Raw genomic sequence first — 922,746 nt, 5'->3', positions numbered from 1 at the left:
CAGTCGATCATCAGGTAGGGCGCGAGCTTCGCCTTCGCGAGACGGGCCGAGGCGGCGGCCACCGAGGCTTCGTCGTAGTTCGGGGCCTTGGCGCCACCGCGCAAGATCACGTGGCAGCTCTCGTTGCCGCGCGTCACGACGATGGCGGCGAGCCCCTGCTTGGTGACCGAAAGAAACTGGTGCGGGCTCGCGGCCGCGCCCACGGCGTCGATGGCGATCTGCACGTCACCGTCGGTGCCGTTCTTGAAGCCGACGGGCATCGAAAGACCGCTGGCCAGCTCGCGGTGCACCTGGCTCTCCGTGGTGCGCGCTCCGATGGCTCCCCAGCTCACCAGATCGGCGATGAACTGCGGCGTGATCGTATCGAGGAACTCGCACCCCGAGGGAACGCCCATCTCCGCCAGATCGCAGAGCAGCTTGCGCGCGAGGCGCAGGCCCACGTTGATCGAAAAGCTTCCATCGAGATTCGGGTCGTTGATGAGGCCCTTCCAACCCACGGTGGTGCGCGGCTTCTCGAAGTAGACGCGCATGACAAGTTGCAGGTCGTTCGCCAAAGTGGGCGCCAGCTCGCGAAGGCGCCCGGCATACTCACGTGCCGCGTCCACATCGTGGATGGAGCAGGGCCCCACCACGACGAGAAGGCGATCGTCCTGCCCGGCGACGATGCGCGCCACGTTCTGACGCGCATCGTTCACGCAGGTGAGCGCCGCGTTCGACATGGGGAATTCTTCGAGAAGAATGGCAGGCGGAATGAGCGGCCTAAGGCGATCGATACGAAGATCGTCGGTGGTAGAAAACATCGCGAGCTCTCTATATCACCGCGTGGCCCGAATTTCCTGAAGCTGCGCGCGCAACCGTTGCAAGCTCGTCAGCGAGGCTCGAAAGCGCTCCTTGTTCAGCACCAGGTCCTTCTTTTCATCGGGATCGACCCTGAGATCGTACAGTTCATACCGATGGTCGCCCAAATCGATCAACTTCATGCCGGGGGAAGGCCCCGTGATGATGGCACGGCGCATTTCGTTGAACGGCCCCTCGGGCATGTCCAGGTAGACATCGCGCTCCTCGATGGCGGTGTCACCCTCCGCCATGTCGGCGAGCAGGCTTTTTCCGCGCAGTAGGCCGTCGGTCGGCGGCGGCGCACCCGCCAGTTCGAGCACCGTCGGAACGAGGTCGATCTGCGAGCGCTTCACGGCGATGCGGCGCGGTTTGCCGCCAGGGACGTAGATGATCAGCGGAACGCGGACGATGGCCTCCCACAGCTCGCGACCGTGCATCAAGTGCCCGTGCTCGCCAAACGCCTCGCCGTGGTCGGCGGTCAGCACGATGGCCGTTTCGGCGCCCCATGGCTGCTTGGCGATGAAGTCGAGCACGCGGCCGATCTGCTGATCGGTGAACCAGATTTCCTGGTCGTAGAGCGTGCGCTTCGTGGGCGGGCCCTTCTTGCCAAAGCTGGGCGCACCCGCGTGTGCGACGTAAGGCGCGTGCGGGTCGAAGTAGTGAAACCAGGCAAAAAAGCGCCGCCCGACGTTGGCGGGATCGCCGAGCAACGCCAAAGCCCGCGCGGTGAGCCGCTCGCCGGTGATGCTCGTGTCGTTGTCCGTCATGCCCTTCGGCATCGCGGCGGTGTCCCAGACGTCGAAGCCTTGGCGGTAGCCGGTGTCCCACTTGAAATAGTGGTGGCACATGCCCGCGAAGGTGCGCACGTCCGCATCGTGCAGGCGCTCGGCGAGGAAGACGTTCTTGGGAAAGAAGGTCGTGTAGTGCTCGGGATCGCGAAAGGTCTCGCTCGCGTAGCGGCCGATGAGGAGCGGACCGAGGCTCTTGGGCGTGTACGACGCCGTGGCGTACGCGCGCTCGTACACCGTGGATCGCGCGGCGAGGGCGTCGATGTTCGGCGTGATGGGCCGCGGGTAGCCCATGAAGCCGAGGTCGAAGCGCAAGGTGTCGATGGTCAGGAGGACGACGTTGAACGCGCGCTTTTCCGGGACGATTTCCACCGGTTGCGCAGGCTGCGGCGCAGGCGGCGTGACATCGACCCGCGATGCGTCGGGCGGACGGACTTGGACGGCGACCGGTTTGCGGAGGGGCAGTAGATCCCACAACCAGAGTGCGAGGATGCACGCGGCACCGCCTGCGATGCCACCGATCAACACGGCCATGACGACGAGAAGGCGGGAACGCCGTTCCGTCATCGACTGCCAAGCCTGCCAGAAACGAGGCCGATGATTACGTGGGACGGCGCCGAACCCACTTCGTCACGACATCCTTGAGGCGCGCGGACGTGCCGACCGGCGAGCTCGAGGGAACACGGGAGGCGGCTTCGCCCTTGGCGCGGATCTCGGCCTCGAGGCGAACATTGGCCTCGTCCTTGGGATCGTGAATCAGCGCGCGAAGGACCCATATTTCGGCCTCGCGGTAGTTTCCACGCGAGCACTCCGCTTTTGCAAGCGCTCCCAGCGTCCGCGGGCCATCGCCTGCCACGCCGCGCGCCTGTTCGGCGAGGCGCAAAGCTTCGTCGCCCTCGCCCAGGGCCATGCACGCTTCGGAGAGCTCCAAGAGCAAGTCCGGCGAGCCCTGCGCGAGGGCGAGCGCCGCCTCGAAGGCGCGCCGGGCGAGGCCCCAGGCGGCCATGCGGCGTCGCGCGATGCCCACGGCATAGTGCGCAATCCAGAGCGTGTGCCGCTCGGCAAGCCGCTGCGCGCGCGCGGCGATGAGCGGAAGATCCGGCAAGGGCGCGTGCATCGCGCCGTGCATGACGCTCTCGAGCTCGAGGGACGTTTCGGCATCTTCGAGCGGCAGCCGCTCGCGCACCGCCTCGGCCGCGATGTTCGTTCCCGGAGCGTAGCGTTCGGCGAGGCGCAAGATCGCGAGCGCCTCTTCGCGCTCGCCCTGCTGCTTCAGGGCGCGACCGAGCATCAAGTGGGCCCATGCATCATTCGGTAGTCCATCGAGCAGGGTTCGACCAAGTTTCACGATGCGGGTCGCCCGTGCGATGCCTTCCGGCTCTGCTCCAAAGGAGAGCAGAATGGCCTGGCGCAGGATCTCCGGGTGCGGATGATCCCACGCGAGCGCGCGATCGACGAGGGCCTCGGCGAGGAGCACGTCCTGCTGCTCCACGGAGATGTTCGCGAGCTGCACGAAGGCCCCGGGAAACGGTGGCGTGAAGAGCAGCGCCCGTTCCAAGGCGAGGCGCGCCGTCACGACGTCGCCCTTCAATTTGACCAGGATGGCCCGCTCGGTGAGGAGCACGGGATCCTCCGACGCGACCTCGAGGCCGCGATCGACGGCCGCCATGGCGCCGTCGAGATCCGACTGGCTGCGGCGCGCCTCGGAGAGCAAGCCATAGAGGCGCGCGCGTTTCGGCTCGAGGGCGATGGCGGCGAGGGCATCGCTTTCTGCGGAGCGCAGATCGCCCACGCGCGTACGCAGCGCGGCGGAGGCCTCGAGGAGATCGACTTGCTCGGGCGCACCCACCATGGCGCGGTGCAGGGTGCGCATGGCCGCATCGGCAAGGCGGTGGTCGCGCCCGTTCATCACGGCGTCGATGGCGGTTGCCGCCAAGCGCCCCGCGGCAAAGCGCGACGCCGGGGCGTCTTCCACGGCGCGCTCGAGATGCACCAACGCCGCGCGGCGATCGTACGGCCGGCCGCGGCGCGGATCGTGGACGAGGCATCGCTCGCCGCGCAAGACGCTCTCCAGCGCTTCCCATTCGAGATCGCCGATGTCGCGAAAGACGCCGAGCTCCCCCTGGAGCGGACGGCACAAGTCCTCGAAGGCCTCGCACAGCGTGCGGCCCGCGCCGCGATCGTCCAGATGCGCCTCGACGCGCGCACGGGTAACGCCATCGCGCGGATCGAAGGCGAGCAACTGGATCGAGCCGGGAAGGCCGTCGGCGGGCGGATCGAAGGAGCCGGTCATCACCATGTGCACGTCGGGCGGCGTTTCCCCGCGCGCGGAGAGATCACGCCAGGCTTGCGGTGGAAGAAAGGTCTCCACCGGCTTGGGGCCTTTGCTCTCCTCGGGCTCCTGCGACATCAGCTGCGCAAGGGCGACACTCTCGCCACGGAGCTGCACGAAGCCGTGCACCAGCGCCGCAAGGCCAAGCCCGAGCCCCTCCCCCGATGGCGGAACCCCGAACGGAATGACGACAATCCGCGGTGACGACGACATGCCCCCTCTTAGGGTGACGCTCTCCGAGGATTGAATGCAATGCGCACGTGGATGCGTGCGCCCCCCTCGGGCGGGCTGGAAAAGCCCAGTTTGGATAGGACGGCCGAGGTGCAGGCCTTGAGCTCCTCCGGCCCCGACCACGGTTCGACTTGCTGCTGCAGGATGCGACCCTGCGGGTCCAGCTGCAGGGTGAAAAGTCCTTGCGCCTGCGCCAAGGTCGCGCCGGTGCGGGAGCGCGCTTCGCACTGGTGAAGGCCGGGGCGCGCTTGCTCCATGACCACATAGGCCTCGGCGGCGTAGGCCTCGGTGGCCGAGGCTCCGCCTCCGGAGCCCGCGTAGCCATTTCGCGGGGCAAACACCGCGGGAATGACCACGGTGCGCGTGCTTCCGTCGGCCGGGGCCTCGATGGAGAGGTGCGAGACCTCGGTCACCATGCAATCGACCACGTCGATGGGCAGCCCGCAGGTGGCGTAGTTCTCCACCGCCACGATTTTCCCGCCCGGGCCAACCCTCGCCGCGATGGCCGCGCGGCCGTCGCCATTGGAGCGGTGCAACGTGCCCTTGGTGTAGCAGCTCCGAAACGGCTTCAGCGTCAGCTCGATGGCGCGCTCGGTCACCGCCGAGTCGTGCGGGGCTTCGGAGACATGCGCCGGGATCCAGGCCTGCCCGAGGCTACCGCTCGATGGGCAGTGGGCGAAGCGGTCGACCCCGCTGGCGTGGACCTCGAGCTCGGAAAGCTCGAGTTCGAACGCGCGGCGATCGAGGGGCGTGTCGGCGGGCTTCGAATCCCCGCAGGCCGCGAGCAAAAAAGCGAAGGCAAGCGAAAAGAAGGCGGCTTCCCCTGGCCTCTTGACCATGACGAACATGCGGACGTGCACTATTACCACGCACATGGCATCGCGAGCACGCGGCTCTCATTCGGGTGGCGAGACGCTTTTCGGGGCCGCGGCGCGAAGAGATCCGTCGGCAAAGGGGCACGTGCCGCTCGCGGAGAGGATGCGGCCGCACCGGCTCGAGGAGTTGGTCGGGCAGGCCCACTTGTTCGGGCCGAACAAGCTGCTGACCCGCGCCATCGCCGGCGATCGGCTGCCATCGATGATTCTGTGGGGCCCGCCTGGTGTAGGTAAAACGACGCTCGGTCGCATCGTGGCGGAGGGGACGAAGGCGGAGTTCGTGCTCTTCAGCGCGGTGCTGGGCAGCCTCGCCGACCTGCGGCAGATCGTGGGCGAGGCGCGCGAGCGGCTCGATTACCACGGCAAGCGCACCATCGTGTTCGTCGACGAGATTCACCGCTTCAACAAGGCGCAGCAGGACGCGTTCTTGCCGCACGTGGAGGCGGGCACCATCACGCTGATCGGCGCCACCACGGAAAATCCGTCGTTTGCCGTGAACGCGGCGCTTCTTTCGCGGTGCAAAGTGTTTCGGCTGGAGACGCTCGACGAGAAGGAGCTCACGTCGCTTCTCGAGCGCGCGCTCGCCGATGAAGCGCGCGGCCTCGGTGCGCGGAAGGTGCGCGCCACGCCCGATGCGCTGACGGCCATCGCGCGGCTCGCGCGCGGGGATGCACGGCGGGCGCTCACCACCTTGGAAACCACGGTGGACTATCTGGATACGGCCGGCGAGCAGGAGCTCACCGCCGACGCGGTCATCGCGGGCCAGAGCCACGATCCGCTGCTGTACGACAAGGCCGGCGAGGAGCACTACAACGTGGTGAGCGCGTTCATCAAGTCGATGCGCGGCTCGGATCCCGACGCCGCGGTCTACTGGATGATGCGCATGCTCGATGCGGGCGACGATCCGCTGTTCGTGCTGCGCCGCATGCTCATCTTCGCCAGCGAGGACGTGGGCAACGCCGATCCGCGCGCACTCATGGTGGTGGAAGCGGCCGACTGCGCGTTTCGACGCATCGGCATGCCCGAGGGCCTTTACGCCATGGCGCAAGCCGCGACGTACCTGGCCGCGACGGTGAAGTCCAATGCCGCGGGCAAGGCCTGGCAGCGCGCCCGCGCCCTCATCGAGCAACATGGCGCGCTTCCCGTTCCGAAGAAGCTGCGAAACGCGGTCACGTCGCTGATGAAGAACGAGGGCTACGGCCAGGGCTACAAGTACGCGCACGACTTCGAGGGCGGGGTCGTACCTGGCGAGACGTACCTGCCCGATGCCCTCGTCGGCGAGGCCATTTACGAGCCGGCCGATCGCGGCGAGGAAGCGCGCATCCGCACCCGCATCGAGGGGCTGCGCGCTGCCGTGCAAGAGAAGAAAGAGTAGAGGCTATTCCTCGCCGAGCTCGAAGAGCACACCCTGGAGGGCGGTGCGCAGCTCGCCGAGGGCGTGGGCCTCGCCCTTTCGCGTGGCCACGACGACGCCGGCGTCGAGCCAATCGCGCGCCTCGGACCAGCGTTCGCACTTGCCCAGCATCTGGCCGCACATCAAGTACATGGGAACGTAGTCGGCGTTGAAGGTGCGCAGCGTGGTGAACGTCTGCAGCGCTTCGTCGTAGCGCTCGGCCTTGCTGTATTCCAGCGCGAGGCCGTACCACGCGAGCGGGTCCGTCGAGCCGTCGGCGGTGATCTTTTCGAGGAATTTTAGGCGCTTCGCGCTCTTCTCGTCCAACTCGGCCATGGCGTTCAGCTCCTCTCCACGACGCCGATGTACGGGAGGTTGCGGTACTTCTCGGCGAAGTCCAGCCCGTAGCCGACGACGAAGCGGTCTTCGATGGTGAAGCCCAGGTAGTCGACCTTCACCTGCACCTTGGCGCGCGCCGGCTTGTGCAGGAGGGCACACACCTTCACGCTGCGCGGGGCGCGCGTGCGAAACAGATCGATGAGGTGCGCGATGGTCAGGCCCGTGTCGACGATGTCCTCGACGATGAGCACGTCCTCGCCCGCGATGGGGCGCGACAGGTCCTGCGTGATTTGCACGACACCGCTCGACTCCGTGCCCTCGCCGTAGGAGCGCATCCCGAGGAAGTCGATGCGCACCGAGGTGTCGATGGCGCGCGCGAGATCCGCCGCGAACACGAAGCTCCCCTTGAGGACGCACACCAGAACCGGAGGGTTGCTTCTGTAATGGTCGGAGATCTCCGCACCCAACTCTTGGACGCGCTTGGCGATCTCCTCTTTCGAAATCATCGTGACGATACGTTCCGACATGGTGCGGCGGATGCTACTTCGCGAACGCCACGTGTTCCACTAGGACTCTCCTCCATGGCACGTCCCCGCGCCGATCCGACGCTTTTGAGGCAGGTCGCCATCGCCGTTTTCGGCTTGGTGGCCGACCATGGAATCGATGGCACGTCGATGCGCGCCGTGGCTGCCGCCACGGGACTGAGCACCGGGACGCTGAATTACCACTTCGAAAACAAGCGCGGGCTCATTCGGTTCGCGCTGTCGTACGCGTACCAGCCGCCGCCGGATTGGAGCGACCACGAAGGCGATGCCGCGTCCGCCCTCCGCCGATTGTTCCAGCGTTACCTGCTCCAGCGCGATCAGGTGCGCGTCTGGTGGCGATTCTGGTGCGCCATCACCGCGGCGGCATCGGGCGATCTCGAGATGGCCGAGTGGCAAATGCGCACGCACCAGGCCCTCGTTGGCTTCTTTGCCGCCGTCCTTGGATCGGCCGGAAGCCGCGGCGAGCTCGCCTCGCAGGTCGAGGCGGACTCCGAAGCGGAGCGCCTGGTCGCCCTCGCACACGGCCTCGCCCTGCGCCAGCTCGTCGACCCGCGGCCCGAGGTCCTCGAGCTGTGCAAGGGCCTCCTGGAGCAGGAAATCGACCGCGTTTGCACAAGTCGCACGAACGTGCGACTTTAAGGGATGGACGGTGACATCGCCTGCCTCGAACGCGACGGCTATGTGATCCTCGAGGGCGTCTTGGACGAGCTCGAGCGCGCGCTGCTCGTCGCAGCGCTGGCGCCGTTCGAGCGGGAACGGCCACGCGGGCGCAATGCATTCGAGGGCGAATTTTCCACGCGCGTTTACTCGCTCGCGGGCAAGGGAGGCTTGTTTCTCGCGCTCGCGGAGCATCCGCGCATCACCGCGCTCCTCGATGCGCTTCTTGCCCCGAATTGGCTGCTCTCCACGTTGCAATCGATTCGCCTGCACCCCGGCGAAGCGCGCCAGGGCTGGCACACCGACGACGGCTTTTACATGCCGCAGCGCCCGCGGGCGATGCGCTCGGGCGTGTCCACGATTTGGGCGCTCGAAGACTTCACCGCCGAAAACGGCGCCACGGAGGTCGTTCCCGGGAGCCACCTCTGGGGCAGCGAGCACCCTGACGATGGCCTGCACGCGGTCGTCCCGGCGATCATGCCGGCTGGCTCGGTCCTCGTCTTCGACGCGGGCCTCTGGCACCGGGGGGGCGCGAATCGGTCGCGCGGAACGCGCCTTTGTGTCAGCCCGCAATACTGCCAACCCTGGCTTCGGCCGCAGGAGTCGCAGCTGTTGATTGCGACGCCCGAAATCGTCCGGCGGGCATCGCCGAGGGTGCAGAGCATGCTCGGCTACAGCATTCATCCGCCGTTCGTCGGGCACGTCGATGGAATGCATCCGTTGCGAACCATCGATCCGAGCTACCGCCATCACAAGACGAACGCGGCGGCGCTGGCCAATGCCGTGCTGCCCGCATCGACGCGATAACGATGTATAAAGCGGCCATGAGCGATCTCTCGTTCGGTAGGCCCCTCCTCGGTGCAGCGCTTCTCGCGTTGACGCTGGCCGCGTGCGCGTCGGGCTCATCGTTCCCACCGCCGACCACGGTCGACGCCCCCCCTGCCAGCAGTGCATCGAGCGCGGCGCCGGCGCCCGCAGCCGGCGGAACGGCCTCGACATCGCCCGCGACCCCGAAGCAGTGTGGCTGCTCTTTGTGCGAGCCCGTGGTGAGCGAGGATGCCTGTACCACCGACGCCGATTGCGCCCCGTCGGTGCCATGCCACGCACCGGCCTGTGTGGCCAAAGCCAAGGCCGTGCCACGCAAACCCGACACGATGTGCACGATGATGATGGCCTGTACCTCGGCCGACGCGAATTCGTGCGGCTGTCTCAAGGGCAAGTGCGCGCTTTCCCCAAAGACCTCACCGTAATCCGCACGTAACCCGAGCCCGAAAGCCGCGCGTCATGCCGCAAAAAGAGCGAGTGCTGGCGTTTGCCTTCGTCACGGTGTTCCTCGACCTCGTGGGCTTCGGGATCATCATCCCGCTGCTGCCCTTTTACGTGAAGTCGATGGGGGGCACGGCCGAGACGGTGGGCCTGATTCTTTCGTCGTTCTCGCTGACCCAGCTTTTGCTGACACCCGTTCTGGGGCGCCTCAGTGATCGCGTTGGGCGAAGGCGGGTCATCCTCGTATCGCTGGCCGGAAACGCGGTCTCCATGGCCTTGTTTGCGCTGGCTACCAAGGTCTCGCTCCTTCCGCTCCTCTTCTTCTCGCGCATCGTGGCCGGTGCAACGTCGGGCAACATTGCCGCCTGCCAAGCTGCCGTTGCCGATGTGACGGATGCCGAGGATCGCACGAAGGGCATGGGCCGCATCGGTGCGGGCGTCGGCCTGGGCATGGTGCTTGGCCCGGTGCTCGGAAGCGCGGCGAGCCACTTCGGCGCGTGGACACCGCCCCTCGTCGCCTCCGCGCTCGCGCTCGCGGATTTCGCGGCCGCGTTCTTCTTCATGCCCGAAACGCGGCGCGCGGAATCGGTCAGCCTCCGCGACGTCACCGCCGCGACGGGCCAGCGCCCCAGCCTGTGGGAGGCGATTTCGCAGCGCGGGATCCTCATCGTCTTCGCGCTCTATTTTTTGACGTTTCTCTACTTGAGCACCATCAACGTCATCCTGCCGCTCCTCACCAACGCGCGCCTCGGGTGGACCGAGCGCGAGATCGGGCACGTGTTCGGCCTCTTCGGGCTCATCATGCTCGTGATTCAAGGTGGCTTCATCGGGCGGATGTCCCGTGCATGGGGCGCGCGGCGCCTGATCATTGCCGGCTCGGTGTGCGCCCTGTTTGGGCTGCTGCTCGTCGCGTGGACCGCTCAGATCGCGACCGTCATCGTGGGGCTCGTGCTGCTGGGCGCGGGGCTGGGGGTGATCAACCCCTGTCTGTCGACCTTGGCCTCCGAGATGGCCGGCAGCTCGCGTCGCGGTGCCATCCTCGGCTTCGCGCAATCGGCCGGCGGGCTGGCACGCACGCTCGGCCCCACCGCGGCCGGCATCTTGTACGCACGCGTTGGACCGAGCGCGCCATTCACCAGCGGCGCCGGCGCCGCGCTCGTGTCGATCACCTTGGCCTCCGTCTTTCTGCGACCGCCAAGTAAAAGGTTAGAGGTTCAAAGCTGATCGCGAAGCCCCCCCCTCCCCCCATGCTTTTTCCCCCTAACCCCTAAACCCTAACCCCTTTACCCTTCTCCCATGCGCATCGCACTCTGTTCGGACGAGCCGTATCCGGTTCATCAGATCATCGCCGATGAGGTGAGGCGACGGGGCCACGAGGTGGTTCCCTTCGGTGCGGTGGCCAGCGCCCAGGACGAGCCTTGGGCGAATGTGGCAGAGCAAGCCGCCCTCTCCGTCCGGCGCGGAGAATGCGACGAGGGCATCTTCCTCTGCTGGACGGGGACCGGCATCAGCATCGCCGCCAACAAGGTGGAGGGGATCCGCGCCGCGCTGTGCGCCGACCCGCCCACGGCCGCCGGCGCGCGAGTGTGGAACCATGCGAACGTGCTCTGTTTGTCGAACCGCACGCTGTCCGGCGACGTTGCCAAGGAGATTCTCGCCGCGTGGTTCGATACGCCTCCCGGCGACAAAGGGTCGGCAGGGGTTGCGCGACTGGCCGACGTGGACCAGCGTCACCGCAAGTAGCGGCGCGGTCATTCGGCGGACATCACGGAAAGAGAGCGACCGTCCGTCTCGACGACGATCGCCCCATCGCGATCCGTCCGGTACGTGCGAACACCGGCGTCGTGCAACGTCGCCAGTGTGACGCCGGCGGGATGACCGAAGCGGTTGCGCGCCCCCGCCGAGATGACGGCCCACTGGGGACGAATGGCCGCGACGAAGGTGCGCGAGGTCGAGGTGCGGCTTCCATGGTGCCCGACCTTGAGAACATCGGCGCGCAACGCGCCGGCCGGAAGCCGCAAGAGATCGCCCTCTTCCTCTCGTTCCGCATCGCCCGTGAAGAGGATGTGCCGCGAGCCGTAGCCAATTCGCAGCACGAACGAATTGTCGTTGGGCCCGCGGTCGGCCGACGCCTCCGGGCAAGGAGCCAACACCTCCACGGTGACACCGCCGATCGCGTGAACGCCGCAGAGGCTCTCCGGTCGCTGCACGGAGGTGCCGTGCGCGCGCGCCGTGCGTAGGAGCGCGGCGTACGCGCCACCGGTGCCTTCGCGCTCGCCCTGCCCCGTGTCCCAGAGCGCGCCCACGGCGATGCCATCGAGCCCCGTGGGAAGGCCGCCGAAATGATCCGGATGCGGATGCGACAGGACCACGAGCGCAAGGGCCTCGCGACGGCGCGCGCGCAATGTGGGGGCGATGACCCGGGCCCCCACGTCCACCGGGCTCCCGACGATGCCGCCGCCGTCGATCATCATGGCTTCGCCGTTGGGAAGATCGATGAGCGCCGCATCACCCTGCCCGACGTCGAGAAAGGTGATGCGCAGCTTCCCGGACGGAGCTCCCTCGCGCCGGGCGGGAATCTCCAAGGCAAGGCAGAGCGCGAGGCAAGCCGCCACGACCACGAGCCGCCGCGACGAGCGCTGGAGAAATACCCAGGCCAGAAATGCAAACGCAAGCACCGCGAGCTGTGCGGACGTGGCCGGAGGAACGTCGATGGACAGCCAGCCGATACGCGCGAAGAGGCGGGCGATGCCCCGCACCGTCGCGAGGGCCAGGGAGGCCACCCAAGCGCACCCCCGTTCGGCCATGGGCAGCGGCGCCAAGAGCGCGTGGACCAGGCAAAGCGGCAGCGAGACGATTTCTCCCACCGGAACGGCAAGGAGGTTCGCGAGCACGCCGCCGAGGGGCAACGTCGTCGAAAGGAGCGACGTCACCGGCGCGCACGCAACGGTGGCGCCCAAGGTGGCCGCCAGCGGCTGCGCAAGCTTTCCCGGAAGACGCAGCGCGCCCGCGAACACGTCGGCCATGGCCGGACGAAAGACGAAGAGCCCCGCCGTCGCCAGAACGGAGAGCACGAAGGAAAGATCGTAGGCCACGAGCGGATCCAGCCAGGCCATCCCGACGATGGAGAATCCGAGCGCGCGCGCACCATCGCCGCGGCGCACGAGCAGGCGCGCCAAGAGAAGGACGCTGGTCATCCACGCCGCGCGAAGCGCCGAGCCACTCGAGCCGGCAAAGTCGGCGTAGACGAAGGAAACGACGATGCCCACGGCATCGGCGAGACGCCCCGCATCGATGCGCGCCGAAAGGGGCTCGATGCGGATGAAGAGCGCACGTAGGATGCGCGTCAGCCCGAGCACCACGAGCACGAGATGCATGCCCGAAACCGCGAGGAGGTGCGACAGGCCGCTCCCGCGAAACGCCGCGCCGTCGTCGGGCGTGAGATCGTTCTCACCGAGCACCATGGCGCGTGCCATTGGCGCCGTGTCGGCAGGAAAGGTTGCATCGATGCGCACGCGCACGGCCGCCCGCGCGCGATCGATCCACGCGGGTGGACCGCGTCCGCGCGCAAGAAGGCGGCGATCGAGGAGACCGCCGGAACGCACGGCGCCTCGGCGCACCTCCGCCGGAAGAGGATCGCTCGTATCGAAGTTGGTCAGCCGTTCCGGCGGGCCGAGCTGGGCGACGAAGGCCACCCGATCGCCCCGAGCAAGGGGCTCCCCCGATGCGTCCGTGTCGTAGAACGAGGCATGAAACGGCGTGCGAATGGCCCGCTCGCCGCACGAGGCGTCCGTCACCTCGCCCAGCCAACGCATGGAACCCCCCACGCGCGCCGGTGACCCCACGACACGTGCGGTGCCGTCGCAGCGTTGAAGACCGGGTGCGTCTTCCTCCACCCGGGCCAGCACGTCTTCGTGCGCAACGATGGCGCGATGGGCGCGAAGCCAACCACCGCCCAAGCCGAGCACCACGAGGGACATGAGGAGGAGCGCTTTCCCCTTGGTCACGTGCACGCACACGAGGCAGGCCACCGCCGCCGTTAACGCGAGCACCTCCACCGCGTGATGACGCAGCAAGGCGCCGCACGTCATGGCGAGCCCCACCGCAAGAACGGGGTCGACGTACATGCCCAGGCCAACAGCAGCGCCCGTGCCGTTCGCTTACCTGCGAAATTCCCGCGATTTTCGGCCGGTGCGACTGTCCCGGACGATTTCGGGCCTGTCCGGGACAGGCTTACAAAAGGCTCGGGCCGTTGGCGGTCCTTGCGCGGGCGGCCAGTCTAAACTAGGGTCCCCGCCCCATGTCCGACACGAAGTTTGCCCAGCTCCTTGCCTCGAAAAAGATCGACCCGCGCCGCGTTCTCGTGGCCTCTCGCTTGATTGAGCGACTGACCCGTGAAGACCGCACGATCCGGCTGGCCAAGCGCCGCGCCAAGAGCAATGAGGGCGGCGACAAGGCTGAGAAGGAGACGCGCAAGCCGCACAGCGGACGTCCCGTCACCCCGCGCGCGCTGGACGCGGCCCTCGCGGGCGGCGGTTTGAGCGGCCCGACGAAGACCCGCCTGCTCCGCGCCGTCAACAAGGTGCTCGAGCAGAAGAAGCAAGAGCCCGTCGACATCAAGGCTCTCTTCTAGTCTTCGCTCTCGCTCTTTTCTTAGCAAGGCCGTCCCGACGCGCTGTGTGCTGCAGCGCGTCGTGACGCTGAAAATTCGCCCTCTTCGCACGACGCGTGCAGTGTGCAATCCATGCTGCCGATTGCGCTCGTCGTCGTCGCCGTGCTGTTCACCGTCGATGTGCTGGACCTCGCCAACCGCCGCCGCCCACGCCCACGCCTGCTCCGCTAAGTCGGCGGGGCCCGTCGGGCATGCACCGGCATCGAAGTCACCCGGGGTGGCTTCGAAGCGAGTGAATGTTGACGTTTTCCTGCGCAACGTTAGAGCGTGGTGGGTGCCGCGCTTCTTTTCGATTCCAACCTCGTGCGGGGTTGGCGCATGAGTCCGGACGGACCTAAGTCCGGGACCGTGCTGGAACGCCCTGGGGAAGCTTCCTCAGGCGAGGCGGCAAAGGCCTACACCGCGGGTGCGGAGGCCGCCGCTGCGGCCGCACGAACGACCACGACGAAGACCTTTGCGGTCGCGAGCCCCGTTTCGGTGGCCCCCGTTCAGGACGATGCGGTCCTCTCGGAGGCCATCCGAGGAAACACGGCTGCGTTCCGCGCACTGTACGCGCGGCACCGGGCAGACGTGGCGCGCCTCGTGTATCGGATGCTCGGCGCCAGTGCGGACCTCGACGACGTCGTCCAGGAAGTGTTCTTCCAGGTTTATCGCAGCCTCAAAGATTTTCGCGGCCAGTCGAAATTCTCGACCTGGCTTCATCGCGTGACGGTCAACGTCGTTCTCATGCATCGGCGCGCGGCCCGGAGCCGCCCCATGTTGACGGACGAGGCCCCGCCCGATCTGAGTGCCGACCCGCGCGTGGCCCTCCCCGACGAGGATGCAGCGCGTCGTGAACGCGTCCGAGCCTTTCAGCGGCTGCTGGAGAGGCTGCCGGACAAAAAACGCGTCGTCTTCGTTCTTCACGAGCTCGAAGGGATCGCCCCTGCGGAGATTGCAAAGATCGTCGACGCACCTGTACTTACCGTGCGCACCCGTCTGTTCTATGCACGGCGTGAGATCGAAGCGATGTTGGCCGACGAACCATCGCTCGCCGGGCTAAAATCTACGGTCGATCTGGAGGACGGGGGGGATCCATGAGACGCGATCGAAAGACGGCACTCGACCTGATACTGCACGAAGCCCGCGAGGACCTCGTTCCCAAGGATCGCGGCACCGATGGAGATTTCTCCGCCATCGACGACAAGCTTTTCGCGCGCATCGCCCGAGAGCCCGCCCCCATCGAGCAAGCGCGAACGTCGGGCGCGATGCGATCGCCCCGTCTCTGGGGCGGCGTTGCGTTGGTCGCCGCCGCCGCGGCGGTGTTCGTCGTCTTGCGCGGCCCCACGACTCCGGGCCCCACCGAGAATCCCCTCGTGCAGGGCACGCAAACGGGGACGCAGCCTGCGGAGGTTCTTCCCTCCCCGGCACTCGAACGGGCACACGCCGAATCGGCCGCCTCCTTCCGCGAACGTCAGGGCACGGGGGAAATTCGCATCGCGGGAACCGCCGTCGAACCGGGGCACGGGCTTGCTCTGTCCGAGTCCGTGGAGACCGCCGACGCGCGAGCCATCTTCATCAGCGGGCCCGAGTCGCGGCCCGCCGTCACGTGGATGCTCGAAGAGCGCTCGCGCGTCGAAGTGCAGCACGCGCAGCTGCCGCTGGTGCTCACCCTCACGAAGGGCGCCGTCGAAGCGCAGGTTGCCCCGGTCGACCATGGTGAGGCCTTCGCGGTGGACGTCGATGGCGTTCGCGTCGCGGTGCACGGAACGCACTTGCGCGTCTCGCGCGAGGGCGGGCACGTGGCCGTCGACTTGACCGAAGGCGTCGTCGCTGTCGGCCCCATCCCGAGTGCCGGCCTCACCGAAGGCACGGTGGTGAACGCACCAGCTCACGTCGAGTTCGACGCGGCCGACGTCTCCGGATCCTTCCGGCTCGATCGCACGCCCACGTCGATTCGCACGCCGGTGCCGCTCGGCGGGCATCGACCCGATGCATCGCGCCCCCAGCAGCTGCGCGAAACGCTTGCCCGCGAGAAGACGCCGGACGCGCGCTCCGCATCGACGACCCCCGCGCCGATGAAGCCCGAGGAGATCATCGCCAAGGGCGTGCGCGCCTGCGTGGCGAGCCAGCTTCGTGAAGCCACCGTCCGCGTGACCGTCAGCTCCAAGCTTTCGCTCAAAGTCGCCGAGGACGGGTCAGTGTACTTTGCACGGTTCAATCCGCCGCTCGCCCCGGAAGCGCAGGAGTGCGCGTCGCGCATCATCTACAAGACGCGATTCTCCCACGGCGGCGACGTCGACATCCCGCTTTCAAGTGAGTGAGGAGGCTAGTGAGTGAGGGGGCTAGTGAGTAGCGAGTAGGCGCTATCGGCCTTCGCTCGCGCGTACGATCTCCGTGATGGCAAACGTCTCGCGCGCGCTCAACGTTCGAAACTGGACGCCCATCCCATCGGGGTGCGTCCATCGAACGACGCCCGGCAACGCAAAGGCCGAACGTTGCCCCGGCAACGTCAGCTCGACGACGACTTCGGCGCCGAACGCTGGAGGATCTACGGTCTCGACGAACATGCCGCCGAGCGAAATATCCTTGGCGCGCCCCGTGCGCCTCTCCGCCTCCTTGGCCTTGGATACGAACTCGACGACCAGATCGATGGGGGCACGCGGTGTCCGACGTAACTCCACAGGAAACCTCCAAGTGCTTCTCCAAGTGCGCGGAAAAGCGGGCAAAACTCTAAGGTAGCATGAGCTTACTTTTCTTTACGAACCGCGGCGACTTTTCGCGGGGACAATGTCGTCCAAGGATTGGTGGCTCTGTAAGAAAACGATGATGCGAGCGCTCCTGATTGACGATGACGAAGAACTCGCGCGGCTCTTGCGCGAATACCTGGCGACCCACCAAGTCGAGCTGGAACACGCCGCCACCGGACCCAAAGGGCTGGAGCGACTCGCCCGCCCGGCCGCCGCAACCGTCGATGTCGTTCTGCTGGACGTCATGCTGCCGGGAATGGATGGGTTTGCCGTGTGCCGCACCATCCGGGAAACCCGGCCCGAGCTTCCCATCCTGATGCTGACCGCTCGCGGCGACGACAACGATCGCATCATCGGGCTCGAGCTGGGCGCCGACGATTACGTCCCCAAACCGTACAACGCGCGCGAACTGCTCGCGCGCATGAAGGCAGTGCTCCGACGGACACGCGGAGCCGGGGCTCCGGGTGGTGCCGGTGGCGATGTGTTCGAGGTGGGCGATCTCCGGGTGGACGTGCCGGCGCATGCCGCGGCCCTCGGCGACAAGGCCGTCCCGCTGACGTCGTTCGAGTTTCGCGTGCTCGTCGCACTGGCGCGGCGCGCCGGGGAGACGGTGACGCGCGAGGAGCTCGCCGCCGCCGTCAAAGGAGGAAGCAGCGAGGCTGCGGCCACCACGGGCTACGATCCCTCGGTGGATCGCTCGCTCGACGTGCACATCAGCCATCTGCGGCAAAAACTGGGGGACGATCCTCGCGACCCCCGCCGGATCCGAACGGTGCGCGGCGTAGGCTACGTGCTCGTGCAGCCTGCGCGGTGAGCCCGTGCTTCGCCTGAAGACGCGGCTCTTTCTCTGGTTTCTCGCGGCCATCGTCTTCGCCATGGGGACGAGCACCCTCACCGTGGCGCTCATGCGTCCCGAAGCCCCGCCCGTGCCCAGCGGCCCGATGGCGCGCAACATCGCCTCGCGGCTGGAGACGCTCTGGGACGATGCCGCGGCGGCCGAAAACTACGTCGCCGAGATGCGCGAGCTCTCGGGCTACGCGTTCGAGCTCCGCCGCGATCCCCACGCCATCCCGGAAAATACGCGCCGCGGCGGGCCTCGCGGACGTGGCCCCCTTCTGTTCGACCGGGAACGCAACGGGTACATCCCCGTGGTGAAGCGCGGCGAAATCGTGGGCGCGGTCACCTTTCCGGCGCACATCCCCAACACGCGCTGGTGGCGCCTCTTTGCCGGTCTGCTCGCCGGCGCCCTGGTCCTCGCGCTGGCGGCCGATCGCGTCTCCCGCGATCTGGCACGTCCGCTCGAGCGCGTGGCCGACGCGGCGCATCGCTTCGGCGGCGGCGAGTTGGGCGCCCGCACGGGCCTGGGTGGCGCGACCGCCCGCAAAGCCGTCGCCGACGAGGTGCACCAAGTGGCCACCGCCTTCGACGCGATGGCCGAGCGCGTCGAGCGCACGCTCCGCGATCAGCGGGAACTGCTCGCGGCCATCAGCCACGAACTGCGCTCGCCGCTGGGGCGCGCACGCGTGGCGCTGGAGATCGCGCGCGAGCAGCAAGAGGAGCGACATGGCAGCACGGCCACGCTGGATCGCGTCGAGCGCCAGCTGGTCGAGGTGGACGCCATCCTGTCGGATCTTTTGGCGGTCACCCGCGCGGGGCTCACCGATTTGCGCACCGAGAAGGTGGGCTACCTCGCCTGGGTGCGGGCGAGGATGGCCACGGAACGCGCCGGCGACGTGGAGCTCGTGATCGAGGACGAGAGCATCGAAACGGCGCAGGTGACCATCGATGGCGCCTTGCTCGGGCGTGCGCTGCACAACCTGCTCGCGAATGCGCGCGCCCATGGGCACCCCGAAACAGAGCCGTTGGTCGTCGAGGTCTCACGGAGATCCGACGGGAAGCTGCGCACCACCGTGCGCGACCGCGGACCGGGGATCGCGGCGGAGCTTTTGCCGCGGATCTTCGACCCATTCGTGCGGGGAGACGTCGCCCGGGCCCGGCCGGATTCGACCGCCGCCGGGGGGTCGGGCCTCGGTTTGGCCCTGGTTCGGCGGATCATCGAGGCTCATGGGGGCGCCGTCTTCGCCCAAAACGGCAAAAATGGCGCAGAAGTAGGCTTCGACCTCGCGCTCGGATAGTCTGCGTCTCGATCGGCAAAGGACGAGCCGCACGTACATCTGATAAGCTCCGCCCGAAACTATCCCATGGAGATCGAGCTCGGCATCGTCTGCGGGCGTTGCGACTGGTACAGCCCTATGAAGACCGCCACGTGCCCATCGTGTGGGCACGGGCTCGCGCTGTTCCCGCGGACAGCGTCGATACCTCCGACGGCGCGCGATACCCACATCGACGTGGAGGGCGAGCTCGCACGCGAGCCAGCGCCGAGTCAGCCCGATCTGGAGAACAACAGCGACATTGCGCCGCCGTCGGCGCTCTTCTTGGACCCCCTGCGTCCGCGGCGTGGCTCTTCGGCCGCGGCACATCTCGACAACGCCACCCCGCGCTCGGGCGAGGCCCCGAAGTCGCTGGAAGCACCGCTGCGTGGAAAGTCGGGACTCGCGAGCGAGTCACCTCCGGCCCCGCCGGTCAGCAGTGGACGGGTGCCTGGGCAACAACGGGTGGGCGACTCCGCGGTGTCGTCATCGGGGGCATTCGACAGCCGCGTTTCGACCCGGACGCGGTCGACATCGACTTCATCTTTGCGCGAAGCGGAAAATTCTGTTTTGCAACAAGGTGCGTCCAGCGAGCGTGCGCAAGCCAAAGGCGCTCTTGGGCAAGTTGCATCCGGATTGAGTCTGGAGGAACTCATGGATCAAGCGAAAAACTTCGTCTGCAGGTCGTGCTCGACCCCCGTGCCGATGGGACACAAGTTCTGCGGTCGGTGCGGGGCTGCGGTTCCTCCCGAAATCTTGAACGCACGGACGCAGTTTTTCGGTCAGCTCCAGGTCCCGGGGAAGGCCAAGCTCATTTTGATCCGCGGCGAAGGGGTCGAGGGGCTCTCGTACCAGCTCAACGCCGAGCAACACATCGTGGGCCGCAACGGGCAGCTCGTCTTCCCCGACGATCCGTTCGTCTCGCCGAAGCACGCCAACCTGTTCTATCGCAGCGGTAAGCTGGTGGTGCGCGACGAGGGCTCGCTCAACGGCGTGTTCCTAAGGGTGCGCGGCACCGTCGACATCGCGGTGAGCGATCACTTCCTCGCGGGCGAGCAGCTCTTTCGCATCGACGCGACGCCGAAGCAGGCCGACGGCCCCGCGCCGGACGGCACGTACTTCTACTCGTCCCCGAAGCACCAGAGCCCCTTCCGCATCACGCAGCTGCTGCAAGGTGGTGCGACGGGCATGACGGTGTGCGCGCGCAACCAGGGGCTGCAGATTGGACGCGAGGGCGGGGATTTGAACTTCCCGACGGATCTGTACATGAGCGCCTCGCACTGCAAGCTCGAGGAGAGCGCGGGGCGGCTGACGCTGACGGATCTCAACAGCCGCAACGGGACGTACGTGCGTCTCAAGGGCGAGCGCGAGCTCACGCACGGCGACTACTTGTTCATCGGCCGCAAGCTGCTGCGCGTCGAGATCACGGCCGCCTGATCCCTCTCTTCTCTCCCTAATCCCTAACCCCTTCCCCCTTTGCCGCCGTTGCGTTTCTCCCTCGGGGGGGTGAGACCTGCGGCGCGGCGGGTGAGGCTCGCCAGGACCGAGATGACGTTGACGGGAACGGCGTCGAGGAGCGACTCCAAGTCGAACGGGCCGTCGATGCCGGGCAGGAGCGCTTCGAAGAGAACGCCGAAGCGGTCGTATTTGCGCGAGAGATCGTGAAGGCGTGTGCGGAGGGCCTCGGCCTCTTTGCCGCGGGCATCGCCCAGAAGCGAAAGGGCGCGCTGGGAGAGGGCGCGCTTGTCGGCGACGACGCGACGCAGGCGCGCGAGGTAGGCGCCGATGATGACGTCAGGGTATTTGCCGCGTAGCGAGTAGGCGTCGAAGCGCTCGCCGGAGATGCGTTGGCGCTCCACGATGCCGGCCGCCTCGAGATTTTTTAGATTGCCGAAGATGTTGCTCTTGGAGCGACCGAGCGTAAGGCTCAGTTCGTCCATCGAAACGGGGCCTTCCGCCAAATAAAGCGCCGCCACGATTTGCCCGCCGAGGCGCGTGACCCCCGGAAAGCTCGCGGCGACCTCGGCACCGACGCCTTCGAGCAGGGTCCGCTGCGCCAGCGCGACCGCATCGGAGTCTTGGGATTCGCGAGAGGAGCGAGCTGCCCGAGGCATGTCCGTGCAGAGTACTCCGGACAGGGGATCTTCGGGAGCCTGTGGTGCTAGCGTCCTTCACATGGGATCGCACGAAAATCGGCTCGCGAAGGAAGCGTCACCCTACCTGCTTCAACATGCGAAAAACCCGGTCGACTGGTACCCGTGGGGTCCCGAGGCGCTCGAGCGCGCGGCGCGTGAAGATCGGCCGATCCTGCTGTCGATCGGCTACTCCGCCTGCCATTGGTGCCACGTCATGGAGCGCGAAAGCTTCGAGGATCCGGACATCGCGCAGGCGATGAACGAGCTCTTCGTGAACATCAAAGTGGACCGCGAGGAGCGTCCAGATCTCGATCAGATCTATCAACTGGTGGTGCAGTTGATGGGGCAGAACGGTGGCTGGCCGCTCACCGTGTTCCTCACGCCGGACAAGCGCCCCTTCTTCGGCGGCACGTATTTCCCGCCGCACGATCGCTACGGGATGCCGGGGTTCCCCAAGGTGCTGCAGGCGATTTCCTCGGCGTACCGCGAACGACGCGGCGAGGTCGATCTGCAGGCTGCCGAGCTCACGCGGGCCATCGCCCAAGTGACCGCGACCGAGAAAGAGGGGGTCGATGTGGCGGCGGTGCATGCCCTGTCGGCGAAGGATCGGCTCGCGCAGGCGGTGGCGAAGCTCGCGCCGCGGTTCGATGCGAAGCACGGCGGCTTTGGCTCGCGGCCCAAGTTCCCCAACACGATGTCCGTGGACTTGCTTCTGCGCTACGCCGCGCTCGATGGGGACGTGCCGTCACGCGGGCAGGTGGCCATCACGTTGGACGCGATGCGGGCGGGCGGCATCTACGACCACCTCGGGGGCGGCTTCCATCGCTACTCGACGGACGAGCGGTGGCTCGTGCCGCACTTCGAGAAGATGCTCTACGACAACGCGCTCTTGCTGCGGCTCTACACGGACGGCGCGCGCGGGCTCGACGAACCGCGGTATGCCGAGACGGCACGCGAGATCGCGACCTACGTGGCGCGCGAGATGACCGATGCGGGCGGAGGCTTCTACGCGACGCAGGATGCCGACAGCGAGGGCGTCGAGGGGAAGTTCTTCGTGTGGTCGCGCGACGAGATCAAGACGGCGCTGGCAGCGGATTCGTCCGCAGAAGACTTCGACTCCCACCAGGCCACGCAGCTGGCGCTCGCGTACTTCGAGGTGACGGAGAACGGGAACTTCGAGGAGACGGGCAAGACCGTGCTTCATACGCCGCGCACGCTGGAGACGGTGGCGCGCGATCTCGGGATGACCCACGAGCATGCGAAGCAGCTGCTCGCGCGCATCCGGGAAAAGCTCTTCGAGGTGCGCGAGGAGCGCGTGAAGCCGTTCCGCGACGAGAAGATCCTCGCGGGGTGGAACGGCCTGCTCATCGGCGCGCTGGCGGATGCGTCCACCGCGCTGGATGCGCCGGAGATGCTCGGCCTCGCGGAGCGCGCGTTCGCCTTTCTGCGGGCGCGGTTGCTCGAGGAAGGGCGAGTGCTCCGGCACGTCAAAGGCGACATCGTGAAGGGGCCCGGCTTCCTCGACGACCATGCGTACGTGGGCAACGCGGCCATCGATCTGTACGAGGCGACGGGAAAGCCCGAGTACATGGCGGCCGCGCGCGCGATGGCGGACTCGTTGCTTCTGCACTTCGCCGACCGCGACAACGGTGGGTTCTTCTTCACCCCGAACGACGGCGAGGCGCTCATCCACCGGGCCAAGGATCCGTACGACCAAGCCGTGCCCAGCGGGCAGGCCATGGCGTGCCTGCTCCTGCTTCGCCTGGGAAGCCTGGTCGAGCCTTCGTACGCCGAGTCTGCGGTGGCCGAGTTGGAGCGGCTTGCGCCGGCGGCGCTGGAGAATCCGTTCGGCCTCGGGCAAACGCTGGCGGTGCTCGACCGGCTGGCGCGCGGCACCGTCGATGTCGTCCTGGTCGGAAAGCGCGACGATGGGCGCACGCGGGCGCTTGCGCGCGAAGCCTTCCGCGCGTACCTCCCGAACCGCAACGTGGCCTGGCTCGATCCGAGCGAGCCTGCATCACGGGAGGCGTGTGCGGCGCTGGCCGAGGGCAAGGCGCCCAAGGGCGAAGCCCCCGTGGCCTACGTGTGCCGAGGGAGAACGTGCTCGCTGCCGGTCTCGGTACCGACGGCGCTGCGCGAGCTGCTGGCCGAAGGGAAACTCGACGGCTAGCGGCGACGTGCGGGGGGCCCGCTGCTGAGACGGCGCCGCTCGGGCATTGCTCGGCGGCGCGGCGTTCCGCGGTTGCGATCGTACAGCTCCGCAGGGAGCTCACGCCGGAGGGACTGCAGCCCCACCGCAGGCATGTTGCGGGCGCGGAGATCGATCTCGACGACGTCGAGCGCCTGCACGATGACTTCGCTCCGTGCGAGGCGGCCGAGCCGCGGCACCTCGCCATCGGGAAGGCTTCGTGCGGCCGCCCAGAGGCGCGGCTTGAGCGCAGCGATACCGCGCATGGCATCGGCCACGCGCCTCGGCAGGGCGATGCGCGCAATGATGGGGTCGATGAACTCGAGCGTCGCTTGCCCGCGATCGCGAACGCCGGCGGTGGCCTCCTCGAGCGGCTCGCGCAGCAAGGTGGTGAAGAGCACCACGTCGTCCAACGGACCACCGCGCTCTTTGGTCATCTCGTCGATGACGTCCATGCTTTGCCAGAAGCGATCGGCGCCGCCTTCGGTGGCGTCCCCGTCGTCGAGGAAGGCCGAAAGCTCCGGAATGAGCACCGCCATGATGCCGGTCTCCCAGAGGAGCCACATCGAGCGATGGGCCGCGCCACCGCGCAGGAGGCGCAAAATCTCTTCGAAAATACGCGGGCGCGCGGCCTTCGCGAGCTCGTCGCGGCAACCGACCATGGCCTCGTACACGTCGGGGTCGATGCCCAGGTCGAGCCGCGCCGCGAACTTGATCGCGCGCAAGATGCGGATCGGGTCCTCGCGGAAGCGAACCACCGGGTTGCCGATGGTGTGGATGGCGCGACGCTGGATGTCCTGCATCGCCCCGCACCAGTCGAGGACCTGGCGGCGGTCGAGATCGTAAAAGAGCGCGTTGATGGTGAAGTCGCGCCGGAGGGCGTCTTCGTGCGCGTCGCCGAAGACGTTGTCGCTGCGGATCAGCAGATCGTCGTAGCTCGGCGGTGCTTCGTCCTCGCCCGGGTTTTCGACCTGCGGGTTGCGGCGGAAGGTGGCCACCTCGATGACCTTGCCACCACCGAAGAGGATGTGCGCGAGGCGGAAACGGCGACCGATGATGCGGCAGTTGCGAAACAAACCGCGCACGTCTTCGGGACGCGCGTTGGTAGCGACATCGAAGTCTTTGGGACGGCCGCTGAGGAGGAGATCGCGAACGCAACCTCCCACCAGGTAGGCCTGGTAGCCGCTGCGTTCCAACCGGCGCACGACTTTGGCCGCATCGGGATCGATGTTGGCCTCGTTCAGAGGCGCGTCGTGGCGGATGAGTCCCGTTCCGGCGTGGCGCTCGAGAATGGCGTCTTCGTCCGGTCTGAAGCCCGCCGCAGCGTCCTCTGCCGAGAGACTTTCGGGCGGCTCCTGCCGGGCGACGTACTCGTCGGCGTGTTGGATCGTGAACGAGGGGAGCTCAGGTAAATCGGGCCAGTCGGAACGCGGCCTATCTTCGGGGCCAGATTCCGAGGGAGCTATCAACAACGTGTTCTTTTGCTTGGGCTGTCGCATGCGAAGCTGGGTCGGCCGCGCCTGGAGCGAGCGGGTGCGTGACCGAAAGACGCCCGAAAGACCGGTGGAGCCGATGCGCTTTGATTAAGGTGGCGTGGACTCTACCAGGGGGCACGCACCGCGGCAATCCATACACAGGGACAATGCGACCACCAAGCGGATACCGCGCCGACCGGCCCGGAAGATCTGGGGACGAATGCCGGAGAGAACCGTGCCGGAACCGTTGACGGCAGCGTCCATGTGATTAGCTTCCCCTCCAACCCTTGGCCAGCCGGGAGCCCACGATTTCACGGGCTTTTTTGGCGGGGTTGGGCCTCGCCTTCGCGTCTTGGAGGTGGGTCCCGGGTTGAACCCGATTTTCCTGGGCACGACCTTCCCCTGGCGCCGCGAGCTGGACTATGACCCGTCCCCCGGAGACGTGTGTCTCACACGGGTGGTAGGGGCCGGTCTCGAAGTATCGACGTTTTCCGCACTGAAATTCTTGACTCGACGAGAAGGCAAAAAGGACGAAAAACCATGGGCAAGATCATCGGCATCGACCTCGGCACCACGAACAGCGTCGTGGCGATTATGGAGGGTCGGGAACCCAAAGTGATCGTGAACGAGGAAGGGTCTCGCATCACGCCGAGCGTGGTGGCGTGGGACGACAAGGGTGAGGTCCTCGTCGGTCAGATCGCCAAGCGCCAGGCGGTCACCAACCCCGAGAATACGATTTTCAGCGCCAAGCGCTTCGTCGGCCGGCGTTTCGATGAGGTCTCCGAAGAACTCAAGCGCGTTCCGTACAAGGCCGTGAAGGCCTCGAACGGCGACACGGCGTTCGAAGTGCGCGGCAAGGTCGTGTCGCCCCCCGAGGTGAGCGCCAAAGTCCTGCAGAAGCTGAAGAAGGCTGCGGAAGATTACCTGGGCGAGAAGGTCAACGAAGCCGTCATCACGGTTCCGGCCTACTTCAACGATGCCCAGCGCCAGGCGACCAAGGACGCCGGCCGCATCGCCGGTCTCGATGTGAAGCGCATCGTGAACGAGCCCACGGCCGCGGCGCTCGCGTACGGCTTGGACAAGAAGAGCGACGAGATCATCGCCGTGTACGACTTCGGCGGTGGCACGTTCGACATCTCGATCCTCGAGGTCGGCGACAACGTCGTGCAGGTCATCTCGACCAACGGCGACACGCACCTCGGCGGTGACGACGTCGACAACCTGATCATCGACTGGCTCGTGGCCGAGTTCCGCAAGTCCTCGGGCATCGACGTCGGCAAGGACAAGATGGCCCTGCAGCGCCTCAAGGAGGCCGCAGAAAAGGCGAAGATCGAGCTGTCGAGCGTGCAGGAGACGAGCATCAACCTGCCGTTCCTCACCGTCGCCTCGGGCGGTCCGGTCCACCTCGACATGCGCCTGTCGCGCTCCAAGCTGGAGCAGATGATGACCCCGCTCATCGACCGCTCGATGGAGCCGGTGAAGCGGGCGCTCTCCGACGCGAAGAAGTCTCCTTCGGACATCGCCGAGGTCGTCCTCGTCGGTGGCTCCACGCGCATCCCGCTCGTGAAGGAGACGGTGAAGAAGTTCTTCGGCAAGGACCCGCACCAGGGCGTGAACCCGGACGAGGTCGTGGCCATCGGCGCGGCGGTACAAGCCGGCGTTCTCTCCGGCGACGTGAAGGACATGGTCCTTCTCGACGTCACCCCGCTGTCGCTCGGCGTGGAGACGCTCGGCGGCGTGATGACCGCGATGATCCCGCGCAACACGACGATTCCGACGCAGAAGAAGGAAGTGTTCTCGACGGCGACGGACAGCCAGCCCAGCGTGGAAGTGCACGTCCTCCAGGGCGAGCGCACCGAGGCGCGTTACAACCGCACCTTGGGCAAGTTCCACCTCGAGGGCATCATGCCCGCCCCGCGCGGCGTGCCGAAGATCGAGGTCATTTTCGACATCGACGCGAACGGCATCCTGTCGGTGCACGCGAAGGACACGGCGACGGGCAAGGACCAGAAGATCACCATCACGGCGAACTCCGGTCTGAGCGACTCGGACATCCAGCGCATGGTCAAGGAAGCCGCCGAGAACGAGGCGGAGGACAAGGCCCGCCGCGACCAGATCGAGCGGCGCAACAAGCTGGACAACCTTTGCTACTCGCTGGAGAAGACGATCAGCGAGAACAAGGACAAGCTGCAGGCCAGCGACGTGTCGACGTTCGAGGGCTTGATCAAGGAAGGCCGCGCCGCCGTCGAGAAGCAGGACGACGCACAGGTGACGGAACTTCTCGAGAAGCTGGAGAAGGAAGCCCACCGCATCGCCAGCGTGATGTACCAAGGCGCCCCGGGCGCCGAGGGCGGCGGTCCCGGCGCCCCGCCGAACGGCGGCGCCGAAGGTGGCGCTCCGGGTGCCGATGGCAAGGGCAAGAAGGACGGCAACGTGATCGACGCCGAGTTCGAAGAGACGCAGTAAGCGCGTTGATTTGGGCTGAATGAGAAGGGCTCCCCCCCGTTCGCGGGTGGGAGCCTTTTTCTTTGTGGAGCGCTCCCGTTTATGGAGCGCTCGCGTTTATGGAGCGCCGGCATCCTGCCGGCGGTTCGCCGGCTTCCAGCCGGCCGCCGAGTGGGCGGATCGGATTCCGACTCCGACTCCGACTCCGACTCCGACTCCGACTCCGACTCCGACTCCGACTCCGACTCCGACTCCGCTAGTGCCGGCACATCGTTGACACTCCCTGCCGAGATGCCGTCGACGGCCTTCATGGCGAATGGGGCGGCATCTGAGTTGGTCGACTTCACCTCACGGCGGGGCGGTGGGGCGGTTTTGCTTGCCTGCCGGGCGCGAAAGAAGCACGCCAGCGCCCCGGCATTCATTGGCGTTCGAGAAGCGAGGGCGCTGTCATGCTTCTTTCGCTGGTAAGGGCATGCAATCAAAACCGCCCCACCACCCCTCCTCTTTTCAGGTTCTGGAACTCACCATCCAAGCCATCGAAAGCCTTGGTCCCATCGTCACGCGTATTCGCCATCATGATCGCGACCTGGGCGAACAGCTTCGACGAGCTCTCAGTTCGGTCGCCCTCAACGTTGCGGAAGGTAACCGTAGCCAAGGAGGTCATCGCATTGCGCGATTCTCCACGGCGGCCGGCTCCAATAGCGAATCGCGCGTGGCGTTGCGCGTAGCCGTTGCCTGGGGCTACGTGCAGAAGCGCGAGATCGAGGCCGGCGAGCGATTGCTCGATCGGGTCGCCGCCATGCTCCATCGCCTCGGCGTACAGCGGTAGCGCCCAACCGCGGGAGCTGGACGGGGATCGTCCAGCTCCCAGCCGTTGCGGATTACGAAGCGCGGCGGCGGCGGGCGGTGATCGCGAGGCCGAGGGCGGCGACGGTGGCGAAGGCGAGGCCCTTGTTCATCGGGGTGCTGCTGCCGGGGGTGCTGCAGGAGCAGCCCGAGTCGACATCGACGGCACCGTTGCCACTGCCGCCGTCGTTGCGGGGCGGCGTGCCCGAGTCGAAGGGGTTGCCGGAGCCGGCGTCGGATTTGCCGGCATCGGGTCGACCGGTACCGGAATCGGTGCCGGCGTCCGTGGGTGCGCTGGAGCACGTGGTTGGTGGCGATGCGCTATTGCGCGGCGTCGCTGCGGGCTTTTCGGTGACGAAGTCCGCATCGTTGTTGTTCGTATCGATGCAGCCGTTCCCTTTTCGGACGACGGCGGTCGAGTTGTCGCCAGATGCGGGCGCGGGTGCCCGGCTCGCGCCTTCCCAATCGGTGACCGTGTTGTCGCCCCAGCCAACCTTGTCGATCACGTTCGTGGCGGGGCACGGTGTCTCTCCGCAGCCGAGCGGTTCGGTCACACGCGCGATGGCCAATTTGCCCCTCGTGCCGCCCAGGTTGGCGATGCCGACGACATCGGGTGTGGGAAGCGCGGAACCGGTCCCCGCATCGCCGCCCCCGAGGCCGACGAGGAAGTATCCGCCCTTCGGAATGGTCACGTTGCTGGGGAGAACAATCGGCGGAGCGAAGGAGCTGGTGCCAAAGGTGCCGTTGTAACTTGCATATTGCACGGAGAGACCGGCAAGGGACACGGGAGCATCGGATCGATTGAACAGCTCGATGAAGTCGCGGCCAAAGGCCGCGTTGGTGTTGCCGCCACCGGCGAAGAGCTTGCTGATCACGAGCCCCGTACCGTCTCCCGGAGAGCCACCGTCGGTGGACGCGTCGCTGGGGCCACCGTCGGTCGCGGCATCCTCCGACCCCGCATCGATGCCGCTATCGTCGGGCGATCCCGCGTCCGTGCCGCCATCATCCGCCGGCCCCGCATCCGCCGGCCCCGCATCGTCAGGGGTTCCCCCGCCACCATCGGCGGCACCGCCATCCTCCGGCGCCGCGTCCAACGCAGGACCGCTGTCGACTTCCGCGTCCGGAGCACCGCCGTCCGTCGCACACACGTTGACGGTCGTCGCCGCGTTGCGAGGTGTGGGCGACACCAGCTCGAAATCATCCGCATTCGAATCCGTCTCGGTGCATCCTGCGTCCCTACGGCGAACGGCGTTGAGGGCTCCCGGTGTTCCTGACACTGGATTCCCTTCGGCGTAGTTCGCCGTCCCGTAGCCGACAAGATCGACAATCTTCTCGGCATCGCACGGCACAGTGCCGCCATCCGCCGTTCCGCCACATCGGAGAGCCGTGGTCGTGCGCGCAAGTGCAACCTTACCGCTGCTGCCACTCAGCGCCGCCAACCCGGTCGCGTCAGGTGTCGGCAGCGCAGGAGCGCCTCCTCCCCCGTCTGGCCCATCAAGGGCAACGAGGAAATAGCCACCTGCGGGCACGCTCTTGTTTGGCAATGCCACGATGTTCGTGTTGACGGAGCCCAGCAGGCCATTCACGGATCCGTATTGAATGGACAGCCCATCGAGCGGGATCGGCGCCGCCGAGCGATTGAACAACTCGACAAAGTCCTGCGCGTAGCTCGCGCTCCCGCCGTCCACCGCGTTGCCGCCGCCCCCGTACACCTGGCTGATGACCAGCCCGTCGCTTACGACGCCATGAGACTGCGACACGGTCGTCGGCTCGGAGGAGTCGCTCGACTCGGGCCCCGAACACCCCGCGAACGGCGCGGTGGCGCAGGCGAGGAGCGAAAGCAGGCGCCAGGTTCTCGTACCCAATCGGTCATTCTTCAACATCGTCGACCATCCTTCGGCGGGCCGTCGGGCGCGGGGGACAGAAGCGCGCCCATCAATGGCAGCTCAGCTCTCATACACGCAGCGAGTCAATCCCACAACGGGGAAGCGGCTTCATGTTGGGAATGGCATGGAAACGTCACACAATTTGATTGCTTAGCTAGCCCGCGCTCAAGCAGGCTCTATGCTGGGAGGTCGGCGATTCCGGGCGGGGTATGAATCAGAGCCGCGCAGCAGCCAAGCATCGACTGTTGATCGAACTCGGTCGCGGTGGGATGGGCACCGTCTACCTGGCGACGCGTCGGGATCAGGTGGTGGACCGGCCGGCGTTGGTCGTGGTGAAGCATCTGCGCGCGGAGCTCGCGTCGCATTTGCGCTTTCTGCAGGGGTTCCTCGATGAGTCGCACCTGGCGATGCGGCTCGACCATGCGAACATCGTCCGCACGTGGGACGTCGGGTTCGAGGCCCGGCATTACTTCCTCGAGATGGAGTACCTCGAAGGGCAAACCCTCGATGTGCTCATGCGCACGGCCTCGCCGAATGGGCTGCCCTGGGCCGTGGGACTCTTTTTGCTGGAGCAGGTGCTCGCGGGGCTGCACTACGCGCACGAGCTCACCGATGCGCACGGACGGCCGCTCTCCATCGTGCACCGCGATGTGTCGCCCCACAATGTGCTCGTCACCTACGACGGCACGGTGAAGCTGCTCGATTTCGGCATCGCGAAGGCGGCCATTTCGTCGCACGAGACGTCGACCGGCATCATCAAGGGCAAGATCACGTACATGGCCCCGGAGCAGGCGGGCCGGCGGCACGTCGACCGGCGCGCGGACGTCTTTTCCGTGGGCGTCATGCTCTGGCAGTGCCTCACGGGGCAACGGCTCTGGGCGGATGTGCCCGAGCCGCTGCTCTTTCACAAGCTCGATCGCGGTGAGATTGACCCGCCAAGTACCATCCGCCCCGATGTGCCGGAGGCGCTCGAGGCCATCTGCATGAAGGCGCTCGCGCTCGAGCCCGTGGCGCGCTATTCGACGGCGGAGGAGCTGCGCGTTGCGCTTTCGCACGAGCGGCGCGCGCGTTGGGGCGATGTGGGGCGGGCCGAGCTCGCACGCACGATGACCGACTATTTCGCCGAGCGGCGTGCCGCCGACAAGGCGCAGATCGATGCGCTGCTCGTCCGCGGCTTGGACGAGTCGCTCGAGGTGCTGCCCGTGTTGGGCCAGGGGCCGGCGCTGCCGGTCATCGCGGTGGGCCTCGATCCGGCGGGACGCACGAGCACCGGCACCCGCACCGAACCGCACCACGGCAACTCGAAGACCGTGCGGCGCCGGCGCGTGCCCCGGTGGGCGCTGGGCGCGGCGGTGGCCACGGTGGCGGGGGCGGCGGGCATCGGCGTGGCTTCCCGCGCGGGGCTGTATTCCGCGGGCACCGAATCGGCAAAGGCCGATGCGCCGCCTTCAGCGTGTACGTCCAACGCCGCGTGCGTGAAGCAGAACGACGGGCGCGGCGGTCTCATTTGCCGGCGAGCGACGGACGGCGCGTGCGTGTCGCTCGAAGCCCCCGGATGCAAGGTGCTCGCGGAAAAGGGCGACGTCGAGAACGACGCGACGATCTGGTTCGGGGCCATGTTTCCCATGTCCGGCAAATTCGCCGAGGCCTTCGGCCTGGAAAGCGTCAACGCCATCGACCTGGCCCGCCGTGATTTCGTGCAGATTGCACGGGGTATCCCCTCCCCTTCCTCCTCCGGCCCCGGCAAGCCGGCGCGCCCCATCGGCATCATCGCCTGCGACGATGCCGTGAATCCGAGGGAATCCGCCCGCCACCTGGTGGACCTTCAAGTGCCCGCGGTCATCGGCTTCAGCTCGAGCCAGGAGGTCATCGACCTGGCCACGGAGTCGTTCATTCCCAATGGCATCCTGGCCGTGGCCACGCAAAATCGAAGCTCGCTGATCACGACCATTCCGCATCCGCCCAATGAGCCACGGCTGGTCTGGCGCACCACCTTCAACACGGCGGTGAACATGATTCCCGTGAGCGCGGTGGTGGCCGAGGTCATCGAGCCCAGTTTGCGCGCCTCGCACGTACTGCGCCCGGATGAAGCCATGCGCGTGGTGCATTTGCGAATACGCAACACGACGGGTCTGAGCGGTTCCGATGCGCTGCTCGGCACGTTGCGCTTCAATGGCAAAAGCGCCGTCGAGAATGGCTCGAATTATCTCGAGCTGTTGTACACGAATCCGCAAGACCCGCAGCCTATTGCGGATTCGAGCATCGTGGATGCATTGTTGAAGTTTCGGCCGCACGTGGTCATCAGTGCGGGGTTCGATACGAATACGAAAACGGTGCTCGCGCCCTTCGAGACCCGATGGCCGAAGTCGGAGAGGTATCGACCGCGTTACGTGGTCGCAGGCATGTACGGGGACGACTTCTTTCAGCTCTTGGGAAAGAACACGGAGCGGAGGCGCCGCTTCATGGGGGTGGGGCTGCCAACATCGACCTTGGTCAATGCCAAGTTGACCATGCATTACAACGAGACATACACGCCGAAGGTGACCCAGTCCGGCGCGCCCGGAGCGGTCTACGATGCGGCCTATCTACTCGCCTATGCCGCCTACGCGATGGGCGATCTTCCCATGACGGGCTCGAACCTCGCGCGCGGGATGGCTCGATTGGTGCCGCCGGGCGAGCCCATCGATGTAGGGCCGACCAAGATTTTCGAAGCCTTTCGCCTGCTGCAGGAGGGAAAGTCGATCGACTTGCGGGGAGCGGCCACGCCTCTCGATTTCGATTTGGCGACCGGGGAGTCGCCCATCGACTTCGCGTTGCTCTGCGCGGGCACGGACGAACGCGGGATGGCCAACGAGGCCATCGAACCGGGTCCGATTTTCCGTGCCGCCGCGAAGAAGATCGAGGGGCTTCCGTTGCGCTGTCCGTAGTCCCGTCGAGAAGGGGCGTGTCGAGAGGGGGCTTGTTCAGCGCGGGGCGGAGGCGTCTTTGCCGCCGTCGGGCAGGCAGCAACCGGCGCCGGTGCACGGGTACCAGAGAGCATTCGGCTCGGGCAGGGCGCAGCCGCCCCCCGTGCACGGATAGGGAGCGGGGCCAGGAAGCGGGGGAGCTCCCGAGTCCACGGCCTCGGTCGCCCCGGAGGCCTGCAGACCCGCGGAGGTCTCGCAGCTCTTCAAAAAGTGACCGGCCACCGGCTTGCCGGGGGAGCCCGCGGGGCAGCTCGAAACGTTGGGGTCCTTGTTCAATTCGTCGATGCAGTCATGAAGTCGGATCACGGTTTCCTTGGGGAGTTGAATGGCGGATAGATCGAGCCTCTCCCAGACTTGGTGCTGGCTGTCCTTCGCCAGGGAGATCGGCGGCAAGTTGCCACAATGGTACCGTTCCGCCTTCGAAGCGGCAAAACACCGCATGATCCGCGCTTCATAAAGGCACTTGGCGTCGTCTTGTCGACAACCGCACCCTTGATCGACGAATGCCCACTTCGTAGGCTCGAAGCTCGGATTCATGCAGGTTTCGCCGGCGGGCGGGTTGTTCGGGGGCGGTGTGCACGTGCAGCCGACGTACCCTGCTGCGACGAACGCTCCGACTCCACCCACGCGCCATAGTTTCGAGACGGACATTGAAGATGCCCCTTTGCCAAAAGGCCATCGTATGCCTGGATCGGCTACATGTCGCGTCGTCCGATCTGGTGACTTGCGATTTCGAACGGGCGCGGGGGGGGGGTCGATCGACCTTCGAGGCGCAGCGTCTTCGCTCGACTTCGATCTCGCCACGGGAAGCAACGAGATACGTCGAAGGGCTGCCCCTTAACTGCGGGTAAGGGTAACGCGGTGTTGCCATGCGCCACGAAGCCGGGCACTCGGTAAAATAAAACGATTCAATGTTTGCGACCTAAAGCTGGACCATTCGACGGGCTGAGATGGGAGCCACGCACCTCTCGGCGCAGGCTATCGGGCGCGAGCGCGCGCGTGCGGTAAATCTGGCCCATTCGAATACGGACTCGTCGTTCTTCGCAAACGCGCTCGGCAGTACACCCACGCTTTGTCGAACACCGCGATCGGATAACGACGTTTCGACGTTGGGAACGCTATTCACGTGAAGGAGAGCTCTTCTTCGGAGTCCGTAAATTGGACGTAAAGGCCGTAAATCCGGAGCCATCACCACTTCTTGTTAGCTTCGTATGTCCCATAAAGATTCGAGCATGATTCATTTTGGAAAATACGTATTCATTGTATGCAGTGTGTGTCTTGGAGCGTGCGCGGGGGCGAGCGACGACGACGGTTCATCGTTCGACGGTGTTGGCCGCGACGTTCGGCCTCCCACGGTCTCCATCCAGCAAGCGGCGGAATCCGATGTAGCGCCGACGGCGCAGCCTCAGAATGTCTGTGTCAAAAATGCCGACTGCGTCGCAGTGGCCAATACGTGCGCAGGGAATTGCTCGTGCGATCCACGGCTGCAGACGGTCCCCTCATTGTCCCACGGCACGATCTGCAGAGAGCCGAGCAGTTGCTTCGTCGACCCCTGTCGCGGAAAGCAAGCCATCTGCCAGCTAGGCGCGTGTGTCGTCATCGGTGGGGACGAGCAGTAAGACGATTGGGAGATGCCAATTACCATGCATTCCAGTTCTTCCGTTGAACTCATACGCCTCTCGAGAGGCGCTTGGACACGATTCGTACGGCGCGGTGGATTCGGGGAGTGCAGAGAATTGTCGACCGAAATCCTCGTCGTCACGCTGCGCGCGCGTGCGCAGTACCGCGGAGCATGCTGCGGACGACCCAGACGTGGCCGAGTCGGATGAGGGCGAAGTAGATGCGGCCCAGGGCGTTGTGGAACAAGACGTCGGTGCGAACGACGAGGCCCTGTTTCTTGGTGAGGTAAACACGAAAATCGAGGTGTCGGTCGTCGAGGCCGGCCACGATTTCGTCGGGGTTTACCGAGAGGATCCAGAAAGGCCCCGCGCGGGTTCCCTCGTCCAGCGAGGGTGGAACGTCGGAGGCCGAGGTGGTGTCCAGCCCAAAGGGCCGGACGAGAAAATGGCGCACGCCCATGGCGATATCGACCCAGCGAGGTCGGTATCGAAAGAGGCGAAGCACGAGCTCTTCGAGGGGTGCGTCGGCGGCAGGGCCCTCGTGTTGGTCGCGAAAGTCCACGCGGGTGAGGTCCCGCGCCTGGGGAGGTGCCATGGGTTCCATACTCTAGAGTATGGGTCGGACACGGCGAAAAACCAGTACTAGCGGTCGGCCGCTGTGCTCAGCGGCCCGTGCCATACGTAACGGTATGGTGGAAACCACTCGACGTAGTGGTCGTGGCTCGGGCCCCAGCCGGCACGCTGTTGGTACAGTTGATCCTCGGCGAGCACGATGAATTCGATGAAGCCGACGTTCACGCACGTCGGGCAGGTGGGATCGTCGGCCGTGCGGCCGGACAAAATCGTGGAACCGTCGGCGAGGAGCTCCAAGGTCAGCGTGCCCCCGCCGCCCCTGCCGCTGATCCGGTCGTGGTTCTCGTAGTGGAAATGTTCGGCGTCGATGCGCTGGAGGCGGGTTTCCCAGCCCATACCGCCGGGGGGATCGCCGCGCCAGCGCCCATCGCGCGGTATGATGACGCGTCGGCGGCCCGGGAGTGGGATTTTCCGAAGTGCGTGCCCTGCGGCGAGGCCGACCGCCCCTGCCAAGGCCAGTCCAAGGAGCGCGCGGCGGCGCGGCAACGCCGGAGACGCGGGAGGGAACATGGCGGCGCGCATGGCGTCGGCGCTCTTGGGGCGAGCCTCGGCCGAGGGGTGCAGGGCGCGCGCGAGGCCTGAACGAGCCTTCGCGGAGAGATCCGCTGGAAGCAGCGCGAGCATCGCATTGGGATCCTCGGGCGGGCGGCGGCCGGTGACACATTCGAAAAAGAGCACCGCCAGCGCCCAGAGGTCGCTGCGCGGATCGGGAGCTTCACGGTGCTCGGGCGCCATGTAACCCGGGGTGCCGGCACCGCGCGTGAGGGTGCCTGCGCTGGCGGCGAGGTCGATGGCCACGCCGAAATCGAGAAGCTTGATCGCGCGGTCGCTCGTCACGAACACGTTGCGCGGGGTGAGATCGCGGTGGACGATGCCGCGCGCATGCGCGTGCCCGAGGGCGTGTAGCAGGCTGTCGAGCAGCCCGAGGGCACGTGGGGTGCTCATGGGCTCGCGTGCGAGCCGTGCCGCGAGGGGCTCTCCCTGGAGCAACTCGAGCACGGCGAAGGGTAGCCCGGCGTGATGGCCAATGTGGTGAACCGCCACGATGTTCGGGTGGTGAAGCCTCGCCGTGGCCCGCGCTTCGCGCTCGAACATCGCGAAGGCCGTCTCCAGGTCCAACTTGTCGGTGCGCGGCACTTTCACGGCGACCTCGCGGCCGAGGCCGCGATCGTGGGCGCGAAAGACGCGCGCCATGCCCCCGACGCCAATGCGCTCGCGCAGCTCGTATTGACCGGCGAGCACGGCCCCCACGTCGGGAACCGGTGCGACCTCGGGCACCTTGGCGATGCGGCGCATCAGCGAATCGACGGTGGTCGGACGGGACGACGGGGCTGGTAAAACGGACACGCGTGCCGCGCGTGCAGGAGGTATGCCCCAAATCGCGCGCACGGCGGTTGCTAGCGCGGCCGTCATGCATCCCCATATCGAGCACGTATTGCGCGACCTCGGCCCCGAGTTGTTTGGCTGGATGATGTCCAGCCTCGGCTCGGAGACCGAGGCAGGCGACGCGTTCTCTCTTTTTGCCGAAGAACTCTGGAAAAGCCTCGCACGCTACGACGGGCGCTGTTCGATGCGCACGTGGTGTTACATGTTGGCGCGCCACACGGTGGCACGTGCGCGGGCTGCGCGCGCAAATGAGCGCCTGGTGCCCATCGGCGAGGGACGCTTCAGCGAAGTCGCCGCCGAGGTGCGCGAAACCACGCTGCGCCACCTGCGGACGGACGCCAAAGATCGCGTGCGCGCCCTGCGCGAGCAGCTGGACCCCGACGATCGCGAGCTGCTCGTCCTGCGGGTGGACAAGGACCTGGGCTGGCGCGACATCGCCCTGGTGATGCTCGGCGAAGGCACGAGCGACGAAGCGCTCACGCGGCACGCCGCTGTGCTGCGCAAGCGCTTCGAGCGCGTGAAGAAGCAGCTTCGCGCACGCTACGGTGTGATCGGCTAGCGGTCGCCGAAGTAGCGCGGATCGTCGAACCGAACCGCTGTCACATCGGACGCGAGGCAGACGCTATCCGAACGAGCAGCGACATCGACTTGCTCTTACGCAGGAAAGGAATGCCCATCATGACGAAATATGGCTTTATTACCATTGGCTCGGCCACTTTGCTCGTCGCGGCGTGCAGCTCTCCATCGGACGATATCCATGGGGAGGAGAACGCGGCCGAAGTCTCCGGGGAGATCTCCGTCGCGAGTGCCCAGCAAGAAGCTGCGCTCGGAAACCCGCTCGTTGCGCGACACCAAGTCCCGCAGGATTACGATGGCGATGGCAAGACGGATCCAACGGTTTTTCGCCCGTCCGAGGGAAACTGGTATTCTCGATTGAGCGTCTTCGGTGACACGGTCACGCCTTTTGGCGTCAACAGCGACCGCCTCGTTCCCGGCGACTATGACAACGACAAGAAGACCGATGTTGCCGTCTTTCGCCCGTCCGAAGGAAACTGGTACGTGCATTTGAGCACGGGTGCGCCCGACATGGTCGTCAACTTCGGTGTTTCGAGCGACCGCCTCGTTCCAGGTGACTACGACAATGACGGCAAAACCGACCCCGCCGTCTTCCGCCCCTCGGAAGGAAACTGGTACGTGCATTTGAGCACGGGTGCGCCCGACATGGTCGTCAACTTCGGTGTTTCGAGCGACCGCCTCGTTCCAGGTGACTACGACAATGACGGCAAAACCGACCCCGCCGTCTTCCGCCCCTCGGAAGGAAACTGGTACGCGCATTTGAGCACCGGTGCGCCCGACATGGTCATCAACTTCGGTGTTTCGAGCGACCGCCTCGTTCCAGGTGACTACGACGGCGACGGTAAGACCGATCCGGCTGTTTTCCGACCGTCGGAAGGGAAGTGGTACGCCCATTTGAGCAAGGGCGGTCCCGATCTCGTCGTCGAATGGGGCACATCCACCGACCGCCTCGTTCCGGGTGACTACGATAAAGACGGTAAAACGGATCCGGCCGTATTCCGACCGTCCGAGGGACGCTGGTACATTTTGGCGAGCGGCGGCGGTCAGATTGTGACGACGTTCGGCGTAGCGACCGACAGGATTCCCTATAGCCAGTAGACCGCAGCGTGCCCCGCGAGCGCTTGCGCAGCGATGGCTGCGCGAGCGCTCCAGGTCTGCGTTTCGCCCGCTGTTCGACCCACACCGAGCGGGCACGGCATGGTTCTTTTGCAGCGAGATGGGCAACGTTTCCTAGCGACTCGCGCCACGCACCGGATCATCCGAATTGGTCTGGGGGACGATCATGGTGCGTTGGCAACTGTGGCTATCGTGCGCGATGCCTTCCGTGTCCTTGCTGGCCTTGGTGGGATGCGACAAGCCTCACGAGTACGAGCCGGGCTACGAGCTCGGTAGCGCGGAAGAGTGCGCTCGCTTGCGCGCGGCGCTGTTCGAGGATTCCGAGACCATCGTGGCGTCACAACCGCCTTCGAGCGTGGAAGATCCGCGCATGCGGCTCGAGGCCGGCCTCACCGAACGCGTTCACCACTTCGTCGAGAAACAGTGTTATCGCCAGCCGGGTTGGGCGGGTGAAGATGGGGTCCACCTCAGTGGAACGGAGACCCAAGGCGACACACACGGATGGGTGCGTGTTTGGTATTCGCCGGAGGTGGCTGCGTGGCTCGCGCGCGGACGGCCCGAGGGGGAGGTGCCGGACGAGGCGCTGATCATCAAAGAGCGGTACAAGCCGCTTGGCCCGGCCAAGGAAGATGGCGGGGTCTTCAAATTCGTCGCCTGGCAGCCGATGGTCCGGCGCCCGAAGGACGTGCGCGACGGATGGTTCTGGGCCGAGATATCTCAAGAAGAAGGACGCCATGGCGAGGCGAAGTGCCACAGGCCTCCCCTCGCCTGGGAGTCACCGGACACGTTGCGCTTGGACGATTGCCGGCCGCCGAGCAGCTTCGGCCAACCGTGCTTGCGCTGCCATGCCTCGCAACGGGATCTGACCTTTTCACAGGTCTCGCATCTGCCGGAGAACACGGGCGGTGTGCACGAGCCCAAGCAGACGATCTACAACTTTCGCCGGATCTGGAACAAGGCGGACGCGAAGAATCCCGATTACAAGTACGACGACTATAGAAATGCACCCGCGTCGACGTTCATCGAGCAGCACCCCGATCGGCCCACGATAGCTCATGCCCTCGGAGGCGCGGATACGGACTTCGTGGCGCTGTTTGGCATTCCACCGAACGAGCAGGCTCCCCACGAAGACATTCCGCGCTTTTTCGATCATGTGATCCCCAAGGCGAACGACGGAAAGCCGGACACGTTTCTCACGTCGAATCAGTGCTGGGGATGCCACTCGGCCGTGGGTCACATTGCCCAGGGACTCGACAGCCACGGATCCATGGTGTCGCGCGACGGGGAGTTCACTCCGGGCAAACAGGGCTTTGCCGATGTGTCGCCGTATGGCGAATGGTCGGTATCCATGATGGGCCTGGCCGGTCGCGATCCGGTATTCCGCGCCCAGCGCGAGTGGGAAGCGGATCATCGCAGCAGCTGCGCCAAGGACATTACGGATTTGTGTTACAAGTGCCACGGCGCCGCCGGGCAGCACCAGCTGCACATGGATGCGCCTTCGCGGCAGTTCGAGCATGCGATGGTTTACGCATTGCCCGATAGCCCCGATGGGAAATATGGCAGCTTGGCGCGGGACGGAATCACCTGCACCGTGTGCCATCAAATCAGCTCGAAAGACCTGGGCACGCCGGCGAGCTACACGGGCAATTGGACGCCGACCGCGCCGGGCGATCTGCAGGGGCCCTTTGCGGCCGACGTGCGGGTCGATCCCATGGAGCGATCTCTGGGAAAGACTCCGTCGGGCGAGGGAGGGCGCGATCGCGTCATGAAGAGCTCCGCCCTTTGCGGGTCGTGCCATGCGGTGCGGCTGCCCGTGCGCAAAGTCGGCTCGTGCGCGGACGATCGCTTCGTCTACGAGCAGGCGACGTTTCTCGAATGGCGCGACAGCGCGTACCGCAAGAATGACGACTTCGTAAAAGACGAGGGGCACGATGGCAGCAACCCAACGCGCTGCCAAGACTGCCATATGCCGCGCGATTTCCGCGGGACCGACCTGCAGAAGAAGATGGCCAGCGTCGAGGATACGGACTTTCCGACGGCCAATCTGCCGGGCGTGCCCGATTTGCACGTGGGCGTGGACATCGTCGACCGAAAGCCGTTTTCGCGGCACCAGCTCAATGGCATCAATTTGTTCACCTTGAGCATGTTCGCGCAGGCGCCGCGCGTGCTCGGTTTGGCCGACTACGACTACATGTCGAATCAGTACGGCGAGCCGACGCGCCTCCAGATGGCCACGGCGTTGCGCAGCGGGCGGGCGTTCGCGGACACGGCGGCCACGATCGACATTGGTGCACCCCAGGTTCGCGATGGATCGCTGGAGTTCGCGGTCACGGTGACGAACAAAGCAGGGCACAAGCTCCCATCCGGTGTGGCCTTCCGGCGCGCCTTTTTGGAAGTGGCCATCGAGGATGGCTCGGGCGGCGTTCTCTGGGCCTCGGGCCGCACCAACGGCGCCGGCGCCATCGTGGGACGCGACGGCAACGTGCTCGCGACCGAGCTCGATGCGATCGCGTACGAGCCGCACCATCGCGTGATCACCCGGGAAGACGAAGTGCAGATTTACGAAGAACGCACACTCGATTCGAGCCACCAGCTCACCACGAGCTTTCTGGGCATCTACGAGTCCATCAAGGACAATCGCCTTCTTCCGGCAGGGTGGAAATCGCATTTCGAACCCACGATGGAAAATGGTGTCGTCCCCGATGGACTCGAACCCCACGGGGTGGACGATGATGCGGAGTATCCGAAGGACGGATCCCCCGCATGCGGCTGCGACGTCGTGACCTTCCGCATACCGCTCTCGGCGGTCGGGGGGCATGCCCAAGTGCGGGCTCGTCTGAATTACCAGGCGGTGCCGCCGTATTTCCTCCGCGACCGCTTCGCGGTGGGCCTTCCCGATGCGCAGCGCCTCTACCAGCTATCGAGCCACCTGGATACGAAGGCGGCGACGACGGCCATTCCCGGTTGGAAGCTGCTGCTCACCGAGGCAGTGCGCTCTTCGCAATAATTCAAGGCGCCTTCAGGCAAACGGCTTCGACGTTGTTGCCGTCGGGATCCAAGAGGAATGCCGCGTAATAGGTAGGGCTGTAATCGGCGCGCAAACCGGGTTTGCCGTGATCGCGCCCGCCAGCCTTGACACCGGCGGCGTAAAACTGGTCGACGGCTTTGCGCGCCGTCGCGCGGAAGGCAACGTGCGTCTTCGCGCCGCCGGGTTGCGCCGTCGGGTAGAGCCAAAGGGCGGGCTCTCCCTTGGGGCCGAATCCCGCGCCCGAGGCGTCGTTCGAGCAAAGCACGAAGCCCAAAGGCTCCAACGCCGCCGTATAGAAGCGCACGCTGGCGTCCAGATCGCTCACCACCAGACCAATATGATCGTACATGACGTCCTCCATGCGCGAGAGCCTAGGGACGCGCGGCGCGGGGTTCTTGGAAGATCTTGCGATTCTTAATTCCGTGAAAGAAACGAGGGGAACTCGAGCACTTCGCGGGCGTGGGGGTGCGTGGGAACGAATCAACCAATTGTTTACAATTCGAAGACGAACCATTTTTCCGATCGCCAGCAAATAACGTCCGGCGAGATCCGTATTTGACATTGGGAACTTGAGATTCGCGGTTCCCGTGCGCACGGCGCACCTTACACGGATTCAAGAAAACCCATATCAAGGGAAAGGTCCATTCGATGAACCACGTCACGAGCATTTGGAAGCGGAGCATCCCCCGCAGTGCAGTGCGAAAATGGGTAGCGGGCGTCGCCCTCGCGGCGGTTGGCCTCACGATGATGGCGCCTACGACGGCCGCGGCCGCCGATGACGGAGCTACGTCGGAAATCGGGATTCAGCAGTGCTATAACTCGGGGCCCAAGTACGCCACGAAGAGCGCGTGCGAAACTTCCCCGCTCATTGAGGATTGCCGCCATGACCGCGGCGGATACGCCTGCGTCATGGACGGCGAAGAAGAAGGCAAGTGGTTGCTGGTCTGTTGTGATTGAGCCGACGACGCGAGCCAAGAATCATTTTCAACGTAGCCAGGGAGAAAAACGAATATGAACGAGTCATTCAAGGGGATTGCGCGTTTGGCGGGTACGTGGATCACGGGAAGCCTTCTGCTCGCATCGGCCGTCGCCGCCGCCGCATGCAGCGGAGGGGCGAGCACCAACGAAACGCCGGCCGCGGAGAAGAGCGCGGGCTCGTCGACGGCGTTGCTGGCAAAGGTCGAGCAATCGACGGATTGGACCGATTCCATCGAGCACCTGCGACGGGCCGGGTGGCTCGGTGGCAACACCGCGGACGCCCACGTGATGCGCACGGCCCAGGGCCATTCAGGCCTCGCCCTCACCTTTTCCCGCGCGGACGAGCAGGCCTCGATCGACTTAGTTTACGTGGCCGCCTCCGATGGAGAAGCCCAGGTCGCCGTGCGGCCCGCGAATGATGCGTCCAGGGCGGCGTTCGATCGCAGCGTGAAGCAAGCGCCGCAGAACGAGCAGAGCGTAGGCATTCAATCGGCGTGCGATCCGGGCTGCAACGCCACCAATTGCGTGTTTTGGCAATGCGAGTACAACGAGGCCGATTTCCGCAGCCCGGCCTGCCGCACGGAGGCCAGCGACGAGGGCCCCGCCCATCGAGAACGGATTCGCGAGGGAACGACGGATTCCACCAACTGCTCCGCGTATTATGCCGACGCCCATGGCAACGGGATCTTTTGCCCGTACCCGAACAGGACATTCGCGTACGTCGTTTGCGATTGATTCGTCCAAACATCGGCCTTCATCGAGCTCGCGGAAATACCGCGAGCTCGATGAGAAGCATCGGTTATCCGATTTGCGCGATGACGTCGCTGGACGGCATCGGCTTGGAGAACATCGGAAAATCGAATTTCAGCGCGTTCCGGTGTTCCTCGGCGGAGGTTGCGGCCAGGCAGTCGGTGAGGGTGATCACGTCGAAGCCGTGCTCGTAGGCGGTTCGCATCGTCGATTCGACGCAACAGTTCGTGAGAAAGCCGCCCAGAATGACGGTCTTGATTCCCTTGCTTCGCAAGATGAAGTCGAGATTCGTACTGGCAAAGGTGTCGAGGCCGCGTTTGCCTTCGATGACGATGTCACCTTGGGCGGGTTTCAGCACATCGACGATGGTGGCACCCCAAGAGCCTTTGACGAAGGCTTTGCCATCGACCACGCCCTTGAGGATGCCGTACGGGTGCTTGGTGAGCTCTCCGTAGTCGGCCGCGAACGTGATGGGCGCGTGCATGACCGTCACACCCTTGCGACGGACAGCGTCCACGAATTTGACGGTGTTGGACAGCATGTTCGTCTCGGCCATCACGGGTGCGACAGCCTCGTGGAGTACCCCTCCTTTGGAGGTGAACTCGTTTTGATATTCGATGAGAACGACGGCGGTGGTGCGCGGATCGATCGCCATGATGCCCCCTTTCGGCGTGCGATTCTCCCACGCGTTGGGATCGCGTGCGAGCTGGAAACCGAGCGGCTAAGATATCCGCCATGCTGATCCCCTATCTGCTCTTGTGCTTGCTCATCACGATCACGCCGGGACTCGACACCGCCATGGTGATCCGCTCGGCGCTCGCCGGCGGAAAGCGCGCGGGGGTGCGCACGGCCATCGGATGTGCCGCTGGCCTTTTCGTACATGCCGTGGCCGTGGCCATGGGCCTCGCGGAGATCCTCTTGCGCAGCGCAGCGGCCTTCCACGCACTGAAGCTCGCGGGCGCCATCTTGCTCATCGTGCTGGGCGCTCGCTCACTATGGGCCGCGTACCGCGCGAGCGAGGCTCCTGCGCAGGAAGAAAAGGAGGAAGCCCCCGTTCGCGGCTCGACGCCGTTCGTCCAGGGGCTTCTGTGCAACCTGACCAACCCCAAGGCGACGCTCTTTTTCATGGCCACGCTGCCTCAATTCATCGGAACGGGCGAGCCATCACGCGCGCTCCCGGTGGCCCTGGGCCTCGCCATGCTCGCGGTTCTTTTCAGCCTGGCCGGCCTCACGTTGATCGCGCTGGCCGTGCATCGATTGCGCGATCTGCTTCGCTCGCGCCGAGCGCGCCGCGTCCAGGACGGGCTCCTCGGCACGGTGCTCATCGCGCTGGGGGTGCGGGTCGCTACGGAGTGACCCCCCGACCGCCGACCCACACCTTGGTGATGTTGGGCTTGGTGGCGAGGTAGAGAATCTTTTGAAGAATGTCCTCCGGGCTGCTCTCGGCGAGGATGGCCACGGTGCCAAGCGTGCCCTCGGGGACGCGGGTGTCGATGAGCATCGCATCGAAGTGGTAGCCGGCCGTGAATTGCCCGATGGGAAGATCGAGCGCGTCGCCGCCCGCGGCGGTGGCGAGGTGGAAGGCCGTGGCGGTGTCGATCCGCGAATCGGGGCGGCCGCGGCCCTCGGGGGGCAAGTCCGGATTCACACCGATTTCGAGCATGCGCGCGGCGGAGATGGCCATGCGCACGGAATCGAAGAGCGAGGCCGAAGGGCCACCTGAAATATCGGTGCCGAGCCCCACACGCACCCCGCGGGCGAGCGCGGCGCGAAGTGGGAAGACAGCGCTGGAGAAATAGACGTTGGACAGCGGACAGTGCGCCACGGCGGAGCCCCGTTGCGCGATGCGATCCATGTCGGGCCCCGTGATGAACGTGCCGTGCGCGAGGACCGTGCGCCGCGTGAGGAGGCCGAACCGGTCGAGACTCTCCGCATCGGTCACGCCGTGGCGCTCGATGACGAATCCATGCTCCCAATCGCTTTCCGAGCAATGGGTCTGCACGTGGCAATCGCATTCGGCGGCAATCTTGCCCAGCCCCATGAGGCTCTCGTCGGTGCACGACGGGATGAAGCGCGGCGTGACCACGGGAAGAACGCGCGACTCGCCGTTGTTCGGGTGCGCACGTACGTAGTCGATGAAGGCACGCGTATCCGCGAGTGCGGCCTGCGCCGAGTCGTCGCGGTAGTAGTCGGGGCACGTCGCAGGATCATCCATGACGACCTTGCCGACGAGCGCGCGCTGCCCCTTCTCGAGGCAAATGTCGACCAGGAGGCGCGTAGCCTCCTGATGAACGGTGGCGAAGTACAGCGCCGTGGTGGTGCCATGGGAGAGAAGATCGGCCACGAGCGCTTCGTAGCTGCGCTGAGCGAAGTCGGTATTCGCATAACGCGCTTCGAGTGGGAACGTATATTTCTGCAGCCATACCTCCAGGGGCTCGTCGAGCGCCTGCCCCAACTGGGGATACTGCGGCGCGTGAATGTGGAGGTCGACGAAGCCCGGGAGCAGGTAGCAACCATCGGACAAGCGGACATCGGCCGAGGCACGTGCGGGCTCGTAGCCCGGCTCCCCCCGGCGGATGACCCGGGAAATGGTGCCCTTTTCATCGACGGACACGACCGCTTCGTGCAGGACTTCGAGCGCGCCTGGCGCCGGTGCATGAAAGAAAGTGCCGAAGATGCTCCTACCGCGAACGTCCGTCATGCGTACATGAAAGCACGTTCACGGGGCCTCTATCTAGGAGACGCGAAGCGTGCGCCGGTCGAAGATGGCGGAGGCCTGGGCATCCCGCGCGTGGGAAGCCGGCCACGTCGACGTGGCGACACGGTCTTTGCCGAAATCCGCATCCAGTTCGCGCTCGAAGTCCGTCAGCGACTCCCGGATGTCGTCGGTACTCTCGTCCAAGTAAAACGAAAGATGGATGCCCGTGTCGCGTTCGGCGACGTAAATGGCGTCGATTCCTTGAAAGTCGGTGAAGCGCGCCAAGGCCCGCTCTCCGACGGCGCGAAGCCTTTCGCCCGGGAGCTGCTCCGCCTGCATGGTGTACAAGCTGCGGCGCATCTCCTTCAGCATGCTTTGCACTTCCTCGCTGTGGCACTCCACGGCGAAAAGGCTGATGATGCTCTTTCGCATGCGGCCCTGGCTCTGAATGCCGAAGAACGCTGGATACTTCCAGAAATAGCGGATGAAGTCGTAAATGGCATTCTGCCCGACATCGCTGTAGGACACGTAGTTGGCCACGGGCTCGCGGAAGTCGCCCGTTCGCAGGCCCTCGGCGATGGCGGCGGCGGCCGCCTTGGCCTCGAGCATCGTTAGGGAGACGCCGAAGGAGAAGATCGGATCGGTGAAACGGTGGGCATCGCCCACGCAAAACCAGCCGTTTCCTGCAAAAGGCTCGACGCGGTACGAGTAATTGCGGATGAAGCGCACATCCTCTACCTGGCGCGCGCCGCGAACGCGCCTGGCGAGATCGGGATTGACGTTCTCGACTCCCCATCGGAGCACCGCCTCGGGGCTGTCTCCGCGTTCCTTGTACGTGGTCACCGGCATGACGACCCCGACCGATACGACGTCGGGCGACAGCGGGATGAACCAGGCCCAGTGGTACTGTCTCGAATAGAAGATGAACGTATTGTCGCCCATCGCCCCCGGATCGCGGATGGGGCGGTGGTACTGCGAGAAGACGGCGATCTGGCGCCCAAAGGCATCGACGCGCCGGCGGCCGGCAAGGCCAAGTTTCGACAGCACCGCGCTGTGTCCGCTGGCATCGATGACCGCGCGGCATTCGATGTCGACTTCCCCTTCGCCCCCGCCTTCCCCACCAGAGGGCCGGTAGCGAACCCCAGTGACGCGCTCCCCGTCGCGGAGCACCGCGGTCACCGTGCCATAGCGAAGCTCGGCGCCCGTTTCCTGGGCGCGCTCCAAAACGATGGCGTCGAACGCCGAGCGGAGGACTTGCCATGTGGGGCGTGGCACGGGGATGAAGAACTCGTTTTTGGCCTCGCGCCCGAGGACTTTGACCCCCGATTTGGGCGGAAATCGATGCTCGCCCATTTTCTCGACGAGCCCCAACTCGCGAACGAAATCGCCCGTCACGCCAGTGAGCGATTCGCCGATGCGGTAACGTGGAAAGGGAGTGCGCTCCAGGATGAGCACGGACAATCCATGCTGGCGCAGGAAATACGAGGCCACGGCGCCACCGGGGCCGCCGCCGATGACGACGGCATCGTAACGTCGATTCATGACGAGGTGTTCTCCGACAGGGACGCGAGAAACAGTTGCATCAAGGTGAAGAGCTCTTGAGGGCGCTCCGCCTGCGGGAAGTGCCCGCAGCGCGCGAGCCACTCGATGCGCGCGTGCGGAACGGCGGCGACGGCCGCGTTCACGGCGGAGGCGGGGATGATTCGGTCCTGCTCCCCGGCCACGAACAAGGTGGGAACGGTGAGGCCCTCGAAGATGGACGGCATCGCATCCAGTGCGCGATCGTCGAGGAAGCCGTGGTAGGCCTCGCTCTCCAGGGCGCCCGTGAGCAGGCCTCGAAGCGCCCGGCCCAGGGTCGGCGGTTCGTAATAGGCACGCTGGAGAAAGGCGTCGGGATCGCGCGACAGCTCCCGAAGCGACGACCACCACCCGCGGGCATCGGCGATGGCGCCAAAGCTCGTCACTACCAAGGCCGCGACTTTATGAGGGAATTTTCGCGCAATGTCGATAGCCACCATGGCGCCGGCCGAATGACCCACGAGAACCACCGGACCGCGGGTCAGTCGCTCCATCGCGTCCAAGGTGAGCGCGAGTTGATCGGCAAATGTGGGGGCCGCCACGGGGCACGTGGTAAGCCCAAAGCCCGCAAAATCCAGCGCAAAGGCCTCGTGTTCGTCCGCGAGGCCGCGCAACACGATTCCCCACGAGCTGGCCGGATTGCCCAGCGCGGGAAGGAGCACCCACGCCGGCTTTCGGCCCACCGTGCGCAGATGATGCACCGACGTCCCCTCCCCCTCGAACCGCGCGGACATGACTCCATACGGTTCGAGCGCGCGGATTAGGGCATAATGGTAATTCAATGTACCAGTTGCTCGTGCGGAAACCTGGCCCGATGCTTGGATGGACTGGAGCCGCAGGATGCATCGTGTGAGCGCATCCAGATTGGAAAAATGAGCTGGTACGACGTCGTCGTCCGGAATGACGACGCCGAAGCGCTCACGCGTGAAGTCCAATAGGGCGACCATGGACACCGAGTCGAGGATTCCCCACTCGAGCAAGCGGGTGCTTCGATCCAGGCCGTCGTCCTGTCCCTCGAGCAATTCCCGCGCGATGTACGCACGGAGCTCCTCGTATACCGTCGAGTCGTCGAACTCCAAATGAATACCCCTTGATGGCGATTCACGTTGGAGTCTACTCGGCAGATCTTACGAAATTGTTAATAATCGCAATATCGAACGTCGATTTCACTGTGAAACGAATGTTCACGCAGGTGTCTGACAAGTCCGGTGACCACGACAATCCGTTGACGGAATATGCTTCACGCGTGGGCGAGCACCGCGCGGTAGCGGACCTTGCCCGACTCGAGACGATCGCGCGCATCATTGGCGCGCTCCAGTGGGTAGATTTCGAGTTTCGGCGTCACCTTGCCCTTGGCGGCGAGCTCCAGGATCTCGGCGAGGTGGCTCCGATGATCGGGCACGGCGCCGCGGAACTCGTGGAAGGCGAGCGTCGCGGCGAAGGAATCGATGCTCACGGGACCGTCGGCGATACCGGTGTTGACCAGGCGACCACGGCGACGGAGCCCGTGGAAGATGGAGCCGATTTGCTTTGCCGAGCTCGTGGTGGAAAGGACGATATCCGCGCCTCCCGCATCGAGGAGCGCTTTGCCGGGATCGCCATTCGCCACGACGACATCGTCGGCGCCGAGGGCGAGGAGCTCCGCGCGCTTGTTCGCTTGGCCCGTGATCGCGAGGGTCTCGAGGCCCAGGGCGTGTGACACTTGAACGGCGAGATGGCCGAGGCCTCCGACGCCGAGCACGGCGACCCGCTCTCCGGGCTTGGGGCTGGCGTTGCGCAGGGCGCTCATGACCGTGTATCCGGCGCAGAAGATGGGCGCGGCGGCTTCGAGCGCGAGGTCATCGGGAATCAAGGCGCACCCGGAGGCCCATGCGAGCATCAGCTCGGAATTGCCGCCGCCGAGGTCCATCCAGGTTTGCGCGCTCGGGCAGGCGATGCCGGATTGGCACGAGGGGCAACGCCCGCAGCCCTTTTGATCCCAGACGACGCCGACGCGATCTCCCACCTTCAAATCGGTGACCCCCGGGCCGAGTTCGACGATTTCGCCGGTGGGTTCGTGCCCCGCCACGATGGGAAGCTTCGTTGGGAATTGGCCCCGATGAAGGTGGACGTCCGTACCGCACATTCCCGAATAGCGAACACGAATGAGAACTTGCCCGGGGCCAGGCCGCGGATCGGCAAGCTCGGCCAGCGACCATTCTCGATGAATCTCCGAAACAACGATGGCGCGCATGCGTCATTCTCCTTTTCGAAGAAGATGTTTGGGCCTGGGCAGGACGCCGGCGACGACAGCTTCTGCGAAGTTCCTGCTCTTTTCTGCTTTGGCCTGCTTTGGCCTGCTTTGCCTGCTTCGGCTCAGGGATCGCGAAAGCGGCGGGCGTATTCTCCCGGGGAGGCACCGAAGAGCGTGCGGAAGTCGCGGGTGAAATGCGATGTGCTCTCGTAACCTGCCCGCGCGGCCGCTTCGCCGACGCGAAGGCCCTCGGCGAGCATCAAGGTGCGTGCATGTTGCAAGCGCAGCTCCTTCAGGTACCGCATGGGGCTCACGCGCGCGATGGCGCGGAAGCGGTGCGCGAAGTGCGACGGGCTCATGGCAACGTGGCGGGCCACGTCTTCGACGGAGAGCGAGCGCTCCACGTGGGCGCGGAGAAACTGCATCGCCGATTGCACCTTGTCGGTGTCGCGCTCCTGACCGACCGCGCTCCGAATGGCGGCCGCGGCATCCGAGCGAAGCAAACGGAAAACGAGCTCCTCGACGACGAGCGGGGCGACCACGCGGCGCTCGACCGGATCCTCCAGGGCGCGCAGCCATCGGACGGCGCAATCGAGCATCGGTATTTCCATCGCACCGACGAACGCAGGGACGGGTTCCGCCATGGGCGCGAGCGTTTGGTCGGCGAGGGCCAGCAGCGTCTTGGCGACGATGTCCGGCGAGATCGCGTAGCAAAACGCGAAAAAAGGCTTTTCGCGCGTGGCCTCGATGATCTTTCCTTCGAACTCCGCCGCCCCCGTGACCACGAAGAAGCGCGATGGATCGTAAGAAAGGTTCACCCCACGAAACGATGCGACTTTTCGCCCCTGCGCCACCATGACGAGCATCGGCCCGAAGGCGTGCCATTTGCGATAGGGCAATGGCTTCGAGACGCGCAGGAAGCGCAAACCGGGAAAGGCATGCTCCGTGTCGCCCTCCTTGATCGCCGCGCGTGCCACGAGCTCGCGAAGCTCGGCCGCGAGCCACGCCTCCTTCGAGGCGGCGAGGTGCGTTTTCGATTTCGGCGGGTACGGAGCGGGCTGCGCCACGTGCGGAAGGATACCACCCCTGCCATCATTCGCGCGGCTGCCGCATGAGCGTGCGCGCATGGGGAGAAAGCGCGCGCCCCGAGAGGAACAGTTCGCGAAACCAGCGGCGCGCGGGATCGTGGTCGTGGCGCGCGGGCCAGAGTGCCACCACGTCCGACGCGGGCACGGCAAGCGGGGGCGAGAAGACACGAAGCCCGAGGAGCTCGCGCGCCCGGCGGGCGACGCTGCTCGGGAGCGTGCAAACGTGATCGGAATGGAGCACCGCCATGGGCGCCGAGATGAAATGGGGGACGCGCAAGGCCACGCGCCGCGTTTTCCCCAGCTTCGCGAGGGCGCGGTCGACGACCCCGTCGCGCCGCCCTTCCACGCTGACCAGCACGTGCCCGAGTTCCAGATAGCGGGAGAGGTCGAGCCTGCGGCCCACACGCGGGTGCCCCGGGCGCGCGATGACTGCGAACGGCTCGCGATAGAGGGACACGCGGCGCAGGCCCGTGGACGGCGTCGGCACCGAACCGCCGATGAGTGCGAGGTCCAGCTCGCCGGCCACGAGGTGCGCCAGGCTCGCGGGCGAGAAGCGCTCGATCTCCAGGCCGACCCCGGGCGCGTGCCGCCGCAGGTGCTCGAGCGCATCCGGCAGCGCGGTAAGTTCGAAATAGTCGACGGTCGCGAGGCGAAAGGTGCGGAGCGATGTGCGTGGCTCGAAGGGCTGGGGAGGGTTCATCGCATCGCGAAGGTGCTCCAACGCCGCCGGCAACGTCCCCGAGAGGGCAATGGCCCGCTCCGTCGGCACGAGGCGGCGGCCCGAGGGCACGAAGAGCGGATCGTCGAACAGCTCGCGGAGCTTCGCGAGCGAGTGGCTCATCGCCGATTGGCTGACGTGCATGCGCCGTGCAGCCGCGCCGACGCTACCTTCGACCAAGAGCGCGTCCAGCGCGGGCAGGAGGTTCAGGTTAATTGCCCGGATATCGAAATTGCTCATGCTTGACCATGAGATATATTCTCTTTTGCTCATGCATGGGTGACCCCATGCTGGTTGCATGAGAAACGCCGACATCGAGGTGTTGGTCACGGGTGGCACGGGCTTCGTCGGGCGCTGGCTTCTGGCGGCGCTCACCGCGCGCGGGCGGCGGGTGGCGGCGGTGGTGCGCCGTGCGGCCGCGCGGTCCGAGGAGCTCGCGGATTTCGTCGCCGCGATCGGCGGCGATCCGCAGCGTCTGATGCTCGTCGAAGGCGATGTTCAGGCTCCGTCGCTCGGGCTCGAAGGGGCCTTCGCGGGCGTGCGGGACGTGTTCCACGTGGCGGGGCGCTATGCCTTCGGCATGGAGGCCGGCGAGGCACGTCGCGCCAATGTCGAGGGCTCGCTTCACGCGGCCGAATGGGCGCTGGCCCGCCCCACGCTTCGGCGCTTCGTGTTCGTCGGCGGCTACCGCATGACGCGCCCCGTGCCGGGTCTTTCGCGCGACGCGTATCCGTTGCGGGAGGCCGAGCAGTCGCGGCTTTATCGCCGGCACGGTGCGTACGAGGCCTCGAAGCACGAGTCGTATTTGGCATTGCAGCACTTCGCCAAGGGGCGCGCCCTTCTGTGGACCTCCGTCCACCCGAGCAGCGTCATCGGCGACTCGCGCACCGGCCAGACCACGCAGGTGCTCGGCCTCGGCGACATGGTGGAGCGACTCTGGCGGCGCAAGCTGCCGGCGCTGGTCGGCACCCCGCGGACGTTCGTGCCGCTGGTGACCGTCGACTACCTCGCCAGCTTTCTCGCCTCGGTTCCGGAGCGCGCCGAGACACTCGGACAGGAGCTCTGCGTCCTCGACACGGCGACCCCGCCGCTCCCGGACTTGATCCGCGCCGTGGCGACCCACCTCGGGGTGAGCGCTCCGCGGCTGCTCTTGTGCGCGGGCTTGGTTCGGGCGCTCCCAAAGGCGCTCACCGGTGTGGAGCCCGAGACCCTCTCGTTCCTCTCGGAGGACCGCTACGATACGGCCGCCGCCGAGGCGCACGCCACCGCCACCGGGCTCGAGCATCCGCCGCTCCTGACGAGCGTCACCCGGTGGTGCGATTACCTCGTGTCCACCGGTTTTGGCACCGCGGCGAGTCAACAGTCGATTGCAATGTATCAAACTTGAAATTCGCTCGTACTGGAACCGCGGCAGCGCGAACGAACCGGCGGGACTGGCGCGATGTTGTGGTTCAGCGGAGTGACGATCGCCATAACGCCTGCCGATCCTTGCGCGAGCAACGGACTAAGCCGCCGGTCTCGCCGGGATTGTCCCGCTGCCGCTGTTCGCCTGCAAACGAGCCGCGAGTCCGCCAGAAGCAATCGACTTTTGCGCTAGTCCGAGGGAAACGTAAGCTCGAACGTCGTCCCGAGATCGTTGTGGACGGTGACCGTTCCCTCGAGCTGTTCGGCGAGTGTGGAGACGAGCTGCAACCCCAGCGAACCGGCCCTCCGCACGTCGACCCCGGCGGGCAGCCCGACACCGTCGTCCCGAACCGAGAGCCGCAGCAGCCCGCCGTCCAGGCGGGCCAGCCCCACGCGAATCGTCCCACTCCGTCCGTCCGGAAAGGCATGCTTGAGGGCATTGGTCATCAGCTCGTTCAACACGAGCCCGCACGGAATCGCCCTATCCACGGCGATGGTCAGGTCCTCCACGGCAAGCTGCAGCGCGATGTTCGACGGTGAGAGGCCCGTAGCGTGCAGCACGTTGCCGGCGAGGCTCTTCGCATATTCGGAGAAGGGAACGCGCGCGTAATCTTGGAATTGATAGAGCTTTTCGTGAATCAGCGCGATGGCCTGCACGCGCGTCTGGCACTCTTCCAGGGCAATGCGGCTGCCGCACTCGTCGAGCTTTCTCATTTGAATGTTGATGAGGCTCGAGATCACCTGCAAATTGTTCTTCACCCGGTGGTGAACCTCCTGCAGGAGGATCTCTCGCTCTTTGAGCATCGCCGACAATTCGGCCGTGCGGGCACGCACACGCTCTTCGAGTTGGCCGTTGAGCACCCGCAGCTGCTCGAGCAGCTCCACCTTTTCTCGCTCGGAGCGCTTGTATTCCGTGTGGTCCACCGTGAAGACGATGCACTCATCGCGGCTTCCCTCGAGCATCGCCACGCCGAGAAGGATCGGAACCCGCGATCCATCTTTGTGGAAGTATTCTTTCTCCCACGGCTTCGCAATGCCCGTCGCCCGGAGTTGCTCGATCGCCCGCTCGTCGAGATGACGCCACTCCGGCGGGGTCATGTCCGACCATCGGACCGTGCCCGCGAGAACCTCTTCGCGCGTATACCCAATCATGTTCAACAAGGCGCTATTGGCCTCGAGGATGCCTCCTCGGAGGTCGGCGGTCATCACCCCGATGATGCCCGCCTCCTCGAGCCTGCGAAACCGGCCTTCGCTCCGACGCAACGCCTCTTCGATGCGCTGTCTCTCGATGATTTGCTTCTCCAGGTCCTCGTTGGTCCGCGAAAGCTCGGCGGTTCGCTCCCGAACGCGGCTCTCCAGCACCTCGTGGGCCTTCTTCAACTCCTCGTGGGCCTTCGACAGCTGTTCGGGGGTCGGAATGGTGAGGGCTTTGGGCACGAGCCTCACCAGAAGAATCGCCGTTGGCACCGACGCGGCCGCGGTAATGGCTTTGACGACACCGGACAGGCGGTACACCGGAGTCCAGAGCGTCCAGATCTCCATGTAGTGCGTCGCGCCGCAGGCGATGATGAACACGGCGAAGCAGAGGAACATCCAGTTGAAAGGCAGGTCTCTGCGTTTTCGAACGAAGTAATACAACGTGAACGGGATCGTCGTGTACGACAGGGCCACGAGCGCGTCGGAGATGACGTGCAGCCAGACGATCTCCGGGCTCCACAGGTAACAATGGCCGTGGGGCATGAACCCGTCGGACGAGAAAAGGCGCCGTAGGAATTCCAGCATGGTCGATCCCCTCGACTAGGCTATCGCGTACGGCGGCGAACGTCGTTTTCGGTGTTCAACCTAAGCCGTCTGGGTGTCCGCCTGCACGCTGCTGCTCAGCTCCACCCGATTCCGCCCCTCGTGCTTCGATCGATACAGGGCGGCATCCACGGCATCGACGAACGCCGCCGCGTCACCGTGGAACGATGTCGAGTAACCGCAAACGCCGAAGCTTGCGGTCACCAGACACGGCTCGCGAATGGCGGCAATGCACTGGCGAAGCCTTTCCGTCAGCGCGACGGCCGCATCCTCACCGACGTCCGTGAACAGGACGCAGAATTCGTCGCCACCGTAGCGGGCCACGAAATCGGTTTCACGCACGTTGTCCTTCAGGGCGCGGGCAACTTTCACCAGCGCCTGATCGCCCGCCTGGTGCCCCAATCCATCGTTGATTCGCTTGAAGTCGTCCACGTCGCAAAGGGCCAAGGCAAAGGCGCGACCGCGCTCTCCCTCGGCCACGATCTGCTTGAGACGCTCTTTGAAGGCTCGATAATTGGCCACGCCGGTGAGTTCGTCCGTCGTCGCCAACTCGGTCAAGTGCTCGTGGAGCACGCGAATTTCCACGTCCGAGCGGCGCTGCTCCGTGATGTCGTGCACATGGATCACCGCGCCGACGATGCGCCCGACGTGATCCACGATGGCCGTGACCGAATAGCCGAAACTTCGCCCCGTCGGCCCTTCGGTGCCCTCGCCATGGCGGGTGAGCCCATCGTCCAAAACGGCTCCGACGAGGTCCGGCAGCTCGGTTCCCAGGGTCGCCGCGATGCGTCCCACGCCCGCTTTCGGGCAGAGTAAGAGCTCGATGGATTTCCCTTTTGCCTCCGCTTGCCGCCACCCCGTCAAGCCTTCGGCGGCCGTGTTCATTTGCACGATGCGAGATTGCGAATCCACGGTCACGATTCCATCCTGGAGCGACTCCAGCGTGTCCCGGAACAACGCTTCACGGGCCCGCAGATCCTTCTCCATTTCATGCCGGTAAATGGACACTTCGATGGCGCTTTTGAGCTCGGTCGACTTCACCGGCTTGAGCAGATACCCATGCGGCGTCGTCTTCTTGGCCCGTGCAATGGTGGAATCGTCGGCGTGCGCAGTGAGGTAGACGATGGGAACGTCGAACTTCTCGCGAAGAATGGCCGCGGTGCGAATTCCGTCGAGTTGCCCCTTGATGCGAATGTCCATCAGAACGACGTCCGGGCATTTTTCACTGGCGCGCGCGAACGCCTCATTGGCCGACGATGCCACCGCATAAGCGTCGTATCCGAGCGAATTCAGAATTTGCTGAAGATCCATGGCAACGATTCGCTCGTCTTCGACGATGAGCACCGAGTATTTGGGCATCTCTCAGTGTGCCATGTTGCCTCCAGCGAAGAGAAACGGAGCCAACGAATTTTGGTATGCCCACGTGCGCCACATCCGTGGCATGGCATCTCGGAGACGCCATGCGTGAAAAGCACCCGCCCTGTCCGTATGGATTAATCTAACGAAGGGGAGCCAAGAGGAATGACCAGCGGCACACTCGAAGGGCGCGCGCGCACGGGCATGCGTTGGGCATCGCGGGCGCTGCTCGTCGCGGCCATTTACTGGGTCGCGGGGAAGTTCGCGCTGTTCATGGCGATACCTCCCGGCTACGCGACGGCGGTGTGGCCGGCGGCAGGCATCGCGCTCGTCTGCGTCCTCTGCTGGGGCCTGCGGGTGGTGCCGGGTATCGCGCTGGGGTCATTCCTGGTCAATGCGGGGACCAGTTTCGATATGAGCACCAGCGCCTCGTTGGCCCGCTCGATGGCCATCGCCACGGGCATCGGTTGCGGCGCGGCCTGCCAGGCGGCACTGGGCGCCCTGCTCATCCGCAGGTTCGTGGGATTTCCCACGGCACTGGAGGTGGATCGCGAGATCACGAAGTTCACCTTTCTCGGCGGGCCGGTATCGTGCCTGGTGAGCGCCACGGTGGGCATGAGCACCCTGTGCGGATTGGGGGTCATCCCCTGGCCCCAATTCGCATTCAGCTGGTGGACGTGGTGGGTGGGTGACGCCATTGGCGTTTTGATCTTCGCCCCGCTTTCCTTGCTCTTCGTCCCGGGCCTCGATTCCGTGTGGCGGCGCCGCCGTACCATCGTGGGCATTCCGTTGCTCGTCGGCTTTGCCGCGGTGAGCGGCTTGTTCTTGAAGGCCAGGGCATGGGAGGAAACCCGCCTGCACACCGAATTCGAGCGGCGCGCGACACCGCTTGCCCATACCCTCGAGGCGCGGCTTTCCGAGTACGAGGAGGTCGTGGGCTTTCTGGCGAGTCTTTTCGAAGCATCTTCCGACGTCAGCCGGGCGCAGTTTCACGAATTCTGTCGGCATGCCTTGAACACGTACCCGGGCATCCAGGGCCTGGCTTGGAATCCACGCATCGACGACGACCGAAGGACGCAATTCGAGACGGCCGCAGGTTTCGAGATTACCGAGCAAGCCTCGAAAGGCGTACTGAGGCGGGCGGCGACGCGACCGGAGTACCTGCCGGTGTATTACATGGAGCCCGAAGACAGGAATCGGTACGCGGTGGGATTCGACATCGCCTCGGATCCGATTCGCTTCGAGGCGCTGAGCAGGGCCCGTCGTTCCGGCCGTCCGAGCGTGACCTCGCGGATCACGCTGGTCCAGGAGACCGCGGGGCAGCAGGGGATTCTCTTGATTGCGCCGGTGCTCCATTCACAATCCCTGCGAGGGTACGTCGCGGGCGTTTTCCGCGTGGGCGACGTCGTCGAAACGGCGCTGAGGAGCATCGACCACGACGGGCTCGACTATCGCCTCCTCGACGAGGATGCCGCGAAAGAGAATGCCCTGGTGTACACGAACGCGAACACGGACTCGGACTCGAGCCCGCGTACGTGGAACGAGACATTCTCCTTCGGCGGGCGACGCTGGAAGCTGGAGGTCACGGCGACGAGCGCGTACATGACGGCGCATCGAGGCTGGCAAGCGTGGACGGTGTTGGCCGCCGGACTTCTCTTCGTGGGAATTCTCGGCGTGGTGATGCTGATGGCCACGGGCCAAGCTTCGTACGTGCAGCGTGCACTCGAAGCGCGCAGCTCGGAAGCCGCCCGAGCGATCCAAGCGGAGGAAAAATTTCGCTCGACGATCGAGGCCGCGTCGACCGGGATGCTCATGGCCGATCGCAACGGAACGATCGTGTTGGTCAATGCGCAAGTCGAGCGATTGTTCGGCTACACGCGCGAAGAGCTGATCGGGCAACCGGTGGAGATCTTGGTACCGGCCAAATCGCGCGGGCGGCATCCCAGCTACCGGGATACCTTCTTTCAGGAGCCTCGAACCCGGCCGATGGGTGCGGGCCGCGAACTCTACGGCATACGCAAGGATGGTTCCGAAATGCCGGTCGAGATCGGGTTGAACCCCATGCGCACGGCGGATGGCGACTTCGTTCTCGGGTCGATCGTCGACATCACCGCACGCAAGATGGCCGAGGCAACGCTTCGCGAAAGCGCCGAGCGCTTTCGCGCGCTCGTCGAGGTGTCTGCGCAAATCGTGTGGACCGCCGCAGCCAACGGGGAATTCATCGAAGACTCCCCTTCTTGGCGGGCTTTTACGGGCCAAACCTACCAACAATGGCGCGGGCGAGAACGGGCCGACGCGTTCCATCCCGAGGACCGCGCCGCGGTGGCCGCGCTATGGAGAAAGGCCATCGCGACGAAGTCGGCCATCGACACCGAATACCGCATTCGGCACGTGAGCGGGGAATGGCGCTGGACCGCCGCAAGGGCCGTCCCACTGCTGGACGTGGAAGGCCAGGTGCGCGGGTGGATCGGGATGAATACCGACATCACCGAGCGCAAACTCGCCGAGCACGAACGCGACCGGCTCTTGAACGAGCTCCAGAGTCTGAATACCGAGCTGGAAGAACGGGTCAGCGGACGCACCGCCGATTTGTCCAAGGCGCTGCGCGAGCGCGAGGTGTTGATTCAAGAGATCCACCACCGGGTGAAGAACAATCTGCAGGTCATCTCCAGCATCATTAATATGCAAGTCCGCAAGCTCGATGTAGGGGCCAACCGCGACGCGCTGGAAGAGTGCCAGACGCGCGTGCAAGCGATCGCGCTCATTCACGAGAAGCTCTACCAATCCAAAGACTATTCCCGCGTTCCGTTTTCGGAGTATGCGCGAAGCTTGGCGACCAACGTGTTCCGCGCAACGGGCGGGGCGTTCGCGAGTGTGACGCTCGAATTGGCCATCGAGGACCTCGCGCTGGCCGTGGATCGGGCCATTCCCTGCGGCCTGGTGCTGAACGAGTTGATCACCAATGCGCTAAAGCACGGCTTCCGCGATGGGCGCCAGGGAACAATCCGCGTCGAACTGGCCAAGCTCGACATGGGGCGGCTCCGGCTGGCCGTGAAGGACAATGGCATCGGCCTACCGCTCGATCTGGATATTCGAAAATCGGATTCTCTGGGCCTCCAACTCATTTGCACCCTGTCGGAGCAACTGGACGCCGAGCTCGAGGTGAACGGCGCAGGTGGTGCGTCGTTCCAGCTCACCTTTGCCGCGGAGGCGTAGAGGCGTTCACGCAGGGCGGGTGAAGAACACCAGGCGCTGATCGCGATCGTCGGGGGTTAGAAGCGAATCGTAATCCATGTGGACGACGGTGCCATGGGCGCGGCGGAGGGACCAGCGGCCGCGGTTTCGCTCGTCGACCTCGTGGCGCCGCCATTGGGCGCGGAAGGTGGCGCTTCGGCGATGCAAGAGATCGATGAGCTCCGTGAAGCTGCGGTCCTGCGGGTGGCGGGCATGGGCGGCGCGCAGGGCGGCGATGTTCTCCGCCGCAACGGCGCGCCAATCGGCGTAGATGGCACGCACCTTGGGGACGAGAAGGGACATGCGAACGAGGTTGCGCCGCGCGGCGGGGATGCGCCCGGGGTCTCCGATGACGCGCGCAGCCTCCTGGTTCCAGGCGAGGATGTCCAGCCTTCGTCCTAGGATGAAAACCGGGGTACCACCCATGCGGGCGAGCGCACGGGCCAAGCCGGCCTGGACGACCTCGATGGGGGCGGGACGCAGCGGCGGCTCTTCTTTGCGGGCGAGCAAGAAGAGATGTGCCCGTTCGACCTCCGTGAGGCGCAGGGCGCCCGAGAGGGCTTCGAGCACGCTCACCGACGGCGTTACATCGCGTCCTTGCTCGAGTCGGAGGTACCAATCGCTGCTCACCCCCGCGCGACCTGCCACCTCCTCGCGCCGCAGGCCGGGGGTGCGGCGGTGGCCTTCGACGGCGATGCCGAAGTCCTCGGGGCGGAGGCGTTCGCGGCGGCTGCGGAGGAATTCGCCGAGGGTCTTGCGCGAGGTGGAGCGTTGCATGGGACGTTGTATCCTAGGATACGAAACGTCGATCTTCTATGCTCGCGGAGGCACCTAACGTCACGGGCATGGAACGACAATCGACGAACACGCTCTCACGCACGATGGCCGAAGACCTCTGGGCACGTTGGACGGCCATGTGGAACGGTGACACCGAACTCGCCCGCGCGATCATCGCCGACGGGTTCTACGTGCATCTCCAGAAGAAGCTCGCGGATCCCGCCACCATCCGCGATCCGGAGGCGGTGATCGGTTTGGTCCGGACGGTGCGCGCGCAATATGCGGAGATCCGCTACGAGACGAACCTCGCCGTCCTCGTCGACGGCGACACGCTCATCGCGCGATGGTTCGCCCGCGGCATCTTCGCCGGCCGCAGCGGCCGCCCCGAGGACGTCGAAGGCCGGACCTTCCGCATCGCCGGAATCGACATACTTCGCATCGAGAACGGCCGGATCCGGGAGTGCTGGACGGTGAGCAACCCCACCGAGGAATAGGCATTACCCGCGGCAGGGCGGCAAAGCGATGCGTTCGTCGCCGTTGCCGTTCTTCGTGCCGATCACGGGGGCCTTGCTGGCGGGGCGCCATGCCGCGTTGGGCCACCAGCGCTTCATCGATGGATGGGTCGTGGGCTCGAGGCGTTCGCCGGGGCGCGGGGTCAGCACCTCGATGTCGTGGCACGCGGCGGCGACGAGGACGCGTTCGATGGGCTCCGTCCATGGGTGCGGGGCGAGTTGCAACGCACCCCAATGCACGGGAAGAAGCGCCCCGCCGCGCACCCGACGGTGGGCTTCCACGGCCAGCTCGGGACCGAGGTGCGCGTCGGGCCAATTGGCGTCGTATTGTCCCGATTCGATGAGCGTCAGATCGAACGGCCCGAAGCGCTCACCGATGCGCGCGAGGTCGTCGTGAAAACCGGTATCGCCCGAATACCAGACCCGGTGCTTCGAGCCGATGAAGGCAAAGCTGGCCCAGAGCGTGCGATTGCTCTTGGAGGGCCCACGGCCCGAGGCATGACGGGCAGGCGTCGCCACGACGTCGATGGTGCCGATGCGCGCCGATTCCCACCAATCGAGCTCGAGGATGCGCTCGCGCGGGATCCCCCAATGTTCGAGGTGGGCGCCGACGCCCAAAGGAACGATGAAGCGGGCGCGCGTGCCTTTCAGCACCGCGATCGAGCCGTAATCGAGGTGATCGTAGTGGTCGTGCGAAATGACCACGGCGTCCGCCGGAAGAGCGTCCAGCTTGGCCGGCGGTGGGAACCACCGCGAGGGACCGAGCCATCCGATGGGCGATGCGCGTGCACTCCATAGTGGATCGATGAGCACGTTCACGCCGTCGATCTCCACGAACGCCGATGAGTGCCCGAACCAGGTCACGGCGAGGCCCGATGCGGGCGGCATCGCAAACACCGGCGAAACCGTGTCGATCGGAGCGCTCGGACGCGTGTCCGGTTCCGAGCGCGCAAAGAGTCGCAAATAGCTGGCGGCAACGTCGGCCCATGATCCCTGCGGATTCTGGAATCGCCCGTCGCGCCATTGCGGAGAGCGCCTGGCGCGCTCGAGCCGATCCCCCATGGGCGCCGCCCCGAAGGCCGCACAATGGGTCAATGCGGCGCACGCCACGAGCAGCGCGACAAGGAAATAGACAGGCCGTCTCCATCGACGTCTCATATCTATTTGCCCGCGCGCTGGTACGTCAGTTGGTAGACCAACGGCGCCGTGAGGCTGCTGCTCGAAAGGGTCACCTTGAGGGTCAAGGTCTGGCCGTCGGGCGACACGCTGAACTCATTGATGCGGCTGCCCTCGTTCTTGGCAAAGGTGAACACTTGCACGAGCCGGCCGTTCACGAAGCGCTGCGTGTAAGGCGTGCGCGTATCGTTGTAGACGTACTCGGCCGGCGTGCCATCCTCGCGGGAGAAGACATCCGGACGGCCCGGCACCTTCACGCGAACGCTGCCCGATTCGAACGAAAACGTGTATTGCGCAGGCACTTGCGTCGCCGACTCGAGACGGCTGCGCGCCATCGGGCGAATGACGAAGAAGAGCCCCCCGATGGATCTCTCGATGGCCTCGCGGCGCTTCTCTTTTTCGACCGGGCTGTTGCGGTAGCGAAAGGTCCCGCCAAAGAGCGATTGCAGCTCGACCTGCTGCGCAGGCGGCTCGGCCCGCGCAGGGCTCGCCAGTGCCGGTCCCAACAATGAAATAGCAAAAATTGCGGCGTATTTGAGAGCCATCGGTGTGCCTCCTGCGATGGGGAAGCACCATCATATCTACGGTCGTAGACTTTCGCCAGCCGGATGTCTACACTCGTAAACATGAAGATACTCCTCACGGGTGCCACCGGCTTTCTCGGCCATGAAGTCCTCCGGCAAGCCCTCGACGATGATGGCATTCACCAAGTGACCACGCTCACGCGGCGCCCCGTCGGTATCGCCCACCCCAAGCTGCACGAGGCGCTCGTCACGAACTTCCTGGATTACTCGACACTCGACTTGCGCGATTGCGATGCGTGCATCTGGTCGCTCGGGGTCTCGCAGCTTCAAACCACCGAAGAGCAATACATTCGCATTACGCTCGATTTTACGATGGCCGCGGCCAGGGCGCTGTTCGCGGCCAATCCGCGCGCTCGATTCTGCTTCGTCAGCGGCCGCAATGCGGATCCCGAGGAAAAGAAGAGCGCTCTCTATGCCCGCATCAAAGGACGCACGGAACGGCAGCTCGAAGCATGGGGTGACAACGTGTTCGTCTTCCGACCGGCGTACATACGGCCCACCAAACGAAGCGGCCCTCGGAGAGATTTGGCCCGATTGTTCGCGCCCATTGGCACCGTCATGTCCATGTTTGGCAAAGACCTCAGCGTCGATTGCGACAAACTCGCGTTTTGCTTGCTGGACGTGGCCAAGCACGGGGCCGAGCGACACCTGCTGGTCAACTCCGACATTCGCGATTGGAAGGCCGCATGATGAACGAAACGGTGCTTGTGACGGGCGGCAGCGGATACGTGGCGGGACACTGCATCGTCCAGCTCCTACGGCGCGGTTACCGCGTGCGCACCACGGTGCGCTCCGCGTCGAAAGAGCAGGCGGTGCGTTCCGCCATCGTCCGGGTCGTCGATCCCGGCGACCGTCTCGATTTCGTCCATGCCGATCTCGGCGCGAATGCAGGTTGGGACGAGGCGGTGGCGGGATGCACCTACGTGCTCCACGTCGCATCGCCGTTGGGCAATGATGGGGCAAAAGATCCCGACGCCCTCATGGTGCCCGCGCGGGAGGGGACGCTTCGCGTGCTTCGTGCCGCCGTGAAGGCAAACGTGACACGGGTGGTCATGACATCGTCGACGGCGGCCTGCACCCCGCCGAATCTCGAGACGGCGGGCGACGAAGCGATGTGGACCGGCGATGCGCACCCGACGTTGAACGCCTACCGGCGGTCCAAAATTGCGGCGGAACGCGTCGCGTGGGATTTCATGGCCGCGCAGCCGGCGGGCACGACGACGCTCACCACGATCCTGCCCGGCGCCATTTTCGGCCCCGTGCTGTCGATGGCCAACCTCGGGTCGGTTCAATTCATCGACCGCCTCCTCGGAGGCAAGCTCCCCGGCGTGCCGCACCTCGGATTTTGCGTCGTCGATGTGCGCGACCTCGCCGATCTCCACATTCGCGCCATGCTCGCACCGGAGGCCGCTGGTCAGCGTTTCGTCGCGGTCGGCGACTTCATGTGGATGGACGACATTGGCGCGACCCTGCGCGCCGAGCTCGGTCCGCAGGGGACCAAGGTGCCCACGCGCAAGCTTCCCGATGTCGCCCTCCGAGTGCTCGCGTGGTTTTCGCCATCGCTGCGCGCGCTCACACCCCTTCTCGGGCGCCGCCAGCTCTTCAACTCTGCGAAGGCACAGCGTATCCTCGGCTTCTCTCCTCGCCCCGCGGCGGCCACGGTCGTCGATTGCGCACGCAACCTACTCGACCATGAAGAAGCGGCCCGCTGAAACGACCCCATCCCGCTCGGCGAAGAAAAAGACGTCGGACACTCCGCGTCCGCGCGACGCCGTGGCCACGCGAAAGGCGATCCTCGACTCGGCGCGGCGAGCCTTCGCGCGTTCCGGCTATGACGGAGTCGGCGTCCGCGAGATCGCCGCGGGTGCGGGTGTGACCGCCATGCTCATCAACCGCTATTTCGGCTCGAAGGAGCGGCTATTTGCCGAAGTCGCCATCGAGACCATGACCAAGCCCGTCATTCTCACGTCGGACTTCATCGAGTCGGGCTGCCCGAGTGAGACCATGGCCGCCGCGCTCGTTCGACTCACGCAACCGGACGCCACACCGCTCGAAGGCTTTCTCATCATGTTGCGTTCCGCGGCCAGTGAACGCGCCGCCGAAATCGGACGCGAGCAGATTCAGGCCCACTATCAAACGACGCTCGCGCGCGCGTTGCATGGGCCAGATCGCTCGGAGCGAGCGGCCGTCATTCTATCCCTCGTCGCGGGCTTCCAAATGATGCGGCAGGCGATGGGCCTTCCAGCACTCACGGACGCGAAACCCGGGGCATTGGAGCGGGTGCTCGAACGCGCACTGCGCGCGCTGATCGAGCCACCGCCCAGTAAGTAAGATATCGCGAACGGGATTTTCCCCTCGATAACGGCCGCTTGGATGCCGCCCGCCAGGTGCGAAGCCGAACCGTCCAGGAAGCGCGCCCGACGATTCCGTGCCAGGTCTTTCGAGCGGATCATGGCCTAATCCCCTATGGGAAATGGCCTACGTTCAATTACGCAAGTTCATTATCCGTGGACTCCGTGCGGTCGTCACATGGAGGTCATTCATAATTCTTGCGATTTGCGCCTGAAAAAGGGGCTCTTTCAGCGCGATGCACCGTGATCGGCCGTTAGCCTCTCGCATCATGAACACGTATTCGTATTTCCAACTTCGATCGCAGAGAGAAGGGCAATACGAACGGTTTGCCGCTGATTTCAGCGCGTTCATGATACCGCGAAAAAGCTGCGCTGTTTGCGCAACTTCTTGCTCAATAACGCCGTAGTTTGCTCACCTGCTCCAGCAGCACCAGGACACCGCGAAAAACCTGCGCGATGCTCGGCGCGGGCGCGTTCCAATGACGCCAGAAGTTCCTATTGCACAGCTGCGATCTCACGGTGCAGAAAAGCAACTTCACACGGTACGCTTGATGTGGGACCTGCATCGGAGAAGGTAAGGACATGCGCTGGCAGGTAGGCAGGTCTGGAGGAGAACGCGATCATGTTCACGTCGAGGCCACTCTGCACGGTTATCGTCTGGATTACTTGGATTGCGAGCGTAGGCCACTCCGATAATCGATAATTGATTATCGATGGGGAAGGTCGGCGTGGCCCTACGAGGCTCGCTGGACTTGGCGACGGCAGGGTGGAGCCCTGAACTGGCCGTTGACAGGGGGGAGGGGCGCACGCGGGTACTGCCCGCCCGATGTTTCGCGCAAGCCGAGGGCGCGAAGCACGCCTCATCGAGGCGGGCAGTACTCCGCGTGTTGTTTATTTCGATCGAACGATTGTCCAAGCCAAATGCCACTCATACCGCGCTAGGTTTTGCCATGTATCGTTTTCACGTCGATATCTACGTTCTCTCGATTTCCACACCGTCGCCCACCGACGACGTGGTTCCAAGAAGCGCGCCGGTCTGCCGCGCGCCCGCCGATTCGTCGCCGTATTTCATGCGCAGGCCGCGCCGCAATCGCACCAGGGAGCCTTTGATGCTCGCCACCGCGACGAGCGAAGTGCCGCTGCGGGCTCGACGCGACACCCATTGATGCAAAGAAACGCGGCTATTTCGATTCAGACGTACGAGTCTATCCATATCGAAGCCGCGAGCGGTCACTACACCAGCCGCTGGGTGTGCGACTCCGCCGAAGGCCGCAACGCGATCTTCGGCGCTCGCCGCGGCTAATCGCGGATCACCGGCGCCACTGCATTACTTCTCTCTTTGATACTAGGCATCAAACGTGTGCGTACTTGCTCGGCGGGAGTGTTGAACCCAAGCAAGAAGCATGAACGTTCTCGTCGTTTATGCGCACCCGGAACCGCAGTCGCTCAATGGTTCGCTCAAGTCTTTCACTGTCGAGCGGCTCGTTCGTGCGGGGCACGATGTTCGGGTCTCCGATTTGTACGCGATGGGGTGGAAGGCGGCGGCGGATGGGGAGGACTTTCTGGAGCGCGATCGGGGGCGGCGGCTCGATATGATGAAGGATTCGAAGCATGCGTATGTCACCGGTACGCAGGCGGCGGATATCGCGGGGCAGCAGGCCGATCTTCTGTGGGCCGATGCCGTGATATTCCAGTTTCCGCTTTGGTGGTTTGGCATGCCCGCCATCCTCAAGGGGTGGGTCGAACGCGTGTACGCGTATGGCTTCGCCTACGGCGTGGGTGAGTATTCCGACAAGCATTGGGGCGATCGCTACGGCGAAGGCGTCTTCAAAGGGAAGCGCGCCATGCTCGTGGTCACCACGGGAGGCTGGGAATCGCACTATGGCGCGCGAGGGATCAATGGGCCCATCGAAGATGTGCTCTTCCCCATCACGCACGGCATTTTGCACTATCCAGGGTTCGACGTGCTGCCACCGGTCGTCATTTACCGGACCTCCAAAATGGAGGATGCGCGCTTTGCGCACGTTCGGGAGCAGCTGGGCCAACGGCTCGACGGACTGTGGACCGATGCGCCGATCGCCTTTCGCAAGCAAAATGGTGGCGACTACGAGATCCCGGCACTGACGCTGAAGCCAGGGCTCGAACCAGGTGACGGCCTCGCACGTGGCTTCGAGATCCATTTGCAGCGCCGCGACAGCTGACCGCCCGCCGCGCATTGCGGAATTTTTCTCCGTCCACATCGGAGGTGCACGCCCATGGCCGAGGATCCTCGGCGGCCTATCTTCGCAGCAGGAGATGGCCATGCGGAGTGTGCGCGACAAATACATCGTTCTCTTTGCCGTTTGCTTGGCATCGGTGGTGCTGCCCCTCGACTTCTCGGGGGCCGCGGCGGCAACCCCCGCCATTGCGCGCGCCCTGCGCGGTAGCCCGACGGCGGTGACCTGGATCGTCAACTCGTTCATGCTCGCCTTCGGGAGCACCGTGATGGCGGCGGGCGCGCTCGCCGATGTCTACGGACGAAAACGCATTTTCGCGATCGGCATTGCCTCGTTCGTGGCGACCTCGGTGGCCGTCTCGTTCGCGCCGAGCGTCGCCTGGCTCGATGCATTCCGTGTGGGCCAGGGACTTGCGGCGGCGTGCACACTCTCGGGCGGGTCCGCGGCGCTGGCGCAGGAATTCGACGGCCCCGAAAGGGCGCGGGCCTTCAGCTTGCTGGGCACCACCTTCGGCCTGGGCCTCGCCTTCGGTCCGAGCCTTGGGGGCGTCTTGCTCGGCGTCTTGGGCTGGCGCTCCGTGTTTCTCTCCGGCGCCATCGTCGGCGTCGTCTCGCTCGCATTCGCCATCCCGACCATGCGCGAGTCCCGCGATCCGAACGCGCGCGGGGTCGATGGGCCAGGGACGGCGACCTTCACGGCCGCACTCGCGCTCTTCACCTTCGCCTTGATCGAGGCGCCCGCGCGCGGATGGACGAGTCTCCCGGTCCTGGGCCTCTTCGGCGCGGCAGCCTTGGCGCTCGTCGCGTTCGTGCAGATCGAACGGCATGCGGCGCACCCCATGCTCGATTTGTCGCTCTTTCGCTATCCCCGATTCGTCGGGGTGCAGGCGCTGCCCATCGCCACGGCGTGCTGCTACGTGGTGTTGCTCATCCTCCTGCCGATTCGCTTCATCGGCATCGAGGGCCATGACGAAGTCACCGCCGGGACGACCATGTTGGCGCTATCGGCGCCCATGCTCGTGGTGCCCTTCGCCGTGGCAACGTGCACGCGATGGATCTCGCCGGGGACCCTCTCGGCGGCGGGCCTGGTGCTCGCGGCGGGCGGATTGGTGTGGCTTGGACGTATCGCGCCGGGAGCGCCCGTCGCCACGATGGCGAAACCGATGCTGCTCATTGGCTTTGGCACGAGTGCGCCCTGGGGGCTGATGGACGGTCTCTCGGTGAGCGTCGTGCCCAAAGAGCGCGCGGGGATGGCCACGGGCATCTTCGGCACCACGCGCATCGCCGGCGAGAGCATCGCATTGGCCGCGACGCGTGCGGCACTGGCCACCATGATCGGCGCGCGCATCCCCCACCCCGAGATGGCACAGAGCGTCGCCGCAGGCGATCTGCTCCACGCCGGAGGGGACTCCGCCATCATGCTCTTCGCCTATGGCGATGCCTTTCGCATGCTTTGCAATGGCCTTGCCGTGCTGACCCTGGCTTCGGCGCTCGTGGTGCTCGTCTTTCTATCGGGTGCGTCGCTCGTCGATGAAAAGGCGCGACGAGATGAAATCGACGAACACCCGAATCTTGGGTGAAAGCTGCCGATTCGACGGCCAGAGCGCCCAGAACTGCCCATGATGGTCGAGATGCTCGTCGAGCACGGCGCGCAGTGCCCCGCGCGCCAGGGCATCGCGGGCGAGAAAGTCCGGCATGTAGGCCATGCCATGCCCATCGATGGTCGCCGTGAGAAGCGCTTCCATGTTGTTGCAGGTCAATGCCGCCGGGCGAAGGCGCACCCCTGCAGGCTCCCCCGATAGGGTCCAGTTTTGCAGCTTTCCCGAGGTGGGGAATCGGAAACGGATGCAATCATGATGCGGCAAGTCGGACGGCGCCCGCGGTACGCCTTTGCGTTTCAAATATGCGGGCGACGCGCACACGACGAAACGAAATGCCCCCAGCCGGCGCGACATCAGCCGTGAATCTGGAAGATCTCCGCTGCGGATGGCCACGTCGATGCCTTCGTTGACGATATCGACGATGGTATCGTTGAAATCGAGATCCAGTTCGACCTCGGGATAAAGGCGACGAAACTCCGGCAAAATGGGCAGCAAGAACCGGTAGCCAATGGTCGGTAGACTGACCCGGAGCTTTCCCCGCGGTGCTTGCGCGACGTGGGACAGCATCGTCTCGGCGTCCTTCAGATCGTCGACGATGCGCTGGCATCGTTCGAAGAACAGCTCGCCTGCGGCCGTCAGGCGCACGCTGCGCGTCGTGCGCTGAAACAGTCGCACGCCCACGTTTCGTTCGAGCTTGGCGACACTCTTCCCCACGGCGGAGGCAGTCAAACCGAGCGCGCGCCCCGCCGCCACGAAACTCCCCGTCTCGGCGCTCTTCACGAAGACGGCGATCCCGCTGAGGCTATCCATAGGAGTTTCACTACCACGTTCGGAATCGTTTCCATGCACGACGGTGTGAGCGATCCGGTCAGGCGGAAAAAGAATCGACGTGGGTGGATTCCTTGGTAAATGGGTCGAGCTCCGGACATTCTAGAGAGACGCTGCGCGTGAGTCGTTCTGCGGCCGCGCCGTTCTGCAGGTTGCGGCACGCGTGCTGCAAAAACCGTTTGCGAAGCGGGCTATTTGCTCGACGCGATATCGCCGTCGAGCATCCGACGCGCGCCCACGAAGGTACATGAGCTTTCTCGACCGAATCATCGAATCGAACCAAGCGAGGTTCGACGCCTTTCTTCCCCTGCTGGTCCGGCGTTGGCAAGTCGGTTGGATCCATCGCGATATCGTACCCATGGTGCTCGAGTCGAGTCCGCGATTCGCATACGATGCCGACGCCATCTGGTTGTGCGCAGCACCGGAGGATCGAGGCGCACGCACCGAGGCGATGGAGGCCGCCGTCGGCCTGTTGGCGCGCCGCGGGATTGTCACCCAGCGAGGAGAGCGACTCGCGGTGGCTTCGCGATTGGGCGCGGCCCCGCTCTTCGAGTTGGATTGTGGCGCCACCCAGCACTTCGGTGTGCGCACCTACGGCGTTCACGTAAACGGATACGTGCACCACCGTGGGCAGCTGTTCGTGTGGCTGCGAAGACCCGCGCGAAACGGCTTCGAGCAAACGCGGCCTTGGAGCACCGTGGTCGGTAGCGTCGTTCCCCCGAGGCGCTCCCTCGAGCAGGTGCTCTGCGAGGAAGCCGCCACGCAGGCCGGCATTCCCTGCGGACTGGCGGCGCAAGGCCAATTGGCTGGAGCCATCTCGTGGGTTCGCGAGTGCCCCGACGGCCTCGCGCCGAATACCACCTTCGTCTTCGACTTGGAGCTCGCGTCGTTCGAGCCGGCGCCCCTCCAGGGTCGGGCGGAGGATTTCTCGCTATGCCCGGTCGAGGAATTGCGCTGGCTCGTTTCCGAGCCGCATCACGTCGACCCGAGCTCCGCCGTCGTCATCATCGACTTTCTCCTTCGCCACGGGGCCATTTCCCCTTGCGAACCCGATTATTCGGAACTGGTATACCGGCTTCGCTCGGGCCTGCGGCCGCGATCCTGGCACCAAACGCCACCCTTCGCCGTCGGCTTTGATTCGCGCGAGGTCGCAGCGCTGCGCACCTGATTGTTGCGCGAACGCGGCGGAAACGTGATGCGGCGGAGCAGATGGCGTTGCGTACCCCTGTAAAGAAACGCAAAGGAGTTGTCGCTTTGTTCACCGCCACGTCACGTTCGACACGAGAGGCATGGCCGACGAAGCGACACGTACCGGGGGGGCCATCGAGGATGCACGAAGCGCGTTTCTCCTCGCCACGGTCGCCGCGGCCCTCGTGGAAGGAGCCACCGGCGCGCGAGGCGCACTCTTCATTTCGAGAAATGCCGTGTCGATTCTCGTGGCGGCCGTCGGTGCTGCCGCGGGTGCCGCGGCCATGGTCGCACCGTTGGCACTCGCCGCATGGCTGCTGCTGTCGCGTCCCGAGGTGCGGAGGCTCGGGCGCAGCTTGCGCGAGGGGCTCGGCGGAGAGGACATCGACGGCCAGCGACTCGCCGTGCTCGGAGAAACCGCCGTGCTCGCACTCACGCTGGTCCGCGCGGCCATTTTGGGGCGCGGCTTCATTGCCTCTCACGGCGCGCCCATCGCAGCATCCTTGATCGTGCTCAGTGCGCTCGCGCTCATGCTCACCGGCACCTTGGCCGTGGCCTTCGCCGCGCAACGCATCGGCCCCTGGCTTTCACGATGGCGTTCGCGCGCGAGCGCACGGCAACGGCTCGTGTGGAACGCGTGCGCCGCGGGCGTCGAGCTCGTGGGGGTGGCAAGCCTCGCCGTCGTGGGCATCTGCGCACTCGTCCCATCGCAATATGCCGTTCTGCTAAGTGCCGTAACGCTCGCGTTCTTCGTGGGGCACGTCTCCATCGTTCGACGCGCCGTGGGGCGGCGATTCGGCCGGCGCCGCGTCATCGCATCGCTGGTGCTCGCAGGCGCACTGGGACCGTTCGCCTCGCTCGTACTCTTGACGCTGCCCAGCCCCACGCAGCTCACCGTCCTTTATCGCGCGCCCTACGTGTCGCTGGTCATTGCGCTTTTTCGGGCGGTGACCGACCACGATGGAGACGGATATTCAGGTTTGCTCGGCGGAGATTGCAACGACCACGATCCGAGGATCCATCCCGGCGCGCTCGACCTACCGGGCAATGGCGTGGACGAGAATTGCTCGGGCGAAGATGCCCGGGACGACGCAGCCTCGCTCGGGGCGTCACCTCCCGTCGTTTCATCGCGCCCCATGAGCATCGTGCTCGTGCACCTGGATGCGCTCCGGCCCGATCATCTGGGGCTGACCGGGTATGCGCGCCCGACGTCGCCGAACATCGACCGGTTTCGGGAGTCGGCCACATGGTTTCGCCACGCGTACACCCCCTCGCCGGCCACGCGCTTTGCCATGGCGTCCCTTTTCACGGGACGAGCCGCCGACCGTATTCCGCACCAGCGCGGGGCCGTCGATATCACCTTGCTGCCGTCGGCGCCCACGCTGGCCGAACGGCTCGAGCCCCTTGGGTACGATCGCGCGGGATGGACCATTTCGTACGTCGTGTCGCATTTCCACGGCATGGGGCGCGGTTTTCGGATCTGGCGCACGCCGTGGCCCGTGGAAGACGGCGACGACGTTCACGGGGAAGATGCGACGTTGACGACCAACACGGCGCTTTCCTATTTGCAGTCCGCACCGGAGGGAGCACCCTTCTTTCTCTTTTTGCATTATCAATGCACGCACGATCCGTACATTGCGCACCCATCGTGGGACTTCGGCCAAGCGGATATCGACCGTTACGATAGCGCCCTCGCCTATTGCGATAGCGAAATCGGACGGCTCTTGACCCACCTCGAGGAACGAGACGATCGGCAGCGCACGGCTGTCCTCTTTTACTCCGACCATGGTGAGCTTTTCGGCGAGCATGGATTCCTCGGGCACGGACAATCGCTCTCCGAGCCCGATACCCGGGTGCTCCTTCTGGCCAAGATCCCAGGAGCCCGCGTGCGCACGGTGGATGTTCCGGTGTCCCTGACCGACCTGGCCCCGACGATTCTGGCCTTGGCCAACGCGGAACCCGATCCTGCCAGCGATGGCTGGAACCTGTTGCACCTCCTGTTCGACGAGGCACCGCCCGAAGAGCGCACACGTCCGCTCTTCTTCTATGCCGAACACCGCTGGGGTCTACTTCACCTCGAGTCCCGCGCCGTGATGCAAGGGGCGTTCAAGTACCTCCAAACCGATTCCGGGCTCGAACAGCTCTATCGACTCGACGTCGATCCCGGGGAGCGAAACGACATGACCAGGTCCTCTCCCGAAACCCGACTGGCCATGGTGCGATTGCTGGACACCTGGCAGGGTCGAACGCGCCCCTGACGGGTGGTGCTCATGGCAGTAGCACCGTTGCGCCCGTGGTCTCGCGCGCCTCGAGGCGGCGGTGGGCCTCGGCGGCCTCGGTGAGCGGGAGGCGATGGTGGACGGGGATCTTCACGGCGCCGCTCGACACGACGCGGAAGAGATCGTCGCTCATCGCGAGGACGTCCTCGCGTTTCGCGAGATGGGTGAAGAGAATCGGCCACGTCGCAAAGAGCGACCCCTTTTTCGCCAGGAGCATGATGTCGAATGGCGCGATGGGCCCGGATGCGGAGCCAAAACTGACGAAATGACCGCGGGGCCGGAGGGCATCGAGCGATGCGGGAAATGTCGTCTTGCCAATGCCGTCGTAGACGACGTGGGCGCCCTCGCCGTTCGTGATTTCCCTGACGCGCGCGACGAAGTCCTCCTTGCGGTACTCGATGACGTGGTCGGCGCCGTGGCTGCGCGCAAGCTCGGCTTTTTCCGGCGAGCCCACCGTGCCGATGACCCGTGCGCCGAGGTGCTTCGCCCATTGGGTGACGAGCAGTCCGACGCCGCCGGCTGCGGCGTGGACAAGGACGGTGTGGCCCGGTTCGACGCGGAATGTGCGGCGCAGAAGGTATTGCGCCGTCAGCCCTTTCAGCATCATCGCGGCACCGGTTTCGAAGTCGATGGCCTCCGGCAAATGCACGAGAAAGTGCGCGGGCACGACGCGCTCCTCGGCATAGGAACCAAGCGTCTCCACGTAGGCCACGCGATCGCCCGGCGCGAAATCGGTAACGCCCTCGCCGACGGCCACCACCTCGCCCGCGCCCTCGTTGCCGGGTGTGAACGGCAACGCTGGAGGCGCATACTCGCCGGTGCGAAAGTAGACATCGACGAAGTTCACCCCGATCGCCCGATTGCGAACGCGGACCTCCCCGGGCCCGGGTGTGCCGATCTCCAGCTGTTCATAGGCGAGCACATCGGGCCCGCCGTGGCGGTGAACGCGGATGCCTTTCACAGAATTCGTCCCTCTTTTCATGCCCGAGACATAGCGGCGCGCGAGGGTTGCTTGTAGGCTGATATCGGTGACATCAGAGTTCATCGAAAATGATATCTGAGGAAATCGGCCTCGACCTTCTTCGCACCTATGTGGCCGTCTGCCGACAAGGCAGCTTGAGCAAGGTCGCCGCGCAGACCGGCCGCACGCAATCCGCGCTGAGCATGCAGATGCGCCGGTTGGAAACGTTGCTCGACCGGCCCCTGTTTCAGCGCACCGGCCGCGGCGTGGTGCCCACCGCCGAGGGGGAGCTCTTTCTCGGGTATGCGACGCGCATCCTCGCCCTGAGCGACGAAGCAGTCTCGCGGCTGCAGCGCAGCGAGATCCGCGGCGCGGTGCGCATTGGGCTCGCCGAGGAGGTGGCCACGGCGGCGCTTCCCGCCGCGCTCGGGCGGCTTCATCGCGCGTACCCCGACATCCACCTGGACGTGGTGGTCGAGCATAGCGTCGCCCTGGGGCGGCTCTGGGGCGAGGACGGACTCGATCTCATGATCGGTCCGACCTCGGTGGTCGTGGCCGATGCCTTGATTACGTGGAACGTCGAGCTGCAATGGGCATGCGCCGTGGATTACGTCGTAGACGCGGAACGCCCGCTCGATCTCGCGGCCTTCGCCGCGCCCTGCCTGTGGCGGCGCCGCATGCTCGAGGCATTGACCGCCATCGCGCGCGAGCATCGCGTCACCTTCACGAGCCAGAGCATCACGGCGTTGCAGGCGGCCGTCGAAAACGGATTGGGGATCGGTCTACTTCCCCCCGACTCCCTTCGCGCGGGTGCGGTTCGCGCGCTCGAAGTGTCGGCCGGCGTCCCGGAGCCCCTCACCGTCCAATATGGCCTCTACGCCCGCGATCGACGAACCCCCGTGTTGGATGCGGTCATCGATGTCCTCAAAACGATTTCCACACGACCCGAAATGGCAAATGGGGCGGGGTCGGATCCTGACCAAACAGATGCAGAAGCTGCCCTTCGACGACCCACGCGCCGCCGTCGAACAGCGCAAACGTCGTAGGTTGATCCAGGCCAGGGGCCAGTACGGTGAGCGTTCCGGTGTCGTCGCCCGGCAGCGCGACGCGCACGAGTTGGTTCGCGAACCCCTCGACGAAGGCGAGGCTGCCGTCGGCTGCGACCTTTAGCCCATCGAGCCCGTTGGGCTTGCGGTCCAAGAGCAGCGCCGCCGCGGCACCCGCGCTCCCCGCAGCATCGATGGGGATCCGGTACAGCGCGTTGTTCTGGGTGTGCGCAACGTAAAGATTTCCCTTCGCCCAAGCGATGCCGTTCAAACCGAATTGACCTGGTCCGACCACCCAACGCGGATCGGTGGTCCATGCGCTGGCCTCGCCTTCCGTGAGCTTCGCGCCGGTCGCGATGCGCAGAATGCGTGGTGCATTCGAGTCGGTCGCGTAAAGATTGCCCTCACCGTCCAGCGCCACATCGTTGCAAAGACCCTGCGGCGCCGGAAAAGAGTGGCGCACGGCCACGTGACCATCGTTCAGGGCGATGCCGACGACAGCGCTCGGGAGCGAGCTGCGCATCGCCGAGTCGCACACCCAGAGAATGCCGAGATCTTCGTCGGCCACCATGCCCGCGGCGCTCGTGAGTGCGCGCTGGCCGGCAGGCCCGCTGGGCACGAAGGATTCCGGCTGCTGGCGACCCGGCCCGAGCCGCACGATGGCGCCCTCGGTCAAGCTGCCCACGAACAGGGTGCCATCGCGCATCCTTGCGATTCCTTCGGGAAAGAAATCGTTGCCAGGGAGCTCGAAGCTCGTGAAATCGTCGGAGGTCGAATCGCTGCATCCGGCCATCAGCCCGCCCACGAGCGCAAGGGCGAAGGGCCAAGGCCGTCGTATTTGCTCGAACATGCCCCCATGCTTAGCGACGCGAGCAGAAGCAATCCAATTGATATACGGTATTGTACTATAATTTTGGCGAATGGACGTTCGCTCGCTCAAAACGGTGGATCTCAATCTTCTGGTCAGCGCCGACGTGCTCCTTCGCCGTGCAAATCTGGGGCATGCCGCCAAGGAGCTGGGCATCACGCAACCCGCGGCGAGCCAGCGGCTGGCGCGGCTGCGCGATCTGTTCGGGGACCCGCTTCTCGTGCGCCGTGGCGGGCGGATGGTTCTCACGGCGTTCGCCGAGGATCTGCGCGCACCGCTGCAGCGGGTGCTGGCGGACATCAGTGTGGTCGTTCGTCGCGCGCCGGAGTTCGACCCGCGGACCACCGAGCGCCGGTTTCAGATCGGCACCACGGATTTCGCGGCGACGCTCCTGTTTCCGCCGTTGATCGCGCGGCTGATCGAGCAGGCACCGGGGGCGGCCATCGATGCGCGCGTGCTCGATACACCGCGCTACGAGGTCGAGCTGGAACGCGGGCTCGATCTCGTTCTCGGGGTGCTGCCCGAGCGGCCGGGCATTCTGCGACGCGCGCTGCTCGCCGACGGGTTCTCCTGTCTAGTGCGCCGAGGGCACCCGCTCGCGGGGCGGCGTCCCACGCTCCGGCGCTTTGCGGAGTTTCCTCACGTGATGATGAGTCCCGCGGGCTCGGGGCCCGGCGCGGTCGACGCGGCACTCGCCCAGCACGGTCTCACGCGGCACGTGGTCCTGCGCGTCGCGACCTTCGCGATGGCGCCGCCCGTGCTCGAGGGGACGTCGGCCATCATGACGCTGCCTTCGCACCTCGCTCGGCACTACGAAAAGCGGTATCGGCTGGCGTCGTTTCCGCCGCCGCTCGCGCTTCACGAGATGATCGTCCACGCCGCGTGGAGCACGCGCAGCGAGGGCGATCCCGGTCTGCGCTGGCTCGTGGAGCGGCTCGAGGCGGTTGCGCAGCACGCCTAGGGGTGCCCCGGTTCTCGTGTGTGAGTGAGCTGGCCTTCGTCGCGACGGGGCAGAGCCTCCCACGGCAGCGGGACGACAAACGCGTGCGTGATCGCGCGTTCCGCGCAACCTCACACGTTTCTTCTTCTGGCCTTCTCTTTGCCAGATAAAAATGAGGGTAGGAAAAGTTCCGGTGGATACGAGCAGTTTTGGCTGCTTCCCCAACGAGGACTTCGGCCACCGGTCCGCGACCGCAGCGCTTCCCGTCACCGCCCACGTGTTGTTCCCGATAGCTGGACGCCCTTGGGCGTTGGTTCCCTGCCTTCTCGGGCACGCGGACGGCTGTTACCTCCCACTCATACCTTGCGGTAACCCATCACTCTGATCTGCAACCTTGCGAGCGGGGTGTCCGGAACACCCACGCACCAAGGTCTGCCCCGACGCATTGCCAATGCGGTGCCAACCCGCGTGCACGCGAAAATGCGCGAATCCGCGCAGGTGCCCTCTGTCCGGGACGAATCAAGGCCCGTCCCGGACACCCTGTGGCGTGCGTTCTCGGGGCACGCGCCGGGCGCGGTCGCTGGCGCCAATTGGCTAGCGCACCTCGAGGCACGCTTGGAGCGCGGCGCCGAACCGGGCGGCGAGGCGTCCCTGTGGGGCCTGCTCCAACTCGGACGAAGCGAGCGCCACGCGCAAGGTCACGAATCCGAGCACGCACGCCGTGAGAAGTGCCGCACGTGCCGGCGCATCGCGCCCGCCCAAATGCTTCGCGAGGGGCCCGATGAAGCCCGCATGCAGCGCCCTGGAGAGGATGGGCCCGGCGATGGGACTCGCGGCCGAGCGCAGCAGAAAGCGAAATCCGTCGAAGTCGTCCGGCGACGCCTCGTCGACCTTGCCCAGGAGAAACTGCGCGATGCGCAATCCCAGACCCTCGAGCGGACCATCGAAGGGCGCCTCCAAGGAGAAGGCACCATCGGCCACGGCGGCAAACAAGTCTTCCTTCGAGCCAAAAAGCCGAATCACGATGGCCGGGTCGACCTTGGCCACCGCCGCGAGCTCGCGAACCCCCAGCTGATCGAATCCGGCCTGGCAAAATCGCGTGCGGGCAGCCGCGAGGATGCGCTCCCGCGTTTCCGCCGCCGGCACGCGGCGCGCTTTCTTGTCAACACTCGTTGACAAACCGTTCGCCCCTTCCTACGTCCATGATGTCAACACCTGTTGATTACCAGGCCGGGCGCGACGTGTCGAGCCCGAATGAAGGAGAGATCCATGCAGCTTTCAGGGAAGATCGCCCTCGTCACGGGCGGTACGAGTGGCATTGGTGCGGCCACGGTGCGGCGCCTCGCCTCCGAGGGTGCTCGCGTCATCGTCGTGGGTCGAGAGGGACCGCGCCTCCGGCAGCCGGCGGTGCATCTCGAACGAACGGAACCCATCGCCGCCGACGTGACGAACGCTCATTCCATCGCGCGCCTCATGTCCGACGTGAAGGAGCGACATGGTCGCCTGGATGTCTTGGTCATCAATGCAGGCATTGCGACCGCACCGCCCATCCACGAGCTCGATCCTACATCGTACGATGCGTTGATGGACGTGAACTGCAAGGGCGCCGTCTTCACCTTCGTGCACGCCCTGCCACTGCTGGCCGATGGCGCGTCGGTGGTGTTCGTCGGCTCGGTGGCCGCCCGCAAAGGGCAACCGGGGGACGCCCTCTATGCCGGCAGCAAAGGATTTTTGCACGCATTCGCCCGCAATGCCGGCACGAGTCCCGAATTGCTCCAACGGCGCATTCGCGTGAACGTCGTCACACCCGGCCCGATCGATACGCCACTTTCAGCGGCCGCGACGGCGGATCCGCAAATACGCGCCTACGTCGAGGGACTCATTCCCATGGGCCGGTGGGGCAAGGCCGAGGAAGTCGCCGAGGCGATTCTTTTCCTCGGTTCCCAAGCTTCCAGCTTCACCACCGGCGCGGAGATCACCGTCGACGGCGGAATGTCCCACGCCTAATTCCGCGCGCGAGCGATGGCCTTTTTCGAAGCATGGGTCGAGTTCGCTCGGCACGACCATTCGATTGGCGGGCCCCCGTTTGAACGGTTTGCGCAAACAGACGACCCACGCGTATTGCGCAAACGCGAATATGGGAGATAATGGCGGATTCGGTAATGACCTTCTCTATCGAAGCAGCGTCGCGAACGCATTCGTAGAGCTTATCGTGGAGCAGCATGTGACGAGACCCGCCAGCCCCGTTCGAGGCGTCATGAGCGCAGCGGCGCTATTGCGCATCACCGAATTCATCCACGCCAACATCAATCAGCCCCTCGAGGTAGGAACGCTCGCCGGCGTCGCCGCGCAAAGTCGATTCCACTTCTCGCGGGTGTTCGCCCGCTCGGTGGGCGTGTCGCCACACCGGTACGTCATGCAACTTCGCCTGCAGCGCGCGCGCGATCTGCTCCGCGATGGACGAAAGACGCTTTCCGAAATTGCCTATGCCACCGGCTTCGTCGATCAGAGCCACCTGACACGCTGGTCGCGCAAGATCTACGGGGTTCCGCCCGGTAGGCTGCGTCGGTAAAAGACTTCGTCGCGTCTGCGAAGAGCACGCACGTCCAATATCGCGCTCGCGCCCTGCACCAAACAGGGGGTGGTTGGGTGCAGATCCACGTGCGGTGCTCAGGCGGAGCTCTTTTCAAATGACCACGATGACGGCTCATTCCATCTCCGGAAACGGAGTCCGGGTCTCTTTGTCGCGCCCCGGTGAGGTCGGTTATGCAGCGGCCACCGACATTTGGGCACGTCCGAGCGGATTACCCCCCGCAGCCATCGCCCACTGCCGAACCGCCGTCGAAGTGCAGCTCGCCGTGCGGGCGGCGCGGGAGCATGGTTTGCCCCTTTCCGTGCGCGGTGGCGGCCACGGGTGGACGGGCAATGCACTTTGCCCCGAAGGCTTGGTCATCGATTCGAGCGGGATGCGGCAAATGGGCCTCGAAGCCTATGGCCATGTCATGACCATGGGCGGCGGCACCCTCGCGCGCGACGTCTTTCGCGTGGCCGATCGCATCGGGCGCGCGGCCGTGACCGGCTCCTCGGGGGCCGTTGGCATGGCCGGATTGACGCTCGGCGGCGGCTACGGCCCACTCATTGGCCGCCATGGCCTCGCGCTCGACAACCTGCTCTCGGCCGAGGTCGTTCTCGCCGACGGGAGCCTGCTGCGCGCGGACGACGACACGAACCCCGAGCTCTTTTGGGCCCTTCGTGGCGGCGGCGGCAATTTCGGCGTCGTAACGCAGATGCGCCACCGGCTGCACCTCTTGGAGAGCGTTTACGCAGGCCCCATTTTTTATCCATTGGCCGAGGCGGCGCAGGTGCTGCGTGACTGCGCCACGTTGCTGGAGGCCGCGCCCGATGAATTGACGGCGCAAGTCGGCTTTCTCTCCGGGCCCGACGGCCAACCGGTCCTCATGATTGCGCCCACATGGATCGGCGCCCCAAAAGATGCCGAGCGCGAGGTCGAGCCCTTCACGCACCTCGGTACGCCGCTGGCCGTGATGCTCTCCCACAGCCCCCCCGGCGCCGCGAATTCCTTGTTCGACGAGCACACGGTCAACGGCAACGACGTCATCATGGATTCGCGACGCTTGCCACGCCTCGAGGCAGGCAGCATCGACGCCCTCATCGCCGCCGCGCACACGCGCCCCTCCCCAGGCTGCGCCATCGTGACCCACGAGTTCCGCGGGGCCGCCACGCGCATCCCCACCCGAGCCACCGCCTTCGGCATGCGCCGCGAGCACGTGCTCGTGGAAATCGTCGCCACGTGGGACGGTCGAAACGACCCCGATTCAATGGCCGATCGACAGCGCGCATGGGTATCGAACCTTTGCCACGCACTCGCCCCCTTTTCACTCCCCGGAGGCTACGCGAACATCCTCGCCGCAAGCGACGCCCCTGAGCACATCCGAGCAAGCTATGGCCCGAACGCCGATCGACTCGCCCGGGCCAAACGGCATTTCGACCCCGACAACACTTTCGCCCGCGCCATCCCCTTGCCCAGCCTTCGACCCGACGCGTAGAGCGCGTCTTGGTCGAAATGGAGAATTTGAACAGGGAGATCGGGAGTTTCTGAATAATTTCCTAAAACCTCCCGATCTCCCGATCTCCCTGTAAACCCCAATCCGGCCGACAACGCCCGAAGATCGAGTTCCTTGGCCCCGTCATCCGCCGTCGAACACCCCGCGGTAGATGACCGGGCGGAACACGCGCATCGCCAAATCGATTTTCGGGACGAAGGCCGAGGTATAGGCCAGCGACAGCCGATACCCATTCTTCATCCGACGAAATTCCCAAAGGTGCTCCATCTCCGGGTGCCTGGCGCGAAATGTCGGATCCGCGGGGTACAGATCCAAGTGGACCAGGACGTGTTCTCCCACCACGCCATCGACGATGGCCTCACCGGGGATGTCGGTGAGCGTGCGTGGGCCGGCAGGACCTTTCGCGGTGCATAACACGGCGACTGCGGCCAATTCTGGCCAGGCCACGGTCCACGAGCGTCCCTGGGGCTCCTCCCAGCGTATTCCCGCTTGATCGAGAATCAGCCGGCGACGGCGAATGGGAACGAGCAGCGAGAGGAGTCCCAGCCCCAGAAGGAAAAGCCCGAAGAGCGTCAATCCAATGCGCACGCCCATGCCGCCGTCGTCGACGCCTTCCCCCGTGATGCCCGGATACGTCGATGCGATCCCGAAGCCCACGGCCACCGCACCGGCAACGCGAAACTGGAACCTCACCTTCTTGCCAATGTCGAGAATCACCGGAGGTCCCGATGTGGACAGCTGCTCGTCCGCCGCCGGGTATGGCGACAACGGTTGCGGGCCACGCCCGCCGTCGTGACGTGAGTTCACCATCGCAATGTAGCGCGGAGTGCGATCGCGGGTGCATGGTTCGTTTGAAGCATTGACGCAATGCAGTAATAGCGTCGAACCAATTTTGCTCTCGGTCGCGCTTGATCCGGCTTATGACACCGGTTACCTTCACGGCCGTCCGATGAAGCCTGCGCGGAGATCCGCGCAAACGATGGGCTGCACGATCGCCTCGGGCGTGAATGTGCATCCCGTTCGTATCGCATTGTGACTCACCCCACGCGGAGGACTCTCATGCTCCACGATTCCAATCGCCGTAGCGCCATGAACGGTCGTCTATTCCTGTGGTTTGCATTCGCCGCGCCGCTATGGACGGCGTGTGCCGCCGACACGTCTTCGCGGGAAGACGACTCGATGGGCAACTCCCCCGCGGCGCTCGATCTCGCCGAAAATGCCGCCGCAGCACCATGCACGGACTCCGCAAACCGCGTCGTTCGCGTCTCGACGGCCGCGCAGCTCAAACAAGCGCTCACCGATGCCAAAGCGGGAGACCGCATCGAGCTCGCCGATGGCACGTATTCCGGCCGATTCGCCGCCACGGCCTCGGGGACGTCGAGTGCGCCCATTCGGCTCTGTGGTTCGGCCAAGGCCATTTTGAATGGTGGAAGCCCGGGGAGCGGTTACGGATTCTCGTTGAAAGGGAGCTACTGGGTCCTCTCGGGGTTCAGTGTCACCCAGAGCCAAAAGGGCATCATGCTCGATTCGGCCAATCACAATCTGTTGACCAATCTGGAAGTCTACGACACCGGCATGGAGGCCATCCATTTCCGGACCCATAGCAGCGACAACGTGCTTCGCGACTCGCGGGTCCGCAATACGGGAAAGTCGAATGCAGGCTTCGGCGAAGGGGTGTACATCGGCACCGCCAAATCGAACTGGGGTTCGCAGACCGGTGGAAAGCCCGACAAGAGCGATCGGAACCAGGTGATCAACAACCGCATCGGCCCCGGCGTCACGGCCGAAAGCATCGATATCAAGGAGGGCACCACCGGCGGCCGCATCGAGGGCAATACATTCGATGGAAATGGCATGACGGGGGAGAACTACGCCGACTCCTGGATCGACGTAAAAGGCAACGGATACCTGCTGAAGAACAACACCGGCAGCGATGCGCTGCTCGACGGGTTCCAGCTGCACCAGGCCGTAGACGGCTGGGGAAATGACAACGTCTTTCAGGGCAACAAGATCAGCGGCGTTCCGAACTATGGCATCTTCGCCGTGTCGGCGGTCACCGGCACCGTCGTTCGCTGCGACAATACGATCTCCGGCGGCAAAGGCCTTTCGAACATCACGTGCACGCCTTGAGCCGCTACCCGCGCAGCACGGCGAGCAGCTCGCTTTGACGCGCCCGGTAGGCGTCGACATTCTTCAATTTGATCGCCTCGTAGCCGCGCACCATGTCCGGGAGCGCGGCCAGCTCGGCGATCGTGTCGGCGTCGCCTTTCGTATCGAGTGCGTCGAGCACGGCCGTCTGGTATTCGCCCACGAGCGTGCGTTCAACACGGCGAACGTGCGCATAGCCGAAGACATCGAACCAGGTGCCGCGCAGAATGCGCATCGCGCTCAGGATTCGAAACATGGGACGGAACCAGCGCCCCAGGGAGAGCTTTCGCTTCAAACCGAGGGCGCGAAGGAGCGGCGGGTGCAGCAAATACGAATATTTCGCGCCGGCGCCGAACTTCGCGTCGACGTCCAGCATCAATGATAGGCGCGCAACCTCGTATTCGTCTTTGTACGCCATGAGTTTGTACAGATGGCGGGCCACGGCGTGGGTGACCTTCTCCACGCCGTACGCCTGCACGCGCTCGACGAAATCGCGGTACGTCCGCGCGTAGCTCGGGCTCTGGTATTCGGCCAAATCGGCCGCACGATGCTCGATGAGCTGGGTCAAGTCCGTGACCGGCTCGGGGGCTTCCTCCGCGGGCTGGCAAAATGCGCGGCGGCCATACCGGAATGCCTGCAAGTTGCGCTCGACCGAGGTTCCGTTCAAGTGAATGGCTCGTTCGATGGCGCTCTCAGGCAGGCCAATCACGCCGCTTTGATAGGCCGCGCCGAGTTGAAGTATGTTCGCATATTGGTCGTCGCCGAACAGTTCTTCGGCCAAGGCGCGTGCGTCCAAATAGAACGACGTGCGCGCCGCAACGGAGATGGCCGAGCGAAGGTCCCCTCGCTTCGGATACGAAAGATACGGATCGGCGACCATGCGGCCCGTCGGCACCTCCGACGTGGAGACGATGGCCGTCGACCGCGACGGATCCGCCGCGGCCAAGTGCAGCGGATCGGCCCCCACCAAGGCATCGCATGCAAGGTACAGATCCGCCTCGCCTTCGCTGAGCTTTGCCGCTCGTTCGATGGGTTCGGACGTCACCTTGATGTCGGAAACGACCGCGCCCCCCTTTTGCGCGAGCCCAATTTGATCGAGCGTGCGCACATGTTTGCCTGCGAGGGCCGCCGCCGTCCCCAGGATCTGCGAGAGGGTCACCACGCCGGTGCCGCCGACGCCCGTGATGCGCACGGTGAAATCACGGTCGCCATGGTGCACGGGCGGCAGCTCGCTCGACTCGAGCTTCGCCGGCTCGCGGCGCGCGCGCTCGCCGGGAACGACGCGGAGAAACGACGGGCAGTCGCCGCCGAGGCACGAATAATCGACATTGCACGACGATTGATGAATCCGCGTTTTGCGCCCGTATTCGGTCTCCACCGGCTGGACGGAAAGGCAATTCGACTTCACGCCGCAGTCGCCACACCCCTCGCAGACGCGCTCGTTGATCACCACCCGGGCGACCGGCGTGTCGCGCACACCGCGCCGTCGCTTGCGGCGCTTTTCCGCCGCACACTCCTGATCATGAATCAGCACGGTCACACCGCGAACGGTCGCCAGCTCCTCTTGCGCACGCACCACCTCGTCGCGGTGCCGCACGTCGACTGCCTCGGGCAGGGAGAGCGCACGCAGCCGGTCGGGGTCGTCGCTGGTGATGATCACCTTCTTCACGCCTTCGACCAGGAGCAACTGCGCAATGCGCTCGACGGGAAGGCTGCCCACCGCATTTTGGCCGCCGGTCATGGCCACGGCCGAATTGTGCAACAGCTTGAAGGTGATGTTCGCATCCGCGGCCACCGCCGCGCGCACGGCCAGGCTGCCCGAGTGCGCAAAGGTTCCATCGCCGATGTTCTGCACCAGATGCGGTGTATCCACGAAGGGCGACATCCCAATCCATTGGGCCCCCTCGCCGCCCATTTGCGTAATGCCCACGATGTTGCCGACCTGCTCCGGCTTCATGAGCAACGCCAGCGTGTGGCAGCCGATTCCTCCGCCGACCAATGTGCCCTCGGGCACCTTGGTCGACGTGTTGTGCGGACACCCCGAACAGAAATACGGCGTCCGCGCCAGCAGAGGAACGGCGACCCGCTCGGGGCGCCTTCGCTCCTGCCACGCGCGCACGGATTCGATGTCACCGCGGGCCAAGAGGCACCGCGCGAAAACGGCCGCCATCGCATCGGGCTCGAGTTCGCCGAATTCGGGAAACGAGCTCTTGCCATGGATTTCCGGAGCGTCCGGCAAACCATAGAGGATGCTTTTGACGGCGGCCTCGATGAAGCTCCGCTTTTCCTCCACGACGATGACTTCGACGAGCCCGGAGGCAAACGCACGAACGATCTCGGGGTCGATGGGATGGATCACCCCGAGCTTGAGGATCCGTATTCCAAACCGCTGCAACGCTTCCGCGTCGAGTCCGAGCGCCCGCAGGGCCTGACGGACGTCCAAATACGATTTACCGGACGAGACGATTCCAATCCGATCCTGCGGGCCGCGGAGGATTCGATTGACCCCGCTCGCGCGCACGTACTCCAGTGCGCGTGGAAGCCGCTCCGTATACAGACTTCGCTCGAGGGCGATCTGTTGGCCGAGCAGGCGGGCATTGGGTACGTGCACGGCACCCGGCAATTCCGGAGGCGCCCACGTCGAGGGCACCCGCACGGTCCCGGCGGCGTCGGCGACATTGGCGACGATCTTCATGGCCGCCCACAGGCCGCTCACCCGCGAGAGCTGGACCGCGTGCAGTCCGTATTCGAGCAGATCCTGCGAATCGGCGGGGTAAAAAACCGGCATCGCCAGATCGGCGAGCGCCTGCTCGGAACTGGTGGGCACGGTGGACGATTTCGCATTGGGGTCGTCGCCCACGAGGGCCACCGCGCCCCCGTGCGGATCGGTGCCCACGAGGTTCGCGTGCCGGAGGGCGTCCGTGGCACGGTCCAAACCGGGGGCCTTGCCGTACCACATGCCGACCACGCCATGGGGCCGGCGGGCCAACTGGCTGCCCATGACCGACGTGGCGGCCAGCTCCTCGTTGAGCCCGGGGCGATGCACGATGCCCAAAGGCCCGAGCATGCTCGCCCGGCGAGCGAGCTCGAGATCGAAACCACCCAGGGGCGATCCCTCGTACCCCGAGACGAAGGCCGCACTCGCACGGCCTCTTCGGCGATCGTAGCGCGCTTGATCGAGCAGCACCCGGACGAGCGCCTGAATGCCGGTTAAGTATACCGTCCCTTCGGTACGGAGGTAGCGATCCTCCAGCGAGAACTCGTCCATTCCCCCTGACGATGGGGAAGGCGCGTTTCGCGCACAAGAGGGGACGGGTGTCATCGCACGTCGAGCCCCCTTGAGGCATCCGTGGCGGGACCATTGCCGCAACGCCGAGAATTTTCTCGGGCGCCGTCTCCTACTTGGCCGCGCTGTCCTCCGACTTTTCCCCGACGTCGGAGCGAAAAATGGTGACGGCAAAGTGGCCGTGGCCGGATGTGACCTTGGCCTGCAAGCGGTACGACCCGGACACCCTGGGGCAATACTCCAGCAAGACCCGCGACGACGTTCGTTCATGGCGGCGCGAGGCGCGGCGGTTGTCCGGATCCCGCAGATACAACGACATGCCCTTCACCGTTTCGTCGCCCGCACCGCTGAACCAGTAGCAGCGGCGACCATCGAGCTCCACGGTCCACTCTTCGTGATCGTCCTGGCGGAGAGCAATGCCACGGAGAACGTCGCCCATCCGCTGCCCGTGCTGGTCCGACGACATGACCTTTCCCTCGTCGTTGGCCTGCGTTTCGAGCCAATCGGGCGGCGCCGCCGTCTTGGGCTCCTCTTCGGGCCGACAACCAAGCACACCGAGCAAGCCAAGCGAGATCACGCCCATGCGTGAGAAGAAGAAGGAAGAGTGACGCGACATGCCCCCCTCATAGTACGAAGCCGCGCCACCCTGCCACTTGCGCCCCGCACTACCGCGCGCGGGGCTTCGCGCGACTCATTGGAGGCTGCTCCAGAAGTCGCACCGGTGCTCGGTGCCAAAGTCGACGGAGTGAATCCCGCCGGCGCCCACGTTCAGCGATTGCACGTAGGGCACCGCATTGGCACCGCGGAAGCGTGTCCAGGAGGGCAATTCGGAAGCATTCGGATTGCCGGTTTTCGCGAAACGCGTCCAATAGCGCATCATCGACGTGGAGAGCGCCTTCTGCTCCTCGGTGAAGTTTGGATTGAAAGGCAGGACGTCGAAAAGATAGAACAGCTCCGACGTGTGCATGGCCCCCGGCGGCATGCCCGGAGGAACCGGAAGAACCGCCGGCGCATTGCGGTCGGCAAACTCGAATGCGTAGACGGGCGTTTTGGCGGCGAGCAAGCGCTCACCCTGCAGCGTGGGGCACGCGACCACGCGATCGGTGATGACCGCCGCCCACGCCAGCGCGGGAGAATCGTAGTCGCTGAGCGGATAGTGCGCTTCGACCTCGTCCGCGTGTTCCGCATACGAGGTTTTCAGCAATTCGCGGTATCGCTCGGCGGTAATGGGGTTGCGCACGTGGTACGTGAACACGAAGGCTCGACCCTCGTCGAGGTTCGAGCCCGCGAGCACGGGGACGCGGTGAAATCGCCCTTCGGCGAGCGCCTTCGCGGGGTGCTCCGGCAAAATGCGCGAGCCATAAGACGGATACCCAAACGCGGGCGGCCCCTGCACCGCCGGGGACGCGAGCAAATCGGCCGCCGACATATTGCGCATGCATTCGATGGCCGTTTTCGGATCGGCGCAACCCAAGCCCTGGGCCGCCGCCGAACCGCGGGCGCGTGCCTCCTCGGGCGAGAGCCAACCGGATCCCGCCGCGCTGTCCGGGTCGAGTCCTTGATTGGGCCAGTCGGTCGTGCACATGCCGCTCTGCATGACCGCGCGATGGAAAAGCCCCGCCGAGGATGGCGACGTCAGGAGCGCACACACGCTCAAGCCGCCCGCGGACTCGCCGAAGAAGGTCACGTTGTTCGGATCGCCGCCGAACGCTCGCGCATTGCGCTGCACCCAGCGAAGCGCCGCCAGCTCGTCTTGCAAGCTGAAATCCGTGTCAGAAAGGCCCGGGTGCGCGAGCAAACCGAAGACGCCGAGTCGATAATTGGCCGTCACCACCACCGCATCCCCCAATTGGGCCATGCGATGCGGATCGTAGCGATGCGCGAAGCCGCTCGTGAACGCCCCGCCGTGCAGCCACACCATGACCGGTTTGAGGCCGCTCGATGTGGGTCCGCGCGGGGTGGTCACATTGAGGTAAAGGCAGTCCTCCGCACCGGTGACCGGCTTGGCTCCGCCACCTTGCACGCAGGCGTTCGGCGCCTTGGTCGCATCACGCGGCTCCGACCACGCGGTGACGGGCCCCGGCGCGAGCCATCGTCGTTCGCCCACCGGCGGCGCGGCGTACGGGATCGCTTGGAAGCTGCGATACCCGTCGAACAAAGCCCCCTTCACGGGGCCCGAATCGGTCTCGACGAGAGACTCGTCCCCCTCCGCGAGGGACGAAACGCGCCACGCTTCATCCTTTGGCGCAGATTCGGCAGAACATCCCCCCAGGAATAATCCGCTCATTGCGGCGGCAAGCCATCTGGATCGCTCGGGCATCGATTCCTGTACGTAAAGCCCAAGCGATTCCTTTCGGACTCAGGGAGACATTTCTTACGTATCCATCTTCACGGGACGCAGCAAAGCTGGCGGCCGCGCGTGCACTCGTTCGGACCGGCGGCGACCTGGCCAGGGCATACCTCCCGCTGTCCGATGCAGTAGCCCCCCATTTCAAGACATGCATCGATGCCTTGCGTTTTGGCACTGCCCGTGTCGACCGCGGGGACATCGTCGCCCGTGGGCTCCTCGGAAGCACTGCTACAGCCCGTGATGGCCAAGGCGGCGACCAAGATGACGGCAAGCATTTTCATGATGAAGCTCCTTTCTTGGAAGCTGTATCGCAAAAGATACTTCCCTTCGACCGCAAAGAAGCCATTCCACATCCCATTCGACGTGGCGCATTTCGTCGTAAAAATGATGCCAATGAACGGGCCATATGGGCGATGAACGGGGTCAAATGCGAAAACGCTCGGCGTCGGAGCGATCCGTCGCCGAGCGTTTTTCCTTTTGCGCCGAATGTCAGATCTTGTCGGCGGCGATGAGCAGGTAGTGGAAGCTCCCCTCGCGGTAGGCGGTGAGGAAAGGATCCTCCACGCCGGTGGCGACGGACGACTTCGCGCGTAGCTCCCAGTAGGGAATGGTGGCGGCCGTGAGATCCACCACGTTGATCGGCACCAGGTTGTTGGCCGCGAGCGCGCGGAAGTATTCGCTCCGCGCGTGCACGTTGCACGTGTAGCGCTCGTCGATTTGAATGACGGCCTTGGAACGCCCGCCGGTCAGATCGTTCCAGCAGCCGGTGATGCAGACGTAGCGGCCACCGACCTTGAGCAGCCGCGAGAACTCTTTGAAGGCCTCGAACAAGTCCACGTACATCGTGGTCTCGTTGGTCCAAATGCCCCGCATCGAGCCCGTCTCGAAGCCCGTGTCGAGCATGTTGCGGAAATGAAACTTCACCTTGTCGGTGACCCGGCGGTCGCCGGCTTGGTTGTTGGCGAATTCCACCTGGGCGGTGGAGATCGTCACGCCATCGACCTGGCAACCGAATCGACGGTTGGCCATGAAGCTGGTGCCGCCACGCCCCGATCCGGCGTCGAGCAAACGATCTTCCGCGGTGATGCCACCGAGGTGGTCGAGAAGGTAGTCGCCCTGCGCGGATTCGAGTCGGTGCAATTCGGCGATGATCCGCTCGTCGCGCGTCTTCTCCGGACCATCCCACACGGACGGGTCGACATCTCCGATGCCGTAGTGGTGGTGGTAGAGGCCATCGACGTCACCAAGCCGCAGGTTGACCGGGTCCCGCTCGGCGTTCCAATACGCCGCGATGGACTTTTGATAAGGAGTTCGCAAAACGGGACGGTTGTTGGTGGTTATGGCTGTCATCGTGGCTGGCTGTCCTTTCCCCTACGAGCAACGTCGTGCGCGTATCCGGTTATGCCGTCGAGTCGGCATGCTGTGTCTTGTCGTTGGTGCGTTTTGCGTCGTCCGAGTGATAGCGAAGGGTGGTGGCGTGCCATTGGCGACTGCCGCCACACCACGCCCAGAGGTCGGTGAAGAAGCGGCGGAGCGCCGGCGAACCTGCGGCACTGAGCACCGCGGCCTCGGCAACGAACATTTGCATCAGTTCGTTGTGGATCTCCACCGTACGCGCGATGGCCTCGCGGTGCGTGCATTTTTCCTCGGCGATGATCGCTTCGGGCAAACTGATGTCGTCGTCCGACTCTTTGGACGCCGAGTAAAGGTCGTTGAGCAAGACCGCGGCGAGACCGACCATCAGCACGGCACGCCGCACACCGGGGTTGTAGAACTCCTGCGGCGATAGCTCGTAACCGGCAATCGAGTCGACCAAGATCATCGGGGGCAGGTAGCTGTTGTGCTGCCGGTGCACGAGGTAGTGCCAAACCGCGGGCTGCTCTTTGGTGAGGCGCCAGCTCGCATTTTGGTCGAGCGTGGTGAACAGAATGGCCATCTGGTGCTGAAACCGGGCCATTTGCGCGGTGGTCGTATACTTGGCCAGGTGCTCCATGCCGGAGCGGAAGGCCCGCGCGATGGCGTCGTCCTCGAGGTGCTTGTCGACCTGCGGCGCATACCGCACGGGCAGCGCGACGGGATCCACGATGCCGTAGAGAAGACCGTAGCGCGCGGCGGCCGTGGCCGGGTCGGCACCGAACTTCTCCTCATCGAGGTAGTAGTCGTCGGACGCCCACTCGGCGATGACCACCTTGGCGGCCGCCAGCAAGCGATCCGGATCGTTGGTGGCCGGATGCGTGAGCATCATCAAGCGGCCAAAGTCACACTTTCGCAAATGGTCGAGCTGCCCTGGGTAAATCCCCATTTCGCCCGCCCATGCGACCAGCTGGTCGTTGACCAACTGACCCAACGCGGGATCGTCCCGCACGGGACCGGGACAGAAAAGCTCCGGGGTGTCCGGCTGATGTGGACTCACCCACGCCGCCGACGCTCCTAATTGGGATAGCCCTACGCGATCGAGCAGCTCCTGGTCGACGGTGACCGATTCGCCCTGCTCCGGCGCGGCTTTCGGTGCGTGATGCGGGTGAAGCCCCCCGATCAGCCGAGCGGCGGACGTACCCAGCCCCTTCGGCCCGGTGATGGTGGCCGGCTCGGCACGCGGGATCGGGACACTTTCACCGTGCCGCGTTCCAATCGGCCGAGCGGCCGAGGTGCCCAACCCGTTGGGGCCCACGATCACCTGCGAACGCGCGGGTTTCGGCGATGGCGGGCCATGGCCCGGGAACAAATCGGAAAGCGCAACCGACGGAGCTCCGCGCATATCCGCGACCAGCGACGACGCGAACTTCCCGGCATCGTGCGTCGCAGTAGGCACAAGCATAGTTGCCATTCGGGACATGAGCGGTGACACCTTTCTGGCGGTCGCGAATCGACATCAACGGTGGAGGGGCACGACCGAAACGAATTTGAAATAGATGTTACGCGGGGCGTGACGTGCGGGGTGGGCGAGGAGGGCTAGGCGAGATGGCGCGCGAAAAGCGCAGGGATCGTCACCGAATCTGGCTCAACGCAGCACACACGCTTCCCAGCCCCCCAACATTCACGGCGAACATCGTTCTCGGAGAATCGTGAACGATCGTGAAAGGATTCGCGAGGCACGGTAGTTCGATAATGCCCTCGACGCAAGTGATTCCGAATCAGTTCCCAACTGAGCAAGTACGCCGCACATCATCACGACGGACGCCGCGACGACGCGTGGCAGAACCATGACTGAGCCGCCCACGGGCTCACTCCGACAGCATCGGCCGATGGCCAGCATCGACCATCGATGTGAGTCAATTTGACCTCACGTGGGCACCGAGGTCGTCCGCGACCCCCCCCTCGCCCGCGAAGCCGCAGTCCGTTGCGCTCTGGCAATCATGGATACGAGCCTCGCGCTATTTCGATATGACACTTCGTTCCAAGTCGATATTTCGAATTGAGCCGGCCGTCGAAGAACGAACGTCGTTTGTCGACCGATGTTGGCGCGGGTTGCGCCAAATCGTCTGGCGCACCGGCTCCTTGCTCGACGCGCCACGCATCACGGCGCACACACCCGATCGCGCCGCGGTATGTCGTGGGTGTAAAGGCGCCGTCAAATCGCTGGCACGCGTTAGCGAATTGTCACTGATACGTATTTCTCGATATCCGATCAATTAAGTTTGAAATCAAGCCAGTGATCGGTTCACTATCTCCGTAGAGTAGCGTGGGGGTACTGCGCTTCTATCCAAGTGAACGGCGGAACGGCGTGTCGGCGCAAATGCGCACGAAAGCGCGTCGGGAGAGCGGGGAAGACATGCGGCTTCGATATTCTTCAACATGGGCCCTTTCCATTGGTGCGATGTCTGCGACCATGGCCATCGTCGCTCCGGCACGCGCGCAGGGCTCCGCGGTGCTCACGGGCAAAGTAAAGGATACAGCGACCGGCAAAGCGATTGCCGACGTCGTCGTCACGGTGACATCGAAAGCCCTTCAGGGCGAGCAAATCGTAACGACCGACGCGTCAGGATCGTATCGCATTCCCTCGCTGCCGCCCGGCGACTACGAGCTGCACCTCGATAAAGAGGGATATCGTGCGTATCAACGCAATCAAATCCAGCTCCGGGCCGATGCCACCATTCGGCTCGATGCCGAGTTGCTTCCCGACGGATTCGTCGCGCCGGTCGTGCTCATCAAACCCGTAGCGCCGGTCGTGGACATGGGATCCAGCAGCACCGGAACGAACATCAATGAAGACTTCGTGCTTCGCGTCCCGGTGACCAATCCCGGGGCGCACGGCGGCGCGCAGCGTACCTTCGAGTCGGTGGCCGAAGCCGCCCCCGGCGCCAACGCCGACCAATTCGGCACCTCGCTCGGCGGGGCCACGTCCCCGGAGAATGCGTACGTCGTCGACGGTGTTCGTACGAACAGTGCCAAATACGGTATCAACGGATCGCCGCTGTCCATCGAATTCATCAAAGAGGTGAACGTCCTTTCCGGTGGGTACATGCCGGAGTACGGCCGGTCCACCGGTGGCATTCTCAATGTCGTCACCAAATCGGGCAGCAACGAGTTCCACGGCTCAGCATGGGCCAATTGGACACCCGGCGCGCTGGAGGGCAGTCGCAAGTATCCCTATTTTACCGGAACGGCCATTCAGACGCGCCGGTCCCTCGGCGACATTTATGACGTGGGGTTCGACCAGAGCGGACCAATCGTGAAGGATAAGCTCTGGTATTACGTGGGATTCGGAGTTTCCCGTGCCGTTTACAACTTGGACCGCTCGATCTGGGCGACGGCATACAATGCCGATGGAACCGTCGCCAGCACGTCGGAACTCCCCGGCACGAACAAGCAGTACAAGGCCACGGCCACCTCGTATCAAATCTTCGCGAAGCTCGACTACCGCGTCAATCAGAGCAACAAGCTCGCGCTCACCTTCGCGGCCACACCGACGATGGCGGGCGGCGGGGGAGATTACGGCGTAAACCCGACCACGGGCCTCGTCGAGGGAGCCAGCACCCGGGAGTTCAATCTTTTCGGCACCTACGGCGCGCAGGCGCACACGTACCAATCGGGCGCGTTCGACACGGTGCTCAAGTGGACGACGGACTTCGACAACAAGTCCAAAATCGTCGAAACGACCTTGGGCTGGCACCACGAGATCGGGGGCGTGCTGCCCGCCGACGGCTTCAACGTGGGCAGCGGCCTGGGTTACTCGGCCATTCCGCACGTGTGGTATCGGCGAACGAACCCCTCGCCGCACAGCCTCACGGACTTCGAGAATGTACCCGGATGCGGGACGGCCACGGTGACCGACTCGGATGGAAAACCGAGAACCCTTCCGACGTGTCCTGTGCCGGAATATCGGGCCGGCGGGGCCGACTTCATCAACAAGCAAGTCATGGACGTGTACTCGTTCAAGACCGTCGGCACGGTCCTCGCGCAATTCATGGGCCACCACGTGATCAAGGCCGGTATCGATGTCGAGCTTTTGAGCTCGTGGTGGAGCCGCGGATACTCCGGCGGGATGCGCTGGCGCGAGGACCCGAAGGGGCAAAGCTTTTTGGCGCACCGCGCCTATGGCTATTTGCAAGGGCCGGACCAGCCGGTGGAAGTGGACCGCTGGGTCACGCGCACGTATTCGCTGAACGTCGGCGGATTCCTCCAGGACAGCTGGCAGATCTTCGACAAGGTGACGCTCAACGCGGGTGTTCGTTACGACAATCAGTTCATGTTTGGCAGCGACGGCAAGATGCTCATGACGTTGCCGAACCAGATTTCGCCACGCCTAGGCCTGATTTTCGATCCCACACAGTCAGGGCGCTCGAAGCTTTTCGTCAACTATGCGAGGTTCTACGAGAGCGTCCCGCTGAATCTCCTGGATCGCCAGACGGGCGAAACCCAACTCCAGCAAGAGGTGGATCCGGCAAAGTGCAATCCGCTCGATCCCACGCAAGCCGCGGGCGTGTGTCGTACGAACGTGGCGCGCAATCGCTACCCCGCGGCGGGCGGCTTTGGGAACACGCCCGATCGCAAGTACGGGACCATCGGCGGCGGCAAGGGGGTCATCGATCCGGATATCTCGCCGCAGTCGTCCAGCGAGTTCGTGGCCGGCGGCGAATACGAGATCGTGAAAAACGGCCGCTTTGGTCTTTCGTACACCCGCCGCTGGATGAACAACGTCATCGAGGACATGAGCAACGACGACGGGGCCACGTACTTCATTGGCAACCCGGGAAAGGGAATCGGCAAGTCCTTCCCCGAGGCAACGCGCAACTACGACGCGGGAACCGCCTACTTCATGAAGAACTTCAGCGACAACTGGCTTGCGCAGGTAAGCTACACGTTGTCCTGGCTCCGGGGGAATATCGCGGGCCTCTACGATCCCACCACCGGACAGCTCGATCCGAACATCAACGGGACCTACGATCTCAAAAGTCTGCTCGTGAACCAAACGGGCGATCTCCCCGGCGATAGGCGCCACAGCTTCAAGGTGTTCGGCGCCAAAGATCTTCCGATTACCTCCAACTCCACGGTGCAGTTGGGTGGCTCGTTTCAAGCGTCCTCGGGCCGCCCGACGAACTTCCTCGGGGGGCACCGCACCTATGGCACCGACCTCATTTACATCCTGCCGCGCGGCACGGGCGACCGTATGCCGTGGACGTACAACTTCGGCGCACACGTCGGCTACCAAGTGCGCTTTGCCGGCGGCACGACGCTCGCGTTTACCATGGACGTCTTCAATCTGCTCAACTTCCAGGGCGAGATGAGCCGTGATCAGCGGTACACCTCGGCCGACACGCGGGCCATCCCCAATGGGACGCGCGGCGACCTCCCCAACAATGTGCGAGGGCAGGACGGTACGCCTTTTTCGCCGAGCGCCATCAATCCCAACTTCGGCCGCGCCGACTACTACCAAGAGCCGCGCCAATTCCGCTTCGGCATTCGAGGGAGCTTCTGATGTCCAAATTCGTTTTGTCGTGTTTGCCGCGCTTTTTGGGTTCTTCGCTGCTGCTCGGCGGCGCGTTGGCGGGAGGTTGCAGCCAATCGGAGCCGCTATGCCGAACGGGGACGGGCACGTACACCGTCAAGTACACGCTGCTGTCCGGGGGTGGGGCCTGCGCCAACTTGAAGGCCGACGTGCTCCTGGTCAACTCGTACATGGATATCGGCGACGATGGGAAGCCCGCGCTGGAGACATTCCCTGCGGCGCTCACGCCAATGGCCTTGGCCAAGTTGGTCGACGAAGCGCAAAAGCGGCTCGCGCTCGATCCGCGCGCCGACGTCGATACCGATCCCACGCACCATACGTACGCAGCCGGGCGATTCACCACCGACGAACCGCAGAGGGATTTCTGCGACATTCCCCGTCCGAGCCCGGTGATCCAGCAGCTGCCGCATCTGCCCGCCGTCCCGGCCGATCCTGCGAACCAAAAGCCGGGGCTCCCGGAAAAGGCCGCCACCTTCATTTCGTACGAGTTTTCCGATTGGCATGTGTATTTCACACCTGCGCATGCGGGAAATCAATTCCGCATCCATCTTCGGTACACGGTCGACGGTGACACGTGCGAGTACGACGGGCGTGCTGCCCTCTTTGGAGCGCGCACCTCGTGCGACTTCGGTGACGGTACTCCCTACCCCCTGGCCTGCGACGCCGAGGCCCACCCGGAGGCCAAACTCGCCGACGGCACGGTCCTCTTCTTGGGCTCGGGTGTCGACCCGGACTTCCCCGTCGAATGCGATCGCGACACCTTGCTCTGCGTCCTCTCACGGGATCCTCCCGCGCTCGAATAGAGCCAGGCGCGCCGCCCGTCGACTCGTCGCGAGAACGTCACGCTGGCGTGACGCGCGACGGTCGACCTCGGGCCATGGGGCGCGAGGAGGTTTTCAATGACGTGGTCTTTCAAGGCTGTGCGTAGAATCGGTGGGGGCCTTGCGCTTGCCGCTTGGGCGATGGTCTCTCCTGCGGCGATGGCGGCCGAAGTGTCGTACGAGGAGTGGCAGCGGGATGTCGAAGAGGCGGTGAGCGGCGTCGTTCCCTACCTGCAAGATAGGCTTTCGGGCGGCGGCTCCAACTTGGCGATCGTGCTCGATATCGACAACACGGCGCTGGTCTCCTCGGATTTCCCCGAGGAATCGGGGCAGGCCAATGCGCCGGTCCTCGACGCCGCGCGGTGGGCGCATGATCACGGGTACGCGATTCTGTTCGTCTCGTACCGCGCCGAGGGCGCGAGAAACTCGACCATCCGCGCGCTCGAAGGCGTCGGCTATGCGGTGGACGGACTCTGTCTCCGAAATGGCTCCGGCGGTCGCGCCGCCTCGAAGCAACGCTGCCGGCGCGAATTCGCGTCGAGCGGATACACCATCACGGCGAACATCGGCAATCTCGACACCGATCTCCAAGGCGGCGATTACGAAAGAGGCTTCAAGCTGCCCGATTACGGCGTACTTCAGTGAGGGGGGGCCTACGGTTGACCTGAGAGGTTGCGCTTGCGGGAGCCGAGGAAGGTGCCTAGTTGCCACGCATGGTTCGCGTTTCCGTTAGCTATCCCGCAGGCGAAGGCAAGACCTTCGACCTCGAATACTACACGACCAAGCACATGCCGCTCGTGGGCGCGTTGCTAAAGCCCGTCCGATACGAAATCGACGACGGCGTGGGGGGGGTCACCCCGGGCTCGGCGGGGCCGTACTTGGCTGCGAGCTATCTGTACTTCGAAACTGTTGACGACTTTCGCACGGCGGCCGCGCTGCACCTCGAACACCTCGTTGCGGACGTTCCCAACTATACGAATAGCCCGCCTGTTATTCAGATAAGTGAGATTGTCGCATCCGTCACGCCGACGCGATAACGGTCTCGTCTCCGCCTAACCCGCCAAAGAGTGGCCAACCACGCCATCGCTCGCGCGTGCGAGAGCGTTACCGGCTGGCCACAGGGTGTGATCGACGCTTTACGGTTTCCGCGGCGAAAGGTCGTGCATCCGGCAATTTCTCGAAAAACGGGCACGGCGCGGTCGTTGCTACGACAGGGCGTACAGGGAAACGACCCAAGGGAGCGGCATGAATCGACCCGCAAGAGCCTGTACGACCGCCTGTGTCGCAGTCGCCGTCTTTGCTTTTTACGATACCCGACATGCATATGCCCAAGCACTAAAGCGATTCGATCGCTCGCATCGCGGCTCGTCGCCATCGCGTTCCTCCCCATCCCGCGCGTCGCCAACACCTCCCTCGCCTTCACGATCGTCGCCGTCACCCCCGTCGCCGTCACGATCTTCGTCCGGGTCCCATCATCGCTCGCACCATTCCTCTCCATCGTACTCGTACGAGCCCTCTCCATCGTACTCGTACGAGTCGCCGTCGTATCCTTCGTATGACCATTCGTACTCGTCCTCCGCGTCGGCCGAGTCCTCGAATGAGACCCCCTCGGAAAACGCGAGTCCCCCGGAGTACGTGAGTAAACCGATCGAAACCTCGAACCCGTTTTGGTGGATGGCGCTCGACATCTATGGGCAAGACAAGGAGGGTACAGCCTACATCTTCCCGTGGAAGCAAGCGGCCAACGGCAAATGGCAGATGCAGAACAAATTTGCGGGACGCGGCGTTCGCGTGATGGAGCTCACGTTCGGCACGTACCTTCCCGTCAACGAGAAAGTCTACGTCATCGATTTTGGGGCGCGTCTCTTCGTCGGCGCGTTCATGTTGGAGTTCACCTGGGATCATTTTCGCGAGCCATCGAACGTCGCCGGGGAGGAGGATACGCAACTCAATTGGAAGCGACTCCACATCGGGCCCAATCTTCTTGGCGCCAAATCCAAAGAGGTGGAACTCTACGGCATCGTCGGCGGTTCGGTCATGGGTCTGGCCGGGCTCGACGGCCTCTGGGCATTCGATGTCGGCGTGCAGGCCCGAGCGTACCCGTTTAGGCCGTTCATGTTCTACGGCTCCACCCTCGTGAGCTTCTTCGAGAAAGGCCCGCCCCTGTTCGATCTGCTCTTCCAAACGGGCGTGTCGTTCGGTCCCGTCGATTTGCGGGTGGGCCTGCGCGCCCTCAAACAGGAGCCCGAGCAAAGCTTCGTCGGACCGGCCGCAACCCTCGCCGTGCGACTCTGAGCGGACGCGCCATCGCGCGATTGTCAACATCGCCCAAGGCGGGAGCGACCAGCGTGCGCTAAGCTCGAATGCGTGAAGGGCATCAACGTCGCGGAAGTCGCGGCCACCGTCAGCGAAAATTTCGACCTACTCGCCAAAGCGGCACGCGAAAACACGGCACGGGAGACGCCGTCGAACGGCATGCGCGTCTTCGTATGGCAGCCCGAGGGCATCCCCGGCGTCAACGTGATGCGCATCGAGAACAATTCGACCGTGGCGGCTTCGTACACCAGCCGCCACTCCATCGGCGTCCTTTACGAGGGCGCCTTGGATTGGTGGTACCGCCGCGAAACGGTGACCCTTCGCGGGGGCGCGCTCAAGCTCAAAGAGCCTGGCGAGGTGCACCGTGATCGACGGATTCACACGCCCTTTACCTTGCAAGAGGCCACATTCGCTCGCGAGGCCATCGCCGAAGCCGCCGAGGCCTTCGGGCTTCCCTCGGCCGTATCATTCCGGCGCGTGGAGCAGGGGACGTACCCCCGCGCCACCCGCCTGGCCTTTGCCATGCACGATGCACTTCTCGGGTCGGCATCGGCACTCGAGACGCAAGTGCTCGTGGCCGAAGCTTTGGCGGAGGTACTCGCCACATGCACCGAAACGCGAACGGCGCCCGAGGTGCCGCGCACCATTTCCCGCGTGCGCGAATTGTTGCACGACACCTTCGCTGAAAAGATATCGCTCGACGAATTGGCCGCCCAGGTGGGAATCAACAAATACCAACTCGTGCGCGCATTCCGCGCGGAAATGGGTATTCCACCTTATGAATATTTGACCCAGATACGAATTGCGCGCGCGCAAGAGCTCCTCGCCGCAGGCTGGAGCGCGGCGCGGGTGGCGCAAGGGGTTGGACTCTACGACGAGAGCCAGCTTCATCGCCATTTTCGCCGCATCATCGGCATCTCGCCCGGGCGGTACGCACGCGCCATTTCCGCGAAAGTTTGATTTCGTCAACATCGCCCATGTCGCGCAATGCGGCGGACTTTATCGTCTCGGGGTGAGGTCAATCCGGACCTCGAGACGAATTGCACTGCGAAGAAAGAAGGTACTCGATGCGGACTTGGTCCATCATCGCTTGGTTCGGCATGGCTTCCATGACGGCATGCGCCTCGGAAACGTCCACCTCCCCGTCGGCGGAGCAGGAGGAATCCGAGCTAACGACGAACCGCCGTTCGGTCTCCATGACGGGCGCCATTACCAACCTCGATACGAAGATTCCCGTGACGGGGGTCACCGTGGACGCCGGCTTCGGAAACCACCGCACCGTCACCGATGCTCAGGGTGCGTGGACGATCTCGCGTTTGCCCAGGTTCCTCCCATTCACGCCCGAGCTCTCGGCCGATGCGTTCGTGCACATCACACTGCAGGAATACGTTCTACTGGGCGACTTCGCGCGCGGCGGTTTCGAGCTTGCTCCGCTCGCACGCGCCCAGACGAGCCGCGGACGCCTTGCCGATTACGATCCGACCAAGGGGGTCCAGCACTTCACCCTGATCAACAGGGGGGATTGCGAGGACCCGAGCGGGGGCACCATCGTCGTTCCGCCGGGCAGCTCGGCCCACGTCAAGTACTTCAAAGGCGGACGCCTCAGCGACGAGCCGTCCATTTCGGCCCATGAGGACCCGCAGGTCTATTTCTACAACGTGGACCTCGATAAGCCGCTCGAATACGAGTTGGTCCATCCCACCTGCAAGTTGGTCCCCTTCCCCGTCAAAGTGGGCAACGTCATCTACACCGGCAAGATGCCCGTCGAAGCGGGAGGACGGCTCGACGGCCCGCTCAACGGCTCGTTTTCGCGCATCTTCGTGCGGTAAACCACGCATCCCGGCCCAGTCTGCTAAAAAATCAGCATCGTGCGTGCTAAATTTTTAGCATTCGCATCGCCGTCGATCTATGACGTCGACATCATGGCAATGCGTACGATTCTCGCTTTGGTCGCGGGTACCCTCCCGTTTTTGGCTTGTGCGGCAAAAACGGCGGATTCACCGAATCCGTCGCACACGTCCGACGCCGTTCGGCTCACGTACCTCGGGGTGGCGGGGTGGAAAATCCAGGCGGGGGACCACGTGCTTCTCGTCGACCCGTACTTTACGCGTGTCCCCTTCCAGAAAGGGGGCCCGCCGCTCGTACCGAATGACGAGCAGATTGCGAAGTACGCGCCCGATTCGGCCGAGGGCATTCTCGTCGAGCACTCCCATTGGGACCACCTGCTCGACGTGCCCACCGTGGCCAAGCGAACGGGTGCGACCGTGGCCGGCTCCGACAGCGCGCTGAACGTGCTGCGTTCTTCGGGTGTACCCGAGTCGCAGCTTCGGGAGGCGCGCGGTGGTGAGACCCTCAAAATTGGACCTTTTTCGGTGCGGGTCCTCCACGCGCTCCATTCGCAGATTGGCATGCCGTCGGGCGACATTCCTCGCGGGGTGAAGCTGCCGATGTCCGCCGAAGGCTACCTTCCAGGCGAGACGCTCCAATACTTGGTGCGCGTCAACGATCGCTCGATCCTCTTCGTCGGGTCGGCGAACTTCATCGAAAGCGAACTCCAAGGGCTGCGACCGGACGTGGCGGTCGTGGCCACCGGAGCGCGCGAAAAGATTCCCGATTACACGTGCCGATTGCTGCGCGCCGTGGGGCAACCGCCCCGCGTGCTCACGAACCACTTCGACGCACACGACAAGCCGCTCGACCCCAAAGGCCCGACTCTCGACGCCGAGACGCGCGAATCGCTGGCGCAGTTCGAACGGGAAGTCCATGGCTGCTCGCCGTCCACGCAGGTCATCGTTCCGACGTATTTTCAGCCGCTTGCCGTCGAGCGCGCCGAGCGGTCCAGCGCGTCGAACTGATCGGCCAGATCGCCGAGATCGCGGGCATGCATGTCGGCCGACACCGGTGCGGCCACCGTGCCCGGGCCCCACTCGGCGGGGCGGGCCACGTAGGCGGTGCGCAATCCTGCATGGGCCGCACCGGCCAGATCCCACGCGTGGCAGGCGACCAGCATGACTTGGTCCGGCTCCAAACCAAGAAGACGGGTCGCCGTTTGGTAAACGACGGCCTCGGGCTTGTACGAACGCGCCAACTCCGCGGACAAGATGGTGTCGAAGTCCAAGCCGGCATGGCGCTTCAAATCGACGAGCAGCCGCACATGACCGTTGGAGAGCGCGGCCGTGATCCGCTGCGCCCGGAGGCGGGGCAAGTTCGCAACCACATCGGGCCACGGGCGGAGTTCGTGCCAACCCGCCACGAGCTCCGCGCGCGCGGGTGACGGCAAGTCCACGGCCAACTCCGTGAGCACGTGATCTAGTGATTCACGGTGCAGCTGGTCCAAGTCGCACCACGGACGCTTGCCGCTGGTGACGTTCGCCATCGACGGCGCATAGCGCTGACGCCAGAGAAGCGCCAGACGGGCGCCATCGAGCGCGAGCCCCTCGCGCGCGGCAATCGATTCCGCGCGCTCCTGGATGGACCCGTACCAGTCGACCAAAGTCCCAAATACATCGAACAGCAAAGCCTTGACCGTCGCCATCCTCCCGTCCCTTCCGGCAGCACGATGCCTCAGGGCATGTAGGGTCGTCAGCGACCGATTGAAAGCTGCGGGGACGCACATCGACACGCTGCTTCGGTTTTCCTAGTATCGCGTGTGGATGACGGACGTGGTGAAAGTCGCCGAGGAGCTGGTCTCCGCCGTCGACGGCATCGATTGGGACGGCTCGGAGGTTCATCGCTGCCGCGTGCAGCTTCACGAAGCGGCGAAATCGGCGAGCATGGCCGAACTCACGCGCGCCCGCGACGTGCTCGTGGAGCGACTCGTGCGCTCGCGCGTCGACGATGCCGATGGCGTCGCCTACGCTGCCATCGCTGCCGGGGCGCTGGTCGAAAACGGCGCCCCGCCGCGACCCTTGGGCGAAGTGCTCCTGGCGAAGATGCCCGCCGTGTTGCAGGCCGCGCGCCGCTACGCCGACGTTTGCCTGGCCGACCTGCCGCCCGATGGCAAAGCCACCACGAACGAGAAGGTCACCGAGGTCGACGGCCGGCCCATCGAGCTCGCGCTTTTTCGTTCGCACCTCAAGGAGGATCGCGGAGGAGCGTCGGCCCTCTCCACCTTGGAAATCTGGACGCTGCCGACGGTGGCCGCGCTCACCCGCGATCGCGAGCTGTTGGTTCGTGCCGCATCCGATGACGACTTCCGTCGCGCGGCGCGGGCGCTGGCGAGCTCCGATGCACGGTGGCTCGATGTTCTCCTGGGCGCCGTGCTCGATGCCACGTGGTTGGTGGTATGCCCCATGGAGAAGCGCGCATTTCATATGCGCGTGGACGGTCTGGTGAGCAATTTCGATCTTCACGCCCTGGTATCCGACGTGCTCATCGAGCAGGGCATTCGAGGCGAGCGAAACCCGCCGGACGTGATTGCTTTCATTCGCGGCGACTCCCCCACGCGCTCCACCGATTCCGTGTCGGGCTCGTTCCAGTTCTACACGTACGAGGCCGGCGAATACGATTGGAGCCAAAAAGGCCACCCCGCATGGCATTGGGTGTGGGGCGAGGGCCGCCCGGAAACGGTGCCCTTCTTCCGCGGAATGCGCACCCTCGTCGTGGGGCCGCAGACGATGAGTCGCTCGTGGAGCATGCCGCGAACGTTCGGCGCGCTAAAGTGCAATGTGTCCGTGGTGCGCGAGCTGTCCCCCGACGAAGTGAGGGACACGCTCGAAGCGTTGCGCTCTGCGGCGAACGCCCATACGTGACAACGGAAGATGTCCCCATGCTTCGACGCGCATCGAAGCATGGCTCGATGGTCGCGTACTAAAACGACGGTACGCCGAGCCACCACCGGGAGACATCATGCAAGCCAAGACGACCCCAGCGACCGAACTTGCTTTGCTCCTCGGGCTGTCGACGCTGTGGGGCGCTTCGTACACGTTCATCAAAATTGGCGTGGAGACCATTCCACCGGTCACGTTCATCGCGATTCGAACCTTGATTGCGGGATTGCTCCTTCTGGCCATGATTCACTGGCGCGGAATGGCGTTGCCGGCGGATGCCGCAACGTGGCGACGTTTCGTGTTTCAGGCTTGTCTGAACAGCGCGATTCCGTTTTGCCTGCTCGCCTGGGCGGAGCGCAAGATGGACGCCGGACTCGCCGCCATTCTGAACTCGATGGCGCCGATCTTTGCATTCCTACTCACGGTCCTGATCACGCGGCACGAGGCGGTGACCGGACGCAAACTGGCGGGTGTGGTGTTCGGGTTGGCGGGCACGTGCCTGATTACCGGTACACAAGCATTGAAGGGTCTCGGGGATCAGGTGTGGGCCCAACTCGCGGTCATCGCCGCGACAATCTGCTACGCGGGAGCGGCCATCTTCGGCAAAAGCTTCAAGCACCTCGATCCGATGATGCCTGCTGCCGGTTCTCTGCTCTCGGGCGCCGTCATTCTGTTGCCCCTCAGCCTCGTCGTCGACCGGCCGTGGGCGCTCAGGCCTTCACCCGGTTCGTTATGGGCGCTGCTCGCGCTTTCCGTCTTTTCGACGGCGCTTGCTCTCACCATCTACTTTAGGCTCCTTCACACATTGGGGTCGGTCGCTGCCACTTCGCAGGCCTACTTGAGGGTGCCGGCCGGCGTCGCCATCGGGGTGATCTTCCTTGGTGAAAAAGTGACGCCGACGGCAGGCATGGGGCTCGTCTGCATCGTCGCGGGGGTGATCGGCATGACCGTGCCGAGTCCCAAGCCCGCCCGTGCCGTACCGTAGACGTTGCTTTGCCGCGCGCCCATTTTTCCCGATGTAAATATTTGCGGGCGCGACGATTTACATCTTTTTATTGGTCTACCGTGCTCCCCCGTGGCTCAAACCATTGCATGGCAATTGATCCGCAAAAGATGCACGCGTTCATGAGCCGCTTCGCCGCGGACTTTGGGGCCGTCTTGCACGCACCGCTGGTCGTCCTCGGCGAGCAGTTGGGGCTCTATCGTGTGCTGGCGACGCGCCCCATGTCGGCTGCCGAGCTGGCTCGGGAGACGGGCACCGCCGAGCGCTACGTCGCCGAATGGCTCGCGGCCAACGCGGCGTCGGGCTACATCGAATACGACGCGGATACGTCACGCTTTCGCATGACCGAGGAACAGGCCGCCGCGCTGGCCGATGCCAATAGCCCCACCTACATCCCGGGTGCCTTCTTGGTCGGCATGGCCATGTTCCGCGATGTCTCCCACATTGCCAACGTCTTTCGCAGCGGAGAGGGTTTCGGCTGGCATCAGCACGATCATTCGCTCTTCGTGGGGACCGCGAAGTTCTTTCGAGCCAATTACATTGCCAATCTCCTATCTTCGTGGATTCCCGCCCTCACCGGTGTTCAGGAAAAGCTCGAGGCGGGCGCGCGGGTGGCGGACATCGGCTGCGGGCATGGAGCGTCCACCGTTTTGATGGCCAAGACATTCCCGCGCTCCACGTTTTACGGTTTCGACTACCACCCCGAGTCCATTGCCTCCGCGCAACACGCGGCGGAGGATGCGGGCGTTCAGGCGCGGACTTCGTTCGAGGCAGCGCCGGCAAAAGCGTTTCCCGGCAAGGGGTATGCGCTGGTGACCTTCTTCGACTGCCTGCACGACATGGGCGATCCGGAAGCCGTGTTGCGGCATACGCTCGGCACGCTCGAGTCGGATGGAGTCTGCATGATCGTGGAACCGTTCGCGCACGACTCGCTCGCGGACAATCTCAATTCCGTCGGCCGCATCTTCTATTCCGCGTCGACCATGATCTGCACGCCCGCGTCGAAAGCCGACGACAAGGGACTCGCACTCGGCGCCCAAGCCGGCGAAGCGCGCATCCGCGCCCTGGCCGCCGCCGCGGGCTTCACCCGTTTCCGGCGAGCGGCCGAGACGCCGTTCAATCTCGTGTACGAAGCGCGGCCCTAGGCTTAGTGCACGCAGGCGTCTTCGGCGCCTGCGTCCGTCACCGGCGGGGGCCCGGCATCCTCGGGAGGAGGAGGTGGCGGCGGTGGTGGTCCCGCATCCACCGGAGGCGGTGGCGGGGGCGGTCCCGCATCGACAGGAGGCGGAGGCCCCGCATCGACAGGAGGAGGCGGACCGGCGTCGTCCGGAGGCGGAGGCCCCGCATCGTCGGGCGGGGTGCCGGCATCGTCCGGACCAGCGTCCGGCGACGACGCGTCTCGAATGTGGAATGCGTCGAACTTGCACTGCCTCGGGCTGGTGGCCCCCACCTCGCAAACGGCGAGGATATACACCCCACCTCCATTGCTCGTATCGTCATACGGAGCCAGTTGCAAAACCCTGGTCCCGTTCGGCGACGTTCCGGGAGCGTGCGTCCCGTTGTACGTCGTAATTTCGTGGTTTGCCACGGTGTACGTCCGATTGGCAATCGAGTCCCCACTCCCGAGATCACCGGCCGTCGAGCCGGCGGTGGTGTCACTCAGATTCCCATCGGCGCCCTCGATGAAGCCGCCGTTCTGAAACCCGGGCACGAGCACGGCAAAGTAGTATTGACCATCATCGAGCCCCGACGGTCCAGGACCGCCGCTCGCATAGACGTCCTCCTTCGAGCGGTAATTGTTGCAATCGACGCCGTTTGGATTGTTGCCTTGGAGGCAGCCACCTCGCTGCGCGTCGAACGAGGTGAAGACGGCGCCACCGAGGCGCCCTTCCATTTGTGCAGTCGGCCCCGACGATCCGATGCTGCACGATGCGACCAGGCCCATACCAGCCCCCAGCATCAGGATACCTTGCCGGGCCTTCCAGGCCGGTATCGGCGATGCTCGCCTTTCGCGTTTCGTTTTCATGGGCGCTCCGCGTTCGCATGCGTCATGCCGATGAGCTCCAAGGCGTCGTGCAAAGGCATGTGCGCGGGATCATTCGTTCTCGAAACCGTCCCAAGCGACGTCGTCGGATCGCGTTCCCATGTCGATTCGCCGCAAATGGGACACAAATGATGGCAGGGTGAGCTTTTACGAGCAGCAAAGCCTGCCAACGCCCGAACGCTCAGCCAAGATTGCCATGGATCGCATCGACGCAATGAGGATCTTCATCGCAGCCCTCGACGAGGGCAGCTTGGCGGGGGCCGCGCGCCGACTCAAACGGTCACCGACGGCGGTCAGCCGTGCGCTGGCCCTGTTGGAGGCCCACGTCGGGGTGGAATTGCTGCACCGGACGACGCGGTCGCTCAAGTTGAGCGAGGCCGGCGAGCGCTATGCGGTGGCGTGCCGGCGGGTCCTGATCGATCTGGAGGAGGCCGATATGCTCGCCGCCGGCGAACGCTCGGCGCCCCGTGGCATGCTGACCATTTCCGCACCGCCCATCAGCGGTGAAGAGGTATTGCAGCCCATTCTGGAAGACTTTCTCGACCGCCATCCGACGGTTTCGGTTCGACTTCTGCTCTTGGATCGCACCGTCAACCTCGTCGACGAAGGCGTCGACATCGCCCTGCGCGTCGCGCACCTCCCGGATTCGTCCCTCATCGCACTCCAACTCGGCGGCGACGTGCGGCGCGTCGTCGTCGCCTCGCCCCGATACCTCGCCAGTCACCCGCGTATCAAGGAACCTGCGGACCTCGCAAAACACCAGATTGTCGCCTTTGCCAATTTCGGTCTCGACTCCTGGACATTCACCCCCGCCAAAGGCGCGTCCATTCCCCGCAGCGTTTCGTTCGTTCCGCGATTCATCGTGAACACCGTCCGTGCGGCCGCCGCGTCGGCGATGGCGGGCCGAGGACTGACGCGGCTGTATTCGTATCATGTCGCCAAACACGTGAAGGAAGGCCGATTGAAGATCGTCCTGGCCAACGCGGAGCATCGGCCATTGCCGGTGTACCTGCTCGCCCCCCAAGGGCGCATGTCGGTCCCCAAGGTTCGAGCCTTCGTGGACTTTGCGCTGCCCCGACTGCGTGCCGCGTTCACGCGCATGGCCGGAGAAGCCGCGGGTCTCGGCTGATTATGCCGAAAATCGGTTGAGTGACTGCCGAACGACGATCATTCTCCCAAGACTCGGTTGGATCCAGATTGATGGCACCAACGCCGACGGCGGAGGGACGGCCGCAACGACGCGACCGGAACCATCGACAGAGGATCATCATGAGCAACGAACGAAAGGTCGTCATCATCACCGGCGCTTCCCAGGGCATTGGCGCCAGCTTGGTTCGCGCATACCGCGATCGGAATTACCGCGTGGTCGCCACGTCCCGCTCCGTCAAGCCGAGCACCGACGCGAACATTCTCGCCGTCCCCGGCGATATCAGCGATCCCAGGACCGCCGAACGGGTCGTTCGCGAGGGCCTCGAGCGCTTTGGCCGCATCGACTCGCTGGTCAACAACGCGGGCGTCTTTCTCGCCAAGCCGTTCATCGAGTTCACCCAAGAGGACTATGCGCACAACTTGGGGACCAACGTGGCCGGCTTCTTCCACATCACCCAGCGCGCCGCGGCGGAGATGTTGAAACAAGGCTCCGGCCACATCGTCAACATCACCACGAGCCTCGTGGACCAACCGATGGCGGGCGTGCCCTCCGCCCTCGCTTCATTGACGAAGGGCGGCTTGAACTCCGTCACGAAGTCCCTAGCCATCGAATTCGCGAAGACCGGCGTCCGTGTCAATGCCGTCTCGCCGGGCATCATCAAGACGCCGATGCATCCCGAGGAAACCCATGCGGCATTGGCGACATTGCATCCCGTGGGCCGCATGGGCGACGTTCGTGACATCGTCGACGCGGTCCTCTACCTGGAGACGGCGTACTTCGTGACCGGAGAAATCCTTCACGTAGACGGCGGGCAGAACGCCGGTCGCTGGTAATCGCCCTTCATCCAACATCGAAAGAGAGAGAGCCCATGCCCATCGTCACCATCCAGGTCACCCGCGAGGGAACCTCGCCCGATCGCGACTCCGTCACCGCCGAGGAGAAAGCGGCCCTCATCAAAGGTGCCAGCGAGTTGCTTCTCCATGTGCTGAAGAAGCCACTCGAGGCGACGTTCGTGGTCATCGAGGAAGTCGATACCGACAATTGGGGCTGGGGCGGGCTGCCCGCGCTGGAGTACCGGCGCCAGCGAGCCGCTGCGAAGGAAGCCTCAAATGCCGCGACGCATTCTCCGACGTAGCTCGCGGAGCGCGCCCTCGACGGCGGGCTCGGCGGCCATGGTCTGCACCGCAGGTGACGATGACTCCGCCGCGCAGGAGACATCCAGGTCGGGGAGTCGCCCGGTGATCAGGAATGCCGTAACCCGCTCGTCGGCGCAATGGTTGTCGTTGCGGTTGAGACCGTAGGAGATGGCGTGGCCTCCGGCGTCCACGCTCACCAAGCGCGCGCGGTGGCCAAAGGCCGTACGCATGGCTTCCGCGCCGTCGTGGGGCGTGGCCGGATCGCGAAGCCCCTGGACGAGGAGCACATTGGCCGGTCCGCGCTGGCCGATCGGAATGGGGCGTTCACGCGGTGCAAAAGGCCATGCGGCGCAGGGCCATATGTTCCCAGACATGCCGCCGGAGCCCGGCGATGCCACGCGATCGACGGCCACGTCGAGCTGGTAACGAAGGACCGATCGCGGCCACGCGGCGTCATCGCAGAATACGGCGAACGTGGAAATGGGCGAGTTGTCCGCGGGCACCTCCGGAAAGAGGGCGCGGGCGTCGGGTGAAAGGGTCACACTCGCGGTGAACGACTCGGACGCCGACCGATACACCTCGGCCATTTCCGGGAAGGAAGCATCGGAGTACATGGCCCCGCGGTTCATTTCGCGAAATAGATTTCCGTCCAATGGGCCATTCGATGTCGGGATCGGATTCGCGTCCAACTTATCCACGAGTTGGAAATAGCGTTGCCGAACGGCCTCGGCGGTGGCACCAAGGTGGTAGACGTCGTCGCGTGCTGCGGCCCAGCGGTAGAAATCCTTCAGACGAACCTCGATGGCGGGGCCCCATGCGCGCAGCGTGTCCCGCCAAATGCGGCCAGGGTGAATGACGCTGTCGAGCACCATGCGCCCGCTCTTCTCGGGAAATAGGCTCGCATAGACCGCCCCGAGGTACGTTCCATAGGAATAACCGAGGTACGATATTTGGCGCTCACCGAGCGCGACCCGAATGGCATCCATGTCGCGCGCGGTGTTGGCCGTCGTGATGTACGGCATCAACCCGCGGGAGGTACGGCCACACGCGTCGGCCACGGCGGTGGCGTATTCGACGTTGTCCGAGATATCGCCGTCCGGTGCCGGATAGGGAATGATCTTCGTGAAGTCTTGACGCTGTTGCTCGGTCAGCCCGCACGAGACGGGGGTGCTGCGACCGATTCCGCGCGGATCGAACCCAATGAGATCGAACCGATCCAAGACGCTGGCCGGCAACAGCCTTGGAAACAAAGCCGGCGCGATCAACCCCGGGCCACCAGGTCCGCCGAGGTTGAAAAGGAGCACGCCCTCACGCAATTCTGGTTTGGCGGTACGCAGCCGGGATATGGCAATTTCGAGAGTAGCGCCAGATGGCGCTTCGTAATCCAGAGGAACCTGCAACGAGGCACACTCCACGCGTGGGTCCAAGCCGCGAATGTCCGGCGGACACTCTCCCCACGACACGGCCACAGTCCTCCCTAGGGATTGGCTCATGCTCGAATCAGACGATTCGTTCGAAGACAGATCGCTTGCGCAGCCGACCATACACGCCGCAAACATGGGGATCGATCCCCAATGGGCCCATCGATTCATATCGCGCCTCCGTCTCGCCCACGTATTCACATGGCTCGATACGCTGTGACCCAAATCGGACGGGATGCAAATGGGTCTTCTCGCGCCATCCTTTGCTCAGACGGGATCGACGCGCTCGCCAAGACTCATGACCTGGCGATTGTGGAAGCAATCATCCAACTAGGGTGCAAAATAGCGGTATACGATGGCGATGACGCTCGCACCCGCGATGAGCGGGCTGCCCGGGAGTTCGATGGGATCCCGTCGTAGGCGCTCGACCCCGCGCCCAATCACCGAGAGCCCGGCAAGGACGATGATGGCCGACATGGTTCGGTCGCCACCGAGGAACCCGGAGACAGCCGCAAAGAGTTTGACGGCCCCGCCCCCGCTGCCCCCTTGGAAGTACACAATCAGCCCGAAGACGACACCGAGCACCAGTCCGATTCCGTGAGCTTCCCAGGCACCATCGAGGCATCCGGAAAGGACGCCCAGAGGGATCATCGGCAGTGTGAGGTAGTTCGGAATGTGGCCCGTCCGACGTTCGAACACCACGGCCACGAGGGCCAGCACAACAGCAAATACCGCCAAACCAATCGACATCGAGAACATGGGACTACCGAAACCGTAATCCAAACGTCGGCCGCGCGGCGCGACAACGGCTTCGAAAATGCGCCGTGAACACGGAAAGCTCGGTAACGGGCGTTCAGTAAATGGCAAGCGGGGTTCACTCCATCGAGACATGGAACTTGCTCCTGCCCCACGCTTATATTCTCACGCCTTCATGACCGCCCTATCGCATTTGGAAATTCGGCTCATTGACAACTTCGACGACGAGGCCGCATGGGCCATGTACGCGGGCGAACTCGCGGCGCGGGGCGATGTCCGGGCCAAGCTCATTGCGGGATCCGGCGATGCGGAGGCCATCTTCCAGGCGAATGCAGCCGATTGGTTGAATGTGCCCAATTTCGACCCCGCCGACCGCGATCCGGGCCTCTACTTCGAATGGAAGTACGGTTTCGTCCTTCGCGTCGTCGTCGACCTGCGCCCGCACGTGCTGAAGTGGCCGCCACTCCGAGAAATGTTCCGGGCCTTTCTCGACGGTGCGGCCGCACACCTTTTGCGGCGCGTCGAGTTCCGTCGCCTGGAGCAAAACACCGAAGGGGACGACTACGTCGAGCAGCTGGCGGCTCGTGGGCGGCCATCGCTTCGCGAGCTCGTATTGAGGAACGTATGCGCCCTTCACCCTCTCGACCTTCCGAGCTTGCGGGAGCTCTCGGTGCATTCGGAGAGCTTGAGCGCGACGGCGATGCGCCATCTGTCCCAAAGCCACATGCCCGAGCTCGAGCGTCTTCGGATGACATTTGGCAATTCCGACGCGCTACCACCGAAGCAGCGCCCCACCGCCGAAAACGTGGCGGCCGCACTCGGAAACCTCGGTCATCTCCGGGAGCTGACGCTTCACCAGCTCTCGTTTGGCGACGAGCTTCTCGCGCGTATTCCCGAGACGGCAGCCGCAACGCATCTGGAGGTGCTCGATCTATCGTCCGTGGAACTGACGCCTCGTGGTGCCGGCGCGCTTGGGGCGAATGCATCCGGGCTACCGCGTCTGCGAGCACTCGCTCTCGACTCGCCCACGCTCTCTGCGATCCCTGCCTCCGCATTCGGTGCCCTCGAGACCAAGGTCACCATCTCGCGTCCCAGCTCCGAACGCGTCGCGCGCTACACGATTGCCTTGGCCGCCGAGCACGTGGCCGCACGCACCAAGGGGAATGGCGGCGCCACGCAAGAGTCCGTCCGTGCGGCGCTGCGCATTCAGCAGTGGGCACACTTCCAGTTCTCCGACGAATTGGCCGACGCCGGAACGTGGAATACGGCTGCCGGACTCGAGATCTTGTTGTGGTCACTCGGAATGGCCAACCTCGATGAATCCATCGATCGGCTGCCGATGGAACGAAGCCCTCAGAGCTTCATCCGCGCGGCGCAGCTCCGAGATCGCGCAGAGCTCGAAGCTTTGCACCGCCAGACGGCGGACGATGTATGGACAGGGTGGTGCGCATTCGAAAACGTATCTCGGCTGCGTGAGCGCTTGCGCGCCCTGGGGTGGATTCTCGGCGCCGCCAAAACGTGGGACGCCGTCCCGGTCCACGTGGGGCGCCACAAACTCCCGGCCGCCGAAGCCGCGTCCTCGAAGCTGTCGACCCGAGTCCAACGCGCATGGAACAAACTGAAAAAGCGATTCCGGCACCGCCTTCCCGAGGGCGTCTCCGAGGCGAGCGTGGATGCGGCCGAACGAGAAATCGGTTTTCGGCTTCCCGCCGATCTGCGCACCTCGTTCCTGCTCCACGGTGCCGGTTCCTATCCTCTCTACGAAGGAATCGGTGCGAATGGCGGAGCCAAGCTTCTCTCCCTCCGAGAGGCTCTGAGCTGCTGGCGCCTTTACGACGACGCGATCGACAAGAAGAAGCCGCCGAAAGAATTCGGGCCGCCCGATTCATCGCTTCGGACGATGCATCGTGCAAGCTGGCGGCGCGCCTGGCTCCCCGTCACCGACGACCCGAACGACAGCGACTTTCATGCAGTCGATCTGGAGCCGGCGGCCGATGGCTCGAAGGGCCAAGTGTTCTTTTGGTCCCACGAGCTGGGGGGCCCCGAGTGCGTCATGAATCCCAGCTTCGTCGACTGGCTCGAATGGGCCACCACCGCCGAGGCATTCGATCCCGGCGACTAGGCCACGCGGAAGGCTGATGCCGGTAGCGGAACCGCAATATTTCCGTGCGCCTGATGCTGCGGGTCCGCGTCCTCTCTTCAAAGATGAAGAGCCATGACCTGTTGACCACGCTAGGCGTATTTGCCAGCACCTCCCTTCTCGCGGCGTGCAGTAGCAGCAACGCCGAACACGACGATAAACCCAAGTCCGCACCAGCTCCCACCGATGCCTGCAACGGCGCACCCGTGGACGGGCGCTGCGTCGACGCGAAAACGGTCGAGTCGTGCGGCATCCCCAGCGAGGGAGGCAAGCCACGGCCCCAAGTGACCAAATGCTCGGACGACGAAGAATGCCGTGTCGACGACAAGGATGTGGCCGACTGCGTGCTCAAAGTCGGATGTCGAACGGGCGACACGGCGTGCAAGGGAACCGGCACACTTCGCACGTGCAAGGACGGAGTGTGGGTCGATAGCCCGTGCAGCACGACGTGCGTGAACACCCCCATCGCCTCGACGTGCCGGAGCTCGGGCATCACGTTGGTCGCCAGGAAAGGGCGCGCCACGTTTCAGCGTCGAAAGGGAAATGCCAGCCGAACGGCCCTGGAGGCCACGCCGGTCGAAGCACCGGCTCGGGGCTTCTTGCTCACGTTTCAACGCGGCACGGAGGTGATCTCCGCCACGACGACATCCGCGGACGATGGATCGTTCACCCTCGATGTTCCGACGACGTTGGAGGCTGGCGACGTCGTGAGGCTCGCAGCGGTCGCGGGGGACGACGCAGGCGGGATTGCGTACCTCGTGGCCAATCCTGGCTTCCCGGCTGGGAGGCAAAAAGTCGATGCGTTGGACGACGTGTACCGCGACGGAACGAAGCCTCCGGCGGTTTGGTCCTGGGATTGGACCGCGAAGGACCTCCCGCACGGCAACGTCGACCTACAGATACCGCTCACCATCTCCGGCATACGTCACGCGGGTGGGATCGCCAACGTCTTCGACCAGGTCGGAGCGAGCTACCGCGAAACGAAACGCCGCTACGGCAAGGGCGGTGCGCCGCTCGTCGTCTGGATGGGCGATTCCGTCGCGTGGGATTGCGGTGACTGCCAGCAAGATCAGAAGAGGCTGCTCTTCGCGAATCGCTTCCAACACGACTTGCTGATCTCGGCGACCGACGATCAAACGTATTTCTCCGACGCCATGCTTCAGCACGAGTTTGGGCACTACGTGATGGCCACGTACGGCAAGTCGAATCCCGAAAGCGGAAACCACGATGGCTCTTGTCCGTCGTATCCGGGGCAGGCCTGGTCGGAAGGATTCGCCTCGTGGTTCTCCATGTATGCGCTGGGCAGCTCGGTCTATAGCTATTTCGAGAAAGACGGAGCCCTGATTTGCGACTACGAAGGATACACGGTCAACGGCGAGCCTTGGCCTCGCCCGACCCCTTCGGCAAAAGACGTATCGCCGTCGAGCGCCCCTGGCTTGCTTCAGACGATCACGGAGACCGAGGTCACGGCGACGCTGTTGAAACTCAGTCGAGGCTCGGCGGATCCAGGACCGATTTTGAAGGCACTGGCCAGTCCGCGCATGACGAAGACCGTCGCGCTCCCCGGCGGGCGCCGAGGGTATGAGCGAAGCTACTTCGCTCACCAGTGGAATCAAGACGACGGCACCGTGTGCCAAGCGAAATCGCCGCCCGAGGTCCTCCTCAATCCGGCCCAAACGATGGCCGATCTCTTCGATGCGATGCTCTGCGCGGGCTTCGACAAGGCACGACTCGACGCGGCCACCGAGCCGGCAACGCATTACCCTTTTCCGAGCTCCTCGCCACTCTGCCGTCCTCGATGAATCGAAGAAGTGCCGAAATTCGATTTCGGTGCGCCATGGTCCGAACCGTCGCGTCCATTCGATACGAGCAGCAAAAACGACGTTCGACGCTCCACCATGGAAAGAACATCGATGCATCGACGATTATTTCATATTGTTCCTTACGCTGTATTGGCAACATCCATCTTCGGCTGCTCCTCGCAGGCCGACGAGCAGGTCGGTCCTGCCGACCGTGAGAATCGCGTCACCCCTAGCGGTCCACTGCCGGCGTGGATCACCAAAGACGAGCGGGCGATGCAGCATTCCCTCTCGCTCCGTGACGACGAGCGGCCCGGCCGCGCCCCGTCCAACGGATACCGGGTGCCCGCCGAGTACGAGCCCGTAAGCGCCGTGCTCATCACGTGGCGCGATTACACCGACGTGCTCGGGCAGGTCGCCGTCGCGAGCGCGGCGGCGGGGGCCGATGTCTTCACCGTCGCCGGCCCCTCGTCGATCCGCGGTGTCCCCGCGAATCGGTACCGAAGGCTCAATTACTCGTCCAACAGCGCATGGTCCCGCGACTACGGCCCGGTCGGGATCGACGACGCATCGCACACGCTGGGCATCGTCGATACCCGCTACAACGGATACGCGTCCCGGCCCGCGGATGATGCCATGCCGTGCAAGCTCGCCGGTACGCTGGACGCACCGTGCTACACGACGAACCTCGTGCTCGACGGCGGCAACTACATGACCGACGGCCGAGGGAACGTCTTTCTCACCAACATCGTCTACGAGTGGAACGCCCGCTGGAGCCACGAGGCCGTCGACGACGCCCTCAAACGGTATCTCGGCGCGAAAACGATTCACGCGCTCGATTTCGCCGCGGATGCCGAAGGCGGCCCCGCAGATGGCACGGGCCATATCGACATGTTCGCCAAACTCGTGGGCGAGTGCAAAGTCATCGTCGCCCAGACCTCGGACGAGCCTTACAAGTCGGCGACCGACAAGGCCGCCGCGTATTTCCGCGACCTAGCCTGCGGCGATGGCCAATACCAAGTTACGCGGGTCAAAGGTTGGGTGAGCGAGGGCACGTGGTACACGTACACGAACTCGCTCATCGTCAATGATACGGTCATCGTTCCTTTTTACGACGACACCGACAAGAACGAAGAGGCGCGACGCGCCTACGCATCCGCGATGCCGCGCCATCGGGTCGTCGGAATCAACAGTGAGTCGACCATCCATTCCGGTGGTTCGATTCACTGCCTTACCCACGAGATTCCGGCCATTCGCTGACCTGCCCCGCGCGAGAGCGGAGGGAAGCGTCGCTTCTCACACGCTCGTGACCTTCGCGTGACAAAATGAAAACGGCATCACGAGAGGCCCGGGGGGGAGAGAGCCATCCGCGTGATGCCGGGTCCACCTAATTGCCAAGATGATGCCAACGACTCATGAGCGAATTTCTCGGACGATTTCTCGATGTGTGCGCTATCGAAGCTCTCACTTTTGAAAAACCGTCGTTCATCCAAGAAACCCGAGTAACAGATTGGCCAATTGGGTGGGCCGGGTCCAGTGCATCATGTGGCCTGCGTCGTCGATCTCGGTGCGGGCGGCATTGACAAAGGTTGCGATGCGGGCGTCTTCGTCGGGAACGTGAAAACCGCGCGGGCCACCGCCGACGATGAGAACGGGGCACGTGATGCGCGCGATGAATTCCAGGTGAATCTCCGTGCGGAAGACCGCGGGGGACGTGGTGCGGTGGAGCGGATCGAATCGCCACACGAGCGAACCATCGGGGGCCCGATCGATCAGGTGCGGCAGGCGCGATTGCAGAACCTCCGCGGGCACCGTAGGATGGTTGCCTTGAAGGCTCTGGAAAGCTTGCTCCATGGAACGCGGGCCGCGGGCGACGTCGCGAAGGCGGTGGCTTCGTAGATCCTCGAGCCAGCGGTGCATGCGAAGCGGCGCGGCCGATGGCGGGTTGTCGCGAATACCGAGCCCCTCGAGCAACGCAAGGCGGGCCACACGCTCCGGTCGCGCGCCCGCGTAGAGGGTCGCCACCGTTCCGCCCATCGAGTGACCGATGAGATGAAACGGCTGGTCGCCACATAGCTCGTCGACGATGCCCTCCACATCCGCGACGTAATCGGCAAAGTGGTAATAGCCACCTTCGGGCACGCGGTCGGTGTCCCCGAATCCGCGCAGATCGGGCGCGAACACGCGACGGCCACCTCGGACGAGGTGCGGCACCACGAGATCCCAGGAGCGCGCCGTGTCCATGAAGCCGTGAAGAAGCACCACGGCCGGCTCGTTCGAGCTTCGCCCATCGTCACCGCTCCACTCGAGGACGTGGTGTGACAGGCCATTGGCGCGAACCCGGTGCGAGCGAATCATCGGCGCCACACTATCACCGCGTCCACTACGATCTTACGCAACAATCGACTCGCCGCGGCCGACGCAGTAGAATCGCTCGCAGAACGAGGTCCGATCGTGGCGAATCGATGGCAGCCGGAGCAAAAGAATTGAGCGCGGCGGGTTTTGCCTTCGGCAATTTTCGTCTTGCCCCCGAATCGCGCAGCTTGCTCTTGGGCGATGAACCGGTTCGGCTCGGCACACGGGCATTCGACATTCTTCGTCTTCTCGTCGAGCGCGCGGGCGCGACGGTCACGGCCGAGGAGTTGCTCGCGCAAGTCTGGCCCGATGTCGTCGTCGAGGAAACGAATCTGCGCGTTCAAGTGGGAGCGCTTCGCAAGGTGCTCGCGCGCGGAGAGCACGGGCAGAACGCGATCGAAACGGTGCCGCGCGGTTACCGGTTCGCCCTTCCCGTTGCAGCCATCTCATCCACGCCGCCCAGCGTGAACGAGGCCTGGGAATCGGCCTCGGGCGAGCATGTCTTGCACAATCTGCCGGCGTTGCTCGCCACGACCGTGGGACGCGCCGAAGCCATCACGCTCCTCACGGATTCCTTGGCCAAGCAGCGCCTGGTGACCATCACCGGGCCAGGCGGAGTCGGCAAGACCACCGTGGCCATCGCCGTCGCGCGGCGATGCTTGGGGCGTTTCTCGGACGGGATCTGCTTCGTCGATCTCGCCGCGCTTTCCACTCCGAACCTCGTCACGAGCGCGCTGGCATCGGCACTCGGAATCGGCGTGCTGGCCGACGAGCCCCTCGCGGGGTTGCTTTCCCATTTGCGCGGCAAGCACATGCTCCTTTTGCTCGACACCTGCGAGCACGTCGTGGAGTCGGTCGCAGCCCTCGTGGAATCGCTGCTTTCGCGACTTCCGAAGCTCCGCATCCTCGCCACCAGCCGCGAGGCACTGCGGGCCAGCGGCGAATGGACGCATCACTTGCCTTCGCTCTCGCACCCTCCCCACACCGAGGGACTGAAGGCGGCCGACGCCCTCGCATACCCCGCCGTGGACCTCTTCGTTCAGACCGCGCGGGCCAGCGGCGAGCGATTCGAACTGAACGATGCCGACGCGGCCATCGTGGCTGCCGTCTGCCGCCGGCTCGACGGGATACCGTTGGCCATCGAGTTTGCGGCCGCACGCGTGGGGGAACTTGGTATTCGCGAGATAGCGGCACGCCTCGACGACCGATTCAGCGTGCTGACGCAAGGACGGCGAACGGCGCTTCCGCGGCACAAGACCCTGGCGGCGACGTTGGAGTGGAGTTACCAACTGCTGCCGCCCGAAGAGCAAGGGATGCTGCGGCAACTCTCCGCATTTCGGGGGCCATTCACGGCCGATGCCGCCGTGGCCGTGGCGGGCACGGGGTGGACGCGATCGGCGGCGTTGACGTGCCTCTCCAATCTTTTTGCCAAATCGTTGGTCACCGCCGACGTCGGCGGGGAAACTCCGCTCTATCGTCTGCTCGATACGACGCGTGCCTTTGCGAGCGAGAAGCTCACCGAGGACGAATCACGCGAGGTCTCTTCGCGCCATGCGGAGTTCGTCCTTTCATCCGTCCGGGCCGCCGAACTCGAATACGAGTCCATCGACACGAAATGCTGGACCGAACGCCATCGTCCTTTGATGGACGACTTGCGCGGCGCACTCGATTGGGCCACGTCCCCATCGGGCGACCCCGTGTTGGGCGCGCGGCTCGCTGCGAATTCCGTATTGGTTTGGTTCGCCATGTCCTTGTTCGACGAATACGCGCAACGGCTGAAGACGGTGGTCGCGCAGTTCAGCGCCCCCGCCGCGGCCGATCCCGCCCTGTCGTCCCGCCTCAGAGACGCATTCGGACACGCCATGTGGCAGACGGGGGGGCGCATCGAAACGGTGGTCGATGCCTTCCGGGATGCCGTGGAAATCGCCAAAAATGCAGCGATGGTCGACGCCCAGCTCCGCGCGCTCTGGGGGCTGCTCGTGGCCTACAGCCACAGCGGGGAGTACGACGAGGCGTTGGCGGTCGCGAACCAATTCCAAGCCCTCGCCGCAAACGTGGACCGGCCCGGCGTCGAGCTGACCCATCACCGAATGGCGGCTCTGGCGCTCCACGGCGTGGGCGATCAGGCAGGAGCACGCGTTCATGCGGAACGTGTGCTCGAGGACGTCGCCAGCGACACGAAAAAGCCCCGCCAGCAAGGCATCCAGTTCGACGCGCGCATCGGTGTACGCGCGGCGCTTTCACGGATTCTCTGGCTTCAGGGTTTCCCGAAGCAGGCGTGGGACTGCGCCTACGAGGGCGTCGAACTCGCGCGCACGTTCGGTCAGGCGCTCCCGCTGTGTTACATCATGACCGTCGGCGTCGTTCCCGTCGCACTCTGGACGGGCGCCAAGGCTACGGCAAAAGAATATACGAAAACGCTTCTCGCGAGTTCGTTGGAGCACTCCCTCATCCGGTGCTACGCGTTCGCGCGCGTCTACCACGCCACGTTGGTGGAGCATGCCGACACATGCCTGGACCCGACGGCGGATACGTACCTCGCGGAGATGGTCGCGACGATGGATGAGCGCCTCGCGAGCGAGGCCGTCCTCGCGCGATCCGAACGGGGCGAAACGTGGTGCACGGCCGAATTGCTTCGAATTCGGGCGACGCGCATTCTCGATCAGCGCGACGAGGCGGAAAAGCTTCTTCGCCGCTCGCTCGATATCGCACGCCGGCAACGAACGTTGGCCTGGGAGCTCCGAACGGCGACGACCCTCGCGGAACTCTGGCAACGTGGCAATCGGAACACGGAGGCGCGCGATCTGCTCGCCCCTGTGTACGATCGCTTCACCGAAGGCCTCGAGACTCAGGATTTGATGCACGCCGCTGCGGTCCTTCGCACCTAGCGGGGCTTGGCCCTGAGGTACTGCGACGGCCATGGCACGTCCACGCCGAGCGCGTGGGCCGCGTGGAGTGCCCAATTGGGATCGTTCAGCAGGGCGCGCGCAAGGAGCACGGCGTCCGCGCTGCCCGATTGGACGATGTCGTTCGCCTGCGCGGCCTCGGTGATGAGGCCGACCGCCCCCGTCGCGATACGGGCCTCTTGCCGGATGGCGCGTGCGAAGGGCACCTGGTAGCCGGGCGTCACGGGGATCTTCGCATCCGGGGCGCTACCGCCCGATGAGCAATCGACGAGATCCACCCCGCGTTCGCGCAGGCATGCGGCGAAGCGAATGCTCTCGGGAAGGTCCCAGCCGCCCTCGACCCAATCCGTCGCGGAGATGCGCACGAAGAGCGGCAGCTGCGCCGGCCACGCATCGCGCACGGCAGAAACCACCTCGAGCGGCAATCGCGCACGGCCCTCGAAGTCGCCCCCCCATGCATCCGTTCGCCGATTCGAAAGGGGCGAGAGGAACTGGTGCATCAGGTAACCGTGCGCCATGTGCAACTCGACCACGCGGAAGCCCGCATCGCCCGCGCGTTTCGCGGCGAGCACGAATTGGTCGACGATCGCCGCCATGCCACGGGTATCCAGCGCCGTGGGCTCGGGGTACGTCGGCGAGAAGGCGAGTGTGCTCGGCCCCACCGTCGTCCATCCCCCGTGTTCGGGGGCGACTTTCTGCCCGCCTTCCCAAGGAACCGCGGTACTTGCCTTTCGTCCGGCGTGCGCAATCTGAATTCCCGGTACGGCGCCCTGCTCGGCAATGAACGAAGCAATCGGCGCGAGCGCCTTGGCGTGCGCATCGGACCAAATGCCGACATCGCGCGGCGAGATGCGCCCGATCGGCGCAACCGCGGCGGCCTCGGTGAGCACCAGGCCGGCACCGCCCACGGCAAAGCGCCCGAGGTTCATGTGATGCCATGGCGTGGGAAGGCCGTCGTCCGCACACGAGTACTGACACATCGGCGAAACGAAAACGCGATTCTTGAACGTGACCGACCGAAGGGTAAAAGGCTCGAAGAGGTGCGTCATGATCGTGAAACGGTTCATAGGTCCCCTGCCCGGCGCGGCCTAGTGGCGAGGATCGCATCGCTCACGACGCGAATCGCGGCAACACGACGCTTGGCCTGCGCCACGACGAGCCAAACGCGGTATGGCTTATCGAAATTCGGTAACACGTGCACCAGCCCCGGTACCGTGTCTCCGACGTAGTCGGGCAGTTGGACGATCCCAATGCCCGCAACGGCCGCCGCCAGCAGGACGTGCGCCGTGTTCGCTTGGAGCGCCACATGGAGCCCCTCCGTTTGCAGGTGCCGGAAAGGTTGCCCGCCGAGCCGCATCGCTTCGTCGTAAGTGATGATCGGGTGCCCCACGAGGGAATCGGGCATTCCTCGCTCCTGGAGGTATTCGCGCGAAGCGTAGAGCCGAAACGAATGCTCGGCGAACCTCCGGTACGCGAGCCGTGGATCGGTGGGCCGCACCAGCCGGATGGCGAGATCCGCGTCACCGCGCAGCAAGTCGACCCGTGCGAAACCGGTATTCACCACCGCGCGAATCGCAGGATAACGTGCCTGCACGGCGCGAATCGCGGGCACGACGAAGTACTCCGCGAGGGTATCGCTCGTCGCAATGCGCACCAGTCCCTCGATGCGACCGTCTTCCGCCACCGCGTGCGCCGAGAGTTCCTCGGCAGCCTCGGCCATGCGCTGGGCCGATTGGAGAACGCGCTCCCCTGCCGGCGTCAGGTCCCACCCCGCCGGCGTCCGCACGAAGAGCTCGACGCGAAGACGCTCCTCGAGCGCCGCGAGGCGCCGTCCCACCGTCGTCTGATCGACGCCGAGCACCTTGGCTGCCTTGGCAAGCCGTCGTGTGCGCGCGATCGCGAGAAAGAAGCGAACGTCGTTCCAATCGAGCGCGCGGGCCGAGCCTTCGAGGTCCATGACGGTCCACTGTACCGAGCCTCGAGCCGGTGCAGGGCCCTCGCGCTCAGCCGCGCAGGATGCGCCGGAGATTCTCGAGGCTCGGAGTCATCTCGCCCCGCGAAATCGCGCGCACGGTATCCGCGATCGCGGCATTGAGCGGCGCGGGGACGCCGAGCTCCACGCCCTGCCGCGCCACGTAGCCGTTGATGAACTCGATCTCCGTGGGCCGCCGCCGCTCGAAGTCCTGGTGCATCGACGGCTGAAGGTCGCCGTACGCCGAGAGAATCTGCTCGATCCACGCATCGCGATCGGCGGGGGGAATGGGGTCGACGAGCATGCGCTCCGGGCGCACGCCGCTCGCGGACGCGACGGCCAGTGTTTCGTCGTAGGTCCGATCGAACAGCGCACGCCCCTCCGGCGACGCGATGTATCCGCGCATCGTTGTTCCCGCGACCGCTCCGAGGGTCGTGACGGTGCAGTTCAGGAGCAGCTTGGACCAGATGGCGCCGCTCATGTTCGGCGTGGTTCGCGTCTCGATGCCCGTGCCGAGGAAGCTCGCCATCCGCGCGGCACGCTCCGTTACGCCCCCCGCGAGCTCACCGATGAGAATGTGCCCCGCATTTCGCTGCTGGTAACGCCCCGGCGCGAGCATCGTCGCGCCCAGGTTCGAGAGCCCACCGAGGATGACGCCGGGATGGCGCCGAGCAAGAACCTGCGCAACGGCGCCGTTTTGAATCGGCAACAACGCGCCACCCGGCGCCAGGAGCTCGACCCCGTGCGACGCAACGGCGAGCGCATCGTCTGCTTTCGTCGCCAGCACCACGAGATCGAACGCCGCCCGTGACCAGCCGGCGAGCGCACGAACCTCCGACACACCGGTCGCAACCTCCTCTCCGACGCCGGTGACCTGCAATCCCGCAGAAACCAACGCCGCCGCAGACGATGCATCACGCGCCGCGAACGCCACGGGAACCCCGCGCGCGAGCAGCCGTGCACCGATGACCCCTCCGAGTGCCCCCACTCCAATGATGAGCAACCGCATGCACGAATGAATTCACCGCTTCGCTCGACCTGTCCACCAACACGGGTGCCGATGGTCCTGCACGAATGCAGGCACCTGCCGCGTCCAAGCCCAATGGCGCGAGCCGACCACCACGAATTTCCAATGGCGGGCATTTCCCATTTCATGACGCTATTTGCTTCGAAGCGACGGAGAGACGGTCCACACCGCGTTCAGTGGACGTCGCGTCGGCCTGATACGAATCACGAATAGCGCATGCTCTCGATTGGCATATCGATAGCGATTCGACACGGGCCTACGCAAATCAGCATCATCCGATTGCGGGTCACCTTGATTTCCTTTCTCGCTCCTTTTAGCAAAAGAGATCTTGTTACGGGTGTCTGAGAGAGAAGGAAGAAGCACATGAAAATGACTTGGACGCGTGGACTCGCCATCGGGTTCATCGCAACGGGAATCATGCTTTCGGGCTGTTCCGACGACGGAGATGCGTACGACGGGCTCTTTTCCGAGCGACAGGCCAATGCGAATCAGGCGTCGATCTTCGGAGTTTGGGGGACTTCGGTGGACGACTCTCAGATTGTCGACTACCGCCTTCGCTTCGCGCGCGACACGGTAACCTTCGCGGCCCGCTGCAAATCCGCAGACGGCCGGGCCAGCAAGGTCGTCGGCGTTACCGCGGCATCCGAGGTGACCGAGCAGCGTGTGGTCATCAAAGAATCGGCCAAAGAAGAAATTTACGTTGCGAGCAACGAGAAGTGTACCCTCTCGCTCCACCCGGGCACGCACCCCGTTCAGATCGTCGATGGCAAAATGCAGCTGCCACTGGCGACGGAAGACGGAAGCATCGAGGCGACTTGGGAGAAGATGACGGACTGACTCACGAATTGGAAACAGTCCTTCAACGACATCGATGATTGTGCGCACCCTCTCGAAGGGGCATCTTTTGCTTCAGGCAGAGCCGCCGAACACGGCGCGCCGGAACGCAGGAGCAGGACGGGATGCGTCCATCGAGATGGTATTACTCATTTGCCGTACTGGCGACGCTGCCAGGGTCGTTGGTTGGCGGATGCAGCGGAGACGATGCGAGCGAACCGACGAAGGACGCGAGCGCCGAGTTGGTGGCCCGCGGCAAATACTTCGTCGAGGCGCTGGGGGGATGCACGGAGTGCCATACCCCGCGCGATACCCATGGCCAGCCGCGCGCCGACCGATACCTGGCCGGCGTGGACTGCTTCATCGGCGTCGACAACCCGAATGCGGCCCCCGGGGGTCCGCCGGGCTGCCTTAGCAGCCGCAATCTGACCAACCACCCCACGGGCCTGAAGAACCGCACCCGCGAACAAATTCGCAACATGTTCCTGAACGGCGTCCGGCCCAACGGCGAGTTCTTGAACGGTGCAATGCCCTATTGGGTTTACCACAACATCACCAGCGACGATGCCGATGCCATCGTCGCCTACCTCCGCACGGTCCCTGGTGTCGACCACGTGTCGAAACCGAACCAGTATCCGTGGACCTCCGTTCCTTCGGCGAGGCCTCCCGTCGACATGGGCACGGTCTACGCGCCATCGAGGAACGACAACCCCGACTTCGATAGCCAAATGCGGGGGCGATACATTGCGGCGGCCGCGGCAGGCTGCATCGAGTGCCACACCCCCGAAACGGGAACACCACCCGAACCGGAGCGATCGAAATGGTTCGCGGGCGGCCGGGTTTTCGCGCGCGATGCGTTCCGCCTTCCGCCAACGTTCCCCGAGAACATTTACTCCGCCAACTTGACGTCGCATCCAACGGGCCTTGCGGAATACTCGGCGGAGCAAATCGCCCGCGTGATCAAGTCCGGCCAAGATCGTCACGGAAACGGGGTTTGCCCGCCGATGCCCGTTGGCCCGATTGGACACTACGTCAATATGACCGACGGCGACGCCATGGCCGTGGCCAAATATTTGAAAGTGCTCCCGCCCATCGACCATGCGCGGCCAGACGATTGCATTGGGCCGAAACCCTTACCGTGAGGCATGGATGACGATGCGCACCGTCTTTTGGGGCCAAGGCCTTTTGATCTCCATCTTGACCGGGTCCGCCGTACTTTCGGCGTGTGGATCCGAGGTCGATCGCCCGCACGACGCAGAACCACAGCGCCTGTCGCAAACGGGACTCTACGCGGACATCGCCGGCAAACGAGTGGCCCCCGAAGTGCTGGCCTACTCGCCGTCGCATCACCTCTGGTCCGACGGGGCGGACAAGAAACGGTGGGTCCTCCTTCCGCCCGGAGCCCGCATCGACACGTCCGACATGGACCACTGGCGCTTTCCCATCGGCACGAAGTTCTTCAAGGAATTCGGGCACGACGGCCGCCTGCTGGAGACACGGCTCATCGAGCATGTGGCGGACACCGGCAACGACGAGGTCGATTATCGCATGACCGCCTTCCTGTGGCGCAGCGACCAATCCGAGGCCGACGCCGCGTTGGACGGAGCCGAAAACGTTCACGGCACCGAGCACGACGTACCGAGTCGCAACGATTGTTTCAAATGCCACATCGGCGATCGCGGCAAGGCATTGGGCTTCTCGGCGATTCAGCTCGCGCGAACCGGCGCGAGCCCCTCGGAGGTCACGTTGTCGTGGCTTGCGGCGCAGGGAAAGCTGACCGTTCCCCCGCCGGCCGACGCCGACTTCTCGGCGCCCGGCGATGAGACCACGGCGGCCGCCCTCGGATATCTCCACGCCAACTGCGGCCATTGCCACAACGAAAATGGACTCGCCTGGCCCGACACCCCCATGGTCCTGCGCCTCTCGGTGGCCGAGCGCGACCCTCACGCCACGAAGATCTACGAGACCGCCGTGGGCGTCCCCATCCTGCGGCGGCAGCATTCGCCCTACGCCAACCGCATCGCTGCAGGGCACGCCGAGGAAAGTGGTCTCGTGCATCGCATGTCGAAACGCGGCACACGCGAAGCGATGCCGCCCATCGCGAGCGAAGAAATCGATCCTGCAGGCATCGAGCTGGTCACCAGGTGGATTGCAGGACTCTGAGTTTCGCTACCAGGATTCGCCTGCGAAGCGCGCGGCGAGGTAATCGATGAATCGCCGTGCCGTGCTCGATTGCACGTGGTTGGCAGGCCACACGGCATGGATCGCCACCGGAGGCGGCTCGAACTCCGTCAAAATGAGCTCCAGCTGTCCCAGATCGACCTGTGCGCGAATCTGATAGAGCAGCGCGCGGCCGATGCCGAATCCGCGTGCGACGGCCTCGTTGCAGGCGCCGGCACCGGTCGCGTGAAAGCGCGCGCCGATGCGCACGTAGGGGACGGCGTCCCCGATTCGAAAGCGCCATCGTCCAGCGGGGCGCATGCTCGTTCGGTTCACGCATTCGTGCCCGACGAGATCCTGCGGGGACTTGGGGTATCCGTGTTTGGCGAGATAGCTCGGGGCCGCGAACGTCACATCGCGCAGCAGCGCGAGCTTGCGCTTTTTTAGACTCGATCCCGACAGGGCGCCGATGCGAACGGCTACGTCGAGTCCGACGTCTGCGAGGTTCACGAAGGCGTCGGACTGGTGGAGATCGATGACCACACCGGGATGCTGTTCCAGGAACGAGGTGATGACCGGAACGAGGTGCATCTGTCCAAAAAGAAACGACGCACCAACCCGCAGCCGTCCCGAGAGAACCGCCCCGGACGCCTCCACTTTGGCGACTTGAATGTCCGCGAGGGCCGTCTTGATCCGCGCATGAAACGCGAGCCCCGCGGGGGTCGGATGCGCGCTCCGCGTGGTGCGCCGCAGGAGCTCCACGCCGAGATTGCGCTCGAGCGCCGCGAGCGACCGGCTGACCGACTGAAGCGAACGCCCCACCTGCCGCGCCGCCGCGGTGAGGCTCCCTTGTTCGACGATGGCCACGAACGCCGCAAAATCCTCGATGCGATCCATGCCCGGCGATTCTACCGCGCCGCGAGACAATGTATCCCGCTTCGGCATGACTTTCTCGCTCCGTGGGATGGCCTACGATCCCTCCCATGACGCAATGGATGAAGCTCCTCGTCGCGGCCGGTTCCGCGGCATCGCTCGGACTCTCGGCCTGTTCCGCAGCGCCCCCCAAGCCGCCCGCCGCACCTTCCCCCACGGAGCCAACCTCCGCCACGGCCGCAGCCGCGCTGCCCACCACCTATCGAACGGTGAAGGTCGACGGGCTCGACATCTTTTACCGCGAGGCGGGCCCGCGCGACGCGCCCGTGCTTCTCATGCTGCACGGCTTTCCCTCGTCGTCGCGCATGTACGAGCCGCTGCTGCGCCGGCTCTCGGGGAGCTACCACATCATTGCCCCGGACTATCCGGGTTTCGGACACTCGACGACCCCGCCGCCGGAGCAATTCGCCTACACGTTCGATCATCTGGCCGAGGTCATCGACCATCTTGCGCAGACGCTCGCGCTCGGCCGCTACACGCTGGTCTTGCAGGACTACGGGGGCCCGGTGGGATTTCGCATCGCGATGGCGCATCCCGAGCGGGTGCAGGCCCTGGTGCTGCAGAACGCCAATGCCTACGAAGAGGGGCTCGGCACGGTCTGGGGTCCCCGTCGTGCCTTTTGGGCCGATCGCGCGAAGTACGAAGCGACGGTCCGCGCGAATTTGGCGTCGTTCGAGGCCAATCGCACGCGCCACGTGGGAAACTCCGCTCACCCCGAGCGCTTCGATCCCGACACGTGGACGGACGAAACGGCGTTCTTGCAGCAGCCCGGCCAACTCGCGATTCAAATGGATCTCTTCTACGATTACCGCACCAACGTGGCCGCCTATCCAACGTGGCAAGCGTACTTGAGAAAGTACCAACCGCCGACACTGGTCGTGTGGGGCAAAAACGATCGCTCGTTCCCCATCGAGGGAGGCCGCGCCTTCTCACGCGACGTTCCCCGCGCCGAGATCCACGAGCTCGATGCGGGCCACTTCGCGCTCGACGAGGCGCCCGATGCCGTGGCCGATGCGATGCGCCGATTTCTGGCGTCGCACGTCGTCAAGTCGCCTTGATGCGATCAACGTGCACTTCCTCGCCTAGCAGACAGGAGAAATCACATGTCCGTAGCCATCGTCACGGGGGCCAGCCAAGGCATCGGCCGCTCCACCGCCATCCGCCTCGCGCGCGACTTTTCCGCCATCGTCCTGGCGGCGCGCGATCGCGCCAACTTGGACGAGACAGCCGAAGCCGTCAAAGCGGCCGGCAGCGAGCCGCTCGTCGTCGATATCGATATTTCCGAACCGTCGGCGGCGAAGCACCTCGTCGCGCGAACGCTCACCGCATTTGGGCGCATCGACGCTCTGCTCAACATTGCCGGTGCCGTACCGCAGATCGACCTTTTCGACATGACCGACGAGCAGTGGGATGCCGGTCTGGCGCTGAAGCTGCACGGTGCCCGCCGGCTGACGCTCGCGGCATGGCCGGCCCTGAAGGACGCCAAGGGCTCGGTCGTGCTCATGTCCGGAAACTCCGCGCTGTTCCCCAAGGCACCCTATGCCGCGGTGGGCACGATCAATGCCGCGATCGCGGCGCTCGCAAAGGCGTTCTCGGATCGCGGCATCACCGATGGCGTCCAGGTCAACAGCGTCCTGCCTGGTCCCGTGATGACCGGCCGTCGACGCTCGTACCTCGAGCGTTGGGCGCCGCGTCACGGGATGAGCGTCGAGGAAGCCACCGCGAAGTTCCCCCAAGAAGCGGGGATTGCGCGGTACGGCGAGCCCGAGGAAATTGCCGAGTTGATGGCATTCCTCGTGTCGCCGGGCGCCCGGTGGATGACGGGGGCGGCGCTCCGCATGGATGGTGGCGAGGTCAAATCCATCTGAAGCCACGCTGACCATGCGCATCAATCAGTATCGTGAATATCTCCAAGCTCCGAGCGAATACCACCGAGAAGCCGCGGATCCCGTCGTCGCGCCCCGAGTCACCATTCTTCGTCGCAAGCAGAATTCGTCATTGGCACGATTGTATAGCCATGGCCGCGGACAACCAATGATCGACGGTACGTAGGATTTCGAACTTACGGCGAACCATCGCGGGTATACGATCCATGGTGGAGGTCGCAATTGAAACGATTAAGCAATGACTTGCTCATCACCGTTCTGTCGCTCGTTTGCGCGGGGTGCGGAGGCCCAGCGAGCGAGGGAGAAACCGGCAGCGACGGTCGATCGAGCGAACCATCGCCCGCGGGCAGCGAGGTTGGCGACAGCAGAACGGATCGCGGCGAAGACACCGGTGTCATCACGGAAGAACTCGCGGCGGCAGCCACCCCTTGGCTGCCGTTCGATTTGCCGAGCCGCAAAAAGCTGGCAGACGCTCGCACCGATACGGCGAAGGGCGTCTTCATTCACTCGTTCTCGCCGCTCATGCCCAACTTCAACAAGGCCACCATGGCCGAAGAGGGCGGCGACAAAGCGTATCTTCCGCCGGGACGCAGCGCGGATCAATCGTTCGGCGGAGCGGGGCGCGATTGGTCGCCGTGGCGGCAGCCCTCGACCAAAACGGCGGCCGTGAAGTTGATGGATGGCACCTCGTCCATCCCGCAGTGGCAACTCGATGATTACATGAGCCAGGTCGAGGCGGCGCGCGATGCGGGCGTCGACGGATTCTTCATCTCGGTGCAAGTGGTCGAGAAAGGCCACTCCGAATGGGAACGCTCGGCCGGCATGGTGGAAGCCATCAACCGCGTCAATGCGGCACACCCCAACGATCCGAAATTCTGGGCGATCTTGCGTCACGATGGAATTGCGTCGGCCACGAGCACGACCACCAAATTGGTCGATTCGCTCACCTGGATGTGGAGCCAGCCCTCGGCGTACAAGACGAGTGATGGCAGCTTGCTCATCTCACCGCTGAATGCGGAGAAGGCTCCCGACGGCGCCGCCGACGGGGTCAATTTTTATACGAGCGTCAAAAACAAGATGGCCGCCGCCGGCAAACCGATCAAGATATGGCCGGTCTACATTTCGAGCTGGACGGACCATGCCCCCGATTTCAACGGCATCGCCTTTGGCCACAGCCGTTGGGGCGATAGGAGCGCCAGCTCGACGGCGGCGAACACGGTCAACGCGCGCGGTGCGGCCGCGCACAGCCACACGGAGCTGGGCAAGCCTTGGATGGCCCCCGTTTCCGCGCAAGACTTCCGCCCGAGAGACAGGCGCTTCTGGGAAGCATGGGGCTTCGGCAATATGGTGGCCTCTTGGGAATCTGCGCTGCAATCAGGGAATGCACGCGCCAACTGGGTGAATATCCCAACGTTCAACGACTTCCTCGAGAGCTCGCACATCGGGCCATCCCGCAAAAATGGCAACGATCGATCCTATTCGCCGTGGCTCGATGTCATATCGTACTATTTGACGTGGTTCAAACTCGACAGCAAGCCGGCCATCGTCCGGGATGGTCTGTACATCGCCCATCGGTTGCAGCTCAGTGACGGCGCATCCGCGACGAAGCCCGGCGGCGGTACGAACATTACGGGCCCGCAAACGGAATTTGCGACGATCGGTTCGGGGATGGCCGTCAAAAATGACGTCGACGTGTTGGTGTTCGCCAAGTCGGCCGGCACGGTCGAAATCACGGTGGGCGGCGTGAAGACGACCAAGGATGTTCCCGCAGGCGTATCGCAGGTCAAGGCTCCCGCGCACCTTGGCACGGTGTCCGCGACGCTGAAACGCTCGGGGGCAACGGCGGCGAGCGTCACCTCGCCGCACAAGATCGTGGGCTCCCTCATTTCGCAGGATCTCACGTACTACGTCACCTCGAGCCTACGCTAAGTAGCAGGCCGAAGCGGCGCGACTACGCGGCCCGTGCAGGCGCGCACGCCGCGTAGTGCGCTGCCCCTCTGGCCATCGACGGCGCGATCGGGGATGATGGCGTTTCCTACGGTGACGGATTTACCTTCCATTCCAGAATGTACCGCATGCGGGGCGTGCTGTTTCTCGAGACTGGCCACGTACGTGCGGGTGACGGGCGACGATCATCTGCGGCTCGGAGAGCGTGCCGAAGACCTCGTTTGGTTCGAGGCGAACCGGGCATACATGCGAATGCTCGACGGCCATTGCGCCGCACTGGTCGTGAGCAAGGACACGGGCGAACTTCTCTGCAGCGTTTACGAGACACGCCCCCAAACGTGCCGCGACTTACTCCGTGGCTCCGGCGCGTGCCTCGGGGAGATCCACACCAAGGGAGATCGCCCGCTCATCGCATTGGGGCGTACGCGTTGAAGTTTAGAGACGAATGGCCTGCCATCGGCCGTACGTGAGGCACCTCCAGATCCATTCGAAGGGGCCGTATTTGAAATGGCGGAGCCAGTACGAGCTGACGTACCCCTGAATCACGAACAGAACGGTGCCCAAAAGCACGCCTTCGGAGACGCCGAGTCGACCCATGAGGCCGAATCCATAACCGTAGAACAGCGTGCTCAGTACGATGGTTTGCGTCAGGTAATTCGTGAATGCCATGCGTCCGAGCGGCGCCAATCGAAGAAGCCATGGGCGGGCGCGCGGGTGCTGCAAGGCCAGCAACAGCGCCGCACCGTAGCCCAAGGCCTGGGGCACGACGGTGAAGCTCCAGACAACGCGCCGGAGGAGGTTCCACGGTGACGGAGTCCCCGCGAGGGCGGCAGCCACTTCATCATGAAGCGAATAGCCCGCCCCCACGGCAATGCCGCCGATGGCCATCCACCTCAGCGCGCGACGATGATTTGGCACGCGGGCCAGAATCCCAGATTTCCAGATGGCCACGCCCACGAGCATGTTTCCGAGGGCACGCGGGACCGCCACGATGAGCAGCACCTTGAACCGCGCGAGGACGTCGTGCGCGCGAAATACGAAGATCTCCCCATACGTACCGCGCCCATAGGTCGCGAGAACCTGGTCGGAATAGTCCGCCGGCTCGGGCCGCGGCGTGGCAAGCCATCGCGGGCAATACAAGGAGATCAAGGGATGAACGGCGAGCAGCGTCACGGCCACGGCCACGAGCATCCACGGCCGGCCGCGAAGGAACATCAGCGCGAGAAATCCCGACAGCGCGTACGTCGTCAAAACGTCCCCGTCCCAGAGACCGAACGTGTGGAGCACACCAAATGCGAGCAGGACGACAATGCGCCGCGGCAAAAGGAGCATTCCCGAGCGCTCTCGAAAGATGGAGAGTCCCACCCCGAAGAGCACGGAAAACAGCGTCATGGCCTTCTCCGTCACCACCACGGCGAGAAAACTGGCGACGACGTGTTCCAGTCGTCGCGGTTCGCTGACGGCGGGGGTGAAATCGGGCACCCGAAACGCATAGACGAGGTTGATGATGAGTACGCCGTACAGGGCCATACCGCGAATGACGTCGATCTCCTCGATGCGCGGTCCGGGGCCCGCAGTCCTAGTGCTCATGGGTGGCCATGAACATAGCCCGGACTCGAGAATCCGCGAGACCTAGCCGACGTGGGTACTGGCGATGCTCCCCAGAAACTCGATGCTCCCATCGGCGAGGTAGCGGACGCGTTCCCCGGTGCGGTAAAGCCGCGACGAAGGCCGCTCGGAGAAGGGGTCCGCCACGAACCGTTCGCCGTCGAGTTCGGGCCGATTCACGTATCCGCGAGCGACGCCCACCCCACCGATGTAGAGCTCTCCCGCGACGCCGATGGGCACGGGCCGACGTGCCCGATCGAGCACATAGGTCGTCATCCCGCTGATGCGTCGCAGGGCACTCGTCTCCGGCCAGGGCAAAGGCAGCAGCCGCTCGCCGACCACGGTGATGCCTTGGTCGAGCATCCACGTTTGGAGACGCGGGGGCGAGATGCAGATTTCATCCTCGGCCATGTGCAAACTGGCCCCGGAGGTGAGTGCGGTCCAGATTTCGGTGATCGGCGAATCGAACGCCGGCGAATGGCCGCACGCCACCCGGCTGGTGACGCCCACACCGAATTCGCTCCGGGTCCACTCGATGAAGTTCGAGAGGGCCCCGTGCTCCAACATCGCGCCGCCCGCGGAGTCGGATGCATAGACGACGCAGGCGAGATCGCCCGGTGCGACTTCGGACGCCTCGAGAGGGCCATCCTCTTTGACGTCATCGAGGTAGAGAGCCTCGAGCTCCGGCGGGAGAAGGGCGCGCAGGGCACGCGAGGTGATGACCCTTCGTGACCCCGCGTCGGTGAAGAGGAATGCCAATCGGGCCTGCGGCTGCCCGGCGTCGACCGGCAGATATGCGGCGCCCGTCATGAGGATCCCGAGCTGGGCCACGACCATCGCTTGGCTGCGCGGCAAGCAGACGCCCACGATCTCGTCCGAACCGACTCCGATCCGGCGAAGACGCCGGGCCAAGCGAGAAGCACGCGCGAGCAAGTCCGCATAGGTCATCTCGCCCTGGGCGTCGCGCACGGCGAGTGCATCGGGGGTACGGCGGGCCTGCGCGATGATCCGTTGGTGCACGGGCGCGGAGGCGGCCTTCGCCGGTGCCGTCGCGTTGAATTTCGTGAGCAGCTCTCGCTGTTCCGCGTCATCGAGGAGCGGAAGACGCGACACCAGCGTATCCGGCTCACGAACGGCCGCGTCGAGCAGGCGGACGAAATGCCCGATCATCCGTTCGATGGTCGGCCGCTCGAACAAATCGCAGTTGTATTCCCAAGTCATGAAGATGCGATCGTCGTCAGGGATCGCCACGACGCCGAGATCGAACTTGGTCGAGCCCTCGCCGAAACGCGGGCCAGACACGCCGCCGTCGTGAAAGCTGAACATGGTCTGGACGAACGGGTCCCGGCTTGGCCCGCCTGCGATTTTCAGGGCCTCCACCAATTCGTGGAACGGATACCCCTGATTCATCGCCGCATCCAGAATGACGTCTTGAGCATTCAACGCCAAGTCGCGAAACGTCGCATCGTCGGCCGCGCGTGACCGCAAGACGACCGTGTTGACGGACATGCTCATGGCATTGGCGACTCCGCCACCCACGAAATCGGATCCAATGCACACATCGTTTCGATCGGTATAACGATGCATGAGCGCCGCGAACGCAGCGAACAACGTCGAAAAGGGGGTGAGGCCTCGATGCTGGGAAAAGCGGCGAACCGCATCGGCGATTCCGTGCGGCAGCTCGACGCGAATCATGTCACCGCGATAGGCCGGAAACGGCGGACGGGGACGGTCCGTCAGAAGCGAGAGAGCCGTCGGCGCACCGGCGAGTTGATTCCGCCAATACGCGAGCTGATTTTCCAATATGGACGACGTCGGCGCCTGTTCCTGCGGAACACCGAGTACGACGTCGGAGACGTCTCGCGCTCTTGGCTCGACCCGGGCGAGCGCCCTCCCGCCGCTTGCATGTACGAGGTTCGGGATAAAGGAGTCCATTTCGCTTGCGTTGGTGCAAGCGAGGTGCCAGTTGCGCCACGGGGGTTGGGCCTCATCGAGAGCGCGTCTTTCATGCATTTTGCGCCAATGAGCGACCGCGCATGTACCGGGCGGCACGAGGCCCGTCGGTACACTCCGTACCAACGACGGTACGCATGGTACGACCCCGCGCAAACCGCTCGGTCCCGACAACGAGCGGGCACCCGCATCTCAGCCGTCGCAGCCGGCTTCCCAACAATAGCGTTTTGGGGAGCCATAACGCGTAGTCGCAAATAGAGTACGTATTCGCTAATTGAGCAATACCTGCCCAACCGATCACGGGGGCGACGCACATATTTCGCCGCGTCCCAGCCACTGATTTTTCAATTCATTGACATTTGACCCTCTCAGCCGGCGTGATAGGCCTCGTTTTAGTTCGTAAAGACTCGCCAACGCTGCAACTCGCCGGCATTTGCCGGCTCGGAGTACTGGACAACGATCAGGGGGCGGAGGTGCGGATACTGACGGGCTGGCCCATGCCACCGTCAGTTCGGAAGAGGATTCTCAATCAAGCAAAGGAATCGACTTATGCTAAATCGCGTATTTTGCGTTACCATTGGGTGGTCGTTCGTCGCGGTCGCATGCGGTTCGATGGTCGGATGTAGCACCGACACCGGAGAGAGTGGGAACGCGAACACATTGGAAGATGGGCTGGCCGCAGGCCGCAAAGGGGTAGATTATTCGTTCGATCGCCCATCGCCCCAGGGCCTGAAAAACGCGGGCTACACCTTCGCCGTTCGATACCTGAGCTACACGACGGGGGGCGCCGGAGGGAAGGTCCTCACGGCCAGCGAGGCGCAGTCGCTCACCTCCGCAGGCCTCGATATCGTTTCCAATTGGGAATGGGGCGCCGACGATGCGCTCGACGGCTTCAACGGGGGCGTAGAAGACGCAAAAGAAGCACAACGCCTCGCGGCGGCCGCAGGAATGCCAGCCGGGCGCCCCATCTACTTCAGCGTCGACTTCGACGCGACGCCCGGGCAGCAATCGGTCATCAACTCTTACTTCGATGGCGTTGCCTCGGTCATTCCCCGGGACCAAGTGGGCGCGTACGGCGGCTACTACGTCATCAAGCGTCTCTTCGACGCCGGAAAGATCAAGTGGGGTTGGCAGACGTTCGCTTGGTCCGGCGGCAACTGGGACGCGCGCGCGCAGCTCCGACAGACGGAAGTCAACGTCGTCATCGCGGGCGGATCTTGCGATGTCGACATCGCGCAGAGCGACGACTTCGGGCAATGGCACTCCGGCGGCGGCGGCGGCGACTGCGACGTCCATAGCGACGGAAAGCTCTATTGCAACAATACGGTGGGTGCCGCCATGCGTTCCACGACCACGAACGGGGGCACCATCGTCAACCGACTGCGCACGTCGCCCAGCTGGTTCACGTGTTGGGGAACAGGGGACCAGCACGCAGGCGGAAACACGACTTGGTACTATACGCAGGGCGACGACAACCCGAATTGGGGGTGGGTCGCCGCCGTGGATCTATCCACGACGAGCGCATTCGACGCGAATCCGAGCGCACATGGGCTGCAGAAGTGTCCTTGACCCCTCAACGAAACCCGTCGGACGAATTCCTTAGTCCAGGAGACGAACATGGCCCAATTGCGAAGCATCGTTCCGTGGATCTTTGTTTGCGCCGGAATGGTGGCATGCACTGCGTCGACCAATGAGAGAGACGATGACGGCGCCGCGACGAATCCGGATGTCGCCGCGCTCCAAGAAGGTACCGCGCTCGATGACAGTGCCGTGCTCGATGAGGATTCGGCGCCGAAGGATACCGCGGAACTTGCGCCGCTGGCGCGCCCCAACTTCCGGGCGCCCACGCCGTGCAACGAGTCGTGGACCTATTCGCACCATAGCGCAGAAGTCCGGCGCGCTCTCGATTTCGTGAACAACTCGGGCCGAACGGCGGGAGCGCCGGCACTCGCCTCGGCCGCCGGACGGGCGACGCGGCATTCTCAACCCTCCGGGGCCGGCAACTACATCGTCATCGACCACGGTGGCGGATGGCAGACCTATTACTTTCACCTGTCGGCCTATTCCGTACCGGATGGAGCCCAGGTGGGACAGGGCCAGCAGATCGGCGTCGTCGGTTCGACCGGCAATAGCAGCGGAGCTCACCTACACTTCGAACAATTGCTCAATGGAGTCGGACAGGACATCGTGATCGAGGGAGCCTCGCTCGCCCCCTACCCCGGCAGCTACGGGCAGAGGAGCATTACCGGTAAGAACTGCGGGGGCGGCGGCGGCGCTTGCTCGGTTCATTCCGACGACCAAAAGCTGTATTGTGCAAACACGTCGGGCGCCAACATGCGCTCCACGCCCAGGAATGGGGGTACCATCGTCAACCACCTACGCACGTCGTACAGCTGGTTTACCTGCTGGGGCACCGGGGACAAGCACGCGGGCGGCAATACGACTTGGTACTACACACAAGGCGACGACAACGCGAATTTCGGGTGGGTCGCGGCCGTCGATCTTTCCACGACGAGCGAGTTCGACTCGAATCCGAGCGCCCACGGGCTGAAGAAGTGCCCGTAGTCTAGCCGGACGATTCCGTGAGGCGGAGAGCACGTTTCGAACATCGAAACGTGCTCTTTCTCCATTTTACGACGGTGTAGCCGGGGACACGGAAGCGCGCACCACATCCTGGCTCAGTAGGTAAATGGACACCGCCAAGAGAACCACGTCCTTCATGAGGAAGGGAACGTTGCCCGTCATGGCGGGAAATCCACCTGCCGATGCGGCCCATCCGCCTGGCATGAAGGGGATGATGGTCGTGGTGGCGATGAAGCTCGCGACGGATCCCAATGCGCCGAGGATTCCGAGCCGCTTGTTCCAGAAGCCCAGGAACAAGAGAATGGCGAACAACCATTCCGATACCCCGAGGAACCAGCTGGCACCGCGGATGCCGAAAACGGGGTACATCCAGAAGATGAGCGGGCCGTGCTCAATGAACGGGATCAGCGTCTGCGCTTCGTATTCGAACCATTTTTGATACCCGAAAAACAGAAACAGAATCACCATCGATGCGCGGACGATGTGATAGTCGCGGTCTCTTCCGAGAAGGCCGGACTTGGTCAGAATGTGCACGAGCAAGTTCATCGTTTCGTCTCCATTTTTTGATCGAATGAACGTTTGCCAGTTTGCACATGGGTCGTGAGCTTGTTAATGTCTATAAAACTCAATTAAATGCTCATTCGTCTCACATTGACAGGTCCGAGATGCCATCATCCATGGATTGGCTGAGCCGGCTCCTCGACATGATGCCCGTCCGGGGCCGCGTCGATCTTCGTTGCCTCTATGGCGCGCCCTGGCGCATCGCCCAGGGCCCGGCCGCATCGGGCGAGATCCCCTACCATATCGTCCTTGGCGGTGCGGCCGTGCTCAAGGATCCCGCCGGCGGCGCACCGAAGCACCTCTCCGCGGGCGACATCCTGGTGCTCCCCGACGGAGGAATGCACCTTCTGCACGATGGCAGCGGCGCCCGGGCGGTCCCTGCTCGAAACCGCGCGGGGCTCAATCTGGTCATCAGCGAGAACGCGGGAAAGGGCGCGCGCCTGGACATGCTCTGCGGTCACTTCGTCCTCACGGCGCGGCACGATCGCCTGCTGCGCGACTATCTGCCTCCTCGACTGATCGTGCGCGCGGCTGCCGCGCCACCCGGATCGCATGAGCACCTGGCAGGCCTCGTGGCACTCCTGCGCACGGAATCGGCGGCCGATAGGCTGGGCGGGCATGCCATGCTGAACGCCTTGTCCACGGCCTTGTTCGCGCTGGTCTTGCGGTTGGCGAGCCGCATGGACGAAGCCCCGAGCGGATTGCTCGCGCTCGCCGGCAACCCACGCCTCGCCCCCGCCCTGGAAGCCATGTTTCACGAACCAGAGTACCCGTGGACTCTTCCCGAACTCGCGCGCCTCTGCGGCATGTCCAGGGCCACGGCCGCACGGCACTTCGGGCAGACCCTCGGGCGCTCCGCCAGCGACCTACTGACGGACATCCGTATGACCGTGGCTGCCAACGAGCTCAAAACGACGTCGGCCTCCACCGGCGACGTGGCCGCCGCCGTCGGGTATCAATCCGAGGCCGCCTTCCAGCGCGCCTTCAAACAACACATGGGCATGACCCCCGCGCGCTGGCGCCACGCGTCGCGTTCGCCGGAGTAGCTCCCCTATGGCTTCTGGTACGTGACACGCCAGATGGTGCCGTTGCCGTCGTCGCTCACGAAGAGGGAGCCATCTTTGCCGACGGCGACGCCGACGGGGCGGCCCCACACTTGCTCGTCGTCGAGGACGAAACCCGTCATGAAGTCCTCATATTCGCCCGTGGGGACGCCGTCCTTCACGAGGGCGCGAGGGTGTTCGATCTTCGAGTACAATCTAATTTTGCTTGGGTGCCCTATCTACACCATCGAGAAACACGCGGAGGGCGCGCGCGTGCTCGGCGGGACTCTCGGAGTGTGCGAGATGCCCGATCCGTTCGAAGACGACCAGGCGCGAACCCGGTATCCCCTGGTGCATGACGTTGGCCATCTTTTCGGAACAGATGAAATCCTTTTGACCAACGAGGATGAGCGTCGGTACCTGGATTTCGCCCAGGCGTGGACGCACGTCGAAGGGTTTGCTCGGTTTGTCGGCCGGAGGGCCATGCGCCTTTCGGCGCTGGGCCCTTTCGAGATACAGCAAAAGAGGAGGCGCGCTCGCCTCGAACTCCTTGTGCCGTTCCGTCCAATTGGCCACGTAGAGCGGGACGGCACGACGAAAGGTCGTGGTGAGTTCTTCGTCCGATTCGGCCTTCCTCACGTCCGACAGTGCGGACGTGGCGTCCGCGTACCACGGTTCGTTCTCGAACCATTTCTTGTTCGCCTCGACGTCCTTCTGGAAGTCGGGGCCGGTGGTCGGAGCGGTGTCGTACAGAACGAGCCCGCGCAGATGATTCGGATACGCGAGCGCATAGTCCAGTGCCACGAATCCTCCGTACGAATGGCCGAGCAGCACGACGTTCTCCAGTCCGAGATGCGCGCGCAATCCCTCGACTGTGGCGGTGTCGCGCTCGCGACCATAATCGGCCGGATTCGGGAGGCGCGCCGAGGCACCCGTACCAATCGGTTCGATGTAGACGACGGTCGCGAACTTCTCGACTTCCGGCATACGCAAATAGCCCCAGCCACCACCAGGACCGCCGGGGTGTGCCATCACCACCGGGCCTTTCCCGAATACGTGATACACAATCGACGATCCGTCAATGATGGCCGTGTGCTGCCCGGGCCCAAGCGGACTCTCGGGTCGCGCGATTGCGGCGCTAGGAGGGGGCGCTTTCGCAGGCGAGCAGGAGCTTGCGCCAAGGGCGAAGACGGGCAGCAGGGCAAGGATCGTTCGACCGAGAAATCCGGCTAGCGCATTCATATACGGACATTTTGTATCCGTAACCGTCGCTGACAAGAGCCTCACGCCGAAAGACGGGCGACGTGGCAGCGACGGACTCGGCCGGTGTGCGTCAATTGTCGATCGCAGCGCGGAGCAGATCGTAGATCGGTCCGACGGCGGCGAATCCAGTATCCCAATCGGCGTGGTCGCAAGACGGATCGCCGAGAACGGTGACGCCGGCGAGTTCTCCGTCGACCATGAAGGCGCCGCCCGAATCGGCTCCGCAACCGCGCGCGTCGCCGCCGCGCGCGAAGAATCCCGTCGGACCGATTCGCCTGCTTTCATCGGCATCCTCGGCGCCCACTTTGTAGACACGGAGATCGGCTTGCCGCCGCGTCGTAAAGAGGCTCGATTCCTCCGTACGACCGTAGCCGATCAGCGTGCCGCCCACGCCGATTTGCGGAGCCGTTTGGGCGAGTTTCACGGTGGGAAGGGCCAACGCTCGACTGAGGGTCAAGACCGCGACATCGCGCCCACCGATGATCTGGGCGCGGGTCGCCGAAACGCCGCCCGCGCGATTTTGCGCGGAAAGACAGTGCTCGGCCGTGACCACCTTCGTGGGACTCACCAAGGTGCCGGAGCACGAGCCATTGACGGAAACCACGTATTGCGCATTCGATGGCTGCGCGGCACCGCCGATGGCTTGCGCGACTTCGCCGGCAGGCTCGTCGCCAGAAGCTTGCACGCTGCAGGCCGGCAACAGGAGAAAGAAAAGTGCAAGGATTGCGAAAGATCGATTCATCATGACAAGGCGCCCATGGAACGGTGGAATTTCATCGACGGAGACCGATTCTCCGTGCCGAGAAGACGCACCCAGGAACGCTCCGGCGCACACAAAGACGGCAAAATTCCGCATGTCGAGCGGGCATCTCGGCGCCTCGCCCGACCGGTGTCGCAACGGCGCTCAAAACGATGGCATTCGCACCCATGTTCGGAGTCCCCGGTGGCTTCGCCCGCCCGCGCCGGTAAGCTCTTTTTCACCGAACGCGGCGAAAGGCAGGATGGCCAAAGTGACCCGACGATTCCTCCTGACGAGCTTGGCGACAGCCCTCATCGGATGTGCAACCGATGCGACATCCAAGAACGACACCGACACCACTCGAGGTGAGCTCGATCCGACGGCGGGTGGCGCAACCGCCACGGCCGTTGCCGGATGGACCACCAACGGTACGCGTGGCAAGACCCACCAACCGAGTGTCCCCGTATCCGGCCCTGCGGACGCTCGGTGGACTCCGTACGATCCGCCGGCGCTCTATCCGAGAACCGTGACCTTGCCGATGCAGTACATCACGATGGCCGACGGCGCGAAGCTGGCCGTCATCGTCACCTTGCCGGCCGATGCCGCCGGCAAGCCGATCCAAGGGCCGCTCCCCGTGGTGCTGCAAGAGACCGACTACAACGCGGCGCTTTCCACGGTCGCCTCCAATGCGCTCGATGGTGTCGTGCCCAGCCTCTCCTGGCTAGGCTCCGTCATTGGCGCCCACGATCCGTACATCGTCAAACACGGTTACGCGAGCGTGTCGGTGGATGGGCGTGGTACCGGCAATTCCGAAGGCATATGGAAAGCGTTCGATCCGGAACACCAACGCGACGACGACACCCGGGTGCTGGATTGGGTCGTCGCCCAGCCCTGGAGCAATGGCCGTATCGGCGTTGCTGGCATATCGGACGTGGGGATTCATGCCTTTCTCTTCGCGCAAACGGGGCATCCGGCGGTCAAGGCGTTGATCTCGGAGGGGGCCGGCGGCGATACGTATCGCGATGTCGCCATCACCGGCGGCCAGGGAAACCTGCTCTTCTTCAGCACCTGGTTCTCGTTGACCACCTTGGTGTCGACGCTCAATCCGCAGTTGCTGGTGGACCCCGTGCGGGCGCTTCCGGTCACCTTGGAGCATTTGAACAACGCGTTGACCTCGTTCCAGGTGCCGAAGTTCGTGAGCGCCGTGCTGGGTGACCCCGCGCTGGCGTACGACGGGGCCTTCTTCGCCGGCCGATCGCCGGTGGAGGCCACGGACGCCATCAAGGTCCCCACGTTCATCGTGACGACCGCCCACGACATTTGGCAGCGCGGAATGCCCTTGATGTACGAAGGGGTCAAGAACCATGCGCCCACCAAGATGCTGGTGGGGTCGGGAACGCACGCGGAAATGGCGCTCAACCTGGGCATGACCGGCGACGGCGTCCCCATCTTCGATCGCATACAATTGCGCTGGTTCGATCAATACGTGAAAGGATTGAACGTCGGCGCCGACACCTTGCCCAACGTCACCCAGAGCGTGCTTGGCCACGGTCGCATGGTCACCAGTAGCGACTGGCCGCATCCGCAGGCGCAGGCAAAGCGGTATTACCTACACGGCGACAAGCAGCTCACGACGGCGGCCCCGGGCAACGCCCCGTACGAGCGCAACGATCCGCGAAAGTTGGTTCAGTACCCGCTCAATGGAATTTGCTCCATCAGCACGTCGCAATGGACGCTGGGCGCGCTGAGCCTCTTTCCCATTCCCTGTTTCCACCGGGACAATCTGACCGAGTTGTTCAACCTGGTCTACGAGACGCCGGTGCTCACCCAGGATATGTACATCAACGGGCCGATGCAGGCCGACATCTGGGCGTCGACATCGGAGCGAGGCGGATCCATCTCGGTGCGCATCGACGACGTCGACATCTTTGGGAATGCAATCCCCATTAGCAATGGCCTCTTGAACGACCAATTCCGCCAAGTCGATGAAGCACGTTCGCGCACGCTGGACGGGGAGATGATCCAGCCTTGGCACGCGTTCACCGAAGCCTCGGCGCAGACGGTGGTGCCGGGCGAGGCGATGAAGCTGTCGGTGGAGATTTTCCCGGCGGCCGCTCGAATCAAGGCTGGGCATCGCTTGCGCATTGCCATCGGCCCGAGCAATGCACCGCAAGGGGTACCGCTGGGCGATCAGATCGTCTTGCAAAGCCCCATCGGCACCATGACCGTGTACAACGATCCGAGCCACCCCTCGAGTCTGGTGGTCCCGCTGGTGCCGGTTTCAGCGCTGGATTGAGTCGCAGACGTCCGGCCGCCAATCAATGCTTCTTGCGTTTGCGGCCACGCACGAGCGTGCTTGGAGGAGGTTCTCCAGCAGCCGTCGCGGGAGGCGACTCATGGTTGCTCTGCCATGCAGCGCCTCCCTCCTCGGCATCCTCCTCGCTCCGCTGCTTCGCGACGCTCGAGGCCCAAGCGTTGAACCGATCGCTGGCCTCGAACCATTCGTCCAAAACTGGACGGAGGGAGGCAAGGCGTTCCGCCAGAGCTCTCTGGATCTGCTGATATTCGAGGCTGTCTTTCGAATACATGTATTCCGTGTCCTCTTGAGGTCCACCCGATCCACTCTCCGAGCTCGTCGCAGCGCAAGCACGCGGATCGTGGGGGCCCCCCGTTGGACCCGAATTCGAGGGTTGGAGCATATCTCAGGGTGACCCTCTTCGCCAGTGCGCGATCCCGTGCGGCGCCACCGCACGGCCACCTCGAGCATGAGCCCACGAGGCCAGCGTGCGCTCACGCGAACGGATGGCCCCGTGTTCGAATTCGTCGAATCGCTCGAAGCTACTGCGCGGTGATCCGCACGGACGCCGGCGCGCTATTTTCGAGCTCGTCGTTGACCACGAGCTCGACTTCGTAGACGCCCGCCTTGTCGGCCTTGAAGGTCGGCTTCTTCGTGGTGGCATCGCTCAACGTGGCGACGCTGCCCGCCGGCTTCGACTTCAGGGTCCACGCGAACGACAGCGTGTCACCCGCGTCCGCATCCGAGCTCGCGCTGCCGTCGAGCGTAACCGTCGCGACCACGACAACGGTTTGCGCATTGCCTGCATCGGCCACCGGTTTCGCATTGCTGGCCACGGCCCGGATCTTGACCTCCGCCGCATCGCTATCGACCTTGCCGTCGTTCACGGTGAGGGCGGCCACGTACTCGCCGGCCACATCGGGCTTGAAGGTGGGCTTCGCCGCGGCGGCATCGTTCAAGGCGGCCCTGCTGGTCGCGGGCTTCGACTTGAGCGTCCATTTGTAGGTCAGCTTGTCCTTGTCCGGATCACTGCTCTGCGAGCCATCGAGCGCCACGGTGTTGTTCACGAGCACCTTGGAAGGCCCGACGGCCTTGGACGTCGGCTTTCCGTTCTGGCTATTGGCCGTGGCGGTGACCTTGACCGTAGCCTTGCCCGAAGCCTTCCCATCGCTCACGGTGAGCTCGATGTCGTAGTCGCCCGCGACCGCCGGCGTGATACTCGGTTTGTCCGTCGTCTCGTTGATCTTGAGGGTGCTGCCGTTGGGCTGCTTGGTAATCGCCCACTTGAAGGTAAGCTTGTCACCGTCGGGGTCTTTGCTCTTCGACCCATCGAGGGTGACCTTCTGATTCACTTTTACGGATTGGGCCGTCCCCGCATTGGCGACGGGCGCGCGATTGTCGTCACCGTCACTGCTGCATCCGGTCAAAGCAATCATGGCAATCAATGCATACGAAATGGTTCTTCCAAAGTAAGTGTTCATCCGAAGTGCCTCCGAGGAAGAGACGCGCGCCCTCGGTGAGTGGCGCAATATTAATTTGCGACCGGCTGGCCCCGCTCGCTTGATTCGACCATCGCGGCACGCTGCACATCGCATGACGATTTGATGATCGATTCACCCGCCAACGGGAATCTTGGCGCCGAACTTTATCGGAGGCTCGAACATGCATTCCCGAAGGAACTATCGACCGTCTCGTCCGCCGGGCGCGGTGCGCAGGTCATCGTGGGTAGGCGGCCTCGCCGCGCTCACGTTCGTGGCGTCCGTGCAGGCGGTGCTGCTTCCTGCCTGCGGCAGCGACTCGTCCCCGTCGCAGCCCGGAAATCCCGATGCATCGCGGGACGCTGCACCCTCCCAGGATGGAGGAGGCCCGCCGGCCGATTCTGGGCAGCCCGATCAAGCGTCACCACTGCCCGATGCCGGCGTCGCGCGTCCGCACGCGGGCGGCGTTCCCACGGCCATCGCGCTCGTCGATCATTGGGCGTACATCACCATCGGTCCACGCCTCACGATCTGGGATGTGAGTGCACCGAGCGCGCCCTCGCTGCGTGGGGAAACGCCGCCGTTCGCCGCCATCCTCAACGGAGTGGCGGTCGCCGGCACGTTCGCCTACGTGAGCGAGGCCACGACGGAGGGCGACGGACTCGTTCGCGTGATTGACGTGAAAGATCCGGCCACGCCTACCGAGGTCTCGTCATTCCACCTCGGTCCCTCTACGACCCCCGAGGGCGCACATGGGGTGACGGTCATCGGCAAGCAGCTCATCATCGGCGGCGACACGGCGCTCTGGGTCTTCGACCTCACCGACCCGCGCGCGCCGGCACCGATCCGATCGATCCAAGGCCAGGCCGAGCACTTCCGGCTCCTCGGAAAGCGCCTCTATTATTGGAGCCGCACATTCACCGGGGGCGTCTATTTGGGTGCGCTCGACACCAGCGCCGACCTGGCCGATCTCGGCGCGGGCTTCTACACGGGTGCGCTCGGCGCCGACGTTGCCGCCGGTGACCTGGTCATCGTCACCAGCGGCATCGGGACGCAGGTCTTCGACGCGAAGAATCCCTCGAGCCCAGGCTCGCCGTTGTTCGAGAGCGAAACGCAATCGCGCACGCTTGCGGCCCTTGGTCCCGCAGCGTGGGTCCCTGCTTGGGACGGGCTCCACGTGCTCGATCTGTCCAACCCCAAGAGCATCTCCGATACCGGTCCCATCGCCATGCCGTCCGAGGGGATCCGGGACGCCGCCATCTTGGGCAACGTCCTCGGGGTCGTGACCGATCGCGGCAAGCTGCTCACCATCGATGTCACCGAGCCGCGTGCGCCCGTGTCCAAGGCGGTCGTGGACATTTCACTGTGCAGCGAATGCATCGGGGTGCAGGCTGCCGCGGGCAATCTGTTCCTCGGCGCCGGCTCCGGCGGACTGCGCACCGGCACCGTTTCCGATTTGAAGTTCCTCGGGAGCGCGTACCCGGGCACGCTCCTCGCGCCCGTCGACTTCGAGGGAATCGCGGTCGAAGGCAACATCGCCTACGTCGCGGATTGGTACGGGGGCGGTCTGCGCATCTACGACGTATCGGATCCCACGCACCCCAAGCAAATCAGCCAGCTTGCAGGCGGAAATTACCATGCGGTGGCCTACGCAGGCGGCCGGGTTTACCTCGGACAGCGGACCAACGGTGGCGTGATCACCGTGATCGACGTGTCCGATCCGACGCACCCGACGCCACTCGGCTCGATCGAGACCGACCAGACCTGGGCCATCACCCTGCGCGGATCGCTCGCCTTCGAGACGGACAACGGTGGGCTGACGATCTTCGACGTATCGAACCCCGCATCGATCACCACCGTCGGCCGGTACGCGTGCCCCTACGGGCAAGGGGTCGCCCTGTCGGGGAACATGGCGGCGGTGGCGTGCACCGATGGGTTTCACTTCGTGGATGTGTCCAATCCGGCGACGCCCGTGAAAAAATCCACATGGGCCCCCAAGTGGCCCGGTTCCTCCGCCGCCGTGGCTGCATCCGGAACACGGATGTACCTCGGGCACAGCGAGGGGGTGACCGTCGTGGACCTCGCCGATCCGACCGCGCCCAAGGTGCTCGACCGGTGGCGGACTTCGTACGACGTCCGCAGCCTGACGCTGTCCGCGCCGGACCAGCTGATCGCCACGTGCGGAAGCGGCGGCGTGTACAAGTGGAGCCTTTCGCCGAAGTGAACCGCGGCTGGCGCCCAACTTGCTCACTGCGCCGGGCGTGTTGTCGGTCACTGTCGAAATGGAAATCGGGCGGGACGCGGATGCGACATCCGCGTCATCCGCCCAGGCACAACGTGGCGCACCCAACTCCATCCAGGTCGCCGTGGAGGTTCATGCGGACTTCGTGCGGCGCTCGCTCCGTCGGCTGGGGGTCCCCGACAGCCTGGCCGACGATGCGAGGCAGCAGGTCTTCGCGACCTACGCGCGCAAAATCGAGCGCATTCACGCGGGAGCGGAGCGCGCCTTCCTCTTTTCGACCCTGAGCTACGTCGCCGCGCACATTCGCCGCTCCCTCGCGCGATCCCGCGAGCTCTCCGCGCACGATGTCCTGGAGGTCGCCGACCCCTCGCCCTGCCCCGACCAACTCGCCGAGCAGCGCCAGGCCCGTGCGATCCTGTGCAAGGTGCTCGAAGCGCTGCCCGTCGACCTGCGCACCGTCTTCGTGCTGTTCGAACTCGAGGAGCTCTCGGCCCCCGAGATCGCCGAGCTCACCGGAATCCCCACGGGGACGGTCGCCTCCCGCCTCCGCCGAGCCCGCGCGGAGTTTCGCAAAGCCGCCAACCGCGTTCGACGTTGAAGCTTTGCGCACATTCGTCATTCGCTGATTGGGATGAACCGCGTCGATGCGAAACAGCGACGGGTACCCGCTTCGTCGACCTGGCAACATACATCGGGCTCGTTGCGCTCGGGCGCCCAACCCTTCGGGCACGCTATGGAGCAGGCGGGCCCATGCGAAGTTGGCTGCCCCTCGTTGGCGGGCGCGCAGAAGGTCTGCAGCATGCGCTCTTTGTTCATCCCCAATGCGTACGTGAAGCACCCGAACGTCTTGCAGCTCCGGTCGAGGCTCCATCCGGGTGGGCACTTGTTCTGCAGCCAGCACGCGCCGGGCGCATCACCTTCCCTCTCGCTTTCGGCCATGGCACACACGCCGTAGCTGCAGGTAATGCAGTCTTGCGGATTCGCGAGCGTGCAGCAGAGCGTGGCATCGCCGTAGGTGAGCCACCCCGGAGGGCACGGGCGAAAGGGTCTCCCTTTGTGCGTCACGCAGGAGGAAGCATGTTCACCGTTGTCGCCGGTGCAGCAGATGTTGGCGTGCTCGTAGTTGTCCGGGCAATGAGCGGGCGGCAGACCGATGACGCTCGGATCGACCTCCAGGGGTCCGGCATTGCTTCCGATGGAGACCATCGGATCGCTGCAGCCGGTGCTTGTGCGGGCCACGACCACGAAGGACATGAACGCCAGCGCGCGGGTGACGGTGCTGCTCAAAACTGCACCTCCGCTCCCATGGCCAAATGGTTGGCCATTCCCGTGCCGGAGGCGGTCGAACGATCCACCGGCGCCGTCGCGGCCGATGGATCAGGACGTTCGCCGGGCGAGTGTGCGGGAGCCGTCTGACCATACACGGAGCCGGTGACCACCGTGGCGAGGCTCGTCATCGTTCCGCAGGCCATCGCCGCAAAGCGTCGATACATCATCTCTTTGCACCGCGACCATGCCAAGGACGTACCTCGTGGCACCGACGACTTTCCTCGCGCCGGAAATTCGAACAAAGTGCACGCGTGGCGACCTCGAGCCGGCTCGATCGCATGTGCGATGACCTCACCGACGAACAGCGCATGATCGCGGAGGTGGCCGCCGAGTTGAGCGCACGACGCTTGGCCCCGCACGCGGCGGAACGGGACCGGAGCGGCAGCTTCCCCATCGACGAGATCCGCGAGCTCGCCAAGCGCGGATCCGTTCGAGAGGATTCATATCGGACAGTGGCGCACTTGGATGGTGCATGGGGTGTACGTCAAGGACGCACGCCGCGGGCACGGAAACTTCGATATCGTGATCCCGTTCATGAACGACGATCTGATGCGCACCGTGGCCGGGCTTCCCGTCGGCATCAAACGCGAGCTCCTGCACGATGCGCTGCTGGATCGCGCGGGCTTCGTGGCCGGACGCATCGGCCCGACCACCGTGCGCCGCCTTCTCTCCGAGCATCAGGCGGGCGCCGATCACAGCAGGGTCCTGTGGGCGCTGCTCTTTCTCGAGTTCTGGCAGAAAGGAGTACGGACATGATCCGCCATGCCGAGGCACTGTTGGGCGCCCTGCGATCGGTGCAGGAGACCCTGCGCGACGCCGTGATCGAGGCGTGCGAGCAGCGCGAGGTCGAAGATCTCGCGCGGGTGGTGGAGGACGGGCACGGCGACACCACCTTCGCGCTCGACCGGGTTGGCGAGCATCGCTTGGTCGAGCTCTTTCTACCCGTCGCGCGCGAGTGGACGTGCGTGCTGGTGGCCGAGGGCCTGCCCCCGGAGGGCATCGTGCTGCCCGAGGGCACCTCCCGTGAGCGCGCTGAAATCGTCGTTATCGTCGATCCCATCGATGGCACACGCGGCCTCATGTACCAAAAGCGCAGCGCGTGGATCCTCGCCGGCGCGGCCCCCAACCGCGGGGACGCCACGTCGCTTGCCGACATCGATGTCGCGGTGCAGACCGAGATTCCGATCCTCAAGCAGCATCTGGTCGACTGCGCGTGGGCGATCAAGGGGCGCGGCTCCGCTGCCGAGCGCCTCGATCGCGTGACTGGCAAGCGGCAGCCGTTTCGGTTGCGACCCTCGTCTGCCACGACCGTCGCGCAGGGCTTCGGGGGCCTGGCGCGCTTCCTACCCGGCGGCCGAAGCGTGCTCGCGGCTATCGATGACGCCGTCTACGAACGATTGCTCGGCGTGCCTCGACCCGGTCAGGCGCAGGCCTTCGAGGACCAGTACATCTGCAGCGGAGGCCAGCTCTACGAGCTCATCACCGGCCATGACCGGTGGATCGCCGACCTGCGCCCGTTGCTGAGAGCGCGCGGCGTTGCCCACGGTCTGTGCGCCCATCCATATGACTTGTGCACGGAGCTCATCGCTCGCGAAGCCGGCGTGCTGGTGACCGACGCGGCGGGCGATCCGCTCACCGCTCCACTCGACACCACCACCGATGTCGCGTGGGTCGGTTACGCCAATGCCGCCATCCGCGGCATGGTGGAGCCCGCCCTCCGATCCGCGCTGTCCCAGTTCGACCTGATCGGGCGCGTCCTGGCACTCGAGAACCAATGATGCAAACGCCGGAGGTCGAATTCACTGTGGGAACGCATGGTCGCGCGAGCCTTGGCCGGCGTGCGCCGGTTGGCCGGTGCCTCGGCAGGTTCGCGCGGGGTGATGGGCGCGGTATCGCCGTCGTCCAACTCCCCGGTGTGGCGCAGCTTCTTGTGCGCGAGCTGGAACTTCAGCACCGTGTCGATCGCATGGTGCAGGTGCACGGTGGATACGGCTACTCCCGGGACTACGCCGTCGAACGCATGTACCGCGACGCGCGCGTCACCCGCATCTACGAGGGCACCAGCGAAGTGCAGCGCCTGGTCATCGCACGCGACCTCGTTCGCGCCCTCGATTAGACGTGTCCGCGCGCCGCTTACAGCGCCGGCAATTCCACCTTCACCGGGTACAAGCGGGTCGTAGTCGTACCGTCGCCAAGCTGCCCGGCACCATTGTACCCCCAACAGCGAACCTGACTGCGATTCAGCACCGCGCAGCTATGCAGAATTCCCAGAGAGATATCCGTCACACCCGACAAGGCTACTCCTGGACTGTTTTCCACGACGACCGGATACGCGCGGTTCGTGGTCGTAGCGTCTCCGAGCTGTCCGGATTTGTTGTATCCCCAGCAGCGCATCTGGCCATTGTCGAGCAGCGCGCAACTATGATGCTCTCCGCTCGAAATGGCTTTCACGCCCTTCAAAGGGGTGCCCGATGCGGCCTTCACGGGCGCCGGGTAGGCGCGATCGACCGTCGTTCCGTCGCCCAGTTGGCCGCGAACGTTGTATCCCCAACAATGCACCTCGCCCGTCGCAAGGAGCGCGCACGTATGCATCATGCCGAGGGCAAGGGCTTTCACGCCCCTTAGAGGTACGCCCGGTGCCGTCTCCACGGTGACGACTTCGGAGCGCGACGCGGTCGTGCCGTTGCCGAGCTGCCCGGCGTAGTTGCTTCCCCAGCAGCGCACTTCGTCGCTATCGAGCAATGCGCAGTTGAAGCCGCCGCCCGCGGCCAGCGTTTTCACGCCGCGGAGAGCAACGCCCGCCACCTGCACCGTGACGGGAAGGGTGCGCTCTACCGTCGTGCCGTCGCCGAGCTGCATGGTGTCGTTGTCTCCCCAGCAACGCACCTCGCTATCGAGCAGTGCGCAGCTATGGTGGTGGCCGAGGGCAAGCGCGGAGATCTCTTTGAGAGGGGCCCCCCGCTGCCTGTCGACGGTCACGGGGCGATAGCTGGACATCGTTTCCCCATTGCCGAGCTCCCCCCAGCGGTTGGAGCCCCAACAACGCGCCTCGCGGGTACCGAGCAACGCGCAGCTATGCTCGTCACCCAGCGCAACGACCTTTGCCCCCTTTAGAGCCGCGCCAGGTGCGGTCTCGACGACGACGGGGCTAGGGCGATAGGTATTCGACCCGTCACCGAGCTGTCCATCGTAGTTGAATCCCCAACAAAACACCTTGTTGCTCTTGAACACGCACGAGTGGTCACCACCCACCGAAAGTTGCACGTCACCAAGACCGAGGGCCGACTCCGCGGTATCGACCGCCTCGACTTCCCCCGCGCAACCCATCAGCGCGAGGACACCAGGTATCAAGACCTTTGAAAGATTCATACGTTCTCCAAAGTAGATAGGAAAGCTACGATCGCTTCGACGGCTCCGAGCGCATGATGGAGCAACGAATCGCGAACTTTGTCGCAATTTGCTAAACCAAGTCGATCGGCGATGTCCTATCCACTCATCCACGAGGTGCGTCGAACGACATGAGAAACAATTGCGACAACTCCTGTCCGTAGCTGTAAGCATACGCCCCACCGTCGCGATCGATGACCACGGAGTCGACGCCTTTGAGGCCGACCCGTGGGGGATGGATCTCGCCGAGCGGGCGTAGGTCGCCGGATGCTGCGTCGACGCCGGTGAGAACGATGGGGGTCGTTCGGTTGCGCACGACGAGGGTGTCGCCCTTTTCGAGCCAGCCGCACACGGATTGACGGGCGAATGCGCCGGGGACGACGCGCGTGCGCCCTTCGTGAACGTCGACCACGCGGAGTGTGCCCTCGCGGTCGACGAAGGCGAAACGCTGACGCGCGGGATCGGTCTCGCCGTGGCCGAAAATGCCCTCCTCGGTGAGCGGCTTGGGCGCGGCATGGCCCACGTCGATGCGCCAAAGGCGAGGCTCGCGATCCTTGACCCCCGCGACGACGACGAGCGCATTCTCGTCGAGCCATCGGCCGGAGCGCACCTCCGAGATGGCGCCAAGAGAGAGCGCGGGGCGTTCGGCGCCGTCGTCGAGGTACACGAGGAGCGGCGTCGCGTGGCCGGGAACGACGGCGGCCACGCGCTTGCCCGACGGCGAGAGCGCAATCGGGATGCCAGGCCCGAGATGAATGGGCGCGCCGCCGGTGATGCTGCGAAGGTAAACGCCGAGGGTGGCTTCGACCACGCCGAATTCGCCCAGGAGCAACGTGTGGCCGTCGGCGGATCGATCGACCACGCTGGAGAACTCCGACAAGGATCGGTCGAAGGACTCGTGCGCCATCGAGCCGACGGCCGCGACCAAGGTGCGCAGCCGCCATTGGTCGAGCGACACCGCGACACGGCCGTCTTGGGCGACGTCGTGGACGCGCAGGCGCCCGGCCATTCGAGCCACGAGCCACTCGCGGCCGCCCAGGGTAACCATGCGCACCGCGTTGTTCGCGTCATCGCGCGCGGCGGAGAACCAAAGGGCGTCCCCGCTCGGATCCCACGCGAGCCCCGCGGCGCTTGCCCAATCGGCCGACAGTGTCCTTCGTTTCCCACTGGCGGTATCGACGAGAATCACGTCGCCGCGGTCGTCCTGCGGCGATGGGTGCATCATGCACGCAACATGTTTACCGTCGGGGGAGATGCGCGGATGGGTCAGCCACCCCGACGCGGTTTCGACGAGCACGCGCCCGAGCGGCGACTCGAGGCTCGAGCCGCGTGCGGTGTAGCGCACGATGGCGAGATCGACCCCGTTCGGCGCGAAATCCGCCGCTTGCACGTCGTCCATGAGCATGCGGGGTGCGCCGCCCGACAGCGGCATGACGGCGAGCCGTCCGGTCGCGCACTGCCCTTCCACATAGTGCTTCCCGATGCACAGGGCCACGTCCCCGCGCGATGACACGGCGAGCACGTCCGCGGACGCGACGTCGAGCGGACGCGCCGTCCCGCCGTCGAGCCGCAGCGTGTAACCCGTGAGCGGCTCGTCTTCCCACGCGGCACCATAGAGGATGCTGCCGCCGTCGCGTGTAAAGCGCGCGGTCCAGAGCCCGCCGTGACGAAACGTGAGCTGACGGAATGCCGGCGGCACATGGGCGGGCCGCCGTATCATGAACGCGCCGGCCGCAAGCCCTGCGAGACCTGTTGCCGCCGCGCCGAGAAGCAAACGGCGTCGCGCGATCGACGGCTGGCGCGCAGGCGTCGCGGGGGCGTGGCCGTCGAGGACCCACGCGAGATCGTGTGCGGAATGAAATCGCCGGCGGGGGTCTCGCTCGAGACAGCGTGCGATGACGGCACCGATCGGGGCCAGTTCCTCGGCATCCGCGGGCGGAGGCGCGTCGTTGAGAAGCGACGCCATACGCTCGGCATGGCTCTCGCCGCTCACCGCGCGCTTGCCGGTGGCCATCTCGTACAAGATCGCGCCCACCGCGAAGATGTCGCTCCGCGCATCGGCCGGCTCGCCGCGCGCCTGCTCGGGTGCCATATAGCCCACGGTGCCTTGCATCCACGCGCGCCCGTCACCTCCCTCGCGCTCGGCTTCGCGCACGATCTTGGCGAGGCCGAAGTCGAGAATCTTCAGGGTACCGTCCTCGGTCACCATAAGATTTTCCGGCTTGAGATCGCAATGCACGATCCCCTGCGCGTGGACGGCGGCGAGCCCGCGTGCCAGCTCGAGGCCGAGGCGCATGCGCTGGGTGAGAGGCAGCGCGTGCGGTGCGGAGCGACCGTGGCGCGACTCCAGCATGCTGCGCAACGATTCGCCTCGAACGAGCTCGCATGCGATGAAGGTGATGCCATCATCGGTGCCGATGTCGTAAACGGCCACCACGTTCGGGTGGGCGACGGCCGCCGCTGCACGCGCCTCGTCGCGCAGTCTTCCAGCGCGCGCGTTCGAATCGGGTGCGTGACCCGGCAGCACTTTGACCGCGACGTTGCGGCCGAGTCGCTCGTCCCATGCGCGGTAGACGGCGCCCATTCCACCGGCACCGATCTGGGTGTCCAGCCGGTACGGTCCGAGAACACGCCCGACGAGCCCTCCCCAGCGCGGTGCCGGGGGGGCAACTTCGGGCGACGCCCTCATGTCGAGCAGCGCCGCGAGCCATGCGCTGCACGTCGCACAATCCGCCAAGTGCTCTTCGATGGCGGGCTCCTCTCGGAAGCGATCCCCACCGCCGCGCGCCAGTTCGAGCAGCTCGTCTTCACCCAGACAATGGCCCACGGGCACAGGCTACCATCGAGCGGGTCAGTGCGAGCGGAGCCACGCGACGAGCGGTTGCCAGACCAAGCTGGCCGCATCGTTGCCGAAGAGCATGTCGGAATGACCGAAGTCCTCGGCTTCCCTCTCCACCGGCAGCCTTCGCACCACGCGCGTGGTCACGTCCGTCGAACTCACGCGGGTCGTCGTGTAGAGCCCATGATCGCCAATTCCGCCGGCGGCCCCGAGATAGAGCAGTGGGACGCGGATGCGCGACAGCGGCGCGTCCACGGCAAGCGGCCCTTCGTTGCACCAAAGCCCGTCGGCTTCCGCCGCCTCGCGCATCGATTGGTGCAGCGGCGCGCCCGCGTACCATCGCTTCGCCGTATCCTCGAGCGTTTCGCGCAGGCCCGTCACATGGTCGTTCTCGATGACGCCGGCCAAGAGATGGTAAACGGGCGTTGCCTGGTAGAGCAGATACGTTTTGGCCGAGAAGTCCAAGAAGGCTTGCTCGTTGGTGACGAATCGGTTCGGAAAATAGGGCGAGCGATCGTTGGGCGCGGTCATCGCCAAAGTTCCCACGGCGATGATGAACTCGTTCGTCGAGTCGAAGACCCCGTCCGCGAGCGCCTGTTGCTCGTAATCGCGGCTGATGCACGCATTCTTGCGCAGCGGCTCGTCCTCCGGCGCAATCTCCGCATACTCGTCGAGCGACACGATCCCTTTCACATGACGCTCCCACTCGGGTCGCGCCGCCTCCAGCGAGGCATACGCGTACGTCAATTGCCCGCCACGGGAAAAGCCGCCCAACGCGATTCGCCCGGCCCCGCTGCCGGTGGCCGCACGTACGGCCCGCACCACCGCGAGTGCACGCCCCACGTCGTCGAGCTCCTGCGCGACGCCCATGTCCTTCAGGTCCTGCAGGCGGGTCTCCTCGGCGGGAATGCGCGCCCAACGCCGATCGAGCCCCCACACGTCGATCCCATGCTCCGCGAGGTACGTGGCCAATCCCGTGTTCGGCGATGGAGGCACCCCGAGCGCGGGGGCGAAGTTCGTCGTGAACGTGGCGAAATCCCCATGCATCAACATCACGGCATGGGCCGATGGACGCGGACGCCACGGGCCGGCCTCGCGCACGACGCGATGGAGCCACAATTTCGCGTTGGGCGCGTCCCCCACACGAACGGAAAAGCCATAGTGGTACACGTCACCTGTGATGTGATTGCGCGTGAACTCCCCCGCGTTCACCTCACCGATGGCCAGCGATTGTTCCGCCGACTCCACCGGCGAAGGCGCTTCGGTGCAGCCCCACAGCGCGCACACGGACAAAGCTATCCAAAAGATCCCTCGGGACATGAGAACCTCCTATGTAGCCGACACACCCTGCGCGAAACCTTGCAAAGAAAAATGAAAAATCGACTCACCTCACGAATCGGGGCGATTCGTCGCAGTGAGAAGGCGAGCCACGCTGAGCTCCAATTGGCTCCCCACCAGCCGCGCGATGCTCTCCACGCTCCCGGGCGACACGGATAGGCGTGCCACCAATCGTTGCCGCGCATCGTCGGCCACGGTGTCGGTCGCCTTTCGTACCCAACGCGAGGCCGTCGACTCGTGAACTCCGTAGAGGTCTGCGATTCGAACCAGCGTGAGGCCTTCGACGAAACAAAGACGCAGCAACGCACGCTCTCGGGGTGCGAGCGCGCCAAGCGCGCCCTCGAGCGCTTCACGAAATTCCTTGCTGTACGTCTTGCGCAGATGCCGCAGCTCCGCATCGGGTTCGCCCGCGGTCATCTCGGCGAGCACGTCTTCGGCGGCGGGCGCCGACGCTCTCTTCAAGTTGAGCGCCACCCGCAAGGCGGCAACCCCGACCCACGCACGGAGCGGACCGCGGGCCGCATACTCGCCCATGCGCGCGCGTTCTCCCGGCGCCGGCACCAAGAGGCGCACGCGAAGCCCCTGACGAACCTCGTCGCCGAATTCCGGCGCGCGATCGATCCTGCGCGCGGCCGCATCGACGTCGGCTCGAACGTGCTCCTCGAAGCGACGCAGTGCCGCCGGGATCCCCTTCAACGCGCCCCACGCAAGCACCAGGTCGCCCGCGTGTTCCGGCTTTCCGCCGCGCAGGCGGCAGCTCTCCACGTGCGCGAGAAACTCGGGATCGTGCGTATCCACCTCCGCGAGCGCCGCCCGAGCGCGCGCGACCTCTCCTTGCCACGTCGTTTCCACGGGTGCTGTCAGCGCGGGGCTCCCGTATGCTGAGCCGCCAACAGCGGCACCACGATCGCGCTGACGGGGGTCGCTACGCCGTGTGCTGCGCCTTTGCGCAGAATGACGCCGTTTCGCGCGTTCCATTCGGTTTCGCGCCCGGCGCGCCAATCCTCGTACATCGAGTTGCCCGCTTCGGGGTCCGCCGTCATGAAGTCGTGCATCTGGGTGGCGAGGATCCCATCCTCGAGCACTGCACCTTCGGCGCGTCCGACGGCGATGCATTCGGCCAGGATCGCCCGTGCAAGATCGGCGATGCCCGGCCGGTGAAACACCCCCATCGGCTGCCCGGTCAGAGCCAGAATGGCGCCGGCCGGCGCATTGACGCAGAGCTTCCGCCAGGCCTGGCTGCGCCAGTCATCGCGGATGTTCGACGCGAGGAACGACCCCGCCAGCAACGCGCAAAATGCCTCACCGGCCGGACCTGCGGGGACGCTGGCGCGCGCGTGGGGCCCCCATTCGGCGATTCCGGGCCGCTGGCGCGTCGCGGGCATATCGACCATGACGGGCACGCAAACCGTATTCGCCGGCACGAAGGGGCTGACATTCTCGAGATGCTCGACGCCATTCTGCAAGATGGCCAATTGCGTTCGAGGGCCTATGGCGGCACGCAATGCCTCGGCCACCGAGGCAACCTGGTGTGCCTTGACGCACGAAAATACCCAATCGCTGGCCCGAAGTTGATCCAGTGCCGTCACCACGCGTGCCGCCACGACCTGCGCCACCTGCCCCTTGCGCCCGACGGCGAGGGTCGAAAATGGCTGGCGCGCGAAGAAGGTCACCTCGTGACCGCCCGCCATCAGCGCCGCGCCCACGCACAGACCGATCGCGCCCGGGCCAATCACCACGATTCTGCTGGTCATGCAGACGATGTCCTTTTGCCCGGGTCGGACCGCTTCACGGTGAAGGTCCGTCATCCGCGATGCTTCCGCGGATGCGTTCCCTTGTAAAGCCTGATGCGCGTCCGACGGGAGAATCCGCTGAGCCGTGCACTCCGCCCGTCGGCCACTGTGTACGGGGGCATGGTCGTCATGCCACAATTGGTCCAAGGAGCACATTTCGATTGGACCCGCGCACGATGGGCCATCCTTCTTCAGGTCAAGAGCTTCAGCCGGGCACCACCTTTGCCGAGCGATACCGCATCGAGACGTACCTCGGTGCGCGAGGCATCTGGGCGATCTTCCGCGCCTTCGATACGACGTTGCTTCGCACGGTGGCCCTCAAGGTGTTGCGCCGCGATCGCATCGGCAGCGCGATGTCGCCCGAGTTCGCGCGCATCCTAAGTGCGGCGCGGGCCGCCGCTGCGTTTTCCCATCCGGGGCTCGCCGCGGTTCACGATAGCGGTGAGCACGATGGCGTGGCGTTCATCGCGGTGGAATTCATCGAGGGACAGCTGCTCCGAGAGTACATCGGGGCGACGGCCGAGGTCGCGTTCTCCGACCAGCTTCGTTGGATGACGGAGCTCGCGCACGTGCTGGCGGCGCTCCACGACGAAGGGCTCGTGCATCGAGAGGTCAATCCCGACAACGTCGTCATTACCCCCGAAGGCAACACCCGATTGCTCGGAATCGCCACGCCCCGCGAAGGCGAACCGGTGCACGACGCGACCGCCATGGACACGCCAGGGTACGCCGCGCCGGAACAAATGGGCGGCGTGGCCGTGCTCGATGGCCGCGCGGATCAATATGCGTGGGCCGTCACCGCGTACGAGTTGTTCTGCGGTGAGCTCCCATGGTCCGACGGCACCACGCTCCGTGATGGGGCAAAGGCGCCCGGCCACCCTATTCCCCCCCGCGTCGCCGAGGTCCTTCGGCGGGCGCTCGCGCACGAACGCGAGGACCGCTTCGCATCGATGGACGAGCTCCTCGTCACGCTCGACGAGTCTCCCGATTCGACGCGACCGGTCTCGCCTCGCGTCGCCGTCGGGCAAGTGTCGCTGGACGCTCCACTGCGGAAAGACGCACGTCCGCGCGGACGCCGTGCGGCCGCATGGGCGCTCGCGCTGCTCGTCGTATCGGCAGCAAGCTTCGCCGTATGGCACTCCGCCCGCCGGCGCCCCCTTCCCAGTGCGGCGGCGGCGCCCGTAGGCACCACGCTGCTCGATCTTCCCATGCCCGTCGCGTGCAACGACGAGGCAAAGTCATCGTACCGCCAAGGGCTCGTCGCCTTGCATGCGGCCAATTGGGAGGCCGCGCACGTGGCGTTCGAAAAAGCGGCGAGCGCCGATCCCGTTTGCCCGGAAGCGCAGCTGCGGCTCGCCATGGCTGGTGAAGTTCACTATTCGATCGTCAAACAACGGGAACACTTCCGCCAGGCGCTGAGCCTGCGCGAGGGGCTGAGCGAGCGCGATCGCATTTTGCTCGATGCGACTTCACACGTCGTCATTCCGGCACCGCCGGACCGGATGGCCAAAACGCGCGCGCTCGAGGAAGGGGCCAAACGATTCCCGCTCGATGCAGAGCTTTTGACCCTCGCGGGAATCAATCAAATCAATTACCAGAAAGACACCGAATGGCCCATGCGCGCGCTCGAATACGCGCAGCGCGCCCTGGCCGTCGATCCTGAAAGCGCCGATGCCTGGCAGCTCCAAGGGCAAACTCTTTGGCGCTTGCGACGCTACGACGAGGCCATCGCGTCGCTCCATCGATGCGTCGACGTTTCGCCGACCGCGGCGGATTGTTTGAACGACGCGAGCACCATTTTGACGGACAGCGGCAAATGCCAAGAGGCGGCCACCGAGCTGCGGAAAATGCTCACGCGCGTGCCGGACAGTGCGCGTGGCTACAACCAGCTCGGCCACGTACTCGCGAGCGCGGGAGCTCCCCGGCTCGAGATCGAAGAGGCGCTCCAACATCGCTGGGAGCTGCTCTCCTCGGAGCTTCGGCCGATCGTGCGTCTCCACGATTTGGCACGACTGGCGGCGTTGCGCGGTGATTTCGAGCGGGCCCACGCGCTGGCCATCGAGCTGGCGAAAACCGCCGAAACGTATTCATCGCTCGCCGCGCATCAACGCGTTGCCGATTTTTCCTTCGAGCTTGCCATGGAGACCGGACAAACGAAGGAGGCCATGGCCATCGCCGAGCGCTACATCGTCCGGCGCGAGATCTGGATGGGATCCGATGGGGATATGGCGCAGGAGAGCCAGGACAATGCCTTTGGTCTCGAGCCGATGATGCTCGGCCTGCTCTTGCGCCAACGGCGACTCGATGCCGCCGAATGGAGCGCCAAGGCGCAAGCCTGGGAGGAGCGCACCAAATCCATCATGCGGCCACGCGAATCCTGGGCGTACCGATGGAGTCCCACCAGCGATACACCGGCCGAGGCGGTGCAAAACTGGGGAAATCGCCCAACCGAGAGCGGTCGGCTCTACAGCTTAGGTCCGGTCTACGGGGTTTCCCCCGCGCAAACGTTCGAAGGACGAATCGCGCTGATGGCCGGACAGCCGAATGTCGCCGTCGAGTTGCTGGAAGCGTCCACACGCCGGTGCCGCGATTTGGGTCGCCCCTTCGTGTACACGCAAGGAAAGCTTTGGCTCGGTTTGGCCAAGGAGCGCGCCGGCGACAAGGCCGGCGCGTGCGAAGCCTACGGCGTGGTGCTCCAGCGCTGGGGCAACGCCAAGCCGCGTTCGAAGACCGCCGACGAAGCGCGCGCACACAGCGACGCGCTCGGCTGCGTCAAGACCAGCGATGGGCCTCGCCTTTGACGGCGTCGATCTCGTAATCGAGATCCATCGCGGCCTCGCGCTGCTGCGCGGGCGCTTCGTCGAGGCGACGGCAGTATTCCAAATGCGCGGCATCGAGGCGCCCGACGGCACCGCTCATGGCCGCGAGGGGGGCGAGCACGGGCTGAGGCCCCGCGTGAATCCCACCTGCAAGGCGTTTGGCCGAATCGAAGTGATGCACGAGCTTGGACGCGCTCTCTCGAAGAGGCGCGGGGACCGTCTCGGGTCCTTCCCATCGGCTGATTCGAGCCGTGGCAACCAATGAGTCCATCAATGAATTGAGTAGCTTACGAAAGTCGCCAATGCGCGTGTCCTTCATAAGGCGCGCACCGTCCCGAGAGCTTTGGCAATCGCCTCCCAATCGAACGTGGGGAGTCCGAGCTCGAGGCGACGCGATGCCCACGAATCGCCAACGGCGCGAAGCGCGTCCGCGCGGGTCGTGCCCCATTCGGTCAGGAGCGAATTCGTTTCCGAAGCGCGCCCGGCCCAAGCCTGGACTCGCCACTCCCCCGCGTCGTCTTGCGTAGCGCGGGGCGTGATGGTGATCGTCAGGCGATCGTCGTCGCAACGAAAATCGTAGTACATCCCATCATCTTTGCGAAATTGGTCGGTGATGCGGAGCGCACGCCGGCTCGCAGCCTCTTTATCCTTCATCACGTGACCTCCTCCAAGATGGGTTGGGGCCCGGGAATGATATGGGCGATATCCGGATCGACGCCCGCTTCGGTCGTCGTGCGATCTGGACGCTCGTCGCGGCGCTGCTTCTTCTTTTCGTCCTTGGCGCGCTGCTTATCGAGCCGAGCGCGCTCTTTTTGCCGCTTCTGAAAGGTGGTGTTCGAAGCCATGGTGCTCCCGTTCCGAGCCGCAGCGGCTCGCTGATGCGCATTGAAGGCAAGTTAAAGCCAATGAAAACGAGAACACCGCGAGAGCGGGGCCAAAAGAGGCCCCCCCTCTCTCGTGCACGCCCCCTCTTGAACAGGAGGCCGTTACCTCAGGAAACGACTACCAGCGGTTTCCGCCACCGCCACGACCGCCGCCGCCAAAGCCGCCGCCGCCACCACCGCGACGACCGCCGCCGCCACCGCCACCACCGAAGCCGCCGCCACCGCCACCGGTGCGCTCCTGCGCTTCGTTCACCTTCAAGGGGCGGCCGTCGAGCAGCGCGCCGTTCATCTCGGCAATGGCGCTGCTGGCTGCCTGGGACGAGCCCATGGTCACGAAGGCAAAGCCGCGGGACTGGCCGGTCTCGCGATCGGAGACCACGTGGACTTCGACAACCTCACCAAAGGATGAGAACGCAGCGCGGACGGATTCCTGCGAGGCCTGGAACGAAAGGTTCCCAACGTAAAGACGATTACCCATGATTTTTCTTCTCGATTCGAATTCGCAACGATAAGCGCGATCTCGAGAATCGAGAGAGCGTGGTCGTACGCGGACGCTCGCCAAAACGCGAGGCCCGAGCACAGTGCGGCCTCGCGGCCCAAAATGCAAGGGAACACAAGCAGATCCCCCACCCCGGGGTGGCGAATTCTGAGTGGTACCCGCAAGAATCGAGGGCTTTTCGCCCTTCCGCTAGGGGTGCTCCAGCACCCGACCTTACGGCTTGGAGCACACCGTTCGTACGATTTACGGTCGACGAATGGCGCCCGCGGCGAGCGGCCCCGACGCGGGACATGCGATGTCATTCCTCGAAACCGACCGCATCGACGGCGCGGGGTTGACAGCATGTTGCATATGCAACATGTTCTTTTGCGAGGGTTCCGGGATGGGCGAAGACGCAATCAAAGAGATAACGCGCAATTGCCTGCTCACGCGCACACGCCGAATCGCGCGCGTTCTCACCGGCATGTACGACCACGAGATGCGGCCCTTCGGAATCAATTCGCCGCAGTTCACCTTGCTCGTGCTCATCTCCCGATTGGGGCCCGTGAGCCGCGCAGAAATCGGGCGCCGCAACCATCAGGAGCGCTCGACGTTGACACGAAACCTTCAACTGATGCTTTCCGAGGGTTGGGTCGAGGAGATTCAACAGGAGGCCGGCGGACGAAGCAGGCCCATTGTGCTGACATCCGCGGGTAGGGAGCTGCTGCATCGCGCGACACCGGCGTGGCGGGCGGCGCAAGCGCAGGCCAAACGGCTCCTCGGCGAGGCCGGGGTGAACGCCGTGATGGACATCGCGAACGAGCTACCCCAACAGGGCCCCTGAAGTTTTGTCGCAAATGTTGCATATACAACATGCACCACGTCAGCCTCTGGCTGAATACCGAATTTCAATCAACCATAAAGAGGATATTCACGATGACCATCGTCAAAGCCGCCGCGGTGCAAATCAGCCCCGTGCTCTACAGCCGCGAAGGCACGACCGACAAAGTGGTTCGAAAGATCATCGAACTTGGCCGCCAGGGCGTGCAGTTCGCGACGTTCCCGGAGACCGTGGTGCCGTACTACCCTTATTTCTCTTTCGTCCAGCCGCCCTACGGAATGGCCGCCGAACATCTGCGGCTGCTCGAACAATCCGTCACCGTACCATCGGCCACCACCCACGCCATCGGCGATGCCTGCAAGCAAGCGGGGATGGTGGTATCCATCGGCGTCAACGAGCGCGATGGCGGCACCATTTACAACACCCAGTTGCTGTTCGATGCCGACGGCTCCTTGATTCAGCGTCGCCGTAAGATTTCCCCGACCTACCATGAGCGCATGATCTGGGGCCAGGGTGACGGTTCCGGCCTGCGAGCCGTCGACAGCGCGGTCGGGCGTATTGGCCAATTGGCCTGCTGGGAGCATTACAACCCGCTGGCCCGTTACGCCTTGATGGCCGATGGCGAGCAGATACATTCGGCGATGTACCCAGGTTCATTCGCGGGGGATCTTTTCTCCGAGCAAATCCAGGTCAACATCCGCCAGCACGCCCTGGAAGCAGGTTGCTTCGTGGTCAACGCCACCGCGTGGCTGGATGCCGATCAGCAGGCTCGAATCATGAAGGATACCGGCTGCCCCATCGGCCCGATCTCCAGTGGCTGCTTCACCGCCATCGTCTCGCCCGAGGGCCAATTGATGGGCGAGCCCCTGCGCACCGGCGAAGGTGAGGTGATTGCCGATCTCGATTTCTCGATGATCGACAAGCGCAAACGAATGATGGATTCACGTGGCCACTACAGCCGCCCGGAACTACTCAGCCTGTTGATCGATCGCACCCCCGTAGCCCATGTTCACGAGCGTCGCGTACCGTCTACGACCGCTTCGGTCGAGGAGGTCTCGTTGGGCGCCCTTTCCGATCATTGACCATCGATTGCCCTCGCCAACGACTGTGGGATACGCTCGGAAGATGGGTGGCGTGACCACGGTGCGTTCGGAGGATGTGGACTTCGACGTGGATGCGTTCCTCGCTCGACCGCTCATGGCGCATCTCGCCACGACCTCCCCGCAGGGTCCCCGCGATTCCCCGGTATGGTTCCTCTGGGAGGAGGGAGCCATTTGGCTGATCGGCACGTCGAACGATAGCTTCCCGCAGCGATTGCTCGCCGAGCCGAGATGCGCGATTGGGGTGGTGCACTTCGATCTCGCGCGGGGAGTTCTCCTTCACCTGGGCATGCGCGGTGTGGCTACGGTGCTGCCGATGGATCGGGCGCGGCGCGACCGGCTGCTTCGCCGCTACCTCGGTGACGACGAGAGTGCGTGGAACGCGACGTTTCGGGAGACGGTCATCGAGCCGCTCGATCGAATGATCCGATTCGTTCCGGAGACGGTCGTCGCGCGAGACCAGTCGTACTTCAAGTAGACAGGTCGGACGCCAGCCATGAGGCGATCGTCCGGTAAACCTCGGCGCGGTCGAGTAGGTCGAGGTGACCGGTGCCGTACGCGATCGATCGGTGCGCCTCGGGGAACGCGAGGGTCAGCTCCGGCTTGACGTGCCGTCCGAGCGCGCTGTCGACGGGAACGAGGCCATCGCCCGGGAGCTTGCTCGCTGCCGTATCGAGCGCGGTGGTTGCGGCGACGGCGTAACATGCGACGCCCTCGGGCAAAGGGAGCGGGGTGCGGGTGTCTTTCCCGAATGCAAAACGGTCGGCCCCTTCCCAGTGTTCGTCGAGCACGTTGCCAAATCGCAAATCGGTGACACCGCAACTGCGGATCCGCCCGAGGCGCGTGAGCGCTTCGCTGTACCGGCTAATGCCGAGCAGAACGTCCACCCAATTGCCACCGCGTTCGAGCGGCGCGCCGTGGTGCGGCGATCCGAGGCAAACCAACTTGCGCAACTTGGAGCGCCAAACATGGTTTGCGGCTTCACCGTAGTAACAGGCGCTCCGTGACACCAATCCGCCCATGCTGTGGCCCAAGAGGACCAACTCGTCGACGGGCGCAGGCCAGGCCGAAACGGCGCGCTCGAGCAAATCGGCCAACGAACGACCGTTGGCCGAGATATGCAATCCGCTGTTGTAGTGCAGATAGACGGGCGTGTACCCGAGATCGCGCGCGAGGGCGGCGCCATGATCGTGCCCCTGCCGAAGCCATTGAAGGTCGTTCATGCTCGATCCATGAACGAGGACGACGAGCTTCCTCCCCACGGGCGAGGAAAAGGCTTCGCGGAGCGATTCTTCGTCGAGGGTCAGCGGATGCCCGTCGTGGTGCAATCGCATCTCGATGGCGAGGGGGTTACCCGTTTTGGCCAGGTAGTCGCCCAGCACACCGTTGAGGGCTGCGATGACGGCCTCCCGCTCGGGACCCGGCGTGCGCTCCCCGAGCAGCGGCTGAAGCTGCTCGAGGGCCACGTCCAGGGTGACACCGACCAACTTGGTGATGGCGCGGATGCTTCCGTAAACGGGCGCCGTGATCAAACGCACGGGCACGGCGAGTGGCCGGCCAAGAATGTCGGGCCCGCCGCCGATCGCATGGTGCATGGCCTCGACCAAATCGGTCACGCTTTTCGTCGCCTCGACCGCGAGCCGGCTGGCCCCACGCAGATCGTCGCCGTCGTTGCGCGTCTTCTTGCTCGCCATGGAAACCAGTGTACCCGAGATCGTCTGGCGCGCCCGAAACGCTTCGATGGCGCGCGCTTGTGCTTGCTCTTGCGGCATACCCTACGAAACCCGGATGATCGACAATGGCGCGCGCCACGTGAAAGTCCTTTTCGAAGTACCGCATGCAACCGTCGTTCGAAAAAAGCTGCTATGCCAAATAGATGCTTGGACGAGTCGTGGCGATGACCGTATCGCTTCTTTCGATCGCAGCTTGCAGCACCAACGAAACCGAACGGCGCGATCCAGGCCAAAATACGGCGCCGCCCGATGCCGGGGACCCCGGCGAGGGAGGCGACACGACGCCCAACGGTGGTGGGACCGGGGCGCCTCCCGGTGACGTCACCGAAGTTTTCTATGTGGATCCTGCATCCAAGCCCGCCAATTGGGTAAAAAAGAATCCGAACGATCCGCGTGCGCAGAAAATTCAGTCGCAGCTCGCCAGCAAAACGATCGCGCACTGGTTCGGTGATTGGAACAAGAACATTTCCAAGGACACGTCCGAATACGTCGCAGCCGCCACCGCGGCCAAGAAATGGCCCCTTCTCGTGATCTACAACATGGTCAACCGTGACTGCGGCGGTGCATCGGCCGGCGGCGCGGCCAACGCGGGGGCCTACCGTACTTGGATTTCGAGCCTGGCCAGGGCGATCGGCAACCAAAGGGCCATGGTGGTGCTCGAGCCGGATGCTTTGCCCCACCTCGAAGACTGCGATCGAGAGATGCGCCTCGACTTGTTGCGCTACGCCACCGAGCAATTCCACCACGAAGCGCCCAACGCGCGGGTCTACATCGACTCGGGTACCGCCAAATGGATCAAACCCGATGTCATGGCCGAGCGCCTCGATGCGGCCGGCGTGCGCAAGGTGCGTGGCTTCGCCATCAACGTGTCGAACTTTTTCACGACGGAGGAGTCGGTCGCGTATGGCAACGAAGTCAACGAATCCCTGGCGGCGAAGTTTGGCTACCGCGGGCAGTTCGTGATCGACACCAGCCGGAATGGCAACGGCTCCAACGGCGAATGGTGCAACCCACCCCACCGCAAAATTGGCCCGTCCTCGCAGTGGGGCGGCGGCGCCGAGGCCCTCATGTGGATCAAGGTGATCGGCGACTCCGACGGGCCATGCGGCGTCGCACCGAACCTACCCTCGGGCACGTTCAGCGCGGACTTGGCGATCGACCTGATCGACGGAAAATAGCCCAAGGCCGCCTTCAGACACGCACGCGTTTGGACCCGAGAGGATCTATTTCGGTGCAGGAGCGTTCGATGGCGCGCCGGCAGCGGCGGGGGGCGCGAACGCGGGATACATCCAGGCGACGTCGAGGGAGGTATCCTGCGTGATCTTGGGTTGGCCTTTGCCCGGCCCGGTGGCGAAGCCCCCGTAGAAGACTTTTCCGCGAATCGCGACGATCAGCTTTCGGTCGCGCGTGGCGCGGAGGGGCTCGGTCACCGTTTGTGCCGCTTCGAAGGCAATTTCGATCAGCGCTTTACGGTCCTCGCCTTTTTTGTAGGTGTCGAGATTCGGAGCTTGAACGAGAAATACGATGTCCGTGGGGCGTACATGCGCGTACGTGAGCCAATTGCCCTTGGTGAACGAGTCGCGTGTTTCGTCTTTGCCGCCCGTGAACGTCTCCGTTTCGAGCTTCTTCAGCGTGGTGCTGAAGTTCTTCGCCAGCGCGACGGCCTCGGCATCCGCACCGAAGCCCACGTCGGAGGAGAACGTATCGATCTTCCCATTGGCAGCCTCGAACTCGACCTGGCCCGGCTTGGGAGGCTCGGATTTGCCGCACCCTCCGACGACGAGCATGAGGGGCACCACGAGATGGCGCAATCCGATGGAAGAGCGTGCAGACGTCGTTCGAGGCAACATGGAGTTTCTCCTTTGGACACGCGCCACGGGGCACGTGTGGTGGATCTACGCCTGCGCCTTGGAGAAATGCCTTCGAGAGATCGAACTCCATCTAGTTGGATGCGCACATTCTGTTTCAAACAAAACGGCCGATATGTTTCGTGTGAACGAATCGATCACCCTGAGAGGCCTCGACGCCCTATCCGGGATTACGCCAGCGGGCCCATGAAGTCGCCTTTGGTGAGGGGGACGCCCTTCTCGCGGAGAATGGCGTAGGCCGCGGTGACGTGAAAGAAGAAATTCGGAATGACGAACTGCTCGATGAATCGTGCTCCGGTGAATGTCGTCGTCTTGCCGCGATTGTTGATCTCGATCGTGCGGGTGAGCGCGGCGTCGAGGACCTTCGGGTCCACCGCGCTCACGTAGCCAATGGCGGCGTCGATGGCTTCATACAGCTCTGCAAAACTTTTTCGCTCGGCGGCCGGGGGCGGTGCGCCGTCGGCACCGGCGAGGCGATCGATCGCGATCTTGGCGCCGTCGGCCGCCCAGTGAACTTGCGTAGCCAGGTCGTACATGTCTTGGGCGAGCCGCGCATGGATGAGAGCGAGCGGATCGAGGCCGCTCGCCGAAGCATGCGCTTCGGCCTTGGAAAGACATACCTTCAAATTGGTGAGGCCGCGCACGAACACGGCCACGGTGAGATCGTAAGCTTCAAGGGGCATGCGCTATCATCGGCCAAGTCGAGGGCCGGATCAAACCGCGCTCGATGGGCTCTTCCGTGCTGCGAGCGCGGCCTCGGGTAGGCGCCGGAAACTGATGGCCATGCGATTGTACGTGTTCATGAGGCCAATCGCGATGGTCAGATCCACCAGCTCCTTTTGACTGAATACCGCGGACGCAGCTTGAAAGTCCGTATCGGGAACGGCGGTATCGGCGACGCGCGTCACGCTCTCGGCCCATGCGAGGGCCGCTCGTTCGCGCTCGTCGAATACGTTCCCCGCTTCACGCCAAGCTTGAACGAGCACCAGCTTCTCCACCTGGATGCCCTTTTTCAATAGGTCACGCGAGTGCAGGTCGATGCAATATGCGCAGCCGTTGATCTGCGAGACCCGAAGATAGACCAGATCGACCAGAATCTCCGAAAGGCCGCTCTTCATCACGTAGGCATACACACCGCCCAGCGCCTTCACCCCGGCCGGTGCTACTTCCATATAATCGATACGTTCGCTCATGGTGATTTCCTCACCCAAAGATGGTTCCCCTTGGGTCAAAGAAAAGCACCAAGAATCAATCATTTCGATGTACCACGGACCATGGCGAAACAATTCTCGCTTCAGCTCGATCGCTCGGTCAAGACGCCGCTGGCGCAGCAGATTTACAAGGGAATCGCGGCGGCGATCGACAGCGGCGTGCTCGTGCAGGGAGCCCGTTTGCCATCCTGGCGGGATCTCGCGGCTCAACTCGGCATCGCGCGTGGAACCGTTCGCGCGGCGTACGAGAGGCTGACGGACGCCCAGCTCATTGTCGCATCCCGATCGGCTGGAACCCATGTCGCGAAGCGGCCGGCGGCCGGCGTCGGGCGCGATGTTCCGTCGGATCCTGCGCTGCTCGTGGATTTGTATCCCGACTTTTCGTCGGCACCTGCGATCTTCCAGTCGGGTGTTCCGGCACCGGATTGCTTCCCGGCGAAACTCATGGCGCGTATCCGCGCGCATGCCGTCCGGACCGAAAGCAGCACACCGGCGCGCTATCCGGATCCTCGCGGCGAGCGGGAGCTGCGGCGCGAAGTGGCCAGCCATCTTGCCATCGCGCGCGGTGTCGAATGCGCCCCTTCCCAAATCATCATTACGGCGGGGTTCACCGGCGCACTCGGCCTCGCGCTGCGCCTGCTCGGGCTCGAGGGGCGGACGGCCTGGATGGAGGACCCTGGTTTTCCGTTGACCCGGCGAGGGCTCGAAATCGCCAAGTTGACCCTCGCCCCCATTCCCGTGGACGAACACGGCGCGGACGTGGATCACGGTCTTCAGCATGCGCCCGATGCCGCGCTCGTTGTCGTGACGCCAGGGCAGCAGGCGCCGCTCGGCTCCACGCTATCCCTCGCCCGCCGACTCCGCCTGCTCGATTGGGCAGCGCAAACGGGCGCCTGGATCATCGAGGACGATTATCTGAGCGAACTGCAATTGAGAGGACGCGCCGCCCCCGCACTCGCTTCGCTGGACCGGCACGGGCGGGTCATTCACATCGGTTCGTTCAGCAAAACCATCAGCCCGACGCTCCGCCTTGGCTTCCTCGTGGCCCCCGCATCCCTTGCCGCACGGTTCGCCGAGGCGGCGGCGTGCCTTGCACCGGCTCCCGGGCCATCGGTCCAGCTCGCGACGGCGGAGTTCCTGCGCGAAGGACACTATATGCGCCACCTTCGGCGAACGAAACGCGTTTACTCCAAACAGCAGGACGCGCTGAAGGATTGTCTCGAAACCCGAGCACCGGGTGCATCGATCGCCGGCCTCGCGGTATTGTTGCCGTTACCCGCAGGGGCGCGAGACAAACTGATCGCGAAGAAAGCGTTGGCCTACGGACTGGCCCCCACCGCATTGTCCACGTGGTATATGGCCTCACCGTCGCAACGAACCGGCTTGCTGCTCGGCGCGGCCATGGCGCCCACCGAAAGCATCGCGGCATCGTGCGATCGGCTCTATCGCGTCATCGACCGTCTCGCGCAACGAGGGTAGGGTGCAACGTATGCTCGAAGGGGTCACCATCGAACAATTGCGTACGCTGCGTGCGGTCGCCGAGGCCGGAAGCTTCTCGGCCGCGGCGCGCAAGCTCGGGCGCGTGCAAGCGGCGGTGAGCCAGTCGATCGACCGGCTCGAGGCGCTGCTCGAGCTGCGCCTATTCGATCGATCGGGGCGGGTGCCGCGGCTCACGCGCCACGGCGAGGCCATCGTGGCCGCGGCGGCGAAGATCGAAGGCGATGTGAACGCGCTCGAGGAGCTGGCGGCGCGTCTGAAACGCGGCGAAGAGACATCGCTCTCCATCGTCGTCGATGCGTTGTTCCCCACCGCATCGCTGGTGCCGTTTGCGAAGGACTTCGCGGCCGAGCATCCCTCCGTTTCCCTAGTGCTCTTCACCGACGTCCTCTCGGGGGTCACGGCACACGTGCGTGAGCGCAAATCGGCGTGGGGAATCGCCATCGAAGATGCCGACCTGAGCGATCTCGAGCGCCGCCCCCTTGCCGATGTGCAGCTCGTCCCCGTCGCTGCCCGCGAATACGTTCTCGCGAAACGAGCGGGCCCCATCGACGTGGCCGGCCTCGAGGGGACGGTGCAAATCGTCCTGGGGGAGCATCGCGACACGGCCGATGCGTCGGACGCGCAAGGCGTGTTCGCCCCGCACACCTGGCGCGTGGTCGACCAAGCCACGAAGCACACGCTGATCGCCAACGGTCTCGGCTGGGGGCACATGCCCGAGCACCTCGTTCGCGACGATCTGCGCGCGGGGCGGCTGGTGAAGCTCGCGCTCGATGCCTGGGGCGGCGGAACGATGCGTCGCTCGCTCGTGCTCGTGTGGCGGCGGGGAACCGTGCTCGGCCCGGTCGCGCGATGGGCGCAGCAGCGCCTCTCGGAGCTATGCCTCGGCGTGGTGGAGCCTGGCTCGGCTCGCCGCGCGACCCATCACGGCACGTGATGGAACCTGTCACGGGAACAGCGGTTCCCGGAGGGACACCCCGTCCGCAGATTGACGGCCATGACCACCGAATCCGACGTATCCGTATTTTCGAAACGTCATCGCGCGACCCACGTTCGCTCCGTCGAGAGCGTCTTTCGCAGCAACGGCTTTCATTGGGTCGGCAACGGCTTTCATGTGTCGTCGTATTTCCCGAGTGCAAAACTCCCCGCGGAGCGCGTAAGCCCGTTCGTCCTCATGGACTATGGCCCTGCGAAGGAGTTCAGGCCGCTCGCACACGGCAAGCGTGGCGTGGGGTGGCATCCTCACCGCGGCTTCGAGACCGTCACGCTCGCGTGGGAAGGCTCCGTCGCCCACCGGGACAATGCCGGCCATGCCGGCATCATCGGCCCCGGCGACGTGCAATGGATGACGGCGGGCGCCGGGATATTTCACGAGGAGTACCACGAGGAGAGCTTCACGCGCCGTGGCGGCAAGCTGCACATGATGCAGCTCTGGGTGAACCTCCCCGCGAAGGACAAGATGGCCGCGCCGGCGTACCAGCCCATCCTGGCGGCGCAAATCCCGTCCGTGTCGGTGGAGGGCGGTGGCGAGGTTCGCGTCGTTTCGGGGGAGTACGGCGATGCACGAGGTCCGGCGCATACGTTCACGCCCATCACGATGCTCGATGTCCAGCTTTCCGCCGGCGCGCGTCTGCGGGTCCCCCTTCCCGCGCATCACAACGCGCTCGCCGTGGTCGCCGAGGGGCGTGTGCGCGCAGGCGAAGCTTTCGCCAGCACGGGAGAACTTGTTCTTTTCGCCAACGACGGCGCGCGCCTCGAACTCGTCGCCGAGGAAGAGGCGCACGTGATCGTGCTCGCCGGCCAGCCCCTCGACGAACCGATCGTCGCCTATGGCCCCTTCGTGATGAACACCGTCGAGCAGATCCAGCAGGCGATCTTCGACGTCAACGGCGGGAAATTCGGCGACGTCCCGGAGTGATATGGACTTTGGCCCGCGGCTCAGGATCGAGCCGCGGTTTGGACGTCGGGCGCTTTGTCGGGGTGATGGTGAAGCATCTTCCAGACACCGTTCTTGCGAAGAAAAACATTCGTCGCACGCGAATCGAAATGGACCCATCCCCCGGCGAAGTAAATGGACGCGTGCTCCACGCAAATCGTGTACGCCACATGGCCCTGCACGTGGACTTGGAGCTCGGTGACCTCGACCCGCCCCTCCGGAATGGTCGCCGCGAGCTCCTCCCAGGTGACCCAAACCTGCGCCCAGCCCGTGGAGCAGCCACCGAGGGGATGCAGGGTCGTGACCTGCTCGTCGTGCCACCACACCTCCTCCATGGCGGAAGGATCGCCCATCACGACACGGTTCAAGGCCGCGTAAAAGCGATCATGGGCATTTCGAACTTCCTGCTCCTGACTCATGACGTTCTCCCCCACCTGCGCCGACGGCGGGCGCGACTGCACTGTATTCGGAACACGTGGCGCGGCATCAAAATTCGCCGAGCTCGTTTCCGTCGTCGATGGGCGGCGGACCTACGCCACCCCCATGGCGCGATCCGTCGGAGTCTCCGGTCTTCGTTCTGCGGCTAGGGAGGATCGCTCGGGGCTTCCAAGCTGATTTTGCCCAAGGTGCCGTTTCGGAACTCGTGAATCAATACGTCGCCAGCTTTGTGCAAATCGACGACGCCGCCGCTTCGAATGCAGCCGCGCTTTCGCCCGATGGTCTGGAGCGCGTCGAGGGGGGACGCGGGCAATTCGGCGAGCTTGAAACGCGTGCAGAGCAATTGAGGATACCGCGCGAGAAAGAACTCCGCGGCGAAGAGCCCGACGTACTCGTAATCCATCACGGTATCGGGGAGGGCGCCGCCGAGGGCGAGGCGCATCGTGGCCGCGCTGTCGATGTCGCTGCGCGGCCAGAGGATCCCGGGATTGTCGGAGAGGGTCATCCCGCTCTTCAAGGTGACGAGCTGTTGGCTCTTGGTCACCGCCGGCTCGTCGCCCACCTTGGTGACCTTGCGCTCCATCAGGGTGTTGATCAAGGTCGACTTGCCCACGTTGGGGATGCCCACGACCATCGCCCGCACGCTCTTGGCCGGTCCGGTTCGATGGGGGACGAGCCGCTTGCAGATCTCGGGAATCTTCGCCCGCATCTCGCCGGGGCGCGTGGTCGTGAGGGCGATGGCGGCCACGCGTCCATTCCCGTCCGCCGCTTCCAGGTAGCGGATCCACGCTTTGGTGACCTCGGGATCGGCCAGATCGCTCTTGCTCAGGATCTTGATGCACGCCTTGTGCGCGCAGAGCTCGCCCAGGACAGGATTCGCGCTCGCTCGGGGCATGCGCGCGTCGAGCACCTCGAGCACCACGTCCTTCGTGGGAAGCGCGTCGGCGATGGCCTTGCGGGCCTTGTTCATGTGGCCCGGGTACCACTGGATGGTCATCGCCAGCCGTATACCCTACTTCGCGCCCTTTCGCCTCCGCGGGTGGATTTTACCGTCGAGTTCGCCGTTTGAGGCCCGTCAGCTCGGCCCGAAGACGTACGCCGCACCGTGACCGCTGGGATCGCGAACGAGCGCGCCGACCAATTTGGTGCTCCCACTCACGGCGACGCAGTATCCGAAGAGGTAGACCTTTTCTGGATCGCTCGGCGCGAGTTTCTCGTGTTGGGTCCATTGCCCATCGGTGGAGCGCTCGAAGGTGTAGGCCACTCCACCATTCTCCGTAATGACCTTCGTCCCGGCGACGATGGTCGAGCCGTCGATGGCCACGCTGGCGCCCAGAATCTGACTCGGCACGGCTTCGCTGGAGAACAATTTTGTCTGCTCCACCCACGTCGCATTCGATTCCGTGAAAACGTAGAGGGCACCGGTATCTTCTCCCTTGGTGTCATCGCCCGGGGAACCGATGACGAGGGTTCCGCCCTTCAACGCGAGCCTGCCACCGAATTCATCTCCCCCCGTGACGGCGTCGGGCAGCAATTTCTGCTGCTGGGTCCAACCCGTGGCCGATCGCGCGAAGACATAGGCGGCGCCCGTGTAGAAGCCTCGCTCACTGGCGGCATCGGCCCCAACGGCGATGCGATCACCATCGACCGCAACGGCAAAGCCGAACAGATCACGAATCTGGCCGTCTGCCGCCACGATTCTTTGTTGCTCGCTCCAGCTCGTGCCCGATCGGGTGAACACATAGGCTGCGCCCGCGCGAGATTCCGCGGCGTCCTCGGTCGGTGCTCCCGCGACGAGGGTGTCGCCATCGAGGGCGACCGAAGCACCGAACGTGGAGTCCTCCGCCCGAGGTGCCAGCTTTTGTTGCTCACCCCAGGTGCTCCCCGACCGGGCGAAAATGTACACGCCATGGTGCGAGCCCATCGCGATCGTGTCGCCGTCGATAGCGATCTGGCCGAAGTCATTTTGGGTGACACGCTCGCTCGGCGTCAGCTTTTGCTGCTCGACCCAACCCGTGCCCGTGCGGGTGAAAACGTACACGGCCAGCCCGGGATCGGGAGAGCTTCCCCCATTGTTCGTCTGCCCGAGGACGGCCGCCGTATCGCCATCGATGGCGACTTGGAGCCCGAAAAGGTCCTGCATGCTTGCATCGCTGGCGGAAAGAGTGGCTTGCTGCGAGGCCAAGACGAGCGACGTCGCACGATGGCCTTCGGTAGGTTCCGAGCGGTCTACTCCGCTGCACGCGGCCATTGCGAGGGCGATGCCCCCGAGCGCGGCACGGTGAACGAATGTCATCTTGCGAAAGCCAAGTGTGGTGTTCATCGATTCTCCCGGGATCGTGATGAAGGTGAGACGCCCAGGGTATTTCGTTCATTCAGTCGCGCTAAGGGCCGATGACGCCAAATTGCACGTACATTCGCGCCAGAACGCCTTCGGTCAAAGGAATCGGTGATGGGTACGTAGAAATAAGGAATGCGAACTTCGAAAAACTATCTTCTCGCTTTGACGGTGGCTCTCGCCTCGGGCTGCTCGGCCAAGGATGGAACCGAAGCGATTGGCGCATCGGACGACGAACTCGTTGGCGCTCCGCTCGATTCGGAGCATCTTTTTTCCGTCGGAGTGTGCACCGGAAACGTGAACCCCGACGGCTCGTGCCCCGTCTCGGGAACCGCGAATACCTCGCGATGCTCGGGCACGCTTGTCGCACCGAACCTGGTGATCACATCGCGACACTGCGTGGAGAGGATGAACCCGCCCACGAGCGACCGTTGCACGGGGTCGTTCAATGGAACGGCCATCAACGCCTCGGTTCAAATCACCACCAGCTCGACGGTCTATCAATCAGGATCGACGTGGCATCGGGTCGAATCCATTCGAACCCCACAAGGCACCAAGGCGTGCACCGACGACGTCGCGCTGCTCACACTGGCCACGAAGGTCGACATCGAACCGGCGTCGGTCTATCTGAAACAAAGCAGCATCGAGCTCGATCTCCGCCAAGGGTTCGCGATGGTCGGGCGCGGCTGGTTTGCCCTCCGCTTCGACCCGGAGACGCACGAGCGTATCGAATACGACACGGGAAACCTCGAACGCCGAAAACGCGAAAACATTCCGTTCGTGTGCAAACCCACGGAGACGACTCCATGCTCGGTCTATGACCTTTTTGCCTCTCCGCCCAGCGCAACACTCGTGCCGGGAACGATCGGCTACGCGGCGGGGACGGCGTCGGGCGATTCCGGGGCAGGGCTGATCCCCAAGGTGCTCTTCGACAAGGCTCACCACTACGGGCTGGTCGCCATCCACGCCACGACGATGACCGGGCCGGATGGACGGCAGGGCACCGGACAGGGCCTGCTCCTCGAGCCGCATGCGAACCTCATTCGCGAGGCAGCCCGCGCGGCGGCGCAACGTGGCGCGTACCCCGTTCCTGATTGGGCGCTCTAATACGGGGCATACCGTCTCACGTCTTGTTCGAGGGCCGTCTCGGGGCACGCGGATTCGCGTGTACGCCCGCGAGGCATGACGCCAGGAAATCGACGAAGAGGCGCGCGCGTGCCGATAGCCGATGGTGAGGCGAATGCACTGCATAGATATCGGCATCGGGCGTGCGATATTCCGGCAGGATCTGAACGAGGGTCCCCTCACGTAGGTAATCGGCAATGTCCCACTCCGCGCGCATCAGAATACCGTGGCCGTCGAGTGCCCATTTCACCGCGACTTCGCCGTCGTTCGTACTGAGGTTGCCTCGGACTCTGACCGTTTCGGTCTTCTGCGCCGCGCCGCTTCCGCTGGTCAGCGGCCACACGCCATATCGATCGTTTCCCTGACGAATGCCGATGCAGTGGTGTCGGGCCAAGTCGCGCGGACTTCGCGGCATCGGATGCTGCGCAAGATACGACGGCGCCGCACACAGGATGCGCCGGTTCAAGGCAATGCGGCGCGCAACGACACGCGCATCCGGAGGCTCGCCAAAACGGATGCACACATCGTACGCGTCGTCGCTCAACGACGGCGGATCGACGGACAGCGTAAGCTGCACCTCCACGGCGGGATACGCCCGCACGAAGCGGGATAGAACGGGGGCCACGTGGCTACGCCCGAAGCCCAACGTCGCGTTGATGCGCAAAAGGCCCTTGGGCGCCGTACGGGCATTCCCCAGCAATTGCGCCAATTCGTCCATCTGATCGAGAATCCGGCGCGCGCAGGCGAGATACAACTCCCCCTCGGGTGTCAGATTCATCCTCCGCGTGGTTCGATTCACCAGCACGACCCCGCCGCGCGCCTCCATCTGCGCCAGGTGCTTGCTGACGGCGGCTTTCGACACACCCAGCTGGCGTGCGGCCGCGGTCAGGCTTCCACTGCTGGCGAGCACACAGAAAAATGAAAGATCGTCTGGTTGGATGGGGGACATGAAGAGCCCAATGATTGTTAACTCAGGGTTGAAGGTAATGTGAATCTAGCAGCCATTGTGCGGGTGGGGCACATCACCTAGCGTTTGTGCCCCGACATCGAAAAACGGGTGACCGGTGCTCCGTCCTGACTGTGCCGCCGTGGTCCCGTGGAAACGATGTCAGGTTAGGCCATTCAGGGAGGTTTTCACATGTCCATTCAACGAATCATGTCTTTCCTTCTCACGTTCACCCTGGCCGGCGTATGTGCAAGCGCCGTCGCGGGATGCAGCGACGACGCTCGGACGCCCCCACCCGCCGCAACCTCGAGTGCACGCATTGTGGCGGACTTCGTGGTGAGCGAGGCCCAATTCCAACAGATGTTCCCGAACCGGAATGCCTTCTACACCTACAGCGGCATGATCGACGCATTGAGCGCCTATCCAGCCTTCGCCCATACCGGCAGCGATGAAATCCAGAAGCGCGAGGCCGCCGCGTTCCTGGCCAACGTGAGCCACGAGACGGGAGGATTGGTCTACATCGTGGAGCAGAATACGGCGAGCTACCCGCACTATTGCGACGCCAGCCAGCCCTATGGTTGTCCCGCCGGCCAAGCGGCTTATTATGGTCGCGGCCCCCTCCAATTGAGCTGGAACTTCAATTACAAAGCCGCCGGCGATGCCCTGGGGATCGACCTGCTCAACAATCCGTACCTCGTGGAGAACGACTCCGCGGTGTCCTGGAAGTCGGCCCTCTGGTTCTGGAACACGCAGTCGGGCGCCGGCACGATGATCCCGCACGACGCCATGGTCAACGATCGCGGTTTCGGCGAGACGATCCGCAGCATCAACGGATCCATCGAATGCAACGGCGGCAACCCTGCCCAAGTGCAGAGCCGCATCAACGCCTACACGAATTTCGTCCAGATCCTAGGCGCAACCCCCGGAGGCAACTTGGGTTGTTGAGGAGCGACGGGTCGTCGGGCCCACCTATGGAACGCGGCACTTGCGAACGCGTGACCACATGGCTGCGATTCGCGGTGCCGCGGAACTTTTGCGAAGGCGCATGGTCGATATGCCTATGCGACTATCCCTCTTCGCGGCGATGCTCTTCCTCGCGGCTCCGTTGACGGCGTGCAGCCATTCGTCGCCCTCGCCTCCCACTCCTTCCGCTCCGCGTGAGCCGCCGGCGTTCACGACGACCGTGTCCGGAAGCGGCCAAATGGTAGTGTTCATCCCGGATCTGACCGCGCCCGGGGCGATGTGGGACAGCACCCTCGCGCACCTCGGCGGGCGCGTCGAAGCCCACGTCGTCGAAGTGGCGGGGTTCGCGGGCAATCCGCCCACGAGCGCGCCGCTCATGCCGAAGCTGCGCGACGGTATCGTGCGCTACCTTCGCGAGCGCCACGCGAAGAAGCCAATTCTCGTGGGGCTCATGTTCGGTGCGGCCATCGCGTATTGGATCGCGATGACCGAGCCCGATCTCGTCGGCGGCGTCGTAGCCATCGATGCTCCACCGTCGTTCGGCAAAGGCGCGCCGGAGCAGGAGGCCGAGGAGGAGCGCGACCGGATCCTTTCGGCCGATCCGCAGAAATACCCGACCATGGTGCGCCGGCGGCTCGGCAAGTGCATGAACGATTCCGCGCGCGCCGATTGGCTCGCCGAGAAGGCAGGCCGGTCCTCCAGCGCCGCCCATGCCGAAGCGTTCTTCGATATGGCAACCCGCGATCTGCGACCTCTCGTTGCCAGCATCCGCGCGCCGGTGCTTCTGTTCCGAACCACGGAGAACATCCCCGCCGACTTTCGCACCGAGGCCGAACGCGAGTACCGAGAAGCGCTCGCCCCCATTCCGAAGCACGAGATGCTGATCGTGAATGGCTCCCGGCACTACGTGATGTTCGATGCGCCCGACGTCTTCTTCGCCAACCTCGATCGCTTCCTCGCAGCGAACACGTTTCGGGGGCGGTGAACTTTCTTTGCAAACGGCGCCGTGGGCGGTGTCAGGGCTCCAAGAGGAGGTCTTTCCCCATGCGCTTTCCATTTCGAATCCTGTTCCTTGCCGCCCTTTCGTTTCCCCTTGCCTGCCAGGGCGTCGCCGAAACCGAGTCGGACGATACCGTGCAAACGCGTGCCGAGCCGCTCGAAGGGGCCCGAGGCTGCGAGGATCCGCGCACCCAGATCGTATTGCCCGGGCCTCGGGTTTACCCCGAGGGTGTCACCGTGACGCCGGATGGCACGTTTTACGCGGGGAGCATGGGGACGGGCGCTATCGTTCGCGTTCGCCCGGGCGCCTCCGTGGCGGAGCCCTTCGTGTCGCCGCGCAACAACTTTGGCGTCTATGGGCTCGTCGTCGATGCACGCAAGCACACGCTCTGGGCATGTACCGTCGACGACGGCTTGCTTCCCGCGCAGAGCACCTACCTCCATGGCTACAATCTGAGTACGGGCGCGCTCGAGCAGTCGTATGCGCTGCCCGGCGTCGACGGATTTTGCAACGATCTGACCCTCGACCGCCGTGGCAACCTCTACGCGACCGACTCCCTCGCGCAGACGGTGGTCACGTTGCCCGCGGGCGGGCATCAGGTGGTGACGTGGGCATCGGGCCCGCTCTTCGGGGGCGATCCCGGGCGCGTCACCGCGAACGGCATCGTCCTCGACAAGAGCCGCAATCGGCTTCTCGTCGGCAACATGTTCAAAAACACCATCATCGCCGTGCCTCTTCGCGGGGACGGACGCCCCGGCGAGGCCACGGTCCTGGAGATCGAACCGCCGGTGGTGGCCCCCGATGGCATCGAGTTCGTCGACGACGACACGCTGGTCATTCCCTCCTTCTCCGCCGGCACGGTGACCCTCGTCCGGCTCACCGACCATGGCCGTCGGGGGGTCAGCCGCATCATCGCGAGCGGACTCGCCCAACCCGCGACCGCCGCCGTTTACCGCGGCAGCGCCTGGGTCGCCGTCAGCCAAGGATTCGAGTTGGGCGAGGGCGAGCGGCCTGATCTACCCTTCATCATCAAGCGCATCCCGCTGCCGGCGTTCGAGTAGCGCGCGACCTCGATCCGCCCGGTGATGGGACCGGGCGGCTCGAAGCGCCGTGCTGGCGCGCGCATCCCCTTCGCGCCATCGACCTATCCCTTTTCGAGCGGCAGCCCTATACACGGCAAAACTGTGGCGTCGACATACGATCTTCGAGGCGCCACCTGAGTAGGAGAATGGGATGAGTCTTCTGGTGCAAATCGAGTTCAAAGTACGGGGCGACAGCGAAACAGAGTTTCTGCGGGTAGCTCGGGCACTGGCCTCCGCCGCCGCGACCGAGCCGGGAACGTTGCGCTACCAGTGGTTCGTCACGCCGACGCCTGGTCATTATTCGATCATCGAGGAGTACGTCGACGCCGACGCCGCCGAAGCGCACAACCACCATGTGGAATCACTTCTGCGCGAATTCTTTGCAGTGGCCGATCTGGTGTCGGCGGCCTTCTACGGAGAACTCAACGAGTACGTGCGCAATTGGGTTTCCGGCCGTGAGGGCATTTCGGTCCATGCGCCATTGAAGCCGTGAGCGAATGAGTGCAGCGCTTCGGACGAGCGCGCGACGGGCGACCCTCATTGGGTCGCCATAGCCAATTATCACTTTCCGTAAACTGGGCATGTGCGTCGGCGTGCACGATACCAGCGGTCGGTCGGCCCGGCCTCGAACGCTGGGACTTTCGCGCCAGGCGCCGTGTGCGCGCGCCCGCGTGGAAAGCATGACTCCGAGCGTCGGAACATGTGATTTCGACACGCGGCGCTCGTCGAAGTTCCGTGTAGACCTCGATTGACACAATCGGTCGTACGGGCAAAGCCCTCCCCCTCGGAGCGATGACGAATACTCATACCGATGCAGGGCCCATTCGCGCCGAGACTGGCGCGCCTATGTCGGATAGCGTTGCCTATGAAGTTTAGCGAGTTGGTGAAATGATTACCTCATCACTTACCGAGCATGCTAGCTACCTATCGAGGCGCACCGGAGGAGTGGACTTGCGGCTGACGCGCTGTTGACGGCGTCCGCGGGTTTCCATTTGCGGAGGCGAAAGCTCGGGATGTTCCAACGGGGATTGAGTCCCTGACGGGGCCCCATTGTGTCCGCGATCGTTGGCTCTTCAACAGGAAGTGAAAGCATGAACAAGGGACTTTATCGCACCGCGCTTCGGAGCGTCGCAGGTGTCGGCGCCGTGTTCGCAATTGGCCTATCGAGCACGTCGGCGACGGGTGGCCCCGTTCAGTTGGACGTCTTCGTTCCGCCGAACGATCTGCACCTGCAGGACGGTCTTTTCAATGCGGGTGGTCTCACCAAAGAGCAGTTCGACGGGGTCATTGCCCATACGAATTCCTTTTTCGCGCCCGTCGTCACCGGTCACGGCGGTACCCTGCAGATCAACGCGCTCTGGGACAACAGCACGGTCAACGCCAACGCATCGCGCAACGGCAACACCTGGGTCGTCAACATGTACGGCGGTCTGGCGCGCCGGCCCGAGGTGACGCCCGAAGGGTTTGCCCTCGTTCTGTGTCATGAACTCGGGCATCACCTTGGGGGATACGTCTTCAAGCGCAACGACTGGGCGGCCGCCGAGGGGCAGTCGGATTGGTTCGCCACGCAGGTCTGCGCGCGAAAAATCTGGCAGGACGATGCGGCAGGCAATGCGGCATTCCGCACCTCCGCCCCCCAGATTCTTCGCGATATGTGCGACGCCCAGTGGGCGACGGCCGAAGAGCAGAACCTGTGTTATCGCGTGGGGTCGGGCGGAATCTCCCTCGGCGCGCTCTTGGCCACGCTCTCCAGCACGTCCGTCGATATTTCGACGCCCGACACGACGGTCGTGAGCACGACGAATTCCGGCAGCTATCCGGGCGCGCAATGTCGATTGGACACGTACATCACCGGAGCGCTCTGCACGGTGCAGGGCGATCCTTCGGTGATCCCGGGCGTCAACAGCGCCACCCCGAAGAACAACGTGGACTCGGAGAAAGAGGCCGCAAAGTATCGCTGCTTGCCGTCCAGCACGGGCGTGCCGGGCTACAACGGCAAGGACGTTCCCACGTGCTGGTTCAAGGCCCTCGTCCCCGCTTCACGGTAAATCGGGGATAGCGCGGCGAGGAGGATCGAACCTCAGGCCGCGGGATTCATAATGGCGGCATTGTCGAAGCGAACCTCGGCAATGCCGTTTTTCATGCGCACCAACCGAAGCATTGGCCCGGAGGCGGTCTCGCGGGTGGCCGCCATGAGGAATTCCCCCCGGCCGAGGTTCATCAAGGCGCCGTAGGCCGCGGGGTTTGCCATGCGCAGCTGGCGGAAGATTTCGCTCGGAGGCTCCTTGCTCGGCGCCGTGTGTGACGACACGTAGGGTGCCGGCGCGGTGGTTCGAGGAAGGCCGCGCGTCGAACGCCCCGCCGCAACGAAGTCGTAGCGCAAGATGCGCGCGGTCGCCGTTGCGTGGTCCGCGACGAGAATCTCGTCCGGCAGATAGAGGACCGCGTCCCGCGTCTCCGCCCCACCGTCGCAGCCGAAGGCGCTGTAGAGCCGCAGGTTCGGGTCGGCGGTCGGGCACAGTAAGTTGGTGAGCGCGTCAATCACCTGCGACGTCGTATTCGCGGGGTTCAGTCGGCCCGCGATGCGTCGGCCGGCGGCCCGCAGTTCGGCGAAGACGTCGAGCTCGTAGAGCATGACGGCGATCGACGGGATCAAAACGCCACCGCGGGCATTCAGCGCTTCGACGACGATGTGCGAGCCGCGCACGGTCACCGCCAGCGGAGGGTCAACGAATCCAATGTCCGGACGCGAAGCAAGACCCGCGCACAGCACCGCACCACGCCGCCGATCGAGCTGCGCGGCCAGCGACGCCATGTCGCTTGGAGAAGGAAGCACCTCGACGTCGAGGTGAACGGATATGCCGCCGTTGGTTCGGCACGAATTTGGACTCATGAGACCTGGCTCCTTGGGTTGGCCGGTCTCGGATTCGTGGGCGGTCGGGTCGTCAAAAACAACGAAGGCCGCCTCGAATCGAGACGGCCTGAGATCGTTGGTACGCTACTGGCCGCTCGCTTCTAGACGAAGCCCCAATAGCTAAAATAGAAGGACACGCGCGACATCACGGCCCATGTCCTAGCAGAGCATCGTGGCCCGTGCAAGCCACGCGTGTAAGAACAGATCGCACGTGGAACCCATTCACTCGCACCACCGTTGCTTCGCTGGCCCCGTGCGAATCGCGCCCTGTGTGGAGGAGGGCTGCACCGCCCGGTCGCCTCTCCGCGTGCACGATCACGCATCGCTCGCCTTTTATGTCCGTGGCGAAGCGGTCATTCAGCAGCGCCAGACGCTGGCCGTTCGAGCGGGAGATATCTTGGTCATGCCGGCCGGCGAAACCCACCGGACCTTGAGCGCCAACCATCGGAGTCAATGGGGCATTGGATTCCATGTGGCCGACTTCGACGAACGCGAAATGGGGTCGTTGCTCGAGCCCTTCGAGCGAGCGCGCCAGGGGTCGCCACCCATCGTACGAATACCCGATCACCGGCGCGTGCATCTCGAACGGCTCTGCGCGGAGCTCCACCGCGAGACGACCCATGCGGCGAATGGAGCCCGCCACAGGCGCATCGCGCAGAAGAGTCTTCTCGCGCTCATCCTCACCGAGGTCGCGCGGGCGGCGAGCGTGACTTCGGGATTGCCTTCGGAGCCAACCTTGACGAGCGAGGCGCTCTCGTTCATCGAAGCCAACTACCTGCGCCCGATCTCGCTGACCGACGTCGCGGCAGCCGTACGGCGATCGCCGTCGTACACGACGACGACGTTGAAACGCACGACGGGAAAGACCGTCGTGGAATGGATCATGGCCGCACGGCTCGCGGAAGCGCGCAGCCGGTTGATCCACACGGACGAAATGGTGGACGTCATCGCCGAGCGGGTGGGCTACGCCGACGCGACGCACTTCATCCGGCTCTTTCGCCGCGCCCACGGTGCCACGCCTGCCGCATGGCGCGCGCAACAGCGCGGTCTCACGGGGTATCGCGGATGAACGTCTCGATCACGTCGGCCGTGGCCTCGGGGTTTTCCTCAGCGACATAGTGTCCAGAATCGGGAATGGTTGCAACTTGCACGTTGCGTACACCAAGCTGTCGCAAGGCCTCCGCCTGTGCGGGCTCGAGGCTCGAAACACTGTGATCCGCGCCGGCGAGCAGAATGGGAAGATCGATGGGCTCTCGGTGTGTGCTGCCAAACACGATATCGGCGCCGAACGCGCGATACAGCTCGAACCCTGCCGTCAGGCTCGCCGGGCTGCCGTATGCCGCCGCATACGCCTCGACGTCCTGATCGGTTATCGCCTCGGGGTGGACGGCGTGCGCGTCGATGAATGACCGAAAGTACATGAATTGTCGGCCCGCGATGAGTTTCTCCGCGAGCGGCTTTTGCTGGTGAAATCCGTAGTGCCACGCATGGGGCGACGCGCTCACATCGTCCCATGGCTTCGTGCCAGGGATGGGAATATCGAGAATGGCCACCCCTTTCACCTCGGCGGGATAGAGGCGTCCGTAGGCATAGGCAACGATGCCGCCGATGTCATGACCGATGAGGAAGACACGTCGAGAGCCGAGCGTCACGACGAGCTCGTGGATGTCGCGAGCAAGTGCCGCTTTGGCATACTCGGGAGAGGGCTCCGACGTCCCACCGATCCCTCGGAGGTCGGGCGCGATGACGCGGTAGCGCCGGGCGAGACGAGGAATGAGGTAGCGCCATTCACGCGAGCTCTCGGGCCAACCGTGAATGAGCACGACGGTCGTAGCGTCGGCCCCGGCATGGAGATAATGGACCTCCTGGGCGCCGACCCGGACGGTCGCCTCGGCAATCCCGAGGTCCGGGCTTTTTTCCGGCAAGGGAGATGCGGACGCCCCGCAGCCAAGCGCCATGGAAAGCGCGATGAACCACGTAGTTCCTATTTTCATTTCGGACAAAGTTAGTTCCGCGCTTCCAAGTCGAGTAGGGCGCGGATCGCGCTGCGATCGGCGGATTTTGCGCTGGGCGCTTGCTCGTACCCGTCCGAGCCCGCTAACTTCGGTCACGTGCAGTGGGGACTCGACCAGTGGCTGATCACCGATGCATTCCTGCAGGAATGGCGATTCTGGGTCGCGCCGCTCGAGGGCCGTGCGAACGAGCGCAAAATCTCGCGCTGGGACATGCCGCGCGAGCCGCTTTTTCATCTCATTCCGCAAGCGTTCAATGAATCCGGCGCTCGCGAGGATGATGTCGCGGCAGATCTTTTGGCGATTTACGATACCTTGACCGGCGCCCGACTCGCTGCTGAGCTACCGCAGCCCACACGGGACCGTCGTCGCCGGCTTCGCGGTTTCACGACGGAACTCAGCCGCGTGCTCTATGCGGCGATGGAGGCGGGGGTCCTCCGTTTCGAGCGGCACGAGGTGCCATGGCCGTTTCCGGAGAAGGAAGAGAAACCGGAAGACCGTCGCGACGAAGCGAAAAAGGACGAAGAGGAGACCTTCCTGTACAAACTGCGGCTGCACGATGGCCGATATGGACGGTGCAGCACACTGGATTATCGGCTCGTACTCGCAAATGGTCAAGTGGTCACCGGTACGACCGATGGAACGGGATTGATCGAGCAGCGCCTGCCGAAGCGGGAACAAACGATTCATGTCAAATATGCGCCCCCTGATTTGGACCATGAAATCGAGCGCGAAGTCATCGTCCTCCCCGAGACAACAACGGACGCCGATTACATCGCCCATCTCCGGAACATGGGCTTCGATCGAAAAGACGATCACCGCGCCATCATCGGCTTCCAGGCCGCCCACAAGGAGCTCATCATTACGGGAACGCTGGACCAAAAGACCAAAAATGCGATCAACGCAGTCGTCACGGGGCAACTGAACTCGGGAATTCAAGGATAAACGATGGCGGGACCGAATGGCATCACGGCGGTGGCACCACCGCCTCTCTATTACGCGGCCATCGATGGCTCCCCCGCGGTCGACAGCGAGGCGTTTTGCGCAGCGCTCGAGAGTCACCGCGGCTGGCGAAATCTCTTCAGCGACTTCCTCGCCAAAGCAACGGACGGCGATCCGAACCCGCGGCTCGAGGACCCGCGCCATCCCTATTTGCCCATCTGCGTCTACACCAAGAAGAAGAAGAAAGGGATCGCCATCGTGAGTCCCGGAGGCCGGGACTCACATGGAGACGATCTTTTTTGGACGGAATATCCAGGAAAGGATCCCAAAACGGGTCAAGCGGACCCCGTAGGCCATCGAGACTGGGGTGGCATTATCGGAATCACGGAAGGCCGTCATACGGCCGCAGAAGAGAGCGCGCGGTACATCCGAGAACTCTTCTTGCGCCCGCAAGTCGAACTAGTCTGGGGCGGTGGGACCGGCACCCAAATGCTGGCGCAGTTGCGGCACGGAGCTCCGACGCCCGGTGCCCAGGTCTTTGCGGCGGACCTCCTCTATGTCAGCTCTCACGGCTGGCTTGGAGGTTTCGCCGGAGGCTTCCTGATCGAAGAATGGCCTGATGCGAAACCGGCGTTGGCTCGGCGTCGCTACGATCCGAGCAAATATTATGCGGTGGGTGAACTGGCCCATCGAAACGAGGGCTTCGCGGGGCCGAAGTGGATCATTCTCGCGCAGTGCTCGACGCTCAACAGCGCAACATGGCCGCTATGGGCGCGCGTTCTCGCCAACAGCAACCCCCACGTCCGCGGTATCCTGGGCTATGAAGAGGCTTCACCGTTCCCTACCGGCGCGGCCTTCATCGCCGAGAAGTTTTTCGCGAACCTCGACAACAAAGAGACCTTTCTCGAGGCGTGGAAGAACGCAAACTCAGGACAACACTGGGCTGCCGTCGTTCACAAAGATGCGCTTGGCGACCGGCTCGATCAGTGGCGGAACTTCGCGGAGCTCGCGGACGTAAGCACAACGGACACGGTATCCAATTACCGAGGGTTTCTATCCAGTGTTTCGAGAGTCGAGAATATCGTCGAACCGCTGTTGAAATTCAAGCTGACACTCAAAAGCTCGCTCGACGGCAAGACCTTCAATCAGATCACGAGCGCCAACCTCCAGAGCTCGCAAATCGCTGCCTACGGTGCTGGCCGGACGTACCGCATGAAGATTCATGACCCTCCGCCGGGAGAGGTGATCGTCAAGGTCATCGTGACATGGATCCACATTCGTCCGACGCATGGGTTCAAGCCAACCATCGACCAGCTCTTCGCGGACACGAAAGCTCCTGGAACCGATGCGGTCGCAACGATCATTCCCGGAAAGCAAACACTGGATATTCTGCCGCTCGGGGCGCATCAAACGGAGATCACGTTGGATCTCGTGGCGCCCAACACGATCACCCATCCGAAGATCGAGGCACACCATTCGTATTTCTGGCCCCGTATCGAATTGGTCACGAATGCCACGCCGCCGGGTAAGCCGCATAAGTTCGATTTCAAGACCACCGGCCTCGTATATTGGGGCCATTGCAATTGTAGCCCGCCATGAAGACACGAAAGACCGTTCTCATCGCCGGAATCGCAGTTCTGCAAGTGGCAGGTTGCCGTGAGTCGCCAACCCGTTCAGAGGCCTCCATTGCCGTCGCGCCCATCGACGCGTCACTTGACGACGCGAGCTCCGATGCGGCGCAGGCGAATCCGAATGTCGACAAGCCGGAAGAAGATTTCGACCGAACGATGATGAAGTCGCCTTGGATCGTCCTTCATGCGCAAATGATGGGTGAGACGTCGATCTTCGATGTCGAAAACGATGGAAGCATTTTTTTCTCGCGCACGGGAAGCGGCAATCCTCCCATACGATGGCGAGGCAAGGCGGAGGCCTCGACGATTCGGAAGCTCGAGGAGACGCTGCGCAAAAGCAGGTTTTGCTCCCTTGCCAAGAGCGAGAGCACGGCACTCTCGAAGGGCGGTGGCATGTCGATCTCGGTCCACGAATTCGATTGCTTCGTCGCGCTCTCGTATCCGACTTGGCGAACCAATCCGCGCGCACGTGCCGGGTACAGCGAGGTGCGAAAGCTGATGAACGCGACGTGCGCGGACAAGTGCCGCAATCTGCCAATGTTGAGCGACGAGTAAATCCCACGCGGAGGGCGCGTGCGGGGGAGCGCGGGCTCGCAACGAACTTGGGCCGGCACGTGGAGTTGCCCCAAGGAGTGATTTTGTGAGCGACAGGGACGAGCGTGCGCGCGTCCAATTCTGGATGAAGAAGCTTATCTATCTGTGTCTGCTAGGAGGAGCCGCGGCGGCTTGCGCGGCAGCGTGTTCCGACTCCTCGGTTGCAAGTGAGATGACCGCTGCGACAGGCGAGGTCGACCCTGCCGTTTCACGAGCCGGGCTGACCGTGGCGGGGTGGTCCAAGCTCGATGCCGGCTTGCGCGCGCGTACGCTTTCGGCGAGCGCGGCGGCGACGTCGAACACGATGTCCATTTTCGTGGAGTCCAAGGCCCCGGAGATCACGCGCGCCGACATCGAAGCAGCGGGCGGCACGGTCGGAACGGTGGCCGGGCATGTCCTGACGGCGCGCATGGCGAGCGACGCCATCGCGGGCATTGCCAATTCCGCGTCGGTGACGAATCTGCCCAGCACGACCTGGGGCCGCGGAAAGATCGACGCGCTGGCGGCCATGAGCGACCCACGCCTGCCGCCACCGCCCGCGAAGAAAGACAGCGGCGGAGGATGCAACGTCGAGCCACCGGGCAGCGCGCTCTCGGGCATCGTCGTGATGGCCTTGGGCGTGGGCGCGCTCCTCGTGCGCCGGCGGCGCCCACGCTCATGACGAGAGGCTTCATCCTCGTCGAAATACCGTCTTCGCCCGAATCGTCAACTTGATGAGGACTTCGTCCTTGATCAAATCGTCCTGCTTGCCCGGATAGACGATGCCGAAGTCGTTGCGGTTGATCGTAAACTCCGCGTCGGCGTCGAGCTGGTCGTCGCTCACCTTGATCCTGGCCGGAAACGAGATCGACTTGGTCACGCCATGGAGCTCGAGGTTGCCCGTGATGGTGTGCGTGGCGCCCTTCTCGCCGCCGGCGCGGATGGCCGTGGAGGCAAAATGCGCCGTGGGAAACTTCGCCACATCGAAGAAGTCCGGCGTCTTCAAATGCTCCGTGAGCTTCTCCGCGTCCGTGGAGAGCGACTCGACCTCCACCTCCGCGTCCACCTTGCTCTTCTCGGGATTGCCATCGACCAACGCGACGGTGCCCGAGAACTTGCCGAAGGAGCCCTCTTGTTTGCCCGTGACCTTGGCTCCGACGAAATCGAACTTCGACCCATTGGCACTGGAGAATCCGAGCTTCGTCGACGCATCGGCGCTCACCGATTGCACCACGGCGGGAGCCGATACGTGCGCCTTCGCCTTGTCCTTGCCCGGGTCGTTGTCGCACCCCGCCGAGAGCGCGACCGAGACGAGTGCTGCCGCGGCATATCGAAATTTCATTGAAACTATCTCCTTCACAGGAACGTCGTTGGACCTGCTGGAGTAGTAAGGGCCGTCACTTTTGCTTGCACGCACTGAATCCGTAAAAGACACTTGCGCACGAGTCAGGAATAAGAGCCCGCCAACGAAGATCTCGCGGTATTCATTGCTCACTGGCACCCGCAGCGAGTGCCGAGGAACCGACATCGGCCCGAGGGGCGTCCGTGCAAACGGACGCCCCCGCCCCGAGTCAACGACCTACTTCGTTCAACAAGGCCTTGGCGGCGAGCTTGCCGACATTGTTGGACGCGAGCGGACTGTCACCGGTGATCAGCTTTCTATCCTGATGGCACTGACCGGTAATCCCGCGATTCAGGATTTCCACCCCAAGTGCAGCCAGGCGTTCGCCCACGAGCCAGGGCAGCTGGCCAGGCATGTAACCGATCGCGATGTTGGGCCCCGTGTCCACCGCGTCCGGGAACGAGCAGATCTGGTACCCCTTGAAAAGATAGTCTTCCTTGCCTTCACCCACGGCAGCAGCCAACAGGCACGCCGGCCCGTGGCAGAGCGTGATGATATGCTTGCCCTTGGCCAGCGCCCACTGCAAAACGCGTTTGACCTCCGTGCTGTGCGGAATACCCGCGAGTACGCCGTGGCCACCAGGGATGAACACGGCGATGTAGGGGCTGTCGTCGCCAAGGCTGCCGGCCAGGACATCCGAAAGCTTCTTCGGCGCCTTCAGCTTGGGCAGGTACTTCTGATATGCACTCCGCACGGCTGCGTCTTCGCCCGGCATGGCCCACATTTCCAACTTGGCCGGATTGCCAGACAGCGTCGCCACGTCCACCTCGAAGCCCGCCTTGTCCATGTGATAGACGGGCAGGAGGAGCTCGACGGGATGGTTTCCCGTCGAAAACATCGTCCCGTTCTGCATCAGGATGTAACGCTCGTCGGTGGCGATCATCAATACCTTCCACTTCCCCCCGGAATACGGGTTCGGGTATTGCGTGCCATCGAAGTCGGTCTTCGAAGCCGTGTATTGGCTCAAGGAATACGGCGAAGGGAAAAACGCATTGTGCTCGGCCGCATCCGGCGTCGGAGACTTGCTCAGTTCTGCAGGTTCGTGGCTCATGGCTTTCCTCTTTCGATGGACTTTTCCGAATCCCTTACTTCGTCACCGGGCACATGGACGGCGGGGCCGCCTCTGGCGAGGTCCCCCACCCGTCCGCATCGACTTCATCGGTCAGGGTGTAGTCGATGACTTGACCCGATTGGAGCTTCGAAACGGGCACGTAGACCTCGTCGAGCAACTCTCCGCCCACGCGAACCTCGTCGATGAAGCGCACCTTGTCGAACCCCGCGCCAGGTGCATTCAGCACGAGGTGTCGGCCGTTCTCCAACTGGACGTCCACCCGCGCGAAACGGGGCGGATGCACTAGGAAGTTCCCCGAACCCGGCATGAAGGGATAGAGCCCCATCACGTCGAACAGGTACCACGCGGACATGGTCCCGAGATCGTCGTTGCCGGTCACGCCATTCGGCGCATTGGTAAACAGCGTTTGCGCGGCATCGAGCACCACGGCCGTCTTGTCGGGGCGTCCGAGCACCGCATACATGAAGGCGCTGTGCAGATCGGGCTCGTTGTTCGGATTGTATCGGTACTGGTTGTAATACGCGTAGGGCCCCACGACCCATTTCTCACGCGCCGCCTTGGCTGGATTGGCGAGCAAATCGTCGTAGGCAAAGAAGATGTCGAGCCGTTTCGTGGCCTGCTCCCGCCCGCCCATCTTCGCGGCGAGGCCATTGGCGTCCTGGGGAACGAGCCATTGGTATTGCCACGCCGTCCCTTCGTGGAAGCCGTCCTCGGACGTAGGGGTGTACGGCTTGTCGGGCGGCGTGTAAAAGTTGCCGTCCTGCGTGCGCGGGCGCGGGAAGCCTTTGAACGCGCCCCCGTGATCGTTGTCCTCGACGGCGTCGTCCCACACGGCCGTCCAATTCTGTCCGCGCTTTTGGAGCCGGGCCGCATCGTCGGCATGGTTCAACTCGCTGGCCATGGCCGAGAGTGCGCAATCCGAGACCGCGTACTCCAGCGTTGCCGAACCACCGTGCTGGGGATCGGCGTCCTGCCCCTTCTTGACGAAATTCTTGTCGTAAAACGCAAATCCCTTGGGGATGTACGTCGTATTGCCCGCACGACCTTGAGAGCGCGACTCGGCCGGCGGAAGTTGCTCCGCATTTTGAAGCATGGCTTGGTACGCGTGCTCCTCCTCGCCTTGCAGAACCCCGTAACGCCAAAGATCGGCCATGAACGCGGTGACCGGATCGCCGGTCATGCAGTTCGTCTCGAAGTTGGCATAGGCCCAGCGCGGGAGCCATCCGCCCTGGTCGTGGATGGCGAGGATGGACTTGCCGATGTCACGCGCCCGAGAGGGCAACAGGAGTGCGAGGAACTGGTTTTGCGAGCGAAAGGTGTCCCACAGCGAGAAGAACTCGTAATACGTAAAGCCGCTCGCGGTGTGGATCGCGTTGTCCCAGCCCAAATACCGTCCGTCCACGTCATTGCCCGTGAGGGGCTGGAGAAGGGCATGGTAAAGGGCCGTGTAGAACACCGTTCGTTGATCGGTGCTGCCGCCATCGACTTTCACGCGGGCGAGCTCCGTTTGCCACGCCGCTTGGCTCTCTTGCCGCACGGCATCGAAGCTCTTGAGATAGCCGCCGCTCATGCCTTCGGCATTCAGGTTCTTGCGCGCGCCCTCGACATCGACGTGGGAAATGGCCGTGGTCAACGTCACCGCCTTGTCAATGGCGGTATCGAAGGTGATCCATGCCCCGCGAAGCCCTTGGTCACCTTCGCTGTGCTTGGAATTGGCATCGCCTCCAGCAGGGCTCCAGGTGCCCTGAGCCTTGAATGGCCGGTTCGCTTTGATTTGAAAATACGTCTTGTAGCGCTTACCACCGCAGAAGCTCTGGGTGTCGACGTAGCCCTCGAGCGTGTGGTCGTCGACCACGGTGATGGAGCTGGCCATCACGTTGTGCTTGTCGGTGGCCTGGCCCACGTTGACGAACACGTTACCTTGGGCACCGCTGCCAAAGGTATAACGCTCGGCCGTGGCGTGCGTGAGGGCGGTATTCTCTGCATCGATACCGCCATATTTGGTCAAGCGAATCTTGAAGTACCCGGCCTGCCCCACCTCTCCGTCGTGGGTATACTCCGCGCCATACTTGGAGTGGTCGAACGTGGTCGGGGAGGAGACGTCGAAGTCACTTCCGTTGGGCCCAATGGTTCCCACCGTGGGAAGCACGGAAACTTGGCCACCTTGCTCCCAGCAGCCCGCACCGGATATGAAGAAGTGCCCAAAGCCCTTGATCGCGGTGTTGTTGTAAAGATAGCCCGCATAGTGCGCGCCGATGGGACTCACCTGCGTCATGCCAAAGGGCGCCGACGCTCCGGGGAAGGTATTGCCATCGTCCTTGGTGCCGATGAACGTGTTGACGAGTCGTTCGTAGTGCTCGAGCGGCCCCGCATCGCCGCCGTCCACGGCTGCTCCGCCCTCGCCGCCGTCCGCGGTCGGAGAAGTGCCGTCCGGCCCCGCGTCATACGAACTTCCGTCCGGAGGGTTGCCCGACGGCGAATCGGACGAATCCGAACAGGCGAAGAAACTGGTGCCGAGAGACGTGGAGAACGCCAAAAGAGCGGCCGGCGCGCCGTTTCGCAAGACCTTCATGCCGGCGATACTAGGGCGACTTCCGCGCGTATGAGCGACAATACCAACTTACCGACGCGCCTTTATCTCACCTTGCGCCCCATATCCCGATACATCAACGCGTTGCGGTATTTAGCGTTGGGCCCGCCGCGGCCACCTCCCGTGCAAAGCTGCAAAGCAACGAGGTGGCCGCCGAGCGGTCGCTCGATGGCGGAGGTCAGGGCGCGCAGATGCCCGATTGTTCGATCTCGATGAAGCGGGTCACCCGCTGCGCTTCGTCGGAGATGGATGCGAGCGGCACACCATCCTTGGTGATGCTCGTGCCCGAAACGGCGCAACGATGGCCGGTTCGCGCGGTGCCGGCCGCGATCAGGCGAAGAAGTTGCTCCGCTCGCGTGGCCTCGTCGGAGAAGTAGAAGGCGTTTCGACCATCGATGGTGATGTAGGTTCCGTTCGCGCCGAGCCTGTGCGTGGTCGCGCACGCATTCCCACGTGTCAGCTCGACAAGCTTGTTCGCGCGGTCGATGTCCGCGCTCACGTAGAACGAATTTTGGCGGTCGATCGTCACGTAGGCGCTGTTCGCGCCGCAGCGGTCGGCGGGATTCGCCACGCCCGCCTCGACGAGGCGGACCAGGAGAGCGAGCCGCTCACTGTCCGCGCTCACGTAGAACGAATTTTGATTGTCGATCGTCACGTAGGCGCTGTTCGCCCCAAGGCGCCGCGAGGCGGTGCAGACACCGGCGCGCGTGGCCTCGATGAGCTTGTTTGCGCGGTCGACGTCGGCGTTCACGTAGAACGTATTTTGGCGATCGAATGTCACATACGCGCTGTTCGCACCGCAGCGATCGGCGCTCTTCGCCACCCCCGCCTCGACGAGACGGAGGAAGAGCTCGAGACGTTCGCTATCGGAGCTCACGTAGAAGGAGTTCTGGCCGTCGACGGTCACGTACGCGCTGTTGGCGCCGAGACGTGTGTAGCCGGTGCATGCGCCGGAGTCGGAAAGCTTTTTCAGTCCGTTGAAGCGCGCGTTCTCGTCGGAGAGGTAGAACGCGTTGTTCCCGTCGAGTGTGAGATAGTCACCTCGCATGCCGCATCGATTCCGGGGTCCGCCGTCGGGCCCCGCATCGGGCAGCCCGCCGTCGCCGCCGTCGGGACCGGCGTCGGGGAGGCCACCGTCGCCACCATCGGGACCTGCGTCGGCCTCGGGGTGAGGCTGAGGCTTGCGCGTCGGCCTGAGAATGGGCAGCGCGGGTGTATCGCTCTCGTACGAGACGACGAATGCGAGGCGGTCCACGGGGACGAATCCGCTCTTGATCGCGCAATGCGGAAGGGCCTCGCTCAAGGTCAACTTCGCGTGTGTGCGCGAGACCCGGGTGTCGAGGGTGTACTCGCTGTGGCGAAGCACTTGCGTCGGTGCGAGTTCGCACGTGGTGGCGGGATGGCCCGTGAGATCGCTCACGAACGCCGTCGCGCCGGTGACATAATACGCCGTGCTCGTGGCACTCGGACATCCATCGATCACATCATCCTTCGAGATTTCGCCGCTCCGAATCGTGCCCGCCGCGTCGAGGTAGTCGACTTCGTATTTGTCGAAAAACGGCTCTCGGGTAAATGTGCGAATGACGAGATCGCCCTTGCTCAGATGGTCCGTGATGGCCCCGCCGGCGCCCTTCGAGATAACCGCCGCCCCGTCTGCGTTCACGGTGAGCTCCGTGCAGTAGGCAAGACCGCGGGAACCCGGAATACCGCCGTCGCCCGGGGTACCGCCGTCCGTCGTTTGGTCGCCACCGTCGGTGGTCTGTCCGCCGTCATTCGTCCTGTCGCCGCCATCGGGAGGCGGAAAGGGCGAGGGCGTGCCGCTCTCGTCACTGCATGCAGAGATCATGGCCGCGAGCGCTGCGGCGCCAAGGAAGAAGAAGCTCGAAGTTCGTAGCGTACGTAATTTCATGGGTTCGGTCGTAAAGGCAAGGTCGAGACGTGATGGCGCTTGACGAGCGCCGGCCCCGAGGAGTCATGCGAATCGTGTTCGGCACATAGCAATGCGTGCGCCTTCGCATCGGAGGCGCGATCCCAGGCGAAATACGCGATTTTGCGTCGCGGTGTGACCCAAAAATCACATCGCTGGTGCAAACGAAATAAACGGCGGCGCCCTTCGGATTTTACGCAACTTCCCGATTATTGCGGTCATGGAAGCCCTTACGGACTACGTCACTTCCTTCTCGAAGTCGCGGAGGATGCGGGTGGTCTTCGCCTCGTCGATCCGGCTGATGAGACGCTTGTCTTCGTGCTCATCGCGGATCGTCTTGGCCAGCGAGAAGCAGGACCCCACCGTGAACAGGACCCCCATACCTAGAAAGCCGCGCACCCAGGCATCGACGGGGAGATACGCGATGCCGACGCCGGTCATGCCCACCGATACGACGAACGAGATCCAAACTGGACTACGGCTGGCCCGGCAACGCGCGCGAGCTCGAGCAGTGTGTTCGACGGGTCTTGGTCACGCGCAGCTATCACGGCGACTCGGCATGGTCATCGCGCCCGCACCCCGACGATGCCAACGCCGACGAGGCGCTGACGCGTCATTTACGGTCCCTTTTGACGGTCCACGGAAGCATTGCCGAGGTCTCTCGACGCGCCGGTCTCGATCGCCGTACCGTCAAAAGACACTTGAATCGAAACCGCTGACCCCTTTCAAGCTTGGAGGATGCGCACATGGAACGATTTACGGGCGGTTGTTGGTGCGGAGACGTTCGAATCGTGGCGTCAGGGCTCCCCTACCGAGTCGGCATTTGTCACTGCCTCGATTGCCGCAAGCATCATGGGGCCCTTTTTCATGCTTCCGCGATATTCCCCGAGGATGCGGTGACGATCGAGGGCGAAACACGCGACTACGCCGGGCGGTTCTTCTGTCCTCGCTGCGGCTCGCCCGTTTTCGGCCGGTCCGCCGACGAAATCGAAGTCAACCTAGGATCCCTGGATGCACCCGACCAACTGAGGCCAACCTACGAACTCTGGGTCGTCCGTCGCGAGGCCTGGTTGCCGGAGTTTCCGCTCACGCGACGCTACGATCGCGATCGCGAGTCCACGGGTCGTTCCGAGGATTAGGGGATCGGGAAGTTCGAGGTGATGCGCTACGGTCGTCGCCATGCCTCGCGGCGCGCTGACCGACATTCTCGCCCACGATCTTCGGATCCTTCTCGTCGCCATCAATCCCGCTCCGCCCTCCTTGGCATCGGGGTATCATTTCGCGACGCCGACGAATGGGTTTTGGAAGCTCATGTTCGAATCAGGGCTCACGCCCCGGCTCTATCGACCTTTCGAAGCCTCGTGCTTGCTGTCGGATGGAATCGGCCTCACGAGCCTCGTGTCGCGCGCGACACGGACCGCGGCCGAGCTCACACTCGGTGAGCGACGCGAAGGGGTCGTCGCGCTGGCGAAAACGGTCGAACGATGGAAGCCCCGCACGATTGCGCTTCTCGGTCTCACGCTCTTTCCGGTCCTTTTTCCAGATGCCGAAGACCCTGGCCCCGGATTGAAGAAGGTGGCGTTCGGGAACGCGTCGGTATTCGTGTTGCCGAATCCCAGTGGTCGTAACCGTGCGTATCCCGGTGTGCGAGGGAAACTACCTTGGTATCAAAACCTGGCAAAGACGTTTCCTCGCGAATCGTAGCCACGAGCGACCGACCGTCTCACAATCGCGATTCCGACGCCGGACGAGGGCGATGAATGGGCCGAACGGAGCGTGCAACCATGGAACTAATCATGAATATCCTTCGATGCCTATCCGCAGCGTCGATCACCGTGTTCCTCGGCTGCGCATCGTCAGGATCCGACGAACAGGCGCCGACGACGGTTCGTGTGCACTACCCGGTTGGCGCTCGGACGCTGACCCTCACGTCGGCCCGCGAACCTCGAACGGGGACCTATCTCGGTGACGATACTTGGGAATTCTCCTTCGACGGCGCCTCCTCGGCGCTAAGCGTCAAACCCGTACTCGACGGCGTGCCTGCGCGCGGTCCCGACTACGGAGTACGCGCGGGGGAGAGGGTCGACATCTATCCACATTTCTTCCAAGTACGCGGGAGCGTGAGCACGCGTTGGCCCGAGTTCAAATCGACGGTGCACCCCCGACCGGACGGGATGGGGCGCCCCATCGAAGTGTACCTACCTCCGAGCTACGAGGAGAACCCCACCGCGCGGTTTCCGGTCATCTACATGATGGACGGTCAAGCCATGTTCAGCAACTGGGTCATCGGCCCCGTGGTGCTGGGCGACGCGCTCGTCGACGATGCGCTCGACGCGGCCGCCGAGACGGGGGCGATCGCGGAGACGATCGTGGTGGGCATCGACAGCCCGGTGGTGGCCAACGCTTCGGATCCGCTGGAGGATCGACATCTGGAACTCACGCCCACCAATGCCTTCGACCCGACGGGTAGCGTGAAGAAGAGCGGCGACGGTCCCAAGTTCTTGTCGATGCTGGTGGACGAGCTCAAACCGCTCGTCGATGCCGAGCTGCGAACGCGGCCCGCGCGCGAGAGCACGTTCATCGGTGGCGGATCGCTCGGAGGGCTCATGTCCGCCTATGCCGGGGTGACACGCGGGGACGTGTTCGGCGGCATCGTCTCGCTGTCGGGATCGGCGTGGTGGGACGATCGCCTTGCCGTACGCATGGTTCGTGACGCGAAGACGGGTCCGAGGCAAACGTTGAAAGTGTACGCCGACGTTGGCGGCGGCGAGGTTTACCCCGAGACCGATCTCAAAGACCTCATGATTGCGAGCAATCGAGACCTCTTTCAAGCCTACACGGATGCAGGCTACGTCGAGGGACGCACGCTCATGACCTTGGTCTCCCCGGCCGTCGACCCCGGCAACGAGCACAACGCCACCCATTTTGGAAGGCGGATCCCTTCCGCCTTGGCCTTCGTCATTGGACCGGGTCGTTAGCGACCTCGCGCGACACCGCTTCCTGTGGACGCGATTGGTATAGGCTCGGGGCGTGGACAACCAAGGGAGCCTCATGAGCAACGACATGCCCGATGATGCCGTCACCGTGGACGGGATGACCGCGCGGCAAGCCATCGACCGCATCGAGACCGCGGGAAGGCCGCGCCCGCACGATCGCCGTCTGCATGCACGCGGGGCGGTCTACGACGCACGGTTCGTCCCCACCGGCCATGTCGCGGGGCTGACCCGGGCGACGCATCTCACGACGGAGACGGAAGCCGTGATTCGATTCTCGAACGGCTCGCCGAAGATCGATGCCGACGATCGCATCAAGGGCATTCGTGGAATGGCCGTGAAATTCCTATCCGACGGGCGTGCCGTGGCCGATCTCGTCGCTGCGAATTTTCGGGTATTTCCGAGCAATACGCCGGAAGGGTTCATCGATCTGGTCGAGGCAATGGCCGCCGCATCGGCCGCCGATGGGACCCTCGCGGATCGGGCGAAGAGCAAGATTGCCGCCGTCGGAAAGATTGCCGGTGTGCTCGCGCACCACCCCGAGAGCCGCGCCGGGCTGAAGACGTTCATCGCGCGGCAGCCACCCGCGAGCTTCGCCACGTGCCGCTACGATGGACTGCACGCCTTCTTCCTGGTCGATGCCGAAGGCCACCGGCGCGCGTTCCGCTACCGCCTGGTACCGCAGCTCGGCGAGATCGAGCTCGAGGCCGCGCACGCCAGCACGCTGACCCCCGATTTTCTGCTCGGGGAGCTCGACGCGCGTCTAAACGCGGGCCCGGTGTCGTTCACGTTGGTGTTCCAATTGGCCGAGGAGGGCGATCCCACGAACGATCCCTCCATCGCGTGGCCGGAGCATCGTCCTCTTTTACCCGCCGGCTATTTGCACGTCCAACGACGCTCCGCGCGCAACGACGAATGGGAACGCCACGTCTTCGACCCGACGCGCGTCGCACCGGGGGTGGAGCTGTCCGAAGATCCCGTGCTCCGGTTCCGTCCGCACGCGTATTCCGTTTCCGCCGAACGCCGATCCACCTAGCGAGAGGCGCAGTCGCGCTCGCGAATGCCATTGGGGTCCGTCGACGCGGGCATAGGTCAGTGGCCAGTGCTTGCATATGCAGCGGTGCGTAGAGGGCATGCCCGCGGTTGACCGGTTTTCGGAAGCGAACGCAAACGGAACGAGAGGTCGGGACCGCGGCTCCGCCATTTTGGACGTCGCGCATTCCGATCGCGTTTCCATTCATGGATGCTAATCTTGGCCCGCTCTCTGTCGCCTGACCTTCGCGTAAGAAAGCCTGATCAAGGAGGCTCCTCATGCCGTTCCGTGTTGCACGTGTCCTCGTTTCCGCCGCGCTGCTCTCCGCAACGTTCATTGGTTGCCACAATGAGGAGGCGCCCCCGCCCGCTTCGCCCGCCCCCGCTCCAACTACGGGCGACGTGAACGTTTCCGCCGCCGCGCCGCCTGCACAAAACGCCGCGCCCGGCTCGACGCCCGGTGAGAATCCCAACGCGCCCCGCGCCATCACCGTCGGTAGCCAGCCACCGGACTTCACGACGAAAGCCCATGACGGCAGTACCCTCAGCCTCTCGTCGCTGAAGGGAAAACCCGTGGTCATCTATTTCTATCCCAAGGACGAGAGCCCCGGCTGCACCAAGGAGGCTTGCTCGTTCCGCGACTCTTGGAACGACCTCCAGAAGAAGAACGCAGTCCTCATCGGCGTCTCGGCGGACAGCGAAAAGTCGCACCAAGATTTCGCGAAACACTACAAGTTGCCCTTCCTCCTGGTGAGCGATCCCCAGGGTGTCATCGCCAAGTCGTTTGGCGTGTCCTTCGAGGGCGGGATGGCCGACCGTCAGACCGTCGTTATTGGCGCGGATGGAAAGGTGAAGAAAATCTACCGCACCGTCGACGTGTCCAATCACGCAAACGAGGTCGCCAAAGACCTGAGCTCCTAACCGAATCCATGCGCGGCTCGGTGTCCTCGGCATGAACCGGTGCACCGAGCCTGCAGCCTGGAAGCTCTCTTAGCTTTTCGATATCGTCTTATTACGGCTCACCCGATGCCAAACCGAGTCGCGACGTCGCGACACGTCTCGCATCTGCCCGATCGCAGGCCTCCCCCATTCAATGGACGCAGCTCGCCGACGCGGTTGGCGACGCGCGTGCCAGGCGTCACGTCGATTTCCTGACGGAAATCTACACGACGTCCTGATTGGAGATTAGGAGTACGCCGCGTTGCTCGGTCGCTCTCGACCGAAAGGGGAGCCTTATGTCTCGGTATGGAATAAACAGTACGTTGAGGGGCACATTTCTTGCCGGCGTCGCGGCAATGGTCGCCGTAGTGGCCATCGTAGGATGCGGCGGGGATCCGGAGACCTTTCTGGACGTCGACGCGGGTTTTCCATGGCCGCAGGACGGCGGGGTGAAGGAGCCGGTCGCCACTCCGGAGTTCGACCCGGGGCCGGGCACGTTCACGTCCGCGGTGTCCATTTCGATCCAGACGGCGACGCCCCAGGCGGTCATCCATTATACGGTGGACGGCAGTACGCCCACGGCAGCATCGACGGCGTATGGCTCACCGATCTCCATTGCGAAGACGACGACCGTGAAGGCCATTGCCGTCAGGCCGGGATATCCGAATTCGGAGGTCCAGACGGGAGTTTATACCATCGATATCGCGAGCGGAACCGTCGCCGCAGTCTCGATCAGCCCGAGCGCCGGGACGTACGAAAACGACGTTGGCGTCACCCTCACCAGCGCCACCGCGAGAGCGACGATTTGCTATACGCTCGATAAGTCGGCACCGGCTTGCCTCTCGGACATGTGCGCCCGGGGCTCCACCTACTACGATGCCAGGCGCCCCGTCTCCATTACGCAATCGGGCCAACGCATCACGGCCATTGCGTGCGACACGCGCAAGTCCCCGTCGCCGCTCACGCAAGCGGACTATTCGCTCAAGGCGGCGGCGCCCGTGTTCGACCCGGCCCCAAAAGACTTCGACGAGTACGAGTGGTCGACAGTTGCACTGCGCACGAACACGGCCGGAGGGGTCATTCATTATACGGTCGACGGTTCTACGCCCACCTGCGCCAGCCCGAACATCTTCAATGAACGCGGGACGATCCCGGCAGGTGCATTTGCCGACGGTGTCGCGATTCGAGCGCTCACATGCAAGGAGCATTACAGCGCCAGCGATGTTGCTGTAGCAGCTTATTACATTCGTCCCACCTATCCAACCTTCGATCCGCCCGCGGGTACCCCCATTCCGGCCACCCAGGAGGCACTCGATGTCACGCTCTCCTCGATTCGAGCGACGGAGGTTGCATATGCCACCGACGGCTCGACGCCGAGTTGCAGCGGTCTCCGAGTCGCGAATGGCGGCAAGGTTCGCGTCACGGCGAATAGCTTCTTGACCGCGCTCGGCTGCAGGACCGGCCACCCGGCGGGCGGGTCGAGTCAAGCCCACTATCCCAAGGCCGGCACGACGGCGGCGCCGGATTTCTCTCCGGCAGGCGGCACGTATGGCTTTCACCAAGACGTCGCCGCGTCGAGTTGGAACGCCGATCGCGTCTGTTATACGGTCAACGGTGCGGATCCGGATTGCAACGAAAGTGCGTGCACGACGGGTTCACCATTCCCGGAGAAGCTCGCCGTCAACACGACCGGGACCGTGATCAAGGCCATTGCGTGCAAGTCGGGCTTGTTCAAATCGTCCGTGGCGAGCGCGGTGTACCATTTCAAAGTGGACGACGTGTTCTTTGGGCTTTTCTCAGGGTGGGACTACCCCGTTGGTTCCGACCTCCAGTACTCGTCGGGGTACACGGGCAGCGAAGGGGGCGTGACCTACCATGCGGCCTATGGAACGGACCCGACCTGCGCGTCCGACCCTGCGCCGGGTTGGCTCCAGCCCGACGAGCGCGTGGATCTCCGGGTCATCGGCTGCAAGGAAGGATACGAGCCCTCGAAGGTGCGGGTCGCGGAAGCGTATCGTCCGATCACCGCAATGCCCACGTTCTCTCCGGGCTCCGGCAATTATACGGATACGCCGACCGTGACGCTCGATTCCGTCACCCGGAGCAGGGCAGGATGGCCCACGAAGATTTGCTATACGATGGATGATACGGAGCCCGGGTGCGATGCGGCCACGCTCGCGTGCACCGGAACGGGAGACGTCCACGGGGGCGCGGCGCCGCTCGCCGTGAAGGTCAAGACGCGCACGAGCATTCGGGCGACGGCATGCGCGACGAGCGGAAAGCTTCCCGCATGGGGATGGGCGGGCGAAAGCTACTGGCTGGAGATGTCGGAGATGACCTTCAGCCCCGCGCCCTCGTCGGGACCGTTCACCGGCGTCATTCCGAAGATCGATATCGCGATTGCGACACCGCCCGAAAACCCGCGGATCTGCTGGTCGGACACACGGTCCGTGGTACCGGAGGATTGCCTCGCGGAGACGGCGCCGGCCGGCGTCCGTTGCGCCAATGCGGCAAGCGTCTCGGCGGACCATGATGGATTGGGTTACGATTCCGATACGACGCTCAATGCCGTCGCCTGCAAACGGGGGGAGCCCGGCCTGATACCGTCGACGGGGCAAGCGTCGTACACGGTGGTGCCCTACGCGCACGTCATCGAGATGGACGGCGTGAACGACTTCGCCACGGTCGACGCGCTCACGACGAAGAGCGGAAATACGGCGTTCGTGAGCTGGGACCGACATGGGTACATCTACGTTGGCATGCAGGGTGCGCCCATCGGATCCACGACGGATTATGTGAGCGTCTATTTGAGCGGCGACGGCGGCGTGCGCACCGGACTCGACACCGGCGTCGTGTCTTCGCCCACCGCGCTTCCCTTCGCCGCGAAGTATCACGTGCGGTGGAAGACCGACGGTCGCGATACGCGGGTTCGTCTTTTCAATGGCATCGCGTGGGTCGACGCGCCGTTCCAGCTCACCGACGGAGAGATCGCCCGAGGCGGCACGGGCGCGAGCTCGTTCGTGGAGTTTCGGCTTCCGCGAAGCGCGTTTGGCGATGTGGTCGACATCGCAGGGACGCTCTGGAAAGACGGCACGATCGACGCGTGGCCCGCACTGGATGGCCACTACGTCCACGCCAACTTTGCCAGCGCGCGGCCTGCAGGGGATTCCATTTTCCCCAGGCCGTGAACTCCCCTGGCCTCACTTCACCGGGGCTTGGATGCAGCCCACTCGGCAGGGATGCTCCGTGCATCTTCTTTCGGGATGCTCTCCCCCTGCGCGCGCCGCGCCAACTGGACCAACAATTGGACCGGGCGCGCCAACGTCGACAGCGTCGTGCGCCATTTATCCGCGACCGCATGGTGGTCCATGCGCTCGAGAAGGCGGACGAGGTGTACGCTATCCCGCCCATCTTCGAATTCCTTCACCGCTGACAACAGCGCGAGCAACGAATCGAACGATGGCGCGGGACCACTTTCCGCCAAGATCCGCCACGTCGAGGGATCTTGCCCTGCATCGTATTCTCCGGCGGCAATCGCCTGCCAGATGAAGCTTATCGAGACATGTTTGCCGATGAGTGCTCGCTTGTCTTCGAGAGATGCGCATTCGCCGTACCGCTGGAGTACGGCGCTTCGTGTGGCGGTGTCGAACTGCGGCACATCATCGATCCATCGAGTCAACTCGTACGTTCGCCCCTTCCTCGTTGCGAAAAGTCCATGACCGCGCCCATTCTCGTAGGTGCCTTGAGAGAGGAGGCCTCCCTTCGTGTCCCAATCCAATTGAATGCCGTGCCGCAATCCACGTTCGTTGAAATTCCAGAGGCATCGCGCTTTGCCATTCCGATGGAACGACCGTAGTTCGCCGACGACCACGGAGCCGCCGAACGAGAGCGCTCGTTTGCGACTCGGCGCGGCTGCGAGACCGTGAAATTGCCAACCCGGCTCGGGTGAAACGAGCCCCTTCTCGTCGGGGCAATATCGAACGACACACTCGTCGAAGAGTTGGCCATTCGAATGGAACGTTCGCAAAGGTCCGACGGGGCGTCCGTTGAAGTAACAGCCCTCCACCAGGGCCTCGTCCACCGTAGCAAGCCATAGCCCGCTCTTTTGCCCGTGTTCGTCCATCTGATTGATGGGATACCCATACGAACTTGGAATGGGTGCCTTCACGCGCGTTCCCGCAGGGCTAACCGGAGGGGCCCACTCTTTCCCTGCGTTGACGACCTTCTTTCGCATCGATGTTGCTGCCTGGCATCGCAACGCACGTGCCATACGAGCCAACGGAGGAACGTGCCGTCTTCGCGTGCTCCACATCGGCTGCGGACTCGAATTCGGGTGCTCGAGAACCCAATGCGGATGACATCGAGCCCCCAACTCGATCGAACGTTGGCGGAAAGGGTAAGATGATGCATCTCATGCCCCAGCCGTCACTCGCCGTGTTCGACGAACAGATCCGCCGCTCCGTTCGACCGAGCGCCCCCGGCACCCGCGCCGAATGGGACGCGGGGATTCTCCGCTACGTCAATCCCGACTCGGACGGCGAATGCACCGTCATCTGGTCCGAACTCGACGCGGCCACCGTCGACGGCGCCATCGCCGCGCAAGTCGCCTATTTTGCCCGATTGGGCCGCTCGTTCGAATGGAAATACCATCGCCACGACCGCCCCTCGGACCTTCCCGAACGACTCGTCGCCGCCGGATTCGAAGCCGGCGAGCCCGAATCCGTCATGGTCGCCAACGCCGCGGACATCGCCATCGACATCGTTTGGCCCGAGGGCATCCGCATCGAAACCATCGCCGACGCCGCGGGCATCGCGCGCATGGTCGCCCTGCACGACCAAGTCTTCGGCCACAGCCGCCCCGACTTCGCCGAAGATCTCCTCGCGCAACTCACCGGCTCCCCCGGCTCGATGGTCCCGTTCCTGGTCCTCGACGGCGACCTTCCCGTGTGCTCCGCCCGCATCGAATTCCACCAAGGCACCGAATTCGCCAGCCTCTGGGGCGGAGGCACCCTCGAATCGCACCGCGGCCGCGGTATCTACCGCGCCCTCGTCGCCCACCGCGCCCGTCTCGCCTTGGACCGCGGCACCCGCTACCTCCACGTCGACGCCATGCCGGACAGCCGCCCGATCCTCGAGCGCCTCGGCTTCCTCGAACTAACCACCACCACGCCGTACATCAAAGCCATCTGATACTGCGCGGATTCGCCCCGGGCGGGCTACGGGCGCAATGTCACGGGCTCGTTGGGCACCGGCGCTGCATAGAGAATCAGCTGGCGGTGCCCGTCGCCTTCGACAATGCGTGATTCCTGCGGCTTCGCTTCCGCGGCGAAGGTGCGCAGGGCATCGAGATCGTCTCCGCAAATGGGAAGTCCCGTCGGCGGCGTAAGAACCGGAGCGGCCGTCTGGTCGCGAAGCATGGCCTGGAGTCGTAGCCGCAGCTCGTTTGCGGTGGCTCGGCACGTTGCCTCGGCGGCCTCGTTGTCTTTCGCAGGGTCGAAGGTTCGCACGATGGGAGCCCCGGTCCCCTTGTCGGCCCCCGGAGCAAGCAGCGCGGCGGTCGCTTCGGCCCGTGCCGCATCCATCGACGATGTGGACGTGCGCCGTTTCAGTATTTCCTGGGCAACGGTCTCCGCGACGCGGGGAGCGATGTCGCGTTGGTATGCGGCCGACGACGCGCTAGGCGTGGCGCGATCTTTTCGAATGATGTGCCAGCCGTAGCGTGTATGAACGGGCCGACGCGTGAGTTGACCCGGCCGGAGCGTGGCGGCTACATGTCGAAATGGTTCGACGAAGCGCGATGTGTCCGCGCCCACCGAACCTCCACGCGCTCCCGACCCGGGATCGTCGGACTCCTCGCGCGCGATCGCCGCGAAATCCTCCCCCTTGCGAAGGCGCGCAATCAAGGCTTCGGCGTGCTTTCTCGCGACCCTGTCGCTGCCCGTCGCAGCGTCGACCTTGACGAGGATGTGGCGCACTTCCGGAAGGCGCCCTTCCTTCAAAGCTTGGGCCGTCCAGGTCTTCAATTCGTTCGCATCGACGCGAACGAATGGCGCGAGCCAACTCGAGCTCACGATGGCATATTCAACCACGACGGATGTTTGCTTCGAGACCACCTCCGTCGTCTGGGGTGGCGCGGCCGTCGGAAGTGCCGGAGCGGGTGCCGACAATGTCGCAGGATTCGAGGTCAGTTGCGGCGCCCGAGCATTCGGCGAGGAACAGGCGAGGCACGACACGGTCAAGGCGATGAGCGTAAATGGATATCGATGGCGCGTCATCCGGGTGGTCTCGAACCCCTCGTAGCACACACGGCCGCGATTCTCGCACGGCTGCGGCTCAGGATCGAGGACCTATGGCCTCACGCCCGCGGCATGGCTCGCGACCGCGCCCGTAGTGCGGTGCGCGTGAAGCAGGAGACGGCGCAAAAGCAGGAACGCGATGGCCACGTCGAAGCCAGCGAGCGCAAATTGGGTGCGCGACACGCCGGTGCCGAAGGGAAACCAAATGCCGGGCACGCGGAGTAAGCTCAATTCGTCCGCAAAGAGTGCCACGGAGACCAGGATGACCGCCGGGAGCGCAAGCCATGCTTCGCGCCCGTGCCGGCGAATCCCCGTGTAGGTGATGAACACGATGAGCGCGAGAAATGCGCAGCGTGTGGCCTCCGTTGCGACCCACGTCACGTTGCGCACGTCACGCAGAAATGGCGCGAGCCATGCGCGGCCGGCTGCCTGCAACACCGCGAGCATCAGCGCGAGTGCACCGGTTGCGCGAGGGAGCCATCGGGCCTCGAGCACATCAAACCACGCACGCCACGCCATGACCCACGCGGCCAGCACGAGGGGCACGAGCGAGATCTCGCGCACGAGATCGAAGTCGTGCGTACTCTCCCAATGCGTCCAAAAGAAGATGACCTGATGAACACGAAGAAGTGCCGTCAGCAGGAGGGCCCCGCTCAGCCAGAGATAGGCGCGATTCGTGCGTGCGAACGCGAAGACGATGAGCGACACGCCCGCCAATAGGACGAACACGAGTGGTTCGACCGCGTCGACCACGTATCCGCAAATCGTTTCCCACCACTGCAAGCGATAGCGAGCCTCGACGCCACTCGCCTCCCCGATCACGGGGGCGATGTGAATGCCGCCGGTGTCATCCGCAGCGAGCATCGCATCTTCGCCCATCCACACACGGAACGCCAAGACCACCGTCCGAGCCTGCAGCGCGGGCAACGAGAAAAGTCGCGGCTGAATGCTGTAGACGACGGGCGCAGCGCTGGAGAACGTCCCGGAGCTTCCCAACAATTTGCCGTCGAGGAAGACTTGATACGCCTCGTCGACGTACGGAGGACCCGCGAGTGCAAGCGGATATCCCGGCGGCGCTGCCACCGATATCCGCATACGGTACCAGGCATATCCCCAGTGACCGGAATGTCCGCGCGCGCGCCACCCCGGAACGTACCCGGAGAGTCCCACATCCGCGTCGTGCGCACCGGGCGCCGGGGTGAGATCGACGTTCTCCCAATCGGAGTCGTCGAAATCGGGATCAGCCCATCGAGGGTCATCGCCCGTATGGAATCTCCACGGGCCATGCAGCGGCACCACCGACGCCCCCAGCATGATCGGAATCGGGCCATCCGCCGCGGCACGCTGGTTCGTCAGTGCGAGAAACAGCACTGTCAAGACAAAGAGAAACCTAACCCGTGTAACCCTTGACACGGGTTGAATGTGGGCTCTACCATCTAACCTGTCAACTACACATCACAGGTTTGTGAATTTGCAACGGGTTCTCGTGATTGGCTGTTCGGGTGTTGGCAAGTCGACCCTGTCGCGTCGACTCGCCACGCGCTTGCGCGTGCCCTACGTTGAACTGGATGCACTCCATCACGGCGCAGGGTGGACGCCACGGCCGACGTTCATCGCGGACGTCGACCACTCCACCCGAGCGCCGTGCTGGGTGACCGACGGGAACTATACGGCCGTGCGGGAGATGCTCTGGGACAGAGCCGACACGGTCGTATGGTTGGATTTGCCGCGTCTGCTCGTCGAGTGGCAAGTGGTGCAACGCTCGTTCGTTCGTTGGATAACACGCGCCGAACTATGGAATGGATGTCGCGAACGAGGCCCACTTCACTGGCTGAATCCCGAGCATCCCATTCGCTGGTCATGGCGAAAACACTCCGAATACACGGAACGGTATGGCGCGCGCTTTGCCGAACCCAAATGGGCTCACCTCGATCGCATCCGCTTGGTCAGCCGAAAAGACATGCGCCGATTTCTCGCGAGCGTGGGCCCCATCGAACGGTGAGTTCGATGGAGAGCTCTTAGCGTCGCCTCACGCCAACCCCTTCGTGCATCAAACGAGCCCGCAGATTGGACAATCGGTCCCTGGCGATTGGCACCCGCAACGAGGAGCCGTCGGGGCTTCGACTGCCCACGAGGAGCGCGGATTCGCCGGAATCTCGTTCGAGTTCGAGAACGTGCTCCTCACTCACCAGCCAGTTCCGATGAACGCGCAAAAAGTCGCGGCCGAAGGATGTGGCAATCGTATCCAACGAGATATCGATATCGAACGTCCCGCGACCGGAATGCACCTGAGTCATTCCCTCGGAAGCCTCGACGGCCCACACCTCGCCGAGGTTCAAAAACACCAGGTTGCGCTTGTTGCGCGCAATGATGCGTAATGGGCGACTCGGCTCCGATGCGTAGTCGGAGTTTCTGCGGGCTGCGTGGAGCTTCTCGAGACACTTCAAGACCCTTCTCTCGTCGAAAGGCTTGAGCACGTAGTCGACCACCCCCATCTCGAACGCCTCGAGGGCATGCTCTCGCAAGGCAGTGGCCAACACGAATGCCGGTGCGCCAGGTCGTTTGACGAATTGCTGAATGAGCTCGAGCCCGTTGTGGGAGGAGCCTACGAGGTTGATGTCGACGAACACGACATCGATGCTGGACGGCGCCTTGCTCATGAAGGAGACCGCCTCGTCGAAGGTTTCCATCGCACCGACGACGGAGGCGATCCCCGTAGCTTCGATCATCTCGACGAGGAAGTTTCGCGCAACCCATTCGTCCTCGAGAACTACGACTCGGAGCTTCTCGTCGGGTCTCATCGCTTGCCTTCTCCTGGGATGTGAATCGTATAGGGGAGGCTCAGAAAAGCGAGTGTGCCGGTGGCATCGCTCTCCAGAGCAAAGATGGCGTCGGGACGGGTCAGTTCGAGTCGGCGCCGAACGTTGGCGACTCCAACCGCACCTGCTCGCGTGGACTCTGCGAGACCAGGGCCATTGTCCTCCACGGAGATCTCGACGCGCTCCGAAGTCGGCATCCGAACGCGAACGGAAACGACACCACTTCCGGCAGCGCGCAACGCTCCGTGAACGATGGCGTTTTCGACCAGCGGCTGCAGGAGAAGGCGTGGCAGACAAGCATTGCGCGCCATTTGGTCGACGTCCCATTCGAACGTGAGCCTCGGACCATGCCGAGCAACGAGGATCTCGCAGTATCGTTCGAGCCACTGGATTTCGTCGTCGATGGATTGGCATTCGCCGTGCGTTTCGAGCGCGTCACGGAGAAGGTCGCCGAGATTCACGATCGTGCGGCGCGCCTTGTCCACGTCCATTCCGACCAGCCCGGAGATCAGATTCAGCGTGTTGAGTAGGAAATGAGGCTCGAGCTGGCCCCGGAGGCGGGCAAGCTCGCCTTCCGCGCGAAGCTGCGCCGCTTCGAGTTCGAGGTTCGCGACCTGCAACGCACGGACTTTCTCTTGCTCGAGCACGCGCGGAAAGATCGCCGCAAGTGACCAAGCGCCGACGACGAGAACGCTGAGGATCGCTCCCACGCCAAAGGTCCCGAGAACCGACTCGGTCGGCCGGTCCGCATCGTGAAACTTCCGTGCCACGTGCGGGATCAATCCGGACCACATGAGGGAGCTCATCGTGCCACCGACGAGCGCGGCAACGACGGTCCCGACCATCATGCGCGAAAGAATGCTGCTCGCGTATCGAACGAGGACCCGGTCGACAATGGAGAGGATGATGGGAACGACGAGGAAGTTGGCGGCGCCGATGGCGAGTGGAAGCGGAATATCTCGTCCGCCGATGTGCGCGCGGAGGGCGGGGATCGCCGTCAGGATGAAGAGAGTGGAGACGACCCCGACGGCGATCGCTCGCCATCTCCATAGGCTCGACCCGGGTGATGCTGGAGACGACGTGCGCATGAATGACTCCTAAGTGTAGCTCGTCAGCGCTGAAACCGGACGTTGACTCGGGAGCGTCCGCCAACCCGTTTGCCGTAACGGTCCTCGGCCGGAGAAAAGTGCTTCGAGCGGGCGCAGGATGCCGCCACACGACCGAAGCCCGTGCCCGGATCTCGCTCGACGGTGACGTTCACGACGTCACCGTCGGCCGTCACCTCGATGCTGAGCCCCACGATGGCGGCGTCGATCCCCTTCTCGTCGGCCTCCGGCGGGAATGGGCAATTCCACGACATACCTTCTGCTAACCGCGGTGGGCGCGAGAGGTCTGGTCCCATCGGCGGTGGCGACGGGCGACCCGTCCCAGCACCTGCGCCCGGGACGCCCGCCGCCGAGCCGACCCGACTTCCCGTACCCGTCGCGGCGGTACTCCCTCCTGCATATGTCTCGGCGGAGCCCACGACGACGCCTCCGGTCAAGTCGACGGGGGCATCGTCAGGTGCGGTCGCCACCTTCGCGGCCGCCGCGGGAGGAGGGGCTGCCGCCGGTGCAGCGCGCGGCGCGGGCGATGGCGTCGCCACCTTCTCGGGCTGTGGGGGCTCTGGGGCTGGCGGCGGCGGTGGCGGAGGCTCGTCAGGCAGCACCTGGATCTCCGTCTCTCGGGGCGGGGTCGCGACAGGGCGTCGTATGGAGGCCGCCGCCATACCGATTCCGAGATGCGAGACGAACGCCATGAGCAAGATGCTGCCAAAGCGCCCGCGCGAGGTCGCCGGGCGCGCCAGGATTCGGTCGAGCGTCGTGTTCATGGCTTCTCCGCCCCGGCTCCGCCCGCCGTGAGGACAGGACTCACGCCGAACGCCACCTTCGCAATCCCCGCGACGCGGAGTTGATCGAGGGCATGCATGACCCGCGCGTGGGACACGGTTCCATCCGCTTTGACCACCGCCCGCAGCTCGGGTGTTTTCGTCACCGCGGCCCGTGCGATGGCGACGAGTCCGTCGTCGTTCTCGGGAACCATCTCTCCATTTACTTGCATTCCTTCGGGGGCAATCAACACGACGCTGAGGACCTCCTGGACTTCGGCCCCCGTCTTCGCTTTGGGAAGATCGACGGTGATCGCTTTTTGCCCCACGATCAGCTTCGCCGTGACCATGAACACGATGAGTAGGACGAGCGTGATGTCGACGAGCGGCGTGACATTGATCCCCATGATCGCGCCATGGCGCGATCTTCCCGTACTACCTGCCATCCCGTCCCTCCAGATATGCAAGCACGACGTAGCCGAGCGTCTCCGCGCGTTCGATCTTCTGCGTGATTTTTTCCTGAAGGTAGTTGAATACGGCTACGGCAGGGATGGCGACGACGAGCCCCATGGCCGTCGCCACCAGCGCTTCGGCAATGGCGCTCATGACCTTCTCCGGCGCCAGCGCGCTGCTCGGCATCTGGGCCGCTCCGAGCTCCTCGAACGCTCCGACGACACCAATCACCGTTCCCAAGAGCCCCACGAAGGGGGCGTTGTTTCCAACCGTACCTAGGAAGCCGAGGCGCTCCTCCAACCGCGAACGCTCCACGCCCCGCGCGGCCGCCATGGCCTGCTCGGCCGCCTTCGGCCCGCGCTCCAATTCCGCAAGCCCCGCTTGCGCGACGGTGGCCTCCACGCACTTGGACTTGGCGAGGAGCTCTTGTGCGTAGTCAATCTCGCCCGCGCGAAGCAGTCGGTTTAGGTCGAGGACGAGGGTGCGAACGTCGCCCCCCCGTCGAAGGAGTACCCACGCTCTCTCGATGGCGATGGCCAACGAGATCACGCTGAGCCCGATGAGCAGCCACATGACCCAGCCTGCTCCACCACGGAGCATCAAATTTTTCATTGTCTCGATCATCACCACCTCACTTGCTATTCGGCCTTGAGTTTGAAGGATTGAAATGCGACCCCCGACCTGTTGTCGTGGGTCACGACGATGAGATCGACGTCGCCAGGAACGGTCGGGCCGCGATATTCGTTTTCGGCATGGCTCGTCCGACCGTGACGCGCGTCGAATAGGATGAGCGACTCGCTCTCGAGCTTCCCGGACGAGACGAAAAAGCTCGACCAAATCTGCTCCTGGAGAAGCTCCCCTCCCGGTGGGCCGCTCGTCGGATCGACCTCCTGCGACTCGTCCCCGATGGTGACCGCGAGCTTCCGAGCCGGGCAGTCGTCGATGCTCTGCACGGTGCAGTGCGGGAATGAAAACGGCCGATCGATGGGCAGCGGAACGCGGTCGAGTGTGACTCCACTCGGCGTGGGGTTGGCGTTGGTAAGGTCGTTCGACACGTAGATACGCATGAAGGCGAAGACGAAATCGTTGGCATCGAGACGGCGTCCCTGGTCGACACATGCGAACGGTACGGAGCTTGGATACCCCTCCGCGCTCCCTACGAGCTCGAGATGGCCCGCGCAGGCCGCAGCGAAAACGAGCGCGAGGCGAGGAGGGCTTCCCGTCGAAGCATCGGCCGGCATCGCGAACGTCATCTGCTTCCCTTCCGTCACCCGCGAGCTGAGATCCTCGTTTCGCGGATACTTCGCCTCGAGTTGCCGGTAGCAGTCCTCGGGCTTCCCATCCGTGGGCGAAAAGCAGATGTCCTCGAGCCAATACAGATGCATTGGACGTGACCGATCGGCCCGACCGTCGTACGCGAGGATATCCGTCGTGAACGTTGCGCCGGGGCGTACGTAGGGGGTATCGCTCCGAATACCGAGAATGCGCACCGTCGAGAGACGGCTCCCGGGACCGAACTCGTCCCCGCACGACGACGCCACGAGGGCGACGCACAACGCCAGTGCATTGCGGATGATGCGAAGACCGCTCCTCATAATTCACCTCGAAGACCAATGCTGGGAAGGATCGTCAGTCCTTCGTTGTAGCCCGATACCGTAAAATCGAAGTTGTAGCGCATACCTTCTTTGGCAAGATAGTTGTAGACGTTCTGGACGTCGGCGTAGGCCGTGAGCTTCCAATTTGGAAATGTCCACGTCTTGTCGAGCCGGAGGTCGAGCTGGTGGAAGATGGGCAGTCGCGATCCGTACTCCGGCTCCTGCAGCCCGTCCGCATAGGATCCAGAGCTCGCGTCGAATCCGCCACCAATGTTCGGTGTGTAAAGGTTTCCGGAGACGAGCCGAAAGCGACCGCCGACACGGAAGCCTTTCCCGAGATCGTAACTGCCCACGACGGTGAGGTTGTGCGTCTGGTCGTATTGGAACAAGTGCCACGGATCATGGTCGGTGTCGCGACGTTCGCTTCTCGAGTAGGTGTAGGCGAGCCATCCAAAGAACCGCGGATGTCCTTTGAAGCGAAGCATGAACTCGGCGCCGTACGCGCGGCCTTCGCCCGAGTTCCCAGAGCCTGACACCACGAGCCGATCGAGTGTCTTGCCGAAGACTTCAACCGAGAGATCCAGATGCTCGGTGAATTGCTGCTCGAATCCCAGCGCGTAGTGAACGGCGCGATTCGACTTGAGCCCCGTCTGGCCGTAGTTCGGATCGGTCTCCCGGATCGAGGGCGGCTGGTAGAAGAGCCCGACCCCGCCCTTCAGCGTCGTTCTCGGCACTCCCTGCGTGAGATCTTGCCGGAAGTTGATGCGTGGCGAAACATCCCAGGATTTCGTCACGGAGGTGTAGTCGACACGGAAGCCGGGAACGATGCGACCACCTCGCCACGGAACGACTTCGAGCTCCCCGTAACCTCCTGCGAATGTCCGAGCGCCGGTGGTATTGCTCAGGATTGGTGGCGATCCGGGCGCCGGTGGACCATCTCCGGCCTGGAATTTCGGAGGGAGTCGGAGGGATAGATCGTATGGCGCATACATGAAATCGACTCCGAGGTGCGCGCGAACGCTCGAGGCGAGACGCTGGGACACCTCCGTTCGCAACGAAAATGGGTATTCGCTCGTGCTGGCGAAGAGGGTTCCTACCCCGATATCGACTTTGTCCCGCCCGATGGCAGCGACCGCACGAAGCTCGCCGCTGTCCGAATACCGATGGTCGTAGATGGCCTGTAGACGATAGAATTTGGTCTTGTTGTCGATGGTGCCACCGATGGATGCCGTCGCCGATTCGGCCTTGGCTTGCCCGAACGACAATGCGTCGTCGGAGCCGAAGAAGGTCAATCGCAGGGAGGCACGCTTGCCCAAGTTTCCCTGAAGCATGAGTTGATAGTCGTAATAGCGAGGGGCGGTCCCGACAGCCGCCGAGCTTCCCTCGAGAATGGGGACCAACCAGGTGTCGAACCAGGAGCGCCGGCCGGCCGCGAGGAATTTCCACCCCGTCTTGCCGATCGGTCCTTCCACGAGAAGCCGCAGGTCGATGAGGTCGAGCTGGGCGAAGCCGTGAAAGTCCTTTTTGGGGTCCCGCAGGGCGACATCCACCATGCCCGCTGTCCCGCGCCCGTACGTGACGCCGTAGTTGCCGGGGTAGAAGTCGATGCGTTCGAGGGTCTCGGTGGGGACGACGGAGCTCAATCCGCCGAAGTGATAGGTCAGCGGGATCGGCGTCCCATCGACGAACGTCGTCGTCTCGGCGGGCGCCGAGCCGCGCACGATCAAGACGCCTCCAAAAGGCGGCGGTCGCGCAACACCGGGCAGGGACTGGATCGATCGCAGTGCGTCGCCGTTCGTCCCAGGAATCTTGTCGATCTCCTCGCGAGAGAGTGTCCTCTTGGTGACCTCACGCGGAGGCTTCGCGCCGTGAACATTCACTTCTTCGACGGAGTCCTCCGCGGGGGTGGTCCGTGCGGTGTCGCTCGCGACGGGCGAAAGCCGCGTGACGAGGTTCGTCTCCTCGCCGTTTTCCAGGAACACCTCCGTCGAGTCGTCTTTGAAGCCCTCCGCGTGTACGACGGCGGTAACCTTGCCGCGGCTCAGATCGGGAACGCTCCATTGGCCGTCCGCGTCCGTAGGGACGTCTCGCGTCGTGCCGTCGGGAAACATGAGCCGGACACTGCCAGCCAGGCGCCGCCCTTCCGGCGTCGAAACGCGACCTATGAGTTTCGCGGGCGGAGGATGGAAGAGGAAACGATACTTGATACGCGCGGCAATCGGCGTCCCGTCTCGCGTGGCAGGCTCGAAACGCAACGTCATGGCAGCAGCGACGGCGACATCATCGAAGCCGTGGCCGGCGGGCGACTCGGGCGTCGCTTTCGAGACCGCCCCCGTTTTGTCGACGTCGACGAGGAGCACGACCTCGGTCTCGGCGAAGTAGCACTCGGCAATCGCCGTCTGGGGATACGTGACGGCGGCGGGCGTCATCACCGTCGGAGGCACCACGTTGGGGGTCCCCTCTGTCTGAGCGAAGCCCTTCGTGGTCACCAGCAACGCGACGAGTCCAATCGTGGTGTTGAATTTCCATCTCGGCACGCCGCTGACGATGCCTCGGTAGATTTCCCGGGGCGATGCAACGCTGGTGAACCGGGGATTTCAGCTGGTGAGCCGGATGCAACTGCGCGATCGCTACGAACTGGCGCCCCGAACGAACATGAGCACGTGCCGAGCACCTTCCGGCTCGCACGCGGAAGCCACCGACTCACCAGCTGCAAGCGCCGGTTCGCCAGCGCGGCGTCGCCGACAGAGCTTGGCCACCCCATCGTTCCGGGATTGTCGAGCCACACCGGAGCGAGGGGAGACCTCATGAGTATACAACCATCGAGCGCCGAGTCTCTCGATCTCCTCATCCTCCGTATCGCGAAAGCTTACGCGAGTAGAAAAATGCGTGACCATGCAGACTCGAGCGGGAATGGCGCACGCAACGCGCGAGAGCGCATCCTGCGGGAGGCGCACGCGACGATCGAGTTATGCGATGAACAGGACTTCGTCGATCACTTCGCAGCCATGTGCCGACCGGCCGAGGTGTCGAACGACGATTTCCAAACGCTCGCGCGCGCACTCGCGGAGCGGCCTCACGAGGTACGGATCACCATGATGCTCGCTCTGTTGGTCGTCACCAACTGAATCCCCTGAACGCGGCCGGCGGGCGCGTCGCACGGCTTCGCGGTATCCTTGGGCATGCCTGATCCCGTGCGGAATCCTCGTGAACCCTGGAAGACGATTCGCCCGACCGATGCGGCGGTGAAACCGCCATATCAGTCCACGTCCATCGCCCAATATCGAGGCGAACTCTATTACACGAAACGCCGCGGGGACCACATCACGCTCACCAAAACGCCCCATGAGAGCTACGCGTCCAACGAAGGCTTCCAGCGCGACAAGGTCGGCGGGCCATGGGAAAAGACGGTCCCGATGGTCGAACTGGACGCGTGGTACTGCGACGATATGCATTTCAGGTGGCGCGGTGGGGAGTTCGTCGTGCTCGGCTTCGGAGATGGGAAGGTCCACGGTGGCTGGATCGGCTCCGAATCCAGTTGGTGCGATCGAAACGGCGTGAAAGGGAGTCACTACGACGGCTATTATCATTCGGTCGACGTGGCCGAGGTGGAGCTGTACATCGTCCACGAGGACCTTCGGGTGCACTGGATGGCGGAGGTGGGCAAACGCAAAGGCTTCGAAGCCTACTTTGATATGCCGCAGGTGCCTTGGAAGACGGTCCGGCCGGTCGACGCAGCGAAGATGCCGTCGCATCCCGGCGAGCAAATGGCCCAATACCGCGGCGAAACCTATTTCAAGAACACCCGCCAGTTCACGATGTCGGACCGTGTCTACATCATGAAGATGCCCGATACGGTCTACTCGAGCAACGAGGGCTTCGAGCTCTCCACCCTCTGCGGGCTATGGCAAATTGCGGTCCCCGTCGACGATCTCGACGCGTGGTACCGCGACGTCATGTATTTCAGGTGGCGCGATACCGACTTTGGAGTGGAGAGTTTCCAAAACGGCAAAGTCCATGGTTGCTGGTTCGGCCACGACGCCAGCTGGTGCGAGCAAAACGGAGTAAAAGGAGACTGGTACAACGGGTACTTCCATTGGGTCGACGTGGCCGAGGTGGAACTGTACATCGTCCACGAAGACTTTCTGGCGCGCCGGAAAGCCGAACGCAAAGAGTGACTCAGGACGGCTCTCCTTGTCGCACGATACCTGGTCCACGAGATCGTGCCATGACCCATGCGACAGCGCGAATCGCCAGCCCAAGCGCCTCGATGTGGGCTTGTGGTGCGGGACCAGGCCCGGACGTACCTCGATGGCTCGAGCATTGCGTGCAAGGATCTCGCGTCGATGTAGACTGATCGGAACCCGCGGACCATTCCCGGTTCCGAGGTCCCGTCGACGCCATGGATGAGAAGCCCCCTTCACCAAAGTCACTCGAGACCCTCGTTCCGGGCGGAGCCCCGCGCAAGCCCGATGCGTCCCGTTCAGAGCCGCCCGCGCCGGCAGCCGGCCAATCCACGGTGGCGACCCTCCTGGGCGTGCCGACCATTCGAGAACCGGGTCAAGAGTCGGGGGCCGGGAGCGCAAAAGAAGACGAGGAGGAGCCGGCGCACTGGATGTCGCCGTTGGCCATGCCCGACGCGCCGCCCGAGCCTCCTCCGACGGTGCCGGTGCAAAAGGAGGAACCGGGCCCCGAGGAGGACGCACCGGATGGGATCCCACGGGGCAAGCCGCGCTTCCTTCTGCCGGTGTTTGGCGGATTGGGGTTGCTGCTCGTCATCCTACTCGGCGGCCTCGCCGTCAAGGCTCTCCGCGCGCCGTCGCGCACGATGAATTCCACACCGATTGCAACGACGAAGCCCCCGGAGAGCGAGGTCGCGCCCGTTGCACCTGCGGTCGTCGATGCGGACGCGGGTGCGGCTCCCGTGAGCAGCCCCTGCACCGTGGTGGGCGCTTCCAAAATGCTCGCGCCGCGGATCCTGCTACCGAGCGGCGTGGAGGTGATGCGCGCCCCCCAGGGCATTGCGCTCGGCTTTGCCGCAGGACCGAAGGATGCTGCAGCCCTGGTCGTCGACCCTCGCACGCTCGACGTGGTCGCACGCGGCAAAGCGACCGCGCATGGCGCCATCCGCCGCGTTTTGCCGGTGCCCAGTACGAAAGCCGTCGGTGTCGCGCTCGAGAACGAGCGAAAGGGCGATCGACTGCAAGGGCGACGCGCGGTGGCCGGCGCGCCCTTCGATATGGGCGTTGCGAAGGGACATGTCGCTTGGGCGCGCCACGGATCGGGGAAGTCCACGGCTCTATGGCCGCTGCAGGGGAAGGCGCCCGTGGAAGCGATCCGCGCATCACCGCTCGAGGGGACGGAGGGGGGATATGCCGTTGCGTTTCGCCACGGCGACCGAATGGCATTCGGCACCGTCGATGCGAAATTCGCGGCGAAGGGAGAGCTCGCGTACACCCTCGGACCGCAAGTCGGCTCCCCCGCGATGGCCGCGAGCGGCGATGTCGTTGCGTTGATTTGGGCCAGCAGGGCCACCGCTTCGGATGCGTGGCGTCTCCAATGGCAGCGATGGCGCCAAGGGGAAGCAGCTCCGGAGCCAGCGAAAAACTTCGAACCTCCGTCCGGCGGTTTGGGTGCACCGCTCATGTCACCGAGCATTGCGGGGCTTGGCGATGGCCGTTTCCTCGTGGTGTGGGCAGAGGGGCCCTTCGCGAACCATCAGGTGCGCGCGCTGACGATCGATGCCAAGGGCGAGCCCGAGGGTCCGGCTCTTTCGATTTCTGCCGATGGCGTCAACGCGGGCCAGGGGCAGGTTTTGGTCTCGGAGACAGGACACGGCCTGGTGGCCTATCTCGCCGCGAGTGGCAGTGATTTCGAATTGTGGGCAACCCCCGTAAGTTGCCCACGATGACTTATTCGTCGAACCGCAGGTGCCGAACCGACTTGCCGTGCCGGCGGATGAGTTTTAGCGCTTCGATGCCGACCTGGATGTGCGTATCGACATAGGAGGCGCTGACCAGGGCGTCGGAGGCCTCGGTCTTGACGCCTTCCGGAATCATCGGCTGGTCGGAGACCAACAGCAGCGCGCCGCAGGGAATGCGGTTTGCGAATCCAGCGGCGAAGATGGTGGCCGTCTCCATGTCGATGGCCATACAGCGCATTTGGCGCAGGCGATCCTTGAACGCGTCGTCGTGCTCCCAGACGCGGCGGTTGGTGGTGTAGACGGTGCCGGTCCAATAGTCGTGGCCGAGGTCCCGGATCATGGTCGAAACGGCACGCTGCAGCGCAAACGCGGGGAGCGCCGGCACCTGGGGCAGGAGGTAGTCGTTGGAGGTACCCTCGCCGCGGATCGCCGCGATGGGCAGCACCAAATCGCCGAGCTGATTCTTGCGTTTGAGTCCGCCGCACTTGCCGAGGAAGAGCACCGCTTTGGGCATGGTCGCCGAGAGGAGGTCCATCATCGTCGCGGCGTTTGGGCTACCCATGCCGAAATTGATCATGGTGATGCCGTCGAACGTCGTGCTGGGCATCGGCCGGTCCAGCCCGACGACCTCGGCCCCGGTGAGGCGCGCAAAGGTGTGCAGATAGCCGGAAAAATTCGTCAGGAGGATGTGTTCTCCGAACTGGTCGAGGCGCATGCCGGTGTAGCGCGGCAGCCAGTTCTCGACGATCTGTTCTTTTTCTTTCATGGTCTCGCCCATGACGATAGTCGTTTCACGGGCACGATGCGAGGGTGCCGCGCGAAAGGCCCGTCCGCAACGCCACGTCACGGGACGAAGATCCCACCATCACTTCGTAGCAGCCGGGTGATACGGCCCACCCTTTCTGCTCCACGTCCCAATAGGAAAAAGCTCTCTCCGGCAGTTCGATGCTCACCTCGCGCGCTTCGCCCGCGGCAAGCTCGATCCGATCGAATCCTCTCAGCCACTTCGGCGGTTGATGCACCGAGGGGGACGGGGACGGCATGCCGAGATAGAGCTGGGAGACTTCGACGGCGGTTCGCGTCCCACCGTTGCGAAGTCGAAACTGGACCATCACACTCGGCCCTTTCGATTCGATGCGCAGGTCGGAATATTCGAATTTCGCGCCGTACGTGAGCCCGTATCCGAATGGGAACAGCGGTTCGATCTTCCGTTCGTCGTACCAACGATAGCCCATGAACACGCCCTCGGCGTAATCGATCCGGTAGCGACCCCCCTGTTGTTCGAGCACCCCAGGCCACTGCGCAACGGATCCGGCGGTTGGCAGATCCGCCTCCGACTTCGGGAACGTCACGGGGAGCCGGCCCGAGGGACTCACGTCGCCGAAGAGCAGGCGTGCGATGGCGGCGCCCGCGCTCTGCCCCGGGTACCATGCCTCCAGCACCGCGGGTACGTGGTCGAGCCAAGGCATGGTGACGGGGCCGCCCGTCTCGAGAACTACGATGGTGCGCGGATTGGCTCGGCTCACGGCCTCGATCAAGCTGTCGGCATCCTCGTCGAGACTCAGATTGACGCGATCCTTGCCTTCGCTCTCGGTATCGCGAGCAAACACGATCGCGATCTCGCTGGAACGAGCCAATCTTGCAGCTTCGACGATGTCGCGGCCGCTGGCGTATTCGACGCGCGCGTGGGGTACGCGGGCTCGGATGCCTGCGAGGGGCGTCACCGTGACGGTGGGATGCACCGACGACGAGCCGCCGCCGGCGGCATACCCCTTGGTGTTGCACCAGTCGTCCTTGAACGGGCAGGCATTGCGACCGTCGTCCGCCCCGTCGGCATAGGCACCAATCACCGCGATCGAGGCCGTGGCGGCAGGGTCGAGCGGCAGATGGTCCCCGGCATTCTTGAGCAGCACGGCACCCTGTTCTTCGATTTGCCGAGCGACCCCCGCCCCGCGTGCCGTATCGATCGGGCGCTGCACGGGCGGATCATCCACCACGCGGGAGGCGAACATCGTGCGCAGAATACGGAATACCATATCGTCGACCCTGGCCAAGGGCACCTCGCCCGTACCGAGTGCGAGCGCGAGCGGGATGCCGAAGAACAGACCCCACGGCTGCTCCTGATCCAGGCCGTTGTTGGCCGAGGCCACGGTGCTGTACGTGGCGAACCAGTCCGACATCACCCAACCTTCGAATCCCCACTCCCCTTTCAGGACTTGGCGAAGGAGGTATCGATTTTCGCAAGCAGCGACTCCATTGACGGCGTTGTACGAACACATCACGGTACCGACTCTTCCTTGTCGGATGGCCATCTCGAATGGCACGAGATACAGCTCCCGCAACGTGCGCTCATCGATCTCGGAGGTGCTCTCGTTGCGGTGGGCTTCGGCCTCATTTCCCACGTAATGTTTGACGCTGTTGATCACGCCTTCCTCGGCGACGGCGCGTTGTTCCGCGACGACCAGCGTGCCGGCGAGCAGCGGATCTTCGCCGAACTGCTCGAAGGTACGACCGTTCCGCGGATCGCGGGCCAGATTGACGTCGCCGCCGATATGCACATTGTAACCCTTGTCCCGCGTCTCGCGGCCGAGAAGCTTTCCGGCGTCGTTCGCCACGGCCTTGCTCCAGCTTGCGGCTCGCGCAATCGGCGCCGGCAATTCCGTTGCCGGACCGGGTGGAATGGCTGGATTGAATGGGCGCAACTTGTCTCGAAGGCACACATCCGTGACGCCGGAACCGGCACCGACATACGTGGTCGGCGGAATTCCCAGCCGTGGCACACCCGCCGTCCAACCGTCGGTGCCTGCAGGCCAACAGAAGCCGTCACCGTGAATCAACGTGAGTTTCTCGGCCAGCGTCATCTGCGCCAGGACCTGTCGTGCGCGTACCTCGGGCGATGAATCCGTCGCGACACCCAACGCGCTGGTGTTCGCGTCCGCGCGACCGCCGCCATCGCAGCCACCCACCATCATGGCCAACAGGGGTGCAGCCATCGAGATCGAGACAAAAAGAGACCGTCGGAACATGCATTCCTCCACGATTCAAAATTAGATATGTTAATTACTTCGTCGACGACGAACGCGTTCGATTCCGCGTTTCACGTCAGCCGTGAATCGTCACGGTCGTCGCGCTGAAGGGCAGCGGTCCTTGGGGAAGAGTCACGTGAAGCCGCCCCGCGGCGTCGGCTTCGATGCGCGCCGAACCATTGCCACATGCGCCCGTCGTGGTGACGGTCCACGTGGAGGCGGGAGGATAGAGCGCGGGTGTCACGACGGTGGCGGTGCCCGCCCCGGTCAGGACGAAGCCATGGGCGTCGGCGTTGCTCAGTGAGCTCCACTGCTGCGCCGTATCGCGCTGCAGTGAGACAGACCATCCCCATTGAGACCAGCTCGGGTCGATCGATTCATACGAGATGGTGGTCGGCGGCGCGGGAGGCTGGGCGAACATCGGTGCCAGCTCACCGGCGAACTGCCGCAGGTATTGCGTCCAGTACGGCCAGGAGTGGGTGCCAACGAGGCCATCGTGAAAATGACTCGCGATCCCCAGCGATCCGAGGCGATCGTGAAAGCTCAGGGTCGAAGCGTGCGTCAGCTGTTCGATCAGCGTCGAAGCCGGATTGGGAGGCTCGGCAGGGCCAGGAACTCCGGCGGCCGTGTAGAGCCACATGTTGGTCCAGCGTAGATTTCGCGCCAACGTCGCGGGATCGTGCCCCTGCCAATTGATTTCGTTGGTCAGGCGCGGGCCGAACATGGCAAACGGCTGCACGTGGTCGAGGACGACGGCGGTCGTCGTGATCACCAACTCGGCAATCACCGCCGTGAGCAAATTGGAATCGATATCGGGCGCGCCCGAGAAGGACGCGGCCGCGCCGAACATGTCGGGGTGGCGTGCCGCGTAGCTATAGGCACCAAATCCGCCCTGCGAGAGGCCGGCGATGGCTCGGCCATGGCGCTCACGCTTCGTTCGCAGGTTGTGATCGATCCACGGCACCAGCTGCGAAATGTGGAAGGTCTCCCACCGCGACGGCCCCTCGACGGTGTTGCTGTCCCACCAGTCGGTGAACCACCCCCCGCCGTCGCCGTCGAAACCGCTGTCCGGCATCACCACGATCCAAGGAAGTCCGGCGGTGGTCTGCGCGGCCTCGCCGAACGTGACCCAGTCCGACGCTCGGCCGCTCGTGCCGTGAAAGAGATACAGCACGGGATAACGGGCCGCCGGCGCATTGACATAGTCCGCGGGGAGAAGCACCCGAACGTTCACCGTCCGTCCCAACGCCGCGGATTGGACCGCGAGGGCATACTGACGTGGATCCAATTGGGTCGACGAAACGACGTGGATCCCCTCCCCGTCGTCCCACGCGAAGGGCGGCGGTGCCGATGGAGAAGGCGCGGCGGATGGCGCCGCGGTCAGGACGGCCGCGGACAAGGACAACACGGATGTGCATCTAAGTCGATTCATGGGCATGACGACACACCTCGGCGCGATGGGTTACGTGGGCATGGAAAGAAACGACGCGATGGCCGCGTTGACGGCCTCGGGATGCTCGAGCATCGGCAGATGGCCCCCTGCGACGGTGAGCGCGCGCGTCGGATTCAGCGATGCGCATAGCTTGCGTCCCGCCTTCGCCGGCAAGATGCGGTTGTTCTCGCCCCAGAGGACCAAGACGCGTAGCCCGGAGGGCAGGCCCGAGAGCGCGTCGAGGGCGGCGAAGTCGTTCATGTTGGCGGCAATGCTCATCAGCACGCGGAGCTGGTCCGGATCGCGGTAGCGTTCCCGCAGGTGTTCCAGGATCTCCGAGGGGATCCGGTCTGCGAGCTGCGCGGCCACAATCGCCTTGGCCATCACCGGGGTCGCGGGCAACGTGCCCATGGCGCGTGCCGCACGGCCCGAGAGCAGGGCGAGGCGAACCAGCGGACCGCTGTAGCCGGCGAGAACCGTCGCGCGGGTCAGGATGTTGATCGCGACGACTCCCCGGACGCGCTCCGGCTCGCGCATCGCGTAATGGACCGCCGTGGCGCTGCCCATGCAGTTGCCGACCAGGGTGACGCGCTCCAGATCGAGCTCGTGCACGAACTGGCGCAGTACCGCCACGTACAGCGGCACGCTGTACTCCGTGCGCGGTTTGGCGGAACTTCCGAAACCGAGCATGTCGAGCGCGAGCACGTCATGCGTCTTCGAGAAATGCTCGATTTGGGACGTCCAGATCCGGTGCGAGCTCCCGCCGTTGTGCAGAAAGACCATCGGCTCGCCGCGCCCCGCGCGAACGTAATGGACGGGGTGCCCCTCGAAGTCGATGCGGTTCATGACAAGCGCCTTTCTGCCCAGAGGGCGAGCGTCTCGCGCTCGATCTTGGCGTTGTGCCGGATGTCGACGGGAAATCCGGGATGGAACAGGACGTCGCGGATGCCGCGGGTGTGCTCGTGCGCAGCGGCCAGCTCGAGAAGCTCGGCGCGCACGGCCGCGCGATCGTGGCGGCCCGGTTCCAGCTCGACGCAGACGGTGGGACGAATCCGACCTGCGACGCGGGGCCCCACGAGCGCGCTTCGTGCAACCGTCGGGTGGGTGTTGAACACTGCCTCGCACGGAACGCTGAACAGTGTTCCGGTCTCGGTGATCACGCGCTGCGTGACGCGCCCGCAGAACCAGACCCGCCCGGCCTCGTCGCGGTAGCCGGCATCGCCGATCCGATGGAAAAATGTTCCGTTCGCGAGGCCGATCTTGGCCCTCGCGGTGTTCTCCTGGTCGTTCAAGTACGAGGCCGAGACCCATGGTGCGCGAATGGCGATCTCGCCAACCTCGCCCTGCGGGACGCGCCGGATCTGGTCCCACGACGCGATGGGCCCATCGCTCAGCGCGATGATCTCCACCTCTGCGCCGGGCACCGGACGTCCAACGCAAACGCCGGCGCCCCGATTCGTCGCGGCCGCGGTCTCCCGAAGGATCTCGCGGCTCTCGATGACGGTCGCCGGGAGTGCTTCCGTGGCTCCGTAGGGCGTGCACACCTCGGCGTCCTCGGAGAGCATCGCGCGGCATCGACGCAGTGTCTCGGCGGGGACCGGAGCACCCGCCGACACCACGCGCCGCAGCGACTCGAGACGGAGCCCACGTGCCGTGGCGAAGCGGCTGAGTGGCTCGAGCAGCGCCGGCGAGCCGAACAGAGTCGACACGTGGTACTCGCGCGCGAGCCTCGCGAGCATCGCCGGATCGGCCTTGGCCGGGCGCGTGAAATCCATCGGGGGAAGCACCGAGGTGACACCGAGCGCGGTGCCGAAGATCGCGAACAGCGGCATCGTCGACAGGTCGACGTCGCCGGGGCGCCAGTCGAAGATTCGCCCCACCGCCTCCAGCTGGCCCGCCAACTGATCGCGCCGGACGACGACGCCTTTGGGAACGCCCGTGCTCCCACTGGTGAAGGCCACCATGGCGGGTGCGCTCGGATCGATCTCGGGGAGCGATGTGACCGTCCGCGCCGCGCGACGGAGGCCGGCAAGCGGTCGCGGACCGCCCACGAGCACGGTCTTGCGAACCGTGCGCCGCGCCCAACCGAGCGCGAGTCGGGCCATATGGGCGCGCGGGCTGCCGATGAAGGCCTCCGGCGCCGCCCGCTCGAAGCAGGCCCGGAGGCGGTCACGGCGAAGCCCCGGATCCACGAGGATCGGCACCGCCCCCGCCTTGAGCAGCGCGTACGTGATGAGGAGAAACTCGGGCCCCGGCGGAACGAGCAGCACCGTGCGGGTGCCCGGCCCGATGCCGCGCGCGACGAGGCCACGAGCGAGGCCATCGCTGTCGTCGTGGAGCTGGCCGAAGGACAGCTCGCGCGCGCGCCGCCCGGGGCGAGCCGAGGGGCAGATCAAGGCGGGACGATGCGCATCCATCCGCACGCAATCGAGCATACCGACACATTAGCGAACATCGGTGTTCACAGAGAACATTAATGTTCGCAAATGCTACGCTCCCGTCATGAACCTCGACGACGTCGCCCCGTTGCCGCGGGGCAGGCACCGACTCAGTAGGAACGACGTGATCACGTCGCAGCGCGACCGGATGCTCGCCGCCATGGCGGCTGCCGTGGCCGAGAAGGGATACGTGAGGACATCCGTGGCCGATGTTCTTCGTGGCGCGCGGGTGTCGCGTGAGACCTTTTACGAGCAATTCGCCGACAAGGAAGCGTGCTTCATGGCCGCCTACGAGAGCGCTGCGGAGCTCACGCTGAACGCCATGAGCGATGCCGCCCGCAACGCCGCCGGAGAACCGGTCGAGCGCTTTGGCGAAGCACTCGAGGCCTATTTGCAAACGCTGGCCAGCGAGCCCACCCTGGCACGGACCTTCCTCATCGAGATCTACGCCGCGGGGCCCCAAGCCATCGCCCGGCGCGTCGAGTTGCAGCACCGGTTCGTCGACTTGACGGCGAACCTGTTCGGAGCACGGTCCAAGCAGAGTCGGTTCGCGTGCGAAGCCCTGATCGCGGCGATCAGCTCACTGGTCACGAGCCGGCTGGGCACCGGCAACGCCAACGAATTGGCCGCCCTGCATACGCCGCTGATGGAGCTCGTACGCCGCATGTTGCGAGCACCCGAAAGCGCCGCCCCGGCCCCCCATCGGGCGCGTCGAAAAAAGTCATCGCGCTAGCGCTATCGACGCCATCATACCCGCGACGGGAAGGATTTGCGCGTGGGGGCGTAGATGGAGTCCGAGGGGAACCGTCTTCGGCCCGCTCGCGTTGCTGCTGATTGTTGCGGAACCGAAGCTCGGTCTGATCGCGCTGGTGAGCGCGGGTTTCGCCTTCGCATCGGGGCTTGGTTATCTCGCCAAAGTCCGCGCCGCGGAACGAACCTGATTCAACGGCAGGCTTGCCGTTCACCAGCCAACCGCTTGCCCGTCCTTCCGGTGATCCGACCCTGCCCGGTAAAAGCCGCGCACGCGGGGCATCCTTGCCCCCGCCGGCGATGCGCTCGAAGGGATGAATAGAATGGACTGAAAGCCGCCCATCGATGCGCCGTCGGCGGAAACGACGGAATGCCCCATTGCCCCCAGATCGCTTCCGACGAGGTTGAAAAGGCTCGATTCGAGTTCCAGCCGATTGGGAACCTGACGATGGCGGAAACGTGCCATATCCGTCGCTGCTTGCAAGTTCGCACCGAGATCGAAGATATTGACCATGGTTTGGGCGTGCCCTTGGGCCTGCATCACGAAACCCGCCGAAAGCGTATTGAGCGGCTGCTTCTTCGGGGCAATGGTATTCGGGCGGTGGGGCAGCAAGGTAAACAAGCCTCCTCGATTGTGCAGCACGAAACCATACCCCGGTACGGTCAGGCCGGAACCGAACGCATCGAAGTTTCATCGGAGTTCTCCTGCGAGCCCTCGCGATCGCGCCGAGGGATATAGACTTGCGTGCCCTATCGAATGACCGCGAGAGCCCGATACCGAGCCGTCGTCGCGCTCATATTGAGGCATGGCCGGAAGCTGCGCCAATGCGTCGAAAATCCGCATAGCCGCTCAACGTCGGAGCCGTCTCCCCATCGCCCGGGCGCGGTGAAGTAGGTGCAACAACCGGCGCGACATTTTCCAAATCACCCGCCAAGTCACCCGAATGGATGACATTTCATTGGGACGCCATTCATTAAATCCGCCCGGTGTGATTTGAGTTTTCCGATTGTCGCAAGAAAGGATGACATTCGTCATTTATTGGCACTACCTCATTTGGATAGTGCGATTGTGAACGGCTCCGTCTGATCTCGGTTTTGCATCCACACCGCACCCAGGAGCCGTTCCATGCGATTCATTTCGTCGATTGCCATCGTCTCGATGTTCTTTGCCCTCGTCGTCGGTTGCTCGGCCTCACCCGATGGCGAGCCCGAAACATCGGAAACGGCCGCCGTTCCCGTCCAGGAAGGAGTATCCCCACAGGCCATCTGCCCGCTCAAGTGGACCTGCGGCGAAGGCTTCTATACCTCGAGGCTGGCGTGCGAAGGCGCGTGCGGGGGCACGTGCTACCGCGATTACGCGTGCAACGGATCCTGCACCTGCCCATGATCCTGTCGGATACGCCGCCGCCATGAGCCGCGGCGTATCCGAACCATATGGCGAGCCCGAGCATAGCTGGACGAAATTTTTCGCCTTTTCCGGGATATTCGAGGTCAAGAGGGGCGCGGCCAAGCGGAGTGCGGTAAGAAGCGGGCCATGTTTCCCGAAGTTCTCGCGCCGGCTGGAGATCGAGCGTCACTTGAGGCTGCCGTTCGGGCAGGGGCCGACGCGGTGTACTTCGGGCTGCGTGGGTACAACGCGCGGGCGCGGGCGACGAATTTCGACGAAGAAGAGCTCGCGCAGACGATTCAGTATCTGCACGACCACGGGGTGAAGGGGTACGTGACGCTGAACACGCTCGTCTTCGACGACGAGGTGGCCGGCGTCGAGCATGCGATTCGGACGTGCGCGGCGGCGGGTGTCGATGCCGTGATCGTGCAGGATCTCGGCGTGGCGAAGCTCGCGCGGGCCATCGCGCCGGCGCTCGCCGTGCATGCGTCGACGCAGATGACGTGTACGGATGCGGCCTCGGTCGAGTTGGCGAAGGAGCTCGGCGCCACGCGCGTCATCCTCGCGCGCGAGCTTTCGCTCGACGACATCGCGAAGATTCGGGCCGGCACCGATGTCGAGGTCGAGGTCTTCGTTCATGGGGCCTTGTGCATCTCCTACTCGGGGCAATGCCTCACGAGCGAGGCCATCGGCGGACGAAGCGCCAATCGCGGTGCGTGCGCGCAGGCGTGCAGGCTTCCCTACGAGCTCGTCGTGGATGATCAGCGCGTCGATCTGGGGGACCGCGCGTATCTGCTGTCGCCGGAGGACCTCGAGGCATCGAGCATCGTCGGAGATCTGGCGCGGCTCGGGGTCTCTTCGCTGAAGATCGAAGGACGCCTGAAGGGCCCCGAATACGTCGCAGCGACCACGCAGCTCTATCGCGCAGCGCGCGATGCGGCGGTCGGGGCGAGCGCCGGACCGACGGACGAAGAGCGCAACGACGCGCTGCAAACGTTCACGCGTGGCTCGGGCGTCGGCTTCTTTCGCGGTGTCGATCACCAGCGCCTCGTCGAAGGTCGCTCGTGCGATCATCGCGGCCTCCTCGTCGGCCACCTCGAACGGGTCGAACGCGCACGCGGGCGCGCGTGGCTTTGCATCCGCGCGAACGCGGAGATCGCGCGCGGCGACGGTCTGCTCGTCGAAGGCGGCTTCGCGAGTGCCGGTGAGTTCGGCGGGCGCGTCTGGGACGTGATCGGCGGTGGTGCCCAGCCGAATGGAGCTGTCGTGCGCGTGTGGCTTGGGCCGGATGCCCAGGTCCCTGCCGACCTCGCCGGCGGACGGGTGTTCAAGACGAGTGCGCCCGGCGTCGAAAAGCGCATTCGGGCGCGGGATGCCGCGAACAAGAAGACGCCCCTGCGGATGAAGATCTCGGGGTCGATCGGCGAGCCGTTCGTGCTCGAGGGATCGATCGGAGAGCGTCGAGCGCGCGTCGTTGGCGATGGCTCGATTGAAGCGGCGCGTTCCGCTCCCGTCGATGAGGCGACGTTGCGCGACAAGCTCGGGCGCCTCGGCGATACGCCGTTCGAGCTCGATACGTTGGAGATGGCGTTGCCGCCGCACGTGATCGTTCCACTGTCGTCGGTAAACCGCGCGCGCAGGGCACTCGTGGCAGCGCTCACCGAGCGGGTGCCCGTCGTGCTCACGGACGCGCGCGCCGAGGATTTGATCCGAGCGGCGGTGCCGCCCGACCGCGCACCGCCTCAGGGCGGACTCTACGTGCTCTGTCGCACCCTGGAACAAGCCGCGAGCGCCTTGGATGCCGGCGCGGCGGGCGTCTATCTCGACTTTCTCGAGCTCACCGGCACTGGTGAGGCGGTGCGAGCGCTGCGGGCGCGCCCGGGGGCCTTCGTTGGTGTAGCGCCGCCGCGCATTCGAAAGCCGGGCGAGGAGAAGATCGATCGCTATCTGGCGTCTCTGTCGCCGGACGCGGTCCTCGTTCGCGGGCTCGGTGCGTTGCGTGAGCTCGATCCGGCACGATCGAACATCGGCGACTTCTCGCTCAACGTGACGAACCGTATCACCGCCGCGGAAGTGCTCGGTCGTGGACTCGATGCGTTCACGCCGTCGTTCGATCTCGATGCCGCACAGTTGCTCGTTCTGGCGCGCACGGGCTTCGGTCCATGGATGGAGACGGTGCTGCACCATCCCATGGCGCTCTTCCACATGGAGCATTGCGTGATCGCGGCGCTGCTCTCGGAAGGCCGCGACTACAAGACGTGCGGTCGGCCGTGCGAGAAGCACCGCGTCTCGCTGCGCGATCGCGCCGGGATGGATCATCCGGTCGAAGCCGACGTCGGCTGCCGAAACACCGTTTTCCACGCCCGCCCGCAAAGCGCCGTTCAGCTCCTCCCGGAGCTCGTGCGAGCGGGCGTGCGCCGATTCCGCATCGAACTCGTACGCGAGACCGCGGCAGACGTTCGCCACCTCGTGACCTCGTACCGCGAGGCCATCGAGGATCCGTCGAGTTCGTCGCGCATCTGGAAGACACTCCGCACCGACAGCGGTTACGGCGTCGTCAAAGGTTCACTGCGCGTTCTCGGATGACAGGGCGTATCGCCGGCGACGCACCTCCAAGAGCAAGAGGACGAACACCACCGGCATCAAAAGCAGCACGCCGATCGAGGGCCAATCGATGGTGTGCTGCATATGCCATGCAGCGTAGAGCGAGCTACCATGGCTCACGAGCTGCTGGCCCGTGAGAAGTCCAAACGGCACGACGAGCCAATGGGGCTTGTACCAAAGGCCGGCGGCAATCAGCAGATTCACGCAAACGAAGAGCGCGTGGCGCCACGTGGGCTCGTCCGGCACGGGTGCCACGACACGGTAGACATGAAAAAGCGCTGCACACACGAAAAGTGGCGCAATTGCGCGAAGCGCGAGCCGTACCTTCACGTGAACTCCTCGGAGCAAGCCAACACCGATTCCATGTGCCACTCGATGATAGCCGAGAAGTCTCCAGCACTCGCCAGGCTGCCAAGCACGCCAAAGATGCGATGGTGCGCGACGGAGGTGAATGAACGCCAGGGTCCGGGCGTCGCACGCTTTCCACATTCTTGCTTGGAGAAGGAGAGCGTCTTCAACATGGCGGTCGACGAATCCTACGTCTACTGGTCGACCCAACGGGGCGAGGTGTTCCGTCTCACAAAGTAAGTAGACCTCTCCTCGCACGGCTGACACGGCCGACTACCCCGCCGCGAGCACCAGGCGCGTCGGCTGCAGCGCCTGGTACTTCGCCACCAACGCCGCGGAAAACCCCGCTCCCTCGTTGGTGATGGCGAACAGCCCGAGCCGGTGCTTCGCCGTGATGGCCGCGTCGAACGGCTTCCAGCCACCGTCGACCCAAGCCTCGGCCCACGCGTGCCCGAAGGCGAGCGGCTTCGCCATCTTCAGCAGCACGAGGCCGCAGATGACGCGCGCCGCGATCCCGTTGGCGCGCAGCAAGGCCGCAAGGAGCACCGCGTGCTCGGTGCAGTCTCCCTCGGCCCGTTTGGCCACGACCGACGCGACATCGAAGCCTCGCATCCGGTTCTTCTTGGTGATGAACTCGGCGACGAACGCCGTGAGCGCCACCGCCTTTGGCTCGCCCGCATTCTTCTCGAGGTACGCCTTCGCAAGGGTCCCCACCGGCGCGAAGGCCGGCTCGTCATAGTCGAGCAAGAAAGAAGGCCGGGTGAAACCCTGCGGCCGATCCGCGGTCACCGGCCGGTATTGCGCGAGGCGCACCCGGACCCCATCGGCCGTCGCGTCCACCTTTCCATGGCTCGCGCGCAGCGCCGCGGCCAGCGCCGCGCTGTCATCGCGTTTGAGCGTGAGGTGCACCGGCCCCTCGAGCGCGACGTCCCCCTCGATCGTGAGGGGCACGGCATCGAGGAGCGGCAGCGCGTCCTCGTCGGCCCGCGCGCGGGATCCGGCGAGCAGCCCCCCGCCCACCGCGAGCCCGAGCCACGCCCTCCGGGTGATCGCGCCGTTCACTTGTGCGACTCGAAGATGGCTCGCTCGAACGAGAGCTCGATCGCCCCCATCTTGAGCCCCACCTGCGTCGTGCGCGCGTCGGCGTCGAGTGTGGCGCGCACCTGCACCCCGCCGTTCGTGATTTCGAACGCGTTCGCATCGCTCGTCGCCTTGTACGTCGTCGGCGTCATCCCGATCGGATTGCTGCTCGACGAATAGCCGCTCATGCTCAGCTCGCGGACCTTGCGGCCGCGCAGCATCTTGTCGCGCACCTCGGCACGCTGGCGCCAGGAGGCCCAGATCGGGGTCTTGCTGGTGAAGTCCCCCTTCACCGCCTTGCCGCTTTTGGTCCCCTCGACGTGGTACTTCCCGCCTGCCTTACGCTCGACGGTGATCGACTCGGCTTGCTCGCCCCCCTCCTCGGAGATGGTGCGGATCTTCGTCGCGATCCCGTCCTTGCTCGACTCCGTCACACGGACCGACTCGACGCTCATGAGCTCCGTCGGGGAGCGGCGCAGGAGCAGCGTCGACGACTCGAGCTCGACGTGCGTCCCTTCGGGCGTGATGAAATGGCGCTCGGTCGTGTACCCAATGGGCTGCTTCTGCACCTTGGCCAGCGCGATCTCGAGCTCGTTCGGCGCCTTCGGCTCCTCCGCGTCCTTCTTCTGGAAGCTCTTGGCAACCGACTCGACCACCCTCTTGAAGGTGGCGCGGTAGCCCAGCTCGTCGTGCATGCAGAGCAGAGTGTCCCCCGCCCGATCGAAGACGGCGATTTTGAGCGCGCCGAGGAGCGGTTTGCCGGTCTTCTCGTCGAGGTACTGCAGCTCGGCCAGATAGTACGGCACGTTGCCGAGCATCGCGGCTTCGAGCATCGTTATCTGGTTCTTCGGCTCGTCTTTTTGCACGTCGCTGACCACCGAGCGCAGGAGGCTCCCCGTCGACGGCGAGTCACCTCGGAGCAGGCAGATGACCGGCTGCTCCGTCCCGATGGGGATCATGACCTGCGGCACGTTGTTCTTTGCCTCGAAGGTCGGCTGCGCCGAGCTCTCGGCGGCCAGCACGAGGCTGCCGTCGCCCGATTTCGCGCTCACCGCTTTGAGGCCGGTCGATTCTCGCGCGAGAAGGCTCTCGAGGCTCACCTCGCCGGAGCTGTTGGCAGCAGCGGCCGGCGCGCTCGCCGCGGGCTTCGCGGCGACCGGGGCACTCGTGCCTCCGGAGTTGGCAGAGTTGGCGCCACCGCACGCGGCGACGAAGAAGGACAATGAAAGAACACCCAATGAAAAGTCGGTGCGCATTGCGTCGCTCGGATAACATGCCATTGCGCCTTGGGCAACATTCCCCAGGGGCCGCTCGCGGGACGGGGTGACCGCCAAGGAAAAACAAAGTCGCGACGCCGCGGGAAGGTCCCAGACCTGGCTCGCCGCGGATTTCACGAGGGAAAATGAAATGTGATTGCGGCGCTTCTCTTGCAACGCCTGCGTTGTAGTTCTGTTTTCCTCACGAAGCTGCATGCGTGTCCTAACCGCCCGGCGTGCGTTGCGGCCGAAGGGCTGGGAGCCTATTTCGAATACGAAGCCACGATCTGGCCGACCAGCTTGGCCCAAGGCATGTCCAGAGCGTCGTAGACGCGCCCCGCTTCCGGCCTGCCATTGTCCTTGAGGATCTCGACCATCAGGGTCGCATAGTCGGAAAGGATGACGCCAGCTTGGCTCAGACGCAGCAGGTTGACATCGTGCTTGGTCTTGCTGAACGTGCCCGAGGCATCGACGGCGACATAAGCGTCGTAGCCGCGCGCCACCGCCGTCATCGCCGGGAAACCTGCGCAGACCTCGAGCGAAAGTGAATGTCGTGGCGCACGCCTCGGACCGAGCGATCGACATCGTCGGCGAGAATTATGACCTCGCGGTTCGGGCACATTTCGACCGGCTGCCGGAGTCCAATCTGGTCCAGCGTACCCTCGCACCGGCGCCTTGGTTCCTTTTCGCGGGTGCAGGGCATCTCAAGGCCAACGGCACGCCGAAGACCTCGCAGGATCTTCGGAATCACCCGTCCTTGTTCATGACGAGGAGCAGCGTCGAGCCGGTCTGGCGCCTTCGCCATGCACGGCGGAAGCGCGACGAGGTCGTCGTGCCGTTGACGCCAAGGCTGCTCAGCGACGACATGGTTGGACTTCAGCAGGCCGCCATCAAAGGCCTCGGCCTGGTCGCCTTGCCGGCCTACGTCTGCCGGGCCGCGGTTCGCTCCGGCGTGCTTCAGCGCGTGCTACCGGACTGGCTCGCCGGCGAGGCCACGCTCACCGCACTCATTCCGTACAGGCAGGGACTGCTTCCGTCGGTGCGCGCGCTTCTGGAGAGCGTCAGCGGGCCACGAAGCCGCAGCCCTGCTTTCCAGCTTGGAATTGCGCTCCAGGACCGGAGCAAATGCCGCACGGCAACGCGCAGCAGCCCGAAGCGCAATCCGCAGCGTTGAGGCATTGGCCACCAATGAACTGTGCGCCGCGGCCATTGCCCACGTTCTTCGCACCCGCGGGGTCGAACTTGGGGCCACCGACACATTGACCGCCATTGTTGGTCGGCGGCGGATTGTCGTTCGGGCTGCCCGCATTTCCCGGCGGGCTATCGTCGATCTGGTTCGGCGGCGTGGGCGGCACGCCGTCGATCTCCCTCGCACGATCCGCGCCGACACATGGATTCTTGCTCGCCGGGTGACGTGTCGCACAGAGACCTTTCGGGCACGAATTAATGACGAAATCGTCACCGCCCGTGCACAGCTCGAAGCGCGTATCGTCGATGCAGTGGAACGTGTTCGCGGCCTGTTTGACGCACAAATTCTTCGTGCCGGCGAAACCCTCTCGGCCCGGTGTCTCGTTCTTGCCTTCGTCCACCGCGGGCTCATCGCTCGAGCCCGAGCACGCGAAGAGAGTGATACCGACAATGAGCGACGAAAGCACGTAGCCGACTTTGCGAGCTGTCATTTCGACCTCCAGGGGAGCCGTTCGATGATGACGAGCGTTTCAGCAAGCGATGTGCCTCGCGCCATCCCGGCGGCGAATACGCATTTCGGTCGCGCAATTTTAATATCGAGCTCTCGCAAACTCCATTTCTTGGAACGCAATGGATCCCATGCTTTTGGATCGCGCGATCCATCGGTCGCTCCGGTCGGGAGGGTGCATCGGACCGGCTCGGCCACAATCCAAGGATGGCAAGTTCGATGCTCCGTCAGAATTTGCCGTTGGCATTCTTCCATCGAGCCCGGATGGGAATCGCCTCGATGGTGTCCCAGTGCTCCGCGAGCTTGCCGCGGTCGACACGGAAAAGATCGTAGAACGCGGTCGGCTCGCCGGCGAATGTACCTTCGCTGACCGTGAGCACGAAATTGCCCTCGCCCAGCACGTGGTGGATGCGGTCGTATTTCATCGTGACGCCAGCCTTGGCCATGGCTTCGAGCGCTTTGCCCAGGCCTGAAAGGCCGTCCCCGATACTCGGATTGTGCTGAATGTAATCGTCGCCATCGAACTTTTGCGATAATGTAACAATGGATCCGATGCTCGATCTGACGCTCCTTTCGGCTTTCGTTGCCGTCGCCGAGGCAAAGAGCTTTTCCTCGGCTGCGAAGCGGCTCGGGGTCACCACGGCGACGATGAGTCGCAAGGAACTTGGAGCGGTCTAGACCCGCCGTGCTTGATTGGAGGCGTTCGAATATTCGAGGGATGCTTGCGTCCAAAGGACCATGACGCGATGGATCATCCTGGCGCCCTTGTCCGCTTTCATGGCGGGAGTAGCGTGTGCGCGAGCGGGGGCTCCCACGGCTCCTGCGACGACAGCGCCGGTGCACGGGCTCGCCGATACGTGCCGCGTGCGCGAGACGTTCGCCACCGAAGGCCTTATCGACGAGCATCACTTCGCAGCCGATGGCCGCATTCTCGTGAACGTCTACGAAGGATCTGGGCGCCGCGGCCGCGAAGACTTTTCTTACGACGACAAAGGACGCCTCGTCCGCCAAAAATCGCGTCAAGAGGAGGACGAGGTACGGCGTCCGCATCCGAGCCCGTTGGATCGCGCGGCCTCGACATCCGAGGAGATCATCGTCTACGCCTACGACGAGCAAGGCCGAAAAACGCAGGCTACGATAACGTCGCACGACGACGCGCCAGGCGTCGCCCCCTCGTCCACGAGAAGCGAAAACCGCCACTACGACGATGCAGGCCGTTTGATTCTCATCGAAAGAACCGGCGGCGCCTATGATGGTGTCAGCGCGCGCTTCCTGTATGATGGCGCACACCTCGTCGAAGAACGGCATGAGGTGAAGGGTCGCGTGGTGTCGTCCAGGAAGCTCTCGTACGAGCATGGGCGGCTCGCCAAGGAGGAGATGACCGGAGAAAACCTGGGGACGGCTCGTTACGCCTACACGTTCGATGCTGCCGGTCGATTGACGAGCAAGGATCTCGTCGGGAATGGCGGCCCAATGCCTTGGCAACGCCTCGAATACGACGGTGCGGGCCGGATCATTCGATACACGGATCGGGATTTATGGACTCGCTATCAATATGACGCGGAGGGCCGCATCCAACGCATCGAGCACTCGAGCACCGCCCCCCAAACATTCGAATATGACGCCAGCTGTACGGCGAAGAACACCGCGTTGCTCCTGCCGAATCCCATCCGTTGGATCTTGGAAAGCCCTGACACCCTGGTCGCCGAGATTGGCCGCTCTCGCTTCCATTGACATCGGGATGCAGTTTCACAGAAAGGCTAGTACGGCGGCACGTTTCATCTACCTGGTAGAGGTATCGCGGAAAAGACATCGTCGGGGTCGAACCTGGCTTTCAACTCGAGCAGTCTTCGCCCATTGGGACCAAATGCGGACGCGACCTGCTCCCGCGCATCGTGATGAAGTAGGTTGGCGTAACCGCCCGGCAGCGCCCAATTCGACAGCTTCAACGAAAGATCGTGTGCCCAGCGACGATGCTTCGTTCCGTCGAGGTGCGCGGGTTCCCAAACGCCGTAAATCAAGGCGGAGAAGTGCGGCCGGCGCATGCCGAATGCCGTGTCTTCCGGCGGCACTCTCGTCCCAGCACCGTGGAAATGGTGCAGGATGATGGATGAAACGGGGGAAGTGCGGTCATCGTAGGCCGAAACCAGTGCGGAAACGACGTCCGGCGACAGGTCCGCGAGCCACCGCGTGGCAAGTGAGTAACCGCGTCCCGACACCAGCTTACCGTTGGTGATCGAAAGTAGATCCGATGCGGCCATCGGCTCGACTTTGCTGACCATCGGCGTGCCGAAGCTTTCCATTTCGCGGACAATCTGCCGGCCACGTTCCAGCTCGCCGCTCCACGTAGGACTGATCATGACGACCGGATCGCCGCTCGGTCCAAGCGAAAGAATGGTGGCCCCCGCGAGTTCGTCCGGCGCCGCCTGCATCATGCTGGAAAAGCGCGCCAACACGGCGGACGCCTCGGCCCACGGGAATACGATAATCCCCGACAACACCCGTCCGACCTTATGCAATCGGAGACGCATCGACGTGATGACGCCGAAGTTCCCCCCTCCACCTCGGATAGCCCAGAACAGATCGCGGTTGTGGGTGGCGTCGCACGAGGCAATGCGTCCATCGGCCAGTACGACCTCGGCGGCGAGCAAGCTGTCCAACGCGAGCCCGAAGCGCGTCGTCAATGGCCCATAGCCACCTCCCGAGAGAAGGCCGGTCATGCTGATCGTGCCTTCGTTGCCGATCATGGCGATCAAACCATGCCGCCCGACGGCGGCGTTCAAATCGGCCCCCGTCACGCCAGCAGCCAGGGTCACCTCGAGAGCTTCCGCGTTCACCGTGCATTCCCGCATGGGCGTCAGGTCAAGAACGAGTCCCCCGTCTCGCAAAGAGCGTCCAACCCAATCCCGGCCGCCATTGCGCACCGACACCGGAAGCCCTGCAGCCCGCGCCGCCAGCAAAGCGGCGCGGACATCGCGGGGCGTGAAACACGCGACGACGAGGGCGGGCTGGCGCTCAATCGCACCATTCCAGAGGCCGGTGGTCCGTGCGTATCCTTCCGAACCGGGCACGTGGACGACGCATGTCGATCCGGAAAGCGGGTCGTCCATTGCAGCGAGTTGCGCCGCAGATAAATGCGTTGATGCCTGCGTTCGCGCATTGAAAGGCTCGACCATGGCAGCGGCTCCCGCTTCTGGAGTGCGAAATGAGAGAGACGTATCCGCCAGAGACGATGGTGAACCCGACCGATCGGAGTAAAGCTCGCGCCGACCATCCATGGTCAAAGAGTTCCTGGCCATCGCGCACCAGTTCGCCGGGCACGTCCGTTTCGAGCCTTCTCGAGGGGCGCACCAAACCTGACAGGAAGCTGTCGAAAACCGATGGCAGGGTCTTCCCATGAAGAACAACAGCATCAACTGGTTCGAGATCCCGGCCCGCGAATTGGACAAGGCCGTCGCCTTCTACGAGAAGACGTTCGACACGAAATTGCGACGCGAGGTATTTGGCGGCGAGCCGCATGCCATCTTCCCCGTCGAGAAGGATGCGAAGGGTGTCACCGGCGCGCTCGTCTCCGCCGAGCGTCTCACCCCCGGCGCCGGAGTCCTCATCTACCTCGACGCCCCCGACGGCGTGAAGGCGACGTTGGCACGTGCCAAGGCGGCCGGCGCCAAGGAGCTCGCGCCGCACACGCCCATCGGCGAGAATGGCTTCATCGCCGTCATCACCGACCTCGAAGGCAACCAGATCGGATTGCACTCGATGCAGGCCTGATATCACCGTAGCTGCGTGCCCGAGACGACCTTCTCACTGTCGTCTCGGCTTTCGTGCGACGCGTTCGACCTGCGCGCCGCGTTTTTTGCGATGAACCGTCGCGCTTCTCGGGCTCGCTCGTCGCCGTCGAGACGAACCGATGCGCGAGGAAATCCACGAAATGCGCGAATCTCTAAAATCCGTCGACGTCGACGACAGCCTGCGCGAAGGCCTGCGGCGCTTCCAATGGTAGGTTGTGGCCGATGCCACCCTCGACGGTCCGATGCTCGTACTTGCCCGTGAATCGGTCACGGTAAGACGCGGGCTCTGGATGTGGCGCACCATTGGCGTCTCCCTCCAGCGTGATCGCGGGCACCTTGATCACGGGACGGACGGCGAGCTGCCTTTCCAAATCGTCGTATTGGGCCTCGCCCGGAGCCAGGCCGTACCGCCAGCGATAATTGTGAATGACGATGGCGGTATTGTCCTCGTTGTCCAACGTCGGTATGCTGCGTTGAAAGATGGCCTCGTCGAAATTCCATTTTGGCGAATGGAGCTTCCACATGAACCGTCCAAATTCGCGCTTGTTTTTCTCGTAACCCACCGGGCCGCGTTCCGTAGCGAAGTAGGACGCGTACCACCATTGGTACTCGGTCTCGGGTGACGCCGGCGCGTTGGCGGCGGGGACGTTGGTCAGCAAATACCCGCTCACACTGACCATCGCCTTGCAGCGCTCCGGCCATAGCGCCGCGATGATACAGGTCGTCCGGGATCCCCAGTCCACGCCCCCGATGATCGCCTTCGGGATGTCGAGCGCGTCCATGAAGGCGATGATGTCGCGGGCAACGGCCGACTGCTGGGCATTGCGGACCGTGCTGCTCGACAGAAACCGGGTGGTGCCATGGCCACGCAAATTCGGAACGAGCACCCGATACCCCGCCTCCGCCAGCAAGGCTGCCACATCGACGAAGCTGTAGATGGCATAGGGCCAGCCGTGCAGAAGAATGACCGGCGGGCCATCGGGAGGGCCCGATTCTCCATATCCGATATTCAGCACACCGGCGTCGATCTGCTTCAGCGCACCGAATGACGTGTTCGTTCCCGGTTTGACCGGCGGCAGCCGGCCGGGCCTCACGGTGTCGGCCTGCGCTTTCGAGCAGCCCAGTATGCCCAGCTGGGTGCCGGCAAAGGCCATGGCTGCGGCACCAAAAAAACGACGGCGATCAAGATCGATTCTTTCGGACATGTGTCTCTCTCGTTGGTTTGAGGCGGCGCGGGCTCGACTTGGAGGCCACTTTGGCGCGGGACGCCGGCGTTGACTTGTTAATTCCAGTAAAACGCGACCGTCGTGCCGTTTTACGGACGTCGTTCGGGTTCATCCGCTAGCGTCATCGGCCTAGCGTTCTCGCAATGGTGCTTCTGTTTGCGCAAATTCTTATCGAAATTGCGGACCAGCGCGCCTGGCCTCTCCCTTCATGCGAAGAAGATGCATCGCATGCGAGTCAATCGCAAGCGCTTTCAAGCCTCAATACTATTTGACGTCGAAACGCCCCCCCCCCTTCCACGCCTGAACAGCCCGCTAAACGATGCTCGTAAGCGTCTTGCCGAATCGTCCACCTCTCGACGAAAATACGCCACGAGGCGGGAACTCGGCCGGCTCCCCGTTGTCTCTTAGCCCGTGGATCCGATCGCCTCCCTTAACCCCGATCCGAGCGATGTCTTTGCGCCCTCGGGCACGCCGGATACGCCCGCGCGTTTCGCGCGTCGCTTCGGCTTTCGCTTTGCGTTCGCTTATGGGCTGCTCGCCAGCTTGCCGCAGCCCTTGAGCAACGTCACCCAACTCGAACCGCTCACCAACGTGTACGACCGCATGTGGCGCGCGCTCGTGCCCTGGGTGGGGCGCCATGTTCTAGGTTTTTCGCGTGACGTAGCGCCCTCGCAGTCGGGCACCACCGATTCGGCTTACGATTTCGTACTACTTTTCTGCGTGGTTGCCCTCTCCGCGGTCGCGGCGCTCGTCTGGTCGCTGGTCGACGTGCGGGGCGAGCGTGACGCGAAACTGCACGGTGGACTGCGGATCTATCTGCGTTACATGCTCGCGATGAACATGCTGCTCTACGGCATGTTCAAGATCATGATGGTGCAGTTTCCGACGCCGGCCATCGAACAACTGAGTCGCACGTACGGCGATTCGTCACCCCATAGTTTGATGTGGGCCTTCATGGGGTACTCGACCGCCTACAACGTTTTCGTCGGCGGGGCCGAGGTTCTGAGCGGCTTGCTGCTCTTCTTTCGCCGCACCACGACTTTGGGGGCCATGCTGGTTGCCGCCATCATGGCGAACGTAGTCGTGCTGAACTTCTGTTACTACGTCGGGGTCAAACTCTTTTCCGCACACCTTTTCTCGATAGCGCTCTTCCTGCTCGCCGCCGACGCGCGGCGTCTCATCGACGTGTTCGTGCTCGGCCGGCCCGCCGCCGCCACTCCGCAGCGCCCCCCCTTCCATTCACGCCGATTCGAGCGCGCGAGGCTCGTACTCAAGGTCCTCTACATCGGTGGCTCGCTCGTCGCCGCGATGAGCTCCGCGTTGATGATCCGGAAGATGCGCGACAGCGGTTCGCCCGCCAGGGCACTCGCTGGCCCTTACGTGATCGAGTCCAATGCGGCCAGCGCCGAAGTGCGAACTCCGCCGTCGGATCTCGTGCGTTGGCGCACCATCATCGTCGGCCAACATGGCTCCCTGGTCGTCAAACGCGACGATGGCAATATGGTGCGATGGAGGTTCAAGGTCGACCCCGAAGCGCACACGCTCACGCTTCGGCCGGGCATGCGCGACGCTCTGCCAGGGGGCGCCGAGAGGATCGTGCTGCATTACGAACGCCCCGACCCCGCGCACCTCACGATCGAGGGCGTCCTCGGCGAGCAGCGCCTCGCCCTCACACTCGCCAAGACACCCGACCCCGAGTTCGCATTGACGTCATATCGGTTTCACTGGATCCAAGAGACGACGTACAACGATTGACTGTCCGACTCAATCAACGTCGCGGCAACCGACGGATCCGCGATCGATTTACCTTCCATGGTGGGCGTCCCCGCGCGGAGCGAACCGCGCCATCGAAATGGATGTCATCACTTGCATGTGCCCACGACGACGGGCAAGCCCCCACCGCGCTGCTTACCGAGCCAGTGCGCCGCGCGCTTCTGGCGCTGGCCATTTTCGCTCCCGTACTTCGAGTCGGCAACGGCGTGGCGGATCTCACGTGGTCTGCCCCTATCTCGGTGAAGACCGGTGAGCGGGCCATCTCGAAAGACGCCATCGGGGTCATCGTCGGCATCCGAAGCGCCCTTGCCGACTCAATTTGAAGTGAAGCCGCGTTTCCGACGTGAGAATGTGCTGCGCCAGACGTCAACGTCGCAAGAGCACGACAGGTTCGGCCGGTCGCATCGAGCGCGGGTCACGTACGAACTGCGCCGACTTCTCCTCATCGAATCCGATGGTGATGCCCGGACATTGAAGAGCGATCGCCGTCAGTAAGGGCCCGATCTCGTCGGGACTGCGAATCCAGAGGTTCGACTTCGTACCGTCGACGCAGCCGACCACGATCTCTCGCCGGTTCGCCGCGGTTTTGGATCCCTCGAGGAATGTCTTTTGCTCATACGCCCAAACGCTCGTGGCAGGGGCGTTGTCTAGGAGCGAAAGAACCTTCGGCAACCGCCGCGCGGCACGGAAGCCGAAGAAGCCAACGACGGCCCACGCGATGAAGAAGGAGATGGCGATACCGATGAACGTCATCGCGTTCTGCTTGAAGTTGTCGCGCGCGTAGCTTTGGCAGTCTTCGAGTGTCGAGTAATAGGAGTCTGGATAAGTCTTTTCGAGACACCAGCCGAATTTCGACCAATCCTTCATGCCCTCCTGCGCCGCCAGGACCGCGGCACCGACAACGATGACGGTGAGCAGCACCCACGGCACGACGAGGATGCCAAATGCGCCATACTGGCGGTTTAGGGAGGTCAGCTCTTTGCGCCGCACTAGGTCGATAGGGAACACGCGTCACCCCGTACACTGGGGCGAAATTGACGTCGACGACGAGAAGCTTGCAGGATGGATCGGGCACGGTAGGTGCATTCGTTTCTAACGACTTCCTACGTTTCGAGACTTCCCATCCTTCCCGGCCTCGAGCGTCCGGCGTCGGCGTCGCGTCGGCGCGTCGACGTCCCGCCCGATCGCGAGCACGATATCGTGCAACCATCGGGCGGCGCCATCGCCGTCGCGCCGCCGCGGGTAGAACAGAAATTCCTGGTACGGCCCCGGATCGATTGGCGGCTTCACGATCGCGAGCGATAACGGCGCGGCCAACGCCTCTGCAAGACGTCGTGGCACGAACGCGACGAGATCGCTGGCCGCCGCCGCGTGAAGTGCTTGCAGGTAGCTCGGTACGGTCAACCCAATCCTACGCTCGACGCCTTCCTTCAGCAGCCAAGCATCGAGCGGATCCCGCGTCACGGCGATGTGACGTGCCTCAGCGAACGTCCGCATCGTCCCGAGCCGCGTTACGAGCGGGTGATCGCGGCGGGCGACCACCACGTCGCGATCGGTGAAGAGCGGCCGGCGATCGAAGCCCGGGAGATCGGCGGTTGAGCACGAGGTGAACAGATCGAGCGAGCGCAGGCGTTCGGGCGTCATCGCAAACGGACTCTCCCAGGGCAGCACTTCGAGCCAAGCACGCGGCGCCTCTGTGCTCATCCGCCGCACGATCGCGGGCACGACCAGATCCGCGAGGTGGTCGTGGATCACGACCTGGAAGCGCCGCGAGCTCGTCGCCGGCACGAACGACTCGGCGGCGAGGAGGCTCTGAACGCGCTCGAGCGCATCGGGCAACGACGCACGAAGGCCAAGGGCACGAGGCGTCAGCTCCATCCTCGGACCTATGCGGACGAGCAGCGCGTCACCAAGCAGCTCACGCAGTCGCCGGAGAGAATGGCTGACCGCGGGCTGCGAGCGCCCGATCCGGCGAGCCGCGCGGCCAACGTGAGCTTCGGCGAGCAACGCGTCGAGTGCGACGAGGAGATTGAGATCCACCAACGCGAGATTGACCATATGAATGGTCGCGATTCTAGCAATCGATTGGACGAATCGGCGAGAGCGCGCGAAAAAAGTCGACGAAGCAAAACCCGGCGTGAGGAAAGCCCAACAAGGAGCAAGCCATGCAAAATCGATCGTCCATCGTTCCGCGAGAGATGCAGAATCTTCACGAAAGGTTTCGTTACTCGCCCGGCGTGAGAGCCGGAAATCTGCTGTTCATCGCGGGCCAGGTTGGCCGAGACGAAGACCTGAACGTCGTCGAAGGCAAGGAGGCCCAGTTCACGCAGGCCTTCGAGAACGTGAAGAAGGTGCTGGCGGCCGCCGGTGCCACCATGGACGACGTGGTCGACATGGTGAGCTACCACACGGACATGCGCGACCTGCCGCTGTTCATGCAAGTGCGCGACCGCTACGTCACGAACACCGAACGCTACCCCGCGTGGACGGCACTCGGCGTCAGCGCGCTCGCGATGCCGGGATTGATCGCCGAGATCAAATGCACGGCGCTTTTGCCGTAGTTCGGAAAGTCGCTATCGCGGATGCCGCCGCACGTCTCGCCGGAGGAAATTGTCGCGACGGCGACGGCCTTCACGGCATCGACCATCGATCTATGGCCGGGACGCGAGGATAAATGCTCTGAGACGAGCTATCGAGCCTCAATCCACGATGAACAGCTTCGCACCGCTCTCCGTCGAGGAGCGGTGCGACTCCGCATCGTCGGCCACCTGGTACGACTGGCCAGGTGTCAGCACGAAGTGACGTCCGTCAGCGAGCTCGGTCTCGAGCTGTCCCTCGAGACACAGCAGGATGTGGCCCTTCGAGCACCAATGATCCGCCAAGTAGCCAGGCGTGTACTCGACCATACGCACGCGGATGGGGCCGAGTTGCAGGCTCCGCCAGTAAGCGGTGCCCCGCTCGCCCGGGTGCACCGTGGGCTGGATGGTCGACCAATCCGTGGTCCCGAAAGGGACGTCCGCGATTCGCATGCCGCGAAGCATATTCCAACGCCGGACGCCCGGGCAATGGAGACCCCACGCTTGGCGGGCTCGGGCCCTTGTCAGGCGAGGCGCCGCGATCATGACTCTAGCATCTTTGTGGAGACGCAATTGGCATTCACTGTCCACGTGGAGGTCCTCGCCGACGGAATCTGATTCGCGGCCCCCATGCGCACGATCATCTCGGAGTGAACGACGCGCTGGAGCGCGGCCTGTACCTCGGTTGCAGGCGGGCCAGTGGTGACGCCGTGGCAGGGCAGACAAGAGCGTGCGCGTGCGCGAATCCGACGGAATGCTAGTACCCCCTGCTCACGAAGCCCCCTGAGTGACGCCAAGGCGGCTGTCAGCTGGTGTCATTTGGCGTTTCCGCGGGCGTGTCATAGATACCGGGTATGAATTCGACGTTCGGCGCTGTGATCCGCAAAGTCTCGTGTGGTCTTCTCGTGACCGCGGCCATCGGTCCGGTCGCCTGCAATTTCGGGCTGGACAACGACGACGATTGCGATTCCGAGTACATTCCGGGAACTTGGTCGCCGAGCGGGGGCGCGAGCGTGGTGCGCGACGATGGTACGGTCGTCGACGGGCACCTGTCCTTCGACGCACGGCAATTGGGGGGAGTGGGTACATTCACGTTGGACTCGAACGACGGTCGAGGATGCAACCGTCCGCCCGCGAGCGGCGACACCAACAATGGCGGCGGCGGTTTCGGTGACGCGGGCCGTGCAGACGCCTCCAGGGACGCCGCCACCGATGCCCGGGCGACCGATTCCGGCGCCGGCTCGACTTGCCAAGAGTACAAATATAGCTGGCTCCTCATCACGTGGACGGACGGGCCGGGGGCTCTCTTCGACGTGTGGGTTTGCCCTACGTCCGACGCGTGGTTCGCGGCGGACGACTACGATGCCAAGGGCCATCCCCAATCGTGCAGGGATACGAGGAGCATTCGCACGCCCGTCACGCACCGCTCGGTGCGCGGGCTCGCGGATAGGTCGACCAACAGGCTCCGTCTTTTGGCCAACACCCACGACGTGAACATCGACGCCTCCGCGTCGTACGTGTCCGGGCCGCCGATGAGCAATTGCTACGGCCATTAGTATTCGTGCTGCATGACCGGGCGCTGGGCTTTCGGCGTGAGCGGGGTGGTCGCGGTCGGAAAATATTGAAAACCACAAAGTGGTGCCACGCGCTGTTTCGCGCGTGTACCAGGTGTACCGGACGCTGGACCGTCTGAACTTCGAAGTGCGGTACGATGCGGCCGCTGAACCGCCGACGTCCATCGACGATTCCAAGTATTTGTCGAGCCAAGCGATTCGCGGTTCGCATTCTCCGTCGCGGCATAGCGATTGCTTAGCGGTTCAGGCAGTGCCGGCCAACACGCTGGGTGGGGTGCCGGATCACTCACGAAGGAGTGCGATGATGAAATTGGTGAGCGCAATTTTTGGTGTGGCGGTGTTTGGACTGATGGCAATCGGCTGCACGGCGTCCGAGCCTGACGCTCAAGACGAGCCGTCACAGGTAACGCAGGCGGAACAGACGCCGGAGGCATACGAACTCGGGCAGGAAGCTTCGGACGCCGTCGATAGACAAGGGGGATGCTCGAACGACGATATTCGCTACGCCCAGGGAAGGTGCGTCACCAAATGCGGGAGCGCGGGAAGTCGAGGGATCCATTGGTGCAACTTTTACCCCGCGGGCCCGTACGGTAGTGCTCTGTGCGAGTATCAATGCGATTGCAAAACGGGACCTGACCCCAAAGGCAGTTGTTCGTAAACGGGCATTCAACGATTCAAGGAGCACCCGCGTCTGGCTGACCGGAGCCATTGCACATTTTCTCCGGAGCCGTGCGTAAGACGAAGGTCGTCGCTCACGGCGGTGTCGTCGGCTTGCGCTCATCGGACGCAGGTTGGACGCTTCGGTTCGTGTTGCCCCAAAGGTCGCCCTCGAACATGGGGCAGAAGGGCTCGGGGCAGGCGGTCGGGTCGATGGCGCAGATGCCGTCGCTGGGGTCGCGCCCTCCAGCCTCGTACGGACGCACTCGAGCGCGCGCCAGATGGCCTCCCAGGCAACTAGGCCGATGTTGCCCGTGATCGTGTCCTTCGGCGCCCGGAAGCATCCGCGCGGGGTACCGTCTTCGCACCAGACGGACGCCGACATCTCACCGATGTCGGCCGCCGCCCGCAGGCCCGATGTGCAGGTCGTCTCGTTCGGCGGCTTCAAGCACGCGGCCTCTTGCACGCGGACGTCCTCCGCCAAGGGCTTGTCCCGAAAGAACAGCGGATCGATATCGCTACAGGGGCGCCTCGATTTGATTGCTTATTCTAATTTGCATCAAAATCCGCCGCCGAGTTCCCAGCCAAGTGCGGCGCCAACGTACGCCGCGCCGAGTCGCTCGGTGTGCTCGAGTCGAAAGAAGTACCCACCGGCCTCGGTGTATTGGCGCTCGCCCCACATCTGGCCGATGCGCACGCCGAAACCGAGGCGCATCTCGTCACCAAAGGGAGCGTCCGGTGCGCCATCTGCCCGTGCGCGGACGAAGGCCCATAAAACGCGAGCGTCGAGGAGAATGCGCACGTTGCTCGATGCATCGAAGGCCAAGCGCGCGCTCGCAGGAACCTCGATTGCCGTGGGGCCGTGGCCGGTGATACCGCCAAAGCCCGCGCCCGTCGTTGCCGTGAAGAAGCCCATTCGGCCGAGCGATACGCCAAGTCCGAGTGGCTCGAGACGAAGGCCATGAACGAACCCCGCGGGCGTCGCAAATCCCAACTCGAAATCCAGTCCAAAGCCCGGCCCGAATCGACTTAGGAGAGCGAACATGCCCCGCACGTCGGCCGCTCCCGAAAGGAGGAACGTTGGCGCAAGGCCCGTGGCGCGGGACGGATCATTTGCGTTTTGGTCCCCGCCACCTTCCGTTCGCGCGAACACCGTCGCATCCCCGATGAAGGACGGCGGTTCACCGTCGTTGCTCGCCTCCGCCCCTTCCATCGACGATGGCGATGCCTTGGCGCGCAGCATGGGGCCGTGACCCCCATCCAGCGAGGAGCGATCGTCGAATCCAATTCGTCCGGCGCCTATGGGAACGATGATCGCAGGCGGCCAGAAGTCGACTCCAACGGCGCCGCCGAAGATGTGGACCTCGACGCCTTCCTTCAACCCTAGCTTGAGCCCGACCAGCGGCGTCTCGAGTTGTACCCCGGTTCCGCCACTCGTAACGCCGGCGCCCACGATTCCGCGATAATCGCGACCGTTGGCCGTCGATGGCAGCTCCACCGAAATGCCGCATTTGCGCGCCATGATCGCGAGTACGTGTTGCAATTGGCTCCGGGCCAAAAGCCATAGCTGTGATCGCGATTGTAAATTTCCGTTTCACGATCGATGCACGGGATGATCTTTTCCGCGTCCGGGCCGTGCACCATCGCGTGCATGCGTACGTCGGCCACCCGGACTCCATCGCCTGCGCAGCATTGCGGCTCGAAGGGGTCGCCGTGGTTCGCGTTCGCGTTTCCCGCCACCTCGTAGCGGACGAACTCTCGCTCCCCCTTGCGGCGTGTTGCGATCCACGAGTGGCGCGCGATGCCGCTCATGGATTGAGGAAGCGCTTGGCTAAAAACGGCCACCGTGGCTTGCCGATCGTCCGGCAGCGCCAAAGGTTGCGGCAGCACCGCGCAGTGCGCGAGCAAGATCGGTCCCGCAAGGAAGAGGCCGCGTCGCATTCTGTATTGGACGTTGGGTGCAGAATGCGATTCAGAAATTAAGATCGTTGGATAATCGCGCCAATGTCCGGAGTGGGCGAACTCATACGGCATCTCGCCGTGAGCCTTGGGTCGCGCAGGGCAACGAGTAGACGTTCTACCTCCGACGTCTCACGCCATATGCGTAGTGTCAAGCGCCGCATACAGCGCGCTAGCCATACAGCGCGCGCTGGTGCCCCCGTGCTGTATGGGTAACGACGGCAGGGGATTACGCCACGAAACTGAATCCGCTCATCCTCCCGAAGGGACGGTTCACCGCTCTGAACCATCGGTCTTCGCATCCCGCTGGAGTTTGGAATTCGTCTTCAGGAAACTTTACGCACGACGGAACGAATCCAAAATACGAGACAAATTCCCTTATACACCGCGCAACACGCACGCACTGTGCTCCACGCTCGATGTTCCAAGGTCGGAGTGAACCGCAGCTGTACTCGAAATGAGTGGCTCCACGGTCGAACCCGTGCTTGAAACCAATCCCAATCTGATCTCATTCATCTCACCCGCACGGCACTCGAAGCGATCCCGATAGCAACGCTTCGGTCCGCGCGGTCGCGGCCGATTCGGTACGCGGTTGAGGACGACGAACATTGCCCTACGCAAAGGAATCCTCATGCAACGTTCCATTTATTTTCTCGGTCTTCTCGCCCCCATGCTCGTGTTGGCACGGTGTAGCAACAGCAATTCATCGAGCGACTCGTCGGCGGATGCGTCCACGAACGTTGACGCGTCCGACGGTACGCCGAACGAGAAGGCCAACATCGTCTTCGTCTTGACCGACGACCTTTCGTGGAATCTGGTGCAATACATGCCTCAAGTTCTCCAATTGCAACGAGAGGGGACGACGTTTTCGCGCTACTTCGTTACGGATTCATTGTGCTGTCCGTCGCGCTCGTCCATCTTCACCGGGAAGTTCCCACACAACACTGGCGTCGTCTCCAACTCGGGCGATGCCGGAGGCTACGTCACGTTCGAGCGGCTGGGCAACCCGAACCAAACGTTCGCAACGGCGCTCTCCGCCGCGGGCTACGAAACCTCGATGATGGGGAAATTCCTCAACGGATATCCGAAAAACAACGCGAAGGATCCCGGGTGGAGCTCGTGGAACGTTTCCGACAACGGTTATCCTGGATACGGATACTGGATCAACGAAGATGGGACCGTCACATACCATCGCGACGCCGGGAGCGAGTATTTCACGGACGTTCTGTCGGGCTTGGCGACCAATTTCATTCGGACCACGAACGCGTCTTCGCCGTTTTTCCTGGAAACGTCCACTTTCACGCCGCACGCGCCTTATACCCCCGCACCTCGAGACCTCGGTACGTTCAACGAGAAGCTTCCGCGGAGGGGTGCGTTCAACAAGCCCAACACGAACCCACCTAGCTGGCTCGCCAAGCGCCCGACCTTGACCCAGGCGCAGCTCGATAAGCTTGATCGCGACTTCAACTTGCGTGTCGAGGCCGTGCAGGCCATCGACGATATGATCGCGGCGCTGAGAAAGGTACTCGTGGACACGGGACGCGACAAGAACACGTATTTCTTATTCAGTTCCGACAACGGCTATCACATGGGTGAGCACATGCTGTTCGTCGGCAAGGAGACGGCATTCGACACGGACATCAAGGTACCGCTCATCGTGGTAGGGCCCGGAGTGCCCGCTGGCGCGACGGTGGACAACATCGTGCAGAACATCGATTTGTGCCCGACGTTTGCCGACATCGCCGGAACGGCGCCCCCGGACATGGCCGACGGGCATTCATTGATGCCCTTCCTCCGAGGGGAGACGGTGACGGATTGGCGCAACGTAGCGCTTGTCGAGCATGAGGGCCCGCAAGGAGTTCCCTACTCGCTCGACGATCCCGATCGGACGCCCTCGGATGCCAAGAACGGCGTGAGCATCGTCGACACGTACGCGTCAATTCGCATGCAAGATGCTCTATATGTCGAATACAAGACCGGTGAGACTGAATATTATGATTTGAAGGCGGACCCCGATGAAATGACCAACACCGCAAAGTCGCTGTCCGCTGACCAGGTGAAGTCATTTCACGACCGCATCGATGCGATCAAGAGTTGCCACGGCTCGGAGCAATGCTGGGCGGCGCAGAAACAGTGACCGCCTAGTGAGCTTTCTTCATATCCGCGAGGATGTGCGCGCTCTCGTCGACCCAGAGGTCGCTTGCGAGGATGCCCTTCCACTTGTCGAGGTGCCGTTGCAAACGCGGATCCGACGACGTCTGCGGCGTGAGCGACACGACTTCCATGAGCGGCTTCGGTTCGTGCTTCTTCGGATCGAGCGCGTCGAGATCCGCCCTCGTGCGCTTGTACTCGGCTTGCCACGCAGTGCGCTCGAGTGGCTTCAGCGTCTTGTCCTTCCGCGTCGCCATCAGATTCGCCAACCGGGAGACCGTGGCGAGATCGACGTTGCTGCTCGTGCGCGTCGCGCTCGCAGACGCGAGGTCGGTCGCCTTCCACGCGTGTTGCACTTTCACGAAGGGGGCCGGACCGATCGTCGACCACGGAATCGCGTGCGGGAGCTTGCGCTCGCCGGATTCAACGAACGACATCGGATCAGGAAGAAGGATGTCGGGCACCACGCCCTTCAGCTGTGTGGAGCCGCCGCTCACGCGGAAGTACTCCTGAACGGTCACTTTGTAGAGGCCGAGCGGGTCACCCTTCGCCTTCGTTTGCCGATCGAGATCGATCACCACCTGCACGGTGCCCTTGCCGTGCGTCGCACCGGTCCCCACCACCACGGCCCGCTCGTAATCCTGGAGCGCGCCCGCAACGATCTCCGCGGCCGAGGCGCTGAAGCGGTCCACGAGGACGACGACGTTTCCGTTGAACGCGATCGATGGATCCGTGTCACGCAGCACTTCCACCTTCCCGGAACCGACCTTCGTCTGGACGATCGGGCCTTCCTTCACGAAGAGCCCGGCGATGTCTCGCGCCTGCGTGAGGAGGCCGCCCCCGTTGCCGCGGAGGTCGAAGACGAGCGACGTCACGCCCTTCTTCGAGATCTGGGTCAGGATCGTGCGCATGTCGTCGGTGGCGTTGCGCTCGCCCGGCATTTTCGACTCGCCGTAGAAACCGGGAAGATTCACGTACCCGATGTCTCCGCTGCCCTTCGTCTTCAGGACAGCGCCGCGCGCATACGTGGCCTCGATCCGCACGATGTCGCGCGTGATCGAGATCGTCTTGGCCGATCCATCCGCCTTCTTGACCGTGAGGATGACGACCGTGCCTTTCGGCCCGCGGATCATGCTCACGACCTTCCCAATCGGCATGTCCATCACGTCGACGGGGGCTTTGCCCTCCTGCGTCACCGCCATGATGAGATCGCCGACTTCGAGATTCCCCTGCTGCCATGCGGCGCCGCCGGGAACGAGGTCGTTCACGAGGATGTAGTGCTCTTGCTCACGCAGCGTGGCGCCGATCCCCTCGAGGCGGCCCGTGAGAGCGATGTCGAGCTCGGCTTCCTCCGCGGGCGGCAGATAGTTCGTATGCGGGTCGAAGGCGCCGTTCACAGCGTTGAGAAACGTCGCCGCGGGCACGAGCTTGTCGACGGCGGCGAGTCGCGTGAACTGCGTCGCGAATCGGGTGGCCAACTCTTTCTGCACCTTGTCGCGCCGTCCCTCGAAGGTCGGGGGAATGTCACCGAGTGCCTTCTCCGCGGCCGCGTCGCGCTTGGCATCGTCGGGGTCGGCGGCTTTCCCGTTCAGCTTTGGTTGCGCCCGTTTCTCGAGGATCTCTTCGAGCTCCTGCGTCCGTTCGAGGACCCGTAGCTTGAGCTCACCGCGCCAGCGCGCCGTCAGCTCCTCCTCTGACTTGCAGAATGCACGCTTCTTTGGATCGGTCTCGATCGATTCGTTCGCCGTGAAGTCGAGCGGCTTGGCGAGAACCCCAGCGACGATGTCGGCGACGACGCGGCGCCGGCTGGCGAGGAGCGCCGCCGCCTTGCGTCCGAGCACGAGATCGCCGGAACGGAGCTCGTCGTCCATCTCCGTCTCGAAGCGCGCGAGCCTCTGCACGTCCCCCTCGAGGAGGAAGATCTTCGCGGCGTCGAGATCGTCGACCATGCGCTCGAACGCGTCCTTCGAGGTCGCGTCGTCGATGGGCTTGCCGAGCACGTGCTCCGACAGGAGCGTGATCGCGGCCTCCGATAGAACGGTCTCGCGAGGGTCGCGGGGAGTCTCTGGAAGGTCGCGATCGCGGTCCGAGGGGCGCGCCTGCGACGCGGCGGGAGGGGACGGTACCCCCGCGTCGGGGCCGTCCGGCGAGCGACAAGAGAAAAGCAGCACGAAAAGAGCGAGGGAACGACGCACGCCCCGGAATCTAGCACGCGCGCGCCCTCGGGGCGCTCGAAACGCCGTCGGCCGACTTGACGGCGTCGTTGAACGCCCGCGCGCGGGTCGTGCAAAGCACGGTCGAGCACCGGCGTTGACAGACAATTCGAGCGGCACCATATACACATTAGGAGTCCCGTTCCAACCTTCGACCAAAATCTGCAGTTGGACAGTCGCCCGCATCGTTCGAACGGCCCGGTGACAAAGGACAACGGCCAAAGGTTCGCTCGAACGACATTCACAGCGCGGCCGTAGAGGCAATCGTCAAACACGGTTCGCCGTAGATTGAGCGAACACCGTAATCTTGATACGAATCACGACCTCACACTTGCTGTTCCCACCTCAAGCGAGGGATCCCATGCGAACCGTCGTGCCCATGTCTGGTCTTACACGTGGCATCAATCGATCCATTCTCGGGATTGCGGCTGCTGCAGCACTCGCCCTCACCGTTCCCTCGGGTGCCGTAGTATGGGCACAGACGTCGGAGATCGAGCAGCACCATCCGGAAAATCCAGGCCTCACATCCATTGCCTTCGTCCACGCCATTCCTGGGCAGGAAAAAGAGCTGGGCCGCCGCCTCCTAGCTCTCGTCGCCCCAACGAGACGGGAGCCAGGCAATATCAACTATGACATCCATCAATCCAATGACGATCCGGCGACGTGGGCAGTCTACGAGAACTGGCGCGCCCAGGCGGACCTCGACGCCCACTTTCAGACGCCCTATTTTCTCGACTTCATAAACCACTCGGGCGAAGTGCTCACCGGCCCTCCCGACATCCGTTATTTCACGATGAAGAGCCGGCAAGTTCCGCCCAAGCACCCGCGCCCGGAATAGTTATCTACGAGCGGCAAGGCGTTTCTAGTGCTTGCGCGGACGATGCTTGGAGGGAAATCCCGGCGCCGGCTGACCCGGAACCTGGCCGGCGAACCCAGCGCTCATCATCTGTGCGAGGTCCACCTGCTTGTAGTCCGGCGGCACTTGGAATTGCGACTCAGGAAGGGTCTTTTTGTCCAAGCGCGATACCTCGATGCGACCTTCTTCGGTGCCGGCGGGGTCGAAGATGATGGCGCGCAACGGGAAGTGGTTTCCGTCGAGAAGCTCGCCCGTCCAGGCCATTTCCGCCGGGGCGCCGACCATCGGAATGCGAAACCAGGACACGCCTTGCTCGGCCACGCAGACTTGCACTTTCTTGTGCGACTCGGTGTCTTCGATATCCCAATTTTCGCACTTCTGGCCGACCACCGTATCCGTCTTTCCCGTCTTCGTGATCTTGGGGGGCGGATGCGACGGCGCCGGGGCCGACGGCTTGCCCGCCCCCATGCCGAAGCCGCCCTCCTTCATTTTGGCGAATTGCTCGCCCGCCTTGTTCAAGTCGACGATGATGGCTTGCTTCTGCGCGTCTTGTACGAAGAAAAGCTTCTTCTCGTCCGAGCGAACAATGACGTAGCCTTGCATCGCGCCTCCGCCACCTCCCGTTAGCGAGGGCGGAAGGTCCGCGCGCAATTTGTCGCCCTTCACGGCGAGGGTGACGTCGAAGGGCGCACCGCTCGAGCCTATCGATTTGCCGGCAGCGTGAATACCGATTTCACCTTCGAAGCCATTGAGGACCTGCGAAAGGCTCTTCTCGGAGCCGGCATTTTCGGTCCCCCCGTCGCCGCCAACCCCCGCGATGGACTTGAGCTTGTTGCAGCCAATGTTCGTGGTGGCAAACGCACCGAGGAGCAGGAACGCAAGAGTTCTTCGCATGATGCCCCATCGTATCAGCGTGCGGCCATAACCGAGAGGGGGCCATTCAAGCTAAAGCAGAGGAAGTCACCGAGGCCGGCTACACGTGGCCTTGCGCCTGTGCCTCGCTCGACGCCTTGATGTGCACCAGCACGCGGTGGTGAATGGCGTGCAGCAGCACCTCGGCGTAATTGACCCAATAGACCTCGGGATAAATGGCCAATGTGTAATGCGTGGTCCCCTCGAGGCGCGTGCGGTTGCCAGCCAATCGCACCAAACGAAATTCGCCGCCCTTGGAGACCATGTAGTTCTCGACGTGGGGCGCCTTGATGTTCCGATACGGGCTCCACTCGGTCATCGACGGCGGCTGCGACGTGACATCGAACGCGAGCCGGTTCAGCGGATCCCACACCGTGATCGGCTCCACGAAAGGACCGGTCGAAAACTCGCAGTGCCGCACGGCACCCACGCCGGCACCGTGGATGCGCGCGCGCATCGGATAGGCGATTCCGAGTCGAAAGAACCATTCGGGCGGCGCGGGCAGCTCGCTGAAGCCAATGACGTTGGGCCATACGGCCTCGGGCGGCGCATCGATTTCAATGGTGGTGACGACATCGCGCGGAACCGGCCCGACCAGGTGCGATTCACCGAAGGCAAACAGGGGCAAGGCGATCACCGCCAGCGGAGGGAGCTCGTGCGACTGATAAGCGACGATCGCCCGCGCGACGAGGGCACCGGCGGTGGTCATCGCAGCGGCAATCGGAAACGCCATCGCCAAGCAGAGAATGCCCTCGATCGCAAAGAGCAAACAGAGTCCCCCGGCGATCGCCACCGCCGCCAGCGCCACCCCAACCGTCGACCCATACGATCGAAGGGCCGGACGATTGTAAATGACTGATGCGATGGCTCCCATCGCGAACGGCGTGGTGAGAAAGAGCACGAATCCGTATTGGCCAATCGCGTACGAACAGAGGGCGATCATGCCGATGCCAATGGGTGGCGCCAAAAGCGCAGCCCGCAATGCGGGCGGAAGCGGCAGGGTGCGCGCCGAAGAGGGTGGCGGCGCCGCACCTTCGCCACCCCCGCGATAGGGCCCCATGACCGGCGCCGGTTCCCATCGCATTTGGCCTTTGGAAGGCATGGCCCCCAGAATGGCGATCATCATGTAATTGACGATCGGCACCAGGAAGAGGGTGCCGATCCACGGCGATTGCCCCGCGTCGACGGCACGCCGGATGCTCATGGTGAGGCCGATCCACGCGAACGGCAGCGCCCATAGGGCGAGCAGCGCGTGCATCGCCCCCGAGCCCGATGCAACGTCATGTTGCCGGATGGTCACGCTCGGAAGTATGTAGGCGAGCGGCGACCAAAACGTGCCCGCCATCGCAAGCACGACCGCGGTATCGACCCCGATCTTGAGCGCCGCCAGCGCCGCCCCCCAGCCCAGATACGCACGGCGTGAGACGCGCCGCTGCATGCCGAAAAGGAGAATGAGCGTCTTTTTCATCGCGTTCCACGATACACCCCCGTGTCCGTCTCCCAAAACTTGTTTGCCGTCCGTCAAAGAAACGCGGTGACGTGGCGCAGAGAATCATGGCCATGCGAATGCTCACGATGACTTCGTCGGTCCGGCACCGCCAAGATTGCGTCGATTTGTCTGCGTGCGCGATTTTCTGAGAAGCGGTGCTACACGGAAGGAGGACGCTGGCGCCCACGGGAAACAGGGGCGCCCGCCACACTTTCCCGAGTCGGCCCCTGAAAGGAGAGCTCACGTTGAAATCTCTCATCAGCCTGCGTGCGCTGGGTATTTTGGCTGTGCCCCTCATGGCACTGGCCTGTGGACACGGCGTTTCGAACGACATCGATGAAGATGCTCACCAATCACGAGCATCTCTTGATCGGAATTTAGCCAGCTTACCCAAAGCCAATGTCGTGGATGCCGATGACGACGGCGTTCCGTCGTTCGTGACCGGAGATCTTGGGGCGATGGCCGCGAATTTCGATGCCCGCTCCAACCCTGTAAATCTCCTTATGCCAATTGCGCCAGTCTTTCGCGCGAGCGCTTCGGATTTGTCTCTCAAGAGCGAGCATACGGACGTACTCGGGGATAGGCACCTTCGCTTTCGCCAGCGCAAGAACGGACTCGAGGTCATCGGCGCTGAACTCGTGATTCACGTCCGCGGTGGTAGGATCGTGGCTGCGAACGGCCATGTCCGTGACGACCTGTCCACGACGAGTCAACCGGTAGTTTCACTGCAAACTGCCATTGCCATGGTCGAACGGCAATCGGCGTCGGTCGTCGATCGCGCCGTTTTCTCGAAGGATCCCGATGCCTACTGGGCGGTGGCTGGCACGCTCGAACGCGTCCATCGTATCGAATTGACGGGCCGCGCGAACGGCCTTCCCATCCACGATACCGTTCTCGTCAGCGCAGAGACCGGCGCGATTCTCGTTCGTCTGCCCCATGTTCATACCGCGAAGGACCGAGCGCTCCACGACGCCGAGCATCGCTCATTCATCGAGGACCTACCGGGGCCCGTGGTCCGCACGGAGGGGCAGCCATCCCACGCGGATCCCGTGGTGAATGTGAATTACGATCATCTGGGTACCACGTACGACGCGTATCGCGAGCTCTTCGGTCGGGACTCCTTCGACGATCGAGGAGCTACCGCGATCAGCTCCGTGCACTTCGGCCGCAATCTGGTCAACGCATTCTGGACCGGGACGCAAGTCGCGTTTGGAGATGGCGACGGAGTCGATGCCGACAACCTCGCCCTGTCCCTGGACGTCACGGCGCACGAAATCACTCATGCGGTGACCGAAAGGACGTCCAATCTCGTTTACACGGATGAATCGGGTGGCTTGAACGAAGCGATCTCGGACATCTTTGGCGCCGTCGTGGAGTGGTACCGGAATGGCCGGGTCGTGAGCGACGCGATCTGGAAGGTTGGCGACGACATCTGGACGCCCGGAACCGAGGGCGACGCCCTTCGCTACATGAATGATCCGGCGCTTGACGACTCCTCGCTCGACGACTATCGCGACTACGTTCCGGGCACGGATGTTCACAACAGCTCGGGAATCGCAAACCTCGCCTTCTATCTTCTGGCGCAAGGTGGTACCCATCCGCGCGGCAAGACCACGATCCACGTGAATGGCATTGGCATCGAGAAAGCTGCCCGAATCTTCTACCGTGCGAACACGTCGATCCTGACCCCGCGCGACGAATTCGAAGATGCTGCCGTTGCGACGGAGCAAGCGGCCGCGCAGTTGGGATTCTCCTCGGACGAAGTCGCATCGGTCAACGCTGCATGGCGCGCGGTGGGCGTGGCACCGCCTGCTTCCATGGCTCTGGTGAGCGGTGTGCCGCTGACTGGGCTCCGAGGCGAGCGAGGTGGCAAAGCCTACTACCGATTGGACGTTCCCGCGGGCGCAACGGATCTCTCGTTCCAGCTCCGTGGCGGCTCCGGAGATCCGATTTGTACGTGAGGTTCGAGCGGGAACCGAAGCTCGGTCGATACGACTGCCGGCCGTATCTCCCCGGGAACAACGAAACCTGCGCGATTCCAAATGCAAAAGCGGGCACGTATTACGTGATGGTGCGCGGCGCGGCCAACTACGCAGGGGTCCGCCTGGCGGGCTCCTTCGAGAAGGGGGGTGTGCGATGATTTCTCGTTTTGGAAGTGGCGTCTTCATCCTACTGGCCATCACGCCCATCGTGGCGTGTGACAGCACCGCCGCGAAGGATGCGTCCGAGAAGCTCGCAAACGAACCATCGGGTCTTCGGGTGGGTGGGGTGAAGTTCAACGACGAGATCGAACCGTCGATGTTCAAGAGTCTCCCGGGGGTTCAGCGCATCAAAACCGGGTGGAAGCGGGAGGCGGTCAAGAGCATCGACACAAGCAGTGTGGAGACGCACTTTCTCACGATCCATTCGCTCGATCGTCACGGTGAACCCGTGCCCGACAATGAAAGCATCGTCACGTTGGTGAACCTCGAGACCGGTGACGTGGGCTATGGCACTCTTCATGCGGCGGCGAATCGCCTCGAGCTCCCCGCCGGACGCTATGCAGCCTTGATGACGATTATCACGGGCAGTTCCTGGCCCGGGGAGTCGTCCACCCTCGCTTACGAGCCAGAGCTCATACTCGACCGCGATCTTGCCATCGAGGTCGATGCCCGGCGAGGAGAGAAGCTCTCGGTGTCGCTCGACGAACCGTCCGCCAAGCCGATGTTCGTCACGACCATAGCCACCCAACCAACGGCGATAGGTTCGGTGTGGGCTCCCGTGAACGCGGGGGTCAATCTGGATACGAATCGGCTGTACGCGATACCATCCGGCGCATCTCCGGGGTTTCGAATCAGCGTTCATTCCATGTGGACTCGAAATGGCCAGCCGGATAGTCCGTATGTGTACAACCTCGTGTCGACCGTCCAGGACCGAATTCCCGATGACTTGACATTTTCCGTTCGCCAGCAGGACCTTGCAGCCGTCCGTCAATCGTACGCGGCCCAGGGGTTGGACGCGGTGGCGAGCCAAGCGACGTTTTTCGTGCCGCAGCCACTTACGGGCTTCGCCTTTCCCTCCACGGCCTATCTCAGGTTTCCTTTGCCGGCCACGCGGATGGAGTATTTCTCGCCTGCGAACCTGGATCTGTGGAAAGTGTTCGTGCAGCACGGAAGCGAGGGCTCCGAGGGGGTAGAGCACAGCACGACCGTTCTTCGTTTTCCATCGAGAGGGAGATACCAGCATGCGTGGAATACGATGCCTTACGGGCCGGCATTCGTCTTCGATGGTCGGTTGGCTCCTTACCCCGAGTTGGCTCGTTACCCCGAGCGCGCGGGAGACGATCTGAAGATTTTCATCCCGGTACACACCGACTCGCAACCGGGGCACGTGGGCGGTGACGAACATCCGTACCTGACGGGAACCACGACCTTGAGCAGAAACGGCCAGCTCGTCGCCAAAGACGACTTTTGGGGCTTCATGGCCACCAAGGTGCCTCCCGAGCGGGCCGACTACGAGCTCTCGACGGAAACGAAGCGCTTCGCTCCGTGGTCCCGCTACGCCATCGAGCAATCCGCCACGTGGCGCTTCTCGTCCGAGCACACGGACCATCCGCAGGCACTGCCGCTCATGGCGATTCGATACGAGCCAAAGCTCGATAGCTATGGCCGCGCTCCAGCGGGCCGGCCGTTCATCTTCGACATGCGCATGGAACGCAATCCCGGGGCGCCTTCTTCGGATATTCGTGAATTGACGCTTTCCGTGTCCTACGACGAAGGCATCACCTGGCGGCCGGCGAACATCGTTCGCTTGCGCGACAAATGGCGTGTCGTTCTTCTCCACCCGAAAGACGCGTACTTCGTTTCCTTGCGCGCGAAGGCCAGCGACCGCACCGGCAACGAGGTCGAACAAACCATGATCCGCTCGTACGGCCTGGCAATGGACACCGACGCACCAAATTCGAACGAATAAGAGTGTGCCGCTCAGGTCACCGCCCGAGGGACGAGATCCTGCCGATGATCCGCGATGGCTTCGAGCAACCTCATTGTCCCCCGACGTACGCCGAACGGTGCGCCGAAAGATAGGCCTGCACCGTCATGGGCGCTTGTCCCGTAACCGCTTCGATGATCGAATCTTCCCCTGCGAAGATTCCATTTTGATAATCCACAGCCACTTCGCAAAGGTGCTGTACCAAAAACGGTGACATCTTCGCCCGTTCGAGGAGCGCGCGATATTCCTCCATCGTGCTCGGCTCGTACACCACCTTTTTACCAAGGGTCTTGCCCACTGCGGCCGCGATTTCGTGTTGGCTCATCTCCACCGGGCCATGCAAAGGATAGATCTTGCCGAGGTGCGGCTCGGGCTCCACCAAGAACGCCGCGATGAGCCGCGCCTGATCCTCGGCGGCGATGGGGGCGTGTCTGCCTTGGCCGAAGGGATGGCGAATCGCACCTTCGTCGCGGATGGTGGCGAGGAAATGCGGATAGACAAGCCACTCCGCGAAATAGGTGGGGCGTATGTGGATGGTAGGTACGCCCGAGTCATCCAATACTCGTTCGGCCACCCAATGATCCTGCGCCGCATGGCTCTTCGCGTCCTTGCGCGCCGAGATCTGCGACATGTTCACGATAGCTTCGACGCCCGCCTCCTTCGCGGCCTGCCCAAAGTAGGCCGCGGATTGGATCACCCCAGGCCGAATCGGAAAAACGAAATAGGCGGCCCGAACGCCGCGAAGCGCCCGGCGAGCGTCGTCGAAGTCGAGCAAGTCGCCCACCACGACCTCGGCCCCGAGGGCGCGGAGCTGCTGGGCGCGCGCGTCTTCTTGGTGCACGAGCGCCCTCACCGGGACGCGCTTCTCTGCAAGGATTTGGAGTGTTTGCCGGCCGGTGTGTCCGGTGGCGCCGGTGATCAGTACTGGTTGACTCATGAAGATCTCCTAGGTGGCGGGGCGCCACTCATTTAGATGTCGATGAACATCCTAATAGATGTCGACCACCATCTAAGTCAAGGGTACGTTCCGCCAGGACGCATCTCGAAAGGAACGGAGCCATGAGAAAATCGAGGCAAGAAGCCGCGGAAACACGCGAACGCATCGTCGAAAACGCATCGACGGAATTTCGACGCAACGGCATCGGCGCGACCGGACTCTCCGATATCATGGGCGCGGCTGGCCTTACGCATGGCGGATTCTACAAGCACTTCGCGTCCAAGGACGAGGTGGTCGAGGAGTCTCTCAGGCGTGCCGTGGATGGGCTCGTGGAGGGGATCGAGGGAACGATCGCGACCGCCAAAGCGGAGCGCGGGCTCTCGACGGCTATTTCCAATTATCTATCCCTCGCGCACCGGGACAACACCGCACGGGGCTGTCCCTTCGCCGCCTTGGGGAGCGAATTGGCTCGCAGCAGCGACAGCGTGCGCGAGGCCGCGACCGTGGGGTTTCAAAAGCTCGTGGACACGCTGGCCAAGGAGCTCCAAGGCGGCCCCGCCACCGCCAAGAAGGAGGCTCTCGCGATCGTGTGCGCCATGATCGGCGCGCAAACCATGGCGCGAATGGTCACCGATCCCGCGCTTTCGGAGACCATCCTCCGCCAAGTGCGCAAACAACTTCCGCCGTAATGGCCCCGTGCGGTTTCCAGGGCGCCGGAAGCCCCGAGATGCTATGAAATCGAGCGGATGCGAACGACGAGCCAGGAGAAGATGCGACGTGAACCTCGCCAGGGGCGGTCCCGGCAGACCGTGCATGCGGTGCTAGGCGCGGTCTCGCGGGTGATTCGGCGAGAGGGGGTCGACGCGGTCACCACCAACCGAATCGCTGAAGCAGCAGGTGTAAGCATCGGCTCGCTCTATCAATACTTCCCGGACAAGAAGGCTATCTTCAGCGCGCTGCATGAGCGCCACGTCGAGGACGTTCGCCGGGTGATCGAGCGCACGATGGCCGAACGCTCCGGGTCTCTCGACGGATTCACCCGCACGCTCGTGGAAGGGCTGGCGGATCTCCACGCCGCGGAGCCCGAGCTCCACGAGCTGGTCTCCGAGCAGGTACCCGAAGGCCCGTTGGGTTTTCGCCGCGCACTCCGAAAGACCTTCGAGCGCGTCACATCGTCGGAGCGGATGCTGTTCGTCCTCCCCAACGTGATCGAAGCGCTCGTGCACGGCATCTCGCAGCGCCCTCCCCCTATTTCGGCCGCGTCCGCGAGGGAGGAGGCCGTACGGACTGTCCTCACTTGCCTCGAGTCGTGCCGGAACGCCTGAAGGCTCCGGCGTTTTCTTCCGCCCATTGATCGCCACGCCAATCCGCGACGCCATCTCGCCGTAGGTGAGAGCCTGTGGGCCGGTGATCACCAGAGCGAGCCGACGTTCCCGGTGGCTCCGGTAACGAGACACGTCACGAGACCTTGCTCCAGCCTCGCATGACCTCGAACGCGAGACGCTTCTGAGCAGCGAGAGTGAGGTGGAGCCCGTCCTCCATGAGCAGCTCGGGCGCGGGCGGCGTGCCGAGAATGGAAAACAGGTCGACCGTCGGAGCGTCGATGTCCCGAACGGCGGCCGCTACCCGTGCGACGTCCTCGTTGCGGAAGCGGACACCGAAACGTGATAGGCCCCAGTGGTTCGAGACGCGCTCCTCATTCACCGCCGGAGGCGTGATCCACAGGCAGCGCGCCTTCGTCTCGTGCGAGACGCGCTGGTGCAGCTCGCGCAGATTCCGCACGGTCTCCTGGTGATCGACCAGAGTCTTGGTGGGCGTTGGCCCTTGCGTGCGCGCATCGTTCACGCCGACGAGAAGGAGGATCCAGTCGGGCTGCTGCGCGATGACTTCACCGATGCGAATCAGCCGGTGCGTCGTCGTGTCACCGGGGGCCGCATTGATCGCCACCGAGGCGCCACGCGCAATCAAAAGCTCGTTCAGGATCACGGCCCAAGACTGCGGGTCCGACGTGTGGCTGTCGCCGAACGCGATGATCCGGGCGCCCTCTTTCAAGGGGAGGCGATCGATCATCGCGGTGACGGCGGACTCGGAGGCCAATTCGCGCGCCGCTTCCTTGGCGCCCCCCAACATCCGTGCGTGCTCGGCGGCATATACGTCGGGAGGAAGCCCGAGAAGAACCGCGCGGACAGCCTCCGAGAGGGCTGCCACGCCCGGCAGCGCGCCGAGGGTCTTTTCCGGTTGAAGGACTTTGAGAAGCCAGCGTGTCTGTTCGGCCGATAGTTGCATGCGATTCCGCCTTCCTTTTCGACGCTGAAAACTATGACGTGAACGTCTGCTCCGTCAGCTCGCGTTCGTGCCTTGCACAAACAGCAGGAATCACGATCGAGCGAAGCCGCTTCGCAACGGTTGCTCAGATCCAGCTGGTCATTGCCCATCCGTGATGGGAACGCGCATCATCGAGGGCTATCTTTTTTGATTGAGCGTCAGATTTTTTCTTGACCGTTCTCAGAAAGAGCCTCATAAGAACCAAAGATCTGAATGGTAGCCGCTCTCGCGGCGTCCAACTCAGCAAGCCCGAGGAAGAAAGCTCAGCCAAGAGGCCGCCCTTCAAACGCCATGATGACCCGACGCCCCCATCAATCAGCTGCCAGCTCGTCGCCCGAAGCGACGCGGCAGGGGTGCGTCCATCAGGGCGTGCGCTGCTTTAGCCCAATCGAAAGCCAAAAAGGCCTCGATCTCCTGGATCGCACCGCGATCCGTTTGGCAAACCCGGAGGTCGAGCCCTAGGCGGAAGTTCCAGAGTCGTTCACGCACTCTCGGAAGGCCGCCTAGGGAAACCCAGGCGGCCTTCGGCGTTTGTGGCCCTTCATCGGGCTCACGAGCGCGGGGCCCGGAGCGGGCGTTCCAGAGGCTCCCGGCTGACTCCCGGGAACGGCGCGCCTTCGACAGAACCCCGGTCCATCCGTTGGACTACGAAAACCGCGAACACGAGCGGAGGCATCAAACGCTAAATCAAACGCGATACCTTTCCATGAATCAAACAACATATCTGACTTTCAATGCCAGTAGTCGGTCCTTCGACCTGTCGAAGACGCCGGGGATCGTGCGCCCAACGCGCGTGAGAGCCGGTCAAGAATGCGGGCAACGGAAGCGCGATCTGTAGCAGTTCGGGAACGATCTCCACGTGCAGCCATGAAGGCCGCCGAGGGACGCTCCTTCGGTGGCCTTTGACGCATTTGGAGAACGGAGAATCCCTCCGGACCCACCATCGATTCGGGATCGTCTAGCTGGCAGGACGCCGCGCTCTGAACGCGGAAACGCAGGTGCACTCCGGCCTTCGGCCTCCGTGGGCCTTCGGCTCGAATCCTGCGCCCGAAACCAAGGCTTCGACATCGAGGCCTTCCTTCGTTGCAGGAGATCCGCGTTCGGAACGAGCGCGACGAAGGCTGACGTGCGCCCCCGAGGGCACTGTTCCTTGAAAACTTGGCACCAATCAACGAATGCGCGGCTCCGCGCGTCCAGCGTCGCTGGTCTACGGAGCCGCTCATCATTCCAGCGTCGCCCAATGGTAGGGCACCGGCCTGTTAAGCCGGCACGTGAAGGTTCGATTCCTTCCGCTGGAGCCCACGCCCTCGAAGCTCGACTACGCCCTTCGGGCGTTCCGGCTTCGCCGGACCGTAGCTCTCACTGTACTTCGCTTCGCTCCGTACAGTTCGAGACGATTCCGGACGAGGGCTCTGCCCGCGCAAGCGGGGCCATGCCCTCGTCTTCTAAAGGTTAGGATGCCCGGCTTTCAATCGGGTGACGCCGGGTTCGAATCCCGCCGAGGGTGCTCACGGGCTGTGAGCTGGTCGAAGGATAGCGTCCGGTTGAAGCCCGGAAGAACGTGGTGCAAGCCCACGACAGCCCACCGCGCGCGTTCGCGCGCCATCGTGGTGACGTTACTCGTCTGGGACGAGGGCTGACTGTGAATCAGCGGAGACGGGTTCGATTCCCGTACGTCACACCGTTGTCCCCGTGGCCGAGTGGATAGGCCCCGGTCTCTTCTGCCTCGTGATGCGACTGGCGTCGCAGCTCCGCTGTCTACGGAGTGAGACGGGTTCGATTCCCGTACGGGGCGCTCGGCGAATGCCGTGAGGAGTACATTGTTTCGATCACAATTCGGCCCGCTAATGGAGAATTTAGAGGCTGGCCCGTCGGAGGGCTTCTCTTCACTTTTTTGTCGCCGTTTCATAGGTCGGAGAGCCAAGGTGGCCAGCCGAGATTCCAAATCTCGGAGAGGCGGTTCGATTCCGTCCCGACCTGCGGGGTTGTAGTTCAATGGGAGAACTCCCGGTTTGCACCCGGGCAACGCGAGTTCGAATCTCGCCAGCTCCACCATCCTGGCGCGCGCGGCGCGCAGGAGATCGCGTGTCCGCTCTGTTTCTTTCGAGCCGATTCTCCAGCGAGGATCGCCGGCTGCAACCCGGTGCGCGAGGGTGCAACTCCCTCTCGGCTCTCCACGCCCCACTTGTCCAATGGAAGGGCGATCGCCTTCTAAGCGATTCGGTCCCGGTTCGAATCCGGGGTGGGGTGCTGCTCAACGTTCCCATCGTCTAGCGGCAAGGACGCCAGGCTCTCAATCCGGCAACGCGGGTTCGATTCCCGCTGGGAACACCAACGCATCATCTCCTCGTCTCGGTGGATGGCGGGGAGGCCCTTCGTCCTCGTTCGGCCGGATGCCGACTCGAGCCTCCGAGGCTCGATGGCGCGGTCCGACTCCGCGCGGGGACGCGGCTCATCACGATCACCAACGCACCGACGGCTGCGAGCCACCGACGGCGCATTTCACGTTCACGAGCTCGGAGAGGAGAAACGCAGCTATGGCACACAAAGCACTTTTCGCACCGGCATCGACGTCGAAGCCGGCCAACACGACCAACGAGGCAGGCGGCCGAGCGTACGCGTTCTCTGCCGAACACGCGCTCGCGCAGTACGCGGCGACGGGCACGTTCAACCACACGTTCTACGCGCAGGCCGACGAGCAGCTCGCGAAGGTGCTCGAGCTCGTGGCCCAGGTCGACCCCCGCTTCGTCGCCCAGCTCGCGATCTACACCCGCGAGAAGGGGCTCATGAAGGACATGCCCGCGTTCTTGACCGCCTACCTCGCGGCCAAGGACGTGCGCTTGCTCGCCTCCGTCTTTCCGCGCGTCATCGACAGCGGCAAGATGCTCCGCAACTTCGTCCAGATCGTGCGCTCCGGCACCGTCGGTCGTAAATCCTTCGGTTCGGCACCGAAGCGCCTCGCTCGCGCGTGGTTCTCGAACCGCACGCCGGAGGCCATCTTCCGGCAGTCGCTCGGCTCGGCGCCCTCCATGGCCGACGTCATCAAGATGGTCCGACCGTCGCCGAAGAACGCCGAGGGTCACGCCGACGTCGCACGCGAGGCCTTCTACGGCTACTTGATCGGAAAGGACGTTGCCCACGAGAAGCTCCCGGCTTCCGTGCAAGCGTTCGAGTCGTTCAAGAAGAACGGTGGAGAGATCCCCGACGTCCCGTTCGAGATGCTCACCGCGCTCGATCTGGACACGGAGCGCTGGACAGCCATCGCTCGGCGCATGTCGTGGACGCAGCTTCGGATGAACCTGAACACACTGCTTCGCCACGGGGTCTTCCGCGACCAGACCATGGTCTCGTTCGTCGCCGCCAAGCTCCGCGATCCGGAGCTCGTGCGGCGTGCACGGGTGTTCCCGTTCCAGCTGCTCGCCGCCTTCAAGGCCGCGAGCTCGGAGATGCCGTCGGCGATCGTCATGGCTTTGCAAGAGGCCATGGAGATCGCCATCGAGAACGTGCCGACGGTGCCGGGGAAGATCTTCCTCTGCCCCGACGTCTCGGGCTCGATGCAGAGCGCTGCCACCGGCTTCCGCAAGGGCGCGACGTCCGCGGTTCGATGCATCGACATCGCGGCGCTCGTCTCGGCGGCATTCCTTCGGAAGAACACCTCGGCGGAGATCATCCCGTTCTCGGATGACGTCGTGCCGATGCCGCGGCGTCTCAACCCGCTGGACTCCGTGATGACGAACGCGGACTTCCTCGCGAACCTCCCGAGCGGCGGTACGGCATGCAGCGCACCGCTCCACCACTTGAACGAGCGGCGCGTGGCGGGAGATCTCGTCATCTACATCTCGGACAACATGTCCTGGGCCGACTTCTCGCAGCGTCCGAGCGGCCACCTCGGCTTCTTGTCGCGCGTGAGCGGCCGGGCCACGGTCATGGCCGAGGAGTGGGATGCGTTTCGCCGTCGCAACCCGAAGGCGCGGCTCGTCCTCATCGACATTCAGCCGTACGCCTCGACGCAGATGCACGATCGCGACGACGTGCTCAACGTCGGGGGATTCTCCGACTCCGTCTTCGACGTGATCTCGACCTTCGCAAAGGGCGAGCTCGCGGCCGAGCATTGGGTCGGGGCGATCAAGAGCATCTCGCTCGGCTAAACCAGCCAGGGGCGCGTGCCGCACCGAGTCGATCTCGTGGCAGCCCGCGCTCCGGCGCACTTTCTTCTTTCGGATAACTAGACCGTTATGGAGGCGGGCGTGGTTGTAACCCACGCGTCTTTTGGCCCGCTCGGTTCGATTCCGAAGCTACCCACCGCGGCGGATGCCGTGGCGACTACATGGTACTCCGAGAACTCGGGTGCAATTCCCGCCGCCTTTGGCGTCGTCCAGCAGTAGGACATCGGAAAAATGTCGCCACGCCCCTTGTCGCCGCACTTGCCGTCGAGGCCCAGATAGCGGGGCATCTCATTGGTAATGAGGAGATGGAGGGTGCAATTCCCGCCGACGGCTCCTTCGATTTGCGGTGATGGTTCAACAGAAGAACGCGAGGTCGCCAGCCTCGAGATCCGGGTGCGATTCCCGGTCGCCGCTCTGCAGCGAATGCTTTCGAGATTACATCGCTATTAACGATAAGGCCGTGGGTTCGAACCCCACCGGGTCCACTCTGGGGGCCCGTAGCTCAGTGGTAGAGCAAATATCTCGATACTTCTTGTCGCTGTTTTCGCCGTCTCCGCCCGGTAGTCGGGCACCTCTCTTGTAAAGAGGCCTCGGCGGGTGCAACTCCCGCGGGCGGCTCCGGGCCGGATGCCCGAGAGGACTACACCTTTTTCGGTAAGCCAACGTCCTCTCATCTTTTGCCGGCCTTTTTTTTTTTTGCGGAGTAGAGCAGAAGCAGCTCACTTGCCTCATAAGCAAGAGGTCGCGTGTGCGAGTCACGCCTCCGCAACCGCTGCGATCCTTGGAGGAAGGCGAGCTTCATAAGCTCGGCCAAGACGGTTCGATTCCGTCCGCAGCGACGACCATGTCACCGTGGTGGAATTGGTATACACAGCAGGCTGAGAATCTGCGCGCCCACGGCGTATGGGGGTTCGAGTCCCCCCGGTGACACCGTTGTTCAGTCCGCGCTCGCTCGAGCGCACGAAGGAGAAGTAGCCATGCGAACACGCAAGAGACGAAAGAGGTAAAGCCCATGTCGACACGAACCCTGATGCTGACTCCCTGGATGGCCCCGCACCGTGTGATTTCCTGGCAGCGCGCCGTCGTCCTCTTCTACCTCGGCAAGGTCGAGGTCCTCGAGGAATACGACGACCCGATTGCCGCTCCCTCGATCACCATCCGCACGCCTGCCGTCGTCCGTCTCACCAAGGGGAGCGTGTCGAAGAAGCACAAGGTCCGCTTCTCCCGCGTGAACGTCTTCACCCGCGACGGCTTTCGCTGCCAATACTGCGGCACGCGCAAGGCGATGAACGCTCTCAACTACGACCACGTCGTGCCCCGCGTCCGCGGCGGCAAGACCGTGTGGGAGAACATCGTGACCTCGTGCTACGCGTGCAACGATCGAAAAGGTGGCCGCTTGCCCGAGGAGGCAGGCATGACGCTTCTCCGCAAGCCGTTCAAGCCCGCCTCCTTGCCATTCGCCCCCGTACTCGCCTCGGAGAAGGACGTTCCTTCGATGTGGAGGAACTACTGCTCCTTCGCCGGCAGCGAGCACCACGCGGACGTAGCGTGACGTGACGACGCACTGTCTATCCGGGAGTTCCGGCCCGCACGGCGGCACTCAACGTCTTGGAGTTCCCTCGGCGGGCTTCACGCGCGCCCTGCGCGGCTCCCGGCCCAGACGTAAAACAGGGCCATCTCAGCGCGTAGTTTAGCCAGGCGAAAACGGCGGCTCGGGGAGCCGAAGAGCGCAGGTTCGAATCCTGCCGCGCTGACCATCTTGCGGGGCTCGCTCTCTGGGAGAGCACCTGCCTTACAAGCAGATCCAGGGGGGTTCGATTCCCTCGCCCCGCACCACGCGAACGTAGCCCAATTGGCAGGAGGCACCTGCTTCAAATCCAGGTCAGTGCAGGTGCACTCCGGCATTCGGCCTCCGTGGGCCTTCGGCTCGAGTCCTCCCTCTTCCGCAACGGAGAGTCCGTCGAGCCGGCGCTCGACGCGGTCTTGAAAACCGATGGCGCGCTCCGGCGTGCGTGGTTCGACTCCACGTCTCTCCGCCATGGAAGGCAAATCGATCGAGGATCGAGCCCGTTTCGAAAACGGTGCGCGCTGCAGCTGCGGCGTGGGGTGCGAGTCCTCTGCTTTCCGCTTCACGGAAGTTGAATCGCGAATGGTCGCGAGCCCGGTTGCTACCCGGTGCGTACTCTCGTTGGGGTATGCCGTTCGATTCGGCCGACTTCCGCCGGTTGGTTTGGTGTCCAAGTTTTCTCGGAACAACGCATTAAAACTCGACCTCGTCCTCGGTAAAGGGTCCGTGTCGCGAATGGCACCAAGGACGGTGGGCTCACGGAGTGGACTCATCGAAGAAGCGCCGGAGTACCGAGGCGAGCACCTTGGGATCGGCCACGTGCGTCTGCCCTTTGAGGACCTGCCGCTTTGCATGCGGAATGCTCGCCACGATGGCCGTGGCCGCGCGACCGAAGAAATTGCCGTCGTGGGAACTCGGTTCCGCCGCGCCCGTGAGAACGAGGGTCGGCCGGAGGATTGCCGCAAAACGAGCGCCGGGCGGATTGCGATAACAGGCCGCATCGTAGAGAAGCGTATGTGCGAGTGCCTCCAAGCTAGGCCATACCGGCAAGGTCCTTGCCGAGCTAATCTCCGCCTCGGAGGAGCCAGCCAGGCGCATGAATTCGGCAAATGCGTCACCCCGGCGTCCCTCCGCCAGCAGCACCTGAAGCTTCGCCTCATATTCCGCGAAGCGTCGTGGCGCATCATGGCTCGTGTCGTACGGAACTTCGTAGACGGCAAGCTTGTCGACGGCGATCCCGTGGGCTGCGGCTTCCAGCACGAGAGCGCCCCCCGACGACGCGCCGAAGAGATGCACCGGCCCACCGGCCAAGGCAATCAAGGCTTCGATGTCCTCGACCTCGCGCTCCAAAGCATACGGCAACGTATCCCCGCTCTTACCTCGGCCGCGACGGTCGTAGTTGTATACACGAAAGTACTTCGCGAGCTCCGTCGCGAGTGGCTCGTTTTCCGTGCGGTCCGTTGCACCGCCTCCGACCAAGACGACAGCGGAACCTCGTCCCAAGCATTCGTACGCGATCGGTGTGCCATCTTTCGATGTAATCTGGCTCATGGCAGGACTCTGCCTCGTTGCAGAATATGCCCAAGATCATATTTTGAGAGCATGCCGTACACCGCAGAGCACAAGGCACGCACACGCGCGAGAATCGTAGAAAGCGCGCGCATCATGTTCAACCGCCACGGCTTCGAGCAGGTCTCGATCGACGATGTCATGAAGCACGCCGGACTGACCCGCGGCGGCTTCTACAACCATTTCACGAGCAAGGACGAGCTCTACGCCGAGGCCGTGCGAAGCTTCACCACCTGCAACCCCTTCGCGCAGCGATATGCCGGCTCCGAAGCTCGCCTGCCATCACCCGAGCAACATGCACGTGCACTCGTCGATCTGTACCTCTCGGACGAAGCGCTGGGGGACCTCGACCATCATTGCCCGCTCATTGCAGTGCCGTCGGACGTGGCACGCGCCGGTCTCGAGCGCCGAAGCTCTCGCTCTGTTGGGATCGCGCTAGAACGCGTATCGCGCCATAGTGAGGTCCCGCGGAGAGAGAAAGTCCGGCGTTCGAGCCGTAGCGCAAGAAGTGAGCTGCTGACCGACCCTGGATTCATTCGGAAGGTCTCATCGGTGGTCCTCATGGAGTTGCGCGCCGGCGCTCGCTCCAGGGAGGATCGCCGAACGATCGCCACTCTCGCCAAGGCACCGCGTCTCATCGCACTTTCCTGCCGGCATACGGGTGCGCAACTGCTCACGGCCAATGCTGCGATTTCGAAGTCATCGCGCGCGTTATCGATTTTCCGTTTTCGGATTGTGTGACATTCCGACAAGAAGGCCATGCCTGACTGCCGCTCCATCGCTGACGCGGTGTATTCGGAACCAATGCCACGGCTGAGGCGATAGACCACCTCTGCTCTCGCGTCGTCCGGAGCGCGAGTCACTCTTTCCGAATAAGCTCCCTACTGGCGCCCCTCTCGGTAGTCGAATCGAATTGCCTCTCGTTTCTCGTCTCTTCGCGACCACGGCTACGGAGGCTCTCCGACCGGCGGCTACGAAGGCGTGACCTTCGAGCATTGACCTCGATCTGCCGGTAGCTTCAGCCTTAATCTCTGCGGCGACCGGGATCGTTGGGGGCGTAGCGTTTTCCCGCGATCCGATCCGGCGCGAAAACGGCACTGAGATAGACAATCTCGTCGCGACTCACGGCGACGTTGGTCGCGGCAAGGTTCTCGCGCACATATTCGACACGCTTGGTGCCGGGGATGGGCACGATGTCGAAGGGCTGGGCCAGGAGCCAGGCGAGCGCGAGCTGGCCAGGACGGCAGTGCTTGCTCTCGGCCAGTGCCGTAAGCGCCTCGACGGGGGCAAGGTTGGTGGCGAGGTTTTCGGCCGAAAAGCGCGGATCGGTGATCCGGAAATCTCCCGTGGCGAAGCGCGTCTCAGCACCGACCGCGCCGGTCAACATGGATCGCCCGAGCGGGCTGAATGGCACGAAACTGATGCCCAGCTCACGACAAGTGGGCAGGATTTCCGCCTCGACGCTACGCTCCCACAACGAGTATTCGGATTGTAGCGCCGTGATGGGGTGAACCCGATGGGCCTGGCGTAGCTGGGCCGCGGTTACTTCGCTGAGACCGATGAAGCGCGCTTTGCCCTGATCGACAAGCCGGGCCATGGCCCCGACCGTATCCTCGATCGGCACATTCGGATCGAGGCGATGGGCATAATAGAGGTCGATAACTTCGACGCCGAGACGGCGCAGGCTCGCCTCGCAGGCGGAGACGACATAATCGGGGTGTCCGTCGATGCGCACGCTCTTGCCGTCATCGGTGAGCCTGACGGCGAACTTGGTGGCCAGCACCACCTTCTCGCGGCGCCCGGCGATGGCTCCGCCAATCAATTGCTCGTTGTGTCCGAAGCCGCGGTTCTCGGCGCCCACCAGCATGTTGGCGGCGCCATAGATATCGGAGGTGTCGATGAAGTCGACGCCCAAATCTAGGGCCTCGCGGATGGTTCGGACCGACTGCGCGTCATCGGCCTCACCATAAAATTGCGACATGCCCATGCAGCCAAGCCCGATCGGACGGACGATCAGATCGGAATGGCCCAGCAGGACGCGGGCCGAGCCGACAATATCGGCGGAAGTGAGGGTCATTTCGGTTGCTTCCTCGTAGGTGTGGCAAATAGCCCGGGTAAACCAGGCCGTTGGTTTCTTGCCGTCTCATCTAGGAGGAATGGATCGTCATAACAATTGCGATAAAGCGGGTCTCAGAGTAACGGAAAATGAGATAATGCGAGCAGCCAAGCTCCTCGAACTCGAGGCCATACTGGCGATCTCCCGTCGCGGCAGTTTTCGCGCCGCGGCTCGGGATCTGGGCATTTCTCCCACCGCTGTCGGCAATGCGGTGGCCGGGCTCGAGGATGAACTGGGGGTCAAGCTTTTCGACAGGACCACCCGGCGGGTAGACCTGACGGCGGCGGGTCACGACCTCGTGCGCGCCATCGCTCCGGCCTTAGCCGATATCCACGCCGCCACCGAGGCGGCTCGCAATCCGCGCGGCAGCCCGAAAGGCACATTGCGGATCAACTGCTCGATCGCCGGCGGGCATCAGATTCTCGTTCCCTTCATCATCGAATTCATCCGCCGCTATCCCGACGTGAAGGTCGATATCGTGACCGAGGGGCGCTTGGTGGATATCGTGCAGACGGGCTTCGATGCGGGCGTGCGCATAGCGAGCGCTGTTCCGCCCAACATGACCATCGTTCCTCTAGGCCAGAGGCTGCGTCACCGCGTGGTTGGATCGCCGGACTATTTCAAAGACCATCCGCGCCCGGGTCATCCCAATGAGCTAGCGGGGCATCATTGCATCCGCATCCGCTGGCCGAGCGGGGCACCTTATGAATGGGAGTTCGAGAAGGATGGGGAGGCCATGCAGGTCGATGCGCCCTGGTCGCTCAGTCTCGACAATCATGGCTTGATTGCCCGAGCGGCCCTGGCGGGCGTGGGCCTTGCCTATGTCGCTGAAGCCGAAATTGCCGACTATGTGGCCTCCGGGCGGCTTGTGCCGGTTCTAAGCGATTGGATGCCGCCCAGTCCCGGCTTCTGCCTCTACTTTCCCGAGCGCCGCCCGACTGTCGGATTTGCCAGCGCGCTGGCGCAGGTCATAGCGGAGCTGGGCGGCGAAACTGACCAAGCTCGATGGACTCGAGCTCCTCAGCGACACCACCCGGGAGCTCTATTTTAGCCTCAACGCCTTCGACGAGCTCTACGCGCTGACCAGCGTGGACGATGGCTTCGCCATCGATCGCTCACGGGGCTTTTGGGGTTGGAAACGCTCCAGAGCATTCGCGGACCGCTTCTCATCTCGGCGAACCCCTCACTTTTGCGCGTCGATGGCCTCGCGCAACTCACGAAGCTCGGAGCCAACGATTACAGCTCCGGGGCTTCGCGGAGGCGCCTCTCAAGCTCGGACCAGTGCTTCTCGAACGGATTTCCCCGCGTGCCGCCAGGTCCGCGGAATCGTCATTTCGGACGGTAATTTTCCTGCTGCCACGTATCTGCGGGCCGTCTTTCGGTCCATGACCGCTTTCATGGCGGCACGGCCGATCTGCCCATGTTTGCTCATCTCCTCCATCAGTTTCCTCACCTGCGCGTCGCTCACCGGCCGCAGTGGCCACCACTCTCCATCCCGAAGAGGACCGGCACCCGCAGCGCATCATGAATCGTAGCAATTTTCAGCTACTCACGCGCCCGCGCCCCGCTCAAGCAGCCCTGCGAAGCTGTTGTGCACGAACCCCGGGGCTCACTATCGCTTGGCGCCCGAAATCATAGTAACTTTCGGCCGATTTCTCCGCCCGGTTCTCTGTGAGATTCAACGCGCGATTCTTAAGACCCGACAGAGAGAAAAAAGAGCAGTATTGAGAGTTACGCATGCGAGCTTATCGGTTCATCCGGAAAGCCAGTGTGGTTTAGGGTTCGAAAGCATAGTGGACCAATTGGCTCCGACGCGACGTCGGGCCTGCGCGGGTCGGTGATGGCTCAAAGCGTGCCTCCGTTGCAGTGGCGCCGAAGGCGCGCTCGCGGAAACTTTTGACGTGGGCATGCTTTGTCCGGTGCTCCATCACGTGCTTTGTCCCCATGATCCATCAGTGTGCGCGAGGGGGCCGTCGCAGAAGCTGCCGGCGGGTCTTCTCCATTTCCTCCACCAGCAGCCGCTCTTTGGGCAGTGCGGTCCGGTATTCGGCGGCGAGCACCTTGTTCGGCAACCCCTCGAGGGCGTACTTGGCGACGGCGTGGTCCTTCTTCGCGCACAGGATGAGCCCCACCGGTGGGTTCTCGCTGGGCAGAGTCCAATGCTCGCGGGCGTAGTTCAGGTAAAGGTGCATCTGGCCCGCATCGGCGTGCGTGAACTCCCCGAGTTTGAGATCGATCACCACCAGGCACCGCAGCCGCCGGTGAAAGAACAGCAGGTCGACGCGGTACCAGGCCGCACCAACGCGGAGCCGACGCTGACGTCCTACGAACGTGAAGTCGCTGCCGAGTTCCAGGAGGAACGTTTCGAGGTGCCGGATCAGCGCCTCCTCGACCTCAGTCTCCGCGTACTCGTCCTTGAGCGCGAGGAACTCGAGTACGTACGGGTCCTTGATCTCGTCCTCTGGCGAAACCGCGTCCTCGGGTTTGGCTATCTGCCCTTTGCGCATCATCGCGTCCTTGTTCTGCGACAGCGCGGTCCGCTCGTAGAACTGGCTGTCGATCTGCCGGCGAAGCTGACGCACCGTCCATCCGCCTCGCAATGCCTCTTGCTCGTAGAAGTTGCGGGCATAGTCCGAGCGCGTACGAACCAGCAGGGCGTAGTGGGACCAGGAAACCCCGAAGCGGCTGGTCAGTGAGGCGAGGTCGGATTCCCGAGACAACGTCTCGGATTTCTTCGTCCTCGATTTCCGAGACGACGTCTCGGAAATTCCGCTCGGTGGGTAGGCCAAGAAGACAAGCCGCATGCTCTCCAGGTTGTCGACGGAGAAGCCACGCCCGAAGCGCCGCGTCAGGTCCGCCGATAGCCGCTCGAGCAGCGCTTCCCCGTAATCAGCTCGCGCCCTCCCTCCCTGCTCGTGCTCGACGACGCGCCGGCCCACGAGCCAGTAGGTCGCAGTCATGACCGCGTTCACCGACCGAGCAGCGGCACGCCGCGCATCCTCGATCACGCGGGCGACGTCGGCTAGGAGAACGTCGTATTCGGGCAGGGTCTGTCGCTTGATCGAGCGAGGCATCGCTACTCTGCATGTTTGATCATCGCACGGGAGTCGAGTCAAGGAATGCGTCTTCGATACGACCGGGCAACCGTACGGGCGCTGCGCCGCATTGCCATCGTGCCCGTCCTGGCGTCCACGGCACGCCGCATTCAAGGGCGCCAACGAACGTTCGAGCTGAACCCCTGGGAGGCCGCGGGAACCGGCGCGGCCATCCTGCAAGCCCTGAAAGACGTCGGATATGGCGGCGCGGAGCTGCGCGAGGGCATCCACTGGGACATGCCTCACTGGTGGTGGTTCTACGTTGTCTTGAAGCCGCCGTTTCCATGGGGAGCTGGCCAACCGACAAGAGACGACCAGGAGACCGTCTGCGCGCTCGTCAAGAAGTGGAAGCCCGCACACGCCTACCACGTGCAAACGATTGTGCTTCAGTCGGGCCTTCTCTGGGGTGATCGGCCGGCTTGGGGTCGATGCCCGCCTTGGGGGAGGGACGAAAGCGATTTATTGGACGTGTTGAACGTGTCGTGGACGTGCTGAATGCCCAAGATTCTGTCGGAGACGCCGAGCTTCGAGCCCGCGGTGTCTGTTCCAATCGATGCAGATCCAGGCAATGCGCTATCCGTCGAGGTGCCGTTTCAGCAACTCGCGAATCACTCTCGGTATCTCCGGAACGAGCTCGATTACGTCGCGCCGGCACACCAAGGCGTTCGACAACTGCGCACGCTGCGCTCCCTCAAGGAGCTCCATGCGGTCCCGGCGTCGCATCGCACTGATAACCAAGTCGTCCTCGTTCCCGGCTACGGCCTCTTCACGTGGCAACCTGCCGCCATCGGCGACGATACGCCGTGGAGCATTCGCCCCGCGGACATCCCCGCCTCGGGTCCCGGCCGATGGCAGGTCGACTTCTCCGCACGACCCGCCGCTGCGGATGGACTTGCGACGCTCGATGCCGGCGGGCGGCTGCATCCGTCGCAGCGGCCGACCTGGCTTGTAGGTATTCACCAACGCGAGGCACGGGGCAACAATGCCAATGCTTACCCCGAGCAACCCGGTGGAGTGCCCCCGCAGGAGGGTACTTACGTCGCATTTATCGATGCGGAGAACTGGAGCCCCCTGCTGAGCGGCGTCTCGATTCCGGAGCCAAAACAGGGTGATCTTCTCACCATCGAACTGGGCTTCAATCTGTATCTTCATCGTGGCGTGGGCGCAGTGCGGGTCGCTATTCACGAGGGCAACGCAGTCGATCGCCCCGACGAATTGCACGCTGCCGGAAGCGCGAGCACAACTGCAAGTTTGGATTTCTTATTCCTTTCCTGGCAGCGCCTGTTCATGTCGTATCGTTACGTACTGAGGAGTTCAAATGTGCCGTGTTCTGTCGACCTCGAGGCAGAATGCCGTGACCCAAGTGGACCAGCGGGGAGCAAGGGCGCGCTGTACGTGATGCGTCCCTTCATACTGCGCGTGCGGCAGGAGCGTCCGTAATGGGCTGGGAGACCTCGATCTTTCGTTGGTTAGGCTTCGGCCGCCACAACACGACGCCGCCCTCGCTAGTTCCCGGCGAAGTGGGGGAGCTCCAGCTCGATCCGCACGGGAATCTGAAGGTCACGGTCGTCGCCGCCGGCGTAGGGCCGCCAATGGGACTACGTGCCGACTCGCCGGCGACGTCATGGAGTGCGCCGTCCGGACTCGCCGCCCACGGAACCATTCGAGAGGCGCCCTGTCTTCTTTATCGCGTTTTCGGCAGCAACGAAGGGCCAGCAAAGCGTTGGATCATGCTGTTCGATGCGACCTCGCTCCCCGCGGATGGTGCGCTCCCATCGTTCGCCATTCCCGTCGTGGAAGGTGGCTCTTTCGCGATCGATCTACAACGTACCCGCCCGTTCGCTTCTGGCCTCGCTTGGGCCGCGAGCTCCACGCCCGGCACCCTTACCATCGACCCGGGTGCATGTATTTGGCTGAACGCCGAATACGCGTAGCCGACAATCAAGGAGAAATTCAAATATGTGGAGCGCCATCCTCGCGCTGCTCTCGTCGCGCAAGTTTGTCGTGGCGGTGGCGGCGCTCCTTGTTTCTTTCTTCACTCTTCCGCTCATCGATTTCGGTGCGGCTGCGGCCGGCGTCGGGGCCGTCTTGATCCTGGCCATCGCCATCGAAGATCACGGACGCGGACGCAATCGCACAGCACCGCCTCCCGAGCCGAAGGCCGCTGCCAACGTGATTCCGATCCGGACAGGGGTAGATCGTGGCTAAGTCCGTTCTGATCATCTATCGTAATTTTGCGGCGAAAGAGAATCCGGTATGCAATGCCATATCGGTCTGGGCGTCGGCGCCATGCACACCGCGCGCGTCTTGCAGCGACACGGCATCAAGGCCCACGCTTACGGCATCTGGACGCCCGATCAGATTCGGCCGCTGCTCTCGAAGCATCCGGACACCACGCACTGCATCATCGAGGCGCCGTGGGTGCCACTTGGCGACACGCAGCAATTGCTCGCCGATCATCCGTACGTCCGCTTTGCCGTTCGAAGCCATAGCAATATGGCCTTCTTGCAGGTCGAGGCGGGGGCGATCGTGCTGCTTCGCGACCTGATGGTGCTCGAGGACAACGTCCTGAACCTCGATGTCGCGGCCAACAGCGCGCATCTCGCGCACTTCTTCGAGCGAACATACAGCGGACGGTGCGTCTACCTGCCCAACCTCTACGATTTGGAGCGCCCGCGTCGGAAGCGCGACGTGCAACACGATCATCGGCTCGTCCGAGTCGGCCGCTTCGGAGCGTTGCGCCTTCTGAAGATGCACACGGCGGCGGCATCCGCCGCAATGCTCCTGGCCCGCGATCGTGGTTGCGACCTCGAGTTCTACATTTCGGTGGATCGCGAGGAGCACGGCGGCGGCGTTATCGATGCCCTCCGGGCCATGTTCGCGAACTTGCCCTGGGCACGCCTCATCGAGTCGCCGTGGCAGGATTGGGGGCACTTTCGCCGGACAGTCGAGCACTTGGATTTGCACGTCCAAGCCTCGGGCACCGAGACCTTCAACCTGACCATGGCCGACGCGGTCTCCGCCGGCGTGAAGGTCGTCGGAAGCCCGGCCATCGAATGGCTTCCCGCGCACTGGCAGGTTGAAGCTGACCGCATCGAGGACATGGCGCGCGTCGGCGGGGCGGCGCTCGCCAGCAACGATGCTGCGGGCGAGCAGTTCCGCGCGCTCGAGACCTTCGGCGAAAGGACCGTTCAACTCTGGCTGGAGTATTTCCGTTGATGGACTGGGTACTTGCTTTGATGCTGTTTCTGCAACCCGAGGCGCCGTGGCGCGACACCTACAAGGACACCGCACGCGCGATCGCCGACGTGGTCGACGAGGAGCCCGCGCTCTTTGACGGTGAAGACGCAAACACGCGGACGACGACGTTGCTCGTCGCGACGGCTTATGGAGAAAGCCGCTTCCGCCCCGATGCCGTTGGGGACCATGGCCAATCGCGGGGGCTCTACGGCCGCTGGGGCGCACGCGCGAAGGTGTTGGATCCGGTCATTGAAACGCGCCTCGCGATGAGCAACATGCGAACGTCGATGGAAGCATGCGAGCGTCTTCCGCCTTCCGAACGTCTTGCGGCGTACGCGTCGGGCTCCTGCGCGAAGGGGCGCGGGATATCTCGCGCACGCATGGACCTCGCCACACGGCTCCTCTTCGTGTCGCGGGTTCCGCTGTAGGCTGCTCCCAGGACCTCCTCATTCTCTTTGGCCCGCCCGTTCCCAGTGGGGAACGGGCGGGCCTTTTTTTGTTTTGTCGGCAGAACATGCTGCTGAGGCGAAGCCGAACCGTCATAAGTGCCTGCTCACCCCAAGCGATTCGTGCGTCGACGCTCAAAGGGGAGGCGTCATACGCTTGCCACTATACCGATGCTTCGCCCGGTTGCCGACCTTCGAAGTAGTCAATGCTACGCGAAATGGTTGACCTCTGGCCATCCGACTCCTGCCGGTGCACTCGAAACAGCCAAACGAAGGAGTCTTGTGCATTCGTCGACGGATCAGATTCACCTTAAACGGGGGGGCGACACCACAGAGCTTGCAACGGACGACCCGCGAACTTAACAATTCTGGGTGCCCTGCAAGCGTGTGAATGAGAATAAGCCCACATTCTATCTCGATACCAGCACACTATCGTATGCATTCCAGCCGCCGAAGACGGTCTATAAACCATTAAAAGAATGGGTACATCGCGTTGCGAACGAGGCAAACCTTTGTATCTCGTTTATGCACGTCGCGGAGCTATCCGATTGGCCAGACGACACGTCGAGAAATGCAATTATGTCCTGGCTGGATCGGATGCCATACGTGTGTGTTCGCTCGACCGTCCGCATTCGTACCTATGAGGAGGACTACTGGCTGAAGGTCGCATGTGGCGTAACGAACCCAACTCCGGTGGCACCTTATGCTGTTTCACGCGCTGGAATGTTCAGCAGACTGACATATTCGGAGGTTCTTCGCGTCGGGCCATTGGCGTTCAGGACTTGGGCGAAGAAGTCCGCATGAGGGGACAGCTGTTTGATGAAAAACTCGCCACATTGCAGAACGTGCAGCGTTGGCGCGACGTCCAGACCTTGACCGGGGGCCGCAACGGGGACCAACAGAAATCCCACGACATAAATCACCTCCGGCGGATCGCAAGGGAGGCCGGGCAACGCCTCGACCAGCGCGGTGATCCTCAGTATGCCGCCCGGACGATTCGGAATGGAGAGGAGCAGGACGCATTCGTTGCTCTGTTTGACTCAGATCCAAGGGCGCTCCCTGCCACACGCCTCGCAATGACATTTACACCGGCGTTCTTCAATGCGGCAGCCAAACGGGTACCTGGCAGTAGGAGAGACCTCGCAAATGCCTCCGGATTCGGCGACTACTATCATCTGTGCATCGGCGCCGCCTATTGTAATGTGTTTACGTGTGACGTTCCGACTGTCAAGCTCCTTGGAGATGCGCGTGTTGGCCTCGGATGGCCGGCACCAATTTCTCTGCTCGATGGCGCTGAAATGTTCGTGGAGAAACTGATTGCCACCTGGCCGTGCTGAAGGATAGGAAGTGTCAAGCGTGCTCACCTCAATAGCCTTGGAGCCCGCGGCGACGTGAGAATCGCCCGTCACCGTGAACAGGTGCGCCGCCTGCTCGCCCCGCGTCAGCAAGGTAACCGGTGAACGGAGTGCGTCCATGGACTCCTGAATGAATCGGGGTTCGTGACGTTCAGCGACATCGCGACCTCCGTGAACGATATCTCGCACCTCACCCCGGACATGGCGTAAGCAGTCGTTGAGCCACTCGCGCTTCGGCACGTCGACCTATTCCACGACGCACCAGCGACAACAGATGCAGGCGCGGCGGGCCGTTCGACAACGACGCGTGCGATTCCACAACCGCGCCCTCAAGCCGAAGAGACTCCGGATCGACGACACGATGCCCGCGTGCGTCGGCATTCACGGCGGAACCCCACCGCTCCGGAACCTCCGGAGCCGTGGGTCGGGAGCTCCGGACCTGTGGGTCAAATCTCCGGAGCCGTAGGTCAGGCTCTCTGACCCGTCTCCATGCCATGGAGAGCCGTCAGGCTTCCCAAATCGCCCAATCACGTGCACAACGCACACAATCCCAAGCTCTCCATCGAGAGCCTCGATCGCGCCGAAAGCCTATTTTCCAGGCTTTCGCATCACCACGCGCTCTCCGGACCTGCGGGTCGCGTTTCCCGCTTTGGTATGACTTCGCGCGCCCGGCAGGATTCGAACCTGCGACCTATGGCTCCGGAGGCCATCGCTCTATCCAACTGAGCTACGGGCGCGTACCGATCTGAGAGGCATCCGTGTACCCTACTGGCCGCCGGAGCACAAGCTCTCCTGCGAGTGCCGCCCGCCGCCCTCCTCCCACCCGCATTTTTCGGCTCGATTCGGGACGCCCTGCCGCCGGCAGCGGTCTCGGCCTCCGCGCCGCGGGCGGCTGCGCGCCCGGTGACAAAAGTGCGCGGCGGGCCATTCGGCTTCGATGGGCTTCGCGTAGGGGACGTCATGCACACCCGCCGAACGCTTCCCCTGCCCCTTCCCGTCCCCCTCATCCCATGGCTCCTCTGCGCGGCTGCCTGTGGGCCTGCATCGTCGCTCGACGAGACCACCGCCACGGAATCGCAAGCGACCCCGCTGCTCGGGGCGCCCGAGGATCACGAGCACCGGTACGACGTGGGCGTTTGCCGGCAGGCGCCCAATCAGGATCCGGCGCTGGGCGAGATCGGCGCGTGCCTGGGGCGGAGGCCCACCACGGGGACGCTCGTGGCGCCGAATCTCGTGTTGCTTGGGCGGGGGACGGTGGACCGCGCGACGTTCCCCGCGGGACAGCCCTTTTGCAATGGCACCTTCACGCGAACGCCGCCTGCGGTGCTGAAGGTGACGCTCAGCGACTCGGCGATTCGGGGCAACCCGGTGTGGCTCGATGTCGATCAAGTGATCTATCCACCGACGGATCGCTTTTGCGACGATGGGCTTGCGCTTCTCGTCTTGCACGACAACGTGCCCGCCCGAGCGGCGAGGCCGGTCGATATCGATGTAGGGCGCGATGTCGCGGTCCATCCACCGCGGGCCTATGCGCTCCTTGGACGAGGGAGCGTTGCGCTGCATGTCGACCCCATTACATTTGCCATTACCGAGGATACCGGAGGGTTCACGCGGCGCATTCTGAAGAATGTTCCCTTCGTGTGCGCGTCCAATACCGATGAAGCTTGCTCGATTGTGGACATCACGTCGGATCTACCGAACGACCTTTTCAAAATGCCGAAGTCGCTCATGCTGATTGGGGCCGGCTTGTCCCTGGGCGATGGTTCCTTCATCGATCAATCGAGCTTCGAGCACGGCAGGCCCAAAATCGTGGCCGTGGGCACGTTCATTCCCATCGGCGAGAATGGTGACCCCAATGGATCCATCGGGGTCCGGACGAGCCTTCACCGAGACTTTCTCGTCCAAAGTGCGCGCACGGCGGCCCAGAAAGGCCACTACGCCGTGCCGCGGTGGGCTCGGGACTGCGACGGGGACGAAAACGAGTAGCCGTATCGACGGCGCCTCACGGACAGGATGTCGCGAGGGTTACTTTGCGCGGCGCGGCGTCCGACGCGCACTTCAACTTGCACTCTGCGCCCCGGCCGCAATCCAAGGTGCACGAGCCCGTGCACGTTACCTGGCAATTTGATCCAGGATCGCAGCCCACGGTGCCGCCGGCCCCCACCGTGACGCTGCACGAGGCGTCGGTGTCGCAACCGACGATGCAGCTCTGACCGCAGGAACCGCTGCAGGAGCTTTCTCCGTAACACGTCAGAGAACAGTCGTTTGCCTCGCCGCAAACCTCCGTGACATCGCACGTCTCCCCGCCATTGCACGCGCAGGTCTTCCCGGTGCACGTGACCGGGCTGCTGCCCCCTCCGCCGTCGTCTCCCTTGCCGCAGTGGATCCAGAGCATCAATGGCAAGCCAAGCAAGATAACCCTATGCATGGCCACTCGTTACGCATGGGCCATGCCCGCAGTCAGGGTGAGGCGCGCCAAAATACGAGTGGCCTCATGCGCCACATGCCGACTCCCGCGCCATCACCCTCCCCACCCTCGGTCCGATTTGGAAGTTCCCCCCCGTGCGGGTCGTCAAATATCGGTGTGGTAGTGAACGGCGAAGTAGCCGGTTCCGGCGGCGGAATTGGAGGCTTCGACGCCTACCCAGCCGTGGAACGCGCCATCGTCGCCAATGACCTGGAGTTGCGGTTTGCGGTGGGAGCCTCCCGTATAGCACTGCGCCGACGTGAGGCAGCGGCACCAGTGCTCGTAGAAGTTGCGGCGACCGGCGCCGGCCATGTAATAGCGAATCGGCGACGAGTCCCCGCTGGAGCACGCCGAGCACGCGGTGCTGGGGGGACTGAGGTAGCTCAGACAATTGCCATTGCAGGTCGTGAACGGCGACAGGTCCAAGGAACTGGGACCGGCGGCGCCGCCGGTGGCCCCTCCCGAGTAACCGGCATACCGGCCGGAGTACTTCTTTCGCGGAATCTGATTCACCGAAACGAAGACATCGCTCGAAGCGTTGCTTCCGAAGCCATATCCAACGTTGGCTCCGTAGTTCGAGCCGGCGAGATCGATCTTCGCAAGATCGTTTGCCGGGTGGCTGATGTTCCAGGTCTCGTGTACGCCACCGCTCCACGTGATGGTGAGCGTGCTGTCCGTCGTGGTGTACGTGCCCGATAGGCTCTTTCCGCCATTGCCCGGCTCGAATCCTTTCGCCGTGCGGACCGCGCAGTTGTCGCACCCTGCAGACGTGACGCCGGTCGATGCGGCGCCCACCGTGGTGTCACGATCCCAATAGAAGAATCCTTCTTTCACGGTGCCGTCGGTCGAAAAGTAATACGTCGCCAGGCGTACCCACGCGTCCGTGGCGCTGCTCTGCGGAGCGGGGATCGAGCCAAGGGAAACGGTGTAGACCCGGCGGCCGCCGGGATAGGCCGCCGCGGCTGCGGCTTCGTCGGAGACCGAGGACGAGGCACTCGCCTCGTTCGTCTCGTCCGTCGGGTCCTCCGCGGCGGCGGCAGGCGGTACGAGGGAAACGGCAATGGCAACTCCAAATAACGCTTTAAGGATACGGCTCCTGAATGACATATTCTTCTCCTTGTGAGTCGTGGAGAAGCCCATCAGCACCCGACGTGCCACCGGGATCGCACCCCGCCGCCGGCGAGATTCCGCAGCGTCGAATGCACCATGCCGTGCGCGCCGCCGGTACGCCCGATCCAGGATGATCTCCGCGGACATTCCATGATGCGCTGGAGCAGCGTCCCGACGGGGAGCGGCCTACGTCGTCGCCCCGCAATCTGACGCCGCTGCAAGGATTCCGTTGCACCGCCTACCCTCTCCCCGGGCCCCGTATTCCCGGTGAAATCGCGTCGCGCGGGGGGTGGTCTCCGGCGAGGGCGTACCCTACGCTCCGCGGTGAAGGGGCATGGGACGTGATCGTGTGGGGCGCTCCGATGGAGGCAGCGGATCCGTTTTAGCGGATGCCCGTCCGCCTCGAGCGGAGTGCCCCGTGGCCATTCATTTCGGACAGCAGACCGCGCCCTCGATGCCCGAAGGAACGCTTCCAATGGGCGCCCGACCATCGGCGCAACGGTAGGCGGGATCGTGGGTCTTTCCATCGCCAATGTCGCCAACGACGGTGCCTTTTGCGTTGCATTCCTCGGCGGTCATTTTGACACGCGGAGCGGGGGCGTTACCTTCACCACCCGTGGCTTTTTGCGGAGCATCGCCAGAATGCTCGGGCTGTGACGATCCGGCGGAACAACCCATGGCGACCAACGTAGACGTTGCAAGCAGGGCAAAACAAATGGTCCTCGGCAAATTCATGGCCCCAACGGTACAGGATGGATCTTTCGAGCGCACGGCAACAATCGACTCGATGCAGATGGGGCAGTAGAATCCTCGGAACGAGGGCGTGGAGTCGGATTGTGACGATTCAATATCAACCGGAGCAACGCACGTGAGCGCGGTAGGTTATGCCTTCGGCGAATTTCGGTTTGCCCCGGAATCGCGCAGCTTGCTCTTGAGCGACGAGCCTCTGCGGCTCGGGGCACGGGGCTTCGACATCCTGCGCATCTTGGTCGAACGCGCGGGCACCGTCGTCACGACGGACGAACTGCTGACGCTGGTCTGGCCCGACGTCGTCGTCGAGGAAACGAACCTGCGCGTTCAAATCGGCGCCCTTCGCAAAGTGCTTTCCCGCGGGGAGCACGGCTTGCGGGCCATCGAAACGGTGCCGCGGGGCTATCGTTTCACCCTGCCGGTCATCCGCTGGGCGGACGAGGCCGTCGAGCTGCCGTCGAACGAGCACATGCTGCACAATCTGCCCGCGTTGCTCGCCACCACGGTGGGCCGCACGGAAACGATCGAGCTGCTCGCGGAGTCCTTGGCCGAGCAGCGCCTCGTCACCATCGCGGGGCCTGGCGGCGTCGGCAAGACCACCGTGGCCATCGCGGTCGCGCGACGATGCCTCCGGCGCTTTTCAGACGGGATTTGCTTCGTCGACTTCTCGTCCCTTTCCGATCCATGCCTCGTCACGAGTGCGCTGGCCTCGGCGCTCGGAATTGGCGTGCTGTCGAACGAGCCTTTCGCGGGCCTTCTGTCGCATTTGCGCAAAAAGCAGATGCTCCTTCTGCTCGATACGTGCGAGCACGTGGTAGACGCGGCGGCCAGCTTGGTGGAATCGCTGCTTTCGCGGCTTCCCGAGCTTCGCATCCTCGCCACCAGCCGCGAGGTTCTGCGTGCAACTGGAGAATGGGCGCACCGCCTCCCCTCCCTGTCGCATCCTTCCGTGACCGACGGATTGAGCGCCGCCGACGCGCTCGCGTACCCCGCGGTGGACCTTTTCGTTCAACGTGCGCAGGCCACCTCCGATCGGTTCGAGTTGCAAGATGCCGATGCCGCCACCGTCGCAGCAATCTGCCATCGCCTCGATGGAATGCCCCTCGCCATCGAGTTTGCGGCCGCGCGCGTGGGCGAGCTTGGCCTGCGCGAGATTTCCGCGCGCCTCGACGATCGTTTCGGTGTGCTGACGCAAGGCCGGCGAACGGCACTTCCGCGGCACAAGACGCTCGTGGCCGCGTTGGATTGGAGCTACCACCTGCTGCCGCCCCAGGAGCAGTCGATGCTGCGGCAACTCGCCATCTTCCGCGGCACGTTCACCGCCGATGCCGCGCTCGCCGTGGCGGGCTCCCAATGGTCGCGTTCGGCCGCGTTGACCTACCTGTCGAACCTGTTTGCCAAATCGCTGATTACCGCCGATATCGGCGGCGAAACGCCCCTATATCGGTTGCTGGATACCACCCGGGCATTTGCCTCCGACAAGTTGGCCCGTGGCGAACGGGACGAGATCTCGTCCCGTCATGCAACCCATGTCCTCGCTTCGCTGCGGGCGGCGGAGGTCGACTACGAATCCACGGATAGCCAATTGTGGACCGAGCGCCATCGCCACCTGATTGACGATCTTCGCAGTGCCATCGATTGGGCCCTTTCCGAATCCGGCGATCGCACGCTGGGCCTGCGGCTAATGGGCAACTCCGTGTTGCAATGGTACAATTTTTCCCTTTTCGGTGAATATGCGCAGCGCCTGAAAGCCATCTTCGCGCAACTGCCCGAATCGCCCATTGCCGATCCGGCGACGGCGAGCCGTCTCTGGGAGGTGCACGGGCATGCGATGTGGCACACCGCGGAGCCGATCGACACCGTGGTCGGCGCGTTTCGAACGTCGCTCGAAGTGGCTCGGCGCGCAGGCCTCGTCGATGCGCAGCTCCGCGCGCTCTGGGGACTGCATCTGGCGTTCAGCCACCATGGCGACTACTCGGAATCCTTGGCGGTTGCGCAGGAATACGAATCCTTGGCGGCAGCCGTCGATTCTCCGGGGGTCACCCTCACGTCCCGGCGAATGGCCTGCCTCGCGCTCCAGGGGATGGGCAATCTGACGGCTGCGCGAATTCCGGCGGAACGCGTGCTCGCCGACGCGGTGAGCCCCGCACGCAGGGGGCGCCAGCGAGGCGTCCAATTCGATTCCCGCGTGGCCATTCGGCCGACACTTTCGCGAATTCTCTGGCTGCAAGGCTATCCGACGCAGGCGTGGGAGTGCGCGCGCGACGGCCTCGCGCTCGCGCGCACCATCGGGCAGCCACTTCCATTGTGTTACATCCTCACCGTCGGCGTGCTTCCCGTTGCGTTTTGGACAGGAAAAACTGCGGCGGTGAAAGAGCTCATGGAGACGCTTCTCACCTCGTCGTTGGAGCACTCCCTCGTCTTGTCGTACCTCTTTGGCGAAACCTACCAAACCGTCTTGGACGGCACCTTCGATACACACCACGAGCCGAAAGCGGGGGCCTTCCTCTCGGAGATGGTCGCCACGATCGATGCGCGGTTCGCGACGGAAGCTGCCCTTACGCGCGGTGAGCACGATTACGAACGATGGTCGACGCCCGAGCTGCTGCGCATTCGCGCGATCCGGCTTCTCGCACGGGGCGATCACGAATCCGATGCGCGGGCCGAGGCCCTTCTCCTGCAGTCGCTCGATGTGGCACGGCGCCAGCACGCATTGGCCTGGGAGCTGCGAACGGCAACCACACTTGCGGAGTTCTGGAAACGTCGAAACCGACACACCGAAGCCTTCGACCAGCTCTCCGCCGTATACGGCCGATTTACCGAGGGATTTGATACGCAGGATTTGATACGCGCTGCGGCAATCCTCCGGGCGGGCTCGGGAGCAAAGTGACTGGTCGGGCAAACCGCGCCGCGTAAAGGGCTAATTTTACGCGCATTAACGGGGCGAACGGTAACCGGTATCCCATGATGTTGGTCGAGGGGTTCTGCCGGACATGTCGAAGCTGTTTTCGAGCTTGAACATGGGTGACCTCCACCTCGCACATCGGGTGGTGGTGCTTTCGCCGAGCGATTACGCCGCTGTCAGCAGCTTGGGCGGACTCATCGTCAGTGAACCCATCGCAACCTGCGAAGCAATCGAAACATGGCGACAAACCACCGACAATGTGCACGAACAGGGCGGGCTCATCGTATCCCACCTCACCCATCCGGCCGGTGCGGATTCCTCGTTTGCAACGACGGTGGACGCACGCGGCATCGATGCCGTCATTGCCGAATACGCGGCCTCGGCCCAAAGGGCGCGCTTGGCCGGATTCGACGGTATCGAGCTCGACGCCACGAGCGGCAGTTTGCCGGACCAGTTCCTGCGCGACTGTCGGAACAAACGCCCCGACCGTTACGGGGGCAGCATCGACAATCGCATTCACTTCCTCTCCGAGGTCATCGAGGCCTTGACCGAAGTGTGGAGCAGCACGCGCGTCGGCGTTCGATTGTCGCCCTACGGAAGGTGCGGCGACGATCCTTCGGAGCTCTTCACCGCGGTCCTCGGCGCCTTGAGCGATCAAGAGATCGCCTACGTGCACATCGTGCGACCAATTCCCGACTTGGATACCGCCAGGCGCTTTCGCGCTGCCTTTCCCGACGCGATTCTTTCATCCGGCGACTACACGCTCGAGAGTGCGCTCGTGTGCATCGAGAGCCGCTTGCCGGACGCCATTGGCTTCAATTCCGTTTTCCCGAACCTTTCACTCGCTAGGAGATGAACACATGCAGTCGAAGGCTCGTACTCCCGTATCTCGGGAAGCCATCATCTATTTTCGGAACGGTGCACGAGGGATGAGCGACGTCTCGAACGAGACGGAGCGCCCCCGATGGCTCGTCGAGCTGGAAGCCATCGATCCGCATCCGGCCATTTCCAACGAACCCGTCGTGTACTTTCGCAGTGAGGGCAAGCCGAGGCTTCGCCGACCGCCGGTGGGAGGAGCCAAGAGACATGTCCGAAAGAATCGCCCTTGATCGACGCCGATAGGTACTGATGCTCTCGTTCATCACCAAGAAGTGGCACGCCGCGCTCGCCGTGGGCGCGTTGGCTGCCGTCGGATTGCAATTCGTGCGGCCTGCATTGGACAACCCTCCCGTGACGGGGGATCTCACGGCGCCGGATCACGTCGAAGAGATCTTGCGCCGCGCTTGTTACGATTGCCACTCCAACGAGACGCGTTTGACCTGGTTCGACCAGATCTCGCCCGCCATCTGGCTGGTCGCGGCCGACGTCAAAAGCGCACGCTCGGTTCTTAATTTTTCGTACTGGGAACAACTTTCGATGGATCAGAGAAAAGCGAAACTCTTCGAAGGATTGAACCAGGCTACGTTCGAGACGATGCCTCCGGCGAAGTACACGGCCCTGCATCCATCGGCGAAGCTGACGGCCAATGACATTGCGGTCTTGAAGAATTACCTGGCCACGCTGATCCCCAAACCCGTGCCCAATGCCGAAAAGACGGCGACCGGGGACGTGCAATACGTGGCATGGACGCACGCCATCGGCTCCGCGAAGGACGTGCGGCCTTCGGCCAACGACCTCGTGTTCATGCCGGAATACAAGGATTGGGCCCCGATCAGCATCACGGACCGCCCCGATCAGGGCGCCATGAAGGTGATCACGGGCAACGATGTGGCCGTGAAGGCGGTGCGCGATCGCCAGACCAACCCTTGGCCGGACGGCGCGGTTCTGGCCAAGATGCAGTTCGAAGCCTTGACGGATGCGCATGGCACGACGCGCACGGGCGAGTTCAAGCAAGTCGCCTTCATGATCAAGGACAGCAAGAAGTACGCATCGACCCAGGGTTGGGGCTACGCCCGCTGGAAGGGCTTGCAGTTGGAGCCGGGGGACAAAGATCCGTCGTTTACGATGGAGTGCGTGAATTGCCACGCGCCCATGCACGACTACGATTTCGTGTTCACCAACGCGATCGACCTTTCGGCGAAGCCGCAGCCCTTCATCAAACCGGCGCGCTCGGATACGCGGAACGTGCTCGGGTCGTTGACGGAGAGCACGCAATTCGATTCACGCGATTGGAAGGTGATGGCCGCCTTCGTCGAGCGAACGCCGAATACGATGTCGATGCTCTTTGGCAATGATGCCGCGGTGAAAGCCGGGCGCGCCGGGCATGCGCACTACCCTCCGGGTGCCGTCCTCTCGTTCGTGACCTGGAAGAGCCAAGAGGACGATCATTGGTTCGGGGCGTACATCCCCGGCGGAGTCCAATCCGTCGAACGCGTGACGTTTTCGACGGCGGGCGTGAACTACGATCGATTCGAGGGGAGCGCCTTCGAGAAGCGCACGGCGGATCCGGCCACGGAGATGAAGCGCATTTCCTACATCGCGGATCAGCGCGCGTCGGTCATGCCGTAAACGTCTCGTTCAGCGAGCGAAGACGAGGGACCGGTGGGCGGCGGTGCCTGCACGCACGCCATCGCCCACGGCGATGGCGACCGAGCCTGCCGCAACGGAGTTGTCTCCGCAGGCGAAGACGCCGGGCACGGTGGTCTCCTTCGTCGCGTCCGTCTTGTAGAACGAGCCGAGGGGCCCCGCCTCGAGCTCGCACCCGAGTTGCTCGGCGAATGGCCCGGCCTGGTGCGTGTGCGGATGGACAAAGAGTCCGTCGATCGGCACGACGCGCCCGTCGCGGAGGTGGAGGTTCAAGGCCGGGGCTTCGCCGGAGGCAGCCACGACGGGCTCGCGTTCGATGCGGATGCCGCGGGCGGCGAGCTGGGCGACTTGCTCGGCGTCGGGTTCGAAGCCATCGAGCACGAAGAGGGTCATCTGGCCCGGCGCGGCCCATTCGGAAACGAGTGTGGCGAAGTGCGCGGAAAGTTCGTGCGTTCCAAGCACGCCGAGGCGTCCCTTTTCGAGCTCGTAGCCATGGCAATACGGGCAGTGAAACACCATTTTTCCCCAGCGCTCGCGCAGGCCGGGCACGCTGGGGAGCTCGTCGACGACGCCCGTCGCCAAGATGATCCGCTTGCCTCGAAATAGGTCGGCGCCGGCCTGCACGGCGAAGCCCTCCGGTGTGGCGCGCGCTTCGGTGACCATGGCTTCGTACCAGGCGACGGTCGGGTATGCGAGAACCTCGGCCCGGGCCTTGGCCGCAATGGCTGCGGGCGAGGCGCCGTCGTGTCCGAGAAAGCCATGCGCGCTCGATGCAAAGCGGTTTCGCCGCTGCCCCGCATCGACCACGAGCACCTGACGGCGCGCGCGGCCCAATTGCAAAGCGGCCGAGAGGCCGGCGTAGCTGCCTCCAACGATGATGACGTCGTGTATCATGACACTTCATATGTTACGTGAGTTGTCGATCGTCAAGGGGACGATGCGTTGGGCTCGATTCGGATGGGCTTTCCGACCGTTCCGGCCGTCACGAAGGCTCTTGCGCGCGCCCGTGGACCTGGTGAATCGTCATGGGATGACCACCACCACCGATCCTCGCTCCCTGGTCGTTCTGTCCTTCGACTCCCCGCTGAAGGCGCAGGAGGCGCTGCTCGCGGGCACGCGTCTTCAAACCGAGGGCGCGATCGTCCTGCACGATGCCGTCTTCATTCAAAAGGACCAAGAAGGAAAGGTGCACGTGCAAGAAACCGTGGACGAGACGCCGGGCGATGCGGCGTTTCGCAGTAGCCTTTGGGGCGTGTTGATAGGCGGGCTTTTCGGGGGTCCCGTCGGCTCGGTTCTCGGCGGGGCGGTGAGCGCGGGCGTCGGTGCGTTGGTTGCACAGTTCAACGATTACGGGATTCCCGATGCGAAGGTGCACGAGCTTCGCGAGGCGGTGAAGCCCGGGAATACGGCGCTCGCGTTGCTGGTGAGCCATATCCGCGAAGACGTGCTGGTCTCCGAGCTTTCGCGCTTCAGCGGCGCGACCCTCGTCGAGGCGAGTCTGCCCCCCGAGGTGACGCAGGCCATCCGCAACGCGCTCCGGCCGAAGGAGGGATGAACGACGGGCGGTTCGCGCGTATCGTGGGAATATGCTGCGAACCGCGAGCTGCTTGGTCGGTATGGCTCTGACGACGCTCGTCGCGGGGTGCCACGCGCAACCCGCGACGTCGGAGGCGCGCGCCTCGAGCGCGACGGCGCTTTCCGCGGCGGAGTTTCGTGCGTTGATGAATGCGGTCGCGGAAGGTTGGAATGGGAACGACGCGCGCAAAGCGGTCGACTGTTTCACCGACGATGCGCTCTATTCGTCACCACCGTCTCCGCGGGTTCGACGCGGGCGGGCGGCGCTGTACGAGTTTTTCGGCGGTGCACCGGGCCGGCCGCGGCCGATGCGGATGCAATGGCACCATTTGGTGTTCGACGAATCGACGCAAATTGGTGCCGGCGAGTACACCTTCGAATACGAGGTTCGCACCCATGGTGTCGTCATGCTTCGGCTTCGAGACGGTAAGATTTCGAACTGGCGCGAGTACGAGCAGGAATCGCGCCTTTCGTGGGACGACGCGGTCGGCGAGAACAGGTTCTAACGGGGGCTGCCGGGCGGGCGACGGGTGAAAACGTGACGGCTGCGCGGCGCGTAGGCCGATGGGGTGTCCTGGGACAGGGCAAATTCGTCCCGGACGGGGTACCCCGGGTTCGGGGTCCGTGATTTTCCGGCGCTCGTGTTGCGGAGGCGGGTGGCCTCGATTTGGCAAAGCGTTGGGGTAGGCCTTTACCGCGCGGTGCTCCGGACTCCGCGCGGTCGAGACCGCAGACGATGGGTCGACATTTGGTACGATCGGGAGTCGACAGCTCGCCGCGTGCCCGTGAACGTCGGAAACCGGCTCCTGAGGGAGCCCCGAATAAGCGGGAACAACACGCGACGTGTGACGGGACGCGCAGCGGGCGCCGACCGGTGGCGGACATCCTCGTTGGGGTAGCTGCCTTTGCAAAATTTGATCGCATCCACCGGACCTTATGCCTCCTTTTCATCTGGCAAATAAGAAACGCCAGCAGCAGAACGTGTGCGAGCGCGCGGAGCGCTCGTTTGCGCACCCGTTTGTCCCCCCCTCCCCTCGGCGACGGGCGCCGAGGGGAGGTTTACGGCGAAGGACTTCGCACGGTACCCATGGCCATGAATGCGACGACGACGGTGGGTACATAGCGGCGGGGACCCGCGAGAACGTCCCCGACCATCATTGGCGTCCCCGCCGGCGTGCGGCCCTCGGCACGTCTCGATGGGCTAAGGGCAAAGCAGCGGACTGATTCGGACCACGATGTTCTGATTCGCCTCCAGCGACGACCACACGAGCCTGAAACCGTCGCCCGTCCACGCAAGGGAGGAATCATAGCCTTTGGCGACCGACAGCCCCGCGCCGAGCGCAGTTCCCTGCGCATCGAGCTGATAGAGCCCAAGCTGCCCGTCGGCTTGTCCAAAGGAGACCCCCAACTTGGTCCCCGTCCACACCGCACTGGCGGTCGCGTACGTCCCCGCGTTCGCCACGGTAACGTCCTCACCGAGCCGTTGCCCCGCAGCGCTCACCCGAGCAAAACGAAGCTGGTTCGTGTCGCCGGTCTTTTGGAAATAAAGGACCCCGTAGTGAGTCCCCAACCAACGAACTTCGGGCGAGCCCGATGCGAGTCCGTTGTCGCTCGTCAGCCGAACCTCGGTTTTCTGGCCATTCCCGTCGACCCGCGCGAAGTAGATTTCGCCGTTGCTGTCGTCGCGGCGATCCTGCCAAACGATGCCGTATTCGCTGCCCGAAAAGGACAATTTCGGACTGAACGCCGTGGACGAGAGGGAGCGGATGACGGCGGTCGTTCCGACCTTTTGCCCACTGGCGTCGTAGCGAGCCTGAGATATGACGTAAGCACCGTCGCGGTACATCTGCCATGTGACACCGAACTCGTTGCTCGCGAAGGACAAATCGATATCGCCGCTCGAGCCGGTCGACACGCCCGTGTAGTTTCCGATCGCCCGTCCCTCCGCATCGAGTCGACTGAGAAATAGGCCGTCTGGCGTAGACCATAAAAGCCCATAGCCGTTGGGCGTCGGCACGAGTTTGAACGCACGAGCGTCATAGAGCCGCACGGGCTCGCCCACGCGTTGCCCCGTCGTATCGAGCCGGACGAAATAGAGGCCTCTCTGGGCGGCGTCTTGGCTGTACCACGCTGCACCATATCCGTGGCCGTTCCAGACGAGGGCACCGGGGTTTCCCTGGGCCAACAAATCCGCGCGGGGCGCTGAGCAACCAACGTGGCCCCCGTCCGACGGTGTGCCCGAATCCGCCACGACGGCACGCGTACCGACGAATCCAACACTGAAATGCTCTACCGTGGCGCGAACCGTCCCCTCACCCGCGGTGGTAGGTCGAACGGCAAAGGAGTCCCCTGCATCGCTCCAAAAGACGTGGCTTTCGCCCGCTGCGCCGTCGAGCGCAAACTCGACTTCCGCAGGAATGTGAAATTGCAATCCGGCAGGCTCGAAGCGATATAGGGGCGAACGCGCCACGTACCCGGCGGGCGCCGCGTCGGCGAGCCGCGTGATGGAGACCGTCACGTCATGATCGACCGCGTTCGCGGGAACGCGCAACGTGACGCCATTGGCGGATACGGTACCACCGTTCATGCCAATGTTGGCCCTGACGGGCGGATCCGGAATTTTCGCTCCCCCAGCGTCGGGTGCGTCTCCATTGTTGGAGTCCCCGTTGGAGCATCCGGTCCACGAAGCCATGAGGACCGTAGCCGTCAGCATGGCGAACAAAGCGTTTCTCATACCGGGACGACGCGCGCCGCCACCCCAAGTTGCACCGGCCGGCCGACAAACCCGTCACGGCAGGATCGGCCGAATCCAGGCAGGTGGCGGAGGCGGCGCCATTTCGAGCGCGCCTCGCCAATCGGCGTCGGTGAGCCTTTGGTAGTTCTCCGTGGTGCGCTCCAAATACGTCGAGACGAATCCGCGGTAGCTGCGCGTGTTCTTCCCTCCGTCGTGTTGAATCGTGACCACCAGCATCCGCGGGCTTGCCGTTCCAACATGGAGCACGCGGCCGACGGGGCGCCCCGTTTCATCCGTGGGTTGCGTGTGCACGTCGGCCACGACGGGCTTGTTCCACAACACATCGTCGCGATCGAAATAGAGATCGGCGTACCACCCCTGGGGGGTCACGATGGTCTCAGTGCCATAACCACCCCTGGTCGTACGTCCGGTCAAGGACACCATATGATTCAGGTAATCGATGTCTTGCTCGTTCAAGGGCTCGTTGCGTCGCTCCTTCTCGGCCATCTCGCGCAGCTGCCCCGCCACGGCTCGGAATTGCTCGAAGTAGCGGCTGTACTGGACCTTCACCGATGGTTCGATCGATAAGGCCCCCACGGCATCGCGCCCCTTGGCGGCCAACGCCTCGAGCGCCCCGAAAAATCCCGGGTACGGGTCGACGTAACCATCGGGGTAATCGCACGCGATCATCGCCGTGACCGATTGCTTCGCATAGAGCAAATTGTCGTGCCGGAGCTCCGCCCACGAGGCGAGTTGCGTATTCAGCAATCTACGTCCCCAGGATTCGCTGCTCAGCGGCGCGGGCAGCCCTCTATCGCGCTCGGCTTGGGGAGACAATTCACGGAGTGCGTCGAGCCAGAGATGATAGAGGCTTCCCTTCCAGAGTGCGGGACCGGCCGCAGTGGCCTTCTGCGATAGATCATCGAGCGCGTCCGCATACTCGCGGCCGTACGTTGCTATTTGCGGCTCGAGCAACGCTCGGGCCCCGGCGTGGTGAAACACGGTCGCCGCCACGTCCAGCGGGGAGGGCATCATCCGGTACTGTCGGAGCTGCCCATACGTTACAGCCGAAAAAACGTGCGAATCGAAAACGTAGCGCTGCCCCAAGGTCACGAAGGCGATGGATTCGTCACCGCGATAGGCGAGCTGCGTTCCAATCTTCTGACCGGCCTCCTTCGAAAACGCGGCCCCCAACGCATCATCGGAGGCGCGTGCCACGTCCCCTAGCGTTTTGGCCGCTTGGTCGAAACCGGGCAGGGACATCGAATCGGATGGTCCGACGAACGATCCCATGAGGCCGTCGATATCCTTCCAGGCCTGCATGGCGCGCGGCGTAAAGAGCGCCCGCAGCAACGTCGCAGCACGAACGGCCCGCCGGTCGGCCATCCATCGGTCTTTCTGTTTTCTCGCCAGGCGAATTTCCACACGTCCCAGCCAGGACATGGCTCGAAAATAGCGCTCGAGCTCCACACTTTCCGTATAATGACCACGGGGCTTCAACATCGAATCATCGAAGTCCACATCGCGGCCGAAAAGCCCTAGCTTTCCCGGGCCCGCCGCGCGCAGGGCGCGTTCCACGATGGCAGCCGCCGGACGAGCATCCCCCTTGGTGACCGAGCTTGCCGGATTCCCCGATGCCAGGCTTTCGGCCACGGCAAGGTAGGTATCGATATCCTCCCTGGCCTCGTCGTCCCCGGCGGGCGCGCGCTGCAAGTTGTTGCGCAACTCGCCCAGCATCGTTTGGAGCGCGGGTATCATCGCATGCTGCTCCAGCCCCTTGAGAATGACATCGTACGAGGCATGCCATGCCTCCAACAACGCATCGGCGGTGACGTACACCGGCTGGTGCGCCTTGAAGAGGGCGGTGTACCCGTAGTGAAAGCTAGGGGCGCGATCCTCGGTGATCACGAAGCCCCGCTCGGCGATCACATCGACTTCGCGCCCTTGGAGACTACGACTTGCCGCCTGCGCCAGCGTCGCCGGCAGCTTCGCGTTGCCATACGATCCCGAACAACCGAACAGCAAAGCTGCAACCAACCCGAGGGTGCGAACGCGCATGCGCGTTCGACGGCCCCCGACCTGCGAGCAGGCAAACGAAAATTAGGCCTTTTCCGCCAAACGCTCACGCACCTCCATGAGCGCAAAACCGAGCAGGTTCTGCCCACGCCACCGACTGGGATCGCGCGCCGCGGGGTTGTCCTTGCCCAAACCGATACCCCAAATGCAATCGCGCGGGCTCGCCTCCACGAGAATGCGCTTTTTCGTTCCGAGTAGAAACCGCACCAGATCGGGATTTTGGCCAAACTTCGCCAGGTTGCCGCGAACGACCGCGTCGACGCGGGCGCTCGCCCAAACATCGTCGTCGTAATTTCGAACGGTGCGACCAATGGCCTTCACGGCCCCAGGCGAGTCGGCGTGAAGGACCTGTTCGCAGGCGATGTCGTCTTTGAACAGCCGCGCCTTTTCCATCATCATGAAGTGCTCGGCCGTTGGATAGCCCACCCCATCGACGGTAAAGTCCGCCGGAAACCATTGGCTAAGGCACGACGCATCCACGACATTGGGGAGCTTTGGCGTGTGGCCCCAAAAGAAGAGAAAGTCGAACGATGCGCCGGCGTCGATTCGCTCGACGAGGCCTTGACGGGTGAGCATGACCAAGTTTGGGTGCCGGCTCAATCCTTGTCCAGGACCATGCGGGCACCAAAGGCGATCATGACCGCGCCGGTAACGCGGTGAATCCATCGCTCGACGCGGGTGTAGAAGGCCCGAACCGGCGCACTCGAGAACAGAAGCGCGACCGCGCCATACCACAGAAGAGCATCGAAGACGCCGATGCTGATGGCCGATGCCTCGACCCAGAGCGGCATGCCCGGTTTGAGAAACAGGGTAAAGATACTGCCCCAGTAAGCCACCGACTTGGGATTCGTCAGCGTGGTGACGAATCCGCGAAAAAAGGACACCGCCAGAGAACGCGGCGGGGCGTCTTTTCGGACGGGCGCGGCCCCCAGAGGAGCTTCCGAGCGGCTTCGCCAGGCCATGACGCCGAGATAAATGAGATACGCTCCGCCCACGAGCTTCATCGCCCCGTAGAGCCAAGGCCAGAGGGTGAATACGGCCGATAGGCCGAGAAGGGCAACGAGACTCCAAACGAGATCGCCCGCAGCGACACCTACGACCGCGGCCAGCGCCGCACGGGTTCGATGAACCACGGCGGTCTCCATCACCACGACGAAGTTCGGGCCGGGGCTAATCACGGCGAGCATATCGACGGCAAACAGCGTCAGAAGCAGGGATGCATAGTTCATCGGATCCCGCACGCTAGGGTCGTACGGCCATTCTGGAAAGCGCGGCAGGACGTTGGCGCGAATCGTCGGGCGACGGCCTGGTGCGACATCAATTTGGCGCCACAGGGCACATACGGAAGAACTATATCGAGCGGATGATCTTAAAGCTGCATTTTCCGGCCATCGTGGCCGCACTCGTTCCTCCTCTGGCTTTTGTGGCTTTTGCCTGTGGCGCGGATGCGCCGGCGCCGCCCGCTCCGTCGCAACGCACCGAGGCGTCGGCGGGTGTGCGCAACCTCGAATTGGCCGATTTGCTGGAACGTCAATGGCAGTGGTACCTCGAAGAGAATCCGCTCGAGGCGACGTTCATGGGAAACCATCGCTTCGACGATCGCATCGCGGACAAAAGCGCCACCCACGCTGACGACGTTCGGGCGCGCGGTCATCGCTTTCTCGATGAATCGCATGCGCTGCGCGCGCGCATCGGGACTTCGCTCGATGCGGGGGATACGCTCACCCTCGACCTGTTCATCGACGTACTGGAAACCCAAGTGGCCACCACCGATGTTTGTCGTCCCCGGGAGTGGAATGTCTCCGCTTGGGACAATCCGGTGAACGAGTGGAGCTACCTGCCCGAGGACCAGCCGGCAACCACCCGTGACGACGCAAAGCGGCTCCTTGCGCGCTGGCGCCAGATCCCCACGTCCATCGATACGGACGTCGAGAACCTACGGCGCGGAGCACAGGCCGGAAAATTCGGGAATGCCACTTCCGTCAAACGCGCGCTCGAGGCCGTCGATGCCCAGCTGGCGCAATCCGACGAGCAATGGCCGCTTGCCAAGCCGAAGACCGACGAGCACCCCGATTGGACGGAGGCCGAGCGGCAATCGTTCCAGGGCGACCTTTTGGCCACCATCGGCCCCATCCGCGCCGCCATCACACGATGGCGCGATTTCGTGGCAAGCGAAATCCTGCCGAACGCACGTCCGGACGATCGCGTCGGATTGAACCATATCCCCGATGGGCCGACATGTTACACGGCCCTCATCCGCACGAACACGAGCCTGCAACCCTCCGCCGACGAGCTCCACGAGCTGGGCTCCGCCGAAATCGCGCGAATCAACGGCGAGATGAGCGATCTCGGCGAAAAGCTGTTCGGCACGCGCAATCTGCGGAACATCCTCGAGCGCCTGCGGACCGACCCCGAGCTTTACTTCAAGACGGAAGACGAAATAGAAACCAAGGCCAAAGCCACGCTGGCGGCGGCCAAAGCCAAGATTCCCGAGTTTTTCGGCACGCTACCAAAAGCCGATTGCGAGGTGCGCCGCGTCCCGGATTACGAGGCCGAGCATACCTACATCGGCTATTACCGTGCCCCGAATCCGGACGGGTCCAAACCCGGAGAATACTTCGTCAACACGTGGCAACCCGCCACACACCCCCGCTTCGAGGCCGAAGTCCTCGCGCACCACGACGGCATACCTGGACACCACGTGCAAATTGGTGTTGCCCTGGAGCTGCCCGAGCTCCCGGCGTTCCGCAAGTCCCTTGGGCCGACGTCGTACATCGAAGGATGGGGCTTGTATTCCGAGCGGCTCGCCGACGACATGAAGCTCTATTCGGGCGATCTGGATCGGATGGGGATGCTGAGCTTTGACGCCTGGCGCGCCTCCCGTTTGATCGTGGATACGGGGATGCATGCAAAGGGCTGGAGTCGCGAACGCGCGGTGGCATTCATGCTCGAGCACACCGCCCTCGTAGAAAATAACGTTCGCAACGAGGTCGACCGATACATCGACGATCCTGCCCAGGCCCTCGGCTACAAGGTTGGTCAATTGAACATTCTGCGCCTGCGCGAAGAGGCTCGAACCAAGCTGGGGCCTCGGTTCGACGTGAAGGCATTCCACGATACCGTCCTGGGCTCCGGCGTGGTGACCATGCCCATTCTGGAGAAGATCGTCGCCAATTGGGTGGCCAGCCGTCGCTGAGGCGGGAAGTACACAATAGCTGGAATTCTAGCTTCCGCTCCTGGAAGTGGCCATTCCGCCACTTCCTCCGAGCCGCCGAGCATGGCTCGTATTGTGACGAAGTCGTGTCCGCCGCGGCGCGGTAAATGATTCCGGCTAGAGCGATGTAGAGTGAACCGTGGGATCCCACCGAGATCGGGCCGACCGGGCCCCGACTCAAGGTCGATGTTCTTCGCAAAAGGCTTTCAGCACGTCCAGGGTGACGCCCCAGTAAAGCTTGGCGTGGTGATAGACGGACGAGTCGGGGAAATCGCTCAAGGTCAATGCCAACGCCGTCCCGGTCTCCGTGGGGGTCAGCTGGAAGGAAACCGTCGTGTAGTTCTCTGGCGCGTCCGGCAGTTTGGAGGCGGATAGGGTGCTCCAATAATCGTACTCGAAGGCCCTTTCGGTCTCGAACCTTCGGATGGTCCCTTTGTTTGCGAAATCGATACCGTGCAAATTGCCTCGAAAGGCGATGGCCGCACCGGCCCGCCAGTCCGATGTGACGGTCAACTCCGAATCGTGCATCCACCGGGCGATGGAATCGGGATTCGTCAGCGCATCCCAAACTTTGGAGGGTGCGGCATTCACGACAACCGTTCTTCTAACTTCGGAACTTTCCAAAGATTCTTCGCCCACGTTAGCGTAACCTACCTTGAACACTCTACGTTAGCAATGGCGCCGCCGGGTCTTTACGCGCTTTTAGCCTTTGGGGCCGGCCGCTGCTAGAGCGGCGGCCGCAGCAGCTTCAGGATTTTGCGAAACCGGATTCAAGTCTCCGCAAGCAGGCGAGACGAACGGTTCGCAAAAAGGCACCCGGCAAGCAACCTTCGTAGGCCTAATCCACCCATTTTTGGTCTGGGTCTTTTCTGCTCTGGGTCGACCATCGATTCCCATTCTGCGACCGGTTCACGGTCACGAAGGCCTGGCGGCTCCCCTCCCCTCCTAAGTAAGCCTCATCGACCATCGATTCCCATTCTGCGACCGGTTCGAGGAACATCGCGACGCAGCCTGTTGTTCTTGTGGCCGCGTCGTTCCTTGTTTGCAGTCTAGGGCGGATTCCGCTGAGTCCCTTGGGGGCCCCGCTCGGTCGATTGGCGAAGGAGCCGATTCGAAATGAGGGAATTACAACGCTTCATGCATCTAAAAGCTTGACGCGGCGTCGCATATGGATAGGTTCGCGTTCTATGAGTCTAAAGAATGAGATTAGCCGACTAGCCGACAATTTCGCACAAGGGGTGCTCGCCGCCATCCGCAGCGCTTCGCTCGAGGAGATCTCCAGCGAGGCCCGCGGTCGCGCAACCTCGTCATCCTCCAGCCGCGCCCCCAGCAGCGCCGGCCGGCCCAGTGCAGCCGCCGCAGCAGCAAGCAAGGCGCCGAAGGCGGCAAAACGAGGCGGCCGCTTGCACCGTCGCTCCGAGGAGGAGATTGGCGCCGTGGGCGACAAGATCGTCAGCCTCCTCAAGTCGCACCCCGAAGGTCTCCGTGCGGAGCAGATCCGCGCCGAGCTCGGACTCGAGGCCAAGGAACTCCCCCGCCCGCTCAAGGACCTGCTCGGCGCGAAGAAGCTCAAGACCAAGGGTCAAAAGCGCGCGACGACCTACTTCGCGAAGTAACGATTGACAGACACGGCCCGCAAGCGGGCCGTCTGTCATCTCCACGAGAACCACATGACCTCCCAGGTCATTGCTCGCCTTCCTGCGTGCGCTTACGTCAAGGACCACGCTGCCCCCAACATGGGTGCGGCGGATTTCTCGCCCTAAGACGCACGGAGGTCGAAGATGCTTCGGAGACAATTCCTGGGAGTAATGGCTGGGACACTCGCGGCAGGGGGCGCTGGGCGGATGCGCTTCGCGTGAACCGAGCGTAGACAGAGAAGTCCTATGAGGGCCGCAACGGCCCGAATGAACCGGCGTAGACTGAGAAATCGTAGGCTGATGAGGCCTATGAGGGCCGCAACGGCCCGAATGAACCGGCGTAGACTGAGAAATCGTAGGCTGATGAGGCCTATGAGGGCCGCCAGGGCCCGAATGAACCGGCGTAGACTGAGAAATCGTAGGCTGATGAGGCCTATGAGGGCCGCAACGGCCCGAATGAATGTGACACGGGGGGTGCGCAACTCAGGCCGATCGTGCCCACGAACGTGGCGGCATGGATCGCGGCGTGTCGAGTTGCCCGTTGGAAGATTGCTTATGTCGAACGCGGCACCGGAGATGCCGCGCCCGCACTCCTTTTCTTGCGCGCTTTGCCCCTGAATGGCTATCAGTGGCGCGACGCGGTCGATCGCCTTTTCGCAGATCGCCGGCGCGAGTGCGAACGCTTTTGCTCACCAATTGGGTCACAGGGCCGGACGACCCGCCCCCCGAAGGTCGCGCCTGCCATCGAAGCCGCACGCGCGGGAAACTTCCCCGATACATGGCTCAAGCCGTCGCCGGTGGATAAGAGTTTTGCGCGTGGGCCACAAGGCCTGGGCGGCGCAATGTTTACGTATCCGTCGCGCCTGGCCGACGGGACCCTTGATTGCTATTCGGGCCCCCTGGTCAGCTCGCCCGAGCGTAAGGCCCTGGTGAATGCTTATTTGCTGGGGCTCGACCCGAATCCCCTTGCCGGCGTCGAAGCAGCATTGAAAAAGTGTGCCGTGCCTGCGCGCATCCTCTGGGGAAACCGGAGATGACATTTTTTGCGCAAACGAGCCTTCAGCCATCGAGAACGTGTACGGATGACGAACGAATCAGCGGCCTGCCGCCGGCGCCGCGCTCGACATCCCAGAGTTGCCGGACCTTGAGACGCCTCGCGTCGCCTTGGACGGTGGTCGCTCGCCATACCACCCCATATCGACGTGGGCAGCCGTGCCTGCCAGCGTGACATCGAGACGGCGGATGTCACGCGAAGGGGAACGAATGGTTTGCAGGATACCCGAATACCAGCGGCGAAAATCCTCGCGGCCGCGCAAGGTTGCCTCGGGGGAACGCAGGATCAGGCGGGTGTCGTCGCCCGTTACATGTTGCAGATACGCCTCGAATGGGGCGTTTCGGTCGAAGAGCGAAAAGCATTCGTAAACGAGCATTCTTTCATTAATGAAATTAAGGAATCTCGACCGGGTAAGCCAGAGTGTGGCGGGCCTCGAACGGACGGCCCGCACGCGCCTTCTTCATCGAACGACCCGCATCGATGCACTCACGCACCACCTGAAAGCGCACCCCAATTCGAAGGCGCTCAGCGGGCGAACGCATCGACGCGGGTGAGCTCGGCCGAGAGCTTCCAGAGCCGCACCGCATCGTTCGGATCGAGGGCGTGCGCGTGAACGCCACTGGTGAACGTCGAGGCATCGTGGGGCAACTCGGCTGATTCGGCGATGTCGCAGTCCTCGCAATAAGCGCCGCCCATTCCCTCGAGCCGCGGCGACGTCGCAGCCCACACCTGGGTGGCAGCACCCTGTTCGGGAGTCTTGAACGAGGTATTCGTGGGTTTGCCGTGTTCATCGACCCAGCCGTTGGCGATCATCTCCTCCTTGGGGATGTGGCGCACCAACGGCGTGAGAATGCCGCCCGGATGAAGCGAAAACGCTCGCACCCCCGCGTTCTTGGCGAGGACATCGAGTTGAACGGCAAAAAGGACATTGGCGGTCTTGGCTTGTCCGTAGGCCTGCCATTTGTCGTAGCCGCGCTCGAACTGCACATCGTCCCAACGCATCGGTGACACACGATGCCCGCGAGATGAGACGGAAATCACCCGACCGCGCCCGCGCGCAATGGCCGGCCAGAGCCGGTTGGTCAAAGCAAAATGCCCGAGATGGTTCGTGGCGAATTGCGCCTCCCAGCCCGGGCCCACACGCGTCTCGGGGCAAGCCATGATGCCGGCGCTGTTGATGAGGATATCGACCCTGCGGTCCGAGGCGAGAAAGCGCTCGGCGAATTGGCGAACGCTCTCGAGATGGCCGAGGTCCAGCTCGTCGATTTCGACGTTGGCGATTCCCTTTAGCGCCTCTTCGGCCGTGGCGCGCCGCCGGGCGGGAACGACCACGCGGGCACCGGCGTTGGCGAGCGCGCGCGTGGTCTCCAGACCGATGCCCGAATAGCCACCGGTGACGATGGCCACCTTTCCCTTGAGGTCAATTCCCTGCAATACCTCGGCGGCCGTGCTCCGGGTGCCGAATCCCGATCCGATTTTTCGTTGCGGTGTCGTCATGCGCAGGAGGGTAGGAATTCGAGCACGCTCGAAGTCAATCCTCCAAAGTGCCTACGACTCGTACGAGGCCGGACCGGCTGCGCTCACGGAAGGGACGATTCGAACGCCGCCAACTCGCGTTCGAGTTTCCATTGCAGGGCGGCGCGCTCGTTCGCCTGCACGTAATCGAGGCATCCCTTCGAGACCTCGGTCTTACCCAAGTTGTCCTGGGCGCATTCGGCGACGACCCGATCGGGGCGATTGGGCTCGGCCCATAGGCTCTTGCCCGGCAAGAACGAATGCTCCACGCCGGCGCGGGCAAGCTTCTTCAACGCCACGTAGCTCAGACGATTGCGCTGGATGGCCAGCAGCCAATCTTCGGTGATGCTCGTACGGAAGATGCTCTGGTCGTCGGTCGACAACGCCACGGGCACGCCCTTTTGAATCAACGTTCCCAGTGGGTGGCGCTCCCCTTCGTACCCGAGCAAGAGCGAACTCGATTTCAGCGATACTTCGATGAGCACGTTGCGAGCGCGCAGCTCGTCGAAAAGCCCCGGATCCTTGGCCACCTCGGAGAGGACGTCCGTACCGTGACCGATGCGCTCGGCCCTCCCGGCTTCGACCGCCTGATCGACGTGGAAGGTCAGATGGCGCTGCCCCTCGTCGTTCTGCGGAAGCACGTCGGGAATGAGCTCCCCGGCGTGCAGCGACACGTGCACCGGCTTGCGCGTCGCGTCCGCAGCGTTCATCTTCGCGAGCACACCCACCGCGAACATTTCGTCGTTGTAGTTCTGGAGCGACACCGGCGCCTCTTCCGGCGACACGATGTTCACGCCGACCACGAGCGGCTCCTTCTGGGCCAGCTCGAAGCCGTAAAGCCATTGGCCGAACACGAACTGCTTGCTCTGCGTTCGGTACGATTCCATCATGAAACGCACGTCGACGTTGCACCCGGGATCGGCCTCCGCTGTGCCGCATTTGAGCAACGCGCGTGCCTGGGCCACCTGGTCGCGAAACTTCGTCGTGTGCTCGTCGAGAAAGGTCTGAAACTTCGAATTGGCGACGATCTGGGCGCGCTTTTCGAGCAAGTACGCTTCGGTCCACACCCCCGTCTCGGGCATCAACGGCTCGATGAGTTCGCCCATGCTCCACGAGTCCAGGCTGCGCATCAACTCGACGTACGTTTGATGGTGCTTGGCGGCGGTGGAGAGAGCGTCGGCGATGCCGTACGGGTAGCGCGTGTCGCCCATCACGGGATCGAACTTGTCGAACGTCGCGAAGAAGTGCTCGTGCCGAGCCTTCACGGGCTCCTGCGTGTGCCCTTCCATCGACCAGCTGGACAAGATGTCCGCGAACAACTTCGAATCCTTGCTCGCGTTGGAGATGGGGACTTGATCGGCCGTGCACGGCGCGGGCGTGGCCGCCCAACCCGACTTCTCGCTGGTGCAGAACCCATCTTCGGCCGCCCACTGAATGTACTTCTCGATGGCGACGCTGCCCGATAGATGGTTGTGCAGATCGGCCCCTTTGGGAATCTGCTGCACGAACGCCCGAAGCCCCTTCTCGTCGGAGGCCAGCGTGTCGAGACGCTGTTGAACGCGCTGCTCGGCGGCCGTCGAACCATTCGGCGGCGGGGAGTCGTCGGAACTACAGGCCAGAAGCGCGGGCAAGCACACGAGGGCGACACGGAACGTTTTCATCTTGGTCGACGACTAGTAGCCCAAGATCGCGCACGGGACGCGTACGAATCACATCAAGGTTGCGCCCGCTGTTTTCACGAAGCGGACGGTGCGCGAAACGCACCTTGTTCCAAGGCGCCGGCTTGACGCGCGATCCATTTCGTCACCTCGGCGTGCGGAATGAGCCCCGCACCATCGGCCGCGTAATCGAGACCTTCAAGTACCGACTTGTATGGTCCAAAGCCCTGCACGCGAAAGGGAAGAACGATGGCTTTGCCCCCTTCGGCGGAAGCGCGCTCGACGAAAGCGCGAATCCGCTTTTCCGCCGCGGCGCGCTTGTCGGGCCAATCCTCACGAAGGGTTTCGACCTGCACGCGTCGAAAGGGTGCACGTGTGCGAACCACCGCGGCGCGTGCGTCGAGTTTCGCCATCCAGCGCGCGTTCTCGGCGTCGTCGCCGGGGCCGTGCGCAAGAATGAGAACGTCCTCACGCGCAGGCGCTTTGCTCAAGGCGGCCGCGCGATCGGCGAGGATATTGCCCATTTCCGGAGCGTCGGCGAGCCCTTCGGCGGACAGCGCGAGCGAGGCATTCGTCTTGAGGCGGAAGAACGCCATGCTGTGCCCCGCGTGCCCCGTGTGAATCGGATGCTGTCCATTCGCCGCGGGCGCCCCGGCGCGCAGGCCGAAAATCTGCTCGGTCTCCTGGAAGAAGCTCTCACCGCTCACGAAGAGACGCACGACGCCAATCCTCCGGACATTGCGTGCTTCGAGCTTTTGCACGCTCTCTTGCAGGCTCGCGGCGTCGGCCATTCCAAATGCGACTTCCACGTCGAACTTCGATTGCAACGGCTTCACGCTGTCGAGGACCGCCTGGTTCCACTCGGGCGGACCTCCGTGCGCCATGAGAAGCACGCCAAATCGGCCGGACGAAGACGCCACGGCGGCACTCGTCGTCGAGGGCGAAGGCGTGCTGCCCCCTCCACAACCCACGACGAACCACATGACCATCAAGAGCACGACGAGGTTCGCAATTCTCACCACTATATTGAAAGTGATTTTCACTTCCAATGCAAGCGCCATTCACCGCGCGTGGGCGCCATTCACTGAATCCACGGGGCCCGAAGTATCCGTGGCGCGCAGCCGCGCGCTATAAAATGGCATGCGCTGGAAGGTTCAAGCTCTCTGTTGGTGTGCTTGGGCCGTGGCTCGTCACGCGTGGTTCTGGGCCGACACCGCCGACGGAACCCCTTGGACGGGATACTTGCTCGACTTCGGGTTCAAACTGCTCAAAGCCACCGTGGGGTTTGCTTCGAGCGTCCTCCTCTTTCGTTTCTACATGTGGTTATGGCCGCGACGACTTCCCCTGGTGAAGTTGGGACTCGTCGGGGCGGCGGCCTCCCTCGTTGCGGGCGCGGCGGGGGCCCTGGTGATCAGCCAATTCCCATGGGAGGAACCGGGTTATCGCGCATTCCTGCGTCTCTTCTACAACTGGACCGTCGCCCTCAGCGCGTGGACAGCGGTGTACTTCACCTATTTGTACCGGCGCGATCTGGAAGTGGAGACCGAGCGATCGCTTCGCGCGACCGCCCTGGCGACGCAGGCCCGCCTCAATATGCTGCGCTACCAGGTCAATCCGCACTTTCTGTTCAATTCGCTCAATTCGGTGCGCGCGTTGATCCGCGAGAATCCCGAAGCCGGATGCGAGATGGTCACCAAGCTGGCTGAATTCTTTCGGTACTCGTTGCTCGACGTTCACGGCCCGAACACATCGTTCGCCGACGAGCTCAAAGCCGTCCAGGATTACCTCGCCATTCAAAAAGTTCGCTTCGAGGAGCGGCTGGAGGTGACCTTCGACATCGACCCCGACGCGGAGTCGGTCAAGCTGCCAGGGTTCATCGTTCAACCGTTGGTGGAAAACGCCATCAAATATGGATTCCAGACCAGCGGGGTTCCGCTTCGTGTTTCGCTCCGCGCCAAGCGGGAAGGCCCGATGCTGCGAATCGACGTCATCAACACGGGCCATTGGATCTCCGAATCGGCGGGCGCGCAGGATCCCCTGGCGACGCTGACCGATGGCACGGGCACCGGTCTCTGCAACGTGAGGGAGCGACTGCGCGAGGCGTTTCCCGACCGTCACGTGTTCACCACCGCGGACGACGCCAATGGGCACGTCCGCGCATCCATCGTCGTGGAGGTCGGTCCATGAAAGTGCGGAAGCGGGCCCTCATCGTCGACGACGAGCGCTTGGCGCGCAGCGATCTGCGGGCGCTGTTGGAGCGCCATCCGGAGATCCAGATCGTCGGCGAGGCCGCCGACGTCGACGAGGCCATTCGTCAAATGACCGAACTCGACCCCGACGTCGTGTTTCTCGACGTGCAGATGCCACGAAAATCGGGTTTCGATCTTTTGTCGGAGATCGAGACGACGGCGCAGATCGTCTTCGTCACGGCGTACGACGCCCATGCGATCCGCGCCTTCGACATCAATGCGCTGGACTATCTGCTCAAGCCTGTTTCTCCGGAGCGGTTGCAGCGAACGATCGCGCGCATCGTCGGAAGCGAAAGCGCGTCCAAGCCGCCCGCGGGTGAGCGTCCCTTGGCGCTCGACGATCACCTGTTCGTGACGAGCAACAAGCGTGCGCGATTTTTGAAGGTGCACACCATTTCGTGCCTGCGTGGCGCGGACGATTACACCGAAATCGTGCTGGCCAGCGGCGAAACCGTGTTGATGCGCCGCTCGCTCAATGAATGGGAGCGCCGGCTGCCGGAGAAGCATTTCGTGCGCATTCACCGAACGGCCATCGTCCATCTGGAGTTCATCAAGCAGCTGGAGAGCGCCGGAGACGATACATTTCTCGTCTTCGTGGAAGGGCTGGCCGAGGGACTTCCCATTAGCCGCCGCCATGCGGCGCGGCTCAAAGCGACGATGTCCTGATACGCCAGGTCCCGCTCGTCGTGCGGGTGCACCGCTCGGCCACGACACGGGGCCGCTCGCCGATCCTCGCTGGGAAGGAGGCGCCGGTCGAGGCAAATCCCTCTCATGAACATTCATCGTTCCTTTGGGCCCATTGCCATGTTGTCGTTGTTTGCGGTCGTGGGAGCGGCCTGTCGTTCGGCCACCGATTCGAACGAACCGGGTGCGGACAGTGCCGCCGACGATATTTCCCGATGGCCAACGTCCTTCTCACTGCCAAACGGGTTTCAGCCGGAGGGAATCGCCATCGGGGCGACCCCCGTGGCGTATTTCGGCTCGCTCGCGGATGGATCCATTTATCGCGTCAACCTTCGCACCGGCGAGGGCTCCGTTCTCGGTGCGGGACCGGGCACGCCCTCGGTGGGGCTGAAGGTCGACGCTCGGCAGCGGCTCTTCGTCGCCGGTGGACCGAGCGGCAGCGCGCGGGTGCTCGATGCCAACAATGGGCAATTGCTGCGGAGCTACCAATTCGCCACCGAGAAGACGTTCGTCAACGATGTCTTCCTCACGCAGGATGCCGCATGGTTCACGGATTCGCTCACGCCGGTGCTCTACAAAGTGCCGCTCGGGGCGCAAGGTGATCTTGCCGCCGAGGGTGACGTCGTGCGCGTGCCGTTCACCGGCGACTTGGTTTACACGGAAGGGTACAACGTCAATGGCATCAGCACGTCGCCGGACGGGCGTTCTCTCATCGTGGTGACCACGAACACGGGAAAACTCTATCGGGTCGATCCGCAGAGCGGTGCGAGCCGCGCCATCGACGTGGGCGATGTGCCGTTGACCTTCGGCGACGGCCTGCTTCGCGAAGGCCGCACGTTGTACGTGGTGCGAAATCAGTCGACGCCGGCCGAAATCGTGGCCATCGAGCTCACCGATGACGCAAGCTCGGGCAAAGTCGTCCAGCATTTGACCGATTCGCGGTTCGATGTCCCCCCGACGGTGGCCTCGTTCGGGCGCCGTCTGTACCTGCCGAATGCGCGTTTCACCACCACGCCGACCCCGACGACGACGTACAACGCGGTGGCCATCGACAAGCCTTAGGGCGACGCGCCGCAGCGACGAAGGGCGAGCAGGGCGAACGCGCGGGCGGCATGTTCGATGTCGGAACGCGTGACGTGTTCGTCGAGAGCGTGCGCGAACCGTATGTCGCCCGGACCGAATTGTACGGTGGGCACCCCCGCGCCCATATAGAGGCGCAGGTCCGAACCATAGGGCGCGCCGAGGACCGCCGGGGGGCGCCCACCCAGCGCGGCGACCGCGTTCGAGAGCTCGGCGGTCAGTGGATGTTGCTCGGGCAACCGTCCGCTGGCGAACACGCCGCCGGGCCATTGCACACGGGCGGGGTGCGACGCCAGCCACGGGTCGGCCGAGCAAGCACGGGCGACGGCAGCTTCGAATTCGCGCCGCGCCGTGTCCACCGATTCACCGAGCCGAACGCCGTAGCGACCTTCGGCGATGGCGCGGTCCGGCACCGTGCTCGCCCAATCGCCGGCGCGCACGATGCCGACCGACAGCGGGTACGGCATTTCCAGGTGCGCGAGCCATGGATCGGGGTTCGCGTTGCGATGCACTTCCAGCTCGCGAAGCGCGGACAGCAACACGGAAAGCTTGTCGATCGCGCTCACGCCGAGGGTGCGCGTCGAGCCGTGCGCCGCTTGACCGGGTACGTCGAGTTGGAACGTCAGTGAGCCGGCGTTCGCCGGGACGATCGCCCCCGCGGTGGGCTCGGCAATGACGCACGCATCGCCCAGGTGGCCGCGGAGAAGCGTGGCGAAGGCCCCGAGCCCGCCGTCTTCTTCGCCCACGACGGCATGCACCGCGAGGGGCCTGCGAAGCCGAACACCGGCGCGGGCCAGTGCCGCGACCGCACCGAAAATCGCGGCGAGTCCCCCTTTCATGTCGCACGTGCCCCGCCCGGCGATGACGCCGTTGGAGATGCGCAAGGTCCACGGGGCGCGGTCGGGCCATCCATCGAGATGACCTGGCGGCACCACGTCGACGTGTCCGCACAGCACCAGGGCCGGACTCCCGCCCCCGCTTTTCCCGTCCCCGCCCAGCGTGCCCACGCAACCGTACGCCTCGCGCCGGGTCACCTCTTGGCCGGGGAAATCGGGGCGCGCGAGCAGCTCCCCCAGGTCCATCTGCCAGTGATCGACCTCGGCGCCGAGCTGCGCGAGCCTTTGCGCGCACCACGCCTGCACATCGTGCTCGGCGTCCGAGCCACCGATGCTCGGAATGGCCACCAGCGCTTCGAGATCGGCCATCAGCTCGTTCGAATCGACCGCGTCGATCACCCGACGTTCCAGCGCACTCAATTCCACGGAGTGCAAATTAGGTCATTCACAATAGCTTGTCAGGCGTGATCGGGAGGTCGCGGATGCGGCGGCCGGTAGCGTGGTAGACGGCGTTGGCGATGGCGGCGCCGACGCCGGTGATGCCGATCTCACCGATGCCCTTGGAGCCGATCTCGTTCACGTAGGGGTCGGTTTCGTTGACCATGATGACGTCGATGGGCGGGATGTCGGCGTGCACCGGGACGTGGTAGTCGGCCAAATCGCGGGTGACGATGCGCCCCAGTCGCTCGTCGCGGTGGGTGCTCTCGTGGAGCGCAAGCCCGATGCCCCAGACGATGCCTCCCTGGAATTGGCTCCGGGCCGTTTTTGCATTGAGGATTTTTCCCCCGGCGAACGCACCCACGAAGCGGCTCACCCGGACGGTGCCCAGGGACTCGTCCACCTTGACCTCGACGAACTGCGCGCCGAACGAATGGGTCGAGTAGCGTTTGCGGTCTTCCTTTTCCTTGTTGTCCACCTGCACGGCGATTTCCGGGGCACCGCTGCGGGTCACGATGTCGGAAAACGGATCCCTTCGCGCGCGGTTGCCCTTCGCGTACAGCGCACCGTCGGCGGCGTCCAACCCTTCGACCTCGAGGCCGTGGAGCGGGGACTTCGGATCGGCCACCGCGACTTCGGCGAGCTTCCTTCGCACGGCGAGCGCGGCCATTTTCACCGCGGATCCGACGCTGGAGGCCGTGCGCGAGCCACCCGAGTTCGGCGTCTCGGGAAACGTCGTATCGCCCAGCTCGAAACGCACCTTGTCCATGGGCAGGGTGAGCGCGTCGGCCGCAATCTGCGTCATGATCGTGTACGTCCCGGTACCGATGTCTTGCGAGCCGGCTTGCACGAGGGCCGTACCATCGGCCCTCACCCGGGCCACCGCGGAGGCATCGCTCTGGTTCGCCGGATACGTTGCCGTGGCCATGCCCCAGCCGACCAACCACCGACCATCTCGCACGCTGCGCGGTGGCGGGCGGCGCGCGGGCCAGCCGAATTTTTCGGCGCCGCGCCGGTAGCATTCGCGCAGCGATTTGCTCGACCACGGCAACTTCTTCTCCGGATCGGTCTCCGCATAATTGCGCAATCGAAGTGCGATGGGATCCATTTGGAGCGCCTCGGCGAGTTCGTCCATCGCGGATTCCAGCGCAAACGTGCCCACGGCCTCCCCCGGCGCGCGCGTGAAGGTGGGCGTCGGAATGTCGAGGCGGACGAGCCGGTGGCTGGTGCTCGTGTTGGGGCAGGCGTAGAGCATGCGCGTCTGCACCGCCGCCGGCTCCACGAATTCGTCGACCCGCGAGCTCGCCGAAACGACGTCGTGCGAAATCGCGGTCAGCTTGCCGCTCGCGTCGGCCCCAAGCGCGACCTTTTGCAACGTGGCTGAACGGTGTCCCACCAGGGAAAACATTTGTTGCCGCGTCACTACGAGCTTCACGCCGCGGCCGACCACCTTGGCGGCCAGACCGGCCAGCGGCGCGTACACCCAGGGTACGCCTTTGCAGCCGAAACCGCCGCCAATGTAATGCGATATGACGCGCACATTCTCTTTGGGAATGCCAAATAGGGAGGCAAACCGCTGACGAACGAAGAAGATGCCCTGCGTGGTCACGTACACCGTGGCGTGGTCCGCGCCCTGCCAAATGACGATGGCCGCGTGAGGCTCCATAGGATTGTGATGCTCGATGGGCGTGGTGTAGCTCTGCTCGATGCGCACCTTGGCGGCCGCAAGACCCGCGCGCACGTCCCCGCGCTGCGAGTCCAATGGGAATCGCGAATTCGGCGGTGCGTAAGCGCGCGGCGTTTCCCTGTTCATGTCCACGGTGAACGAGGCGCTCTCGTACCGGGGGACGACCAAGGTGGCGGCGTGGCGGGCGCGCTCCAGCGAATCGGCCACCACCAGGGCCACCGGTTGATCGTTGTAAACGACTTTGTCGTTCTGAAAGAGCTGGAGCGCCGGGTCGACGGGGGTCGTTCTCTTGTCGATCCCCGGGAGCTTCGGCGCATTCAAATGCGACACCACTGCGAGCACGCCGGGTGCACGCTCCGCGGCGCGAGTGTCGAGGGCGGAAATGCGTCCCCGCGTGATGGTGCTGGTGACGACCGCCGCATGCGCAACGTTGGCAACGCCGGTTTCGGCAGGGTATTCGGCCTTGCCGGTCACCTTGAGTATGGCATCGAGGCGGTCGATGCCTTTGCCCACGACCGATTCACTCATGCGATACCTCCTGCACGCTCCAGCGCACGTACGAGGACCCGTTGGGCGAGGGGCACCTTGAACTCGTTGCCCGGCCGCGTGCGCGCATCCTTCAAGGCTGCGGCGGCCGCGCGCTCGAAGAGCGCATGCGAAGGCCGTTGCCCGCGCAACGATTGCTCCGCTTCTTGGCTTCGCCATGGCTTGGTGGCCACTCCGCCCAGCGCCACGCGCACGTCCCGAACGAAGCCATTGTCCAGATGAAGCGACGCCGCCGCGGAGGCCAATGCAAAGGCGTACGATGCGCGATCCCGCACTTTGACGTACGCCGAGCGCGCGCCGAAGGGGGCCGGCGGCAAGGTGATGCCGGTCACCAATTCACCGCGGGAAAGGACGCTCTCCACCTCCGGATGCGCGCCCGGCACGACGTGGAACTCGCCCACCGGCACCGCGCGATCGCCCCGGGGCCCGCGCACGTGCACCACCGCATCGAGCGCGACCAGGGCCACGCACATGTCCGAAGGGTGCAGCGCGATGCAATGCTCACTGCCGCCGAGGATGGCGTGCATGCGCACGAAATCGCCGTTCAGGGCGGCGCAGCCCGAGCCGGGTGTGCGCTTGTTGCAAGCCGAAACACCGATATCGCGAAAGTAGGCGCAGCGCGTTCGCTGCAGAAGGTTGCCCCCCACAGTGGCCATGTTGCGCAACTGCGGAGATGCGCCGGCCAAAAGGGCTTCGGCCAAAACCGGATAGCGGGAACGCACCTCCGGGTGCCAGGCCAAATCGCTATTTTTGACCAGCGCCCCGATGGACAGGCTTCCTTCGGCCGTCTTCTCGATCTTCGTCCAGGGCAGCGCATTGAGATCGACCAGGGTCGCCGGCGTTTCCACGCCGAGGCGCATGAGATCGACCATGCCGGTGCCGCCGGCGATGAAGGCCACCCCCGATGTCGCTCCGGCGTGGAGGGCGGCCGCCTCGTCGGCCGGACGCGTGTAGCCGAAGGGAATCATGCGGACCTCCCGCGCGCGAGTTGAATCGCGGAAACGATGTTGGAATACGCACCACAACGACAGATATTGCCGCTCATTTCCTCGCGCACTTCGTCGTCGGATTTGGCGTGCCCCTCGCCGAGAAGGCCGATGGCGCTCATGATTTGGCCCGGCGTGCAGTAGCCGCACTGCAGGCCATCGCACTCGACGAACGCCGCCTGCATCGGGTGGAGTTGCTCACCGCGCGCGAGTCCCTCGATGGTGGTGATCTTGCCGCGCGCCATCACGGCGAGGGTCAAGCACGCGTGCACACGGCGGCCGTCGATGAGGACCGTGCACGCACCGCACTGCCCGTGGTCGCATCCCTTTTTCGTCCCCGTGAGCCCGCACCGCTCGCGCAACGCGTCGAGCAGCGAGACCCGTGGCTCGATGCGCAAGTGACGCGCTTCGCCGTTGACGTTCAAGGTCACGTCCAACTCGGTGCCGGACGCCCCACCGCCGGCGGAGGGAACCTGCGGACCGGGCCCTACGTCGTTTGCGCGCCCGGCGCATGCGTTCACCAAGGCCACGGCGAACACTGCGAGCAAGCTCGAAAGAACGAGCTCGCGCCGCGACACCGAGAACTCGCGAACGACCGCGCGACCGGCCGCCGAAAGAGCCGTTACCAACGAGTCGATCGACGGCGGTGCATGGGTGGGCAGCTGGTGCGAGCCGCGCAACACCGACTCCCCATCGATGATGAAAAACGAGGGAACCCCCGGGCGCACGCCGTAGCGCCCGCGCAGTGCGTCCCATTGCGCGGTATCGATCTCGTCGCGCCCGACGCAAAGCTCCAAATCGTCGTCCGGGCGAAAGGACCAAATGCCATCGTGCGACACGATGACGAGAACCGCGCCCAATCCGCGCAGCTCCGCACGAAGGGCGCGATACGCCGACTCCGAAGCATGCTGCCAGCCGCACGCATCGAAGAACGCGAGAATCACGGTCTGCCCGGCGAACGTGGCCGGCATGACGCTTCGCCCCCGCACATCGCAGACCCGGAAAGGCGGCGTTGGTCCGAGTTTGTCCACAGAAACCTCCAGGGCGGAAGGATGGTCCTTCGGCCAGCCGGCATCCAATCGAAAGTGTCGACCTGCGCAATGGTTAATATTTCGATGGACTGACGGGCCAAGCAAGGCTTCGTTGCGCCGTCGATCCTGCGTCGCCATGGCGCGTTATGTACGAACGCCCTGTTTCGGGGTGCTCGTGCCGGACCGGCGGCTGGTCGATTTGATCCACCACGGGTCCGACCGAGGTCCTCCCGGAAGGCACGCATCTTGTAATGCGAAACGTCACCGGTGTGGCCGAGACATGGTTCGAATCGTCCAAAATCGGCCCCTCGGGTCATCCCTCGAGGACAGAACTTGTCCTAGGTGGCCAACGACGATGTGCGCACGGTTTGCATAGCAAGGCTGCGAACCTCTTCGCCTCGACACCGCTACGGATACCGACTAACTACCTTGCTTGAGGATCGCTCGATGCCCGCTCGGATATTCCTCTATCCAACGTCAGCGCGCGGCCTTCACGATGCAACCACCGGTATCGCGCCGCGCCGCCGCGTAGATATGAGAGTCGTCCACCGCAATACGGGAAACTTGTGCGTTCCCCTTCCAGAGCGAAGCAGATTGCCCCTGGCAACTCGACATATCAGAACATCTGTACACCGCTCCGGTGTTACCTTCATTGACCGTCCAGTACATGGCGCCGTTTCGCACGGCAAATGCCTGGAAATCGCCGCGTTGAACGAGGATGTTCCTGGTCTCACAATCGTCACCGTTGCATTTGGACCGGATGGTCGTTCCGTTGCTGGTGGTGACGGCCCAATGCAGGGTGTCGCTGTCGAAGTAAAGAAGGGACGGCTTCTCGGCCGATGCGGCCTCGAACGATTCGGCCGCGCTTTGCGAGCCGATGACCGCTTTCATAATCTTGCCGTCGGTCTCATTGGTGTAGAACAGGGTGGTACCCGAAGCGGCGAGGCTGGTGACATTCCCCAGCCCCTGCGGCGCATTGCGAACCTCGCCCGTGTCCGGCGAGTTGATGGAAATCACGCCGCCGTGCGTGCCGGTCACCAAATTGTCATTGGCAATGGCCACGGGGCCGGCTCCACCTATCCCGACGAGCGGCCTGGTGGGCAGCGGCTCGCCGCCCTGCTTGGAGACACGCCACGTACCTTCGAACGGGTAGCCGCCCACGTTGATGGTCCAAAATACGTACTTGTCGGACAGCGCGAGCGCCTCGGGCTTGCTCTGCAACGAGAAAAGAAGTTGGACGCCCCCTCCATTCTTCGAGCACGACTCCACCGCAAATTCTTTTCCACCAGAAGGCGGTGCACGGAGCCAATACAGATAGGTGGCATCGACAGCCAGGTCGAGAATGTCCGCATTTGGAACGAAGCAGATCTCTTCCGCGGCCACAGCGCCATCCGCAGCATCGGCGATGCCGGAATCCAGCGGGCCTGCATCTTCGCGCAACTGGCCTTCCGGTACGTCGCCAAGGACGGCGCCGCAAGCTCCAATGGCCATCGCCAATGTGAGCGCAGATGCAGCGGCGAGCAGCGGGGACCATTTGGTTCGGGCGACCATCGCGGGCAGTATATCCGATTTGCATCCGACACGCGACGCGTTCGATATCACGCGATGCCAACCAAATATGGCGTCACTGGAGGAAGTCGCGCAGTCCGATTCTCGAGATAGACTACCCAACGTGGTAGCAACCATGGGGCCAGACGAATCGGCGCCGCGCGCGACAATCGCGGAAAATGCGCTCGTCGCCGAGCGATTTCGGCTCATTCGCCTGATTGGAAAAGGCGGAATGGGCTCGGTGTGGGAAGCGCACCATGTTGCATTGGACGTCCCGTGTGCGGTGAAGTTCATCACGTGCGAAGGGCACGACCGCGAAACGCTTCTTCGCCGCTTCGAGCGCGAAGCGCAAGCCGCAGCGGGGATCCGCGGGCGGCACGTGGTGCAGATCTTCGATCACGGTGTGTGGAATGGCCTGCCGTACATCGCCATGGAGCTTCTCAAGGGCGAGGATCTGCGGGCACGCCTCAAACGGGTACTGATACTCCCCCCGGAGGACGTACTCCGTATTGCCCGGCACGTGGCACGCGCCCTGCGAAAGGCGCACGAGCGCGGCATCGTTCATCGCGATCTCAAGCCGGACAATATCTTCCTGGTGTACGACGACGACGGCACGCAGAAGAACGATGCCGAGGTAGCCAAGGTGCTGGACTTCGGCATTGCCAAGAGCGTCGGCATCCCCGTCGCGAGCGAAACGAGCACGGGAGAGCTTTTGGGCACCCCGGTGTACATGAGCCCCGAGCAGATCCGCGGCACGCGGCGCATCGACGAGCGAAGCGATCTATGGTCCCTCGCCGTCATCGTCTATCGGTGCCTCGTCGGCAAGCTGCCCTTCGCCGCAGGGTCGTTCGGCGACTTGGTGCTCGAGATTTGCAGCAAGCCCATTGTCGTTCCCTCTTCGGTGGGCGCGGTGCCCGTTGGGTTCGACGCTTGGTGGCAAAAGGCGGTGGCTCGCAGGCCGCGGGATCGCTTCCAGTCGGCGGCCGAATTCACGACGGAGTTGGAGCGGGTGCTCGCACCGCGCGGGGTCTCACCGAGCATTCCGTCGTCCCAAGAGGTGGTGATGACGGCGGCGCCGGTGGAGGCTGCGATCGTTCCGGTTGCCGCGGAGGACGAAGACGAGAACGAGGCGGCGACGACCACCGAGCGGATGACGCAGGTTCCCTTTGCCTACGGGTGGAAGTGGCTCGCCCTCGCGAGCGGGGCCGCGTTGCTCGTGGGCGTCGGCGCATTTGCGGCGTATTGGCGCGGGCGCGCGGAGCCGCCGCATCCTGCTCCCGTGTTGGCACCTGCGACAGCGATCGTTGCACGGGTCTCGGAACCCGTGCCTGTGCCTGTGGCCACGGCATCGGCGGTGCCGGAGGAGGCGCCGGCGGCCCCGCCATCCGCGTCCGCTCCACCTTCTCCATCGGCGCCATCTCGTCCCGCGCGCCGGCCTCCCCCCAGCAGAACGGGTCTGTAATGCTCCAACGTGTACGACATCTCTTCGCCGCCGCCATCGTGTGCGCGACAGCCAACCTCGCACATGCGAAGCCTCCGCCCTCGGAGCCGTCGTCGCCCAGGGCGCTCGCGCGCCAGATTGGCGATCAAGGATTTGCCGCGCTCGATCGCGGCGACTGGCGCGCGGCCGAGGCGTTTTTTCGCCGCGCCGACGCCGTGTACCATGTGCCTCCCATGCTCCTTGGTCTCGCACGCGCCGAGGTGCAGCTTGGCCAGCTCGCCGCCGCGACCGAGCATTATCAGCGCATCATCGACGAGGGCCCGCCGCCCGACGCGAATGCCATCATGCTCAAGGCGATCGAGTCCGCCAAAAAGGAAATCGGGCCCGTGAAAGCGCGGTGTGCTCGGCTCGTGGTGCGCGTGGCGGGTTTTCCCGCGGCACCGCCGCCGCCCTTCGTCGTCACCCTCGACGATGCGGCGATTCCCAACGAGACGCTCGGGCGCGAGCGGCTGCTCGATCCCGGGCCGCATCGCATCGTGGTGCGTGCCGAAGGGTACCTGCCCGCGGAGACCTCGGTGACCTCCGTCGAGGGAGGCTCGCACGACATTTCGCTGGCCCTCACGCGTGAGGCGCCGCCCGAAACCGCGGCACCCGTGCCCTTGCCGGAACCGATGATGCCGCCTCCGCGCGAGAGTGCCCACGGCGGAACGCAGCGCACCCTTGGATTCGTGGCACTCGGCGTGGGTGGCGCGGGCCTCGTCACCGGCGCGCTCAGCGGCCTTCTCGCGATCGGCGCGCGCAGCTCCCTCACGAGCAGCGCCTGCTCGACGGGGTGCGATCGCGCGGCACTCGACGCGTACGACAGCGATCGTTCGCGCTACCAAACGACGAGCGCCATCGCCACCGTGGGGTTCACCGTCGCCGCCGTCGGCGGCATCACCGGCGCCGTACTGCTTCTCACGGCCCCCACCTCCCGCACCGGCACACGCGCCACCATCATGCCCTATGCCGACGCCAGCAGCATCGGGGCCGTCGGACGCTTTTAGCGACAAATGTGAAGACAACACCCACGCACCGCACGGAAGGTGCGTGCGAGGCTCGCCCCCCCGTCGGTGCCTTCGCCGGAGAAGCGCGTCGGGCACGATAAATGACGAGCATCATCAATCGGATGCTAACGTCCCCGGGCATGAAATACAGCCTTCGCGCCATCGGACTTTTCTCCCTCGTGCTGGCCGCCACCACTGCCGCTTGCGCTGGCGACGAACCGAATGCTGCTTCGGACGACGCGCCGCTGGCAGCGCCGACTCCGGTCATCGGTGCCTATTACGCGGGATGGGCAAGTTCTTCGTATCCGGTATCACGGATTCCCGCCAACAAGATTACGCATTTGTTTTATGCATTTGCGACCATCCAAAATGGCCGATGCGTGGCCCCTGGAGGGGCCGATGCCAATTTCAGTGCACTCGCGACGCTGAAACGGCAATATCCGAAGTTGCGCACGTTGATCTCGATTGGCGGGTGGGGTGCCGGTGGCTTCTCCGACGCAGCGCTCACCCAGACGTCCCGGGAGCGATTCGTCACCAGTTGCCTCGATACGTTCTTCACGCGCTACCGCGGCAGCTTCGACGGCGTCGACCTCGATTGGGAGTTCCCGGTCTCGGGCGGGCCGGTCGAAATCACCGACCGGCCCGAGGACAAGCAGAACATGACGCTCTTGTCCAAGGAGTTCCGCCGCCAGCTCGACAACTTGGGCAGCCAGCGCGGTGCAAAATACTTGGTGACCGCCGCTCTTCCCGCGGGAAGGTTGCAGACCGATGGGCCGTATGACCCTGCGGCGAGCTTCGACCTGCGCGCCCTCGGCGGAGTTCTCGATTTCATCAATTTGATGACCTATGACATGGGCACCGGGTTCTCTTCGGTAGCCACCTTCAACGCGCCGATGGGCGAGGTGGCCGAGGATCCGCTGGGTCAGCCGATGCGGAAGTGGAACAACGTCACCAATGCCGTGGCGTACTACCGGCAAAATGGCGTTCCGGCGGAGCGCCTCGTGCTGGGTGTCCCCTTCTACGGGCGCGGGTTCGTGGTCCAGCAGGAGGGGCCCAACCATGGGCTTTATCAGGCCAAAGCGAGCACCTTCGACGTCGGCGCGTGGAAGAGCATCCAGCCGCTGCTGAGCAATCCGGCGTGGAAGCAATACTGGCATCCCGTGGCGCAGTCGCCGTGGCTCTACAATGCCGCGGAGCGCAAATTCGCCAGCTACGAGAATCCGCAGTCCATCGGCATCCGGGCGCAATTCGCCAAACAGAATGGTCTCCTGGGCACCTTCATGTGGGAGCTCTCGGAGGACGACGCCTCGAATAGCCTGTTGAACGCGATGTCCGCCCCGTTCCGGTGACGCCACTCAACGCGACATCGCGGCGCTGATTCACCGCCGTGAGAACGACAGTTTCCATCGAATTGGCGTGGTTTGCATCGTTATCAAAGAAGCTAATGCAAATCACGCCGACGCAACGAAGTTTGAATAGGCTCGCTATGCGTGAGTCCAACCCTCCACACAACGCGACATTCCATCGCTTTCTTCGGAGGTTCTCATGCGTTCTCGCCGTTCGCCGCTCCTCGCTGCACTCCTTTTGTCCTCGGTCGGTGTCCTCTTCAGTCTCCCCGCGAGCGCGCAGGAGGCGACCCCGCCTCCCAAGGATGCCCCGCGAGCCGAGGGTGAAGGCTCCGATTTCAAGCGGGTGGCCCTCGCCATCAATCCGCTGGCCATCGGTATCGGGCGTTACAGCATCCAAGGCGAATACCTCCCGCTGCCGCACCATGCCATTACGCTGAATCCGTTCTTCGCGCACGTCCCGGTCACCGTCAGCATCAACGGACAGGACGTCGACGCCGGCTCGCTCAACGGCTTCGGCGGCGAACTTGGTTATCGATTCTATACCGGCAGCAAAGGCGCGAGCGGTTTCTTCGTCGGCCCCTCGCTCCTCTTTGCTTCGTACAGCCAGAGTGCGGGCGACACCGGCGCGTCGCAGCCCAAATCGAGCGACTCCTTTTTGAGCTACGGCGCCGCCCTGGACATCGGCGGACAAGCGGTCATCGGACCGGGCATCGTGGTCGGCGGTGGATTCGGCCTGCAGTACACCAAGACCAGTGAGGACATCAACACGGACAACCTGAACCTCGCCAGCTCCGTCGTCGCAGGTGGCGGCGTTCGTCCGCGCTTCCTCTTTGCACTGGGGTATTCGTTCTAAGCTGCGGCCGGCAGGCCGATTGAGCGGGGTGGCGGGCTCACATTGGGCTTGTCAGATATGGGGTACTGCCCTCATTTTCTGACACGCCCATGAAAAAGCGCGTCACCCGCCGCACGATAGCCTTCGTACTCGTCGATCATGCCCTTGCGCTGAACCTCAATGGGCCCGCCGAGGTGTTCAGCGTCGCCAATTACCAGCTTGGTGAGGACGGCGGATACGATCTCGTCTTTCTGTCCGAGGCAGGTGGTCCCATCCGCACGAGCTGCGGCATCGTCGTGTCGACGCAGCCGCTCGATGCCATCGACGTAGCGAGGCTGGATACGCTCCTCGTGGTGGGTGGGCCCACGGCGGAATCGCTCCCTCGCGATGCGGCGCTCGTGCGTTGGATACGCCGCGCGGCGAAAAAAGCGCGGCGCACGTGCACCGTGTGCAAGGGTGCCTTTCTGCTGGGCGCGGCGGGGCTGCTCGATGGGCGGCGCGTCGTGACCCATTGGTGCGAGATCGAACGGCTGCAGGCCCTGTATCCCAAGGCGCGGGTGGAGCTCGATCCGATTTACCTCCGAGACGGCCGCATCTGGACCTCGGCCGGCATGAGCGCGGGAATCGATCTCGCATTGGCCCTGGTGGAGGACGATCACGGGCGACGAATCAGCCTCGGGGTGGCCAAAGAGATGGTCATCTTCCTCCACCGCTCCGGGGGCCAAGCACAGTTCAGCAGCGTTCTCGCCGCCCAGACGCGATTCGACGCGAGCTCCTCCCACTCCAAAATAGCCGATCTCCCAGCCTGGATCCTGAATCACCTCGCCACAGATCTCAGCGTCGAAGGCCTCGCCAAATCGGTCGGCATGAGCCCCCGGACCTTCGCCCGCAACTTCACCCGCTGGCACGGCGGCACCCCCGCCAAATTGGTCCAAGACCTCCGCGTCGAAGCCGCATGCCGTCACCTCGAAACCGGCGACAGCGAGGTCAAACGAATCGCCGACGCCTGCGGATTCGGCGACGAGGAGACCATGCGCCGGGCCTTCATCCGCCGCCTCGGCATTCCGCCCACCGCCTACCGCGATCGCTTCGGCGTCAGCGCGCGCGGGTGAAGGCGCTGGTGCGGTTGGTTTCCCAGGTGTGGCCGTTGTCGTAGGAGAAGGATTGTTCCCAGCGGGCGGAGTCGGGACTCAATTTGAGCCAGATGTAGCGCACTTTGATGGGGCGGCCGTTGTCTTCGTCGTCGCCGTAGAATTCGCCGCGGGTGCCGGTGAAGCCGCCCACGTTCGGCGGCTCCAGTTTGCCGGCTTTGCCGTTGATCTCGTAGATGGACCATTGACGCTTTTCCGGGTTGAAGACATTGAGGGTCACGCCGGCGGAGCCCTTCGAGGGCGATACGCTTTCCTCGACGGAGACCATGCCGCCGAGGTACTGCGTCGTCTTGGTCGTACCGACGTATTCTTCCCAATCCCGACTCCCGACGCCGCGAACTTTGAGACGGCGCCGCGTTACCGTCCAATTGCCATCGAGAAAGTCGAAATCGTGCATATTGCCGCCGCTGGCCAGCTGGATCGTTTCGGAATGGGTTTCGACCGACCGCGACTCCGGTGTGTGGGGCGCGGTTTGCGCTCCGCCACAGGCGATGACGGCGAACGCCGGGACGAGCGCGAACATGATTCGAATTTGCATGAACAAGCACCCCCGCGCTGAGCGCATGGTAGTCGTTGATGACTAAGACCTTAGTACTAATCTTTTAGTTGTCAACACCGGTGGCGTTCCCAAGATGAAAACGACACCCTACATGGCGATGATGGGTACCTCGTCTCAGCGATTGCGCTTTCTTCCTGGACGTTTCCAGATTGACCACCATCCCACGGGGCACGTGCCGCCCGTGGACGTCGACTGGCTGGTGATGGTGCGGGCGCCGGACGGGCTGACCGTGGTGCGTCATGCGGAGGCCGCGCCGGCCCAAGCGTGGTTGGCCCTCTACAGTGGAGACACCGCACACGAGTTGGAGGCGACCGGCATGCTCAGCGCCTTGCTCGTGCCGTTGAAGGATGCGGGCATCTCCGTCTTCGTCGGCTCCACGTTCGAGGCGGACGTGGTGCTCGTCCCCGAAGCGCGGCGGGACGATGCAGTGCAGGCGCTCCGGCGCGCCGGGCACCACGTCGCATGAGCATTCGGCTCGACCTCGGTCAGGCCCCGGCCAAGGTGCGCGCGATGGTCTGGCGAAGCCATTGATGGCCATCGTCCGAGTGGGCGCGTTCGGCCCAAACCTGATTCAACGTGTACGTGGCCATTCGAAGGGGAAGCTCCACGACACGCAGGCGGAGCGATCGCTCGAACGAGCCAATCAAGCGCGCCGACACGGTCAACGCCAGATCATGGGCGGCGACGACGAACGGGGCGACGAGAAAATTGGGAACGCTCAACGCAATTCGCCGTTTCGCACCATGCTTGCGCAGCAACTCGTCCACCAACCCGGTCACCGAATCGCCGAGCGCCGCAGCCGGTGACACGACCACGTGCGAGAGGCCCGCGTATTCCGCCAGGGTCAGGCGCTTTCGCCCCGCGAGCGGATGCCCTTTTCGAAGCACGCACACGAACCGTTCCTCGAGCAGATCCTGACGATGCAGCGAAGGATCGACCGCGTACTTGCGACCCAACTTGAGATCGCAATCGCCGCGCTGAAGTGCCTCGATCCAGTTCGCTGGAAGGTGGTGAAACCGCAAATCCACCTTGGGTGCCTCCCGCGCGAGCACCGGCATGAGCTTCGGCAAGAGATAAAGCTCCAGATTGTCCGTGGCGACGATGCGAAAGGTTCGTTCGGAGGTCCTCGGATCGAAGGTTTCGCGGCTCGAGAAGACGCGCTCGAACTGCGCGATGGCCGCCTCCACGGGCCCGATCAATGCCTTGGCACGTTCCGTGAGCACCATCGTGCGGCCCGCTTGGACCAAAAGCGGATCGCCGAAGTGGGCCCGGAGGCGCGCCAGCGCATGGCTCATCGAGGATTGACCGAGCCCGACCTTCCGCGCAGCCCGCGTCACATTGCGTTCCTGAAGCAACGCGCTGAGGGCAACGATGAGATTCGTGTCGATACCGTGGAGGAGCATGCCTCAAGTATCGATCGAATCGATGCCTCGTATGAAAACAATCGATTCGACGAATTCCTCGATCCGAAGTTATTCCCTGGTCATCATGCACGAAGCCTTCGGACTCAGCATCCCGCACTCGCTCGACGACGTATGCAACCCGCGGGAGATGGCGCTTCTCGTTTACGACATGCAGGTCGGAATCGTCCGCCAAGTGAAAAATAGTAAAGAAATCCTCAGCGGGGTGGGTGAAGTCCTCGAGGCCGCCCGTCAGGTGAACATGCGCATTTTTTACACGCGCCACCTTTCGTTGCCGCGGGAACTCATGGGTTCATTTCAGTACCGAATGGCCATGAGGTGGCAGCGCGTGGAAAAGCCCGAGCTGGTAAAGCCGTGGTTTCTGCGCGATTCGCCCGCATTTCCCATCGTGCCCGAGCTCGAGCCGCGCCCCAGCGAAGCCATTTTCGACAAGCTCGCCATGTCCGCTTTCGAGGGGACACCGCTCACCATGGCACTTCGTGATTGCGGAATTCGAGCCGTGGCCATCGTCGGCGTTGCACTCGAGGTAGGCATCGAACCCACTGTGCGCCACGCGACCGATTTGGGGTTGATTCCGGTCATCGTTCGCGATGCCTGCGGATTTGGCCACGAAGATGCGGCACAACGCACCCTGGCTAGCTTGGCGTTCGGTGGCGATTCCATCTTTACCGACATCACCACCTTCCGCCAGAAACTCGGTTTGGCCCATTAGATACTTGACGCGCGAGCGCATATGAATAGGTTCGCGCGCTATGAATCTAAGAACGGAAATGACCAGGCTCGCCGAAACTTTCGCCCGTGACGTGCTCAGCGCCATCCGAAGCGCCCCGCTGGACGAGGTTCTCGGTGGAGGCCGCGGTCGCCCGGCCGCCGCCGTCGCTGTGGTCACCGGTGCCGCCCCTGCCGCGAAAAGCAAGGGACGCGTCGCTGCGCCGGCTGCAGCGCCCGAACGAAAGGGCGGCAATGGTCGTCTGCACCGCCGCTCCGACGACGAGATCGGCGTCGTCGTCGAGAAGATCGTGTCTCTGCTGAAGAAAAATCCGACGGGTCTGCGCGCAGAGCAGATTCGCGAAAAACTGTCGCTTGCCCCGAAGGAGCTCCCCCGTCCGATCAAGGATGCGCTGTCGGGCAAAAAGATTACGGCCAAAGGTCAGAAGCGCGCGACCACCTATTTCGCCAAGTGAGGACGGCCTGCCGGCGACGAATTCGTCGTCCGCCGGCGGCTATTTTGCGCGTGCTTCGACGATGCTGATTGGCGACTGAGTCGGCAGCACGCGCACCAATTCGAAGTTCGAAGCGCGCAGGAGCGCATCGAAGTCGCGCTCGGTGCGTTCGCGGCCACCTGGCGTGAAGAGGAGCATCACCAGGTCGACCATTTTGTTGAGGTCGAGGGCGTGGCCCGGCGCGTGATTCGCCTGCACGACGGCGTCGATCACGAGGAGCTTTTGCCCGGCCGTGGAGGCGCGCCTCACGGATTGGAGGATGCGCACACAGTCCTCGTCGTTCCAATCGTGGATGATCGCTTTTAGAAGATGGGCATCGGCCTCGGCGGGCACGCATTCGAAGAAGCTGCCGCCAACCGATTCGCATCGAGCCGAGACGCCCGCTCGCTCGAGGGTTGGAGCGGCGCCGGCAATCACCTGCGGCTGATCGAAGAGGATTCCGCGCATCGCCGGATACTTCGCCAGGATGGCCGAGAGCATCCGCCCCTGGCCACCGCCGACGTCGCACAGCCTCTGAATGCCCGAAAAATCGTACGCATCGAGGACCGCTTCGATTTGAGACGAGGTGTACGAGGCCATCGTCGCGTCGAAGAAGGCCCCGACTTCGGGGTGGGTTTTCATGTAGTGCCAGAATCCCGTCCCATAGAGATGATCGAAGGCGGGTTTGCCGGTCTTCAGGCTGTAATCGATGTTGGCCCACGTGGTGAAGATGCTATCGTGGCACATGAACAGCGCCGCCGGTCGCAGCGAGCTGGGATGATCGGTACGGAGCAACTCCGATTGGGCCGTATTCGAGAATCGCCCCTCCCGCTCCTCGAAGATGCCAATGTCACCGAGTGCGCGCAAAAGCCGGTGCACGGTGGGCCCGTGCGTGTCGGTGAGGCGGCCCAGCTCGTCGGCGGTCTTGGCACCCGATGCGAGATGATCGGCGCACGCCGCAGCAAACACCCGAAGCAGCTTGCACATTCTTGTAGGTTTGCTCAGATTTCAAGGAGCATGCCCCCGACGAACGCGAAGCGAAAAGGAAAACCGGCTCGACGCGAGCCCAAACAGCGCCGCTCTCGGGAGACGGTCGATGCGGTGCTCGATGCCGTGGCCAAAGTGCTCAAGCGCGATGGTGCGGGAGGGCTGACCACGAATCATATTGCCCAGGTTGCCGGTGTGAGCATCGGGTCCATTTATCAATACTTCCCCAACAAGGCTGCACTCTTCACGGCGTTGTTCAATCGCCACATCGAAGAATCGAGCCGGCTGGTCGAGAGCACGCTCGTCGAACACGCCACCTCGCCTCTCGACGACGTGGTCCGCGCCTTGGTCGAGGCGATGATCGAAGTACACGCCATCGATCCTGCATTGCACGAGCTTCTCTCCACCGGCGCTCCCCACGGCGCCGAGGTGGCGCGCGATTTCGAGAAGCGCCTTCATGGCGCCCTTCGATTGGCCATTGCCTCTCGCCCGAAGGAGCTTGCCGTATCGGGCGACCTCGAACGAAAGCTGTTCGTCCTCACCCAGATGATCGAGGCGCTCTCCCACGGCGTCGTCCTCCGGCGCCCGCCCCGCATGTCCCTCGCCGCCGCCAAGGAAGAAGCCGTGCGCGCCGTCCTGGTCTACTTGCATGCGTGACGCGCCGTCTCCCGAGGTGCAGCCATGGCGTGAAGTGCCAACTTCGAAAATCGATTATTCGCAGGCAATTTCGATATCATGTCAATTTGTCGCAATCGACCATAACTCTCTCCTTGCTCGGCTGGCCGACGAACACTAGATTCTCTCGAATCCGACTGCTTTCAACGGGTCGCGTGAGGAGGAGTCAGATGACCGCACGTTGGTCTTCCGTATCGTTCGATAGGCATATCTGGCGACGGTTGGGCGGACTGTCGTCGCTCGCGATCGTGTCGTTATTGAGCTGTTCTCGAGACTCGACGGTAGCAGACACACGCACGCGACTCGAAGAACTGCAGCGCGGCGCGGACAATGGCGTGACGACCGACTCGGTCACGTTGGTGACAGGCGACCGCGTCATCGTGCGTCGAGTCGCAGGAAAAAGTCTGGTGGACATCGATGCCGGACCAGGACGCAAGCACATCGCCTTCGACACGCGGGTCGTGCGCGGCGAGATCACCGTGGTTCCGAGCGATGCGATGTCGTTGGTCACATCGGGAAAGCTCGATGCACGCCGTTGGAAGAAGCCGTCAATCACCTCTCGGCGGAATATGGCGCACTGTTCGTGATCTCCGCAGGCAACTCCGGCGCATTCGGAGCGCGGACGGTCTCTTCCCCCGCCAGTGCCGATGCAGCGCTGGCGGTGGGAGCCGTGGATGGCGCCGAGCGGCTGGCTGATTTCTCGAGCCGAGGACCTCGTATCGGAGACGACGGGGTCAAGCCGGAGATCACGGCGCCGGGTATCGGCATCGTCGCAGCGCGCAGCCAACATGGCCAGATTGGTGAGCCGGTGGGCACGAGTTACGTGCGGCTCAATGGCACGTCCATGGCGGCACCGCACGTAGCCGGTGCCGCCGCCATCATGGCGTCGCAGCATCCGGATTGGTCGGGCGCGCAAATCAAGGCGGCGCTCATCGGATCGGCCAAGCGCAATCCAGAGCTGTCCGTCTTCGAACAGGGCAGTGGACGCGTCGACGTCGCCCAGGCGATTCACCAGCAGCTCCTCGCCGAGTCGGCGAATCTGAACTTTGGCATCCAGCGCTGGCCGCACGACGATGACCAGCCCATCGAGCGAACCGTAACGTACCGCAACACGGGCGAAAGTCCGATCACCGTGCAACTCGGTGTTCAAATATCGGGACCGGACGGACGTCCAGCCCCGGAGGCGATGTTCTCGGTCCGTCCCACCTCGCTGATCGTGCCCGCCCATGGCGAGGCGCAAGCCACGTTGACGACCGATACGCGCGTTCAAGGCGTAGACGGCACGTACGGCGGATCCTTGGTGGCCACCGCGAGCGCACACGAACTGCGCACCCTCGCGAGCGTCACCCGCGAGGTCGAGAGCTACGATGTCGCGCTCCAGTACGTCGGCCGCCCGGGCGCAACTCAGTCGGACTCCAATGTGTTCATCTATGGAGTGGGCCATGACTTCGCGGGTTGCGCCGCGCCGGGTGGGGCGTTCGGATGCGTCGCCTACGATGCGTCGGGCAAGGCGATGTTCAGGCTCCCAAAAGGGCGTTACACCGCCGGTGCCCTCAGCAACGACACGGCGAAGGATGGCCACGTCGACCGAACGTTGCTCATGCAACCGCTGCTGTCGGTGACTGGTGAATCTACGGTCGTGTTCGACGTGGCGCGGGCCAAGCCGGTCGACATAACAGTCCCGCATCGGACGGCCCGCATCGCGAGCCGAAGTATTGAAATCGATCGAGAATTGGCGGAGCACTACATGTTGCTGAGCCGCATTCAGGCGGACGCTCCGACGGATGTTTTGCTCACCGCGCAGCTCGGGCCAGACGTTTCCAAGCAAGAATTCATGGCATCGTTCAATTCAACGTGGGCCGAGCCAAACCCATCGCCCCCGGCCGGTGAGTTCAGCTGGTTGGAATTCTTCGACAGCCCGTACGTTTATCGCATTTCTCATCCCTCCTATGGGCACTTCCCCACGGGACTGAAGTGGAACGTGCGACGCTCCGAGCTTGCCACCGTGACCGCCCGTTATGACGCGCCCGCAGGGGACAAGTGGGCGATGCATTCCTGCTTCCACGGTGACGATTCGCCCGACGGCATGGACCGTGGCTTCGCCTTCAACGAATGCGCGTTCGTCGCCTCGACGCCGTCCACGCGCACGGAATACTCGTCGACCGGCCCCATGACCTGGAGCACATGGCTGTCTCAGTTTCCGGTCAATAGCGCGCCGTTTCCATTTTCCCTCCTGGAGAGCGAGCAAGAATCGTCATTCCTCCACTACGACGCTGGGCACAGCTACCACGAGCACTGGAACGCGGGGGTGTTCGGCCCTGGCTTTGCCAGGCAAATCAATCGATGGCTGATACGGCGTGGCGACAGTTTCTTCGCGAGCATTCCCATCTTCAGCGATGCAATCGCCGAGCACGCTGGGGGCGCGAGATCCGATTCCTCGCGGACCACGTTGTTTCGAGACGGCCATAAGGTGGCGGAGAGCGCGGGTTCACTCGAGGTCGACGTCGAACCGGGTCCGGCGACATTCCGGCTCGAACGGGAGGTGACCCTTCCCGCGAGCATCTCACCGACCACGAAGATCTCCGCCGCGTGGACATTTCGCTCGGACACCGTGCCCGCGGCGGAAGATTTCCGGAGGCAGCCCGTATCCGCGGTGCGATTTGTGCCCGATCTCGATGAACGCGGACGTGCGCCCAAAGGACGGCCTTATTTCGTGCCGCTCTACGTCCAACGCCAACACGATTCATCGGCGGGCGATGTCGAAGAGCTCACGGTGGACGTATCCTACGACGACGGTGAGACGTGGCAGGCCACGCGGCTGGTACCCAAGTCCGATGGCTGGCTGGCGTTGGTGCATCATCCGAACGATGCCTCGTTCGTCTCGCTGCGCGCCAAGTCGGTCGATACGCAGGGCAACATGGTGGAGGAGACCATCGTGCGCGCCTACGGTTTGGAGCCCTAGGCTCGGAGAGCGTGGCGCCCTTTTCGTGGTGGCTGGCACGGATTGCCGGTCCTTGTCGCGACGCGACAGCTGTTGCTATGCCACCACGCGAACGGCGCGCCGGCGCGAAGCCTTCGGCGCACGCCGCGCATGGAAACACGCAGTGGCTCGAATGGTGCAATACATACCGGCATCGTGAATAAATCGGCTGGATGTACCTCCGCCACCATGGCGGCGGTTCTTTTGCTTGGAGTGACTGGCTGCGGGATCCCCGCCATCGATGCATCGAAGGTCAAACACCTCGAGGTCGTATCGTTCGAAGGAGCCTATTTCTGTCCGACGGGTGAAACCAAACTCGCCGTGCAGGCCAAAATGGATGATGGGAGCGTGCGATCGACCCTTACCAGCGAACGCTCCGCCCAGTTCGACGCGGCGGAACTCGTGTGGGCGGTGAGCCCGTCCATGGGGCAAGTGAGGTCGGACAAGCTGGAGGTGGCATTCGTCCCGAACGACGACGTCACCCCCGCGCTCGAAAAGAACGTCACCTTGGACGTGGCCATGCAGAAGAACATGGCCGCCAAGGGCACCATCGAGCTCGCGCCCAACTTCGCCTGCCACCAGGGTGCCATGTTCAGCGCACCGGCCGGGGCTACCGGATCGTACGGTGACCAAGACGTGAGCTTCTTCTCCGTGCTCGCCGCGTTTTCTTCGCGCGGAAGCACCGGGCACCACGGTGGCCATGGCCAACATGGAAATGATGCAACGGCCGTCAACGCCTACGTCAAGTTGGTGCAGACACCCAAGCGCGGGACGCTCGCCGCCGTTCGCGTCGTTCGCCCGAGTGACAATCACACGGTGACGTACTTCGTGGATCCCACATCGGGCAAAATCACGATCATCAACCGCGGTGGCAAAGGTGGCCGCGGCGGATCGGGTGAAGACGGGCGTTCCGGCGAGAGCGGCGGCACCTGCCGCCGCGGTGGCGACGGAGGAAATGGCGGCGACGGCGGCGATGGTGGCGACGGCGGTGCAGGCGGCGCGGTCACCGTGCACATCGATGCCTCGCGTCCGGAGCTGGCCAACTTGGTGCGCGTCGACAACCGCGGCGGCGACGGCGGCGATGGCGGATACGCAGGTAGCGGCGGCTCCGGTGGATATGGTGGATCGGACAGCAAGCGCAAATGCTATCCCGACAGCGGCCGCTCGGGCCAATCCGGACAAAGCGGCAGGGACGGCCGCAACGGACAGGCCGGGCCTGCACCGGAGTTCCTTACGATGGCCCCCGAGGAGATTACGTTTTAGCGGCGAGCTGCCGCTCGAGTTTGCCGAAGCACTCGCCCCAGCCCTCGGCATTGCCATTGCGCTGGGAAGCCGACGTGAATCCAGTTTGCACGAAGGTCATCTCCGTGCGTAAGCCCATGTCGGCGAGGTGCACGCGGACGACGGTTCTCGGCCCCGAGGAACCGTCGTCCGCCCGCTGGGTGAGGCTGAATACGAGTTTTTCGGGGGCATGGACTTCGATGTATTCGCCAAACTCGGTATAGCCGTTGCCCTTCTTCGTCGAGACGAAGTGGACTTTCCACTTCCCGCCAGGATGGGGCTCCGTTTCCGAGGCGGTCACCTCGTAGCCGTCGGGCGCGAACCAGGCGGCGACACTCTCGGGCTCGATCCATTCGCGAAACACCCGCTCGCGCGGGGCGTCGAACGTGCGGACGATGCGGATCTCATTCCCGGCGGACTCGTTTTCCCTTGTTTGAGTCATCGTGTTTCTCCTTTGTCTTGAGTCGTTCGTTCAGTCGATCGAAGCGCGCGTTCCATAGCCCGCGGTAAGTTTCCAACCAGTGGTCCACGGCCGCGAGAGGCTCTGCACGGATGCGACTCGGCCGGCGTTGCGCATCGCGCCCGCGCACGACGAGCCCCGCGGCCTCGAGCACGGCTACGTGTTTCGATATCGCGCGAACCGTCATGGCAAAAGGCTCCGCAAGCTCTCCCACGGAGGCTTCGCCTTCGAGCAGCCGTTCGAGGATGGCCCGGCGTGTGGGATCGGCAAGCGCTGCAAATGTCGAGCTGAGCGGGTCCTGAATCATGCAGACCTCTTTCGTTCCGGAACTAATAGGTTCCGTAATGCTCGCCGTCAACGCCCATCTCGAGCTACATTATTCCGTCACGATCGCATTCCATTGAAAATGAATTCGACGGCCATCGCGGGCAACGAAGTCGCCAACGTCTACGGAGGTTCGCATGCATTCACATTTGCGTTTCGCTCTGCCGATGCTCGCCCTGCCGCTTTTCCTCATCAATGGATGCGCTAGCGAGCCGGCTCCCCGCCCTGCCGTGGCCGAGGTCCCCAAAGCCGCGCCCCCGCCCCCGCCTGCGGTTCCGTACAAAGGCCCCGGCGTCGCGGTATCGGGTGACCTCATGGCCGCGTGCAACATCGTGATCAACAAGACCGAGAGCGCACCGAAGTTCGCCTACAACGACCACGACCTTCAGCCGGAAGACCGAGCCGTGCTCGACCAAGTCGCGAAATGCGTCACGACCGGTCCGCTCAAAGGGCGCTCGCTGAAGCTCATTGGTCGCGCAGATTCACGCGGCGAGGTCGAATACAATTTTGCACTGGGCTCACACCGCGCCGACACGGTCGCAGGCTACCTTTCGCAGCTGGGCGTCGAAAAAGCCAAGTTGGTCGAAACGTCGCGCGGCAAACTCGATGCAACGGGAACGGAAGAATCGAGCTGGGCCCAAGACCGCCGCGTCGACATCGCGCTGCTCTGAGCCTACATACGGGTCTCCGCAGGTCAGTACATGCTCGTCACCGCGACCTTGCGCGTCACCATGAGAAGCGTCTCCTCGTAGCGCGAGAGCTGCTCGGCTTTCGCCTTCGCGTCGGCGTAACGATTGGCCCCTCGGCGTACCTGCAATGGGGACCGCCTCCTCGTAGGGTCGGACTCCGGTTCCACCACGCTCCAATCCCACGTAAAGTCCTCCTTGGTGGAGTCTTGGCCATCCAAGGAAATGGTCTCTTCGGGCGCGGCCTGGGTGAGCGCGCGATACTCCGCCGCGGTGAGATCCGGCCATTCGACGACGAGCCGGCCTCGATCGAAGATGCAGCGCTTGTGGAAGACCGTGATGACGTAATGGCCCCACGGGAGGCAATGCATGGCGCTCAGGGGGAGCGCCGTCGCGGACGCTTGCCATGCCCACGTGAAGTAATTGTGCCAGCCCTCGACGAAGAATTGAGGACCGCCGTGCTGCGCGTCGAAGATGGGCAATCGCCGCGAGGTATCCTCCGGGTAGTCGTAGATCCCTTGCTCGTTGGGCTCGTCGATCATGGCACTATCGTGCCACAGCCCGGGCCTAAACGAGTTGGGCGAGCTCGATCATGCGATTGGAAAAGCCCCACTCGTTGTCGTACCAGGCGAAAACCTTGGCGAAGCGCTCGCCGAGCACCTGGGTGAGCGTGGCGTCGAACACCGCGGAGCGCGGTTCGCCGAGGTAATCGCTCGAGACGAGTGGCTCTTCGGTGTAGCCAAGGATGCCCCGCATCGGCCCTTCGCTGGCTGCCCGCATGGCGGCGTGGATCGCGTCCTTGGTCAGCGGCTGCGAGCTCTCGAAGGTGAGATCGACCAGCGAGACATCCATGGTGGGCACACGCATCGAGCGTCCATCGAACTTGCCCGCGAGCGCGGGAATCACCTCGCTCAAAGCTTTGGCCGCCCCGGTGGACGTCGGCACGATGTTCTGCGCGGCCGCACGCGATCGGCGCAGATCGCCCTTGCGATGTGGAAGGTCGAGGAGCACCTGGTCGTTCGTATACGCGTGCATGGTCGTCATGAGACCGCGCTCGAGACCGAAGCCGTCGAGAAGGACCTTGGCGACCGGCGCGAGGCAATTGGTCGTGCACGACCCGCACGAAATAACGGTGTGTTTCGCCGGATCGTACGACTCGGTGTTGACGCCGAGAACGATGGTCACATCGTGCCCTTTCGCCGGAGCCCCGATGATGACCTTTCGCGCGCCCGCGCCGAGGTGCGCACTTGCCTTGTCCTTGTCGGTGAACAGCCCCGTGCACTCCAGCACCACATCGACACCGAGCTCCCTCCATGGAAGCTTGGCCGGATCCTTCTCGGCTGCGACCCGAATCGGCTTGCCGCCGATGACGAGACCGCCCTCCTGGGGCGTGGCCCGATGCTTCGCGCGCCCGTGGACCGAATCGTAGTTGTAGAGGTGCGCGAGCGTTTCGGCGTTGGTCAGATCGTTGAGCGCGACGAGCTCGAGATCCGACACACCTCGCTCGAACAGTGCCCGCACGATGCATCGCCCGATACGGCCGAAGCCGTTGATTGCCATTCGTTTCGCCATGATTCAATCCTCCTTCGAGGGGTTGCTGGGCAGGAACGCATCGAAGAGCTTCTTTGCGATCCGCTCGAAATCCTGAAGATCTCGCTCGTCGAGCACCCCGACCACGCGCGCGGCGAAGCGCGCACGCTGCTTTTCCACGCGCCGGCGGGTACGTTGCCCTTCGGCGGCGAGCTCGAGAACGTACTCGCGTCGATCTTCCTTGCTGCGTTTACGAAGCACCAACCCGCGATCGAGCAGCGTCTGCAAGAGACGCCCCGTCAACGTCGGCGCCGTATCGGTCGCCCGCGCGAGATCGGCCTGCGAAATACGGGGATGCTGGCCGATGTAGCGCAGGAACCACACCTGCGTGCTCCAGAGCTTCTCGTCGGTGTACGTCTCGTCGGAAACGTCCATGAGCAGTCGCCAGAGGCCGGCGAAGGTCTCGATGAACGCGATCGGATCACGTGCACGCGTCATAGTACACCTGGTGTACTATTTTTAATGCACCTGGTGTATTAAATTTTACCCTGCAGCTTGCTCGTAGACGCGGCTCACGGCGAGGACCTTGGCATCGGCGTAGCGCGCACCCACGATTTGAAGCCCAATGGGCAGCCCCTCGGAGGTGCGACCGCAAGGAATGCTCGCGGCCGGTTGCTGCGTCATGTTGAAGGGGTACGTGAACGGAGTCCATCCGGTCCACCGCGGCGAAGGAGCTCCCTCGGGGGCTTCGCGTCCTGCCTCGAAGGCGGGAATGGGCAAGGTCGGGGTGAGCAGCACGTCGTACGTCTCGTGGAAGCGCCCCATGCGTTGCCCCAAGGCCGTGCGCACGGCCATGGCATCGAGGTACTGCATCGCGCTGATGCGCCGGCCCTCCTCGCAGATCTCGACGAGCCCCGGATCCAGACGATCGAGGCGCCGCGGATCGAGCGCCTCGACCGCTTTGGCCGCCCCCGCGAACCACAGAGTATGAAAAGCCTCCACGGGATCGCGGAACCCCGGATCGACCTGCTCGACCACCGCGCCCAGCCGCGCGAAGACTTCCCCCGCGCGCAGGACGGCGGCCTCGATGTCCGGGTGCACGTTCTTCACGTACCCGAGGCGGGGACTCACGGCGATGCGCAGGCGCGACGGGTCCAGCGCGAGGCTTTCCACGAAGGAGGCGTGCGGCGGCTCCAAGGCCGACGGATCGCGGCTGTCGGCCCGCGAAAGCAGGTCCATCATGAGCGCCGCGTCCTCCACGGTGCGGGTCATCGGCCCCACGTGCGACAGCGTGCCGAATGGGCTCGTCGGATACAGCGGAACGCGCCCGTAGGTCGGCTTGAGGCCGAAGATGCCGCAGAAGCCCGCGGGAATACGCACCGATCCGCCGCCGTCGGTCCCCAAGGAAAGGGGTGCCATGCCCAATGCCACGGCCGCCGCGCTACCGCCGCTCGAACCTCCCGCGGTGCGCGATGCATCCCAGGGATTGCGCGTGATGCCGGTGAGCGGTGAATCGGTTACACCTTTCCAGCCCAATTCCGGCGTGGTCGTTTTGCCCACGAAGATGGCGCCCGCCGCACGCAAACGCGCAACGCTCGGTGCATCTTCGTTCCACGGCTGGCTGGCATCCACGGCGAACGATCCTCGCAACGTCGGCCAGCCCCGCGTGAGTAGAATGTCCTTGATGGACACGGGTACGCCGTCCAAAACGCCGCATGGCTGGCCCTGGCACCAGCGCGCCTCGGAGGCCCGCGCGGCCTCGAGGGCTTCCTCGTGGGCGATCAGGCAAAAGGCATTGACCCGAGGGTTCTCGCTCTCGATGCGCGCGAGCACGGCGCGCACCACCTCCACGGGCGAAAGTGCCCCGCTGCGGTACGCATCCAAGAGAGAGCGCGCGGAGAGGAATACCGGATCGGTGTGCATTGGTTGACAGGCTACCGGCCTCTTGTATGATTGTCAACAATCTACCAAGGAGGCATCATGCCCCGATTCATGAAGATCACACTGGAAAAGCGCGGTGTGTCCTGCGTGGCGCGCTTGCTCGACGAAGACGCTCCGCGCTCGTGCAACGCCGTGTGGAAGGCGTTGCCGCTCGCGGGTGACGCATACCACGCGAAATACGCGCGAAACGAAGTGTACACGATGGTGCCTCGTTTCGCCGACGACGAGCCAGGCATCGAGAATCCAACGGTCACCCCCATACCGGGCGACGTCGTCTATTTCTCCTTTGCCGCGGGAATGCTCGATCGCCGCTTCAAGCAGGAAAAAGGCATCGAGAACCTGCCCAGCCTCATCGATTTGGCCATTTTCTACGGCCGCAACAATCTGCTTTTGAACGGCGACGTCGGCTGGGTCGTCGGCAACGTGTACGCATCCATCGTCGAGAATCTCGATGCCATGGCCACCGCCTGCAACGACGTTTGGCGCTCGGGAAGCGTGGGCGAGCGGCTCATTTACACCCGGCACGAAGTCTAATGGCGGCCCTGGCCATTCCGCCGGGACCGAATCCGCGCCGTGGGATCGGCGTGGTCGCGCCCTACGACTTCGCATTGGATCACGAGCTATGGCGCTGGGCGCCGGACGGCATCACATTGCACACCACGCGCACACCGTACTTCTCCATGCCGGTCGGCATCGAAATGGCGGAAACCGTGAGCGATGCCGCCGCGGTGATCGAGGGGGTTCATTCGTTGGTCACCGTTCGGCCGTCGGCCGTGGTGTATGCCTGTACCTCGGGCAGTTTCGTGCACGGGCGGCTCGGTGAGCGCTACCTGTCCGCGACCATGCACGAAACCGGCGCGCCCGTCGCCATCACCACCTCGGGGGCACTCCTCGAGGCGCTCTCCGCACTGGAAATCAAGCGGCTGGCGGTGGCCACGCCCTATGTGCCGGAAGTGACCGAGCGGCTATGCTCGTTCCTGGGCGAGGCCGAGGTCGACGTCGTCAAAAGCCACGACCTTTCCCTCACCCACGACATTTGGACCGTCGATTACGCGCGTGTCGCCGACATGATCCTCGCGTGCGACGATCCACGCGCCGAGGCGGTGTTCGTGAGCTGTACGAACGTGCCCACCTACGATGTGATTGCGCCGCTCGAAGCGGCTCTCGCCAAACCCATTTTGACCGCGAACCAAGTCACCATGTGGGCTGCGCTGCGCGCGCTCTCACTGCGGGCCAACGGTCCGGGCCAGAGTTTGCTCATGGTCGGGACGAATTGAACTCGGGAGGTTGCCATGGACAATCGGGATCGCGAAATTTTGCGACGCGCCATTGCCGCCTCGGCGATGGGAAATGCCACCGAATGGTACGACTACGGAATTTACGCCTTCGTCGCCGGGACGATGGGGCGCGTCTTCTTTCCCTCGGACGATCCCGTCGTATCCCTGCTTTCCGCCTACGGCGTCTTCGCCGTGTCGTTCGTGGTCAGACCGTTCGGCGGCATGGTCTTCGGCCCGCTCGGCGACCGCCTCGGGCGGCAGAAGATCCTCGCGCTCACCATCATCGTCATGTCGGCGTGCACGTTTCTCATCGGCTTGCTTCCGGGGTACCGCACGCTCGGGGCGGCCGCGCCGGTGCTTCTCATCGCGCTCCGCCTCGTGCAAGGCTTCTCCACCGGCGGTGAATACGGCGGGGCGGCGACGTTCATGGCCGAATATTCGCCCGACGACAAGCGAGGCTTCTGCGGCAGCTTCCTCGAATTCGGTACGTTGTCGGGCTACATTTTCGGAGCCGCCGTGGTCGCCGCCACGCACTTCGTGCTCGGCGATCTGGCCATGGAATCGTGGGGCTGGCGCATTCCGTTCTTGCTCGCGGGGCCACTGGGCGGGGTCGGTCTCTACCTGCGGTCCAAACTGGAGGACACCCCCGTGTTCCGCGAACTCGCGGAGTCGCAACCGCCGACACCGCACGCGGCCTCGCCGTTCTCCGCGCTGTTCGGGCATTGGCGGCCCATCCTCGTTTGCATGGGCATGGTCATCATGCTGAACGGCGTCGATTACACCTTGCTCACGTACATGCCCGAGTACCTGAAAGGCCCGCTGCATCTGTCGTCGAACAGCGCGCTGCTCGTGACCATTGCGGCCTATGTCGGAATGCTCGGTGCCGTCACCTTCGCGGGAAGGCTTTCCGATCGGGTCGGGCGCAAGCCCTTATGGTACGCATCGGGCGGTGCCATTCTGCTCTTATCGGTGCCGGCGTTTCTGCTCATGGGCCGGGGGTGGGGCTTCGCCCTCGTGGGCTTCGTGGCCTTGGGGCTTCTCTTCTCCCTCCAGCTCGGCACGGTGTCGGCGACGTTCCCCGCGCTCTTCCCCACGAGTGTGCGCTATTCGGGGTTTGCCATCAGCTACAACCTCGCGACATCGCTCTTCGGTGGAACCGCGCCCTTGATCATCTCGTACCTGATCGACAAAACCGGTAACGACCTGATGCCCGCGTTCTATATGATGGCCACGTGCGCAATCGGCCTCGTGGCCGTGGGGTTCTCACCCGAAACCCGCGGCTTATCGCTCCGCGGGACGGGAAATGTCAGGCAGGCCGAGATCACGAAACGGGAGGCAGCATAAGATATGACGAGGGTTGGCTTTTTGTACCCCGGCTATGGGGCTGAGGACGACTATCCCCGCGCGGAGGCGCGCCTCGGCGGGGATGTTCGCCTTCACCTGGTGCACACCTCCGTGGGCGAGGACGCGCACCGGGTCGATGCGCTGCTCGACTTGGGTGCGCCGGAACGGCTCGCGGCCGGCGCCGAGGAACTTCGCGATGAGGCCGACGCCGTCGTGTGGGCCTGCACCAGCGGGAGCTTCGTCTTCGGTTGGGATGGGGCTTACGAGCAGGTGCGCGGCCTGGCGAAGCTCCTCGGCGTGCCGGCCTCCAGCACGTCGTTCGCGTTCGTGCACGCGGCGAAGGCCCTCGGGGTACGGCGTGTCGCCGTGGCCGCCACGTACCCGGACGACGTGTCGAGCAAGTTCGTCGACTTCCTCCAGCGTGGCGGCGTGGAGGTAACCTCGCTGTCCAGCAATGGCGTGCCCACCGCGGCGGATGCGGGGGCACTCGGACGCGAACAGGTGCTCGCCCTGGCGGCGGCGGGCGATCGCCCGGAGGCCGATGCGCTGCTCGTCCCCGACACGGCGCTGCATTCGATTGCGTGGCTCGACGAGCTGGAATCGCGCGTGGGCAAGCCGGTGCTGACCGCGAATCAAGTGAGCATCTGGGAAGGCCTGCGCCTCGCGGGCGAGCTTCGCACGTGGACGGAAATGGGTGCCTTGTTTCGGCTTGCGAACGCGGAGGGGCGGGCATGAGCCAGCGCGAGCAGCACGACAAACCCGCAACCCGCGTGCTCGTGCCGCAGGTGTTCGAATCGACCCCGAGCATCGTGGCCTCGAAACTGCGCGAGGCCATCGTGCTCGGCGAGCTGGCGCCCGGCGCGCAGCTCGTGGAAATGCAGCTCGCGGCCCAACTCGGGGTGAGCCGCGGACCGCTGCGCGAAGCCATGCAGCGGCTCGTTCAGGAGGGGCTCCTGCGCAGCGAACGAAACCGCGGCCTCTTCGTGGTGGAGCTCGACGACGATGACGTGCGCGATCTCTACGTGGTGCGGAAGGCCATCGATCAAGCCGCGGCGTCGCTCATCCTATCGAAGGACGCGGCCGCCGCGGTGAAGCGCCTCAAGCCCATCCTCGCCGAAATGAACGACGCGGCGAAACGCGGCGATCGCATGGCCCTCAGCACGGCGGACATGCAATTTCACGAGGCGTTCGTCGAGGCCTCGGGCAGCCCGCGCCTGATTCGCATGGCGCGGACCTTTCTCACCGAGACGCGGCTGTGCATCACCACCCTGGGGCAGACCTACGGCTCGCTCACCCGCGTAGCCACGGAGCATGCCGCGATTTTGCGCGCCCTCAAGGATGGGGACGAGACCAAATTGATGAGCGCCATCCAAGCCCATATGGATGACGCTCTCGATCGACTCGTCGGGGGGCGCTGATCGTCACTGCGCCAAGGCGTCGCGCACCGACTCGGCCCAGATGGCCAGGGCCTCGTCCACCTGCTTCGCATCGACGACGAGCGCAGGGATCATGCGAACGACTTGTCCCCATGCGCCGCAGAGCAGCAGCAAGAGCCCGCGCTCGGTGGCAAACGACTGCGCGCGCTGGGCCGCCGCCGGATCGGGATTGCCGTCGGGAAGCACGAATTCACTTCCCACCATGAGCCCTAGCCCGCGCACGTCGCCGATGCGCGCATGCTTGGCGGCGATCCTCCGCGCCCCCTCGAGCAGCCGGGCGCCCATGACCGCGGAGTTCTCCACCAGGTTCTCGTCGCGGATGACGTCGAGCGTGGCAATGGCGGCGGCGCACGCGACGGCGTTGGCGCCGTAGGTGCCACCCTGTGAGCCGGGCCACGCCTTGGACATGAGCTCGGCGGAGGCGGCCATGGCCGACAGCGGGAAGCCGCTGGCGATCCCCTTGGCGGTCACGATCACGTCGGGGCGGATCGCGGCATGCTGGTGGCCCCAGTACTTGCCCGTGCGGCCAAAACCGGTCTGCACTTCGTCGACGACCAACAGGATGCCGTGTGCATCGGCGCGCTCGCGCAGCCCCTCGAGAAAGGCCTTGGGCGCGGGCACGTAGCCCCCCTCCCCCAGCACCGGCTCGATGACGAACGCCGCCGTCTCCCGCGGAGCACTGATCGTCGCCAAGATGTAATCCAGCTCGCGCAATGCGAAACGGACCGCGGTCGCCTCGTCCCAGCCATAACGGTACGCATAGGGAAACGGCGCCACGGTGACGCCGCCCATGATGGGCGCAAAGCCGGCGCGGAACTTGGTGCCCGATGTGGTCATCGACGCCGCGCCGATCGTGCGCCCGTGAAAGGAGCCATGGAACACGACGACGTTGGTCCGCCCCGTGGCCTGCCGGGCCAGGCGCAACGCGGCCTCGACGGCCTCGCTGCCCGAGTTGGCGAAGAACACGGAATCGAGGCCGGGCGGCAACACCTCACCGAGGCGCTCCACGAGCGTGAGCAACGGTTTGTGCTTCACCGTGGTGAATTGCCCGTGGATCAGCGTGGCCACTTGGCGCCGCGTGGCTTCGACGACACGCGGATGGCAGTGCCCCGTGCTGGTCACGCCGATGCCGGCTGTGAAGTCCAAATATGCACGACCGCCCTCGTCGTAGAGGTAGACGCCTTCACCCCGCGCGGCAAGAACCGGCGTGGCCTGGCGAATCAGGGGCGACAGATGTGCCATGAGAGCCTCCGTTCAACGGAAAGAAGATTGTCGACAATCTTACGATTTACAGTAAGCCTCCGGCAAGGAGGATACGATGTCCGAGCGCGAACGAGCGATCATCGCAGCGGTGTCCAAACAACTCTTCATCGGCGGAGCGTGGCGGCGGGCGCAGCGGTCTTTCGCCGTGGAGGACCCTTCGACGGGAAACACACTGTGCGAGGTTGCCGACGCTTCACCCGAGGAGGGCGCGAGCGCGGTGGATGCCGCCGTGCGGGCCCAAGCGCACTGGGCCACCGTCGCGCCGCGCGAGCGCGGGGAGATCTTGCGGCGCGCCTTCGAGCTTCTCATGGCCCGCCAGGAAGATCTGGCGTGGCTCATGACCCTGGAAATGGGCAAGCCGCTGGCCGAATCGCGCGGGGAGATCGCGTATGCCGCGGAGTTTTTCCGCTGGTTCTCCGAGGAGGCCGTGCGCATCGATGGCGGCTACGCGGTGGCGCCCAACGGCCGCGCGCGCGTTCTGGTGATGCGGCAACCGGTGGGGCCGGCGTTGCTCATCACGCCGTGGAATTTCCCCATGGCCATGGGCGCGCGCAAGATTGGCCCCGCCGTGGCGGCGGGTTGCACGATGGTGGTCAAACCTGCTCCGCAAACCCCGCTGTCGATGCTCGCCCTGGCGGGCATTCTGCAGGAGGCGGGTCTGCCCGACGGGGTTCTGAACGTCGTGCCCACGACGCGCGCCGGTGAAATGGTGGAGCCGATGTTGCACGGTGGTCGCGTGCGCAAGCTCTCCTTCACCGGCTCCACCGCGGTGGGGCGAAGGCTCTTGGCCCAGTGTGCCGACGAGGTCTTGCGCACCTCGATGGAGCTCGGAGGCAACGCGCCCTTCATCGTGTTCGACGACGCGGATCTCGACGCCGCGGTGGAGGGGGCCATGCTGGCGAAGATGCGCAACATCGGAGAAGCCTGCACCGCCGCCAATCGCGTGTACGTGCATGCGCGCATCGCTTCGGCGTTCGTGGAGAGGTTCGCGGCGCGCATGGGCGCTTTGAAGTTGGGTCGCGGGATCGAACCGGGTGTGGAGGTCGGTCCGCTCATCGACGCGCGGGCCCGGGAAAAGGTCGCTTCGCTCGTGGCCGATGCCCGGGAGCGGGGCGCGCGGCTCCTGGTCGGCGGCGGCCCCGTCGAAGGTCCAGGCTATTTCTACCGGCCCACGGTGTTGCTCGACGTCAGCCCCCACGCGCGCATGCGGCACGAAGAGATCTTCGGCCCCGTCGCACCCGTGAGCACGTTCGAAACCGAGGACGAGGTCATCGCCTCGGCGAACGACACCGAGTACGGACTCGTTGCCTACGTGTACACGCGCGATCTCGCCCGCGCGATGCGTGTGTGCGAGCGGCTCGACGTTGGCATGGTGGGGCTCAATCAAGGAATCGTCTCGAGCCCCGCGAGCCCCTTCGGCGGGGTGAAGCACTCGGGGCTCGGACGCGAAGGCGGGCGCGTCGGCATCGACGAATTCCTGGAAACGAAATACGTGGCCATCGCCGCGCCGTGAACACTTAAGCCGTCGCTTGACAATCTTCGGGGCGCGCCCATACTCAAGCCAATGCTTAAGCAACAGGCCGTCGACCGCATCTTTCACGCCCTGGCGGATCCTACCCGCCGCGCGTTGCTGGAGAGGTTGAGCCGTTCACCCGCCTCGGCGAGCGATCTGGTGAAGCGCCTGGACATCACCTTGGCCGCCGTCGTCCAGCACCTGCAGGTGCTCGAGGAAAGCGGCATCATCCGAACCGAAAAAGTGGGCCGCGTGCGCACGTGCCGGCTCGAACCGAACGGGCTCCGGCTCGCCGAACAATGGATTGCGGATCGCCGAACGCTCTGGGAGCGCCGCTTCGACCGCCTCGGCGACATCCTCGACGAGGAAGATCTCGAGCCCTCGACCGAAAAGGAATGACACCATGTCCGTCGTACACAGCACCTTCACCATCGAGCGTCAGTACAAAGCAGCCCCCGCGCGCGTGTTCGCCGCATTTGTGAATCCGGAGACCAAGCGGCGCTGGTTCGCCGAGGGCGAAGGGTGGCAGGTCAATGAGTACACGCTCGACTTTCGCGTCGGTGGCGTCGAAAATGCGCGCTTCACCTTCGTCGGCAGCGGCGAAGAAGGCGCGCCTCCGGCCGGTACACCCATGGGCAACGACACGGTGTACCAAGATATCGTGCCCAATCAGCGCATTGTCTTCGCGTACACGATGACGGTGGGCGACAAACGCATTTCCGCGTCCCTCGCCACCGTGGAAATCGTATCCGCCGGCACCGGCACGAAGCTCACCTACACCGAACAGGGAGCCTTTTTCGATGGCGCCGATAGCCCACGCATGCGGGAGGAAGGCTGGGGCGAGATCCTCGCGAGCCTGGGGCGCGAAGTCGACGAAGCGTAGCTACGATACCCCTACGCTTCGGCGTTGGCGAACCATAATGACGAGCGCACCGAGGACGAGCAGGGCGACCCACGACTCGTCCGCGCGACGGGGTGCCAGGCTGCAACCGCTTTGCTCGTCGCTGCTCGCATGCAACTCCGGTCCGTGCTCTCGTTCGATGGCCTCGAGGAATGCGGATTCGAACTCCTTTTGCGTCCCGGTCTCCGACGCGCTCACGTTCATCGTCGCGAGGTTCGCGCTGCGCAGGCTGCGTGGTCCGGCGAAGCCGTTGCCGGTATTTTTCCGTAGGCCCTCGAGCATTTTCAGCAGGGCCGACTCGTCGCCGAGCATGTCATTGTGCGTGTTGAGCGTCACCGCGGAGGTCAGCAAGAAGTTCTCGATGTTCGCGGACTGGTCTTGCCACCCGGTGCTTCCGCCGACGACGACATCGGTGGCCCCGACGATGTTCGTGTAAACGATGCTCGAATCCGAATCGTGCGTCGGGAGGGTTCGACCATTGGTGAACAATCGCAGAAACGTCCCCGGTGGCTCCGACGGACCGCCGTGCAGGTCGTTCCAGTAATTGGCGTCGAAGAGATCTTCGGCAAAGGGTGACCTCACCGTGGCGGCCAAGCCGGGGTCGAGGCCAAACGTGGACACCAGGGTGTCGGCGACTTGCCTCACGGTGAGGGTCGGGAAAAACCGTTGGCCGAACGCCAAGAGCTCTGGCAAGTACACGTCGAAGTCGACAAATCGCGGCACGCCGAGATGGGCATACGGATGATGGAGCCCGCCGAACGAGACGAACGCGTGCACCTTCGACGCGCCGCCCTTCTTCAAGACGTAATGGTCGAGGACACCGGTGCCCGCCGAGTGACCGACCACGTCGACCTTCTCCGCGCCCGTCTTCTGCAGGACTCCATCGATGAAGCCGGAGATCTGCTCCGCGCTGATCCAGAGGTGATCTTGGCCATTCGCGCCGCCCTCGACCAAACCATAGTTGGTCGCGTACACGCAGTAGCCCTCGCGTATGAGCCGTCCCCACACACCGCCCATCCCGTGGTAATCCCCAGCTTGGCCGTGCACGAGCACGACGGGGTACGGTTTCTCCACCGTCGGTTTGCAATTGTTGAGCAGATCCGTCTCACCGGTGGTGAGCGGGTCGGCATGCGCCAACGGGGGCACGATCGAAAACACAGCGAGAACCGCTCCGAAGATGAGGAAGGTCTTCATGGTCGGGGCCCAGGCACATCGCGGGCCATCCTGATTCGCCGCAAATCACCGCTGTAGCAACGAGCCCGCGCAGAACCATCCGATCCGCGATGGAACGAATCGTTCCGCACATGCATCCTAAAAAACAATGAGCGCAATCCTCCAGAAGAAGAAGGAACCGCCAGGACGCCAGGGTCGCCAGGGGGAACCAACCATAAACCCTCATTTTTGTTTTATTGCCGTTTCCCTCGGCACCCCTGGCGACCCTGGCGTCCTGGCGGTTTCCTCTTCTCTTTTCAACGCGGGACACTCGTCGAGCAGCGTGCCCGCTGATTCTTTAGGAGCGGAAGATGGGCCAGCCGATTTCGGTGCGGTGTGCGCGTTCGTCGGATGCATCGTGCGGGCCGACCAGATAATTCTCGAGGATTGGGCCGGCCATGCCCATGGTGTGGTCGTTCACGTAGGTGCCCAAGGCCGCGAAGGATTGGTCGACGGTGTCGAGTGGCCCCTCGTGGGTGATGACCGCGACCTCGGATGCGGGCAATACGATTTCGACCATGCGCCCTTCGGGGTCGGCGGCGCCTTCGATGGGGACGAAGGCGGTGACTTCGCCGACGTCGTGCTCGAACAGATCGCTCGCACGAAGGGAGGCGTCGGCCCCGGCCCGGTGCGCACGGCCATGGTGAAATGCGGCCCGTAGCTCCTCGAATGCGGCACGCCGCCAGAGGTCGACCTGGTCGGCGGAGACGCGTTCACGAATGGCCAATACGCGCTTGCTGGCGAGGCCTCGTAGTTCGATTTGGGCGTTCGCGGAGGGCCCCTCGAGCAACTGGCGCAGCGAGGCGGGGAGATCTCCCGCCTTCAACATGGCCTTGACGTCGTCGAGGGGCATGCCCGTGGCGCACAGCCGGCGAATCACCTGGGCCATGGGAACCTGGGCCATGGCGTATTTTCGATAGCCGAGCGCGCGATCGATGGCCACGGGCTCGAGCAGGCCGGCCTCCTCGTACTGGCGAAGGGCCTTCACACTGAGAAAGGTCATCCGCGCAAAATCGCCGCTGCACACCACTGTCGCCATCCGACCAGTGTGACGCGCCCCGCCAGGGGGCCGTCAAGCCGGATCATCGCCTTATGGGCCATTCAATAGCTCGAGCACGGCAGCGGTCTCGTTGGCAACCCGATGCTGAGCGACGCGCCGGAGTACGAGAGCATATGCATGTGCTCGAATGCCACGGCCTCGTCCTGGCTCTTGTGGGCAGCCTCCAGCGAGTACCGCGATTGAAAGCGTTCTTCGAAGGAAGTCAGGGGCATTCGCTCGCCGAGAAACACGGCGACATCCGGTGCAATGTGGCACCCGGCACTATCCATGGTCTCCGAGGAATGGATGCGCGGATTCAATGCGCGCACGACGGGGCGAAAATTCTCGCGTTCCTCGGTCGGCTCACCGAGGAGCTCCGCGGACACGGATCGAAGCGCACCGCAAGCACGCGCAGGGACCAGCTCGGGCATGCGGCCGCCTTCGAAGACGTCCCGCGGGAGCAGGACGCCGTTCGTGCCCGCGGCAGTGGGTTTGACCAGATCGTCCTCTTGCCCCGCCGCCGGCAAGGGGTACACGACGGTCACGTCAACGTTGCGAAGCGCGTTGCCCTGGCTCGGGGCTTTGGGATCCGAGTTTTCACCCGAGCACGACCTCCCGCACGAGCGTACGCGCCTTCGATGAGGCACTTGGCGCCATTCTCGTGTCGTCTTCGGATACGACTGTCGCTCTTCGATTGTACGAACTACGGATATCGACTCAGCGCCCGGTGCGCGTAAGGTCGTTCATCCAATTCGTTTCCCACGTGCGGCCGCCATCGTACGAGAAGGCCTGCTCCCAATGCGCGGTGTCCGGCCCAGTTTTGGTCCAGATGTAGCGCACCTTCACAGGGAGTCCGTTGTCCACGTCTTCGCCGTAGAATTCACCACGGTTGCCGGTGAAGCCACCCACCTGCGGCGGATCCATTCGGCCTACTTTGCTATTGATCCAGTAGATCGACCATTGACGCTTTTCGGGATTGAAGACGCGTAACGTGAGGCCCGAAAAGCCTTTGCTCGGCATATCCATTTGATCGACGTTGACCATGCCGCCGAGGTATTGCGTCGTGCGGTTGTACGAGAGGAATTCTTCCCACTCGTGGCTTCCCACGTTGCGCGCCTTGAGGCGACGATTGGCCAAGGTCCAGCTTCCGGGTGCCCAGTCGAAGTCGTGAATGTCGCCCGTGGGCAATGCCGTGACTTGGGCCTGTGCCACCTCGGGCGGCCGGGCCGGAGTCTGCGCGGTACCGCATGCCGGGAGTGCGAGTACCAAGAGGAAATAGCGTTTGCGCATGGCACTCAGTGCTGGCAGCCGCCGTCTTTTCCTTCGGACACCGTTTCGTATTGGACCGGGTGGGATTGTACTTGCGGTTGCGATTGCACCTGCGGCTGCGACGCCCACGAGGTGGGGGCGAGCCAGAGGCACGCGGCGAAGGCCGAACCGGCGAGGGCGAGGAGCACCAGAGCGCGCCGCTGACCGCGGGTGGGCGCGTGCGAGCCGCGCGACAGGAGAAGAGCAATGCGTCGGGACAGATTCGAGTCGGCCATGGGTACGGTTCCTTTCATGTTCGATTGCATCAAGGTGCGTTGTGCGAGTTCCAGAAGAAAAGCTGCATATTGCAAAGGAGAATCGGCGGCCACGCGGGCATCGACGCTGGCTTCGCGCGCCCAGGCAATCTCCGAGAGGAAGGCATTCTTCATCGGGTGGCCGGTGAACAGGATGCGCGCGATGCCGACCAAGAAGGCCACGCGAAGATCGCCGCGCAGGATGTGCACCATCTCGTGGTGCAGCACGAAGTCGAGTTGCTCGGTGGAAAACGTGTCCAGCTCCGCACGCGGCAGGACGACGCGCGGCGCGAGAACGCCGGTGGCGAAAGGCACGTCGGTTTCGTCGGACACGAAGAGCGCGGGCACGGGCATGGCAAGCCGCCGCGCCATGATCGCCGCGCGCGCATGCACGAACGACGGCGCCTCGAAGGCGCGACGGCACGTCCCCACCAGCTTCGCGTGCAGGAAGAGGGCTCGGACGAGCGCGATGGCCACGAAGAGGGCCCAAAGCATGGCCACCGCCGCGAGCCCGCGTCCCATGGGACTCGTGCCCCATGCGCCGTCGGCTGCCACCAGGGGGCGCGCCCAATCCGCGGCATGGCGCAGCGGCGCGGCGTTGGACCACGCGGCGGTTTGCCAGTGCGTCTGCAGAACGCCGCCGCTCACCTCGCGAATGGACGGCAGGACCGCCATGACCGCCGAGCCCAAAAGCCCGACGACCGCGGTGCGGTATCGAAACGAGGGCGATGCCGGCGTCTCCTGCGGGCGGCCCTTGCGAAGGGGCACGCGCAGAATGACCCCGCACATGGCGAGGGCCACCCACGCGAACAAAACGCCGAGGCCCCACGTGGCCACGGTGAGGCTGCCCAGGCGATCGGCGACGACGTGACTATTCATGGTATTTGCCCCCCTTCGCCCGCCGTGATTCGGGCGCCGCTTTGCTGTGTGGCTCCTCGGCCTTGAGCCGCGATTCGATCTCGCTCTTCAACGATTCGAGCTCGTCGCGCGTCCACGGCTCGTCCTCCAGGAGGCCGACCATGAGCTTTTCGGCGCGCCCGCCGAAGAGGCGGTCGACGAGGTCGCGCACGTGGCGGCGCTGGACCTTGGAGGCGGCGATGGTCGGCCGGTACACGTGGGCGCGCCCGCCGTCGGGATGCGGCTCGTGCCGCACGTAGCCTTTTTGCTCCAAAATGCGCAGAAGCGTGAGGGCGGTGGTGTACGCAACGGGACGCTGCAGCTGCTCCACGACCTCATGCACGGTGCCGCCCTGGCGCTCCCAGAGCACCTGCATCACCTCCGACTCCGCACGCGTGAGCATGGGTCGCTTCTCGGCCGCTTCCTTGGACATGACTAAGAAGTTAGTACTAAAGATTTAGTTGTCAAGCAGCCCGTGATGCCTGGCGCACAACGATGCGGTTCGCCTCCGGCGGGGGCAGAGGCGTTCAAGACACACTGCGTCATGATTGCATTTCGACCTTCACGATTGAATGCGCGCTTGATCCAATGAATTCAATGCATGCACAATCGCCGTGACACCGGTTTCCGAAATCGGTGCACATACCGTCGTACGACGTCGAAAAATCCAATTTGGAGGAGGGCGAGCCGTGTTGAAGAAACATCTCCGCATCTTCGGGCGAGCATTTGTCGTTTTGGCCCCGTGTCTATGCTTGGCCGCAGGCCCGGCATCTGCCGATAGTGAGGATTCCAGCGCGCCCGCCCAATTGGATGCACCCGCATTCAAGGTTTTGGCCCTTTACAACGGAAATCACGACGATGCGCACATCGATTTCGACAAGGAAGCCTCGGTGTGGTTCCAACAGGTCGCCGCGCTAAACAATTTTAGCTACACCCAATCGACCAATTGGGATCTATTGAACAACCTCACGGCCTCGCAGTACCAAGTGGTCATGTTCCTCGACGGCCAGCCGGGGGGTTCCGCGCAAAAGGCTGGATTTCAGCGGTACATGGAGAACGGCGGGGCGTTCTTCGGATTCCACGTCACCGCCTACAACGACGACACCGACGGGATCTGGCCTTGGTTCCACCAGACGTTTTTGGGCACGGGAAAATTCCGCGGCAATACGTGGTTCCCGACGTCGGCCGAGATGAAAGTCGATAACCGGAATCACCCTTCCACTTTGCGCCTTCCGGCGTTGTACACGGCGGGAGTTTGCGAGTGGTATAGCTGGCAATTTGATTTACGGCAGAATTCGAACATCACCATTCTTGCTTCGGTCGACCCGTCCAGCTTTCCGCTCGGCAACCAGGAAGGCAACATCTGGACGAGTGGGTATTATCCCATCATGTGGACGAACAAGAATTACAAGATGCTGTACGCAAACTTCGGCCACAACGCCATGAACTATGGGCCCAAGGTGGGGCTCTCCTCGACGTTCGGCAGCGAAGATCAGAATCACTTCATCGTGGACGGTCTTTTGTGGCTCGCCGGCCAAGCCCGGGCGGGCGCGGTGCCGCAAACGGGCCCCTCGCCTTCGACCTGGTACTCCCTGACCAACCGGGCGAGCAACAAATGCGTGGACGCGCGCAACGGCGGCTCGGGCAACGGAACGGCCATCCAACAGGTGTCGTGCGGCAGCGGCCAGGGGCAACAATTCCAGGTTCAAAACACCGGCAAGAGCTTCGGGCGCATCAACAGCCGACTCAATCCCGCCCAGGCCCTCGACGTCGCAGGCGTCTCCCAAGCCGACAATGCACCGGTGCAGCTTTGGTCGTACAGCAATGGGAACAACCAGCAATGGCGGCTGGTCAATCAGTTCAACGGCTACTATCGCATCGTGAACAAACACAGCAACAAGTGCCTCACGGTCCCCAACGGCTCCACCGCCGACGGCGTCCAACTCGTCCAAATGCCCTGCACGGGCGTGACGTCGCAGGACTTCAAACTGACCCCAAAATGACCCGCGCAGCCCCCTGACTCCGGAGAATTTGAACAGGGAGATCGGGAGATCGGGAGTTTTTTTGGTTGGTTCAAACGACCAACTCAAAAAACTCACCCCTCCCGATCTCCCGATCTCCCTGTAAATAAATCTCTAGCGCTGAATGGGGGCCCCGGTTAGCCAGCGTTCGACGCGATCGAGAACGGGTTGGAGCCAGGGGCGGGTCGCGAGGGCCGTGCGCAGGTCGTCGCGGGCTTGCGTGGCGAGTTGCGTGGCGCGCGGACGGTCGGGGTTTGGTGGCACGGCGAGGGTGCGGGCCAAGGCAAACCGGGCGCGGGCAAGGTCATCGTCGTGCCATCGCAAAGGCAGCGTGATGCTTTGCTCCAGGTGTTTGCGTGCCACCACGACGTTGCCGAGCGCGAACTCCGCCTCGCCGAGGCATCGAAGCACGTCGCCCTCGTAGGTGAGGTCCGGGCGGAGGCGGTGGGCCTCTTCCAAGAGATGGACGCCCCGCGCGCAGTGCACACGAGCGTCGCGCGCATCGCCTCGGGCAAGACGGGCCGCACCGATCACGAAGAGCATGGTCGGGATGTTCTCGGCGACGAAACCGCCTTGATCCTCCGCGATGGCCAGGGCGTGACGCGCGGACGTCTCCGCGTCCGCGAAACGCCCCTCGAGCTCGTCGACGATGGAGAGATGCTCGTAAAGCTCTCCGCGGACGGAATCGTTGTCGCCTTGGGACGCACGCAGCTCGAGACCGCGCTGGGTCGCAGCCCTCGCCTCGTCGAGCTTTCCCACGCGGGTGAGGCCTTCGCTCAACGCTGCGTAGGTATTTCCAAGCCATGGATCGTGCGGCCCCGTTGCAACCGCATAGCAGGCGATGGCTTCGAGCGCGGTCGCGATGCTGGCGTTCGGATCGCGTGCCACGAGAAACTCGAGAGCCCGATTGTGGCGCGCCATGCAGACGGGCGGTGACTGGTTTCCAAACCGGGTCGCGAGGCGCTCGAGGTAGAGCGCATTGTCTTCGAGGGCGCGCACCGGGTCGTTCGATCGCGCGGAGAGTACGCTCCCGACGTTGAGAATGCGCAGTTCGAGGCCCTCGTCGCCGGCAATACGAGCATGCTTGGCGCGCGCCACGTCGAGCCAACCGCGAGCCTCGTCGAACCGGGTGTAGGCGGCACCGCAAACGAAAGCCAGCTCGGTGGCCGCCCGGCCCGCAATGCGGTCCGCCCCACTTCGTTCCGCGCTCATGTACGCCTCCCGCGCAGCCGAAAACGCCTGCACCGGGTGGAACATGAGATTGTGCACCTTCGCCTCGGTGAGGAGCGCGTCCGCCTCGTCCGCGACCACCCCGGCCTCGTGCGACAGCTCCTTCGCGCGCCGAACGGCGGAGAGAGCGTCGTCCCAGCGCCCCGCCTCGGCAAACACACGGGCGCGCAGCGTCAGCCGGCGAGCCTCCTCGCTCTTGGCGCGCGCGGCGGGGTCGCTCGGAAGTGGGACGAACGCGTGATCCACCTCGCGGCCACGGCACAAGTGCGGCGGCGTGAGGGCGCCCAGCAGATCCATGGCGCGCTCGTGGAACGCGGGATCGGGCTGACCGAGCACTTCCACGATCACGTCGAACTGCCCGCGCGCGCTCGCGAGGCATGCGCTGCGCCTTTCGTGGACGGCCGGCGTCTGCGCCTTGGTAAGGCGCGTCGCCTCGCACGACGACTGTTGCTCGCGCTGCCAATCCTGCGCGTGCCGATCGAGCGCCCGCAGCACACGGTCACTTCGATCCTGCGCGGCGGCACCGCCGGGCGCCGCCACCGCATCGCGGACCATTTCGCGCTGCGCATCGCCCCAATGCGTCGCGAGGGCCGCCCCCTCTTCTTCGCAGGCGATTCGCAGCGAGCGTCGATGGTGCAGCGTCCCGACGGCGACCGCGATCGCGGCGAGCACCACGATGGCTCCGGCCACGCGCACCCGCCACGGGTTGGCATCGAGCGCGCGCAAAAGCTCGTCCATGCTGCTGAATCGCTGCGATGGATCGGGGTGGAGCCCTTTTCGAACCACCTCGTGCAACCACGTCGGGATGCGCTTGCCAGGCGGGCGCTTGAGCGACGCGGTGTGGACGGCCAACAAGTAGTCATCGAGCGATTCGCTCCGAAATGGGCTGACACCGTAGAGCGCACGCCACAAGGTCACGCAAAAGCCGAACACGTCACTGCGCGCATCCACGTTGCTCCCGGCCATGGTGATGGCCTCGGGCGCGAAATAGCCGACGGTGCCCACGATGTGCCCATCCTGCGTCAACTTATCTTCGAGGACGGGCTCCGACACGGACGATGCGCCCACCGCCATCCCCGCCGACGAGGGGGTCGTCTCACTCTCTCCGGTCGTCGCCCAATTCGGCCCCGAGGCCGCAGGCATCGACTCGGACGACCGATGAGGACCGTCCGTGCGCGCGATGCCGAAATCCAGCACGCATACCCTGCCATCTTTTGCGATCAAAACGTTGGCCGGTTTGAAATCGCGGTGCACGATGCCGGCGGCATGCGCCGCGCGCAAACCGCGACCTGCCTGCCTCATCACCGACAGGACCTCGCGGCGCGAGCGGGGCGTCTTCAGCCACGTTTGCAACGTGTCGCCCTCGATGTACTCCATCGCCAGGTAGATGTTTCCGTCGTGCGTCCCCACGTCGTAGATGGCCACGATGTTGGGGTGCGACAGCCGAGCCATCGCGCGCGCCTCGCGCATCATGCGCAGACGCGCCTGCTCCGACGCGACCTTGGTATGCAGGATCTTCAACGCGACATCGCGCGCAAGCTCGAGGTCGTAGGCCAGCATGACGGCGCCCATGCCGCCTCGCCCCAGCGCACGGACGATCACGTAGCGGCCCACGACGGTTCCCGACACCACGGGCGCGCTCGAGCTCGATGGGGTCACAGCCACCGGCTTCCGAATGGCCGCCGTTTCGTCGAGCGTTACCGTCGGCTGCTCACACGCGGCCTCCGCGTCGACGTTGCTCCTGTCGTCCCCCATCGAAAGCTCCTCCCCCAGGCTTTCATTGTACCCCGAGCGCCGGGAGGAGGAAGAGCTGCAGGATTCCGAACTCTACAGGAACGTCACCGGTGCTGCGGGGAGGCTTTGGCCAAGCCGGCGATCCAGCGGTACAGCACGAAGACGACGGCGGCAAAGGCGAGGCCGCCGATGGCGATGGCGGCGTCGGCGAAACCGGGGCCCACGAGGGAGAGAGGCGCCGGTTTGCCCGAGAAGGCCACGAGGGCGGCGATGATCACGCCGACGATGCTCTCGCCCACGATGAGGCCCGAGGCGAGCAGTACGCCCAGCTGCTTCGTGGGCTCCGCGTTCGGTCCGCGGTCGGCACGCTTGTCGAAGTAGTAGCCGACGAAGGTGCCGATGACGACCATCAAGGTGCTCGCCGTCGGCAAGTAGATGCCCAGCCCCACCGCCAGCGGCGGCATGCGAATGCCGTTTTTGTTCGCCTTGCCGAGCAGGGCATCGAGCGCGATCACCACCACGCCAATGCCGATGCCCACGCGGATCAGGCTCCAATCGATGTCGCCCTGGATGACCCCGCGCGCGAGGGCCGAGATGAGGCCTGCCTGCGGTGCCGGCAGCGCCCGCGCCGGGTCGACGCCGGGGGCGCCGGTGAAGCCGTACGCGTGGTTCAACAGATCGAGCACCGGTGGAATGACGGCCGCACCGGCCACGACGCCGATGACCAGCGCCACCTGCTGCTTCCACGGCGTCGCCTCGACGAGCTCGCCCGTCTTCAGGTCCTGCAAGTTGTTGTTCGCAATCGCGGCCACGTTGAAGATCACCGACGTGGTGAACAGCGCAAAGGCCACCATCGCCTTGCCCGCCTCGGGTGACACGTACGGCTTCACCCCGAGCACCAGGAGCAACGACGCGCCAATCACGACGAGAATGCCGACGCCGGAGAGGGGGCTGTTCGACGAACCAATGAGGCCGGCCATGTAGCCGCACACGGTGGAGACGAAGAAGCCCATCAGAACGACGTACGCCACGCCGCCGATGGCCAAGGTCGCCAAGTGATCGCCCAAGCCGGCGCTGTTGCCGAAATAACCGAGGAGCGCCCCCACCGGGACGAAGCAGCCGAGGGTGATGAGGCCCACGATGCCAATGGGGATGTCTTGCTCGGTGCGCGGCAACGTGTCCGCCTTGCCGGCCTTGCGCACGCGCGATGCCGCCATGGCCGAGGCGAGGCCGCTGATGACGGGCTTCACCAACTTGGCCAAGGTCCAAATGGCCGACACGCCGATGGTGCCCGCCCCGACGAAGCGCACCTTGCGGCTCCAGGTGAACTGCGCGATCTCCGCCACCGAGCCCGCCGCATCCGAGAGCGAGGAATAGTGCGGCACGCCCCATCCCCAACCGATGGCGGCGCCCGTCAGCATGGCCACGCCCACCGAGATGCCGCACAAGTGCCCGATGGCGAACAGCGCGAAGGACAAATTGACGTCGAAGCCGGTGACGCCCTTCGGGCCCACGCGGAAGAAGCTCACCACGTCGCTGGCGAACACTTGGGTGGCGGTCACCACGGCAAACGCGGCCGAGGTGATCGAGCCCCAGAGGACGGCGAGCAGGCCTGCCCTGCCCTCTTCACTTTGCGTATCCCCCTCACCGCTGCCGACCTTGAGCACCTCGGCGCAGGCGATGCCTTCGGGATAGGGCAGGTCGGAATTCGTCACCAGCGCCCGCCGCAGCGGGATGGAATACATGACGCCGAGGATGCCGCCCAACGCGCAGATGGCGAACGACGTCCAGAAGGGGAAGCCCGTCCACCAGCCGACCATGATCATGCCGGGGAGCACGAAGATGATCGACGACAGCGTACCGGCGGCCGAAGCAATCGTCTGGACGACGTTGTTTTCCTGGATGGTCGACGACTTGAAGTACCGCAAAATGGCCATCGAGATGACCGCGGCGGGGATCGACGTGGCGAACGTCAGACCGGCCTTCAAGCCGAAGAACACGTTGGCGGCGGTGAAGACGACGGTGATGACGACACCGATGACGACCCCACGCCAGGTCAATTCGACGCGCGGATCCGTAGTAGGCCCTGCGCTCACGAGTGCTTCTCCACCATGGCTGGTTGCTCCACCTGCTAGTAGCCTTCGAAAAAGGTCAAACGGTCGCCGGTGGAGTCCGGCAATGTTGCAAGGCCGAACGACGCAGCGGCTGCCAGGCTACTTTCTGGTGTCCATGGTGGTCAAGCGTGAAACCGTGGGGCGACGGGGGCTGCGGCCCGACGAGAACGCGCCGCCGCGGAGTCGTATGCGCGAAAAAGGAAGTCATAAAGCACCATCTCATGGGCGCGCGGATTGTCGCGAATCACGCGATTGACGTGCATATGGATGAAACTTTGGAGGATGTCTTCCAACGGCGTTTGCAGCGCGCCGGCGTCGCAGAGCTCGCGAAGACGGGCAAACTGCGGAACCAACGCAAGGGAGCGCGCCCGGAAGATGGCGAGGACGGGTTCCCATTTCTCGTAGGCCTCGTACGCCTCGTCGCCGTCGAATGCACCGGCCAGCAGCCGTTCGACGGCCGCACGCTCGGTACGATACCGGGCCCCCAGCGAGCGGCGCGCGGCCGCGTCCAGCCGATGCTCGGTGGCAAACGCTTCCCGTCCGCGAGCGGAGAGCTCTCGACGCGAGGTGTCGTCGATGCGAGTGTCCTCGAGAAGGGTATGCATTCCGTAGAGTGCGGCGCGCCAGCGCGCATCGGCATCGCCGCCCAGGGCCTCGAGAAGGGCAAGCGCCGCGACGCTGTCCGCCTCGAAGATGCGCTCGGCCACGAGGATGCCCTGCGCGCCGCCATAGCGTTCCGTCTCACGTTCGTACGTGTCCAATTGGATGCGGACGACCGTGCCCGACGCGAGCAGCGGCGCGAGCCGGGCATGGAGCCGTGGCCACACGTCGCCCAGGAGGCGCTGCGGCTCCCCTCGGAAACGCACGCGCACATGAGGTTCCGGATCCGCGTAGCGGATGAAGAACCACCCGTCGATCCATTTTGCCTCGAGGCCCTCCCGTACGAGCGGGGCGATGGCCGTTCGAAGCACGCGATCCGATGTCGCGGGCCCCGTGTAAATCTTGGCGTAAAGCCACGCCGATCCGGGTGGGAACGTTCGTTCCGTATCGGGTGACGGTACGAGGACGTGTTTTGGTGACGACGGTTGCGTGCGTGCCAATGGGATGACGATCTCGTGGGTGTAGCGACCGTCGGTACCCGTTGCGCACATGCGCTCGGGGTCCGGATAAAGCTCCTGCAAACGGATGGTGTCGCTCCCTCGCGCAAGGGCAAGCAGCTGCGTGACGGCGTGGGGTTGCTCCAAATCGAGGGGCAGAACCCTGTCGTGATCGACCACGGACGTCCATCGCGGCAGGCCGAGATCTCGACGCAGGGCCCCCTCGCGGGCCGCTCGTTCGAGCTCCTTTGTTTCGATCGTCCAGGTTGCCAGCGAGAGAATGGCTCGCCCCCGCCGCACGCGAGGCAAGAATGGAGCGCTGGCGAGCGGTCCCCAGCTCCATCGCAATCCGCTTGCGGTGCCCTCGTATTGGAGCGCGCAAAGAAATCGATACATGGCCAGCGATGCGGCTTGATGATTGTGCGCGCTCGAGAGCCGGGGAATCACTTCTTGGCCAAGTTTGACCGACCGGAGGCGAACCTTGCCCTGATGCACCTGAACGCGAAGGTCGTCGATTGCAATCTGCCGCTCCGCAGGCGCCCCCGACGATCCAAGGTACGCAATCTCGTGCGAACGAAGAATCGGCCGACAAAGGATGTTTCCCATGCGCCCTTCGGGCAGATGAACGATTTCTGCAAAGACGGCATCGGGACGGCACCGTTCTTCGGCGCGCAAATGCCGTTCGACGAGCGCAAGAATGCCCGGATCGCCGTGGCAAAAGCGAGCAAGCATGGATGCTCCCGAAGGCCCACCCACGTGATGGACGAGCAGTTCGTATCGAGCGCCATCGATGGCCTCGCTCGAATGCGCCACGAGGGTGACGGTGGCCGCCATGGCATCGGGGAGCGCGGCCGGAGCCGGGACCTCGAGTGCGCGCACGTCTTGCTCGTCGAGTTGCCACTCGAAACGCCCGGAAGCGCACAAGGCAAGCAATCGCCGCATTTTGTAGACGTCTCGCGGGCCGAACGGATCTTCGCTCGCAGGTGGGCCGGGCCATTTGAGGTCGGCGAGAAGCGGTGACACGTCCCCCGTCTTCGTGTTGGGCATATCGAATCCGAGCCCGCACTCCTCGTCGAGAGCTTCCGCAAGCGCCACCTCCCGATCGCCATACCGCTCCGTGAACCGTTCGCGAAACCGGCGCATGGCCGGATTATCACGCGCGGGCTCCATGCGATGCAGAAGCGCAATCGCCTTTTTGACCTCCTGAACGATACCTTCACCGATGCAGGGGGCGCCGGAAGACCTAAATGCGTCGACCTGAAAGAGACGAGCGGGATCCAATGCGACCGGTAGCGGCTCGAGGGCCGTCATGATGGCACGGTACGCACTACGCGGCGCTCCGAGACCACGCTCATCCATGGCACGCAAGGCTCCGTGAACGTCCGCGAGGCGGGCGCTTATGTCACGCGTTGCCTCCGGCAGAGCGAGCGCAGATGCGTAGCTGCCAAGGGAGTCGCCACCGGTCACGGGTGGCTGAACGCTCGATTCGATGACCTGCGCATGGGCGAGCTCGTCGACGAACGCGACCGCTTCCACGAGCGGCACACTGGGATCGTGCCGCAGAATTGCATCGCGGATCGCGTCTTTTGTCTGTACGTGGGTCGCCGCATCGAGGGCCGCGGTCAAGGCATTGTCCGGCTCGACGGAAACCAAGCGGAACTCACGCCTGCGTGACCGCGGGTCATGATGGGCTTCGACGTAACGCAACTCCTGCGGTCCGATTTTGAGCGAGGAATTGGGACGATAGCAGAGCGCGCGGCCAACGGTGGGATCACGTTCCAGCGCTTCGGCCAGGAGCGTGAGGTATTGCATGTCGAGTCGGGAGCTTCGCCGGCATTCCGCGCGATCGGCCACGATGAGCGATGTGCGTGCACCGATGGTCGCCACGGCGCACGTGGAAAATAGGCCGAACGGCGTGGGCCGTGCGGCCATGCGCGTGATGTAGCGCGCGAGGATGAGTTCCACCTCGTGCGCGCGCGGCGCAGCCGGATCCGCGAGCCAGGCGTCGACGGCAATGTCCAAGCTCGGTGAAGCGACGAAGAGCGCCTCCCGGATAACGGGATCGGCCAGCAACGTGCGCAATCGCTCGGGTGCGAGACCATCACGCAGCACGTCGAAGGGCAGAAGTGGCGCGCGCACGACGCAGGAACCTTGATGGGTAAAGTCATCGAGCATGGTCTTCTCGATTCGTTGTCGCGCCCTCTCGGGGCGAACGCAAACATCGACACGGCAACAGCTGAAGCGGCTTATTCGCCACGTCGCGAGATTTGCGTCGCGAATGCTTTGGGCCGCACGATGCCATTCTGATGACTCACGTCTTGAAACGGCTTTCCTTTCCAATGCCGAACTCGCGGAACCTGCTGGGTGCGGACTGCATCCCGATTAGTCCCTTCGTGCTGGGCATGGTCGGCGACGCCAACGTCGTCCCTGCAGCGTTCGATGCCGGCATCAATACGTTCTTTTTGACAGCCGATATGCACTGGCCGATGTACGACGCGCTTCGAAGAGGTTTGGAGCTGCTTTTCGAACGGGGGCGTCATGTTCGGGAGCAGGTGTGCGTGATGGCGGTTTCCTATGTCACGCAGCGCGAGTTTGCCGTGTTACCATTTCACGAGGTGATCGATTGCGTCCGCGGCCTCGGCCATCTCGATGCGACGATCATCGGTGGTGCCTACAAAGAGGATTTTCTCGGCCGGCTACCCGCGTACCGGAACCACACGACGGGAGACGTGCCCGGAGTCCGTGCCATCGGCTCCACATTTCACGACCGGGCTGCGTGCGCCGCTGCGCTCGCGGAAGGGCTCATCGACGTTGCCTTCACGAGGTACAATACCGTCCACCGCAACGCGGAAAAGGACGTGTTCCTGGCACCACGCCGCCCAAGGACGCTCCTCTACAATTTCAAAAGTGTGATGGACCACGTCTCGAAAGCCCGATTCGCCGAACTCCGGCTCGGAGCCGATTACTGGTACCCCGAAGTCTGGGACCACTACCGATTCGCATTGACGACGGGTCCATTCGACGGGCTGCTCTGTTCCTTTCGGAACGAGTATCAGCTGCGTGAATCGCTCGACGGCATCGCCCGCGGCCCCCTCTCCGAGGAGGAGGTTCAATACATGATCGATTTGGCCGATCTACATTTGGGCCATGCCACGCTGGCCAGCGAGTAACCAGAGCACTTTTCCCAAACCATTCACAAAAAAGAGGAACACCATGAATCACGATACGAAGAACGAAGTCGAAAACACCACCGCCAAGCCGCCGCGAACCCGACTGCAATTGAACCGCACGACCATCAAGACATTGTCGGCGGAGGTCGCCTTGCGCGAACCAAGCCCCCCAACAACCTCGAATGGCTTGGGTTTGTCCCATGCACCTCCGTCGGCGGTTGAGAATCCAGCGGTCCCCACGATGGCGCGACTCTATTGAACTTACGAACCCCACAAGATTCACAAATTCCATCCAACCACATCTACCAATCTGGGAGCCACGATGAACACCAGCATTAAGCATCAGCCCACCACGCACCGTACTGCCGGGGATACGCCGCGAAAGTCTCTTCGGCTAAACCGCGAGACTGTCCGAACATTGACGACAGCCACCCTCCACGAACCGAGCCGCCCATCGAAGCCCGTTCAGGGTCCAAGCGACCCAGGGTCGAACAGCTTTTAGGGCTTCAAACGCAAACATCGACAAAGCAGGCACACATGAAATCCAACGATGCAAACACGCGAGCGTCTACCGAGAAGCCGCGAAAGACACTGCAACTAGAACGCACCGTTCTTCGAGCATTGACGACAGATACTCCACTCCACGAACCGAGCAATGGAAACACAACCGTCGCGGGACTAACCATACCTCCGACGAGGATCTTTTAGGACCCAATCGTATCAACGAGTACCAACCGCTATTGAACGAGCAACCTCAAGAACAAAGAGGACATTCGATGAGTCACCACAACGCAAATCAAACCGTAACCATCCACCCCGAGTGCGTCGCGGCGCAAGGGATCGCAGCTCAAACCACTACGCACAATGCCGCCAAAAACACGCCACAAAAGCCCCTTCGGTTAAACCGCGAGACAATCCAAAGGTTGACAGGGGACGCTCACGTTCCAGGTGAGCCAACGCCGGGCGGAGGTCTCCCCCTGGCCTCAGACCCAAGCAGTGGTGGATCCATCTGCCCGGTAGCGTAAGCCCCTTACAACTCAATTGCATCATCTACCCGAACATCAACCTCCGAGCTCAATACCCGGACACTTTGAGGCCAATGAATACCAACATTAAGCATCAACCAGCCACGACGCACACGGCTCTGACCATACTTCGCGAAAGGCGCTTCGACCAAACCGCGATACGATCCAAAATTGACAAATGATTTTCACGACCCAAGTGAACCACCGACGAGGATATTTCAGGTTCCAAGCGACCCAGGTTCAGACAGCGGGTAAGGGCCGAGCGAACCAACAAGCGAGACGTTTCATGGAGGCATGACCGATCGGACGTTACGTCTATTGAACTAGCGACCTCACGAACACAAAGGACATACCATGAGCCACGACAACACAAATCAAATCGCCCACCTTTATAGTACCGAGTGCGTCGCTGCGAAAGAGTCTGCAACTCAAGCTACCACGCGCAGTGCTACAGAAAATACACCACAAAAGCCGCTGCGGTTAAACCGCGAGACGATCCAAAGATTGACAGGAGACTCTCACGCTTCAAGAAAACCAACGCTAGGCGGAGGTCTCCCCCTGGCCTCTGACCCAAGCCGTGGTGGATCCATCTGCCGGGTAGCGTAAGCCCCTTGCAACTTCATCGCATCAGGATCCGAATTAACCGCCGGGCTCAACGCTCGGACACTTTGAGGCCCAATGAATACTAGCATTAAATATCGAGCCACGACGCGCACGGCTCTCGAAGGTACACCGCGAAAAGCACTTCGACTAAACCGCGAGACGCTCCGAACACTGACCTCGGATATCAACGCTCACGGAATGAGTGCAGATCCGAGCGCGACATGCATTCCGACGGGATCGAGCACGGTATTTCCCCCGAACCTAACCCTCCCAACGGACCCACCGGGCGGCGTTCGTCCTTCCCAACCAAGTGTTAGCGCGCGATTCTAATTTCGTCACAGGCAGCAATTGACATTCGTGAGCGCAGACCGCTACGGATGGTCATGGGAGGTGCGGAGCATCGCACTTCCCATGACGGTCCCTCGAGGCTACCTGCTTACCAATTGTTGCCGCCGAAGGTTGCCGAGAAGCCGCTCGAGTTGTTGCGGTATGCCACCCTTCCGGAGTTGAGTTTTGTTAAGGTATTGTCCTTGATTTGCGCCGAGCCATTGGGTGCGGGGTAGAAGTTGGGCGAGATGACGATGCCATCGAAGCCGGGGTGCTCGATGCGATTGCTCTGAAAGAGGGTGCCGAAGCTCTCGGAGAAGGCGACGCCGTTGTAGAGGGCATCGAGGATCGTGTTGCCGGTGACCGCGGCGTTTTCGATTCGGCCGGTCTCGTGCCCGTCGCCCCCATAGCCGATGTGCATCGCCGGCTGATTCTGCACGTACGCGTTGCCGCCGCAGCGCACGATGGTGTTTCCGCTCACCGTGGCCGAGGTGAGGTTCGACCCATTCGCACCGAACTTGCCCACGCCGAGCCCGATGTAGCGCGCGGTGTCGCTCATGTAATTGTTCTTCACTTCGTGGCCGCCGCCGCCGTAAATGGCCACGCCTTTTCCACCCCACGGTGCAATGGAAGTGTTGTTCGACACCTTGGCATTGGACATCGCCGTGTACTGGACGCGGGTGCCATTGATGTCATTCCAATCGACGGAGTTGATGGCGATGGCATCGTCGCCCGTGCCGCGGACGAAGTTATTTTGCACAGTGAGGTCTTTTCCGACCGTACCGCCGTTGCTCACGTTGTTGATGTTGATCCCATCGGCCCAGACGCTGGTCAGACGCGAATTCCGCACCGTGCCACCGGAGCCCGATGCCCAGAAGCCGGACATGGTGTGCTGCGTCCAGATGCCCTCGGCGAGCCAATTGGTGCCCGTCGTATCCATCGCGCCGCCGGCGCCGTCGATTTGCGCACGGCTTGCCGCGTTGGAGTCGAGCGCAAAGTTGCGCACGGTGCACGACGTGAGGTTGAAGATCGCGCCCAGCGGCTGCGGGTTCCCCGAACCGTCCACGTTCGGCAAGTTCCTGTTGCGGTAAATGGTGCTGTACCACATGCCAGCGCCCTGGATGGTGATGCCATTGGCGTTGAGGCCGCCCTGCGTTTTCACGAAGAAGGTGCCCTGGGGGATCCATAGGCTCTTGCCCTCGGACTTCGCGCGGTTGATGCAATTCTGAATGGCGGCGGAGTTATCCTTGCTGGCGTCGTTGGGCGCGGCACCGCAATCGGATTGAATGGACAGCGAATTGCTCGGCGGTCCCAGCGGCGCGGGCGGGGCCTCCAAGTCGACGACATCGATGTAGTAGAACGCCGCTGCGTTGGAAGCGCTCTTTTGCAGCCGGATGGTGGCGCCGGAAGGCACCGCCGCACCGCTGATGAAGGCGTGCACGTCGTCGAAGAACGTGCGTGGATTGCCGTCACTGGGCCGCTGGGTTTCGCTGTTGTATTGGCTATCCGAGGTTCCCTCGTAGCCCCACGTCTGCTTCGAGCTGAGGGTAAGCGCCTGGCGGAAGCTACCATTGACGTACAGGTCGAGCGTGGCAGTCTGTCCTTTGCCGTCGGAAGTATCCGGAATGGACGCACGAACATTGATGAAGCGGATGTCCTTGCCCGTATCGTTCGTCCACTCGACGTATTGATTGGTCGCATTCAGCCGCACGTATGCATGCCCCGAGGACTCGAGCGCGGGGCTCGAATACCGCGTCGTTGGAGGAGACGTGAGCGAAACGACCGCAGCCCCACCGCCAAGCCGGCCCGCCTCCGCCTCGTAACTGAAGAACGGCACTGTGGCGCCCACGGGCGTCGAAGCATGGCTACCGTTCAATTTCATCCAATCGAGATTCAGAATTCCCGCACCGGACTCGCCACGCAAACAGAGAGAGTGCATTCCGCTTGCAGGCGACAAAGACATGGTGCGCGTTTGCCAACTGCCCCACCCTCCCGTCGACGTCGAAACCGTGTAACGGCCAATTTCCGTTCCCGAGCCGCCATCGAGCCGCACGGAAAAGATGCCGCCCGTATTGGCGGCGGCCATTTGCAGGTCGAGACCGGTCACGCCGGTCATGTCCACGTCGTTGAAACAGAGCCAGGTGCCGCCGTCGAAAAATCCAATCGTGGTATTGTTATTTTCGGTCTTCGGATTGAGATCGGATTTGCTCGAATAAGCCTCCGCCTGAATGGTACTTCCGGCAGAATAAGAGGCCGAAATGGCGTCCTCGCCCGGGGCATCGTTCGGCACGTTGGCGCTGCTTCGATCGCTGCATCCGAGGGCCATGACGAAGGCAAAAAGCAGAGAAATGCGCGACAAAGACGCGCGCGGCGCATCAATGATGATGATCGACATTAAATTGACCATGGCGGCGCCGTACAATCAAGTCAAGCCCGCCTGCCGTTCATCCAATCAACGAGCTCGTACCGTGTATTGACTCCGAGGTGCCCCACCTCTCCGTCACATGACGAAAATTACAATCGATCCAAATCGCCTATCGGTCATCGACGGGCAAGTTGTTGCTGCATTGCAAGCTCGTCGGTGACCCGCCAATGTTCCGCAATGCGTCCATTGCGAATGTGTTCGATATTCATTTGATTCACCTGGACACGCTGACCCGTGGGCGGTGCGCCAAAGAGTTCGCCGGTGTTCGTGCCGGTCACAATCGTCCGCAGGACCACGCGGTCCTCGGTGACGATCATGTCCTCGATGCGGTAGTGAAGATCGGGGAACCCCTTGCGAATGGCCGCCACGATGGGCTTGAGTCCCTCCGGGCCAGGCGGCGGATCGGGGACGCTCGGCGTGTGGTTGATGTAGTCACGGCTCAAAAGCTCGTCGAGCACCTCGAGCCGGCCCTGATTCCATACCTCTTCGAAATACCGTCTTCCTAGGTCGCCATTGTGCGCAACGGAGCTCGGCGCGCAGCCTGCGCACGCGAGAGCCACGAGAACGAGCGTGGGCTTGAGCATACTGAGCATGCACAGAGACGTAGGCAGTGTGCGATGGGATGGGCAGATGGCACGAATGCACACGGCGTCTGCGCCATTGCACAGGTCACTTTTTGGCGAACTGCGGCAAACCGTCGTCGATCGAAAACCAAGGCGCCTTCGCCTCGACGAAGATGTGGCGCATCGGACGTGCACCCGGGTCGTCATCGAGGCTGCCCGCCGGGATCGAGACGACGCCGTGCGTCGAATGGCTCGAAGGAACCGGACTTCCGCATTGGCTGCAAAAGGCCCTTTGGTAGCCCGGGGGCGTCTCGCGCACGGGCGCTTCGTAGACGCGAACCTCCGACTCGCCCTGGATCCATCGGAAGCGCGCGAGCGGGACGACCAGTTCGGCAAAGAACGCGGAGCCGGTGGCCTTGCGGCAACGCGAACAATGATCGAGCACGAAGTCGACGGCCGGACCGTCCGCTTCGAAGGCCACGGCGCCGCACAAACAGGATCCCTTCATCGACTCCCCCTTTTTCGCGTCCGTTTTGCGCTGGTCGCGAGGCGCTCGCGCACGGCCGCTTCGATGCGTGCGCGGATGGCCTGGTGCAGGCGCCCATAATAACCCTGGCGCCGGTAATGCAAGAACACCGGTTTGCTCTGCGGCACGAAGCTCGGATCCACCCGAACCGAGGCGCTGCTCGGCACGGTGTGGCGCGGCTTGACGGCGCGGCCCAGCCCGAGCTCCACCCCGAGGAGGATCCCCGGTTCGTCGAAAAGGAAGGAGCGGATCAAGCGGCCCCGCGGCCTCACGTGCGCGGGCTGCGAGGCGAGGAACAACTCGGTCGTGGGGTCGCTGGGGCTGACGTCGAGGAACACATTCCGGCGCACGTGGTGAAGGCGGCTCTCCACCATGACGAATTCTTCGTCGCCGAGGAGCACATCGACGACGCTGGGCGTATTCGAGTCATTCTGCGAAATGCCGAAGTCGATCCGGCCGGCCACGACGGCGGCGACCACCTGCCGATCGAGCTCGCGGTGGATCTCCACCTGCACGGCGGGGTGCTCGCGCAAAAAGGGCGCCAGCGCAGGGAGCACCACCGGCGGAACCAGCGACGAGAGCCCGGCAATGCGCACGACGCCGCGGTACGAGGTGGGCGTCGGCCCGAGCTCGCCCACGAGCTCCTCCTCCAGGGCGCGCTGCGCTTCTACGAAATCGAGCAGCCGGTGCCCGGCCTCGGTGAGCCCGGCGCCCGAGCGACCGCGCACGAGCAACGTGGTCTCCAGGCGCTGCTCCAGCGCGGTGATTCGCCGCGACAGCGCGGGCTGGCTCAAATGCAGCACGCCCGCCGCGCGCGTGAAGCTGCCGGCGCGCGCCACCGCCGCAAAGGCCTGGAGCTGGTCCTGGGACAAGGGATCCATGGACTTCAACTATACGCTGGACGCATCGTTCTATCCAAAGGTTGCAATGGACGCATGTACCTCCACGGAATAGACCGTCGCCCATGTCTCCTTTTCTCCCATTGGCCACGGTCATAGGCTGCGGCGTCGTCTACCACGTGGCCCAAAAGGCCTCGGGGGCGGTCAGCCCTTGGCCCGTGTTGACCATTGCGTACGGTGCGGCATTCGCCGTGGCATTGTTCATGCTGGGGTTGGGCTGGTGGGGGCGCGGAGACGCCGTACGCTGGCCGGCGGCGCGTGATTGCGTGGCCAGTCTTGCGCTGGGGCTCGCGGCCTTCGGCATCGAGGCGGGCTTCTTTTTCGTCTATCGTTCCGGCTGGCCGCTCTCGAGCGCCCAGGTCATTACCAATCTTTCCGTCACCGCCGTTCTCGCCGTCACCGGCATCATGGTCTTCGGTGAGCACCTGACGGGCGCGCGGGCCGTGGGGCTCGCCCTCGCCGCGGGCGGGGCTACACTCATCGCGCGAGGTTGAGGAAAGGACGTCATGATTCTCGTCACGGGAGGAACAGGGCTGGTCGGGTCGTTCGCCGTCGAGGAACTTCAACGCCGCGGTCACACCACCCGCGTGTTGCGCCGGCCGGAGGGAGATCTCGCCAACCACGCGAGCTTGACGCAGGCGGCGCGCGACGTCGACGGCATCGTCCACGCCGCATGCACGGTGACCGACAGCGCCGTCGACATCGCGGCCATGGAAACTCTTCTCGCCAGCTGGGAAAAGGGGCCCTTCGTCTTCATCAGCACCCTCGACGTGTACGGGTTCGCTGGCCCCGGCCCCATTGCGGAAGACACGCCGCTGGCCGAACCTCTCAACGATTACAGCCGCGGCAAGGTCGCGTGCGAGCGGCTGCTCGTCGAAGCGGCCGCCCGCGCAGGGCGCACGGATTACGTCATGTTGCGTGCCCCCTACATCTGGGGACCGCACTCCACCGCGCGCAAACGCCTCGTCGGTCGCCGCCTCGAAGCAGGGCTCCCCATCGTCCTGCCGGGCACCTCGCCGGCGGAATGGCTGGAGTACCGCGATGCCTGGATCGACGTCCGCGACTTCGCCACCATCATCGCCGAATGCCTGGCGCGCGCCACGGAACTGGCCGGCCCGCTCAATGTGCTCGCGGGGCACTTTGCGTGGCATGACCTGTACGAGGAAATCATTCGGCTCACCGGCGCCGCCAGCCGCGTGATCCACAAGCCCCTCGAGGAAATCACCGAGGAGGAGCTGCCCAACAAGCGCCTCTACGCCCAGACATGGAGCTTTGGCGCGGAACGTATCGAGCGACATCTAAGCGTCATTCCACGCCACACCTTCGAAGTCACGGTGCACGACACGGTTCTGGGCGGGTGATACGATCCCCGCGTGCCGGCCTTCGTGCTCACGCTCGTGTTGACGCACGCGTGCAACCTCGCGTGCGGCTATTGCTACATGGGAGAGCATCATCGCGCGTCGATGACGCCCGACGTGGCGGAACGCGCGCTCGCATTGGCTTTTCGGCGCGGCGAGCCAGTCACCGTATCGTTTTTTGGCGGTGAGCCTCTCCTCGAATGGGACTTGCTCGTCCATTGTGCAAGGCGCGCGCGGCAGCTCGGTGCGGAGCACGACATCGCCGTCCGCCTCCAGATGACCACGAATGGGGTGCTGCTCACCAAAGAGAAGCTGGCCCAATTGTGTGAACTCGGGGTTCACATGACGTTGTCCATCGATGGCATTCGCGCCGCACACGAGGCGGGGCGCCCACGCATGGGTGGAGGGTCTAGCTTCGACGCCGTCGTCCAGGCCGCGCACCGCATCGTCGAGAGCGGACAGGCGTTGCAGGTGGCCGCCGTCGTGACGCCGGAAAATGTGGAGCACCTCGCGAACAGCGTGCGATTTTTCGCAAACTTGGGCGCCCGCAGGATTTACCTCAATCCGGCCTGGGAACGCGAATTCTCCGAGGCGCATCTCGCCGTTTGGCAGCGCGAACTCGAGCAGGTCGCCGCTCTCTGGAAAGAGGCGCGCGGCACAGGGCGTGACCTCGCCATCATGACCTTCGATCGAAAGGTCCTCGCAGCAGCCAACGGCGGATTGTCACGCCTCGAGCAATGCAGCATGGGGTCGCGCAACGTGGCCGTCGCCCCCTCGGGCAACCTCTACCCGTGCGAACGACTCGTGGCCGACGACCGGAATCCGCGCTTCGTCATCGGAACTCTGGACGGAGGCCTGGACGCAACGACGTCGATTCCACGCGGGCCAGCCGACCCGGAATGTGCCGCATGCCCGGAGCGATTTCGCTGCAGCTCCACGTGCGCATGCGCCAACCTCGCGGAAACGAATGCCGCGGATCTCCCGGGGCCTACGCAGTGCTGGTACGAACGGATCACGGCCGAATTGGCGGACGAAGCTTCGCGGGCCTTGGTCGAAGAGCAGAACGAATCTTTCCTTTCATGGATCTATGGGGACATCATGAAACGAACCGCACCGACGCGCGCCAAAGCGCCGCGCACCATTCCAACGCGTGGAGCCGTGGCCGCGGCGCTCCTGATCGCCACCACGGCCCACGCCAAAGACACCGAGTCCGAACGGACGGGCCGCTTGAAGATCATCGTGCCGGCGGAACAATCCGGCGAAAGGGAGGCCGCCCGTGGGCTCGTCGATGGGAAGCGTAAGCCACTCAATCGCGAGATCAAACTCACCCCAGGGAGGCACCAAGTCGCCGTGGTGTATCCAAACGGGCGAATCATCACGCGAATGCTCGAGATCAAAGAGGGAAAGAACCCCGACGCCGTATACCCGCCTCCGGATCCGCCGCCGCCCACACTGATCCCCCCGAAGAAGAGCGTGGACCATGACGAAACGCCCGGTGGTATGCCGCCGTCTCCGCGTCGAGACCCTGGGCGAAATAATCAGTAGCCCGCCGCCGCGCGGTATGGTCGATTGGCCGGTCATGCGAAGTTCTTTTCTCTTTCGATCCGTCTTGGCCGCCATGGTGCTGGCTTCCTGCGCGACGACCTTCGAGCTCCCTGCGGTAGCGCAGACAACGGCGCAGGCCGCCAAGCCCCGAATCACGATTTTGGCGACGGGCGGTACCATTGCCGGAGCCGGTGCGAGCAGCGTCAACAGTGCCAGTTACAGCGCGGCCAAAGTGGCGGTGGACAAGCTCATTGCGGGGCTTCCCGAATTGGGCCGCGTGGCCGAGGTGCGCGGCGAGCAAGTCATGCAGGTGGCCTCGGAGAGCCTGAGCAACGAGGACCTCCTGAAGCTCGCCCACCGCGTTTCGGACCTCTCCAAGCGGGCGGACGTCGACGGAATCGTCATCACGCACGGCACAGATACGTTGGAGGAAACGGCGTATTTTCTGAACCTCACCGTGCACACCACCAAGCCCATCGTGGTGGTGGGCTCCATGCGCCCAGGCACCGCGCTCTCCGCCGACGGCGCGCTCAACCTTTACGATGCGGTGAGCGTCGCCGGATCGGCCGATGCCAAGGGCAAAGGCGTCTTCGTCACCATGAACGACGAGATCCACACCGGGCGCGACGTTTCCAAGCTGGTCAACATCAAGACCGAGGCCTTCAAGAGCCAATGGGGACCGCTGGGCATGGTCGTGGAGGGCAAGAATTACTGGTTTCGCGCCCCCGTCAAGCGGCACACCGCGCAGAGTGAATTCGATATCGACCAGATTCAGAGTTTGCCCCGTGTCGAAATCGTCTACGGCTACGAGAACGCGCAGCGCGCGGTGGTGGATGCCATCGGGGCGCAGCCTGGCGTTCAGGCCATCGTGCACGCGGGGACGGGCAATGGCTCGGTGGCCAATCGCGTGGTGCCGGCGCTGCAGGAACTCCGGGGCAAGGGTATCAACGTGATTCGCTCGGCCCGCGTCCCCGCAGGCTTCGTGGTGCGCAATGCCGAGCAGCCGGACGACAAGTACGACTGGGTCGTCGCCCACGATTTGAATCCGCAGAAAGCCCGCATCCTCGCCATGGTGGCGCTGACGAAAACCCGCACACCCAAAGAGCTTCAGCGCATTTTCTGGGAGTATTGACCGACCCCTCCTACCAAGGGGGGAAATCGCCCAGCACCCGGAGTGGATCGCGAAGCATCTCCACTTGGCGAATCCACTCGCGGCCGAGGAATCGGTCTTTCTCGTCCGACACCGCTTCCGCCGTGCGGGCCGGGGAGCCGAAACAGGCGTGCTCCGGCCCGTACGTGTTCCCATCGCAGACGGAAACGCGCACGTCGTTCAAGTTGGACACCTGCAAGGCGAGCCACTGCTTCCAAGGAATGGGGCGCTTCGCATCGAGCGCGGCATCGAAGACCACCGGCTCTCCCGTCGAGGCTCGCTTGACCACGGGCACCGTGTGGTACCACCACGTGACTTTGCCCGTGGGATAATTGGCAGTGCTGACCATCAAATTGCCAAACGAAAAAAGGCGATACGGCCGTCTGTGGAGCCACTCATCGGCTTTGGCACTCACGAGCTCCGCACGCGCGTAGCATCCGTCGTCGGGATACAACCAGGAAAGGCGCCGCGAAAACCAGGGCCGATCGCCGGTCGTCAAGAATCGCAAATCCCGAGTGCGTTCGAAATGCTGATCGATGTCCCAGTCACTCCACACGGGAATGCGCGAGAGATCGGCCCTTTCGACCGGCACCTTGCTTCCCTCGGCGCTGGGCACGGCCGAATCGAGCGCTTCGGCATGTTTGCTCCGATGTATTTCGGCGTGCCGTCGTGCAGCCTCTTCGTAGGTCTCGTGTTCGTATCGGACCGCGGAATTTTCGTCGGCTGAGTTGTATTCCGAAGTGGACACTTCGCCAACGTCATCGAGCGGCGCCTGACTGCATGCGGTTGCTGCGAACGAGGCGAGCCAAATCGCCAAGGTCGCTTTTTTTCCCCCCACCATCTCGGTTTGGATGCCATTGCGCGCGCGATCGCGTCAGAACGCGGCCTATCGCCTCGTTTCGCATGAACGCGTGGCAAAAAGGCCCTGCGCGCGCAGCCGAACTCACGGCAAAAACGATGTTCGCATGGAACGAAGATCGCAAGTGCCGCCGTCGATCGGGGCGAAATTGCGCCGACTTCATCGATTAAGTAAAGGGCGCACCCGCGAGGAGAAGAACCATGTTGCGAACGACAGTCTTGGTACTCGGTGTGACGCTGGCGGCATGCGCGAGCTATCCCACACCCACCGCACGCATGAACGAAACGGTGATGACGGCCAAGGCCGCGCAGGAAGCGGGGGCGCAGACAAATCCACGCGCGCAGCTTCATTTGCGACTGGCCAACGATCAAATCGAACGTGCGAAGCGCCTCATCGCCGATGGCGATACCAAGCGCGCCGACTACGTTCTCGTACGCGCGAAAGCGGACGCGGATCTCGCTTTGGCCGAAGCGCGCGAGGCCAGTGCACAGCGACAGGCCCTGGCCGCGAAACAGCGCGTGGATGCACTCGTGGCGAGCATGCAAGAGAACGTTCCCGGGAGCAACACGAGCCCGAACGACAAGCCCCTTCCGGCGACGTTCCCGACGAGCACCCCCGCGGGGACCACGACGACGACGGGCACCAACGTGCAAGGGCCGGTGCAACAACCGCCACCGCCGCAAACCCTGCCCTTCCAACCACCGAATGGACCCCAGCCCGGAGGCAAGCGATGAAATCGAAATACGTATTTGCGCTGGCACCCCTCGCGGGCTTGCTCGCCGCATGCGCCAGCACATCACCCCCCAACGAGCTCGTGCGCGCACGCACGGCGTACAATGGCGTTTCGCAGGGAATGGCGCACGAACTCGCACCGGCCGACGTGCGCACCGCCCGTCAAACGCTCGACGTGGCCGAGCGTTCGTTCGACGATGACGGTGACTCCGACGAGACGAAAGATCTCGCATATGCGGCCCAACGACGCGCCGAATGCGCCGACGCGAAGGCGCGCACGCAGTTCGCGCTGCAGCAAGAGCGCGACGCGGTGGTGCGCGAGAAAGTGGTGCACGAGCAGATCGACAAGGCGAACAAGGCCAAGCTCGAGGCCGCATTGGAAAAAGAGCGCAAAGATCAGCAAGCCGCCGATCGTCGAATGGCCGAGTTGAGCCAGATTGCCTCGGTCCGAAAGGACGACCGCGGAACGATCCTCACCGTTCCGGGCTCGACGCTGTTCTCTGCGGGCAAATCGACGCTGCTTCCGTCAGCGAAAAGCAAACTGACCCAATTGGCCACGGTGCTCGCCGAGCAAGATCCATCGATCAAAATTCAAATCGAGGGCTATACGGACTCCGCCGGTTCGACCAAGTCGAACGACCGGCTTTCGCAAGCGCGGGCGGACGCGGTACGCGTGTTTCTCGCGTCGAACGGCGTCCCCGATGGGCGGCTCACCGCCGTCGGCATGGGCTCGGCCAATCCGGTGGGCTCCAACACGACGGCCGAAGGCCGCGCCGACAACCGCCGTGTGGAGATCGTGGTGCAGAATGCGAAGGAGCTCAACAAAGAGGTTCGCTGAGAATCACCATTCATGGGCACGTTCCCGCAGCGGGCCGCGCTGCGGGTTCACCACGCAAAAACGCTGCCCTGTGGGGGCCTCCATGACCCACCAGCGCTGCACGAACTCGATGCGCTTGGCACCGAGTGCCTCCAGCCGCGCTACCTCGGCCTCGAGATCGTCGGTCTCGATGTCGAGGTGGATGCGGCTCGGGTGATCGACCTTTTGGACCAAGAGCATCGGCTCTTGCGCATCGGCGGACAGCACACGGTAGTTTTCGCTGTCGGGCTCAGTGGGTGCGATGGCACGCCCCAAGGCTTGGCTCCAAAAGCGGGTCGCCGCGTCGATATCCTCGACGCGACAGTCCAGAACGAAGGTAGAAAGTTGGCTTTTGTGCATGCTGCGACGGTAGCAGCCATCATGCCTCGGATTCGACTTTCACACTTCGCAGGAGCGCGTCGAGCGACCATATGGGATCGGGGACGTTGGCAAGCAGGAACGCACCGCCCGCCGCGCTCAACACGGAATACGTGAATACGCCGTGGAGGCCTGGGCTCGACACGGTCATCGAGAGCGCGAACGTCGAAAGGAGCGCGGTGCTTCCGAGGGCGCTCTCGCGCGTTCGGTAACCGAGAAGCAACAGAACGCCGAAGAGCGCTTCGCCCATCGTGGCGAGCCAAGCGAGCAGGGGCGTGAGCACCACGGGCAGGAACCACGTGATGGTGCGCGTGTAGCCCGTGAAGTGCTCGAAATCGCCCCACGCAACCCCGGCGGTTCCCGGCGGACCCCACAGTCCGAAACGATCGGCCACGGCGGAGAGAAATGCCGTGCCGAGGCCAAAACGCACCAGGAGCTGCGCGGGCTGAACCAGCGTTCTGCTTTGCATGAGCCGTGTATACGTCGGACTGGTCTAGGCAACAGATCCAGTTTTGACATATCCATTGGACCATGGCGCGCCCGTGGGTCTTTCCCGTTGCCCTCGATCCGGGCTCCGAATTGCCAATCTTTTTACAAATTTCGCGGGCCATCAGCAGCGACATCCGGCGCGGGCGGTTGCGTCCGGGCGCCGTTCTTCCCGGCTCGCGAAGCCTCGCACGCTCGCTCGACGTACATCGCAATACGGTGCTGGCCAGCTACCGAGAGCTCAAGGACGGTGGGTGGGTCATCTCCGCGCAGCGAAGCCTGCGCGTCTCCGAGGCCATCCCCGCGCAGGCGCTTCGAGCGCCGCCGCGCACCCGCGCCAAGGGCACCACGGGCTTCGATCTCGTTCCCTCGCGCCTCGAGCCGGATATGCCGATGCCCGACGCGCGCTCACGCCTTCCCGACGGCGGCTTTCCCGATCTGCGCCTGGTTCCGGTGGACCTCCTCGCGCGTGCATTCCGGAGGGCGCTGCGCGCCAAGACCAAGTCACCGCTGGGGTACGGCACCGGGCGCGGAAGCGTCGAGCTTCGTCAAGCGCTGGCGGCGCTCCTTTCGGAGATGCGCGGCCTCGCGTGCGACGAGGACGACGTGCTGATCACCAGCGGAAGCCAAATGGCCCTCGATCTCGTGGCACGCGCGCTCGTGCGGCCGGGCGACGTGGTGGCCGTGGAGAATCCTGGTTATCCCGTGGCATGGGACACCTTGCGCTTGGCCGGCGCGGAGCTCGTCCCCATCGATGTCGACCGCGACGGGTTGCGCGTGGACCAGCTTTCGGCGCTCGCAGCCACACGACCGCTTCGTGCGGTGTACACGACACCGCATCATCAATTTCCGACGACGGTTTCGCTTTCACCGGCGCGGAGGATCGAGCTGCTCGATTTGGCGCGCCCCCGGCGCATCGCCATCATCGAGGACGATTTCGATTTCGAATTCCATTATGCGTCGAGGCCATTGCTTCCGCTGGCGAGTGCCGACGATGCGGGCGTGGTCATCTATTTGGGTACGCTGTCCAAGATCCTCGCGCCCGGCGTCCGCCTCGGGTTCGCCACGGGACCGCGGCCGCTGCTCGACGAGCTTGCCGCGCGACGGGCGCGCCTCGACCGAGGCAATCCTGCCATGGAGCGCGCCATTGCCGAGTTGCTCGACGACGGCCTCGTACGCCGTCACGCGCGCAAGATGCGCCGCCTCTACGAGGCGCGGCGCGATGCCCTTTCGGAGGCCCTCGAACGCGAGCTCGGACGGGTGCTTTCCTTCGACGTTCCAGCCGGCGGCATGAGCCTATGGCTCACCGTCGATCCCAAAGTGGACGTCGAGGCGTGGCAGCAGCGCGCCCACGCGAAGGGTACGGCCTTCATCACCGGGCGCACCTTCGATTTCCACGGCCGTCCCCGCCCGACGATTCGTATGGGCTTTACAGCCCTCGACGAACGCGAACTGCGCGACACCGTGCGCCGCATGCGCGCCGTGCTCTAAGACATACGACTAGCGCCAGCGGCGGCCGCGGCGCTCGTAGTGGCCGGGGACCCAGTAATACCCATGGCCAGTCCAGCGGTGGTATCCGCCGACCCATATGTAATCCGGGCCAGGCGACACCGTGATCACGTCGACCTGCGGCGGCGGGGGTGGCGGCGCTTCGTACGCCACCACGTGGCGCGGGGGTGGCGGCCCGTCTTGCACGTAGCAACCGGCAGCGAGCACGGGTAGGGCGAGGATTAAGAGATTTAAGTGCGTCTTCATACTCCATCTGACGTGGTGGGAGCGACAGCCATTCCAGCGGGGCTTTGTAAAGAAGTCTCACGGGCGCAGCGCGCGCAGCAGCTCGGCGAAGTGGGCCAGCGGAAATCGCGTGGCCGCGTCGTGGCGGTATACGGCCGACCACGTTTCGGGGAGGCCCTTGCGCGTGAAGCGCCGGGCCACGACCTCGCCGCGTGCGAGATGCGGCGCCACGGCCCAGCGTGAAACGAGCCCGACACCTTGTTTGGCCTTCACCAGCTCGACCAGTGCCTCGGTGAGCGGCACGTTCGCGGAGCGCGGCACGCTGGCGCGCTCGTTGGCCATGAGCTCACGGAAGCGCTCCACGTCGGCCCGCGGCGCCTCGTGCGTGAGGACCTTCTCGCGCCCGAGCTCGACGGCGCTGACGTAAGGCCGCGAGGCCAGCGGATGATCCGGGGCGACGATGATCGTCCATTCGTCGGAGAAGAGCTTTTGAACGACCAGCGCGCGGTCGCGCACGGGGGAGCTCACCACGGCGAGCTCCAACTCACCGCGAAGGAGCGCAGCGACGGGCTCGCGCGTCGCCCCGAGGGCAATGCGCACGTCGACGTAGGGGTACTCGGTGGCGAGCGCGGCCAGAATGGGCGGCAGCCAATGGTACGCGGTGAAGCATTCCACGACGATGCGGAAGGTCTCGCGTTTGCGGGTGCCCGCATGCTGCAACTCGCGCTCGACGCGGGCCAGATCGGTCAGCATGGTGCGCGCGGCCTCGAGCAGGTGCCCCCCCGCGGGCGTGAGCTTCAACTGCCGGCGCACCCGGGTGAAGAGAAGCACGCCCAGCCGGCCCTCGAGCTCGGTGAGCTGGTGGCTCACCGCCGATTGGGTCAGATGAAGGCGCGCCGCCGCACGCGTGACGCCGCCTTCGTCGGCAATGGCGCGCACGAGCCGCAGGTGACGCATCTCGAGGATCGACGACATGAACGCACCTCATGAACTCATGCAAAGTATGAGTTTTTCACATGACGTGCAACGTCCCATAGTCGAAGCATGACCGCGACGACATACCGTTCCCATCTCGAGCAACCCTTCAAGACCGTAGGCCTCGGCGTGCACGTCTCCGTACTCCGCCGGCACGGCGGCCAAGACGATGGCATGACCATGGTCTTTCGCATGGATAAGGGCGCCCAAGCCCCGCACCATTCGCATCCCGGCGGCGAGGAGACGTACCTCGTCTCGGGCAAGCTCCGAGTCGGCTCACGCGTGCTGCTACCGGGCGACTACCTTTGGACCGAACCAGGAGAAGTCCACGATGGCTTCGCAGAGGAAGACAGTCTTTTCTTCGTGGTTCTTCCCGGCGGCGTTCAATTGACCGAAGGTGACCATGAAATTCGTCCGGCCATTCGTACGAAATAAATCAATTAATCATCATTTGGCTCCAATTAACTAACTTGCCCGACTGGAATTAATAATCCATTAACGAAACCCACGCAGGATACGCGAGTATCTCGCGCCACAAAAAGGAGTTTCGTTATGCCCCAAGCTACCCTCGACGAGCTGTTCGATCTCGACATTCAAGAGGCCACTCTGGAGAGCCCGGAACCGCGAGAAGCAGGTCCGGCTTCGTTCTCCAGTTTCTGTTCGTTTAGGTGCCCCAACGGCGAGCAAGACTAACGACACTTCATGCGCGAGCGTTCCGGCTCTCTCTTGCCGAGACTAGGTTGAATTAAGCTGTACTAGGCAGGACTAGGCTGGTGGCGAGAGCCGGAACCATCTTACTCGTCGGTTGATTCAATGTGAGCGAATCCAAATTTATCGTGGAACGCTCTACAATCACGACCATCATCAAAAATGTCAAGCCGTCGAGCGCGTTACTGAAGCAACAGCGCCGCTTCCCATGGAAGGTTGCGCGCAGGCGCTCTTTCCGGGGGGCCGAGAAGCGTCAGCGCAACGCCGACACCTCCTTCGAGAAATCCTGGACGATGGCTCCAGATGAAGGGACTTTCGTCGTTGGCTTGCTCGATTAAATTCGAAACCAAATGCATATAGGCGCGCGATAGGGCGCTCGACCCGGTTTCCTGGGCGATGATGCCGACGATTCGCGCCAATCCGGCGCCCCCGTGGCAAAGGCTCGTATCGTCGAGTCGCTGTTGTTCGGGCGGTCGCCGCAAGGCCGATTCGAGGGCCGAACAAGCGGCGTCGCACCAACTGGACTCGCCGAGGGCGCGGGATGCCAGGTGCAGTGCGCGCGCAATCCCCGGAGCACCGTAACACCACGCCGTGCGGGTCGGCGGCAGGGGCGCGGACGGCGAATGCACCTCGTGTTCGAGGGGAATGGCCGCTGGCCAATACGGACCGTCGTCGTCATGCCCTTGGCGCGCAAGTATCCATTCTACGATGGTGCGAATGGCCTGCTCGTGCCCTGGGGTGCGAATCCCCATTTCGAAGGCGAGCGCAAGCAAGGCGAGTGGCCCAGGGATGCCATGGGCGAGCCCCAAATTGAGCTGACCGTCGGGCGTTAGCCAACCCGGCGCGCGCTGGCCATGGTGATCCACGGGGCGTGTCAACGCCACCAGATGCATGAGAATTCGTTCCGTAAGCGCCTCGTGTTCGGGCCCGCATGCCAGCAAATAGCGCCCGAGGCCGCTCAGCCCCGAGACGACGTCGTACACGGCCATGGGCACTCCGGCCGTGCCCGCGCGGAGACGGAGGCCATCGGCCGCGAGAATCCGCTCGGCCTGTGCCGCAACCCGTTGGTCGGCGGCTTTGAGCAACTTGGCATACTCGCCGGGACGCCGCACGGATGCGCGGGCTGCAAAGGCCACGGCGGGGATCCCGACGAAGAGGCACTCGGAATTGCTCGGGCGCGCCGCTGAGAGTGCGGCCGACAAATGCGCGTGCGCCGCACGCGCCCACTCGGGGCTCTCCCCCGCGAGCGACGCGAAGAGCAGTCCGATGCCTGGATAACCATCGCCCAGCGACGTGGGGTGCCACTCCGCATTGGGCACGATGGACGCAGGATCGCGCAGCCGTTCGGCAAGCCGGTGCACCCAAGCCGGCGCGCTCATGCCATCGCTCGACGGCGATCGAGGTGGGCTTGCACGGCGCCGCGGGCAATGGCCATCACCTGCGACTCGGACTTGGCATCGATGCCCAACCGCCGGTTGCAATGCATATGGAGGACGGAGCCCAAGACATCGTCGATATCGACGGCAAGCTCGCACAGCCGGCGCCCGAAGCCCTGCATCGCGCCTTGGACGTCGGCCAAGGCATCATCCGGTTTTGCCGATCCGTCGAGGGAGATGCGCGCCAACGCCTCGCGCCGGCGCGCGACGAAGGCCTGGTGGTGCGCCAGATCTTTCGGATACACGGCTGTGAGCCACGAGGACCAGGACGCGCCGTACCCTTGGTGGAACGCGCGCACGAGCTCGACGACGTCGCACGCCGTGTCCAGCAAAGGGTCCGTCCCCGGTGCGCGAAGCCGAGCGAGCGCGAGGCGGCTATCGCCAAAGAAGGCCGTCTCGGCGAGCCGCATCGCCTCCGGACCACCGTAGCGAACCGTTTCGGGCACGTAGGTGTCCAAGCGAAGGCCCCGCGCGAGTCCCTTGAGGCGAAGATCACGCGCGAGCTCGTGCAACCGAGGCAACAGCTGCGCGTGCAACACTTCGGGCCGGCCATGAAACCGCAGGCGCAGATGCGGCTCGGGGTCCAAGCACAGGTTGTTGACCGTCACCCGAAGGCGGCACGCAATGACCGGATCCTGCTCCCATCGGGCCACGAGTTTCGCCAGCCGCCCGCGATCCGGACGCACGGCTTTGCATCCGCCCGCGTGCAGCTCACCCTCGGCCCGATCGCCAAATTCAGTCGAAAGGACTCCGGCCATCAGCCCGAACGGTGTCGGCCGGGTGGCCGCGCGAAGCCAATAGCGCGTGAGGGCGCGCACGGCTTTTTGTCGGTCCGTGGGGTGCATCGCATCCCCTGCGAGCAATCGATTCCAAATCCGCACCAAGGTCGGACTCGAGATCTCCACCGCCTCACGAAAATGGGAATCGGCCGCCAGCCTCGAGAGGTAATCGCGAACGGCCTCCGCGTCGCCCTCCGACGGTGCCTGCCACGTCGTGCGCACCCTGCCGCGGGCCAAAAGTGGCACGCGAAGCATGGCGTCACCCGTGCCGCGAAAGGATGAATCTTTCTGAACCAACGGTAATATGCACTACCAAAGATCCGATGATAGACCACCTATTTCAGATCCGAGGCAACGATATCGTGCCTTATCGACCATTCGAATCCGGAGGGTGATCCTACCTACCAGTTTTATCGACGCGGAGTGTCACGTACGAGTTCGTAAAGGACGAAGCTCCGGTGCTCCGGCTCGTCGACGGGACCGAGCGCGTGGCGAGAACGCTGGCGGAAACCGCGCAAGGCCAAATCGCGTTCCACGATGCTGGCCGAAACTTTGTGCTCTTCGCTGGAGCCGGTCCGCAGATCGTTGTGGGCGGCATTGAGCTCGTACGATGCAATATCGATGTAATGGCGCTCCATCGCGTAATCGACGACGTATCGGTACCAGCGCCACAACGCCTGCTGGCGTCGTGATTCCATGTCGCGAGCCGCATCGGGAACGCGCCCGCTGCGCGCATGCTCGGAGAGCTCGGCCGCATTCGTGAGGACGAAACCGTCCACGATGGCAATGATATTGGCGCGATCGATCCGACGTCGGTCGGCCTCGTTGCAATATTCGGGACAGAATTCGTCGCCGAGGAGGAACACGCCCCCCTCGGTGAGGAACTCGCGCACGCGTTCGACGTAGGACGGCATCATGTGGTGGTGCGCGCCCCAGCCAATGACCATGTCGACGGGCTCGGACCACTCTTCGACGGGCATGGTGACCACACGTGCACGTGTGCCGCCCAGGCGCGTGTGCAGTTCGTCCAACGCGGGCGCGTAGTCTTCCTGGGCGATGATCTGGACCTCGGGGATCTCTTGGGCAATGCGCCACGCCAGGTAGCCGCCCCCGCAGCCGACGTTGAGCACGCGCGGCGCACGGCGGCTTCGCCCGAACTCTCGAACGCGCTCGAGAATATAGGCGTCCCCCTCCGCAATATGCGGATGGCCGGTTCGCATCCTCGCACCCACGTCGCTCATCACAAAGACCTCCACCCTACAGGTTAACTCTACTGCGGGGAGTTACGCTCCAAATTCGAAACCTTCTTGCATGTCGAACGGCGGCAGCGAGACAATCGCGTCGGGGCCGCCGACATGCCCGCTTCAGCAGACGAGAGTCGCCACGACATTTTGCGATCACGTTGATTGCCCAACAGGCAAAGCGCGTTTCCTTCGAGCAACCTGGTCCGACCTCACCTGCATGCAGCACATTCGGAGGAATGCACCGCGCTCGTGCGGCGTGTGTTCGCTGAATTTTACGTAGGAGCCGGAATGATCCGTCAGGAAACCCTCGAATCGCTGCTCGAAGACGACGTGCTCACCAGCCGAATGCCCGACGTGGGCCTTCTGACTCGATATTGGAGAGACGGCTGTCCGCATGGCGAGCCAATCTGTATGAGCTTTGGCGAAACCTGGACCCAAGTGGCACCAGGCCTGGTCACCCGCGTGACCTCCGAACCGCGGCATGTCCACGGGTACCAGCTTTCCATGTATGGACTTCCGGCACTCCGGCGGGCAGTGCGCGACTACCTGATCGATGACCATGGGCTCGACAGCGTCGCGGAGGCTGGGCGCGATTTCGAGGTGGCGGTCACATGGTCGGGCACCCGCAGTGCGATGTCCGACTTCGGCCGGCTGCTGCTCGACCGGGGTGGCTTCTGGCCGCGTACGCCGGTGGTGGTGGCCGCGGGACCGAGTTGGGATTACGAGGGAGTGCTGGCACCGCTCGGATACCGCGTGCACTACCATGCGCTGCGTCCGGAAAGAGGATTCCGTCCCTCACTCGACGACGTGCACGCGCTGCTCGGTCGCATCGAGGCCAACCCCGAGGAGCAGCTCGCCCTCATCGTCATCAATGCCCAACACAACCCGACGGCGGTCAATTGGGATCCGGATTTCGTGTCCTCGTTGATTCGAATCGCCATGGACCGAAAGGCCGCCATCCTGGTCGACGATGCCTACTTCGCGGTGCACGACGAAGGCGTTCCGGCGACGTCGGCGTTGCAACTTCTTTTGCGCGAGCTGACAGGCCGGCGCGATCCGGATGCGCGCACCCGATGGCTGGCCGTTCGCTCCCTGGGTAAACAATTCCACTGTAACGGCTGGGGATTGGGCGCGATGGCGGCCGATCCTGCGATATTGGATCTTTTGGTCAATCGCTACCGTCTGCATCATTCGTTGATGTACGGTGGCGTTCATCAGCATGCGATGGCCGATTGGCTTCGCGCACCGGAGAGCGGGCAGTTTCTGCGAAACCAGCAGCGCCTCTACACGGAAAAGCGACGCTTCATTGGCGAATTCATGAAGACGCGTCTGCACTACCCCGAGGGTGCGGTCCATCTCGGTGAAGCCACCTCGTACATCATGTTTGCCGCCCCCAAAGAGTATGCGTCGATTCCAGAAGGGCTGGATCGTTTCAAAGCGGATTGCTTTCGCGATACCGGAGTACTCTTCGCGCCAGCGTGGCCGTGGCCGTACGATGCACATGCTGCGCACCACCTTCCGTATTTGCGTATGTTCATCGGTGCGGATTTCGATGCCATACGTGTCGCGCTTCGTCGGCTGGCCGATGCAGGGTTTTACTACGACGCTCGCGCGCACCATTCACGGACTGCAAAACGACGAATGGGGGTGGACGTGGTTGGCATAGGTACCTAGATGAATGGCCTTGCCCGACCTAAGACTCGCCGACATCGAGACGTTCATCGCCGTATGCCGGATTCAATCGGTGTCGAACGTCGCCCGCCAACTTGGCGTAACGCCGTCGCAAGTTAGCAAGGCCGTGAGCCGGCTCGAACGGCAATTCAAAATGAAGCTGGTCGATCGGCGCGCGGGAAGGAGTATTCCGTCGGCGGCGGGCCTGCGCATCGCCCAGCGGCTCGACGAAGTGGTGGGGACGATCCACGCGCTGCGCAGTGAAGACCCTTTCGGCAAGAGCGCGCTCCTCACCATGGCCTCGCCTTCGTACCTTTTGGGTCAATGTTTGCCGGTGCTCGCGCAAGCAATGCCGCAACTTCGTTTTCGCGGTGTGGAGCTCCCGCCGTCGCAAATCCGCGGTCTCGCCCCCGAGGCCCTCTTCGACATGGCGCTCACCACGGGCGCCGATGGCTTCGGGGCAACGTGGCACGTCGAACAAATCGGCGAAATGCGCAGCGTCCTCATAGGCAACCCCGCGCTGGTCGAGTCACTTGGCACCATGCCGATTCCGGCGTCGAAGCTCGCGGATGTTCCATTCATCACGCCGACGTACACCACACAACGCGCAGTCTTCGGCGACGACGAGTGCCCCCTGCGCGTGGGCGAGCGCAAACTCGGGCACGAGGTGCAAACCTTCGGCACGGGCCTGGAGCTCGCCGTCCAATGCCCCCAAGTCGTATTCGGGCCCATCCTCGCCGCCCGCATCCACCTCGAGCGCGGCCTCCTCTCGATCATCGACGTCGAAGGCTGGGACGTCCGCGTCCCCCTCTTCCTGGCCTCGAACCAAGACAACGTCAAAGAAGCCACCCGCCGCACCGTCCGCGAATGGCTCGCCAACTGGCTCACCCGCTGCGGCTAACCGCGTGTCAGTCCAGAGAGAGAATTCACAGGAAGACGGGAAGACGGGAAGGGGTTTCGGCGTGCAGCAGCGTGGAACGCTATTTTTTTTGGTTTCCAGTTGGCCCACTGGGCTGATTGAAATCCAAAAAAACTTCCCGTCTTCCCGTCTTCCCGTCTTCCCGTCTTCCTGTGAATTCTCTCTCTTCTAGCCGCTAATCGTGTGCGTTGTAGGCTTCGGCGAGGACGCGGACGGCGGTGGAGGCTTTTTCGTCCCAGGAGAGGGAGATGGTGCGGGTTTCGTCGGGGAGGAGCCAGAGGTAGTTGTCGCTGTACTCGGTGGGGAGGATGCGGGCGCCGGTGCGGCGGTCGCGGAGGGAGAGGCGGACCATGGCGGCGACGCTCTTGCCTTGATTGCGCACGGTGGCGAGCAGTTCGCGGCGGGTGCCCGTTGCGCGCACGGCGCTGGTTCGAACGGTGAGCTTGGTGCGGGGCAGGTCGTTCAACGCGCGCATGTCGGCGGCCGTGCGGTGACGCCAATACGTATTTTCCGCGAGGACGTTGCCTTCGGCGTCCATCAGGGTCAATCGCAACAGGTGCAGCGGCGGCAGGGAGTCGGTGAACGGCACGGTGAAGGCCGGCGCGGTCGCCGAGGCGCCGATGTTCACGGTTTGCGACTGGGCGCCGGGGAGGGCGCGGCCGGCGAGATCGTACAGTTCGGCAATGGCCGTAGCGCCTTCCACGGCGACGCGCGTGTGGTTGACCGCGAGCACTTGCCACTTCGAAAGATCCGCCTGAATGTGCAGCGGCTCGCAGCCTTTGCGTGCTCCGTAATAGCTGCCGTTGACGTCCAGGTCGTAGTCGTACGTCTGCCACACGGTGCTATGCCATGCAGGGTGCGACATCCAGAGCAGGAGCGCGTTCGCATCTTGCCACAAATGGGCATTCCACGCTTCGAACATGGCGCGCATGTTCTCGTAGTTGATGAATTGCGCCTTGAGGCAAAACTCGTCCAGGCTCTCCGAGGCCCCGAGACGCTCGTCGATGGCGCTCAAGTAATGCTGCGGTCCCTGGTTGCCTTTGGTGGACCAGTCGTGGTGGTACCACACCGCACCGATGGGCCATGCCGGGGCGTCACCCGCCAGATTGCGCATGCTCTCGGCGACGGGCACCGTGGGGATGCCTATCTCGGTGTGAAATCCGAAGTTACCGGTATCATACGTATTCGGATCGAAATACCTCGCAGGATCCACCCAATAATAGGGACCATGGCCGGACACGAACCCGGCCGCAGAATTGCCCAGGTAGAGAATCTCGTCGTCTTCCTCAGCGATTGCCTTGCGAATGGCCGCATCGACCACCGCCGGCGGATCCGTCTCGTTGGCCGCGCACCACACCACGATGCAGGGGTGAATGCGGTAGCGCAGAATCGTATCCCGCGCGATGGCGCCGTACCCCGGCGGGTCGTCGAGGAAGGGGCCCGCCTGCCAGAAATCGTTCCACACGAGAATGCCGTTTTCGTCGCAGCGCGCGTAAAACTCTTCCCGAGTGCTCGACCCGATCCAATTGCGGATCATGGTGAAGTTCATGTCCTTGTGCATCCGCATGACCGCGTTCATCCGATCGGGCACCATGCGGCGGAGCAGCTCGTCCCAACCCCAATTGCCGCCGCGGCAGAACACCGGCACGCCGTTCACGCTGATGCGCAGGGGAACCGGCGCGTTGCTCACCGACTTCACGTCGGTCCACGTAGTCCCATCGGCCGACACTTGCACGGTGAAGGTCGCCGCATACGCCGTCTCCCAGAGCAACACGACCCGGTCGAACGAGACGGTTCGCCCCATATCGACCTGGATCCATTGGTTGTCTTCGTAGGCGGACGACCAGCGCGTGCGCGAATCGCCGTCGACGGCGTTGGCCGGAGGATTCCATGGATTGTCGACCGAGGACGCGGTGGCCGTGCCATGCAAGGCCAAGTCGACGTCGGGTGATGCGCCGTCGATGACCGACAGGGTCCACAACGAATTGCCCCACCCCGTGGCACGCCGTCCGCATTGAATGCGCACATGGCGCGCCGTCTGCTTCGAAAACTCGACGACCTGGCGGGAAGAACTCGTCCCCGGGTCGATGACGATGGGCAAATCGTAACTGTAATCGAATTGCCGAATACCGAATCGCGTCGTACGTCGATCGCTCGGCTCGCCGCCGATGAAGGCCGTGATGGTGAGATCGTGAAGCGCCGGATCGCCGTAGCCGTTGGGCCACCATAGTTCGGGATCTTCGAGGCGCAGCTCGGGGTGGTCCGCGGGGCTGAAGACGACGTTCACGCTCGCGCCGGCATCGACGGAGACGGACTTGCTGACCGAAATGCCGTCGAACTCCGCACGCACCATCACCGAGGCACTCGAGGTCCCGGCATTGCGAACGGGGACCGTCAAGGTGAGCTCGGCCGCACTCGTGTCCGGAAGGTACGGAAGCACCGACTTGACCCGCGGATCGCCGAGGACCGCATCGCCGGTCGAGCGCAGCCGCACATGGTTCCAAATGCCCGCCGCCCGATCGCGCACCGACGGCATCCAATCCCACCCGGAGGCGGACAGGTATGTGGGCGAATCGAGGTACAGGCGCGCCGAGTTCACGAAGGCATTGCCGTCCGGCCCCTTGTCACCGGGATTGCCCGGCGTGGGCATGGGCGAAATCCGCACGGCCAGCGCTTGCAGTTCGCGGCTCGAACGAAGCGCCGACGTAATGTCGAACGACGCGCGCGCGAACGGATGCAACAAGGTGCCAATGGCTGCACCATTGAGCCAGACTTCGCCCTTGTGGTTGATGCCGTCGAGCTCGAGCCAAATGCGGCGTCCCGGGCGCGTGTCGAGGTCGCGCGGCAAGGTGAATGCCCTGCGGTACCACCACGCATGCCGCGAGAGCATTTCCGGCACGTGAAAGTTATTCATGCCCGACACGGGATCGGGTAGGTGCCCCTCTTCGACCAAGGCGGCCAACACGGTGCCCGGCACCATCGCGGGCAGCCATCCCGAGGTGTCCACGTTCGGACCGGATAGCGCAGCACCGTCGCTGCTTCCGGCCCAATCATCCAACGTGAGGACCCACCCCGATTCGAGCGGCACCGAGCCATCGGGAGCCACCGTCAAAGCGGAAGCCTCCATCCGGTGCGTGCCCCACGCGGTCCAGCCCTTGGCCGGCGGGCGATCGCGATCGCAGGTGCCATACACTTGGAACCCATTGAGGCCCACCGGGTTGTTCTCGTGCAGCCGATGGGTCACCACCAAGCGAACCCACCGTGCGGTCACGGGAGACGGCAGGGCAATCGGCACGACGCCGCCCGCGGTCGACGTCGTCTCGTGCACGGTTCGCCATGCCGTTCCGTCGTTGGAGACTTCGAGGCGGAACGCGGTGGGGGCGCTCGAAAGCACTTCCCATCCCGTGGTATTTCGCCAAGGATCACCGTCGTTCGACGGGATGAACGGAGGATCGTCTTTGGTGGCCTCGAAGGTCAGCGTAATGGATTCGATCCGACAGCGCGCCTGCAGGTCGACCGCGATCCATTGCGGATCAGCGCCCGGCGCCGCCCGCCAACCCGAGCCGCGCACGCCTGCACTGGCAACGCCGTCGACCGCGAATTCGGGAAACGTCGCCGCGTAGTCGGTCGAGGATGCCGTGGCGGGACGGTACAAAGCCAAATCCCGACTCGCTGCTTGCGCCGGCCCCGCGTGCGCGACGCGTGGACCATCCAAGCGAAATCCAGCGAGCAGCGCCGCCGCGCCCGCACCCACCCCCGACACGAAACGACGCCGCGACAACGTTGTCATGAGGCAAGACGATGATGCGAACCGCCTCGAAGATCAAGATATAAATGTCGCCCATCATCATAACGCGCTCCGTCATCGCGATGATGCGGACTCGAGAAAACTTGAATCGATATAGAGCGTGGGATCGGTGAGCGTCTTCTGCGGCACCGCGTACTTCGAGCGCAACGCGAGCACCATGCGTGTCCCGTCGACCTTGATGGCTCCATCCTGAAAGATGCCGTTCGGGTCCACGAAGAATGCGCGGTACACGCTGGCCGCCACGTCCGGGGGCACATCGGGCAAGTTGCGGCCGAAGATCGCGATGGCCTCCGCCTCGTGTCGGGAATCGTAAAGCCAGTTCACGGCATTTCGATAGGCGACGATGTACGAGATCATCGCGCGGCGGTTCGCACGAGCCCACGATTGGCGAACACCGGCCACCAACCCCTGGTACGAGCCGAGAACCTCGACGGCGGTATCGAGTCGCGTGTATCCCGCCGCCTCCGCCTGAACGTCGTAAGGCGGGGTGAGGCAGGTGGCCGACTGCTCGCCCCGCATCAATGCCTGGTAACGGCTCGCCGTCCCACCGGCACTCGCGATCGAGTAATCGCTTCCATATTTCAACCCCGCGCGGTCGAGCAGTTCGTAAAGAACGAAGGCAAATCCCGTCGCCGGGGCGTCGACCGAAACGGTCTTGCCGCGCAAATCGTCGTACGTGCGTATGGCGGGCTGCGATATGACGCGGAGAAAGCCATGGTCGATGCCCATGACGGCGACCAAATCCGGTCCGAGCACCGGTACCGGGGCCTGCCCCTCGCGGTACGCCACGATGTTGTCGATCGCCGTGAGCGCAATGTCGATGCGCCCATCGATGAGCCCCGTCATTTGTTCAACGGAGTTCGGCGTCGGACTCACATCCACCCGGAGTCGCTCGCGCGAAAAGAACCCTTTCTCATTCGCCACCCAGAGCGGCCAATTGGAGGCGCCGGGAAACACACTTACGTTCAGTTGCTGCGTTTTGGCCAGGTCCTCGCCCGCGCTGTCAGGCTCGGAGCTCGCGTCGGAGGAAGACTCTCCGCACGCCGTCAATAAAACGAACATGCCACCGAAGGCCCATGTCTTTGATCCGTTCATGCCACGAAGGATGATGTCCCGTCGGAATACCGAACAGGAGTGGACTTGTGGAACGAGTGTCCACGGTCTTGGACAATTGGCGCGATCCGCACAACGCGACGCCACGATGACATCGCAAGCAAGTTTCCTCGCGCAGCACAAGCGTCCAGAGGGGATTGAACAGGGAGATCGGGAGCAGTGAATTTTGGGTTGAAGGAACGGTGCGTTCCTGATCCCTTGTTCAATGCAGGGTGCATTGTTTCTATCTCCAATTGCACATAGGGCGAAGCGGCGTATCGTTGGGGGTTCGCGTGTCGGTGTCGACACGACTTAGCCAAACGAGGTGACCTATGAATGCTGGATGGCTCGCGGCTTCGGCCGTGGCGTTGCTTGCGCTCTCCTGTGGAGGGCACTCGGACTCGGAGAGGGCGACGCAGAGCAGCACGCACGAGCTCACGGAAGAGGAAGACTCTTTTCGCACACATTGCAGCGATCGCACGCAGTTTGGTGGCGATGCCACGCATCAGAATCGCACCTGCGTGGTGGGGCAGGATCTGAAGAAGACGATATCCAGCGCCGTTTACGACCCCTTCGTGGCCCAAGAGGTCGCCGAACAACCCAACGGCGGATTGCTGGTTCATTACCCCATGCCGCTCACACGGCGCAATCAACTGTTCATGTCGCGCAAGAGCGGGCGGTTCGTCCCGTGCGATCCACCCGGTTCGGGACAACCCGCACCGTGCGGCCTGCAGAACACCGAGTTCATCCACTGGAACATGGTGGGCTACGACAACGACGATGGACAGCTTTCCGAGCGCTGGACGTTCACCAGCGACTGGAAGCCCTTCTCGGTGTTGGGGGGCAGGGCCTTCGAACAAGTGTTCCAATCGGCCCTGGGGCGACGCGTTCTTTTCGTTCCAGGGCTCGGAGGCACGGTGCACGTGCTCGATCCAAAGCACGGGCGCGTCCTCGCGCGGCTCAACCCATTCGGGAGCGACGTCGACCCTGCGTACCATATCGCGAGTCCGCTAACGGTCGATGACGACGACAATCTGTATTACAATGTTCTCAAAGCCGACCCCGATAGACGGCTAACGCAGGCACTGCTGGTGCGCATTGGCGCGAATGGCCGATCCCGTGTCGTGGACTACACCGCGCTCACGCCGGGGGCGCCCGCACCGACGGACAAGTGCCGGGGCACCTACGTTCGTCCGAGGGATCCCCTGCCCTGGCCGCTGATGGACGCGAATGGGGCCGTGGTGCCGCCGACACCCGTGACCTGCCTCGGGCAGGCGCCGCCCATCGACATGGCCCCCGCGCTCAGCGCCGACGGCCGCACGCTTTACACGGGAAGCCGCGCCGTCGGGGATCGGAATTATGCGTACTTCATCGCAGTGCGCACGTCGGACTTGTCGCTTCGGTGGAGCCGATCACTGCGCGGCCTGGTGCACGACGGGTGCGGTGTGATCAACCATTACGAGAGCGATCCCACGGAAATGAGTCCATGCCGCAACGGTGCACCTCTCGGCCTCGATCGCACCACGGGGGACGAGCCGGCGGGCGCGTTCGTCGACGGTGACACGTCATCGCCGGTGGTCCTGCCCGATGGGAAGCTGCTCTTGGGCACCATCAGCAATTACAATTACAGTCGTGGGCATCTGTTCACCTTTACGTCCGACGGTGAGTACCTCTCGAACTTCGATTTCGGCTGGGACGTCACCCCGGCCATTTGGCGCCACGATGGGACGTATTCGATCATCAGCAAGGACAACCATTACTTCGAGAATTACCTCTCCACGGGCATGTGGGGTCCCTTCTTGCTTCCGCAACTCGATGCGAACTTGAAGCTCGAGTGGAACGCGAAGAACACCGAAACGAAGAAGTGCAAGCGAGATGCCTCGGGCAACGTCGTGTGCGTCGAGGATCCGGAGCACGCGGGTGGCTTCGAGTGGTGCGTCAATGCACCGGCCGTCGACGTACGCGGCACGGTCTTCGTCACCAGCGAAGATGGCCACACGTACCAGATTGAACAGGGTGGGCGAATCGTGAATCGGCAGTTCCTCGATCAAGCCCTCGGGTCGGCGTACACGCCAGCGATTCTCGATCGGCACGGCCATACCATCGCCTTGAACGCCGGAATCATGACGGTGCTCGGGGCGGATTGACCCCGGTGGGTGCCGCGCTAGGCTGCACGTGCGATGCTCAAGTCCATCCACGTTCTCGCCAGCGCGGCGCTTCTTGGCTGTAGCGCCTGTGGCGGTTCCTCTTCACCGCCGCAAGCGCCTTCTCCAACGACCACGACGACCGCCGCCGAACCCGCGCGAGAGGCGCGCTCCAGCGTCGAATCCCTTTACGGCAAGCCTGCCCCGGAGTGGCAACCCGAGTCGTGGATCAACTCGCCCCCGCTTCGCCTCGCGGATCTTCGCGGCAAGGTGGTGCTCGTGCGATGGTGGACGGCGGGTTGCCCGTATTGCTCGGCCACCGCGCCGGCGCTGCGGCAGTTCGATCGCGAGTATGGCTCAAAGGGCCTCGTGGTCGTGGGCATGTACCACCACAAGGACGAAGGCCCCTTCGAGCCGAGCGTCTACCGCGATACGGCCAAGCGTTATGGCTTCACGTTCCCGCTCGCCTTCGACAAAGATTGGCGCACGCTGAAAACCTGGATGAACGGGGTCGACACCGGTTGGACCAGCGTCAGCTTCCTGCTCGACAAGAAAGGCGTGGTGCGGCACGTCCACCCCGGCGGCCAATACGTCGAGGGTGACGCAGCCCACGCCAAGCTCAAAGCCACCATCGCCCAGCTATTGGCCGAATCTTGAGTATTCGAACCGCTAAGACGCCAAGGGGTTTGGGGGTTCGTGAAATGACAGCAATCCTCATCCCCACTATCTTTTCTTGGCGACCTTGGCGCCTTGGCGGTTGACATCTCTTGGCCTTACTAGCGATAGCCGGTCACGTCGGCCGGTTTTCCGGCGTCTTGCACTTCGACCATGTATCGCCATGCGTCGGGCTGGCTTCCATCGAGATCGGTGAAGCCGTAGATCTTCGCCAGTTGTCCGCTGGAGAGTGATTGCCCGTTCCAGCGCGCCACCTCGGGATCGGCAGCGAGGGCGGCCACTGCGCGGCCGACGTATGCGGGGCTCTCCGCGATGGCGAAGTGCGGTTGGCGCTTCGTGGCATCCAGCCAGTTCGCCTCGGTGACGCCGTAGGCCTCGAGCATCGCCTCGGATCGCAGCCAGCCCGGCGTGAGGGAAACGGCGGCCGCCTCGTGCGCCTTCACCTCGTGTGCGAGCGCGAAAGCCATGCGATTCACCGCGGCCTTGGCCAAATCGTAAAAGAACGATACGCGATAATTCTTGGCATTGTACTCGTCCGTGCCATCGGTCATCTCGATCACCAGGCCGCCAGGCTTCTCGATGAGCAACGGCAGCGCGAAGTGGCTCGTGATGGCGTGCGTATCCACCGCCAGACGCAAAAGGTGAAGCCCTCCCTCGAGATCGCACTCCCAGACGGGCTTGTTCCACTCCATCTTGGTGAGGCCAAAAATGTCGTTGACCAGCACGTGCAACGCCCCTTGCTCGGTGCGGATACGGTCCACGAGCGCGCGCACCTGTTCGGGCACGAGGTGGTCGACTTGGACCGGGATACCCCGGCCCCCCGCCGCGGTCACGAGGGCTGCCGTTTCCTCGATCGTTTCCGGACGGTTCATTTCCGAACGGTGCGAACCGCTCGATCGACCCGTGACGTAGACCGTCGCCCCAGCCGCCCCCAGCTGCACGGCCGAGCCCCGCCCCGCCCCCCGAGTCGCCCCCGTGACCAATGCCACTTTTCCTGCCAGCGATTGAGCCATTTCACCAGGGTATCATGGGGCTTCCGACCTCGCTCACCGCCATTTTCGCGAAGAATCACGCCAAGATCGGGCGCAAAGCGGTGCGTTCGACCGAACTCTAAATTGTTCCAGAGCAACGAGCCCCGGACGATCTCACCGACCTACGCACCGCTCGGTGTCGAATTGAAATTCGAAACGCACGTGAAACAGCATGTGGGTGCCGCATGGCATAAATGCGTCGCCGATAGCGTAATGTATGTACCTACATAAATTGTAAATCACTGTGAATGGTTGTTGATCGTTGCAGAGCTGTGCAATAGTCACAACGTCGCCTTCGAGGACGAAGGCTCGACCTGCGGTGTGGGTACTGCGTGCGGACCGTGAGAAATCGGCCGGGGCGCAAGCTGCGGGGTCATGTCGTTTCGAACGATTTCGCATCATGCCTGCCGGCGAATCGGCAGGGAAAGGTCGCGTTATGACTCTCGGCAAAGCAAATTTCGCGAAAAACATCATTGGTCTGTTGGCGATGGTGGCCATTGGCACGGGATGCGCGGGCTCGGATTCCGATGCTTCGGAGTCCACGGCATCAACGAACCAAGAAATCATCTCAAATCTCGTTAAGGCAGGATTTCCTGCGGACGACATCATGGAGGTCGACGGTGTCGTCTACGTCGGACGCGATGCGGCGGTCAGCCTGGAAGCCTCGCGGGAAATGCTGCAGGGCGATGGCTCGAACACCAAAGAGCAATACCGCACGACGAACCTCGTGAGCAGCAGTGTGTCGGTGATTTGCGTCAATGGCTCGGCGTACACCGGCTCGTTCAGCACCGCGCTCGACCGAGCGATTGCCAACTACAACAACTTGGGTCTCTCCTTCTCGTTGAAGCGCACGAGCGGCAGCACCAGTGGCTGCAGCGCCACTATCACTGGGAATCTCACCTCCGGTTCGGCGGGCGGTAGCTCCGGCTTCCCCTCGGGCGGGAAACCTTACAACGCGATCAATATTGCATCGTCCACCTCGCAATACGGTACCAGCGTGCTAACGCACGTCATTACCCACGAGATTGGACACACCATCGGATTCCGCCATTCCGATTACTACAATCGCAGCATCAGCTGCGGCTCCGGCGGCAACGAAGGCGCCTCGGACGTGGGAGCCATTCTCATCTCCGGAACGCCGAGCACGGCCACGGTGGGCGGCTCGCTCATGAACTCCTGCTTCCGCAGCAGCGAATCGGGCAATTTCTCGAGCACCGACGTCACCGCCCTGCAGAACCTTTACTAGTTCGTAGTCCGCGCCCCGGAGGCCCTCCTCGATGACGAGCGGCCTCCGGACGTTTCGGAAATGCGCTCAGTGATAGCCGAAGTGATCGAGCACGCGAACCACCATGATGGCCTCGTCGGTCTCCGGGGGAAAACTCAAGGCGAGGGCAAGCGCCGCTCGATAGTTCTCCGCGGGTAGGGTCAAGATCTCGCCCGACTTCGAGGGCGGCCAGCTCGTGGCGGTGCGCGCGGCGGCACGCCACTCGCGAACGTAGAGGCTGGGTTCGCGGAGGCGCTTGAAGTAGACCAGGTACGGGAATTTCTGGAAGTAGCCGTGCGCATCGGGCATCGAATCCGGGGCACGCGAGGTTTCAGGCCATTCCCGCGCGAGAAGGCCGCGCGTCACCACGGCCAGCTTCTCGAGGATTCGAATGTACTTGTACCCCATGGGGATCTTCTTCGAGAATTCCGAATCCGTGGGGCTCATGTACTCGACGGCGCGCTCTCCCTCGGAGTGCTTCCACGCTCGGGTGTACCCGCGCGCATCGACGAACCATTGCGTCTCCGCTTCCTGCAGATCGAAGGGATCCAACCCGCCAGCAGGAAAATCATAACTAATCGCCGTTGGGCTCAACATGGGCAGAGACTCTCTCGCCCAGGCTTCCGGCTTCACCTCGTCCGTGAGTGCCATGCGCCCACTGTGCCACGGTGAACTCGCGAGAAAAAGGATAGGCGCGCTGCCTGATCGCGCAAAGCCCGAACCACTGCACCCGATGTGAAAGACCCGCATCGATTTGCCTGTGTTCTCGCCTGTTGCTGCGCCCTCGCCGCCTGCTCGAGCTCCGACGATTCGAACGATCGCCCGGCTCCGACGGGCCTCACCTGTTCGAACACCAATCAATGCTACGCGGGGCTCGACGCCGGCGCGTTGCGCGGCAATGCCGTTTGCCTCACCGAGCTCCAGGGCGGCTACTGCACGCACACATGCACGGCAGACGCGGATTGCTGTGCCATTGCCGGGGAGTGCCCGAATGGCATCAAAGAAGTCTGCTCCCCCGTTCAGTCCGCGGAGCAAAAGTACTGCGTGTTGAGCTGTGAATCGGCCGACCTCCCGGCGGGCGCCGACGCGACGGCGTTTTGCCGCGAAAGGGCCAACCCGAACTTTACCTGCCGCTCGACGGGCGGCGGGTCGCAGAATCGGAAATTCTGCGGCCCCTGACCGTCATTCGAGCGAACTACAGGCGCCGTACGGACTGGATGACCACTTGCTGCAGCGGCGCGTCCTTGGCGAAGGGTCCACCCGAGCCGGTGCGCTCGGCGACGATGGCGTCGATGGTCTCCATGCCCGAGACCACGGTGCCAAAGACGGTGTAGCCCCATCCTTCCGCCGACTTGCTGCGGTGATTGAGAAAGTCGTTGTCGGCGACGTTGACGAAGAACTGCGACGTCGCCGAGTGCGGATCGCTCGTACGGGCCATCGCGACGGTGCCGCGGAGATTCTCCAGGCCGTTGTCCGCCTCGTTCTGCACGGGCGCGTTCGTGGGCCGTTTGGAGTACTCGACATCGAAACCGCCACCTTGCGCCATGAACTTCGGAATGACCCGGTGGAAGATGGTTCCGTCGTACGCTTTCGCGTCCACGTACGCGAGAAAATTGGCAACGCTTTTCGGCGCGCGCTGCTCGTCGAGTGCGATTTCGAAGCTTCCCTTGTTGGTCTCGATCCGGACGTTCGGCATGCGCCCAAGGTAGCTCTTATTTGCACCCCGGTGCGTTGCGATCGACGAAGTCGGGGCATGGGGTGCGATGAAAGCTTCCCTGAAGCGAACCGCCACCGTTGAACTTGACGTCGAAGGTACCTGCCACCTCCGAATCATCGAGCTTGGTGAGGGTCACGGTGCCGCCACCATCGGCCTTCTGCAGGAAGGCCTGCCCACACGTCGCGTCATTAACCGTGAATTGACCCGAAGCATGGCTCGTCGATGCGGGAGCGAACGGATCGATGGGAAACGTCCCGGTCGTCGGCGGGCCGGCGAAGCGCACCTCCAACACCAGGCTCGTCTCGCTCTTGTGCTGGAGAAAACCACCCGCAGCCTCGTAGTCCAGGCAAAGCGCGCCCGCGCTGGAGAGAACGAGAAAAAGGCGCGACCCGGGAAAGAGCTTCACCACCGTGTCCTGCAGCTCGAACGAATGCCCCTGCACCTGCCCCGAGATGGAGCTGGCCCCCTGAAGCGACTCGTCGAGGGAGCTGCTGCACGCTAAGGTCAACCCCATTGCTATGAGAAGAGGGATCATCGCGCGCGCCTTCATGGGGACACTATACCTGGTCGCGTGCCAGCACCCACCGGCATCGGCGCCCTCGGCGCCATCTGTGGGCGTGCAACCTTCGAAGACGCGCTACCACGCGGAGCATCACGGCGATCACCCCACGTGGCACGCCACACTGTACGTTTCCGTCGACGCGGACACGGCCGCGGGCAAACCCGTGTGGCGGCGCCACTACCGATTCGAAGAGCTCAACATCCAGCGAGGTGGCCAATTCGAGGGCACGACATGGGTCGACCGCGCGACCTTGGCCACCTTGAAGATCGAGGATGTCCACATCCGGGAGCGCGCCCGCTTTGTGTTCGACCCGCAGCGCATCGTGGGCACCCAGGACGACGGCAAAGGCCACGTCACACCGGTCACCATTCCCCTTTCCGGGTTCGTGGAGACCGGGCCGTGGAATGGACTCGATTTGTGGGTCCTCAGCCAGCCGCTCCAGGCAGGCTACCGCACCCGTGTCGACCTGATCGACGATCTGACACCGGGCAAAGCACCGCGTCCCTTCGTCGTCTCCGTCGAACGCATCGAACCGGTGCGCGTGCCCGCGGGCGAATTCACGGCGTACCGCGTTCTCTTCGATCCGCAGGACGGCGACCAGTCCCGACGCACGGTTTACCATGTTCGCTCGGGCGGTCCGCCGCTCATCGTGCGGCGCGAATTCATCGTCAACCCCGAGACGACGGCCACGCGCAAGCGGAGCATCGGCGTCGAGGAGCTCGAGGCCGTCGAACCTTAGTCACTTGGAGCGCGCGTTCATGGCGCGCACGCGGGCGATGTACACTTTGCCCCAGCGAAACATCTCGTCGATCAGCGGATCCAGCGTGCGGCCAAATGGGGTCATCGCATATTCGACCTTGGGGGGCACCTGTGGATGCACGGTGCGAGAGATGATGCCGTCCGCCTCCAGCTCGCGAAGCTGCGCAGTGAGCATTTGTTGGGTGATTTCCGGCATGGCGCGACGAAGCTCGCTGAAACGCATGATGCCGCGATCGCGCAGGTACCATAGGATGACGAGCTTCCATTTTCCCGCGACGACCCAAAGCGTCGCCTCGACAGGACAACTGAAGGTCACGGTGTTCCCGTCAGGGAGCTTCAATTCGCGTAATTTCTCCATGGTATGATTTTGCATACTACCTCAGAAAAAATAGCGTACTTCTCTTTTTCTGAGTGTGGCCGCAACGTGAGCCATGCCATGAACATTCTCATCGTCTACGCGCACCCCGAGCCGCGCTCGCTCAACGGCTCGCTGAAAAATTTCTCCATGGCCGTGCTCGAGCGAGCCGGACATCGCGTGCAGGTTTCCGACCTTTACGCGATGCAATGGAAAGCCACGGCCGACGCAGGCGACTTTCTCGAGCACGAGCCGGAGACGCGGCTTCGGTATCCGGCGGCTTCGGGCGAGGCATTCGCCAACGGCACCCAGGCGCCGGAAATCGCGGCCGAGCAGGCGAAGCTCGTTTGGGCCGACGTCGTCATCTTCCAGTTTCCGTTGTGGTGGTTTTCGATGCCGGCCATTCTCAAGGGCTGGGTCGATCGCGTCTTTGCGGCCGGCTTCGCTTACAACGTCGGCGAACACACGCCGCACCGTTACGGCGATCGCTATGGGGAGGGCACGCTCGAAGGCAAGCGCGCGATGGTGATCATGACCGTCGGCGGCAGGGAGGCGCACTATGGGCCGCGGGGGATCGATGGGCCGATCGAGGATCTGCTTTTCCCAATCCAGCACGGCATCTTCTTTTATCCAGGCATGACCGTGCTGCCGCCGTTCGTCGTGTACAGCGCGGATCGCCTGAAGCCGGAAGGCTACACGGCGATCGAAGCCGCGCTCGAACAGCGCCTCGTGACCCTCGCGACCACGGAGCCCGTCGCGTATCGGGTACAAAATCACGGGGACTACGAGATGCCCGGCTTGGCCCTGAAAGTTGGCCTCGAAGGCAAAACCCAAGGCTTTGCGATGCACACGCGGGATTCGTCGCCCTGCATCGACGAGCCCGCGTCTTAGGGCGAATTCCTCTCGACGGTGTCGCCCTGTTTGACGGTGAGCCCGGGCTCGGACTGCATCGTCACCTCGTGCGAGTCGATGACGCGCACGATGGTGCCCTGCCCTATCGGCGTCATTCTGCAGTTGGCCGAGATCGGCCCGCGGGTGGTGGTACCGCATTTGTCGCGGAAGATGTGAAGCGTGTCACCCTCGCGAACCTCGGCGGGTGAATAGAAACGAACGCGCGACTCGCGCTCGTCGAGGGGATTCATCACCAGGCCACGCCGGGCCGAGGCGGTGGGACAGCCTGCAATCCCGACGGCGAGTACCAAGGCAACCCATCGAATGGGATGGTTCATGACGATATACCTCCCCCGATGTACGTGCCACGCCTCTCGAGGCGACGCCAGCGAGCGCATCCTCATCGGACGCGCTCGCGGTGTCGATGGCCTCGCCGAGGATCGTCAAGGGAATCGCTGGTTCTTCCACGCCGCAAGCTCCGTGTTGGCCGCCGTGAGCTGGGCGGAGGTCACCGCAGGGCCACTCGCGGCATTGACCAGGAGCGCGAAGTGAACGGCGCCCGGGCTACCGCCGGCGATGACCACACGGCGCGCGGAGCTCGAGCCGATTTCCGCCGTGGCGGACACGCTGCCGGAGGCGGGAAGGCTGCTCGAGCGAACGATGTCGCTGACCACGGCGGTGGTCGCGGGGACGAAGGATTGCGGGAGGTGCAGCTCCGTGGGAGCGCTGGATGCCGATTCGCGCCACACCAAGATGCCAAACTGCCGGCCCGAGACCAACGAGGCCACGTTGGGCATCGAGGAGGGTACGGTCAGCCACGCTTGCTGGTTGCCACTGCCGCCGTACCCGGAGCGCGCGAGATCTTCGTAGGCGAAGGCGAGAGTGTCCCCCGCCACGGCCGTCGGATAGAGCCGATCGAGCACGCGCGCGTCGAAGCGCAAGCTGACCTTGCCCGCCGCGTCGAGTTTGACGGCGGAGAAGTCCTCGTCGTTCCACCCATCGGCCTCGGTCTGCACTTTGTCGGGGTTGCCGTTCATCAACTCGTGATGGCGGCCATTGTAAATGTCCCAATGCCACTGCGTCGACGACAGCACGGTGCCGCCGGAGGCTGCATCGGTCCACCACCGTGAGCCAGCCACCCCCGTGTCCATGGCCTGGTACATGGCACGCACCATCCAGGGCGTGCGATCACTGCTGCCGCCCGAAAGCCGATTGCCGAACTCGGACACGAAGGGCGCGGTCGCCACCGAAGCGGCGCGCGTGCGAATCCGATTCATGGCCCCGTCGTACACGCCATCCGACGCCGGCGAGGGGTCGATGACCATGCGCAGGCCGTCGTAGTAATGGCTATTGAATACGAACTTCGTCCCGAACGTACCGACGGTGGAGAGGCCGCCCTCCTCGCCAATCGCCGTGTTCCAGAAGACGAGGGGCTCGACGAAAGCCGGCTTCGCCCCCCAGCCCGCGTTGTCCATGGCCGTGCGAAAGCGTTGGTAAAAGGGCCATAGGTAGTTCTTTTCCCATTCCAAGCCGCTCTTTCCATCCAATCCGCCGTCGAACGGCTCGTTGAACGGGTTGAACCCCAGGATGCCCTGGAACTCCTCCGCGGTGAGCTTTTGCTTGATGTACAGCATGGCCGCCGATGCCTGCTGAAGGAACGCGTCCTGCACGCCCACCGTCCCCGCCGAGGTGCTCAGCGGCCGGTTGCGCCAAAGGTCGTAGGCGGCCTGCCGCACGGCGCCGTTCGACTGCATGTTCTGCCCCCAGAGAACGCACGCCCCGCAATTCTCGACAGGGTAATTCCCCGCTTGGATCACCCACTTGGGGGCGCCATCGCCCGTGTACCAACTGCCCGGATTGAACAGGTGTGCGGAGTAGAGGTCTTGATGGTAGTCGACCAGAATGTAGATCCCTCGTTGGATGAATTCGCGCATCTGCGCGATCGCCCGATCGAGGTAGGCGTATCCGATGCTATCGGCACTGGGCTGCACGCCCTCCCAGCTGATGAGAAAGCGAATGGCATTGGCCCCCGTTTGGTCGCGCATCGCCTGCGCGGAAAGCGCGGCATCGGTGGTATTGCGGAATGGCAAAAGAGCGTTTTCATACAGCTTCGTGCTGCCGGACACGTTGAATCCGCGCAAAACGACTTCGCGGCCGCCGGCGTCGCGGAATACCCAACTCTGTTGCTTTTGCGACACTGCGACGGACGACCGAGAAACAGCCAGAGATTGCGCGGTCGAGGGGGTCGTGGCTTCGTCGGAAGCCTGGCAGCTAGAGAGCACGAGGGCGCTGCAGGCTCCAAGAGCCACAGCCGAATAGCGTGGTTTCATGATTCTTTTCTAACTGCCTTCCCACGCAGATACGAGATGCTGATTGCCTATAATCGCATCAGCCCCGCGGCGGTCGGCCCGAAACCACATCGCTCGTAAAAAGATTGTAGATGGGCTTCGTAATCGACATGCAGCCATGCCGCGCCGAGACGTCGCGCTTCTTCGGCGGCATACCGCACGATGCGCACACCGAGTCCGCGTCGCCGCTCGTTGGGATGTACGGTGGTGTCGAGGATGAACGCGTGAAGGCCGCCGTCTCCAACGACGTTCACGAACGCCACCAGATGGCCGCGGCGGCGGGCGGTCACCCACGTAAGGCTGCGCGCCAAAATGGGACGGAACGATCGCGGTTCATGATTCGGCCACGACGCCGCGAACAAGGCATGGATCTCCTCGTCGGTCGGGGCCGACCCGGCGGCGAACACGACCACGTCATCTCGTTGTTCCATGGCCGTGCATCGTGCAAATCTTTTTGATTGAAGCCAAAGATTTCTCCTTGACCCGCCTTGGTAGGCGACACATAAAGGTGTGGTAACGCTATGACGTCCCTCAGGTCCCTTTACGTATCCAACCTTTCACCACGCCGCGACCGCGCGATGTGGCAAGGCCACGTACTTCCAGGGATCGTACTTCCAGGGATCGACAAGTGCCTCCTCATTCAAGTTAAGCCGGATAACAAGCCGGAGGTAAGCCCCTAGGCGGAAGTTCCAGAGTCGCGAGAGCACTCTCGGAAGGCCGCCTAGGGAAACCCAGGCGGCCTTCGACGTTTGTGGCCATTCAACGCTCGAACGGTATCCCAATCTCTTAATCAACGATCTTACGGAGCATGACCACCCGCGAATTGCGGGAATAGGATCGACGAGGTTTTGTCGATCACTTTACGGAATTCCTTCGAGCCTTCGGGCTCGATGCATGTCGTCGTGTTTCTTCATTGCCGAATTGCGGAGTGGAGCAGGAGTAGCTCGCTTGGCTCGAAGCCAAGAGGGGCGCGTGCGAGTCGCGCCTTCGCAACTGGACGAGTGCAGCGTGTGCGCGCTGCACTCGTCCATGGGGGTCCAATATCGACCTTCGTATCTTCTGGGTATAGCTCAATCTAGTAGAGCACTCGGTTTGGGACCGAGAGGTTGCAGGTGCGATTCCCGCTACCCAGACCATGTACTGGTTGGCTCCATGAATTCCAAACGGTTGCCGAATGGATCGTAGATGTACACACGCTCGAAGCCTTCGAGCGGTTCGTCGGTGGTGACGCGGTAGCCCGCGGCTTTGCACCGAGAGACCAATTCGAAGAGCCCCTCGACGATGAAGGCCACGTGCGCTTTGGTGGCGGCGCGAAAGTCTTTCTCGACGCCGATGTGCACCTTGAGGGTGCCGCGCTCGAACCATGCGCCACCGCGCTTGGCGAGGTGTGCCGGTTTGGCCTGCTCGGGAATGCCGAGTATGCCTTGGTAGAACGCACGCGCCTCGTCTTCCCTTCCCGAGGGCATCGCGAGCTGCACGTGATCGATGAACGCAATCCGCATGCTGCCCCATGTCGTAACGCGTCCGCGGCCACCTCGCCATGGATCACGATTGCCTCCGTGTGACGAATTTGTTCACGCCACGGGCATCGCCCCCCTCGACCTTTCCCACGGCGCCAATCGTGCCTAGGCTGCAGCGAGCAACGGCAGACGACTCAGCCAAATCAAGCACGACGGAGGTGTTCCATGGGCATATTGAATCGCTTGTTCGGTGAACAACCGGAGAATCGCCCCGCACCGGCCCCCGCACCCGGCGCGGCGTCGAACGACGAAGAGGCCCTTCAGCGTTACCGCTACTTGCTGCGCACGGCCCCGCCCGAGGCTATCGAACAGGCCCATGCAGAAGCCTTCGCGCAGCTCACCCCCGAGCAACGCGCACGCGCCCTGCGTGAACTGGCGCAAGCCGTGCCCGAACACGAGCGTACCGCCGCGTCGGGGCAGGCCGATCCGCAGAGCATGGCACGCATGGCCACGCGGGCCGAGCTTCGGCAACCGGGAATTCTCGAGCGCGTTTTCGGAGGAGGCACCGGAGGTCCCCGGCTTGCCGGGGCCGACTTTCAACGCAGCGGCGGCCCATCCTTGGGTGGCGTGATCGGAGGCAGTCTTCTCGGAAGCATTGCGGGCAGCTTCATCGGCACGGCCATCGCGCACGAGCTGCTCGGTGGCTATGAGCATCAAACCGCTCTGATGGATGACGCTTCCACGCGAGACTACCAGGGCTATGAGTCGGCATCCGACGGCGACACCGTCGACGACGAAGCGCGCTACGACGAAGACATCGATCCCGGAGACGACTTCGGCGGCGGAGACGATTTCGGCGGTGGCGACTTCGACGTATGATCGTGGCAAACCCCAGGAGGTCGCCATGGCTTACGTCGATGGTTACGTGTTGGCCGTTCCCAAGAGCAACGTCGAGAAGTATCGCGAAATGGCCAGCAAGGCTGGCGCGGTTTGGCGGGAACACGGCGCATTGGAGTACCGCGAGTGTGTGGCGGAGGACGTGAAATCGGGCGAGCTCACGTCCTTCCCGCAGAGTGTGATGCTCAAACCCGACGAAACGGTCATCTTCGCGTGGATCGTCTTCGAGTCCCGCGCCCACCGCGACGCGGTGAACGCGAAGGTCATGAGCGATCCGCGCCTCGAAGGCATGATGTCGAAAGACGATCCCATCTTCGACGGCAAACGAATGATCTTCGGCGGCTTCGAAACGTTGGTGGCCGTCTAGGCTAACGCACGCGCAGGAACTGGTAGGCCCAACCCACGGACTCGTAGAGGCGCTTCACGGTGCCGTCGGCGAGGAGCTCGTAGGCCACGGTGGAGGAGTAGTCTTTGCGAGGCAGCAGCAGAAACGTGCGCCCATCGACCTTCGCCGCGCGGTAGCCGCCCGCGAACACATCGATTCCATCGATGGGCTTCGCGGTGCCGGCCTTCATGTCGTACGACCAGAAGCGCCAGTGATTCCCCTCGATGGCATCGCGCGGGGCGGTGCCCGCTCGAACGGTTTCGTGGTGGAATACGGCAAAGAAGGCTTTGCCTTGGCCGATGTAATGGAAGGCGGCGCCCTGACGGCCTTCGGTCACCTCCGGAAAGCGAACCCGGAAATCCGGATCGATGGTCGTCTGGCCCGCCTTCACCCGCACCGTGCACGTTTGCGGCGCGCCGGCATCGAACGCGGGCTGCGCCACGGCGAAAACCCAGTTGCTGAAGTAGAGATTGCCCTCTTCGTCCTTGCTGGCGAAGTCCAATCCGGGGCATGGAGCATCGATCAAGTTGCGGATCTGGTCGGAGCCCGTGTCGTAAAGCGCAATTTGCGACATTTGCGAGAAGCGGAAATAGTCGTTGTCGGACCAGTAATAGGGCCAATAGAGCTCCGCGCCCTGAGCCACGAGGGCGCGGTCGTAGGCGGCGCGCACCAAGAGACCATCGCGGTCGCGCACCAGATTGTTGCCTGCAACGCTCTGCGTGCGGATGGTCAGGGTCGTCGGATCCCAAACGACGCGCTCGACGGAGTTGAAGGTCATATATCCCTTCGAATTGCCGAATCCGTTGCCCCATAGTCCGGCCGACGAGCCGTAATTGGCAAAGTTGATGGCGCCTTCGTCCTTCCAGGCCAACGCCTCGGTGATGCCGAAGCGCATGACCGTCGGTGCCTCGCCGCTGGAGACGAAGATCTTGCCATTGACCGCATCGATGCCGCTCGAACCGGGGAATTCGCGGGCCCGCGAGAAACTGACCTCGGTGATGTTCGGCGAGTCGAACAGGTTCACGTACGAGGCATTGCTGTCCGTCGTGGAAACCAAGCTCAGAAGCGCGTAGAGCGGCTTTACGCCATCGGGCTCCGTCGACGGCGCCGGATCGTCCGTCCCACTGCACGAGAGGGTGGCCAGGAACGACAGGGCCGCAAGCGCCGACACGGGACGAAAGAAACGGATCATGCGCCGATGATATTGAAAGTGACTATCATTTGCCATACAGATCGCGCGCAGTGAAGCGGATCCTTTTTGCACTTACATGTGGTCTCCCCATTCTTGGTTCGGCGCGCGCACTTGCGGCAGGCGACGGCGACGCCCCCGCCGAGGTCAAAGTGAAGGGCGCGACGACCGCCGCGCAAAAGTTGCAGCAGTCGGCGGAGGCCGTGACCGTGGTCGATACACGGCGTGCGCAACAGCAAAGTGCAGATTTGGGAGAAGTGCTGGCACGCGCACAAGGCGTTGCGGTCCAGCGCCTCGGCGGTTTGGGAGCGAATACGCGCCTGTACCTCAATGGTTGCAACGAGGAGGAGGTGCGCTTTTTCTTGGATGGCGTGCCCTTCGAGTACGCCGGCTTTCCGTTGGACGTGGCCAACGTGCCCATCAACTTCGTTCAGCGCGCGGAGATCTATCGCGGTGTCGTCCCTATTCGATTCGGCGTCGACGCCCTTTGCGGCGCCCTGAACCTCGTCACCGCCGAGCGACGAGACAACCACCTGCGCGGATCCTACCAGGTCGGCTCCTTTGGAACCAACCGCATCACCCTCGATGGCCGTTACCGCAATATGGATTCCGGATTCGTCGCCGGCGCATCGTTCTTTTTGGATCACGCGAAGAACAATTACCCCGTGGAGGTGGAGGTGGCCGACGCGCTCGGCCGCAGCAGTACGGCCACGCTGAAGCGCTTTCATGATCGCTATATGGGTTACGGCGGCTTCGCCGAGGTTGGCGTCGTCGATCGCCCATGGGCGCGCCTATTGCTCCTCAAGGCCTTCGCTTCGACCTACGACAAAGATCTTCAGAACAACAACGTGATGACCGTGCCCTACGGCGAGGTCACCTACGGAGAGACGATTTACGGCGCCACCTTGCGCTATGAGCAGCCGCTTGCTCGGAATTTCGATTTGAAGGCCACGGCGAGTTTTTCTCGCCGCATCATCGATTTCATCGACGACTCAGCGTGGGGATACGACTGGTTCGGCCGGCGCACGACGCCCCGCTTTCCACGGGGCGAAATCGAGAACATTCCGCACGATCAGACGTTCTGGCAAAACAATGCTTACGGCAACGCCATGCTGTCGTGGGCCATCCACCCTTCGCACATCGTTCGCGTAAACATCACGCCACAAGGCAACTTTCGCACGGGTGAGGAGCGTATTTTGCCCACCCCGGGTGCGCCCGATCCACAGGGCGGCAAACGGAACCTTTTCAAATTGGTCACCGGCGCCGAATACGAGAGCCATTGGTTCGGCGGCCGGCTGGAGAACGTGGTCCTCGCCAAGGATTACGTGATGCGGATGGAAGGCGAAGTCGCCGGTACCACGAGCTTCAACTCGGTCTCGACGAGCTCACACACGATTGGCGCCGGCGATGCGCTTCGCTATCGGTTCACGCCGTGGCTCTATGCCAAAACGTCGTACGAATATGCCACCCGCCTGCCGAGCGCGTTCGAAATATTCGGCAACGGCGTGCTGATTCGCCCCAACCTGGAGCTCGAACCAGAGACGAGCCACAACTTCAATGTCGGCCCGCGCGTCGAGATCAAACGCTCGCCGGTGGGTTCATTCGTCGTGGACGTTAACCTCTTCTATCGCGAAGGCGACAACCTCATCACGCCGCTACTCACCGACAAGTTCATCACGTACCAGAACGTCTATCGGGCACGCACCTACGGACTAGAAAATGGGGCCCAGTGGGATCTGCCAGGGCGCTGGCTCCACCTCGATGGGAGCTTCACCTTTCAGGAGCAGCGAAATGTGTCCAAGGAGGGCCCCTTCCGTGCGTTCGACGGAGATCGCATTCCCAGCCGCCCCTGGATGTACGGAGCCTGGGCCGCCGAACTGCGCTTCTACAACATCGTGACCCCCTCGGACAGCATCAAGCCTTTTTACACTGGCCGGTACGTGCATGACTTCTACCGCAGTTGGGAAAGCCAGGGCCTCACAGCGTACAAGCAAGTGATCCCAGCGCAAGTCACCCACAACGTTGGAATCTCCTACATCCTCGCGGGCCCGGCCACGGTCACCACAACGTTCGAAGTGCAGAACATCGCCGACGCGCAAGTCTTCGACGTCTTCGGCCTGCAGCGACCGGGCCGCGCCTTCTATTTGAAGATGACCGGCGATATCTAGACCGCCGCCCAAACGTTCTGGAAAGAGGGCATCACGGAAAGGCGGGAAGTATTGAGAACGTTTTCCCTCGTCATCGTTCTCGACAATCAAAAAACCTTCCCGCCTTCCCGCCTTCCTGTGAACTCTCTCCAGAACGTTGCCCTAGCGTAAGCGGTAAATGTCGCGCAGGAAGCCGTCCATCTGGAAGCGGAAGGTGGCCTGGTTGGTCACCGGATCGAATTCGCAGAAGGACGAGGTGGCGTTGTCGGCGGATTCGGCGGCGTAGTACTTGCCATCGAGTACGGCGCCCCCGAAGGCGATGACGGAGAAGCCGATGTCGGGGACCTCCTGCGCTTTGACGGTGTCGCCGAGCTCGAAGCGCCAGTATTTGAAGGCCTTTTGCGACCAGATGCCCGAACCCCCGAGATCGGCGCCCGCTTCGACCCGATCGGGGTAATGCACTTTGGCATACCCCACGCCGTGGCCGACGTAGAAGAGCTGCGTGGCCGCCTCACGGCCTCCGGTGACGGAGGCCACCTCCACGAGGTAGTTCGGGTCGAAGACCATTTCGTTGGGGCGGATGCGCAGAATGCACGTCTTGGGCACGGGCTGCTGCGTTTGAATGGCTGCGGCTTGGGCGAGGTAGCTCCTGCCGTCGGCGAGCGTGTACAGCGTCCCATCGTCCAAGAACGCCGGTTGCCCCGCGGCCACGCAGCGTTCGTCGTGGGCGACGGCAAGGAGCTTGTCCTCGTTGCCATCGAAGATGACCATGTTGGATTCGTGGCCAATCTTGTACAAATTGGGATTCTTGTAATCGACGTAGCGCAGCGGCGTGTACACCTTGCCGTCGCGCACCGTGGAGACCCAGAGCTCGACGTCGAAGCCCTCTTTCTTGAGCGACGAAAGGTCGATCGTCTTGACGATCTCCATCGTGGTGGGATTCCACACGATGGCTTTGTACTGCGCCTCGGCAAAAAGGTACGCTTTCGTCGGGCTGACGAAGACATTGCCGAAGGGGATGGCTTTGAGTCCGTAGCTCGCGAAATTGAGGTGCGGGAGGTTCGACGCGACGAGTTTGCCGTCGGCGTTGGGCTCGAACTTGGCGATCTCGGGCTTCTCGGCGTACCCCACGTAGGTGAATCCGCCGTAGGCCATGTGGCGCGAGTTGCCGGCAATCTCGGTCGCGCGCGACGTGGTGACGTCCTGGTCGAGGGACGGAATCGATTGCACGTACAAGGTTCGCGCACTGGGCCCCTGGATGACCGTGCCAATGGAATAAAGGCGATTGTCGGCGGGCGTCGACGCGGGGCTTCGCTTCGGACAGACCACGCTGCCCGGGTCGGGGTCGTCGGACGACGAGCTGCTGCATGCGCTGAGCGCGGCCATGAGGCCTAGGAAAAGCAGGGAGCGTGCGGTGTTCATGAAGGACTCCATAAGGCGAGCGCGAGGAAGAGGGCCGACAGTGCGATGTAGACGGCCCATGCACGGGCGCCGCTCTTGGCGACGAATCCGAAGCAGGCGGCGGTGATCCAAATGAGGACGAAGCTGTAATGCGCCATCGCGAAGCGCGTACCCAAGGAAAACGGGGCGGCGCGAGCGATGCAGACGATAGCGCTGATGGCCAACCCCAGAGACCCGAGGATGGCGGCGGTGAGTCGCGCAATGGTGTTACGGCGCATGGCCACCTTGCAAGAGAAGGCCGAGTGCGGAGACCCACGGCAGCACGAGGGCAATGCTCCAGACGAGTCGTGGCCACATGGCGACGGACACGACGAAGACGCTTCCCGAGACGACCCAGGAGAAGATGAAGAGAAGGCTGCCGATGATGGCACCGTTGCCGTGAATCCAGAGCGCGAGCGAAGCGACGGTGAAGAGAATGCCGGCGGTGCGCAGGTAGGCTTGCCACCGCGGGTAGCGCTTCGAGGCCGCGTGAAACAGCGAGAAGGCCAATAGGCTCCACGAGAAGGCGGTCAAGTCGACCATGATGCCCTCACCGTATGAACGAGGCGCGCAGCCCCGAGGAGCCCGACGCCAAGGACGAAGAGCGCCACGTCGATGCCTCCGAGGTGATGACGCACGTCGAACACGGGCACCGACGCGAAGAGCGCACCGGAAACCACGAGCAACACGACCCACGATTTGCGAGCATTCGACGCAAGAAGGCAACCGAGGAGCGCAAGGCCCCACGTGCCGAAGAAGGCGACCGATTCTGCGGTCATCCGCCAGGGAAGGTGCATCGGAATGCAGCGATTGGCCCAAAAGAGCACGGCGGTCGCCAGGCAAACGCCGCCACCTGCGGCCACCGTCATTCGAGACAAAACGCGATTGGACGCGCGCGCCTCTCGGGTTTCGCGGCGCAAGAGCCAAACCCAGTTGCCGGTGAGGATCGTCAGGCACGCGGCAAGCGCGCAGAGCGCGTACAAGATTCTCACGGTCCACCCGCCGTACCGGACGAAGTGAAGGCTTCGAATCCATTGTTCGATGTTCTGCGCCGGACCGTTCGCCCCCGGCGTCTCCACGCGAACCACGGCACCGTCGCGCAGACGAAGGCGGACCATGGAGGTTCCCAGCGGCGAGTCCGCGCGCTTGCCGAAGACGCCAACGGTCCCCTCGGCATCGCCGTAATTCACGAATCGAAGGACGTCGGGGGAAAGGCCGGGCAGCGCATCGGTTGCCTTGGCAACCAGTTGATCCAAGTCGATGGGTGCAGCGCGCTGGCTGCTCGCGGCAGGGCCGGAGAGATCTCCATACAGGGCCCGATCGGCGGCCTTCGCATCGCTATGGAATACTGGCCCGGCAAAGAGCTTCAGCAGCAAGGGGCCAAAGCAGATCATGGCCCCGGTGAAGGCGGCCATCGATTGAAACGGCAGGCCGAAGACGGCAAGGATCTTGTGGGCGTCGGCCCAGACGATGCCGGATCGCTTGTGCGCGCGGAACTGATGAAGCTCGCGGAAGATCTTTCGAAAGTGAATCACCACGCCGGTGACCAGGCCAAGGCCCATGGCGACGCCAAAGACACCCGCGATGAAGATGCCCTGGGGAAACCAGCGGTCGTGGTAGAGGAAATGGACGTACAAGAGGATCGACGCCAGGCGTGAGCGATCGGGAATCACCTCGCCGGTGCGCGGGTTCACGTGGGTCATCCGACGAACGCCGCCCGCGGCCGGTACGTAGCGAACGTCCACGGTACTGCGCTCTTCGTCGGGCAAATACACGTCGATGCGTTTGCGGCCCAATTGGCCACTATCCAACATCGGGCGAACGAGCTCCGTGAGCGGGCGCACGTCTCCGTGGGGAGCGTGGAGCGCGGGATCTTGCCACATCCCGAGCTCCTCGTAGAAGACGCAGAATGCGCCGGTGAAGCACATGACGTGAAGCACCAGCCCCGCCCACACGCCGAGCCAGGCGTGCACGTCCCAAATGGCCATGAACGCGTGTTTCGACAGCTTCATGGTGAATTGCCCCAATCGTGCTCGAACGTGCCCTTGAAGAAGAACGCGCGGCCGGGCTTCTGGACACCGAAATTGTCGTACGCGTGTGCGTCGGTCAGGTTGTAAGCCTCGAGACTTGCGGTGAACGTGGAGGGCACCCGAACGAGGTAGGTGAGCGCTGCGGAGTGGAGGAGTTGCGATTCGATGTGGTCCTTCGAGGACTTGTCGCCCTGCCCTTCCCACGCGCGATAGAAGCTGTGCACGTAACGGGTGGTCCAGCCGAGCGATATCTCGTCGCGGGGCGTGAGGACGTCGGGCATGCGAATCCGCGCGGTCACGCTTCCATAGGCCCAAGGCACGTTGGGAATGCGATCGCCCTCGGTTCGTTGAAAGGCCCCCTCTTTGGAGGTGTTGCGGAAGTCTTGGTAGGTGAAGCTTCCGTCGAGGGAAACGTAGTCGCGCGGCGAGCGGTATCCTGCGGAGCCCTCGATGCCGACGGAGCGAGCGGCGTAGACGTTCTGAAAATCGTAAGCGATGTCGTTTTGAATGGGCGTGATGAGATGATCCGCGTAGCGCAAAAAGCCATTGGCCTCGGCGCGCAGGGTCCCGGCCGGCGTTGGAGCCGTTTCCACGAGGAAGCCCGCATTGATGTTGTCGCTGGTTTCCGGTACGAGCCTCCGGTTTTGCTCGATGAGAACGCCGTCTCCAAAGAGCTCGACGGGGCCGGGCAAACGGGTGGCGTGTTCGTACGACGCTTTGGCGAAGAGGCCATGGGCGATGCGAAAGCGGGCAGCGTCGCCGGCGCCGAAGCTGAGATCCGTGTATTCGTGGGTCACGAACCGGTCGACCAATTCTTCGGAGCTAGTGTGGATATGGTAATTCTTGACGAAGGCAATGTTCTGGAGCCTTCGATCGAAGAGGTTGACCTCGGCCTCGAGGCCGTTGATCCAGGTGAAGAGACTGCGCGTGCCGGAAAGCGGATCGAGGGCTCCGGGCGCGAGCGGAAGCTTCTGTTCACCGGAGCGCGAGACCCACGTGGGGGCCGCAAACGCGCGCACCGTGGCGGCGGGCGAGAGAATCCAATCGATGCCCAGTCGCTCGAACACGGTATGTTGGCCGATGGTCTGGTCCGTGGCCGGGCGCCCCGTTTCACCGCGGCCCGGGCCGGACAACCCGACCCGGTGGCCGAACCAGTCGTAAAACCATGGGGAGCGATCGACGAAGTCAATCGCACGGTGGTTGTATCCGCTTGTCGTCGAAAGCACGACCTTCGTGGAACCGACGTCCATCGCCGGCGATTGATAGCGCACGATCGCTCCCAGCGCGCTCTCCGCAGAACGAACTTCGCCGTACGGTATGAACATGATGAAGTTGCTTTGGAGATCCTTGGCGGCGTCCATTCCGTAGATGCGCAGCGACAGCCGCTTGGCCCAGGACCGGTCGAGGACGCCGGCCTCCAACCCCGCACCGTACGCGCGGTACGCGTCGTGGAAACGATGCACGGTGGCCGGGACGCTTCGCCCTTCCTCGGCGACCTGGACGTCGACGGGGTAGTCGTTCTTGGCGCGGTCGTAGAAGCCATTGGCGCGCGCGAACAGGCCCGAGGCCGGATCATAGTATTGCCCGGTGGCCGTTGCGCGGTACGTGCCGAAGGAGCCAACTTGGTACGACGCTGCGGTGCGTGTGCCCGGCCGGGTCTCGGTGACCAGGTTCACGGCACCGCCCAGGGCGTCGGCGCCGAATCGGCCGGGGACCACGCCGCGATAGACTTCCACCCTTTCGACGAACGCAATGGGGATGTCGGCAATGCCGGGGGGAAGCCCCGTATAGCCCGCGGGAACGCCATCGATGAAGAAGCGAACCTGCTCGCCTTGAAAGCCGTTGAGGGAGAATTGCGCCGTGGAGCCGAGTCCACCCTCGCGTCGCACGACAATGCCTTGCTGGCGCGCCATCACCTCGCCCAAGTCGGCGCTTTCTCGGTGCGCACGCTTGGTGTCGATGACGCTCACGGCCTCGGCCGAATGCCGAAGGCGCGTCGCCGATCCCTCGCCGCGAACGGCGACCTCCTGCATTTTCGGCGGCGGAGTGCGCGCCGCGGGCGCCTGAGCGTGTGCGTTGTTCGAGAAAAAGCCCGCGGTCGAGAGGAATGCGGCGAGCGTACGAAAGGAAAGCACGGCAAGATAATGAACGTGATTTTCACGTTCACAGGCCGCCACATAACCTCAACCGGTCGTTCGAGTCAAGGCCGAAGCTCACCCGGACCGCCGGGAACCGGAAGGTGATACCTCTGTAAAGATGCAGTCGAGCTCCGAACGCGCGCTCGCGAGGGTGGGGACCTCCGTTCATCAGTGCCGGCTCGAGCGCCTCATTGGGATCGGGGGCATGGGCGCCGTGTACGCGGCCACGCATCGCGATGGGCACCGCGTGGCCATCAAGGTCATGCTCGAGCGCTTCCGCGACGATCCGAGCATATGCCATCTGTTCGAACGCGAGGCCGCGGTCGCCAATCAAGTAGGCCATCCCGGGGCCGTCCCCGTGCTCGAACACCACGTCGGCGACGATGGGTGCGCGTTCCTCATCATGCCGCTCCTCGAAGGAGAAACGCTTCGCGCCCGCTGGGAACGCGCCGGCAAACGACTGCCTGTGTCGGAGGTGGCGGTCCTCATGGCCGATGTCCTGGACGTGCTGGCGAGTGCGCACACGCGTGGCTTGGTGCACCGCGACATCAAACCCGAGAACCTCTTCGTGACGGCGGCCGGGGAGGTACGCGTGCTCGACTTCGGAATTGCACGCCGCATCGACCCGAGCGGAACGTCGACCATCTGTGGAAACATGATCGGCACCCCGGCGTTCATGCCGCCGGAACAAGCGCTCGGAAAAAGCGACGCCATTGGACCGCACAGCGACTGCTGGGCCGTCGGGGCGACGATTTTCACGCTGCTTTCGGGCCAGCTCGTCCACCCTGCCGAAACCAATGCCGAGCAACTCGCCGCCGCAGCGACCCGCCACGCGCGCTCCCTCGCAGACGCCGCGCCGCATCTGCCGCGAGCCATCGTGAAGTTCGTGGACGCATCGCTCGCCTTCGAGCCCGAACAGCGGTGGCGTTCGGCCCGGGAAATGCGCGATGCGCTCCTGGTCGCGTTCGAGACTGCCCTCGGAGAGCCCGTTCCCGCCCTCGCGATGCGCACGCGTCCCGTATGGGTGAGCGAGTTATCGCGCGAGGCCGAGCAAACCTACGCCAACGCAACCCCGGGCGCCGACGCTGCGGAGCGCAAGAACGCCGCCCCGCCACGTGGACCTGCGGGACCGGCGCGCAATCTCTCGGGCATCGAAGTCGACGTCGACGTCATACTCGCGAATTTGCACTTGGTGCCATCGTCGCTGCTTCCCATCTACCTCAAATACGGATTGGCCTCGGCCACGGGCGACGGCACCATCGCTCTGAAGCCGGAACGCTGGTGGCCGTTCGATGCCTACGTCGCCTGCGAACGTGAGATCTGCACGACGTTGGGTCCGGCCAAGTCCATGGAGTTGGCCAGGCTCTTCGCGCTGCACTACGAACTGCCGCCTTCCATGCGCGACATCCACGGAGTGATGCGCGCGCTGGACATCGCCTACCATGCGCGGCATCGAAAAGACGGCAAGCTCATGGTCGACGAGGGCACACTGCACGTGGCCGATGGCATCGGCCACATTCGCTACCGCGGTGAGCCCGGGGAGAACCTCATCGCCCTGGAGGTCGACATGGACCTCCATTGCGATTGGCAACGCGGATGCCTGTTGGGGATCGCCCGTCGGTTCGAGCCGCACTCGCTGGTGGACCATGCTTCCGGCCCGTGCCGAAAATACGGCGATCCCCACTGTGTGTACCACGTCACCTGGTGGTGACGCGCCCACTCAGGATGCGCGGACCGACGTGCGGATCTGCCGAGGGTACTCGGGAAAGTACCGCTCGATGACGGGCAACGCGAAGCTCGAGAGAATGGACTCCTTGGGCTCGCGCTCGAGCAAAAACTCGAACGACGCTTCGAGCAGATGCTCCGGCGTCGCCCCCGGAGCGTACCGTTGGATGTCGGCCTCGGTGACCGTGACCTCGTGCTCGGAGGACGAATTTCCCTCGTGGACCGTGATGCGATATTTCGACCCACCCAAGTCCGAAATGTCGAATTTCATGGCGGAGCGCTGTCCCATGTTTGCATGGTAACGGGTTTGGGCCCGTCCGCGTGCGCCGAAGTCATGGGGTCGTCGGGGTGGGCAGCGGAAGCGGTGCGCACTCGACGTCGGCCATCCGGCCGGGCTTGCGCCGTGGCAACGCGCCCGTCGTCAGGTAGTCGGCGATTTTCGAGTCCACGCACCCATTGCCGCTTAGCGTGCCGGCGTGGTTCGTACCACCGGGCACGCTGATCAACGCGGCGCTCGGGAAGCGCGAACGCACCTCGAGGCTGCCTTCGAAAGGCGTCGCCGCATCCAGCGTCTCGTCGATGAGAAGTGCGGTCTGTCCCCAGGACCCGTTCACGGTCACCGGATAACCCGAGCGCGCGGGCCAGAAGGCGCACGGAGCGTTGGCCCACGTTTGTCCCCACGTGGTATCCGGGGCCTGCGCATGGGAAGCCACGGTGTCGGCGTGCCACTGTGCCCAGTTCGTCGGCCAGGGAGCGTCGGTGCACAGCTGCGCGAGCTGCGGCGCGTACGTGCCTTCCCCGCCCGAGTGATAGACCTGCGAGAAGAACGCCTTCAGAGCAGCCGCGTCACCGTTGGTGACCCAATTTGAGAGCACCCCGCCGAGCAGCGGCCACGATTGCTGGAAGTACGAGGGGAAGAGAAACACGTCGATCCACTCGGACGGCCCAATGACGCCACCTGCAGGTGCCGTCGCCAGCTTTTGCAGTTGGGCATTCCACACGTTTCGCAGATCCTGCCGCGTTTTGCCGAGATGGTACGCGTCGTCGTGGGAGGCGAGCCAATCGAACCAGATTTCCAAGTTGCGCTCGAGCGGCACATTCTGGTCGAAAGCGCCCGCTCCATACCAGACGCGACGAGGATCGACGATGCTGTCCAGCACCATCCGCCGAACCCGGCCTGGGTACTTCGTGGCGTACACCTGCGCGAGGTACGTACCATACGACTGCGCAAAGACATTGACGCGCTCCACGCCCAGCGCGGTGCGAATGGCATCCATGTCGGCGGCCATGTCGACCGTCTTCATGTGGTCCAGCAAATCCGCGGGCGCATTGTTCGCACATGCGTCGGCGTACCCCTTCACGCGCGAGAGCCACTGCTGCTCGGCGGCCGGCGTCGCGGGCACGTAATAGGGACGGTTGTACTCGAAGTACCCTGGATTGCACGCGATCGCCGGTGCACTGGGCGCCTGGCCTCGCCGCGCAAAACCGATCCAGTCGTACGCACCGCCCGCCCCATTGGGAAGGCGCCCGCCAAGAAGTGACATGTTGAGCCCGGAGCCCGTGAGGGCATCCGGCGCGCCGAGGACGACACCTTGATAGGCATTTTCGGCCACCTTGTGCCGCACCCGGGAGAGGGCCAAGGTGATGGTCTTTCCGCGAGGATTGGCCGGATCGAGCGGCACGTCCAACGTGCCGCATTCTGCTCCCGCGTTGGCCAAGGCGGGATCCGAACAGACTCCGCTCCAAGTGATGGCGTTGGTCGAAGGCGTCGCGCCCGCCGTCGGGGTGAAGATGGCGACGGCCAAGGCCGCGCCCGCAAGTGCTACAATGATCGGACGTTTCATTGTGCCGTCTCTGTTTGGGCTCCCGCGCGAAACCGGCAAGAGCGCATTGTACCAGCCAACCGGTCGCGATTCATTCGTCCGCGGTGGCGGCATGGCAATAGGTGCACGCATGCCCCGCACTCGCCCCGCCGAGGGGCGGATCGTTCTTCGGATCGGCATCCCAATAAAGAGCCGCTTTGGCCTGGAGATTGGCATTCAACCGATCATCGAGAAGCGATTTATAAGGCCATTTTGGATATTCCTTGACGAGTTTTGCATTATTGTAAACGATCCTGGCGACATCCACTTTGCCTTGCTTGACCAGCAGATCTCCCCAATAGAGATAAAAGCCTTCGGCATTGTGCGGAGCGATCCAGTCGTTCCAGCATGCCCGGTTCGGCCCCGTGTCGGTGGCGCGGTCGAGGTATTTCGATATATCGGGATGATTGCGATCGGCCTTCTCACCGAAACACGCCTCGTACGTATCGAACGCGGCGTCGACGGCCTTCGCGTAATCGGGATCGCTTGCCGGCAGACCGTCGTAGGCGAGCGATTTGCAGAACAAGCTGAATTGCGGCCATGCACGGACGCCAGCCTCGAGGGTCGCATACCCTTGCTGCACCAAGGCATCGTCGTGAATCGCACGGCCTGCATTGAGCTGTTGCAGGCCGAGGAAGCAATCGACACGCGCGTCGTCGGGATTCTTCTGCTTGGCCGTCGAGAAAAGCTCCAGGCTGGCCCGTGCCTCGGTCTCCAGCGCCGGGCCGTTCGGGCGTGGATCGCGCGCGAACTCTCCGACGTGCCAAAGGTGCGCGAGGCCGCGCACGAACGACACGGGACCATCCTGCGGAGCGGCGGCCGCGGCGCCGTCCAGCGCTTGGGCATGGCGCGCGGCGAGGCTGTAACGCGAGGCGTGAAAGTCGTCGAAGAAGGAGGCGACGGCCGGGTGCATCGGCCCCGGGGGCGCGCGGCCGGCGTCGTCGTTGTCGTCGTTCGAAGAGGCGCATGCCGCGGCGGTGAGCAGGGCAAACGCGAGGACCAGGCTCCGTACTTTCATGTCTGCCATCGTGAGGTTTCCCACCCGTCACAGGCCATGGGCCATAGGTCATGGTCGTGGTCATGGTCGTGGTCATGCCGCGGGCATGACCTCGGGTCAGGAAATGCCGAGCTCGCGCGCCTTGAGCGCCGCCTGGGTGCGATCCTGCACGCCGAGCTTCGTGAAGATGCTCGTCACATGGTTCTTCACCGTCCCCTCGGCGATGGACAAGGCCACGGCGATTTCCTTGTTGCTCGCACCGCGTGCCAGCTCGCGCAGCACGGCCAGCTCCCGCTCGGAAAGTCCCAACTCCGCGGCAGCATCCCGTTTCGGTATCGCGCTCAGGCGCGCGAACTCGCTCACCAGCTTGGCGGCGATGCTCGGTTGCAGCAGCGCCTCACCGCGCGCCGCAAGGCCGATGGCCTCGACGAGCTTCTCCGAGCGCGTGTCCTTGAGCAGATACCCGAGTGCGCCGGCGCGCAGGGCCTCGAAGACCGATGCATCGTCGTCGAAGGTGGTGAGCGCAATCACGCGCGGCGCGTGGGGAAGCTTGGAGATGCGGCGCGTGGCCTCCACACCGTCGAGCACGGGCATGCGCAGATCCATGAGCACGACGTCGGGCGCGAGCTCAGAGGCAAGCGCCACGGCCTCTTCGCCATTCGAAGCCTCCCCCACCACATCGACCCCGCGCGCACCGAGCACCGTGCGCAGTCCTTCGCGAAACAGCGCCTGATCGTCGACGATGAGGACGCGTATCATCCCGGCACCTCCATCTCGAGGGCAAAGCCCTGCCCGGGCGCCGTCCGAATCGCGATATTCCCCGCGAGGAGGTCCGCGCGTTCGCGGACGCCGGTGAGGCCGAAGCCCTCGCGCGATCCATTCATCCCCATGCCATCATCCTCGATGCGAAGGCGCACGCGTTCCCCGGGGATGAACGCGAGGGTCACGGTGACCCGCGATGCGCGCGCATGACGGCGCACGTTGGTCAGCGCCTCCTGGGCGGTACGGTAAAGGGCATACTCGGTGGGATCGGGCAGCCTGCGCACCTCGCCTTCGACGGCGAGGTGCGCGGGGGTTCCCGCATCGGTGCACTCTTCGGTGAGCTTGCCCAGCATCTCGACGAGCGGCCGCGGCGCCGAACCGCGCAGCACGGCCACACTGCGGCGCACCTCGCCGAGGATCTCGTGCGTGAGCTCACGCGCCCGCGCGAGTGCGCCCTGCGCCTTCTCTGGATCGTGCGCGAGGGTGAGCTGCGCGGCCTCGAGCTGCACGTGCACCACGGTGAGGTAATGCCCCAAGCCGTCGTGGATCTCACGGGCAATGCGATTGCGCTCCTTGGCGGCGCCGAACTCCTCGAGCTCCTTGGCCAGCCGCGTCGCCTCCGCGCGGGCGCGTCGCTGCGACACGTACATCTGCGAGAAGATGATGACGAATGCCGCACCCGAGCCCCACTCGACGAATTCGCGCGCCACCACGAATGGAGGCCAGTGCTCCAGGAGAAGCGACCACAAGACGGCACCGGCGCATCCGAGTGTGACGAGGATCACGCCGCCCGCGGACAGATAGAGCACGGATGCACTGATGACCGACATGAGCATCAGCCGCACCGTGCCGCGCCCGAGCACGACGGCAACGCCCCCCACCAGCACGGCCGCCGCAAAACATCCCGCGAACTGCCCTCGCGTCCCGCGTTGCTCGATGGCATAGAACCCGGCCGTCCCGAGCAACGCATACGCGACGGCCAGCGCCACGACGATGGCGAGGGTCGCCCCGGACAGCGGATTGGTCTGCGACGTGGCCGCACTCACGACCCCTGCGAACGTCACCACCACCACGGCCACGGAGAGGCTCGGATTGGAGTGAAGGATCGGTTCGCGCGCGGCAGCCATGTCTCCCAGGCTAGTGCAGTGTAGCGCGCTTCCTGTGGCTCGATGGCAACATGCGCGGCATTCACGCGAACCACCGTCCACGCGAGAAATACCGCGCGGTACGGCTATTGCTGAGTGCGCGGAGGCTCATGATGAGAGCTCCTTTCCTTGGCTTACTCCTCCTTTCCCTCGGCATGACCTCCGGCGCCGCCGCGAATGCGCAATCCGCGACGGGCCTTCCTCCCCTGCCCGCTTCGGACGAAGCGCCGCCCGCCACCGAGCAAGACAGGGACGGGGCGGAGGATGAAGTCCCGACGAAGAAGGTGCCCGTGGAGTTCACGGCGAACCTGACGGACATCACGTTTCACATCGACGGCGAGCAGCAGCTTTGCCGCGCTCCATGCAACTTGGCGCTTTGGAAAGGCGTCCATCGGATCGCCGTTCGGCACAGGACCTGGAGACCCATCGAACTGAACGAGTTCGCGCTCATTCGCCAGCCCTCCCGCGTCGAGGCCACCTATACGTCCCGCGAGGGAACGCGCTGGCTCGGCGTCACCATCGGCGCCAGCGCATTGGTCGTCGCCCTCCTCCTCGTGAGCGCAAGTCAGCTCGGGGACGACGAATGCAAGCCCAAGAAAGACTGCACCCCGGAGGTGAACACGGCGGTCGCCGCAACCGCAGGGATCGTGGCCGGCGCAGGCCTCATCGTCACCCTCGCCCTTGTCACCATTGGGGACAAAGTCGCGGTCAACGTCGTGCCGCACGTCTTCACGAAGCGCCATGAACGCGCACCGGCTGCACGTTCCCCCACGCTCGATGGCGGAGGGCTCGCGCTGCAAATGCGCTTCTAATTACGAAATTGTCTCAGGAATGGGCCCAGTCCCAATAGAGCTGCCGCGCCTTTCGCGCCACCGGGCCATATTCCAGGTCCCGATCGTCGAAGCGCACGATCGGGACGACTTTGGAGACGTTCCCGGTGCTGAAGATCTCGTCCGCCTGGCGGAAGTCGTCCACGGTCAACGTCGTCTCGTGAACGGTCACGCCGGCATGACGCAGCAAGCCGATGACGCGCTGCCGGGTGATGCCGTCCAAGAAGGTGCGATTGGGCACCGGGGTGAACACCTCCCCGCCGCGGACCATGAAGACGTTCGCCGTGGCCAGCTCGGCGACGTTGCCCTGCGTATCGCAAGAGAGCGCATTCTGGAATCCACGGGATTTGGCCTCGCGGAGCATGCGCGCATTGTTCGGGTAAAGGCAGGAGGCTTTCGCATTCACCGGCATCGTCTCCAGGGTCGGCCGCCGGAATTGCGTGGTGGTGATGGAGATGCCCGAGGCCCCGGCCATGGGCATTTCTTCGAGGCACAAGGCGAAGGCCGTCGACGATGCCAACGGCACGATGACGCCGACGTCGTACTCCTCGGCCCAGTACATAGGTCGGACGTAAACCGCCGCATCGGGCGCGAACTTGCGAAGTCCCTCCCGTGCAATCTGCTCGATGGCTTCCCCGGATAGGGTGGGATCGAAGCCCAGGGCGCGGGCACTGTCGTTCACCCTCGCACAGTGCCGATCCAAATCCGGGACAACCCCCTCGAAGGCGCGCGCCCCGTCGAATACCAAGGATGCGAGCCAGGTCGCATGCGTCACGGCACCGAGAAGCCGGACATTGCCGGGGTGCCAGTCATTTTCGTAGTAGGTCCAAACCGTTTTGGTCGTCATCGCGGGCGCTGCCTCCAGCGACAACCAAAACATCTCGCACGGCGCAAATCCATCTTGGCCGTTGCGTTTCGCCCAATTGGCCGGTTTGCCGTCGAGAGCGAGCACAGCCGCTAAACGACACCGGTGTCATATTCCATTGACCAAATCGTTAATCCGTGACGCTCAGCTACCCAATTCACCGTTTAAAGCTCTCTTCGAACAATACCACTTAGTGTCGATCATTTTGCGGATACAAGAGTTTCATTTTCGTTGCACGGCAGTGCCACGTACCGCAGTATGCGCGCCAACTACGCGCATACCAGCCTTGGAGGTGCAGCGATGGTGAAGAATCATCGATTCGATCGTGGAGTAAAAGCCATGCTGATGGCCGTGTTGCTCGCGGCCATGGCCATCGCCGTCTTGCCGATTCGGGACGCGGCAGCGGCAACGTATGGGTACAACATCGTGTCCTCGAACAGCGTCCAATTCTACGTGAATGACGCACCCTGGGCCGACGTACATTATCAAATCAACACGGACGGGCAGCAGAATTTCCGCATGTCCGTGAACGGCGGCAACAACACGTACACGGTCAATAACGTCCCAACCGGTGCGACGGTCCGGTACTTCTTCACCATCGGAAACGGCAGCGGCGGGGCCACGGACACGGCGTGGACCCAATTCACCATGGGGACCACGACGCCGCCCCCGGCGGGCAACTGGCAAGTCGTTTGGGAGGATCAATTCGACGGAAGCGGGCAGCCCAACGCCTCGAACTGGAACTACCACGTGGGCAACGGCCTCAATCCGGGCGCGAATGCCTTCGATGGGTGGGGTAACGGCGAGTGGGAGTGGTACCGTCCCGAAAACGCTTATTTGCAGGGTGGCAACTTGGTCATCCGCGCCGACTACAACGACACGCCGACGAACATCGCCGGGCGCAATTGGTACCAGCGCTCCGCCCGCATCACCACGCAGGGCAAGCGCTCCTGGCAATACGGACGCATCGAGGCACGCATCCAGATGCCCAACGCCGTGGGTAGCTGGCCCGCATTCTGGATGATGGGCACCTCGAACGACGCCACGTACACCAGCAATTACGGAGCACCCATCGGATATTACGACCGGATGGGAGGCAATTGGTCGAGCTGTGGCGAAATCGATATCATGGAGCACAAAAACAGCGACGCCAGCACCGTTCACAACCTCTTCTGGGATTCCCGCGTCGGCGTGTATCCCTGGGCGGATGGGCAGAACAACAACCAGCCGACCACGTACGGCACGGGCAACGTCGCCCAGTTCCACCTTTACAGCATCGAGTGGGACGCGAACGAGATTCGCTGGTACGTGGACCGGGAGACGAATCCCAATCCCGTTCACGTCATCAATGTTTCTGCAGCCAACCGTGAAGAATTCCGCAAGCCGTTCTTCATCATCCTGAATCTGGCCCTCGGCGGCCAATTCCCGGGCGCAGAACCGAACAAAGCCGACTTCCCGCTCTACATGCGCGTCGACTACGTCCGCGTCTGGCAAAAGACCTGAGGAATTCACAGGAAGACGGGAAGACGGGAAGGTTTTGTGGGATTTTCGGTAGCACCGATCCCTAAAATCAAATCCCTTCCCGTCTTCCCGTCTTCCTGTTCCTCTCTCTCGGGGACCACGGGGGATTGTTTCCGAAGGTGGACACGAGGACGTCCAGTAGACCGCGGACGGCGGGGCTCAGGTGGCGGCCGCTGGGGTAGACAAGGTGCACGGCACCGCGGCCGGTGGTCCAGTTTTCCAAGAGGCGCACGAGACGGCCCGAGGCGAGGTCGTCCTCCACGACGAACTTGGGGACGCTGGCGATGCCGAGCCCCGCGAGGGCGGCCCGATGCATCAATGCCCCGGAGGTCACGGCGTAGCGACCGTTGACCGCGACGAGGGTCTTCTTGCCGTCGCGTTCGAAGGACCAGGTGCGCTTCGTTCCCATTCGGCCGAACGCGATGCATGCATGGGTGCGCAGATCCGAAGGCTTGGTCACTGTGCGGTGGCGTTCCAGGTAGTCGGGCGATGCGCAGATGCAGTGCTCGACCTCGCCGAGGCGGCGGGCCACCAGGGAGCTATCCGTCAGGCTTCCCGGGCGAATGGCCAGGTCCACGCCCTCCTCGATCAGGTCGACGACCCGGTTCGTGATCCACACCTCGAGCGAGACGTTCTCGTTCTCACGCAGGAAGCGATGCATCGCCGGTGCGACGATCTCGGCGAGCAACCAAGGGGCGGTGACCCGCACGATCCCTTGGAGCGATCCATCCCGCGCCGCCACCGTGCGATCCGCGGCGCGTGCGTCGGCAACGATGCGCTGGCACTCGGCATGGTACGAGCAGCCCACCGCGGTGAGCTTCACCCGGCGCGTGGTGCGGTGGAGCAACCGGCATCCAAGTCGATCTTCCAGCTCGGAGATGCGCTTGGAGACCGTCGACTTGGGCATCCCCAGCGCTTTGGCCGCCGCGGTGAACGTCCCCGCTTCGACGACGGCCGCGAAAATGGACATCTGGTTCAAATCCGGCTGCACGCTTCGATTGTTCACCCAGGTAGACAGTATGTCCACCGGCGATTCGTTGTCTCGCCCCGGCCTGGACGCCATCTTCGGATGCATGAACGATACGTTGCGAAACGATGAAACGCCCCTCAAGCTGGTCGTCGTCCTAGGGAGTGTCCGGCAGGGCCGCTTCGGCCCGGTCATCACGCGGTGGTTTCTCGACGAGGTGCGCAAGCATGGCCGCTTCGACATCGACCTTCTCGACTTGGCCGAAACGCCATTGCCCTTGGCGCTGCCGCCCGGTTCGACGGAGCTGCAGAACGTCCAGGGGCGCCCGGCCGACATGATCGCCCTCGCCGCGCGATTGGATGCGGCGGACGCGTTCGTGCTGGTGACGCCCGAGTACAATCACAGCTTTCCCGCGTCCCTCAAGCACCTCATCGACTGGCACTACACGCAATGGAAGGCCAAGCCGGTTTCCTTCGTATGCTACGGCGGCTTGGGCGGTGGGCTGCGCGCGGTCGAACAACTGCGGCTCGTGCTCGCCGAGATGCATGCCGTCGGCCTGCGCGACGTCGTCAGCTTCGACCGGCATTGGGAACATTTCGACGAGGGCGGTCAGCTCCGCAACCCGGAGGGAGCCTGCGACGCCGCAAAAACGCTGCTCGATCGTCTGACATGGTGGGGCACCACCCTGCGGGAAGCGCGGCACACGCGCCCCTACGATTCGGCCGCGTAACCCGTCGAAGCAGGTGAACGAACCGGAGCCTTGCGGGTACATAGGGATCCGGACTTCATGCGAGCGACGACACGATGGTGCATGGCCGCTGTTTTTTTGGCCTCCTCGGCGGCAAGGGCCGAGGACGCACCGGCACCGGAGGGCAAGCTCTCGGTGGTGCCGTTCGTGGTGCCCGCCTACACGCCCGAGACGAGTGTCCTCCTCGGCGGCGCCGCCGTCGGCGTTTATCGCTACCCACCCGAGGCGGGCCGGCGCGAATCGCAGATCATGCTCACGGCCGCCGTCAGCGTAAAAGGGCAAGTGGCCGTGCAGCTCGTTCCAGACGTGTACCTCTGGAACGACCGCGTGCAGCTCGGGGCCCAGCTTGGAGCCTCGCGCTTTCCAAACGTCTTTTATGGCGTGGGCAGCCGCACGAACGAGGCGGACGACGAAGACTTCACACCGGTGACCTTCGAATTCGGCATCAGCCCCAAACTGCGCCTTCTCAAAGGCATGTACCTCGGCCCCGATGTTCGATTCTCCTACACCAACATCACCGAGACCGAAGCCGGGGGCATGCTGGAACGAGGCATCATCCCGGGTTCTACCGGCGGACGTAGCTTCAGGATCGGGCTCGCGGGCTTTTACGACACACGCGACAGCACCATTTACCCGCTCGATGGGCACATCGTCCGCGTCTTCGCGCGCATGGGCCTGGAGTCGTTGGGCTCGGAGTTCGAATACAACGTGCTCAGCATCGATGCGCGAAAGTACATTTCGCTTCCCTGGGCGGATCGCCACGTGCTCGCCCTGCAAGTCCTCGCAGAGATCCGCGATGGTGCGCCACCGTTCTACGATCTGGGGCTCATGGGCGGAGATTCGATCATGCGCGGATATTTTCGAGGGCGCTATCGGGAGCGAAATTACCTCGCCGCGCAGATCGAATACCGCTTGCCGCTGTTTTGGCGCTTTGGCGCCGTGGGCTTCGCTTCGCTGGGGCAGGTGACGAATACCCTGAGCGACGCGGGCGATTCCCCGGTGAGGTTCGCCGGCGGCGGTGGACTCCGCTTCGCCCCGCTCGCCGATGTCCCCGTCAACTTGCGGCTCGACATTGCCTACGGCGACGAATTGCGCTTTTACATCAACGTCGGCGAATCTTTTTGAACGACGGGCATTGACCCTCCAGCAACTGGAGACTCCAGACTCACGGCATGGCAAAAGAGCGGTTGACCATCGGCGAACTCGGACGTCGCACCGGCATGCCGGTGAAGACGCTGCGGTTCTACTCCGACGAGGGACTTCTTCCCCCGGCGGAGCGATCGCGAAGCGGCTATCGCTTGTACGGCGAAGAGGCACTCGTGCGCCTCGACCTCGTGCGAACGTTGCGCGACGCGGGCCTCGGTCTCGATTCCATCAAGAAAGTGCTGCAACGCGAGGCGTCGCTCGCGGATGCACTCCGGCTCCGGCTCGCCGCCGTGGAAGCGCACATCGCTTCCCTGCAGCGCATCGGGTCCGCGTTGCGTGCGGCCCTCCGCTCCGAGCCCACCGCCGACGACGTAAGGAGGATATGCGCCGTGACCCGACTGTCTACCGAACAACGAAAAGCCGTCATTGAAGGATTCTTCGAAACCGCATTCCAGGGTGCGGATGTGGACGAGGCCTTCAAGCGCCAGGTGCTCGAAAGCACCGTGCCCGATCTGCCCGAAGACCCGACACCCGAGCAGCACGACGCGTGGATCGAGCTTTCCGAGTTGCTCGCCGAGCCAACGTTCGTGGCGAATCTGCAAAAACAAGCCAAGAATGCATTGAACAAGTCCGAAATGGCGGCCATGCAACGCGCATGCGAAGCCATCGCAGACGGTGTGCGCGACGCCGTGGTGCGCGGCATCGCGCCCGATTCGGCCGATGCCCGAGCCGTGGTGGAGAGGTATGCGGCCACCCTGGCCGAAGCGCGCGGCGTTCCCCTCGACGATGCGTTGCGGCACGATGTGTACGATCGCTTCCATTCCGATCCGCGTGTGGAACGGTACTGGGCGCTCATCGTGATCATGAATGACACGCCCGAGATGCGACGCCAATTCGCAGAGGGCAAGTGGACGAGCGACGCCGTGCTGCATCACTTCCATCCATGAGATGATCGCGTTCGCCATGATCGAACCGATCATCGCGGCAGGACCTAACGGGATTTCCTAAGAGGAATACTCCTTGCCTAGCGGCGCGCGGCATTCCGCGTGTGCGGCTTAGCAGGAGGAAATCCCGTGTCCAAATTTCAATTCAGTCGATGGGCGTACCGATTGTCGGTCGCGGTGACGCTGGTGGTCACCGTCGAGGGGGCCGGGTGCACGGCCGATGACGAGCTTGTGCTGGGCACGACGGCGTCGCCGGTGCTGGCCGCGGGGCGATTGACCGCGGCCTTGGCGCTGAACGGCACCACCGGCGAATATACGGTGACGAACAAGAGCACCGAGGCGGTGACGGGTTGGGCAATCACCTTCGACGTGCCCTCGGGGGTGACGGTCACCTCGGGCGAGCACGGCACGGTGAGCCAGAGTGGAACCCACGTGACCGTGACCCCGGCGTACTACATCAACACGCTGCAACCGGGGCGTTCCACGTACCCGTACAGCCCGACCTTCCGACTCAGCTCCTCGACGACGCCCACGAGTTGTCGCGTCGACGACGCCAATTGCGACGGTTCGGCGGACGCCCCGCCGGCTGCACCCACGAATCTTCGGGCCACCGTGAAAACGACGAAGACGGTGACCCTGGCGTGGAGCGCCGCACAACCTGGCTCGCTGCCCATCACCGGCTACGACGTGTACCGCGGCAGCACGCTCGCCGCGTCGGTGACCGAAACGACGGCCAGCCTCGCCGGGCTCACGCCGAATACCGATTACACGTTCACGGTGCGCGCGAAAGACCGCAAAGGCACCGTCTCACCGGCGAGTGCGCCGCTCACGGTGCGCACGAACAACCCGGCCGATGACACGCAGGCGCCCACCGTACCGGGCAACCTGCGCAGCACCGCCGTCGATGCCGGCAGCGTCTCGCTCGCATGGAATGCCTCGACGGACAACACGGGCGTCGTGGCCTACGACGTGTACTCCGGCAGCACCCTGGCCGCCACGGTGACGGGGACGTCGGCCAAAGTCACCGGGCTCGCCCCCTCCACGCGGTACACCTTCACCGTTCGCGCGCGCGACGGCTACGACAACGCCTCCGCCTCGAGCGCCGCCTTGAGCGTCACCACCAGCGATATCGTCAACGGCTATGCGAGGGTGGGCTATTTCGTCCAATGGGGCATTTACGGACGGCAATATTTCGTTCGCAATGTGGACACCACCGGCGCGGCCGCCAAGCTGACGCACATCAACTATGCATTCGGCAACATCGACCCCGTCAATTTGACGTGCCTTCACGGGGTGACCAAGGCCACCTCGCCGAATCCGCAAGATCCGAATCAAGGCGATGGGGCGGGCGACGCCGAGGCCGATTACAGCCGGCCGTTCGCTGCCGCACAATCCGTGGATGGCGTGGCCGATACGGGGTGGGAGAGCCTGCGGGGCAACTACAACCAACTGAAGAAGCTGAAGGCCAAATACCCCAACTTGAAGGTGCTCATTTCGCTCGGTGGGTGGACGTATTCGAAATACTTCTCCGACGTGGCCGCCACCGACGCGGCGCGGAAGAAGTTCGTCACCTCGTGCGTGGACATGTACATCAAGGGCAATCTTCCCGTGTACAACGGCGCCGGCGGGGCGGGCACGGCGGCGGGCATCTTCGACGGCATCGACATCGATTGGGAGTGGCCCGGCGCGGAAGGGCATGCGGGCAACCACGTGAGCCCGAACGACAAGGCGAACCTCGCACTGCTTCTCGCCGAGTTCCGCCGGCAGCTCGATTCCCTGAGCACGCAAACCGGAAAGCGTTACCAGCTCACCGCGTTCACGCCCGCCGATCCGGCGAAGATTGCCGCGGGGTGGGACCTGCCACAGGATGCGGCGTCGCTCGACATCTTTAATGTGCAAGGGTACGACTTCCACGGAGCGGGCAGCGACAATTCGTGGGAGCCCAATCGCACCGGGCACCAGGGCAACCTCTATGCGGATGCCGAAGATCCGTATTCGTTCCACTTCAGCGTGGAGAGTGCCATCAATGCGTACACGTCCGCCGGGGTGAGCCCGCGCAAGCTCACCCTGGGGTTGGCCTTCTACGGGCGCGGATGGCAAGGCGTCACCGATGGCGGCAAATTCGGTGAATGGCAAGCGGCCAACGGCGCTGCACCGGGGCAATTCCAAGAGGAAGCGGGAACGCGCGGATATGCGAATTTGATCGCGAGCGTGCCCAATTGCACCGTGCGCCACGACGAAGCCTCGGTGGCCACCTCGTGCTTCACCGGCAACGGCGGCCAATGGTGGACGTTCGACGATGCGTGGTCGATCCAGAAGAAGACGGCATGGATCAAGAGCAAAGGCCTGCTCGGCGCCATGGCCTGGGAAATGTCGGGCGACACCGGCACCTTGATGACCGCCGTGGATACCGGACTCAAATGATCATCTGACCATCGTGCGCGACGAACATGGGGCCCTGGAAAGGGCCCCTGCACGATGCCAGCCATTGTTCGTCGGTGACGGTTCCGAACGACACGAGGTGCGAGAGCACCAGGTGCTTCACCCCTGCATCTGCGGCCACTTTGCCGACTTGCTCGTTCGTGGTGTGCGACGCGAGCAAATGCGCGCGCAGCTTTGGCTCGGTGCGGCCCGCCGCGACCAGCGCATCCAGCGAAGGAAGGTGCAACACCTCGTGCACCAGCCAATCCGCCCCGCGCGCAAGCTGCACGAGTGCGTCCGACGGCGTCGTGTCGCCGGAGAAGACCACGGAGCCGTACCGCGTATCGAAGCGCAACGCGTAGCTCTGCGCGATGGGCGGATGGTTCACCCGTGCGGCCGAAACGCGAACGCGCCCGTCCTCGAGGACGCGCCCCGGCTCCGAGATCTCCCGCGCGGCCACGAGCCGCCGAATGTCCGGCAGGCCTTGGTCCGCGATGCGCGTCTCGATGTCGAAGGCGTTCGTCTCCAGGTACGAGCGCAGCATCGCGTCCATGGGCGGCGGCCCGTAGAAGGTCATCGGCTCCGCGAGGTTCGCATTCCAGGCGGAGAGGGCCAGGTTGCCGAATTCCAAGTTGTGATCGGAGTGCTGGTGCGTGATGAACACCGACCGGCAATCCGCGAGGGCCACCCCGGCCCTCACGAGTTGCCGGGTCACGCCGAGGCCGCAGTCGATCACGTAAGGCTGCCCATCGACCAGCAGCAGGTTGCACGGCTGGATGCGATCCACCCGCACCGTCGGCCCGCCTTTGGTGCCCAGGGTCACCACGTGCATGCCCTGTTTGGGAAGTGCCGTCGCCGCGCGCGGCTCGGGATTGGGCGCGCGGCACCCGGAAAGGGCCGCGCACGACAGCATGCCTTGCAAGAGATGGCGTCGGGTCAACGCCGGCAGGTTACCGACCGCGGTCGCCCGAGGGAAGCTTGACGTCCATCCACGTGGCCGACGCCACACCAAAGATGGGGCTGCCATTTTGGTCGAAGTTCATCTTGTCGATGCGGAGTGTGCGATCCCCACCGCAGCTCCCGTAAGGCGTCCCATCGGAGCTGGTCACGGCATGGTAGGCATTCCAAACCTCTTTGCCGTCCGGCGACGTAAAGAAGCTATTGTGCCCTGGACCAAAGACCCAATGGGCATCGGACCGCGCGAAAACCGGCCACGGCGTCTTGCTCCACGATCGAGGATCGAGCACGTTGCCCCCTTGGTATTCCAGCATGCCCAGCGCGTAATCCGGTGTTTCGCAGCCGCTGGCCGAGAACACCAGAAAGGTCCGATTTCCCGAATAGAGCGCCTCGGGCCCCTCGTTGACAGGGTGCTCCCCGCCGTTGCCGTGGCGTTCCCAACCCGCGGTGGGGCTGGATAGGAGCACGGGGGCGCTGTCGAGCGTCCATGGATTGCTCATCGAGGCGATGAAAAGGCTTTGCGGGCCATTCAGGTGCCCCGACCAAACGAAATACAGCTTTTGGTCGGGCATCTTCAGAACGGTGCCATCGATGGAAAAGTCGTTTTGCGTCGCGAGGTGCGCTTTGAACGAATACGGCCCCATGGGGTCCGCCCCCTGGCTCTCCAGGACGAACATCTGATGGACCGCCCCCTCCCCGTCCGCGGTGTAATAGACGTACCAGCGACCATTCGAGAAATGGAACTCCGGTGCCCAGATGTTCTTGCCGCGCCCGGGCGTCGAGTCTTGCCACACCGTCACCGCTTGCGCGCTGGCCAGGCCGGTCACCGACTTCGCCCGCACGAGGAGGATGCGATCCACGGCGGTGTAGGTCAGGTAGTAGTAGCCATTGCGCTGGAACATCCAGGGATCGGCCACACCGTTTCGAAGCGGATTGCGGAAGGTGGTCGCACGTTGCGTGATGGCCGCACCGTCCTCGGTGCCCTCTTCCGGCGAGGTTTCGCGTGCGCTGCACGCCACCATGTACGTGCTCAGCGTCGACGCCGCGAGTGCGAGACCAACGAGGAAGCTCGGGATGCGTTTCATGGTCTTTCGCACATGGCCGGACCGTTCACGACTTTTGCGCCAAGGGGTCGGACGGGACCGCCAAAATAAATCGGCAGCGCGCTATCCTTTCGAGGGCCGTCGCCGTTTGCCCACCATGACCATCCCGTCCACCGAATCGCTGAGCGAACTCTCCAGCACCCTCAAAGGGTCCTGGCATCGCTTCCTCGATGAGTACGAGCCGCTGCGGCCCGAGCTGTACCGCTACTGCCGCTACCTGACGCGCAGCCCGTGGGATGCCGAGGATCTCGCCCAGGATGCGATGGCACGGGCGTTCGCCACCTTGGGCCGCATGGTGGAGGGCCCGCCGAATCCGCGCGCGTGGTTGTTCCGCGTCGCCTCCAACCTGTGGATCGACCAGGTGCGACGCCGGCGCGAGCGGCTGGGTGTCGACGTCGAGCCGGCGACCTCGCACGAACCGCGCGCCGCACGCGAGGCCGCAGGGACGCTTCTCGTTCGGCTCTCGCCGCAAGAGCGCGCGGCCGTGGTGCTCAAAGACGTCTTCGAATTGAGCCTCGATGAGATCGCCGAGGCGCTGGGCACCACGCCGGGCACCGTCAAAAGCGCGCTCCATCGCGGACGGGGCAAACTCGTCGAACCGGAGCCGGAAGCCGCCACCTCGCAAGCCGTGCCCGCGGCGCTCGATGCCTTTTGCGAAGCCTTCAACGCGCACGATCTCGACCGGCTCACCGCGCTGCTCCTCGACACGACGACCATCGAAGTCGTCGGTGCCACGACGGAGTACGGCGCCGAGTCGGCACGCGCCCGCATCCTCCCGGGCATGCTGTTCGGCAGCCGCGTGATGGCCAACCCGGATCCCCAGGGACCGTGCAGCCCCGACTGGAGCTTCTTCCGAGGCGTGCGCCCCACCCTCCCCCGCGCCGAGCTGCGCATGCACCGCGGCGAGCCGTTGCTCCTCTCGTGGTACGAGCACGACGACGGCGAGGCCGTGCGCGCGATCACCCGCCTCGAGCTCGACGGCGATCGGGTGGCGCATATTCGCAATTACTTCTACACGCCGGAATTCATCGCGGACGTCTGCCGCGAACTCGGCATTCCATTCCGCAGCAACGGCTACCGCTACTGGAAATAGGAGACATCATGGCCCTGACCGTGTACCTGCACCCGCTGGCGTCTTTTTGCCAAAAGGTGCTCATTGCGCTTTACGAAAACGAAATACCGTTCGAATCCCGGACCGTGGATCTCATGGACCAGGCCGATGCTGCGCATTACAAGAACATGTGGCCCGTAGGAAAGATGCCGCTCTTGCGCGACGACGCACGGGATCGCACCGTTCCCGAGACGAGCATCATCATCGAGTACTTGGCTCGGCACTACCCCGGGCGAACACCGCTCCTCCCGGCCGACCCGGATTTGGCATTGCAAACGCGCCTCTGGGATCGCTTCTACGATTTGTACGTGCAGGACCCGATGCAAAAAATCGTGGTGGACCGCATCCGCCCCCCGGGTACCTCGGACGCACACGGTGTCGCCGAGGCCAAAGGCAAATTGCAAATCGCCTACGGCATGATCGAGGAGCAAATGGCCACCCGAACGTGGGCCATCGGGGAAGACTTCACCATGGCCGATTGCGCGGCGGCCCCGGCGCTCTTCTACGCCGAGTTGGTCGCGCCCTTCGGGGATGCGCACCCAAAGACCGCGGCCTACCTCGAACGCCTTCGCAAGCGTCCTTCGTTCGCGCGGGTCGTCGAGGAGGCGAAGCCGTATTTCCACATGTTTCCGCGAGGGTAACTTTACGGTCGAAAGTTCCTTTCCAATCGAAACACTCGTCGAAGTCGAACGGCGGCAGCGGGACAATCCCGGCGAGGCCGGCGCCCTTGTCCGTTACCTGAGGCGAGCGACGCCAAGTGTTATGGTGACTCTCGCGAATCGAACAGCTCATGGCACCGGCCCCGCCGGGATTGTCCCGCTGCCGCGGTTTGAGCGGAGCGATAAGTCGAGACTCCCACCATAGATTCGACAGGGACGTTGTCGCGAAGCGATGATTCTTTGGCGCCATCCGATTAGAAGCGCGCCGCCCGCAACCTCACGATGGGTGTCGTCGGAAAGGACGGAACATCCCATGTCGAAGGTTTGGCTCATCACAGGAAGCTCGCGCGGCCTCGGCCGCGATCTCGCGAAGGCCGTGCTCGCCGCAGGTCATCGCCTCGTGGCCACCGCACGCAGGGCCGAGGATCTGCGCGAGCTCGTCGCGGAGTACGGAGACCGTGTGCGCGCGGTGGCGCTCGACGTCACGAATCCGGCGGCCGCGCGCGAAGCGGTGGCCGTCGCCACCCGCGCATTTGGCCGGCTCGATGTCGTGGTCAACAATGCAGGGTACGCAAACGTCAATTCGATCGAGCACGTGGCGGAGGACGACTTCCGCGCGCAAATCGAGACGAACTTCTTCGGCGTGGTGAATGTCACGCGCGCCGCACTTCCCGTGCTTCGCGCGCAGCGCGATGGGCACATCATCCAGGTCTCGTCCATCGGCGGGCGCTTCGGCTCACCGGGCATCGCGGCCTACCAGGCCTCCAAGTTCGCCGTCGGTGGCTTCTCGGAGGTGCTCGCGAAGGAGGTCGGCCCGCTGGGCATCCGGGTCACCGTGGTCGAGCCGGGCGGCATGCGCACGGATTGGGCTGGCTCGTCGATGCGGGTCGACGACATCCACCCGGATTACCAAGCCACCGTGGGCGCGATGTTCCAGAACCGCGGCCCGGAGGGCACCCACATCATGCGCGGCGACCCCAGCAAGGTGGCCCAGGCCATCCTGCGCATCGCCTTGGAAAAAGAGCCTCCGATTCGGCTCTTGGCGGGCTCGGACGCCACATTCCTCGCCGACCTGACCCTCAAGGCGCGTGCAGCCGAGGACGCGAAATGGAATGCTCTCAGCGTCTCGACGGACTTCGACGGGATGGGAGACTTTGCCGATACGCCGATCGCACAACTCCTCGCCGCGCAGCTCCGCGGGAGCTGATTTGCCCGCCGATCTGCTCCCCGTGCCGAGCGTCCTGCTCGATCGCTTGACCGAGCTGGGCGTCGACGTGCGCCGTCTTTTGGACTGCGCGGGCATCCTGCCCTCGCGCTTCCAGTCGACGCGGGCGTTCATCTCGCAGGCCGAGCTGTTCGCGTTCTGGCGCGCCGTCGAAGAGGTGGCGCCGGCGCGCGACATCGGCCTGCGGGTCGGTTCGGAGGCCCTGCCCCACCAACTCGACATCGTCACCATGACCGCGCTGCACTCGCCGAGCTTCGGCGAGGCGCTGAAGAAGTTCGCCCGCTACAAGCGCCTCGTCTGCTCGGAGCGCGTGTCCGTCGAGGTGGAACGCGGCGAGGCGCGCGTCTCGTTCCACTGGATGCACCTCGAGGAGTCCATGCCGATGCTCCTCGTGGACGCGACCTTCTCGACGTTGGTCGTGCTGGGGCGCCGTGGCTCGGGCTCTCCGCTGACGCCCTTGCGCGTCGAGCTCGCACGCCGCCCTTCGAAGGGCGATGAGGCTTTGCTGCATCGGCACTTCGGCTGCGAGATCCGCTTCGATGCGCCGCTGGACCTGCTCGTCCTCGACGAGCGGGACCTCGCACGACCCTTCGTCACGCACAACGCGGATCTGCTCGAGCTGATGCTCCCGGCGCTCGAATCGCAACTGCGTCAGAGCCTCACCGCGCGCTCCCTCGCCGACGACGTCAAAACCGCCCTCGGGCGGCACATGCACGGCGAACGCCCCAGCGTGGAGAGAATCGCCGAGGACATGCACATCAGCCCGCGCACCTTGCAACGCCGCCTCGAGGAGCTTGGGACGACGTACCAGAAGCTGCTCGACGACGTGCGCCGCGACACCTCGCTCCGGCTCTTGGCCCACACGAACCTGGAGCCCAACGAGGTTGCGTACCTCCTTGGCTTCGAGGAGGTCAATTCCTTCTCCCGCGCGTTTCACGCTTGGGAAGGGACGACGCCGCTGCGCTGGCGCAAGGCCACGAGCGGCAAGATGCAGTCGCGCGCATAGGCGCGGGCCGACGCGTCGTCCTCCAGCCGCACGGTGCTCGGCAGCGGCAGCAAGAAGGAAAGGCCGATGCGCACCAGGGTCTCCGCCACGGACGCGATCTGCGGCGGCGGGGCCGCGTCCACGTTGCGCAACTGCGCGGCCATGAAATCGCACCCCACGCGAAACGCCATCGCATCGTCGCCGAGCACGTACTCGAGCAGGGCATGCGGCTCCGTTCGCGTCAGGCGTTGCAGCACCGGGTGCGTGCGCGCGAAGCGCACGAAGGTGACGAATCCCTCGGTGAGGCGTTCCTCGATGGTGGCCACGCGCGCGACGGCCTCGCTCATCGCGACGTAGAACCGCCGCGACTCCCGCTGCGCGAGCGCCTCGAGCAGGCTCTCGCGATCGGCGAAGCGCCGGTACACGGTCACGCGCCCCACGCCCGCGCGCCGGGCGACGTCCACGAGGGTCAGCCGCTGAATGCCCACCGCCGCGATCTCGAGCAGGGCGGCGTCCAAGATTTTCTCGGCAAAGGCATCCGCTTCGGGCGGCGACTCCAAGGCGCGGGCGAGCAGGCCGGAAAGGTGCGGGATCATTCGCCAATCAACCTACAGGCTGTGCTTCGCCAAAGGAACATGTGGAACATGAGGAGCATATATTGTATCCCATGAACCATGGTTGGTCAGCGCGTTCCTCGCCGTGTGCCACCCTTTCCGCGGCGCGCACCTGGGTTGATTTCCAGCTTGCCGCAACCTCTGCAGGAGCGGCTCATGCACGCCGTGGTTGGCGGTCCCATCCATTGGGATCTCGCATTGCGCGAGCGCATGATCGACGGCCTTTGGGAGCGCGATGCGCCGATGGCCCACCTCGTCGAGTGGATGTTCACCTCCGGCGGCAAGGCGAGCAAAGCGTTGTTCGAGCAAGCCCTGGAGCGCGGCATCGAGTCGGTGCCCAACGCGCCCGACGAACTTCGCGCGTTCTTCGCGCGCATCGATCGCCGCCCCGAATGGGTCGACATGGCCAAGGTGCGCCGGGGCGCGCGGGCCATCAACGCCATCGGCAAAGTGGCCATCTACATCGCGCGCGATCTGTTCATGATGGGCGGCTACCTCCTCGCGGGGTTCAACGAGCAGCTCATGATGACCGGCGCCCTGCACAAAGGCAGCGGCAAGCGCTTCGCGGAGACCGCCAGCTGGGCGTCGGACACCGTTGCCCCGGACGGGCTCGAGCGCTTCGGCGCCGGATTCAAAAGCACGATCCGCGTCCGCATGGTCCACGCCTTGGTGAACCGCGCCATCGAGCGCAATCCCCAGTGGGATTCGGACATGTGGGGATTGCCCATCAACCAGACGGACATGCTGGCCACCATCTTGGGCACAGCTTTGGTCGGATTCACCGGCCGCCTCTTGGGCGTTCCCGTCACGCGCGACGAATGCGACGCCGTCATTCACTATGGGCGCTATTTGGCCTGGATCATCGGGGTCAAAGACGACTTTCTCTTCGACTCGACCCACGAGGGTATTCGCTTTTTGATGCATGCCACCAGCACCCATCCGCGCGGCGGAGAAAGCGCACGGGCCTTGGCGCGATCCCTGGCCGTCGAGCCCCTCACCCGGCACTACGGCCAATTCGAATGGCTGCGCCGGCGTTACGAGCATTCGAAACACCTGAGCATGAGCCGGTTTCTCGTCGGCAAAAAGGGATTGGCCAAGCTCGGCTTGCCGGCCATACCGCCGTGGTATCCCGTCTTGACCATTCCAGGCCGCTTCGTCTGGCAGGCCGTGCACCGCGCCATGCCCGGCGGCTACGGACGTCTCGTCGAGCGGGGCCGCCGAGAGCAATTGCGTCTCATCGCGATCTTTCATGAGGGGGCACGCAGCGCGGGTGGCATCATTCAGCCCGACCCATCGCATCCCGCTCACGTCTGATCCTTCGAGGAGCGCGCATCATGCCCAATGCCAGTCTGATGGATCGAATCCTCATTGCGACCAACCGTCGCCTTTCGATCCTGCGGCCCCTGTCGAAGGTGCCCGAGGGCAGCGATCTCGAGCCGGTGCCGGGCGACGAGGGCCTTCCGTGGCTCGGGCATACGCTGGCCATGGTCTTTCTAGGCGATCCGATGCCCTTTTTGCGCTACCGCTACGACGAATTCGGTCCCGTGTCCTGGGGCATCATGCTGGGCCATCGTTGGGTGTTTCCATTGGGCCCCAAAGCCTCCGAGGTCGTCCTGCAAAATCGCGACAAGGCATTCGCGAATGGCCCGGGTTGGGGCTATTGGATTGGCCCCTTTTTCCACCGCGGCATCATGCTTCTCGACTTCGAGGAGCATTTGCACCACCGGCGCATTCTGCAACATGCCTTTACCAACGAGCGATTGACCGGCTACCTGGAGGCCATGGGCCCGGTCATCGCGCGCGGCATCGCGGGCTGGCGCACCGGCGGGAGATTCCCTTTTCATGCATCGCTCAAGCAACTCACCTTGGACGTGGCGACCGAAGTCTTCATGGGCGCAAAGCTCGGACGCGAATCGAATTCCATCAACCGCGCCTTCATCGACACGGTCCGGGCCGGACTCTCGGTTCTGCGCTTCCGCGTGCCCGGCGGCCGATGGTCGCGCGGGCTGCACGGCCGGCGCGTGCTCGAGCGCTTCTTCCGCGAGCGCCTCCCCGCCAAGCGCGGCTCCGAAGGCAGCGATCTCTTCGCGGTCTTGTGCCGCGCGACGAGCGAAGACGGCCATCGCTTCAGCGACGACGACGTCATCAACCACATGATTTTCCTGTTGATGGCCGCCCACGACACCACCACCATCACCATGACCACGATGGCGTACTACCTGGCCAAGTACCCCGAGTGGCAGGAGCGGCTGCGCGACGAGTCCTTTGCCCTGGGAAAGGACGACTTGGACTTCGACGATCTCGAGAAGCTCTCCGGCCTGGACCAGGTGATGAAGGAAGCCATGCGCCTCGTGGCCCCGGTGCCTTACCTCGCACGCAAGACCGTGAAGGACACATCCATCTGCGGCTACTTCGTGCCCAAGGACACGTTCGTCGCGGTGCTGCCGCAGTTTTCGCACCACATGCCCGAGTATTGGTCCGATTCCGAGCGCTTCGATCCCGAGCGATTCGCTCCGCACCGCCGCGAGGACAAGGTGCATCCTTACGCCTGGCAGCCCTTTGGCGGGGGCGTTCACAAATGCATTGGCCTGCACTTCGCGGGCATCCAGGTCAAAGCGGTTTTCCATCGCATCGTGCGCCGGTACCGCTGGAGCGTCGCCCCGGGCTACGAGCCCACGTTCGATTTCACGACGTTGCCGGTTCCCAAGGACGGGCTGCCCGTGCACCTCGAGAAGGTCGTGGACACCTGAGGAGCGTCAGCGAGCGGGGAGCGTGAGGCGCTCCACCGAGATGCCCACCGACTCGAGCAGGGCCAGGGAATCGCGTTTACGGTACTCTTCGCTGTAGTAAATCTTGGCGACGCCGCCGAGGTTGATCAGCCGCTTCGCGCACATCGCACAGGGCAGGTGCGTCACGAAGACGACCTTGCCGAGCTGCCGGGGCGACAGGCAGTTGATGCAGGCGTTCTCCTCGGAGTGCAGGCAGCCGCAGGCGCCGGGAATGTCCGTGTCGCACTGATTGGGCAGGCCGGAGGCATTGCCGTTGTACCCCACCGCGAGCACCTGCCGGTAGTCCGTGGAGGTGATGACGGTCCCGACCTGCAGCCGCAGGCATGTCGACCTCCGGGCCATGCCGAAGGCGAGCGTCATGTAGAGCTCTTCGAAACTGGGGCGGGCGGTGTCCATGACGACACTTTCGCACGCCCCAGTGGGTGGCGGCTACAGGCTACCGCGGGCGGCTCAGAAGCCCGCGGTGACCTTGCTGAAGGCCCAGTTGGATTGGGCGATGCCGCTGCAATTGGACACGACGCCGCCGCCCGCGCAGCCGCGATCGCGGTTCACCGCCCAGAAGGCCAGGCGGGCGAGGCCTTTGCCCTTGGACCAATCGCGGATGCGGGTCCACGTGTCCACGGTGGTCATCTCTTGCTGATCGGAGAGGCCGTTCATGCCCGAGATGCCCATGTGCGAGTAGGCCGTGGCGTCGGACCAGCCGAACGTCGACTTCAGCTTGTTCTTGAGGCCCTCGGAGGCGGCCACGGTGTCGTTGTAGATGTTCCCGCTGCCGAAGTCGAACGGCATGATCGTGAAGATATCGATGTTCGCGCCCAAGGCCTTGGAGCGCTCGATGAGGCGATTGCCCGGCGCCGTCGGCCCCGTCTTCGAGGTGCCGAAGGTCACGATGGTGGTGATGCCGGCGTTGTTCTGTTTGACGATTTTGAGCGCGCCCAAGATGCGGTCTTGAACGGTGTTGTTCTCGAACTCGTCGGTGTTTTCGATGTCGATGTCGATGGCTTTGAGGCCATAGGCATTGATCACCTTTTGGTAGGCGCCGGCCAGCGCCGAGGCGCTCGAGCAGTTCGGACCGAGCTTGTTGCCGCTCCAGCCGCCGAACGACGGGACGATGTCACCGCCCGCACTCCGGATCTGCGAGATGGCGTTGGCGTCGGCGCTGCCCGAGAGCGGACGCGAGCCGTCCCACGCCGGATTGCAGCCGCCGGACGAGAGGATGAAGGCCATGGTGAACCATTTGACACCGGTAGCATTCATGACGGTTTGAGGGCTCGGAGGATTCCCCCAGCCCATGTACAGGTACGGCGCGCCGGCCCGCACCGCGAGGAGGCTGTCGCTGGTGCTGGCAACGTTGTCTTCGGCGTTGGTGCTGTCTTCGGTCGCGTTGGTGGCACACCCGGCGGCCATCATGGCCAGAGCGACGGTCGCTGCGGAAAAATGCATGGAGAACTTGGTCATGGTGTTTCCTCGCGGGGCTAAGGGGTCGCGGGCCCATCGCAAGGACCATTCCGGGAGCCATGAGATAGCGCCGTTCCCTCGGGACACCGGATTCCCCCTCCCCTCCCGAGGGGAGGGGATGTGTCACCTGATCGAATCGATCATGGCGATCCCGATCGGTGAAGGTGATCTCGATGATCACTTTTGCTATTCCGACACGCCCATGTCCGTACAATTTCCCCCGGAGCTACCCATCACGGCGCGTGTGCCCGACATCGCGACGGCCGTCCACGCGCACCCGGTGGTGATTGTCGCGGGTGCGACCGGCTCGGGAAAAACCACGCAATTACCCAAGATTGCACTGGCCATGGGCCGCGGGTTGGAGCAGCGCATTGGGGTCACGCAGCCGCGACGCATTGCCGCGACGAGCGTGGCGGCGCGCGTGGCCAGCGAGCTCGGCACGCCGCTGGGCACGGACGTGGGGTATCAGATTCGCTTCGAAGATCGGACCTCGCCGCACACGTACGTGAAGTTCATGACCGACGGCATCTTGCTGGCGGAAATCCAGGGCGATCCGCTGCTGCGTCGGTACGACACGCTGGTGATCGACGAGGCGCACGAGCGAAGCCTGACCATCGATTTTCTGCTCGGCTGGGTGAAGCGCATTCTGCCGCAGCGCCCCGATCTGAAGGTGATCATCAGCTCGGCCACCCTACAAACGGACCATTTTTCCGCCTTTTTTGGCGGGGCGCCGGTCATCGAGGTGGAGGGGCGCACGTACCCGGTGGAGGTGCTGTACGAGCCGCCGCCCGACGATGTGGACCTCGCGGAGGCCGTGGCCAACGCGGTGGCGAACGTGACATCGCTCGATCCGCGCGGGGACATTCTCGTTTTTTTGCCCGGTGAGCGTGAGATCCGCGAGACCGAGAACGAGCTCGCGGCGCGCGAGTTGCGGCACACCGTCGTACAGCCTTTGTACGCGCGGCTCTCGGGTGCGGAGCAATCGCGGGTGTTCGCGAGCATTCCGCAGCGGCGCGTGATCCTCGCGACCAACGTAGCGGAAACGTCGCTCACCATTCCGGGCATCGTGTACGTCATCGACGCGGGTGTCGCACGGTTGTCGCGCTACGAGCCGCGCTCGGGCACGACGCGGCTGCAGATCGAGGCCATTTCGCAGGCCAGCGCCGAGCAGCGCAAGGGCCGGTGCGGCCGCGTGCGCGAGGGCATCTGCGTGCGGTTGTACGACGAGACGAGCTTCGCGCAGCGCCCAGCGTTCACCGATCCGGAGATCAAGCGAACGGGGTTGGCTGGGGTCATTCTTCGCATGAAATCGCTCGGGCTGGGCGACGTAGAGGACTTCCCCTTTTTGGATCCGCCGCAGCCGCGCGCCATTGCCGAGGGTTACCGGGTGCTGGAGGAGCTCGGGGCACTGGGGCCCGACCGGGAGCTGACGCCCATTGGACAACGCCTGGCGCGCTTTCCGGTGGATCCGCGCATTGGACGGATGATCCTCGCAGGCGCGGAGCTCGGTTGTCTGAAGGAAGTGCTGATCATTGCGGCGGCACTGAACATTCAGGATCCGCGGGAGCGGCCGCGCGATGCGCAGCAAAAGGCCGACGAGCAACACCGCCGGTTCCGGGACGAGCGTTCCGATTTCGTGGGGTTGCTGCGGCTCTGGGACTTCGTTCGCGAGGCGGAGCGCAAAGGCAAATCGCACTTGCGGCGGGTGTGCAAGGAAGGCTTCTTGTCCTTTTTGCGCATTCGTGAGTGGGGCGAGATCCACCGGCAACTCGAGGAGGTGGCGCGCGAGCTGAAGGCGACGAAGGGCGGCGCACCGGAGAATGCGCTGCATCGGGCGCTGGCAACCGGGTTGTTGTCGAAGATTGGACAATGGAATCCCGAGCAACGCGTGTACGTGGGCGCGAAGCAAACGCGATTTGCCATTCATCCTTCGTCGGCGCTGGCCAAGAAGCCGCCGGCCTGGATCATGGCATTCGAGCTGGTGGAGACGACGCAGCTTTTCGCGCGCATGGCGGCGAAGATCGAGCCGGAGTGGCTGCTCGAGGCGGGCGCGCATTTGTTGAAACGGAGTTATTCGGATCCGCATTGGTCGGAGAAGTCGGCGCGTGCATCGGTGCGCGAGCATGCCACGTTGTTCGGGCTGTCGATTTCGCGCGACCGAAGTGTGGATTACGCGACCATTGCGCCCGCGGGGGCGCGGCGCATCTTTTTGGAGCACGCGCTGGTACGCGGAGAATACAAGACCACGGGCGCGTTTCAGCGCAAGAACCGCGAGCTGATGGACGAGGTGTCGCGGCTACGGGACAAGGCGCGACGGAGCGACATGCTGGCCAGCGAAGATGCGTTGCTGGCATTTTTCGATCAGCGTGTCGGAGAGGAAGTCGTCAATGGGAAGACGTTCGAGGCGTGGCGCGAGCGCGCCGAGAAGAGCGACCCAAAGTGTCTTCTTCTTTCCGTGGACGACGTGCTGGCGGGGGAGCCGGGGCTTCGGGCGGCGGACTATCCGGACACGGTGAAGCTGCACGGCGCGAGTTTGGGGGTAACGTACCGATTCGAGCCTTCGGAAGACGACGATGGGATCACGTTGACCGTGCCCCTGGTGTTGCTTCCGCAATTGGAGCCGGGTGAACTGGATTGGACGATACCGGGTTGGCATCAGGACAAGATCGCCGCGCTTCTGTACGAGTTGCCGCGGGGGACGCGGCGCGAACTCGGAGACATTCCGGAGCTCGCGCGCGCGGTGGCGGCGAAGGTGAAGCCCTTTTCGGGGCCGATGGTTCCCGCGTTGGTGCAGGCCGTCGAGGAGGAGACCGGCGTGGACGTGCCGGAGGATGCGTTCCGGCCCGATCTGGTCGCGAGCTACCTGCGTTTGACGTGCCGGGTGGTCGGGGATGACGGCAAGGTGGTGGCCCAGGGACGCGACGTCGATGCGATTCTGAAGCAACACGGTGCTCGTGCGCGGGCGGTGTGGAAACAGGCAGCGCCGTCGGCGAAATGGGAGCGCAAAGGCATCACGGGTTGGGACTTTGGTGAGCTGCCGGCGTTCGTCGTTCGGCGGGTCGGCAACATGGATGTACGGAGTTACCCGGCGCTGGTCGACCGCGGGACGTCGGCGGACATGGTGCTGCTCGAGACGACCGCGGCGGCGGAAGCGGCATCCCGGGGCGGGGTGCGGCGGCTCTTGATGCTGGCGGCGCGTGGGGCCGTATCGGGGATTGCGCCCCGCATTCCACCGGCGTTTTCACGCCCCGGGGGCGCGCTGATGTCGCGCGCCGAGAACGAGGTATTTCGCGAGCGGGTGCTCGCGCGCATCGTGGATGCGGCGTTCGGGCTGGGCGAGGAGAGTGTGGGGTTGCCGCGCGACAAGCGCGCATTCGATGCCTTGCTGGCCGCGGGCGTGCCGCGCATTGCGCCGCTGTTCCGGGCGTTCGCCGATACGATCACGGCGGTGGCGGCGGAACTCGACAAGACGCTGCGCGCATTGAAGGCGGCCTCGAAGCACCCCAGCGGGCGGGCGGCTATTTTGGATATTTACGCGCAGCTCGAGCACCTCTTTCCCGAGGACCTGATGGAGTCCGTCTCGCTGGGACGGCTGGAGCACTTCCCCCGGTATTTGCGCGCGGCGCAGGCGCGATTGGGACGCGCGGTGACCGATCCGCGCAAGGACACGGAGAAGCTCGCGCCATTCTCGCCGTTGTGGAATGCGTTTTTGGACAAGCGGCGCGCGCTGCGGGATGCGAATGGTGCGCGCGAGCTTCGATGGTTGTTCGAGGAGCTGCGCGTGGCGATCTTCGCGCCCGAGCTGAAGACACCCGTGCCGGTTTCCGTGGCCAAGGTGTCGGCCGCGATGTCTGCGCTTCGTTAGTCCACGGCAAACGAGCTGCGAGGACCGATCGGGCGGCCGCCGCCGCGGACCGACTGCCAATTTGTCTTCGCCTACATTATCTATTTGGGTAAATTCGCCAAACATTCAATCAGCCGATGATCTCGGAGATTGAAGTGTTGCATATCGAATTTTAACGATATGCCACGAAGCAGGCAATACATCCGTAGGCGCGCGCGTTGTATCGGCCGATCCGATATTTGGCGATGCATGCCACAGGTGATCGATGCAGAAGCAAATTCATGTTATTTCGTTGACGTTGGCGACACTCGTCCTCGGTTGGGAGCGCGACGCTCGGGCGCAGACGCCGAGCCCACCTTCCCCGCCTCCCGTTACCGCAGTAGGCAAAGGCAGTGGCGAAGCGAAACCGCCACCGCCATTCGAAAAGGGCATGGAGTTCGAGCCGCGACATCCCGGCGACCGGGTGACGTTTGCCCTCGAGGACGCGGATTTGTCGGAGCTCGTACGCGTCGTCGGGCAGCTAACCGGTAAGAAGTTCATCTTTGGGGACAAGGTACGCAAAATCAAAGCAAGCGTGTATTCCCCGACGAAGGTCACGGTCGAGGAGGCGTATCAGGCCTTTCTTTCGATTTTGGAGACCAATGGCCTGACGGTGATTCCGCAGGGTCAATTCCTGAAAATCGTCGAGACCGCTGGTGTCGCGTCCCAGTCGACACCGACCATCGGCCCGCAGGAAGGAGCGCCACACGAAGATCGATACGTGACGCGCATGCACCGACTGCGGAATGCCAATCCCGAGGAGGTGGCGAATTTACTCACGAAATTCAAGAGCAAGGATGCCGACGTCTCGTGGCACGGCCCAGGGAACCTTCTCATCATCACGGACACCGGGGCCAACATTCGTCGTCTGATGACCATCGTCGACGAAATCGACGTACCGAGCGCGGGCGACAAGATATGGCTCGAGCCCATTCATTACGCAACGGCGAGCGAGATGGCCCAGCGACTCACCGACTTGTTTGATATCAAGTCCACATCGGCCAGCAGCGCCCCGGGCGGAAAAGGCGCCCCTTTGGGGGTAGCGCCGAGTGGCGATCTTCACGTCGCCAAGATCGTGGCGGACGAACGCACCAATACGATTGTCATCGTGGCGACGGAGAAGGCGTATTTGCGCACTCTCGAGCTGGTCAAGAAGTTGGATGTGCCGCAGACGGCGGACGGCCAGGTTCACGTCTTTTCGCTCCAAAATGCCGATGCCATCGAACTTGCCAAAACGCTCACGGAGATGGTGGCTGGAAGCTCGGGGGCTGCAGGTGGTGCAAGTAGTAGTGGCAGCGGCACGCAGCCGAGCACACCGCGTGCGCCCGTGAGCATTTTCGAAAGCGCACTGAAGGTGAGCGCCGACAAGGCGACCAATTCGATCATCGTAACCTCGTCATCGCGTGATTACGCCGCACTTCGTGCAGTGGTGGACAAGCTCGATGTCCCGCGGCGGTCGGTGTTCATCGAAGCCGCCATCCTCGATTTGAACGTCAGCCAAACGAATACCTTTGGAGTCAACTTTCACAGCGGCGATGCGCTCGGGGGTGCGGGTGGCTTGCTTTTTGGCGGGCTCAATCCGGGCAAATCGGTCACCCCCTCGCCGGAGGAGCTCCAGGGGCTGGCGCTGGGCCTCCGGGGTCCCACGATTCCCGGCTCGGAGAGCCTTTTCGGCGCGGGCGTATCGATTCCCTCGTTCGGTATGACCATACAGGCGCTCGCCCACAACGAAAACTCGGACGTTCTGTCGACACCTCACATTTTGGCCACGGACAATCAAAAGGCACTCATCAACATTGGGGCGAACATCCCTCTGCAAGTCAACCCAGGGTTCTCGGGGCTTGGCGCGCTCCCCGGGGCCATTCCGGGCTCGCCACAGGCCGCGGCGCTTGGAAGCCTGGGAGGTTTGGGCGCTCTCGGCGGCGGCGGCGGTGCGCGCTCCGAGGTGGGTACCAAACTCAGTATTACACCGCACGTGAACGACTCGAACCAGGTTCGCCTCGAGATCGTAGAAGAGATCAGCGCCGGAGGCGATCAGATGGGGGGCCTTGGCGTCATCCCCATCACCAAACGCAACGCGGAGACGACCGTCGTGGTGCGCGATCAGCAGACGGTGGTGATTGGCGGCCTGATGCGCACCGAAAAGACACTAAAGGAGGACAAGATCCCGCTGCTGGGGGACATTCCTTTGGTGGGGGCGCTATTTCGCAAAACGGTCGACGTAGTCAAGAAGACCAACTTGATCCTCGTTCTCACGCCCTACATCATTCGGGACCAGGACGATTTGCGCGCGATTTACGAACGGAAGCTCCAGGAGCGACAACAATTCTTGGACCATCACTTCATCTTCGACGAAAAGTCCGACTATCAGGCGCCAAAGGATTATTCGCGGACGAATGGCCTGGTCGAGTTCATTCGTCAGAGTCACCTTCAAGTCGCCGAGCAAAAGAAGCGCGACGCGCTTCTCGAGCCCAAAAAGCTATTGACCCACGAACCTGGAGCGCCGCTCGAAGTGCCGGAGCCGGCGCATGCCCCTTCGGCCAATCCGCCGGCGCAGCGAATCGTCCCTCACGTGGAACCGTGACGCTCGGCGCTCGGCCCGGTCAATCCACCGACGCGTCGGATTCTTCGGAAGAGGGCTCGCTGTCGGCCTCGACGCCGGCATCCGAGTCGGGGGCGGGGTCATCCAGCTGCGATGTGCGTTGCCCACAAACTTGGGGTGGTACGACGCAGGATGAAGAGCAGCTCGTACAAGCGGCGTTCACTCGACAATAAGCCCAGTTGGCGTACGCGTTGTACCCTGCGGGATACTGCTGCGCGCAGGCATCCAGACATGGCAAATCGAAATACCGGCATACGCTGTCGCCACAACTCGTGACGATGGCCACGCAATCTGAATTGGCGCGGCAGATGTTGTTGTACACGCTGCAGGCCTGCAGTGCGCAGCTGTTGCACGATTGGGTCGGTGCAGCATCGCCCGCGTCGCGCGCGCCGCTGTCGCCGTTGTCCGAACCGCCACCCGAGCCACCGCCGGAACCGCCGCCGCCTCCGCCAGGGCCCTTGGGGTGGAGTGGGTCGTTGCATGCGATCGCAGCCGTGGCACAGGCCAATGCGATGGAGAGTGCGGTCGCGCGCCAGGGATTCATCATCGAGCTTCGCAAGTTGGTTCCTTGGTTCAACATGATTCAAATATCGAAGCGCTCGCCGCGGTCAGCGGGAGGCGCGTGGGGCGGCGGACGCGCTCCTCGAGGCAGGGGTTCCGAGCTTCCGGGGGCTTCCGGATCGCAACGCGAAGGCACGCCCGATGTTTCTTTTTTTGATCGAGGTGCACAGTATGACTCGCCGTCGCCTCGGCAAGGACGATCGCAAGGGCGAGGCGATTGGATACCGGGGGACGTTTGGACGTCCAGGGAGGGCAGTTTTGGCGCGTCGATGTAGAACAAGCATGCGCAGGCTGGCCCGGTTGGCGCAAAAATTGGCAATTCTGGCGCTATCGAGGCGAGCCGTGCCGCGCAGCTCGTCATCCGCGCGCGCGGTACTCGCGCAAGCGATTTCAGGTGGAGTTGCCATTCGTGGCGACAACACGATACGGAGGATCACCATTCCCCGGTAGCGCACGGGTGAAGCGCCTGTTCACGCGCCGGATTCCTCGCGTCGCGCATGCTCCTGAATCATGGACGCGCGTCTTCTTACGATGTCGCAGATTTTGATTTCGTTGTGTCCAACGAAATGAGCTTCCAACGCCTTGTGTCATGGAAGCGGGACGCGCCTTCTGGTCGGCAGACATGCGGGCGCCAACGAGCCGATTCCCCACCGGACGAACGTCACGGGACGGAATGGGTGCCTGTCCTGGGACAGAACGAATGTGACCCGGACAGGTTCACGCGATTCGTGACCTGCTCGTTTTCCGCTTGCGCGGGGGTGCAGCGACGATGGCCCCAATCTGGCAATGCATTGGGGTAGGCCTCTTACCGCGCGATGCTCCGGACACCGCGCAGTCGAGGCCGCAGACGATGGGTCGACATTTGGTACGATCGGGAGTCGACAGCTCGCCGCGTGCCCGTGAACGTCGGAAACCGGCTCCTGAGGGAGCCCCGAATAAGCGGGAACAACACGCGACGTGTGACGGGACGCGCAGTGGGCGCCGACCGGTGGCGGACATCCTCGTTGGGGTAGCTGCCTTTGCAAAATTTGATCGCATCCACCGGACCTTATGCCTCCTTTTCATCTGGCAAATAAGAATCGCCAGCAGCAGCATGTGTGCGAACGCGCGGAGCGCTCGTTTGCGCACCCGTTTGTCCCCTCCCCCTGCCGTCGTTGGGATTCCGCTAACGGCAAATCTCCAAGGGGGGAACGGCTTCGCTCCACGCCGCCGCGTGCCCCCAAGGGACGACCGTCTGCGCCGGCGGCTGCCCACAATCGCGCATCAAGACTGGCACGCCGCCCAGTCGGCATATCGCGCCATGGTTTCTCGAGTGACGGATCCTTGCGTGAGGCACCAATTCGAGACGGAGGTTCCCTTCTCATGAAATTGCGTAGCGTTACTTGCCTGGCATTCTGCATCACGATGGTGGCTTGCGCGTCGGAGAGCAACGTCGATCCTGCGGCGGCCTCCGAGCAGGGCGCGAAACAGCGAGCGGCGTCACCCCCCACAATGGCCGCGAGACGGGACCGGTTGAACGGCGGTGCATGCAACGCGGGTACACGACTCACCCCGACGAATCTCGCAGCCGATACGTGCGACACGGCCGGAGAGCGCGACCTCATCGTACCCGCTGGCTCGTGGGAGACCCTCGATGCCACCACGGATTGTCCTGCCCGCGTTTCGCAAGGCGAGGGCCTGCCAGATATATGCGTCTACAAGTTTGCAAACGTGTCCATTTTGGGCCGACTCACGGTCCGCCAGTTTCAGTCGCCGGTCGCCATCGTGGCGACGGGCTCATTGACGGTGGATGGCACCATCGAGTCAGGCCCCATTCCGGGCGACAGCGCGTGCACCTTTGCCGGTGGGCGCGGAGGGACCAACGCCACGGGCACCACCGGAACGCCGCTGCTGTTAGGTACGTACGGTTCGCGCGGATGCCCAGGAGGGACGCCTCCTCAATCCGCCGCAGGCGGACGCGGCGGTATGGCACTTCAGCTCACCTCGTGCGGGGACCTCCACTTCAACGGCACCATCGATGTGAGCGGCGAAAGCGGCGAGTTTGGGGCGAATGGCAACTTGGCCTTCGGCTCTGCGGGGGATGGTGCGGGTGGCGGTGCGGGTGGCGCCATCCTGCTCGAAGCCAAGACGATAGCAACCGGCCAAGACGCCCGGACAACGGCACTCGGCGGATGGGGAGGTTCAGGCGGCGATGGATACCAGGGGACGCCACCGTGGGCGGAGTCCTATCCGGGCGGAGCAGGCGGAGCACCGGGGCAACCCGGGGCGTGCGCATCGCAAGCCGGATGCGGCGGCGACGGGGGCGGCGCGGGAAACGTCATCGTCAAGGTTCCCGCGGGCATACCTGCACCGTCGTTGACGTCCAACCCGCCCGCAACGTTCGGCACCGTCGGCACGCACTAACGGAAACCTAGCCTTGTTCCCGCTCCAACGACTCGCCTTCGTCCACGCGAATCTCGATCGGTGGCGGTGGACGAGGCGGCGGCGGCGGCGCATTGGGCCCCATCGCTGCAAATCCAATGAGAACGATGCGCACGATGCGCCATGCGATGGACAGCATCCGACGTGACCAGCGGCGCGCCGTACGAAGCACGGGCGCGCCGTTCGCGCAGTTCGACATGAGAGACTCCTCTTCGCCATGAGTCAGCCAGCACGGTTCGGGGAAGAACGCGCGCTCGCTCAGCGAAGAAAGGCGCAGTCGAGCAAATAGATCCGTCCGCGAACGACCGCGGGCCAGCCATCGTTCGGCCGCCGAAAGCCTATCGGCCGCCTCGAAACCGGGGGCCGCGCCGGCCAACGAACACCGCGGACGCTCCGCGCGGAGCGAATCGGCGCAACCTCCGCCGCAACCGCACTCGCCACGAGCACGATACCATCGGCCGAGCGCAGCGATGCCGCGGGCGCCGGCGTCGCCGCCAACGTGAGCACCACGACCATGGCAAGCCATCGCAACGCGCGAACCAACGAACGGTCGCGCCATGCATGGCCCCGGGAAAACATCGCGCAGAACGTAGTCACCCGACGAGGCCTCGGCAAGCGGACGCCGTCCCGCGCTCTTCGACATCACCCGCAAGCGTCGCGGTGCCCCATCGACGAATTCTATAGACACTATGCAGAGTATCGATTGGCTCCGCAGCCATTCCCCGGACATCGTCCCAATGTGCGCTATCTGCATCATCTGCGTTGCCTGACGCTCCTCCTGGCAGGCTGCTCGCCCGCCATCGCAAAGGGTCCCATGCCTCCGTCCAATGCCTCTGCCCACACCGCACCCGAACAGGCCGTTCAAGCCTATTTCAAGGCCAGCGACCAATGCTCGAGTCAAATCCTTCGCTCCGCGTTTCACCCCGCCGCGCACATGCTGTGGCTCGACAAAGCCGGTGCCCTGCATTCGCGCGCGCAGCTGCCGTGGTGGCGCGTTCTCGATACCGCGAGTCCCTGCCGCCCCGCCCTCGAACGCACCCTTCGCATCATCGACCGCGAAGGCCCCATGGCCCTCGTCGAAGCGAACTCGCGATTCGACACGTATCGGTTTCACGATTACCTCTTGGTCGTCGAAAGCCCCGATGGATGGCTCATCGCCGACAAAGTCTTCCAGCGCCTCGAAGAGGGCGACGCCGCGCCTGCCCCGGCCGACGAAGCCGAAATCCGGCACATCCTCGACGACAAGATCCGAGCCGCCGGCGCGCACGATCCGGCACTTCTCGCGAGCACGCATCTCGAGGACTGCATCTACAGCGCGGTCCATGCCAAAAGCGGCACCCCCTACGTACGCGAGAGCGTCTCCGAATGGGCGGCGAAATACGCCGCCCGGAAAGCGCGAAACGAAGACGGCCATGAAGCGAAGTGGCGCATCCTCCACGCGGCGGGCTCCGGCACCATCGGCCATGCCAAATTGGAAGTCGTCTCACGCGGCACGCGCTACATCGATCACCTGCTGCTCCTGCGAACCACGGACGGTTGGCGCATCGCTGCAGCCGTTTGGGGGAACCCCGCCAAACTCACTTCTGAATCGTAACGAGCACCCCCGCGGTGATCAGCCCCACCCCCAGACCGAGCTTCCACGTGAGCTGCTCCTTCAACACCACCACCGAAAGTACGATGGTGAGTGCCAAGCTCAATTTGTCCACCGGCGCCACGCGCGACGCGGGCCCGAGCTGCAACGCTCGAAAATAGGCTAACCACGAAAGCCCCGTGGCCAGCCCGGACAACACGAGAAAGGTCAGCGCCCGCAGCTTGATGCTTCCCACCGCCCGCGCCTCACCCGTGGCCAGCGCGATGCCCCACGCGAACACCAGAATCACGGCCGTGCGAATCGCCGTGGCCAGATTCGAGGGCACGCCCTGCACGCCCATCTTGGCCAAAATAGCCGTCAGCGCAGCAAATACCGCGGAGAGAAGAGCGTAGCCCAGCCAGTTCATCGCAGAACCATGCTACTCGAGAGCGGCCGGCGCCTGTAACATCGCGGTCAGATCCTCAAAGGAGGCCACGTGTTCGAGCGATTCGACTCCTTCCACGTCAACACGGGCGACGCCCAGATCGCCGGCCGCATCAGCCGCTCCCGAAACGGCCCTCCGCTGCTGCTCCTGCACGGCCACCCGCAGACCCATCTCATCTGGCACCCGATTGCGGACCGCCTCGCGGAGCACTACACGGTCATCGCCACCGATCTACGCGGCTACGGCGCCTCGAGCAAACCTCAGGGTCTGCCCGATCATTCGAACTACAGCAAACGCGCCATGGCCGACGACCAAATCGCCGTCATGCGCTCGCTCGGCTTCGATCGCTTCTTCCTCTGCGCCCACGACCGCGGTGCACGCGTGGGGCACCGCCTCTGCGCCGATCACGGGGCCCATGTCGACAAGGCCATGTTCCTCGACATCGCCCCCACGTTGGCCATGTACGAGCGCACGGACCGCATATTCGCTTCGTACTACTTTCATTGGTTCCTTTTGATCCAGCCGCCACCTTTTCCCGAGACACTCGTCGGCGCGGCCCCCGACGCCTACGTCGAAAAGGTCATGACCAGCCCCCCCGCCGGACTCACCATCTTCGCACCCGAGGCGCTGCAAGCCTACAAAGCGGCCATCGCCCAACCCGGCGCCGTCCATGCCATGTGCGAAGATTACCGGGCGTCGGCCACCATCGATCTGGACCACGACAAGGCCGATCGCGATGCCGGGCGCAAGCTCGCGTGCCCGCTTCGCGTGCTCTGGGGCCAATATGGCCTCATCGAACATTGTTACGACGCGCTGGCACTGTGGCGCGAGGTCGCCGACAACGTCAGCGGCAGGGTGGTCCCCTCGGGGCATTACATCCCCGAGGAAGTACCGGACTTGCTCTACGACGAAATGCGCGCGTTTCTGAGTTAGGGTCCGCTCGGGCAGAGCGTCTCCCAATCCGCAGGGCACTCCAAGGAACGCAGCCAGCCGGTGGCGAGCGCTTCGACGTCCCCTGCCTTCGCGCCCGCGTACCGCTCGATCACGCGAAGCAAGTCCTGCATGCGCGCATCGCGATTGTGGTAGCGGCCATAAAACTCGGCCAACGCGCGATCGAGCTGCTCCTCGCCGATCAACTCGGCCACCTTGCGGTAGAAATGCGCGCCCTTGTAGTAGGGGATCCCGGACCAAATCGGGTGCGTGAAAATGTCGATTTGGTTGCACGTATTGTCCGGCAGCGCCACCGCGTTGGGTGAATGCGCCTGGTCTGCGTCGCACAGTGCCTTCAATCGGCAATCGTACTTCGGCCAAATATCGACGCCCTGCTTCTTCAAGGCATGCCCAGCCAAATACGTGGCGGAGCCCTCCGAGAGAACGAAGTCCTCCCAGCACGCCACGCGCACGCCATTGCCGAACCATCCGTGGGCCGCCTCGTGGGCGTGCACCTCTTCGGAGTCGAACGACCCACTGGCCACGTGCCAATACGGATGGTGCTCCATTCCGCCGTACGCGCCCGGTCCCCAATTGGCCGATACGCTTCCCACCACGTTGCCGAACGTGTAGCGCCCATACGTCTTTTCGTAGAACTCGAAGACCCCACGCAGGTGCGCCGTGCCCTGCGCCGTCACCGCTTCCTGACCGGGCAGGTGCCACGCCTTCACCTGCGTCCCGAACAGCGTGCGCCCGAGATCCACCTCGGTGAAATCGCCGACGGCCACCGCCGGCATGTACGATGGTGCATCGTTCGGAATGTGCGAGGGATAAATCACCTTCTTGCCCTCGGGCGCCCCCGTCACCTTCATCCGGAACTCGACCCCGTCCGCCGGCGACGATTTGCACGGGAAAAGGTTTCCGCAGAAGTACGGCCAGAGGAACGTCAGCCCCGTGCCGGGATCCCATCCATCGAATTGGGTGTGCGGCTTGAAGGCATACGCCACTTCGAAAGACGCCGGGAGCGACGAACGCGGAACCTTCACATGCAACTTCTTGCCCTCGGCCACGTAGGCCAGCGGGCCGCGGCGACCGCGCACGCTCCGAATCTCCAGATCGCCAATCTCGAAGGACGCGCTTCCGCGAAGGTTCGGTCCAATCTCGATGATGGCGGTCGCCGTCAAATTGGACACGTCCAGCGAGAGACTGGTCTCGCGCAGATCGTAGTCCCAATTCTCCACCGGGGCCGCGTCATCGAGTGCAGCGCGGCTCGATTCACCTTCGACCTCGGGCGCGCCTACGTCACACCCCGCAGCAGAAAAAGCCAAACACGCAAGAACGTACCATCGCATGGGAAGAACTCCTTCTCGGGTCCTTACGCAAACTACCCCCGTTCCATTCGACAAAGCATCCCTCCCCGCCATCGCGGATTTTTCCGTCATACTTCGATGGCCCTCGAACCGATCCGCGCGAACGCCATGCCATGTTCACGCGGATGACCACCACCGGCGACATTCTCCGAATTTACGAACAGTGGCACGCCACCGTGAAGGCAAAGGACCTCGAGGGCACCCTCGCCCTTTATGCCGAGGACGCTATCCTCGAGACGCCGTTGGTCCTTGCGGTATTTCCGGACCGAGCGAGCGGCGTCCTGCAGGGCAAACACGAGATTTGGCCCTTCTTCGAAGCGGGCATCCGCATGTTTCCGAACAAGGCCCCGTGGTACCGAACGGGGACCTTCTTCTCGAATGGGCAACAATTGACCTGGGAGTACCCCCGCGAGACCCCGCAGGGCGATCAGGTCGACCTCATCGAAATGATGGATATCGCGGAGGGCCTCATCGCCCACCACCGGGTCTATTGGGGTTGGTTCGGATTCAAACTGCTCAACCTGCGCGCCGACACTTTGCTCCAAACGAAATAGATGGGAATCCCCACGGACACCAATAGCAACGAAAACAACGCGTTCTCGTCGGCGTCGCCCAGGCTTCCCAGAAGAACCGCCAACGCGCCCAACACGAACACGATGGGCGTGATGGGGTAGAATGGCACGCGGAAGGGGCGCGGCAGATCGGGCTCGCGACGGCGAAGCACGAAGAGGGCGGCCACCGCGGCACCATAAAAGGGATAGAACCCGAACACGAACGCGTCGGTGAGCTGCTCGAACGAGCGGAACGACACGAACAGCAGGCCCAAAAATCCGCCCAGGATCACCGCGACCCACGGGACGCCCCGGCTCGAAACGGTGCCCAGCACCCGAGGAAAAAGCCCGTCGGTGGCCAGCGGAATCAGGAGGCGCGGCGCGGTGAGCAAGGTGCTCATGCAACCACCGACACACGAGATGAGCACGAGCGCCGCCACGGCGCGCCGGCCACCCGGCCCCAACGTCAGGGTCGCAAGGTTGGTGGCGGCCATCTCACCGCCGGTGCCCGAACGGCGCAGTCCCTCGAGCCCGAGGATGTTCGCGTACCCTGCAACGGCAAAGAGGTAGACCGCCACGATGAGGCACGTGCCCGCCACCAACGCCCGCGGCAACGTGCGCCCCGGCTCGCGCACCTCGCCGCCAAGCGAGGACAGATCGGCCCAGCCCTCGTAGGCCCACATCACGGAAACCATCGCACCGAAAATGCCCAACGCGGTGGGCTCGGTGGCGTAAGGCAACGGGTGCGCGAGCGGAAGAGAATCGACACCCGCGCGCGCCGAGAGCAAACACCCGAGCACCCCGATGAGCAGCACGCCGAGGTACTTGGCAAAGGTGATCACCGCCTGCTGCACGGCGCTCTGGCGAACGCCGAACAGATTGGCCACGATGCTCGCCACCAGAAAAAGCGCGGCCACCCGCCCTTCCCGCTCGGGATCGGGCGCGAGCCCGAGAAGCGACGTCGTGGCCTCCGCCGCGAGCCGCGCAAAGCTTCCGACCGCGCTCGGGATCAGCAGAACCAACTTCGTCCACCCCACCAGGAACGCTACCCCGGGCCCGTATCCCCGGCGTAGGATCTCGTAGATCCCGCCCGTGCGCGGCATCGATGCCGCAAGCTCGGCCAACGACAGCGCCCCCGCGAGCGAGATCAATCCGCCCGCGATCCATACGAACAAGGCGGCGGGCAAAGAACCAGCCTGGCGCGCCACCGTGGCGGGGGTCTTGAAAATTCCCGTACCGATGATGGCATTCACCACGATGAACGTCGCCAAAAACGGCCCGAGATCCCGTTTGAGCGCCGATTCGCCGCGCGCCCCCGAAACAGCCTTCACATGTCGGGTTGTACACGATCCAACGGCATCGCGTCACCCGCGCAAGGTCGTACCGCGAATGGATGCGTCGAGAAGCTCGATGGGGTGCGCCGTCTGCACGTCTTGCCCGCGCTCGCGAAGGAGCATGCGTATCTGCAAGGTGCAACCCGGATTGGCGCTCACCAGGAGCTCGGGGGCCGCAGCGAGAACATTGTCGACCTTGCGCTCTCCAATGACGCGCGCGCTCTCCGGCTCGACCAAATTGTAAATGCCGGCGCTGCCGCAGCATTGATCCGAATCGGCAATTTCGGTGATCTCCACACCGGGAATCGCCCGCAAAAGCGCGCGCGGTTGCTCGCGAATGCGCTGCGCGTGCGCGAGATGGCAGGCATCGTGGTAGGCGATTTTCTTGAAGGGCAAAGGATGACGCGGTGCCACGGCCCCCAATTGGGAAAGAAGCTCGGTGACGTCCTTCACCTTGTGCGCCATGGCCTCGGCGCGCGCGGCCCAGGCGGGATCGCCCGCGAGCAAGCGGCCCCACTCTTTCATCGACGAGCCGCATCCGGCCGCGTTCACCACCACGGTGTCGACCTCGGCGCGCTCCAACACCTCGATGGCGGCGCGTGCAAAATCGCGCGCTTCGTCGGCGCGTCCGGCATGCACCGAGAGGGCACCGCAGCAGCGCAGATCGTCAGGAATGACGACGTCGCATCCTTCCGCGGTGAGCACGCGCACCGTGGCCTCGTTGACGTCGGGGAAATAGACGCGCTGCACGCAGCCGGGCAGCAGCGCCACCTTCGCGCGCCGCGTCCCCTGCGCGGCCGTGAACGAAGGAAGGCGCGCGAGCAGTTGATGCGGCGAGACCGCAGGCATCAAGGTCTCCAGGTTGCGCCATCGCGCGGGCAGAAGACGCAAGATGCCCAGCTTGTGGACCAGCCAGCGCAAACCGGTTTTGACGTAGAGGAGCTGAAAGAGGACGAGCACCTTGAGGCGACTCGGGTGCGGGAAGAGCGCGAAGATCATCCCGCGAAACCATCGCTCCGACGCCGTGCGCGCCGGGGAGCGCTCCACCTCGGCGCGCGTCTGCTCGATGAGGGCATCGTACTTCACGCCCGAAGGACACGCCGTCACGCAGGCCATGCACCCGAGGCATTGATCGAAATGGCGCACCACCGTGGGTGAGAGCTCATTGCCCTCGGTGAGCGATTTCATGAGGTAGATGCGCCCGCGCGGTGAGTCCATCTCCTCGCCCCACGATTGGTACGTGGGGCACGTGGGGAGGCAGAAACCGCAGTGGACGCAGTCGTCGATGAGCTTTCGCTCCGCCATGTCAGAGGCCTCCGATGAAACGACCCGGGTTGAGACGCCGCTCGGGATCGAAGCGCTGTTTGAGCTCGCCCATCACCGCGAGCGATCCCGCTGCGGCCGGCCCCCACGGATCGATGCCCGCACGCACGTCCGCCGGCGCCTCCTCGACGACGAGCGAACCCGCCGCCCCCGACACCGAGACCAACGCCTCACGCGCCGTGCGCAATGCGGCGATCACGGCCGGCGCATCGGCGACGTCCCCCGAGACGAAGCCGAGTCCGAGGCTCGCATAGCCCACGAACGCCCCGCCCCGAAGCGCGTCCATCAACGGCTCCAGCGCCTTCAGCAGCGCGACGAGCCGCGACGGCAACGTGGCCACTTTGATGCGCAACGCCCCCTGCATGCGCGACTGGTCATGCCGCGCCCAAAAGGCCACCGCAGCCTCGTCCGAGAGCCGCTCTGCACCCAGCCCGCACGCCCGCTCCACCTGATGAGCGATCGCCCGCTCGAACCCCTCGAATCGCACCCCCAAGTCAAGGCCCCCTCCCCCTCCGGGGGAGGCTGGGAGGGGGTGCTTCCCAAGTGCCACCACGCTGGTCGGCTCGAGCTGCGCCTGCCGCAGTCGCTCCACCTGCGACACCACCGCTTCCGCCGAGAGACCAGGAAACACCACCGTCGCCGCCGCATCGGGCAATGGGTGCAGGCGAAACGTTGCTGTAGCAACGAGCCCCAACGTCCCCAGCGAACCACAGACGACCTTCGGCAGATCGAAGCCCGCGACGTTCTTGACGACCTTGCCACCACCCCGTGCCACGACGCCGTCGGCACGCACCAAGGTAACGCCGATGATGAGATCGCGCACCGCCCCGTAACGCGCGCGCCGCGGCCCGAAGGCGCCCGTCGCAATCACGCCGCCGAGCGTCGCCCGATCGGGGTGCGGTGCATCGAGCGCCAGCATCTGCCGCTCGGCGCCCACCACCGCGTGCACCTCCGCGAGCGTGACCCCCGCCTCGACGGTGATGACCATGTCGGACGGCGCATACTCGAGCACGCGCGCCATGCCGCGCGTGCGAATCACCGCATCGAGCCCCGACGGCGGGTTCCCCAGCGAAAGCTCCGTTGCGCCGCCCACGAAGCCGACGCGCCATCGCTCGCGCGCGCACTCGGACATCGCCTGCGCGCACTCGTCGGCATTTGCCGGCGTGCGCTCCACACGGGCCTCCAGAACGGTGGCCATCAGCCGCGCCCCGCGAGTCCCGAGATCTCCGTTTCATGCGGGACGTACTTGCCCGGCTTGTCCCCGCAGAGACGCGGCGTGGGAAAGACTTTGCCGGGGTTCATGCGCACCTCGGGATCGAAGGCGCAGCGCACCATGTTCATCGTTTCCAGATCGTCCTCGGAGAACATCTCGACCATGTACGGCGCCTTGTCCGCGCCGACGCCATGCTCGCCGGTGATGGATCCCCCCGTGCGCACGCATATCTTGAGGATCTCGCCCGCCGTCTCCTCGGCGAGCTTCTCCTGCCCGGGCACCGCCGCGTCGTAGAGCACCAGCGGGTGCAAATTCCCATCGCCCGCGTGGAAGACGTTGGCGATGCGCAGCCCCGACGACGCCGAGAGCCGCTCGATCTCGCGCAGCACCGGCGCGATTTCCGAGCGCGGAATCACCCCGTCCTGCACCACGTAGTTCGGGCTGATGCGCCCCATCGCGGCAAAGGCGCTCTTGCGGCCGCGCCACATCCCATCGCGCTCGGCGGCATCGCGCGGCACACGGATCTCGAGCGCGCCCGCCTCGCGTGCAAGGCGCGTGGCCTCGGCCGCGGTGTGCTCGACCTCGGCGGTGGGGCCGTCGACGTCCATCAACAACGCCGCGCCTACGTCGGGCCAGTCGACGCCGGTGGCAGCCTTGATGGCCACGATGGCCAAGCGGTCCATCATCTCGATGGCCGCAGGGACGATGCCTGCGGCAATGATGAGCGATACGGCATTCCCCGCTTCGCCGGTGGTGGGAAAGGTCGCCAAAAAGGTGCGCGTGGCCTCGGGCTTGCGCAGGATGCGGAGCACCACCTCGACCACCACGCAGAGCGTCCCTTCGCTGCCCACCAGCGCGCCGCGCAAGTCGTAGCCGGGAGCGTCGAGCACGGGACCTCCGAGTTCGACGAGGCTGCCATCGGCGAGAATCACCTTGGCGCCGAGCACGTGGTTCGTGGTGAAACCGTATTTCAAACAGTGGGCGCCGCCGGAATTCTCCGCGACATTGCCGCCGATGGTGCACACCTGCTGCGACGACGGATCGGGCGCGTAATAGTAGCCCTGCGGCGCGAGGCGCTTGGAGATATCCAGGTTGATGACCCCTGGCTCGACCCGCATCCATTGGTTGTCGAAGTCGATTTCCAGGATGCGCTTCATGCGCGAGAGCCCCAGCAGAATGCCGTTGGGCACCGGCAGGGCGCCGCCGGAGAGCCCGGTTCCCGAGCCCCGCGGAACGATGGGCAGCCCTTCGGCGCGGGCGAGTTTGACGATCTCGACCACCTCGGCGGTGGTGCCCGGGAGCACCACCAGACCGGGCCGCGCACGAAAGCTGGTCAGGCCATCGCACTCGTAGGTGCGCAGCTGCTCGGGGTCGGAAATGCAGTGGCGGGCGCCGACAATCGCCTCGAAACGGGCGACGACCTCGCGCGGAATCGCAGGCGCATGCAGGACATCCACGGCGCGATCGTGACGCCAAAGCCTCGATGTGGCAATGAAATCCCACGCGGGTATGCTTTGGGTCCGATGATCTGGTCACCGCACTCCCGCATCCGTCCGCTCTTCGAGGGGGGCGATCTTCTGGTTGGCGAGTGGCACTGCTGGGGCGTGGAAAAGCGCTGGTTCAAGGAGGTGCCCGTTTACGCCGAGCTCGATCTGCCGCGCGACGGCATGCACTTACGCGCCGTGGGGCGAAAGCAGCACGTGATCCACCCTGCGACGGCCGCCTTTTCTGCCGCCCATGCGGATTACACGCGCGCATCGCCCACGAGCAACCCCGCCACGAGCACCTTGATTTTCGTTCGGGGCGAGCTCGCGGAGGCCCTCCCGCGCAACACCATGTCCTCGCACCCGATCTCGTCCGAGGTGGCCACGTTGCACGTCCGACTTCTGCGCGCGACCGATCCCGTGGCCGTCGAAGAGGCCGCCCTGGCCATCCTCCAGCGCGTCCTCGTCACCTCGAGCGAGCCGGCTCCGCGTACCGCGCGAGACGTCCCGCCCTCGTGGCGCAGGCTTGCCGACGAGTTGCAGCACGTCATCGCCACGCGCTACGGCGAACGTCTCACCCTCGAGCGCCTCGCCACGCTGTGCAAGACATCACCGTTCCACGCGAGCCGCGTCTTTCGCACGGTCACCGGCGAAACGATCCACGGTTACCTCACGCGCGTGCGCCTGCGCGTCGCCCTGTTCGAGCTGCGGCGCGGCGCGGGCCGCCTCACGGACATTGCGCTCGCCACGGGATTCTCCTCGCATAGTCACTTCACGAGCGCCTTTCGCACGGAGTTCGGCTACGCCCCGTCGACGTTGGCGCGCTAACTCATCCCCCATCCCCCCTGTCCGTACGTCAACGAGTCGCTGGCGTCTCGAACGCGCAGTCGACATCGGACTCTTCCGACACCGTGCACAAACCGCGCAGTACGACCCCTTCTTCACTGCGGATCTTCTTTGGGAACTCCCGGTTGACCGTGAAGTCATTCTCGTAGGTCTTTGGTGCACTTGGAAAGAGCGAGAGATGCGGTACGGGCCCCGGTATGAGCTCAACCTGCTCCGGAGCATCGAGCGATTGACCGTAGGCAACCGATACCAAAGAATATCGCCGCGCCCCACCGACGGAGTAGATGGCGCGATAGCCCGACGTTGGCACGTTGACCTCCGCGGACTCGAGGACTTTTCCCGCCGCATCGAAGATCTCGAGCGCGTGTTTGCCGGGGCCTACCTTCGCGACGAGCACCACTCTTCCGAAGGTGCCCACGACGTTCGGCCCGGCCTTGTGCATTCGACTGTGCAAAGCGGAAATCTCGAAGCCATCGACCTTTACCGTGACTTCGGTGTCTGGGGAGTCAAATAGGATGTAGTTCGAGTCACTGACGGTCAAGGCCAGGAGCCCGACGAACATTGGAATTGCGGCAAGAGCAAAGGGAAACCAGCCAATCGACGTCTTTCGAGCGGCCGCCCGTACAGAGGCCATCGTGCCGTTCGCGAAGAACACATCGCCTCGTTCCGAACGATGGACGAGGATCCCCCCTCCGTCAGGATCGGCCGTACAGGGTCCTCCCGCCACAATGGGCTGGCCGGGCACGACGATTCGCTCGTTGAACGTAAGATTGCGTCCGCTCGAAAAGAGAGAATCCCTCGTTGCAGCGGGCAACTCGACATGGGCCACGAACGCGGCGAGATGCAGCGGCAGCTGTGGCGACGCTCCGCCGAAGGCACTGCTGGAGCTCCTGTACACGGTGGCGCCGGAAATGTAGTTCGTGCTCAGCTCCGGTGGAAAGAGAACGCGGGCACCACCGAATTCGATACGCCCGAGATATTTCGTGCCGCCGTCCGTCACCAGAGCGTGCCCGCGGGCGTCCTCGAAAATCCGCTCCCACGTGACTTCTTCCCCTGATCGGTCGCGGCTGATGACTTCGATGTGAAAGGCGATGCACAGCCGTCCGGTAAATGGAGCCGTGAGTGGACGAATCCGTCCTTGGCCGTCACTCGCCAGGCCCGCGAGGACTCCAACGCTGCCCGTTCGCACGGCGTCGTATGCGTCTCGAGAGAGGAGTCGGATCCATGGCTCTCGTTTCTTTCGAGCCACGAGACGCTCGAACATGATCGTCAAGCCAAAAACTGCGCACGCGACAATCGGTCCTAGAAACCAAAGAGAGGAGCCAATCGACTTGGCCGTATCGCCACCACACCCACTCGCCCATGCCAGCAATCCCAGTCCCACGAAAGCAAGAGGTCTCCGCCCCTTTTCTACCGAATATCTACGCATCAAATTAGCGCTTCAAGAGTGCGTTGAACGTCGGCGCGGCTTCGTTGCGTGCGGCCTCCCAGAAGAACTGGCGGTCGACTCCAAAAAGTGAGTAGAGCGCGTTGACGACGGAAGCGAGTCCCAGGTAGGTACCCGACTCGTATTGCGCCGGTTTGGCATCGGTGGAGCGGCCCGTGGCGAAGTCGATCGGCAGGCCCATTCGTTTGATGCGGGAGGGGTCAAGAGATAGGTGGGCACTCGAAAGCTCCTCGGTCGGCGTCCGAAAGTCCGTGCCGCCGAACACCCTGCCCGCAGCGATGCCCCTTCCAGCGAGAAGGATCGTGCTGGCCAGTGTATTGTGATCCGTTCCCGTATCGTCGACGGGATACCCGACACGCCGCATCGTACGTCCGAACTCGGAGGCAAACATGACGGTGGTCACGTCGAGCAATGTTCGGCGTTCGTCGAACGGCGTCTTCTTCAAATAGGCGAGAACGCGGGCGAAACGTTTGGCGGCGGCCTCGTACATCGGGGCTTGATTTTTGGCTTCATCGGCCGAGTGGGTATCGAAGCGCATGTCGCCGGTTATGTCGAGTAGGCACGACTTGGTAATCCCGTGCCGAAAGAATTCTCCGATCATGGCGAGATTTCGATCCAACGCCACATCGAAATCGGGTTCCGCGAGCGCACCGATCGCCGGCAACTGAAGTGCGCGAATGCGCTCTGCCAGGGACACGCTCTGTGCCGCTGCACCTCCGAGGACCCTGGCTCCATTGGAAAAGCGATTCGCTCCGGACGATGCGGCCTGCGAACAGCGTGCCTGGAGATGCGCATCGAAGTCGGGAGTATCTTTTCCGGATGACGACAACGTGGCCTGGAGTGCCGCAGCCGTCTCTGCGTTCAGCGGGACGAAGCGAGCGTCTCGAACGTCCGCGACAAACGCCCCCACTTGCACGTAGTCGATGGGTGTTTCGGTATTCAATCGAGACATGGCGGGTACTCCGCCAAATGGATTGCCTGTAAGGAGCAGATTACGATTCTGCCCGTGGCCGTCGAACGCAACGCTGGTCAGAACACCGTTGACGATGGCGAGATCCTGCAGGAACGGCCGAAGCGCCTGCGTAGGCGCCGCCACCAAGGTCCGCGTGCCATCCGCACCTTCCCAGGGCGCGGGCTCCGCACCGATGTAGTTCTGTTGCAAGCCGGCCGCGGTCATCTCGAGCGGGAGGGCGTCGAACGAATAGGCCGCGTCCAAGCCACCCTGGACGAGCACCTGCATGAAGAAATGGGGCTCGCTCGGTGTGGCGGCGTCGCCGCGTGCGCGGCGCGACAGCAGAAGTGCGCCGAGCGTACCTGCAAGGCCGCCGACCAGCGCGCGGCGGCCGAGTCGCAGTGTATCCGTACGGCTCGTCTCGAAAGGATGTCGTTCGAAATGGCGTTTCATCGTGTTTTCTCCTCTCGATCAGGGTTGCAGCAACACGTACGGATTGAGCATCGCCGCCACCACCATCAAGGGGATCATCGTTTCAGCGGTGGCACCGCCGTAGGCCGGGCCCAAGAAGTGGTCTCGCCACGCTTCGTACTCGCCGTGCGGCGCATCGTAGGCCGTGAGCCCTTTCCAGAAGGCGTGCAGCACAATCTCCTCTCGCGCGCTGGCTGCGGGCCAGGTGCAGAGCGACTGCACGACGGGGGCGAGCTCGGTTCGAATCTCGAAGTCCGCGATGGTCCGGAGTCCCGAGCCGCCGGGACAGAGCGAGGCCACGTCCTTTCCGAATCCCAGGAAGGCAATTCGCCATATCAAGAAGCTCACCGCATTGGGATCACCGTTCTTGAATGAGTTGTCGGTGCCTTTGCCCGTCCACGCTCCGAGAAGCCGCGAGAGGCCGGCCCCGACGCCCGCGCCTGCGTCCGCGCCAGGAGATTCGAGGTACGAGGACAACGCAAAGGCGGCAGGCTTGGCCACCAGGCGCGAGTGAACCATCTCGTTCATGGCCTCGTATCCACGATATTGCGCAATTCTGGGATCCGGACCCGCATCGCGAGAAGTCGGTGGCGACGCCGGCGGGCCCCCATCCGTGGTGGCGAGGGTGGAATTCAAGCCCGACTGGCACGCCAGGAGCAGCAGAACGCTCGGTGCGATGAAACGAAGGCGCGTCACGGCGCACCTCCCGCAAGTCGTTCCGTGAGCCAAAGGTAAAGGTCTTCCCGTTCCTTCGCGGGCATCGATCGCCCGGCAGGCATTTGACGAGCAGGGTCAGAAGTTCGGATACGATCCAGCATGCGGGTGAACGTCTCGCGAGCCGGCCTGGGCGTCCCATCCGGGCCGCGGTGAGGGAACGTCTGTTCGTCGGCGCGCCAAGTCGTAAGATCGAGCCCTCCTTGCGAGCCCGGACCCGAATGGCATGTTGCGCAATTCTTCTGAAGGATGAAGGCCACGGAGCACGGCGGTCGTGCCCCCACATCCACCCCGTCATCAGCCGGCACGTCGTAACACTCGTCCGAGCGCGGGTGCGACGTCCGAAAGGTATGGCTCGTGAGTACGCGGCGAACCAAATTTCGAAAGGCGATGGAGGAGTTTCCTTTCGACTCGTCGATGAACGAGTTCGTCACCCCGGCGAGGTAACCGGGGTCGACGAGTTGCTGCTCGCCGTTGAAGTATTCGAACGTACGGCGGGTCAAACAAGCCTTGACCTCGGGAGCTTCTTCGATGATGTGAAACAAGTCTTCCAAGCTCTCACCGTAGCTGTTGAGCGCTGGATCGGTGGACGAGCGGATGTAGCCGATGTTCCACGGGCGCTCGCCCGAGCCCTTCCATTGCGACTGATAGACCTCGCGATTTTGAACCACCCTGTCATCGAAAATGAAATTCGTTTCACCTTGCAAGTTCAGGCCGAGTTGACCGCGTTCTTTGAAGAAGCCCGCCATGGGATCGAGCTTGTAATGGCACGATTTGCAAGCCGGATCCGACGCGTGGCGATCGCCGGCGTGGGTGGAGGGCAGTGCGGCATCGATCGGCCTCAAGTCGTCGCAGAAGAAGCGATCGAGTACGTACGCGGCCCGCCGACGGTTTTGATTGGTCGAGGAATTCTCATTCGGATCCCAAAATGCAATATGATCGAGATTTTTTGCCAGATGGTCGGCGTGAAAGCGTTCGAGGTTTACTTCCGTCAGATCGTCCAGACGTCCCGAGGGCTGGCTTTTCGCGAGCAGCTCCTGGGCATAATCATGAAGCTCGATCGCATACTGACGAAGCTTGCGTACCTCCGCGCGCGCGTCGGTCGAGAAGCTCTCCGGCCACCCGCAGGCCCAGAACAGGGGCATGACGTGGCCCAATTCCGCCGCGATGGGAAACTCTTCGTTGTCGTCATCGTTGAAAAGCTTGTAACTAAAATAAAATAGCTCGCTCGAATCGAGCTTCTGACAAAAGGCCTTCCAGTCCTTGCCGGCCTCGAGATGTGCGAGAAGTTCGTCGGCGTCCTCGAGCGCCACGTTCAAGTGGTATCGAAGAAGGTCCGATTGAGACATCTCCGGCGTGCCCGATGCCGCCGGCGCAGGCTTCGGCCGAAACGCATACTGCGGCTGTTCGAAAGAAAGCAAGCTAAGGTAATTTTTACCTTTTTTGAATTCGAAAGCGGAATGAAGGGCGCGCCGCGAAATGATGGCCTCGGGATTCCAATTGCCGTCTGGCAATTTGAGATCGCTTTGTTTCAATCCAAGAAAATACTGATTGAAATCGAACACTGTGTCGACGAAGCGTGGGTCGTCCATGAAATGATTGACGATTTCATCCGGAGTGAGTCGGGCGAGAGCCTCGACGTCCTCATTCGCCGCGAGGCCCGCCCCCTGCCGCAGTGCTCGCGCCACCTTGTCGACATACTGCCGCCGGTCCAACTCGGAGTCGGCATCCGAGCCTGCGTCCGTCCCAGGGGGACGAGCGGCGGGTGCTACCCCCGGTGAATCGGACTCACATGCGGAGAGACACGAGGCGCTGGCCCCGAATGCTAGTGTGATGGCAAGCCACCGATTTCGAGATGACATGCCCGGAACATGGCATGCGCTATTCGACAAGATAAGGTCACTAGTTTGCGCGACTCTCGTTCTGTCTTCTATGGGTTTCCGTCGACCCCGTGGGAAGCAATGGTGCTCACCGACGAGAGCTTTGGCGGCCAATCTGCACCGGATAAGCAAAATTCATGAATGTTATGCACAATACATGAACTGTTCGACATGCGGCCATTTCGCGAAGTTTCGTTGGCGCAAGCAACTCGACGATCATCTGGATACGCCACGAATCCATCGTAATACGCGCCACCTTTCATTGACGGAGCTGGCCGCCTGTACCTCAAACGCTGCAGCGCAGCGTCAACGAGGCTGATTGCGCCAAGCGCTTTCTAGATGGCCACGATACCACCGACCATGGTATCGATACCATCCTTACCCATCGTACGAGACCACACGGGAAAGGACGGGGGCGTGAGACGATGTCCTCGTGCGCCACGGCGCACGGTTCACAAAGACTTCTGGCACCGCTTTAATGAATGAGCGCGCAGAGGGCGAATCTCAGGATCGGAGGGAGATGGTTCTCTCGACGAGGTCGTTGGCTGCCAATCTGCATCGGGATAATCGGAATTCATGGATGTTTTGCGCGGTATGCGAATTTTTCGACATGTGGCCACGGTGGGAAGTATCGTTAGCGCCGCCCGCGCAGCCAAGACCACGTCGACGTCGGTGAGCAAGCAGCTCGCGCAGCTCGAAGAGCATCTGGGTACGCAACTGATCCATCGAAATACACGCCACCTTTCACTGACGGAGGCTGGCCGTCTATATCTCGAACGCTGCGAGCGGATTCTCGACGACGTCGATGGTGCCGAGTGTTTTCTAAGCGGCCTTCGCACGGTGCCGCGCGGACCTTTGCGCATCAGTGCGCCCGTAGCGTTCGGTCTCCTTCGACTTTCGCCGATCTTGGCGCAATTCGTCGTGAAATATCCAGAGATTGAATTGGACGTCGTCCTCGACGATCGCGTGCTCGATCTCGTGGAAGAGGGGTTCGACCTGGGCATCCGTGTCTTTCGACGACCGCTCCACGACAGCACGCTCACCGTGCGGCGTATCGGCGGTGGAAAACGCGTGGTCTGCGCGGCACCATCGTACCTTCATGCCCACGGGAAACCGAAGCATCCGCGTGACCTCGAAAATCACGTATGCCTGCGCTACGGCAAGCAGGTGCCGGGATTCTGGGAGTTCGATGGCCCCGACGGACGCATCTGTGTAAAAGTCCGTGGGCCTCTCGTGGTCAATAATTGCATCTCGATTCGTGACGCAGTGAAGTCTGGGATCGGCATCGCGCTCGTCAACGACTTCATCGTGGCGAAGGAGCTGGCAGAGCACGAGTTCGAAGTCCTTCTCGAAGACCACCCTCCGAGCGGCTACAACGTCTATCTCGTATCACCCCCCTCGCGCTATGAGACCCCGCGGGTCCGCGCCTTCTCGGACCATGTCATCAAATCGCTCGATCTTGGCTGAGTGGACCGGAATGCCCGAGCCGGCCTGGGCCTCTAGCGACCCGCAGTCTGTGTACCGGCACGAAAGACGGTGAGCCCTTCGATGCCCGCGAAGGATGGCTCCACGGAGGCGGCGCGCTTCATGGTCACGCCGGGTGCGCCGGCTTTTCCGGGGTCGCCAGTGCGGCCCTCGCCGCCGCGAATGCCCCATTGGCCACTGGTGAATCGCCCGCTGCCGCCGAAGCCGAGGTTTCCACCCGGGCCCGAGTTGCCCGCCGCGCCTCCGCGCCCTCCCGAGACATCGGCAGAGAGCAACGAGAGGAGCTCGGGGAAACGTGCGTCATACACGATCTCCAGCAGGCCGCCGGCACCGCCGCGGCCGCCGTTTCCACCATCGCCACCGGCACCGCCGTTTCCACCATCGCCACCGTTGCCGTTGCGCAGACCGCCGTTGCCTCCCTTGCCGCCCGAGCCTCCGTGGCCGCCCGCGCCACCGGCACCGCCGGCTCCCCCCGAGGCATCGAGCACGAGAACGCGATCGGCCGGGGCAAGGACGAAGTCCTCGACATCGCCCTCGAGCTTCACGGCAAGAAGCTTCTCGTAGAACGGCGTTGCCACAAATGTTGTGTAGGCAACGATATGCGGCCCCGCCGCGCCGTCGGCACCGCTGTCGCCCGACCGCCCCCGACCGCCGGCGTCGCCCGGCCGGCCATCGCCATAGGTGCCACCATCGCTTCCCGCCGACCCGCGTGCGCCGTCGTCACCGTCGCTCCCGCGGGTGCCCAGGGCACCGCCGTGGCCCGCGGTGCGGATGCACGCGTAATCCGGTTTGTACGAGGCCACGAAGGAGAATTCCGCCGGCCGCGGGCCAAATTCCGCCGTGATCTCGTACGGTGCCGCAATGGTCGGGCGCAGGCCGGTGTGGGGCGTGAAAAATCCATTTTCGTCGAACGCGCCCTGCCGGCTGCGAAAGGCAACGTCGAGCGATGTCCGCGCTTCCTTCTTTGCCTCGCGCCCGTCGACGAGCACGGACACCTGCACCGGTGCCCGCGGGCAGATGGTCTGGCTGGACTTGCGCAGCTCGACGGTGACGCTCCGCGTGCTTGCCCAATAGCGCGCCGCCTGCGCCGCCTGCCCGGGCTCCTGCGCGTGCGCGGAGTGGCACCCTGCAAGACCGCAACCGAGAAGCGCAAGCCAAGCCAACCAAGGAAGAGGGGCCGTCTGTGCCGACATCGAACGAGACCTCCGAGCTGGAGTCTAGCCGAGGCCCGACCTTCGACAAGTCGCTCAGTGAACGGCTATTCGGGTATCGCACCCGAATTGCACGGAGAGCTTCGTGCCTCTACCGCCCTTGACTTCGCTGCACGACGAGGAACAAAGCTCGATGAACGACGGTGCGGCCACGTCGTCGTACCGCCATCCCGCGCCACCCTGGCATGCCTCGTCGTAGCCCAGGCCGTATTCCCGATTTCCTTCGCTCACCGTCACATTGAGCTTTCGCCGATCGAAGACCTTCCCCTCGGGAGGCGACGGAATGGGCAATCGGCACGAGACGGTTCGCGAGCGGATCGCATCGAGGGCATCGGCAAAGGCTTTTGCCGTCCCCTCCGCGTTCGACGGCATGACCAGGATGGCGGCCGTCGTTCCCCCGCGGCGGGCCACGTGATGCAGATCGTCCAGGGCGCCCGCGTGGTAAGGGCTCTCGATCCCGACGACGTACGTCTTGATGGAGGACGCCTCCTCGTTCGCATCCTGCGCGGCACCGGCGGTGAGCTCGACCGAGCTGCGCTGCGGATCGCAATTGTCGTTCGGCATTCCGTCGGTGACCAGAACGACCGCGGTCGTCTCACCGCGATGCGCGGAGGCCTCGGCAATGCTCCGAGCTTGCCGAATCGCCGCACGCATCGCAGGCACCGTCGGCGTTCCTCCTCCGGGGACCACCTCGTCGAGGGAGGCCGCGAACACCGTACCGTTCGGCAGCGACGTCAGGGGCACACTCGGTACCGTATAGGAATCGATGGAACAGCATTCCGTACTTCCGCAATACAAATCCGATGTCTTGGGGAAATACGTGAGCGAGGCGCTCACCCCTTTCGAGCGCGGGTCGGCGAAAAAGGATTTCATGCTTCGCACGACCGGCTCCCACTTATTGAAGTCCGACATGCTGCCGGATCGGTCGAAGACGAATACCAAGTTGACCGGGGCCAATTTGCCCTCGGATTCTGCGGCGGCGCATGCCGCATCCGGCGCGAGCTCCTCGGTGCCCGCGTCGAATGCTGCGAATTCTCCGCCGGCGTCTTGGTCTTGGCGGCCTTGATCACCGTTCGGGACCACCGACGACCCGCTCGCCATGCAGGCCACGCACCCTAGCCAGACGCCCATCCAGACAACCGTCCTGCGAATTCCCATGTTCCCCCTCAATCGTCGTGTTTGCGATGGCACCGGTCGGTGCACCGAACGAACGCATCGGCCCCGCCACCGGTGTACGAATCCGTGATGGGACCGAAATCCCGCACGTGATCCGACGGGTATTTCCGATGGCACGACAGGCAGGCCCCCTTGCTAGGCCGATCGATCCGGTCGCCGGATAGATGGCAGACGCCGCATTTCTTGATTTTCGCGTTGTAATCGCCGCTGCGTGAGTGAATGAAGTGCACACGCGCCCCGAGCTGGTTATCCATCTCCGTGGCGAGCGGGGCATGGCACGCCGTGCAGGTCCCTCGGTTGTCCAACCCGTGGAGCGAACGGCCCAGGGCTCCCCCGTTCTTGTGGCAGTCTTCGCAGTAGGCCGTCGTGGGGCGGTAGTCCGTGTGTTGCGAACTCCCCACTTGGAACTCCACCACTTTGCTCAGCGGCGTCTCTTGGCCCAAATATTTTCGCCGCGCCTTGAGAACCGCGTAATACGTCCCCGCCTTGGCATCGGCGGGCAACTCGAAGGTCCACGTGTCCGTGGAAGGATTCGTCCAACCGCTGCGTGGGCCATAGATCACGGCGAAGGTCGGAACGGCCGTGGCCTGGCCGTAGAGCCCACCGCGGCTTGGAACGGCGGTGGTGAGCATGCCCGACGCCGGATCCATCCGCTCGACGATGTTCACCACATCGTACGTGGCCGTGTTGTTCTGGATGGGACCGACGATGGCAAAATTGAGATGCCCTTCGCGGTGCTTGCGCCGATAATAGAGGGCATTCGGCTCCTGAAAGCCGCGCCAATACTGGATACCCGACTCGACGTTGCCGTTCATGAAGTCTTGAAAGCTGGGCATCATCCCCGGCGCGTGCAGCGGTTTCCCGGAACCGTCCTTCAACGTGAACTGAAACGTTATTTTCTGCCCCGCCGCGTACGTGCCATTCGCCCCCGGCGGCGTGAGCGCGCGGATATCCATGCCGAACCCGTAGTCCCAGTTCGGTCGGTCGACTTGCGTGATGGGGATCCGATACGAGCCCCCGTCGGACTTGAGCGACCACTGCACGCGAAGGGCGGCCGTGTTCGGCTGCATCTTGAAGGTGGGATTCGCCTGATTCGCATACCGCAACTCGACCAAGCCTTCTTCGGTAAATCGACGAGCGTTTCGGCAATCGATGTTCGTCGGACAGTCGTGCGTCCACTGGATGGCGCGCAGGCGCTGCGTAAAGAAGAAGTTCCGTGACGGGTCACGTCCGTGGTCGTGGTCGTGGTCGTGGTGCTCGCGATCGTGCTCTCCGCCTCGCCCCACGTCGATGCGGGCGACGACCGGCTCCCCGGTGCGGTTGCCTTGGGCATCGATGGGTTCCACGGTGAGGGTGCTCGAAGTCCTCATCCACGGGAAATCCCGATAGAACATGCGCCGTGTGAAGGTGCCGTCCTCGTTCTTCTCGCCGGCGAACGAGACGTCCACCCCGCGGTTGCCATCGTGTTCGTGCTCGTGTTCGTCATCATGGTGATGGTGATCGCGATGGTGCTCGTCATCATCGCCGTGGTGATCGTGTTCATGCTCGCGGCGATGGCCGCCCCGCCAATCGAGGCTCGAAAAGTCGCCCCGTTGGGCAAGTCCGGAGACTCCTTCGTCGACCGTCGATTCGAGGGATGCACGGATGTCGATTTGATCGATATAAAAGGTCTGCCCTCGCCGGACCTTCAGGGGTACCCCCACACCGTTGTCGATCTCGAAGGCCAGACCGATGGGCGTATCGGTGGACGTCACCTTCCCTGATACGTTGCGCACGTCCATCGGGGTGGTGTCCCCTTCACACGCCGCGGAATCGAGAACGAGAACCGTCCCCAGCAAAGCGAACAACGCCTGGACACTCGTTACCGGTTTCATCGCGTAGCGGGATATCTCATTTTAATTTTAAAATTGCATTTCATTTTCATAACCGTCACGCCTGCGCCGCACTACTGGGCAGTGCTTCCTCAGGAGGGTGTTATGCAATCGGGACGTGCATCGAACGAACGCTCGTTGCATGCGTATGGTCGGGATCAGCTTCAGCGATTGTGGCGAGCGATCCATCGAAGCGAGGCGCCCAAGTGCGTTTTGCAGGTATTCGATGCTCTTTTGCCGGTGAACGCGGTCCCCAAGGGATGGGATTCCTTCGTTTCCGACGACCATAGTCCTTATGAGTTTTCCCTGCTGCTCGGGGGCGCCGAACCCGAGATTCGGGTTCTCGCGGAGCCGTTGCCCCCGCAGGATCCGACGACGCGGGTGACGATGGCCCACGTGCAAGCGTGCGGGCGCGCGACCGCCGAAACGCTTCGCCGCGAGTTCGGTGCAGATCTCTCCCGTTTCGACGCCGTGGCCGACCTATTCCTACCGAAACATGGGGCACGCGGGCCCTTCGCCGTCTGGTTCGCGGCAAGCTTCGACGCCCAGGGATCGCCCTCCTTCAAGGCGTATTTGAACCCCCAGGTGCACGGCCCCCACGAAGCACCGCGGTTGGTCGAAGAGATGCTCCATCGCCTCGGATTTCCTGGGGCATGGTCCACGATCGTGCGGGCGATGCCGCGCGGGCCCCACCTCGACGAGCTGCGCTTCGTCTCGCTGGATCTCGCCGCCGGCCACGAGGCGCGGGTCAAAGTTTACGGATTTCATCGGCAGGGCACCCTCCACGACATGGTGCGCGTCGCGGGCGCGGTCCCGAATGCGGCGCCCGAGCTCGTCGAATCGTTCTGCGGAATGCTCAGCGGAGGCCATGGCATCCTTTCCGAGCGAGCGCCTGCGAGTTGCCTCGCCTTCGTCGGCGGCCACGCCACCCCGCGGACCGTCACCAGCTACATCCCGGTTCGGGCCTTCGCGGGCGACGACGCCGAGGCGCGGGTGCGCCTCGTTCGGGCCATGTCCGCGCTCGGCATCGCCTCGGCGCCCGTCGAAAGCGCCCTCGAATCGCTCGCCCCGCGCGCGCTCGACGCCGGCAGCGGCCTGATCGCATGGGCCGGGCTACGCACCGGCCAGGCACCGCGCGTGAACGTCTACCTCGCGCCCACCGCCCTCGGAGACCAGGTCCGGCACCGGTCCATCGCACCGGGCCCCGATTCGGACTGCCCCTCCGTCGTGATCCAACATTGCGAGCACGCGCCCATCACCGCGCACCCGCTTCTGCAGCGCATCCAGCGTGATCCGCACAACCTCCGCACGCTCGCCCTGCTCATGCTCAACGTGCGCCGATCGATCACGCGCGACTTCGCACGGCGCCTCGCGCGCGTCGTCGCCGCCGTGGAGGAGGATGGCATTCGCTCGCTCCTGGTGAAGCAATTGAACGACGAGCTCGGCGACGGCGACCCCACCCGCCTGCACAAAGACCTCTTCGAGCGATTCATCATTGGCCTGATGCCGTGGTTGCCGTCGCCCATCCCCGACGAGGTCCTCGCCCCCGGGGAAGCCTTCGCACGCGTGCAAGACGAACTCTATTGCGAACGCAGTCCCTACGAGGGGCTCGGCGCCGCCCTCATCATGGAGATCTACGGCAAACAGTTCGACCTTTTCGTCGGCGACCAATTCCGCCGGGCCTCCGATCCGTTGCCGCCCGACGTCCTGGAGTGGCTCACCCTTCACGAAGCCCTCGAGGTGGAGCACGTCGACGAGGCCACCGTTCTTGCCCGCTCGATCCCCGCAGGGCGCAAGTCCCGGCTTGCCGCACGTGGCGCACGCGAATTGGCCGACGCCGCGTGGGCCTTCCTCGATGGCGCATACCGTGTTTGCTATCCATGATGGACTTCGAGCGCGCGCGGGAGCGCTTTCCGATCCTGCTCGATCGAACGTACCTCGCGGCGTCGACGCTGGGCCCTTGCCCGCGCGAGATGCTCGCCGACTTCTACGCCTACGGCCGGACTCTCCGGCACCGGGCGCGGTGCCTCCCCGAATGGGTCGACCGCTGGAACGAACTGCGCACGTACACGGAGACCCTCCTCGGAGCCCCGGCAGGCTCCGTCTTTCTGTGCGATACGGCCACCACCGCGCAAGCCACCTTGGCGGCGTCGATCGAGCCCGTGGGCTCGCGCTGCCGCATCGTCATCAGTTCGGCCGATTTCCATTCCGCGCGCTATCTCTGGCACGCCCGTTCGCGTGCTGGATTCGAAATCGTCGAAATCCCGACCGGGGTGGACGGCTACATCGATATCGAGACCTGGCTCGGCGTCCTCGACGAGCGCGTGCGCATCGTCTCGTTCTCGCTCGTCTCACCACGAACGGGTGCACTGCTCGACGCCGCGGCCATTTGCCGCGCAGCGCGGCGCGTGAATGCCGTGGTGGTGATCGATGTGTACCAGGCGCTCGGCATCGTCCCCGTTCGGGTGCACGAGCTCGGGGCGCATGCCATCGTCGGTGGTTTTCACAAGTGGATGGGCGGCGGCGGAATGGGCCTCGCCTTCGGCTACATCGAACCAAGCCTGTGCGACGAGCTCGTGCCGATGTACCCAGGTTGGCTCGGCCACCGGCAGCCTTTCGACGTGCAGCACGCGTTCGAGCCTGCAAGGGACGCCCAGAAGTTCCAACGGGGCGCGCCCGCCATGGAGCCGATCTACACGTCGCGCGCGGGCATCCGCTGGGTGGTGGACACCGGCATCGATGCCATTCGGGCGCGCAGTTTGCTACTGACGGATCGACTCATCGAACGCGCCCGCGAGCGGGACTTGGTCGTCACCACCCCGCTCGCGAGGAGCCGCCGCGGCGGCATGGTCTGCCTCGACATTCGCAACGCGAGCACCCTTGCCACGAAGCTCGGGGTGCGCGGCATCGATGTCGACGCCCGGCCCAACGCCGGCCTTCGCATCGCGCCGCACCCATGCATCCGCGAGGACGAGTGCGACGCGGTCATCGACGCGCTTTGTGCTGAGATTCGAGGGGTTAGGGTTTAGGGTTTAGGGTTTAGGGGTTGAGAAAGAAATTTCTAGGGCGCGTTTTTGGCGAAGGCCTTTAGTTGATCCAATGTGCCATTGAACCGGTTTTGGTCGCCGGGGAACGTGCCCGAGTCGTCCCATTGCCAAATGGTGTGCGTGGTCCAGCCGGCGGGAAGCGTGCCGACTGTGGACGACCAGTTGGCCACCCAGAGCGGATTGGCGCTGAAGCCCGTGTTGCTCCCGGTGCATAGGTTCCACCAAGCCCTGCTCGTGTAGAACGTGGGATTGCGGCCGGTGCGCGTCTTGACACGGTTGCTGAAGTCGCGAATCCACTTCGCCATGGCACTGGCGCTCAGGCCATAGCAGCTCCCGCCCGAATACGGATTGTATTCCAAGTCCACCGCGGGCGGCAGCGTCTTGCCGTCGGCCGACCACCCACCGCCATGGTCGACGAAGTAGTTCGCCTGCGCGGTACCGGTCGAGCTGCTCGGCAGCGCAAAATGGTATGCACCGCGGATCAACCCCGCATTGTACGAACCGTTGTATTGCTGCGTGAAATACGGATTCGTATAGGTCGTTCCTTCGGTCGCTTTGATGTAGACGAACTTCGCGCCATTGGCCGCGACGGTGGCCCAATTCACATTGCCTTGATGGCTGGCCACGTCGTGGCCGGGCACCGTCGCCAAGATCGCCGGATCTTCGTCCGCGTCCAACGACTCAGCGCGCCCCTCATGCAGCCGAATTTGCGAACCCGCCGCATGATCCTCGCCGAGGGCCAAGGGCGATTCCGACGTCGATCCCTCGCCCTCCGCCTCCATATCGGCCGCACACCCCCATGTCCCGAGCAGTACGGCGCCACCAAGGACAATGCACCCCACTCCGACTTTCGTGCTCATCGCATGCTCCCGAGGTATGGGCGGATAATCCGCATTCCAAGCCAATCCAGCGATTACGACCGAACGACGTATGTCACCACGCCTCGCCATTCGCCAGGTGGGAAGGAATCTTTCATGCCCCTAGGTGCGTTGGCGCCCACGTCGTGTTCGCGAGCGATGACGCTATGTTATCGCTCTCGGGTGCAGGCGGCGATGGCCTCGGCCAATCCGTTGTCGAGCCAGAACTTGCGACGTTCGGGATCTTCGTGCGCCTCGAGCTTGCGCAGTCCGTCGTAAAGAGAGGGCGATGCCATCCAGCGCGCGGCCTCGAGGATCAACGATAGCTCGGGCCCGCGATCGATTTCGCGCTGCAGAATGGGAAGGACCCGCGGATCGCGGCGTGCCGCGAGGCCCACGATGGCCTCGGAGCGCGTGTTCGTGTGGGGATCTTCGAGGCGCGCGGCGAGTGCATCGCGCAACACCTGCGTGTCGACCGCGTCTTCGTCGCCGTCTTCGGTGGGGCCGACTTGCGTGCCCAGACCAAAGGTGGCCCAGTCGCGAACGTGATCTTCGGCGTCCGCGGAGAGTGCGATGAGCGTCTCGATGGCCGCCGGATCTTTCTGACCGAGGCAGGCGCTCACCACGGCAAAGCGCACATCGGCATTGGGGTGTTGCGCAAACGGACGCATCAGGGCAACACCCTCGGGTGCGCCGAGTTCCCCGAGCGCGAGGCCGATCGACGCCACGAGCTCGGGCGCGGGTGCAGCTCGGAGCATGCTCTCGAAAAGAGCAACGGTGTCGTGCAAGCGAGGCCGGCTTCCCTGTCCCAAAAATCGCAACACGTCGGGAACGACGGCGCGCACGCGCGCATGCTCGTGGCGGCTCACGGGCTCCAAGCGAGACCACACCTCGTCGGGGTCGCGCGCTTGCAGCGCCCGTACGGACTGCCAATACGGTTCCCCGTCATTTTCCCCGCGGAGAGCCTCCGCGATGCACGTTTGCAGCAACTCCTCGATGGTCCACCCGGCGTCGGTTGTCGTCACCCTTCGAGCATAGAACGAGAGTGATGACGGGTGCAGTCCGAACGACATGGACGCGCGGCTCAAGCTGAATCGTTTCATAGCTCGTGCGGTGGAGGAGCACGATTGCAGAGCAAGGAACGGAGCGCCGGCTATGGCGCGATGCCCCAGATTGCCCCTTCGAAACGAGGCGCTTCCGCCTCCCTCGGAAAAAGGGATCATCATGAAAGCTCTTGCCAACAAGGTAGCGATCGTTACCGGCGCAAGCTCTGGAATCGGATATGCGACATCGAAGTTGTTCGCCCGCGAAGGCGCCAAGGTGGTGGTCGCCGCCCGGCGTATCGCGGAGCTCGATGCATTGGTCGCGGACATCGAAGCGGCCGGTGGCCAGGCTGCAGCCCTCGCGGGCGACGTGGCCGACGACGCGTACGCACGCGCCCTGGTCGATCTCGCGGTGAGCCGTTTCGGCGGGCTCGATGTAGCCTTGAACAACGCCGGCAGCACCGGCGAAATGGGCCCGACCCCGGATGTCTCGGTGGCGGGCTGGCGGCAAACCATCGAGACGAATTTGACCAGCGCGTTCCTCGGCGCGAAGTACCAACTGCCGGCCATGCTCGAACGCGGTGGGGGCTCGCTGATCTTCACGTCGACCTTCGTCGGGTATACCGTGGGCATCCCCGGCGCGGCGGCGTATGCGGCGAGCAAGGCGGGCATGATCGGCCTCACGCAAGCCCTCGCGGCCGAGTTCGGACCGAAACGAGTGCGCGTAAATGCTCTGTTGCCAGGTGGCACCGACACCCCGGCGGCGCGCGCCATGAACCCCACCGACGAGGCGTGGAACTTCGTCATCGGGATGCACGCGCTGAAGCGCACCGCCACGCCGGACGAGATCGCGCAATCTGCGCTGTACTTGGCGTCCGACGCGTCGTCCTTCGTGACGGGCACGGCCTTGTTGGTGGATGGAGGTGTCTCGATCAATCGGACGTGATGCGGGGCCGGTTCGGACCTATGACTGGGGATCCCAAGGAGGATCCCCATGCCGGATGCGGACGAATTGCAGGCTCTGATGCTGCGCGAATGGCAGTACCAGCTCGAACGAAGCCCCGTATTCACGTCGCTGATGATGGGCGACCGGCGATGGAACGATCGCTGGGACGATCGGAGCGCCGAAGGGCTCGAGGGGGATCATCGGCACAACGTCGATGTGCTGGAGCGCTTGCAACGGATCGATCGGGCGCGGCTCGGGGCCGGGGATCGGTTGAATCACGATTTGATGCGGCGGGACTACGAAACATGGCGCGACGAATATACTTGCAAACTGCACTTATTGTCGACGAGCCATTTGGGGTGGCTGCCGGAGTACATTCGGCAGTTCCCCGCCGTGGCGACGGCGTCGCAATTGGCGTCCGAGCTGCGTTTCGAGATGAGCCGCGACTACGAAGATTGGATTCTGCGGCTCGAGCGATTTCCTGAGTATGTAAAGCAGGTGGTCGCGCGGATGCGGGAAGGCGTGCGCGAGGGAGTCGTTCACCCTCGCGCCGTCGTGATGCGTATTCCGGCGCAGATCGAGAAACTGTTGGTGGACGATGCGACGCGAAGTGCGTTCTATTCGCCGTTCACGCGATTTCCGGCGGGGGTGCCGGAGGGGGATCGAGGGCGACTGGCTGCCGCGGCGGAGCGGGCGATTTCGAAGGGGGTACTTCCAGCACTGCGCCAATTTTTGGAGTTCGTGACCGGCGAATACGTGCCCGCCTCGCCCGAAACGGTGGGCTTATGGCAATATGCGCGCGGCGAGGAAACGTACGCGTTCCTGGCGCGCAAATTCACGACGACCCGATTGACGCCGAACGAGATTCACGAAGTGGGCCTGGCGGAGGTCGAGCGGCTTCGGGCGGAGATGGAGGCGGTCAAGGCAAAGGTGGGGTTCGCCGGCTCCTTGCCGGCGTTCTTCGAATTTCTACGCCATGACCCGCGATTCTATTTCAAAACGGGCACCGAGCTCGTGGAGCAATACCGCAATCTGGCCAAGCGCATCGATCCTTTGTTGGTGAAGCTATTTCGTACGCTCCAGCGGCAGCCGTATGGCGTCGAGCCCACCCCCGAAGCGATGGCTCCGAACGCCACGACCGGCTTCTATGTCCATGGCGCCGCCGACGGTTCGCGTGCCGGTATTTTTCTGGTCAATTCGTACAAGCCGGAAACGCGCCCGCGCTGGCAAATGGTGCCGCTCACGCTGCACGAGGCCGTTCCCGGACACCATTTGCAGGTGAGCCTCGCGGCCGAGCTAGAGGGCATTCCCGATTTGCGCCGCTATGGTCGCCAAACGGCCTACACCGAAGGCTGGGCCCTTTATTGCGAAACCTTGGGCGACGAACTCGGGTTGTACGACGACCCTTACGACAAGTTCGGGCAACTCGCGTTCGACATGTGGCGCGCCATCCGGCTCGTCGTCGACACCGGATTGCACGCGAAGCAATGGCCGCGTCAACGCGCCATCGACTACTCATTGGCGAATTCGCCTCAGGCGGAATACGAGATTGCCAACGAGGTCGACCGATACATCGCTCAGCCAGGCCAAGCCTTGGCGTACAAAATCGGCCAATTGAAATTCCGCGAACTGCGCACCCGCGCCGAACGCACATTGGGCAATCGCTTCGATGTACGCGCGTTCCATGATCTCGTGTTGCTCGGCGGGCCGACGCCATTGGACATGCTGGAGGGGCAGGTCGATGACTGGGTGCAACGGATGCAGCATATGGGTCAGGAGTGACCTCGCTGAGGTGAACCTGCGTCGGCGTCGGCCAAGTGCGTTATGAAGTTGCGTAAAAAACGGGCAGAGAGCCAATTGGACATCGCGCGCAATGCCGACGTGGGTTCACATTTGCGGGCCGGCAACGACTATTTGGAGTCGTTTAAGGATCTCAATTTGCATTGCCTGAACCGGCGTCGATTTTAAAGCAACTTGCAAAGGTCCATTCAATTTCGTGCCGCCGCGCGCCTATGGCTTGGTGATAACGTTGTTCGATTATGGGGCGAGCGACGGCGAGTGTGGGGGCGAAGAGTAAGAAGAAGGCACCGAAGAAGGGGGAACCTAAGGAGAAGAAACCGCGGGTAACAGCGGCGACTGTCTCGAAGCAGGTCGAGGAGCTAGGGAACGAGCTCGAAAAACAAATCAAGGCGCTGAAAATGCTGCTCGAGGAGGCATTGGCACCCAGACCAACGCTGCTCGCGCAAAGCTCCTTCGAGGACGACGAAGCTAACGGAGAAACGCCGAAAGCAGCCGACGCCTCGAGGTTCGATTCGGATCTACTACGGGTTCTCGCGGACCTCGATCGACGCGGACGGCACGATGGCTTGGTCCCGATCCCCGAAGTGCGCGAAGCGTTTCTGGTGCGCGGATGGTCGCGACGAACCTTCGACGACCGCCTGCTCCAGGCGGAGCGGGACTTCGTCGTCGACTTGAAGACCGCCGACGATCCAAAGCGACTCGCCGAGCCGGAATTGTCCATTCGGGAGCGAGGGCGCGGTCACCTTCAGTTCGTGGTGGCCCGATGAAGACGATCTGGAAGAAGGAATCGAACGGGGCGCCACCGGTCGAGAATGCGGCTCGGTTCGAGGAAATCCTCGCCGCGTCGCCAAGCCCGTTCTCTGATGCCGTGTTGCCCAACGCCTTTCGGGAGACGCCAGACGTCCCGACCATCCATGCAGCCGTAAGGCAACGTTGCTTCGAGCTCGTGCATGATGCACGCGAGGCCGGACGCACCTCAATTTTGGCCATCAACGGGGACGCCGGAGAGGGCAAGACTCACCTCATTGCGTGGCTGCGACGTCAATCCGAGGAGGGTTGGCGCCGGAACACACAAACGGGTCGTTTTGCACTCACCGTCATTCCACCTATTCGGTCACTTACTCGAGCGTACCACCACATCCTGCAAGAGGTGATTCGGCAGCTCTCGATCCGGCTGGCCGGAAACATCCATATCGACGAACGCACCGACACCCCCATTGAGATCCTCATTTGGCGCGCGCTCCTGAAGATCGCCAGGATTCTTGTAGCCCACAAGGGTGCCTCCCCCGAGCTTCGTGCGCGCCTGGAAGAGGTGACGAGCGCAAATCCCGATAGATATCTATCGTCTTGTGTCGACCTGCTCAAACTCGTGTGGCCGACCGTCGAAAGGCCATTCGTCGACGCTGCGCTTCACCTCGCCGATCTCTCCACCATCGATCGCGAAGTTTTTCGCGTAGTCGCGCGATTCCCGCGTGGAGACGAGCCCGAACGAACGGCGATCGTCGACTGGTTAGGAGGCGCGAGCCTCTCCTCCGAGCGTCTCGAGGCACTTGGTACTTCGCTCGTCCTCGACGATGAGGCGGACGCCGCACGCGGGCTCAAAACACTTCTCGCCCTAGCGAGCTTGGCCGGCACCCCCGTCGCACTGGCGTTCGATCAGATCGAGGGAACGATCCGCCTCGGTCCCGACGCAGTCTCGACGTTTCTCGAGGTCATCTCGAGCCTCTACAACGACGTTCCCGGCACGGTGCTTCTCGTCTTCTGCCAAACGATGTATTGGCCCACCCTTCGGGAGCAGGTCTCTCTACACGTCCGGGATCGACTCGAGGACACCCCCCGAGTGATCCTGAAGGGCCTCACGAAAGAGGAGGCGCTCCTCATCGTCGAAACGCGGATGAAGCACTTCTGGGACAGTGTCGCGGAGCGGCCGAGCGATCCGCTCTTTCCGCTGTCACGCGAGCAGGTCCTCACTCACGTGACGGACGGAAATCTTCGCACGCCACGCGCTGTGGTGCGCTACTTCCAAGCGCTCCTCCGAGAGCCGCCGCCAAGGGGTGGAGTACCGCGAAACCCATCGGTCGACGTGAAACCCGAGGATATCGTTCGACGGAAGCTCGACACACTTCTGGCCGAGGAGAAAGGAATCACCAGGCCGCCCGACCTACGCGCCGAGATCGCACAAGCGGTAACGCACGACGTATTCAAGCAAGCGCTAACGTCGAGACGAAAAATCAGGGAAGCCCTCGTGGAGGAAGTATCTCTCCATCGTGCACGGCGCTCGACCATCGACGGAGTGCGCATCGTTTTGTCCCGCGACGGCGAACGCAAGCGAGTGTACCTCGAGAGCTCCAACAGCCAGCACGGCAATTCGGCGGCGTCGACGATGAGGCGATTCGCCGATGTGCTTGAGACGAATCAGGCCGACATGGCCATGCTGCTGCGGGAGGAGGCTTTTCCGCTTCCTCCGGCCGCGCAAAAAGCCTTGGCCAAGTTGACCCCTCGCGGAACGGTACTCCGGTTCGCGGAGGGAGAAGTCGCCACGCTCGCAGCGATCGAATCGCTGCTCAATGCGGCGGCTGCGGGGGACGTGCCGGTCGACAGAAAGACGGCGCTCAACCTTGCCGTCGAGCAGCTCGAGCCGAACCTTGCTCTCGAAAGCCGGATCGTGGATAGCGCCTTCCCCACCCAGCCGGATGAGGCCCCCATTACGCTCCGCGAAGAACTGCCCGAGGATGAATCCGACGAACGCCACTTGGCTGCCATCCTCGAGCACCTCCGGACCAAGCGTGCCTTCGAGCCGGCGGCGCACCTTGCCTCGACGCTTGGGATGAGCGTTGAAAATGTGCATGCAGCCCTCCACGTGCTTGCGACGCGCGAGCTCGTCGAGGTGGTGGCCGACCGCAATCGATCTCCCGTGGCCCTTCTTCGACCAGAGGCTTTGTCCCTATGAGCGAAAATACCCTCTCGGTCTCCGACGTCGTGACCGCAGCGCGGTGCCCGCGCCAACTCGTGCTCGCGCAGCAAGGGCATCGCGTGGTACCGCATGGTGCCGATACCTTCGGGCAAGCTGCGCAAGCGGCGCTCGTTGCCATCGCAACCGAAGCAGGCAAGAACAAGGAACTCCTCGCCCTTGTCAAGCAAGCGGCGCCCGAGCCGCGCACCGTCGAATACACGCTGTTTCGATTGGGATTGGGCGAGGTGTACGCCCACGCCAAACGGGCGGCGAGCCGGGTAGACGGTGAAGACCTCGGGCGATTTTCAGACGCCGTGCGCGAGATCGCTCAGCGACTCACGCCACACGTCGTGAAGGCAGGCGGGGCTGCATTCGCGGAGGCAGAGAAGACCGCCGAAATTCCGCTCGATGGCACCACCATTCAAGGTGCAGTCGACTTGCTATGCCGCTCCGCGGGTCAGACATGGATCTGGGATCTCAAGACGTACACTGGTACCGAGCAGGCCAAGCTCGAGCAAATGCGACTCTATGGAATCGCGTTTGCGGCGAAAGACAAGGCGGCTCGGCTCGCGCTCGTGCATGTGGTGGATGAACGCATCCAGGTTGATTCGGTCGCGGCGCCGGAGAAAGAGGATGTCGAGAATCTGCAAAAGCTCACACGGAGTATGCGCACATGGCTCGACGGCGAGCCGCCGCCCGCCGCGCGCGATCAGGACACGTGCCGCGATTGCCCGGCGCGAGAGGCGTGCTGGCGCACGTGGGGACGGACGCTGACCGACGAAGTCGACGTGGTGAAGCCGCCAACGCGACCACCGCCACCGCCGCCGTCGGAAGACCCGAAAGACAACCTTTCCGCACAGCCAGCCCTGGATCTCAAGCCGTTATGGATCGGGGCCGTGCCCAACAAGGATCCGGCGCGACTCGAGCCGCACGAGCTCGTGCGCCACGTGGCCGTCTTCGGTGCATCGGGCTCCGGAAAGACGTACCTGGCCAAGTCGATTGTCGAAGAAGCGGTTCTCGCAGGGATTCCAGTGCTCGCGTTCGACGTGCAAGGCGACATCTTGACGCTCGCCAAGCCGCTCGACGACGCGACCATCGACCCAACCTTGCGAACGCGGCGGGATCGATACGTCGAGCAGGCCGAGTTCCGCCTCCTGACGCCGATGAGCGACGCGGGATTGCGAATCTCGCTCAACCCGTTGCGCTTCCCGGCGCGGGATATGCCGCTCGAAGAGAGCACGGTTTATTCGGAAGCCGTGACCGAGAACCTGCTCGCACATGTGAAGCTTCCACCCGGGTGGCGGGACAACGCCAGCGCCTACCTGGCCGAGCGAATTCGCCTGGCCATGAAAAAGGTGGATTCGCTCGCGATCGACGACCTCATTGCCGGCATTGCCGAGGACGAAGACCTCGACAATCCGCTGCTCGACGACAAGCAACGAGACCGACTCGTAAAGGCACTTCGGCTGCTCACCATGGGCTCCAAAGACCTGCTCTTCAAACTGGGAAAGCCACTGGATCTCGACGCACTGCTCAAACCAAGCGTGCCCGGGAAGACACCGCTCAATGTCCTCTGGCTGAACGGTCTCGGGGACCAGCAGAACAAAGAGAGCTTCGTCGCGATGGTTCTCGCGGACGTCTATGGTTGGATGCTGCGCCAACGTGGTGGAGCGACACCACGCGTTCTCCTCTACTTCGATGAAATTGGCCCCTACATGCCGCCACACGGCGAACCGCCTTCGAAGAAGCTTTTGAAACGCATCTTCAAGGAAGGCCGAAAGTACGGCGTGTGCGGCTTGTTCTGCACGCAGAACTTCACCGACGTCGATTACAAGGTCGTTTCCCAAGCCAACACGGTGGCCATTGGACGCCTGAACGCTGCGCAGGAGAAGAGGAAAGCCGCGGACACGCTCGGCTCCCCACCGAATTTCAACGTGGGAGGCGCCGTGGACAAACTGATGAACTCTCCAACGGGTCGATTCATCGTCCGACGCCTGAACGAACCTCCCCACTGGCTCCAAGGCCGAACGCTCATGACCCTGCACGGTCCCACCTGGGGTGAGGACGAAATTCGCGCTCACAACACGGGAAGCCTCGAATGAGTCCACGCGAAGCGCTTCTCAACAAGCTACGAAAGACGTTGGAAAGGCCGGACACGGTTCTCCTCGTGGGCTCCGGCGCTTCCTGCGCGGCTGGTCTGCCGGGATGGGGCAAATTCCTGAGAAACCTTGCCACGTTCGTTCAGGAATGTGGAGAGAACGCCGAGATCGTCCTAGATGAAATCGGCAAGGTGCCGGACGAAATCACCGGAGATCCACTACTTGCCGCCAGTTACGCGGTTACACAGCTAAATCCACGTGATTTCGGGCAGTTCATACGCGAGCAGTGCAAGGTGGAAAGCGTTCAACCCGCTGAAATTCATCGTACGCTCGTCAGGCTAGGGCCAACGTGCTTCATTACCACGAACTACGATCAACTCATCGAGCGCGCCCTCGTCGAGTATAAACCGAACGACCGCCCGCGAGTCGTGACGAACCGTCAACCTCTTGAGGTTGCGGATATCATCACCGCGCAGGCGCGCAATTTCATCTTCAAGTACCACGGCGACGTCATGGATGCTGAGAGCATCGTCCTATCGCGCGAACACTATCGAAAAATGCTCGGGGAGCTCTCTCACGTCTTCACGGGCATCAAAAGCATTCTTGCGACGCGGCCGATGGTGTTGATCGGATTTGGCTTGCGCGACCCCGACTTCCTCCTTCTCAAGGACACGCTTGCCGCGACGCTGTCCGGGCATGCGGGCGAGCACTACGCAATCATGTGCGGCTTCGATGAGGCTAAACGTCGTTATTGGAAGCAAAATTACAACATCGATATTATTAGCTACGAGAACCCGGATGGAAGGCATGCAGAGCTCCTCTCGCTCCTGAAAGGACTTCGGCAAGTTCCGTCCGTTCAGACACCCCCCGCAGCGTCTTCGAGCGACGAGCAACGACTCAAGCTCCTGCGACTTGCGGCACGCATGAAGGAGCTGCGTCCGCAGAACGCCCTCGAGCTCCCGCTCAAAGTCCGCCCCCGAACCTCGCGCACGGCAAAGTCGTTTTCCAATGCGACGAAGACCCTCGGGACCCTGCCCGAACTCCTGCGAACGCATGCGAAAAGCTTCGTGCTCACCGGAGATCCCGGCAGCGGGAAATCCTTTGCGCTGAAATCGTACGCCGCAGATATGGGCACGGCATTGAATGCGGCTTGCCTGGACGAATCGGCCGACATCGAGCAAAAGCCCATCGCGCTCTACATCGACCTTGCGTCTTACGCAGGCGACCTGCGCGCACTCTTGCAAGAGCAGCTCCCCACCGGATTGCTCTTGGACGATCTCCTGAAAACCCGGCCATGCACCGTCCTGCTCGACGCCGTCAACGAGATCCCCCGTGAATCCCAAGAAGACTGGGAGCGCGACATTCTCACGTTCGTCAATGCGCCCAATACGAAAGATTGCCGTCTCGTCTTGAGCGTGCGCGATGGACACTCCATGGCGCGGCTCAATCTGCCCGTGTATACGGTGGACGGCATCGAAGAGTCGTTCGTCGTGGCGCATTTTCGCGGGAGGCGGCTGCCGACGATTTTCGACCATGGCGAGATGGTGAACCTATTCACCAAGCCGTCGTTTTTCTCGCTCGCGTACAATCGCATCATCGACATCGACCGCGTCGTGACGGCAAAGGACGTCTATGCGGCCCTGTTTCAACACGTCAATACGCGGTGGGCGGCGACGCATCCGGCGCGGCTCGACTTCGTGCCCCTGCTATCCGGTATTGCCTTCGAGGCCATTAGCTCGGGGCGCGAATACATCCCGGTCGAGGATATTCGCGAGCGCTGTGCGCACGGGCGTGCGAACCTCCGTGGGGACGATGCCATCGATTTTCTCATGGCCGAGGGCATCCTCCTCGTTCGACCGGGACTACGCGTCACCTTCTTTCATCAATCGGTAACCGAATTCCTAGCGGCCGTCGAAATTGCCAATCGCTACCGGCAATCGAGCGAAATCATCGAAGAAATCCTGCGCGACCGGCGATGGGACCATGCCACCCTCTTTGCCTTGAGTTCCCTCCCCCGCGATGCGGCGGCGGTGCTCTTCGCACGCATCGTGTCGGTGGACATCGTTTTGGCGTTGCGGGCCACCCAATTCCTTCGCGACGGCCGGAATGGCATGATTGCGTCCGTCCTCAAAGAAGTGTCCCTCTGCGCGAAGGCATGGGCTGCGGACAATGACCTGGAGCACATGCTCGACGTGGCGGACGCGTTGGCAAGCCTCCATGTCGGGCCGGAGCATCAGCGAGAGTTGGAGGGCCTCGCGCGACGAGGCGGCCCGTTGGGTGGTGTGGCCGCGGGCCTATCGTTCAAAATGACCTCCGACGAGAGTGCCATCGTCGGCTTGCTGAATGGATTCGACGACGATTATGGATTCATCACCTCGTTGGTCGGCACCGTTCGCGATCATGCCAATTACCCCTTCGTGCATGCGCTCATCTATTGGGTTCGCGAAAATTACCTCCCCAATGCCAGCCGGGGCCGGCGCCGGCTCGATGGCATTTCGCGCGTCGGGGAGCTCATTCAGGTTCTTCCTTCGCGCGAAGCCGAAAAGCTCGTCCTCGAATTCATCGACGCCGAAGGGTACGTGCGCGAAGCGCTCTACGAAGGATTGAAAGCGTGGGACGGCGCGTTTGCACGCAAGCACCTCATGCAGCTCATCAAGCGCGGATCGTACGATGCCGCATGGGCGTTGCACACGAACCTGACCTATTACGCCTATCAGGCCTTGCCCGCGGAATTCGAGGTCGATACGACATTCGCGGATGCCATCGTCTCGGGGACGGCGGACGAGAGCGCAGGGCATTGGGCATTGCACGTGTGCAAGTCGCTCACGAGCAAGAATCCGCAGTGGCGTGATGCGCTCCGGCAAAGTGCCGAAGCGCGGACGACATCTTTCGGGCGGATGCTTCTCGAAGTCTACATCGACGACGACGAGGAACGCGTCAAACGCACCCTCACGGAGCTCGTGGCCTCGTCGCATCGATTGACCGACAGCCAACGCCTTGCCCTCGGAAGAAGCCAGCCGTGGCGCTCTCGCCCGCCCGAGGCGGGCTTCGCCATCCTCCTCACCGAAAATTGCCGCATGTCCGAGGGCGTGCTCTCCGCATTGGGCGGCGGGATCGACCGCACGTCGGTGCGGCCGTTTTCGCATCGCCCGTTCCCTTGGTGGCTCGAGTGGATGGAGCGCTGCGAGAACGCCAACGACGAACTGCACCGCACGTGCGCACACCGCATCGGGGCCTTCCTCGCCAAGTCCGATTGGACGATGAATCGCATCATTTTGCAGCAATTCAATCGGGCCGACATTTCCGAATCCACGTTTCGCATGATTGGCAAACACATCGTCCCGCGCATGGCCGACGTCTCGACGCTGTCGCTCTCCGACACCGCGTTGCGCCGGTTGCTCGACAGCATCGGGACGCCGACCTACGACGACGAGATGGGGCGGCCGCTTCTCGGCCTCTTGGCGACCGAGAACTTCGTGATTCATCAATTGCTGCCACTCTGGATTCGCGAGGACCAAACCAAGAGTGCGCGGCCGCACCTCGCGCGGATTCTCGAGGTCGCCGGGCGAAGGCACGGTAGGCGCTACGGGATATCCGCGTAACGTTTTGGCTCGAACGCGGGGCGAAAGGCGAGTAAGACGATCTCGATGAAACGAACGTCGCTCCTTGCACTATTGGCCATTGTCTGCACGCTGGATACCGGTGTCGTTTCGGCATCCGCCGAGCCGGCTGCCGGCCATCGCGTGGCCGTGTGGGCACCGAGCATGACCACCGGCGGCCCGGCGTTCAACCATCAGACGATCCGCATGGTCGCCCACACCAGCACCGGGGGTGCGGGACTGCGCATCCATCTTTCGAATTTGCGCGGCACCATTCCGCTATCCGTGGGCGCGGTGAGCATCGGTTTGCAGGAGCAGGGCGCCACGGCGGTGGCGGGCTCCCTTCGCACGGTGCGATTTCGCGCACGGGAAAGCGTCACCCTCGCCGCCGGCACCGAAGTGATCAGCGATCCCATCCCCATGGCGGTCGACACCGAGCAGAATGTGCTCGTGAGCGTGTACCTCCCGGATCCCACGGGCTCGGCAACGCTTCACTCCTCCGCCTTCGAGACCACGTACCTGTCCGGCGATGGCGATCACAGCACCGAAGAGGGCGCGTCGAGCTATGGCACCACGCGCACGTCTTGGTATTTCCTCTCGGGGCTGGACGTCCTTCCGTTCCAGGCTCGCGGCACGGTCGTAGCTTTTGGCGACTCGATCACCGACGGCTCCAGCACCCCCACCGGCGCCAACCGCCGCTGGCCGGACGATCTCGCACGCCGGCTCGCCGGGGACCATCCGATGGCCGTGGTGAACTCCGGAATTGGCGGCAACCGCGTCCTCACGGATTCGCCCAACCTCCGGCAAGGGATCCGCGCCCTCGCTCGGTTCGACCACGATGCCCTGGCCGTTCCCGGCGTGCGCGACATCATTCTCATGGAGGGCATCAACGACATTGGCAACAACGCCGGCCCCAATGGCTCTCCCATCACGGCGCCCGCCTTGATTGACGGATACCTCACCTTGATTGCCAAGGCCCACGCCGCGGGCGTCCGCATCCTCGGCGGCACGATGCTGCCCTACAAAGGCGCGCGCTATTACAGCGACACGGGGGAACTCGTCCGGCAAGAGGCGAATGCCTGGATCCGCACCAGTGGCGCGTTCGACGGCATCATCGATTTCGATGCAGCCATTCGGGATCCGCAAGATCCCGCGGTCATGCAATCGCGCTTCGATTCGGGGGATCATTTGCACCCGAATGCGACCGGTATGCAGGCCATGGCCGACGCCGTCGATCTCGCCTTGTTGCAGTAGCGCGGGCTCCTCAGCCTGCCTCGCGCCATGCGGGTGAGAACCAAAGTTTCACGTTGCACGTGATGCGCTGAGTCGCATAGTTCGCCGCAACCGGACGCCCCATGGAGCGGCGTCGAAGGAAGAACGTGAAATCGATTTACCATGCATGGGTAGCGGCGTTCGCGCTCGCGGCAGCCGCTTGCGGATCTGCGTCCGAAGACGCCAATGATGTTTCGACGGAAGATGCACTCGCCGGGGAGTTCCGGCTCGAAGGCTTCGACGAGACCTTCATCGCGGGCGACGATCTCGGAAAGCTCGCCGTCTTCCACGTCGGCAGCACGTTCTCCAAAAAGGAGATTGCCACGCCGGCCGAGGAAATGCCCTTGGCCATGCGCACGCGCGGGTCGAAGTTCTATCTCCTCTATTCAGGGGGCCGGCTCCTCGTGGTGAATGCCAGCACGGCAGCACTCGATGAGACGATCTCCTTGCCGGTCACCGATCCGGCGGATTTCGAGTTTGCCAGCGATACGGCGGTCTACGTTTCCGAGAAGCAGCAGGCGAAGGTCGTTCGAATCGATCTTCCCACGCGCAAGGTAAAGGCCACCATCGACCTTGGCTCGTTCAAGAACGCCGGCGGCTCGGTGGAGCCGCGCCGCCTTTACCGCACGGGCAACGTGCTCTTCGCCCAGGTGGCACGCACCAAGGCCAATCAGCGCGCCGACCAGGGGGCCGTGGCCGTGGTGGACACGCGCTCCAATGCCGTGACGAAAAAGATCGAGCTGGAGTTTCCCAAGGCCGATGGCGCCGGCAAACATTCTGGCCTCGAGCCCGATCTGCCCATGGTGCTCGACACGAAGCGCAATCTGCTCTTGGTCACCGCCATTGGCGTGCGCCCGCAAGACACCGGGATGCTCTTTCGCATCGACACGAAGGGCCTCGCGGTGCGAGACGTCAAAGAAGCCCAAAGCGGCTTTCAGGGCGCGGTCTCGTTCCGTGCACCTTACAGCGATCTGTTCATCATCTACCATACGAGCACGCCGACGACGTCGACCCACCTCTTCTCGGCCCAGGTCAAAGCCGACGGCACCATCGAGGATCGCTCCGGCTCCTTGGTCGATGCCTTCGACGGGATGGATGCCGTGGACATGAACGCCAAAGGCACCCTCGTGGCACTGGCCAATACGTGCATCACCGGCTTCTGCGCCAAGGGCGCGGGCATGAACTTCGTCGACGTGAAGACGCGCAAGGTCCTACCGAAGCTCCTGGCCCGCGAAATGGGCTTCGAGCCGACGTTCGTGCTCTTCCGCTGATTCACATCGACGTTCACCCGTAGGGCGTGCCCTTCGTGCCATTTCGAACGATGGCCAGGGCGCGCTCGAGTCGTTTAAAGAACGTGGCACGCACCTTGGGCTCCGCATCACCCCGGCGCTGGCGGCGCAGGGCCTCGGCGTAGGCGAGAATCCAGCCCGTCAGCACGCCGCCGGCGAGGATGCGCGCGGCCGGGTCGTCCTTCCGCGCCCCCGCCGCGTCGGCGAGCATGGCGGCGAGATCGGCTTCGAACTCGTCCCGCATCTCCCGCGCCCGCGCGCGCAGGGCGGGGCTGGCCTCGACCGTGCTCCAGAATTGCGAAACACCGTCGGTGAACTTGGCGAACGGATGCTCGCCGTCGACCAGCTCGCGCGCCAGATCGCAGAGAACGGTGAGAGGCGATTGCCCGCGCGCGCGCCGGGCGAGGGCATTGCATGCGACATCGCGCATCTCCTGCTCGCGGTCGAAGAAGAGGTCTTCCTTGCGCGGGAAGTAGTTGAACACGGTGACCTTGGAGACGTTGGCCATCTCGGCGATCTCGGCGATGGTCACCGCGTCGAAACCCCGCTCGATGAAAAGCGCCGTGGCCACGTCGGAGATGAGCTGACGTGTTTCACGCTTTTTTCTCGCCCGAAGGCCGTCGTCCTCTGCCACGAGAGAAATGTTAACGCGACTTAAAATTTGATCCAATAAAATATTTTATTAGACTCAAGTTCATGCAAAACGAGACGGTAGACGTCGCCATCGCGGGCGCAGGGCCTGCGGGACTTCTTTTGGCCATCGAGCTGGTGCTCGGGGGCGCTTCGGTGGTCGTGCTCGAGCGCCTCGCGGCACCGGATGAGACCATCAAGGCCGGTGCCGTGGGGGCGCTGGCCGGCGAAGCGCTCGAACGCCGAGGATTCGGCCCGGACATGGATGCCGAAGAGCGTACGATGCTCGAGGCCTTCCGTGCGATGGCCAAGAGCACCGGCCCCGCGGGCGAGGAGATGGCGAAGAAGATTGGAAAGATCGGCGGGCACTTCGCCGGGCTCTTTCTCATCGACCAAACGAGACAGCGCGAACCGCACCGCCGCTTCCGCGGGATCCGGCAGCAGCCGCTCGAGCGCATGCTCGGAGATCGTGTGCGGGCCATGGGCATCGAGGTGCGCCGCGGGCACGAGCTCACCGATTTCCACGACGATGGGCAAGGTGTGCAGCTCCAGGTGCGCACGCCGGAGGGCGCTCGCGTGCTGCGTTGCGCGTACCTCGTGGGATGCGACGGCGGTCGCAGCGTCGTGCGCAAGCGCGCGGGCTTCGAGTTTCCCGGCACCGATCCGACCATCACGGGGCACCAGGCCATCGTGGAACTGGATCACCCGGAGCGACTGTTGCCACTCGGCTGGCGACGCACCCCCGTCGGGATGCTCGCCTTTGGTCCGGTTCCGGGCCGCATCTTCGTCGTTCAGTTCGAAGGCCCGCCGCCCGATCGCGATGCGCCCATCACGCGCGACGAGGTCGAGGGCGCCCTGCGGCGCGTGAGCGGGGCCGACGTGCGCATCACCTCCATGTCCACGGCAACGCGCTTCACCGACAACGCGCGGCAAGCCACGGAGTATCGCCGCGGACGCGTGCTGCTCGCCGGCGATGCCGCACACGTGCACTCACCCTTCGGGGGCCAGGGACTCAACCTAGGTCTGCTCGACGCGGTGAACTTGGGATGGAAGCTCGCCGCCACGCTGCGCGGCTGGGCCCCCGCCGGCATACTCGACACGTACACCGCCGAGCGCCACGGCGTGGCCGCGGCCGTCCTCGAGAACACGCGCGCGCAGATCGCACTGATGCGCCCCGACGTCTTCACCACGGCCCTGCGCAACGTCGTGACGGGTCTCATGGACCTCGACGAGGGCAATCGCTTCTTCGGCGATATGATGAGCGGCCTCCGCACGCGCTACGATTTCGGCAGCGACGATCCGCAGGTGGGAACGTACGTGGCCAATCTCGCCCTTGCCCAGCCTGACCGCGAAACGGGATTGTACTCGTGGATGCAGGAGGGCGGAGGCCTCCTCGTCGACGCCACCGGCGGCACGGCCAGCACAAGGTCCGCACCATGGTCTTCGCGTGTGCGCACGGTCCGTGTCGAGCGAGGAACCTCGCTGCTGATACGCCCCGACGGCTGCATCGCCTGGACGAGCGCCGAGTCGAATATGTCCGATCTGGACGCGGCGCTCGCGCGATGGTTCGGCGAGCCCGTTACTCCGGTATAGGTGGGGGTGGAACCCAGCGAGTTTTCGAACGAGAAGGCTTTACGCCATATTCACTTTTGAGCTCTTCAGGAATGGCGTAGTGCATAATTCGGCCACGGGTGAGCGCGCTCAACTCGAAATTCGTCGTAAGATTGCCGAGCCGATCGAGAATCCATTCGGCAAAAGGTCCGCTATCCTCGACACGTTCGATGGCATCGAGTGCCACGGGAACCATCCTGGCGATGGAATCCCAGTTGGAGCGCGGGACCTCCAGCCAATCGGCCACGGTGTTGCCCACGAGGTAACGGAGCAATGCGGGGACCAACGGATCGAAGAAGGTCCCCGGCACGACGTCCTCGTACATTTTGATCAGCTGCCGCGTAAGAAGCGCCCCCTCGTCCGAGGGCCCCATATGACGGGTCATGTAGAGATCCGAGAATACGCGCGCGGAGGTCAAATCGGGCGGGGTCGAGGCCACGTCACAGCCCATCATCGCACCGACGACTCGCCACGCGTAGTAATAGGCCTCGGCGCCTTCGGTGGTCATGTGGATCCCGAGGCGATGCATCGCATCGAGCACTTGGATCGAGAACATCATCTGGCCGCCGATCATGTCCTCCTGGCAGATGGGCGTGCCCAGGGTACGTTGGTCCCAACGGCCTTCTTGCCGCAGGTGGTGGCGTATGGACGCGTGAAGCAGCCGGACCTTTTGAACGGCCGGAATGAAGCGGCCTCCTGCTTCGAAGGCATCGGGACGCATCATGTAAACGGTAAACTGTCCCGTCCTGGCCATTCGCTGGTTGGGGTAGTTCAGTGAGTGCGTGGCGCTGAGCAGCTTGGCCACGTGAGGAATGACGTAACACGCCGGCATCGAGGCAAAGGACAAAGCCGTGGAGATGTGCACATTGTTGTCGACGAAAAACTGGCGGGCCTTCTCCATCTCTCCCCAATCGACCCATTCCGGCGGGACGCGCGTGGCCTCGAGATATTCACGCGCAGCCTCGGGCAGCCCTTCCGGAAGTTCTTGGCCCGACTCGTTGAACCACCGCATGAGGGTGTTGAACTTCTTCATTTCACCCCGGGTGAAGAGAGCATTCACGGTCGCGTCGGCGAGCTCGTCCCCCGAGAGGCGTAAAGCGTTCATGGACTCGTCTGTGCAATTCATGGGCGTGCCCCGCGATTTGTCATGATTCACGTGTAACGACGGCCGATACCAGACTCTGGAGCGCGCTGGACGCGTCCGATGGCAACCGCGTTCTCTCGATGGTGCGCACGGCGGCCGCGGCTCGCTCCTCGATCATGGACTCGACGTGCTGCCGCGCGCCAGAACGCTGCATGATTTCTCGAACCCTGTCGAGTTGCTCGAGGTCCAAAACACCGCGGCCGAGCAGGATTTCCAGCTCCTCCCGGTCGACGGGATGCGCCATCGACAACGCGATGGCGAGCACCGATGTTGGCTTGTATCCGATCAGATCGTCCTGATTTGACTTTCCAGTGCTCGTCGGACTGCCGAATACGCCGAGGAGATCGTCTCGAAGTTGAAATGCTTCTCCAAGCGGAATGGCATATGCCGTAAAGGCCGAGAGGAGCGCCTTCGATGCCCCGCCGAGCACACCACCAATGTGCAGCGGCCGCTCGACCGTATATTTGGCCGTCTTGAGCCGCACGATGTCGAGCACGCGATCCATTCGCGGCGGACGGGCCGTGCTCAATATTTCCAGGCATTCCCCGGCCACGAGCTCGCGGCTCATCACCGGCCATAAGGACTGCGTTCGCGCGAGGAAGGCCGAAGGCAATCCGCACGAGGTGAAGAGCTGTCCGGCCCAGGCCATCAAGAGGTCACCGACCAGCATGGCCAAACCAAGGGCATGACGCTTTGCCCGCCGGCCCGCGCCTGCTACGGTTGCCTCGAAAGCGACGTGCACCGTTGGAAGCCCCCGTCGGGTAGGGCTTTCGTCGATGATATCATCATGGACGATGGCGGCAGCGTGGACCAATTCCACGGCAGCCGCGGCGCGGATCATTTCTTCGCTGTCGTCTTGCCCTGCGGCCCTCCACCCCCAGTAGCAAAAAGCAGCGCGGAGGCGCTTGCCTCCTGATACGGCCGAGCGCAGCTGCGTGGCCATGGGGGCGAGGTCCTCGTCGATGGCGATCAGCTTCGAGGTTTCTTCTCGTGCGAAATCGTCCAGTGCGCGGTCGATCCTAGCCTTGAAGGCCTGCTGGTCATGCGCCATCGCGATTCTTGCGTGCGATGACCCGCTGGGCCAGGACCTCGAGATGAGGTTCGGGCGCGTTGCCGTATCGCTTGAGCGCCAGCTCGCCGCGCGCCCTCAGTTCCTCGTGCCCGTCGTGCACGAGCTCCTTGAGATCCGCACGCCCCAACAGCTTCCCGATCTGACGCGCACGTTGTGACAGTTGGGTTATCGCCAGATCGGCCAGACCTGCCAAAACCTGGACACCTGCAGCACGTCCATCCCCGACCGCTCCGTTCCGCTGCCCGTCCATGCAGCGCATTCTCGACGCGCGCGTGCTTGGGGTCAAGTCGTCGTAAACGGCTGGGTATCCGCAAATCACCGTTGTCGCAACACCAGCCCCCCCCGGCAAAGGCCGGGGGTTTCACGGGTGGCTGCGGCTGCGACTCACCAGATTTTCACGCGCTTCTCGGGTGGCAAATACAGAGCATCGTCGGATTTGACGTCGAAGGCTTTGTACCAGGCGTCGAGGTTGCGAACGACGCCGTTGACCCGATAGGTCGCCGGCGAGTGTGGGTCGGTGAGGACCTGGTTGCGGAGCGCCTGATCGCGGTAGAGGGCGCGCCACACTTGGGCCCAGCTCAGGAAGAAGCGCTGATCGCTGCTGTAACCGTCGAGCGCGGGCGCGGGCTTTCCTTCGAGAGAGAGCTGATATGCCTGGTATGCGACGGTGAGACCGCCCACGTCTCCGATGTTCTCGCCGAGCGTGAGCCGGCCATTCACCTTGATGCCGGGGAGCGGTTCGAATGCCGAGTACTGCTCGGCCAAAGCATCCGTGCGCTTCTTGAAGGCCTCGATATCGGCCTGGCTCCACCACGTGCGCAGCACGCCCTTCGCGTCCGACTTGGCGCCCTGGTCGTCGAAGCCGTGCCCCATTTCGTGGCCGATGACCCCGCCGATGCCGCCGTAGTTGACCGCGGGATCGGCCTCCGGGTCGAAGAACGGCGGCTGGAGGATCGCCGCCGGAAAGACGATTTCGTTGAACGTCGCATTGTAATAGGCATTCACCGTCTGCGGTGTCATGAACCATTCGTCGCGATCGCTCGGCTTGCCCAGCTTCGCCCGCTCGTATTCATGATGCCATACCTGGCTGCGACGCTTGTTCCCGAAGGCATCGCCCGCGGCGACTTGGAGTGCCGCGTAGTTTTTCCACTTCGTCGGATATCCAATCTTCGGGCGGAAGGTGGCCAGCTTCTCCAGCGCGACCTTCTTCGTCTCCGGGGTCATCCAGTCCACCGACTGAATCCGCGCCGCGTATCCCTTGCGCAGATTCTCGACGAGACGGTCCATCTCCGCCTTGGCCTTGGGCTGGAAGAAGCGGGCGACGTACAGCTCACCGACAGCGTCTCCCAGCGCGCCGTTGACGGCGCCCACGCCACGCTTCCAGCGTTCGCGCTGCTGCGGCTGGCCGTTGAGGGTGCGGCCGGTGAAGTCGAACACCTCGTCGTCGAGCTGGGTCGGCAGCACGTCGGCCGATGCCCTCAAGAAGTGGTACGTGAGGTACACCTTCCACGTGGGGACGGGGGTCGTGGGGAAAAGCTGCGCCAGCTTCACGACGGCGGTGTTCTCTGCCACGATCACGGACGGTTCGCTGCCGTAACCCTGCGCGTCGAGGTACACCTTCCACGGGAACTGCGGGGCTTCCTTTTGCAGCTCGGCAATCGTCCGCGGGTTGTAGGTCTTTTCGCGCTCCCGGCGCTCGGCGATGGGCCAGTGGCGCTCGGCAATCTGCGTCTCGAGCGCGAGGATCGCCTTGGCGTTGGCGGCGGCCTGCTTGTCACCGACCATCGCGAGCACCTTGGCGATGTGCGCCAGGTACTTCGTTCGGATTTCCTCGAACTGCTTATCCTTCTTTAGATAGAACTCGCGATCGGGCAAGCCGAGGCCGCCTTGGCTGACGCCGACGACGTAGCGATCGGGGTTCTTTTCGTCGAGGACGACCTCCATGTCGATCGGCGTCTTGACCGGGAGATCGGGCCGTCCCATCAGCTTGACGATGTCGGCGAGGGTCTTTGCTTTGGCGATCGCCTCGAGATCGGCCTTGGCGGGGGCGAACCCCTTCTTGTCGATGGCCGCGGTGTCCAGGTACGCCGCATAAAAGTCGCCGACTTTCTGCGCGTTGTCGCCCTTGGTCGACTTGGCCTGCGCCTGCTCGTCGAGAATCTTGCGCACATTGGCGTCGGCCTCTTCGCGAAGCTGGTCGAAAACGCCCCAGCGCGAGCGATCGGCGGGGATCTGCGTCTCTTTCGCCCAGCGACCTCCGGCAAAGGAGTAGAAGTCCTTGCCTGCCTTGATCGAGGGATCGGCTCCCGCCACATCGATGCCAAAGGTGCCCAGCTTGGGCTTTCCGCGTGGCGGCGCGGGCGGTGGCGCCGGCGTTGTCGCTTCGACGGGCTTGGCTGCGACGGCCGTCGCGGGAGGGGGTGCAGGGTCCGCGCACGAGGCCATGCAGGCGAGGGCCGAGAGACACAAAAACAAGCGATTCCGACTCATGAAACGACTCGTAGTCGGAGAAAGGGCGCGACGCAACGGCTACGCCCACGTCCCCGGCACACCCTCGCGCCGCACGGAACGTCCGTGTGGAGCAGCGAGCACGAACGGGAGACGCCCACCGTAGCGGTACTCGCCTTTGGCATCGAATTGCAAATTAATGCAACTCGTGAATAGTGATTTCATCCCGTACGAACGGCGGGTCCATCGATTTAAATGAGATTATCCAACGTGCGACGTGCCGCTATAACGCATAGCGTCGCCGCTCGCTTCGCGCCATCCGCGATAGCGGATCGATGTGGAGCATAACGGAGCAACGCGCGGAGCGCGCCCCTGCCGCGTATGCGCAAATCCTGCAGTGCGCAGGCTTCCATCCGCGATAGCGGATCGGTGTTGAGCATAACGGAGCAATGCACGAGAGAACACAGACCGACATTGCGTGGGCTCGTGCGGCGGGCATAAATGGGAATGTCTCGCGCAAGGTGCTAATTAAATGAACACATCTCATACGTCATGCGCCAAAAGGCTCATTGGAGCGCTCCAGGACGTCGTTCATGCTACGCCAACGGCGGCGGCCATCGCGAGTGGCGAGAGGGCGCGCCGTGTCGCGGGTGTGCTCGAATCCTTTCTCAGCCAGCCGGATTTGCTCAGCCCTGCGCAACTCGAGGCCGATCCGCGTTCGTACCGGCAGCATCTTTTGCACGTCGAGCCAGGGGGCGCCTTTTCGGTGGTCGCGCTGGTGTGGCTTCCCGGTCAGCAGACCCCCATTCATGATCACGTGTCATGGTGCGTCGTGGGAACGTACCGCGGACAAGAAGAAGAAGTGCGCTACGAGCTCGTGGGTGCAGGGGGCGACGCGTACCTCGTTCCGACGGGCTTCGCATTCACCCCCACCGGGACAGCGGCGTACCTGACACCACCGGGCGACATCCATGCGGTGCGCAACGGGACCGACGGCAAGGTCGTGTCCATTCATATTTACGGCGCCGACGTGTCCGCGTGCGGTGGCACGAGCATTCGCCGGCGTTACGACTTGCCCGTGCGTCCGGCCACGAATTGGCAGTAACGCCGGTGTGCGAGGGACCACGGACCGCCGTGCCCTCGCCACGGAAGCACTCGCACCCGAAGGGCATAGAAAGCGAGCGCCGCACGTAAGACAAGGAATGAATCGTTCTTATACCTTATGTGCCCAGCGGCTCATCGGAGCCCTCCGAGAAGCCGTTCACGCCACGCCACTTGCCGTCCCCGCCGCCGCCGCCATCGCCCACGGCGAGAGAGCGCGCCGCGTCGCCGGGGTACTCGAACCCTTTCTCGAGCAGCCTGATTTGCTCAGTCCCGCGCAACTCGAGGCCGATCCGCGCTCGTACCGGCAGCACCTTCTGCACGTGGAGCCAGGGGGCGCCTTTTCGGTGGTCGCGCTGGTATGGCTTCCGGGTCAGCAGACGGCGATTCATGATCACGTGTCATGGTGCGTCGTGGGAACGTACCGCGGACAAGAAGAAGAAGTGCGCTACGAGCTCGTGGGGACCGAGGGCGGCTCGTACCTCGTTCCAACGGATATCGCGTTCAGCCCTACGGGGGCCACGGCGTACCTGACCCCGCCCGGTGACATTCACGCGGTGCGCAACGCGACCAACGACAAAGTCGTGTCCATTCATATTTACGGGGCGGATGTGTCTGCGTGCGGTGGGACGAGCATTCGCCGCTGTTACGACTTGCCGGTACGAGCACCCGGCCATTGGCATTGAGCGCGGCTATGCGGCGCCGACGATGCGCCGCATGCGGGGCGACAGCGCCTCGATGCGGCGCAGAAGCTCCGCGCGCGCTTTGGTGTACTCGTGCAGCTCGAGGGCGTGCCCGTGGATGCCGTACCGCTCCCACGCACCACCGATGGCGGCCTCGGGAAGGGGCGACTCCATGGTTGCCGGCAGCGACGTGATCGCCGAGCGCAGCGCGTTCAACACCGGCGTGCCACCTTGGCCGGCGCACCATTCGACGACATCCCAACCATGCGCCGCGTGGCGCCCCTCGTCGGCGGCAATATCTTTCAAGATGGCGCGAATCTCAGGAATTTCGCAGCGTTTGGCCAACTTGGCGATGATGCGCGCCGAGACGCCTTCGTGCAATGCCCCGTCGATGAGGGAATCGACGGCCAACTGAATCAACGCGAAGCCGCGCACCCCCACCAAGGTGCGCGCGCGTTGCGCCTCCGGAAAGGGGCCGGGGCTCTCCGCGCGACCATCCAGGGCCCGCGCCAGCGAGAAACAGAGCTCCGTATGGCGTACCTCGTCGAGCGCATCACGGTTCGCGGCGGCGATCAGCTCCGGTGGCGCGCCGAGCGCCATGAGATCGAGCGTGAGTCGCGCAAACGCCGCCACCGACGCGTGCTCCGTGCGGCCATTTTCGCGCCATTGTACGGCCAGCCCTGCGCGCGTTCGCCCGTCTTCGATGGCGCGCACCATGGCATGGGCGGACGCGGCCGACGTCACAGGCGCCCACGCCGGCCCCGCTTCCACCCGCGCCAAAAGGACGCGTCCAAAGCGGCGCAGCTGGCGCCCGTGTTGAAACTGCAAGGTGGAGAGCATGGCCAGAAACGCGCCCACGCCGGACACGAACAGATTGCCCAAGAGTGAACATACGAACAGAATCGTGGGCGCCTTCCCGAGGGGCGGGCCCTTGGAGGTCCCCCGTTTCAGTGGACAGTCCCGTTAACTCGAAGTAACGCGAGGAGTGTCCCATGGCGAAACGGAAACGACGGGTGTTTACGCCCGAGTTCAAGGCAGATGCAGTTCGGCTTTGCAAGAGCGGAGATCGAACCATCGCGCAGGTCGCGAACGACCTCGATCTAACGGAAACGGCGCTGCGAGCTTGGGTCAAGCGCGCCGACGCGCAAGCGCCGAAGAGTGCCACATCGAACGAGCTGACGACGCCGGAGCGTGAGGAACTCGCGGAGCTTCGCCGAAAGGTGAAACGCCTCGAGATGGAGCGCGAGATCTTAAAAAAAGCAGCAACATTCTTCGCGAAGGAGAACACGTGAAGTTCGCGTTCATCGACGTGGAGAAGACGTTCTGGCCCATTCAGGTTCTCTGCTTCGTACTCGGCGTCTCGCGAAGCGGCTACTACGCCTGGAAAGCACGGCCGAAGTCGAAAGCCAGGACGAGTGACGAGAAGCTCGCGACGCAGATTGAAGCGTCGCACAAGCGCAGTCGTGGCACCTACGGAAGCCCGCGTGTGCATCGGGAACTGCGGGCTCGGGGCATCCGCGTGGCTCGGAAACGCGTCGAACGCTTGATGCGCCAGCACGGGATTGCCGCGAAACGAAAACGACGCTTTCGTCGCACCACGGACTCGAAGCATGCGCACCCCGTTGCCGCGAATCTGCTCGAGCGACGGTTCGACGTCGATCTTCCGAATACGGCATGGGTGACCGACGTGACGTACGTCTGGACCCTTGAAGGCTGGCTTTACCTCGCCGCGATCCTTGATCTCTATTCGCGACGAGTCGTCGGCTGGGCGACCAGCGAAACCAACGACCGGGAGCTCGCGTTGCAGGCCCTTCGCAGCGCCGTGAACAGCCGAAAACCGCCAACGGGGCTGCTTCATCACTCGGACCGCGGCAGCCCGTACGCGAGCGCCGACTACCGTGCCGGACTCGAACGACATGGCTTCGTGGCGAGTATGAGCCGCAAGGGCGACTGCTGGGACAACGCCGTCGCCGAGAGCTTCTTCGCCACAATCAAGGGCGAGTTGATCGATCATGAAAACTACGTGACGAGGGCTTGCGCGATCGCGTCGATCGCCGACTACATCGACAATTTCTACAACCCCGTTAGACGGCATTCGTCGATTGGTTACGTTAGCCCAATTGAGTTTGAATTAATTTTGTTGCAATCAAACAAGCTGTCCGCATAGTGACGGTGTCCACTGCAGCGGGGGAGGATCACCTTGATGGCAAAACGGATACCTCGAACGAATCCAACGAATGCCACCAAGGCCGCCAGTGCGAAGCCGTACGTCCCCCGCACACGCAGCTCCGGTCGCGTCATCAGCCACAGCGTGCACGCAGCGATGACGAGTGCCGCTACCAGCCAGAGAAGCGTCTCACGGGCCCACTGTCTTGGTGGGCGCGGGCCCGGCGGAGCCGCTGCGACCGGAGCAGCATATGGATTCATGCCGCTTATACGCTTGGGTGCGCCGAATTGTTCTCACGCTCGGTACGTTCCAATGTCACTTTCATGACCGCGAGAAACTGATCCATCGTTGCGATCGCGCTCGGCGCCATGGCGTGGGGCAGAAAATCGGCCGTCCAGACGAAGCGGCACGAGTGTGGCCCAACCGGGAACACTTGGGCCGAGGCACTATGGTGGGTAAACAAGGGCGACCCCACGACGGTCCAGGCAACACGGCGCGCCGCATCGCTGACATCGATGATGAGCTCGCGCACCGAGAAACCACTGCCAAACGTGACGACCCTCGCCTCTCCCCCCTCTTCGAGCTGAACGTCGGTAACGAACCCGGGGGCAAGCCGCGTGTGGATGGCGCCGATGTCCCGCAGGGCGTCCCATACGGTCTCAGCGCGGGCATGAACGACGATCTCTCGTTGAATGAACGCCATGGCATCCCTCCTTCTTTCGCGATCACCGTAGGGAGAGTGCCCACTCCAGACTTGGAGAAACTTGCTCTTCGAGGGCCGAACCGTTCCCGCTTGGGTGCGGCCATTGCACGTCCCTGCGCAGGGAGGCAACCATGGCCAACATCGCTCACCCTCGCCTGCACGGCGAGCCCGTCATTCGAACGCACGACCCTGTCTATCAGGCCTACCAGATTCTGCACTGCGGATTCGCGGTGCTACCGGTCCTTGCAGGTGTCGACAAGTTTCTCCATTTGCTGGTCAATTGGGATCAATACCTTGCACCACCCATCGCCCGCGTTTTGGGACGTGGTGCGGGCTCATTCATGCTCTTCGTCGGTGCGATCGAAATCGCCGCCGGCGTGATCGTCGCCGTCTGGCCCAAAGCCGGCGCCTACATCGTGGCGGGCTGGCTCGGTGCGATCATCGTCAATCTGCTCATGACAGGCCAATACTTCGACATCGCACTGCGCGACTTCGGCCTCTACCTGGGCGCGCTCGCACTCGGCCGATTGAGCACCGCATACGACCGCCCCGTTCGGGAGCCGTTCACTCGGAAAGGATACGATCGGTGATGGCGCTCGCGTCGTCGTGAATTCGCGTGAGGAACGTCGTCACGGCCTCGAGGAGGCGACCGCCGTTTCTACGCACGTCCCGTTGGGTATCTGCATCGTTCAAATAGAGCATCACCGCATGCATGGCATCACCGCCGCGGTGGCCGACGATGGATTCGAGATTTCGGACGACCTCCGGATGAAGGGTTCTCTCCGCGTCGGTCACTGCCCGTTGCAGCGCCATGCGATCTCTCCGCGTGATGCCAATGCCGCTCCCCGTGTGCCCGACACCGAAATAGTCCTTCGGTGTGCCACGGCGCAATTGGCCATCCACGCGAACCAGCCCCGATGGCGTCCCATAGGACGAGAGCATCGTGACCTCCGCGAGATCATTTTCCCACGGATGCTGAGCCAATCCACTCATGAGATGGCGGTCGAGCTCCGCCGTGTAGATGGCCAAGAAATCCGTTGCCACAGTCTGCCCTTCGTCGGACAACCTCGCGTACCCGGAGGCATCGCATCGGAGCAAGATCTGGAGTAGCGCGCGAAAGAAGTCCTCGGGAGAGGTCTCTTCCCCGAAATAGTGGTCCATCTCGGTGAGGTAGAAGACGTCGCTGGCGTCGAGCGCGCGGTGCATCGGGCCAGCACCGAAGCTCCGCCCGGACTTGACATGCTTGGCCAATTCCGCCGGCTCCGAGCTCCCGGGCTTGTAGCCGATGTTGTAGTAATAGTTGTTCGCGTGCACACGGACGACGGTGCCCGCACCGCTGGCCAACGACAGGAACGGCGAGAGGCTCACCGCGGCGAGCCCGATCGCGTCGTGGTTCGCGAGCAGGTCGAGGTTCTCCAGCTGCGTGCCGATGGCTCCGGGTGCGCCGGCAGGTGTCGTTTGCTGGCCGGCCAGCGCCTCGACGAGCTCGTCCAGGCCCTCGGCTCCATCTTTCATGAAGCGCGAAAGCTTCGCCCGAACCTGGGGATCGAAATTCGATTCGACCGCGTGGAGCGTTGCCGGGCTGGCAAATGCGAAATGCGTGGCCTCGTCGGTGTCGAGGCTCTCTTTGATGCCGCCTCGCATCGACATTGCCTCGAGAAAGGTATTCCCTTCGAAGTCGGAAAGAGCGTGTGCGTGGCGCAGATGCAACGAGGCAATCGTTTCATGCTGCTCGACGGACACGGCCCGCTCGGGCGGGGCCTCGGACGGCGCTACGGTGCAGGCTGAAGCCGCGAAAAAGGCGAACGGTAGAATGCGCAACGAACGATGGTTCATGGTTTGGTACCCCGCAATGAGGATTGCCAACTAGCGCCAACGTCGAATTCCGGTCAACATCGAACCAGCAAACACGTGCCTCCTTTACTCGCAATTAATTCGTCGTTCGCAAACCGATTGTTCGCATCCAACGGACCCAAGTAATCACGATTCGATGTTCGAAATGGCCTTTGGCGCCAGAGACATCGAAAGGCAACTCCACGAGTCTCGGGCCCGCGGCGAGCGTTCCCTCGCATCACGCGATGCGCATGACCAAGCGAACTCTTGGTCGGCGCGGCCGCCATGACGGCTCTTCCGAGGCCCGTGACAGCTGACGCGTGCAAGCGGTAACCTACCACCCCAGGCTCAATGACCGTCGACATCCACCGTGGCTCCGAGGTCTCGCGACTCGTGAAGGCGCTCGAAGAAGCGCCCAGCAACCTTTCGATCGTTGCGGTGAGCGGACCGGGGGGCGTGGGCAAGACGTACCTCTTGAGCCATGTCCTGGAGATGGTCGAGCCCTCCCGGCTCGGTTACCTGACGCTCCAAACGAACGCCGAGAACCCCGAGGTGCGCGAGGACTTCTTCGGCATTCTCGAAAAGCTCTTTCCTCGTTCGCTTCCTCCCCCGGCCAATCCCAACAAGGATTACTTTCCCCACCTTCGCGATGTGGCAGCGAGGCACCGCAGACTGGTCGGGAAGGTCATGTCCGAGATCCAAAAGCAAGGGGCGACCGAATCGGTGCAACGCGTCGCCAAGGCACTGCTGAATACCGGCCGCGCACTCAACGCGGTGGTGCCGCCATCGAAGGTCATCCTCAACGTGTCGGGTGTGCGCGACGCCCAACTGGAAGAGGCCTTCGAAGGAGCGGGAAAACTTCTGCGCGGATTGAGTCAGATGGGCGAGTCCACCGCGCTCTGGGGCCCTCTTCGCGACCTCACCGGGGCCACGCGCGCCAATAGGCTAAAGCGGGACCTCTACAGCCTCGCAGCTTCGGAGCTCCGCGCGGATCTGGTGGCCGCACTGCGCGGGTACGAGCGACGCGATCTCGCGCGCTTCATGCACGCCCCCATTCCTGGCCTCTCGAGCCTCCTCATCGTCATCGACGATTACGAAGCGCTCCAGGGCGCACTCGGAGATTTTCTCACGGGCGCGCTGGTGCACGAGCTTGCCGAGTCGCGTTTGCGCACGGTACTCGTCATTCTCGGGCGGGACGACCTTCAGTCGACACACCCGGGCTGGGGGCAACACTGCCGGCGTTACCTGCGGGATCAAATCCGTCTGGCTCCGCTCGACAAGGAGGGTGCGGGGGCGATTCTCTCGGCCGCCGGAATCCCCGAGTCACGCTGGTCGGACCTCTATGAGTCGACCCAGGGCTACCCCTTCCTTCTCAACCTGGCCATCGAAGAGAAGCTCGAACCCGGGAGCGATTCCGTCACGTTCCTTCAACGCTTCATCGAACGCACGACCCGCTGGATGTCGGAGGAGCAGCGCGAATGGTTCTTCCGCATATGCTATCTCGACCGAGTCGACGAAGACTCGCTTTGCTCATTGTTCCCCGCCGACAAGGTCCCTTCGATCCAGAGTTGGTTCGAAAAGGAATCCTCGATCCGCGACCCGTTCGCCGAGTACTTCCGCGTCCGGCCCATGGTCCGCGAGAAGGTCCTTCGCTACCTCGCCGTCCGCTCGCCGAGCCGCCATCGCGAGCTACTCACCCTCGCCAACGACCTACGCTAGACTGGCTAACGAGCCTCGATCGAGTACGTCTGCTTGTGCGAGCGTCCCTCGAACGTCCTCAACGCCGCCTCCGCCTCGCAACCGGAGGTGAACGTGGCAATGACGTAGCGAAGCCCGTGATCATCTTGCCGAACGAGGCGCCACGCGCGGGGCGCCTCGATCATTCGACCGGGCGCGCACTCGGAGAAGTGTTCGATCTCGAACGGCAAATGAAAGCGAATGTGCTCGAGATCGCGCGCGTTTGCGTGCACTTCCCCGTTCGTGAGCTCGTGGTCGGCGGCCACCGCCCCCGTACCGTCTGGCCGGAGATGAAATCGCCAAACCACGATTTCGAGCCCGCATGCAGCCCGTACGACCCACGCATCGAACGAGCCGAGGCCATTCGAGTCGAGGTCGACCCCATCGGGCTCTCCCAGCACCTCCACCAACCGCACCCGGGTTGCTCGAAAGTTGAAAAGCGGTGGGCTCGACCAATCCACCCCCTTGCCGGGAGCCATCATGGGGATTTGGCATTCATCTCGGTGGCGTGTTGCTTGGCGCTCTTGAGGGGTGGGACACACCAGGTAGCGCGCTCGCGGTCGGTCACGTGGTGATCGACGGGCCACAAGATCCAAATTCCGTTGATGCTCTTGAACTGCGTTCCATAAAGTTGCGGTTCGAGCCGCGACATGTAGTAGCGGTCGCGGGACGCGGCGACGAGCCACCGGGCTTTGACGAAATTCGGATCCAGTTCGACAGCGCGGCCGGCGAGTTGGAATGCCGTGGCGTGGCTCGATTCATCGATGCCGTGCTGGAAGACCATGGCCGCATGGTAATAGTCGTCGGCGGTGCGGAGTTGCCCGGAGGATTCGAGTTGCCTCACGCGTTCGCGCCGGGCGGCGTCGCGCGGGTTGACCACGCGCCAATCGATCTTGTCCGGCCCCGGGATTCGGTCCTCTTGGTCGGCACGGTAGATGTCGCGCAGCTCCTTGTTGATCGAGTCCAGGTACGCCGCGCAGGCCGGCTTGAAGGCCGTGACGAGCGCGGCCCATTGTGGGTCGTCCGCTAGCTCGCGCTGGTTGTTGGCATTTTCGATGGTGTCATCGCAGTACGAATTGCTCGCTTCGAGCGCTTTTCGAAAGAGAGCGACCGCCTCCTTGCGGTGGCTCGATTTCAATTCACAATCTCCCGCGGACGCGAAGGCATCGGCCTGGGCACGCCCGGATGAATGCTCGCTCGCGCGCAGGTACGAGACCACGCAATCGGCATAGCGTTTTTCGCCATATGCGACGGTACCGGCTTGTGCGTCGAGCATCCACCCTCGTTCATTCGATGGCTGGTGCGCGGTCTCGACGGGTCGGGCCCCGCAGGCCGATAGGCAGAGCATGGAACCAAGCCACCATTTCATGAGGGATCTGCCTGGGTGCGCAGGGCGCGGTACGCTCTGGAGATTCGCTGTACGTTGGGCATGTTCAGGAGCAAAAGGACCACATTGACCACGCTGAGTCCAATCGCTCCCAGCCCCGCCAACGAAATGACGAACAAAAGCGAGGCGACCGACCCCACCAGGCTAAAGAACGCCACCACCAAGCCCACGATCACGAGCGAAAGTTTCCCTTTGACGATCCCCCACGCCACCGCCAGATAGAGAACCCCCATCAGGGACAGCAACCCGAGAATCGCGGACAGCCATGCTCCCGGGCGTGCATTCCACGCGGACATGGCCACGAAGAACTGCATCACCAGAAACAGATTCACCAGCCCTCCCAACAGCGACGCGAGCCCCGCCAGCTTGAGCAGCGGCGGTGGCAACGTCTGCACGAAGAGATCCGCCGAATCGCCCTCCGCGCCACGTTCCGAAAGGGAACGAGGTACCTCGTACGGATTGTGGTTCATGCGATGGGATCTACGTGAGAAGGCCGTGGGGCGCCACCGCACGCGTACGCAAGGCGCGACACCATCGGATTTTTCGCGACGCCGCGAATGAGGTTTCGGGCGGTTGCTCCGTGTTCAGCCCAGCGCGCCAACGTGGTTGGCGAGGAGATGGGTCACGGCGATGACGCCGAGTTGCAATCGGATCGTGCGGAAGGACAGGAGGCGGGCGCTGGCGCTCTCGCCGGCGAAGGCGCGCGCCAAGAAGCGCACGTGATTCGGAAGTAGAACGAGGTAAAGGAGCGCGACGCGGGGAAGGATGCCGCGTGCCATGCCGACAACGAAGAGGAGCCAGAAGACGGAGAGCAGGACCACCGAGATAAAGGGGGCGCGGCGTTCGCCGACGAGGACCGTCAAGGTGCGGCGGCCCGATGCGGCGTCGGATTTCGCGTCGATCACGTTGGAGATGACGATTTGCGCGGCGTAGGGAATGCCGTTCATGGCGGCGGTCCACAAGACGACAGGGGTTAGCTCGCCCGTGAGGATCAAATACGGCAATGCGGTGGCCATGGCCGCGCCGATGATGATGACCACCTCACCAAGCCCGTGGTAACTCAGTTTGAGACCGAAGGAATATTGCGTGACCACCGCCATGGCGCAGAGAAGCGCGGCGATGGTCCCTGGGGAGAGGCGTGCAATCCACACCCAGAAGACGATGAGCGACAGGGCGACGACGCAGATGGCGACGGCGGCGCCTTTTGCCTCCGAGAGGGTGAGCTCGCCCGTCAGTAGGGGCTTCGCGATATTTCGCTTTTCTCCGAGTACGGCGAGTTGATCGACGCCGTCGATGAAGCCCATGACGTCGTCCAAGACGATGGTCAGCGTTCCGCAGCAAAGGCTGAAGAGTAGGAAGGATAGCATCACCACCCAATAGCGAGGCTGGGCGATGTGGGCGGAGGCGAGCCCGAACGTCGTCAATGGGTATAGCGACAGCTCCGGCACATTCAATTTCAATAGCCGAGAGTATGCATTCAACTTGGCGATCAGCATTTCGCGCGGACCCTTCCGATATTTTAGCGAACGTGACACTGCATCGTTCAAAAATCAATACGAATTAATACGAGGCGCCTTCGTTACATTTCGGACGCAAAATCACCGATCGCATATCCCATTTCGGACTGCCTGTTCGATGTCGTAACGAGACCCGTAATCAATTATCTGCCCCTCATCACGAATCGCCCTGACTTATTTCGCACTAGAACGACAAAACGCCTACCAGTGAGTTGACCGAGCTCGGATCTGCGTTAAGAGAGTTCGAGCCGGGGGGCGCGGAGATATCGTGACCATGCAACGAGCAGCGCCTCCTTGTGCTGAATTGCCCGTCCGGAAGACCATGCCGGCGGAAGATCCATGCCTTCAACGGATCTCGTGCGCCGCGCCGATGCCGATCGCACCTTTGCGGGATGTCGCGCACGGTGCCGACGCGCCGGCGTTGGGCGCGCTCTTCGAGCTTCTCGAACAAAGGCTCGATTCGCTGCTTCCCAACGCAGATACGGCGCCGCAGGAACTACATCGCGCGATGCGGCACGCCATCTTCTCCGGTGGCAAGCGACTGCGGCCACGTCTGCTCCTTCTCGTGGCGAGCGCGTGCACACCGGACAACTGGGATTCCGATCAAATCGAGGTGGCGTTGCTTGCCGGATGCGCGATCGAATTGATTCATTGCGCCTCCCTCGTGCATGACGATCTGCCGAGTTTCGACGATTCCCCCTTGCGACGTGGACAGCCCACGGTCCACATGGCGTTCGGTGAATCTACCGCCATTTTGGCGGGAGATGCCCTATTGATCCAGGCCTTCCAGATTCTCGCGGGGGCACCTCCGAGTCGTGCGCCGCAGGCGCTCGAACTCATTGCTTGGCTCGCCAAGGCAACCGGATCCATGGAGGGCATCATCGGTGGACAGAGCTTGGAAAATGCAGCCATGACCGATGGCGAATCCGTCGCAGAGCTCGATCGCTATCATGCGATGAAGACCGCCGCACTGTTTCGCCTGGCCGCGGAGGCGGGGGCGCGGATTGCGGGGGCGGCCGATCCGACATCTTGGGGAGAAGTTGGTCTGTCGATGGGAATGGCCTTTCAGCTCGCCGACGATCTTTCCGATGTCCACGCCAACGAGCGTGGCCTGGGAAAGCCGATTGGCCGCGACGAAGCGTTGGGACGTCCCAATGCGGTCCTACGCGTGGGCAGCGACGCCGTGCGGGCACGCTTGATCGCGCTGCTCGATACGGCGCGCGATCAGATCTCGGAGCTCACCAACCACGCCAAAGCACTCCACGCGCTATTGGACAAGATCAAAGCCTATGGGGCGTCCTTTGCGCATGGATGAGATCGACCTCCGGCGCCCCCCGACGCCGGTCGACGGGCGTTCAGGCGCGTAACCGTGTCCATCCATCGCGCAGCCGTTTCAACGCGAACGTCGCCCGGGGGAAGTGCGCTTTTGCGATTTGCATTCCAAGATCCACCATGTCCGTGCAATCCCACATTTCGACGAATTTGCCATTTTGAAGTCGGTAGTGCGGATGCGCGATGATTTGCAATTTCTGCCCCGTCGGCGGGATCCCCATGTAGGACCCCGTATGGGTGCCCGTACAGACGATGCGCGAGGCCAGAATGCCGTCGGCGTAGACGAACGTCGATGGGACGATGTGGCAGTCGGAAAGCGTATCCAGCAGCATTTTTGCCGCCGTTTTCACGCCAGACAGATTGAGCTCGCCCGGAAAAGGCGGGTGAACCACGAGATCTTCGGAAAAGAATCTATCGAGCTCTCCCAGCCGGCGCTGCTGATAGACCGTATCGAGATACTCTTGATAGAACGCACGCGCGCTTTCGATGTTCATATCCTCTCCTCACCATCGATTTAGGTTACGACCATGGCCATGTCGAGCGAAGAACGTTCCGATGCCAACTTACGTCCCTCCGCGATCTCGACGCGCATTGCGCGCGAGGAGGAGGTGCGCGGGCAAGAACCCGTCGCGCTCTCGGCCGACGGGATCGACTTGGTGGCACTTCGGACATCGACCGGATTGAAGGTCTTCGAGGGTCGTTGTCCCCATCAGGGAACGCTTCTCGGCGAAGGCGAGAGGCACGGGAACGAGCTCGTGTGCCGCAATCATCGCTGGCGATTCGACGTCGATTCCGGCAAGCGCATTGGTGGCCGCGAATGCCTCCGGGCCTGCCCGGTGGAGGTGCGCGCGGGGATTGTTTATGCCGACCTCCGGCCGCTTCGCACACCTGCCACCGCGGTCCGAAGCGGTACGCAATCCGTCGCTTCGCTGCCTGGTCCCCCGACACTGCCGCTCATTGGAAACCTTTTGTCACTCGATCCGGCGCAAATGCATCGCATCGTCGAGGGCTGGGAGGCGACCCATGGATCGATATTCAAGTTCCGCCTCGGACCACGGGACGTCGTGGTGGTCTCCGAACCGGCACTCGCGCACAAAGTCATGCGCGAACGACCCGAGAATTATCGCCGCCTGAGCGCCTTTGCGCCCATCTTCGAAGAAATCGGCGCACCGGGTGTCCTTTCGGCCGAAGGGGCGACTTGGCGATCGCTTCGGCGGCTCACCATGGAAACGCTCTCCCATCGCAACCTGCGCGGATTCTACCCGACCCTCAAGCGCGTCGTGGAGCGCCTGCACCAACATTGGCAGCGGGCCGCGGACACCGGGCGCGAGGTGGATCTCACCCACGATCTGCAGCGCTTCCTCGTCGACGTGATGACGCAGCTCGCATTTGGCTACGACATGAATCCGTTCTCGGACGGCGATCGTCAGGAGGGGATCACGCCGAAACAGTTCGACGACGTCTTCGAGGCGGTCAACCGCCGGCTCATGGCGCCGTTTCCTTACTGGCGGTTCGTGCGACTTCCCGCCGATCGTCACTTGGACCGCATCGTCGGTCAGATACTCCCGTGGATCTCCGGCCTCGTCGACGCCGCGCGCACGCAGGTCGCGGCCGAGCCCGAGCGCGCCGAGCAGCCGAGAAACTTCCTCGAAGCCATGATCTGCGCGCGTGACGAGTCCGGGCAGCCGTTTCCCAACGAAGTCGTGGTGGGCAACGCCATCCAGATCTTGGCCGGGGGACAGGATACGACCGCGAACACGCTCGCGTGGGCCATTCACGAGATCTGCGACCGCCCAGGCGTGGCTCGCGCACTGCGGGAGGAGCTCGGCGTAGCGCTCGGAGCCGCGAGCATGCCCGAGGACATCGAGACGGCCGGAAAGCTCGGGTACGTGACGGCGGTGGCGAACGAGGTCATGCGGCTGCGCCCTGCAATCCCCATGACCTTCAATGAGACCAACGCCGATGTCGTGCTCGGTGATTTCGCGTTACCCAAGGGCACGCCCGTGTGGCTTCTCTTGCGCCCAGCCGCGCGGGAAGCGGCGCACTTTTCCGATCCCGAGGCCTTCCGACCCGAGCGATGGCTCACACCGCAAGCCGTGGGCGACGCACACGAGCCGACGGCGTTCATGCCATTTGGTTCCGGCCCGAGAATGTGCCCGGGTCGGACCCTTGCGATGCTCGAACTACGCGTGGCACTCGCCATGATCTTCCGCAACTTCGATATCGAGCGGGTCGGTAGCGCGCGCCGTGTCCATGAGGTGCTGCGTGTCACCATGAACCCGCGCGATCTTCGCGTACGTCTGCACCGCCGAAAGCATCACGAGGTTTGACCTCGGGGCGAACCTTATTTCTGCGTCAGACGAGGCCTCTGGCAATTTCAACGCCGCTCCCGCCCCTGATGGTACCCTCCTGCGGCATAGGACGGAGGGAATCCCATGCCGCACCACGACCGACGCTCGCTCTCACGCCTTGGCGGAGTAATTCTCGTGGGGCAATCCATCGTGACGATGGCCCTCACCGCGTGCGCCGCTAGGCCACCGGCCGAGGTGTCGAGCACGGTCGCCTCGGCCGCGCCCCTCGTACCGGGCCAGGAAGAAGGCGACTTCACGATTCGCGATGTTCGCTTCGCAAGCGGCGAAGCGATTCCCGAGTTGCGACTGCACTACACCACATTGGGAAAGCCTCATAAAGGCACCAATGGGGCCGTCGACAATGCCGTGTTGCTGCTTCATGGCACCACGGGGCGCGGGCGGCAATTTCTCACCGAGTCGTTCCGCAGCGTCTTGTTCGGAGCGGGGCAGCCGCTCGATACGTCGAAGTACTACGTCATCATGCCGGACAACGTCGGCGCCGGCCAATCGTCCAAGCCGAGTGAAAGCCTTCATGGCCGCTTTCCGCATTATGCCTATGCCGATATCGTCGAGCTTCAGCACCGCCTGGTGACCGAAAAGCTGGGCATTGCCCGTCTGCGCTTGCTGCTCGGCACGTCGATGGGCGGCATGCACACGTGGCTCTGGGCCGAGAAGTATCCGGACATGATGGATGCGGCGGTGCCCATTGCTTGCGAGCCGACGCGCATCCTCGGGCGGAACCTGCTCTGGCGACGCATGATCGTCGAGGCCACCAAGGGCGACCCGAAGTACGACCAAGGCGAGTACACCGCGCAGCCGAAAGCCTTTCTCGCAATGATGCCGCTCTTTTACATGATGACGGACAATCCCGCGCACCTTCAGCAGACCATCCCGAGCATCGAGAAGGCCACGTCGTTCATTCATCCCGAAAATGGGTTCGGCGATCGCAGTGCGCCGCTCGATGCGAACAACGTCGTCTATGCGCTGGATGCTTCGCGCGATTACGATCCGGAGCCGGACCTCACGAAGATCAAGACGAAGGTGCTGGCCATCAATTTCGCCGATGATGAGCTCAATGCGGTATCGCTGGGAAATCTCGCGCGGCTCGTTCCGCGTGTGCCGGGCGCGCGCTTCGTCATCGTTCCCGCGAGCGAGCGCACGCGCGGGCATATGACGCAGCTGCTTGCCTCCGTGTGGCAGGAGCATTTGAGCGAGTTGTTGCATGAGCTGAAGTGAAGCCATTTCGGGACACGCGAAGGATTGTCTCTTGCGGCTCGCCTCTTGCAGACCTGCGCGGCCGAGGAGGATTCCCTCATGATGAATCGAAGGTCATTTCTCGGCGGGCTGTCGGCCGCCTTCGCGTGCACGTCGCTTTCTTTCTCTCGCCAAGCGCGGGCGGCCACCACGCTTCCGATTTCCATCGTCAATAGCACCGGGCGGTATGCCAACGACGCGATATGGGTTTACATCGTAGGCACCGAGGCAGGAACTGGCCGACAGCTTTATTCACGAGGCAACGGCGTCGCGACGCCCATTGCGCTCTCCGACAATGGCCCCGATGGGTATACCGATTATGCGATACCGCTGCGAAGTTCCGGCAGCACACCGCTGACCTTGCCCAACATGGCCGGTCGCATTTACTTCGCCATCGGCCAAAAGCTGAAGTTCCGCGTGGTCGTCGCCGGCGACGGTCGTCCGGGCCTGCAGTATCCCGCGGGTTGGGTGTCAGGCGACCCGAATTACAACATTTTGCACGACTTTCTCGAGTTCAATTTCACCACCGGCGGCATGTACTGCAACACCACGATGGTGGATCAATTCAGCATTCCACTGTCGATCCAGCTCGACGGTGCGCGCAGCCAAAATACGGGGAGCGTCGTCCCTGGCGGGCGTGATCGCATCTTTTCGGGCATCGCAGCACAATCGGCGTTCTCCCGGCTGGTCGTCGGCGACAAGCTGCGTGTCATTGCACCGGGGCACGGCATCAATGCGGGAATCTTCTCGTCGACGTATTTCGATGGGTACGTCAACGACGTGTGGAACAAGTACGCCGGGACGAACCTATCGGTCAAAATCAACACCACGACCTACACCGGCCGCGTGAGCGGCGGTTCGCTCGTCTTCGATGGCGGCGTGCGCACCTTTGCCAAACCTTCGACCCGCGACATCTTCTTCTGCAACGGCGCATTGGACGCCGGCGGCCAGCCCAGTGGCGCCGTCGCTGCCGTATTGGGGGCAGCATTCAACCGGTCGACTTTGCGGGACTACCCCAGTCAGCCCACCACCAGCGCGTCCACGTTTTACCAGCAGGCGGTGACCAATCACTATTCGAAGGTCCTCCACGCCAACACGTCCAACGGAAAAGCGTACGGCTTCCCCTTCGACGACGTGGTCGACTTCGCGTCCTACATCCAGGACGAAGCACCGCGATCCGCCACATTCACCTTGACGGGGTTCTAGGAAACCGGTGACATAGCGGAATAGCGATCGCGATCCTTCGGATCAGGGACGATCCCGAGGATCGCGATCCCTCTTTGTTGCCCGAGCAACAAGCCACCTTATCGCACATGGTGGAGGCCGCTACGAATCGGCCGGCCGCGGTGCGGCAATCGCGATATACCAACGCGGACGATGCACGACCCGTTGGAAATCCTGAAAAGCTTGGTTCGCGATGCCGCGGTGGCCGCCCTGGGGCCCGAGTATGCCGATGTGGATCCGCAGGTGCGCCGCGGCCAACACGCGGATGCCCAGGCCGATCTCGCGCTGGGCCTGGCCAAGCGTGCGCGCAAGGCGCCGCGCGCGGTGGCCGAGAGCCTCGTCGCCGCCCTACCGCCCAACGATCTGATCGAGCGGGTCGAGGTTGCCGGCCCCGGCTTCATCAACGTCACGTTCGCCTCGTCCTGGCTGGTGAAGGCGGCGACCGAGCGCCTGCGCGACCCGCGCCTCGGGGTGGTGCCCGCTCCCGCGCCGGAGCGGATCACCATCGATTACTCGGCGCCCAACGTCGCCAAGGAGATGCACGTGGGCCATCTGCGCAGCACGGTGCTCGGCGACGCGCTGGCGCGGCTGCTCGAGTTTCGCGGACACACGGTCATCCGGCAGAACCATGTAGGCGACTGGGGAACGCCGTTCGGCATGCTCATCGAGCACCTGCTCGATCGGCGGCAGCAATCGTCCAGCGATTACGAAGTATCGGACCTGACCGCCTTCTACAAGGAGGCGCGGCGCAAGTTCGATGACGACCCCGCCTTTGCCGAGCGCTCACGGCGACGCGTGGTGGCACTGCAAGCGGGCGACGCGGAAACGCTCGAACGCTGGCGCGCCCTGGTCGATATTTCGAAGCGGTATTTCGAGACGATTTACACCGCTTTGGACATCACCCTGCAGGACCGCGATGTCGCGGGGGAGAGCTTTTACAACGATCGCCTCACGCCCCTGGTCGCCGAGCTGCAAGAGCGCGGGTACGCGCGCGAGGACAACGGCGCGCTGTGCGTCTTTCCCACGGGGTTCACCAACAAAGACAAGGAGCCTCTCCCCCTCATCGTCCGCAAATCGGACGGCGGCTACGGCTATGCGACGACGGACCTGGCGGCGATCCGCTATCGGCTTTTCGACGTCGAGGCCACGCGGCTTCTCTACGTCGTGGGGGCACCGCAGACGCAGCACTTCAGCATGGTGTTCACCGCCGCGCGAGAGATCGGCTGGTTGAAGCCGCCGGCGCGCGCGGAGCACGTGGCGTTTGGCTCCGTGCTTGGGGCCGATCGGCGCATGTTGCGCACCCGTGAGGGGGACTCGGTCCGGCTGGTGGACCTCATTTCCGAGGCCGTGGCTCGCGCGGAGGCCGTGCTCGAAACGAAGGCACCGGACCTCGACGCGGAGACGCGCACCAAGGTCGCGCGCATGGTCGGCGTGGGGTCGCTCAAATACGCCGACCTCTCCAACGACCGGGTGAAGGATTACGTCTTCGATGTGAACCGCATGGTTTCCTTCGATGGGAACACGTGTGGGTATTTGCAATATGCACATGCGCGCATCCGCTCGGTGTTTCGCAAGCTGGATGCCGCCGTGGAGCTCGGCCCCGTGGAGCTGCCGGCCACCGACGACGATGCGGCACGCGCCGAGCGCACCTTGGTGCTGAACCTCCTGGGCCTCGGCGCCGCCGTCGATGCGGTGGAAACGACCTTGGAACCGCATCGGCTCACGAGCTACCTGTACGACCTCGCCACGTCGTTCACGTCGTTTTACGAGAAGTGCCCCATCCTATCCAGCGAGGGCGCGATGCGCGCGTCACGCCTCGCCTTGGCGGAGCTGACCGCGCGCACCTTGTCCCTGGGGCTCGGGCTACTCGGTATTTCGGTGCCCGATCGGATGTAGCGATTACGGCTATTCCAGGTTCGGCACGCAGCCGCCCAAGCGAGCATCGCATCCCGTAAAGCCGAGCGACTTGCAGTCGACCTTGTCGATGCGTCCTGCATTGCAGACTACGACGCTGTCGCCTTCGCACGTGAGATTCTGGCGACGAGGTGCATCGCACGCGGCACCGAGACCGCAATAGGCGATCGTCTTGCCGCCGTCGAGGACCCGCTGTTGGCAGGTGAAGTCCGGCGAGAGCGACGAACAGGCGATGGTCGCCAGGCCACCGTTGACACACGTCTTCAGCATCCCATTCGTGCACTCGACCCCTTCGGTGTATTCGAACCGCTGCGGGTCGCTCAAAAATCCGTACTCACAGGCTCCCTCCGTGCCGGCACACCGCCGGTTCGAACAGGTAAGAGCGAAATCGGCACACTTCGGACCGAACTCCTCGACGTACGAGTCGCAGTCGCGCGGTCGGCCGTCGACACACGCCGGGTTCTCCCCGCCGTCCAACTCGGAGCATGACTTGGCGCCCGGAAGGGCGCATGCCGCGGCTCGATCCTGGAAGCGGCACTCCATGCCATACCGTGCACAATCAACCCGAACGCGGAGCTGGTCGTCGCAATTGGTGGCTCGCTGGCCGTCGCAGCCCGGCTGACAGTCGTTGGCGATGTCGATCACGATCCCCGTGCATTCGGACACCGCCTGACAGCCATTGTTTTTCGTGGCCAGGCACGCAACGTTGTCTTTGAATAGGGTGCGCCCGAACGGATCCTCGATGTGGGCGTAGTAAATATCGCTTAGGTAACGATGAACACCATCGTCGGGAACGCAGCTACCCAGGAGAACGGCTGCGCGCGCCGCCTGACCAGGATCGGCCGGGCCGGCATCGCCCGGGGGAGGATTGGCGGGCGGCTGGTGGCTGTCGTCACCGCATGCGGCAAATGCAAAAACACCAAAGGGCACGAGTATTGCCAAAGCAAGGTATCTCATGCCCGCCAGTGTAGAGGGTGCTTCCCGAATATCGAGAGACTTCGGCGGGCGCGCGAGCGTTATGGCGCGCGCCCACCGAACGTTGTTTTGCTAATTTTGCACGTTGCCAGAGGGAGCGGGATTCCACGGCATGAAGTGCACGGGATTGCGCGGAACTGGCGTAAATTTGCCTCCGCCGCCGCTATTTGGGCAAGAGTTGCTCACCTTCAGATAGCCCGAAATGACACCATCGAACGCGGCATTGAGTCGCGCGTCGATATCCACTTTGCCCTTGTCGAGGTCGACGCTGATGCTCTTCACCACCTCGAGCGAGGCGTTGAGATCGATGTCCACACCCGCTTGGACCTGCAGGCAGAAGCCGATGGCCGCTTCGAAGCTCGCCTGGATGCTCAACGCGAGATCCAGAGCGAACCCGAGGAAGCCCAAGTTGCAATTCGCGTTGATCTTCGCCAGGAAGTCCGCGCGCGCCTTGACGATGGCCTGTGCGTCGACGGCCACGTTGATGTCCGTTTGCAGCTTGAGGGCGGCGCTTTCGACCACCGCGACGGAGACGGCCGGCGCCTTCTTGGCCGCAAGGGCATCCAGAATGGTGCGAACCGTCGCATCCGCCTCGAGCTTGGCCGACTTCTGAACGGAGAGGAAGATGCTCTTCTTCGCCTCGACCTTCACGTCGACGTGTGCGTCGATGCTGGCATCGAGCGATGCGGAGAACGCGGCGTTGAAGGCGAGTGCCGCGGCCGCCTTGGCGTTCGCGTGCACGTCCGCGGCCACCGAGCCACTGATCGCGGCGTCGACGCTGGCGCTGAAACCGATGTTGGCTTGGAGCGATGCGGTCGCCGCGCCTTGCGCATCGAGACCGATGGTGGCGTCGAGCGACTTGCTCAAGGTGGCCGCCGCATCGATCTGAGCTTGCACCACCGCATGCGCGTCGACGCTCGCGTGGGCGTTCGCCAGCGCGCGCGCGTGGGCCGCATGGGCAATGAGGGCGGCCTTGGCCACGGAATGAATCAGCGCGTCCACGCCGATGCCCGCGCTGGCCGCCGCCGAGATCTGCGCCTCCACGCTGGCGTCGACGAAGCCGTGCAATTCGGCGGCAATCGAGACGCTCGCCTCGGCGGAAATGGATCCGGAGAGCGCGAGATCGGCCAGCGCCTTGGCCTCGATCGAGCTTTCGGTCGAAATGGGGGCCGCGACGACCGCCCCGCCGACGACATGCGACGTGGCCTCGAGGATCGAGGAGCCCACGACGTTACCCGAAGCATCGAGTGCTTCGACGAGCACGATATCGGCCTTCAAATTGGCCGGTACGCTGAGCGAATAGGAACCATTGGCGTCCAACGACGCATTGGCCACGACGGAGAATTTGCCATCGGCGAACGCGGACGCTCGAACCGACTTCGTAACCCCGAGTGTGCCCTGCCCTGCCAACCCCGCACCCACGCTCCCCGAGCCCTGTGCCGTGACGTGTCCCGATACCGTGGAAAGAGCCGAGTCGTCTTTCCCGGTGTTCTCGGAATCCCCAGACGAGCAGCCCGTCGCCAGGGTCGTCCCGAGAATCAACGCAACCATGCCCCATGTCCTCGCCAGTTTCCTCATGGCAGGCCTCCATTGTGTAGTAATTGTCGGCGCGATGCGGATCTCCGCGCTCGCGGTGTTGCCTCATCATCCCAATGGCCCTCGCTGTTGACTCCTTGTCAGAAAAGCGACGCCCGTTGATTTTTTTGACGGCGACAGCAGGTACTGATCTGGGTCGTACGTGGGAGCGTGAGGGACTCAGTCAGCAATCGTTCGCAAATCGTACTTGCGTGTCTCGCCTGCCAATACGAAGGCGAGAAATGTCGAGACGAGTGTGCCCAGGAGCAGCGACGCAATGGGCGCCGTCGAATGGTAGCGCCGTAGCAACGCCACGCCGAGCAGCGGCACCACCGAGCCTCCGACCACCGATGCCAATTGGTAGCCGAGCGAGGCTCCGGTGTAGCGCACGTGGCTGGGGAACAGCTCCGCGAAAAAGGCCGACTGGGCACCGGTCAAAAGGCCGTGAAGGACAAGTCCGACGAGAACCACGGTGAGCACCGCGCCGAAGGTGCCCTCGTCGACACGGGGCAGTCCGATCCACGCCCACGCGGCGAGCAGCACCACCAGGAGGATATTGATACGGCGACGCCCCAGAACGTCGCTCGCCCAACCGCCGAGCAACATGCCCGCAGCCTGGAAAGCCGAGGCGATGAGCACGGCGGTGAGTCCGATTTGCTTCGGGCGGTGAAGCACCTCGGTCAAGTACGTGAGAAGGAAGATGCTGAAGGTGTAGTAGCTCGCCTTCTCGCCCACGGCGGCCATGGCCGCAAGGAGCACGGCGCGCTTGTGGCGGGCGAGCACGGTGCGCAACGGCGCGTGCTCCTTTTTGGTGTCTTTGGCCTTGCTCTGGAGCTCGACGAAAATGGGGGATTCTTCCACGGCGTGCCGCAGCCAAAGGCCCACGAGGACCAACAGCGCGGACGCGAGAAAGGGAACGCGCCAACCCCATTCGAGGAATTGCGCGTCGGTGACCGTGCTGCTCATGAGCGACAACACGCCGGTGGCCACCAGATTGCCCAACGGGCCGCCCGTTTGCGGCCAGCTGCTCCAAAAGCCGCGATGCCTATCGTGTCCGTGTTCGGCAATGAGGAACACGGCACCGCCCCACTCGCCGCCGAGGGCGAGGCCCTGCACGAGGCGCAACACCGTCAGCAAAATGGGCGCGGCCATGCCGATGGTCGCGTAACTCGGCACCAGGCCTATAGCCACGGTGGCCGCGCCCATGAGGATCAAGCTCACCATGAGGGTGCGACGCCGCCCAAAGCGATCGCCGAAGTGGCCGAAAATGACGCCGCCAACCGGACGCGCGAGAAAGCCCATTGCGTACGTGGTCAACGCCAACAACGCGCCCACCAGCGGCTCGGTGTTGGGAAAGAATACCTTGTTGAAGACGATGGCCGCCGCCGAGCCATAGACGAAGAAGTCGTAGAACTCGATGGTGGTTCCGGCGACGCCGGCCCCCACGACTTTGGCAAATCCGGATTTCGTCATTTCCACGTGGCGACGAATCGTACACGCTCGAGCGGAATCCCGGAGAGCTGTCCGTCGGGCCGCGGCGCATCGAAGTCGACCTTCACCGAGCGCGCGCCGACGATTTCCATGGCGCCCGACACGAAGCCCGCGGTGGCGCGAACGAAAAGGCCGTTCATCGGTCTGGGCAGCTTGGAGAGCTCCCCCTCGAGACGTGCGGGCGGCACCAAGGTGGTCTTCGAGACGCACGGCTGGAAGTAGCGGTTGAACGCGAGGTGCAGGCGTTCGGCCATGGGCTCGGGCGCCCGTGCGTGCAGGAGATGCCGCCATAGCCTCTGGGTCGTGGCCCGCGCCGACCAACGCGCGCGCTCTTCGATGAAGCGACCGATCGGGATGCCTTCGATCCGCGAGACGATCTCAGCGAGACGGACGTAGGGCGAGATGTCGTAGTCACTTCCCAGCAGGAAAATTTGCTCGAAGAACGGCGCGAAAGGATCGCCCGCGAGCTTGGCCCACACTGCCGGGCGGCCGCCGGGAAGCTTCTTTTCGATGTACGCGAGCGTGGTGGTGTAGGCGAGGCCACGCACGCGAAAGGGACCTTGGCCAAGAGCGAACGCGCTGACCGAGAGCGGATTGTATTGCCAAGTGTCGGCCACGATCCATGAAGTATATCTCATCCGAGGCGCAATTCCCGCGACGAAGGCACGCTTCGGAGGCTACGTTGCGGGGCTACCCGCAGGTGGACGCGGGGAAAAAAAGGAGGGAAAACCATGGCGCGATCTTGGCGAACGTATGCAGCCTTATCGGGACTCGTGATGACGAGCTGTGCATCCTCGTCGGACGGCACCGTTGATTCGGCAGAATCCATCGACGAAAGAATGGTGGCAGGGAACGATGCCGCGCCCGCTGTACGCGAGCACATCGCCTTGGATGCCGGCTGGCGCTTTCTGCGTGCGGATGCGTCGAATGCGCAGTCGCCGCAGTTCGACGACGCAGCCTGGTCGTCGGTGAATACGCCGCACACGTGGAATGCCAAGGACGGGCAAGACGGTAACAATGATTATTACCGCGGCATTGGATGGTACCGACGGCACGTTACGCCGGATGCCCGCCTGGCCGGGAAGAAGCTCTGGCTGCAGTTCGATGGCGTCAATACCGTAACGGACGTGTGGGTCAACGGTACGCACCTGGGGCAGCACCAGGGCGGGTTCGCACGGTTTCGGTTCGATGCGACGGCGGCCCTGCGGCTCGGCGCCGACAACGTCATCGCGGTGAAAGTGAGCAATGCGGCCAATGCGAACATTGCGCCGCTCAATGCGGACTTCACCTTCTTCGGCGGCATCTACCGGCACGTGAGCATTCAGGTCACCGACGAGCTGTCGATTCGCATGCTCGACTACGCAGGCCCCGGCGTCTACCTGCGGCAGCGCAACGTGGGGACGGAGTCGGCCACGGTCGACGTGACGACGAAGACGTGGAACAACAGCGCGCGCACGCGCCGCATCAAGACGCGCACGGTGGTGACCAATGCCGCGGGCGCCGTGGTCGCCGATTCGAGCACGGCCACCCGCACCTTGGCGACCAAGACGGGCGACCAGGTCACGCAGACGGTGAGCATTGCGCGCCCTCGGCGCTGGAATGGGCGCACCGATCCGTATTCGTACAAGGCGACGGTGGAGCTCGTGGATGTTGACACCGGTGTCACTACCGATTCGCTGACGCAGCCGCTCGGCCTGCGCACCTTCGGGCTCGATGCGAACACCGGATTTTCCCTCAATGGGAATCACCTGGCGCTGCACGGCGTGAATCGGCATCAGGACCGATTCGACAAAGGCTGGGCGCTGGGCGAGGCCGAGGATGTGCAGGATTTCGATTTGATGGATGAAATGGGCGTGAACGCGCTCCGAACCGCGCACTACCAGCAGGATCAGAGGGTGTACGATCTCGCGGACCAACGCGGGTACGTGGTCTGGACGGAGATCCCGCTGGTCAATGCCATCACGGACAACGCGGCGTTTCGGGCGAATGCCGATCTGCAGCTGCGGGAGTTGATTCGGCAGAATTACAATCATCCGTCCATCGTCTTTTGGGGCATCGGCAACGAGCAGCGCACCGACGATGCGGCGACGAATTCGCTGCTGCAGAGCCTTGCCGATGCGGTCACCAGCGAGGACCCGGATCGACTGTCCACGTATGCGCACAATTTGGGAAATACGAGCGGGCTGATTTCCCACGCCGAGACGACGGGATTCAACAAGTACTATGGTTGGTATTCCGCGTCGTCGAACGATTTCGCGCCGTGGGCGGACGGGCTACATAGCAGCCAGCCGTCGCGCACCATCGGGATCAGCGAATACGGCGCGGGGGCAAGCATCGTTCAACATGCGGAAAATCCGCCCAAGCCGGTCCCCGACTCCGATTGGCACCCCGAGGAGTACCAATCGATGTACCACGAGTCCCATTGGACGCAGATGGCCGCGCGTCCGTACATCTGGGGGACGTTCGTGTGGAACATGTTCGACTTCGCCGCCGACCAGCGCAGCGAGGGCGATACCTACGGGCGCAACGACAAGGGCCTGGTGACCTACGATCGCGCGACCCGCAAGGACGCGTTCTATTGGTACAAGGCCAATTGGACACCGTCCCCCTTCGTGTACATCACGAGCCGCCGCTGGACCGATCGCACCGCCGCAACGACGACCATCAAGGTCTACGGCACCGTCGACAGTGCACGCCTCACCGTCAACGGGAATGCCGTGGGCGGCGCGGTCACGTCGAGCAACCACGTGTACACCTGGGCGAACGTGACGCTTTCACCTGGGGCGAACGTGGTCGAGGTAACCGGTAACAAGGCCGGAGTTACCTATCGGGACACAGTCACGTGGCGGGTCGCTCCCTGATTTGATTGAACAGGAAGACGGGAAGACGGGAAGGTTTTTTGGATTGTGGAATGGTCGCAGAGGAATCCTCTTAAACCCTTCCCGCCTTCCCGTCTTCCTGTGAATTTCTCTGTCTGATTTACCTATCGAGACACGGGGCGGGGCTGGACGCGGGGCGAGTCGTTACGGTTCCACGCTCTCTTGGATCATCATCCGGTGATCTTCGTGCTCGAGTCGGTGGCAGTGGAGCACGTATGTCCCGGAGAACTGCTCATTCTTGAAGATGATGCGCATCGTGCCGTTGCCAGGCACTCCGACCGTGTCCTTCCATCCGGCCAACTCGGGGGGAGGCGGCTGGCCGTTGATGTCGAGGATGGTGAACTGCACGAGGTGCTTGTGGAAGGGGTGCGTGAATGCGGTAGCGTTCTTCAAGGTCCAAATGGTGACCGTGTCGCGCTTGGACCGGATGTCGATCCGGGCAGGATCGTAGGTGGTGCCGTTGAGCGTCCAGGTTTCACCGTCGGCGCTCAGGCCGAGTTCGACGGTACCAAAGGCCTTGGCATCTTTCTCTTGCAGGCGGTCGATAACGGAGAGTTTGGGCGGAACGGTCGCACTATCGACCTCGGTGCGGTTGACCTTGAACTGCATCATCGCCGGCAAGAGCGGGTCAATTTCGGGATCGTCGACGTTCAGGAGATCCATCACCGTATTCACGGGGAAGTTCGTGAAGTCCATGACGACGTCGTAACGCTCCCCAGGGGTGACGGTGATGGCCTTCATGGGGACGGGGGCCTCGAGCAAGCCGCCGTCGGAGGCGATCAGCTGGAAGGGAACCGGCTTTCCCTGGACGGCGAAATGCAAGTTGAGCGTACGCGCATTGCACCCATTGAGGAGGCGGAGCCGGTATTTGCGGGCGGCGACGTTCAATACCGGGTTGGCTGTGCCGTTGATGACGGGCGTGGGGCCTCCCCAGCCATGCGGGTTGCCATTGTAAATGAGCTCGTTGTTGTCCCCGAAGGTCCTGTCCTGGAGGAGCAGCGGGACGTCGTAGGAGCCGGAGGGCAGGTTCAGGACGTCTTCGGCCTTGTCGTGGATGATGTAAAAGCCCGCGAGGCCGGCGTAGACGTGGGCGCCCGTCAAGTCCATGGTATGGTCGTGGTACCAAAAGGTGCCGGCGCGTTGGTCGTTGGGGTAGTAATAGTTTTTGTACCTCCCGGGCTGGATGTAGTCGACGGGGTGCCCGTCGCTCTCGGCAGAGACTTTGTGCCCATGATTGTGGATCGTTACGTTTTCGGTCCAGTCATTGGCCTGCGTGACGACCGTCGGGATCCCGCGCTCCGCCCTGAGGGTCGGCCCGGGAAACCGCCCTGCGAAACCCACCATGGGGGTGGCAGCCCCAGGCAGCATTTGCACGTTCATGGGACGTATCGATAGCCTGTAGGACGTGGGCGGCCATGTCGTCGCGACCCCCTGGGGACTTGGCGCGTCTGCGGGAGGCGTCGCCTCGGGGGTCGCGTCCTCGGGGATACGCAGGGGGTTGGTGAATACACGATTTGGATCGTATGCCGGCGCGCGCTTGGGCGCGTTCGGGACGATTTTCGGGTCGAAGTTCATCTTGATGCGGGCGGCCGGGCGCTCGCGAAGCTCCGTCGCGTCGGAACACCCCGAGAGAGAGCTCGCTCCCACGAGCCCCGCCAGCGTCAACACTCGTGTCATTGTCACGATGTTCATCGAAAAGAGCCTTTCTCCGAGGTTATCGAATGAGCGAAGCGAAGGCCGTCGCGGCCTAGGAAGGTGAAGGACTTGGAGGCTGCTGGGATAAGAGGATTCGCAGGAAGTTCTGTGAACTCTCTAGCTGGATGCCACGATTGCGGTTTCAGGTCAGGCCGCAGCGTTAACTAAGGGGCGAGGCGATACGCCGCCTGCAGGACGCTCTCGTAGCGCGGTGGTCTGCGCCAGCTCTCGTTGAGGCCCGCCCAGCGCAATGTCCCATCTCCGTCGAAGAGTAAGAGGCAGTGCATCGAAAAATCGCACACGTGAGTGAGTTTGCGTTCAGGGTCGGAGAGCAGCGGGAAGGGCAGTTGTTGCCGCTCTTTGTCCCGCAAGAGCGCATCGGGAGGGTCTCCGCTGATGCCATAAACATGAACGTTGGTCTGCGCGAAGCGGGGAACCTCGCGGGCGAGGCGCGCGAGCTCCGAGCGGCAGTAGGCGCACCAGACGCCGCGAAAGACGACGAACAACACGGGTTCGCCCGGTACGCTTACGTTCACGGCCTTGCCATCTTGGTCCAGCAGCGTGATCCGCGGCGCCTGTGTACCGATCGGCATTACCGAGGGGCTGGTTGGTAGCTTGTCAAATTGGATGCACACGATTAACATCGTGATGCTTGCCGCATTTGCAATCACGCAAGCCTTCTCGAGAAGGCGCATGGCCATTTTACCACGCCGCTCAGCAAAGAAGATGTACGCTAGGTAAACTAGATGAAGGAGCGCCATGAGTGCGAACGGCCAGGGGCGATCCCTCAACGCAGGCGGTAACAACCTGAGATGCTCGAGAGCGAAGAACAATGGGGCGCCCGTGAGCACGGACACGCCCGTCGTCCATAGGAGCCCGTCGAATCGACGGGAGTCCAGGAGCCGTTGAGGAAGAGCGATGCTAGTCATTTTGATTTCCAAAACAGCGTCGAAACCGGCGCTTGCGAGCAGGCGGTGAACAACGTGAAGCTGTCTACGAAGCTCTCTACTTCTGCTACTTGGATAGGCCTCGGCGGATTGGCGACCGGCTTAGCCTGTATTGCCATACTCGCGTTTAAAAGCAAGGCCTCGACAGACTATTCCTATATTCGGGATATTGCGCCGATCGTCGAGCACCGATGTGCCCAGTGCCACTCCGGCAGTGGACTCGCCGCAAAGCCCCTCCTCGATTCGTATGCGACCGTATCCAAATACGCCGACACGATAAGATACATGACGCGAGCAAGGATGATGCCGCCATGGACGGCGGACAATCGCGGCACCTGCCGCACGTGGCGTGACTCCTTGTGGCTGAGTGATGCGGAGCTGGGAAAACTCGTGGGTTGGGCGGAGCAAGGGGCGCCCGAGGGAGATCGTACGCTTCGCGCCGATCGCCGCGTTCCCGCGGAGAAGCCCCGGGACTTGGAGCGGGTGGACGCGGTCCTCGATACGGGAGCGGACTACACGCCGGGTCTCGGAACGAGTGCCTATCGCTGTTTCGTAGCAGATCCTGGCCTCACACGCGAGCGTATGCTTACCGGTATTCGCGTCGTATCGACCGATCCTCGGGCCGTCGCGCATATCGCGATTTATGGACTCGACTCGGACGATGCAGAACGCCAGGCGGTCGGTCGGGATACCGAAGAAGCGGGTCCAGGGTATACGTGTTATGGCTCTCCGCGCGTCGAGCCTGCGCACTTGCTCGCGAGCTGGACATGGGACAACCCCACACTGCATTTCCCGGAAGGTACGGGGTTGCGGGTGTCTCCCAATCGCAAATGGATCGTGCAAGTCCTCTACAATGTCATTACGACAGGATTGAACACGCAGACCCGTACGCACATCGATTTGAAGTTCGATGACGGGGTGCGGGCCGCTTCGTTCATGGCACTCCGCGCGTCCGGTATCGCTTTGCCGCCGGGAAAGAACTACGCCGAGGCGTCGGCTCGTTTCCGTGCGGACGCGCCCATGACGGTGCTCGGCATCGCCCCACGCATGCATGGACTCGGCAAGACGATGCAGGTCGATCGAATGCGCAAAGACGGTGACGAGTGTGCGGCGAGCTTCGATCATTGGAACGTCTACGGACAGCGCCTTTTCATCTACCAAGAACCCCTCCACCTCTCCGCGGGAGACGAGCTCCGCGCGACCTGCATTTACAACACCAAGACGGCCGGTGAGACGGTCCACGGTGGGGACAATATTACCGACGAGGCCTGCGAAGCGAATCTCTATGTGGTGTCACCCTAGTGACTATTCAAAACGACAATCATTTCAAATATGACGATGGTCTTTCCCATGAGATGACGATCCTCAGACGGACGAGCCCAACATGGGCCGGCTCCAGCGTTTCTGTTCGCGCTCGTAGGTGGCGCGCACCGCCGTGGAGATCCCGGAGATGCGCAGGAGCACGGTGCCATCCGGCGCTATCGCCACACATTGCCCGCCCGCGGAGCGAGACCAGTGACGAAGGGTGACGCCGTCTCCCCAATGCTCCCTCCACGCCTTGTCACTCCCGAGCTCCAAGAGCTCGACCGACGCGATCGCCGTCGGCACGACGAGGGCCAGCGACCCGGGGCGACGGCCGTCGAGGATCACGGTGCGAAGCAGCGCGTCGAGCGCGATGCTCGGGATGGGGAGCCCGTCCAAGGGGGCGTCGATCGGAGGGAGCGACAGGGACGCGGAGCCGCCGTCCTCGTGCAGCGAGACCCGTCGCATGTTGGCGAAGACGCCCGAGAGGCTCACGGGCCCGTTCAGCCCGTACACGTCCGGAACCTCGACGGTTTGCGTAGGTTGCGACGCCGACGAGAGCCGCTCCCTCGGGGCGCGCGCCTCGGCGAACCACACCTTCATGCGCGTGTACTCTTGGGAGGGCACGGCCCCTTGGGGCGGGCTCGCGATCGTCACGTGCACGCAGCCCGCCTCCTGGGCCTCCTGGCTCGCCGTGATGACGACGGGGCGCGGCCAATGGCTGAGCGGGGCGCGAAGAAAGCGTGACAGCACCATGTCCGTGATTCGAATGGGGATCTGCCCCGGGGCGAGCCCGTTGGCCGCTTCCACGGCCATGGCCATGAGGAAGGTGCCAGGCACCGTCGGCCGCTCGTCCACGAGGTGCTGGAGCAACCACGGGTGCCGATCGAGGCCCAACTGGAACCGCCACGTGGCCTTGCGCCCATCGCGCCCGTCACCTTCGCACGACTCGGGCTGCTCGGGCAGAAACACGCTGGAAGGCGGCGGCGTGAGGGAGGGCGCGAGCGAGGCTTCCCGCAACCCCGGCGCCTTGAGGTGCAGCGCGGCCCATTCGGCCTCCCCGAGCCACGTGGTACCGAGCCCCGAAGGTCGACGTCCCGCGAGCTCCGTTCGGAAGAACTCCGTGCCTTGTGCGTCCGTGAGCTGCGTATAGTCGCCAAGCCCGCTCTTGAGCGGATCGCCCGTCACGTATTTCGCGGCCAGCCCGGACTCCACCCATAGCCCCGACATCAGGGCGACCTCGTCACGCCCTTCGGCGCGGGCGTTCGCGGCGGCGAGCTGGATGTACTCGTTGCCCGCGTCGTAGTCGGCCTCCCCACGCATCCCGAGGATCGCTCCGACGGAGCTCAAGGAGCACCACAACGAGGGCATCGGGTTGGACGGCTGCGAGTGCTTCGCCAACGCGCTCCGCAGATAGCGATCGCCGAGCACCTTCACGTCCCGTACGAAACGATAGTCGGCGAGCGATTTGCGCGCGAGGGCCGCGCTCCGCACCAAGCCGGCGCCGTGGACCACCACGTCCACCCGGCCGTGCGTCGCGACAATCTCGTCGATGACCCGATGGACGGCCTCCGCATCCTGCACGTCGCACATTCGGTAATGAACACGGTCGTGCCCCCAGCGTTGCTGCATCTCCTGGATGGTGCGGGCACGCTCGGCGTCACGCACCGCGGCCTCGTAGCGGCGATTGAGCGCGGCGGGTTTCTCGTTCGGTGACTGCTGCATCCACTCGCGGATCGCCTGCGCCTTCGGCGGCAAACTCGTGGGCGCATCGGGGGCGAGGGCGGGCCCCGTGCCGAGCAACCAGACGGCCCGAGGGCGGGAGCCCGAGAGCAGCTCTCGCACGAGCTGCGCCGTCAACCCGCGTGCGCCCCCCGAGGCCACCACGACGGGCTCGTCGACGCCGAGCCCACGCGCCTCGTCGGTCGGAGGCGCCGTGGGCTCGAGCCGGAGCTCCAAGCGGCTGCCCCCCTGGCGGTAGGCGATGGGGAGATGGCGGTGAAGGGCGCTCTCCTCCGCGAGCTCCGAGAGCCCCTGGGAAATGTCGCGCGTGTCCGTCGCCAAGACGAAGATCTGCGCCCCGAGCAGCTCGCGCTCCAAGCTGCGCGCCATCCCTCCAAACAAGCCCACGGCCGGACGGGGCACGTCCCCGGCGAACGCGTCGAGCAAGAGCATGCCCATGCTACCGCCCTCGTCGAGGCGCGCCGCGCAAGCTTGGGCTGCGCCGAAGGCGGCGTCGTTGACGGCGAGCACCCGTTGAAATCCGACGTCGTCGCTCGCCGCCGTGCCCAAGAGGACGATCCGCACGTGACCAAAGGTCTGCCCCGACGCCGCAATTTGCTCCGCGACCAAGGAACCCGTGCCAAGGCGCACGCAGAGGCACGACTCCGGCACGGCCCGCGGTGGAAGCGCCGCGAAGTCATCGCAAACGACGACGCTGTTCGGAGGGATCGCCTCCAACGCCGCCCGCACGGCTCGGGCCCGAACGGCACGCAAGGCCAATTGGTGGCGCTGCATCACCTGCCCGAGCGACGGCGCGATGCTCGCCGCGGGCGTGATGGTGATGGCAGGCGTGTGCGCGTCCTCCCAGGGCAAGAGCGTCGAAGTTCGGTTGGGATCGTGCATCGCGCGTAAGAACGCGACGGCACCTTCGGCGCCGTGGTAGACGCGCTGATCCGAGACGCTGGCCCGCATGCTGCCGCTCCTACCTTGGCCGGCGCGATCCAGATCCACCCGGGCGAGGATCGTCAATCCATGCTCGCGCGCGAACGACTCCCGGGTGAGCATCACGCCGACGGCGGCTTCGGCCGACTCGCGACCTTCGTGGGGCTTGGCATGCTCCGCGGCCGCGCTCACGCCGAGGGCCAACGCGACATCGATCTCGCGGTCGCGCAAGCTCCGCGCGGACGTGAGCAACGCTGACGCGAAGGAGTCGAGCCCGGCGTCCAAGGTCATGTTGGGGCCGTGCAGATCCAAGCGTTGAGCGATTCGCGCCGCGATGATGTTCGGCATGATGCCGGGATACGAGTCCTCCTTCGCCGCAGGGATGGCCTGTTGGATCGGCGCCGTGAGGCGCTGCTCGAACTCCGGGATCGATGCCCCGAGGTGCGTGGCCAGCCCGGCGAGGTAGGAGCGCATATCGTGGCGCACCGCGGCCCGGGTCGCGCCCGAGTGCCCCACGAATACACCGCAGCGATCGACCCACTCGGGCGCGAGCGGGCGCTTTTCGGTCAGCATGTCCGCGCACCGCACGGCCATCAGCTGGCTGCGATCCATGGCTTCGATGGCCGACGGTGCGAGCCGCATGTGCACGGGGGAAGGCATGGGGTAGTGCTCTCCGAATGCCGCGGGCCACGCGGGCTTCGCCCCCGAGAGCCACTGCTGCACGGCTTCGTTCCCTGGCTCCCCAGGCAAGTGGGCGGACCATGCGACGCAGACGATCGGATCGAGGGGCTGCGCGCGTGGAGACGACTCACGGCGCGGTGGCGCATCGGAGATCATCAAGTGGGCATTGGTGCCACCGAAGCCCATGGCCGACACGCCCACGGTGCGCGACTTCTGCTCCTCCGCCGGCCAGGGGATGTCCGCGCGGGGCACCGTGAAGTCGGTCGCTTCGAGCCCCTTGGGGAGCTCCTCGAAGCCCGACTGCGCGGGGATGATCTCGTGCTGCAGTGCCATGAGCGCGTGCACGGCGGAGACGGCGCCCGCAGCCCACCCCGTGTGGCCGAACGTCCCCTTGTTCGAGCTGACGGTCCACACCTTGGCTTTGCTCTCCTCACTCAAGCTGGCGAGCACGGACAGCTCCGTGCGATCGCCCGTGGGCGTCCCCGTGGCGTGCGCGATGACCCAATCGACGTCCTCGGGTGTCACGTGGGCTGCCGACCATGCCCGACGCAGCGCGATGCGCTGACCGGCGGGGTTCGGGGCGTAGATGGCCTTGCCTCGACCATCCGACGAGCCGCCGAACCCGGTGATGAACCCGAGGATCCGATCGCCGTCGGCCGACGCCCGCGCGTAGGTCTTCAACGTGAGGAGGGCGGCGCCGTCGCTGAAGAGCACCCCGTCGGAGGCGCGATCGAGCGGTCGCACCGCCCCCGAGCGCGACAACCCACGCAATTTGGAGAAGAGCACGAGGTTGTTGATGCTGAGTGCGAAGGCACCGCCGCAGAGCGCCACGTCGGCCTCGCCCGCACGCAACGCGCGTACGCCGACGTCGATGCTGTAGAGGGCCGACGAGCACGCGGTGTCGAGCACCACGATTTCGGTGTCCGAGGGGAGATCGACGGCGGCTTGGCGCGCGATGCTGTAGGGCAAGACCTGCGCGGGCTCGTCCACGGCCAAGGGATAGAGCGCGCGGAGCCGCGCATCCAACGCCTCGTCGCGATGAGGCAGATGCCGACGCACCTCACGGAGCACGAGGCTCTGTTCGAGGTGATGGCTCCCGTCCACCGTCAGCCCCACGGCCAACACGTGCCGATCGCCGGGGCGGATCGATACGGACTCCGAAGCTTGCGCGATGCAATGACGCAGCCAGAGCGCCGTGAGCTCGTGGGGCTCTTTCTCCTTTCCCTGGAGGGACGGGTGGGGTTGAAATGCCTTCATGAACCCCGACACCCGCGAATAGGTGCGATCGGGCGTCTGCGGATCGGGGGACCAGATGTCTTGAATGTCCCACCTCTCCCCAGGCTCGCCAAACACGGGCTCCCCTTGCCGCAACAGTTCCCAGAAAGCTTGGGGCGAGCTCGCGCCAGGCACCGCGAGCCCCATGCCGACGACGACCACGTCGTCTTCCTGCGCCGTGGGGAACGAGACGGGCTCCTTCGAGGCTCGAGCCAACGCGCCGTCCACGACCAGGCATTGCCCCGTCGTCCATGGCGCCGCGGGCCCCGCGAGGTACCGCAACGCCTCCACCCAAGCGTCCTTGACGTCGTCGATCCCCACGATGGCCAACGCGTTGACGCAGATGCGACTTCGCGCCATCCCCGCTCGCGCAACGGCCTCGCGCAGCGCCGCCAAGGCGCCATCCCGCTCATCGCTCGCCATGGATCGCACGAGCACGACGCTCCGCGGATGCACACCGCTCCAAGCCGCCTGAACGTCCTCGGGCACGAACGGTATCGCGTTCCCCAAGGCCACCACCACCACGTCCGCCTCGGACGATGGTCCACGCACCACACGATCCGTAGGGAAGGCTGCGGCCATGCGCTCGGCGAGTGGCACCTCGCCAGAGATGGATACGATACGGTTCATCATCTGCCTCCTGCGAACGAAGCGGCCTGCGCCAAGGACTCCGAGATCATCCCCGCAAGCTCACGGAGCGTGTTGTGAGCAAAAAAACGGCCCTGCTTGATGGCGTCTTGCAGCTCGAAGATCGAACCGACTTTGCCGATCATCTCGGTGCGCTTGAGGGAGTCGATGCCCAGATCCGCCTCGAGATCCGTATCCGCGAGGACCGCCTCCACGGGAAACCCAAGGTGGGACGCATAGATCTCGCGGAGATGAGAGAGCACGCCGCCCACGTCGGAGGTCGGTGCGACGATCCGAATCTCACTCGAGATGGGCTTGGGGGCCTCTGCGGCGCCTCCCATCGCCTCCACGACCAGCGCCCCGAGCTGGGAGAGCGTCGTGTGCGCGTGCAGCCGTCCATCGTTCACGCTCTCGGGCAATGCGAATTCCGCGCGCACCTTGGACAGCATCTCCGTGCGCTTGAGCGAATCGATCCCCAGATCCGCCTCGAGATCGGCGTCGACGGAGATCACCTCTTCGGGGAAACCCAAGGAGGCCGCGTACAGTTGCCGCAGCTTCAAGGCAACGGACTGCACAGTCGGAAGCGCCGGCGGATCATGGGCAAGCGCCACACCGTTCACGCCATTGGTGTGAGATAGCGCCTCCACGACCAATGCCGCGAGCTGGGAGAGCGTCGCGTGCGCGTGCAGCCTCCCATCGTTCACGTTCTCGGGCAGCGCGAATTGCGCGCGCACCTTCGACAGCATCTCCGTGCGCTTGAGCGAATCGATCCCCAAATCCGCCTCGAGGTCGGCGTCGACGGAAATCGCCTCTTCGGGGAAACCCAAGGAGGCCGCGTACAGTTGCCGCAGCTTCAAGGCAACGGACTGCGCAGTCGGAAGCGCCGGCCGGGGGACCACCGTGAGCACGGGCTTGGGCGCTTGCACGGGGTCGGCCTCGCGCGGTGCCACCTCCGCCACCTCCGCCACTTCCGTCACGTCAGGCACACTCGCCCGCACGAGCGACGCGAGGCCGCTGCGTCCACATTCGACGAAAGCCCCCATCCCTTCGGCGTGGAGCGCTCGTACGGCGCCAAGGAAGTCCACCTTGGTCGTGAGGTGCTTCACCAGAAGAGCGACGCAGTCCGTCGCATCGGTGACGAAGTCCCCCAGCACCGGAGAGTACACGGCGTGGCGCAGGGGGCGCTGACGGATGCGGGATGCGGACGCGGCAAACGCCTCCGCGGCCACGGCAAGCCCCGGGCTGTGGAACGCATAAGGAGACGGCAACGTGCGCACGCGAATGGACATCGCCTCGCAAAGGCGTTGCGCCGTGTTCAACGCCTCGAGAGGCCCGGAGAGGACCGACCATTGGGGTGCGTTGACGACGGCGACGCACGAGTGACGATCGCCGATCGTCCCCACGAGGTGTGCAGCCCGCCGCTCGGAAAGCTCCACGGCGAGCATGCCGCCGGGTGGGACCTCCGCGCTTTTCAGGGCCTCCGATCGCAGGCACACGAGCCGCGCCCCGTCGGCGACGTCAAAGCCTCCCGCCACGGTCAGCGCGGCCAACTCGCCCAAACTATGTCCTACGAGCACGGAGTCTCGCTCGGCATCGTGGCGGCGATAAAAGCTCCCCACGGCGGCGGCAAATACCGTCAATTGCAGCGCGAAAGGATCGGTACGCGCCAGCTCGGCGGCCTTGGGAGCCTCTGCGTCGAACAGGGCCCGCCCGACACCAGGGTGGCCAAACTCGGCAGCGACGGAGTCTATGGTCGCCAAGGCGTCCTCGAGCCGCGATGAACGCGCGAAGCGCTTGAACATTCCAGGTTGGTACGCCCCTTGTCCACCAAAGAAAAAAACGGTCGGTGCCATATCAAGTCCTCGTTTGGTGATGAGAAGAGCCAGGGGAACGGCCTAGAAGCGGTATTCCCTCGAGCACGTTCTTGCGCGGCGGCGGTCCTTCGATCACGTCACGGCAAGACGGTGAAGCAGAGTTCCTCGGCGCGGTTGAATCGAACGGCGCCACACGCTTCTGGAATGCTTAATTTAATATGAGAGACAGGAAACCTAGTACGTTAAAGGAAACCGGGAGCACCTGCTCGTTCAAGTCATCGCTCCTCGTGAAACCCGTCGGCGGTGCTCGTTCCTCCAAATTCGATGCCAAGCGTCGAGGCGGTTCCCCACTCGGCAAAAACGAGGGCATTTCAAAGGACGTTGGAGCGTTCCGGCCGGTGCACTGGCCCGATCCGTCCAGAGCCCCCTGCGCAGTAGCAAAGCCAGGGCCGTGCACGCCAGGGTATGAGCGCGCACCCATGGGCGGCCAAATGCGAATCGTTCGTAAGACGCCTTCCAACCCCACACGGGCTCCGGCCCTCTTTCAGACGGAGAACGTTTTTTGAACCTCGTCGTGAAACGCGAATGGGAGCGAAGGTGGTCCGAATGGTGGACTCGATGTCTCGAACGACCGGTGCTCGAGAAGTCGAACGTATTCGTGCTCTTGGGCGTCGATAGTGGCGGTGGAATGACCCTCGAGATCGGGCAACGACGGGAACGACATTTACAGCGTGCGCTCACGGCATCTCGTGGTAGCCATTACGTCGAGCGGCTACGAAGGTGGATATGAGCAGGCGCTCGAAGACTATTTAATCACTTGAATTGCGATGTACGCAATGTCGCAACCGCAAAGGCGAGACTGCCGTGCTCGACCCAGATCACGCCAGCGGTAATCTCCAAAGGGACGAATCAAGAAAGTCCACTCAACGATGTCGAACATCATTGCAAAAATAAACCGTGGAGTTAATACCTTCGGGAAGGGTCGGACATCTCCGGTTCGATAGCGCGGACCAGGTTTCAAGTTTCAAGAAACCCACGACGCATTCGAACGTATGCCTCCTCGATAAGGGCTCTTCCCTGCCCCATGCCTCGGGGGGAGCCGACCGTATGTGTACGAGGTGACGGCCCGTCGCTTCTTCTTTCTTGCGTGTGACGTATGTGATCGCTTGGCTTCGTGCGAGTGCGCATTCGGCCCCCCAAACAAAGTTCTAGACATGACGAGGTGGTGTCCATGACGACGGTTTGTACGAAGTACGTGCCACACATTGGTGAGTTTTCCCTCCGTCCATTGCAGCTTTCTTCGGATATCGAGAAGGTGCACGAGTGGGTTCGCACCGAGTACTCGAAATTTTGGGGACTCGTGGGCCAGTCGATCGAGGATGTCGAGAATGTTTACCGAGAGATCGTGAAGCATTCTTATGTATGTCTGGGGTTGTTCAATGGTGAGCCGGCATTCATCACCGAGTTTTACCGGCCCACGGAGATGCTGCTCGGCCGGTACTACGACGCGCTCCCGAGCGATCGCGGCGTGCACCTGCTCGTGGGGCCGCAGGCGAAGTTCGTCCCGGACTACAGCTGGCACATCTTCACGATGCTCATGGACTTGATGCTGGATGACAAAGACGTCCAGAGGATCGTGGCCGAGCCGGACGCGTTAAACTGGAACATCCACCGCTTCCTCGAGCGTGGAGGGTTCGAATGGCAGAAGCTGGTGAACCTGCCCGACGATCCTGCTCAAGGAATAGGCGCCAAAACGGCTCGACTCTACTTTTGCTCGCGGGCTCAATACGCCACGGCGTTGGAGCGCAAAGGCGGGGGCGGGAGTGTGCCCCTGGCCATCTCTCCCCAGGAATCGAAGAAGCTCTTCAATGTCGGGCCCCGCGCGCCCTCGCCGGTGAAGCTCTCGCCCGTCCACGCCGTCCACGTCGAGAGCAGCCCGGCGCCGAGCTTCCCGTTGGCGGGGGCAAACGATGGTCTCGCCGGCATCGCGGGGGGGCTCACGCACATCTCCCGTGGCGTGAGCGCCGCGCGAGGGCTCCGTGGACCGTTGCCGGTGGGGACGCCGAACGAAGTCTTCTCGAAGGTGTCCAAGGCGCTCGGGCCCGCGTTCCTCCGTGAGCGGGGCATCGGCACGGACGCCGCGCTCCAGCAGATCGCTTCGATCTTGCTCGAGCACGGGATCCACCTCGCCCACCCGCACGCGGCGGCGCACTTGCAGCCACCGCCTCTCGCGGTGGCGGTCGCGACCGATGTGCTCGTGAGCGCCGAGAATGGCTCGCTCGACACGTACGACTCGGGCCCCGCCGGCATCGCCATCGAGCAATGGGTCATTCGCTCGCTCACCAAGCTCGCGGGCCTGGAGGATCACGCGGGGGGCGTGTTCACGCCGGGCGGCTCGCTCTCGAACTTGCAGGCGCTCTTGCTCGCACGCGACGCCATGGCCCACAAGCTCGGTGTCGATGTGCGAAAGCACGGCGTGGCCGGGCTGCCGCGCCCCATCGTCTTGTGCTCCGAGCATGCGCACTTCTCGGTGCATCGGGCGTGCGCCACGCTCGGACTCGGCGAGGGGACGGTCCTCGAGGTGCCGACCGACTCGAAGCATCGAATGCGCCCCGAAGCCCTGCTCTCCATCCTGCAATCCCTGGGATCGAGCGTCACGCCGGTGGCCATCTTCGCCACGGCGGGAACGACGGACTTCGGCAGCATCGATCCGCTGCGCGCGCTGTCCAACATCGCCCGCCAATTCGGCGCTTGGTTCCACGTCGACGCGGCCTATGGCTTCGGCGCGCTCTATTCGGAGCGCCTCGCGGAGAAGCTCAAAGGGATCGAGCTCGCCGACTCCATCACGGTCGACTTGCACAAGATGGGGTGGCAGCCCGCGGCGGCGAGCGTGTTGCTCGTGCGCGATGCCAAATTGTTCCAGCCTTTGGAGCGCTCGGTCGACTACCTCAATCCGCCGGACGACACACGCGCGGGCTACGACGGCCTGCTCGGGCGCTCGCTCCAAACCACGCGGCGCGCCGACGCCGCGAAAGTGGCGGCGACCTTCCTCGCCTATGGCCGCCAGGGCCTCGGGGCGATGGTCGATGCATGCCACGATCTGGCGCATTACGCCGAGCGACGGATCGGTGAGCACGAAGATCTCGAGCTCGTCGCGCCCGCGTCGCTCACGACGGTCCTCTTCCGCTACCGCGGCTCGTCGCCGAGCTCCGTGCTCGACGACTTGAACGCGGAGCTACGCCGCACCCTGCTCGCCTCGGGCACGGCGCTCATCGGACGAACGACGGTACGGCTCCAGGGCCGCAGCGCAACCCCGAGCACGTGCCTCAAATTCACTTTGCTCAACCCGAACAGCACGCCCGACGACATCGATCGGCTCATCGATGCGGTCGTCATGTGCGGCCGGGCACAGGAAGCGCTCTTCAACGCGCGGACCAGCAGGACCGTCGTACCGCCCCGCGAGATCGTGCTGGAGGAAGCGGTGGGGCAATGAACCGTCCCTCCGCCGAGCCCCGCCCGATCGACATCGACGTCGTCGCCATCGGGTGCGGCCCGTTCAACCTGGGCCTCGCCGCGCTCGCGAGCCATGTGGAAGGCCCGAGCCTCGTCGTGCTGGAGTCCGAAGCGGAGCTCCGTTGGCACCGGGGCATGATGTTCGACGACGCGATGCTCCAGGTCAATTTCCTCGCCGACCTGGTCTCGCTCATCGAGCCGAGGCACCCGCTCTCGTTCTTGTCGTACTTGCACGACAACGACCGCTTGTATCCGTTTTACATTCGGCAAGCGTTCCACTCGACCCGCAAAGAATACGAACACTATCTGCGCTGGGCGGCGGCGAAGCTTCCGTCCATCCAATTCTCCCACCGTGTGGAGAAGATCGCCTGGCATCCCCGCGAGGAGCGCTTCGTGGTGCATGCCCTCCACGGCGCGCGCGGCGAGCTCCGGCTGTTTCGTGCGCGCGACTTGGTGCTCGGCGTGGGCACCGAGCCCTCGATGCCCCCGTCCCTCGCGGGGCTCCCTCCGGGCAAGGTCCTGCACACGGCCGATTACCTTCGGAGCGGAGAGCGCATCGACGGCGCGAAGCACGTGACCGTCGTGGGCTCCGGGCAATCGGGCGCGGAGGCGGCGCTCGATCTGCTCCGCCGAAACCTCACGGGCGGCCCCGCCATGAGTTGGCTCACGCGCACCGTATCGTTCGCGCCGCTCGACTACACGAAGCTCGTGCTCGAGATGACGACGCCTGCGTACATCGATCACTTCCACGGGCTCCCCCAAGAGAAGCGAGATCGTCTGCTTGCCGAGCAATGGCGTCATTACAAAGGCATCTCCACCGCGACCTTGGAGCTCATTCACGACGCGCTCTACCGGCGCGATCTCGAAGAAGGACTCGCGCCCGTCGAGCTCCGATGCGGCATCACCGTCGAGGGGGCTGCGCCCGCGCGCAACGGCGGTGTCCTGTTGTCATGCCGCGATCGGGACTCGGACCGCGTCTTCGAGCACGAGACGGATCTCGTCGTCGCCGCCACCGGCTACGTCCCGAGGAGGCCCGCGTTCCTCGAGCCCATGGAGCACCTCGTGCGCCGCGACGACAAGAAGCGCTACATCGTGCGCCGCGATCACTCGGTGGAGCTGGACGAATCGGTCTCCGGACGCGTATTCGTCTCCAACGCCGATCTGCATAGCCACGGCGCCGCCGCACCCGATTTGGGAATAGGCGCCTACCGCAATGCCATCATCCTGAACACAGTCGCCGGACGCGAGCTGTACCGCCTCCCGCGACACACCGCCTACACCACCTTTTGAGGAGTCTCCCTGATGGATTGAACAGGAAGACGGGAAGACGGGAAGATTTTTTGATTGTGAGAAGGTGCTCAGAGGAAACCCTCCTAAACCTTCCCGTCTTCCCGTCTTCCTGTAATTCTCTCTCCTTGCTTATTTCGAATACTTCTCGATCCAGCCGAGCACTTCTTCGTGCCAGCGCTTCGAGTTTTGCGGCTTGAGCACCCAGTGGTTCTCGTCCGGGAAATACACGAACCGCGAAGGAATGCCCCGCCGCTGCAACGCGGTGAACGTGGACATGCCCTGGGTGTCCACCACGCGGAAGTCTTTGCCGCCGTGGATGACCAAGGTCGGCGTCTTCCACTTGTTCACCAACTTCATCGGGCTGTGTTTCGAGTAGCCCTCGGGGTTGTCCCAGGGCGTACCGTGGTGCTCCCACTCGGGGAACCAGAGTTCTTCCGTGTCGAAGTACGCGGTGGTCTCGTCCAGGTTGCCGTCGTGGCAGACGAGCGCCTTGAAGCGATCCGTATTGCCGTTGATCCAATTGATCATGAAGCCGCCGTAGGAAGCGCCGAGCGCCACCATGCGGGACTTATCCAAATAGGGATACTTGGCCAGGGCCGCGTCGGTGCCCTTCATGATGTCTTCGTACGGTGCTCCTCCCCAGTCGTTGCGGATGGCATCCGTGAAGGCCTGGCCGTATCCGGTCGAACCGTGGAAGTCGATCATGATGGCGGCAAAGCCACGCCCCGCGTAAATCTGCGGGTTCCATCGGTAGTGGAAGTGGTTCCCGAAGGAGCTCTGCGGCCCCCCGTGAATCAGCATCGCCGTCGGCACCGGACCGCGCGCGCCGTGCGGCTTCACGATCCAGGCGTGCACCTTGTCGCCCTTGGCGCCGTCGAAGGTGAACTGCTGCGGCTCGCCCCAATCGATCGCAGCCACGCGCGCATCGTTGAAATGCGTAATCGCTTTCGGCGTGCGTCCGTCGAACCCGGAGACCCAAATCTCGGCCGGGTTGGTCAAGGTATCGCGCAGGAACACCAGGCGATCCCCCGCGACCTGCACGTCGGCCACCGTGCCCTCGGGCACCAGCGTGGTCACCTTCCCGCTGTCGGGAGCAATCGCGAAGAGGCTTCGATGCCCCAGGTTGTCGGCCGTCGCATACAGCGTCTTGCCATTGCGGCTCCACGAGAGATCGGCCACCGAGCGGTCCCACGCCTCGGTCAGCACCTTCGATTGACCGCTCTTCCAATCGAGAAGGACGACGCGGCGGCGATCGGCCTCGAACCCCGCGCGGGTCATCGCCAGGTACGCGACCTTCGAGCCATCGGGCGAAAACACTGGGTGCGTATCCTCCGCCGGGTTCTTCGCCGTGAGCGACACCGGCGCCGCACTTCCGTCGGCGGGAACGCGCCAGATGTCGATGTTCGTCGACCATGCGGCCTCGCGCCCCACTTGCTTCGACGCAAAGACGACGGTCTTCCCGTCGGGCGAGATGGTCACCTCTTCGGAGCCGCCGAACGGCCCGGGCGGTGCGTCGTACGGGGAGCCCTTCATCAGATCGATCGGCGGCCCGTCCGGGCGCCAGACGAAGAGGTGCGTCCGCTTGCCATCGTCCCATTTGTCCCAGTGGCGGAACATCGCTTGGTCGAAGGCCATCACCTTGGAAGGCGACTTCGCCTTCGCCTCGTCGCGCTTGGCCGTCTCCTCGAGCGTCGCCGCGTCGGGGTAGACCTCCATGGCCACGAGGAGGCGTTTGCCATCCGGGAACGGAATGGCAAAATCGATGTCCACCGGCAGCGACGTCACCTGGCTGGGTTCACCGCCCTCGAGCGGAAGGCGATGCACCTGCATGGATCCACTTCGCCGTGAGATGAAGTAGATGCTCTTTCCATCGGGTGCGAAGCGCGCGCCGAAGTCGCCCTCGGGGTGCGTGGTGAGGCGGCGCACCGAGGCACCGTCGACGGTGGCCAGCCAGAGATCCGTGCGGCGGCGGTTGGCCGCGACATCGGCGGTGGAGACCGTGAAGACGACGAGCTTTCCGTCGGGCGACACGTCCAACTGCTCGAGACGCTCCATCGCGAGCATGTCATCGACGTTGAACGCGTGGTGCGGTCCAGCGGCGGCCGCGCGCACTTCCGGTAAAATCGGACTGGCGACTTCGACGGAAGGGGCCTGCGGGGCCGTGGGGGTCGTGCTGGCGCAGGCAGCGAGCGCGCAAGCGAACAGAGGTAGCAGAGGGCGCGGCATATGCATCGTGCGCCTGTTTACAACAACTCAGCAATGCCGTCGATATTGGCACAATGGACTTTTGGCCATTTGGCTGTAAGCCCCGGGTTCGGGTGTGCCCGAAACCTCGTCCTTACTTGGGAGAGCGGCGTAGTTCGAGCCGGTGTTTTCGTATGAGGCGCGCCAAAGCATGGCGGCTGGATAGGCCGAGGGCGCGCCACGCATGTTCGATGACCCCGTTGTGGGCGTCGAGGCAAGCTTGGATCCGCGTCGGGCTCAGGGAATCTTCGTCCTCGGTCGCGACGGGCAGCTCGCCGGTGCTCGTGTTGGCGCTGATGTCCGGGCTGGTGTCCATCTCCCTGCGGCCGGCGCCGGCGGGTACGTCCAGGCGGTCGCCGAGGCTCGACATCACGGACTGCCACACCAAGGTGGAAAGCTCGCGCGCGTGCGTCGTGTACGGGTGGCGCAGCAGCGCCTTCACGAAATCGGCCGAGACGCGCGGGGTCGTGCCATCCATGAAGCGGGCGACGGCTTCGGGATCGCTCGCGCGGATGCCCCGCAGCACGTGGGCGAGAAGCAGCGGAATGTCCTCGCGGCGTTGGCCGAGGCCCGCGAGCTCGATGCGGAAAGGCAGACGCGCGAGCACGTCTTGTTTCAGGGCCGTGAGCGCGCGGTTCGTGGCCGCGATCAGGCGGAAGTCCGCGCGGCGGGGGCGCGGCTCGCCCAGCCGCGTGTACTCGCCCGCATCGAGCACGCGAAGCAGGTGCGCTTGCAGCCCCGCGGGCAGCTCCGCGAACTCGTCGAGAAACAGCGTCGACTCGTGGGCCTCGCCGACGAGGCCCGCACGCGCCTCCATGCCCGCGTTGGGGTAGTTGCGCGCGTTGCCGAAAAGTTCTGCATCGATGAGCCCCTCGGGCAACGTCGCCGCGTTGCGCGAGACCATGGCCCGGGTCTGCCGATCCGAGAGCGCATGCAGCGCCCGCGCAACCAGCTCTTTGCCGGTGCCGCTTTCGCCGCGCACCAGCACGTGGCCCGCGCGCTTGGCCACGAAGGCCACGATTTCGCGCATGCGCCAGGCCTCGGGCGACTCGCCCACGATGCCATGCGCGTCGGCCATGCCGAATTCGAACGGCGGGTACGCCCGCAACGCGCTCGAGTGCCCCACCCAGGCGAGGCGCTCCACGCACATGAGCAGCACCTGCCCGCGCAGCTCGATCAGATCGCCCGGCCGCACGCGCAGCTCGGCCACCTCGTGCTCGCTGTTTTCGCCGAAGAGACGGCAACGGCCCACGTTTTTCACGTTGAGCACGGCTTCGCCCGGCTCGCGCCGCACCTCGAGCTGCTCCCGTGAAATCCGCTGGGACTCGAGCGGCCCGGCCTTGGTGACCTCGCCCGGGCGCTGCCGGAAAAACGTGACCCTCGGGCGCACGTCCCCAGGGCCGGGCTCGTGGCTGCGCCCGAGCACGTAGACGTCTTTCTCGGCCGTGAGCAGCGCAATCTCGCCCACGCGATGCGGCTCGGACGACGACCACACGACGATGAACCCAACGTCTTTGCGCTCGCGGGCGCCGTCGTTTCCCGTCAGTTCGGAGTCGTCCGTCGACGTCAGTGTCGTCGTGGTCACCAGGCTATCCTACGTCTATACTCGGCGGCCGTGCAGCAAGGCGACATCGTCGCGGAGAGATTTCGCATCGATCGGGAGATCGGCAAGGGTGGCATGGGAATCGTGTATTCTGCACACGATCTTCAAGCGAACGCGCCGGTGGCCCTGAAGGTGCTAGGGCGAAGCGAGGATAGCGAAGGCCGCTTCATGCTGGAGGCCACGCTTCTTTCCGAGCTTGGCCACCCGAGCATCGTCTCGTACATCGCGCACGGGATGACCACCGATGGCCAGCCCTACCTCGCCATGGAGTGGCTCGACGGGGAAGATCTCGGCTCGCGGCTGCAATGGCACCGCGACGAGGACACGGGGCTCGAACTTGACGAAGCGCTCCGCATCTTCCGGCACCTGGCCGAGGCCCTCGCTCACGCCCACGCACACGGTGTCATTCATCGCGACATCAAGCCGAGCAACGTCTTCCTGCTGCGCGGCACCGAGCTGGCCGAGGGCGACAGCGGGCTGCGCCTTCTCGATTTCGGCATCGCGCGGTTGGAGACCAACACGCGCACCACCATGACGGCCACGGGCCGGGTCATCGGCACGCCCGGGTACATGGCCCCCGAGCAAATCCGCGGCGAAAAAGTCGATGCGCGCGCGGACGTGTTTTCCCTGGGATGCCTCATGTTCGAGTGCATCACGGGCAGGCCCGCGTTCGTGGCGAACCATGCGCTGGCCGTGCTGCTGAAGATCGTGCTCGAGGAGCCACCGCGCCTGCGCGATCGCCTTCCCGACGTGCCCGAGGAGCTCGACGATCTGGTCGCGGCCATGTTGTCCAAAGAGCGGAGCGAGCGCCCGCTCGATGGCGGCGCGGTGTTGGCGCGGCTGCGCGAGATCGGTGCGCACCGCGGGGTCATGTCGATCGCGCCCTCGTCGATGATGCGCGTGCCGGTCATCACGGAGGCGGAGCGGAGGCTCGTCTCGGTGGTGGTCGCCGGCGAGGCCGTGACCTGGGACCCGAAGGCGCTGGTCACACCGCCGGCGGAGGCTTCGCTGGCCTACGCCTCGACCTTGGGCACCTCGGAAGATTTGGTGGCCGTCTACTCCCGCGATTTCCGCCGCACGGTGCTCGATCCGGCGGCGCTCGCCGACTTGGTGCGGCCCTTCGGGGCGAAAGTGGATCGCCTTGGCAACGGCGCGCTGGTGATGACGCTGTGGGCGGCGGCCAGCGAAACGGCGGCCACGGATCAAGCGATGCGCGCCGCGCGATGTGCCCTGGTGCTGCGCGCGGCGATGCCTTGGATCCCGATGGCGCTGGCCACGGGGCGGCGCGAGCTGGGGCGCACGCGCACGGGGCCCGATACCGTCGACGAAGCCATCGAGCGCGCGGCGCGGCTCTTCGAGCGCGAGCTGGATCGGCCGCCGGAAAGCCGCATCCCGCTTTCGAGGGCGGCCACGCCGCGCCCGAGCCTGCGCGCTCTGCCGATCCGCATCGACGAGGTGACGGCGGCGCTGCTCGATGCGCGATTCGAGGTGGCGGGGACGGGCGATCACCTGGAGCTGCACGGCGAGCGCGAGCACATTGCGCCGGCGCGCACGTTGCTCGGCCGGCCTGCGGCCTTCGTGGGGCGCGAGCGCGAGCTGTCGCTGCTGGACGCGACCTTCGACGAATGCGTCTCGGAGAAATCCGCCCAGAGCGTGCTGGTCACGGCCCCAGCGGGCATGGGCAAGTCGCGTCTGCGGGAGGAGTTTCTGCATCGCCTGGAAGCGCGCGCGCCGAACACGCGCGTGTGGCTCGGATCGGGCGATTCGATGCGGCAAGGTTCGCCGTTTTCGCTGCTCGCACCCGCCGTGCGGCGGCACGCCGGCCTGGTGCGCGGGGAGCCGGCGCACTTGAGCCAGCAGAAGATCGTGGCACGGGTGGCCGAGCGCGTGCCGCGCAAGAACGTCGCGCGGGTGGCGGCGTTCGTGGGCGAGCTGGCCACGGTGCCGTTTCCCGACGACGCAAGCCCCGAGCTCTCTGCGGCGCGGCGCGATCCGTCGGTGATGTTCGACCAGATCCGCCGCGCGTGGCAGGAGCTGCTCGCGGCGGAGACGGCGTCGGCCTCGGTCATCGTGGTCATCGAGGACATGCACTGGGCGGATCTCCCGTCGGTGCAGTGCCTCGGCGAGGCGCTGCGCGATCTGCATGCGCGCCCGTGGATGCTGCTCGCGCTGGCGCGGCCGGAGGTGCACGAGCAATTTCCGGATCTGCGGCAGCGGCGCAAAATACAGGAGATTTCGCTGTCGCCGCTGTCGCGCGCGGCTGCGGAGCGCTTCGTGCGTGACGCCTTGGGCGAGCGGGTCGGTGTCGAATTGCTCGCGCGGCTGGTGGAGCGCGCAGAGGGCAATGCCTTTTACCTGGAGGAGTTGATCCGCGCGATCGCGCAGGGCAAGAACCACGAGGGGCTGCCCGATACGATTCTGGCCATGGTGCACACGCACCTCGAGCGGCTGCAACCGCGCACGCGGCGGGTGCTGCGCGCAGCGAGCGTGTTCGGCGAGGTCTTCTGGCGCGGTGGCGTGGCCGAGCTTCTCGGGGGAACGCAGCGGGCGGCCACGCTTTCGCGCGAGCTGTCGCTGCTGCTCGAGGAAGAGATCATCGTGCGCCGCGGCGCGGGGAAATTCGCGGGCGAAGACGAGTACGGCTTCCGCCACGCGCTGCTTCGCGATGGCGCGTACGCGATGCTGACCGACGACGATCGCGCGGCGGCGCACCGGGTGGCGGGTGCATGGCTCGAACGCAGCGGTGAGGACGACGCGGGGTATTTGGCCGAGCACTACGAGCTCGCGGGCGATCCGGTTCGCGCGCTCGATTGGTGGTGCCGTGCGGCCGAGCAAGCTTTCGAGGCGAATCACCTCGATGCGGCCCTTCGCGACGTGGAGCGGGCCGTCGCCAAAGGCGTGACCGGGGAGCGTCTCGGATCGCTCCGTCTCGTGCAGGCGGAGACGTACATCTGGCGCAACGATCACGAGCGCGCGGCGCCATGGCTGGACGAAGCTTCGGCGAATTTGCCGCGTGGGAGCGCGCTGTGGTGCAAGTCGATGGCCGGCAAGCTGGTGGTGCACGCGCACCATGGCAACGTGCCCGCGCTGGCCGGCGTCGTCGGGGAGCTGCAGAGCATCGATCCGCTGCCGGAGGCGCGCGCCGCGTACGTGATGCCCGCGTCGTTCGTCGTGTCCTTTGCGTGCGCGCTGGGCATCTATCCCATGGCCGATGCCTTCCTGCGGCGGCTCCTATCCTTCTGCGACGAGCCCACGAAGGCCGATCCGGTGGCGTGGGGCTGGGCGCTGCTCGCGCAACGACAGCGCGCGCGCTTCCTCGGCGGGAACCCTTGCGCCTACAAAGAGCTCGGTGAAGCGTGCGTTCGCTCCTTCGAGCGCGCGGGCGATACGCGCAACGGGCTTCTCGCGCGTGCGTGGTGGGGCCACGCGACCCTTCTCGCGGGCGCCGCTGGCGATGCCGAGGAGATGATGCGCGAGATGATCCCGCAGACCGAGCGCATCGGCCTGGCCTACGCGGGGGACACGGCCCGGGCCATTCTGGCGTTGGCCATCGCACAGCGCGGCTTGCTCGACGAAGCCGCACACGAGGCCAGCATCGCCGCGACCTCCCTCGTCTCGCACAACCGCGTCCTCGCGGGCTTTGCGCTCACCGCACTCGCCCACGTGCACCGCACCGCAGGCGCCCTGGAGAAAGCCGAAACCACGGCACGCGAAGCCGCGGGCACCTTGATCGCGTCCCCGCCCTACCGCGCCCACGCACTCGCCGTCCTGGCCGAGGTCCTGCTCGACGGCGGCCGCCTCGACGAAGCCCGCGAAGCCGCCACCTCATCGCACGAGCTTCTCACCGGCATCGGCACCTTCGAAGACGCCGAAGCGCGCATCCGCCTCGTCTACGCCAAAACCCGCGAGTCCCCCGCCGAAGCCCTACAACAGGCGCACACCCGCCTCATGGCCCGCGCCGCCTTCTTCCACGACGCCGCGGACCGCGAGCGCTTCCTCCACGCCGTCCCCGAGAACAGGGAGCTTCTCGCGCAAATTTCGCCTCGGCCGTGAGCGGTGGCGGGGGCCAACGGATGTACTTTCCTTGCATCCCCGCAACGCATCCTCAAAATAGGATGTATGGATTGTCGAGAACTACTATTGCGTGCACTTCGAGAGGACCGAATTCGAGCTCTCAACGCAGCACTCGCAAAGATGTCACCTCAAACGCGTGAGCGCTTGCGGCTGGCGAATGAGCTTCTCGATCGGATGTGCAAGTGAGAGCCACGAAAGGAGACGTCCTGTCGTCGCCTTTGGTCATCCTTCGCGCCCCCCGTCAAATGGAGAACATCGACGAACTGCTGATGCTGCTCTTCGGGTTGTAACGAACGGGATCGCCAGGTGAACCCACAATAAACCCTCATTTTGATTTATTGCCGTTTCCCTCCTGGCGCCCCTGGCGTCCTGGCGGTTTCCTTCTTCCTATCCGGGAATCGTGCTCACGCCTCACCGGCGTTTCGTGAAGTCCACGTGCACGGAGGCGGGTGTGGCGGCGGCCATGCGAACCTCGCGCACCGTGTGCAGGTCGAGCGGGTCGTGGACGCGGAGCAAGTACGAGGTGAAACCCGGTGCCTTGGAGCCCGTGGCGGGTTTGCCTTCGACCGTGACCTTGCGGCCGTCGGCGTGGACGGAAAGTGTCTGCCGGAAAAAAGCATCGCCCTCATAGGCGTAGGTGGCGCCGTCGTCCTCGTAGACGGTGAACGACGTTTCGTGGCTCGATGGATAGACGTCGAGCACCCCCGGCGTGCTCGGGAGGATGGCGCCCTCTTTGATGAAGAGCGGGATATCGCGCCAATTGTGCGCGTTCACTTCGTAGCGCAGGGTTTGCCCGCCTTGGTGAACGGTCCCGCGGAAATAGTCGACCCAGCGTGAGCCCGCCGGCAAGTAGACATCGACGGAGGTGGCGTCCTCCTCGAGCACGGGGCGCGCAAGGAGGGAATCACCGAGCATCCATTCCGCAACGTCGTTGATCGCCTTCGGATCCGTCGGGTAGTCGTAGACCAAAGGACGCATCATGCCGATGCCCGTTTCGTAGAGGGTGCGCTCGCAGGCATAGAGATACGGCACGAGCCGGTGCCGCAGTGCGATGGCGTCGGCGGCCGCTCGCTCGGCGATGGGGCCGTAAACCCAGGGTTGGCGCTGCTCGTTCAAGGCCCCGTGGACACGCATGATCGGCGTCAGGGCAGCGAATTGCATCCAACGGGCGTAGGCCTGCGGCGTGGGGGTTCCCCAGAAGCCGCCGGTGTCCATCGTGGGGCGCGCTTGGCCGATGTTCACCAATGTCAGCATGCGCTGGCGCTGCTCGCGCATGGTCGCGAAGGCATGGGGACCGTCCTTGTCGCCAACGACGATATCCCCAGTCCACGTGGCATACGCATACCGTTGGGCGCCGAGATAGAAATTCCGATTCAACGAATAGACGCGGGCGTCGGATGCGGAGCGCTGACCCTCGTAAAGAGCGCGCTGCATGTTCGCGTGTTGAAGAGAATGGAACATGAAATCGCCAGTGGCGTCGGCCTCGTCGTTCCACCAGGCGACGATGCCGGTATCGAAGAGCGGCTTGGCATGCGTCCAGTAGAAGCTTCGACAGCGCCCTTCCGCAAAGTCGATATCGCGCGCGAGCCGCCCCGAAAAGTACTCGGGGTATGGCTCCTGGCCCGGGTAAAAGCAGTCGAGATTCCCTGCTTCCATGGCCTGCTGCGAGGGCTCGTGATCCACGGTCTCGACGATGATGCGCGGCTTCATGATGCCGACCAGCGCAACCCCTTTGGCGGCGAGCGCACGCGCAAATTGGCCGGAAGCCCCGTCGGGGAATTTGTTCGGGTGGACGTTGCCGGGGTTGCTGGTCGAGTTCCAACGGAATTCGCCGAAATTGTCCTCGCCCCATGCTTTGAAGTCGAAATCGAGAATGAACGCGTCGAGCCCGATGCCTCTGGCGCGGTAGTCGTCGACGATGCGTGTCACCTCGTTCTGATCCGTGCCCCACTCGCTGTTGGCAAAACCGAGTGCCCACTTCGGAAGCATGGGTGCGTGGCCGCTCAGGGTCGCGGTGGCACCCAAGGTGTCCTTGGGACCGCCCGCCACCACATAAAAGGAGGTGGCCTCCCGAGATGCTCCGGAAAAGGACAATTCGCTCTCCGTGGCATCGAACTCACCATCCACCGAGTCGACCACCACCCCGTAGCGCGCCGTGAATGCCAGGGGCGCACCGCCATTGCCCTGCGCCCCAGCTTGCACGCGCGCACCACGGTTGCGGAGCAGGTTGTCCGTCATGCTCACCTTGGGATCCTGGCGGCCTTCGTCCGCCGGAAGGGCGATGCCCGCCATCCCGTACAGCGGTTCCCCGGCCGCCCGATCGAAGCGCACGCCGCGCGGATGGATGCCCTCGGCGGCTCGCTCCCGCAAAAGCAACTGCCCCTCGGAATCAAAGACGGCGACACGCGCGGGATGGGCCGCGATCTCCACGCGAAGTCGTTCCGTGCGCAGCACGATGGGGTCCGACTCGGTTTGGACCTCGACGGCGTGCGGCCCCGCGGGCCAATGTGCGTCGGGATCGACGATGAAGCTGGGCGCCTCGGCTTGACCGTGCGGCCGGTATTCGACGTTGACCACGTCGGACGCGAGGAGGACCACATGGAGATGATCCGTCGCCTCCGCGGAGGCCAGCGTGAGGTCGAGCTCATCGCCATGGCGCTTCACGTCGATCACGTCCCCCAGCCCCTGCCCCTGGCTCGTCCGTACGAGAGACGCCTTGCCCGCACCTGGTTTTTCACGCGCACCGGGCGAGCAACACGAGGAACCGAACAACGGGATGATCGCCGCCAATGCGGACAATGCCATATGGGCTCGGGGCATCGCGCTCTCTCCTATCTAGGGTCGGGTTTGGTACCCCCTCGATGGCCACCGCCTCGAATCCTCATCGCCCTTTGTGCCGGGATCTCAACCCAGGCTTATCGATAGCTGCCTCGAGAAGAGCGAATCGGGAATGCGGTGCATGTACCCGGCCTCGATGGCCACCTCGATGAGCTCGAATTTGCTTCGCGCGCCGAGCTTTCGCTTCATCTTGTCGATGTGCTGCTCCACCGTGCGCCGTGACATCGCCAGAATGACGGCGGTCTCCTTCGCGCTTTTGCCGCGAAGGAGGAAAAAGAGGATCTCGGCTTCCCGGCGGGTCAACGCCCCCGCATCGGAGAACCCTTCGATGAGATGGCTTCCCGCCCCGACGAGCGACGTGGGGTCGGCCCCCGTGTGGATTCGGCCGAGCAGCGAGCCGAGCTCGATGATGCCCGGGGACGTGATGTCGACACCGTAGAACATGGTGCCCACGGGCTCGTCCTTCTCCGAGCCTCCGTAAAGAGGCGTCTTCGTCACCAAAAACGCACGCCACTTGCCGTCGGCGAAGCGATGCACATCCAGGATCCGCAGCGGCTGGCGCGAGCGCAGCACTTCCTGATCTTGCTTTTGAAACATGGGCGCACATGCCACCGTCTCGCAGGGCATGTCGAAGTCGGTACGCCCGATGACATCTTCGTGATGCGGCAATCCGATGAGAACGCCGTACGCTTTGTTGGCATACAGGAATACCGATTGGCGGTCTTTGTATCCCGCGAACGCGGGAATCTCATCCAAGAGCCGCTGCAGCAAACGGGTACTCCTCTACACCCATTTCAATAGAGCAATGCCGCCAAGGATCAAGAGTGCCGCGCCCAGCTTCGACGGCGCGAGCGATTCGCCCAGCACGCCGATGCTGAGGACGAAGGCCACCACCGCCTCGAGGCCGAGCACGACCACGTAGGTAACGCCCATTTCCTGGTGTTTCATGGCCACGGCCTGGCAAGCCGCCCCCGTGCAGAACAGCAGCATCACCACCACCGTGGGGCCCAGCCGTGTGAGGCCGTGCGAGTACTTCATGAAGAGACCGCCCACGGCGAACAAGAACGACGCGGCCACCAGCAGAAGGAAGTTCATGCCGAAAGGTGCTCCACCTTTTTCACGTCGTCGAGGGTCGAGATGCGCAGCGGCTTGGCGAGCAGCTCGGCACCGGCGAGCGGGTCCTTCAGCCCGGAACCTGTGAGCAGCAGCACCACCTTCTCTCCATCGCGCACGAGGCCTTGGGTGCGCGCGCTGCACAACCCGGCAAGGGACGCCGCGGCCGCGGGTTCCACGAAGAGGCCTTCCTTGCGCGCGAGATCCACGATGGCCTTCAAGATGTGGGCGTCGGAGACGGCGAGGAAGGCGCCGCCCGTCTCGCGGATGGCACGAAGGGCCTTGGCGCCGTCGCGGGGCATGTCGGCGCAGATGCTGTCGGCCCGACTCGTGGCGTTCACCTTTCGGATGGGAGCCTGGCGCACCCACGCCCGGTGGATGGCGGCGCTCTGGTCGGATTGGACACCGTAGAGTCGCGGGATGCGATCGAGAAACCCCAGCTGGACGAGATCGTCGAATCCTTTGTGCACGGCGCCCACGATGCAACCGTCCCCCACGGGCACGAAGACGGCGTCGGGCGCGGTCATCGGCGCACACGTGCCCGCGAGCCGGGCGAGCTGGATGGCCATCTCGAAGGCAACCGTCTTCTTCCCTTCGGTCATGTACGGATTGTAGCCGGTGGAGCGATTGTACCAGCCGAAACAATCGCAAGCTCTTTGGCAGACCTCGTACGCCGCATCGTAGTTGCCATTCACGGTGTACACGCGGCTTCCGTACATCACCGCCTGCATGATTTTGGCGATGGGCGCCTGCGCAGGCACGAAGACGATGGCCGCCAGCCCCGCGGCCGCCGCCTGGCTCGCCAGCGACGCGGCGGCGTTTCCCGTGCTTGCAACTGCGATTTTGTCGCGTCGAAAATACCTCGCGTGCGCGACGGCCAGCGCCGAGGCGCGATCCTTCAACGAGCCACTCGGGTTGCGCGAGTCGTCTTTGACGAACAGCTCCACACCGAGCTCGCGCGACAACCGCGGGCTTCGAAGAAAGGGCGTGCCGCCCACGAGAAGCGGCGACAGATACGATGCGTCGGGGATGGGCAGCAGCGGGGCGAACGACTGCATGATCAGCGGCGCGTTCGCCAGGGCCTCCGCGCTGCCGAGCTTGCGCTTCACGACCGCGTAGTCGTATCGAACCTCCAGCGAAGAAAAGCCCAATTCGCTCCCTGGATTCGGATTCCCGTAGCGGAGAACGTCCGCCGAGAGCATCGTGCCCGATTCCAAGCACGATAACCCCACGACATGCTCCAGGGTCACCGCGCGACCCCCGACCCGAAGTCGCGGGCGACCAGGTCCTCGTAGGTCTCGCGGCGGGCAATCCACTCGACCACGCCGTTGGTGCGCACCATCACGGCGGCGGCGCGCGGCCGGCCATTGTAATTGCTTTGCTGCTCGATGCAGTACGCCCCCGTGCCCACGACGACGAGGCAATCGCCGATGCCCGTGTTCTTGGGCAGCCAGCGGACGTTGGGCAAGCGACCGCGCCCCGTCTCGTCATGTTGGGAATCTCCCGTATCGCAGAGAGGCCCACCCACGCGAAAGGCCGTATCGGCAGGCTCGCTGGCACGATTTCCGGACACGATATGGTAATACCAATCGTACCAGAGCGTTTCCGGCATGGTGTTGAAGCCGCAATCCGTCAGGAGCCAATCGACACCGTCTGGCCGTGTTTTCCGTGCTTCGATGGTGCTCAAGAGAATCCCCGCCGTGCCGATGACGCTGCGACCGGGCTCGATGAAGACATCGAAGTCCGCCGGATCCGCCCCTGCGGCATTCCAGGCGGCCGCGGTCTCCGCCGCCACGTCGGGAATCGAAAGGGTGCCGCGCATCAGCGCCTGCACGTCCTCGGGCAGCGGGCTGCCATCGCGGTGCACGGGCATGGTCCCCTCGGGGACGAGCGGAATGGGAAAGCCTCCGCCCATGTTCATCGTATCGGCCATGAATCCGGTCTCTCGACCGAACCGCACCATCTCGGCCACCACCGTGCGCATGGCCGACGCGAAGGCCTCCGCGCGCACGACCTGCGAGCCGACATGGCAATGGAAGCCTCGAAATTTCAAACATGGGTAGTCGCGCAGAACACGGACCACCTCGGGAAGGTCCTCGAAGGGCATTCCGAACTTCGAGCCCACATGCCCCGTCTCGAAGCCTGCCACCGTGCCACCGAGCACGCCGGGGATCACCCGCGGCATGACGTTGGCGGTGAGGCCGAGTCGATGGGCGATGTCCCCGATGCGCTTCAATTCCGAAATGGAATCGACGTTGAACGCGCGAATGCCCGCGATCACGCCCTGGGTCACTTCGTCGACGGACTTGGAGGTCCCATTGTAGACGATGCGCTCCGGGGACGCGCCGATGAGCCGAGCCTTGAAAAGCTCGCCGCCGCTGTTGGCGTCGAGGCCGCACTCGAGGGACACGATGTGGCGCAGAACCTCGAGGTTCGAGCACGCCTTGCTCGCGTACATGATGCGAAATCGCGGATAGTGTCGCTGGTAAGCGCGCTGGAGGGATCGCACGTTGTCGGTGATCTGCGACTCGGAGAACACGAACACGTTGGACCCAAAGCGCTCGCGCAGATCCATCACCGAATGATCCGCCACGTGCAAAACGCCGCGGTACTCTTGGAGATACGGTGCAATGGCATGGGGGAGCATGGTGCTCACCGCTCTTTCTCGTAGAAGAAGTCGTCCACCAAGACGAACCGGCGCGTCTCGACGGCGCGACGGTAAACCAGGTTGCCCAGGGCAAGATCGAGCACGCCGAGCCCGAACGGGGCGAAGATCCGCGGCTTCTCCGGGTCGACCACCCGCCTACCCTCGATCAAATCGGAAATGGTGCCGGTCATAAAGTCCGCGTGCCCCATCTCCATCTGCGCAAGGTGCAGCGACGTGTTGTTCGACAGCGCATGCTCGGCACTGTCGACGAAATTCTGCGCACCGGCGATGATGTCCGCACCGAGATCTCGAAGCGAGATATGAAGGACGATCGGATTGTGCGCGAAGAGCGCCTTGTCCGTCACGTGGGGCGCACCGGCCGACGTCGCAAACACGATGAGATCGCTGGCCATCAGGAGTGATTCCAAGTCACCGGTGTGGATGACCGCCCGATGGCGACGGTCCTGGACGACACTCTGATGAAACCGCGCCGGCTCCGCGGGGTTCTTGTCGAAAAGCCGGACTTCATCGATCTCCCAACCGGTCCCGATCAAGAATTGATAAATATATTTCGCAATGATGCCATTGCCGACGATGCCCAAGGCCTTGGCCCGACGTTTGCCGCCCGCCAGATGGTGCGCGCCCAGGGTTGCCGAAGCGGCGGTGCGGGCGGCGGAGATGAGCGAAGCCTCCACGCAGGCCAGGGGATAGCCCGTCTCCTCGTCGTTCAAGATGAGGACGGCGGACGCACGAGGAATTCCTTTTGCAACGTTGTCGGGGAAGCTCGCGATCCATTTGATGCCGCTGATGCGATGGCCTGCCATGTCGATGCGCGCAGGCAATGGGATGATGCGTGCGTTCGGTCGATCGGGAAACCGGAGAAAATGGCATGTCGGAGCCGATGCTTTTCCAGCCGCGTATTGGCGATACGCCTCGGCGATGATGCTTTGACACGTCTCGTAATTGGAGTGGATGATCTCGTGTGCGACGGCACCGCTGATGACTTTGAAGTCGAAATTCACGGCTTGCTCTGCCTCCTACGATGTGAGGGAATTCGCCAAACGGGCGCACCACTCGTCGTTGTAAACGGTGTCCAGATAACTGGTACCGCGATCGCAGCATAGAAAAAGAACGTCGGGCTTGGAGAGGCTGTTCTCGTTTTTTAATGTCTTCTTGATGGCGGCATACACGGAGCCGCTCGATCCCCCGGCGAATACACCATCACGCCCGAAGAGCTCGCGGCAGCCCTGCACGGTCTCGGTCTCGGACACCATCACCACGCGATCGATGGCCGCCCGGGCGACGAGCTCGGGAACGAGGCTGGCGCCGATACCTGGAATGTAGCGTTTTCCAGGAGGTCCACCGAAGATCACGGAACCGACGACGTCGACGGCTACGACCTCCATGTGTTTGAATTTCTCCTTCAACCGCGTCGATACACCGGCGATGGTGCCACCCGAGCTGACACCGAGAAAGACGTAGTCGAGGTTTTTGACGTGCGCGCAGATCTGGCCGCCGGTCAAATGATAGTGCCCGGCCATACCGTCGAGGTTGCCGTACTGCTCCGTCCAGAAGGAATTGGGGATCTGCTGGCAGAGTTCTTTGACCTTGGCGATGCGCGTCTTGAGGAAGCCGCCCGTGTCATCGCGCACACTCACTTTGACGACCTCGCGACAAAGGTTGCGAAGGCACATCTCGTTGAGCATCGAGATGTTGGGGTCGATGACCGGAATGAACCGCAACCTCAGGTGATGGCAAAGAACCGCGAGGGCGATGGCGAAGTTACCGGAGGACGATTCTACGATGGTGGTGGTTTCGTCGATGATTCCCTGCTCGATGGCCGATTTGATAATCCAATAGGCGGGCTTGTCCTTGATGCTCCCGATGGGGTTGCAAAACTCGAGCTTTGCCCGGAGATGGGCGGCCGGGAAGTCCAACGGGACGACCGGCGAAGGGCGCAGAAAGGCGCGCCCGATGAGCTCCATGCGTTCGCTCAACGAACCAAAAGACGTGGAGGACACACTACGACCGAACGTTGTCGATCCGGCACTTTCCAGTTCCATCCTGACTCCTGATTTTCGACGCGCTCGTCATGCGTCGGCGTCAGCGAAACTTTGGATCTGGTGCGGGATGAAACCAACGAAACGATCGATGATTAAACTATAGTTAAGCAACCGAGCGCCAAGGCGCCGGCATCCGTAATAACTACGGATCGTGATAGCTATTACCGAGTATCCCTACAACGAGGCCTGCTTGGCGTTCGGTTCGAGAATGCCATTCTTCGAAACGGCCCGGAACGATTGGCCGTTCCACGTCAGGGAAACGACGTGGAACGGTACCTTGCGCGGTAGGAGTTCGCTCTTGTAGCGGAGGGTGTGCGGGGTGCGGTCCCACGCTTCGCTCGAGCCGAGAAGGGCAAAGAGGCCGACGGCGCTCGCGTCGGTGGTTTCGCCGGCGAGGGGCTCGTTCTTGGAAAGCGGCTTGGTGTCGGCGTTGGCAATGACCAATTGGGCGTCGAGATCTTGCCATGTCACCAGGGTGAGCGTGCCGGGGCCACTGAAGAGCGAAAGCTCTTTCAGTTTGCGGGAGACGGCTTCCGGGGTGATGCCCGCGGCGGGATCCGGCTTTTCGAGGAGCGCGGCGAGGCGTGCGGCGGATAGGAGGCGCGCGAAGAAGCGCGGGTCGCTCGGGCCCGGGGTGCCTTCGCCGGTGGCGACTTCGCGGTCGATGCGCAGGGCTTCGTCGATGCGGCCGGAGTGGGCGGCGGCATTGGCGAGGCGGAGCCACGCGAGGGGGTTCTTGCCGTCGAGATCCGTCAGTGTTTTGTATTGGCGATAGGCCGCGGGATACCAGCTTTGGCGGAGGAAGATGTCCCCGAGCACGCGCCGCGAGAGTGCGCTCTGTCCGTCGAATTCCACGATTTCCGAATAGGTGCGGAGCGCCTCGTCCTGGGCACCGGCCTCCACGAGCACGTCCCCGAGTTGCTGCGCGAGCGCGGGCGTCAGGTACCCGCGATCGCGCAGACGGCGGCCGCGGGCGAGGGCTTCCTCGCGCTGGCCCGCTCGAGCCAGGACCTTCACCAGGCGCACCTCGCCTTGCGGATCGTCGGGCGCGACGAGCATGGCTGCGCGCACCCGCGCGAGCTGCTTGTCGGCGGTGCCCGCATCGAGGAGCTCGCGATCGACCTTGAGCCAATCCACGCCGCCGTAGAGGACGCGCGAGACGGCGGCGGCCATGCGGACGTCGACCGTGCGGCGCAATAGGTTCTTCGCGAGAAAGCGCTGGTCGTCCGGGTAGCCCGCAAAGTGCGCGAGCACGGTCTCCGCGGCCTGCTCCGTATCGATGCGCTGTTGCAAAATGTCGAGCAGCGCCGCCTCGTCGCGCCAATCGGGCAGCTCGCACGCGGTGTACGCTTGCTCGAAAAGCCTCGCGAGCGCGTTGGCGTTCTCCGTCTTTTTCGCGCGCTTTTGCCAGACGACGATGCGCTCGGCCAAGGGACGCGCGGCCACGTCGCTGCATTGTGCCAGCGCACGCGAGAACTGGGGTCCCCGATCGTGCGGGGCCGCACTCTGCTTCACGGCGACCGCGCTACGCTTGGGCGCCAACGCACCCGACATGTTCACCATGTTGTGGGCCCCGGCGACCAGCGAAGTCTCCATTTCGAGCTTATCCGCCGCGGGTGCGGCCTCGACGGCGTCCGACCCCGAGGATGCCGCAGGCGCGGGGGGCGCGACGAACTTGGCGCCGTCGCGGGCCGGCTCCGCCTCACTGGACGACTGACGATCCATCTTGCTGCAGCCCATCATCGTCGAGGAGACGCCGATCACCCCGACGTCGAGCTCCGTGAGCCGCGTGCCGCGAACGCGCGACCGCTTTCGCACGATCCCCTGCCGTGCGTAAGCGCTCTCGCTGTCGAGCGCGAGGGAGCTCGTGTACGGCGTGATCAAGCCGTACTCGACGCCGAGTTGGAGCACCTGCCCGCGGTTCTCGTCCTGGGTGGCGGAGCCCAGAAGGCGCCGCGCGTACTCGGCGGCCCACAAGCGCGGAACGAGGGACGCCGTGACCGACGTCGTATCGGCCTTCAACGGGTACGTGCGCTGGAAATCCCTGCCGGAGACGCGCCCGCGCACGGTCACCGCATCGGGCAGCGAATGGTGCGTGCGCGCCAGAAGCACGAGCTCCTCGCCGCGCGAAAGCTTACCGGTCGCCGAGTACATCGGCTGGTCGAGGCCCGCCCCCAGGTCCATGGACACATCGGTGATGGTCGCCGTCTTGATGGCACTGGCCAGGCGGAGCGCGTGATCCGTCGTTTGCCCGGCCTCGTCGATGCGCACGTATTGCCCGCCGCCGGCGCGCGCCAGCTGCGCCAAGAGCGCATGCTGCGCCTGCGAGCCGGTGCCCATGGCGAAGAAGCGCGCACGCGATCCGGTGAGCGATCGGCGAAGGCGCTCGAGCAACGCGTCGGCCCCGGTCTCGCCCGACGTGGGCGCCCCATCGCCGATGTACACGAGGGCCGCCTGCTCCTTGCCGTGCAGCCGCTCCAGCGCCGGCTCGAACATCGCGCCCAGATCCGTGGCGCCTCCGATGGCATGATCGGAGAGCTTTTCCAGCGCTTTGGTGATGTCGCCAGGGGTGGCCGGCGCGAGCCCCTCCTTCGGGTACACCACGGTGGGCGAAAGGTCGAGCGCCACCAAAGCGAAGTGATCGCCATCCGAAAGCGCACGAAGCGCGGCCTCCGCCGCCGCCACGCGAAGCTGCCGCGCGGTATCCTCGCCGCCTGCGGACGTGTCCACCACGAACACCGTGTCGACGTTCGCCGGCGGCTCCTTGGTGAAGTCTTGATCGGGGACGTAACGGAGCATCACGTAATCGGCTTGGTCCGACCCCGCGGAAAAACGCCATGCGGCCACCGGCTCGTGCTTTCGCATGTCGGTGAGCTCCAATTGAAAATCGGCGCGCGGCGTGTAGCCGCTGCGGCGCATGGAGATCACGCGACCGCCGGGTTCGACGCGCGCATCGAGCGAGGTGGCCACATCGACCTGCGACGGCGGGCGCCCAATGTCGACGGAGAGCGCAAATTCGTCGAAGCGCACCGGATCGTCGGATCGCAGCGGGTACACGTAGCGGATCTTGCCCTCGACGGCCGGCAGCATCTCGACGTAGCGAAGGACGATGCGCCGGGTGCCGCTCGCCGGGATTGGAAAGACGCGCGCGCGATAGGTGCGGCCGTCGACCCATTCGAGGAGCGCGGGGTCGTTGGCCGCACGCACCATGCTCTCGTATCGGGCAGCGGCCTCGCGCCGTTCGATGACCTCGCCCTCGACGAGCTGCCCATCGGTCTCGAGGGCGAAACCGGTGACGGTGGCGGCCGCGGGGATGGTGAACCAGTACCAGCCCTCGATGGGTCGGCCCCCCGGGTTGGAGAAGGTCTGATCGACCTCGGTCTCGGCGACGCCATCGCGGAGAACGGCGCGCACGACTTGTTTGGCGATGCCGAGTTTGCGTGCGGGTGCGCCGGCGGGCGCGGTGGGATCCATGCCATAGAGCCGCCCGGTGCCGCTGCCCACGAGGCGCGAGCTGCGCGGATCGCCCATGCCGCCGGTCCAGTCTTGCCAGAAGGCCACCGGGGTGACGGCGGGTTTGCTCTCGCCGTGGATCACGCCTTGCTCGCCGGCATTGACCTCGACGCGACCGCCGGGCGACGTGAGCACCGCGAGCCCTCGTGCCACGTACACAGTAACGTCCTTGTCGCTGCGCGCGATGCTCATGCCCGCGTCGCTGGCCGAGATGGAAACCGCGCCCACTTTGACTTCCAATGCGTCGCCGTCGACCTTGGGCGCATCGAGCCAGATTTCCCCGGCGTCGACGGAAGCACCGCGATCGAGCAGCTTCACCGCCGTTTCGTCGCGAAGAAGGATGGCAGCCCCCTCGCCCGTGCGGACGAGCGCGCGGGCCCCCTTTGCCGTTTTGACGGTGGCACCCGATGGGAGTGGCGTGCCCGAAAGGGCCTTCGCCTCGGCGGCCGCCGCGAGCACGCTCACGTCGCCGGCCGCCAAGTCCAGCCGCGCGCCGATGCGCTGTGCGTGCTTGGGCGGTCCCCAATAGAAGATGACCGCGACGAGGAGGATCAGTACCCCCAGCGCAGCCGGAATGCCGATCAGGAGCCGATGAAGAGAAACGCGTCGTGGCGCGCGCGGCTGCGCGTCTTCGGGTGGCTCGGGCGTTCGGTACGGCAGCGCGCTGGGTTCGTTCATGGTCCTCTCGTTCGGTACGTAACCGACCGCCAAAAGATTCAACGTTGGCGCGCCATGGCTGCGAAACCGCGAAGGGCGGGAACAGCGGTGGCGGGTTTCCCACCGCGGAGCACCGTCTCGCGTTGCACGCGTTCGAACGTGTCGCGGGAGACCATTTCATGACGGCGCCACCCCGTGTCCCCGGCGTGCAAGATACGCCGCCATGCGAGCATGGCGCGAATGGCCAACGACCAATGGACCCGCGGGATGGCGATCCCTTGGAGTGCGGCCTCATTTTCCAGCTCGGCGATCATGTGCGCAGCTAGGCGCGCCTCGCCCCAAAACGCGAGCAGCGCCTGGTGACTGCGCGAGCCGTCCACGACGGTGTCGCCCGCACGCACCCGATCGCCGACGGCGACGCAGAGATGCCCTGCGCGCGGGCGTCGTACGCTCCGGAGGCGCCCATCGAGCGCGCGCAATCTGACGCGGGTGGGCTCGATGGCCTCGACGATGGCATCACAAGGCGCCAGTTTGGCAACGAGGTCAGGCCGCGGGCACGCCGAAAGGAATCGCCGGAGGTACTGTGCACCGCCGACCAGCTCTCCCTCCGGGAGCGAAACGGTGACCAAAAGTGCGGCCCCGCGTTCCACGAATGCGCCGTTCTCGACCGCGGGCCGCGCATCGCGCGGTACGTTCACCGCGAAGACCACCTCGCCCGAGTCGTCGAGCAGCTCCAAGCGCACGTCGTCGTCGCCGGGCCCGAAGCCCGCGCAGGGCAAGCCGGTTACCTCGTCGGCCGCGCCAACGAACTCCTCGGACCAGTGCGCGATCCCGTCGACGGGTGCCCTCAACATATGTGGAATATCCTCGTTCGAAGCGAACGCGCAGCGCAGGCAATCGTCGCGGCGGCGCGTGTGCCGACGGCATCGCCATCGGCCGGCCACGTGGCATCTTCGGGGTCGAGGCCGAAGCAACACGCGCAAACCCCACCCGAAGCCTCGCATGTCACGGGATCGCGCACGAACACCGTGAGGACGTAGGCCGCATCGATGCGCTCTCCGTCCCGCCGTGAGAGGAGCGTCCCCGCACGCGCCACTAAGGGTCCGCGGGGCAGCACGACATCCGACGAAAGGATGCGGCCTTCGATGCGCGACCCGAGCGGGCTACCCGCAACTCGGATACCTCGCGTGGTCCCGCAATCGCGCGCAACGACCATGGTCGCTCCCAACACGACACCGAGATCGCGCCCGAGACCCGCGGCCACGTCGTGCCTCTCGCGCTGGTGTGAGCGCGTCGGCGCGCATCGTCATGCACCGCATCATGTACTCGTGTGGGTCGAGGCCTTCGCCCAGGCCATGCAAGATCGGGCGCGCGATGGACAACCCCGAAGACAGGGTGCGCGGGCCTATCATGCATCGCAGAGATTCGGCCTTCGGCATGGACGATTGGCTCGCAAGCAACGCCGCCAGCGGGTCACGCTCGGGTGCCGCCGCCTTGGCGGCCCCCCGTTGGCGCGCTGCCACGTTGGCCCATATATCGGCGCGCTTGTCCTCGTATTCCCAGCGAACGATGTCCCGCGCGTGCCAACGGCGTTCCACCTCGGCCACCTCGAGCTGCGCTTCGGCGAGAAGCTCGGAGGTGATCGACGGTGGAGCGAAATCGCGCTGAGCAATGGACGCACCCGATCGATCGGCGACAAATCGCCCTAGTTGCTCCAGCGCCTCAGCGGAGCGGGCGGCCACCTCGACGTGTTCGTCCCAGATCGTGCGCCGCAGGGCTTCGGCGATGCGCGGGGCATCCCATGGCCCATCGGGAAAGGCCGCGCGTACGATGGGCGGAAAGCATTCCGCCACGAGAAAGCGCCCCACAGTCGTCACGCATCGAGGCCCGTGGGGCACATGCCTCGCTGCAAGGGTGTCGTCCATCGTCACGATGCCGTGGGCAAGCGCTTCGAGAACGCGATCGCGATCGCGAAAGGCTCTGGCCCGTGGTGGATGGGGTTCGGCGCGCGTCGCGAAAAAGATGCCCAAGCAGGCAACCGGCGAAGGAGCCATCATGGTTCGCTAGGAGGACACGAAGCGCGGGACGTTCCTAGTCTTTCAATTTATTCAAAAAGTGATATTTCAATGATGGTTGGCGTCGTTCAGCGCAAATCCATGGCGCAGCGAAAGCCATTGTTGTTGTATGCGGCATCGGGACGCGCTTTTCCGCGGAAGACGAGGCCATAGCCTTCGCAGGTGCAGGCGCCGCACCACCACGACCCACCGCGCAGGACGCGGGTATGGCCGGGCGTGAACCAATCCGCGGTCCATTGCCAGACGTTGCCCACGGGATCGTAGATGCCCCACGCATTGGGCGGGAAGGCGCGGACAGGTGAGACGTAGAGAAAGCCGTCGGCGCGCGTGTTGTGCGCGTGCGATGAACCCTGCCAGAAATTGAGCCCCAGCTTTCCATCGCGCTCGGGCGCGTTGCCCCAGGGGAAACGCGTGCCGGGTGAGCCGGCACGCATCGCATGTTCCCATTCGGCCTCCGTGGGGAGACGTTTGCCGTGGTGCGCACAGAACGCGGCGGCGTCGTGCCAGCTCACCAAAGTCACGGGCGCGTCGTCGGCGAGAAAGCCTTCCGTCTCGGGTGTGCCCTCGCGAAAAGGTTTGCGCCAGGAGGCACGCGGCATGCGCTCCCATTCCCAGTCGTCCATGCCTTCGCGTGCACCCATGCCGAAGCCGAGACGCTCCGCCGTGGTGACGTAGCCCGTGGCGGCGACGAACTGCGCGAACGCAGCGCGTGTCACCAACGTCGCATCGATGGCAAAGGCGCCGCTGGGCGCGCGCACCATGCCAGCGGGAAGTGGCTTTTGGCCGGCGGCACCGAGCAATGAGCACGCGACGAGCGAGGTCAGAACGAGCCGGCGGCGCACGTTACTCCCCGGGCCCCGTGAACGAGTTCGAGCAATACACGGTATCGCACTTGGGAAAGCGCCGATTGCAAGCGTCAGCGCACGCTTTCGACTCTTTTGCGGTGTGAGGCTTGCTCTCGTCGAAACATGGTGCCCAACAGGCCTGGAGCTTCGGGCAAATCCCCCAGCAGCCATTCTTCTTCCATTTCACCTTCTCGTCCTTCTCGCACACCTCGGCGGCCCCGATGCACTCCGCCGTCGCGCATTTGTCCCTGCGCGCGAGGCACGCTTGCCGGCAGCTGCCCGTCGTGGATGCACACGCACGCCGGCACGCGTCGCCCGCCGCACCGGCCGCACACGACGACTTGCACGAGGAACACGTGTTTGCGCAGGTGCCCTCGCACGAACCGCACGTCTTGCTGCAGTCCGAATTGCAGGCCATTTGCTTGGTAAAGCACGGATTCCAGACACACGATTGTTCCCAAGGCAGCGAGCACGCCAGCGGATGCGCCTCGAAATCGCTTTCGGTCGGAGGCGCGGCCACGGCGCAATCTGCAGCAAGTGCCTCAATCGCGGCAGGCTCCGTCCAGGCCGCGACCGACGTCAGGGGCGGTGGCGTTGCAGGAAGAGCCGAAGGAGTAGGAGGCGCAGAAGAAGCGGGCGCCGCGGGCGCTTGGACCGCGACGGACGCCGGTTCGACCGCGGGGGAAACAGGAGCTCTCTCGGGTTGGGTGGGACTCGAACTGCAAGCGGTCAAGGCAAGGAAAACGACGCAGGCGTTTCGTACGATCATGGCAGCCCTCGATGCATCATGCCTCCGCGAAAACGTCCAGCGCGCGGGGGCACTTCCATGGGGAACGCGCTACGCTCCAAGCCATGTCCACGGGTTCCCCACGCCACACTGCCGCGGCGCCGCGAAATTTCACGCTGTCGGTCGAGGAGCGGGTTCGGGCGGTGGTCGCCGGTCCGCCAGCGTTCATGCGCCGAAAGCGGCATATCGAAGATCTGGAGGAGTCCATCGCACGCGGCCTCGTCCTGCTCGACCGCGGCTTGGCCAAACGCCCCGAAACATTGCGCATCCGACTCGATCGGCAGCTCGTTCAATTGAATGAGCTCATCGAACTTCACAATCGCTATTACCCGGCCGAGGCCAACCTTCGGATGGATCCCATTTCCGGCGAAATACTCGAGATGGGCAAACCGTGGTCGCCGCTTCCGCCCGCCACTTTCGAAAGCCTTCGCGCCCACGAATCATGAGACTGAGGAATACGTACACCAAAGAGCTGGAAACATTCGTCCCCCTGGACCCGAAGGAGAAGCTCGTCACGCTCTATAGCTGCGGGCCGACCGTCTACTCCTGCGCGCATATCGGGAACTTCCGCTCCTTTCTCCTCGCAGACGTCCTGCGACGGACCTTGGAGCTCCGCGGCTTCACCGTGCGCCACGTGATGAACATCACCGACGTGGGGCACATGACGGAGGACCACCTCGCCGACGCGACGGGGGAAGACAAGCTCGCCAAGGCTGCACGGGAGCTGGGGTCCGATCCCTTCGAGGTCGCCGCCCACTTCGAGCGCATGTTCGCCGAAGACGCTCGGGCGATGGGGCTCCGCAACTACGCGCCCGGCGAGGCGGAGGTCGACGCGTTGCACCCGCGAGCGACGGGGTACGTGCCGGAGATGCTCGCGATGGTCCAGCTCCTCATCGAGCGGGGGCATGCCTACGTCGACCGCGAGGGGCAGGTGTACTTCGCCGTCGCGACGTTCCCGGAGTACGGTCTCCTCTCGGGCAAAGTACTCGACGAGCTCGAGGCGGGCGCGCGCGTGGCGGTACGCTCGGAGAAACGCGATCCGCACGACTTCGCGCTGTGGAAGGTGGACCCGAAGCACTTGATGCAGTGGAACCCACACGGGAGCGCGGGGTGGCGGCCGGGCGAACGCGAGCGGCTCGCGCGGCTCGTGCCGAACGGGATCGATCCGCGCGTAAAGAGCGGCTTTCCTGGGTGGCACATCGAGTGCTCGGCCATGTCCCGCGCGACCTTGGGCCCGGCCATCGACGTCCATACCGGTGGCGAGGACAACGTGTTTCCGCACCACGAGTGCGAGATCGCGCAAAGCTGGGGGGCGCGCTCCGACGACGCTGCGCCGAAGAACTTTTGCCGCTATTGGGTGCACGCCCGGCATCTGCTGGTCAACGGCAAGAAGATGTCGAAGCGGGATGGAACCTTCATCACCGTGCGCGACCTCTTCAACCCGCGCGCGCAGAAGCGCGACGACCTCGCCGCGCGCCTCGAGGCGGCGGGCTTTACCGAAGGCCGCGTCGCGCCGGCGGTGCTGCGCTTCGCGCTCACGTCGATCGCGTTTGGGCAGCAGATGAACTTCACGATCGACGCGCTGGTGCAGGCGCGCGCGTCCGTGGAGCGAATCCAGTCGTCCTACGCCCGTGCGAGAGAAATCGCCGGCGATGGCGCCGCGTCCGATGCGGTGGCCGCGCGGGTGGCGGAAGGGACCGCGGAGTTCGATGCCGCCATGGATGACAACTTGAACACCGCGCGCGCCCTCGCCGAAGTGTTCGGGGTGGTCTCCGCGACGAACCAGCGCGAGCTCTCACCGGGCGACGCGCGCGCGGTTCAGGGATTCCTCGAGCGGGCCGACGCGATCTTCTCCGTGCTCGATCGACGCGTGCGCTCGGGGCTCTTTGCGCGCGACGAGCTGGCACGCCGCGCCGAGGAGGCGATCGGTGAAGCGCACCTACCAGCGTCGCCCGAAACGCCGCCCGCAGAGGCCATCGAGGCGCTCGTCGTGCACCGCTTCGGCGCGCGCAAGCGGCGGGACTTCGCGCAGGCCGATGCGATCCGCGGGTGGCTGGCCGAGCGCGGCGTGGAGCTCGAGGACATCGCCGCGGGCGGGGTTCGCTGGCGGATACGCTGAGAGCCACGCGGCGAGGTTAGCGAAGGCCGGTGGCGATGTGCACGGTGGCGGGAAGCTCGATGCGCTCTCCATGGCTGTAGGATTGAAGGGCGGTTTCCACCTCCTCGTGGATGCGCTCGCGGACATCCGGGCTGACCCCCGCCAAGAGATGACGAAGCGGCGCGGCCATTTCGCGAATGCTTTGCCATAGCTCCGAGGCCGGGCCCGCGCAGGAAAGGACGCATCGATGGGTCGTTTCCTCGACCTGACGAAAGCCTGCCCCGCGAAGTGCCGCGGACAAGGAGCCGTACGCTGCAAAGCGCAGCGGCCCCGGTGCATTGGGGAGGAGCACCGGCATCTCGACGTGGCGGGCCAAGATGCGGTGGTGGAGAAACGCTCCCTGCTCGGCGGGAGATCCTCCCCATACGAGAAACACGGCGCGCGCACCCGGTCGAAGCACGCGCCGGGATTCACGCAGCGCTTCGGTCACGTTGGGAACGTGCATGATCCCCAGGCGACAGGTCACCAAGTCGAAGGACTCGTCCGGGAACGTGAGGGCGGCGGCATCGGCCCGACGGCAGCCGATGTTGTCGATCTTCTCCTGGTGCGCGACGTCCGAGACGATGGCGAGCATCGCGTCGGAGATGTCCGTCGCCGTGACACAGCCTCGAGGACCGACGGCCTTGGCCAAGGCCAGCGCAGGATCGCCTGCACCACTCGCCAGATCGAGAACGTGCATCCCCGGGACGACACCCGCCGCCTGGAGAAGCGCCTCGGTGAAGCCGCGCGTCTGATCGGCAAAACGCGAACGCCAGCGGCGCCAGGCCGCGACGACCCCAGGATCGTCCCATTCCGATTCCGCTTGGATATGCATATTGTCCTTTCCTCGCGATATTCAATTATCGCGATGCGTGATGGATGACCGAAACGACGAATCGCAAGCACCAGAGAAAGAGCACGACGGCGCTTCCGACGGCGCCGAGCATGGCCATCGCTCGAACCCACGACGGGGCGGGTGCTGCCGCGATCGTGAGGACGAGTGCCGTCACCCCTCCGCCAGCAACACCGCCGAGCGACCCGCCTAGAAAGGTCAAGGCAAGGGACACCGTCGCCGGGAGGGAACCGGCCCTCGGGCGCACGTGAGAAACCACCTCGGAACGAAGGGCCACGATTTCGGAGGAAACGAGCTTGTCCTGATAGAACGGCGGACAATCTAGGGTTTTCTCGAGTCGTTTCCCCATGGCGGCACCTGCAAAGAACAGGCGTTCCATGGCGCGGAACAGTGTTCCGGCTAGGGCTCCCAGCAGCAGAACGTACCCGTTCTCACGTGAAGCTCGAGGTGTCGGCCCAATGTGGGATCGGCATGGACGACGCGCGAGATCACGTCGCGGATGCGCCGCTGAACGTTGACCCGCGCCCGCTCCAGGGCGTCGCCCGCTTTGCGGTTGCGGCCGCCGAGGCCGAGGGCATGCGCGAGCTCACCCCCGATGGTCTCACGCTCGTCCCGGATGCGCGCCGCGGTTTCGGCATCGCCGCGGGCCTCCGCGTCTTCGAGCGCGCTCCCCAATTCGGCGAGGCGCGTGCGGTACTCGAACTTGGCGCGTTCGTCGAGCCAGGCACCGGAGCCCCCTTGTTCGATCGGGCCATCCTGCAACGGCTGTACGAGATCACCCACGTGGAACTCTCGCCCGGGCTCCCGCAGCAACGCGGCCAAATAGTGCAGGCCCTTGGCATCTTTCAGCCGGACTTCGCGGCCTTCGTGGCGCAACACCCAGAATTCGCTCTCCCGCTCGAGCGAGGGTGGCGGGGGCGGAGCCGTCGCCACAGGGACGGGCGATGCGGGGCGGTCGAGCCTCGCGAGCGCCCGACGCGTGTGCGCCTCGAAGTCGACGAAGCCACCGCGCTGGCAGATGGCGAGCGTCTCCTGGAAGTGCAGGTACGCTTTTTCCATTTCGCCGAGCGCACTCGCCACGCGGCCCAGGTAGTACGCCAAGGGTCCCGCGCTGGTCATCACCCCCGGATAGATAGTGACCCGATCGGCATACGGCCGCATCGCTTCGTACACGGCCCGCAGATCCGAGCGATCGCCCTGCGCGATGAAGATGGGCACGACGTTCGCGAGAAACGCCCCCATGCCAACGGGCCACTTCGACGGCGTGAACGGCGCGAGGTGCACGCGCAATTCGGCGGGCGGAAGTGCCGTGGCGCGAGCCGCCCTCCGTGTGGTGAGCCAGGAGCGAAGTCTGGGATTTTGCACGCTGAGCAACTCGAGCGCCTCCATCGCGGCGGCCTCGCCGGCCTGATCATCCCGCACCTCGGCGCGCACCGCGCGATTGGCCTCGATGACCGCCAGCGCGTGCGGATCGTCCCCCGCCTCCGACAGCTCGCGCACCTCCTGTTCGATCCGCGCAATGGCAGGGCCGTCTCCTTGGAGCGTCGCCCACGTCAACTGGACGATTCGGGCATGGAGCCGATACTGCGGCACACGAATTTCGTCGGTAATCTGCCTGTGAATGCGCAATTCCACATTCACCACGGCGGGGTCGGCCCGCTCGATGGCATCGAGGGTGAGCCGCCCGTGCGCGTGCGCTTCGAGGAGCTTGTCCCCCAGGCGGGTCGCGAGGAGTGCCAGCTCGCGATCGAGCCCGACGCGTTCGTCGAGGTCGTCGCCGGTCCCGTACGCGGCACGCACCGAGTAAATCACGTCGGCGAGGACGCGCCGGTCTTCCAGCGCCCGCGCCGCGACCACCGACTCGCGCGCAAACATCAGCGAACGGCCGCGATCGAGGCTGGGAACCATGGCGGGTGCGAGCCGCGCCATCACGCGCACCCGCAGCTCTTCGCGCATGGTGCCGAGCGAAAGCGCGCGTTCGAGCAGGTCGACCAGCCGTTGGTCGACGTTTCCGAACCAAAACTCCGCGCCATAGGCCAGCGCAGCTTGCGCGAACGCGTTCACGTCGCCGGCCCGCTCCGCGAGTGCGGCCGCCTGGATGCATGTCTCCTTGCCCGCCTGGGCGTTGCCCATGCGAATGCGCGACAGGCCGAGCCTCCAGAGCAGTTCCGCCCGGCGCACCTCGTCAGCCCCCCCGGCGTGATCGAGTGCGACGAGCGCGCGCTCGAAGTGCCCCGCCGCATCGTCGAACGCCAGCAGGTCCATGGCACGGCGACCGGCACGCACCGCGTAGTCGGCGGCCTCGGGCCAGGAGCCGACGGGCCCGGCCTCGAAGGCATGGTGTGCAAGCTCCGCCAAGTGCGCTTCGAGATCCGTCGCGTGCAGACTCGACAGCGCACGCGACGCGCGCGCATGCAGGGCCATGCGACGTGACGCCGAGAGGCCTTGATAGAGCGCCTCGCGAACCAGGATGTGGGCGAAGCGCACGGGGCTCGAGGACAGCGGCTGGGCGCTCAGAACGCCCGCCGCGAGGCCCGCCTCCGTCGCCTCGAGCACGCGCTCGATGGGCTTCTCGCAAACGGATTGCAACAGCACCAAGGAACATTCGCGCCCGAGAACCGAGGCCGCATCGAGCACGTCGCGCACGTCGCTGGAGACGCGCACCAGCATCTCCTGCACCGTCTCGCGCACGGTGTCGGGCAAGGTGAAGCCGGCCGGCAGCGAGGCTCCATAGCCACGGGACACGAGCAGCTGCGCGAGGGCGTCGACGAAAAGCGGATTGCCTTCCGTGGCCGCAAACACCGCCGAGGTGAGCGCATCGGACGGCGCCGCGCCCAGCGCGCCCGCAATCCATTGCGCCACCGCCGCGCGATCGAGGCGCCCCAGGGGACGCAGCGTGCCCTCACGGGCGAGCTTCACCAGCGACGTCGACACCTGCGGCGCACGCCGAGCCTCGAGATCCCGGTACGTTCCCACGACCAGCAGGCGCACGTGGCGAAGCTCGCGCGCCACGACTTGCAGCAGATTCAGCGAGGCGAGATCGGCCGCGTGCAGATCGTCGAAGACGAGCACGAGTGGCGCGCGCGAGGCCATGCCGCGCAAGAACGCCGCGATGGCCGTACCGAGTCGCAGAGCCTCGACCTCGGGGTGGCGAGGATCCGCGGGCGCTTCGAGCAACGGCACGACCTCCGTCGCAGCGCACGCGCGCAGCACCTGCAACCAAGGCCAGCACGCGGGGGCACCGGAGGCCTCCCAAGCGCGCCCCCAGAACACCGAGGCACCGCGCTGTTCCGCAAGGGCGGCGAGCTCCTCGGCCAACCGCGTTTTTCCGATGCCGGCTTCCCCGGAAAGAAGAAAGACTTCGCCCCGGCCCGCGAGGGCGCGCTCGAGCGCCGCCGCCAGATCTTCGAGTTCACGACCGCGTCCGAGCAGGGTGCGAAAGGCCACGGCGTCACCCCGCCTTGCCCAGGGCCGCTTCGGCCTTCTTGGCCGAGGCGAGGTGCGCTTCCGCCTTGCGGCGGGCCTCGGCCGCATCGTCGTGGCTGCGCCGCGCGCGATCGGCGGATGAGCGGGCGGTCTCCGCGTGATCGGCGGCAGCACTCGCCTCCTTGGCCGCTTCGCTGGCCTCGCGTTTGGCGCGTGAGAGCGCCGCTTCGGCGGCTTTCACCGCGTCGGCCAGATGGCGCGCGTTGGCCTCGGTGTCGTTCGCGGCCTTTTGCGCTTCGTCGGCGGCCCGGTGCGTTTCTTTCGCGCGCGCCTCGGCCAGCGCCGCGTTCTTGCTCGCCGTCTCGAGCGCTTCCTCGGCCTTGCGCCGTGCTTCGGCGACCGCTTTTCGCTGCGGGCCGGAGTTCGCCGGCGCTTTGGCCGCGGGCTTCGGCGGGTCCTTCTTCTTGGCCGGAAGGGGAATCTCCTCGCCGTCGCCCAGCACCTCGAGCAACGCATCGAACCCCGGCGGCGCGAGCTCTTTGGAAAGGCGCCCCGGCTCCGCGTCTCCCCATCGATTGAGCGTCGAAATGAAGGTCAGCGTTTCGCCGACGCGATCCAAGGTGACGTCGGATGCGGCCAGGCCGCCCTTCTGCAACGTCGTTCGCGCGACCCGGAGCAGCGCCTCGATGGCTACGCGCTGGGCCTGTTGCGCGGTGAACACGTCCCGCACACCGCTCGCCCCCTTGCGGTGCGCCTGCCGCAGCGAGGCCCCCGCTTCGTGCAGTGCCTCGAGCTCACGCGGGGCCGTACGGTACATTTGATTCACCGCCCACGCGGCCGCTGATGGCTTGGGGAGCGCGGCAATGCGCGCCGCGCCCTCCTTGTCGCCGTCCTTCTTGGCCCGGGTGGCCAGCACCTTGCGTGCATCGATGAACTCCGCCAAGGGAGCCGAGTAGAGCGCATCGAGTTCCTCTTCCGAAACGGCGGCCATCGCGGCCTCTGACTTTACCGCACGTACACCTCGTGACCATCGACCATCGTCCGAAGCACCTGTGTGCGCGCGATTTGTTCCACCGGAATCGCGTACACGTCGCGGTCGATGACGATCATGTCGGCGCGCTTTCCGACCTCGAGGGTGCCGGTACGCGTTTCGGAGCGCATGAGGCGCGCCGCATTCACCGTGTAGGCGCGGAGGGCCGCATCGAGGTTGGGCAGCCCCTGCGATCCACGGGTCAATGCGCTCTGCATACCCGCGAACGGATTGAGATCCCACACGTCGTAGTCCGAGCTGAGGGTCACCGTGGCGCCGCTGTCATGCAGATCGCGCACACGCCACGCGCGCTCGTTCACGCGATCTTTGCCCACGAAAGGCTCGAGCTCGTGCAGATGCTCGGGGTCGTTCCCTTCGGCGAGCTGCACGTCGGCAAACACGCCGAGCGCCCGAAAGCGAGGCACGTCCTGGGGGTGCACGAGCTCCACGTGCGTGAGCCGGTGCCGCGCCCCCGCGCCGCCGGGCAAGGTGCGTGCGGCCTGGATGGCGTCGAGCGCCTGCCGCACCCCGCGATCGCCGATGGTGTGGATATGCATATCGAAGCCCGCCGCCTGCAGCTCCCGCACGTAGCGCGCGAGCCGTGGGGCATCGAAGTAGTCGAGACCGCGCGCGGCCCCGAGCGTCTTCGAACGATACGGCTCCAGCAGGGCGGCGGTGGTGTTCTGGGTCAGGCCGTCCGCGTAGATCTTGATTTGCGTCTGCCGCACCATGCCCCCATCGTCGCGGCGCATGCGCGCAAGGGTGGCGATTTGCGCGTCGTCGGTCTTCGAGGGGTAGGCCCACAGGCCGAGCACCATGCGCACGGTCATTTCGCCGCGTGCTTCGGCGCGACGGTACGCGTCGAGGTGGCCGCGCCCCCAGTAGACGCGCGCGTCGCAGGCCGAGGTAATGCCATATTTGTTGTTGTGCTCCATCCCCTCGAGCAGGGCCTGGTAGTTGATGTCCTCGAGCTCCGGAGTCGGTGCGAGCGCACGGTCCCATGGCCATTCACCGGCCGCGTCGACGAGCACCCCGTTCGGCGTACCGTCCGCCGTGCGCAGCACGATGCCGCCGGGCGGATCGGGCGTGTGCGCATCGATGCCGAGCACCTCCAGGGCGCGTGAGTTGACCCACGTGCTGTGGGACGTCTCCTCCAAAATGGCCACCGGCCGATCCGAAATGGCCGCATCGAGGATGGCGCGCGGGGTACGTGACGCCGCGAGAAGCGTGGAAATGCGATGGCCGGCGCCGAGTACCCACGAGGTGCCCTTGGAGACGGAGCACCTCGACACCGTGCGAACGTAGGCTTCGGCGTCGTTCACGTTCGGGTCCAGGCGACATCGGATGATGGGGAGGTGCGCTTCCAGCGTGTGCTGGTGCACATCGTGCAGCCCCGGAAGCACGACGCGCCCCTGGAGATCCAGCACGCGAGTGTTCGGCCCCACGTGGGCTGCCGCTTCGGCGTTGGCGCCCACGAAGACGATGGCGCCGTCCCGCACGGCCACGGACTCCGCCCAGGGCTGCGCGTCGTTCATGGTGCGGATGCGGCCGTTGCGCCAAACGAGGTCGGCCGGGACGCGCTCGGCGGCACAAGCGGTCAACGGGCCCAGCATCATCAATGCCCCTATCGCAAGAGAATATCGACCATTCATGAAAGACAGCATGCCGGCCTTACCTTAAATTTGGCTGATCGCCCGATGCGCATCTTGTTCCTCGAGGATCACGATGAAACCCGCCACGCCGTGGTCGCGCGCCTTCGTGGCGAGGGCTTCGCCGTGGCGGCGGCGCGTACCTTGGAGGAGGCCGGCGCGCTGTTGCGCGACGAAGGGTTCGACGTGCTGGTGCTCGACCGCACCGTGCCCGACGGCGATGCGCGGGATGGTCTTCGCGCGTGGCGGGGCTCGGGCATTGCGACGCCCGCCTTGTTCCTCACCGCGCGCGACACCGTACGCGATCGGGTCGACGGGCTCGATGCCGGCGGCGACGATTACCTCACCAAGCCGTTTGCCATGGCCGAACTCTTCGCACGCGTCCGTGCCCTGGCCCGGCGAGGTCCCCTGCCCGCCGCGCCCATCGTCCGCATCGGCGACGTGGAAATCGATCTCGGCCGGCGCGAGGTGCGGCGTGCCGGGGTGCTCCTGCCCCTGCGGCCCAAGGAGCGCTCGGTCCTCGAGCTTCTCGCGTCGAGGCAGGGGCGCGTGGTCTCGCGGGAGGAGCTCGTGCGGCATTGCTGGGACGCCGCGGAGACGCCGGCGTCGAACGTCGAGGAGGCCACCATCGCCTCGCTCCGGCGCAAGCTCGGGGTGCCCGGCCTCGTTCGCACGGTGCGCGGCGTGGGCTACGTCCTCGAGGATCCATGCCGCTGAGCGAGGGCCACGCACCGCGCGCACGAATCGAGCTCGATCGCCTGGCCCGGCGCACGACCCTCGTGTACTCCCTCGCGTGGTCGGCGGCGCTGATCGCCCTCGCGGGCTTCGCGGTGCTCGCCTTCGGGCGCGCCCGCGATGCGGATTTCGACGCGCGCCTCGCCGTGCATGCCACGGCGGTGTACGGCCTGACCTATTTCGACCCGCAAGGCCGCTACCACGTCGAGGCACTCGTGCGCGAGCCGGACATCGTGCACGGCCCCTTCGACATCCACGTCGTCGACGCCGACGGCCACACACTGCTCTACGCCAGCGAACCACGGCGCTACCCCATCGCCCTCGGCGACAAGCGCGCGGAGCCGCACGACGCGGTGCTGGAGGACGGCCGACACGTCCGCATTCTGACGAAAACGACGTTCGACGATGACGATCGGCCCCGGGCAACCATCGTTGTCGCCGGCGATCCCTCACCCCACCGCGCCGAGCAGTCGCGCTTTGCCCTATGGATCGTGATGGCCACCGCGGTGCTCGGCGCGTTCGGTGTGCTGGTCGCGCGGATCATGACGGAGCGCACCCTCCGCCCGGCGCGGCACGCCTTGGAGGTGCGGGAGCGCTTTCTCCAGACTGCCGCGCACGAATTGCGAACGCCGGTCACCGGCCTCGTGGCCGCGGTCGAGGCAAGCTCCGTGGAAGGGCCCATCGCCAAGCTGACGCACGAAGCGTCGCGCGTGCTGGAACAGGTGCTCGCCTATGCGCGCCTCGACGCGGATCTCACCGAGGTGCACGCCGAGCCATTGCGGTTGGATCTTCTGGTCGAATCGCTCGCACGCGAGGACGCGGCCATCGAGGCGGAAGCTTGCATCGTGCAAGGCGACGCGCGGCTGCTCGAGGTGGCGATTCGCAACTTGCTCTCGAACGCGGAGCGGCACGGTGGCGGCGTTCTCGCCATCCACGTGGCCGATGGCCGCGTCGAGGTGCGCGATGCCGGTCCCGGTTATCCGGCGCACGGCAACCGAGGTTGGGGTCTGGGCCTCGGCATCGTCCAACGCATCGCCGCGATTCATGGCGGTACGTTTTCCTTGCGCAACCACCCGGAGGGTGGCGCCGTCGCTACGCTCGAAATTCCGATTTCAAGTGGTCCATCCAAATGATCCGAAATGGACCGTTTCGATAGACCATCGACGCACTACGCTTTAGGCATGAGCACGCCGACACTTCGCGTCGTCAACCAGACGGAACTCGCACATCGCGGTTCGAAGAGAGCACCATGAGGCTCATTCTCCCGACCAGGTGCCCAGCGATTCGCCACCGTCGACATCGAACACCGCGCTGGTCACGGCAGGGTTTCGGATTACCGAGAGAACAGCGTCGGCCAAGTCGTCGAAGCGGCCATGGTGGTGCGTCAGTTGCCGCATGGGATTTACGCCGATGCTTCCGGGGGAAACGACGTTGACGCGAAGGGGCGCGAGTTCGACGGCGGCTGCGCGGGCCAGACCCTCGATGGCCGCGTGGAGCGCACCGTAAATGCCGAAGCCCGCGGTGGGACGGCGCGCGCTCGCTCCGGAAATAAGGGTCACCGAGCCGCCCGGCCGCAGAACGCGTGCCCCCACGTGCAACGCATTGTACGCGGCCCAGAGGCGACGGTAGACGGCGTGAGCATCCGCGAGGTTCACGCGCGGAATGGTGGCCTCCGGGGGCGCGACGCCCGCGGTGCCCGACGACGTCGCCGCCACGATGTGATCGACGGGGCCGATCGCCTCGAAGGCCTTTGCCACATCGGCTTCGTCCGTGGCATCCGCCACGATGGTGCGCAGATCCACACCGGGCAACGCGGCCCGTGCGGACTCGAGCGTCGCCTCGCCCCGCCCAAGGAACACGATGCGCGCGCCCGCCGCCGCCGCCGCGATGGCGCGCCCCATTTTTCCCGCCCCGAGAATGACGATCGTCGTTCCGACCAAGCTTCCGTATGCCATGCACCAAATGTTGGGGGTGGCGTTCTGGCGGTTCGATGACCATTCTGCCGGAATGATGCGCCGTTCTGCCAGCATCGCCCGCAAACCGCGGCCCGATCCGCTCAGCGGCATTTTGGGCGATCTTCGCATCGGCGGTCTGTCCTATGGCCGCTGCGAGCTTCGGGAGCCGTGGGGCATCGAGCTACCGGCGCAGCCCGAGGCGCGCTTTCACTTCGTGGCCGCCGGCTCGGCGCTGTTCAAGTCGCCCGATGGCAGCTGGCACCGTCTCACCGCGGGCGATGTCGTGCTGGTGCCGCGCGGCGATGCGCACGCCCTGGCCTCGAGCAAAACCGCCCGGCGCACGCCGCTTCCCGATATCGAGCTCGAGGAGATCGGCGATCGCACGTACCGCCTCGCACTCGATGGCGGCCGAGGCCCGCACGACGCACTCCTTTTCTGCTGCAGCGTGTCCTTCACCGCCCCCTCGGCGCACCCGTTGATCGAGCTCATGCCGGCGCAGTTGATCGTGCGCGAGCACGATCCGTCGCTGGAGCCGCTGCTGGAAATCATGGCCGATGAGATCCTCGCGGAGAAAATGGGCTCGGCTACCGTGCTCACACGCCTGGCGGACGTGGTCATCACCCGGGTGATCCGCACCTGGTCGGAAGCGCAGAAAACAAGCGGCTCGGAAAGGGGCTGGCTCGCCGCCATCCGCGATCCGAAGATCGGACGCGCCCTCGCGGCGATCCATCGGGAACCCGGACGGGACTGGTCCCTCGCGGCCTTGGCGCGCATCGCCGGCTGCTCGAGTTCCAGCTTCCGCGACCGGTTCACGCGCAGCGTGGGAACACCGCCCGCGAAATACGTGGCCCGCTGGCGCATGCACGTGGCCGACGCCATGTTGCGCGAGCAACGACTCAGCAACGGCGAGGTGGGGGCGAAGCTCGGCTATGAATCGGTGACCGCGTTCACACGCGCGTTCAAGCGCATCACCGGCAAGTCCCCGGGATCACTTCGGCGCATACCGCCGTAGGGGCTGCGTCGCCCGCAAGAGCGCGCGCATCTCCGCGAGGCCGCCCTCGAACGCGCCGGCGGCGCGCGCCTGGACCAAAATGTTGCCCAGCGCCGTTGCCTCCACGGGGCCCGCCACCACGGGCAGGCCGCACGCGTCCGCGGTGAGCTGGCAGAGCAGCTCGTTGTTCGCGCCGCCGCCCACGATGTGGATCTCGTCGACCCGCCGCCCGGAAAGCCGCGCCGCATCGTCGATGGCCCGACGGTGGGCCTCGGCGAGGCTGTCCAGGATGCAACGCACGGTCTCGGCGTGCGTCCGCGGCACGGGCTGCCCCGCGTCCTCGCACGCGCGGGCGATGCGCGCGGGCATATCGCCCAGGGGCATGAAGCGCGGATCGTTCGCGTCGACGACGCTGCGCCGTGCAGGAACCTCGGCGGCCTCGCGCAGGAGCGTCTCGAGATCGAGCGAGGCGTCCCACACGCGCTGGCACTCTTGCAAGAGCCACAAGCCGGTGACATTGCGCAAATAGCGAATGGTCCCGTCGACGCCCACCTCGTTGGTGAAGTTCGCCCGCCGGCTCGCCTCGCTCCGGATCGGCGCATCGAGCTCCAAGCCGACCAGCGACCAGGTGCCCGCGCACACGTAGGCAGCGTGTCCACTCCCCGCCGGCACCCCCGCCACCGCCGACGCCGTGTCGTGCGAGCCCACGTTGTAGACGGTCGACCCAAATCCGATTTCGGCGCACACCTCCGGAACGAGCGGCCCCAGTTCCTCGCCCGGCCGGCGAAGCGGCGGAAAGAGATTCACGTCCACGCCAGCCGCATCCGCGAGACCGCGCGACCAAGCGCCGGTGCGCGGATCGAGCAGCCCCGTGGTCGAGGCATTGGTCAACTCGGTGCCGGCGACCCCGGTGAGCCAATACCCGATCAAATCGGGGATGAGGAGTGCCTGTTTGGCCCGCGTCCCTCGCTCCGCGGCGAGTTGAAAGACCGTATTGAACGACTGAAACTGAATCCCCGTTTCCGCATAAAGCACTTCGTGCGGGACCTTGGCCAGCACCTCGGCCACCCCCCGCGCGGTGCGCTCGTCGCGGTAGTGAACGGGATTGCCAATCAGCGCGCCGCGCGCATCGAGCAGCCCGTAGTCGACCGCCCACGAGTCGATGCCAATGCCGTCCACCGGCCCGGCGACGCGCAATCCGTCGAGGATCCCCCTGTACAATGCAAGGATATCCCAGTGCAGGGTGGCCCCGACGCGCACCGGGCGATTCGCAAAGCGGTGGACCTCCGTGAGGTCCAGGGTCCGCGGCCCCACCTTCCCCACCATGACGCGCCCGCTGGAGGCGCCAAGGTCGACCGCGGCGAAGGACTTCACCGCAGGAACGCGGCGGCCACGCCCGCATCCACGGGCACGTGGAGCCCCGTGGTGTGGGTTAGCTCGCCGCCCGTGAGGGCAAATACCGCATTGGCGACGTGCTCGGGCAGCACTTCGCGCTTGAGCAAGGTGCGCTGCGCGTAATACGCGCCCAGCTCCTCCTCTTTGACGCCGTACACCGCCGCGCGCTGCGCGCCCCAGCCGCCGGCGAAGATGCCCGAGCCTTGTACGACCCCGTCGGGGTTCACGCCGTTGACGCGGATCCCGTGCGCGCCCAATTCTGCAGCCAAGAGCCGCACTTGGTGGGCCTGATCGGCCTTGCTCGCGCCGTAGGCCACGTTGTTCGGCCCGGCGAACACCGCGTTCTTGCTGGTGATGTACACGATGTCGCCGCCGCCACCCTGCGCGATCATCATCCGCGCGCCCTCGCGCGAGACCAAGAACGACCCGCGCGCCATCACGTCATGCTGCAGGTCCCAATCCTGAACGCTGGTCTCGAGCAGCGACTTCGAAATGGACAGCCCCGCATTGTTCACCACCAGATCGACGCCGCCGAAGGCCAGCGCCCCGGCCGCGAATGCCGCCGCAATTTGCGTTTCGTCGGTAACGTCCGCCGCCACCGCGATGGCTTTGTCGCGCTTGCCCAGCTCGCGCGCGGTCGCCTGCGCCGCTTCCGCATCGCGATCGGTCACCACCACGCACGCGCCCTCCGCAGAGAGCCGCTTCGCAATGGCCTTGCCGATGCCCGAGCCCGCACCGGTCACCAGCGCCACCCGCGAGGCCAGCGGCTTCGGCTTCGGTTGCCGGCGAAGCTTCGCCTCCTCGAGGGCCCAATATTCGATGCGAAACTTCTCGCGCTCGTCGATGGGTGCATACCGCGATACGGCTTCGGCACCGCGCATCACGTTGATGGCGTTGATGTAGAACTCGCCCGCCACCCGGGCTGTCTGCGCATCCGCGCCGAAAGAGAACATGCCCACGCCCGGCACCAGCACGATGGCCGGATCGGCCCCGCGCATCGGCGGCGAATCCGGCGACGCGTGGCGCTCGTAATAGGCGCGGTATTCCTTGCGGTACTCCACGTGGAGCTCGCGAAGCCGCGCGATGACGTCCTCCAGCGGGGCCGAGGCCGGGCGATCCAGCACCATGGGCCGCACCTTGGTGCGGAGGAAATGGTCCGGGCACGACGTGCCCAGCATGGCCAGCTTGGGATGCTTGGCTCGGGCGAGGAACTCGAGCACCGGCGCCGCATCGGTGAAATGCCCCACCTGCCGCCGATCCGTCGAAGCGAGCCCGCGAATCACCGGCGCGAGCTGCGCCGCGCGCGCACGCCGCTCGGCCTCGGGCAGCGGTCCGTAGCCTTCGAGCACCGAGCCGAAAGGCTCCGCCGAACCGTGCTCCTTCAGGAAGCGCGCCGCGGTGCGGATGATCTCCAGCGAATGGGCCTCCGCTTCCTCCGAGCTATTGCCCCAGGCGGTAATGCCATGTCCGCCCAGAATGCAGCCAATGGCCTCCGGGTTTTCCGATTGAATGCGGGCGATATCCAATCCCAATTGAAATCCTGGCCGGCGCCAAGGAACCCACACCACGCGCGGGCCGAAGCATTGTCGGGTGAGCCTTTCCCCATCGGCCGCCGTGGCCAGCGCAATGCCCGAATCGGGATGCAAATGGTCCACGTGGGGCGCGTTCACCAGCCCGTGCATCGCCGTGTCGATCGACGGGGCCGCGCCGCCGCGGCCGTGCAGGCAGAAATCGAACGCGGCCACCATCTCGTCCTCGCGTTCGACCCCCGGATACACGTCCACCAGTCCGCGCAGCCGATCCAAACGCAGTACGGCGAGGCCCGATTCGGTGAGCGTGCCCAGGTCGCCGCCCGAGCCTTTGACCCAGAGCAACTCCACCGGCTTGCCCGTCACCGGATCGGTGTCGGTGCCCTTCGCGGAGGTATTTCCACCTGCGTAATTCGTATTGGCCGGATCGGCCCCCAACCGGTTCGAGCGCGCAATCAATTGATCGACGATGCGCATCAGGCCGCCCACCCTGCCTGCTTGCCCGAGGCGCGCCCTTTCACGATGCGCTCTTGGTAGCCGGACCGGCGGTAAGCCTCCATCGGATTGGGATCGATTCCCATTTCCTGGCGCAGGTCGGCCAGCATGGGCCTCACGTCGGTGTTGAAGGCATCCATGAAGGCTTCGTTGGCGCGCAGAACATCGCCGCCGCGTTGCGCGTCCACCAGCGCCTCACGATCGACCAGCAGCGCCTTGGCCGTGGCCTCCTGAACGTTGCACACCGAGCGAATTTGCCCGGGGATCTTCGCCTCGATGTTGTGGCACTGGTCGAGCATGAAGGCGACGCCGGCATCGCGCTCGAAGCCGCCGCCGCGAACCACCTCGTACATGATGCGGAACAATTGAAAGGGGTCGGCCGCACCGACGATCAAATCGTCATCGGCATAGAAGCGTGAGTTGAAGTCGAACGCGCCCAGCTTCTTCACTCGGAGGAGGAAGGCTACGATGAATTCGATGTTCGTGCCCGGTGCATGATGGCCGGTGTCGACGCACACCTGGGCCCGCTCGCCGAGTTGCAAGCAATGCGCGTAGGCCGTGCCCCAATCGGGCACATCCATCGTGTAGAAGGCCGGCTCGAACAGTTTGTACTCGAGCAGCATGCGCTGCTCCTTTCCCAGCCGGTCGTAGACGCGCATCAGCGCCTCGGACAGACGCTCCTGCCGCGTTCGGGTGTCGTCCTGGCCGGGATAGTTCGTGCCGTCGGGAAACCACAGTTTGAGATCCCGCGAACCGGTTTGGTCCATGATGTCGACACACTCGAGCAAGTGCGCGAGGGCCTTCTTGCGCACCCCCGGATCGGGATTGGTCACGCTGCCCAGTTTGTAGTCGTCGTCCTGGAACAAGTTGGCGTTGATCGCGCCAATGGCCACGCCGCGGGACTGCGCATAGCGCGCGAGCTTCCCGTAATCGTCGACCTTGTCCCAAGGGATGTGCAGCGCCACGCGTGGCGCGATGCCGGTGAACGCATGAACCTGCGCCGCGTCGTCCAGCTTCTCCTCGACGGTACGCGGCACGCCCGCTTGCGCAAACACCTTGAAGCGCGTGCCTGAGTTTCCGTAGGCCCACGACGGGGTCTCGATCTGTTGCGTGCGTAACTTTGCTTTGACCGCCGCGCTCATTTCCAAGCCTCCGGAAGCAGTTTGAAACGTTTCATGCTCATCCTAGATCGAGGCTTCCCTCGGAGCAAGGCGCTCAAGCGCGGCGGGTGCGGCTCCCCGACGACGCACTGCGCGATTCGAGCCCCCGCTCGATGCCATCGAGCAGGAGATTCACGCCGAACTTCATACGCGCGTCGAAGTCCTGGCTCGTGAACGGCCCCTTCACCGCCGCGACGTTCGGGTACTTCTCGCGATCGAGCTGGCTCGTCAGCAGGTCGGGCTCGATGCCCTGCGCGGCCTGCTCCTCCACCACGAAACCGATGACGAAGTCGACCAGGCTCGAGCATGACCATGCCGCCTCTTTCTTTCCGAGCCCCGCGTCGCGCAGGGCTCCGAGAAGCACCTCGCCCAAGGCGAGCGTGTTCGGTTCCGGGACGAACGTTCCCGCGAACACGCGTCCGCCATCGCGGTGCGCGAGCAGGGCACGCCGGAGCGCCATCAATGCCTCGACGACGCGCGCGCGCCATTTCTCGGGCTCGCCCGCGCCGTGCAGCGCTGTGTCGGCGAGCATCTCTTCGGCCATCGCGGTCACGAGGCTCTGTTTGTTCGGATAGTGCCAATAGAGCGCACCGGCCTGCACGTCGAGTTGGTCGGCGAGCCGCCGCATCGTCAAGGCCTCCGAGCCGACCTCGTCCAAAAGCGCGAGGGCCTCGCTGAGAATTCGTGCCTTCGTGAGACGCGGCATGCCCGCAAACCCCTTAGCACAAGTCGAGCGCTTGACGGGTTTGGGGCCGGCCCTACTTGAACACTGTTCAACTTGAACGGTGTTCAAGTTTTGTGGCGGAAAGGGAAGAACATGATCGACGTGGTGATCGCGGGCGCCGGCCCGGTGGGATGTTTCCTCGCGCGGGAGCTCCGGCTCGCCGGCGCCCAAGTGGTCGTTCTGGAAGCCGAGGAGGCGCGCTCGCCGCACTCGAAGGCGCTCACGATGAACACGCGCTCTTTGGAGCTGCTCGCGATGCGAGGCCTGGCCGAGCGTTTCACCCGCGAGGGCGTGCTGCTGCCCACGGCGCACTATGCCGCACTGGACACGCGCCTCGCGCTGGCCGCGCTCGACACCAAGGTTCCGCACACGCTGGTCCTCGCCCAGCGGCGCACCGAGGAGCTGCTCGAAGCGGCGGCGCGGGAGCTCGGGGTCGAATTCCGCTTTGGGCACGCGACGTTGGCGCTCCGGCACGACGAGGCCGGTGTCGCGGTGCACGTGCGCAGCGCCGCGGGGGATCACACGCTGCGGGCGCGCTACGTCGTGGGGTGTGACGGCGCACGCAGTACCGTGCGCACCGCGGCGGGCATCGCCTTCCCCGGAACGGACACCACGATGACCGCCTTCCAGGGCGATGTGCGATTGGCGCAGCCGCCGACCATGCCATCGATCGTGAACGAGCGCGGCGGCATGATGATGGTGCGCCAGGCCGACGGCTCCTGCCGCATCGTGATCGTCGATCCGGCGCGCATGCACGTCTCCAAGGACTGCCCGCCCACCGAAGAAGAGCTGCGCGAGGCCATGCTCCGCATCGCCGGCACCGACTTCGGCCTCACGGAGACACTCTGGCTATCGCGCTTCGGCAACGCCACGCGGCAAGCCTCGTCGTACCGAAAGGGCCGCGTTTTCCTGGCGGGCGATGCGGCGCACATCCATTTTCCCGCGGGGGGCCAAGGCATGAACGTGGGCCTCCAAGACGCGAGCAACCTGGGTTGGAAGCTCGGCGCAGTCCTCCGCGGCGCCGCGCCCGAGGCGTTGCTCGACAGCTACCACGACGAGCGTCACCCCGTCGGCATGGACGTGCTGGAGAACACGCGAGCCCAAGAGGCCCTCACCGGGTTCACCCCGCCGATCTTCGCGCTCCGCGCCACCGTGGCCGATCTCCTCCGCACCCCGGAGGCGAACCGCCGCCTCGCCGAGAAGGTCACGGGCCTCGCCGTCGACTATGGCCGCGACACCGCACGCCCCTGGATCGGGCGCCGCTTGCCCGACCTTCCCACCGCCGACGGCTCGAGCGCGTTCCAACACATGCACGCGGGCCACTTCCTGCTCCTCGACGATCTCGGCGGGGCGCAGCTCGTGGAGCCCTGGATGGATCGCGTCACCATCGCGCGTGCCAAGGTGGTGGGCGTGCGGCCCGGGTTGGAGGATGCGAGCGCCATCCTGGTCCGCCCCGACGGCCACGTCGCGGCTGTTCTAACGCACTGAGGGATGTCGCTGTTTCTCGGTGCGTGAAGGGCAGCTAGGAAGCGCCCGGCAGGCCCCCTCAGTCTCCACGACGGACGGGGTACAAACGGGTGCGTGATCGCGCGCTCCGCGCAATCTCAGACGGTCTTCTTCTGGCTATCTCTCTGCCAGATAAAAATGAGGGTAGGAAAAGTTCCGGTGGATTGCGAGCAGTTGTCGCAGCTTCCCCAACGAGGATGTCGGCCACCGGTCCGCGCCCGCTGCGCTTCCCGTCACCGCTCCGCATGTGGCTCCCGCTGGCTGGACTCCCGTAGGAGTGGCTCCGCGCGTCAACGGGCATGTGGAGGGCTGTTGCCTCCCGCTCGTACCTTATGGCAACCCATCATTCCAATCTGCGACCTTGAAGGCGCGATGTCCGGAGCAACACGCTCCAAGGTCTGCCCTCACGCGTTGCCAACACGGTGCCAATCCGCACCCCTCTGAAAATGCGCAAATCCTCACGGCGCCCCTGTCCGGGACGATTTTGGCCCCGTCCCGGACACCCCGTCAGCCGCCGCCGCGCTAAGCGCGGAAAAGCTGCTCGACCTCGCGCCAACAGGAGACGCGGGCGTAGCCGGTCACGTGCGCGTTGTGCGGGGACGAGAACAGGATGCCGCGACCCTTGAAGCCGGCGAGGTTGCGCGGGGTATCGTCGATCAAGGCGTCGGCGTGGAGAATGCTCTTGTTGCCGCAGAAGACGATGCGACTCGGATCGATGAATGGGAAATGCTTGGCCAGCCAACGGAACTTGGGCCCGAAGGAACCGGGGAACTCCATGGCCGCCGTGGCGATGAACACCTCGTGCTGCTCGGCGAGGCGGCGCAGCACCTCCTGGCTATCCTGCATCACCGGAAGATCGGCGAAGAAGTCGCCCTGCTCCAGAAGGCGCAGAAGCTTGGTTCCGTGCTCCTTTGGAATGAAGTCGTAAAGGTCGGCCCCCACGACGTCCCCCAAGGTCAGCGAATGACCGTATTCGGTGTTGAGCCATTCCAATTGCGTGACCAGCGTATCGGCCAGCACTTCGTCCATATCGACCGCGATTCTCATGCCGCTTACGTTTCGGTCCGGGCCGTGATTTGTCCAATGAAATAAATGGAGCGTGGTGATAAGATTTCGCTATGAAATTCGAGTGGCTGCGTTCCTTCGTCGTCCTGGCCGAACGCCTCCATTTCGGGGCCGCCGCGCAGCTCTTGAATCTAAGCCAGCCTGCCCTGAGCAATCAGATACGCCAGTTGGAGGAGGAACTCGGCGCACCACTCTTCGACCGCGGGCGCCATGGCGCGCAGCTCACCGACGTGGGAAGGGTCTTCCTCGAAGAGGCGCGCGCGTTGCTCCAGCATGCCGATCGCGTCGTGGAGACGGGGCGGCGTGCAGCCCGCGGCGAGACGGGCCAGTTGGTCGTTGGATTCGGGTTTGCCACCATCGGCCTCGTGCCGCGCCTCGTTTCGAAGTTCCGAAAGCGCCGCCCCGAGGCGCGAATCGATCTTCACGAAATGGCGAGCCACGACCAGATCGATGCCCTCCGCGCCGGACGCATGCATGTCGGCTTCATCCGCATGCCCATCTCCAAGGAATTTCGACACCTCCCCGTCCTGGAAGATCGGCTCATGCTCGTCGTACCGGCGGTCGGCCCCAAGCGTGAGCGACCTCGAGCGGCCAACCTGGCGGACTACGCCCGCGCCCCCTTCATCATGCCAAGGCGAAGCCTATCGGTGAATCTTCACGACCATATCTTTCGCATGTGCAGCCAATACGGATTTCATCCGCGGGTCGTCCAAGTGGCCAACGAAGATCGCACCATTCCGGCATTGGTGGCCGCCGGGCTGGGCGTTGCGCTCATTCCCGAATCGCAGTTGAGGCCGCGGATAGAAGGCATCACCGTACATCCGCTCGATGACGAGACGGCACGCTGGCGGGTTGGGGCGGCATGGCGGCAAAACCAGGGGAGGAGTCCGCTCACCATGGAGTTTCTGGAAATCCTAAAAAGCGAGTTGAGCTTGAAGCCCAGCTGAAGGGACCGCACAGTCTTGTGGTACGTTATGCGCCATATGGTCGGGGATGGTGGTGATGATCGGGATTAAGGACGTGGCGCGCCGTGCCGGGGTATCGGTCGGCACCGTCTCCAATGTGGTAAATCGCCCGCACGTCGTCTCACTGGCGACTCGCACGAAGGTGCTCTCGGTCATCGAAGAGCTCGGATACATCCGCGACGAATCGGCGCGGCAGCTGCGGGCAGGCAAAAGCCGCATCATGGCCGTCTTGGTGCTCGATTTGGGCAACCCGTTCTTCGTCGACATCTCGCGAGGGGCCGAACAGGCGGCGCATGAGCAAGGACTACAGGTCATCACCTGCAACAGCCGCCAGCGGCAGGACGCCGAGGCGACCTACCTGGCCATGCTCGCCGAACAGCGGGTGCGCGGGGTGCTCGTCTCGCCGGTCGACAGCTCCAGCGAGAGCCTCGACCGCTTTCGCCGCAGCGGCATTCCCTGCGTCTTCGTCGATCGACGCGTGCCCACCACGGAGGCATGTTCCGTCTCGGTCGACGACGTGGAGGGCGGCGCACTGGCTGCACGGCACCTGGTGGAAACGGGCCACACGCGCATCGCCTTCGTGAACGGCCCCGCCATCCTCACGCAGTGCCGCGAGCGCGAAGAAGGCCTGCGACGCGTGCTTTCCGAGGCGCCGGGGCCGGAGCGGCAACTCACCGTTCTCGAAGGTACGACGCTCGACGTGGCCTCGGGCCGCGATGCCGGGGCGCGCCTGCTCGGACTCAGCCCACGCCCCACCGCCGTCGCGTGCGCGAACGACCTTCTCGCGCTGGGGGTGCTCCAGGTCATGGTCGGCGCCGGGGTGCGCGTCCCCTCGGAAATGGCCATCGTTGGCTACGACGACATCGAGTTTGCCGCCGCCGCCGCCGTCCCCCTCACCTCCGTGCGGCAGCCCGCCGTGCGCCTCGGTCGCACCGCGGCGGAGATGCTCATCGCCGAAACCGCCGACGATCGCTTCGTGGGCGAGACCGACACCCACCAACATCGTACCGTGGTCTTCGCCCCCGAGCTCGTCGTCCGCGAATCGAGCCGCGTGCAACGCTAGCTCGCCTCGGGCGGGATGGCACGACAGCCGCCGCCATCGGCGGGCTCGTACAGCCGGCGAATCTCGCTCTCGCCCTCGCCGACGACTTCCAGGAAGCGGCGCCCCCATTCGACGGCCTCGGCCTTGGTCTGCACTTGAATGAGGCAGAAACCGGCAATGAGCTCTTTCGCCTCGGCGAACGGCCCGTCGGTGACGATGGTCTCACCGCCGACGCGCTTCACACGCGCGCCCTCCGCACTGGGCGCGCATCCCTCGGTCGCAAGCAGCACACCCGCCCGGGTCATCTCGTCGATGAGCTTTCCCATCGCGATCATCTCGGCCTCGGTGGGGTCGGCGCAAAGCTCGTCGTCCTTGCGCGGCTTGTAGATGCACAGGTATCGCATGGTCGTCCTCCTCAAGCGATCAGTTGGAGGCCTCGACCCGGGACTTTGCCGAGCTCTCGGCGATGGCCTTCAGCGAAACGAGGCCGCGCTCGAAATCGCCACCGATCATCTTGTCCATGTCCATGAACAGCCCGAACGCCTTGGAGACGAAGTTCATGTCGCCGTCGAGGGCCCACGTGGCCTTGGTGCCGGTGGCCGTCGGGGCGAAGGTGAAGGTCGCCACGTCGGTGGCCTGCATCGGCTTGAGGAACACCAGCTCGATGGTGACGAGCGACGGCGACTCGCTCTTTTGAAGGGTCATGCGGCCGGCGCCGGCCCCGGCTTCGCTCGACCATGCGTACACGGCGCCCGTGCCGGCGCGCGGCCCCTCGAAGGTCCGCTGCATCTTCGGATCCAGTTTCTCGTAGGGCGACCAGTCGACCCAAGCATGAAAGTCGTTGACCTTCTCGAACGCGAACTGCGGCGGTGCGGCAATATCGATGGATCGCTCGACGTGGAACTTCGACGGGCGCGAGGCCACGACGATGACGAACAACACGATGACGGCGGCAACGCCCGCAGCAATCTTACGGAACATGACGGACCTCTTCTCCGGCCGATGCCGGTCTGAAACCTTCGCTCAACCCTCGTTCAATCAGGCGTCGAACGAGGGATGGGCGGATCGACATGCCGGAGAAGATTTTTCGAAAGGCACGTAACCAATCGATATCGCTACACTTTCACTTGCAGCAGGCCGGCTTGGCCGATGCGGCGCAAGAACTCGGCGCGGATGCGGTCGTTCACGTCGCTGACCACCTGCGAACCGTCGCTGGCCGGATCGACGTGGGTGCGGAAAGGGCGCTTGCCGTGCGGGCGGCCCACCACGTCGGCAATGGCGCGGGCTACTTCGGTCACATCGGAGTCGGGGGGCTCTGTCGAGGCGAGGCCCTTGAGAAGCTCGTCTCCGAACCCCGCGTACGGCCCGTTGTGGTACTCGGCGGCGCGCGCAGCGTCGTCGGGCGCGCCGGCGTTGCGGAAGTGGTTGGTCCCGGCGGTAAATGCACCCGGCACGATGATGGCTGTCTCGATGCCCCAGCGCGCGAGCTCTCCTGCGTAACTCACCGCGAGCGAATCCATCGCGGCCTTGGCGGCGAAGTACGGCGCGAGGTACGGGGGCGTGCCACCGCGGACGGAGGAGCTCGAAACCCAGACGAGAAGCCCTTGGCCACGTGCTCGCATGACCGGCAAAACCGCGCGGTTCACCCGCTGCGTGCCCAAGACGTTGGTGTCGAACAGCTGCGCGTATTGCTCGGCCGTGAAGGCCTCGGCCGGACCGAAGACCATGTGCCCCGCATTGTGAACGAGCACGTCCAGCCCGCCATGCGCGCTCACGATGCGCCGCACGGCTGCGTCAATCGACGGCTGCGACGCGATGTCCATCTCGAGGGCTCGCATGTCCGTGTTCGTCTGCTCGGCGAAGGTCTTCACGGCTTCCGCCGCGGCCGCATTGCGGCCCTTGATGTCGCGCATGCTTGCGTAAACCGTGTGGCCCGCCCGGGCGAGTTCGCGCGCCGTGAGGGCGCCCATGCCGCTGGATGCTCCGGTGATGAGGATGACGTTCTTCATGGCTGAAATCTCCGTGTTCTTGAAACTGTTAGGTCTTTGGTTGCTGGCTTTTGTCTCGAGGTCGAATCAGGCGAACCCGCCGTTGGCGCGCAGCACCTGCGAATTGATCCAGCCGCCATCCGGGCCGGCGAGGAACGAGACGACGCCGGCAATGTCCGAGGGCTGCCCGATGCGCTCGAGCGGCGAAAGCTTGGCCAGTTGCTCGATCTGGGCGTCCGTCTTGCCGTGCAGAAAGAGGTCCGTCCCGGTCGGGCCCGGCGCCACCGCGTTCACGGTCACGTTGCGACCGCGCAGCTCGTTCGCGAGCACGTGCACCATGCCCTCGACCCCCGACTTGGCGGCGATGTACGCGCCGTAGTTGGGAAACGACTTGGCGACCACGCTGGTGGAGAACGCGATGATGCGCCCGCCCGAGGTCACGTGCGTTGCAGCCTGCCCCAGCATGAGAAACGCGCCGCGCAGGTTGGTCGCAATCACGCGGTCGAAGGCCGCCGCGTCGGCGTTCGCGATGGGGAACAGTTCCATCGCACCGGCGCAATGCACCACCACGTCGATCTGACCGAGCGCTTCCAGGGCCTCCACGAAGAGCCGCTTGACGTCCTTTTCGCTGGTGATGTCCGCCTGCACCGCCACGGCGTACCCACCGGCGACCTCGATCTCCGAGACGACCTCTTGCGCCTTGGCGGCGTTGCCCGCGTAGTTCACCACGACGGCAAACCCATCCTTGGCCAAACGGAGCGCGACCTCCTTGCCGATGCCGCGTGATGCTCCCGTAACGATTGCCCCTTTTTTGACCTGTGCCATTGTCTTTTCTCCCTGTTGCGTCGCGGTTCGTTCCGCGTCGACAAGGGAGAGAATGGGTTGCGCGAGCCCATTCTTCCAATGCATAGTAGCAATATCGATTATGCGTTTGACGCAACTCCGCCAGGCTGATCTCAACCTACTGGTCGTGTTCGCGGTTCTGGCCGAGGAGCGCAGTGTTTCGCGCTCGGCATCACGCCTGGCGCTGAGCCAGCCGGCGGTGAGCCGCTCCCTTCAACGACTGCGCGACATGTTCCGCGACGACCTGTTGATCCGAACGGCCAGCGGCTACGAGCCCACGCCCAAAGGGCAGCGGATGCTGTCGGAGCTTTCGGCGATCCTCCCTCGACTCGATCGCATGCTCGCCGGGGCGGAGTTCGATCCGACGGAGGAGAACGCGACATTCCGCATCGCCGTCACGGACAACGCCGCGCAGGTGATCACCCCCACCCTGTGCCGCACGGTGTTGCCGAAGTCCAAGCGGGTCACGTTCCAGTTTCTCGCCTGGCACGACGGTTCGCTCGAAGAACTGGAGCACGGCCGGCTGGACCTGGCCTTGAACGCCGACGACGGCCACGCACCGGAGCGATTCCACCGCGAGGTGATCTACGACGACGAATTCGTCTGCATCGTTTCCAAAGACAGTCCGCATACGAAGCGCATCACGCTCAAGCAGTATGCGAACGGCCTGCACATCGGCATTGGCATTCTGGGCGGCCGCCAAACGATTCCCGAGCAGCGCCTTTTGGCCTTGGGCTACCAGCGCACGTGCGTGATCGAAGTTCCCTACTTCGTTGCGGCCATGCGCTGCATTCCGGGCACGGAGTTGATTGCGACCGTCCCCAAACGCCTCATGGCCGGAGAACCGCACAATCCACGCGTCAAGGTGCTGGAACCTCCGCCGGAGCTCACCGGCTTTCGCTACTTGATGATCTGGCACCCCCGCGTACACACGGATGCCGCCCACACGTGGCTCCGGTCGGCCATCCGCGAGACGTGCACGTTCCGCGGTTGAACATGCCGTCCCCCGCCCCCCGCCTTTCCGCCTCGGAACGCGCACTGATGCGCATCGGGACCACCATTCGGGGCAAGTACCGCGTGGATCGGCTGCTCCGGGTCGGTGGAATGGCGGCGGTTTACGCGGCGACGGATCGCCGAGGGCATCGGGTCGCCGTCAAGTTCTTGCTCGAGCGATTCGCCGACGATCCCGACATTTTGCAACTCTTCGATCGGGAGGCTCACGCGGCCAATCAGGTGAATCATCCCGGAGCCGTACCCGTGCTCGATCACGGGGTCGACGAAAACGGGGCAGCCTTTTTGGTGATGCCGCTCCTCGAGGGAGAGACCCTCCGCGAACGATGGGAGCGCGCGGGCAAGTCGTTGCCGGTGGCGGAGGTCGCCGTGTTCATGTCCGATGTGCTCGCAGTGCTCGCCAGTGCCCATGCGCGCGGCGTCATCCACCGCGACATCAAGCCGGAGAACCTGTTCGTGACGAGGGCCGGCGAGGTGCGCGTGCTCGATTTCGGCGTGGCGCGACGCGTGGATGACGACGGCAGTGCGACGATGACCGGCCGTATGATGGGGACTCCCGCCTTCATGCCGCCGGAGCAAGCACGCGGCGATCGGCATGCCGTGGGTCCGCATAGCGACTGCTGGTCCACCGGTGCGACGATGTTCACGCTGCTGTCGGGTACATTCGTGCACGAAGGGGGCGCATCGGCACAACTTGCCGCGACGATGATGGGGCATGCGCGCTCGCTGGCGGAGGTTGCTCCGGCGCTGCCGCCCGTGATCGTGCAGTTCGTCGACAAAGCGCTCGCCTTCGAGCCGAAGGACCGATGGCCCACGGCAGAGGACATGCGCCACGCGCTCCACGAAGCGTTCACACCCGCTCTGGGCGAGGCCGTGGATGGCCTTGCCGAGCGTGTGCGCGAGCGCGTGGTGAGCGAGCTCGCTTCGGGCGGTGACGAGGATGCGGAGGCCACGCGTGCGCCGGCGCGGGTGGGTCCGAGGAGGGAGAAAATATCGCTCTGGAAAGGGCTCCTCGCCGGTGGCGTCGTTCTAGGACTGGCGACGGCGACCGTGTTTGCCACACGCGAGCCCCCGCCCAAAGGTGAAGCGAATCCCGCGAGCGGCTCGATCGATCCCGCCATCGCTCACCTGCGGGCAGGCCTACAAAATTGGCACGACGGTTCGGTGCGAGCGGCCCAAGAGGAATTCGACCGCGTGATTGCGCTCGACCGGGGCTCCGCGGCCGCCCACTTGTACTCGGCCCTCTTGTTCGAGGGAGAGGACGTGATGCGCGAGCACCTGGGTGCGGCCCTCGCCCAACGCGAAGGGCTCGGAATGCGCGACCGCGCCCTGCTGGAGGCGCTCACCGATGTGCGGACGGTTCCTTGGAACGTGAACGCCACCGCGGAGCGCATGCTCTCCGTCGCGGCTCGATTTCCGTCGGATTGGGCGGTGCAGACGAGCCTCGCAGCACTTCAGACCATGGCGGGAAACGCGCGTGATGCCCTCGCCGTGCTCGACGGCGTATTGCGCGAGGACCCCAAGGCGGGCATCGCGTGGTTCGACGAGAGCAATGCCTTTGCATCCCTGGGGGACGCGAAGAGCGCGCGTGGTTCGTTGGAAGAATGCCTTCGGAGCTCGCCCGACGCGGATGGTTGCCTCGACAACATGATCCAAATCGATCTTCGGGAAGGGCAATGCGCGGAGTCGGAGCGCACGGCGCGCAAACTCATGGCGACGTCTTTGCCACCGCGGTCCTGGGGCGCGAGCCTCGTCGACTCGATTTACGGTCGCGGCGGGACGATGGAAAGCGTCCAGAGCGTGATCGAACAGGAGTGGCGGCTCGCTCCACCCGCCGAGCGCGAGTCGACACGCCTGCGGAGCAAGGCCGTGTCCCATGTGTTGACGGGCGACTTCGCCACGGTGGCGGAAGCGCTGGCCGCATGGGACGAGGAAGTCGCAAATAGGAAATACGAAGAGGACCATGCCATGGTGGCGAAGCTTCGGTTTTACCTGGCCATGGAGCTGGGGGACCGCCCTCTCACCGCCCGCCTCGCCGCGCAATACTTGTCACGGCGCGAAGCCTGGCTGGCATCCAGCTATTACGATTGGGAAATCGTGCCTTTGCGGATTCAGTACCTCGCCGGAGGCCTGTCGCGCGAAGCATTCCAAGCGCGTCGGAAAGCTTGGCTCACGCGCACGGCGGCGACGCACCAGCCCCTGCGAAACGAGTCGAATACGCGATGGATCGAAGCCTATGCGTTCGCAGCCATCACGCACGCCGATGCCGTGGATGCCCTGCGCGCGCTTCCGGAGTCTCCCCCGACGTTCGACGCGCTTCGGACCGATGTCGGAGACGACCTCGCCATGGGACGCGTGTACTTCCTCGCGGGCGAGACGGAAAAGGCATTACCGTACCTTCGGCATGGCGCCCGAAGTTGCCAGGCACTTCGCTTTCCGTTCGAGCACACGTGGATTCATCTTCAACTCGGCGAATCGCTCGAACGGGCCGGAGATCCATCGGGGGCATGCGGCGCCTATGGCATCGTCCTGTCGCGGTGGGGCAAGGACCCACGCAGCGTGTCGGCCCGCGCTGCACGATTGCGATGGGCCGCGCTTCGGTGTGTCACGGCACCACACGAATAGGCTCGAGCAGCTCGATGTCTTCGGCGAACGGCGTGGGCATGTCGTGTGGACGCGAACCGTCCGTTCATCCGATAGACATATCGAACGTCAGCCGTAGTGCGTTTAGGACATGAATAAACTATTTCGTTCACCATGCAGTCCATCTCGTGTATTGCGATTTCACTACTCGGGGGTCGCGAAATGGACTTGTTGTGGATATATACCCTTCCAGACGCTTGGTTCTGCACCGTCGTGGTGTTGGCAACGGTCATCGTCGGGGTGGCAGGGCTCTTCCTGACGCGCGGATTCGTGCGGCGGCACCTCGCTCCGGAGGGTGAGAAAAACGAGCTCGTTAGCTATTTTTTGGCCGCCATTGGTGTCTTTTACGGAATTACCCTGGGGTTGATCGCGGTCGGCACATGGCAGGGCTTCGCCGATGTGCAAAAGGGCGTTTCCGACGAGGCGGCGAAGGCCGCGTCGCTCTACCGCGACCTGTCACAATTCCCGGAACCCGAGCGGACGGACCTTCGGGATGATTTGCGCGACTACACGAAAGCCGTCATCCAAAAGACATGGCCCGCACTGCAGCGTGGTGAGACCCCGAAGGAAACGACGGAGGTCCTCGTGCGCTTCATCGACCACCTGGGCGCCTTCGAGCCCAAGAACGCACGCGAGCAGGTTCTCTTTGCAGAGGTGCAGCGAGAGCTCAACGAAATGAACGAGCTGCGTCGCAAACGCATCGAGGCCGCGAACAGCAGTCTCCCGGGCGCCGTGTGGGCCATGGTCTACGCGGGCGCCATCCTCAACATCGCCGTCTGCTGGCTATTCGTCAGCAAGAGCATCCGATTGCACGCGACCCTGGTCGGGCTCATGTCCGCGTTGATCGGATTTCTCCTGTTCGTCACATTGGAATTGGACCGTCCCTTCCGGGGAGACTTGAGCATCCCCCCGGATGCCTTCCAGCTCGTGCTGGATGACGTGATGACGACGGACCGCGAGCCTCGCAACCCTCCGACGGCCCATCGGACGTCGAAGCCGGTTACGGCACCCGTGCCGTGAAGACGTAGCGCCCCGAACCGACGGTGTATTCCTTCTGGATGAAGGGAACGACCACGGTCGCCGTGGTGTTGACCGGAACGGTGACGTTCAGGGTGAAGACGCCTTCCGCGATGTTCCATTGGCTCGCGATGGTGCCGTGAAGCGTATCGAGCTTGCCGGTGGCGGAATCGAGACCGCCGCCGGGCCGCGGACGCACGAAGAAATGCTTGTAGCCGGGGTGGGCTTCGTCGAGCTCGATGCCAGCGATGGTCGCGTACATCCACTCGCCGACGGAGCCGAAGGAATAGTGGTTGAACGAGTTCATCCCCGGGTCCTGGAATTGCCCATTGGGGCGGATGCCGTCCCAGCGCTCCCAGATGGTGGTGGCGCCCTTTTTGATTGAATAGAGCCACGACGGAAACGTGTCCGTATTCAGGAGTCGGTACGCGAGGTCGACGCGGCCATAGGCGGTGAGGACGGGCAGCAAGTGCGCGACGCCGACGAATCCCGTGCTGAGATGACCACGGGCTTCGACGTCCGCAATGAGATGGCTCGCCGCCGCGGCGCGAAGGTTCTCCGGGAGAAGCTCGAAGCGAAGGGCCAGGGCATAGGCCGTCTGCGTGTTGCTGCGAATGGTCCCATCGGCCGTGACGTAGGCCCGATTGAAGGCATCTTTGATCGAGGTGAAAAGCGCCGCATAGGCATCGGCCTCGGTGGTTTTGCCGAGGACGCGGGCCGTGCGGGCGACCAGGTCGGCGCTATGGGCGTAAAAGGCGGTGGCCAGGACTTCCTTGTCGGTGTCGGCGTCGATGGAGAGCCAATCGCCGTAATCGTTGGAGCGCTGATGGCGCCAGAGGAAATGGGGATTGGCGTTTCGGATGTAGTCGACCCATCGGGCCATGGCCGGATAGTGCTCGCCGAGCGCGCGAGTGTCACCGTACGCGAGGTACATCGTCCAGGGTACGATCACGCCGGCATCGCCCCATGCGGGGCTACCCACGTTGAAGTTGGGGTTCGGCGCGACATCGGGAAAGGCGCCGGCGGGCGATTGGCCATCGTCCACGTCGCGCGTCCACTTGGTGAAGAAGCTCGCGACATCCATGTTGAAGGCCGCCGTCCTGACGAAGACTTGCGCATCGCCCATCCAGCCGAGCCGCTCATCGCGCTGCGGGCAATCCGTGGGCACGGAGACGAAGTTTCCGCGCTGGCCCCAGACGATGTTGCTCTGCAGGCGGTTGAGGATCGCGGCGGAGGTTTCGAAGGTGCCGGCCGGGGTCATGTCCGAGTGCAGGACCACGCCGGTGACGGTCCCGAGGGTGGGCCTTTCGACGAGCGCCGCGGTGTCGCCCGATAGCTCGACGTAGCGGAAACCGTGGGTGGTGAAGTGCGGCTCGAAGGTCTCCGCGGCACCTCCGCGCAAGGTGTAGACGTCCGTGGCTTTGGCACCGCGCAGGTTGTCGGTGTACAGCGTTCCGTCGGGGTCGAGCACCTCGCCAAAGCGGAGTTGGAGCGTGCTCCCGCGGCGGCCCTGCACGCGAAGGCGCGCCCGGCCCACCATGTTTTGCCCGAGGTCGAAGAGGAAGACGCCGGGTCGGATCTCCTGGACGGAGACGGGGGTGAGCTCCTGCGTCGCGCGCACGCCGGCGGTAACGTCGGCCACGAGGGCGCGCGTGGAGCCGTCGTTGGGGACGAGCTGGGCGGTCGGCCACGAGCTGTCATCGTAGGCGGCGGTGGACCAGCCATCGAGCTCGTTGCGGGCGTCGTAGGTTTCACCATCGAGCAAATCCGCCGCAAAGCCGGGCCCCTCGTGGGACTTCCACGTGCCATTGCTGGTGACGACGGTGCGCGTGCCGTCGTCGCGCTCGAGTTCGAGTTGAACGAGGGCGCGGTTCGGGCCGGCGCCGAAATGGTCGCCACGACCGAGGAAACCGACTTTGCCGTTGTACCAGCCGTCGGCGATGACGGCACCGAGGGCGTTGTCGCCCTCCGCGAGAAGTGCGGTGACGTCGTAGGTCTGGACTTGGAGGCGCTTGCGGTAATCGGTGAAGCCGGGGGTAAGGTACTCGTTGCCGACCTTTTGGCCATTGAGCCACAGTTCGTAGAGGCCGAGGGCGGTGGCGTAGACGCGCGCGCGTTTGGCTTTCGCCGCCCGGAAATGCGTGCGCAGGTACCCCGGGGCAGAGCCGGCCTTGGGCTTGCCCCACGGGCCACCGCCGTAGGCAGCGAGGGCCTTCGAGACAGGCCAAGCCGAGTCGTCGTAGGTGGTGGATGGCCAGCCGGGGGAAAGCGATGCGGAGGTTCTCCAGGTCGGGTCGCTGGAGAAGGTGATGCTGGAGGCGGTGGCATCGTCGGTGGTGAAGGCGATGTCCGCACGGGCAATGAGGCCTGCAGGGCTTTGCGAGGTGTTGATGGCGCGGACCGCGAGAACGTTGGCACCCGATGTTAGATATTTTGCGATATTGAAACGTTTCACATCGTTCCAACGCTTCTCGTAGCCTAGGCTCGTTCCATTGACGAAGAGTTCGAACTCGTCGTCCACGGTGAGCATGCACGTCGCCGACGTGACATGGGTGCCCGCGGGCAGGGTGAAGGTCTTTCGGAAGAAGCGTTCGGCGGCCGGCGCCGTGGAGGTGGGATCGCCTTCGGGGAACCAGATCCATTGGGCGGATGTCAACGTCGGCACGGGCGAGGAGGAGGCGATCCACTGCGCTTGCCAATCGGCCGCGGCAAGGCCACGTTCCCACCATGCGGGCTCGCTCCACGGCGTGGCGTTGCCATTTTCGTCCCAGGCGCGGACCTTCCAGAATGCGCGCTGGCGTGAGGCCAATGGCGCGCCACCATAGGAAATTTGGCTCGTTTCGTCGGAGACGACCTTGCCGCTGTCCCAGAGATCCCCCCGGCCGCGCGCGAGGACTTCGAGGCTGCTGGCGACGACAATGCGGTACGCGGTTTGACGTTTTCCGAGCGCGTCGGATGCGAGCTGCCAATCGAGCCGTGGGCGCTCGACGTCGATGCCCAAAGGGTTCACGCGGTACTCCGCACGCAACCGTGCGATGCGAAGTGCGCTCGTGGAGAGCGCATCGTCGTCGATCGAAGCCGGCGGGCCGCTCGTCGGCGCGCAGGCGATGCCGATCGATAGGCCGATGATCACGGTACCCGCAACGCGAAGAGATCTCGTCTTCATCGCTGTCTCCCTCTGGGTTGGCTCGGCTACGTCTCGTCAAAAATTGAAACGTATCAAGTCCATATAAAACCGAGGAAACGCCTCGGCAAGAAGAAGATGCGATTTCAGCTTTGTCGTACCAGGAGCGTTCTGCGCCGCGTCAACGATGGGCGCCCGCATCGCGACGATGCTGCGCCTTCTTCGCGTCGATGAATTCCTGAGGGAAGCAGTACCCCGCCTTCTTGGGCAGCCCGCGATCGTCCCGTTCGTCGAGTTCGATGCTGATGCACTTGATGCCCGCCGCACAATCGACACCGGGGTCGCACGGATGGCTGCACACCCCTCCCCCTTCCATCGACTCCCGCATGCACGCCGGCGCATCCGCCGAGCAGTCCATCCCCCAGCGGCATGGCCCACCGAGCGGCGACTTCGGCCGCACGAACTTCACGTAGATGCCCGTGCCGAGCACCACGGCGCCCGCGAGTATCGCGAGGATCATGCGCACCTTGACCTTGCGAAGCCTGCGACGCTGGAGAATTTCGAGCTCATCGTCCACGCGCCGATGTTCGCACCGATGCGCATCGGACGCCACCTCGTCCGCGGGGGCCGACCATCGCGCAGGATGGACGCCGAAATCGCGCCGAACGCATTCCAAGGAACGATTGCAATCCGAACACCGGAGCAGACGACATTCGACGTCCGACGTCTTGACGGCGTCGCCCCGGCATCGCTGCGGGTGAATTGCCTCCACCCCTGTTTCTTCGACATTGCGGACGATTGGGCGCGTAATGCGATAGCAATGGCGTCGCTCGCATTAACAAATAGCGATTCGATGGGAAGACGAAAACGAAGCAGCGCGTAGACCGGTCGAGGCCCGAAACGAGGGTCTTCACACTACGAACAACGCGCATCATCGCGACGGGGAGCACTCCATGGACTTCTTCAAGGGTATTTTGCCTTACAGTTCTCTTGCCGCACTTTGTCCGGGGGCGATGCGCCCACCGGGAGCGCTGCGGAACGCTCTCGTTCACGCCCCCCTGAATCTTGGCGTCTTGGCGGTTCGACAAGATCGTTCAGCTGGTAGGAAACGCCAACCGTTCCATTCCCCTGAGACGAAGTACTATGAGTGAACTGGCTACGCTCCGCCGTTGCTCGGCGTCGACGGCTCTCCTTCCGCAGGCATGCGTGCGGCCCATGGTTCCAGGGGGAGGCGCGTGGCGTTCGCGATGAAGGAGATGGCGTGGTAGAAGCCGACCATGGAGAGCATTTCGAGCATCGCGTTGGGCTCGAATTGCGAGGCCAGGGTCTCCCATGTTGCGTCGGACACGGTGCCGGTGTCGTGGAGTTCGTCGGCGAAGCGCAGTACAGCGGTGTCCAGGCCTTCGCCGGAGGCGGGGCGCAAGGTGGAGGCAACGGCCTCGGGGTCGAGGCCGACGGAGGTGGCGAAGGCGGTGACGTGGACGCCCCATTCGTATTCGGCTTGGCAGCGGGCGCAGGTTCTCAAAATGAGAAGCTCGCGAACCCTCTTTGGGAGAAGGCCGCGGCCTAGAAAAACGGCACCGAGACCGCGCATGCGGTCGCTCAAAAGGGGATAGCGCGCCACGGTGCGGAAGAGCACGAGGGGCTCGACAGCGGCGCCGGGGGGCATCCATTTCTCCAGCGACGTTCGTACTTCGGGGCTGTAGGGCGGCATGAGCGGGGCGATTCGTGCGGTCATTGGCACACCTCTCTTTTGCTACGTATTTAGTAGCATCGTGGCCGCGCAGCGCACCCGGGTCAAGGCATGCGCTACACTTTTTGTAGCTTGGATACGACGATGCAAGCAATGCCCGCTACGACGAAGGCGAGGCCCGCAGCCTGGAGGCTGCTAACCCGCTCCTTCAGCACCAGCCAACCGAAGGCGGAGCTCAATACGATGGCGCCGCCATACAATGCAGGAACGACGAACGAAAGATTGCCCCCCCGCGTGTAGATGCGCGCCAGCACGACGGAGAAGAGCATGATGCCGATCCCCGCAATGCCCGCGAGCAGAACGCCGCGCCAAGTCGTCTTGCCGCGGCTCGACGACGCCCAGTACACGGCGAGGGGCACGACGGTGCCGATGCCGTTGTACATGACCGATGCGAGCCAATCGTCGATTTTGCCGCCGGCGAGGCCTGCGAAGATGGCGAAGATCGAATAGAAGACGGCGCACGCCAGGGTGAGGAGGACGATTTCCACTCGGCGAGTGTAACCGGCGTGCTACTCTTTTTGTAGCCATGGCTGGCGCGCGCACGAAAACACCCCGTCCCGGCGTGCCCGTTCGTGGGTCGCGCACCGGACGCCCCATCATGGCCCTGCTCGACCTGCTAGGGCGAAGGTGGACCTTGCGTGTGCTCTGGGAGCTGCGCGAGGCGCCAGCCACCTTCCGCGCGCTGCGCGAACGGTGCGACGATGTATCCCCCACCGTTCTCAATGTTCGACTCAAGGAACTGCGCGAGTCCGGCATCATCGAGCTCTCGGACGACGAGGGCTACCGCCTGACCGAGGCCGGCATCGGCTTGCGAACCGCGCTCGTGCCGCTCACCGAGTGGGCTACCCATGCTTGGAGCCGGGGCGCTGCCAAGAAGAGCACTCGATAGGGCGTCACCACACCGACTCGTCCATCTCGTCGAGATCGGGCTGTCCCATGTTCCGGAAGTAGAGGATGCTCTTGGGCCGGAAGGTGTTTTGCAAGTTGCAATAGACGAAACCGAGGTTTCGCGTAATCATCTTTCGAAACCGGTAATCGGCAATGGCGTCGATCTGGTCGGCATCGACGATGCCAGGCAGCTCGAGGCGCATGCGCGCGCTGGAGACGATGGCCATGTTGGGCGGGCCACGGGTCCCGAAGGCAAATCGCCAATCGACGCTGCCGAGGTACAGATCGTCCGAGGTGAGCACGATGAGGGTAGCGCCCTTCGGTGCGATGGTCCCCACCTCGGGAACCAGACTGGCGAGGACCTTCTCCCCGTCCCATTGTCCACGGGCTTCGCCGTACGTCCCGCGGGGCATTTCGCGGTGCCTCAGCACAAGAAAGGGGCGGTGGTACGACGCCGCATAGCGATTGGCCAAATCCTGAATATCGAAACCCGCTTGGTGCCCCATCGGAATGAAATAAATCGGGTCCTGCCGAGTGCATTGACGCGGAAAGCCCAGGTAAAATGCAGGATGTGTGGCGCGCATGTCCTCGGCGGGGTTGTGCACCGCCACGGCCGTCGGGACGTGCAACACGCGCGGCGACCGCGTCGCCAGAAATGGCGTGGCCATCAGCGCCATCGCCGCCACGGCGATGGCCAGCCCCCTTCGCCGCGCGAGCGGACGCAGGGTGCGCGCCTCGTCCAGCCAGGTGCGCGCCACCGCGACGGCGGCGGCTTCCCGCGAACGGTACGGTGCCCCCGCATCGTCGGTGTAGCGCACGATGACCGCGTCGGCCGCGGAGGCATCCGTCGTGACATCCAATGGTGCAACCCGACCATGCACGGTGGGCTGGTACGGGGCGATACCCCACGACGTGCCGCCCGCGCGAAAGACGGTTCTCGCCCAATGCCAACGCCGCCACGCAGCCACGAGCGCCATGATGGCGAATCCAAGCGCCAGCACGTGCATGGCCAAACCAACGGGAAGCGCCGCGGCGTGGAAATGCGCGGCCTCCGACGAGAGCCGCGTGAAACCCGCCATCACGCAGAGCGACACCGCCGATCCCAAAAGGGCCTCGTCCACCGCGGCCACCGCCTGCGTCGCCAGAACGCGGGCGGCCGTGTAAATCGGCCATGCGCATGCCACGGTCAGCACCGCCAATGGCACCACCGCGAGCCATGACGACGCGCTCTCCGCGCCGAGCGCGGTCTCGATGTGCATCACCAGGTTGCCCACGGGGAAGAACAGGACCATCGCGTAAAGTGGCACGGTCCTGGCGAAGACGCGTTTGGGCGACATCTCCTTGTCCCACGTGTGGGAGCGCAAGATTCGAACCGCAAGACGCGCCACGGGAAGGAAGAAAATGACGAAGATGAGCGCGCCGACGGCCACGTCGAATGGCGAGCGCACGTGCGCCGCGCGCGGGATGAAGAAGGCCATGTACGCGGCGAACGGAAGCAAAGCCAACGCGGGAATGCTCACGGCGGCGAAGCTGCGCCCGATGCGCGCTCGATCGCGAGAAAGGTTCGGGGCCGGGCTCATCCCGGATCTGTAGCACGCGGGTGCGCCTTCGGCCCCGGTGTCGCCCGTTCAGCGCGTGTACTGGTCGATGAAGCTCGTATAGAGGTCGACGCGCGTGTAGAAGCCCGAGTCGATGCAGGCTTCCCACGGGTAGTCGTATCCGTACGAGGTCACGCCGACGATCTTGCCGTCGAGGAAGGCGGGGCCTCCCGAATCGCCGTGGCACGACGTGCGGCCGTATTCGCCGACGGAGAAGTCGTCCGACTTCAGCTCCTTGACGGCCACGGTGATCTCGCGTTTGACGCCGCCGCCCGACTTCGACACACCGTCGTTCCAGCCGTAGCCCACGAGGCGGACGTCCTTGCCGACGGCGGAGTTGGTGAGCGCGGTGCGGCCGATGGTGAGCGGCGAAAGGGAGGTCGCGTTCGAGAGAACGATGACCCCAATGTCGTATTTTTGATCGGCGGCCCCATTGGGGTCGTACGAGGGGTGCGCGTGCACTTCCTTGACGGCCAGCTTCGACGTGGGACTCGATCCCGCCTTCGTGCCGGTGCGCACTTCGAACGAGCTGAAACCGGCAAGGCAGTGGGCCGCCGTGAGAACCACGGTGCTGCTGATCACCGACCCCGAGCAACCGTATTTGCCATCCATGACGATGTAGACGACCGACGGATCGCCATTGTCCAACGTCCCACCAATGATTTCGCTGCTTGCTTCGCCCACCACGTCATTGTCTGCAGCTTGCGCACTGCATCCCGTTGCTGCGGCAACTACCATCGCCAAAAACAGAAAGCGCTTCATGGATTCCTCCTCGGACACCCGTCGGGCGTCTTGGAATGAGAGTTCGACGCGATGCTCGCAAGCGCCTCCGCGGGGCACACACGCTAGGGGCGCGCCGCAAAGAACCACTCATCCGAAACACTCGCGTCGTACTCGTGCCGAACGGAACCCCAATTTATGAAAACAATTCGCAGCAACCTTCACTCCGTCACTTGCGAAAGCGACCCCACCAGGCCACATGACCCCATTCTCGAAAAGGAAGAAGGAAACCGCCAGGACGCCAGGGTCGCCAGATAAATCAACGATAAACCCTCATTTGGTTTATTGCCGTTTCCGTCGGAACCACTGGCGACCCTGGCGCCCTGGCGGTTCCCTCTTCTTCTCTTCGTGGAGTGACGTCACTCTTGCGCGGCGGGTTGCGAACTCGGGGCCTCGGTGCGCGAGAGGCATCGTTCGACCACTTTGCGGTGAACGCCGAGGAGCCGGGCGGCCGCGGTCTTGTTGCCCTCCGACAGCCGCATCGCTTCATCGACGAGTGCGTAGGTCATGAGCTGCAGTTTGTCCGTATCTGGCATCCGGAGAACGGCGCGGATCAGTCCCGAGAGGGTGGCGCCTTCCTTCTGCTTGCTGCGGCCAGAAAGGGACGCGATCAGCTCCGGCGTCACCTCCGATTCGGTGAACACGGCGAGCCGGTCGACGACGTTTCGAAGCTGGCGCACGTTGCCGGGCCAGGGCGCCTCGCGGAGCATCTCGACCGCCGCGACGGTGAATTCCAGGGGCCGCGTTTGCTTCGCGTTGAAATGTGCGACGAGCGCGGGAATGTCGTCGCGGCGCTCGTCGAGCGCGGGGATGGTCACCTCGAGGACGTTGAGTCGATAGAACAGGTCCTCGCGGAACAAGCCGCGCGCGACGCGCTCCTCCAGATCCGCGTGGGTCGCGGCCACGACGCGCCCCTCGAAGACGCGCGCCTGCGATGCCCCGACGGGCCGGTAGGTCTTCGTCTCGAGCACGCGCAGCAACTTTGCTTGCAGCTCGAGCGGCAATTCGGCAATCTCGTCGAGGAACAGCGTGCCCCGGCCCACCGCCGTGAAGAAGCCCTGCTGCCTGCGATCGGCGCCGGTAAACGCACCTCGCTCGTGGCCGAAGAGTTGCGACTCGATGAGCGACTCGGGAAAGGCCCCACAGTTCAAATCGAGAAACGGTTCGTCGGGGTGGCTCCCGAGGGCGTGGATGGCGCGAACGGCGAGCTCCTTGCCCGCGCCCGTGGGCCCCGTGACGAGCACCGGCCTGTCCGACACGGAGACACGCTGCAGAACGTCGCGCAGCCGCTGCATGGCGGCCGATGGCCCGATCAGCGAGTCCATTGGCGACGGAAAGCGCTTCGAACGCAGCGTGATGACTTCCTTCTCGAGCACCCGCTGGTTGCAAAGCCGGCGGAGGATGGGGAGCACCAAGTCGGAGCTGAGCTCCTCCTTGAGGAGATAGTCGTACGCGCCGAATCGCATCGCTTGACGGACGTCGTGCATACCGTCCGATCCGCTGATCACGATGGGCGTGGCCGCTCGCGCGCGGACTTCCCGCACGAGGGCGAGGCCATCGCGATTGTCGGGATCGGCCGCGTCGAGACGCAAATCGATCAGCGCGATGTCGATACTCTGACGCTCCAGCAACGCATGAGCGTCGCCCTGCGAAGCAGCTTCGAGCACATCGAGCTCGGGCAGCTCCTTGGCGATGTAAACGAGCTGACGCCTCGTTGCGCAGTCGTCATCTACGACGAGCATTCTCATGATTTTGTCCCGGCTACACCGTTTGGCGCGCTCTTCGGCGCATATCGAACCAAGCGTCGACCGCGATGCAGTATACGCATCGCGGTCCATTTTGCAGTCGTCTATCATCGAAAAAATTCAGCCCCCTCGTTGCGTCTCTTGACCCGCTTGCGTGGGCACGTCACACCTGGTTACGCGAGGCAAATTACGGTGGGGTGAACACAAATGAGTCCTGGGAAACTTTGGACCACCATCATCTCTCGACTCTGCACTGCAATCCGTTTGGACACGCCGACGCGAGGAACGAACGGACGTCTTATTTCGATGACTTCCGGTCGGTTTATTTCGTATTCCATTCCTTCCGCTCAACGCATTACGTCCAAAACATCTTTGCATTCTTCGCGCTCGCACCCCATCGCACCGCACAAACGGTCAGCCAAAATGCAAGCACCCGAATGCGCCACAACGAACGGACGGTCCCTTAGCTCCGCCCATTTCGCGCAGAAATGAGCTCGTAATGCTCCATACTTTCTATTTCAATCGCGATATCGTCGCGGTGCGCGCTCAACGAGGCTTGCCCGACGAGCTCGTGCGTGTCCTCGAGCTGCATTGGTCGGGGGAGCTTCTCGCCGCCTGCGAATTGGCAAACAAGCTTCTCGCACAATGGGAAGGCACACCGCCGCCGCTTCTCGTCGCCGAGCATGCGCTCATGACGGTAAAGCTAGGGCGAAGCCTACCGGACGTGAAACGGTCCATGCTCGGACGCCATTGGCTCTCTTGGGTGGTGCACGAGTATGCACGCTTCCTCTCGGTGCGCGTGAACCAAGATGCCGCGCTTGTTTCGCTCGTGCGACTGTTCGTTCTTGGATTGCGAGCCCCCACGTCGGGTCTCCTCGGGCTCGCCGTCTTCGGCTTCACCCATCTCCTCGCTGTGCGCGGCTGGGTACGAATCGGCTTTCCGGTCGCTCGATTCTTCTTTCGTCGGACGGCGCAGCGCGTGGCCTCACGGGGGAAAACGAGGTTCTCCGACAACTTCGTCCTCGCAACATTTCTCTACACCGTGCTGGCCGCCGCTCGGTTGAGAATGCTCGATTCGGTGACGCTCGAGACACAGTCACTTTTGCCGCGCGATCCGTTTTACCAGACCATGTTTCTCGTGTGCTCGCTCTACACGGCCGCATATTCTGGCAACCAGGCACGCACCGAGGTCGTGTCGGCACAATTCCTCGCGCATGCGGAAGCCAAGCTTCTCTATCGCTACCAGCCGCTTGCGGAAATCTTGCCCCTCCTTCCCATGGCCCTTCGTGGCTACGGGCACCTGGTCGACGGTGCTCTTTCGACCGTGGTCGCACGCCACGAGGCACGCGAGGTCGACGTGGGCCACGCGGTCCACAACCCCTTCTTTCGTACGGCCGCGCTCATCTCCCTTTCCGCGGGAAGGTTTGGCAATGCCAAGATCTACATCACGCGCGCCATCCGACACCGCCGGCTCACAAAATCGTTTCACCGGTGGGAAAGGCTCGACCAACGCATTCTCGACATGGCCGAGGGCCATGAGACGTTCACCCCGGATACCGCGCATTTCTTCGGCATCCAACTCGAGACCACGGTCCCAACGTCGCTCGGCAAGCTCCTCTGTGACATCGTCAGTGCGACGCCAGCATCGCTCCCGGGCGGAGTGAAGGCCTTCGAGGAACGCGTCTTCGCGTTGCTGCGCCGCCATCTCGATTGCCCCTTCGCCGAAATCCGCACGAGCCCGGCGAGCTTCTCCGAAACGGTCCCGCAGATCCGCGTAGGAAAGAGATTCGTCGTCGCCTATGGCCTGGGTCGAAAGCGGGCACGCACCGTGGACAGGATCTTCGCCGCCGTCGCGCCCGTGCTTGCGATTCTCGAGCACAACATCGAGCAGATGCTGTCGGTCGAGGCCCGCACCGACGGAGACACACACGCCGGCACCATCCATCGCACGACGCAGATGCTCGCTCATGACGTTCGGCGCCCATTCCAACTGCTCCGTATCGGCCTCGAATCGCTCGCCGCGGTGCGCACGCAGGGCGAGGCACTGGAGGTCGTGCGCACACTCTTGCCGGAGGTCCAGCGCGCCAGCCAGGACGTCGATCATCTCATCGAGGATACGATGCGGATGAGCCATGGCCCGAAGCCCGTCCCCACCCCCGTCGACGAGCTGGTCACGGGGAGCCTTCGCGACGTATTCGCGGTGCGCATGGACTGCGAAATCGAACTTCGCTACGACGGGGTCGAGGACGGTGTGCATTTGGCCGTTGACCCCGTTCGGATGCGGCGGGCCCTTTCCAACGTGATCGGCAATGCCGTCGAAGCGATGCGGGGCGCTGGCATCATCTGGTTCGCGCTCACCCCCGCCGGCGACGACGGCTTCCACGAGTTGCGAATTGGCAACTCCGGGCCGCCCCTCGACGAAGAGCAATTGGCCCGCATCTTCGATGCATTCTACTCCTCGGGTAAGCCCGGCGGCACGGGCCTCGGTCTGGCCATCGCGCACCGCGTGGTCGTCGCGCACGGCGGCACCATCGGGTGCGCGAACGTGGCCCATGGAGTCGAATTTCGACTGACGCTCCCCGCTGCGCAGCCCCGACACCGCGCCATGCGTCCCGGGCGCATGCCCTCGCACTGCCACGAACTCACCGTGGCCGCGGCCGCGCCGGGACCGACACGCAAAGCGCCTCCCCGAGAGATCGCCGTCGTCGACGATTCTCGGGCCATTCACCTCGCGTGGCGCACGGGCATCGGCGGCCACGCCGAGGTTCACTACTTCCGTTCGCCGGCTGCCTTTTGGGAGGCCATCGATGGCGAGCCGGGCCTCCTCGAGCGACTGTACGCGGTCATCACCGACTTCCGCTTTTCCGACCGCGAGGACTGCGGCTCCAAGTTGGCGGAGAGGCTCCGACTCCGACGCCCCGATTTGCCGATTCTGGTGAGCTCTTCGGGCATCCTGGAGGATGTCGATGTGGACGGCATCTTCGACGCCGTCCTCGAAAAGGGCGGCCTCTCGTGGCCGCGTCTCGAACGAATCGTGGCCGGTGTGCGCGCAACCTGGGTCGAGCACAGCGGCGAACACCCGAGAGTACCGAACGGCAAGGCCGGCGACGGTCTCCGGATTACTTCGAATTGATTTAATAGATAATTGAAATATCCAACTTACGGCATGCACGGTAGAGGCTTGAAAAGGCCTAGAACCGCGCCCGCATCGGCACACCCGCTGACATCGCGGCACGCCTGCAGAAGGCTGCGTGGACGCGTGCGGACGGGATCGTCCACGCGCGCGGACGATCCCGTCCGCACCTCATCGAACGCGATCCGCAGTTTCGACGTTTCAAGACTTTTCCAACGCCTCCGATGACGCCACAATGGCCATGGCACCGCGAGTGCAAAAACAATCCGCACGATGCGCAACGCGATCTCAATCGTCGGCGTCGACGCCGTTCGCGTATTCGGCTCGGGAAACGTAGCGCTCCACCACCTTGCGGTGCACGCCCAAAAGACGCGCGGCGGCGGTCTTGTTGTTCTCGGAGAGTCGCATCGCCTCGTCGACCAGGGCATTGGTCATGAGCTGCATCTTGTCGACATCGGGCAGGCGCAGCACCGCACGAACGAGCTCCGACAGGGGAGCCGCTTCCTTCAATTTGCTGCGGCCGGGGAGCGAGGCAATCAACTCGGGTGTGACCCGCGACTCGGTGAAGACGGCGAGTCGATCGACCAAATTGCGCAGCTGGCGAACGTTGCCGGGCCACGAGGCATTGGTGAGGATCTCGACGGCCGTGGCCGTGAACTCGAGGGGCCGCGGTTGCTTGGCCGCGAAGTGGGCAACCAAGGACGGGATGTCTTCTCGACGCTCGTCGAGCGAGGGGACGGTGACCTCGAGCACATTGAGGCGATAAAAGAGATCTTCTCGGAATTGCCCCTTCGCAACACGCTCTTCCAAATCCGCATGTGTGGCGGCGACGACGCGGCCCTCGAAGGTGCGAGCCTGCGAGGCCCCGACGGGACGGTAGGTCCTCGTCTCGAGAACGCGCAGCAACTTGGCCTGAAGTTCGAGGGGCAGTTCGGCAATCTCGTCGAGGAACAAGGTTCCCTGGCGGACGGCGGCGAAGAAGCCCTCCTGCTTGCGATCGGCCCCAGTGAAGGCGCCGCGCTCGTGGCCGAAAAGCTGCGACTCGATGAGCGACTCGGGAAAGGCGCCGCAATTCAAATCGAGAAAGGGCTGATCCGGGTGGCCGCCGAGTGCATGAATGGCACGCACGGCGAGCTCCTTGCCCGACCCCGTGGGGCCGGTGACCAACACGGGCCGGTCGGAAACGGACACCCGCTGCAGGATCTCGCGCAGGCGCTGCATGGCGGCGGAGGGGCCGATCAGCGAGTCGGTGGGCGGCGGGTAACGCTTCGAACGGAGCGTGATCACCTCTTTTTCGAGCTGCCGCTGGCTACAGAGGCTCTTGAGGATCGGCAAGACGAAGTCGGAGCTGAGCTCCTCTTTCAAAATGTAATCGTGCGCACCAAAGCGCATGGCCTCCCGCACGTCGTGCATGCCGTCGGAACCGCTCACCACGATGGGCGTGGCGGCGCGCGCTCGCACCTCGCGCACGAGGGAGAGACCGTCGCGGTTGTCCGGATCGGCCGCGTTCAAGCGAAGATCGATGAGCGCGATGTCGATGGTGTGGCGCTCCAGCAAAGCGTTGGCTTCGGCCTGCGAGCCCGCTTCATGCACTTCCAAGTCGGGCAGTTCTTTGACGATGTAGACGAGTTGCCTTCGGGTCGCACGGTCGTCGTCTACGACGAGGATTCTCATTGTTCTTTTCCTGCTAGCACGCTCTCGCGGGGCAGCTCCAATTCATTCTCATTATAAGCCTCGGCGAACTTTCGCCGATATCGGAACATCGAAGATACGGACGCCCCCAAATACGGGCGCAACATTGGCGAAAGGACGGGCACGATCCAATGACACCTCGAAAATTTCGCACCCATCACCGCGTGTCGTTCAATCACCTCGATCCGTTTGGACATCTGAGCGCGACGAACTACCTTCCGCTCTTCCTCGAACACCGCTGGACCGCGTTCCGCGACGAGATGGGTTACGACTACGCCACGATCGCGAGCTGGCCCATCGTCTTTTACATCCGGCGCGTCACGCAGGAGTTTCTCATTCCGATCTTCGCCGACGAAGAGCTGGAGATCGTCTCGTGGGTGGTCAGCCTGGGGAAGTTGGATTCCACGGTGCGGAGCGAGATCCGAAAGGCCAACGGGAAGATCGCGGCGACCTGCGAATTCGAGCTTGTCTGCATGTCCAAAGAGACCCGGCGCCCGACCCCGTGGTTGAAGGACGTGGTGGCCCGCTTGTTCGAGGACGACATCCTGCCGGTGACACACCATCTCGAGGACCAGCGGCTTGGGGCAACCGCATGTTGACTTCTTCGTCATTCGCTCCCTTGGCACTTCCCCCCACTTGGAAACATCTACCATGAGTTCCTCACACGGCACCACCCTTCGCGGCGCTGGTACGCGGCCGTCCGAACTGACGCTGTCTAGTTCCTCCCCTCGCGTTTCTCACGCTTCCCGCGCACCGCGCGGCCGCCTCTCGGGACTCACGCCCCTCACGCGCGCCATACACGTCGGCGCAGAAACGAAGCCAACGTCGTTCTATTCCCGCCAACCCGTCGAGCTTTCCTCTCGCTTGCTCCCTGGTACGGATCCCGAGATCGAATGGCTCTTCTTGCTTCACGAATCGTACGTTGGCGAAAAGTGCGGGGTGGGACTTCTGCGATCCTTGGTGGATCGCGTAGGTGGATATGGCGCATTTGCCGGAATGATCAAGCGCCAACTGGCGGATGAAGAAGCGCATTGTCGGATCTACGAACGATGGCTCGGCGCCGACGCCTATCGCGGCACGCGCTACGACGAGGCGCTCGCGGCGTACGTGGGCTCGTTGAACAGCGTGACACTCGAGGTTTTCGTCATTCAATCGCTGCTCGAGGGATTCAGCCTGGGGGCGCTCGAGTACCGCGCTCGTGCCGTAAAAAGCGCCACGTCGGAGGGCGAACACGCCCTCTGGGATGACGAAATGCGCCACGTACAGTTCTCTTACGGATACTTACGAACATTGATTCGTGAAGAAGGCGCCATCGCGCCCGAGACCTTCGAACGCGTGGCCGCCGAGGTGAAAGGCATCTTCGTCGAATCGTTCGCCCCCGCGCGCATCGCCGAATTCGTGAAAGCCAACTACGACGTTCGCGCAGAAGACCTCACTGAACATACGGTACGCGAAAGTGAGGGCCGGACGCGCTTGGCATGGCTGACTTTGGCCAGGGTCGCACGCTGCAAACTCGAATTCACCCGGAGGTACCATGCAGCCACTCTTTCGGTCGGTTAATCCGTTCGGTGAGTCCCTCGCCAAATCGTGTGCCGTTTTCACGCTGCGCGTGAACGGTATGACCGATGTGCCCGAAGCGCTCGCCGACGAATGCGCGCGCATCGGTGCCGCATGCAGGGTCGTGCGTGCGTCCGAACGCGACAACGCGCACGGTACGGACGTGCTCGAGGTTCGCGCTTCGCACTCCGTGCTGGATGCATTTGCGGGCATGTACCTACTCTCTCGAATCGATACCAAGGTCCACGAGAATGTCACGCGCACCGAAGGCGATCACAGCCTATCGGGGGTCATCGATGGATATGCATTTCGCGTTTACGTCGAACGCATCGAGGTGCGTCACGACGAGCGGACGGTCGCCCAGCGCGTGCTCGGCGAAATCCTCGAACGCGCGCCCGCCCTTCGAGAAGGCCCTGTTGCGATATGCACATCACGCGATTCGACGGAGGCCATCGAACGCGATTCTTATACGGGAAATAGCCTCGTCCTCGTGGAGATGTCGGGCGCAGCGGCGGCCCGGCTCTCCGCAGGTCCCCGCGACACGTGGGTCCATCACCTACGCTCCCAGGCCGATCGGGTCGCTGCACTTGCCATTCGCAGGCCTGGTCTCTTGCGTTCGTCCGCCTTATTCTCGTTCAGTGCCATGGGGGACACGCGCCGAATTCCATGGGCCGATAATCTGGTCCACCCTCTGAGTCTGTCGCTCGTGGCGTCCCCTGCGACGCCCGCATCGGCAAATATTGGATGCTGGTCCAGCGGCGCGTTTCAAGCATTGAACTTGTGCGGCTCGCCCGAGCATCCGGTCATTCGAGACTCCGAACGAATCGCCGCTGGCTGGAGGGACGCACTTCGCACGATCTCCTGAAGATCGCCTACGAAGGCATATGCTCGATAGCTCGTATTTCGATCGCGACATCGTGGCGTTGCGCCGCAAAGGACTGGTCCCCACCGACGTGGGCGATCTCCTCGAGCTGCATTGGTCGGGGGAGCTTTTTGCGGCCTGGGAGCAAGGGGGCAAGCTCCTGGCGGGCTACGCGGAACGCGGGGCGGACGCGCCTCCCCTTCTGATCGCCGAGCATGCGCTGATGACCGTGAAGCTCGGACGGAGCCTGCCCGAGGTGGCCCCGTCCTTGCTGGCGAAAGATCGCCTCGCGATGCTCGTGTACGAGTACGCGCGCTTTCACTCGATGTATTTCGTGAGCCACCGCGCGGCGATGCTCTCGCTCTGGCGGCTGTTCTTGCTTGGCGTTTGGTCCCCGAGCTCGGGCATCTACGGGCTCGTGTTTTACAACGTAGGCCACACGCTGGCCCTGTGGGGTTGGCCGTTTTTCGGATATCCCATTGCCAAGTTTTTCTTTCATCGCGCCGCCTCGCGCGTGCAGCGCCGCGGGAAAACCCGCTTTGGCGAAAACGTGGTCGTGGCAACATTTCTTTACACCGTTCTCGTCAGCGCGCGCTTGAAGCACATCGAGACGGTCACCCACCACGCGCAGTCGCTGTTGCCGTCCGATCCGTATTACCAAACGCTCTTCCTCGTGAGCTCGCTCTATGCGGCCGCGTATTCGGGCAACCATGCCCGCGCGGAGGTCGTATCGACGCTCTTTCTGGAGTTGCATGAGAGAGGGCAGCTCCTTCGCTACCGACCCATTGCGGAAATCATGCCGCTCGTTCCTCTCGCCTTGCGAGGCTATGGGCACCTCGTCGAGAAGGAGCTCGCCACGGTCATCGCGCGGCACGAGACCCTACGCCCCGACGTGGGGCACGTCGTCGATTCCGCCTTCTTCCGCGCCGCCGCCCTCGTCACGTTGTCCACGGGAAAATTCGCCGACGCCAAGAGCTACATCCTGCGGGCCATCCGGCACCGCGAGCTCACGCGCTCCTTTCAGACCTGGCAAAAGATCGATCGGAAGATCCTCCAAATGGCCGAACGCCACGAGACGTTCGTGCCCGACACCCAGTTCTTCGGCGTCAGCCTGCGGACGCACGTGCCCGTTACGTTGGGCAAACTGCTGCTCGACCTGGTGAGCGCCATGCCGGCCGCCCTGTCCGGAGGTCTTCGCGCCTTCGAGGACCGCGCGTTCGATCTGCTGCGCCGCCACCTCGACTGCCTCAGTGGAGAGATCCGCCCATCGCCGGCGAGGTTCTCGGAGAACCTCCCGCAGATCCGCATCGGCACGCGCTACCTGGTGCTGACGGGCATCGGCGAGGAGCGCATTCCGGCGGTGGACAAGCTCTTCGCATCGGTCGCGCCCGCTCTGGCGATACTGGAGCATAACATCCGCGACATGCTGGCCCTCAAGGCCGAAAACGACCGCAACGCCCGGGCGGTCGCCATCACCCGCACCACGCAGATGCTCGCCCACGACGTCAGGCGTCCCTTCCAGCTTTTGCGGATCGGCCTCCAGTCGCTCGGCAAGATCGGCACGTACGACGAAGCGAAAGACGTCGTGCGCACCCTTCTTCCCGAGGTCGAGCGCGCCACGCGCGACGTGGACAACCTGATCGCCGACACGATGAACATCGGCGACTACCCCACACCGTCCCCTACCCCCCTCGAGGAGCTGATCACCGAGAGCCTCCGCGATGTGTTCGCGCCACGCCCCGATTGCAACATCGAACTCCGCTACGACGGGGTGGAAGGAGACTTGCATCTCGCAGTCGATCCCATTCGCATGCGACGCGCCCTTTCCAATGTGATCTCCAACGCCGTCGAGGCCATGCACGGCATTGGCTTCATCTGGGTGGTGCTCGCACCCGCGCGGGAGGAAGGCTTTTGCGAGCTGCGCATCGGCAACTCGGGCCCGGCCATTGCCGAGGATCAAATGGGCCGCATCTTCGAGGCGTTCCATTCGGCGGGCAAACCCGGGGGAACCGGTCTCGGTCTGGCCATCGCGCAGCGGGTGATTCTGGCCCACGGCGGCGAAATCGACTGCGCGAACGTGGCGGAGGGGGTCGAGTTCCGTGTGACCTTGCCCATCGCGCCGCAGCGGACTCGGATCGTGCGCCCAGGGCTGCCGACGCATAGCCGCGAGCTCGCGGTGTCATCGGCGCCGGAGCCTCCGGCGTCGGTCCCACAACCTCCGCCGAGCCGGCGAAGCGAGCTCGCGCTGGTCGATGACTCGCGGGCCATCTACTTGGCATGGCGCGCGGCCATCGGAGAGGACGCAATCGTCCGCTACTACCGGTCGCCTGTGGCCTTCTGGGCGGCCCTCGAGCAGGAGCCCGAGCTGCTCGACCGGCTCCAGGCCGTGGTCACCGACTATCGATTTTCGAACCGAGAGGAGTGTGGGTCCAAACTTGCCCTCCAAGTGAGGCGCCGGCGGCCGGACCTTCCCATTTTCGTGAGCTCCTCGGGCATCTTGGAGGACGTGGACGTCGATGGGATCTTCGATCGCGTCATCGAGAAAGGGGGGCTACCCTCTTGGTCATTGCTTCAAGGGATGATCGCGAGCGTGCGCACGAGTACCGCAACGACCAAAGACGCAGGAGATTTCAGGGCGAACACGCAATGACAGGACACTTTCCCTCGGATGGTCCCGATCCCCTTCTCGTCGGCGCAGCATGGGCCGACGACGTCGTGCACGAGCTCGCAGCGCCCGTGGCATTCCTCGACGGCTTCATCGAACGCGTGGCACGCGGCGCCACGCCCGACGAGGAGCATGTATCCATCGCCGCCGAGGAGGTCGGCCGGCTCCTCTCACTCGTCCGGTCGCTAAGGCGGGTGAAGCCCCGCCCAGGTACACTGCGACCGCGCTCGCTGGGTGAAGCGCTGCGCGAAGCGGCATCGGCCAGCGAATGCCGTTACGCGATCGAGGTCCCCGAGGACGCTCAGATCGTGGTGGACGATTCGTACGTCCCACACGGCCTCATACCGCTGCTTCGGGCGTGTGCCCGTGTGGTGGGTTCTTCGGGAGAAATTCTAGTCACCGCCCGAACCGACGCCATGACGCATGCGGCCATCACCATCGACATCGTCGTTCATGCCGACCCGACCGCCGTCGATGACGATGGAAGGATCCTCTTCGTCGGCGACATGTGGTCCTCCGCCGTGGCGGGCCGGGCCAGCACCGACGTCGTTTTGGCCAAGCGCATCATGCGCGCCCACGGCCACCGCGTCACCGACGAAGCGGACGGGCATACCCGCACGCTCAGCGTGCGCATTCCCCCCGCGCCCTAACCAGAAGATTGAACAGGGAGGGGGGGAGGCGGGGAGGGAGACAACGCGAATCCCACCGCATGCCAAGGCTTTTTTTAGGTTTCAGTTGGCTTCGTGAGCCAACTGAAAACCCAAACCAGCCTCGGTGCGCGGTGGGATTTGTGCCGTATCCCTCCCCGCCTCCCCCCTCCCTGTTCAATCTCTTCTAGAGACACGCATAGGTTGCCTCGCTGAGGCGGGCGGCGCGCGGGTCGAGCAACGTGTGCGCGCTCATCTTGCTCGTCACATACGCAAACCCCAGCGAGGCCTCGGGATCGGCGAACGCCAAATACCCTCCCGCCCCCGGATGCCCAAAGGCCCGTGGATTGGGACTGCACGCGAGCCCCTCGTGCGGGAGCATGAAACCGATGCCGTAGCGCGTGACTTCACGCAACACGGGATCGTAGCCGAAGGCATGCTCGGTGCGCGCAGCATCCACGATCGACGGGGAGAGCACGTTGCCGTGCTTCCCAGTCGGGTGCGCGAGCGCACCATAGAGGTGCGCGAGCGATGATGCCGTGCCGTGGGCATTGGCAAATGGCAACTCCGTTGTACGCCATGCATGCGAATTCAAAACTTGCGGCGTCAAGCACAAAACGGGATTGAGAAATGCCCAACCTGACATCGAGTCAGGCTCGCTCATCACGGTTTCGACGAAGGTCGTTCGACCGGGCTCGGGCCGCGTGGCGCGCACGTCGGCGGTGCGCGCCTCTTCATGCGGTCCCAAGCCGATATGCAGATCGAGATCGAATGGCAACGCGAGTTCCTCTCGAAGATATCGCCCCACGGTCCGTCCAGAGACGCGCCGTACGAGCTCTCCCGCGAGCCACCCAATGGTCATCGCATGGTAGCCGTGCTGCGTCCCAGGCGGCCACCACGGCTCCTCCGCGGCCAACGCCGCGGTCATCGCCGTCCAGTCGTAAAGGGCCTCCGGCGAGAGCTTCGCGCGCACGGCGGGGAGTCCCGCGCGATGGGAAAGAACGTCGCGCACGGTGAGGCTTTCTTTGCCCGCGCGCGCGAACTCCGGCCAATAGCGGGCGACCGGCGCATCGAGTTCGAGGGCACCTCGATCGACGAGACGCAGGACACAGATGGCCAGGATGGCTTTCGACGTCGAAGCAAGGTTGATCAATGTATCTTTCTGCCACGGTCGGGTGCGCCCGCGATCGATGAATCCGGCATGGAGATCGACCACCGGACGACCATGGACAGTCACGGAGACAGCGGCACCCCCCGGTTCCACCCCGCGTTCGAAGTTAAGGGCAAACGCGTCGCGAATTCGTTCGAACTTTGGATCGCACCACCCCCGTATGTCCTGAATGCCCTGAATGGCCATGGCGGCACTATGCCGTGATTCGGTACGGCTTGCATGGAATGTCGGGGTACCACGCACTCCGGCCGCCTTGGGCGTGCCGGATCGAGCATTAGAGGGTGGTCCAGCTGGTAAGTGGATTTATCTCCTATTTTCATAACGCGATAGACTTTGCACTCGTTGCAGGATTGACGGGAAAAAGAGGCATAACGCCACAGAAGGCGTCCGCATTCTGGCTGAGACGAAAATAGAGATACGAAGGTACGTCCGCGGGAGACGTGTAGCCGAAAGGTCCGCCAAATCTTCATCGCGAGCGTGCACATGGTCTTGAGTACGACGGAATCGATTCGTATCTTGCTATGTGCCGTCAGGGCTCTCCGCGGATCTGTCCGCGACGCCTGCTCGCCCGACGCGCGCCGCATCGTACAGTCGCACAAACCCGCGACGGACGGGACTTTCCATCAAAATGACGAAGAGCTTAGCCACCCAGGGGGCTGAGAACAGGAGACAAGCGCGGATGAGCGCCTCAAACGCCGCTTTCGAGGGCGAACGCTTCGGTCCGTATCGTGTGCTGTCGAAACTCGCATCAGGTGGTATGGCCGACGTATGGTTCGTCGAAACCGTCGCGAGCTCCCAGCGCGGCGTGCTGAAAACCATGCTGCCGGAGCTAGCCGCTTCCAGCGAGCTCAGGTCCCTGTTCATCGAAGAAGGTCGCGTCGCCGCCGAGCTGCAGCACGAGAACGTTGCGAAAGTCACGGATGTCGGGGTGCTCGACGGGCAGGCCTACATCGCCATGGAGTTCGTGCACGGCCGCACGCTGAGGCAAATCGCGCAGCAATGCGTGGAGCAGCACCGCCGCATGGACACGTGGTTTCTGCTGCGGGTGCTTCTCGAGGTGTGCTCGGCCCTCGAGTATTTGCATAGCTACGCCGACGCCGAAGGGTGGCACCTCGGCCTGGTGCACGGGGACGTGAGCCCGGAAAACATCATGGTGGCCTTCAACGGCTCGGTGAAGCTCGTCGACTTCGGCATCACGCGAGCCGCCAACCGGAACAACCTGCTCATCGGCAAGCCCTGGTACATGGCGCCCGAGCAGATCCAGCCGGCGGCGACCGTGGATCATCGCAGCGATCTGTACGCGGTGGGTGTGGTTCTCTACGAGTGCCTCACCGGATACCGGCCGTACACGGGCGCAACGCACGCCGATGTCTTGGCGCGCGCACTGGAGGGACGGCCGGCGCCGCCGCAGGAGATTGCGCGGGGGATTTCCGAGCCGCTTGCGTGGACGGCCCTGCGGGCGATGGCACGCGATCCGGACCATCGCTTCTCCACGGCGGCCGATTTGGCGGCGGCGTTGCGGGCGCGGCTGCGCGAGCTCGACGCCGGGGCGCATCCGCGCTCGCTCGATGGGTACATGGCCTCGATTTTCGGGGAGCCGGACACCTTGGCGAGCACCATCATGCGCACCATCAGCGAACGCACGGAGCACCGGGAGGCCTCCGAGCTGCCGACGGCACCGTGCGCCCCCTCGGTGATCGCGGAGGCCATTGCCAGGGCGCAGAGCACGCCACCGCCGCCGCTGCCCGCGACACAGCCGGTACCCGCGCCGACCATGCCGTCGGACAGACCTCCCGTGGAGCGGTCGGGCGAGTTTCCAGCCCAGCGTGTGCACGTCGCGCCCGACATCTTCGCGCGGGTGCCACGGCGGGAGCTTTCCCCCGTGTTTGGCGGAGCCGCCGTCCCGCGCACCTCCCCCATGGGCGGGCGGGCACGCTCCGCGCAAGAGAGCGAGGCCGCGCGTCTTTTCGAAGACGGGCTCTCACGTCTATCGGCCAAAGATTTCTCCGGCGCGCAGGAAGCATGGCAACGGGCAATCGAACTCGATCCGCGCGAACGTCGATATCAGATCAATTTGAAGAGACTTCAAGAAAGGTTCCGCGATGGCGACCAGTGAAATTGCAATCAGGGAAAAGAACCGCATGACCAAGACGGAGCGTCTCAACGACGTGCTCCGTTCCCTTCGGACGAGTTCGCCCGAAATCATCGGCGCATCGGTGGTGACCTCCGACGGATTCATCGTCGCCTCGCACATCCCCAATGAGGTCGACGAAGACCTCATCGGAGGCATGGCCGCGTCGCTGCTCGGTGTCGGCGAACGCATCGCGGCCGACTTGATGCGGGCCGAGGTCGAGCAAACCTACGTGCGCTCGGCCAAGGGCTACATCATCGTCAACTCGATTGGCACCGAGTCCGTATTGGTGCTTCTGGTCACCCGTGAGGCCAAGCTGGGGATGATCTTCCTCGAGCTGAAACGCACGCTGAATCAGCTCGCGGAGCACCTGGACAACTGATGAAGCCCTTCCTCCTCGCTGCGGGGTTCGCAGCGCTTGGCACGGTCGATCTGGCCTTCATCGACCTACGCCTCGTGCCCGCCGTGTTGGCGCCGGCAACGCCCGACGCGCCACGCGTCGCGCCGCCGGTCGTGCCGCCGACTGCACCTCCACTCGTGAGCGCTCCCGAGAAGACCACGATGGCGATGGCCTCACCGTCGCCGGTCAAGGAAAAGGTGGAACCTATTAAGGAGAAGGCCGAACCTGCACCGAAGGCGGAGCCGGCGCCGAAGGCGGAACTGACGACGGAGACGCGCAGTGGGACCGTGACCCTGCACTTCGACGTCAACGCCCGGACCCCGGCGGGCGACAGCGCCCCCGACTTGAAAACCATCGCAACCATGCTGGCCGCCGATCCGACACTGCAGGTGACCATCGATGGCCACTCCGACCGGAACGGCTCCGCGGCCTACAACGACGAGCTGAGTCGACAGCGCGCCGTGGCCGTCGCCGACGAACTCGCACAATTGGGCGTCCAACGAAGCCGCATCGCGTCCGCCGCGCACGGCGCGCGCGCCCCCATCGCGATCGGCAAGGATGCCGAGTCGCTCGCCCGCAATCGCCGGGTCGAAGTGCACGTTGAAAGGAGAAAACCGTGAACGTCATGTCCGTCATCTGGTTGGCGTCCCTGGCGGCAGCCGCGCTCTTCGCGGCCGCGGGATACTTCCTCGCGCGCGCTCGCATCGGGCGCCAGAACGAAGCGCAGCGGCGGCATGCCGAGCAGGCCATCGCCGAGCTCGCGCAGGCCGAGCTTCGCGCCAAGCACAACGAAACCGTGGCCGCCGCAGCCCGCGCCGATGCCGAGCGTTCCGCCCAGGAGCTGACCCGCGCCGCGGAATCCGAGCAGCGCGCCCGCCTTCTTCTCGACGAGCAGCGCCACGCGGCGGAAGAGCAACGCGCCGAGGCGACACGCCTGCAGCGCGAACTCGATCAGCTGGTGCGCACCCGCGGCGAGGTGGCACGGCTCGAAAAAGAGCTGGCCACCGTCAAGAGCCGCACCCAACAGCTCGAATCGCGCGGCACCGAGGGTGAGGTGCTCGCGACCAAGAAGCTCGTAGAGCTGGCGAGCACCGTTTCGACGTTGCGCGGTCAACTCGAGTCGAAGGTCAAATTCGAGCAGGAAGTGCGCGGAGGCCTCGACTCCGCCCGCCACGAGGCCGACGCCCTCCGCCGCGAGGCCGCCCTCCGCGCCGAAGAGACGCGCGCCGCGAAGGAAGCGCTGGAAGCCGCACGCACCGACACGGTGGTTCTGCGACAGGAAAGCGCGACGCTCGCGGAAATGAAAAAGCGCGTCGCAGCGTTGGAAGCCGACAATGCACGACTCCGTGCGGTGGAGTTCGCGAGCAAAGCCAAAGAAGGCAAGAAAATCTCGCTGCCCTCGCCCACGCTATTATCTTCGGCGCCCGCGAAACCGGGTCTCGACGGACACTCGCTCCAGCGCTTCGTCGACGATGCCGTGCGCTCACCCTCGGTGAGTGCGGCCGCGCTCACCGATGAACTGGGATTCTTGGTCGCCAGCAACGGCGACCACGCAGAGGCGCTTGCCGCGTTCGGCGCCTACCTGACGGAGGCGGGCGGTCGCGCATGCGGCCTTCTTCCCATGCATGCCGTGCAACGCGTATCGGTTCAAGACGACACTGGAATTACTTTGACGGCGCGCACCGTGGCGTCGGCACCGAACGAATTGGTGCTGGTGACGCTGGGTGTGGAAGGCGGCCGCGAGAAGCTAAACGGACAGAGAGAGAGGACTTCATGAGTGTTCAGACCCCCGAAGAGTTCGCACGCAGCCGAAACGTCGAGGTCACCAATGCCCTCAACGTGTTGCGCCCCTCCCTGGGCAACGATGCCGGGGTAGCTCTCTACCGTCTATTGCGTCTGGTCGCGCTGGAAGACATCATGGGCCGCGGCGCGGCCGGTACGGCGTACGTCGCCGGCAAGAAACTGGGAATTTCGCTGGGGCTCAAGAAGCTGGAAGACTTCCTGGATCTCTGCAAAGCCCTCAAGGTCGGCATCATCGAAGTGCCGCTTCTGGCCGAAAGCCATATTCGTGTCGATGTGTACGAGTGCGTGACGTGCGCGGGCCTCAAAACGGTGGGCCGGACTTTGTGCCACTTCGAGGGCGGGCTCATTGCCGGCGTGGTGGAGAGCATCGTGAAGAAGCGCACACGCGCCCACGAGATCACGTGCATCGGGGGACTGGGGGACAAAGCGTGCGGTTTCGACCTCGAGCTGAAGCCCCTTCCAACCTGACGAGCGCAACATGCACGGGATTATCTTTCTAGAGTTGAAGAAGTACGTCGGTTCGAGGTGGGGGACCCCCGCGTGGTCGACCCTTCTGGCCGACGCCGGCTTGGGAAGCCGCGCTTACCTTCCCGTTCAGGAATATCCGGACGACGAAGCGGTGTTGCTCATGGGGACGGTCGCCAAAACGACGGGGCAGACCTTCCCCACCCTTCTGGAGGATTTCGGTGAATTCATCGTTCCCGATCTCCTCCAAGTGTACCGCTCGCTCATTCACGCCAATTGGCGAACATTGGATCTCATCGAGAACACCGAAAAGATGATCCACCGCATCGTGCGCCTCCGCAACCCGGGGGCGCGCCCGCCTCAATTGGTCACCGAACGCCGCAACCCGTCCCAAGTGGCCATTCACTACCGCTCGACCCGCCGCATGTGCGGCATCGCCAAAGGCATGGCCCGCGGCGTGGCCAAACACTATGGCGAACGCATCGCCATCCACGAACCCCAATGCATGCACTCCGGCGCCGCCGAGTGCCTCATTGAACTCCGCTTGGCCAACTAAGAGGAGAGGGAGAGGAATTCACAGGAAGACGGGAAGACGGGAAGGAAAGAGAGGGATTGGGGTTTTGGTCCCCAATCCCTCTTTTTTTGCCCGCGGCTCTTTCATGCGGCCGCACAAAAAAACGAAGGGATTGAGGAACATCCCTCAATCCCTTCCCGTCTTCCCGTCTTCCCGTCTTCCCGTCTTCCCGTCTTCCTGTAAATTCTCTTCTCTTATTCGCCCCCGCCGGCAGCGCGCTTCATGCGGGCGGTTTTTTCGTAGTCGCCGAGGAAGCCTTTGCCGGTTAATCCGAAGTCAGTAACCGCGAGGAGGATCATTTCGTCGGGGCCGGTATTTTGCGTTTGGTGCATGCACCAGCGCGGCGCAAAGACGATGTCGCCGGGTTTTACTTCCTGCGGCGCGTAGTCGATGAGGACATACCCCGTACCTTGGACGACGTAAAAGACGGTCTCGTGCGCGTGGCGGTGGTGTTCGTTGCACTTGCCCGGGGGAATGTAGACCAGGCGAGGGTCGAGCACCTCGGGCCGGAAGGGAATCCGGTCGACTTCGAACTTGATGTTCAACTTTTCGATGGCATTCGTGTAAAGGGACTCGCCCTCCGCGCCGGCCGGATGGTGGAATCCTTCGGACGGGGAGGCCAGCGACTTTCGCGCCTGGATCTTCTCCATGATCGCGCGAACGCGGCGCGTCTGCACGGCGTCGTACAGGTTCTCGAAGAATCGCGCGCGCAGGGTCAGTGCCCGTTCCATCGCATCGTGGCAGCGTGAGCTCCAGGTGCGTTCGCCCGCATAACTGAGCATCACCTGCTGCAAAGTAAACGCGTGCGCGTCATCGCACTCCATGTGGATGCGGAAGAAGGAGAGCTGCTCCTCGGGAATGCCCGCTTTGAGCAGGCCCTCCACGAAAATGCCATACATCCGGGCGACGATTCCCTCGGTGCCCAGGGACAGGAACGCCGCGGCCTCCATGGGGTGGCCGCTCAAAATGAAATCGAGGTATTCGCGGACGAAATAACGCGAGAAGTCGGCATACTCGATGCCCGCCAAATCCTGGATGCCCAGGCCTTCTTGCAGGAACTTTCGAAAGATCTGCGCGTGGCGTTTTTCGAGTTCCGTCCCGCCGCTCTCTTCCCAAAGATTCTCGGTGATCCGCGCGCGCAGGAGGTCATCCTCGCAGTTGGCCAGGAGGCCGGCCAAGTAGCGCGTAAAATTCCGGGAATAGAGATAATACTGCGAGAAAATGTAGCGAAAGTCCTCGAGCTTCAGCGCGCCGGCTTTGCATGCGAGGAACAATCGATTGTCCCAAAAGGGATGCGTGGCCTGGCGCTCTTCCAGGTGCAAAAGGACCTGCAGCGCGTCGACTTCGCCGCCGCTGCTTGCAGGTCCGTTCGCCGTCCCAGCATGCCCAGTTCCGGGCCCAGTTCCGAGCCCAGTTGCATGCCCAGAGCCGAGAGGGGAGCCATTGGTTGGCGCGTTCCCGGCCGACCGAATCGAAGGGGGAAAATCAGAATGTATCACGCACTAAATTGTAATTCATCCACCGCGTGCATTCAATGGCCCGTCAAAAGATCTCGCACGCCGCTGCTCGGCTGGGGCAAGGGTGCTTTGGGCAAAGTTGCATTGCCAACATCGGACTCGAGCTCGTCGGCGTGGGCCGTTCGCGGCGCCGGCGACTCACTGGGTGCGCGCTTGTCTGCACTCCGCACGGCGGGTGCGATGACCTTTTGTGCACTCGGCTCCGCACGGGGAACGCTTCGCGCGGGTTCGCTATTGGACAATGCACTCGGTTCCACGGCGTGCGACACGTTCACGTGATCCTGCGATGCGGCAGGCGCGGGCGGCGGTTGAATGGCGACCGTCAGAGCCACCGTCGTATTGTTGGGCACTTGATACCAATTCGCGACATCTTCCGATTTCGTCAGCCGCACCACGGCAAAGGCCACGACGAGCAAGACCGCGAACAACGCGGCGCCCAGTGCCATGGTCCATGGACCGCGGCGCCCCCGGCGAGGCGAAATCGCAGGCTCTTGGAAAGGTCCACCGGCCACCGGCGTCGCCGGCGTGCGCGCCGCATGGCGTTTGGCCCTCTCCCACTTCTTGCGTTGCGGTTGCACGGGGACGGGCAACCCATCGATGAGCTCATCGATCGTCTCGGTGCTCGGCGGACGCGCAGGGCTCGGGCGCATGCGCACCACGGGCGTTGCCGAGGGCAACGTCGTGGAGATCGCTGCGTTGAAAGTCGGCGGCCCTGGCGGGCCGACCTCCGGTAACTCCAGATCGCTGGTCACCACCTCGTGCGTATCCCCCGCCCTCAGGTGCAAATTCGCGCTGTAGCTTGGCTGAGCATCGGGATCCGTCGTCTCGGCCTTCGCACCGGGAAATGCATCCAGGGTGTTCGCGTACTTCGATGTACGCGCATCGCGCACCACGCTGAGGAAGTCCGGCGTGGTTCGGTCGAGGCGCGGCCCATTCGCATTCAAAATGCCGCGACTCGTGCGCTCGCCCCACCGCGCGGGAAAACCCGGATCCGTGTCGACGTTCGTCGTCGTGTCCACCGAAACCGCACTGTCCTTGGTCTGCTTCATGGCCCCCGCCGGAAACGGTCGCCCCGCACCGCGCGGCTCGAGCGGGCGAAAAGGTGACAACGCCTCGTTGGGTGATCGATGCACACCGATCCTCGTCGGTGTCGACGAAATGCGCATTTCCGCTGGTACCCGCGACGACCAGCGACGGGGGTAACCTTTGCTACCGCTCGCGTGCGGCGCGTCGTAATTTTTCGACTTTTCGCGCGTTCGCGCCCGGTAGCGGCGTATACACGACGAGGCGCAAATCGGATCCGCCGTCCACGACGAAGGACGTATGTTCGAATTCGATCTCGCCTGCTACGGGATGCTGGAACCGCTTCACCCCTTCGCCGGGCGCGAGCACGTCCTGTTCGGGCCACCACCGGCGAAAATCAGCGCTGGCCTCCTTGAGCTCGCGCACGAGCTGCCCGAACGCCGCATCGTCGCGATGGCGACCGAATTCGACGCGAAACCGGGCGAGCATGGACCGCGCATCCGACTCCCACTCCGTCATCCGCGCGGCATAAGCGGGATACGTGAACACGAGCCACAACATGTTCCGGTGCGCCGGCGGGGTGGACTCCAAATCACCGAACACCGCCGAAAGCGATTCGTTCCACGCGAGCACGTCCCACCGCGCCGTGGTGAGGTAGGCCGGCCCGGGAATGCTCGCCAGCATACGCCGCAACGCGGGCGCGATCTCTGGTGCAGAGGAAGGGCCCCGCGGCGGGGGACGATTCTGCGCGAGCCCGAAAAGATGCTCGCGCTCCGTCGCATCGAGGCGCAAGGCCCGTGAAATGCACTCTAGGAATTGCGTCGATACTTGGATATCGCGCCCCTGCTCGAACCACGTGTACCAGGTCACGCCCACGCCCGCGAGGTGCGCGACCTCTTCACGCCGAAGGCCGGGGGTGCGGCGCCTCGCCTCCCCCGCGAACCCCGCGTCTCGGGGCGACAGACGCGCGCGCCGGCTTCTCAGAAATGCGCCCAGTTCTCGACGTATTTCCGTGCGTTCGTCCTCCGCCAATCGCGCCTCCCTGGTGGTTTCGATACCTGGATGATTTCTTCCTCTACCCGTAGCACCGCGGTGCCCTCAACTCTACGCCATGCTTCGAACGGCGACGTTTCGTATGGCACAGGTCGCCATCTGCCTGGCCGCCGCGTGCTCGAAAGGACCCACCATGGATCGCACAGAAAACAAGACCCTGGCGACGAAACTCGTCGTCGATCTCGTCAACGAGCGAAAGTACGAATTGGCCAATACCCTAGTAAGCCCCGACTTCCGCAGCCACAATCCGCGGGTCGGCCCCGGCCCCGCCGGCATGGAAGCCTTCGCGCGCAGCTTCGAGCGCCGGTTTTCCTCCCTCCGCGGCGACATCCTGCACCTTCTCGCCGAAGGCGACCGCGTCATGGTGTGGATCCACTGGCAAGGCACCCCCACCGAGCCCGCCGGCAGTGCCAAGGTCGACTTCGAAACAGTGGAACTCTTTCGATTCACCGAGCAAAAGCTCGTCGAACACTGGGACATGCAAGCCGCCCAATAGAACGGCTAAAGAGAATTCACAGGAAGACGGGAAGACGGGAAGGACTAACGGCGAGGGCAGCGCGGAACGCTTTTTTTGGGGGTTTACAGTTTGGCCGATTGGCTGATTGGAAACTAAAAAAAATCTTCCCGTCTTCCCGTCTTCCTGTGAATCCTCTCTCCTCTAGCGCTCCCCGACGACTACGGTTTTTCCGTGAGGCGGAAGGACTGCGAGGCAGCGCCGTTGCATGCGTACTGCACGAGTTGCACGCTGTCGGCGTTGGAGGCGTTGGGCACGGTGAGGCACTTCGAGCTGTTGCGGTTCACGAAGTGGTAGACACCGTTGCCCTCGTCGACGGGCTGCCATTGCTGGTTGTTTCCATTGCCGTAGGCCCAGAGTTGAAGCGGGGCATTGTCGGCGGTGGAGACGTTGGTCACGTCGATGACCTGCGCCGCGTTGTTGCGGTTGTTGATGCGCACGTAGCCGCCGCTGGTCGGCTGGAATTGGAACTGCTGGGCGTACGTATCGTTGCAGGCATATTGTTGAATCACCGTGCCGTTGCCCGAGGCGGCGCCCCGTGCGTCGATGCACTTGGCATTGCCCGCGTTGCTGACGCCGTACCAGGCCGTCGAGGAAATGGGGCCACCACCCGGTGGAGGCGAACCGCCACCGCCCAACCAGAGAAGCCCGTCGAGGATGAACCGATTCTGCTGTTCACTCGCGAACGTGGACGACGTCGACTGCCCCGAACCGCCCACCGCATTGTGGCCGAAGTTGGCATAGAGCATCTTGTAATTCCTGTTCGTCCACATGATCGGATAGTAACCGCTGTACCAGCTCTGGTTCGGATCGGTCCCCAGCGGAAAGCTCGAAGGATCGACGGACGTGAGGATCCTGATGTTCGCGTTGTTCCGCAGATCGTTGTTCCAGGCGTACCATTCGCTGACCGACGAGGTGAACGTGGCGTTCAGGCGCGTCGTCGAGGGGTGCGTGCGGTCTTCTGCGCGCAAAATGGCGGTGGTCGGACCCCAGGTGTTCGATTTGAAGGCGCCCGTGCCCAAGAATTCATTGTGGTACCAGCTCCACCCGCCGGGATTCGTGTTGAACGCCGACACATGAAAGCCGAAGAACCCGCCGCCATTTTGCATGTATTGTTGAAATGCCGACCGTTGCGCGGACGTCTGGGGCAAATCGTCGAGGAACATGACCACTTGGTATTGCGCAAGGTCGTTCGCATTGAGCATATTCCAATTGTTGGTCGCAGTGTACGAAAAGCCATTTTGAGAGGCGAGCTGCGAAAACCACGGATTGGCCTCGCGAACGAAGGCGATATGCCCCGCATCGAAGTTGCCATTGTAAAAGGCCAATACCTTGAATGCCGGCGCCGCCTCGTGCTGGCCGTACACCGGGCTTGCCCCGAGCAACACACACAGGATCCACAACGAAATCCAGGGAGCGGTTTTCCGCATGACGCCCCTCCTTTCCGAGCGACCTGATCTACACGACCCCAGCCATATGACGGCTCAAATATGATGACATTCGTCATCGAAGCCCGCGCCGAGATGCCGCTCGAAGATGTTGCATGGGCTACGACCGGACCTCGAAACGCTCCTCACAGCTCATGCAAAACCGAAACGTGCCGCGCCAGGGAGCCCGTGATAGCAGCGTAGGATGCAACCACTCCTCTATCGAGACCTCGTACCTTGGTATCGCCTGATCGATCCCCCGGCTGACCACCTCGAAGAAGTGGAGTGCTACCAAACGGCGTTGGAAGGTGCGGCGACGCCCAAGCCGGAGACGCTGCTCGAACTGGGCGCGGGGGCCGGCAACAATGCCTTTCATCTCAAGCGCCGTTTCCGTTGCACGCTAACGGATATTTCCGAGTCCATGCTCGACTTGAGCCGAGAGCTCAACCCGGAATGCGAGCACACGGTGGGCGACATGCGCTCGCTGCGGATGGATCGCGTGTTCGACGTGGTGCTCGTCCACGACGCGGTCATGTACCTGACCAGCGAAGAGCAACTCGAGGCCGCCGTGCTCACGGCGTTCACCCACACACGGCCCGGAGGCGCAGCCGTTTTTGCTCCGGATTACGTGCGCGAGACCTTCCACGAGTCGCACGACGTCCACACGGGGGACGACGGCGCGCGATCACTCCGCTGCCTCGAATGGACGTGGGACCCGAACCCGAATGACAGCACCTACGTCGTCGAGTATGCATTTTTGCTGCGCGACGGAAGCAGCATGCGCTCCGTGCACGATCAACACGTGGAAGGACTGTTCCGGAAGTCGACCTGGTTCGACGTGCTCTCCAGCACCGGCTTCCGGGTGCAGACCGCCCCGCGCAAGCTCAGCGAAGGCTTTGCCGACGAGATTTTCGTCTGCCGCAAGCCGCTGCTCTAGGCGGGCCTAATCCGAACGAAACGCCGCCGCGTGATCGCGCGCCCACGCCTCGAAGGACCGGGGCTCGCGCCCCAGCACGTGCGCCACGTCGTCGCTCCGACTGGCGACCTTTCCTTCGCGCCACCAGGTGTACCCTTCGAAGACGGCGGCCGCGTAGGCTTCGGGCACCCCGGCCGCGCGCAAACGATCGGCCGCCACCTGGGGCGAAACGTCCTCGATGGCGATGGGGAGCCCCAGCACTTCGCCCAGAATCGCCACTTGCCGGGGTGTGCTCAACGCTTCCGGCCCCGAGAGTGAATACGCCTTTCCATCGTGCGCGCTTTCGGTGAGTGCGCGGACCGCAACCGCCGCGATATCGCGCGGGTCGATCACGGCGTGCTTTCCCTCGCCGGTGGCCACCTGGATGGGGGCGCTCGCCCGGATCTGCGGGGCCCACCCCAGCGCATTCGAGGCAAAGGCCCCCGGGCGCAGCACCGTCCAGGCGAGCCCGGACTGCATCACCGCCTGCTCACCAGGCCGGTGCCATTCCGACGATTTCAACGCATTCAACCCGGGCGTGTCGACGCCAAAGGAGGACAGCTTCACCAACTTCTTCACGCGGGTCCCTTGGACCGCGCGCACCATGGCCAGATCGTGCTCGGCCAACGCGGGCCCCGCCGCCGTGACCAAAAAGACCGCGTCCACGCCGTCCACCGCCGCCGCCAGCGATGCCGCATCACTGAAATCGCCCTGCACGAGGTCCTCGTCGCCGCCCAAGAGCGATTTCGCCTTGCCCACGTCGCGGACCATCGCACGCCGAGGAACACGAGCCGCGCGCAGTTCGTTCATGAGCGCGCGACCAATGGTGCCCGTGGCACCCGTCACCAGAATCATGTCGTTTTCTCCTTTCGCGTGACCATGGTTCTCCGCCCGCGCCCCGTCTTGGAGATTTCGGCTCCGCCCCTACAATGCGACCATGTTCGAGGAACGCACCTTCGCCCCTACCCCGCCGCTCCGACCGTGGATCGCGGAGATTCGCATCATGTCGATGGCCGCCTCGCCCGCGCGCACACTCACCCGCCTGCCCAACGGCACGTCGTCCCTCGTTCTCTGCACGCGGCATGGCGGCACGGAGGTCGTGGCCGCCGGCCCCAACATGCGTGCATCCTACAAGCCCGCGGAGGCCGTTCCCCTCTATGCGCGGTTCGTCTTTCGGCCGGGCAGCGCGCGCGCTTTCCTGGGCGTCGCCCTGCACGAGCTCACCAATCGCGTCGTGTCCGTCGACGAACTCTGGGGCCGAAACGCCGCGCGATGGCGCGATCGCCTCGAAGGCGGTTCGCTCCAAGCCACGATCCACACCTTGGAAGCCGCACTCCTCGAGCAGCTCGATCCGAAGCAGGTCGACCCCTGGCGCGAACGCCTCGTCCGCGGCGCCGTGAAGGAACTGGAAGAAGCCCCGCACGCAACGCTGTCCGAGGTGGCGGCCCGACTCGGTGTCGGAGAACGTCGCTTTCGCCAGGTCTTTCGTGAGGAAATCGGCCTCTCGCCCAAGCGCTTCGCGCGCATCGCCCGCATCCGCCGCGTGCTCGCGAAGGCCGGGCGCACGGCCTGGGCCCAACTGGCTGCCGAGGCAGGCTTTTTCGACCAGGCTCATCTCGTGGCGGAATTCCGCGACCTGCTCGGGGTCGCGCCCACGAGCTTCCTTGCCGGGGATCTACCGGCCCGCGCCGCTTGCGCGGTAGCATCCGGGTGACGATGAGCAAACCCCTGGAAGACTTGGTCGAGCTGCTCGCGCTGGAGCGCATCGAGGAAAACCTGTTTCGAGGTCAGAGTCGGGACTTGGGCTGGGGAACGGTCTTCGGCGGGCAGGTCCTCGGGCAGGCGTTGTCGGCGGCCGAACAGACCGTGCCGGCCGAGCGTCACGTACATTCCTTGAATGCGTATTTCCTCCGACCCGGAAATGTCTCCCACCCCATCGTCTACGACGTGGATCGCATCCGCGATGGCGGCTCGTTCAATACCCGCCGCGTGGTCGCCATTCAACGTGGGGAACCTATTTTCAATTTGGCGGCATCGTTCCAAAAGCTGGAAGAGGGATACGATCATCAGGATCCCATGCCGGAGGTACCTCCGCCGGAATCCCTCCCCACGGATCAAGAGCGCGCCGCGCTCTCGACGGAATTGCCGGCGCGGGTGCGCGAAGTGGCCATGGCCCCAGGCCCCTTCGAGAGCCGCGCGATCGACGTGCTGGACAGCGCGATTCGCCCGACGCCGCGCGCGCCGATCCGTCGCGTTTGGGTGCGTGCGACGGGAACCTTGCCCGATCGACCGACCTTGCACCGCAGCCTGCTCGCGTACGCTTCGGATCGGTCTTTTCTCACCACCGCGTTATTTCCGCACGGTGCGGCATGGCTAACCCCCGGCCTTCAACTCGCGAGCTTGGATCACGTGATGTGGTTTCATCGCCCATTTCGCATCGACGACTGGCTGCTCTACGTCATGGAGAGCTCGACGGCACAAGGCTCCCGCGGCCTGACGCACGGTCGTTTCTTCTCGCGTGACGGGCACCTCGTTGCGAGCACCGCACAAGAAGGATTGATGCGCGTGCGCACGAAGACGCCTACTTCGTAATCACGGAATGCGCGCGCGCAAATTTCGTTTGGGCTCGATGTCGCGCGCACGACACTTGTAAATCCCGCCTTCGTTCAGCCAAAACTTTGGCGACGCTCCTACGTTATTTGGAAGGAGTTGGTTACCTTGAGCGTCACTAGATCAGGGCGCGTCTCACGACGCTCCGATCCAGCTTAAGGGGGCTTTGCATGATGCAGCCAAGGTTTGCAATCGGACGTGGTCCAAGGGCCTTTCGAAGCTCCGGAAAGTAGGCTCAACCCATGACCCGCGAGGATCGTCATACGCTCCCGCCAGAGCGCGATATCGTGGCGGCAAACGCACAAGCTATCCGAGTCTCCGTGATGGACGGAGTCGACGCTGGGCGATCGGTCGTCGTCTTCGCCGACATGCGAATTCACGTCGGCACGGAGGAGTTGTCCGATCTACGACTGAGCGATCGCACCGTCTCACCGCGGCATCTGGCCATCGATTGCATCGGCCATCGATTCCGCATGACCGATCTCGAGTCCGTCAGCGGCACCCGCCTCAATGGTGTGCCCGTTTCGGAAGCCTACATCGTGGCGGGGGACGTCGTCTCCTGCGGCAATATCAAACTTGCGATTGCCGCCGAGAACGCAAAGCAAGCGGCATTTTCCAGATCCGTTGCCATGGGCAAGAACGCCAGCACCATGACACCCCCCGATATCAAAGATCTGCTCGCCGAGTGGCAGGCGTGGGCGCACGTCTTCAGCAAGAGCCACCGCCGGGCCGCATTGCGCCTCGAACGGCGTCACTACTGGTTGGGCATTCCCAGCACCTTGATGGGTGCCGTCGTGGGGACGACCATTTTCGGTACGCTGGAAAAGGCAGCGGGGAGCTGGCCGCTCAAGATAGCTCTCGCCGCGGTGAGCATGTCGGCGGCGTGCCTCGTCGCACTGCAAACCTTCCTGCGTTATTTGGAAAGGGCCGGTCAGCACAATCTGGCGCACGCCGAGTACGAAGACATCGCCCGATCCATCGAGCTGCTCTCCCTCGACAGCCGCAGCCGGCGCGATTGGGTGAAGTCGCTCGAAGGCCTGGGCCACCGCCTCGACGCCATCAAGGGCAAGGCGCCCATCCCGCCCGACGCGGAAGATCTCGAACTGCAATTCGAAGAAGCAAAAGAGCGCTTCCGCCTCAGGCTCAGCGCATCGGTGAAGTTCCGCGAGCGCGACGTCCAGAGGCAGGCGGACACCACCCCCAACGTGCGCCACGCCGGCTTCTCCTTCCCCCCACCCATGGGCTACCTGAACGGCCCCCTCGAGCCTTCGCGCTTCTACGAAGACGACGAGCGCATCGCCTTGCGGCGTGAAGCCAAGGAGCGCGCCCGCTACGAGTCCGAGCGCAAAATCGCACTCGACCGCACCAACGAACCGCACTGGGAAGGCCCGAGCTTCGCAGCCCAACTCCGCGCCTTCGAAGACGTCGACGGCTAAACCCCGCGGCGGCTGATCGTGCGATCAGAGGTGGCCTGCGGCTGATTTTACCGCCAGGACGCCAGGGTCGCCAGGAGTTGCCAGATGAAAACTCCATAAACCCTAATTGGATTGATTGGGTTTATGGGGTTTTCCTTGGTGATCCCTGGCGACCCTGGCGTCCTGGCGGTTTCTCTTTCCGTGGATCACGCGACGCGTTGGGAGCGGTGCGTCACGGGGATTTGCTGCGCTGTGTCCGGTTTTGTTATTTAATTGCATCGTTTAATTTTGATTTTTGCATCGTTTAATTCGTTACTTGCTGGAGGAGGTGTCGACCATGAGGACACACATCTGCTCCAGCGTTGCCGTCGCGGCGACGTTGCTGTCCGTCTATGCGTGTAGCGATGGGAATTTGGAGGAAGGTGCACGCGACGAATCGTCCATTCCCATCGGGTCGGCGCTCGCAGTCGCGGGACGGGGCGCCACCGTAGCGTTCATCGAGCACGAGGCCGAGAACGCGGTGACCAATGGCACCGTGCTCGCGAAGAACCGCAGCGCCGGCACCTTGGCCGGGGAAGCCTCGGGCCGCAGGGCCGTGACCTTGTCGGGGCAAGGCCAATACGTGGAGTTCACCCTCACGGCGCCGGCCAACTCCATCGATGTTCGCTACAGCCTCCCCGATTCGTCGGCGGGCACCGGCATCGATGCCAAGTTGGGACTCTACATCGACGGGGTCAAAGACCGCGATTTGGACCTGACCTCGCGCTATGGCTGGTATTACGGCTCATATCCCTTTACCAATCGGCCCGGCGACGGCAAGGCGCACCATTTTTACGACGAAACGCGTGCGCTGCTCGGAAGGACCCTTCCTGCGGGAACCAAGGTAAAGCTCCAGGTCGGGCCGGGGAACGATGCGCCGTCGTACACCATCGATCTCGCCGATTTCGAGCAAGTAGGCGCGGCGGGCACGCGCCCGGCGAACTCGCTCTCCGTCACCGAATACGGCGCCACCGCCAACGATGCGACGGACGATGCCAATGCCTTCGATGCCGCCGTATCCGCCGCGCGCACCCAAGGAAAAGAAGTGTGGATTCCGTCGGGTGTGTTCATGATTGGCCACCACATCACCGTCAACCAGGTGACCATCCGCGGCGCGGGCGCGTGGTACAGCGAATTGCGCGGCAATCGCGCGGGCATTTTCGGCTTGGGCGAGCCCCCGAGCTGCGACGTCGGCGGCACCCGCGGAAGCACGAGCAGCAACGTCAAATTGTACGATTTTGCCATCATCGGCGAGGTCAAGGAGCGGGTCGACTGCGACCAGGCCAATGGCATCGGCGGTGCGCTGGGCGGCGGTTCGGAGATCGCCCGGCTATGGATTCAACATACCAAGGTGGGATTGTGGCTCGACGGGCCCTTCGATGGCCTCACCATTCGCGACAACCGCATCCTCGACCAGACCGCCGACGGCTTGAACCTGCACCAGGGCGTCAGCCACGTCACGGTGACCAACAATTTTTGGCGCAACTTGGGCGACGACGGCCTGGCCATGTGGTCGGAATACAATGCCGATCATGACAACGTATTTTCCTTCAACACGGTCATCGCGCCGATTCTCGCCAATGGAATTGCCATCTACGGCGGGTACGGTAACAGCGTGACCGACAACGTCATCGCCGACAACCAGGATCAAGGCGGAGCCATCCACGTGGCCAACCGCTTTTCGGCCGTTGCGCTCAGCGGCACCACCACCATCGCGCGCAACACCGCCATCCGCTGCGGCGTGCTCGATTCGAACTGGAACTTCGGCGTCGGCGCCCTCTGGTTCGACGGGCGCGAATCGGGCTTGAACGGCACCATCAACGTGAGCGACACCGACCTGGTGGACAACAATTACGAGGCCATCCAATTCATCGACAACCCGGCCAACGACGTGCACTTCTCCAATGTGCGCATCCAGGGCGCGGGCACCTTCGCGCTGCAGCTGCAGGCCAATGGCAGGGCGACGTTCTCCAACGTGGTGGCCACGAACATCGGCCGCGCCGGCATGTACAATTGCATGGGCAGCGGCGCCTTCACCATCGTCGACCAGGGTGGCAATTCCGGGTGGAGCACCAGCTATTGCGGCAGCTGGCCCACCCCCATTTACGACGGAGACAACGGCGGCAGCGACGCCGGTACCGATTCGGGCACGGACACGGGCACGGACAGCGGTGGCAACCCCACGGGCAATTTGGCGCTCAATCGGCCGGTCGCGGCGAGCAGCTCGCTGGGCAATTACCCGGCAAGCAATGCCGTCGACGGAAACCAGAATACGTATTGGGAAAGCACGAACAACTCCTTCCCGCAGACCCTCACCGTGGACCTCGGGACCAACCGAAGCGTGAACCGGGTGGTGCTCAAGCTTCCTGCTGCCAACTGGGGGACGCGCACGCAAACGCTGTCGGTCCTGGGCAGCACGGACAATTCGAATTACACGACGTTGCTCTCGTCGCGCGGGGTGGTCTTCGATCCGGCCAGCAACAACACCGCCACCCTGACCTTTCCGGCAAGCTCACAGAGGTACATCCGCCTTCAGATCACCGCGAACACCGGATGGCCCGCCGGCCAATGCTCCGAGTTCGAGGTGTACTCGCCATAGTCCTTCATCGGGGGCGCTCGACCCTTCGGTACAAGTGGTACCGGTCGAAGCCAATGCCCTCGATACCGGACATTCCCTCGAAGATGCCGCCCCTTCCACCGAGGACGCCGGACTGCAAGGCGTCCCGGTGTGCGGCTTCGCTGGTCCATTCGGCGTAGACGAGGACGCGCTTGCCGTCGTTGCTGAAAAGGAGGTGCCCGCCAACGCCCCCGGGGTGCGCGGGTGCGCCTTCTCTCACGATGCGCGAGAAAATCGTCTGCTCGACTTGCAATTGGTGCTCGGGGCCGTCGGTGGCAATGGTCACCAGGATGATGCACCCCGGAAAAATGTCGCGCCTCTGGGACATGTTGCGTTGGACGCGCGAGCGGATGACGCCCATGCGTTGAACGTTCGACACGGCCCGGTCGACGGCCTCGGCCACGAGCGAGCGCTGCGTCCGTGAGAACGCGCGGTGAGCTTCCTCGCTGGTCCATTGGCCGTAGAACCAGACGAGCTTGCCGTCGGGGCTCAAATAGCAATTGTTCGAAATGCACTCCTCCGGCCACGGCAGCTGCTTCCATGCTTCGATGGCCGCGTCCGCGGCGGCACGCTGCCGCTCGTAGCTGCCCAGGTACCAGACGCTCGTCACGACGCAGCCCACGTCGGGCCGCATGAAGTCGGGGAGACAAAGAGGCTCACTCATGCCCTGATTATGGGACCTCGAGTTAACTTTAGGTCAAGGGGTGCTCACGACTTTTTACCGGTGGGTGTTACCCTGTCGCCCATGAAAACGCCGCTCGGTGTCGAAGGGACGTAGATGCTCGCCCGCTATTCCATCGTACGCGGCGCGCCAGCGTCGAGTCTGCCCAAGGGGATTCGGCAAGATACGCGAAAGCACACCCGCCACGTGCTCCGGCCCACGGCCGACATGGTGGAAGAGGTACTCGGGCGCGCCGATGACGCCTCCGCCTGGCGCACGTTCACCACGAACTACCGAGCCCTGCTCGACGCGCGGTTCTCCGAAGACCGAGGGCCCTTCGATGCCCTGGCCGACCTTGCGCGCGAAGGCGACGTGTACCTCGGGTGCAATTGTCCCACGGCGAAGAATCCCGACGTCCGCCGTTGCCATACGGCGCTGGCCCTCGCATTCATGAAAAAGCACTATCCCGATTTGGACGTGCGCAAGCCCTGACTCCACGCGGACACGACGCCGTCGAGCACGGCCATGGGCAAGGCCCCGCCCCCGAGCAACAGATCGTGAAAGGCGCGAAAGTCGAAGGCCGCGCCCAATTCGGTCTGGGCTTTGGCGCGCATGCGCTGCAGTTCGAGCCGCCCCACCATATAGGAGAGGGCCTGGCCCGGCATTTCGATGTACCGATCCGTCTCGGATTGGATCTCCACATCATCCATCACGGTGTTTGCACGCAAATAGTCCACCACGCGCGCGCGGCTCCAGCCCAGGGCGTGCAATCCCGTATCGACGACGAGGCGCGCCGCGCGCATGGAATCGGCCGCGAGCATGCCCAGACGATCGAGCGCGCTGGAGTAGAGCCCCATTTCGTCGGCGAGGCGCTCGGCGTAAAGGCCCCAGCCTTCGATGTAGGCATTGATGCCCGCCACCTGGCGGAGCATGTGCAATCCTTTTAGCTCCTGCGCAATCGTAATTTGGAAATGGTGACCCGGCACCGCCTCGTGGAACGAGGTGGCCTCCATGCCGTAGCGACTGCGCTCGTTCGCGCGGTGCGTATTCGCATAAAAGGTACCAGGATGCGAGCCATCCATGGGCGCGGGCATGTAATACGCCGCCGCCGCGGCCTCCCCCGCCTCCGGCGGCGTGGGCTCCAGCGCGCACGGGTGCGAGGGCAATCGCCCAAACCACGACGGCGCGGCGGCCTCCGCCCGATCGATGGCTGCCCGCGCGCACGCGAGCAACTCGGCGCCATCCTTCCAGCGCATCGCCGAATCGGTGCGCATGCGCTCGTGCACCTCGGTGACCGTGCGCACGCCAAAGAGGGAAGCGCCGATGGCCACGTATTCGCCGGCGAGGCGCTCGATCAATTCGAGCCCGATGCGATGCAATTCCTCGGGCGTATGCCCCGTCGTGGTGTGCGTGCGCGCGAGCGCGGCATAGGTCGCGCCGCCGTTGGGAAGCCAGCATAGGCCGGGGCGTTCCTCCGATCGACCGTGCGGAGCAATCTCCTTGGTGAGGACCTCACGGTATGCGGCAAAGGCCGGCCGCACTTCGTCGGCCAAAAGGCGATCGCGCTGCTCCACGCGCACGCCGGTCAGCGACGGACGGCGCAGTGGATCGGATTCGGGAGCGGCGAGGTATGCCTCGAGCCGCGTCCGCGCAGCCGCCACGCGCTCGGCCACGGGAAGGCGCCCCGCAGCGACGCCCTGCCGATGCCGTTGCGCGGCCTTGCCGAGAAACTCGGGCACCGCGGCCAGGCGTTCGAGGTACGCTTCCTCCTGCTCGACACGCGCCACGCGGACGAGCGGCAGCGCCAAGAGCAACTTGGCGATGGGCGCAGTGATGTAATCCGCCATCGTGTGCTCGATGAGCCGCGCATCGATGCGGTCCACGAGCGATTCCGCCTGCTGCAGGAGCAACGCGTGCGTCACCTCGTCCTCGGCGGCCGGCTCGAGCTCACGCGCCGCCTGGGCCAGCGCCTGCGCGCGCTCGCGCAAGCGCGATTCCGCCGCCTCGTCGGGATCGGGCAGGCGGTGTTCGTAACCGGGATATCCCTGCAAAAGCTCGTTCAGCGGATCTTCTTCCGCCAAAAGATCGAGCATGGTGTCGGCGAGCTGGAGGACGGTCATCCCTCCGTTTTATCCGAATCCCCCGTCATCCAGCCCGCGACGATTTACGTCAGGAGCACCAATACCCGTGTTCCAACGTGCCGTCGCCAATGCCGCTGCAGCCGTCGGGGTTGGGCTCTCCGGTGGGCCCGCACTTTCCGCACAGGGTGGCATTGCCGGCGGCGTCGCGGTACACGGCGCGGCAGGGGCCCTGCGGGAAGTAGCTCCAACAGCCCTGGAAGGTGGAACCCGCCGGCGCGGCCTCGGGCGCAGGCTCACTGCACCTTTCCGTTTGGCGCGTGTCCGGCGTCGCGGCGACGCTGCGCGCCTCGCCCGCGGTGAAAACGGCAACCAAGAAACCGGCACCAAGAATGCTCGATACGAAATGTCGCTTCATGGCAAACCTCTCAGGATCGGCCCCGCCGATGGCGTGGCGCGTCGTTTGGAGTTTCCAAAGCCCGCCGCTCGTGAATAAGGAAGCGGACGGCGCGACTACCCTATCATCAAAGCCGGTTCTCGCGAGTGATCCGGGAAGAGACGATTCGCATCGGACGGACGCCGATATTTTCGACGCTGGGCAGCGTAAAGGCACCACTGCGATTTTCGCCGAAACCGGAGGAGCCGACGGATTTTCCGTCGGGTAGCTGGTCGTGCGCTTCGACCTCCACCACGACGTGGAATCCCTTCGCGTTTGGCGGGATGCGTACATTCTTCTTTGCAAGATGCTTTCGAATGGTCGCAATCAGTTCATTCCAGCCCTCGTAATTGGTGGTGGCCGAGACGAGGCTGATTTGCACGCCACCTTCGACGCCCACGGTGACGTCGAACACCGCCTTGCCGTTCTCCGGCGCCTCGCTGCCGCGGGCCGCCATCTCCACGGCGGCCTTCACGGGGCTGCCACGCCCTTGATCGAACACCGCGGCCAGTTCTGCACCAACCGAAGGGCGTTCGTCGGCGGGAGCGTCGACCTTCGGGATCGCGCCCGGCGGCAGCTTTCCCGTCACGCCCGGTGTGCCGAGCCCCAAATCGACGGGGCCCCGCGCGGTGGGCGAGAATGTCCACCCGCCCGACGCCGACCCCGATGGTGCAGGCGGCGCTGGCTCGACGTTGGGGGTTCCATCGCCACCGCCCCCCTTGCTCTGGGGGCGGGGTGTCGCGGAAGACTCACGCGCCGGCGTAGGCTCGGGTAGTACGCGGGAGGGCTCGACGGGCACCTCCTCGGCTTGTGGGATCGGCGGCGGCACCTCGCTCGCAAGATCGAGATCGACGACGTCCTCCGCGGACTCGTCCCGATCCGCCGGCGTGAGAACGATGTGATTTCTCCACATGGCGACGAGCAAGGCGGAGTGGAGGCCGCACGCCATGACCAGCGACACACGGGCGCGCCGGTTGGCGCGGCGCGCCTCGTAGCTGGGTCGATCGATGAGCTCGTGCACGTAGCGTCCGCCTTCAACCGGCGAAGGCGTCCTTTATTCCGCCGCTTTGCGTTATTGCTGCGTGCGTTCCAAGGCGTCGGCGGCTTCCAACTCGTCACGGTAGCGTTCACGCTCTTCCGCGGAAAGGTCGATCGTTGCGAGCTCGGCGCGCAAAGCCGCGAGCCGCTTCGTTTCCCCCAATGCGACAGCGAGCTCGGCCCGGAGTGCCAGCGCGCGCGCCCGATCGATGGGCGGCGCGGGTTCGTTCCGTGCGAGCGCGGCATCGAGCGTCTGGGCCGCCAAGCCGTCGTCGTTCTGCGAAACACGCGTGTGCTCGGCCATGTTGATGGCCCTCGCCAAGCGCGACGTCGGCGCAGGCTTGTCCTTCTTCTTCGAGTCCGCCGCGCGCCGGATGAAAATAATGGAGTTTCCCGAAGGGTCGACCACGGTAAAGCGCGTTTGGCCTTTGCGGAACCGCGCGATGCGGGGAATTCCCGAAATGGGCAGTCTGCCGTGCGCCCCGCGCAATGAAGCGGCGAATTCACCGTGCAACGGTTCGACCTCGTCCACCATCACCAGACAAATGCCCAGCGACTCCTCCCGCTTGAGGCCTTCGCGGCCGTGGAAATGCAAATGAACATCGTCCCGGCGAAAAGCCAAATAGACATAGGGCGCGCTCTGCTTGTGCGTCACCTCGAAACCGAGCAGCCGATAGAAGTCCAGCGTTTCGGGCGCGGACACACAAGGAAGCACCGGGATGGTCGTCGCGAGCATGCTGTCGATCTACTCCAAAGGCGCGGGCCGGGCGGCGCGTCTAAAGACGCATGGAAGGAACGCGCGAGGAATCGGTCTCGACGTCGTTGAAAGAGCTGCTTCGCCTGGAGGAGGAGCGACAATGTAGGGAGGAAGAAGAGATCGCGCGGCGTGCGGAGATCGCACGGGTCGAACGCGAAGCGCGCGAACGCGCCGCGTTGGAGGCCGACCAGGACAAGAAGAAGCGGGCCGCCGAAGAACGCGAGGCGGCGGCGGCTCGGCAGCGCGAAGCCGAAGACGCGCGGCAACGCGAGGGCGAGGCGGCGGCGGAAGAGCGCCAGCGCGCGCACGAGCGGGAGCTTGCGCGCCTTCGTGCCGGAAATGCCACCCCTTCCTCTTCGCCTTCCCCGCGCAGCGGGCTCGCGATCGGCCTTTTGGCGGGAACGGCCTTGACGGTGGCGTTGGCGTCCGCCGGCTACGTCGGTTTTCTGCAGCCGCAGATCGCGCGGGCCAATGACGCCACGCTGCGTATTCTCAAGGAGCGCAGCACGCTGCGCGAGCAGGTGACGCAGGTCGAGCGTGCCCTGACCGAGGAGCGCGCCAAGTTCGCCGCGTTGCAGGCCGAACTCACGGCCGCCCGCCAGCATGGCGAGCGGCTTGAGCGCGATCTCGAGGCGGAGCGGCGCGGCCGCCCATGGACACCGGCCGCGACACCTGCGGCGGTGGTTCGTCCAAAGGAGACGGCACCATCACCACCAACGTTGCCCCAGCGCCCGTGCGCGCAAGGCGATCCGCTCTGCCCCTGAGACTTCCCTATCCTAGGTCAGGGCGTCCAGAGGATGGACGATGTCTTGTCATTCAAGGCACCCATATTGTCCACGCCCGCGCCAACATCGAGGGACGCGCCGCCGAAGTTGCCGTGTTCGTAATGGTAGCCATGGAAGCAACCGGTTCCGCCGTAAATGAGGGCCGACGAAATGGTGTCGTTCCAACCCTGCGGCATCGAGGAATAGTACTTATTTCCAGTGTTGCATCCGCTCGAGGCCGTGACGGCGAGGGACGGATACCGGAAGCCGGCGTGTTCGTATTCGCGTGCGATGACGACCTCCGCCAACGGAGCGGCGCTCCTCGCCGAGCGCTCGACGGCTTCGTCCACTTCTTCGAACGTGGCATCCTTGGGCAAGTGGACGCGGCCTTTCGTGGCGAACGAGGTGGCCTCGGCGTACGTGTGAAAGCACTTCGGCGCAGGCGCCGCGGCGGGCAGCTCGGCCCGAGAGTCCGTCACGGCGACCGCCCGAACGACACAATGGGGAAATTCGGCCGACACCGTATCCGACGCCGCCAAACGTTCCGATGTTTCTCCGACGCTCTCCCCTTCATTTTGGGGTTCGGCCGCGCAATTCACCAAAGACGCGAATAGCAAACATAGGCCAGAAGAAAGGCAAACCGATTTCGTATTCATTCTTGTCTCCTGATCGAACATCGGCGGATGCATTCGAGCTTTCCGCCTCTTGGTTCTAGATACGGGAGACGCTCGCCATCCTTTCGGGTTGCGACGTTTCTTCTTTTTTTCTCGCTCGAAGACGGATGCGCCAAGAAACTACATCGAACGCGCCAAGCATTTTGCCGATATCGAATGATTACGCAGTCGACGGGTGCGCGGGGATGTTCAATTTCGAAAGACCACCGTCGAGAACGAATTCGAAACCTCCTTCATGCTGGCGATGTCCGACCCGACGACATGCACCGGCGCCTTCCCCAACTCGCGCCGCACCGCCGGTGTGTAGCGTTCACCCATTCCCCGCATCGCGCACGATTGGACGATTCGAGGACAGGATCGGCCGGACGCGACATCGCCCAGTCCGCTGGATGACAGGCGCGGAGGTCGACCTTATAGTCTCGGCCGACATGGGAGAACGCACGCGGCCTCGGATCGGACTCGGTGTTGCACTACGCCAGACCCCCGCGGGGCTGCATGCGCACACGTCCACCTCGGACCACGTCATCAGCGTGCACGCGGGCCCGCCCGTGCGCTCGTCGTGCATCAAGCACCGAAGTGTGCGCGAGCGTGGCGACATCAATTTGATGCCCGCCGGCATGTCCGACGCATGGTGCGACGACGACGCGAGCGCATCGCTGGATCTGCGCGTTCCCACCTCGCTGCTCCGCTCCGTGGCGGAGGAGATGGGGCTCGCCCCCGAGCGCGCCGGCATCGAGCCACGGTACGAATTTCGCGACGCGCAGATCGAGCACATCGCCTGGGCGCTCGAGGCGGAGAGCCGCGCCGGTTTTCCCAACGGGCTTCTCTACACCGATAGCCTCGGCACCGCCCTGGCGGTGCACTTGCTGGGTCGCTACGCCGCGCCCGCGCCGGATCGCAGCGGTCTGACGCCCGTGCAGGTTCGCCGGGTGAAGGAGTACGTGGAGGAGCACCTCGACGAAAATCTGTCGCTCGTGCGCCTTTCACGCGTTGCCGGGGTAAGCGCCTCGCATTTCAAAACGCTGTTCAAGCGCTCCATGGGCGTCCCGGTGCACGAATACGTGGTTCAGCGAAGGGTCGAACGCGCCCGGCTGCTGCTGCAACAGGGGGAGCTCCCGGCCACGCAAATTGCGCTGGACGTGGGCTTCTCGCACCAGAGCCACATGGCACGCTGGATGCGACGGGTGCTCGGCGTCACCCCCACGTCGGTCGCGCGCTCACGAGCCGTCTAGCGCCGACGCGCCGCCATCGTCGAGCGGAGAGGATCCATGCACGGCGGCCGGTTCGCCCCTCGTAACGGGGGACGGGATCGACGGCGACGAAGCCGCACGAAGCGAGGCCACCACGAACAACGTGCACGCTCCCGCGAGCACGAAAGCCCGCTGCGCCCAACGGCGACGACGAAGGCGCTCTTCGTTCCGGCGCGTCACGTTCGACAGGACACGCGCCGCGCGCACGCCATCCCATGCGACGGGTTGCGCGCGCGCGCTCTGCACCGCGTCTTCGAGCTGCGCGCTACTCATGGCTGGGGCCCTTTCGGGGAAAGACGGCGCTCGAGGCGCTCTTCCGCATCGGCGAGCCGCCGCTTCACGGTGGCCAGCGACACCTCGCAGGCGGCTGCGGTCTCGGGGAGGCTCAGGGCCACCACCCGGTGCAAGATCCACGGGATGCGCAGATCTTCCGGCAGGCGCCCGAGCGCATCGTACAACTCGTCGACGGCCTGACGATCGCGCGGATCGGAAGCGGGTGCGGCAAAATCGCGAATCCAGAAGGCGAACAGGCTGCGGCGCCGGCGGCGCGCCAGGATGCGGCGGGTGCGGCGCACGGCGATGGTGACCAGCCAGGCGCGAACGGCGGAAGGCGCCTCCAGGCTCGCCAGGCCATCGAGGGCGTCGAGGAATGTCTCCTGGACGACGTCGTCCACCTCGGCATCGCGCCCCATGATGCGGTGCACGACGCCGGCCACGTAGCGCGCGTGCTGGGAATAGAGCGCCTCGAAGTCCAATTCGGCCGGCGAGGCCGAGGTCGAAGCGGTAAGCGGGCGCGCGACAGCTAGCACATACCTTATGTACGCGGGGAACGGCGAACCGGCTCAAAAAAGATGCGGTGCCATTTCATGAGCCGGTCCGGGCCTTTTCGCGTCCTCGAGGTACATGGATACGACGAGCGTGCGCTTCGACGCGGCGGTGCCGGCTATCGCCTATGCGCTCGTGCCGTGGAGCCCTCTCCTTCCGGTGGCGTTCGCAAGGCGCCCGACGAACCACGTGCACCTCGTGGCCCTGGTGATGGCCATCGCGGGACTTGCAGCGCATGCGTCGGGCCGGCTCTCGCTCGTGGTCGTCGCGGCCATGCTGCTTGCCCTGCTCCTGGCGCTGCGGACCGTGGACGATATCGATCGGGCGCCTGCGGTGCTGGTGGCGACGGTGGTGGCGGTGGGCTTTCTCGTCGTCCGCGACATCGAGGTGCTGCCGGCGCGGGTGCTCGAGGGCCTTGGACTGCCCACCACCAACGTGCCGCCTTTCACGGCCGTGGCGGCGAGGACCGTGCGCATCGCCACTGCCGCCACGACGGGCCTCACCGCCACGATTCTGCTCGTGCCGCGCGCCTGGTTGCCGGTGAAGCGCAGCGTGGCCATCGTCACCGCGGGCGCGCTCGCGTGGCTCGTGTTGCAGGTGCATGTGTACCCGGCGTTGCGCGGGCGCCTCTCGCCCGCGGCCGCACGCGAGACGTGGGAACGCGTCCACGCGGAGGGCGAGTCGCTCGGGGTCCTTGGCGTCGACCCGCGCGCGCTCAGCGACACACCGGCGGCGCCACTCACCGATGCGACGGCCGCGGGAAAGTGGCTCGCCACGGCTCCGGCTGCGCGGCGCTACGTGGCCCTCGCCTCGACGGAGCTCCCGAGGCTCAATGCCGTATTCCGCACCGAACGCCACGCCAACGTTCCCGTCCTGGCCGGCGGTGACGGCACCGTCATGCTCGCCGCGAGCGCGCTCGCCAGCGGCGAACGAAGCGAGAGCCCGCTCGATGCCGTCGTGCGCAACGAGCCACCCGCCGGACTGCGCCCCATCGACGCCGTGGCGGGCGACCGGCTCGAGCTCGTCGGGTGGGACCTCCGCGATGCACGCGGGGGCCCCCTCCAGACCGCGAGCGTGGGCAAGCGCATGCACGTGCGCCTCGTCCTGCGCGTGCGCGCTACCGAATCCATGGGTGCATACTGCACATTTTTGCACATCGACCACTCGCCCACGCGCTTCGCCGCCGAGCACCGCGAGCACCCGTACCCCATGTCGGTCTGGCAAGCGGGCGACGTCATCGTCGACGACTTCGAGGTCACCTTGCCGCCGCACTTTCGCGCCGGCCAATATGCTCTTTGGTGGGGCATCGGCGAGCTCCCCTGCCAGGACGACCGCCGCATGCCCGTGACGTCGGGCCCCAACGACGGCCACGGCCGCATACGCGGCGGCAACTTGGAGGTTCGATGATCGTCGCGGCGCTTCTCTCGTTCGTGCTCGTACTTCGATTCGCCGTGCGCGGTGTGCTGCCGGCGTGGGCCGTCGCCATCCTCGCACCGTGCACGCTGCTCGCGGCAGCATGGCTCTTCGTCCGCGGAAAGCCGCGGCAGGACCTCTGGGTCCTCGCCCTCGGTACGAGCACCGCGCTGCCGATGCTCGGTGCCTTCTCCCTGATCGATCCTTGGGAGACGCACTACGGAGAGGTCGCGCGCGAGATGATCGAACGGCGCGACTTCGTCTCCCCGTGGTGGGCGCAGGACGGCTGGTTCATGACCAAGCCGGTGCTCATCTTCTGGCTCGAGGCCCTCGCCATGGTCGTCTTTGGCGTTCGCACCGGAGCCGATGGAATCCTCGCCGGAGGGGCCAACCCGGAGTGGGCCTTGCGCATGCCCGCCTTCGCGCTCGCCCTCGCCGGTGTGTACATTCTCTACGACGGCGTCGCGCGCACGTGCGGGCGGCGGGCGGGTTTTCTCGGGGCGCTCGTGCTCTGGACCATGCCGGGGTTCGCGCTACTAACGCACCAAGCGACGACGGACATGCCGCTCATCGGCGGCGTTGCGGCGAGCCTCGGCCTTTTGCTGCGCGCGCTCCACACACCCGAGAGTGCGCAGGCCAGCGGACGCCCCCTCGCGGTATGGGTCGCCCTTCTCACGGTGCCGCAACTCGCGATCGTCGCGCTTGCGCCGCGCCTCGTGGCGGGGTCTCCGCACGCGTGCACCCTGCCCGGGCAGCGCGCCTGTGCCGAGGTCGCACTGGCCCACCCTGGGTTTTCCCCGTGGCTGCAGGTCGCACTCTTCCTGCCGCTCCTCGTCTGGCTGCTCGTGCGCATCGCCACGGAAACGCGCCTCGCGCACCTCCTCGCGCTGGGTGCGTGGACGGCCGCGGCCTTCGCCGCCATGGCAAAAGGCCCCGCGGGGCTCGCCTTCCCCGCGGCGGGCGTGGTGCTCGTTCTCGTGTCGCGCCGCACGCACCGGCTGCCCGAGACCTTGCGCCTTCTGGAAATTCCCACGGGCCTTTTGCTCTCCGTGATGATGATCGGCCCCTGGTACTTGGCCATCTGGGCGCGCCACGGACGCGGCTTCCTCGACGAACTCGTCATGACCCACATGATCGGCCGCACCCTCACGCACCTGCACGACGTCAACGAGGCCGAGGACGTGGGCCTCATCTACTTCGTGCGCCAGCTCGGATACGCGACGTTCCCCTGGTCCGGGCTGCTCGCCGCCGCGGCCCTTTCCTTCCCGCGAAGGGACGACGGCTCGCACCGCACGGGGGCGCGCACGCTGCTCTTCGGCTCTGCGCTCTTCACCTTCACCTTGGTGTCGGCCATGCGCACCAAGTTCCATCATTACGTGCTGCCCGCCGTGCCGCCTCTCGCCATGCTCGTGGGCATTTGGCTCGACGAACGCCTTTCCGAGGCCGAAAAACCGGGTCGCCGCCGGCTCCTCGCGAGCGCGGTCCTCGCCTTCGGTGCGGCCTGCGTCCTCGCACTGGTCACCCGCGATCTCGGCGCCAGCCCATCGCACCTCATGAAGCTTTTCACGTACCGCTACCAGCGCGACTGGCCATCCGCACAGGCCTTCGCGCCCGCGCTGGTCATCTTCGGTGTCCTCACCACCGTGGCAAGCCTCGCGCTCGCCATACGCCCCTGGCGCCGCCACGCCGTGCTCGCATTGGGTGCACTCGCCGTGGGGTGCACCTTGCTCTTGCTCGACGGGTACCTCGTGCGCTGCGCCCCCAACGGCGGACAGCGCCACGTCATGGACGCGTACTACCGCGCGCGAAGCGACACCACGACGCCCTTGGTGGCCTACGAGCTCAATTGGAAAGGTGAAAATTTCTACACGGGAAATCACCTCGCCATTTTTCTTTCCGGGGGCTCGCCCATGCGCACGTGGCTCGACGCAAAGCAGCGCGCGGGCGAGCACACCTTCTTCTTCGTCACCGAGCGCAGCCGAATTCGGGGCTTGCGCGCGGAGCTCGGCCCAACGCGCGCATTCGAGGAGCTCACCGACGCTTCCGCCAGCGCCGAGTTCGCCCTCGTCCGCGCGGAGTTATGAAGCTAAAGTCGGGGGCATGTGCCGCAACATCCGTGTCCTTCTCAATTTCGAGCCTCCCACCACGGAAGAGGAGATTCGGGCGGCCGCCCTGCAATATGTGCGCAAGGTGAGCGGCACGCGCAAACCGTCGAAGGCCAATCAAGAGATCTTCGATCGCGCCGTCGATGAAATTGCGCGCATCACCGGCCATGTGGTGCATGGGATGGAGACCCAGAGCGCACCGCGCACCCGTGAAAACGAGGCCGCCAAGGCCAAAGCCCGTGGCGCGAAACGCTACCAAACGCGGGAGGCGTCATGAGCCGCATCGCGCTTGCGCCCGTCACGTTTGCCGCATTTGCCGCCTTCGGCTTGGCCATGCCCCCCACCGTGGCGCTGGCCGCGACGCCGTTCAAAGTGCTCCAGCTCAATTTGTGCAATAGCGGACTCGCCGGTTGCTACGAAGACGGCAAAGCGATTGGCGAGGGCATCGCCAAAATCGATTCGCAGCAACCGGATGTCGTCTCCGTCAACGAAGTATGCGAGGACGACATCGCCCGCATGGGCAACGAAACGGGGTACAGCGCGTACTTCTTTCCTGCGCGAAAACGCACGGGCAGCGAAACGCCGCCCTACCTATGCAAGAACGGGCACCCGTACGGCATTGGCTTTTTGGCCCGGCCCGATCATGGCGATTTGGTGAACACTCCGCAATATCGCTGGTACACGAACCAAGATACGGGCAGCAGCGAAATGCGGGTCATGGCCTGCGGCGAATATTCCGAGTTCGTCTTTTGCACGACCCACCTGGCCACCGTAGGCTCCATCGCCATGAAGCAGTGCCAGGAGCTCATGACCGACGCAGTAGCTCATGCGGCGCACAAGCCCACGGTGGTCGCAGGAGACCTGAACATGCGCTACCAGGGTGCACCCAACGTGCAGGCCTGTGTGCCCAGCGGCTTCTTTCGCAAGGGCGACGGCAGCGTGCAACACGTCATCGCGCAGCAGTCCGCCTTCGGTTTTTCATCCACGCGGACGCTGTCGATGTCCTATACGGATCATCCTGCCTTCGTCGTGAATCTTCTCAAGAACTAAAATATCGAATCCATATGATGACCAAAACACTTCTTCTCGCCTCGTCTTGCCTTCTCGGCGTTCTCGCGTTTTCCCTCGCACAATGCAGTAGCGATAGCGACAATCCGAGCGGACCGCCGCCGGTGCCCAAAGAATGCGAGGACGAACCGAACAAGAAACCGACGTGCACGACCGATGAATTGGGCGTTTTCGTCTCGCCGTTGGGGAAAGACGATGGTGCAGGCACGCGCACCGCGCCCGTCAAGAGCCTGGCCAAGGCACTCGAGAAGAGTGGGAACAAGCCGTTCATCTATCTTTGCGAGGGCAACTACCCCGAGGCGCTGACCATCGCGCGCGGCATGGGGGTCTACGGCGGGCTTTCGTGCGACGGAAGCTGGAACTACACCGGCGGCGCCACCAACGTGGTCCCCCCGAGCGGCACCGCCCTGACGATCGCGAACGCCGCCAATCCGGTCATCGTCGCGGACATCTCGTTCACCAGCGTGAATGCGTCCACACCGTCCGGATCGAGCATCGGCGCGTGGTTCGTGCAATCGAACGCCGTCACCCTGCGGCGCGTGAACATCACGGCGGGTGCAGGGGCCGACGCGAATGCCGAGCCGCCGACCCTCGCCGCATTGGCGCCCCCCGCGGCCCCCAAGGGCAACGACGCCGACGGCGGAGGTCCCGGTCCGGAGCAGCGCAACACCTGCGAAGGTCTCGCGGCGCCCAGCGATCAAAGCGTGGGCGCGTCCGGCGGCGGCCGCAACGAAGACGGCGGCGCAGGAGCCCCCGTGCTTCCGCCGAAACCCGAGGCCAACACCGGGGCAGGCGGCGACACGCATTCGAGCTGCCCGCAAGGCGCCGGCGTCGCGGGCGCGTTCGGGGCGGGCGGCGAAGCGAGCCCCGAGGGCGGCCCCTTTGGCTTCCTGACCGCGACCGGCTACGTCCCGGCCGATGGCACACCTGGTCGCAACGGCGCCACGGCGCAAGGCGGCGGCGGTGGTGCGGGCCGAGGCGGGTCGACCGCGTTCGGCGGCGGCGGCGGGGCGGGCGGCTGCGGCGGAAAAGGAGGCGCGGGTGGGCACGCGGGCGGTTCGAGCATCGCGCTCCTCGTCTTCCGCACCCCGGTGACCCTCACGGGCAGCAAGCTTCACGCCGGCAAGGGCGGCCTCGGTGGTCCCGGAGGCGGCGGCCAAATGGCGCAGCAAGGCGGCGCCGAAGGCAAAGGCAACAGCGCGCTAAGCGGCAGCGGCTGCGCAGGGGCCATGGGTGGCCACGGTGGCGGCGGCGCAGGCGGCAACGGCGGCGCAGGCGGCTCGTCCATCGACTTCGCGTATGCGGGCACCGCACCCACCATCGATGGCTCGCAGATCGGCGCGGCGGACTCGTTCGCGAACCAAGGCTGGACGCTCTCACCGTCCGTCAGCGCCGGCGGTGCGGCCGGCGCCCCGGGTGCAAAGGTGGTCGCTGCCAGCGAGGCCGGCCAGGCAGGGCGCGCAGGCGCGGCGGGTAAAATCCAGGCCGTCACCCCCTTGCTCGAAGGGCGTTGATGGCTCTACGCACGATGACCTAGGCGAACTTAGGAGGCTCGTTCATGTCGCAGGCTCTCACGTCCCTCATTCAGCGCGAGTGGCAATACCAAATCGAGCAAAGCCCCGTGTACGCGTCCTTGATGGGCGATCACCGGTACGACGATCGCTGGGACGATTTGAGCCTCGCCGGCCTCGAGCAGGATTACCGCCACGGCCTCGCCGTGCTCGACGAACTGCGCGCCATCGATCGCGACGGCCTATCGGCCGAGGACCAGCTGAATTACGACCTATTCCGCCGCGATTACCAATTATGGACCGAGGAGTACGCGCGCAAGCAGCACCTCGTTCCCACGACGCATTTCAGCTGGCTCCCCGAGGGGGCGCGGCAGCGTCCCGGCATCCAGACCGCGTACCAACTGGCCGATCAACTGCGGTTCGAGACGGTCCACGACTACGAGAACTGGATCGCTCGGCTGCGCGGCTTCCGGACCTTGATCGATCAGATCGTCGCCTTGATGCGCGAGGGCGTGCGCGAGCGGCTCGTGCCGCCGAGCATCGTCCTCCGGCGCATCCCTGCGCAAATCGAGAAGCAGCTCGTCGACGACGCCGCCCGCAGCGATTTTTACGGTCCCTTCACGCGCTTTCCCTCGGCCATCGAGGCTGACACGCGCGCACGGCTCGCGTCCGAAGGCCTCGACGCCGTCGCGAACGGCGTGCAGCCGGCCATGCGCCACTTTTTGCAATTCCTGAACGAGGAATACCTCCCCGCGGGCCCGGAGGCCGTCGGCATTGGACACTGGCCGGACGGCGCCGACACGTACGCGTTTCTAGCGCGCAAATACACGACCACCGCCTTCACTCCCGACGAAATCCACGCCCTGGGCCTCGCGGAGGTCGCGCGCATTCGCGGTGAGATGGAAACCGTGAAGGCGAAAACCGGCTTCACCGGCTCGCTGCACGAGTTCTTCCATTTCCTGCGCACCGATCCGCGCTTCTATTGCAAGACCGGCGAGGAGCTGCTTTTGCAATCGCGCAACTTGGCCAAGCGGATCGATCCGCTGTTGGTCAAGCTGTTCAAGACCTTCCCGCGGCAACCGTATGGCGTCGAGCCCACCCCGGAGGCGATGGCGCCGGACGCGACCACCGGCTTCTATTTCCCAGCGGCGGCCGACGGCTCGCGCGCGGGGCTCTATTACGTCAATCTGTACAAGCCGGAAACGCGCCCGCGTTGGGAGATGGTTCCGCTCACCTTGCACGAGGCCGTGCCGGGTCATCATTTCCAAACGCAGCTCGCCGCCGAGCAACGCGATATTCCCGACTTCCGCCGCTTTGGATTCCATGTCGCGTACGGCGAAGGATGGGCCCTCTACGCCGAAACCTTGGGCGACGAACTCGGATTGTACGACGACCCGTACGACAAATTCGGGCAGCACGTGTTCGACATCTTCCGCGCCGTTCGCCTGGTGGTCGACACCGGCCTGCACGTCCGAGGGTGGACCCGAAAGCAGGCCATCGACTACTTCCTCGAGAACACGCCGCGCCCAGAGCTCGACATCACCAACGAGGTCGACCGCTACATTGCCCTGCCCGGCCAGGCCCTGGGCTACAAAATCGGCCAATTGAAAATCCGCGAACTGCGCACCCGCGCCGAACGTACCCTGGGCGATCGCTTCGATGTGCGCGCCTTCCACGATGTCGTGCTCCTCCAGGGCTCGCTCACCTTGGACATCCTCGAGCAGCGCGTCGACGCCTGGATTGCGCAGGGCTAGAGCGCCTGGAAGATATCGACCAATGCGTCGCTGAAGGCGCGGGCCATTTTGCCAGTGGGGTCGAGGTCGGGATCGAAGATCGCGATATCCATTCCGGTGACCAACCCGGAGGATAGAAACTCCGACAAGACGGCTTTCAATTCCGCATAGGAAAGGCCATCGGGCGAGCGCGAATCGACGGCGGGCATGATGGCGTCGTCGAGTACGTCGGCGTCCAGGTGAATCCACACGTCGTCCACGCTCTGCGTGCGAAATCGCGCGACGACGTCGCGGGCCGCTCGTTGGGCGCCCTTTTGGCGGATTTTGGCCAACTCCACCAACTCGAGCTTGGACCTGCCGCGAAAGTCTCGCAAATCATCCGGATCGCGCGCGGCGAACAAGACGGCGTCTTCTTCGCGAACCAAAGGCATGCGGCCACCGAACCGCTGCATCGAGGGCGGGCCGTACCCCGTGGCCAGCGCCAGGGCGATGCCCCCACCCACGGCAGGCGGAGGCCCGAAATCCGTGTGGGCGTCCATGTAAATGAGCCCGCGGTGCTTGCGCGACGAGGACGCGGAAAGCGCGCCCACGAGGATGCTGCAATCGCCGCCAAGCACCAGCGCGAACTCCCCGCGCTTGGTCACCTCTTCCACGCCCTGGGCGAGCTTTTCCGAATAGGCACGAATCGCGGGCGCATTGTAAATGCGCGTCTCGGGATCCTTCTCGAATGCGTACGCTGGCGGCGCCACCGCCCCCCGATCCGTTGCACCGAGCCGCGCCACCAGGTCGGTGGCGCGAAGGGCCCCCGCCAGCTTGCGCACCCCCGGCTCGTGCCCCGGCTTGGGCGGGCGAAGCCCGAGGTTGAACGGCGCATCCACCACGCCGATGTGGACCTTGCTGACGGGCGGCGCCGGCGCAACGACCGGGGTGGGCGGATCTGCGCTCGTCGTTGCGACGGGGCTCGGCGATTTGGTGCAGGCAAGCAGGAAAAGCGCTGCGATCGACACATAACCAGTAAGTCGCATCTTACCGGTTATGGTCGAACGCGCCTCGGCTGTCAATGGGCGGGCTTTTCGGCCGTCGCCATCTCCGTGGCCAGCTCGATCATGCGGCATCCAAGCCGCGCGAGTTCCTCGGCCAATTGACGGCTGGCCGCCCGTTGCGAACCCTGCATACCCGACGGAGGGACGAGCTGTTCCACTTCGTCGAGCAGGGTGCGCAGCACGGCGATCTGAATGCGCACTTCCGCAGTCGCGTCTTCGTTCGCACGATGGGCATGCGAGTAGGGGGATTGAACCATGATGGCCACGTGAAGCACCTCCTCGGGGCTTTGCTTCTGAACCGCGCCCGCGCGCCTGGCGTGAGCAAGACGGAGGCCATCGATGCACGTCGAAGACGCCGTCGCGCGGGGACAAAAAAACCGCGCGAATGCGCCGCGTCATCCCGGACACGTCACCACAAATGTGCCACAGGTCTGAGGCGTTTCTGTGAGCGCCTTCGTCATCGCGCAACCTGTGGCGGCGGAGAAATGCGCGAACGGTCACTTTCGCGCTGGCGGGTACAAGCGATTTCCGGATATCCAAACAAGGGACGATCGCCATACGACGACGAAGCGCTCCGCGCTCACGGGTCGTGCTATCCTGCGGCCAATGGGTGTTTTTGCCGTCTGCTTGCAATCGCGCGGTCTCACCGCGACGAGCGGGTGGGACGCCGTCGAGCGCCAGTTCGACGGCATGTTCGCGGCAGGCGTGGCCGCCTGGCCCTCGGTGCGCGTGGAGCCGGAGGCGTTCGCGCACTACGTCGCCGCGCGGCTTCCCGATGGTGGCTCGCTCGAAGAAGCGCTATCCGCCGTTCATGGCGCGGATCTGTATTTGGCCTGCGCGTGCGCATCGGGAAGTACTGGCGCCATCGGTGTCTTCGACGCCGCCATGCGCGACGTCGCCGAGGGCACCTTGGCCCGCTTCCCGGGTGCGCGCGTGTTGGGCGACGACACCCGCCAAGTGCTCGGCGCGAAGCTCTTCGTGTCGGAGGGCGGAGCGCCGCCGCGGATTGCCGAATATTCGGGGCGCGGAAGTCTGCGCGGGTGGTTCCGCGTCGCGCTTTCGCGGCAGATCTTAAGTGCCATTCGCGCCACCAAACGCGAAGTCGCATTGGACGAAGACCAGCTCGCGCTCACCCCGGCCTCGAGTGGAGATCCCGAGCTGTCGCATTTGCGGCGGCGCTTTTCGTCCGAGTTTGCCCAGGCCTTCGCCGCCGCCATGCGCGCGCTGGAAAGCTCCGAGCGCAACGTGCTGCGGCACCACTACATCGATGGCCTATCGATTGACGAGATTGGCGCCATTTACCGAATTCACCGGGTGACGGCGGCGCGCAGGCTGGCCCGCGCGCGCGAGGCGCTGGTAGCGGGCACGCGGCGCTTTCTTGCGGCGCGCCTGCATGCCAGCCCGAGCGAACTTCGAAGTGCGATGCGCATCCTCGATGGTGCCGTCGACATCACGCTGCAGCGTGCGCTTCGCGAAACGGGGCCTTTCGAAGACAATCCGTCGTCTTCGGTCCATCCTGTCTCGAAATGATGCGCGCACGGCTCTATGGTGCACGGCATGATCGAGCTGGTCGCTTTCGATGCGGACGATACGCTGTGGCATAACGAATCCATCTTCACGGTCACGCAGGAGAAATTCCTCGCGTTGATGAAGCCGTTCGTCTCCTCCGAGGGACTCGAGGAGCGGCTCGTGGCCACCGAGATCAAGAATTCGAAGCTGTTCGGTTACGGCATCAAAGCGTTCATGCTGTCGATGATCGAGACGGCCATCGAGCTCTCCGAAGAGAGGGTCGGCGCACGGCAAATCCAGGAGATCATCGACGCGGGCCGGGCGATGCTGCAGCACCCCGTGGAGCTGTTGCCCGGCGCGGCCGACGCCGTGGCCAAGGTGAGCGAGACGCACAAGGTCATGCTCATCACCAAAGGGGATCTCTTGGATCAGGAGTCGAAGCTCGCTCGCTCGGGCCTGGGCGATCGGTTCTCCGCCGTAGAAATCGTCTCGGAAAAGCGGCCCGCCACGTACGAGCGCATCCTCACCCGGCTGGGCGTCGCGCCGGAGAAGTTCTTGATGGTGGGCAACTCGCTCAAGTCCGATGTGGTGCCGGCGCTCGACATCGGGGCGGTCGGCGTGCACGTGCCCTACCACACGACGTGGGCTGCGGAGCGGGTGGAGGACGAGGCGGCGGTCCGCAAGCGTCCGCGGTTTCATCACCTCGACTCGCTGGCCGAGCTGCCGGCGTTGCTCGCGCGGCTCGACACCACGGTGTAGGGTCGGGGTTACGGCGGCATCGCGATGAAGGCCGCCGCGATGAAGTCGATGAATGCGCGAAGCCGCGCGAGCGGATAGCGCTGCTCGGGGTAGACGATGTACGCCGTAGGTCCGTGCATCACGAGATCGGGGAACAGCGTACGTAGGCGGCCGCGTTCGATCTCGGGCGCGGCGACGTACGTGGGGAGGCGGGCGATGCCCAGTCCGGCCACGGCGGCGGTCCGCAGCGCGGCGTTGTCATCCGAGCCAAAGGGACGCGGTTCGACGTCGATGTCGCGATCGACGAACCGCCACGGGGTGGGCTTGCCATCGCGCACGTACGCGAGCGTCGCATGGTCCGCAAAGTCGTCCAGGCGCCGTGGCGTGCCCCGTTTGCGCAGGTACGCGGGCGAGGCGCAGACCACGGTGCCCGTGGGCCCGAGCTTCCGACGAACCAAGCGAGGATCGCGCAACGGACCGAGGCGAAGGCCGGCGTCCAAAAATTCCACGATGCGCGGGGCCAGCCACGGCTGCCCGAGGTCCACGGGCGCCGTGATGCGAAGCGGGCCGCGAATCCCCGTGGCCGCGGAGAGCTCTTTGCGCACGTCGCACGCTTCCAGCATGATGCGCGAGCCGCGCTCGTAGAGGGCGTCGCCCCGAGGGTGCGCGCAGCCGCACTGCAGCTCCCCGCCTCGACACTGCGGACGAACGCGCTCAAGCCGGCCAGAGGATCGCGCAAAATGGTCGTTCACGAATTCTAGGCACAGGTGGTGTGCCGAAGCACCCCCTACCCGAGCTTCACGCTTCGCCTATCCATGGTAGCCCTCGCCAAGCAGATCCCCGGCGCCCGCCTGCTCCGGCTGGAGGGCCAGGGTCATCTCGCTCACGTGGAGGCGCCGGAGCGGCTCGCCTCCGCGATCTTGGCGTAAATCAACGTGTCGCGCAGCTCGCCATTGGGCTCGCGGGCATCGTGGCGCAAACGTCCTTCCAAGGTGAAACCGCAGCGCTCGGCCACCTGCTGGCTCCGCGCATTGCGGTGGCTGCAGCGAATCTCCACCCGCACCGCCGCAAGCGTCGTCATGGCGAAATCGGTGAGCGCGCGCACGGTCTCGGTGACGTACCCCTGCCCTTCGAACGAGCGGCGCACCCAATAGCCAATCTCGAACCGCGGCACGTCCCAATCCATGCGGTGAAGGCCGGTGCAGGCCACGTGCGTGCGCCGATCCGCCAAAAAGACGTACATCGGCAGATCGGTCCGAGCCAAGAACGCCGCATGGTGCTTCCGCGCGATGGCCTCCGACTCATCGACCGTCGGCCGCTCCCGCGCCCAAGGCATCGTCTCGTGGAGCGATTCCCACGTTTCGAGAATGCTGGCATTCACCACCAATCCGTCCCCCGGCAAGGGTCGGCGAATGTACAGGCGCGCCGTTTTGATGGCCTCCGGCAAATCGATCAAGATGGGGTTCATGCCCCATCCTAACTCGACCGGGGCTGCCTTTGTGCGAGCAGAAGGGCGGCCGCCGATGCGGAAAAGACGGAGTAGTCGAGCGGCGATTTGACGCCGAACGAGATGGCCATCGCCGTGCCGAACACCGCCAGCAACGCGGCCGCCCCGAAGGCCACCCAGCGCAGACGAAATCCCACGATGAGCGCAATACCGAACGATGCCTCGCAGATCGTGGCGGCCACCGCGAGGAAAGGGATCGTGAAGGCCGGCATGAACGCGTTCACCTCCGCGGTGTACGCCATGAACTTGGTGAAGTTCGAGCCATTGCCCAGAAGCCCCAATCGACTCGCCACCGGCGAGAGAAACGCCAGACCAAGCGCCAACCGTGCATAGAACACGGGCAGTTGGGCCTTAGATGTAGGTTGCAACACGCGCCGGCTGTCCATGTTTCTCGCACCATTCGAGGTACATCTTCTGGCTTTCGCGCGCATCGGACACTCGGGTCACGGTCCCCTTCTCGTCGAGGTATTCGATGGATCCGTTCACCTCGATATGCACGACGCACGCTTCGTCGCCATGCTGCCTCCAGGTGTCGCAGTTGCCCGGCGGCTCGTACACGTAGGTGCCTGGGCCAATGATTTCCTTCGTGTTGATGAGGTAACGCGAACCTTGCACATTGAACGCGTGCACCTCGCCGGTGTGACGGTGCGGCGGAACCACCGTGCCCGGCTCCAGCCGCAAGAGAAGCTGCCAGCCGGCATTGTCGGGAAAGTACGTAATGGGTTTGAACGAGAGGCCGGGAACGATGGGCACCCAGTCCAATTCCGAGGTGTTCAGGGGCTTCGCATCGCGACGGGCGAGGGTCTTCGTGGTCATGGTCTTGCGCTCCAGTTCGATGTTGCAGCCCTTGTTTTAAGGGTCCTCTTGGACTTGGTCGATGACCAAAAATACGTTATTTTGACCAGACCAAGTGGACATCTACCTGAACGCGGACGACCATCGGAGGGGCCTGGCCAGGGCCCTTTACGAGCAAATTCGCCAGGCCATCGCGGAAGGTCGCATTCGCCCGGGGGACCGGTTGCCGCCCTCGCGCGAGCTGGCCAAGCAATTGGCGATTTCGCGCTTCACGGTCACCACGGCGTACGGATACCTCGTCGCGGAGGGTTTTCTCGAGGGCGCGAGCGCCGCGGGGACGCGTGTGACCCTGCCGGCGCGCCGGGGCACCTTGCGTCATGCCGCCCCGTCGTCGTCCCGCGATCGAGGTGCAGCCGTGCCGAATGCACCGTCGAACGAGCCGATGGCCATGCAGCTGGAGCTCGGGGTTCCCAATGCGGCGTCGTTCCCGTACAGCGAATTTCGCACGCAAACATGGCGGGCCATGCGCGAGCTCCGCGCGGACGGAGGCACGGGGTATGGCGACGCAGCGGGCGAGCCTTCGCTTCGCAAGGCCATCGCCACGTGGATTCATCGGTCACGCGGCGTTCGCGCCGCCCCGGAGGAGGTCGTCGTCACGGCGGGCGCCCAGCAGGCGTTCGACCTCGTCCTGAGTGCGCTCGCACGACCGGGAGACACCGTCGCCGTCGAGGATCCGGGTTATCCGCCCTTTCGACAATTGGCCGAGTTGCGCGGGGTGAAGGTCGTTCCCGTGCAGGCCGACCAACATGGCCTCATCGTGGAGTCGCTTCCTCCGCGCGCGAAGCTCGTGTACGTGACACCGTCGCACCAGTTTCCACTCGGGTCGGTCTTGTCCTTGGTGCGGCGGCGCCTCCTGCTCGATTGGGCGCAGGCCACCGGCGCTTTCATCCTCGAGGACGACTATGACAGCGAATTCCGCTTCAGCGACCGCCCGCTGGAACCCATGCAGCGCCTCGACACCGGCGCGCGTGTCATCTACATCGGCTCGTTTTCGAAATCGCTCTCGCCCTCGCTCCGCACCGGCTTCGTCATTGCGCCCCACGAAATCGCCTCCGCCTTGTCCAGCGCGCGGCAACTCCTCGATTGCCATTCCCCCGCGATTCTGCAACGCACCTTGGCGCGCTTCCTCGACGACGGCAGCATGGACCGCCACCTGCGCCGCACGCGCAAACTCTACCGCGTGCGCCATCAATTCATCGTCGACTGGTTCGCCGGCCCCGGCCGCACCTTGGGAAAGCTGATCGCCATCGACGCGGGCCTCCACCTCACCGCAGAACTTCACGACACCTGGGATGAGCACGCCCTCTGCGCACGCGCCCTCGATGCCGGCTTGAGAATTTCGGGCCTCGCGAAGTTCTCCGTCCAATCGATCCGCCCTGGACTCAGCTTTGGATACGGCAACAGCCCTCCAGAGAAACTCGAGGAGGCGTTTCGCATTTTGAAGAAGATATTACGCTAGAAGAGGAGAGGATTGGACATGAAGGCGGGAAGGTGGCGGGAAGGGAACCTTCGCGGGCGGCGCGGAGCGCTTTTTTTTGGGTTTTCAGTTCGCGAAGTGCGCGCATTGAATACCAAAAAAACTTTACTCACTGCTGCTACACGAAGGTTCCGCCTTCCCGTCTTCCCGCCTTCATGTAAATTCTCAGATCAGGGCGCCCATGGCGCAGAGACGTTCCAATAGATGTCCACGGCGAACAAGTCGGGGTTGTCCCACGAGTTGGTCCCGCCGGGGCGGGCCATCCAAAGCTCGGAATTGATGTGGCGGATGTAGTGCTCCTTCATATTGTACGACTCCAGGGCGACACCGGGGCCGCCGACGTCGGCTTGGGCGCAAAAGGTGGCGTCGGCGTCGAAGAGTGCACTTCCGTCGCGGGCCTCTTTGTTGATGCGGTAGTTCTTGTGGCGCAGGTACTGCCCGGGATAATTGCGTGACTCGAGCGAATAGCACGTGGGGTTCGCCAAACCGCGCACGACCTTGAAGGTGGCATCCTGCTTCAACGTGGTCGAACTGTTGCCATCGACCACCTCGGTGAATCCCAGGCCGTCGCGGTGCCGAATGTACCGATTGGTGAAGCCCGTGGTCATCACGCGAAAGGACTCGTTCGCGCCCAGTGGCAGGTCGGCCGAGCTTCGCCACCAAGGGTCGACCAGGTTCCAACTCGCGTCGGCCGCGTAGTTGGCCGCCGTATCCCACGCATTGGATCCGCCGTTGCTGGCGATGTACACCTCCGCATTGAAGTGGCGCAGATGCTTGCCCGGCTCGTTGTACGACTCGAGCGACACGCCCGACCCGGAGAGCCCCGCCTTTGCGCAGAACGTCGCATCGGCATCGAACCCAGCCGTCCCGTCGCGCGCGTCTTTGTAGAGGCGCGCGCCGCGGTGGCGTAGGTAATGACCGGCAAAATTGCGCGACTCGAAGGAATAACACGCGTCGCGTGCGAGACCGCGCACCACCTTGAACGAAGCATCGCGCTTGAGCAAATCGCCGTCGGCGTCGCTCACGACGTCGGTGTACACCAGGCCATCGCGATGACGCAGGTAGCGGTTCGTGAGGCCGGCGGTGGTCACCTGCAACGAGCGCGGCTGCCCCGAACGGATGCCGCCCGGCCCCCCACCGTCATTTCGGTCGAGGGACGCGCGAATCAAGCCCTCGTGCGCGGCACGGATGCGTGCCGTATCCACTTTGACCACGCGCCGGTCGTAGGTCACGAGGCCATTGATCTCGTTTTCGACGTCGGTAATTTCCGTGTAAATCGCCGCGCTCAGCCCCGTGAACTTCATCAACGACGCGTTCATCTGAATCAAACCGATGTAGCGATCGTTCAGCGTGGCCGCGTTGGGTTGCATCTCGTAGCTAAAGCCATTTCCCGGGCTCCACTCGTGGCCTTCCACGCGCAGCCCCAGGCCTCCGTACTCGCCGAGAACGGCCGCGCGGGTCGACGAGGGACGCGGCGAACTGGGCCCCACGTAGGTGTGCCAATCGGCGAAGTCGCCATTGCCGCCATCGACGGCGCCGCAGCAATTGATGCCGCTCATATTGTCCACGAGCCGGCTCGGGTCCCATTGTTTGACCAGATTGGCGAGGCGCGCTTGATCGTATTGGCCCCAACCCTCGTTCTGCACCACCCAGGTGGTCACCGACGGCGCGTTGCGGTGCTCGTCGATCATCTCGCGAAGCTCCCGCTCGAATTGCGCCTTGGCCGCAGCCGACGGCGCCACGGTGTTCATCGCGGGCATGTCCTGCCATACCAAGATGCCCAACTTGTCGGCCCAATAGAACCAGCGCGGCCGCTCCACCTTGATGTGCTTGCGAATCGTATTGAAGCCGAAATCCTTGTGCTGCTGAATATCGAACTTCAACGCCGCGTCCGTCGGCGCGGTGTAGATGCCGTCGGGCCAGTAACCCTGGTCCAGGGTCCCGATCTGAAAGACGAACTGGCCATTGAGCACCGGATGGAGCAACCCATCGACCGTGGCGAGGGCGATGGATCGCATGCCGAAATAGCTGGTAACTCGGTCGACGGTGCCGTTGCCCGACACGAGGGACACGGTCAGATCATAGAGAAACGGGTGGTCCGGCGACCAAAGTTTGGGATTGGGCACCGGCAGGGAAATCTCGGAATCCACGGCGCCGCTCGCCCGAGAGACCTCGGCGCCACCGTCGGTCACCACGGCCTGCACCGTCTGCCCGAAAACCCCGGTGCCGCGCACGGTGAGCTTCAACCGCTGCTGCGCCACGTCCGGCGTGGCCTCGAGCCGGGTGATGTGCGCCGCCGCCGTGGGTTCGAGCCACACCGTCTGCCAAATGCCCGATGCGGCCGTGTACCAGATTCCACTCGGCGACAAACGCTGCTTGCCAATGGGCTGCCCGCCCCCATCGGTGGGATCGTACACCCCGACGATGATCTCGTTGGAGCCCGCGCGTAGTTGGTCGGTCACATCGAAGGAAAAGGCATCGTAGCCGCCCTCGTGCACGCCCATGCGCACGCCGTTCACGTACACGGTGGCCTGCCAATCGACGGCGTCGAAGTTCAATTGGATACGTTGACCGCCCCAATTCGACGGAATGCTGAACGTGCGGCGATACCACATTCGCTCTTCGTGCCGCTGGATTCCCGAAAGGGCGGATTCGATGGGATAGGGCACCAGGACGCGTTCTGCCAAATCGCGTCCGACGGGCGGAGCCTCCCCTGCCACCCCGCGCGCGAATTGCCATTGCCCGTTGAGGTTCTGCCAATTGCTGCGAACCAACTGGGGCCTTGGATACTCGGGCAGGGCATTGTCGGCCGAAACATCCGATGTCCACGGGGTGGTCAGCGGTGCAGCCTGTATCGTCGAAGCAATAGAAGGTTGCACGTCGCCCGATGTAGAAACGGGCGCACTGTCGGAACAGCCCATTGCGCCAAAAAGCGTCCCGATAGGCAGGACGAATCGAACGAAACGCGCATATCGTTTTGCAGTCCGAGGCACGTGTGAACGGCACAACGTCATGGTCATCCCTCCTGGAACAAGGCGATTGTCGGACAGAACCCTGGCAGAAACACCAGCGATCTCCCGAAAGACAACGTTGTCACTTCGAGGCGGTGCGACTTGGCTCTGGCCGGGATGCACTATGGTTTATTTTCCCTTCGCCCGCATGCCTTTCCGACCAAGAAGCGAGAGTTCTAACTGGTTGGCGTTTCCGACCAGGCGAACGATCTCGTCGAACCGCCAAGGCGCCAAGAGTACATCGATCCATCTCGGGGTCCTTGGCGTCTTGGCGGTTCGCTCAGGCAGTGTGAACCGGACAATTCCCCCGCATCGAGGTTACTAGCGTGAAATTCGAAATAAGCGCCGTGCCGCGCGCGGTGCGCGTGGGCTTGGTGGCCCTGCAGGTGGTGGCCATCGCGAACGCGCTCTATTTGGTCCAGCACATCGTGACCGATGTCCTCGAGGGCACGCAAACGGCGCCGCCGCGCGCCGTGGCGATGGGGCTCTTCTTCTTTTCGGGCGTGCCCTGGGTCGTCGTCTCATGGGTGAGACGCATCTTGGCCGGGACGCTCGAAACGAATGATACGCATATCATCCTATCATTGCGTCGGAGCCGTCTGGAGATACCGATCGCATCGGTGAAGGCCATTCGACCGCTCGTAATCCCTCTTCCGCGGCCAGGGTTCGAGGTCGATATGCAGTCGGGGCATCTTTTTCGGTATCGACTCCTCGCGAGCGAACCGGGGCCTCTGCTTTCCATGCTCGCGCAGTATGTCGGGGCCGCGCGCACGGCCTTGAAGTCCCCCGCGATCGCCTACGCGGATGCCAAGTGGAAGCACACGTGGCGCCGTCGCGCCGTGGCCCTGGTGAAGTGGGGACTCTATCCGCTGGTCCTCGCGGTGCTCCTTTTTCGGCTGGATCAGTACATCATGTTCGGGGGAGCCTTCGGCCAGTATTACCTTCAAGGCCTCGCGCCGTACCTGCAATCGTTCGTCACCTATTGGGCTGCGTCGGCGAGCTACCTCGTATTGTACGCCGTCGTGGTGCGCCTGGTGGTCGAGCCGCTGGTGTTCGCGGCGACGTGGCCGCTCGCCGCGCACGCGGGCCTCCTGCGCAAGCTCGGCGAAGGAATCTGCCAATTCGCCTACTTCGTTTTGGTCCCCGCGTTGGTCGCATTCCGTTTGCTCAATTGAGCCAGCAGCACCTCGATCAAGGCCCACGACGCGAGAAGGGGGCCGAGCCATGGTGCGAGCAGGACCGCCGGGGCGAACGCACGCGTGCCCGTGGCGACGCTGGCGGTCACGATGCGGCGCTCGTTCCAACCCGCGGTGGCCAGCCAATCGCCCGCAGGCGAGATCACCGCGGAAATGCCCGAGTTGGTCGAACGAACCTGCGGCAACCGCGTTTCGATGCTGCGGAATGCGGCCGACACCAAGTGCAGACGCGGCGCACGCTCGTCCGGGAACCACGAGTCGTTCGACAAGGTAACGATGAGATCTGCACCGCGCCGCGCCGCCTGGGCCACGAACGACGTGGAGAGCGCGTCGTAACAAATGAGCGGAAGCGCCGACAGCCGCCGGCCATCGCGCAAGGTGATGCCGACGACCTCCGGCCCGGGCCCCGTATCCCAATGCCCCACCCATGGCAGGCGCGCGCGAAGCCACTCCGAGTCGAGCAGCGCGGGCACCCGCTCCGTGAATGGAAAGAGCAAGCTTTTGCGATAGGCGCGGACCGCCGGCTTTTGCGCCGCGGCCTCGACGAAGAAGGCCGCATTGTATTCGTGGCCCGCGGAAGCATCGTACGCCCCAAAGACGACGGGCGTGCCCCGCCCCGCGGCAAACGAGAGAATCTCCGTATCGAAGGCCGCCCCAGCCTCCGACTTGGGCGAGCCGAACGTCGTCGGGTACACGGTCTCTGGCCATACGATCAGATCCGGATTCCCGTTTCGACGGAGATCGTCGGACAGCGCAACATGCTCGTCGAGGATGTACCGCACTGCCTCGAACGCCCCGCGATCGGCCCGCAGCTTGTCGTAATTGGTAATATTGGCCTGCACCACGCCAACCACGGTCGCGGGGCCCTCGTCCCTCGACTGCGCACAGCGCATCCATCCGTATCCCATGTCCAAGCCCACGAGACCAAGCGCGGCAAGTGCATACCGGCGCGCCTCGGGCTTTCGCGAAATGGCCTGGGCCACCGCCTCGTTCACGAGGAGCAGCATCCACGTCAGCCCGTGCACCCCGACCAGATCGGCGCCCTGCCGCAAATACCGCGACGGATAGAGCCCCAAGCCCAGGGTGTCGAAGAGCAACTTGCTCGCCAACAGCTCGGTCGCCACGTACGCCGCCGCCGCCGCGAGCACGGCCCGCGCGCGCGCCGCACCCAACAGATGCCGCACCAGCGCGTACGTCAGAAACTGCGGCTGCAGAAACGGCGCGGCCACCAGCAACGCGAGCCACGGCCACACCGACGACGATGCCCCCGCATACCGCTCGAGGGTCTCGGGCAGCCACGGGAACACGGCCATGGACACCGCCACGCTCATGGCCAAACCCGCCCCGAGGGCCTGCCCGAGCGACCGCACCCGGTTCAGCGCGAGCAACCAGGGCACGAGCGCCACGAAGCCCAACACGAACCATGCGCCCGTCACCTGCGCATACAGCGCCAGCAACACCGCCGACAGCACCGCCCCGGCAGCGATCTTCATCGCGGACCAGCGTCCGCGTACGCATCCTCCGGCACTTCGAGCCGCTCCATGGGCATCCCCGGAGGCGCCAGCTCCGGCGGCACGATGCGATCCTCCGGAATCGGAATGGGATTCCCGTGCGGATCGGCCGGTTTGTAATCGGGATGAAACATCAGAATCGCGCGAAGCATTTCGCCTTTGTCCGTCGTTTGGTAATGCCGCATGTACCCGCTTGGAAGCTGGAAATCCTCCGGCACCACCAACCCGACCTTGATGCGCTTCGTCCCGGGCGGCGGAAAGGCTGCAAGGCCCTCACGCGGCGCCCCGGCATCTTCCTGCACGCGCTCTTCTTCCGTCGATTCAGGCTGCACGGCCATGGGCTCCCCAGGATGATTCGCTCGCCATCGAGCCACGGCCTCCGAGCTCGGCGACGCGGCCACCTCCGATGGCGGCGGCGTCTCGGCACCGCGCGAGCGCCATGCCAGCGCGGCCACGAGCCCTGCCAACGCACACACGGCCAAAAGCCAAGGCCAGCGCGACGCCGGCGCGCGCGGCAGCTCGGTTTCGATCACACCATCGCGATCGACCGAGCGCCGGCGCGCCTTGTTCGGGGACGAATTACGGGCTTGCAGGGTTCAACAACGAATGCGCCCAGCCGGCGCGCTCGTGACCATATTTGTTGTAGATCGGATTCTTACCATTGACGATCTGGCTGCCCGAGTACTCCGGTGCGCCCGAGCCGGTGCCCGTACCGCCGAAGAAGCCGACGTAAATCGTCGATCCTGAGAACGTCGGGTGCGTATTGTCCGACAGCAGATAGTCGTAGCTGGTGCTCGGATCGGCAAGGTGGCCGTTCGCATCGCGCAGCGTCGGCTTCAGGGTCGACGAGATGCGGGCCACGTATTGATCCTCCGTCTCCGTGGCCGACCAGCGCAGGGCTTCCGAGTCGATCTGTCCGTCGTTGTTCGAGTCGTAATCGGCCCCCATGAACTCGGCGAACGAATCGACACACTTGAAGCCGTTCTTGCGGGCAAAGTCACACGCGCGGAAGTTGCTGCGCGCGAAGTACGGCAAGAAGCGATCGCGCTTGTTGATGGTCGCCCCGTTCACGGTGCACGACGACTGCGAATTGTCGGCATCATAGCCCGGGTAGTAGAGGTTCATGATCATCTTGACCTTGGCCGCCGTCGCATACTGATTGATGGCCTGCATCCCCAGCTCTTGGTACTTCGTGCACTGGGAAAGCGCAGTGTCGAGCACACCGAAGTCACAGGCCCCGGACTGCCCGACGAAGTTGCTGCGCGCCTGCAGGAAGTCGTTGCCGCACATCTCGAAGGCCACCACCTTGGCCGACGACGACTGCATGTACGACTTCTCACCGACGATCTTGTCGTTGTAGATAGCGTCGGCCCTTGCGCCCGACTTGGTGCGGCGAATCACTTCGATGTCGGTCCCCCAGGCATTGGAGAGGTACTCCCCCTGCACCCAAGTGGCCGCGCGCTTGGAGACGTCGGACAAGCTTCCCTGGTACCCCGCGTAAATCGAATCGCCATACGCAACGACCTGGTACTTGGTCGACGTATTGGGACGGTCGATCGTCCACGAGGAATTCTGTGTGATGGTATTGGCCATGGCTTCGCCGCTGAACAGAAGCAAGCCGAGCGTCAATACGATGTGGGTCCAATAGCGAAAGGTTTTGGCGTTCACGGCGATCTCTGTCTCCTTCGAGTAGGCAGTAGGCGACGCTGCGAAACTCCTCGTGCGGAATGCACGGAGCGCCAGGGGATGCCACTGGTGACATTCCGTCAAGGCGAAACCGAGAACGATCGCTTCCCGCGCAACCGATGAGGCGACGCGCCGCAGCAGCATCGTGACAATTGCGCTTCAGACGCGTCATTCCCGCGCGGCGCGCGTCGATGCAGCTGCAACAATCCAGCGCCGCCGTGCAACCGGGCCCCCTTCCTCTTTAATAAGGAGGAGGTCCCGAGGATGGCTGGGACGCCAGATTTCTAACGACGGAGCCCCACGAAGTCCAGATTCCTATTTACAGAAATAAGCATCCTCACTGTCGCCCCTGGCATCCTAAAAGTCACTTTCGAATACCTTGACCCGCAACCATCTTACGCGCAGCTCGCCAGGGAAGGGCGTTTTCCTGGCACGGAAGAAAATACACGAACCCACAGCGCGAGCGATTATCGCTCGAGTCACGACATCATAAAACGCATGAAGTGACTGCAATGCACCTCGGCACTGCAGTGAGGAGGCGGCGTGCGTATCCGTATTCGTGGAACTACTGAGTCGTTCTCGTAGACGGCGTGGCATTCTTGCGCTGTTACGTGACTGACTTCTCACATTACTAACCCTCTGATACGAAAACAAAACGCCCAGTTGTTTTAATGGAGCGAACTCATGAAGAAGGTTTCTTCGAAGTGGAGCCTGGTGGCACTGGTTATCGGCACGATGGTGGCGGCCGGCTGCTCAGCAGGATCTGGATCAGACGACAGTCGGATGGGCGGGGACGAGAATACCCAAACTGAGGATTCGACTCTTGCCCTCGTGAATGGACACGTGACCAATTTTGGTAACGGAAGCACGGAATGGGGTCTCGCAGGCGCGAAGACCGTCGAGCAGACGAAGTCGGTACGAATTTCGTCCATCGATGCTGCGACCGGCGCACTGACCTCGTTGGTCGAAGGTGTCATGAAGGGTGATGGCTCCTTCTCCATGAAGGTCCCATTCAACAGCAACTGGCTCATCGTCGACGCACTCGACGCATCGGGCAAAGTCATCGGCTCCTCCATCTTGGAGGGGACACTGAAGGCAGCCGGCAAGATCTTCGTCGCCGCACCCATCTCGACGCAATCGTCGATTCACGCGAAGGCATTGATCGATATCGCCGCCACCCTGAAGGGTTCTGCGGAACTGAGCGCCCACGCAGCCGCCTATGTACGGGCCATGCTGGACGCTGACATCTCCGCGGCCGTCGCCGTGGCGGTGGCCGCCGGGGCCGACCTTCACGCCATCATTCACGCCGTAGCCAAGTCGGCCTTCGTCGCCCATCGCACGGAGCTGATCTCGCTAAGGCAAAACGGCATCAACATCGACTGGAATGGCCTCGAAGCGCTGACGCACGCGGCAACCCAGGCCGTCAACCGAACCATGGATGCGAATGGTTGCGGGTGCGGCGGCGGTGGTGGTGGTGGCGGCGGTGGCGGTGGCGGATCCATCGGCATCGGCGGCACGATCAACGCGGCGATCAACCTCTCGTTGACGCTGGTGGCGAGCCTGGATGCGGCCCTGGATGCTTCGGCGGATCTGTCGGCCGAACTGCGGGCACGCGTTCACGCGGCGGCGAACCTCGCCTTCCGCGCGACACTGGACGCATCGCTCAAAGCGGCGCTCAGTGGGGCCGTCGACGTCAAAGGTGCGCTCTTCACGACCGTCAAGGCAGCTGCCGCACTCGAGGCAAGCCTGTCGGCGAAGTTGCTGAGCGATATCGTCCACTCGTGCGGATGCGGCAGCCCAGGCGATGTGCACTTCGATGCAACATTGAGTCTGGTGCTGAAGGCATCGACGAACCTCGTGACCTCCATCTCGGCGGCGGCGAGCCTGGACGCGATCGTCAAGGCACACCTCGACTTCGCCGCAGCCATCACCGGCTCGTTGACCGGCAGCGTGAATGCCGACGTCAAAGGAGTCATCGCCTTGCTGGTGAACGCGGTCGGAGGCCTCAACCTCGCTCTGAGCGCGGTGGTCGATGCATCGGTGGCGGCCAATGCCAAATTGGACGTCGACCTCAAGGCGGCACTCTCGGCGGTAGCGAAACTGAATATCGACGGGAGCGCCAAAGCGGCGGCGGATCTGGATGCGGCACTCGGCCTGGTGGTGAAGGCCTATGCGAATGCGTCGGCCAACTTGAAGGCCTCCGGCATCGCCAAGCTGACGGCGGCGGGGGCGACCAGCGCCCAAGCCAATGCCGTCGTCGACCTGATCTCGGTGGCGTCGACCTCGTTGAAGGATGTGGCCAGCTTCAGCGTGAAGTAATCATGGCCGAATGGTCTCCGGCCCCACCCGGGCCGGAGACCCATCCGTAACTCACCACCATCGCGTCACCCCGCGATGGTGAACTTTCCCTGAAGAGCAAGTCGGCACCCTCCGACTTGCTCTTTTTTTATTTGGATAAGCGCGCAGCCTCCCCGCGGGGGAATTCGTGATAGCCTCGCCAATCATGGCCATCCGCGAGCACGTCACCGACTTCTACGGGAAAACGGTCGTCCCTTTTCAGCCCGGGGAGCCGATCGATGCTGCCAATGCTCTGCGCATCGCCGTCGACTATGACGAGCAGCAGGAGGGAAAGAAAGTGACCCACCTGCTCGAAGCACTGCTCGATACGCCGGGGTCGGTGCATATCGAGGCGCTGATCATCGGTCCATGGGATTTCGACAGCTCCGAAGACTCGTCGGATGTGATCGCCGCACTGGTCGCCGCGGCACCGCGCCTGCCCAAGCTGGCGGCCGTCTTCGTCGGCGAGATTACCTTCGACGAACAGGAGATCTCCTGGATCCAGCAGAGCGATGTCGCTCCGCTCCTCATCGCCTATCCGCACCTTCGCGAACTGCGCGTGCGCGGTGGAGGCGGTTTGCGCTTTTCGTCACTGGCCCATCGAAGCCTCACGCACCTGGTCGTCGAGGCCGGCGGCCTCCCGCGCGAGGTCGTGCTTGCCGCCGGCACGGCTGACCTTCCGGAACTCGATCACCTCGAGCTGTGGCTCGGCACGGACAATTACGGGGGCAACGCCAAAGCAGCGGATCTCGAACCCATTCTCGAGGGTTCGCGCTTTCCCAAATTGCGCTATCTCGGGCTGCGCAATGCCCAAATGGCCGATTCGGTGGCCGCAGCCGTGGCCGCCGCGCCCATTCTCTCGCGGCTGCGGGTGGTCGACTTGTCGTTGGGGGCGCTGGGAGACGAAGGCGCGAAGGCGCTCCTTGCCAGCGCCGGCATAAGCCGGCTCGAGCGGCTCGATTTGCATCACCACTACATTTCGCCCGATGTGCAGGCCAAGCTCGCCGCCCTCCGGCCGGTGTTGGTCGATCTTCACGACGGGAAGCACGGCACCGAGGACGATGACTATCGGTACTGCGCCGTCTCGGAGTGAATGCGTCGTCATCGGCAGCCCAGGGGACGAGCGCATCGAGCGCTTTCAATCTGCCGTGCAGCGCCGCGGATGGCCGCAGCCCACCGTCGTTTCATACCGTGAACTAAGCGAGCACGGCCCCGGCGCACTCGCGGCCCACGTGCGCTCGGGCACCTTGGTTCGCATCGAGTCGCCCGGTTCGAGCTTCGAATCGTTTGCCGCATTGGTGCGCGCCGGCGGCGGCACCCACGACGAACCTCTCGCCTTCGAGCGCGGACGATTGCGGCACGTCCGAGCGTGGTACCTCGGCCTGTGCCGTGTTCTGCAGGACATCGCGCCCCTGCTTCCCGCGGGGCGCACCATGGGCCATCCGTCCGACATTGCCTGCATGTTCGACAAGCGGCATTGCCATCGCCACTTGATGTCCCACGCGGTTCCGGTGCCGCCGGCTTTTCCCGCGCCGGACACGTTCGAGGCGCTGCTCGTCAGGATGCGCGAGCAAGGCATGCCGCGCGTCTTCGTCAAACTGGCGCATGGCTCCAGCGCCAGCGGCGTCGTCGCGCTTCACGCCGATGCGCGCGGAGTCCACGCCCTCACGACGGTGGAGCGCTCCGGTTCCAAATTGTACAATTCGAAGCGCCTCCTCTTTTACCGCGATGTGCGCGCCCTCGCGGCCATCTACGAAACCCTCGCGTGCGAGGGCCTGCACATCGAAGCGTGGCTGCCCAAAATTGGCCTGGACAACCGCCCCGTCGATTTACGCATCCTGGTCATCGCCGGGCGGGCCCGGCACGTCGTCGCGCGGGCGGGCCACGGTCCAATTACCAATTTGCATATCGGCGCGCGCCGGGCCGACCCCGAGCGATTGCGCGCCAAAATAGGTGACTCGGCCTGGGCGCGCGCGGTCGCCACCGCGGAGAAGGCCTCGAAGACATTCCCCAACAGCCTCGCCGTCGGCGTCGATCTTTTGGTGGAGCCGGATCCTCGCCGCATCGCCGTGCTCGAGATGAATGCCTTTGGCGACTTGCTCCGCGGCGCTCTGCACGACGGCGAAGACCCCTACGAGGCCCAGCTCACGGAGATGGCCCCATGCTGAGGATGAACACCATCGTGGGCACCCACGACATCGTCCTGGTGACATTGGATACCCTTCGCTACGACGTCGCCAGCCGCGCACTCGCCGCCGGCCGCACGCCGAACTTCGCCGCACGGCTCGGCCCCAAAGGCTGGGAAGAACGCCACTCGCCCGGCTCGTTCACCTACGCCGCGCACCATGCCATCTTCGCCGGCTTCTTCCCCACCCCCGCACGACCCGGCCGGCACACACGCCTTTTCGCACTTCGATTCGCACGGAGTGAGACGGTCGGCCCCGAGACGTGCGTGCTCGACGGCCCGGACATCGTCTCCGGACTCGCTGCGCGCGGCTACCACACCGTCTGCATCGGAGGGGTCGGCTTCTTCAGCAAAGAGAATCCCCTGGGGAGCGTCCTTCCCGGCCTGTTCACCGAGAGTCATTGGTCGCGCGCCTTCCATGTCGGCGAACGCCGCTCGTTCGAGCATCAAATCACACTCGTCGATCGCCTCACCCGCGACCTTCCGCCCGACCGGCGCCGGCTGCTCTTTCTCAACGTATCGGCCATTCATCGACCGAATCATCATTACCTTCCCGGCGCGCGCACCGATTCCATCGAGACACACGGCGCCGCATTGGAATACGTGGACACGCATCTCCCTTCCCTCATGGCCATTCTGGAACGCCGCGGCCCCACACTCGTCATCTTCATGTCCGACCACGGTACGGCCTACGGCGACGACGGCTACCGGGGCCACCGCATCGCGCATGCTTCGGTGTGGACGGTACCTTACGCGGAGGTGCTCCTGCCGTGACGCTCGCCCATCGATTCCTGCGCAATCCGTACCAGAGTTACGTCTACGCCTATCCGCACAAGACGGCGTATCGCATGTTGCCAGCCCCCATCGCACTCGACGAGGCGTGGGCCTCCGAGCGGCGCCATGCGGGCTTTCTCTACGTGCATATTCCCTTTTGCGAGATGCGCTGCGGCTTTTGCAACCTTTTCACCCGCGCGCGCCCCCAGGCCGAACTCATCACCGCCTACCTCTCCACCCTGGAGCGCCAAGCCACCCGCGTTCGTGACGCCATCGGCCCCATACATTTCGCTCGCCGCGCCATGGGCGGTGGCACCCCTACCTTCCTCGACCCGCCCGCGCTCCATCGCATCTTCGACGTCATGGATCACACCATGGGCGCTCGGGCAGGTCTTCCCACTTCGGCGGAAACGTCACCGGAAACGGCCACCCGCGAGCGGCTTGGTGTCCTTCGCGAGCGCGGAGTGGACCGCATCAGCATTGGCGTTCAATCGTTCCTCGACGCCGAGGCGAAACACTTATTGCGGCCACAGCGCGCCACCGCCGTGCGAGGCGCCCTCGAGCGCATCCGCTCGGCGGGATTCCCCACGTTGAACATCGATTTGATGTACGGCATTCCAGGCCAGAACCATGCCTCGTTCGAGGCCAGCCTCCGAGCGGCCCTCGAATACCATCCCGAGGAAATCTACCTTTATCCTCTTTACGTGCGCGCTCGCACCGGCTTGGAGCGCCACGCGGGTGTCGAGCCGGACGACACCCGACTTGCCCTCTACCGCCACGGCTGCGCATTCCTCGCCGGCGCCGGATATGAACGTATCTCCATGCGCATGTTTCGCGCACGCAACGCCCCCTCCTCCAATGGCCCCGTCTATTGCTGCCAAACCGACGGCATGGTCGGCCTTGGGTGCGGCGCGCGCTCCTACACCACCCGACTCCACTACTCCGATGAATACGCCGTCGGCGCGCGCGGGGTGCAAGAGATCCTCGAGGCCTACGTCGCCCGCACCGACGACTCGTTCTCCGAGACCCGCTATGGATTCGTTCTCGACGATCGCGAGCAACGGCGTCGCTTCGTCATCCTCTCGCTTCTCGCCGACGGTCTCGATGCTCGGGCGTACGCCATGCGATTCGGTGGCGACGCCGAGCACGACTTTCCCGAACTCGCCGAACTCGTCGCCCATGCGCTGGCCGAGCGCCAGACGGACGCTCGGTGCCTCACCCTGACGAACGCGGGCGTCGAGCTTTCCGACGCCATTGGTCCCTGGCTCGCGTCGCCGGAAGTGCGCTCCAAAATGGCACTCTACGTACTCCGATGACGAGCCTCGAGCACCTGAGCATCTTGTACCGCGGTCCGCTATCGAGTTGCAACTACGGCTGCACGTATTGTCCATTCGCCAAACGTCACGAATCCGCCGCCGAACTGGAGGGCGACCGCCGCGCACTCCGGCGGTTCGTTGCATGGTGCACGCAGCCCGATCGCTCCTATGCGATCTCCATTCTCTTCACACCATGGGGAGAAGCGCTGGTTCACGCGGCTTACCGTGATGCGCTCGCCATATTGTCGCACGCGAGCCACGTCCGGCGCGTGGCCATCCAAACGAACCTCTCGTTTTCACCCGATTGGTTGCACGCCTGCAACCTTTCCCGGCTCGCCCTGTGGGTGACGTACCACCCCACGGAGGTGCGTACGGATAGCTTCCTCTCCCGCTGCCGCACCCTCGTCGAAAAGGGAGTGCGCTTTAGCGTTGGCGCCGTCGGAGTCAAAGAACATCTTCCACGCATCGAGGATCTACGACGCCAATTGCCCCCCGAAGTTTACCTATGGGTCAACGCCGTAAAGGAGCTCGGCCGGTATTACGATCCCGTGGACCTCGCGCGAATCACGGCGATCGACCCGCTTTTCGGCATAAATGTGACCAATCATCGTAGCCGTGGCCGTGCATGCCGGACCGGCTCCTCGGTCATTGCCGTGGACGGTGAAGGGACCATCCGTCGCTGTCACTTCGTCGACGAACCACTGGGAAACCTGTACGAGGCCGATTTCGAATCGCGCTTGTCCGCCCGGCCGTGCCCCAAATCCGTATGCCGCTGCCACACCGGCTACGTGCACCTCGAACATCTCGATCTCGACACAGTCTTCGGCGGCGGCGCCCTCGAGCGAATCCCTCTACTTTAAAGCGGCCGACCTCGCCGGGCTCGTCTCCCTCCAATCGAATGTCGGTTGGGTAGCGAAAGCCGCCAAATAGAGCAAAAGCTGCACAAGTCGACCGACACGAAATTGTCGTTGCGTAATCTTCTACCGAAACGACACCGTCACCTTGCAAATCGTGCAACGGATTCGTGCGTGCACCTGGTCGCGAACGGCAACTGACAATCAGGAAAGATGACGATGATCATCTAACTCCAACACCACCATGGTCCATCCTACCTGGTAACGGGTTTGGCCAGGGGAAGCCGCACACCATATTGCAACGGTAATTTGCCTGGATTTCGTAACGAATTGCTCCTGCCCGAATACAATGCTCGGCACGAGGGGCGATGGCGTCGTAGAAAACTGCGAGCCCAAGCGCCTGTTTGAATGGACTCGGAATGTAGAAATGAATTACTCAAAACGTATGTCAAAAAATCTTCAAGCCGCTATCCGTCAGCTCGCCGAGAACTTTGCCGAAGGACTCCTTCAGGCCGCACGCTCCGCCTCGCTCGAGGAGATTCTGAATGGAGATGCGGGAGGGTCCGCCCGCCGATCGCCCGGTCGGCCTCGCAAAACTGCAACGAAGCCCGAGCCGGTGGTGGTGGCAAAGCGCGGACGTCCTGCCAAGCGTGGCGGAGCGAGCGCCGATGCATCACTGGATCGTTTGGTCGACGTTCTTCGTAAGAACCCCAAGGGCCTTCGCTCCGAGGAGCTCCGCTCGCAGCTCCGACTGGAGAAGATCCCGTTTCGTCAAGCCGCCGCGAAAGCGCTCGAGGCGAACCTGATCACGCGCACGGGTGAGAAACGCTCGACGACGTTTTATGCCAAGTAAAGGCTAAAACCGCTCCACGAACGGCTCGCACGCGAGCCTGGGCTGCTGAGGCTGAGGCTGAGGGGGAAGAGGGGTAGAATCGCACCGGCGTTGGTGCCCGTCTCTGGCCACTCGTGATAAGCGAGGAAGGCATGTGGACACGAGCGCTATGTGCTGGGGCGGTTCTCGGGATGATCGCGTGCGCCTCCAAACCGGGGCCCGAAATCGCATCGTCGGCGACGCAAGCTACGTACGCCGAGGTGTACCCCGGGGAGCTGCAGGCCATCGGAAGCGGCTTTTCGCAAAGCGAGGGAGAAATCCAGCGAATCGCTGGCGAAATGCCGCGCTACCCCGACGATTTCAAAAAGGCGCCGGATTGGAATGCCGTCCAATCGATCTACGAGCGGGCTGATGAGGCGGGTAAGAGCTACGCCTACGCCGAACGTCATCGCGAAGTAGAAGGCGCCCGTACTTTTTTCGAGGCCGAACAATCGGACATTGCGAAAAAAGTGAGCTGGAGTTGTCAGTACGCCGCGAAGCAAAAAAATTGTGATGTCGAGTTGGGTGGGGTTGCGGCCCACGCTCTGAAAGAAGGGGTCGACACCCAACTCGAAAAGCGGCTACGCAGCGCCAACGAGGCGCACTTAATCATCGAGCGCTACCGCGAGGTGCTTGGCAAAGACAACGTTGCCACGCTCGAGAAGCAAGCCGACGACATCAGCTACGCGAGTTATCTGGTCCATATCGAACTCGTCGAACGCAAACTGCGCCTCGATCGCATGATCGAAGATGCCGCCCAGGTTCAGAGCACCGCCGATGCGTTCATCGAGTCGGAGCGTAACTTCCAGAAGGAACCCGGTCGCACCGATGCGGAGAAGAAGGCGAGCGAAGCGCGCGTCGCCGATATGGTTCGCAGCAAGACGACGCTCGAGTCCTCGAAGAAGCAAGCGAGCGATCTTCAAAAGCGAACCGAGGACCGTATCAAGGCCGCCAAGAAGACATATGCCGACGCGGTGACCGCGCTCAAAGAGAAGGTCCGCACCAAGCTGCCGACGACAACGACGGCCAAATAACGCTGCGTCCGATGGCTCGTCCCGGTCTGGTGAACATGTCTCAGTCGATCCGCGGCAGCGGGACGAAGCCGGCGAGTCCGGCGCCCTTGTCCGTCCTTCGTGCGAGGATCGCCAGGCGTCGTGGCGATCCATTTCTCCTGAGCCTCACATTGCACCGGTCCCGCCGGTTTTGTCTCGCTGCCGCCGTCCTCGCACCGCGAAGACGCGAGATCGGTACGTCCTTTTGACAGCCACGCCAGTCGTGCGCACACTCCTGACCGGTGCCACGGGTCTCCTCGGCAAGGCGCTTCTCTCGAAGCTCGAGATTGCGACCGTCCTCTCTCGAAATCCGGATCGCGCGAGGAACGAGTTCGCGGCATCGGGAGGATCCATCCCGGAAGTCTACAGCTGGGATCCGACGGCGGGTCCCGCGCCCGCCGAAGCGGTGCGCGGCGCTGACGTGATTTTCAACTTGGCCGGCGAACCCGTCGGGGGGCGATGGACGGCGGAAAAGAAACGCCGCATTTACGACAGCCGTGTGCTCGGCACACGCAATCTCGTAAGCGCGCTCACTGCAGCATCGTCCATCGATGCAAAGCCTCGCGTCCTCGTTTCGGCATCGGCGGTCGGCTACTACGGAGACTGCGGAGATGATGAGCTCGATGAAAGCGCACCCAACGGGGGCGACTTTCTCGCGGGAGTCTGCGCGGATTGGGAGCGTGAGGCCATGGCCGCACGCGGGCCTGGACTCCGCGTCGTCTGCGTTCGCATCGGCCTGGTCCTCGCTGCCAAAGGTGGCGCCCTTGGGCGAATGATCGGACCTTTCAAGATGGGCGTTGGCGGACGCCTCGGCGATGGCAAACAGTGGTGGCCATGGATCCACGTCGACGATGCGATCGGCATTTTGCTTCACGTGAGCCGCAAGAAGGAGCTCTCCGGACCGGTGAATGCCGTGTCACCCAATCCCGTTACCAATGCGGAATTCACCGAGGTCCTCGGCAAAGCCATCCGTCGTCCGACGATTTGCGCAATGCCAAAAATGGCACTTCGCATTGCTCTCGGCGAATTCAGCGACGCCGTTCTCTTCTCGCAGAGAGCCTTTCCTGCGGCGGCCAAACGAAGCGGATACGCGTTCGAGCACGAAAATCTTCCCAGCGCTCTCGCCTCGTTGGTCTAATCCAAAATGCTAATGGCCAGAGCGAAACATTCCGTGAAGGAAATTCGATTTCTCAGTTCGAAATCTTTCCGAATCGCTCTCGATTTCTCAGCCGTCTTGGCTTAGAGAAATAGCCGGTTGCAGGGAGGCTTCGTCGTCGAACGAAGCCGTGTAGGGAGGCTTCGTTGTCGCGGCAGATTCACAGCCGAGTAGTAACTCGTTATTTCGGTGAAGTTTGGAATCAGGGGCGTGTCGAGCTACTCGACGACCTGCTGCATCCAAATTACATCAATCATCCGTCCGCACTGCCCGGTCAACCGGCCGGACCGGAGGGGTTAAAGCGCGTGATCTTGGCCATGAGAATGGCCTTTCCCGATCTCCGCTACGACGTCCGGGACGAGCTACACGATGGAGATCGTGTAGCGGTGCGCGTCGTCAAACGCGGAACGCACGAAGGAAATCTGTTCGGGATCGCGCCCACCGGGCGACGGATCGAGATCGAACAGATGCAGATCGAGCGTTTCCACGAAGGGAAAATTATCGAACACTGGCGCACGACCACCATGTCGAACGAGGAAAAGGATAAGTACCTCGCTCTACAGGAGCGCCTCTCCACGGCCGATCCTGACTGCCTTACGCGCAGCGGCAACGAGTTCGTGATCGCGATGGTCCTTCAGATCGTGCAAGAGCTCGCTGAAGGCCAGAAAGAAGCAGCACCGGGTTGTGACCCGTTCGTCGTGGGGCAGCAGCTGGCCAACTTCCTGTTGCCCTCGCCTCCGTCGTCCACGGAGCTACCCGGACGCGTGCGGGAATGCCTGCGGGCGGCATTCTCCCACGACGCCAATGGCGGCACCAACGGCAGCAATGGTGGTGTCAACGGCAACCCGGAGATGCGGGATGTGGCACGCACCCTCGGGGTGAGCCCACGCACCTTGCAGCGCCGGCTGCAGCAAGTAGGAAGCAGCTTCACACACGAGGTCGATTGCGTGCGGCGCGAGCTCGCATGCCAATACCTCGCGGATACGAACCGTCCCTTGGGTGCCATTGCACTTCAACTGGGGTTCGGCGAAGTGGGCTCGTTTTTCCGCACGTTCCGGCGTTGGACCCAAACGTCCCCCCGCCGATTCCGTCTGCACCACACCCCGCGCGTGGCCAGCGTCTAGAAGAACGATAAAACAGGGAGACGGGAAGACGGGGAGCCAAGCTCTCTCCGACTCCCCGCCTCCCTGTGATTCTTTAATGAAACAGCACGATGGCGGCCGTGGGCACGTCGATCGAACCGGCCGGTGCTCCAAGGCGTCCGGTCGATGGGTCGCGCGGTAGCCACGACACCTTGCCCGAGCGCTGATTGGATATGTACATCCAGCGTTCGTCGGGGCTGAAGGTGAAGTGTCGCGGCCAAATACCGCCAGAGGTCACCGTGCCGAGGAACTCGAGACGCGCTCCTGCGTCCTGCACGGCGAAGGTGGCGATGCTGTTCTCGCCGCGATTCGAGGCGTAAACGAATTTGCCGTCGGATGACACGGCAATTTCACCGGGGTAGTTCGGCGGATCGTTCTTCGCGACCGAATTGACGGTCTGCCCCAATTGCAGCGAGCCGCGCGATGCGTCCCACGTACCCACCGTGACCACGGGGGTGAGTTCGCCCAAGATGTACGCGTACTTTCCCGACGGATGAAAGGCGAGGTGCCGCGGTCCCGTCTTCACGGGCAAGCTGACTTGACCTTGCTTGCTCAACTTGCCGGTGCTCGCATCCAGCTGGTAGACGAACACCGCGTCGGCGCCCAAATCGACCGAGAGGATCCACTTGCCGCTCGGATCGAACACGATTTGATGTGCGTGCGCCTCCCGGGTAGTGCCCGTCTGCTTGACCATGTCGGTCGATTCACCGATACGACCATCCGGCTGAATGCGATGCACGGTTACGGCTCCGTCACCGTAGTTGGCCGTGAGTAGATAGCGGCCGCTCGGATCCAACGCGACATGGCAGGGCAACGTGCCGCGGCTCGATTGCGCGTTGAGAACCTTGGGCTGCGACGGATCGGAAATATCCACCGCGGACACCTTGCCTTCACCCGGCTCGGTCTCGTTCGTGGCGTAGAGGAACTTGCGATCTTTCGACTGCACCAGGAACGACGCCTTGGGAAGGTTGGGCCCCTGCCCCGCCACCGCGAGCGCGCCGTTCGCGACCTCGCCGGTTTTCGACGGCGTAGCAAGCGTGAGACCGTTCGGCTCTCCGTAACTTCCAATGAAGATCACGCCTGCACCTCCCACGGCTTTCGTCTGTGCCGTCGTTTGCGCGGAACCTTCCGCGGCGGCGAGCGACGACGAGCTCTTGCAGCCCAACAGCGCACCACCGAATAGAACGGCGGTCAGCGCACCGGCGAACGCACGACGTTTGACGAGCCCACGCACACCCAGAGACCTATCGTCGGACATGGCGCATCTCCTCTGTCTTATCCTTCGTAATGGATCTTGACGAATTCGGTCCGGGTTACATCACGAGACGCCCCGCGGTGCCACGACAAACTATGCCGGCGGCGGACTAACGACCTACAGCGTAGCCCTGCATGCCACGCGGATTGGCGGCTGCGCGCAGGAGGCCGTCGAGCGGGTTGCGCGACACCGCTGACAATCGCCCGAGCGACCAAGGGCCGGCGTCGATCACACGGTGCTTGCGCTGGCGGAGCTCATCCAACGCGGCCGCGCCCAACCTCGATTCGACGACCAATTCGCCCGGTTGCCAATAACGCGGGTAAAACGAACTAGGAAATGCCGACGAATGCCAGGCGGGCGCATCGATGGCTTCCTGCAGGTTCAATCCACCCACCATGTGGCCGAGCCAGAAGCAAAGCTGCCATTGGTCCTGCTGATCGCCGCCCGGCGTACCGAACGCGATGCGCGGCTGCCCATCCCGCAGGGCCAGCGACGGAGAGAGCGTGATGCGCGGGCGGCGCCCCGGCTTCAGCGCGCTCGGGAGATGCGGCTCGAGGCAAAACATCTGCGCGCGACTTCCAAGGCAGAATCCGAGCGAGGGGATCCACGGCGAGGACTGCAGCCACCCGCCCGAGGGCGTGGCCGAGATCATGTTGCCGCGCGCATCCACCACGTCGATGTGCACCGTATCGCCGCGCACCGTTCCACTGCGCGCCACCGTGGGATCGCCCAGCGCGCCCGCAAGTGCCACGTTCGCGCGCTCCGCGCCCGTGGCGTAGGCCGGAAGCACGGGCGCGCGCCCATCCGGCGAACCGGGACGTAGCTCCAACGAGGCGTCGGCTCCGACGAGGGCGCGCCGTTCGGCGGCATATTCGCGCGAGAGCAAGGCCGCCAAGGGAACGCTGGGGTCGTCCCCGTACCACGCTTCGCGGTCGGCAAAGGCCAATTTTGCGCACTCCGCGGCGAGGTGCACGGTCTCCGCCGTGGGGATGCCGTTCACGTACCGGAGGCGGTCGGCGAACCCCTCGAGCAACCGCAATTGTTGCCCCAGCACCGGTCCTTGCGTCCACGCCCCGCACTTGACCAAGGTCCACCCGCCAAAGTCCACGCAGATGGCATCCTCGAAGGACGCTTGCCACGCGGCCATGTCCTCGCTGGTGACGACCCCCGCGTGGTTTCGCCCCGAGTCGTCCCGAAAGGCCTGACGACAGAAAGCATCCACTTCCTCGGCGATGAAGCCGCGCGACCATGCACGCCGCGCCGCCTCGATCTGGTTCTCGCGGTCGGATCCGGCCGCCTCGGCCTCCACGAGGAGCCGTTCCCATGTATCGGCCAGCACCGTGTTGGCGAAGCGTGTACCCGGGGCAGGTGCCGCCCCGCCGGGCAGCCAATGCGCCGCCGACGTCGGCCAATGCGCGGAGAACAACTCGGAGACGGCCTCGATGGTCTCGGTGATGCGCGGCACGATGGGAAAGCCATGCCGCGCGTACGCGAGGGCATAGCGGAGCACCTTGCGCAGCGGCTTCGTGCCGTAGTCGCGCAGGAGGATCATCCAGCCGTCCCACGCTCCGGGAACCGTGGCCGCCAGAAGGCCGCTGCCGGGAATCAGATCGAGGCCGAGGCCGCGGTAATGCTCGATGGTGGCGCCGGCCGGTGCGACGCCCTGCCCGCAGAGCACGCGCGGCCTCGCGTCGCCCTCGGCGAAAAACACGGCGGGCACTTCACCGCCGGGCCCATTCAAATGCGGTTCCACGACCTGGAGCACGAAGCCCGCGGCCACCGCCGCATCGAAGGCGTTGCCGCCCTCCTCCAGCATCGCCATTCCCGCCGCCGACGCCAGCCAATGCGTGGAGGCGACCATTCCATGTGTGCCAATCAGCTCGGGACGGGTGGTAAACACGTCCCGAGCGTAGCGCGTTTTTCGACGGGGTGGCTTACGGAGCGCCGAGCGGGCTCGGGAGCAGCCACACGTCGTCCGCCTTCACGTAGGCCACGCGGTGACCGAATTGAATCTGGTAATATCGAGTATCGCCTTTGACCACCACGTGATTCGCCGGGTCGAAGGTGGTTGCCCACAAGTACTCCGTATCGGCGAATTGCCCCAGGGAGTAACGCTGACCGGCCGGCAGTGAATACTGGAGCGGCACGATGGCTTGCGGGGTGATGTTCGCGGGGTAAGCCTCCGCCTCGGGGTACGCGCGGCCGAACACCGGAATGGTGTCCTTGCCCTGCTTCGGCGTCACGACGAAGCCAACCGCAGGAAGCGCGCTGGGATTGCTCTTCGGGTTGTAGAACCAGCCCTTCTGACCGAGGTACCAGATCGCGGTCCAATCGCCGCTCTGATCGGCCACGGCGTACTGCTGCCCCGTCGAAGCGCGGCTGCCGATGTCCGACACGCGCATCGTGCTCACACCGTCCGGCGGATGGAGCGCGACGTCACGAAGCAGCGGCGCATCCTCCCGCGGCTCGGTGTGGAGCACCACCGACGACGAACTTCGCGCCGGGCACGGATCGGCGGGGTGCTTGCTGTCGCATCCGAAGAACGCCGGCTTGTTGGTCGCATAGTTCGGTTTGATCGTCACCAACCCCGAATGGTCCCCTCCGGTCGGGCGCAGCGGCGCACCGAGAAGGTCGAAATAGTGCGACCAATCCCAATACGGCCCGGGATCCCAATGCATGCCCCGCACGGTGGCCGGCGTCGTGCCCTGCACGGTGTCGTGCCCGAGAATGTGCGCGCGGTCGAGCGGGACGCCATAACGGAAAGCCAGATAACGCACCAACTTGGCCGAACTCCGATAGAGCGCCTCCGTGTACCAGGTGCCCAGCGCCGCGAAGCCCTCGTGCTCGAGGCCAATGGACTTGGCATTCACGTACCAGTTGCCCGCGTGCCAGCCGACGTCTTTGCCTTTCACGTGCTGCGCCACGTGGCCGTCCGAGGAGCGCAAGGTGTAATGCCAGCTCACGTAGGTGGGATCCTGCACGAGCTGCAGCGCCGTCGGATAGTACCCTTCGGTGTCGTGAATGACGATGTACGAGACGCGCTGGCTGTTCGGGCGATCGGCCAAATCGTGATTGCCGTAATCGCCGCCGCCCAAGTCTTGATACGGCGCGGGAATCCACTCGCAACCGAGCGACGGCGGACACTCCGCCTCGCCCTGCACCGTCTCGCGCAATCCGAGCGCATCGACCTGCGCCCGCTGCGGCTGCACCGCGGTGGGGGCCAGGGCGATCTGCTGGCCATCGTCGGTCGTGCGCTGCACGCCTTCGGCCAAGGTGGCAAACACCTCGTCGGCGAACTGACGCGCCGCCGCCGTATCCGTCGCACCGCTGTAGCGGGCCACGGCGCCGTACCAATCCGCCGGATCCGTGCTGCCCGCGCGCACTTTGCCCGCGGCCACGAGCTCGCGCTGGTACTCGGCGAGCAACGCCGCACCGCCGCGCAGATTCTGCTCCGCATCGCCGCGCAGCGTTTCCTTGTCCACCCCCGTCAACTTGGCGGCCAGGTCGGCCGTCTGCAGCGCGGGCATGTCCACCGGAGTGCCCGGGCGCTCGGCACGAGACCACGGGCGCGCTTGGTCACCGCGCGGATCGTCCGCGCCATCGCCGTGCGAGAACGATTCGACGGCCTGGAGATCCGTCAAATGCATCGGGCCGTAGCCGGCACTGCGACTCGGCTGCCCCGCATTGGTATCCCATCGTGATTCCAAGTAAGAAACCGCGAGCAGCACACTTTCCGGCACACCGTATTCCTGCGATGTGCGGGTGAACGCTTGCTGCCGCGCACCGCTCGATTGGGTGTCAGACGATTCGGGCAAACCCGCCTGACAACCAAGAGCCAGAACGCAGAGGACCGACCCGTGGATAAGGATTCGTCGCATCGGGACACGGTACTCGCGAGCTCGACAATTCCGGAACCTTATTGAAGGGCCTTCCGCATTAATGTCCTAGCTCGACCGAATGGTTCAGATAAGACCACTTCAGTACCAGTGGAGGGTTCCAAATAGGGCACAACGACGATGTCCGAATTACGTACGGCGCGTAGCATCATGCCAATTGTTCATGCTTGCTAGAATAGAGAAATGGGCGTTCCCTAGCGGCAATGGCCCCGACCTCTCGCGCATTTTCCGTCCCGCTCTGTGTGCTCGCCGCCGCCGCAGTCACGGCAGCGTGCTCGCCGGGCGCCGACACCGACGTAAACCCCGTAGCCAACGAGGATAACAGCTCCGTTCAGGAACAGGAATTGGCCGCTGCCATTGGCCTCGACAAGGTGATTCCTTCGCCGGTATCCGTTCAATCCAAATCTGAACAAGAATACACACTAACGCGAAATACCGTGGTGTACACGGATCCCAATTCGCAAGATGCGGCACGCGTTGGCGAATACCTCGCAGGGCTGCTTCGTCCCGCCACGGGGTATCCGTTCACGGTGCGTCCCGCCAGCGGGGTTCCGAACTCGGGCATCGCGCTCCTGCTCAGCGGAGCGAACGGCAGCGTGGGTGCTTCGGGCTACGAGATCGACGTGAACGGATCGCGCGTGCTGGTGCGCGCCAAGACGGGTGCGGGGCTGTTTGCCGCCGTGCAGACGTTGCGGCAATTGCTACCGGTAGCCATCGAGAATTCGACGGTCGAAAATGCATCGTGGAAGATCGCGGGCGGGCACATTCTCGACTATCCGCGCACCGATTACCGCGGGGGCATGCTCGACGTGGCCCGCCACTTCTTCCCGGTGTCCACGGTGAAGCGGTACATCGATCACCTCGCGCGCTACAAGCTCAACTACTTCCATATCCACCTGGCCGACGACCAGGGCTGGCGCATTCAGATCGATTCGTACCCGCGGCTGGCCACCTATGGCGGGAGCACGCAGGTGGGCGGCGGTCCGGGCGGCTATTACACCAAGGCCGAATACACCGACATCGTGAATTACGCGGCCGCGCGTTACATCACGGTGATACCCGAAATCGACATGCCCGGGCACACCAACGCAGCCTTGGCCTCGGTTCCCGAGCTCAATTGCAACAACCAGGCGCCCCCGCTCTACACGGGCACGGACGTCGGGTTCTCCTCGTTCTGCATGGACGAGGCGCACCGCGCGGTCGTCACGAAGTTCATCGACGACGTGGTGCGCGAGCTGGCCGCGCTCACGCCGGGACCGTACATCCACCTCGGCGGAGACGAGGCGCACAGCACGCCGGAGGCCGATTACATCGCCTTCGAGAAGCGGGTATTCCCCATCGTGGCGAAGTACGGCAAACGGATGGTGGGCTGGCACGAGATCCTCAAGGCCACCCCCGATACGACGGCGCTCCCGCAATACTGGGGAACGACCCCCGACGACGCCAACGTGAAGGCAGCGGCCCAACGCGGAATGAAGTTCCTCGTCTCGGCGGCCAACAAGACGTACTTGGATATGAAGTACGACCAAAATACACCGCTCGGCCAAGATTGGGCCGGTCTCATCGAAGTGCGCGATGCCTACGACTGGAACCCAACGGCCTACCTGACGGGGGTATCGAGCAGCCAAATCGCCGGCTTCGAGGCCCCGCTCTGGACGGAAACCATCACGAAACTGGCCGACATCGAATACATGATCTTCCCACGCCTCCCCGCCCTCGCCGAGCGCGGTTGGTCCCCGGCAAGCCGCACCTGGAGCGACTTCCGCACCCGCCTCGCCACCCACAGCCCCCGCTGGAAGAAGGCCAAGATCACGTATTACCCGTCCCCACAAATCGCGTGGCCGTAAACGGCTAAGAGAGAGAATTCACAGGAAGACGGGAAGACGGGAAGGTTTTTTGGTTTCCATTTGGCCCAATGGGGCCATCTGGAAACCCAAACAAGCGTTCCGCGCTGCGCGTGCCGAAACCCCTTCCCGCCTTCCCGTCTTCCTGTCCAATCCTCTTCGAGCCGCACACTGCCGCTAACAGGGTTCACCGATGAGGGCCGTGACGCGGATGCGGTGCCAGGAGGCGCGGCGGGTGACGACGCGGAAGCGGTAATGCTCGTCTTCGAGGCCGGCGACGAGGGCGCGGAGTTCGTCCGGGGAATAGGCGCGCAGGCACGAGGCGAATCCGTCCCAAGTGATCATCGCGGGAAGCAGCGGCAGGCCGTAGGTGAGGGCCAGGCGCGACCAGCTTCGCGGTGAGAGGAAGGGCATGACGGCGGCGGCGAAGAGTGGCGCGCCGCCGACGATGGCCACACCTTGGAGCGAGCGCTCGACCATTTCGAACGAAGCGATGGGCTGGCGCGCCCGAGCCGCGGCCGCGAAGATGGCGCGGGCCATGGGCGGACGGAAGTGATGGAGCGCGTTGAAGAGGGTGCGCAGGCCCACGAGATGGTCGGGGAGCGCGGTCGCGTCGATGGGTTCGCGCAGGCCGACGATGCGTCGGCGCCGCTGCCGTTCGAGCCGATCGAACGCCGCATGGTTCGGGTACTTGTCGGTGAGCACGGCGTCGACACGGATGCCGTGCCAGCGTTCGAGCGCATCGACGAGGGCCACCGCGGGACCGCCGCTGCCGGAGCAAAGATCGACGATGCGCGCGGCCGACGTGCCGGTGAGCACCTCTGCGGCGATCCCCGCGGCGCTGTCGAACAGGTGAAGCCATTCGGAGGAGGCACGAAGCACGTCGGTGAGCGTGTTGCGCCACAACGCGGGGCACCACTCGTAATCCTCAATCTCGGGGGCATGGATCCGATTCATGGCTTCCCTCCGTAACTTTACGAAATACGAAACAGGCGTACCATCCACCATGTGGACGAGGACACCTCCAAGAATACCGAATCGCCTCACGACCGCGTCAACCGCGAACTCACCGAGCTCCTGAGCGAGCTTCGCATCGCGCTGCCGGGCGTGCAAATGCTCTTCGCGTTCCTTCTCACGGTTCCGTTTCACGAAACGTTCGCCAAGCTGTCGGAGCTCCTTCGCGGCGTCTTTTTCTTCACCTTCGCCACGACCACGGTGGCTGCCGTTTTCCTGATTGCGCCTTCGTCCAACCATCGCATCGCCTTCCGTGCACCCGAAAAGGAGCGCTTGCTGCTCCGCGCCAATGGATTCGCCATCGTCGGCATCGCCTTTCTCGCGCTGGCCATTTGTGGTGCGGTGTTCCTCATTTCGGGAATGCTCCTCGGCGAGGGATGGGCACCGGCGATCACCGCCTTGGCCTTTCTGCTCATCGTTGCGACCTGGTACGTCGTACCGCTTTGGCGGCGCGCGCATGCGCAACGTCCTTCGTGACGTTTTGGCAAACCTGGAAACGCACCTGCCGAGCTGCGCCGCCCGATCCACACTCACCGCACGACCGACTCGTTCCCACCGTGTACTCCGCAGTGCCCGTCGGACGCAGCCATTTCAATTCGGCTGGGAAGCTTTTTCGTTGTGCTACGTTTGTTCTCGTCATGAAGCACTTCGTTCAGACCCTCGCCGACACGCTGGGTCTGGGAAGCCTGCTCGACGAAGTACGGCATCGTTTCGGCGGGTACGAGCTTCTCGAACACTGGAAGCAGGGCGAATTCCACCACGACGTGGTCGTTCGCGTTCCGTCCACAGCGAACGACCATCTCCTCGACCTTCTCCCCGGGCCAATTCTCGTCATCGCGACCAATTGCAACGGCGGCGTCAAAGAAGTCCTTTGCTTCGGGGAAGTTCCCGAGCGGTGGGCTCTCTGGCATTGGCGGTGCCCGCACATCGACGACTTCACGGGCGACGTTCCGCCTGTCTTGGAACGGGCCATCACCGAACATTGGTTCGACCCGTGCGATCTACTCTCAGCGGACGCACGCAGCGAGCTGAGGCCCGAACATCGACAGCGGCAGCGTGGGGGTGGCTGGGAGATGGCTCCCTCCGCCTGCGGTGGACAGCTCCTCGATCGGAAATTGTAGACGCCTTCGGAATCGGTAGTCTGCTATTTCCTGTACATGGATATTCGCACTTACAACCGAGAGGCCTGGGACCGCGCCGTCGCGGAAGGTGATCGCTGGACGATACCCGTGAGCCGCGAGGCGATCGCGCGGGCCCGCGAGGGCGATTGGCACATCGTCCTCACGCCGCGCAAGCCGGTGCCGCGCTCTTGGTTTCCCGTCGAGCTCGAAGGGCTCGACGTCCTCTGTCTCGCGTCGGCCGGCGGACAGCAAGCCCCCATCCTCGCGGCGGCCGGTGCGACCGTCACCGTGTTCGACAACTCGCCCGCACAACTCGGGCAAGATCGACTCGTGGCCGAGCGCGAAGGGCTCTCCATTCGCACCGTCGAGGGCGACATGCGCGATCTCTCCGAGCTCGGCGACGCAAGCTTCGACTTGATCTTCCACCCGGTGTCGAACTGTTTCGTCGAGAGCGTGCGCCCCGTCTGGCGTGAGTGCGCACGGGTGCTGCGGGCTGGCGGCACGATGCTCGCCGGCGTGGCCAACCCGGTCGCATTCTGCTTCGACGTCGACCTGGAAAAGCGCGGCGAGCTCGTCATCCGCTACCCTCTCCCCTATTCGGACAAGACGAGCCTCACCGACGAAGAACGCCGCCGCTACACCGACAAAGGCGAAGCGCTCCAGTTCGGTCACACGCTCGAAGATCAAATCGGCGGCCAAATCGACGCGGGCTTCGCCCTCATCGGCTACTACGACGACTTCGCAAGCGAGGGCGAGGTGGTGGCCAAATACATGCCCACATTCCTCGCCACCCGCGCCCGCAAAACGGCTTAACTGCAGAGAGGAATTACAGGAAGACGGGAAGACGGGAAGGAGTTCCGGCTCGAAATAGCGCGGAACGCTTTTCTTTGAGTTTTCCAATGGGCTCACGGCGCCAACTGGAAATCAAAAAACCCTTCCCGTCTTCCCGTCTTCCTGTGAATTCTCTTCTTCTAGAGGTTTTGATATCCGCGCATGTTGTTGAGCTGTAGATAACAGTCCTGCAACGAGCCGGAGGTGTCGCCGAGGGAGCGGTAGATGCCCCACTTCGGGCGGACGCGATCGCCGAGCCATAGGTCGACACCGGTTTTCTTGGTGTCGATCACCGTGGTGCCCCCGTTGCGAACGACCCAGCGCACGGAACCGCTCGAGCCATCGCCAATTTTGAATTCGAGGTCGGTATCGATCCACTTGTTCTGGAGCGGTGCCAGATCGATGGCGCCGACGAGGACGTCGCCCTCGATGACTTTGACCTCGATTTTCGGCGTGCTCCCGTGGCGGCGCAGCGACATGACGAGAATCGGACTCGTACCGTTGCCCGGCATTTTGAGCTGCATGATGTGGGTGAACGACGTCGTCGCCTTCAAGGAGCTCGGAATGTAGAGCGACCAGGAAAGCTTCCACGTCTCGCCCAAGTTCATGTCGATGAGGCTACCGCTGGAGGTGCGCATTCCCTTCACCTCCTGGCGCTGCCGATCCGTGGAGGTGTCCCGGTCGACCATGTGCATGTTGAAGCGGTAATTGTTGCCCGAAACGAAGATGTGGGGCTGGCCGGCGGAATGCGAATTCGCCCTATCGTCCTCGATGCCTTCGAAGGCCTTCAGGCCATCTCGATTCGCCTCGGGATTCCACTTCAGTTGCCACGACGCCGCCTCTGCGGCCGCCGCGGTGGACTCCAGGTCCTCATCGTCCGTGGCGTCGACTCCGCTGCAGGAGAGCGGCATGCATGCCGCGATGATCGCCCAAATGAGCCGCCCCCGTTTCGAGCCGTGGTGCATGAGTTTCTCCTTTCACGAAGTCTGGAGATGAACATGTCGACAATGATACCGGTGTCACGCCTGAAATCAAATTGGATTACGGCAATCCCCAATACCGCGTTGCGTTATTACCGGCCGGTTCGATCGTGAGATCGGGCGTGGTCCCGCGTGGGACGACAGCTACATCGGCACCGCGTGCAAGCGTGATCTCCAAGGAGCCGTCGCCGAGTTGCTTCGAAGGAATCGCCTGGCCATCGGGCAGCGAGCGCACGTCGTAAGGCCCGGGGAGATTGCCCGGGTGCACACGCAAAGGTTCGCCGGCGAGGCTCTTGATTCGGATGAATTGTGCTTTGCCGCCGCGCCGCACGGCGCTCACGAGAAAGGCCCCCTCCGTCCGCACGTCGTGCAACGTCACGTTGGACCACGCCGCGGGCACCGCCGGAAAAACGCGCACGGTGCCGCCCCAACTCTGCACGAGCATATCGTGCATCGTCTGCGCCCCCGAAAGCGGCGTCTCGATGACCGGGCCCGATTCTTTGTACATCGTATTCGGCTGCACGTACTTATCGAGCAGCGTCTCCAGCTGCCCCCGCGCCTTGTCGCCGTTACGAAGGATCGCATACATCGAACCGGACCCCGTGAACGTGTATCCCTGCTGGGCTCCCGTATACCCGAGCCAATGCTCCATCGACTTGGTCAGGGCATCGCGGTTCGCGGCGCTGGTGGTCACATCCAGTTGATACAGCGGATAGAACCACAGCAAATGTGAATAGTGGCGATGCGACGACGTCAACTGCACGTCGGCACCGATCCAGAAGCCGTTGGTCGCATCCTGCGGGGGCCTGACCAGATGGTCCCGCACGTCCTGCCACGTGCCCACCAGCGGATCGCTCAGGCCGAGCCGCTCACTCGAGGACAGCAGGGTCGTGCATGCCCAGTAAATGAGAGCCAAATCGTAATTGCAGTCCGACGTCGATGCGTACTCCGGTGAGAATGTCTTCGGCAGGTGGTAAACGCCGGAAGCATCCTTCGTCAAAAAGTGCAGGTAGAAATTCACGGCCTTGCGCAAGAGGGGAAAGACCAGATTGCGCAGCACGTTGTCGTCCATATCGTGCCGGTAGGTCAACCACGCATTGTGCAGCGCCCAAACCAGATTTCCCACCTCGGGATCGCCGCTGCTCCCCGGCAGGGCCACGGTGGACGTCTCCAGATTTTCCTGGCTGGTGCGGGCCATGGCCATCGAATCGCTTCGGTACGCCTCGGGAAGGTTGGACACCAGGCTCTCGCGATACCGGTCGAGCGACGCCGTGAGCGAGTCGAGCTCGCGATGGCTGGTCGCATTGATCAACCAATATTCGAGCTGCACGTTGAGGTTCCACCACACGCCGGGCCACGGTGTTTTCTCGAGCCATGGCCCCGTGGTGCTGAGCACGGGCCGGTCGCGGCGGGTGGCACTCGCCATTTTGTAGAGTTGGATCCAATAGAAGCTCTCGAGCCGCGTATCGGACACCGAGACGAAGCTCTTTGGATAGAAGTCGTGCCACCAGCCCTGGTGCTCCGTGCGAAGCGCCCCCTCACCGGCGGCCGACGCATCGGCCAGCGTCTTCGCAGCCACCGCCCCCGCGTCGTTCGCGGGATGCGAGTGCGCCACGGTCGCCATCAGGGTGCGCGTCTTTCCGTCCGCCTCGGTCCGCGTCTGCCAACGGGTGACCGTCTGCCCGCCCGCGACCAGGTTCTGCGTGCACGTCCCATTGTTTCCACTGCTGCTCACCGCGGGGGCGGGGTTCGTCTGCAGCCCATCGGGCGCCGGCTTGAAATCGAGCCGGGGGCTGCGTGCGGCGGCAGGGGCAAAGGTCCACGAGACCCGCTCCGAGCCCGACTTCACGCGGACGGAAGCGACCAACACGTCCCGTTTTCCATGCACGTAGGCGCGCACCGAAAGCACGCCCTTGGTCGTCGTGATCGTCCCCGTAAGCTCTGCGTTCCAGAGAGAGAGCCGCAAATCCACGTCCGTGACGTCGCCCGCCGTGTCCAGCACGAGTTCCCCGATGGGCAGTCGCGCATTACCAAATAACGTGCCGCCCGTTCCCTGATGATCGCGCACCCGGTTGTCGCCCAGCTTGAACGAGAGCCGTTTGGCCGTTCCAGTCTGGAATACGGAAGCTCCGAGTCCACCATTTCCGAGAAACGGCGCTTGGTAAAAGCTCGTCGGCACCGAAGCCCACACCATGTCGAGACCACCGAGGTATTCGGCCCATGCGGCGTCCGTATTCATCGTATTCTGGAGCGACCAGGCGCTCGGTTTCATTAATTCGATGTCGGCCGAGGTGCTCGACTCCGATACCGGATCCGACGGTACATCGCACGCAACGACCCAGGTGACGGATGCTGCCAAAAGCCGCCCACACCATCGTTTCATGGAATCCTCCGTTCGAGGCTAGTCCCCCGCCGCTCGCTTTCGCTGCTCGTCCATGGCAATTAGTAAAGTTATTTAACGAATGCAAGCGTGCGCGACGTGACCCTCCGACCTGACACGACGCGACACGACCGCGTCATCTTTCGGGGTGCGGCTTTGCCCACCACACCGTAAGCTCATTCGATGGGCAACCACGTGCACGAGCCGCGCGAACACGAATGGGTGACGCTACGGACGTTCGACGATCAGATTGCCGCAGAGATGATGCTGAACTTTCTGCGCGATCATGACATCACCGTGACGGTGCTCGGAAACAGCGTCGCCACGACGATGCTCAATCGCTTCAATACGGTGCTGGACATCCGACTGGCCGTGCCCCGGGACGAACTCGAGCAAGCGCGCGAGGCGCTGCGCGGGTTCGAGCCGGAAGGCGAATTGGAGCAGCAGCCTTTTCGCGGTCCGATGCCCTATCGCACGAAGGGCAAGCGCCCGAAAGAGGATCCCACGGAGGACGAGGAGCCGGTCCGACGGCGGTACCGGCGGGCGGCGTTTGCGCTTGCGTGGCTGCTGCCCTTTGGAGGCGGGCACTTCTACGCGCAGCATTCCGCCGCCGGTGTGGTGTTCGCCACGGCCATCGTGGGCAATACCTTGCTGCTGATGACCACGGGCGATTCGAAGATTGGGTCCCTCGTGTTTCTGTTCGTGGCCGCCGATGCGATCACGGCCCCGTTCGCGGTGGCGCGTTACAATGCCAATCAGGTTCCCGGGGCCTCGGCGCAAATTGGAAGGGCCGTGTTTACGCTGGCTGCCGCATGGGTGCTGGCGCTCATTTGCGTATTTTGTACGTGACCACCGGGCGGAGGGTGGAGAGCACGCGGCAAGCGCCCACCTCGACGAGATCGGCCACGACGCGATCGATGCGCTTGTAGGCATCGGGCGCCTCTTCGAAGAGGAGGTCCTTGTCGTCGCATACGACGAAGCTCCCCAGGTCGGTGCGCAGGAGCTCGCCGGCGCGGAAGCGATCGCGCATGCGGGCCCGCGCGTCGCTGCGGGTCCATTTGCGACCCGCGCCATGCGCGAGGGAATGTCCCGAGTTCATCCCATCGCCGGTGGGCTCCACGAGGTACGTCAGGGTGCCGCGCGATCCGGGGATGGCAATGGGGCCTTCGTCGTGCGGGGCCGCGCCTTTGCGATGGAGCCAGCCGCCGTCGTGCGGGGTGACGGCATTGTGGCAAACATCGAGCACGGGGTGCAGGTCGGCGCCGACGGATTCGGCGAATCGATGCGCGATGAGGGCGCGGTTGGCCCGCCCCCACATGAGGGCGCGGTCGTGCGCGCGCAGGTAATCGCGCCCCGCGACGCTGTCGACCTCGAGCCCTTTGGCGCCATGCACCGCGACGTGGGCGCGCAAAATCGATTCGCCCAGGCCGCGCGAGCCGCTATGCACGAGCAACACGTGTGTGTCCTTCTGGAGCCCGAGGGCCTCGAGGGCCGAGGGCTCGGCCACCTCGTGCACCGCTTGGAGCTCGGCAAAGTGGTTCCCGCCGCCGATGGTGCCGAGTGCATCGCGAAACGATGGCTCGACGACCCCGCGATCGCGCAGCCACGCATCGGCGTCGCCTTCCCAGGTTCCTTCGAGGCCACGAAGCCGTTTGGCGAGGCGCTCGGCGTGCAGCTTCGAGCGGGGCAGCTCGATGCGATAAAGCGCCATGCCACAGCCGATATCGCTGCCCACCAAGTGCGGATAGACCATCCCATCGACCAAAATGACCGCACCGATGGGATGCCCTTTGCCGGGATGCAAATCGGGCATGCCCACCGCCCACCGCACCCCCGTGAGTGCACTCGTGGCACGAAGCTGCCGCTCGGCCTCCCCCTCGATCCAACTCGAGGGCGAAGCCACGATATGTGCGCGTTCATCGATTCGAATCATGACGTTTCTCGGACTTCCAATGAGGTGCAACGCACCATGGGCAAAAAAAGCCGCCGGCAAAGGTGTGGCGCGACACGAATGGCACATTGGCGTCGAGAGACGCCCGTTCGCCCCGCTACGAACTCGCGTGAAAGTCCCGGTTCGAGCCATCGCACTCATCGCCAACACGCACCGCCCGTCCCGAAGGACATGAGGAGGCACGGCTTCCGGCGAGGGGAGCTACCTTGGATCCGTTAATGTAGTCGCAGCCGGCATCCGGCGGACGCACCTTACGGTTTCTCTGAAGTCACAGGCAGCGCATGGCGAGTCGCGAACAGGTAAGGCATTCGCGAATGAAAAGCAAGTACCTCTTATGCAATCTCCATTCGGCCCTGCCGAAGAGCGCGGACGACGGCAATGGCTTCTTCACGCGAGTCGTAGAGGTGAGAGGGCATATGCAGCTTCATGCTGCGGAGCCGGGCACCCGTGCGCGCGAGGGGATCGCCCCCGAAGCGCACGATGGTGACGGCGCACTCGTTCAGCACGCGTTTGACTTGCTGCACGTAAAAGTCGTTCAGGTTCAGGTTGAGCGAGAAGTTCGTATAGTCCACCACGAAGTAGACCCGCCGCCCCCCGCACGCCGAGCGCCACACCTCCAGCGCGCGGTCGAATCCGACCTCGACCTGGGCACGCGTCTCCAGATGAAAGCCCTTCGGGAAGCTCACGAAGAGGATCTCTTCCTCCGGATCGTAGAGGTGGTGGCCACGCAGCGGCAACGCGTCCTCGGAAGCATCGACCGCTGCACGAAGACGCTTGAACGTTTTTGGATCCTTCTCCACGCCCCACCCCTATCGAACACACCAAGCGATGTAACGATCGTCCCTCCGCGCCAGACGGCCGTCAACCTGATCCCGCACGAAGAAGGCGTTGAAAGGCGCCTATCGCGCGTTCGAGCTGGTCATCGCCGATACCATGATGAAGGACCGCGCGCAGCCGAACCGCACTGCCACTGCCCGCGAGGATTCCCTCCTGGCGCAAACCTGCCACGAGACGTTCGATGCGGCCGTCCGCATGCTTCGCCTTCAGGATGACGATGTTGGAACGCGGCGGCACCACGGTGATTTCCGGGCCCGCAACGGCGGCGATCCCTTCCGCCAACCGCCGCGCCCGCGCATGGTCGTCGGCCAGACGTTCCACCATCGTGTCGAGCGCAACCTGACATGCTGCCGCAAGAACCCCCGCCTGCCTCATCCCTCCGCCAACCATTTTTCGAATGCGGCGCGCGCGGTGGATGAAATCGGCCGGGCCCACGAGCATCGAACCGACAGGGGCTGCAAGCCCTTTGGAAAAGCACACCTGGACGCTGTCCACCGATTCCACCAGGGAGCGCGCACTCACCCCCAAGGCCACCGCGGCGTTGAAGAGGCGCGCTCCGTCGACGTGAACGGGGATCGAGCGCTCGTGCGCAAGGTCGGCATGCCGGGCGATGGTCGCAGCGTCCAGCACGGCACCGCCGCATCGATTTTGCGTGTTCTCGAGGGTGAGCAACCCCGCCGGCGCAACGTGCGGATCGTCCGGGCTTTCGAGCGCCGTCGCGAGCTCTTCGAGGTCGAGCCCGCCGTCGTCCGTGTTTCGAATGGGGTGGAGCACCAGGCCGCCCAGCACGGAGGCCCCTCCCGCCTCGGCGCGGTACACGTGGCTTTCGTTGCCTGCAATCACGCGTGAGCCGCGAACGCCATGCGTGAGGATGGCGCACAGGTTGCCCATGGTGCCGCTCGCCACGAAGAGTCCCGCCTCTTTGCCGAGAAGTTCCGCCGTGTGCCGCTCGAGCCGATTGACGGAGGGATCTTCCCCGTACACATCGTCGCCTAGTTCGGCGCAAAACATGGCGTCTTTCATGGACGTCGTGGGAAGGGTCACCGTGTCGCTTCGCAGGTCGATCATCGCTATTTCCTCGCACCTTTCGTAGCATCCCTGCCCTGCCGTGCTTGCGATTTGTTTTCGCGTGTGGTGTGCGTGAAACTCACGGCATGAACGCGCGCCCCGAGCTCCCTTCGCTGCACGCTTTGCATTGCTTCGACGTGGCCTCGCGTTCGGCGAACTTCACGGAGGCCGCGCGCACCTTGCATCTGACGCACGGGGCGATCAGCCGGCAGATTCGCGCGTTGGAGACGGCGCTGGGGGTCCGCCTCTTCGTCCGCGGCGCGCGAAACGTCGCGCTGACCGCCGATGGGACGGCGCTCATGCAGGTCACCGAGCGAGCCTTCGGCATTTTGCACGAAGGCGTTGCCCAAATGCAGCGCCGGCACGAGCGCCCACTGGTTCTCTCCTGCGAGCCGACCCTGGCGCTCCAATGGCTCATTCCCCGGCTCGCGAGCTTTTACGAGGCCCACCCGGAGCAGGTCGTCCACATCGAGTCCAGCGGCGGTCCCATCGACTTCGCGCGCACCGGCGTCGACTTGGCCATCCGCCGGCAGGATTTCCCCATCGCGCCGGGACTCGCGTGCGAGCCCCTGATGGACGAGTGGCTCGGCCCCGTGTGCAGTCCGACTTACGCGAAAAAGCTACGCGGCAAGCACGGCCTCGATGCCGTCACGTTGCTGCACACACGCACGCGCCCCCACGCCTTCCGCGATTGGGCCAAGGCCGCCTCACTGCGCCTGCGTCCGAAGCGCCAACTGACATTCGACCATTTCTCCCTCAGCCTTCAATCGGCCACGGCCGGCCTGGGCCTCGCCATCGGCCCCTCCCCTCTCGTCGCCGACGCCCTGCAAACGGGTCAACTCGTCGCCCCTTTCGGCTTCGTCCGCGGTGACGTTGGGTATGTGCTTTTGGGCCCTTCGCACGGCGAGACGGATCCACGACTCCACGTCCTGCGCGACTGGCTCATGGCGCAGGCCAAGGGCGTCGTTCTTTCGAAGTCCTCGAGGTTCAATGTCCCGTCAACAGGCTGACATCCTGCGACGCCAAGCTCTGTGACGCCTCGATGGATTCGCTGTAGAGCGAGCTCGTATCGAGGTTCATTCCGTCGTCGGAGGCGGGCGCTGGCAGCTGTCCTGCGGGGGCATCGTTTGCACTGATCACCGCGCGCTTCTTGATACGATGCGGCGCGCGCTCTCCGTCGGTGCGACCGGCAATGTCACGCTTCTCGGAGAGAGTTACGGCGTTTTCTGGCAAAGCCAGGGTTCCTCGGATCGCGAGCGCCGCTTCGACCTTTGGAGGCGCGATCATACCTCGTTCGGCTCCCGCCGTTCGCGACCATGCTTCCATGGAGTGATGCGCCCGCAGCACCATGATGGCTCCGGCCGAAAGGGCAAACGCCAAGGATATGGCCAATAGTGCGGGCCTCCGAGCGCGAAGGGTCTTCGGCACCGGTCCGAGCTCGGGTTCATCGTGTGGCGCCGCCTCCAGTGTTTCCAGCAACGCATCCATGGAAGGGAATCGGTCCTCGGGCTTCCTGCGGAGAGCTCGGCGAACGATGGCCGAAATCCCGTCCGGCAAGGGCTGCCACGCCGCCCCATGAAGATAACCGAGATGGCCCGTGAGCAGCTCGAAGGCCACCATTCCCCATGCAAATTGATCCGCGGCCGCATCGGGAGCGCCGCCTCCTCGCTGTTCGGGAGCCGTGTACGGCGACTCGCGGCCCGAGCCCACGAATCCAAAGTCGATGACTTTGACGTTCTCCGCGTTTACGCCATCCCCAACGACGACATTGTCCGGATTCAGTGCGCCATGCGTCACCCCCGCACGGTGTGCGGTTGCGAGGCCGCGTGCCATGGCAGAGAGCCAACGAATCTTCTGCGCATATCCTACGGAAGGGTCACCGACATGGTCCCGCAGGCGTCCTCCAGCAGGGCACTCCGTCGCCACGAATGGCACCCCGGCATGTTCGCCCACATCGTAAATGGCGGCGATGTTCGGGTGGCTCAAGCCCGCCGCGGCGCGCGCACGGGTGAGAAGACGCGCGATCGCCTCGGTATCGCGCACGGAGCCAAACACTTGCAGGGTTACCGAGCGTCCCAGCAACGAATCCCTGGCACGAACGACATTGGCGGCTTCCGTCGGGCAATCGTCGAGAACGTAGCGGCCAAACGTGACGTCGACCGCCGACTCGAGGGTGCGAACTTCGCCCGAGGCGATTTCCCCCTCCGAGGCGCCGCATTCGCGAACGATGCGTTCCAATTCGGCCCGCACCACCTTCGCCGACGGGGGCCGTTCGTCCAGATCCCGGGCAAGCAGTCGCGTCACGAGTCGCTCCAAGGCAGGCGGAATGTCGGATCGAAATTCGGATATGCGAGGCGACTCGAGCAGAACGGTTCGGGCGATGGCGGTCAACTCCGACGTTTCCTCGAAGGCCTCCACGCCCGTCAGGCAGCGGAAGAGCAGGCATCCGAGCGAGAACAAATCGGACCGGCCATCGAGCGCGGGTGCACCACGAGCCTGCTCGGGCGCCATATACCCCGGGGTACCGACCACGGCCCGCGTCGAGGCGATATTTGGCACACCACGAGAGCGCGTTCGCGCAAGCCCGAAGTCTGCGAGCATGGCTTGCTCGAGGCGCTTCGACGGCAAAAGCACATTCCCCGGTTTGATATCGCAATGGACGATGCCCCGGGCATGGGCGGTCTCCAGGGCATTTGCCAAACGGCATCCGAGAATGGCAACGTCGGCCACTGCCAGCGGGCCCCGCCGCAATCGGAGATGAAGCGATTCGCCGGGAACCCACTCCATCGCCAAATACGGAGCGCCCTCGTCGCCCACCCCGTGCGCGATGTAGCGAACGATCCCCTCGTGCTCGAGCGTTTCCAGTGCCCGCGCTTCAGTTCTCAACCTATCCAGCGTGGCGCTGTCCGCCTTGTGGAGAACCTTGAGCGCGACCAGCTCACCGCTAGACCGGTCGAAGGCGCGGTACACGATGCCCATGCCACCGGCGCCGGCCTGCGCCTCGATGAGAAATCGTCCGGCGAAGAGCTGCCCCTCCAGGCCAACAACATCCGTAACGTGTCGGAATTCCGTACGACTCGCTGATGTCATCTCAAGCTCTTTTCCGCGCGAATGTAGCCTCACGCTAACACCAGGCTGCACACCTCGCAATGCGTCAACATTCTCACGGTATTCGGGCTTTCGCACACGACGCAAACCACTCCCTGGTTGCGCATTGCACATCCGCGACACCGTAGATTTGCTTGCGGGCGCGAAGCGAAACGGACGATAAAAACGAATAAAAGACTATCTCATCATATCGTTTGGCCAGGATAGACCTCGAGAAATCACGCGAGTTCCGCCGGCGGTGCGATTGGCCCGGCACGTGCTATGTTGTCGGGTGGGAGGCTTAGTCCAGGCTTCCTTCTCACGTTACCAGTTAGCCTGGACGATTACCTCCCTTCCTTATTTCGAGAGGATGCCATGGACGCGTCGCGCAAGTTGGAAGCGCTCCTCCTCACACGCCGTGGGCTCGTGTTCGCAAAGGCCACCGAGGGCTCGGTGGACGAAGCCCACGTGGATGCACTGGAGTTGGAGATAGCCCAGCTTGGGTACGTGCTTTCCACGAGCCTTCGAGCGCGCTTGGAGCATCAATCGCTCGAAGCGCTGGTACGGATTCGCGATGCCGTGCATGGCACGTTGGCGGCGGCCCTGGGGGCCGATCGAAAGCACGAACCGCTCTTTCGCCGATTTCCGCACGACGTTCCCAGCAACACGCGCGACCTTTGGCTGCGCAAGGTGCTCTCGCACTACCTCCAGGGCAACGCGCAGCCGTGCATCTTCTGCGGCTGCGTCGGTACGTGCTTCGTGCTCGAGCCCTGCCGCCATGTGGTCTGCGGCAACTGCTACGACGGCGCGAACTACTCCGCATGCCCCGTCTGCGAGCGCCATGTAAATCGCGATTCACCCTTTTTCCAACCAAGCGCGAAGCAGGCCAAGTCATTCCCTTCGAAACACGTCCGATTCAAGCGGCTCGATCTCGGCGAGGACCTCGATGCCGAGGCGCGAGCCCTCTTCGTCGGTCTCTGCAACCGCAAGCAGGCGCTGTCCCCCGACGATTCGAACGCCTTCTCGGTGTTAATCGAGACCTACCGCGAGACAGTCCTCACATGGTTGCCCGCGACCATTCCCGTCAAAGAAAATGTGGCCATGGTCTTCGGCTCGCTCCTTCGAGGTTGCGATCCGAATGCCATTTTGCCGGTCGCGGCGCGCTACATCGGCACGGCCACCGACGTACTTCGTATCCTGGTCGCCCTCTCGGGGGCAGACCTCTCGCTGCAAGGACAGCGGGTCACGAAACCGATACCGGGTTGGCCGCACCTCACGGAGGTCCTGGTGCGCCACCGCTTCAAGATGGCAAAAATGGGGCGCCCGCTCCGCCGCACGTTCCTCCGCATGCTCGAAAACTTCGACGAGGACCTTCTCGTGGAGGACATGCTGCGGCACGCAACGTATTGGGTCTGGGTCGGAGAATTCCTCCACCCTCACGAGTATGCCGATCGCTATCCACGCGTCGCCCGCGCTTTCGGCATCGTGCGAAAGAAGGGCCCGGACGGAAACGCTGCACCACCCTTTCGGAACTATTACTCCCACCTCGACGAGGCCTTTCGCGGGCGCGACTTCCCGACGCTCACGAAGCTCCTTCGCGCGCGCCCCGGGGAGCTCGCGCGGCGCTTCGATCATGCGCTCCGCATCGCCGGTGACGACGAGCAAGCCGTCCATCGACTGGTGCAAGCCTTCGCCGACGCTGCGCCGTCCTTGTCCACGCCCGTGTTGCTCACATTGCGCAACATTCTGCCGACCCGCGTGGAAAAGGCGAAGATTCGAATCTATTGGCCAAAAGACCAGGTTTCGAAGGGCGTATCCAGCGCCGATCGGCGCCCCGTGCTCACGCCCTCGGTGGTCGCGTCGGCGGTTCGAGCCATCGAGGCCGAGCTCCTGCGTCGATTCGGTACGAAGCCCGCCGTCGGTGATGCCATCGTCGACGAGGCACTGCGGCACATCCCCGTTCCGTTCAACGAGCGCACGGCGAGCCGCTCGGCGGTGTCGCTGCCGCGGGGTTCGCGCATCGATGTTCCCCGGAGGAAGATTGCGCGGCTGGCCCTGCATTGGTGCGAGCCGGAAGTCGACGGCCAGCCCACGGACGTAGACCTCTCCGTCGGCCTCTACGATGCCGACTGGAATTACGTCGGTGTCTGCTCATATTACGAGCTGACCTTCTCCGGTTCGGACGGGACCCCCATTGCCGTCAGCGCGGGAGATCTGCGGGACGCGCCGTATCCCAATGGCGCGACGGAGTTCATCGACGTTCATCGAGCCGGCGCGCTGGAAGCGGGCATTCGATACGCCGTCATGGTCGTCAACAATTATGCGGGAATGCCATTTCGCGATCTCGAACGCGGATTCGCCGCCCTCCTACATGGCGATGACGCCGAAGGGGAGCCCTTCGACGCGCAGGAGGTGGCGCTCAAGTTCGACCTTCAAGGCGACAACGGCGTCTACCTCCCGCTGGTGTTCGACCTGGAGACGAGCACGATCCATTGGCTCGATACGTACGCAAAGGGGCAATTTCAATTCAACTGCGTGGAGACGTCCAAGAAAGACATCCGGAAGATCTGCCCCGAGCTCATCACGTACTTCGAAAGCGGGGTCCGCATGTCCATGTACGAGCTGGCGCTGCTGCACGCCGCGGCCCGGGCCCAACGGGTGTTCGTTCGCGGAGAAAGCACCCGGCTCTTCATCCGGCGCCCGGACGAAAGTGCCCTCGCGTTTCTCCATCGCCTTACGGAGGGCGAGGCCCCTGCCTCGACGGATGTCGCCCTCCCCGAGGCGCCTCGGTTGGCCGTGCTCTACCGCGGAGACATCCCGCTGCCCCCGTCCACGGAGAGTTATGCCCTATTCCGCGAACTGCCGATCTGCACCTTGGCGGCGAGCGACCTCATTGCCTAACGGCACTTGACCAATCGCCCTCTGCGGCTCATATTGCGCCGACCATGCGCCGTTTCGACCTTCTCGACTCATCATCATCACGTTTGGACTCACTCGAGTCCCAGACGGATGGTTGCGTGCGAGAGGGTAAGACGGAATAGGGCGAAACGAAGCGAGTAGAAACTCGCAGCCCTGAACGAGAAAACCCCCTCCGGCAGCCGCCCGAGGGGGTTTTTCGCGTTTGTGCGCTTTCAACTTGGGTCGTGCCCGGCCCAACACCAACAGGAGAAGACCCATGGGCAAAATGCATCTCAATGTCGGTACCATCGGACACGTCGACCACGGCAAAACCACGCTCACGAGCGCCATCACCAAGGTGATGGCCGCTCTGCACGGCGGGCGTGCGCGCTCGCTCGAACAGATCGACAGCACGCCGGAAGAGCGGATGCGCGGGATCACGATCAACCTTGCGCACGTGGAGTACGAGTCGATGACGCGTCACTACGCGCACATCGACTGCCCGGGTCACGCCGACTACGTCAAAAACATGATCACCGGTGCGTCGCAGATGGATGGCGCGATCGTGCTCGTCGACGGCTCGCAAGGGGCGCAAGAGCAGACGCGCGAGCACGTTCTGCTGGCGAAACAGGTGGGCGTGAAACACGTCGTCGTGTTCGTGAACAAGACCGACATCGCGGACCCCGAGCTGCTCGAGCTCGTCGTCCTCGAGGTGCAAGATCTCCTCGCGGCCAACGGGTACGAGGGTTCGCCCGTCGTCAAAGGCTCCGCGCTCCAGGCCATTCAGGCCGTGGACGAGGGCACTGCGTTGAAAGTCGGGCCCGGCAAGCCGGGCACCTCCGGCGACCCGCGCACCATCGCCATCCGCGAGCTCGTCGAGGCCATGGACACCCATTTCCCCGATCCGCAACGCGACTATGCGGCGCCGTTTCTGCTGCCCATCGAGGACGTATTCACCATCGAGGGTCGCGGAACCGTCGTCACCGGACGCGTCGATCGCGGCGTTCTCCCCGTCGGGGCGACCGTCGAAATCATCGGGCTCACGGACGACGGAAAATCGCGCGCCGTCGTGGTCACCGGCATTCAGTCGTTCCACAAGGATCGGCCGGAGGCCCGCGCGGGCGAAAACGTCGGGCTGCTCCTTCGGGGCGTCAAGCGCGACGAAGTCGTCCGCGGCCAAGTCGTGTCCATTCCCGGCTCCATCCAGCCTCATATCGAGGGTGAGGCGGAGCTGTACATTCTCACCGCGAAGGAGGGCGGCCGGCACACCCCGTTCGGTACGGGCTATGCGCCGCAGTTCTTCTTCGGCACCACCGACGTCACCGGTACGCTCGACGTGCCCGGCGACATCGCGCAACCCGGCGACCATACGCGGGTGAATTTTCGCCTGCAGCATGCCATCGCCGTCGAGCCGGGCATGCGGTTCTCGCTCCGCGAGGGGAAGAGGACCGTCGGCGCCGGAGTCATCCTCACCGTGAGGTGAGACGCTGCTGAAAGGCCGAAAACTCGATGCCGAAGCGCGCCAGGTATTTCCGTAAACGATCCGAATCGTTCACGCTGGTGCGCTCGGCACGCGAGTAGGCGAAAAGCTCGCGCCCGGCCTCCGACAAAGAGCGCGTGCCCGCGCACACGGAGAGCACGTCTTCGAGCTGCACGCGATCGAACCGATCGATCTGCGCCGCACGCTCCGCCCCAAGGGCGCGGGCGATCAGCTCCTTTCCGTCACCGGCGGGGGCTCCATCCACGGCGCCTGCCCGCAGCCGCTCGATCTCGTCGGCCACCACGCGCTCGGTGATGCGCCCGCCATCGGCCAACGTGGCCATGCGCGTGACCGATGCATCGAAGTCGCGAAAGTTGCCCGGCCAGGTCCATTTGGAGGCAAATCGCAAGAAGCGATCGCGCGCCTCCTTGCTCATAGTGATGTTCACGCGAAAGCTGGCGGAGATCTGCTCCAGCTCGAAATCGAGATTCGGCGGAATGTCCTCGGGCCGCTCGTGCAATGCCGGCAGGCGAAAGGTCCACAAGTTGATACGAGCGAAGAGGTCATCGCGGAAATGCCCTCCTGCGATGCGCGCCCGCAAATCGCGATTCGTTCCGGTGATGAGCTGAAAGTCGCTGGTGACCTCCCGGTCCGAGCCCATCGGATAAAACACCTTTTCCTCGATGGCGCGAAGGAGCATGGCCTGTTCGTCCGCACCGAGCTCGCCCACTTCGTCCAAAAAGAGAACGCCTTGATGCGCCTTGCGCAGCAACCCGGGTCGGTTGGCGATGGCGCCGGTGAACGCGCCTTTGACATGCCCGAAGAGCGCACTCATCGCGGCGTCCCCGCGCAAGGTTGCGCAGTTCACCTCGGAGAACTCCCCGGTGACCTGCCGTCGTGCCTTCTTCAGCTCGAAGATGCGCCGCGCGAGCTTGCTCTTCCCCGCCCCCGTCGGCCCCGTGAGCAAGATGGGCGCGCGCGAGCCGATGGCCACCTGCTCGATGCGCTCGATCAAGTCGTTGAACGCGCGGTTGCGCGTCTCGATGCCCGACTTGAGGAACGACTGGCCCGAGGCCTTTTCCTTCTGAAAGCGCGACCCGAGCCGGTCGTACTTGGACAGATCGAGATCGATGATCGCATACGAGCCCGGGCTCGCGTCCTTGCCCTCCCTTCGCTTGCCGGGCGACGTTTGCAGAAGGCGCGCCGGAAAGTAACGCGACTCCGTCAAGAGAAAGAGGCATATCTGCGCCACGTGCGTGCCCGTGGTGATGTGGACCAGGTAGTCTTCCTTGTCCGTATCGAAAGGGTACGTCCGCGCGAAGTCGTGCAACGTGCCGTAGACACGCTCGAAGTCCCACGCATCCTCGAAATGGACGACGTGGCCGACCACCTTCGTCTCCGGCGACGCGTGGCGGATGTCCGTGATCACGGTATCGGCAAGCTCGGAGCTCTCCTTCCCGTAGAGGAGCTCGAGCCGATCGATGAGCAAATCCTCGTGCTGGGCGAGGGCCACCGTGGGGCGCCATCGATCCCAGCGGCCATGGCCACGACCACGGTCGAGCGTGCTGCCCAAAAGCGTGATGACGACGAGCTTTTTCGGGTCCATGGCGATTCTATCCAACCATATCATAGCTATCCCATCCGATAGCCTCCCCAAGACGATTTCGGCCGTATCTCGCTCGCCAGGGGCGGACGGTGCCCGTTCTCAGGCGGCACCAATCGTGCTTAGTCATACGGTATGACCAACGCGACGGACAACGGGCACGTGACCTTGGAAACGACCGGGGCGCCGATCAAGGCGTGGACGGTGGGGGTTCCTTTCGAGGCCGAGGCGGAAGCCCAGCTTCGACGCGTGGCGGAGCTCCCCTTCATCCACAAGTGGGTCGCCGTCATGCCGGACGTGCACGCCGGGATCGGAGCGACGGTCGGAAGCGTGATTGCGACCAAGGGCGCCATCATTCCGGCGGCGGTGGGCGTGGATATCGGCTGTGGAATGATGGCCACGCGCACGACGTTGCGCGCATCGGACCTGCCGGACAACCTGCGCGAGCTGCGCACGGCCATCGAGGCGGCGGTTCCGCACGGGCGCACCGCCAACGGCGGCCCCGGCGATCGCGGTGCGTGGGGGCATCTGCCGGCCGACGTGACCGAGGCATGGAGCGCGCTCGACGAAGGCTACAAGTGGCTCACCGACAAGTACCCCAAGTTGGACCGCGGCGCGTCGGCGAACCATCTTGGGACCTTGGGCACGGGAAATCACTTCATCGAAGTGTGCCTGGACGAGGCGGACCACGTCTGGTTCATGCTGCATTCGGGGTCGCGCGGTGTGGGAAACCGCATCGGTAGCTTCTTCATCGAGCTGGCGAAGAAGGACATGCGCACGTGGATGGTGAACCTTCCGGACGAAAACCTCGCGTACTTGCCCGAGGGTACGGAGCACTATGGCGACTACTGGAAGGCGGTAAGCTGGGCGCAGAAGTTCGCGGCGACGAACCGCGAGCTCATGATGAAGGCCGTGGTGAGCGCTGCGCGCGGGAGCCACCTGCCGCCCTTCGAGTTGACCGACGTGGCGGTGAATTGCCACCACAATTACGTGGCGCGCGAACACCATTATGGTGCCGACGTGCTGGTGACCCGAAAGGGCGCGGTGCGCGCGGCCGAGGGCGACCTCGGCATCATCCCCGGAAGCATGGGGGCGCGCTCGTTCATCGTTCGCGGCAAGGGAAACCGTGAGAGCTTTCACTCGTGCAGCCACGGTGCGGGGCGCAAAATGTCGCGCACGGCGGCGAAAAAGGCCTTCACCATCGAGGACCACGAGGAAGCAACCAAAGGCATCGAATGCCGCAAGGACGCGGACGTCATCGACGAGACGCCCGCTGCTTACAAATCGATCGACGACGTGATGCACGCCCAGAGTGAGCTCGTCGACATCGTGCATACGCTGCGACAAGTCGTATGCGTCAAGGGATAGGGACAATGCTCAGCATCGATGGATCCATGGGAGAGGGGGGCGGCCAGCTTTTGCGCTCGTCGCTCGCCCTCTCACTTCTCACGTCCACGCCTTTCCAGATGACCAAGATCCGCGCGGGGCGCGCGCGGCCGGGTCTCATGCGCCAGCACCTGGCCGCCGTGCATGCGGCCACCGAGATCGGCCGCGCGCATACCGAGGGGGCGGCGATGGGCTCGACGGAGCTCACGTTTCACCCGAATGGGATTCGCGCGGGGAATTACAACTTCGCCATCGGCGGCGCCGGCAGCACCACGCTCGTGTTTCAAACGATCCTCCTGCCGCTGCTTCTCGGTGGAACGGAGCCATCGAACCTCACCTTCGAAGGCGGCACGCACAATCCGATGGCGCCGCCGTTCGACTTCCTCGAGAAGACCTTCCTGCCCGTCCTCGTAAAAATGACCTCGGGCGCGCGTGTCGAGATTCGACTCGAGCGGCATGGGTTTTACCCGGCGGGCGGAGGCCTCTGGACGGCGACCGTGCACCCGGCGACGGAGCACTCTCGCCTGGAGCTCGTGCACCGGGGCGAGGTGCGCGCGCGCCATGCGACGGCGCTGGTTGCGCAGATTGCACCGGCCGTGGCGCTGCGTGAGCTGGACACGCTTTCGAATTTGCTCGGGTGGGACCGCAACGCGTGCAAGCCCACCATGGTGCGGCACTCGCACGGCCCCGGAAATGCGCTCCTGGCGACCATCGAAAGCGACAACGTCGTCGAGGTGATCACCGGCTTCGGCGAGCGCGGTGTACGCGCCGAAACGGTGGCCGAAGGCGTCGCCCGCGAGGTCGCGCGCTACCTGGCCGCCGACGTCCCGGTGGGCGAGCACCTCGCCGATCAGCTGCTTCTCCCGATGGCCCTGGGTGCGGGCGGCACCTTCCGCACCGTGAAGCCATCCTTGCATTGCCTCACGCAAATCGAGCTGGTCAAACTGTTCCTCGGAACCGCCATCACTACCACCGAAGAAGCGCCCGACGCGTGGCGCATCGACGTGCCGTCGAAGTGACGTATGCTCGGGGCATGTGGAAACATGGTTCGAGCGGCCACGTAGCCCCACCCGATGCCGAGACCCGTCGTGCCGCCGCGCCGGTCGTCGTTTATTCGGCCGACAAACTCCCCCGCTACGACGCGCCCTTTTACGAAGCGGCCAGGCGCAGCATGGTCAAGGAGCGCGAGCTTTTCGTTCCACCGCGGGACGCCCGAGCGTTCACCGTGCCCGCGGGTCACTTTTTTCGAATCGTGAGCGTGGAGGGGGCTCAGGTCGGCGATCTGAATCTATGGAATCGGCACGACCTTTCCGAGCGATTCTTCAGCGGAAAAACGCGCGCCTTCCACGGCACGCACGTGAGCACCGGCAGCAGGCTATGGAGCAGTCTTCCCAACCTCCGCGCCATGGCCACCGTGACGCACGATACGCTCGGCTGGTACGGCTGGGACGAGGATGGCGCAGGCGTGCACGACGTGATTGGAACGCGATGCGATCCGTATACCAATTTGCTTTTGCATGGGCTCGAGTACCACTGGTGTTGTCACTCGAACCTCACCCGAGCGCTCGCGGCCGAACTCGACATCCCGCTATCCGAAGCCGAGCCTCACGTTCATGATGTTCTAAATGTCTTCATGTGCACCGGATTCACCCGGGACACGCACCAATATTTCATGAAGGCGAGCCCCGTGCGACCGGGTGATTTCATCGAGTTCTTCGCCGAAATCGATTTGCTTGCTGCGCTATCTGCGTGCCCCGGAGGCGATTGCAGCACGGGCCATTCGAGCGACGCTGCCATATGTCACCCCTTGAAGGTGGAGATCTACCGCTGCCCGGAGGATAGCCTCGAGGGATGGCAACCGGCTATCGTCAACGGGTACTCACGCCATCATGGCGCGAGGTAATGCGCGGGGGACCGATCCGTCGCGCCACGAATGGTTCGTCGTGACGTCGCGAAAATTGAAGCAGGGGTGCGGACATGAGCTCGACCAAGAAAACCGCCGAAAGCGATGACTTCGAAGTTTACCTCGATCGCCGGCGGCGTCGGCGGAGGGCGCTGCTCGTTGCCGGCATCGCCCTGTTCGTGGGGATCGTCGCCGTTCCCTACCTGCTCATGCGCTCCCAGATCATAGTGTATGGAACATTTGAAATCTTCGTCGCTATCGACATCTTCATCGCCATAGCGCTGTGGCGAGCCTTTTTGACCCGGGTCAAAGACTCCGCTTATTAGCCAGGTCACGCTACTTGCGTCCGTCCTCTGCCAAGATGCGCTCCAAATCCGAGTACCAAACGCTTGCCATTTTCGAGTAGCCGGATTCGTTCGGGTGCAGTGTATCGGACAAATCGGCATTGCCGAGTGCGTGGTACATGTCGACGACTCGCACCTTCTTGCCCTGCGACACTTTGCTTTGCACCATGGCGGGGATCGCACTGTTGAATGCCTCGACGCGCTTGCTGATGGTGGCGTCCTTCGTTGGCACGATTTGCGCGACCACGATGGTGACCCCGGGAACGTCGGCGGCGATTTTGTCGATGAGCGTCCCCAGTCGGTCCGGTGCCGTTGCGAGCTCATAGTCTTTGGCCATGTCGTTCGTGCCTATGTGCAAAAGCACGATGTTCGGCTTGTAAGTCGCCAGCCACCCGTCGATCTTCGCGGTGAGCTGGTCGATGCGCCACCCCGAGTGTCCTTCGTGGTCCCCATCGGGAAGCTGCCCGCTTCGGAGGGAGCCAACGAAATCGAAGGAATATCCGCTCAAGCCAAGCATCCGATTCCACAATTCGGCGCGGTAGCCCGAGGCGGTGGTGGTGCGCAAACCTTCGGTGATGGAGTCGCCCAGAGGCAGGATGACCAGCCGCTGAACCTCGCGCGGCGAGTCCACCGCCGCGTCGACCGGGGGTTCGACCGCCGCGTCGACCGACGTTTCCACGACCGCCGCATCAACGGCATTTTCCGGCACCGCGTCACTCGAGGGATCACTTGAGCAGCAAACGAGCGCCCATGATGTCGCCACGAGTGCTCCAAGCGCTCCCACGAGTCCAACGATGTTGCCAAAATGCCTTTTTGCCATGATTCGCCCTCTCGATGGAATTGGCGCTTTCGCGTCTCCTCGCTCTTGCCTAGCCCATACACGGTGGGTTCCGCAAATGGCAACAGCGACGCCCACCGCTTCGATGGCGCATGTCCCCCAAGGTGCCCTCACCTACGATGGCGTGCGGATCGCCATGGATGAGGGCACGCGTGTCATACCCGTTTCCGCCATGAGACGGTGCGACGCCTAATTCGCACCATCCGAGATCCGAATATCGTCGACGTAACCTCGGAAGGCGCCCGTGCCGGTCGGCTGATCGTAGCCCAAGTGAATGCGATCGATCGTCTTGCCGGCAAGCCGCCCAAGGTTGGCGCGCACCAGATTCCACTGGTTCACCGCCAGATGGCCCCCCTCCCCCTGGAACTGCGGATGCACGCGGGTGCCCCATTGATCGAGCACGCCCGAGTCCCGAAGGTTGGACCCATCGGTCATCGCGAAATCGAGGGCCACGAAGGTGCCATTGGCCTGTTGCGGAAAGACCCAATACGAGAGCACGGTGTCCGAGCTCACGGGAACGTGCACGTCGAACACTCGGTTGTACGAATACGACGGCCCCGTGGCGCTGTTGTCGCTTCCCGAGTACATCAGGGCACTGGAGCCGCCATGGGTTAGCTCGTTGCGCGGGGATGATTCCATGCGCGTCAAATTGCAACAGGGATATCCGCCCACGTTCGAACTCGCCTCGACGGTGTCGAGCCACGTCGGTGCCGTCTGGCCCGACTCCAACCCCGTAACCAGATGCGGCCACTCGCGCCCGTCGGCCAAAATACGCTCCAAATGCGAATACCAGAGGCTCGCCATTTTCGCATAACCGGCGTCGTTCGGGTGCAGCGTATCCGCCAAATCGGCATTGCCCAGTGCGTGATACATATCGACCAGACGCACCTTTTTCCCCTGCGACACTTTGCTTTGCACGATGGAGGGGATCGCATTGTTGAAGGTCACGATGCGCCCGTTGATGGCCGCGTCCAGCGCCGGCACGATTTGGGCGACCACGATGGTGACCCCGGGAACGTCGGCAGCGATTTGGTCGATGAGCGCGCTCAATCGGTCCGGCGCCGTCGCGACGTTGTAATTCTGATTCATATCGTTCGTGCCGATGTGCAAAAGCACGATTTGCGGCTTGTAGGTCCCGAGCCACCCGTCGATGTTCGCGGCAATCTGGTCGATGCGCCAACCCGAGTGCCCTTCATTGTCGATGTCGGGAAGCTGCCCGCTTCGGTGCGAGCCGACGAAATCGATGGAATATCCGGCCAAGTCGACCATCCGCTTCCACAATTCCGCGCGGTAGCTCGAGCCGGTGCTGCTGCCCGCCCCGTCGGTGATGGAGTCGCCCAGCGGCATGATGGCCACCCCCGCAACCTCGGCCCGAGATTCGACCGACGCCGACTCACTCGGAGGATCGCTGGCGCAGCAAATGAGCACCGAGGATGCCGCCGCGAGCACTCCCAGCACGCCTGCGAATTTGACAACGTTGTCAACGTACCCTTTTGCCATGACCGTCCTCCTGCCGATGGGATCAGCGCTTTCGTTTCTCCGACAAACTCGCCACGAGCTTTTTGGGCGCCTGCGCACGATAGCTTTCGTCGATCCACTCTTTCAAAAGATCGACCGGCGGCAGCTCGCCTTCGGCAAAGGTGGCCGACACCCACCCGCTCTTCCCCAGCCCATACGCCGTGGGCTCCGCAAATGGCAATAGCAGAGCCGTTGCATGCGATTGGGGCAGCTTGCACGAAATGCGAAAAGGCTCCCCCTCCACACTGAGGAAGGCGAACGTCTTGTCCTTCACCGCCAAGTCCAAATGCCCTGGCCAAGGACTCTTCGTGTGCGCACCCGGGTAGGTCAGACCGAACGCACGGAGCTCTTTGAGAATGGCATCTGTAGGATTTTTGCGGCGCGACGGCATGCGAGTGGCCCTCCGTGCGAGGGCCACCCTAGCATCGATCAGCTCGACTTACCGCGAAGGGGCCGCGGCAAGAAGCGCTGCGGAATGACCGCGGGCAAGTGACGGATGCGCTCCCGACGCTGCTCCTCTTCCAGGTGACGCACGCGCGCTTTGAGCATGTCTTCCAAGGTAATCTCGCCCGCGATGGCGCGCGGATCTCCGTTGATGACCGGCAGGCGCGTCCTACCGGTTTCCGCCATGCGGTACACGGCCACGCGAAGTGGTTCGTTGGCGTAGGCGACGGCCGGCCGCTCGCCGGCTTGGTCGAAGGCCGCAGCTGCGCGCGCGACGACCTCCGGCTCGATGCTCATGACCTCGCGCACGAAGAGGATCTCCAGAGGATCCGTCTCGTATTCGCGACTGAGGTGGAAGCCGCGACGACTCACTTTTTCCGTCAAAATGGAGCGCTTGAGGGCCAGCACCGTGAACGCGTGCGCCATGGGCACCGCCAAGAGAAGCGGCACGACGAGGCCCCAGGCATGCGTCACTTCCAGCGCGAAGACGATGCCCGTGAAGGGCGAGCGCATGGTACCGCCGAGGATCGCGGCCATGCTCACGAGCGGCCAGAACCCCGGGCCCATGTTGGGCAGCACGTGCGCTTCGAGTCCCCCGAGCGAGGCGCCCATGATGAGAAGCGGCGCGAGCACACCGCCGGAGGTGCCCGACCCCAGCGAGATCATCCAGATGGCCGACTTGACCACCATGAGCAGGAGAAGGGCGCGCCCGATGAGTTCACCGCGAAGAAGCGACTCGATGGTCTCGTAGCCCACGCCGAGCGCGCGCGGTTCGAAGAGGCCGCCGATGCCGATGGCCAATCCACCGAGCGCGGGCCACCACATCCAATGAATGGGAAGCTTCAAGAACAAGTCTTCGAAGAGATAAACGCCTTTGGTCAGGAGCCCGGACATGGCCCCGGCCGCGATGCCGCAGACCGCGCAGGCGAAAACCAGCGCCCACGTCGGATGGGGCGTCGCCGCCACCGAGGGCGCGATGGGGAACAGCGGCCCGGTGCCGAGCAGGTACGGGCGGACGCTGGCCGCGACCACGGAGGCCACGCTCACCGGGATCATGCTGCGGGGCTTCCATTCGAACAAGAGAAGCTCCACCGCGAGAAACGACGCGGCGAGTGGGGAATCGAACGTAGCGCTCATGCCTGCGGCCGCGCCGGCGACCAGCAGTGTTTTTCGCTCGGCGCTGCTTAGTTCGAAGAACTGCGCCACCAGCGAACCGAACGCGCCGCCGGTCATGATGATCGGCCCCTCGGCGCCGAACGGACCTCCCGAACCAATCGAGATGGCCGACGACAGCGGCTTGAGAAGCGCCACACGCGCCTGCACGCGGCTGCCGCGCAGGAGAATGGCCTCGATGGCCTCGGGGATGCCGTGCCCGCGGATCTTCTCCGAGCCGTAGCGGGCCATGAAGCCGATGATCAGCGCGCCTACGATGGGCACGAGAACCACCGCGTACCCGAGGTGATGCTCCGACGGGCTCACGCTCTGGATGCTGAAACGCTGGAAGAAAAAGAGGTTCGTGAAGAACGCGATGGCCGCGAGCAACGCGCGGGCGACGAACGCGGCGAGCACGCCGATGGCCGCCGCGAGCAGGGTGAGCGGAACGACGCGGGTGGTGGTGGTGAAGTCCCCCAACTCTTCGGGGGTGGCAGTCGACGGATCGGAACTCACGACAAAGACTCCTCTGGAGGCGGTGCCTCCTCCGGGTGAACGAGCGCGGAGAGCGCGTCGAGCAAGACGGGCGCGAAGGAACGAAGCTCGGTGCGATGTGCGAGGGCCAGCTTCTCGAGAAGGCGCCGGCCACGCGGCGTGAGATCGAGAAGGACCTCGCGGCGATCGCGCTCGCCGGGCTTCTTCTTCACCAGGCCCTTTTCGACACCGCGGTTCACCAGTTCGACGGCGCTATGGTGTTGGATCTGCAGGCGCTCCGCGATGCGACCCACGGTGGGCGCGCCATCCTCGGGAAGGCCGCGGATGGCGAGCAGAAGCTGATGTTGCTGCGGCTCGATCCCCACGGACCGTGCACTGGCCTCGCTGAAGTTGAGGAAACGCCGGATGCGGTAACGCATTTCCGCCAGGGCTCGGTATTCGGCATCGGAAACGGTGGGGGGCACGCGGGATATATATCGTGTCACGATATATTCGCAAGGCGTGCTTTCTCGTGCCGAACGCAGGCGTCTCGCGCCCAGCGGCGATGTGGTGTAGAAACTTTCGCGTGGCGTACGAGATGCTCGTGCTGGGCGCGTTGGACGTTCGGGAGCTGTACGACTGGGACACGGCCATCGCGTCACAGCGACGAGCCTTTGCGGAGCTCGGTGGCGATGGCGCGCGCCTGCCGGAGAAGATCATCGTCCCCGCGGGGGACGACATGGCCATCTGCATGGCCGCACGCATGTCGAACGACACCGGCCCGGTGAGCAAGTTCATCAGCGTTCACATGGGGAATCCGCGACGCGGGCTGCCCAGCGTGCAATCCGTGGTGACGGCCCTCGATCCCACCGACGGGCGGCCGGTGGCCATCCTCGATGGCAACGAGATCACGACCCGGCGAACCGCCGCGGCCAGCGCCCTCGCCGTCTCGTTGCTCGGGCGGCGCGAAAACCACGGCGCACTGGCCATCATCGGGAGCGGGGTTCAGGGTATTGCGCACATCCAAGCCATCGCCCGCGTCCAGCGTTTTGCCGAAATCCGACTCTGGAGCCCGACCCGGGCCAAATGCGAACAGGCCGCCCAGTCCTTGCAGACCGAGGATGGCCTCGACATCGTCCTCTCCGACAGCGCGGAGGCGGCGGTGAAGGGTGCCTCGGTCATCGTGGCCTGTACCAGCAGTGCGCAGCCGGTGGTGCACGGGGCGTGGCTCTCGCCGGGAAGCACCGTTCTCTCGGTGGGCTCGTTCACGCCGGAGCGGTGCGAGATCGACGAGGCCGCCGTGCAGCGCTCGGACGTGCTCGTCGTCGACCACGTCCCGACGGAGGTGACGCACGGTGGCCCCATCGTGAAGGCGCTCGCGCGCGGCTATCGCAAGGTCGAAGACCTCGTGCCGCTCGCGGACATCGTGTTGGGTCGGCATCCGGGGCGGCGCAGCCCGGACGAAATCATCGTGTACAACAGCGTGGGCATCGGCGTGCAAGACGCCGCCGCGGCCTGGACGATCATCGAACGGGCGCGAGCCTCGGGGCGAGGAAAAAGGATCGAACTATGACGGAACTACCTTCGCGGGCGGAGATCGTGATCGTCGGCGGCGGCGTAATGGGCACGAGCATCGCCTTTCATCTGGCCGAGGCGGGCGTGAAGAACATCGTGCTGCTCGAGCAGAACGAGCTTGGCTCGGGGTCGACCTGCAAGGCCGCCGGCGGCGTGCGTGCGCAGTTCTCCGACGCGGTGAACATCCAGCTCGGGCTGCGAAGCCTGGAGGCGTTCGCGCGTTTTCCCGAGCGGCCCGGCCAGGACATCGACTTTCGCAAAGTCGGGTATCTCTTTTTGCTTTCGCGCAAAGAAGATGTCCGCGCCTTCGAGCAGAGCATCGCGCTGCAAAATTCGCTGGGCGTGCCCAGCCGGCTCATCGATCCGGCGGAGGCCAAGCGAATCAGCCCGCTCATCGAGACGGACGACGTCATCGCGGCCGCATGGGGCCCGGACGATGGGCTCGCGACGCCGGAGGCCGTGGTGTACGGCTACGCGAAGGGCGCCCGCCAGCTCGGCGTTCACATCGCCACGCAGTGTACGGTGACGGGCATCGAGCGCGCCGGCGACCGCATCCGCGCCGTGCGCACCTCGCACGGAACCATCGAAACGGACACGGTGATCTGCACCGCCGGTGCGTGGTCGCGGGCCATCGGCGAGATGGCCGGTGTCGATTTGCCGGTCACGCCCTACCGTCGGCAAGTGCTCTTCACGGAGGCGATGCCCAACCTTCCGCCGATGCCCATGACCATCGACTTCGCGAGCACCTTCTACTTCCACGCCGAGGGCCGCGGGCTTCTGGTGGGCATGTCCTACCAGGAGGAACCGCCCGGATTCAATCTGGAGCGCAACGACGCCTGGGTTCCCACCTTGCTCGCCGCCGCCGAAAAGCGCGCCCCCGCCATCGGACAAGCCGGCATCGCCAGCGGGTGGGCGGGCTTGTACGAGATCAGCCCGGATCACAATGCGCTCATCGGCGAGGCCCGCTCCGTCTCGCGCTTTCTCTACGCCACCGGCTTCTCCGGACACGGCTTTTTGCAAGGCCCCGCGGTGGGGGAAACCATTCGCGATCTGTACCTTGGCCGCACCCCCGCGGTGGACGTCTCCGGCATGACCGCCGACCGATTCGCCGCCGGCGCCGCCCGCCCCGAACGGAACATCGTATGACCACCGACGTCCCCCTCATCGAAATCGAGAACGCCGAAGTTTACCGCGGCGACACCCGCGTGTTCGAAGATCTGTCCCTGCGCATCGCCCAGGGCCGGCACACGGCCATCCTCGGCCCCAACGGCGCGGGGAAATCCACCTTGCTGCGCCTGCTCTCGCGCGAGATTTACCCGGTTCATCGCGAGGGTTCCTCGGTGCGCATTCTGGGGCACGATCGGTGGGACGTCTTCGAACTGCGCCGCCAACTCGGCCTCGTCTCGCACGAGCTACAGATGCAGTACACACGCAGCGTGCGCGGGCTGGACGTGGTGCTCTCGGGATTCTTCTCGAGCGTGGGCATTGGATACCACTCCCATTTGAACCCCACGGCCGAACAGCGTGCCCGGGCTCGGTCGGTGTTGGAGCAACTGGGCGCCACCGCACTCGCGCAAAAGGCCATTGGCGAAATGTCCTCCGGCGAGCAGCGCCGCTGCCTTTTGGGCCGTGCGCTGGTGCACGATCCGGCGTGCCTCGTGCTCGACGAGCCGACCGCGAGCCTCGATTTGAAGGCCAAGTTCGAGCTCATTGCCGCGATCCGCCAACTGGTTCACCAGGGCCGAACCTTGGTCCTGGTGACCCATCACGTCGACGAGATCCCCCCCGAGGTGGAGCGCGTGGTCCTCTTGCGCAGCGGCCGCGTGGTGGCCGATGGCAAGAAAGAAGACATCTTGACCAGCGAGCGCCTCTCGGCCCTTTTCGAGACGAAGATGCACCTCGCCGAGCAGCGCGGGTTCTTCTACGCGATTCCGGATTGAGCCATTTTCAATCGATATTGCATTAGTTGGCTTTGAGGCGACCGTTGGTGCCAAAATGGTCGTCGATGTAATCGATGATGGCGCGCGTTTCGAACATCTCGATGCCGCGCGCTTTGTCGATCAGATAGGGAAATTGCATCTTGCCCGTACGCTCGGCGAAGCCCGCACGCTTGGGACTGCCGCGCGCAACGTTGTGAACGATGTAAGGTATTTCCCATTTCATGAGGGTTTCACGCACGAGGCGGCAATACGGAGAGGCCTCGTAGCTGTACAACTCGAGCAAATCGTCCGGTTCCTTCGTTGGAGGTGATTCGGACGCTTTGCTTATTCGAAGGAGCGTTGCGAACTTCGACGTGGCATCGGTCAGCGGCCCCATGCGAAGCGCAAGGGGGACTTTACCATCGCCATATTGCCTAAAAAGATAACGCACGATCGCATCCGAATCCGTCACGGTGGACGACGTATTGGGATCGACCAACAGTGGTATCTGGAACTTCCCCACGTACCCTTCCACGACCGAGCGAAATCGTCTTGGCTCTGGGGCGCATGGATGGACGATGGCATCGAGATCGAGAATGGACATCGCTTCGCGAACCTTGCGTGAGAAAGGACAAACCTCCCGTTCATAGAGCTCCAAAAGCTTCGCCGGCCTTTTCCCGACGTGCGCTACGTATCCGCCGCTACCGAGGCGTGCAAGGGTCGCAGCCACCGAGGTCGCAAAATCGACGGCCTCCGCAATGCTGTGCTTCTTTTTCCAAATGAAGAGCGGGTCGAGGGACGTGCCTCCGATTTTCATCGTTTGATATCTCCGTGGGATGGGGTGAAAAGGGGGTGCTGGGGCGACAAGGGACCTCCGGTGCTTTCTGTCACGCGCGGGCGGTGAATCCGCCGCGCTCGCTCGCCGAGGGGACGCCCGCCATGCGGCGGCATTCGTTGGCGCATCCCCGACAGCCCGCTGCACACGCGCGACAATGTTCGTACGTGTGCCGCTCGCACTCGGCTGCGCACGCCTCGCACGCCGTGGCGCATAGGCGGCAGAGCTCTTGGGCGAACTTACCATTGCGAGACATGATGGCCGCTGCCAGCCGGCAGATCGCTGCACAATCACGGTCGAGGCGAATGCAATCGACCATGTTTTCGACGTCGTCCTCCTCGAGGCAGGCATCTGCACAGTGTTCACAAGCCGTTGCGCAGAGGTTGCAGGTCTCGATGCAATTGGAATAGCGCTCGTGCGACATAGGGGGCTCCTTCAGGGCCGCACAAAGCAGAACGCGTACCCAACGCGAGGTCGCGACCGGCAGTGCGGCCGGACTCGGCGTTCTCAGCGCAGGGTGCACGCGGAGCGCGGGAGACGAGGACATCTTGCCACCGGAGGACCTGATGCACGAGCACGGCGCGCTCAAACATCACGCCGGGCGCAGGCTCACCGAGCGCATTCGCACGTTGGCCACACCGGCGGCAGTCGCGCCGAGCGCGATGGCCAAAGGCCAGCTGGTGGCGCCTTACGCGCCTTCGTGCACATGTAATCTCAACTTGAGATTCACGATCTTCATCGTTTCACGCCCACGTGAGGCTTCATTCCAGCGTGTACAGATACTGATCGCCGACGACGTGGTCCTCTGCTTTCGTACTCATGATGGGCGGAGCAGCATGGTGCAGGCCAAGTGGGAACAATCGGGCGCGGCCGAACTACGCGCACCCGACTTGCACGAGGCGGCGGACCTGGAGGTTCATCATGATGCATTCGATGCGTATGCTCGGTATCGCAACATGCTTGTCGCTTGCCGCATTCATCTCCTGTTCGTCGCAGTCTCCGAGCGACCGCGACCAAAATGCCTTGGGGGACGACAATCAGAATACACCTGCAGAAAATCCCGCGAACGACCTATGCCCACACGACGACGCCGGCTCCGGCCGAGGGTGCGGGACACAGGATGGAGGAACCACCCCGATGCCGGTCATGTGTTCCGACGGACAAGCCGCAGCCATTCTGGACACATTGGACAGGGGGGAGGTCGAGGAGTCCACGGCCTTCGTCGATGTGGCAACGGATGCGAGCCTCCGGGATTTTGCCCGCACGATGGTCACCGAACATGGCGCACACCGCGATGCGCTGAAAACGTTGACGGCCAAGCTCGATATCTCGTTGGCCGCCACCGGCGTTTCCCGCGAGATGACCAAAGACTCCAAACAGGACATGAGCATGTCGCGCACGCTCGCGCCCAAGGACCTTCAGAGCCACTATCTCAATCGGCAGGTCCTCGGTCACATTCGCGCGCTGGGCGTCATCGAGCTGCTCATCCATTCGAGCAAAGCACCCGAATTCCGCGACTTCGTCGTCAAGACGCGCGCAACCGTACGACAGCACCTCACGATGGTGTTGGCCATTCAGAGCAAGCTCGAAGGCACCTGCGGCGGCAATGCGGGAAGCGGCACCGACGGCCCAGACTGTGACGATGCCGGCCCCCCCATCGACGCGGGTGCCCCCGCCGATTCCGGCGTAGGACTGCGCTAGCCAACCACACCGACCACGATGCGCGGATCCGCCACACAACCGTAGAAAACTTCAGGCGACGGGCTGCAGAGGAGGGGGTTCTGCAGCCCGCCGCATGAACTCACGACGTCAGCGCGGATTGCCGTAAAGCTTGGCCGCGCCCTCGGCATCCGACGCGGTGATGCGCAGATCGCCCGTGTTCCCGCCGTTGCACCAGGGATAGTGCATGACCGACGAGGCGTCGTATGGGGTCAACTCACGCCAGTTGTTGTCCTCGAAGCAATCCGATGCACCCGACTCCGGTCGCGTGTGCTCGTGGCGGAAGCCCAGGGTATGCCCCAGCTCGTGCCGCAAAAGGCCGGTCAGCGTCTCGGGCCCGTTGGGGTTGGATCCCTTGGCGGCCGTCGGTCCAATCAGCACTTCGCGCGAGCTTCGTCCATCGCCCGGGAAGAACGCGCGCCCAGAGAATCCCGAGCCGCCGATGCGCACGTTGAATACGACGTTGTTGTTGCGCACCGTGCAGTTTCCATCCTGGTCCGATTTGTAGACGAACTTCACGTTCGCCACCGCCGTCCAGGCGTTGCCGGCGTCGCGCATAGCTTGCACCACGCGATTGTAGTTCGACCCGAACGACGATTTGCTCACGCAGTAGGTAATGTTCAACTTCTGCGTTGCGTTCCACTTCGAGTCGACCCCATTGTTGTTGTCGACGATGAGCGCTCCCTGTTGGACGTATCGCTCGTAAAACGAGTGAAGCTTCTCTTCGCTGTCGACGGGAATGTCGCGATCGACGATCCAAATGCCCGTGTCGGACTCCTGCTGGACCGTCGACTTCCACTCCTCGAACGACTTGGCGGTGCTGCCGGTGCTCTCTCCGTCATTGGACGTCGACTCGGACGCGCAGCCTGCCGAAGACAAAGCAATGGCGCCCATCGCGACGACGAGAGACAACTTGATCCGCATGGTGGACCTCTTATTCAGGTTGGTGAGAGATGGTCGAAACCTCTACACGCCACGCGGTGGGCACGCGATTCACGGCATAGAAGGCAGCTCGTAGTGCCGTTCGCTTTCACACTTTATGAAACAAAGAAGCTATTTCTTACGCCGCGGTAAGACAGATACGTCAACTCATTGCGTCAATAACGTATCCACTCTCCGGCGATGTGCGGACGTGGGGTACGCCCTCTCGAACCGTTCCGCACGCGCTTCGGCGTCGCTCCGGCGATGAAGGCGGAGCAATGCATCGATGGCCAGCACCTCGCGCTCCTGCGCGAGATCGCCATTCGGGTATTGCTCCTTGTGCACGTCGCACAGCCCCAAGGCACGCCTTGGATCGGACGAGAGTTGGTCCTGCGCCCGGCGCAGAAGCTCCACTTCCGATTCGACCGGCGCCTCCTTCACCCGCGACGACGCTTTCGGCGGCGCAACTTTGTCCGGCGTCTTCGGCAACGCAGGCACCTCGGGCGAGATCACGGCCGACTGCGCGGGCCGCGGGGGCGGCGGCGCAGGGGCCGCAGAGGCCACCACTGCGACGTGCGGGCGTGGCGTGTCCGCCGGGTGCGTTGCGTACCATCCACCGGTGGCAACGCCGGTCGCGAGAACCGCAGACCCAACGACCTTCGCGGCGAACGATGCGACAATCGTTTTACCAGCGGCACCTGCGCCCGCAGCACCGGCCGCGCCCAAGCCGCCGCCAGATCCGAGTCCACCTCCGGCGCCCGCTCCCGCGCCGCCGTCTCCGAATCCACCGTCCGTACCATGGCCGCCGGCGCCGCCATCGAATCCTCCGCCGATGGCTCCGCCCAATGCAGCCAGCTTCGCCGCGAGTCCAGCCTCGAGTAGCCCGATACGATCCTGCGCGGGAACATCGGCGCGTGCTGCACCGATGGCACGCCGAACCGCATCGAGCTCGGAACAGTCTTCGAGGCGCGCAGGCGGATCACGATCGGAATTCACTCGACAGTTCCTTTCCTCGCTTGTCGGAAAAATGACTCCACTTGCTCACGTGCAGCGTGCAGGCGCGAATAAGCGGTCTGCAATGGACACTCGAGAACCTGTGCTACCTCGTTCATGGACAGCTGCTCGATCTCGTACAGCACGAACACTGCGCGCTTCTTTTCATCCAATGTATCCAGGGCAAGGTCGAGCCAGCGCCGCGCTTCGCGTTCCGCGAGGCGGTCGTGCGGGCCATCGGGGGCCACCATCTCGGGAAGTGTCGCTGTGGGAAGCTCACGCTGGGTCCGTGCTCGTCGCCGATGCGCCAGTGCGACCCGGACGGCGATGCCGTACAACCAGGTGCGCAAAGACGACTTTTGTTCGAAATCCTGAAGCTTGCGAAAGACGATCACGAAAACCTCTTGGCAAAGATCGTCCGCGTCGGACTCGTTGAGTCCGAGACGCCGCAACGATCTCCACACGAATGGACCGTGCTCGCGAAAAAGACGCTCCACGTCGGCCGCCGTGGTCGGGGGCGGTTGTGTGGGCGGTGTCAATAGTTTCCTGTAGGGTAGATTCGATGCCCCAAACTACCCGTGCTCCCTTGGCTGTACGACAGCCGTAACGTCGTCGGTCCGATGATTAATGCATCGCGGCGCGTCTTTTTATGACGGAACATCAGGGAAAACGCAGGCCAAGGCTCAAATCGGTTGCTCCAGCGATCGGAGCGGGACGAAAAATGGCCTGTTTCGACCCATTGGATTCCCGGTAACTGAGCTCTGCCCGAACGATTGGCACGATAAGCGATAGCCCTAGGCTCACGACCAGCGGTCCGGCGACCCGAAGGCCGAAACGACTGGGCAAAAAGACGTGGGCGACGAGCGCTTCGTCCGAAAGGGCCACGGGAAAACCCACGCCCCGGCTCTGCATCGTGCCCAGCTCGACCCCCGCGCATCCTCGGTAGGAAAATACTCCCTTTTCCCAATTGAGGGGACAGAGTGCGACTCCGCCGTAGGCGAGCGCCACGTCGCTGCTCGTGCCGGGTTGCTTCGAGTCGACCGATCCGCGGCCCCAGTAGGTCCCGGAGAACTCGATTCCCCAGAACCCTGGCGGCTTGAGCAGCACAGCCGCGGTCATGCCAAACCCTACCGAGGGCAGCAGCCCCGCCGAAAACACCGCGCCCGCGTTCGCCTCGAAGTGCCACGGATCAGGTGGCTCGACTTGGACGACCACCTCCTCGCGCTTGACAATCACTTCGGGCGGCGGGGGAGGTGGTGGCGGCGGCGGCTGTGGTTCGGGCTCGGGGTTGGGCTTTCCCAACGCCGCATCGGGATCGATCATCACCGAGACCACGAAGACGATGGACTCGTCGAGCGCCTCCGAGCAGGTCGTCCCCGATCGCTGAACCTCGCGGGTGCCAATCACGTTGCCGCGCGCGTCACGGATGGTCAACGCAGCGCGCCACTCTGCAGTGGCCCCGTGTTTCGCTTGCGAAACCGAGCCTTCCACCGACACGTCGGCCTGCGATGCGGAGACGAATACCTTTCTCCTCAGGCGCGCTTCGACGGCCTGCGCCAACGCATTCGTTGCGATGCAATTTTCTGCGCCTTGCAAACGTACCCAACTGAGCGACGATGTTCGCGCGTGTGTGTTTTGAGCGTACGCTGGCGGAGCATGCAACATCGCACAAAGGGCGATTGGCATTCCCAATAGGAGACAAATAGGCGTCCTGGGTCCTCCGTCCGACACGAGCGAAGCCGTTCCATGATAGAGTTGTCAACCCAAGTCAACGGAAACGGGACCTCACCAAAAAGGACGATCCTCTCACCGGGATCCTGCTCGTGCCGTGCGTACCAAAGCCTCCCTGCTCTTCATCTCGCTATTCGCACTCGGAGCGTGCATCACGAACTCCGAAGTAGGGGTCTATCCAGCACCTCGTGAGGACAAGCCCACGACGCCGGAGCTGCCGCCATCCCCTACTTCGAGCGATGCAGGAACGGACGCGGCCGAAACTGGCCAGCCCGACATTCATCCCGTCGCGCGCGCGACCAACCGCCTCGCGGCCGGCGCACGGAGTACGTGCGCGACGACGTCGACGGATGGAGTCGTGTGCTGGGGCGACAACTCGTCGGGTCAACTCGGTAACGGGACCAGCATGCGCGCGTGCCCGGACGGGCTCGTGTGCCCCGTCCAGGGTTTGGACATCGGAGTCGACGCGGTGTTCGGCGGCGGACTGGCGCACTGCGCGCTGCGGAAAGACAGCACGGTCTTCTGCTGGGGCGACACCGTATTCCAGCAGAATGATGACGGGGTGTACGCGCACCACGTGACGTACTCACCGCGCAAGATGCCGGAGCTCACCAACGCGTCCACGGTGGGGGTCGGGCTGTACTTTCAGTGCGCCCTCACCGATGGGCAGAACACGAAGTGCTACGGGCTCAATAACACCGGGACGCTCGGCACCAAGTCGGTGGAAGAAGGCGGCACGGATCACGGCGAAATTTCGGGCATGGGCAAGCAAGGGCGAAAGCTCGCCGCCGCCCAATCCGGCTACTTCGCCTGCGCGGTCACGGGCAGCGGCGCGCTGAAGTGCTGGGGCTCCAACGCCCACGGGCAATTGGGCAACGGCACCTACGACAAGGCCCCGGAGGCTACGACCGTCAAAGGGCTCGAGACGAACGTGACCGCCGTCGCGGCCGGAACGGACCACGCGTGTGCGGTCGTTTCCGGCCGTGTGAAGTGCTGGGGACGCAACGACAAGTGGCAACTCGGCAGCGCCCAGATCGAAGATCGCCTCGAGCCCGACACCGTGCCCGGACTTTCGGGGGTCGTCGCCCTGACCGCGGGCCGGGCCCATACGTGCGCACTGACCCGACGCGGCACGGTGTATTGCTGGGGTGACTACAACGCAGGCGGGACGTCGGCCTCGGCGACGCCGATGGAAGTCATCTCGGCGAACGTCACGGAGATCACCGCCGGCACCAGTCATACCTGCGCGCTCTACACCAATGGCTCCCTCGTCTGCTGGGGGAGCAACGACTACGGCCAACTCGGGCCCTTCGGCTACCGCGCAGAGATGCTCCCGTGATCCTTCGGGATCGACGCTAACGCTGCGTGCGCGGATCCCAACCGGTGGTCCGCCCGTCTTCGAGGGCATCGAGGCTCGACATGGCGTCGGCGTCGAGGGTGAAGTCGAAGACCGCGGCGTTCTCTTTCTGACGACCGGGATCGCTCGACTTGGGCAGGACGACGAGGTCGTGCTGGAGCCCCCAGCGAAGCAGCACTTGCGCGGGCGTGCGCTTCACGCGCTGGGCCACCTTGCGAATCTCGGGATGGTCCATGCGATGGCCGCGCACGAGCGGGCTGTAGGCCTGCACGACGATGCCGTGCTTCTGGCAGAAGGCGCGCGGATCGCGCTGCTGCAGGAAGGGGTGAATCTCGATTTGGTTCACGTCGGGCCGCTCATCGGCGTCGGCGAGGAGCTCTTCGAGGTGCGAGACCATGAAGTTGCTCACCCCGATGGACCGCGCGCGCCCGCTCGCGCGGAGCTTTTCGAGGGCTTGCCATGACTCGCGGCGTTTGTGCTGGACGGGCCAGTGAATGAGGTAAAGGTCGACGTGGTCGAGGCCGAGCCGCTTCATGCTCGCATCGAACGCGCGCAACGCGGAATCGTAGCCTTGGTCGTCGTTCCACAGTTTCGTGGTGACGAAGATCTCCTCGCGCGGGATGCCGCTCTCGCGCACGGCGGCGCCAACCTCGGCCTCGTTGCCGTAGATGCGCGCGGTGTCGATGTGGCGGTAGCCGGCGTGCAACGCCGAGAGCACGGCCTCGCGCGTGACGCCGCGGGGCATCTGCCAAACGCCGAGCCCGACTCGCGGCATCGATGGTCCCGAGGGAAGCTTCACCTTCGCGGTCGTTACGTTTTCCATCGCGTCAGTTGTAAGCCGCCAGCTAGGGGTAGCAAGGGAGGAACGAACCGTGCCGACACGAGCGCCCACTCCAGAGCTAGAGCGACTTCGAGCCATCCAGCGCCACGTCGACGCGTACACCGTGGGGATCCTCGATGCCTTGCCGATGACGGCATCGTGGGATTGCCTGGAGTTGGGCGCGGGAGCAGGATCCATCGCCCATTGGCTCGCCGAGCGTTGCCCCAAGGGACGCGTGGTTGCGGTGGACATCGATGTTCGACACCTCGACGCGAACGGCGCGGCGAACTTGCTCGTCGAGCAGGCCGATGTCGCGCAACCGGATTATGCGCCAGGAACGTACGATTTGGTGCACGCGCGCTATCTCTTTTGCCACCTCGCGCAGCGCGAGGACGTTCTGCAGAGGGCTGCGCGGTGGCTGAAACCGGGAGGCTATTTGTTCGTCGAGGAGCCGTACCAGCTGCCCGGTGAGACTTCGCCTTTTCCGCTGGTGCGCCGCTTGATGGACGCGTACGAGCGGCATCACGCCGCACGCGGCACCGATTTGAAATGGGCCCGGGGACTGCCCGCCGCACTCGCACGCGCGGGGCTCGAGGATGTGGTGCACGCGGGAAACCTCGGGTGCATGGGCTCGGGAGCACGCGATCGCTGGTCGCCGCTCATTGCGAATACCGGCCCTGCGCTCGTGGCCGAAGGTCTTCTGTCCGAGGCGGACTTGGAAGGGTTCTTCGAGTTGGTCGCCGACCCTTGTTTCATCGACATCCCGCAGGTCACGATTGCGGCGTGGGGTCGCGCGAAGCTGGCGTGAGCAATCCCATTGGACGGCGGCGCACCGCGGCGGTCTTTTTTTCATAAATGTGACAGCTGGGTCGCACCCAACGAACACCCCCTCGGCGAGAGAGCGCGGGCTCGCAGTGCGCGGCGGTCATTCATCCCGTCTGATCTCGAATATCCCGACAAGGAGCGATTGGCGATGCGTTCTTTTGCAACGACGTCCACGGCCGGCTTGTGCCTTTTGCTTGCCGCGTGCAGCTCGGCACCGGTGGAGAGCGTTGGCTCTGGGTCCGAGGCAGTTCGACCGATTACGCAAGCAGAGGCCCGCGCGGACTTCGACCAGATTGTGAGCTCATTTCGCGGTTTGTACGGCGCGCTCACACGCAAGGAAGCGCGATATGGCTTCCAATTCGATGCCCTCGCGGCGCAATACCGCACACGCATCGACGGGGCCCATAGCGAAGCCGAATACCGCCGCATCTTCGAGGAGTTCATTGCGCGATTCAAAGATGCCCACGTTTCGCTCAGCGCTAATTTGGTTTCGGACGATGCGCACGCCTTCGGACTTCCCTTTCGGGTCATGCCGGTGGGCGATACGTTCGTGGTCTATGAAGCCGCGCAGGGCGGGACCGTCCATGTCGGCGACGAGCTTTTGAGCATCGATGGTCGCTCGGCCACGGATCTGACGAATTCGTTTCTCCCGTTGATCGGTATTGCGAATCCGCTTGCCGCACGGCATTTCGCGGCCAATCATCTGACCTCACGCCCCGTGTACGCGTCCGAGGGACTGCAAGCGAATGCGCGTGCGCAGGTGCGCCTGCGAAACGACGCCGGCGTGGAACGGGAAGAAGCCGTTACCTGGCAAGAGACCCCGCGTTTGTTGCCTGCGGTGCCGGCCGCGCCCGTGGCGGGCGCTGGCGGACCGCGCGCAGCCATGGCCGTATCGCGCGTGGCTGCGGACGTGACGCGTGCGGAGCTGTCGAAGCTCGGCGATCGGGTGCCCTTTTTCATGACCGACGCGGTGCGGGCTTCGCTGGGCGTCGCCGGCGAGGTGGCTCCAAGCCGCGCGGCCCTTGCGCGGTTTGGGCTCACTCCGCAACAAGGCGCGGCGATTCACTTCTTTGCAACGACGTATTCGCTCGGGCAGAAAAAGGTTCTCCTGGTTCGACTGCCGAGTTACATGCAGGGTGACGCGCAGCTCAATTACCTTCGTGCGCTGTTCTCGGAGCAGCAGCCGCGGGTGGACGCGCTGGTGTTCGACCAGACGCACAACCCCGGCGGGTCGCTCGGCTTCGCCCAGGACGTGGTTTCCCTGCTGGCGCCGCGCCGGGTGAATGGATTCGTGCAGAAGATGCACGCCGACCGGCTGTGGATTCAAACCTTCGCGAAGGCGGCGAAGGACACGCGAGACGCCAATCCCGCCGATCCCACGGCGGCCATCTACGAGGGACGCGCCCATGACATCGACGCCGCTTACAGTGCCAACCAGCCGCTTTCTATCCCGATTCCGCTTTCCCCCGAGCCCACGCTCGAGCCGGACGCGGCCCACTGGACCAAGCCCATTCTCCTTCTCGCGGACGAGCTCTCCGTCTCTTGCGCCGATATCGTTCCTCTCCTTCTCAAAGCGAACGGTCTCGCGACTCTTTTTGGGCAAACCACCATGGGCGGCGGAGGCAACGTGGAAGAGGTGGCAACCCTCACCAATACGCAAGCGGTCCTGAATCTCTCGCGCGGACTCGGTACCGTGTACGATCCCAACGGGCAGTACCCGGAGTCAAACATCATCGAGGACAACGGCGTCGCGCCCGATGTTGCGTATTCGCACACCCTCGCGGACTTCCGCGCGGGCTACATCGGCTACGTGCGCGCATTCAACGCTGCGCTGGCCGCGCGCCTGTGAGCTAAGGAGAGAGGATTCACAGGAAGACGGGAAGGCGGGAAGGTTTTTTGATTTTCAGTTGACCCATTCGAGCCAACTGAAAACCCAAAAATCAGCGTTCCGCGACGGCTCGAGCCGTTGGCCCTTCCCGTCTTCCCGCCTTCCTGTGAATCTCTCTGGTTGAGGATTCAGGATAGGATCTTGATCGCCGACGGCAGGATGGGCGTGAGGGCCGCGTCGGAGAGGTGGGCGGCGCTCCAGATGGTGCGCACGCTTTGATGATCGATGAGGTGGAGCGCGCTGTCGCACGCGCTCCATCCGTGCATCCTGCACAAGGGGCCGACGATGGTCATGGGATCGCCGTCGTCGTGGATGGAAACGGTGAGGCGGTCGACGACACCGTCTTCCACCGCCCCCGTTCCATCGCGCCAGAGTGTAACCTCGGCGGTCGTTCCAGAGGCTTCGGCGATGTATCCGCGACCACCGAACCACTGGACGTCCGACAAGGCATCTTCCACGGCCTTGCGCACCGACCGAGCGTCGCCCAAGTCCCTCGTGAGAAAGACCTGTGGGAAATCAACGGGCGAGCTCACGAGGCAAAAAAGCTCCACACACACGCTCATACCGAGATCCTCGACGAAGCGATCGACCTGCATCGAAGGCAGGTACGTTGCGGGGCGTAGAATCTTCCTTCAGTTTCTATCCGCCTTTTAGAACCGCAATGGGTTCGAGGCGCAAAACCCGTGCGATGAGATCTTCCTGGTCGCGGAGTACGTCGCCGATGTCGCGGTAGGCGGCAGGCGCCTCTTCGACCAGACTGCGTTCGATGTTCTTCGGGTACACCACGTGGCGCATCGCTCGGGCGAGGGCGGCGGAGCGAATCTTCGTGCGCGCCTCCTTTCGCGTCAGGATGCGCCCCGCGCCGTGCGAGCACGAGCCGAAGGAAGCTTCGTGCCCCAGGCCTTCGACGAGGTAGCTCGCCGTGCCCATGGATCCGGGAACGAGGGCCATCGTGCCGCGAGGAACGGAGACCGCTCCTTTGCGATGCACGAGGAGCTCGCGACCGAACCATGTTTCGCGGGCCACGAAGTTGTGGTGGATGTCCACCACGGAATCGCCGGGCTCACCGAGGACTTCGAGAGCCTTCGCGAGGATGGCCGTGCGGTTTGCCCTCGCGAACGTGAGCGCCCAGGAGAGATCGCGCAGGTACGCGGCGCCGAGCTCCGTCGTGGTGTCGATGCCCTGGAGAGGCTCGGGCGCGGCGCGCGCGTAGTGGTCGGCCAGCGCGCCGCCGAGGCCGCGTGAACCGGTGTGCACGAGGATCCAGAGATAGCCCTCGGGATCGCGATCCAACTCGAGAAAGTGGTTGCCTCCACCCAAGGTGCCGAGGTGGCGTGGGGCGAAGGCTTCGCGGGCGTGCTCGAGGGTGTGCGTCGACAACGGCTCGGCGAAGAGCGCGTCGGGCACGGCGATGCCGCGACCACGGTGGGTCGCAGCGGGGATGGCGCGCTGAAGCTCGGCGACGATGCGCTCCAAGGCGCGGCGGTCGAGCGAATGCGCGTCGATGGCCAGCCGGGTGGCGGACATGCCGCAACCGAGATCGCCGCCGAGCGCCTTCGGCACCACGGTGTGTTCCGTCGCGAAGACGGTGCCGACGGCCACGCCTTCTGCCACGTGGGCATCGGCCATCGCGGCGACGTGTTCCACGACGTACGGCTGCGATGCGATGTGCTGAAGCTGGCGCACGGTCTCCTCACGAGCATCGCGCGCCCAGAGGCGAACCGGAACGCGTTGGCCGCGCTCCGGTTCGAAGATGACGCGACTCAATCCTGGCCCTCTGGAAAGGCAGCGGCTGCGTCGAAGACGAACCGCAGATCGGGAACGCGTTTGATGTCGATGGCATCGGCGAGGCGCGCGCGCAAAAAAGGCGTCGCCCGCACGAGGGAGCGTTCCACGGCGGAACGCATGTCCTGGGACTTCAATGCAAAATGCACCCGCGCGTGCCGGTAATCCACCGACAGAACGAGGGCGGTGATCCGCACGCCCTCGAGCGTCGGATCGGAAACGTCGTCACGGAGGAGCCCACGGAGCTCCTCGAGAATCAAATCTTGTAAACGGATATGTCGAAAGCCTGAATGCTCGTCTTCACGTCGCATGACCCTACGGCTCCACGAAACAAGGTAAATCTTCGCTCCACCGAGCGCTTTACCTGCTTCACCTGCAAGGGAGAACCGTCAGGCGCACTCAGCGGAGGGGCTTCGGAAACCGATTGTCGCAATATCGTTCACGTGACACCTCCCTTCTGCAAATCTGCCCGCTGAACATGAACCCGAACGGCGACATCGTCAAGTCCAGCCCGCAGCAGTGGCTCGAAAGCCTCGAGCTCTACATGCTGGCGCGGCTCGTCGGCCGCCGGACGCTCGACCTCGCGCTCACGAACACGGCAGGCTACGCGTCCGCCCCGGTCATCGTGGACGATGCCATCGTCGCCGTGCTCGGCGAAGACCATCGCACCGAGCTGCGCATGGACGACGAGATCCTCGTCACCGTGTGTTCCCGATGCCAATCGGCCTTTGGTCCGTGCGTCCACGCCACGGTGGTCGCGGTCGATCTCGCCGTCTCCGGTCCCCTGCGCGAGGCGCTCCTCGCGGGCCAGGATACGAAGGAGGCGGCGGCGCAGGCCGTGGGGCGGCGGCGTGCGCTCGAGGAGGAACACGCCTTCGAGCGCTCGCTGCGCACATGGCTGGCACCGGCCGCCGGCGAGCTCGCCGTGGAGATCGCCGCGGGCCCCTTCGAAGAAGGCAAACGGCGCGAGGGACGCGGCTACGGGGATCGCGTCGACGCCAGCCGCGGGCCCACGCTCTCCATCTTCGTGAGATCCGTCGGCGAGCGGAAGCTGCTCTCCCCGCGCGAGCTCGCCACACCGTCGCAGTTTCGCGGTGCCGACCGGCGCGTGCTCCAATACGTGCGCGATCAAGGCATCGTGCGCAAGGCGGTGCAGGCGCGTGGCGTCGACGCCTCGCTCACCATCGAGGCCATGCGCGCGCACGGCGGCATCTTCGCCGCGGGCTTCAAGGGCCTCTTGGACTTTCGCAACGCCTTCGTGCGGCCCCGCGTCGAGGTGAACGCGGCCGACGGCGCGCTCGAGGTCTTCTGGGCCGCGGAGAACGGCGGGCCTCGTTTCCCAGCCGCGCAAGCCGCGTTTTTCGCCGGGCCGTTTCCGTACGTGTGGGCCAAGAACGGCGCCATCTTCCGCGTCGCCAAGGACGTCGATGTCGATCTCGCCGAGGAGTTCGCGCGCGTCCCCCGGTTGGCGGTGCCGCCGGGCAAGTTGAAGGACGCGGGCTCGCGGCTGCTGCGTGTGACCCGCGGGCGCGGCATCGAGATGCCCGTCACCCAGGCTTTCGGCCTTCCCCCCGTCGAAATGCCCCGATTGATCCTGCGCCTCACCGGCGAGCCGCTCGCCCTCGAAGGGGAGCTCATCGCCGCCTACAAGGCGCGCGAGATTCCGCTGTTCACCGAGACGGAAAACCCACCGCCCGAGGACGGGCGCGATCGCGACAGCGAAACGCGGGCGCGCGAGTTGGTGCTGGGCTCGGGCCTCGAGCCGCGCAACCTCGAGGAGGAGGAAGAGTTTCCCCACCAGGCACCGCTCGTGGCGCGCGGGGAGCGGGCCATCTATTTCTGGCAGCACGGCCTTCTCGCGCTGCGCGGCGCGGAGAGTCCGCCCATCGAGGCGGAGCTTTCGAAGCACCTGGCCAACGTCCGCCTCGGCGCCCCCATCGCGGGACGCGTGCATGTTGCACTCGAAGGCGAATGGCTCAAGACGCGCCTCGAATTCCGCACCGAGGATCTGCCGGTGGAGCTCGACACCATCCGCGGCGCACTCCAGCGCAAAGAGCGCTGGGTGAGCTTGAACGACGGCACCTTGGCGCGCATCTCGGCGACCATCGAGGCGATCTCCAACGAGGCCGCGGAAATCATGCCTGGCGCGGAGGCGGATCTCCCGCCGCACCAACTCGGGCGCCTCGATCGATGGCTCGAGGACAACGATGGGGAGCTCGACGACGCCGTCAAAAGCCTCCGCCGGCGGCTGCGCGCGCTCAGTGTGGCCGAGGAGCCGGAGATGCCGCATGGCCTGCAGGCCACCTTGCGTCCGTACCAGCGCCTCGGCCTTTCGTGGCTCCAGTTTCTCCAGGCCCTCGGCGCGGGCGGGTTGCTCGCCGACGACATGGGCCTTGGAAAGACCATCACCACGCTGGCGTATCTTCTGCGCCGCAAAGAAGCCGAGGGCCATGCCCCGTCGCTGGTCGTGTGCCCGACGTCGGTGGCCACCAACTGGCTCCGCGAGAGTCAGCGCTTCACCCCCGATTTGCGCGTGCGCCTCCTCCACGGGCTCTCGCGCGAGGAACGGGTACTATCACCGAAAGCTATCGCCAACAGCGACATCATCATTACGACCTATGGCTTGCTCCGGCGCGATCTCGAAACGCTGGCGACGACGACCTTTCGCTGCGTGATCCTCGACGAGGCGCAGAACGTCAAAAATGCGGACAGCGCCACCCGCAAAGCCGCTGCAGCACTGCAAGCGCGCATGCGGCTCGCGCTCACGGGCACGCCGATGGAGAACCGGCTCCGCGAGCTTTGGTCCATTGCCTCGCTGGTCAATCCCGGCATTTTGGGCTCGGTGCGCGACTTCGAAAAGCGCTTCGAGCAACCCATCGTGCTCAATCGCGGAAGCGCCGTCGCCGCCGAACGCGAGAGCCCGATGGCCGCGGAGCTTCGGGCCATCGTGCGGCCTTTCCTCCTGCGCCGCACGAAGAACGACGTCCTGCGCGAGCTGCCGCCGAAGACGGAAATCGATCGCTTCGTATCGCTGACCAGCCACGACAAGCGCATGTACGATGCTCTGGCCCACACGCTGCGCGCGGGTCTGCGGCAGAAAATCGAGGAAGAAGCCCGGCCCGTGCCCATGACCGTGTTCGCGGCGCTCACGCGGCTTCGGCAGATGGCCTGCGATCCGCGGCTCATCGATCCGAAGCTCGGTGAGAGTCCCAGCGCCAAGCGCGAGACGTTCCTCGAGCTGGTGCGCGAGCTCGTTGCCGAAAACCGTCGCGCGCTCGTCTTCTCGCAATTCGTGCAGCTCTTCACGCTATGGCGCCAGGACCTCGATCGCGAACACATCGAATACGAGTACCTCGATGGCTCGACCACCAAGCGCGATGACGTCGTGACGCGCTTCCAAACCGGGCGCGCGCCGCTCTTTCTCATTTCGCTCAAAGCCGGTGGCTCGGGTCTCAACCTCACGGCGGCGGACACGGTCATCCATTGCGATCCCTGGTGGAACCCCGCCGTCGAAGATCAGGCGACCGACCGCGCCTACCGCATCGGGCAGGACAAACCGGTGACGGTGGTCCGACTCGTCGCGCGCGGCACCATCGAGGAGAAGATCCTCTCGCTCAAGGACAAGAAGCGCGACCTCGCGAAGACGGTGATCTCCGACGGCGAGGGCGCGCTCCAGGGCCTCACCGAGGAGGATTTGCGCGCGTTGCTCGGCGATGTCGACGACGAATGAGCAATCCCGCGAGCAATGCGAGGCCACCGAGCACCCTGCCCGGCGCATCGCCCGCACCGCCCGCGCGGCATCCGCAGCCGCCACCGTAGATGTCCGCGCTGCCCACGTTGTCCGAGGGCGGCGCGTCGGGATTGTTGCTCCCCGGCGCCAGGGCACGGCCGGTGAGCGCAATGGAGACTTCCTCGGTGGTCGCATCCTTGAGCAGGACCTTCACCTTGCCCACGGCATCCCCCGCCACCGTGGGCTGGAAGCTCACTTCGAAGTTGGCAGTCCCGCCCGGCGGCAATTGCGCGCCATTACCGTTCACGATGAATTGATCGCTGTCGGAGGCGATGCTCGCGATCTCCAGCGGCGTGCCCGCTTGGCTGGTCACCGTGACCGGCTTGGGGGCGCTCTTTTCGCCCACGTTGACCTGCCCGAAATCGAGCGCGCTCGCGTCGGCGACCAAAAGCTGTGAAACGGCGCGGCCCTTCAAGGTGACTTGCGCTTTGGGAATGGACGCGTCGGCGGTGCCGATCTTCAACGCGGCATTCGCCTCCACCGGTGCATTGGCCAAATACGTCACATTGACGGTGGCCGTTTTTCCCGGATCCAGCGAGCCGCTCGGCTGCGAGACCTGGAACGCCGCGGCCTGCGCCCCCTCGAGAATGGCGCTGCCCAGCGCAATCGGATCGCCGCCGGTGTTCGTGATGGTCACCGCTTGCGCGGCGGGCTTGATACCGACCTTGGACACACCGAAGTCCAACGACGTGGGCGAGACCGAGATCAACTGCGAGACCGCCGTGCCCTTCAAGGAGATGAGGGCCTTCGGCGTGTTCGGGTCGTCGCTCGCGATTGACAATTCGCCGAGAGAGTCGCCCATGGTGGACGGCGTGAACTTGAGCGACAGGGTCAACTTGGTATTGGGCTCCACCACGGCGGGCAGCTCCGGCGTGGTGACCAGCGCGAAGGACGTGCCCTGCGCACCTCCCAGGGTCAGCGCCGTAATGTTCAGCGACGCGCTCCCGGTGTTGGCAATCTCCGCCGTGCGCGCGGCCGAGGCGCGGCCTACGAGCTGGGCCCCGAAGTCCAGGCTCGCGGGCTGCAGCGAAATCATCGCCGATACACCGTTGCCGGTAAGCGGCACCACGATGCTGGCGCTGCTCGGATCATTCGAGTCGATGGTCAGGTTCGCCGTGTTCGCCCCCACCGCGGTCGGCGCATAGCTCACGGTGAGCTGCACCTCGTCGCCCGCGGCGATGGTGAGCGGCAGGTTCAACGGCGACAGCGTGAAACGCGCGGCATCGGGCCCGCCGATGGCTGCGCGCGGGATGACCAGCGGCCCCGTCCCGGTGTTGGCCAGGGTCACCGTCAATGACGTGGGCGCACTCCCCGTGCGCACGTCACCGAATGGAAGCGACGCCGGGCTCACGCGCAACGTCGGCGACGTCCCGGTGCCGGTCAGCTCGATGCGGGCCGTCGGCTCCAGCGGATCGTTGGACGTGACCACGGCATTTCCATTGCGCTCCCCGATGGCCGACGGGCGAAACCCGAGCGGGATCTCGGCGCGCCCGGCCGGTGCAATGTCGACCGGGAACGTCTGCGCGGTGCTGAAATCGGCATTGGAGAAGGTCATCGAGGCAATGCGCAGGACCGTCTCGCCCGTGTTGCGGATGGTCACCCGCTTCGGCGCCGCATTGGTGCCGACGTTGGTCTCGCCGAAGTCGACCTCCGAGGTGACGACCTCCATCTCCGGCCCCTGCCCCCGACCCGTCAGCGCCGATACGTACTCGTCGTTGTTGGCGGCATCGCTGGTGATGACGATCTGCGCCGCCCGCGCCCCGTGAGCCGTGGGCGAGAAACGCACGGTGATCGGCAAGCTTTGCCCCGCGGGGATCCTCGGCGCCACGGGTGGCGCGACCAAGGTGAAGTCGCTCGCACCGCGCATGGCGATGCCCGAGACATTGAGCACATCGTTGCCGGTGTTGTTGATCGTCACCACGCCCGTGGCATTGGCGCCGATGTCCACCGAGCCGAAGTCGCGCGGATTGGGCGACGTGCTGATCGACGACGCCACCCCGGACCCGGAGAGCTGCACCACCGCGGGACTTCGCGGATCGGTGCTGGCCACGGTAAGGGAGCCCGTGGCCGGCCCCGATCCCGTCGGCGTAAAGGTCACGCGCACGGTGGCCGTCTGGCCCGGGGCGAGCGGGAATGGCGTGTTGGGTGCACCGCTGACGTCGAACGGCCCCGAGGTGTCGAAGCCGTTGACCGTGAGCTCCTCGGTTCCCTGATTCTGAATCGTGAAGTTCTGCGGTGTGCTCGCGCTACCGACGCGCTGGGCCGGATACGTGTACGTCGCCGGCGTGGCGACGAGACGCGCCGTCGTTCCGTCGACACGAATGTCGACCCGGGCAAGGCACGGCGATCCGGACGAGGCCTCGAGGCGCAGCGTGTTGACGCCTCCATAGTTGTACCCGGGGATGCCGCGCGGAAAGCGCGATGACGTCACCGTCTGCGGGGGATCGCACGCATTGCAGGCGCAGGTCGCCGTCGGCTGGTAAGCACCGAGCCGCGTACCGTTGAGAAAGGCGGACACCGTGCCCGCGCTGCAGCCCATTTGCTGGATATCCAAATGGACCGTCGTCACCACGGCATTGGGCGGCGACGTGTCGGTGAAGTTCTTGTCACCCCACCCCGGGCCGCCGATGCAGGCGTTGGATTGTCCACCGCAGATGCAGGTGCTGGTGCCTGCAGGGGTGCCGCACGTCGTCGGGCAGTTTCCGCCCACCGGCACCGTAAGGTTGCCGCTCCACCGCACTTGGTACGTGGTGGAAAAGGGCTGTGAGACCTCGCCCGTGCGCTCCTCCATTTGATTGTCGGTGCTCGGGCTCGTGCTGCACCCACATAGGACCAGGGTGAGTGCAGTCCACCAAGCGAAGAGCACAAGCCAAAGGACTTTCACAAAGCGTTCCGATGGCCCACGTCCAGCTCGCGTGTCGCGAGCTCCGGCTTACGCCGCGTACGTCTGCTCGAGGTACGTGACGATCTTCGCCGAGTCGAACGTCTTCGTGCCCGTGTTGGGATCTTCCAGATAAGGAACCTGCACGCGCCCGTACGTCTTCATGAAGGCTTCGCGCTTGCCGCCCGGCGTGGGCACGTACTCCCCGCCTTCGAGCCGCCTGCCGTTCACCCCTAGCTCACCAAAGCGCTCTTTTCCGAGGTTGTGCAGCACGTACGGGATTTCCAACTCGCACATCCGCTCGCGCACGATGCGCGAGAACGGACTGCCCTCGAAGCTCCAGAGGTGGAGCAGCTCGCGCGGCGCTTTGGAGGGATTCGCACGCATGCCGCGCAGCCGCCGAATGCCACTGGCCAGGGAACTCATGGGCGCGCTGCTTCCAATGCTGCGGTAGATGAATGGCACATCCCGATCGGCGTACGTGCGAAAGAGATAGGCGATGATGTCCGCCGATTCGTACATCCGCGTGTCGCGATTGGGGTCGACGAAATATGGAACCTGCATCTTTCCGCCGAGCCGCTCCACCTCGGGGCGAAAGCGCGTGCCGCCTTTGGGGCACGGATAAATCTCCGCATCGAGGTGCAACGCGGTGAGCGCCTCGCGCACGTTGCGACAGTAGGGGCACGCCTCGAACTCGTAGAGCCGAAAGAGCTTTTCGGGCTGCCGCGCCGGCGTGACCACCAGAACGCCGCGACCGAGCGTGACCGACGACGCCAAAAGAGACGTCGCGACGTCAATGCGATGTTGCAACGGGCTTGTCATGGCGCGCGAGTATAGTCGATTTACGAGGCGCGCTTGGCATCGGCGACGAAGGTGCGCGACGCGAACCAGAGGGCCATCGCGGTGACGAAAACGGCCACCGGGACGGTGAGCCGCATGGAGGCCTGCAGGCCTTGGGCGCGAAACACGTTGGTCATGTCGTGGGCACCCGCGGCCACCATCGCGCGCGTGGCGTACGCATCGGACAGGGCGCCGGCCACGGTCGTGCCGAAGGCGGCACCGAGCACGTATTGAAAGAAGAAATACACGGCCATGGCCGTGGCGCGCAGCCGGGACTCGACGACGTCCTGAAGCGCCGAATACACCGTCACGTAATAGAGGTAGAAGAGGAGCCACCCGACCGACGAAAAGATGCAAAGAAGCGCAACGCCGCCGATGGGCTGCCCCAGCCCGAACCAGAGCAGCGGGCTCGCGATCAAGAGCGACACGGCGCCCAAGGTGAGGCGGCCGCGTGGGAAGCTTTGATGAAGGCGATCGGCCAAGGCACCGCCCGCGGTAAGGCCGATCAGGCCCGTCAGCCCCACGACAACGGACGAGGCGCCCCCTGCCTGCTGGATGTTCAGACCGTGGTAGCGCATCAGCAGCGCCGGCAGAAACGCGTTCATCGCATAGGCTGCAAAATTCGCAGCGGCGCCCGACAGGATGATCCACCACACCGTGGGAATCGTCAGGATGCGCAAAAATGGTCTCTCGATCGGCGTCGTCAGATCGACGGCCTTCGCCTCCTGCGCACCGCGCACCGGCTCCTTCAACGCCGCGATGAGCGGCACCAGGATGAGTCCCGGAACGGCGGCGAGGAAAAATGGGACACGCCATCCGTAGGCATGCGCCAGAGCACCGACCAAGGAAAAGGCGGCGATATTGCCGATGGGCAATCCGAGCATGAACACGCCGAGGGCCCGCGCCCGTTTTTGGGACGGGTACAGATCGCCAATCATCGCATTGGCCGCCGGGGCACAGCTCGCTTCACCGACGCCGACCCCCAAGCGAATCAAAAACAGAGAAGCGTAGTTGGTGGCGAGGCCGGAGGCGGCCGTCATCAGGCTCCAAATGAACACGCCACCGGCGAGGATGCGCGTGCGCTTGACCCGATCGGCCAGCCGGCCCAGTGGAATGCCGGCCACGGCATAGATTAGGGTGAAGGCCGTGGACAGCATGCCGAGCTGCGTATCCCCCAAGCTGAACTCTTTGCGGAGCGGCTCGAGCACGACCGCCGGAATCACGCGGTCGAAGAAGTTCAGAAAGTTGATGAGAAACAGCAAGAAGAGCGTGTACCGCGCGCCCTTGGCGGCCGAAGCATCCATGAGACCCTCACGAGGACCGACCCATGAGCAACTTGATCCTGCACCACTACGCTAGCTCACCTTATGCAGAAAAAACGCGCTCTCTTTTGGGCTTCAAAAAGCTGGCGTGGAAGTCGGTGGATATCCCCACCATGCTGCCGAAGCCCGACGTGGTCGCACTCACCGGCGGGTACCGCAAGACGCCCGTGCTTCAATTGGGACGGGACATCTATTGCGACACGCGCCTCATCGCGCACGTCCTCGAACGGCTCCAGCCCACACCACCGCTCTTCCCCACCCGCTCACGAGCCAGCTGTAGCGCGTTCCTCCACTTGGAGCAGGTCGTGTTCTTCGCAGGCATTGCCGTCGGCATCTCCCCGGAGGGCGCGAAGTTTTTCATCGAGGCCATGGGCGCCGACCAGTTCGAGGAATTCGGCAAGGACCGCGCGGGCTTCTTCACCGGCGGAACGGTACCGCGTCCGCATCCGGACTTCGCGGTGGGCCGCTTCGAGCCGCTCATGGGCGCGCTGGATTCGCAACTCGCCGAGCAGCCATTCTTGCTCGGCGCCTCCCCGACCATCGCCGACTTCGCGATGTACCACGGCGTGTGGTTCGTCCGCGTAAACCCGGGTGTCGCGCATCGACTGGATCCGTATCCGCATCTCCTCGCCTGGGCCGATCGCATCCGCGCCTTCGGCCACGGCACGCGCACCGAGATTCCGTCATCGGCCGCCTTGGAGGTCGCGCAATCCACCCGCACGCAGCAACCCTTCGAAGGCGACTACCTCGCCCTGCCCAAGATTGCCCTGGGCCAAAAGCTCTCCATCGGCCCCACCGACTACGGCATCGACCGCGTCGAGGGCACCTTGGTGCACGCCTCCCTCACCGAGATCGCGATTGCACGCACCGACCCGCGCGCCGGCGACGTGGTGGTGCACTTCCCACGCATTGATTACAGAGTGCTGCCCGCTGACTAAAAAAATTCACATGAAGGAGGGAAGGGATGGAAGGTTTTCGGAAAAGGGTGTTTGTCGTTTCCGAGATTGGAACGAGCATCACCCCCCAAGAAACCTTCCCGCCTTCCCGCCTTCATGTCCTCTCTCCTCTCTCTTGTTGCGTAACCGAGAGACGGATTACTGAACGAGTACCTTGTACACCTTGTCCGAGCCGGCGCCGCCGCTGCCGTTGAAGTCGGCGTTGGTCGTCGTGAGCCAGAACGCGCTTTGGCCGGGAACCTTGAGGACCGTGCGCAGGCGGCCGTAGGTGTTCACGTAGTAGGCCGTCGGCGTGCCTGCGTTCGTCCCATCGAGGGGGATGCGCCAGAGACGCTGGCCGCGGAGCGAGGCCATGTAGACGACGTTGTTGACGATGTCGATGCCGCTCGGAGAGGCCTGGCTCGTGGACCAGGTCTTCTTCGGGTTGGTCATGCCGGACACGTTGCAATTGCCTTCGCAGGTCGGCCACCCGTAGTTGGCGCCGGGCGTGATGAGGTTCAACTCGTCCGTCGAACCATCGCCGAGCTCCGACGACCAGAGGCGACCCGCCGAGTCCCAGGCGAGACCTTGCGGATTGCGGTGACCATAGCTGTACACGCGATTGTTGAACGGATTGCCCGGCGCGGCCGAGCCGTCCGTCTTGATGCGCAGGATCTTGCCGTTGAGCGAATTCTTGTCCTGCGCGAGCGAGCCATTGCGCGCGTCACCGCACGTCGCATAAAGGAATCCGTCCGGGCCGAAGGCAATGCGGCCACCGTTGTGGAAATTGTTCTTGGCAATGCCCTGCACCAGGGACGTATAGCCAGAAAGCGAATTTCCGTCGTACGTCAATCGGGCAATCCGATTGCCCTCGGATGCCGTGTGCATGACGTAAACGTAGTGATTCGAGTTCCAATTCGGGTCCACCGCGAGGCCGAGCAAGCCGCCCTCGCCATTGGTGGTCACCACGTTGGGTACCTTGCCCACGAGCGTCTTGGTGCCGCTCTGCGTGAGCTTGTACATGTTGAACGTCTCGCGCTCGTTGAGGAGCGCGGAGCCATCGGGCAACCATGCCGCGCCCCAGGGAATGCTCCAACCGCTGGAGACCGTGGAGACGCTGGTCGGCACACCGCCACCGGGCGGCACGTTCGCCGTGCGCACGGTCACCGTGTTGCTCGCGTTGGAAACGTTGTTCCCGTCGTCCTTCGCGCGCACGCTGAAGGAGTACTCCGTGTTGGCCGCGAGGTTCGTCACCGTGTACGACGTCGACGGGGGGAGATCCTGAATGAGTGGCGCGTTGTTCGCGTAAATGTCGTACCCCGTAACGCCGACGTTGTCGGTGGACGCCGTCCACGACAACTTGACGCTGGTGTTCGTCACATCGCTCGAGGAGAGGTTGCCCGGTGCCGTCGGCGGCGTGGTGTCGCTCGTGGGTGGCGTGGTCACGTTGACCTGGTTGCTCGCCTGCGAAACGTTGCCCGCGGCGTCGCGCCCGAAGACCGTGAGGCGGTACGTCGTCTTGGGTCGCAGGCCGGTGAGCGTCTTGGTGGCCGGCGGCGGGTTACCGGTTACTTCACCGAATTTCTGCCCATCGTTGCCGATGTCGTAGGCCGTCACGCCCACGTTGTCCGTCGACGGATCCCACGCGAGGGTGATGCTCTTGGACTGCACGTCCGTGGTGCGAAGGTTCTGCGGAATGGTCGGCGCCTGCGTGTCCGAGGGCGCATCGACGCTCAGCCGGTCGATGTTCGCGGCACCGTTGGCCGTGGTGGCCGCGAGACGCACTTTGTTGCTGCCCGCGACGAGGCCCACGTTGAGCGTCACGTTGGTCCACGTCGTCCACGCCCCCGTACCGGCGAACGATTTGGCGGCGGCGACCACCGTGCCATTGACGGAGATGTCAGCCGGACGATCCACCGTGGTGCCGTTCGCGTAGCGGACCGAAATCGCGACATTGCCCGCCGCGGCAGCGTTGACCGTCCACTCGACCGCGGCCCCCACCGCATTGTCCGTGTTGCAGAACCCCGTTCCTGAATACCCGGAGTGGTTCGAGTCAATCGTACCCTGGCACACCCCGTTTTCGGCTTCGTAATCGGTGGCCAGATTGGCAACTTCACCACGGGCCAAACTGGGATCCTCGTCGGATTGATTGGCGGCCGTGCATCCGACCCACGTGGTGGACAGGACCAAGAACCCCGCGCTGGCGGCGGTCAACGTTCGATGCGTCATCGGTTCCTCCTCAGCTGGAAAGCTAAAAGATGGGATCTATCTGCGGCTCGGAAGAATCAGTTCCTCTTCCTCTCTGAGCCGCTGGAATTGACGCTTTGTGTCGCAAAACGCCGGGCGGCTCGCCATGTTAGGAAACTTTCCTAACGAATACTGGCCAACGATATACATCGGACGTATGGTGCTCGCAAGGTAGACGCGCAACACCTGAGCACCGGCACCTAAAACATCATAGGGAGGACTTCATGAGCCGCGGACAATCCTGCTGGACGGGCCGTCGTGTATCTCTCGCATTGGCCATGGCATGCATGGCGATGACCGCTTGCGCTTCGGAAACGGACGATACCACGGACGACGCAACGGACCATTCCAATATCGAACATTCCGGCACCGAAGCCGATGCAATTCAGACAACGGACGGCGTCTCGGATAGGGAATTGGTCGATTTAGGGCTCGATTTGAATGTCGATGTCACATTGCGCATCGGAAATGGGACGGACGTCGACTGGTCGGTCGCAATCGTGGAATCCACGATGAAGCGCTTCACGCCGAGCCAATTGGGCGGCTGGGGCTACACGCAGGGCCTCTATTTATGGGGCCAGTATCTCGTTTACCAGCGAACGCACGAACCGAGATATTTGAGCTACATCAAGAGTTGGGCCGACCGATTCGTCGATGGCAACGGACATATCGATCATAGCTTCAACAATTTGGACAGCATGGAGTCGGGCAACGTTCTGTTGGCCCTTTATGCGGAGACCAAACAAGTCAAGTACAAGACAGCGGCGACACAAATTCGTAACAGGCTCAAGACGTATCCGCGGACGCAAGACGGTGGATTCTGGCACGCGACGTCGACCTCACGGCAACACCAGCTTTGGTCCGACGGCGTTTTCATGGTCAATCCGTTTTTGGCACGGTATGGAAAAGCCATTGGCGAAGCCACGTATGCCAACGACGAGGTGTCGAAGCAGCTTCTCGTCTATGCCAATCATCTCCAAGTGCAAAATGGGCTACTGAAACACGCCTACGACGAGTCGCGCACGCAAAGCTGGGCCGATCCCGAGACGGGACGCTCGGCGGAACATTGGTGTCGGGCCATCGGCTGGTATGGCATGGCCACCATCGACGTGCTGGAGATCCTTCCGCCGTCCCATCCGAATCGCGCGAAGCTTCTTTCGGTGCTGGGAAAGCTGGTGGACGGCTTCAAAACGTACCAAGACCCCGCCACGGGCCGCTGGTTCCAGGTCGTCGACAAGGGCAACCTCTCGGACAATTGGACCGAAACCTCGTGCTCCGCGATGTACACGTACACGATCTCGCGCGCCGTGGAGCGCGGCTACATCGATCCAAGCTACAGAACGGTGTCCGCCAAGGGCTACCAAGGCGTGCTCGCGCGCATCTCCAACGGCAGCGATGGCCTCACCAACGTGAGCGAAATCTGCATCGGCACCAACGTGGGCGATCTCGCGTTCTACTTCGCGCGCCCGCGCAAGACGAACGACCTGCACGGATTGGGCGCGGTGCTCATCATGAACGAACAGCTCGCGCGGACGGGTGGATAAGCACTGAAGAAGGAAATCGCCAAGACGCCAAGGACGCCAAGATGGATTGATGTGCTGGTGCGTCGCGGACCAAGTTGCTTCACGAATCCCAGCCTCTTGGCGTTCTTGGCGCCTTGGCGGTTTTCTTCTGCGGTACACTGTGCCCCGCGTGATGACGAAGCGAACGAGACCGCGGATGGCCATGTTGGCCCTGGCTTTGATGTTGGCGGCCGGGTGCAAGAAAAACGAGGCGCCGGTCGATCCGAAGCGGGCGGCGTTTCAAGAGGTGAACCGCAAGCTCGATTTGGCGAGCGGCGTCGTGGCGGGCGATGACGTGTCGCGCGGTGTCGGGCAGCGCGTGCAAAAGATGCTGACGGGAGAGCGGAAGATTCCGCCGGAGCAGTTGAAGATCGCGGTGCAGGCGGGGATCGTCGACCAACACCGGCGCATCGTCATCTTGGCCAAGATGGAGCCATTGAAGAAGTCTTCGCCCACCGATCGAAAGATGCTTCTCGAGCAGGTGGCCGATGCCGCCTCGGGGGATTTGCTCGAGGAGGACGAACTGGTCATCGGCATCCGCGAGGGCGTTTTCTACGGTGCCATCGGACAGGGCTTCGCCCATGGCGATCTCGAGCAGCAGGTGGGCGCGACGCTCGACACCGCGCCGCTCGAGAATGCCTTGGCGGAGCTGAAGGCGAAGTAGCTTCAAGCCCCCCCTCCCAGCCTCCCCCGGAGGGGGAGGGGTTTTTACATCGAGGGGCGCGGGAAGCTTACCGGGCTTCGGTGGCCGTCGCGATCGACGGCGCGCACGCCGAAGAAGTAGTTGTCCTTCGACAGATTCGGCACCACGTACGTGGTCACGTTGCCGGCGCGAATGGTGTCCGTCCAGAGCGGCTCGGTCGTTTCGCGGTAGACGATTTCGTAACCGGCGACGTCGGGCTCGGGGTTCGCATCCCATACGAGCTCGGTGTCGTTGGTCAGGCGCGCGGTGACGATCTTGAGGTTCTTGGGCGCGGCCGGCCCACGCGCCAAGGCCGCAAGAGCCGCGGCGTTGACCTTGGCCACCCGCGTCGTGTACGCGAAATCGACGAACTCCGGCAAGTCGCCGTATTGGACCTCGCCCTCGACGCGCACGTCCTGGTGCTGGTGCGCATAGTTCTCGTGCGGCTCGGTGAAGCGCACGGCCGGGTACCCCTGCTGAAGGAATGGAATGTGGTCGCCTCCGCGACGGTAGCGATCGCGCCGGTACATGATGTTCACGTGCATGCCGGTGGCGCTGTTCTCGCCGACCTCTTTGATGAAGCGCGCAAGCTGGCGCGATGGCGAATCGTTCTCTCCGCCCACGGAACGGCGGATGTTCGCCTCGTCCGGCGTTTCGGCGGTGGGCACGCCCTCGGCAAAGACGCGCACCGTGCGCGGATCGCGTTCGCCGGTGTCGGCCCGCGAGCTGCCGACGATGTCGTTGGTGAACATGCCGGCGATGTTGCGGCCCGCCGCCTTGGCCTGGGACGCCGCGTACGTCGAGCCGTAAAGCCCCTGCTCTTCGCCGGCCACCGCCATGAACACGATGGTCGCATCGAAGGTGCGCGTGGCCATGACGCGCGCCATCTCCACCACGGCGGCCACCCCCGAGGCATCGTCGTTCGCGCCTGGAGAATCGCACACTGCGTTCACCGGATCGGTGCACATGGAATCGTAGTGGCCGCTCACCACGTAGGTGCGATCCACGGATTCGGCCTGCGTGCCGCGCAAGGTGGCCACCACGTTGGTGATCCGTGTCGGCACCGGAATGCGCGAGGCCGGCGGCTGCACGTAACTTTGGAGTTCCACGGTCATGCGCCCGCCGGACGTAGCCGCAATCGCCTCGAACTGCGCCTCGAGCCAATCGCGCGCTGCGCCAATGCCGCGCGCCGGATCGTCTTGCGCCGAAAGCGTGTTGCGCGAGCCGAAGGCGACCAAACGGCGGATTGTCCGCTCGACGTTCGCGTCATCCATCTCGCGCAGCATCTGCCGTATGTCCTGCGGCACCCGCTCCAAACCGAGCGCGGATTCCGCGGCCGTCGTTTCGACGGCCTCCATTGGGTGCGTCGTTTGCGCAGTTTGCAAAGATTGTTCGCTGCAGTCCAAGACGAAGGGAACGAGCGCAATGAGGGCGGCGCTTCCCGCCAGCAAGTGCCCACGATACCGGACCATGGCCGCCTCCTTTGGAAGACAACGGCGGCAGCCTAGCACTCGTATTCGCGGTGCGCCCGGATCAGCGGCGTGCTCGCCGTAGGAGGCTGCGCGTGCGTGTAATGCCAAAGAGTTGCAAACTCTGACCAACACCTTTGCGGCGAATGCACGCTCCGCATATCGGCTTGCCGCGAATGTGCTTCCCGGCCACGCGAAATTGGCCGCAAAGCGCGCATTGGGGTCGCTCTTTCAATTCGCGCTGGTAGCAGCGATTGCACGCGGCGCGCCCGCTCTCGAGCCGCATTTTCACCTTCTCGAGCTCGCCGCAGAGCGCGCACTTCTCGCGCGGTGCGTGATGGCGCCCATAGCACGTGGCGCACACCGGTTTTCCACTGGTGGTGCGCGTCATCACCCGCGACGTGCGACGGCAGTAGGTGCACGGCGCCACCTGCACCGTCGTCCGGTAACACGCCGCGCAAAGCGGCTTACCGTTTTGGCGATCGCGCGCCTGAACGATCTCCACGTCGCCGCAACGCGAACAGCGAGCGCGCGGCCGGTAGCGATCGCCATAGCAATAGGGACATATGGCCTCCCCGCGCGGGGAGCGCGCGGCCACGAGAGCGACATTCTCGCACACACGGCACTTCTCGTGGCTCGCAAACTCGCGCCGGTAGCACCCGGGGCAAACGGGATTGCCGCGATCGCGAATCGCAATGGGTTTGCGAACGCGGCAGATGCAACAACGCCCCACGTGGAGCTCGCGCAGGTAGCACTTATTGCAATAACCGTTTACCCCGTCGGGACGCGAACGGATGGGCGCGACCGTTCCGCACCGCGAACATGGTTCGCGTGGCTGAAGCTCGCGCCGGTAACACGCCGAGCAAACGTCATCGTCCACGACCGAGCTGTAAGCGACATTTTTGTTCGTGTGACAGAGACCGCACGATCCCCACGAGCCAGCCATGCACGAATGCTACCATCGCTCGCGACCGATCAACGATACGGATTGTACGTGTATGTCGTGCTGACGGCTTCCGGGATGGTGAAGTAGCTCTTCACAAGGCCGGCCGGATCGTTGGCAAGGGCGCCGCCCGGCGGCACGTCGTTGCCGTCGTCCCAGTTCCATGGCGTGTTGGCGGCGTTCGTGTCGCATTTAATGACGCCGCTGCCGCAGCCGCCACTGGTGTCGCCGGCAAACGAGCCGTAGCTGGCGAAGAGGGAGGAGTTGTTCCGATTGTCCCAGAGACCGCCGCTGGCGAAGATGTCGACCAATTTGTACGAAACGTGCCGATCGTTCGGGCCGGTGGGAACGCCCGCATTGGTGAGCGATGGATAATACACGACACCGTCACCGTTGATGTCGTAATAAGGTCGAGCCTTCAGGCCATGGCCCTTGGCTTCTTGGGCGGTGACCGGGTGCGGGCTGCCGTCGAAGGTCTCGAGCGACAAGGTGCCATCGACGGTCTCCCCGCCCGACGTCCAGTTCACGCCCGACGGCACGAAGGAGAAGAAGTCCGTATGGGCCACGGTCACCGCGGACTTCAGCGCACCGAACTGGGAGCCATCACGCGCAATCGTGAAAAGCACGCCTTCGGCATCGTTCTCGTGTTCGCTGTCGAAAAAGAAGTCCGACCAATCCCGCGGGTGGAAAAAGACGTAATTGATGAACCAGTGCGTGCTCGTCTCCGCCACCGAATAATACGCATGCGCGGAAAGCGGATAGCTGGCATTGCCCGCATTGTCCCAATTGTTACGCCCATTCAAATCGCCGTCGAAGTCGTAACGCGCAATGTAATCGGCTGCACCGCCGAGGGAATGGCTGCCTGTTTGGTCGACATCCTGGTAATGCACCGGCGCCCAATGAAGGGCCAGCGCTGCGCGATCGGCCGCGTTCTGCGCCGAGAGTTCCGCACTCGTCGATCCGATGGTTTCGTCCGTATTCGCGGCGCAGGCCGAAAGGGCTCCGAGCATGACGGAAATGCAGATGCTGCGACGTACGCGCATTCTCATGGACATTCCTCCTTGTTCCCCGGCGATGTGGCCCCCGGTTTTACCGAGGAAGGCGCGCAAGCTACAAGGACCAACGTCATCATTGCGTGACAACTCGCAAACGATTCGATGCATGGCGCAACGCGCTATTTCCTGCTCGCTCCAGCTCTTTCGCGGCGTACGGTCGGCAGGCTATGGTCGGCAACGATGGAACGTTTGCTCTACGTTGGAACGAAGAACGCCTCGAGTTGGTCCCTTCGCGCTTGGCTTGCGCTTCGTGAGCAGCGCATCCCGTTCGAGGAGCGCCTCATCGACATTCGCCGTCCGCAGCGCGCGGACGAATTGGCCCGTGTTGCGAAGTTTTCCCCGCCCGGGGCGGTGCCGGTGCTCGTCGAAGGCGATGTGGTCATTTTCGACTCACTCGCCATCATGGAGTACGCGAGCGACATCGGCGAACGTCCCCTGCTCCCTCCGGATGCGCGTCTGCGGGCGCGGGCCCGCGCGCTCATGGCCTGGATGCATGCGGGCCTCTCCGACCTCTGCGCGCCGCTGTCCTTCGAGAGCACCTTTTGCCCGACCCGTCCGCCGATGACCGCGGCGGTACGACGGGAGGGCGACCGCATCGTAACCCTCTGGAGCGATGAGCTCACCCGGCACGGCGGCCCTTATCTGGTGGGCGATTTGTCCCTGGCCGATCTCGCCTTCGTGCCCACGGTGCGGCGGCTGCAGGCGCATGGCATCGATTTCGAGACGAAGCCTCACGTCTCCGCGTGGGCGGAGCGACTCATGCACCGGCCCACGGTGCTCGAATGGATGCGCGCGGCGGAGGCGTTGCCGCCGGTCATGCTCGAGGCGTAGCGGCGGCGTTCGCAGCTTCGAACCGCGCTTTGGTGTCGGCGCGGGACATCACGATGAGCATGGCGACCGGCAAGGCGAGGCCGAAGAGCGAGCCGGCGATGCCGCCGACCAGGCCCCCGGTGGCGCCGGCACGCGCGACGGGATTGCGCGGGAACTGATCCATGAGCTCCATCATCATGGGACGCAGGACCGCGAGGACCATGATCTGTCCGATGACCAGCGTGACGACGCTGACAGCTCCGTAAATGAGACCCGTGGTGCGGGCCCACGGGCGCATTTTGAAGATGCCGATGCCTGTGATCAGCAAGACCATCGCGAGAATGAAGCCAAGGCCCACCGAGAAATACGTCCAGGCCCCGTAGGCGCCCGACCAGGTCATCTCTTGAATGCGGCGGGATACCGGATCGCGCACGAGAAAGCGGAGAAGAAGGGTCATCGGAGCGCCGAGAAGGCCAAGCCGCCCATGATGACTGCGAAATACGCCAACACGGTGAGCCCCGTGCTGCGCGCCGGCGCGGGCGCCACGGGATACGGCTGATAATAGGGTGGCGGGGCATAGCCGCCTGGGGATCCTGGTGGCGTGTACGGATTGGCCATCGGGCCATAGTACATGCGTGTTTCTATTTGGAACGAAGATAATGCTGGCGCGCTTTTTCGCGATTGCCGCATCGCTTCATCGAACACCATTGCCGATTTCCAATGGGGGAGCGATCTTCGAACCGAAGGCCGCACGTGTCCGAAGCGCAGACGTGAAGGCGCCCCTTCGTGACCAGGTCGATCGCGTCAGCCGCAATGAGGCCAAGCGCAACGGCCACGGGATCTTTCTCCTGGGCGGCACGCACTTCGAGATGGCCGCGTTTGCCCACGACGAGCTCCGGGGGCAAGGCGCGGACCTTGGCAAATTCGTTGAGCGTGGCCACGTCGGCCTCGTCCACCGGCTCCTTTGCCGCCGCGCGCAGGGCCACGCGATCGATGGCATCGCGCAATGTGCGCGCACGGACGAGGTGGCGCGGTGTGACGTGCACCGGCGCCGTGGTGAGCTTGGCCAACGTCAGCCATTCCGCGAGATGGGCTGGCTCGACGAGCTGCTCGCGCGGGGTGAGCTTGCGATCGCGCAGCGTATTCAACAAGTCGATCGACGGACGTCCTCCGTCCCATACCCAGTCTTGTGTGCTCATGCCATGAGGCCCCTTGCCATCTCCCATTCTAACCATATGATACGGTTAGTCACGGGGAAAGGAACCTAACCATGAGCGAAATCACGATTCAGGCCGAGGTGGCCACGGTCAATGGCGGCGTACGCATGCACTACCGTCGGGCGGGAAAGGGGCCACTGCTCGTGCTGCTCCATGGCTGGCCGCAGACGAACCACTGCTGGCGCCACGTCGTGCCGGAGCTCGCGGCGAAGTTTACCGTCGTCACCCCCGATTTGCGCGGGTATGGGCTCACGGACAAGCCCACGACCGGCTACGACAAGCGAACGATGGCCTCGGACATCGCCCAGCTCGTCGAGAAGCTCGGCTTCGACAAGGCCAAGGTCGTCGGGCACGATCGCGGCGCGCGCGTGGCGCATCGCTGGGCGCTGGATCGGCCGGACCAGGTCGAACGGCTGGTGCTCATGGACATCCTGCCCACGCGCGAGGTGCGCGATCAACTCGATATGGGCATCGCACACGGCTATTGGCACTGGTGGTTTCACTTGCAGCCCGATTTGCCGGAGCGGCTCGCCGGGCAGAACGTCGGCCTCTACCTCGGGCACTTCTTCGAGAAATGGACGTACAACCGTCATGGCCTGCCTGCCTCGGCCATCGACGAGTACGTGCGCGCCTTCTCCAGCCCGGGTGCGCTGCGCGCCGGCTTCGACGATTACCGGGCGACGTTTCCCACGGACATGGATTTGGACGATGCGGATTTCGCGGCGGGCCGGCGCCTGAAGATGCCGCTTTTGCTCTTATGGGGTTCGGAGAGCTTTTTGTCGAAGTTGCCCGTGGTCGACATCTGGCATCGGTATGGCACCGACGTGCGAGGCGAAGCGATTCCCGAGTGCGGCCATTTCATTGCCGAGGAACGCCCCGCCGCCACCCTGGAACACCTGCTCGGTTTCCTTTGACCATCAGCGCCGCGGGCGGCGGCGCATGAAGAGGGCCATGAGACCGCCCACGGCCAACAGGCCACCGATAGGAAGCGCATCTTCGGCGGGGGACATCGCGCACGACCATCCACCGCCCTCGAGCGAGGGATCGCTCGGGTTGCCGCCGCCGCCACCGTCGGTCCTGCCAGCGTCGCGTCCGGCGTCACGCGAACCGCCGTCCCGCGCATCGGTGGAACCGCCATCGCCGCGGCCCGCGTCGCCCGTGCCGGTACCACCGTCGATGGGCACGCACGCCGCGCCACCATCGTCGCCCGCGAAGCAGTGATTGCCCGACGGGCACTTGCCCCCACCGGGAATGCGGCAGCCGTCCGTGCACACCTTGAGGGTCTCGTCGCAAATGCGCTCGGCGCCGCAATCTGTATCGGTATTGCACCCGCAACTGCGTTGCGGCGAGCCGCCAGCGCGGCAGATGCGCCCGTGAGGGCTGGAGCCGCAGTCCGCGTTGCCGTTGCACTGGACACACGTGTTGGTGCTCGTCTCGCATACGGTCGCCCCGGGCTTGCCGCTGCAGTGGTCGTTCGTGGAGCACTCGACGCACGTAAGAACCGGGCACTGATCGGCCGGGGTCGCGTTGCACGGATTGAGGAACGAACAGAGGTTCTTCGAACAGCGCCCGCTGTTGCACGTATACCCCTCCGCGCAGCCATTGCGGCCCTGGGCACAGCCGGCACGGCAATACGGCGCCGACCCCGACGCGGGCGCGGGCCGGGTGCACAGAAGCCCCGAGGTCGCATCGCCGCATTGGCCGTCGTTCTCGCAACCGCAAATGCCGACGGGCAGGAGGCACGCGGGACTGCGGCCGCTGCACTGGCCTCGGTTCGTCGCCGAGCATTCGGCGCACTGCCCACCGTTGCACGCGGGGGTCGGCGACGCGCAATCGCTGTCGTCGAAACAGTTCCTCGCGGCAGCGGGGCGTGCGGTGGTGACGAAAACCGCGGCGAACGCAAACGCCAGGGCAAAGGGCTTCCATGGGCGAAAAGTCATCGCGTGCCTCCGTTCCCCCTGAGAATACCGGATTGCGCAGAGCTGGGCTTCTTTTGATATCACCGGCCCGAACCGCCCATCGACCCAGTGGTCGGCGATGCTATGTTTCCCCGCGTGGCCAAGCCGAAATTCATCTTCCTGGGCCTGCTCGCGGCCCTGGCAGTTCTATATGTGCGGGACGTCGTCCGCGCAGCCTTCGGTGTCCCCGGCGCACTGCCGACGGTCGCCGATTTCCTGATCAGCAGTATTTGGTTGTGCGCCCAGATGGTCCTGCTCACCGTCGCCTTTCATCGGAGCCGGCAACGCGGTTACGGGCCGAAGAAGGCGGCGCTGGTGTCGCTGTTGGTGGCCGGTGCCACCTCGGCCCCGGGCTATGCGATCTTCTTGCTGATTCGGCATGCGTTCCCCTCGTGGGGGCTCTTTCCGCCTGACCCCGGCGAGCCCGATACGGCCATGTTCTCGTTCATTTTGGGATTGGCCGATTCGTTTTTCATCCTGTCCACGTGGACGATGGTGATCTTTTATCCCACGGCCCTTCTCGAGGCGCGCGAGCGCGCGGCCGAGGCGGAGCGGCTGCGGCGCGACATGGAGCTGTATCGAATTCGCACCACGCTCGAACCGCATTTCGTCCTCAATACGTTGAATGCCATCGGCGGTCTGATGACCGAGGAGCCGGAAACCGCACGGCAGCTGGTGGGCGATCTCGGTGCGTTGCTTCGCGATCTCGTGCGCGAATCGCAAGAGCGTGAGCGCCCGCTGGGCGACGAGCTCGAATGGCTCGAACGGTACACGGCCATTCTGGAAACGCGCCACGCGGGAAGGCTCGCCTTCGAATGGGACGTGGCCCCCGCCCTGCGCGCGCACAAGGTGCCCACCTTGGTGCTGCAGCCGCTGGTCGAGAACGCCGTGCAACATGGCGCCCTTTGTCGAACATCGGATGGCCGAATTCGCCTTTCGGCGCACCTCGACAACGATCAGCTCGTCGTCGTGGTCGAAGACAATGGGCCCGGACTGCCCGAGGGCGCTCCGCGCGAAGGCGCGCGAGGGCTCGACATGGTACGAAGACGTCTCGCCCTCGAGTCTCCCGACGCTATCTTACGCCTCGAGAGCTCGGACCGCGGAACCCGCGCCATGCTTTCCCTCCATGCCGTTCAGGCCCCGACGCAAAACGCATGATTTCGCCCCAACTCCGCGCCCTCGTCGTCGAAGACGAGTGGCCCGCACGCAATTACTTGGTCGAGTTGCTGCAACGCACGTCCAGCGTGGATGTCGTGGCCGCGGTCGCCACGCTCGACGAGGCCACCCAGACGCTCGAACGCCTGGAGGTCGATGCGGTATTCGTCGACATCATGCTCTCGGGCAAATCCGGAGATACGTCCGGACTCGATTGGATCAAAACCGTCTCTCGGACATATCCCCTTCAATTCGTGTTGGCCACCGCCCTTCCCGAGCATGCACTCTCGGCGTTCGATTTGGGGGTGAGCGACTATTTGCTCAAGCCGTTCACGGCCCCCCGCGTCGCGCAGTCCGTGGAGCGCCTCCTGGCCAAGCGCCCTGCGAAGGAAGCACCGCTGGAACCGGCTGGGCCGCGCCGGATCGTGGCGCGTGATGGTTCGAGCCTGGTCTTCGTCCCGCTGGAGGAGGTGCTCGCCTTCGAAGCGGCGGCGCGCCTTTGTTTTGCGCATTGTGCGGGCGGGCGCTTTTCCGTCGATCTGTCGCTGTCCGCACTGGAGACGGCCTTCGAGGGCACGTTTCTTCGGGTGCACCGCAATTGGCTCGTGCAACCCGCGCTCGTGCGCCGCTACGTGAAGGAGATGGCCGAGCTCTTGGTGCAGCTCGGCGAGCGATCGTGCCTCGTGCCGGTGTCGCGCGACCGTTCGCAGGCGGTAAAGGATGCACTATTTGCCAATGCGGTCGGCCTCCGGCGCGGGGGTGCGGGGTAGAATACGCACCAGCACGCGCTGGCCAATGCGAATCTCCTGCGAGTCGATGGCCAGCACGCATTCCACCACGCGCTGATCGACTTTCTCGGCTGGGTCGTCGCTCGGCTGCTTCAAGCCGAACACGCGCCCCACGCGCAGCACCTTCGCCGGGTACACCTGCGACTCGTCCGATTCGACGAGCACCTCCGCGGGCATCCCGGGTGTGACCCGGTCGACGAAGCGATCCACCAATTCGCTGCGCACGATGCGCTTGGCATCGGGTGCAAAGAGAAACAGTGGGGTCACGTTGAGCGTGCTGATCCCGTCGCCTGGGCGCGCGTAACGGCGAATGACCTCTCCGTCGAGCGGCGCACGCACCGTGCGCAGGCTCACCTCGTACGCGGCCAAGGCCTGCCGGGCGCGCGCAACCTCGATGTTCGCGCGTGCGGCATCGCGATCCGTGGCCACCAGCGCCTGCTCGTCCCGCGCCTTATCGAGTTCGCCGCGCGGTGCCGCACTCGAGGCCATGAGACCTTCGAGGCGCCGCACCTCGCGATCGGCCGCGCGCGCACGCACCTCCAGCGAGGCGAGCGCAGCACGCGCCTGAGCGAGCTCTTTGTTCGCCACCGACGCCGAGAGAACGGCCTGCTGATCGTCGAGCTGCGCGAGCGGGGTGCCCGCCTTCACCTTCGCGCCTTCCTCGACGAACACCTGCTTGATGAGCCCATCGCGACTCGCCGCCAGCCGGATCACCCCGCCCTCGATGTCGATTTTCCCTTTGGCGACGGCCACCCAGGGCGTGGTCTTCGCCTCGGGCTCGTCGAGCGGCTTGCTGCACGCGAACAGCGCGAGCGCCAGAAGAACGACGAGCGGCTTCATGACGGACGCTCGTCGCTCACGATGATCCCGTCCTCGACGTTGATGACCCGATCGGCGTGCTTGAGCAGACGCCCGTCGTGGGTCACCCCGAGCACGGTGGTGCGGTGCTCGCGGGCGATGCGGTGGAGCAGCTCGATGACGATTTGGCCATTGTGGCCATCGAGGGCACTCGTGGGCTCGTCGGCAAAGAGCAACTCGGGCTGTTTCACCAGCGCCCGCGCAATGGCCACGCGCTGCTTTTCCCCGCCGGACAATTCCGCGGGCCGGAGCTTCTTGCGGTGCGCGAGCCCCACCTCCTCCAGCGCGCGCTCGGCACGCGCACTCGCCGCCCGGCCGGTGATTCCGCGATACCGCAACAAGACGAGCAGCTGCTCCAACGCCGTGAGCGATGGAAAGAGATTGAACCCTTGAAAGACGAACCCCATGTGCGCGAGGCGAAATGCATCGAGCCGCGGAGGGGACAAGGTCCATAGATCGGTATCGAGCACGCGCACGGTGCCGCGATCCGGGCGGAGAAGGCCGCTCAGAATGGCCAGCAAGGTGCTCTTGCCCGAGCCCGATGGGCCGATGATGAGGGTCAATTCGCCCGGGCACACGTCGACGTCGATGCCGCGCAAAACACGGGTCACGGTCTTGCCGCTGGTGAACGAGCGATGCAATTCGAGAGCGGATATGGTCGAATTCACGGAAAGGTCTCTCATCGAAGAAGGGACGCAGGCTCGGCCCGCGCGAGTTGACGGACCGCGAGAAGGCCCGAACATGCGGCAATCGCCAGCACCAGCAGCGAGGTGCCGGCCACCCCCGGCAGCGGAACGAGCATGGTCACCGCCATGCGATCGGCCGCCATTTGCAGACCAAAGGTGGTGAGCAAGGTGATGGTCAATCCAATGAGCCCTACCCAGAGCGATTGCTCGAGAACGACGCGCCGCAAGGCACCGAGCGATACGCCCAGCGCACGCAACGTGGCGTATTCACGCAGCGATGCCACGATGGCGGCCATCAAGGTTTGGCTCGTAATCACCGCGCCCACGACGGCGCCGAGGACCGAGGAAAACGCAAAGCCCGAGCCGGAGCCGGATTCCATGACCCAGTACAACTGCGATTGCCACGAGAACTGCTCGGCCGTCCACACGGTGAACGGGCGAAAGGTCCCCGAAGGTTGCAGTGCATCGCGCACGGCCTCGGCGCGCTTGGGATCGCGCAGCTTCACCAGGTAGTATGCCACGTCCTCCGTGTGGAGCAGCGAGGGATCGACCCGCCGCGCGGTGGCCAGCGACGAGACGATGTTGGCGCCGCCCGCCGCGCGAATCCCCCGCACCGTGCCCACGACCTTGACGTGGCGGCCATTGAGCTCGGCGTGATCGCCAATTTCGACGCCCAGCTTTTCCTGGTCGGCCTCATCGATGACGATGCCATCCGGCTCGTCGAGCAGGCGGCGCTGCTCGGCGGTGAGGAGCTTGCCGAAGGTGAGCGCATCCGCCCGCGTGTCGACGCCCACGAGGTAGCCGCTGACCGGCGCGCCGTCGGGGCGGCGAAAGTCGCCGCCGCCCCAGTTGAAGGCTTCGACGCGCACCACCTCGGGGTGCATCCACAGCGCGGTCAAGGTTCGCTCGGGGATGTTGCGCGCTTGATCGACGCTCGGCGTATCCCGAAAGCCGACCCACAGATCCGCGCGCGACTGGTCGATGTAGACGGTGACGTTGGCGAAGGCGCCCATCAAGAGCGCAATCTGCACGAGCACCAAGAGCCCCGAGAAGGCGACGGCGAACACGGCGGGCACGAAACGCCGCCATTCATGGACCAAGGTCGCGCGGGCGAGGGAGATCATGGGCCTCCGACCACGCGGGTCAGGGTCGAACGCGAAAGGCGCACCTCGGCCTCGGTGTCGATGGCGGAGAGCTCCGCCTGCAGCCATTTCACCTGCGCGTCGCGGATCTCCAAGGTGGAGCCGGTGCCCGCCTCGAAGCGCTCTTCGGCCAGGCGAAGATCGAGCGCAGCGAGCCCGCGGCTTCGCTCGGCGATGGCGTACGCGTTCCAGCTCGCGGCGTGGGTCGCGACGGCTTGCCGTATCTCCGCTTCGATCTGAACCTCCGCGCGGCGCGCTTCGAGCTTCACCTGCTCGAGTCGGAGCTTCGCGCTGGAGACCGCCGCGGAGGTGGCGAATCCGTCGAAGATGTTCCACGTGGCCACGAGGCTGCCTTGAAAGGCATTTTGCTTCGCGGGATCGGTGAAGAACGGCGAAAACGTGGCCCCCTGCCTCTGGTACCCGAGCTCCGCGGTCACCCGGGGCAGCCACGCGGCACGCGCCGTGGCGATCTGCCGTTCGGCGGCCTCGCGCTCGCGGATCAAGGCCATGAGCAGCGGCCGTTTTGCACGTGCCCGCGCAAGCCACCGAGGCAGTTCACCCGGCGCGCCCGCTGCGGACGGTGCAAGCGCGGCGAGCGATGGAATCGCGAAGCCATCGTCGTCCAGGAGCAGCCACGCGACCAGGGCACTGCGCCCATGCGTCACGCGCGCCTCTTGCCGCGCGCGCGCCAGTTCGTCGTTCGCGTGATTCAGCTCAGCGTCGATGACGTCACGGCGTTGCGCGCGGCCGTAGGTAAACTGCGCCTCGGCGCGCTTTTTCTGCTGCGCCGAGTGCTCGATGGCCTTATCGAGCGATTCGCGCACGCGCGTGGCGCGCCACACCTCGAAGTAAAGCCGATCGGTCTCCAGGGTCACCGCGAGCTCTTGCTCGGCGAACCGCCCTTTCTCCGCTTCGACCAAGGTGCGCGTGCGCGCGATCTCGTTCCAGAAGCGCCCGCCGTCGTAGAGCAGCTGCGAGATGCCGAGCCCCAGCGAATACACGGCCTGCTCGTAGGCCGGCACCTCCACCGATTGCCGCTCGTACGACTCGCCGCTGGCCCCCGACGGAAATGTCGAGGTAAACCGCTGCGGGCCATTCCAGATGGCCCCCACCTCCGCGCGCACGGCCACCTGCGGCAGCACGGCGGCGCGCGCGACGCGCTGCTGCTCGCGCGCCTGCTGCACCTGCAACGCGGCCACGCGAACGTCGATGTTCTGCCGTGCAAGGCCTCGAGCATCCTCGAGGGTAAGCGTTGCGAGCAGTACGGTACCCGCAAAAAGACCAAACATGCCTCGAAGCTGACGCACCGCCCCCGGCGCCGCCGAAAAAACGGACGACGGACACCGGGGAGGCCACGAGCGGCGCCGGATCCCCTACGAGGGCTACTTGTAATACGGGTGCGTCGCGCTATCGATGCGCGCGATCAGGTCGTCGGTCAATGCCGCTTCGCTGCTGCCCGCCGGCAGGCCGGTACGCGACACAGCGAGCGACGCTCGGGCCGTGAGCAACGTTTCGTACGCGGGCTGGACCTGCAGCTTCTTCAGCACGTCCACCGAGGTGCGGCGCGTCTCCCATCCGCGGTATCCATCGCTGTTGACGATGACACCTTTCAGCGACGTGTCGAAGGCAGCCAAGGCATCGCCGCTCAGGACGGGATCGTCGGTGATGTCGCCGCGCACCTTCACCGGGTCGAAGAAGAGGCGGTTCAGCAGGTAATTCTGAAACGCGCTCAACCGATCCGTGTACCCGGGGTACTTCACGTTGTCCGCAGCATGGTCGACGCCGAGGGCCAAGAGCTGATCGAGCTGCGCCCAACCGCGCGCCTGTTCGACCGGCGTACCCGTGCGGAAGAAGCCCGCCGCGCCGCCGAGGTAGAATTTGTCGATGCTGCGCAGGAACCGTCCGGTGGGATCCTGATCGCGGAGCACGCGCCCGAGCAACGTGTTGTACCCGGGGCCCCAATACTTGCCCAACGGGTCTTCGCTGCGGTCGAAGGTCGCGCAATCGGGATCGACGGCGGTGTCGTCATCGGTGCAGAACGCCTGCGCGGGCTCGTTCGACGAAAGCCCGTAGAGAAGGCGAATCGCATCGTAATCGTAAGGCCCGGGCCGATCGCGGCCGCCGGCCACGGCGTCGGGATCGAGGATGTACTCCATCACGGAGCTTTGCTGCGGCAACGGCAAGAGCGAGCCCTTGAAGTTGTGCCGAAGGCCGAGCGTGTGCCCCACCTCGTGCACGGCCACGTGCGTGAGGAACTTCTCCACGTCGCGCGCCCCGTCCGTCGCCGCCGCCGCGCCCTCGGCGCGAAGGCCATCGCGCATCGAGCCGGTGCCCGGCGCCCAGAGCGTGCACAAAGGCTTGGCCCGGAACTGCCCCCAGGTAATCTGCGGGACCTGGGGTCGCGTCTGCGAGGCCCGCGCCGCCACACGTGCCGCCGAATCGGGCTGCGGGTCGAACTCGTCAATGGCCGATTGCAGCCAAATCGCGTTGAAGTAGACGCTCGCCCCGCGGATTTCTCCGCTGTTGGGGTTGAGCCGCCAGTTGGCGAAGGCATACCCGTAGGTGGGATCCCCATCGTAAATGAAGTAGTTCTTGTCGTCGTCCGCGTACGAATCCTGCGGCGAGGCCACGCTGGCCTCGAAGGCCTTGAAGCCGAAGACGGCGTTCCAGTTCTCGATACCCGCCCGGATGGCGCCGACGATATCGTATTTCGGATACTGCTTGGCCACCTCGGCAAATTGGTCAGAAATGACCCATTTGATCGGCTTCATCCCCGGGTGGATGTTCCACTTGGTGGCCCGGCTGAGCGCCGCGCCGGTGTTCTTCTCCAGAAGCGGGTCCGCGCGGAAGTAATACTCGCGGGACGTGCTGTCGGCATCGAAAGGTTGAAATCCTTCGCCCTCGGCGTAACGCCGCAACGCAATGCCCAGCGTCCCGGAGGCCGTGTACCAGTTGGCGGGGCCCGGCTTATCGGCTTGTAAGGAATCGTTCACCGCGCCGGTGAAGACCTGCTCGAAGGTGCCGCCGTCGTTGATACGCCGGAAATTCTGGAGGTACGAAAGGTCGACCTGAAAATGGAGCGGGTTTTCGGAATAGCTTGCATAAAAATCCGATACCACGCCAAATCGATTCAGCCCGGCGGCGGGATCGAAAAGCACGTAATCGTCGTGTCCCGCAAGCCCGAGGAACGGCGCATAGTGATCGACGACCGGATACGCCTCGATGATCAGGGACGGGTCGAAGGTATCACTGGACGCACGGCCATCTTGCGCGTCGAAGACGTAGAGCTTCCCGTTCTGCTCGCGGAAGGTCACGACGCGTGTGCCCAGCGAGCTCGCAGCCCCCGCCGCGACGGAGCCCGGGTACGCCTGTTTCATGTACGCGGATAGGAAATACCGGCGATTTAGTTCTTTTTTGCTGATGGCGAGGTAGAACGATTCCTTGCCGCTCCCGCTCGGGACCGACTGCACCTTCATCCCCGTTACGCTCGTCGTGTCCGAGCTCGCGAGCGTACGCGAGATGGGCACGAACGCCTGTCCCTCTTGAAGGGCCCCCGAATCGTTGCTCTGGGGCGAGCTTTCACTCGCGCAACCCACGGCGGCGACGAGCGCCGGCAATACGAGGTGCCTCGCAAATCGAATCTTCGACATGTGACTCTCTCCCAGGTCCGTAATCGACCTGGGCTAGTGCGGATACACAACCTAACTTCTTGAAATCTTGAATCGATTAATTATTTTACATAGGACACATACGCACATCCACTCACACATTACAGCCCTGCCAGCAGGCCGCCGTCCACGAGCAAGGACGTCCCTGTAAGGTATTTGCAATCCTCCGACGCGAGCCACAACGCAGCTTCGGCCATCTCCTCGGCGGTGGCCACGCGGTGGAGTGCGTCCACGAGGGTCGCGGCGCGCGCCCGTCCTTCTTCCGTCGATCCGGTACTGCTTCGAAACATGGGGGTGTCGGTGATGCCCGGGGCGAGCACGTTGATCCGGATCCCCATCGGACCATAGTCGAGGGCCGCCGCTTGCGCGATTCCGAGGTGGGCGCGCTTGCTTGCCGCATAGGCCGCGGCCCCCGGGCGCGTCGAGACGGCATGGAACGAAGAGGTGATGACGATGGTGCCGCCACCGGCGGCGATCAAATGCGGAATCTCGTATTTCATCGACAGAAAGACGCCGCGCACGTTCGTCTCCTCGATGGTGGCCCATTCCTCGAGCGTGATTTCGTGCAGCGGCTTGAAGAGAACCGCGCCCGCATTGTTGAAGGCCGCGTGAATCGCACCGTACTTCTCGGCAATGCGCTGGACGAAACTCTGCACGTCGTCGGCGCGCCGCACGTCCGCCCGCAGGTACGTGGCCTCCCCACCGGCGGCTCGAATCTCGCGTTCGACCTCCAGGCCGAGCGCTTCGCGCCGGCCGCAGAAGCCCACGTTCGCCCCCTCGCGGGCAAAGGCCAGTGCCGCGGCGCGACCGATGCCCGAGGTCGCGCCGGTGATGAGCACGACCTTGCCGCGAAATCGCTCCCGACGCCCAGCCGTCATAGGTCGTCCCATGGCCGCCGAGGCGCAGGCGGTGGCCCCCGCCGCAAGTCCGGCAGCGATGAAGTGACGTCGCGTAGTGAGATCCATGAGAAGCCTTCTTCCTATTCGATGGCCCGAATGTCGTTTCGGCGGTCGCGCGCCAGGTCCACCTCGTAAAAGGCAGCGCCCTCGGGCAATTCGACGGTGTAGCCATGCAGGAGTTGCATTTCGACGTCGGCCTGGTCGATCTCGTATTCGAGCACGTGACCACCCGCCGTCCGCGCGCGGTCCAGAAAATGGAAGTGGTAACCGGGCAGGTTGACGCCGTTGACGTGTTGCGGGAGACGGAAGCCCACCATCGTGCCTTCGACGTTCTCGAAGGGGAACGTCTTCTGCGAAGCGGCAATCACCTCGGGCAAGGGTCGGTACGGCGGGGTCTGCGCGGCCACGCTGCGTGCGAGAAGGCGCTTGAAGCGCCCCGTGATCTTGATGGCGTAAAGGCGCTGCGGCGCGAGACGCTCTCGCTCGAGGAAGGCCTCGAACGCGGGCGTGCGGCCCTGGGTCGAAGACCATGCGATCCGCTGCTCGGGCCGGAAGAACGTGACGGCGGCAAAAGGCGTCTTCGCGGCATCGGGCACACCGTGCACCTTCCCATCGCTGGTCACCTGGTACACGTGCCCGTCCAGAACCACCATTTCGCCATCGAGCGCGTGGAATCCGCCGAGGCCGAAGTCTCCGTGCTTTCGGACCGCTTCGATTTCGAATTGGCCGTCGTAAACGCCCGCGAGCAAAGCGCCCACCATGCCCGCGTGAAAGAGGGTGCTCCCGCCCGCGGCGGGAGCGTGCGGCGCGTTCGACTCGGCCGTGCAGGCCATGAGCAGGACGCTTCCTACCAACGCGATCGAACGCCTCGACAACGACATACCGAGAGGTATAGCCGCCTACGTCGTCGAGAGAATCGCCGATGCGGCAGGTGACCATTGCATCATGCGCAACAATCTCTCACCGCTCCCACGGCGGTGGGCCGCGGAATTGCCGCCGCAAAAAGTCGACGACCACCTGCACCTTCGAGGGCACGTGGCGCGACGCGGGGTAGACGGCGTAAATCGACGTGGGCAAGGGCATCCACCCCGGCAGAACGTGAACCGCGCGGCCTCGGCGCAGGTCATCCCCGATCAGGAACGTGGCCAGCATGGCGATCCCCGTTCCCGCGAGCATCGCTTCCCGTAGCACCTCCGCGTTGTTGGCGCGAAGCCGAGGGAGCACGGGAACCGTCCGCTCGTCCCCCGTCGCGCTGCGCAAACGCCACGCGTCGCCGGTCACCATCGGGGAGAAGGACAACAGAGGATAACGCGATAGGTCCCGCGGTTCGTGGAGGGGCCCGTAGCGTTCGACGCAATCGGGCGACGCACAGAGCACCCTCCGATTGGGCGCGAGGCGAACGCTGACCAATCGGGAATCGGCCAACTTGCCGATGCGAACGGCGACATCGACGCGCTCCTCGATCAGGTCGGCGTAGGTGTCGCTCAAGCCAACATCGATCTGCAGATCGGGCTGCTCGGCGAGCAGCTTTGGCAACAGCGGACCGATGTACATCCGTCCGAACGACGCGGGCACCTGCATCCGCACGACACCGCGGGGCCGGGTGCGCGCCGTGGTGACGAGCGAGTCGGCCTCGGCCAGCTCGGCGAGGATGCGCGCGCATCGATCGTGGTAAAGCGCCCCCGCCTCCGTCAGCGAAACACGACGCGTGGTGCGCCGTAAGAGCTGGACCCCCAATTCATCTTCGAGCTTGGCCACGGTCCGCGTCACACTGGACGGCGTAATCCCTAGACGTTTGGCTGCCCGCACGAAGCTTTGCTGCTCCGCGACGTGGACGAAGACCTCGAGGGACTGGATTCGCGGAATCGACGGCATGCCGACACCCTGCGCAAGCACGGTGGCGCGCGCAAGGCATGCCTCGAGGCGGACGCACCGCCCCCGGTGCCGCCGACGGCGGCGGCACCGGGTGGGCTATGGGCGGTGCCGGATCCCCTACGAGGGGACCCCCTACTTGTAATACGGGTGCGTGGCGCTATCGATGCGGGCGATCAGGTCGTTGATGCGCGTGGTGTCGCTGCCGGGTGGCAATGCCGCAAGCAACCCCCGCGCCGCGAGCAGCGTGTCGTACGCAGCCTGGACCTGCATCTTCTTCAACACGTCGATCGAGGTGCGGCGCGTGTCCCATCCGCGGTAGCCATCGCCGTTGAGGATGACACCCTTCAAAGAGGTGGTGAACGCGGCCAACGCATCGCCGGTCAGGACAGGATCCTTCGAGATGGGGCCGCGCAAACGCGGCGGGTCGAAGTAGAGCCGCGTGAGCAGGAAATTCTGAAACGCGCTCAACCGATCCGTATATCCAGGATACTGGGCATTGTCCGCCGTGTGATCGACGCCCAGGGCCAAGAGCTGATCGGCCTGCGTCCATGCGCGTGCCTGATCGGCCGGCGTACCCCCGGCGAGGAAGCCCGACAGGCCTCCGAGGTAAAACCAATCGATGGATCGGAAGTAGCGGCGCTCGGGATCTTCGTTGCGCAGCACCTTCTCGAGACTCCGGTTGTAGGCGGGGCCCCAGAACTTGGCCAACGGATCTTCGGTGCGATCGTACACCATGCACGTCGGATCCACTTCGACGTCCTCATCGGTGCAGAAGGTCTGCGCCGGCTCGCTCGACGAGAGTCCATAGAGAAAGCGGACGGCCGCATAATCGTACGGTCCGGGGTGCTCGCCGCCGTTCGCCACCGCGTCCGCATCATCCACATAGTCCATCACGGAGCTTTCCTGCGGCAGCGGCAAGAGCGAGCCCTTGAAGTTGTGCCGAAGGCCGAGCGTGTGCCCAACCTCGTGCACCGCAACGTGCGTAATGAACTTCTCCACTTGGCGCGCTCCATCCACCGCCGGCGGTGCGCCCTCCGCGCGAACCGCGCTCCCTGCCAAGGTCGACCCTGGCGCCCAAAGCGTGCACAAGGGCTTTGGCTGGAGCCCGCCCCATGTGATCTGCGGCACCTCGGGGCGGACTTGCGCAGCGCGTGCCACCACGCGGGCCGCCGACTCGGGCTGCGGATCGAACTGGTCGATGGCCGACAGCAGCCAAACCCCCTTTGAAGTAGACGCTCGCGCCACGGATTTCCCCCGTGTTCGGATTGAGCCGCCAATCGGCGAACGCAAAACCGTAGGTGGGGTCGGCATCGTAAACGAAGTAATTCGTGTCATCGTCCGCGAACGAATCCCGCGGCGTACCGACCACGGCCTCGAGGACCTTGAAACCGAATACGGCGTTCCAATTCTCGATGCCCGCCTTGATGGCGCCGACGATATCGTATTTCGGATGTTCTTTGGCCGCGACGAGGACTTGATCGGAGATGACCCACTTGATGGGCTTCATGCCTGGGTGGATGTTCCACTTGGTGGCGTGGGTGACCTTCTTACCCGTGTTCTTCTCCAGAAGAGGCGTCGCCGTAAAGTAGAACTCGTGTGAGAAACCGGTAGCACTTACAGGCCGAAAATTTTCGCCTTCGGTGTAGCGGCGCAGTGCAATGCCAAGCGTACCCGAGCCCGTGTACCAGTTCTCGGGCACGCGCCGGTCGGCCTCCAGGGTATCGTCGAACGCGCCCGTGAAGACTTGCTCGAACGTGGCGCCGTCGTTGATCGTCCGAAAGTTTTGTAGATACGAAAGGTCCACCTGGAAGTGGAGCGGACTCTTCGTATTGCTCGCCCACAAATCGGAAACGACCCCAAATCGATTGAGGCCTGCGGCGGGATCGAAGAGCACGTAATCATCGTGTCCGGACAAACCGAGGAACGGTTCATAATCGTCGACCACCGGATACGCCTCGATGATCAAGGACGGGTCGAAGGTATCGCTCGAAGCGCGACCGTCTTGTGCGTCGAAGACGAAAAGCTTTCCATTCTGCTCGCGGAACGTCACCACGCGCGTGCCGAGGGAACCGGCCGCTCCGGCGGCAACGGTCCCCGGATATGCTTGCTTCAAATACGCGGACAAGAAATACCGACGATTGAGTTCCTTCTTGTTGATCGCCAAATAGAACGATTCATTGCCGCGCGCATTGGGAACCGACTGCACCTTCATACCGCCCGTCGTGCCTGCGCTCGGGAGTGTGCGCGTAACGGCAACGAACGATTGCCCCTGCGAAAAAGCATCCGAATCGTTGGTCTGGGGCGAGCTTTCACTCGAGCATCCTGCGGCGGCGACCGCTATTGGAAAAAGGAGGCGTCTCGCAAAACGAATTTTGGACATGTGACTCTCCCACGTCGTTAATCGACTTGGGCTAGTGCGGATACACGGACGACTTTTTGAAATATCCAATCGACGAATCCATTTAATATCCGAGGCGGCCCCACGCCCACCTACCCTTCACCGCGCGCCGCCACGCTCATGAGAAAGGAGAGCGCGGCTTTCACGTGCGGAACCGAGCGAAGCTCACGCCGGTACACGAGCCACAAATCGAGCGTGAGAACTTTGCGCGGAGGCACCACGCAAACGAGCTCGGGCTCGTGCGCGGCCATGAATGTCGGCAGCACGGCGAATCCAATGCCCGTTTTTGCTGCGGCCAATTGCACGGCGAGGCTGCCCGCGGCAAAGACGACCTGACCGTCTCCAAAGAGCTGCGCGGCGCGTTGCGCGAGAGGAAGTTGGCTTCCTTCGCGATCCCATCCAATGAAGGCTGCACCGGAAAGCGCGCCTCCCGGACGGCTGGCGAGGAAGGCCGGCGTCGCGTAAACACCGAATCCCACGCGCCCCACTCTTCGCGTGATCAATCCGCCTTGCGCAGGGCGATTCAAACGGAGCGCGATATCCGCTTCGCGCCGTGCGAGGTTGACCGTGGAAGCACCGGTGACGAGCTCGAGCCGGATCTCCGGATACCGCCTGTGGAACGAGCCGACCTCCGGCGCGAGAAAGTGTGTGGCCAATGTTTCGGGCGTGGCAATGCGCACGACGCCCGCGGGCGATGTCTCTCGCGCATCGGCATAGCGCTCGACACCGAGAATGGCATTCTCGACCGCCGTTGCCCGCTCGAGCAGGGCCTTTCCGTCTTCCGTGAGAAAATACCCCGTGGGGTGACGCACGAAGAGCCGCAGGCGCAGGGCTCGCTCCAGCGCCTGCACGCGCCGCATGACCGTGGCCTCGCTGACGTGCAGCTGGCGCGCGGCGTCGGTGAGTCGGTTGGTGCGGGCCACGGCGAGAAAATGGCAAAGGTCGTTCCAGTCCATGGTTTTTCAAATTTGAAAAATGGTGAGCCTTTCTTGTCATTTTTCAAGGTGCATCTCGAGGGCTACGGTCAAGGCATGCATCTTCGACGAACAACGGCTTTACTTGGTATCCTCGGTAGCCAAGCCTGTGCGGGCGGCCCAGGCTCGGATCCGGCGCAAGCGTCCGCGCTGGACGCGATCGGCAGCCCCTACGTGGCGGTTCTTTCCGACGGCGACTTTTTCGCGAGCACGTACGTCGATGGGCAGCTTCCGGGCCCCGATCCGCGTTACCGCGATACGCTGTCGATCCTTTTGCCCGGGCGCGCCGGGGAGCCACGAAGTGCACGGCTCCCCGATGTTTCGAACTCGGTCGCGGGACCGCCCGAGGTGCTCGCGCTCGCGCCGGACAACCGCACGGCGTACGTCATCGAGCTTCTTCAGCCGCGCGCCCCGGGCATGGTCACGCGCGACGATCTTCCACCGGGACGCCGGCTCACCGCGGTGGATCTCTCCAACCCGGCCAAGCCGCGGCTGCGCGGGTTCGCGTACGTGGGCCCCCTGCCCGAAGCACTGTCGGTGCACCCCGGCGGGCGATGGATTGCGCTCACCACCAATGCGGCCGAGGAAGGCATTCAGCTGGTCGCCGTGCGCGGCCAGGGGGAGCTCGGGCCGGTGACGGACATCCCGCTGGCCGCGCTCGACGTGCCGACGCGCGCCGATCTGCCGAAGAACGGCCTGGATGCGAGCTACCTCGCGTGGCACCCCGGTGGGAAGCTGCTCGCCGTGAACCTGTATCGGCAAGGGCGCATCGTCTTTTTGCGGTTCACGCAGGATGCGGCGGGGGCGCCGGTGCTCTCACGCTGGGGTGCGCCCGTGGCGGTGGACGAGGACGCGTACACCGGTCGCTTCACCCCGGATGGTCGCTATTACGTCGTCAATGCGTGGGGGCGCAATTTCAATGCGACGACGCCGGACCAGCGCCTGCCCGAGCACCCGGGAAGCCTGTCGGTCATCCGCCTGGGTGCGCTCGATGCGCCGGAGCCGGTGCACGCCGTCGTGCACCGTGCCGAGAGCGATCGGTCGCCGGAGGGGATGGCCATGAGCCCCGACGGCACGTTGGTGGCCACATGCAACATGCGCGAGACCATTTTTCCGGAGTCGCACCCGCGCTACACGCGCGAGGCGACGGTCTCGTTGTTTCAATTCGACGGAGCGACAGGCGCCCTGGCCAAGGTTGGGGACTATCCCTTCGAGGCGGTGCTGCCGGAAGGCATCGCCTTCGATGCGTCAGGGCGGCATTTGCTGGCCGCGAGCTTCGAATACCGCGGTTCGCAGGAGCCGCACGGCGGCCTGGAAGTGTGGCGCATCGCGCGCACGCCCGCGGTGAGCTTGCGCCACGTGGGCCGGGTGGAGCTACCGCCCGGCGCCCACGCCGTGGCCGTCGCGACGCATTGAGCGCCTCGGCGATCACCACTTCTCGCCGAAGGGGCGCACCTCGATCTCGAACGACCAGGCCGATTTCGGCTGCTCGGTGAGGCGCACCACGGCGTCGGCAATGTCGTCGGGGTTCAAGAAGAAGTCCGCCGGCTGGTTCGGCATGTGCGCCCGCACGCGTGGCGAATCGATCACGCCGTCGATCACCACCAGCGACACGTGAATGCCCGCGGGCCACAAGTGACGGGCCATCGATTCGGCGAGGCTGCGTTGCGCGGCCTTTGCCGGGGCGAACACGGCGGTCTTGGCCACGCCGCGGCGTGAGGCGGTGGCCCCGATGAACACGATGTTGCCACGGCCGGCGCGCTTCATCGCCGGGATCACCTTTTGCGAAACGACGAAGGCGCCGAGCGCGTTCACACGCCACGACGCCTCGAAGTCCGCGGGCGTGAGCTCTTCGATGGTGCCCCACACGCCGGAGCCGGCGTTGTAGACGAGCAACGACACGTCCCCGAGTTCCGCCGTCACGCGATCGAAGGCCGCCTCCACCGCAGCAGGATCCGTCACGTCGCAGGCATACGCATGGGCATCGGGAAGGCCGTCCGTGACCTCGCTGGCCAGCTTTCTGGACAACGCGGCCACGGCGTAGCCTTCCTCGACGAAGCGGCGAACGAACGCGGCACCGTTTCCGGGCCCAATCCCAACGACGGCGCAAACCGGCTTTTTCATCCTTGCGCTTATGAGATCGGCCCGGCCGTGGGTCAAGGCGTAAAGCCCTCCCAGAACGAGTTCGCCGTCCACACCTTGAACGTGTAGGCGGACGTCGCAAAGCAGGAGCCCGCCGAGGGGCCCAATTGGCTCGTGGTGGCCGGCGCCAGCGCCTGCCATGAGCCGTTGAGGATCTGGATCGACTGCGCACGCGCACGCGGAAGCGCGGGGCAGCCCACGAGGCTCCACGATTCCCACATGGACCAGCCGGTGTTCCCGAATCCGGTTTTCGTGGTTCCGCAGCTGGTCAACTTCGTTTCCCAGGCGCCGCTCGTATAATTGTAGAGCATGCCCGCCCAGCAATTGCCTCCCGTCTTGTAGACCTGGGTGAAATAGACATTTTCACCGCCGTTCAGGCGCGCGTATTTGCCTTTCCACGTGGCATCCATCGCCTCGAAGACGCCCCAGCCCGGCGAGGCACGACACCAATCCCAAAAACCGTGTCCGTGGGCGGTGGTGGCCATTCCGCTGTATCGATAATGGGCCGTCACCGTCTCGATGCACGAGCCTCCGCCGGATTGGTGCGTCGGCGCATAGATGGTCGCGCCGACGGAGGAGTTCGGGATGCTGATGTTGTCCTGCACGTCGTTGCCGGCATAAATGCCCGTGCCGGCGTTCACCCAAAAGCCGCGATCCCCGTCGCCCGGCGGCGGATACGGCGCACCCGGACGCCCTTTGCGCCGCGACGCGAGCTCGCGCGGAATGTCCCGCGCATCCGCGCGATTCTCCGCCACGAGCGAATTGGCCAGAGGCGCTCCGTGTTTGCTCGGCGAATAGGGCTCCGGCCGCGCGAAGATGCTTTGCCCTTCCGGAATGGAAACGCCATAAGGCAGATACGCCTCGCCAATCGCCGTGGATTCGATATCCGGAGCCTTCTCGCTTTCGAGACCTTCGTCACTCGCACTGCAGCCAGCCCCCGTCACCGACAAGACGGAAGCCATCGCAAGCCACTTCACGTATCCGTTCATGGGCACCCTCCTAGCTCTTCGCGACTCTGCCCGACACGAGAGCAGAACCCATGCCTACGGTCGAGTCCCCCAACTAGCTGACAGACGACGATTTCCGGTGCGTGGGAAGGCGAAGCCGCCTTCGCATTGAACCGAACGGTTGCGAAAGCAACTTCGGCACATTTCTTTCGTACACGAAACAAAAGCTACGGTAGCCTTCCCGGCATGGCGACATCCCTCCAAGGCAAAACGCTTTTCATTACCGGTGCGAGCCGGGGCATCGGCAAGGCCATCGGCCTGCGCGCCGCGCGCGACGGCGCCAATGTGGTGATTGCGGCGAAGACCGCCGAGCCGCACCCCAAGCTCCCTGGCACCATTTACACCGCCGCCGAGGAAATCGAGAAGGCGGGAGGGCGCGCCCTTCCCCTCGTCGTCGACGTTCGCGCCGAAGACCAGATTGCAGCCGCCGTGAAGCAGGCGGTCGACACCTTCGGCGGCATCGACATCCTGGTGAACAACGCCAGCGCCATCAGCCTGACGGGAACGCTCGCCACGCCGATGAAGCGCTACGATCTCATGCACCAGATCAACACGCGCGGCACGTACGCCTGTTCTCAAGCCTGCCTTCCGCACCTGCTCAAGGCGAAGAACCCGCACATTTTGAACCTCTCGCCGCCGCTCAACATGGAGGCCAAGTGGTTCGGCCCGCACGTGGCCTACACCATGGCCAAATTCGGCATGAGCATGTGCGTCCTCGGCATGGCCGAGGAATTCAAATCGCAAGGCGTTGCCGTCAACGCCCTCTGGCCGCGCACGGTCATCGCCACCGCGGCCGTGCAAAACTTGCTCGGCGGCGACGAGACCATCCGCGGCAGCCGCAGCCCCGACATCATGTCCGACGCCGCCTACGTCATCCTCACCAAACCGAGCCGTGAATTCACCGGCCAATTCTGCGTCGACGACGAGGTCCTCGCCGCCGCTGGCGTCACCGATCTTTCGAAATACGCCATGACCCCAGGCGCCGAACTCATTCCCGACTTCTTCATCTAGAGGCCAGAGAGAGAGTTCACAGGAAGACGGGAAGACGGGAAGGGTTTTGATTGTCGAGAACGGGGACGATTGGAAACCCTCTAAACCTTCCCGTCTTCCCGTCTTCCTGTGAATTCTCCGGCTTCTCCGCTAACCTCGCGCCCCATGACGCGCTGCGCTTTCCTGGGTCTTCTCTCGCTTCTCGGGTGCGCCGCCTGCGCGGGATCGAGCTCCTCGCCGCCGCCGGCCAGGGTCACGGCATCGACGGCGCCGGCCGCGGACGTTGCTCCACCACCGGCGCCCCCGCCGGCCAAGCCCGAGCCTCCGCGTCCGCTTGCCGAGGAAACGCGGGCCGTGCTCGAGCAGCTCGTGGCCGTCGATACGAGCCATGGCAACGAAACCGCCGCACTCAAGCCGATTGCCGAGCGCTTTCGCGCCGCGGGCCTCAGCGGCGTGCAGCTCTTGGAGAGCGCCCCGGGACGCGGCAACCTCATTGCCCGCTACAAGGGCAATGGCACCAAAAAGCCGCTTCTCTTGATTGCCCACGTGGACGTCGTCCCCGTCGAGGGGCAACCCTGGACGGTGCCGCCGTTCCAGGTCACCGAGAAAGACGGCTTTCTCTGGGGCCGGGGCATCAACGATGACAAGGCCATGGCCGCGGTCATCGTGGCCATCGCGCTCGAGCTCGCGCACACCAAGCCGGTGCTCTCGCGCGATGTGATCTTCGCCTTGACCGCGGGCGAAGAAACCGGCGGCCTGGCCGGCGCCAAGTGGCTCGCGCAAAACCACGAGGACCTCATCTCCTCGGAAATCGCGCTGAACGAGCTGGGGAGCGTGCGCCTCTCGGACGATCTGGAAAAGGCGGTCCTGGTAACCGCGGGCGTGGCCGAAAAGACGATCCAGACGTACCACTTCGTGACCAAGGGCAAAGGCGGGCACTCGTCGCTGCCTCCGGTCGATGCCGATCCGATTGCCGCCTTGTCGCGTGCCCTCATCAAGGTTTCGCAACATCGCTTTCCCGCGCGCATCCTGCCGGTGACGCGCGAGCAATTCGCGGGGGAGGCTCCGCTGCTCGGAAAGCCGCTCTCCGACGTGTTGAAACGCATCGTGAGCTCGGGACGCATCGGCCCCGACGACGAGCGCGTTCTCTCGAAAGATGCGTTCTACAGCGCGCTGACGCGAACGACGTGCGTGGCCACCCAGCTCCAAGGTTCGCCGCAGGACAACGTGCTCCCGACGACCGCGGAGGCCAACGTCAATTGCCGGCTCTTGCCCGACGAGACCCGCGAGCAGCTGCTGGAGACCTTGAAGAAGGTGGTGGGCGATCCCGCGGTCGACATCACGCCCGCCGCGGATTACGGCTACGGCCCATACTCGCCCGCCGACGGCATCGTGCCCGCCGCCATTAAGCGCATCGCCGGCAAGACTTGGCCAGGCGTACCCGTCGTCGGCGCCATGGGCACGGGGGCCACGGATTCACGGCACCTGCGCGCCATCGGCATTGCTGCCTACGGCGTGAGCGTAAGCCCCATTTCGAAAAAGGAGTCGCTCTCCGGCCACGGCGCCCACGGCCCCGATGAACGACGCCCCACGAAATGGCTCGCCGACGGCGCGCGCTATTTGCAAGACCTCACCATGGATCTGGCCAAATAGTCACTTGAATTGCGATTTGCCCGATACGGTCGCGTCGGATGACGCGGCCGGGAGTGTATCTTCCAGGGTCTGGCCATCGATGGCCGTCACGCGCACGGTGACCGGGCCAGGGCCGGCGCCCTTCTCCAGCACGAAGTAATTGTAGTCTTGGCGCGGAGCCTCCACGAAACCAGACGATGTTTTGATTTCGAGCTTTCGAATCGGCACGCGATGATTGCGTACTTGAATGGCCGTCCAATATTGCGATGAGCCATCTTTGTAGTGGTAGCCCACGTTGCCGGAGATGTTGCACGCCACCGTTTGCCACGTGATGGGCACGCGCCCGTCGGAGACGGTGGCAATCTTGGCGAAGGCCTCTTTGCTCAAGTCGAGGTGGCCGCGCGCGCACTCGGGGCATTGATCGACGATGCGCACGGTGACCTTTCCTTTGAGTCCCTGCACCGCCGCGCAGGCCCCGCAGGCGGCGCTGCCCGCGTACTGCTCGTGGTTCATCGCGGCGACATCGAGATCGTTCGGCGTCGGATCGAAGGAGCAGTTTCCCCCGCCGTTGGCGGCGTAGTACGTGGCCACGCCGGTTTGCGGCTCGCCCAACGGCGGCGCGGTGCCGCCACCGTCCTTGGTGCCGCCGCCGCCATCGCCGCGGCCGCCGTCGGACGTCGAGCCCGTCGCCGCATCGGGCTCATTGCCCGAGCCGTCGCTGGTACCGCATCCGAGGAGCACGAAACCGAGTACGGCTAGGGTATTGCGCATCTGCACATCCTAACGGGATGAGCAGCTCATTCGTAGCGGCCCGAGGGGTCACGGCGCATCCTCGCCGGCGCGTTTCTTACCTTGAATGGGAATGTGCGCCTGATCTGTGACGCCGTGCACGGTTGCGTATCAAATATGAAATGCCGGATTTCACTTTGAAAAGGAATCGAGGCAACCTCAGTCGCAAAATCTCGAGAAATCGAGCAACGCGTCCTTGGCATGCGACTCGCTAATAGATTCATCGACACCGCGTGGATGGCTCTCCCCCCCCGGGCCTTGCGCGGTGTTTTTCTTTTTGTCATCGCGAAAGCAGCGCGGACGCGGCCAAGAGGTCCATCGCGATGCGGACCGATGCCTCGTCCGCGACCAAGCCTGCGCGCTTGGCTTCGCGCGCGAGCTCCGACGCCGTTCGCGTTCCATCGAGTCGCGCCAACGCAAAGCGGACGAGCGGCTCGAGCAGCCGCACTTCCTGGTGCCAGAGGTTCGTGAGGGTCGCACCGTGCGCAGCTTGCCAGCGCACGAGCGGCGGCGCCTCGGGGCGCTCCGCAGCACGCGAAGCCATCGGCGGCGCGTGCGCGTACAGATCGAGCTCGCCCGTCGCGAGCCACACATCGAACAACTCCGACGCCAGCGCAGGGCCCGCGCCGGGCAACTCCCGAAACGCGAGCGATCGCGGTGCGAGCCGCTCGAGCTCGCGCAAGGCTGCACGCGCGGCCTCGTCGGGAACTTGCACGCTCTCGCGGCTTCCGCGGAAAAAGTCGCTCCCCGGTAACTCTTCGCGCAGACGGCTCGCCATGCGAAGCGACGCGAGGGCCGCAGGATCGAGCCGCTTCGGGCAGCGCCATCCCCGCTCCGTGCACGCCTCCGCGCGGACGAGCAGCGCACGGCGAAAGGAGGTGCCCTTCACGAAGTCGATGATCTCTTGCGTGGCCGCGACATCGAGCTCGTGCACCCGCGACGCCACGTCGTCCGGCAGAAGCTCGAGCGCGACGTTCTGCGCGATGGCATCCCCCAAGTATGAAAGGCCTGCCTCCGCAGCCTCCGCGAGAAACGCACCGGCGTACACCGGATGGTGCTCTTCCGAGAGGTACTCGTGCACCAGGTACGCGGGCTCCGTCTCGTGCAGGCGCGCGAGCACCTGCTCCAGGCCGCGCCGGTAGTGGCCCAGCTCCGGGGAAACCTGCTCCCGCAGCCACGTCAACGACGCGAGGGACGCGTTCGGCGGCGCACGCCGCAGCCAATCCTTCGCCGCCATGCGCTCGTACCACCCGGGCAACGTGTTGAAGCTCACATAGGCCACGCCGCCGGGCGCGAGCCATTGCCCGATCGCCCGAAGCAGCGCACGGCGCGCCTCCACGCCGATCCACGAATAGAGCCCATGGCAGAGCACATAATCGAACGAGCCTGCCTCGAGCTCCGCCGTCTCGAAGCCCGCCTGCAGCACGCGCACGTTGGGCAACTGGGCAGCACACGCCACGCGCCGTGCCTCGTCCACCTGACGCTGCGACGGATCGATGCCCACCAGCTCTGCACCGGGAAGGCTCATCGCCATCGGCAACAGGTTGCCGCCGCGCGCGCACCCGATCTCGAGAATGCGCGCCGCCGCGAGCTCCGGCGCCCTCCACCCCGACAGGCGCGCCACCACAGCGAGCCGATTGGGGTGCGACTCCGCGTATGCGTGATCCGTATACGGAAGCCGGTCGTAAGGCGTTTCGTCCTTCACGCCTCCCTGTCTAGCATGCCGCCCCTTCCCCGCCGACGAACCCCGAGGCGCGAAGGTACAGCGCCCAATAGCCTCGCCATTCGCCGTATCGCTCCCCCATCCTGGAGACGTCGGCGTCGGACAGAGTCGGTGCATGATACACGCGTCGGGCGGCCTCCACGAGGTGCTCGTTCTGGGCCGCGGCGAAGCGCTGCATGCGGCCGAGGCCGCGGAACAGGATGAACGTCGCGGAGAAGTCGCCAATCATGGGCAGCGCGCGCAGCCACGCCTCCGCCTCGGCGTAAGGCACCGTGCGAAGAAACTCCTCGGGCATCTCGGCAAAGGCGCGCGCCAAGGTGAAGATGGCGGCGGCCTTCCGCGAATGCCGCACCACATCGGCCAGGGCCGAGGGCGACGCCTCCGCGATGGTGCGCGCTTCGGGAAAGGCCCAGTGCACGTACCCCTCGACCTCGAGCGACGCCCCGAATCGTTCCATGAGGGCGCGCTTGGTCTGGCGCGCACGCGCCATCGGCTCACGCTGCATGAGCACGGCCCAACACGCGATCTCGAAGACGCTGGGGAACTTCACGTGGTGCATGCCATAGAGCTGCGTCACCACGCGCGAAAAGGAGCGATCGCGATCGGCGAGGCCGTAAAACGCAGCCAGATCGTCGTCGAGACCGAATTGGAACCGCACGCGCCGCAAGAGGCGAACGCGCGCGTCGAAGGAGAGCGCGATCTCCGAATGGAGGCGGTACGCGAGGCGCTCGGGATCGTCGGTGGCGCTCAGCTCGAAGACGACCGGACGGCCATCGACCATCCGTGCGGCGGCGACGGAGCTTCGCCCCAGGCATTGCTCACCGGCGCCGGCGAGCGGAGCGAAGCCGCGCATGAAGGAAAGCATGTGCGCAAAGTCCGCCGGCGCCTGCACGAGCAACTCGCCCGAGACAGTGTGAAGAAGCTTCGAATCCAGTGGTTCGTGTCGTTCGGCGGCCATCATGAGCTCATGATGCGTCCGCCCAATGACAGCGTAATGTCAGGATAGCCTTCATGCGGCGACATTGCCATTTTTCCGCGAGAACGGATCCGATTGACGATGGCGTTCCAGTGAACTCCTGTGGGAGGAATGGACTCCTTGCCGACTGCGGCGCTCGAGGCGCCGGATCTCACAAGGCTCTTTCGACGCGCCCCATGCTTCGCGGGGGCCGGCGTGTTTGCGGCGGGCGCGGGAAGCTTGGCGTACTTTCTCGCGAGCGGATCCGCGCCAGGCTGGCTCGCGCTGGGGGCCGCGTCGGCGGCGGCGCTCTTGGGTGCGGGACTCGTGTGTGTGTCGCAGCGGGAAGCCTGTAGTGCATGCCACGATGAGCTGGTGGAAACGCATGCGACCTTGTCCCTCGAGGTGCAAGAGCAAGTGCGGGTCGCGGTGTTGGCCGCCAAAACGGGCGACCTTGATTGGGTGCTCCTGCTCCAAGGCCTGCCGCTGGCCCCACGCCAAGCGCGGCGGACGGCAACCTTGGAGCTGGCGTACTGTCCGACGTGCCGGCTCGTGGGCAAGCTGTCGAGCGGCCAGCGCTGGCGCGCCTCCGATGGAAGCATGGTGCGTCACGAGCTATCGCCGCCGGTCGTCCTTTCCGGTCCCTCGCTGGCGAGCGTGCTCGAGGTCATCTCGATGCGCAACATGGCCCGCACCCGCGCCATCTACGGCAATTCGCAGTAGCGCGCCCGCTTCGCCTCGCCGCTCGCGTCCAACTCGACGAGTTCTTCGCGAAAATCCGACACGCGGTACCCCTCGCCATGCGACGTCACGCGAACGAGGACTTTGCCCTCCGGGCTGGGGTCGACGCGAAAGCCCGCGACGTTTCCCGCCTCCACCTCGCGCACGAACGCACGCCGCCGGCCCTCGCGAATGGACGCCGCATATGCCGCCATCCCGCCCGCGAGCATTCCCAAATAGCCGACGACGCGAATGGGCGAAAAGGCATCGAGCCATTGGGCCGAGGGCATGGCCAGCGACAGAAGAAGCCCCAAGCCTGCAATCGCGACGCACGCGGTGCCGACGAGGAGTTCCCCGCGCTCGGCGCCCGCGAGTCCCTTTTCGGCAAGCACCTGCGCGCGCACGATGGGCGCGCCAAAGCAGACGAAGGTGAACAGCAGCGCTGGAAGCCACAAAACGATGCCCAGGGTCGGTGCGGCGACGAGCATCTGGACCACTTCCTCGAGGCCGACGTAACCGTCATGCACGCCTGCCACGAGAAGGCAGGCGAGCTGTGCGTTCAGCATCGCCAGCACGGCCGAGATTCCCCAGCCGATGCGGAATCCGCGGTGGCCGGCGACGCCCTTCGGGCGAAAGAACGCCGCCCAAAAGGCGCCGACGCAGAAGGTGGAGAACGCGATGGCCAATGCCACCTCGGAATAGTCCGAGCGCCGGCCGACGACCTCGCCGAGCACGATCCCGGTGATGCAGCCCAAGGCCAAGCCGACGGCGCCGATGTTCAGCCTTCGGATGGCGTGCCGACTCTGAAAGGCTTCCGGGATCCCTCGCAATGCCATGGCCGCACTCCCCCAAACGACGGACGGGCAAACTTTCTTCCGATTCAACTACGGAGGCGGGCGGTGACCTCGATTTCGATCTTCATGCGCGGATCCAGCAAGTCGGCACGGATCATGGTGGCGGCGGGGCGGCTCTTTTCGAAGGCTCTGCGGAGGCTCGGCCAACAGGGCTCGAAGTCCTTGGCATTGGGGAGGATGTAGGTCACGCGGACGACATCGTCGAGCGACGATCCCGCCTCCCCAAGGGCCCACGCAATGTTCTTCAACGTTTGCTCGCACTGCTCGACGATCTCCTCGGAGATGGCCTTCGTCGCGTAATCGAATCCGGTCGTGCCGGAGACGAAAATCCAGTCGCCGTCGACGACGGCGCGGGAGTAACCGATCTGTTCTTCGAAGTGGGAACCCTGTGAGATAAAGCGGCGCATGCGCGCTATGTAGATGCGAGCGACGGTTCCGACCAGTAAGATCGGGCCCCATGTTCGTGGCCACGAGATCGCTCAGGACGCACGTCGCCATCGAAGGACCGCCGGGCGCGCCACCACTGGTTCTCTTGCATTCACTCGGAACGGATCTGCGGCTGTGGGATCCGCAGGCGGTGGCGCTTTCGCGCTCGTTTCGGGTGATTCGGCCGGACTTGCGCGGGCACGGTTTGAGCGAGACGACGCAGGGTCCGTACACGGTGGAGCGGCTCGCCGACGACGTGCTCGGGCTGCTCGAGGCGCTGGAGGTTCGCGCGGCGCACGTGGGCGGTGTCTCTCTGGGAGGAATGGTGGCCATGGCCTTGGCGCACGCGGCGCCGGAACGCGTGAGGTCGCTCGCGCTGTTCGATACGGCGATGGCCATACCGCCGCCGGAGTCATGGCTCGAGCGGGCGCGTGTCGTGCGCGGTGGAGGTATGGAGACGCTGGCCGACGGCATCGTCGCGCGATGGGTGACCCCAGCGCGCACCGACTCGCCGGAGGCCAAGGGGCTTCGTGCAATGCTGACCCGCACCCCGGCGGAGGGTTACGCCTCGTCGGCCGAGGCACTCGCCGCGTGGGACTTTCGCGAGCGCGCGCGCACGGTGCGGGTACCGGCGTTGGTGGTGGTGGGCGATGGCGACCTCGCGACGCCCGTGGCCTCGGCCGAAGCGATCCGCGATGCCCTGGGCGGCAAGCTGGTGGTGCTCGAACAGGCCGCGCACCTTCCGATGCTCGAGAAGGCCGACACAGTGACCGCGGCGCTGGCCGACTTTCTGCGGCCGTCGACCACCGACGCGTACGAGCTCGGGTTGGCCGTGCGCAAGGAGGTGCTCGGGGAAGAGTACGTGGCCGGCGCGCTGGCCGCGATCACGGATTTGGACCGGGATTTTCAGGCGTTTCTCACGCGCACCGCGTGGGGAAGCATGTGGGCGCGACCCGGCTTGGACCGCCGGACGCGGCACCTCGTGACCTTGGCGCTACTGGCGGCGCTGGGGCACACCGAGGAGTTCGAGGCGCACGTGCGGGCCATGTCCAACACGGGCGCATCGCCGGCGGATCTCTCCGAGGTGCTGCAGCAGGTCGCGGTGTATGCCGGGGTGCCAGCGGCGAATGCGGCGATGCGCGCAGCGAAGAAGGCGCTGAAGAAGGAAGGGTAACCCGTGGCCATTCATCCGGCGGATAGCCCGATTTTCGGGACGCTCTACGGCACCGATGCGATGCGCACCGTCTTCGACGAGCGAGCGCTCTTCCAGCGCATGCTCGACGTGGAGGCGGCGCTGGCACGGTGCGAGGCGCGGCTGGGGATCATTCCGGCGGAGGCGGCGGAGGCCATCACGCGCGCGGCGGGTGATGTGGTGCTCGACGAGGGCGCGATTGCGAAGAGCGTGCGCAACGTAGGATACCCGGTGGTGGCCGTGGTGCGTGCACTCTCGCGTGCGGCCGGTGACGAGGCGGGGCGCTACACGCATTGGGGCGCGACGACGCAGGACATTTTGGACACCGCCGTGGCGTTGCAGGTGAAGAGCGGGCTGGCGCTGGTGCGCACGAGCTTGGTAGCGGTGATCGACCCGCTGGCCGTGCTGGCCGATCGGCACCGGGGCACCGTGATGGTGGGGCGCACCCACTTGCAGCATGCGGCGCCGATTTCGTTCGGCTTGAAGTGCGCGGTGTGGCTCGCACCGTTGGTGGCGCACGTGGAGCGGCTGGATCAGTTGCGGCCGCGCGCGGAACGCGTGCAGTTCGGGGGCGCGGTGGGCACGCTCGCGTCGCTGGGCACGCGGGGCGCGGAGGTGGGGGATTTGCTGGCGGCGGAGCTCGGGCTCGAAGGCGGCGGCGTGCCTTGGCACGTGGCGCGCGATGGCTTCGTGGAGGCCGTGGGCTTTCTCGGGTTGCTGTGCGGGAGCCTCTCGAAGATCGCCACGGACGTGACCTTGCTCGGGCAAACGGAGGTCGCGGAGGTTTTCGAGCCCTACGAAGAAGGGCGCGGCGGTTCGTCGACGATGCCGCAGAAACGCAACCCGATTGCATCGGAGTACGTGCTCGCCGCCGCGCGCACGGTGCAGGCGATGGTGCCGCTGATGCAGAACGCGATGGCCCAGGATCACGAGCGGGCCACGGGCCCCTGGCAGGTGGAACCGGCGGCGCTTCCGCAGGCCTTCGTGCTCGCGCACGGGGCGCTCGAGCATGCGCGGCACCTGGCGTCGGGTCTGCGCATCGACGAAGCGCGCATGCGCAAGAACACGGAGGCGGGTGGCGGGTTGCTCATGGCCGAAGCGGTGATGATGGAGCTCGCACCGCGCGTGGGCCGTGGGGAGGCGCATCATTTGGTCGAGCAAGCATGCGCCCGGGCGCTGGCCGATGGCCTCGATCTGGCGGAGGCGCTGCGGCGGACGCCGGAAACGCGGGCGCACCTTGATGATGCCACGGTGGCGCGGGCGACGGATCCGGGGCGCTACTTAGGGAGCACGTCGGCGTTCATCGATCGGGTGCTCTCGGGGGCGGCCGCGGTTTCACGCTGACCGGTGCGCGCGGCGCCGATCGCCGCGACGGTGACGAAGAGCACCCCGAGCATCTGGCCCGCATCGGGGATTTGATGCAGGCCGATGGCGCCGACGAGAAGTGCCGCCGCAGGCTCGATGCTCATGAGGGTGCCAAAGGTGGCCGTATCGAGCTTGCGGAGCGCGTTGAGCTCCAAGGTGTAGGAGGCCACCGGAAAGATGAGCGCGACGCCGGCGCAGAAGAGAAGCGTGGTGCCATCGAGATGGCCCCACGCCTGGGCGATGCCCACGGGGGTGGCCACGAGTGCCGCGACGGGCATGGCGATGGCGAGACCGGCGAGGCCGTGAAACCGATCGCCGACGCGCTGGGTGAGCACGATGTATGCGCCCCAACCCGCGCCCGCGCCGAGTGAGAGGAGGACGCCGGCGACGTTGACGTCGCCGTGCCAAGGTTGGGTGACCAGGAGAACCCCGGCAAAGGCCAGCGGAGGCCACGCGAGCCCCCACGGTCCCGTGCGACGCCAGACGGCAACGGAGAGGGGGCCGAGGAATTCGATGGCCACCGCGGTGGCGAGCGGAATGCGCGCGATGGCCTCGAAGAACATCATCGAGTTCGCCGCACTGACGACGCCCAACGCAGCCGCGCTCGCCAGATCGCGGCGAGGGAGTTTCGCGAGGCGCGGGCGGGCGATGGCCACGAAAATGGCCGCGGCCCAGCAAAGACGCAACCACGCCGTCGCAGCAGGCCCAATGCGCTCGAAGACGGGCACCGCGAAGGCGGAGGCGATTTGCACGGAGAAAATGCCTCCGAGTGCCAAGCCGACGCCGGTCACTGTTTCGTTGCGTGCGGAGCCCATGGGTAGCGGAGGTATAGGGCCGACGAGGTGCTGGCGGTTGGGATTTCTTGTGGGAGGGCGGGCTCCGATTCCGACTCCGCGACCCGAATTCCCTATTGTGCGAGACCGCCTTGTCCCGTGACACTGGGTCCGTCAGCCACTCACACGGGGGGATGCGAAATGTTGGAGAAGACTACGATCGGGGCGGCACTCGGTACTGTGGCGATGGCCGCGATTCTCGCCGCCGGGTGCGGTGGCTCGCCGGGAGCCCCGGCAGCAGGCGCCCAGGCTCCCATGGTAAGCAAACAAACGATTGCCGCCTTGTTCGATCAGTGGAATGCGGCTCTGGCCACGGGGGATCCCGCAAAGGTGGCAGACCTTTATGCGCCCCATGCGGTGCTCCTGCCGACGGTATCGAACGAGATCCGGGTCGATCGCGACGACATCATCGACTATTTCGTCAAGTTCCTGAAGAGCAAGCCACAAGGAAAGATCGATCGGGAGATCGTCGATGTCGTTGACGAGAACACGGCGATCAACACCGGCGTCTACACCTTCACGCTGACCCAAGATGGCAAGCAGCAGCAGGTCACAGCGCGCTACACCTACGTCTACGAGTTGATGGGCGGGAAATGGCTCATCGTCAATCACCACTCATCGGTGATGCCCCCGAAATGAATGCTGTGAACATTCGCCGGACCCGAAGGCGCGTAGTAGAAGGCAGGGCATGAAGCTCTTTCTCTTGTTGGCCATGGTCCTGTTCGTCGGGTGCAGTGCCCATTCCGATTACATGCAGGCGGGCACGCCTCCGGCTCCGCCCACGGCGGAGGCGGCGACCGTGGTGTTCATTCGGCCATCGGGTTATGCGGGCGGGCAGCTCATGACGGTGCTCGATGCCAATGGGCGCTTCCTGGGCGACAGTCTGCCCAAATCGTATTTCTCGGTGAAGGTCCCGCCGGGGGAACACGTCTTCGTCGTGTGGGGCGAAAACACGGGGGCGCTTCGTGCCAACGTGGTCGGCGGCAAAACGTATTACGTCGAAGTATCCACTAAGTTGGGAATGATGTCCGCCCGCGTCCATCTGTTGGCCCTCACCCCGCGCCACGAGAATTGGAAAGAACTCCCCGAGTGGCTCAAAGAGAGCAAACCCCTGTCCCCGAACGAGGCGGCCGGCCAAGCGTACCTCGCGAAACGGCAAGAGGCCGCGCAGGAGCGCATCCGCCGTGCGCGCGAGATTCTCACGGAGTACGACGCGAACGAACTCGCAGCGCGCACCATTTTGCCGCAAGACGGCCAATAACCAGGCTTCATGGATCGGCGGGGACGGCTCCCCCCGTGGGGAGCACCTCGTCGCGGGGCACCTCGGTGAGTGCCACGTGGTCCGTATGGGTCATGGCCTCCGCCACTTGCGCATCCGAGGCGTAGCCCAGCATCACCCACGGCTTCCCCGGCAAGTAAATGCTGCGTCCCACCTCCTGCGCGATGCCGTAACGCGCATTCGCCTCCACACGAAGCGGCAATTCTGCGGTGACGAGCGCCTCCGACGTGATCACGTGATGGCCTCGTGCCGCGAGGTAACAGAAATGCGACCTGCTTCGCGTGGCCCCCACGAGCACGCCATTGTCCCAAACCGGGACGGGTGGCTCGACATCGCCTTCGTCCTCCCCGCGCACGATACACACCACACCATTCTGATCCGTCGGGCCAGGGTACGACGTCAACGTCACCACGCGCGTGCCATACGAACCGCACGCGGTCAGCAAGAGAACGAACGACGCCCCCATCCACCGCGCGTGCGCCATGACCGGATCGTACCCCCGCGGGCCGGCGCGTGCTACCGCGTCACGTTGATCGTGAGGCATCCCGCATTTCACCGCCGATGCCATGTTTCGTACGCTACGGAGTTTCGGCATCGTCCGCTTCATCGACCTCACGCAAACGCCGTTCGAGGAAGGCTCGCTCGCGCTCGTTCTTCACCAGCGCCAAGGCCGCACGGTACGCGGCGCCCGCCTCGCGCCATCGCCCCGCGCGACGCAAGAGATCCGCGCGCGCCGCAGGGAGAAGGTGGTACCCGGCGAGCTCCTCGGCATCGGCCAATGCATCGATGATGGCCAATCCCTTTTCCGGACCATCGGACATGGCCACGGAAACGGCATAATTGAGTTTCACCACCGGCGAGGGCCAAATCCGATAAAGCGCGCGATACAGCCAACCGATCTGCTTCCAATCCGTATCCTCCGCCCGCCGCGCCTGCGCATGCAGCGCGGCGATGGCGGCTTGGATTTGATACGCGCCCGTACGGCGCAGAAGAATGGCGCGATCGAGCTGCGCGATCCCTTCCTCCACACGCCGTGCATCGCAAAGGGAACGATCTTGCTCCTCGAGTGGGACGAACTCGCCGTTCACGCCGATGCGCGCGAGACGCCGCGCATCGTGCAGGAGCATCAACGCGAGCAGGCCCAACACCTCCGGCTCGTTGGGCATCATCTCCGCGAGCAGACGCCCCAGGCGAATCGCATGCGCGCACAAATCGATGCGCACCAGATTGGGGCCTGCGGTCGCCGAGTACCCTTCGTTGAAGACGAGGTAAATGACCGACAGCACCGCGTCGAGTCGCGCCGGCAGATCGTCCGCTTCGGGCACCGTGTAGGGGATGTTCGCCTCGCGGATCTTCTTCTTCGCACGGACGAGGCGTTGCGCCATGCTCGGCTCGGGCGAGAGGAACGCGCGCGCAATCTCCTCGGTGGTGAGTCCGCCCAGGGTGCGCAACGTCAACGCCACGCGCGTCGATTCGGAGAGCGACGGATGGCAACACGTGAACATGAGGCGGAGCTGGTCGTCGGGTACGACCTCGATCTCGGCCGGCAGCGACGGCGCGGCATGCTCGGGGATCTTCGACGGATCGCGCGACTCGACGGGCGAGCCGCGCGTGCGACGCCGCAGATCGATCGCACGATGGCGTGCGACCGCGGTGATCCACGCCGCGGGCTTCTCGGGAATGCCCTCGCGCTCCCATGCCTGCGCGGCACGCACGAAGGCATCCTGCAGCGCGTCCTCGGCGAGTTGGAAATCGCCAAGGACGCGAATGAGGGTGGCCAACACGCGCCCGGCTTCTTCCCGGAAAACGCGCTCGACCGCGGCCGTCATGCTCTCGTCGGTGCTCACGACGTCAACATGATGGCGCCGAGCTCATGGAAGATCGACGATGGGGCGCACTTCGATGGTGCCGTCCTTCGCGCTCGGGATCTTGGCGGCCCATTTCAGGGCTTCGTCGAGGTTTTTGCATTCCAAGATGTAATACCCGCCAAGCTGCTCTTTGGTCTCCGCGAACGGCCCATCCGTCGTCTGAACTTTGCCATGGCGCACGCGAACGCTGGTGGCGGTGTGCGCCGGCTTGAGCTGGTCGCCCGCAAGCTTCACGTTGCCCGCCGCGGCGAGCTCGTTTCGGAATGCTTCGTACTCCGCGTAAAGCTTGCCCTGCTCCTCCGGGCTCATTTTCTCGAATGAGGCTTCGTCGCTGTAAATCAGGCAGATGTAGCGCATCGGTTTTTCTCCTTTTGGTTGGGCACTTCGAGGGGCACGACGGATGGCGCTCCACGGGATCGACGTGGGTGTCTCTTATTTTCAAGAAAGAACAGCATTGGCGTCTTTTTCTCGATGGGATGCATGACGCTTTGCGACATGTCGAAGAGCGTTGACCGCGGCGTCCGCATCGACGTATCGCTGGGCCCGACGCTCCCGCATCGAACCGGACCAAGATGACAACGTTGTCTTCGTGAGCTCGGCCGTTGCGGAACTTCGGAAAGGGACCAGCCAATGCCGAATCTTCCTTTCAGCAGGACAACGTTGTCAGCAGCCCTGCTGGCCGCGTGTGTCCCCGCCTGCTCCGCGGGCGACGATGCCCCGAACGATGGGCCGCAAAGTACCGCTTCGGCATCGGCCGACGTGGCGGCGGTCAACCTCACCCAATACGTGAATCCCTTCATCGGCACGGATCCGGGAACGACGCCCCTGCCGCCGACCTCCGGCGAGTCCACCGGCAACGATTACCCCGGCCCTGCGATGCCGTTTGGCATGGTGCAGTTCAGCCCCGACACGCGGGTGGGATCGGCCACCGGATACCGTTATTCGGATACGTCGATTCAAGACTTCAGCCTCACGCACTTTGCAGGGGCGGGCTGTGACAACAACCAAGACATCCAGATACTACCGATTACCGGTGCCGTCTCGACGTCGCCCGGCACCAACTGGACGAGTTATGCGTCCGGCTACACCAAGGCCAACGAAGCCGCCGCCCCCGGCTACTACAAGACACGACTGGACAAGTATTCGACCAATGTCGAGATCACGGCCTCGACGCGCACGGGCTTCGGAAAGCTGACCTTCCCCGCGACCAACCAGGCGCGCCTCTTGGTCAACACGAGCCGCTCGGCCACGGGAAGCCGCAGCGGCGCGGTGAACATCTCGGGCAGCACGGTCACCGGCCAAGTCACCTCGGGCAACTTCTGCGGCTCGGGCCACACGTTCCCCATCTATTTCGCCATCCAATTCGATCGCGCGCCCACTGGGTTCGGCACCTGGAACGGTGGCACGGTCTCCGCGGGATCGGCCAGCACCTCGGGCACCAACACCGGCGCCTACGTCACCTTCGACACGAGCAGCGCGGCCACGGTGCAATTCAAGGTGGCCATCTCCTTCGTGAGCACGGCCAATGCGCAGCAGAATCTCAACACCGAGATTCCGAATTGGGACTTCAACGCCGTCCGCACCAATGCGGATACCGCGTGGAACAACCTCCTCAACCGCATTCAGGTGAGCGGCGGATCGAACGACGATCTGCAGAAATTCTACACGGCGCTCTACCACGTCTTCCAGAGCCCCAGCGTCTCCAGCGACGTGAATGGCCAATACAAAGGCTTCGACAACGCCGTGCACACGGCGAGCGGGATGACCGTCTATCAGAACTACTCTGGATGGGACATCTACCGTTCGTGGGCGGCGCTGATGGGCCTCGTGGCGCCCGACGTGATGAACGACGTCGTCAAATCGATGGTCCTCGATGGTCAGCAGGGCGGATTGTTGCCCAAGTGGTCGAACCAAACCGTCGAAGACTTCATCATGACCGGCGACCCCGGCCCCATCATCGTGGCCAGCGCCTACGCCTTCGGCGCGCGCAACTTCGATACGGCGGCCGCGCTCGCGCTCATGGCCAAAGCCTCCAACGGCGGCACCATGCAGGGAAGCGCGATCCGCGGGCGCCAGGCCGAGCTGGTGCAAAACGGATTCATCGCCGGCAATGCGTCGGACTCGCTGGAGTACTCCGCGTCGGACTTCGCGGTGGCCACGTTCGCCAAGTCGCTGGGTGATTCGAACCTGTACAACACGCATATTTCCCGTGCGCAGTGGTGGTTCAACGTCTTCAGCACCGAGTCGAGCTACATCAACACGCGCAACTCGGACAAGAGCTGGAAGCTGCCGCTCAATCCGGGCAGCGACTCGGACTACACCGAGGGAAGCGCCGCGCAGTACACGTGGATGATCACGTACAACTTCGCGTCGCTCATCGATTTGATGGGTGGCCCCGAGACGGCCGTGCAGCGATTGAACCATCACTTCACGCGCGTGAACGAAGGGCACAATACGCCATATTTCTGGATTGGAAACGAGCCGGAGCACGGCGTTCCCTGGGCGTACAACTTCGCACGCTACCCGGCGGGGGCTTCGTCGGCGGTGCGTCGAATCATGAGCGAGGCGTTCCACACCGGCGCGGGTGGCTTGCCGGGCAACGACGACCTGGGCGCCACCTCCGCGTGGTACATCTGGGCGGCGCTCGGCATGTACCCGGCCATCCCCGGAGCCGACGTACTCGCGCTCCACGGACCCACGTTCAACTCGATCACCATTCAGCGTGCGGCCGGCAATATTCAAATCAACGGCGGCGGCGCCTCGCAATACGTGCAAGGCATGCAGCTCAATGGTGCGGCGCAAAACCGCAGCTACCTGCGCTACTCGGACATCGCGTCGGGCGGTACGATTTCGTACACTATGGGCACCTCGCCCAGCGGCACCTGGGGCACGGGCGCCGGCGACGTTCCGCCTTCGTTCAACGACGGCTGGACGGCGCCCCCGAAGGCGCTGAACCTCGGCCCGAACTTGGCGCGTGGCAAAGCGGCGAGCGGCTCCACGCCGTGCGCGGCGGCCGAGTCGGCCGACAAGGCCTTCGACGGCGCGCTGGTGAACAACAGCAAATGGTGCTCGACCCAGGCCAACTCCTTCCTGCAGGTGGACCTCGGCTCGGCGCAAAACGTATCGTCGGTGGTCATCAAGCACTCGGGCCTCGGCGGTGAGACCACGGGATGGAACACGGGCGGGTTCAACATCCAGACGAGCCTCGACAATGCCAACTGGACGACGGTTGCGACCGTGACGGGCAACCGCTCGAGCCGCACCTTCCACCCCTTCGCCGCACGCCAGGCGCGTTACGTGAGACTCAACGTGACGACGCCGGAAAACACCGGGGGCACGGCCGCGCGCATCTACGAGTTCGAGGTATACGGCAGCGCGATCCCCACGGGCGCGGTGACCGGGCTCGCGAGCAAGTGCGTCGACGTGAACCAGAGCAGCCAGACCAACGGCACCAAGGTGCAGTTGTACGATTGCAACACGTCGGGCGCGCAGCAATGGAGCCTTCCCGGCGACGGCACCGCGCGGGCACTCGGCAAGTGCCTCGACGTGACGACCAGCGGCACCGCCAATGGCACCAAGGTGCAATTGTGGGACTGCAACGCCTCGGGCGCCCAGCAATGGGTCGCCGGGGCCAACGGCTCCTTGCGCAACCCGCAATCGGGCCGCTGCCTCGACGTGCCCAACGGCGCGACGGAAAACGGGACCCAGCTGCAGATCTACGACTGCAACGGGAGCGCCCCGCAGCAGTGGGCTTTGCCGCACTGAAAGCGCCCTCCCACTGAGCAGGGCTGAAACCGCCGGGGACGCCACGCGTTCCCGGCGGTTTTCTTTTGTCGCGGCGGCTGCGAGATTGGACGGCGCCATGAGCGACATCCTCGAGACGACGGACCGGTATCGCTGGTTTTGCCCGATCACCACGCGCTGGATGGACAACGACGTGTACGGGCACGTGAACAACGTGACGTATTACAGCTACTTCGATTCGGCAGCGAATCTGTTTCTCATTCGCGAGGGTGGTTTGGACATCGCAGAGAGCACCGTGATCGGCGTGGTGGTGGAGTCACGCTGCACGTACCGCGAGGCCGTGGCGTATCCGGATGCCATCCGCGCCGGATTGCGCGTCGACAAACTGGGCAATCGCTCGGTGACCTACGGCATCGGCATTTTCCGCGAGGACGGGGAGCGCGCGTGTGCGCATGGCTACTTCGTGCACGTCTTCGTCGATCGCGTGACACGCCAAGCCGTGCCCATCCCCGAGAAGATTCGCAGCGCGCTGCAAACGATTGTCGTTTGAACCTCCAAGCGCTCCGCGCACCAAAATATTGGCACGCCTGGCCATTGGACCAGGGCTGGCTGCGTGCACGCTTGCAAGAGAGAGGACGGCGAGAACGATGAGAAGAGCGTGCTTGATCGGTATTTCATTGTGCATCGGCGCATGCCAGGCCCAAACCGCCGGGACCGCCGCAGACTCCGCCGCATTGGGAATGTCCGCACGCGCGCCCAACATCTCCGTCGTCTTCCGCCCGGTGAACAATTTGGCATCGGCGGATGGCTCGTTCTTTCTGGGTACGTTCACCTTTCGGAACGACAGCGCGATGCGCCTCGGCGGGTCCGGATGGCAAATCTACTTTAGCTATTACCCGCGCACCTTCCTCAAGGATGGCGAAGGCAACGCCCAGTACAAACAGCACCTGGCCGAACAGGGCGTGCGCATTCAGAAGGCCGCCAGTGGCGATTACTTCGTTCTCGAGCCGCTCGAGCACTTCGTCCCTCTCGAACCGGGCCAGGAGCGCGTCATCGAAGTCCTCGTGGGGAGCTGGTCGGTCCTCAAGAGCGATGCGCCGTCGGGCTTCCACATCGTCTTTCCACCGAGCACCGAAGCGTGGGCCCTTTCGTCGTCCGTCGAGGTGGATCCGGCGGATCCGAAGCAGACCACGCGCATGCCCAGCGATGTGGTGCCGGTGCAAACCGCCGCGTTGCGCTACCAGGAAAACGAGTCGCTGACCCGGGCGAGTCTCGAGCCGGCCGACGCGCTCGTGCCGCGGCCGCAATCGGTGACCTACGGCACCGGCCAATACCAACTTGGCGGGGCGCGGATCGACGTCGAATACGCGCGCGGTCTGGCCAAGGAGGCGGCGTTTCTCCAAGCGGCATTGGGCGATGTCTTGGTTGGCGTGATCGATGCGCGCGAGCGGCGGGCGAACGCGGCCATCCGCCTGGTGCTCGATCCCAACGTCGCCAGCGGGCCCGAAGGATATACGCTGAGCATCGACCCCGAGAAGGGCATCGAGATCCGCGGGGTGGACTCCGCCGGCGTGTTCTATGGGATTCAGACGCTGCGCCAATTGGTTCCCGTCGAGCCCGGGAAAAAGGTCTCCGTGGCGCTGCCGGCGCTGTCCATTTCGGATGCGCCGCTGTTTCCGTATCGCGGGATGACCTTGGACGTGGCGCGCCATTTCCATTCGAAGGCCACCCTCGAGAAGCTGCTCGACGTGCTGGCCCTCCACAAGATCAACAAGCTTCATCTCCATTTGACCGACGACGAGGGCTGGCGGCTCGAGATCCCCGGGATACCCGAGTTGACGTCGTACGGTGCGAAGCGCGGTTTCGATGCGGGCGAGCAGCGACAATTGCACGTGGCCCTAGGTTCGACGCGCGGGTTGCGCCCGGGCGACGGGATCCGCGGAAAAGCGCGCAACGAGGCGGAGGCCAACGGCGGCGAATGGCCGGCTTACCAAGGTTTCGAGCGCGCCTCGCTCAATTTCGCCGGGGAAGGCTCCGGCTATTACACCGTACGGGACTTCGAAGAGATCCTCGCGTATGCGACGGAGCGCCACGTCGACGTCATTCCGGAAATCGATATGCCGGGGCATGCGCGCGCCGCGGTCAAGGCCATGGAGCATCGGTATGCCCAATATGCCGCCACCGATCCGGTGAAGGCGGGGCAGTACCGGCTGGTGGACCCGAACGACACGTCGAAGCACACGACGGTGCAGGGCTACACGGACGACTTCCTCAATCCGTGTTTGCCGTCGTCGTATGCCTTTCTTTCGAAGGTCGTTGGCGAGATTCAAGCCCGTTTCAATGCCGTTCCGGGTGCTAAGCTTACGATGATTCATGGCGGCGGCGACGAGCTGCCCAGCCTGCGGACGAATGTGTGGTGGCAAGGCTCGCCGCTGTGCAAGACGAATCCCGACACGGCGAACCTGGGCGATCTGCAGTTGCGCGATCTCTTCCTCACCAAGTGGCAACGGATCATCACCGCCACCGGGGCGAGGATGACCGGGTGGGACGACGTTCTTCACGACGGATTCCAACTCGAGGGCTTCATTCCAATGCCCTGGCAGAATGTGTGGGGGCGCGGGAGGGAGGACTTCGCGTACAAATATGCGAACCGCGGCAACAACGTCATTCTATCCCACGCGACCAATTTGTACTTGGATATGGCCTACAACAAAGACCCGGACGAGCCGGGGCTCTACTGGGCCAATTTCGTCGACGACCGAAGGACGTTCGAGTACCAGCCGTTCGACCTCTTTGCCCTGGGGACGCACGACCGAATGGGCAATCCATTCGATCCGCATGCGTGGGATGCGAAAGAGCGGCTCACCCCCGCGGGACGCGCCAACGTGTTGGGCATGGCGGGGCTACTCTGGGGGGAGAACGTCAAGACGGACGAGTTGGTCGAGTATTTCGCCTTTCCGAAGATTCTCGGCGTGGCCGAGCGCGCGTGGAATCGCCATACGCCGGCACCGGCAGAGATGCCGGCGGCGTGGGAACGATTCGTGAACGCGCTGGGTCAGTCGGTGTTGCCGCGATTGGACTTTTATCGCGCGGTGGACGTCCGCCACGAGCTTCCGCGGGCACGCGGTGTCAATTATCGAATTCCGCTTCCGGGCGCGAAGATCGATCATGGGCAGCTTCTGGCCAATGTGCGCTATCCGAGCATGGTCATCGAGTATTCCACGAATGGCGGCGCGACGTTTGCAGACTACACGGGTCCGGTGGCGGTGTCCGGACCGGTGTGGCTGCGAACGAGGACGCGCAGCGGGCACGTGAGCCGGGTGACGAAGGTCGATTAAAACGTCACGGCTCGAAGGCCACCGATACGGTGCCGTAGGTACCGAAATCCGCGGTCAGCGCGTCGCCCGGGCCGATGGTGTAGGGCGGGATGCATGTGCCCGTGGTGACGATTTCGCCGGCGCGGAGGCCGCGTTCGCGCTGGCGTAACTCGTTGGCCAGCCAGGTGAGCGCGAGGCGCGGATCGCCGAGCACGTTGGAGCCGATGCCCGTGGCGACGACGGCGCCCTCTTTTCGCAGGGCGACGGTGTGCCCTGGAAGGTCGTCGCCCTTCCACGTGGCGACCTCGGGCCCGAGCACGAAGTACCCGGCGCAGGAGTCGTCGCCCACGATTTGCGCTGCGCCGGCGGCCACGTAATCGTGGAAGCGCGAATCGGGCACCTCGATGGCGATGTGCAAGGCGCCCACGGCGGCCATCACTTCGTCGCGCTCGTAGGGGCGAGCGCGCGGGGGCAAGTCGCGGCCCATGCGAAAAGCGAACTCCGCCTCCGCGGCGCGCATGTGAAGATGCCGCGCCGGCAACGTGGCGCCGGATGCGTGCGCGAAGCACTCGAACAGGCGCCCCGCCGAGGGGGCATCGACCCGGATATGGGCCTGCCCCGCCTTGCTGGTGGCCGCAATCTTCCATCCGATGGTCGCACCGGCGAGCTCTCCCAGCGCGCGCTGGACCGCGTAGCCTTCCCCGAGATCGCGCGGCCTGCAGTGCTCGGGCAAGCCCTCGAGAAGCCGTTTCTCCTGCCAAGCCGACCATAGAATCGCCGCGGCCTCGCGTGCTCGTTCGTCCGTCATGGTTTCCTCGATGTAGCGCAAATCGGTTTGCGTTGCATGGTGCGCGCGAGGGCCTGCACCGCGGGAAGCATGGCACCCTGGCGCGCGTGGGCAAGGCGCCACGTGCGCACCATGCCCGAGCGCGTCACTTTGCGCGCCACGACGGCCCCGGCATCGACGTGCGACTGCACACTCCATTGCGCGAGCACGGTAATACCCAAGTTGGCGGCGACCATCTCGAGGATCGCCTCCGTGAGCGGCACGCGCAAGGTACGCCGCGGCTCCACCCCGGCGGGCCCCAGGACCTGGCGCAAGAAGTAGAACTGCTCCGGCGGCAAGTCATGGGTAAACAAGGTTTCACCCGCAAAATGCCGCGGTTCGAGGTACGTTCGCGCCGCCAGAGGGTGCGCGGGGTGGAGCACCGCCACCAGCTCGTCGTCGAACAGCGGAATGGCCCCGAGCCGGCGATCGCGCGTCGTCCCGGAGACCACCGCCGCATCGATCTCACCGCGCAACAGCGCGTCCATCGGACGGCGCGTGGCCTCGAGGACGATGCGCACCTCCAGGTCGGGCTGCACGCGGTGCAGGTCCGGAAAGGCCGACGGGAGCCAGCGGTAACACGTGTAACATTCGGTGGCGATGCGCAGCATGGGCGCGGGCCGCGTCTTTTGGGCCACGTCCTCCTCGAGCGCACGGAGCTCGTCGAGAAGCGGCCCCGCGGTGCGCAGGATGCGCTGCCCTGCAGCGGTGGGCGTCATTTTCTTCTTCGCGCGCGAAAAGAGCTCGACCCCGAGGCGCGCTTCCAATTCGACCAGCTGCCGGCTCACCGCCGACTGCGTGAGGTGCAGCGCCGCAGCGGCATGGGTCACCGTTCCGGATTCGGCAACGGCCTGCACGAGCCGAAGATGGCGCACGTCCAGCAGATTCATTGTATGAGCATTACGCATACATGGCATGACGACAATGCGTTTTTCATCTGCATCGTTTTGCCCCACCGTAAGGGGCATGGACACCCTCTACTATTCGCCTGGCGCATGTTCGCTGGCGGTTCACATCGTTCTGGAAGAGATCGGCCGCCCCTTCGAAACGGTACGCGTGCCCATTCCAGAAGGCGCGCACCGCCGGCCCGAGTACCTGGCCATCAACCCGCGCGCACGCGTGCCTGCGCTTCGCACCGAGGGCACCGTCATCACCGAGGTGGGCGCGATCCTGAGCTACTTGGCCGATCGCGAGCGCACATCCGGCGCCCCCACGCTCGCCCCCGCGCCGGGCACCCTCGCGCGGGCGCGCTTTCAGGAGTGGCTCTCGTGGCTATCGAGCAGCGTGCACATCGCCTTTGCCCAGATCTGGCGAGGCGAACGCTTCAGCGACGATGCCTCCGTGCACGGCACCATTGCGGAAACCGGCCGCCGCACGGTGCGCGCCTTCTACCGCGAGATCGACACCAGGCTGGAAACGGTGGCCAAGGTGACGGGCCATCCCCATGCGCTCGAGGAAGGCTCCAGCGCCGTGGACCCGTACCTCACCGTCTTCTACCGGTGGGGGCACCGCATCGGAGAACCGATGGAGGGCTACCGCTCGCTCGAGCGCCTCGCCCATGAGGTAGCCGCCCGGCCCGCTGCAAAGCGCGCCCTCGCGCGCGAAAACGTCACACTGACGACTTAGCGAACACGGGTTCATCCTTCGACTTGCCGGAGCCAGGGCTCCATGAGAGCCTCGCTCATGATGGAGAAGCTCGTAAAAGGTATTCACTCGTTCCAGAAACACTTCTTCACCAAGCACCAAGAGCTCTTCGAGCAACTGGCCTCGCGCGGACAGAACCCGGAGACACTCTTCGTGACGTGTTCCGATTCGCGCGTCGATCCCAACTTGATCACGAACTCGCGGCCGGGCGATCTTTTCATCGTCCGCAACGTGGGCAACGTCATCCCGCGCCCGGACCTGCCCGGTGGCACGGCCGCCGCGGTCGAATACGCCGTGGAGGTCCTCGGCGTCAAAGACATCATCGTGTGCGGCCACACCCAGTGCGGCGCCATGGCCTCCATCCTCCAGCCCGAGAAGATGGCCAGTCTCCAATACGTCAAGCGGTGGCTCGCCCAGACGGAGGGCGTGCGCAACATCATCCAGACCCGCTACGGCCACCTTCCGGGCGACGCCAAAGTCACCGCCGCCGTCGCCGAGAACGTGCTCATGCAACTCGAGCACCTTCGCGCCTACCCCTTCGTGGCCGAAAAACTCGACGCCGGCAAACTCCACATCGCCGGCTGGATCTTCGAGATCGGCACGGGCGCCATCCACGGCTTCGACCCCGACACCGGCGAGTTCACCGCCATCTCGTCGGCCGATGGTGCAGCCGCCGAAACGATGCACCGCCAGGAATAGCGAAATCGAGCAACCCAGCCCGGACGGCGGTCGACGAAGGGGGCATGAAGTGCGTCGTGAAAAGCTTGGAGGAAACCGATGATCTAAAGAGACGTCATCACCGCTCGGGTCGGGCCGAGCGAGTAAGGGCGCCGCGAACCCCGCCCGAAGGTTGGCAACGGCGGGCTGCAATAGCCGAGCGGCGTGAAATGCTTGCAGCGACAGCGACCAGCTCTCGACTGGCAAGCTACCACAGGTGCCATGGTGAAGCACGCGCGAGCCACCGCTCGCGCAGTTGAAGTCAGCGATGGATCCCTCTGTACGAAAACTTACCCGCGGTCACGCGCGGGGTACGCAGCGCGATCTGGATCGTCATTCATGCACGGTCTGGAGCGCCGGACTTTCCCGGCGCGCCGTCGGTCCTGTCCCGAATGGACGACGGTCAGAGCTGCCAGGGGCGGAGCTGACCACCTACCGCATCGCGGGTTTCCTCTGGGAACACGAGAACCTCGAACCGAGCGCAGGGAATGAAACGCCCTGCAAGCCGCCAAGCCCGGCGCCGTCTCGGTCGAGGGGCGAGCCTTCGTAGTAGTCGGAGCGCGGGAGAGCCGCGCACATGGCGAAGGGAGGCAGTAGATGAGTGCAGCGGGTGGGCCGCTGGGACAAGCCATGTATGTGGCATCCAGGGACGACCGTCTCTGGCTCCAGATCGTGCAACGCAAGCTGTACACGCGAAGTCGAGTGAATCCGGACTACGTATTCGAAAAGCTGTGGGGACTTGTAACCGACCCACGGAATCTTCGAATCGCCCTCGCCCGCGTCCACCGCAATCGCGGTGCGCGGACCGCGGGCATAGACCGGATCACGGTCAGGCACGTCCTGCTTGACGGTGCTGAGCCCTTCCTTGATGAGCTCCGCAAGGAGCTTCGAGGCGGAACGTTCCGACCGATGCCGGTCCGGCGTGTGCTCATCCCGAAGGCAGGCAAACCCGGCAAGTTTCGGCCGCTGGGCATCCCGACCGTGAAAGACAGAGTCGTTCAAGCAGCAGTGAAGAACATCCTGGAGCCGATCTTCGAGGCGGACTTCTATCCTGTCTCGCACGGCTTCCGACCGGGTCGGTCTGTCCACGGGGCCATCGCGCACCTCAAGGTGCTCATGCATTCCCGTGGCGCGGACCCATTGAAACGAGAGGACCTCCTCCCGTTCCAATGGACCATTGAAGGCGACATCAAGGGATGCTTTGACAACATCGGCCACCATGGCCTGATGGAGCGTGTGAGGCGGCGCGTCGGCGACGCGAAGCTCTCTCGGCTTGTCCTCGCATTCCTGAAAGCCGGCGCTCTTGCCGAGGCGCAGTTCCTGCGCAGCGACAGCGGCACGCCGCAGGGCGGGATCCTCTCGCCCCTGCTCGCGAACGTCGCACTGAGCGTCATCGAGGATAGGTACGAGCGGCATGTGTGGCCCCGCGGAACGGCGATTCGCTCGTCCCGCGTCAGTCTCGCGAGCCTCTTTCCTGCCGACCCCGACGTGATCGCGCGTCGCGCGTACGGAAACCGTACACGCGACAAACGACGCGGGCTCCCCGTCTTCACGCCCGTCCGGTACGCCGATGACTTCATCGTGCTCGTCGCGAAAGACGGCGATCCTCAGGATTGCCGCCAATCCGCCGAGCAGGAAAAGGCAGCCTTGGCACGCGAGCTCGAGTCTAAGCTCGGGCTCTCGCTGTCCGAGGAAAAGACACTCGTCACGCCGGTGACGAGCACGATGCGCTTCCTCGGTCATCACCTGCGCGTACGAAAGCACCCGCGTCACGGGGGCTTCGTCCCGCTGGCGGTGATCCCGAAGGAGCAATCGAAGCGGCTACGCCAGAACATCAAGGACATCTTCCGCAGGAGCACCTGCCGAGATTCCTTGGAGAACCGATTGCGTCTGATAAACCCCGTCGTCCGCGGCTGGGCGAACTTCTACAAACACGCATGGGGCGCGAAGCGCGTCTTCGCCGCCAACGACCATTACGTGTGGTGGACCATCTACCGATGGCTCCGCAAGAAGCACCCCAACACTCGGATGCGGGACATCTACGCGCGATACGGGTGGCGCAAGCCGAGGGGCCGGGCGATACGGTGGCGCGACAGAGAGACCCATTCGGTCACTATGTCCCCAACGCGAGTCCGTCCCTTTTGCCTCTCCTGGCAAAAGACTCCCGCCTTCGTGCCAAGTCTATGGAGAGCCCGGTGCGTATCGAAAGGCGCACGCCGGGTTCGGCGAGGGGCAGCCGGAAACTCCCTGCGGTAACGCAGGGCAAGCGCCGGCTGCCCACTCTACCCTTCGTCTGGCCGTCGCCCTTCTGCCGCTTCTCGCGGGTTGCGGCACCCGCAGCGCCGCGGGGGTGCCCGCCATGGACGCCGATGCCCTGCATCGTCCGGCCCTCACCAGCCTCACCCCGCGAACCATCGCCATCGACGTGATCGACGCGCGCACCCCGCGACCCGAAACCAGCGCGCAAATGGTCGCCGAGGTCACCCGAACCTTGGAAGCGCGCTTTCGGAGCGCAGGGCTTCAGGTCGACCGAACCAACACGGCGAACAAACTGGTCGTCACCGTCACGTACAAAGACGAGCCCATGTCCGGCTACGAACGCGAAGATTGCGTTTGGTTCCGCGGCCGATTGACCTCGACCGCGCGGGCCTGGGTCGAAGCCGAAGGCGGCGCCTGTTTCGCATGGCGCCACGCCCTCGGCTTCCACGTGGGCGGCGATGCGTCGCGCGCCTACGAGACGGGGCTGAGCGGTGTTCTCGAGATTCTCGATCGGAGCTGGGCCGGCCTGGGCACCAGCTCCGCGAGAACGCGATGACGATTGGTTAGTTGGCCAAGAGCTCGACCTCGGCGATGGCCGTGGTGGTCTTGGTGCCCTTGGTGACCGTGAGGCGGTAGTTGGCATACGTTGCCGCGGCGTCGGCCACCTTGAAGGCGCGCGTCTGCAAGCGCCACGGGAAGACTTGGCCGGTGCGCTTGTCGAGCTCCTTCCACGTGGTGCCGTCGTTGGAGCCCTCGAGGACCCAGTCCGTGGGATCGCCGTTGGTCGTGTCGGATGCCGCCGTGGACGTGATCGTGTAGAAGCGCACCGGCGCCGTGCCTTGGATCTTGCACTGCACCGCGTTCACGGTCGCCGAGGTGTTCGCGCTGTTGTCGTAGAGCCGCGCGTCGCCGTTGCATCCCGTGGCCACGTCGTGCAGCGGGGTCGCGGGCGCATCGCCTTGGGTCACCGACGGCGGCACATCGTCCACGCCGCTGCCCCACTGCGACGGCGCAGGGCCCATCACGAATTCCAGGTTGGCGCCGTTCGCCAGCTGATCGTGCGAGAGGTACGTCTTGGTGTACGGCGCGCCATTGACCTTCAGGCTTTGCACGTACACGTTCTTCGGGCCGTTCTGCGGCGCGGAGATGACGATGTTCCGCCCATTCTCGAGATGAACGGTCGCCTTCGTGAAGAGCGGTGAGCCAATCACGTAGTTCGAGCTTCCCACTTGGAGCGGGTAGAAGCCCAGCGCGCTGAAGATCCCCCACGACGACGTCGCACCGTTGTCTTCGTCCCCAGGGTAACCCTGCCCGATGTTGCTGCCCACGAAGAGCCGCGCCATCACCTCACGCACCTTGGCCTGCGTCTTCGCCGCCTGGCCGGTGAACAGGTACATGTACGGGATGTGGAACGATGGCTGGTTGCTCAGTCCGAGCTGCCCCATGCGAACATCGCGCGCTTCGAGCATCTCGTGGATGGTGCCGCCGTACCCACCGGGGAACCCCGCCGTCTCCGGCGTGGAGAAGAACGCGTCGAGCTTCGCGGCCAGCTTTTCCCGGCTCCCGTAAAGGTTGGCCAAGCCCTGCCCGTCGTGGACGGGGTCGAAGGCCATGTTCCAGGCGTCCGTCTCGGTGTAGTCGTTCCCCCAGACGCGCGGATCGAAGCTCTCCTTGGGAAGGCGCCACGAGCCATTGGCCGCACGCCCCTGGAAGAAGTCGATCGAGCGATCGAACAGATTCACGTAATTCTGCGAGCGGCTCAGGAAGTATTCCGCATTCTCGGCGAATTCCTGACGACGCGGATCGCTCGCATTGTTGCTCAGCGCCTTGGCCAAGTTGGCAATGCCATAGTCATTGAGGTACCCGGCCATGGCCCACGAGAAACCGGCGCCCGTCGAGGTGGGCGTGTACCCGAGGAAGGTCGACGACTCGTTTCCTTTGCGCCCCACGTTCCCATTCGGTGCGACCGTGGTGGCATTCCGCACCGCCGCGTCGTAGGCCGCGACGGCATCGAAGTTGACGCCGCGGAGGTACGCGTCGGCAAACGCCACGTCGGAGCTGGTGCCGGTCATCAAATCGGCATACCCCGGCGAAGACCAACGCGAAATCCAGCCGCCGTCTTTGTACTGCTGCACGAAGCCGTCCACGAGATCTTTCGCGTACGACGGCGTCAGCAAGGCATAGGCCGACCACGTGCCCCGGTAGGTATCCCAGAAGCCATTGTTCACGAAGACCTTGCCGTCGACCAGCTTGGCGCCCGTGTTCGTCGGCGACCCCGCACCCGAACCCGCCGTGACGGGGCTTGCGTATTTGTACTGGGGCGCTTCCGCCGTCCCCACGTTTTCGTACGCCGAATTGGGATACAGGAACAAGCGGTACAAGTTCGAATACAGCGTGGTGAGCTGGTCGGAGCTCGCCCCCTCGACCTCGATGACCTTCAGCTTCTTGTCCCAGAGCTGGCGCGCCTTCTCCTTCACCACCTCGAGGGTGTCGCCCTTGGCAATCTCCAGCTCGAGGTTCTTCTTCGCCTGCGCCACGCTGATGAGCGACGTCGCAATGCGCATGTTCACCACGCGGTTGCCCGCGTCCACACCGAAACGGAAATACCCGGCCACTCCACCCGAATTGCCGCTTGCCGTCACCGGCCGATCGAACTCGGCGTACACGAAGATGCGCGTGGCGCCGGTGGACAAGCCGCTCTTGGCATCCGAATAGAAGCTCAAGGAACGTGCGCTCGAATCGAGCGTGAGCCCGCCGCTGGCGTTCAAGTGGTCGAAAATCAGGCTCGCGTCGTCACCCGGGAAGGTGAATCGGAACAACGCCGCGTGATCCGCCGGTGCAATTTCCGTCTGAATCCCGTTTTCGAACTTCACGCTGTAGTAATGCGCCTGCGCCACTTCGTTGGTGTGGCGGAAGGCCAGGGCGCGCGTCTTCTTGCTCGTGCTGGGGACACCCGCTGCCGCCGAAGGCATCACCTGGAAACTCTGGCGATCGCCCATCCAGGGGCTCGGCTCGTGGCTCAACGCGAAGGCCTGCAACGTCGGCAGGTTCTCCGAGTTGTTGCTGCGGTGGTAGGTGTACAGCCAGCTCTGCGAGCCGGCCGCGGTCATCGGCGTCCAGAAGTTGAATCCGTGCGGAACCGCCGTCGCCGGGAAATTGTTTCCACGCGAGAAGTCGCCGCTCGAGTTCGTGCCCCGCCGGGTATCGACCCAATCCGAGGGATTCGTCCGCACCTCGACGGCGGGGTTCGCCGTGATCCGAATATCGTCGATCCAGCCTCCGAACGTCGTGCTGGTCTTGCCCGCCGGCGGCCCGTTGGGATTGTCGTACGCCACGAGGATGCGCTTGATGCGCTTTCCGTTGGCGACGCCGCCAATCTTGGAAACCTTGTAGTTCCAGTCGTCCGTGTAGAGCGTCTTCGACTCGCCCTGCCCCTTCGGCGACAACACCGCCGCGTGCTGATCCACCGCACCGAGGTCGCTCAGGTAGGTACCGTCCTCGAAGGCGAGATCGACCGAGGCATAGGTGCTCGGGTAATTCAGGTCCCCGTCGGTGAAGTTGGGGAGAATCATGTACGAGAGTTCGGTGTTGGGCGCGACCACGATGTCGACGTCGAACACCTTGTTGTACGAATACGCGCGCTCCGAAGCATTGTGCGTGCCGCCGTATTCGAATCCGCGCACGCCGGTGAATCCGACGCGCGGCTTGGCGTTGTGCGACTGGGTCGGCCCGCGGCCCACGGCGCTGCGCATTTCGGGGGTGACCGGCGGGGCGGCATCCGCACCCGAGTCGGTCGTCCCCGCATCGACCGGCGCCGATGCCGCTTGGTCGAAGATCTGCCACTCCGACATTTGAATGATGCTGCCGCTATGGTTCGCGGTGATGTTCAATCGGTAATAGAGATAGGCCGTGGTGTTGCCGGGGACGTTGAACTCCCGCGTCTGGAACCGCTCGGTGAAGTTTTGATTCGTCTGCTTGTCCAGATCGACCCAGGTTTCGCCGTCCTGCGAGCCTTGCAGCGCCCAATCCCGCGGATCGCGCTGATCGAAGTCGTTCGCCGACGCCAGCCGGTAACGCTTGACGGCGACCGGCTCGTCGAGCTTGTAGACGAGCCACCCGGTGCTCTCGAAGACGAGCCACTTGGAGCGGGTGTCGCCGTCGGTCAGATTGTCCGCGACCTCGCCGCTTGCATCGTTCTCACCGCTGGCGGTGACGGCGACCACGCGATCGGTGACGTTGCTCGGGACCACCACCGAGGGCGGCGGCGAGACGACGCCGGAGGTCTTCCCGTTCTCCACGGTGTTGGTCCACGTCGGCTGCGGATCCTTCGCCTCGAAGGAGGAGAAGAACTCGGTCGGTCCTTGCGGCACCGAGCCCGAATCGCCACCATCGGTGCCGACGCCCGAGTCGCCGACACTCCCATCCGGGTTACCGCCGCCCGGCGGCTGGTTCGGCGAATCGCTCGACGAGCAGTGAATAAGAGCAGCTACGGATACGAGGGCGAAGGAAAGTCGGCGCACGTTCATCACAGCCTCCGAATGGCACCAGGATTTCGAATGACAACGTTGTCTTCGACGCCCCAGTGTGGAGCGATCGCGCCACGAGCGCAATACGGATCTTTCCTGCGCCGCCCCTACCACATGCACCGCCGCATCGCATTCATGCCGAACGCGATGCGGCGATCCGTAACCTCACCAGGTCAAGCCGTGACCAAGCGGGTACACGATGGTCGCGGGGTCGTTCGCCGCGGGGAGGGGCACTGGAAGTTTGCCAGCGGGCGGCACCTCGCCGAAGAGCACCTTCGCAACTGACTGCATCGAGCCCGCACTGGGCGAATACGTCGCCAGCCATGCGGGGGCTTGTGCGTAGGTGGCGTCGTAGGGATTGCGCGTGGCCACGGCAACGACAGGCTTCTGCGTCGCCACGAGTTGGTCCACGAGCTTCTTCTGGTTCGCATTCGCCGTCGCGGTCATCGCATTGGTGAGCACCACCACGAGATCGGACTGGTTGGCAGCGGCAACGACGGCCGCAATGTCGGCATCGCTGGGTGCCGCCTTGATCAGCTGCGTGGTGGCCGCGGAGCCATGCGCCTTGAAGGCGTCGGTCAACGCGGTCGTCGGAATGGCCCCCACGCCGGTGACGAGAACCTTGGCCGGCGCCGACGGCAACGGCAGCACGTTGCCTTCGTTGCGCAGCACGGTCACCGTGCGATCGGTGATGCGCGACGCGGTGGCGAGATGGTCCGGGGTGCCGAGCGAACGCTCCGCCTCGTCCTCGTTCACGAACGGCTTGAACAGAATGCCGCGCTTGAACTTCGTACGCAGAATGCGCACTAGGCTCTCGTTGATGCGCGCTTCGGTGAGGCGGCCGTCGGCAATGGCGTTCATTACGCTTTGCACAGCAAGGCCGAGATCGTGCGCCATCAGCAATTGATCCGCGCCCGCCTGCAGGGCAAGCACCGGTAGATCCGCGTCCGGGTGCATGATGCGCACGCCGTCCATCTCCAGCGAATCGGTGATGACCAAACCTTTGTACCCGACTTCGTTGCGCAGCATGTCGGTCAACACGGTGCGCGACAAGGTGGACGGCTCACCCGAAGGATCGATCTTCGGAAGCTGGATATGCGCCGTCATGATCATGTCGATTCCCGCCTCGGCCGCAGCGCGGAACGGAGGCGCGTCGATCTGCTGCCACTCCTCTTTGGTGCGCTGAATCACCGGCAGGCCGGTGTGGCTGTCCGTCGCGGCATCGCCGTGGCCGGGGAAGTGCTTCGCCGTCGACGACACCGTCTTCGTGCGATCACCCGAATCTTGGTAGCCATGAACTTGCGCCGCCACGAACTCCGAGGCCAGCGCGGGATCGCTCGAGAAGGAGCGCACGCCGATGACCGGGTTGAGCGGATTCGAATTCACGTCGGCGTCGGGCGCAAAGTCGACGTTGATGCCCAGCGCGCGGAGCTCTTGTCCGGTGATGGCTGCGGCCTGTTTGGCGTCGTCGGCATTGCGGCCGGCGCACACCGCCATGTTCCCGGGGAACTGCGTGGCCGGCGCGCCGATGCGCGTGACGATGCCCATCTCCTGATCGGTCGCGATGAACAGCGGAATGTGCATCCCCGTCTCGAGGGCAGCGCGTTGCAAGCCGTTGGAGAAGGCGGCAATCTGACGCGGATTATCGATGTTGTCCCGCGTGTCATTATTGAAATAGATAATTCCACCAGGGCGGTATCGCTTCACCACCTTGGCGGGTGTATCCTCTTTGAAAGCTTCCACATTCTTCGGATGCGCCACATCGGCCGCCTGGCCGTAAATGTACGTGACGAAGAGTTGGCTCACTTTGTCTTCGAGCGTCATGCCGCCCGCCGTCGTGGAGACCCACGCCTCCATCTCCTGCTCGAAGGTCTTCGGTGCAGGATCGTTCGGCGTGTCCGCTTCGGATGAACAGCCCATGGTGAATACGGCAAGCCATACAGGCAAAGACCGTCGAACGAGCGAATTCCAACGCATGGTAAGCCTCCTATTATTTCCGCCCGAAACGGGCCGGGGCGCCTCGAGCGAGGGCATCTTATAAAAAAAACGAGTCGGGCGCCGGCTCTCTGTCACACTTTCCTTCTACGCAACGACGATCCGATGTGTCCCCCGCCGCCATGTCCGTCGATGATTGGTCCTCTTCGACATTCCGCGAAGCTCTGGTAGCGCTCGTACGCCGTCGTGTTCCTGAAAAAGACGCCGAGGATGTCGTTCAAGCGACGTTGGCGGAAGCGATGGCGGCCGCGCACCGGCCGGAAGATCCCGAGGCGCTGCGCAAATGGATCTACGGGATCACACGGAACAAAATCGCAGATTACCACCGGCGCGCGCGGCGCGAGGTGCTCGACGAGCCGGAGGCGCTCGAAGCTGCGTCGTCGATGGAGGAGGTGAATGATTTGCTGCGATGGGCGGTGCGCGAGCTTCCCAGCGGGCAGGACGCGCAGCAGACGTTTCAGTGGTTCTTGCGCGAGGGCGAAGGTGAAAAGCTGGAGGCCATTGCCGATGGCGAGAAAATTCCGCCGGCGCGTGTTCGTCAGCGGGTGAGCCGGCTGCGGCGGCACTTTCGCGATCGCTGGGCGGCGCAGTTGGCGGCATTGGCTGCATTGGGCGTGGTTGGAATCGTGGTCGCTATTTGGATTTTGCGCGACCGGCCCCAAAAGCCGGATGCCCCCATTGCGAGGGATACGGCGCCGATACCGCAGATTGCGCCAACGCCGCGCGAGCTCGCCATCAAGGAGCGCAACGAAGCGCTCGTGCTTTGCGACGAGGGCAAGTGGAAGGAGTGCATCGAGAAGCTCGATCGCGCCGCGTTCGTGGTGCCCGAGCTCAACGACGATGCCGATGTGAAGAGCGCCCGCGCGGCGGCGGCCGAGGCCCTTCGTCCCAAGCGCGATTCACGGATTCAGCTGCCCGAGACGCAAGACTCCGCGCATGGGTCGGATTGGTTTGCGCCCGTGCCATCGAGCACCCCTCCGCCCCGTCGCGGGAGGCCCAAGGGGACGGGGACGACCACACCGAGTGGGATTGGGACAGGTTCACAATAACGATTAGCGCGGTCACGAAACCGCATTCCTCCGCGATGTAGTTGGCAGAGGAGTGACAACATGGTTCGACCGATCGCTATTTGCGTTGCGGTGATGGCCGCCCTTTGCACATTGGATACGGGGGCACGCGGCAGCGAAAGTCGGCTCGCACTGCGCGAGGGCCGATTTCCCATTTATGCATATTCGCCCGAATCGAAAATCGATGATCCCGGCGCGCGCCCGATGACCATTTATCTCCATGGCATGTGCGGTGACCCGGCGAACGGGTGCAGCTATTTTCGTGAGGGCGTCGCGCCGTCGTCGTGGTTGCTGTGCCCCAGCGCCAAAACGCTTTGTCCCGGCGGAGGCGCCATTTGGAGCGGCTCCACCGCGGAGCGTGGCGCGGTCGTCGACGAGGCCGAGAGACAGCTCGTGGCCACCTATGGCGACGCCGTCGACGGGACGCGCGAGCGCGTGCTGATCGGATTTTCGCAAGGCGCCTACCTCGCGCGAAACCTCATTGCCCAAAGGCCTTCGCGCTACCGCAGCGTCATGTTCATCGGCGCCGACGTGCAGCCCACGGCCGAAGCCCTTCGCGCCGCCGGCGTACGCCGCGCCGTCTTTGCCTCGGGCAGATTCGACGGGACGCGGCGGCCGCTGGAACGCGCCGCGGAAGCCCTCGTCCAAGAGGGCTACCCCGCGCGCTTCGTGGACCTCGGCCCCGTCGGCCACACGTACGTCCCCGCACGCGACGAGGCCCCGATGCGCGCGATGCGCGAGGCGCTCGCGTGGCTCGAGGGCGCCTGAATCAGCTGCTGCCCTTTGCAGAGGCCTTGCGCGGGGCGCGCCCCTTTTTCAACTTGCGCGGCGGCAAGAGCTCCGAGCCCACCACGATGCGCTTGGCCATGAAAATGGCCGCATCCATTTTGTAGAAGCTGCGGGCGCGATAAAAATGAAGGGCCGACTCGTTGTTCTCCGCCACCTCGAGCACCAGGTGCGTGCAGCCGCGGATCTTGGCCAGGTGCTCGAGTTGTTCCATGAGGAACGCGCCGATGCCCTGGCCCTGGTAATTCGGGTGCACGGCGAGCTCCTCGATGAACAGCGGGCGCATGTCGCGGTTCGAGAAGTAGCGCTCGTTCATCCAGTTGTCCTCGCCGAGGATCTCGAACGTGCACTCGGAGTAGCCCACCACCACGTCGCCATCCTCCGTGGTGACCTCGAAGAGCAGCTGCTCCACGCCTTCTTCCTCGTACACCTCGAGGAAGCGCTTCTTCGAGCGCGGCCGCTGGTACTCCACGGTCTCGCGGTTCACATCGCGAAAGCAGAGCTTGAGGAACTCCCAAACGCGGTTCAAGTCGCGGCGGTGGATGCGTCGCACTTTGACGACCAGGCCATCGCCGGTCGCGCGACTTTCGCCATCGAGCTTGGGTTCTTCATCGGTATGCCGGGGCATGCGCCGGCGAACTCTAGGCGATCTTGGCGTAAATTAGGCCGATTTTCGCACGCGCAGCAACCAGAAGCGGCGGTCTTCGCGTCCAGGCGACCTCCCGGTCACCTCCGTGAAGGACTCCCACGCCCAGCCATCGCCAAAGGCGCGGCGCAGCTCGACCTCGTCCACGGGGTGCGTGCCGCAACCCCGCGGGCGCGGGATGGTCACGTCGAAGTCGTTGTGGGCGTTGAAGCAAAGCAGGTGCAACAGGGCGCCCGGGCGGCAGGCGCGCTGCAGCGAGGCGGCGTAGCGAAGGCGATCTTCCTCCTGGTCGAAGACGTGAAAGAGCCCGATGTCGATGACCGTGTCGAAGCGGTCGCTGTAGCCGGTGAGATCGCGTGCGTCGGCGAGCTGGAAGGGGACGTCGATGCCGCGGGCGCGGGCCTTCTCACGCGCTCGCTCGATGGCCGTGGGTGCCCCGTCGAGGCCGACCACCTCGTGGCCGCGGCTGGCCAGGTAGAGCGCGTTTTCTCCGGTGCCGCAGCCCACGTCGAGCACGGCGCCGCGGATGTAGCCCTCGCGTTCCAGCTCGACGACGAAGGCGGTGGGACCGTCCTGATCCCAGGGTGCACGTTGGTCGTTGCGGTAAATCGCTTCGAAAGCAGCAGCGGTCATGGGAGTCTCCAGGTAAATGGTGCGTTTGGCAATTGAGTGACTTTGACAAATATATGCCTAAGTCACTCAATTTCAAGGGGCGCACCCTGGTACCTTGGCGGCGCCCATGAGCCGTCCTGTTTCCAAGAAGAGCGATCCCGCGCTGGCCGATGTCGAGCGCGGCATGGTCCGGCTTCGCCGCAGCATGGCCAATCGCACCTTGGGAAAGCTCGCGGTGCGCGAGCTGGGGCTCGACGTCGACCTCGGCACGATGGCCGTGATCGACGTGGTCCACGAGGGTGCGGACGACCCCGACGGCGAGATCACGGTGGGGCTCGTGGCCGAGCGGCTCGGCGTGGACCCTTCGCGGGCGAGCCGCATGGTCGCGACCGCCATCGAGGCGGGCTACGTGGAACGGGTGGCGTCCCAATCCGATGGCCGGCGCATCACGCTACGACTCACCGAATCGGGACACGACTTCGAGGACACGATGCGTCGTTTCCGCCAGGCGCAATTCGCGCGCGCGATGGCCGATTGGTCCGACCGCGAGCGCGAGCAATTCGGGCGTCTTCTGCTGAAGTTCACCTCGAGCTGGCGAGAAACGATGCGCGGCGCCAAGTGACCGCGACGCCTCGCTCGTCGCTCGTCGCTCGTCGCTCGGTAGGCCGGCGGGAAGCGGCCGGCGCGTGGGTGGGCGCGAACGCCGACCCCGGGGTGTCCGGGACTGTCCGGGACAGGGGGGCATTCGTCCCGGCCAGGGGCGGTGCGCGGATTCGCGCATTTTCGGATGGGTGCGGATTGGCACCGCACTGGCAACGCGCCAGGGCAGACCTTGCGTGCGCGGTGCTCCGGACACCGCGCCCGCAAGGTCGCAGATCAGGATGATGGGTTGCCGCAAGGTACGAGCGGGAGGCAACAGCCCTCCGCGTGCCCGAGAAGGCAGGGAACCAACGCCCAACGGCGTCCAGCTATCGGGAACAACACGTGGGTGGTGACGGGAAACGCTGCGGGCGTGGACCGGTGGCCATAACCTCGTTGGGGAAGCAGCAAGAACTGCTCGCATCCACCGGACTTTCTTCACCCTCATTTTTATCTGGCAGAGCGAAGGCCAGAAGAAGCACGTGTGCGATTGCGCGGAAGCGCGATCACGCACCCGTTTGTCCCCCGTCCCCCCCCGCGCCGCCGTGGCGCGCGCGGCCCTCTCGCGGCGAAGGCTCGTCCACTCCGCACGCGGCCCCCAGGCCCCCCTCTACTTCACCTCGAGAACGGCAGCCACCTCCACGGAGACACCGAGCGGCAACGAGCCCACGCCCACGGCGAACCGCGCGTGCTTGCCGGCGTCGCCGAACACCTCGACGAACAGGTCCGAGGCGCCATTGACCACCTTCGGGTGATCCCGGTAATCCGGCACCGCATTCACGAAGCCCTGCACCTGGACGATGCGGACGACGCGATCCAGATCGCCCAGAAAGGCGCGAGCCTGGGAAAGAACATTGAGCGCGCACACGCGCGCCGCCTGCACGGCCTCCTCGAGCGAGATGTTCTCGCCCACCTTGCCCACGTGGCGAATTTCCCCGTTGAACGCGGTCACTTGACCCGATACGTAAAGCAGATTCCCTGTTTGGACGCAGGGAACGAAGTTCGCCACCGGCGCCGTCGCCGCCGGAAGTTCGATGCGAAGCTCGCTCAGTCGCGTTTCGATTTTGCCAGCCATTGCTAGGTCTCCTTGGGTCATCGATCGAAGTCCACTGCCGTCGTGTTGCCGCCGCTGACGACGACGGCCACCTGCTCTCCCGGCTCGGGCTGATAGCGGCCCGAGAGAATCGCCCCGAACGCGGCCGCGCCCCCCGGCTCCGCCACGATGCGAAGCACCTTCCAGAGCGCGCGCTGCGCCAGCCGGATCTCCTCGTCCGACACCAGCCGGACGCCGCTGCCGTATTGGCGCGCGAGGGGAAACATCAACTCGCCCACGCGCTTCGGTGCCAGCGAATCGGCCGCAATGCTGCCCATTTCCGCGTCCACGGGCTTTCCCGCCTCGAGCGCTTTCGCCAAGGTCGGTGCGCCGTCCGGCTCGACGCCGACGACCTTCACGCGACCGGCGTACCACGCCAGAATGCCGCCCAAAAGGCCGCCGCCCCCGACACCGGAGAGCACCGTGGTCACCTCCGGCGCCTGCTCCTGGAGCTCGAGCCCCAAGGTCGCCTGGCCGAGCAGCGTCTCCGCCTGGTCGAACGCGTGCACGGACAAGGCGCCCGATTGCGCAATGTACCCTTCGCACGCCGCCAACGCATCGGCGTAGCGGTCGCCACCCACCACGAGATCCGCCCCGTAGTCGCGAATGCGCTGCACTTTCGCGGGCGAGGAAATGCTGGGAACGAAAATCTTCGCGGGGATGCCCAGCTTGTGCGCCGCATAAGCCACCGCAGCGCCGTGGTTTCCGCCCGACGCGGCGGCCACCCCGACGGCGGGCACCTTGCGCGTGAGCAAATTCGTGAACGCCCCGCGCGTCTTGAACGAACCGGCGTGCTGCAGCAGCTCCAACTTGAGGGTCAGCGGAAACGCCGGCAACCCGAAATCGGCCCCGTTGACGCGCACGATCGGCGTCTTGCGCACATGAGGCCGGATGAGTGTTTCAACCTGTGAGATACGTCCCCCCTGAAGTTCGTCGAGCATGCGATGGACTTGACACTAATTTGGCATTTGGCAAATTGTCAACGTGTCCATCGTCGTCGCAATCCGAGCCCTGGCCAACGAACGCAGGCTTCAAATCCTCGAATGGCTCAAAGATCCGGAGACCCACTTTCCTCCGCAGGTCGATGGCGATCTCGTCAAGGATGGGGTCTGCGGCATCTTCATCGCCGAGAAGCTCGGCGTCACCCCCGCCACGGTGAGCGAGCACCTCAAGGTGCTCTCGCGCGCGGGGCTCGTGCGCGCGAAGCGCATCAAGCAATGGACATTTTACAAACGGGACGAGGCGCAGATTCGGAAGATCAAGGACGCGATCAAGCGGAGCGTCTGAGCTCGAGCGGACATTTCATCCATGGCACCAAAAATACCGTACCGGTAATCTTTTAAGAAAATGGCCGAGCACGGCGGCCATCTGGGTTGCCAGGGGTGAAATGATGATTCGTTTCCGAGTCGATTTCTGCCTGCTCGCGCTTTTGAGCGCCTCGCTAACCCAATGTTCGGCAGAACCGTCATCGTCCTCGAGCGATGGCGTCCACACGGATCCTCCCAACGGAGCCAAGTCCAAGGAACCTGCGATCACCGAATACCGGGTCCAGGCGGATTATCACACGCGGAAAACACCGCCGCTTGGTGCGGGAGAATTCGAGCTCGTCCCATTGTCCACCCTCCCCGAGGCGGTGACCGGCGGAGACGTTCTCGTGGAATTGCGCGGGCTTGGCGAGGGCGATGCGGTAACTGTCACGCGAAACGGAACCGATGTCACGGCCGCCTTCCCAGCCCTTCACAACGGCGAGGCGCGCGGCCTCGTGACCGGCTTGACGCTGGGCGACAATTCATTGGTGGCCACGGCCGATGGGCCCAGCGGCGTACGACGCGCTGCGCTGACCGTGAAGAACCACCCCGTCACGGGCCCGGTCATCTCGGGGCCGCACCAGACCCCCTTCGTGTGCCAAACCGAGGCCGCGGGATTGGGCGCCCCGCTGGACTCCAACTGTTCCGTAGAAACCCGTTACGAATGGTATTACCGCACGGCGCTCACACAACAATACATCAAGCTAGCCAATCCTTATGCAGCCTACCCGGCGGACGTGATGAAAACCGTCACGTCGGCAGGCAAGGTCGTGCCGTTCGTGGTCCGGCTGGAGTCGGCCACCATCAATCGAGGCATCACCCGCATCGCCGTGCTGGACGATCCCCACGCGCGCGGGCCGGGTGCGGCCTTCGACGCAGCCACCTGGAACCATCGCGTGTATTATGCATACGGTGCTTCGTGCGGCACGGGGTACCACCAGGGCACCAGCGGCACGGGCGAGGTGCTCGGCGGATTGGGTGACCTACTCGGCGTGGGGCAACGACTGGCCAAGGGCGACGTGGTCGTGCACTCCACGTTGAGCAGCTTCGGCGTGCATTGCAACCCGCTGATCAGCATCGAGACGGCCATGATGGTCAAAGAGCACGTCTCCGAAAGCTACGGCCTGATCGATGCCATGGTCGGCAGCGGGGTCTCGGGCGGCGCGCTGCAGCAGTTCAATGCCATCAACAACGCCCCGGGGCTCCTCAGCGCGGCACTCCCCGGCGCAACGTTCGCGGACATTCTCTCGACGGCCATGACCGTGGGCGACTGCGGCTTGCTGATTCATTATTACAACGGCCGCGGGTGGTACTGGGATCCTTTGAAGCGCGCGCTGGTGGAAGGTCACAATCTTCTCACCGGCACACAGCTCAATAGCATTTGTCAAAGCTGGGTGACGACGTTCTTGCCCGTCCTCAATGCGAAAGAGGGCTGCGATGGCTCGGTTCCCAAGGAGCTGCGCTACGATCCGGTCACCAACCCGCACGGGGCGCGCTGCACCTTGCAAGACGCCAACGTGAACATCTTCGGGCGCGATCCCAAAACCGGCTTTGCCCGGCGCCCGCTGGACAACATCGGGGTGCAATACGGATTGGACGCCTTCAACCATTTCGTGATCAGCGCTGCGGAATTTTTGGACCTCAATCGAAATATCGGCGGCTACGACATCGATGGCAATTTCGTTCCGACGCGCATGAAAATGGACCCCGAGGTGGAGGCCATTTCGCATCGCCTCGGAGCCATCGTGGGCCATGGGGCGATGGCCGAGACGCCCGTGATGGATCTCGCGCCGTACCTCGATTTGATTCCGCTGGCCAATATCCACGAGGCCGTGCGGCCCTTCACCGTGCGCGCGCGATTGCGCAAGTACAGTGGACAGGACGCGAGCCATAGCATCTGGCGCGGCATCGCCGTCCAGCCCGACGCATACCCCACCATGGAGAAGTGGTTCCCTGCCCTGCGCGATTTGCCCTATGGCGCCGATCGGGTGGCCGCCATTGCGGCGAGCAAGCCGGCCGGCGCCGGAGATCGCTGCGTCATCTCGACCCTGGGCGGGCGGCTGGAATTGCCCAATGTGCTCTTTGGGCCGCTGGGGCTCGCGCTGCCGATCTTGCCGGGGCTCCCGCTCCTCGACATCACGATACCCCTGAAGATCGATATCTCGGAGGATTTCGACTCGGGCCTGGGAACGTGCTCCCTCCTTTTGCCGGTCACCCGCACGCCGCGCATGGTCGCGGGCATGCCCATGACCGACGACGTCATTCGCTGTCAGCTCAAACCGCTCGACCGCGCCGATTACAAAGCGTTCATGACCGACGCGCAATTTGCCGAACTCCAATCGGTTTTCCCGGACGGCGTGTGCGACTATTCGAAGCCCGCCGCCGGTGCCGTCGACAAGAGCCTTCTCTGGCCATCGATTGGGGGCGAGGCCTTGCACGAGCCCGCGGAACTCAAATATTGGGTTGGCCGTTCGCGACCAGTTCCTTAATTCCACTTCATGAATGGTGGATCGCGACATACCGCGAGTCGCGATCCATCACGAATTTCAGGGGACTGCGACCTATCATCCTCAGTACAGTGGATCGCATTCTACCATCCGTTGACATTCGCCGACCGTGAACGGCGAAAGCACCATGTCCCAACGCGACAGCTCCATCGACCTGATTTTTCGGTAGATTGGCGCCACAACCGTAGAACGCATCGTCCAATGGGGGCGTGGCGCGCAACATGCTGAAGGAAGTCCCAAGTACGCATTCTTCGTCGAAAGGGACTTACATGACACACCGCAGAAGATTGTCGGCCTTGGGAATCTTTTCTGGTCTTGCCCTCCTTCCACTGCTTGCCGCGGGGTGCGCAGGTTCCTCCGAGCGGGACGACGACAACGCGGTGGACGAAGAGGAGCAAGCACCGCTGTCGTTCGGCATCGCCAGCGAAGACCGACAGCTCCCCATCAATGAGCCGATTCAATTGGCCGTGGTGGCAAAGGATTCCAATGTGCAGCGCGTCCGCTTTACCCTCGATGGGAAAGAGCTGGATGTCTGCGACGCCGCCAACGCAGAAGACGACTGCCGGCTGGGGAATCTGTTTCGTTTCACCACGATCTTCAAGGAGACGGGCAAGCACACGCTCGGCGCAACGTACGAGGGCCCCGGCGGCCAGGTAAGCGCCTCGCAGGTCATCGACATCGTCGAAACGCTGACCCCGCAGCCGGAGCTCTCCGACATGGACACCTCCGAGGACGCCCTCGCGGCCGCGGCCGCAGGACGCGGGTTCCTCGATCCGGATGTCGGATCGCACAACATTTTCGGCGGCGTGAAGTGGAGTGTGAAAGGCCAGAAGGTCGTCGTGGGAAGCCCGCCCGGGAGCGCCACCACCGCGGCGAAGAATTGCATGGCCAAGTATGGCGCCTCGATTCGCAAATGGGGCGACAAGTACAAGATTTCGCGCGGCAGCATCGTGGCGACGGCCATCACCGAATCGAATTGCACCAACCCCGCGGGCTCGAGCGACGGGCTTTCCTCCGGGCCTATGCAAGTGACCGCATCGACGTGTGCCTCGATCACCGGCTTGTCGAAGACGACGTGCCGCACGCGCATGCACAGCACCCCGGACTTCTCCTTCGAGGTGGGCGTTCGCTACATGGCCTCGTCGTACCAAGTGAATCAGCACAAACACGATCCGCCGAAGATCGCGGCCGCCTACAACGCGGGCTCGCTGCGCAAGTCGACGGCGAACCGCTGGCACATGGTGGTGACGGGCAATCACCTCGAGCGATTCGTCGGCGGCTACAATGGATACCGCGCATGGGAGGCCTCGGTGAAGGCCGGCGCGCTCACCGCCGATGAACCCGGCGCCGACTTGGCCTTCGACGGCGAGCACGTAGCCAAGACCTCCGACCTGCCCCGGGATGCGAAAGACGGACAAGTCTACTTCGTGGGCGATTGGTTCACGCGCGACGGTGGCTTCTTCGAGTTCCACGACGGGAAGTGGACCGCGTCGGAGTAAACGCAGAAACCGCCAAGAGCTCGGCTTCTTCTCTTGGCGGTTTTCTTTCTTCCAGTTAAATGAAAACGATTTGCAATTTCATCAAGGCCATGGCAGACCATGGGCCATGACGCAAAGCCTGTCGTCGCAGCCATTGCCCCGGCCACCCTCGGTCCGATTTCGCACGGTGTTCGTTCGGCGCATTCAGACGATCTCGCCGCACATGTTGCGCATCACGCTGGGCGGTGAGGCGATTTCCGATCTCGTGACGTACGGAAACGATCAGCACATCAAGCTCTATTTCCAGAGACCCGGCGTCAAGCTGCCCGAGCCTTTCACGTCCGAGACGTTCATGGCCCTGCCCCGCAGCCAGCGGCCCACGTTGCGCACGTACACCATTCGCGAACACCGCCCCGCAGAAGGCGAAGTCGATATCGATTTCGTCCTTCACGAGGACGCCGGCCCCGCATCCCATTGGGCGAGAAATGCCAAACCGGGCGACAGCCTGACCTTCGCCGGACCGCGCGGCTCCTACCAAGTCGATCGCCAACTCGATGCGCTCTGGCTCATGGCCGATGAAACGGGATTGCCCGCCGCATTTGCCATTCTGGAAACGCTGCCCGCGGGCATGGTTGCGCACGCCTTCTTCGAAGTCGACAATGTGCGCGAAGAACAGCCCCTGAACACGCGCGCCAACGTCGATGTCGTTTGGCTATACCGCCACGGCGTGCCGCCGGGCGAAAGCGACGTCCTCATCGATGCCGTGCGCAACACCACTTTGCCGGAGGGCAAGGTCGCGGCGTGGGTCGCATGCGAAATGTCGATCGCGCGCTCGCTTCGGCATCACCTGACCGACGTGCGCGGGCTCCCCAACGATCGCGTCAAATGGGTCGGCTATTGGGAGCGCGGTCAGAGCGAGGACGACGCCTACGACGAAGCGCAGCGGGCCCAGGTCAAAGGTTAACGCGAGGTAAGCCCGCCCAACCGGATCCGCGATTCCCACTTCCCGCTGGGAAATCTCCTCCTATCTTCGATCGGGTGTCATCCCGTGTCTCCGTGGCGGCCGTCGATGAGGCGGCCGAGCCCGCTCGCAACGAGCCGAACCTGTTTGCGCTCCTTGCGGTCTCAGCCGGACTGATTGCGGCGAATCTCTATTACAATCAACCGCTTCTCGCGGGCATGGCCGACTCGTTTCAGGTCACGCCCCGTGCGGTCGGTGGCATTCCGACCCTCACGCAACTCGGTTACGGCCTGGGGATGCTCCTGCTCGTGCCGCTGGGGGATCGCTTCGAGCGCAGTCGGCTCATCGTCGGCATGACCGCCGTGGCGTCTTTCGCGCTGATTGGCGTGGCGCTGGCGCCAAATCTCTTTTGGCTCACCCTGGGATGCTTGGTGCTCGGGCTCGCGTCGATGGCGCCGCAGCTCATCGTCCCCTACGCAGCCGGCGCGGGTCCCGCCTCGCAGCGCGGACGGGCCGTGGGCACGGTGATGGGCGGGCTGATCGTCGGCATCCTCCTTTCGCGCGCCGTCAGTGGCTTCGTGGGCGGGCACTTTGGCTGGCGCGCCATGTACGGCCTCGCTGCGGCGATGATGGCCGTGCTCGCGGTAGTCCTGCGCACGCGGCTTCCGAAGCAAGCGCCGGAAAGGCCGGTGCCCCTGGCCACCGTCTACACCTCGCTCGCCACCATCGTGCGCACGCAGCCCGTGTTGCGCCTGCACGCGGTCATCGGGGCGCTCACCTTCGGGTCCTTCAGCATCTTCTGGACGACCCTCTCCTTCCACCTCGCGGCGCCGCCGCACCATTTGGGGAGCGACGTGGTGGGGCTCTTCAGCATCGTCGGCGTGGCCGGTGCGCTGGCGGCGCCCATGGCGGGGCGCTTCGCCGATCGCCACGATCCGCGCATCATGAATGCGGCGGCCATGGTCGTCGTCGTGCTTTCGTTCGTCGTCTTCGGCCTTCTCGGGCATTCGCTCGTGGGCATTGGCCTGGGCGTCATTTTGCTCGACGTCGGGGTGCAGGCGAATCAAATATCCAATCAGGCGCGCGTCTACGCCCTCGATCCGAATCTGCGAAATCGCCTCAATACCATCTACATGTCCACGTATTTCGCCGGTGGCGCGGCGGGCTCGTTGCTTGGCTCGTACGCCTGGACGCACGGAGGCTGGAGCAGTGTTTCTCTCGCCGGCGGAGCGCTGGGTCTCGCCGCGCTGGTCATCTTCGGCGCCGCCGCGTTGTTCGGAACGAGAAAGCGGCCCGCTACGAGTCCGTGAGGCGGCCGGCCAGGTTGGCCACCATCACCACCAGCTCGCCCGGCTCCACCGGCTTGGCCAGGTGCAATTGATAGCCAGCAAAGAAGGCTTTGCGCGCATCCTGCCCGCGGGCATACGCCGTCAACGCGATGGCCGGGGTGCGCCCGCCCTTGGCGTCGGGCATCGCGCGCAGTTGGCGCATGAACGCATATCCGTCGACCTCGGGTAGTCCGATATCGCTCACCACCACGTCGGGGCGGAACTCTTGCACGTGCTCCAGCGCCTCGCGGGCCGAGCCTGCCACGCGCACCATCGCCCCGGCCGCGTTCAGCACGTGAAAGAGCAGATCGCGCGCGTCCTGGTCGTCCTCGCACGCCACGACGCGGAGCCCCTCGAGCACCTTCTTCGTGCCTGCGCCCGCGGGGGTCGAGCGTGGCGGCACTCCGTCGAAAGCGGCCACCGATGCCGTCGCACCCGCGTCACGCACCGCGGGCACCGGCAGGTTCAACACGAAGCGCGTGCCCGTGCCCTCGCCCTCACTGTGCGCGCGAATCGTGCCGCCGTGCAGCTCCACGAGGTAGCGAACGATGGCGAGGCCCAAACCGAGGCCGCGCTCGGCCCGGGTCGTCGACGTGTCCGCCTGACGGAACCGCTCGAAAATATGCGGGAGAAACTCCGGCGCGATTCCACGCCCGGAGTCGATGACCTGCACCTCGAACGACGGCCCCACCTGCTCGAGGCGCACCTCGATGCGGCCACCCTTGGGCGTGAACTTCAAGGCGTTGGAAAGCAGATTCCAGAAGATCTGCTGGAGTCGATCGGCATCCCCGTAAAACGGACACGGGTCGACGGCAATGCGTGCCTCGACGCGGACGTCCTTGGCCTGCGCCGTCGGCGCCACCACCTCCAAGGCCGAGCGGATCACGTTCGCGAGATCGATCGGGTGGCGCTCGATCTTCAGCTTCCCGGTGATGATGCGCGACATGTCCAGGACGTCCTCGATGAGGCGACCTTGCGAGCGCGCATTGCGCTCGATGGTCTCGAGGGCCTTGTCCATGTCGAGGCTCGGATCCACCCGCAGCATGGACGCCCAGCCCAAGATGGCATTGAGCGGCGTGCGCAGCTCGTGCGAGACCGTGGCGAGGAACTCGTCCTTCATGCGGCTCTGCGACACCTCGCGTTCGAGCGCCTCGCGCAGCCGCTTTTCCAGCTCTTTCCGCCGCTCGATCTCGCTTTCGAGGGCACGCGCCCGTTGCTGCAGCGTGCCGATCTCGCGCAAACGTGCCTCGGCACCGTCGAGCCCCGAATAGCCCTCGGTCGGAAACACGTGCGAGTGGCGGCTGCACACGTTCTCGAAGGCTCTGGCATCCGCGACCTTCTGAAAGCTCGACATGGAGTAGCCACAGAGCAGCGAGAACGAATACACCCCGGCCAGGTCGTTCCACAGCTCTTCGAGCCGCACGGCCGCATCGGGATTTCCCGCTTGGCACAACAGGTCGACCATCTCGCCGAAGATGCGCAGCTTCGCGCCCTTGCGTTCGGTGAGCGTCGTTTCGAGGAGGCGGGTCGCCATCTTTTCGAAACGCGCCCGATCGAGCGTCGACCCGACCATGAACTGCGAGAGAACCTCGTGCGCATCGAGCAGCGTCATCTGCCCGCTGTCGCAAAGGTTCTTCACGTCGAATCCGCGGGCCGAGAGGCTCCGCTGGAAGGCGTCACGGTGGCGCGGAACCGCCACGACGATGAGCGAGTCCCCTTCGGAAAGACCACCACCCAAAAACTGGATCATGGTGTCGTTGAGGAATTCATCCTCGTCGTAAAACTGAACGACGTGTCCGAAGCCGGCCCCGTTCGTCAGAAATGTCGCTCGGCCATCGTCGAACGACAGCAACGACCGCGGCACACCATCATCGAGCTCGAGCTTTGGCCCCGACGCACGTACGGTCATCGCGAAGGAACTTTGGTCGGTGGACCTCGGGGGTCAAGCAGTAGACCGCCTCAGGTCTGCCTTGTCTTCGCCATCTTCACGATCCATAAGCAGATACCCGGCAGAGCTTACTAGGAGATTGCCTTCATGCTTCGATCCCGTTTCTCGTTCGTGCCCGCACTTCCTGGTCTTGCCGCCTGCATGGCACTCGCGGCCTGTGGTGCACCGGACGACGCGTCCCAATCCGCCTCGCCGCAAGGCATCGCGACAAGCCCTCTGGTGTTCGGCGATGCACGGGCCGCGATCCAGCGCGTGCGCGAAATCGAGGACCACCGTCTCCTCGACAACCCGGAGCTCCGCAGTTACCTGCAGAGTACAACGGCCTCGGTGGCGGAAGCGGCAGCCCTTGCCGCGGGGCGCATCGGCGACGCCGCTTACACGCCGGCCGTGCTGGCACGGCTCGACGCAGGCGATGCGCGCGTGCGGGCGGCCGCGGGGACGGCGCTGGGGCTGCTCGGTGGCGCGGGGGTGGAGGCGGCGCTGGTCGACCACCTGGCCAACGAGTACGACGGCAGGGCGAAGGCGCAGATGCTCTTGGCGCTGGGCCGAAAGGGCACATCGGCATCGCTGCCGACGCTGACCGCCGCGCTGACCCGCGCCGAGGAGGCCGACGTTCAGGCCGCCGCAGCCGAGGCGCTGGGCGTGCTCGTGCGCTCCGGCGTGGCCTTCGGTACGAACGACGCCGTCGTCGCGCGGTTGATCCATTTTGCGGGGACCCACCCGTTCGCGCGGGCCACCGCGTCGGCGTATGCGCTGTCCGGGCTCGCGGGGCAGAGGGTCCCGCTGCCGGAGTCGGACGTGCTGTCAGCGTTTTCCGGCTCCCCGTCGGCGAGCGCCCGCGCGTTCCTGGCGCGCGTGCTCTCGGTCGTTGGGTCGCAGGCTGCCCTCGATGCGCTGGCGCGAGGCATCGCGCACGACGAAGACGCGCACGTGCGGAGCGATGATTGCCGCTGGATCGCCCGCGCGGGGGCCACTCCCGCCGTGCTGGATGCGCTCGGCGCCGCGCTTCGCGATCCTTCGCCCGAGGTCATCGTGGCATCGGCGACGGCCATCGCGACCTTGGGGCCGGCGGCCGCGGCGCTCCTGCCGGCGTTGACCGCGCTGTACGATGCCTCGCACTCCGATTGGGTGCGCAGCACGGTGCTTACGACCTTGGTGGCGCTGGATCCGCCGGGCGCGCGCAGCCGCGTCGCATCGGGGCTCTCCGATGCGTGGCCCGTGCGCCTTGCCGCCATTCCGGCGCTGGCCACGTTGGGCACGGACGACGACGTCGCGCAGCTGGTTCGCATCGCGGGCGAGTCGGACAAGCGCTTCGCGTACGCGGCCATCGAGGCCATCGCGACCTTGGATCCATCGCGCTCGACGCCCGAAATGAAGGACCGGTTGCGCGGGGTGCTGAAGAACCCCGATTTCGAAACGATTTCCGCGGTGGCCGACGCCGTCGTGGCGCTGAATTGGACGGACTTCGCCAACGATTTCCGCGCGCTCTACGGTGCATTTCCCGGCGGCGCCAACCTCAATGGGCGCATGGCCGTGCTCTACGCACTGGGAAAGATTGGCGACACGTCCGACGTTCCTCTGTTCGAGCGCGGGCTGCTCGACGACGAGCAACTCGTCTCGCAAACGGCGGCCGACGCGTACAAGGCGATCACCGGCGTGGATGCGAGCGACCGCGTGCGCAAGGCCAGCATCGTGCGCACGCCGACGCCGTCGACGTGGGAAATGGAGCGGGCCGTCTCGTCGTTCGTGTACATGGAGACGACGCGCGGCCCCATCGTGATGCGCATGCTGCGCGAGGCACCGCTCAGCGCGACGAACTTCGTGCGGCTGGCGCGCTCGGGCTTCTACGATGGCCTGTCGTACCACCGCGTGGTGCCGAACTTCGTCGCCCAGGGAGGCGATCCCCGGGGCGACGGCTTCGGCGGCTCGGAGGACCTGGTGCGCGAGGAAATCTCGCGCGTTCCGCACCGCCGGGGCACCGTGGGCATGGCCACGCAAGGCAAGGACACGGCCTCCTCGCAGTTCTTCATCAACCACGGCTGGAACGTCGGCCTCGATGGGCGCTACACCGTCTTTGCCGAGGTGATCTTCGGCATGGACGCGGCCGATCGTCTCGAGGTGGGCGATACCATCGTGCGAACGTGGGTGCTCCCCGGGCTGCTCTAACGACTCGTGCGTCAGAACATCTCGCCCATCGTGAAGTAGCCGCCCACCGGCGTCGCGTCGGGCGACCACGCGACGTCGGCACGCAGCACGAAGGTCTTGCCCTGTCGAAGACGCAGACCACCGCCGGTTCCATATTTGATCCCTGGACCGGTGCCATCGAGATCGGGGTGCGATCGGCCCAATTCGGTCCAGACGCGCCCCGCATCGAAAAAGGCGGCCACCCCGAATGAAAATCGCTTTTTGAACAGCCGAAAGTCGAAAAGCGACGCGCGGACCTCGAGATTGCCGAAGGCTTTGACCTTTCCATAATAACGCTGGCCCGGCACACCGCGCACCCCGTTCGAGCCGCCAATGGCGAACGTGTCTTCGTACCGCGTCAGTTCGTAAAAGGGCACATCGCCGAATTGCACGTCGCCCACGAGCCTCCCGGCCACGACGATGCGCGAACCGATGGGCAAATAGCCGCGGGCCGTGACGTTGACCTGGGCATAGCGATAGGGCATCGAATCGATTCCACCGGGGCTGAGTCGCAGTTTGATTTGATGAAACATGCCCCGCGTGGTGTGGATCTCGTTGTCGCGCGTATCGAGGAATACGCCGTACTCGAACAGGTCCACCGCATGCGCGCGGGTGTCGCCGAGGATCTGACGCACATCGGCCGTGCCGCGTGCCATGTCCGCGGCAAGCTTGGAGTCGGAGGATACGTCCAATTGGTTGTACGTAAACGAGTTCCCAAGCAGAAGGAAGAATGCCCCGCCGAGTCGCAACTTCGCGCGCACGAGCAAGGTGGGGTGCATGCGACCATATTGGTAATACTCGGAGCCCGAATCCTCGGGGCCACCCGGCGTGGTGGCCGGCGAGGCGTTGCCGATTCCATAATAGCGCTGCACCATCTCACGGGTGAACGACGGACGAATCTCGAGGCGCAGCGTGTTGCCGACGAGATGAGGCAGGGTCAACATCAGGTAATAGTCTTGATACGGCAACTGCACCGTGGACTCGCGCGGGTCGACTTTGAAGGTCGCCAGCACATTGGCCTCGAGGCGCCATAGGTAGGGTGCACGCTGGGGAGCCAGCCGGGTCACGGCGGCGAGCGCACCGCCGACGATGCCAATGTCGCTGCTTCCGCCGACGATGGGCGCCGCATTGAAGTCCGTTTTGGGCTCCTTGACGGCCCCAGGCTCCTCTTCCTGCTGCGCGGACGCACGCCGCACGCTCAGCGCGGCGACGAGCAGGAGCAGCATGGCGATGGCGTAACGCAGACGCATCGAGGCGGGCACCATCGCAAGCGCCCGGCCAATTCGCACGCTGCGGGAAATGATGAGCCGAGCAAACGCCGCGTGTGGCAATCGTGTTGAACCCGGCATTTTGGCCCCACGCGTGCCGTGATCCGGATTCCAAGGGCCTTTTCCCCGCGCGTGTGCGCTGGGCCAGGAAATGCATACCGCGGGGTGTGAAACGACGTGATGCAGCGAACGACAAGAAGGCGCGCCCGGCCCTTTGGCGGCGTCTTCTCCGAACCGCGATCATCCTCGCCGCGTCGGCGTGGGGTTTCTATGTCATCGCCATGAACGCATTCCTGTCGACGTCGCTGTTCGACAAGGTCGTCAATCAGGATCCGGAGAGCATCGACATTCACTATCGCCGCGGGTGGTCGTTCTGGCCCGGGCACATTCACGCGCGCGATCTTTCGATTCGCGGCAAGGACAGCAATGTCGAATGGATATTGCGCCTCGATCGCGTCGCGTTCGGGATCTCGTTCTGGGGCCTGACGAAGCAGCACTTCGACGTCTCGTACGCGCACGGTCGAGGCATTTCATTTCGCCTGCGGCAGCGCCTCGACGCGGCGCCGAGGTCGCCCGAGGAGGTCGCCGACTTGCCGCCCATTCCGGGCTTTCTCTCCTATTCGGTGCGGCCACCCAAGGTGGAGACGCCCGATGTCTGGCACGACGAGCACTACCACCTGTGGCAGCCGCACTTGGAGGACGTGGTGGCCGAAGACGTGCGCGAGATCTGGATCGACAGCCATCGATTCGAAGGGCTCTCGCGCATCACGGGACGCTTTCATTTGATTCCGGTTCGCTCGGTCGACATCGGACCGGTGCACGTCGCCGTTCACGAGGGCAAGGCGATGCGCGGTCGGACCATTTCCATCTTGGAGGGGCTCGACGGAAGCACCGCCACGGTCAGGGTCGCACGCTTCGACCCGCGCACGGCGAGCGGGGACGATGTCGTCCATGCCATCGACACCGATGTCGACGCCCACGGGCAATGTCCGGATCTTTCGCGACTACCTTTGGGCTCGCTCGACGGGGTGACGCTGCATGGCGCGGGCGAGCTCAATGCATTCACATTGCATGTGCAACGCGGTATCGTGAAGGAGGGAAGCCGCATCGACGCACACACGCAGCCCGCGGTGGTGACGAAGGAGAATCATCATTTCAGCGGAGACCTCACGCTGACCGGTGAAGTCCGCGACCGATTGCACGTGCGCATCGAGGCGCCCCGGCTCGACGTGACGCGAGGGAAACACGTTTCGTCGCGGGCCAAACCAGGGTTCGCCCACGCGAAAAAGCTGGTGGTGACGGCCGACTCGGGCGAGCTCGATTTGACGCACCCATTGACCGATACCCACGTGGTGGTGGTCGCACCGGACATCGCGCTGCCGGACGTGCGCGCACTGTCGGCCTATCTTCCGGAGCCATCGCAATTCGTAATTCGTGGAGGCCGCGTCCAAGCGAATGTGCACGCCGAAGGCTGGCTGGCCGATACGAAGGCCAAATGGCACGCGAAGGTGCGTACGGCGGATATCGATCTCTACGCGCCCAACTTGCGTCTTCGCGGTTCGCCGGTCCTGACGACGGACGCGGGAATCGAACGCGGCGTGGCCCATGGCTCGGTCGAATTGGATGCGCCGCGCTTGGCAGCGTCCTACCGCGACCTCGAGATGAACGGCCGCGTGCACGCCCGGGTGAAGGTGCCCGCATTCTCGCTGGGCGGGCGCCGGCTGGCGAAGGCCCGCGCCGAGGTCGACGTGACCGGCGCGTCGGTGTCGCAGGCACGACTCGATGACAAGGCGTTTCACGTTCGCGGCAATGTCGCTGCGACGGCCGACCTCTCGAATTGGAGCTTTGTGCAAAACACGATGACGGTGGATGGCGTCCACGCCGCAGTGTCCGACGTCGAAGGCGGCCTTCGCCGCAATCATTCGGACTTTCGCGCCAATCGGGTCACCGTTCATGCGCGACTCGCCAATCTTGATTGGAACGCGCCATCCCTTGGCGCGGCGGAAACGCGCCTACAGGTGGACGGCGCCGAAATCCCCGACCTGCGCACGTTCAACGCCGTCCTTCCGACCGGAAATATGCTCGCCATCGAATCGGGGCGCGCGCGGCTCGACGCCGACATCACGATGCTGCCGCCTGCCACGCACGCAGAGAGCCGTGGGGCGGAGGGACAAATCCACGTGAAACTGTCGCGCGCGGGCATTCGCTTTCATGAAACCCGACTGACCGGTGACTACGACATCGTGACGCAGCTCCAACGCTATGTCCCAGAGCGCCTCGTCGACATGACGGGGACACGCATCCATATGCGCAACATCGAAGTCACGCACGCCACGACAGAGACGTCACACTGGTCGGGCGACGCCCTCTTTCAGGAGGCACTCGTTCGTCTGGGGCCGAAACCGGGCTTCGAGGGCCAATTCTCCTTGAATGCGCGAGATGCGAGCCCCCTGCTGGCCATCCTTCTGCGCGACTCCTTACCGAAGTTGTTCGCCGGCCTCACCCATATGCCGCACCTTCAGGGATCGTCCCAGTTTTCCGTCACCCCCGACCACCTCGCCTTCCGCAACGTCGACGCACGTGGTGGTGACCTAGCGATCCATGGATTTTACGTGACCAGGGAAAAGGAACGCCACGGCGCATTCGTCGTCGAAAAAGGCGTCATTTCTGCGGGTGTCGGCCTCGGCAACGATGGTGCATACGTCCATCTCTTCGAGCTCGATGACTGGCTTCAGAAGGAACGACAATCCGTCATCCGTCTCCTCGAAGACGCCGACTAGCATGCGCGCGCATTTGCGCGCGCGGGTGTAATCTTATGAAAAGAATACAAGATCACTCCCTCGCATTTTTTTGTGCATGCTCCGGCGTCTTTCATCGCACTGTGCCCTCGGGCAGATATTCCCGACATTGGAACCCACCTCAGCCTAACTAGGGAGCCGCTATGAAAACGCGCTTGCTTCTCATCGCCCTCATCACGGCCATCGCCGGAATGGGCACATCCCTCGCCGCCTGCAGCAGCGACGACGACAACAACAACACCGGGGGCGACGCCGGCAAGGACTCCAGCCCGCAACAGGATTCGGGCCCGGGCGACGACGTGACGTTTAGCGACGTTTATGATCAGGTTATTTCGCAGCGATGCATCGGCTGCCACTCCACCACGTTTCCCGATGGCGGCGCGCGGAACCCGAGCGGCGGTCTGGTCCTGAAGGGGAAAGACATCGCGTATCAGAACTTGATCAACAAAGAGGCGCCTGGCGGGCCGTGCAAGCCGGACCCCGTGACGGACGCTGGCACCACCTGGAAGCTCGTCGAACCAAACAACGTAGCCAAGAGCCTTCTGCACAGCAAAGTGTCGTCCGACGCTCCGAAGTGCGGCGCCCGAATGCCGCTCACGCCTCAGGGTGGCACGCCTAACCCGCTGAATGCTACACAGATCAAACTGATTGAGGACTGGATCGCGACCGGCGCGAAGGAATAACTGACCGCGTTCCACACGAATCGTGCGAGCGGCATCAACACCGCTCGCACTATCCGCTAACGCGTGCAGGCCGTTCTGAGAACAAGATAGACATTGTTGGCGTTCGGGACGGCCAAATCCATTTTGCCGTCTCCGTTGAAGTCTGCCGCGAGCGGGCGACCAGGGCTGGGAATGTCCATGCCCAGATACTTCGTAGCGGCCTGGAATGTGCCGTCGCCCTTTCCGGACAGCAAACTGATGTCGGATTGTTCGCTGTTCGACGTCAGCAGATCAAGCTTACCGTCGCCATCGAGATCCGCTGTCACGACGAAGGGGATCCCCCCAACGGGATACGGAACGGCAGTTCCGAAAGTGCCGTTTCCATTTCCCAGCAGGACGCTTACCTTCGAGCCACCTTGGTCGGCAACGGCTAGATCCAACCGGTGATCGCCATTGAAGTCCGCTACGACTCCGTTGTTGTTGAAGCCGTCCGCTGCATAAGTGGAAGCCGCCTGAAACTTCCCGTCGCCGCTTCCCAATAGAATACGTACGCCATTCTCCGCGATGACGGCGAGATCCAGCTTCTTGTCGGTATTGAAGTCGCCCGACATCACGGCAACGGGGGTCGTGCCTCCCGGGGCGTCGATACCCGACTGCAACGTTCCGTTACCGTTTCCAAGGAACACGTTTACTGTGGCGTTGTTGGTAATCGCAACAAGGTCCAGGTTGCCGTCGTTGTTATAGTCTGCCGTGTCGAGAAGCCTCACATTGGGGCCGACCGCGTAGTCGACGAGTCGGTCAAACTTCCCGTCACCTTTCCCCAACAGAACACTCAACACCGTATTGCCGCCAGCGGCGTCGAACGTACTAACCGCAACATCCGGTTTGCCATCTTTATTGAAATCGCCCAACGCGATTCCAAACAGATTCACTCCGGCGACATATCCAACGACATTTCTAAATCGACCATCGCTGTTCCCGAGCGCAACGCCAATACTTTTGCCGGACACAAAAGCGATGTCCGACATACCATCTAGATTAAAATCGGCAGCAATGGTACCGGCCGGACTTAGTTCGAGCGCGGTCGGCGGAACTGGGACAAATGACGCTGACTTGCAAGCTGTAAATTCAACGGTTGCTGAATTGTAATACCCACCCACTTCTGCGGTTACCGTTTTGCTCTCGGCCGCAGTCGACGTCATCGTCGCGGTGAGAACGCCATCGTCGTTGGTCGTGCTCTTCACGAACGAGAATCGATCTCCCTTCCCACTCGACTTGAGCAGGACTTGTTGACCACTCCACGGTTGCCCCGTCTCGGGATTCCTCAGCTTAACGGTGACCGTCGCCACGGACGTTGCGTCCGCGGGTACAGTTGGCGGATCGACGCTGATCGTCATGTACGGAGAAGGCCCCGGCAGAAGTCCTCCGTCGCCTCCCGCGTCGCGCTGCGAGTCGTTGTTGCTCGAAGAGTCACTCCCGCACGCGGGCACGAGCACCGCCGCACCTGCGACGGCGGCCACCAGGCTACCTAGCTGCCACCACCCCGCCCTCGAAGAAGTCGTCTTTGCCATCGTTGTCGAACTCCGGGCGTCGCCGCACCAGGCTCCTCGTGAAGGGCCAGGGTGTGCAGCGCACGACCTGGCCGGTTGGTTCATGTGTCGCCAGTCGGGATACTCGTACTTCGACCGGTAGTCTTCACAAGTTGCGCGAAAACGTCACACGATTCGCGGCCGACGGACGCTCATGAGCGAGCTGAAGCGAAGAGGTGCCCCCGATGCGTCCGGCCCATCGATGCAGCGCCTAACGCGCACGAGAGCGTTCGTCGACTCCCCCCTCATGCTCACGTATCCTCCTCGCTGAGGATGAGCAACGATGGCCGTGCATACGGTTCGACAAGGTGAATGCATCGCAAGCATCGCGTGGAAGTACGGGTTCGCGGATTGGCAACGCATCTGGGACGCGCAGAGCGAGGACTTTCGGCGCAAGCGCCTGAATCCCAATACGCTGCTCGAGGGCGACGAAGTCACCATCCCAGAGCGCACGCCGAAACGCGTCAGCGTAAGCACGGGCGCTTCGCACACCTTCACGATCAAACGGCCACGCGTGAAGCTTCGGATCCGGCTGCTGGATCCCGAGGGCAAGGTCCTGACGAACACGAAGTACGAGCTGGTCGTGGCAGGCGTAACGTCATCCAAGAAAACCGACGGCAACGGCATGCTCGACGAAGACATCCCCGTGGATGCGACGACTGCGGAGCTGAAGGTCTTCCTCAGCGACACGGAAGTGATTCGCTTGCCTCTCCGGGTCGGTCATCTCGATCCGCTCGAAGAGACTTCCGGCGTGCAGGGCCGCCTTTCCAATTTGGGATATCTCGCAGGCCTTCCGGCAGGCAAAGAGGACAACGACCAATTGGCAATGGCCTTGCGTGATTTTCAACGCGATCAAGGGCTGGACGAATCGGGTGTCGTGGACGATACGACGCGGAACAAATTGAAGAGTGCGTACGAGGGGTAAGGTTCGATGGAAATCGTAGTCATGCGGACGATGCCCGGCTCAACGAGCTTCAACACGGTGAGGCTCCCCACGACGATTCCAGTGCGCTTTCAAATCGCACCGGGGACAGGCCCAAACTTGGGCATTGCGAATGCCGACTACACCGTAGGACTCGAAGGCGACCCGCCGCTCGCGCAAGGGAAGACCGATGCCACGGGCCAGGTCCCCGTGCTCCTGGCGGCGTTCTGGGTGGGCACGCCGGTGATCGAGATATTGGGAACGCGCTACGAAGTGCATTTGCATCCCGAGCTTGCGGCCATCAAGACGCTCGCCGGCGTGCAGAAGAGGCTCGATGCGCTTGGGTACATGACCGGTTATCAACTCGTACCCATCGGCGACGCGGAGCCCGCCGATGGCATGGACGGCGCACGGACGCAGCAAGCGATTCTGAATTTTCAGACGGATCACGATCTTCCGATGACCGGGGTTCTATCGAACGAGACGCTGAGCGCCATCGACGAAGCCTTCAAGGGAAAGGGGAAGAAGTCCCATGGCTGACTTTCGGCTCGCGCCACTCGGTCCGCAAGGACTCGCGAATCCCCTCCCTCACCGTGTCGTACCGGTGCGTTTCGCGCGCGCCGTGAGCGGCTTCGCGGACGCTAGCGCACCGGACATCGACGACCATGGATTCACGGTAACCAAGAATGGGCCCGCGCACGGGCCCACAGTCGGAGTCATCGCCGGCCGCACGATCCGCGTACGCGTGGTGCGCGACCGGTTGTCGAAGGGAGCCCAGATTTTCCCGGTGGCGGTCAATCCTGCGGTGGCCAAGATCGAGTTCCCCGAGGAGGGCACGCCCCTTTCGCCCGATGACAATGGCACGCAGCATGGCGATTGTGTGTACATTCACGGTGTCTCGCACGGTGGCGACGCGGCGGAAACGGTCGTCCGGTTGCACTTCGGTACGAAAGATGGCCCCGTCATCGCGGAGTTGGCGGTGCGGGTGTACAAGCTCATGTCGATCGACGTGCAAGTGCACGTCGTCGATATGTTTGACGATAACCCCAGGAACGACTGGCCGGCTGGACCTTCGCTTTCATTCCAGCGGGTCCAACGAGGCTTCGCGCTGGTAAATCAGATCTATGCGCAAGCCGGCATCCAGTTCAAGCTCGCGAAAGAACTGAAGCACGAGGCGGTTCACCATTGCGCGCGAAGGGGCAGGCTCACGACCGAGGGGCTTTCCCCAGGCGACGACGTGGAGACGCAAACCGTGATGAGCCAACACCCGGTTTCCGATGCGCTGAATGTGTATCTGGTAAATATCATCGCATCGGTGGGCGCCGGTGGGGGATTGAATGTCGGTGGTTTCGGACAAAGCCGCGAGAAAGCGAGACGCATCGCGCCCGATCCCGGCCGTACTCCGCTTCCATTCCCGGGCGGCCAAGTGGGACTCGTCGCATCCCTGCAGGAAGACGATAAGGATTGGGTAACCCTTACCTCGTTCGCGCATGTGGCCGCTCACGAGATTGCTCATGTGTTGACCCTCGAGCATTACAATGGTCTCGATGTTCCATTCGCGCAGGAGGATATCTGGGCGGACCGCAGCCTGATGCACACCAATGCCTCATGGGAGTCGCTGGAAGTCCCTCCCTTTATGCGACAAAAGCGTTCCAGCGCGAGTCGACAAGTTGGCTACGGGCAATTTAACTCGAAGATGATCTCGCCCGGCCAACTCCTCATGAGCAAAATTCGCCACGTCATGAAGCAGACCCCTGAGATAAGCATGTTACGGGCTGCGGCCGACGCAGGGACCTTCGCCCCCCTGCTCCCATGATGTGGCAACGCTTCGACACGTTGACCGTCATTCTCATTTGCCTGAGCAGCTTTTCTTGCTCCCGCGATGAAAAGACCACGGCGCCTGGCGTACCCTCGGCCGTACACTCATCGGTCCCCGTAACGGCGCCTTCATCCGCAGCACCGGTACCAAGCCCCCCAACATTTACGGCGGACGATTTTGTTCGGGCGGCCCGAGCGAACGATCAGTCCTTCCGGAAGAACGCGAAGCACGCGCCAGCCGACCTTCCGCAAGCGCTCGACGCGGCACGTAAGACTATGCCCGTTGACGCCCGAAAGAGTGCAGCCGGCTTCTTGTGCGAAGTCGATACGATCGAGAGCAACGAGGTGCTCCTGAAGATGGCGGCTGACATCGAGTGGAACGTTGAGATGGTCGCCGTCAACTGCCTTCGCGAGCACCGGAATGTTCCATCAGCGGATGCGATCATCGCCGCATTTCCACGCATTCAAGGAATGCGCAGTTTGCTCTACGAAATCCTAATGAAGCGCCCCGACCCGACCCGACTCGACGCCGTACGCCAACTCGTAGCAAAGGATGGCAAGGACGGTCACTGGGTACGCGAAGATGGTGAGCTTGCCGCCATCGCGTTCGGCGGGGAAGAAGAACGCAACAGATTCGCTGCTCGCATCGTAGCCGCGCCGCAGCCATTCGAAGATTACGTAAGTAGAACGCGAGTCCACGATGACGATGTGATGCGTGTTTCCAAACACCTCATTTTGTTGAACGACAAGCGCATGGCAAAGGCGTTGTTACCGTGGCTCAGCAACGCGACGCATTTCAGCATCTGCCAAAGTCACTTTTGCCCATGGGTCGATACCGAAGTCCGCGATGTCGCGGTATGGACCGCCTACCAGCTCGGCGTGCCCCTTGATTATCCGCTCACCGCGCTCGCGCATTACCACCCCGCGGTGCACCGCGACATGTACCTTGCGCTCAGTGCGCTCCCCGATTGACTATTTCGACCACGATTTCGCATCCAACTCCGGAAACTCGATCTCACACGACCCGGGCGGCACGTCGGTGAGCCGCACTTTCCCGTTCTCGTTGACCATCCCCTCCCGCACGGCCCCATTCGAGAGAGTGACCCGATAGCGCACACCCGACACGGGCTGACCCTCCGCATCGACGGCCACGATCTCGACCCAGTCCGCCTCGTCGCCCCCCTTCCCTGGGCGCCGATCCTCGGGCTTCTCCTCCTTCTCGGGAAACGGCCACGCCACCTCGTGGCGCTCGAACCTGAGAACCCCCGCTTCCAGCGCACCGTAGAGCACGCGGCTCAGCTCGGGGGCGAAGTGGCGGAGGCGGCGACGGCGGTCCTGCGTCGGTCGCGGCAGCTCCTCGCATAGGCGCGAGCCCGTGAGCGCATCGTAGATCGCGAGCAGGTCGGCCGCCGTTTCGTCATCGCGGGCGCCCCAATCCGAGAAGGCCTGCGGAATGAGGTGAAACAGCGGCTCGCCAGGCAAATCCCAGCGCGAGATGCGCGTCGCTGTCTCGCGGTCATCGGGCCGGGCGATCCAGAATCGCCATTCCCGGCCGAATGTGTCCGCGATCAACCACTGGTCGATGCCCCACCGCACACGCACGACGGTACCGGGGTCGCCCGCACTCTAGCAAGAGCCGCCCTGGCTTTTTTAGGCCCGCTGATGCCGCCTCATGGCCAAATCTGAGGACGTCGCGAATGTCTGCAGCGCTTTCATGAACATGCACGCTGCGCGAACGGCAACATGAATACGGACCGAACTGCGAGAGGCTGCGCGGTTTACACCTCCCCCGTCGTCCGGAACAAGTTCAGCTGCAAGATGGTTTTGGCTAGATACCGACGCGTACGCTCTTCGGAATACTGGCCTTTTTCGTGCGCGTTGGAGGTCCCCCGTTTCAGTGGACAGTCCCGTTAACTCGAAGTAACGCGAGGAGTGTCCCATGGCGAAACGGAAACGACGGGTGTTTACGCCCGAGTTCAAGGCAGATGCAGTTCGGCTTTGCAAGAGCGGAGATCGAACCATCGCGCAGGTCGCGAACGACCTCGATCTAACGGAAACGGCGCTGCGAGCTTGGGTCAAGCGCGCCGACGCGCAAGCGCCGAAGAGTGCCACATCGAACGAGCTGACGACGCCGGAGCGTGAGGAACTCGCGGAGCTTCGCCGAAAGGTGAAACGCCTCGAGATGGAGCGCGAGATCTTAAAAAAAGCAGCAACATTCTTCGCGAAGGAGAACACGTGAAGTTCGCGTTCATCGACGTGGAGAAGACGTTCTGGCCCATTCAGGTTCTCTGCTTCGTACTCGGCGTCTCGCGAAGCGGCTACTACGCCTGGAAAGCACGGCCGAAGTCGAAAGCCAGGACGAGTGACGAGAAGCTCGCGACGCAGATTGAAGCGTCGCACAAGCGCAGTCGTGGCACCTACGGAAGCCCGCGTGTGCATCGGGAACTGCGGGCTCGGGGCATCCGCGTGGCTCGGAAACGCGTCGAACGCTTGATGCGCCAGCACGGGATTGCCGCGAAACGAAAACGACGCTTTCGTCGCACCACGGACTCGAAGCATGCGCACCCCGTTGCCGCGAATCTGCTCGAGCGACGGTTCGACGTCGATCTTCCGAATACGGCATGGGTGACCGACGTGACGTACGTCTGGACCCTTGAAGGCTGGCTTTACCTCGCCGCGATCCTTGATCTCTATTCGCGACGAGTCGTCGGCTGGGCGACCAGCGAAACCAACGACCGGGAGCTCGCGTTGCAGGCCCTTCGCAGCGCCGTGAACAGCCGAAAACCGCCAACGGGGCTGCTTCATCACTCGGACCGCGGCAGCCCGTACGCGAGCGCCGACTACCGTGCCGGACTCGAACGACATGGCTTCGTGGCGAGTATGAGCCGCAAGGGCGACTGCTGGGACAACGCCGTCGCCGAGAGCTTCTTCGCCACAATCAAGGGCGAGTTGATCGATCATGAAAACTACGTGACGAGGGCTTGCGCGATCGCGTCGATCGCCGACTACATCGACAATTTCTACAACCCCGTTAGACGGCATTCGTCGATTGGTTACGTTAGCCCAATTGAGTTTGAATTAATTTTGTTGCAATCAAACAAGCTGTCCGCATAGTGACGGTGTCCACTGCAGCGGGGGAGGATCACGTCGAAGGTCGACCACTCAAACGCGTACAAGATACACCGAATAGCCCACAACCCCGCCATGTAGTCCTCGTGCAATAGATCCGGATGAGCATCCTTCAAGGCAGAGGGGACGCTCTTCTCGTCCATGAGACCTTCGACCATTTCCCTGAGCGTAACTTGCGGACCTGGTAGCGAAAGGCTGCACAGAGTCTCTGGCGCCGACGAATTCTCGTAATCGTATTCCTCGTGGCCGATGCGCTCGGCGAGGGGGCACGTTTCGACACTGGGCGACGCGACCAAGAGAAAACACGCGCGCACGATATCGTCGAGGTCCGCTCCTTCGACAGAAATCTCCTCTCGTTTGGCGAGACGAGTGAGGGCATCGAGAAGTAGAGATTTCGTCCCAGTCATATAAGCACTCCTCGAGAAACGTTTCTTGCCAAGGTCGGAAGACTAACTTCAGAAAATCCTTGCCATCGACGACCTCGAGTATCGATCCGCGTTGCTAGATGATTTCTGATTTGCAGATCGGCAAGCTGGTTCGTGCTGACTCAGACGTTACACCTCCCCCGTGGCTCGGAATTCCCGCAGCTGCTCGATGGTCTTGGCAATGAACCGACGAGTGCGCTCCTCAGTGTATTGCGGCTCATGCTCCGCGTCGAAGGTCGACCACTGAAGCGCGTACAAGATGCACCGAATGGCCCACAAGCCCGCCATGTAGTCCTCGTGAGAGAGATCAGGCCAGGCATTCTTCAAGGCAGGGGGGACGCTCTTCTCCGCCATCAGGCCCTCGATCATTTCCTTCAGCAACATCTGCGGGCCCGGGAGTGAGAGGCCACGATGGGTCGCTGTAACACCCGTGATATCATCCTCGTATTCCTCGTAGCCGATGCGCTCGGCGAGAGGGCACGTCAAAACGCTGGGCGACGCGACAAAGAGAAAGCAGGCCCGCACGATATCTTCGAGTGCCGCGCCTTCGATCGAAATGTCCTCTCGTTTGGCGAGCCGAATGAGAACATCGAGAAGTAGAAATTTCGTTCCAGTCATCTAGGCACTCCGCGAAAATCAGTTCCCACAAAATCGGTTCGTTGACTTCGACTGTCTTCCTGATCACTCCTAGAGTGAGAGCAAGAAGGCTCTGTTACCAATGTCACGATACCGAAACGCAAGTGCCGCGCTTTCGAGAAATATCACGACGACCTCGAGTATCCATTAGCGCGGTTTGATGGTTTTCTAATTCGCAGGGTCGGCTCGCTGGCCCCCTTCAGCCAAAGGGTTTACAGCTCACCTGTCGTCCGGAACTCTCGTAGCTGCTCGATCGTCTTGGCAATGAAACGACGCGTGCGCTCTTCCGAATATTGCTGTTCGCTCGGCGTGTCGAAACTCGACCACACAAGAGCATGCAAGATACACATAATAGCCCATAGCCCCGCCACGTAGTCCTCATACGAAAGATCCGGGCAGGCATCCTTCAACGCAGGGGGGATGCTCTTCTCCTGCATGAGACCTCTGATCATATCCGTCAGCAGCAGCTCCGAGCCTGGCAACGAAAGGCCGCGCAGGGTCTCGCTAACGCCGGACTCTTCGTTCGTGTATCCTTCGTATTCTTCATAGCCAATGCGCTCAGCACGGGGACACGTTTCGACGCTGGGCGACGCGACGAAGAGAAAACACGCGCGCACGATATCTTCAAGGTCCGCACCTTCGATCGGAACTTCCTCTCGTTTGGCGAGCCGAATGAGAACATCGAGAAGTAGAAATTTCGATCCGGTCATTTAGGCACCTCGCCAACAGCCGCACTTGCTAGCATCCACCCTTTTTCTTGTTCTTGCCCTTATTCTTGCCATTATCAACGGCAGTGGCCGTAATTTTGGTGATGTTATCATTCAGTTGAGCAAGGAGATCGACACCGACGCCATGTGATCCGCGTTCGTTGGACTTGTTGATAACACGCTTCGGCGCAGCCTTTTCATTCGCAAGGTCATCAAAATTCACACCGAGGCTACGCAACCATGCGGTGGTTCCATCTTTTGCCGCGATACGAAGGCGCCAGGGCCCCTGGCTGGCGAGCCGGTGTTCTCCTTGCTCTTCGGAGATCCACTTCGGGCCGCGGCCTGTCGTGTTGCCGTGGGGGCGCGGGTGAAGATTGTCGTCACCCTTGAGGTTGCTGGCAGACTGTTTGGCCTCCTCTTCGCTGACGTAGCGAATGAACCACTCCGTCAGACCCAATGGGTCGATCCACATGCTCGGATCTGCCGGGTACGCGCAAAGGCGCATTCCACCCTGGATCCCGAGTGGATCGTCGGAGATGAACCCGACGATGTGACGGCTGAAGTAGCGCCATCGGTTGTATGCGAGCTCCAGTTCCGGGTCGTCGTACTGGCCCGGCCACCGCCAAGGGCAATCCTCTGCCTTGCCGATCTCGAAGCTGGGCACGCCCACGGTATCGAGCTGCATCTTCCAGGCGATCTCGCCAAGCTCGTCGTACATCTCGATGGGCGTGCCGAGGTGGTCGCTGGCGATGCACCAGCGCTTCGAGGCCTGCTCTTTCATCACCGGTGTGAAGGTTCCCGGCTCCCAGTACCATGTCGTTGGGGGCTTCTTGGCGTCGAGCTCGTGGAGCACCGTGTCGCCGTCCCACACGAAACGAGTCTCCTTCGCCGCGGCTGCACCACCGCTCACCGCGACGACGGCCTTCTTCGTCCGCCGCCCCAAGGCGTCATACTCGAGGCGCACGCGCGTGCCGTCCGGGCGCTCCACCTCGGCGAGCAAACCGTGCCCGTTCCACCGATAGAGCCACGCTTGTCCGTCGACCTCGAGCCTCTTGAGCAGGTTTCCGTCCGCATCGTGCTCGTACTGAATACCGTCGGCATGCTCGATGCGACCACCCTTGCCGTACCGCCGATCGCTCCCGTCCGCGCTCCGATAGACGTTGCCGACCACGTCCATGGCCCGCTCGACGACGCGCTGCTCGGCGGGCCGCCGTTCGCGCACCAATCGTCCGCGTGCATCGTGGTCATAGAACGTCGGCCCGGTCGATGCACTCACGACCGCGTCGAGTTGGTCTCGGCCTCGCCACAGGTAACTGCGCGCGTCGAGCGACTCGACGTCTCCCGCGGCCCTCCACAGTGGAGCCCAAGAACCGCGCTGCGACGACGAGACCGCATCTTCCCCAGGCGCGTGCCGCGTCGTGCGGCGTTCGCTGGGGCGGCCCTCCGCGTCCAGAGCCCACTCGACTCGGATTCCACCGGCCAGCTCGCGCGCGGTCTCCAACCCGGCGACGTCGCGCTGGAATCGAAGCCTCCCGGCAGCCGGCTGCCTCGAACCGTGAGCAAGCGCCACCACGTCACCGAGGGCATCGAGCTCGATCGCTTGGTACGCCCCAAGGTCACTCTCGAGCCGCGTTCGGTCGCCGGCAGATCCGTACGCGGACCGCACCCATGTCTGCCCGCCGTCCTGGCTCTCGCGAACCACGCGACCAAGCCGATCCCGTTCGAGCTTCACGTGGCTCGACTCGTTGACCGCTTCCACCAGCCGCCCGAACCCATCGTACTGAAACTTCGCGAATGTCCCGTCCGAGTGCGTCACCTCGACGAGCCGGCCCGCAACATCGTACACGCCCTTGCTCGAGCGCCCGCTCGGGTGCAGCGTCTCCGTCACACGGCCACTCTTGTCCCGTAGGTACGTTCGCGTGCTGCCGTCGAATCCCGTCTCCTTGTGCACATTGCCAAGGACGTCGAGCTCGAACTCGTGCCGCTCACCGGCCTCGTTCACGATGGCGGTCAGCCGCTGCTCGGTGTCGTACGCGAACGTCACCCGCGTCCCGGCCTCCTCGCGTGCAGCAACCCGATGGAAACCCGAGTACGTCAGGCGAAGCTGCCGGCTCGGATCGCGAGCTTCGACGAGGTTTCTCTCCCCGTCGTAGCGGTACTCGCTGACGAGGCCAAGTGGGTCCATCACCGCCGTGACGTCTCCCAGAGCCGTGTACGCGAACCGCCGCACACCTCCACGCGCATCACGAGCTTCGAGCAGTCGCCCGAGCGCATCGAACTGCCGCGTCATCGTCGCCCCGTTGGACAACGTCACAGTTTCAAGGCGTCGCTCGGAATCGTACGCCAACCGCGTCTCACGGCCATCTGGCGTTCGCAAGTAGGAGAGTCGCCCGCGCTCGTAGTCCAGCGTCGTCACTTGCCCGAGCGGATCGACCAATGTCACGACGCGCCCGTAATTGTCGTACGCCAACGCGTGCTCCGCGCCGAGCGAGTCGACGACCGAGATGCATTGATCTCGCTGGTCGAACGCCATCCGCCGGGCGAACCCTCCGGGCTCGACGACCCGCACGCAGTTGCCCCGTGCATCGTATTCCCACTCGGTCACTTCGCCGCTCGGCTCCACCTCCCGCACCTGCCGAAGCTGATCGTCGTAGGCGAGCTCCATGACGCCGCCCTGCGCATCGGTGACCTTCACCACGAACAACGCTTCGTTCATCTCGTAGAGCGTCATCGCGCCCAACGAGTTCGTCACGACCGTCTTCCGACGCTCCTTGTCGTACACGAGCTCGTGATCGTAGATCCCGCCATCGCCCCACGTGCGCACGCAGCAAGCACTCGCGTCGAGTCCATCGTAGCCGAAGTAGAACGAGAGCCCCGTGCGATCCGTCCGCCGCACCATCAGGTGGCCCGAGTACTCGTACCGCTCGGTGTTTCCCAGTGCGTCGTGCACCGCGAGGAGATTCCCGTCGGGTGAGTACTCGTAGCGCACGTGCGGCACGAAGCCCGGTGCGCTCGGGTGCGGCAACCACACCTGCGCCAAGCGCCCCTGCTGGTCGTGCTCGAATCGGAGCACACGCCCTTCGCTGTCGCGCACCCATTCAAGACACGCCCGCTCATCGTAATCGATCTCGATGGCGTGACCGTCGCGCGAGAGGATGCGCGAAAGGCGAAAGCGGCCCGCCCAACGGTCGCCCTGCACCGGTCGAAGCTGGTGCACCTCGCCCTGGGCCGTGGTCACGTCGAAGCCATCCTGCACGCAGGAGAGCCAGAGCCGGTTCACAGGCTCGTAGAGCGAGTCGCCGACGCGAATCTGCCGTCCAGGAAGGTCAATGGTGTCGAACTGGATCTCGCGACCGTCGCCGCCCCGGTACACCACGCGCCCGCGCTCGATCCACGCCTCTTCGTCGAGCGAGTGGCACCAGCCATGACCGAGAACTCCGTCACGGTCACTCACCGCGCTCGAATACTCCCGTTCGAAGGTGAGAGGCATCGGCCCCGGAAGGTCGAAGTCCGTCGCCGACGTAAACATGCGGCCGGTCGCCACGTCCACCGGGTCGCCCGTGACGAAGCACTTGTACGTGGCAAGGAGCTGCCTCAATCGCTGGTTTGGAATGCGACCGACAAGCTTGCCGAGTGGCTTGCTAATCGCCTTTTTGATCCGCCCTGTCACTGCATTGCGGATCGTGCGGCTCACCATGGCCTGCAGGTCCGGCATCGGCCACCCACCAATGACCACTGGCGCGCCGAGCGGCACGGGCATCGTGATCCCCGTCGGCAGGCGCACCGGCTCGGAGCAGGTAAACGCGGGATCGATCAGGGTGCGTACGGCGCGGCGGCCACTGAACCACACACTCGACGAGCCGAGGTTGTAGACCGCATCGCCGATGTGCATCGGCTTGCCCGAGACGACGAACATCGTCCCCGGCGGAATCACGATATGCGGTATGCCGTAGCGGTTCGAGACCGTCGTCATCGTGTTGGTCGCGGGGACGCCATTGATGAGGACGAGCCCTCCGCCGGTGCCCTCGATCGCATCGGCGGCGATGTTCACGACCGCTCCGATCGGATCGAGCGCCATGGCCACGACTGCGACCGCAGGACAATCGGCAAGCGCCAGGCTCGCGAGCTGCGCTGGGTCGAAGATCACGCCGAAAAACACGTTCGGCATGGGCGTAGGCACCGGGCCCGCCGGTGTCGGCACAATCTCGATGTGCCGGTCGATCCCCAGCACGATGTCCATGAACTTGGAGCCGAGCATCAGGCGTTCCCCTGCACGACCGCAACGGGCTCGGGATCCTGAGGAGCGAGCGATTCGCGTTCGAGGTGCTCGGCCTGGGCCTGAAATGAGCAGGCAGCTTCCCTCATGCCACGGCGCTGGCAAATGTCGGCGAGCCGTTGTGCAACTTCCGCTGCACCGGCCCGCATACTGGGCAAACTCGCCTGGGCCACTGCAAGCGCCTCGCGCAGGCAGGCAATGCCGCGCTCTTCGTGCCCCTCGGCGATGAACAGCTGGCCGGCCGCTCGGAGCAGGTCAATCAACAATGAGACCCCCTCGTTGCCGGCAGCGCGCGCCGCCTGGATGGCATGGGCATAGGCCTCCAGGGCGGGGTTCATATCCCGCTCCGCGGCGAGAAGCGATGCTTTCGCGCTTGCCGCGTGCGCCGCAACCAGCGGCCAGCCCACCCGCGTCGCCTCCGTGGCCACGCTATCCAGCTCTCGGCATGCGAGATCCGGCTGGTCGAACGTTGCGATGGACATCGCCATGGCCAAGCGCACGTGGAGCGCCTCTTGAAGGATGCCAGCAGCGTGGAGACGGTCGGACGCTGCGCGCAGGTACCAAACGGCCTCGGGCCCATTGCGCGTCGAGAGTGCGAGAGCAGCCCGCATCAGTTCACCCCGACTCGCGAGGCGCGTATGATCTTCGGGTGTCGGCGAGTGAACCGGAAGTGGCTCGCCCGAGGATGCCCGCCGAGGCGGTGCGGCCGCCCGTGGCCATGCCATCCCGAGGAGCGCGTGCGGGGGTGCAGAAGACCCCGCCGCGCCGGCGTTCGCCAGCAGCGCTTCGAGCATCCCGCGCGTATCGTCGGGGTCGGCGCGGCAGTCGCTCACGAGCGCCGAGGCCCCAAGCTGCTCGACCAGCCGCCCGACACTGGCTTCCTCATCGACGATGAAGACCCAGCGGATGGCCGCGAGCCCCGGGGAATGAACCAGTGGTTCGAGCTCACCCGACCATCGCGCCGTTGCCTCACTGGTCGGCGGCGCGAACACGACGACCGGCGGTGCGCAGACTTGCGCGGACGCCGCGGCGAAGTCCCGGAGGCGAAAGGCAAAGTCTCCGACATGGACTGCATTCGCCGGCGCAGGGGCTGCGATCGTTCGCCCGCGAGCCGAAAGCTCCTCGGCGATTGCCGCCCGCGCATCGTCGAGCGTGCGGCATCGCTGAGACCAACCGCGGTCGTCTTCCGCGAAGGGTTCGACGAAGGTCAAATAGGGTGATGACCACGGGGAGATCCGAGATCCGCGCAGGACCTGTCTTAGAACGGGCTCGGCCGTGTCAGTTTCGACGTAGACGACATGCACACGCAACTCGTTGGCACATGCGAACCAGGTCACATCGTCTGCAAGTTGTTCGAGCTTCTTGTGAATGCCCGGCATGCTGCCAACGCCCCCTCCTCTGGCTCGTGGATTTTCGACCGCACGCGCGCGAGGCTATCGGTTTCGCCGACGACGGAGCAAGATTCTCGCTGATTTATTGCACCTTGGCTGCGGTCCGGTGATGCTGCGCCATGGCCAACACTGGCAACGTCGCGAACATTTTCGGCACCTTCCACGAAGACCTTGCGTTCCAGCTTGGCGTCACCGACCTGGACGCCAATCTTCTACGGGTCGCTTCGTTTCGCGCAGTCGAGGACCTCTCCACCCTGTTTCGCTATACCATCGTGGTAGGCACCGATCCCGAGGCGGTCCCGCAGCTCGAGGAAGCGCTCGGACGTGATGCGACGTTCGTGATCGAACGCGATGGAAAGCCCGTTCGTCGCGTGAACGGAATCGTTACGAATGTGAGCCCTGACGGCGCGTTCATCGGAAAAAGTCAGGCGCGAGTCGTATTCACCCTCGAGCCGCGCATGGCGAACCTTCGCTACAGTGGCGGATTCCGAATATTTCAGGACAAGGCCGTACACGAAATCATCGAGGAGCTTTGCAAGCCCGAACAGATCGAGTGCCTGTGGTACGTGCGGCCCGTACCGCAGAAGCGCACGTATTGCACGCAATTCGACGAAAGCGACTTCGAGTTCATCGCTCGCCTGGCCAGCGAAGAGGGCATGCACTTCTTCTTCAAACACGAGGAACAGAAGACGTCGCTCGTGTTCGTGAATGAGCCAAAGGGGTACGAGGAAATCGAGCCCGATCTTTCGGTCTCGTTCAACGAGACGCAGGGTGCGGTCAGCGAGGAGCACGTACGCAGCATTGAGCGCACGCAACGGATTCGCATTGGCGCCTTCGAGCACCGCGATTACAACTTCCTCGAACCCGGCAAATCCCTCGTGGCACGTGCGGAAACACCGGGCAAAGAGACCACGGGCAACTCACACAAGCGCGAATGGCGCGATTACCCCGGCAGATTCATCGACAAAGACGGTATTGGAGTGCCACTCGCCCAGCAACGGCTCGACGAAGTGCGCTCGGACGCGGCCATGCTCTTCGGAAGGGCGTACTCAGTCCGATTCGCGGCAGGCAGCACCTTTACGTTAACCGGGCATCGCGATGACGGATTCAATCGCGCTTTGCTGCTGACCCGGATCGAATTGGAAGGCACGGTGCAAGGCGCAATTCACGATGCCGGCGGATTTCGCGGGTCGCTTGGACTCACGTCGTTCGTGGCCATTCCGGCCGAGCTCCCGATTCGCCCCGCTCGCGTCTCGAAACCACACAGCCGCATTCAAAGCGCGCGTGTGGTGGGCCCAAAAGATGGCGATCCCTTCGTAGACGACCGCGGGCGCGTGAAGGTGCAATTCTTCTGGGACCGCGACGGAAAATTCGACGAGAAGAGCTCTTGCTGGATCCGAATGATGACGCCCGTCGCGCATGCCGATGAGGGCTTCTGGCAAGCCCACAAAGTCGGATCGGAGGTCATCGTCGGGTTCATCGATGATGACATCGACCGGCCGCTCATCATGGGTGCCGTTTACAATACGGTGCAACCGCAGCCACACCCTCTGCCCGCGGAAGTTGCAAAAAGCACGTGGAAGACGAAAAGCATTCCAGGCAATGCCGGGTTCAACGAGATTACCCAAGACAACACGGCAGGCCGAGAGAACCTTTTCATGCATGCTCAGAAAGACCGAACGACTGTGGTCCTCCACAACCACATCGAGACGGTGGGGGCCAATCAAACGTCCACCATTGGCGCGAATCAAACGGTCACGGTGGGGGCCAACCAGAGCATCTCCGTCGGTGCCGCGCGCACCGTGACGGTCGGCGCGGCCCACTCGGTGACGGTCACCGCCGACGAGACCAACACGGTACACGGCAAGCGAACGGAGACGGTGGACACCGGAGAAGAGGTAACCATCAAAGCTGGGCGGACCCACACGGTAGAAACCGGTGATGACAAGGTGGAGGTCAAGGCGGGAGACCGAAATGAGGTTTTCAACCTCAATCGAGACGTCAAGGTTACCTTGGCTGATTCGTTGAAAGCACAATCGAAGAGCGAAGACGTCGCAACGACGTACGTCTCCAAGGCCGGCGCCATGATGCATATTCATCGCGATGGTGCGGAGCAGTTGCTGCTCATGGGCGGCTCGGCCAAGCTCTCGACCACGTTTGCGAGCATCACGCTGGCGAAGAACAAGATCGTGCTTCAAGTGGGCGGTTCTTCTATTTCTCTCGCGCAAGACGGGACCATCGAGCTGAAGGCGTCGCAGAAGATCGTCAGCTCCGTAGCCGGTAGCAGCGTCACCGTCGATCCGAGCAAGTCAGCAGTCGCGGGCGCGTCGGTCGAGGTCAATGCCATCGGCCAGGCGAAGATCCAGGGCGCCGTCGTCAAGATCAACTGACGCCCGCCCCCCTGGATTGTTGTCCTCCCGTTGACAGTGCTTCAACGAAAGGTGCGATTGTCGCGTGCGCCCGGCAAGGTTACATCGCTTGCATGGGCAAACTTCAGAAACCGTACGCCAGTCGATTGGATGCGGCCCTCTTCCTACTTCGCGGCATCGCGGCCATTGCGTTCTTCTACCATGGGAGCCAAAAGCTCTTTGGCTGGTTCGAGGGAAGCGGATTGTCGGGGTTCGCTTCGTACCTCGAGAGCTTGCGCATGCCGCTGCCTTACGTTGCGGCTTGCCTTGCGGCGGTGAGCGAAATCGTGGGGGCGCTCGTCCTGCTCGCGGGACGCGCGTTCTGGGCGCTCGGCCCGCTCGTCGTGACGATGCTCGTCGCGGCGCTGACGTCGGGAAGGCATGGCTACGACGTGCAACACGGTGGGGCCGAATACCCGATGACGATGGTCGTGCTCTTGATTGCGCTGGTTCTCGCGGGGCCGGGCTCCTTCGTGCCGGCGCGCTCATGGCAAGGCGGTGCGCGATGACGTCGCGGCGCGCATTCCTCGTAGGGACCACCGCGGGCCTGGCGGCATGCGCTGCACCGACCCCGGGCACCCGCCCCATCTCGGGCCGCACCCCCGTACCGCCCGCGCCTGCAACCCTGTCAGGCGCGACCGTCTCAATCCCCGACGTGAACGCGCCGCCCATGCCACAAATTGCTCCTCCGGGTGTCGTCCACGACGGACGGCCGCTCGGCACGTTCGGCATCGATCCGTCGATTGGATACCCCGACGTTCGCAGCTTCCGGCGCAAGTTCGGCCTGCTCATTCCGGTCACCAACACGAGCATGGAGCACGAACTGTGGAGCATCGTCTTCCGCAACCAGGGCCCCGATGCACTCGATGGCGTGGGACTGCATACCGCCACCATCTCGACACCTCGGCCACAGCTCAAAACCGCGGCCGACTTGCTCGAGTACAAGCGCCAGTTCCTCTCTGGCTTGAGCGCCGCGGTCACGCAGTCGTTGCTCGCACAACCCCAGTACCTCATCATGGGCATGAGCCTGGAGCACATTCTGCACGGCATCGACGAGATTCGCGCCGTCATGACCGACGTGCAAACGCAGGCGGGGCTCTCGTGGGCCACGTGGCACGATGCGGCGCCGGCGGCGCTGCACCGGTTTGGTGCGAAGCGAATAGGGCTTTTGACGCCGTTCGATGCCACCGGCAATCAAAATGCCACTCGCATGTTCGAAGATCTGGGCTTCGAAGTCGTCTCCTCCGTGGGCTTCGCATGCGCCAATGCACTGCACATTGCCCACGTTCCCGATGAAGCCAAGGAACGTGCCATTCGGCAGCTCCTGGCCACGCGCGCGAATCGATTGGATGCCATCGTCCAATGCGGGACCAATATGAGCTTGCTCGGCGTGACGGAACGGCTGGAGCCCATGCTCGGAATTCCCATTCTGGGCATCAATGCGGTCACCTTCTGGTATGCGCTGCGGGAAAATGGTTTTCGCCGCCCGCTCATGGGTGCAGGAAGACTCCTCCGCGAGTTCTGAGCGCGGCCGCGGAACGAATCCTTCCGTGCGCGGAACGAATCGTTCCGCGCCCCTGCGCCTGCAAAACTCGATTTCCGGGAAAAATCCGTTCGGTCCGTTCTTTGCTCGAAAAGCGTACAGGGGCACGTTCCCCTCCTTTCTCGAAACCAAAGGATCGAACCAAGAACATGCTTGCAACCTATAGAACGGTGAAGTCGATGGTGGCCGTGGCAGCCACCCTCGTGGGCCTCGCGGCTTGTAGCAGCGATGACTCGCCCGCCACCCCGGGTATCTCCGGTTATCCGCGCGACGTAGCCATCGAATACAAAGTAACGTCGGCCGACGTGAAGAAGGGGACCATTCGATACAAGAACGAGACGGGGGCCGACACGGTTCTCGACAACACGGCGCTCCCGTTTGCAAAGACGGTTCGACGGACCGTCAACTACATCGATGACGCCTACGTCAGCATCGACTCGAACGAACCGGGGACGGTCACGACCGAGATCTGGGTCGACGGAACCAAGGTAGACTCGAAGACACACTCGGCCACCAGCGGAGTCGACGGCTCGAGCATCTACCTGTTCCGCTAGCGACCACGCATGTAGTCTCCGGAGCGTGAACCCTTACGATCCACCGACGTCGGAAGCACGAGCACCCAAGCGAAGCGCGCAAAACATCTTTTGGACGCGCGCATTCGTGACGATGACCGTCATCCGGCTCGGGCTGATCGCCGCCCTGCTCGCCACCTCCGCCATCTCGCGCAACGTAGACGCCGAGGCCAGCGTCGCGAGCACCCTGGCCGAAGCCTGGCAGTGGGGCTCGGTGGCAACGCAGATCACGTTCTTCGCCAGCCTGGTGTGCGCGGGGCGATGGCTGGCGAGCATGTGGGGCGCGCTCCCACGCGAAGATTGGAAAGTAGGATCGATCGCCACGACGCCGCAAAGCGCCGTGGCGTACCTTTGCATTCCATTCTTCAACTATTACTGGATGTTCGCGATGAACCTCGCCTTGTGCGATCGATACGAATCGCGCGCCTACGGTCCGTGGCGGAAAGAGACCGATCTCTCGGGGCGCGGGCTCGTATCGAGCGCGGCGGGCCTCTCACTGGTCGGTCTCGTGGGCGCATTGGCCGCCGGTTCACCACTCGGTGTGCTTCAATATGCCATCACGGTGGCGGCACCGTTGTTCTGGATCTTCTACATGCGCCATCTCGATGCGATGCGCGCGCGTCTGGAGCACGGCGAAAGTCGCTAATTCGGACAAGGGGCGCCGGCTCCCATCCAGGTGTCCCACGCGGCGATGTAGCGATCGCGCGACGTCGACACGGCGGCAAGGCCAAAGCCGGGGGCCCAGCCCCATGAAACGAGCGGCGCGTCGATGTGATTGCGCAGGGCAACCATATCCTTGTGGCCATTGAGCTGAGGATTCAGCAGCTGCTCGCAAAGGGCATGCGGCGCAATACCCACGAAAATGAACGCACCGGGCGGCGGCATGCGCCACACCCGTGGTTTGCCCGGCGCGGCGTCCATTCCGAACGCGCTTCGCGGATTGCTCGGACCGTGACACGTCGAACACTCCGCGCCCGCGGTGCCGTGGCCGGTAGGTCCACGCAACACGTGTTGGCTATGCACGTGTCCGTCGTTGCCCTCGAGCGGGGCATCGCCCGGTGCATGGCAATTCTGACAGCGCGGGTGCTGCAGCACGCCGCGCACCGTCTCGAAAGCGGCCAGACCGGCCGCGCGGTCCACGGCAAGATCGCTGCGCATCGACGGCGTGCGATTCTCGACGACATTGGGATGACCGCCGCATGCACCAACAATGGCGGCCGCAGCCGCGAGAAGAGGCCGTTTCATGGAACGAGGCCCTGGTTGTTGGAGCCAATGATGATGCTCGACCAGCCCCAACGAAGCCAATTCGTCGCGCACAACTGCGCGCGCATTCGCGCGCAGCCGCGACCTTCGAGCTCGGTCGGACTACACGATCTCGCTAATCTGCACGATCGGCTCGATGGTCGTGTAATTGACCATGTCGGCTTGCAGGGCCGGGCGATGCACGGAGATGCGCGCCCCGAAGTACTCCAGCGATTCGAAGTAGAAGTGACACGCCGCGACAAAGGGAGCCGGGCTCCCCGGTGCGCCGCCCGACAGGCCCTTGTCGACTTCGTAACGCACGGGCTCGAGCAGTTTGCCTGCGAGCGGCATGTGCGTGTTCTTGTAGTACTCGAGGTTGAAGGTCTGACCTTCCTTGGCCGGATAAAAGACGGAGAATCGGATCATGCTGGAACGATAACCGGACGCAAACGTTCTTTCAATGCGAGAAGCAGCGCTGCACCATCACCTCGATAGGCACTGCCATGCATGCACGCCAAGAGCGCCGGGCGGCATGCCAACAGCTTGTCGAGGAGGGCGCCACCCTTCGGTGTATGTGCGTAGTAATCTAGCCCTTTGCGCATTGCCTCGCTCGATTCGAGAATATCGCCCGTGGTCACCGGCGGATGCTCCGAGCCGCCTTGCGTGAAAAGGTCACCGCAAAACAGCGTCGAACTCTCCTTCTCGAAGAGATATCCACATTCCCACGCGTGCGGAAGGTGCGGCGCGTCGAACCACACGAGCGTGCGTCGGCCCACGCCGAGCGATTCACCATCGCCGAGTGCACGCGGCGGGCGGTCGAATGCGTCGGTGTTGATCATTGCATTGATGGTGCCGCAAAGAGGCTGCGCGTGCGGTGCCTTGGCGAGAAAAGCATTGAGCGCGCCGCATTCGTCATTTTCGTAATGTGAAAAGCCGACATAACGCAGTTTCTCCACCGGCAATACTTTGCCAATGGCCTCCGCCGTGAGCCCGAACATGCCACGCGGGCCGGTATGAAAGAGCACCGGGTCGTCGTCCACGATGAGGTATTGGTTGAAGCTGAATCCCCCCTCTGCGGCGATGACCGGTGTGCTGATGCGGTAGATGCCCGCCTGTACCTCGTCGATGCGCGTGCGCGACTGCTCGTTCGTGATCATCGCCTATCCCCTCTTCGTCGGTCTGGACCACAGTCTTTAGGCCGCTGAGCACGAATGTCCACCCCAGCCCAGAAACGCGGTATCGTCGGCGCGATGCGGGCACGGCTCTTCCAGATGGCGATCGCCGGCGCCATCGCGACCATGACGTTCCCTGGATTCGCCGCCGAGAAGGACGAACCACCTCCGCCACGCACCGATCCGTTGTCCTCGGCCATCGTGTGGACGGTCGCGCAGCTCGTACCGAGTCCGCTCCTCGTTCTCGGCTCGGATCGCGCGGGGGCGGGGGTGCGCTGGCAGATTGCGCCGTTCGTGTACTCGTTCGGTGTCGCCGAACATCCCGTGCGCGCGTTCGTCGTCGATCCCGTGGCGCGCCACAGCGGTGCGATCGAGCTTTACGCCTCACCCGAGTGGGCCTGCTGCGCGCCGGGCGATGCGACGGGCTGGATCGCGCGCGCCGGTGGGCGACTCTACTTGCCGATCATCGGGCGCGGGGAGACGCTCTCGTGGTCCCTCGGTGGTTCGTATTACCGCGCGGCCGGTGGCGGCGGTGGGTCCATCGAGACGGGGGCGTACTTCCTCTTCGGCACCATGGGGGTCACCGTCACGGTCTCACCCGAGCTCGTGCAGCGCGAGATCATCACGGCGTTCAACCTCCGGTACTTCTAAGAATGCACCGACACGCTCTTCGCATCGCTTCGCTCGTTCCATGTTTCGCGGCATGTCTCGCACTCGGCGGATGCTTTGCCTCGCGCGCCATCGGCCGCAACCTCGCGGCATCGCACGAGCCGAAGAAGGTCGAACACAAGATCCGCGAGCCGCGGCGGAACGATGCGCGGCTGGCCGTGCTCTGGGTTGGACATGCCACGGTCCTCGTGCAGATGGACGATGCGTTCATCCTCACCGATCCGGTATTCACCAACTCGGTGGGCGAGGTGTCACCCCGGCTCGTCGAACCGGGGATCGATGCGCGCGATCTCCCTCCGCTCGCCGCGGTGGTCATCTCGCACATGCACTTCGATCACCTGTCGTACGACTCACTCGACATGATCCAGCACAAGACGAAGGTCGCGCTGCTGCCGCCGGGCGTGCGCGCCATCGTCCCGCGCTATGCCTTCGAGACGCGCGAGCTCGATCGGTGGGAGTCGTACGACGCGAGCGGGGTGCGCATCACCGCCGTGCCGGTGCGGCACGTGGGCGGACGCTGGGGCATCGATCAGGCATGGCGCCCGCGCGCCTTCACCGGGTACGTCTTCGAGTACCACGGGCTCTCCGTGTACTTCGGCGGCGACACCGCCTTCGACCGTGCGCACTTCGAAGCAACGCGCACGCGCTTTCCCAATCTTTCGCTCGCCCTGCTGCCCATCTGCCCGACGGCTCCGCGCGACTTCATGCGCCGCACGCACATGGATAGCATCGAGGCGCTCGACGCGTTCGCCCTGCTCGGCGCGGCGCGCATGGTGCCGATTCATTTCGACACGTTCATCAACTCCGACGATGCACCCGGCGACTGCCCGCGTTTCCTACGCCACCACATGCACGAGCGCGGGCTCGACGACGACCGCGTCTCCATCTTGAACATCGGCGAGCAGCGCGTCTTTCTCGCCAAGTAGGGCGCGCTCAGATCTGCGCCGCCCCCACGATGCGACGCGACTTCGCGCGCTGCACGAACACCACCGCATGCACCGCCGCCGGCTTCCACTTCGGATCGAGCTCCAGCGCTGCGTCCGCGCGGAATGCGCCGCCCTCGGCGTTGCCCAGCTTGCGCAGTGCGCGCACGACGGGCGCGTGGGACAGCACACGCCCCGCATTTTCCCCGCGCTCCACGCGCGTGGAGAGGCCGCTCTCGGTGATGGCCAACCACACTTCCGCGGTGTCGCTGCCCGCCGGCACGTTGGCAACATCCACCGCCACGCGGTCGCCGCGTCGATTCAACGTGACGCGCGCCCTCGGCTCACGCGCCGCCGCCTGCAGCGCACGCGCCGTCGACGCCTTGTCACCGCGCTCGAGGATCGCTCGCCCATCGACGACGATCTCCGGCGTGTAGATGCGCGAATCGGCCAGCACGCCGGCATACTGCTTCTGCCGCGCGGTGAAGCGCGGGTGGCCGAACGGATCCGGCCAACCGAGGTCGTCCCAATAGTCCACGTGCTGCCCGAGCGCGATGATCGACACGCCCTCGACGGGTTGTGTCCGTTCGAGCTGCTCGATGAAGGCATCGGCCGGCGGGCAACTGCTGCACCCTTCCGACGAAAAGAGCTCCACCACGACGGGCACGGCCGGGCCCGTCGCCTTCGGTGCCGGCGTGTCCGCCCGCGATTGCCCCACGCCCACCGCCACCACGGCCGCGACCACCGCGACAAAAATCCCCAGACTTCGCATTCGCATGCCTGGGACTACGGCCGCATCGCCAAGCGGTATCGCTACACGTGCATCGGAGATTCGTTGCCGGTGCGCAAATAGCCGACCACGCTCCAGGTGGCCACGAGCCGTTGCGCGAACACGCGCACATCCCGTGCACTGCGCAGTGCGACCCCGTCACACGCAACGACGACACCGTCGACCTTGGCCACGACCGCGTTGGCACGTGCAGAACCCGCGACCGCCTCGAGGTCCTCGACCACGACGCCATCGCGAAGATCCGGAAGCCGCTCTTCGTGACCGGGCCCCAACGTCACGGCCTCGCTCGCATCGAGCTCGGTCGTGTCACGCAGTGCGCGGCCCGCTTGAAGATCGCGCACGTCGTACCAAGCGTCGACCACCATGTCGACGAAGGAGCGCACCTCGAACTCGCTGCGCAGCACCCAGTCTTCGACGAACAGCAGCACGGAGTGCGGCGTCGCCACGATCGACCGGCCGGGCAACACCGCCTCCTCCTCATATGCCGCCACGGAGTCGGCGTAAAGAACGTAAAGGACGACGTCGTCCGCCCGCATCATCTGCCGCGTCCATCCGAGTAGCATGCGCTCGGTCCATCGGCCGGCGACCGACGGATGGTGCGTGCAAAAGACAAACGCGTCAGAAGCCTTTGAAAATATTGGTAAATTCGTACGTGGACTGCGAAATGCCGCTGCAGGTTGGCGACACCCCGCCGTTTGGGCACCCGCCGTTGTCGCGCCCCACCGACCAGAAGCCGATGAACGCGATCTTGTTCGTACGCGACCACGAGAGAAGGTTGCGCGCGTGGGCCTGCGTCGTGATCATGCCCGAGTCGTTGCGGCCGATCATCGGTGTGACGCCGAACATCGCACGCAGCTGGGCGTCGGTCTTGTTCGGCCAGACCTCGCGTTTGATCTGGGCGAGCGTGGCATTGGCCGCCGACACCATGGCATTGCCCCAGTCGCCGGAGTAGCCGAAGTTCATGAGCATCGGGTTGACGATGACGTTCACGCCCTTGGCCGCGGCGCTCTTCAAGACGGTGACCGAATACGGATCGAGCCCGTAGTCCTGTCCCTGAATGCGCAAGGTGTAGCTGATCACCGTGCCGCGTTCGCGCTGAATGGTGGCCAGCGCCGTATTCACCGTGTCTTGCGGGATGCTCGCCTCGACATCGATGTCCAGGTGCGTAGCGCCGGTGGCATCGAGCACCTTGCGGTAGGCTGCGGCGAGGGCGGATGCGGAGCCGCACAAATTCTCGAGGTACGGGCTCATCGCGCCGCCCGAGGCGATGATGACGTCGCCCCCCAAGCCTCGCAGCTCGTTGATCTGGTTGATGATGCGCGGCTCCTTAAGAGGAATCGTGCCTCCCCATTGAGGATCGCACCCCGCGCTGCTGCCGAGTACGAAGGCGAGCGTGAAATACTTCTGCCCCGTTGCGCGGGCGACGGCGGGCAATGTCGGCGTGTTCATCGTGATATCGATGTACGGCGCGACGCGAATGGCGGCGGCAACGGCATCTTGCTCGGCCGCGACCGGCGACGACATGGTTTGGGCCATGGGCTCCGCGGCATCCGGCACATCGCCCGAACATGCGAGTAGCGCAAGCGCTCCCGCGAACAAGAAGTTCGTAGTTCGCAACATGGTCGCGGCGGCTCTGCACCGTGCATGCCTCGCGGAATTCGCCGCGTTTTCGGCGAATGACACCGCGCGCAATCGTCGCGCCTCCGACGCAGACCCTGATCCTCGCGATCAGGGTTACCCCGATCGACGCGATCATTGGTTGGTCGAAAGAAGCCGAAAGCTTGGCGGACTATTACTTGCTTGAGGCCGCGCGCCGTATCCGCAGGCAGTCTCAGCACTTAGCGAACGATTGAGATTGCCCAATCTGCAGGAAATCAAAAGACCGCGTTGGAGGAATCCATGTTCAAGAAATGGAGCATCGCATTTGTGCTCGGTCTCGTTACCGCATCCTTCGGCTTGACGGTGGGAAGCACGGCATCCGCCGCCGATGACACGGTTGATCAAGGTGAAGAGGAGATCTTTGCATCCGCGTTCGTCGGAACGTGGACCTTTCAAGCGGGGAGCAACGCCTCCTCCCCATGTCTCTCGACCCCCATCGATCTCAATGGGAAGCAGTCGGAGGTCGTCGCCGGGGCGAACGCAAACGAGGTCGTCGCTGACGTTCAAGGATGTAAGATCCCGTTCGTCCACACCGATGCGACGCACGCAAAATTGAAGGCGCGCACGCAGTGCCAGCTTTCCGATGGGTCGACGACGTACAGCGTGAACGTGACGTCGGCGACGTTGGCGCTGGGGGCCGATGGCGTGCTCTCGGTCCAAGGGGCCGGTACGGCCAATGTCTTCTGCAGCGTCAAGCTAACCGGTACTGCGGTTAAATAAGTGATGTTCTGGGGCGCTCCGCCCTCACACGGGCGGAGCGACTCATCCCATCAAGCCGCTCCCGGACTACGAAACATGTTTCGTAATGATTAGAACCACCACTCGGCGCGGAGGCCAACGTAGTGAGCCAGCCTGGTCTCGCCCACGGTCTGCAGGAAGGGCGACATCAATTGATCTTGGGCAGCCTTATTGTAGATGCCCAAGGTGTAAATCGCGCGGAGATGCGGACGGCTCCACACGCTGCGACCGCCGGCCGGCACGATGGTCGGGACGACGGAGAGCTTCACCGCCGAGCCCATGGCCAGGTTTTCGTCTTTGCGCGCCTGGTAGGTCGCCTCGGTGACGAGGTGGAAGTCGTCACGCAAATAGATGATGGGGCGGATACCGAACGCGTAGTTCAAGCGTTCGTTGACGTTGTGGGCGGCTCCGCCGGGCTGCGCGGGCGCGTTTGGATCGATCCCGTCGTAACGCGCGCCGGTGCTGTAGTGGGCAAGAAAATAGCCGTTAATGCCGGCGATTTTGTCGATATCCCACACGAAGTGCTCGACGAACTCGACGCCGTACGCTCCCTTGTACGTGCCTTCCTCGGTCGTCACGCCGAAAGTGTTGTACGTGGCACCGCCGCTTTGCGCACCGTTCGCAAGGCGCATGCCGTAGCGGATGGAGGTGTCGTTGAAGGAGTCGCCGCCGAAGTCCAAGTGGAGTTTCAGACCGAACGCGGCACCCCAATCGGGCGGATTGACGTTGGCGGCCGTGCCCTCGTCCTGCTTTTGTTGGCGCGGAACGACGTGATACTCACCGAGCGCTTGGACGAAGCTCGTCCGCATCGGCAGCGGATACTTGTATTGCCCGACGAAGATGGTGCGAGCGCGGTACCCGTACGGATAGACGGGATCGCCTCCCGGCGCACCGGCATTGATACGGAAGAAATTGTTGCTTCCCGTCTGCTCGAGAATAGCAACATCGATTTCACCGAACTTCGGGTGCGTATAGATCGCGCCAGCACCCTGACCATTCAACCGATTGAAATAGAAGTAGTCGGCGATGTGGATGTCGTTCTTACGATAGAGGCGAGATCCGAGCCAAATCTCGAGACCCGGCGTGAAAATGTTCTTCGCTTGGACGTAGAACTGCTGCGGCAAGATCCTCAGCTGTCCGACTTCACCGTTCGCAAGGTCGGAGAGGATGCCGGCGCCGTTTGAAAAGACCTCGTAGTCGTTCACGACGTCGACGGTCGTATCCGTCGCGCTCTCGCCTTTTTTCAGGTGAAAACGAACGCCCGGCTGGATGTAGTCGCCCTCTTCGAGACGACCTCCGAGACCGCCGCCCGTCAGGTTCATCGACTGGCCCTGAATCACCTGCCCGCTCTTCGTCCAGCCGATACCCATACGGCCGTATTGAAAAAATTCGACGCGATCCGAGGTAATGTCGGCGGACGCCGTCTTGGGCGATACCCAACCAAGTCCCGCGAGTGCCGCGAGGCTCACTAAACACGCCTTACCGGCGCGACTGCGCTTTCGCACACGCGAAGAACCCGTGCACCGGGACGACCCGGCGCCGAACCATGGAATACTCCGGCCCAATAACATCATCCGTTTGCTCCCTGTTGAATCGTGAACGGTGAACGTTGATCGGTGAGTCAGAGAAAGGACGACGCTCCGACGAGGTTTCCAGCCGTATCACGCCCCGCACGGCATGGATACGACGGAATCAACTGCCTATGAAACGTGAGCGACGTCACAGCTTGCAAGTATGCAAGGTCAGCCGGAGATACTACCAGTTAAAGACCAGGTCAATACCAGAAAGTCATCCGACCTCTTTTCGATCCCCGGCCGATCCGTTTGACGCACCGCGAAATACACCGGCGAAACTGACCACCGGTTGTTGACGTAACACATCGCAGTCCTGCTTCGGCCTGCTACGGCTGGTATTGACATGGTATTATAGTGGTACTATCCCACCAAGCGTGGACAACGGAGCGAGACTCACCAATGGCGTGTCCATGAACAAGCGGTGGAACGTGCTGAAGCCGAATAGCGACGACCCCACGCCTCTCTACGTGCAGCTTGCGCACAACCTCGCGGATGCGATCCACTCGGGCCAGTGGCAGGCGGAGGAAGCCTTGCCGTCGGAACGGGTGCTTTCGGAGAAGCTGGGGGTGTCGCGGGTCACGGCGCGGAAGGCGCTCGATGTCCTAGTCGAACAGCAGCTCGTTCACCGCCGTCAAGGATCCGGGACCTTCATCGCGCCCCGCCTCGAGCACTCCCTCTCGAGGCTGACGCACTTCACCGAGACCCTGAAGCGCAAGGGCTTCGAGCCATCGACGGTCTGGCTCGATCGCCGCATCGACACGCCCAACCACGACGAGATCTTGAAACTCGGCCTCTCGCCCACGTCGCAAGTTGCGCGGCTGGAGCGACAGAGGCTCGCCGATGGCGTGGTGATGGCCATCGAGATGACCGCGATCCCCGTCACCTACTTGCCCGACCCGCGCGCGGTGGGAACCTCGCTCTATGCGCACCTCGATGCGCTGGGGCATCCCATCGTGCGTGCCTTGCAGCACTTCCGCGCGGTCAACGCGTCGAAGAAAATCGCACGACTGGCCAACGTAACCCCGGGACAAGCGATGCTCTTGGTCACCCGTATCGGCTTCACCGCCAACAATGTGGCGATCGAAGTCACCGACAGCTACTGCCGCAACGACTACTACGACTTCGTCGCGGAGCTTCGCCGATGACACTGCATTCGTTGGCGGGCAACATCCTCACACCATCGGGCTGGCTCCGCGGGCGCATTGCCTTCAAAGAGCACATCGAGGTCGTCGAAGGCGAACCGGTCGATCCGGAGCAGGCCGGCCAGTCAAGCCATACAGGCAATGGCGATTTGTTCGTGCTGCCGGGCTTCATGGATTTGCACGTGCACGGCGGCGGGGGTCGCGACGTGATGGAGGGCGGCGATGCCGCGCGCACCATTGCGAAGATGCACGCGCGCCACGGCACGACGTCGATGCTCGCCACGACGATGACCGCGCCGTCGGCGGAAATCGAAAAAGCGCTGACCGCCGTGGGGCCGACGTGCCGCGAGCACATTTCGGGCGGCGCCCGAGTGCTCGGTGTGCACCTCGAGGGGCCGTACATCAATTCGGGCAAGCTGGGCGCGCAACCTAGCAATGTGCGCGTCGCCGTCATGCACGAATTGGATCGCTACAATGCGATGGCGCCCATTCGCGTGCTCACATTGGCTCCGGAAATCACCGGACACCTGGAGGCCATTCGGGCAATATCGGCCAAGGGCATTCGGGTGCAGATAGGCCACACGGCGGGAAGCTACGAAGACAGCGTGGCCGCCCTGGAACACGGAGCCGCAGGCTTCACCCATTTGTTCAATGCCATGACGGGATTGCACCATCGCGAACCGGGTGCCGTCGGCGCCGCATTGGCTCATGCGGAATATGCAGAATTGATCCCGGACTTGCGACACGTGCACCCAGGTGCGATGCGCGCCGCATTCCGCACCATTCCGCGATTGTTCGCCGTCACGGATTCCACGGCCGCTGCCGGCATGCCCGATGGCGAATATCGACTTGGATCGAACACCGTGACGAAATGTCTAGGCGCGGTTCGCCTCTCTGATGGTACAATCGCCGGTAGCGCCCTGACGATGGATCAGGCGCTGCGCAACTTGGTGCAGTCCGTGGGACTGCGCATCGAAGATGCCTCGCGCAGATTGTCCTTTTACCCCGCCGAGTATTTGAACTTGAAGGACCGCGGTCGCCTCGAGCAGGGGGCATGGGCGGACGTGGTCGTCGTCGATCGTGAATTGAAGGTCGTCACCGTTTTTGGCGAAGGAGAATGCTTGTGGGCTCGTTGATGTTGAAAGAGGCATTGGCCTCGGCCTCGGTGGTCAGCACGCAGCGTCTTCAAGCCGACGAAGGCCTCGCCGTGCTCGGGCGAACCCTGGTGGAAAAGCCCCCGCAGGTGGTTCTCACGGTGGCGCGTGGTAGCTCGGACCATGCGGCCAATTACTTTGGTTACCTGACGATGCTCACGGTGGGCGTGCCCGTCGTGTCGCTCCCCATGTCGTTGGCCACATTGCACCATGCGCCGCTCGCGGTGAATGGGCAACTCGCGGTCGCAGTATCGCAATCCGGACAGAGCCCCGATTTGGTGGAGACCATGGCCGCATTGGGCCAGCGCGGTGCCACCACGGTGGCCTTCGTGAATCGCACTGAATCGCCGCTCGCGCACGCGTGCAAATGGACGGTGCCGCTCTGTGCGGGGCCCGAGCAAAGCGTGGCCGCGACGAAGAGCTACATCGGTGCACTCGCTGCATTGGCGCGCCTCGTGGGCCATTGGCGCAGGGACCCCAATTTGCTCAAAGCGCTGGCCGCGCTGCCGACGCATTTGGAGCAGGCGACGCAAATCGATGGTTCGATTGCCGTCGATGCCTTGGCGGTGACCGATCGCGCCATGGTGGTGGGGCGCGGGCTCGGCTTTGCCGTGGCCGCGGAAGCCGCCCTCAAATTGAAGGAAACGTCGTCCATTCAGGCCGAGGCGTTCAGCGGCGCCGAGATCAAGCACGGCCCGATGGCCCTCATCGAACAGGGTTATCCTCTGTTCATTTTCGCGCTGCGCGGCCCGGAGCAGAAAGGCCTGCTCGAATTGGCCACCGAGATGCGCGGACGCGGTGCGCGCGTGATCCTCGCGGCGCCGGCCGACATCAAAGAGCGCGACGTAACACTTGCAGTTGCTGAAAACGAAGTTCTCGATCCGATTTTGGCAATCCAAACTTTTTATCTTATTGCCGCGCGCGTGGCGGAGATGCGCGGACTGAATCCGGACGTACCACGCCATCTTTCCAAAGTGACCCACACCCGTTGAGTTTTCCCATGGAGGGGCACCATGCCGAAGGTCGAGCCTCGTTTGCCGATAGAACTCGAGTCTCCGAGGAGTGATCCCTCGATGGACCGTATGCTTCGCTGGCCAGAGAGTGGGGCAAAGCTCGCCGAGCTGCCCCTGACTTCCCCGCTCAGCGGCATCGTGGTGCCGCTGGAAGACGTTCCCGATCCGGTATTTTCCACGCGGATGATGGGCGACGGCGTGGCCGTCGAACCTCTGTCGAACCGCGTGCTCTCACCGTGTGACGGCGTGGTCACCCACCGCCATCGCGCGGGGCATGCGGTGACCATCACGGCGGAGAACGGGGCCGAGGTGCTCATTCACGTGGGCATCGATACCGTGCACCTGGAGGGTCGCGGCTTCACGTCGCACGTCCAAGAGGGCGCACGCGTGTCCGCGGGCGATCCGCTCATCACCTTCGACATCGACCAAGTGGCCCGTGCGGTGCCCTCGCTGCTGACGTTGATGTTAATCGCCAACAGCGACGAGTACGCGATCTCCTGGCGACAATCAGGATCCGTGGAAGCCGGCAAATCGCGGCTGATCCACGTGCGACGGCGCGATCCCAAGGATGCGCCGCTCGCGCGCGCCTCTGGGGAGGTCGCGGCGACGCGTCACACGCCCGGCGTCGCGCTCGAAGAGAAGCAGGGCGAGGCCGTGGTCGCGCACCATGGTGGATTGCACGCGCGTCCAGCGGCGCTGGTGCAGGCGGCGGCGCGCCGTTTCGGCGGCGAGGTCTCGGTGTCCTTCGGCGGTCGCACCGTGAATGCACGCAGCGTCGTGGCGCTCATGGGGCTCGGCACCAAAGAGGGTGATCGCGTCACCGTGCACGTGCGCGGCGCTTCGGCGGATACGGCACTGGCCGGTGTCGTGGCGGCGTTGCAAACGGCGGATGCCAAGGACGGACACAAAGAGAACGGCACCTCGGCGCCTGCGCTTCCTCTGCGCGGAAAGCTGACCGGCGGTGCGCTCGAAGGCGTCTGCGCGTCCCCCGGGCTGGCCGTGGGGCAGGTCGTGCGGCTGGGCAGCGTCGATGTGGAGCCGCCGCCGGCACTGGGCAACCTGGATGCGGAATTCGAGCGGCTGGCCAATGCGCTGGCCACGGTGCGGGCGGAAGTGGCTGCGGCGATTCGCGATGCCGAAGCGCGGCACGCACGCCAGGAGCACGACATGTTCGTCGCGCACCAGGCCTTGCTCGATGATCCGGAAATCGTCTCCAACACGGAGCGCGCGGTGGGCACCGGCGTGAGCGCGGGCCTCGCGTACCGCAACGCCGTGAACGCCGAGTGCGACGTCCTCTCGCGCCTGGGCAATCCGCTCTTGGCCGAGCGCATCACCGACCTGCGCGACCTCGAGCGACGCGTTCTCCTCGCGATGAGCGGCGAGGCGCTGCCCGAGCCGGAGCTCTTCGCGCAATCGATCATCGTGGCGGACGATCTGGCCCTGTCCGAGTTCACGCGCCTCGACAAATCGCGCATCGTCGGGCTCTGCACGGCCAAAGGCGGCGCCACCTCGCACGTGGCCATTCTGGCGCGCGCCATCGGCGTTCCCGGGCTGGTCGCCATGGGCGCGCCGGTCTTCTCCGTGGCGCACGGCACCGAAGTGGTGCTCGACGCCAACGCGGGCCGCCTCGATACGAAGCCGAGCGCGGAGCGTCTCGCGGCCGCGCGCAAGGCCATGTCCGAGCGCGCTTCACGCCATGCGGAGGCGCTGGCCAAGGTCGGCTTGCCGGCCATCACGCGCGACGGCCACCGCATCGAGGTCGCCGCGAACATCGCCACGGAGACCGACGCACGCGAATCCGTCGAGCAGGGTGCCGACGGCGTGGGCCTCCTGCGCACGGAGCTGCTCTTCGTCGATCGCCAAGATCCGCCGACCGAAGGCGAGCAGCTCGCCGCCTACCAGGCCGTGATCAACGCGCTCGATGGCCGCTCGGCGATCATCCGCACCTTGGATGCGGGCGGCGACAAGCCCCTCCCGTTCCTGCCCTTCCCCAAGGAAGACAATCCGGCGCTGGGCCTTCGCGGCATCCGCTCCGGGTTCGCCGAGCCGGAGTTGCTCGATACGCAGCTGCGCGCGCTGCTGGGCGTCACACCGCTGTCGGCGTGCAAGATCATGCTGCCCATGGTGTCCGACGCCGAGGAGCTGCTCTTCGTGCGCAAGCGCCTCGACACGCTCGCCTCGGAGATGGGCCTCACCGAGCGTCCGTCGCTGGGCGTCATGGTCGAAGTTCCGTCGGCCGCCCTGCTCGCCGATCAACTGGCCCGCCACGCGGACTTCCTGTCGCTGGGCACCAACGATCTCACGCAGTACACCCTGGCGATGGATCGCTGCCATTCGGGCTTCGCGGAGAAGCTCGACGGGCTTCACCCCGCCGTGCTGCGGCTCATCGCGAAGACCGTGGAGGGTGCGACCCGCCACGGGAAATGGGTGGGCATCTGCGGAGCACTCGCCTCCGATCTGGACGCGCTTCCCATCTTGGTGGGACTCGGCGTGACGGAGCTTTCCGTCAGCGCCGGCGTCGTGGCCGAGGTCAAAGCCAAAGTGCGCACGCTCGAATACGAAGCGTGCCGCCGGCAGACGACCGTCCTGATGAACCTCACGTCCGCAAAAGAGATCCGCGCGCGTGCGCGCGCCTTGTGGCCCGACGCCTAAATTTTCAGGGAGGACTTCCATGTCGCAGATAAACTTCGGAAAGGTCCAGCAGCTCGGGCGCGCGCTCATGCTGCCCATCGCAGTCCTGCCGTTGGCGGGGTTGCTGCTCCGGCTCGGTCAGCCGGATATGCTGAACATCAAGGTCGTCGCGCAAGCGGGCGATGCGATCTTCGGCAACCTGCCTCTCTTGTTCGCCATCGGTGTGGCCGTCGGCTTCGCCAAAGAGAATTCGGGCGTGGCCGGCCTCGCCGGCAGCGTCGGTTATTTGGTTCTGACCGCCGTGATCAAGGCGATGGAGAACCCCGACGCCAAAGAGAAGATCAACATGGGTGTCCTCGGCGGCATCTTCTGCGGCGTCGCGGCAGGTCTGCTCTACAACCGATTCAAGGACATCAAGCTGCCCGAATACCTCGCCTTCTTCGGCGGCAAACGCTTCGTCCCCATCGTGACCGGGTTCGTGTGCGTCTTCTTCGGGATGCTCTTCGGCGTCATCTGGCTGCCGATTCAGCACGTCATCGCCGCGCTGGGGAATTGGCTGCTGGAAGCGGGCGCGCTGGGCGTCTTCATCTACGGCATCCTCAATCGATTGCTCCTCGTCACGGGTCTGCACCACGTGATCAACAGCATGGTGTGGACGGTGTTCGGTGACTTCACCGACGCGAGCGGGAAGATCGTCCACGGTGACCTTCCTCGGTTCTTCGCGCAGGATCCTCACGCCGGCATCTTTATGACCGGCTTCTTCCCGGTGATGATGTTCGGTCTGCCGGCAGCATGCCTCGCCATGTACCGCACGGCCCGCCCCGAGAACCGCAAGGCCGTCGGCGGGTTGCTCTTCTCGATGGCGCTGACGTCGTTCCTCACCGGCGTCACCGAGCCGGTGGAGTTCGCGTTCGTCTTCCTCGCGCCCGCGCTGTATGCCGTGCACGCGGTGCTGACGGGCATCGCATTCGTCATCGTGAATGCGCTTCACATCCGCCTCGGGTTCAACTTCTCCGCGGGCGTCATCGACTACGTGCTGTCGTTCGGCATCGCGGAAAATCCGTTGCTCCTCTTCCCCGTCGGCGCGGCCTACTTCGCCGTGTATTACGTCGTATTCAACGCGTGCATCCGCTACTTCAACCTGGCCACGCCGGGCCGTGAGGCCGCCGACGCCGCGGCAAGCGCTGCACCGCTGGTCGTCGGTGATGCAGAGCGCGCCTACGCGTTCGTCCGCGCCCTCGGCGGTGCGAAGAACCTGCTCGAGGTCGACGCCTGCACGACGCGTCTGCGCCTCAGCGTCGAGAAGAACGACATCATCGACGAGCCCGCGCTCAAGCGCCTCGGCGCCAAGGGCGTGGTTCGCCCCGGCCCGCGCACGCTGCAAGTCGTCCTCGGCCCCGAGGCCGATCTGGTCGCCGACACGATCCGCGCGGCCCTCGCCGCGGGCGGCGCCTCCCTCGAGCCGCAAGCGGCCGTCGCCAGCCCGGCCATCGCCGCGAAGCCCGCGGTCCGACAAGCGGGAAGCGTCACCGGCATCGATCGCGCCGCCTGGGTCGCCGCTCTCGGAGGCGAGGGCAATCTGCGCGTGACCGAGCCCGTCGCCGGCAGCCGCCTCCGTGCGGAGCTGGTGGACGCCGACAAGGTCGACGAAGGCGCATTGAAGCGCCTCGGCGCCCAAGCCGTGCAACGCTTCTCGAGCACGTTGATCCACGTCATCGTCGGACCGAAGTCGACGGATCTCGCCGCGGCGTTGATCTCGCCGTAGGGCTCCCCCACCCCAACCCTCCCCCGGAGGGGGAGGGAGCCGAAACATCGTTGCCAACCGCCCCCTCCCCCGGAGGGGGAGGGAGCCGAAACATCGTTGCCAACCGCCCCCTCCCCCGGAGGGGGAGGCTGGGAGGCGGGGTTCGAAGGGGCGGCTTTCATAGCCGCCCTTTCTCTTTTAAGCGCCGACGGGTTGGCCGTCGGTGCGGCGGATGACGATGGTGGAGGAGCGCGGAGGGAGGGAATTGCCCTGCACGCTCGACGGCCAGGTGCCCGAAGGGTGCTGGATGTTGACGAAGAAGGTCGTCAAATCCGGCGTGTGCGTGATGCCCGTGATCTCGCAACCGGTGGGGCCGACGAGGAAGCGCTGCGACTTCTTCGTGACCGGGTCGACGTTGTACATCGAGTTGTTGCCGAAGACGTCGACGTTCGATTTCCCTTCGGCCCCCGAGGTGCCGGGCACGCTCATGTCCGTCTCCACCCAGAGCCGGCCCTGCAGGTCGACGTGGATTCCATCGGGGCTCGAGAAGGTGTCGCCGTTGATGTTGCCGGTGAGGGGGATCGACGGATCGCCCGCAAGGAGGAACACCTCCCACGTGAACGTCGTCGCAGTCGGTGCACTGTCCGCCTCGCGCCACTTGACGATGTGGCCGTGCAGGTTCTTCGTGCGCGGATTCGCCTTGTCGGTCACCGCGCGACCCGAATTGTTGGTCAGCGTGCAATAGATGCTCTTGTCCGGCGCCACCGTGATCCACTCCGGACGGTCCATCAGCGTGGCCCCCGCCACCCGCGCCGCAGCCTTCGTATTGATGAGCACATCGGCCTGCGTGGCAAAGTTCACCGTCACGTCGGGCTTCGGCCCCTGCGTCTCGTCGCCGGGATCCGTCGCCCCCGGCACGAGCCCGTTCTTGCCCTGCACCAACTCGAGCCACTGGCCGGTGCCATCCGCATTGAACTTGGCGACGTACAGCGTCCCGCTGTCGAGCAAGTTGGCATTCGCCGCACGGTTCTGCGGGTCGAATTTGCCGCTCGGCACGAACTTGTAAATGCAGCCCGGCGTGGAATCGTCGCCGAGGTAGAAGGCCAGCGAGTTGTCGCCGGCGAGCAGGTACGCGCTATTTTCATGATCGAACCGCCCGAGCGCGGTGCGCTTGACCGGGAGATCCGCGAGCTCGCCGCGCGGATCGATTTCCACGACCCAGCCATAGCCATTGTCCGGCTGCGTCGGGTCGAGGTAATTGTTCGTCGTCTCTTCGCACGTGAGGTACGTCCCCCACGGCGTCATCCCGCTCGAGCAGTTGTTCAGCGTACCGACCACCGTCGCACCGACGACCGACGCCGCCGGACCGCGAACCTTGTAAACCGTATTGCCGGTGTAGCGCTTGTTGTAGGCCGAATTGGCCTTCACCGCCCATTTGCCGTCGCTCTTTCGCTCGATTTCAATCACCGAAACACCGACGGCCGAAAGCGCGATCTTCTTTTGCTCGGGCGTCGCCGTGGCCGCATCGTACGTGCCGCTCATCAGGATCTTGAAGTCGGCAGCCTCGTGGTTGACCGCCAAGAGGCCGCCCTTGTTCGGGTCGACCCCGGGAAGCTCGAACAGCTTCATCCCATCGTGCCCGCCGCCCGAGATCTTTTCCGTTTCGGCCGACGTCAGAAAGGTGCCCGTATAGGCCACGGCGCCCGCCACCACGGCATCGCCCGCCGAGAACATCACGTCCACCGAGTAGCCTTCGGGCACCGTGACCTGATCGAGCACGTTGCGCGCGATCGGCTTGAACCGAATGGCATAGTTCGGCCCCGCGTCGACGCCGGGCCCGGCATCCGTTCCCGGTGGCGTATGGACCACGGTCGATTCGTCGCTGCACGCGGCGAGCACGGAGCCACCGAACACCGCCGCAAGCGATGCCCCGAGACCGCCACGCAACACCATGCGCCGTGTCACGTGCGCACGTGCAATCACGTCTTCGAAGGTCTCGCCCGTGGCGAGCGACTCGGTATCAGAAGAGCCCTGGCTTGCCGCGCGTGCGCGGTCGGTAAGATGCGACATGACAACCTCGTCGGGAGTGGAGGAAAAGCGCGACGGTATCGATGTCGATCTGCATCATCGTGACGCTTTCGTGTCGGTTGTGCGTCAGAAATCGCTGGTGTGCACGGCCACGCTCCCCACCTTTACATACGATATGTCGTGCCAATACACGCGCACCTCCAACTTGTGCCCTGCACGACCGTCGAGGTTGCCTTGCAAGGTGAATCGCTGGAACGAATGCGGCGCGCGGAATTCGCGACGGCGAATCGGCCGCGATGCAAAGACGGTATTCGTGGTGAAGTCGTTGAATTCCAAGGTCACCACCACCCCATCGTCGGCGCTGTTGTTGTCGACCTTGAGCTGAACGACGGCCTGCGCAGCCCCGCCGCCCCAATCGGTCGCATAGGGCCCGTAAATCATATGGCCACGCGCATCGTTCGCCGTGGTCGCGTACCAGCCGTCCGGATCGGCGCGGCCGATGCCGTGCGCGAGGCCGTTCACCACGTCGTACGTGCGGCCGCGCACGTCGCCCCGGCGAAGGGCATTCGGCACGGTGAGACGCCGGCGCGCTTCGATGGTGCTTTGCCCGCCCGCGATGGGCAGCGAAATGCCCGCGTGAATGAGCCCGCCGCCCATTTCGATGGCGCCATGCACCGCGCAGAGGCAGCCGCCCACGTCCTGGTTGTCACTCGGCCCCACGTGCGAAACCGTGGCCGTGCGCCCCGCCGCATAGTCGTTGGTCACGCCCAAGGTGAAGGGCTGATCGATCCATCCGACAACCACGTCGCTGGTCGGCACCGGACGCGCGTGCAAATCGGTCCACGCGCCGCCGGGCAGGCGAATGCCCTCACCAGCCCAGTTGATGGTCGTCTCCCGCAATTCCGGCCGCCAAAACCGGTTGATCCGTTTGAGGTAATTCGCATTTGGCCACGCGGTCATCACGAAGCCTCCAATGAGGCTCATATCGCCGGCGAACGAGGGATTGCCCGTCGGATTCACGATTTGCATCGTCCGGTCCACGTCGTTCGAATCGGGGTGCAGCTCGTAGCCGACACGCAGGTAAACGCGGCGCCGCACCTTGTCCGGAAAGAGGTAATCGGCGTGGCAGGCATCGCCGTCCTTGACGCTGTCCCCGTCCGCCTCTTTGACGAGCGGCCCCTCGTACACCAGCTTCAACCCGCCGTCGGGGAGCGACTGCAACACCACCGGTTCGAACTTCGCCGCGAACGACGGCGCCCCGGCATTGCAGGCCGACCACCACGGAATGCGCGTATTGGTGAACGGCGGCGCCTCGTTCAATCCATATTGATTGCACCAATCTTGCTGCGCGCAGGCCGGATCGTCGTTGGCCTCCGGCACGCGGTTGGGAAACTCGACGTGCTCGGCACCTTTGTACCCGCCGGCGAAGTGCCCCTCGCCGTCCTCGCCGGGGATGAATACGTTCACCGGGCGCCCGTCGGGGTCTTTCACCACGAAATCGAGCGCGTCTCCGGCCGCGCCGTCGAGCACCCAGAGGCCGTTCATCTTGCCGTAAAACCCGGTCTGATCGATCCAGGCGAGGTACCGCTTGCCCACGAACACGCGGTCATCGTGGTTGGGCGCCTCCGGCCCCGAGAATCCCAGGCCCGCCAGTGCGGCCTTGGTCAACGCGAGGGCCCGCGCATCCGACGCGCCACTCGCATTGTAAACGAGTGGAAGCGCCGGATCGTCGATCCACGTGCCCATGAGGGCCGATGGCGTTTGCCGCGTTGTCTCCGAGGCCTCGCCCCCGGAGCACGCGCACATGGCCAACAGAGAACCCACCGCTGCGACGTGCCTAGGATTCATGGCCTTGGTCCCCTCTCTCGAGGACGCAAGCCTGTCACACCTGCTGCGTCGGTACCACCGTGATGCGCTCCAGATTAATGTGACGCGGTAGGCCCGCGACATAGGCAATGGTCTCCGCGATGTCGTCGGCTGCGAGCCACGCAAAGGCTTTTCGCGTCTGCGCAAGCCATTCCTGGGCCGCAGCGTCGGTCGCGTGGCTTTGCAGCTCCGTATCCACGAGCCCCGGTTCCACGACCGCCACACGCACCTGCTTCGGGCCCAGCTCCGCGCGCAAATTTCGGGACAGATGCGTCATGGCGGCTTTGGTCGCACAATAGACCGCGAAGTTCGCATAGACGCCGTGCGCGCCCACCGAGGAAATGTTCACCAGGTCCGCGCGTCCACCCTTCGCGGCCGCCGCAATCAGCGGATCCACGAAGGCATCGACGATGCGCACGGCGCCCGTGACGTTGACGTCGATCATCTGTTCGAAGTCGCCCAAGCGGTGGTCCTCGAAGGGCGCCGGGAGCATGACGCCCGCGTTGTTGACGACCAGATCCACGACGCCGAATTCTCCGGCGATGACCCGCGCCGCCTCGGCCAGGCCCGAGCGATCCTTCGCGTCCACGGCGAAGGCCTGCGCGCGCCCTCCGCCGTCGCGAATGGATTTCACGAGCGACTCGAGGCGATCTTTGCGCCGTGCGAACACGGCCACGGCCGCGCCTTCGCGGGCGAGCCTGCGCGCGGTGGCTTCACCGATGCCGCTGGAGGCTCCCGTGACGACGGCGATGCGATCCTTGAGAGAAGAAGATTGAGACATGATGGCCTAGCTTTCCTGTGTGAGGTACGCCGCGAAGTCTGGGGCGGCCCCTCGGGGCTAGGAAGACGAGCGCGCAACCTAGGACTCGCAGTCCCTGGATAACGATCCGCCCGCGCGCCATGGTAAAATCCATGGTGATGGCGACCGATAGGCGAAGCGAGTTGGCGGATTTCCTGCGTGGGCGGCGGACGCGCGCTTCGCCGATCGCCAACGGGTTGCCTGCAGGGCGCCGCCGCCGAACGCCCGGCCTACGACGCGAAGAGCTGGCCCAGCTCGCGGGACTCAGCGTCGATTGGTACACACGCCTCGAGCAGGGACGCGACGTCAATCCGTCGCGCGAGACGTTGCAGGCCATCGCGCGCGTGCTGGATCTCGACGACGACGAGCGCGGTCATCTCTTTTACCTCGCCCGGCCCGAACCGATGCACCCCCGACCGGACGCCACGCGCCAGGAAAAAGCCGAGCCCGCGATGCTGCATGCGCTCTCAGCCATGACGGCACCGGCGTTCGTCATGACCCCGCGCTTCGACGTTCTTGCCTGGAACGAGGGCGCATGCCGCGTGCTGATCCCATTCGATGCGGTCCCGCGCGAGCGCCGCAACATCCTCTGGCTCACGTTTCATCACGCCGAGATGTGCGAACGCTACGTCGAGGTTCCCGTCATGCAGCGAGACGTGGTCGCCAGCTTTCGCTTGAGCGCGAGCTCCTTCGTCGGCGATCCGCATTTCGATGCGCTCATCACGGAGCTTCTCGAGACGAGCGAAGGCTTTCGCACGATCTGGGCACGCCACGAGGTGCGCGCCAAAACGTCGGGCACGAAGACCTTCCGCACGCGCGGCGCGCCGCTGGTTCTGCAGTGGTTCAGTCTCTACTCGCCCACCTCGACGAAGCAGATGCTCATCTATTACGTCCCGCGCCCCGGCGAAGAGCACCGCCTCGCCGAGCTGTAGAATCAATGGCTCACTGGCCGAGCAACGCCATCACTGCGCCGGCCCCCAGCGCCGCCACACCGCCCGCGACGAACAACTTCGCCCCGCGTGCCGCCGCCGCGAGCAACTCGTCCCGCGATTTCGCCGATAGGAGCAAGCTCCGCCAACCCGGCTCCGCGATGCCCCGTTCCACCGTGCGCCCGCAGGCATAGAGCCGCGGCACCACGGGAAGCAGGGTCTCGGTCACCTCGTACTTCGTTCCCAGCGACAGCGAGCCCGTCGACAATTTGTAGTTCCCGAACGCGAGATCCGCCCCGGTGATGCTGCCGAGGAGCCCCGCCCCTTTGCTCTCGCTCGTGCGTTGCTCGGGCTCGAAGTCGCCGCCATTGGAGGCGTCGATCCACACGGGACCCGAGCCATCGTCGATGGCAAAGCGCGCCGCCACCTTGCGGTCGTCGAGCACCTTGCTCTTCTCGTTCTCGCCCTCCTTCCACGAGGCCACCGTTTTCAGGCTGTAGTACAGGCACGCGGTTCCGGTGACCGGGGAGAGCAGTGGACGCTGGCAGATCACGTTGCCCTGCACGCTGATGGCACCATCCGATGACGCAACTTGTCCGCCTCGTGCCGCCGCGTCACCCGTGCGCACCAACGGAGCACCGGAGAGCCGCCCTGCCTTGAGCCGTTGAAAAATTCCCCAGATGACGCCAACGAGGCCCGTGGCCACGACAACGAGACCCAACGTGTGCATGATCCTTCTCCTCGGCCAAAGGGACGCGAATCGCAGAGCGAGGTTGCACGCGCTCGATTCTTTTTCGAGAACGCGTGCCCATGGTGCAACTTGCGCCGTCGAGATGCGTCCTTCGCCGGAAGGAGATGATCATGGGATTGCTTCACTCGGTGTTCGGCGGCGGAACCTCGCTCCAACTATCGCTCGACAACGACACGGCCTCGCCGGGGGCCGTCATCGGCGGGCGGATCGTGCTCGGTGGTGGAAAGAAGGCCCTGCGCCTCACCGAGCTGACCGTGAAGCTTTTCAGCGTGAACGTTCGCGCCCGCGAAGGCAGCGCGATGCCCGAGATCGACCTCGCGGAGATGGCCAAGCAAGTCGTGGCCGGCGGCATCGAGCTCGCGCCCAAATCCGAGAGCCCGTTCACGTTCCGCCTCACGGTCCCGTACGACGTGCCGCTCACCGCCTTCAATCGCACCTACAAGGTCGTTGCCTCGGCCGACATTCCGGGGGTGAAAGATCCCGCCGACGACGTGAAGGTGACCATCGTCGAGGCCAGCGAAGACACCGAGCGGCGTTTGCCCTTTCACGAGATCCTCGAGCGCTTTCCCGATCTGCAGAGCCAGGAAGAAGGGCGCTTGTGCAAAGCGCTCTACGATTTTTTCCTCGATTGTTACAGCGAGGGGGCGCAGCTCATGGAGGCCGAGCCCATCGTCGCGCACCACATGACCCACGGCACCAGCGTGAAGATTCGCTCAAAGCCTGGGCCAATTTGGTCGACAACCGCGTGCAGCCGCAACACCTGCAGACGCTCCATGCCCTGGCGAGCGCGCCCGGTCTCGACGAGGAGACATTCACCGAGGTCGTCATCGCCGCCACCAAGTTTGCCGAAGAGGGCGCCCTTCCCCTGGTGCAGCAGCTCGCCCGCCACCCGAGCGCCAAAGTCCGCGCGGAAGTCTCGACCAACCTACGCTTCAACGCCGCCGAGAAATTCAACGGCAAACGCGAGCTCTTGGTCCAACTGGCGCAAGATCCCTCACCGGGGGTGCGCAAAGGGGCCGTGAGCGCGCTGTCCTCGTACGTCGACGAACAGGGCATCCTGCCGTGGCTCGCGCAAATCGCCGATGCCGACGCCGACCCGGAGGTGCAGGCTGAAAGCCTTTCGTCGCTGCAGTTCGGGCACCACCACGGCATGCTCGACTTCACTTTGTCGGTCTACGAGCGGCATTTGCAGAACCCGAATGCCGAGGTGCGAAAGCACCTGCCGCAGTGCCTTAGTTTCATGCCGCCGGAGGCCTTGCAGCGGGTCGGCGGCATCGTGCAACGGCTGGCGCAAGATCCCGACGAGGGCGTGCGCGACGCGATGGCCTTCCAGTTCTGCAACCTGACGGAGATGCCGCAGCTGCTTCCCATCGCCCAGCACATGGCCCAGCACGATCCCTCCCTGGAGGTGCGGCGCCAGGCGCTCGGATCCATGTCGGGCCTGATGCAGCCGCAGCAGGCCGCGGCCTTCTACAGCCAACTCTTCGCCCAAGCCAAAAGCGAGGACGATCTCTGGCCCATCGTCAACGGCCTGCGCGCCCACGCCGAGCATGCCGAGGTGAGGCGCCTGCTCACGCACATGGGCCAGCTCCCCTACCCCCACCTCGCCGACGCCGCCCGCGAGGCCATGAGCTGAGCGCTCACTTCCGCACCAAGACTTTGCCCAGCCCCGCGCGACGCTTCTGCGCAAGGTCCCACGACGTGGAAAGCGAGCCGCCCGACGACTTGGTCACGCGGTCGTAGGCTTCGCGCGCGAGATCGTCGAGACCATAGAGCTCCGCGATGCGGCCAAGGACCAGGTAGTCCTGGGACTCCAGCGCGTGACTCTCCTGCTTGTCGACCACCAGCTGCAAGGTTTGGCGTGCCTCGTTCGCTCGCCCCGCATCGGCGTACAGCATGGCCAGCGTGTGCAACGCGTGCGCGTTGTTGCCCCAAGGTGTCTGCGTGCCCCGCAACACCAGATCGATGTCCGCCTGCTCGGTGGGCTTACCCTGAAACAACTTGCTCCACGCCGCATTGTTGTAGACCGAGTCGTGGGCCCTTCCCGTATCGAGTAGCTTGCGCCACGTCTTCCCCGCCTCGTCGAAGTGCCCCGTACGGTCCTCCAGTTGCGCCTTGAGCGCCAGCAGGTACGGATCGCCGGGCGCACTCGTGAGCTCCTTCTTCAGCGCCGCGCGCAACTCGTCGTGCCGATTCGTCAGGCTCAGCACATCGAACCGCAGATGAAGCGCCGTGGTCGACTTCGGGAACGCCGCAAGCAACCGCGCAGACGCTTCCAACGCACGCGCACCGTCCTCCGCGCGAAGGGCCGCCATCGTCAGTGCCTGATCCACTGCGCGCTGCTGCTCCGGATCCTTGACCCGATCGCGCGACTCCACCAAAAGGTTCACCAGCCGGCGTGGATCCGTATGCCCTACGCACAAGCAACCGGTCGCCGCCCGGATGTCCCCGCCGCGACCCCACGCCCGCTGCATGAGTGGCGCATCCAGCTCGTCGGCCGCTGAAACCGAGGAGACCATTTTCTTTCCCAAGTCCAACCAAGGCTTCGCCTCGGCGTCCCTGAGTTCCTTCAGCGCGTGCAACGCGCCCGCACACACGCCATCACCGATGTCGTCGGATACGGACAGGAGGCGATAGACGCCCCCCTCACGCACGAGCGTGAAGGTCATCTTGCCCGTGGCCGTCTCGGCGTGCACGATCTCGAGCGGCCCTTTTGTCTCGCGTGTCAGCTTCCACGACGCGAGCAGCACGTCGATCGCAGAATCCACGGGCACGCCCTTCAATTGGCGGACAAACTCTCGACGAATGTTCCAAATTTGCTTCTCGGCATCCGCCGCCGAAAGATCGCTCGCCTCCGCATAAAGCGGCCCACTACCCTTGCCCAAGGCCAAACGAAGCATGGCTAGCTTCGCGAAATCCTCGGGATTCTTGTCGCTGAGCGTAAGAGTCTCGTGCCGCTGCGCTAGCCGCAATTGTCTCGCGCTCTCTCGGTACGTCGCGGCGTCCTTGCCGGTTCGCGCGGCCGCCTCGTAGAGAGCTGCGGCCTCGGGGTACCTTCGCAGCAGGTAAAGGTGTGCGGCCGCCGACGCGAGCACCTGCGCGCGCGATTCATCGTTCAACCCGAGACGGACGACATCGTCGATGGCGGCAGAAGCACCTCGCGTCGCCGCCATGGCCACCGCCCGGTAATTGTGCGCGGCCCGTTCCGGGGACCGCTTGGCGAGGCGTTGCAGCACTTCATCGAAGCGTCCAAGTTGCAAAAGGGCCTCGATGGCGTTGTTCGAATAGTCCGCCCCCGAGATGTCCGTAATCTGCGCAGGATCGATGGCGTCGTACAACTCGAGTACACGCCGCCAGTCGTCCGGGTTGCGAGACTTGACTCCGTTCGCATCGCGTTCGAGTGAAACCGCCAAGTTGACCCTCGCCGCAAGGTCTTTCGGGTCGAGTTCCAAGGCCTTGCGGAATTCGGCCATGGCCCCCTCGCGATCGGAGCCGGGGGCGAACTGCCGCCCCAAGGCATCGTGGAGCAGAATGAAGCCGAGTTGCCGATGGGTGACGGCCATGTTCGGCGCGAGCTCGACGGCTTTGCGCCCCTCGCGGCGCGCTGCCTCCACCAAGCCTGCATCGAGAAGCGCGGACGCGTATCGCATGTGTCCCGTCGGCGTCCCGAGGGACCGCCGATACACGTCCATCCCCTCGCGCAGCTTGCCTTCGGCGACGAGCTTCGCCCCCTCGTGCATGAAGCGCACGAGCGTGCTCGTTTGCTCGTTGAGAGAGCGCACGCCTTGACGCAGGGCCTCGACCTCCTTGGCTTCGAGACGGGTCTTCGCGATTTCGACGCGAAACACCGCGGACAGCGATCCGTCGCGATTCGGCGTGACCGTTCGCGAAAGCTGCGCAGACCCCAGGTCGATGGGGTCGAACTTGGGCTGCTCTGCAAGGACGAACCCCTTCGGGGGAACGAGGTGGTAGCGCACCTCGGACCGAAAGGCAGAAGGCAGTCGCGCCGGCGTGCGCCGCGTCTCGGTCGACAAGAGGGACCTCGGCAGCGACGAGGTCAGCACGCTCGTGAGAAACATCACCGCGGCCTCATTGAGATCGGTGACGACACGCGAAGCATTGGGAACCTCGAGGCGAACGCGCAGCGGCTTGTCGAGCTCGTTGACCGGGCCGATGTCCGTCTTGGTCGCCGTAGTGGCGCCGTATTCTTGCTTCGTATAGCGATCCAACTGCGACTGTATCGAATCGCGCGAACCCGAAAATGACGCGCGAAGGATCGCCTCCTGGATACCGGTGGCGGTCGTCGTTTCCACGACGCGTCCCCCTTCGAAATCAGAGAAGTAGACCTCCCGGTCCTCCGTGTACGTATTGGCCGCGGCGGTGAGCTCCGGCATCCGCGAGAGCCCGTCGGTCGCAGGAGCGACGATGAGCGCGAGCCGCCCTTGCTCGCCCGATGGCAGTACGCCCGCCGGGTAGTAGCTGGCCGTCGGATCCATGTAGATGGGCTCTTTGTCGACCATCATCACGATGGCATGATCGAACGAGCCGAAACCGGGGAGGTCCTCCCGCACGTCCTCACCGGGGCCTGTGCGGACCAGGACCACGTGCGCATCGAGCCCGCTCGCGCGCAACAGGCCGGTGAGCAGCACCGCCTGGTCCTTGCAATCGCCATAGCCGCGCCGCAGCGTTTCGCTCGGTTTCGCCGGCTCGTACGAGGCGTCCCCCAGCTCGACGTCGGCGTAGCGCACGCGCGAACGCGCCCAGGCCAGAAGCTTCTGCGCCTTGGTTCGCGGAGCGTCGGCGCTCGACACGACCGATTGCGCCGTGGCCGTGAGATCGGCCCCTTCGAGCACGCGATTCACCGTGGCATCGTAGACGCGGGCCACGTCTTGCCAGCTTTTGCCGGTGCTGAACGCCACCTCCGGCCACGGGGCCACTTCGGGCACTTGCAGCGGCTCCAGCGATTCGAGCGCCGGGTATGGACCGCCCGCGAAGGTCAGCCGACGACGCCCGTTCGACTTCTCCTCTTTGAACGAGACCTTGGCGTCCAACACGCGATGACGAAGGGGCAGGCTCTCGGGTGCGTCGAGAATCAGGCGGGTCGCATCGACTGGCACAGGCCCGCCGAAGAAATAGGAGTGGACGATGCCCGCGGGCGAATACGGCTTCGTGGTCTTCCACACCACGCGCTCCTCGACCGTCGCCCCGATTTCAAGGCCGGGCAACGGAGCCCGTAGCACGCGCTTGTCCGACAACACGCCGGGCGACGACTGCTCCACGTTGCTCTCCACGAAGGACGCCGGCTCGACCGGATGCACGCCGCCTCGAGGGTCCACCACGCGGACGCTGACCTCCGGCCGGGCCATGTGCCAAGGCTGCCACTGCGCTTCGAAGTCGCTCGCATCCTCGAGACCGTCCGCGGTGAGGACGCGGTAGCGGTGCACCTGCGTCCTCGTGTAGTTGCCCGCGGCGTCAAACACGTATTCGTTCGAGATTTCCAACTCGCGAATCGGCGGATCCTCGCTCGAAGCCTCACGCGGGACCGCCACCGCCGGAGCGGATACCTTGGCCGGCATACCCGATTGGCATGCCGCGGGCAGAACGGCGAACGCGAACAATGCGAGCGTACGAAGTGCGAACGATTTCATGTCGGAGGGGCCCCCACGGAAGGGAGATTCGGCCCACTCCGACCTGAAGTTTCGTCAAAACCGCCGGCTACGTCACGTGCACGTCGGCATCGATGTGGTGGCCCTTCGTTTCGCGGATGTAGAGGCCACCCACGATGAGGGTCACGATGCAAACGCCAATGGGGTACAGGAGGCCCGTGTAAATCGCACCGCTGCCGAAGGTGGTCTTCGCCCAATCCGATGCCGTCACGGCGGTGGCGATGAGCGGGAGGAACCCGCCGAACCAGCCATTGCCGAGGTGGTACGGCAAGGACATCGACGTGTATCGAATCTTCGTCGGGAACAGCTCGACCAAGAACGCCGCAATCGGCCCGTACACCAAGCAGACGTAGACCATCTGCAAGGAGAGCAAGAGCACCATGGCCACGTAGTTGATCTGCGCCGGATCGGCCGCAGGCAGCCCATTGGGGTTGCCGAAATACTTCAGCCCCGCGAAGATCGGATAATACGTCAGCGCGCCGAGCAGGCACCCCGACAGAATGAGCTTCTTGCGCCCGATCTTGTCGGACAGGCGCCCGAATACGATGAAGAGCGGCGTGGTGATGGCCAGTGCAATCGACACCAGCGTGTACGCCGTTTTCCAATCGATCTTCAGGGTCGCCTGCAAAAACGTCAGCGCGTAGAACTGGCCCGTATACCAAACGACGCCCTGCCCCGCCGTCGCTCCGAACAAGGCAATGAGCACATATTTCAAATTGACCGGATTGGTAAAGCTCTCCTTGATGGGGTTCTTGGAGGTTTTACCTTCCGACTTCATCTTCTTGAAAAGCGGCGACTCACTCATCTTGAGGCGCACGTAGAGGGAGACCGCGAGGAGCACGAACGAAATCAGAAATGGAACGCGCCATCCCCAATCTTTGAAGGCCGCCTCGCCCACGGTCGTTCGCGTCAGGCCGATGACGCCCATGCTGACGAAGAAGCCGAGCGTGGCCGTGGTTTGGATGAAGCTGGTGTAGAAACCGCGCTGACCGTCAGGAACGTGCTCGGCCACGTAGGTCGCAGCACCGCCGTATTCACCACCCAGCGCGAGCCCTTGGAGCAAACGCAAGAACACGAGCATCCCGGTTGCGACGAGGCCCATGCTTGCGTACGTCGGAAGCAGCCCGATGAGCGCCGTGCCCAAGCCCATCGTGGCCATGGTGATTAAGAATGTGTACTTGCGCCCGACAAGGTCACCAACGTGGCCAAATACCAGCGCGCCAAGGGGGCGCACGCCAAAGCCGGCGCCAAATGTCGCAAGGCTGGCGAGCAAAGCCGCGGTGTCATTTCCCTTTGGAAAGAACAACCCGCCAAAGAAAACGGCCAAGCTTCCGTAGAGGTAGAAGTCATACCATTCGAACAACGTACCGAGAGACGCCGCGAAGATGACGCGGCGAAGCGTCGATGCGTCGGCCAACGGTTCTCCCGTGGCGCCCGAATCGTTGGCACTTCCTGCTGAAATAGCATCCTTCATGCCTACACTCTCGATCATGTTCGGCCCCCTCGTTGGCCCCCTGCCCGCGCACATCGCGGATATTGCCGCAGAGTATATGCGGGAACAGCTTTCAATGGTGGGCTGTCATTATCGGCATGGTGCGCCTTGACCCCCGTTTCGGGAATCTGCGAACATTTGACTGAAAATGACCAGCGTTCCGCCCGATGACGAAGAGAAAACGCGAGTCGGAAAGGCTCCACTGGATCTTGTCTTGGGCAATTCCGCGCGCGATCGCGCATACCTCATCGTGCTCGCGGGCGACGCCGTCGGGCAGATGTACCGCCTCGAGGATGGCGAAACGCTGATCGGCCGCACCTCAACGGCAAAAATTCGGCTGACCGACGACGGAATTTCCCGGCGCCACGCCCGCATCGTCCAGAATGGAACGGAGGTCTTCATCGAAGACCTGCAGAGCGCCAACGGCACCGCGGTGAACGACGAGAAGGTGTCGCTGTCGCGTGAGCTGCACGACGGGGACAAAATCCGCATCGGCTCGGCCACGATCCTCAAGTTCACGTACCACGATGATCTCGAGGAGAGCTTCCAGCAGAAGATGTACGAGGCGGCTCTCCGCGATGGGCTGACCAAGGCGTTCAACAAGAAGCACTTCCTCGACCGGCTCGAGAGCGAGTTGGCGTACGCCAAACGGCACCGCCAGCCGCTTTCGCTGGTAATGCTCGACGTGGACCATTTCAAGAACATCAACGACACGCATGGGCACCTCGCCGGCGACTACGTGCTGGTGCGCCTGGCCAAGTTGGCCATGGCCCAAGTGCGCACGGAGGACGTGTTCGCACGCTACGGCGGCGAGGAGTTCGGGGTCATTTGCCGCGGGGTCGATGCCTCGCGCATCTCCATTTTCGCCGAGCGCCTGCGGCAGATGGTGGAGACGTCGGCCTTCGACTACGAGGAGCGCTCCATCCCGCTGACCATCAGCGTGGGCGTCGCCACCTACCCCCATGTCGAGGCCGACCAGGTCGAGCAGCTCATTTCCGCGGCCGACGAGGCCCTCTATGCCGCGAAACGCAGCGGACGCAACCGGGTAAAAATCGCCGGAACCGGCGCGACTTGACCTGACCGGGTTTTGAGACCAAAAGGCTGACGTGTCGCGCGTCGCCAAGTTCGCCTGGGGCCTGCTGGCCTACAACCTTTTGGTCATCGCCTGGGGCGCCTATGTGCGTGCCAGCGGCTCGGGCGCCGGCTGCGGCGCGCACTGGCCCTTGTGCAATGGCGAGGTCCTGCCGCGTGCGCCTGGCGTGGAGATGATCGTGGAGCTGTCGCACCGCATCACCAGCGGGCTCGCCTTGGTGGGCGGCTTGGCGCTGGCCATCGCGGCGCATCGCAGCCACCCGCGCGGGTCCTTGGTCCGGCGCGGTGCGTGGACGTCGTTCGGGTTCGTCTGCGCCGAGGCGCTCATCGGCGCCGCGCTCGTGCTCTTCGAGCTGGTCGCGCACGACAAGTCGGCGAAGCGCGCGCTGTCGATGGCACTGCATCTGACGAACACGTTCTTCCTGCTCGCAGCCCTGACGCTCACGGCCTTCTGGGCCTCCGGCGGCGGCCGCGTTTCGCTGCGCCGTCAAGGCGCCCTGCCGTGGGTCTTCGGCGTAACCCTCGGCGGTATGCTGCTCCTCGGTGCGAGCGGCGCGGTCACCGCGCTGGGGGACACGCTGTTTCCGGTGCACACGCTTTCCGAGGGCCTCGCGCAAGATCTCTCGCGCGGTGCACACCTGTTCGTGCGCCTGCGCGTGTTGCACCCGGTCATCGCCACGGTGGTGGCGGCCCTCGTGCTCGCCGCGGCGACGTTCGCGCGCATCCTGCGCCCCACACCGGAGGTGCTCCCCTTGGCGCGCGCGGTCTCCATGTTGGTGCTCGCCCAAATGGTGGCCGGCGTGGTCAACGTGACCTTGCTCGCGCCCGTGCCGATGCAGCTCGTGCACCTGCTCCTGGCCGACGCCGTGTGGATCGCCCTCATCTTGATGTCCGCAAGCGCCTTGCGCGCACCCGAGCCGAGCGGAGCCAAGAACGCACCCCTCGTCGCTCCGACCGCGGTGCCGTCGTAGGAGAAAGGCCTTCCGCGCGCATATTCCTTCTGAAAAGAATATGGGCGGGACGGTGCTACACTTCGGTTCGTGTCGGATCCCCTTGCGAACGAACACTTCGTCCGAATCGTGGGCAGGCGCCAGCGTCCCCCCGTCGGAACGCCACCTACCATCGAAGCGCGGCAGGCCATGGCTGAGATGGCTAAATACTCGACGAGGGCACCGAAGGGCGTGTTCATTTACCCCAGCCACGAAGCCGCAAATGCAGACCGCGAATCCTGGCTCATCGAGGCGATGCGCGCCCGAGCCCTCGCCTCCGGCGAGCCGTGACGGAATTCACCCGCCCGGCAACGTGGGACGATCTCAAGCTGCTTGCCAGTTACTTAACGGAGGCGGGCGTCAAGTACGCCCTCATCGGTGGATACGCCATCGCCGCGCATGGCCTCAACCGCTTTTCCGAAGACATCGACATCCTCGTCGATCCGTCCCCTGACAACACGCGCCGCTGGATTGAGGCTTTGGCGAAGCTGCCTGATGGCGCGGCCGGCGAGCTACGCGGAGAGGACGACATCTTTCAACGGGAAGGGCCGTACGCGATCCGGATCAATGACGAGTTCACCGTCGATGTGATGGCCGGCGCGTGCGGACACTCGTGGCAGGAACTCGAGAGATACATCACGGAGGTGGATCTCGACGGTGTGAAGCTCCGCGTACTCGGCCTCGACGGCCTGCTCCTTACGAAGGAGGGCATGCGCGAGCGCGATCGCGCAGACGCCCAGGTGCTTCGCCAGGTACTCGGAAAAGCGCAGCGCTAACGCTTCGATTACTGAGGCGGGCGGCCCTTGGCGACGTCGTCCTCGGCCACGTCGGCGAGGCCCGCGAGATCGCGTAAGGGCAGCGGATGCAGCGGTGGGCGCGGGGTGATGGGCAGCTCGGCGGAGCCGCCGTGTTGCCGCAAAAGGTGGGCGCACAAGGCGACGCACGATTTGCCCTGGCACCACCCCGTGCCGAAGCCCGTGTAGCGTTTCAGCGATTCCAGATCGTCGTGACCGCGCTCGATGGCTTGTTCCAGCTCGTGGAGCGTGACGTCCTCACAGCGGCATACGAGAATTTTGCCCATCGCAGCGCGGTCACCATGCGCTCATTCGCGCCGGAATTCAACGGTTACGGCGCAACCGGTGGCTTCACGGCCAGGTATACCGTGCTCCAGAGTTGCACCGCGTTCGACTCGTCGACGCCCGGGATGACGAAGGGCGCATACTCGATGGCGCCGTTCTTGGCGGCAAAGGACCATAACTCCCCCGTCGTGCCCCGCCGCACCGCGATGGCCGCCCACAGAGCCGTCTCCGCGGCGCGCAGCTTCTCCTTGGTCGACCCGGCGAGATCGGCCCGCGCAAGCTGACGCTTCAAGCCCGCGGCGAGCATGGCCTGCTGCCACGACCAGATCACCGTGCCGTGGTAGTCGCGCGGCGTGAAAATCGGCTGCAACGCCGGATCCGTCGCCAGCGCGGCGTTCGCCACCACGACCCCCACCGGCGTGAGGATCCCCGCCGGGAATGGCCGCAGGAGGTCGTCCGCCGCCGACTCCAGGTACTCTGCCGAAGGATCGGTGAAGAAGAACATGAACGACGAATCGGAGTGCATGACCTCCACGGGCTTGCCGTCCGCGCCGAGCGACAGGCCATAGTAGGTCACGTCGCCCTTCACCGACTCGGTCGATGCCTTGGGATCGATCTGCGCGGCGCGCGCGTAGTCGTCCACCCGCTGCTTCGCGTTCGCCGCGGGCACGGTCACCTTGAAGTACTTCTCCACGCCCTTCCAGGCGGCGGCGAGCTGCTCGGCCTTGGCGGCCGACGCGGGATCCCCGAGCTCGGGGCGCGCGTACAGCTTCTTCGCCGCGGCCAGCGCCGCGGGAACCAGTGCAGCGTTCACGTCGAAGGCAAACCGCCCGAGCCCGAGCCCATTGTCGGAGTCGCGCCAATTGCCCACGTTGTTCTTCTGCCCATTCACCGTGTCGCGGATCTTCACCAGCGTCGTGGCCGACGGCCGATCGGCGTAGGGCTGGGCCTGCTGCAGCACCAGCGCGAGGTTTCGCTTCAGCGCCTCCGCGTACGTCGCCCCCGACGGCGTTTTCTTGGCGAGAAACGCGCCCGCACGCGCCGAGCCGTCGGGCGTGTCGAAGTACGCCGCGAGGATGGGCGCGAGCTGAAAGTCGTCGTCGACCATTTTGTAGTCGAGGATCGGTTGCTCCAGATCGTTCGGGCGCGGCGTCCCGCTCACGTGGGTCAGCGCCGCGTAGTCGCCGATGGCCTCCTCGTGCGCCACGTCCCCCAACTCGGCGCCTTGGGTTCCGACCCGCTCCAGCACGGAGCCGATGCCCGACTCGATCACCGGCGCTTGCAGCGCGGGCATCAGCATGCCCACGGAGAGCAACGTGTCACGCCCGAAGTACGTGAGGAAGCGCCACGAGCCGGCCATGAATTTCTCTTTGTAGGTCAGGAACGAAAGCGCCTGCAGCGCACGCGGGTTGTCGCGGTTCGCCGCCGCTTCGTCCTTCACCAGCTCGGCGTGCGCGTACGGCGTGAGCGGCGTGTCGTCCGCCAGCGCCGTGGCATGAATGCGGATCTCGCCGTGCGCGCCTGCAGCCAAGGTGACGTCGCTGCCCTGCGCCGTGATGGTCGTTCCATCCTCGGGCACGATGCGCAGCTCGACGTGGTGCCTGCCGTCGGTCATCGTGCGACGCAGGAGCAAGCCAGACGAGGGCGACGTCGAACTCATCTCCGGGAGCATGCCCGCCGGGATGGGCTCCTTGTACTTCAGGTTGTTGTACCCATAGTCGCGCAGCGAACGCACATTGCCGAGCACCGAGCCATGCACCTTCAGCGACGTGGCATTGGTTCGCAGATGCGCCGAGAGCCCGCGCATCCCATCGTCGCGCTTCACGCAACCGAGCTGGCTGTCGCTGGTGACGCCGAACTGCACCGGCGAGGCCACGTCCTCGAACCAAATGCCCGCCCCTTGGTTGCTCGCGGGAAAGGCAAACAGGAGGCGCAGCGAACGCCCCGCCCGCGCGAGCATGTGCGCCGCCATCGGCCCTTGGCGATAGAAATGGTTCTCGATGGCCGTCTCGCCATCGCCATCGGTCTCCTGAAATTGGAGCACCTCCGCGGCATCGCACGCCTTGTCCGGTGCATCGTTCGGGGGTGCTTGAGCATTGTCCGAGGAACAGCTCGCCAGCAGCAGCGCCAGTCCGGCGAACTCGAGGGGAAAAATCAGTCGATTTCGGGCCATCGGGATCCCTCCTTATTTAAGGAAGCGGCCAGACTACCGTGCTCTACCCCAGACCACACGTGATCTCCCAGCTCCCACTTCAGGAACTGGGACAGAGGATTTTCACAGCCCCTTGCCTCGATGCCGCACCTCGGCTAGTAACGGCCCCCCGCCATGTACCTCGTTATTTCCAAGAAGCCGCGCAAGACCAACCGCACGAAGAGCAAGCGCTACCGCGCCAAGCTCAAGTCGAAGAACACCGGCCGCCGCGCGCGCCTGAATCGCCCCTGATTTTCAGGGTCTGATTCGTTCTTCGTAGACGTCGTTCGAGCTCGAGCGAGGCACCTGCCTTGCGTCGAGCCGTTCGTCTTTAAGGGATCTGCGCGGTCTCTGAAAGATAGAGTGGAACCGCCAAGACGCCAAGAGCGCCAAGGTTGGTGTTGGATCGTGTTCCTCCCCAACGATCTTGGCGACCTTGGCGTCTTGGCGGTTCGATCTCTCTAGAAGATCGTCCGCAGGTAGCTCTCGGCGCCGCGCGCCTGGGTCCACTGGCGCGAGTAGCCGAGGGACACTTCTTCGAAGCGCACGCCGTCGAGGTAGCGCGTGGTCCGCACGTGGAGATGCCCGGTGACGACGACGCGGGCGCGAAAGCGCTGGTGCCAGTCGTGCGTGCGCCGCGTGCCGCACCAGATGGAGAAGCGCGGGATAGCGGGCAGCCATGCGTGCTCGGCACGCAGGGGGAAGTGGTTCACCAGCACCGTCGGCAGCGACGAATCGATGGACGTGAAGCGCTCCTCGGTCGCCGCGCAGCGGGCCGCACACCAGGCGTCGCGCGTGGGGTACGGGTACGGGTCGAGCAGGAACTCGTCGGCGCACACCAGGTCGTGCTCCTTGGCCCAATCCAAGGCGTCCGCCCGCGTCACATGGTCGGGTCGGAACGAATAGTCGTACAGCGTGAACAGCGGCGCGATGATGCACGGACCGTCCGAGCCACCCTCCCACACGGGGTACGGGTCCTCCGGCGAGCTCACACCAAAGGCGCGGCACACGTCGATCAGGCGGCGGTATTTCAGCTCGCCGCGCAGCTCCGGTGCCTTCGGCGTCGTCCACAGCTCGTGGTTGCCGGGCACCCAGAGGAGCCGCGCAAATTTCTTGCCGAGCGTCTCGAACGTCCAGGCGAGGTGCTCCTCCGTCTCGCCGATGTCACCGGCGAGAATCAGCCAGTCGTTTTTGTGATCCGCGATCTGCGCGATGGCATCGCGGTTCGTGCGGTCGGCTACGTGCAGATCACTCAGGGCCAGGAGATGCATGATGCTTGGGTGAGACGGACCTTGGAGTCAAATGCTTGCAAAAACAAGCAAACCCAAGCCCAAACGCAAATGCTGGAAAATCCTCAGGTTACCCACCCTTGCGGAGCTCGGTCAGCACGAGTTTGGCGATGGACTTCAGTGTCTCGAACACACCCACCCCGGTGCGTGCCACCGCTTCGAACTCGGGCACGTTGGTGGGGTTCAACATCTGGCGGAGCTCCTCCACCGAGGCGGTGTTGGGTAGGTCACGCTTGTTGTACTGAATGACGTACGGCAGCTTGTCGAGCGAGTAGCCCTGTTCGGCGAGGTTCGTCCGGAGATTCTCCACGGACTCCAGGTTGGCCTCGGTACGCTCGATCTGCGAGTCCGCCACGAAGATGACGCCGTCGACACCTTTGAGGATCAACTTGCGCGATGCATCGTAGAAGACCTGCCCGGGCACCGTGTAGAGGTGGAACCGGGTCTTGAAGCCTCGGATCTCTCCCAAGGCGAGCGGCAAGAAGTCGAAGAACAGCGTTCGCTCCGTTTCGGTCGCGAGGCTGATCATCTTGCCCTTCGCTTCCGGGTTGGTGCGCTCGTAGATGTACTGAAGGTTCGTCGTCTTTCCGCAGAGCCCGGGACCGTAGTAGACCAACTTGCAGTTGATCTCCCGAGCCATGTAATTGATGAAGCTCATCGTGTCTGGCCCTCGTACCCCTCCGAGTTCCGCGTCGCCTTCACGAGCTCGCGCTGCTCTCCCTGCTCAGTCGTTGAAGAGGTTGTCGATATCTTCATCGGTGATCTCGGCGAAAGGTGAATCGGCGCCCGGCTCCTGAACCTTCTTCAGGAGGGACTCGAAGATGTGATTGAGCTCCTCGCTCGCCTTCTTCACCCTCAAGCGAACCAGGCCGAGGCTCGATCGTGAGTCGAAAATGACGACCAAGATGACGCGGTTGCCAACGAGCTGAATGTGAATGTTCGCCTTCTCACCCTCGTGGAACTGGGTGGCGAACTCCTGCTCTTTGAGCAGTTTGGCCATGCCCCCCGTGGCGGCAATGTTGCCAGCGGTGAGCGAGGCCAGGCTCGTCGTGTCGACGTTGTCGATATCGCCGCTTGCGGCGATGAGTTGGCCGTTCTTATCGACGATGAAGACGACCTTGGCGTTCGCGTCGCGAACCAAGCGATCGACCACCGCTTGGATCTGATTGAACTCCTCTTCGTACATCACCATCTGCGGGTTGACCATTAGGAGCCTCGGCTGACAGAATGCCTACTTCGAAACGGGACTAAACAGGACCAAAACGGGACCAAACACGAAAACAGCTTGCGCGTAGATACTCTCGATCCGCCCAAGCGACCACCCCCGTCTCACCTGATTCACGCGATTCACGTGACGGCCTTGAATGGAGCGGGCCGGCGAAACGTTGGTTCGCCTCCAGACCCGGAGACGCCGCCCAGTGTGGCACACGGCGCATGCCACGGTTCTATCCGATCGCCTCAGCCCGCGTCCACGGCGTTGTGGCCACGCTGGACGCGAAGCCCGCGACGGCCTCATATATAACCTGCAGTCCCCACCGTAGACCCGCCACGGGGATGCGCTCGTTGTGTCCATGATACATACGGGAAAAGACGACATCCTTGTGTGCTGGGTCGAAGCGAACAGGGGCGAAACCGTAACACGTCGAGCCGAGTCGGGCATAAGCTTTGGCGTCGGTAAACCCCGGGATGACGAAGGGAATTGGGACCGCCTCGGGCGCGTGGCGCCGGATCGTTTCACCGAGGTGGTCAAAAAGCGGGCTAATGGATGTCGTTTCCACGGGCGGAAGCGATCTCAGCACTTCCAAGGTCGCATCTTTCCCGAGGACGGCACGCAGCTCATCCAGAAAAGCCGCCTCGCTTTGACCGGGCAGGAGACGGCCGTCGATGTCGACGGACGCACGCCCCGGAATGACGTTCACCTTGGAGCCCGCTCGAAGAATGGTGGGGGTGGCGGTGTTCGACAGGAGCGCGCCGAAGGTCCGCCGCTGATCGGGGTCCGCCACCAGATGATCGAGGATGGCGCCCGCCACGGCAGGCAGGGCCAGGAGCGAGAGCGCGCCGCGCTGCGGAAGCGGAAGGCGCTCTGCGAGCGCACGTAAGAAGGAGGTGACGGCCGGCGTGGGGTGCATCGGCAGGCGGGTGTGCGCGAGCTTGGCGATGGCCTCGGCCATGCGCACGACGGCGCTGTTCGGATCGGGGAGCGAGCCATGGCCTGGGTTGCCTTCGAAGGTGGCCCGCACCCAGCAGATGCCCTTTTCGGCGACCTGAATCGGGTAGAACGTGCGCCCGAACAGGTGCAGCGAGAAGCCGCCCACCTCTCCGAGAGTGTACTCTGCACGGACTTGGTCGGGGTGCTCCTCCACGAGAAAGAGGCTGCCGTCGGCGCACCCCGCCTCTTCGTCGGCCACCGCCGCGAAGATAACGTCGCGATCGAGCTTGCCATGCGGGTGGCGCGCGAGGAGCGAGAGCACGCACGCGCTCATGGCGGCCATGTGCTTCATGTCGATGGCGCCGCGTCCCCAGAGGTAGCCATCGTGGATCTCGCCGGCGAACGGCGGGTGCTCCCAGCGCGAGGCGTCGGCCTCCACGACGTCGAGGTGTGCGTTGAGAAGGATGGGCGGCTTTGCGCCGGTGCCCTTCACCCGGGCCACGAGGCACGAGCGCCCTTTGGTGCGCGTGAAGAGGCGCGGCTCGACGTTGGACTCGCGGAGAAAGTCCGCGAGGAGCTCGGCTGCGGGCGTCTCGCCGCCGTCGCCTTCCTCACCGGTACCGCGGTTGACGGTGGGGATGCGCAGCAGGGATGCGAGCAGGGCTACGCAGCGATCGCCCTCGGCGTTCCAGTCGATGTCCATAGGGGTTAGGGGTTAGGGTTTCGGAGTAGAAGGTGTGGGCCTAAGATACCGCGCAATCTCTTGAACACACTGTCCGTGTCGCCGTTGGAGGAAGACCTCGTCGTGCTCGGTGCCTTTCAGCGGCGAACGGACACGGGCATGCGATGCGTGCGTCGAACGTCGGGGGGTGCCGCGGTCGAGGTGGGACGGGGCACGCTTCACGTGCTTCTGACGCTCGAGCACCCGGCGGCGCTCGTGCCGTGCGATGCGCTGCGCCTGGTGAATCGCTACGTGCGCCCGCTCCTTGCCGCACTCACGAAGCTGGGGCAGAAGGCGAGCTACTTCGGGCGCGATTGGATCAGCATGGCCAAGCGCCCTATCGCCCAAGTGGGGTTCGCCCACGAGGCAAGCACGGGTCGTGCAGCTTTCGAAGCCTTCGTCGCCGTGTCCACACCGTTCGCGACGGGCTCTCTGGCGGCGCGTGCTTCGTTTCAGGGCAAGGCCCCGGCGACGCTGGAGGACGTGCACGCGCGTCCCATCGACGTTGCCGCCCTCGCCGACGCGATCGAGCACGCGTACGCGGAAGCCTACGGCGATGCGCTGACCATCGCTCCACGAACGGCACCGCGCTGGGATCCTGCGCCACTCGATCCGCCGTGGACTGCGACCGCCGAAGAAGCCATCGGCGAAATCGGTGCGGGTCCAGATGCGCAGGGCACCTTCCGCATCGGCGGCGACTTCCTCGCGTCGCGCGATGCCGTGGAGAACCTCGAGCGCATGCTCGCCGAACGATGCACCAAGGGCCCCGCGGGGATGGACATCGTCCAGCAGTGCGTCGAGTCGACCTTCATGGTGCCCGACGTTGCCCTCGTGGGCGTGCGCTCCCCCACCAGCTTGGCCGAGATCATCGTCCGCGCACTGCGTTAGACCCCCCATTGCGTTCGCGCCAACGCGATGCACATTGCCATCCATGTCGAACTTGGCGCCGCTGTCCGCGTATCCATCGCTCTTCATTCGCCAACGGCGCGAGCTGGCGGAGTTCTTCGGCTACGAGTCGCGCAACAAGTACGAGATCCTCACCACCGAGGGTCAGCCCATCTTGTACGCGGCCGAGCAGGGCAAAAGCGTCGCGGCCATGGTGTTGCGTCAGTTCCTCGGGCACTGGCGATCGTTCGAGCTTCACGTCTTCGACATGCACCGCACCCCGATCTTGCGGGCGGTGCACCCGTTTCGATTCTTCTTCCAGCGGCTCGAGGTGTACGACGCCGCGGGCCGCTTCATCGGTGCGATGCAACAGCGCTTTGCGTTTTTCAGCAAACGCTTCGACGTGCTCGATGCATCGGGCCATGTGCTGTTCTCCGTCAGCTCTCCTTTCTGGCGTGTGTGGACCTTTCCCTTCGAGCGCGCGGGCCGGCAGGTCGCGGTCATCGCCAAAAAGTGGGGCGGTGTTCTGCGTGAGCTGTTCACCGATGCGGACACCTTCCGCATCGACTACGGGGCCGAACTGAACCCCGACGAGCGCGCACTGTTGCTCGCCGCGGGGCTTTTCATCGATCTTCAATATTTCGAGCAGAATGCCGAAGATCGCACGAATCGCTAATCCCCATTATTAAACACGCTTGACACAATCATCGTTCCGCATCATCAGGGGAAGGATGATTTCCCGATTGGCGTGGCGCCTATTTCCATATGTCGCCGGCTCGGCTGTCGCGGTGCTGGCAGGTGGGTTGGCGGCGTGTTCTGCGTCGCAAAATGGTATCGATACCATTGAGGAAAAAGACGGCATTTCGGCACCATTATCCGAATCTGACACGGCGGAAATGCTGGCCGCCTCCGACAAAGGTCCGGTGGGTTGGGACACATTTCGCCGGTTGGATTTGTTGCCCTATTTGAATGCAGGAGCAGACTCGCGGCAATTTTCGAGTTTTGCGCGCGATGGCAGCAACAATGATGGGTTTTCTGGTCAATATTCGTGTTTGCGCACGAGTTCGACGGGATGCGTCATTGCGGAAGAACGCGGCGCCGGTGAGATCGAATCGATCTGGTTCACGCGCGACGACGGCAACGTCACCGCCACGGGGCGGATCACCATCGAGCTCGATGGCCGCACGGTGCTCGCAGCCTCGCTGCAAGACGTGGTGAATGGTGCACTGGGTGCGCCCTTCCTCTTTCCCCTCGTGGCCAACGCCGACCAGACATCGGGCGGCGTGTACATCAAAGTGCCGATGCCCTACCGCGACTCGATGCGGGTCACGGTGCAGAACAACCCGATCTTCTACCATGTCGGCTACCGGCACTTCGTCGATGCCGCCGGGGTGAACACGTTCGATCCCGCCGATCACGCCGAGGACGTGCTGGCGACGCTGCGTGCGTCCGGCACGCGCGATCCCAAGCCGGCCGTGGGCAACGAGATCACGTCCGCGGGCGCGGTGAATTTGCCGGCGGGTCAGACCATCGCGGTCACCAACGCCACCGGGCCTGGATCCATCCGCGCGCTGCGCCTGCGCGTACCGGATGCGGCGGCCACCGACGATGCGCTGAAGAACGTGCGCCTCAAGATCGCCTTCGACGGCGTGACCACGGTGGATGCGCCCATCGGAGAGTTCTTCGGCTCGGGCGCCGGGGAATACGCGGTGCGCGCGCTCTTTTTCGCGATGGATAACGCGGCGGGCGGTTGGTACTCGACGTGGTGGCCCATGCCGTACCGAAGCACGGCGACCGTCAGCCTGGAGAACCGCACCACGCGCGACATCAACGGCGTCGGCTGGGAGGTGACCAGGGCCTCCGATGCGCAGTGGACCAACGCGCTCGCGCCGGGCGGCAGCGCAGGGTATTTCACCGCACTCGCACGCCGCGGGAACACGGTAAACGGCGAGGATTGGACCATCGCCAGCACGGCAGGACGCGGCAAATTCGTCGGCGTCTCCGAGACGAAGGAAGGGCCCAACTCGCGCCTGTACCTGGAAGGCGACGAGCGCGTGTACGTGGACGGACAAGACACTCCGCAATGGCACGGCACCGGCACGGAGGACTTCTACGAGTCGGGCTGGTACTTCAACCGCGGGGTGTTCAGCAACTGGGCCAATGGCCTCACCGCCATGGAGCAGGGAAACAACGGCTGCGCGGAGCGGTGCGACACCATGTACCGGCTGCTGCTGAACGACGCGGTCACCTACCATTCCGCGCTGCACTTCAGCATCGAGCACGGGCCGCAAGATGACGTCGCCGCGGTGTACGGCTCGACGCCGTTCATGTACACGCAGCGGGGCACGTACTCGACCTCGCGCACCGATGCGATCGACGTCGGCAATGCGCAAAGCCGCAGCGCGCACGGCTACGCCGAGACGGGTGCGGTGAACCAATACGACGTGGTGTCGGGCTACGAAGGCGATTTCGACAACGTGTCCATCCGCGACCAGGTGCGCTCTACGACGGCGTCGCTGTCGTTCCGCGTCGCGCTCGATCCGGCGAACGACGGCGTGTTTCTGCGCCGCACCAGCGATCAGCAGCAGGCATACCAGTCGGCGCAAGTGCTCGTGGACGGCGTCGCCGCCGGCACGTGGCTCGAGCCCCTCGGCAATGGGACGACGCGCTGGCTGGACGACGTGTTCCGGCTGCCGGCATCGGCCACGCGCAACCGATCGCAGGTGACCATCACCTTGCAACCCACCGCGGGGTCGCCGGCCTTCTCCGCGTCGCGCTATGCGGTGGACAACGTGGTCGCCCCCTTCACCGACACGGCGGCCCCCGCGGCGGTCGACGGGCTCGCGGTGAACGGCGTCACCCATGCCCTGCGCCTCGCGTGGAACGAGCCCGCCGACAACGTTGGGGTGGCGGAGTACCGCATCTACGCGGCCACGACGTCGAACGTCCCCATCGACCCGAACGCGCTCGTCGGCGTCTCACGCTTCCCGTCGTTTGCACACGGGCCGCTCCGCGCCCGCGAGACGCGTTACTACCGCGTGGTCGCGGTCGACGGCGCCGGCAATGCGAGCCCCGCGTCGGGCGTCGTCTCGGGCACCACGGTGGTCCCGAGCCGGACGGACTTCAACGGCGACGACCGCGACGACATCGCGACGTTCACGCGCGGCGACGGCGCCGACGTCTACGCCGCCCTCTCCAATGGAACGAGCTTCGTCGGCGACGGCGTGAAGTGGCACGACTACTTCGCCACCGGCGCGGAAATCCCGCTGACGGGCGACTTCAACGGCGACGGCAAAACGGACATCGTGACCTTCACCCGCGGCACCTCGGCCGACGTCTTCGTGGCGCTGTCGGACGGCAACGGCTTCGTGGGGCGCAACGTCAAATGGCACGACCACTTCGCCGTCGGCACCGAGGTCCCCGCCGTGGGCGACTTCAACGGCGACGGATTGGACGACATCGTCACCTTTACCCGCGGCGATGGCGGCGACGTATACGTGGCCCTCTCGAATGGAAGCGCCTTCGTCGGCGACGGCATCAAGTGGCACGACCGATTCGCCATCGGGACCGAGTGGCCGGCCGTCGGCGACTTCGACGGCGACGGCCGCGACGACATCATCACCTTCCTGCGCGGCGACGCGGGGGACGTCTACGTCGCCCTCTCCAACGGCGGCGCCTTCCTCGGGGACGGCTCCAAGTGGCACGAGCACTTCTGCCTGGGCAGCGAGATGCCCGCCGTGGGGGACTTCGACGGCGACGGTCGCGACGACATCGTGACCTTCACCCGCGGCACCTCGGCCGACGTCTTCGTGTCGCTCTCGAACGGGACACGCTTCGTCCAAGATGCGTGGAAGTGGCACGACAACTTCGCGGTCGGCAGCGAAATCCCCGGCGTGGGCGACTTCGACGGCGATGGTCGGGCCGACATCGTGACCTTCACCCGCGGCGATGCGGCCGACGTGTACGTTTCCCTCTCGAACGGTAGCGCGTTCGTCGGCAACGCCAACAAATGGCACGACCGCTTCGCAACGGGCACGGAGTGGCCACAACCGAGCGCGCTTTCTCCGTTGTAGGGGCTTGGTTGCCAATTAACGGCTTCCTGAGATTGAACAGGAAGACGGGAAGACGGGAAGGACTGACGGCACGGACAGCGCGGAACGCTTTTTTTGAGGGTTTCCAGTTCGCTCACTGGTCGCATGGGAAACCCTAAAAATCTTCCCGTCTTCCCGTCTTCCTGTTCAAATTTCAGGTAGTCGCTCCACTGCCGTCGCGTGGGTGCGTATAGTGCGGCGCCCGAAAGGGCAGGTGACCATGAGCCACCGGAGTACCATCCGCCGCGCCGTTCTGCGCAGCGTCATCACCACCACGAGCCTCCTCGCCATCGCGTGTTCGAGCACGCCCAGTGAGGAGGCTTCGGCACAATCGAGCGCCAGTCTCGCGAGCCTTGCGGGCCTCGCGCCGAAGCCGCCGCTCGGGTGGAACAGTTGGAACAAGTATGGCTGCGACATCAACGAGGCCAAAATCAAGGCGGCGACCGATGCCATGGTCTCCTCCGGGATGAAGGACGCCGGCTACGAGTACGTGAACATCGACGATTGCTGGGCCGAGTTGAACCGCGATGCGAACGGCAAGCTGGTTCCGCACCGCACGCGGTTTCCCGGCGGCATCAAGGCGCTCGCAGACTACGTGCACGGCAAGGGACTCAAGCTGGGCATCTACACCAGCGCCGGTAGCCAAACCTGTGCGAAGACGATGCCCGGCGCGCTGAAGCACGAGCAAGACGATGCCAACAGCTTCGCGTCGTGGGGTGTCGACTACCTCAAGTACGACAACTGCAACCACGACGGCACCCCCGCGAAGCAGCGCTACCAAGCGATGGGCACGGCGCTCGCGAACTCGGGACGCCACATCGTTTACAGCATCTGCAATTGGGGCGAGGAAGACCCGTGGGTCTTCGGCCCGCAGGTGGGCGGCGATCTATGGCGCACCACCGGGGACATCAGCGACAACTGGAACAGCGTGCTGAGTCTTCTCGATCAGCAGAATGGCCTCGAGCCGTTCGCGCGCCAGAGCGGGTGGAACGATCCGGACATGCTCGAGGTCGGAAACGGCGGCATGACCACCACGGAATACCGTGCGCATTTCAGCCTATGGGCGCTGCTCAACGCGCCCCTCCTTGCCGGCAACGATTTGAGCGCGATGAGCGCCGACACGAAGGCGATCCTCACGAACCGCGACATCATCGCGGTGGATCAAGACTGGGGTGGCTCGCAGGGTCGCCTGCTTCGCGATCTTGGCAACGGCACGCAGGTATGGGGCAAGCCGATGTCCGACGGCTCCGTCGCCATCGTGCTCTTCAACCGCAACGGCGCCACCAGCTCCATCACGACGTCGGCCGCCGAAATCGGGCTGGGCGGCTCGAGCTCGTACCGGCTGAAGGATCTCTGGAGCAAAGCCGAGAGCACCACCAGCGGCAGCATCTCCGCATCGGTACCGAGCCACGGCGCGGCCATGTACATCGTGCGCCGCGAAGGCACGCTCGCAACGCCGCCCGCACCGGGCACGTACGCGCTCGGCGATGCCACCTGGCTCACGTCGAGCAACGGCTGGGGCCCCGTCGAGCGAAACAAGAGCAACGGCGAAACCGCCTCGAACGACGGCCGCGGCTTGAGCATCGCCAGCACCGCCTACGCCAAGGGCATCGGCGCACACGCGAACTCCGCCGTCCACGTGTACCTCGGCAAGACCTGCTCGCGCTTCCGCGCCCAAGTGGGCATCGACGCCGAATCCGGCACCCGAGGCAGCGTGCGCTTCCAGGTCTACGGCGACGGCAAACTGCTCTCCTACACCGACGTGAAACGCGGCGGCCAAACCGCGAGCGCCTTGGACATCGCCACCACGGGCGTGACCGCCCTGGAGCTCCGCGTCACCGACGCACGCGACAACAAGGACTACGACCACGCCGACTGGGCAGGAGCGGAAATCGTCTGCAATTAGAGGCTTCCTGAATTTGAACAGGAAGACGGGAAGACGGGAAGGACTGACGGCGCGTACAGCACAGAAGGCTTTCTTTTGGGGTTTTCAGTTCGCTCTTTGGGCGAACTGAAAACCAAAAAAACCTTCCCGCCTTCCCGTCTTCCTGTGAATTCTCTCCTGACGATTTAGAAGCGCGCTTGGAGCACGCTGGAGAAGGTGTGAATGTGCTTCGAGGGCGCTTCGGTGCCGGGGCGGTGGACGTTGTCGATGGCGAAGTCGTACTCCAGCATCAACTGCAGCGCCTTGGTGAAGTGCCCGACGGCGAGCAAGCTGTACGTGTCGCGCGCGTTGTTCTTTTGGGCCGAGTCGGGCGTGTAGACGTCGTAGCGGAGACCGAGGGTGGCCCACTCGCTGAAGTCCTGCTCGAGGCGAACGAAGAACCCGTACTCGTCCTTGTTGCCCACGTCGTCGTTGATGTTCGAAGGGATGCTCGGCAGCGAGATGGCCGCGGAGTAGCGGAGACCGCGATCCAGATTTTGCGCGCGGGTGAACTCCGAGAAGAGCTTCGTGTTGCCCAGGCTCTTGATGAACTTGTGGTGCACCGCCGCCTCGGCGTTCCAGGCCCAGCGCTTGTACGTCTTGAACTTGAGCGCCGTCGCGTCCACGAGCGAGCCGTGGCCGTAGTAGCCGCTCGCGCCCACGTCGAAGGGACCGAAGTTGTAGTTCACGTGTCCGATCAGGTCCTTGCCATGGTCCAAGTCGGGCACGATGACGAAGTTCTTCTCCGACTCCGTCGCGCCGTTCACCACGGCGGCGCGGATGTCGAGCTTCTTGTCCAGGGCCGTCGTGTACGCGCGCACGCCGGTGTCGAACTCGCCCGGCACCAAGTTTTGCTCCGACCAGCTCCGCTCGATGAACGGCCGATCCGCGTCGGATTGAATGATCTCGTATCCGAAAGGCACTTTGAAAATGCCCACTCCAATTTCGGTTTTGACGTCTTTCGACCACGGAATGACCGCGACGGCCTCGATCTGGCGCGCGATGGTTCCGATGCCCGAGGCGGTTCCGCCGGCCGGGAACGGATCGATCTCCATGATGAACTTCGCGTACTCGGTCGGCGTGGCCTCGACCTTGAGGCGCGCGCGACGGATGCGGAACGTGTCGGGGTTCGTCGTGTACCCATCCGGACGCGCGATGGTCTGATTCGCCGAAACGCCCGCCGGCAGCCCGCTCGCGCCACCCGCACCGTTGTTGGGCGACGCGGCATCGTTGTACCACTGCCAAATCAACTGCGGCTGAATGAAGCCGGTGAACTTGACGTGCTCGAGCCACTCGAGAGCCTTGCTGCGCTTCTCTTCCTTCTCCGCCATCGAGGCGACCTTGGCTTCGAGCGCGTGCATGCGGGCATCCACGTCGGAGCTCGCCGCGGGTGCGGCGCTGCCCTCACCCGCTGCGCGAGGCTGCGCACCGAGCTCGGAGCCGCTCGACGACGTGGGTGCATTCGACCACTGCGGGTTGGAACCTGTCTGCGCGGTCTGGGCGGCTGCCTCGCAAGCCGCCGTCAGGGACACCGCGGAAAAGAGGATGGAAAGAGCGCGCCTTTGCGCGCAGCGGCGATATCCAAACATGAGCTTCATGATGTTGCCGCGCTCATAACATGCGAATTTTGGCCAAAATGTCGCGTTGCTGAGGCACCTCAGTGACGGACGTGTGACGTCGATTCATGGAAGCTCGCCTTTCGCCGACGTTTTCGCCGTGACGTGAAGCGCGACGGTTCGACATCCGTGAGAGCTATCTGAACGACAATTAAGATTCCTCGCAAACCCCCATGTAACGCGCTCTTCGGGGTCATCACGAATGCGAGCGATGACTCGCATTTACTTTTTGACTTTCCGTCGGAATCGCGGGTTGCGCATCGACGTCGCGCACTATAAGGATCCTCGTAGCGCGCAATTCGCGTCGCCCGCGCGGCGCTTGCGCTTGGGAAAAAAACGCCCCCTGTAGGTTCACCGGGAGGAGGAAAATAATGTTCGTAGCAAAAACAAGCGGGGCCTTGGCAGCCGCGCTCGGGGTGATTCTCGTTCTCGCGCTTCCAGGGTGCGGTTCGAGTGACGACGGCAATGCTCCGAGCGGCGGAGCGCCGCAGGAGCAAAACAACAACAACGACGTGCAGCTTCCCGAGGTGCCTGCGGGCAAATGGGGCGCCAACGCGGTGGTGAATGGCACGCAGGTGCAATACGCCGACGCGGCCGCGCGAAAACGCGGCGATCAGAACTGGGTCAGTGCGTCGCAGGCGTCCGATCCGAAGCTCGGTGATTTCAAGCTGAAAATGCCGACGAACTCCGCACCGGGTGACCATGCCTGCGAAGGCATCGCCATGACGATCGATGGCGACGACTCGTACTCGGTGGAGAACGCTGCATCGTCTCCGTGCACGCTGAAAATCGAAGCCAGCGATGCCTCGGCCGTCAAAGGCACGATCAAAGACGTGACGTTGGTCAGCAAGACCGGCGCTTCGGTCAAGATCTCCGCGCGATTCAGCGCCCAGGTGCGCAAGCCGCTCAAACCGGCGCCGCCACCGCCGCAACCCATCTGAAGATCGGCCCCGCTGCCCCGCTTGCGGTCAGCGGAAAATCAACCGCGCTGCCCCGCTCGCGGTCAGCGGAAAATGAGACTCGCCGGCACGGGATCGCAGAGTTCCCATATCCGCGCTTCCCGGAAGACTCGCACCAATACGGCGTCGAGGTGCCCATCTTTGACGCCGTATTCGAGAATGTCGATCGCGCGGTCGACCGGAATGGCTTTTTTGTAGGGTCGATCGGCCGCCGTGAGCGCATCATAAATATCCGCAATACTCATCATCTTCGATTGCACTGGAATCTCTTCCGCGCGCAGGCGATTCGGATATCCAGTACCGTTGAGCCGTTCGTGATGGGCTCCGGCAATCAGAGGAACGCGGCGAAACATCTTTCCCCAGGGGATCTGGGATAGAAAATTGAAGGTGTGCGTCACGTGCGATTTGATCTCGTCGTATTCCGCCGGCGTGAGCGAACCGCGCTTCACCGAAAGCGAAATCACCTCGTCGTCCGCGAGCAGCCGCCGCACGTCGCCGCGGAGATCCGTGTACGTCTCGTGGGCCAGCTGTTCGATTTTCTCGAAGTCGCCCGCCGCCAGGACCGTGGGTTCGTTCGCGTTGACGATGGATTGAAACGAAGCCTCGAGCTCGCCAAGGCGCGACGAAAGCTCCCGATCGAGGTCCGAGAGCTCCGACGATTTCGCGCCGCGCTCCAGCGCGCGCACCTTGCGCCGTAGCACGTCCGCCTCGATGGACCTGCCGACGAAGTCGAAACGCGCGCGAATCAGCTCGAGCTGCTCGTCGAAAAGCTTCTTCGCCTTCACCAGAACGCGTTCGCGAACGCCGATTTTCCCGAAGTCGTGAAGCAGGCTCGCGTATTCGAGCTCGCGCAAGTCCTCGCGGCTGAAGAACGCGTCCGCGTACGGGCCGGTGCTGTCCTTGTCGACGGCCTTCGCCAGCTCCACGGTGAGATCGGCCACGCGGCGCGAGTGACCGCTCGTCGTCGGATCGCGCGACTCGATGGCCTCCACGCTGGCCTTCACGAAGCCCTCGAAGAGCAGACGAATCTCGTCGTAGAGAAGCGTATTCTCCAACGAAACACCGGCCTGCGCCGCGAGCAGGCCGAGCAGCTCTTCGCTTCGTTCGTCGAAGGGGATGACCTGCTCCTCGAAGTCCTCCGGGGAGAGCAGGAGCTTGTGCGGCTCCTTCTTCTTGTTGATCAGCGAGATGACCCCGATGACCTCGTCCCGCTGCGAAATCAGCGGATAGGTGAGCATCGATTTGGTCAAATATCCGATCTTCTGGTCGAAGCTTTTGTCGAATCCGTACGGCGAGCCGGGCGGCAATTCGTACACGTCGGCAATGTTGATGGGCTTTTTGCTGCGCGCGGCACTGCCGGCGATGCTCCGATTCGAGAGCGGAATGACGAATTCGCGCGCGTCGAAGTGCACCGAGTCGTTCTGCGTGAGCTTGAAGCGCAGGCGCCGATTCTTCTCTTCGCCCTCGACGACGTAGATGCTCCCGGCATCGGCGCCGGTGATGAAACGGCTCTTCTCCAGGACGACGGAGAGAAGCTTGTTCACGTCGCGCTCGGTGGTCATCGCGCGGGCGATGTCCACGAGCTCCGCCACCTCGTAGCGGTAGCGGCGCAACGAGCGGGCGCGGCTTTCCGCGTGCACTTTGGCCTCGAGGAGCTCCAGTGCACGGAAGACGGCGACGTGGAGCTCGTCTGGCGAAGGGTCCTCCGAGACGATGCTGGCCAAGCCCTTGTTCATCGCCTGCGCGAAGTCGCCCTGGCGCGGGTGGCCCATGAGCACGAGCATCGCCCCCTCTTGGGCGAATCGCTCGGAGAACGGCTTGAGGAGGTCGCGGCCGCGGTCCCACACGATGGCCGGCGCCACCAAGACGATGTGGCTGTTCTGCGCGACCATCAGCAGCAGCGGGTGCGGGCTGGTCACCCAGTGCGGCGGGAGGCGTCCATCGTGGCGGAGGGCATCGCCGGCCCGCGCGAGGCGCGCAACGAGCGCCGCCGCATCCGCCACCGCCCCACCCGTCATACGCTCCGTTACGGGGACCCCGTCATCGCCGTAGGACATGGTTGCTCCATCATCGTGTTTCGGTTGCTGCCGCCATTCCCGCTCTCCGCGTCGAATCGCGAGACTCGTAAGCCAAGATGATCTTTTGAACGAGGGGATGCCGCACCACGTCCACGTCGGTGAAATGGCAAAAGGCAATACCGGGAACCTTGCCGAGCAGATCGCGCGCCTCGGCCAATCCGCTGGAGCGGCCTTCGGGCAGGTCGACCTGTGTCACGTCTCCCGTCACCACGGCTTTGGAATTGTATCCCAATCGGGTGAGGAACATGCGCATTTGATCCGACGTCGTATTCTGCGCTTCGTCCAGGATGACGAACGAATCGTTCAGGGTGCGCCCGCGCATGAACGCGAGGGGCGCCACCTCGATGGCGCCGCGGGTGATGAGCCCCTGGGCCTTGTCGAAGTCCATCATGTCGTTGAGCGCGTCGTAGAGCGGCCGCAGATACGGATTCACCTTCTCCGCCAAGTCGCCGGGCAAAAAGCCAAGCTTTTCACCGGCTTCCACCGCGGGGCGCGTGAGCACGATGCGCTTGGCCGCGCCCGACTTGAGCGCGGCGACGGCACACGCCATGGCCAAATACGTCTTGCCCGTTCCCGCCGGGCCGATGCCAAAGGTGAGATCGTGGGCGCGAATGGACTCCACGTAACGCTTTTGCGCCATGCCGCGAGGCCCGATGGGACGCCGCGCCGAGCCCAGGGTGACCACGTCCTCCCCGCCGTCGCGATCGAACGCGAAGATATCGGCCAAGCGTCGCTCGGGGTCTTCGCGCAGCATGCGCAGGGCGCGGCGCATGTCGACGGTATCGACCCGGATGCCGCGCGTGGTGAGCAAGGTGGCCGATTCCGAGAGGAACCGCTCGACCAATGCGACGGCGTCCGGTTCTCCCTGAATGAAGATGGTATTCCCACGCAAACCGACTTGGACGTCCGCTTCGCGTTCGATGGCGCGGAGCTTTTCATTCTGCGGGCCGCTCAACGTGAGAAGCGTGCCCATGTCGGCAATTTCGAGTTCGGAGGTAATGCTCGTCATTGGTGCTTTTGGCTCAGAGGATACCGCGGCTGCGTGCAACTTCGAGGATCGTGTTTCGACGCGCCTCGAGCTCCTCGCGGTCTTTGACCGGAAGGAAACGCGACGCGGCACCGCGTCGCGGTACACGAACATAGGCCGCACGCATGGCGCCGGTAAGCTCCTGGAGCAGACGTTCGAACTGGATCGCGGGTTTTCCGTCGACGTTTTTTTCGACCTCGAACCAATTCCACGCAATGTCGGCGGTTTGCAGAGCCTCCGCGGACACGAGAAAGGTGTTCGTATTGAACACGGACACTCGGCTCGCATCGAAGTCGCGAGGAAGGCGAAATTCTTCCAGCACTTGCAACTTGCCGAGCGCATGCACCGGAATGCCGCCCCGGTCGCCCGGGTCCTTGTCGGTCACTTCGCACATGACGTCGACGCGCTGCCCCGCCGCGTGGTTCTCGATGAACAGGCCGAGCAGGACGGGGTCGATGGTGGCCCCCAAGTTGTCGAGGTTGGCGATCCACACGTAACGCCCACCGGCCGCGAGGAAGTCGCGAAGCAACCCGGAGCGCCGCAATGCGTCCACCAGATCGCCGTGCCCCGGTGAGTAGAGACTCGGGCGACCGTCGTCGCCATGAAACAAGTGCCCATCGGGGGTAAGCCTCGGGCCGAGATCCTGCAGGAACGTCTTCACGTGCGCGTCGCCCTCGTCCGCCCGATGAGCAGCAAGGGCCTGGCGCGTGGGCTCGTCCGTCGCGTCGCTGGTCATGAGCCAAAGCGGCACGGGCTTGCCGGCCCGCGCCGACCAAAGTCGATTTTCCCGCAGCCGCACGTCGAGGAACGTGTGCCCTGGGAGAGCCTCGACCAACGCTTTGACGACACCGCCCATGCGCGTGGCCATGCCGCCGGCCAGCACCGCGAATGCGAGCTCTCCCTTTTTCAGCGCCTCGAGGCCAAGCGCCTCGAGCTCACGATGCCGCTCGGAAGGTGCCGCCCCCTCCCCATCCGAAGACAGGGGCGGGATCGCCCAGATCTCGTCCTCGGATGGAGGTTCCACCGGTCCCGGCACACGGTTGCGCTTATCGCGACGCTCCGCGGCGGTCCCCTGCCCCAGATCCTTGGCCAAGTCGAGGAGCCGCGCTGCGTCGAAGCCGGCGCGCGCAAGCTTCGCGCGGACGTCGGGATCGATCGTATCGAGCTCTTCCTGCAAGTCGTGAGTGGCGTGCGGACTCATAGCGTGCACATGCTATTCTGTTTTGTTCTTTCGTGCGGGTCACGTGCCCTACGGAGGTAAGAGATGAGAGCGACCTCGCTTAGCGCTTACGCTGTCTGCATCCTCTGTTGCGTTGTTTGCCTGGGTGGCTGCGTTGCAACGGCCTCCAACCCGACACCGCGCGGGGTCGTCGTGAACGGCCCACCCCCTGCACCGCTGCAGGAAGATCGTCCTGCGCCACCAAGCGCCACCGCCGTGTGGGTCAGCGGCTATTGGCACTGGACCGGTGCGCAATACACGTGGATTCCCGGTCACTGGGAGCATGCCCCGCCGGGGCAAACCTGGTACGGGCCGCGGTACGGTTCGTCGGAGGGCACGTTCTTTTACCAGCCCGGTGGATGGAAAGCCTCGGCGCGGGCGCGCTAAGCTCGACCATCGATGCGCGCGCTGAGATCCATCGCTCTTCTTTCGTTGGTGCTCGCCATCACGGCCCCCGCCACGGCCACGGGCCCGGGTCCCGTGCTGCACGTGCCCATTCCAGCGGACCTCCAGGACGATTGGTCCCTCGGAGCGACGGGCGCGGGAGATCTTCCCGCCGCGGTGGAAACGCGCAATGGCCTGGTGCGCTCCCCCGATGCCCGCAAGCCGCCGGCATCGAGCGATGCCACCTACGAGAACACGCAGCCCGAGGGCGCGGGGCCGGACCATGCGGTGTACACGCCGGATCGCAACACGCGCCGGCCCGACGTGTCGCACTACGACGAGCCGTTCCGCCCGGCCACGGCTCCGTTCAAGCGGCTCTGGGCCTATGACGCGGTCGACGAGTCGTACCAGTTGTACGTGCAGAAAGCGCGGCCGGAGCCGCTGAAGTCGAGTGGTGATTCTGGGGCGCTGGACGTACCGGAGGAGCACTTTTTCGCGGACATCGTGCTCAACGCCCGCGCCGACACGACGGTGCGCATCCCCAGCGTGGCACCGGGGGCGCGCGTGATCCGCGCGCACCTCGCCGCGGGCCCGCGCGATCTCGCATTTTCGCTCTTCCACGATGGGGCGGACAATTGGTTCATCGCAGCGGCGCCGGGCAAAGCGCGGCTGGTGATGGAGGTGAGCGCCCCGCGCGAAGCCTTCGGGGGTGAGTTCGGCACGCCGGCGTGGAACGACCTGCCGCCGGTGGAAAGACTTCCGGAGAAGGTCGCGGCGGCGGCACGGCAGGTGACCGCGCACATCGGCGTGAGCCGGGCGATGTCTCCGCGCGAGGTGGTGCGACGGCTCGTCTCGTACCACCGCAGCTTCGTCGAGGCCGACGATCCGCCGCGCGAGCACAACAACGTGTACCTGGATCTGGCGCTCTCGCAGAAGGGCGTCTGCCGGCACCGCGCGTTCTCCTTTCTGATCACGGCCCTGAGCTTGGGCTTGCCGACCCGGATGGTGATGAACGAGGCCCATGCGTGGGTCGAGATCCACGACGGCAAGCTATGGCGCCGCACGGATCTGGGCGGCGCCGGACGAACCGTGGGAGATCCCATCCGCGAGGGTCCCGCCTACGATCCACCGCCGGATCCCTTTCAATGGCCGAGCGGCGCGACCCCCGGCGACTCGCTTGCCCCGACCAACGCGACGGCGCCTGCATCGGGCAACCCGCACAGCGGCTCCTCGTCGGGCAGCTCCACTGGAAACACCGGCGCGGGTGGCGGCTCGTCCTCCTCGACCAACTCGAGCACAGGCGGCGCCCGCACGTCGTCCTCCGGCCCCAACGCACCGGCCAGCGATCCGGCCCACGACCTTGCCGACGAGAAAAAGGACGATCGTCCGCACTCGTCGGTTGCGCTCGCCGCAGCCAACTTGGACACACGGCGCGGCGGCCCGATGCGCGTCAGTGGCAACGTGCGCGCCGACGGCGAGGCATGCCCCAATGTCGTGGTGGATGTCGTTTTGCGTGAGGCAGGAAAGTCGTCCGGCCGTGGCGAGTTGCGCGTGGGCTCCCTGGCCACGGACGCGCGGGGCGCTTTCGAGGGCACCTTGGTCGTCCCATCGAACATCCCGGTGGGCGATTACGACGTCGTCGCCCGCACCTCCGGCAACATGCGATGCGGCCGTAGTCCGTAGAGCAATTTTCAAAACCTGCGGCGGTCGATGGACGCTTCGCTCTAGTCGTGCATCCAAGTTTATGAGCACGTCATGAGCGAAGGTGGCCCATATCTTCCGACCCTGCAGCGCATCGCGCATCTGTCCGACGTGCACATCTTGGAACGGCGCGGCGCCAATGACGGCGCCTACAGCTTTTCCACCCGCATGGTGAGCGTTCACCGCCGGCTCGACGACAACGCGCGTGCCTTGAAGATGAAGGACGCGCTCGAGAGCGCCAAACGCGCACGCGCGGATCACATCGTGATTTCCGGTGATTTGACGGAACTCGGGACGCCGAAGCAGTTCGAGCGCTTCGCCGAGGTCCTTCATGACTCCAACCTCGACGCCGACCGCGTCACCCTCGTTCCAGGAAACCACGATGCCTACGACTCGAGCCACGGATGGAAAAATGCGATGGCCGGACCTCTCCGCGCGTATGCCCACTGCAGCGCGACCGAGCCCGGCCGCACCATCGACCGCGGGACCTTCGCGATTCTGCCGGTCGACGCTTCGCGGCATCAATCGATCGCGCGCTCCGGCGGCGAACTCACGGAAAGCGCTGCCGAGGCTCTTCAAAGGTGCATCGAAGACCCCTCCCTGCGCGCGAAGGCGACCATCGTCGTCGTCCACCACCCGCCGTTCGGCAACGACCGAAACCCCTGGCACTTCATCGACGGGCTCCGCGGGCACGACCGCCTGCTGACCTTGTTGGTGAAGCATCCCCAGCTTCACGTGCTCCACGGCCACCGTCACCGCATCGTGGATCGCATCGTCGGGGGTGGAAAAAACCGGGTTTTCGGCGCCTCAGCCACGGTGGACGACGCCCCCTCCCGGCCCCGGGTGCGGCTTTACGAGGTCCGCGACGGCAGCCTGGAGAGCATCGGCTTGGCGGCTTGAGGCCGGTGTAAGGAACCATCAGGCTGGCAGAAATCCGCGGTCTACGTCATAGCTAGTACCTCGATGTCGCTCAGCCGAGGTACCGCGCTGGTCTGGATGGGCATCGCCGCGGTGGTCCTCCCGGCGTGCGGCGGGCCGCTGCTGGCCAAAGATGGAACGGTCATCGTGGGGCAAAAGGGTGCCGGCGGCGCCGCCGTGGTCACCCCCAATGGGCTCGAGATCCACGACAACGGCGACATCCCGCGTCGCGTCGTCTCGCGCTCGCCCGACGATCCGTGGCGCGCCCCCATCGGCTTCATCGTGCCCCGCAATGGGCGATTCACGCTGACGAGCAGCCCCACGTTGCTGGCGACCCAGGGCCTGGGCATCGCCATGCGCCCGAGCGATACACGGGTGCCTGCGTGGGGCGGCGAGGTGCTCGTGCGGATCGACGTCATTGCCCCCGCGGCCGAAGGCACCGCGCGCATGGGCGAGCAGATCGCGCTCGTGCTCGACGGCGAGGGACAAGATACGCGCGCCTTGGTCGAGACGGCGCTGGGTCAGATGGCCTCGCGCGACCGCTTCGCCGTGATCGACGCGCGCGGGCCGCGGCTGGTGTTGCCGTCCATTCCGGGTTCGCACCAGGCCATCGGCAACGCCGCCGTCGCCAAGCGCCTCTCGTCGGAGGGACGGGAACGCCGGCCGCGGGATCTCGCGGGGGCGCTTCGGCTTGCGACCGCCGCCGTGGAAGGCAAAGGAACGAAGCGCGTGGTCGTGCTCAGCGACGGCGGCGACGCTCCGAGGCTGACCGACGCCACGCGCACGGAGCTCGAGAAGATGGTCGCGGGCGGCGTCATCGTGAGCGCCATCTCGTCGACGGAGAAGGCGAAAACCGGCGTGGTGGCCGACATCGGCATGGCCGGCATGGGCTTCGTGGGCATCGACAAGGCGCTCGAAGCCCGGCAAAACGCGGTGCGCACGGCCATTCCGCCGTCGGGCGATCTGCGCTTCGAGGAGCTGTCGCTCCACTTCGAGGGAAGCCCCTCCCCGTCCCACGTCATCGAGGCTTCGGGCGGCGACGTGCTGTGGAAGCTCGACGCGGGCGAGGTCATCCTGGGGAACATCCGCGCCGGCGAGGCCCGCACGGAGGTACTTCGCGTCAGCGTTCCCGCCTGGGTGCCCAACGAGCCGTTCTACTTCACGGTCATTGCACACTACAAAGAACCGGGCACCGGCAACGAGCGCGATCTCACGGCGCGCCTGCCGTGCATCTACGACGACAACATCGAGCGCATCGCCAAGTCCCGCCACGGCGACGTCATCGCCTACGCCTCCGCATTGGCTACCCTGCGCCGCCTCGACTCCGCCTTCTTCGGCGACGGCGTCACCAACGCCGGCGGCATCCGCGCCTTGGCGGAACTCCACGCCCGCTCCATGACCCTCCTGGCGCGCGACACGAAAGACCCCGCCATCCACGAACAAGCGGACGTCCTCAACAGCCTTCTCCGCGTGGCCGAATAAGAGAGAGAATTCACAGGAAGGGGGGGAAGGCGGGAAGGGATAGGCGCGAATCCCACCGCGCACCGAGGCTGGTTTGGGTTTTCATTTGGCTCACAAGGCCAACTGAAAACAAAAAAAAGCCTAGGCACGCGGTGGGATTCGCGTTGTTTCCCTCCCCGCCTCCCCCCCTCCCTGTGAATTCTCTCCTAGCTGGCCAAGCTGCGGAGGGCTGTTTCGCAGTCGTCGGCGAGGAGTCGATTCCCGACTTTGCGGGCGAGGGTGCGGGCTTTTTCGAGTTCGATGCGGGCGCGGGAGGATTCGCCCGTGCGCTGGAGGAGTTGGCCGAGGAGGGTGCGGCCGTTGACGGCGTCCCAGGTGTAGTCGTTGCTCTCGGCGTAGGCGATGCCCTGGCGGAGTTGCTCTTCGGCGGTGGCGTCGCCGTTGATGCCGTCGAGGAAGGCCAAGAACATGCGATTCTGGCTCGCCAGGCGCGCGAAGCTGCCCTCGACGCACAACTCGAGCGACTGCCGGAAGGCACCGTAGGCGCGCGGCAGATCGTCGAGGCGCACGAGGAAGTCGCCCAGGTTGTGCAGGTTGGCGGCGACCTCGTAGGTGAGCCCCAGCGAGCGCGCCATGTCGATGGCCGTCTCGGCACCCGATGCGGCGCCGCGGAAGTCGCGCGTGAAGTAGTCGATGAGCGCGCGCACCTTTTGGCGCTCGCACGTGGCGGCGGCGTCGTCCCACGAGACCTGTTCGGCGCGGGCCAGCACCGAGAGCGCACTGCGCCGATCGCCCAGGCCGGCGTGGGCCTGCGCGCGGTACAAGAGCACGCGGTGCTCTTCGGCCTTGTCGCCCTCGCCGGTCACGATGCGCTCGACCCGCTCGAGCATCGACACGACGCGCTTGAAATCGCCCTGCCGCGTCGCCATGTCCGCGTAGGCGAGCAGTACGGCCTTGGCCAATGTCTCGTCGTTCTCGGCGAGCCGCTCCGCATCGGCAAAGTGCGAGCGCGCAATCTCGAAATTGTGCAGCGACGTGAGCATGGTCCCCGCATGCACGCGCGCCTGCACCCGCTGCGATAGCGCCGCATCGCTGTCCACGCGACCGACCACGCGCGCGCACAGGTCCACGGCCTCGGGGCACGAACGCACCATGCGCGCCGCCTGGGCGAGGCCGCCGAGCCAGCGCACCAGCTCCTCGGGCTCGTGCGCCGCCAGATCCGCGAGCGCGATCGCCCGCGCATAATCGCGCACCGCCGCCTCGAGCTGGCGCGCGGCCAGGCGCAGATCGGCGCTCTTGGCAAAGTACCCCGCGGCCAACCCGCTCTTGCCCGCCTCGTAATAGTGCGCAGCCACGCGGGCCGATTGCTCCCAAATTTGGTCGCCCTGCACGTGCTCCAGCGCACGCGCGGCGACCGCGTGCATGTTGCGCACGACCTCGGGCGGCAGCGCATCGAGCACGACCTCGCGCAGAATGGGCGAGACGAAACGAAGTTCGGCGGCGCCCACGTGCACCATGAGCTCGCGCCGATCGAGCTCCGCCAACGCGCCCTCGAGCACCGATACCGGCTCCTCCAGCATCTCCGAAAGAACGGTAACGTCGACCCGATCGCCCAGGATGGCCGCGGCCTGCAGCACGGTTTTCTCGGCCGCCGGCAGCCGTGCCACGCGCGATGCGACGAGCCCGCGCAGCGTCTTCGGCAGCGCGAGATCTTGACCCACGAGGCGCATGGCCGTGACCTTTCGGTCGACCACGGACACCGCTTGCCCATCGAGCAAGGCCTTGAGCAGCTCCTCGATGAAGAGCGGATGCCCCCCCGCGCGGTCGCGCACGAAACGCGCGAGCTCGTCGGGGACCCCATCGATCCCCAGGCGCGTGGCCACGAGCTTCGACGCATCGTCCGCCGTGAGATCGGTCAGCTCGAGCGCCGCATGCTCCGGCCTTTTTTCCAGCGAATGCGCGAACCCCGCGCGCGCCGCGAACAGGAGCACCAGGCGCGAGCGCGCGAGCTTGCCCACGGCCGAATCCAGCACGTCGAAGCTGTCCTGGTCCATCGTGTGCGCCGAGTCCCAGGCCAGCGCATACGGCTTGTCCTCGCAAAGCCGGGCCAACATCCGTGAAAGCGCTTGCTTGAGCGAGTTTTTCGCATTTGCGCCCACGGTGGGAAGAGCGGCGCCCAATGTATTCAGGAGCGTCACCACCTCCGCCTCGGAAAGGCCCAGGGCACGCAGCCGCGGTTGCACCGAAAGCACCCGCTCCGGTGAATCCGCCTCGGAGAGGCCGCACAGCACCTGCAACATGCACGCAATGCCGGACAGCGGAATGTCGCGACCGCGCGGCGGGCACGTGGCCATGTAGAACGCAACGTTGTATCCACCTTTGCGCAGGCGACGCTCCACCTCGTAGAGGAGGCGCGTTTTTCCGACGCCGTGGTCGCCACGCAAGGTCACGATGCGCGCGCGCCGCCGTGTGGCCAGCGCGAGGGATTCACCGAGAAAGCGCAACGCTCCTTTGCGACCGACGAATCGGCCGAAGGTCTCCGCGGTGCCGCGCACCTCCTTGACGACGAAGCCACTGAGGCCTCGGCGGGGACCGTCGTCGTCGTCGAGCAGCGGGTCGAGCCCGAAGAACCCTTTCACCTGGCGCGTCGCCGCCGACGAGAGCGCTGCTCGGCCGGGACGTGTGCGCGCAAACTCGCGCGCCGTCGTGAGCAGGGTCACGAGGCGCTCGTCCTCGCGAACCTCCGCCGTCTCCTCGTCGCCGCCCTCGCCCTTGCGCACGGTGACGTGAATCCTCGCGGCATGAATGCCCGCGCTGGGCGCCATGGCATCGCCCGGGCGCGCCCCCATGGCCCGAAGTGCAACGAGTGCGCAGCGTGTGGCCACCTCGGTGTCGCGCCCGTCCGGTTCGTCGAGGCCGAAGAGCACCGCGATGTGCTCCGGCGTCTCCCCCACGACCCGCCCGCCGTAGCGCTTCACCATCGTGATCGCGCGGTCGGCCTGCTCTTGGGAATCGCGCTGCGGAAACTCGATGACCAGCGCCGTCACCTCGCGCCGCTCGCCCACGTCGCCCGAGCCCACGATGCGCACACCCGTTTCCACGGGCGGCGTGATGGACACGCTGCTTCGGTGCGGGACCTCCACCGGGGTGCAGTCGCTGGCCTGCAACGTCTCACTGCTGGCCCCCTCCAGGATGCGCCCCGAGAAGACCGGCGTCGCCCCGGACTCGTCCGAGCGGAAGCGCGCGAAGAACTCGGCCAGATCGTGGGCGCCGTAGCGGCTTTGCTGCGCGTACAAGAAGGCGAGCAGCGCCTCGTACATACGCCCCGCATCGGAGAAGCGGTCGGCAGGGTCTTTCGCCAACGCGGTGTTCAGAATGGCGATCAGCTCCGCCGGAGCATCCGAGCGCAGAAGCTCGACCGGCGGATATTCGCCCGCCTGCACGCGGCGCAATGTTTCGAACGTGGTCGGCGCACTGAAGGGATTCACCCCGGTGACGCACTCATAGAGAACCACACCCAGCGAGAAGAGATCGCTCCGCGCATCGACGTTCTCGCCGCGGGCTTGCTCGGGGCTCATGTAGCCGAACTTGCCCTGGAGCTTGCGCATCCGCGTGTCTTCTTCGAGGTTCGCCCCCACGGCAACGCGCGCCTTGGCGATGCCGAAATCGGTCACCTTCACCTCGCCCTCGAGGGAGATGAGCACGTTCTGCGGCGACACATCGCGATGGACGATGCCAAGCGGGCGCATGTCCTCGTCCCGGCGGCGATGCGCGTGGTCGAGGCCCTTGGCGATTTCGGCCGCCATGTACGCGCACATGTCGACGGGCAGCGCCATTTGTTGGCGGCGGCAGCGGGCCAGGAGCGTGGCCAGGTCGAACCCGTGCACAAACTCCATGGCCATGAAGTAAGCGCCGACCGCAGGTTCACGCTCACGGGCGGACGCCGGCTCGGCCAAAACACCTGCCAGCGCACCGTCGGACGAGGGTCGCGACGACGGCGGAGATGACGACGGCAGCGGTGCAATGCCGAGGTCGAACACCTGAACGATGTTGGCGTGCGAGAGGCGCACCGCGAGCTTGGCCTCGTGGATGAACATGTCCACGAACTCTTGGCTGCGCGCGAGCTCGGGCAGGATGCGCTTGATGACCAGGACTTTCTCGAAGCCCTCGACCCCGAAACTCTTCGCTTTGAAGACTTCGGCCATGCCTCCTTGCCCGAGACGCTCGAGTAAGCGGTAGCGGCCGAATGTAGTGTTCATGATTCAATCCCCGCCATGGCGGGAAGCCTCCCCATCCCCGTCGCGCGCACGAGCGCGGCTATAGCACACGACACCATCGTGAACCCGATCGTCAAACGCGTTTAGTGCGTTCGCCCTCCATTCGACATTTTTGCTCCCGGCCCGACCGCTCTTGAGGGGCTGCTGTCGGCGCCTATCGTACTCGTTTGGTACCAAATGGGGTTCGTGATGGCCATGGGTGCCACAGGCATAAAAGGCAACACGTCGTCGATCCTTCTTGTTCCCCGAACGATAACCACGAACCAATGACGCCGCGTGTCGGCAACTTGCCACTTTGGACCGTTTGAGAGCGCTGGGGAACCCTGATTGTTCCCGGCCGAATGCGAATCTGGATTAGTTGTGGACAATTGGGAATCACGCGACACACGCGAAAGCGGAAGTTGCAAGTCGCGTTCGAAGCGAACCATGCGCGCGGCCGCCTCGACCAGTGTCCCGGATTCATTTCCTATTTTCGTCGGTTGGGACGGCACATCGAACCTTGAAGACGGGGCACCATCCACGACGATCTCCACCGACGTGACATCGACCCACGGCGCCGCACGCACGCGGATGTGGGCAATGCTGGCACCGTCCGACCTCAACACTAATTCGTCGCCAGGTCGCGCGATCTCCTCATTTTTGGCTCCCGATCGCGCCTCGACCTCGACAATCGGACCGCTCGTGACCACCGCATGCCCGCGCTTGAGGTTGGCCACGACGTCGAGCGGATTCAGTCCGGTGAGATCTCCATCGGCGGCTTGGCCTACGTCGACCATGGTGCGCGGGTAGCCTGCCCACTGGTACTGAATGCTGTGCGAGTCGCTGCTTCCGGTGGCGGTGATGTGGCGCCCTTGGTTGAGAAAGCCGAAGTAGTCGCGAAGCACGAGATCGACGCGCTCCTGCGATTGCATCTCGTAACCGTTGTAGACCTCGATGCTGTCGAAGTCGGTGCGCATGCGGGGCGGAGGCCGGCCGTGCGGGTCGAAGCCCATCGCGTCGAAGTAGCCAATTTCCTTGGAGAGCCGCGGATGGTTCACTTGGAGGATGCGGTTCGGATCGCCGCGCCGCGCGGCGTCGAAGATGGCACTGGGGTTCGTGTGCCGAAAGGGCGGAACGGTCGCATCGAGTGGATATGGAAACAGACCGAAGTGGCCAAAGTACGGGATGAAGGTGGTGATCTCCACGCCGGGGACGCTGCTCATTTCGCGGGTCAGCTCCAAGCTTTCCAGCGCGGGTGCGTAGTTGCCGACCACGTTGTGTTCACTCGGAACGGCGAAGTCGACGCCGGCCGCGGCGAGCGAGAGGACGCGGTCTTCGACGGAGACGGGCGTGTCGAAGCTCGGACGCGCATGCACGTGGAGATCGCATCCGAGCACGCCAGGCGTGGGGACGACGTGCCGAAGATGGAGCTCGAGGGACACGGTGCGATCCCCAGCGAGCTCGATGGTCTTGGCGTCCACGGTGTACTCGATTCCTTTGGTGGCGGACACGCGGTAGCGCCCGGCGGGAAGTGGTGTTGCGACCTCGCCGCGCAGAGCATCGACGATAGGGCCCGCACCCGACGCGCGGTAGTCCGGGCCGAAACTCGGATCGAGTGTACCGTCGATGCCATGGACGATGAGGCGCGCGGTGAGCGGTGCCTGCGTGTCGGGATCCACGATGCGCACACGCAGCTCGCCACCCGGTGAGACGTCGAGGCGCAGATCCCACGGTGTGCCGGGCTCGAACACGATGGGCGCGCTGGTGCGATCGAGGCTCTCGGCCGCGTACCATTTGTTGACGGTGCGCGGCACGTCGAGTGCGAAGCGGCCTTCGTTGTCGACGGAGGTGCGCACGGAGGGGGCGCCGGATGCATCGAGCCCGAAGACGTGCGCGCTACCGCGGCGCGTGCCCGTGACCACGCCATGGACGGGCTCGGTCGGGATCTGGCCTTGCGCGAAGAGGGTTCCCCAGAGATCGCCCGCGGTGCCTGCGACGGCGATGCGCAGATCGGCGATAGCGTCGCGCGCGGGCGGGCTCGACAAAATGAGATCCATGGGACCATCACCGTGTTCGTCGTCGGGGCCGTGCGTGGGGTGCCTTCGCACGTCGAGCGGGCCTTGCGGCGAAACGACGCCGAGGGGATGCACGTCGTCTTCGCGTACGGCCACTCGTCCTGATACGCGGGCGGCATCCGAGATCTCTCCCACCCCGGAGACGAATGCAGGCGCCCCGCCTTCCAGCTCCACGGCAATCGCGAGCGCATGCGCGGTGGCCGCGATCGGATCGGCAAGAGAGAGCTCGGCCGCGAGCACGGCGGTGGCGGGTTTCGAAGCCTCGAGGTGAAAGGTCACGGCCCCGGTGATGGCCTCCCGTTCCAAGTCGACCTCGAAGGTCCCGCGCACACGGCCGTCGGGCAACACCGCGACGTCGGATAGCGACAGCGGGTGCAAGTCGCCATCGACGCCCAGCGCGAGGTCCATCGGGATCGCGTGGGCGTCGGCGCCGAAGACGGCGGTGATGCGCGCAGGCTCGATGGCGAAGGGACCGAGGCGCGGTGCATTCTTCGCGACGGCGGTCCCGCGCGGGGGCCGGGGCACGGCGCGCCCGGGGCCGCGCGTCAGGGCAAAACCGAGCAAGCCCGCGAGGATCGCCGTGGCGATCCAGTCGCCGCGCTTCATTGCAAGGCCGCGACGACGGCCTCCGCGCGCGCGCCGGCGAGGGTGACCTTGCGTGTCGCCCCATCCAGCGTAAGACGCACGGACACTGCGACGCGATCGCCCAGGGCCCGGATGGCGTCGTCGCCCCACTCGACGGCGAGGATGGCGCCATCGGCGCGGCGTTCGGCCAAGTCGAGGCGCGCGATCTCGAGCGGCAGGCGCTCGGGGGCATCGAGGAGGCGGTACAGATCCGCGTGCAGCAAGGTGCCGCGCGAGATCGCGTACTCCTGCACCAGGTTGAACGTGGGGCTCGAGATGGCCACGTCGCTGGGTACGCCGAGCGCGCGGGCCATGGCGCGAACGAGAAACGTCTTCCCTGCCCCGAGATCGCCGCTCAGGACGAGAAGATCGCCCGGCTCGAGGACCGCGGCGATGGCGCGACCGAGGCGCTGCGTGTCCTTGCGCCGGTGGAGCTCGAGCTCGATCAAAAGCGAAGCACTCCCCGCGCGCTCGCCCCGGCGAAGGCCAGCGTGCCACCGCCGCCCGGCGCCACGGCCAGATCCGCGGACAGCTCGACGGCCGCCTGCTCGCTGAGGGCCATGCCCAGTACGCCCGCACCGCGCGCGAGAAAGCGGGTCGTCTTGTTGCCGCCCAAGGTGAAGAAGGCGCCAATCTCCGCCTCGGGACCCGCGTACATGCGAAGCGAGGGCACCACCGTGCGCATGTAGCGCGCGCCGCCTTCGAACAGGAGGGCCTTCGGTCCGGCGAGCGCTCCGCCGAAGTCGGCCCGAAGTTCGAGCCCCGGGAGCACCTGCTCGAGCGCATACCCGAGGCTGCCGCTCAGAAACAGCGACGTCGCCGTGCCCTGCGCATTGTCGGGCCGCACGAAGGCCGAGAGAAACCCGAGCCCCGCGCCCACCGCCAAGGGACGTCCTTCGCCGTACGGCTTCACGGCCTCGGGCTGCGCCGGCGCGGGTGGCGGCGGCGCCACTTGCACCGTCGTTGGAGCCGGAGGCTGCGCCGGCGTCTCTTGCGGCGGGGGAAGCGCGGGCGATGCGCGTTCCCACGGAATGGGCGCATTCGCGATGCCCTCGGGACGAAGCAGCAGCGCGAGCATCTCGCCGATTTGCGGCACCGCCTGCGCCGCGTCGATCTCCCGCGCGAGCGACTCCACGCGGCCGCTCTTCACCTGGCAGACCTCGATCTCGAGGCGGTATTGCCCAGGCCCATGGGGCTCGACCCGCGCCGACATCGTCCATTGGGAGCTCGACGCACGGCCCGCAGCACGAAGCTCCTCGCTCGTGTCCGCGACGCCGTCCTTCACCGCCATTTCGGCGGTGAGCATCTCCGAGGGGGCCGGCTGCGTGTGGCCCCCCTTGGCGACCGCGTTCTGCGCAGCTCCGCGTGCCGCCTCCAAATCCGCTTTGCTGGCCGCGCTGTTGGTCCCTGAAAAGGGAAGCACCGCGACCTTGTCCGCAAACGCCTGCGCGCTCGAAAGAAACAACGCGAGCCCCGCCCCCGCGGCAAGCGTAGGGCGGCATGCCGCGGCGCGTCGTATGAACATAGTTAACTCTACTGATTTGGGTCTCGTAAGGGTCTCGAAATTTTCGGTACGGTCGAACCGCGGCAGCGAGACAATCCCGGCGGGGCCGGCGCGATGCTCGGTTCTGTGGACGAGGATCGCAATAAGGTTTGGCGTCCCTCGTGTACGGCAGCGGACAAGGGCGCCGGCCTCGCCGGGATCGTCCCGCTGCCGCTGCTCGCTTTTCGCGAGAGTTTCGATTCGAAACCTAACCCCGAGCGGTGAAGTTAAGTCTCCGGCGCGGGTTCTCCGGCCGCTTCGCCCTGCGAGGCGAGCTTTCCTTCTTCTTCCTTCTCCTTCGGTGCGTCCTCGGCCTTCTGGGGCTTCTTCTTCTTGCCCGTGGGCGATGCCGCGATCGTGGGGCCCGTCTCCTCGTCGCCCTCGGTCACGCTCTCCCGGCCGCTCTCCTCGTCCTCCTCCTCGTCGTCGTCTTCAACCACGGGGGCTCGGGCTTTCTTCCGCTTGGCCGGTGCCGCCTCTTCGATGGTGCCAACGGCCATGGCCATCTTGGGATTGCGCCGCGCGTTCTCCCAGTAGCGTGCGTAGAAGTAGCAAACGAGGACGCCGGTGATGACGCCGATGAGCTGGCTGGTCGACAGCTGCATGTTCACCTGGCCGCCGAACGACGCAGGTCGCAGCTTGATGTACGCCACGACGGCCGGCACGAACGCGAGCACGCGCGCCACGAGACGCGCCGTCGTGTTCTTGATGCCCAGCGCCAACCCGAAGACGAAGCCGATCGCGAGAATGAACAACGAGGCCGGGATGAGGAGGTGTTCCGCCATGACCGGGCCGTAGTTGCCGCGCTCGTCGTCGTCGCGGATCATCTCGAGCAGGAAGCGGATGGTTCCGTAGGCAAAGACGAAGGTGAAGAAGATCTGCCCGCGGAAACGCTGCGTTTTACGCTGCCAGAGCAAGAGGCCCAGCAGCGCGAGCCCGATGACCGACTCGTAGATTTGCGTCGGGTGGACGGGCAACGATGCGTTCGTCTTGGTGACGATGCTGCCGAGATCCGTACCTTGAAAAAGCTTCAGGTGGCGCGAGTACGCCGGCGAACCGCCGCCGTCCGCGCTGAGGGTGCCCGCCGCCCAGTGCGGGAAGGTGCCCATCTTCTTCAGCCAGCCGGGCGCCGTATCCGACAGGCGCGTGCCGAAGTCGCAGCCGAAGAGGTAGCAACCGATGCGGGTGATGAAGAGGCCCGACGCCAAGCTGGGCACGGCCACGTCGGCCCACGGCATGAGGCGAATCTTGTTGCGCGCGAGGTACGCCCAGCTCCCGAGGAAGCCCCCGATGAAGCCGCCGTAGGCCACGAGGCCACCGCTGCGCAGCGCGAAGATCTTGCCGAACTCGAAGACGTGCGTCGTGTCGTTCTCGAACTCTTCCAAGTTCGTGACGACGTAGAGAAGACGCGCACCCACGAGCGCCGCGATCGCCGTGAAGACGTAGCAGTTGGCCATCGTCTCCTTGGGCAGGCCGTCGCGCTCCGCCAAGGTCAGCGTGAGGTACCACCCCACGACCAGCGAAAGGCCGAGCATGACTCCATAAGAATAGATGGGCAGGTTCGGCGATTCGAATTGCGTGGCGCGGAAAAAGTACGCCGACGCACCAGCGACCACTGCGAACAATCCGCCCAGCAGGAGTCCGTCCCGTTCCTTGCGACGATACGCGAGGAACGCGTAAATGGCCGAGAAGACGGCCACCGCCACCAGACCCCACCAGAGCTTGAGCGGCATGTGGGGTAGAGGAATGCGAAACAGAATGGGATGCATTGGTGGAAATGGTTTCTACACCAAATCCCTGCGCCGAATCGTGCTACGCACGGAAAAAGAATGACGAAGAAGGAGATGATGCGGATTTGGGGTGTGGGGCTTCTCGGCGGGCTTTTCGGCTGTGTTCCTCCGGGAAACAGCACCCCGTCGGATGCCGGAAGCACGACGAACGTCTCCCCGACGCCTTCAGCTCGGCCATCGCGACCGCCCGCGTCGAATGTGCTGACCAGCACCTTCGAAGACAATTTCGAGCGTACGGTTCTCAAGCCTGCCGCCGCGGCGTCGGATGCCGGCGCCGGCCAGTCGGAAGCGGGCCGCAATGACGCGGCGGTTTCTGCATCGTCCTCGTCGTCCTCGTCGTCCTCGTCCGCGGACGCGCTAGGTCCCAATTGGCGTCAGGCCAATACGGACGTTTGGCACATCGAAAATGGAAAGCTCTGTGGCCAGGCGGCCCGCAACCACGGCGTTTGGATGACCCGCGCCATCCCCGTGAATGCCCGCATCGAGTTCGACGCGATGAGCGATTCACCCGACGGCGACTTGAAGGCCGAGGCCTGGGGGGACGGGCAGTCGTCGGCGACGGCCATCTCCTACACGAACGCCACGAGCTACCTGACGATCTTCGGCGGCTGGAAGAACAAGTTCCACGCGCTGGCCCGCATCAACGAGCACGGCAACGACCGTAAGGAGGTCAAGGTCGACAAGGCCTCGGACGATCCGCGGGAGAAGCCGGTGTTCGCCGGGCAGATTTACCACTTCAAGATCGAGCGAGCCGACGGCAAGACCGTGCGCTGGTTCGTCGACAACCTCGAGATGGCCTCGTTTGCCGACGAGTCTCCGCTCGCCGGCCCGGGCCATGAGTTCTTTGGCTTCAACGATTGGGAAGCCAAGGTCTGCTTCGACAACGTGAAAGTAACGCCTTTGTAGGAAGGCGGAGGCACCCGGGAACACCTGGGGTGCCTCGAGCGTATCGTCTTAGTGCGTGTAGGAACGACCTGGAGCAGGGGTGAATGAGGAGACGGCTCGACGGACGGTCGGCGGCGGCTCCGTCTCACCATCGTCACAGAAGAGGATCGCGCAGTAGCGGTTGTCGCTCTCCTGCATGCGGTTGCACAACGTGACGAGGTCCTCATCGGAGTCGACGACCGAGCCTTCCACAGGCTGAGCCGTCTTGGTGTCGTAGCGACACTCGTCGAGTGCCACCCACCGTCCTTTGAATTCCCGTCGCTCGCGTATCTGCAGCCACGTTAAACGACTGCCCATCGATTCCAACCTCATACCCCCGAGTTCCTTGAATTGAAAAAGGCGCTCGCCCTTCAGTCCGCGCCCGATTCCCCCAACGGATAACCGGGGTAAACGATCCGGTCAAGAATCGGTGACGCAAACCAGTCACACAACTGAACGGTTGGTCAGCGGGGTGCCTGGCGGTGGCGGCTACAGGACGTGCACGAGCGCGTGCGCGTGCACGAACACGTGCACGTTCACGAAGAACGTGCACGAACACGCTCACCAGGCGTGCTCGTGTTCGCCTCACGTGTTCGTGTTCGTCTTTCGCGATCGTGCACGCGCACGCGCACGTGCTCGATCCTCTAGCGCTCTACAGCCGTTCCGCGATCTGCACCGCGTTCAACGCGGCGCCTTTGCGGAGGTTGTCGGCCACGACGAACAAGTGGATGGTCCCTGGCACCCCGATGTCATCCCGCACGCGGCCCACGTAGACGGCGTCCTTGCCGGCAGCGTCGATGGGCTGGGGATGCTTGCCGGGCGCGTACGGACCGTCGGTCAGCTCGACGCCCTCGGCGTTGCGCAGCAGGTCCTTGGCCTCGGCGGCGTGGAGCGGGCGATGGAACGACACGTAGACGGCCTCGGAGTGGCCGTTCACGACGGGGACGCGCACGGTGGTCGGGGAGACGAGGATGCTCTGGTCGCCCAGGATCTTTCGGGTCTCGTGGACCATCTTCCACTCTTCTTCGCTGTAGTCCATGTCGCCAGCCTTCCAGTCACAGACCACATTGAAGGCGATGGGGGACGGGAACACCTTCGGCGGGTAGTCCTTGCCCGACAGCTTGGCCTGGGTCTGCTCCTCCAGCTCCGTCACGGCCGCGTGGCCCTTTCCGGAGGTAGCCTGGTACGTCGAGACGACGATGTGCTTGATGCGGGCGGCATCGTGGAGCGGCTTGAGCGCCACCATCATTTGAATGGTGGAGCAATTCGGGTTGGCGATGATGCCCTTGGGGCGGTTGGCCGCGTGCTCCATGTTCACCTCGGGCACCACCAGCGGGACGTCCGGGTCCATGCGCCATGCGCTCGAGTTGTCGATGACCGTGGCGCCCGCGGCGGCCGCAATCGGGCAGTACTCTTTCGAGACGCTGCCGCCGGCGCTAAAGAGGGCGATGTCGACCCCCGCAAACGAGGCGGGCGTGAGCTCTTCGATGGTCACCGTCTTGCCGTTGAACGTGGTCGTTTGGCCGGCGCTGCGCTTGCTCGCGAGGAGGACGAGCTTCTTCACCGGAAAACGACGCTGCTCCAGTGTGCGCACCATTTCCCGACCCACTGCCCCTGTTGCACCGACGACTGCGACCACAAACGCCATAATGTCCTCTCTCTCGTATCGTCCTGTTTCAATGGCCAGGTTTGTCTGGCTAGGACTGCTTTGACATACTGCACAAGAAGGAAAAGTCTTGTCCAAACTTCCGCCCATTGAATCACTCCGCGCCGACTACACGCAGGCCACGCTCGACGAAGCGGGGGTCCTGGACGATCCCATTGCGCAGTTCGAAGACTGGCTCGCTGCCGCCGTGTCCGCCGCAATCCACGAACCCCACGCGATGAGCCTGGCGACGGTGGACGCCAACGGACACCCTTCGGCCCGCATCGTATTGCTTCGCAGGGTGGACCACGAAGGGTTCGTTTTCTTCACGAACTACGCGAGCGCGAAGGGCAACGACATCGCGAAAAACCCGCACGTGGCGCTTCTGTTCTTCTGGAAGGAGCTCGAGCGGCAGGTGCGCATCCGCGGGACGGCGGCCATGATCACGCGCCAGGAATCGGAGGCGTACTTCCACTCCCGCCCGCGCGGGAGCCAGCTGGGTGCCCTCGCCTCGCCGCAGAGCCAAGTGGTCGACTCACGCGAGTGGCTCGATGCGCGCTACGAAGAGCTCCGCGCACGGTACGAGGGACAAGAGGTTCCCCTGCCGGAGACGTGGGGCGGCTACCGGGTCGTGCCCTCGACCATCGAGTTCTGGCAGGGCCGCTCGAGCCGCATGCACGATCGACTGGTGTTCCAACGTGAGGACCCCGCGGAGGGCACATGGCGTCGCGTGCGCCTCGCGCCTTAGGCGCCTTCGCCACGTTCGCGTTGGGCGCGACGGCCTTGCTGGGCGCGTGCGTCCAGCACGGGGGTTTGTCGGTCGCCGAACCGCGAGGGAATCTGCGGGCGGCCACGACGCCGACGAAAAGCGATCCCACGGTGCTGGGGGCACGACTCATCCCGGAGGTCGTCGAGGACGAACGCTCGTTCGGCGTCGAGGCCGGCGGGGGCGTGCGCGCCATCGTCTCCGGCGTGCGCGTGGTCAGCCAGGCCAACGGCGCCCTGCTCGCCGCCGACGATCGGCTCCCCAAGGCCCCCGCGTTCACCGTGGCCGTGCCCGAGCGCATGGGCGGCGGCTTTCTCTTCGTGATCGACAACGCCGTCTGGCGCGCGCCCAAATGGCTCGAGCGGGCCAAGCCGATCTACGCCTCGCCCTGGTCGGCCATCTCGCGTGTCGTGGTGGGGCTCGACCGTGTGTACTTGAAGGGCTCGAACGGCGCCCACCGGGCCATCGATCCGCGCACGGGCACCCCCGTGGACGCCGGGGCCTTTCCCGGCGCACCGTACGTGGGCTCGTTCGGCGCGCTCGATGGATGGCGCGCGGTGGCCGTGACCGATCTGCGCGGGGCCATGGCCACCTTCGACGCGGGTGCCTCGTGGAAGCCGCTCGGCCTGCCCATCGACGCGAAGGACGTGATCCCCGTCGAAGATGGCATCGCCGTCGGCGGGGCGGACGCCTCGCGCACCTCGTCGTGGTACTTGGTGCACCCCGACGGGCAAGTCTCCAAGCTGGCCAACAAGCCGGAACGGCGCGACGTGCCCCAAAGCTGGCAAACCGTCTCGAGCCAGACAGCGCTCACGGATTTCTCCGGGGCCACCACGCAGGCGGGTGCGAAGGCCAGCATGAACGGCGCGATCGCCAAATCGCTGGGCAAGCGGCCGCTGGTGGCGGCCATCGAGGATGGCTGGCCCATGGCCGATCAGACCGCGGTGGTAGCCCGCGATGGTGCGCTGGCGCGGGTGCGACTCCAAGATGGTGCGCTGATCGACTTCGCGCCGGACGCCTTCGCGCTGAAGCCGTCGCGGTGCCATCCGATTGCGCTTTCCGGCCGGGGCGACTTTGGCTTCGTCTGCGGCGAGCCACGCGGCAAGACCGTGATTTACGCGTACGACGCGGCGCACGGCCGGCTCGTGGAGCTGCGGCATTTCGATCGGCCGCGCGTGGTGCTCGGCTCGGGAACCGGCGCCATCGCCGTGCGCGGCGGGTGCGCCGAGGATGCGCCCTCCGACAACGAGAACACGATGCCGCCGGTGCGGAACTCGTCGGCGCCGGGCAACGAGGTCCAGGTCGGCTACTGCATTCGGCCCGAGGGCGGTCCCTGGCGCGAGGTGCAGATCCACGGGCGGCTTTCCGGCGATCGCGTGGTGGCGCTCGCCGACGGACGCGTGGTGGTCATCTCGCCGCCCCACGGCAACATGACCGCCGCGCGGCTGACCGTCCTCGACGCGTCGAAGAAGGTGAGCACCGTTCCCATCGTGTTCTCCACGACGTCGCCGGAAGCGCTGCGCGTGCTGCGCGCGGGGCTGTGGCTCGATGGGTTCGAGGAACGGGGACGCAACATGGTCGGTGGCTGGGTGGAAGCCGGCGGCACGTTCCTGGGGGTGCAGATCCAGCTCGATGGGCAGGCGCGCGCGGGCGCGTTCGTGCGCGATGCGGGCTCGCCCATCGTGTCGGGGCGCTATGGCCTCGGGTGGTCGGCCGCGCGGCGTGGCTACGAGACGACCGACGGGGGCATGACCTGGGAGCCGATCGATCTTCCCGAGCCCATTGCGCAGGGGAGCTCGGCGCTCACGCGCAATCCGACGTCTCGGGCGTGCGGGCCGGCGGGCTGCCTCGCCGCGGGATGGGTGCGCGTCGGGTGGGGGCCGCCCAAGGTGGCTCCGATGGAGCCGTCGCCGACATCGCGCGCGGTGCGGCGGCCGGTGCCCATCCTGGAGCTCACGTGCGAGGCCACGCGCCACACGGCGCCCACGGCACCGACGGCGCCGCCACCGCGCGGGCCCATCGTGATGCCCGAGGTGGTGCTGCCGCACTCGGTCACGTGGAACCCGGGCACGGCCACGGGCGCGCGGCCGCTGCCTCTGTCCAATCTGGATTGGTCGCCGTTCTTTGCGATGCCCGCGCCCAAGCTTCCGGCCGAGGAGCTCGGGCTGAGCATCGAGACGAGCGAGGCCCTGGATCGCACGCCGCGAACGGGGCCGCTCTTGCGGCTCTATGCGTGGGGTGCCAAAGGCTCGGAGTGGGAGCGCACGAGCCGCTGGATGGTGCGCTTTACATCGCCGTACGCGGGCTCGCAGGAGATCCAGACGACGCAAACGACGCCGACGCCGCGTGTGGTGATCGACTCGTCGCGCTTTGCGACGGGCGGGGGCATTCCGCGACCGGTGTCGTCGTGGCAGTTCGCATCGGCGGACGACGGCACGCACGCGCTGCTCGTGGCGCGCCGGCTTTCGCCGGTGGAAGCGGTGCCCATCGAGCTGGAGGCGGACAAGCCGCCGCTGGAGATCCGGCGCAACGACGGCGAAGCTTTCGGCGTGATCGATGCGGCGGAACGCATCGGCGGGCGCTGGATCCTCGCCGGCCCGCAAAGCGGATCCGAGCTACCGGCCACCGTGGTGTGGGAGGTGGAGGGCGGAACGGCGCGCGAGCTGGTACGCGTTCCCCGCGCCGCCGACAACTCGGTGCCGCCGGTGCGGCTGGCGCGGCGGCCCGATGGGCGCAGCATCGGGCTCGTGGTCGACGGGCAGCCGGATCCCGATCGCAGTGTGCCGCTTCGGTGGCTCTTGCCCATCGACCTTTCGAGCGGCGCGATGGGGGAGCTGGAACCCCTGGGCTCGACCGACTTCGCCGACCGCGATGCCATCACGGCGTGCAGCGGCGACGAGCCCGGGTGGATCGTCGACGTGCCCATGACCAGCACGGTGCACGTGCAAATGACCTCGGGCCTCGGCTCGCAACTTCGCAGCGCGACGGCGCGGGTGCGCATCTCGAGCGATCGACTCTGCATCGAGCGCATGTCCGGTTCTCTGGACGGAACCCCCGACGCACTCACCCGCGGCGGCAAGCTTGCCCCGGTTCGCCCCGCGACCAAAGACGCGGGCGCCACCATCGACATCGCCGCCTACAACGCACGCACCCGCTTCCCCCTGCGCTGCACGAAGAAGTGAGAGAGAGAGAGAATTCACAGGAAGACGGGAAGACGGGAAGGTTGAGAGGGTTTTCAATCGGCCCACTGGGCCAACTGGAACTCTACGAAAAAGCGGTGCGCGCCCTCTGTGCCGTCAGTCCTTCCCGTCTTCCCGTCTTCCTGTGAATCTCTAGCGGTTCAAGCCGATGATGCTGAGTGAGAAGTCGTCGTGGACGACGACTTCTTCGCCTTCGAGTTCGGCGCGGTAGGTGCGTTGGGCGTCGCAGACGTTGCGGGGGGACAGGAGCTCGCCGGTCTTCATGCAGAAGACGTAGCCGTGCATTGGGCACACGATGCGGTCCTTGCCTTCGAGCCAGCCCTCGGCAAGGCTCGCGCCCGAGTGGTTGCACGCGTCTTCGACGGCGTACGGCTGGCCGTCGATGAGCGTGACGAGAATGTCATACGGTGGATACGGCACGCGAAGAAGCTCCCCCTCCGCGATCTGCGTGCGCGGGATGCGCGCGACGATCAATTCGTGGCACCTCCATGGGGTGTGCCGAGCAGGCGCTGCTGAAGGGCGAGCTCGCGGATGACGCGCTGGACGCGGGCCGCGATGTCGAGCTCCTCGAGGATGGCCTGCCGCGCCGACGCGTCCACCACCAAGTGGTGCGCGCACAAATCCGCGATGGTGCCGATTTGCGCATCCGGCGGGAGGCGGAAGTGGAACATGGGGTCGGCCTTCTTCACCTCGGCGGCGAAGGCCGTGGCTTGCCCCACCAGCGCCGTGCGGTCGGTGGAGGAGACTTCATCGCCGTACTCCTCCAAGATGGTCGCGCGCGCACGGCGGTACGATGGCACGAAGGGCAGCTCCTCGAGGCGCACCCGCGCCACACCGCTCAGCAGAATGTTCGAGCGACCGTCTTCCAGGGGCTGGTGCTCCACCACAGTGCCCACACTCGCCACCGTGGAAATCGGCGGGTGGCCCTGGGCATCGAGCGCGTGCGGATCCCCAATGAGCACGACCGCCATCGCCCGGTTCGTCTCCAGGCAGTCGCGCAGCATCGTCTGGTAGCGCGGCTCGAAGATGTGAAGAGGCAGAAGAGCGCGCGGGAACAGCACCACCTTGGGCAGCGGAAAGAGCGGCAACTCCTCGAGCGCGGCGAGCAGCTTCTTGTCGTGCGTCTGACTCATGGCGACCCCGGGTTCGGCGACAGGAGCACATGATACGCCACCGGGCGCTCGCTGATCGGCAGGATGCTCACTGTTTCCACTCGAGCTCCGTGACGGCGATGCCCACGTGCGGTCATGCATGTGTGCGTCATCACCAGGCGACAGCCGGCCCAGGCGGGGGAAAGCCCGTCGAAGATCGCTCGAGCCATCTTTTCGCCGATCTCTTCCTGCAAGGTCAGCCTTCGCGAAAGGGCGTCCAGCGCTCGCCCCAGCGCGCCAATCCCCACGAGGCGCTCGCGCGGCGCGAACGCCACGGTGGCCAAGCCCGTGGCCGGCATCAAATGGTGCGGGCACGTGGTCGCCACGGCCAGGTCGCGAACGACCACCACATCGCCGCCGCGCGAGCTCGTTTGCACGGCGAGCGCTTCACCCGCCAGCAGCGCGGCCGGATCGGTGTCGTAGCCTTCACAGAGATCGCGCGCGAACATTTCTGCCACGCGCTCCGGCGTGCCCACCAGCTCGGGCTCGCGGGCAGCATCGCGCCCGAGGGCACGGAGAAAGGCGTCGATGGCGGCCGCAGCCGCTTTGAGATCAGCCATGGTGCCTCTAGTTGAGCATGCGCTGGCGAAGGCTCGTGCGGATGGCACGGCGACCGGCAAACCCCTCGTCGAGCGCGTGGTAATGACCCACTTCGGGCTCTCCGTATTTCCAGCAAAGCCACACCGCGCGACCGTCCACCTCGCCGAAGAAGTCCAGAAGGCCGATGCGCGGATCCTTCACCACGGCGCCAAGGGCCTCCACGTCGCGCCAGCCTTCTTGGTACTCGTTGATGCGCTGGACGAGGTCGCGTTTGATTTCGCGCACGTGTTCGGGGTCGGTGTCTTGGGGCGTGAGATCGCTCGGCACCTCGCCCACGAGGGCACTCAGCGACTTGAGCCGGTCTTCGATCTCCGTGCGGCGGCCGAATTGGCGCGTGACCAGCGCGCTGAGCGTGGGCAGGAGCGCGTTGGCCGCCTCGATGGTGAATACCTCGCGTTCGCGTTCGCGCTCGCCATTCTTCATGTGCACAACCCTCGGATGGGTACTCTAAAGCGTCACGAGCCCATGATGCCGATGAAAATCTTGGTGAGGAAAAAGTCGGCGATGAGGATGGAAATCGAGACAACGACCACGGTTCGCGTGGTGCTGAGGCCGACGCCCTCGGTGCCGCCGCGCGTGCGCAAGCCGAAGTGGCAGCCCACGATCGCAATGATGAAGCCGAAGATGGGCGTCTTGAACAACCCGCTGAGGAAGTCGCCCATCTGCACCGACTCGAGCGACGACTGCATGAAGAAGGATGGGCTGATGTCGAACTGCGAATAGCAGATGAGGATCGCGCCCACCGTGCCCAGCGAGAATGCGTAGATGCTGAGCAGGGGCATGACGAGGACGGCGGCGACGGTGCGCGGTAGAACGAGCTTCTTCGCGGGGTCGGCACCGAGGGCTCGGATGGCGTCCACCTGTTCGGTGACGTTCATCGCGCCCACCTCGGCGGCCATGCCGCTGCCGATGCGCCCGCCCACGATGACCGCGGTGAGCGTGGGCGCGAGCTCGCGCGCGAACGAGAGCACGATGACGCGAGGGATGTACTCCAATCCGCCGAAGCGGCGCAGGCCGAAGGCGAATTGGATGGTCATCACCATGCCGATGAAGATGCTGGTCACGGTGACGATGCCCATCGAGCGCACGCCGAGCGACTCCATTTGATGGAGGATGCTTCGCCATTCGAGCGGGCGCCGCGGGAGCGCACGGAACATGCGCACGATGAGCAGCGACACCTCGCCGAGGTGCTCGATCAGGTGCAGGACGCGCTCTTGGTAATGCGCGATGAAGGAGGGCTCCGGGGGAGGCGGCGCGATGGACGGGAGCGAGACGCGGCTGCCAGTACTCGGCGGGCCCCCACCTGGATGCGACGGCGGCGAGAGCTCCGTCCCGCTCACAGCGCCCCCGAGCCGATGGTGCGGAAGCCGCCGACGAAGCGCGCGAAGTCTGCATCGACGTCGCGGCCTTCCCGCGAAGGCGAGACGTGGACGAAGTCGTACACGCAGCCGTCCTTCTTCGCGACGTAGATGTCGTAGACCCTGGGCACGCCGTCGAGCTTAGCGCGGAGGAGCGTGTGACGCGCCTCGCGGCCATCGAAGGGGACGGTCTCCTCCTTGAGGAACTCGCGCTCGGTCGTCCCCATGATGAGGTGCCCTGTGAGTGCAGGAAGCGGGGTGTCGTCGTCCTTCCCGCCGCAGCGCCCGTTTACGAGGATGACGGCATCGTGGGCGTCGTCCCTGTAGGCGAGGGCGGCATCGTCGAGCTCGATTTGGCGCCATCCGTGGGGCGGAGCCTCGACCCGAAAGGCGACCTGGCCGCTCCGGTAGATGGAGCCGTCGAAGGATTTGTGCGATCCCCCGCATCCGAGGGCGCTGCAGCTGAGGGCCAGGCAGGCCAACCAGGCCAACCAAGAAAGAACGGTAGGGGCGCGCATTCGCGTGGGACGTTGATAACACAAGCGCGCTCTGGCGCGTCTTCCGCTATATCGCGATGTGGGATGACGATACGGCTTTACAACACCCTGACGCAGAAGCTCGAAACTTTCGAACCGCTGGAGCCCAAAACGGCTCGCGTCTACGTCTGCGGGATGACCACGTACGACTTGGCCCATGCAGGCCATGGTCGCACCTACACGACGTTCGACGTCTTGGTGCGTTTTCTGAAAGCACGCGGTTACGAAGTGACCCACGTGCGCAACGTGACGGACGTGGACGACAAGATTCTCAAGCGCGCGCAGGAGCGCAACGTCGAGCCCACGACGTTCTCCGCGGAGATGACCAAGCAGGCCAACGCCGATCTGCAGGCCATCGGATGCACGGCGCCGGACATCGAGCCGCGCGTCTCGGGGCACATTCCGGAGATCATTTCCCTCATCGAGGCGCTCATCGAGAAGGGCGCGGCGTACGTCGCGCCCACGCCGAAGGGCCACGACGTCTACTTCGCCGTTCGCAGCTTCCCCGACTACGGCAAGCTCTCGCACCGCCACCTCGAAGACCTGCTCGCCGGTGCGAGCGAGCGCGTCGAGGTGGGCGACATCAAGCGCGATCCGCTGGATTTTGCGCTCTGGAAGGGCGAGCCCGAAACGGCGTGGGGTTGGCCGAGCCCCTGGGGCAAAGGTCGCCCCGGCTGGCACATCGAGTGCTCCGCCATGGCCCAGCGCTATCTGGGCCCGCACTTCGACATCCACTGCGGCGGGATGGATCTGGTCTTCCCGCACCACGAAAACGAGATCGCGCAGGCGGAGGCCGTGTGGGGCGCCCCGTTCGCGCGCTACTGGCTGCACGCCGGTTTTCTCAACGTCGACAGCGAGAAGATGAGCAAGTCGCTCGGTAACTTCGTCACCATCCGTGACGTCCTCGAGCGAAACGATCCCGAAGCTTTCCGCTATTACCTGCTCGGCACGCACTACCGCGGACCGCTCTCGTTCGACCTGGAAAAGAAGGACGACGGCCGCGTCATCTTCCCGGGCATCGACGAGGGCGAGCGGCGCGTGGACTATTTGTACCATACACGCGATGCGCTGCAGACCGCGCTGGCTTCGGCGCCCGACGAGGCAGCGGCGGAGGGGGCGCGCTTCAAGAACGAAGCGAAGGTCATCGACGAAGCGCCGGCCAAGGTGCTCGCGGCCCTCGACAAAGACTTGAACACGCCGGTGGCCCTCGCCGAAGTGGGGGAGCTCTGCAAGGTGAGCAATGAGCTGGTGAAGCAGCTGAGCAAGCTGAAAAAGGATCCCGCCGCGCAGGCGCAGGCGTACGGGCTCGCGCGGAAAGCCGTGGCCGCGCTCGAGGCGGCGTGCATGCCGCTCGGACTTTTGCAGGTGACCGGCACCGAGTACGAGCAACGCACCTTGGCGCGACGGCTTCGGCTCCGCGGGCTTTCGGCCCCGGACATCGACGCGAAGGTCGCCCTTCGCACCGAGGCCCGTGTGGCCAAGGATTGGAAGCGCGCGGACGAAATCCGCACGGAACTCGCCGCGCTTGGCGTCGAAATCCTCGATGCCGGCGACACGAGCCGCTGGCGCATTCTCGTCTGACAATCGGCCACGCTGGATTGACCGCGTCCGCGAGCGCCCTAGCTTCAATGCCTGACCCGTGCAATCGATCATCTCCATCCAGGGCCTCACCAAAACCTACGCATCCGGCTTCCAAGCGCTGAAGAAGGTCGACCTCGAGATACGCCGCGGAGAGATCCTGGCGCTCTTGGGGCCGAATGGCGCGGGGAAAACCACGCTGATCAACATCGTCTGTGGCATCGTCAACCCCACATCGGGCGTGGTGCGCGCCGACGGGCACGACATCGTGCGCGACTTCCGCGCGGCCCGCACGAAGATCGGGCTGGTGCCGCAGGAGCTAACCACCGATGCCTTCGAAAGCGTGATGGCCACGGTGCGATTCAGCCGTGGCCTGTTCGGCAAGCCGCCGGATGCCGCGCTGCTCGAGAAGCTGCTGCGCGATCTCTCGCTGTGGGACAAGCGCGATTCGAAGATCATGACGCTGTCCGGTGGCATGAAGCGGCGGGTGATGATCGCGAAGGCGCTCTCTCACGAGCCGCAGATCCTGTTCCTCGACGAGCCCACCGCAGGCGTCGACGTCGAGCTGCGCCGCGATATGTGGACGATGGTTCGCGGGCTGCGCGAGAGCGGGGTGACCATCATCCTGACCACGCACTACATCGAAGAGGCCGAGGAGATGGCCGACCGCATCGGCGTGATCACCAAGGGTGAGCTCATTTTGGTCGAGGACAAAGCCGTGCTCATGGAAAAGCTGGGGCGAAAGCAGTTGAAGCTGCAGCTCAAAAGCCCGCTGGAGGCGATCCCCGGCGAGCTTTCCAGCTACCCGCTGGAGCTTTCCACCGACAAGTGTGAGCTCGTCTACACCTTCGACACGCGCGGCGACGAGACGGGCATCGCGCAGCTGCTCCGCAAGCTGGGCGAGCACGGGATCGACTTCAAGGGGCTCGAGTCGTCGCAGAGCTCTCTGGAGGAGATCTTCGTCAGCCTGGTGAAAGGAGCGCGGCCGTGAGCCTGAACCTTCACGCCATCAAGGCGATTTACCGCTTCGAGATGGCCCGCACCGGGCGCACGTTGATGCAGAGCATCGCATCGCCGGTCCTCTCGACGTCGCTGTACTTCGTGGTGTTCGGCAGCGCGATCGGCTCGCGCGTGGGGAGCATCGACGGGGTGAGCTACGGGGCGTTCATCATCCCGGGCCTGGTCATGCTGTCGCTCTTGAGCGAGAGCATCTCCAACGCGTCGTTCGGGATCTACATGCCCAAGTGGTCCGGCACGATCTACGAGGTGCTCTCCGCGCCCATCTCGTACATCGAGGTGGTCATCGGCTACGTGGGCGCGGCGGCGTCCAAGTCGGTCATCTTGGGCACGTTGATCCTGCTCACCGCGCGCCTCTTCGTGAACTACGAGATCGCGCACCCGGGGTGGATGCTCTTTTTCTTGCTGCTCACGGCGGCCACCTTCAGCCTTTTCGGCTTCATCATCGGCATCTGGGCCGACGGCTTCGAGAAGCTGCAGATCGTCCCGCTGATGGTCGTGACGCCGCTGACCTTTCTCGGCGGCAGCTTCTACTCGATCCACATGCTGCCGCCGATCTGGCAGAAGCTCACCTTGTTCAACCCGGTGGTCTACCTGATCAGCGGCTTTCGCTGGAGCTTTTACGGCATCTCCGACGTGAGCGTCGAGGTGAGCATCCTCATCCCCCTCGTCGTCATGGCCGCCTGTATCGCGGTGATCCGCTGGATCTTCGCGACGGGCTACAAGCTGAAAAACTAAAGGAGATTCACAGGAAGACGGGAAGGAAACCGGCGCGCTCGGCTGATTTTTTTGGGGTTTCACTTGGCCCAATGGGCCAAATGAAAACTCACAAAACCTTCCCGTCTTCCCGTCTTCCTGTGAATTCTCTCAGTCGACCGTGCCGAGTTTGCGCTCGAGGGCCTCGAGATGGGCGCGGACTTCGGGGTCGGCGCCGCGCAGGGCTTTGACCTTGCGCACGGCGCTCATCACGGTGGTGTGATCGCGGTTGCCGAAGGCGCGGCCCAGTTCGGGAAGGCTGCACTTGAGGCGCTCGCGGCACAAGTACATGGCCACGTGGCGGGCGAAGGCGACGCTCTTGTGGCGGTCCTTCGAGAGAAGGTCGCCGCTCTTCAGTTTGAAGTGGTGGCAGACGACGCGCTGCACGTCCTCCACGCTGGCCTCGTTGGCGCGGGCGCTGGACGAGAGGGCGATTTCCGCGCGGGCGAAGTCCAGGTCGATGATGCGCGAGGTGAGCGAGGCCTTCGCGGCGAGGCGGATGAGCGTCCCCTCGAGTTCGCGCACGTTGCTCCGAATGACTTGCGCGATGTAGAGGAGCACGTCATCGCCGATCTCGATGCCCTCGATCTGCGCCTTCTTGCGCACGATGGCCACCCGCGTTTCGAGCTCGGGCGCCTGGATGTCGGCCACGAGGCCCCACGTGAAGCGCGAGATGAGGCGCTCCTCCATGCGCTCGAGTTGCTGCGGGTACTTGTCGCTCGTGACGATGATTTGCTTGTCCGCCTGGTGGAGCGTGTTGAAGGCGTGGAAGAACTCTTCCTGCGTCTGCGTCTTCGAGGCGAGGAACTGGATGTCGTCGACCAGGAGCAGATCGCACCGGTCGCGGAAGCGCGCGCGGAACTCGTTCATGCGCTGCTCTTGGAGCGCCTGCACGAACTCGTTCACGAACTTCTCCGCCGACACGTACACGATGCGCGTGGAGGGGCGCTCGGCGCGGACCCGATGGGCTACCGCATGCACCAAGTGCGTCTTCCCGAGACCGGTGCCACCGCACAAAAAGAGCGGATTGTGGCGTGGTCCACCACCACCCGCCGCACCGATGGCCGCGGCGTGCGCGAGCTGGTTCGACGGGCCGATGACGAAATTGGAGAAGGTGTACTTCGGGTTCAAGCCTTCGAGCGGCGGAGCCACGGCTTGAACGGCGGGTCGTGCCACACGGCGCTCGCTCCATGGAGCGGACGCTTGCGAGGCCGGTCCTGCATCCTCGCTGGCGGGCCAATTCGGTCCGGTGATGCGGCTCGCGTCTTCACGAACGGTCCGCTCCGGAGGCGGGTTGATAGCAGGTCGGTCCAATTCTCCCCCCACGGTCCAGGCCACCTGAATGCTCCACCCAGTACGGCTGCGAATGTGATCGGTCAGCGTCGGCATGAAGAACTGATCGACCCAGTCGCGCACGAATTCGTTGCGAGCCCGAAGACAAAGAACACCGTCCGTCAGACCATCGAACTGAACTCCGCAGAACCACTGATCGAAGCTTCCGGGCGACTTGTCGCGCGTGAAGGCGACAGCCTCTTCCCAAAGTTGCTTCTCGGTCGGATTCGTCTCCAT

General features: G+C 64.2%; 780 protein-coding genes, 21 tRNA genes and 6 pseudogenes (1 of these 807 only partly in view). 395 read left to right on the top strand and 412 right to left on the bottom strand.

The features are described from left to right. The 4 genes in view from LVJ94_04035 to LVJ94_04020 are tightly spaced (at most 34 nt apart) and all read right to left on the bottom strand, a layout consistent with a single transcriptional unit that may run on beyond the window. Positions 1-800, bottom strand: partial view of a 3-deoxy-7-phosphoheptulonate synthase gene (locus tag LVJ94_04035; GenBank protein WXB06416.1) — the 5' portion only. The gene continues 265 nt to the left of window position 1, outside the view; 800 of the gene's 1,065 nt are visible here — the first part of the coding sequence; its start codon is at positions 798-800; its stop codon lies off the left edge, out of view. 15 nt (positions 801-815) lie between these two features. Further along, positions 816-2,192: a sulfatase gene (locus LVJ94_04030; GenBank protein ID WXB06415.1), complete on the bottom strand. Its 1,377-nt coding sequence runs from the start codon at positions 2,190-2,192 to the stop codon at positions 816-818. Positions 2,193-2,226: 34 nt separating this feature from the next. Next, entirely contained in the window at positions 2,227-4,170 is a 1,944-nt protein-coding gene (locus tag LVJ94_04025) for a hypothetical protein (GenBank protein WXB06414.1), read from the bottom strand. 8 nt (positions 4,171-4,178) lie between these two features. Continuing rightward, the gene (locus LVJ94_04020; protein ID WXB06413.1) at positions 4,179-5,036 is read right to left on the bottom strand and encodes a hypothetical protein; all 858 of its coding nucleotides are present in this window, start codon (positions 5,034-5,036) and stop codon (positions 4,179-4,181) included. Positions 5,037-5,061: 25 nt separating this feature from the next. Between LVJ94_04020 and LVJ94_04015 the strand changes: the two genes are divergently transcribed. After that, positions 5,062-6,438 carry a replication-associated recombination protein A gene (locus LVJ94_04015; GenBank protein WXB06412.1) on the top strand — a complete coding sequence of 459 codons (1,377 nt, stop codon included), beginning with the start codon at positions 5,062-5,064 and terminating at the stop codon, positions 6,436-6,438. A 3-nt stretch (positions 6,439-6,441) separates the two neighbouring features. On the opposite strand, the gene LVJ94_04010 is transcribed toward LVJ94_04015, so the two are convergent. Further along, a complete protein-coding gene (locus LVJ94_04010; GenBank protein WXB06411.1) occupies positions 6,442-6,792 on the bottom strand; it encodes a tetratricopeptide repeat protein in 351 nt (116 codons plus the stop codon). A 5-nt stretch (positions 6,793-6,797) separates the two neighbouring features. Continuing rightward, positions 6,798-7,322, bottom strand: coding sequence for a hypoxanthine phosphoribosyltransferase (gene hpt, locus LVJ94_04005; protein ID WXB06410.1), 525 nt, complete (start codon positions 7,320-7,322; stop codon positions 6,798-6,800). A gap of 54 nt (positions 7,323-7,376) precedes the next feature. Here hpt and LVJ94_04000 point away from each other — a divergent pair, with 54 nt between their 5' ends. The 5 genes from LVJ94_04000 (at position 7,377) to LVJ94_03980 (ending at position 11,006) form a co-directional block, all read left to right on the top strand. After that, complete coding sequence (locus tag LVJ94_04000) at positions 7,377-7,979, top strand: TetR/AcrR family transcriptional regulator (GenBank protein WXB06409.1); 603 nt, start codon at positions 7,377-7,379, stop codon at positions 7,977-7,979. Between the two features lie 3 nt (positions 7,980-7,982). Further along, positions 7,983-8,804 (top strand): phytanoyl-CoA dioxygenase family protein, encoded by an 822-nt coding sequence (locus LVJ94_03995; protein WXB06408.1) that lies wholly within the window; start codon positions 7,983-7,985, stop codon positions 8,802-8,804. A gap of 17 nt (positions 8,805-8,821) precedes the next feature. Beyond that, positions 8,822-9,247: a hypothetical protein gene (locus tag LVJ94_03990; protein ID WXB06407.1), complete on the top strand. Its 426-nt coding sequence runs from the start codon at positions 8,822-8,824 to the stop codon at positions 9,245-9,247. A 34-nt stretch (positions 9,248-9,281) separates the two neighbouring features. Next, positions 9,282-10,487: an MFS transporter gene (locus tag LVJ94_03985; protein ID WXB06406.1), complete on the top strand. Its 1,206-nt coding sequence runs from the start codon at positions 9,282-9,284 to the stop codon at positions 10,485-10,487. Between the two features lie 72 nt (positions 10,488-10,559). Beyond that, positions 10,560-11,006 (top strand): RpiB/LacA/LacB family sugar-phosphate isomerase, encoded by a 447-nt coding sequence (locus LVJ94_03980; protein WXB06405.1) that lies wholly within the window; start codon positions 10,560-10,562, stop codon positions 11,004-11,006. An 8-nt stretch (positions 11,007-11,014) separates the two neighbouring features. Here the strand turns inward: LVJ94_03980 and LVJ94_03975 are convergent, their stop codons facing one another. Further along, positions 11,015-13,390, bottom strand: coding sequence for a DNA internalization-related competence protein ComEC/Rec2 (locus LVJ94_03975; protein ID WXB06404.1), 2,376 nt, complete (start codon positions 13,388-13,390; stop codon positions 11,015-11,017). A gap of 173 nt (positions 13,391-13,563) precedes the next feature. On the opposite strand from LVJ94_03975, the gene LVJ94_03970 reads away from it, so the two are divergent. From LVJ94_03970 to LVJ94_03960, 3 genes are all read left to right on the top strand, one after another. After that, entirely contained in the window at positions 13,564-13,896 is a 333-nt protein-coding gene (locus LVJ94_03970) for a hypothetical protein (GenBank protein WXB06403.1), read from the top strand. A 387-nt stretch (positions 13,897-14,283) separates the two neighbouring features. After that, positions 14,284-15,015, top strand: a complete 732-nt coding sequence (locus LVJ94_03965) for an RNA polymerase sigma factor (protein ID WXB06402.1) — start codon at positions 14,284-14,286, stop codon at positions 15,013-15,015. Next, the gene (locus tag LVJ94_03960) at positions 15,012-16,238 is read left to right on the top strand and encodes a FecR family protein (protein ID WXB06401.1); all 1,227 of its coding nucleotides are present in this window, start codon (positions 15,012-15,014) and stop codon (positions 16,236-16,238) included. Before LVJ94_03965 ends, LVJ94_03960 begins: the two co-directional genes overlap by 4 nt. Positions 16,239-16,280: 42 nt before the next feature. On the opposite strand, the gene LVJ94_03955 is transcribed toward LVJ94_03960, so the two are convergent. Continuing rightward, positions 16,281-16,598 carry a PilZ domain-containing protein gene (locus tag LVJ94_03955; GenBank protein ID WXB06400.1) on the bottom strand — a complete coding sequence of 106 codons (318 nt, stop codon included), beginning with the start codon at positions 16,596-16,598 and terminating at the stop codon, positions 16,281-16,283. Between the two features lie 142 nt (positions 16,599-16,740). On the opposite strand from LVJ94_03955, the gene LVJ94_03950 reads away from it, so the two are divergent. The 3 genes from LVJ94_03950 to LVJ94_03940 all read left to right on the top strand — a co-directional run bounded on the left by LVJ94_03950 (position 16,741) and on the right by LVJ94_03940 (position 20,251). Next, a complete protein-coding gene (locus LVJ94_03950; GenBank protein WXB06399.1) occupies positions 16,741-17,478 on the top strand; it encodes a response regulator transcription factor in 738 nt (245 codons plus the stop codon). A 4-nt stretch (positions 17,479-17,482) separates the two neighbouring features. Further along, complete coding sequence (locus tag LVJ94_03945; protein ID WXB06398.1) at positions 17,483-18,799, top strand: ATP-binding protein; 1,317 nt, start codon at positions 17,483-17,485, stop codon at positions 18,797-18,799. Between the two features lie 66 nt (positions 18,800-18,865). Beyond that, positions 18,866-20,251: an FHA domain-containing protein gene (locus tag LVJ94_03940; GenBank protein ID WXB06397.1), complete on the top strand. Its 1,386-nt coding sequence runs from the start codon at positions 18,866-18,868 to the stop codon at positions 20,249-20,251. 23 nt (positions 20,252-20,274) lie between these two features. Here the strand turns inward: LVJ94_03940 and LVJ94_03935 are convergent, their stop codons facing one another. After that, positions 20,275-20,928 carry a MarR family transcriptional regulator gene (locus LVJ94_03935; protein ID WXB06396.1) on the bottom strand — a complete coding sequence of 218 codons (654 nt, stop codon included), beginning with the start codon at positions 20,926-20,928 and terminating at the stop codon, positions 20,275-20,277. A gap of 61 nt (positions 20,929-20,989) precedes the next feature. On the opposite strand from LVJ94_03935, the gene LVJ94_03930 reads away from it, so the two are divergent. Then, positions 20,990-23,119 carry a thioredoxin domain-containing protein gene (locus LVJ94_03930; protein ID WXB06395.1) on the top strand — a complete coding sequence of 710 codons (2,130 nt, stop codon included), beginning with the start codon at positions 20,990-20,992 and terminating at the stop codon, positions 23,117-23,119. On the opposite strand, the gene pcnB is transcribed toward LVJ94_03930, so the two are convergent. Beyond that, positions 23,116-24,636, bottom strand: a complete 1,521-nt coding sequence (gene pcnB, locus LVJ94_03925) for a polynucleotide adenylyltransferase PcnB (protein WXB06394.1) — start codon at positions 24,634-24,636, stop codon at positions 23,116-23,118. The genes LVJ94_03930 and pcnB overlap by 4 nt on opposite strands. Positions 24,637-25,152: 516 nt before the next feature. Here pcnB and dnaK point away from each other — a divergent pair. After that, the gene (gene dnaK / locus LVJ94_03920; GenBank protein ID WXB06393.1) at positions 25,153-27,078 is read left to right on the top strand and encodes a molecular chaperone DnaK; all 1,926 of its coding nucleotides are present in this window, start codon (positions 25,153-25,155) and stop codon (positions 27,076-27,078) included. Positions 27,079-27,535: 457 nt separating this feature from the next. Here dnaK and LVJ94_03915 read toward each other — a convergent pair whose 3' ends face one another. Next, positions 27,536-27,865: a hypothetical protein gene (locus tag LVJ94_03915; protein ID WXB06392.1), complete on the bottom strand. Its 330-nt coding sequence runs from the start codon at positions 27,863-27,865 to the stop codon at positions 27,536-27,538. Between the two features lie 73 nt (positions 27,866-27,938). Then, entirely contained in the window at positions 27,939-29,786 is a 1,848-nt protein-coding gene (locus tag LVJ94_03910; GenBank protein ID WXB06391.1) for a lamin tail domain-containing protein, read from the bottom strand. A gap of 212 nt (positions 29,787-29,998) precedes the next feature. Here LVJ94_03910 and LVJ94_03905 point away from each other — a divergent pair, with 212 nt between their 5' ends. Beyond that, entirely contained in the window at positions 29,999-32,716 is a 2,718-nt protein-coding gene (locus LVJ94_03905; protein WXB06390.1) for a bifunctional serine/threonine-protein kinase/ABC transporter substrate-binding protein, read from the top strand. A gap of 36 nt (positions 32,717-32,752) precedes the next feature. On the opposite strand, the gene LVJ94_03900 is transcribed toward LVJ94_03905, so the two are convergent. From LVJ94_03900 to LVJ94_03890, 3 genes are all read right to left on the bottom strand, one after another. After that, positions 32,753-33,406 (bottom strand): hypothetical protein, encoded by a 654-nt coding sequence (locus LVJ94_03900; protein ID WXB06389.1) that lies wholly within the window; start codon positions 33,404-33,406, stop codon positions 32,753-32,755. Positions 33,407-34,513: 1,107 nt separating this feature from the next. Next, on the bottom strand, positions 34,514-34,969 hold the full coding sequence (locus LVJ94_03895) for a DUF2867 domain-containing protein (protein WXB06388.1): 456 nt from the start codon (positions 34,967-34,969) through the stop codon (positions 34,514-34,516). A 47-nt stretch (positions 34,970-35,016) separates the two neighbouring features. Continuing rightward, positions 35,017-36,420, bottom strand: a complete 1,404-nt coding sequence (locus LVJ94_03890; protein WXB06387.1) for a serine/threonine protein kinase — start codon at positions 36,418-36,420, stop codon at positions 35,017-35,019. Here LVJ94_03890 and LVJ94_03885 point away from each other — a divergent pair. The 3 genes from LVJ94_03885 (at position 36,419) to LVJ94_03875 (ending at position 41,092) form a co-directional block, all read left to right on the top strand. Continuing rightward, positions 36,419-36,952, top strand: a complete 534-nt coding sequence (locus LVJ94_03885; GenBank protein WXB06386.1) for a sigma-70 family RNA polymerase sigma factor — start codon at positions 36,419-36,421, stop codon at positions 36,950-36,952. The two genes, LVJ94_03890 and LVJ94_03885, sit on opposite strands and share 2 nt — an antisense overlap. A 119-nt stretch (positions 36,953-37,071) precedes the next feature. Then, a complete protein-coding gene (locus LVJ94_03880) occupies positions 37,072-38,067 on the top strand; it encodes a VCBS repeat-containing protein (protein WXB06385.1) in 996 nt (331 codons plus the stop codon). A gap of 217 nt (positions 38,068-38,284) precedes the next feature. Next, the gene (locus LVJ94_03875) at positions 38,285-41,092 is read left to right on the top strand and encodes a hypothetical protein (GenBank protein ID WXB06384.1); all 2,808 of its coding nucleotides are present in this window, start codon (positions 38,285-38,287) and stop codon (positions 41,090-41,092) included. Between the two features lies 1 nt (position 41,093). On the opposite strand, the gene LVJ94_03870 is transcribed toward LVJ94_03875, so the two are convergent. Next, entirely contained in the window at positions 41,094-41,462 is a 369-nt protein-coding gene (locus LVJ94_03870) for a VOC family protein (protein WXB06383.1), read from the bottom strand. 662 nt (positions 41,463-42,124) lie between these two features. On the opposite strand from LVJ94_03870, the gene LVJ94_03865 reads away from it, so the two are divergent. Beyond that, positions 42,125-42,826: a hypothetical protein gene (locus tag LVJ94_03865; protein WXB06382.1), complete on the top strand. Its 702-nt coding sequence runs from the start codon at positions 42,125-42,127 to the stop codon at positions 42,824-42,826. A 64-nt stretch (positions 42,827-42,890) separates the two neighbouring features. On the opposite strand, the gene LVJ94_03860 is transcribed toward LVJ94_03865, so the two are convergent. Then, a complete protein-coding gene (locus tag LVJ94_03860; GenBank protein ID WXB06381.1) occupies positions 42,891-43,496 on the bottom strand; it encodes a cysteine hydrolase in 606 nt (201 codons plus the stop codon). Between the two features lie 80 nt (positions 43,497-43,576). Here LVJ94_03860 and LVJ94_03855 point away from each other — a divergent pair, with 80 nt between their 5' ends. Further along, positions 43,577-44,197: a LysE family translocator gene (locus LVJ94_03855; GenBank protein WXB06380.1), complete on the top strand. Its 621-nt coding sequence runs from the start codon at positions 43,577-43,579 to the stop codon at positions 44,195-44,197. Here LVJ94_03855 and guaD read toward each other — a convergent pair. The 6 genes from guaD to LVJ94_03825 form a co-directional block, all read right to left on the bottom strand. Beyond that, positions 44,187-45,542 carry a guanine deaminase gene (gene guaD, locus LVJ94_03850; GenBank protein WXB06379.1) on the bottom strand — a complete coding sequence of 452 codons (1,356 nt, stop codon included), beginning with the start codon at positions 45,540-45,542 and terminating at the stop codon, positions 44,187-44,189. The two genes, LVJ94_03855 and guaD, sit on opposite strands and share 11 nt — an antisense overlap. 33 nt (positions 45,543-45,575) lie before the next feature. Next, the gene (locus tag LVJ94_03845) at positions 45,576-47,081 is read right to left on the bottom strand and encodes a tryptophan 7-halogenase (GenBank protein WXB06378.1); all 1,506 of its coding nucleotides are present in this window, start codon (positions 47,079-47,081) and stop codon (positions 45,576-45,578) included. Continuing rightward, a complete protein-coding gene (locus tag LVJ94_03840; protein WXB06377.1) occupies positions 47,078-48,196 on the bottom strand; it encodes an alpha/beta fold hydrolase in 1,119 nt (372 codons plus the stop codon). Before LVJ94_03840 ends, LVJ94_03845 begins: the two co-directional genes overlap by 4 nt. A 161-nt stretch (positions 48,197-48,357) precedes the next feature. Further along, positions 48,358-49,350: an alcohol dehydrogenase catalytic domain-containing protein gene (locus tag LVJ94_03835; GenBank protein ID WXB06376.1), complete on the bottom strand. Its 993-nt coding sequence runs from the start codon at positions 49,348-49,350 to the stop codon at positions 48,358-48,360. Positions 49,351-49,472: 122 nt separating this feature from the next. Then, positions 49,473-50,417: an AraC family transcriptional regulator gene (locus LVJ94_03830; GenBank protein ID WXB06375.1), complete on the bottom strand. Its 945-nt coding sequence runs from the start codon at positions 50,415-50,417 to the stop codon at positions 49,473-49,475. A gap of 25 nt (positions 50,418-50,442) precedes the next feature. Then, the gene (locus LVJ94_03825) at positions 50,443-51,396 is read right to left on the bottom strand and encodes a LysR family transcriptional regulator (GenBank protein ID WXB06374.1); all 954 of its coding nucleotides are present in this window, start codon (positions 51,394-51,396) and stop codon (positions 50,443-50,445) included. Positions 51,397-51,454: 58 nt separating this feature from the next. Between LVJ94_03825 and LVJ94_03820 the strand changes: the two genes are divergently transcribed. Continuing rightward, positions 51,455-52,543, top strand: coding sequence for an SDR family oxidoreductase (locus LVJ94_03820; GenBank protein WXB06373.1), 1,089 nt, complete (start codon positions 51,455-51,457; stop codon positions 52,541-52,543). Between the two features lie 206 nt (positions 52,544-52,749). Here LVJ94_03820 and LVJ94_03815 read toward each other — a convergent pair whose 3' ends face one another. Both LVJ94_03815 and LVJ94_03810 read right to left on the bottom strand, forming a co-directional pair. After that, positions 52,750-54,342, bottom strand: coding sequence for a PAS domain S-box protein (locus LVJ94_03815; GenBank protein ID WXB06372.1), 1,593 nt, complete (start codon positions 54,340-54,342; stop codon positions 52,750-52,752). A gap of 60 nt (positions 54,343-54,402) precedes the next feature. Continuing rightward, positions 54,403-55,719 carry a diguanylate cyclase gene (locus LVJ94_03810; GenBank protein ID WXB06371.1) on the bottom strand — a complete coding sequence of 439 codons (1,317 nt, stop codon included), beginning with the start codon at positions 55,717-55,719 and terminating at the stop codon, positions 54,403-54,405. A gap of 162 nt (positions 55,720-55,881) precedes the next feature. Between LVJ94_03810 and LVJ94_03805 the strand changes: the two genes are divergently transcribed. Beyond that, positions 55,882-58,932, top strand: coding sequence for a PAS domain S-box protein (locus LVJ94_03805; GenBank protein WXB06370.1), 3,051 nt, complete (start codon positions 55,882-55,884; stop codon positions 58,930-58,932). 6 nt (positions 58,933-58,938) lie between these two features. Here LVJ94_03805 and LVJ94_03800 read toward each other — a convergent pair whose 3' ends face one another. Next, entirely contained in the window at positions 58,939-59,727 is a 789-nt protein-coding gene (locus tag LVJ94_03800; protein WXB06369.1) for a helix-turn-helix transcriptional regulator, read from the bottom strand. Between the two features lie 68 nt (positions 59,728-59,795). Between LVJ94_03800 and LVJ94_03795 the strand changes: the two genes are divergently transcribed. Further along, positions 59,796-60,221 carry an ester cyclase gene (locus tag LVJ94_03795; protein ID WXB06368.1) on the top strand — a complete coding sequence of 142 codons (426 nt, stop codon included), beginning with the start codon at positions 59,796-59,798 and terminating at the stop codon, positions 60,219-60,221. A 3-nt stretch (positions 60,222-60,224) separates the two neighbouring features. Here LVJ94_03795 and LVJ94_03790 read toward each other — a convergent pair whose 3' ends face one another. Beyond that, on the bottom strand, positions 60,225-61,397 hold the full coding sequence (locus LVJ94_03790) for an MBL fold metallo-hydrolase (protein ID WXB06367.1): 1,173 nt from the start codon (positions 61,395-61,397) through the stop codon (positions 60,225-60,227). A 2-nt stretch (positions 61,398-61,399) separates the two neighbouring features. After that, a complete protein-coding gene (locus tag LVJ94_03785) occupies positions 61,400-61,960 on the bottom strand; it encodes a hypothetical protein (GenBank protein ID WXB06366.1) in 561 nt (186 codons plus the stop codon). 81 nt (positions 61,961-62,041) lie between these two features. On the opposite strand from LVJ94_03785, the gene LVJ94_03780 reads away from it, so the two are divergent. From LVJ94_03780 to LVJ94_03770, 3 genes are read left to right on the top strand one after another with little or no spacing between them, the layout of a single operon-like run. Next, positions 62,042-62,689 carry an NAD-dependent epimerase/dehydratase family protein gene (locus LVJ94_03780; GenBank protein ID WXB06365.1) on the top strand — a complete coding sequence of 216 codons (648 nt, stop codon included), beginning with the start codon at positions 62,042-62,044 and terminating at the stop codon, positions 62,687-62,689. Next, positions 62,686-63,711, top strand: a complete 1,026-nt coding sequence (locus LVJ94_03775; protein ID WXB06364.1) for an aldehyde reductase — start codon at positions 62,686-62,688, stop codon at positions 63,709-63,711. Before LVJ94_03780 ends, LVJ94_03775 begins: the two co-directional genes overlap by 4 nt. Then, positions 63,692-64,330, top strand: a complete 639-nt coding sequence (locus LVJ94_03770; protein ID WXB06363.1) for a TetR/AcrR family transcriptional regulator — start codon at positions 63,692-63,694, stop codon at positions 64,328-64,330. Before LVJ94_03775 ends, LVJ94_03770 begins: the two co-directional genes overlap by 20 nt. 993 nt (positions 64,331-65,323) lie before the next feature. Here LVJ94_03770 and LVJ94_03765 read toward each other — a convergent pair. Beyond that, on the bottom strand, positions 65,324-65,509 hold the full coding sequence (locus LVJ94_03765) for a hypothetical protein (protein WXB06362.1): 186 nt from the start codon (positions 65,507-65,509) through the stop codon (positions 65,324-65,326). 244 nt (positions 65,510-65,753) lie between these two features. On the opposite strand from LVJ94_03765, the gene LVJ94_03760 reads away from it, so the two are divergent. Continuing rightward, entirely contained in the window at positions 65,754-66,551 is a 798-nt protein-coding gene (locus LVJ94_03760) for an NAD(P)H-dependent oxidoreductase (protein WXB06361.1), read from the top strand. Positions 66,552-66,651: 100 nt separating this feature from the next. Then, a complete protein-coding gene (locus LVJ94_03755) occupies positions 66,652-68,145 on the top strand; it encodes an MFS transporter (protein WXB06360.1) in 1,494 nt (497 codons plus the stop codon). On the opposite strand, the gene LVJ94_03750 is transcribed toward LVJ94_03755, so the two are convergent. Then, the gene (locus LVJ94_03750) at positions 68,074-68,976 is read right to left on the bottom strand and encodes a LysR family transcriptional regulator (GenBank protein ID WXB06359.1); all 903 of its coding nucleotides are present in this window, start codon (positions 68,974-68,976) and stop codon (positions 68,074-68,076) included. The genes LVJ94_03755 and LVJ94_03750 overlap by 72 nt on opposite strands. A gap of 265 nt (positions 68,977-69,241) precedes the next feature. On the opposite strand from LVJ94_03750, the gene LVJ94_03745 reads away from it, so the two are divergent. Then, positions 69,242-70,162, top strand: coding sequence for a DUF4743 domain-containing protein (locus LVJ94_03745; GenBank protein ID WXB06358.1), 921 nt, complete (start codon positions 69,242-69,244; stop codon positions 70,160-70,162). A 121-nt stretch (positions 70,163-70,283) separates the two neighbouring features. Beyond that, entirely contained in the window at positions 70,284-72,440 is a 2,157-nt protein-coding gene (locus LVJ94_03740; protein ID WXB06357.1) for a sulfatase-like hydrolase/transferase, read from the top strand. A 10-nt stretch (positions 72,441-72,450) separates the two neighbouring features. Here LVJ94_03740 and LVJ94_03735 read toward each other — a convergent pair whose 3' ends face one another. Then, a complete protein-coding gene (locus LVJ94_03735; GenBank protein ID WXB06356.1) occupies positions 72,451-73,422 on the bottom strand; it encodes a quinone oxidoreductase in 972 nt (323 codons plus the stop codon). A gap of 89 nt (positions 73,423-73,511) precedes the next feature. On the opposite strand from LVJ94_03735, the pseudogene LVJ94_03730 reads away from it, so the two are divergent. Beyond that, positions 73,512-74,291: pseudogene (locus tag LVJ94_03730) on the top strand (LysR family transcriptional regulator). Between the two features lie 55 nt (positions 74,292-74,346). On the opposite strand, the gene LVJ94_03725 reads toward LVJ94_03730, so the two are convergent. Then, entirely contained in the window at positions 74,347-75,318 is a 972-nt protein-coding gene (locus LVJ94_03725) for an SMP-30/gluconolactonase/LRE family protein (GenBank protein ID WXB06355.1), read from the bottom strand. A gap of 70 nt (positions 75,319-75,388) precedes the next feature. Between LVJ94_03725 and LVJ94_03720 the strand changes: the two genes are divergently transcribed. Continuing rightward, positions 75,389-76,297 (top strand): LysR family transcriptional regulator, encoded by a 909-nt coding sequence (locus LVJ94_03720; protein ID WXB06354.1) that lies wholly within the window; start codon positions 75,389-75,391, stop codon positions 76,295-76,297. A gap of 573 nt (positions 76,298-76,870) precedes the next feature. On the opposite strand, the gene LVJ94_03715 is transcribed toward LVJ94_03720, so the two are convergent. Then, a complete protein-coding gene (locus tag LVJ94_03715) occupies positions 76,871-77,455 on the bottom strand; it encodes a TetR family transcriptional regulator (GenBank protein ID WXB06353.1) in 585 nt (194 codons plus the stop codon). Between the two features lie 90 nt (positions 77,456-77,545). On the opposite strand from LVJ94_03715, the gene LVJ94_03710 reads away from it, so the two are divergent. From LVJ94_03710 to LVJ94_03700, 3 genes are all read left to right on the top strand, one after another. Next, on the top strand, positions 77,546-78,283 hold the full coding sequence (locus LVJ94_03710; GenBank protein WXB06352.1) for an SDR family oxidoreductase: 738 nt from the start codon (positions 77,546-77,548) through the stop codon (positions 78,281-78,283). A 250-nt stretch (positions 78,284-78,533) separates the two neighbouring features. Continuing rightward, positions 78,534-78,848, top strand: a complete 315-nt coding sequence (locus tag LVJ94_03705) for an AraC family transcriptional regulator (GenBank protein WXB06351.1) — start codon at positions 78,534-78,536, stop codon at positions 78,846-78,848. A 127-nt stretch (positions 78,849-78,975) separates the two neighbouring features. After that, complete coding sequence (locus LVJ94_03700; protein WXB06350.1) at positions 78,976-80,343, top strand: FAD-binding oxidoreductase; 1,368 nt, start codon at positions 78,976-78,978, stop codon at positions 80,341-80,343. 141 nt (positions 80,344-80,484) lie between these two features. Here LVJ94_03700 and LVJ94_03695 read toward each other — a convergent pair whose 3' ends face one another. Beyond that, entirely contained in the window at positions 80,485-81,078 is a 594-nt protein-coding gene (locus LVJ94_03695) for a hypothetical protein (protein WXB06349.1), read from the bottom strand. Between the two features lie 372 nt (positions 81,079-81,450). Here LVJ94_03695 and LVJ94_03690 point away from each other — a divergent pair, with 372 nt between their 5' ends. Beyond that, on the top strand, positions 81,451-82,491 hold the full coding sequence (locus LVJ94_03690) for a right-handed parallel beta-helix repeat-containing protein (protein ID WXB06348.1): 1,041 nt from the start codon (positions 81,451-81,453) through the stop codon (positions 82,489-82,491). Positions 82,492-82,495: 4 nt separating this feature from the next. Here LVJ94_03690 and LVJ94_03685 read toward each other — a convergent pair whose 3' ends face one another. From LVJ94_03685 to LVJ94_03660, 6 genes are all read right to left on the bottom strand, one after another. Next, entirely contained in the window at positions 82,496-85,777 is a 3,282-nt protein-coding gene (locus tag LVJ94_03685) for an indolepyruvate ferredoxin oxidoreductase family protein (GenBank protein WXB06347.1), read from the bottom strand. 130 nt (positions 85,778-85,907) lie between these two features. After that, positions 85,908-86,411, bottom strand: a complete 504-nt coding sequence (locus tag LVJ94_03680) for a hypothetical protein (protein WXB06346.1) — start codon at positions 86,409-86,411, stop codon at positions 85,908-85,910. 75 nt (positions 86,412-86,486) lie between these two features. Next, complete coding sequence (locus tag LVJ94_03675) at positions 86,487-87,965, bottom strand: carboxylesterase family protein (protein WXB06345.1); 1,479 nt, start codon at positions 87,963-87,965, stop codon at positions 86,487-86,489. Positions 87,966-88,183: 218 nt separating this feature from the next. Further along, the gene (locus tag LVJ94_03670) at positions 88,184-88,426 is read right to left on the bottom strand and encodes a hypothetical protein (GenBank protein WXB06344.1); all 243 of its coding nucleotides are present in this window, start codon (positions 88,424-88,426) and stop codon (positions 88,184-88,186) included. Between the two features lie 208 nt (positions 88,427-88,634). Beyond that, a complete protein-coding gene (locus LVJ94_03665; protein WXB06343.1) occupies positions 88,635-89,495 on the bottom strand; it encodes a methyltransferase domain-containing protein in 861 nt (286 codons plus the stop codon). A gap of 49 nt (positions 89,496-89,544) precedes the next feature. Further along, on the bottom strand, positions 89,545-90,972 hold the full coding sequence (locus LVJ94_03660) for a hypothetical protein (GenBank protein ID WXB06342.1): 1,428 nt from the start codon (positions 90,970-90,972) through the stop codon (positions 89,545-89,547). Between the two features lie 1,002 nt (positions 90,973-91,974). Here LVJ94_03660 and LVJ94_03655 point away from each other — a divergent pair. From LVJ94_03655 to LVJ94_03620, 8 genes are all read left to right on the top strand, one after another. After that, entirely contained in the window at positions 91,975-95,064 is a 3,090-nt protein-coding gene (locus LVJ94_03655) for a TonB-dependent receptor (protein WXB06341.1), read from the top strand. After that, positions 95,064-95,897: a hypothetical protein gene (locus LVJ94_03650; protein ID WXB06340.1), complete on the top strand. Its 834-nt coding sequence runs from the start codon at positions 95,064-95,066 to the stop codon at positions 95,895-95,897. The genes LVJ94_03655 and LVJ94_03650 overlap by 1 nt, the downstream gene beginning before the upstream one ends. Before the next feature lie 96 nt (positions 95,898-95,993). Then, positions 95,994-96,560 (top strand): HAD family acid phosphatase, encoded by a 567-nt coding sequence (locus tag LVJ94_03645; GenBank protein ID WXB06339.1) that lies wholly within the window; start codon positions 95,994-95,996, stop codon positions 96,558-96,560. A gap of 68 nt (positions 96,561-96,628) precedes the next feature. Continuing rightward, on the top strand, positions 96,629-96,952 hold the full coding sequence (locus LVJ94_03640) for an EthD family reductase (protein ID WXB06338.1): 324 nt from the start codon (positions 96,629-96,631) through the stop codon (positions 96,950-96,952). Positions 96,953-97,550: 598 nt separating this feature from the next. Further along, the gene (locus LVJ94_03635; GenBank protein ID WXB06337.1) at positions 97,551-98,210 is read left to right on the top strand and encodes a hypothetical protein; all 660 of its coding nucleotides are present in this window, start codon (positions 97,551-97,553) and stop codon (positions 98,208-98,210) included. A 72-nt stretch (positions 98,211-98,282) separates the two neighbouring features. Next, the gene (locus LVJ94_03630; GenBank protein WXB06336.1) at positions 98,283-99,191 is read left to right on the top strand and encodes an AraC family transcriptional regulator; all 909 of its coding nucleotides are present in this window, start codon (positions 98,283-98,285) and stop codon (positions 99,189-99,191) included. 107 nt (positions 99,192-99,298) lie between these two features. After that, positions 99,299-100,060: a hypothetical protein gene (locus LVJ94_03625; GenBank protein WXB06335.1), complete on the top strand. Its 762-nt coding sequence runs from the start codon at positions 99,299-99,301 to the stop codon at positions 100,058-100,060. Positions 100,061-100,153: 93 nt separating this feature from the next. Continuing rightward, positions 100,154-101,086 (top strand): MBL fold metallo-hydrolase, encoded by a 933-nt coding sequence (locus LVJ94_03620; protein WXB06334.1) that lies wholly within the window; start codon positions 100,154-100,156, stop codon positions 101,084-101,086. On the opposite strand, the gene LVJ94_03615 is transcribed toward LVJ94_03620, so the two are convergent. After that, a complete protein-coding gene (locus LVJ94_03615; GenBank protein ID WXB06333.1) occupies positions 101,038-101,766 on the bottom strand; it encodes a haloacid dehalogenase type II in 729 nt (242 codons plus the stop codon). The genes LVJ94_03620 and LVJ94_03615 overlap by 49 nt on opposite strands. Positions 101,767-101,884: 118 nt before the next feature. On the opposite strand from LVJ94_03615, the gene LVJ94_03610 reads away from it, so the two are divergent. The 3 genes from LVJ94_03610 (at position 101,885) to LVJ94_03600 (ending at position 105,148) form a co-directional block, all read left to right on the top strand. Continuing rightward, entirely contained in the window at positions 101,885-102,982 is a 1,098-nt protein-coding gene (locus tag LVJ94_03610) for a hypothetical protein (GenBank protein WXB06332.1), read from the top strand. 97 nt (positions 102,983-103,079) lie between these two features. Continuing rightward, positions 103,080-103,985, top strand: a complete 906-nt coding sequence (locus LVJ94_03605; protein ID WXB06331.1) for an EamA family transporter — start codon at positions 103,080-103,082, stop codon at positions 103,983-103,985. Positions 103,986-104,125: 140 nt separating this feature from the next. Next, positions 104,126-105,148, top strand: coding sequence for a class I SAM-dependent methyltransferase (locus LVJ94_03600; GenBank protein WXB06330.1), 1,023 nt, complete (start codon positions 104,126-104,128; stop codon positions 105,146-105,148). A 2-nt stretch (positions 105,149-105,150) separates the two neighbouring features. On the opposite strand, the gene LVJ94_03595 is transcribed toward LVJ94_03600, so the two are convergent. Then, positions 105,151-106,029 carry a hypothetical protein gene (locus tag LVJ94_03595; GenBank protein ID WXB06329.1) on the bottom strand — a complete coding sequence of 293 codons (879 nt, stop codon included), beginning with the start codon at positions 106,027-106,029 and terminating at the stop codon, positions 105,151-105,153. 214 nt (positions 106,030-106,243) lie between these two features. Between LVJ94_03595 and LVJ94_03590 the strand changes: the two genes are divergently transcribed. The 3 genes from LVJ94_03590 (at position 106,244) to LVJ94_03580 (ending at position 108,332) form a co-directional block, all read left to right on the top strand. Continuing rightward, positions 106,244-107,176 (top strand): LysR family transcriptional regulator, encoded by a 933-nt coding sequence (locus LVJ94_03590; protein WXB06328.1) that lies wholly within the window; start codon positions 106,244-106,246, stop codon positions 107,174-107,176. 140 nt (positions 107,177-107,316) lie between these two features. Then, complete coding sequence (locus LVJ94_03585) at positions 107,317-108,030, top strand: SDR family oxidoreductase (GenBank protein ID WXB06327.1); 714 nt, start codon at positions 107,317-107,319, stop codon at positions 108,028-108,030. Positions 108,031-108,065: 35 nt separating this feature from the next. Beyond that, positions 108,066-108,332: a 4-oxalocrotonate tautomerase family protein gene (locus LVJ94_03580; GenBank protein ID WXB06326.1), complete on the top strand. Its 267-nt coding sequence runs from the start codon at positions 108,066-108,068 to the stop codon at positions 108,330-108,332. On the opposite strand, the gene LVJ94_03575 is transcribed toward LVJ94_03580, so the two are convergent. After that, positions 108,303-109,637, bottom strand: coding sequence for an alpha/beta hydrolase (locus tag LVJ94_03575; protein WXB06325.1), 1,335 nt, complete (start codon positions 109,635-109,637; stop codon positions 108,303-108,305). The two genes, LVJ94_03580 and LVJ94_03575, sit on opposite strands and share 30 nt — an antisense overlap. 447 nt (positions 109,638-110,084) lie before the next feature. Then, on the bottom strand, positions 110,085-110,504 hold the full coding sequence (locus tag LVJ94_03570; protein ID WXB06324.1) for an A24 family peptidase: 420 nt from the start codon (positions 110,502-110,504) through the stop codon (positions 110,085-110,087). Positions 110,505-110,685: 181 nt separating this feature from the next. Between LVJ94_03570 and LVJ94_03565 the strand changes: the two genes are divergently transcribed. The 3 genes from LVJ94_03565 (at position 110,686) to LVJ94_03555 (ending at position 115,709) form a co-directional block, all read left to right on the top strand. Continuing rightward, positions 110,686-112,632 (top strand): SMI1/KNR4 family protein, encoded by a 1,947-nt coding sequence (locus tag LVJ94_03565; GenBank protein WXB06323.1) that lies wholly within the window; start codon positions 110,686-110,688, stop codon positions 112,630-112,632. Between the two features lie 83 nt (positions 112,633-112,715). Continuing rightward, positions 112,716-114,452: a hypothetical protein gene (locus LVJ94_03560; GenBank protein ID WXB06322.1), complete on the top strand. Its 1,737-nt coding sequence runs from the start codon at positions 112,716-112,718 to the stop codon at positions 114,450-114,452. Between the two features lie 150 nt (positions 114,453-114,602). Next, on the top strand, positions 114,603-115,709 hold the full coding sequence (locus LVJ94_03555) for an agmatine deiminase family protein (protein WXB06321.1): 1,107 nt from the start codon (positions 114,603-114,605) through the stop codon (positions 115,707-115,709). A gap of 225 nt (positions 115,710-115,934) precedes the next feature. Here LVJ94_03555 and LVJ94_03550 read toward each other — a convergent pair whose 3' ends face one another. Continuing rightward, positions 115,935-116,807, bottom strand: a complete 873-nt coding sequence (locus LVJ94_03550; protein WXB06320.1) for an alpha/beta hydrolase — start codon at positions 116,805-116,807, stop codon at positions 115,935-115,937. A 107-nt stretch (positions 116,808-116,914) separates the two neighbouring features. Here LVJ94_03550 and LVJ94_03545 point away from each other — a divergent pair, with 107 nt between their 5' ends. Then, on the top strand, positions 116,915-119,692 hold the full coding sequence (locus tag LVJ94_03545; protein ID WXB06319.1) for a helix-turn-helix transcriptional regulator: 2,778 nt from the start codon (positions 116,915-116,917) through the stop codon (positions 119,690-119,692). On the opposite strand, the gene LVJ94_03540 is transcribed toward LVJ94_03545, so the two are convergent. The 3 genes from LVJ94_03540 to LVJ94_03530 are packed head-to-tail and all read right to left on the bottom strand — an operon-like array spanning position 119,689 to position 122,691. After that, positions 119,689-120,759: an NADH:flavin oxidoreductase/NADH oxidase gene (locus LVJ94_03540; GenBank protein WXB06318.1), complete on the bottom strand. Its 1,071-nt coding sequence runs from the start codon at positions 120,757-120,759 to the stop codon at positions 119,689-119,691. The two genes, LVJ94_03545 and LVJ94_03540, sit on opposite strands and share 4 nt — an antisense overlap. Positions 120,760-120,773: 14 nt before the next feature. After that, the gene (locus LVJ94_03535; protein ID WXB06317.1) at positions 120,774-121,667 is read right to left on the bottom strand and encodes a LysR family transcriptional regulator; all 894 of its coding nucleotides are present in this window, start codon (positions 121,665-121,667) and stop codon (positions 120,774-120,776) included. A gap of 46 nt (positions 121,668-121,713) precedes the next feature. Beyond that, positions 121,714-122,691, bottom strand: coding sequence for a 2-dehydropantoate 2-reductase (locus LVJ94_03530; protein ID WXB06316.1), 978 nt, complete (start codon positions 122,689-122,691; stop codon positions 121,714-121,716). A 381-nt stretch (positions 122,692-123,072) separates the two neighbouring features. On the opposite strand from LVJ94_03530, the gene LVJ94_03525 reads away from it, so the two are divergent. The 3 genes from LVJ94_03525 (at position 123,073) to LVJ94_03515 (ending at position 125,706) form a co-directional block, all read left to right on the top strand. Beyond that, positions 123,073-123,546, top strand: coding sequence for a hypothetical protein (locus LVJ94_03525; GenBank protein ID WXB06315.1), 474 nt, complete (start codon positions 123,073-123,075; stop codon positions 123,544-123,546). Positions 123,547-123,668: 122 nt separating this feature from the next. Then, positions 123,669-124,685: a c-type cytochrome gene (locus LVJ94_03520; protein ID WXB06314.1), complete on the top strand. Its 1,017-nt coding sequence runs from the start codon at positions 123,669-123,671 to the stop codon at positions 124,683-124,685. A gap of 7 nt (positions 124,686-124,692) precedes the next feature. Then, positions 124,693-125,706: a hypothetical protein gene (locus LVJ94_03515; GenBank protein WXB06313.1), complete on the top strand. Its 1,014-nt coding sequence runs from the start codon at positions 124,693-124,695 to the stop codon at positions 125,704-125,706. 6 nt (positions 125,707-125,712) lie between these two features. Here LVJ94_03515 and LVJ94_03510 read toward each other — a convergent pair whose 3' ends face one another. Beyond that, entirely contained in the window at positions 125,713-126,600 is an 888-nt protein-coding gene (locus tag LVJ94_03510) for a LysR family transcriptional regulator (GenBank protein ID WXB06312.1), read from the bottom strand. A gap of 86 nt (positions 126,601-126,686) precedes the next feature. On the opposite strand from LVJ94_03510, the gene LVJ94_03505 reads away from it, so the two are divergent. The 4 genes from LVJ94_03505 to LVJ94_03490 all read left to right on the top strand — a co-directional run bounded on the left by LVJ94_03505 (position 126,687) and on the right by LVJ94_03490 (position 130,901). Beyond that, on the top strand, positions 126,687-127,694 hold the full coding sequence (locus LVJ94_03505; GenBank protein WXB06311.1) for an alpha/beta hydrolase: 1,008 nt from the start codon (positions 126,687-126,689) through the stop codon (positions 127,692-127,694). A 45-nt stretch (positions 127,695-127,739) separates the two neighbouring features. After that, positions 127,740-128,504 (top strand): SDR family oxidoreductase, encoded by a 765-nt coding sequence (locus tag LVJ94_03500; GenBank protein WXB06310.1) that lies wholly within the window; start codon positions 127,740-127,742, stop codon positions 128,502-128,504. Between the two features lie 240 nt (positions 128,505-128,744). Continuing rightward, positions 128,745-130,451: a hypothetical protein gene (locus LVJ94_03495; GenBank protein WXB06309.1), complete on the top strand. Its 1,707-nt coding sequence runs from the start codon at positions 128,745-128,747 to the stop codon at positions 130,449-130,451. Between the two features lie 189 nt (positions 130,452-130,640). Then, positions 130,641-130,901: a zinc/iron-chelating domain-containing protein gene (locus tag LVJ94_03490; GenBank protein ID WXB06308.1), complete on the top strand. Its 261-nt coding sequence runs from the start codon at positions 130,641-130,643 to the stop codon at positions 130,899-130,901. Between the two features lie 3 nt (positions 130,902-130,904). Here LVJ94_03490 and LVJ94_03485 read toward each other — a convergent pair whose 3' ends face one another. Then, positions 130,905-132,059: a DUF418 domain-containing protein gene (locus tag LVJ94_03485; GenBank protein WXB06307.1), complete on the bottom strand. Its 1,155-nt coding sequence runs from the start codon at positions 132,057-132,059 to the stop codon at positions 130,905-130,907. Between the two features lie 42 nt (positions 132,060-132,101). After that, positions 132,102-134,012 carry an AMP-binding protein gene (locus LVJ94_03480; protein ID WXB06306.1) on the bottom strand — a complete coding sequence of 637 codons (1,911 nt, stop codon included), beginning with the start codon at positions 134,010-134,012 and terminating at the stop codon, positions 132,102-132,104. Positions 134,013-134,642: 630 nt separating this feature from the next. Between LVJ94_03480 and LVJ94_03475 the strand changes: the two genes are divergently transcribed. Together LVJ94_03475 and LVJ94_03470 are read left to right on the top strand one after the other, a co-directional pair. After that, positions 134,643-135,599 (top strand): DUF1906 domain-containing protein, encoded by a 957-nt coding sequence (locus LVJ94_03475; GenBank protein WXB06305.1) that lies wholly within the window; start codon positions 134,643-134,645, stop codon positions 135,597-135,599. A gap of 48 nt (positions 135,600-135,647) precedes the next feature. Beyond that, positions 135,648-136,595 (top strand): M23 family metallopeptidase, encoded by a 948-nt coding sequence (locus LVJ94_03470; protein ID WXB06304.1) that lies wholly within the window; start codon positions 135,648-135,650, stop codon positions 136,593-136,595. Between the two features lie 66 nt (positions 136,596-136,661). On the opposite strand, the gene LVJ94_03465 is transcribed toward LVJ94_03470, so the two are convergent. Beyond that, positions 136,662-137,159 carry a YkgB family protein gene (locus tag LVJ94_03465; GenBank protein WXB06303.1) on the bottom strand — a complete coding sequence of 166 codons (498 nt, stop codon included), beginning with the start codon at positions 137,157-137,159 and terminating at the stop codon, positions 136,662-136,664. Positions 137,160-137,290: 131 nt separating this feature from the next. Between LVJ94_03465 and LVJ94_03460 the strand changes: the two genes are divergently transcribed. Further along, on the top strand, positions 137,291-138,220 hold the full coding sequence (locus LVJ94_03460) for an AraC family transcriptional regulator (protein WXB06302.1): 930 nt from the start codon (positions 137,291-137,293) through the stop codon (positions 138,218-138,220). A 5-nt stretch (positions 138,221-138,225) separates the two neighbouring features. On the opposite strand, the gene LVJ94_03455 is transcribed toward LVJ94_03460, so the two are convergent. The 3 genes from LVJ94_03455 to LVJ94_03445 form a co-directional block, all read right to left on the bottom strand. Then, on the bottom strand, positions 138,226-138,360 hold the full coding sequence (locus LVJ94_03455; protein ID WXB06301.1) for a hypothetical protein: 135 nt from the start codon (positions 138,358-138,360) through the stop codon (positions 138,226-138,228). A gap of 73 nt (positions 138,361-138,433) precedes the next feature. Then, positions 138,434-139,249: an alpha/beta hydrolase gene (locus tag LVJ94_03450; GenBank protein WXB10677.1), complete on the bottom strand. Its 816-nt coding sequence runs from the start codon at positions 139,247-139,249 to the stop codon at positions 138,434-138,436. Positions 139,250-139,550: 301 nt separating this feature from the next. Next, positions 139,551-140,225 (bottom strand): S1 family peptidase, encoded by a 675-nt coding sequence (locus LVJ94_03445; GenBank protein ID WXB06300.1) that lies wholly within the window; start codon positions 140,223-140,225, stop codon positions 139,551-139,553. Positions 140,226-140,490: 265 nt separating this feature from the next. Between LVJ94_03445 and LVJ94_03440 the strand changes: the two genes are divergently transcribed. After that, positions 140,491-142,515, top strand: a complete 2,025-nt coding sequence (locus tag LVJ94_03440) for a CocE/NonD family hydrolase (GenBank protein WXB06299.1) — start codon at positions 140,491-140,493, stop codon at positions 142,513-142,515. 542 nt (positions 142,516-143,057) lie between these two features. On the opposite strand, the gene LVJ94_03435 is transcribed toward LVJ94_03440, so the two are convergent. Further along, positions 143,058-143,951 carry a PKD domain-containing protein gene (locus LVJ94_03435; GenBank protein WXB06298.1) on the bottom strand — a complete coding sequence of 298 codons (894 nt, stop codon included), beginning with the start codon at positions 143,949-143,951 and terminating at the stop codon, positions 143,058-143,060. A gap of 226 nt (positions 143,952-144,177) precedes the next feature. Between LVJ94_03435 and LVJ94_03430 the strand changes: the two genes are divergently transcribed. Next, entirely contained in the window at positions 144,178-146,217 is a 2,040-nt protein-coding gene (locus LVJ94_03430; GenBank protein ID WXB06297.1) for a hypothetical protein, read from the top strand. Positions 146,218-146,254: 37 nt separating this feature from the next. Continuing rightward, a complete protein-coding gene (locus tag LVJ94_03425) occupies positions 146,255-146,833 on the top strand; it encodes a sigma-70 family RNA polymerase sigma factor (protein ID WXB06296.1) in 579 nt (192 codons plus the stop codon). A 17-nt stretch (positions 146,834-146,850) separates the two neighbouring features. On the opposite strand, the gene LVJ94_03420 is transcribed toward LVJ94_03425, so the two are convergent. Next, a complete protein-coding gene (locus LVJ94_03420; protein WXB06295.1) occupies positions 146,851-147,522 on the bottom strand; it encodes a hypothetical protein in 672 nt (223 codons plus the stop codon). Continuing rightward, on the bottom strand, positions 147,519-147,731 hold the full coding sequence (locus LVJ94_03415; GenBank protein ID WXB06294.1) for a hypothetical protein: 213 nt from the start codon (positions 147,729-147,731) through the stop codon (positions 147,519-147,521). Before LVJ94_03415 ends, LVJ94_03420 begins: the two co-directional genes overlap by 4 nt. A 310-nt stretch (positions 147,732-148,041) precedes the next feature. Between LVJ94_03415 and LVJ94_03410 the strand changes: the two genes are divergently transcribed. The 3 genes and pseudogenes from LVJ94_03410 to LVJ94_03400 all read left to right on the top strand — a co-directional run bounded on the left by LVJ94_03410 (position 148,042) and on the right by LVJ94_03400 (position 149,680). Beyond that, positions 148,042-148,320, top strand: coding sequence for a hypothetical protein (locus LVJ94_03410; protein WXB06293.1), 279 nt, complete (start codon positions 148,042-148,044; stop codon positions 148,318-148,320). Next, positions 148,317-149,342: a hypothetical protein gene (locus LVJ94_03405; GenBank protein ID WXB06292.1), complete on the top strand. Its 1,026-nt coding sequence runs from the start codon at positions 148,317-148,319 to the stop codon at positions 149,340-149,342. Before LVJ94_03410 ends, LVJ94_03405 begins: the two co-directional genes overlap by 4 nt. A 191-nt stretch (positions 149,343-149,533) precedes the next feature. Further along, positions 149,534-149,680 (top strand): annotated as a pseudogene (locus tag LVJ94_03400) (acyl-CoA dehydrogenase). Between the two features lie 17 nt (positions 149,681-149,697). Here the strand turns inward: LVJ94_03400 and LVJ94_03395 are convergent. The 5 genes from LVJ94_03395 to LVJ94_03375 form a co-directional block, all read right to left on the bottom strand. Continuing rightward, positions 149,698-150,933 carry a hypothetical protein gene (locus LVJ94_03395; GenBank protein ID WXB06291.1) on the bottom strand — a complete coding sequence of 412 codons (1,236 nt, stop codon included), beginning with the start codon at positions 150,931-150,933 and terminating at the stop codon, positions 149,698-149,700. A 124-nt stretch (positions 150,934-151,057) separates the two neighbouring features. Beyond that, a complete protein-coding gene (locus tag LVJ94_03390) occupies positions 151,058-153,778 on the bottom strand; it encodes a serine/threonine-protein kinase (GenBank protein ID WXB06290.1) in 2,721 nt (906 codons plus the stop codon). 24 nt (positions 153,779-153,802) lie between these two features. Then, entirely contained in the window at positions 153,803-155,110 is a 1,308-nt protein-coding gene (locus LVJ94_03385) for a hypothetical protein (GenBank protein WXB06289.1), read from the bottom strand. Between the two features lie 69 nt (positions 155,111-155,179). Then, the gene (locus LVJ94_03380) at positions 155,180-156,106 is read right to left on the bottom strand and encodes a sigma-70 family RNA polymerase sigma factor (GenBank protein WXB06288.1); all 927 of its coding nucleotides are present in this window, start codon (positions 156,104-156,106) and stop codon (positions 155,180-155,182) included. After that, positions 155,989-156,882, bottom strand: a complete 894-nt coding sequence (locus tag LVJ94_03375; GenBank protein WXB06287.1) for a 2-dehydropantoate 2-reductase — start codon at positions 156,880-156,882, stop codon at positions 155,989-155,991. Before LVJ94_03375 ends, LVJ94_03380 begins: the two co-directional genes overlap by 118 nt. 215 nt (positions 156,883-157,097) lie before the next feature. Between LVJ94_03375 and LVJ94_03370 the strand changes: the two genes are divergently transcribed. Next, positions 157,098-159,722, top strand: coding sequence for a protein kinase (locus LVJ94_03370; protein WXB06286.1), 2,625 nt, complete (start codon positions 157,098-157,100; stop codon positions 159,720-159,722). Here LVJ94_03370 and LVJ94_03365 read toward each other — a convergent pair. The 4 genes from LVJ94_03365 to LVJ94_03350 form a co-directional block, all read right to left on the bottom strand. Next, entirely contained in the window at positions 159,694-160,011 is a 318-nt protein-coding gene (locus tag LVJ94_03365) for a hypothetical protein (protein WXB06285.1), read from the bottom strand. The two genes, LVJ94_03370 and LVJ94_03365, sit on opposite strands and share 29 nt — an antisense overlap. A gap of 44 nt (positions 160,012-160,055) precedes the next feature. Next, the gene (locus LVJ94_03360) at positions 160,056-160,397 is read right to left on the bottom strand and encodes a hypothetical protein (protein WXB06284.1); all 342 of its coding nucleotides are present in this window, start codon (positions 160,395-160,397) and stop codon (positions 160,056-160,058) included. Continuing rightward, the gene (locus LVJ94_03355) at positions 160,394-160,585 is read right to left on the bottom strand and encodes a hypothetical protein (GenBank protein WXB06283.1); all 192 of its coding nucleotides are present in this window, start codon (positions 160,583-160,585) and stop codon (positions 160,394-160,396) included. Before LVJ94_03355 ends, LVJ94_03360 begins: the two co-directional genes overlap by 4 nt. A gap of 157 nt (positions 160,586-160,742) precedes the next feature. Next, positions 160,743-161,102: an RNA-binding protein gene (locus tag LVJ94_03350; protein WXB06282.1), complete on the bottom strand. Its 360-nt coding sequence runs from the start codon at positions 161,100-161,102 to the stop codon at positions 160,743-160,745. 403 nt (positions 161,103-161,505) lie between these two features. On the opposite strand from LVJ94_03350, the gene LVJ94_03345 reads away from it, so the two are divergent. From LVJ94_03345 to LVJ94_03335, 3 genes are all read left to right on the top strand, one after another. Next, positions 161,506-161,946 (top strand): MarR family winged helix-turn-helix transcriptional regulator, encoded by a 441-nt coding sequence (locus LVJ94_03345; GenBank protein ID WXB06281.1) that lies wholly within the window; start codon positions 161,506-161,508, stop codon positions 161,944-161,946. Positions 161,947-162,038: 92 nt separating this feature from the next. Further along, positions 162,039-163,025: a Nit6803 family nitriliase gene (locus LVJ94_03340; GenBank protein WXB06280.1), complete on the top strand. Its 987-nt coding sequence runs from the start codon at positions 162,039-162,041 to the stop codon at positions 163,023-163,025. Between the two features lie 52 nt (positions 163,026-163,077). Beyond that, positions 163,078-163,521, top strand: coding sequence for a pyridoxamine 5'-phosphate oxidase family protein (locus tag LVJ94_03335; protein WXB06279.1), 444 nt, complete (start codon positions 163,078-163,080; stop codon positions 163,519-163,521). On the opposite strand, the gene LVJ94_03330 is transcribed toward LVJ94_03335, so the two are convergent. Next, positions 163,514-164,737: a GPI inositol-deacylase gene (locus tag LVJ94_03330; protein WXB06278.1), complete on the bottom strand. Its 1,224-nt coding sequence runs from the start codon at positions 164,735-164,737 to the stop codon at positions 163,514-163,516. The two genes, LVJ94_03335 and LVJ94_03330, sit on opposite strands and share 8 nt — an antisense overlap. Before the next feature lie 203 nt (positions 164,738-164,940). On the opposite strand from LVJ94_03330, the gene LVJ94_03325 reads away from it, so the two are divergent. Continuing rightward, on the top strand, positions 164,941-165,954 hold the full coding sequence (locus LVJ94_03325; GenBank protein WXB06277.1) for a glycoside hydrolase family 6 protein: 1,014 nt from the start codon (positions 164,941-164,943) through the stop codon (positions 165,952-165,954). Between the two features lie 45 nt (positions 165,955-165,999). Here the strand turns inward: LVJ94_03325 and LVJ94_03320 are convergent, their stop codons facing one another. The 3 genes from LVJ94_03320 to LVJ94_03310 all read right to left on the bottom strand — a co-directional run bounded on the left by LVJ94_03320 (position 166,000) and on the right by LVJ94_03310 (position 167,837). Then, positions 166,000-166,626 carry a hypothetical protein gene (locus LVJ94_03320; protein WXB06276.1) on the bottom strand — a complete coding sequence of 209 codons (627 nt, stop codon included), beginning with the start codon at positions 166,624-166,626 and terminating at the stop codon, positions 166,000-166,002. A 188-nt stretch (positions 166,627-166,814) separates the two neighbouring features. Beyond that, the gene (locus LVJ94_03315) at positions 166,815-167,327 is read right to left on the bottom strand and encodes a DUF1993 domain-containing protein (protein ID WXB06275.1); all 513 of its coding nucleotides are present in this window, start codon (positions 167,325-167,327) and stop codon (positions 166,815-166,817) included. A 30-nt stretch (positions 167,328-167,357) separates the two neighbouring features. Beyond that, the gene (locus tag LVJ94_03310; protein ID WXB06274.1) at positions 167,358-167,837 is read right to left on the bottom strand and encodes a carboxymuconolactone decarboxylase family protein; all 480 of its coding nucleotides are present in this window, start codon (positions 167,835-167,837) and stop codon (positions 167,358-167,360) included. 81 nt (positions 167,838-167,918) lie between these two features. Here LVJ94_03310 and LVJ94_03305 point away from each other — a divergent pair, with 81 nt between their 5' ends. From LVJ94_03305 to LVJ94_03295, 3 genes are read left to right on the top strand one after another with little or no spacing between them, the layout of a single operon-like run. After that, entirely contained in the window at positions 167,919-169,334 is a 1,416-nt protein-coding gene (locus LVJ94_03305; GenBank protein ID WXB06273.1) for a PLP-dependent aminotransferase family protein, read from the top strand. Positions 169,335-169,344: 10 nt separating this feature from the next. Then, positions 169,345-170,289, top strand: coding sequence for a LysR family transcriptional regulator (locus LVJ94_03300; GenBank protein ID WXB10676.1), 945 nt, complete (start codon positions 169,345-169,347; stop codon positions 170,287-170,289). Positions 170,290-170,349: 60 nt separating this feature from the next. Then, the gene (locus LVJ94_03295; protein WXB06272.1) at positions 170,350-171,270 is read left to right on the top strand and encodes a pirin family protein; all 921 of its coding nucleotides are present in this window, start codon (positions 170,350-170,352) and stop codon (positions 171,268-171,270) included. Between the two features lie 20 nt (positions 171,271-171,290). Here LVJ94_03295 and LVJ94_03290 read toward each other — a convergent pair whose 3' ends face one another. From LVJ94_03290 to LVJ94_03280, 3 genes are all read right to left on the bottom strand, one after another. Continuing rightward, positions 171,291-171,707 carry a nuclear transport factor 2 family protein gene (locus tag LVJ94_03290; protein ID WXB06271.1) on the bottom strand — a complete coding sequence of 139 codons (417 nt, stop codon included), beginning with the start codon at positions 171,705-171,707 and terminating at the stop codon, positions 171,291-171,293. Between the two features lie 164 nt (positions 171,708-171,871). Then, entirely contained in the window at positions 171,872-172,723 is an 852-nt protein-coding gene (gene ylqF / locus LVJ94_03285) for a ribosome biogenesis GTPase YlqF (GenBank protein WXB06270.1), read from the bottom strand. Between the two features lie 78 nt (positions 172,724-172,801). Further along, positions 172,802-174,049 carry an FG-GAP repeat protein gene (locus LVJ94_03280; GenBank protein ID WXB06269.1) on the bottom strand — a complete coding sequence of 416 codons (1,248 nt, stop codon included), beginning with the start codon at positions 174,047-174,049 and terminating at the stop codon, positions 172,802-172,804. Positions 174,050-174,199: 150 nt separating this feature from the next. Here LVJ94_03280 and LVJ94_03275 point away from each other — a divergent pair, with 150 nt between their 5' ends. Then, positions 174,200-175,171 carry a S1 family peptidase gene (locus LVJ94_03275; protein ID WXB06268.1) on the top strand — a complete coding sequence of 324 codons (972 nt, stop codon included), beginning with the start codon at positions 174,200-174,202 and terminating at the stop codon, positions 175,169-175,171. A 16-nt stretch (positions 175,172-175,187) separates the two neighbouring features. Here the strand turns inward: LVJ94_03275 and LVJ94_03270 are convergent, their stop codons facing one another. Continuing rightward, complete coding sequence (locus tag LVJ94_03270) at positions 175,188-176,138, bottom strand: LysR family transcriptional regulator (protein ID WXB06267.1); 951 nt, start codon at positions 176,136-176,138, stop codon at positions 175,188-175,190. Positions 176,139-176,327: 189 nt separating this feature from the next. Here LVJ94_03270 and LVJ94_03265 point away from each other — a divergent pair, with 189 nt between their 5' ends. From LVJ94_03265 to LVJ94_03245, 5 genes are all read left to right on the top strand, one after another. Further along, complete coding sequence (locus LVJ94_03265) at positions 176,328-177,080, top strand: chitinase (protein ID WXB06266.1); 753 nt, start codon at positions 176,328-176,330, stop codon at positions 177,078-177,080. 115 nt (positions 177,081-177,195) lie between these two features. After that, entirely contained in the window at positions 177,196-178,083 is an 888-nt protein-coding gene (locus tag LVJ94_03260) for an alpha/beta hydrolase (protein WXB06265.1), read from the top strand. 59 nt (positions 178,084-178,142) lie between these two features. After that, on the top strand, positions 178,143-179,159 hold the full coding sequence (locus LVJ94_03255) for a hypothetical protein (protein ID WXB06264.1): 1,017 nt from the start codon (positions 178,143-178,145) through the stop codon (positions 179,157-179,159). 172 nt (positions 179,160-179,331) lie between these two features. Then, positions 179,332-179,673 (top strand): antibiotic biosynthesis monooxygenase, encoded by a 342-nt coding sequence (locus tag LVJ94_03250; protein WXB06263.1) that lies wholly within the window; start codon positions 179,332-179,334, stop codon positions 179,671-179,673. Positions 179,674-180,271: 598 nt separating this feature from the next. Continuing rightward, positions 180,272-181,228, top strand: coding sequence for a hypothetical protein (locus tag LVJ94_03245; protein ID WXB06262.1), 957 nt, complete (start codon positions 180,272-180,274; stop codon positions 181,226-181,228). A gap of 32 nt (positions 181,229-181,260) precedes the next feature. On the opposite strand, the gene LVJ94_03240 is transcribed toward LVJ94_03245, so the two are convergent. Further along, positions 181,261-182,073 (bottom strand): hypothetical protein, encoded by an 813-nt coding sequence (locus LVJ94_03240; protein WXB06261.1) that lies wholly within the window; start codon positions 182,071-182,073, stop codon positions 181,261-181,263. 274 nt (positions 182,074-182,347) lie between these two features. Here LVJ94_03240 and LVJ94_03235 point away from each other — a divergent pair, with 274 nt between their 5' ends. Next, a complete protein-coding gene (locus LVJ94_03235; GenBank protein WXB06260.1) occupies positions 182,348-183,163 on the top strand; it encodes an AraC family transcriptional regulator in 816 nt (271 codons plus the stop codon). Here the strand turns inward: LVJ94_03235 and LVJ94_03230 are convergent. After that, a complete protein-coding gene (locus LVJ94_03230; GenBank protein ID WXB06259.1) occupies positions 183,144-184,088 on the bottom strand; it encodes an alpha/beta hydrolase in 945 nt (314 codons plus the stop codon). The genes LVJ94_03235 and LVJ94_03230 overlap by 20 nt on opposite strands. A gap of 117 nt (positions 184,089-184,205) precedes the next feature. On the opposite strand from LVJ94_03230, the gene LVJ94_03225 reads away from it, so the two are divergent. The 4 genes from LVJ94_03225 to LVJ94_03210 all read left to right on the top strand — a co-directional run bounded on the left by LVJ94_03225 (position 184,206) and on the right by LVJ94_03210 (position 187,934). After that, positions 184,206-185,051 (top strand): hypothetical protein, encoded by an 846-nt coding sequence (locus LVJ94_03225; protein ID WXB06258.1) that lies wholly within the window; start codon positions 184,206-184,208, stop codon positions 185,049-185,051. 486 nt (positions 185,052-185,537) lie between these two features. After that, positions 185,538-186,647 (top strand): hypothetical protein, encoded by a 1,110-nt coding sequence (locus tag LVJ94_03220; GenBank protein WXB06257.1) that lies wholly within the window; start codon positions 185,538-185,540, stop codon positions 186,645-186,647. Continuing rightward, positions 186,644-187,234, top strand: coding sequence for a hypothetical protein (locus tag LVJ94_03215; GenBank protein ID WXB06256.1), 591 nt, complete (start codon positions 186,644-186,646; stop codon positions 187,232-187,234). Before LVJ94_03220 ends, LVJ94_03215 begins: the two co-directional genes overlap by 4 nt. Before the next feature lie 211 nt (positions 187,235-187,445). Next, positions 187,446-187,934 (top strand): hypothetical protein, encoded by a 489-nt coding sequence (locus tag LVJ94_03210; GenBank protein WXB06255.1) that lies wholly within the window; start codon positions 187,446-187,448, stop codon positions 187,932-187,934. Positions 187,935-187,943: 9 nt separating this feature from the next. Here LVJ94_03210 and LVJ94_03205 read toward each other — a convergent pair whose 3' ends face one another. From LVJ94_03205 to LVJ94_03185, 5 genes are all read right to left on the bottom strand, one after another. After that, positions 187,944-188,594, bottom strand: a complete 651-nt coding sequence (locus tag LVJ94_03205) for a YceI family protein (protein WXB06254.1) — start codon at positions 188,592-188,594, stop codon at positions 187,944-187,946. Positions 188,595-188,823: 229 nt separating this feature from the next. Beyond that, positions 188,824-189,705 carry a protein deglycase HchA gene (hchA, locus tag LVJ94_03200; GenBank protein ID WXB06253.1) on the bottom strand — a complete coding sequence of 294 codons (882 nt, stop codon included), beginning with the start codon at positions 189,703-189,705 and terminating at the stop codon, positions 188,824-188,826. Between the two features lie 34 nt (positions 189,706-189,739). Next, positions 189,740-192,298: a GH92 family glycosyl hydrolase gene (locus LVJ94_03195; GenBank protein ID WXB06252.1), complete on the bottom strand. Its 2,559-nt coding sequence runs from the start codon at positions 192,296-192,298 to the stop codon at positions 189,740-189,742. A gap of 196 nt (positions 192,299-192,494) precedes the next feature. After that, on the bottom strand, positions 192,495-194,225 hold the full coding sequence (locus LVJ94_03190; GenBank protein ID WXB06251.1) for a hypothetical protein: 1,731 nt from the start codon (positions 194,223-194,225) through the stop codon (positions 192,495-192,497). Between the two features lie 255 nt (positions 194,226-194,480). Further along, positions 194,481-194,684: a hypothetical protein gene (locus LVJ94_03185; protein ID WXB06250.1), complete on the bottom strand. Its 204-nt coding sequence runs from the start codon at positions 194,682-194,684 to the stop codon at positions 194,481-194,483. A gap of 305 nt (positions 194,685-194,989) precedes the next feature. On the opposite strand from LVJ94_03185, the gene LVJ94_03180 reads away from it, so the two are divergent. From LVJ94_03180 to LVJ94_03155, 6 genes are all read left to right on the top strand, one after another. Then, positions 194,990-195,382 carry a GFA family protein gene (locus LVJ94_03180; GenBank protein WXB06249.1) on the top strand — a complete coding sequence of 131 codons (393 nt, stop codon included), beginning with the start codon at positions 194,990-194,992 and terminating at the stop codon, positions 195,380-195,382. 40 nt (positions 195,383-195,422) lie between these two features. Beyond that, a complete protein-coding gene (locus LVJ94_03175; protein WXB06248.1) occupies positions 195,423-195,947 on the top strand; it encodes a mismatch-specific DNA-glycosylase in 525 nt (174 codons plus the stop codon). Between the two features lie 92 nt (positions 195,948-196,039). Further along, positions 196,040-197,221 (top strand): hypothetical protein, encoded by a 1,182-nt coding sequence (locus LVJ94_03170; GenBank protein ID WXB06247.1) that lies wholly within the window; start codon positions 196,040-196,042, stop codon positions 197,219-197,221. Positions 197,222-197,273: 52 nt separating this feature from the next. Continuing rightward, on the top strand, positions 197,274-198,272 hold the full coding sequence (locus LVJ94_03165; protein ID WXB06246.1) for a catalase: 999 nt from the start codon (positions 197,274-197,276) through the stop codon (positions 198,270-198,272). Between the two features lie 275 nt (positions 198,273-198,547). Beyond that, positions 198,548-199,189: a peroxiredoxin gene (locus tag LVJ94_03160; GenBank protein ID WXB06245.1), complete on the top strand. Its 642-nt coding sequence runs from the start codon at positions 198,548-198,550 to the stop codon at positions 199,187-199,189. Between the two features lie 374 nt (positions 199,190-199,563). Continuing rightward, a complete protein-coding gene (locus LVJ94_03155) occupies positions 199,564-202,395 on the top strand; it encodes a chitobiase/beta-hexosaminidase C-terminal domain-containing protein (protein ID WXB06244.1) in 2,832 nt (943 codons plus the stop codon). A gap of 17 nt (positions 202,396-202,412) precedes the next feature. On the opposite strand, the gene LVJ94_03150 is transcribed toward LVJ94_03155, so the two are convergent. Then, positions 202,413-203,441 carry a hypothetical protein gene (locus tag LVJ94_03150; GenBank protein ID WXB06243.1) on the bottom strand — a complete coding sequence of 343 codons (1,029 nt, stop codon included), beginning with the start codon at positions 203,439-203,441 and terminating at the stop codon, positions 202,413-202,415. Between the two features lie 179 nt (positions 203,442-203,620). Between LVJ94_03150 and LVJ94_03145 the strand changes: the two genes are divergently transcribed. Beyond that, positions 203,621-204,397 (top strand): GNAT family N-acetyltransferase, encoded by a 777-nt coding sequence (locus tag LVJ94_03145; GenBank protein ID WXB06242.1) that lies wholly within the window; start codon positions 203,621-203,623, stop codon positions 204,395-204,397. 26 nt (positions 204,398-204,423) lie between these two features. Here LVJ94_03145 and LVJ94_03140 read toward each other — a convergent pair whose 3' ends face one another. Together LVJ94_03140 and LVJ94_03135 are read right to left on the bottom strand one after the other, a co-directional pair. After that, positions 204,424-205,482, bottom strand: coding sequence for a peptidyl-prolyl cis-trans isomerase (locus tag LVJ94_03140; protein WXB06241.1), 1,059 nt, complete (start codon positions 205,480-205,482; stop codon positions 204,424-204,426). Positions 205,483-205,554: 72 nt separating this feature from the next. After that, positions 205,555-206,880: a hypothetical protein gene (locus LVJ94_03135; protein WXB06240.1), complete on the bottom strand. Its 1,326-nt coding sequence runs from the start codon at positions 206,878-206,880 to the stop codon at positions 205,555-205,557. Positions 206,881-206,974: 94 nt separating this feature from the next. On the opposite strand from LVJ94_03135, the gene LVJ94_03130 reads away from it, so the two are divergent. Beyond that, the gene (locus tag LVJ94_03130; protein ID WXB06239.1) at positions 206,975-207,505 is read left to right on the top strand and encodes a hypothetical protein; all 531 of its coding nucleotides are present in this window, start codon (positions 206,975-206,977) and stop codon (positions 207,503-207,505) included. Between the two features lie 16 nt (positions 207,506-207,521). Here LVJ94_03130 and LVJ94_03125 read toward each other — a convergent pair whose 3' ends face one another. Genes LVJ94_03125 through LVJ94_03095 form a run of 7 tightly spaced genes read right to left on the bottom strand, consistent with a single transcriptional unit; the run spans position 207,522 to position 214,774 of the window. After that, positions 207,522-208,304, bottom strand: a complete 783-nt coding sequence (locus LVJ94_03125) for a LytTR family DNA-binding domain-containing protein (protein WXB06238.1) — start codon at positions 208,302-208,304, stop codon at positions 207,522-207,524. Next, a complete protein-coding gene (locus LVJ94_03120) occupies positions 208,301-209,410 on the bottom strand; it encodes a histidine kinase (GenBank protein ID WXB06237.1) in 1,110 nt (369 codons plus the stop codon). Before LVJ94_03120 ends, LVJ94_03125 begins: the two co-directional genes overlap by 4 nt. Positions 209,411-209,433: 23 nt before the next feature. After that, entirely contained in the window at positions 209,434-210,192 is a 759-nt protein-coding gene (locus LVJ94_03115) for a hypothetical protein (GenBank protein WXB06236.1), read from the bottom strand. Next, positions 210,189-210,596: a biopolymer transporter ExbD gene (locus LVJ94_03110; GenBank protein ID WXB06235.1), complete on the bottom strand. Its 408-nt coding sequence runs from the start codon at positions 210,594-210,596 to the stop codon at positions 210,189-210,191. Before LVJ94_03110 ends, LVJ94_03115 begins: the two co-directional genes overlap by 4 nt. A 28-nt stretch (positions 210,597-210,624) precedes the next feature. Beyond that, positions 210,625-211,266 (bottom strand): MotA/TolQ/ExbB proton channel family protein, encoded by a 642-nt coding sequence (locus LVJ94_03105; protein ID WXB06234.1) that lies wholly within the window; start codon positions 211,264-211,266, stop codon positions 210,625-210,627. A gap of 14 nt (positions 211,267-211,280) precedes the next feature. Next, positions 211,281-212,237 carry a hypothetical protein gene (locus LVJ94_03100; GenBank protein WXB06233.1) on the bottom strand — a complete coding sequence of 319 codons (957 nt, stop codon included), beginning with the start codon at positions 212,235-212,237 and terminating at the stop codon, positions 211,281-211,283. Continuing rightward, on the bottom strand, positions 212,234-214,774 hold the full coding sequence (locus tag LVJ94_03095; protein WXB06232.1) for a TonB family protein: 2,541 nt from the start codon (positions 214,772-214,774) through the stop codon (positions 212,234-212,236). The genes LVJ94_03100 and LVJ94_03095 overlap by 4 nt, the downstream gene beginning before the upstream one ends. Before the next feature lie 348 nt (positions 214,775-215,122). Between LVJ94_03095 and LVJ94_03090 the strand changes: the two genes are divergently transcribed. The 3 genes from LVJ94_03090 (at position 215,123) to LVJ94_03080 (ending at position 218,148) form a co-directional block, all read left to right on the top strand. Beyond that, the gene (locus tag LVJ94_03090; protein ID WXB06231.1) at positions 215,123-215,365 is read left to right on the top strand and encodes a hypothetical protein; all 243 of its coding nucleotides are present in this window, start codon (positions 215,123-215,125) and stop codon (positions 215,363-215,365) included. A 66-nt stretch (positions 215,366-215,431) separates the two neighbouring features. Then, positions 215,432-216,415 (top strand): hypothetical protein, encoded by a 984-nt coding sequence (locus tag LVJ94_03085; GenBank protein ID WXB06230.1) that lies wholly within the window; start codon positions 215,432-215,434, stop codon positions 216,413-216,415. A gap of 224 nt (positions 216,416-216,639) precedes the next feature. Beyond that, a complete protein-coding gene (locus LVJ94_03080) occupies positions 216,640-218,148 on the top strand; it encodes a hypothetical protein (GenBank protein WXB06229.1) in 1,509 nt (502 codons plus the stop codon). A 1-nt stretch (position 218,149) separates the two neighbouring features. On the opposite strand, the gene LVJ94_03075 is transcribed toward LVJ94_03080, so the two are convergent. The 5 genes from LVJ94_03075 to LVJ94_03055 form a co-directional block, all read right to left on the bottom strand. Next, entirely contained in the window at positions 218,150-218,938 is a 789-nt protein-coding gene (locus tag LVJ94_03075; GenBank protein WXB06228.1) for an AMP nucleosidase, read from the bottom strand. Positions 218,939-218,951: 13 nt separating this feature from the next. Next, on the bottom strand, positions 218,952-221,153 hold the full coding sequence (locus tag LVJ94_03070) for a glycoside hydrolase family 3 C-terminal domain-containing protein (protein WXB06227.1): 2,202 nt from the start codon (positions 221,151-221,153) through the stop codon (positions 218,952-218,954). Positions 221,154-221,262: 109 nt separating this feature from the next. Further along, a complete protein-coding gene (locus tag LVJ94_03065) occupies positions 221,263-222,594 on the bottom strand; it encodes an esterase family protein (protein WXB06226.1) in 1,332 nt (443 codons plus the stop codon). A gap of 54 nt (positions 222,595-222,648) precedes the next feature. Beyond that, positions 222,649-223,464 carry an alpha/beta hydrolase gene (locus LVJ94_03060; GenBank protein ID WXB06225.1) on the bottom strand — a complete coding sequence of 272 codons (816 nt, stop codon included), beginning with the start codon at positions 223,462-223,464 and terminating at the stop codon, positions 222,649-222,651. After that, complete coding sequence (locus LVJ94_03055; GenBank protein WXB06224.1) at positions 223,461-225,053, bottom strand: AMP-binding protein; 1,593 nt, start codon at positions 225,051-225,053, stop codon at positions 223,461-223,463. The genes LVJ94_03060 and LVJ94_03055 overlap by 4 nt, the downstream gene beginning before the upstream one ends. A 67-nt stretch (positions 225,054-225,120) precedes the next feature. On the opposite strand from LVJ94_03055, the gene LVJ94_03050 reads away from it, so the two are divergent. Then, on the top strand, positions 225,121-225,789 hold the full coding sequence (locus LVJ94_03050; protein ID WXB06223.1) for a TetR/AcrR family transcriptional regulator: 669 nt from the start codon (positions 225,121-225,123) through the stop codon (positions 225,787-225,789). 228 nt (positions 225,790-226,017) lie between these two features. Here the strand turns inward: LVJ94_03050 and LVJ94_03045 are convergent, their stop codons facing one another. After that, positions 226,018-226,449, bottom strand: a complete 432-nt coding sequence (locus LVJ94_03045) for a gamma-glutamyltransferase family protein (protein ID WXB06222.1) — start codon at positions 226,447-226,449, stop codon at positions 226,018-226,020. A 483-nt stretch (positions 226,450-226,932) separates the two neighbouring features. Between LVJ94_03045 and LVJ94_03040 the strand changes: the two genes are divergently transcribed. After that, the gene (locus tag LVJ94_03040; GenBank protein ID WXB06221.1) at positions 226,933-227,193 is read left to right on the top strand and encodes a hypothetical protein; all 261 of its coding nucleotides are present in this window, start codon (positions 226,933-226,935) and stop codon (positions 227,191-227,193) included. Positions 227,194-227,340: 147 nt separating this feature from the next. Further along, on the top strand, positions 227,341-229,779 hold the full coding sequence (locus tag LVJ94_03035; GenBank protein ID WXB06220.1) for a U32 family peptidase: 2,439 nt from the start codon (positions 227,341-227,343) through the stop codon (positions 229,777-229,779). Here the strand turns inward: LVJ94_03035 and LVJ94_03030 are convergent. The 5 genes from LVJ94_03030 to LVJ94_03010 form a co-directional block, all read right to left on the bottom strand. Beyond that, positions 229,759-230,127: a hypothetical protein gene (locus tag LVJ94_03030; GenBank protein ID WXB06219.1), complete on the bottom strand. Its 369-nt coding sequence runs from the start codon at positions 230,125-230,127 to the stop codon at positions 229,759-229,761. The genes LVJ94_03035 and LVJ94_03030 overlap by 21 nt on opposite strands. Then, entirely contained in the window at positions 230,124-230,318 is a 195-nt protein-coding gene (locus LVJ94_03025; protein WXB06218.1) for a hypothetical protein, read from the bottom strand. The genes LVJ94_03030 and LVJ94_03025 overlap by 4 nt, the downstream gene beginning before the upstream one ends. Positions 230,319-230,418: 100 nt before the next feature. Beyond that, positions 230,419-231,207 (bottom strand): lasso peptide biosynthesis protein, encoded by a 789-nt coding sequence (locus LVJ94_03020; GenBank protein WXB06217.1) that lies wholly within the window; start codon positions 231,205-231,207, stop codon positions 230,419-230,421. Further along, positions 231,204-232,481 carry a hypothetical protein gene (locus tag LVJ94_03015; protein WXB06216.1) on the bottom strand — a complete coding sequence of 426 codons (1,278 nt, stop codon included), beginning with the start codon at positions 232,479-232,481 and terminating at the stop codon, positions 231,204-231,206. The genes LVJ94_03020 and LVJ94_03015 overlap by 4 nt, the downstream gene beginning before the upstream one ends. A gap of 263 nt (positions 232,482-232,744) precedes the next feature. Continuing rightward, entirely contained in the window at positions 232,745-232,993 is a 249-nt protein-coding gene (locus tag LVJ94_03010) for an isochorismatase family protein (GenBank protein WXB06215.1), read from the bottom strand. Between the two features lie 41 nt (positions 232,994-233,034). On the opposite strand from LVJ94_03010, the gene LVJ94_03005 reads away from it, so the two are divergent. Next, on the top strand, positions 233,035-233,655 hold the full coding sequence (locus LVJ94_03005) for a LysR substrate-binding domain-containing protein (GenBank protein WXB06214.1): 621 nt from the start codon (positions 233,035-233,037) through the stop codon (positions 233,653-233,655). Here LVJ94_03005 and LVJ94_03000 read toward each other — a convergent pair. Together LVJ94_03000 and LVJ94_02995 are read right to left on the bottom strand one after the other, a co-directional pair. Next, the gene (locus tag LVJ94_03000; protein WXB06213.1) at positions 233,543-234,160 is read right to left on the bottom strand and encodes a hypothetical protein; all 618 of its coding nucleotides are present in this window, start codon (positions 234,158-234,160) and stop codon (positions 233,543-233,545) included. The two genes, LVJ94_03005 and LVJ94_03000, sit on opposite strands and share 113 nt — an antisense overlap. A 244-nt stretch (positions 234,161-234,404) precedes the next feature. Then, complete coding sequence (locus tag LVJ94_02995; protein ID WXB06212.1) at positions 234,405-234,836, bottom strand: hypothetical protein; 432 nt, start codon at positions 234,834-234,836, stop codon at positions 234,405-234,407. 79 nt (positions 234,837-234,915) lie between these two features. Here LVJ94_02995 and LVJ94_02990 point away from each other — a divergent pair, with 79 nt between their 5' ends. Continuing rightward, a complete protein-coding gene (locus LVJ94_02990) occupies positions 234,916-235,911 on the top strand; it encodes a hypothetical protein (GenBank protein WXB06211.1) in 996 nt (331 codons plus the stop codon). A 44-nt stretch (positions 235,912-235,955) separates the two neighbouring features. Here LVJ94_02990 and LVJ94_02985 read toward each other — a convergent pair whose 3' ends face one another. After that, positions 235,956-237,287, bottom strand: coding sequence for an FAD-binding oxidoreductase (locus LVJ94_02985; protein ID WXB06210.1), 1,332 nt, complete (start codon positions 237,285-237,287; stop codon positions 235,956-235,958). A 286-nt stretch (positions 237,288-237,573) separates the two neighbouring features. Here LVJ94_02985 and LVJ94_02980 point away from each other — a divergent pair, with 286 nt between their 5' ends. After that, positions 237,574-237,948, top strand: a complete 375-nt coding sequence (locus LVJ94_02980) for a VOC family protein (protein ID WXB06209.1) — start codon at positions 237,574-237,576, stop codon at positions 237,946-237,948. A gap of 172 nt (positions 237,949-238,120) precedes the next feature. Here the strand turns inward: LVJ94_02980 and LVJ94_02975 are convergent, their stop codons facing one another. Beyond that, positions 238,121-239,173 (bottom strand): alpha/beta hydrolase, encoded by a 1,053-nt coding sequence (locus tag LVJ94_02975; protein ID WXB06208.1) that lies wholly within the window; start codon positions 239,171-239,173, stop codon positions 238,121-238,123. 432 nt (positions 239,174-239,605) lie between these two features. Between LVJ94_02975 and LVJ94_02970 the strand changes: the two genes are divergently transcribed. Both LVJ94_02970 and LVJ94_02965 read left to right on the top strand, forming a co-directional pair. After that, the gene (locus LVJ94_02970; GenBank protein ID WXB06207.1) at positions 239,606-240,949 is read left to right on the top strand and encodes a hypothetical protein; all 1,344 of its coding nucleotides are present in this window, start codon (positions 239,606-239,608) and stop codon (positions 240,947-240,949) included. Positions 240,950-241,050: 101 nt separating this feature from the next. Next, positions 241,051-241,290, top strand: coding sequence for a hypothetical protein (locus LVJ94_02965; GenBank protein ID WXB06206.1), 240 nt, complete (start codon positions 241,051-241,053; stop codon positions 241,288-241,290). A gap of 43 nt (positions 241,291-241,333) precedes the next feature. On the opposite strand, the gene LVJ94_02960 is transcribed toward LVJ94_02965, so the two are convergent. Beyond that, positions 241,334-241,975, bottom strand: a complete 642-nt coding sequence (locus tag LVJ94_02960; GenBank protein ID WXB06205.1) for a hypothetical protein — start codon at positions 241,973-241,975, stop codon at positions 241,334-241,336. Positions 241,976-242,059: 84 nt separating this feature from the next. Continuing rightward, entirely contained in the window at positions 242,060-243,025 is a 966-nt protein-coding gene (locus LVJ94_02955; GenBank protein ID WXB06204.1) for a LysR family transcriptional regulator, read from the bottom strand. Between the two features lie 107 nt (positions 243,026-243,132). Here LVJ94_02955 and LVJ94_02950 point away from each other — a divergent pair, with 107 nt between their 5' ends. Continuing rightward, entirely contained in the window at positions 243,133-243,528 is a 396-nt protein-coding gene (locus LVJ94_02950; GenBank protein ID WXB06203.1) for a RidA family protein, read from the top strand. Positions 243,529-243,666: 138 nt separating this feature from the next. On the opposite strand, the gene LVJ94_02945 is transcribed toward LVJ94_02950, so the two are convergent. Then, positions 243,667-243,996, bottom strand: coding sequence for a DHCW motif cupin fold protein (locus LVJ94_02945; protein WXB06202.1), 330 nt, complete (start codon positions 243,994-243,996; stop codon positions 243,667-243,669). 401 nt (positions 243,997-244,397) lie between these two features. Here LVJ94_02945 and LVJ94_02940 point away from each other — a divergent pair, with 401 nt between their 5' ends. Continuing rightward, positions 244,398-245,099 (top strand): hypothetical protein, encoded by a 702-nt coding sequence (locus tag LVJ94_02940; protein ID WXB06201.1) that lies wholly within the window; start codon positions 244,398-244,400, stop codon positions 245,097-245,099. Between the two features lie 770 nt (positions 245,100-245,869). Here the strand turns inward: LVJ94_02940 and LVJ94_02935 are convergent. Next, entirely contained in the window at positions 245,870-246,040 is a 171-nt protein-coding gene (locus LVJ94_02935; protein WXB06200.1) for a hypothetical protein, read from the bottom strand. 293 nt (positions 246,041-246,333) lie between these two features. Beyond that, positions 246,334-247,296: a hypothetical protein gene (locus tag LVJ94_02930; protein WXB06199.1), complete on the bottom strand. Its 963-nt coding sequence runs from the start codon at positions 247,294-247,296 to the stop codon at positions 246,334-246,336. A 1,068-nt stretch (positions 247,297-248,364) separates the two neighbouring features. Here LVJ94_02930 and LVJ94_02925 point away from each other — a divergent pair. Continuing rightward, complete coding sequence (locus tag LVJ94_02925) at positions 248,365-249,870, top strand: sulfatase (GenBank protein ID WXB06198.1); 1,506 nt, start codon at positions 248,365-248,367, stop codon at positions 249,868-249,870. 4 nt (positions 249,871-249,874) lie between these two features. On the opposite strand, the gene LVJ94_02920 is transcribed toward LVJ94_02925, so the two are convergent. Continuing rightward, the gene (locus LVJ94_02920; GenBank protein WXB06197.1) at positions 249,875-252,079 is read right to left on the bottom strand and encodes a carboxy terminal-processing peptidase; all 2,205 of its coding nucleotides are present in this window, start codon (positions 252,077-252,079) and stop codon (positions 249,875-249,877) included. A 379-nt stretch (positions 252,080-252,458) separates the two neighbouring features. Here LVJ94_02920 and LVJ94_02915 point away from each other — a divergent pair, with 379 nt between their 5' ends. Further along, positions 252,459-252,935 (top strand): antibiotic biosynthesis monooxygenase, encoded by a 477-nt coding sequence (locus tag LVJ94_02915; protein ID WXB06196.1) that lies wholly within the window; start codon positions 252,459-252,461, stop codon positions 252,933-252,935. Between the two features lie 24 nt (positions 252,936-252,959). Here LVJ94_02915 and LVJ94_02910 read toward each other — a convergent pair whose 3' ends face one another. Beyond that, positions 252,960-253,847, bottom strand: coding sequence for a DUF4412 domain-containing protein (locus tag LVJ94_02910; GenBank protein WXB06195.1), 888 nt, complete (start codon positions 253,845-253,847; stop codon positions 252,960-252,962). Between the two features lie 79 nt (positions 253,848-253,926). Further along, a complete protein-coding gene (locus tag LVJ94_02905) occupies positions 253,927-255,333 on the bottom strand; it encodes a DUF805 domain-containing protein (GenBank protein WXB06194.1) in 1,407 nt (468 codons plus the stop codon). A 764-nt stretch (positions 255,334-256,097) separates the two neighbouring features. Here LVJ94_02905 and LVJ94_02900 point away from each other — a divergent pair. Further along, positions 256,098-257,315 carry a M4 family metallopeptidase gene (locus LVJ94_02900; protein ID WXB06193.1) on the top strand — a complete coding sequence of 406 codons (1,218 nt, stop codon included), beginning with the start codon at positions 256,098-256,100 and terminating at the stop codon, positions 257,313-257,315. A 175-nt stretch (positions 257,316-257,490) separates the two neighbouring features. After that, entirely contained in the window at positions 257,491-259,305 is a 1,815-nt protein-coding gene (locus LVJ94_02895; protein ID WXB06192.1) for a hypothetical protein, read from the top strand. 70 nt (positions 259,306-259,375) lie between these two features. Here the strand turns inward: LVJ94_02895 and LVJ94_02890 are convergent, their stop codons facing one another. Then, entirely contained in the window at positions 259,376-260,260 is an 885-nt protein-coding gene (locus LVJ94_02890; GenBank protein ID WXB06191.1) for an NmrA family NAD(P)-binding protein, read from the bottom strand. Positions 260,261-260,382: 122 nt separating this feature from the next. On the opposite strand from LVJ94_02890, the gene LVJ94_02885 reads away from it, so the two are divergent. After that, positions 260,383-260,949 (top strand): TetR family transcriptional regulator, encoded by a 567-nt coding sequence (locus LVJ94_02885; protein ID WXB06190.1) that lies wholly within the window; start codon positions 260,383-260,385, stop codon positions 260,947-260,949. Between the two features lie 57 nt (positions 260,950-261,006). Further along, positions 261,007-261,585, top strand: a complete 579-nt coding sequence (locus LVJ94_02880) for a TetR/AcrR family transcriptional regulator (GenBank protein WXB06189.1) — start codon at positions 261,007-261,009, stop codon at positions 261,583-261,585. 133 nt (positions 261,586-261,718) lie between these two features. Here the strand turns inward: LVJ94_02880 and LVJ94_02875 are convergent, their stop codons facing one another. Next, entirely contained in the window at positions 261,719-262,546 is an 828-nt protein-coding gene (locus LVJ94_02875; GenBank protein WXB06188.1) for a GDSL-type esterase/lipase family protein, read from the bottom strand. Positions 262,547-263,532: 986 nt separating this feature from the next. Between LVJ94_02875 and LVJ94_02870 the strand changes: the two genes are divergently transcribed. The 20 genes from LVJ94_02870 (at position 263,533) to LVJ94_02775 (ending at position 268,790) form a co-directional block, all read left to right on the top strand. Next, a tRNA-Gln gene (locus LVJ94_02870) sits at positions 263,533-263,641 on the top strand. A 170-nt stretch (positions 263,642-263,811) separates the two neighbouring features. After that, a tRNA-Asn gene (locus LVJ94_02865) sits at positions 263,812-263,883 on the top strand. Between the two features lie 136 nt (positions 263,884-264,019). Continuing rightward, positions 264,020-264,092: transfer RNA gene (locus LVJ94_02860), tRNA-Glu, on the top strand. A 103-nt stretch (positions 264,093-264,195) separates the two neighbouring features. Then, a tRNA-His gene (locus tag LVJ94_02855) sits at positions 264,196-264,266 on the top strand. A gap of 42 nt (positions 264,267-264,308) precedes the next feature. Beyond that, positions 264,309-264,380: transfer RNA gene (locus LVJ94_02850), tRNA-Asp, on the top strand. A gap of 114 nt (positions 264,381-264,494) precedes the next feature. Next, positions 264,495-264,565: transfer RNA gene (locus LVJ94_02845), tRNA-OTHER, on the top strand. Position 264,566: 1 nt separating this feature from the next. Then, positions 264,567-264,640, top strand: a tRNA-Ala gene (locus LVJ94_02840). Between the two features lie 50 nt (positions 264,641-264,690). Beyond that, positions 264,691-264,762 (top strand) — tRNA-Cys (locus LVJ94_02835). A 1-nt stretch (position 264,763) separates the two neighbouring features. After that, positions 264,764-264,835, top strand: a tRNA-Arg gene (locus LVJ94_02830). Between the two features lie 9 nt (positions 264,836-264,844). Continuing rightward, positions 264,845-264,919, top strand: a tRNA-Glu gene (locus LVJ94_02825). 203 nt (positions 264,920-265,122) lie between these two features. Beyond that, positions 265,123-266,733 carry a TROVE domain-containing protein gene (locus LVJ94_02820; protein WXB06187.1) on the top strand — a complete coding sequence of 537 codons (1,611 nt, stop codon included), beginning with the start codon at positions 265,123-265,125 and terminating at the stop codon, positions 266,731-266,733. Positions 266,734-267,011: 278 nt separating this feature from the next. Next, positions 267,012-267,084: transfer RNA gene (locus LVJ94_02815), tRNA-Thr, on the top strand. Positions 267,085-267,094: 10 nt separating this feature from the next. Then, positions 267,095-267,165: transfer RNA gene (locus tag LVJ94_02810), tRNA-Gly, on the top strand. 7 nt (positions 267,166-267,172) lie between these two features. After that, positions 267,173-267,236: transfer RNA gene (locus LVJ94_02805), tRNA-Asn, on the top strand. Between the two features lie 212 nt (positions 267,237-267,448). Then, positions 267,449-267,520, top strand: a tRNA-Met gene (locus tag LVJ94_02800). Positions 267,521-267,597: 77 nt separating this feature from the next. Beyond that, positions 267,598-267,681 (top strand) — tRNA-Leu (locus LVJ94_02795). A gap of 82 nt (positions 267,682-267,763) precedes the next feature. Further along, a complete protein-coding gene (locus LVJ94_02790) occupies positions 267,764-268,303 on the top strand; it encodes an HNH endonuclease (GenBank protein ID WXB06186.1) in 540 nt (179 codons plus the stop codon). A gap of 127 nt (positions 268,304-268,430) precedes the next feature. After that, positions 268,431-268,508: transfer RNA gene (locus tag LVJ94_02785), tRNA-Pro, on the top strand. A 4-nt stretch (positions 268,509-268,512) separates the two neighbouring features. Beyond that, positions 268,513-268,587 (top strand) — tRNA-Val (locus LVJ94_02780). Positions 268,588-268,701: 114 nt separating this feature from the next. Continuing rightward, positions 268,702-268,790 (top strand) — tRNA-OTHER (locus LVJ94_02775). A gap of 284 nt (positions 268,791-269,074) precedes the next feature. Here the strand turns inward: LVJ94_02775 and LVJ94_02770 are convergent. Beyond that, positions 269,075-269,869: an alpha/beta hydrolase gene (locus tag LVJ94_02770; GenBank protein ID WXB06185.1), complete on the bottom strand. Its 795-nt coding sequence runs from the start codon at positions 269,867-269,869 to the stop codon at positions 269,075-269,077. Between the two features lie 114 nt (positions 269,870-269,983). Between LVJ94_02770 and LVJ94_02765 the strand changes: the two genes are divergently transcribed. Then, positions 269,984-270,628, top strand: a complete 645-nt coding sequence (locus tag LVJ94_02765) for a TetR/AcrR family transcriptional regulator (protein ID WXB06184.1) — start codon at positions 269,984-269,986, stop codon at positions 270,626-270,628. Between the two features lie 283 nt (positions 270,629-270,911). On the opposite strand, the gene LVJ94_02760 is transcribed toward LVJ94_02765, so the two are convergent. After that, complete coding sequence (locus tag LVJ94_02760; protein ID WXB06183.1) at positions 270,912-271,964, bottom strand: aldo/keto reductase; 1,053 nt, start codon at positions 271,962-271,964, stop codon at positions 270,912-270,914. 79 nt (positions 271,965-272,043) lie between these two features. Here LVJ94_02760 and LVJ94_02755 point away from each other — a divergent pair, with 79 nt between their 5' ends. Then, positions 272,044-273,054 carry a LysR family transcriptional regulator gene (locus LVJ94_02755; GenBank protein ID WXB06182.1) on the top strand — a complete coding sequence of 337 codons (1,011 nt, stop codon included), beginning with the start codon at positions 272,044-272,046 and terminating at the stop codon, positions 273,052-273,054. 901 nt (positions 273,055-273,955) lie between these two features. Here LVJ94_02755 and LVJ94_02750 read toward each other — a convergent pair. Next, positions 273,956-275,077, bottom strand: coding sequence for a PDDEXK nuclease domain-containing protein (locus LVJ94_02750; protein ID WXB06181.1), 1,122 nt, complete (start codon positions 275,075-275,077; stop codon positions 273,956-273,958). 45 nt (positions 275,078-275,122) lie between these two features. On the opposite strand from LVJ94_02750, the gene LVJ94_02745 reads away from it, so the two are divergent. The 7 genes from LVJ94_02745 (at position 275,123) to LVJ94_02715 (ending at position 280,121) form a co-directional block, all read left to right on the top strand. Next, positions 275,123-275,593: a hypothetical protein gene (locus LVJ94_02745; protein ID WXB06180.1), complete on the top strand. Its 471-nt coding sequence runs from the start codon at positions 275,123-275,125 to the stop codon at positions 275,591-275,593. Continuing rightward, entirely contained in the window at positions 275,594-276,538 is a 945-nt protein-coding gene (locus tag LVJ94_02740) for a hypothetical protein (GenBank protein ID WXB06179.1), read from the top strand. Further along, entirely contained in the window at positions 276,538-277,032 is a 495-nt protein-coding gene (locus tag LVJ94_02735) for a hypothetical protein (GenBank protein ID WXB06178.1), read from the top strand. Before LVJ94_02740 ends, LVJ94_02735 begins: the two co-directional genes overlap by 1 nt. 25 nt (positions 277,033-277,057) lie before the next feature. Continuing rightward, complete coding sequence (locus tag LVJ94_02730; GenBank protein ID WXB06177.1) at positions 277,058-277,306, top strand: hypothetical protein; 249 nt, start codon at positions 277,058-277,060, stop codon at positions 277,304-277,306. Positions 277,307-277,354: 48 nt separating this feature from the next. After that, positions 277,355-278,317, top strand: coding sequence for a hypothetical protein (locus LVJ94_02725; GenBank protein ID WXB06176.1), 963 nt, complete (start codon positions 277,355-277,357; stop codon positions 278,315-278,317). Continuing rightward, the gene (locus LVJ94_02720; GenBank protein WXB06175.1) at positions 278,317-278,766 is read left to right on the top strand and encodes a hypothetical protein; all 450 of its coding nucleotides are present in this window, start codon (positions 278,317-278,319) and stop codon (positions 278,764-278,766) included. The genes LVJ94_02725 and LVJ94_02720 overlap by 1 nt, the downstream gene beginning before the upstream one ends. Positions 278,767-279,584: 818 nt before the next feature. Then, positions 279,585-280,121, top strand: a complete 537-nt coding sequence (locus LVJ94_02715; protein WXB06174.1) for a hypothetical protein — start codon at positions 279,585-279,587, stop codon at positions 280,119-280,121. Between the two features lie 681 nt (positions 280,122-280,802). Here LVJ94_02715 and LVJ94_02710 read toward each other — a convergent pair. Beyond that, positions 280,803-280,876, bottom strand: a tRNA-Arg gene (locus tag LVJ94_02710). Positions 280,877-281,099: 223 nt separating this feature from the next. On the opposite strand from LVJ94_02710, the gene LVJ94_02705 reads away from it, so the two are divergent. Beyond that, the gene (locus tag LVJ94_02705) at positions 281,100-282,125 is read left to right on the top strand and encodes a hypothetical protein (protein ID WXB06173.1); all 1,026 of its coding nucleotides are present in this window, start codon (positions 281,100-281,102) and stop codon (positions 282,123-282,125) included. Between the two features lie 16 nt (positions 282,126-282,141). Here LVJ94_02705 and LVJ94_02700 read toward each other — a convergent pair whose 3' ends face one another. The 3 genes from LVJ94_02700 to LVJ94_02690 form a co-directional block, all read right to left on the bottom strand. Next, positions 282,142-282,567, bottom strand: coding sequence for a hypothetical protein (locus LVJ94_02700; protein WXB06172.1), 426 nt, complete (start codon positions 282,565-282,567; stop codon positions 282,142-282,144). 144 nt (positions 282,568-282,711) lie between these two features. Then, positions 282,712-283,713: a DUF389 domain-containing protein gene (locus LVJ94_02695; protein ID WXB06171.1), complete on the bottom strand. Its 1,002-nt coding sequence runs from the start codon at positions 283,711-283,713 to the stop codon at positions 282,712-282,714. Positions 283,714-284,142: 429 nt separating this feature from the next. Next, positions 284,143-284,295 (bottom strand): hypothetical protein, encoded by a 153-nt coding sequence (locus LVJ94_02690; protein ID WXB06170.1) that lies wholly within the window; start codon positions 284,293-284,295, stop codon positions 284,143-284,145. A 289-nt stretch (positions 284,296-284,584) separates the two neighbouring features. On the opposite strand from LVJ94_02690, the gene LVJ94_02685 reads away from it, so the two are divergent. The 4 genes from LVJ94_02685 to LVJ94_02670 all read left to right on the top strand — a co-directional run bounded on the left by LVJ94_02685 (position 284,585) and on the right by LVJ94_02670 (position 289,879). Further along, positions 284,585-287,356, top strand: coding sequence for a helix-turn-helix transcriptional regulator (locus LVJ94_02685; protein WXB06169.1), 2,772 nt, complete (start codon positions 284,585-284,587; stop codon positions 287,354-287,356). 103 nt (positions 287,357-287,459) lie between these two features. Continuing rightward, entirely contained in the window at positions 287,460-288,227 is a 768-nt protein-coding gene (locus LVJ94_02680; GenBank protein WXB06168.1) for a hypothetical protein, read from the top strand. A gap of 73 nt (positions 288,228-288,300) precedes the next feature. Beyond that, on the top strand, positions 288,301-288,480 hold the full coding sequence (locus tag LVJ94_02675; protein ID WXB06167.1) for a hypothetical protein: 180 nt from the start codon (positions 288,301-288,303) through the stop codon (positions 288,478-288,480). A gap of 19 nt (positions 288,481-288,499) precedes the next feature. Next, positions 288,500-289,879, top strand: coding sequence for a heme-binding domain-containing protein (locus LVJ94_02670; protein ID WXB06166.1), 1,380 nt, complete (start codon positions 288,500-288,502; stop codon positions 289,877-289,879). Positions 289,880-289,888: 9 nt separating this feature from the next. On the opposite strand, the gene LVJ94_02665 is transcribed toward LVJ94_02670, so the two are convergent. Continuing rightward, positions 289,889-290,791, bottom strand: coding sequence for an NAD(P)/FAD-dependent oxidoreductase (locus LVJ94_02665; GenBank protein WXB06165.1), 903 nt, complete (start codon positions 290,789-290,791; stop codon positions 289,889-289,891). 136 nt (positions 290,792-290,927) lie between these two features. Between LVJ94_02665 and LVJ94_02660 the strand changes: the two genes are divergently transcribed. Then, complete coding sequence (locus LVJ94_02660; protein WXB06164.1) at positions 290,928-291,452, top strand: DUF1269 domain-containing protein; 525 nt, start codon at positions 290,928-290,930, stop codon at positions 291,450-291,452. A gap of 61 nt (positions 291,453-291,513) precedes the next feature. Beyond that, complete coding sequence (locus LVJ94_02655) at positions 291,514-291,978, top strand: nuclear transport factor 2 family protein (GenBank protein ID WXB06163.1); 465 nt, start codon at positions 291,514-291,516, stop codon at positions 291,976-291,978. A 695-nt stretch (positions 291,979-292,673) separates the two neighbouring features. On the opposite strand, the gene LVJ94_02650 is transcribed toward LVJ94_02655, so the two are convergent. From LVJ94_02650 to LVJ94_02635, 4 genes are all read right to left on the bottom strand, one after another. Beyond that, on the bottom strand, positions 292,674-294,059 hold the full coding sequence (locus LVJ94_02650) for a hypothetical protein (GenBank protein WXB06162.1): 1,386 nt from the start codon (positions 294,057-294,059) through the stop codon (positions 292,674-292,676). 201 nt (positions 294,060-294,260) lie between these two features. Then, positions 294,261-296,264 (bottom strand): DUF3160 domain-containing protein, encoded by a 2,004-nt coding sequence (locus LVJ94_02645; protein WXB06161.1) that lies wholly within the window; start codon positions 296,262-296,264, stop codon positions 294,261-294,263. A 42-nt stretch (positions 296,265-296,306) separates the two neighbouring features. Continuing rightward, complete coding sequence (locus LVJ94_02640; protein WXB06160.1) at positions 296,307-296,858, bottom strand: NADAR family protein; 552 nt, start codon at positions 296,856-296,858, stop codon at positions 296,307-296,309. A 20-nt stretch (positions 296,859-296,878) separates the two neighbouring features. Further along, entirely contained in the window at positions 296,879-297,511 is a 633-nt protein-coding gene (locus tag LVJ94_02635; GenBank protein ID WXB06159.1) for a LysE family transporter, read from the bottom strand. A 134-nt stretch (positions 297,512-297,645) separates the two neighbouring features. Between LVJ94_02635 and LVJ94_02630 the strand changes: the two genes are divergently transcribed. Then, entirely contained in the window at positions 297,646-299,478 is a 1,833-nt protein-coding gene (locus tag LVJ94_02630) for a DUF885 domain-containing protein (GenBank protein WXB06158.1), read from the top strand. Positions 299,479-299,673: 195 nt separating this feature from the next. Here the strand turns inward: LVJ94_02630 and LVJ94_02625 are convergent, their stop codons facing one another. After that, positions 299,674-300,087 carry an SRPBCC domain-containing protein gene (locus tag LVJ94_02625; protein ID WXB06157.1) on the bottom strand — a complete coding sequence of 138 codons (414 nt, stop codon included), beginning with the start codon at positions 300,085-300,087 and terminating at the stop codon, positions 299,674-299,676. Between the two features lie 596 nt (positions 300,088-300,683). On the opposite strand from LVJ94_02625, the gene LVJ94_02620 reads away from it, so the two are divergent. Both LVJ94_02620 and LVJ94_02615 read left to right on the top strand, forming a co-directional pair. Beyond that, positions 300,684-301,112, top strand: coding sequence for a hypothetical protein (locus LVJ94_02620; GenBank protein WXB06156.1), 429 nt, complete (start codon positions 300,684-300,686; stop codon positions 301,110-301,112). A gap of 515 nt (positions 301,113-301,627) precedes the next feature. Further along, positions 301,628-302,170: a hypothetical protein gene (locus tag LVJ94_02615; GenBank protein ID WXB06155.1), complete on the top strand. Its 543-nt coding sequence runs from the start codon at positions 301,628-301,630 to the stop codon at positions 302,168-302,170. Between the two features lie 57 nt (positions 302,171-302,227). Here LVJ94_02615 and LVJ94_02610 read toward each other — a convergent pair whose 3' ends face one another. From LVJ94_02610 to LVJ94_02595, 4 genes are all read right to left on the bottom strand, one after another. After that, positions 302,228-302,638: a nuclear transport factor 2 family protein gene (locus LVJ94_02610; GenBank protein ID WXB06154.1), complete on the bottom strand. Its 411-nt coding sequence runs from the start codon at positions 302,636-302,638 to the stop codon at positions 302,228-302,230. 74 nt (positions 302,639-302,712) lie between these two features. Next, on the bottom strand, positions 302,713-303,684 hold the full coding sequence (locus tag LVJ94_02605; protein WXB06153.1) for an SDR family NAD(P)-dependent oxidoreductase: 972 nt from the start codon (positions 303,682-303,684) through the stop codon (positions 302,713-302,715). Between the two features lie 83 nt (positions 303,685-303,767). Continuing rightward, positions 303,768-305,363, bottom strand: coding sequence for an adenosine deaminase (locus LVJ94_02600; GenBank protein ID WXB06152.1), 1,596 nt, complete (start codon positions 305,361-305,363; stop codon positions 303,768-303,770). Between the two features lie 74 nt (positions 305,364-305,437). Then, positions 305,438-306,379, bottom strand: coding sequence for a hypothetical protein (locus LVJ94_02595; protein WXB06151.1), 942 nt, complete (start codon positions 306,377-306,379; stop codon positions 305,438-305,440). A 163-nt stretch (positions 306,380-306,542) separates the two neighbouring features. Between LVJ94_02595 and LVJ94_02590 the strand changes: the two genes are divergently transcribed. The 3 genes from LVJ94_02590 to LVJ94_02580 all read left to right on the top strand — a co-directional run bounded on the left by LVJ94_02590 (position 306,543) and on the right by LVJ94_02580 (position 309,355). Further along, a complete protein-coding gene (locus LVJ94_02590) occupies positions 306,543-307,547 on the top strand; it encodes a histidine kinase (GenBank protein ID WXB06150.1) in 1,005 nt (334 codons plus the stop codon). Further along, complete coding sequence (locus LVJ94_02585; protein ID WXB06149.1) at positions 307,544-308,275, top strand: response regulator; 732 nt, start codon at positions 307,544-307,546, stop codon at positions 308,273-308,275. Before LVJ94_02590 ends, LVJ94_02585 begins: the two co-directional genes overlap by 4 nt. Positions 308,276-308,380: 105 nt before the next feature. Beyond that, positions 308,381-309,355, top strand: a complete 975-nt coding sequence (locus tag LVJ94_02580) for a hypothetical protein (GenBank protein ID WXB06148.1) — start codon at positions 308,381-308,383, stop codon at positions 309,353-309,355. Here the strand turns inward: LVJ94_02580 and LVJ94_02575 are convergent. The 5 genes from LVJ94_02575 to LVJ94_02555 form a co-directional block, all read right to left on the bottom strand. Continuing rightward, the gene (locus LVJ94_02575; protein ID WXB06147.1) at positions 309,352-310,635 is read right to left on the bottom strand and encodes an ArgE/DapE family deacylase; all 1,284 of its coding nucleotides are present in this window, start codon (positions 310,633-310,635) and stop codon (positions 309,352-309,354) included. The two genes, LVJ94_02580 and LVJ94_02575, sit on opposite strands and share 4 nt — an antisense overlap. A 19-nt stretch (positions 310,636-310,654) precedes the next feature. Next, entirely contained in the window at positions 310,655-312,862 is a 2,208-nt protein-coding gene (locus LVJ94_02570) for a xanthine dehydrogenase family protein molybdopterin-binding subunit (GenBank protein ID WXB06146.1), read from the bottom strand. Next, positions 312,859-313,848 carry a xanthine dehydrogenase family protein subunit M gene (locus LVJ94_02565; GenBank protein WXB06145.1) on the bottom strand — a complete coding sequence of 330 codons (990 nt, stop codon included), beginning with the start codon at positions 313,846-313,848 and terminating at the stop codon, positions 312,859-312,861. Before LVJ94_02565 ends, LVJ94_02570 begins: the two co-directional genes overlap by 4 nt. Continuing rightward, on the bottom strand, positions 313,845-314,303 hold the full coding sequence (locus LVJ94_02560; protein ID WXB10835.1) for a (2Fe-2S)-binding protein: 459 nt from the start codon (positions 314,301-314,303) through the stop codon (positions 313,845-313,847). Before LVJ94_02560 ends, LVJ94_02565 begins: the two co-directional genes overlap by 4 nt. Positions 314,304-315,374: 1,071 nt before the next feature. Further along, a complete protein-coding gene (locus LVJ94_02555; protein ID WXB06144.1) occupies positions 315,375-316,394 on the bottom strand; it encodes a hypothetical protein in 1,020 nt (339 codons plus the stop codon). A gap of 187 nt (positions 316,395-316,581) precedes the next feature. Between LVJ94_02555 and LVJ94_02550 the strand changes: the two genes are divergently transcribed. From LVJ94_02550 to LVJ94_02530, 5 genes are all read left to right on the top strand, one after another. Further along, complete coding sequence (locus LVJ94_02550) at positions 316,582-317,907, top strand: protein kinase (protein ID WXB06143.1); 1,326 nt, start codon at positions 316,582-316,584, stop codon at positions 317,905-317,907. Next, entirely contained in the window at positions 317,907-318,932 is a 1,026-nt protein-coding gene (locus LVJ94_02545; GenBank protein ID WXB06142.1) for a tetratricopeptide repeat protein, read from the top strand. The genes LVJ94_02550 and LVJ94_02545 overlap by 1 nt, the downstream gene beginning before the upstream one ends. Positions 318,933-319,072: 140 nt before the next feature. Then, positions 319,073-320,281 (top strand): glycoside hydrolase family 18 protein, encoded by a 1,209-nt coding sequence (locus LVJ94_02540; GenBank protein WXB06141.1) that lies wholly within the window; start codon positions 319,073-319,075, stop codon positions 320,279-320,281. A 196-nt stretch (positions 320,282-320,477) separates the two neighbouring features. After that, positions 320,478-321,134, top strand: coding sequence for a hypothetical protein (locus LVJ94_02535; protein WXB06140.1), 657 nt, complete (start codon positions 320,478-320,480; stop codon positions 321,132-321,134). An 89-nt stretch (positions 321,135-321,223) separates the two neighbouring features. Then, positions 321,224-322,225, top strand: a complete 1,002-nt coding sequence (locus tag LVJ94_02530) for a DJ-1/PfpI family protein (protein ID WXB06139.1) — start codon at positions 321,224-321,226, stop codon at positions 322,223-322,225. Here LVJ94_02530 and LVJ94_02525 read toward each other — a convergent pair. Further along, positions 322,209-322,802, bottom strand: a complete 594-nt coding sequence (locus LVJ94_02525; GenBank protein WXB06138.1) for a hypothetical protein — start codon at positions 322,800-322,802, stop codon at positions 322,209-322,211. The genes LVJ94_02530 and LVJ94_02525 overlap by 17 nt on opposite strands. A 94-nt stretch (positions 322,803-322,896) precedes the next feature. Between LVJ94_02525 and LVJ94_02520 the strand changes: the two genes are divergently transcribed. Beyond that, positions 322,897-323,289, top strand: coding sequence for an ACT domain-containing protein (locus LVJ94_02520; protein WXB06137.1), 393 nt, complete (start codon positions 322,897-322,899; stop codon positions 323,287-323,289). A 19-nt stretch (positions 323,290-323,308) separates the two neighbouring features. On the opposite strand, the gene LVJ94_02515 is transcribed toward LVJ94_02520, so the two are convergent. Further along, on the bottom strand, positions 323,309-324,226 hold the full coding sequence (locus LVJ94_02515; GenBank protein ID WXB06136.1) for a LysR family transcriptional regulator: 918 nt from the start codon (positions 324,224-324,226) through the stop codon (positions 323,309-323,311). A gap of 85 nt (positions 324,227-324,311) precedes the next feature. On the opposite strand from LVJ94_02515, the gene LVJ94_02510 reads away from it, so the two are divergent. Both LVJ94_02510 and LVJ94_02505 read left to right on the top strand, forming a co-directional pair. Continuing rightward, positions 324,312-324,956, top strand: coding sequence for a cysteine hydrolase (locus LVJ94_02510; protein ID WXB06135.1), 645 nt, complete (start codon positions 324,312-324,314; stop codon positions 324,954-324,956). 58 nt (positions 324,957-325,014) lie between these two features. After that, positions 325,015-325,428 (top strand): hypothetical protein, encoded by a 414-nt coding sequence (locus LVJ94_02505; GenBank protein ID WXB06134.1) that lies wholly within the window; start codon positions 325,015-325,017, stop codon positions 325,426-325,428. A 39-nt stretch (positions 325,429-325,467) separates the two neighbouring features. On the opposite strand, the gene LVJ94_02500 is transcribed toward LVJ94_02505, so the two are convergent. Further along, positions 325,468-326,433 (bottom strand): SAM-dependent methyltransferase, encoded by a 966-nt coding sequence (locus LVJ94_02500; GenBank protein ID WXB06133.1) that lies wholly within the window; start codon positions 326,431-326,433, stop codon positions 325,468-325,470. A gap of 30 nt (positions 326,434-326,463) precedes the next feature. On the opposite strand from LVJ94_02500, the gene LVJ94_02495 reads away from it, so the two are divergent. The 3 genes from LVJ94_02495 (at position 326,464) to LVJ94_02485 (ending at position 330,070) form a co-directional block, all read left to right on the top strand. Continuing rightward, positions 326,464-327,090: a TetR/AcrR family transcriptional regulator gene (locus LVJ94_02495; GenBank protein WXB06132.1), complete on the top strand. Its 627-nt coding sequence runs from the start codon at positions 326,464-326,466 to the stop codon at positions 327,088-327,090. Positions 327,091-327,365: 275 nt separating this feature from the next. Beyond that, positions 327,366-327,695 carry a hypothetical protein gene (locus LVJ94_02490; protein ID WXB06131.1) on the top strand — a complete coding sequence of 110 codons (330 nt, stop codon included), beginning with the start codon at positions 327,366-327,368 and terminating at the stop codon, positions 327,693-327,695. Beyond that, complete coding sequence (locus tag LVJ94_02485) at positions 327,644-330,070, top strand: S8 family serine peptidase (GenBank protein ID WXB06130.1); 2,427 nt, start codon at positions 327,644-327,646, stop codon at positions 330,068-330,070. The genes LVJ94_02490 and LVJ94_02485 overlap by 52 nt, the downstream gene beginning before the upstream one ends. 305 nt (positions 330,071-330,375) lie before the next feature. On the opposite strand, the gene LVJ94_02480 is transcribed toward LVJ94_02485, so the two are convergent. The 4 genes and pseudogenes from LVJ94_02480 to LVJ94_02465 form a co-directional block, all read right to left on the bottom strand. Beyond that, positions 330,376-330,771, bottom strand: coding sequence for a hypothetical protein (locus LVJ94_02480; protein WXB06129.1), 396 nt, complete (start codon positions 330,769-330,771; stop codon positions 330,376-330,378). A gap of 255 nt (positions 330,772-331,026) precedes the next feature. Next, positions 331,027-331,212 (bottom strand): annotated as a pseudogene (locus tag LVJ94_02475) (energy transducer TonB). Between the two features lie 128 nt (positions 331,213-331,340). Beyond that, on the bottom strand, positions 331,341-331,811 hold the full coding sequence (locus tag LVJ94_02470; protein ID WXB06128.1) for an SRPBCC domain-containing protein: 471 nt from the start codon (positions 331,809-331,811) through the stop codon (positions 331,341-331,343). Further along, positions 331,774-332,136, bottom strand: coding sequence for a metalloregulator ArsR/SmtB family transcription factor (locus LVJ94_02465; GenBank protein WXB06127.1), 363 nt, complete (start codon positions 332,134-332,136; stop codon positions 331,774-331,776). Before LVJ94_02465 ends, LVJ94_02470 begins: the two co-directional genes overlap by 38 nt. Positions 332,137-332,290: 154 nt before the next feature. Here LVJ94_02465 and LVJ94_02460 point away from each other — a divergent pair, with 154 nt between their 5' ends. Next, the gene (locus LVJ94_02460; GenBank protein WXB06126.1) at positions 332,291-332,824 is read left to right on the top strand and encodes an OmpA family protein; all 534 of its coding nucleotides are present in this window, start codon (positions 332,291-332,293) and stop codon (positions 332,822-332,824) included. A 23-nt stretch (positions 332,825-332,847) separates the two neighbouring features. Here the strand turns inward: LVJ94_02460 and LVJ94_02455 are convergent, their stop codons facing one another. From LVJ94_02455 to LVJ94_02440, 4 genes are read right to left on the bottom strand one after another with little or no spacing between them, the layout of a single operon-like run. Further along, positions 332,848-333,381, bottom strand: a complete 534-nt coding sequence (locus LVJ94_02455; protein ID WXB06125.1) for a hypothetical protein — start codon at positions 333,379-333,381, stop codon at positions 332,848-332,850. A gap of 25 nt (positions 333,382-333,406) precedes the next feature. Next, positions 333,407-334,411, bottom strand: a complete 1,005-nt coding sequence (gene gap, locus LVJ94_02450; protein ID WXB06124.1) for a type I glyceraldehyde-3-phosphate dehydrogenase — start codon at positions 334,409-334,411, stop codon at positions 333,407-333,409. A 3-nt stretch (positions 334,412-334,414) separates the two neighbouring features. After that, entirely contained in the window at positions 334,415-334,867 is a 453-nt protein-coding gene (locus LVJ94_02445; protein ID WXB06123.1) for a MarR family transcriptional regulator, read from the bottom strand. 45 nt (positions 334,868-334,912) lie between these two features. After that, positions 334,913-336,292 (bottom strand): amidase, encoded by a 1,380-nt coding sequence (locus LVJ94_02440; protein WXB06122.1) that lies wholly within the window; start codon positions 336,290-336,292, stop codon positions 334,913-334,915. 57 nt (positions 336,293-336,349) lie between these two features. Here LVJ94_02440 and LVJ94_02435 point away from each other — a divergent pair, with 57 nt between their 5' ends. The 5 genes from LVJ94_02435 to LVJ94_02415 are packed head-to-tail and all read left to right on the top strand — an operon-like array spanning position 336,350 to position 340,349. Then, positions 336,350-336,844 carry a DUF3830 family protein gene (locus LVJ94_02435; protein ID WXB06121.1) on the top strand — a complete coding sequence of 165 codons (495 nt, stop codon included), beginning with the start codon at positions 336,350-336,352 and terminating at the stop codon, positions 336,842-336,844. Beyond that, positions 336,844-337,587, top strand: coding sequence for a hypothetical protein (locus tag LVJ94_02430; protein ID WXB06120.1), 744 nt, complete (start codon positions 336,844-336,846; stop codon positions 337,585-337,587). The genes LVJ94_02435 and LVJ94_02430 overlap by 1 nt, the downstream gene beginning before the upstream one ends. Positions 337,588-337,602: 15 nt before the next feature. Then, complete coding sequence (locus LVJ94_02425; protein WXB06119.1) at positions 337,603-338,931, top strand: MFS transporter; 1,329 nt, start codon at positions 337,603-337,605, stop codon at positions 338,929-338,931. Between the two features lie 3 nt (positions 338,932-338,934). Continuing rightward, positions 338,935-339,666, top strand: a complete 732-nt coding sequence (locus LVJ94_02420; GenBank protein WXB06118.1) for a hypothetical protein — start codon at positions 338,935-338,937, stop codon at positions 339,664-339,666. Then, complete coding sequence (locus tag LVJ94_02415) at positions 339,663-340,349, top strand: GntR family transcriptional regulator (protein ID WXB06117.1); 687 nt, start codon at positions 339,663-339,665, stop codon at positions 340,347-340,349. The genes LVJ94_02420 and LVJ94_02415 overlap by 4 nt, the downstream gene beginning before the upstream one ends. Positions 340,350-340,352: 3 nt before the next feature. Here LVJ94_02415 and LVJ94_02410 read toward each other — a convergent pair whose 3' ends face one another. Continuing rightward, a complete protein-coding gene (locus tag LVJ94_02410; GenBank protein ID WXB06116.1) occupies positions 340,353-341,609 on the bottom strand; it encodes an aminotransferase class III-fold pyridoxal phosphate-dependent enzyme in 1,257 nt (418 codons plus the stop codon). Positions 341,610-341,685: 76 nt separating this feature from the next. Here LVJ94_02410 and LVJ94_02405 point away from each other — a divergent pair, with 76 nt between their 5' ends. Genes LVJ94_02405 through LVJ94_02395 form a run of 3 tightly spaced genes read left to right on the top strand, consistent with a single transcriptional unit; the run spans position 341,686 to position 344,026 of the window. After that, positions 341,686-343,143, top strand: a complete 1,458-nt coding sequence (locus LVJ94_02405) for an NAD-dependent succinate-semialdehyde dehydrogenase (GenBank protein ID WXB06115.1) — start codon at positions 341,686-341,688, stop codon at positions 343,141-343,143. 51 nt (positions 343,144-343,194) lie between these two features. Continuing rightward, positions 343,195-343,542: a metalloregulator ArsR/SmtB family transcription factor gene (locus LVJ94_02400; GenBank protein ID WXB06114.1), complete on the top strand. Its 348-nt coding sequence runs from the start codon at positions 343,195-343,197 to the stop codon at positions 343,540-343,542. Between the two features lie 4 nt (positions 343,543-343,546). Next, positions 343,547-344,026, top strand: coding sequence for an SRPBCC family protein (locus tag LVJ94_02395; GenBank protein ID WXB06113.1), 480 nt, complete (start codon positions 343,547-343,549; stop codon positions 344,024-344,026). On the opposite strand, the gene LVJ94_02390 is transcribed toward LVJ94_02395, so the two are convergent. The 6 genes from LVJ94_02390 to LVJ94_02365 all read right to left on the bottom strand — a co-directional run bounded on the left by LVJ94_02390 (position 344,027) and on the right by LVJ94_02365 (position 349,187). After that, on the bottom strand, positions 344,027-345,238 hold the full coding sequence (locus tag LVJ94_02390; protein ID WXB06112.1) for a hypothetical protein: 1,212 nt from the start codon (positions 345,236-345,238) through the stop codon (positions 344,027-344,029). A 316-nt stretch (positions 345,239-345,554) separates the two neighbouring features. After that, the gene (locus LVJ94_02385) at positions 345,555-346,295 is read right to left on the bottom strand and encodes a MerR family transcriptional regulator (GenBank protein ID WXB06111.1); all 741 of its coding nucleotides are present in this window, start codon (positions 346,293-346,295) and stop codon (positions 345,555-345,557) included. A gap of 62 nt (positions 346,296-346,357) precedes the next feature. Then, positions 346,358-346,840 (bottom strand): hypothetical protein, encoded by a 483-nt coding sequence (locus LVJ94_02380; protein WXB06110.1) that lies wholly within the window; start codon positions 346,838-346,840, stop codon positions 346,358-346,360. A 172-nt stretch (positions 346,841-347,012) separates the two neighbouring features. Further along, a complete protein-coding gene (locus LVJ94_02375) occupies positions 347,013-347,585 on the bottom strand; it encodes a hypothetical protein (GenBank protein WXB06109.1) in 573 nt (190 codons plus the stop codon). A gap of 5 nt (positions 347,586-347,590) precedes the next feature. After that, on the bottom strand, positions 347,591-348,736 hold the full coding sequence (locus LVJ94_02370; protein ID WXB06108.1) for a M56 family metallopeptidase: 1,146 nt from the start codon (positions 348,734-348,736) through the stop codon (positions 347,591-347,593). Next, complete coding sequence (locus tag LVJ94_02365; GenBank protein WXB06107.1) at positions 348,729-349,187, bottom strand: BlaI/MecI/CopY family transcriptional regulator; 459 nt, start codon at positions 349,185-349,187, stop codon at positions 348,729-348,731. Before LVJ94_02365 ends, LVJ94_02370 begins: the two co-directional genes overlap by 8 nt. A gap of 256 nt (positions 349,188-349,443) precedes the next feature. Between LVJ94_02365 and LVJ94_02360 the strand changes: the two genes are divergently transcribed. Beyond that, positions 349,444-350,757, top strand: coding sequence for an RICIN domain-containing protein (locus LVJ94_02360; protein WXB06106.1), 1,314 nt, complete (start codon positions 349,444-349,446; stop codon positions 350,755-350,757). Positions 350,758-350,889: 132 nt separating this feature from the next. Here LVJ94_02360 and LVJ94_02355 read toward each other — a convergent pair whose 3' ends face one another. The 3 genes from LVJ94_02355 to LVJ94_02345 all read right to left on the bottom strand — a co-directional run bounded on the left by LVJ94_02355 (position 350,890) and on the right by LVJ94_02345 (position 359,125). Further along, positions 350,890-353,760, bottom strand: a complete 2,871-nt coding sequence (locus tag LVJ94_02355; protein WXB06105.1) for a serine/threonine-protein kinase — start codon at positions 353,758-353,760, stop codon at positions 350,890-350,892. 83 nt (positions 353,761-353,843) lie between these two features. Further along, positions 353,844-355,835 (bottom strand): oligopeptide transporter, OPT family, encoded by a 1,992-nt coding sequence (locus tag LVJ94_02350; GenBank protein WXB06104.1) that lies wholly within the window; start codon positions 355,833-355,835, stop codon positions 353,844-353,846. 140 nt (positions 355,836-355,975) lie between these two features. Continuing rightward, positions 355,976-359,125, bottom strand: a complete 3,150-nt coding sequence (locus tag LVJ94_02345; protein ID WXB06103.1) for a lantibiotic dehydratase — start codon at positions 359,123-359,125, stop codon at positions 355,976-355,978. A 164-nt stretch (positions 359,126-359,289) separates the two neighbouring features. Between LVJ94_02345 and LVJ94_02340 the strand changes: the two genes are divergently transcribed. Beyond that, positions 359,290-360,120 (top strand): hypothetical protein, encoded by an 831-nt coding sequence (locus LVJ94_02340; GenBank protein ID WXB06102.1) that lies wholly within the window; start codon positions 359,290-359,292, stop codon positions 360,118-360,120. Between the two features lie 2,064 nt (positions 360,121-362,184). Here the strand turns inward: LVJ94_02340 and LVJ94_02335 are convergent. The 4 genes from LVJ94_02335 to LVJ94_02320 all read right to left on the bottom strand — a co-directional run bounded on the left by LVJ94_02335 (position 362,185) and on the right by LVJ94_02320 (position 366,470). Then, entirely contained in the window at positions 362,185-364,470 is a 2,286-nt protein-coding gene (locus tag LVJ94_02335; GenBank protein ID WXB06101.1) for a carbohydrate-binding protein, read from the bottom strand. Between the two features lie 146 nt (positions 364,471-364,616). Beyond that, entirely contained in the window at positions 364,617-365,093 is a 477-nt protein-coding gene (locus tag LVJ94_02330; protein ID WXB06100.1) for an ester cyclase, read from the bottom strand. A 76-nt stretch (positions 365,094-365,169) separates the two neighbouring features. Then, positions 365,170-365,571 carry a GFA family protein gene (locus tag LVJ94_02325; GenBank protein ID WXB06099.1) on the bottom strand — a complete coding sequence of 134 codons (402 nt, stop codon included), beginning with the start codon at positions 365,569-365,571 and terminating at the stop codon, positions 365,170-365,172. After that, on the bottom strand, positions 365,568-366,470 hold the full coding sequence (locus tag LVJ94_02320; GenBank protein WXB06098.1) for a LysR family transcriptional regulator: 903 nt from the start codon (positions 366,468-366,470) through the stop codon (positions 365,568-365,570). The genes LVJ94_02325 and LVJ94_02320 overlap by 4 nt, the downstream gene beginning before the upstream one ends. A gap of 83 nt (positions 366,471-366,553) precedes the next feature. On the opposite strand from LVJ94_02320, the gene LVJ94_02315 reads away from it, so the two are divergent. The 4 genes from LVJ94_02315 to LVJ94_02300 are packed head-to-tail and all read left to right on the top strand — an operon-like array spanning position 366,554 to position 370,523. Then, the gene (locus tag LVJ94_02315) at positions 366,554-366,982 is read left to right on the top strand and encodes an EamA family transporter (GenBank protein WXB06097.1); all 429 of its coding nucleotides are present in this window, start codon (positions 366,554-366,556) and stop codon (positions 366,980-366,982) included. A 12-nt stretch (positions 366,983-366,994) separates the two neighbouring features. Then, positions 366,995-367,849 (top strand): NAD(P)-dependent oxidoreductase, encoded by an 855-nt coding sequence (locus tag LVJ94_02310; GenBank protein ID WXB06096.1) that lies wholly within the window; start codon positions 366,995-366,997, stop codon positions 367,847-367,849. A 12-nt stretch (positions 367,850-367,861) separates the two neighbouring features. Beyond that, the gene (locus LVJ94_02305; protein WXB06095.1) at positions 367,862-369,391 is read left to right on the top strand and encodes a radical SAM protein; all 1,530 of its coding nucleotides are present in this window, start codon (positions 367,862-367,864) and stop codon (positions 369,389-369,391) included. After that, positions 369,327-370,523 (top strand): asparaginase, encoded by a 1,197-nt coding sequence (locus tag LVJ94_02300; protein WXB06094.1) that lies wholly within the window; start codon positions 369,327-369,329, stop codon positions 370,521-370,523. The genes LVJ94_02305 and LVJ94_02300 overlap by 65 nt, the downstream gene beginning before the upstream one ends. Positions 370,524-370,533: 10 nt before the next feature. Here LVJ94_02300 and LVJ94_02295 read toward each other — a convergent pair whose 3' ends face one another. After that, on the bottom strand, positions 370,534-371,289 hold the full coding sequence (locus LVJ94_02295) for a hypothetical protein (GenBank protein ID WXB06093.1): 756 nt from the start codon (positions 371,287-371,289) through the stop codon (positions 370,534-370,536). A gap of 311 nt (positions 371,290-371,600) precedes the next feature. Between LVJ94_02295 and LVJ94_02290 the strand changes: the two genes are divergently transcribed. Beyond that, entirely contained in the window at positions 371,601-372,134 is a 534-nt protein-coding gene (locus LVJ94_02290; GenBank protein ID WXB06092.1) for a DUF4398 domain-containing protein, read from the top strand. Further along, on the top strand, positions 372,131-372,970 hold the full coding sequence (locus tag LVJ94_02285) for an OmpA family protein (GenBank protein WXB06091.1): 840 nt from the start codon (positions 372,131-372,133) through the stop codon (positions 372,968-372,970). The genes LVJ94_02290 and LVJ94_02285 overlap by 4 nt, the downstream gene beginning before the upstream one ends. Before the next feature lie 3 nt (positions 372,971-372,973). On the opposite strand, the gene LVJ94_02280 is transcribed toward LVJ94_02285, so the two are convergent. Together LVJ94_02280 and LVJ94_02275 are read right to left on the bottom strand one after the other, a co-directional pair. After that, on the bottom strand, positions 372,974-373,348 hold the full coding sequence (locus LVJ94_02280; GenBank protein ID WXB06090.1) for a VOC family protein: 375 nt from the start codon (positions 373,346-373,348) through the stop codon (positions 372,974-372,976). 19 nt (positions 373,349-373,367) lie between these two features. Continuing rightward, positions 373,368-373,835 carry a DoxX family membrane protein gene (locus tag LVJ94_02275; GenBank protein ID WXB06089.1) on the bottom strand — a complete coding sequence of 156 codons (468 nt, stop codon included), beginning with the start codon at positions 373,833-373,835 and terminating at the stop codon, positions 373,368-373,370. 62 nt (positions 373,836-373,897) lie between these two features. On the opposite strand from LVJ94_02275, the gene LVJ94_02270 reads away from it, so the two are divergent. Further along, entirely contained in the window at positions 373,898-375,343 is a 1,446-nt protein-coding gene (locus LVJ94_02270) for a PLP-dependent aminotransferase family protein (protein ID WXB06088.1), read from the top strand. Positions 375,344-375,352: 9 nt separating this feature from the next. On the opposite strand, the gene LVJ94_02265 is transcribed toward LVJ94_02270, so the two are convergent. Next, on the bottom strand, positions 375,353-375,607 hold the full coding sequence (locus LVJ94_02265; protein WXB06087.1) for a hypothetical protein: 255 nt from the start codon (positions 375,605-375,607) through the stop codon (positions 375,353-375,355). 57 nt (positions 375,608-375,664) lie between these two features. Next, positions 375,665-376,561, bottom strand: coding sequence for a LysR substrate-binding domain-containing protein (locus LVJ94_02260; GenBank protein ID WXB06086.1), 897 nt, complete (start codon positions 376,559-376,561; stop codon positions 375,665-375,667). 69 nt (positions 376,562-376,630) lie between these two features. Here LVJ94_02260 and LVJ94_02255 point away from each other — a divergent pair, with 69 nt between their 5' ends. Then, complete coding sequence (locus tag LVJ94_02255) at positions 376,631-376,996, top strand: cupin domain-containing protein (protein WXB06085.1); 366 nt, start codon at positions 376,631-376,633, stop codon at positions 376,994-376,996. Between the two features lie 455 nt (positions 376,997-377,451). On the opposite strand, the gene LVJ94_02250 is transcribed toward LVJ94_02255, so the two are convergent. The 3 genes from LVJ94_02250 to LVJ94_02240 form a co-directional block, all read right to left on the bottom strand. Further along, positions 377,452-378,648 (bottom strand): lanthionine synthetase C family protein, encoded by a 1,197-nt coding sequence (locus LVJ94_02250; GenBank protein WXB06084.1) that lies wholly within the window; start codon positions 378,646-378,648, stop codon positions 377,452-377,454. After that, entirely contained in the window at positions 378,645-379,739 is a 1,095-nt protein-coding gene (locus tag LVJ94_02245; GenBank protein WXB06083.1) for a lantibiotic dehydratase, read from the bottom strand. Before LVJ94_02245 ends, LVJ94_02250 begins: the two co-directional genes overlap by 4 nt. A 155-nt stretch (positions 379,740-379,894) precedes the next feature. Then, positions 379,895-380,725 carry a class I SAM-dependent methyltransferase gene (locus tag LVJ94_02240; protein ID WXB06082.1) on the bottom strand — a complete coding sequence of 277 codons (831 nt, stop codon included), beginning with the start codon at positions 380,723-380,725 and terminating at the stop codon, positions 379,895-379,897. A 291-nt stretch (positions 380,726-381,016) separates the two neighbouring features. Between LVJ94_02240 and LVJ94_02235 the strand changes: the two genes are divergently transcribed. Together LVJ94_02235 and LVJ94_02230 are read left to right on the top strand one after the other, a co-directional pair. Next, positions 381,017-382,402: an aminotransferase class I/II-fold pyridoxal phosphate-dependent enzyme gene (locus LVJ94_02235; GenBank protein ID WXB06081.1), complete on the top strand. Its 1,386-nt coding sequence runs from the start codon at positions 381,017-381,019 to the stop codon at positions 382,400-382,402. Positions 382,403-382,412: 10 nt separating this feature from the next. Continuing rightward, positions 382,413-383,300 (top strand): LysR family transcriptional regulator, encoded by an 888-nt coding sequence (locus LVJ94_02230; GenBank protein WXB06080.1) that lies wholly within the window; start codon positions 382,413-382,415, stop codon positions 383,298-383,300. A gap of 193 nt (positions 383,301-383,493) precedes the next feature. Here LVJ94_02230 and LVJ94_02225 read toward each other — a convergent pair whose 3' ends face one another. Both LVJ94_02225 and LVJ94_02220 read right to left on the bottom strand, forming a co-directional pair. Next, positions 383,494-387,108: a discoidin domain-containing protein gene (locus tag LVJ94_02225; protein WXB06079.1), complete on the bottom strand. Its 3,615-nt coding sequence runs from the start codon at positions 387,106-387,108 to the stop codon at positions 383,494-383,496. A gap of 72 nt (positions 387,109-387,180) precedes the next feature. Further along, positions 387,181-388,188, bottom strand: coding sequence for an ABC transporter substrate-binding protein (locus tag LVJ94_02220; GenBank protein WXB06078.1), 1,008 nt, complete (start codon positions 388,186-388,188; stop codon positions 387,181-387,183). A gap of 362 nt (positions 388,189-388,550) precedes the next feature. On the opposite strand from LVJ94_02220, the gene LVJ94_02215 reads away from it, so the two are divergent. Together LVJ94_02215 and LVJ94_02210 are read left to right on the top strand one after the other, a co-directional pair. Beyond that, positions 388,551-390,365, top strand: a complete 1,815-nt coding sequence (locus LVJ94_02215; protein WXB06077.1) for a hypothetical protein — start codon at positions 388,551-388,553, stop codon at positions 390,363-390,365. 33 nt (positions 390,366-390,398) lie between these two features. Further along, positions 390,399-391,019, top strand: coding sequence for a redoxin family protein (locus tag LVJ94_02210; protein WXB06076.1), 621 nt, complete (start codon positions 390,399-390,401; stop codon positions 391,017-391,019). Positions 391,020-391,138: 119 nt separating this feature from the next. Here LVJ94_02210 and LVJ94_02205 read toward each other — a convergent pair whose 3' ends face one another. Then, positions 391,139-392,050 carry an SDR family oxidoreductase gene (locus tag LVJ94_02205; protein ID WXB06075.1) on the bottom strand — a complete coding sequence of 304 codons (912 nt, stop codon included), beginning with the start codon at positions 392,048-392,050 and terminating at the stop codon, positions 391,139-391,141. Between the two features lie 577 nt (positions 392,051-392,627). Between LVJ94_02205 and LVJ94_02200 the strand changes: the two are divergent. Continuing rightward, positions 392,628-393,314, top strand: a pseudogene (locus LVJ94_02200) (zinc-dependent metalloprotease). Between the two features lie 66 nt (positions 393,315-393,380). Here LVJ94_02200 and LVJ94_02195 read toward each other — a convergent pair. Further along, entirely contained in the window at positions 393,381-393,983 is a 603-nt protein-coding gene (locus LVJ94_02195; GenBank protein ID WXB06074.1) for a hypothetical protein, read from the bottom strand. 84 nt (positions 393,984-394,067) lie between these two features. On the opposite strand from LVJ94_02195, the gene LVJ94_02190 reads away from it, so the two are divergent. Beyond that, the gene (locus tag LVJ94_02190; GenBank protein ID WXB06073.1) at positions 394,068-394,511 is read left to right on the top strand and encodes a hypothetical protein; all 444 of its coding nucleotides are present in this window, start codon (positions 394,068-394,070) and stop codon (positions 394,509-394,511) included. A 16-nt stretch (positions 394,512-394,527) separates the two neighbouring features. Here the strand turns inward: LVJ94_02190 and LVJ94_02185 are convergent, their stop codons facing one another. Together LVJ94_02185 and LVJ94_02180 are read right to left on the bottom strand one after the other, a co-directional pair. After that, positions 394,528-395,028 (bottom strand): peptidylprolyl isomerase, encoded by a 501-nt coding sequence (locus tag LVJ94_02185; GenBank protein ID WXB06072.1) that lies wholly within the window; start codon positions 395,026-395,028, stop codon positions 394,528-394,530. A 16-nt stretch (positions 395,029-395,044) separates the two neighbouring features. Continuing rightward, positions 395,045-395,599, bottom strand: a complete 555-nt coding sequence (locus LVJ94_02180) for a hypothetical protein (protein WXB06071.1) — start codon at positions 395,597-395,599, stop codon at positions 395,045-395,047. Positions 395,600-395,666: 67 nt separating this feature from the next. Here LVJ94_02180 and LVJ94_02175 point away from each other — a divergent pair, with 67 nt between their 5' ends. Next, the gene (locus tag LVJ94_02175; protein WXB06070.1) at positions 395,667-396,350 is read left to right on the top strand and encodes a DUF3108 domain-containing protein; all 684 of its coding nucleotides are present in this window, start codon (positions 395,667-395,669) and stop codon (positions 396,348-396,350) included. Here LVJ94_02175 and LVJ94_02170 read toward each other — a convergent pair whose 3' ends face one another. Next, positions 396,351-396,728: a helix-turn-helix transcriptional regulator gene (locus LVJ94_02170; protein ID WXB06069.1), complete on the bottom strand. Its 378-nt coding sequence runs from the start codon at positions 396,726-396,728 to the stop codon at positions 396,351-396,353. 78 nt (positions 396,729-396,806) lie between these two features. On the opposite strand from LVJ94_02170, the gene LVJ94_02165 reads away from it, so the two are divergent. Next, complete coding sequence (locus LVJ94_02165; protein WXB06068.1) at positions 396,807-397,616, top strand: NAD(P)H-dependent oxidoreductase; 810 nt, start codon at positions 396,807-396,809, stop codon at positions 397,614-397,616. On the opposite strand, the gene LVJ94_02160 is transcribed toward LVJ94_02165, so the two are convergent. The 3 genes from LVJ94_02160 to LVJ94_02150 form a co-directional block, all read right to left on the bottom strand. After that, positions 397,613-397,954, bottom strand: coding sequence for a hypothetical protein (locus tag LVJ94_02160; protein WXB06067.1), 342 nt, complete (start codon positions 397,952-397,954; stop codon positions 397,613-397,615). The two genes, LVJ94_02165 and LVJ94_02160, sit on opposite strands and share 4 nt — an antisense overlap. A gap of 105 nt (positions 397,955-398,059) precedes the next feature. Beyond that, a complete protein-coding gene (locus LVJ94_02155) occupies positions 398,060-399,946 on the bottom strand; it encodes a glycoside hydrolase family 5 protein (protein WXB06066.1) in 1,887 nt (628 codons plus the stop codon). Between the two features lie 47 nt (positions 399,947-399,993). After that, positions 399,994-400,395 carry a GNAT family N-acetyltransferase gene (locus LVJ94_02150; protein ID WXB06065.1) on the bottom strand — a complete coding sequence of 134 codons (402 nt, stop codon included), beginning with the start codon at positions 400,393-400,395 and terminating at the stop codon, positions 399,994-399,996. A 491-nt stretch (positions 400,396-400,886) separates the two neighbouring features. Here LVJ94_02150 and LVJ94_02145 point away from each other — a divergent pair. Both LVJ94_02145 and LVJ94_02140 read left to right on the top strand, forming a co-directional pair. Next, a tRNA-Ser gene (locus LVJ94_02145) sits at positions 400,887-400,957 on the top strand. 66 nt (positions 400,958-401,023) lie between these two features. Next, positions 401,024-401,100, top strand: a tRNA-Pro gene (locus tag LVJ94_02140). Here the strand turns inward: LVJ94_02140 and LVJ94_02135 are convergent. Then, positions 401,089-401,466: a VOC family protein gene (locus LVJ94_02135; GenBank protein WXB06064.1), complete on the bottom strand. Its 378-nt coding sequence runs from the start codon at positions 401,464-401,466 to the stop codon at positions 401,089-401,091. The genes LVJ94_02140 and LVJ94_02135 overlap by 12 nt on opposite strands. 183 nt (positions 401,467-401,649) lie before the next feature. Between LVJ94_02135 and LVJ94_02130 the strand changes: the two genes are divergently transcribed. Both LVJ94_02130 and LVJ94_02125 read left to right on the top strand, forming a co-directional pair. Continuing rightward, positions 401,650-402,303, top strand: coding sequence for a hypothetical protein (locus LVJ94_02130; GenBank protein ID WXB06063.1), 654 nt, complete (start codon positions 401,650-401,652; stop codon positions 402,301-402,303). A gap of 25 nt (positions 402,304-402,328) precedes the next feature. After that, positions 402,329-402,688, top strand: coding sequence for a DUF1428 domain-containing protein (locus tag LVJ94_02125; protein WXB06062.1), 360 nt, complete (start codon positions 402,329-402,331; stop codon positions 402,686-402,688). A 1-nt stretch (position 402,689) separates the two neighbouring features. Here LVJ94_02125 and LVJ94_02120 read toward each other — a convergent pair whose 3' ends face one another. Continuing rightward, complete coding sequence (locus LVJ94_02120; GenBank protein ID WXB06061.1) at positions 402,690-403,898, bottom strand: MxcI; 1,209 nt, start codon at positions 403,896-403,898, stop codon at positions 402,690-402,692. 50 nt (positions 403,899-403,948) lie between these two features. Between LVJ94_02120 and LVJ94_02115 the strand changes: the two genes are divergently transcribed. Continuing rightward, positions 403,949-406,063, top strand: coding sequence for a TonB-dependent receptor (locus tag LVJ94_02115; protein ID WXB06060.1), 2,115 nt, complete (start codon positions 403,949-403,951; stop codon positions 406,061-406,063). Between the two features lie 141 nt (positions 406,064-406,204). On the opposite strand, the gene LVJ94_02110 is transcribed toward LVJ94_02115, so the two are convergent. From LVJ94_02110 to LVJ94_02090, 5 genes are read right to left on the bottom strand one after another with little or no spacing between them, the layout of a single operon-like run. After that, positions 406,205-407,464: a hypothetical protein gene (locus LVJ94_02110; protein ID WXB06059.1), complete on the bottom strand. Its 1,260-nt coding sequence runs from the start codon at positions 407,462-407,464 to the stop codon at positions 406,205-406,207. Then, the gene (locus tag LVJ94_02105; protein WXB06058.1) at positions 407,461-407,721 is read right to left on the bottom strand and encodes a hypothetical protein; all 261 of its coding nucleotides are present in this window, start codon (positions 407,719-407,721) and stop codon (positions 407,461-407,463) included. Before LVJ94_02105 ends, LVJ94_02110 begins: the two co-directional genes overlap by 4 nt. Next, a complete protein-coding gene (locus LVJ94_02100; protein WXB06057.1) occupies positions 407,711-408,025 on the bottom strand; it encodes a hypothetical protein in 315 nt (104 codons plus the stop codon). The genes LVJ94_02105 and LVJ94_02100 overlap by 11 nt, the downstream gene beginning before the upstream one ends. Beyond that, a complete protein-coding gene (locus tag LVJ94_02095) occupies positions 408,013-409,494 on the bottom strand; it encodes a PepSY domain-containing protein (GenBank protein WXB06056.1) in 1,482 nt (493 codons plus the stop codon). The genes LVJ94_02100 and LVJ94_02095 overlap by 13 nt, the downstream gene beginning before the upstream one ends. Then, positions 409,491-411,647 (bottom strand): TonB-dependent receptor plug domain-containing protein, encoded by a 2,157-nt coding sequence (locus LVJ94_02090; GenBank protein ID WXB06055.1) that lies wholly within the window; start codon positions 411,645-411,647, stop codon positions 409,491-409,493. The genes LVJ94_02095 and LVJ94_02090 overlap by 4 nt, the downstream gene beginning before the upstream one ends. A gap of 121 nt (positions 411,648-411,768) precedes the next feature. Here LVJ94_02090 and LVJ94_02085 point away from each other — a divergent pair, with 121 nt between their 5' ends. Further along, the gene (locus LVJ94_02085; GenBank protein WXB06054.1) at positions 411,769-413,361 is read left to right on the top strand and encodes a serine/threonine protein kinase; all 1,593 of its coding nucleotides are present in this window, start codon (positions 411,769-411,771) and stop codon (positions 413,359-413,361) included. A gap of 9 nt (positions 413,362-413,370) precedes the next feature. Here LVJ94_02085 and LVJ94_02080 read toward each other — a convergent pair whose 3' ends face one another. The 5 genes from LVJ94_02080 to LVJ94_02060 all read right to left on the bottom strand — a co-directional run bounded on the left by LVJ94_02080 (position 413,371) and on the right by LVJ94_02060 (position 418,123). After that, positions 413,371-413,646: a hypothetical protein gene (locus tag LVJ94_02080; protein WXB06053.1), complete on the bottom strand. Its 276-nt coding sequence runs from the start codon at positions 413,644-413,646 to the stop codon at positions 413,371-413,373. Positions 413,647-413,707: 61 nt separating this feature from the next. Continuing rightward, positions 413,708-415,219 carry an alpha/beta hydrolase gene (locus LVJ94_02075; protein ID WXB06052.1) on the bottom strand — a complete coding sequence of 504 codons (1,512 nt, stop codon included), beginning with the start codon at positions 415,217-415,219 and terminating at the stop codon, positions 413,708-413,710. Positions 415,220-415,289: 70 nt separating this feature from the next. Next, a complete protein-coding gene (locus tag LVJ94_02070; GenBank protein ID WXB06051.1) occupies positions 415,290-416,255 on the bottom strand; it encodes a hypothetical protein in 966 nt (321 codons plus the stop codon). 96 nt (positions 416,256-416,351) lie between these two features. After that, entirely contained in the window at positions 416,352-416,993 is a 642-nt protein-coding gene (locus tag LVJ94_02065) for a response regulator transcription factor (GenBank protein ID WXB06050.1), read from the bottom strand. Beyond that, complete coding sequence (locus LVJ94_02060) at positions 416,990-418,123, bottom strand: sensor histidine kinase (GenBank protein WXB06049.1); 1,134 nt, start codon at positions 418,121-418,123, stop codon at positions 416,990-416,992. The genes LVJ94_02065 and LVJ94_02060 overlap by 4 nt, the downstream gene beginning before the upstream one ends. 128 nt (positions 418,124-418,251) lie before the next feature. Here LVJ94_02060 and LVJ94_02055 point away from each other — a divergent pair, with 128 nt between their 5' ends. Beyond that, a complete protein-coding gene (locus LVJ94_02055) occupies positions 418,252-418,953 on the top strand; it encodes a hypothetical protein (GenBank protein ID WXB06048.1) in 702 nt (233 codons plus the stop codon). Positions 418,954-418,966: 13 nt separating this feature from the next. On the opposite strand, the gene LVJ94_02050 is transcribed toward LVJ94_02055, so the two are convergent. Continuing rightward, positions 418,967-419,818 carry a branched-chain amino acid aminotransferase gene (locus LVJ94_02050; protein ID WXB06047.1) on the bottom strand — a complete coding sequence of 284 codons (852 nt, stop codon included), beginning with the start codon at positions 419,816-419,818 and terminating at the stop codon, positions 418,967-418,969. Between the two features lie 318 nt (positions 419,819-420,136). On the opposite strand from LVJ94_02050, the gene LVJ94_02045 reads away from it, so the two are divergent. Next, the gene (locus tag LVJ94_02045) at positions 420,137-421,339 is read left to right on the top strand and encodes a glycoside hydrolase family 16 protein (protein ID WXB06046.1); all 1,203 of its coding nucleotides are present in this window, start codon (positions 420,137-420,139) and stop codon (positions 421,337-421,339) included. A gap of 67 nt (positions 421,340-421,406) precedes the next feature. Here the strand turns inward: LVJ94_02045 and LVJ94_02040 are convergent, their stop codons facing one another. After that, positions 421,407-422,384 (bottom strand): LysR family transcriptional regulator, encoded by a 978-nt coding sequence (locus LVJ94_02040; protein WXB06045.1) that lies wholly within the window; start codon positions 422,382-422,384, stop codon positions 421,407-421,409. Here LVJ94_02040 and LVJ94_02035 point away from each other — a divergent pair. From LVJ94_02035 to LVJ94_02020, 4 genes are all read left to right on the top strand, one after another. Beyond that, positions 422,377-423,054 carry an NAD(P)H-dependent oxidoreductase gene (locus LVJ94_02035; GenBank protein ID WXB06044.1) on the top strand — a complete coding sequence of 226 codons (678 nt, stop codon included), beginning with the start codon at positions 422,377-422,379 and terminating at the stop codon, positions 423,052-423,054. The genes LVJ94_02040 and LVJ94_02035 overlap by 8 nt on opposite strands. Positions 423,055-423,135: 81 nt before the next feature. Continuing rightward, the gene (locus tag LVJ94_02030) at positions 423,136-424,197 is read left to right on the top strand and encodes an outer membrane protein assembly factor (protein ID WXB06043.1); all 1,062 of its coding nucleotides are present in this window, start codon (positions 423,136-423,138) and stop codon (positions 424,195-424,197) included. 47 nt (positions 424,198-424,244) lie between these two features. Further along, positions 424,245-425,165, top strand: a complete 921-nt coding sequence (locus LVJ94_02025) for a MerR family transcriptional regulator (GenBank protein ID WXB06042.1) — start codon at positions 424,245-424,247, stop codon at positions 425,163-425,165. A 126-nt stretch (positions 425,166-425,291) separates the two neighbouring features. Beyond that, on the top strand, positions 425,292-427,586 hold the full coding sequence (locus LVJ94_02020) for a glycosyl hydrolase family 18 protein (protein WXB06041.1): 2,295 nt from the start codon (positions 425,292-425,294) through the stop codon (positions 427,584-427,586). Here LVJ94_02020 and LVJ94_02015 read toward each other — a convergent pair. Next, on the bottom strand, positions 427,579-428,523 hold the full coding sequence (locus LVJ94_02015) for an MBL fold metallo-hydrolase (GenBank protein WXB06040.1): 945 nt from the start codon (positions 428,521-428,523) through the stop codon (positions 427,579-427,581). The genes LVJ94_02020 and LVJ94_02015 overlap by 8 nt on opposite strands. A gap of 10 nt (positions 428,524-428,533) precedes the next feature. Beyond that, positions 428,534-429,625 (bottom strand): family 43 glycosylhydrolase, encoded by a 1,092-nt coding sequence (locus tag LVJ94_02010; protein WXB06039.1) that lies wholly within the window; start codon positions 429,623-429,625, stop codon positions 428,534-428,536. Between the two features lie 115 nt (positions 429,626-429,740). Here LVJ94_02010 and LVJ94_02005 point away from each other — a divergent pair, with 115 nt between their 5' ends. From LVJ94_02005 to LVJ94_01990, 4 genes are all read left to right on the top strand, one after another. Next, complete coding sequence (locus LVJ94_02005; GenBank protein WXB06038.1) at positions 429,741-430,736, top strand: RNA polymerase sigma factor; 996 nt, start codon at positions 429,741-429,743, stop codon at positions 430,734-430,736. 8 nt (positions 430,737-430,744) lie between these two features. Next, on the top strand, positions 430,745-431,395 hold the full coding sequence (locus LVJ94_02000; GenBank protein ID WXB06037.1) for a glutathione S-transferase family protein: 651 nt from the start codon (positions 430,745-430,747) through the stop codon (positions 431,393-431,395). Positions 431,396-431,726: 331 nt separating this feature from the next. After that, complete coding sequence (locus tag LVJ94_01995) at positions 431,727-432,620, top strand: oxidoreductase (GenBank protein ID WXB06036.1); 894 nt, start codon at positions 431,727-431,729, stop codon at positions 432,618-432,620. A gap of 22 nt (positions 432,621-432,642) precedes the next feature. Further along, positions 432,643-433,644, top strand: coding sequence for an AraC family transcriptional regulator (locus tag LVJ94_01990; GenBank protein ID WXB06035.1), 1,002 nt, complete (start codon positions 432,643-432,645; stop codon positions 433,642-433,644). Here the strand turns inward: LVJ94_01990 and LVJ94_01985 are convergent. Further along, a complete protein-coding gene (locus LVJ94_01985; protein WXB06034.1) occupies positions 433,572-434,219 on the bottom strand; it encodes a TetR/AcrR family transcriptional regulator in 648 nt (215 codons plus the stop codon). The two genes, LVJ94_01990 and LVJ94_01985, sit on opposite strands and share 73 nt — an antisense overlap. A 174-nt stretch (positions 434,220-434,393) precedes the next feature. On the opposite strand from LVJ94_01985, the gene LVJ94_01980 reads away from it, so the two are divergent. Both LVJ94_01980 and LVJ94_01975 read left to right on the top strand, forming a co-directional pair. Then, positions 434,394-435,551, top strand: coding sequence for a DUF2236 domain-containing protein (locus LVJ94_01980; protein ID WXB06033.1), 1,158 nt, complete (start codon positions 434,394-434,396; stop codon positions 435,549-435,551). A gap of 20 nt (positions 435,552-435,571) precedes the next feature. Then, complete coding sequence (locus LVJ94_01975; GenBank protein ID WXB06032.1) at positions 435,572-436,987, top strand: cytochrome P450; 1,416 nt, start codon at positions 435,572-435,574, stop codon at positions 436,985-436,987. 6 nt (positions 436,988-436,993) lie between these two features. Here the strand turns inward: LVJ94_01975 and LVJ94_01970 are convergent, their stop codons facing one another. Both LVJ94_01970 and LVJ94_01965 read right to left on the bottom strand, forming a co-directional pair. Further along, positions 436,994-437,422: a deaminase gene (locus tag LVJ94_01970; GenBank protein ID WXB06031.1), complete on the bottom strand. Its 429-nt coding sequence runs from the start codon at positions 437,420-437,422 to the stop codon at positions 436,994-436,996. Positions 437,423-437,476: 54 nt separating this feature from the next. Then, complete coding sequence (locus LVJ94_01965) at positions 437,477-438,484, bottom strand: chitinase (GenBank protein WXB06030.1); 1,008 nt, start codon at positions 438,482-438,484, stop codon at positions 437,477-437,479. 142 nt (positions 438,485-438,626) lie between these two features. On the opposite strand from LVJ94_01965, the gene hrpA reads away from it, so the two are divergent. Continuing rightward, positions 438,627-442,349 (top strand): ATP-dependent RNA helicase HrpA, encoded by a 3,723-nt coding sequence (gene hrpA / locus LVJ94_01960; protein WXB06029.1) that lies wholly within the window; start codon positions 438,627-438,629, stop codon positions 442,347-442,349. Between the two features lie 244 nt (positions 442,350-442,593). Next, positions 442,594-444,951 (top strand): type II secretion system secretin GspD, encoded by a 2,358-nt coding sequence (gene gspD / locus LVJ94_01955; protein WXB06028.1) that lies wholly within the window; start codon positions 442,594-442,596, stop codon positions 444,949-444,951. A gap of 19 nt (positions 444,952-444,970) precedes the next feature. Here the strand turns inward: gspD and LVJ94_01950 are convergent, their stop codons facing one another. Further along, positions 444,971-445,549: a hypothetical protein gene (locus LVJ94_01950; protein ID WXB06027.1), complete on the bottom strand. Its 579-nt coding sequence runs from the start codon at positions 445,547-445,549 to the stop codon at positions 444,971-444,973. A 1,343-nt stretch (positions 445,550-446,892) separates the two neighbouring features. Here LVJ94_01950 and LVJ94_01945 point away from each other — a divergent pair. Then, on the top strand, positions 446,893-447,933 hold the full coding sequence (locus tag LVJ94_01945) for a hypothetical protein (protein ID WXB06026.1): 1,041 nt from the start codon (positions 446,893-446,895) through the stop codon (positions 447,931-447,933). 7 nt (positions 447,934-447,940) lie between these two features. Here LVJ94_01945 and LVJ94_01940 read toward each other — a convergent pair whose 3' ends face one another. After that, positions 447,941-448,150, bottom strand: a complete 210-nt coding sequence (locus LVJ94_01940; protein ID WXB06025.1) for a hypothetical protein — start codon at positions 448,148-448,150, stop codon at positions 447,941-447,943. Between the two features lie 59 nt (positions 448,151-448,209). Beyond that, the gene (locus LVJ94_01935) at positions 448,210-448,530 is read right to left on the bottom strand and encodes a hypothetical protein (protein ID WXB06024.1); all 321 of its coding nucleotides are present in this window, start codon (positions 448,528-448,530) and stop codon (positions 448,210-448,212) included. A gap of 235 nt (positions 448,531-448,765) precedes the next feature. Here LVJ94_01935 and LVJ94_01930 point away from each other — a divergent pair, with 235 nt between their 5' ends. Next, on the top strand, positions 448,766-449,545 hold the full coding sequence (locus tag LVJ94_01930; protein ID WXB06023.1) for a nuclear transport factor 2 family protein: 780 nt from the start codon (positions 448,766-448,768) through the stop codon (positions 449,543-449,545). Here the strand turns inward: LVJ94_01930 and LVJ94_01925 are convergent. After that, entirely contained in the window at positions 449,529-449,948 is a 420-nt protein-coding gene (locus LVJ94_01925) for an EamA family transporter (protein ID WXB06022.1), read from the bottom strand. The genes LVJ94_01930 and LVJ94_01925 overlap by 17 nt on opposite strands. A gap of 69 nt (positions 449,949-450,017) precedes the next feature. Between LVJ94_01925 and LVJ94_01920 the strand changes: the two genes are divergently transcribed. Continuing rightward, positions 450,018-450,899 (top strand): alpha/beta hydrolase, encoded by an 882-nt coding sequence (locus LVJ94_01920; protein ID WXB06021.1) that lies wholly within the window; start codon positions 450,018-450,020, stop codon positions 450,897-450,899. Here the strand turns inward: LVJ94_01920 and LVJ94_01915 are convergent. After that, complete coding sequence (locus LVJ94_01915) at positions 450,896-452,248, bottom strand: peptidase M1 (protein WXB06020.1); 1,353 nt, start codon at positions 452,246-452,248, stop codon at positions 450,896-450,898. The two genes, LVJ94_01920 and LVJ94_01915, sit on opposite strands and share 4 nt — an antisense overlap. Before the next feature lie 131 nt (positions 452,249-452,379). Between LVJ94_01915 and LVJ94_01910 the strand changes: the two genes are divergently transcribed. Further along, complete coding sequence (locus LVJ94_01910; protein ID WXB06019.1) at positions 452,380-452,820, top strand: nuclear transport factor 2 family protein; 441 nt, start codon at positions 452,380-452,382, stop codon at positions 452,818-452,820. Here the strand turns inward: LVJ94_01910 and LVJ94_01905 are convergent. Genes LVJ94_01905 through LVJ94_01890 form a run of 4 tightly spaced genes read right to left on the bottom strand, consistent with a single transcriptional unit; the run spans position 452,754 to position 458,144 of the window. Beyond that, positions 452,754-454,148 (bottom strand): amino acid permease, encoded by a 1,395-nt coding sequence (locus LVJ94_01905; GenBank protein WXB06018.1) that lies wholly within the window; start codon positions 454,146-454,148, stop codon positions 452,754-452,756. The two genes, LVJ94_01910 and LVJ94_01905, sit on opposite strands and share 67 nt — an antisense overlap. A 33-nt stretch (positions 454,149-454,181) precedes the next feature. Then, positions 454,182-455,456, bottom strand: a complete 1,275-nt coding sequence (locus LVJ94_01900; protein WXB06017.1) for a 4Fe-4S dicluster domain-containing protein — start codon at positions 455,454-455,456, stop codon at positions 454,182-454,184. A 1-nt stretch (position 455,457) separates the two neighbouring features. Continuing rightward, the gene (locus LVJ94_01895) at positions 455,458-456,672 is read right to left on the bottom strand and encodes an FAD-binding oxidoreductase (GenBank protein WXB06016.1); all 1,215 of its coding nucleotides are present in this window, start codon (positions 456,670-456,672) and stop codon (positions 455,458-455,460) included. Then, a complete protein-coding gene (locus tag LVJ94_01890) occupies positions 456,672-458,144 on the bottom strand; it encodes an FAD-binding protein (GenBank protein ID WXB06015.1) in 1,473 nt (490 codons plus the stop codon). The genes LVJ94_01895 and LVJ94_01890 overlap by 1 nt, the downstream gene beginning before the upstream one ends. A gap of 66 nt (positions 458,145-458,210) precedes the next feature. On the opposite strand from LVJ94_01890, the gene LVJ94_01885 reads away from it, so the two are divergent. Beyond that, the gene (locus LVJ94_01885; protein WXB06014.1) at positions 458,211-458,999 is read left to right on the top strand and encodes a helix-turn-helix transcriptional regulator; all 789 of its coding nucleotides are present in this window, start codon (positions 458,211-458,213) and stop codon (positions 458,997-458,999) included. Between the two features lie 28 nt (positions 459,000-459,027). Here LVJ94_01885 and LVJ94_01880 read toward each other — a convergent pair whose 3' ends face one another. The 4 genes from LVJ94_01880 to LVJ94_01865 all read right to left on the bottom strand — a co-directional run bounded on the left by LVJ94_01880 (position 459,028) and on the right by LVJ94_01865 (position 464,289). Beyond that, the gene (locus LVJ94_01880; GenBank protein ID WXB06013.1) at positions 459,028-459,672 is read right to left on the bottom strand and encodes a hypothetical protein; all 645 of its coding nucleotides are present in this window, start codon (positions 459,670-459,672) and stop codon (positions 459,028-459,030) included. A 778-nt stretch (positions 459,673-460,450) separates the two neighbouring features. Continuing rightward, positions 460,451-461,869 (bottom strand): DUF1501 domain-containing protein, encoded by a 1,419-nt coding sequence (locus LVJ94_01875; protein WXB06012.1) that lies wholly within the window; start codon positions 461,867-461,869, stop codon positions 460,451-460,453. 18 nt (positions 461,870-461,887) lie between these two features. After that, positions 461,888-462,583: a hypothetical protein gene (locus LVJ94_01870; GenBank protein ID WXB06011.1), complete on the bottom strand. Its 696-nt coding sequence runs from the start codon at positions 462,581-462,583 to the stop codon at positions 461,888-461,890. Then, on the bottom strand, positions 462,580-464,289 hold the full coding sequence (locus LVJ94_01865) for a c-type cytochrome (protein WXB06010.1): 1,710 nt from the start codon (positions 464,287-464,289) through the stop codon (positions 462,580-462,582). Before LVJ94_01865 ends, LVJ94_01870 begins: the two co-directional genes overlap by 4 nt. Before the next feature lie 813 nt (positions 464,290-465,102). Between LVJ94_01865 and LVJ94_01860 the strand changes: the two genes are divergently transcribed. Next, positions 465,103-465,948 carry a LysR family transcriptional regulator gene (locus LVJ94_01860; protein ID WXB06009.1) on the top strand — a complete coding sequence of 282 codons (846 nt, stop codon included), beginning with the start codon at positions 465,103-465,105 and terminating at the stop codon, positions 465,946-465,948. Between the two features lie 180 nt (positions 465,949-466,128). Further along, positions 466,129-466,362, top strand: a pseudogene (locus LVJ94_01855) (hypothetical protein). 851 nt (positions 466,363-467,213) lie between these two features. Here the strand turns inward: LVJ94_01855 and LVJ94_01850 are convergent. Then, complete coding sequence (locus LVJ94_01850; protein ID WXB06008.1) at positions 467,214-468,308, bottom strand: VWA domain-containing protein; 1,095 nt, start codon at positions 468,306-468,308, stop codon at positions 467,214-467,216. A gap of 35 nt (positions 468,309-468,343) precedes the next feature. Next, positions 468,344-470,227, bottom strand: coding sequence for a cytochrome c3 family protein (locus LVJ94_01845; protein WXB06007.1), 1,884 nt, complete (start codon positions 470,225-470,227; stop codon positions 468,344-468,346). 102 nt (positions 470,228-470,329) lie between these two features. Here LVJ94_01845 and LVJ94_01840 point away from each other — a divergent pair, with 102 nt between their 5' ends. Both LVJ94_01840 and LVJ94_01835 read left to right on the top strand, forming a co-directional pair. Next, on the top strand, positions 470,330-472,108 hold the full coding sequence (locus tag LVJ94_01840) for an iron-containing redox enzyme family protein (GenBank protein ID WXB06006.1): 1,779 nt from the start codon (positions 470,330-470,332) through the stop codon (positions 472,106-472,108). Then, positions 472,105-473,253: an aminotransferase class V-fold PLP-dependent enzyme gene (locus LVJ94_01835; protein ID WXB06005.1), complete on the top strand. Its 1,149-nt coding sequence runs from the start codon at positions 472,105-472,107 to the stop codon at positions 473,251-473,253. The genes LVJ94_01840 and LVJ94_01835 overlap by 4 nt, the downstream gene beginning before the upstream one ends. A gap of 32 nt (positions 473,254-473,285) precedes the next feature. Here the strand turns inward: LVJ94_01835 and LVJ94_01830 are convergent, their stop codons facing one another. Both LVJ94_01830 and LVJ94_01825 read right to left on the bottom strand, forming a co-directional pair. Next, a complete protein-coding gene (locus LVJ94_01830; protein WXB06004.1) occupies positions 473,286-474,131 on the bottom strand; it encodes a lysozyme in 846 nt (281 codons plus the stop codon). 167 nt (positions 474,132-474,298) lie between these two features. Further along, positions 474,299-475,153 (bottom strand): HEAT repeat domain-containing protein, encoded by an 855-nt coding sequence (locus tag LVJ94_01825; protein WXB06003.1) that lies wholly within the window; start codon positions 475,151-475,153, stop codon positions 474,299-474,301. Positions 475,154-475,352: 199 nt separating this feature from the next. Between LVJ94_01825 and LVJ94_01820 the strand changes: the two genes are divergently transcribed. From LVJ94_01820 to LVJ94_01785, 8 genes are all read left to right on the top strand, one after another. Further along, positions 475,353-476,117 carry an SDR family oxidoreductase gene (locus LVJ94_01820; GenBank protein ID WXB06002.1) on the top strand — a complete coding sequence of 255 codons (765 nt, stop codon included), beginning with the start codon at positions 475,353-475,355 and terminating at the stop codon, positions 476,115-476,117. A 48-nt stretch (positions 476,118-476,165) separates the two neighbouring features. Beyond that, positions 476,166-477,899 carry a DUF885 domain-containing protein gene (locus tag LVJ94_01815; protein WXB06001.1) on the top strand — a complete coding sequence of 578 codons (1,734 nt, stop codon included), beginning with the start codon at positions 476,166-476,168 and terminating at the stop codon, positions 477,897-477,899. 257 nt (positions 477,900-478,156) lie between these two features. After that, positions 478,157-478,684, top strand: a complete 528-nt coding sequence (locus tag LVJ94_01810) for a hypothetical protein (protein WXB06000.1) — start codon at positions 478,157-478,159, stop codon at positions 478,682-478,684. 383 nt (positions 478,685-479,067) lie between these two features. Beyond that, positions 479,068-480,867, top strand: coding sequence for a hypothetical protein (locus LVJ94_01805; GenBank protein ID WXB05999.1), 1,800 nt, complete (start codon positions 479,068-479,070; stop codon positions 480,865-480,867). After that, entirely contained in the window at positions 480,864-482,972 is a 2,109-nt protein-coding gene (locus tag LVJ94_01800; protein WXB05998.1) for a DUF853 family protein, read from the top strand. Before LVJ94_01805 ends, LVJ94_01800 begins: the two co-directional genes overlap by 4 nt. Continuing rightward, on the top strand, positions 482,969-486,571 hold the full coding sequence (locus LVJ94_01795) for an SIR2 family protein (protein ID WXB05997.1): 3,603 nt from the start codon (positions 482,969-482,971) through the stop codon (positions 486,569-486,571). The genes LVJ94_01800 and LVJ94_01795 overlap by 4 nt, the downstream gene beginning before the upstream one ends. Before the next feature lie 45 nt (positions 486,572-486,616). Beyond that, a complete protein-coding gene (locus LVJ94_01790) occupies positions 486,617-487,822 on the top strand; it encodes an SGNH/GDSL hydrolase family protein (protein ID WXB05996.1) in 1,206 nt (401 codons plus the stop codon). A gap of 125 nt (positions 487,823-487,947) precedes the next feature. After that, the gene (locus LVJ94_01785; protein ID WXB05995.1) at positions 487,948-489,111 is read left to right on the top strand and encodes a hypothetical protein; all 1,164 of its coding nucleotides are present in this window, start codon (positions 487,948-487,950) and stop codon (positions 489,109-489,111) included. Between the two features lie 13 nt (positions 489,112-489,124). On the opposite strand, the gene LVJ94_01780 is transcribed toward LVJ94_01785, so the two are convergent. Then, positions 489,125-489,763 (bottom strand): TetR/AcrR family transcriptional regulator, encoded by a 639-nt coding sequence (locus LVJ94_01780; GenBank protein ID WXB05994.1) that lies wholly within the window; start codon positions 489,761-489,763, stop codon positions 489,125-489,127. A 62-nt stretch (positions 489,764-489,825) separates the two neighbouring features. On the opposite strand from LVJ94_01780, the gene LVJ94_01775 reads away from it, so the two are divergent. Then, positions 489,826-491,352 carry an FAD-dependent monooxygenase gene (locus LVJ94_01775; protein ID WXB05993.1) on the top strand — a complete coding sequence of 509 codons (1,527 nt, stop codon included), beginning with the start codon at positions 489,826-489,828 and terminating at the stop codon, positions 491,350-491,352. Here LVJ94_01775 and LVJ94_01770 read toward each other — a convergent pair. From LVJ94_01770 to LVJ94_01755, 4 genes are all read right to left on the bottom strand, one after another. Continuing rightward, the gene (locus LVJ94_01770) at positions 491,339-492,475 is read right to left on the bottom strand and encodes a DUF2236 domain-containing protein (GenBank protein WXB05992.1); all 1,137 of its coding nucleotides are present in this window, start codon (positions 492,473-492,475) and stop codon (positions 491,339-491,341) included. The genes LVJ94_01775 and LVJ94_01770 overlap by 14 nt on opposite strands. 40 nt (positions 492,476-492,515) lie before the next feature. Beyond that, complete coding sequence (locus tag LVJ94_01765; protein WXB05991.1) at positions 492,516-493,565, bottom strand: polyprenyl synthetase family protein; 1,050 nt, start codon at positions 493,563-493,565, stop codon at positions 492,516-492,518. After that, positions 493,555-493,779 (bottom strand): hypothetical protein, encoded by a 225-nt coding sequence (locus LVJ94_01760; GenBank protein WXB05990.1) that lies wholly within the window; start codon positions 493,777-493,779, stop codon positions 493,555-493,557. The genes LVJ94_01765 and LVJ94_01760 overlap by 11 nt, the downstream gene beginning before the upstream one ends. Before the next feature lie 191 nt (positions 493,780-493,970). Next, complete coding sequence (locus LVJ94_01755; GenBank protein WXB05989.1) at positions 493,971-496,076, bottom strand: peptidase M13; 2,106 nt, start codon at positions 496,074-496,076, stop codon at positions 493,971-493,973. Between the two features lie 490 nt (positions 496,077-496,566). Here LVJ94_01755 and LVJ94_01750 point away from each other — a divergent pair, with 490 nt between their 5' ends. Together LVJ94_01750 and LVJ94_01745 are read left to right on the top strand one after the other, a co-directional pair. Further along, positions 496,567-497,139 carry a cysteine dioxygenase family protein gene (locus LVJ94_01750; protein WXB05988.1) on the top strand — a complete coding sequence of 191 codons (573 nt, stop codon included), beginning with the start codon at positions 496,567-496,569 and terminating at the stop codon, positions 497,137-497,139. A gap of 97 nt (positions 497,140-497,236) precedes the next feature. Beyond that, complete coding sequence (locus LVJ94_01745) at positions 497,237-497,821, top strand: cysteine dioxygenase family protein (protein WXB05987.1); 585 nt, start codon at positions 497,237-497,239, stop codon at positions 497,819-497,821. 6 nt (positions 497,822-497,827) lie between these two features. On the opposite strand, the gene LVJ94_01740 is transcribed toward LVJ94_01745, so the two are convergent. After that, the gene (locus LVJ94_01740; protein WXB05986.1) at positions 497,828-498,700 is read right to left on the bottom strand and encodes a ferritin-like domain-containing protein; all 873 of its coding nucleotides are present in this window, start codon (positions 498,698-498,700) and stop codon (positions 497,828-497,830) included. A 110-nt stretch (positions 498,701-498,810) separates the two neighbouring features. Between LVJ94_01740 and LVJ94_01735 the strand changes: the two genes are divergently transcribed. Beyond that, positions 498,811-499,985, top strand: a protein-coding gene (locus LVJ94_01735; protein WXB05985.1) for an IS3 family transposase whose coding sequence is annotated in 2 segments (ribosomal slippage) — positions 498,811-499,066 and positions 499,066-499,985 — 1,176 coding nt in all. Because the reading frame shifts where the segments join, the coding sequence is not laid out codon by codon here. A 265-nt stretch (positions 499,986-500,250) separates the two neighbouring features. Here the strand turns inward: LVJ94_01735 and LVJ94_01730 are convergent. Beyond that, the gene (locus LVJ94_01730; protein ID WXB05984.1) at positions 500,251-500,688 is read right to left on the bottom strand and encodes an SRPBCC family protein; all 438 of its coding nucleotides are present in this window, start codon (positions 500,686-500,688) and stop codon (positions 500,251-500,253) included. Between the two features lie 131 nt (positions 500,689-500,819). Here LVJ94_01730 and LVJ94_01725 point away from each other — a divergent pair, with 131 nt between their 5' ends. Further along, entirely contained in the window at positions 500,820-501,278 is a 459-nt protein-coding gene (locus LVJ94_01725; protein ID WXB05983.1) for a hypothetical protein, read from the top strand. Here LVJ94_01725 and LVJ94_01720 read toward each other — a convergent pair. Further along, complete coding sequence (locus tag LVJ94_01720) at positions 501,253-502,524, bottom strand: hypothetical protein (protein ID WXB05982.1); 1,272 nt, start codon at positions 502,522-502,524, stop codon at positions 501,253-501,255. The genes LVJ94_01725 and LVJ94_01720 overlap by 26 nt on opposite strands. A gap of 348 nt (positions 502,525-502,872) precedes the next feature. Here LVJ94_01720 and LVJ94_01715 point away from each other — a divergent pair, with 348 nt between their 5' ends. Beyond that, positions 502,873-504,240 carry an ATP-binding protein gene (locus LVJ94_01715; GenBank protein WXB05981.1) on the top strand — a complete coding sequence of 456 codons (1,368 nt, stop codon included), beginning with the start codon at positions 502,873-502,875 and terminating at the stop codon, positions 504,238-504,240. A 5-nt stretch (positions 504,241-504,245) separates the two neighbouring features. On the opposite strand, the gene LVJ94_01710 is transcribed toward LVJ94_01715, so the two are convergent. The 4 genes from LVJ94_01710 to LVJ94_01695 all read right to left on the bottom strand — a co-directional run bounded on the left by LVJ94_01710 (position 504,246) and on the right by LVJ94_01695 (position 507,105). Continuing rightward, positions 504,246-504,740 (bottom strand): hypothetical protein, encoded by a 495-nt coding sequence (locus LVJ94_01710; GenBank protein WXB05980.1) that lies wholly within the window; start codon positions 504,738-504,740, stop codon positions 504,246-504,248. After that, complete coding sequence (locus tag LVJ94_01705; GenBank protein WXB05979.1) at positions 504,737-505,534, bottom strand: hypothetical protein; 798 nt, start codon at positions 505,532-505,534, stop codon at positions 504,737-504,739. The genes LVJ94_01710 and LVJ94_01705 overlap by 4 nt, the downstream gene beginning before the upstream one ends. An 89-nt stretch (positions 505,535-505,623) precedes the next feature. Continuing rightward, positions 505,624-506,115: a hypothetical protein gene (locus LVJ94_01700; protein WXB05978.1), complete on the bottom strand. Its 492-nt coding sequence runs from the start codon at positions 506,113-506,115 to the stop codon at positions 505,624-505,626. Positions 506,116-506,229: 114 nt separating this feature from the next. After that, positions 506,230-507,105 (bottom strand): prenyltransferase, encoded by an 876-nt coding sequence (locus LVJ94_01695; GenBank protein ID WXB05977.1) that lies wholly within the window; start codon positions 507,103-507,105, stop codon positions 506,230-506,232. A gap of 427 nt (positions 507,106-507,532) precedes the next feature. On the opposite strand from LVJ94_01695, the gene LVJ94_01690 reads away from it, so the two are divergent. After that, entirely contained in the window at positions 507,533-508,477 is a 945-nt protein-coding gene (locus LVJ94_01690) for a polyprenyl synthetase family protein (protein WXB05976.1), read from the top strand. Positions 508,478-508,517: 40 nt separating this feature from the next. Here LVJ94_01690 and LVJ94_01685 read toward each other — a convergent pair whose 3' ends face one another. Continuing rightward, positions 508,518-508,988, bottom strand: coding sequence for an ester cyclase (locus LVJ94_01685; GenBank protein ID WXB05975.1), 471 nt, complete (start codon positions 508,986-508,988; stop codon positions 508,518-508,520). A gap of 33 nt (positions 508,989-509,021) precedes the next feature. Here LVJ94_01685 and LVJ94_01680 point away from each other — a divergent pair, with 33 nt between their 5' ends. The 4 genes from LVJ94_01680 (at position 509,022) to argS (ending at position 515,219) form a co-directional block, all read left to right on the top strand. Then, the gene (locus tag LVJ94_01680) at positions 509,022-510,824 is read left to right on the top strand and encodes a cytochrome P450 (GenBank protein ID WXB05974.1); all 1,803 of its coding nucleotides are present in this window, start codon (positions 509,022-509,024) and stop codon (positions 510,822-510,824) included. Positions 510,825-510,929: 105 nt separating this feature from the next. Further along, on the top strand, positions 510,930-512,081 hold the full coding sequence (locus LVJ94_01675; protein WXB05973.1) for an alpha/beta fold hydrolase: 1,152 nt from the start codon (positions 510,930-510,932) through the stop codon (positions 512,079-512,081). A 78-nt stretch (positions 512,082-512,159) separates the two neighbouring features. After that, entirely contained in the window at positions 512,160-513,305 is a 1,146-nt protein-coding gene (locus tag LVJ94_01670; protein ID WXB05972.1) for a beta-1,3-glucanase family protein, read from the top strand. Between the two features lie 171 nt (positions 513,306-513,476). Then, positions 513,477-515,219 carry an arginine--tRNA ligase gene (gene argS, locus LVJ94_01665; GenBank protein ID WXB05971.1) on the top strand — a complete coding sequence of 581 codons (1,743 nt, stop codon included), beginning with the start codon at positions 513,477-513,479 and terminating at the stop codon, positions 515,217-515,219. A gap of 9 nt (positions 515,220-515,228) precedes the next feature. Here argS and LVJ94_01660 read toward each other — a convergent pair whose 3' ends face one another. The 4 genes from LVJ94_01660 to LVJ94_01645 all read right to left on the bottom strand — a co-directional run bounded on the left by LVJ94_01660 (position 515,229) and on the right by LVJ94_01645 (position 519,895). After that, entirely contained in the window at positions 515,229-516,194 is a 966-nt protein-coding gene (locus LVJ94_01660; protein ID WXB05970.1) for a hypothetical protein, read from the bottom strand. A 90-nt stretch (positions 516,195-516,284) separates the two neighbouring features. Next, positions 516,285-517,790, bottom strand: coding sequence for a hypothetical protein (locus tag LVJ94_01655; GenBank protein ID WXB05969.1), 1,506 nt, complete (start codon positions 517,788-517,790; stop codon positions 516,285-516,287). A gap of 177 nt (positions 517,791-517,967) precedes the next feature. Then, positions 517,968-519,260 carry an MHS family MFS transporter gene (locus tag LVJ94_01650; protein ID WXB05968.1) on the bottom strand — a complete coding sequence of 431 codons (1,293 nt, stop codon included), beginning with the start codon at positions 519,258-519,260 and terminating at the stop codon, positions 517,968-517,970. Further along, positions 519,257-519,895 (bottom strand): hypothetical protein, encoded by a 639-nt coding sequence (locus tag LVJ94_01645; protein ID WXB05967.1) that lies wholly within the window; start codon positions 519,893-519,895, stop codon positions 519,257-519,259. The genes LVJ94_01650 and LVJ94_01645 overlap by 4 nt, the downstream gene beginning before the upstream one ends. Positions 519,896-520,009: 114 nt before the next feature. On the opposite strand from LVJ94_01645, the gene LVJ94_01640 reads away from it, so the two are divergent. Further along, complete coding sequence (locus LVJ94_01640) at positions 520,010-522,139, top strand: beta galactosidase jelly roll domain-containing protein (GenBank protein WXB05966.1); 2,130 nt, start codon at positions 520,010-520,012, stop codon at positions 522,137-522,139. Positions 522,140-522,301: 162 nt separating this feature from the next. On the opposite strand, the gene LVJ94_01635 is transcribed toward LVJ94_01640, so the two are convergent. Then, complete coding sequence (locus tag LVJ94_01635; protein ID WXB05965.1) at positions 522,302-523,834, bottom strand: multicopper oxidase family protein; 1,533 nt, start codon at positions 523,832-523,834, stop codon at positions 522,302-522,304. Positions 523,835-524,016: 182 nt separating this feature from the next. Further along, positions 524,017-524,547, bottom strand: coding sequence for a peroxiredoxin family protein (locus LVJ94_01630; protein WXB05964.1), 531 nt, complete (start codon positions 524,545-524,547; stop codon positions 524,017-524,019). A 210-nt stretch (positions 524,548-524,757) separates the two neighbouring features. Here LVJ94_01630 and LVJ94_01625 point away from each other — a divergent pair, with 210 nt between their 5' ends. Beyond that, positions 524,758-526,101: a hypothetical protein gene (locus tag LVJ94_01625; protein WXB05963.1), complete on the top strand. Its 1,344-nt coding sequence runs from the start codon at positions 524,758-524,760 to the stop codon at positions 526,099-526,101. A 63-nt stretch (positions 526,102-526,164) separates the two neighbouring features. On the opposite strand, the gene LVJ94_01620 is transcribed toward LVJ94_01625, so the two are convergent. After that, positions 526,165-531,354: an SDR family oxidoreductase gene (locus LVJ94_01620; GenBank protein ID WXB05962.1), complete on the bottom strand. Its 5,190-nt coding sequence runs from the start codon at positions 531,352-531,354 to the stop codon at positions 526,165-526,167. Then, positions 531,351-533,150 carry a phosphopantetheine-binding protein gene (locus LVJ94_01615; GenBank protein WXB05961.1) on the bottom strand — a complete coding sequence of 600 codons (1,800 nt, stop codon included), beginning with the start codon at positions 533,148-533,150 and terminating at the stop codon, positions 531,351-531,353. Before LVJ94_01615 ends, LVJ94_01620 begins: the two co-directional genes overlap by 4 nt. A gap of 1,243 nt (positions 533,151-534,393) precedes the next feature. Between LVJ94_01615 and LVJ94_01610 the strand changes: the two genes are divergently transcribed. Both LVJ94_01610 and LVJ94_01605 read left to right on the top strand, forming a co-directional pair. Next, on the top strand, positions 534,394-536,655 hold the full coding sequence (locus LVJ94_01610) for a GNAT family N-acetyltransferase (GenBank protein ID WXB05960.1): 2,262 nt from the start codon (positions 534,394-534,396) through the stop codon (positions 536,653-536,655). Next, positions 536,652-537,965: a SidA/IucD/PvdA family monooxygenase gene (locus tag LVJ94_01605; GenBank protein ID WXB05959.1), complete on the top strand. Its 1,314-nt coding sequence runs from the start codon at positions 536,652-536,654 to the stop codon at positions 537,963-537,965. Before LVJ94_01610 ends, LVJ94_01605 begins: the two co-directional genes overlap by 4 nt. Before the next feature lie 129 nt (positions 537,966-538,094). Here LVJ94_01605 and LVJ94_01600 read toward each other — a convergent pair whose 3' ends face one another. Together LVJ94_01600 and LVJ94_01595 are read right to left on the bottom strand one after the other, a co-directional pair. After that, positions 538,095-540,197 carry a S9 family peptidase gene (locus tag LVJ94_01600; protein WXB05958.1) on the bottom strand — a complete coding sequence of 701 codons (2,103 nt, stop codon included), beginning with the start codon at positions 540,195-540,197 and terminating at the stop codon, positions 538,095-538,097. Positions 540,198-540,303: 106 nt separating this feature from the next. Continuing rightward, the gene (locus LVJ94_01595) at positions 540,304-541,794 is read right to left on the bottom strand and encodes a sigma 54-interacting transcriptional regulator (GenBank protein WXB05957.1); all 1,491 of its coding nucleotides are present in this window, start codon (positions 541,792-541,794) and stop codon (positions 540,304-540,306) included. A gap of 30 nt (positions 541,795-541,824) precedes the next feature. On the opposite strand from LVJ94_01595, the gene LVJ94_01590 reads away from it, so the two are divergent. After that, positions 541,825-545,865: a protein kinase gene (locus LVJ94_01590; GenBank protein ID WXB05956.1), complete on the top strand. Its 4,041-nt coding sequence runs from the start codon at positions 541,825-541,827 to the stop codon at positions 545,863-545,865. 432 nt (positions 545,866-546,297) lie between these two features. On the opposite strand, the gene LVJ94_01585 is transcribed toward LVJ94_01590, so the two are convergent. The 12 genes from LVJ94_01585 to LVJ94_01530 all read right to left on the bottom strand — a co-directional run bounded on the left by LVJ94_01585 (position 546,298) and on the right by LVJ94_01530 (position 562,157). Next, positions 546,298-548,706 (bottom strand): DUF5110 domain-containing protein, encoded by a 2,409-nt coding sequence (locus LVJ94_01585; protein ID WXB05955.1) that lies wholly within the window; start codon positions 548,704-548,706, stop codon positions 546,298-546,300. Between the two features lie 84 nt (positions 548,707-548,790). Then, positions 548,791-549,495, bottom strand: a complete 705-nt coding sequence (locus LVJ94_01580; protein WXB05954.1) for a helix-turn-helix transcriptional regulator — start codon at positions 549,493-549,495, stop codon at positions 548,791-548,793. A 12-nt stretch (positions 549,496-549,507) separates the two neighbouring features. Beyond that, on the bottom strand, positions 549,508-549,819 hold the full coding sequence (locus tag LVJ94_01575; protein ID WXB05953.1) for an SMR family transporter: 312 nt from the start codon (positions 549,817-549,819) through the stop codon (positions 549,508-549,510). Then, positions 549,816-551,087: a threonine synthase gene (gene thrC / locus LVJ94_01570; protein ID WXB05952.1), complete on the bottom strand. Its 1,272-nt coding sequence runs from the start codon at positions 551,085-551,087 to the stop codon at positions 549,816-549,818. Before thrC ends, LVJ94_01575 begins: the two co-directional genes overlap by 4 nt. After that, on the bottom strand, positions 551,084-552,484 hold the full coding sequence (lysA, locus tag LVJ94_01565) for a diaminopimelate decarboxylase (protein ID WXB10834.1): 1,401 nt from the start codon (positions 552,482-552,484) through the stop codon (positions 551,084-551,086). Before lysA ends, thrC begins: the two co-directional genes overlap by 4 nt. A 5-nt stretch (positions 552,485-552,489) precedes the next feature. Further along, positions 552,490-553,506, bottom strand: coding sequence for a 2,3-diaminopropionate biosynthesis protein SbnB (gene sbnB / locus LVJ94_01560; protein ID WXB05951.1), 1,017 nt, complete (start codon positions 553,504-553,506; stop codon positions 552,490-552,492). A 15-nt stretch (positions 553,507-553,521) separates the two neighbouring features. Continuing rightward, complete coding sequence (sbnA, locus tag LVJ94_01555) at positions 553,522-554,481, bottom strand: 2,3-diaminopropionate biosynthesis protein SbnA (GenBank protein ID WXB05950.1); 960 nt, start codon at positions 554,479-554,481, stop codon at positions 553,522-553,524. 240 nt (positions 554,482-554,721) lie between these two features. After that, a complete protein-coding gene (locus LVJ94_01550; GenBank protein ID WXB05949.1) occupies positions 554,722-558,738 on the bottom strand; it encodes a FecR domain-containing protein in 4,017 nt (1,338 codons plus the stop codon). 38 nt (positions 558,739-558,776) lie between these two features. Beyond that, a complete protein-coding gene (locus tag LVJ94_01545) occupies positions 558,777-559,571 on the bottom strand; it encodes a hypothetical protein (GenBank protein ID WXB05948.1) in 795 nt (264 codons plus the stop codon). A gap of 309 nt (positions 559,572-559,880) precedes the next feature. Further along, on the bottom strand, positions 559,881-560,774 hold the full coding sequence (locus LVJ94_01540; protein ID WXB05947.1) for a hypothetical protein: 894 nt from the start codon (positions 560,772-560,774) through the stop codon (positions 559,881-559,883). 86 nt (positions 560,775-560,860) lie between these two features. Beyond that, positions 560,861-561,634, bottom strand: a complete 774-nt coding sequence (locus LVJ94_01535) for a formylglycine-generating enzyme family protein (GenBank protein WXB05946.1) — start codon at positions 561,632-561,634, stop codon at positions 560,861-560,863. A gap of 1 nt (position 561,635) precedes the next feature. After that, positions 561,636-562,157: a hypothetical protein gene (locus LVJ94_01530; protein WXB05945.1), complete on the bottom strand. Its 522-nt coding sequence runs from the start codon at positions 562,155-562,157 to the stop codon at positions 561,636-561,638. Positions 562,158-562,489: 332 nt separating this feature from the next. Between LVJ94_01530 and LVJ94_01525 the strand changes: the two genes are divergently transcribed. Further along, positions 562,490-562,870 (top strand): hypothetical protein, encoded by a 381-nt coding sequence (locus tag LVJ94_01525; protein ID WXB05944.1) that lies wholly within the window; start codon positions 562,490-562,492, stop codon positions 562,868-562,870. Then, entirely contained in the window at positions 562,867-564,543 is a 1,677-nt protein-coding gene (locus tag LVJ94_01520; protein ID WXB05943.1) for a cysteine--tRNA ligase, read from the top strand. The genes LVJ94_01525 and LVJ94_01520 overlap by 4 nt, the downstream gene beginning before the upstream one ends. A gap of 16 nt (positions 564,544-564,559) precedes the next feature. Here LVJ94_01520 and LVJ94_01515 read toward each other — a convergent pair whose 3' ends face one another. Genes LVJ94_01515 through LVJ94_01495 form a run of 5 tightly spaced genes read right to left on the bottom strand, consistent with a single transcriptional unit; the run spans position 564,560 to position 571,486 of the window. Next, on the bottom strand, positions 564,560-565,396 hold the full coding sequence (locus LVJ94_01515) for a class I SAM-dependent methyltransferase (protein WXB05942.1): 837 nt from the start codon (positions 565,394-565,396) through the stop codon (positions 564,560-564,562). 25 nt (positions 565,397-565,421) lie between these two features. Next, the gene (locus tag LVJ94_01510; protein ID WXB05941.1) at positions 565,422-565,793 is read right to left on the bottom strand and encodes a hypothetical protein; all 372 of its coding nucleotides are present in this window, start codon (positions 565,791-565,793) and stop codon (positions 565,422-565,424) included. A gap of 20 nt (positions 565,794-565,813) precedes the next feature. Further along, positions 565,814-568,861, bottom strand: coding sequence for an AAA family ATPase (locus tag LVJ94_01505; protein ID WXB05940.1), 3,048 nt, complete (start codon positions 568,859-568,861; stop codon positions 565,814-565,816). Positions 568,862-568,865: 4 nt separating this feature from the next. Next, complete coding sequence (locus tag LVJ94_01500; protein ID WXB05939.1) at positions 568,866-569,831, bottom strand: hypothetical protein; 966 nt, start codon at positions 569,829-569,831, stop codon at positions 568,866-568,868. Positions 569,832-569,845: 14 nt separating this feature from the next. Beyond that, positions 569,846-571,486, bottom strand: a complete 1,641-nt coding sequence (locus LVJ94_01495) for an amidohydrolase (protein WXB05938.1) — start codon at positions 571,484-571,486, stop codon at positions 569,846-569,848. Between the two features lie 81 nt (positions 571,487-571,567). On the opposite strand from LVJ94_01495, the gene LVJ94_01490 reads away from it, so the two are divergent. Both LVJ94_01490 and LVJ94_01485 read left to right on the top strand, forming a co-directional pair. Then, entirely contained in the window at positions 571,568-572,236 is a 669-nt protein-coding gene (locus LVJ94_01490) for a response regulator transcription factor (GenBank protein WXB05937.1), read from the top strand. After that, positions 572,227-573,387, top strand: coding sequence for an ATP-binding protein (locus tag LVJ94_01485; protein ID WXB05936.1), 1,161 nt, complete (start codon positions 572,227-572,229; stop codon positions 573,385-573,387). The genes LVJ94_01490 and LVJ94_01485 overlap by 10 nt, the downstream gene beginning before the upstream one ends. Positions 573,388-573,510: 123 nt before the next feature. On the opposite strand, the gene LVJ94_01480 is transcribed toward LVJ94_01485, so the two are convergent. After that, positions 573,511-574,209, bottom strand: coding sequence for an SDR family oxidoreductase (locus LVJ94_01480; GenBank protein WXB05935.1), 699 nt, complete (start codon positions 574,207-574,209; stop codon positions 573,511-573,513). A gap of 52 nt (positions 574,210-574,261) precedes the next feature. Here LVJ94_01480 and LVJ94_01475 point away from each other — a divergent pair, with 52 nt between their 5' ends. Next, on the top strand, positions 574,262-575,221 hold the full coding sequence (locus LVJ94_01475) for an AraC family transcriptional regulator (protein ID WXB05934.1): 960 nt from the start codon (positions 574,262-574,264) through the stop codon (positions 575,219-575,221). Here the strand turns inward: LVJ94_01475 and LVJ94_01470 are convergent. The 4 genes from LVJ94_01470 to LVJ94_01455 form a co-directional block, all read right to left on the bottom strand. Then, complete coding sequence (locus tag LVJ94_01470; protein ID WXB05933.1) at positions 575,198-576,574, bottom strand: rhamnulokinase; 1,377 nt, start codon at positions 576,572-576,574, stop codon at positions 575,198-575,200. The genes LVJ94_01475 and LVJ94_01470 overlap by 24 nt on opposite strands. Continuing rightward, positions 576,571-578,601, bottom strand: a complete 2,031-nt coding sequence (locus tag LVJ94_01465) for a bifunctional aldolase/short-chain dehydrogenase (GenBank protein WXB05932.1) — start codon at positions 578,599-578,601, stop codon at positions 576,571-576,573. Before LVJ94_01465 ends, LVJ94_01470 begins: the two co-directional genes overlap by 4 nt. Next, positions 578,601-579,761 (bottom strand): L-rhamnose isomerase, encoded by a 1,161-nt coding sequence (gene rhaI, locus LVJ94_01460; GenBank protein ID WXB05931.1) that lies wholly within the window; start codon positions 579,759-579,761, stop codon positions 578,601-578,603. Before rhaI ends, LVJ94_01465 begins: the two co-directional genes overlap by 1 nt. A 73-nt stretch (positions 579,762-579,834) precedes the next feature. Continuing rightward, positions 579,835-580,485, bottom strand: coding sequence for a TetR/AcrR family transcriptional regulator C-terminal domain-containing protein (locus LVJ94_01455; GenBank protein ID WXB05930.1), 651 nt, complete (start codon positions 580,483-580,485; stop codon positions 579,835-579,837). A 111-nt stretch (positions 580,486-580,596) separates the two neighbouring features. Here LVJ94_01455 and LVJ94_01450 point away from each other — a divergent pair, with 111 nt between their 5' ends. Beyond that, positions 580,597-581,991 (top strand): FAD-dependent monooxygenase, encoded by a 1,395-nt coding sequence (locus tag LVJ94_01450; GenBank protein WXB05929.1) that lies wholly within the window; start codon positions 580,597-580,599, stop codon positions 581,989-581,991. 540 nt (positions 581,992-582,531) lie between these two features. Here LVJ94_01450 and LVJ94_01445 read toward each other — a convergent pair. After that, complete coding sequence (locus LVJ94_01445) at positions 582,532-583,056, bottom strand: hypothetical protein (GenBank protein ID WXB05928.1); 525 nt, start codon at positions 583,054-583,056, stop codon at positions 582,532-582,534. A gap of 71 nt (positions 583,057-583,127) precedes the next feature. Between LVJ94_01445 and LVJ94_01440 the strand changes: the two genes are divergently transcribed. Together LVJ94_01440 and LVJ94_01435 are read left to right on the top strand one after the other, a co-directional pair. After that, a complete protein-coding gene (locus LVJ94_01440; protein WXB05927.1) occupies positions 583,128-584,021 on the top strand; it encodes a LysR family transcriptional regulator in 894 nt (297 codons plus the stop codon). A 55-nt stretch (positions 584,022-584,076) separates the two neighbouring features. After that, entirely contained in the window at positions 584,077-585,102 is a 1,026-nt protein-coding gene (locus LVJ94_01435) for a LacI family transcriptional regulator (protein WXB05926.1), read from the top strand. Here the strand turns inward: LVJ94_01435 and LVJ94_01430 are convergent. The 4 genes from LVJ94_01430 to LVJ94_01415 all read right to left on the bottom strand — a co-directional run bounded on the left by LVJ94_01430 (position 585,099) and on the right by LVJ94_01415 (position 587,894). Continuing rightward, on the bottom strand, positions 585,099-585,485 hold the full coding sequence (locus LVJ94_01430) for a YciI family protein (GenBank protein ID WXB05925.1): 387 nt from the start codon (positions 585,483-585,485) through the stop codon (positions 585,099-585,101). The two genes, LVJ94_01435 and LVJ94_01430, sit on opposite strands and share 4 nt — an antisense overlap. A gap of 19 nt (positions 585,486-585,504) precedes the next feature. Next, a complete protein-coding gene (locus LVJ94_01425) occupies positions 585,505-586,062 on the bottom strand; it encodes an SRPBCC family protein (GenBank protein ID WXB05924.1) in 558 nt (185 codons plus the stop codon). Between the two features lie 134 nt (positions 586,063-586,196). After that, positions 586,197-587,090, bottom strand: a complete 894-nt coding sequence (locus tag LVJ94_01420) for an SDR family oxidoreductase (GenBank protein WXB05923.1) — start codon at positions 587,088-587,090, stop codon at positions 586,197-586,199. Positions 587,091-587,156: 66 nt separating this feature from the next. Beyond that, the gene (locus LVJ94_01415; protein ID WXB05922.1) at positions 587,157-587,894 is read right to left on the bottom strand and encodes an SDR family oxidoreductase; all 738 of its coding nucleotides are present in this window, start codon (positions 587,892-587,894) and stop codon (positions 587,157-587,159) included. Positions 587,895-588,039: 145 nt separating this feature from the next. Between LVJ94_01415 and LVJ94_01410 the strand changes: the two genes are divergently transcribed. From LVJ94_01410 to LVJ94_01400, 3 genes are all read left to right on the top strand, one after another. Beyond that, entirely contained in the window at positions 588,040-588,906 is an 867-nt protein-coding gene (locus LVJ94_01410; GenBank protein ID WXB05921.1) for a LysR family transcriptional regulator, read from the top strand. A 2-nt stretch (positions 588,907-588,908) separates the two neighbouring features. Next, positions 588,909-591,548 (top strand): protein kinase, encoded by a 2,640-nt coding sequence (locus LVJ94_01405; protein WXB05920.1) that lies wholly within the window; start codon positions 588,909-588,911, stop codon positions 591,546-591,548. Between the two features lie 180 nt (positions 591,549-591,728). Continuing rightward, entirely contained in the window at positions 591,729-592,586 is an 858-nt protein-coding gene (locus tag LVJ94_01400) for a DUF4239 domain-containing protein (GenBank protein ID WXB05919.1), read from the top strand. On the opposite strand, the gene LVJ94_01395 is transcribed toward LVJ94_01400, so the two are convergent. The 4 genes from LVJ94_01395 to LVJ94_01380 all read right to left on the bottom strand — a co-directional run bounded on the left by LVJ94_01395 (position 592,567) and on the right by LVJ94_01380 (position 597,948). Further along, positions 592,567-595,749 (bottom strand): glycoside hydrolase family 78 protein, encoded by a 3,183-nt coding sequence (locus LVJ94_01395; protein WXB05918.1) that lies wholly within the window; start codon positions 595,747-595,749, stop codon positions 592,567-592,569. The genes LVJ94_01400 and LVJ94_01395 overlap by 20 nt on opposite strands. A gap of 139 nt (positions 595,750-595,888) precedes the next feature. Beyond that, positions 595,889-596,227, bottom strand: a complete 339-nt coding sequence (locus tag LVJ94_01390; GenBank protein ID WXB05917.1) for a hypothetical protein — start codon at positions 596,225-596,227, stop codon at positions 595,889-595,891. A 636-nt stretch (positions 596,228-596,863) separates the two neighbouring features. Further along, positions 596,864-597,445: a carboxymuconolactone decarboxylase family protein gene (locus tag LVJ94_01385; protein ID WXB05916.1), complete on the bottom strand. Its 582-nt coding sequence runs from the start codon at positions 597,443-597,445 to the stop codon at positions 596,864-596,866. Positions 597,446-597,516: 71 nt separating this feature from the next. Next, positions 597,517-597,948 (bottom strand): EamA family transporter, encoded by a 432-nt coding sequence (locus LVJ94_01380; GenBank protein ID WXB05915.1) that lies wholly within the window; start codon positions 597,946-597,948, stop codon positions 597,517-597,519. A gap of 38 nt (positions 597,949-597,986) precedes the next feature. On the opposite strand from LVJ94_01380, the gene LVJ94_01375 reads away from it, so the two are divergent. Further along, positions 597,987-598,349, top strand: a complete 363-nt coding sequence (locus tag LVJ94_01375) for a helix-turn-helix transcriptional regulator (GenBank protein ID WXB05914.1) — start codon at positions 597,987-597,989, stop codon at positions 598,347-598,349. A 4-nt stretch (positions 598,350-598,353) separates the two neighbouring features. On the opposite strand, the gene LVJ94_01370 is transcribed toward LVJ94_01375, so the two are convergent. The 3 genes from LVJ94_01370 to LVJ94_01360 form a co-directional block, all read right to left on the bottom strand. Beyond that, positions 598,354-599,928 carry a hypothetical protein gene (locus LVJ94_01370; GenBank protein WXB05913.1) on the bottom strand — a complete coding sequence of 525 codons (1,575 nt, stop codon included), beginning with the start codon at positions 599,926-599,928 and terminating at the stop codon, positions 598,354-598,356. 48 nt (positions 599,929-599,976) lie between these two features. After that, positions 599,977-600,708 carry a trypsin-like serine protease gene (locus LVJ94_01365; protein WXB05912.1) on the bottom strand — a complete coding sequence of 244 codons (732 nt, stop codon included), beginning with the start codon at positions 600,706-600,708 and terminating at the stop codon, positions 599,977-599,979. A gap of 377 nt (positions 600,709-601,085) precedes the next feature. Further along, positions 601,086-602,474: a sigma-54 dependent transcriptional regulator gene (locus LVJ94_01360; GenBank protein ID WXB05911.1), complete on the bottom strand. Its 1,389-nt coding sequence runs from the start codon at positions 602,472-602,474 to the stop codon at positions 601,086-601,088. 496 nt (positions 602,475-602,970) lie between these two features. On the opposite strand from LVJ94_01360, the gene LVJ94_01355 reads away from it, so the two are divergent. Next, entirely contained in the window at positions 602,971-605,604 is a 2,634-nt protein-coding gene (locus tag LVJ94_01355; protein WXB05910.1) for an ATP-binding protein, read from the top strand. A 288-nt stretch (positions 605,605-605,892) separates the two neighbouring features. On the opposite strand, the gene LVJ94_01350 is transcribed toward LVJ94_01355, so the two are convergent. Next, complete coding sequence (locus LVJ94_01350) at positions 605,893-607,278, bottom strand: sigma-54 dependent transcriptional regulator (protein WXB05909.1); 1,386 nt, start codon at positions 607,276-607,278, stop codon at positions 605,893-605,895. 149 nt (positions 607,279-607,427) lie between these two features. Between LVJ94_01350 and LVJ94_01345 the strand changes: the two genes are divergently transcribed. The 5 genes from LVJ94_01345 to LVJ94_01325 all read left to right on the top strand — a co-directional run bounded on the left by LVJ94_01345 (position 607,428) and on the right by LVJ94_01325 (position 613,030). Then, positions 607,428-607,895, top strand: a complete 468-nt coding sequence (locus tag LVJ94_01345) for an acyl-CoA thioesterase (protein ID WXB05908.1) — start codon at positions 607,428-607,430, stop codon at positions 607,893-607,895. Between the two features lie 397 nt (positions 607,896-608,292). Further along, entirely contained in the window at positions 608,293-608,856 is a 564-nt protein-coding gene (locus LVJ94_01340) for a hypothetical protein (protein WXB05907.1), read from the top strand. Continuing rightward, positions 608,831-609,718 carry a hypothetical protein gene (locus tag LVJ94_01335; protein WXB05906.1) on the top strand — a complete coding sequence of 296 codons (888 nt, stop codon included), beginning with the start codon at positions 608,831-608,833 and terminating at the stop codon, positions 609,716-609,718. The genes LVJ94_01340 and LVJ94_01335 overlap by 26 nt, the downstream gene beginning before the upstream one ends. A gap of 19 nt (positions 609,719-609,737) precedes the next feature. Further along, a complete protein-coding gene (locus LVJ94_01330; protein ID WXB05905.1) occupies positions 609,738-612,365 on the top strand; it encodes a HAMP domain-containing histidine kinase in 2,628 nt (875 codons plus the stop codon). Beyond that, positions 612,362-613,030, top strand: coding sequence for a hypothetical protein (locus LVJ94_01325; GenBank protein WXB05904.1), 669 nt, complete (start codon positions 612,362-612,364; stop codon positions 613,028-613,030). Before LVJ94_01330 ends, LVJ94_01325 begins: the two co-directional genes overlap by 4 nt. 184 nt (positions 613,031-613,214) lie before the next feature. On the opposite strand, the gene LVJ94_01320 is transcribed toward LVJ94_01325, so the two are convergent. Then, positions 613,215-614,264, bottom strand: a complete 1,050-nt coding sequence (locus tag LVJ94_01320) for a beta-lactamase family protein (GenBank protein WXB05903.1) — start codon at positions 614,262-614,264, stop codon at positions 613,215-613,217. A 613-nt stretch (positions 614,265-614,877) separates the two neighbouring features. Between LVJ94_01320 and LVJ94_01315 the strand changes: the two genes are divergently transcribed. The 6 genes from LVJ94_01315 to LVJ94_01290 are packed head-to-tail and all read left to right on the top strand — an operon-like array spanning position 614,878 to position 619,553. Next, positions 614,878-616,314: a serine/threonine protein kinase gene (locus tag LVJ94_01315; protein ID WXB05902.1), complete on the top strand. Its 1,437-nt coding sequence runs from the start codon at positions 614,878-614,880 to the stop codon at positions 616,312-616,314. A 25-nt stretch (positions 616,315-616,339) separates the two neighbouring features. Next, positions 616,340-616,711 (top strand): roadblock/LC7 domain-containing protein, encoded by a 372-nt coding sequence (locus LVJ94_01310; protein ID WXB05901.1) that lies wholly within the window; start codon positions 616,340-616,342, stop codon positions 616,709-616,711. Next, positions 616,711-617,349, top strand: a complete 639-nt coding sequence (locus LVJ94_01305; GenBank protein ID WXB05900.1) for an OmpA family protein — start codon at positions 616,711-616,713, stop codon at positions 617,347-617,349. Before LVJ94_01310 ends, LVJ94_01305 begins: the two co-directional genes overlap by 1 nt. After that, entirely contained in the window at positions 617,346-618,506 is a 1,161-nt protein-coding gene (locus tag LVJ94_01300; protein ID WXB05899.1) for a hypothetical protein, read from the top strand. The genes LVJ94_01305 and LVJ94_01300 overlap by 4 nt, the downstream gene beginning before the upstream one ends. Then, positions 618,503-619,000 (top strand): hypothetical protein, encoded by a 498-nt coding sequence (locus LVJ94_01295; GenBank protein ID WXB05898.1) that lies wholly within the window; start codon positions 618,503-618,505, stop codon positions 618,998-619,000. Before LVJ94_01300 ends, LVJ94_01295 begins: the two co-directional genes overlap by 4 nt. A 10-nt stretch (positions 619,001-619,010) precedes the next feature. Beyond that, positions 619,011-619,553 carry a heme NO-binding domain-containing protein gene (locus LVJ94_01290; protein WXB05897.1) on the top strand — a complete coding sequence of 181 codons (543 nt, stop codon included), beginning with the start codon at positions 619,011-619,013 and terminating at the stop codon, positions 619,551-619,553. 212 nt (positions 619,554-619,765) lie between these two features. Here the strand turns inward: LVJ94_01290 and LVJ94_01285 are convergent, their stop codons facing one another. The 3 genes from LVJ94_01285 to LVJ94_01275 all read right to left on the bottom strand — a co-directional run bounded on the left by LVJ94_01285 (position 619,766) and on the right by LVJ94_01275 (position 623,143). Then, the gene (locus LVJ94_01285) at positions 619,766-620,893 is read right to left on the bottom strand and encodes an iron-containing redox enzyme family protein (protein ID WXB05896.1); all 1,128 of its coding nucleotides are present in this window, start codon (positions 620,891-620,893) and stop codon (positions 619,766-619,768) included. 209 nt (positions 620,894-621,102) lie between these two features. Then, complete coding sequence (locus LVJ94_01280) at positions 621,103-622,221, bottom strand: hypothetical protein (protein ID WXB05895.1); 1,119 nt, start codon at positions 622,219-622,221, stop codon at positions 621,103-621,105. 76 nt (positions 622,222-622,297) lie between these two features. Then, positions 622,298-623,143, bottom strand: a complete 846-nt coding sequence (locus tag LVJ94_01275; protein WXB05894.1) for a helix-turn-helix transcriptional regulator — start codon at positions 623,141-623,143, stop codon at positions 622,298-622,300. 154 nt (positions 623,144-623,297) lie between these two features. Between LVJ94_01275 and LVJ94_01270 the strand changes: the two genes are divergently transcribed. Further along, a complete protein-coding gene (locus LVJ94_01270) occupies positions 623,298-623,660 on the top strand; it encodes an ester cyclase (protein ID WXB05893.1) in 363 nt (120 codons plus the stop codon). A gap of 179 nt (positions 623,661-623,839) precedes the next feature. Here the strand turns inward: LVJ94_01270 and LVJ94_01265 are convergent, their stop codons facing one another. Further along, a complete protein-coding gene (locus LVJ94_01265) occupies positions 623,840-625,108 on the bottom strand; it encodes a ThuA domain-containing protein (protein ID WXB05892.1) in 1,269 nt (422 codons plus the stop codon). A gap of 202 nt (positions 625,109-625,310) precedes the next feature. On the opposite strand from LVJ94_01265, the gene LVJ94_01260 reads away from it, so the two are divergent. Continuing rightward, positions 625,311-626,042, top strand: coding sequence for a class I SAM-dependent methyltransferase (locus tag LVJ94_01260; GenBank protein WXB05891.1), 732 nt, complete (start codon positions 625,311-625,313; stop codon positions 626,040-626,042). 6 nt (positions 626,043-626,048) lie between these two features. On the opposite strand, the gene LVJ94_01255 is transcribed toward LVJ94_01260, so the two are convergent. Further along, positions 626,049-626,915: an SDR family oxidoreductase gene (locus LVJ94_01255; protein WXB05890.1), complete on the bottom strand. Its 867-nt coding sequence runs from the start codon at positions 626,913-626,915 to the stop codon at positions 626,049-626,051. Between the two features lie 82 nt (positions 626,916-626,997). On the opposite strand from LVJ94_01255, the gene LVJ94_01250 reads away from it, so the two are divergent. From LVJ94_01250 to LVJ94_01235, 4 genes are all read left to right on the top strand, one after another. Further along, entirely contained in the window at positions 626,998-627,774 is a 777-nt protein-coding gene (locus LVJ94_01250) for an AraC family transcriptional regulator (protein WXB05889.1), read from the top strand. Between the two features lie 2 nt (positions 627,775-627,776). After that, positions 627,777-628,652: an acyl-CoA thioesterase II gene (gene tesB / locus LVJ94_01245; GenBank protein ID WXB05888.1), complete on the top strand. Its 876-nt coding sequence runs from the start codon at positions 627,777-627,779 to the stop codon at positions 628,650-628,652. A gap of 260 nt (positions 628,653-628,912) precedes the next feature. Next, positions 628,913-630,106 (top strand): SLATT domain-containing protein, encoded by a 1,194-nt coding sequence (locus LVJ94_01240; protein WXB05887.1) that lies wholly within the window; start codon positions 628,913-628,915, stop codon positions 630,104-630,106. A 316-nt stretch (positions 630,107-630,422) separates the two neighbouring features. Beyond that, positions 630,423-632,723: a discoidin domain-containing protein gene (locus tag LVJ94_01235; protein ID WXB05886.1), complete on the top strand. Its 2,301-nt coding sequence runs from the start codon at positions 630,423-630,425 to the stop codon at positions 632,721-632,723. Positions 632,724-632,727: 4 nt separating this feature from the next. Here LVJ94_01235 and LVJ94_01230 read toward each other — a convergent pair whose 3' ends face one another. Then, entirely contained in the window at positions 632,728-633,405 is a 678-nt protein-coding gene (locus LVJ94_01230) for an antibiotic biosynthesis monooxygenase (protein WXB05885.1), read from the bottom strand. Between the two features lie 114 nt (positions 633,406-633,519). Between LVJ94_01230 and LVJ94_01225 the strand changes: the two genes are divergently transcribed. Then, complete coding sequence (locus LVJ94_01225; protein WXB05884.1) at positions 633,520-633,894, top strand: hypothetical protein; 375 nt, start codon at positions 633,520-633,522, stop codon at positions 633,892-633,894. On the opposite strand, the gene LVJ94_01220 is transcribed toward LVJ94_01225, so the two are convergent. The 4 genes from LVJ94_01220 to LVJ94_01205 form a co-directional block, all read right to left on the bottom strand. After that, positions 633,864-635,522: a DUF885 domain-containing protein gene (locus LVJ94_01220; protein WXB05883.1), complete on the bottom strand. Its 1,659-nt coding sequence runs from the start codon at positions 635,520-635,522 to the stop codon at positions 633,864-633,866. The two genes, LVJ94_01225 and LVJ94_01220, sit on opposite strands and share 31 nt — an antisense overlap. A gap of 49 nt (positions 635,523-635,571) precedes the next feature. After that, positions 635,572-635,898 (bottom strand): hypothetical protein, encoded by a 327-nt coding sequence (locus LVJ94_01215; GenBank protein WXB05882.1) that lies wholly within the window; start codon positions 635,896-635,898, stop codon positions 635,572-635,574. Positions 635,899-636,004: 106 nt separating this feature from the next. Then, entirely contained in the window at positions 636,005-636,937 is a 933-nt protein-coding gene (locus LVJ94_01210) for a hypothetical protein (protein WXB05881.1), read from the bottom strand. Between the two features lie 51 nt (positions 636,938-636,988). Continuing rightward, on the bottom strand, positions 636,989-637,690 hold the full coding sequence (locus tag LVJ94_01205) for a hypothetical protein (GenBank protein WXB05880.1): 702 nt from the start codon (positions 637,688-637,690) through the stop codon (positions 636,989-636,991). A gap of 50 nt (positions 637,691-637,740) precedes the next feature. Here LVJ94_01205 and LVJ94_01200 point away from each other — a divergent pair, with 50 nt between their 5' ends. Further along, on the top strand, positions 637,741-638,475 hold the full coding sequence (locus LVJ94_01200) for a hypothetical protein (protein WXB05879.1): 735 nt from the start codon (positions 637,741-637,743) through the stop codon (positions 638,473-638,475). Between the two features lie 17 nt (positions 638,476-638,492). Here LVJ94_01200 and LVJ94_01195 read toward each other — a convergent pair whose 3' ends face one another. Next, complete coding sequence (locus LVJ94_01195) at positions 638,493-638,954, bottom strand: hypothetical protein (protein ID WXB05878.1); 462 nt, start codon at positions 638,952-638,954, stop codon at positions 638,493-638,495. A gap of 623 nt (positions 638,955-639,577) precedes the next feature. On the opposite strand from LVJ94_01195, the gene LVJ94_01190 reads away from it, so the two are divergent. Continuing rightward, positions 639,578-640,381 (top strand): AraC family transcriptional regulator, encoded by an 804-nt coding sequence (locus LVJ94_01190; protein WXB05877.1) that lies wholly within the window; start codon positions 639,578-639,580, stop codon positions 640,379-640,381. Here the strand turns inward: LVJ94_01190 and LVJ94_01185 are convergent. Beyond that, positions 640,367-640,672 carry a hypothetical protein gene (locus tag LVJ94_01185; GenBank protein WXB05876.1) on the bottom strand — a complete coding sequence of 102 codons (306 nt, stop codon included), beginning with the start codon at positions 640,670-640,672 and terminating at the stop codon, positions 640,367-640,369. The two genes, LVJ94_01190 and LVJ94_01185, sit on opposite strands and share 15 nt — an antisense overlap. Then, positions 640,669-641,208: an RNA polymerase sigma factor gene (locus tag LVJ94_01180; GenBank protein WXB05875.1), complete on the bottom strand. Its 540-nt coding sequence runs from the start codon at positions 641,206-641,208 to the stop codon at positions 640,669-640,671. Before LVJ94_01180 ends, LVJ94_01185 begins: the two co-directional genes overlap by 4 nt. 94 nt (positions 641,209-641,302) lie before the next feature. Between LVJ94_01180 and LVJ94_01175 the strand changes: the two genes are divergently transcribed. From LVJ94_01175 to LVJ94_01150, 6 genes are read left to right on the top strand one after another with little or no spacing between them, the layout of a single operon-like run. Next, positions 641,303-642,631: a hypothetical protein gene (locus tag LVJ94_01175; protein WXB05874.1), complete on the top strand. Its 1,329-nt coding sequence runs from the start codon at positions 641,303-641,305 to the stop codon at positions 642,629-642,631. Further along, on the top strand, positions 642,628-644,721 hold the full coding sequence (locus LVJ94_01170) for a glycosyltransferase family 39 protein (protein WXB05873.1): 2,094 nt from the start codon (positions 642,628-642,630) through the stop codon (positions 644,719-644,721). Before LVJ94_01175 ends, LVJ94_01170 begins: the two co-directional genes overlap by 4 nt. A 16-nt stretch (positions 644,722-644,737) precedes the next feature. Continuing rightward, on the top strand, positions 644,738-645,019 hold the full coding sequence (locus tag LVJ94_01165; GenBank protein ID WXB05872.1) for a DUF2277 domain-containing protein: 282 nt from the start codon (positions 644,738-644,740) through the stop codon (positions 645,017-645,019). Then, on the top strand, positions 645,016-645,792 hold the full coding sequence (locus tag LVJ94_01160) for a hypothetical protein (protein ID WXB05871.1): 777 nt from the start codon (positions 645,016-645,018) through the stop codon (positions 645,790-645,792). The genes LVJ94_01165 and LVJ94_01160 overlap by 4 nt, the downstream gene beginning before the upstream one ends. 14 nt (positions 645,793-645,806) lie before the next feature. Continuing rightward, a complete protein-coding gene (locus LVJ94_01155) occupies positions 645,807-647,324 on the top strand; it encodes a hypothetical protein (protein WXB05870.1) in 1,518 nt (505 codons plus the stop codon). A gap of 44 nt (positions 647,325-647,368) precedes the next feature. Beyond that, positions 647,369-649,075 carry a DUF885 domain-containing protein gene (locus LVJ94_01150; GenBank protein ID WXB05869.1) on the top strand — a complete coding sequence of 569 codons (1,707 nt, stop codon included), beginning with the start codon at positions 647,369-647,371 and terminating at the stop codon, positions 649,073-649,075. Here the strand turns inward: LVJ94_01150 and LVJ94_01145 are convergent. Together LVJ94_01145 and LVJ94_01140 are read right to left on the bottom strand one after the other, a co-directional pair. Then, positions 649,072-650,079 carry an arginase family protein gene (locus tag LVJ94_01145; GenBank protein WXB05868.1) on the bottom strand — a complete coding sequence of 336 codons (1,008 nt, stop codon included), beginning with the start codon at positions 650,077-650,079 and terminating at the stop codon, positions 649,072-649,074. The two genes, LVJ94_01150 and LVJ94_01145, sit on opposite strands and share 4 nt — an antisense overlap. A 32-nt stretch (positions 650,080-650,111) precedes the next feature. Then, the gene (locus LVJ94_01140; GenBank protein ID WXB05867.1) at positions 650,112-650,363 is read right to left on the bottom strand and encodes a hypothetical protein; all 252 of its coding nucleotides are present in this window, start codon (positions 650,361-650,363) and stop codon (positions 650,112-650,114) included. Between the two features lie 340 nt (positions 650,364-650,703). Between LVJ94_01140 and LVJ94_01135 the strand changes: the two genes are divergently transcribed. Then, positions 650,704-651,627 carry a sigma-70 family RNA polymerase sigma factor gene (locus LVJ94_01135; GenBank protein WXB05866.1) on the top strand — a complete coding sequence of 308 codons (924 nt, stop codon included), beginning with the start codon at positions 650,704-650,706 and terminating at the stop codon, positions 651,625-651,627. A gap of 27 nt (positions 651,628-651,654) precedes the next feature. Then, positions 651,655-652,365 (top strand): HAD family hydrolase, encoded by a 711-nt coding sequence (locus tag LVJ94_01130; protein WXB05865.1) that lies wholly within the window; start codon positions 651,655-651,657, stop codon positions 652,363-652,365. 8 nt (positions 652,366-652,373) lie between these two features. On the opposite strand, the gene LVJ94_01125 is transcribed toward LVJ94_01130, so the two are convergent. From LVJ94_01125 to LVJ94_01110, 4 genes are all read right to left on the bottom strand, one after another. Further along, complete coding sequence (locus tag LVJ94_01125) at positions 652,374-653,096, bottom strand: substrate binding domain-containing protein (GenBank protein WXB05864.1); 723 nt, start codon at positions 653,094-653,096, stop codon at positions 652,374-652,376. Between the two features lie 131 nt (positions 653,097-653,227). Beyond that, positions 653,228-653,812 carry a GNAT family N-acetyltransferase gene (locus LVJ94_01120; protein WXB05863.1) on the bottom strand — a complete coding sequence of 195 codons (585 nt, stop codon included), beginning with the start codon at positions 653,810-653,812 and terminating at the stop codon, positions 653,228-653,230. Positions 653,813-653,820: 8 nt separating this feature from the next. Beyond that, positions 653,821-654,189: a hypothetical protein gene (locus LVJ94_01115; protein ID WXB05862.1), complete on the bottom strand. Its 369-nt coding sequence runs from the start codon at positions 654,187-654,189 to the stop codon at positions 653,821-653,823. Positions 654,190-654,202: 13 nt separating this feature from the next. Next, positions 654,203-654,667 (bottom strand): 2,4'-dihydroxyacetophenone dioxygenase family protein, encoded by a 465-nt coding sequence (locus LVJ94_01110; GenBank protein WXB05861.1) that lies wholly within the window; start codon positions 654,665-654,667, stop codon positions 654,203-654,205. Positions 654,668-654,761: 94 nt separating this feature from the next. Between LVJ94_01110 and LVJ94_01105 the strand changes: the two genes are divergently transcribed. Further along, a complete protein-coding gene (locus LVJ94_01105; protein WXB05860.1) occupies positions 654,762-656,165 on the top strand; it encodes a PLP-dependent aminotransferase family protein in 1,404 nt (467 codons plus the stop codon). Between the two features lie 188 nt (positions 656,166-656,353). On the opposite strand, the gene LVJ94_01100 is transcribed toward LVJ94_01105, so the two are convergent. Continuing rightward, positions 656,354-659,062: an AbfB domain-containing protein gene (locus LVJ94_01100; GenBank protein ID WXB05859.1), complete on the bottom strand. Its 2,709-nt coding sequence runs from the start codon at positions 659,060-659,062 to the stop codon at positions 656,354-656,356. Between the two features lie 458 nt (positions 659,063-659,520). Between LVJ94_01100 and LVJ94_01095 the strand changes: the two genes are divergently transcribed. Continuing rightward, positions 659,521-660,369 (top strand): hypothetical protein, encoded by an 849-nt coding sequence (locus LVJ94_01095; GenBank protein WXB05858.1) that lies wholly within the window; start codon positions 659,521-659,523, stop codon positions 660,367-660,369. On the opposite strand, the gene lnt is transcribed toward LVJ94_01095, so the two are convergent. Genes lnt through LVJ94_01080 form a run of 3 tightly spaced genes read right to left on the bottom strand, consistent with a single transcriptional unit; the run spans position 660,321 to position 663,494 of the window. Further along, positions 660,321-661,883, bottom strand: a complete 1,563-nt coding sequence (lnt, locus tag LVJ94_01090) for an apolipoprotein N-acyltransferase (protein WXB05857.1) — start codon at positions 661,881-661,883, stop codon at positions 660,321-660,323. The two genes, LVJ94_01095 and lnt, sit on opposite strands and share 49 nt — an antisense overlap. Continuing rightward, the gene (locus LVJ94_01085) at positions 661,880-662,434 is read right to left on the bottom strand and encodes a hypothetical protein (GenBank protein WXB05856.1); all 555 of its coding nucleotides are present in this window, start codon (positions 662,432-662,434) and stop codon (positions 661,880-661,882) included. Before LVJ94_01085 ends, lnt begins: the two co-directional genes overlap by 4 nt. Positions 662,435-662,480: 46 nt before the next feature. Next, positions 662,481-663,494: an SGNH/GDSL hydrolase family protein gene (locus tag LVJ94_01080; protein WXB10833.1), complete on the bottom strand. Its 1,014-nt coding sequence runs from the start codon at positions 663,492-663,494 to the stop codon at positions 662,481-662,483. Positions 663,495-664,430: 936 nt separating this feature from the next. On the opposite strand from LVJ94_01080, the gene LVJ94_01075 reads away from it, so the two are divergent. The 10 genes from LVJ94_01075 to LVJ94_01030 all read left to right on the top strand — a co-directional run bounded on the left by LVJ94_01075 (position 664,431) and on the right by LVJ94_01030 (position 675,256). Further along, positions 664,431-665,906 carry a hypothetical protein gene (locus tag LVJ94_01075; GenBank protein WXB05855.1) on the top strand — a complete coding sequence of 492 codons (1,476 nt, stop codon included), beginning with the start codon at positions 664,431-664,433 and terminating at the stop codon, positions 665,904-665,906. A 184-nt stretch (positions 665,907-666,090) separates the two neighbouring features. Further along, positions 666,091-667,017, top strand: a complete 927-nt coding sequence (locus LVJ94_01070; protein ID WXB05854.1) for an STM4015 family protein — start codon at positions 666,091-666,093, stop codon at positions 667,015-667,017. Then, positions 666,986-668,092 carry an STM4014 family protein gene (locus LVJ94_01065; protein WXB05853.1) on the top strand — a complete coding sequence of 369 codons (1,107 nt, stop codon included), beginning with the start codon at positions 666,986-666,988 and terminating at the stop codon, positions 668,090-668,092. Before LVJ94_01070 ends, LVJ94_01065 begins: the two co-directional genes overlap by 32 nt. Continuing rightward, positions 668,086-668,883 (top strand): STM4013/SEN3800 family hydrolase, encoded by a 798-nt coding sequence (locus LVJ94_01060; GenBank protein WXB05852.1) that lies wholly within the window; start codon positions 668,086-668,088, stop codon positions 668,881-668,883. Before LVJ94_01065 ends, LVJ94_01060 begins: the two co-directional genes overlap by 7 nt. Next, positions 668,880-670,199: an STM4012 family radical SAM protein gene (locus LVJ94_01055; GenBank protein ID WXB05851.1), complete on the top strand. Its 1,320-nt coding sequence runs from the start codon at positions 668,880-668,882 to the stop codon at positions 670,197-670,199. The genes LVJ94_01060 and LVJ94_01055 overlap by 4 nt, the downstream gene beginning before the upstream one ends. Beyond that, a complete protein-coding gene (locus tag LVJ94_01050) occupies positions 670,196-671,059 on the top strand; it encodes an STM4011 family radical SAM protein (GenBank protein ID WXB05850.1) in 864 nt (287 codons plus the stop codon). Before LVJ94_01055 ends, LVJ94_01050 begins: the two co-directional genes overlap by 4 nt. Positions 671,060-671,402: 343 nt before the next feature. Beyond that, positions 671,403-671,906, top strand: coding sequence for a hypothetical protein (locus LVJ94_01045; GenBank protein WXB05849.1), 504 nt, complete (start codon positions 671,403-671,405; stop codon positions 671,904-671,906). A gap of 131 nt (positions 671,907-672,037) precedes the next feature. Beyond that, positions 672,038-672,958, top strand: coding sequence for a hypothetical protein (locus LVJ94_01040; GenBank protein WXB05848.1), 921 nt, complete (start codon positions 672,038-672,040; stop codon positions 672,956-672,958). A 241-nt stretch (positions 672,959-673,199) separates the two neighbouring features. Continuing rightward, positions 673,200-674,114 (top strand): TIGR01777 family oxidoreductase, encoded by a 915-nt coding sequence (locus tag LVJ94_01035; GenBank protein ID WXB05847.1) that lies wholly within the window; start codon positions 673,200-673,202, stop codon positions 674,112-674,114. A 164-nt stretch (positions 674,115-674,278) separates the two neighbouring features. Beyond that, positions 674,279-675,256, top strand: coding sequence for an ester cyclase (locus LVJ94_01030; protein ID WXB05846.1), 978 nt, complete (start codon positions 674,279-674,281; stop codon positions 675,254-675,256). 73 nt (positions 675,257-675,329) lie between these two features. Here the strand turns inward: LVJ94_01030 and LVJ94_01025 are convergent, their stop codons facing one another. The 3 genes from LVJ94_01025 to LVJ94_01015 form a co-directional block, all read right to left on the bottom strand. After that, complete coding sequence (locus LVJ94_01025; protein WXB05845.1) at positions 675,330-676,532, bottom strand: lactonase family protein; 1,203 nt, start codon at positions 676,530-676,532, stop codon at positions 675,330-675,332. A gap of 106 nt (positions 676,533-676,638) precedes the next feature. Continuing rightward, a complete protein-coding gene (locus tag LVJ94_01020; protein WXB05844.1) occupies positions 676,639-678,429 on the bottom strand; it encodes a gamma-glutamyltransferase family protein in 1,791 nt (596 codons plus the stop codon). A 34-nt stretch (positions 678,430-678,463) separates the two neighbouring features. Next, positions 678,464-680,407 (bottom strand): N-acetylmuramoyl-L-alanine amidase, encoded by a 1,944-nt coding sequence (locus tag LVJ94_01015; protein WXB05843.1) that lies wholly within the window; start codon positions 680,405-680,407, stop codon positions 678,464-678,466. Positions 680,408-680,628: 221 nt separating this feature from the next. Between LVJ94_01015 and LVJ94_01010 the strand changes: the two genes are divergently transcribed. Continuing rightward, positions 680,629-682,272, top strand: coding sequence for a beta-N-acetylhexosaminidase (locus tag LVJ94_01010; GenBank protein WXB05842.1), 1,644 nt, complete (start codon positions 680,629-680,631; stop codon positions 682,270-682,272). Positions 682,273-682,446: 174 nt separating this feature from the next. On the opposite strand, the gene LVJ94_01005 is transcribed toward LVJ94_01010, so the two are convergent. Further along, on the bottom strand, positions 682,447-683,226 hold the full coding sequence (locus tag LVJ94_01005) for a hypothetical protein (GenBank protein ID WXB05841.1): 780 nt from the start codon (positions 683,224-683,226) through the stop codon (positions 682,447-682,449). 51 nt (positions 683,227-683,277) lie between these two features. Here LVJ94_01005 and LVJ94_01000 point away from each other — a divergent pair, with 51 nt between their 5' ends. The 3 genes from LVJ94_01000 to LVJ94_00990 all read left to right on the top strand — a co-directional run bounded on the left by LVJ94_01000 (position 683,278) and on the right by LVJ94_00990 (position 685,217). Next, positions 683,278-683,760 carry a DUF6328 family protein gene (locus tag LVJ94_01000; protein ID WXB05840.1) on the top strand — a complete coding sequence of 161 codons (483 nt, stop codon included), beginning with the start codon at positions 683,278-683,280 and terminating at the stop codon, positions 683,758-683,760. A gap of 161 nt (positions 683,761-683,921) precedes the next feature. Beyond that, positions 683,922-684,404, top strand: a complete 483-nt coding sequence (locus tag LVJ94_00995) for a hypothetical protein (protein WXB05839.1) — start codon at positions 683,922-683,924, stop codon at positions 684,402-684,404. A 36-nt stretch (positions 684,405-684,440) separates the two neighbouring features. Next, positions 684,441-685,217, top strand: coding sequence for a class I SAM-dependent methyltransferase (locus LVJ94_00990; GenBank protein WXB05838.1), 777 nt, complete (start codon positions 684,441-684,443; stop codon positions 685,215-685,217). 158 nt (positions 685,218-685,375) lie between these two features. Here LVJ94_00990 and LVJ94_00985 read toward each other — a convergent pair whose 3' ends face one another. Together LVJ94_00985 and LVJ94_00980 are read right to left on the bottom strand one after the other, a co-directional pair. Continuing rightward, positions 685,376-686,200 (bottom strand): polysaccharide lyase, encoded by an 825-nt coding sequence (locus LVJ94_00985; protein ID WXB05837.1) that lies wholly within the window; start codon positions 686,198-686,200, stop codon positions 685,376-685,378. Positions 686,201-686,276: 76 nt separating this feature from the next. Then, complete coding sequence (locus LVJ94_00980; protein WXB05836.1) at positions 686,277-688,598, bottom strand: hypothetical protein; 2,322 nt, start codon at positions 688,596-688,598, stop codon at positions 686,277-686,279. Positions 688,599-688,778: 180 nt separating this feature from the next. Between LVJ94_00980 and LVJ94_00975 the strand changes: the two genes are divergently transcribed. Further along, a complete protein-coding gene (locus LVJ94_00975) occupies positions 688,779-689,444 on the top strand; it encodes a DUF2007 domain-containing protein (GenBank protein WXB05835.1) in 666 nt (221 codons plus the stop codon). Here the strand turns inward: LVJ94_00975 and LVJ94_00970 are convergent. From LVJ94_00970 to ltaE, 3 genes are all read right to left on the bottom strand, one after another. After that, a complete protein-coding gene (locus LVJ94_00970; protein ID WXB05834.1) occupies positions 689,422-690,528 on the bottom strand; it encodes an RNA ligase RtcB family protein in 1,107 nt (368 codons plus the stop codon). The two genes, LVJ94_00975 and LVJ94_00970, sit on opposite strands and share 23 nt — an antisense overlap. Before the next feature lie 350 nt (positions 690,529-690,878). Beyond that, complete coding sequence (locus tag LVJ94_00965) at positions 690,879-691,346, bottom strand: hypothetical protein (GenBank protein ID WXB05833.1); 468 nt, start codon at positions 691,344-691,346, stop codon at positions 690,879-690,881. Between the two features lie 61 nt (positions 691,347-691,407). Further along, positions 691,408-692,451 (bottom strand): low-specificity L-threonine aldolase, encoded by a 1,044-nt coding sequence (gene ltaE, locus LVJ94_00960; GenBank protein ID WXB05832.1) that lies wholly within the window; start codon positions 692,449-692,451, stop codon positions 691,408-691,410. 86 nt (positions 692,452-692,537) lie between these two features. Here ltaE and LVJ94_00955 point away from each other — a divergent pair, with 86 nt between their 5' ends. Beyond that, complete coding sequence (locus LVJ94_00955; GenBank protein ID WXB05831.1) at positions 692,538-693,461, top strand: LysR substrate-binding domain-containing protein; 924 nt, start codon at positions 692,538-692,540, stop codon at positions 693,459-693,461. On the opposite strand, the gene LVJ94_00950 is transcribed toward LVJ94_00955, so the two are convergent. Next, positions 693,439-695,541 carry a serine/threonine protein kinase gene (locus LVJ94_00950; GenBank protein ID WXB05830.1) on the bottom strand — a complete coding sequence of 701 codons (2,103 nt, stop codon included), beginning with the start codon at positions 695,539-695,541 and terminating at the stop codon, positions 693,439-693,441. The genes LVJ94_00955 and LVJ94_00950 overlap by 23 nt on opposite strands. A 372-nt stretch (positions 695,542-695,913) precedes the next feature. Here LVJ94_00950 and LVJ94_00945 point away from each other — a divergent pair, with 372 nt between their 5' ends. Continuing rightward, positions 695,914-698,439, top strand: coding sequence for a hypothetical protein (locus LVJ94_00945; protein WXB05829.1), 2,526 nt, complete (start codon positions 695,914-695,916; stop codon positions 698,437-698,439). A 274-nt stretch (positions 698,440-698,713) separates the two neighbouring features. Next, entirely contained in the window at positions 698,714-699,919 is a 1,206-nt protein-coding gene (locus LVJ94_00940; GenBank protein WXB05828.1) for an elongation factor Tu, read from the top strand. Here the strand turns inward: LVJ94_00940 and rtcR are convergent. Then, entirely contained in the window at positions 699,906-701,522 is a 1,617-nt protein-coding gene (rtcR, locus tag LVJ94_00935) for an RNA repair transcriptional activator RtcR (protein ID WXB05827.1), read from the bottom strand. The genes LVJ94_00940 and rtcR overlap by 14 nt on opposite strands. Before the next feature lie 132 nt (positions 701,523-701,654). Between rtcR and LVJ94_00930 the strand changes: the two genes are divergently transcribed. The 4 genes from LVJ94_00930 to LVJ94_00915 all read left to right on the top strand — a co-directional run bounded on the left by LVJ94_00930 (position 701,655) and on the right by LVJ94_00915 (position 705,134). Beyond that, complete coding sequence (locus tag LVJ94_00930) at positions 701,655-702,887, top strand: RtcB family protein (GenBank protein WXB05826.1); 1,233 nt, start codon at positions 701,655-701,657, stop codon at positions 702,885-702,887. A 5-nt stretch (positions 702,888-702,892) separates the two neighbouring features. Further along, positions 702,893-703,924 carry an RNA 3'-terminal phosphate cyclase gene (rtcA, locus tag LVJ94_00925; protein ID WXB05825.1) on the top strand — a complete coding sequence of 344 codons (1,032 nt, stop codon included), beginning with the start codon at positions 702,893-702,895 and terminating at the stop codon, positions 703,922-703,924. A 14-nt stretch (positions 703,925-703,938) separates the two neighbouring features. Continuing rightward, positions 703,939-704,808 (top strand): DUF1989 domain-containing protein, encoded by an 870-nt coding sequence (locus tag LVJ94_00920; protein WXB05824.1) that lies wholly within the window; start codon positions 703,939-703,941, stop codon positions 704,806-704,808. A 74-nt stretch (positions 704,809-704,882) separates the two neighbouring features. Then, positions 704,883-705,134 carry a hypothetical protein gene (locus LVJ94_00915; protein ID WXB05823.1) on the top strand — a complete coding sequence of 84 codons (252 nt, stop codon included), beginning with the start codon at positions 704,883-704,885 and terminating at the stop codon, positions 705,132-705,134. A gap of 10 nt (positions 705,135-705,144) precedes the next feature. Here the strand turns inward: LVJ94_00915 and LVJ94_00910 are convergent, their stop codons facing one another. The 5 genes from LVJ94_00910 to LVJ94_00890 all read right to left on the bottom strand — a co-directional run bounded on the left by LVJ94_00910 (position 705,145) and on the right by LVJ94_00890 (position 710,063). After that, positions 705,145-705,972: an SGNH/GDSL hydrolase family protein gene (locus LVJ94_00910; GenBank protein ID WXB05822.1), complete on the bottom strand. Its 828-nt coding sequence runs from the start codon at positions 705,970-705,972 to the stop codon at positions 705,145-705,147. Positions 705,973-706,179: 207 nt separating this feature from the next. After that, positions 706,180-707,490, bottom strand: a complete 1,311-nt coding sequence (locus LVJ94_00905) for an SGNH/GDSL hydrolase family protein (GenBank protein WXB05821.1) — start codon at positions 707,488-707,490, stop codon at positions 706,180-706,182. A 22-nt stretch (positions 707,491-707,512) separates the two neighbouring features. Next, positions 707,513-707,899, bottom strand: a complete 387-nt coding sequence (locus LVJ94_00900) for an MmcQ/YjbR family DNA-binding protein (GenBank protein WXB05820.1) — start codon at positions 707,897-707,899, stop codon at positions 707,513-707,515. A 38-nt stretch (positions 707,900-707,937) separates the two neighbouring features. Next, positions 707,938-709,620: a chloride channel protein gene (locus tag LVJ94_00895; protein ID WXB05819.1), complete on the bottom strand. Its 1,683-nt coding sequence runs from the start codon at positions 709,618-709,620 to the stop codon at positions 707,938-707,940. Next, positions 709,617-710,063: a MarR family transcriptional regulator gene (locus LVJ94_00890; GenBank protein WXB05818.1), complete on the bottom strand. Its 447-nt coding sequence runs from the start codon at positions 710,061-710,063 to the stop codon at positions 709,617-709,619. The genes LVJ94_00895 and LVJ94_00890 overlap by 4 nt, the downstream gene beginning before the upstream one ends. A 101-nt stretch (positions 710,064-710,164) precedes the next feature. Between LVJ94_00890 and LVJ94_00885 the strand changes: the two genes are divergently transcribed. The 3 genes from LVJ94_00885 to LVJ94_00875 are packed head-to-tail and all read left to right on the top strand — an operon-like array spanning position 710,165 to position 713,093. Continuing rightward, entirely contained in the window at positions 710,165-711,151 is a 987-nt protein-coding gene (locus LVJ94_00885; GenBank protein ID WXB05817.1) for an ornithine cyclodeaminase family protein, read from the top strand. Beyond that, complete coding sequence (locus tag LVJ94_00880) at positions 711,148-712,299, top strand: FAD-binding oxidoreductase (protein ID WXB05816.1); 1,152 nt, start codon at positions 711,148-711,150, stop codon at positions 712,297-712,299. The genes LVJ94_00885 and LVJ94_00880 overlap by 4 nt, the downstream gene beginning before the upstream one ends. Then, complete coding sequence (locus tag LVJ94_00875) at positions 712,296-713,093, top strand: ATP-binding cassette domain-containing protein (GenBank protein WXB05815.1); 798 nt, start codon at positions 712,296-712,298, stop codon at positions 713,091-713,093. The genes LVJ94_00880 and LVJ94_00875 overlap by 4 nt, the downstream gene beginning before the upstream one ends. A 22-nt stretch (positions 713,094-713,115) precedes the next feature. Here the strand turns inward: LVJ94_00875 and LVJ94_00870 are convergent, their stop codons facing one another. Both LVJ94_00870 and LVJ94_00865 read right to left on the bottom strand, forming a co-directional pair. After that, positions 713,116-713,889 (bottom strand): glutathione S-transferase N-terminal domain-containing protein, encoded by a 774-nt coding sequence (locus tag LVJ94_00870; protein WXB05814.1) that lies wholly within the window; start codon positions 713,887-713,889, stop codon positions 713,116-713,118. A 70-nt stretch (positions 713,890-713,959) separates the two neighbouring features. Continuing rightward, positions 713,960-714,331, bottom strand: a complete 372-nt coding sequence (locus LVJ94_00865) for a four-helix bundle copper-binding protein (GenBank protein ID WXB05813.1) — start codon at positions 714,329-714,331, stop codon at positions 713,960-713,962. A 713-nt stretch (positions 714,332-715,044) separates the two neighbouring features. Here LVJ94_00865 and LVJ94_00860 point away from each other — a divergent pair. Next, positions 715,045-715,608 carry a DUF4142 domain-containing protein gene (locus LVJ94_00860; protein WXB05812.1) on the top strand — a complete coding sequence of 188 codons (564 nt, stop codon included), beginning with the start codon at positions 715,045-715,047 and terminating at the stop codon, positions 715,606-715,608. Positions 715,609-715,716: 108 nt separating this feature from the next. On the opposite strand, the gene LVJ94_00855 is transcribed toward LVJ94_00860, so the two are convergent. The 4 genes from LVJ94_00855 to LVJ94_00840 form a co-directional block, all read right to left on the bottom strand. Beyond that, the gene (locus LVJ94_00855) at positions 715,717-716,550 is read right to left on the bottom strand and encodes a M57 family metalloprotease (GenBank protein ID WXB05811.1); all 834 of its coding nucleotides are present in this window, start codon (positions 716,548-716,550) and stop codon (positions 715,717-715,719) included. Positions 716,551-716,715: 165 nt separating this feature from the next. Continuing rightward, positions 716,716-717,543, bottom strand: coding sequence for a hypothetical protein (locus tag LVJ94_00850; protein WXB05810.1), 828 nt, complete (start codon positions 717,541-717,543; stop codon positions 716,716-716,718). Continuing rightward, positions 717,540-718,004 (bottom strand): RNA polymerase sigma factor, encoded by a 465-nt coding sequence (locus LVJ94_00845; GenBank protein WXB10832.1) that lies wholly within the window; start codon positions 718,002-718,004, stop codon positions 717,540-717,542. The genes LVJ94_00850 and LVJ94_00845 overlap by 4 nt, the downstream gene beginning before the upstream one ends. Before the next feature lie 196 nt (positions 718,005-718,200). Next, positions 718,201-719,100, bottom strand: a complete 900-nt coding sequence (locus LVJ94_00840) for a hypothetical protein (GenBank protein WXB05809.1) — start codon at positions 719,098-719,100, stop codon at positions 718,201-718,203. Between the two features lie 268 nt (positions 719,101-719,368). Between LVJ94_00840 and LVJ94_00835 the strand changes: the two genes are divergently transcribed. Next, positions 719,369-720,610 (top strand): hypothetical protein, encoded by a 1,242-nt coding sequence (locus tag LVJ94_00835; protein WXB05808.1) that lies wholly within the window; start codon positions 719,369-719,371, stop codon positions 720,608-720,610. Between the two features lie 16 nt (positions 720,611-720,626). Here LVJ94_00835 and LVJ94_00830 read toward each other — a convergent pair whose 3' ends face one another. Further along, complete coding sequence (locus LVJ94_00830; GenBank protein ID WXB05807.1) at positions 720,627-721,451, bottom strand: aldo/keto reductase; 825 nt, start codon at positions 721,449-721,451, stop codon at positions 720,627-720,629. 49 nt (positions 721,452-721,500) lie between these two features. Between LVJ94_00830 and LVJ94_00825 the strand changes: the two genes are divergently transcribed. Continuing rightward, positions 721,501-722,256, top strand: coding sequence for a methyltransferase domain-containing protein (locus LVJ94_00825; protein WXB05806.1), 756 nt, complete (start codon positions 721,501-721,503; stop codon positions 722,254-722,256). Between the two features lie 165 nt (positions 722,257-722,421). Beyond that, positions 722,422-724,122, top strand: coding sequence for a S41 family peptidase (locus LVJ94_00820; GenBank protein ID WXB05805.1), 1,701 nt, complete (start codon positions 722,422-722,424; stop codon positions 724,120-724,122). A gap of 167 nt (positions 724,123-724,289) precedes the next feature. Here LVJ94_00820 and LVJ94_00815 read toward each other — a convergent pair whose 3' ends face one another. Genes LVJ94_00815 through LVJ94_00805 form a run of 3 tightly spaced genes read right to left on the bottom strand, consistent with a single transcriptional unit; the run spans position 724,290 to position 726,257 of the window. Further along, positions 724,290-724,757 carry a hypothetical protein gene (locus LVJ94_00815; protein WXB05804.1) on the bottom strand — a complete coding sequence of 156 codons (468 nt, stop codon included), beginning with the start codon at positions 724,755-724,757 and terminating at the stop codon, positions 724,290-724,292. 43 nt (positions 724,758-724,800) lie between these two features. After that, positions 724,801-725,928, bottom strand: coding sequence for an RtcB family protein (locus LVJ94_00810; protein WXB05803.1), 1,128 nt, complete (start codon positions 725,926-725,928; stop codon positions 724,801-724,803). Next, complete coding sequence (locus LVJ94_00805; protein ID WXB05802.1) at positions 725,925-726,257, bottom strand: ribosome-binding factor A; 333 nt, start codon at positions 726,255-726,257, stop codon at positions 725,925-725,927. The genes LVJ94_00810 and LVJ94_00805 overlap by 4 nt, the downstream gene beginning before the upstream one ends. Before the next feature lie 167 nt (positions 726,258-726,424). Here LVJ94_00805 and LVJ94_00800 point away from each other — a divergent pair, with 167 nt between their 5' ends. Beyond that, a complete protein-coding gene (locus LVJ94_00800; protein WXB05801.1) occupies positions 726,425-729,676 on the top strand; it encodes a DEAD/DEAH box helicase in 3,252 nt (1,083 codons plus the stop codon). Here the strand turns inward: LVJ94_00800 and LVJ94_00795 are convergent. From LVJ94_00795 to LVJ94_00785, 3 genes are all read right to left on the bottom strand, one after another. Further along, positions 729,627-732,602 (bottom strand): choice-of-anchor D domain-containing protein, encoded by a 2,976-nt coding sequence (locus tag LVJ94_00795; GenBank protein WXB05800.1) that lies wholly within the window; start codon positions 732,600-732,602, stop codon positions 729,627-729,629. The two genes, LVJ94_00800 and LVJ94_00795, sit on opposite strands and share 50 nt — an antisense overlap. 66 nt (positions 732,603-732,668) lie before the next feature. Beyond that, on the bottom strand, positions 732,669-733,439 hold the full coding sequence (locus tag LVJ94_00790; GenBank protein ID WXB05799.1) for a glutathione S-transferase N-terminal domain-containing protein: 771 nt from the start codon (positions 733,437-733,439) through the stop codon (positions 732,669-732,671). A 20-nt stretch (positions 733,440-733,459) separates the two neighbouring features. After that, positions 733,460-734,761, bottom strand: a complete 1,302-nt coding sequence (locus LVJ94_00785) for an MFS transporter (protein ID WXB05798.1) — start codon at positions 734,759-734,761, stop codon at positions 733,460-733,462. A gap of 23 nt (positions 734,762-734,784) precedes the next feature. Between LVJ94_00785 and LVJ94_00780 the strand changes: the two genes are divergently transcribed. Further along, a complete protein-coding gene (locus LVJ94_00780; GenBank protein ID WXB05797.1) occupies positions 734,785-735,717 on the top strand; it encodes a glutathione S-transferase family protein in 933 nt (310 codons plus the stop codon). Between the two features lie 156 nt (positions 735,718-735,873). Here LVJ94_00780 and LVJ94_00775 read toward each other — a convergent pair whose 3' ends face one another. After that, entirely contained in the window at positions 735,874-737,943 is a 2,070-nt protein-coding gene (locus LVJ94_00775; protein ID WXB05796.1) for a PQQ-dependent sugar dehydrogenase, read from the bottom strand. Positions 737,944-738,185: 242 nt separating this feature from the next. On the opposite strand from LVJ94_00775, the gene LVJ94_00770 reads away from it, so the two are divergent. Then, a complete protein-coding gene (locus LVJ94_00770; protein ID WXB05795.1) occupies positions 738,186-739,505 on the top strand; it encodes a glycoside hydrolase family 88 protein in 1,320 nt (439 codons plus the stop codon). Between the two features lie 175 nt (positions 739,506-739,680). Then, on the top strand, positions 739,681-740,187 hold the full coding sequence (locus LVJ94_00765; protein WXB05794.1) for a hypothetical protein: 507 nt from the start codon (positions 739,681-739,683) through the stop codon (positions 740,185-740,187). Positions 740,188-740,231: 44 nt separating this feature from the next. On the opposite strand, the gene LVJ94_00760 is transcribed toward LVJ94_00765, so the two are convergent. The 3 genes from LVJ94_00760 to LVJ94_00750 all read right to left on the bottom strand — a co-directional run bounded on the left by LVJ94_00760 (position 740,232) and on the right by LVJ94_00750 (position 743,666). Continuing rightward, entirely contained in the window at positions 740,232-741,677 is a 1,446-nt protein-coding gene (locus LVJ94_00760; protein WXB05793.1) for a M28 family metallopeptidase, read from the bottom strand. A 61-nt stretch (positions 741,678-741,738) separates the two neighbouring features. Further along, the gene (locus LVJ94_00755) at positions 741,739-742,554 is read right to left on the bottom strand and encodes a hypothetical protein (GenBank protein WXB05792.1); all 816 of its coding nucleotides are present in this window, start codon (positions 742,552-742,554) and stop codon (positions 741,739-741,741) included. A 95-nt stretch (positions 742,555-742,649) separates the two neighbouring features. Next, the gene (locus tag LVJ94_00750) at positions 742,650-743,666 is read right to left on the bottom strand and encodes a hypothetical protein (protein WXB05791.1); all 1,017 of its coding nucleotides are present in this window, start codon (positions 743,664-743,666) and stop codon (positions 742,650-742,652) included. A 186-nt stretch (positions 743,667-743,852) separates the two neighbouring features. On the opposite strand from LVJ94_00750, the gene LVJ94_00745 reads away from it, so the two are divergent. Continuing rightward, on the top strand, positions 743,853-744,503 hold the full coding sequence (locus LVJ94_00745) for a glutathione S-transferase family protein (protein WXB05790.1): 651 nt from the start codon (positions 743,853-743,855) through the stop codon (positions 744,501-744,503). Here LVJ94_00745 and LVJ94_00740 read toward each other — a convergent pair. The 3 genes from LVJ94_00740 to LVJ94_00730 are packed head-to-tail and all read right to left on the bottom strand — an operon-like array spanning position 744,487 to position 745,681. After that, positions 744,487-744,939 carry a hypothetical protein gene (locus LVJ94_00740; protein WXB05789.1) on the bottom strand — a complete coding sequence of 151 codons (453 nt, stop codon included), beginning with the start codon at positions 744,937-744,939 and terminating at the stop codon, positions 744,487-744,489. The two genes, LVJ94_00745 and LVJ94_00740, sit on opposite strands and share 17 nt — an antisense overlap. Then, entirely contained in the window at positions 744,936-745,100 is a 165-nt protein-coding gene (locus LVJ94_00735) for a hypothetical protein (GenBank protein WXB05788.1), read from the bottom strand. Before LVJ94_00735 ends, LVJ94_00740 begins: the two co-directional genes overlap by 4 nt. Positions 745,101-745,123: 23 nt before the next feature. Continuing rightward, positions 745,124-745,681, bottom strand: coding sequence for an ABATE domain-containing protein (locus LVJ94_00730; protein ID WXB05787.1), 558 nt, complete (start codon positions 745,679-745,681; stop codon positions 745,124-745,126). A gap of 71 nt (positions 745,682-745,752) precedes the next feature. On the opposite strand from LVJ94_00730, the gene LVJ94_00725 reads away from it, so the two are divergent. Continuing rightward, positions 745,753-746,613 carry an alpha/beta hydrolase gene (locus LVJ94_00725; protein ID WXB05786.1) on the top strand — a complete coding sequence of 287 codons (861 nt, stop codon included), beginning with the start codon at positions 745,753-745,755 and terminating at the stop codon, positions 746,611-746,613. A gap of 3 nt (positions 746,614-746,616) precedes the next feature. Here LVJ94_00725 and LVJ94_00720 read toward each other — a convergent pair whose 3' ends face one another. Next, a complete protein-coding gene (locus LVJ94_00720; protein ID WXB05785.1) occupies positions 746,617-747,639 on the bottom strand; it encodes a hypothetical protein in 1,023 nt (340 codons plus the stop codon). Positions 747,640-747,753: 114 nt separating this feature from the next. Between LVJ94_00720 and LVJ94_00715 the strand changes: the two genes are divergently transcribed. Beyond that, the gene (locus LVJ94_00715; GenBank protein WXB05784.1) at positions 747,754-748,815 is read left to right on the top strand and encodes a histidine kinase; all 1,062 of its coding nucleotides are present in this window, start codon (positions 747,754-747,756) and stop codon (positions 748,813-748,815) included. Next, complete coding sequence (locus tag LVJ94_00710; protein WXB05783.1) at positions 748,812-749,582, top strand: LytTR family DNA-binding domain-containing protein; 771 nt, start codon at positions 748,812-748,814, stop codon at positions 749,580-749,582. The genes LVJ94_00715 and LVJ94_00710 overlap by 4 nt, the downstream gene beginning before the upstream one ends. Here LVJ94_00710 and LVJ94_00705 read toward each other — a convergent pair. From LVJ94_00705 to LVJ94_00655, 11 genes are all read right to left on the bottom strand, one after another. Next, positions 749,538-750,440, bottom strand: coding sequence for an HlyD family efflux transporter periplasmic adaptor subunit (locus tag LVJ94_00705; GenBank protein WXB05782.1), 903 nt, complete (start codon positions 750,438-750,440; stop codon positions 749,538-749,540). The genes LVJ94_00710 and LVJ94_00705 overlap by 45 nt on opposite strands. After that, the gene (locus tag LVJ94_00700) at positions 750,437-751,126 is read right to left on the bottom strand and encodes an ABC transporter ATP-binding protein (GenBank protein WXB05781.1); all 690 of its coding nucleotides are present in this window, start codon (positions 751,124-751,126) and stop codon (positions 750,437-750,439) included. The genes LVJ94_00705 and LVJ94_00700 overlap by 4 nt, the downstream gene beginning before the upstream one ends. Before the next feature lie 11 nt (positions 751,127-751,137). Beyond that, on the bottom strand, positions 751,138-752,268 hold the full coding sequence (locus LVJ94_00695) for an ABC transporter permease (protein ID WXB05780.1): 1,131 nt from the start codon (positions 752,266-752,268) through the stop codon (positions 751,138-751,140). Continuing rightward, positions 752,265-753,575 carry a TolC family protein gene (locus LVJ94_00690; GenBank protein ID WXB05779.1) on the bottom strand — a complete coding sequence of 437 codons (1,311 nt, stop codon included), beginning with the start codon at positions 753,573-753,575 and terminating at the stop codon, positions 752,265-752,267. The genes LVJ94_00695 and LVJ94_00690 overlap by 4 nt, the downstream gene beginning before the upstream one ends. A 93-nt stretch (positions 753,576-753,668) precedes the next feature. Next, positions 753,669-755,936 (bottom strand): zinc-dependent metalloprotease, encoded by a 2,268-nt coding sequence (locus LVJ94_00685; protein ID WXB05778.1) that lies wholly within the window; start codon positions 755,934-755,936, stop codon positions 753,669-753,671. A 119-nt stretch (positions 755,937-756,055) separates the two neighbouring features. Next, positions 756,056-756,919: an SDR family oxidoreductase gene (locus LVJ94_00680; GenBank protein ID WXB05777.1), complete on the bottom strand. Its 864-nt coding sequence runs from the start codon at positions 756,917-756,919 to the stop codon at positions 756,056-756,058. Positions 756,920-756,933: 14 nt separating this feature from the next. After that, positions 756,934-757,734: an acetolactate decarboxylase gene (budA, locus tag LVJ94_00675; protein WXB05776.1), complete on the bottom strand. Its 801-nt coding sequence runs from the start codon at positions 757,732-757,734 to the stop codon at positions 756,934-756,936. A gap of 79 nt (positions 757,735-757,813) precedes the next feature. Further along, a complete protein-coding gene (locus tag LVJ94_00670; protein ID WXB05775.1) occupies positions 757,814-758,728 on the bottom strand; it encodes a LysR family transcriptional regulator in 915 nt (304 codons plus the stop codon). Between the two features lie 132 nt (positions 758,729-758,860). Then, entirely contained in the window at positions 758,861-759,700 is an 840-nt protein-coding gene (locus LVJ94_00665) for a zinc-dependent metalloprotease (protein WXB10831.1), read from the bottom strand. Continuing rightward, entirely contained in the window at positions 759,603-760,940 is a 1,338-nt protein-coding gene (locus LVJ94_00660) for a hypothetical protein (GenBank protein WXB05774.1), read from the bottom strand. The genes LVJ94_00665 and LVJ94_00660 overlap by 98 nt, the downstream gene beginning before the upstream one ends. A 278-nt stretch (positions 760,941-761,218) precedes the next feature. Further along, positions 761,219-762,082: a LysR family transcriptional regulator gene (locus tag LVJ94_00655; GenBank protein ID WXB05773.1), complete on the bottom strand. Its 864-nt coding sequence runs from the start codon at positions 762,080-762,082 to the stop codon at positions 761,219-761,221. A 75-nt stretch (positions 762,083-762,157) separates the two neighbouring features. On the opposite strand from LVJ94_00655, the gene LVJ94_00650 reads away from it, so the two are divergent. Then, positions 762,158-763,516, top strand: a complete 1,359-nt coding sequence (locus LVJ94_00650) for a lactonase family protein (protein WXB05772.1) — start codon at positions 762,158-762,160, stop codon at positions 763,514-763,516. A gap of 12 nt (positions 763,517-763,528) precedes the next feature. Here LVJ94_00650 and LVJ94_00645 read toward each other — a convergent pair whose 3' ends face one another. Next, positions 763,529-764,224 (bottom strand): SDR family NAD(P)-dependent oxidoreductase, encoded by a 696-nt coding sequence (locus LVJ94_00645; GenBank protein ID WXB05771.1) that lies wholly within the window; start codon positions 764,222-764,224, stop codon positions 763,529-763,531. 32 nt (positions 764,225-764,256) lie between these two features. Further along, complete coding sequence (locus LVJ94_00640; GenBank protein WXB05770.1) at positions 764,257-765,231, bottom strand: hypothetical protein; 975 nt, start codon at positions 765,229-765,231, stop codon at positions 764,257-764,259. A 204-nt stretch (positions 765,232-765,435) separates the two neighbouring features. Here LVJ94_00640 and LVJ94_00635 point away from each other — a divergent pair, with 204 nt between their 5' ends. Together LVJ94_00635 and LVJ94_00630 are read left to right on the top strand one after the other, a co-directional pair. Continuing rightward, the gene (locus tag LVJ94_00635; protein WXB05769.1) at positions 765,436-766,260 is read left to right on the top strand and encodes an NAD(P)-dependent oxidoreductase; all 825 of its coding nucleotides are present in this window, start codon (positions 765,436-765,438) and stop codon (positions 766,258-766,260) included. A gap of 144 nt (positions 766,261-766,404) precedes the next feature. After that, the gene (locus LVJ94_00630; GenBank protein ID WXB05768.1) at positions 766,405-767,892 is read left to right on the top strand and encodes a M20/M25/M40 family metallo-hydrolase; all 1,488 of its coding nucleotides are present in this window, start codon (positions 766,405-766,407) and stop codon (positions 767,890-767,892) included. Here LVJ94_00630 and LVJ94_00625 read toward each other — a convergent pair whose 3' ends face one another. From LVJ94_00625 to LVJ94_00615, 3 genes are all read right to left on the bottom strand, one after another. Further along, on the bottom strand, positions 767,893-768,642 hold the full coding sequence (locus LVJ94_00625) for a hypothetical protein (GenBank protein WXB05767.1): 750 nt from the start codon (positions 768,640-768,642) through the stop codon (positions 767,893-767,895). 298 nt (positions 768,643-768,940) lie between these two features. Further along, positions 768,941-770,365 carry a class I SAM-dependent methyltransferase gene (locus LVJ94_00620; protein ID WXB05766.1) on the bottom strand — a complete coding sequence of 475 codons (1,425 nt, stop codon included), beginning with the start codon at positions 770,363-770,365 and terminating at the stop codon, positions 768,941-768,943. Positions 770,366-770,375: 10 nt separating this feature from the next. After that, on the bottom strand, positions 770,376-771,344 hold the full coding sequence (locus tag LVJ94_00615; protein ID WXB05765.1) for a hypothetical protein: 969 nt from the start codon (positions 771,342-771,344) through the stop codon (positions 770,376-770,378). Between the two features lie 126 nt (positions 771,345-771,470). On the opposite strand from LVJ94_00615, the gene LVJ94_00610 reads away from it, so the two are divergent. After that, a complete protein-coding gene (locus tag LVJ94_00610; GenBank protein WXB05764.1) occupies positions 771,471-772,061 on the top strand; it encodes a hypothetical protein in 591 nt (196 codons plus the stop codon). On the opposite strand, the gene LVJ94_00605 is transcribed toward LVJ94_00610, so the two are convergent. Both LVJ94_00605 and LVJ94_00600 read right to left on the bottom strand, forming a co-directional pair. Continuing rightward, positions 772,043-772,894: a hypothetical protein gene (locus LVJ94_00605; GenBank protein WXB05763.1), complete on the bottom strand. Its 852-nt coding sequence runs from the start codon at positions 772,892-772,894 to the stop codon at positions 772,043-772,045. The two genes, LVJ94_00610 and LVJ94_00605, sit on opposite strands and share 19 nt — an antisense overlap. Positions 772,895-772,938: 44 nt before the next feature. Next, positions 772,939-773,319: a RidA family protein gene (locus LVJ94_00600; GenBank protein ID WXB05762.1), complete on the bottom strand. Its 381-nt coding sequence runs from the start codon at positions 773,317-773,319 to the stop codon at positions 772,939-772,941. 56 nt (positions 773,320-773,375) lie between these two features. On the opposite strand from LVJ94_00600, the gene pcaD reads away from it, so the two are divergent. Both pcaD and LVJ94_00590 read left to right on the top strand, forming a co-directional pair. Then, the gene (gene pcaD, locus LVJ94_00595) at positions 773,376-774,512 is read left to right on the top strand and encodes a 3-oxoadipate enol-lactonase (protein WXB05761.1); all 1,137 of its coding nucleotides are present in this window, start codon (positions 773,376-773,378) and stop codon (positions 774,510-774,512) included. Between the two features lie 3 nt (positions 774,513-774,515). Further along, on the top strand, positions 774,516-775,874 hold the full coding sequence (locus LVJ94_00590) for an adenylosuccinate lyase family protein (protein ID WXB05760.1): 1,359 nt from the start codon (positions 774,516-774,518) through the stop codon (positions 775,872-775,874). On the opposite strand, the gene LVJ94_00585 is transcribed toward LVJ94_00590, so the two are convergent. After that, the gene (locus LVJ94_00585; protein ID WXB05759.1) at positions 775,808-776,710 is read right to left on the bottom strand and encodes an EamA family transporter; all 903 of its coding nucleotides are present in this window, start codon (positions 776,708-776,710) and stop codon (positions 775,808-775,810) included. The two genes, LVJ94_00590 and LVJ94_00585, sit on opposite strands and share 67 nt — an antisense overlap. A 204-nt stretch (positions 776,711-776,914) precedes the next feature. On the opposite strand from LVJ94_00585, the gene LVJ94_00580 reads away from it, so the two are divergent. Together LVJ94_00580 and LVJ94_00575 are read left to right on the top strand one after the other, a co-directional pair. Then, on the top strand, positions 776,915-777,367 hold the full coding sequence (locus tag LVJ94_00580; protein WXB05758.1) for an SgcJ/EcaC family oxidoreductase: 453 nt from the start codon (positions 776,915-776,917) through the stop codon (positions 777,365-777,367). 49 nt (positions 777,368-777,416) lie between these two features. Next, complete coding sequence (locus tag LVJ94_00575) at positions 777,417-777,989, top strand: DUF2846 domain-containing protein (GenBank protein ID WXB05757.1); 573 nt, start codon at positions 777,417-777,419, stop codon at positions 777,987-777,989. Positions 777,990-777,996: 7 nt separating this feature from the next. Here LVJ94_00575 and LVJ94_00570 read toward each other — a convergent pair whose 3' ends face one another. The 3 genes from LVJ94_00570 to LVJ94_00560 are packed head-to-tail and all read right to left on the bottom strand — an operon-like array spanning position 777,997 to position 780,232. Next, entirely contained in the window at positions 777,997-778,551 is a 555-nt protein-coding gene (locus LVJ94_00570; protein WXB05756.1) for a hypothetical protein, read from the bottom strand. 34 nt (positions 778,552-778,585) lie between these two features. Continuing rightward, a complete protein-coding gene (locus LVJ94_00565) occupies positions 778,586-779,836 on the bottom strand; it encodes an RNA polymerase sigma factor (GenBank protein ID WXB10830.1) in 1,251 nt (416 codons plus the stop codon). 42 nt (positions 779,837-779,878) lie between these two features. After that, positions 779,879-780,232 carry a YciI family protein gene (locus LVJ94_00560; GenBank protein ID WXB05755.1) on the bottom strand — a complete coding sequence of 118 codons (354 nt, stop codon included), beginning with the start codon at positions 780,230-780,232 and terminating at the stop codon, positions 779,879-779,881. Between the two features lie 273 nt (positions 780,233-780,505). On the opposite strand from LVJ94_00560, the gene LVJ94_00555 reads away from it, so the two are divergent. The 3 genes from LVJ94_00555 (at position 780,506) to LVJ94_00545 (ending at position 786,957) form a co-directional block, all read left to right on the top strand. Beyond that, positions 780,506-783,640 carry a GH92 family glycosyl hydrolase gene (locus tag LVJ94_00555; GenBank protein ID WXB05754.1) on the top strand — a complete coding sequence of 1,045 codons (3,135 nt, stop codon included), beginning with the start codon at positions 780,506-780,508 and terminating at the stop codon, positions 783,638-783,640. A 97-nt stretch (positions 783,641-783,737) separates the two neighbouring features. After that, the gene (locus tag LVJ94_00550; protein WXB05753.1) at positions 783,738-784,169 is read left to right on the top strand and encodes an acyl-CoA thioesterase; all 432 of its coding nucleotides are present in this window, start codon (positions 783,738-783,740) and stop codon (positions 784,167-784,169) included. 97 nt (positions 784,170-784,266) lie between these two features. Beyond that, a complete protein-coding gene (locus LVJ94_00545) occupies positions 784,267-786,957 on the top strand; it encodes a family 20 glycosylhydrolase (protein ID WXB05752.1) in 2,691 nt (896 codons plus the stop codon). Positions 786,958-786,961: 4 nt separating this feature from the next. On the opposite strand, the gene LVJ94_00540 is transcribed toward LVJ94_00545, so the two are convergent. Both LVJ94_00540 and LVJ94_00535 read right to left on the bottom strand, forming a co-directional pair. Beyond that, positions 786,962-787,744 (bottom strand): fumarylacetoacetate hydrolase family protein, encoded by a 783-nt coding sequence (locus tag LVJ94_00540; GenBank protein ID WXB05751.1) that lies wholly within the window; start codon positions 787,742-787,744, stop codon positions 786,962-786,964. Further along, positions 787,741-788,652, bottom strand: coding sequence for a LysR family transcriptional regulator (locus LVJ94_00535; GenBank protein ID WXB05750.1), 912 nt, complete (start codon positions 788,650-788,652; stop codon positions 787,741-787,743). The genes LVJ94_00540 and LVJ94_00535 overlap by 4 nt, the downstream gene beginning before the upstream one ends. A 76-nt stretch (positions 788,653-788,728) precedes the next feature. On the opposite strand from LVJ94_00535, the gene LVJ94_00530 reads away from it, so the two are divergent. The 4 genes from LVJ94_00530 (at position 788,729) to LVJ94_00515 (ending at position 792,938) form a co-directional block, all read left to right on the top strand. Beyond that, positions 788,729-789,388, top strand: coding sequence for a glutathione S-transferase N-terminal domain-containing protein (locus tag LVJ94_00530; GenBank protein ID WXB05749.1), 660 nt, complete (start codon positions 788,729-788,731; stop codon positions 789,386-789,388). Positions 789,389-789,430: 42 nt separating this feature from the next. Then, the gene (locus LVJ94_00525; GenBank protein WXB05748.1) at positions 789,431-790,105 is read left to right on the top strand and encodes a carbonic anhydrase; all 675 of its coding nucleotides are present in this window, start codon (positions 789,431-789,433) and stop codon (positions 790,103-790,105) included. Between the two features lie 648 nt (positions 790,106-790,753). Beyond that, positions 790,754-792,379, top strand: a complete 1,626-nt coding sequence (gene ltrA / locus LVJ94_00520) for a group II intron reverse transcriptase/maturase (GenBank protein WXB10829.1) — start codon at positions 790,754-790,756, stop codon at positions 792,377-792,379. 103 nt (positions 792,380-792,482) lie between these two features. After that, complete coding sequence (locus LVJ94_00515; protein WXB05747.1) at positions 792,483-792,938, top strand: hypothetical protein; 456 nt, start codon at positions 792,483-792,485, stop codon at positions 792,936-792,938. Positions 792,939-792,945: 7 nt separating this feature from the next. Here the strand turns inward: LVJ94_00515 and LVJ94_00510 are convergent, their stop codons facing one another. Then, positions 792,946-796,908, bottom strand: a complete 3,963-nt coding sequence (locus LVJ94_00510) for a GH92 family glycosyl hydrolase (GenBank protein ID WXB05746.1) — start codon at positions 796,906-796,908, stop codon at positions 792,946-792,948. 165 nt (positions 796,909-797,073) lie between these two features. After that, entirely contained in the window at positions 797,074-798,828 is a 1,755-nt protein-coding gene (locus LVJ94_00505) for a glycoside hydrolase family 3 protein (protein WXB05745.1), read from the bottom strand. Between the two features lie 197 nt (positions 798,829-799,025). Between LVJ94_00505 and LVJ94_00500 the strand changes: the two genes are divergently transcribed. Then, complete coding sequence (locus LVJ94_00500) at positions 799,026-799,952, top strand: sigma-70 family RNA polymerase sigma factor (protein ID WXB05744.1); 927 nt, start codon at positions 799,026-799,028, stop codon at positions 799,950-799,952. A 60-nt stretch (positions 799,953-800,012) separates the two neighbouring features. Beyond that, on the top strand, positions 800,013-800,738 hold the full coding sequence (locus tag LVJ94_00495) for a hypothetical protein (GenBank protein ID WXB05743.1): 726 nt from the start codon (positions 800,013-800,015) through the stop codon (positions 800,736-800,738). Between the two features lies 1 nt (position 800,739). On the opposite strand, the gene LVJ94_00490 is transcribed toward LVJ94_00495, so the two are convergent. After that, complete coding sequence (locus LVJ94_00490) at positions 800,740-801,384, bottom strand: GNAT family N-acetyltransferase (protein ID WXB05742.1); 645 nt, start codon at positions 801,382-801,384, stop codon at positions 800,740-800,742. A 33-nt stretch (positions 801,385-801,417) separates the two neighbouring features. Then, positions 801,418-802,035 (bottom strand): class I SAM-dependent methyltransferase, encoded by a 618-nt coding sequence (locus LVJ94_00485; GenBank protein ID WXB05741.1) that lies wholly within the window; start codon positions 802,033-802,035, stop codon positions 801,418-801,420. 106 nt (positions 802,036-802,141) lie between these two features. On the opposite strand from LVJ94_00485, the gene LVJ94_00480 reads away from it, so the two are divergent. Beyond that, positions 802,142-802,636, top strand: coding sequence for a MarR family winged helix-turn-helix transcriptional regulator (locus LVJ94_00480; GenBank protein WXB05740.1), 495 nt, complete (start codon positions 802,142-802,144; stop codon positions 802,634-802,636). A gap of 627 nt (positions 802,637-803,263) precedes the next feature. On the opposite strand, the gene LVJ94_00475 is transcribed toward LVJ94_00480, so the two are convergent. Both LVJ94_00475 and LVJ94_00470 read right to left on the bottom strand, forming a co-directional pair. After that, positions 803,264-803,728, bottom strand: coding sequence for a RidA family protein (locus LVJ94_00475; GenBank protein WXB05739.1), 465 nt, complete (start codon positions 803,726-803,728; stop codon positions 803,264-803,266). 17 nt (positions 803,729-803,745) lie between these two features. Then, the gene (locus tag LVJ94_00470) at positions 803,746-804,627 is read right to left on the bottom strand and encodes a threonine/serine dehydratase (GenBank protein WXB05738.1); all 882 of its coding nucleotides are present in this window, start codon (positions 804,625-804,627) and stop codon (positions 803,746-803,748) included. 103 nt (positions 804,628-804,730) lie between these two features. Here LVJ94_00470 and LVJ94_00465 point away from each other — a divergent pair, with 103 nt between their 5' ends. From LVJ94_00465 to LVJ94_00445, 5 genes are all read left to right on the top strand, one after another. Beyond that, positions 804,731-805,033, top strand: coding sequence for a helix-turn-helix domain-containing protein (locus LVJ94_00465; GenBank protein WXB05737.1), 303 nt, complete (start codon positions 804,731-804,733; stop codon positions 805,031-805,033). Positions 805,034-805,133: 100 nt separating this feature from the next. Then, positions 805,134-807,542 (top strand): DUF6351 family protein, encoded by a 2,409-nt coding sequence (locus tag LVJ94_00460; GenBank protein WXB05736.1) that lies wholly within the window; start codon positions 805,134-805,136, stop codon positions 807,540-807,542. A gap of 314 nt (positions 807,543-807,856) precedes the next feature. Next, positions 807,857-809,059 (top strand): lytic transglycosylase domain-containing protein, encoded by a 1,203-nt coding sequence (locus tag LVJ94_00455; protein ID WXB05735.1) that lies wholly within the window; start codon positions 807,857-807,859, stop codon positions 809,057-809,059. 106 nt (positions 809,060-809,165) lie between these two features. After that, positions 809,166-810,002 (top strand): siderophore-interacting protein, encoded by an 837-nt coding sequence (locus LVJ94_00450; protein WXB05734.1) that lies wholly within the window; start codon positions 809,166-809,168, stop codon positions 810,000-810,002. Positions 810,003-810,076: 74 nt separating this feature from the next. Further along, positions 810,077-811,309 carry an MFS transporter gene (locus LVJ94_00445; protein ID WXB05733.1) on the top strand — a complete coding sequence of 411 codons (1,233 nt, stop codon included), beginning with the start codon at positions 810,077-810,079 and terminating at the stop codon, positions 811,307-811,309. Here the strand turns inward: LVJ94_00445 and LVJ94_00440 are convergent. After that, positions 811,296-813,236, bottom strand: a complete 1,941-nt coding sequence (locus tag LVJ94_00440) for an ATP-binding protein (protein ID WXB05732.1) — start codon at positions 813,234-813,236, stop codon at positions 811,296-811,298. The two genes, LVJ94_00445 and LVJ94_00440, sit on opposite strands and share 14 nt — an antisense overlap. A 126-nt stretch (positions 813,237-813,362) precedes the next feature. On the opposite strand from LVJ94_00440, the gene LVJ94_00435 reads away from it, so the two are divergent. Further along, a complete protein-coding gene (locus tag LVJ94_00435) occupies positions 813,363-815,441 on the top strand; it encodes a peptidylprolyl isomerase (GenBank protein ID WXB05731.1) in 2,079 nt (692 codons plus the stop codon). 11 nt (positions 815,442-815,452) lie between these two features. Here LVJ94_00435 and LVJ94_00430 read toward each other — a convergent pair whose 3' ends face one another. Continuing rightward, entirely contained in the window at positions 815,453-816,709 is a 1,257-nt protein-coding gene (locus LVJ94_00430) for an outer membrane protein assembly factor (GenBank protein WXB05730.1), read from the bottom strand. Between the two features lie 185 nt (positions 816,710-816,894). Here LVJ94_00430 and LVJ94_00425 point away from each other — a divergent pair, with 185 nt between their 5' ends. Further along, positions 816,895-819,507, top strand: coding sequence for a hypothetical protein (locus LVJ94_00425; GenBank protein ID WXB05729.1), 2,613 nt, complete (start codon positions 816,895-816,897; stop codon positions 819,505-819,507). A 161-nt stretch (positions 819,508-819,668) separates the two neighbouring features. Further along, complete coding sequence (locus LVJ94_00420; protein ID WXB05728.1) at positions 819,669-820,208, top strand: hypothetical protein; 540 nt, start codon at positions 819,669-819,671, stop codon at positions 820,206-820,208. Positions 820,209-820,264: 56 nt separating this feature from the next. Here the strand turns inward: LVJ94_00420 and LVJ94_00415 are convergent, their stop codons facing one another. Beyond that, positions 820,265-821,584 (bottom strand): FG-GAP-like repeat-containing protein, encoded by a 1,320-nt coding sequence (locus LVJ94_00415; GenBank protein WXB05727.1) that lies wholly within the window; start codon positions 821,582-821,584, stop codon positions 820,265-820,267. 475 nt (positions 821,585-822,059) lie between these two features. Between LVJ94_00415 and LVJ94_00410 the strand changes: the two genes are divergently transcribed. The 4 genes from LVJ94_00410 to LVJ94_00395 all read left to right on the top strand — a co-directional run bounded on the left by LVJ94_00410 (position 822,060) and on the right by LVJ94_00395 (position 825,488). Further along, positions 822,060-822,701 (top strand): peptidoglycan-binding protein, encoded by a 642-nt coding sequence (locus tag LVJ94_00410; protein ID WXB05726.1) that lies wholly within the window; start codon positions 822,060-822,062, stop codon positions 822,699-822,701. Positions 822,702-822,707: 6 nt separating this feature from the next. Next, positions 822,708-823,238, top strand: a complete 531-nt coding sequence (locus tag LVJ94_00405) for a peptidoglycan-binding protein (GenBank protein WXB05725.1) — start codon at positions 822,708-822,710, stop codon at positions 823,236-823,238. Between the two features lie 64 nt (positions 823,239-823,302). After that, on the top strand, positions 823,303-824,514 hold the full coding sequence (locus LVJ94_00400) for a hypothetical protein (GenBank protein WXB05724.1): 1,212 nt from the start codon (positions 823,303-823,305) through the stop codon (positions 824,512-824,514). Then, complete coding sequence (locus LVJ94_00395; protein WXB05723.1) at positions 824,511-825,488, top strand: hypothetical protein; 978 nt, start codon at positions 824,511-824,513, stop codon at positions 825,486-825,488. The genes LVJ94_00400 and LVJ94_00395 overlap by 4 nt, the downstream gene beginning before the upstream one ends. Here LVJ94_00395 and LVJ94_00390 read toward each other — a convergent pair whose 3' ends face one another. Beyond that, complete coding sequence (locus LVJ94_00390; protein ID WXB05722.1) at positions 825,489-826,118, bottom strand: carboxypeptidase-like regulatory domain-containing protein; 630 nt, start codon at positions 826,116-826,118, stop codon at positions 825,489-825,491. Positions 826,119-826,455: 337 nt separating this feature from the next. Between LVJ94_00390 and LVJ94_00385 the strand changes: the two genes are divergently transcribed. Next, a protein-coding gene (locus LVJ94_00385; protein WXB05721.1) for an IS3 family transposase occupies positions 826,456-827,630 on the top strand; the annotation gives its coding sequence in 2 pieces (ribosomal slippage) (positions 826,456-826,711 and positions 826,711-827,630; 1,176 coding nt in all). Positions 827,631-828,199: 569 nt separating this feature from the next. Here the strand turns inward: LVJ94_00385 and LVJ94_00380 are convergent. The 4 genes from LVJ94_00380 to LVJ94_00365 form a co-directional block, all read right to left on the bottom strand. Beyond that, on the bottom strand, positions 828,200-828,688 hold the full coding sequence (locus tag LVJ94_00380) for a hypothetical protein (protein ID WXB05720.1): 489 nt from the start codon (positions 828,686-828,688) through the stop codon (positions 828,200-828,202). 230 nt (positions 828,689-828,918) lie between these two features. Then, on the bottom strand, positions 828,919-829,416 hold the full coding sequence (locus LVJ94_00375) for a hypothetical protein (protein ID WXB05719.1): 498 nt from the start codon (positions 829,414-829,416) through the stop codon (positions 828,919-828,921). A 28-nt stretch (positions 829,417-829,444) separates the two neighbouring features. After that, positions 829,445-833,671, bottom strand: a complete 4,227-nt coding sequence (locus LVJ94_00370; protein WXB05718.1) for a DUF6531 domain-containing protein — start codon at positions 833,669-833,671, stop codon at positions 829,445-829,447. Beyond that, positions 833,671-835,068, bottom strand: coding sequence for a hypothetical protein (locus tag LVJ94_00365; GenBank protein ID WXB05717.1), 1,398 nt, complete (start codon positions 835,066-835,068; stop codon positions 833,671-833,673). The genes LVJ94_00370 and LVJ94_00365 overlap by 1 nt, the downstream gene beginning before the upstream one ends. A gap of 131 nt (positions 835,069-835,199) precedes the next feature. Between LVJ94_00365 and vgrG the strand changes: the two genes are divergently transcribed. The 5 genes from vgrG to LVJ94_00340 all read left to right on the top strand — a co-directional run bounded on the left by vgrG (position 835,200) and on the right by LVJ94_00340 (position 840,249). After that, complete coding sequence (gene vgrG, locus LVJ94_00360; protein WXB05716.1) at positions 835,200-837,470, top strand: type VI secretion system tip protein VgrG; 2,271 nt, start codon at positions 835,200-835,202, stop codon at positions 837,468-837,470. Positions 837,471-837,562: 92 nt separating this feature from the next. Further along, entirely contained in the window at positions 837,563-837,997 is a 435-nt protein-coding gene (locus LVJ94_00355) for a DoxX family protein (GenBank protein WXB05715.1), read from the top strand. Continuing rightward, positions 837,994-839,013, top strand: a complete 1,020-nt coding sequence (locus tag LVJ94_00350) for a hypothetical protein (GenBank protein WXB05714.1) — start codon at positions 837,994-837,996, stop codon at positions 839,011-839,013. The genes LVJ94_00355 and LVJ94_00350 overlap by 4 nt, the downstream gene beginning before the upstream one ends. A 167-nt stretch (positions 839,014-839,180) precedes the next feature. Then, positions 839,181-839,585, top strand: a complete 405-nt coding sequence (locus LVJ94_00345; GenBank protein WXB05713.1) for a hypothetical protein — start codon at positions 839,181-839,183, stop codon at positions 839,583-839,585. Positions 839,586-839,697: 112 nt separating this feature from the next. Next, the gene (locus tag LVJ94_00340; protein WXB05712.1) at positions 839,698-840,249 is read left to right on the top strand and encodes a hypothetical protein; all 552 of its coding nucleotides are present in this window, start codon (positions 839,698-839,700) and stop codon (positions 840,247-840,249) included. Here LVJ94_00340 and LVJ94_00335 read toward each other — a convergent pair. From LVJ94_00335 to LVJ94_00325, 3 genes are all read right to left on the bottom strand, one after another. Continuing rightward, the gene (locus LVJ94_00335; GenBank protein ID WXB05711.1) at positions 840,246-840,848 is read right to left on the bottom strand and encodes a hypothetical protein; all 603 of its coding nucleotides are present in this window, start codon (positions 840,846-840,848) and stop codon (positions 840,246-840,248) included. The two genes, LVJ94_00340 and LVJ94_00335, sit on opposite strands and share 4 nt — an antisense overlap. Before the next feature lie 120 nt (positions 840,849-840,968). Further along, positions 840,969-841,271, bottom strand: coding sequence for an EthD family reductase (locus LVJ94_00330; protein ID WXB05710.1), 303 nt, complete (start codon positions 841,269-841,271; stop codon positions 840,969-840,971). After that, positions 841,268-842,002 carry an MBL fold metallo-hydrolase gene (locus LVJ94_00325; protein ID WXB05709.1) on the bottom strand — a complete coding sequence of 245 codons (735 nt, stop codon included), beginning with the start codon at positions 842,000-842,002 and terminating at the stop codon, positions 841,268-841,270. Before LVJ94_00325 ends, LVJ94_00330 begins: the two co-directional genes overlap by 4 nt. Positions 842,003-842,056: 54 nt before the next feature. On the opposite strand from LVJ94_00325, the gene LVJ94_00320 reads away from it, so the two are divergent. Beyond that, entirely contained in the window at positions 842,057-842,668 is a 612-nt protein-coding gene (locus LVJ94_00320; protein ID WXB05708.1) for a hypothetical protein, read from the top strand. A 2-nt stretch (positions 842,669-842,670) separates the two neighbouring features. Continuing rightward, on the top strand, positions 842,671-843,612 hold the full coding sequence (locus tag LVJ94_00315; GenBank protein ID WXB05707.1) for an MBL fold metallo-hydrolase: 942 nt from the start codon (positions 842,671-842,673) through the stop codon (positions 843,610-843,612). A 7-nt stretch (positions 843,613-843,619) separates the two neighbouring features. Here LVJ94_00315 and LVJ94_00310 read toward each other — a convergent pair whose 3' ends face one another. From LVJ94_00310 to LVJ94_00300, 3 genes are read right to left on the bottom strand one after another with little or no spacing between them, the layout of a single operon-like run. Then, positions 843,620-844,387 (bottom strand): DUF1223 domain-containing protein, encoded by a 768-nt coding sequence (locus LVJ94_00310; GenBank protein ID WXB05706.1) that lies wholly within the window; start codon positions 844,385-844,387, stop codon positions 843,620-843,622. 35 nt (positions 844,388-844,422) lie between these two features. Continuing rightward, positions 844,423-844,962 carry a hypothetical protein gene (locus LVJ94_00305; protein WXB05705.1) on the bottom strand — a complete coding sequence of 180 codons (540 nt, stop codon included), beginning with the start codon at positions 844,960-844,962 and terminating at the stop codon, positions 844,423-844,425. Positions 844,963-845,017: 55 nt separating this feature from the next. After that, a complete protein-coding gene (locus LVJ94_00300; protein ID WXB05704.1) occupies positions 845,018-846,019 on the bottom strand; it encodes a chitinase in 1,002 nt (333 codons plus the stop codon). Positions 846,020-846,298: 279 nt separating this feature from the next. On the opposite strand from LVJ94_00300, the gene LVJ94_00295 reads away from it, so the two are divergent. Then, positions 846,299-846,778, top strand: a complete 480-nt coding sequence (locus tag LVJ94_00295) for a hypothetical protein (GenBank protein WXB05703.1) — start codon at positions 846,299-846,301, stop codon at positions 846,776-846,778. An 89-nt stretch (positions 846,779-846,867) separates the two neighbouring features. Here the strand turns inward: LVJ94_00295 and LVJ94_00290 are convergent, their stop codons facing one another. Beyond that, positions 846,868-848,265: a carbohydrate porin gene (locus tag LVJ94_00290; protein WXB05702.1), complete on the bottom strand. Its 1,398-nt coding sequence runs from the start codon at positions 848,263-848,265 to the stop codon at positions 846,868-846,870. Positions 848,266-848,780: 515 nt separating this feature from the next. Between LVJ94_00290 and LVJ94_00285 the strand changes: the two genes are divergently transcribed. The 5 genes from LVJ94_00285 (at position 848,781) to nagE (ending at position 856,075) form a co-directional block, all read left to right on the top strand. After that, on the top strand, positions 848,781-849,515 hold the full coding sequence (locus tag LVJ94_00285; protein ID WXB05701.1) for a GntR family transcriptional regulator: 735 nt from the start codon (positions 848,781-848,783) through the stop codon (positions 849,513-849,515). Further along, positions 849,512-850,648, top strand: coding sequence for an N-acetylglucosamine-6-phosphate deacetylase (gene nagA / locus LVJ94_00280; GenBank protein ID WXB05700.1), 1,137 nt, complete (start codon positions 849,512-849,514; stop codon positions 850,646-850,648). Before LVJ94_00285 ends, nagA begins: the two co-directional genes overlap by 4 nt. After that, positions 850,636-851,658: an SIS domain-containing protein gene (locus LVJ94_00275; GenBank protein WXB05699.1), complete on the top strand. Its 1,023-nt coding sequence runs from the start codon at positions 850,636-850,638 to the stop codon at positions 851,656-851,658. Before nagA ends, LVJ94_00275 begins: the two co-directional genes overlap by 13 nt. An 81-nt stretch (positions 851,659-851,739) precedes the next feature. Further along, positions 851,740-854,331 carry a phosphoenolpyruvate--protein phosphotransferase gene (gene ptsP, locus LVJ94_00270; GenBank protein ID WXB05698.1) on the top strand — a complete coding sequence of 864 codons (2,592 nt, stop codon included), beginning with the start codon at positions 851,740-851,742 and terminating at the stop codon, positions 854,329-854,331. A 19-nt stretch (positions 854,332-854,350) separates the two neighbouring features. Further along, positions 854,351-856,075 (top strand): N-acetylglucosamine-specific PTS transporter subunit IIBC, encoded by a 1,725-nt coding sequence (gene nagE / locus LVJ94_00265; protein ID WXB05697.1) that lies wholly within the window; start codon positions 854,351-854,353, stop codon positions 856,073-856,075. Between the two features lie 177 nt (positions 856,076-856,252). On the opposite strand, the gene LVJ94_00260 is transcribed toward nagE, so the two are convergent. The 3 genes from LVJ94_00260 to LVJ94_00250 all read right to left on the bottom strand — a co-directional run bounded on the left by LVJ94_00260 (position 856,253) and on the right by LVJ94_00250 (position 860,729). Then, positions 856,253-858,124, bottom strand: coding sequence for a PhoX family phosphatase (locus LVJ94_00260; GenBank protein ID WXB05696.1), 1,872 nt, complete (start codon positions 858,122-858,124; stop codon positions 856,253-856,255). A gap of 84 nt (positions 858,125-858,208) precedes the next feature. Beyond that, a complete protein-coding gene (locus LVJ94_00255) occupies positions 858,209-859,930 on the bottom strand; it encodes a hypothetical protein (protein WXB05695.1) in 1,722 nt (573 codons plus the stop codon). Between the two features lie 34 nt (positions 859,931-859,964). Further along, positions 859,965-860,729: an SDR family oxidoreductase gene (locus LVJ94_00250; GenBank protein WXB05694.1), complete on the bottom strand. Its 765-nt coding sequence runs from the start codon at positions 860,727-860,729 to the stop codon at positions 859,965-859,967. Between the two features lie 137 nt (positions 860,730-860,866). On the opposite strand from LVJ94_00250, the gene LVJ94_00245 reads away from it, so the two are divergent. Beyond that, positions 860,867-861,679 carry a helix-turn-helix transcriptional regulator gene (locus LVJ94_00245; protein ID WXB05693.1) on the top strand — a complete coding sequence of 271 codons (813 nt, stop codon included), beginning with the start codon at positions 860,867-860,869 and terminating at the stop codon, positions 861,677-861,679. A gap of 10 nt (positions 861,680-861,689) precedes the next feature. Here LVJ94_00245 and LVJ94_00240 read toward each other — a convergent pair whose 3' ends face one another. After that, a complete protein-coding gene (locus LVJ94_00240; GenBank protein ID WXB05692.1) occupies positions 861,690-862,406 on the bottom strand; it encodes an E3 ubiquitin ligase family protein in 717 nt (238 codons plus the stop codon). Between the two features lie 131 nt (positions 862,407-862,537). Here LVJ94_00240 and LVJ94_00235 point away from each other — a divergent pair. Together LVJ94_00235 and LVJ94_00230 are read left to right on the top strand one after the other, a co-directional pair. Further along, positions 862,538-862,873: pseudogene (locus tag LVJ94_00235) on the top strand (sporulation protein). Between the two features lie 152 nt (positions 862,874-863,025). Beyond that, positions 863,026-864,063: a HEAT repeat domain-containing protein gene (locus tag LVJ94_00230; GenBank protein WXB05691.1), complete on the top strand. Its 1,038-nt coding sequence runs from the start codon at positions 863,026-863,028 to the stop codon at positions 864,061-864,063. A gap of 4 nt (positions 864,064-864,067) precedes the next feature. Here the strand turns inward: LVJ94_00230 and LVJ94_00225 are convergent, their stop codons facing one another. Continuing rightward, positions 864,068-868,075: a DUF3857 domain-containing protein gene (locus tag LVJ94_00225; protein ID WXB05690.1), complete on the bottom strand. Its 4,008-nt coding sequence runs from the start codon at positions 868,073-868,075 to the stop codon at positions 864,068-864,070. A gap of 67 nt (positions 868,076-868,142) precedes the next feature. Further along, positions 868,143-869,585, bottom strand: coding sequence for an MHS family MFS transporter (locus LVJ94_00220; protein WXB05689.1), 1,443 nt, complete (start codon positions 869,583-869,585; stop codon positions 868,143-868,145). Between the two features lie 148 nt (positions 869,586-869,733). On the opposite strand from LVJ94_00220, the gene LVJ94_00215 reads away from it, so the two are divergent. The 4 genes from LVJ94_00215 (at position 869,734) to LVJ94_00200 (ending at position 872,442) form a co-directional block, all read left to right on the top strand. Then, positions 869,734-870,660 (top strand): GGDEF domain-containing protein, encoded by a 927-nt coding sequence (locus tag LVJ94_00215; GenBank protein WXB05688.1) that lies wholly within the window; start codon positions 869,734-869,736, stop codon positions 870,658-870,660. Between the two features lie 31 nt (positions 870,661-870,691). Next, entirely contained in the window at positions 870,692-871,648 is a 957-nt protein-coding gene (locus LVJ94_00210) for a COX15/CtaA family protein (protein WXB05687.1), read from the top strand. Positions 871,649-871,717: 69 nt separating this feature from the next. Beyond that, the gene (locus LVJ94_00205; GenBank protein ID WXB05686.1) at positions 871,718-871,957 is read left to right on the top strand and encodes a hypothetical protein; all 240 of its coding nucleotides are present in this window, start codon (positions 871,718-871,720) and stop codon (positions 871,955-871,957) included. Further along, positions 871,954-872,442, top strand: coding sequence for a nucleotidyl transferase AbiEii/AbiGii toxin family protein (locus LVJ94_00200; GenBank protein ID WXB05685.1), 489 nt, complete (start codon positions 871,954-871,956; stop codon positions 872,440-872,442). The genes LVJ94_00205 and LVJ94_00200 overlap by 4 nt, the downstream gene beginning before the upstream one ends. 8 nt (positions 872,443-872,450) lie before the next feature. Here LVJ94_00200 and LVJ94_00195 read toward each other — a convergent pair whose 3' ends face one another. The 6 genes from LVJ94_00195 to LVJ94_00170 all read right to left on the bottom strand — a co-directional run bounded on the left by LVJ94_00195 (position 872,451) and on the right by LVJ94_00170 (position 879,077). Beyond that, positions 872,451-872,747, bottom strand: a complete 297-nt coding sequence (locus tag LVJ94_00195) for a (2Fe-2S)-binding protein (protein ID WXB05684.1) — start codon at positions 872,745-872,747, stop codon at positions 872,451-872,453. A gap of 44 nt (positions 872,748-872,791) precedes the next feature. Beyond that, entirely contained in the window at positions 872,792-874,918 is a 2,127-nt protein-coding gene (locus LVJ94_00190; GenBank protein WXB05683.1) for a hypothetical protein, read from the bottom strand. Between the two features lie 479 nt (positions 874,919-875,397). Beyond that, complete coding sequence (locus LVJ94_00185) at positions 875,398-876,207, bottom strand: metallophosphoesterase (GenBank protein ID WXB05682.1); 810 nt, start codon at positions 876,205-876,207, stop codon at positions 875,398-875,400. Between the two features lie 88 nt (positions 876,208-876,295). Beyond that, positions 876,296-876,883, bottom strand: a complete 588-nt coding sequence (locus LVJ94_00180; protein ID WXB05681.1) for a GTPase domain-containing protein — start codon at positions 876,881-876,883, stop codon at positions 876,296-876,298. Positions 876,884-876,949: 66 nt separating this feature from the next. After that, a complete protein-coding gene (locus LVJ94_00175) occupies positions 876,950-877,432 on the bottom strand; it encodes a roadblock/LC7 domain-containing protein (protein WXB05680.1) in 483 nt (160 codons plus the stop codon). 238 nt (positions 877,433-877,670) lie between these two features. Further along, positions 877,671-879,077 carry a M20/M25/M40 family metallo-hydrolase gene (locus LVJ94_00170; GenBank protein ID WXB05679.1) on the bottom strand — a complete coding sequence of 469 codons (1,407 nt, stop codon included), beginning with the start codon at positions 879,075-879,077 and terminating at the stop codon, positions 877,671-877,673. 60 nt (positions 879,078-879,137) lie between these two features. Between LVJ94_00170 and LVJ94_00165 the strand changes: the two genes are divergently transcribed. The 4 genes from LVJ94_00165 (at position 879,138) to LVJ94_00150 (ending at position 885,977) form a co-directional block, all read left to right on the top strand. Further along, complete coding sequence (locus LVJ94_00165; GenBank protein WXB05678.1) at positions 879,138-879,983, top strand: hypothetical protein; 846 nt, start codon at positions 879,138-879,140, stop codon at positions 879,981-879,983. 43 nt (positions 879,984-880,026) lie between these two features. Then, the gene (locus LVJ94_00160) at positions 880,027-880,656 is read left to right on the top strand and encodes a hypothetical protein (protein WXB05677.1); all 630 of its coding nucleotides are present in this window, start codon (positions 880,027-880,029) and stop codon (positions 880,654-880,656) included. Positions 880,657-881,032: 376 nt separating this feature from the next. Continuing rightward, on the top strand, positions 881,033-884,053 hold the full coding sequence (locus tag LVJ94_00155; protein WXB05676.1) for a DUF2961 domain-containing protein: 3,021 nt from the start codon (positions 881,033-881,035) through the stop codon (positions 884,051-884,053). Positions 884,054-884,291: 238 nt separating this feature from the next. Then, positions 884,292-885,977 (top strand): NPCBM/NEW2 domain-containing protein, encoded by a 1,686-nt coding sequence (locus tag LVJ94_00150; protein ID WXB05675.1) that lies wholly within the window; start codon positions 884,292-884,294, stop codon positions 885,975-885,977. A gap of 164 nt (positions 885,978-886,141) precedes the next feature. Here the strand turns inward: LVJ94_00150 and LVJ94_00145 are convergent, their stop codons facing one another. Continuing rightward, on the bottom strand, positions 886,142-887,593 hold the full coding sequence (locus LVJ94_00145; protein WXB05674.1) for an OprO/OprP family phosphate-selective porin: 1,452 nt from the start codon (positions 887,591-887,593) through the stop codon (positions 886,142-886,144). Between the two features lie 389 nt (positions 887,594-887,982). On the opposite strand from LVJ94_00145, the gene LVJ94_00140 reads away from it, so the two are divergent. Continuing rightward, entirely contained in the window at positions 887,983-888,552 is a 570-nt protein-coding gene (locus LVJ94_00140; GenBank protein WXB05673.1) for a hypothetical protein, read from the top strand. A gap of 62 nt (positions 888,553-888,614) precedes the next feature. On the opposite strand, the gene LVJ94_00135 is transcribed toward LVJ94_00140, so the two are convergent. The 3 genes from LVJ94_00135 to LVJ94_00125 are packed head-to-tail and all read right to left on the bottom strand — an operon-like array spanning position 888,615 to position 892,876. Then, positions 888,615-890,627, bottom strand: coding sequence for a GAF domain-containing protein (locus LVJ94_00135; protein ID WXB05672.1), 2,013 nt, complete (start codon positions 890,625-890,627; stop codon positions 888,615-888,617). A gap of 10 nt (positions 890,628-890,637) precedes the next feature. Further along, entirely contained in the window at positions 890,638-891,657 is a 1,020-nt protein-coding gene (locus tag LVJ94_00130) for a PhoH family protein (protein ID WXB05671.1), read from the bottom strand. Between the two features lie 13 nt (positions 891,658-891,670). After that, on the bottom strand, positions 891,671-892,876 hold the full coding sequence (locus LVJ94_00125; protein ID WXB05670.1) for a UTP--glucose-1-phosphate uridylyltransferase: 1,206 nt from the start codon (positions 892,874-892,876) through the stop codon (positions 891,671-891,673). 171 nt (positions 892,877-893,047) lie between these two features. Between LVJ94_00125 and LVJ94_00120 the strand changes: the two genes are divergently transcribed. The 4 genes from LVJ94_00120 to LVJ94_00105 all read left to right on the top strand — a co-directional run bounded on the left by LVJ94_00120 (position 893,048) and on the right by LVJ94_00105 (position 897,379). Further along, positions 893,048-893,281 carry a hypothetical protein gene (locus LVJ94_00120; protein ID WXB05669.1) on the top strand — a complete coding sequence of 78 codons (234 nt, stop codon included), beginning with the start codon at positions 893,048-893,050 and terminating at the stop codon, positions 893,279-893,281. Positions 893,282-893,293: 12 nt separating this feature from the next. Beyond that, on the top strand, positions 893,294-894,961 hold the full coding sequence (locus LVJ94_00115; GenBank protein WXB05668.1) for a transglutaminase-like domain-containing protein: 1,668 nt from the start codon (positions 893,294-893,296) through the stop codon (positions 894,959-894,961). Positions 894,962-895,033: 72 nt separating this feature from the next. Beyond that, positions 895,034-895,879 carry a metallophosphoesterase gene (locus tag LVJ94_00110; GenBank protein ID WXB05667.1) on the top strand — a complete coding sequence of 282 codons (846 nt, stop codon included), beginning with the start codon at positions 895,034-895,036 and terminating at the stop codon, positions 895,877-895,879. Positions 895,880-895,942: 63 nt separating this feature from the next. Further along, positions 895,943-897,379 carry a hypothetical protein gene (locus tag LVJ94_00105; protein WXB05666.1) on the top strand — a complete coding sequence of 479 codons (1,437 nt, stop codon included), beginning with the start codon at positions 895,943-895,945 and terminating at the stop codon, positions 897,377-897,379. Positions 897,380-897,564: 185 nt separating this feature from the next. On the opposite strand, the gene LVJ94_00100 is transcribed toward LVJ94_00105, so the two are convergent. The 5 genes from LVJ94_00100 to LVJ94_00080 all read right to left on the bottom strand — a co-directional run bounded on the left by LVJ94_00100 (position 897,565) and on the right by LVJ94_00080 (position 907,625). Next, positions 897,565-901,617, bottom strand: coding sequence for a protein kinase (locus tag LVJ94_00100; GenBank protein WXB05665.1), 4,053 nt, complete (start codon positions 901,615-901,617; stop codon positions 897,565-897,567). 101 nt (positions 901,618-901,718) lie between these two features. Then, positions 901,719-904,295, bottom strand: coding sequence for a CehA/McbA family metallohydrolase (locus LVJ94_00095; GenBank protein ID WXB05664.1), 2,577 nt, complete (start codon positions 904,293-904,295; stop codon positions 901,719-901,721). Beyond that, complete coding sequence (gene tsaE / locus LVJ94_00090) at positions 904,292-904,762, bottom strand: tRNA (adenosine(37)-N6)-threonylcarbamoyltransferase complex ATPase subunit type 1 TsaE (protein WXB05663.1); 471 nt, start codon at positions 904,760-904,762, stop codon at positions 904,292-904,294. The genes LVJ94_00095 and tsaE overlap by 4 nt, the downstream gene beginning before the upstream one ends. Then, on the bottom strand, positions 904,759-905,838 hold the full coding sequence (locus LVJ94_00085) for a hypothetical protein (GenBank protein WXB05662.1): 1,080 nt from the start codon (positions 905,836-905,838) through the stop codon (positions 904,759-904,761). The genes tsaE and LVJ94_00085 overlap by 4 nt, the downstream gene beginning before the upstream one ends. Before the next feature lie 245 nt (positions 905,839-906,083). Further along, positions 906,084-907,625 carry a prolipoprotein diacylglyceryl transferase gene (locus LVJ94_00080; GenBank protein ID WXB05661.1) on the bottom strand — a complete coding sequence of 514 codons (1,542 nt, stop codon included), beginning with the start codon at positions 907,623-907,625 and terminating at the stop codon, positions 906,084-906,086. 60 nt (positions 907,626-907,685) lie between these two features. Here LVJ94_00080 and LVJ94_00075 point away from each other — a divergent pair, with 60 nt between their 5' ends. Then, positions 907,686-908,552: a hypothetical protein gene (locus tag LVJ94_00075; protein WXB05660.1), complete on the top strand. Its 867-nt coding sequence runs from the start codon at positions 907,686-907,688 to the stop codon at positions 908,550-908,552. Between the two features lie 48 nt (positions 908,553-908,600). Here the strand turns inward: LVJ94_00075 and LVJ94_00070 are convergent, their stop codons facing one another. Both LVJ94_00070 and LVJ94_00065 read right to left on the bottom strand, forming a co-directional pair. Then, positions 908,601-908,888 carry a hypothetical protein gene (locus LVJ94_00070; protein ID WXB05659.1) on the bottom strand — a complete coding sequence of 96 codons (288 nt, stop codon included), beginning with the start codon at positions 908,886-908,888 and terminating at the stop codon, positions 908,601-908,603. A gap of 334 nt (positions 908,889-909,222) precedes the next feature. After that, the gene (locus LVJ94_00065) at positions 909,223-910,167 is read right to left on the bottom strand and encodes an aspartate-semialdehyde dehydrogenase (protein ID WXB05658.1); all 945 of its coding nucleotides are present in this window, start codon (positions 910,165-910,167) and stop codon (positions 909,223-909,225) included. Between the two features lie 139 nt (positions 910,168-910,306). Between LVJ94_00065 and pdxH the strand changes: the two genes are divergently transcribed. Then, a complete protein-coding gene (pdxH, locus tag LVJ94_00060; GenBank protein ID WXB05657.1) occupies positions 910,307-910,963 on the top strand; it encodes a pyridoxamine 5'-phosphate oxidase in 657 nt (218 codons plus the stop codon). Continuing rightward, a complete protein-coding gene (locus tag LVJ94_00055) occupies positions 910,936-914,163 on the top strand; it encodes a hypothetical protein (protein WXB05656.1) in 3,228 nt (1,075 codons plus the stop codon). Before pdxH ends, LVJ94_00055 begins: the two co-directional genes overlap by 28 nt. A gap of 150 nt (positions 914,164-914,313) precedes the next feature. Here LVJ94_00055 and LVJ94_00050 read toward each other — a convergent pair whose 3' ends face one another. Genes LVJ94_00050 through LVJ94_00025 form a run of 6 tightly spaced genes read right to left on the bottom strand, consistent with a single transcriptional unit; the run spans position 914,314 to position 917,808 of the window. Continuing rightward, on the bottom strand, positions 914,314-914,655 hold the full coding sequence (locus LVJ94_00050; protein WXB05655.1) for a Rieske 2Fe-2S domain-containing protein: 342 nt from the start codon (positions 914,653-914,655) through the stop codon (positions 914,314-914,316). Continuing rightward, entirely contained in the window at positions 914,652-915,314 is a 663-nt protein-coding gene (locus LVJ94_00045; protein WXB05654.1) for an LON peptidase substrate-binding domain-containing protein, read from the bottom strand. Before LVJ94_00045 ends, LVJ94_00050 begins: the two co-directional genes overlap by 4 nt. Continuing rightward, complete coding sequence (locus tag LVJ94_00040) at positions 915,311-915,892, bottom strand: GTP cyclohydrolase I (GenBank protein ID WXB05653.1); 582 nt, start codon at positions 915,890-915,892, stop codon at positions 915,311-915,313. Before LVJ94_00040 ends, LVJ94_00045 begins: the two co-directional genes overlap by 4 nt. Positions 915,893-915,899: 7 nt before the next feature. Beyond that, positions 915,900-916,355 (bottom strand): DUF2203 domain-containing protein, encoded by a 456-nt coding sequence (locus LVJ94_00035; GenBank protein ID WXB05652.1) that lies wholly within the window; start codon positions 916,353-916,355, stop codon positions 915,900-915,902. A 32-nt stretch (positions 916,356-916,387) separates the two neighbouring features. After that, a complete protein-coding gene (locus LVJ94_00030; protein ID WXB05651.1) occupies positions 916,388-917,272 on the bottom strand; it encodes an ABC transporter permease in 885 nt (294 codons plus the stop codon). After that, positions 917,269-917,808: a hypothetical protein gene (locus LVJ94_00025; protein ID WXB05650.1), complete on the bottom strand. Its 540-nt coding sequence runs from the start codon at positions 917,806-917,808 to the stop codon at positions 917,269-917,271. Before LVJ94_00025 ends, LVJ94_00030 begins: the two co-directional genes overlap by 4 nt. Positions 917,809-917,871: 63 nt before the next feature. Here LVJ94_00025 and cysS point away from each other — a divergent pair, with 63 nt between their 5' ends. The 3 genes from cysS to LVJ94_00010 are packed head-to-tail and all read left to right on the top strand — an operon-like array spanning position 917,872 to position 921,159. After that, on the top strand, positions 917,872-919,407 hold the full coding sequence (gene cysS / locus LVJ94_00020) for a cysteine--tRNA ligase (protein ID WXB05649.1): 1,536 nt from the start codon (positions 917,872-917,874) through the stop codon (positions 919,405-919,407). Between the two features lie 58 nt (positions 919,408-919,465). After that, on the top strand, positions 919,466-920,395 hold the full coding sequence (locus LVJ94_00015; GenBank protein WXB05648.1) for an ABC transporter ATP-binding protein: 930 nt from the start codon (positions 919,466-919,468) through the stop codon (positions 920,393-920,395). After that, positions 920,392-921,159, top strand: coding sequence for an ABC transporter permease (locus tag LVJ94_00010; GenBank protein ID WXB05647.1), 768 nt, complete (start codon positions 920,392-920,394; stop codon positions 921,157-921,159). The genes LVJ94_00015 and LVJ94_00010 overlap by 4 nt, the downstream gene beginning before the upstream one ends. A 129-nt stretch (positions 921,160-921,288) precedes the next feature. Here the strand turns inward: LVJ94_00010 and dnaA are convergent, their stop codons facing one another. After that, on the bottom strand, positions 921,289-922,746 hold the full coding sequence (gene dnaA, locus LVJ94_00005; GenBank protein ID WXB05646.1) for a chromosomal replication initiator protein DnaA: 1,458 nt from the start codon (positions 922,744-922,746) through the stop codon (positions 921,289-921,291).

The organism is Sorangiineae bacterium MSr11367, from assembly GCA_037157805.1.
GTDB lineage: Bacteria > Myxococcota_A > Polyangia > Polyangiales > Polyangiaceae > Pendulispora > Pendulispora rubella.
Note: the sequence above shows the minus strand (reverse complement) of the source record. Positions and strands in the feature narration are given on the sequence as shown.

Bases quoted from the DNA above. Each gene is read 5' to 3' on its own strand.
- LVJ94_04030 (WXB06415.1), bottom strand. From the start codon at position 2,192: ATGACGGAACGGCGTTCCCGCCTTCTCGTCGTCATGGCCGTGTTGATC.
- LVJ94_04025 (WXB06414.1), bottom strand. From the start codon at position 4,170: ATGTCGTCGTCACCGCGGATTGTCGTCATTCCGTTCGGGGTTCCGCCA.
- LVJ94_04020 (WXB06413.1), bottom strand. From the start codon at position 5,036: ATGTTCGTCATGGTCAAGAGGCCAGGGGAAGCCGCCTTCTTTTCGCTT.
- LVJ94_04015 (WXB06412.1), top strand. From the start codon at position 5,062: ATGGCATCGCGAGCACGCGGCTCTCATTCGGGTGGCGAGACGCTTTTC.
- LVJ94_04010 (WXB06411.1), bottom strand. From the start codon at position 6,792: ATGGCCGAGTTGGACGAGAAGAGCGCGAAGCGCCTAAAATTCCTCGAA.
- hpt (WXB06410.1), bottom strand. From the start codon at position 7,322: ATGTCGGAACGTATCGTCACGATGATTTCGAAAGAGGAGATCGCCAAG.
- LVJ94_04000 (WXB06409.1), top strand. From the start codon at position 7,377: ATGGCACGTCCCCGCGCCGATCCGACGCTTTTGAGGCAGGTCGCCATC.
- LVJ94_03995 (WXB06408.1), top strand. From the start codon at position 7,983: ATGGACGGTGACATCGCCTGCCTCGAACGCGACGGCTATGTGATCCTC.
- LVJ94_03990 (WXB06407.1), top strand. From the start codon at position 8,822: ATGAGCGATCTCTCGTTCGGTAGGCCCCTCCTCGGTGCAGCGCTTCTC.
- LVJ94_03985 (WXB06406.1), top strand. From the start codon at position 9,282: ATGCCGCAAAAAGAGCGAGTGCTGGCGTTTGCCTTCGTCACGGTGTTC.
- LVJ94_03980 (WXB06405.1), top strand. From the start codon at position 10,560: ATGCGCATCGCACTCTGTTCGGACGAGCCGTATCCGGTTCATCAGATC.
- LVJ94_03975 (WXB06404.1), bottom strand. From the start codon at position 13,390: ATGTACGTCGACCCCGTTCTTGCGGTGGGGCTCGCCATGACGTGCGGC.
- LVJ94_03970 (WXB06403.1), top strand. From the start codon at position 13,564: ATGTCCGACACGAAGTTTGCCCAGCTCCTTGCCTCGAAAAAGATCGAC.
- LVJ94_03960 (WXB06401.1), top strand. From the start codon at position 15,012: ATGAGACGCGATCGAAAGACGGCACTCGACCTGATACTGCACGAAGCC.
- LVJ94_03950 (WXB06399.1), top strand. From the start codon at position 16,741: ATGATGCGAGCGCTCCTGATTGACGATGACGAAGAACTCGCGCGGCTC.
- LVJ94_03940 (WXB06397.1), top strand. From the start codon at position 18,866: ATGGAGATCGAGCTCGGCATCGTCTGCGGGCGTTGCGACTGGTACAGC.
- LVJ94_03935 (WXB06396.1), bottom strand. From the start codon at position 20,928: ATGCCTCGGGCAGCTCGCTCCTCTCGCGAATCCCAAGACTCCGATGCG.
- LVJ94_03930 (WXB06395.1), top strand. From the start codon at position 20,990: ATGGGATCGCACGAAAATCGGCTCGCGAAGGAAGCGTCACCCTACCTG.
- pcnB (WXB06394.1), bottom strand. From the start codon at position 24,636: ATGCGACAGCCCAAGCAAAAGAACACGTTGTTGATAGCTCCCTCGGAA.
- dnaK (WXB06393.1), top strand. From the start codon at position 25,153: ATGGGCAAGATCATCGGCATCGACCTCGGCACCACGAACAGCGTCGTG.
- LVJ94_03915 (WXB06392.1), bottom strand. From the start codon at position 27,865: ATGGAGCATGGCGGCGACCCGATCGAGCAATCGCTCGCCGGCCTCGAT.
- LVJ94_03910 (WXB06391.1), bottom strand. From the start codon at position 29,786: ATGTTGAAGAATGACCGATTGGGTACGAGAACCTGGCGCCTGCTTTCG.
- LVJ94_03905 (WXB06390.1), top strand. From the start codon at position 29,999: ATGAATCAGAGCCGCGCAGCAGCCAAGCATCGACTGTTGATCGAACTC.
- LVJ94_03900 (WXB06389.1), bottom strand. From the start codon at position 33,406: ATGTCCGTCTCGAAACTATGGCGCGTGGGTGGAGTCGGAGCGTTCGTC.
- LVJ94_03895 (WXB06388.1), bottom strand. From the start codon at position 34,969: ATGGCACCTCCCCAGGCGCGGGACCTCACCCGCGTGGACTTTCGCGAC.
- LVJ94_03885 (WXB06386.1), top strand. From the start codon at position 36,419: ATGCATCCCCATATCGAGCACGTATTGCGCGACCTCGGCCCCGAGTTG.
- LVJ94_03890 (WXB06387.1), bottom strand. From the start codon at position 36,420: ATGACGGCCGCGCTAGCAACCGCCGTGCGCGCGATTTGGGGCATACCT.
- LVJ94_03880 (WXB06385.1), top strand. From the start codon at position 37,072: ATGACGAAATATGGCTTTATTACCATTGGCTCGGCCACTTTGCTCGTC.
- LVJ94_03875 (WXB06384.1), top strand. From the start codon at position 38,285: ATGCCTTCCGTGTCCTTGCTGGCCTTGGTGGGATGCGACAAGCCTCAC.
- LVJ94_03870 (WXB06383.1), bottom strand. From the start codon at position 41,462: ATGTACGATCATATTGGTCTGGTGGTGAGCGATCTGGACGCCAGCGTG.
- LVJ94_03865 (WXB06382.1), top strand. From the start codon at position 42,125: ATGAACGAGTCATTCAAGGGGATTGCGCGTTTGGCGGGTACGTGGATC.
- LVJ94_03860 (WXB06381.1), bottom strand. From the start codon at position 43,496: ATGGCGATCGATCCGCGCACCACCGCCGTCGTTCTCATCGAATATCAA.
- LVJ94_03855 (WXB06380.1), top strand. From the start codon at position 43,577: ATGCTGATCCCCTATCTGCTCTTGTGCTTGCTCATCACGATCACGCCG.
- guaD (WXB06379.1), bottom strand. From the start codon at position 45,542: ATGACGGACGTTCGCGGTAGGAGCATCTTCGGCACTTTCTTTCATGCA.
- LVJ94_03845 (WXB06378.1), bottom strand. From the start codon at position 47,081: ATGAATCGACGTTACGATGCCGTCGTCATCGGCGGCGGCCCCGGTGGC.
- LVJ94_03835 (WXB06376.1), bottom strand. From the start codon at position 49,350: ATGCGCGCCATCGTTGTTTCGGAGATTCATCGAGAATGGTCGCTGGCC.
- LVJ94_03825 (WXB06374.1), bottom strand. From the start codon at position 51,396: ATGAGCAATTTCGATATCCGGGCAATTAACCTGAACCTCCTGCCCGCG.
- LVJ94_03820 (WXB06373.1), top strand. From the start codon at position 51,455: ATGAGAAACGCCGACATCGAGGTGTTGGTCACGGGTGGCACGGGCTTC.
- LVJ94_03815 (WXB06372.1), bottom strand. From the start codon at position 54,342: ATGCTGGAATTCCTACGGCGCCTTTTCTCGTCCGACGGGTTCATGCCC.
- LVJ94_03810 (WXB06371.1), bottom strand. From the start codon at position 55,719: ATGCCCAAATACTCGGTGCTCATCGTCGAAGACGAGCGAATCGTTGCC.
- LVJ94_03805 (WXB06370.1), top strand. From the start codon at position 55,882: ATGACCAGCGGCACACTCGAAGGGCGCGCGCGCACGGGCATGCGTTGG.
- LVJ94_03800 (WXB06369.1), bottom strand. From the start codon at position 59,727: ATGCAACGCTCCACCTCGCGCAAGACCCTCGGCGAATTCCTCCGCAGC.
- LVJ94_03795 (WXB06368.1), top strand. From the start codon at position 59,796: ATGGAACGACAATCGACGAACACGCTCTCACGCACGATGGCCGAAGAC.
- LVJ94_03790 (WXB06367.1), bottom strand. From the start codon at position 61,397: ATGAGACGTCGATGGAGACGGCCTGTCTATTTCCTTGTCGCGCTGCTC.
- LVJ94_03785 (WXB06366.1), bottom strand. From the start codon at position 61,960: ATGGCTCTCAAATACGCCGCAATTTTTGCTATTTCATTGTTGGGACCG.
- LVJ94_03780 (WXB06365.1), top strand. From the start codon at position 62,042: ATGAAGATACTCCTCACGGGTGCCACCGGCTTTCTCGGCCATGAAGTC.
- LVJ94_03775 (WXB06364.1), top strand. From the start codon at position 62,686: ATGATGAACGAAACGGTGCTTGTGACGGGCGGCAGCGGATACGTGGCG.
- LVJ94_03770 (WXB06363.1), top strand. From the start codon at position 63,692: ATGAAGAAGCGGCCCGCTGAAACGACCCCATCCCGCTCGGCGAAGAAA.
- LVJ94_03760 (WXB06361.1), top strand. From the start codon at position 65,754: ATGAACGTTCTCGTCGTTTATGCGCACCCGGAACCGCAGTCGCTCAAT.
- LVJ94_03755 (WXB06360.1), top strand. From the start codon at position 66,652: ATGCGGAGTGTGCGCGACAAATACATCGTTCTCTTTGCCGTTTGCTTG.
- LVJ94_03750 (WXB06359.1), bottom strand. From the start codon at position 68,976: ATGGATAGCCTCAGCGGGATCGCCGTCTTCGTGAAGAGCGCCGAGACG.
- LVJ94_03745 (WXB06358.1), top strand. From the start codon at position 69,242: ATGAGCTTTCTCGACCGAATCATCGAATCGAACCAAGCGAGGTTCGAC.
- LVJ94_03740 (WXB06357.1), top strand. From the start codon at position 70,284: ATGGCCGACGAAGCGACACGTACCGGGGGGGCCATCGAGGATGCACGA.
- LVJ94_03725 (WXB06355.1), bottom strand. From the start codon at position 75,318: ATGTTCGAGCAAATACGACGGCCTTGGCCCTTCGCCCTTGCGCTCGTG.
- LVJ94_03720 (WXB06354.1), top strand. From the start codon at position 75,389: ATGGACGTTCGCTCGCTCAAAACGGTGGATCTCAATCTTCTGGTCAGC.
- LVJ94_03710 (WXB06352.1), top strand. From the start codon at position 77,546: ATGCAGCTTTCAGGGAAGATCGCCCTCGTCACGGGCGGTACGAGTGGC.
- LVJ94_03705 (WXB06351.1), top strand. From the start codon at position 78,534: ATGAGCGCAGCGGCGCTATTGCGCATCACCGAATTCATCCACGCCAAC.
- LVJ94_03700 (WXB06350.1), top strand. From the start codon at position 78,976: ATGACGGCTCATTCCATCTCCGGAAACGGAGTCCGGGTCTCTTTGTCG.
- LVJ94_03690 (WXB06348.1), top strand. From the start codon at position 81,451: ATGAACGGTCGTCTATTCCTGTGGTTTGCATTCGCCGCGCCGCTATGG.
- LVJ94_03685 (WXB06347.1), bottom strand. From the start codon at position 85,777: ATGGACGAGTTCTCGCTGGAGGATCGCTACCTCCGTACCGAAGGGACG.
- LVJ94_03680 (WXB06346.1), bottom strand. From the start codon at position 86,411: ATGTCGCGTCACTCTTCCTTCTTCTTCTCACGCATGGGCGTGATCTCG.
- LVJ94_03670 (WXB06344.1), bottom strand. From the start codon at position 88,426: ATGAAAATGCTTGCCGTCATCTTGGTCGCCGCCTTGGCCATCACGGGC.
- LVJ94_03665 (WXB06343.1), bottom strand. From the start codon at position 89,495: ATGACAGCCATAACCACCAACAACCGTCCCGTTTTGCGAACTCCTTAT.
- LVJ94_03660 (WXB06342.1), bottom strand. From the start codon at position 90,972: ATGGCAACTATGCTTGTGCCTACTGCGACGCACGATGCCGGGAAGTTC.
- LVJ94_03655 (WXB06341.1), top strand. From the start codon at position 91,975: ATGGCCATCGTCGCTCCGGCACGCGCGCAGGGCTCCGCGGTGCTCACG.
- LVJ94_03650 (WXB06340.1), top strand. From the start codon at position 95,064: ATGTCCAAATTCGTTTTGTCGTGTTTGCCGCGCTTTTTGGGTTCTTCG.
- LVJ94_03645 (WXB06339.1), top strand. From the start codon at position 95,994: ATGACGTGGTCTTTCAAGGCTGTGCGTAGAATCGGTGGGGGCCTTGCG.
- LVJ94_03640 (WXB06338.1), top strand. From the start codon at position 96,629: ATGGTTCGCGTTTCCGTTAGCTATCCCGCAGGCGAAGGCAAGACCTTC.
- LVJ94_03625 (WXB06335.1), top strand. From the start codon at position 99,299: ATGCGGACTTGGTCCATCATCGCTTGGTTCGGCATGGCTTCCATGACG.
- LVJ94_03620 (WXB06334.1), top strand. From the start codon at position 100,154: ATGGCAATGCGTACGATTCTCGCTTTGGTCGCGGGTACCCTCCCGTTT.
- LVJ94_03615 (WXB06333.1), bottom strand. From the start codon at position 101,766: ATGGCGACGGTCAAGGCTTTGCTGTTCGATGTATTTGGGACTTTGGTC.
- LVJ94_03610 (WXB06332.1), top strand. From the start codon at position 101,885: ATGACGGACGTGGTGAAAGTCGCCGAGGAGCTGGTCTCCGCCGTCGAC.
- LVJ94_03605 (WXB06331.1), top strand. From the start codon at position 103,080: ATGCAAGCCAAGACGACCCCAGCGACCGAACTTGCTTTGCTCCTCGGG.
- LVJ94_03600 (WXB06330.1), top strand. From the start codon at position 104,126: ATGAGCCGCTTCGCCGCGGACTTTGGGGCCGTCTTGCACGCACCGCTG.
- LVJ94_03595 (WXB06329.1), bottom strand. From the start codon at position 106,029: ATGAAAACGAAACGCGAAAGGCGAGCATCGCCGATACCGGCCTGGAAG.
- LVJ94_03590 (WXB06328.1), top strand. From the start codon at position 106,244: ATGGATCGCATCGACGCAATGAGGATCTTCATCGCAGCCCTCGACGAG.
- LVJ94_03585 (WXB06327.1), top strand. From the start codon at position 107,317: ATGAGCAACGAACGAAAGGTCGTCATCATCACCGGCGCTTCCCAGGGC.
- LVJ94_03580 (WXB06326.1), top strand. From the start codon at position 108,066: ATGCCCATCGTCACCATCCAGGTCACCCGCGAGGGAACCTCGCCCGAT.
- LVJ94_03570 (WXB06324.1), bottom strand. From the start codon at position 110,504: ATGTCGATTGGTTTGGCGGTATTTGCTGTTGTGCTGGCCCTCGTGGCC.
- LVJ94_03565 (WXB06323.1), top strand. From the start codon at position 110,686: ATGACCGCCCTATCGCATTTGGAAATTCGGCTCATTGACAACTTCGAC.
- LVJ94_03560 (WXB06322.1), top strand. From the start codon at position 112,716: ATGAAGAGCCATGACCTGTTGACCACGCTAGGCGTATTTGCCAGCACC.
- LVJ94_03550 (WXB06320.1), bottom strand. From the start codon at position 116,807: ATGATTCGCTCGCACCGGGTTCGCGCCAATGGCCTGTCACACCACGTC.
- LVJ94_03545 (WXB06319.1), top strand. From the start codon at position 116,915: ATGGCAGCCGGAGCAAAAGAATTGAGCGCGGCGGGTTTTGCCTTCGGC.
- LVJ94_03540 (WXB06318.1), bottom strand. From the start codon at position 120,759: ATGACGCACCTCTTCGAGCCTTTTACCCTTCGGTCGGTCACGTTCAAG.
- LVJ94_03535 (WXB06317.1), bottom strand. From the start codon at position 121,667: ATGGACCTCGAAGGCTCGGCCCGCGCGCTCGATTGGAACGACGTTCGC.
- LVJ94_03530 (WXB06316.1), bottom strand. From the start codon at position 122,691: ATGCGGTTGCTCATCATTGGAGTGGGGGCACTCGGAGGGGTCATCGGT.
- LVJ94_03525 (WXB06315.1), top strand. From the start codon at position 123,073: ATGAAAATGACTTGGACGCGTGGACTCGCCATCGGGTTCATCGCAACG.
- LVJ94_03520 (WXB06314.1), top strand. From the start codon at position 123,669: ATGCGTCCATCGAGATGGTATTACTCATTTGCCGTACTGGCGACGCTG.
- LVJ94_03515 (WXB06313.1), top strand. From the start codon at position 124,693: ATGACGATGCGCACCGTCTTTTGGGGCCAAGGCCTTTTGATCTCCATC.
- LVJ94_03510 (WXB06312.1), bottom strand. From the start codon at position 126,600: ATGGATCGCATCGAGGATTTTGCGGCGTTCGTGGCCATCGTCGAACAA.
- LVJ94_03505 (WXB06311.1), top strand. From the start codon at position 126,687: ATGACGCAATGGATGAAGCTCCTCGTCGCGGCCGGTTCCGCGGCATCG.
- LVJ94_03500 (WXB06310.1), top strand. From the start codon at position 127,740: ATGTCCGTAGCCATCGTCACGGGGGCCAGCCAAGGCATCGGCCGCTCC.
- LVJ94_03485 (WXB06307.1), bottom strand. From the start codon at position 132,059: ATGAGCACTAGGACTGCGGGCCCCGGACCGCGCATCGAGGAGATCGAC.
- LVJ94_03480 (WXB06306.1), bottom strand. From the start codon at position 134,012: ATGGACTCCTTTATCCCGAACCTCGTACATGCAAGCGGCGGGAGGGCG.
- LVJ94_03475 (WXB06305.1), top strand. From the start codon at position 134,643: ATGGTCGGATGTAGCACCGACACCGGAGAGAGTGGGAACGCGAACACA.
- LVJ94_03470 (WXB06304.1), top strand. From the start codon at position 135,648: ATGGCCCAATTGCGAAGCATCGTTCCGTGGATCTTTGTTTGCGCCGGA.
- LVJ94_03465 (WXB06303.1), bottom strand. From the start codon at position 137,159: ATGAACTTGCTCGTGCACATTCTGACCAAGTCCGGCCTTCTCGGAAGA.
- LVJ94_03460 (WXB06302.1), top strand. From the start codon at position 137,291: ATGGATTGGCTGAGCCGGCTCCTCGACATGATGCCCGTCCGGGGCCGC.
- LVJ94_03455 (WXB06301.1), bottom strand. From the start codon at position 138,360: ATGACGGGTTTCGTCCTCGACGACGAGCAAGTGTGGGGCCGCCCCGTC.
- LVJ94_03450 (WXB10677.1), bottom strand. From the start codon at position 139,249: ATGGCACACCCCGGCGGTCCTGGTGGTGGCTGGGGCTATTTGCGTATG.
- LVJ94_03445 (WXB06300.1), bottom strand. From the start codon at position 140,225: ATGATGAATCGATCTTTCGCAATCCTTGCACTTTTCTTTCTCCTGTTG.
- LVJ94_03435 (WXB06298.1), bottom strand. From the start codon at position 143,951: ATGATTGCTTTGACCGGATGCAGCAGTGACGGTGACGACAATCGCGCG.
- LVJ94_03430 (WXB06297.1), top strand. From the start codon at position 144,178: ATGCATTCCCGAAGGAACTATCGACCGTCTCGTCCGCCGGGCGCGGTG.
- LVJ94_03415 (WXB06294.1), bottom strand. From the start codon at position 147,731: ATGATGTATCGACGCTTTGCGGCGATGGCCTGCGGAACGATGACGAGC.
- LVJ94_03405 (WXB06292.1), top strand. From the start codon at position 148,317: ATGATCCGCCATGCCGAGGCACTGTTGGGCGCCCTGCGATCGGTGCAG.
- LVJ94_03395 (WXB06291.1), bottom strand. From the start codon at position 150,933: ATGAATCTTTCAAAGGTCTTGATACCTGGTGTCCTCGCGCTGATGGGT.
- LVJ94_03385 (WXB06289.1), bottom strand. From the start codon at position 155,110: ATGTCCCGAGGGATCTTTTGGATAGCTTTGTCCGTGTGCGCGCTGTGG.
- LVJ94_03380 (WXB06288.1), bottom strand. From the start codon at position 156,106: ATGGAACGCGCGAAACGGCGTCATTCTGCGCAAAGGCGCAGCACACGG.
- LVJ94_03375 (WXB06287.1), bottom strand. From the start codon at position 156,882: ATGACCAGCAGAATCGTGGTGATTGGCCCGGGCGCGATCGGTCTGTGC.
- LVJ94_03370 (WXB06286.1), top strand. From the start codon at position 157,098: ATGGGCCATCCTTCTTCAGGTCAAGAGCTTCAGCCGGGCACCACCTTT.
- LVJ94_03365 (WXB06285.1), bottom strand. From the start codon at position 160,011: ATGGACTCATTGGTTGCCACGGCTCGAATCAGCCGATGGGAAGGACCC.
- LVJ94_03355 (WXB06283.1), bottom strand. From the start codon at position 160,585: ATGGCTTCGAACACCACCTTTCAGAAGCGGCAAAAAGAGCGCGCTCGG.
- LVJ94_03350 (WXB06282.1), bottom strand. From the start codon at position 161,102: ATGGGTAATCGTCTTTACGTTGGGAACCTTTCGTTCCAGGCCTCGCAG.
- LVJ94_03345 (WXB06281.1), top strand. From the start codon at position 161,506: ATGGGCGAAGACGCAATCAAAGAGATAACGCGCAATTGCCTGCTCACG.
- LVJ94_03340 (WXB06280.1), top strand. From the start codon at position 162,039: ATGACCATCGTCAAAGCCGCCGCGGTGCAAATCAGCCCCGTGCTCTAC.
- LVJ94_03330 (WXB06278.1), bottom strand. From the start codon at position 164,737: ATGGCGAGCAAGAAGACGCGCAACGACGGCGACGATCTGCGTGGGGCC.
- LVJ94_03325 (WXB06277.1), top strand. From the start codon at position 164,941: ATGACCGTATCGCTTCTTTCGATCGCAGCTTGCAGCACCAACGAAACC.
- LVJ94_03320 (WXB06276.1), bottom strand. From the start codon at position 166,626: ATGTTGCCTCGAACGACGTCTGCACGCTCTTCCATCGGATTGCGCCAT.
- LVJ94_03315 (WXB06275.1), bottom strand. From the start codon at position 167,327: ATGCCCCTTGAAGCTTACGATCTCACCGTGGCCGTGTTCGTGCGCGGC.
- LVJ94_03310 (WXB06274.1), bottom strand. From the start codon at position 167,837: ATGAGCGAACGTATCGATTATATGGAAGTAGCACCGGCCGGGGTGAAG.
- LVJ94_03305 (WXB06273.1), top strand. From the start codon at position 167,919: ATGGCGAAACAATTCTCGCTTCAGCTCGATCGCTCGGTCAAGACGCCG.
- LVJ94_03300 (WXB10676.1), top strand. From the start codon at position 169,345: ATGCTCGAAGGGGTCACCATCGAACAATTGCGTACGCTGCGTGCGGTC.
- LVJ94_03295 (WXB06272.1), top strand. From the start codon at position 170,350: ATGACCACCGAATCCGACGTATCCGTATTTTCGAAACGTCATCGCGCG.
- LVJ94_03290 (WXB06271.1), bottom strand. From the start codon at position 171,707: ATGAGTCAGGAGCAGGAAGTTCGAAATGCCCATGATCGCTTTTACGCG.
- ylqF (WXB06270.1), bottom strand. From the start codon at position 172,723: ATGACCATCCAGTGGTACCCGGGCCACATGAACAAGGCCCGCAAGGCC.
- LVJ94_03280 (WXB06269.1), bottom strand. From the start codon at position 174,049: ATGAACACCACACTTGGCTTTCGCAAGATGACATTCGTTCACCGTGCC.
- LVJ94_03275 (WXB06268.1), top strand. From the start codon at position 174,200: ATGCGAACTTCGAAAAACTATCTTCTCGCTTTGACGGTGGCTCTCGCC.
- LVJ94_03270 (WXB06267.1), bottom strand. From the start codon at position 176,138: ATGTCCCCCATCCAACCAGACGATCTTTCATTTTTCTGTGTGCTCGCC.
- LVJ94_03265 (WXB06266.1), top strand. From the start codon at position 176,328: ATGTCCATTCAACGAATCATGTCTTTCCTTCTCACGTTCACCCTGGCC.
- LVJ94_03260 (WXB06265.1), top strand. From the start codon at position 177,196: ATGCGACTATCCCTCTTCGCGGCGATGCTCTTCCTCGCGGCTCCGTTG.
- LVJ94_03255 (WXB06264.1), top strand. From the start codon at position 178,143: ATGCGCTTTCCATTTCGAATCCTGTTCCTTGCCGCCCTTTCGTTTCCC.
- LVJ94_03250 (WXB06263.1), top strand. From the start codon at position 179,332: ATGAGTCTTCTGGTGCAAATCGAGTTCAAAGTACGGGGCGACAGCGAA.
- LVJ94_03245 (WXB06262.1), top strand. From the start codon at position 180,272: ATGAACAAGGGACTTTATCGCACCGCGCTTCGGAGCGTCGCAGGTGTC.
- LVJ94_03240 (WXB06261.1), bottom strand. From the start codon at position 182,073: ATGAGTCCAAATTCGTGCCGAACCAACGGCGGCATATCCGTTCACCTC.
- LVJ94_03230 (WXB06259.1), bottom strand. From the start codon at position 184,088: ATGAAAATAGGAACTACGTGGTTCATCGCGCTTTCCATGGCGCTTGGC.
- LVJ94_03220 (WXB06257.1), top strand. From the start codon at position 185,538: ATGCTGGCGCAGTTGCGGCACGGAGCTCCGACGCCCGGTGCCCAGGTC.
- LVJ94_03215 (WXB06256.1), top strand. From the start codon at position 186,644: ATGAAGACACGAAAGACCGTTCTCATCGCCGGAATCGCAGTTCTGCAA.
- LVJ94_03210 (WXB06255.1), top strand. From the start codon at position 187,446: ATGACCGCTGCGACAGGCGAGGTCGACCCTGCCGTTTCACGAGCCGGG.
- LVJ94_03205 (WXB06254.1), bottom strand. From the start codon at position 188,594: ATGAAATTTCGATATGCCGCGGCAGCACTCGTCTCGGTCGCGCTCTCG.
- hchA (WXB06253.1), bottom strand. From the start codon at position 189,705: ATGAGCCACGAACCTGCAGAACTGAGCAAGTCTCCGACGCCGGATGCG.
- LVJ94_03195 (WXB06252.1), bottom strand. From the start codon at position 192,298: ATGAAGGTCTTGCGAAACGGCGCGCCGGCCGCTCTTTTGGCGTTCTCC.
- LVJ94_03190 (WXB06251.1), bottom strand. From the start codon at position 194,225: ATGAAATTACGTACGCTACGAACTTCGAGCTTCTTCTTCCTTGGCGCC.
- LVJ94_03185 (WXB06250.1), bottom strand. From the start codon at position 194,684: ATGACCGGCGTCGGCATCGCGTATCTCCCCGTCGATGCCTGGGTGCGC.
- LVJ94_03180 (WXB06249.1), top strand. From the start codon at position 194,990: ATGGAACGATTTACGGGCGGTTGTTGGTGCGGAGACGTTCGAATCGTG.
- LVJ94_03175 (WXB06248.1), top strand. From the start codon at position 195,423: ATGCCTCGCGGCGCGCTGACCGACATTCTCGCCCACGATCTTCGGATC.
- LVJ94_03170 (WXB06247.1), top strand. From the start codon at position 196,040: ATGAATATCCTTCGATGCCTATCCGCAGCGTCGATCACCGTGTTCCTC.
- LVJ94_03160 (WXB06245.1), top strand. From the start codon at position 198,548: ATGCCGTTCCGTGTTGCACGTGTCCTCGTTTCCGCCGCGCTGCTCTCC.
- LVJ94_03155 (WXB06244.1), top strand. From the start codon at position 199,564: ATGGTCGCCGTAGTGGCCATCGTAGGATGCGGCGGGGATCCGGAGACC.
- LVJ94_03150 (WXB06243.1), bottom strand. From the start codon at position 203,441: ATGCGAAAGAAGGTCGTCAACGCAGGGAAAGAGTGGGCCCCTCCGGTT.
- LVJ94_03145 (WXB06242.1), top strand. From the start codon at position 203,621: ATGCCCCAGCCGTCACTCGCCGTGTTCGACGAACAGATCCGCCGCTCC.
- LVJ94_03140 (WXB06241.1), bottom strand. From the start codon at position 205,482: ATGACGCGCCATCGATATCCATTTACGCTCATCGCCTTGACCGTGTCG.
- LVJ94_03125 (WXB06238.1), bottom strand. From the start codon at position 208,304: ATGAGACCCGACGAGAAGCTCCGAGTCGTAGTTCTCGAGGACGAATGG.
- LVJ94_03120 (WXB06237.1), bottom strand. From the start codon at position 209,410: ATGCGCACGTCGTCTCCAGCATCACCCGGGTCGAGCCTATGGAGATGG.
- LVJ94_03115 (WXB06236.1), bottom strand. From the start codon at position 210,192: ATGAACACGACGCTCGACCGAATCCTGGCGCGCCCGGCGACCTCGCGC.
- LVJ94_03110 (WXB06235.1), bottom strand. From the start codon at position 210,596: ATGGGGATCAATGTCACGCCGCTCGTCGACATCACGCTCGTCCTACTC.
- LVJ94_03105 (WXB06234.1), bottom strand. From the start codon at position 211,266: ATGATCGAGACAATGAAAAATTTGATGCTCCGTGGTGGAGCAGGCTGG.
- LVJ94_03100 (WXB06233.1), bottom strand. From the start codon at position 212,237: ATGAGGAGCGGTCTTCGCATCATCCGCAATGCACTGGCGTTGTGCGTC.
- LVJ94_03090 (WXB06231.1), top strand. From the start codon at position 215,123: ATGCGTGACCATGCAGACTCGAGCGGGAATGGCGCACGCAACGCGCGA.
- LVJ94_03080 (WXB06229.1), top strand. From the start codon at position 216,640: ATGGATGAGAAGCCCCCTTCACCAAAGTCACTCGAGACCCTCGTTCCG.
- LVJ94_03075 (WXB06228.1), bottom strand. From the start codon at position 218,938: ATGGGCGAGACCATGAAAGAAAAAGAACAGATCGTCGAGAACTGGCTG.
- LVJ94_03070 (WXB06227.1), bottom strand. From the start codon at position 221,153: ATGGCTGCACCCCTGTTGGCCATGATGGTGGGTGGCTGCGATGGCGGC.
- LVJ94_03060 (WXB06225.1), bottom strand. From the start codon at position 223,464: ATGAACCGCATCGACTTCGAGGGGCACCCCGTCCATTACGTTCGCGCG.
- LVJ94_03055 (WXB06224.1), bottom strand. From the start codon at position 225,053: ATGCTCGATTGCGTGCGGATGGATGCGCATCGTCCCGCCTTGATCTGC.
- LVJ94_03050 (WXB06223.1), top strand. From the start codon at position 225,121: ATGAACCTCGACGACGTCGCCCCGTTGCCGCGGGGCAGGCACCGACTC.
- LVJ94_03040 (WXB06221.1), top strand. From the start codon at position 226,933: ATGCGATTCATTTCGTCGATTGCCATCGTCTCGATGTTCTTTGCCCTC.
- LVJ94_03035 (WXB06220.1), top strand. From the start codon at position 227,341: ATGTTTCCCGAAGTTCTCGCGCCGGCTGGAGATCGAGCGTCACTTGAG.
- LVJ94_03025 (WXB06218.1), bottom strand. From the start codon at position 230,318: ATGTTGAAGACGCTCTCCTTCTCCAAGCAAGAATGTGGAAAGCGTGCG.
- LVJ94_03015 (WXB06216.1), bottom strand. From the start codon at position 232,481: ATGCGCACCGACTTTTCATTGGGTGTTCTTTCATTGTCCTTCTTCGTC.
- LVJ94_03010 (WXB06215.1), bottom strand. From the start codon at position 232,993: ATGACGGCGGTGGCGCGCGGCTACGACGCTTATGTCGCCGTCGATGCC.
- LVJ94_03000 (WXB06213.1), bottom strand. From the start codon at position 234,160: ATGACAGCTCGCAAAGTCGGCTACGTGCTTTCGTCGCTCATTGTCGGT.
- LVJ94_02990 (WXB06211.1), top strand. From the start codon at position 234,916: ATGACGCGATGGATCATCCTGGCGCCCTTGTCCGCTTTCATGGCGGGA.
- LVJ94_02985 (WXB06210.1), bottom strand. From the start codon at position 237,287: ATGGACGACCCGCTTTCCGGATCGACATGCGTCGTCCACGTGCCCGGT.
- LVJ94_02980 (WXB06209.1), top strand. From the start codon at position 237,574: ATGAAGAACAACAGCATCAACTGGTTCGAGATCCCGGCCCGCGAATTG.
- LVJ94_02975 (WXB06208.1), bottom strand. From the start codon at position 239,173: ATGTCCGAAAGAATCGATCTTGATCGCCGTCGTTTTTTTGGTGCCGCA.
- LVJ94_02965 (WXB06206.1), top strand. From the start codon at position 241,051: ATGTCATCACTTGCATGTGCCCACGACGACGGGCAAGCCCCCACCGCG.
- LVJ94_02955 (WXB06204.1), bottom strand. From the start codon at position 243,025: ATGGTCAATCTCGCGTTGGTGGATCTCAATCTCCTCGTCGCACTCGAC.
- LVJ94_02950 (WXB06203.1), top strand. From the start codon at position 243,133: ATGCAAAATCGATCGTCCATCGTTCCGCGAGAGATGCAGAATCTTCAC.
- LVJ94_02945 (WXB06202.1), bottom strand. From the start codon at position 243,996: ATGCGAATCGCGGACGTCCCTTTCGGGACCACGGATTGGTCGACCATC.
- LVJ94_02940 (WXB06201.1), top strand. From the start codon at position 244,398: ATGAATTCGACGTTCGGCGCTGTGATCCGCAAAGTCTCGTGTGGTCTT.
- LVJ94_02930 (WXB06199.1), bottom strand. From the start codon at position 247,296: ATGGCGCGCAAATGCGGCATTTCGGTGGAGCTGCCATCGACGGCCAAC.
- LVJ94_02925 (WXB06198.1), top strand. From the start codon at position 248,365: ATGCAACGTTCCATTTATTTTCTCGGTCTTCTCGCCCCCATGCTCGTG.
- LVJ94_02915 (WXB06196.1), top strand. From the start codon at position 252,459: ATGCGAACCGTCGTGCCCATGTCTGGTCTTACACGTGGCATCAATCGA.
- LVJ94_02910 (WXB06195.1), bottom strand. From the start codon at position 253,847: ATGCGAAGAACTCTTGCGTTCCTGCTCCTCGGTGCGTTTGCCACCACG.
- LVJ94_02905 (WXB06194.1), bottom strand. From the start codon at position 255,333: ATGAAAAAGACGCTCATTCTCCTTTTCGGCATGCAGCGGCGCGTCTCA.
- LVJ94_02900 (WXB06193.1), top strand. From the start codon at position 256,098: ATGGTCGAACGGCAATCGGCGTCGGTCGTCGATCGCGCCGTTTTCTCG.
- LVJ94_02895 (WXB06192.1), top strand. From the start codon at position 257,491: ATGATTTCTCGTTTTGGAAGTGGCGTCTTCATCCTACTGGCCATCACG.
- LVJ94_02890 (WXB06191.1), bottom strand. From the start codon at position 260,260: ATGAGTCAACCAGTACTGATCACCGGCGCCACCGGACACACCGGCCGG.
- LVJ94_02885 (WXB06190.1), top strand. From the start codon at position 260,383: ATGAGAAAATCGAGGCAAGAAGCCGCGGAAACACGCGAACGCATCGTC.
- LVJ94_02880 (WXB06189.1), top strand. From the start codon at position 261,007: ATGCGAACGACGAGCCAGGAGAAGATGCGACGTGAACCTCGCCAGGGG.
- LVJ94_02875 (WXB06188.1), bottom strand. From the start codon at position 262,546: ATGCAACTATCGGCCGAACAGACACGCTGGCTTCTCAAAGTCCTTCAA.
- LVJ94_02820 (WXB06187.1), top strand. From the start codon at position 265,123: ATGGCACACAAAGCACTTTTCGCACCGGCATCGACGTCGAAGCCGGCC.
- LVJ94_02790 (WXB06186.1), top strand. From the start codon at position 267,764: ATGTCGACACGAACCCTGATGCTGACTCCCTGGATGGCCCCGCACCGT.
- LVJ94_02770 (WXB06185.1), bottom strand. From the start codon at position 269,869: ATGAGCCAGATTACATCGAAAGATGGCACACCGATCGCGTACGAATGC.
- LVJ94_02765 (WXB06184.1), top strand. From the start codon at position 269,984: ATGTTCAACCGCCACGGCTTCGAGCAGGTCTCGATCGACGATGTCATG.
- LVJ94_02760 (WXB06183.1), bottom strand. From the start codon at position 271,964: ATGACCCTCACTTCCGCCGATATTGTCGGCTCGGCCCGCGTCCTGCTG.
- LVJ94_02755 (WXB06182.1), top strand. From the start codon at position 272,044: ATGGATCGTCATAACAATTGCGATAAAGCGGGTCTCAGAGTAACGGAA.
- LVJ94_02750 (WXB06181.1), bottom strand. From the start codon at position 275,077: ATGCCTCGCTCGATCAAGCGACAGACCCTGCCCGAATACGACGTTCTC.
- LVJ94_02745 (WXB06180.1), top strand. From the start codon at position 275,123: ATGCGTCTTCGATACGACCGGGCAACCGTACGGGCGCTGCGCCGCATT.
- LVJ94_02740 (WXB06179.1), top strand. From the start codon at position 275,594: ATGCCCAAGATTCTGTCGGAGACGCCGAGCTTCGAGCCCGCGGTGTCT.
- LVJ94_02735 (WXB06178.1), top strand. From the start codon at position 276,538: ATGGGCTGGGAGACCTCGATCTTTCGTTGGTTAGGCTTCGGCCGCCAC.
- LVJ94_02730 (WXB06177.1), top strand. From the start codon at position 277,058: ATGTGGAGCGCCATCCTCGCGCTGCTCTCGTCGCGCAAGTTTGTCGTG.
- LVJ94_02725 (WXB06176.1), top strand. From the start codon at position 277,355: ATGCAATGCCATATCGGTCTGGGCGTCGGCGCCATGCACACCGCGCGC.
- LVJ94_02720 (WXB06175.1), top strand. From the start codon at position 278,317: ATGGACTGGGTACTTGCTTTGATGCTGTTTCTGCAACCCGAGGCGCCG.
- LVJ94_02715 (WXB06174.1), top strand. From the start codon at position 279,585: ATGAGGGGACAGCTGTTTGATGAAAAACTCGCCACATTGCAGAACGTG.
- LVJ94_02705 (WXB06173.1), top strand. From the start codon at position 281,100: ATGCACACCCGCCGAACGCTTCCCCTGCCCCTTCCCGTCCCCCTCATC.
- LVJ94_02700 (WXB06172.1), bottom strand. From the start codon at position 282,567: ATGCATAGGGTTATCTTGCTTGGCTTGCCATTGATGCTCTGGATCCAC.
- LVJ94_02695 (WXB06171.1), bottom strand. From the start codon at position 283,713: ATGTCATTCAGGAGCCGTATCCTTAAAGCGTTATTTGGAGTTGCCATT.
- LVJ94_02690 (WXB06170.1), bottom strand. From the start codon at position 284,295: ATGACCGCCGAGGAATGCAACGCAAAAGGCACCGTCGTTGGCGACATT.
- LVJ94_02680 (WXB06168.1), top strand. From the start codon at position 287,460: ATGTCGAAGCTGTTTTCGAGCTTGAACATGGGTGACCTCCACCTCGCA.
- LVJ94_02675 (WXB06167.1), top strand. From the start codon at position 288,301: ATGAGCGACGTCTCGAACGAGACGGAGCGCCCCCGATGGCTCGTCGAG.
- LVJ94_02670 (WXB06166.1), top strand. From the start codon at position 288,500: ATGCTCTCGTTCATCACCAAGAAGTGGCACGCCGCGCTCGCCGTGGGC.
- LVJ94_02665 (WXB06165.1), bottom strand. From the start codon at position 290,791: ATGATACACGACGTCATCATCGTTGGAGGCAGCTACGCCGGCCTCTCG.
- LVJ94_02660 (WXB06164.1), top strand. From the start codon at position 290,928: ATGACCACCACCACCGATCCTCGCTCCCTGGTCGTTCTGTCCTTCGAC.
- LVJ94_02655 (WXB06163.1), top strand. From the start codon at position 291,514: ATGGCTCTGACGACGCTCGTCGCGGGGTGCCACGCGCAACCCGCGACG.
- LVJ94_02650 (WXB06162.1), bottom strand. From the start codon at position 294,059: ATGAACGGTGGTACCGTATCCGCCAATGGCGTCACGTTGCGCGTTCCC.
- LVJ94_02645 (WXB06161.1), bottom strand. From the start codon at position 296,264: ATGCGCGTTCGCACCCTCGGGTTGGTTGCAGCTTTGCTGTTCGGTTGT.
- LVJ94_02640 (WXB06160.1), bottom strand. From the start codon at position 296,858: ATGCTCACCCGTCAAGGCCTCGTCGAGCGAATCGACGCCGGCGCATCG.
- LVJ94_02635 (WXB06159.1), bottom strand. From the start codon at position 297,511: ATGAACTATGCATCCCTGCTTCTGACGCTGTTTGCCGTCGATATGCTC.
- LVJ94_02630 (WXB06158.1), top strand. From the start codon at position 297,646: ATGATCTTAAAGCTGCATTTTCCGGCCATCGTGGCCGCACTCGTTCCT.
- LVJ94_02620 (WXB06156.1), top strand. From the start codon at position 300,684: ATGAGTCTAAAGAATGAGATTAGCCGACTAGCCGACAATTTCGCACAA.
- LVJ94_02605 (WXB06153.1), bottom strand. From the start codon at position 303,684: ATGACGACACCGCAACGAAAAATCGGATCGGGATTCGGCACCCGGAGC.
- LVJ94_02600 (WXB06152.1), bottom strand. From the start codon at position 305,363: ATGAAAACGTTCCGTGTCGCCCTCGTGTGCTTGCCCGCGCTTCTGGCC.
- LVJ94_02585 (WXB06149.1), top strand. From the start codon at position 307,544: ATGAAAGTGCGGAAGCGGGCCCTCATCGTCGACGACGAGCGCTTGGCG.
- LVJ94_02580 (WXB06148.1), top strand. From the start codon at position 308,381: ATGAACATTCATCGTTCCTTTGGGCCCATTGCCATGTTGTCGTTGTTT.
- LVJ94_02570 (WXB06146.1), bottom strand. From the start codon at position 312,862: ATGAGTGAATCGGTCGTGGGCAAAGGCATCGACCGCCTCGATGCCATA.
- LVJ94_02565 (WXB06145.1), bottom strand. From the start codon at position 313,848: ATGATTCCCTTCGGCTACACGCGTCCGGCCGACGAGGCGGCCGCCCTC.
- LVJ94_02550 (WXB06143.1), top strand. From the start codon at position 316,582: ATGGGGCCAGACGAATCGGCGCCGCGCGCGACAATCGCGGAAAATGCG.
- LVJ94_02545 (WXB06142.1), top strand. From the start codon at position 317,907: ATGCTCCAACGTGTACGACATCTCTTCGCCGCCGCCATCGTGTGCGCG.
- LVJ94_02540 (WXB06141.1), top strand. From the start codon at position 319,073: ATGAAATACAGCCTTCGCGCCATCGGACTTTTCTCCCTCGTGCTGGCC.
- LVJ94_02535 (WXB06140.1), top strand. From the start codon at position 320,478: ATGCGTTCTCGCCGTTCGCCGCTCCTCGCTGCACTCCTTTTGTCCTCG.
- LVJ94_02530 (WXB06139.1), top strand. From the start codon at position 321,224: ATGAAAAAGCGCGTCACCCGCCGCACGATAGCCTTCGTACTCGTCGAT.
- LVJ94_02525 (WXB06138.1), bottom strand. From the start codon at position 322,802: ATGCAAATTCGAATCATGTTCGCGCTCGTCCCGGCGTTCGCCGTCATC.
- LVJ94_02520 (WXB06137.1), top strand. From the start codon at position 322,897: ATGAAAACGACACCCTACATGGCGATGATGGGTACCTCGTCTCAGCGA.
- LVJ94_02515 (WXB06136.1), bottom strand. From the start codon at position 324,226: ATGCTCCTCCACGGTATCGACACGAATCTCATCGTTGCCCTCAGCGCG.
- LVJ94_02510 (WXB06135.1), top strand. From the start codon at position 324,312: ATGCACGAAGCCTTCGGACTCAGCATCCCGCACTCGCTCGACGACGTA.
- LVJ94_02505 (WXB06134.1), top strand. From the start codon at position 325,015: ATGACCAGGCTCGCCGAAACTTTCGCCCGTGACGTGCTCAGCGCCATC.
- LVJ94_02500 (WXB06133.1), bottom strand. From the start codon at position 326,433: ATGTGCAAGCTGCTTCGGGTGTTTGCTGCGGCGTGCGCCGATCATCTC.
- LVJ94_02495 (WXB06132.1), top strand. From the start codon at position 326,464: ATGCCCCCGACGAACGCGAAGCGAAAAGGAAAACCGGCTCGACGCGAG.
- LVJ94_02470 (WXB06128.1), bottom strand. From the start codon at position 331,811: ATGACTCAAACAAGGGAAAACGAGTCCGCCGGGAATGAGATCCGCATC.
- LVJ94_02465 (WXB06127.1), bottom strand. From the start codon at position 332,136: ATGATTCAGGACCCGCTCAGCTCGACATTTGCAGCGCTTGCCGATCCC.
- LVJ94_02460 (WXB06126.1), top strand. From the start codon at position 332,291: ATGCATTCACATTTGCGTTTCGCTCTGCCGATGCTCGCCCTGCCGCTT.
- LVJ94_02455 (WXB06125.1), bottom strand. From the start codon at position 333,381: ATGATCGACGAGCCCAACGAGCAAGGGATCTACGACTACCCGGAGGAT.
- gap (WXB06124.1), bottom strand. From the start codon at position 334,411: ATGGCGAAACGAATGGCAATCAACGGCTTCGGCCGTATCGGGCGATGC.
- LVJ94_02445 (WXB06123.1), bottom strand. From the start codon at position 334,867: ATGACGCGTGCACGTGATCCGATCGCGTTCATCGAGACCTTCGCCGGC.
- LVJ94_02440 (WXB06122.1), bottom strand. From the start codon at position 336,292: ATGCACACCGATCCGGTATTCCTCTCCGCGCGCTCTCTCTTGGATGCG.
- LVJ94_02435 (WXB06121.1), top strand. From the start codon at position 336,350: ATGCCCCGATTCATGAAGATCACACTGGAAAAGCGCGGTGTGTCCTGC.
- LVJ94_02430 (WXB06120.1), top strand. From the start codon at position 336,844: ATGGCGGCCCTGGCCATTCCGCCGGGACCGAATCCGCGCCGTGGGATC.
- LVJ94_02425 (WXB06119.1), top strand. From the start codon at position 337,603: ATGGACAATCGGGATCGCGAAATTTTGCGACGCGCCATTGCCGCCTCG.
- LVJ94_02420 (WXB06118.1), top strand. From the start codon at position 338,935: ATGACGAGGGTTGGCTTTTTGTACCCCGGCTATGGGGCTGAGGACGAC.
- LVJ94_02415 (WXB06117.1), top strand. From the start codon at position 339,663: ATGAGCCAGCGCGAGCAGCACGACAAACCCGCAACCCGCGTGCTCGTG.
- LVJ94_02410 (WXB06116.1), bottom strand. From the start codon at position 341,609: ATGGCACATCTGTCGCCCCTGATTCGCCAGGCCACGCCGGTTCTTGCC.
- LVJ94_02405 (WXB06115.1), top strand. From the start codon at position 341,686: ATGTCCGAGCGCGAACGAGCGATCATCGCAGCGGTGTCCAAACAACTC.
- LVJ94_02400 (WXB06114.1), top strand. From the start codon at position 343,195: ATGCTTAAGCAACAGGCCGTCGACCGCATCTTTCACGCCCTGGCGGAT.
- LVJ94_02395 (WXB06113.1), top strand. From the start codon at position 343,547: ATGTCCGTCGTACACAGCACCTTCACCATCGAGCGTCAGTACAAAGCA.
- LVJ94_02390 (WXB06112.1), bottom strand. From the start codon at position 345,238: ATGAAGACCTTCCTCATCTTCGGAGCGGTTCTCGCTGTGTTTTCGATC.
- LVJ94_02385 (WXB06111.1), bottom strand. From the start codon at position 346,295: ATGGCGACAGTGGTGTGCAGCGGCGATTTTGCGCGGATGACCTTTCTC.
- LVJ94_02375 (WXB06109.1), bottom strand. From the start codon at position 347,585: ATGCGCAAACGCTATTTCCTCTTGGTACTCGCACTCCCGGCATGCGGT.
- LVJ94_02370 (WXB06108.1), bottom strand. From the start codon at position 348,736: ATGAATAGTCACGTCGTCGCCGATCGCCTGGGCAGCCTCACCGTGGCC.
- LVJ94_02365 (WXB06107.1), bottom strand. From the start codon at position 349,187: ATGTCCAAGGAAGCGGCCGAGAAGCGACCCATGCTCACGCGTGCGGAG.
- LVJ94_02355 (WXB06105.1), bottom strand. From the start codon at position 353,760: ATGGGGGACGACAGGAGCAACGTCGACGCGGAGGCCGCGTGTGAGCAG.
- LVJ94_02345 (WXB06103.1), bottom strand. From the start codon at position 359,125: ATGCTCGATGACTTTACCCATCAAGGTTCCTGCGTCGTGCGCGCGCCA.
- LVJ94_02340 (WXB06102.1), top strand. From the start codon at position 359,290: ATGCCGAACTCGCGGAACCTGCTGGGTGCGGACTGCATCCCGATTAGT.
- LVJ94_02335 (WXB06101.1), bottom strand. From the start codon at position 364,470: ATGTCGATCATCATCATTGATGCGCCGCGCGCGTCTTTGTCGCGCATT.
- LVJ94_02330 (WXB06100.1), bottom strand. From the start codon at position 365,093: ATGCTCAGTATGCTCAAGCCCACGCTCGTTCTCGTGGCTCTCGCGTGC.
- LVJ94_02325 (WXB06099.1), bottom strand. From the start codon at position 365,571: ATGAAGGGATCCTGTTTGTGCGGCGCCGTGGCCTTCGAAGCGGACGGT.
- LVJ94_02320 (WXB06098.1), bottom strand. From the start codon at position 366,470: ATGGATCCCTTGTCCCAGGACCAGCTCCAGGCCTTTGCGGCGGTGGCG.
- LVJ94_02315 (WXB06097.1), top strand. From the start codon at position 366,554: ATGTCTCCTTTTCTCCCATTGGCCACGGTCATAGGCTGCGGCGTCGTC.
- LVJ94_02310 (WXB06096.1), top strand. From the start codon at position 366,995: ATGATTCTCGTCACGGGAGGAACAGGGCTGGTCGGGTCGTTCGCCGTC.
- LVJ94_02300 (WXB06094.1), top strand. From the start codon at position 369,327: ATGACGAAACGCCCGGTGGTATGCCGCCGTCTCCGCGTCGAGACCCTG.
- LVJ94_02290 (WXB06092.1), top strand. From the start codon at position 371,601: ATGTTGCGAACGACAGTCTTGGTACTCGGTGTGACGCTGGCGGCATGC.
- LVJ94_02285 (WXB06091.1), top strand. From the start codon at position 372,131: ATGAAATCGAAATACGTATTTGCGCTGGCACCCCTCGCGGGCTTGCTC.
- LVJ94_02280 (WXB06090.1), bottom strand. From the start codon at position 373,348: ATGCACAAAAGCCAACTTTCTACCTTCGTTCTGGACTGTCGCGTCGAG.
- LVJ94_02275 (WXB06089.1), bottom strand. From the start codon at position 373,835: ATGCAAAGCAGAACGCTGGTTCAGCCCGCGCAGCTCCTGGTGCGTTTT.
- LVJ94_02270 (WXB06088.1), top strand. From the start codon at position 373,898: ATGGCGCGCCCGTGGGTCTTTCCCGTTGCCCTCGATCCGGGCTCCGAA.
- LVJ94_02265 (WXB06087.1), bottom strand. From the start codon at position 375,607: ATGAAGACGCACTTAAATCTCTTAATCCTCGCCCTACCCGTGCTCGCT.
- LVJ94_02260 (WXB06086.1), bottom strand. From the start codon at position 376,561: ATGTCGTCGATCCTCGAGATGCGTCACCTGCGGCTCGTGCGCGCCATT.
- LVJ94_02255 (WXB06085.1), top strand. From the start codon at position 376,631: ATGACCGCGACGACATACCGTTCCCATCTCGAGCAACCCTTCAAGACC.
- LVJ94_02250 (WXB06084.1), bottom strand. From the start codon at position 378,648: ATGAGCGCGCCGGCTTGGGTGCACCGGCTTGCCGAACGGCTGCGCGAT.
- LVJ94_02245 (WXB06083.1), bottom strand. From the start codon at position 379,739: ATGCTTCGCGTGCCACTTTTGGCCCGCGGCAGGGTGCGCACGACGTGG.
- LVJ94_02240 (WXB06082.1), bottom strand. From the start codon at position 380,725: ATGAGCGACGTGGGTGCGAGGATGCGAACCGGCCATCCGCATATTGCG.
- LVJ94_02235 (WXB06081.1), top strand. From the start codon at position 381,017: ATGATCCGTCAGGAAACCCTCGAATCGCTGCTCGAAGACGACGTGCTC.
- LVJ94_02225 (WXB06079.1), bottom strand. From the start codon at position 387,108: ATGACAACGTTGTCGCGGCGTCGTTTCGTGTCGGGGGTGGGTGCGGGC.
- LVJ94_02220 (WXB06078.1), bottom strand. From the start codon at position 388,188: ATGTTCGTTTTATTGACGGCGTGCGGAGAGTCTTCCTCCGACGCGAGC.
- LVJ94_02215 (WXB06077.1), top strand. From the start codon at position 388,551: ATGAATGCTGGATGGCTCGCGGCTTCGGCCGTGGCGTTGCTTGCGCTC.
- LVJ94_02210 (WXB06076.1), top strand. From the start codon at position 390,399: ATGCTCAAGTCCATCCACGTTCTCGCCAGCGCGGCGCTTCTTGGCTGT.
- LVJ94_02205 (WXB06075.1), bottom strand. From the start codon at position 392,050: ATGGCTCAATCGCTGGCAGGAAAAGTGGCATTGGTCACGGGGGCGACT.
- LVJ94_02195 (WXB06074.1), bottom strand. From the start codon at position 393,983: ATGGCACTCACGGACGAGGTGAAGCCGGAAGCCTGGGCGAGAGAGTCT.
- LVJ94_02185 (WXB06072.1), bottom strand. From the start codon at position 395,028: ATGCCGAACGTCCGGATCGAGACCAACAAGGGAAGCTTCGAAATCGCA.
- LVJ94_02180 (WXB06071.1), bottom strand. From the start codon at position 395,599: ATGAAGGCGCGCGCGATGATCCCTCTTCTCATAGCAATGGGGTTGACC.
- LVJ94_02170 (WXB06069.1), bottom strand. From the start codon at position 396,728: ATGGAGAAATTACGCGAATTGAAGCTCCCTGACGGGAACACCGTGACC.
- LVJ94_02165 (WXB06068.1), top strand. From the start codon at position 396,807: ATGAACATTCTCATCGTCTACGCGCACCCCGAGCCGCGCTCGCTCAAC.
- LVJ94_02160 (WXB06067.1), bottom strand. From the start codon at position 397,954: ATGAACCATCCCATTCGATGGGTTGCCTTGGTACTCGCCGTCGGGATT.
- LVJ94_02155 (WXB06066.1), bottom strand. From the start codon at position 399,946: ATGAAACCACGCTATTCGGCTGTGGCTCTTGGAGCCTGCAGCGCCCTC.
- LVJ94_02150 (WXB06065.1), bottom strand. From the start codon at position 400,395: ATGGAACAACGAGATGACGTGGTCGTGTTCGCCGCCGGGTCGGCCCCG.
- LVJ94_02135 (WXB06064.1), bottom strand. From the start codon at position 401,466: ATGCGGATTGCGTTCATCGATCACGTGCAGCTCGCGATGCCCTCGGGA.
- LVJ94_02130 (WXB06063.1), top strand. From the start codon at position 401,650: ATGGGCATATTGAATCGCTTGTTCGGTGAACAACCGGAGAATCGCCCC.
- LVJ94_02125 (WXB06062.1), top strand. From the start codon at position 402,329: ATGGCTTACGTCGATGGTTACGTGTTGGCCGTTCCCAAGAGCAACGTC.
- LVJ94_02120 (WXB06061.1), bottom strand. From the start codon at position 403,898: ATGATCCGTTTCTTTCGTCCCGTGTCGGCGCTTGCGGCCCTGTCGTTC.
- LVJ94_02110 (WXB06059.1), bottom strand. From the start codon at position 407,464: ATGAACACCGCACGCTCCCTGCTTTTCCTAGGCCTCATGGCCGCGCTC.
- LVJ94_02105 (WXB06058.1), bottom strand. From the start codon at position 407,721: ATGCGCCGTAACACCATTGCGCGACTCACCGCCGCCATCCTCGGGTCT.
- LVJ94_02100 (WXB06057.1), bottom strand. From the start codon at position 408,025: ATGGTCGACTTGACCGCCTTCTCGTGGAGCCTATTGGCCTTCTCGCTG.
- LVJ94_02095 (WXB06056.1), bottom strand. From the start codon at position 409,494: ATGAAGCTGTCGAAACACGCGTTCATGGCCATTTGGGACGTGCACGCC.
- LVJ94_02085 (WXB06054.1), top strand. From the start codon at position 411,769: ATGCAGTCGAGCTCCGAACGCGCGCTCGCGAGGGTGGGGACCTCCGTT.
- LVJ94_02080 (WXB06053.1), bottom strand. From the start codon at position 413,646: ATGAAATTCGACATTTCGGACTTGGGTGGGTCGAAATATCGCATCACG.
- LVJ94_02075 (WXB06052.1), bottom strand. From the start codon at position 415,219: ATGAAACGTCCGATCATTGTAGCACTTGCGGGCGCGGCCTTGGCCGTC.
- LVJ94_02070 (WXB06051.1), bottom strand. From the start codon at position 416,255: ATGAAAGTACGGAGCCTGGTCCTCGCGTTTGCCCTGCTCACCGCCGCG.
- LVJ94_02065 (WXB06050.1), bottom strand. From the start codon at position 416,993: ATGATACGCGTCCTCATCGTCGACGATCAGGCGCTGTTTCGCGAAGGA.
- LVJ94_02060 (WXB06049.1), bottom strand. From the start codon at position 418,123: ATGGCTGCCGCGCGCGAACCGATCCTTCACTCCAATCCGAGCCTCTCC.
- LVJ94_02055 (WXB06048.1), top strand. From the start codon at position 418,252: ATGATGAGAGCTCCTTTCCTTGGCTTACTCCTCCTTTCCCTCGGCATG.
- LVJ94_02050 (WXB06047.1), bottom strand. From the start codon at position 419,818: ATGACGACCAAAACGGTTTGGACCTACTACGAAAATGACTGGCACCCC.
- LVJ94_02045 (WXB06046.1), top strand. From the start codon at position 420,137: ATGGTGAAGAATCATCGATTCGATCGTGGAGTAAAAGCCATGCTGATG.
- LVJ94_02035 (WXB06044.1), top strand. From the start codon at position 422,377: ATGTCCACCGGCGATTCGTTGTCTCGCCCCGGCCTGGACGCCATCTTC.
- LVJ94_02030 (WXB06043.1), top strand. From the start codon at position 423,136: ATGGCCGCTGTTTTTTTGGCCTCCTCGGCGGCAAGGGCCGAGGACGCA.
- LVJ94_02025 (WXB06042.1), top strand. From the start codon at position 424,245: ATGGCAAAAGAGCGGTTGACCATCGGCGAACTCGGACGTCGCACCGGC.
- LVJ94_02010 (WXB06039.1), bottom strand. From the start codon at position 429,625: ATGAAACGCATCCCGAGCTTCCTCGTTGGTCTCGCACTCGCGGCGTCG.
- LVJ94_02005 (WXB06038.1), top strand. From the start codon at position 429,741: ATGACCATCCCGTCCACCGAATCGCTGAGCGAACTCTCCAGCACCCTC.
- LVJ94_02000 (WXB06037.1), top strand. From the start codon at position 430,745: ATGGCCCTGACCGTGTACCTGCACCCGCTGGCGTCTTTTTGCCAAAAG.
- LVJ94_01995 (WXB06036.1), top strand. From the start codon at position 431,727: ATGTCGAAGGTTTGGCTCATCACAGGAAGCTCGCGCGGCCTCGGCCGC.
- LVJ94_01985 (WXB06034.1), bottom strand. From the start codon at position 434,219: ATGATCCCGCACCTTTCCGGCCTGCTCGCCCGCGCCTTGGAGTCGCCG.
- LVJ94_01980 (WXB06033.1), top strand. From the start codon at position 434,394: ATGCACGCCGTGGTTGGCGGTCCCATCCATTGGGATCTCGCATTGCGC.
- LVJ94_01975 (WXB06032.1), top strand. From the start codon at position 435,572: ATGCCCAATGCCAGTCTGATGGATCGAATCCTCATTGCGACCAACCGT.
- LVJ94_01970 (WXB06031.1), bottom strand. From the start codon at position 437,422: ATGGACACCGCCCGCCCCAGTTTCGAAGAGCTCTACATGACGCTCGCC.
- LVJ94_01965 (WXB06030.1), bottom strand. From the start codon at position 438,484: ATGACCAAGTTCTCCATGCATTTTTCCGCAGCGACCGTCGCTCTGGCC.
- hrpA (WXB06029.1), top strand. From the start codon at position 438,627: ATGGCGATCCCGATCGGTGAAGGTGATCTCGATGATCACTTTTGCTAT.
- gspD (WXB06028.1), top strand. From the start codon at position 442,594: ATGCAGAAGCAAATTCATGTTATTTCGTTGACGTTGGCGACACTCGTC.
- LVJ94_01950 (WXB06027.1), bottom strand. From the start codon at position 445,549: ATGTTGAACCAAGGAACCAACTTGCGAAGCTCGATGATGAATCCCTGG.
- LVJ94_01945 (WXB06026.1), top strand. From the start codon at position 446,893: ATGAAATTGCGTAGCGTTACTTGCCTGGCATTCTGCATCACGATGGTG.
- LVJ94_01940 (WXB06025.1), bottom strand. From the start codon at position 448,150: ATGTCGAACTGCGCGAACGGCGCGCCCGTGCTTCGTACGGCGCGCCGC.
- LVJ94_01935 (WXB06024.1), bottom strand. From the start codon at position 448,530: ATGTTTTCCCGGGGCCATGCATGGCGCGACCGTTCGTTGGTTCGCGCG.
- LVJ94_01930 (WXB06023.1), top strand. From the start codon at position 448,766: ATGCCTCCGTCCAATGCCTCTGCCCACACCGCACCCGAACAGGCCGTT.
- LVJ94_01925 (WXB06022.1), bottom strand. From the start codon at position 449,948: ATGAACTGGCTGGGCTACGCTCTTCTCTCCGCGGTATTTGCTGCGCTG.
- LVJ94_01915 (WXB06020.1), bottom strand. From the start codon at position 452,248: ATGCGATGGTACGTTCTTGCGTGTTTGGCTTTTTCTGCTGCGGGGTGT.
- LVJ94_01910 (WXB06019.1), top strand. From the start codon at position 452,380: ATGTTCACGCGGATGACCACCACCGGCGACATTCTCCGAATTTACGAA.
- LVJ94_01900 (WXB06017.1), bottom strand. From the start codon at position 455,456: ATGGCGGAGCGAAAGCTCATCGACGACTGCGTCCACTGCGGTTTCTGC.
- LVJ94_01895 (WXB06016.1), bottom strand. From the start codon at position 456,672: ATGGCCACCGTTCTGGAGGCCCGTGTGGAGCGCACGCCGGCAAATGCC.
- LVJ94_01885 (WXB06014.1), top strand. From the start codon at position 458,211: ATGATCTGGTCACCGCACTCCCGCATCCGTCCGCTCTTCGAGGGGGGC.
- LVJ94_01875 (WXB06012.1), bottom strand. From the start codon at position 461,869: ATGAAACGCCATTTCGAACGACATCCTTTCGAGACGAGCCGTACGGAT.
- LVJ94_01850 (WXB06008.1), bottom strand. From the start codon at position 468,308: ATGGGCGTCTGGCTAGGGTGCGTGGCCTGCATGGCGAGCGGGTCGTCG.
- LVJ94_01845 (WXB06007.1), bottom strand. From the start codon at position 470,227: ATGAAACCGGTAACGAGTGTCCAGGCGTTGTTCGCTTTGCTGGGGACG.
- LVJ94_01840 (WXB06006.1), top strand. From the start codon at position 470,330: ATGCAATCGGGACGTGCATCGAACGAACGCTCGTTGCATGCGTATGGT.
- LVJ94_01835 (WXB06005.1), top strand. From the start codon at position 472,105: ATGATGGACTTCGAGCGCGCGCGGGAGCGCTTTCCGATCCTGCTCGAT.
- LVJ94_01830 (WXB06004.1), bottom strand. From the start codon at position 474,131: ATGAGCACGAAAGTCGGAGTGGGGTGCATTGTCCTTGGTGGCGCCGTA.
- LVJ94_01820 (WXB06002.1), top strand. From the start codon at position 475,353: ATGAAAGCTCTTGCCAACAAGGTAGCGATCGTTACCGGCGCAAGCTCT.
- LVJ94_01815 (WXB06001.1), top strand. From the start codon at position 476,166: ATGCCGGATGCGGACGAATTGCAGGCTCTGATGCTGCGCGAATGGCAG.
- LVJ94_01810 (WXB06000.1), top strand. From the start codon at position 478,157: ATGGGGCGAGCGACGGCGAGTGTGGGGGCGAAGAGTAAGAAGAAGGCA.
- LVJ94_01800 (WXB05998.1), top strand. From the start codon at position 480,864: ATGAGCGAAAATACCCTCTCGGTCTCCGACGTCGTGACCGCAGCGCGG.
- LVJ94_01795 (WXB05997.1), top strand. From the start codon at position 482,969: ATGAGTCCACGCGAAGCGCTTCTCAACAAGCTACGAAAGACGTTGGAA.
- LVJ94_01790 (WXB05996.1), top strand. From the start codon at position 486,617: ATGAAACGAACGTCGCTCCTTGCACTATTGGCCATTGTCTGCACGCTG.
- LVJ94_01775 (WXB05993.1), top strand. From the start codon at position 489,826: ATGCAAAACGAGACGGTAGACGTCGCCATCGCGGGCGCAGGGCCTGCG.
- LVJ94_01770 (WXB05992.1), bottom strand. From the start codon at position 492,475: ATGAACGCTTTACGCCTCTCGGGGGACGAGCTCGCCGACGCGACCGTG.
- LVJ94_01765 (WXB05991.1), bottom strand. From the start codon at position 493,565: ATGGCGCATGACCAGCAGGCCTTCAAGGCTAGGATCGACCGCGCACTG.
- LVJ94_01755 (WXB05989.1), bottom strand. From the start codon at position 496,076: ATGAGTCGGAATCGCTTGTTTTTGTGTCTCTCGGCCCTCGCCTGCATG.
- LVJ94_01750 (WXB05988.1), top strand. From the start codon at position 496,567: ATGAACACATCTCATACGTCATGCGCCAAAAGGCTCATTGGAGCGCTC.
- LVJ94_01745 (WXB05987.1), top strand. From the start codon at position 497,237: ATGAATCGTTCTTATACCTTATGTGCCCAGCGGCTCATCGGAGCCCTC.
- LVJ94_01730 (WXB05984.1), bottom strand. From the start codon at position 500,688: ATGGCGTTCATTCAACGAGAGATCGTCGTTCATGCCCGCGCTGAGACC.
- LVJ94_01725 (WXB05983.1), top strand. From the start codon at position 500,820: ATGGCCAACATCGCTCACCCTCGCCTGCACGGCGAGCCCGTCATTCGA.
- LVJ94_01720 (WXB05982.1), bottom strand. From the start codon at position 502,524: ATGAACCATCGTTCGTTGCGCATTCTACCGTTCGCCTTTTTCGCGGCT.
- LVJ94_01715 (WXB05981.1), top strand. From the start codon at position 502,873: ATGACCGTCGACATCCACCGTGGCTCCGAGGTCTCGCGACTCGTGAAG.
- LVJ94_01710 (WXB05980.1), bottom strand. From the start codon at position 504,740: ATGATGGCTCCCGGCAAGGGGGTGGATTGGTCGAGCCCACCGCTTTTC.
- LVJ94_01705 (WXB05979.1), bottom strand. From the start codon at position 505,534: ATGCTCGACGCACAAGCCGGTACCGTCGCATATGGCGAAAAACGCTAT.
- LVJ94_01700 (WXB05978.1), bottom strand. From the start codon at position 506,115: ATGAACCACAATCCGTACGAGGTACCTCGTTCCCTTTCGGAACGTGGC.
- LVJ94_01690 (WXB05976.1), top strand. From the start codon at position 507,533: ATGCCGATCGCACCTTTGCGGGATGTCGCGCACGGTGCCGACGCGCCG.
- LVJ94_01685 (WXB05975.1), bottom strand. From the start codon at position 508,988: ATGAACATCGAAAGCGCGCGTGCGTTCTATCAAGAGTATCTCGATACG.
- LVJ94_01680 (WXB05974.1), top strand. From the start codon at position 509,022: ATGGCCATGTCGAGCGAAGAACGTTCCGATGCCAACTTACGTCCCTCC.
- LVJ94_01675 (WXB05973.1), top strand. From the start codon at position 510,930: ATGCCGCACCACGACCGACGCTCGCTCTCACGCCTTGGCGGAGTAATT.
- LVJ94_01670 (WXB05972.1), top strand. From the start codon at position 512,160: ATGATGAATCGAAGGTCATTTCTCGGCGGGCTGTCGGCCGCCTTCGCG.
- argS (WXB05971.1), top strand. From the start codon at position 513,477: ATGCACGACCCGTTGGAAATCCTGAAAAGCTTGGTTCGCGATGCCGCG.
- LVJ94_01660 (WXB05970.1), bottom strand. From the start codon at position 516,194: ATGAGATACCTTGCTTTGGCAATACTCGTGCCCTTTGGTGTTTTTGCA.
- LVJ94_01655 (WXB05969.1), bottom strand. From the start codon at position 517,790: ATGAGGAAACTGGCGAGGACATGGGGCATGGTTGCGTTGATTCTCGGG.
- LVJ94_01650 (WXB05968.1), bottom strand. From the start codon at position 519,260: ATGACGAAATCCGGATTTGCCAAAGTCGTGGGGGCCGGCGTCGCCGGA.
- LVJ94_01640 (WXB05966.1), top strand. From the start codon at position 520,010: ATGGCGCGATCTTGGCGAACGTATGCAGCCTTATCGGGACTCGTGATG.
- LVJ94_01635 (WXB05965.1), bottom strand. From the start codon at position 523,834: ATGACACGAGTGTTGACGCTGGCGGGGCTCGTGGGAGCGAGCTCTCTC.
- LVJ94_01630 (WXB05964.1), bottom strand. From the start codon at position 524,547: ATGCGCCTTCTCGAGAAGGCTTGCGTGATTGCAAATGCGGCAAGCATC.
- LVJ94_01620 (WXB05962.1), bottom strand. From the start codon at position 531,354: ATGATGAACCGTATCGTATCCATCTCTGGCGAGGTGCCACTCGCCGAG.
- LVJ94_01615 (WXB05961.1), bottom strand. From the start codon at position 533,150: ATGTTCAAGCGCTTCGCGCGTTCATCGCGGCTCGAGGACGCCTTGGCG.
- LVJ94_01610 (WXB05960.1), top strand. From the start codon at position 534,394: ATGACGACGGTTTGTACGAAGTACGTGCCACACATTGGTGAGTTTTCC.
- LVJ94_01605 (WXB05959.1), top strand. From the start codon at position 536,652: ATGAACCGTCCCTCCGCCGAGCCCCGCCCGATCGACATCGACGTCGTC.
- LVJ94_01600 (WXB05958.1), bottom strand. From the start codon at position 540,197: ATGCATATGCCGCGCCCTCTGCTACCTCTGTTCGCTTGCGCGCTCGCT.
- LVJ94_01585 (WXB05955.1), bottom strand. From the start codon at position 548,706: ATGCCCCGAGCCCATATGGCATTGTCCGCATTGGCGGCGATCATCCCG.
- LVJ94_01575 (WXB05953.1), bottom strand. From the start codon at position 549,819: ATGAACTTCCTTCTGCTGGTGGCCGCGTCGTTCTTGTTCGCCGTGGGC.
- lysA (WXB10834.1), bottom strand. From the start codon at position 552,484: ATGCTCCCCCATGCCATTGCACCGTATCTCCAAGAGTACCGCGGCGTT.
- LVJ94_01550 (WXB05949.1), bottom strand. From the start codon at position 558,738: ATGAACGAACCCAGCGCGCTGCCGTACCGAACGCCCGAGCCACCCGAA.
- LVJ94_01545 (WXB05948.1), bottom strand. From the start codon at position 559,571: ATGTTGAGGGCACCCGTCGACGGGATCGCGCACTGGTCCGAGGAGTTC.
- LVJ94_01540 (WXB05947.1), bottom strand. From the start codon at position 560,774: ATGATGGCTCCTTCGCCGGTTGCCTGCTTGGGCATCTTTTTCGCGACG.
- LVJ94_01525 (WXB05944.1), top strand. From the start codon at position 562,490: ATGTCCACGGGTTCCCCACGCCACACTGCCGCGGCGCCGCGAAATTTC.
- LVJ94_01520 (WXB05943.1), top strand. From the start codon at position 562,867: ATGAGACTGAGGAATACGTACACCAAAGAGCTGGAAACATTCGTCCCC.
- LVJ94_01515 (WXB05942.1), bottom strand. From the start codon at position 565,396: ATGCATATCCAAGCGGAATCGGAATGGGACGATCCTGGGGTCGTCGCG.
- LVJ94_01510 (WXB05941.1), bottom strand. From the start codon at position 565,793: ATGGAACGCCTGTTCTTTGCAGGTGCCGCCATGGGGAAACGACTCGAG.
- LVJ94_01500 (WXB05939.1), bottom strand. From the start codon at position 569,831: ATGGCCGCCGTTTCGGAAGAGGAACTCGATGCGCTCTACTCGGCTCCC.
- LVJ94_01495 (WXB05938.1), bottom strand. From the start codon at position 571,486: ATGATGCTGGGCCCGTTGACCGCTTGTGCCGCCGAGCGCGTCCCGGCC.
- LVJ94_01490 (WXB05937.1), top strand. From the start codon at position 571,568: ATGCGCATCTTGTTCCTCGAGGATCACGATGAAACCCGCCACGCCGTG.
- LVJ94_01485 (WXB05936.1), top strand. From the start codon at position 572,227: ATGCCGCTGAGCGAGGGCCACGCACCGCGCGCACGAATCGAGCTCGAT.
- LVJ94_01480 (WXB05935.1), bottom strand. From the start codon at position 574,209: ATGGCATACGGAAGCTTGGTCGGAACGACGATCGTCATTCTCGGGGCG.
- LVJ94_01475 (WXB05934.1), top strand. From the start codon at position 574,262: ATGATGCGCCGTTCTGCCAGCATCGCCCGCAAACCGCGGCCCGATCCG.
- LVJ94_01465 (WXB05932.1), bottom strand. From the start codon at position 578,601: ATGCGCATCGTCGATCAATTGATTGCGCGCTCGAACCGGTTGGGGGCC.
- rhaI (WXB05931.1), bottom strand. From the start codon at position 579,761: ATGAGCGCGGCGGTCAAAGCAAAGTTACGCACGCAACAGATCGAGACC.
- LVJ94_01455 (WXB05930.1), bottom strand. From the start codon at position 580,485: ATGCCGCGTCTCACGAAGGCACGAATTCTCAGCGAGGCCCTCGCGCTT.
- LVJ94_01450 (WXB05929.1), top strand. From the start codon at position 580,597: ATGATCGACGTGGTGATCGCGGGCGCCGGCCCGGTGGGATGTTTCCTC.
- LVJ94_01445 (WXB05928.1), bottom strand. From the start codon at position 583,056: ATGAGAATCGCGGTCGATATGGACGAAGTGCTGGCCGATACGCTGGTC.
- LVJ94_01440 (WXB05927.1), top strand. From the start codon at position 583,128: ATGAAATTCGAGTGGCTGCGTTCCTTCGTCGTCCTGGCCGAACGCCTC.
- LVJ94_01435 (WXB05926.1), top strand. From the start codon at position 584,077: ATGATCGGGATTAAGGACGTGGCGCGCCGTGCCGGGGTATCGGTCGGC.
- LVJ94_01430 (WXB05925.1), bottom strand. From the start codon at position 585,485: ATGCGATACCTGTGCATCTACAAGCCGCGCAAGGACGACGAGCTTTGC.
- LVJ94_01425 (WXB05924.1), bottom strand. From the start codon at position 586,062: ATGTTCCGTAAGATTGCTGCGGGCGTTGCCGCCGTCATCGTGTTGTTC.
- LVJ94_01420 (WXB05923.1), bottom strand. From the start codon at position 587,090: ATGAAGAACGTCATCCTCATCACCGGAGCATCCAGCGGCATGGGCGCC.
- LVJ94_01415 (WXB05922.1), bottom strand. From the start codon at position 587,894: ATGGCACAGGTCAAAAAAGGGGCAATCGTTACGGGAGCATCACGCGGC.
- LVJ94_01405 (WXB05920.1), top strand. From the start codon at position 588,909: ATGCCGTCCCCCGCCCCCCGCCTTTCCGCCTCGGAACGCGCACTGATG.
- LVJ94_01400 (WXB05919.1), top strand. From the start codon at position 591,729: ATGGACTTGTTGTGGATATATACCCTTCCAGACGCTTGGTTCTGCACC.
- LVJ94_01395 (WXB05918.1), bottom strand. From the start codon at position 595,749: ATGAAGACGAGATCTCTTCGCGTTGCGGGTACCGTGATCATCGGCCTA.
- LVJ94_01390 (WXB05917.1), bottom strand. From the start codon at position 596,227: ATGATCCTCGCGATACTCGCGGGCGCCGTGGTGCTCGGCACGGGCATC.
- LVJ94_01385 (WXB05916.1), bottom strand. From the start codon at position 597,445: ATGACCGCACGAATCGCCCCGCTCATGCCGCCCTACAGCCCCGAAGTA.
- LVJ94_01375 (WXB05914.1), top strand. From the start codon at position 597,987: ATGGCTGGCGCGCGCACGAAAACACCCCGTCCCGGCGTGCCCGTTCGT.
- LVJ94_01370 (WXB05913.1), bottom strand. From the start codon at position 599,928: ATGAGCCCGGCCCCGAACCTTTCTCGCGATCGAGCGCGCATCGGGCGC.
- LVJ94_01365 (WXB05912.1), bottom strand. From the start codon at position 600,708: ATGAAGCGCTTTCTGTTTTTGGCGATGGTAGTTGCCGCAGCAACGGGA.
- LVJ94_01360 (WXB05911.1), bottom strand. From the start codon at position 602,474: ATGAGAATGCTCGTCGTAGATGACGACTGCGCAACGAGGCGTCAGCTC.
- LVJ94_01355 (WXB05910.1), top strand. From the start codon at position 602,971: ATGCTCCATACTTTCTATTTCAATCGCGATATCGTCGCGGTGCGCGCT.
- LVJ94_01350 (WXB05909.1), bottom strand. From the start codon at position 607,278: ATGAGAATCCTCGTCGTAGACGACGACCGTGCGACCCGAAGGCAACTC.
- LVJ94_01345 (WXB05908.1), top strand. From the start codon at position 607,428: ATGACACCTCGAAAATTTCGCACCCATCACCGCGTGTCGTTCAATCAC.
- LVJ94_01340 (WXB05907.1), top strand. From the start codon at position 608,293: ATGATCAAGCGCCAACTGGCGGATGAAGAAGCGCATTGTCGGATCTAC.
- LVJ94_01335 (WXB05906.1), top strand. From the start codon at position 608,831: ATGCAGCCACTCTTTCGGTCGGTTAATCCGTTCGGTGAGTCCCTCGCC.
- LVJ94_01330 (WXB05905.1), top strand. From the start codon at position 609,738: ATGCTCGATAGCTCGTATTTCGATCGCGACATCGTGGCGTTGCGCCGC.
- LVJ94_01325 (WXB05904.1), top strand. From the start codon at position 612,362: ATGACAGGACACTTTCCCTCGGATGGTCCCGATCCCCTTCTCGTCGGC.
- LVJ94_01315 (WXB05902.1), top strand. From the start codon at position 614,878: ATGAGCGCCTCAAACGCCGCTTTCGAGGGCGAACGCTTCGGTCCGTAT.
- LVJ94_01310 (WXB05901.1), top strand. From the start codon at position 616,340: ATGACCAAGACGGAGCGTCTCAACGACGTGCTCCGTTCCCTTCGGACG.
- LVJ94_01305 (WXB05900.1), top strand. From the start codon at position 616,711: ATGAAGCCCTTCCTCCTCGCTGCGGGGTTCGCAGCGCTTGGCACGGTC.
- LVJ94_01295 (WXB05898.1), top strand. From the start codon at position 618,503: ATGAGTGTTCAGACCCCCGAAGAGTTCGCACGCAGCCGAAACGTCGAG.
- LVJ94_01290 (WXB05897.1), top strand. From the start codon at position 619,011: ATGCACGGGATTATCTTTCTAGAGTTGAAGAAGTACGTCGGTTCGAGG.
- LVJ94_01270 (WXB05893.1), top strand. From the start codon at position 623,298: ATGGATCGCACAGAAAACAAGACCCTGGCGACGAAACTCGTCGTCGAT.
- LVJ94_01265 (WXB05892.1), bottom strand. From the start codon at position 625,108: ATGCGGAAAACCGCTCCCTGGATTTCGTTGTGGATCCTGTGTGTGTTG.
- LVJ94_01260 (WXB05891.1), top strand. From the start codon at position 625,311: ATGCAACCACTCCTCTATCGAGACCTCGTACCTTGGTATCGCCTGATC.
- LVJ94_01255 (WXB05890.1), bottom strand. From the start codon at position 626,915: ATGATTCTGGTGACGGGTGCCACGGGCACCATTGGTCGCGCGCTCATG.
- LVJ94_01250 (WXB05889.1), top strand. From the start codon at position 626,998: ATGTTCGAGGAACGCACCTTCGCCCCTACCCCGCCGCTCCGACCGTGG.
- tesB (WXB05888.1), top strand. From the start codon at position 627,777: ATGAGCAAACCCCTGGAAGACTTGGTCGAGCTGCTCGCGCTGGAGCGC.
- LVJ94_01240 (WXB05887.1), top strand. From the start codon at position 628,913: ATGACCCGCGAGGATCGTCATACGCTCCCGCCAGAGCGCGATATCGTG.
- LVJ94_01235 (WXB05886.1), top strand. From the start codon at position 630,423: ATGAGGACACACATCTGCTCCAGCGTTGCCGTCGCGGCGACGTTGCTG.
- LVJ94_01230 (WXB05885.1), bottom strand. From the start codon at position 633,405: ATGAGTGAGCCTCTTTGTCTCCCCGACTTCATGCGGCCCGACGTGGGC.
- LVJ94_01225 (WXB05884.1), top strand. From the start codon at position 633,520: ATGCTCGCCCGCTATTCCATCGTACGCGGCGCGCCAGCGTCGAGTCTG.
- LVJ94_01220 (WXB05883.1), bottom strand. From the start codon at position 635,522: ATGACCGTCCTCCAGCTCGCCGACACCATGCTCGATCTTTTGGCGGAA.
- LVJ94_01215 (WXB05882.1), bottom strand. From the start codon at position 635,898: ATGAAGCGACATTTCGTATCGAGCATTCTTGGTGCCGGTTTCTTGGTT.
- LVJ94_01205 (WXB05880.1), bottom strand. From the start codon at position 637,690: ATGCTCGCGACGACCATCCCGGTGCTTCCTTGTGTGTCCGCGCCCGAA.
- LVJ94_01200 (WXB05879.1), top strand. From the start codon at position 637,741: ATGGAAGGAACGCGCGAGGAATCGGTCTCGACGTCGTTGAAAGAGCTG.
- LVJ94_01190 (WXB05877.1), top strand. From the start codon at position 639,578: ATGGGAGAACGCACGCGGCCTCGGATCGGACTCGGTGTTGCACTACGC.
- LVJ94_01185 (WXB05876.1), bottom strand. From the start codon at position 640,672: ATGAGTAGCGCGCAGCTCGAAGACGCGGTGCAGAGCGCGCGCGCGCAA.
- LVJ94_01175 (WXB05874.1), top strand. From the start codon at position 641,303: ATGGATACGACGAGCGTGCGCTTCGACGCGGCGGTGCCGGCTATCGCC.
- LVJ94_01170 (WXB05873.1), top strand. From the start codon at position 642,628: ATGATCGTCGCGGCGCTTCTCTCGTTCGTGCTCGTACTTCGATTCGCC.
- LVJ94_01165 (WXB05872.1), top strand. From the start codon at position 644,738: ATGTGCCGCAACATCCGTGTCCTTCTCAATTTCGAGCCTCCCACCACG.
- LVJ94_01160 (WXB05871.1), top strand. From the start codon at position 645,016: ATGAGCCGCATCGCGCTTGCGCCCGTCACGTTTGCCGCATTTGCCGCC.
- LVJ94_01155 (WXB05870.1), top strand. From the start codon at position 645,807: ATGATGACCAAAACACTTCTTCTCGCCTCGTCTTGCCTTCTCGGCGTT.
- LVJ94_01150 (WXB05869.1), top strand. From the start codon at position 647,369: ATGTCGCAGGCTCTCACGTCCCTCATTCAGCGCGAGTGGCAATACCAA.
- LVJ94_01145 (WXB05868.1), bottom strand. From the start codon at position 650,079: ATGCGACTTACTGGTTATGTGTCGATCGCAGCGCTTTTCCTGCTTGCC.
- LVJ94_01135 (WXB05866.1), top strand. From the start codon at position 650,704: ATGGGTGTTTTTGCCGTCTGCTTGCAATCGCGCGGTCTCACCGCGACG.
- LVJ94_01130 (WXB05865.1), top strand. From the start codon at position 651,655: ATGATCGAGCTGGTCGCTTTCGATGCGGACGATACGCTGTGGCATAAC.
- LVJ94_01120 (WXB05863.1), bottom strand. From the start codon at position 653,812: ATGAACCCCATCTTGATCGATTTGCCGGAGGCCATCAAAACGGCGCGC.
- LVJ94_01110 (WXB05861.1), bottom strand. From the start codon at position 654,667: ATGACCACGAAGACCCTCGCCCGTCGCGATGCGAAGCCCCTGAACACC.
- lnt (WXB05857.1), bottom strand. From the start codon at position 661,883: ATGAAGATCGCTGCCGGGGCGGTGCTGTCGGCGGTGTTGCTGGCGCTG.
- LVJ94_01080 (WXB10833.1), bottom strand. From the start codon at position 663,494: ATGGCCAATACCATCACACAGAATTCCTCGTGGACGATCGACCGTCCC.
- LVJ94_01070 (WXB05854.1), top strand. From the start codon at position 666,091: ATGGCCATCCGCGAGCACGTCACCGACTTCTACGGGAAAACGGTCGTC.
- LVJ94_01065 (WXB05853.1), top strand. From the start codon at position 666,986: ATGACTATCGGTACTGCGCCGTCTCGGAGTGAATGCGTCGTCATCGGC.
- LVJ94_01060 (WXB05852.1), top strand. From the start codon at position 668,086: ATGCTGAGGATGAACACCATCGTGGGCACCCACGACATCGTCCTGGTG.
- LVJ94_01050 (WXB05850.1), top strand. From the start codon at position 670,196: ATGACGAGCCTCGAGCACCTGAGCATCTTGTACCGCGGTCCGCTATCG.
- LVJ94_01045 (WXB05849.1), top strand. From the start codon at position 671,403: ATGCTCGGCACGAGGGGCGATGGCGTCGTAGAAAACTGCGAGCCCAAG.
- LVJ94_01040 (WXB05848.1), top strand. From the start codon at position 672,038: ATGTGGACACGAGCGCTATGTGCTGGGGCGGTTCTCGGGATGATCGCG.
- LVJ94_01025 (WXB05845.1), bottom strand. From the start codon at position 676,532: ATGTCCGACGATAGGTCTCTGGGTGTGCGTGGGCTCGTCAAACGTCGT.
- LVJ94_01015 (WXB05843.1), bottom strand. From the start codon at position 680,407: ATGCGACGAATCCTTATCCACGGGTCGGTCCTCTGCGTTCTGGCTCTT.
- LVJ94_01010 (WXB05842.1), top strand. From the start codon at position 680,629: ATGGCCCCGACCTCTCGCGCATTTTCCGTCCCGCTCTGTGTGCTCGCC.
- LVJ94_01005 (WXB05841.1), bottom strand. From the start codon at position 683,226: ATGAATCGGATCCATGCCCCCGAGATTGAGGATTACGAGTGGTGCCCC.
- LVJ94_00995 (WXB05839.1), top strand. From the start codon at position 683,922: ATGAAGCACTTCGTTCAGACCCTCGCCGACACGCTGGGTCTGGGAAGC.
- LVJ94_00990 (WXB05838.1), top strand. From the start codon at position 684,441: ATGGATATTCGCACTTACAACCGAGAGGCCTGGGACCGCGCCGTCGCG.
- LVJ94_00985 (WXB05837.1), bottom strand. From the start codon at position 686,200: ATGCACCACGGCTCGAAACGGGGGCGGCTCATTTGGGCGATCATCGCG.
- LVJ94_00980 (WXB05836.1), bottom strand. From the start codon at position 688,598: ATGAAACGATGGTGTGGGCGGCTTTTGGCAGCATCCGTCACCTGGGTC.
- LVJ94_00975 (WXB05835.1), top strand. From the start codon at position 688,779: ATGGGCAACCACGTGCACGAGCCGCGCGAACACGAATGGGTGACGCTA.
- LVJ94_00970 (WXB05834.1), bottom strand. From the start codon at position 690,528: ATGATTCGAATCGATGAACGCGCACATATCGTGGCTTCGCCCTCGAGT.
- ltaE (WXB05832.1), bottom strand. From the start codon at position 692,451: ATGATCGACCTGCGAAGCGACACGGTGACCCTTCCCACGACGTCCATG.
- LVJ94_00955 (WXB05831.1), top strand. From the start codon at position 692,538: ATGAACGCGCGCCCCGAGCTCCCTTCGCTGCACGCTTTGCATTGCTTC.
- LVJ94_00950 (WXB05830.1), bottom strand. From the start codon at position 695,541: ATGACATCAGCGAGTCGTACGGAATTCCGACACGTTACGGATGTTGTT.
- LVJ94_00945 (WXB05829.1), top strand. From the start codon at position 695,914: ATGGACGCGTCGCGCAAGTTGGAAGCGCTCCTCCTCACACGCCGTGGG.
- LVJ94_00940 (WXB05828.1), top strand. From the start codon at position 698,714: ATGGGCAAAATGCATCTCAATGTCGGTACCATCGGACACGTCGACCAC.
- rtcR (WXB05827.1), bottom strand. From the start codon at position 701,522: ATGGACCCGAAAAAGCTCGTCGTCATCACGCTTTTGGGCAGCACGCTC.
- LVJ94_00930 (WXB05826.1), top strand. From the start codon at position 701,655: ATGACCAACGCGACGGACAACGGGCACGTGACCTTGGAAACGACCGGG.
- rtcA (WXB05825.1), top strand. From the start codon at position 702,893: ATGCTCAGCATCGATGGATCCATGGGAGAGGGGGGCGGCCAGCTTTTG.
- LVJ94_00920 (WXB05824.1), top strand. From the start codon at position 703,939: ATGTGGAAACATGGTTCGAGCGGCCACGTAGCCCCACCCGATGCCGAG.
- LVJ94_00915 (WXB05823.1), top strand. From the start codon at position 704,883: ATGAGCTCGACCAAGAAAACCGCCGAAAGCGATGACTTCGAAGTTTAC.
- LVJ94_00910 (WXB05822.1), bottom strand. From the start codon at position 705,972: ATGGCAAAAAGGCATTTTGGCAACATCGTTGGACTCGTGGGAGCGCTT.
- LVJ94_00905 (WXB05821.1), bottom strand. From the start codon at position 707,490: ATGGCAAAAGGGTACGTTGACAACGTTGTCAAATTCGCAGGCGTGCTG.
- LVJ94_00900 (WXB05820.1), bottom strand. From the start codon at position 707,899: ATGCCGTCGCGCCGCAAAAATCCTACAGATGCCATTCTCAAAGAGCTC.
- LVJ94_00880 (WXB05816.1), top strand. From the start codon at position 711,148: ATGACGGAACTACCTTCGCGGGCGGAGATCGTGATCGTCGGCGGCGGC.
- LVJ94_00875 (WXB05815.1), top strand. From the start codon at position 712,296: ATGACCACCGACGTCCCCCTCATCGAAATCGAGAACGCCGAAGTTTAC.
- LVJ94_00870 (WXB05814.1), bottom strand. From the start codon at position 713,889: ATGAAAATCGGAGGCACGTCCCTCGACCCGCTCTTCATTTGGAAAAAG.
- LVJ94_00865 (WXB05813.1), bottom strand. From the start codon at position 714,331: ATGTCGCACGAGCGCTATTCCAATTGCATCGAGACCTGCAACCTCTGC.
- LVJ94_00860 (WXB05812.1), top strand. From the start codon at position 715,045: ATGCCGGTCATGTGTTCCGACGGACAAGCCGCAGCCATTCTGGACACA.
- LVJ94_00855 (WXB05811.1), bottom strand. From the start codon at position 716,550: ATGCGGATCAAGTTGTCTCTCGTCGTCGCGATGGGCGCCATTGCTTTG.
- LVJ94_00830 (WXB05807.1), bottom strand. From the start codon at position 721,451: ATGGAAAACGTAACGACCGCGAAGGTGAAGCTTCCCTCGGGACCATCG.
- LVJ94_00820 (WXB05805.1), top strand. From the start codon at position 722,422: ATGCGTTCTTTTGCAACGACGTCCACGGCCGGCTTGTGCCTTTTGCTT.
- LVJ94_00815 (WXB05804.1), bottom strand. From the start codon at position 724,757: ATGCAGGTCGATCGCTTCGTCGAGGATCTCGGTATGAGCGTGTGTGTG.
- LVJ94_00805 (WXB05802.1), bottom strand. From the start codon at position 726,257: ATGCGACGTGAAGACGAGCATTCAGGCTTTCGACATATCCGTTTACAA.
- LVJ94_00800 (WXB05801.1), top strand. From the start codon at position 726,425: ATGAACCCGAACGGCGACATCGTCAAGTCCAGCCCGCAGCAGTGGCTC.
- LVJ94_00790 (WXB05799.1), bottom strand. From the start codon at position 733,439: ATGACAAGCCCGTTGCAACATCGCATTGACGTCGCGACGTCTCTTTTG.
- LVJ94_00785 (WXB05798.1), bottom strand. From the start codon at position 734,761: ATGGATGCTTCGGCCGCCAAGGGCGCGCGGTACACGCTCTTCTTGCTG.
- LVJ94_00780 (WXB05797.1), top strand. From the start codon at position 734,785: ATGAGCAACTTGATCCTGCACCACTACGCTAGCTCACCTTATGCAGAA.
- LVJ94_00775 (WXB05796.1), bottom strand. From the start codon at position 737,943: ATGACGCATCGAACGTTGACCGCCGCCAGCGCGGGGTTCTTGGTCCTG.
- LVJ94_00770 (WXB05795.1), top strand. From the start codon at position 738,186: ATGAGCCGCGGACAATCCTGCTGGACGGGCCGTCGTGTATCTCTCGCA.
- LVJ94_00765 (WXB05794.1), top strand. From the start codon at position 739,681: ATGGCCATGTTGGCCCTGGCTTTGATGTTGGCGGCCGGGTGCAAGAAA.
- LVJ94_00760 (WXB05793.1), bottom strand. From the start codon at position 741,677: ATGGTCCGGTATCGTGGGCACTTGCTGGCGGGAAGCGCCGCCCTCATT.
- LVJ94_00750 (WXB05791.1), bottom strand. From the start codon at position 743,666: ATGAGAATGCGCGTACGTCGCAGCATCTGCATTTCCGTCATGCTCGGA.
- LVJ94_00745 (WXB05790.1), top strand. From the start codon at position 743,853: ATGGAACGTTTGCTCTACGTTGGAACGAAGAACGCCTCGAGTTGGTCC.
- LVJ94_00740 (WXB05789.1), bottom strand. From the start codon at position 744,939: ATGACCCTTCTTCTCCGCTTTCTCGTGCGCGATCCGGTATCCCGCCGC.
- LVJ94_00735 (WXB05788.1), bottom strand. From the start codon at position 745,100: ATGGCCAATCCGTACACGCCACCAGGATCCCCAGGCGGCTATGCCCCG.
- LVJ94_00730 (WXB05787.1), bottom strand. From the start codon at position 745,681: ATGAGCACACAAGACTGGGTATGGGACGGAGGACGTCCGTCGATCGAC.
- LVJ94_00725 (WXB05786.1), top strand. From the start codon at position 745,753: ATGAGCGAAATCACGATTCAGGCCGAGGTGGCCACGGTCAATGGCGGC.
- LVJ94_00720 (WXB05785.1), bottom strand. From the start codon at position 747,639: ATGACTTTTCGCCCATGGAAGCCCTTTGCCCTGGCGTTTGCGTTCGCC.
- LVJ94_00710 (WXB05783.1), top strand. From the start codon at position 748,812: ATGATTTCGCCCCAACTCCGCGCCCTCGTCGTCGAAGACGAGTGGCCC.
- LVJ94_00705 (WXB05782.1), bottom strand. From the start codon at position 750,440: ATGAAGCCGCTCGTCGTTCTTCTGGCGCTCGCGCTGTTCGCGTGCAGC.
- LVJ94_00695 (WXB05780.1), bottom strand. From the start codon at position 752,268: ATGATCTCCCTCGCCCGCGCGACCTTGGTCCATGAATGGCGGCGTTTC.
- LVJ94_00690 (WXB05779.1), bottom strand. From the start codon at position 753,575: ATGTTTGGTCTTTTTGCGGGTACCGTACTGCTCGCAACGCTTACCCTC.
- LVJ94_00685 (WXB05778.1), bottom strand. From the start codon at position 755,936: ATGTCGAAGATTCGATTTGCGAGGCACCTCGTATTGCCGGCGCTCGTC.
- LVJ94_00680 (WXB05777.1), bottom strand. From the start codon at position 756,919: ATGGATCTCACTACGCGACGTCACTTCATCGCTGCCGGACTTGCGGCG.
- budA (WXB05776.1), bottom strand. From the start codon at position 757,734: ATGTCGTTGTCGAGGCGTTCGATCGCGTTGGTAGGAAGCGTCCTGCTC.
- LVJ94_00670 (WXB05775.1), bottom strand. From the start codon at position 758,728: ATGCCGTCGATTCCGCGAATCCAGTCCCTCGAGGTCTTCGTCCACGTC.
- LVJ94_00660 (WXB05774.1), bottom strand. From the start codon at position 760,940: ATGAAGGTGCAGTCGGTTCCCAATGCGCGCGGCAATGAATCGTTCTAT.
- LVJ94_00655 (WXB05773.1), bottom strand. From the start codon at position 762,082: ATGGACTGGAACGACCTTTGCCATTTTCTCGCCGTGGCCCGCACCAAC.
- LVJ94_00650 (WXB05772.1), top strand. From the start codon at position 762,158: ATGCATCTTCGACGAACAACGGCTTTACTTGGTATCCTCGGTAGCCAA.
- LVJ94_00645 (WXB05771.1), bottom strand. From the start codon at position 764,224: ATGAAAAAGCCGGTTTGCGCCGTCGTTGGGATTGGGCCCGGAAACGGT.
- LVJ94_00640 (WXB05770.1), bottom strand. From the start codon at position 765,231: ATGAACGGATACGTGAAGTGGCTTGCGATGGCTTCCGTCTTGTCGGTG.
- LVJ94_00635 (WXB05769.1), top strand. From the start codon at position 765,436: ATGGCGACATCCCTCCAAGGCAAAACGCTTTTCATTACCGGTGCGAGC.
- LVJ94_00630 (WXB05768.1), top strand. From the start codon at position 766,405: ATGACGCGCTGCGCTTTCCTGGGTCTTCTCTCGCTTCTCGGGTGCGCC.
- LVJ94_00625 (WXB05767.1), bottom strand. From the start codon at position 768,642: ATGCGCAATACCCTAGCCGTACTCGGTTTCGTGCTCCTCGGATGCGGT.
- LVJ94_00615 (WXB05765.1), bottom strand. From the start codon at position 771,344: ATGATGGCCGCCGAACGACACGAACCACTGGATTCGAAGCTTCTTCAC.
- LVJ94_00610 (WXB05764.1), top strand. From the start codon at position 771,471: ATGGACTCCTTGCCGACTGCGGCGCTCGAGGCGCCGGATCTCACAAGG.
- LVJ94_00605 (WXB05763.1), bottom strand. From the start codon at position 772,894: ATGGCATTGCGAGGGATCCCGGAAGCCTTTCAGAGTCGGCACGCCATC.
- LVJ94_00600 (WXB05762.1), bottom strand. From the start codon at position 773,319: ATGCGCCGCTTTATCTCACAGGGTTCCCACTTCGAAGAACAGATCGGT.
- LVJ94_00585 (WXB05759.1), bottom strand. From the start codon at position 776,710: ATGGGCTCCGCACGCAACGAAACAGTGACCGGCGTCGGCTTGGCACTC.
- LVJ94_00580 (WXB05758.1), top strand. From the start codon at position 776,915: ATGGCCGCGATTCTCGCCGCCGGGTGCGGTGGCTCGCCGGGAGCCCCG.
- LVJ94_00575 (WXB05757.1), top strand. From the start codon at position 777,417: ATGAAGCTCTTTCTCTTGTTGGCCATGGTCCTGTTCGTCGGGTGCAGT.
- LVJ94_00570 (WXB05756.1), bottom strand. From the start codon at position 778,551: ATGCCTCACGATCAACGTGACGCGGTAGCACGCGCCGGCCCGCGGGGG.
- LVJ94_00565 (WXB10830.1), bottom strand. From the start codon at position 779,836: ATGACGGCCGCGGTCGAGCGCGTTTTCCGGGAAGAAGCCGGGCGCGTG.
- LVJ94_00560 (WXB05755.1), bottom strand. From the start codon at position 780,232: ATGCGCTACATCTGCCTGATTTACAGCGACGAAGCCTCATTCGAGAAA.
- LVJ94_00555 (WXB05754.1), top strand. From the start codon at position 780,506: ATGCCGAATCTTCCTTTCAGCAGGACAACGTTGTCAGCAGCCCTGCTG.
- LVJ94_00550 (WXB05753.1), top strand. From the start codon at position 783,738: ATGAGCGACATCCTCGAGACGACGGACCGGTATCGCTGGTTTTGCCCG.
- LVJ94_00545 (WXB05752.1), top strand. From the start codon at position 784,267: ATGAGAAGAGCGTGCTTGATCGGTATTTCATTGTGCATCGGCGCATGC.
- LVJ94_00540 (WXB05751.1), bottom strand. From the start codon at position 787,744: ATGACGGACGAACGAGCACGCGAGGCCGCGGCGATTCTATGGTCGGCT.
- LVJ94_00535 (WXB05750.1), bottom strand. From the start codon at position 788,652: ATGAATCTGCTGGACGTGCGCCATCTTCGGCTCGTGCAGGCCGTTGCC.
- LVJ94_00530 (WXB05749.1), top strand. From the start codon at position 788,729: ATGGACACCCTCTACTATTCGCCTGGCGCATGTTCGCTGGCGGTTCAC.
- LVJ94_00525 (WXB05748.1), top strand. From the start codon at position 789,431: ATGAGAGCCTCGCTCATGATGGAGAAGCTCGTAAAAGGTATTCACTCG.
- ltrA (WXB10829.1), top strand. From the start codon at position 790,754: ATGTATGTGGCATCCAGGGACGACCGTCTCTGGCTCCAGATCGTGCAA.
- LVJ94_00515 (WXB05747.1), top strand. From the start codon at position 792,483: ATGGACGCCGATGCCCTGCATCGTCCGGCCCTCACCAGCCTCACCCCG.
- LVJ94_00510 (WXB05746.1), bottom strand. From the start codon at position 796,908: ATGAACGTGCGCCGACTTTCCTTCGCCCTCGTATCCGTAGCTGCTCTT.
- LVJ94_00505 (WXB05745.1), bottom strand. From the start codon at position 798,828: ATGGGCTGTTCATCCGAAGCGGACACGCCGAACGATCCTGCACCGAAG.
- LVJ94_00500 (WXB05744.1), top strand. From the start codon at position 799,026: ATGTCCGTCGATGATTGGTCCTCTTCGACATTCCGCGAAGCTCTGGTA.
- LVJ94_00495 (WXB05743.1), top strand. From the start codon at position 800,013: ATGGTTCGACCGATCGCTATTTGCGTTGCGGTGATGGCCGCCCTTTGC.
- LVJ94_00490 (WXB05742.1), bottom strand. From the start codon at position 801,384: ATGCCCCGGCATACCGATGAAGAACCCAAGCTCGATGGCGAAAGTCGC.
- LVJ94_00485 (WXB05741.1), bottom strand. From the start codon at position 802,035: ATGACCGCTGCTGCTTTCGAAGCGATTTACCGCAACGACCAACGTGCA.
- LVJ94_00480 (WXB05740.1), top strand. From the start codon at position 802,142: ATGAGCCGTCCTGTTTCCAAGAAGAGCGATCCCGCGCTGGCCGATGTC.
- LVJ94_00475 (WXB05739.1), bottom strand. From the start codon at position 803,728: ATGGCTGGCAAAATCGAAACGCGACTGAGCGAGCTTCGCATCGAACTT.
- LVJ94_00460 (WXB05736.1), top strand. From the start codon at position 805,134: ATGATGATTCGTTTCCGAGTCGATTTCTGCCTGCTCGCGCTTTTGAGC.
- LVJ94_00450 (WXB05734.1), top strand. From the start codon at position 809,166: ATGACGCAAAGCCTGTCGTCGCAGCCATTGCCCCGGCCACCCTCGGTC.
- LVJ94_00440 (WXB05732.1), bottom strand. From the start codon at position 813,236: ATGACCGTACGTGCGTCGGGGCCAAAGCTCGAGCTCGATGATGGTGTG.
- LVJ94_00435 (WXB05731.1), top strand. From the start codon at position 813,363: ATGCTTCGATCCCGTTTCTCGTTCGTGCCCGCACTTCCTGGTCTTGCC.
- LVJ94_00430 (WXB05730.1), bottom strand. From the start codon at position 816,709: ATGCGTCTGCGTTACGCCATCGCCATGCTGCTCCTGCTCGTCGCCGCG.
- LVJ94_00420 (WXB05728.1), top strand. From the start codon at position 819,669: ATGAAAACGCGCTTGCTTCTCATCGCCCTCATCACGGCCATCGCCGGA.
- LVJ94_00415 (WXB05727.1), bottom strand. From the start codon at position 821,584: ATGACGATCAGCGTCGATCCGCCAACTGTACCCGCGGACGCAACGTCC.
- LVJ94_00410 (WXB05726.1), top strand. From the start codon at position 822,060: ATGGCCGTGCATACGGTTCGACAAGGTGAATGCATCGCAAGCATCGCG.
- LVJ94_00405 (WXB05725.1), top strand. From the start codon at position 822,708: ATGGAAATCGTAGTCATGCGGACGATGCCCGGCTCAACGAGCTTCAAC.
- LVJ94_00395 (WXB05723.1), top strand. From the start codon at position 824,511: ATGATGTGGCAACGCTTCGACACGTTGACCGTCATTCTCATTTGCCTG.
- LVJ94_00380 (WXB05720.1), bottom strand. From the start codon at position 828,688: ATGACTGGAACGAAATTTCTACTTCTCGATGTTCTCATTCGGCTCGCC.
- LVJ94_00375 (WXB05719.1), bottom strand. From the start codon at position 829,416: ATGACCGGATCGAAATTTCTACTTCTCGATGTTCTCATTCGGCTCGCC.
- LVJ94_00370 (WXB05718.1), bottom strand. From the start codon at position 833,671: ATGCTCGGCTCCAAGTTCATGGACATCGTGCTGGGGATCGACCGGCAC.
- LVJ94_00365 (WXB05717.1), bottom strand. From the start codon at position 835,068: ATGCCGGGCATTCACAAGAAGCTCGAACAACTTGCAGACGATGTGACC.
- vgrG (WXB05716.1), top strand. From the start codon at position 835,200: ATGGCCAACACTGGCAACGTCGCGAACATTTTCGGCACCTTCCACGAA.
- LVJ94_00355 (WXB05715.1), top strand. From the start codon at position 837,563: ATGGGCAAACTTCAGAAACCGTACGCCAGTCGATTGGATGCGGCCCTC.
- LVJ94_00350 (WXB05714.1), top strand. From the start codon at position 837,994: ATGACGTCGCGGCGCGCATTCCTCGTAGGGACCACCGCGGGCCTGGCG.
- LVJ94_00345 (WXB05713.1), top strand. From the start codon at position 839,181: ATGCTTGCAACCTATAGAACGGTGAAGTCGATGGTGGCCGTGGCAGCC.
- LVJ94_00340 (WXB05712.1), top strand. From the start codon at position 839,698: ATGACCGTCATCCGGCTCGGGCTGATCGCCGCCCTGCTCGCCACCTCC.
- LVJ94_00335 (WXB05711.1), bottom strand. From the start codon at position 840,848: ATGAAACGGCCTCTTCTCGCGGCTGCGGCCGCCATTGTTGGTGCATGC.
- LVJ94_00330 (WXB05710.1), bottom strand. From the start codon at position 841,271: ATGATCCGATTCTCCGTCTTTTATCCGGCCAAGGAAGGTCAGACCTTC.
- LVJ94_00325 (WXB05709.1), bottom strand. From the start codon at position 842,002: ATGATCACGAACGAGCAGTCGCGCACGCGCATCGACGAGGTACAGGCG.
- LVJ94_00320 (WXB05708.1), top strand. From the start codon at position 842,057: ATGTCCACCCCAGCCCAGAAACGCGGTATCGTCGGCGCGATGCGGGCA.
- LVJ94_00315 (WXB05707.1), top strand. From the start codon at position 842,671: ATGCACCGACACGCTCTTCGCATCGCTTCGCTCGTTCCATGTTTCGCG.
- LVJ94_00310 (WXB05706.1), bottom strand. From the start codon at position 844,387: ATGCGAATGCGAAGTCTGGGGATTTTTGTCGCGGTGGTCGCGGCCGTG.
- LVJ94_00305 (WXB05705.1), bottom strand. From the start codon at position 844,962: ATGCTACTCGGATGGACGCGGCAGATGATGCGGGCGGACGACGTCGTC.
- LVJ94_00300 (WXB05704.1), bottom strand. From the start codon at position 846,019: ATGTTGCGAACTACGAACTTCTTGTTCGCGGGAGCGCTTGCGCTACTC.
- LVJ94_00295 (WXB05703.1), top strand. From the start codon at position 846,299: ATGTTCAAGAAATGGAGCATCGCATTTGTGCTCGGTCTCGTTACCGCA.
- LVJ94_00285 (WXB05701.1), top strand. From the start codon at position 848,781: ATGAACAAGCGGTGGAACGTGCTGAAGCCGAATAGCGACGACCCCACG.
- nagA (WXB05700.1), top strand. From the start codon at position 849,512: ATGACACTGCATTCGTTGGCGGGCAACATCCTCACACCATCGGGCTGG.
- ptsP (WXB05698.1), top strand. From the start codon at position 851,740: ATGGACCGTATGCTTCGCTGGCCAGAGAGTGGGGCAAAGCTCGCCGAG.
- nagE (WXB05697.1), top strand. From the start codon at position 854,351: ATGTCGCAGATAAACTTCGGAAAGGTCCAGCAGCTCGGGCGCGCGCTC.
- LVJ94_00260 (WXB05696.1), bottom strand. From the start codon at position 858,124: ATGTCGCATCTTACCGACCGCGCACGCGCGGCAAGCCAGGGCTCTTCT.
- LVJ94_00255 (WXB05695.1), bottom strand. From the start codon at position 859,930: ATGAATCCTAGGCACGTCGCAGCGGTGGGTTCTCTGTTGGCCATGTGC.
- LVJ94_00250 (WXB05694.1), bottom strand. From the start codon at position 860,729: ATGTCTCAATCTTCTTCTCTCAAGGATCGCATCGCCGTCGTCACGGGA.
- LVJ94_00245 (WXB05693.1), top strand. From the start codon at position 860,867: ATGGCGACCGATAGGCGAAGCGAGTTGGCGGATTTCCTGCGTGGGCGG.
- LVJ94_00240 (WXB05692.1), bottom strand. From the start codon at position 862,406: ATGCACACGTTGGGTCTCGTTGTCGTGGCCACGGGCCTCGTTGGCGTC.
- LVJ94_00225 (WXB05690.1), bottom strand. From the start codon at position 868,075: ATGAAATCGTTCGCACTTCGTACGCTCGCATTGTTCGCGTTCGCCGTT.
- LVJ94_00220 (WXB05689.1), bottom strand. From the start codon at position 869,585: ATGATCGAGAGTGTAGGCATGAAGGATGCTATTTCAGCAGGAAGTGCC.
- LVJ94_00215 (WXB05688.1), top strand. From the start codon at position 869,734: ATGACCAGCGTTCCGCCCGATGACGAAGAGAAAACGCGAGTCGGAAAG.
- LVJ94_00195 (WXB05684.1), bottom strand. From the start codon at position 872,747: ATGGGCAAAATTCTCGTATGCCGCTGTGAGGACGTCACGCTCCACGAG.
- LVJ94_00190 (WXB05683.1), bottom strand. From the start codon at position 874,918: ATGGCCCGAAATCGACTGATTTTTCCCCTCGAGTTCGCCGGACTGGCG.
- LVJ94_00185 (WXB05682.1), bottom strand. From the start codon at position 876,207: ATGCATCTCCTGGCCCTGAGTGATCTGCACGTAGCCGACCGCACGAAC.
- LVJ94_00180 (WXB05681.1), bottom strand. From the start codon at position 876,883: ATGAGCTTCATCAATTACATGGCTCGGGAGATCAACTGCAAGTTGGTC.
- LVJ94_00175 (WXB05680.1), bottom strand. From the start codon at position 877,432: ATGGTCAACCCGCAGATGGTGATGTACGAAGAGGAGTTCAATCAGATC.
- LVJ94_00170 (WXB05679.1), bottom strand. From the start codon at position 879,077: ATGGACATCGACTGGAACGCCGAGGGCGATCGCTGCGTAGCCCTGCTC.
- LVJ94_00160 (WXB05677.1), top strand. From the start codon at position 880,027: ATGTCGAACTTGGCGCCGCTGTCCGCGTATCCATCGCTCTTCATTCGC.
- LVJ94_00150 (WXB05675.1), top strand. From the start codon at position 884,292: ATGAGCCACCGGAGTACCATCCGCCGCGCCGTTCTGCGCAGCGTCATC.
- LVJ94_00145 (WXB05674.1), bottom strand. From the start codon at position 887,593: ATGAAGCTCATGTTTGGATATCGCCGCTGCGCGCAAAGGCGCGCTCTT.
- LVJ94_00140 (WXB05673.1), top strand. From the start codon at position 887,983: ATGTTCGTAGCAAAAACAAGCGGGGCCTTGGCAGCCGCGCTCGGGGTG.
- LVJ94_00135 (WXB05672.1), bottom strand. From the start codon at position 890,627: ATGTCCTACGGCGATGACGGGGTCCCCGTAACGGAGCGTATGACGGGT.
- LVJ94_00130 (WXB05671.1), bottom strand. From the start codon at position 891,657: ATGACGAGCATTACCTCCGAACTCGAAATTGCCGACATGGGCACGCTT.
- LVJ94_00125 (WXB05670.1), bottom strand. From the start codon at position 892,876: ATGAGTCCGCACGCCACTCACGACTTGCAGGAAGAGCTCGATACGATC.
- LVJ94_00115 (WXB05668.1), top strand. From the start codon at position 893,294: ATGCGCGCGCTGAGATCCATCGCTCTTCTTTCGTTGGTGCTCGCCATC.
- LVJ94_00110 (WXB05667.1), top strand. From the start codon at position 895,034: ATGAGCGAAGGTGGCCCATATCTTCCGACCCTGCAGCGCATCGCGCAT.
- LVJ94_00105 (WXB05666.1), top strand. From the start codon at position 895,943: ATGTCGCTCAGCCGAGGTACCGCGCTGGTCTGGATGGGCATCGCCGCG.
- LVJ94_00100 (WXB05665.1), bottom strand. From the start codon at position 901,617: ATGAACACTACATTCGGCCGCTACCGCTTACTCGAGCGTCTCGGGCAA.
- LVJ94_00095 (WXB05664.1), bottom strand. From the start codon at position 904,295: ATGAAGCGCGGCGACTGGATCGCCACGGCGATCCTCGCGGGCTTGCTC.
- LVJ94_00085 (WXB05662.1), bottom strand. From the start codon at position 905,838: ATGTTCATACGACGCGCCGCGGCATGCCGCCCTACGCTTGCCGCGGGG.
- LVJ94_00080 (WXB05661.1), bottom strand. From the start codon at position 907,625: ATGCATCCCATTCTGTTTCGCATTCCTCTACCCCACATGCCGCTCAAG.
- LVJ94_00075 (WXB05660.1), top strand. From the start codon at position 907,686: ATGACGAAGAAGGAGATGATGCGGATTTGGGGTGTGGGGCTTCTCGGC.
- LVJ94_00070 (WXB05659.1), bottom strand. From the start codon at position 908,888: ATGGGCAGTCGTTTAACGTGGCTGCAGATACGCGAGCGACGGGAATTC.
- LVJ94_00065 (WXB05658.1), bottom strand. From the start codon at position 910,167: ATGGTGCGCACACTGGAGCAGCGTCGTTTTCCGGTGAAGAAGCTCGTC.
- LVJ94_00055 (WXB05656.1), top strand. From the start codon at position 910,936: ATGGCGTCGCGTGCGCCTCGCGCCTTAGGCGCCTTCGCCACGTTCGCG.
- LVJ94_00045 (WXB05654.1), bottom strand. From the start codon at position 915,314: ATGAGTCAGACGCACGACAAGAAGCTGCTCGCCGCGCTCGAGGAGTTG.
- LVJ94_00040 (WXB05653.1), bottom strand. From the start codon at position 915,892: ATGGCTGATCTCAAAGCGGCTGCGGCCGCCATCGACGCCTTTCTCCGT.
- LVJ94_00035 (WXB05652.1), bottom strand. From the start codon at position 916,355: ATGAAGAATGGCGAGCGCGAACGCGAACGCGAGGTATTCACCATCGAG.
- LVJ94_00025 (WXB05650.1), bottom strand. From the start codon at position 917,808: ATGCGCGCCCCTACCGTTCTTTCTTGGTTGGCCTGGTTGGCCTGCCTG.
- cysS (WXB05649.1), top strand. From the start codon at position 917,872: ATGACGATACGGCTTTACAACACCCTGACGCAGAAGCTCGAAACTTTC.
- dnaA (WXB05646.1), bottom strand. From the start codon at position 922,746: ATGGAGACGAATCCGACCGAGAAGCAACTTTGGGAAGAGGCTGTCGCC.